This window comes from Paenibacillus sp. ov031 (assembly GCF_900143165.1).
GTDB lineage: Bacteria > Bacillota > Bacilli > Paenibacillales > Paenibacillaceae > Paenibacillus > Paenibacillus marchantiae.
Map to the genome: position 1 here is coordinate 1720699 of NZ_FRDO01000001.1, position 702123 is coordinate 2422821.

The following is a 702123-nucleotide window of genomic DNA, read 5'->3' on the forward strand; positions in this document are numbered from 1 at the left end:
TGCTGGTAAGCAAGTATCATGTCTAAAGAGATTGATCCCTCGTTTGAACGATACTTACTAACCTCAATAGTCATCTCATCTGGGTTGATCGATTGCTTCTGTTTTTCAATGGTTAGAAGAATGCCTTTAAGCATCGTTTTCCCCTGCTCATATAACTTTTGCTCTATTAATTGTTCATAGTTGTAGTTATAAATCTTGATGTTATATTCTTTTTGTAAGTATTCTTCAATAACTTGTTTATCAGAACTTTTCAAAATAACTCCCTCTTCCCAAACCAGAGAAATGTACTCCATATCGGCATTAAGAGCTGTATCATTTGAAATCACTTCATCCAACGCTACGCGATAAGGTCCAGTAAGATCCTCCTGTGAAGCTGAACTAGTCAAACTGCTGGAGCAAGCTGTTGTTAGAATAATCAGGATAATGTTGAGAATAAAATATAAATATTTTACTTTTATTATAATCATCCCCTTTAAAGTACTTACTTAAATGAACGCAATACAACTATATAATGTTGCCATACAATGGAAAAATGTTCTTTTCCCTCGACTTTCCCCTCTGAACACAGTCTGTTAAACGTGTATAAAACATCGTTGTTAGCCTTATGAATATCACAACATACGTTGGTTTAATTCACTTTAATTGTTTTAAATACTGCTCCATTAATTGATTTATAAAAAAAATAGATTTTGATTCTTGCGAATATGCAAGAATCAAAATCTATTCATCTATTAGCTTAGATGATCAATACTAACTCACCTTATACTTTACTCTTTCAATCCAGCTGATATGGCTTGCCAGAACCCTGAATCTTCAGTTCCCATAGACCAGATGGAGATACCCGCGAGGTTATACTTTATTGTTAAATGAGTTTTTTCCTGGATACTTGCTGCATTTTCGTACCAAACCACATGTTTTGAACCATCATCAGCCTGATAGCGGAGAGATATTGAAGACGAAGACTCATCCCATTCTGGTTTAGCGCCTGTTGAAGCAATCAAAGCAGGAATTTCTTTTAGAGCTATAATATCTCCATTCTTCTTCGTTTCATTCCAATTATAACCATAAGCTGGTACTCCAATAATTACTTTTTGAAGAGGAATTTCAGATATAGTGTACTGAATGGCAGCCTCCATCCAATCTTTACCTGCTACTGGTCCAGAAGGTCCCCATGGACCATTCTGGTCATAAGTCATAACTTGAATATAATCAGCATGCTTGCCTAATTCCTTGTAATTGAAGGCACCTGACCAGCTATTAGTAGGATCATTTTCAAACTCAGCTGGAACCGATACCATTGTTAGATATCCCTTAGGTCGTAACGTTTGAGAAATCTCTCCAATAAAACTACTGAAAGCTTTACGATCCTTAGCCTCAATATTCTCAAAGTCGATATTAATACCTTTATATTGATTCGTTTTAACTAGGTTAAGAATACTTTTGATAGCCTCTTTCCTTACTTTAGAATCGCCTACAATTTTGTGAGCTAGTGCCGCATTGAAGTAATCTCCTTGCCAATTGGAAACCGCTGCGAACGTTTCAATATTTTTCTTATTAGCAAAAGAAATAGCTTCCTTGGGGGCAGAACCAACAATTTTACCCTTCGAGTCGAATGTAAATGAATCTGTAGAAACTTGAGTGAGGTGAGAATAATTAGTAATAAGAGAGTCATAAGCATTTTCATCTTGAGCATAGTATCCCAAAACTATTTTGGAGTTGGAACCCGCTGAAACATAACTCGACGATAAAAGAAAACTACTTAATATTGTGCTGATTATGGAGAGATATAAAAGTTTTTTCATTACAATACACACACCTCGTATTTAGTTATTTATTAATTTATCAGTATTTATGAATTGATTAATCTCTGGCATGACGTCATACCCAATTTCCCTAACGAACGTTCGTTAAGCCACTGTAGCATAGCGTTTTTTTGAATACAATATATATAGATATAATCTCATATTATTAGTAATTCACTAAGACATTAGGATAGACAAATATAAGTGCCTCCCCATTCCTTGCCATTTTGCACTCAAGAAACTAACACTATTTATTTTAAAATTGTAATGAAATTTACTTTATTTTCTCTTTTGCAACAATTTGATATGTTGCTCCGTTAGAGGTGCTGAATACATCCTAGGAGGAAAACATATGAACACTCGTAACAAAAAAATAGCCTTAACTTTAGCCGCAACGATTATAGTTGGAGGAGCTTTGTCATTTACTAACTTTAACAGTTCCGATGCGGCAGAACTTAATTCAACTAAGGAAATCCACATTCTTCCTATGAAGATTTCAGAGCAACTGAACAATAAACTAAAAAATGTTAAGCTCTCATATCAAATTCCGAGTATCGTTATTTTCAACAAACATTTCAGTGATAAAGAATATAAGGATTTAGAGAAGAAGATTGGTAAGTTCCACATCAAAAATACGTATAGCAACGTTCTTGAAGGATTCTCTGCAAATCTCACAAAAAGACAAATTGAGCTGTTAAATAATGTCTCATTCGTGTCTTTAATTGATTTAGATTCAAAAATTTCATTGGGTAAAGAAATTACCATAACATCAGATTTTGTTAAGAATAGCGACCAATGGTCCGCCGGATTCGCAGATTACCCCAAAAAGGATCGTTCAATCTATAAACTGAATTATTCGTTTAATTCACTACCGAAAGAAATCAATATGAATCAAAGGGGGCTGTACCTGAGTGGTGTTAATCGTAGTGATGATTTATTCATGTTCGTGAAGAAAAAAATAGATAAGACATCTAAATTAAAGCCAAATCAGACCTATCTTGTAACCTTTGATTTTGATATTGCGACTAACGCAGCGAAGGATAGTATGGGTGCTGGTGGTTCTCCAGGAGAGAGTGTGTATGTAAAAGCTGGAGTAACTAAGCAAGAACCCAAATCGATTCTAAATAAGGATTATTTCTATCAAATGAATATCGATAAGGGCCAGCAGTCTCAAGAAGGCAAAGATGCTTTTGTGCTCGGAAATTTATCGAAGAGTACATCTACAGATCAAACATATGAAGTAAAAACGTTCAATAATAAAAACCGACCTTTTCTCGTGAAAACGGATGCGAAGGGAGAATTGTGGATTATCCTTGGCACGGATTCAGCATTTGAAAGCGAAACCAGTATTTATATCACAAGAACTAAAATAACCCTCAAAGAAATTTAGATTTTGAGTAAGGAGCTGTGCTAATGACAGCTCCTTTTATCTTTTTACACTCGCAAACGAAAAGTCTCTTTCTTCTTTTCTTCACTCCGGTTTTCAGTGTTGAGATCGTCCAAACATGATCTCTTTTTATTTAGAATCCTTACCTCCCATGGAAGAACTGCGGCAAATATTTACGGTTCTGCTCCAGCATTTCATTCAGCATCTCTTCTGATATACACACGGAATCGGTTAGCGGATGAGAGCTAAGGGCGAGCAGTGCCTTCTCCCTGCTTCCCGAGACCGCCGCTTCGATGGCCAGACTCTCATAGGTCTTCACCGCTTGAATCAGGCCAACTGCGGCATCCGGTATTCGTGTAATAGGTACCGGAACAGCTCCTTTCTTCGTTACCAGGCAATTCACTTCGATACTGACATCCTGTGGCAAAAAGTCCAGGGTATCGCCGTTCATGACGTTTAGCGTTAGAACCTCTCCGCTATCCGTATGAATCGCCTTCATCAGGTTGACAGCCGCCTCGGAATAATAGGCACCTCCACGCTGCTCCAGCTGCTTCGGTTTCTCCACTAGCTCTGGCCGCTTGTAAATCTCAAATAGTTCATCCTCAAGGCGCTTGACCATCTCAGCCCTCGTCTCGCCTATGGCTGCGGCAGCCTGCTGCTCCGCCAATATCTCACGGTGAAGGTAATAATATTTCAGATAATAGGACGGAATAGCGCCAATCGCCCGAATCAGCGTAGCGTTCCAAGCAAGCTGCGGCACGTTACTGGCCGAGTAACTCCCCCCTGTGTCCAACAACTCCTCCAACTTTGACTCTCCATCAATCTCGATCCGGCTGATCCAGTGCAGATGATTTAACCCGACAAACTCGCAATAGATGCGTTCCTCAGGCACCTGGTAGAGCGCAGACAGCCACTTGTAGGCGGCGATCGGGGAATTGCATAAACCAATGGAGCGGATGCTGGAATGCTTCATGATGGCTTCCGTTACCATTCCGGACGGATTCGTGAAATTAAGTAGCCAGGCGTCAGGACATAATAACTCCATATCCTTGCATATATCCAAGAGTACAGGTATGGTACGAAGAGCCTTCATCATTCCGCCGGCTCCGGTCGTCTCCTGCCCGAGCATTCCATATTTCAACGGGATCGTTTCGTCCCATTTTCTAGCCTCCAGCAACCCTACCCGCATCTGTGTAGATACATAATGGGCATCCCTAAGTCCTTCCTTGCGGTCCAAAGTTAAAGTAATATTAATCGGCAGTCCGCTTCGTTCAACCATTCGCTTCGCCAGCCCGCCAACAATGGTGAGTTTATGAAGGCCTTCCGGAATATCCACTAGCACGATATGCTTAACCGGAAAGCTCTCATAATGACGGATGAAACCTTCAATCAGCTCAGGGGTATAGGAAGAGCCTCCCCCAATAACAGCAACCTTTAATCCAGGGCCCATTTCACATTCCTCTCCTTTACGGCAAGTCCTTGGTGCAATTGTTCATATACAGTGGAATCTGATTTCACTCCGTTCTCATCCATTGCGAGCAGGATGGCACCCGCTGCTGGCTCAAGGTCCAAGATACGCAACCGGCATTTCGGTGCTGCTGTAGTAACCTGAGACTCGATATGCCGAACCACATAATCTCCTTCTCCACGAGTTAGCACGCTGCCGGCCAATACAACATCAAAGGAATCATTGCCCATACCTAGTTTATGAATAACTGCACTGGCGACTTTCCCCAGCTCCAAACCTTGCCTTTCCAATATTTTTCTTGCGACTTCATCCCTAGGCGCAGCCTGAAACAGCAGTTTCGCCAGCGTATGTGGTGCCCTTCTTCCATCGTCCAAAAAACGGTGGTACATCTCTTCCACGGTCTCGAAGGTAAGCGCATTCAACGTAAGCGAAGTCAATGTAGTAGGCTGCTCCCTACCTTCCCATGAACGAATGACTGTCCGAAACACCTCGACGGCCAGATCACCGCCTCCGCCGAAATCGCCGAATTCATAACCGAATCCTCCGATCTGAACCTCCTCACCTGCAACGTTAACACCATATCCATTCGTCCCGCTTCCGCATATAAGGACAACCCCATCCGTCTGCCTTGTGCCGGCTCTCATGGCAATGACAGTATCGCATACGATACGATGTTTCTTTAAACCCATTGCACCTATTATTGGACGTAAGATGCGGAAATCCGCCTCACGATCGGCTCCCGCAAGCCCGAATGTAGCGTAAGTGATATTCTCTTTGTTAAGCCCCGCCTGTGCATAAGCCTCATCAACGGCCTGGGTTATACTACTTTCTGCAATGGCAGCACCAAGCTGATGATTGCCACAGCCGCTGATTCCCCTGCCTAATATTCGTCCCGTTTCGTCCGCCACGACGGCCAATGTCTTACTACCTCCACCATCTACTCCCAAGTAATAGTTCAAGTATGATCTCTCCTATGTTTCTCGGCTAATGAAGCAGCCAACCAAGACTCTCGGGCGAAAGCTATAGCTTCCCGCAAAAATCTTAACGAAAGGGCTGCTTCCAACCATGACTTTTATTTCGCAGCTGCCATTTTCGCCTTATTCTCCTGCCATCTCGCTGTTTTGTACTTCAACAACTTGTCATAACCGGATTTTTGCGCATCCGCCTCAGCCTTATCCAGAAGCGAAAGCACTTCCTGATCCGAGGTCGTGGAGCTTATCGCTTTAGCTCTAACTTGCTCATAGATCTCAAACACCCGCTGCGCAATAATGCCTTCTTCCGAATCGCTTGCAGGATCCAGATTGGCGAACTCCGTAGTGTTCATCTGCGTCTTCCACGTAATCTCCGATTGCCAATACGTTTCAAAGTTTCGCTTCTCTGGCGGAAGTTTAGACTCGAATTTCATCTTAGAATTGTCCACATAGACTGTGTTACCGTTCCACTGAAAGTTGACGGTTGCGTTCATCAACTCATCACGACCTTTAGCATCGCTTGTGAATTTGTCGGTGAACAACGGCATATCCTCCTCGTCCGTTCCATCCCAATATAATCCTTCTGGCCCCCACATAATCGTACGTTGGCCATCAGGACCTGTGAACCAATCCAAGAAGGCGAAGATGGCCTCTGGATCTTTGGCCGATTTCGTAATGACGCTGACATTCCAGCCTAGCTGTTTATAATCACCCGGGAAAATCTTGTTGCGATCCAACTCCGCTTTGTGTACAGGCCATACCATGATGTAACCAGCATCCGGGTCTTGCGCTTTAAGCAGATTGTTGCCCTTGGAGCCAAACTCGGTGGGACTGGACGCCACATAAATGGCTACTTTGCCGTTGATAACCTTCTGCTCGACCTGCTCCAGCTTCTGTGTGAAGGCATCCTGAGTGACAAGTTTTTCACGGTACAGACGGCTCATATACTGCAGCAGCTCACGATAGACAGGATCCGTGAACAGCGATACGAGTTGATCCCCTTGTGGAACGGCGATCATACTGTTGAATGTATGTGGGCGATTTTCTGCAAACGCAGATACCATGATGTCCACTCCGGCAGCAGTTTGACCAACCTCCAGCGGAACAACATCTGGATACTTTGACTTCACTTGCTTCAAATAGACGTACAGATCCTCTGGTGTTTCCAGGCTCGGCGAGCCGAGTTCCTCGTAAATCTTCTTATTGACGAGATATCCTGCGTTGCCGTTTGGCTGCGTGGTATACCAGTTAGGGAACTGATATAGCTTACCGTCAGGTGAGCGAAGCAACTCGAGCGTAGACTCCCCAGCCCACTTTTTCAGATTGGGGTATTTATTCAGATAATCATCGAACGGGACCAACATCCCCTCAGAACGTAGCTTTTCGACATCCGCTCCACGATCCATCCATATAACATCCGGCAGTTCACCGGCCACGATCATGGTACTGAGCTTGTTCTTGGCGACGCCACCGGAGCTGATCGGCACTACGTCGATCTTTTTATTCTCTTTGATCCACTTCGTCGAAGCATCTTTACCCCAATCCGGCATTGTGTACCAGTCATAATGGCCGTAGAATGAGAATTCCAGCGGTTTCTCTCCCAGTACAAAGGTATCCCCCGAGACTGGGTAATTCTTCTCTTGGCTTGCAGTATTACCTCCTGAACCCGAACATCCCATTAAAGCCATGACAATGATAAGTGTGACTGACAAGCCAGAGAGAAGGTTCTTTTCCCCTTTTTTCATTATGAGTGCTCCCTTCGCGATTCATCTATGGTCAAAGCGGACGCTTAAAGCCTTGTCCGGGATTTGCTTGAATTACTCCTTCAAAGAACCGATTAATACACCCTTCACAAAATATTTCTGTACGAATGGATAGACGCAGAGGATCGGAATGGTTGCCACCATCATCGTCGACATGGACAACGATTTGGTAGTTACGGTTTTCATCGCGCTCATCCGGCCCTGTGCAGCAGCATCCATGTTCTGCATCTGTTCCATCATGATATTGGCATTAAGTATCTGCTGAAGCTTAGTTTGAATGGGTAGAAGATCCGTGTTAGATATGTAGATACTTGGCGCAAACCAATCATTCCAGTGATACACTGCCGTAAACAGCGACAGCGTAGCAATGACCGGTCCCGATAAAGGAAGTACGATTCGGATGAATACCCCCCAGTTCGAGGAACCGTCGATACGGGCGGACTCCTCAAGCCCGGGCGGGATACCCTTAAAGAACGTCCGGAATATGATCATATTCCACACGCTGATAATGCCTGGTATGACCATAACCCAAAAAGAGTTCATCAGACCCAGCTCCCGAATGAGCAAGTAGTTGGGTATAAGTCCGCCGCTGAAGTACATCGTTATGATGCAAGTTACCATATAAAAGTTGCGACCCATCAATTCGCGTTTAGAAATGCCATAAGCTAATATGGCTGTTGCCACAATGGAGAGCAGTGTACCCAGCAACGTTCGGAGCACCGAGATGATGAAACCGTCAATCAGTCGCTCATCCTTAAACACCACATGATAATTTTCAAGTGTGAATTCACGCGGCCAGAATGTAATGCCGCCCTGCATCGTATCTGTCCCGGAGTTAAATGAAATGGCAGCAGCGTTCCAGAACGGATATAGCGCAATAAATGTAAACAAAGCCAATAAGAAGTAAATTATGCCAACAAACCATCGATCCCCATTCGACAGCCTCATGTGTATCTCTCCCCCTTCTCTCCTACCAAAGGCTGTTCCCCGATCGACGAGCCCAATAGTTGGCTCCGGACAATAACACGACGCTGATGATGGCCTTAAACAGCCCTGCCGCCGTTGCGTAGGAGTATCGGCTGTTCTGAATGCCAATTCGATATACATAGGTGTCCAGCACGTCGCTAACATCTCGCAAAACCGGATTGCCTCCCAGCAGCAATATGTCCTCAAACCCTGCATTTAGGAAATTACCGATAGCCAGAATCGAGAACACAACGATAATTGGCATAATGGATGGAATAGTGATGGAAAAAATCTGCTTCAGACGGCTCGCACCATCAATGGAAGCGGCTTCATACAGTTGGGGATTGATGCCCGCAATTGCCGCCAAATACACAATGGAGGAGAAACCAATCTCCTTCCACACATTCGTTACCGTCAAAATACTCCAAAAGTACTTTGGCTCCGACAGAAAGTTAATCGGTTCATCGATAAGACTCAGCTTCTGCAGCAGTATGTTTAGGCTGCCGTTGTCCGTAGACAAGATGGAGATCACAAAGCCCGATACGATGACCCACGACAAAAAGTGAGGCAAATAGCTGATCGTTTGAACAATTCTTTTGAAAGAATGTTTCCCTACTTCATTGAGCATCACCGCGAGCAGGATGGGGGCCGGAAACCCGATGCACAGTTTAAGCATGCCAATGACGAGAGTATTCCGCATAATGGTCCAAAACTCCGGCGTCCCGAAAAACGCGTCAAAATGTTTGAAGCCTACCCAGGGACTGTTCAGAAACCCTTTGAATAAACTGTAGTCCTGAAACGCCATCAGCACTCCGTACATGGGAATGTAGCTGAAGACCAGGATAAACATCATGGCCGGAAGCACCATAAGTTGAATATCCCATTGCTTCAGAAAGCGGTGCAGGTGACTTTTCTTAACAAGCGGCTTCGTTTTGCTGCTCATCTCCACTTGCGGCATTGGCATCTCCCCTTTTTAATTTAGTGTTAGATTTATTAACATAATTATGAGATGCTTGCCACTTCATTGTATCTCCTGCACCAGTTCATTTCTCTGCTAAAACCAGTAAAATATAGCACTATATTACTGATTTCTAGGGATTTTGCTTTTGTGAAGTCTTTGGCGTCATGCCGATGTGCTTTTTAAACAGCCGATTAAAGTTGGTCAGCGTGCGGAAGCCACATTCCAGAGCAATATCCATTACCTTCATATGGCCTCCCTCCAGCATTGTGACAGCTTGCTCCAGTCGAATATGGATCAGGTACAGCATCGGAGGCATGCCGACCGCGCGTTTGAATATTTCGCTGAACCTTGAAGGACTGAGATAGACAAGAGAGGCCAGCTCCTCCAGCGTCCATGGATGGGCGAAGTTTTGTTCCATAACCATAATCACCTGACGTATCTTCTCATACTGTCTCTCACTGATGAGGTGTTGACTACCGCAAATCCCCTCTATTCGACACTCCCGATTTACTATAGTCAGAAACTGGAGTATAAGCGAATATACAACCGTAGCGTAGGAACGCTGCTCCCTCTCATGCTCCAATTGGAGTTCAAGAAGAAGTGACCGCAGTCTGTCCATGGCCGGATGATCACGGTGGATTAGATTCGTGTAATGTTTGTCTATGTCGCGGAACGGGCTGAATAGCTCCGGATCGAATCGGAGGTTATGAATAAACCAGGTCGAATCGAACGTAATGACAGTCATGACAAGATCCTTCGTTTCGTAAGCGCAGTGAAGATCATTCGAATTGATGAGCAGCACATCTCCCTGCTGGAAATCAAATTTTTGACCGTTGATGATGTAGTAGCCCGTGCCGGATTTGATATAATTAATCTCCAGAACATTATGCCAATGAAGCTTTTGATAATGGATAGTCACACCAATCGTGTCGCCGATATAAACTGGATAATTCTTATTCATTTTTACCTTTTCCTTCGGAACCACTTCTTCCCTCATGATAGATGGCATTCATAACTCCCCCCACAACTTTTCTTGTAAGCGCTACCAAATACATATCTTGTAAAAAACTCTATCACCTATAATCCATTGTTGTAAATAAAAAAGCTATCCCAAGAGCCACTACTGACCCGGGACAGCTTTTTAAAAGGTCACTACAGAGTAACTCTGTAGTGCCTTTCAGATACACCTTATCGCTGCTAATTCTTCAGGACTTCAACTTCTACCATATCGTTCAGAGTTATTTTCAGATTATTTCACCTTATTTGTAAGTTTCGTTATAAATTCCATCTTTCGAACGTCAGTTGGCCGGTTTAAATTTGATCCAATCAAAATAGGCCCGTACCGGCATACCTGGGTAATTGAATTTTCCTGTCCATATTTCAGCCGGTCCCGAGCCCGACCATAGATTAACCATAATATAGCCAGGACTGGTCGGAAGTGTTCCACGTGATCCAGTCTCCGTGTGTACCAGTTTACCGTCTATATACCATTTAATGGATGATGGCGACCATTCGAACGCATAATTATGAAAATCGAGCGAGGCATCAAACCCCAGATTGATAATCGTGCTATGCTGGCCTACGCCATTCGTAAAATAATTAGTTTCCATCTTCGTCGTGTCTTTGCCCAAAATTTCAATGTCGATTTCGTCATTGGATGTGCCTGTTCCTTGCCCGGAATACGTGAAGAGGCTTGTGACGAGACCGACTCCTGAAGCCGCTTTTAAACGTGCTTCAACCCGGCCATAGCCATACTTCACATGGGTCGAATATTCAGCGGAAGCATAATTCTTCCCCGAGCAACTGGCGGGACACCCAGTATTGTCAAGTCGCAGAGCCATAATTCCATTCACGAATTCCTGATTAACCGCCTTCCAGCCCACTCCGAAATCTGGACCATTAGCCCATCCATCTGAGGTATAGAACAAATTAGGATTCACGCCGTTTAAAGGTTCGTTAAAAGCAATGTCTGCCGCCGACGCTTGAATGGGTAATAGCATCGCGCATATCAGGCCACTTGCCATTAACACGGCCGACATTTTCTTTCTAAAATCCATTAACTTTTTCATGAACAACACCTCTTCCTTGGAATGTAATTAAGAAAACATAAGCACGACAAGTTAAGCATTTCTGGGATTCCGGAATGAATAATTCCACTCTGAATCCTCTTCATACTACATGTAAAAATGTAGTAAATCTCAATCATTTCAATGATTAAACTGCACTATTTAACGGTTTTTCGCATCAGTCCATTAGTAAAAAGGCTACAAACAGTCTATAGTTCCTTCCTGTTACGGTCTTCTTCAGCCTTCTTATCTCTAATCTTAGGTAGCGACCTGCGATACTATTTTGCAAATATTCTCAGAAATCTGTGCATATTGGAGCACTATAGTGACGCTATTGCCAATGAACTGTCCTGTCGGTTAGTTAAACAAGAAGACAGCCGATCGTGATCGGCTGTCTTCTTGTTTTTTTGCTCTATCGTGTCCCGTTTGCTTAATGATGTGTGTTGCTTTATTTCTTGTATCATGTATTCAACGAATGCTAAAAAAATTTGTAAGTCAACATTACTATTATCTATCTGTTTCGCTTTTATCTTAGTTAAGATCCATATTTCGCATCATGAGCACTTGCTCAACATTCGTTGTGAAACCTAATTTTAACAATTGATCGTTCAGAGGTTGATTGGATTTACGCAGGTTAGATGTCCCTCGTCTGCAAACATAGTCTAACGGGGCGAACAGTTCACTGAGTGCAAGCTTATAAATCTCCTCTGCATCTTCCCGCCCTGGAAGGACCTCACATTGATAGAGCGAAATGGTTACCATTTTACCCTCATGATCAAATGTTCGCTTATACAACGCATAGCATACAGGCTCGCTATCTTGTCTAATGATTATAGATTCACCCTCCTTCATGCTAGGCCATTGTGTCTGCCAAGCGGATAAACCTCGATAGAAGTCTAGCGCATATACATCACGGGGCAATCCTTTGGTGATAGAAAAGGGATGCTCAACAGATCGCTTCAATAATTGGGGATCTATTGTACCCGTATGTTGTAAAATCATTAATCGATCCGTAATTTCATACCCCACATACTGATATAGCTTGATCGCACTCTCATTCTGCGTGAGCGCTTCAAGTAACGCAAGCTCCACGCCTTGTTCTCGGTACAACTCTAGATTTCTTAACATGAGCGCTCTGCCAATGCCCTGCCCTCTAAATGCAGGCGCAATACCTGTCCCACCGTTCCATGCCACTTTCTTTCCATCTACGTCACGAAATCCATTCATGACAAACCCTGCAGGTTCACCATCCACATAAATAGCGAGTGAATTCTCCAAGGAAAGTCCTTCGTTAACAATCCTGGTCATCAAAGCATCAATCGTCATGACCATCTGTATAAAATAGCCCTCGAATCCTAGATTCCAAATACGTACATTTTCCTCCATCGATAGCTCACTTAGTTTCCTAAACGTCATTGTCATAAGTACAAACCTCTCTTTTACTTCGTTTAATGTGATCATTTTCGTATTTTCGTCCAACCTATATGCATTCTACTTTAACCGCTCGATAATGAAAAGTAAGGGAGCCATGGTCGAGTCGAACAACTAGTTCAAATCTCCATCTCACGCCACCGGCTTCATCGCATTTTTATACCGTGTATTGGAACTATGTTCAATAAATATTAAAATCTATCCTAAATATTGAAGAATTAACTGGTACATTGCTATAGAAAGCCCTAAAATACTCGCTTTCATCTTAGAAGGATGATTTCTTTCGCTGCGAAACAAGTAAAAGAAAACCGCTATAAATCCTAAGGGAATCCATAACTGAAAGACACCTTCTGTTGTAGCACGAGAATAAATGGAAGTAATGAAAGTACTAATTAAAAAGTAAAAGAAAACCGTAAAACGTCTTGTTTCTAATTGCTTGCTCCACCTTATTAAAAAGAAAATAATAATTATTGCGATAATTGTAATGTGTAAAGGGGGTAGAAGAATAGCAGCGTCCCCAAACTTGAATTCCATTCTACATCGTCCTCCTCATCTTTAGTACATCGCCAAATTTGATCAATATGCAAATCTTGATCCTATTCAAACTGCATATACAGCTATCTTAAGATAGATTAAGAATTAATTACAGGTTAAAGAAGGCCCCACTACATTTATTCCGAACTTCAAATTAATCTGTTGTAGTTGGACAATAGTTGATGCATGACTATTTCGGCCATATCTTCGGGGGATTCGCGTTGGTTATTCTTAATCCACTGGACCAGCACACCAATCGATGAACCAACATAATGAAAAAATAAGTGAAGACAGCTTATATTTAAATGTATGGTTAGGTGCTACATCAGATCAGGAAAAGCTGCCTGTATTGGTGTACATCCATGGAGGGACATTTAAAAACGGATCAGGTTCCATGGACTTGTACAAGGGCGAAAACATGGCAAAAAAGGGAGTTGTATTCGTAACGATTAATTACCGACTCGGTATTTTCTGCTTTACGTATTGGGTAAATTTCGCCAAGAGTGGCGACCCTAATGATGATATACTACCATTTTGGGCGCCATTGAATTAAGATCTTCATTTAAAGAATAAAAGACATTTGTAAAAGTTTCCGATTATGAGAGAAGAATCTACAATTACACCCTGTATGATCAATTCGATAAGCTTTCAACTCCTCTGTTATTTCCGGATACAACCAAGTTTCTTGTCTTGTCTCAGAATAAGAACTTAATATTATGTAGCAAAAAGGACGGCTTCGCCGTCCCTTATGGGAACTATAATTGAAAGCAGATTCACTAGTAACCCTTCTTCTGTGCAATAATGATATAGACGGGTTGGTTAGCAACTTGTGTTGGTGGATGAATCGTATCAATAACTGTAAAACCTGCCTTAACGATTTCTTCCTCCATCTCCTTCGATGAAACCCTTGGAGCATTAGTCATCTCCGTCTTCTCTAATTCAATGCACAAAAAGATCCCTTTGTCTTTTAAAACTCTGTGGATTTCATCCAACACCAATGAAAGAGGTTGAACCTCGTGTAACGAGATTGAAGCAACAGCTTTTTCGAATCTATCGTTCTCTAATGGCATTTCTTTAAAGTTTGCAGCGGTGGTCTCAATATTGGTTATCCCTTTTTCCTTAGCTTTTAGCTCTAGATACTGTAAAATATCAATATCGTAATCAAACGCAACTACCTTTTTCACATATTTAGCAAAAGAAAAGCTTATATAACCTGTACCAGCTCCAAGATCTAATAGTTCGTCCTCTTTATTAAGCTGTATAAACTTAAATAACTCCTCTGCTGGGAACCTCTCAATATTCTCCAAGTGCTCAATTTTCCTTTGTAGTTTTGGATTCATTTTTATACTCCTTGTATAATCGTATTTGTAAAAATATTTTGTTTTTTTCCAGCTGACGTCGAGGTAGATCCCAGGCTTGCCTGTTGAACTAAGGGATCAACAAGTTCTGCTTAGGAGATTTTCTATAGGCTTTTTAGTTCATATATTATTCTAACCACCGAAATTACCTCTCTGAGCACATTAAAGATATTCATTATCCATAATAACTATAATGTATAAAATAAGATTTGTAAATAACAATGTTTAACACACCAACCCCCTAATTTCCTACACTTGACCTAACCCGATATTTCATAAAAATTGGCAGAATCCTCCATCTATCACCAACGATCCAAGCTGGCATGAAACATGGAGTAAGGTGCTTGCTATCGTTCTCCTCAGTCTTGTAAGTCTGTTGGGTACTCGACCATGAAGCCTAATAGCCCGTCGCCAGAAGCTCTGCTAAAGTTAATGAATCGCGATCTCCTCATTCAGAGAACAGGCCGTTTGCGTATGACAGTCTCTTGGCAGGCGAATTTTATTCAATTTTTATCCATAAAAGAAAAATATATGATATATTTGATAAGTCACTTAAAACATATCAGGAAAAGAGGATGTTCTATGAAAAAAGTCTTTTTATCATGTATTGCCATGCTCTTGTTTTTGATTTCATTTTCCCCTGTGACTTCCGCCGCCAGTGGAGATCGTCTGATTTATGACACGATGTATAACGTCGCCGGTGGCGGGTTAGTGTCAAACAATATCAGGTTTTCGTTTCAATTTGATAATTATGGTGATGCGCAGATCTGGGACGTCAAGGCACGCAAGATGATATGGAACAGCAAAACCAAGGACACAAGAATACATAAACTCCAGATTAATTATTTCAGCGGGAAGTTGGTTATATCAGATCCGCAAAACACACCTTATTGGACGTCAGATAACCTAGCATGGTCTAAGACATATTATGGAGCAGACAATGTGCCAGCCAATCTTAGAGGCAATGTGCTGATCATGCAAAATGACGGCAATCTGGTACTGTACAACAATGAAAATCCGGCCTTGGGCTGGTATCCTGTCTGGGCTTCCCATACAGGTGGACATTAAACACCATAACAGTACCTTGCAAATGGATTCACGCACTCATCTGTCATCATTATGTAATGTAATCTGATTCTCATTAAACAGTTGTTGTACACCAAAAGATCTCTTCAATAACGAAGAGATCTTTTGGTGTTTCACATATAACCGACATTTGCAACTCAAAAATTCAATAATTCTCGCTTGCTCACTACATAGGAATACAAATTGAGGATGGGACTCTTCTTTATCCGCGATTTAAATCTATTGCGCCACCCCACACTTATGAAGATAAACAGCTTTATCTCTTCTGTATTGGTATCCATATCTCGCTTCTGTATTGCAAAGAAGTAACATCCTTATGCTCATTCCACAGGATTTCCGGTCCTTCGCTCAGCTCATAATCTGAAGAAGGAAACCACTCGGAATAGATTCTTCCCCAGATATCCTGAAGCGTACCGGGAAAAGGACCAACGACAGTAAACACTGCCCATGTCGAGGAAGGCACTTCCAGTTGTGCCAAACCCTCAGGAGCCTTTTGGGTCGTAGCTGCACCGATATAATAATCTAGTTCCCCCTTTTCCTCCATCCGTTCCTCACTAAAATGAGCCGAAGCACTAATTAGCCCAAGCGGCTGAACATTGGATATCCTCTTAATCGTCTCAATTAATTCCGGCGTAAGACGTTGATACATCGCAGCAATGTCCGGGTTTACCCCGCTGAACACGATCGGCACCCTTTTACTGATACCCACAACCCGAAAGGCCTCTTTGTCTTCAATACGGTAGTTCATTTCGCTTCCTCCTTGAATGGTCAATTGGAATGTCATTCGAGGGAAGGCCTTGAGTGATGGACCATGATTTTTCGCTTCCGAGGGCGTAACCCCATGCATGCTCTGAAAAGCTCTAGCGAAGGAATCCGGAGAAGTATATCCATATTTGAGGGCAACATCAATGACTTTACTGTCATTCCGGCTTAGTTCCAGAGCTGCCAGCGTCAAGCGCCGACGTCGGATATACTCTGACAAAGTAATGCCGCTTAGAAAGGAAAACATACGTGTAAAATGGTATTCCGAGCAGCAGGCGATTCGTGCTACCTCTTTCATATCCACAGAATCCGTTAGATTCTCCTCAATATAGCTCAAGCCCTCATTCAATCGTGCTAGTGCATTCATGATCTTTCCCTCCCTCGTTGATCTAAGCATATCAGAGCCTTTCTTCTCGTATCCGACATTCCCTGCACCATTTTGCAGGCATTGCTACTTTCATGATTTCCTGACCAGCCCCATTAAACGCCTCTCCGCTCTTGTCCAACACTGCTCAACGTCAAGTTGATGGCCCATGGCAAACCTGTATTAATTTACGTCTACTTGTTATTAGATAATATATTAAATTACTAATGGTGTCTTTTTAAAGCATTTGCTAAAAGGAGCGACTTCAATGGGAACATGTTCTTGTCCCCCGACCAAAAAAGCCGAATGGATTGTTCTCATCCACTCAGCTTTTAGGGTAATTTCACAATAATTTGTATAGCATCACCTCAATAACTCACAAGTACAACTAACTGCATCATGTAAGCCTGTCGCAACACCGCTATTATTCAGAAAGTATTGGTTCACCACCTGGCGCCTCATTTGCAAGCAGCTCTGAACCATCGGAATGCCGTTCGAACATAACTGCGTCAACCCTCGTATAGATCATATCCGCAGGAAGCGTTGGTGGGTCTACCGTTGTAGGCGTAACTCTTGTTAACCGTACATACTCGCTGCCGTCACCCGTAAAGTCGAACGTTCCTAAATTAACCCAACCCGATGAGCCGGCCGTTGCATCGATATAGGTGACCTCAGTACCCGTCTTATGCTTCACTTCCACTTTGACATTATTATCGTTTCCCGTCGTATGGACGAGCTTGTAGATCGAGACTGTATATTTCCCCTCTGGAAACTGGCCTTTCCACGTTGCAGATGATCCTTGAACTGTAGAGTAACGGGACTTAACCCCAATTTTGTATCCGGCTAAATTGCTTTGACTCCAAGACCCTTCTGTCGTGTATAACCCAGTTGTATTTGTACTGTCCACGATAACCGTTAAGTCCTTGATCGTGATGTTCAAAGATGGTGTGGTTATGGTCACTCCGTCAATCGTGACAGTAGCCCATACCTCAATGTGATCCGTGTCCCCATCGAGATTAAGAAGGGTCAACACCCCACTGCTATCCACTTCGGCCAGATCCGTACGATCAACGAAATACTGCACATCGGCCTGTGTTAAATCACCGATCAAACCGTTATCCAAATAGCCGGTTACGCTCAGCTGTGCGGTTTGAGTCATCTGCAGCTCGTTCCGATCAGACAGGATCACAGCAGACTCCAATTGCGGTACCCTGTTCGGGTCCACCCACATGATCGCATCGGCAATGACCCTGGACTTGTTGGCTTTATTGGTTAGTTCCACGTACCCACTATCGCCTGCAGCAAAAGGATAATCCCCTAGGTGCACCCAAGTACCATTCGCTGCTGTCTCATCAACAGTAACCGTCTCGGAGCCTCCGCTGTAATACACGGTAAATGAGGCATTCGTTGTCCAATTTTCACTTGCAGAGGTGATTTGCGGAATCTTGTAATAGACACTGTAAGTGACACTTTCCGGCAGCTCAGGCCTCCATCTCATTTTGCTTGTCGCGTTGCCGGCCGTAGATTTGGCATACACATAGTTATCATAGTAATAGTTGTCAGCCGTCGTATCCCTTATCCAGACGCCTTCTGTCTCCGCCTCCGTATTATCCACAATGATAGATGAACTCTCCTGCCCATCGGGTTGGACTGGAATTTCCGTAACCTGATCAGGCAGATAAAGTGTCCGCTTGCGGGTCTGTTTCCCCTCTGATTCCACGTAATACGTGAAAGTTTGGGATAAATCATTCACCCGTATCGACCATTCCATTGGGTATATCGTATCTGGGACGGTCGTATACGTAGCCCCGCCATCCAAGGAATAATGAATGGTCGCGGGTTTCGTCGTTTTGGCCTGCACATAAGCATCATAGACCGTTTCGTCGGGTTTAACCATCAGCATGCCTTTAACCGCATCAATTGGACTATGGGTATCAAAGAAATAACTTGCATCCGATGGTTCAGCCGTTCTAACCTGATGCAGCGGCACATCAATGTTAAGTCCTTCTACAATGATCGCGGTGATTCCCTTACCTGAAACCGTGGCTTGAATGATTCCGCCACTCATAACTGCTTGCTCTGGTGTACCATTGTCGCGGATGATCGTTACAGTATAATCCTGTGTCGGGTTGAATCCAATGATTTGTTCATTCAATTCGATCGGAGTCTGAACTTCATCTGACGATGCATTGCTTAGCCCGATGTAGAATTTATCCCCGCTTTCACCCGTTATCCAATTCAATTGAGGATGGTTGGTCTTAATAATCCCCTTGGGCATCCAAAGCCAAACGTCGGAATTACCATAAAATTGACCTGGTTTATTACCATAGAGGTGATATTTGAACCATAAAAAATTCGTTTCAAATACGGAAGGAAATGTAATGCTCCCGTTCGATTTCAATGATTGTTCGCTGATCAAATAATCCATCGTTTGTCCTAGCTGCCCCGGAATATGGTGATAATAGATGGATGTAGCCCCGCTTGGGCCTTCCAGAGGAAAGTCCGGTTCAAGTTGGCTAACGGCGAAGCCTTTATAGTAATAACCTGGATAACTGGAATATCGACCAATAACCGCATTATGAGCAATATCCTGCAGCAGTTTATCCCCTGTATAGAGCGACAATCTCAGCATGAATGGAGCTTCCTGAGCATTCATCCGATAATAGCCGGTTGTACTTCCTGCTTCAAACGTCAATCCGCTCGGTGAAACAAGCCAACGATCCGCTTGAACGCCTCCGGCTATATCTTCTGGAAGCTTGAGCCTAGGATATTGAAATTTACCACTTTCCGGCCAATGGAACGACTCCGCGTAATTATACGTCTCAGGCTGAGGAATCGTAACGTTACCTTCAGGAACTGGACGAGCAACGAACATGGTTGCATACCGTTTGGCTTCCTTATAAGCGGCATTCAAGTATTTGGGATCCTGAGTTTCCTCATATAGCTCCAAGATCTCCATCCACAGCTTGCTATAATAATAAATGAACTCATTTTTACTCACATCCACGGTTGCAGGCGTATCGATATATTGCAAGATATAACTATCGGCTGCATCCTTGGCAGCCTGCAAATACTGCGCCTCTCCTGTCATTCGATACATCATCAGGGGTTGAATGACAGGCCCCCGGTCTTTCTGGTCCGGGTCTCGCATGAGGTACTCTTCCTGTGCCAGCGCCCCAATTCCTGCCGAAGTGCCCATCATCTGATTGACGGCGGCTACGCTTGAAGCATCGAACGGCAGAGTAGCCATTTTCCATAAGGAAGGCACACCGTATACTTTCTTCTGCGTCGGCGACCAACCGATACCATTTCGCGATACGCCATACTGGACGGACGGCAGTGCTCTCGTATCGTAAAGCTGGTCATCCCCAGTCAAATAGTAAGCCCCCAAAAGAACCGCATTCGAGCTTGTTCGGACGCTGTCCTCGTTTTCGATATCAATAAAGCCCTTGGCACGGCTCCACCACCCGCTGGGTGACGGGACATAATTAACAGAGTCGTCCCCTTGCGGCTCAATCTTAAGTAAATCGATCATATTGAACATCGCGTCAGTTAGCGACTGATCTGACACATTTTCGCGGTATGCTGAATAACCGTACTCATTGCGAAGAATATCCGCGTAGGATTCATACAGATTGCTTTTTTGAGCGATTAGCCCCATATGAAATTGATAAGTGCTCTCTGCGGTCATTTGCGAATAAGTTCCTAATTGAGGCGCATACAAGATTGGCTGCACGCTGCCTTCGTTGTTGACCAGACTCATGCCAAGCCGTTGTTTCGTAACGCCTCCCGTCGGTTCAAATTCAACCGGAAGCTCTGCCGAAGGTACAAATACACCATACGTTAATGGATTTCCCGAACCATCATTTTTCTCAACCAGGCTCATCGGAGCGCTCAGCTCTCTCAAACTTGTTGATTCCACTGTACCTACCATTTTGGCATGTGACCTGAATCCATTTAACACTTCATTGATGCCCGAGACTGCTTCTGTTGTGAAGGACTGATATCCAATCACATAATTGCCGTCGCGACGAGGCGTAAAGGCGAAAGAAACATCTGGTTTTTCCCCTGCCATGGACCAGTTCACTTCAAAATCGTAATCACTGCCATGCGTAGAATCGGTTAACACCGCCGTGTGGTTATCGGGAAAATGGACCCCATCGAATGTAATCCAGCGTTTGTTCATCGTATCGTAGTAATTGGTTCGGCTGCCCGCATTCCCATCCAATAAAACCCATTGCTCCTCAAGTCTTTCCGATACGTTATTGATTGGCGTCCAGTTTCCCGTGTCCGTGTTCTTATAGAACATGTCACGAACGATGGATTTCCCCCCATCCCATGCTGCCTCATAGAAGGTCGCCTTATAGTTAGCATTTTCGATGCTGCCTTTTTCCGTATAACTGAGATTCGCTAATGTGCGGCTCCGCAGCGGGGGCAAGGGTGGTGCTTGCTGCCGGATATTTCCTTCGAACTTGACTGCATCGGCCCGAGTAATAATCGTACCCGTCGTAGGTTGCGTTCGAGTCAGCCTGACAAATTCGCTATCATCACCACTAAACTGATACTCCCCCAGATCCACCCATCCAACCGATGGACCTGACGAAGGTCTAAGATCCATAAACTTAACATCCGTAATCCCGTTATGAACAATCTCAATCTTCACATTACTATCTGCTTTATCCGCCCAATCCAGCTTATAGAACGATATTTTCGCCGTCCCTGCTTCCAAGCGCGGATTCCATGTGATAGTTCTACCTACAGCATCCGTATATTTGGAACTGGAATTATTGTATCCCTTTACTCCTGCGCTTGTGGTCCAATATGGAGCGGAGAACCCGTTATTGACGTTGCCTGAATCAACAGTGACGACATTATCAATTGTGAGGCTTCCATCATCAATGATGATCGTCTTGTGTGGTTCTTTCTGCCTTATATTCCCTTCGAACTTTACCGCATCCGCACGCGTAAGGATCGTATTCGTGGTGCCGGTAGACCGGGTCAATTTAACGAATTCTTCACCAACTCCGGAAAAATAGTACTCTCCCAAATCAACCCAACCAGCTGGAGCGCCAGATGAGGGTCTTAAATCCATAAAGACTACATCCGTCGTTCCATTATGAACAATTTCGATTTTCACATTGCTATCAGCCTTATCTGCCCAATCCAGCTTATAGAAAGATATTTTCGCCGTTCCTGCTTCCAAGCGTGGGTTCCATGTTATCGTTCTGCCTGCTGTACTCGTATATTGGGTGCTGGAAAGATCATACCCCTTCACCCCTGTGCTTGTGGTCCAATTTGGAGCCGAATATCCATTGTTCTCGTTACCCGCATCAGGTGTCACAACATCATTAATCTTAATGCTCCCGTCATCGATGATAATGGTCTGATAAGGTAAGGTCTCCGCATAAGCGGCCCTTATTCCGATCAGGCTGGAAGGAACTACTATCGTCAACATGAAAACGATGAAGAAAAACAGCTTCCTTTTGACCATACAACTCACAGCCTCTCCTATTAATGATAACGCTTCCAAAAAGTAATACCCCTTTAATCAAATGATCGTAAAAAAGCAATTAACCTTAACATTCTGGCTAATCCCGCTCTGTCGTTTCTATCTTAGCATGTCACATCACCGTGAAATTTCTTTCATTTTAAGAATTTCTTATAAGATTTTAAGTAAAAAAAGAAACCTACATCCTAATTGAGCGCTCATTGCAGTCAGATAGAATATAGGTCTTCCAAGTAGACCAATCAATTATAATGGCGGCTGCACCAATAGCAACTTCCCAAGCTGAATGACCGTTTGATTATACCAAGCCGGATGTTGTCGAACATGTTCCATACCTCTTTCATTGCCACTTGCCTCAAACACGGCCGCTTTGTCTGTCTTCTTGTGATCGATTTCGAAGCGAACCGTATGTTTCCCATTCGGTAGCTCCGGTAAGTAAACATATTGATTTCGATTATGATCGTTATATGAAGTGAATCGATCGATAAGAAAGGGTTCACCCTCATCCACCGTCACCTTCAATCTGCCAGAATCCGGCCCCCCAATATCGAATAATCCGATGTGGGTTCCCTCAAACTCCACTGTGATCGTCTCTCCGGGATCGACTGCTCGCCATAGACCGGGGAACAACCATTCATACTCGCGCACTAAAGGAAAATCATCAGGGGTCATGTAAGACCACCCCGCGGAAAAATGAGTAAGACTATCCAGTGGCAGCATGGTTGCATACTCCCAAGGATTGGCCGGGACCAATGGATCCTGCGGCAAGTGATGTTCGACTTTTCCTACGTGATCTCGAAGCTCTCTGATTTTCTCAAACGACCGGGTGATTGTATCTGTGTAAATCTGATGTCCTTCGGGAATCGTTGGGTGAATCGAATCATGTGTAAAAATAACAGCTCCGGGAATAGACACGTCTGCTCTTAAGGTGAAAATGAGCTTTCCATCCAAAACCAATTGACTGACTGCTACGCCCAGATGAATCGAAGGAATGCCGTAATAGTCAGCGACTTCCTCTTGCATACGAGCGCCCTTCTGGTATTGGCCGGATTGAAATGAGGTCAAATCCCGTTCCTTAACCGTGTACACAAACAGGATATCGGTAAACCGGCTGTGCTTGCGAATCTGTCGGACAATACCTTCGATCCGAGCCTTGGATTCGGGAACTCCGCCATCGTTACCAACAAATTCAACAAACACGAGATCAGGCTGATGACGCAGTACATCTATCTCCAAACGGGCGCAGCCGAGGTCCGATCCTGTCCCATCAATGCCTGCATTCACAGAGCGGATATCTGCATTGGGATATTGCCCTCGCAGCCAATCCGCCGTCATGACCCTGTATCCTTTAGAACGCGTATTACTGCCGCCAAAATAGACAATTGTTACTGTTTCCCCATTTTCCAACTTTTGAATGACATTAGGCAGCCCTCTTCGAGGGAAAAATTCCTTCATCGTGACTTCACCCGCCCTCACTTAGCGTTTTTAGGAGCAAAAAATTTGACAGCAAACACTTCATAATAAGGCGAACCATACGTTGCACAGAAATCAAACCGGATTCGGGTTACACCTTTTGCATGCACCTGATGTTTATTCAACGAAAGATAATTACCACGGATATTCATTTCACTCTCGGTTCCGTCTTCTAAGGTTATGATCACATCATAATCTTGAATCAACGGCTCGATCGGATCGTCGAAATGCTCCAAATTCAGCTGCGAATTGAAAACAAGATGGATTTCATCCAGATTCTTGGGGCTTGCAAAACCAAATTCCAACCATTCCTGTCCTTCTCTACGTTCCGAAATCCAACCGTTTGGCAGACCATAAGGTCTGGAGAAACCATTGACGACATTCGCGGGATTATACATATCCTGGGATGGTTTCAGATCCTTGAAGCAAATGCTCTTATTAAGCTTCTTCAGCCTGGACGGCTCTTCCGGTTTATAAAAGAAGCTCACCGCTCCAGTCATTTTCTCTTCATTGCCGTGTACGGCAAGGCTCGCCGCACCTTCCAATACGATGTAGATTTTGTCATCAGCTGGCCTCTTGCAGCTGAGGTCCAGTGTAATCCAGTCATCGTGACCCGCTGAAATCAACAAGTTGTAGCCTTTCAGCTCGCTGGCGGGAATATAGTTTTCCTTCCGCTCCCCGCCAAACAGCTTCACTTGCAACGTTTCCGATTGCTCGGATCTATTTTTTATTTTGATCTGCACGCTTTCAGCCAAGGATGTCTGAATCGGTAAGACCAAACATAACGCTTTTTCCAAGGAGATCTCTTCGGTAGGATGCAGATGATCATAGCTTCGCTGAGACGAGGCACGAATCGTTAAGCCGTCAGCAAAATAAGGATCCAACTGCTCTTGAAACCCTACAATCGTTTGCCCGTCTCGAAGCAGCTGCGTCTGAAGCTCATCCATATGCGCTTTGACGATGTCCGCGGGGTCTGTATCATATTTTACGCATAACGCAGCAGCCGTTCCTACCGCCTGCCCCATACAACCACAGGTTGCCATCACCCTTGTAGACCCGAAAGCTACATGGGTAGCGCTTATATTGCGGCCAGCGAACATGAGATTGGGAATATTACGTGAAAATAAGCTGCGGAAAGGGATATTATACAACCCCGGCACAAAATTCCAAGCTGTAGCCGGCCCTTCATCGTAGATGCCTTTATTCGCATGCAGATCCATATACCAGCCTCCGACGGATACAGCATCTTCGAAGTGAGTCTTTGCTGTAAGATCGTTCTGAGACAGCATGTGCTCCCCGATAAACCGTCTTGACTCCCGCTTTCCCGGAATAGGGCATACATAATCCAAGATGAGATTGTCTACATCATCAAACTCACCGCTATTTTTGATATAATCCCAGATCCCGTACACCAATTTCCGCAGTTCCAATGCGATGTCTTCATTATTCTTGATAATATCCATATGTCCGCCGTATTCCAGCCACCACAATCCACCAAGTCCATTGATTTTCCTTGGAAAAGACCGATGGTTTAACCCTTTTCTGATACTATCGAAAAACTCCAGCTTCGTGATATCATACGCAAAGCCAGGCCTTTTGTAAGGAACGGCATAGTTTACGTCACGGGCTTGAAACAGAATCGTATCGCCCATCGTGTAATGATCCGCCACTTCTGGAGCAAGCTCCTCCTTGTATTCATGCTTCGCCTCTCTTCCCCATCGGAAGTCAGCACCTGCTTGGTATCCAACAATTCCATCACCGGAGCAATCGATATAGGTTGGGCTTTCAAAACGAAATTTTCTTTCGGAAGCTAATTGAAGGCCCTCTACCCATTGAATTCTGCCGTTCTCGATGCCCGTTTCATGTACACATGTATTCAGAAACAGAGAAATGTTAGGCTCATCATAAACCATGTCGAGCAAGACCGTATCCGAAAGCGAAAGCATAAGCTTCTTGTTGTATAACGGATTATAATGAAAGATCTTCAGCTTGAGTTCTTCTACCAACCCGCCCTCGCGGGCATAATAGGATGGACTATTTCCGAGATATGCCGACCCGTTGATATGAACTCTGACCTCGCTGCTCGCATTTCCCCCAAGCACCGGCCGATCATTAATAAGTGAAACCTGCAGACCTTGGCGTGCAGCTGCAATGGCAGCACATATCCCTGCAATACCTCCACCTACGACGGTTACATCTGCTTTCATAAGCTCCATTTTGATAACCTCCATGATTAGATGCTCCTATCATGGTAATGGTTTTGGCCTCTTTTTTTTTACAGGATTTCACGAAAAAATCATACATTTTTTGTATCCTTATTTGGATTCGTACCGTGTCATTTTTATCCGATATTGCTTAGGTGTATCACCCGTATATTCTTTGAACAGTTTGCAAAAGTAACCTTCATTGACGATGCCTACTTCCTCACACAATTCCAATAAAGAATAATCCCGGACGTTTAACAACTCGAGAGCGAGATGGATTTTTTTACGGTTGATGTAGCTGATCACGCCTTCGCTCATTGTTTTTTTGAATAAGCTGCTAAAATACGATGGCGCTAGATTCACTTCCTCCGCAATTGCCTCCAACGTTAAGCGTTGTTTCAGGTTTTTCTCGATAAAATGCATAGCACTCATGATTTCTGCACGATGTAATAGTTGGCCCGCGTGTACGTATTCGAATGTGAAGTCACCAATATAGGCAAGCTGCTCCTGAAAAGCCATAAATTCCATGGGAAAGTCTGGGACTTCCGTGGCCATCTTGTTCCCTGATTTAAACTTTACGGTAATGTCTCTGTACAAGTCTCTAATCATGGGCGCCATGATGGACTTGTGGATTTTATGGTCCGAAACAAATTGAGACAGATCGGCAAGTGCATTCTCCAGCTCTTCCTTGGAAATCTTCCTTTTCATCCGTATAAGAAAATCAGCCAGCTTCTGCTGAAAGTCTGCTTTTTTGTCATTATCGTATTGGAACCGATGCATCGGTGTTTTTACTACTTTCTCGGTATGATAATAGAAATCCTCACTCACATTTTTAGCTTCCGTGTATGCCTGTTTGATCGATTGCCAGCCTCGGTGTGGACCACCAAAAGCGACGGATACCCTTTGATTCAAATATTGATGCAAATGAGAGACGATCTGCCCTCCCAGTGATAGGCAAGCATATTCCGTTTCCATATCACTGCGGTTATTTTCCCAGGATAGAAAGCCAATAAAACGATTATCGGACAGATCCGCAGCTACCCCACTGCCACCATTCATTACCGTTTCTTCGATGATATTCGTAATCGCATATTTCAAGATGTTTTGATCTGCGGCAGCGTATTCGTTGCGGAAACTTTCATAGGTATTCATCTCAACGATGAAGCAGCAATAGTTCGCTTGAAAGAAATGAAACTGCATGCGATTAGCAAAATCCGATGCCCGATGAGAAGGAATTTCGCCTCTGATCAGTTCGTTAAAAAATTGCTTGCGCACTCTATATTTATTTTCAAGCACGGATACGTTTAACGATTGAAATTCCGCTTCTTTTTTCTTAAACTCATTTAAAATTCCAGCTGCCTTATCCAAAGCTCGATTCAAATCCGCTTCCCTCAGCGGAACCTTTACAATGTACTCCAATACGTTGGCTTGAATCGCTCGCTGGGCGTATTCAAAGGATGAATAGGCGGTCAAAAGTATGTATTGCGTATGGGGGAGCTCCGCCTTGAGCTGCTCAATCATGGAGATTCCGTCCATTCGCGGCATAACGATATCGGATATGACGATGTCCGGCTTAATTTTTATGATCTCCTCGATCCCATTCAGCCCATTATTCGCTTTGCCCACTAGAACAAATCGCTTATCCCTATGAGAGAGTTCATTAAAAAACAATTCCAATCTTTGAATGATCAGGTCTTCATCATCAACAATGAAGCAGGTATAATCTCTCACCATTATGCATCTCCTTTTTGCAATTCTGCCGGGAATACAGCGCGTATACGGGTTATTTCCTTAGGTATGCTAATGATTTGCAGTCCAAATTGATCGCCATAGTGAAGTCTTATTCGGCCATGAATATTATTTAGCCCGATTCTTTTCCTTTTTAGTTCCATTTCACTCGGTTCTGAGGTTAAAATATGCTTTATTTTATCAGCTGGAATTCCCTCGCCTTGATCAACAACTTCTATGATGACGATACTGTCCTCCCTGTACGCATGAATCGTAATAGGCCCCTCAATTCCCCCTCCGTTATAACCATGGAAGATGCTATTCTCCACAAGAGGCTGCAGCAGCATTCGAAAAACAGGAAAATCCATTAACCCTGCTTCGATATTTTCAATCAAGTGGAAGTTTCGGTTATACCGAATGTTCTGGATCTCAATATAGTCCGCTACATTACGTAGTTCCTGACTTAAGGAAACCTTCTCTGAAGCATCGTCTATCCCGTATTCCAATAATGAAATAAGCGATCCGATGACTACATCTACTTTCTCTATTTGTCCGAGACGTATAACGTTGCTGATCGAACCAAGTGTGTTATACAGAAAATGAGGGTTAATTTGAGACTGTAGCACCTGGATTTCCAACTTCCGCTCAAGTTCATTATGAAGTTCCGCTCGCCGAATCAGTTCCACAATTTGCTGCAGCATACGATCGAATGCTCGTGAAAGATCTCCAAACTCATCGTTTCGATTAACCGTAATTGTCGTTGTGAGTAAGCCTTGCTCCACTTGCTTCATTTTTGTTTTGAGTGTATACAGTGGTTTCCTTATATATTTGGCAACCAAAAAAGAAATGATCAAACTTAAGAGAAGACCTGCAGCTAGAAGCTCAATATAATAGGTTTCCAATCTGGACAAAGCTGCTTTCAAGCGTGATTCATCATTAATTGAGATGATAGTCCAGTTGAATTTCTCCGTCGGTTTTTTTAGAAGGGAGACCGGAATGCCACCCATCGTATGCAGTTGAAGATTTGTTTCTGTCGTATCCAGAATTTGTTCCGCTGACGTTTCCCCGATCGAAAACGTATGATCTTGAATATTCAGTAGTCCTTTATTTTCAGAAAATCCGGCAATGATTTTACCTGACGCTGTGATCAGAGCCAGATTCATTTGTTCTTGTTTATTAATCTTGAACAAGGTTTCTTCAATGGCATTTAGATCCAAGTCAACCGCAATGGCCATTGGAAACGGAGCACCGTTCAGATATCGAACCATCGTAACGGTCCAGCCGGAATACTTCGATTTGTAAGGTTCACTAACAAAGGTAGTCCTTCTGTTCTTGTCAGCCGCATCAAACAAAGGTTCTCTTTCAGATAAAGGTTCATCGAATATTCGGGTAGCTGTACTTCCGCCTAGAATGGATAAATCGCTTTTAATCAAATAAATATTGCTGACGTAACTACTATTGAGTTCATACAGTTCTCTTAATTGCTTTTTAATCACTTCCGCATTGTCAATATTGGCTTTCACTGATGTTTCGACTGAGAAGAGAATCGTCTGGAAGGAAGAAAAATTAACAGTGAAGTACTGGTCTACCTTGTCAAGGATTTGGTTGGTGTAAAAAATGTCATTGGTTCTTATTTCCTTTTGGACATAGCGATAAGACAATTGGCTTATCAAGATGATGCAACCTAATACAAACGCAAACACGAGAAAAAATAATTTTAAAGGCAAGCTGATTCTTCTTCGCATCCATCATCTTCCTTTTAATTCTATAGTAAACTAAGAATAGCATATGCTAATAAAGAGAGGGGCTACGAATAGCCACTCTCTTTGTTTATTTATTTTACTTAATAAGGCCGGCCTCTTTAAATTGTTTGATTGCTGTTTCCTTATATTTCTGCATGTCAAACTTGGTATCCAACGTTTGGAGGAAATTGTCCCAATTCGAAAGAGGTTCTTTGCCCGTCATAAATTTAACTAAGCTTTCATTAATGAAACGAGTGCGGTCAGCATCCAAAGTATCGTTGGGGTCTGGAGTCAATAAATTTCCGGGCAACGTTGGCCCCACATATTGCTGATTGTCCTTGAAAGCCTCCGCCGTCTTAGGATTCTGGAAGCTGAAGTACTCCGCATCATCACCACGGCGCGGCATTCTATAATGATCGACCCACAGGTACTTCTCTTTCATTTCCTTCGATAACTCGGAGGTTTTATTTTTGATCTTGCCGTCCACCACATCCCAATGAATACCTTTAATTCCGTATGCAAAGTTAGGATAAGCTTCTTCGTCTGTAAAGAGATAATTCAGCATGGACAAGATCCGAATGATTTTGTCCTTATCCGCTTTCGCGGAAATGGCCCATGAATTACCTTGGAATGATTTTCTTTCTACAATTTGATCCCCGTAAGGACCTTTCATCGGAGGAATGACGATCCATTCCGGCACTTCGCCACTAATCTCTTTCATTTTCTGCTGATAATCCGGCTCCAGCCTACGGGCATCTCTGATCATGAAGCCAACTTTACCCTTAAACATCTTTTGGTCCAACAGATCAGGTGAATTCATCGTCACCCAGTCTGGGTCTACCACGTTGGCGGCCATCATTTTGTTAATGTAAGCAAGCGCCTCTTTCATTTTGGGATCGATAAACAGAAATACCGGTTCATTATCTTTTATCTCAACGGCCGAAGGAGGATTGACACCAAACATCCACATCAAGCTATCGAAGCCATAGGTTTGCAGATTACCTTCTTTATTCATACCGCCGATGAATCCGTACGTATCGTTTTTACCATTCCCGTCCGGATCTTTCTCTGTAAAGGCTTTCATAACTTCGAACAACTCATCCGGTGTCGTTGGTACCTCCATATTCAGCTTTTTCAGCCAATCATTGCGGATGAAGAAGCTTCGACTGATACCGTTAACATTATCATAGCCTGGAACTCCAATCGTTTTTCCTTGATAGGACATTGCATCCCATGAGTCGTTGCCAAACCGTTTCTTTAATTCAGGGAATTGATCCAGATACGGTGTCAAATCCGCAAGAACGCCTTGGTCGTAATATTGCGCGAGATCAGCCCGACTCTTCAAGAAGATCAAATCTGGAATATCTCCGCCTGCAATGAGTGTATTCAGTTTGGTTGTTGCTTGCCCAGCTTGAGGAATCATCATATCCAAGTCGATGTTCATCTCTTTTTCCAACATTTGACGTTGAACATCTTCATCACGTGGAGGTACCGGAGCAGCAGCGTTGAAAGTGCCTTGGTTAAACATTGAGATTTTCATTTTGGTTGCAAACTGGCCAGACTGCCCTTGAGAATTACCCGAAGCTGTCGATGTAACTTCTTCATTTCCCCCACATCCTGACAGTAGCGTTCCCAATCCTAAGATTGCCGACAGAATAGCAAATGAAATCTTCTTACGCTGCATATTGACCTCTCCTTTGCTTGTATTTGTATATTATCACGGTTTCCCCGTAATAAGTTAGGTTGGAACACTTTTAACCTTTAACGGATCCCAAGAGCACACCTTTGGTAAAATGCTTCTGTAAAAATGGGTAAACGATCAAAATCGGAATCGTAGTCACAACAACTGTAGCCATCTGCACAGCGAATGTACTTACAGCTCCGGAATTGGCGAGCGACTCAGCGCTTTGTGTTGCGACGTTAAGAAGGATGTTGCGCAAGACTACTTGAAGCGGCATGAGGTTGGAATCATTGATATAAACAATAGCATCAAAATAACTGTTCCAATGCCCCACTGCGTAAAATAAAGAAATGGTGGAAATGACGGGCAAAGACAGTGGTAAAATGATCCGCCATAACGATTGAAGTTCACTTGCACCGTCAACCCTCGCTGATTCCTCGATTTCACCAGGCAATTGCTCGAAAAAGCCTTTAATGATTACCAGATTAAATGCACTAATGAGATTTGGAATAATCAATACCCACGGACTGTTTAGCAACCCCAGAGAGCGAATTAGTAGATAAGTCGGAATTAACCCCCCACTGAACATCATGGTAAACACAATGAATAGTAAAAACGGACTGCGTCCCGGCAAATATTTTTTGGATAACGGATAAGCTGCTAAGACCGTAAATAACACATTAAGCACCGTGCCTACAATCGTTCGAAACAACGTAATTTTATACGCCTGCCAGATCCCATGAGAAATGAATACTTCTTTATAGGCTAGAAAGGTAAAAGATTCTGGTATAATCACAATCCCTCTTCTTAACACTTCCGATTCTGGCGTCACGGAGACAGCAATCACATACAGAAAGGGTAGTAAGCAAAGTAGTGATAAGAAAATAAGAATCACATAAACGACGGATTGCCAGACTTTTTCCCCGATTGTCAAATTGATCATTTTAAAAACCACCTCACCAAATTTGCCCATCGAATTTTTTGGCGAGCTTATTGGCTGCCAAAACTAAACCAAATCCAATGACAGCTTTAAACAATCCTACAGCAGTAGCCAAGCCAATCTTAAGACGCTCCAACCCTTCACGGTATACCCATGTGTCGATAATGTCGATCTTCTCCTGGTTAAAGGTGTTGGCAAACATGAATATTTGGTCAAAGCCAGCATCCAGAATATGGCTTAATTTAAGAATCAGCATCAGAATAATGACTCCTCGAATGCCGGGTAAAGTGATATGCCAGAGCTGTCTCCATTTGGAAGCGCCATCCATTCGAGCCGCTTCATATAAGCTTGGATCAATACCTGCTAATGCGGCGAGGTACAAAATCGCTCCCCATCCAATGTCCTTCCAAATTTCAGATGCGATGACCAGCAGTCTCCCCCAAGCAGGCTCCGTTAGAAATGAAATGGGCTGAAAACCACTTTCCTTCAAAATCATATTAAAAAGGCCATCACCTGGGGCTAATAAGGCTACCATCAATCCATATACAATGACCCAAGACAGAAAGTGGGGTAAATAAGTAATGGTTTGTACGATTTTCTTAAACCATTGGGTATGAACTTCATTGAGCAGTAAAGCAAGTAAGATGGGAGCGGAAAAACCGAACAATAGCTTATAGAGCGAAATAACAATCGTATTTTTCATGATGTCCCAGAAATAAACGCCGTTCATAAAATCCGTAAAATTTTTGAATCCCACCCACGGGCTATCCCATACGCCCAAAGCCAGGTTGTAGTTTTTAAAAGCAATCAATATTCCCGCCATAGGAATGTATTTGAATACGGCAAAGTAAATTAAGGCGGGTAATAAGAGAGCATACATCACTTTATATTTTTGGATCGTCCTTATCCATGACTTCCGCTTTTTGGAGAGGGGAATGGCGTCCGCTGCCAATTTCACTTGCATATCATCACCTCGTCTTTGTTTGTATTTGTATATTAGCACCCCCCTATCGGATAAATTTCTGAAATTTCAAGAATTTCTTATAAGATATTAAGGATGTGTGTCTTGGATCGTTCCAACAGCTCATACCGGAAAGTGGGACAAGAACTTGTATGGCTAAATAAAAAAAGCCGCTAAAATAGCGACTTTCAAATGGGGCTATGTTCTTGTCTCTCGACAAGTGTTTAGAACGGAGAATCTTAACTAACAATAACATTTGCCTTTTTTTCAATTGTTGACTTACAAAAAACATGCTGTTAATATTAGTTTCACAATCTAACCGTTAGACAATGAAACTAATCTCGTAAAGGAGCAATTAACTATGGATATGGATAGAAAGCAATTAGAACAACATATTGATCTGTATACTCAGAGAGCAATATCAATTTCAATCAGTATGCAATCTATTCAAAAGAATATTTCAAAAGATAGCAGTGTTACTCCAGACCAGTTTAATTTATTGAATGTCATTAATACGACTGATCATTGCACAGCCAGTTTTTTAGCTAAAGCACTTAATGTCAAAAAAAGTTCTATTACTGCTATCGTGAATCGATTAACGGATAAAGAATTAATTAAACGTGAGTACAATGAAAAAGATAAACGAGTGGTCTGGCTTGAATTAACAGAAAAAGGACAGCACATTGTGTTGGAAGAGAGACAGAAAATACTGGCTGTATTGATGCCTTTAGGAAATAAGCTCACTGTTAAAGAGCTGGAGGAATTAAACCAATATTTATCTGTGATTGATACACAATTAAATAATATAAAGAAGGATATGGTTTAAAATGAAATTTAATATGAGGTTATACGGAGTTATTGTAGGGTTAATTACGATCTTATTGTCTTGGTCACAGTCATTTTTTATCAATTATCTTATCCCATTAGGAATCGTAGCCATGGTTGTGTCTGTAGTTAATATTCTAGTCGTTAAGAAGCACTTAAATGAAAAGATCTATCTTGCCTGGTTAGGTATCTCGGCTTTGTTTATAGCTACTGAAATCCTCTGGATGATATTTGATAAAATCGGATTATTTGTAGTTGCACAAGTTTCATTTGCAGTAACCGGGTTTGCATTAATTATTTTTGCATTAGGCATGCATAAGAAAATGAATCGAAGTTTCAAATCATTAACGTTGAGAATTAGCAAATGGGTTCTCGTCCTTGTTTTAATGTTGGGGACATCCATATTAATATTATTTACAGCTACGCCAAAGCCAGTTGCTTTATATTTGCAAAGCAGTTCTGGAGCAGAAAATACTTACACAGCAGAACCATCTACTACCACAATTATTGATGGTAAATATCAGTTAACAACGAATATTCAATATGGAGATAAGTATCCAAGAAGTTTTTTAAATATCATTACACCCGATGGTCAATTGGATGAAGAACGTCCAACATACTTTTATGTGCACGGCGGTGGATTTATCGCGGGAGATTCAATTGGAGGTGATCCTAACGCAGGAGCGGCTTCAAATACAATGTTATATCATTATGAATTAATGGTTGATCATGGTTATAATGTGGTGACCATAAATTATGCTTTAGCTCCTGAATATATACACCCTACACCCATAAAACAATTATCAGAAGCGGTGCAATATATGCAGCAAAATGGCAAACAGTACGGAATTAATATGAACAATGTAATCTTTGGCGGGGGAAGCGCAGGTGGATTTATCGCTGCAGACTTTGTGACAATTCAAGCTAACGCTGAGTATGCGAAAGAAATTGACATTAATCCTGTCATAGAGCTTACGGATATCAAAGCTTTAGTATTAGAAGTACCCATTCTTGACTTTAGTCGGGGCCATAGAACCGTAACCGAAGACATCGTGACTGACTATATTTTCGCTCAATCAGGAAGTGCATACATTGGTCAGCCGGTGGTTAGCGCTGATAAAGATATCTTACAATCCTTAAATGTAATACCAAGAGCGACGAGTAATTTCCCTCCAACTTTTATAACGGATGGAAACACGGGGACATTCACAGATCAGGCTGAAGATTATTATAACCGCTTAAAAGAATTAGGGGTCAAGACAGATTTATATATTCCTGATATCCATGAGAGCAAAGAAGTTCATGGATATATGAACACGATTGATACTAAAGCAACTCGAACTTATATTCAGAGAAAATTAGCCTTCTTGGATAGTTTAGATTAATGGTGTTAGACATTTATAAACAAAAAGTCGTTGCCTACTTATCACTTAGGCAACGAATCAACATCTAGGCGTACAATCGTTAAAAGGCTCTATGGACGTAAACTCCACAAACATACCCAGCTATAGCTTGATGATATAGCTGGGTATCATTTTGTTGATCTATACTTCTCCCCAAAAAATCTCAGTTTCATAATCGAATTCAACAATACCATCTTGATTATTTTTATCAAATAAATTCCGCAGTTCTGTCATCATAGGATCGTAATTTGCATGCCCGGGTACAGGGCTGTAGGAAGATGATAGCAAACGGCCTTTCAAACCCTCGAAATCGAACTCCTGACTCATTCTGAATCGCATTTCATGCATTGAACCTTCCTTGAAAAAAGAGAGCAAAATCGTCTTAGATATATTTTTATGATTGACTTTTTCGTAGTCGGTTCCGTATGTATGAAGCAGTTGATTGTACTCTTCACGAAATGGAGTACCGTTTGTAAGACGTGAATTCCAGATGAGTATTACTCTCCCACCTGGCCGTAAAATTCTGCGAAACTCCATTTGGGCTGCGGAGCGATCGAACCAATGAAACGCCTGAGCGCAGACAATAAAATCAACCGACTGATCAGGTAACCCAGTAGATTCTGCAGAACCTGATGTACTCTGAAATTTCGGATTACTTTCTAACATTTGCTCGGCGGCTTCCCGCATTGCCTGATTTGGCTCGACCGCGATAACATAGCTTCCGCGTTCCAGAAGTAGCTTTGAGATGATCCCAGTACCTGATCCGATGTCTGCTATGTTGCTGTTCGCACGTAAACCGACGACGTCGTACAAATGGTCAATAGCCTCTTTGGGATAGCTCGGGCGGTATTTCAAATACGAATCGACCCGATTCGAAAACCGTTCTCTGTTGTTCATCGATCGTCACGCTCCCATCAATATTTTGACATCCTATATATCGGCCTCAGTAACAGCTTCAAAATCTTACTGCCCCAAAAAGCAAATACCGTCGTTCCGGTCCATGAGCTGCGCTTATCTTGGCTATATTGATCGTTGATCATATAAGTCCGAGTCGAAATAGGACTCTTCAGACCGAACTGTTCCCATTTCGCCGGATCATTCGAACCTCCGAGTTTTCTAAGCATATTCGCCGACTCATGATCTATTTTAGCCGGAATTTGCTCGAATGCTTGGGTGATTTGCGTATGAAACTCGTCGATCGGGTTGCGACTGGTAATGCTCTGGAGATGGATGCTTTCGCGAATGTAAGAAACGTATGCCAGATGGTCAGCCCAGAACTCGTCGATATAAAAAAGCCGTACCCGCTGCTCTGAAGGACTCATCTTCCTCTCGCCTTTCAATATTTCGAGCCGCTCCTCGTATAGAATTCGCCTCTGATCCTCCACCATATCGGAATAACAGTTCAATTCCCGCTGAATATCGAAGTTTTGGCCAATAATCACGCGCTGAATATGCTCGATTTTGCTGCGGAGCGCTGGATCATCAAGAACCTCGTCCTGCTTGGGAGAGCGAAACAATTTATGAATGCCCAAGCGAAGCATCAACTCGTCTTCCAGGCTTATATAGAATACGGAAGCACCCGGATCACCTTGGCGGCCAGAACGCCCGCGCAACTGGTTATCTATCCGCATGCTTTCGTTCACATGTGTACCTATCACGTATAATCCCCCTAGCTTGGCAACCACTTCTGCCTGAGCGGGATTACCGCCGCCCAGACGAATGTCGACGCCGCGCCCTGCCATATTCGTAGATACCGTTATGGCCCCGATTTCTCCCGCTTTGGCGATGATCTCGGCTTCTTTCGCATCGTTTTTCGCATTCAGAACCTGACAAGATACGCCGGCAATCGCAAGCGCCTCCGCCAGCATGTCAGACTCCTCGACGCTTGACGTACCAATAAGAATGGGGCGTCCCACCCTATGGACGGAAGAGATTTCTTGTACAAGCGCCTTATATTTGGCTTCTTTATGGGTGTAAATTCGGTGCTGGTGGTCGATCCGTATGTTTGGCTGGTTCGGCGGAATTTGCACGACCTGCAGCGCATAGATATCTTCGAATTCCATTGCTGAAGCGAGCGCCGTAGCCGTCATTCCGCAAATTCCCGAATACAGGCTAATGAAATGTTGAATGGTGATCGTACCGAGAATTCTACCACCGGCCTTCCACTGCAACCCTTCTTTCGCCACCAGTGCAGCTTGCAGCCCGTCCGGAAAATACCTGTTCTCAGCCACACGGCCGGTATGTTCTTCGATTAACTCAATTTCACCATCCCGGACGATGTAATCGACGTCTTTTTTTAATAACGCTTCCACATGCAGCGCACAATTCAATGACGTTAACAAATGACTATTATGGCTATCGTACAAATTGCCGCATCCCAGCAGCAACTCCGCTTTTGCAGCACCCGCATCATTCAAGTAAACGTTCCGCTGGAACTCGTCAAAATCGTAATGCTCTGCTGGCTGAAGCTGCCGGGCCACTTCTGCGAAAAGAATACCGTCATTCTTGGAAGCGCTCGAATCGCCACTAATGACTAGCGGCACCCGCGCTTCATCAAGAAGCAATGAATCCGCTTCGTCGACGATGACGTAGTGGAAAGGACGGTGTACGGTATCAGCTTCATTTAATGCTATTGTGTCACGCAAATAATCGAACCCTGCTTCTTTAGCCGTAACATAGGTTATATCCTTGGCGTACGCTTCCCGTTTCTCCAACAGGCTCATGCCCGCTTGAACCGAGCTTACCGTTAATCCGAGGAAGCGGTAGATCGGACCCATCCACTCCGCATCTCGATTTGCCAAGTAGTCGTTAAAAGTGAGTACATGAACGCCTTCGCCTGTCAACGCGTTGAGATAAGCAGGCATAACAGCAGAGAGTGTTTTTCCTTCACCGGTATGCTGCTCGATCAAAAATCTCTCGTGCAAAGCGATAGCAGCCATAATCTGGACATCGTAAGGCTGTAATCCGAGTGTTCTCTTCGCAGCCTCGCAGACTAACGCATAAGCATCAACAAGCAGCTCATCCAAATGCGTGCCTGATCGTGCTTCTTCTTGCAGCCGAAGGGATTCCACTTGTAGACGCTGATCTTCCCAAGCTTCCAAATTCCGTTTCCTGATAAGCTCCACTTTGTCTCGATAATCTTTCAACAAACGCCGGGTATCGCGCTCCTTGAATTCACGTATCAACTTGACGACTACATTCATCGGAATTTGATTCCTCCTCAGTAGAAATAAGCGGTTCTATAGTGGCTTTTTAAGCAGCATCCATTCCGTATATCCTCATATCCCCAGTGAAAAGAAAAGACTCCTTATGGAGTCCTTTACTTCGATAGTTAATACGCCAACCCAATCATTCATTCCCGCTCTAGCTTATGAGAGACAACTTCATCACTTCTCCGATGGGAGCGGTGTAAAGAGTAGATTAACCGGCAGGTTGCTTCCTGGCGCGGCAGAGAAAAGAATCGTTACGCTCTCTCCATATGCCCCTGTGCGGTAAAGAACGCTTTGTTCACTTGAATTGCTAACAGCAACGTTACCATCGGCAATGGATACAACCTGATTGTTCACTAGAGCCACTCCTGAGTATTTCCCTCCACGAGGGTTAAATGAGATTAACGTACGCGGAGCCACATTATTCAGCGTGATTTTGTACAATACGCCAAAATTACCCGCGTTGGATGCGTCTGTGTAAGCCATTGGATCTGTTCCAACCAGATTGGGATCGCTTGCGTTATCACCCAGTGGCAGACGAGCAGGTTTGACTCCCACTAGCTGATCATACGTAATGATACGAGTCGCATTCGGGTACGTTCCACGGTTGTGCACACCGTCACGATCAAGCACAGGTAGCATTGGTAAAGTCTCGAACGGATCTTTATTTTCTTCGACGAGGATAACGTTATAATCCAGGGAATAATCACTATAAGCATCCGAATAGAGTGAGATCACTTGTCCTTCTTTCATCGGAGTTTTATTTAGCTCGGTCAAAATCAGTTTGCTTTCTCCAGGTTGAATAACTTCTTTCTTCTGATCGGCTCCGGTCTGAATCGATTTGAACCATTTATCAATCGACAGTTTCCCAGCTACGGTAGCATACGGTGTAGGCCCGGCAAAGCCCATATTTTGTTGTTCGAATACGGCCGGATTGGGGTTGTTATTGGTTGCAATAACATACATTTTTACTCTTTTGCCTGTATTGTTAACATGATGAATCATGAAACGGGTCTGCCCTGAAGATGATTCTTTATATACGATGCCTTCCGTATTAACCGTTTCAGGACTGTTGCTGCGGATCAGCAGACTTGGCTCATCCCTGTACGTATAAGGTACTTTTTCCATAGAAGTCACTTCGCCACCGTTGAAGGTGAATTTCTGTCCTACCGGCGTGAAGAGTAAATTGAAATCGGAAAATGAATATAATGTCTCATTAGTTATGGTTATAACTTTGGAGTACGTGTTCGTCGCGCCGTGATTGTCAGTAACGGTGAGTGTTACCGTTTTTGGACCGGGTTCAAAGAAGGCCAGCGAATTGTTTTCCCATACCGTTTTTTCAATACTGTTTTCATCATCTGTACTTTGGTCGATGTATGTTATTTTTTCGCCCATTTTATATTGTTCCTTGTCTGTAGTGAACATGGCTACAGGAGGAAGATTAGGACTCAGTACTTGAATCGTCATCAAATAGGGATCGCTCCATTGACCGTTGGAATCCTGTACTTGATATGAAATCGTATATGTACCCGCTTGATCAAATGATTCCTGACGACCTGTCCAGCGTTCGTCTAGGATATCCAGACCATTTGGAGAACTGGAAGAAGTTACATAGTCCACTTTATCGCCCGCAAAAATTTCCTTTTGGGAAATCACAAAGCTTGCAACGGGTTTAGTATTGAGATTCAGCACAACCGTTTTAGCCGACTGATTCACTTTATAGGTGATGTTCAAAGCTTGAGTAATGGAAGTTAACGGCACCATGAACGTATTTTTTTGCTGATAAGCAGGGCCTTTCATTGTTCTGGACTCTCCATTTACGGTATAGACCGTGCTGTTGGTTTTGAATCGGAGCTCATTATCACCACTGATGATGATCGTTTCCTTGGTTTTATTATCGTATTTGACCCCGTATCCCACACGGTCCACCAGTGCACGGATCGCAACATAGGATACGCCGTTTTTTACAGTCATGGGCTGGCCAGCAAGATACGTTTTGCCATCCTGCTCCATTTTGTTGCTATTCATGTACAACGTCAGATTGCCGCCTGCTGCTACGGCAGAATTTCCATCAATAGATGGTTGCTCTATTTGAGCTGGCGTAGCTGGCGTTTCAACATCCTCGGCGGTTCCCTCTTGGTTTACAGATTTCGTACTCGTTTCGTTTGTAGTCGCCCCTTCGCCATCAATGGCGGATTTCTCGATATCTGTTTTGGGTGTTTCCTCAGTGCCTGTCAAAGTTCCGGTTTCTTTTCCTTTAGTGGACGGCGTATTGGTGGATGCATTATTGCTCCCTGTCTTTACTTCACGCTCAGCGATCGGCTGCTCCTGCTTCAATACCTCAACCGATTCTACTTTGGCCGTATTTACTGATGCTGTGTCATCTTGCGGTGCTGATTGCGCACTCACTGAACCGACTGCAAATGCTTGAAAAACGGCTAAAGCGGTAAAAATGGACAATTTCTTCTTCATATTCATGCTTTGTCTTTGGCTCCTTCTGCTCCCAAGTAATTGTTATCCTCTCAAAAAGTCATACTATTAGACGCTAGATTTAGGAAAAAGTTTCTAGTAAACTTGTAAATTATGGATCGTGTTCAGCTATTTTCAATGGAAATGCTATTTATTCAACAAATGAATTATAAAAGAATCATTTAAGAGTCTTCAAAAGATTACCTTTTAAGCAGCGGATAGCGCAAACGTATAAGCCTTCACTAACATTACTGGCTAACCGTAGTAATACAAAAAGCCGCTATAAAATAGCGACTTTGAATTGGAACAATCGTTTTCTCCCTCGACAATTGATTTTTCTTACTTTATGCATCGATTTTACCAGCCAGAATGTACTATAATGTTCTACTTGCTAGCAAATCTAACTTAGTACTTTTCGTAGTATCTTCTGCCAGCGCTCTTGTGTGTCTGGAGATGTATATTCCAGATGATGAAGCAGGTCGCCATATGCATCGGCATTTAAATTTCGAATGACTCTGATCATCGTTTGTTCATTTTCTACGTGAGACAAAAAATGGACTAATTCATACCGCATTGATGGACTCCCTCCTCATAACCCACAACCTTGTGGACATCTGTACTCATGACATCTGTAGACAACCAAAAAAGACGTCTTTCCCCTGAAAAAGCATAGGGAAAGACGCCTCCATAATTATGCAAATTATGACGGTTCATCTAACACCTTCCTATCTCCCGTAGGTACAGCAGTGCTGTCGAAACAGGCAGGTCTCCTGGCTCCGGAATCGTCACATGGCAGCGGCCTTCCCGATTGATCTCAATCAGTGGCTAAGTAGGCTACCTGCTCCTCCGTCACAGTGGCGGGACCGCGTCGGCATCGCACCGACTTCCCTTTTAAGTTTGGCCGACAAGCAATGTTTGCGACCAGACACCTGTTCCCGATATTTAATTTGGGTATTTTAAAATCTCTTACATCTTACTCGACAACGAAAGACAAATACAAGCGTTCAATTACAAAGGAGTAAATACCACATCCTGAACACCCTTTCAATTGGCAAATAATTTAGTGAGCTTTTTGACGAACACTGTGAATGCCATGCATCTGATCAACACGCCAAACGTCAAGTTGCCTCTGCACTTCTGTCCGCACCTCGTCCAGACCTGCCTGCTTCAGCTCCTCATTAAATTTGGGCAGTACCCTGTCCACATCCACACTGCCGGTCATCAGGCTTGGATAGTACTTTTCCCAAACCATTTTTATGAGGTTGACCTGAATGGACATACTGGTTAAATTCGGCGTAAATCCGAGCAACTTCGATGTAACGTATTCCGCGTTTGCTGCTCGGTACTGATCCCACTTATCCAACGGATCGGGATATTTTCCACCGATCGTTTTGAGAATGAACCAGTTTCCTTGTGTATATTGCACACCTTCATAGCCGACTTCTGATACCGGATCATTGCCGCTGTCTCCCGAAGATTTCAGCAGCACCTGCCCGTTCTTGTCCAACGTATAATGCACACCTTCAATACCGTAATTAAACAGATTGCGGATCTCCGGGTCCGTGTTGAGCAAATTCAAAAACTTTACGCTTTCAACGGGGTGCGCTGACTTTGCGTTTATTGCCATAATCCCGCCGCGAACGGATTCCGTCGTGATTAGTGGCGGGGTCACAGGATAAGCAACAACCTTATAGCCGCGATCCTTGCTCCAGCTGTTTTCCGAAAGTGGTCCCCCTCCCGCAGATTTCCAGAAAACCCGTTCTTCGCGTTTGAGATTTTGGCTCTCCCGCAGGGCCGCGTCTTCATTGATGTAACCCTTGACGTAATAGCTGCGGAGTGTATCCAGCACCTGCCTTGCTTCCTTGGCCTCAAATATATTGATCACATGCGCGTCGGGATCCAGAGAACGCACCATGAGCGGTAGCGGTTTGTCCAACACATATTCGTAACCGTACATGGCGAAGAAGTTCTGGGAATCCTTGTCCATCTCCATCAACTGATAGGAGGGTTCCTTTTCCTTGATCATTTGGAACAGCGGATCCAAAGACTCCAGGGAATTGTATTTTGTAATGTCGATGTCATACTTTTGGACAAGCGTCTCCGGATACATCCATTGCATGCGGACGGCAAGCTCCTTATTCGTAGGCACACCGTAGATGCCGCCGTCTTCCATGCGAACGCCCTGCCATAGAACGGGGTCGATCGTGTCGTACATATCCTTGCCGAAGCTGGATAAGTAGCTGTCCAGTCTCAGCCATGCTCCTCGCTGAACATAGCTTGAGTAATCTGTGGTAAAAGCAATATCAAAAGGAGTTCCCGTCGAAATTAGCGTATTGATCCGGTCATTGTACTCCTGCCACCCAACCTTAATATATGTAATAGTGATTCCGATTTTTTGGGCCAACACTTCATTGATTTTAGCGTTTACCATCTTCAGATCCTGGTCAGGATTGCCAAGCGTATAATAAATCAGATTCACTGTGTTGATACTTCTGTCGAATTCCTCGTTCTGCCCGGATATTGATATACACCCCGACAAAGGCAGCGTCAACATCGCTGTAATCAGGACAGACTTGATCAATGTGTTCCAGATAGATGAATGTATCATTTCTGGACTACTCCTTTCTCCGCAGATCGGAAGGCGATTTGCTGAAGTAGGCTTGGAAATGCGTATAAAAATAGTTTAGATTAGCGTAACCGACGGAGAGTGCAATTGTCGATATCTTCTCGTCTGTAGCCTGAATACGCTCTCGTGCACATAACATTCGGTAAACCATAAGGTACTCCGAAAATTTCATCTTGGTTTCCTTCAGAAACATCTGTCCAAGATAGGTTCCGTTCATCCGAAAACGACTGGCCAACACTTTGAGATTGATATTTTGATCGTATTCAGCCTTAACCATCAGCAGAATGCGGTTGGTTAGCTTGGATAAGCTGTCGTAGCGCACTTCCAATATAGGGTCTATGTCACGGCAGTTCGGATTTCTTCCCTCCAGCGTACCGTTCAAATTTTCGACAATAACTCGTTCAATCAGAGCTTGAAGCTTTGCTCGCTCAACGGGCTTGAGTAGATAATCCTTAACCCCACAATGAATAGCCTCCAGGGCGTACTCGAACTCACCATAACCGCTCATCATAATATAGGTCGTCGGGAGCCCTAGCTCATTAAGCTTGTGAATGGCGTTATAGCCACGCTCCTTGCCGATGCAAACGTCAAAAATTGCGAGGTCCGGCCAAAACTCCACAGCCTTTGTTAGCGCATCCCCATAGGTTTCGCTGGTCTCGATCTGTCTGAAGCCAAGCATTTCCCAGTCCAGCGTTCGCTTGATTCCCTCCAGGATTAGTGGCTCGTCATCAACGATCAGAAGTTTGTACATACATTACGCCTCCTTCGCTATGGTTAAGGTAACTTTGACACCAGCTTCCACATTATTTTCAATTTGCATGGTAAAGCCTTTCCCATAGAAAAAATGAAGCCGTGTATACACGTTGCGCAGGCCAATGCTCTCCGATACCGAGTCCCCGACAAAAGACAGATTGCGGCGGATATCAGCCAATCGATCTTCCGAGATCGAGTTCCCGTTGTCTACAATCTCCAATACGTATGAGTGGTTATTTTCAATGCCATTCACAACAAGCAGATTAAATTCGTGGTCCGAATGGAAGCCGTGTACGAAAAAGTTCTCGGCGAGCGGCTGCATCCAGAACTTAACGGTAGGTAAAGCCAGCAGTCCCTGGTCCACATTGATTTGATAATAGAATTTGTCCGGATATTTAAATTCCATGATCTTTAAGTATTTTTCAAGCAAAGCCAGCTCACTGCCCAACAGAATAATATCTTCGTTCTTCACGATTTCACGATATAACGAGCCCAGTGTAGCTACCGCTTCAGCCGTATCAACCGCGCGGCCCGCCAACGCAAACGATCGGATTATTTCAAGTGTATTGTACAAAAAATGAGGGTTAATTTGATTTTGAAGCGCTTTCATTTCTGTTTCCTTCTGTTTCAGTTTTAGCAAGTACTCGGTTCGAATATGTTGGTTGAGCTGATGCGTCATATCGTCGAGTTCCCTCGCGATCATTCCGTACTCATTCTTTCGATAGCGGGTCGGACTGATTGGCGTAAAATTGGCGGATTTTACACGTTGGATGGAATAGATAATTCGTTGCAGAAAACCTGCGTCTTCACGAAGATTGTATCCGATTAAAAGGAGAAAACTGACCATAGCTGCCAAGAAGATCAAGAACACGATAAGCAGCATACCGGTTTTTTGTCGGATAAGCACTGCCATGTCTACAATACTAATCAATTGGTAATCGTAAGCATTGGACGAATGGGTCACATAAAATGCGCGATCCAGCTTGCCTAACTGCATAAACCCCTTGGTACGTTCTTTTGAAGCAGCCTTTATGAATAATTCCTGGGTGGCTCTGCCTCCAACGTCCATGAGATAGACATCTCCAGCCGCGCTGACGACTCCGTTTTCGATCCATTGATTGTTCTGCACGCCTTTGAATAATACATCGCTGCTGACCAAAAAACGAAACTCACCGAGCTGGCGTGAGATTTGATTTTCGTCCAGCAGCTGCTTACGGATGACGAAACCTCTTTGGATTGTCTCTCGAAATATATCATCCGTGTTAGGCAGATTAAACAAAAAGCTCGTCGCACCGTTACTGGCGAAACGTACTACGTTGCCTCGTTCCTCGGTATGCAGACTCACCTGGATAATATCTTCCTGCCCACTGCCGAGAAAAGCTTTCACATCCTCTGGAAACGATGCGAGAGGCTGATCATAGCGGCTGTTCTGGAGTCTTCCCGTCAGATAACCTTCCGCGCTGTTGGCGAGAAAATAACGAACGTCTGCCACCAGACCGTTATTGGAGTAAACTCGCTGTAAATAGGATTCGATCCGCTCAGCATCGTTTTGAAGAATGCTTTCAACCCGGGAGAATGCATCTGCCGCTTGATTCTGAGCATTCTCTAACCACTGCTGCAGCAAAACAAGTGTGGTCAATACGCTTAAAATCAGACCCATGAATAACGTAAAAATCGCGTAAGCAATAAATTTGCGGCGGTAGATTTTGATTTGAAAGAAGGAAAACATGCAGCTCTCCTTAGCAGTTGGATTATATTGAGACTTATAGTTTTACCATATAGCTATTTGTCGGACAAATCAATCCGTTATAAACTCAAATTAAATGCAAATGTCACCAGTAAGATTGGAAAACCCGAACGGCCACAACGGCTCCGTTCGGGTTATTGTCGCAAGTCTCAAGGATTATGATTTGAAATATGCGTTGATCTGTTCTTGTGCGGCTTCCATAATCTTATCCAATCCAGCTTTCTTCAACTCTTCTATAATTTGCGGTATCTTTTTTTCCGGATCGGATGCGCCAGTGATCAGCTCATAATTGTATTTGTTCCATACAGCCTTCACATTGGCTACTTCAGTGCCGAGTTCACTAATATCCAGTGCAAAGCCAAGGATCGAAGATGAGGTGGCTGCTTCATTCAGCTTGCGGACCTGATCCCACTGATCTTCAGGTGCGCCTTTTGTGACAGCCATGTTGAAGAACGTTCCTTGTGTATAGGCCGCCAGCGGCCACGAATCCGTTTTCCGTTCAACTGTATTGTCGTTTACATAATCGAAATCGACACCCTCTTCTCCATAAGCAAGCATATTACGCAGCTTGGGGTCGGTGTTTACCAGTTCCAGATATTTAAGCGCTTCTTCCTTGTACTTGGAGTTGGCAGAGATTGCGTTCATGGATCCCTGGATTGTGCTGGTTGTATAGATCGGACCCAGAATTTGAACCATGTCGTATTTATCAATACCCGCCGAGATCTGCCAATTCACTTCTGCACCAGGGAACGCCTGCGCACTGAAGAACGGGCGATAAGGGTCAGCCTCGATCTTGGTTGGCGCATCCGGATTGATAATGCCGTCTTTGTACCATTGATGCATGAGCTTCAGTTTTCCCTGTATATCCGGTTGTTCCAGAACAGAAACGACTGTACGGGATTCATCTTCGGCCTTTACGCCGATCGGCTGAAAGCCGAGAGTCATATCGTCATAGTCATTAAAGAAACCGTTAATGCCCTCTCCTTGAGTCAAGGACAGTGGATAGAACCCTTTGCCTTCACCAGCCTTGAAGTCACGGAATGGCTTGTCCAGATCCTGTAGTCTCTTGATGCTGCCGAGGTCGACATTGTACTTTTGCACGAGCGCATCGTCAAACACCCAGTACTGGGTTAATGAAGAATCCTTATATGTTGGAACAGCGTAAATCTTGCCACCGACTTTCGTTCCATCCCACACCAATTCTGGGATATAGCTGTGCAAGTCCGGTACCGTACTTGGCACAAGGTCGGTAATATCCGTGAATGCGCCCATGTTGACCTGTTGACTGTATTTTCCGTTATTCGTAAACATAATGTCGAAAGCTTTACCGGAGTTTACAATCGTATTGATCTTGGTGTCCCAATCGCCCCAACTGGCAACGCGGAGATCGATTTTTACACCAATCTTCTCTGCCGTATATTCGTTTATCTTCTCAATTGCCTTATCAAAATTGGCTGGCACTTGTCCGCCGATCGTCCACCACACCAGCGTAGGTACCTCGCCGGAACCTTCGCCTGCATTCGATCCTGAGTTTTCCGCTGACGTGTTGTTTGACGCGTTATTGTTGTCTGAGCCGGAACAGCCTGTTAAACCAAAGATAGCCAGCGTTACCACTCCAATCAAAAGCGGAGCTTTCATCCATGCTTTAAACCTTGTCCTCATTCCTCTATTCCCTCCCTTAAGTTAACACGCACCGATCCTGCGAAAAAATTATGATAAACCTGAAATTTCCAGATTTATTTCGATTTATCCCTTCACTGCACCCACCGTCAAACCGGAGATAAAGTATTTCTGGAAGAAGGGGTAGGCCAGAGCAACGGGCAGTACAATAATGATCGCAACAGCCATACGTGCCGATTCTTTGGGCATGGTGGCGACAAGCTCGGCGTAGCTTATGCCCATCGTCGAGGCGTTTTTAGCCAGCGCATCAACGTTGCTCATCAGGCTGTTCAGTAGCGCCTGCAGCGAATACAAGCTTTGGTCGTCAATATACAACATCGATTGAAACCAGTCATTCCAGTACGAGAAGCAGAGAAACAGACCAATCGTCGCTAGAACTGGCAGTGAGATCGGGAGCACGATTGTGAAGAAGATGCGGAATTGACCTGCTCCGTCAATTTCAGCCGATTCGATCAGCCCGTCCGGAATGGTCGTCTTGAAAAAAGTTTTGCAGATGATGACATTAAAGGAAGAAACGGCTAATGGTAAAATCAGCGCCCAGATTGTATTGCTTAATCCCAACATCGTCGAATTGATGTAATAGCTGGAGACAAGACCGCCGTTAAAAACCATCGGGATGAACACAATCCATGTCAAAAGTCCTTTTAGCTTAAATTGGGGACGGGACAATGCATAACCCATCGTAGTGGTGAGCAGTACGCCGATCAGCGTGCCTATTACCGTAACGAATACGGAGACTCCGAGCGCACGTACAATCATCGAGCCCTGCTTAACGATATAGTTGTAGGACTCAGCCGAGAATGCCGACGGCAGTAGTTGGTAACCGGTCTCTCGAATGGATGCTTCGCTAGACAGTGAAATAGATAGCACCACGACGATAGGGACTACGCATAACAAAGCTAAAATGATAAAGATGAGGTGAAAAAAAATGTTCGTTCCTTTGCCGACTTGGTTAAACTTTTCAAGACCGGAATCGTAGCTTGATTGTGTTGACATCTTCCTGCCTCCTCTCTAAATCAGTGCGCTTTCTGGATCAACTTTGCGAACGATCCAGTTCGCGAATAGGATCATTCCGCAGCCCAGTACAGATTGCATGAAGGCAGAGGCGGACGCCATCCCGACCGTCGCGGTTTTGAGTTGTTTGTACACAAGCACATCGACCGTCGTGGTCACGTTGTAGAGAGAATTGGAGTCCCGCGGCACTTGGAAGAACAAACCAAAATCCGTGGAAAAGATGCCTCCGACTGACAGGATAAACATCAGCACGATAACAAATTTCATTAAAGGCAGCGTAATATACCGTGTCTGCTGCCACTTACTGGCACCATCAATGACGGCGGCTTCGTAATACGTTGAATCCATGCTTGTGATTGTCGCCAAGTAGACAACCATCCCATAGCCGAGACCCTTCCACATGTTCATAAACACAAGGAGATAAGGCCAATACGATGGTTCCATGTACCAATTTTTTGGATCCTGGTTGAAATGGGTCAGAACTTGATTGGCAATCCCCTTGTCATAGCTTAAGAATGCCCAAAGCACCGCGGAAACGACAACCCAAGATAGGAAATACGGGAGAAACATCATCGTCTGATAGATCTTGGCTGCCTTGCGGCTGTGCAGCTGTCCAACCATCAATGCAAGTGACACAGGCACGATGATACCCAGAATAATAAAAATCATGTTGTAACCGATTGTATTGCGAATTACGATCCAGACGTCGTTCGAACTGAACAGGAATTCAAAGTTTTTGAACCCGATCCAGTCGCTGTTTATAACATTACTGAGAAAATTCCCGTGAATCTTGAAATTCTTAAAAGCGATAATGACACCGAACATCGGCAAGAAGCTGAACAAAATGTACCAGATTGTGGTCGGAAGCACGAGCAGCGTGAGCTCGGTATCATGCTTGCGCCAGCGTGTTCGTACTCTTTTGCGGGTGACTTTTGCTCCCATATCATTCTTCCCTTCTTGTAGAACCTATCCTCGATTAGTTGTAATTCTATGTAAATCACCAGATGATTCCTAGATCAAAAACGTTAGATAATAGTCAAAAAACAATAGGTTTCAGTATATTTAACATCGATACTGGGTGAGAGAATATAAGAAAGACCTTGAGAGTTTACCACCTTCAAGGTCTGGAACTATCTATTAACTTACGGACGAACCACAACACCATTTTTAAAATTCATCTGCGGAAACTCCCACCTGCTATTTCATTCTCTGGAATTGCGGCTTCAATTCTTTCCAGGTCACTTTTAATAAATTGGACATCCAGAGACCGGATTGATAAAGATCGATATATTCTACGTTTAACCGTTTTAGCGTGTAGGCCAGATAATTTTTTATATGTTGAGGCCTAACATCCAGGCCGTACATGAATCCGTCTAGCGCCACTAATGCTCCAAACGTTACAGCTAAAAAAGCCTTCTCTCTTTGGCTGCCTTTAAGTGCCTCGCCAATAAGCATTTCGTTATGTCCGCTGCTATAAAAATCAGCCGTATTTAAATGAGAAATTCCAGCATCCAACGCGGCAACCACTGCTCAAAATAATGAATAAGGGACTCGATTTCTCCACGAAACTGCTCTAAGCCCTTAAGTTTTAGATCCGTCTCAGCAAGGTGTTCACGAAGGGTCTTATCGTGAAATCGACATTATGATATCCTGGGTATCGCTTAAAGAAACAAACCAGTTTTGTAGAAGGATATTATGATGTGTAATGATTTGATCTGCAATTAAAAAGGAAGAGTCCGCAGTACTGTGACCATCTTTGGCTAAAATAACATCATATCCTAAGCTAAATGCTCTACGACATGTAGCATCAACACATATCTCAGTCTGAATTCCTGCGACAATCAGTTGATTAACGTCTAGCTGATTTAAATGTGATTCAAGGGTGGTATCTTGAAATGAATCTGGAAAGTCCTTTTCAATTTTCACATCTTGAGCGATCAAGGGTAAGGCGGGATGAAGACTCCACCCTGAGGATTTTTTTGAGGTTAGCGTCCCTAATTTCCCATTATGCTGCGTAAGTATGACTGGAATCTTACTTATGTGGGCCCACGTAATAAGTTGTTTGATATTATCTAATAATTTTTCACTGTTATGTATAAAGAGAGGATTCATAAATGATCCGATTTGTACATCTATGATCAATAATGCTGGCTTGTAGATCATAACTTTCCCCTCCTCATCCTAAATACTTCTTCATTCAATCATTCTAGAGGTTAGAATTGCCCGTAAGCATAATTATATTCATCATTTTTTACACCTAATCAGTTATGAGACAAAGTTCTTGCCCTCTGTTTGGTACAAGAACTTTGTTTTGAATAAACTCTGAAATACTCATACTTCTTATGAATTCCATGCGTGTTGAGGAGGCTCAAAAAAAGCTGCTTCAAAAGTATGTCTCTATAGATATTATTGATAAGGTGTTTCCAGAGGATATCTCTAAGCAAACGTACTTGGATGGACAACTTTACAATTTGTTATTGCTTGTACATCGAGCTATCGTAAATGATCTTAAACCAGACCATCCTTTCCTACAGCAGCAGTTGCATGGCATATTTGCAGATACTCCAAGGTAATCTCATTTTCAATGACGAGGTAAATAACGAAGAACTGTATAAAAACGTAAAACCCTATGAGTCATTGTTGCCTAAGCATACTATGGATTTTTTAATAGAAGCATTTGAGGTATTAAATACGAAGAAGAATTCTTCTCTAAAGGATTAAACCGAGGGTTACATATAAATAAGGAGAACTACCTATATATAAGCAGTTCTCCTTATTTGGATTAAACCGTTTCTTAGTGGTCCAGGAATACAAGCTGGATGAAGAACAACACCGCAAAAATGTAGAATATCGGATGAACATCCTTGCCCTTTCCGCGAAGCAGCTTGAGTACCGGATAGAAAATGAATCCAACACCGATACCTGTCGCAATACTGTGCGTCAATGGAGTAAGTATGATAATCAGAAAGGCAGGAAATGTTTCTTCGAGATCCTTCCAATTGATTTTGCTTATTACGCTAATCATAAAGTAACCCACAATAATCAGTGCCGGAGAAGTAATCGCCGGGATACCTGATATCACACTAACGATAGGTGTAAAGAACAAAGTAAGAGCAAGCAGTACACTTACCGTGACCGCCGTCAGTCCTGTTCTTCCTCCTGCAGCCACCCCTGTGCTGGACTCGATATAAGCCGATGTTGGGCTCGTTCCGAGCAAAGCGCCAGTCGTAGTCCCTACAGCATCTGCCAATAGGGCGCCGCGTGAGCGCGGAAACTTACCTTCCTTCAGCAGTCCTGCTTGTTCAGCAACGCCGAGCATTGTCCCCGTCGTATCAAACAGCGTGATCAACAGGAACGTGAATATGATGGTATACAAACCATTAGAGAATACGCCTGCCAAATCCAGTTGGAAAGCCGTTGACGTGAGGCCTTGCGGCAAGGATACAATTGACTCCGGCATTTGAAATAGTCCCATGATCCAGGCAAGAACCGCTGTTACCACCATTCCGATGAACAGATAACCTTTTACACTGTAAGCCATAAGCACAACCGTGATAATCAAACCGATAATGGTCAGGTAAGTCATAGGCTCTGCCAAGTTCCCGATCGTAATCAAATTTGATTCTGAATCGGCAATAATCCCGGAATTTTGCAGGCCAACCGTTGTAATAAACAATCCAATCCCTGCTGTTATCGCGTGCTTAAGACTCGCAGGAATGGCATCAAGCAGCATGTAACGAAATGAAGTAAGCGATAAAATAATAAACAAAAGCCCTGCTATAAATACAGCTCCTAGTGCAACCTGCCAAGACACCCCATATCCAGCAACTACACTATAGGCAAAGAAAGCATTCAGACCCATGCCAGGCGCTATGACAATCGGATAATTGGACCCGATTCCCATAATCAGCGTCGCCACAATACTCGCCAACACCGTAGCAATGAATACTCCGTTAAAGTCCATTCCTGTGCTGCTGAGTATTCCCGGGTTTACGATAACTATGTATACCATTGTGAAGAAAGTCGTGATCCCTGCGATGATCTCTGTTGAAACAGTCGTACCTCTTTCTTTTAGTTTGAACCAATTGTCCATGATTAAAGCCAGCCTCCAACTTTCAAATTATTCTCCAGAGCAAAAACAAAAAAATCCTAATCATCGTAATAGGATTGTAATATTACCGCTCCTATATTCGTCATTAGGATTAAAAAGCTAAGATTCTAAACCAATGATAAGGATACTCATATCTGCTTTACCCTGATGCCCTTTCGAATTTTAATAAATATAACACTCATTGTCAATGAATTAACGTATTGTTCACAGTTATTTACGAACTATATAGAGATGAAATTAAGTATTCATTCGTTTTTATGGAATAAGTTATACTGAATTTAATTCCCAATTCGCATGTATTTGCTTAAATGTTTTTAATTACGGCGATCAAAGAAAACGCCGATATACGGCAAAAGAAGCCCATTCCTTTAAATACTTATACCCATAAAACAAAAAAGCCGCTGAAATAGCGACTATAATTTCGGACTATATTTTTGTCGTGGATAAAGTAAAATTCACAATAGAAAGTTCCGTTGTTGTTTGATACCCCAAGCCTTCATATAAGCGAACAGCAGGCAAGTTATTTGCCAATACACCCAGATAGACATCTGGTGACAGTTTTTTACCGAGGTGTGTCAATTCACTTGTTAGGCGTTTAGCTAATCCTCTTCCTCTGTAATCTAACCTGGTAACAATGTTCCCAAGCTCTACTAGCTGAGAGTCATAAAAATGGTATCCGCCCACAGCTATGAAATCTTCACTTTCCTTAATTCCAAGAAAAGGATAATCCACTAACTCACTCCTTGTGAAAAACCTCATTTCCCCACTATGTAAAAAATCAATTACCTCAGAATAATCATTTTCATTTATCTTATTTGCAATGTTAGATTCAAGGAGTTTCGATTCATCCTGATGTTTCATAGTTAAAAAACGTTGAGGAATTCCTTTGATAAGACCGAAGGATTGAAAAAGTTCAAGGTCCCGTTGACAGAGTATCGTGCCACATACAGCACTTTCGTCAAGTTGGATCGTTTCTCTTGTAAAAGCAATGAGTTCTGGAAAAAAGATATCACGATCTTCAACTCGGAAGAAAGAAAATGCAGGAAAGGATAGTTCGCTAAAATAAGCTAATACGGCTGTAAGTTGACTATTCGTAAATTGACCAACATATTGAGCCTTATCCTTACGTTGCGTTAAATAACTATAAAAAAGCAAATTCTGTTCTGTATTAATGTGGGGCAATAATTCAAGAATTGTATCGTGAGTAAGCAATTGATGCGAAACCATTTTAACACCTCTCAAACTATAATTTCTATTCTGTTTTTTTATATTGTTTTCTTTCAACAAATACCCAGATATAGTATATCAACCAAAATACAATAGGAACTAAGAATACATAAGCTCTCTGATTTACTGGAAGAAAATACATTATAAGCAGTCCAATTATTAACATCGGTGGCATCAGGATAAAGTACTTTTTCTTATCTATGTTCATCCCTCCATTTGTTCAATATTCATAATAATAACATTCATTTATTTCTTTGATAAGATTCGCATCTGCTGCCAAAAGTAGAGTATAGTAGGCGTAGTTAAAATTATATTCTAGGAGGCTACAACCATGTCACAGGAGATCTGGATTAACCTGCCTGTCAAAGATGTTGAGAAGTCAACTGCCTTTTTCAATGAAATTGGATTCCATGCGGTGAGCGTTGGTAACGAGAGAGCCCAGCTTTCCATAGGTCAAACAACGATTTTGCTGTTCCCGGAGTCGGCGTTTGAGAAATTCACAGGTTCAAAAACAGCAGATACTTCCAATAGCGCTGAAGTAATATTTTCCATTGGCGCTGAAAGCAGAGAAAAAGTAGATACCTTTATTCAAAAAGTAGAGTCTGCCGGAGGAAGCATCTTTGGCAAACCGAGTGAAATCGACGGCTGGATGTACGGCGCAGGATTTGCCGACCTGGACGGTCACCGCTGGAACCTGCTTTACATGGATGAGAGCAAAATGCCGAAAAAATAAGTGAAAACGCCGGTTACCTGTTTAAGGTCATCGGCATTCCTCCTATTTCTAAGTACAACGCAGCTGCCGGAGCATACATGTGACGAACAAACTACAAAATGGATTGAGATGGATGAGTTACCCCGTCTGCTCTTTCTTCGACATCTCCCTCTGGGCTGTAATCAGTGTGTAGTAAATGCCCTTTTTCTCTATTAGCTCGGCATGGGAGCCAATTTCTGCAATCTTGCCTTTCTCCAGTACCATCAGCCGGTCGGCATTGCGGAGTGTTGACAGCCTGTGGGCAATCGCAATCGTTGTCCTTCCTCTCATTACCTGCTGGAGCGCCGTCTGAATGACACTTTCCGTCTCAATATCGAGTGCAGAAGTCGCTTCATCCAGAATAAGAATTGGCGGATCATTCAGAATCGCTCTTGCAATTGCCAGACGCTGGCGCTCACCACCGGATATATTGTTCCCGTTCTCCTGAAGCAGCGTGTCGTACCCATCCGGCAGATTGATAATAAATGAATGCGCATTAGCAATTCTGGCCGCCCGGATGACTTCTTCCTCCGTCGCTTGCGGCTTAGAGTAACGGATATTATCAAGTATCGTGCCTGTGAATAGGAAGGTCTCCTGAAGCACGACACCAATCTGGGAGTGAATGTCATCCTTCTGGATGTCCCGAATGTCTACACCATCAATTTTAATTTGACCTTCATTCACATCATAGAAGCGGGAGACGAGATTAATCAGGGTAGACTTGCCCGATCCCGAATGACCCACCAACCCAATCATTTCCCCATTACGAATATCAAAAGACACATCCTTCAGCACCGGCTCATAGGAGTTATAGCCAAAGTACACACTGCGGAACGAAACCTCGCCATGAATCGTATGTCTCACTGTTTTATCAGTCTCCACTACATCCGGCTGCTCGTCAATGACCGAAAAAACGCGGTCAATGGAAATCATCGCATTGGAGACCCATCTTGGCATGAACATCATCCAGGCGATCGGTCCAAACACCATGGACGCATACATGCTGAACTTGATCAGTTCACCTACATTCATCTGATTGTTCAAAATCATGTTAGAGCCAAGCAGCAACACAACATATTGGCCAAGCTGAATTAAATAATTCGTTATCGGGGCCAGCATGTTGAACAGACTCTCGGTTCTTATCGTAGCGGCAGCAAAATCACTGTTATGGGACCGGAATTTTTTGATCTCCGTGGCTTCCTTGCCGAATGCCTTGACAACCCGGATTCCGCTCAGCACATCATGCAGAAAAGAACTCCCCCGGTCGTAGATTGCCCACTGTTTTTGATACAGTTTCCAGAGCACATGTTTCCAGATGTACATATTCATGTAGGCGACAATAGGGGCAGGCAACAGCACAACACATGCCAGGCGCCAGTCAGCGCTGAAGAGTAAGCTACTAGCCGCAACCAGCAAAATCATTTGATAGATTGCTGTTGTGCATAGCTCTTGAATCAATTGCCGAATCCGGTCTGTATCCGCCGTTACCCGGTTCATTATATCTCCCGCCCGTTGAGAGGTCATGAAGCCAAGCGGCAGGCTCAGTACTCGTTCATACACCATTTTGCGCAGATCGGCGGCAATATTGGAGCTGACATTCGCCATGACCCGTGCCCGAATAATCGCCAGCAGTTCTCCGGCCACAAGTCCTCCGATCATGGCGGCAAGTGCGAGATAGAACAGCTTCATGCTCGGACTATGTCCGTCAGACGGCTGCAAGACACCGTTAATCAGAATTTCCTGAAAATAAGGTCCTGCCAGTACAATAGCGGAAGCCGCTATCATGACAATAAGACCCATCGCCAGCGGCTTCCAATGCTGCTTCGAGACACCGAACAGCTTTTTGAACGCCGCGGACTTGCTCATGCATCTGGGGCATACACGGGTTCCTTCCACTAGTCGATCACCGCACTTAACACAGACGTTTTCCTCATCATTATTGAAAATCCGAACTTTGCGGGCTGCTGATTTATCATTCAGCACTTGTGCAATATAACCGAAGCGTGGAGCATGCTCCATGGAGGAGCGGACGAGGATACGCTTTCCCTGCTCATCTTCGGTCTCCAGCACAATATTTCCGATAAGCGGAATGACTTTGTACTCCCATGAGTCAGCAATAATACCGGTTTCCTTCGCTTGACCATGCTCGATGTAAGCCCATTTATTCTGCCCGATAACCAGAAATCCGGCCGTACGGTAGCCAAGTAGCGACAGATTAGCGGGCACACAATATTCAATGTCAGTTCCGACAGCCTGCACAGCAGCTTTCACATCCGGCTCTGCAAGCGAAAAATTCAAATCCATAGGCATTCACCATCCTTCATGTCCGCTCTAGTCAACTTGATTAACCATACATACATAGCTCTACCATCCGGTATTCCTTGTCTGTCAGCTTATTTATATTTGGGATGACAAACCGATTACCGTCCACGTCAGTGACGAGCAGTCGGTCTGGGGTTACCAGCTTGGCGTTGCCACCACCACCTCTGACTGTGAATCGGCATAGTCCGCCTGTCGTCTCTGCTTCCCAGTAGGAGTAGCCAAACTCCTCCTTCACGTTAATCAACCTGCTAATTTCTGGAGTGAAATAACGGATTTGCAGCTGCTCCTCTAACAGCTGCGCTGTCTCTTCCGTAAAATCCTCAAGACTGTGGATCATACCAATTTCCTTGTTTTCAACCGTCCTGATGGACAAATACATGCGTCTATTCGTATGAGGGAAAGAGCAATGTACATACACGACTGGATGCGTCTTTTCCCCCACCGTTACGGATAACATCCGACCTTCCGTTTTATGAAATGTTGCATTATCCTCTGTGAGATAGTGAATGTCGGCGGCATCGGACAGCGAACCGGCCACGCCCTTTTCCTTCTGTAGCTCTGTATCCTGGGCTGGAGTTGTCTTCTTCTGTGATGCAGACGAACTCATGCTGAAATCACCTCGCTTATTTTTAATGCTTCATCATACTTTTTCACCAATTGATAATAAGCGCCCTCGGTACTCATTAGCGATTCATGTGTTCCTTCTTCCACAACCTTGCCCTGATCCATCACGACCAGATAGTCGGCATTGCGAAGCGTGGAGAGCCGATGCGCAATGGCAATCGTTGTACGTCCCTTGATAAGTTTATCCAGCGCCTCTTGGATTTGCAGCTCGGTCTCCGTATCCAGAGAAGCTGTCGCTTCATCTAGAATCAGTATTATTGGGTTATGCAGAATTGCCCTCGCAATGGAGAGGCGTTGCTTTTCACCACCTGACAGATTGTATCCGCCCGTACCCACGATCGTATCGTAGCCGTCCGGCAGCTTCTCAATAAAATCATGGGCGTTGGCTATTTTCGCCGCATGAACGATATCCATGACACTGCAATCCGGCTTGGCATAGGCAATATTTTCAGCAATACTGCCTGATAGCACGTACACATCCTGCGATACGATTCCGATATTGGAGCGCAACGATTCAGCAGCCACATCCTTCACATTTACTCCGTCGATCGTAATTGCACCTTCATTCACATCGTATAGCCGGGAAATGAGGTTGACGAGAGTTGATTTTCCTGCTCCAGATTGTCCGACGACGCCAATCATTTGTCCTGCCTTCACCTGCAGCGTAACATTCTTCAGAATCGATTTATTCGGCTCATAGCCAAATACAACATTTGATACTTGAATATCTCCCTTCATGACTGGAATCCGAATCGCATTCTCCTTCTCCTTCACATCAGGGCTTGCGTCCACAATTTCAAATAATCGCTGCGAAGCCGTCATGCAACGCGACCACCAGCCTACAATATTGTTCATAAACTCAATGGGCCCATATAACATATACATATAATTGACAAAGGTCAGCATAAGCCCGAACGAAATTTCACCCTTGAGTATCATCCATCCTCCAAATCCCCAGATGAGCATACCTCCCATTTGAGTCAGCCCATTAAGTACTGGAAAGATCGTACCGCTCAAACGGTTATAATTTTGCTCCGAGCCGGAGAAGTTCGCATTTGCCTGCTGGAAGCGCTGCATTTCTTTGTGCTCCATGCCAAATGCCTTGACGACCCGGACACCTTTGATCGAGTCACTAATGATGGAGTTCAATGATGATACCTGGCGGTTCATCCGCCATGATAGCCTCGACAGCTTGGGGAATACTTGGCGTGCCAGAAAAATAACAATCGGCATCGGCAAAAAACATAGCAGTGTGAGCTTCCAGTCCAATACCAGCAAAATGACGGTAATGCCGATGATATTCATTACATTCACAACAAAATAGGACAGTACATCAATGAAAAATATTTGCAGTTCAGCGGCGTCGTAATTAACTCTGGTCATCAGCTGTCCGGTCTGCTTCCGCTTGAAAAAGTTTAGTGATAAGCGCTGCATTGCAGTAAAAATGACAGATTTTATATCAAAAACAATGTTTGCGGCCAGCCTCGCATTGATGATTCCGAAGAAGACACCAAATAATAGAGATAAAGTGCGAAAAATAATGACTAGCAAGATGACTAGCCCTACCTGTCCGCCAAAATATCCTTCGCCTTTTAGCGCCTGATCAAATAAGGCCGTACCCGTCAAATATGGAATGACAAGCCCAGTCACGGAATTTAAAAGCATCAACACAATAATGAGCAGCAAAGAGGCTCTATAGGGCTTGGCAAACGATAACAGCCGGAGGATCAATGCGCTTTTCTTCATGCATTTCGGGCAAATCTCTCGACCTTCTTCCGGGTAAATCCTCCCGCATTTGGGACAAGAGGCATTTGCCTCCTCATCCTCCAGTAACTCGCTGTCCACCTCCTCCTGCTTTTTCAGCTTCGTAAAGATTGCTGCCAGCCTGGATGCCTTGCTCATCAGTCCATTCGTGAACGCCGCTATGATTCGCTCGTCTGGAGCCTTCATTACAAGCATCCCGGATGCAACAAGGTTCACAATGAGAACGGATTCAATTCCACTGATTTTCAACGTTTGAACCGACCATTTCCCCTCCTCCTGCGGATCCTGACGTGGATAACTTTTGACAGGGATCGAATAGCCCTTAAAGGTCTTTTCGTGATCCGGTTCCTTGAGACTTGTTGCAATAAGCATTTCATGCTGGGACAAGGCTATGTATGTATCGAGAAAATGCCCCTCTGGCGTACGATCACATGTCATTTCGAACAGGATATCCTTCTCCACCCATTTCTGCTGCTGCAGCAATATTAATTTTTCTGTAGAATGAATAGTCATCAACTCCATATAAAATATCGAAACAAAATCCTTTTTTTACTAATTTTATTTTTAGAATGCTTCTATCTTATTTTCGGACCTTTACTTTGTCAACATTTTTGTTTAAAAAGTGTTGGATTCTGAATGCTCCATTCACATCGTAAATAAATTATCTTAAAAGTGCGTATTGACACTGAAATAATTGTGTATTAAAGTTACGTCATACATTTTACACTTTTATATTTAAAAAGTAACAAAGTGAATATTGATAGGTTTTTGCTGAAGGAAATGAATCTGAAGTAGACGCTCAATAATCGAGATAGAGAGGAATTTTGAAGGCTTTGTTGTTCAAAAATCAAGGGACTATGTTATATAAAGAAAGACTATCCATAAGTTCTGGATAGCCTCGTCATAGGATTCAACATTTTTAGCTGACAAAATAGAATATAAATCTCACTTCATGAATACTTAACTCACCTTTTCTTCCGTATCGATGTATCTATTTACTTTTAGTCCATTCCTCCGATACGTAAGAGCACCGATAAAGGAAAGAGAAAATCCAATTGATGCGTAGATGTAGAGCGTTTGAATACCTACAGTATCCGCTAACCAACCAGATAATAATAATGATACACCATATAGAATTGAGGTAAGTGATGATTGGGCCGCAAATAACGGTGGAAGCTCTGAAGCGGGAACGCTTGTTTGGTAAGAAGTACGTTCCGCTAAATCCTTTATGGCTTGAGAAGCCCCGATTGCGAACATGATAAAGAGTGTCACTAACGGGCTAGTAGAAAAACTGAATGCGAGTGTTAGCGCAGCAACGCATCCACTGCCCACCGCTAGCATGCCCCCTAGATTCCAGTTTCCGTTCGATAAACGGCTCATAAGAATGCTAATGAGAACGAATCCACCTAAATTGGCGCCATTCATCCATCCCCACCATACTTCACCCACATGTAGTCGTTCTCCTACGAACACGAGCAATAGCGCCCCTGCGAATGCACCTCTAAATAAGCCTTCCCATACATCCATCCATAACAAAACACGTAACTGCGGTAACCTAAAATAATTCTGCCATCCATCTTGAAGCGATCGTCTCCAAGAACCCACTGGTGTTTGGTGTGTACTGTTTCTGGTTTCGTATATCATGGAGGATGATAACCAAGCACCGCCTAATAACATTGTAGAAAGGAGCAGCACTTGACTTGCACCAAGCCAACTGACTGTCATGGATCCGAACGCCCATCCGGCCAGAGAACATGATTGTACAATACCCACTAGCACGCTGTTCGCTTTAAGCAACGATGCTTCAGGCACGGTTAGAGCAACAAGAGAAGATCTTACTGGGCCCGCTACCCCCTCCAGAATTGATATCCCAAAAACCATTCCGATCAATATAGCAATATTAGGATTGTCTTTGCCCATTAAAAACATATATATGGTGAGCAATGCCAAGCCAATAGTTTGCCCTCCAAGACTAGATGCAAGTAAGCGGTTCAAGCGCAACTTACGCATGATAAGAGGAGCCGCGATGCTGCCGATTGTCATACCAGCAACTCTAAGTAGGGGATACAAAGCCGTTACGGTAGCAGAACCAGATAGATGGTAAAGCGTGACGACAAGCGCCAAAATGTACCAGATGTCTCCTAAAGTAGATAGAGCCTGACTAAGCCAGAGTCTATGAAATGATTTTGTAAGCATTGTACTCATCCTTTTCAATATTCAGTTGTATTCAGGAAAAGGAATGAGATTCTACAATGGTCTGCCTCCGATCAGATTGAAAAAGATTTTTTTATTATAGCATTTGTTTTTGATTTTAAATAGTTTTGTACCTACTTTATATGTGTTGAAACTAATCATGTTATGACCTTCATGATCACTCTCATTCATTGAGGATACTTCTAACTCACCTATTTGTTCAGCTAGTTCATTCTCTGAGATGATATCATTTCTTGTTCTATAAACTACTTTCTTTAGATTTATCATTTTGTAATGTAAGATCTAATTGTTCTTTGAGTTCTTCCACATTATGACAAACAACTGAAGAATTCATCAACATCAGATGTCCCCATTGATTGATATTGAATTCACCTTCATGTAGACAAAAGATTGGTTTCTTATGCGCATAAGCATAACCAAGCTCCCAGCAGGTATTACTTAAATTCAAGCCATTGTTGTTTAAAACAGCGACAAACATATCACATTCTTCTATTGCCTTAACTGCAGATTTGAACATTTCATCTCCACTTTTTGAGTGTATAGATTGATTTTCTATGTCTCTATGTGGTAGATGTGTGGTTAAAAAGTGTGCTTCCATAATCGTATTTAACCGTTCCAACTTTCGTCGTTCCCCAGAAGTAAGTATAGAGCCTGACAAATATACATTTTTACGCAAATATCCCACGCTCCTTTTCACAGGCTTCGTCATATAGTAATTTCTATTTGAATGATTAGAGCAGTCCTACTGTAAATCCATCATTTTTCGAATGGTTATAAGAACACCATTTTCTTCATTAGATTTTGTGATGAAACTTGCTGCTTTTTTGGTGTTCTCGCAAGCATTGCTAACAGCAAAGCTGTATTTAGCAATTGCCATCAGTTCAACATCGTTCTCTCCATCACCGAACGACATCGTTTCCTCCGCAGTTACCCCCAGCATATCCTGTAATTTTTTTACCGTTTCGCCTTTATGGGTATGAAGAGCAGTAATATCGAGCCACCTGGCTTCAGAGTCGACAATGTAGATTTGGCCATTTAACGTCTGTTCCACATGTTTTCTAAGCATTGTGCTTCTGCCTTCTGTATCAAATACGGTTATTTTGATAAAATCACTATCGATTTCGGAGAAGGAATCCATTTTTATGACTTGTTCATAAGAGCCTTTAACTACGTTGTACATATCATCAGAGATAGAGGAATGTACGTATGCTGCATCGCTTGCACATACAATGATTGTCATGTGGGGATCAAAACCTTGAATTTCTTCAATGGCTCGCAGAACGAGTGTGCGATCAATGCTAAACTCTTTGACGACTTTTCCATCTTTCTTGATTCTGGCTGCGCTATCTCCAAGAATCCAGATCCCTTTTCCATGGTCACCAAACAACTTTTCTACTCGTTCACACTGTTTTCCCGTGCAGGCTACAAACGTTATTCCTTTCTTTTGCATTTCATCATGTACTTCATTAAAAAGTTCAATATCAAACGAACCTTGATTATTCAGAAATGTTCCGTCCAGATCAGTTACTACGAGTTTAATCATTTAAAATCCTCCGAGTTCAAGTTGGATTTATTATTCATCTTTATAAAGTTAACTTATTAAGTATTCATGGCAAAACCTTTATCTATTCAAAGAGATCATTAATTGATCGAATTGGCTTCACTTCTATAGGCTGATTCGACGATTTCAAAGCCGCATATGCCCCAATCCAAATGATAACTGCTAAAATTATATATACCATAACCCTCACCTCCCGTATTTCCGTAGATCCTTCTAATGTAGCCAGCGCTTTTTGTAACCCTCTTTATAAAACAACTTTATAAAGTCAGTATGCAGCAAACCTTAATGCTCTGTCAAAGGGTAATTAAGGAATCTTCTATAGCCTCCGCCGTATGTAAAAGAAAACCTCTACATCAATGAAGAAGTCTTCAATGATATAGAGGTTTATTTCGATTTGAAAATTGGTTTTCAGGTAAATTATCTTTTATCTGACCTGAATTAATGTGCGGTATAGCCTCCATCAACAAGCAAGGTAGTACCATTCACGAAACTAGCATCATCGCTGGCTAAGAACAACACAGCTTTTGCGACTTCTTCTGGTCGTCCAAGTCTGCCCTGTGGATGAAGTGAAGTTAAATATTCTTTGCTTTTTGCATCTACGTTCTTCAAGAGAGGCGTTTCAATGTATCCAGGACATACGGCGTTAACACGGATTCCCTTACTGGCATAAGCAGTACATAAATTCTGAGTTAACAGTTTAACGCCTCCTTTTGCCGAGGCATAAGCTGTCGTTTTAGGCAATGCAACAAAGCTGTGGATTGAGCCAGCATTAACAATAACGCCGCCATTTCCTTGCTTAAGGAACTGCTCAATAGCATATTTATCGGAAAGAAATACACCTGACAAGTTAATATCGATCGTTCGTTTCCATTTATCATATGACAATACATCAGCGGCTTCATCATCGGCAACCCCTGCATTTGCATACATAATATCCAACTTACCATATTTCTCAACGGTTTCATTAATCATGTGTTTAATATCTTCTTCTTTAGTCACATCTGTTTTGACAAATAACGTATCATGACCTTCCCCATTGAGTTCGGAAGCTAGTTCTTTACCATGTTCAGAGAAGTCAGCAATGACCACTTTTGCTCCTTCTTTTGCGAAAAGGCGAACGGTGGCTTCACCAATTCCACTAGCACCACCTGTAACAATAGCTACTTTTTCATTTAATTTCATAAGATTCAACCGCTCCATTTCTTCATAGTAAGATTCATGAACTTGTACTCCTCAATCTTACTCCTTTAATTTTGAAATACTATCCTATAAAGTTCTGTGTAATAATGGATTGTATACCCCCCATTTGTAGGGTATTTCATTTGAAGGGAACGACTTATTATGACACAACATTTTCATCCATATACTGAAATGACTTTTCAGGAATTTGTATTATTTTTCAAAACGCATAGCAAACAGCTCGAAGAAAACACAAATATTTACCTGATCTCGGAAGCTAACATCTCTGAGACACATCGGAACGAAACGGGAGTACTGATGAGATCCTTTTTTCAGATGTTTACTTATTCAGACTTGGATCATATGGATAATCATTATTCTTCTTATTTGGATACCTGGGTTCAATCCCAGCTAACCATTTTAAATATGGCAAGCTTACAATGGCTTCAAATTATATTGGAAAAAGCTTTAATAACACTATTAATACAACTGAAACATCAACGGATGATGGACCCGCTCATGTTCCTGTTATCTGTCTTTTCGTATCTGATGCATAGCTTTCATAAGTGGGCTGATACGGTGTCTGGTAATCATGAAACGGAGGAAAATGAAGAATTAAAAAAACTGCGTTTGCTGGACCAATTAAACCAACTCCTAGTCAGTTCTTCCGGAGCTTCAGATCTCGCCTTTATCCTGAAAAAATGTGAGAAGTATTTCAATTATAAACGCTGTGTCTTCTATGCATATGTACCTTGGTCCAACCAGTTCTATGGGGTCATTGGCGAAGAACTTCCGAAAATTCAGAGCATGAAAGGACAATTGACTGAGCAAAATCTGATCTTCAACTCTAAAAGACCGATCTATTTGAAAGACCCAAAACCTTATTTAAGGGACGAGCATATCCAGTTATTTCAGTTGTCTTCGATTATTTTTATACCGATTGCCCACGATCATCAATTGTACGGCTGGGTCACTTTTGACCAAATGGGAGAATCATTTAATTGCACAAAGGATGAGCTGGATTTGCTTGAACAAGTGGGAAAGAGAATTGGTTTGTTTTTATCCAGGAAAGAGAAGGAAAACACCGCCAAAACGATGGCCATCGCTTTAACAGAAAGGGAGTCTACCGTGCTCGAACTTCTGGCGGAAGGTTATGATAACAAGAAAATCGCTTCCTTGTTGTTCCTCAGCGAGTATACAGTAAGAGATTACGTAAGCAGCTTGATGACTAAGCTGCGTGCAAAAAATCGAACACAGGTCGTTGCCTATGCTTTTCGTTGGGGGTTATTGAGTTAGTACCTTTGAATTTAGTTCGTCAAAAAAATAAGATCACCAACATGTGTATCATGTTGGTGATCTTTTATTCATTCAGCCCTTCTTGGGTAAATGCACAATAACGTTGAATTGATCGCCGTGAATCTCGACCTTAATCTTGCCTCCATGCAACTCAACGATGCTTTTCACAATAGCCAGCCCTAGTCCCGAGCCTTCTGTCTGGCGGGATTCGTCTGCTCTTTTGAAACGTTCGAACAGTTCTTCCGCATCAAAATCAATCTCATAGGCAGAGGTGTTTTGAATTTTAAACCTTACCAGATCATCCGTCTCGTCCAGATAAATATAGATGCGGGTTCCTGGAAGCGAATATTTCTGTGCGTTGCTAATTAAATTTTCGAATACACGCCATATTTTATTACCATCCAAATTCGCATGGATCGGAAACTTGGCAATCCTCTCCCGAATTTCGAGCGACGCTTGTCCCATATGGGTGTTTGATTCTGCTATCGCTTGTGTCAATAACGTTGCCACATCGACATACTCCATATCCAGCTCTATTGTACCGCTGGCCATCTTAGAGATATCGAACAGGTCTTCAATTAATAGTTTCAGTCGAAGCGCCTTGCGTTCCAGCGTTTCAATATAGGCTCGGGTTGTTTCCGAAGGATGATTTTCTTTTTTTAATAAATCGACATAGTTGATAATTGAAGTAAGCGGAGTCTTCAAATCATGCGATACGTTGGTAATCAGTTCCGTTTTTAACCGCTCGCTTTTCATTTGATGTTCCAACGCGCTTTGATACCCGGCTTTCATATTGTTAATATAGCCGGCAAGTTCAGATAGAGAATCGTTTCCGTTATCTTGAATTGAGTTCTGAATATTCCCTTTGGCAATCTCTTTACTTCCATTGATGATGGCCATGAATCGCCCAAGCTTGGAGAGCATATAAGGAACCAGAAACAGCACAAATAGCAACAAATAAAGGATGAGCCATCCCTGTCCGTAATATGTGACTGCTTCCCAAAAACAAATGCCGGCTAAGGCGGTCAGCAGAAACATAAGAATGAGGCCAAACGTTAGTCTCCCATTTTGCAGACTGGCTCTAAAGCCGGTTCTCCAAATATGAAAATAATCTATCAACACACTGCCATCCCAGAAGGAACGTTTATTATGCGGTGCCTTAAAATAACGAAATAGTCTGGCTACCAACAAACCCAAGATAATACTGGAAAGCAATTCCCAGATGAAACGTGAAGTTGAAAATCTCAGACTCAACCCCAGGTATGAATACTCGTTTATAAGTATAAAGATCCCTATAATAACTGCGATTATGATGACAAGAAGGTCGATTCCAATCTTTCGATCTTCTTTACTTTTTCTCGATTTTGTATCCAATTCCCCATACCACCTTCAAATATTTTGGGTCTTTAGGATTGATCTCAATTTTCTCACGAATGTTTCTCACATGTACGGCAACCGTATTCTCTGAAGCAAAGACCGGTTCATTCCACACGCGCTCATAAATCTCTTCAATCGAGAAAACTCTGCCCTTGTTTTCCATTAACAACTCCAAAATTTTGTATTCCTTCGCCGTCAGTCTAACGTCCTCTCCATCCACTTCAACAGTCTTGGAGCTTTTGTTCAGCACAAGTCCTTTTACTTGAATGATCTCTTCTCCAATGGAGTGAAAGGAACCTAAATTCGTAAACCGGCGCAGCTGGGATCGGACTCTTGCGATCAGTTCCAAGGGATTAAACGGCTTCGTTATATAATCGTCAGCTCCAACATTAAGTCCCAAAATCTTGTCACTATCCTCCGATTTGGCGGAGAGCATAATGATTGGTATATTTTTATCTTCACGAATTTTAAATGTCGTCTTGATTCCATCAAGCTGCGGCATCATGAGGTCCATGATAATAAGATGAATCGTTTCTTGTTCAAGGATCTCCAGTGCCTCCACTCCGTTAGAGGCCGTAAATACGTCTACATCATTGCTTTTTAAGTAAATAACGAGAGCTTCTCGAATTTCCGGTTCATCGTCTACAACAAGAATATTATTGATCTCCATATTTCTCACCTTCATCGCGTAATTGCTCCTACAACTCTACAATACTTTCTGCGGAGGCACCAGTTATGTAAAGCGAATACATTTTTCCATTTTCGTTTCATCAGACCATCATACACAATCTACATGAAAAATCTCTGGTATAAAAACGAAGGAATTTATGAAGTTTTAATACATCGTTAGATAGTGATTGAGAACTTAATGAATCTCATGGGCAATGTTTATTCAACATGGTTATTCCCTTCGCATACGTTTATGCGTGTCGAAAAAAAGGATGAAATCGAATAGATATCATTTTCCCTCTATGCACCCTTACATTTCAATAGAAAAAAGCGGGGCATTAAGCCCCGCCAATAGTAATGTTTGTAATCCAGCCTTCAGGCGCTGGGAGAACTCCCATCTGGATACCAGTAAGAGTTTCTAGTAGTTTCTTTGAAATAGGTCCCATTTCTGACATACCACTTGGGAAATATATTTCTTTACCATGGTCATCTATTTTACCCACAGGAGAAATAACAGCTGCAGTTCCACATAAACCACATTCTGCAAAATCTTTTACCTCTTCGAAAAGAACTTCCCTTTCCTCAACTTCAAGGCCGAGATATTTCTCAGCAACGACCATTAAAGATCGTCTGGTGATGGACGGAAGAATACTTTCTGACTTAGGTGTAACAACTTTATTGTCTTTGGTTATAAAGATAAAATTGGCCCCGCCTGTTTCTTCAACCTTGGTTCTGGTTGCAGCATCCAAAAACATATTTTCATCAAATCCATTTTTTTGGGCTGTTCTTAGCGCATGAAGACTCATGGCATAATTCAATCCTGCTTTGATATGTCCTGTACCATAAGGCGCAGCACGATCATAATCACTAACACAGAGGGTAAGGGGCTTGGCTCCTCCTTTAAAATAAGGGCCTACTGGTGTAGTAAATACTCTAAACTGATACTCTTCAGAAGGTTTAATCCCAATAACAGGACCACTTCCGAATAGAGTAGGTCGTATGTATAGTGTAGCACCAGAGCCATACGGTGGTACATATGATGCATTTGCTTTTACTGTCTCGACAATAGCATCTATAAACCTATCCTTTGGAAAGGGTTGCATATGAAGTCTTATAGCGGAATCCTCCATGCGCTGTGCATTTAAATCGGGACGAAAAATAGCAATTTGTCCGTCTTGGGTGGTATAGGCTTTTAAACCTTCAAAGCATGTCTGCGCATATTGGAGAACGCCTGCCGATTCGTTGAGCACTACATTGGTATCCTCTGTTAAAATTCCATCATCCCATTTTCCTTCTATAAAATTTGAAACATATCGTTTTTCTGTCTTTCTGTAATTGAATCCGAGATTACTCCAGTCCAAGTTTTGCTTTTCCATTTTGTCACCATACCTTTATTTTATCATTTCATTTTTGAACCATTTACTGCGATACTGCCTTTTCTAAACCTTTAGGAATTCTTCCATTTGTAAGTTACACAATTAAATTCTATTGTCAAAATAACACGTTCAAACAATTCAGGTCAATTAATAACAATAAAAAGTTGGAGTTGTTTAAGTCATATATGTATCTATCCCCGTTCTTTCTTTAATATCTAAAGAAGAACGGGGATCTTCATTAATAACATCAACCTTAGTAACGGGACTCAGGTTTCGTAATACCTTTAGAAGGTCAGAATCACTTTTCCCTGAGAGTGACCCGTCGACACTTTATTCAATGCCTTTTCGATATCATCAAACGTGTAGGTTGAGTCTATAGATGGCTTAATATCATCTTTTTCTATTAGGCTTGTGATCTCTTGTAATTGAATTCCACTGGCTTGTACAAATAAAAAGCGGTATTCATTCTGATTCTTACGCGCTAGAGAATCCAATCGAGCACCTGCCAGACCAAACAATGCTTTTTTCCACATCGGAAAATCATTATCAACCGCAAAGCGATAATTAGGGCCAGCTTTCAAGGATACCAATTTCCCATGTGGTTTTAGAATACCCAGTTCAGCTTTGATATCTTCGGCACCCAAGGTGTCTATCACATAATCGATATCGGACAAGATGTCAGCATAATGTTCTTCCTTATAATTAATGAATTGATCTGCCCCGATTGATAATGTACGTGATCTGCCTCTTTCACTGCCACTTGTAATAACCGTTAATCCCATGGACTTAGCAATGGGGATAGCCATCGCACCGAATCCTCCGGTTCCTCCAGGAATAAACAGCTTTTTATTGGTTTTGGCTTGAAGTACATCATGTAACGCTTGATACGCAGTTAAGGAAGTAAGCGGCACGGCAGCAGCTTCAATAAAAGATAGATTCTCGGGCATCATGGATAAAGCATCTTCATTCACAGCTGCATATTCAGCAAAAGCACCAATTTTATTCAGCGGCAACCTTGTGTACACATGGTCCCCTACTTTAAAATTCAAAACATCTTCACCAACAGCTTCAATCACACCAGATAGTTCATTCCCTAGAGTTAAAGGCAACTTATAGTTGGCAATCATCCGAACACTGCCGTTCATATTCATGATATCCAGTGGATTGACACCCGCAGCTTTTACTTTGACAAGGACCTCTCGACTATCGATATGAGGGATGTCCATCCGGTTTAATTCTACATGAATGGTTTTGGAATACTTCTGTATTTGAGCTGCTCTCATCATCTTCCTCTTCCTCTGCTATTAGACTAAAAATATGACGTACAATGTTCAGTTGTACGCCACGTTTCACGCTTGATGTTAGTGTAGCTCCTCTGTTGAAAGCTAAATCTAATTGAGCTAATTCTTTTACAAGGTAGATATAAAGTTCAGGACCTTATTCACCATCTTGGACTCCACCCAGAGGTGTATCCTCTCTGTCATGTGTGCCATTGCGAGTCGATGGGGCAATTCTATCTTACCGATTTTCGTTGTAGTCCATAATTTCACCAATGGTATTCACTGCTGTTTTGATGTATTCCACAGCTATGTGAATTGAATTTATAATTCTGAAATAACTGGATAGATCGGACCTCTCAGATTGAAATTATAGTTCTGATCTACGATCCCTACCACTTCGTTGTGATCATACAGTTCCACCATAAAGCCCGCCATTTCTTTAGCCGTGTGGTACTTAGGCATGTTTGCTTTGTAGTCAAATTCTTCAGCATCTATGGATCTCTTCACGAATTCCGTTTCCGTTATCGCGGGTGCCAGGATTTTCGCTTTTAGTTTTGCACCTTTCAGTTCCAGTTCTTTGGCAAGACCTTCTGTGAAGGCACTAACATAATATTTCGATGCAGAATAAGCAACACTACCAACAGCAATGGCATATCCGAGTGCGGAAGAGACGTTAATTAACTGAGTACCTTCAACCTCAGCATAATCTCGCACATACAGTGTAGAAAGGATGGTCAGGGATTCAATGTTCACTCGTAACATCGTTTCAACTTTATCTAATTTCTGTTCTGCTATAAATGAACCTTCACCGAGCCCTGCATTGTTGATCCAGGTCTCAATCTGGTATTCCTTCAGATTGTTATATAGTGTGTAAGCCTAATCTGTAACAGATAGGTCACTTGTCTGAACAATAACATTTACTTGGGGATCTATACTCTGAATGGTTGATTTAAGCTCCTCCAGTTTATCCAATCTTCTAGCTACCAAAATCAAGTTTTTTCCACGTGCTGCAAATGCTAATGCCGTTTCATATCCAATTCCTGAACTTGCTCCAGTAATCACTGTGTATTTCATCATAATCTCTCCTTAGGTTCCTACATTTTTTTAGAATGATCGTTCTCTAATGTGTAAAAAAACAGTTAGATCTAACTTGCTGTTTAATCTAAAGCAGACAGTGTCATATCAATAATATTCATTATTTTTTGTTGATCTGTTGTTGTCTTAACCAACGTACGCAGTCCTAGCCAAGCGTTCATTAGATAATGAGAAATAACTACCGAGTCAAGATCAGAATTAATCTCACCCGTTTGTTGCCCCTCCAGAACAAGGTTAGTCAAACATTCCTCGGTTCGCGCATAACTCTCACCCACGAAGCATGAAACTTCAGTGTCTAATACACCTAACTCCACACCTGAATTCACCAAAAAGCACCCCAGAGGTTCTCCTTCGTTTCTTACAGTAAACTCAAACATCTCACGGATTAATTGTTTGATTGGTTGTTGTTTTTCAATCAGAATCTTCATTCTGCTGGTCTGCTTCGTTTCATATCGTTCCAGAGCTTTCATAAATAAAGCATGTTTATCCCCAAAGGTATCATAGATACTTCTTCTATGAATACCCATAAACTCAACCAAGTCTTGCATTGAAGTTTTCTCATATCCTTGTGTCCAGAAGAGATGCATTGCTTTATCTAATACTTCATTAACTTCAAACTCTTTGGATCTTGCCATCGTCATCACCTCAAATAATCATTATACATTAAGTGATTGTTCGGCAAACTGAGATAGTTAAATTGAACATATCTCAGTGATAAGACATGTCGAATTAAGCCTGGATTCTTCGTTTGTTTGCTTGTAGCCAATCCGGTGTCCAACCTTTTTCCAGAGCATCCAGGGTCACACCCGGCGGAACGATGGCGTCGATTGCATCCAGGATATCAGTGCTTAACCGGATATCGCTGCCTTTTAATGTTTCACGCAGTTGCTCAATTGTTCTTGCCCCCACTATTGCAGAGGTAATCGACGAATGAGCTTGTGTAAAAGCCATGGCAAGATGAGGCAACGTTAATCCTGCTTCATTTGCAAGGGTTTGGAGCTCGGCAACGGCTTCGAACTTGGTACGATTTTCTTCTCGATTCGGGTCGACAACAACCGAAAGTTTCCCTAGTGATCCCGCTGCTCTTGAATCTGGAGCAGCCGCTTCTCCCGAGCGATATTTTCCAGTTAATAAGCCACCCGAAAGCGGGCTCCAAACCAGGACACCCATTCCATATTTCGCGGTCGCGGCAAGCAAATCGAATTCGATACTCCGGTTCAAAATGGAATAAGGGGCTTGCTCAGATACGAAGCGTGCCATATTTTTACGTTCACTAGCCCATTGTGCTTCGGTTACCTGCCATGCTTGAAAATTGGATGTACCGATATAGCGAATCTTCCCTTCACGAACCAAATCCGTCAACGCGTCAAGACTCTCTTCAATATCGGTATGGAGATCTGGCTGATGCAGTTGATATATATCGATATGATCCGTTTGAAGCCTTCTCAAGCTTCCCTCGACTGCACGCTTGATCCAATACTTCGAGTTACCAGATTGATTAAGTCCACTCCCCATGGGCATCCCGCCTTTTGTGGCTAGAATAACATCCTGTCTGCGGCCCTGTAGGAGCTTACCCAGAATCTCTTCGGATTGACCACTGGAGTAAACGTCCGCCGTATCAATCAGGTTAATGCCTCCAGCCAAAGCCTCATCCAACATGACTGCAGCCTCTTTTTCCGTATTATTTCCCCAAAAACCAAATGTGCCTGTACCTAATACAAAACTGCTTACTTTAAGACCTGTATTTCCTAATACACGATACTCCATGTTCAATTCATCCCTTCTACATATTGATATATTGAGAACGAACATTCTAATATAGGCATAAAACTACGTAGTAAGATCTTACACCGAGCCCCATCACTCTCTGCTTCGTAATCGTGTATATCTCCTACGCCAACAATATAACATATCTAGAACGATTGGTAAAGAATCGTTTTATAACTGTCTTGTGATCGTTATTAGTAAACTTATAGGATAGTAAAATCCCCTTTCAGCATCCTCGACTTCGAACAAGAACATGTACCGATACAACAAAAAAAGCCGCTGTAATAGCGACTTCAATGGTTTTGTCCCACGATACTTTGTCACGGATGTTAATTGTTTTTCAACGGGTTAACATGTTGTTCCATATGCTCTTCTCATAAATTCTAAGCCATTGCCTCTTCTCGCAGATCATGCTCCATGAAGAGAATATCACGTTTCATTTCTTTCATGCCCTGTCTTGAAATCCGCCCTGTCTCAAACATAGATTGAATGTTGTCTCGCTCCAGTTGAATTCCGACCCGGCCCAGATCCTGCATCGATAGGTCGAACTCTCGTCGGGAGTATGTGTCCGATTCGTTTCTGGTCATACGCAGCAGTATACTTTCATATTGCAAGATCAGTGAGCTGACTGCCTCTATATCTGATTCGCCTTCTGAAAGCAGACCTTTTAGCTGCTCAATGACATAAGCCATATTTTGAATTTTGAGTCTGGTCAATTCAGCGCGTCTTTCTCGAATGCTTAGTCGGGCAGGATTCAGCATCCCGAACATTTCGACCCATTGCTTAATGGGAAAAACCTCTTTTTTATAGCGGACATCTCTTGTGCGCATAAACAACAGTTGGTTAATTCTTTTAAGGTAATTGTACGCTGTATATGGATTTACTTCTTTCTTTTCAAGAGCAAGCAACGTATTCTCTCTTTCCCATTTCATGACATACAGACCCAAGGACCGCTGTGTCTTATCTTTCTTTTCATCTTTCCTAAGTGTTCGGATTCTGGAAGTATACATATTGATAATATGGGCGGTCGCAAGCCGGTTCTGGTCCGTGGTCAGTTCATTTAATCCGGTAACCACATTCCTCAGAATCTCAATTTTCGCCTGAATTTCGTCCTCTTCCTGCTCCGTTTGTGTTTCTTTACCTAATAAAAGCGGCAACAGATAGTTGGATGCCAGAAGAGTCCACAAGATAACTCCAGCCGCAAGGAAAATGATCAGATCTCTGGCTGGAAATGCAGTTCCATCATTCAGAAAAAACGGCAGTGACAAGGTACTCGCCAGTGTAATCGTTCCCCGAACTCCCGATAGACTGAGGATAAGCGCATTCTTCAACCGGAGCCGCCAAGGTTCGCGCGATTTGGCACCTTCAGGATTATCCATTAGCATTGCCCAGATGAGACGCAGCCCGAGTACAGCTAAAGTCAATAATAGTGTGTACATAATGACTTTAAAATTCCCTATGTCCGAGTTACTCCAAATCGTCTGGATAATATCAGGAAGCTGTGTTCCAAGTAGTAGGAAAACCAGTCCGTTCAATACAAAGATAATGACCGACCAGGTGCTTTTGGATACAACACTCAGCTTGGCTAACTCGGGGTTCATTTTCTTGTAACCAAAAGAATGGGCGATTCCTGCGGCGACAACAGCCAGGATACCGTTGACCCCTAATTCCTCCGCAGCCATGAAAATCAAAAAAGGAGTCAGGATCTCAATCAGCATGTGGAGCGTGACATTCTCCATCCCCAATTTGCGCAACCACTTCACCACACCATATTTTACTAAGGTAAGCAGAAGGCCTAACACCACACCGCCAAGTGAAATGGCAATAAAACTGATACTGGCCGTTTTGAAAGAGAATACACCTGTGACCATTGCAGCTACAGCGAATTGAAAGGAGACCAGCCCTGATGCGTCATTTATTAACGACTCTCCCTCAAGAATTTGCATCGTCTGATGGGGGATCTTCACTTTCTGCTCCAGTGCACCCACGGCCACAGCATCGGTAGGTGCTAGTGCAGCTGCCAATGCGAAGGCTGCCGCCAGCGGGATGACCGGAAGTAGCCAATTCAGGAAATATCCCATCACGGCTACCGTTACAAACACCAGACCCAGCGCTAGCAAAAGGATCGGTTTCTTCAGCTTCCAAAGCGCTTCTTTATCCGCATGCCTGCCATCATTGAACAGCAACGGGGCAATGAATAAAAGTAAAAACAACTCTGGATTTAATTTCAGTTCATAATGCAAGGGCAGCAAAGTAATTAACATCCCCAGCGCAATTTGAATAATAGGTACGGAGACCGAAGGGATAAACCGGTTTACTAAATTGGATAAAGAGACTGCCGCCAGCATCAACAAAATAAATTCAAACAATTCCAAACGAATCTTACCTCCATATTTATCTGCAATAAGCAGCTTTTCGTAAAACAGGTTTCTAACAAGAAGTCATCTTATTTTAAAATGCATTTATGAACTGTATATGAATCGCTTTGCACCTAGCCTGCCCAGAGCAATATTCTATAATCCACATAGGTATTTTTATCGGAATTGCCGATAATTTCATTAATACTTTCTAATCGAAATTTCTTTTCAGAAGGTACCCCGCGCTGTTGAAAAACAAAAGCAGCCGCTTAGCGGCTGCTTCTGCATAACTACATTCATATTCAGTTCACAAAGCTATTTTATTCTATACAACATCATTAGAAATATTATGGATCATGGGAGGAACGAATATGAAAAAAAATATTCTAGTTAGTGGGGCGAGTTTCGCCGGAATTTCAACAGCCTACTGGATGAAGCAGTTTGGCTACAACGTGACCGTTGTTGAGATCGCTGAAGGTCTTAAAAAAGGCGGCACACCTGTAAATATCCGCGAAGACACCGCCGACATCGCGAAACGTATGGGGCTTCTAGACCAAATCCAGTCGAACAAAATAGACATGGAATTGATGGAATTCAAAAATTCCGATGATGTCACTGAAAGAGTCGAAATCCGTGAGCAGCTTGCAGAAGATGAATATGAAATCGAGCGAGATGTATTGCTGGATATCATGTTCGAGGCTGTCCAAGATGACGTTGAGTTTATTTTCGGAGATAGCATTACGTCATTAAAGGAAGAAAGTGATGGCGTTGAAGTAGTTTTCAAAGGAGGACAAAAGCGCTCGTATGACCTGGTATTCGGCTGTGATGGTATTCATTCGGCCGTCAGAAAATTATACTTCGGCGAGGAAGCGGAATTTTCGCATTTTCTTAAAACGTATTTCTCTATCACGATCGTGGATAAGTTGTTGATCCGGGAGAATACGACACAGATGTACAACGAGCCGGGCAAGGCGGTCATGCTGAACTCTTATAACAATAAAACCGATATCGTGCTCTGCTTTTCTTCGGAGAAGGAACTCCCTTACGACTACCGAAACGAGGAACAGCAGCGGGATATCATTTTGAATCAATTTTCCGGACTAGGCTGGCGAACGCCGGAATTGCTGGAAGAAGTGAAGAACTCAAAAACTTTTTACTTTGACAAGCTGTGCCAAATGAAAATGCCGTCGTGGACAAAAGGCAGGGTAGCCCTAGTCGGTGATGCTGGATACTGCGCCTCTCCGGCTGCTGGCATGGGTGGATCACTCGCAATAGATGGAGCGGCAGCCTTGGCTGATGCTTTCCAAAAAAACCATGGGAATTATGAACTTGCGTTCCAAGAATATAATCAGAGTTTCCGTCCTTTCATCGAGGAAGTTCAAGCAAACGCAGAAATGATGGTAGATTTTCTAGTCCCACGAACTGAAGAAGACATTCGCGAAAGAATTTCGCAAACGGCATCCATCAAGGACATATAAGGACCGATCTGTAGGATATTGAGACTATCCTTTGAGGGTATTTTTTCAGTGTGTATTTGTTGAGTTTAATGATTAGAATCAAGTTCTTGTCCTCAGTTTGGGGCAAGAACTTGACTCCTCAAACAAAAAAAACCGCTAAATTAGCGGTTTTCAATGGATGCATGCAAAGTTTATTGGTGATTTATCATATAGATCAATCCTATAAGATTACCTTTTACCTCGTATACTAAGTTAAAGGTGTAATATCCTTTTTCTTCATTGGACATATCTATAGTGAACTTGTCGGGGCTCTTTTCCCATTCGCTCACATTGATCAGTGTTTCTTTAAACGTTTTATTGTTTCTAACACTTGCTGAATAGGGGATCACTTTATTACCATCTATTCCTGTAACCAAATTTGTGACTTCAATGCTAGGGCCCGTTAGCTCTCCTACTTCAATGATTTGAGGATTTGCCAACAAGTTAGCGAGTTTGGTTAACCCTTTTAATGGCGAGAAATCCGTAATTGCATTGCCTGTGATATCTAACGTCACCAAGTTATTTGCGTACTGCAACCCCTCTAGGGATTTAACTCTTCCAGATTTACTATTAAGTGTTGTCAACTTCAGCATATCGCCAAGGGTTAGATCTCCCGTTATTCCTAGCGTTGTCTTAATAGAGTCTCTTAAATATTCATCTTGTATGACAATCGACGCAGTTAAATCAACTTCGGTTAATCCAGCTATTGCTGCCTGTAATGCCGCTAGTGCTGTATCCACTTCTTCTTGCTTAACTTCCTTATTAGCCAGGATCTCCTCGGCGGCGGATAAGCTAGCGGTGAACGCCGCAGCACTCTCCTCTGTGTACCCATCAAGATTAATCACTTTAGCATCTGTAACAACTTGTTCCAGATCTCCAGTATATAGTCTAGCCGCGTTGACAAAATGTAGCTTTGTATCTCCCCATGTGGCATGGTCAGATCCATTGCCATTTCCACCATCTGTCACGACTAATTTAAGCTCTTTCGCTCCGTTAATGTCTACTTCAATGAATTTTTGCGGATCTCTAGAGTTCATAACTCCACTGTCGAATTTCTTATCTCCATCCACATAAACCTCAAAGCTTACAGAGCCGACAGAACCATACATTTGCCGATCTACACCCACATAGGACGTGAAGTAATCATAATTCTTATCGCTTAAATCATACACAATCGTAGAGTTCGAATGTGCTCCAATGCCTCTGTCATAGATTACTTCACGATTATTCTCATCCGTTAATCTCAAAGCATGATTACTAATCGAAATATCCTTTTGCGGAGCAGCATAGCTATTTTGGGTAGAAGTCCAATCAACATCTGTCAGATACTTGTAATCCTCCATGTTAACGACAGCGATCGTACGTGTTTGCGTCACTACATTACCATCGCTATCCGCTACAGTGTAAGTGATTGGATATTCTCCAACTCGATTGAAATTCACTTGCTCTCTTCCCGTAACCACTACACTAGAAGTTAAATCCCCATCCTCAGCATCCACGGCTTTATAATTTTCATCGATCTGGAGGGTTTGTCCTACTTTCATCGATATCGATTTCGGTATCGTAAGTGTTGGCACACTATTTAGTACAAGGAACTTTGCATCTGCAAAATCAGCATGATCAGAAGCATTTCCGTTACCTGCATTATCTACGATTAGCTTCAATTGCTGTACACCCGCAAGCGGGATTTGAACCCATTTGGCTTCCGTACCATATTTCATCAATCCACTGTTATACACTTCTTGGCCATCTGCCAGAATACTGAACTTCACGCTAGAGTTATTCTGCTCCGGAATATTGCGATCGACACCTACGATCGTTTCAAAATAGGCGTAGTTATTATGGGCAAGATTATATACGATTTCCGAATTGGCGTGTGTTCCAATTCCCTTTTCAAACTCTTGAATTGCACCATTGACGAGTAACTTGATTGGATTGTTCGAACTGGCTTTATCTTTTCTAACCACATTATAATCTGTTTTAGCCGACTCCCAGTTCAAATCGCTTGCATATGGGCTGGCGCTGTAAACAACGATTTGTCGTGTCTTTGTAATGGCATTTCCATCGCTGTCAGTCACTTTGAATTGGACTTGATACGTTCCAGACTTACCTGGATTGAAACCATTCAAGTTCACTTCAACTTGTGCTGTTAAATTACCATCTTCGGCATCAAATGCTTCTACGCCCTTCAGCACATCAAACTCACTATTTAACTTCACTGTAGCCATTTCTTCAGGAACCGTTAACGTAGGTAGGCTAGCATTATTTGTGAACTTTGCATCTGCCCATACCGTGTGATCCGCTGTATTTCCATTGTGGTTCGCATCGGTTGTGACGAGCTTCACTTCTCTTGCGCCTGTTACAGGGATCTGTACAAATTCATGTTCTGTACTCGATTTGAACACATCACTGCTAAATTTCTGTTCCCCATCGACGTAGATTTCGAACGTTGCAGAGGAAGCCGCATTACCTTTCACAGCCTGATCGATACCAATATAACTCTCGAAAAAGTCATACCCTTTGTCTTCAATGTTGTACACAACTTCAGAGTTGGCATGAACACCTAACCCCTTAGTATACATTGCAGCTAGACCTTGTCTTACTAAAGTAATTGCGCTACCTGATGGTGCCTTGTCCTTCTTCAAGGAGCCCCAGCCTACACTAGCTGATGCCGTATCCAGATCGGAGGCGTACACATAATCACTTGTTACGGTTACGTGCGCCGTTTTGGTTTCGGTAGTTCCTTCATTCTTGATTTCATAGACAACCTCATAATTTCCTTTTGTCGTGATATCCACGTTATTTGTTTTTACAGCGATAGTATCGGTAAGATCTTTCCCTTGATAATTCGCTGCCTTAACGTAGCTGATTGGATCAAAAGCCTGATTCAGCTTGAGCGTAATATGCTCTTCAACCGATAGCATTGGTTTGAATGCCTTAACCTCTACCGGGCTCAGCGCATTCAATTTTTTATCATAGCCAATGATCTTATAGGTATAGTTTTGAGCCCTATCGACATTGGCGTCTACAAATTGGTCCGCACCCGTAAATCCAACTAAGACATTGTCCCGGTATATTTCATAACCCAGCAAATCTTCCTTGTAGGCTTTATCCATATTAAAGCTCAACGTATTCGTTTTTGCTGCTGCATTCGAGCTAATATTGACGTTGATAGAAACATTTTCATTAGCGATCCCTGTTCCTTCATAGTGGACGACTGAATTATTTAAATACCATAACTTGTTGGACGCCGGGTATTTGCTTACCTTCACTTTGGTCTCGGGATTAACTGTAAAACCGTGTCTAGCAAAAAAGCTGCTCAAATCCTGACCTAATACTTCTGACGAGAATTCTACTAAATATTGTTGTCTGGAGCTTTCCCCATTAGGAAGGGATACTTTACGATCTCGATATAGACTATTTAACTCCGCCCAGTACCCTGGATGGGCCAATTCTAATTGCCAGAATGCGCCGAGTCTCGCAAAAAGACCCTGCTGTTCCATCGCTACTTTATTTTCTTGAATAACATATTTATAAATATCCGATTCAAATGGGATGCGTGTATCTATGGAATTACGCTCTACTGACATCAACATAGGTAACATGTTATTGCTGACCTCACCATACTCCCGTTCACCTACAGCCATGCGGTGCCCGATCTCATGCGATAAACCCCAACCTGGATATACCTTGCTGAAATCTTGTAGCATCAAAGGTACGGTTTCAGCCTGAATTCCAGTATGGTCACCTGCTGCATACATCGCACCATACGGCTGCATTAATCTAATATTCTCTCGAATAAGCTTAGGATCATGGTTCTCACTGCGGCCATCTAGACCAAAGTAATCAAATAATCTATTAATCCATACATCATAACCCGTTAAGGTAGCCACAGGATTTTGACTCTTCGTAATAAACTCATTGTAGGCTTGTGTAGCCGTACCTGTAAAAATAATACGATCACTCACCATTTCAACTACGTCGATCATTTCACGGTCTTTAATGTTCGGATGGGCTGCTTTATCTGCATCTAATCTTTGTTTATAATCGTTCAAGAAAGCTACAAATTCGGCCGGATCAGAGTCCTGCGTCATCATCGGGAACCGTTCTACACCTTCAAAACGAATACGAGGCGCTTGACCTTGTTCTTCAGACGTATAAGGATTAACGATGTAGATAGGTCCACCTTTTGTTATATCATGGGCGTAAGCACTGGTTGTAGGGTTTTCAGGTACCACGATCGTATTTTTTCCAAGACGCAATTGCACTCCTTTTGCCCAGCTATTCCAAGCACCTTCTTGCTGCGAAAAGATTAATGAAGGCACTTTATCAGTAGAATCGACATCCACATATACGTTAATCGTATCGCCCGGCATAGCTACAAGTCCGGTAGGCTGGTTATTGGTGCCCATGCTAAATCTTAAGTTTTGCTGCGCATGCTTCTTCATATCGCCATGTTGTTCAGCTGTAATGATCATTCCTGCGGTTTGCAGTTCACCGCTCACGATCTTTTGGGCTACATCAAGCTGAGCTTTAAACTGTGAATATAAAGGATGGGACTTTGCCTCATTTTCCAAAGCAGTTATTTTCTCTACTGTGTTAAACTCCCCGCTAACCTGACTATATGTATTATCCGTAAACAGTTTGTTCATCTTATCCGACAGAGCATCTTCTTTATAAAAAGCAAACTCAGCCGCACTCGCCCAATCTTGATTTGCCTTCTTGAAGACAAACTTGATTCGCTTAAATGCTGTTGGCGCAAATTTCATTTCAACTACGTCACCTGTGGAGCCTTTATACTCCCCCGTGGATACTAACGTGAAATCATCGCCTGCATCCGTCATTGAACTGTAAATCTCAAACTCTTGAGCGAATCCTTTCCCTTTAGCTCCAGTTTGTCTAGCTGCGTACACGATTCTATTTAATGTAGTCGATTCATCCAAAAGAAGTACGACCTCATTTGTAAATGTTGAAGAATTGGGTTTACCTGTTTCCCAGTGTGTATTTATATCTCCATCAATCCCCTTATTTATGGTGGAACTTGAGTAGTTCCCCCCATTATTAGTGATTGACTTAATATGAGTAGTGTTCATTTTAAAGACATCATTATAAGCATTTAAAATGTCTTTTCCGTATAAATCAAACAGTTTAACGGATGCCACAGTGGGTACAATAGTGCCACGATCCCCTGCTTGGTTTGTCACAGTAGCATTAGAAACACTGGATAGTTGACTTCCTGCAGCATACCCTGCTTCACTTGACAGGCCAACGAGTAGTGCTGCAGATGTAGCGATTGCAATCATTTTTTTCATAATTGTTTCCTCCTGATGAATGATAGTTATGACAACTGACCTAAAATAGCGCAAAAAAAACTACCCATAAGAGTAGTTTTATTGCACGCAAAGCTATTAAAAGATGAAGACTTCACCTTTTATAAACTTCTAAGAACAAAAAGCATCATATACTCTTTGGCAACTGGCTGACATTGTCATAAAACTTGAAACTTTAGTCCCTGTAGCTTTGCGTCCCTACGTTTCCATAGGTTTGCCTATTCAGTTGTAAGTACATTTAGACATATTATCACAGCAATACATCAATCACATGGTTAATTAGTATGATATAGGACTAGGTAATTTAAATTATTTTTTAATGATTCTTGGCAGCTAATCACGTTGATTAGCTGCCTTCTTGATTTTATTGATCTATCGTTACTCGTTAGTGCAAAGTTTTTTAAACGCAAACCCACTTACAATTAAACACGCTTTTGAAGCTTGACATCACATTCTGACATATTCCCAGTGACGTATTCGATATAATTCACAGAGCCATTAAAGTTCAAATATGCTTCATAACGCATGCGGATGGCGGGTAATGTAATCCAATCCAGAACATTTTCCTTTGGAACCCAACTACATTCGCTCGTTTCATCAGAAGTCGCTAACTCTACACCTACAGCTTTGCACACGAAATCAAACATAACCTTTGTGGGAACATCCGTCACACCGTCATACCACTTATGTATCGCTGTATTCGAAACAACATTAATTAAATGGTTAACCTCCGCGTCAATTCCACTTTCCTCTTTTATTTCACGAATCACACCATCAATCAGATTTTCTCCAACTTCAGTTATACCACCAGGATACACCCAACCATCATCATGGGCTTTTACTAATGGGATATTTCCATTTCCATCTTCTACAATTCCACCTGATGAGACAATATGTGTCGGAAACGTCATTTCACAACCTCCAATTTCAGTAAATTTGTATATTTATTCCACAGACTCCCTGAATTGTCCTCCTTTTGTGAACATACTTGAAAGTGGCTTAAACTCAGCTTAAGCTTATTTCCCGAACAAGATCAATGTATGGAGATCGAAACTTTAGTTTTTGATATTCTAGGGACCTTAGTCGACGAGGATGGCACCATAAATCGTGAGGTATAGGCAAAATGAGCTGAACCTACACGAAATTGCAGTAAGCAAAAAGTCATTTGTATCTAAATCTGAAATTTGATTAAAATCATTAAAATTCAAAAAGGGATCTGAGATAATTTGTTTAATGTCCGAATCTTAATCTCTGGACCATCCTCCACAGTCCGCTCAATTCATTAAGTTCGTGCACGCTGTACGCGCTTAATTCCTGTGCGCAGTGAAAGCCCAAAGCAAAGAATCAGGATGATTCCGGCAACCACATAAGGGTAGTTAACATTGATATCAAACATAAGTCCAGCTACTACCGGCCCGATGATATTGCCAAGGCTGGTAAAAGCGGAGTTAAGTCCAGCCAAATATCCTTGATGTTCTTTTGCGACCATGGACATTTGAGTGCTGATGGCCGGACGCAAAATATCGATGGACAAGAAGACAACAAAGGTGACGGCGAAGATCAGCCAGTATTGGTGTACGAACAACGTCAACAGAACAAATACCCCGGCAAGGATCAAGCAGACTGTAATGACTGTTTTCTCACCATAACGGCTTATAATCCAACCGAAAATGGTTAACTGAATCAACGCGCCCCCAATAGAGCCGAATGTGAAAATGAAGGCAATATCCTTTGGTGTGAAGCCAAACTTATGGTCAACGAACAGACCGTATACCGCTTCATAGTTGGCAAGTCCAAAGGACATGACGAACACAATAATTAAACTGATAAAATAAGGCTCGCGGTATGTAAACCGCAACTGTTGAATTAGACTTCTTTTGGGTTCCAGATTAGGCATTGCTTTGTCGCTATTCCCATTACCCTTTACAAGGGATGAAAGAGATTCCGGCAGGACAATCATAGTAAGGATCGCAGCGATTAGACCAGCAACCCCCGCAGCATAGAACGGAACACGAATGCCGAATTCGGCAATATAGCCCCCGATGCCGGGGCCAATGATGTAGCCTGTCGAGATCGAGGCATTAATGAATCCCATTCCCTTCGCACGATCTTCCTCGGAGGTTACATCCGCCACATAAGCCATAACCGTTGGCATGATGAGTGCTCCACTAACGCCACCCATCATCCGGGATACAAAAAGCAGCAGAGCTGAGTCAGCTAACCCAAATATCACCTCGGCACAGGCGAAAACTAGCATTCCGGCGACAATCATTCGCTTGCGTCCTAAGGAATCGGATAATCGTCCCGCCAGTGGTGAGAAAATCAACTGTGTAAATGCAAAGGAAGCAGTAAGCATCCCAGCAATCGTACCGTTAATATCTAAAATAGTAATATATTGCGGTATCACTGGTATGACCAGACCGATACCAGCAAAAACTAAAAATAGGTTAAACATCAGAAGCAGCAGAGCGCCCCGATTTTTGAATAATAAAGCCATCTAAATTGTCCTCCCTAAATCAAATATTGAATATGTATGCTAAATATGTAACTTCCGCAGACGCTGATCTAACCCATTGTGAAGTGAAGAATAACCAACATATGATACCTATTTTCATTCAAATATACTTTTTAAATATAAATGTTTAAAAAGTATGGAGTTAAATGTAATACACATTTTTTCCGCTGTCAATATATACTTTCTTAAATTTAATGTGTTGATCGGTGAGTGAGCCGATTCCCTCGATCGGACGTATTGGACTGACAGTCTGTAATTATTCAATGTACAGTTCAGGCTGAAAACCCCGGTCTGACCACTCATGACTATATAGACAGCAACCGGTACGTCGTCCCAAATATGAGCAAACAGACGAAAAAAAAAGCCGCTAAAATTAGCGACTTTTAATGTGATAATTTTTATGTCCCTCTGACATCAACTGTCTTTTTGGAACAGCTCCATTTCGAGTTCAATGGTATTCAAAATAGAAATGATTCAACTAAAATATAATTCCGATAATTATAGCGGATAAAACGCTTACAAGTGTTGCGCCATATAACAGCTTCAATCCAAAGCGAGCAACAATATTCCCCTGTTTTTCATTCAGCCCTTTTACTGCACCCACGATAGTACCAATGGACCCAAAGTTAGCAAATGAGATTAGAAAAACGGAAACAATAGCTGTAGTACGGCCACTTAAACCGTCTTGAATCTTAACAAAGTCTAGCATGGCAACAAATTCATTCGCAACCAGCTTCGTTGCCATGATACTCCCCGCATGAACCGCTTCATGCCATGGCACACCGATCATAAAGGCAATTGGTGCAAAGACATACCCTAGAACTCCCTGAAATGATATTCCAAATATGCCACTAAAGACCCCGTTAATTAAAGCAATGATTCCAACAAAACCAACTAACATTACCCCAACTACGATGGCTACTTTAAATCCATCCATAATATATTCGCCCAGCATTTCAAAAAACGTTTGTTTGCCCTCTTCCTTAACTTCAACGATATCTTCTTCTGCTGTAACTTCATACGGATTAATGATGGATGTAATGATAAAGCCGCCAAATAGGTTTAAAATTAATGCAGCTACTACATATTTAGGTTCCAGCATCGTCATATATGAACCAACAATGGACATCGATACCGTCGACATTGCAGATGCACATAATGTATACAAGCGATGTTTTGGCAATAATCCAAGCTGATTTTTCACAGAAATAAATACTTCATTCTGTCCTACAATTGCGGCTGCAACTGCATTATAAGATTCCAATTTTCCCATGCCATTTACTTTACTTAGCACCAGACCAATATACTTGATAATGAACGGCAGTATTTTGTAATGTTGCAGGATTCCTATTAATGCTGACATAAAAACAATTGGCATCAACACAAACAGGAAAAAGGTATGAGCTCCTTCATTGGCAATCCCACCAAAAACAAAGTTCGTTCCTTCGTTGGCATATCCAAGTAATTTCGAAAAACTATCGGCAAACCCTTTAATTAAGAATTCGCCTATACTCGTTTTTAGTATAATTAATCCCAAACCTAACTGAATAACAATCATTATGATGATTGGACGATATTTGATTTTCCGTTTATTATTACTCGCAAGCCAGGCTAGTAATAGAACAATAACCAGACCAACAACAGAAATTAGATAATGCATAATTAACCCTCCAAATTATCGATACTTTTTTTGGAATCCTCATATCGATTTGCATCTTTCCACATTAACCCTTGTTCCAAAATAATCGCCAATAGACTTCCGCAAATTAACCCATTATTCAAAATGGCTATTACAATCGGAGATAAATGGCTCGTAGCGGATGTAGGAATAAACATTAAACCCACACCAACTAAAAGAGAAACTCCGCTAACAACAAATGTTCGTTCTTCATGCAGAACCTTCTTCAATTCCTTCAGCGATAATCCAACCATCTTCACAAAGATAACGAATGTAACGGCATAGCCTATAGGCGCTGGAATACCGGATATTACGTTCATTATTGGCGGAAACAAGGATACAGAGATGACTAAGATGCATCCAATTAAAAACGATTTCCGTTCCCTCATCCCTGTTTGTTCAACATATCCCGCCGCTCCCGAAATAGGCACTGAGCCAATCGCTCCGAAACTGCCACCAATAAAATGGGTAACGCCAGAAGTAAATCCGGCACGCAAATAACGCTTATGATCCAATTTCTTTTGTTTCATAACGGTCTCCATTAACCGAATAGACGCAAGCGCATTGGTTATTAACAATAGTGTTAATAGAAAGGCAGTTGTGACTGTCCCGCTATCAAATCTTGGACTTCCAAAAGGAAATAGTTTTGGCAGTTTAAATAGTGTATCCGCCGGTGAAATCACCGGCATCTTGTCGCATATGATAAACAATAAGCAGCCTATCGATATACTGATTATTACTGAAAATTGGCGCAGCAAAACAAAGCGACTGTTCCCTAACCCAAAGGTAATGCAAATCACAATCACACTCAGCACGAACACTTTAACATCTAACAAGGTGTGGCTGGACGTGATCCCCATCATACCTTTCATAAAAGAACCGCTTAATTGAAAGATCAATAAGAGCAAATATATAAAAGTGACCGTTGGCGTAAATAGACGAGCGATTTTATCCATCAGCTTTAATGCTGAGATTAGGATAAATAAAACCCCACTACAGATCATTCCCCCACTTAAAGCTTGCAGGGCAGCAATATTCGAAGAATACAATACCCCCACTAAACTTGCGTAAATAGTGAAAATGCTCCACCATAACCCTGCTGGACCTTCATGAATAGGGAATTTATGGCCGATGACGCCTTGTAAAAATCCAGCTATTCCTAAAGTAATTAGTGTGCTCTGGATAAGTCCAGAAGCCTCCATGGGTGTTAGGTTATATAAATCTGCGATAGCAATTGGCGCAGCAATTGCACCTGCGATCATAAAAATCATCCACTGCAATCCAGACAGTACTACCTTCATTTCTTTCTCACTCTCTTTTCTTACTACACTACTCTTATCGGTAGATTAGCTCTCAATGGCTGTGTTAAGAGCGATTTCGACCATTTCATAAAATGATTGTTCACTTTCTTGATGAGTTAAGTGCTCCTGTGTTAACAATTGACTACCTACTGTCAAAATAGATAGCGCTTTCACGCCATATTTAGCGGCTAACGTATATAGGGCTGTGCTTTCCATTTCAACTCCTAATACACCAAAATCCATAAACTTGTGAAGTCGATCTAAGCTCTCACGGTAGAATTCATCGGAGTTATAGATGTTGCCGACAAAGACATTTACGTGTTTAGCTTGTGCTTGTTGATACGCTTTCATTAACAATGAGAAATCTGCTGTAGGTGCATAATTACAGCCATGGAAGATCTTATCCGTCATATTACTATCTGAAGACACGGATTGGGCTATTACAATATCGCGGATATTAATTTCTTTCTGCATCGCGCCACATGTACCAATACGAATCAATTTCTTCACTTCATAATCGACAATCAATTCCGTTGCATAGATGCTCATCGATGGATTTCCCATCCCTGTCCCCTGAACTGATACCCGTATCCCCTTGTATAATCCAGTGTACCCATACATGCCTCTTACTTCGTTATAACAATTGGCCTCATCTAAAAAGTGTTCTGCTACAAATTTTGCACGTAAAGGATCTCCTGGAAGCAAAACGATGTCCGCTATTTCTCCTTTTTTCGCGCCTAAATGCCTACTCATATTTCTGCCTCCTACTCTCAATGTTGAACTCAGGCTTACCGAAATCTCTTCCGCTTGCCTTCAAGAAAATCTGTTCGGAAAGTACATTGAGCATAAGATTTTTCAGCATAACAAACTAGACCAAAATCTTACGGAGGATACGGGAAATAATTGATCAAATTATAAAAGTAATTCTTTACGAATATTGTCCAGATCTCTTTTAGACGGGATCGTAGAGATAATAACAACAGGCACGGTCTGCAATGCAACAGGGATATTACTAATGACAAAATCAATCTGATGTTGCTGCATCATTTCGTCGGAGAGCCCTTTCATTATGGAAGTAATGATGATCAGCTGATCCCCAATTTCCTTCTTGATCAAATCCGCTATGTAATGACGAATTGAAAATTCTTCTCCAATCACCAAGAAGGCCCTTTTCCTTTTATAACGTAAATTGGAACGAACAATTAAGGTTAGCTTGGTTAAATGAAAATTATTGTACAAGACGGCTGGATAAGCTTTACTCCACGTTTGCATGCAGGTTTGCAGTTCTTGATAAAGCTGTTGGCATTCCTTTTGAACATAAGCCGTTAAATTACTTTGTGAAATCATCATCCATTCAGGAATTGCATTATCGATTAATAACTTGTCAAAGAATGCGTATATCTCCAATAGAAATCGTTCTTCCATTTCCAAGTTAGGGTATACTTTGGCTAGTAGCCTTAGAAGCAGATTACCCATTTGATATTCTTCTTTGTCCTTATGCAATTCAACTTCTTTCATCGGCGTTATTTCTGATCCTTCATAATAATGATATTGGCTGAGACTGACCAGGGATTGCATAAAGTAAATTTCACTATGGGGAAAATCAATGGTAAGCTTCTCTCCAAGACTCTTGGCGAGGGTCTTCACAGGCATATAAAACATCCCCTTTTCCCAAGGGTAAGCACTTTCGTCGATTTTTACGTATTTCCCTTTAGCGACTCTTTCCACAACAATGGCCAACAAAAAAGATAATCTCCGTTTGGAATTGATAAAATACACAATATTTTTCTCATTCTCTGTATTTGTGATTAACTGATTGATATATGCAAAATCGACATTCGCAAAGGGCCATCCTGTGAACTCATACGCATCACAATATAACTTCCAATAGAAATATCGGATATTCATTTCATTCCCTTTGATCATCGGGGTTGAATATGTAATGCGTAACTTATACGCTTTTAGATCATTATTATTTAATTGCACGATCAGTTTCTTCAACGACGAGGTACTCATAAACATGACTCCGGCAAGCTCCTCCACGGACAGTCGATCCACATTCGTGAACAAAACATTCATCAGTCGATAAAAGATGGTTTGTCTGAACATTGAAGAAATCACTTCACTCATCGTCTCACTTCGCCCATCGCGCCGAAGAACGATTCCCTTTCCTCTAGAAACTTCTATGGTTACCGTAGGGGGTAATTGCTTGCTGATTTCCTCAACCATCTTACGTATGGTTTTATCGGAGATACCTAAACTTTTTTCAACTTCAGCTAAAGTAAACCATCTTTGTTCCGTATCAAGCAGCGTTAATAGTTGATTAGCTAATGTAAATCCTTTATCCATGTTTCCACCCTATTTCAATGTGATTTGAATGTCACCGTGTTTTTGGCTAATGAAACGTCAATTCCCTCATAAGAAAAGAATCGGCTCTTTAATGTATTTAAATACGATCTATGATAAACCAGTGTGAATAAGCTTAAACTATCCAATGCGTTAGTTCAATCCATATACAAGTCGACCCTTTCGGCCACACCATGGATATAATTTTCCTTTTTTATCCATAAAAAAATCCCCTCCGCTAGACAAGATTAAGTCCATCTTAACAGATGTCTTTTTTTTCTTGTCTACGAAAAGGGGATAAAAGCAATTTATATCTATAGATCTTATACTTTAATATTCAATTTGTGTTGTCTTCATAAAGATTAAGATTTCTTTCAAATTGTTCTTCTAAATGCTCTGCGTAACTGACAACTCGTGGGGATTCCAATAACCTACCTACTACACAATATAATCCAATCAAAATACATACAGATATAATGATTTCAACAATGAATGGCATCATTCTTCCATATTCTCTCCTTACCAGGTAACGTCTAAGTCGGCCCACGTTAGATTTGATTATTTGCTTGGTTATCCACTACCATTCGACTTGGTCGAAACGCATGTTTTTGTAGTAATACTCTCTGTCATGATCGGTGATTTCACGAAGGACCCTGCAGGGATTACCCACAGCGATAACATTACTAGGAATATCCTTGGTTACCACGCTTCCTGCACCGATCAACTACCCGCACCAATAGTAACTCCTGGCACAATCACAGCGCAGCTACCGATCCATGCGCCATCCTCGATGACTACCGGTAGGGCGAACATTCCACCTTCTTTGCACTTTTCTGGGTGTACTGGATGACTGGTTACAGCAATCGTGACATTTGGACCAAACATGACATCGTTTCCAATCGTGACTTTATAGTCATCGACAACAGTTAAATTAAAGTTGATATAGACATTGTTGCCTACTGTAGTGTTTGATCCATACGACATCCGAATAGGAGGTTCCATCCAAACATTTTCACCAATACTACCGAAAAGTTGTTCCATCAGAGTCTTACGCATTTCAATATCATCGGGATGTAAGCGATTGATCTCATAACATAGTGCCTTTCCTCGTTGACGCGCCCGAGCCAGATCAGAAGCTTCCTGTGGATAATTCGCATCGTGATCCGTAAACAGTTGTCGGCTTGCCATTCGTTCTGTAATATTCATGCCTTAGTCTCCTCTGAATTTAATCTAATCTATTTATTTTAGTTGACCTTACATTCTTTGACCGTCTATTTCTTAACCTACTGGTGAAAAAGTCCTTGTAATATTATTTAGCCATTTGAATTGGCGATAACGGTAAAATGCCAATGGCAACTTAATGATCTCATCCAAACTAATGACGATATATAATACCAGGGGTGATACGTGCCAGACAAAAGCACAGAGATAACCAAGCGGTAAAATAATACCCCACATTACAATCGAATCACACCAAAAGCCAAATTTAGAGTCACCACCTGCAGTAAATATTCCTGAGATATTAGTGGCATTAATGGATTTAGCAATACAATAAAATGCACTGATATATAACATTCCATCCAAGTAGTTTTGAGAAATGACATTTAGATTTACTACGGAGAAAACAAGCGGTTTTATCAGGATAATTGTACATCCTGCTATTATGCCAAATAGTAAAGCATAAAGATTCATTCTGCTTCCCACCTGTTTTGCTTTGTCGATCTCCCCTTTACCTAGATATTTCCCAACCAATATAGATCCCCCACTAGCAATACCTCCACACAGCACAATGGTTAAATTCTTAACCACGGATGCAACAGAATTCGCTGCAACCATATCAGCACTTACATGTCCAATAATTGCGGCAGTCGCAGTTAGTGCCCCTCCCCAAACAATATAATTGCCTTGCACAGGCATGGTGTATTTCAGGAAATCCTTTAGGAGATTGCGCTGAATTCCATCCCATTTGGGAAAACGAAAACGAATTGATCCTCTCGTCACTGAATATATAACACAGCAGCCCAACTCAATAAACCGAGCTAAAACTGTAGCAAGAGCTACCGCCATGATTGCCATTTCAGGTCTGTCTGGGAAAAGGACAAAGATGCATAACGCATTAAACAAAATGTTTAACATTAAACATAGTGAACTAATCCAAGCGCTTAGTTTTGCATTTTCCATACTTCTAATCACGCTAAGATACATTTGTGAAATGCCCATTGCAAGATAAGAAAACGAATTCATCTTTAGAAATATTGAACCAAATCGAATTAATTCACTATCATTTGTAAAAAAACGCATTAACGTTTCAGGATATAAAAAAGATACTAAAAAAAACAAAATAGAGATACTAAATGAGAACAAGCAGGCAGTGCTGAGAATACGCTGTATGGTTTGTACATCCTTCTTCCCCCAATATTGTGCAGTCAAAACCCCTGCTCCCGTAGCCATTCCCATGTAAAACAATGTTAATGCGAAGGTGATTTGTCCCGCTAGCGATACGGCCGACATTGTAGATTGGCTAATCATTCCCAACATAACTACATCAGCTGAAATAACTGTGGCTGAGATTAGATTTTGTAATGCAATGGGAATGACAAGCGTGATTAATTCCTTATTAAAATCTCGCGTCATAGGAGTAGTTAACTGTATGCGCTTTTTCTTTTTAACGTACATCCACTCCTCTCTGTTGGTATCCATATTATCAAGATAGGATAAATTCATTGTCCTTTCCATAAATATTGGCTATACTTTTGTCAAAATCGTATATTTATTGGAGGCACTTTGTTGGATGAAAAATTTAGAGGTATTTTCTGATTTATCGGAAAGATTGAATTATAATCTACCTGACCTACCCTTGTATGTCCGGAGAGGAAGCTTGAATGAATTTGATAATTTTGCAGCTGCCGCTCATTGGCATTCGGATGTTGAGTTCATTTACATTCTGGAAGGCTCCATGGAGTATTCTGTTAACGGACAGACCATTAAATTAGAGCAAGGAAATGGGATTTTTGTGAATAGCCATCGTTTGCATTTTGGTTTTTCTCACAGTCATTGTAATTGTTCATTTATCGTTATAGTGATCCATTCCTCTCTTATCGGGGAAGGTTCGTTCATACGAGCTTACTGGGAAGAGAAGTTTGGGCCAAACATGGATGATTTTGTATTACTAGCAGAACAGATCTCCTGGCAGCACGAGATATTGTTATCCATTCAAGCGATCTATGCTGAAATGCATAATAGCTTTGCTCCAAATCCGTTCCGCTTAACTTCTCAGGCTTTATCTTTATGTGCTGGTATTGGAGATCACTTGCAACCGAAGGTGGGAGATAGCCACGATGTGCAATTATGGACAAATATTCAGCAAATGACTCGATTCATTCATCAAAACTACGAGCAAAAAATAACTCTTGAAGACATTGCGTCCTCAGGAGCCGTTTGTCGAAGCCGCTGCTGTACTTTATTTAATAAATACGTGGGTCAAACTCCCAACAACTATCTAACTCGATACCGCCTTCATAAAAGTTGTGAGATGTTGAGGGAAACTAAAAGATCTGTGAGTGAAATCGCACTTGCCTGCGGCTTTCAAAGTGTGAGCTACTTCTCATCCCTTTTTCGCAAGCACATAGGATTAGTTCCGCTAGCATATCGAAAAAGCGACAAAAATGGCTTAAGTAAAACGGAGAATTAAACCTATAAATTACTTACAGTGGACCTTTTAACAACACGATTTAAAGTTCAGTTCTGTCCCGCCAAGCAAACCAGTATCTAAAAAAAGATTTTCCAGTGTTAGCGATCTTCCCTCGCGTGGGAAAAGAACTTGTAGCAATAAAACAAAAAAGCCGCTGAATTAGCGACCATCTTTATCTTTTTTTCATTTTCATCGTATCTGTTCTCGGGTTAACGCGACCCTCCTTAGATTCCTTTCATGGGCGTTGCCTTTGGAGTTCTTGGTGTTCTCCCTCTTATGAGCCAGATACTTCTTCCGTTTTTAACTCACTCTTTGCGATATCGATGAAGGCAGCCATTGATGGAGAAATCCATTTCTCACGATGCCAGAGCATCTGTGCGGAAAAGGATACATCCGATAAATCCCATGGTAAAGCAACTAGTCTCCCCTCTCTTAATTCTTCCTTTAAAGCCATCTCAGGTAACAGGGCGATTCCAAGACCAGCCACAGCGCATTGTTTAATTGCTTCTACACTATGAAACTCCAGTTCTGTCAATGCATCGGCTCCTTTTTTCAATAAGGACTGGTTAAAAGGAGTGCGATAAGAACAGTTTTTTTCAGTCAACAAAAAATGCTGTTTGTGAAAGTCATCAATGTTCAATGAGGAGTGCGTTGCTAACATATGATCTGGAGAAACCACCATTTTAAAATACTCATCTTTCAAAAATTCTGAATGAAGATCTTTGGCTGCAACGAATTCATCCAATACAAATATCACATCTGTAAGTCCTTCTCTTAGGCTGTTTCTAAGCTCTTGTCCGGACAAGGGACGAAACAAAAGACGAACGTCTGGGTAGTTCTCCCGGAAGCGTTTGAACAAAGCAGGAAGAAAGTATGCACAAAGAACTTCGTCTGCCCCGATAGTAACCGTTCCTGTCGTTTCCCCGTGCTGACTTGATACACACTTGGCCTCTTCTACATCGTTCAGGATTTTAGTAGCATAAGGCAAGAATTGTTGGCCGGCATCCGTTAACATGACATTTTTGCCTAGTCGATCCAGCAATTTTACGCCCAACTCTTCTTCCAAGGATTTGATCTGCATGGTTATGGTAGATGGTACATAGCTCAATAGTTCAGCAGTCCGACTAAAGCTGCGTGTAGAAGCCAGAGTCCAAAAGGTTTTTAGTTGACGTATTTCCATAATCGAACACCTTCTTTGTTCAAAAAAATTGAATGTTACCTTCAAAAACGTTTCGTTGAATTGATGATAAGCGTATTGTAGAGTGAAAATCAAGTTATTACTAATTTGGTTATGAAGGAGCATCCATCAATGAAAGATTATGAAACGTATCCCCTTGGAGATCTATTGCTTCAATCTGGTCAGCAACTCCCTCAAGCATTTATTGCTTATAAGACCTACGGTACCTTAAATGCCGCAAAAAACAATGTTATTGTGTATCCGACTTGGTTTGCTGGTCTTCACACCGATAATGAATGGTTAATTGGAGAGAACAAGGCACTAGATCCTAATCGATATTTTATCATTGTGCCCAATATGTTGGGTAACGGATTATCGTCCTCTCCCAGTAATACTCCCGCTCCTTTTGATAAATCCAATTTCCCTCTCATCTCTATGTATGACAATGTACGTGCTCAACATCAACTCATGACTGAAAAATTCGGTATCAGCAAAATCAAGCTAGTTGTGGGTTGGTCTCTAGGAGCAATGCAAGTTTTTCAATGGGGAACAAGTTATCCTGAAATGGTCGAACGTATTGCACCATTTGGCGGAACGGCGAAAACGAGGCCGCTAGCACAACTGGTATTCCAGAGTATGATCGCAGCACTACAAGCGGATTCAAAATGGGAAAGAGGACTTTACAAGCAACCACCTGTTGACGGTCTCGCAGCGATGGGGAGAGTTTATGCCCCTTGGGGATTTTCAAATTCATACTATTTGGAGAGATTGTATCAATCCGAGGGATACAGCTCATTGAAACATTATGCAGAAGAATACTGGGACCAAGTATTTTTGTCCTTTGATGCGAATGACTTGATTGCCATGTTACGTACAGGAATAAGTGGAGACATTAGCGATAATCCCGTCGACCAGTACAACTTCGAACAGGCATTACGTAAAATCTCCTCTCCTGCACTCGTTATGCCGGGATCAAGTGATTTGTTTTTCACTCCAGAGGATAGTAGGTATGACGTTCAACATATGTCGAATGCTGTTTTTCAACCCATAGAATCCAATTGGGGACACTGCTTTGGAATCGGTGCAAACGAAGCGGATTCACTCGTTATAGATAGTCATCTAAAGCGATTTTTGGAATTAGGCTAATTAAATAGGGACTTTCAGTGGGACTAAAACCTTTTAATCAGCCATCATTTCATAGGGAAGTGTCTTCTTTATATAGTCTCATTGATTTTGATCAACAATTTCTTTAATACTTGCTTCTCTTCGTCGGTAAGGACTTGAATGATTTCTTCCTCCACCTTTTGGAAAGAGTCTTGAAAATCTTCAATCAGTTCAATCGCTTTTGGCAATACGTATATGTTTTTTTGCCGTTCATTATTGGCCGGGATTTTACGCTCGATTAACCCTTTTTGCTCTAGAGCTTGAAGCATACTTGTAATGCTGGCCCGACTTAGATGAAACCGATCTGCAAGATCCATTTGAATAATATGACTATTTTGGTTTTCGTAAATATAATCGATTACTTTTCCTTGTTGAGCGTTTAAGCCCAGCTCTTTTATACTCTCGTCCGCTCTTTTCTTTAACTTAAGACCGATAATCTGAAATAAATCCAGATAAGGTGTTTCCTTTCGGGATTTCATAATCTTCCCTCCTGTAATTGTTAGGAATCTAATTGTAAGTAAATAAACTATACAGCTATCCTATTGACTTGTCAAAAAAAACATTAGCTCATTGACAGTTAGTAGACTAACAGTTATGATTCGAATTGTTCGATAAACAAACACTTGGGAGGAATTCAAATGGAGAAGGTAACTCAAAATGCTGCGTTAGAACAAGTTACAGTGATTACAAATGTACGTATCTTTGATGGGGAGCAAATCATTGCGCCTAGACATGTTGTCATTAAAGGGAAGTCTATTGTTTCAGTCGGTGGAGACCTTCCGGCGGATGCAACAATTATCGATGGAGAAAATGCGACTCTAATGCCTGGTCTGATTGATGCACATGTCCACACTTCCATCGGCGGATTACGAGATGCGCTAAAATTCGGCGTTACCACTGAACTCGAAATGAACGGTGATTTTACTAAACGAGGGCGCGAAATTCAGTTGAAAAATGTGAATGACATCGCAGATGTCCGTTCTGCTGGCACAGCAATCACCGCTCCGGGTGGCCATCCGGATGAATTATTGCCGGATGGAGATGAAATACCTGAATTCGTATTAAAGGAACTAGAGAAGTTATCGGAGGCAGATCGGGAAGCAATGTTAGCCGCATACGCTCACGATCACGATGAAATTCCGCAAGTGACAACCGTCGAAGAAGCGATTAAACATGTGCATACCCAAGTCGAGAATGGGGCCGACTATATTAAGATCATGATTGAAGAAGGTACGGTCATGGGTGCACCTGGACTGCCTGTATTAAGTGACGAGATTCTAAAAACAGCCGTGACAGAAGCCCACAAGTCCGGTAAGCTGGTCATCGCCCACGTCTTGACGGCTCTTTCATCGCAACAAGCCATCGATTTTGGAGTCGACGGTTTGGGCCACTTGTTTATCGACAGACCCGAGTACACCTCCGAGTTAGTGAAATCCATAGCAGCTTCAGGCGCTTTTGTTACACCGTGCTTGGTGTTGAATTCGTCGATTATCGGTAATCCGGCATCCGAATTGGCCAATGATCCGCGTGTTCATTCCAAATTAAATTCTGATTGGATTGATATTTTGAACTCAAGCTTCAATACGTTCCCACAAGGCAATATGGAGAACAGCTTTAAACATTTGATGGACCTTCACCGAGCCGGAGTTGATATTCTGGTAGGGACGGATGTCGCGCCGGTTCCCGTTCCAAACCTCGGTGGCCTTGCTCATGGGGCAAGTGTCCACCACGAAATGCAACTGCTGGTGAAGGCTGGGTTCACTCCGATGGAAGCTCTTCAGTCAGCCACTTCGAAACCGGCTCGTTGCTTTGGTCTCCATGATCGCGGCCGTATTACTGAAGGTGCGCGCGCAGATCTTATTCTCGTGGACGGTGATCCAACAACTAATATTTCGGATACCTTGTCGATCAAATCCGTGTGGTTTAATGGTTCGCAGCAACTAGGTTAATCCCATTCGATCTGCCCGTATATTGGAAAACTCCGTGCTTTGGCACGGAGTTTTAAGCATTTTCCTCTTTGAAAACCGTATCCTTGCCCTGAAATGCGTATTCACTCTAGGGCTCTTCAGGATCTACAGTTATAGGTAAAAGGATACGGGTTACCGTCCTATTCACATCCATTTCACTTGTCTGGATACGGATCAATCATGCGAATCGTGCCATCCGGATTGTACGTTAACTCAGCAAACTTTACGCAGCGCTTGTAATCGACGCCGCCAGAAAGGGAACAATCGTGATAGAACAAATACCACTTTTCCCGAAATTGTACAATCGAATGATGCGTTGTCCAGCCCATGACTGGCGGCAAAATGGTACCTTGGAATGTAAACGGACCCATCGGATTGTCGCCAATGGCGTACACCAGCTTGTGCGTTGTTCCTGTGGAGTAGGACAAATAATATTTCCCGTTATATTTGTGCATCCAAGGGCCTTCAAAATATCTGCGATCCTCATCCCCAGCGGTCAGCAGCTTTCCATCCTGATCCACGATGGATAACTCCAGCGGCTCCGACACCATCGAGAGCATATCTTCACTCAGCTTTACAACTTTTGGGCCGATCGCCGGAGCATCTGGAGCAGGGCCTTCCGCATGTTCCACGTAGCTTCCTGTCTGCCATTTCTCCAACTGTCCCCCCCACAACCCGCCAAAGAACATATAAGCCTGCTCATCATCGTCTACAAACACAGCGGGGTCAATGCTGAAGCTGCCCTGAATATATTGCTCCTCCGGTTTGAACGGCCCTGTCGGTGAAGACGATGTAGCCACGCCGATGCGGAAAATGCCATCATGGTCCCGAGCCGGGAAAAACAAATAATAGGTGCCTTTTCTGTATGCGGCATCCGGAGCCCACATTTGACTGGACGCCCAAGGGACATCCTTCACATGCAGAGCTTCGCCATGGTCCGTCACGGCTGAATTCATGTCCGCCATAGAGAGTACATGATAATCCTCCATCTTGTACTGATCTCCATTGTCATTCACCGGACCGTCGTGATCCAGATCATGGGAAGGATAAATATAAATACGATCCTCGAATACATGCGCTGACGGATCAGCAGTAAATATATGGGTAACTATAGGTTGATGCGGTTTAGGTAATTCAGACATACAAATGGCTCCTTCCAATAGATATGTACTCCCAAGTATCTCTTCGAGATGCTGTGGGTTAAACGAATCGATATTGATCCGTTTCATGTCACTTGGGTACAATGATTCGCGCAACACGCTGATACGCTTCCTTTGGACGATGCAACTCATCGAACAGGAATGGCCAGTTTTTCCGCCCTCGAACAGGGAAATTGTCAAGCCAGGTGTAGTCGTCGGCAGCCCCCCAGAATGTCACAGCGCTAATATGCTCCTTATATTCGTGGAGCAGGCGGAAGATGGATTCGTATTGCTCGGCTTGCAATTCCAGCATCTCTTGCGATGGCTGAACGAGATCTGTACGTCTGTCTTCAAAGCGAAATACCGATACATCCAGTTCGGTGAGCTGAAGCTGCAGTCCAAGCTGCGCATACCGCTCAATTGCTGCGCGCATATCATCCAAGGACGGATCATACAGATTCCAGTGCGCCTGCAGACCAACGCCATGAATTGGCACGCCTTGATCGAGTAATGAACGGACCAGCCGATAGATGCGTTCCCGCTTATGTGGATCAGATTCGTTATAATCGTTGTAGAACAACAACGCTTGCGGATCTGCTTCATGCGCGAATTCAAACGCTTTGGCAATAAAATCCTCTCCGGCGATATCCAGCCATTTGGATGGGCGCAGGAATGCATTTGCATCATCCGCTTCATCGGAAATAACCTCGTTTACAACGTCCCAAGCATAGATAACGTCCTTATATCTGCCAACAACGGTCTCAATGTGCGCCTTCAATCGCTCCAGCAATACATCGCGCTCCACCAGTTCGCCAGTTTCATTCTCGAACAGCCAATCCGGAGTCTGGTTGTGCCAGACCAGCGTGTGACCTCGCAGCGCCATGCCCTGCTCTCTGGCAAAGGAAGCGATGACATCCGCATCCTCAAACGTATACCGTTCCTGCTGCGGATGCACACTGGAGAATTTCATTTCATTTTCTGCCGTCAGACTGTTGAAGTGATAGGCGAGCAATGAACGCTGGCTGTCAATCGTCTTCGGACTCACTGCTGCTCCAATGTGGAACGCATCCTTGTACAATTCCTTCAGTGAAGCCTCTTCTCGAAACGAACCCATAATTTCCCTCCTCTAAATTTCCTTCTTCGCATTGATTTATTAGCAACTGAATCAGACCGAGTACTCGAACCAATCAAAATGGGCAGGTGTGCTGCTTGCCTTACCATTGCCGGTAGCATATAGTCCAACCACCGCTCCAGTAAAGCACATTTTGTGCACAAAGTCCTCCGGTGATATGGCACGTGCCGAGCCTGAACCCAAGGCTGTCCAGTTCTGTCCGTCCTCGGAACAAGTCAACCTATATTCCTTATCTGTCGATTCGATTCGGAGCGACAGCCGCTCCGTTACAGTCTCGCTCTCGTGAACCAAGTTCGACTCTCCACGCACCGTCAAGCGAGCAAAGAGAATGTTTCGTCCGTTCAACCGTCTTATGCCAATCTCATAGTGTGCATCCTCATCCCGGCGAACACACAATCCCGCTTCTTCTCCATCGGCAACTGGCATGAAAGTCAGGCAGGTCGTAAAGCTGGCATGAATATGCTGCTGCCTGCGGCCAACAAACGTGATCTGACCCACGTCTTCAAGACTTCCATCTTGCCCATACAACGTCAGGTAACCTGGTTTTTCTGTAAGCGAGCATGCTCCTTCTGTAGGGTTGCGCACAAACATCCATTGCGACCCGAGTTCTCCGTCGAATTCGTCCCGGCCGACAACGATGGCAGTATGGCTCCCGGGCAAAGAAGGTAATGTCATTGGCAATCGCTGGACCTTCATGTCCAGACTCACTATTCCTTCATTGTTGTCAATGTGGGGCCACCCCTCGTTCCAAACGACCGGGGCGAGGAGGGTTTCACGTCCAAGCACACTATATCCTTCCTCTGTCAAACGCACGCCAAGGAAAACGGCCCACCAGTCTCCGTGGTGATCCTCCACCAGATCGGCATGACCCAAATACTGGATCGGATGGTCCAGATGGCGATGGGTCAGGATCGGCTCAGGATAGCGTTCAAACGGACCATAAGGTCGATCGCTTCGGCCGATGATCTCACGATGATCCTTGGCCGTCCCACCAGAAGCAGACATCATGTAATACAATCCATTGATTTTGTACAGATGTGGCCCTTCGGTCCATGGCCCTCCATCTCCGTGCCAGACAACTTGTGGTTCAGAGAGAGCCTCACCTGTAGCGATGTCGATCTCATACTGGATGGCATGAGAATCGTAATCGGCACCTTGTTGTGCGGTCACGTACACTTTGCCATCGTCGTCAAAAAACAGCGATGGGTCAATTCCACCGTATGGAATACGAATTGGATCAGACCAGGGGCCAGCAGGGTCGGTTGCCGTCACGTAGAAATTGCCGATGCCTCTCACATCTGTCGTAATCATGTAAAATGTACCTTCATGGTAACGCAGTGCCGGAGCATAAATGCCGTCTGAGCTTTTCCGTCCGGTCAAATCAAGCTGGCTGACCCGATCCAACACATTGCCGATTTGCTCCCAGTGAATGAGATCCCGGCTCCGAAACATCGGCACTCCGGGAAAATACTCAAATGAACTGCAAATGAGGTAAAAAAATTCTTCAGCCTTCACAATGCTGGGGTCCGGATAGAATCCAGGAAGGATCGGGTTGGAATAACAGATCGTATTAGCTTGAAGCTGCTTCATCTATTCCTTCACACTCCCTACATTTAGTCCAACGACAAAGTATTTTTGCATAAACGGATACACCAGCAAGATCGGAACAGAAGCGACAATTGTAACTGCAGCACGAATGGAAATTGGAGTTACCTGTGTTGAATGCTCCACCCCCACGCCGTTGGCAACGGAAGGATTACTGTTGGCATTCATACTGGAAGACAACAGCTTCATCAGTTCGTATTGCAGTGTGCTGAGCTCCTGACGTGATGACGTGTACAGAAAAGCATCGAACCAGGAATTCCACGCGCCGACTGCGACAAAGAGCGCAATGGTCGCCAGCACAGGCTTGCACAGTGGAAAAATAATTCTCCAGAAAATTCTGAAATCTCCTGCTCCGTCAATTTTGGCAGATTCAATCAAGCTTTCGGGGATCGTGTATATATAAGTACGAATGACGATCAGGTTAAACGCACTAATCAGCGATGGTAAAACATATACCCAGAATGAATTGATTAAGTGCAGGTCCTTCATCAGGAAGTATCCCGGAATAAGCCCTGCGTTGAAATACATGGTGAGTACAAAAATAGTCGTAATCAGCTTGCGGAAAATATAATCGCGCCGACTCAGCGTATAAGCGAGCATGGTGGTCAAGAAAATGTTCAGAACGGTGGATAGTACTGTACGTGCAACGGAAATCAAAAATGCGTTATAAATTGTGCCTGATGCAAATACGGCTTTGTAATTCTGCATGGTGAAATCGCGGGGCCACAAATATAAGCCTCCTCGAATGGTGTCATTCCCTGCATTAAACGAAACCACAATTGTGTTCAAAAATGGATACAACGTCACAATCACCAGCAGAACCATGAAGATGGTGTTAAAGGTGTTGAACAGAAACGGTTCCATGCCTCTGCCACCTGGGCGGCGTACGGAAAGCGCCGCTGTATTTCCTAAACCAGACAATGGTGTTTTTTTCGTCATTATAACAGCCTCTCTTCCCCAAGCCGCTTGGCGGTCCAATTCGCTACAAGTAACATCGTAATGCTGACCACGGTCTTGAATATTCCGCCTGCAGTTGCGAGCGAATAGTTGCCCTGTGCAATCCCGTATTTGAGCACAAAGATATCAATCGTTTCCGACCAGTCCACAACGAGTCCGTTGCCCAGCAAATACTGAACCTCAAAGCCGGCTTCCAGAATATGTCCAATCGACATAATCAGCAGGATGACAATGGTAGGCTTGATTCCTGGCAAGGTGACATTCCACATTTTTTGATATCGATTGGCTCCATCAATATCGGCTGCTTCATACTGTGCCGGGTCAATAGAGGCCATGGCCGCCAAATAAATAATGGTGCTCCATCCGACTTCTTTCCAAATATGAGAACTTGCAACAACGCCCCAGAAATATTTCCCTTCCGTCAGCCACAAGATCGGCTCGTTGATTAAGTGCAGTTTCATGAGGATATCGTTGACAATGCCGTCAGAAGCAAGCGATGTCGCTACGATGCCGGTAACGATAATCCATGATAAGAAGTGAGGAAGATAAGAGATGGTTTGTACCGTCCGCTTCCACATGATCTTCTTGATTTCATTGAGTAACAATGCCAAAACAATAGCGGTAACGAAACCCAAAATCATGTTGATGATACTCATGGCAAGCGTATTACGAAGCACGCGCAAGAAATTGTCATCCGTGAACAAAAATTGAAAATGCTTGAACCCTACCCACGTTTGCTGCGAGAAACTTCTGGCTGGTTTGTAATCCTGAAAAGCCATCGTCCAGCCCCAGACAGGCACATAAGCAAAGATAATAATGTACGCAAGCAGAGGAACAGACATCCATATGAGCTGTCTCTGTGCTTTGATATTTTGCCAAGTAATCCGCCTAATTTTCGGTTTTTTCTTCGGTCGGAGCGGCTTGGTACCCACTACAATTTCCTCCATAATATCAGGCTCCTATCCATCTTTATATTGAAAGGAATAACGTCCAGCGATATGTTCTTTAAAAAAATCAGGAAGGAAGGTAGCCCTCCTTCCTGACAGCATTTTCTTATTTCACTGACCAGTTATCGATTCTCCACTGCAATACTTCATTGATGCGGCCTTCGAAAGCCTTGATATCCAGCTTTTGAATTTCGGAAACGTATTCGCTCCATACACTGCTGAATTCGGATGTGTTAGCCAAAATCGCTTTCGGTAAATATTTGGTTGATAATTCGTTCAGCTTCGTATTGGCAATTTTGGCTGGAGATCCCTCAACCAGATCGACGGACCAAGCCGGGTAAGTAACCGGATTCTCTGGTGGAGCACTGAAGAAATCCACATAGCTGTTGAAACCGTAGGCGTCCAAAACTTCCTTATCAAACGGTCTCAAGCTGGCTTGATATTCTTCCGGCTGATTGCTTGCTGAAGTAGCGTTGCCATCGCTAAAGTAACCTTCCATCTTCGGTGCGGTTCCATAGAAAGCATCTGCTTTATTGGCCAGTTTCCAGGCCGCATCTGCGGCATTGTCGCGCTGCTCTTGGGTTTTCATGAAACGGCCTTCGTCATTCACGTAATAGTCTTCATCCTGAATGCCCCAAGTGAGTGTCTTTTGCCAATCTTCTTCCATAAGCTTGTCGAGCGCTTTAATAATTTTCACAGGGTCCTTGGCACTTACAGTAATGCCGTAACCATTGTTCAGGTTGAGCGCCGCGCGGTCGCGATAGTAGTCCTTCGTGCTGCTGTCGTATACCAGCGGGAAGCCGACGTACGTGCGTTCAATTTTGTCCTGAGTTATGAGCGAATCTTCCGCGCTGAGAAAATTCCAGTGTTGGTCGAACATGCCGAGTACTGCCCCACTGGACAATTTGGCCATATATTGGTCGTAGTTTTGTGCAAAAGCCTCCTTGTCGAGCAAGCCTTGGCCGTTAATTTCATTAAGTTTCTCATAGTAGGTTTTGGCATAATCTTTGTCTGCAAAGATCTCTGCTTTGCCGTCGTTTACAACGACTCCCCCGTCATTCGGATGACCAATCAAATGCTGTGGCGGGTTCAACAACCCCCAGTTTTTCCAGTCATAGTTCAATACTTCAAAGCCAATGGTCGGCTTGCCGTCGATCGTGGGATACTTCTCCTTGTATTTGGCGATCAAGTCAAAGTACTCGTCCAATGTTTTTGGCGTAGGATAACCAAACTCTTTCAACACGGCTTTCTGAATCCAGAAGGCAGGTCCGCTGTAGTAGGTGTCCGACACCTCACCGTTGTATGCACCATAGTTGGGCAAGTAATAGATATGTCCATCGTTAGGGTCCTTCATCTGGTTCCAGTACTTCTCATAATGCTTCTTCAGATTAGGCGCATGCTCCTCGATCAGGTCTTCCAACGGAATGACCGAACCGGCTGCTGTCAGTTTGGTGTCCGCAGAGATCAGATCCGGATAATCTCCTCCGGCAATCATAACGCCAAGCTTTTGGTTTTTGTCGCCAGCCAAAAATTCAAATTTGAATGTAACGCCAAGCTCATCCTTGATTTTTTTGTAGATTTTGTTGTCAGCGGTTGGCTGTTGTCCGGCCTCGTTCAGGAATACCGAGATTTCTAACGGATTGTCAGCCCCCACCTCACTACCTTTACTACTCTCTTCTCCACTGCCTGAATTGCCGCCTGAGCAACCTGCTAGCACAACACTCAACGACAATAACAGTGTTGCCCCCATACGGAAGAATGATTTTTTACTGTCCCCCATAAAGCACCTCCAAAGTTTGATCTCACTATATGAAAGCCCTTTCATTTGAATAATTTAATTATAAATTTACATCTCTATGGAAACTATATTCGAATTATAGCTCTTTCCGAGAAAAGCTCAGGTTTTCTTGTACTCGTTAGGAGACATGCCCATACGTTTCTCAAATTGCTTTAAAAAATGATGGTAATTGGCGTATCCAATCTTTTCCGAGATCTCGCTATTTTTGTACTGATTCATCTGTAGCAACCGACATGCCTCCTCAACCCTCAGGTTATGAAGCAGTTCATTGAAGCCGATTCCATTTTTGCGTATCAATAGTTGTCCCAAGTAGGCCGGATGCAGGAAGAAACGTTCCGATAGCAACTTAATAGTCAATCCCTCCTGGTAATGCGTATGAATATAATCGTTGATTTCCTGTACAATACCTTGCGCTTCGAAGACGCTCTCTTTAAGCAAAAACTCAAAGCAGACTCTTCCACACGAATGCAGCATGCCGATCAAATCATCAAGGGTTAACAGTGCTTCATCCAGTTCCGGAATTTCGAACATACGGTAATTCTCTGAATCTTCTGCCATTTGCGCCCTCATGTAAGCACGAATTTCATGAAGAAGGTAAATCACAAATTTTCGGGCTTCATCCGGGTGGACCCGCATCTGTCGAAAGGATTGCTCAATAAACTCCACAGCGGACTGGTAGTTGGCGTAATCAATGAGCTGAAGTGCTCCCAGTACTCGCTCGATCAGTTCAACCTGTTGGTTATGCCTTTGAAAATCGTGGTTCTGGATATCGGCATAATCCATTATGCTGTTCTCTTCCGCTTCATAAAAAGCGTGCAGCAACGCCTTCTCTGCTGTTATGCGGGAGTTGCTGATGTGATGAAGAGAGGATTCGGTTGAGCCAATCGCCATATATGTACGAAAGCCCGCCAGACGGCGAGCCAGTGTTTCTAATTGTTTTCTAAAATTTCCGCTCGTTCTCTGAGGTCCGGGGGAAACATCGCCAAACACAATGGATACAAGAGCATTTCGCATACGAATGATATAGAGGACATCCCGTCCGTTCAGAATCTCTGAAGCAAGACTGCTCCACCGGCCAAACTCTTTCTCCGATACCTGAACCAGGCATACAATCCAGGATTCAGCTGACTGGGAAAGGGACTGCATCAATTGAGTACCCTCAGCAGACAGCACTTTGCCTAATAAAGCCTGCTTCATCGTCAACATTTCCTGCTCTCTCAATGCAATCTGCCCAATATAAAGCTGCTCTTGCTCCTTCATCAGTTCCATGCCCATCATGCGAATCTCGGACTCCGCCTGTTCCTCATCCAATGGTTTTAACAGATAACCGGAAACTTTGAATTTAAGCGCTTTTCGCGCAAACTCGAAATCGCTGTACCCCGTAAGAATAATGAACTTGGTCGACCAGTTTCCTCTACGTCGCCATTCTTCAATCATCTCTAGCCCATTCATAATTGGCATTTGAATATCAACCATGACAAGATCCGGCTGTAACTCTTCCATTCGTTCCAACCCTTCCGCACCGTTGCCACACATAGCGCATACCTCAAAGCCAAGACTTTCCCATGGAATCCACAGCTGCAAGCCCTCTAGCGCCCATGGCTCGTCATCAATCAGCAGCGCTCTAAATGCCATTGTCCTTACCTCCTTCTTCACCCTGATGATCTAACAGTTGCAATGGAATTTCGAAGGAGACCTCTGTCCCTTCTCCTATTCTGCTCACCAAGTTAAAATCCACTTTATCGTCATAATACAATTCAAGACGGCGATATACGTTACGTATGCCAATGTTACTCCCTCCGCTCTCCTCCTTGCTCCGCATATGATACAGAACCTCTTGCAGCCGTTCCTTATCCATGCCCTTACCATTATCGGATACAACGACGCGCAGGCGTTCGCTCACAACTTCCGCTTTAATCTTCACATACCCTAACCCCTCAATAGCCTGAATTCCATGTTTGCAAGCATTCTCGGCCAACTGCTGGATACTCATTTTTGGAATTCTATACTGCCTCGCCTCTTCGCTAATATCAATGTAATATTCAAACTTGTCTCGAAAACGGAACTTCTCGATCCCCAGATACATGACCGTAAAACTCATTTCCTCTTCCAGCGTGACCACATCGTCCTTCCAATTCAACAAGCGGCGAAGCAACTTGGATAGGTCCTTGATAATGTCTTTGACATCCGCATAATTGTTTTTGGTGCTAACCACCAGTAGCGCATTGAGCGTATTAAATAAAAAATGAGGATTCATCTGGCTTTGCAGCAAATTCAGTTCAGCGCGAATGCGCTCAGCCTCCTGGCTCCGTTGCTGAATTTCAAGCTTGTACACATTATTGATCAAGGAATGGATCTGAGCGGTCATCATATTGAAATTACGAATCAGATGACCTATCTCATCCTGTCCCCCATCAATGTTGATCAGATCAAATTTCTCGTTCCCCACCTTTTGCATATGTCTGGACAGACGTTTCACTCGATAATTGTATGAGCGCAGCATGACATAGATGAAGATGGAGGTAACCAAAGTAATGATACCAGCGAGCATGCCGAAATAAAGCTTCATGGAGAGCATCGCTTGTTTGACACGTGTTTCCTGAGGTACGCCAATGAGCTTCCAACCTTTCACATAGCTGGCCTTGCCAATCGGTACGATATGTAGGTCCTTGTCCGCCGCCTTGCTCGTATCAAATAACGCATAATCACTATCTACCTCACCCTGATACTTGTCATCTGTGGACACGATAATCTGATTCTTCGCGTTGACCAGATACAGGTCCAGCGAGCTTTTCTCTCTCGCAATAACGTCATAGAATCGATTAAGGTAAAAATCAATGCGCACTAACTTCTCGTAAGAGTTGTCTGCGTTATAATAGTCCATTTTTTCAATCACGCTAAAATACGACGAGGTCGCCGCGCGATCATTCGCTGCCTGATCGCGATAAGCGAGTACACTTAGTGATTCCCCTGCTGCTTCCCATTGTCTGAACCAGGCACTGGCGTTCATTGAGCTGTCCAGATAATAATAATCCCCTCCAGACACAATCGTTGGATTATCTGTGTAGATGCCGATCCGCTGGATTTGATTGTTCACGGGAATATAGGAAGTCACTCGATGGCGAAGCTGTTCATCGAATGTATTGTAGAAATCCAATTGGTCTTTGTATACACGATCCATGGATTCGGACAACAGCTTGTCCGTGATTAAGGCGTGACTGACAGCGATCCCCCCGTCAATCATGGTGTGAATGTCCTTTCTCGCCCGCTCCAGCGATATTTGCAGATTCTGCTCTTCCCGCTCCTTAATTAGCCCCGACATACGATCCATGAACAAATAATTGCTTGCTATGATCGGAAGCAAAATACCGATAACATAGATCAGCATAAACTTGTAGTTCAAAGGAATATCGTTCACGATGCCGCGAAATCGAAATTTCTTAAACATGTCTTCCATCGCCATCCTTCATTCATTACTTGTCGAGTCCCAATCTATGGTTGTTTTCGATACGCGGAGGGAGCCATCCCAGTCATTCGCTTGAACTGACTTACAAAATAGTCGGCATTAGGATATCCTGAATGGACCGCAACTTCGGCTATGCTACAACAGCTCTGACGTAACAGTCTCTTCGCCTCCTCGATCCGTTTATCATTCAGATATTCCCGAAAAGACTTGCCAGTCTGCTGTCTGAAGGCTTGCCCCAGATAGTTGGCATTCATATGAAATTTCTGTGCAATCTCCTGGAGCTGCAGCTTCTCCCGAAACTCATGGTTAACATATTGCACTACACGAAAAATCGTGCTGCATTCTTTTTCTTTCCGCTGCTCCTGTAGAGCTCTCAAAGCGTTGAGACTTAATATAAGTGCATATTCCCTAAATGCAGGAAAGGAATCAATGTCAGATAAATCGCCCAACATATGTTGTAACTGCAACACAAACCTGTCTACATTCCCATCCAGCTCCTTCATTTGCTTGAGAACTCCCATTTCAAGAGCAAGCAATTGTACCCGAACATATTCTATATCCGACACAGACAGCCCTGAATCTGGACTCGCAAGCAACTCGTGTACCTCTCTCTCCAACCCATTCTCTTCACCCGTTAAAATGGTTTTAAACAGGTTACTCAACGCTTTTTGATTTACAACCGCCATGTTACTATGCCGTGGCAAATCTTGATCTCGAATAATGCCGCTTTCTTTTTGATAACGCTTCCATTTCAAAGCAGATAACGCTTTTTCAAATGCTGACCGCATAGCGACTACTCCACCTGAGTGATATCCAAATGCCACAATAATTGATCCATGACCGGAGTAAATCTCAAACAAAGTTCTCCCTAGCCTCTCAAGCCAACTCAGAGAATCTTCAATTACAGCAGCAAACACACCCATTCTTCCTTCAGCATCCATAAAAAATTCGTAGTGATGAGCGCTAGCAAAACGCTGTACCTGTGACTTTATGTCTTCATTGCAAATATCCGTTTCAATTAAAAGACAGGCCATATTCTCATGACCCTCCATTTGCAATATACTTTCCACTTCGGCTTGCAGTTCGCTGCTATCCTCCCCCTGAAACAGACGGTTGAACAAGCAATTTACATATAAAGTACGCTCGTGTTGATGCAATTTCTCTGCGACAAGCTCGTTCTGAATTTTACGACTCATCTGTTCTAATACGTTTTCAATCTCAACCTCATCAATGGGTTTGAGTAAATAATCCTCCACACGCTGTTCCAGCGCTGTTTTCGCATAATCAAAGCTATCGTATCCGCTTAATATGACAAATCGCGGCGGTTTGGCTAGTTTTTGTATCGAGCGGTCAATCAGTTCAAGTCCGCTCACTGAAGGCATATGAATATCTGTAAACACCAGGTCTGGCCGAAGGTTCTCAATAATGGACCAAGCAGCGTTCCCGTTCTCAGCCTCTCCACAAATTTGAAAACCGTATTTGTTCCAATCTACCATTGTCCGCAGACCTTCCAGTACCCATGGCTCATCATCCACTAACAAAACATTCATCATTCTTGTTTCCCCCCGTTAATAGTGATGAATAATCTGCGTTTACCTTGGACAAAACATGGATCATTGTACTTTGGAAAATGTTTACCTATAGCTTTATGTACCACATTCGACGGTTATTCTGGTTCAATTCTGTCATTGTTCACCTTGAATTTGCGACTTTTATATAATCATAACATCCGAGCAAAGAATGCCAATACTTCAAACCAATATACAATAATTTTTAAAGAAAGTACTTTAATTTGAACAGTAACTCTGCTTGTATACACTCCCTGACAACTGATTTAATGTCTATGAGCAAGGATATTGATCAACTTACCAAATGGATCACGGACATAGAATCGACGAACTCCCCAAGGCTCATCCGTAAGTTCATATTCTATTGTATAACCCGCGCTTTTCATGCGTTCGTACACTACATCGACATCATCAACTTCAATCGAAAGGTCAGGTGTAGGTGTATTGGAGCCACCTTGTGTGGCGATACTTATTTGAACGTTCTCCTCTCCAAGTAATCCGTATGTTTCAATCCAACCATGATTCATCAATAAATCAAGTTCAAGCACATCCTGGTAAAAGCTTTTTGCTGCTGGAACGTTTTGTGTATTAATATTGGTGACAATTCGTTTCACCCTCATTTTCAGAACCTCGATTCAATTAGTATATTCCCCCAACGAGGAATCCTCGCCCTTATTTTACATTATCATCTAGTACCACGTTATTCAATCGACAAAAAGACCAACCAAGGGATTCTGGCTAGCCTGATAATACAAAAGTGGGATGCATCCCTTATGAAATTATAAATTTGGTTAATAATAAGAAATTATTCAGGTGAAAACCTATGGGAGTGATTCGATGCTGGGGAATGTCATTTTTGGTATGGTTATCCCCATCTTAATCGGTGGATGGATTCTACGTAGAAACGTCAACATCCTCTTAGCTTATTATCCGCTGGGAGTAGCCACCTCTTCTTGTTTAAACAGTGCGGGCTTCAATTTTTTCTGGAATATCCTTCCCAATACCCGTAACCAATCATATGCGGGGCTCCCTTTCGACTTAGGTATATACCCTATTGCTGGATGCCTCATGATATACATGATTCTTGAAAAAAATACGAAGTCGTGGCTAGCAATCTTAATAACCTCTTTTACATTAACGCTGATCGAATGGTTGGCTAAAGAAATGGGTAGAGTTCTTTATTTTAATGGCTGGAATATCTATTGGACTTTCTTTTCTTATTTTCTTCCTTTAGTCGTGGTGTACGGATATAGTAAAGTATTCACTCTGATGTACAACGTTTCTGATAAGAGGAGAACATAAAGTTTGGTTCTTTCCAACATAACAATTATTGCGATGAAAGAATATATCGATTCCATTTCTGTTGCCAGGGGATATCGTCCCAGAAAGGATGATGCGGCGCACAGTTAGAGCATAGAGTCATTCCCCAGAAGCCAAGAGCCATTCCTTTACGCAGCGCGTACTCTGCAATGAATTTCCCAACAGGCCCCTCTTCGAATCCCGCTAACAGCGGCGTATAACCAACATATCCTTCCCCAATAACGACCGGCAAGCCAGAATGAGCCGCCCATTCGTGAGCTTCCTCGAAGCGCATATCTGCCTTTTGCAGCATAGCCAGCTTATGTTTACTATAATTGTCGTATAAAAAAAGATCCCATTTATCCGGCTCCACCCAGTCATGCAGATAGAGCAGCCTTAACCCTACCGGATTACCTTCCATTCTCCATTCTTGGTCGCGCGGTAGCGTATACTCTTCAAATGGAGGCGCATCCTCCCGCAGGAGCGATTGGACAAATGAGCCGGGAAAAGGCGCCTGCTCATCATCAATTCCAGCCGCTTCGGTTAATTCATTCAATACCCCTTTGATATAGAGATGGAAATGTGCAACCTGTAAATTTCCCGCTACATAGGATTTGGGATAGGCTTCATTTAGTGTATAGCTTGCTGTCATCAAAATATCCGGGTGGACACTTCTAAGATAACCTACGGCCTCTTCAATATAAGGCTGCATGGCTTCCACCAGTGCTGGTACATTGGACGGGGCAATGCCTCGAGCGGTTCCAATCTCGGTCAGTTGCCCGAACTCCACCTCATTATGCAGCTCCGCGTAGACGATCTGCTTGTCGTATCCTTCCGCTTTTATATACCGGATAAGCTGATCCATGGATCTCGCAATAGCCATAAACCGCTCCTCCGGAGCTATGGCAGCCAGTTCATCGCGCAACCCGGGAAATGCCAGGAAGCTGGGGCTCTGCTGATATTCCCAAGAAGACAGGATGATATAACAGCCATGGGCCTTGGCCTGTCTGAACAACTCCAGTAAATGCGCATGTCCATCCAGCTCGGCGCCGCCCCGGCAGTTATACCAGCGTGTCCGCTGCCCGATCTCTCCAAGGCTACCGAAGTGTAACGGACCCGGCCGCTTGCCTTCCGCCGTGAACAATAAAAAGGGCATCGCACAGATTCGGATCGTATTGTAGCCCCTCTCCACTGCTTCCTTAAATCTCGCCTCAAGGTCGCTATAGGGTTCTCCCGGTAAGGTCATGGTGTACCAGGAAAAATCCCACATCGTGATGGTCAGTTTGCGCGGCAACTCCCTACGCCCTACATCCATTATCATTACACCTTCCTTTTTGTTTGTAGCAATACAGGTTTATTCTCTATAATACAGCCAATGGACAATATCTCTACATCTCTTTGATGATGGAGCATTAAGGTTGAAATCCTTCGCCCAGTCGTTGGGAATACCGTCTATGAACCATTGCCCCTTGATGATTAGGCTCCATTTCCAGAGCCAACTCAAGTTCGGTTCCGGCCTCTTTGTCACGGCCAAGCCCCAGAAGTCCCAATCCCCTCATGTACCGGCAATGGATTACATTTCGCCGGTTCAGATCATCCTCAAATACTAGGAAATCCGGCAAGGATACCGCAAAATAATCCATTTTGATATCGTCAAAAATATGCTTTTCAGCATAATCAATCAGTTTATTAAAACGGCGCTTAGCTTCCTTCCCGTTACGGAGCTTTAACCAGGCCAACCCTTGGTAAAAAATCATTTCTGGCGGCTGATCGTTGTAGAACAACGCACTTGTCGGCTCGGCTAGACCCTGTGAAGCTATGGTATAACTAGCGATAGCTTCTGTTTCCCGCTGCAGACCTTCGTAAGCCATGCCTAGATAATAATAAATATTATTCTCCTGAGTTCCTTCCAACTTACCTTCTCCCAGATTCAACGGATAGACTAATGCTTGTTGTAAATGCTGAACTGCTGCTTCATAATGACCGTTTTGCAGCGCTTGTTTACCAAGCTCGGTATGAGCCAACTTATATTGCCCAGTCACTTTCCCTTCTCCACCTTCCCACGGATGGAAATTGCGCAGAGACAAGGCAGCGATTGCCTCTTGATAACGTTCAAGATTGTTTAGCAGGGATACGTATTCCACATACAGATCATCTCGCTTCTCGACCAGATCTCGCCGCTCTTCAAGGAACTGGAGGCGTTTGTCTGTTGACCACGCAAGCTTCTTACGCAGCTGATCCAGTTCAAAGAAAATACGACCATCATCCGGTGCATAAGCAAAGGCCTGTTCAAGCGAAGCTAGGGCCGCTTGCGGATTGTTCTGTTTGTTGTAATAGGCCAGCCCCAAGTTGCGGTGTACCGTCGGAAAATCATCCCGCAGTTCGCGGGATTTCTCCCAGCTCGCAATCGCCTCGATAGGTCGTTTTTTGTCATAATAAAAGTTTCCGAGGTAGTAATGAGCCTTGTCGTCCTTCGGGTTAGCATGAACTGCACTTACCAGCAGCTCAAGTTCAAACAACGTGTTCGGGAAACAATAGGTTGGATTGGCCAATTGTCCCTTACGACGTGCTTCTTGAGCATGTTCATGTTGTCCGATACGTTTATATAATTCAGCCAGTGCATAATGCAGCATCGGATAGACTGAATTTTCCGGGTCCACTATTCTTTTCCCTACTGCAATGGCTTCTTCATAGAAACCGCTGTCCATATAATCTGCGATGACATTCAGATAGTTGTGGGCGTCATCTCTCATCAATTGCTGTAATTCAGTCAGAATACCTTGTGCAGCATCCTTGTCTCCCATAGCTGTATGAGCCAAAGCCAACTCATTATAAGCTCCAAAATCCGCAACATCCAATTCAAGGGTTTCAAGCGCATAGGCCTTTGCATTATCAATCAGACCAAGCTTGCGCAGCAGTGCGGCTTTCAGATTACGTGCTTTGTAGTTTCGTGAATTGCGGATGAGTGAACGTTCGATCTGCTCCAGTGCCTCGGTGTACTGGCCTTTCAGGCTGGAAATCTGAGCAAGAGAGAAGTACCCAGCATCCTGCCACGCTGCCGACCAGACCGATTTGTGGAAAGCAGTAAACGCTTCATCCAAACGGCCTTGGCCACGAAGTGCTCTTCCCAGCTGGTAGTAGGCCTCGCTCTCATATGGGTTCGGATTACGCCAGGTCAACCGCTCAATAGATTTACGGAAATACTGCTCGCTGTCTATGTATAATCCACGACGAAGTAGTAACGTTCCATAAGCTACATTTAACCGGATATCTCCGTTATCCCGCTTCAATCCTTCCAGATAGTACGCTTCAGGCTCAAACGTAGTATGCCGATATTGCTCCAGATGCTTGCCTGCCAGATACAGTTCTTCGGTCGAACGCAGTTCTTCTGGTGCTGCCAGTGGTTTAGCAGCTTCAGGAATCTGTTCAATATCTGGACGTTTCGGTTGATAGGAAATCAGCACTCTGCCTTCCCTATTTCGAACCAAAAGCTTCAGATCATGCTCCTGCTCCCCGCTCTCCAGCGGAATAACCTTCTGATATACATCTACAGGGGACAATTCAACCGTTTCCTGCAAATACCGGGTTGCCGCCCCACTCAACTCCACAACGGCATGTTCGAGTTTAGATGTTGCATATACCTTGATCACTGCCTCTCCGGCTTCAGCATCAACTTCCAGATTGATGGCTGCTTCGATGGAGGCATTTTTTACGACACCGATGTTTTTGTAAGGCATGAAATACTGGGTAAAGGTCTTCTCCTCGTAGGGCTGTAGCCAAGTGAAGTCGGGCTGATTGTCTGTGTACACTCCAGTCATAAGTTCAATGTATGGGCCATCTTCATCCGTCAATTGACGGTCCCACGCCTGACCGAACTCCCCATTCCCCCAAGTCCATTGTTTCTTGCCGGGAGAAATATGATGATTCGCCACATGCAGCAATCCGGCCTCTACGCCGTGATCATATGCGCCGACGAAATTATAATCGGATTTATAAGCCATGTACGAAGTCGGAACCGGGATGTTCTTATACCGGGAAATATCAACGCCTTCCGAGTAATCCTGTTTGTAATAAGTTCCGGTAGCAATAGGAAAACGGGAGACATCCCTTTTGCCATGATCGAATACAGCCGTTACGTCTGGTGGAAACACGGATTGTGTATATTCATTAACTGCTACGGCCGGATTTGCCCACCACAGAAAGGTCTGTGGCTCAGGTGTCCGGTTGTATAATTGAGCCTGGATCTCCAAATAGGCTTTATCCGGATAGAGTTTGAAGGCTGCAGTGACTTTTGTACCGTACATCCGGTCAATCTCACTAACCCATACTGTAGCACTGCCATCGCCAGTTACTTCGTATTTGTATTCAACCGGACCAAATGTATTAGGACGGTGATGCTGCGGCCAGTTAAATTCAATTCCTCCGGAGATCCAAGGACCAGCAAGGCCCACCAGTGCAGGCTTAATGACGCGGTTATAATAAACAAAATCATAATTGTTCGTTTTATCAAGCGCACGATAGATTCTACCGCCGATTTCCGGCATGATCTCCATACGGATATATTGATTCTCCAGAATAACCAATTTGTAATTTTTATCATGCTTCACATCCGAGATACTCTCGATCACTGGATGCGGATACACACGACCGGTGCTTCCCTGATAGACTCTTTTCTCCAGAAACATCGGATTTGGGTCAGCTTCACCCGCCTCATATGTAGGTATCAACACGCTTGTCTCCCACACTTGTACCTGACTGGATCCGGTTGGATCCGCCTCCAGCTTGTGATCCACAGCCTCATGCTTCATGTTAGAACTGCCTCCCTTGTCTTGATAGTTATACTGTATATTCTGGCAAGGAAGGTTCCAATTGACGAAATGCGGGAAGTGATGGATTATATTCTTATTCGGATTATGAATTACGGGGGTAACTGGAATGAGTCCTGACCACATACGCAAGCGTGAAGGATTTGCAGAGGAGAAGCTATATGTACTTCCTGAATACTGGATGAAAGAACTGGAACAAGAAGAACTAACCTCTACCTTATTTATTACGGACATCGGCTATTTCCCCAACGCTCACTATCATTTCAGGGAGCGTCTGGAGGGCAGCCCCTCGCATATTTTCATCTTTTGCGAAGCGGGAGAAGGATGGGTTGAGTTGAATCAAGGAGAGCGATTAATCATGCAGCAAGGAGATATGATGATAATCCCACCCGAAACTGCACATCGTTACGGGGCAATGCAGGAGAATCCATGGAGTATCTACTGGTTTCATTTCAAAGGCAGCCATTCGAATCGATTGGTGAAGATGTTTGGTTTATCTAACGCCACACTCGCTTTATCCCCAAGCGGCAAGGCCCGTTTAATGGAATGGTTCCTACCTACCTATGAAATGCTGGCCGAGCGGACATATGCCCTGACTACCCATGTACATGTGGCCCAAACTACTAGACAGTTGCTCTCCGGGATTGGCTTAAATGCCGTCAAATCGGCACAAGAGAAGAAACGTGAAACTTATCTGGAACAGGCCATTCAATACATGAATGTACATATGAGTGGCTCTATTTCTCTTACGGAGTTGGCTAATCATGTCGGGGTGTCGAAACAGCATCTGATCTTTCTGTTTAAATCTGAAACGGGCGTCGCTCCGATCGAATATTTTCTACAGCTCAAAATTCAGCGGGCAGGTCATCTTCTGGATCTTACCGAATTGAGTATTAAGGAAGTCAGCTATGCAGTGGGCATTAGTGATCCCTATTATTTCTCCAGGCTCTTCAAGAAGATATCGGGATTCTCCCCTTCCAGCTACCGGAAGATCCCGAAAGGCTAGCCTTTCAAAAGTTCTTTGCCGTCTTTCCTTCATTACCATAATAAAAAACCGTTGAGTCTTTAAATTAAAGATCAACGGTTTTTTATATCTAATAGGATCAATCCCTCATATTCTCAATTAAAAGTTAGCATCAGACTGAGCATGCTGAGGTGTGTGATGCGATATTTTTTTAACGAGTAGGAAATACGTAAGAATCGCAACGAGACTGGTCATTAATAAAGTGAGTCCAAGTGGGACGGCAGTGTCTTCACCTGCGATACCAACCAGAGGAGCAACCAGCGCGCCTAAAAGGAAAGGAACAACTCCGAGTAGCGCTGCTGCACTTCCAGCCATCTTGGCTTGGCTCTCCATAGCAAGCGGAAATGCTGCAGTAGACGTAATACCTATGGAGCAAACAAAGAAGAACAATGGAATGACCAATGCGAACAGCGGGCCATGAACTATGGTTACCACCAAAGCTGCAACGCTTGCCGCTAGAGCAAGCCACAGTCCAGATAATAGAAGAGTCTGCTCAGGTATACGTTGTGCTAACCGACCCACAATTTGGGAACCGATGATCAAGCTGATCCCGTTCGAAGCAAACAATATAGCAAATACAGTTGGTGTGACTCCATAAATATTTTGGTAAATAAATGGTGTTCCTGCTACATATGCAAATACCCCAGCCGTCATGATTCCCTGTGCAAGCATATAGCCGACAAACTTGCGGTCACGTAGTAGCGTTCTGTAATTGCCCAACTGTTGTTTGAAGTTGGGAGCCATACGTCGTTCAGGTGGGTTAGACTCCTTCAAGCCCCACTTTGTCATTATTAATAAGAAAACGCCCAAAAATGAGAGTGAGATAAACACTCCAATCCATGTCGTGAATGAAAGAATGCCACTTCCAGCGATCGGTGCTGCCAAAGGCCCTAAATTCCCTACAAGCAACAGCAAAGAGAAGAATTTAGTGAGTTCATGTCCACTGTACAGGTCTCTAGCTATCGCGCGAGAAATAACAATTCCTGCTGAAGCCGCAAACCCTTGAGTGAACCGAAACAAAATCAATAGTCCGATATTAGGAGCAAAAGCGCACGCCAAGGAGCAAATAATATAGGCTGCCATGGAGATTAACAACGGTTTACGTCTACCGTGAGCATCACTCAAAGGACCCATAACGAGCTGCCCCACACCTAGACCTAATAAACAAGCAGTAAGACTAAACTGAACAAGTGATGCACTTGTATTGAAATTCTTTGCAATCTCAGGAAAAGCCGGTAAATACATATCAATAGTAAATGGGCCTAATGTTGAAAACAAACCCAGCAACAATGCCAGGCCAAATACATTCCAATTATTACTCTTTATCATTGTTGATTAAATCTCCAATTCATTACGTAATTTAGTTTATTTGAATCGTCATTACAATCCATTTAGCGTTACCTATCCCCCGTTCACACCCCACGTCTTATTGATCCTAACAAATTGTAACTGCCCTACTCCAGAAAAGCCACTTATTTTTCTTTCCTATTCGGAGTATAGGACATAGAGTTAACTGTAAGTCAATAGTTCGTTTAAAAGCAATCATAAAACCCCCTACTAGAGCAAATTATAGTTTTGCTCTAGTAAGGGGTTTTTAGACTATTAATGTAACTCGTGTTCCGCATTAGTATATCAATGCATCAGCCTTGCAGTTTCCTAAGGATTTAGTGCACAATGAGCACTGGGCATTTCGATAACTGTGAAACCTTGTGGCTGACACTTCCAAGCATCATTTCTTTTATGCCACTTAGCCCCCGGCTACCAATAATAATAAGTTGCTGCTCAGTATCCTTAGCATATTTTAATATTTCATGTGCAGGATCTCCCTTAAGATGAACTGTTTCTGAGTTAATCCCCGCAGATTTTAATTTGGATTTGGCGCGTTGCAACTGTTCCAGACTCGCTTTCTTCATTTCGTTCAATATTTCTTCCAAGAAATTCTCTGGTAAATAGGTCATACCACTCGATACATATTCCTGGCTAACATTAACCAAGGTAACTTGGCTTTGTTTGTCTCGGGCTATTTCAACGGTTGCATTGAGAAGTTTGTTCGTTATTCCAGCTTGATCAATTGCCACAATAATTTTGTCAAACATAGTTATCGTCCTTTCCGTGGCAGCTCGTAACGACTTCCGCTACCTACAAAACGGTTTCTTGCTGCTCCCATTCCGGCTAACAAAAGTAAGACCGAAGCGCCCAGCAGAATGAAAAGTGGCATATCCCAACTATTTGTCGCATCATGCAGATATCCAATAAGTGCAGGACCAATTGCGGCAAGAAGATATCCGATCGATTGCGCCATGCCAGACAATTCCGCTGCTTGATGCGCATTTTCAGTGCGTAACCCAAAAAACATCATGGATAAACTAAAGGCGAAACCTACACCAATTCCCAGTATTATGATCCACAATAATATAATATTGGAGCTTCCGTAAAGAAGCCCGAGTGTTCCCGTCAAAAGCAAAATGGTTGTGATAACCACTAACAAACGTTGGCTAGACATGCGCCCAGCAATAACAGGAACAATAAATGTAAATGGAAGCAGTGCTAACTGCATTATCGAGAGGTACCAACCTGATTGGGTTGAATCAATTCCTTGCTGCTTTAAAATTTCAGGTAACCATGCGATCAACACATAGAAAACCATGGACTGTATACCCATAAATAAGGTTACCTGCCATGCAAGAGGGGACCGCCAAACATTCAAATCGTTGCTGGCCCTCTGCTGACTGGTCGTGACTGTTTGCTTCGATTGATTTCTTAATTGGGGTAACCAACAGAGAATGGCTACAAAACTTAGAACCCCCCATATTCCTAATGCTCCCTGCCATTTTAGACCTGCGTTCACAGCTAGCGGTACACTGATTCCTGATGCAATGGCTCCACATAAACACATTGAAACGGAGTAAAGACCTGTCATAGAGCCAATTTTATTGGGGAAATCCCTTTTGATTATACTTGGCAATAATACATTACATATGGCAATTGCAAATCCTAGAATTACTGTTCCAATATACAGATTAGCTGCACCAGATAAAGAACGTATTACAATGCCAATTGTCAAAAAGATTAGGGCAAGCAAAATGATACGTTCAACCCCATACTTTCGGCCTAATTTCGGTACTAGAGGCGATAATAAAGCAAAGGCTAGCAAGGGTAAAGTCGTTATCAAGCCCGCTAATGTATTTGAAATATGAACGTCATCCCTTATTAGACTCACTAAAGGACCGACTGATGTTAAGGGAGTACGTAAATTAGCAGCAATAAAAATAATGCCGAGAATGATAAACCCTATAGAGGAAGGTAGGGCTTTTGTATTTTGATTGTTCAGCATTCTTCAATTCTCCTTCTGAAATCACAGGTATTATTTGTTCCCTGTTGATTGTAAAAATGGTGCAATAATTATCCGCGCGGACAACAAAAGTATATTATAGTATATCATTATTTACAATAAGTATTTTATAATATAATTAAATTGTCTAAAAAAACAAAAATACAACTCTGAATTCCGGTGATGGAATTCGGAGTTGTATTCATAAGTGGAATTTGCGACTTTTAGAAACCATACTTCAAGGCTATATGCAGCACGGTTTCACTATTCGTATGATTAGTATAAGAGTGAGGAGAATCAGCACGAAAACTAATCGTATCGTATTGATTCAAGATGTGAATCTCTCCATTGACTTGAATTTCAATGGATCCCGTCATTACGGTCGCAATTTCAGTTGTATTCACATGATGTCCTTCAGGATGGTAGGAGCTATTGGGCTGTAAGTAAGCCCGACACATTTCAATATCGCTGCTAGCGTTTTTAAAGACGGGTTCAATAACCCAATTTTTTTGTTCATTAGAAAACCGCAGTCCTTCGCCTGCTCGATACAAACTTACAGGGTCTTCTGATTTGAACAAAGCCAAGAGTGGTAAAGATATGCCTTTTGAGATTTTCCATATGATCGCCAAAGTTGGATTTGTCTCGCCACGTTCGATATTTCCCAGAGTAAGTTTGCTTACGCCTGTCAATTCCGCTAAGTCATCTAAGCTCATGTTGTTTTCTTTTCTGTACCTTTTCAAGGCAGCGCCAATTTGTAATACAAGTTGTTTGGATTCGTCGACTTCTTCCATTAGATATTCACCTCAACAAAAAAGCAGTTATAAGCTAGTATATCGTTTATCTAGATTCTTTTCCATACGATTAGAGTTCAGAAGAAGAAGGCGAGATTTCGGCCAATCATTTATTTGTGGATGCTAGCTGCGGAACACGGGTGCCGTCATCTATAAGAATCATATAGTCGAATTTCAAACACTTCTGCCCGATCGCCACCGTGCGTTTCCTTGATGATGACCCTAATCCGTTTTGATTGGATCGGATTCTCAAGGCGATGAATCTTTTTGCGAGTAAGGTTATGGCTATCAACAGCAAAACGTTCCCATTCCCCATTAATATATGCCTGCACCTCGTAGCTCTTAACCAACTCGGGAATGATCAGAAACGGTGTCTCGTGATGATGCAAATTGATCAAATCCTCATTAACATCGTCATTAAAGGTAAGGTGGATTTCCTGAATATCCACTGGTTCTGGAAGGTTGACTTCAATCCATTCTTCACGGCCATTAGCGATGGGTTCCGATACCCACAGCTGTGGACCGCCAAACGGGCGGACATAGCCGTTGATGACTTTATCAGGTGAATAAGCGCCAGTCTCAACTGCAAAACAGAATGGCTTTCGGACAAGTCGCTTCATCGACCATTCGATAATGGGCTGATTCGGCTGATGATCCTCCAGATCAGAGCTGACTATTGGCTTAACTCCCCGCTCAAACGCGAGGACACCGCTGATCGGGACAGCTGATGTATAGAGACTGACTGCTTCATTCGCACGAACAATGATAAATACATTACAAGGATCGCCTCCAAACATTGCACTGTCTGCAAGCACATCCAACCATTGATTTTCACCTGCATCGACCTGGATATGCAAAGCTTGCTTGAAGTTTGCCGGTACATAATTCTCATGGCGACCGGTATCCCATAGTTCTATAGTGAGACTTGTAGCCTCACGGGCAGAGACCAACAGCCTAAATCCTTCAATTCCCCCATCGGTCGGGAACAGCCATCCAACGTCAGCGAGCAGCAGGTACTCTTCGGAAGGTTCGTTGATCAAAATTCGGGTCATCGTGCTTGAAGCCGTGATGATCCCCTTTCTCGCAATGTCAGCAGAATCCATATTTCTCAGTCCTATAATTGAGGCATCGGTCCGTAACATCGTTTGCTGCAATTCGGTTAAATGCTCCTCACGCAGCTCACGAGGCGTGATGCCTTTGATTACCGATAAGGCAGCGCCTACACCTGCCGCTTCTCCCATTACCGCACAAGTTGCCATGACGCGGGTTGTTCCGAATGCAACATGCGATGCACTGATATTACGTCCCGCAAACAGCAGATTGCTGACATTGCGGGAGTACAGACATCCAAACGGAATATGATAAATGCCATCCGCATGCAGATGTTTGGAGCCGCTCTCGCTTGCATACATCCCTTGTGGGGGATGCAGGTCGATGGACCAACCACCAAAGGCGACCCGGTCTTCGAATGGGCGTTGAGAGATAACATCGTTTTGCGTCAGAATCGTATCACCAAGGAAGCGGCGGTATTCGCGTTTGCCTGGAATCGATCCTACCCATTCCAGCGTCATCTCCTCGGCCTGAAACTTGCCGGAGTTCTTAATATAATCCCAGATGCCATAAATAACAGACCATAACTCATCCCGAATCTGCTCATTCTCATGTACTGTATCCAGCTCGCCGCCCCATTCAATCCACCAGTAATGACAGCCAGAATCTCCACTGCGGATCACACGCTTTAGCGGAATTGGGGTTGTCGTAATGTCTTTAGCAAACGATGGAGCTACAAACCGTACCGGTTTTCCGGTATCTTTCGTATAGAACAACAGTGTGCTGCCAAGCGTAATATCATCAGCAACTTCCGGTGCCCATTCTTCCCCGAACTCATGACGGGCTTCACGGCCAATCCGGTATGCTGCTCCAGCGAGAAATCCGACGAGTCCGTCACCTGTACAGTCAAGAAAGATCTTACTTTCAAACGTAATCTCACGCTCGGAGCCCATCATCCAGCCTTTCACGTTACGAATTATCCTTGCATCCTTCTCACCGTCTGCTTCTACTTCTCTAACATCCGTATTCATAAATAGAGTCAGATTAGGTTCGGCTCTTACCGCCTCCAGCAAAGTAACGTCCCACAAATAGGGGTTGCCTTCCGGATTCCGTTGTTGATTTTGAATGAATAATTCACCCATAATGCCGGTCTCCCGGGCGTAACGGTTCACGCCATGCCCCGTTGCACCGCATACCCATACACGTACCTCGGAGCTGGAATTGCCGCCAAGTACAGGACGATTATGCACGAGGGCAACCTTTTGACCTAATCTTGCCGCTGCAATAGCGGCACAAATCCCGGAAAGTCCTCCGCCAATGACCGTAACATCGAATAATAGTTTCTCGCGTCTCATTAATTATATAAGCCTCCTTTGAATTAGCCTTTTACAGCTGAACTGGATACACCTTGAATAATATATTTCTGACCAAGCAGAAAGATTAAAATCATAGGGATAATCGCTGCGGAAGAAGCTGCCATCATTCCGTTATAATCAACGTTGTTTTCCAAAACGAAATTTTGTAGACCAAGCGGAATCGTATAAAGCTTTGGACTCTGCAGGAAAACCAGAGCATTCTCATAATCATTCCACTGCCAGGAAAAATCGATAATCGCAAACGTTGCAAGCGCTGGTTTGGCTAACGGTAACACAAGCTTGAAGAAAATTCGAAAATGACCCGCACCATCGAGTAATGCAGATTCTGTAATCTCGTTCGGTATACTGAGAAAGAATTGACGGAGCATAAATACGCCAAATATCGAGAACATGGCTGGCAGAATTAATGCCCAATGCGTGTTATAAATATGAAGCCAGTTAAACAGGATAAACTTCGGAACAAAAACGACTTGAGGAGGAATCATCATCATGGATAGATACACGATGAAGAGGGTATTACGTCCTTTAAATTCCGTACGGGCGAAGCCATAAGCAGCAAAGGCCGACAAAAAAACGGCACCTGCTGTACCAATCACGGCAATCTTAATTGAGTTCAAATAATAAGGGAGAAAGTTATAGTTTCCCGTCCAGATTCGCTTATGGCTGGTCCAGTCCAGCTTCGAAGGAAGCCATTGGCGGAATACCTCACTAGGGGTCTGGAAGGAAGTACTGAGCATCCATAAAAAAGGGACAATCATAAACAACCCTGCAATCAGCATAAGGATCGTGACAGAAAGCTTAACCGAGCGTGTCTTCGTTATTCTAAACATAGAGCCAGCTCCTCTCTAGTAATGGACCCAGCGTTTTTGGCCGACCCATTGGATAATGGTAATGACAAGAATAACCGCAAACAGGAACCAGGAAATGGTTGACGCATAGCCCATCTCATAATAGCTAAATGCCGTTTTGTAGACGAACAGCGACAGAATCGTAGTGCTTCCGCTTGGGCCGCCGCCCGTAATCGCTTGGATGAGAGAGAAGGATTTGACCGTCATAATCAGCCCCGTAATCAATAGCATAAATGTCGTTGGACTAACAAGCGGCCATACAATCCTCCATGTAATAGTTGCTTTCCCTGCACCGTCAATACGTGCCGCTTCAAGTTGCTCAGTCGAAATCTCCTGCAGGGCTGCCAAATAGATAATCATGTTGTAACCTAACATAAACCAGATTTGCACGACGTCAATGGCATACATCGCCGAACTTGAATCGGCGAACCAACCCGGAGGCGATACAATGCCGATAAAGCGAAGTACTTCATTAATTGGCCCCTGGGACGGCTGGAACAGCAGCATCCATACAAAAGCAACAGCAACACCGCTTGAGATATATGGCAGGAAGAACATGCCTCTAAGCAATCCTTTCAAATACACGCTCCGGTTAAGCACAAGAGCAACGAGAAATGCAATTGCTAATGAGACCGGAACGGACATCAGGAATATGATCGTATATTTGATTGAAGCATAGAACTGATCATCACCAAAAAGGCGTTGGATATTATCTAATCCGGTGAACGTCCAATTGGGATTGGCGAATTGATAGTCCGTGAACATCATAAAGAAGGAGTACAAGGCAGGCAGAATAAAAAATGCCAGGATACCGAGCATATTAGGCAAAATAAAAACGTAGCCTACCCAGCCTTGTTTCCGAATCCAGCTGTTCCTTTTCACAGAAAACGCCGCCTTTCTTCTCGTATGAAACTTTTTAAATACAGCAAAGAGAGAAGACGGAAGCGAAGAATCCTTCTTCTCTCTTAAGGATATTGTCAATATTCGATTATTTGATTATTTGATATATTCCTGATGGCGTTTGGCCATATTCTTAAGCGTTGTATCGATATCCTGCTCATTCAGGAAGTATTTCTCATATTCTTCCTTGCGGGCATCCAGCGCTTGCTGCGGTACATTCAGCTGGAATGATGGGAACTCACCGAACACAACGCTATTCATCGACTCTGTATCGTATTTGTCTTCAACACCTTTGAGCAGCAGGTCCATCGCCTGCTTGTTATCAACGCTCTTCGAGGATGGAAGGCGCCCTCCACTTGCCATCGGCAACATTCCGCCGTCCGCATACCACTTTGCGAACTTCCATGCCGCATCCTGATGTTTGGATTTTGCGTTAACGGAGAGCATATCACCTAAACCACCAGCATACTTATAATCCTTCTGATCGGCAGATACTTTCGGAATTGTAGCGAATGCGATTTTGAAGTCATGTGGAAAATCCTTCAGGTTATTGGCGTTGCGGAAAATAAATTCTCCTGCGGCTAACATAGCTGCTTCCCCTTTGAGGAACATTGTGTCTACCGGCATCTTGCTTGTTACTTGTTCTCCATATTCGGGCGTCGATTTGTCCACAAACATCATGTCATGCACGATTTGAAGCTGCTTTTTCCAAAGATCATTATTAAAGTTAGATGTTCCTTCCGGCGTGGTTACCCCAAGACCCGCTATGGTACCGTCAATTGCGGCGGTAAAGGCAGCATCATGCTGCATAAGACCGTACACATTTGATTTTGTTAGCGCTTTCGCATATTCTCTCAAGTCATCCCATGTCCAATCAACGGGAGGAATCGGAAGACCGGCTTCATCCAGCATGCTTTTGTTAAGCCAGATGAATAACATGTTTTTCTTTGTCGGAATGCCATAATACTTATCCCCGATTTTCCATTGAGCGGCGTCTACCCCCATTTGCTCGTCGATGTTGTAATCTGTTCGGCTGCTCAGATCCAAAGCGACTCCTGCATCAACACGTTTCTGTAAACGGTTAAGCGTGTAGTTGACGAACAAGTCTGCGTCCTGACCCGTCATGAGCGCCGTATCCAGCTTTAGGTTACCGGGGTCATCATTTACATAACGGAAGTACTCGACCTGAATGTCGGGATTTTCTTTGTTCCAGCTGTCAATCACTTCTTGAGGTCCAGCCTCGGCAGGAACAGCTCCCCAAAGCGTGAGGTTGATGGTCTCACCGGCATTTTGATTTGCCGATCCTGCACTCGCTCCCTCGTTGTTAGCCCCTCCGCACGCGCTGAGCATCGAAGCTGTCAAAGTCGTAATCAAAGCTGCCTTTAACCAATTTCTATATTTCATTTACAGTCCCCCTTATCGAGTTGATAAGCTGCATGCTACGTCTTTAACTTTATCACCAGCCTGACATTGGGGGTATGAACGGTGTTTGGATATTCATAGAACGATTTTTTGTTCTTTCCGGTATTCGTTCGGGGTCAACCCACACCACCGCTTGAATATTTTAATGAAATAATTGTCGTTCTCGAAGCCTACCAACCTGCCAACTTCACTCACCGTTTTCTCCGTCTCTGTCAGCAGCATTTTCGCTGCTTGAACGCGGCGGTTCTGAATAAAATGCGTCATCGTGATCCCCATCTTTTTCTTAAATAAGTCACTGACATAACTGGCATCCATGCGAACATATTCAGCCAATCTCTTTAATGTCACATCCTCGGCGAAATGCTCCTCAATGTAGGTAATCATGCGGTTCAGCTCTGGATGATCTGTTGGTTCTTGGGTAGTCTTATCCGGGAACCATTTATCTGCCAAGCGAAGCTTATCCATTCTTGTCAGCTCTCCGGCTACTTTGTCCATGGTTTGCTTCAGTTCCTTCAAATCCAGAGAAAGTTTCATCAAATAACCTGAAGCCCCGTATTCCAATGCTTGTCTGGCATACTCGAATTCACTTACTGCCGTCAACATAACGAATCGGCATTCATGTCCTTCCTTTCTCGTGAGCTGGAGTAAACGGATGCCATCCATTAGCGGCATGAAAATGTCGGAAATGACAACATCAGGCTGCAGTTCCCGAATCAACTGCAAACCTTCCTCGCCATTTACCGCCTCACCGATAATTTCAAACGGAATATTCGCCTTTGTAAACAATTTGCGCAAGCTTGCTCTTGCGTACTGTTCATCTTCAACGATCAATGTGCGCCACAATGGTGCTCCCCTCCTTCAAATAGGGTTTGGATAACAATAATGGGAAATGCATGATGACCTGCGTCCCTTCGTCCGTCGACTCTATCCGAAGTCCTGTTGGCTGGTTCTTAAACATAAGCTCCAAACTCTCGCGAAGGTTCTGTACACCAATGCTTTTTCGTTTCCGGTAGGACTGATTCGCCTGGGATTTTTTCATTCCTATGCCATTATCCGCGACCTCCAAAATAAGCAGAGAGTGGTGGCTTGATGCACGAATGTCGATCTGCCCCTCAAGCTGTGTTTGTCCAAACCCGTGAATCAATGAATTTTCTACCAGCGGCTGTAGACAAAATTTCGGAATCAACGCATACTCCAGATCTCTGGAAACTTCATAGTGGAGCTCGATGCCATGTCCAAACCGTTTCCGTTGGATATCCATATAGGATTCAATTAGCACAATTTCCTCCTTCAGAAGAATAAGATCAACCTCCAAATTCAGCGTAGTTTCTAATATTTTTCCTAGCGATACACAAATCTCGTAAATCTCATCTTCATCCTTATCCAGTGCAATGCTCTTGATTGTATTCAGCGTATTCAGCAAAAAATGAGGGTTCATCTGACCAAGCAACACCTGAAATCGGACAAACTGCTTTTGCCGCTCCTCAAGCTTTAACTGTTCCAATAGATTATTGATGTCTGCGATCATGAAATTGAAGCTTCGGGTTAGGGCCAGCAATTCACCTTTACCTTGTTCCGGCAGCTTTGTCTTCAAATTCAATTTTACGGTTGTCTCCATCTTTCGTTGAAGATGCTTTAAAGGACCGGTAACGGTTGAGGAAATGAAGTAAGTCAGCAACACAAACAGCAGCAGGATGGCCCCATATACGGTATAGAACCTCAGCTTCTGTTTGTTCACTTCTTCAAATAACAAGGACAAGGGAATCTTTTTCACAAGATAACCGTCAAGCTCTTGAATTTTGTTATAGGTATACATCATATGATTGTTCACAATGGATTGGGAGGAGGTATCCTGTCCCTGGCTTTGACTTGCTGCTGTTATGGCAGATGACACGGTAGAGGGTATGTTCTGCCCCGACTTGGATTGGAGCATAATATTACCATATCCATCCATTAGAAAATAGGCTCCTTCGCTATCGCTGCCGAATGTATTTCCCTCCGTTTTTTCCTGAAACCATGCTTCATAATCGATACTAAAACGTCCATAAGCAAATGGTTTTAGTCCGTCGTCACGCAGCACTTCGTAAAGGCTCAGCATCCGATTTCCTTTTCTCTCACGAACGCCAGTCGTCAAATCATTGGATTTCCATACGTACCGTTGTCCCTCAGTCCTCTTCAGCTCCTGTACCCAAGGCTCGGAACTGATGTGGGCATAATTCAGAGAATTCTCTGGCGTATACGAAGTGTAAGCGTTTCCTTTTAAATCGATCAATGTGTAGAATACGGTAGCTCCTGTAAGGAAAAAGCTGTTTTCAATACTAGCGAATTTATTTTCCACAATCCGCTTTCGATGGATAGCATCATATAATTCCGGCTTCTGCATCACTTCCCGGAGGACAGAATCCTGATCCAGCAGCATCCCAGTCTTCATCACAAGACTCATCAAATCAATAAGATCGGCTTTGATGCCTTCGAGTTGCTTGACGTTAATGTCCGAAGCATCCCGCTGGAGCATAACTTCCGTTTCTCGGAAGTTGTAGAGAACTAATATGGCTATAGGCGTCAGGAGGAATAACAGAAACGAAAATAGTATTCGGTGTTTAAACGTGCCTGGCGTTATTCGTCGCAGCCATCTGGTCAACATGATTATTGCTCAGCCCTCCCCTCGGTGTATACCTCCCAATTTACTGAACATTATGGCTGATCGCAACAGTAAATTGTAAGCGCTCATATGAGAAGTTGGGAGTCTCCTCTTTCTTATGGATAAAAAAACGACAGCCAAATAATTGACTGTCGTTAAGTTGATGCTATTTCCGAATCGACTTGAAGGACTCCGTATGCTGTGTAATACCTTTCTCTGCCGCAAAGCGCTCGATGCTGGATGCGCCGAAGAATCCATCGATGCCCTTTGTTCTCTCAATGACATAGGCCGCATCCTCCGGCTCTGCAATGGGTCCACCGTGGCAAATAATCATGATCTCCGGGTTCACAGCCCGCCCTGCTTCAATAATAGCTTCAATTCGTTGTACACAGTCGTCCAGGGTCAGTGCTGTTTTTGCACCAATGGAGCCCTTGGTCGTCAACCCCATGTGCGCAACCAAAATGTCAGCCCCCGCCTCCGCCATAGCTTTTGCCTGAGCAGGATCAAAAACATACGGCGTAGTCAGCAAATCCAATTCATGGGCGATACGGATCATTTCAACCTCCAGGTCGTACCCCATACCGGTTTCCTCCAGGTTTTGTCTGAACACCCCATCAATCAAACCAACGGTTGGGAAGTTTTGAACTCCGCTGAAGCCCTGCTCCTTCAACTGCTTCAGGTATACCTCCATTATTCGGAAGGGGTCGGTGCCGCACACCCCTGCCAGAACAGGCGTATGTTTGACGACGGGCAGCACCTCGGCTCCCATCTCAACGACGATTTGATTGGCATCTCCATAGGAGAGCAGGCCCGCCAGCGAGCCGCGGCCCGCCATTCTGTACCGACCGGAATTGTATACGATTAACATATCTGCTCCGCCCGTTTCACTACTCTTGGCCGTAATGCCTGTGCCTGCTCCGACACCTAGTAGGATTTTACCCTGCTCTACCTCTCCCCTAAATTTGTCCATAATTTCTGATCTGTTCAGCTTATTCATTTCGTTATCCTCCTTATTGGATTCATTAGGAATTTGATGTCATGAGAGCGATCAGCTTTTGTGCTGCGACTTCTGCAAAGGCTGGATCGTTGATGGCGCAATCCATTTCAATCACTTCAACAATTGAGCGATCGACATGCTGGCGCAGGGTATCAAACAACATCCGGTCCTCCTCCGGTCCGTAGAAAGGCTCCCCCTCCACATCAATTGCGGATACGCCTCTAAGCGGTAGCATTAGCACGGTGCGTTCCTTTGCCATGTTCAGCTTCTCCGCAAGCTTCCTGCCGATCTGCTCATTCTCTTCCACTGTGGTTCTCATCAGGGTTACCGTCGGATTATGCTGATAAAACGTATGATCCTTGAATTTCTCCGGTACAGTATCGCTCGGCCCAAAATTGCACATATCCAAGGCGCCCACCGAGACTACCTGCGGAATGCGATTGTGGCCTGCAGCCTCTAAACGATTAGGCCCCGCATTTAAAACACCGCCGATGATTTCATCCGCCCACTCCGTCGTGGTCAAGTCCAATACCCCTTCAATGAAGCCTGCTTCAATCAACGCCTCCATCGACTGCCCTCCGATGCCCGTAGCGTGGAACACAAGCACCTCATAGCCCCGCTCCTCCAAATATTTTCTTGCCGCTGTCACACATGGTGTTGTCACTCCGAACATCGTAGCTGCAACCAGCGGCTTCTTATCCGGTTTGTGCGTATGCTCAAACTTGAGCATGCCCGCCATCGCAAATAATGCATTTGTAAATATTTTCGTAGAAATGGAGTTCAATCCGGCTACATCCACCACAGACGGAATCATGACAATATCACTCGTGCCTACGTATGGAGCTGTGTTTCCAGAAGCAACGGTTGATACCATCACCTTAGGGACTCCAATCGGCAGAGCTCTCATGGCAGGTGTGACCAGTGAGGTCCCACCAGTGCCACCAAAGGAAATGATTCCGTCAAATTTACCTTGTTTGTACAACTGTGGCACCAGCTTCTTCAATCCTATGGACAAAACCTCTGTAGCCAAAGCCCGATCCTTCTTTGCCGCAAGTTCTTCTATGGCCATGCCTGCGGCGTGGGCGACTTCATAATTGGACACATCCGGAACAAAGGACGGTTCAAATACACCTGTATGAATCATCAAAGTCCCCAACCCAAGCTCCTCTGCAATGCTCTTGATGTAAAGGTATTCATCACCCTTTGTGTCAAATGTTCCAATGATTGCGACGGTCTTCATTCCACGGCCTCCTCGTATGACTCTTTAGAAACCAAGCTCGATCGCAGGTAGCATGCTGATTTTTTCGCTAACAGAAAAACCAGTACGATCGCTATAACTTCATCATACTGGTCCTGTTTATTTACGAAAACGCTTTTATGTTCTGTGTTTTTGTGTTTAGGTTAGATCTGTACTTTTTGGGAGAGCAGCCCTTGAGCTTTTTAAACATTTTGCTAAATTGTGCGTAATTGGGATACCCAACCATCCCAGCCACTTCGGATAATTGAAGCTGCGGCGCATGAAGAAGCGTGACGGCTTTATTGATGCGGAAGCTCACCAAATAGGTCTGAAAGCTGCAGCCAACCTCCTTTTTAAACAAACTGCTCAAATAGCTGCGGGAAACATGAGCAACTTTGGCCAGATCCGAAAAAACAATTTCACTATTATAGTTTTGCGCCACATACTCTTTGACAAACTCAACGTAATCATAATGCTGGGTAATGCCTTTCAGCATTTTGACCATAAAATCGTCCTCATCCAGTTTACCCAGGCGTTTAAAATCGCGAGTAACTGCCGTAATCGACTTCTCGGAAGGAATTCGTTCAAAAGCAGACCCGCCAATATACCCCATAATGTCTGTGTTGTCGCTATACATGTACTGGACATCGACCGGCGTCTTTACCGGACCGCCATAAATCATCTTGATCAAATCCGGCTTAAGCTGATTGCAGGTATCAAAAATACGCAGTGCCTTTGATTTGGCGGCCTCCAAGGATACAACCTTCCGTGCACCCAATAACCCGCCTTCGGTCAGGCCAAGATGAGCACAGATTACATCTGCCCCCGCTTCAATCATCTGGGCAGCCTGAAACTCATCAAATACGAACGCCACCGTAAACAAATCCTGTCGATGGGCCAGGCGTATGGCCTCAACCTCGACGTCATAACGAATCCCGTCTTCCTCCAGAGCCTCTCTGAATAATCCGTCTATCAAGCCGACCGTAGGATAGTTGTTGACTCCTGAAAACCCTCTCCTCTTGATTTCCTCTATATAATCAGCCATTTCTATGGTTGGATCATTCGCATTCAGTCCAAAGAGTACGGGAGAATGCCTCACCAGTGGCACAATTTCTTTTGACGCAAAATCCATCACCATATCATTACTGTTGCAAAATGGAAGAAAGCCGGCTAGAGAGCTCCTCCCCATCTGGCGAAACTTGCCGGAGTTCAGCATTAATATAAAATCCGCTCCACTCTGAGCTGCATACTTGGCTGTAATCCCCGTGCCTGTCGAGACACCGATGATGTGATTTCCCTCGTACAGCTGTGATTGAAGACGCTCCAGTATGACTGTTCTGTTCAAACTCCATCCGCTCCTCATCACAATTTAGCAATTGTAGCTTTTGTTCCTCAATATTATTATTGTACATCATTCCATATAGCTCATTCCCTCCTTCCTCGATCCGTTTGGTTAAAAGGCATCAAAAAAAAGCCGATTTCCCAGTTGGGAAATCGACCTTAGACATGCTCTTGATATTATTGTGTGACAATGATCGGACCATTTTTAGTAAGGATAATCGTATGTTCCACTTGAGCTACATAGCTTTTTTCTGTAGCAAAGGTCCATTCGTCTTCTTTTTGATACACTTGTTCTTCTAAAGTTGAGATAAATGGTTCGAATGCAATAACCATGCCTTCTTTTAATAACTCATCATCCGATGTATCGTTATAATTATAAATATGGTCAGGTGCTTCGTGTATGTTACGTCCAACACCATGTCCTGTAAGGTTTTTTATAACGGTTAATCCATGCTGTTTTGCTGTTAGGAATACGGCTTTTCCGATGCCGCTTTTTTTGGAACCAGGTTTTGCTTTTTTAAGACCTGCTTCAAATGCTAGTTTAGCAACGTCGCATATTTTCGTTAACACTTCTTCTCCTTCGCCTACTACAAACGAGATTCCTGTATCAGCGAAATAACTGTTCTTCGAGCCAGAGACATCTATATTGACTAGATCTCCTTCTTGAATAACCCGTTGCCCCGGAATACCATGTGCTACTTCTTCATTGACACTAATGCAAGTATAGCCAGGAAAATTATATGCACTTTTTGGAGCTGAGACTGCGCCTTCTTTCTCAAAAAGCTCTCCAGCTATATCATCAAGTTCCTTTGTCGTTATGCCAGGAACTGTTCTTTGCACCAATTCATCTCTGATAAAGGCAACAATTCTGCCAATTTCCTTCAAACCATTAAAGTCTTCCTCTGTTTTTGCAATCATTGTTTTCTGACCTCACTATCTTTTATCATCAATTAAATGTATAAGCTGAAACAACCAATTAGATAATCATATCCAAATGGTCAAAGCTTCGCAACTTTTTTTATCAATAACACCTTGACACTAAAAAAAGAAAAGCCCCTTCCGTCTTCAAAGGGGCTGAATATTGCATTATACCTCTTGTTCTTCGGCCTGACTAGGCGGAGCCATCAGACCTTTGACGGCACCCATAAACGGATGGATGGATTTGATCATGCCGTAGCCCATTTTCATGACCGGCATGAATTGCTGGATCATGCCGAATATCCGCATTCCGCCGCCAAGCATACCGCCAGCCGAAGCCGCACCGCCAAGCCCGCCAAACAGCGAACCCATCATCGGTAGAAAGGACGAAACCTGCGCACGCGACACTGTGCTCGAACGGGTAGACGGCTTGCGCGTATCATTCACCCGTTTCCGGTTCTGAGAACGACCGCTCTTGCTGGGTGCAAACTTTTGCTTGGAACGCTGGGAACTGTCCCCTGTGGTCGCCGTCCGCGATATTTTTCCTCCCCCGGTAAGCACCACGCCTCCGCTATTCACGTCAGAAATGTAACCGATATACGTTTCACCACTATGAAGAGTCACGCAGACGGGCCGGGCCTTATACCGCTTTGCCTTTAGGCGTATTTCGTTGGTTTTAGCCATTGAATTTCACCTCGCTCTACTGAATCTACTTCAGTTTACGCGATAAGTGGACTGCTTGCCTGTGCGAATGGGACATCTGTGCGGTATTCGCTATAGGTCAATTCATCAATTTAAGTGATACGACTGGAAATATAAATGCAAGATCATTGAGCGCAACCCGTCTAAATCTTCGCCTTCTCCTCTTCCGCCATCGACCGGATGTAGAAAGCACCCAGCACGGAGCAGAGCAGGAATGAGAAGAAAGCAATCGCTGCGGCTTGTTCACGCTCCTGGAAAACGCTGAATACCTGCTGCATGGAGACACCAAGCATCTGCGGAGAGTTGGCTCCGATCAGATAGGGTGCAGTGAACGAGCCGATGACCCCCATGAAGACAAAGGTCAGGGCAACAAGAAATGTCTTGTACGACAGCGGGAAAATAAACCGGGTAAATAGCGTCAGTCTGCCTACACCCACGTCCTTTGCACTCTCAATGATCGATGAAGGAATGCCCGACAGCGCGGAACTGAGCAGCATCGTCGTAAATGGAATGTTGAACCACAGGTTGGCGATGATGATTCCTTTCTCGTCAAAGATGATGCGTGGCAGCGTAATCCCGACCACCTCAAGCATACGGGCGAGCCAGCCATGATTGCCAAGCAAATTGATCAGACCGTAAGTTGCAATAACACCAGGGATAAACAGCGGAATCATGTACGTTTTACGAATCAGATTGACGATCGGCCCCTGGTTGAAGCGCATATAGATCGCCAGGGTGTAGCTGATCAAGATTACGGCAACACACGTAATGGCAGTGACCCGAAGTGTAAATACGATATTGCTGCGCATCCCCTTATCTGTGAACAGATAGGTATAGCGGCTCAGATCGTATCCACCCGAGCCGTTGCTCAGGCTCATGATGAAGGATTGAACAATCGGGATAATGACAACGATCAACAGGATGGCGAAGGAGGGGAGCACCATCGCCAGGCCTGTGATCGACTGTCTGGCTTCCTTACTCATTTCGCGGCAACGTCGCTCTGCCAGCGTTTGTTAATTTCCGTGCCCAGATCCCCGATGTTGAACGTACGGAAGCCTTCGGCCACACCGTCGAACTTATTCTGCATTTCCTGTGACATATTGGAGAGCTCAATGCCCGGGAAGCCATTCATTTTGTCAACGATCACTTCCTGCGCTTCAGGGGACAGAACAAAGTTCAGGAATTCATTGATCGCTTGCTTCTTGTCCGACTCCTGGTTGACCATCAGGTACGTTGGTCCGCCGTTGAAGCCTGGCGTGATCTGCTGCATCTTAATTGTATCCGGCAACAAACCTTCGTTCATCTGCTGCAACACCATGTCGGACCAGGCCGGAATTAAGGACACTTCGCCATTCATCAACAGATCCAGCGTGCCCTGGTTTTTCTTCGGATAGATGCCCTGCCCATAGACATACGGTCCGATTTCTTTGAGCGTGTCAAAACCGCCATCCCACTTCTCCATGATCGCCGGATCGGAGTTGTGGATGTCCTCTTCCGGCAGGTCCTTGTAGACAATCGTCTGCACGAACGAGCTGCCGGAACCACCCGTTGACGGGTCATTGTAGGCGAACTGCTCGGGATTGGCTTTGATCCACTGCAACAGCTCGTCCAGCGTAGTTGGTGGATTGGAGATTTTGCTGCTGTCATAGGCTAGAACCACGGCGGACGAACGATACGGAACAGCGAAGTTGTCCACATCCTTCATCGTGTCTGTGTTGACTTTGCTCAGGTTAGGAATGTCCTTCTCGTTCAGTTGCTCCCAAATACCATCCTTTGTGCCCTGAGCAACGGAGGTGATTCCGTCCTCGTAGAGGTCAATGTCTCCTGAGCCCTTACCGGCTTTCTTGGCGGCCACGATCCGGTCGTAGGTCGGCTCAGCACCAGTACCGGACGGGATATAGACTAGATTCACGTCGATATCCGGATGCTGTTTCTCAAACATTGGCTCCAGCGAATCCCACAGATCCTTGACGTTCTGAGAGCCCGTAAAGTAGAAGTTAAATTTCACCTGATCGCTCGATGCAGCAGCGCTCCCCCCGGTGGTGGTGATACTTTTTATCTCACTTCCGTTTCCACACCCGGCCAGCAATGACACTGATAATCCCACAACAGTCAACAATGATAAAAATGGCTTTTTCATACGCATATCATTCATCCTCCTCAGTTCGATTCATCGACCGGGAATCCGGTCATTTTCGAGATCGAGACGCCGACGTCTTTTCCTACCTGCAGCTGCTCAACGAATTCCTTGTTCAGAAAAGCACGTATAATGCCGAATTCCACCAGTTCCACGGTAACTTCGGCGTAATGTCCAAGAATCATGACCTGCTTGACCTTACCCGCCAAAGTACCTTCACCCATCATAGTACTGCTCACCTGTACGTTTTCTGGTCGGACCGCAGCTGTCACCTGTCCACTTAACCCCTTCTCGTTCGGCAGGCGAAGATGTGCAATCCGGATGCTCTCCCCTTCCGCCACCCCCTTAAGGAAATTCATTTTGCCGATAAAACCGGCGACGTATAATGAAGCGGGCTCATCGTAAATCTGCTGCGGATGAGCAATTTGCTCGATGCGCCCGTGATTCATGACGATAATGCGGTCGGACAACGACAGTGCTTCTTCCTGATCATGCGTGACAAAGACCATTGTCAGCCCGGTCTTCATTTGGATCTCACGCAGCTCCTCACGCATTTCGTGCCGCAGCTTGGCGTCCAGCGCCGAGAAAGGCTCGTCCAACAGCAGTACCGCCGGATTCAGCAGCAGAGACCGAGCCAGCGCAACCCGCTGCTGCTGTCCTCCCGAAAGCTCGGCCGGATATTTCTTCTCAAAACCCCACAGTCGGACCAGCTTGAGCGCATCTTCGACCGCTGTGCGGATCTCTTCCTTCGGCATTTTGCGGATCTTCAGGCCGAAGGCCAGATTGTCGTATACCGACATATGCGACCACAAGTTATAGCTCTGGAACACCATCGAGGTCGGCCGTTTCTCCGGTGGCAGTTGAATGACACTCTTGCCCTCGATCAAAATATCACCGGAGTCCGGTTCGAGAAACCCGCCGATGCTCCGTAATACGGTAGTTTTCCCGCATCCGGAGGGACCAAGAAGGGTGACCAGCTCGCCTTTTTCAATATCGATGTTGATGCCGCTGACCCCGTCACCCGTTTTGTAACGTTTGGCTAACTCTCGTACAGACAACTGCATACTTCTGCCTCCCCTTGCTTCGGTATATAGACCGAAATATTTTATTTCATTTGAAAACCACTCGCCAGCACGTCCGCGCTCACCAGCCGCTGAGCTGCCACTAGCAAAATAATAGTAGGCAGCGTCAGGATGATCGAGAATACGGCTCCGGCGCTGCTCGGAAAGTCGGAAATAATGGAGTACATGACGATTGGCATTGTTTTGTAATCGGGAATACCAACCAGGAACGTGCCCTGCGCTTCGTCGAGCGAATTGAGGAACGTGAAGATCGAAGCGACCATGATGCCGGGCATCGCCATTGGCAGGGTGATGCTGCGGAACACTTTGAACGGGCTTGCCCCAACGTCCCGCGCCGATTCTTCCTGCGCCCGGTGCACGTTGCGAAAGGCGGAGGTCGGAATCCAGGTCATGAACATCAACACATTAATCATATGGATCAGCACAACGCCGAGCAGCGTGTTCATGAGTCCAATCCGGTAGAAAAGAACCGCGATGGAGACGTACAACCCCATTTTCGGAAAAGCATGCGTCAGCAGGAACGAGAACAAGAACATCCGCTTCAGCGGAAACTGGAGTCTTGCGAAGGCATACGCTGCTGGGATGCAGACGACGATGGACAGCAGGGTCACCAGAGTAGCAATGAGGAACGACAGTGAGATCGACGAGACAATATCGTCCTTTGCCAGTACGAACTCCCACCATTTGAAGCCCCATACCTGGGGCAGAATATCCGGATAATTCCACTTTTCACTAAAGGCAAGCACTAGCAGGTTGACCAGCGGACCTGTGAAAAAAATGGCGAACACGGTCAGCAACACAAATTCGATTATTCTTCTCGGACCTACGTGTTTCCAGTACCAAGACATGTTCCGTCCTCCCCTCCATTTGTCGATTGACGAACAATCACTTCGCTTTCGTATTCAATCAGGCGCGGCACGCTCCCCTCGCCGCTAATCAGGCGATCCAGAATCGATATCGCGTCTCGGCCAATACCAGATGCATCCACGCTGACGGTAGTCAGTGATGGGTGGTACATTCCGGCCACTTCGGTATTGTCGTAGCCCATAACGGATACTTCCTCCGGAACGCGGACTCCGCGCTCCAGAAGCACCTTCATCGCACCCAGTGCAAGCATGTCATTTGTACTGAACAGAGCGCTGTATCGTCCATCCCGGAATGCCACATAATGCTCCTCCATCAACTTCCGACCGGAATCGAAGCTCGATTCCGATGACTCGACAACGGTAAATCCGTCCTGTTCAGAACTAACGCCGAGGGACTCCAGCCGTTTTCGGAAGCCCTCCAATCGCAGCGAGTGGCTCCGATGCTCGCCCGGTCCAGCGATGATAAAGAATTTGCGGTGTCCGCAGTCATATAAATGCTGTGCCGCCCGTTCTCCACCGGCTTCATCGTTGCTCACGAGATGCACGACGTCCGGATCTTCCGTCGATCCGTTGACCATCAGATAAGGGATATTGAAGTTTTTGACGTAATCGATGACGTTCTTCTGCAGCCGGCTGACCAGGATGAGTCCATCCACCCGCTGTTCCAGCATATAATCGGTGGAGCGCAGCGACATTTCCCTATCGGTCTTCAGGAAAATCGAGTAGCCCATCTCTTCAGCGGACATCAGTATCTCGTCAATGATTCTGCCATAAAGCGTGTGGGACACGATCGGCAGCCTGTCACGGAAAACGATGACTCCGATGTTGTACGTGCGCTTGGCGACCATCGCCCGGGCGACGGCGCTCGGCTTGTAGCGAAGCTGCTCGACCGCCTTGAGAACGCGATCCCGGACTTCAGGACTCGCATATCCGTTTCCGGAGATAACCCGAGAAGCAGTCGATTTCGATACACCAGCCAGTTGGGCCAGCTCCCGCAAACTATGATTCAGCTTATTGTCCAATCCCTATTCTCCTTTGCAAAATCCGTCTCTTCCCGGACGGCAATTAGCTTCGCCGGATCACGGGTTGTTATCGAGTCGACGCCCAACTGTGCAAGTCGCCGCATATCGTCCGCCTCTGAAACCGTCCAGACGTAGATAGCCAGACCGCTCCGCTGCACAGCTTCCATAAGTTCTGGCTGAACGACCTGATACGGCACGTTTATCCCAAAGCAGCCGGCTTCGCGAGCATCTGCACACGCCTGGAACACTGCCTCGTCGTAGCTCAGACTGCCGAAGCTTTGCTTGTTCACATTAAGAAGCCTGCGTATGCTTGGAGCGTAACGACTAGCTTTAACCGCTGACCCGTAATCGCAGCCACTGAGAAACACCATCTCCACCATACCCATCCGATTCACCAGAGCTGAGACCGGCTCCAGAGCGCTGTCTGTTTTGATATCAAGGTTCATCATTTTACCGGCTGCGCGTATCTGCTCAAGCACATCCTGAAGCGTTGGAATAGGCGATAGTCTAGCGGTGTTCAACTCCTTCAGTGTCATTTCTGCAAGACTGCCGCAGCTTCCATCTGCCAAAGTGATATTGTCATCGTGGGCAAGCACCGGCACATTGTCCCGAGTCGAACGGATATCGTCTTCGTAAATATCTACGCCAAGTGTTAGGGCTGCCTGAAGTGACTCGAAAGAATGATCGGGATGGCCCATACAGCCAGTATGGGCTGTGATCAGCGGGAATTTGTTCATCGCGGGTATCCTCCTTCTTCGAAATAGATCGCGTTGGTAAAGGCGATCAGTACATGGACTCCTCGCACGGTTCCCCACAGCTCAGCGCGAATCCACCTGCGGGGGATATCTGGAGTGGAATCCCTCAGTTGGGCTTCAAATTGCATCATCTGTTCGTCCGATGAAGACGGAACTTCAAGATTAAGCTCCTCGCCCAGATTGGAACATAGCTTCAATCTACAGACCTGCTTCTGTAGCGACCAGAGTCCGGTGCGTACCGAGAAGTCCAGCGTCAAGTTCGCCCGGACCGGATCCTCTGCAGCTTCCCGTCTCTCGACTACCGTTGGAACGGTAGAGCCGATTGCATACAATGCATCTCCAGCTTCCAGCGTCAAGGTCAGCAGAGGACCTATCGTTACCGACGCGCGCCCTTCCCGCAGCGCTTGGATAAGCGTTTCTTCATGGAGCGAAAGGGCTGTCGAGCCTCCGTTCCCCGCCACTGCGTCGTCCTCAATCCCGAGGTAAGTCACCGAGAGCGGATCGTCTGTCTCGCCCTGCGAATGCCAGTCCCTGCCTGAAGTGGCTGCAATTCGATATCCTTCATTCAGCTTGTGAGTCCACAGATCAAAAGCTCGCCGATTGTTCGTCTGAATGGAAGGGAACGTGCCGGACCAGACTTCGATATAATCGACAGCGGACCAGTTCCCAATCTCGTATTCCCAGAAGCAACCGGTACAGGCAGGACTGCCGATTCGGAAGGGATGAGCAAGCCCGGCGATTCCACCGAGGCGATGTACGTTCTCAATTCCCACATCGATTCCATCCCGATTCGCTTGACGCCAGTCGGCAAAAGCGCTAAGTCCTATCGTCACCATATGACCGTAAAAAGTTGTCCACTCCATACCGGGAATGATTCGTAGTCCGTATTTCTGTTCGATTTCCTCTTTGCCGCTCAAGCCGGACATCGTGTTATGATCGGTCAGCGCGATGGCGTCGAAGCCCAGATTGGCTGCTCCCGCTGTCAGTTCTCCCAGTGTCTGACTGCCATCGCTGTGCAGCGTATGTGTATGCAGTTCACAGGCGAACCACTTCATATCGAGTCCTCCTCTGTCGTCCAGACTTCCAGCCGATAAGTGCACGTATCGGTCACGATGCAGTGCAGGCTCAATGTGACGCTCCAGGGCCCCGGAACCAGCTCGCCCGCCAAAAGGCCGGGAGAAGCTTCTCTCTCCGATACATATAGATCCTGCACCTCGTCTTGGCGGTGGCACGCCCCTCGGTATCCGCGAGCATCGTCCAGCGAGAGTGTGATCAGATTTTTCAGAGGGAGATGCCGATCAGCATTGGCAATCGCGTATTCCCGATGTTCCGGCAAAATGTATAGATCGTAACTTTCCTTGAGCAGCCGTAGCGCATTCTCCCGATTCTCGAGCGTCTTCGGCGTATATTGTAATCGCAGGTTCAGCTTCACGTAGCCCTCTTCCAACTCAAAAGGAATGCGGATATGTGTTTTGGAATCCTCCGGAGATGCGTATCCTTGTAAATCCAGCAGCTTCATTGCGGCGCACCACCTTTCATTAATCCGTTATCTTCATGACTTACGTTATGCACGTTTTGCTGAATGTGGGACCGTTCCCACATCTAATACTTATGTTACGGGATAAAAATCAGGTCCATATCTGCATCGTGTTAATATTCTGTAAATGCAAAAAAGACCAGACTTCTATTAAAAGAAGACTGGTCTTTTTATCTTTTTATCGCTAGATTGTTTTCGCACTGCATACAAGTGGCAGCACATAAATTTTCTCCTGAATGGATTCTTAAAATCGATTGATTGAAAATGGAGAAATGTTATGTTCCGTTTTCCCTGATATAATCAAATCACTTAAAATCTGTCCAACTACACTACTAAATTTAAAGCCATGTCCTGAGAAACCTGATGCAATGGCAACGTTAGGATAGTTAGGATGTGTATCGATAATGAAATCTTCATCAGGAGTCATTGTATACATACACGTTTTACCGAACTTCAATTCTTGTGCAGAGGGCATATAATGTTGCAAAAATTGTTTTAAATCTGTCGTGTCTTCCTCTAGTTCACCAAATCCCAGGATGGCTTCATCTGGATCGATTGTATCTCCTCCATCATGTCGGCCTAATTTTAATCCGGAACCATCGATGCTTGGGAAACCATAATAATGTCCGTGAGATGTTTCAAACGAAAAGGCTGGGAACTCCTTATGATTATATAAATCATCTTTAGTATCAAACCAGGCAAATGTTTTTCTTATAGGATTAAGAGGAAGATTTAGATCCAACATGGAAAGGAGATTTCCTGACCAGGCCCCTGCTGAAACTACTAACGCATTAGCACTAAAAGTATGATCTTCGGTCTTGATGGTAACTCTTTTATCATGAACCATAATTTCTTTTACTTTACTATTGGTTATGATGGTAGCTCCGTTTTGCTCTGCGAGTTCTCGATATGCTTCAATGCATTCCTCACATTTCAACACTCCTGAGGTTGGTTCGTAGCAACCAATGTAATTGTTCGGTAAATTGATGCCTGGCCAGCGCTTATTTACTTCATTGGAATCTAAAATCTCAAGTGGTAATGAATAGGTTTTTGAGCTTGAAATGATATTTTGGATAAAATCTGTTTTCTCGTAACCCACGTTTATAACCCCAGTAGGGAGAAATAATTGTTTTCCCGACACTTTCTTTAAGTCATTCCATAATTCTTGAGCCTTGAGTGCCAACGGAACATAATTTTCACCTTCACCATACGCGTGCCGAATGATTCTTGTCTCTCCGTGATGACTGCCTTTGTTATGGGGCGGGTTAAAGGAATCTATTAATAGTGTACTTTTCCCACTCTTGGATAAAAAATAACCCGCCGCCATCCCCATTGAACCTGCTCCTATTACAATTACGTCATAATGCATTGCAAGTTGCCTCCTTGTAAGAAATCCCCATGTAACTTAAGTATTAAGTATGGCTAGTATTCTTCTATATTACTAATGATATTAACACTTAACAATTGCGCTATCCTGGACATGATACCCAAGTCATAATAAAAAAACCGCATAACAATGCGGTTTTCTTAGATTCGTAAATTTACTATTACTGAGCCGTTAAAATCAGCGGTCCATCCGAGGTGATTGCGATCGTATGCTCATATTGTGCCGACAACTTGCCGTCGGCCGTTCTCGCCGTCCACTGATCGTCGTCGATCGTGATACGGAACGTTCCTTCGTTGATCATCGGTTCAATCGTAAACACCATGCCTTCTTTTAATCGAATGCCTTTGCCGGCTACGCCGATATGCTCATAGGTCGGTTCCTCATGCAGGCTCCGCCCAATCCCGTGTGCCAACAGATCACGTACCACCGAGTACCCATGCGCTTCCGCATGCTTTTGAATCGCCGACGTTATGTCGCCGAGCCGGCCTCCGGGTATAGCCCGAGCAATTCCCAGATCCAAGCATTCCTTTGTCACCTTCATTAACTTTTGCACTTCCGGCCGAATATTGCCTACCGCATAGCTCACACACGAATCGCCGAACCATCCCCCGTATTCCACGACGATGTCGAGTTTTAGCAAGTCTCCATCCATGATTACCCGTTTCGAAGGAATGCCGTGGGCCACCACATCGTTGATCGAAATGCAGGTTTCGGCGGGGAAACCATTATAGCCTTTCGTAAACTGCTTGCCACCCAGCTTGGTGATGTGCCTGGCAACAAAATCATTGATTTCTAGTGTGGTGATGCCAGGCTCGATGAGTTTGGTCACCTCGCGGTAACAGTCCGCAACGATTTGGCTCGCCGGCTTCATTTCTTCAATTTCCCTAGGTGATTTTATAATGATCATCTTTTGTATATTCACTCCTTAGGCATCCTATAATTTTAAAAACCCGACGATATCCCCTGCCTCCTCGTGCAGCTTTTCGCGACGCAGCGAAAGCGAGGCGCACCCAACCAAGGCAGCCATCAGCATTTCCGCGCGCTGTAGCCGATACGGCTGCTCCGCCGCGTTTCCGCCGGAAGCAGCATCCTCGTCCGCCGCACGCCCGGTGTCCACCAGCGCAGCAAACGGCGAGAGCACCTCATCTTGAAAAGCAGCCATGAGCTTGGTCGAGCGTGCTTCAGGTAGCGAGGCAAACCCCTCAAGAGCCAGCTTATACAGCAGGTATATGGCGTGGTCCTCCGCCCAAAGCTGCAGCAACTGGACGCTGGCTGCCGCGACGGGGCCAAGTTCTGCGGAAGCGGTCGTTTCGTAGTTTCCGCTTTGGGAATCCGCGACAGCAAAGTTTCCGGTATTCGCCGCAGAAGCAAAGGCGAGGGGCCCATTCGCTGGCTCATCCCCCGAATTCGAAGCGTGTGGGGCTGCTGGTGCTCCCCCGGCCCGCTCCAACGCATCCCACAGCAGATCGTGGAGCAAATCGCCTTTATTACTGTAATAATGGTATACCGTGCCATATCCGAGTCCCGCCTCATTGGCCACATCTCGGATTTCGAGTAAAGACCCTTTATTCAAAAACACATCGGCAGCGGCTTTACGAATTTGCGCCAGGCGCCGCAGCCGGATCTCTTCGTTTTGTTCTTTTGTGCGTGGAGTCATCTCGTCCGCTCACCTCTTTTATTTTTGACCTACTCTTATGTCAATATAAAACATTAGCTTGCAAATAACAAGAATTAGCTGGAGGATTACGGAAAAACAGACATACTAAGCGGGTGCCCCGGCTTAATATGTCTGTTACTTAACGAGTATATAGCTTTACCACAACATATAATGACAAAGCGTTTTAACACTTCGTTCTTGTCCTTCCAAATTAACTCGCGCCATTTTACCCCTTTGATTAGCTGTTGAATGTTACTCTGACCAAAATACATTTGGATACCATTGCTTTGCAGATGGGATTACCAGGCGTACACGCCTTGCTCATTCAAGAATTCGCCGTTATGATGTTTGCCATCTGTCGCATAACCCACGATAATCGCAGCAGCTGCCTCTTTTGATTTACCGCCTTCAGCATTTCCGTTGAGGTCTGTTGATGTGAATCCAGGCGTTACCGCAAATACTTGAGCCCTGCTGCTTTTAAGTTCATAAGCCATCGAAACTGTCATAGCATTGTTGGCCGTTTTGGATGAGTTATAATCGAATGCGTTTAAAGCAAATCCAGCATTTTGCATATGATCCAGAGAAGCCATGTCGGTCGATACATTAACGATTGTGCCTTCGTTATCTTTGATTAACGGGAACAAACGCTGGTTCAGACGAAAGGTTCCGAAAAAGTTGACTTCAAAAGCGCTCCTCAGATTCTCTTCTTTGGTATCCGTAAAAGAACGGGCGAAAGCACCCGGCATACCCGCATTATTGATCAAAAGTGTTAAGTACGGATAATCCTTGGCAATCATATCGGCTGCCCTTTCGATAGTTTCCAAGTCACTCATGTCAATTTGCACAAATTCTATGTCTAACCCCTCAGAAGTTAACTCGGTAACAGCTGCTTCGCCCCGTTCAACGCTGCGTGCACCAAGGACGACTTTCCAGCCGGCTTGTCCTAACTGCTTAACGATTTCGAATCCGATTCCTTTATTTGCTCCAGTTACAAAAGCGGTCTTCTTCATGTGAATCCTCATTTCTCTAATTTGATTTCATTAACAATACATAAGTTACTATGCTACACTTAGTGTAGGTCAACTATAAATTTTGATAAAAAAGAGGGTTAACATGTTAACGATTGGAGAAGTAGCGAAGAAAGTCGATATCGCTATCGGGGCGATACGCTTTTACGAAAGAAAGGGCCTGTTGAAGCCTGCTGCGCGAAGTGAGCAGAATAACCGTCTTTACACGGAAGATGATCTGAACTGGCTGGTTTTTATCAAATGTCTTCGCGAAACCGGGATGAGTGTGGAGGATATCAAAACGTATTATGACAAAGTAAATGAAGGAACCTCGACTCTGCCGGAAAGAACCAAACTGATTCAAGATCAAAGGCAAAAGTTGCTGGAAGATATCGAGGAGAAAAAAGCGCAGCTCGTTCATTTGGATCACAAACTGGAGCGCTATTATCGCGGAGAAAATTATTAAGATAAGTCTTTTCCTAAAGACAAAACTTTTGAATTTCATGTAATTAGAACGTTGAACCCAAAAAAGGCAGACGATCACGTTTGATCGTCTGCCTTCTTCATTTTATTTAGCTATAGTTCGCATAAGCTAAAGTTTCAACATCGATGAAACTATTGTTTAAATAGGTTGACAATGAGAATTGTTATCAATAATGTGGAGTGAGTTACTATCGAAATGAGGTACACAACGTGAAAATAGATGTGAATCAGTTAGCAGAACATTTTGCACACATTCCTTTTCAAGTAGAGGGAATATATAGATATGCTACGAATCCAGGAGTGAATCACGCTGACTATACCGACTCTTTTCCTGGATTTGTGTTTCCCCTTACAGGAAAGATACAATTTCAATTTAATGGAACACCTTATATTCTTTCGCCAGGAAAAGTGGTGCATGGTGGTGCAAAAATGAAATTGAATGAAAAAACGTTTGATAACTCCAACTGGGAATATATCCTTGTTTTATACCGTATATGTAGCTCAGAACTAGAAGAGTCAAGCTTTTCCCATCAGCATTTTGAATTATCAACGGGACAATCCCCACGTCTTATCGAATTAATTATGCAGCTTTGGCATGTGTATAATCAGCGTGGAGGCATTTCAAAATTTCAGACTGAAATGCTGTTTCGCGATGTGCTGAACGAAGCCTTAATAAGTGTGTCGAATAGGCAAATGAGTAGTGAATCACATACTTTATTCGAACGGGTATCTAATTATATTCATGAATACTACTATCATGGCCTTACCATAACATCGCTCGCAGAACAATATAACGTTAATCGAAATCGACTTTCTTACGTATTCAAAAAACATGCAGGGATGGGCCCGGCAGAATATCTATTAAAATACCGTATAAACATGGCACAAAAAATGCTATTTACAAGTGATGTGCCAGTACAGCAAATTGCACAAGCGGTTGGAATTGCTGACCCTTTTTATTTTAGTAAAGTGTTCAAGAAACAATTTGGTTTTTCTCCTACTGAATATCGACGGAAGTTCATCAATAATCCATCCTAACTTCAACAGGCATCCATTTTAAAGCGAAAATTAAATCAGTATACTTATGGCAGACCAAGAAAAACATCATCATGTCTTGAGTTGCGTATGCAGCATTATATCGAAGGTGAAAAAATAAGGAGGGCTTACTATCCATTATCAAGCGATTAAACTAAGCGAGGAACTATCTAAAATAAAAGATAATTGGTCACCCCAATTAATTGGTGAAATGAATGACTATCAATTTAAAATTGTTAAGATTGCTGGCGATTATGAATGGCATGTTCATCCCGAAACCGATAAGTTATTTTTCGTGATTGAAGGCAAGATGATCATTGATTTTCGTGATGGTCAGGTGAGGATTTCCAAGGATGAGATGTTTATTGTCCCGAGGGGACTTGAGATCAAACCCTCCGCCGAAAAGGAATGTCATATCATGTTGATGGAACCTAAAAGTGAAGGAAACACTGGCGGGACTGAGTCCGCATAAATACCCTACTACGTTTAATCGAACGGTAATTGTACTAAACGAATCTAAGCCCCTTCAGCAATGAAGGGGCTTTTGCTTTTTAAGATAACACATGTCACTGAACAGTTGAATGGTTTTATTAACAAACCGATTTTAAATAAATAGATTATGATTTGCATGAGCTGCCTGCCCCAGATAGTAACCCACTCCACCGTTGTTAACCGAATCCATTAATTCTTCACGCTGAATCCCCATTAAATCCATGGACATCTGGCAAGCGACAAACTCAACTCCCTGCGCAGTTGCGGTCTGCATCAGTTCTTCCAGAGAAGCAACATTATTATTCCTCATAATGCCGCGGATAATCTTTGGGCCAACTCCAAGCATATTCATTTTGGACATGCCTAGCTTGTGGCTGCCGCGCGGTAACATCATGTCAAACATGCGGCCAATCATTGTTTTGGATACAGGCTGTGGCTGATGCTTACGGATAATATTCAATCCCCAGAAAGTGAAGAACATGGTTACTTTACGTCCACTTGCTGCTGCCCCATTTGCAATAATAAGAGAAGCAATCGCTTTATCTAGATCACCACTGAAGACAACCAGCGTGCTCGCAGGCTCCCCTTTAGGAGTTTCCATAGCTGACGATGCGGTCTGCGCAGTATTCTTGGCAATTACAGCTTCAATAGTACCGCTTTGGGATCGTTCCAAGTGTAGAAGTGAGGAACCAGACATCGTTGCCCATGCTTTCACATCTTCATAAAATCCTGGATCGGAAGCTTTCACCCGTAGGGTCTCTCCATTCGATAGTTGATCCATTTTCTGCTTAAGTTGTATCAGCGGACCGGGACAACTTAAACCGCACACGTTCAACTCGTTATCAATACGCTGTGGCTCTGTAAAGATTGGATTGGAGAGCTCTGCTTCCTTTACAGCATGTTTCGGATTGTTGTTCTGACCCTGTCCATCATTATTATCATGGTTTCCGGTAGAAATTGGAGCAGGCCGAAATTGTGCTTGGCGGTATGTTTTATAACCTCCACTCAGATTTTTCACATTAAAGCCATGCTGACGCAAAATCTGCGAAGCTGTATATCCACGCAGACCAACCTGGCAGTATACCCAAATATCTTTGGTTGAGTCTAATTCATCTAATCGCTGACGAAGCTCATCCACTGAAATATTTATGGAGTCGGGAATATTCCCATTGCGATGTTCCAGCTCACTGCGTACATCCAGCAATATCGACTGCTCCGGCTGGCGTTCAGTTAGCTGATCATAGGTGAACGTTTCAACACGTCCAGCCGTAATATTTTCAGCTGCATAACCAGCCATATTAACTGGATCTTTCGCAGAGGAATACGGTGGCGCGTAACTCAACTCAAGCTCTGTTAAATCACTGATGTGACCCCCAAAATGAATGGCTACAGCTATGTCATCAATCCGTTTATCCACACCGTCATAACCAATTGCTTGTGCACCTAAAATTTTACCTACCGGAGTAAACAGCAGTTTAAGAGTAATCGCGCTGGAACCCGGATAATACGATGCATGAGATGCAGGATGCACAATTACAGTTCGATAATCGATGCCGAGACGTTTTAGTGTTTTTTCATTACTACCTGTAGTTGCTCCGGTCATTCCAAACACTTTAATAATTACCGTTCCTTGTGTTCCTTTGTAGATGGAACTTAGTCCGGCGATTCGATCTGCAACAATTCGTCCCTGTTTGTTGGCAGGTCCAGCAAGCGGAATAGCTGTCTTTGTGCCATGAATGGTTTCAGTTACTTCGATGGCATCGCCAACAGCATAGATATGTGGCACACTGCTTTCGAGTGCTTCGTTGACCATAATATGTCCACGTGTTCCTAGGGAAACTCCGCTATTTCTCAGAAAAGCTGTATCTGGAGTTACTCCTATCGCAAGAATAACCAGGTCAGCTGTCAGAACACGACCATCTGCAAGCTCAACACCAATTCCCTGCTCAAGTGCCTGAAAGCTCTGAACCCGCTGGGAAAACAACAACTTCACCCCATTTTGCTCCATTTCCTGTGCCAATGCTGCTGCCAACTCAGCATCAAATGGGGTGAGCAGCTGACCATTACCCTCTACCAACGTCACATCCAATCCAGCTTCCTTCAAATTTTCTGCCATTTCAACACCAATAAATCCCCCGCCTATAACAATCGATGATAGGTTGTTAGAAGAACTTATTTGTTCCTTGATGCGATCAATATCTGGAATGCTGCGCACTGTATAAATCAGTGGATTATCCGTACCCGGCAGATCGGGAATAATTGGCTTGGCACCTGGTGACAAAATCAATTCGTCATAGCTTTCTTCATATTGACCGCGCTCCTGGCTTTGTACCTGAACTGTACGAGTATGCGGATCAATAGCGACGACCTCACTTCGTGTACGCACATCAATATTAAATCGATCGACCATACCTTTGGGAGTTTGTACTAGCAAACGCTCTCGATCCTCGATCGAGCCACCAATATAATAAGGTAAGCCGCAATTGGCAAACGATATATAGGGTCCTTTTTCAAATATGATAATTTCGGCATGTTCATCCAGACGGCGCAGACGGGCAGCTGCTGATGCACCACCCGCTACTCCGCCCACAATCAGTACTTTTTTACTCATGATTCACAATCTCCTCTCCAAACAAAATAGGTATCATCTGTTCAATCCGTTGGTCGGCAAGCACGTAATTTACTTCAAGGCCATTGCGCTCAGTCGTTACAATACCTGCACTGCGTAGCTTCTGCAAATGCTGGGACACTGTTGATTGGGGAAGGTCTAGACACTCCTGCATATATGAAACATTACATTTCTTTTTTCGCATCAACCCGCGCACAATGCACAGACGAATTGGATGAGATAAAGCTTTCAGTAAATTAGCAGGTCCATCGAACTGTTTTAAATTAGTGCTATCAAAAGCTTCTGTATTCAAAAATACCCCTCCTGAATCGTTATATCGTAATATTACGATATTTGAATTGGGATGTCAAAATATTTTCATTCCCTGTTTAACTACCACTTAGACTCTGTAGAATTTCGCATCAAATCATATTAGATCCAGTAATACCAAGACCTTTACAAAAAGCCGATAAACACACAGAAGCTGTTGTGTTTATCGGCTTTTTTAAGTGCCCTTATATCATGAATGAATAATTCCCGATCTTCGGAATCAATATAAAATTAAAGACCTGATAAGAAAGAACGTACACAAAACACCCAGCAATAAAAACATCATTGCTGACTGACGTTCATTCTTCCACAATCGAATTGTATTAGCAATATTTAAAATTACCAATGCAAGCATATTAATTCTAGTATTCATTTCAATAAAATTAATACACAGTAGAATAAATACCACTATCCCTACAAAAAGAAACCATATCGGTATATTCTTAGTAAGCCGTTTAATCATTTCATTCCCCTTCTAAAATTAATATTCTATCTCTAATAGGGTATTCTTCAACTTTATTGAAATACCTTTATAATTTTAAAAAAGTAGGAATCGTAGACGTCCACGCTAGTCACGGAAATGCGGGCTTTAATCCCCACTCGTAGCCGTTAACTCATACTCCTGCTCAATGTGGGAATAGCCGATTATTGCGGTGTTTCCAGTTCCAAGGTTGAATTTTTATACGAAACGTCGGATTCCGAGCCCATGCATTATGAGGTGCCTTTTCCACATATGACACGGTGTCATTTTTATTGTTGACTTGTGACACAAGTGTCATATATAATTCATTAATCAGCAATTGTGACACGGTGTCACTTATTAGGATTGGAGGATCATATTTGCCCAAAAAAACATTTTTTCACTTATCGAAAGATAAACAGGACACGTTAATTCAATGTGCTAAAAGGGAATTTTCTCGAGTTCCATTACACGAAGCATCTATTGCCAATATCATCAAAGACGCGGGGATCTCTAGAGGAAGTTTTTATCAATACTTTGAGGAAAAAGAGGATCTGTATTATTACCTGTTGAACCAGTCCTCACAAAAAAATAGTGACCGATTTATCGCAGCTTTAAAGGAGAACAACGGAGATATATTCGAAGCTTTTATCGATTCATTTCAATTTATGATTCAGAATCACACCAATCAAGAACACAAAAACTTTTTTAGAAATGCCTTTTTAAATATGAATTATAAAACGGAAAAAACATTTACGAAGAACATTTATGAAGAAAATCGGGATAGCCATCTTTTACCTATCATTGGGTTAATGAATACGGAAACTTTAAATATACAAGGGGACCGAGAATTGCAGCATATTTTAAAAATCATTATAGCTGTAACCTTTGATAACCTTATTCAAATATTCGTAAAAGATTTAACCTATGATGAAGCTTTAAAAAATTATGGTGAGCAGATGGAACTGCTGAAAAAAGGATTTAAAAAAATCTAAATAAATAGATGTTTATACACAAATATTTAAACGACTAAGGGATTAAATGAAGTGTAAAAAAAGGAGAAAAGACATATATGGATTCAGCTTTACAAGAAAAAAAACCACCCTATTTAATGATTGCGATTCTTTTTATTGGTGCATTTGTTTCATTTCTAAATAACTCGCTCTTAAATGTAGCGCTGCCATCCATCATGGTGGATTTGAACATTAAAGATTATTCCACGATCCAGTGGCTTTCCACTGGCTATATGCTGGTCAGTGGTATATTGATTCCGGCGTCAGCATTTTTATTAACACGTTTCTCCAATAGAAGTTTGTTTATTACTTCCATGACCATCTTCACTTTAGGTACGGCCATAGCAGCCGTTGCACCAAACTTTGGTATATTGCTTACAGGAAGAATGGTTCAAGCAGCAGGCTCTTCAGTAATGGGACCACTGTTAATGAATATTATGCTGGTAAGTTTCCCACGCGAAAAACGCGGAACAGCAATGGGTATTTTCGGATTAGTTATGATTACAGCCCCTGCAATCGGGCCAACATTATCAGGTTTCATTGTAGAATATTATGACTGGCGTTTACTTTTCGAAATGATTTTACCGTTAGCCGTCATTAGTTTACTGTTAGGGATTTGGAAATCCAAAAATATAATGCAGCAAAACAAAAATGCAACACTGGACTATTTCTCGATCATATTATCTTCCATCGGTTTTGGTGGTTTGTTATATGGGTTTAGTTCTGCAAGTTCAGATGGCTGGACAGATCAAGTTGTCTTAATCACTTTAATCGTTGGAGCTATTGCTCTGATCTCCTTCGTTGTCCGTCAATTGAAAATGGAGACGCCATTATTGGATTTACGGGTTTACAAGTATCCGATGTTTGCCCTTGGCTCTGTTATTGCGATTGTAAACGCAGTGGCGATGTTCTCCGGAATGATTTTAACACCGGCATACGTACAAAACGTAAGAGGTATTACACCACTTGATTCAGGTTTAATGATGTTGCCTGGTGCGATAATCATGGGGATTATGTCACCTATTACAGGTAGACTATTTGATAAATACGGCCCACGTGTTCTTGGCGTAATCGGACTTACGATTACAGCGATCTCAACGTACATGTTGGCAAACCTACAAATCGACTCGACTCACACTTATATTATCCTTGTGTACACTCTGCGTATGTTTGGTATGGCAATGGTGATGATGCCTATTATGACAAACGGCCTAAATCAATTGCCAACACGCTTAAATCCACATGGTACAGCTGTCAACAATACAGCTCAGCAAGTGTCCGGTTCGATTGGTACGGCTATTCTGATTACGATTATGAACTCGGTGACAAAAACAAAAGCTGAAGATTTAATGACTGGTGTTGATCCAACAACTTTGACAGCAGCCAATAAAGCTTTATTAACCCAAGAAGCGTTACTAGCCGGAATTCAATATTCATTCTATATCGCACTTGGCATTAACATTGTTGCATTAATATTAGTTTTCTTCATTAAACGTGCGGAAGTAAGTGATGAACCTGTCGAGGCTTTAAAAAATCAGCAGGGTAACACTAAAACTAAAACCGCAGTAAATTAATTAAAAGCATTTGATCAAAAAAAATACAGACAATATCAAAGAAATATAATAACTAGGGGCCTACTATCTTAAGGATAGCAGGCTCCATTTTCTTTTCTCTAAACTTACATGTTATGTATGTTTTCAATCCAATCGACCGGGTATATATTCATCAATGATTTGTTCATTGGGGAGGTTAGATAAATATGTTTATGGAATTAACCATCAAACTAGTGATTAGCTTTTTTGGGCTACGGGCCATCACTTTTATTACAGGTAGAAAAACCGAACGATCATTAGAAATATGACATAAAAACTTACTTTCCCCTCCTCTACCTAAAGAGCTTCATCAAGTCCATGCTTGTCCTATTAGTATTATGGAGAACCACATCATTTAACCACTAAACGATAAGAAACCTTTAGCCGTTTAATAGGCTACAGGTTTCTTAAACTTAAAAAATGTTTGGATTACTTCTTAAGAAAGTATAATTCCTTGTAGAGAGTTTTTCTTGGGTTTCAATACTTAACCTTAATCATCAAGTCTGCTCCCTTGCCTAAAACCTGTACCTCTTTCACTATTTCTTGGCCGTTTGGAACAATAACTGGACTCAATAGTTCATATCCAGCCTTCTTGATTAAAGGAATATCAAACTCAAGCAGCACTTGACCTTGTACGACACGATCTCCGGTTTGTACATGAGCAGTAAATCCTTCACCTTTTAAAGATACCGTGTTCATGCCGACATGAATTAGAATTTGAACACCAGAATCGTGCTCAAGAATGAGTGCATGCTTGCTCTTCTCCATGAAATGGGCAATCTTACCCGAAAATGGCGCTGTCACTTTTCCTTCGGAAGGTTCAACTGCAAATCCGTCGCCCAACGCTCTGCTGGAAAAAGCTTCGTCTTCTACCTCATCCAAAGAACGAGTTGTACCTTGAATTGGGGAAAAAATCTCCAGTGTATGTTCTTGTTTTCTTTTAAATCCAAACATGTTGTTTCCTCTTTTCCTTAGCAGAAGTCTGCCTCTAATCCCATTACTGTCTTCAATCTTCTAAATGCTCACCGTTACTTTTGATACAATTCTGATACCAATAAAATGAATCCTTTTTATACCGTTTATTCGTACCCTGTCCACGGTCATCCCGGTCAACGTAGATTACACCGTAACGCTTCCTCATTTCGATCGTACCACAGGAAACAATATCAATAATCCCCCACATCGTGTAGCCGATTAATTCAACTCCATCAATAATAGCCTCTTTCATTTGTTTGAAATGTTCCTTGAGATAGTCAATTCGGTAAGAATCATGAATTTCGCCTTCATTCAATTCATCAAGGGCACCTATTCCATTTTCCGCAATGAAGATGGGCAGTTGATAACGATCGTACATTTGGTTTAAAGAAACCCTCAGACCAATCGGGTCAATTTGCCAGCCCCAATCACTTGCTTTTAGATACGGATTTTTGTTTCCTGTCACTAGGTTCCCGCCGGTTCGATCCCAGTTTTTATCGGTTGTCGCTACCATGGACATATAGTAAGAAAAACTCAGGAAATCAACAGTGTATTCCCGCAAAATATTATCGTCATCCGCTTCTTTATGGATATTGATGTCGTTGTCATTAAAGTAACGTTCCATATAAGCGGGATACTTGCCTCGCGCCATAATATCCGTATAAAAATAGTTGGCATATTGTTCATCTAAAATAGACTGCATTACGTCTTCCGGCTTACAGGTCGCAGGATAAGTCGTGAAACGGGCAATCATGCCGCCTACCTTAGAACCCGGGATGATCTCGTGTGCCAGCTTAACAGTTAGGGCATTCGCTATGAATTGGTGATGTAGACATTGGTAAATTGCATTTTCATAGTCTTCTTCCTGATCTTTTATCAAGCACACACCGTTATAGGGGTTAAACTTGCCGGCATTGATCTCATTGAATGGCAGCCAATAATCCACCCGATCTCCCAGTCTTTCGAACAGCACTCTGGCATATCGCAAGTAAAATTCGATGGTTTGCCGGTTTTTCCAGCCGCCGTATTTCGTAACCAAGTTAACCGGAATATTGTAATGCAGGATTGTGGCAAAGACTTTCATTCCTCTTTTGCGACATTCATCAAACAAATCAATGTAAAACTGTATCCCTGTCTCATTGGGCTCTGCATCATCACCGTTAGGGAAGATCCGAGCCCAGTTAATGGATGTCCGGAAGATTTTCAATCCTAATTCTTCCATCAATCTTAAATCCTCTTTATAGTTGCTGTAAAAATCAATTCCCCAGCGAAATGGGTAATGAGTCATATCTTTGTCCAATAATGCTTGCTTGAACCGCTCACCAGTCATGTTGATGTTACGATGATGGTCACGCTCCTCTTTGGTCCAGTTGCTGTCAAAATAACGCAAGTCTTGGGTTTCCAAACCTTTTCCGCCCACGTCATAGGCACCGTCCGCTTGGGATGCTGAAATTGCCCCGCCCCATAAGAAATCTTCCGAAAATCCTGTTCTCATATTCATATCCTCCAATCAATATTTACATTTTTCTATTTTTGAATGGGGTTTAATCAGAACCCTCATCCTTATCATATAAAGACTTAAGGTGATGGAACAATGTCAAAAGATCAAATAAAAATAACAAAAAGTAAGATTGTAATTCTAATGTTTAGATTTTTTCAACAGTACGGTTGTTAAGAAGTAGGACAGGATAAAACTGATGATAGCGCCGATAATTGCATACACAAGATTCATCGCATGATTTGGATCTGCAAAAATGGGTAAAGTCAGTAATCCAGTCGGAGCAAGCGCCAGTCTCTTAACTCCCATAAGGCCAACAAACAATCCACTAATTCCTCCGGCAACCAGTACGGCATAAAATGGTTTTTTCAGCTTGAGATTCACCCCGTAAATGGCAGGCTCTGTTACGCCGAGAAGAGCGGTAAAAGCCGCGGAGTTAGCCAATACTTTAAAATCCGGATCATTCTTGACGTGTCTGGCCACCGCAAATGCAGCTGCACCTTGTGCAACGTTAGCTACCAGAAATCCGGCGCCAATCATATCGAACCCATAGGTTGTAATGGATTGAATGACAATGGGTATGGTAACAGCGTAATGCATACCCAGCATGATAAATACCGGCCCGAAAATACCAAAAATGAAAGGTAAAATCCACACGAGATGGTTATTCAAAAAATTAATTCCCACCGCAACATATGTTCCGACGATGTTACCTAGTGGAGCTATAAAAATTAGGGCAACCGGTGCCATTACAAGTAAAGTGATTAACGGTTTCATAAAGAAACGAACTGATTTTGGGGTTACCCGATCCGCAAACCGTTCAACATAAGAAGCAGCCCAAATCACCAAAATAATCGGGATAACGGATGAACCATAGCTTACCAAGGATACGGGTATCCCCAAAAAGTAAACAGGGTCTTTGGCTTCTACCATAGCCACAAAACTCGGGTGTAATAGAACGCCGCCTAAGGACACAGCCATCATTGGATTCATCTTAAATTTGTTTGCTGCCGAGAATGCCAGCATAACCGGCAGGAAATAAAAAGCCGCATCTGTAACAAAGTTAAGAATGGCATAGGTTTGTGTTTCTTTGGACATAAGATGAGTCATCGTTACAATGATGAGAAGCGTTTTGAGCATTGCAGCCCCAGTGATAGCAGGCAGTATGGGCGTGAAAATCCCAGAAATCGTACCCAACAAACGCGAAATGACAGACTCTTTTCTTGCAGAGACGTTTGAATCTTCGGTTTTGATCTCTTCCTGGTCAGAAGTGTTATCGCTTAACAATGGAACGATCTCATTGTATATTCGCGCCACCTCTTGTCCTACGATAACCTGGAACTGTCCACCACTGTTAACCACACCAAGGACACCAGGAATCGCCTTCATCTTCTCTTGATCTGCCTTAGCAGAATCTTGGAGTGTAAAACGTAATCTTGTAGCGCAATGCGTTAACTGGTTGACATTCTCTCTGCCCCCGATTTCTTTTATGATGTTACTTCCTGTACGCTTGTAGTCCATATCTTCTTCCCCCTATTCCCTGACTTAATATCACTTTTCAATTTGCGGAAAATGTATGACCAGTGATACACTTAAATTGTAAAAGGCTTTGGAAGCGGTAACAATATCATAAAGAAAGCTATACTATATCAAAAGGTAAGGTTGAGTGAAATGGACTATAACCAATTGGATTTTTTTCTAAAATCATACACCGATAGTGAAAAAAAGTATTTGGCTAATCCGGATGCGGTAAGCCCGATCTACCAAGATATGATTCAGGTAGATGTCCGGGGGCATATGGTCTATCGCTTTAAACCTCTAAATGTCATTGAAACCGGAATCGCCATTAGTAAGGACTCTCGCTTTACTAGCGTTCCTCTTTACGTTCATACCAATGTCAATATGAACTATATATACTCAGGAGAATGCACGTATGTGGTGGATGATAAAACGATAACGTTAAAGGAGGGTGATGTTTGTGTCTTTGATAAAGACGTTATTCGTATGAAGAACAAGATCGGGGAAAACGATCTTGTCATCAATATCAGTATGAGTGACCAATTTTTATCAAGTAATTTCCTCAGCCGATTAGCTAAACAAAGCATTGTATCCAACCTAATCCTTTCAGCCATATCCAACAGTCAAAATCATGATAACTTTCTGATCTTCCGTACTAAAGGAAACCATAAAATTAAACGTTTGTTTGCCGATTTGCTTTGTGAGTATTATGACTTGCGTATGTACTCAAGTGAGATTATAAACTCGTATCTGGTGATTATTTTTACAGAACTGCTGCGTATATATCAGGATGATTCTGAAAATCAGAAAATTCAGTTATCAAACGATTCTTCAGGCAATATAGTGGATATTCTGCGTTATATTGAAAAGGAATATTTGAATTGCACCTTATCGTCATTATCCAAACAGTTTGGATATCATCCGAAATACCTTTCTTATCTTATCAAGGAAAAATCGGGAAAGAATTTCAAAGAACTTCAGGTTTCTTTGAAATTGAAGTTAGCTTGTTATTACTTGGCTAATACTTCAATATCGATTCAAGAAATTGCAGAGAAAGTTCAAATCAGCAACCTGAATTCGTTTTATCAAAAATTCGGAGTGACTTACAATATGACGCCAAAAGCTTATCGCCAGGCTCATAGTTAACCGATTTGGAGAGGATCGTATAAGACCAGATCATTAGCTATCATCTATGCATCCTATTCTTCCCCATGAATTTAAAATGTAATAAAAAAGCCGCTGATCTGTTCAGACCAGCGGTGGTACCCTTTGCTTTTTGCGTTATGTTTAACAGCAGTTTGAACCCCCATTAATGACTCGCGTTAATCTCTTGCCACCACATCATTCTCTCGACTTCAGTCCACTTCTTTAAACTGTCATAACTAACGGCTTCTTTGGGTTCCCACGGTATAATCACGGTGTGGTTATTCGAAGCTTTCTAAATCTTCTCAATCCATTCCTGCTCAGCCATTGCTCCCTCTAAGTATTGGATCCATTGTGTTAAGTTGCAGGAAAACTTTGTTTGTGTTATTTGCCTGTTTCAGCGAACGTCTTCATGCGCTCTCCAATCTGGTCACGAACCCTTTGGAATACAGCCCATCTCTCTTCTTCTGTACCTTGTGCTTTCGCGGGATCATCGAATCCCCAGTGTTCTCGCTTCACTTGTAGAGGGGTCATTGGACATTTATCTGCCGCATCCCCGCATAATGTGACGACGAAATCTGCACTGTTCAGTAGCTCGGAGTCAATGATGTCCGAAGTTTGGCTCGAAATATCAATACCTACTTCGTTCATCGCTTCCACAGCTTTTGGATTCAAACCGTGTGCTTCGATTCCTGCGCTATAAATGTTCCAGTCCTCACTCAGGTATTTCTTAGCCCAACCTTCAGCCATTTGGCTCCGACACGAGTTGCCTGTGCATAGGAAATAAAGTGTTTTTTTGCTCATGTTCATCATCATTACTTGCAATTTGCAAATAAATTTCGAGTTATCGACTAGAATGATGCAAAGCGCTTCTCTGTTTTTTCTAATGCTTTCGTTCTAACTTCTAGTGTACGACCATCCATACCAGCATAGTTATACCATTTCAACTTGTGAAACCCCATTTTCCGAAATGTACCACGAAATAGTATTTTAGTTATGGGATTACCAAATATCCATCTATAGAAGAACCCTGGAGTGGCCATTACTGTTAATAGCGATACTCCCTTAAGCTTTTTTAACTGGCTAACAAAGGGCCTACCTTTTTTAGGTTCCTCATAAATGATTCCTTTGGCAAACACTTTATCCAAAAAGCCTTTCGTTGATGCAGGCATCGCTTCCCACCATATTGGGAAAATAAAGATTATATGATCCGCTGCAAGCAATCTTTTTTAATAATCTTTTACCAGAGGATCAAGGGTTTTCTTTTGTCTCCACGCCGAGAGTTCTGCCCCTGACATCACAGGATTAAATCCATCTGCGTGCAAGTCAATGAGATCTACATTGTGTCCACTGGATTGAAGCCCTCTAGTAACCGAAGCCAATAATGCTGCTGAATAGCTTCTATGATGAGGAACATTCTCAGAAGAATTAGCTGTGTAAGGATGGTCAAATATAATAAGCACTTTCATAGGACTCTTTTCCCTCCTGTTATTCACAAATAATAGCGTCTTTGATGTTGCTAAAGAACATCTGTTCCCAGAGACCTTCCTGCTGATGTACCTCTTGCTTCCCATTCTCATTGACGGTCAACTTAACTGTCCCTATACTACGAACGTATGTTGGATTTATTTTCAAGACTTTTACAGCCACACGCATCGGTAAAGAAAGCTTCATGCCCTCCAATAGAGAACTTGCAACGATATCCGCTTCCCGATGATACTCAATTTGATAAGAAGTGTTATTGCCAGAGGACTGAATAAATTTCAATTGGTTATCCATGAATTTCTTTGTAAAGGGATGCTTAATCGTATCCGTTCGTTCTATCCTCGTGTTCTCCTCACGATCTTCCAGAATCACACCGTCTTTAGCAATCATGATGATAGGCATGCGTGTATAACCATACTTTTTCTCCGCAATGATATCGCAAGATATCACGGTATACGGTCCAATATTAGCACGGCACCAGTACCAATGGTTGATGAGCTTGTTCATTTCTGCGTTTCCCCAATTATGATCGTGATATCCGTTACCAACTAATTCACGGCGTTGTCCATTTACAGTAAGTACGGCCTCCAGATCGGCAGAAGGCTGGGCAACGAACCATGCAAAGAAGTCCTTTTGTTTTTCTCCAAAAAATATATGTCCTGTTTTAGGTCTCCACATGGGCACGATAGATTTCATGGTACAGCGATATTCAATGTCATCGTCAACGAAATGGATTATATAATCCCCATTGGAGTATTGGATACTACTTCTATCAATTTTCACATCACATGTTTCTTTGGAAGCGCGGATTGTACTACCTTTCTCTTCGGATATTTTTTTCGAAATGTTTCTACCATCCGGCATCGTCAGATCAAACCTTATTGTTGGGCATGCCTCACCTTTGAGGTCGAACTCATACTTCGTGTAGAACACGACTACAATCTTAGTACCATCTGTAAATTCGGCGTCAAAATACCACCACTCATAACTACCTGCTTGTCCATCTGTTCTCATACCATCTTCCCAATTGGCAGGTTCTTTCGTAATCCCTAATCTTTTGTAATCTTCATTGGTATGTGCTAAAGTCACTACCTTGTTCATCCTAAATTCCTCCGCATCCCATTAGTGTCACACTTGTGTAACTTGTTGGGTTCGATTATAATTGGATGTCTATAAAGCAGTCAATACGTGTGACAGAGGTTACACATTAGAGGTGATTTGTGACATGTCTACTCGCGTTAATCCTATTGCTCAACGATCAAAGAAATGGTTATGTGATGCTTTAATTGAACTTTTACAGGAAAAACCCTATAGCGCAATCACGATAACAGAGATGTGTGATAAAGCCGGTCTAGTAAGAAAAACCTTTTACCGCAACTTCACATCCAAGGAATCTGTACTCGTCGAAATCATTGATTTAATGTTTCAGGATTTTTTTGAATATATTAGTGATCAAAACTTAGGGCCTCATGAAATGCCCCTTGCCTATTTCACATTTTGGGAGAAACATAACGTTTTTCTGCACATTTTAATCGAAAATCAATTATTTGGACTTCTTAACGACCAATACGTTCTTTACTTGGAAGCGATGGAGCATATTATAGGTACTAAGCATGAGTACCATAGCGAAATAGAAAAAGATTATATGAGAACGATGGTGGCTGCGGGATTGTGGAGCATATTAAAAAAGTGGATAATACGCGGTTGTACGGAGTCAAAAGAAGAAATGGCCAAAATGACACTTGATTTTTTTGATATAGAGTGAAACTTATATTTAGGTTAGACCATACTCTAACTAAGAACTAAACATAGATTATAGAAAGAGATATCAACAAAATGTCAATTTATCTTCATACTATTACGACAATCCTTTGACTTGTCTGTGACAATAGTCACGTTCTTATGATAATTCTGATATATTAGTACATGAGTGAGATGAATGATCTTGATCGTAATGTTATGAGTAGATAACTACCATCATTACTGTATGGATATTAGGAGGAATAAGATTGTGTTATTAGCGATATTAAGTATAGTTATGGTCGTACTGTTTACAGCATTCATTGTTCTTAAAACGTATAAGCGAAAAGAAAAACTTACAGGTATGCCTGGCATGATGATCGCTATGACCATTGGCATGATGTCCAGCCTTGTACTTGGTGTACAATTAGGCATTGTGTTTCCTCGTGATTTAACAGTCCCATCCATTGCCGCCATATTGTTTGGCTTGGGAGCCGGATACTTCACAGGCAAACCTATCAGCATATTGGCAACTTTGGATGGTATGTTGGCAGGAATCATGGGTGGCATGATGGGCGCAATGCTCGGGGTAATGATTGGTCCGTCCTATATCATGATGATATTTGTTGACATACTATTCATTTTTATTTTGAGCGTTGCTCTTCAATTGTCGAATCAAGAAACGGATAATAGCGCTAAAACAAATAAAAGTGGAATTGGTGTGCCGTTTATTGGAGGTATACTCACTGTAGCTTTTGGAATTGTAGCTGTGGGTGCAACGTTATTTTACCAATTTCAACCGAATGATACATCGGCAATTAAATCACAAGAATCACAGAGTGAGAAAGCTAATTCTGTTCAAGAAAATTCAGGATATCAGATTGTTTCCGTCGACGTAAAATCAGATGGTTTTAGTCAAGAAAATATTAAAGTAAAAGCTGGCGTTCCGACGAAAATAAATTTTATAAAACATTCAGGTTATACATGTATAAGAAGCGTTCAGTCTAAAGATTTAGGAATAGATGTGTATCTTGAAAAAGGTGACAACTTCATTACCTTAAAAGATCTGAAACCTGGAACGTACAACTTTAATTGTGGCATGTACATGTATTATGGAACGATCACCGTAGTATAAGCGAGAAATGTAGGATCATGTTAGGGAACATTATGTCAGTTAATCATGACATAACGTTCCCTATTTAAATTGCTTTTGTTGACCTTTACATAACAAAAAAACCGCCAGCGAAAGCCAGCGGAAATTCTAAGCTTAATATTAAACTAAGAATGCTTTGGAGATGATAACCAACAGAATAAACAATACCAGAATTGCACCAACGGACGTGAAGCCACCGTATCCTCCACCAAGTCCGCCTACATTTCCATATCCAACTTCGCTCATGTTTCTTCCCCCTCTTTTGTGGTATGTGTTAGATTATTCAGGATTTGTTAATTTGACAAGGCTAAAAACAAAAAAGGCTACTGCTCCCTCTTCCCTTTCAACCGTAAGATTTTTGTAAGAATGAATTAATAAAAAATCAGGATTCACACTCTAGAATGAAGATAAATCAGTTGATATCATTCATATCTATGAGGAGGACAATAATGAGTTTAACGAGAGAATTAGGCAGCTTCAAGAAGTACATAGTAGGGTTCATGGCATTATGGATTGTGTTAGCATGCGCTACAGGTACCGGTTATGCAAGCATTGAACCTGCGACAAGGCAGACGTTAGCGCTTGAGCATGCGACGATTGTAGATGTAAGGTCCGGAAAGTTAGCCAGCGATCAGACCATTATCATTAAGGATAACAAGATCAGTTACATTGGAAGTAGCAGTCAAACGGCCATTCCCGATTACGCGCAAGTACGGAATGCTAAGGCCCAATACATCATTCCCGGTCTGTGGGACATGCATGTCCATCTGGAAGATAACTATAAAGACGCTTTTCCTCTCTTTCTGGCTAATGGTGTAACCGGAGTAAGGGAGATGGGCGCGGCGCTGACAAACGTCGATATATGGAAAACGAGTATTCAAGCCGGGATGCCTGCACCACGTCTTTTCTATGCAGGTTCGACTCTAAATGGAGGTCCTGCTGACGAAGCCCCACACATGTTCTACCTGAGCACAGAGGAACAAGCGCGAGAAGCTGTACGTCTCAATGTGGCAAAAGGCGCGGATCATATCAAAGTGTACTCTTGGTTGCCGCGTCCTCTGTTTCTAGCAGTCATGGATGAAGCCCAAAAATACGGTTTGCCAGTTGTCGGTCATTTGCCGGTAGAGGTTCGAGCCAGCGAAGCCGTTCAGCTAGGATTTAAGAGCATAGAGCACCTACACGGGTTGTTTATTGCCACTTCGAGCATCGAGGATGAACTTTTCAAACATTCCGATATGAGTGATTTGCTTGGTTATTCGCTCGCAGAGGTCGAGGCTTCCCAATCTTATGATTCAGTAAAGGCTAACAAGCTGTTCCGCAAATTCAAAGAAAAAGGTGTCTGGCCTGTACCGACCATGGTTACCTATTTGAATATGGCCAAAACCGAAATCGATCCGCGGTCCAAATACGTACCGACGGCCGTGCAGAAGCAATGGGCCGAAGTGATTCGCGCAACCCCTCCCGAACAAACGGAATTAATGGAGGCCATCAATTCCCTAACGCCGGGCATGGTCAAAAAGTTAAATGATGCTGGCGTGCCTATGCTTGCAGGCACCGATTCCAGTTACGAAATGACTAACTTTATATACGGCATTTCCTTGCACGATGAACTTGAATTGCTAGTTAAAAGCGGCCTCACCCCACTCCAGGCCTTGCAGTCAGCAACGTTGAATCCGGCACGATATTTGGAAAGAGAGCAGGAACTGGGCACCGTAGAAAAAGGGAAACTTGCTGATCTCGTACTTCTTGATAAGAATCCGTTAGAGGATATCCGAAATACGACAAGCATCTCCGCCGTTGTCTTGGATGGAAAACTGATGGAAAAACAAACTTTGGACCATGCAGTTCAAACCTATCCCGTGATAAAAGTCGCCGATATGAAAAATGAAACGCAATAATCAGGGTCATCTGCCAATAAAAATATCCTTCATTAATCATTAATGCGGACAAGCCCTTCTCTTCCCGAATAAGAAGAGGAAGGGCCTTATCCTGTTTCGATACTTTGATCATATTAAAATGAAAACGACAGCCCAGTAAATTACTGTTCTGCCGTTAAAATAAACATGATATTTATCGGATCATGGTAATCAAGCAAGCGCATGTGCCCTTACAAGTTCAGATCATCTGCAAGTGCTTCAACTCCTGTGAAGATAGAATCGCCGTAACCCCAGAAGTTGTTGAAATCGATAACGTAAATTTTCTTGTTTTTAATCGCGTTAATACTTTGCAATTGCTTGTTGGCTAGCAGCTTTTCAATCGTTTGTTCTGGATCAATACCGCCGGCATATTTCGAAATAATCATGGCATCTGGATTGATCTCGATTAGCTTCTCCAAACTGAGGGTGCCTTCTTCGTTAATCAGCATATTATGCATATTGATTAATGACATTGCACTTTCAATAAATGTGTCTCCATTTCCGTTGTACACTCCAATGGTTCCATCACCATTATCAAAGAAAGATGCATAATTGATCGTTTCAGCGCTTGCTCGAGCCGATAACGCTTTCTCACGTGCTTTGAGCTGATCGATATATGCCGCTGCATTCGCTTGTACGTTAAATATTTTACCTAGCTCAGTGATATCCTGATATAGATTATCTAATTTTGCGTCAGTAACACTGGTACTTTGTACAAATGTTTTGATATTCATCTCATTCAGACTGTTTACAGTGCCAACGCCCCAATCAGCATCTTCAAACAATCCCCCACGCCCCATAACCAGATCAGGTGAAGCACCTATGGTCACTTCTTTACCTACATAACCTTCAGATAACACAGGAATTTTTTTGAAATCTTCAGCAATATCATCAGGTACATTGCCAAACAACGCCGCTACGCCAACAATCTTGTCAGTCAAACCAAGACGAATCAATAACTCTGCTGCACCTTGTGTATTGGCAACTACTCGTTCAGGTGCCTTATCAAAGGTTTGTTCCTTTGCCACCCAGGTGCCGTTTTCAGTTGTATAGTTTGACACAACAAATGGGTACGTTGTTTGAGCTGCGCCTGTAGCATCCGCATCCGTTTTTTGCTCATCTGTTGAAGCATTCGTAGCGGTATCCGTCACTGCTCCCTGTGAGCTAGTGTTTGCATCTTTGCTGCTGCCATTACTACTGGAGCAAGCTGCAAGCACAAAAACAAGTGCAGTAATTAAACAAAGGATTGCTCCTTTTTTCACTCGTAAAAACATTCAAAATCTCTCCCTTTTCCTTTTTCTTTTTGGCCATTATGTATCATAGTCATTGTCAGTATACAGCAAATGTCGAACCGCGTAAATGAGAATGATAACTATTATCATATAAAGAAGTTGCGATTTATAGAGCCCCACATTCCATTGGTGAAATAAATTTCCACGACAGATTAACTATCCATGCCCTCGAGATCTTCCGTTTCTAGTAACAAATCCCGATAAAACAAAAAAAGCCGCTACAATAGCGACTTTCAATGGAGCCCTAACCGATTGTGCCAGTCGGAACGTGCCGTCTTCGAACCTTCTACTCATCCGTTCGTTACATTGCCGCTGATATTAAACATTAATTGTATTGACGAATATCAGGCGGTACATAAGTACTTATAAAAGTGTTAATTTCGTCTAAAGAATCTGTAACAAGTATCTTTTGTCTATCTGTTTTCGTTAAGAAACCTTCTTCGACCATTTTGTCATAGAATTGGCCAATCAGATCATAATATCCGTTCACATTGTAAAAGATGCATGGATTGACATGCTGCCCAATTCTCCCCCACGAAATGACCTCTGTAATTTCTTCAAGTGTCCCTGGTCCACCTGGAATTGCAATATAGCAATCTGCAAGTTCAATCATTTTAGCTTTTCTCTCATGCATATTAGATACAATAATGATTTTGTTAAGCTGCTCATGGGCCAGTTCTCTCGCTTGCAAAAAGGTAGGTATAACCCCAGTAACAATTCCACTACGTTGAATCACAGTATCAGCGAGTACTCCCATTAATCCTGCTTTTCCGCCACCATAGACTAGTTCATGTTCCTGGTCAACAATCCAGTTACCTATCTGAACGGCAGCTTTCTCGTAAATGGCATTGTTACCTTTACTTGCACCACAATATACCGCAATCCGTTTCAATTCAATTCCCCCGTCCATAGTAAATTAGCCGCGCCAACTGCTTACATCACATTGACCATATTCATTATCCCCCACAGCCACCACCGTGCCGTCTGATTTAATGCCAATAGTATGAGCACAACCCGCAGCTACCGCCACCATATCACACCAGCCCCCTACATTGCACTGTTCATGCTTATTCAACCCCACAGCCACAACCGTACCGTCCGATTTAAGGCCAAGGGTATGATTACTTCCTACCGCTATCGCCGTAATATTACCCCAGTCGCTTGTATCGCATTGGCCATGTTTATTCCTACCCACGGCAACCGCCTTACCGTCCGATGTAAGCCCCACGGTATGAAGATACCCTGCCGCTACTTCGACAATGTCGCTCCAACCGCTTACTTCACATTGGCCATACTGATTATTGCCCACAATCGTCACCGTTCCGTCTGATTTAAGTCCGACGGTATGCCAGTCACCCGCCGCTACCGCCACCATATCACGCCAGCTGCTTACATCGCATTCGCCTTCATTATTTCGTCCCACTGCAATCACTGTGCCGTCCGATTTAAGACCAACGGTACGACGCCACCCCGCAGCAATTGCTACAATATCGTGCCAGTCGTTGACTTCGCATTGATCGTGTATATTCCACCCCACAGCCACTACAGTGCCCCGAGACGTTAGGCCGATGGTATGCGCATTACCCGTGTTCGTTGCCATGTGAACATTACCAGCAGCTACCGCCACCATATCGCGCCAACCGTTTACATCACATTGTCCAACTTTATGATCACCCACTGCCGTCACCGTTCCGTCCGATCTAAGACCAATGGTATGACGTCGCCCCGCCGCTATGGCGGTATATTTAGGGCGCTTCACCTTTAATGCCGCTTCAATCGACGAAGTGTAATCCATCTTTTACCTCCTTAAAATAAATTACCAGAACCCCGTTGCAGTATGAATATTATTTTTTTACATCTTACTCTACAATAAATAGTAAATACAACGATTAGAAAGGACAAAAAAACCGTTAACTCTTTTCAGAATTAACGGTTTGGAAATCGTACCCTATTTCAATTTAGCTGGCGGAATACTTTGCGGGTTATTAAACACATTTTTCGGATCATATTTCGCTTTTACTTTTCTCAATCTGGCATAGTTCTTGCCATAATAGGTCGGCCCTGGATTTTTAATACCTTGGTCTGGTACGTTAATGTACGACCCAACAATATAAGGTTGCAATTTCTTTCTTGTGTTCCGAGTCAAAGCAATATTTTTAGCTGCACGCGATGGCTTCACCCATGAGCTGTTCCATTCTACATAAAATTCAGCTTTTCGCCAATAAAACGCAGTGGCTTGAGGAGCGACTCGACTTACAGCACCGCCCCAGTTAAGGAAATAGAAACCGGCTGGTGTACCTTCCTCTGCATTTTCCAGAAACTCACGCATGACTTTGAAGGCTTTATCCGGGAATGGCTGTCTACCAAAGCCACTGGAAAACTGGTTGCTGTACCTTTGAGTGAGCACAGGATCTGGGGCTAGCAAAAACTTCGTGGCTGCCCTGTATGGCAGGTACAGAATGCTTTTTTTGGTAGGCGTTCCTACGCTAAGAATGGGTTCCAACTGACGGAGGGCTTCACTCTTCGAACCGAGGTATACCCCTATCATGCTAACATTTCCGCCTTTTTTGGGACCAACACTTAATTCACTTCCCAGCTTGGTACTGGCATTAGGCGCCCATACTTGCCATTTCTTCACGACTTTTTCGAACTGATTCCATGGCCATGTGATACTAAATACAGTAGCTTTGGCTGGAGAGCGCCGCACCTTGAATTTATATTTAGTATATACACCGAAGTTACCGCCTCCGCCGCCACGTGTAGCCCACAGAAGATCGGAATTTTTCTTTTTGTTCGCCCGAATAATCCGCCCTTTAGCGTCAACCATTTCGAGCTCGATTAGATTATCACAGATGAGACCCGTTGTCCTTTGCAGTGGACCAATTCCACCACCAGGTGTTATTCCACCAATTCCAACCGTTGGACTGTCACCAAATGGGGCCATATATCCTTGTCGAGCCAACGTATCCACGATTCTTCCTACACGATTACCTGTCTCCACGACGGCCGTTCCGCTTTTTTTGTTTAATTTGATTCTCTTCATTTCGCTAACGTCGATGACAATACCACCATTGACCTGTGATAGGTTGGGCTCTAAAGCGTGCCTCCCACTTCTCGGACGAATAGGGACCTTATTTTGACGCGCCCATCTTATGGCATTGGCTACATCCTGTGTTTTTTGAGCAAATACAAAAACTTTAGGGAATCTGTCCGTATGCGGATCCCAGTTCTTCCGAGCCACTTCATATCCAGGGTCACCTTTAAACACCACTCGCCCTGTAAGCTTAACTTTTGAAATCACGTATCTATCCAACTCCTTAGTTATGAAAACACATAATTTTCATTAACAAATTAGGCTGATTCCATATAACCTATGAAGGAGAATCATGTTGTGTTTGGGCGTATAAAAAAAGAAAAATATCGGATCACGAGCAACCTACGCTCAGAATCCGATATTTTCGAATGAAATCATTTTTCCTTATGCAATCACTTTAGTTGAATCTTGAAGACATCTCCCGCTTCACCACCAAAGACGATAAAACCACCTTTAGGAAGCAGCGTTGATTGTTGATTCGTTGCTTTTGAAAATTGAAGCACTTCACCTTTATCGTTATATACCGCATAACCTCCGCTCTCCGGAGAATCCACCGTTAGCGTTTTATTCGCTGAGCGGGAATCGATGGCATACCACCGAGCTTGACCGTTTGAAGGGATGGTGGTGATGCCTTTTTTCCCACCGAAGATTGGTGTAATGGCTTCCTCCGCAATATACTCCTGTCCATCCTGAGTTAAGTACTCCGCTTCGTTCTTCGTGCGGAAATGCAGATCGAAAGCATCTCTTCCGTTCATCACAGGAATCTGGGCAACATTCTCTGCATTATCCGGATCTACAATTTGTGTGCCATTCGCATAACCGTTCTCCACATCTACGGTCAGGTTTTTGATCAGCATCGATGGCACCAGATAGAAGATCGACGTTATCTTTTCATCCAGCGCGTAATATTTCGAGCCGTTTCTAGCCTTCCATTTCTCTTTCGATGCTGTATCCAGTAAATTATTTTCCAATTTTTGATAATCATATGTGTTCATGACCGTTTGGCCTAATCCAGGCAGGGTGATATTCGCTTGAACTTTAAAATATACCTTGTCGTTGCTTTCTTTCTCGAAGCTGACCTTCACACTTCCATCGTTACTCGTAAATTTCCCTTCACCCGTGTACATGTAATTCTGCTCCGGGATAAGTCCTCCTTGCATAGCCGGAAGTGCGAGTTCTCCATTTTTAACCTCTATATCAAGGGTTGAACCTACCGTACCATAGAGGCCGGAATACGCCTTTAATTCCGATGGCATCGTTGTTTTGACAGGTGGTGAGAATGTTTGTTCAGGCTCTATTTCGTCGATGATGCCCTGATCCTGAAGAACCTCCAACAGAACTTTAGTGGCAAACATCTGATTATAGATAGAAGACCCGCCCGAAGATAGGACCGCTATTGATATATCATGTTCCGGTATAGTGATTAATGAGGCATGATACATCATGGTGTCTCCACCTTTGGCAAGTGCAGTAATGCCATAATCGCTGAACGGTGCTAGTGCTACAGCATCCCATCCGAGACCATAGTTGAAAGTATTTCTCTCTTCGGACACCCATATTCCCCGACGATATTCATGATTTTGCATGGACTCTGCTGCTGATTTGGACAGAATATCCGGTTTGTTTCCTATCAGCACTTCAGCGAACTTGTTTAATTCTTCTGCAGTCGAGTAGACTCCACCTGCACCGATGATATTGGCATTTTCGACAGGCAGTTTCGTTTCAAACGAAGGCCAATAGGTTTCGGATAATTGTTTTCTATCAAAAGAATCAAGCGGTGTCTTGGTTGCTTGCAGCTGTAACGGCTCACTAATGAACTTGGCAATAAATTCGCTGTAGCTCAATCCACTCACACGTTCAACCAATATCTCAAGCAATTGAAAGCCATCATTGCTATAGACGGAATAGGCTCCCGGGGTTGATTTCAATTTCTCTGACTTTAGTTTGAGTAGTAATTCATCATGATTGCGGGTATCGGTATCGTCAAATAACATACTGTTTCCATAATGGGTACCATAAAGCCCGGAGGAATGGTTCATGAGCATTCGTGGGGTTATTTGGGTATACCGGGCATCTGCCATTTCAAAATCTTTAATATAGGAAGTGAGGGACTGATCCAGATCCACTTTACCGGAATCCACCAGCATCATGGTGGCAGCCGTGACAACCATTTTGCTAACGGAGCCTATTCCAAACATGGTATCCTTGTCGACTGGTGTCTTGGATGCTTTGTCCTGAAATCCAACACTGTCGGACAAAATGATCTTCCCTTCATCCATGATCGCATATTGTAAACCTGTAACACCATAATTCTTCACCATCTCTGTGGCGAGTCGCCCAGCCTGATCTTCAATCGCTCCCATCTTGTTCGTCTCTGCACTGACATCTGTCATCGGAATGACTACAAGTACAGCCGTACATAGCATACTGATTAGTTTCTTCATGATAATAACTTCCTCCCTTATGATACTGCTCATATAATTACATTCATCATATCGGGGAAGAAGCATATAGAATGATAACGAACCCTGAATGGAAAAAAACAATCCCCGAACGGTATGTTCAGAGACTGTTCATGTCAAAAGGAAGAACGACCATGTTATTAAATGTCCGATGATGATTCTCGATACTCATATGTCCGCCATACTTGTCGCACATTCTCGATATATTGGTTAAGCCGATCCCATGGAACTCGGGATTGGGCTTCTCACTCTTGAGGTGAGTCAATTTTTGCTCCACATGATTCAGAATCTGGATTACGAGTGCAGACGCCGTGGAGTGAATTGCAACCAGGATATACCTGTCTTCGGCATGTCTAACTTTCTTGGAAGCTTCGATGGCATTATCCAACATATTGCCGAGCACAACGCACAGATCATAACGATCGATATGGAGATGTTGTGAATGGAGTTGAATACGGGTGTCGACTTTGATCCCATTTGCCTTCCCCACGGCGATGGTATTCGTAACAAGGGCATCGATAACAAGATTGCCGGAGTTCACCCGCTGGTACGCTCCTTCAATCTTATTCAATGTGAGTTTAATATGCTCACCTGCGGCATCAAGCTTGTTTTGCTTGATACACTCTTCAATGTACAGGAACTGCTGATTGGTATCATGGATGATGCTTTTCACGTTTTTGAAACTGTGCACTGTCTTTTCATAGTTGGCATCCTGATAGTCCATCTGACGCTGTAGTTGAACATTTTCATGTGCGAGCTGAACCTTTTCCACCATATTATCGAATACATAAACAATGAACACATTGAGAAAAAGAGAGCCCAGCACGGAAACGACGTAATATATATTTTTTTCACTATAAGTCGAGGCCACATTGATCTGATAGATCGTAATGGTAGGTACGATCAGAAACAAGAAATAATAACGATAATGCACAGCGAAACTTCTCCGTTTGGCAATCAAACGCACAATCTGGATAACAATGAACATGATACTGCAACCAAGCAACATCACTTTGGAGAACACCCAGTGATAATCCACGTTGAAATGATCCCATATGCTGTAATCCGTGGAATCGATCGCACTCATAATATATACGGCAATGTAATTTACCGTTGTGAGCAGTACTGCATAGAGGATGGTAAAAGCAAGTTTTATGATGAATTCCACCTCATAGGATTGTGCCAGGCTGAAGATGAATAACAATGCAAAAACGGACGAAACGACAGGTGAAAATGAAGATACCAAATAGAAATACCCTAGTACGATAAATACAATGAAATAGATTGCTCTATATGGCTTTCGTCTGGACTTGCCCAGCACGGAATTGAAATAAAAATTCACCTGAAATGCCATAAGTAAAGGAACGACGAAGACGGACAAGATTACATACATATCCATATCACTGAATCCTCATGATCATATATTTAGTATAAGCATCCTTGACTTCCTTTACTTTGGAGCGGCCTATAGGCAATTCCGTACCATTTAACATGACGACTTGGGTACCCGCAAACTTCTGAACATGCATCAGGTTGATGATAATCGAGCGATGAATCTGCAAGAAACCATGATCTTTCAAAGCGGTAGCGTAACCGGATAAGATGCCTTTGCTCTCATGCGAATTTTCCTGAGTCACAAATTTTAATTTGTTCTTGATCGTCAAACTCTTCATGACCTCAATCCAGAGAATATCATCGTATTTCAATAGAAGCTCTTCATAGTCTGATTTAATCAGTACATACTTTTTGTCCAGCGCTATAAAATATTGGCACAGCTTAATCATTTTCTCCTCGAAGATATCCGGCAGGATTGGTTTGATCAGATATTGAAAAGTAACCACATCAAAACTCTCCACCATATACTCGGGGTAGCTGGTCAGAAACATGATTTGCACATCCAGATACTTCATATTCCTGATTTCTTTGGCTGTCTGGATTCCGTTCATTCCGCTCATCTCCACATCCATGATGAGGATATGAAACGTGTCTCCAACGTTTTTATAATGTGAGACGAGCTGCTCACCGGATGCAAATAATGTAATTTGAAAATCAATATTCGTTTTTAGAGATAAGGAGATAAGCATCGTTTTTACAAGTTCTCTTTGGTTCTCCTCGTCATCACAGATTGCAACATTGAACATGTTTGAACATCCGCCTTTCATCGACATCGATGCTGAATTTCACTCTCAAATATACTATTTTATCACAGGTTTAAGAGCGAGATTCGGATGAAACGCATGATTCAGACCCTAAAGCGCAACAAAGCCGATCAATTTTCTCATTGATCGGCTTTTCTTGATATCTATTCCTACCCCATTCAAGCTCAATGCTCATATACAGTGTTGTGTAAAATCATAACAATACTTTAAAATTAATGTTCTATTTAAGCTTACCAACCGCGGTTGGACATGCGCTCTTCTGGAGCCAATTTAGAAATTTCAATGCCTTTCATAGGGGCACCCAAGTTTTTGGATACTTCAGCAATCAGTTTGTAATCCGTGTAATGTGTTGTAGCTTCAACGATTGCACGAGCGAATTTCTCAGGGTTATCTGATTTGAAAATACCTGATCCTACAAACACACCGTCTGCTCCCAGATGCATCATTAGTGCTGCGTCTGCCGGAGTGGCTACACCGCCTGCTGCAAAGTTAACGACTGGAAGTTTTCCATTTTCATGAACATCGCGCAGTAATTCATAAGCTACGCCCAGATTCTTGGCTTCAGCGTACAACTCATCCTTGGACATGTTTTTCACTTTGCGGATCTGGCTGTTAATCAGACGCATATGACGAACTGCCTCAACAATGTTGCCCGTTCCAGGCTCACCTTTTGTACGAATCATCGAAGCACCTTCGCCAATACGACGCAGAGCTTCTCCCAAATCTTTGGCTCCACATACAAAAGGTACAGTGAATTCATGTTTATCGATATGGAATACTTCGTCTGCAGGCGTAAGAACTTCACTTTCATCGAGATAGTCCACACCTAGGGATTCAAGTACTTTGGCTTCTATGTAATGACCGATACGAGCCTTGGCCATAACCGGAATAGACACAACCTTCATAACCTCTTCCACGATGGTTGGGTCTGCCATGCGAGCTACACCACCGGCTGCGCGAATATCGGAGGGTACCCGTTCAAGAGCCATAACAGCTGTTGCCCCTGCTGCTTCAGCAATTTTAGCTTGTTCTGCATTCATAACGTCCATGATGACGCCGCCCTTTTGCATCTCAGCCATTCCTCTTTTTACACGATCTGTACCTGTTTGCATGATTGTATTCCTCCTAATTTAATTTATTGTTTCACTTCAACCTATGATTTAGTATAAAATGAGAATGGACAACTAAAAAGATCCAATATTTTCGGTTTTTATTGTACCACTTCTAAATTAACCTCTGGAGGGCATATGCAATTTCATGTAGCTTACAGTTCATATTTGAACCGAAAATATACCAAGATGAAGGCTCTCTATCATGCAATTCGTGATGCTATTCATGATGGTAATCTGGTGCATGGCGAGAAGTTACCATCTACGAGAGAGTTAGCTGCGACGTATCACATTTCCCGAGGCACAGTGAATCAGGTATACGATACGTTGACTGCTCAAGGTTACATTCATTCAGAGCATGGAAGAGGAACCTTTGTTGCTTATCAGTTGGATTTAAGCAATGATGCGTCCACCGTGAAAGCTTGCGCTCATCACTTATCAGCCTGGGGGAATCGTATTCAGCAGTTTGAACAGCATACAACTCAAAGGAATTCACAAACCAATGCACAAACAAGTAATTCCAGAATAGAAAGCGACGAAGTTATTGATTTTAGCAAATACCAGCCTGATTTCTCCAAATTCCCTTACGATGAATGGAACAATCGATTGTATGCTGAGATACGAAATCGAGAGCATCACATAGAAACAACCTCTGCTCTTGTTAGTTCAACAGGAGAGCCGAAATTGCGAGAAGCCATTGCTGCCTACCTTCGGCGGATGCGGGGGATTCAAGTCGATGCGGATCATATTGCAGTGACTGCAGGCTCTATGCAAGCTATAGCTCTACTCACTCAATTACTTGCAGATCCCGGAGATCATGTAGTGACGGAGAGTCCTTGTTATATCGGGATTTCTCAAGCCATTTTGGCTGCAGGTGCAACGTTGATTGAAGCCAATCTCGATGGTCAAGGCGTTGTTCCCCAAAACTGGGAAGCACGTATGTTGTTTGTCACGCCGTCCCGACAATTCCCTACTGGCGAAATGCTCAGCCTTGAACGCAGACAAACATTGCTGGACTGGGCACATCGTCATGATGCCATGATTGTCGAAGATGATTATGATAGTGAATTCCGATATCGCGGAATGCATGTTGAACCGCTGAAAACATTGGATAAAGCGGGGCGCGTAATCTACCTGGGTAGCTTCACGAAAACCTTGCCTTTGGAAGTACGGCTTGGTTATGTGGTTCTCCCCCCTACTTTGGCAGACACCTTTAGAAAAGCACAGGCATTATACGAGCCAAGACCCGTCAATCTGATCGAGCAGCGGGCATTAGCCGCATTTATGACAAGCGGCCAATATGAGCGCCATCTGCGTAGGATGAATCGTTTATACAGTCGCAAATTTCATCTGTTACTCAAACTTTTGAACCAGCAACTCTCTACATGGTTTGATTGGGTGGAAAATGAAGCAGGTCTGCACGTGTTTGGCTGGTGGCGAGGTGATGCGTCCACTTATGAAGTCTTTCGTTCGTCGGCTAGATCAGAAGGGGTTGTATACGCAGAAGTTAGCAGTTCAACGTCTGACGGTACGAAGTATGGTATCTATTTATCATTCGCACATTTGTCAGATGTTCAATTACAGGAAGGCGTATCCAAATTAAAAAATGCCGTCACAGCTCCATTGTGAGGTACTCTCTCTCGTCTCAATCTCGACTTTCAAAACGGAACAACAAAAATCCCCTCTTTTGTACAGGAAGATTCCACAATCATGGAATCTCTATTGACCTGTCCATCCTGAGGGGATTTTTGGCTAATGCGAAGGCTATGGTTGATGCATCGCACTTTTTATTTAATTATTTGTTGAACGTAACCTTCTCCGAACCACCTTCAAGAATGATCGACGTGTCACGAGGTTTTGTTTCCGCGATTTTACGGCCACCTCTATACGAGTACAGTACACCAGCCTGTTTGCGAACAGCCTCGTATTCATTCTCTGCTTCAAGAACGATGAAGTTGGCAGGTTTTCCTACTTCAATGCCGTATACATCCTCGATATGCAACGTTCTTGCGCTGTTTTTCGTAATGAGATCGACCGAATTTACGATTTGATCATAACCCAGTAACTGCGAAGCATGAATACCCATATGCAGTACTTGGAGCATGTTGCCCGTTCCTAGCGGATACCATGGATCGAAAATGTCATCATGACCGAAGCACACGTTAAGACCAGCTTCCTGCAGTTCTTTGACGCGAGTCAGACCTCTTCTTTTTGGATACGTGTCGAAGCGCCCTTGCAGGTGAATGTTGACCAACGGATTGGAGACGAAATTGAGGTCAGCCATCTTCAGCAATCTGAACAATTTGTACGTATATGCGTCATTATAAGACCCCATCGCTGTCGTGTGGCTTGCTGTTGTACGAGAGCCCAGTCCGCGTTCGTAGGCTTCCTTGGCAACGACTTCCACGAAGCGGGATTGCTCATCATCGATCTCGTCGCAATGGATGTCGATCAAACGGTCGTATTTTTCAGCAAGGTCAAAAGCAACCTTCATCGAATCGACGCCGTATTCTCTCGTGAATTCGAAGTGCGGAATGCCGCCGACCACGTCAACGCCCATTTTCAGTGACTCTTCCAGCAGTTCTGCACCGTTCGGATAGGAATGAATACCTTCCTGTGGGAAAGCCACAAGCTGAATGTCGATGTATGGTGCCATCTCTTCTTTTACTTCAAGCATCGCTTTAACCGCAGTCAAGGTTGGGTCTGTAACGTCTACATGTGTCCGCACATGTTGGATTCCTTGCGCCATTTGCCATTTCAATGCTGTTTTGGAGCGAGTTTTAACATCTTCATGTGTCAAGAATGCTTTACGTTCCGACCAACGCTGGATGCCTTCAAACAGCGTCCCACTCAAATTCCACTCCGGCTCGCCAGCCGTTAACGTTGTATCCAGATGGATGTGAGGCTCAATGAACGGTGGCAATACAAGTGAACCGTTGACGTCAAGTACTTCCTCATTTGCAGTGGCTTGTAGCTCCTGCGTAATTTGTTCGAACTTCCCGTCTTTTACAACGATATTCCATAGACCTTCTTTACCCCGCAATTTTGCGTTCTGTATAATCATTTAATTTCCCCTTTTCTTTAATGGATTCTTTGTTAGGAACGATCAGCATCAATACGATGTAGGCCACTGCCGTACCGATCAGTGCATTCAGTGGTGTTACTCCTGGAGCCAACTGAGCAAACGCAACGCCGATGGCCCAAGCCACCATTGCTACCCAGTTTACAGTTTTGAAACTCATCTCAGCAAACGGTTTATAGTTTCTGCGCTTCACGAAGAAGTAGTCTGCGATGATGATGGCCCCAATGGACGGTACTGCCGCGCCCAGCACATTCAGGAAGCTGACGAAATTGTTGTACATCCACATGGCAAATACTGTACCCACAATGCCGTTTACGATGACGAAGAACTTTTTCGAAATTTTAGTGATGTTGGCAAAACCCAATCCGGAGGCGTACAAGGCGTTATCGTTGGTTGTCCAGATATTGAGTCCAAGAACGATAATCGCAGGAATGAGTAAGCCTTGCAGGAACATGACCTCTGAGATATCAGCCAGGTTATATGCCATTGCACCAACTGCCCCGAACAGGAACATAAGCGAGTTCCCAAGGAAGAAGGCAATAACCGTTGCGGTAACCGCCTGCTTGGACGTCCGGGAAAACCGAGCAAAATCGGGCGTCAACGTTCCGCCACTAATGAATGAACCGATACAAATGGTCAATGCTGCTGCCGCGGTGAGTGTCTCTGTCGGCGTGTAATCGAGCAATCCTTGCAGACCTCCCAGCGAGCCTGCACCTTCGAACATGGAGTAACCGCCGAGAATGGCAATTGCCGGTACCGCGATATAACCCAAGATGACGAGCGATTTCATACCGAAGATGGCTGATGCCGTCATAGCAAGACCAAACAGGATAATCAGCAGGTACACGTTCCAATCCATTGCTTTGGCAACCGGAATCGCGAACATGGCCACGCCTACCCCGAACCATCCGACCTGTGTGAAGCCGAGCAGGAACGATGGCAGGTACGATCCTTTCGCACCGAACGCATATTTAGCAAGTAAATGTGTGGAAAGGCCTGTCTTGGCAGCGATATGCGCCAGTGCTCCTGTATAGATACCGAGCACCAGATTGCCCGCAAGCACGATGCCAATGAATTCCATGAACGTCAAACTGACTCCAAGCGTACCCCCTGCCAACATACTCGCCGAGAAGAAGGTGAAACCCAACATTACGGATAACGTCTTCCAAAAATGATTTCTCTGCGTTTTTGGCACCTCTTGCCATGAAAACTCTTGATCTTGTTTGCTCATCAGAATACCTCCAGCTTAAAGTGTATCTGATACCAAAAAAAAGCAGAAAAAAGAGGCTACTCGTCAAGTTACACACTGACAAGTAGCCTCTTTTTACATCATAATCCGCGCGAAGACGCAGAGCATCCCTGTGGGGATATGCCCTGATTCACGCGTGATTATAAAATCCGCTGCCCTTGCCAGCCTCTCTGGACTGAATTAAAGGTACCAGTATTCAATTACATTTATTATTTTAGAAAACGCCACAGATGTCAATGTCATTATTATCCAAAGGTTATAAAACCCTTCTACAGTAAGCTTTTTTATACTTCTTTATCTTTTAAATGAACTAGGATTTATTAATAAAATCAAAGACCACGTAGTTTCCTTCAGAAGGGTTAACGTGGTCTTTTATCATTATCTATACTTAGCTATACTGCAGTCTGTCCTTGTACCAGACGTCGGGAATCATATCACGTTCCAGTTCCAACAATTCATGAATGATCTTGTCCGCGTCACTGATGGAACTCACGAGTGGATCGGTGAGCATCGCCCTTCTCAGCTTCTCGTAGCTCTGCTCCAGAACAGCTTCGACCGTCAGCTCATGTGTATCCAGTACAAGTTCTTGCATTCCTCTTACTCCACGCGGCATCTCGCCTACATGAACTGGCTTAACTCCGTCCATTCCCACATCGCACAGCACTTCCAGGAACGAATCGGCATTCATATTGGTTACCGCGCCTTGATTAAGCGTATTGATGAAAAACTTCTTCCCCAAATTCCCTACCATGTTCTCAATGATATCAGTCGCATGGTCTGGCCCAAAGGTGCTCATGTAATCGGCAATCGGGATGTTCCCCGCAAGAAAGTCATCCACCTGACGCCACATTTCGTCGTGACGCTGATACCTGTCCTCTGTCTCCCAGATGGATAATGGCGGAATTGCGTCTGTAGTCTTACCCAGACCTTGCCAATACCGAACGTATTCCTTCGTATGAGCCGTGCAAGTGGGGATGATTCCGAAAATATCATACAGTTCGTAGGTAATCGCATCGTTAAAAATAGCTTTTGCTCCGCGATCACCGCCGTTGTTCTCATCACCTGCCATTTTGCGCATGGCTTCCGCGATTAGGTGCATCACATTTTTCCCTTCGAATTCCGCTTTAAGCAGCCAAGTGAAATGATTGACGCCAGCGATGCGGAAATCGAATTTCTGATCGATCTCATTGGTGAACTCGTCTGTCTTTTCGATGATTCCAGCGCTTACAGCGTAATAGGCTTTCTTATGCGGCATATGATGACTATCGCACAGGGCAAACGATTTCAGCTTCGGCGCATAGCGATGTAATGCGATGCCATGAACGGTAGACGGGTTAATATAATTAATTACCCAGGCATCAGGACATAGCTCTTCAATGTCTCTGGCGCATTCCATAATAACCGGAAGCTCTCTCATTGCCCTAAAAATTCCGCCGGGGCCAATCGTATCGCCGGAACACATACGAATGCCATACTTTAGAGAGACTTGGCAGTCAATTCCTCGATATTTGACTGATTGCTCTGCAAAGCTAAGCACAACGAAGTCAGCTCCCGGAAGCACTTGTCTTCGGTCCACCGAGCCCTCAATCTTTAAGGATACATTGTTTTCCCGGGCGACCCTCTCTGCAAGTGTTACCATTTTCGAGAGCCGCTCCTCGTCCGTATCCACTAAAGCTAAAGTTCCCTGGTTCAAGTATGGTGAGTGAACCATCTGCCAGATGGACTGACGACCAAAAAACAGGCTGCCCGCCCCAATAACAACTACCTTTGGATGCTGTGTGTTTGTACCATTCATTACGAACCCCTCCTCTTAACGATATAAGTTCATTATAGGCGAGTCGTCTGAGATCGGAATGTGTGATAGTTTTCAAAACATGTCATATGGTACGATGATTAACAAGAGATAAAACCTTGGTTATATTAGTGATAAATCAAAGGATGTCATAAAGTGGAGGGGTGATGAGTTGGATCAGACGCATGCAGGGATAGTAAATATGAGTATAATGGACGAACTTTCGGAGTATATCACACTTCGTATGAGCTCTTATTTGGAACAAACTCACGATAGCAATTGGATGGAGCACAAGTCACATTCCGATTATGATCTGTGGTTTATTACAGCAGGCTCCGTCCAGATCACCATCGATGGAATCGCGTATACAGCGAACCCGGATGACGTCGTGTTTTTTTATCCAGATATGCCCTATATTGCTTCTACGACTGGAGAGCTGTGCCGATTCATATACATGCACTTTGATTTCAGCATTGCCGAGCAAAAGCGAATTCTAGGCGAGTTTCAACTGCCGGGCATCGTACCTGGCAACCTGGTTCGGGAGGAATCAACACTGTTCACCTCGTCCTATCGAAGGTTCAAGCAGGACAGCGGCGCTTCCGGAAGTCCACTCTATTTGAAGGCTTCCCTGCTTCTCGTCATTGCAAAAATTTTGGAGCTTCACGGGCAAGGTCTGTATAACGGTGAATTTCTAAAAGACCAAAAACCGAGGAAAACGGAAGGAAGTCTGGAGGTTCTACAGAACGTATTTCCATACGTGGATGCGAATCTGCACCGTGTCATCCGAGTTAGCGAACTTGCGGCCATTGCCGGTGTCTCTGAGAAATATTTCATTTCTTTGTTCAAGAAAATTCTGGGCATTACACCAGGACAGTACATCAATCAAATCAAGATGAACCGGGCACGTGACTATCTGTATGAGAAAAAATATACGGTCCAGCAAATTGCCGGATTTCTGGGCTATCCCGATCCCTTCACCTTTTCCAAAGCATTTAAAAAATTTTACAACGTGCCTCCTTCCAAATTCGAATAGAGTGCCATAGCTAAACGAAGAGGCAACCGGTCTATGCCGGCTGCCTCTTTGTTTAGTCACTGGTTATTCATGCTTCAGGTGTATGTCACTTCAGCGGTCCTCATAACGTAAAGGGTGCTTCACTCGAATACATGTCATGGAAAAATCCCCTGTACGGTATATCCTCTTCCAGACATTTAATGAGATACAACACTTCTTCGTTATCCTCCGGTTCTTCGCCCGTATGCTGCATTTCCTCCAATTGACCTAGGATATTCTCCAAAAGGGTAACTTGAATAAATAAAGGCAGCTTCTCCAACATCGAATCTTCGATCTTGGTTTCGGAAGTATAACCAGCGAGGGCGGTTTCAAAATAATCATGCATGAACGCTTTGCGTTTACCAGCGTCAGGTTCGAATTGTATCCAGCCCACACCGTGTGTCCATAGATCTGCTAGATCATACATATACCAACCGAAGCATGAATTATCGAAATCATACACCGTGATCTGACCGGTATCAAAATCGATCGAGTAATTCCCATCGTTATAATCGAAATGGATCATTCCGAATGTTTCCTGGTTTGTATCCAAACCTTTTAAAGTATTCAGCAGTTCGAACATCTTCTCCTTAAGCAGCGAGAATGATTCAGGTATCAAGTTGTTGATATATTCACCTTTGTAATTATCAAAAAAATGATGCCGGCGATGGACGGGTACATAGCTTTTGGATAGCTGATGCATTTTGCCCAGAACTTTGCCGCTATTATAATAGTATTCGGTAAGTGGAACACCTTCTCGGTACTGATAATTATTTTCTACCAGCAACTTTCCCTTGGCCTTGTTAAACAGGCTGACAAAAAACGTATGATGATCATAAGTGATCTCTTCTAACAGACTGCCCTTCTTGGAACTCACTACATTCGAAACGCTGGCTCCATGATCAAACAGATACTGGACATATTCCAGCTCGGCAATGTAATCTTCCCGCTTTCTGTCAGGCAAAAAAGACACTCGGAGAATTAGCGATTCACGCCTATCTTGCTCACAGGTATAAACGACATTCCGCCCACCCTCATGAGGTGGAATAAGCTGGATGTTGTAACCCTCCAGATCGAACAACTCCGATACCAATGCCAGTACATGCGTATTGCTGATGTTAACAGCTTCGTTAAAGTTAATAATAATCTCCTCCAGTAAACATTGATGGGACGGTTTCCCGCACTGCAATGTCCACAAAAGGAATCCCCATGCCGCAAATATCCTTCTGTGAACCTAAAGCACAATCACCTTGTTAGTCATTGAAATTCGCTCCTTTTTGTTCAGATGTATATATCTTAATCCAAAATTCCAGATTATTCTATTTGTTTTTGTTAATAATGCTGCCATGTAATAATATCGAATCAAAATATCTGGGTCGTCGTCATTGGACCTTGAGTAAAAAAAGATTTGGTGAAAAGTAAAAAAAGTGCACAACCCACTTTTATCATTTCTCCGCTTTAACCCAAAAGTAAAAAAACATGTGGATTCTCGTCAATAACCTTTATATCCCGTTCTCCCTTTCTCGTTTAGACTATTTTCAAGAAAACGTATTCAAATATGACGCTTAAGGGGGAAAGGAAATGAACAAGAAAACCAAAACTTTGATGTTGTCTTTATGCCTGTCGACCTTATTGGTCGCCGCCTGTACAAATGGAAGCAGCACCGAGAAAAGTACATCCAATACCGATTCGGATGCCAACGAGGGCGGAATAACAACCATCCACACCGTAACGTCAGAATATACTTCTGCCAAATATCCAAAGGGAGATGATATCACAAACAATGTGTGGATTAAGCGATACAAAGAGCAGTTTAATATCGATGTCAAAACAGACTGGGTCAGCGATGAGTATGATACCAAATTGAATTTGGCTATAGCATCGAATGATCTCCCCGACGTGTTTAGGGTTAATCCATCACAATTAAGGCAGCTAGTCGAAGCAGATATGGTAATGGACCTTACCGATGTCTTTGAACAACACGCTTCAGAACGTCTCAAAGGCTATATGGAAACGGATGCGGATAGCTATGAGTCTGGTAAAAAGGACGGCAAACTGTACGGGATACCGCAGATGCACTGGGGATTAATTGAACAACCCGATTTCATCTGGATTCGGAACGATTGGAAAGAAGAACTGGGTCTCCAAGATCCGAAATCGGTGGAAGACATCAAGAACATTGCACTGAAATTTATGGAAAAGCACGGCGGATATGGCATAGCAGTAGATCAATCACTCGATTACCTCAACCTGCTCGCCATTGCATGGAATGCGCATCCAGATATGTGGATGGAGGATAACAGTGGGAAATTAGTGTATGGCTCAGTCCAGCCTGAGATGAAGAATGCACTGGCTGAGTGGTCGGAATGGTACAAGCAAGGTATCATTGATCCGGAATTTGCAATCAAAGACTTTAATGCGATGAACGCGGATATCGTAGCCGGCAAAGTGGGCGTACAGCCTTATTACCAGTGGTGGGGTTATAATCCTGGCGTTGATACAGTAGCCAATCTGGGTAAAGACGCGATCTTTTATCCGTATATCATCCCTACCATTGATGGTAAGGAAGCGAAACAATCCATCTTCTTCGCCAACAACAATTATATTGTCATGAAAAAGGGATTTAAGAGCCCTCAAGAAGTGATTAAGATTTTGAATGACTATGCTTATATCGTTGATGAAGGCAATGGTAAGGAATCCAAAGAAACACTATCCGCTTTGCTCGACAATGATATTGCCCATGTGGTCGGGGCGTTCCGTGTACTTAATCCGAATTCAGATTACGAGCAGTTCGAGGCTGTATCAGCAGCCCTTCAATCCGAGGATACCAGTGGGCTCACAACTTCGGGAATGTGGCAGAAATATAACAACAGCGTTGAGTTTATGAAGAATGCAACACCGGGAGCAGTTGGTGATTATCTGCAACAGGGTGCTCCAAAGAATGCGTATGGTCTGGCTAAGAAAGTACTCGATAGCGAGAACTACACAAAGACGGCGCTATGGGGTGTTTCACCGGAGGTGCTATCAAGTTACGGTACAACGCTGGATGATATTCTGACAGAAGGCTTCACCAAGATCATCATGGGTAGTGAACGTATCGATTATTTCGATGTTGTCGTCCAGAATTGGCGAGCGGCCGGAGGCGATGAAGCAACCCAGGCAGTTAATGATGCCTACGGAAAATAATAATGCGGTTGCCAAGAACGGAGGAATATGAATGCTGAGAAAATGGAAGCAGCAGAGTCCCTACCATCTCATGTTGATCCCAAGCCTAGTCTTGGTCTTCATCTTTAGCTACATCCCTTTTTATGGGCTTATTATTGCATTTCAAAAATACAATCCGGGTCTCGGCTTTAACTCTCCATGGGTTGGATGGGACAATTTTTCCCATGTATTTAGTCAGCCAAACTTCGTAAGAACCATCTGGAATACACTGTATATGTCCGTCTTTAAGATTATCGGGGGCATTATCGTGCCTGTTATTTTCGCATTACTGCTTAACGAAGTGCTGAACAGTGGTGTCAAACGTACATTTCAAACCCTGGTTTATATTCCGAACTTTCTGTCTTGGGTCATTATGGCTGGCATCATGCTGGATATACTTAGCTCCGATGGCATCATCAACACATTTCTAGGCGTATTCGGGATTGCACCGATTTCTTTTCTGGGCACACCGTCCATATTCCCATGGACGATGATCGTGAGTGATATCTGGAAAGGCTTCGGATTCGGCACAGTTGTATATCTAGCAGCTCTGACCAGTATTGACCCTGGTCTATATGAGGCTGCGGTAATTGATGGAGCCAAAAGATGGAAGCAGACCATCTACATCACATTGCCCCTCCTCATGCCAACGATTGTCTTAATGACTGTGTTGTCACTTGGTAACGTCCTCAATGCCGGATTCGATCAAATCTATAACCTGTATTCCCCTGTCGTGTATCAGACTGGAGATATTATTGATACCTATGTATACCGTCTAGGAATTCAGCAGGCACAGTATTCGATTGGTACGGCTGTCGGATTATTTAAATCCATCATTTCCAGTGTTCTCGTTGCCGTATCGTATTTCCTGGCTTACAGGGTAGCCGGCTATCGTATCTTCTAAGGAGGAACGTTCATTATGATCTATGATAAAAGTATGAGCAGGCGTTTGTTCCATATCCTAAACTACATGATATTGCTTCTAATCTCCCTACTCTGTATCCTTCCATTTATCAACCTGTTGGCTGTTTCATTCAGTAGCAGTTCGGCTGTATCCGCGGGCAGTGTTACGTTCTGGCCAGTTGAATTCACAACTAAGGCTTATGAATTTGCATTATCTGGAGGGTCATTTTTCTCCTCTCTCTGGGTGGCGATCCAACGAACCGTTCTCGGAACGTTTGTAAATCTGGTTCTGATCGTGCTCACCGCCTATCCACTATCCAAATCCAAACAAAAATTGATGGGCCGTAATATCTATATGGGATTTTTCATTGTGACCATGTTATTTAGCGGAGGATTAATTCCTACCTATCTGGTGGTCGTCAAAATGGGCTTGATTGATTCGATTTGGTCTCTGATCCTGCCCGGAGCTCTGCCCGTATTTAGTATGATTATTCTTATGAATTTCATTAGAGGTTTGCCGGAGGAGATAGAAGAATCAGCGATCATCGACGGTGCAGGGCCTGTGCAGGTATTGCTTCGTATTCTACTGCCGCTCCTCAAGCCCGCTCTCGCTACGGTCGGTTTGTTCAGTATCGTCGGCCATTGGAATTCATGGTTCGATGGCATTATCTATATGAACAATCCAGCCAATTATCCATTACAAAGCTACCTACAGACCCTGCTGCAGAGCTTTGAGCAAATCATGCTGAAATCCGGCTCCGATTACACTCAACTGTTATCGATGATGAACGCCAGAACTGGACGCGCTGCTCAAATGTTCTTGGGTGCCATTCCGATTTTGCTCGTTTATCCGTTCTTGCAGAAATACTTTACCAAGGGTTTGGTACTCGGTAGTGTCAAAGGATAACCAAAAGAGCTTGCAGTTAATCCTGCAAGCTCTTTGCGTGTGTTTAACCTACGAAATATACTTGGAATCGTTCTAACATTGTAAACGTGTGCATGATAATTTCTATGACTACAGTGTTTCTTTGATGGCAGGTAGCAGAATGGTAAAAGTCGTACCTTCTCCAATCTGACTAGCCACCTGTATTCCATAAGGCTTGCCAAAATGAAGTTGAATACGCCGCTGCACATTATGCAGGCCGATGCCTGTTCCTTTGTCTGCTTCGAGCTTATCTTCCATAAAGTTCTGGATCGTATGTTGATCCATACCAATGCCATTATCGCAGACTTCAATCACAATATCTCTGCCCCGTGATTGAATCCGAATGGTAATGACTCCGTCTTCTTCAAGTTCGGCCAGACCGTGAAAGATTGCATTCTCCACAATGGGCTGCAGAATCATTTTGGGCATACGATAATCGAGCAGTCTATCCTCAATCTCATATTTCATTTGAATACAGTCGTAGTACCTGACATTCTGGATCGTCACGTAATTCGCTATATTATCTATTTCTTCACGAATCGTTACGAGGGTTCCATCGGATCTAGTTGCATAACGAAGCATCGAGATTAATGCATCGGTCATTTCCACGATTTTGTCAGCCTGCTGCATGGAGGCGATCCATTTCACTGAACCCAGAGTATTATACAGAAAATGAGGCTTGATCTGGTCGTGAAGCGCACGCATCTCGGCCTTTGCCTTCTCTATTTCTTCCTGTTGCATCCGCTCAACCATACGCTTCAATTCATGTGACATCTTGTTAAATCGAACTGATAAGTGCCCAATCTCATCGCGAGAACGAATATGTTCAACTTGTTCAAACTGCCCCTTCTCGACCAACGAGATATTGCGCAGCAGCTTCTTGATGGGGGTGGTGATGACATGAGATAGAAAAATCGAAATAATGGCAGCAAAAAGAACCAGGACAATGGACAGTGTAACCAGATTATGCCCTAATATTTTGCCGTCGGCAGTCAGCTCATCCAAAGGCATGTATAAGTAAGTAGTCCATTTCTGCTGACTAAGTGGACTGGTCACCACAACATTTAATGATTCGGGAGGACGAACGTTGTCCCGGAACAATGTACCGATTAAGCGGTCATCTACGTTATAAACAATTTTGTCATTCTCATCGACAATCATGAACCTGGAACGTAGCCCTTCCTGCAAGTTACGATTAACGATTTCGATGAACTTTATATCAATGCTGACGACAATCACGCCAAGCAGTTCCCCGCTAGCCACATCATGAATTTTACGAGCGTGTGACACTGCCAGAATTTTATTCTCCAATTGCTCATCGATTCGGGTTGTCAACGTGATGGTTCGATCATTATCATGCATGAACTTTTTAAACCACAATTCGTTCGCCACTTTGAAGTCCGGGTCAATAGGCTGGTTAGGACTGACGAAGAGATCTTGTCCCCCGTTCAAATTATAGAGGTAGATGGAAAATACGCGATCCTTCATCATGATATAATTCATCAAAATATTGTATGCGGCAATCTCATTTTGTTCATCACCCTCTCGCAGGAAATCCTGGATCGGAAAGCTTCCTTCATGGGTTGCAGATAAATTATCGCTAAGTCCATTACTGGCAAGCAGTGTGATCTTCTCAATCTCCTTTAGGAACTCGTCAATGCGAATATTCGTCTGCTTGGCCAGATCGTTGAGCAGATTTGTATAATTCTGTGCCAGTAATCGCTCAGAAGAGTAATACGAACTAATCGTCATCACAAGTACTGGGAGAATGATGACAGTTATACATATCACCATGATTTTGTACTTGATTGGTAAGAGCCGGGCATGCTTCATATGCTGCACCTCTATTCACGGATTACATGAGTCCCTGCTGTCGATCTCGATATTCCTCAGGAGTGAATCCTACCGATTTTTTGAAAATCTTACTGAAGTACGTGTAATTATGGTAGCCCACCTTGTCAGCGATTTCATATACTCTCAGTTCCCTGCTCAATAGGTAAGTCTTGGCATGTTCAATCCGAACTCGTGTCAGGTATGCGATGAAGTTCTCTCCTTTTTCCTGCTTAAACAATCGGCTAAGATACGAAGGATTGACACTGATCTGGCTAGCAATACTATGCAACGAAATATCCTCAGCATAATACTTGTCCATTAACTCAATGGCGAGGTCTGTGTAGGAACGTTCCTGCATGATCTGGGAATCGGTTTTAAAGTAATACGCGATATGAGCCAGCATATCTTGGTGAATATCCTCCCAATACTCTCCTCTCAAAACGATTTCGTAAGGCGATCTCTCGGTAAATGAAAGCTTGCCTCTTTCAGTAACTCGTGAGAGATGGGAGTGTATGGTTTCCATCACCATGATATATTGCTTGCGAATACTGCTCTCATCTGCTCGTTGCACCTCCAGATCAGAGCGAATTTCTTCAAGGAATTCCTCCGCCTTTTTGTTATCTTTACTCACCCATAATTTGAGGAAATCTCGTTCTTGCTCCGGACTGAGCATTCCATTCACTTCTCTCCGAGCTGGAGCTTGAATCACGTCCGCGTAGTACAGTATCTGGTTGCTGCCTTTAAAGAAACTTTGCCTTAGGGCGAATTCCGCTTCTCGACATGCCTGTCTTATGCCATGGAAATCGGAAACGATTGTACTTACACCCGCTGAGAGTGACAGATTCATAAAATCTTTGATTGAAGACAGAAGCTTATTACATAGTTTGTTTAGATCAGCTTGTACAGACTCACTCCCAGGAAGAACATTGACAATAACCCAATATTCAGAGGAGCTTTCCACGAAAATCTCTTTCTCCCATTTGGATGGAATGATCTCTTCCATAATATTCAGAATAGAGAATCGAAGTAGTTTTTCCCCCTTCTCGACATATTTCCTCTTCGCTTCCTCGTAATAGTCCACAATAAACTGGATGACGACCAACTTGTCTGATCGTATACGGAAATGCATTTCTTCAGCTTTGGGAACCATATCCTTTTCATTTATGAATCCGCTTACAACATCTTGGAAAAAGCTATCCTTTAGATGTCTCAGGCTCTTGAAATAGTCGTGTGTCATAAATGGTACGTTGGTCTTAGTGTCACGTTCACTTTTTAATTTCTCTTCAATGGTGATAAGAAGATCAACTAGAGAGGTTTCTGTAATCTCACTTTTAATCAAGTAGTCTACAGCCCCAAGCTTCAGTGCCTCTTTTACATAATGGAATTCGTCAAAATTGCTCAGGATGACATATTTACAGGTTTTCAATAAACAAGATGCCTCTTGTATGAGCTCTAACCCATCCATGATCGGCATCTTGATATCGGTAATAATTAGATCAGGGGTCACTTCTAGCGCGAGTTCCAACGCTTCCTTCCCGTTCCCCGCTTCTCCCGCAACATAGAAATTGTAGTCTTCCCAGTTTAGCATGGAACGAATTCCAACCCGCATGAGCAGTTCATCCTCTACGATCATCAGTTTATACATGAGCATCCTCCAACATGAACCATTTTCACTATTTTACCATTAAACCGTTTATTGCAAAGATGTCTAGCCGCCCTATTAATTGTGATTTCTAATCAACTGGATGTCCCTTTCGTTCTTGTTCTCAACAGATGTATCCTATGATAAACTTGGATTGCTTAATGATGTAAATGAAAAAAGATAATTCAGAGGAGATGTCACTTGGGATTGAATGCAGAACAATTTGATTATATTTCAGAGACAGAACGGTTAGTAATAAGACCTTTAAAGAAAGACGACTATGAAAATTGGTTAAATGCATTTGAAAACCGTTTTCCCTCCCAACACCGCCACGATAAAGGGAAAATGGATATGACTGAATGTACACCGGATTGGTTTCATCATCTTGTAGATCGACATCAAGAGTTAGCGCGTACAGATGCCGTTTATGTATTTGGTGTATTTAGAAAGGAAGATGGTACACATCTGGGTATGATTGATATTGCGACTTTAGCAAGAGCGGATTTTCAATGGGCAAGCTTCGGATATACCATCCATAATCAGTATTGGAGAAAAGGCTACGGCAAAGAAGCCGTGAATGAAGCTCTTCTTATTGCATTTGAACAACTGAAATTCCACCGTATAGAAGCCCATATTAATATGGATAATATACCTTCTATGAAACTTGCGGAAAGTGTAGGCATGGAATTTGAATGTGTTCGCAAAGGTTTCATACACGAAAACGATGAGTGGACAGATCATTTGGTTTATTATAAGAATTTCAATAAATCAATTCCAACCGTTGATTAAGAAGAGCGAACAAAGCACTGGTGTGCCCTGTTCGCTCTTCTCCTTGTCTTCATATTACTGTCTTCGTCTTATTCGGCCCAATGTTTTTTCGTATCTGACCAATTGGCTGGTTGCTTACCTTCCACCGCTTCCTTATGAACACTTGACTGTTATCTCAGTATCTAAGATAATTACAGTTTGACTAAAAAATTCCTACAAGAGGATCTTTCATTTGGAAGGGGGGCGCTCGTTATGAACTGGTTAAATGATCTCTATAAGATAAATAAACGGGAATCAAAAAAGGAAATCGAACGATCTTTGGTTAACGCCATCTTCCGAATCTATGATCGGTTCCCTCGAATTGGTCTTAGAGAGCGAATCGGGCAGCAAGAAATGTCTCTCGATATAGCCGATGCTTATATCTACGGGCATAACGCCATGATTGAAGCTGGTGTTGGAATCGGTAAGTCTTTTGGCTACCTGATACCGAGCCTGCTCATGAATCAAATGTCCCAGAAACCGGTCATTATAGCTACATCCTCCATTCAGCTTTCGGAACAGATACATAAAGATTTAAGAGTCATTGGTAGCAGGTTGGGCTTCACAACAGTTCGCTCTGTCGTTGGGAAAGGTATGGGGCAGTATGCGTGCCGAAGTAGGGCCGCGGAATGGAGCAGGTCTGATGATCCGAGCTCCTCACTGTCTACCCTTGCCCAGCGCATTTTAGATTTTGAAATTGATGAAAGAGCTGATATTAAAGCTGGAATTAGTGATGCCGAATGGTCCAACTTTTCCGTAAATGATTGCAAATTTGAACGTTGCCATCATAAAAATGCGTGCTTGTTTTACGATATGAGAGCTAAATTAAATGCAAAGGCTCATGAGATTGATTTTATTATTGTGAACCAGGACCTGCTCATACGGGATTTGATGAAGAAAAAAGAAGGAACCAAGAGTATCATCTCAGAACAGCCGGCTCTGATCGTCATTGATGAAGCGCATAATCTGGAAGCAAAAGTTCGAGATGCCCGAACGCTCGAGTTCACTTATCGGGGAATCAGCCGCATTCTGGATAATACTGTACAGCTTCTAACAAAGCAGTCCGGGGATAAAAGTCTCTTCTCACAATCCAAGTTTATAAAAAAATGTATTGAACGAATCTTCCAACAGATAAACGCGGATCTGCTCCACCATGCCAAGCAGGATAGCGACCGTATAAAAGTGTCGGAGATCAAAGGTATACCGTTATATCAAGTCTCAAACGATTTGAAAGATCTCAGTCTTCGCCTTTCCATTTTGACCTCCCGCCACGAGCGGGAGATTGATGACGCTTTCGAAGCCATAAACGGGCTTATTACCCTCATCCATGTTTTGGCTGAAATAGAGGATAACTATCTCATATGGGCAAGCAGTCCCTTGGGAGTAGCCACGATCAGCATCTGTCCCAAAGATATAAGCCAATTTCTGAAGTATGCTTTATTTAATGGCAAAGCGCCTGTTATCCTAACGTCGGCAACGCTGTGCCAAGGCGGGGATACGCTGGAGGAACAATACTCTTATTTGACGCAGTCCCTCGGTTATAAGGGTGATTTTATGGATCGAAAATCCTCCCCTTTTGATTACACCAACCATACCATGATGTACATCTCGAACGTAGTCCCATATTACCACCATGACCAGCGCGAAGACTATCTTGAAGCAGCCTACAAGGAATTGGTTCAACTCTGTGATTTAACACAAGGAAGAACGATCGTCCTTTTTTCAGCAAAGGAAGACATGAAATACATTCATAAGAAGCTGATTTCAAGGCCTGATGAATATACATGGGCAGTTCATATTCAGAAAGAAGGATCTTCCCAGGACAGTGTTATCACTGAATTCAGGAAAAACAAAGGTGTGCTCCTGGGTACAGGTGTATTCTGGGAAGGCGTGAATATCGAGGGTTCTGACCTGTCACAGGTCATTATTTTCCGGCTGCCCTTCCCTGTTCCTTCGGACCCTATTTATGAATATAAGGCATCTGTAACGAAGAATTCGTTCATGGAGGTGTTTGTACCGGATATGCTTCTCCGGTTAAGGCAAGGAACGGGACGCTTGATTCGCAGTGAAACGGATCTTGGCATACTCAGCATACTAGACTCCCGTCTCAGCGCAGCGGCAAAAAAGAATTACCGGGAACAGGTGCTGGACACGCTACCATTCAAAGAAGTGACTGAGGATTTTTCGATTTTGGAGAAATTTGTTCAACAAAAAGGGATACGACGTACGGATTGAATGTGGAACAGCCCAACCATAAAACTGTGCAAATCACATGAAATCGGCCCTTCCGCCCATAAAGCGGAGGGGCCAATTTCAATGCTGGAAGTAAGATATATGCTACAATATATTCCAGAGCTATGAATCCCAAAGGAGGCATTTACATGGTTGAAAGACCTACTACAGCGGAATATGCAGCTTTTTATGAAGGTTACATCCGGCTTATTCCTGAAGGAAATATCATCGAAAGGTTAGAGCAGCAGGCCAACATCGTACAAACTTTGCTTTCTTCATTAACAGAGGAGCAAGCAAATTATCGTTACGCCGAAGGCAAATGGAGCGTGAAGGAGGTCATCGGCCACCTTTTGGATAACGAACGCATCATGAGCAGTCGATTGCTTCGCATCGCCAGAGGTGACAAAGCGAATCATCCTGGCTACGATCAGGACGTGCTTATGCAGAGCCAACCCTTCAATGCGTATACCGCAGCCGATCTGAACGAAGAATATGCCGTCACACGCCGCTCAACCATTCTTATGCTCCGTCGCCTCACACCAGAAGCTTGGCTCTGTAGAGGGATCGTCAGTGATAATCCTGCTTCAGCTCGATCGATCGCATTTGTTATGGCTGGACATGAGCTCCACCATTTGTCAGTACTTCGCGATCGCTATTCGCTGGATGTGAAATTATAATCACTACTAAATGATTGCTCTGGCTTCTTCTACCATTTGATTAATGATATCGCTTGCAGATTGGTTATCTGTTAACATTCTCGTTCCCTGACCTGCCCAAAGGGCCATATACTCGGGATTATTTTGCTTAGCAGAAGCATTCCTGATCTCGCGAGTTAATGTATTTTGGGTAGGAAAGGTTAGCGGCTTAATACTGGATGCTTCCCAATGCTGTATAAAGTCGTTCTTGATGCCACGCGCTGGCCGTCCAGAAAAGGCATTTGTAATTACAGTGCTTTCCTCTGTGCTATCAAGCAACGCACGTTTATATACCTCATGTGCACCAGACTCAACTGATGTCAAGAAACGAGTCCCCATTTGCACCCCTTGTGCTCCCAAAGCAAGTGAAGCCACCAGCCCTCTACCATCCATAATTCCGCCTGCCGCAAGGACTGGAATATGGACATGATCTACAATTTGTGGGACAAGTGCCATGGTTCCGATATTTGCTCCACTGAGCTGAGATGATACATCAAAAGTTCCTCGATGCCCTCCTGCTTCACTACCTTGAGCAACAATGACATCACATCCGCGCATCTCCGCTTGAATAGCTTCCTCTACCGTGGTGACCTTACTCATAATTTTGATGCCTAACGATTTTGCCTTCTGCATATGATGCTCGGAAAGTAATCCAAACGTTGTACTAATAATCGGAACTTTTTCGTCCAACAAGATGTCAAACTGTTCTTCAAAATGATTGGGTGTACGTATTTCATCTTGAGCACGCTGCTTCACACCCAAGAATTCTCGAATCGGGGTCAACTCTTCGTTTACCGCATCAAAATTCGTATAATGATCCGGTCCAACATGAGCAAAAATATTTACGGCAAACGGTGCTTGCGTCCGTTTTTTAATCTCGTGTATGGCGCCTCTTAGTTCCTCAGGACTCATATACGCAGCGCCTAACGTCCCTAACCCACCTGCATTAGAAACCGCAGCGACTAGGGGTGCCATGTTTGCAATACCGGCCATCCCCGCAAGAACGATTGGATAACGAATATTGAAGCTTTCACAGAGCTTATTGTTTAATTGAATAGACATCGAGGTTTCCTCCCCATCAATTCAGATTCCATTCTTTATAGTTTACATCGAGTTTATCCATCTTGTATAATCCGTAAATCAGATGTTACATATCATGATTTCAGATAGATTGTTTTCTAAAGGAGGGTCAACTTGGATATTCACTTACTGGAAATTTTCATTCAAACCGTTCAAGAAGGAAGTATTTCCAAAACAGCGAAAAAACTAAATTATGCTCAGTCCAATGTTACAAACAAAATTCAACAGTTAGAGGCGGATCTTCAGACCGCATTATTTTACCGTCACAAAAAGGGAGTTACACTTACTCCTTCAGGACAAATTTTAGTCGGTTACGCCGAAAAGATTCTACATACCATTAACGAAGCCAAAGCCGCAGTAGGAAGCAGCTCCATTCCTTCAGGTCCTCTGGTTATCGGTTCTATGGAAACAACTGCAGCGGTCCGGCTGCCTTCCGTGTTCGCGCAATATCATTTGAAATATCCGAATGTTGATTTCTCTTTAGTTACAGGGCCAACAGAAAAGCTGCTTCATGGAGTTCTGCATTATGAACTGCATGGAGCTTTTGTTTCCGGTCCGATAGAACACGCAGATCTCACGCAGGACAAAGTCATCAATGAGAAACTTGTTCTTGTCACTTCACCCAAACATCCCTTGATACAATCGATCCATGATTTACAAAATCATACGATGCTGGTTTTTCCCAAAGGATGTTCATACCGAGCCAAACTTAACACTCTCCTGCAAGAAGAAGGATTATTGCCTGTGAAATTAATGGAATTTGGAACCCTCGAAACGATAATTGCTTGTGTTAGTGCTGGTATGGGTATTACTTTACTGCCTTATTCCATCATTGCGGATTATGAAGTCCGTGACAAGGTAACCTGCCACTCCTTACCGGAGAAGTATTCTTCAGTAACGACCATGTTTATTAAACGAAAAGACACCCTCATTACACCGGCGCTATCTGCTTTTTTAGATGAAACCAAGAAAGAGATTCTCCAAAGCTAGTTGCACAGATAAAACAAAAAAAGCCGCTAATACAGCGACTTTCAATGGGGCTATGCTCAGCTTCTTCCACATGCACTTTTGCCCACTTCAATACTCTCTCTTGATTACAAAAAATGAGCCCCGAATGGTTCCAGCTAACTTAGATTTCTGTCTGGCAAACTTAAACTTGCCTTCTAACTCCGCTGGAACTTCCATCCCCTCAGAAAGCTTAAAACCCACGGCCCGCTTCTTAGAGTCATCCACCGTATACATGACATTGAGTCCAAGACCATCTTCATAAAAGACGTAGGAGAATCGAATGTTTTCCACTTGAAAAGCTGATGTTTCCAAGGGCTTGGCTGCAAACTCAATATCACGTTCTTCCTTCAAAATTCGTGTTACATAGTCAAGGGTGTCCTGACTTTCGCTAGCAGGAACAACCGTAAATTCATGCTTATATTTGTTCATAAAATAACGGGCTTCATTTGCACGCAAACCTGCAAGCGCTGCTGCTACTGGTGAGGACTCTAGACCGACTGTAGACACATTTTTAAAATCAACGATATATGACATTCCGATCTCTCCTTTACCTTATTTCCTAACAACAGGAATCCATATTTCACCAAATAACAAGCCGTTTTGTTGTCCCATCTCAACCGTAGTATTTGGCCCACCAACATATGCATAATTCGTTTCCGCTGGTAGAACTTGTCCGAATGCAACGCCAGTAAGGTTATTACTCAACTCATCAGATGTTGTCCCTTCCCCTTTAACGACCAGGTATTCTCCCTTGGGGAATTGGATTACTCTGGTTGCTTCTGGCAGTGTTTCTTCTGTCATGACGCCCGCATAATGCATCATCTTGTTATTCACCGCTTCGTTCACGGCAAAAATATAGTCATTTGTCGCTATAGCTTTTAAAGCATCCAGGCTTCCATCTTCTTTCACAGCCGACCAAAAATCCACCTTTTCTTTGTTAATACCAGCAAAGTCGGTGTAGTGGCTCTTAAGCTCAGTTCCTATACCTAAAACGATAAAGCTGTCTTTTTCCTCAATATTGTAATTACTCATTCCTAACACCGTCCTCTTTAAATTTATCAATGGATTTGTCTTTTCACTTGATGGGTTTATAATAACCTTAAATCATGTCAAATTATGATACTGTTTAGGGGGACCCATGAAAAAAGTTGAACGGATCAATATCATCATGAGGTATATCAATAACCGCGCCCACTTTACCATTTCCGAAATCATGCGGGAATTTAACATCTCTCGTTCGACCGCTATTCGAGATATCCGAGAAATTGAAGCTATGGGTATGCCGCTTGTCGCTGAAGTTGGGAGGGATGGGGGTTATTTTGTCATGAACAACTCTGTCCTGCCTACGGTCCGCTTTACGGATAATGAAATCAAAGCTCTTTTTCTCGCCTTTATGGCAACCCGAAATCAACAACTTCCTTATCTGAAGAGTCGTCAAACTTTAACCGAAAAGTTACTGGGCCTCATCTCCGAAAATCAGCAAGATGACCTTGTTCTTTTAAATCAAATATTGCTTTTTGAAGGAACCAACCCCCATAATCCCGACTTGCTTGATCTGTCAGACCTGCCCCACCCTATGTTGGAAAAACTCATACAGCTTCTTCTTATAGAGAACTATCTGTTGGTTACCGTCCAAGAAGAGATGGAAATAAAGTCTTATCCCATTTATCTTTTGCACCTTTATCGTGAAAAAAGCCTATGGCTCATTGAAGGCTTTGACTTAGAGGAAGAAAAGAGACGGATTTTATCTGTCGATAATCTCACCCATATAGAATTATTCCCTGTGAAAAAAAAGTTAAGTAAGAAAAAGATTTTAGAACAACTAAGTAAGCAGGAGGAAATGATTAACCTTGTCCTTGAACTGGGTCCAAAAGCGATTGGCCAATTCAAAAAATACCATCCTTTAAAGCTTTCACTTTCTTATACGAACCCTTACCAAACCACAGCCGTTATAAAGACCTTCATCAATGTTCATCATGCAGAAGAATTAACCGAAATAACCAATTGGTTGCTTTTCTTAGGTGGAGATATCAAGATCAAGGAGATGCCAGAAGAAATCTTAGCAGGTGTACAAGAGAGATTAAGCTTATATTGCCCCTAAGTAGTGGATAGTTAAAACCAAATAACTTTGAACTTAAATCATGCTTTTATTATCTGCTGTTTCTACTGAGATCTACTATGGGACATTATCCCAATTCCCCTAAGCTTTAAGGTAACATTTAGCGATAAAAAAACGCATTGAGGAATTATCTCCTCAACACGTTTTCTGGCGATCTATAACTCACTCACATCATCTGTTATTGTTAAGCTCTTCAAAGAACTTAATATTAATCTCGAAATTAGGCACAGTTTGAGATTCTTCAGCTTGTTTGACTAATCTTACAACCATATCATTATAAGGTGTTGAGATTTGTTTGCCTGAAGCTGAGCGCGGAACTACTCCATTGATATAATCAATTTCGGTCTTCCGTTGCTTTTCGAGATCCTGTAGCATGCTTGCTTTTAACAGTCTGGACGACTCCATGAGAACCCGAAATGTTTTAATTCGTTCCGGGATATCCTCTTCACTTTGTATTTCCAAAGATTCAATATCAAAGCCACTCATCGTGGCAAATTTCACACCATTTGCGTGTCCAACTTTGATCGTTTCATCGGCAATACGGACGGCACTCACAATACTAATATCATGGTCAAGCACGACACCATATTCCACATTTAGTGCTGCAGATAGGCCGCTAAAAGCATTGTTAATAAGCAATTTAGACCACTTCGTGCCCACCAGATTATCGGAAATATGTGTTCCACCCACAAGGTCTAGTATAGATTTGATCTGTTGAATTCTTTCGGTTGTTTCACCATTTAATTCACCAATTTGAAAAGCATACTGCTTGAAGCGGCTAAACTCTGTTGTAAGTCTTGATACTCCTGGTTCAATAAACGTAGCACCAAATTCAACAGATCCGGCAATTACCCGTTCTCGGCCAACAATGGAAGCCACCTTCTCTTCAGGGATACCGTTCTGCAAGGAAAGCACAACACTTTGGTCGTTTAAAAACGGCAACAGATCTTGCAGGACAGACTCGTTATATAGCTGTTTAGTTAAAAGCAAGATTAAATCATATGTTCCTGACATATCCTCAGGAGTAATGGCAGTCACCTTTGCCTGGAAATCCGTAGTGCCAGTAATTTGGGCCCCTGTCTGGTTTAATGCATCAACATGTGCTTGATAGACATCGATCAACTCAACATTTTGTCCGCCGGCAGCAATATATGCACCAGCGATGGTTCCTAAGGATCCTGCTCCTAAAATTGCAATTCTCATATGGAATTCCCCTACCTTTTATGTTTGATTGCTTTTAATGACGTTTATTTTTCATCAGCTAAATAATCATATATAACTTTTGGAGAAGGCAGCGAAAGCTCTGTTATGATATGGGAAGCTGAAACAACCTCAAGTACAGGCAAATCTGCCATTGGCGCAAGAGCATGAGCGAATAGCTCCAGTCTTGCAGGACCTGACCAGGCGCCCTGAATTTTAATATCCGTAATTTGGCTCCGTACCAGTTCACAGATTCTTGGATATCCGTCATAATCAGGCATCTTTTTCAGCATATAATTTGGTTTAACAATCTCTTGTAGCGCCTCCGAATGATCAAGTGGAAAATGCTTATATCCCATGGTCGCGGTAGCCACTCTTAAAGAGCCATAATCCATAAGTCCAACCAATGTGTCGGAATCTACATACAAACTGGGTTTGCCCATTTTTTTAGGATAGGCACCTATTTCCCTGCCTGATGCGATTGCAGGAAAACTGTCTACGTACATTGCGTGGAGATAATCTCCTTCCTCCCCTTCAAAGTTAACAGGTATCACCTGTCCACACTCTGTATAGGAACCAAGGCCTGTTACATCCGGCATTTTCATGATCTCAAACCTTACAAGCGGAGAGGTAACTTCCAATGGCTCCGGAACGATTTTTCTTAAGCTCTCCAGATCAGTTCTATATAAAATGTTCAAGTATTCGCGATTATAGAAACGATATGGTCCCAAAGGAAATGCCCCTGCATCCAGCGGAGTTGTAAATTGCCTAACCACTTCTTCCTTTCTCATCTGAACGACACCTTCCGATCTCTAATTTCTTCATTCTGTTGTCTGATTTCTCTACCGAAATGATGATTACATAATCAATCTTACATCTCAATTTACATTTAATCTAATACATGATAATATATAAACTCATTTATTATAATAAATATAAGAGGTGCACTATAGTGGAGCTGCTTCAGTTGAAATACTTTCAGACCGTCGCTTATACAGAACATATATCTAAGGCTGCCGAACAATTAAATATTGCTCAGCCTTCTTTAAGCCTAACGATAAAGAGACTTGAGGATGAGTTGGGTACAACCTTATTTGACCGGAAAGGAAGAAATATTCAATTGAATGTATCCGGAAAAATCCTCTTGAAACATGTCAACAGGATTTTCACCGAAATTGAAAATGCAAGAATGGAAATACAAACGCAGGATAACGAAATGGCCCATACCATCAAAATATCGATTTCAAATCCCAGATTCCTATCAGGACTGATCACCAGGTATATTACCCAGTGTCCGGATACCAATATACAACAGGGACTTGGAGCTAGAAATGACATCCTTGCAAGCTTAAAAAAAGGGGATATTGATTTGGGGATCGCAGGTCCACCTATAGCGGACGATGAGATTGAGAGTTGTGTCCTTATTAATGAAGATATCGTGCTGGTTTTACCTTCCACACACAAGTTTGCGACAAAATCTGAAATTTCGTTAAGCAAATTGGCCGAAGAATCTTTTATTTCCCTTGCTAATAATGAGGAATATAGCTTTTTTACAACCGAGCTTTGCAAAAAAGCAGGATTCACTCCCAAGAATATATTCGAGGTGGACTCTCATTTACTCGCGGAGATTATTAAGGTCAATCAGGGTATCTCGTTAATCCCTATCTCGGTCTGTAGAAAGTTGGATTTGAATTACGTCAGAATCGCAGATATTAATCCCACCTATCCAGTGGGGCTATCTTGGGTGAAGGATAGACATTTATCCTCCTCCACCAGAAATTTCCGGGACTTTATTATTGCATATTTTAATGATCATTATGCATTGTACAAAGTTTAAAAAACTACATATTCGGAGCATTCTGTGACTTTTTGCGACTTGAAATTAGTCATTGGTTTTCATCTAAAATGCAGTAAAATATCGTTCACTGATTGTTCAACGGACTGCTCCGAACTATCCAGCCAAAATCCGATTTGAGGCGTTTCCTTCAAAAAGTCTGAATACAAATTCTCTACCGTGAAGCCAGTGTACCCCACTTTTCCTCTTGTTTTTTCACGCTCTTTTACCACTTCTACCTTCGGACACAGCACAATTAACTGAACCGGGTAATCCTTTAACTGCTCCATCATATAGACTAATTCCGCGCCGTAGTAATTATCCTGCAAAACAACAGAAAAACCATTCTCATAATAGGTTTTTGCGGCATTTGCGGCTAACTGATAACGCAAATATAATTGACGGAATGCTTCTTCCGACGGTTCAGCGGACATGTCTTCGCGGCCGGATACAATCATGCGACGGAATATATCACCACGCAAATGCACGGCTTTTCCCAGCTTGGAAGCCAGCAGCTCGGACACTGTTGACTTACCAGAAGCCATTACGCCTGTAATTAAGTAGATCGCTTTTTCCATAACTAAATACCTCCTTCTTATCATAAAAAGAGACCGGCCTATACAAAGAAGAAACATTCAACAGAATTAAGATATGGGTTCTTAGACATATTTATTTATCATGGCATTTAGAAACTCTCGAAATTCTTCAACATATGCTTTAGGTTCTATGATTTCCAAATCCGTTCCAAAGCTAGCTAAAAACCGGAATCCAAAGTGGTTTTGCGGCATATCTATTTCGGCTATAAGCAGTTCGGAATTGTGAGCCTCAATCCTTTTTTGACCGTATCTTTCAATAAATTGATCTTTTATTCGATGTGAGATCAATACTTTAATTGTAATTAGATTCGGTTGATAATATTGCTCTGTTTTCTGTTCAGTCATATAATCTCTAGCAATAAATGTTTTAATATCGATATTCAGATTATCCGTTCTGGACAGTTTAAACGTTCGATACTCCATTCGATCTAAACAAAACCCCTTCAAATACCAACTCATTTCACTAAAATGAAGTTGGTATGGCTCGACCCGTCTCTGTGACTTGACCCCACTTTGATCTATATAATCGAATGTAAGTAACCTTCCTTGCTCTATTGCTTCCTGACAGGTCTTTAAGATTTGGACAATTTCAGGACGACCATCCCAATTATAAAAAGACAGTTGAATTGTACCTCCCGAAATCGTTGAACCTATCATCGATTCAATCTTTTTAAGCGTTGATTCTACTTCGTCACTAAAGAGAATTTTCCCTAATCCGCCCAGTGCAGTTAGTATATTTTCTAAATCATTGCTACTTAGAAGTCGTTTGTCTATTTTGTATTCATCCATAATCCCGTATCCACCGTTCACTCCATTTATAGAATAAATGGGAATGTTAGATAATCCAAGTGTTTCCATATCACGTAGAATCGTTCTTTTGGACACATTGAATAATTTTGCAAATTCGGTAGCTGATACGACATTCTTTTGCAGCAAGATCATTATGATCGATATTAATCTTTCAATTTTGTTCATGATAGTCCTCTTTAGGTAAATAAATTTCGAACATAGCTATAATAGGTGACAATCTAGCTGTCACCTATTATAGCTTACACTTCATGTATTACAAGAAGGAGGTTTTATCATGTCAGTTATTGCATATTTAAATTTTGAAGGGAACACAGAACAGGTCATCGCGTTTTACTCAGAAGCTTTAAACGCAAGTAAGGTGAAAAAAGTGAAATTCAAGGATTTTTCACAAGATCCAAACTATCCATTGCCAGAAAATGAGTTGAATATGATTATGGAGTCATCGTTAGAATTCGCTGGTGGGAAAATAATGATGTCGGATGTTCTTCCTTCGATGAAGAATGTAACGGGTGAGCTGGTTAAAGGTAACAATGTAATCATTAGTATCATTATTCATGATAAACGTGCAATGAAAAACTACTTTACTAATTTGTCTGAAGGCGGCTATGTGATCATGCCATTATCAGAGATGCCTTGGTCTTCCTGCTTCGGAATGTTGGTTGATAAATTTGGTATCGTTTGGAAGTTTAATAGCGACGCTGACACATTCCTAGATAGCGTAATTTCTAATGCTACTTAATGAACTGCTTCCAGCAAAGTCTAAAAGCGAATTGAGATTTTGGTTTCAAGAACATTGCCTGACTGAAAATTCTTGCTGGGTCGTGGTGAGTATGAAATCAACACCAGGTACGCTGCTGTATCTGGATGCTGTTGAAGAAGCCTTGTGTTTTGGATGGATTGATGGACAAAAAAAGAAAATTTCCGAGACTCAATTAGCTCAAAGACTATCTCCGAGAAGCAAAAAAAGTTCGTGGACTGAATTGAATAAAGAACGAGCCCGTCGCCTTGAATCGTTGGGATTAATGACAGATGAAGGTCGAAAGGCTCTCCCTGATCTCAGTTACGAATCATTTAAAATTGACCCTATTATTGAGCAGAGGTTGAAAGAGGACACGGATGTATATCAGAATTTTGCGGCATTCCCAGATCTTTATAAAAGAATTCGAATCGACACCATCCAAAGCTATAAAACTCAACCTGCGTTATTTAACAAAAGATTAGATAAGTTTATAGCAAACACCAAACAAAATAAAATGTATGGCAATTGGAATGACAATGGGCGCCTATACAACCAAAACACCTCACCTTGAATATTCAAGGTGAGGTGTTTAACCTGTTAAATGCCTGTCTTTTTCTTCTCAGATTCGGGATAGCGGTCACCCACAATTTGGATCTTGCTAATCTCATCATTAATTGTCATCAATTCCTGCTCGGTGAAGACAATATCAGATGCTGCAACATTTTCTGAGATTCTACTGACATTTGTTGTGCCTGGGATAGGTACAATAGAGGGTTTCTGAGCAAGAATCCATGCTAGTGCAATTTGCGCTGTGGTTACATTTTTCTTCTCAGCAAGCTTGTTCAGATACTGAACAACCACCTGATTTGCTTCCATCGCTTCCTTTGTAAACCGCGGAAGCTCGCCCCTGTTGTCGTTCTCCGTGAATGAAGCATTCTTGTCTAATTTCCCGGTAAGAAATCCACGACCCAAGGGACTATAGGCTACCAAACCGATCCCCAATTCATCGAGTACGGGAAAAATGTCTCTTTCCAGCTCTCGCCACCACATCGAGTATTCACTTTCCACTGCCGTCAGTGGTTCAACGTTATGCGCACGACGAATCGTTGTAGCGCTCGCCTCTGACAAACCCCAGTGGAGAATCTTACCTTCTTTTTTCAGCTTTTGCATCATCAACGCCACATCTTCAATTGGAACCTTTGGATCAACACGGTGGATGTAGTATAAATCGATATAATCTGTTTTTAATCTTTTTAATGATCCTTCAACCGAACGAATAATGGATTCTGGACGGCTGTCCAGTTCATTTGTTGTGCTAGCAATTTTATGGCCTCCTTTCGTTGCAATCTGTACCTTATGCCGACGCCCTGTGAGCGCCTCACCAACAAGCTCCTCATTGGTGTAAGGCCCATAAACCTCCGCTGTATCAAACATCGTGATGCCAGCATCAATAGCTGAGTGTACAACGGATATCATTTCACCCCGGTCTTTTGCCGGTCCCCGATGGTAGTTCAGCCCCATACATCCAAATCCAACTTCAGAGGTTTCCAAACCGTTGACTCCCAAAATTCTTTTCTTCATCATCGTTTCCTTTCTTAACCGTATTTTTTATCAGGCTTATAAATTTGTGTAAGAGTATCTACTCCTATGGTAATTTCCAAAGTGAAAGATTTCTAATACCTATGATGAATGTTTTATCATGCCTAATATGTATCGTATAATAATCTGTAAGTTATCCATTAGTGGACTTATGGAAGGATGATTAGAATGGATATTCGTGTTTTGAAGTATTTTTTAACTGTGGCTAACGTAGGCAATATAACAAAAGCAGCAGAAATCCTTCACATTACACAACCAACACTAAGCCGACAGCTTATGGATCTTGAAGAAGAGCTGGGTACTCGTTTGTTTATACGGGGCAAGAGGCAAATTACGCTGACCGATAGCGGGCTACTTTTTCAACAACGGGTAAAAGAAATTATTTCCCTTCTAGATAAGACAGAAAGAGATCTGGCAGAACAAAAAGATTTGATTGGTGGCGTTGTTTCTATTGGATGTGTTGAGTCCACCGTTTCTAGAGCGTTGCCAGAATTATTAGAGGAATTCTCCAATCGGCACCCTAGGGTACAATATGAATTGTACAGCGCAGATGGAGATGACATTAGAGAGAAACTTGATCGAGGGAATATCGATATCGGTATATTTTTGGAACCAATTGAAGCTGCAAAGTATGAATATATTCGATTACCTTATGAGGAAAAGTGGGGGATTCTGATGAGACGTGATGATCCTCTTGCTCAGAAAAAATTTATTGGTATTGAAGATATTCTTGCTTTACCCTTAATTCCGCCCCGACGTACAATTGTACAAAATGAGATTGCAAGCTGGCTTGGAGTTGAGAATGATAGCCTGTCAATTTTTGCATCACATAATTTACTGACGAATGCTATGCTGTTGGTAGAACGGAAACTTGGATATGCCATTTGTGTGAGTGGATCTTATACGATCCGGGAAAGTAGTCGTACTTGTTTTGTTCCATTTGAACCTGAACGAACCACTAGTCATGTACTCGCTTGGAAAAAGAATAAAATATTCAGTTCAGCTACTGCACACTTTATTCAGTTTATAAAAGATACCTATCAAACTTAATCTCCATGATTATTAAAATAACCCAAAGCCCACGTTCTGCTCCAACTTGAGCAATACGTGGGCTTTTACGATCTTAATTTTATCTGAACAGTTAGGTGACCTTCTCCGGTATTTTTGGATTCAGCATCAAGTCATCTCCCTAATCCTAAATGTTCATCAATCGCTGGCTTCGCCTTACTCGCCCAGGCTGTTCCAGAACGCTTGGAAGGCACCTTTCTCGATTTCGAAGAATACCGGTACATTGCCGTAACGCACCAGACCTTCCCCAAACAGGACTAATTGGACCTGTGTCTTATCTTCGAGCGTCAGGTAGATGATCTTGCGGTCTTCTTGCCCGTAAAGGCGCTCCTCCAATTCAGGGCTTGTTGCTACCGGTTTGGCAGCGTATAGCGCTGAGATAAAGCTGTTAAGCGATTTGTCCGCTGCGAGCGGCTGCAGCTGCTGCAAGCCGTTGTTCCAGCTGGCGAAGGTCTCCAACTGCGCAGAAGTGACGTTGCCTTCGAGGTGAAGCTTGCCGATCAGGTCTTCGCCGCTGCTGATAGTGATGCCGTTGCTCTGGTCAAACAGTTGGGCATATACCTGACCATCGATCTCGGTGTAAGACATGATACGGAAATTCGTGTCGTAGCCGTTGACCGCATAGATGTCCGCTTCTCCAATGTTGGAGGCCAGCTCCGTGTACTCACCCTTGTCGCTCAGCTCATGAATGCCCCCTGTTGTAGTACCGAGCTTCTCGCCTCGCAGGGCAAGCGCATCCGTACCGTCAAGCGATGTAGCAGACTGTGTATAGACGTTGCCCTGATAAACCACCAGTTGAAGCATATCGGCCTTCACGCCGTTCTTTGAACCCGGCAGCTCTGTCTTCGGAATCACCACAGGGTCGAATGATGCGCCCGGAGTGACCTGTGCCACCTGCGTCGCTGGCGCGGCCGGTCCGCTCACTTGCTGCCATATGCTTGGCGCCGCGAGTCCAACACTGGCAGCAATGACGACGCTCGCTGCAATATATAGAGGTTTTCGCTGGCGCTTTTGTTCATGGCGTTGTGTGTTCAAGGTTTGCTCTATCCGTTTTTTCATTTGGTCATTTGTTTTCATATGGTCCACCGCTTTCTTATAATTTCGTTTGAATTGTTCCTCGTTCATTGGGGTTCTTCTCCTTCCAGCTCCAGTTTTAACAGCTGTCTTCCCCGCTTCAATCGCATCTTCACTGCAGACTCGCTGATCTGCAGAATCTCGCCGATTTCCCGGATCGGATAATCTTCGTAATAGTACAAATGAACCACCGATCTATACTTGACGGGCAGTGACAACACGAGTTCGATCAGTGCCTGATCTTCGGGGTCGTCTGTCGTAAGGGGATCTGCTCCCTCCAACTTGACCTCCCGTTTGCGCCAGCCTCTGCCTAATAAGGATTTACAATGATTGGTGATGACCCGGATCAACCATGCTTTCTGATGCTCTGCATCGTTGAATATAGGGGCTTTTTCCATTAACTTGATGAAGGTATCCTGAGTGGCTTCCTCCGCGTCCTCTCTCCTGCCGAGGTGCACCATGGCAATCCGGAACAGCGTATCCGCGTAAGTCTCATAGACTTTCATCATATGATCTCCCCGTTGGGGCATTGATCGCTGCATGGTTGTTCTGCCCTCCTTTATATCTCTAACACTCTCAAGGACGGCATTTGGTCACATTTTGTTGTAAATTTAATATTTAGATATTTTTCAAACGAGTGACCAGATCAACCTCTTGTTCTCAAGGACGGATATAGATTTATAAGATAAAACAATAAAAAGCCGCTAAAATAGCGACTTTGAAGATTAAAATCCAATTGGGATTCATCATATAGCGAGCCTTTTGGCCACAATTAAACTTACGGAAATTTAGACAGACAAAAAGCCGTCATTATGACGGCTTACACGATTTAACGCATCTATGGTAGTTACAGCAATAACAGAAAGCGTGTTAAATACTTCTATGGATTACACTTTTGGTCTCTGCTGCCTCAAAAATGGTCTCAATCAGTACAAGTACTCTGTGAACTTCATCATTCTTAATTGCAATTTCAGATTTCCCTTCGAGTACAGAGACGAAATTTTCATAGAAGCTTTGCTCCTCCAAATCCGGCTTTTCAATCGCAAACTTTAGTGTGGACTGTTCGGACGGCGGTGCCATCGTTTTGGTCAATCCCTGCCCCGCTTTGATAGGTTTCGGCTCTATATGAGCAACATCCGGATTTCGAGTGATAATCTCTCCACTTAAATCCCAGTCCCTAATCACTGCTGTACCTTCCGTTCCTTTGAGATACCATCTCGGTAACTTCACATAATTGGTCGTTCCCACTTCAATAAGTGCCGTAAGGCCATCTTTAAATGTTATATAACTCGTAAAGCCATCATCCACTTCGGTTCCCAAAATATAACTTAAATTAGCCGCTACACTTTCGATTTGGCTATCTGTAATCCGTAGCAGTTGGTCCAGCAAATGCACGCCCCAATCCAGCAGCATACCTCCACCGTAATCCTTCAGCTGGCGCCAGTCGCCAGGAATGCCATTGGCTCCTTGAACCCGAGATTCCAAATGGAACAGCTCGCCCAATGTCTTTTTATCGATGATGTCCTTGGCAGTCCGGAAATCTTCATCCCAGCGACGATTTTGATGAACCGTGAATACACGTTTCTCCTCGTTCGCTACCTTGACAATATCATTAAAATCCTTGCTGGTTATTGTAACCGGTTTTTCGCAAATTACATGTTTACCAGCCTGCAGAGCTTGAATTGCTATATCTTTGTGAACATCATTAGGTGTAGCAATCAAAACGATATCCACCAGCTCATCTGTCAGAACAGCATCCAGACTTGCGTATGTTTTATAGCCGGCTTCCTTTCCCAATTCCATCCGATATTCAACAGTATCGTATACCCCGATTACGGAAATCTGTGATACAGGCTCAATTAACTGGCAATGATAGCTGCCCATCCCCCCAAAGCCAACAATTGCTATATTATAAATTCGGTTATTCATCTTCATCGTCCTTTCCCTTTTTGAATATGCCTACATGTTAGATTTCTCACAGCAAACTTTATGTAAAAAAGATGAGTGGCTGCGACCTTGATTTATGCAAGATGTATAGCAACTCAACTTGTTTAATACCCTTATCATACAAGTCTCATAAAAGACTATCTTCCTATTTTCTTGCTGTTTTATTCCCGGATATTGTCATGCGATACTTTAAAGGCGATGTCCCCGTCGCTTCCTTGAAGAAGTGATGAAATGTCTTAACGCTATTGAATCCGGCTTGCTCTGCTATTTCGGTAATCGAATAGTTTTCATTCAGCAAAATCCATTTCGCTTTATTAAGTCGATATTCATTTAGAAAAGTTACAAAGGTCATTCCTGTATTTTTCTTAAAAAACTTAGTGAAATAATAAGGGCTGAACCCTATATAGTCGGCAACGTCTTTTAGTATAATTGATTCCTGGTAATTGCTTTCTACATATTCAAAAATCCGTTCCAGCTTTAAAAGCATTTCTTTGGTCGGAGTCAGGATATTTTCCGAGATTTGGGGTCGATGTTTCTCACTCCCCCTTGGTACTTCTCTTAGAATAAAAGTGAACATTTCATAAAGTTTGGCCTTGATCATATATGCATAGCCCTCTTTGCGCTCGTAATCTTCTGTGCTTATGTTTTGAAGAAGAGGAAGAAGCTTGGTTGCCGTTTCATGAGGCCAGTTTCTGCTGGATTGCTCTATTTGAGTAAAAATGTCACGAAGCGACCGATCATCGTAAATTAGTGTGGATACGTCTTGGAACAGGCTCAGATCAAATTGAATAACAATTCGCTCACTATCAGGGGATGACAAAAAAAAGTGGACGTCACCGCCATTAATGAATTGGACTTCCCCCTGCTTCAGACGGATTACCTTGTCATTCAACCCCAAATCCAGACTTCCCTGGGTAACATAAATAATTTCAATTTCCTTATGCCAGTGAGGATAACAGAGCACATCTCCTTTATGAATAAAGCTTCGAAATGGGAGTCTTTTGTCGAGTTCCGGGATTTCTAGATATAAACTCATGTACGCTAGCAGTCCTCCTTATATGTGTTGCATTCAATAATATATCTTGTAATCGTTTTCATAAAAACTTCCTGTGCAAATTCCTTCTGTTCATTCTCTGTAGATCCTAATAATAATTCAAAAGGATATGTTTATAAATGTTTTTCTCATAAGAATTGTTGCTGAGTAGCCCTGCGTCATCAAGTCGATTTTGAAGGTAACGGTGCAATATAAGATTAACAATAAGCCTTATCAAAAACCGCACATCCGATATCCTGATGTACGGTTTTTTTGCATTCTAATTTTCTTGTTCCTTTATCACCTGCTCAATTCCCGACAAAATCAACTTCAAGCCGAACTCAAACGCTCCGTCGCTCCCCATCATCTCAAACAACCCGCCCTTGTGCATTCGCCGGAACAGTCCTGCTTCCGTCTCGCTCATGGAGTCCAGTAGCTGGATCATCTCCCCGCCCGGAAGCTCTCCCTGGTTCTTAATCATTACGGAGACCGTGCGCTGGTGCTCATAATTATCCAGAACAAAGAAGAAAACATAGTTCACAAGCGTAAGAACGGCTTGCAATTTCTGCTCTTGCTCAAGTGGCGTAGATTCCATACAGAGCAGCATACGGTTGGTGAAGCGAATCATGTCCGGCTCATGGGGCAGCGTCTGCATCATAAGCTGCGTGGAGCAGGGATACCGGCGGAGTACACTCCGTATCGATATCGCAAGGCCCTCCATTTGCACCTTCCAGTCCCCGTCGGATTGGAATTCATTCAGGATCATTTTCGATATCTGGTTGGCCAGATGCTGGTAGAGATGCTGCTTGCTCTTAAAGTACCAGTACAGAGAAGGAGCCTGAATACCCAGCCGATCGGCCAATCGCCTCATACTGAATTTCTCAATGCCTTCATCCCCAAGAAGCTCCCAAGAAGCTCCCAAAATCTTATCCTCCGAAATCTGAGGCTGTTGTTTTTTCATCCATATCCGCCCTTTTATCTAACAGTGTAAGATTATGCTTTACAGGTTCATAAGTTCATGATAACATCTAACACTGTAAGGCACAAACTAACACTGTTAGATTGAAAATTGGAATATCGTTCGAATTTCAAATCATTTCAAAAAATAAATGAAGAAAGTAGTGACTCACACATGGATGCAGAAAACCTCCATTATTTTGAAAAAGCACCGATCGCAAAAGCCGTAGCTCACTTCGCTGTACCGATGATGTTAGGTACGTCGATGAGTGTCATCTATTCTATCCTGAACGCCTATTTCCTTGGTACATTAGGCAATACTGCCATGTTAACTGCACTCGCTCTAACCTTACCGTTATTCGCGGTGATTATGGCCCTCGGCAACTTGATTGGTATGGGTAGCGGTACATTCATCTCCCGTTTGTTAGGAGAAAAAAGATATGATGACCTAAAACATGTTTCCTCATTCGCCTTTTACAGCAGTTTAGTTCTTGGTCTTATCGTAATAGCCATCGGCCTCCCGCTGATCGATCCAATCGTTCATAGCTTGGGAGCAACGGCTGAATCCTTCGGATTTACAAAAGACTATGTCACGATTATGCTTATCGGTTCACCATTCGTCATATTATTCTTCACGCTGGAGAACATCGTGCGCTCGGAGGGTGCAGCAATCACATCCATGATCGGTATGATTCTTAGCGTGGTTGTAAATATTATTCTTGATGCGATTGTCATCTTCATCTTCCATTGGGGTGTAATCGGCGTTGCTTCTGCAACGGTCATTTCTAACTTGGTTGCCAGTGTTTTTTACGCATACCATATGGGATATAAAAGCCAATTTTTGACTGTCTCCGTAAAATGGTTTAAGGCTTCCAAGGAAATTATGAGTAATGTGTTCAAAATCGGAGTTCCCGTCTTTATCATGAGTATCTTCTTGGGTGCAATGTCGCTCATTTTGAACCATTTTCTTGTCGAATATGGAGATCAGGCCATAGCGGGGTACGGAATTTCATCACGTTTGTTGCAATTTCCTGAGTTTATTCTGATGGGCTTATGCGAGGGAGTTGTGCCGTTGATTGCCTTCTCTTTTACAGCAAATAAATTACGCATGAAGCATACCATTGGATTTACGATCAAAACGATTGTTGCGTTAGCTGTTGTGTTCGGCGTTGTCGTCTATTTGATTTCCGATCACTTAATTGGTTTATTTACGAATGACCCGCAATTAATTGAAATGGGTAGCTACATTCTACATGTGACGTTCCTATCCTTGTTCATTACAGGAATGACCTCGTTGTTTGTGGGGATCTTCCAAGCAACAGCGCAAGGAACCGCCGCGTTTGTTATGTCAGTCATTCAAGGAATTACTTTGATTCCTGTACTCTATATCGCCAACCGATTGAATGGCTTCCATGGGGTTGTATGGTCACTCGTCATTGCGGATCTCGTCGCGTTCCTTGTTGGAGCTATCATGCTGTATATTCTGCGCAACAAATTGCAGCCAGATTTAGAGAATCTAGTACATTAGAAAACAGTTAATAAGCTTTCCACCTAATCAACGAAATACTAATCAAAATAAGAAAACCGTTCCTCTTGTCTAGGAACGGTTTTCTTTTTTATGTGTTTTATTCAATTACGCTGCAATCAGCCAGAACTTCCGGTTTATAACGCATGCTGTCCGATTCTGTGATGGGACGAATGACTCTGCAGGGTACACCCGCTGCAAAAGAGCCTTCAGGGATATCTTGGGTTACTACACTTCCAGCACCAATGACGCATCCGTCGCCAATGGTAACACCGCCGCATACGGTGACGTTAGCCGAAATCCAAACATCATTTCCGATGGTGACAGGTTTAGCATAACAGAGCGACTTAGGTTCCCCGTTTTGGTCCAGCATTTGTCGACGTTCTGAAGCAATGAATGGGTGAACCGGTGTAACAATAGTCACATTAGGTCCAAAGCTGACGTGATCACCAATGGTAACCTTAGCATCATCCTGGACGGTCAGATTGTAGTTCGCAAAAAAATGGTTACCGATTTCTGTGTGAACGCCATAATGAAAGAAAATGGGGCCTTGTATAAAACAACGCTCTCCTTTTCGACCCAGAATCTGCATGAGTAATGCTTCACGTTCCTCCGTTTGATCCTCAAAAGTACGACTGTATTGACTACTTAGATTGTGAGAGCGAAGCTTAATAGCCTTAAGGTCTGGATGGCCGGGACTAAATAAGATCCCATTAAAAATTCGTTCTTCTTCAGTCATGTTATCAACTCCTGTTATAAATACTTCGATACATGAATCAACCTAACACTTTATACAATACCTTTATAATGAATATTTATAAAGTGTATAAAAAGCATCCTACGAAATCAACTACAAAACAAGTGTATTTATCCACACCATTTCTGTCAATGAATACTCGGAGGCTTTTCGTTCTTCCCAAAAAGTTTATTTTCCCTACAAACTGATTCCCTTTTCATTTCGTACTTTGTCCGGTGTTACATCATTTCCATCTGCATCAAGTATGGTAAGCACTGAAAAAGTGTTTAGAACTTGCCCACGAATTTCCCGTAAATAGTCTTCTCGTAATACTTGTTGTTCAACTCGTTCCGCATTGGTCAAACCTTCTTCACGCTCTTTTTTCGCCAATTCATTAATGCGACCTAAATGTTTAATCATCCTTTTCCTCTCCTTCTTTACAATTAATCTTACTGGTAGTCTAGCACCGAAATGCATACATTGCACCTATTTATTAGATAACGCCGGGAAGTATGGAACCACTTCCTCCCCTAATTCTTGAATCACCTCGTCAACCGGACGTGTTCCATATTTCAAGTTGAATGCAAGATGATTCACACCGATTCCTTTTAAAGCATTGAGGTATTCAATTAAAAATTTATATCCGCTCCTAAACCCTAAGTGAATAGGAGTTGGATCTTCATCTGGATTTTCTGATAAATCGATATATAAAGACTGATTAAAAGGCTTAAATTCATCCGTTAATGTACGCCATTGTTGAATAAGTGATGCTTGATCAATGATATTTCGTGGGTAATACAGCCAGCCATCACTGTGTTTTGCTATCCATTCCGGTGTCTGTGAAGAATGGCCTGTTACTAAAATAGGAATATCCTTTAATTCCGGTTTGGGTAACAAATCGCCACCCTGAAGGTTAAGGCTTGGTGAATGAATTACCGGGAATTCCTCATTCCAGACTTCTCTCATGACATGCAAAGATTCTTGAAATAATTCACCACGTTTTTCTCGGTCCACTGAAAACGCTGAAAACTCACTAGGTCGATCCCCTGTAGCAATGCCCAGCACAAGTCGTTTTCCGGAAATTCGATCAACAGAAGCTGCTGCTTTTGCTACATGCAACGGATGGCGTAGTGTGGTGATCATACTTCCGGTACCCAATGAAATCTTTTTCGTATGAGCAGCTAAGAATCCAAGAAAAACCCATGGATCATATATTTGTCCCACATCCCCAAAGCTTGGAACATTTAAAGGAACATCTCTAACGAATAAGGAAGCAAAGCGCGCTTCTTCTGCCTTTTTCGCCAATTGCATTTGTTGCTCTAACTGCATCTCTGGGATACTACCCTTATAAGACTCTATTGGAAAATATATCCCGAGCGTAAGTTGGTCTTCTTTAAACATGTTTGTATAGCCCAGATGTGATTCAAATTTATTCATTTCCTGACCTCCGCATAAATATCCAATATTCATTTGCAAAGGCAATGATAAACCATATAACCTTCAGAAAATAGTACGCACAATTTTGTTCTATAGGATAAAATTTGTGATATTGTATACTTTTTTATACCAAACGGAAACTGTCACGTTCGACAGTCCCCGTCTCCTATTTACTGCTTGCCTTGAAGCTCCTCATGCCATTCCTGTTTGAGCTCACTCCAATGTGCTCGTTTTTCCAGTGCAGCCTGGAAATCACTCCAAGCCTGTTCAAATTGTGAGTCATCCTTAGCCATAATCAGCTTGGCTTTATACTCTTTTCGCACATTATCAAGTTCAGGTAAATATTTCTCCCATAAGCCACCGGGTTTGGCCTTCACCATATCGTAGTTTTCAGCAACCCGGGTCCCACCCATTTTGCCAATCTTTTCGGTGAATTCGATCGTTTTGAATCTTCCTTTCGGATCAGTAACCCCATAATTCCACCATGGGTACCAGTCATTACTATAGGAAGATGCCGCATAAAGCTCTGGCGTCGTGCTTGCCTTCTTCGCTTGATCTCCAGAGTCATGCAACGCTTTATATTTCTCGTCCGTGTACACCCATTTTCCTAATGGTTTATCCACCCAATCCCAGAACACTCCTGGCGGACCTTCGTTCACAACCTGCTGCTGTTCGGGCTTGGACTGTAGTGTGTAATCGAAGAAATCAAGAATGGAATCGAGATTTTTAGTATTTTTATTGATAAATACGTCATTGGCAGGATAAGGATTGATAATCTGATTAGCGCCAATCTCACTCACGCCATCCACTTTCGGATAGGGAATGACATCATAGTACCATGCGGGATCGGTTGGTCCATCGAGAACCTCCCATAACTGGGCGTCCATATTAAAGAACCCACCTGCATTCATGGCTACACGTCCAGATTTGTTTTTCTCTTTGTAACGCTCCTTCTTGTCTGTAATCGCTTCGTGATCCAGAAGCCCTTCCCTGAACATGTGGTTCATCCATTGGTAAGCCGCTTTATAATGTGGATTGTCATAGATAAACTGAAAGTCATTACCTTGCTTCTCTACTGGAATGACGCCACCCGCTGTGCTGACCGTAACGCCAAATGTACTTAGGATGACATTTTCATCGCTTGCGTCAGAGAGAAAACTAAGGGGAATCAACGGTTTCCCGTTTTCATCTTTCTGTTTAGCCGACAATCTCAAATACTTCTCTATACCGTCCAACGATTTCAGATCATCCATCGTCATGCCGGTTTTCTCCAGTACATCTGTACGGACAAACCAGCCGTAGGAAGCCCAACCGGGCCAAGGATCATCGGGATTTTGATCAAACCATGTCGGAATGGAATAGATATGTCCGTCCGAAGCTTTCATCTGATCCAGATAGATTTTCGGAATGGAGGCCAATCCAGGATATTTATCCGGCATATCGAAGTATTGCTCCAGCGGAAGAACGCTGCCCGAACGCGTCATCGCAGTGGTCACGACATCACTACGTGAGAACAGAGCTGCATCATCAAAACCACCAGTATTCAATTTCAGGTTCAGCTCTGTCATTACATCGCCCTGCGTAGCCTCCAGCCGAACGTCTATGCCCGGCTCCTTTTCTTTCCAATACATTTGGACCATACTTTGGTTATTAATTGTTGCATTCCATCCCAGCCATAGCTTAAAGGAATTTGCAGAACTGCTGCCACTCTCCGTACTACTGCTTGAGCATGCCGTTATCCCAAACATCAGTAGAGCCAAGGATAATAGCGCCAGCTTTCTTCCCTTTTGTTGACGTAAACTCATCACATGCGTCCCCCTTGGTTATTTTGAAATTGTATAGGATTAGAAAACCCATTCTGTTGCTTCATTTTTCATTGGGTTATCCTTTTACTGAGCCGATAAGCACACCTTTTACAAAATACTTTTGCAGGAATGGGTACACACACAAGATCGGAAGCGCGCTTACCATGACTGTCGCCATTTTGATGGACATGAGTGTAACGTTAGAGAGCATGGTGCCCCGGGCAAGCGCTTCCTGATTATTGTTGGATCCGAGGACAGTCGAGATATCCTGGGCAGACAGCAGTTGTTGCAAAAACGTTTGAACCGGAATCAGATTCTGATCTGAAACATAAAATGCGCCAGAAAACCAGTCATTCCATTGCCCCACTGCAGTAAAAAGGCCAATGGCTGCAAGCATGGGTTTCGAAAGCGGCATAATAATAACGAAGAGAATGCGGACAGGATTGGCGCCATCAATCTCAGCCGATTCGATCAGTGCTTCCGGAATCCCCTGGATGAATTTCATCATCACAAACATATTCCACGCCGAGAATGCGGACGGAATGATATACACCCAGAATGAGTTTAATAATGACAAGTGATTAAGCTGGATATACAAAGGGATTAATCCGCCACTAAACAGCATCGTAATCAGCACGTATCCCAGGAGGGATTTCCTGAAAGGAAGCTGCCGATAGGACAAGCCATAAGCCGCCAGTAGTGTGATGAGTAAGCCGACAAAAGTGCCTACGATCGTTCGGGATATCGTAATTAAGTAAGCATGTTGAATAACCGAATTCCCAAGCACAACCTCATAATTGTACAAAGTAAACTCCCTAGGCCACAGATAGACACCGCCTTTTGCCGCATCGCTGCCAACGTTTAAGGAAACGGCAAGCATATACGTGAATGGATAGATTACCGAGATACAGAGAAGTGCCAATAGAAACACAATAATTGTCTGACCCACCCGTTCCCTCATAGAAGTTCTCATATTACCAAAGCCCCTCTCCGTTGAACTTTCGCGCCATCTGATTGGTGCATAGTACCAACACCAGACTGATGACCGAAGAAAGGAGACCCACTGCAGTGGCCATTCCAAAATAACCTTGCTGCAAGCCATTTCGTAAAATATATGTGTCTAGCACATCTGCGACTGGCTGATTGGCCGGATTCATCAGAGGATAGATTTGATCCATGCCTACTGCTATCAGTCCAGGCATACTGAGAATCAACACGATAGAGATGGTCGGCATTATACCCGGCAGGGTAATGTTGCGAATTTGTGCGAGCCGTCCTGCTCCTTCCACCCTAGCTGCTTCATAGAGCTGCGGGTCAATCGTTGTAATTGCCGCCAGATACAAGATCGTATTCCAGCCTACCTCCTTCCATAGACCGCTCACTACGATCATGGGCCGGAACCACTCCGTGGATCCCAAGAAAAAGACTGAATCTCCCCCGAGCTTCTCTATCAACTGATTGACCAATCCGCCGTCCAACGTCAGCAGGGATTGCAGAATGTAAGCCACCACGATCCACGAAAAGAAATGCGGAAGATAACTTACGGATTGGACAAACCGCTTGTATTTGTTGTTTTTCACCTCATTGATGAGCAATGCCAAAATAATAGGAGCTGGAAATCCGAACACAAACTTGAGAATCGCGATGTAAATTGTATTCTTCACCACAATCCAGAACTGTTCATCTTGCAAGAATGAGAAGTTTTCCAAACCAACCCATGCACTACTCCACATCGTGCTGCCGATGTGAAAATCCTTGAATGCCACCTGGATGCCCACCATCGGAATGTAGCTGAAGAGAAGCAGTAGGATTGCACCAGGTAGAATCATTACATATTGCCAACGGTATTTTGCCAGTCGTTCAATCATTTAACCACCTCTGCCATCAGTATAGAGATCAATTGAAAGCGGTAACATATAATAACGATCGGATATCTATCGATTGGATTGGCAATATCAGAAAAGGCGAAGTAACAACTTACAAATCAAATACACTGCGTACGATTAGCTGTGATTGCAGTTCTTCAAGGGATGCCGGTTTGTTGAGATCATCTTTCTTCAGAGAAATGGTCTTTCTTTCACCAGCTGACAAGTCAAAATAATTGTTACTGAAAATACCGTCTATTTCACTGAAATCCAGCTCCACAAACCGTGCAAAAGCTTTCGAATCAACCGTTATAACAAAATGATCCTCTTCTTCTGTCATCGTGGTCTCAATCGCAGGATCAATAAAACCAAAATGCTTTGGCTTCACAAATAACACTGTACCTTCGCTGACAACTTCACCATCCACCACAAAGGAAAACTGTAAATACGTATTCCGTTTCTTAGCAGTTGTATCGAGCATCTCAGTGAAATCAAGCTGTTCGAATAATGAGGTTGATAACGCTTTCAAATCAATTACTTTTGAAGAAGCTACGATTTCATTGGATTGCGAATCCATGAGCCTCCATTTCAATTCTCCTTTTACAGCACTCCTACTCTCATTCGACACGTGAATTTCTACCTTCGAACCATCTTCCCGAGCCGATACAAGAACAGGCGCGAAAAAGCGTTTGGCTGCATAATGCAGTGCTTTCCAGCGACCAAAGTAATCGATACTGGACCAGGAAGCAACAGGCCAGCAATCATTCAACTGCCAGTACAGTGCTCCCATACAGCGTCCACGATGTCTGCGCCAGTGCTCAACCCCACATGAGATTCCTTCAGCCTGAATGAGCTGTGAAGCGTATAACAGGGAATTGAAATCTTGTGGCAAGCGATACGTCTCCCCGATGTAATACAGAATTTTCTCATTGCCCGTACCATTCTTCTGATGAGATTCCATGACCGGTGAGAAGATATTGCGGTCTTCGGGCAACGTAAATGTCTCTATGGTCTTGTGATTCGGAAAGGATTGCAATCCGAATTCGGACATGTAGCGCGGGAACAATGTGCGGAATTCGGTAAAAGGTTTCTTGCCATGCCACACATCCCAGTAATGCATGTCTCCGTAATTTTCATCGTTTGGATTGTCAAAGCTGCCTTTGGATGAAGGTGAAGCTAACCAGTAGAACGTGTTCGGATCATATTCCTTCGCAATAGCTGGGAGTAATACCTCGTATTGCTTAATGTAGTCTGCTTGTAACTGTAAGGATGTTTTCTTCGCCCAGTCCCATTCGACCCAAGCCATCTCCTGCTCATTGTTTCCACACCAGATTCCTAATGAGGCATGATGACGCAAGCGTTTCATGTTATCGATGGTCTCTTTTGTAATCGATTGCTTGAATTCCTCAGTCAGTTCATATACCCCGCAGGCATACATCAAGTCCTGCCATACAATCAAGCCGTATTCGTCGCACAAATCATAGAAGTAATTCTCCGGATAATGTCCGCCACCCCAGACACGAATTGTATTGAAATGGGCTTGCGCACAGCTCTTGATCAATCGTTCTGTCCGATCCGGGTTACAGCGCGGCAAGATGTTATCTTCCGGAATATAGTCAGCACCCATCGAGAAAAAAGATACACCGTTCACTTCGAATTCGAAGGACTCACCCCACTGATCCTGCTCTTGCTTCACAGTTAATGTTCTCAGTCCAATGCGCTTATCATCACGATCCAGCTCCACGCCTTGTTCTATAAGCGCAACGCTCAGCTGATACAATGGCTGTTTGCCCAGACCATTCGGCCACCATAACTCGGGATGGTCCACTTCAATCCAGATATGATGATCCCCAGCATTCACGACAGACGTGCATCCTTTCAATGTCTCCCCGGAAGGTGTATCTAATGTGACCATGATCTCCCGCTCTGCTTGGACCCAACCAGATGCCCTTACGCGAACATCTAAGGTTACCTTACCTTCGCTATGCATCTGTGTAATGTAGACATCTTCCAAACGGGCATGATCATAGCCTTGAATGGAGATATTCCGCCAGATTCCCAAATCAGGTAATTGTGGACCCCAATCCCAACCGAACATGGAGTGTGCTTTACGCAAATGGGAGATTCCTTCTACTGCATCACTGCAGTTAATCAACGGGCGCTCGGCTTGTTTACGCAGTACATACTCCACAGGGGAACGAAGAATAATGTGTATGGTATTTTCACCTTGTTTAATAAAGGATGTAATATCGATTTCATAAGTACAGTGCATATTACTTACATTCGCGATATTCATTCTATTCAGAAACAATTCGCCAATCGTATCCAACCCTTCACATAACAGGATGATCCGGTCATGCTTGAGATCCGCTACGCTTACTTCAAAAGAGTGTTTGTATTCATAATCATAATTGCACAGTTCAAGTGCCACCTGCTCTTGCTCGCGGTAGTAAGGGTCTTCCATTTGTCCAGCTTGTAGCAAATCATTAAAGACCGAACCTGGGACCGTCGCCGGAAGCCATTCGGCATGATCCACTCTCTTCATTTGCCACCTGCCATTGAGATCGATAAGCAACATTTGTGATACCTCCTGATGTCTTTGTAATCTATTTCATTCTATCAAGAGGCCTCCATTCTTTCTTATGTTGTGTTCACGGAATTCGTGTGCTATTTTGATATTAACAATAATTGGAGAGGTTAGAGCCATGATCAAATACACAGCATCTACTCACATCCATCCCGACCTGCTCGTAGATCCGTTCTGGGTCGATTCCTTATCGAAAGTATCACCCGAGCATACCCATGACTTTTACGAGTTCTTCATTCTAAGTGAAGGGCAGTGCCAACATATCGTCAATGGAACAACCCAGCATTTAAGGCCGGGCTGCCTTGTCTTTATTCGACCGCATGATATTCACCGTTATGAGCCGGAAGGCACTCAGGACTGCCGTTTTCTGAATAGCCCGTGTCGATCCGCAGTAATAGAAGAAGCTTTGGCCTACTTGAATGAACAGAAGTATGCGCAAGGACTCTTGCAGGCTCCCGTTCCCCAGATTGCCATGTTATCTCAGTTAGAAATGACAGAGATGGTTCGAAGCTTTGAACGGATTATGATGCTCTCCACAGTGGATAAGAAGAAGGCTCGCGTATACGCAAAAGGGCTGATTATTCAGATTTTTACGCAGCATTTCTTTGAGTTGGATACCATTGAACAACCCATTCTCCCGCTATGGCTTGAGCATGCTATCTCCAAAATGCAGCTGAAAGAAAACATGATTCGTGGTCTTCATGCGCTCTATGAATTGTCAGGTCGAAGCGTTGGTCATGTGAACCGTGCCTTTCGTCAATATCTGAATCAGACACCAACAGAGTATATTAATCAGCTTCGGCTGAATGTAGCCAAAAACTTGCTGCTCACGACTGAGCTTCGCGTGCTTGAGATTGCACTAGAAGCGGGATTTGAGAACGTCAGCCACTTCTACCATCAGTTCAAAAAATACTATAATCAAGCTCCGCTAGATTTCCGTAAAAACGCGACAATGAATAAGGAATCGCTGCTGACATAAGGATCCAAAGCATCCATATGGTGATATCTGCAGCATGCCATCATATCCGTACCCAAAACACAAAAAAGCTCTCCCTATATGCAGGGAGAGCAGAGTAAACACAAAGCAAATTAAGCGGAGTATTTATATTGGTGATTGGCGACACGAACCCCTTCGAGCATCTCCTCTATTTCTCTTTGAGGTTTGGTGCAGCTAGAAGGATATAGTTGTCGTCTTTTTCTTTCAGACACGCTGGGCCGCAGGGAAGCCGAACGAAATTACAGCTCCTCCCTCCTTATGGTTGGTGGCCTGAATCAGCCCGCCGCAGCGTTCCACAATGGCCCGGGCAATCGCCAGACCCAGTCCGGACTCACCGTCTTTTCCTTTGACAAAACGGTGGAATAAGGTGGGCAGCAGCTCCTGCGGAAAGCCGGGACCGTCATCCGAAACGGATAGCGCGATCTTCCCTTTTTCCAAGTTCGCAGTGATGTGAATTTCTTCTTTGGCGTATCTTGCGGCATTCGTCACGACGTTGAGCAGTGCCTGCAGCAGTTTATCCTGATCAGCCATGACGAACAGCTCTTTATTCTCTGGGCAGGCGATATGGAGTGTAAGTCCTTTCTTTACAAGCAGCGGATTGACACGTTCGGATGTTTCCGTCAACAATTCGTTCAGACTGACCTTGGAAGGTTTGAAGATATCCTCTTCACTATCCAGCTTCGCAAGCAGCGTCATTTCGGTCACAATCTTGCCTAATCTACCGCTCTCCCCCAGGATCACGTCCAGTCCTTTACGAACGTTCTCACCTTCAAAGATTCCATCTCGAATGCCCTCCGCATAGCCTGCAATGGACATCAGAGGGGTCTTCAGCTCATGAGAAGCATTCTGGAAAAACTGCTTCTGCACCTCATTGAACCTGTTCAGTTCGCCAGCCATCTCGTATACCGTCTGTGCCACAGCTCCAATCTCACCGCCAGCCTTGACCAGCTGCACATCCGTGAAATGACGTTGTTTGACCTTCTTAAGTTCCTGCTTCAGATTCATCAATGGCTGAATCAGCCTTTTCGTAATAAACAAACTGAGCAGGAACATAATGGCTCCAACGATACAGATCACCAGGATGAGACGACCCAGAAGCGCCTGTTCAATTGCTTTGATCTTGCTCATGGGCGTCAAAAGAGTCAGGGTTCCTTGGGGGATGGGACTGACATCCATCACATAACGCCCATCCGTTCCCTTCCACAGATCCTTGATGCTGGACGAAGTGACCGCTGTGTATTTCGACAAGTTTGCTGGTACGGCTTCAGTCAATGTGTTACTGCTCGCCATTCCGGTTGTACCACTCACAGACAAAGTCCCTGACAGCACATTTCCGTTAAAATCAGTGACAAAGGCTTCAACATCCGCAGGAATGAGTGTTGAAGGAGCACTCGTAACTTCTCCCGTTACCAACTGGACGGACTGCATACCCGTTATATTCGAATTAGACATCGTGACCGCAGCTCCAGTAGAAAGTACAGGACTCATTGTGATATCCCCTGCTTTCGTTATAGAAGCGGACATCGCTGCACTTAACGTCTTGAGATCATTCTTCTCTGTTCCAATGAAATGATCCAGCAGCACATAATGAAGTAAGACGGCCGTGACGGAGAGGATCAGAACCAGTGACAATCCGAACGCAAGGTTAATTTGATGAACAAGTTTCATATTAAACTTCACTCCGATCTGTACGCATACGATACCCGTGTCCCCACACCGACTCGACGGGAAGTTCCTCAATTTTTTTGCGAATCCGCTTAATTAAATGATCCACGGCACGGTCACTGCCAAAATAATCTTCTCCCCAGACAAAACTGAGCAGCTCGTCCCTCGTAAACGCACGATTCGGATGTTCAGCCAGTACCTTGAGCATGGTGAACTCTTTGCTGGTCAGGTCCACTTCTTCCCCTCTCCATATGGCCCGCCTCTCTTCCAACATTAATTGAAGATCACCGGTATCGATTCTTGGCGTCGCAGCTTCGCTTACAACAGCTCTTTCTTCCGCACCGGTAAGTCTAATCCAACGTTCCAGCTGCCGCTTGATGCGGGCTACCAGCTCACGGGGGCTGAAAGGCTTCACTAGATAATCGTCACTGCCTAGCTCAAGGCCAAGTATTTTGTCCACCTCATTATCCTTCGCCGAGATCATAATAATGGGTACCTCTCCTTCATTACGGATGCGTTTGCACAATTCATAGCCATCCATTCCGGGCAGCATAATATCCATCACCCACATGCTCGGCGGACTTATTCTATATAAAGACCAGGCATCCTCGGCATTAGCAAGGCCTATCGTTCGATAGTTCTCTTTGTGCAAATAAGCTTGAATCAGTGTGCGTATATTCTCGTCATCATCTACAACCGCGATGAGGTAATCGTTATTCATGAACGGGGCCTCCTGTACTTTTCTCTATAGTGAGTATACCAAAGGTATATATATGGGAAGAGCTTTGCCATTGTTTTTCCACAATTACACCAATATTGTGCCACACTCCTTCGGTAAATTGATAACTGTAAGACAAACCAAACCATAAGGAGTGTTACGAAATGAACTACAGTTTTAAATTCAGAAATGTTGCCCTGTCCGCCCTGCTGCTCACTGCGATCTCCGCACCGATTGTCGCGAATGCCGACAGCGCCGCTAACGCAAATGCTGTTACAAATGGAACTGCTACCTTGAAAGAAGCTAAATCCGCCATTGCGACCTTTACATTGGCTAATCCGGTGGAGCAGGCCAAAAAGTACGCGCCAGAAACAGTAAGCGAATGGGAAAAAACGCTAGCCCGTTACAATAAACTGCTTTCACAAAACTATACATCCCAAGTAATGGCCACTTTGGTTGCTGTTGACGTAGACTCTGACGAATGGAAGAAAGTTTCCGAGAACGCCAAACCAGGTGAGATCAAAGAAATGCAGGCCTTAAAGGTTGAGGAAGGCAAACTTACCCCAGTTGAGAGTGTAAAAGCCGAAAAATTACCTAATTCCGAAAATAAGAACACCTTGTCTTTCTCCATTACCACAAGCAGTTCGGATCTGAAAGGATTAGTTGAGAATGCAGAATCTGGAGTGGCAATTGCCGTCAGCCCTCTGAATCTTGACGAAAAATCAACCGGAACAACAAGCGCGGTTATAGCAAATGCTGAAAGTCTTCAATTTAGCGGTACTACAGCTGCCAGTGCATTCTTCTTAGCACAAAGTAATTTGAATAATGCTGTAACAGCTAAGGACGAAGCGGCAATCAAGACTTCCCTTGCCGACCTTCTGAAGCAATACAAAGCGCAAATCACTGAGCTAGAGGCAGCTCAAGAGTAGGTTTAAATACATTTCAGCTTTAACTACATCATTAAGCAAAAACGCCAAATCTTACACGAACTAAAAGACCGAACGCCAACAACCAGCAAGCCTCCACATGGAAGCCTGCTGGTTGTTGTTTTGTTGGCTATAAGCTATATCTGCTACGTGTTATCTACTGCCTGCCCTGATCTTAAATGAGTCAGGGCTTTTGCTCTTCGGTTTATTTTTCGTTAACCCGGGTAACTACAAATGGCTCGTTCAACGCCTGCAGAGCTGCGGCCATATCTTCAGCTGAAAGTCTGCTGCCAGCCGAAATATGATATTGAAACTCATAGAAGCCGCCCAAGGTCGCTTTGAAATTCGTTTCCCAATAATTTGTCATCAGCCAGGCATAGGCTTCCGGTTGAGCGTCAGGTGCTTGCTGGGTGTGGACCTTTCTGGTCCCGTAATCCAGCGTTCCCCATTGTACGAGAGGTGTGTCCGGGACAGCAAGCAGCAGACTGCGGTCATGATCCCGCCAGGCAATGCCCGACTGTACAGCGGAATAATCCAGGCAAGTTCCCGGAATCTGATCCTTCCAGGGGCGAACGAGGCCTCCTGGCTTGTCGGCAAACAGGGTAACCGGCCCAGTGCCTCCCGGGTTGAACGGCAGGGCCAGATAAACGTTCTCCGGATTCCAGATGCTCTCTTTATGGAACCGCGCCGAAATATCCATCCGGTTTTGACGGGTATAGATCCGCAAGTGTAGTGAAAAATAGGCGATACCCTTGAGCTGATAACCAAGCTCAACGGTAGCATACAGCGGTCCATTATCCACCGCTCGCACGGAGATAAGCTGACCAACCGAACGCTCCACGTTCAAGCCTTTACGGTTGCGTCCCATTTTGGAACGGACGCTCCATACCTGAGATGCATCCGCAGGGTTCGCCGGATTGGTCACCTCATAGATGGGTGTAAATGCCCCATACAGATCATCCGCTTTCAACAGTTCGCGTCCTGTCTCCTTATCGATCCACGACACAATGCCGCGCTCTTTCGACCAAGTCAAGCGTACAAAAGGGGACTCCAGCCCAGTTTGGCAAACGGAGATCGGCGCTTGCTGTCCGCCTGTCGTTAAGGAATACATATCCTCCATATCGTACACCTGGTCAGCGCCGATCAGCTTTGAATTGGAGGTTGACGTTAAGGAAGAATGACTCTTCTGCGCTGCCAGGAGTGGGCGCAGAATCAGTATGCAGCTCTCCATGCCTTGGAGTTTGAGCTCCGCAATAATCGTCTGCGGGTGGCTTGACTGCTGGATCAGCACCTGTCCCGTGTCCTCACGGATTACTTCTACTCCGTTCAATAGCTCATCCGGTTCCCATCCTTCAAGCTTCAACTGAACCAACTCGGTTACCTCCCGCTCCGAGAGATTCGTTACCTTGAAGCGATAAGGACGCCCCGGGTACAAGGTGGCGGCATTATCGGCAAGCAGCACCTGATCTAGCGCGCGGTAAGCAAGCTTGCTTGCCTCTGCAGCGTTAGCTGTCTTGCGAACCTCAAGCATCTGCACATTTTTGTGCCACGGTTCATAAACAGAGGAGTGATACCCCCAAGTGTGTTCGGCATAAAGAGTAAGCGCCTGCTCTACAGCCTCGATTTCCTGGAGACTAACACTTTTCTGTTCAGGGTCGAGCTTTTCCACCTTGCGAAGTGTCCGCTGTGCGTCACGGTAAATCTGAGTGTGCATCGGTGTGGAGCTTACACCGTCCGACCACCAGTCAGGCCAATCCCCTTTATGCACAGGCAGACCATCCGTCCCTTCCTCCTTCAAGCGGGCAAAAAAGCCACTCAACGTACTCATCTCCACGGAAATCCCCTCGCCGTTTTGACGGTTCCATGCATCGATCCATTCCATGATTGCGCTATTGGGCGATCCGTTGTCTGTGGGCAATCCGGACAGCATCATCGGCACGAAATCGTATGGATACTGCTCCGCCTCAAGCTGGGCCAAGTACCGGTGGATGCGAATATTGGCGATTTGATTATGAATGTTCGCTGTTTCCACAAGTCTGTGGCCGAATTCATCACGAATCATGTATTTGCCAAGCGCACCAGGACAGAAACCAAGCTCGTTGCCAAGCATGTAGTGGTCTCCATTCCAGACCAGCAGGCGTTCCCCACTTGGAGCTTCCCACCAGAAAGGGGACTGCTTGCGGCCCAGCGCATACATGCCGTGATGAGTATGTATACAGCTGAATAAATGTCCGATTCCGTTATTTAGCAGGCTATCGGCATATCCCCAGCTGTAGCCATTGATATCCGCCGTCATCGCACTGTCTATTGGGTGACCGATAGATTTGGCATATGTCTGAGCTTTGCTGTGTATTTTGTTCAACAACTGTAGGTCGGGCAGCTCGGTCATATTCAAATACGTGCCGGAGAGCTCGATATCGCCGCGCCGCACGGCATCAGCAAATGCAACTTTTTCCTCGTCTCGAGCCTGCTTCAGGAATTGCTCCACAGCCCAGAAGGTCTCACAGGTCCAACGGAACCCTTTCCACTCGGGGTTTACACCGTTATGGGCATCATTAACAATACGCAGCGCCTGACGGATAAAATCGATATGATATTGTTCAATCTTCTCCTGCCGGTCAGTATAACCAATGTCAGTATGGGAATGGTGAATGACATATATTTTCCATTTCCGTTTAAGCGTCGGGATGGCGGCCTGTTTGATTTGTTGTTCGAGTGTCATCTTTTTTTCTCCTTTATTGGTGGATTAGGTACCTTTTACGAGTTGGAAAATCCCGTGGAACACATGCTCTTGCATTTGTTTCTCATTATGCTGAGAAATCTTCTCGGGCAAGAGCGCTTCCGAAAGCGCGCCGCCAAATAGATCATGGGTTTCGGCAATTTGTCCGCCCAGGATCAGACGAGCGGGGCGAAACTCTGCCACGTACGGACGCAACATTTCCCCAAGCCGCTGGCCGTAAAGCTGCCATACACGGATGGCGGAGGAATTTCCCTGTCTGGCCGCTATGGCCAGATGGTACACGTCCTCTCCCTGCCTTCGAGCATCATGGCTATCTGCCAAGGCCAAAATCCCTCGGCTTCCGAACAGATCATCCACGGTTCCTCCGTTGTATTGCTCGGCATACAACATGCCTGAGTCGGGAATTCCCCATTTTCCACTGACAATGGACCGGTTCTCAACGAAAGCGGAGCCAAGACCCGTTCCCAATGTAAGGCAAAGCAATCTGTCCTGTGGAAAAAGCCTGCTGACCCCCAGAGCGAACAGGGCAGCATCATTGCCAAAACGAATATCTGCGGCGGCAAGCTGGGTCATCCATGTAGGAGCAGTGGGCTCCGCTGCAAGCGCCGTTAATTCACACCGCAGCAGTGTTTTTAGATTGAATTCATAAAGCTGCTCGTATTTATTCAATCCCTGGATACGGGAAACGCCTGTGTCGTATTCAAAAGGGCCGGGGAAAGCAAAACCGATGTGAAAATTGGCAAAAGTGCCCCGGGTCCCTTTATCTGTACTTAGCCTCTCCATGTAGGCGACGTATGCTGCGGCAAGCTCCTGGATCACGCCAGCCAGATTTGAGGCGATTTCATACGCGCTACTGTCGGAGTGCGATGACCTTTTGACATAAAGTTGTGGTAGAAGATTCCCGTCACTCAATACAACGGCACCCTTCAAAAAGGTCCCCCCGGCATCAATGGCAATCGTTACGTCAGGGTTCATAAAGGTTCACCAGATTTCCAGTGATGCGGAAGCAGAGGCGTGTTCCAGTCTGGGGAAACCTGTGCCCGGATCAGAGTGCACGATCGGTCACCCAGAGACTCCAGACGGAAACCTCCGACGGAGGCAGGAACGATATACGCTTCCGCGTACCCCCACTCCACAGCCGCTGCCTCATCATCCAGCGGAGTCAGCCGCACACGATCGCCTTCTACGAGGTTGAACATAACAAACTCTCCAGCCGTGTCGTCGATCCACTCTCCGTCCAGTTTTAATCTTTTGATCTGAAAAAGCAGATCCTCCCGTTCGCCCAGCAGCTCTTCCTTGCTGTCTCCCTGTACCCGGCTTTCCTTTGGAACCGCTATCAACTGCTTCTGAACGTATTCCGTGTCAAACTGTTCCTGCATGTTGGCTCTGGCATGATCGCCGTTGATCGGACGCGGCCGCCCGTCTCTGTCTAGCCGCAAATGGTCGTATATTTTGAAGGTAAACCACCAGGTTGTCGAAGAGATCTCCAGCACCAGATTGTTTTTGCCCGAAAAATGTACGGCTCCCGGCGGGATCAGAAACAGGTCACCCTTATTCGCATCCCAAATATTCACATATTCTGGGATCTTCAGCGGTTGTCCCAAGGTGTGGGCCGATTCAACCGCCTGAAGCAGCTCCTCCCCGGTTGTACCCTCTCTGAAACCCAGTCCCACAAAAGGTTTGGTGCCTTCCTTCTGTTCCATAATGTAATAGGATTCCTGCTGCGTCATCGTTTCGTTGAAGGTCTGCTCGATGTATGCCTGCTGGGGGTGGACCTGCAAAGACAGATGATCCCCGTCGATCGTATCGAGATAATCAAACCGGATCGGAAAATAGTCGCCAAACAGTTGCACATTGCGCTCGCCCATAATTGCTTCTGGATGAGCCGACAGTAGCAGCGGGAAAGGAAGCTCCACTATAAAATCCCGATAACCGATTAATATCGTGTTTTCCGGTGCGATAGGTTCAAACCCCCATGCGCAGTTATTCCAATCCTTAGGTAGGTCGCATAGTTCTTTTAAATACTGTCCGCCCCAAATCCCCGGTGCAAAATACGGCTTTACTCGAAAAGGCTGCTGGGCTGTTGAAGCCAAAAGTCGGCGCAGCATAGGAACGGTGACCAAAATGGGTCGTTCCCGGTTGTTCGTATCCACGTAGTAGTCAAAGTCATACAAGTGGCGTTTGCGATATTCCTCCCAGACGGGCCACTCCAGAAACAAGGCCTGTTTATAGGTTTCGACCGTATCCAGGCAAGGACCTAACCCCAGAGACCCCATCCCCTGCTGATGCAGTTTCTGCTGTGCTTCTCTCGATAAGTCGCAAAATAGAGAAACGTTCGTTAAACCTGATGCTGTAGAAAGGAAACCAGAGCCTGGCCCAAAGGTCACAACGATGGGGGCTAACTGATCTACGTTTGGCGACTGGACCTCTGCATGTTCAGCGGAGTGATAAAGCCGAAGTTGATCGTCTACATCACTGAGCCAGACCGACTGTGCATGTGGCCGGAAATAATCCTTAACGCTGACGTCCGAGGCTACAACGCCAAAAGCACGGTTATCCGTCAGATAAGGGTGAAACTGCTGAAGCAAATCTGCAGAAGACTTTAAATAATCAGCGCTGTCAATCTCAATTAAAACCCTGCTCTCTAGGTGGCAGCGCGACCGAAGTATTTCCAGACATTCGCTGAATGCGGCACCATGCGTACCGTCAATGACCATATAAAAAGGAAGCAAATCATTCTGTACACATTCGGGCCAAATTAGATCAAGCCATTCTTCATACGCATTCCAGATCCCCGGTTCTGCCTCTTGGTCGGGCTGAAGCTGAATGAAATTAATTGGGTTGGTTTGAAAAGCCAAAGGGGCTATTCGGGGCATGTTTAAAACCTCCAACTCTATATCGATTTATGTTCATCATTGTATAGGGAGTTGGAGGTGCTGTCTTTAAACGATCAAGCTGTGTTTTTGTACAATCAGGACATTCGGGGTGGGTAATGCATTTTGCCAGAGCGGCCTTCGGCAAACTGATTGCGTCGGAATTTGGCCGGGGAAACACCAAGCTCGCGGGTGAATATCCGGGTAAAATAATGCACGGATTGGAACCCGCACTGGATGGCGATATCTTTAATTGGTGTCTGTTCATTTAACAACAGCCCAGCGGCTTGCCGCACGCGCCGTTCCTGAATGTAATGAACGAAGGACTGCCCCAGATTTTCCTGAAACAATCGGGTCAGGTGACGGGATGAAATGTGGAGGTGCCTTGACACCGTCATAAGCGTAAGCTCATTGATCAGATTATCATCAATGTACCGTTTGGCCTGTCGGAACAACGTATTTGGTTCCACGGGCTGCCCTCCCGTGTCGGCCGAGTCTGTTCGAGTCGGAACGTGCAAATCTGCTATCGATAACAACAGAGAAGCGGAAATTTGCTTTACAGCAAGAGGAAGAGTTGCCCCAGGCTGGTCGAAAGAAGTAATGAGCGCTTGCCATAAATGGCCAGTTGGCGTAAGGTCCGCTTGCTGGGCTACGCTTTGTCCAAGCTCGGCAAGGCGACGGAAGGATTCAGTATAATAAACATCTGTATGGACTTCATCCAGTTCGAAAGCCACATAAGAAAGTGTCAGTCCGGTCTGGCTGCGAATTTGATGCCATACGCCTGGAAGAGATAAAAATGCTGTTCCTTTATTTAAAGCATAATGCTGGTTTTGCTCTATGTAGCTTCCTTCACCGTCTACCACATAACAAGCCTCAAAAAAGGAATGCCGGTGGAAGGCATTGTCGAAATGATCGGGCATGAATCCCCAATACAAAATGGACAATGAAAGCCCTGTTTGCTCCACTTTTGTAATATAACGATTGCATATTTGATTAGCCCGGCGGAAGCTGGCTTCGATGGTCATGGCGTTCCTCTCCCTTCAAGCTCTCATTATACGTTTGCATAGCAAAAAGGCAAACCGGAAGTCGGTCTGCCTTTTTGAGTATTTTTCAACTAGGTAAATCAGATGATGCCCTTTTCGCAATACGATAATAATCTGCTAAATAAAACTGCTGCCTCAGCCCGGGTCAGATTACGTTTCGGATTAAGCCTGTGATCTGGTGTTCCTTGAATGAGTTCAAGCTCAATGCAAATCGCTAATGCTTCCCTGGACCAGATTCCTGCCTTATCCGCATCTTTGTACTTAGACAGTACCATTTGCGTTGTACTGGAGTCTTCTGGCAATCTCCCTTTCATCTCAAGCGTTCTTACTATAATAACGGCCATTTCTTCACGGCTTAAGGGTTTCATAGGTTCAAATAAATTACCCGCATAGCCTTTAAACAAACCTGCATCCGTCGCAGCACGAACATCATCCTTATACCATTTATCTTCGGTTACGTCTTTAAATGATGATGACCCATCAGCCTTAAGACCAAATGCTCGGGTTAACATCGCTGCAATTTCAGAACGGTTTATCGTCAGATCTGGAGCAAATTTCTGATCATTCATGCCCTTGATAATCCCTTTGCTCACAAGAGCTTTAATTTCCTTGCTTGCCCAGTGTCCAACCGTATCGAGAAATGCTTTGGATTTGGTGTTACCCGTATCCGGCTTAGCTCCAGTTTGGTTATCCTGATCAGACCCATTATTTGTTCCTGTACCAGGATTAGGCTTGGTATCGGGTTTCGTACCAGTGCTTGGATTTGATCCGGTGTCTGGGTTTGATCCTGTTCCTGGATTTGTACCCGGATTGCTGTTGTCTTTCGCCTTTACTTTGACAGTCGCAATCGCTTTAATGTCCGTCCCATTGACCGCGCCTTTCATCTGAAAAGTACCTGCCTGTGCGTAAAGGGAAGGATCAATCGTTTCCCATACAACGGTGGCCTTCTCAGTCGTATCGTTACTCAAGGATACAGTCACTTGCGAAGGCAATATCGGTGTAGAGCCAGCTTCCGTTTCAACCTGTACACTCTCAATAGATACGATGTTAACTTCCAATTTTTCTTTAATGTAGAAATCATCCAGAATGAAGGCGTAATCAGAAGTTGGGCCTCCAGCGCCTTTGGATACCATTTTGAAAATAACTTGGTAATCATTTTGATCACCTGTCGTGAATTTTTTCTGGAAGCGAATATAACCCCCATCTTCACCCGCTTTATTACCCGGATTAGGTAGCGTGCTCAGTGTTTCCTTCAGCACAATTTCCCCTGTAGAACGTGATTGTACAGAAACCTCATAACCAGCATACTTTTCTAAGGTGTAAATAAAGCCTAAGTCATATTCTGTGTTTGGTTCCATTTTCACGCTGGATTCATTCGTTTTTATTGATTTACCAACATCAGTTTCATTCACTTTCAACGAATTCTCACCATCTAGAACCCAGGTCATTACAGGACCAACCTTGTTCTCAGATGCGGATACAACGGGGTTATTATCCTGTTTATTACTTTGATCGGTTGCAATATGAATTTGCCTATCCCCACCACCATACTCAAATGGCCCCCAGCCTTCGTACACATTTTCAAAATCCTCATATACAACGTAGCCCTTGTTCGTAGGGTCCTTCTCTACAGTTGTATGCTTCCAAATTCGCACATCGTCAAATTGAACAGTACCCGCTCCCCGATCAGCTACAAGCTTAACTGTCGCGGAATGAATGCCTGCCGGAACCTTGAATTCAACATTCATTCTTTGCCATTTGGTGTCCACGTACTTGAAGGATGATTTATGGATGCCATCTTGACCTGTCACATGATTGGAATAGGTTTGACCATTAACCGTGACCTGAAGCGAGGATTTCCTCCCCTTTTCAGTCTGTGTCCACACTCCGACGGTGTAATCCTGACCAGGCTGCAATCCGGTAATCTCCTGCGAGATTACACCTGAATTACTGCCGACCTCTGCGTATCTGTTCCAATTCGATTTGTTCATTTCTTTAGTGATATCGTATTCTGTATCCCCTGGAACAGTCTTGATTGTAATGTTTGCTGGATCATCGACTGTCCATGAACCTGGAACATTGAACTTCTCTGAATTGAAGGCAAAATCCTTGATCAAACTGCCTTCTCCCCAATTCCCTGCATTAGGCACCAAAGTCAGGGCATCAGCAGTTGCTGGATACAATACATAAGGCGTATTTTTCTTTGCCTTCGTAATCGTAAGAGATTCATTCCGAGCGACCAGCGTATCCACTAGAACTTTACCTTGTTGGGTCAATTCGTACATATTAAACTGCTTCACATCTTTAAATTCATCCGTCAACTGCCAAGTGGTAGAGTTACCTGTTGTGTTCCAGTGGTACAGCTTCGCACCATCGTTAACACCCAAGGTTTGATTAGCTTTTATATCCCACACCCATGGGATTAACGAGTTAGCCTCACCTGTATGACGCACTGATTCATCGGTAGTTGTTCCGGTATCTTTCCAAGCAGAGATCAGCTCGCCATTCTTGGTAAGCTCAATCATACCGGTGGATTTATTTCTCTTAGAGACGACATCATTATCAAAAGTTACTTGGTCTTCTTCATATTTCAGCACACCGAAATGCTGCATATACTTCGTCGGCAATACTTCATTGAAGAATACTGTTACACCCTGCTGTATGTCTGGCTTAGAATCCCCCCAAGTGGTCACACCAGGAATTTTTTGTCCTTTAAATAAAGCGTTCCCCACAAAAATATCCAGATTGTTCTTCACCATTCTAGAAAGGATACTCTTGTTCCCTTTATTGGGATATCCCAAATCCGGACCCCAGTGAACGAAATCGACACCCGGTTCAATCGGACCTGAGAATTCTGTTCCTACTTTGACTCCAAGACCATTGGCATATTGCAACAATTTATAGGCATTGTAGTCATTGCCGGTATACACGTCTACATAATAGAAATCTAACGCAGGATCTTTAGGGTCGTTGGCGTCCTTCGTGAGATTATATAGATTGGTTAACCGTGATTTCAGTTCACCACTCAGGACATCCTTCGTTTGATCTACATAATAAGCTGTATCGATCCAATCCCAACCTTTGGAGAGCTTATCTGTCTTCGGTCCATTAGCTGTAGCCCCAGTTAAATTGGAGTAATCCAGTTCGTTGGCATCGAGATGATATTCGGTTGCATTCAAATGTACGCCGACGTGAAGGTTGTACTTATCCCCCTCATCGATCAAATAATTGAAATCATCCAATCCACCTTGTCGTACACCAATATTAGAGTAGGAAGGAATATCATCATCATGCCCCTCCGCCTGATAGCCCTTATGCAGAATCATCTGTCCAAAACCGTCTGTAAAATTATACAGAACTTTTCCCGTATCCAAACTGTTCAAGAACGGATCATTAGCTTGACTCGCAAAATTGAAGGCAATGTACATCATATTGTTCTTCATATCCTGTGCGCCAAATGGCTCATTGTAAATTTCCGTTCGGTAAGCGACAGCCGCATCTTGCCAATCTGTCTTTTCGTCGTTATTGCGTTCCCCAGTGACGACCACTTCATACCATGGCAACTCTTCAGTCTCACTACTTTGAAGATGTCGATACGTCCAACTGCCTGGTTTCACCGTTATTTTATTGACAAGTGGTTTTTTCTCTGTGGTGATTATCAATTTATTGCCACCGCTCATGACGTTGTCCTCTGCCGATGCTGCCAGGCCATCTCCACTCACCATAGCCATCGTTACACCGGTCGTACCGCTTTGCTTCATAAGAGACATATCGTCAACCAGTTCCTCTGAGACTCCGTGCCACTCCCCGTTTGACTTATTCCATGCATACGATGCGTCTTTCATTGAACTATTCACATGAATCAGAGCGTTGTTCATTTGAATTGAACGCACTAAGAAATCCGGGCCGTCGGAAATTTTATCAATTTCAAATCGGACTACATTGTTCGCCTTTGCCTCGAGATGCCCATCAATCACAACGCCGATCTCATCAAACGTCATCGTGTACTGATATGTGCTAGCACTCTCTTTCTTCGACACTGTAGATGGTACATAATCCTTATTATTAATCTTCACACTATTCGTTTGCTCCACGTCAGCCTGCAGCTTGTGATGATCCACTTGATACTCTACAATGCCTGGAAAGTCTTTATATACAGTAACGGTCATACCATCGTTCCCAATCGTATCTGTCTCTTGCGCCAGCTTGAGCTTAGGTAGCGACTCAAGTTCGACCATTTTGAGGTTACTCACCGTCATTTGTTTGGTTCCATACCATGAACGAAGACCAAACCAACCCGGCACAACAGCCATCGATTCTTCAGATATTGAACCCATATCCGTAGCTACCCCATCAGGACCCGTAATGTTAAGACTAACCGTTGTTCCCACCAGACGAAGCTCAATATGATAATTTGTATTTGCTTGCATCTGATACGTATTCGGAAAGGAAATCTCATTTCCGTTACTTGTTGTGGCCTTCCACTTCCCATTAATATCATGAACGACACCTACATATTTATCAGCCGCCGAACCTCTCACGATAAAACCATAACGGCCACCATCTGATCCTGCGGAAACATTCGTGTTAAAATCAAAAGTGAGTAGCTGATCAGCAAATTTAGGACTATCCTTATCCACGGCTAATGAAACCCCTGGCATGTTCAATCGGATTTGGCTGTTTCCATTCGCGAGAACCTCTGGTTTACTGTTATCAAGAGGACCCCAGTTCTGCGCCTTATAATCTGGTGTATACACGCGAACCTCTTCTGCAGTGATCGCGTCTATCTTGACTTGAATCGCATGGGTCACAGAATTGTAGATGCCAAATGAACCTGGTGTATATCCAGTTACATTCACACTGCCAGCCCTAATTCCATTCACGTAAAGGCCTAGCTCGTTCTCGATCATTTCTACACGTAGCGTGTAATCTTTGCCAGAAGCAAGTGCAGTAGTAGCACCAATCTCAAAGGAATCATTACTGCCTTCCAGCTTGTATTTCCAATTCCCCGGACTTTCTTCGTAAATCACGATATTTCCAAGTGTAATCCCCGCAGCTCCATCCGCCTGCATTTTCACTTGATATATGCCGTTGGCTACTGGTGTTACATCCTTATTGATAGCAGCCGTTCCAGCATCCAACATCCCTTGCAAATATCCACTAGAAACTTGCGGCGTATCCTTGAAGCCTTCCCAATTTACGATTGAATCACCTTCATAGTACTCTTCATATCTCAGCTTGCCAACATGGGATGAAGACGTATTCATATCAAGGAATTCTTCAGTAAAAACAACATTATCAATATAAATGTAATTCTGAGCAACTACCCCAAAAGGCCCTTCCCCGAATTGCTGCCCTGTCGGTAAGTTTGCTTGCAATGTAGCACCATTAATACTTAAGATCACAGAATGATCGGCGTATTGAAGTCCAACTTTGTTCCAAGCATAAGGTAAAGGACTGAAATCCATAACATCAGAAACAACAAAATCGTTGCTGGTTCCGTCCTTATTTAATAACACCCATTTCGTGCCTTCATATTTCACAATAGCACCATCGCCTATAACAAATCCGATATCCGTTGTTGCTGGCTTCACATCCAACATATATGTAGCGCTTTGCAAGGACGGTGCATCCAGGTTCATTACGTTGTCTATGATATTAGAAAGTTTTAACACCCGATTACTGCCTTCTGTAATAATAGTAGAATCAGCACCAGTCCAAGTACCTTTAATTCCATCCTCGAAATCATTACTGTATTGTGCAATTTGTTTGGGTTCAATGATCTCATTCGTATATTGTACATTGTCGATTTGTAGCTCTACAGTGCTTCTAATGCGAAGTCCGAAACGCCCAGCTGCTTCAGAATACTGTTCAAACGTAATGTCGCCAATCCGCTTTTTATTCAAAAAAACCGTTAGTTTCTTACCATTAAAATTAAACATGAGATTGTTCCAACGCCCTTGAATCGGATAAGGAATCTCTTGCTTATCTCCCCAGCCCGTATTGGACTCCGGTATCCAGCTGCTCGGATCAACCCCGAGTTCATTGAAAATACTTGCTGAATCATTCATTCTGAAACCAAAAGCAAACCCTTGCCCACTAACCAATTTGTCCGGATTTACCAGTTTGAAATCTAATGAAAGAGTTCCTTGTTGAATTTGTGGCGAATCCAGATCCACACCTCGTTCGCTAGATCCTTTTTTAAGAGAGAGAACTTTATTGCCCGTAATATCCGTCACGACCGTTGCTTTCAGCCCCGACCAATGGGGTGTATAATTGGAGTCTTCATAATCTTGAACATAATTAACAATGTTTGAAGGCTTCTCCCTCGTGCCCACACCTTCAATTCTCACACTCTTGATGGCAATCTCTCCTGTAGCATAGCGCTTATACAGCCCGACTTGACCTAATCCAGACAACGAACTCAATAAATCAGTATTCTTATTGTAATAAGTCACGTCGTCTACAATGATCAGAAGCTTCATACCATTAAAGCCGATCTGAATGTGATAATCTGTGTCCATTTTTAGTTCTGGTCCGTCAAATGTTTCCCACTTACTTGTACCATCCGGACTCTGAATAACCCAGGTTGTGCCGGCATCATAACGAATAGCTATACCTTGGTTACTATCATTAGATCCTAGAACAAATCCAATATTGCTTTGATTTGTGCTGGTATACCGCATCGTTGTATCTATGATTCCTCCGGAGAGCCAAGGAGCCTTATCCCATGTTGCTATAGCTCCACTGCCACCCAGATTGTTAATCGTTACTGTCAATCCATTGTTTACTGAAGTTGTTCCATTTCCTTTGACGAAAGTTATGGCTTCCGGTTCCATGGACTGATAGTTATTCATATAAGAAACAACCTCTTGATTACTTGGAGCATTATTTTTTAATTCTGCTAAGAATGTATCTATATCTACATTTCCTGTTGTTTCCATACTCTTTTCATGCACCGTGATTGCAGCTTCAGCTTTAATACTCGTTCCCTCTACAGAACCCTTTACGGTAAATGTCCCTACCTGCGCATAGTTAGAAGATTCAATTGGATCCCAGCTCACCATGACTTCTGAGGTAGTGCTGTCACTGTATACTGCCTGTATTACCGATGGAATTGATGGCTGCTCATCAACGTATGTTTCAACCTTAATCGGGGGGATGCTCTCGATCGTTTTTTCCTGTGGCTCAATTGGCAATTCACCAAATTCTCCTGAAATAGCATAAGCAGTATTGCTAGGGAGTACCATCAACTGACTTGAAGCAACCAATAAAACCATCATCCAAATCCATAATTTGAATATCATTTTATTATTTTTTTTCCGCATCAAATCATTCCTCCTACAATAAAATGCTAGATTTTTATATTTCGTACCACTTGATCTCATTTGCATCCAGCTTCAGTGAGAAGCTGGAGCCATCACCGCGATAAACGACGGTTTCCTGTGGCTCATACGTATTATTCACCACGCAGAATTTGCCCTTTTCCACATAAGCATGAACCTCAACATTATAGTTCTCACTGAACCAGCTGTTCAGCTCCTGATCGCTGTGGGCGCTCCAAAGGATCGCACGGTACAGCAAGCGGCTATTCTCGAAGCTGTATGGTAAACCGCTTATATATACGCTTCGCCCGTCACCGAATTCATTCACCGCGAGTTGAACTTCCTTGTCCGTTTGACGAAGAATCGTAGTTCCTTCTAGGGCAAAAATATTTTTCTTTCCTTCGCCAAAGTTGATTTCCTTGCTTCCATCCGGATTGGTTTTACAATCTGCCGTAATGAAATGTTCATGCTCATCCCAGTTATATTTATCATAACCCAGCGTAAATCCACGTTCTTCCTCTACACCGAGGATGTTGGCCAGTTGGAAAAAGCGCCCATTGGCCTGATGCGCTGTGGGTTCGCCAACACCGATAAATCCACCGCCTTCATAAACAAACCTTTTTATGGCCGTAACGATATCCGTATCCAGCCACCATTCTCCACCCGTATAGGCCGTATCTGCATCGCCAACGTTTAATATGACGTCAATATCATCTAAGACGGAAGGATTTTCTTTGATATCGTCGAAGCTGATGAATTTCACTTCGAAAGGTGCACCAGAGAGAGCTTCAATAATACCGGCATAACTATAATTTTGCTTGTAATAAAGTGCATGATGCACCATATGGTTCCCCCAGGCCCTCATTTTGCCCCAACAGTTGAGCACGGCTACCGACTTGACGCAATACGGCAAGCTTCCCTGTACATTGTCATAGAGCGTACGGAACTCATCCGTAACGCTTTCTACATATTCAATAAACTCGGGAAAATCAAGGGCTAGCTTAAGATATCCGCCGTAGCCGATTCGATCGATCGGTTTGCGGAGAATCGCGCGTCGTGCGGTGACCCAATTTACTTTGGCTTCCTTTACGGGGTTCCCGCCTGTATGAAAGGTATCCGGGAAAAAGTAAGGTAAGAAACGACCTTCCGTATATTGCACGCCTGGGATGTCGCTGATCAGTCTTAGTGTTGAACCGTTACCTACACTTCCGACTACGGCATCCAGACCGATCGATGCAAATTCCTCCATGAATGGTTCTGTGCCGATCCAATGATCACCCAGGAACATCATGGCCTCCTTACCGCATTCGTGAGTAATATCGACCATTTCTTTGGCAAGCCTCGCCACTTCACGACGTTGGAATGCTTGAAAATCACGGAACTCCTTCGTAGGTATTCGATAGGTGTTGTTGTAGTAACCTTGGTCGATAATAAATTCAGGTCTGAACCTGTACCCGATCTCTTCCTCAAACTGTTCGAGGATATAAGGGCTAACTGAGGCAGAATAGCCGTACCAGTCCACATATTTTTCACGAGCGAGCTCATCAAAAACCAAGGTGAATTGGTGAAAGAAGGTTGTATAGCGAATCACATTGACATAAGGATGATCTTCGATAAACTTGTGAATTCGCTCCATCGTATACTCACGAGTCTTCGGTTGACGAACATCAAAGGTAATTTGATGCTCGACATCTTTCCATTCATTAGTGACCGCATTGTACATATGAACCGGATCCCACATAATATAAGCCAAAAAACTAACGGTATAGTCATGGAACGGCTGGGTTGTGATGGTGACATCGCCGATTTTGTCGTCATAGCTCCATTGTTCGGTCGGAACGACCTCTCCGGTTGTACGATCGATGACTTCCCACCAGCGCTGAATATCGTCGCGACAATTCACTTTGAGCATGTCGGGATAAATCCCCTTCATAAGGGAAATGGAAATGCTTTCGCCTTCAGCCGTATGAATGGGAGTCATCAAATACATTTGTTGAATCTCTTCAGGGTTGGCATTAGCCCATACGTTATCCTTACGGGTTGTATAATAAGTGGAATAGACCTTGGCATCGATATCCCGCAGTTCGGCGGGAAAGTCAGTTCCATCACAATCACGTACAGCGTCGGCTCCCCAGCGTTTCATGATCTCCAGGGTTTGCGGAATAACATCTAAATCAGTAGGGATCGTTACACGTCCTCTTTTTGTACTCATGGTTGAAAACTCCTCTATCTATATTTTCGGTTATATAGCCATAGCAGACCGATCAGCATAGCGAGACCAAGCAACATCAGACCCAGTCCAGGGGCTCCAATGTTCTTTTGGCCGACAATGACCAATCCGATACCGACGATAAAAACAATCAGCATCAACAAATTACGCAAATAATTCTTTGTAAAGTCTTCCATCATCGCACCTTATCCTTTCAGCCCGCCCATCGTCATGCCTTGGGTTAGCTTTTTTTGTACCAGAATATATATAATCAAGGTTGGAAGCATGACCAGCACCAGACCTGCATACATCTGACCATACTGAACTGCGGATTTTTGCGCTGCCATCAGGTTCATTAAGCCAACAGGTAATGTCTTCAGGGTCGGTTTGGTTAGGAGCGTCATAGAGATAATATATTCGTTCCAATAGGACAGGAAATTGAACAGAATAACCGTTACGATGCTGGGTTTGGCCATAGGCATAATCACTTGCACCATAGTACGGAAATAGCCAGCACCGTCCACCGAGGCCGCTTCCTCAAATTCTTTGGGCAGCGATTTAAAATATCCCGACATGAGATAGATCGTGAAGGGCAGTGCCATCGCAGCATAAACCACCGCGAGAACAAACAGGTTATTCAGCAAAAAAGGGTGTCCCAGCATGCCGCGGAGCATCTTGTCGCCGTTATTAAGCATCAGAAATATAGGAACAATGATATAGTTTACATTAATAAACAAACCCGCCATAAACATCATATTCCAGAATCCGTTCCCTCTAAATTTAAAACGAGAAAGTACATAGGACGCAGGCAATGCCACCATAAGCAGAAGCACCAGTGCGATTACCGTCACCAATACGGAATTGAGCATAAAAGAACCCATTTTTGCCTTGAGCCATGCATCAGCAAAGTTCTGTAAATGCATCCCGGCGGGTAGTGCCCAGGGACTGCCGTAAAACTCACTGTCTTGTTTGATGGAGGCCATGAATGCCCATAGAACAGGGATGAGGATGAGAATAGCTAAAGCGATCAGTATAACGTAAATGAAGCCTTTATATAATTTGTCGCTAACACCTCTCCGTGAGCGGTTGTTTGTATTCATCTTATTCCCTCCTAAAATTCCAAATGCTCTCGTCTGGTAACTGCGTTTAGTATCCCAGCAAGCGCAAACGAGAACAGGAACACAATTACACCGATGGCCATCCCATAGCCATAAGAGGAATTAGTATAAGCTTCTTTATACATATAACTGAGGAACACTTCGGTGGCACCGTCTGGACCGCCGCTTGTCATCGTCATCACGAACAAGAAACTCATGTTAATCGTACTGATGATGAAAAAGGTGAGCGTCGTCCGTATGTTCGTCCAGATTAAAGGAATGGTTATCTGGAAAAACTGAGCCATTCGCCCTGCCCCTTCAAGCCCTGCGGATTCATATAAGCTCTCTGGAATGTTGGCCATACTAGCCATGTACATTACCATGTAATAGCCGATCGCCTGCCAGATCATCGCGCCTGCAAGACTGAAAATAACCACTTTCTGATCCCCTAGCCATAGAATGGGCTCTGCTTGTAATCCGCGAAACAGCTTTAGCAATGAGTTCATAAGCCCGCTATTCGGATCGTAAATCGCTGAGAAGATCGCACTGATGACAACCACAGACAGAATGTTAGGAATATAGAAGATTACGCGTAAAACATTTTGCCCTTTGAGTTTTTCACGTGTGAGCATCGATGCAAACAGAAGTGCCAGAGCAAAGGTCACGATTGTAACCAGAACAATGAGCAGAACACTATTTTGAAAGGTCTGATAAAACTTATCGCTATGAAACAGCTTATTGAAATTCTGCAAACCTACGAAGGTTTTGTTATCGGTATAGCCGCCCCACTTGTACAATGACATCCGAAAGACATCGATCGTAGGAATAATTAAGAAAATTGCAAAAAGGAGGACGGCGGGTGCTAGACAGAAGAAGATAAAATGTCCTCTTCCTTTTTTCATATCCATGGCTTTCTCTCTCCTCCCAAAGGTCAGATCATGGTGGTCAGCCCAGGTCGCCCACCATGATCCTGTTACATTCTCAAGGCCCAGGCCTCTTTATTATTTCAATGCTCCCCGCAAGGCGTCGCTTGCTTTAATGATTCCCTCAACCCACTGTTGCTGTGTTTTAGCACCTGTTACAAGGGAGTCAATGGACGCAAACACTGCATCCGATATATTCACCCCTTCAACTGGGTCAGTTGTTGCAAATGCACCCATAGCAGCCTTTGCCCCATTGTCATAGATGCTGTAGAAAAGCTTGTTGTCTCCATCCAATTTGTCGGACATACCTTTGATCGGTTGAATCGCGCCAACCTTTGCAAAAATGGCTGCTGCCTCATCGGAATAAAGATAAGCAATAAATTGTTTTGCCAGATCTGCGTTTTCCGCTTTGGCAGGAATCCAAATTTGTTCGAAGAAAGTATACGAATAACGGTCGCCACCGTCTTTTATTGCCGGAAGAGCTGTGAAGCCCCATTTGAAGCCTTCTGCTCGCGGAGCTTTGCTCATTTCGCCAACGACCCAAGTACCGTTAGGCATGAAGAGTGCTTTATTGTCCAGAATCAGTTGTTGGTTTTTGGTAAAGTTATCTTTGTTGGCATTTGCGGGAACCGTTTTTTCGGTGTAAGTAGCCAGTTTACCGATCAGTTCAACCGTTTGTTGAGCTTCTGGGGTTTGCCAAATGCCTTCGTTGTAATGCGTCACTTTAGTGAAGAAATCCGCGCTGCCCACCTCGTTGAGCAAAGCATAGAAGAAAGAGTCAAAGTAACCTGACGTCGGATAAGCAAATAGTGAAATACCCTCGGCTTTAGCTTGATCACCTAGAGCCCACATTTCTTCCCAAGTCGTAGGAACTTTCCAACCTTTTTGTTCAAACAAACCCTCGTTATAAAACAAACCGGTAGGGCTGTAGAACATAGGCATCAGATAGGTCTTTCCATCGTTATACGGATTCGTGATCGTTGTATCAGTGAAACCTGGAATCAGCTTATCCTTGACGGTTACACTTTCGCCGGGTATGGTCATGGACAGCACATCTGAAAGGTCAGTTAGGTTATTATCCTTTACAAAGGTTTCAGTCAAGCCCTTCGGCTGACCCGTTGCCAAATGGATAACATCAGGAAACTCACCAGATTTCATACCGGGTCCAATGACATCTTCAATATTTTTGTCAATCGTCGTTTCGACTTTCACGCCAGGGTTGGCGCTTTCGAAGGCAGCCGTAATTTCTTTCCATACATCAGCCCCGTAAGCGGTTTCCAAAGCAGCTAGCTTAAGAGTACGTTGTTCCGTAGATGTTGCCGAGTTCGTGCCGGTTGAATCCTTTGTTGAATTAGAGCCATTTTCAGAAGAGCTGCCGCAGGCTGCCAAGCTAAGAGTCAATGCTGCCGTGATCGCAAGGCTAAGAATTTTTTTCATAAATCCATTCCCCCTATATTTAGTGATCATACGTAACCGCTTACATTCTTTCTCGCCCTTTTAATTTATCTTAACGGCCTCTTTATATCTACATACATGTTGTCGTTGATTTTATATATCTTGCTAATATAATAAATTTATAAATTAACAATTTTTTCACAACATAAAACGTTGAAATTGGTTTAACTGTAGTTCACTAAATGAGATTGAGGAAAGGACGGACTGCAGATGGGAAATGTACGCTATTGGCTTCCCGGAAAGGGACGTGGAGAGATTCCCGCAAAGTTAATCTATGTTAGCTCTTCCATTTATGAAGGAGATTGGTTCAGCATTCGTCATTCACATAACTTCGCAGAGCTGTTTTATGTCCGAAGTGGACGAGGGAATTTCATCGTAGAGGATGAGATTTTTTCGGTGCAGCAGGACGATCTTGTCATCGTGAACCCGAACGTAGAGCATACCGAAGTATCCATTGGGAGTGACCCTTTGGAGTATGTAGTGCTTGGGGTTGAGGGGATGAGTTTTGATTTTGGAAAGCAAAGTGGAACCCGTAATCATGAAATTATCAATTATTCAAAACAGAGGAATGAACTCTTGTTGTATTTCAACGCTATGCTCTCGGAAACTGAAAACAAGAATGAGAACTATGAGGACGTCTGTCAAAACTTACTTGAGATTGTAATCATTAGTTTAATGCGAAGATCTGGTCATCCCTTCTCTGTTGTAACCACGCAAAGGGCTGACAAGATATGCAGTCGGATTAAGCGACATATTGACTCGAACTATGCGGAGGAAATCTCGCTCCACTCTCTGGCAGAAAAGGCGCATATCAGCAAATATTATCTGGCACATACTTTTGCTAAATATTACGGCTTGTCACCTATTAATTATCTCAATGAGGTCAGGATTCGTGCGAGCAAGGAGCTACTAGAAACCACAGATCTTTCCATTGCTCAAGTTGCGGAATCCACTGGCTTTTCCTCTCAAAGCTACTTCTCACAAAATTTCCGCCGGTGCTGTGGCCTAACTCCAAGCGGTTATCGTCTTCAGACAAAAAAATGAGTTTAATCACGGGTATACATAAGAACGGTACAACTAACCAGAACACGAAAAAGGGTGCTCCTGAGAATCAAGAACACCCTACTTGTGTACCGCCTTTTTGATAAGAAAACGTTGAAAAGGAATTGAGTATTCAGCTGCTGAAAAGCGAGACTGTCAAAAGTGTAAGCATGTGAACAATGCGATTCTTCTTCTTCTCCAGTCGTTCAAGCAGACAGTCGTTGCAATTAAGCGCCCCTTCATCGCAGTTGTCTTGCACGAAGGTCGCTCATGAAGTCTTTGGCAAGTTCAAGTGGGACAAGTTCTTCGGGATTGCGTCCGCTCAGAATCCAGAAGAATGTCGGTCCAATCAGCAAGGCTGTGGCCTGATCGATTGGAATTGGAAGCGTGTCCTTTCCGAGCGCGCGCTCAATCACGACCCGAGCGCTGTCACCGAGCAGGTCCTTCGTAGAGAGCAGTTCCCCCACGGCAGAGTCATGCTGTGCTTCTCCTAGGAGCGCTCGATAGGCGGCGCCTGCCGGTGAGTCCGTAAGGAAGCGCACGAGTGCTTCAAGATACGCTCTAAGATCATCCAACGGAGTTCCTGCAGGACTAATCTCCAGTTCTTCCTCGGCATCGGCTACACTGGCCTCGAACAGAATTTCCGCTTTGTGTGACCACCAACGATACAAAGTCTGCCGGGACACTCCTGCTCTCTCAGAAATGCCCTTCATCGTCATTGCCGCATAGCCGACCTCGACCAAAAGGTCATCAACCGCATCCAGAATAGCCGACCTCGCTTGCTCACTTCGCGGACGACCACCATGATAATGTTCTTTTTCCATGTCTCAACTATACACGGATACAATCCTCTTTGTCCAATGCCAAACCATATGTGTGGACACACTGTCTCGTATATGATTTATTTTCGGTGCACGTCGTCTCGAAACTGTGACAATCATTTTGATTGATGCCCGAAGAGGCCTCCGAATCGGCACGCTCTGGAAGAACAATGGACAGCGCTGAACGTTTTACTCGCGGCGGCTACCGGTTCAGGCAAGAACCAGGCTATGACGAGATTCAACAGATCCTTAATGCAGACGACTATCTTCGTGATCACGGCGTGGCCCGAGACTACGGACGGGACAACTACTATGTCGCATTCCTTGGTACACCATCAGATTCGGGGACGTGGGAACTGCAATTCGGGGGACACCATCTCGCAATCGCCAACACTTACACAGATGGTAACCTCGTTGGAGCTACTCCCTCGTTCCGTGGTATTGAGCCGTTCTCGACCTTCGAGTACAACGGCATCAGCAATCAACCCCAGCAGCAGGCACAGAGAACCTTCGTAGCTCTACTCGCCTCCTTTGACAATAACCAGTTAATCTTATCCAGACTCCGTGGCAAGTACCGAGATCTCTTGCTGGGTCCAGGCAAGGATTGGACGTTCCCGACGACGCCCGAGGGCATTCGGGGCTCCGAATTGCGCCAGGACCAGAGAGCCCTGCTGCTAGCAGTGATCGAAACCTATGTTAGCAGCACCGACGACGTGAACGCTGAGAGAATCCTCGCTGGCTATGAGAACGATCTCGACTTCACGTATGTAGCTTATTTGGGCTCAACTTCCGTGAGCAAACCGAAGGACTATATCCGCATCGACGGCCCGTCGGTGTGGATCGAGTTTTCTATGCACAGCGGTATAATCCTTTCAGATCCACATCCACACGCTGTGTGGCGCGACAAGAACACCGACTATGGTGGCAGTGCCTTCTAAAACAAACTTGCCCATTGGCGCTCACGCAACCCTGATTGATGACTCGCCAAACCTGTCCGTCAATAATCCGACATTCGCTGACAGGTCTTCCCCATGCGTCTTGTCCCTACTCCAAAATAATTACTAGACACACTGTAACGTTACTGATATATTAAGTTACACAGTGTCTCGTAATTATCAGGAGCGGACATCGTCGTGAACCTGCGATGCGAGTAACCGTAAAAAATATGAATCGTAGCTTGTGGAAGGGCTACAAGGAGGTAACACAGATGAATGTATTTATTACTGGAGCAACGGGATGGATCGGATCGGCCACCGTAGATGAGTTGCTGAGATCGGGCTACAAGGTCGTCGGACTGGCTCGGTCGGACGGCGCTGCGGCTTCGCTTGAGGAGAAAGGTGCGACGGTGCTGCGCGGGGATCTTGATGATCTCGATGCTCTCCGCCGGGGGGCGGCCGAAGCTGAGGCTGTCATCCATCTGGCGAACAAGCACGACTGGGCAAATCCTATGGAGTCGGATCGTGCTGAACGGGCCGCAGTAGAAACTCTCGCCGAGACACTAATCGGTACTGACCGGCCTTTCGTAGTCGCCAATGGCATCTCCGGTCTGGTTCAAGGGCGTCCGGTGTTGGAGGCGGACCCGTCCCCAGCAGTGGGCCCTGGCTCTGACCGGGGGGGCTCTGAAAATCTCGCTCTCGACTACGTCGGTCGCGGAGTGCGGACCATCATCACCCGGTTTGCTCCGACAGTCCACGGGACTGGAGATTGGGGATTCATCAATTTCCTAATGTCCGCGGCCCGCAAGCAGGGCGTGTCCGGGTACATCGGTGACGGCTCCAACGCTTGGTCTGCAGTGCACCGTTCCGACGCAGCGCGGCTCATACGGCTGGGAATTGAAAAAGCTCCGGCCGGATCTCGTCTACATGCGATCGCAGAGGAAGCCATCACCACTCGAACGATCGCCGAAGCAATCGGGCGCGTCCTCGACATCCCGGTAGCCTCGATTGCAGCTGAGAACGCCGATGCCCACTTCGGATTGGTAGGCAGCTTCTTTAAACTATCCATGACCGGCTCCAGCGAGCGTACTCGCGAACTTCTCGGCTGGACGCCAGCTTCACTTACTCTGATGGATGACATCATGGCTGGCGCTTATAATCAAGTCGAAAAACTATGAGCGCCCCAAAGATAGTTTCCCCGGTGCAGTGAAACCATCACAACAACTTGAACTCTGGGAAGGCCAATCTAATATTAAGGCGAACCTCATGCGACAAAGTTCTTGTCTTCCTACATCAAAAAGTCCGATTGCGCTCAGTATCAGCAATCGGACTTCTTGTATTAACAATTATTGTTCAGCTAATTTCAGGAAATACTCTGAAGCCAAACGAACAGCCAGAATACTCGCACTATTGAGGGAATTATCAAAGATAACTACATGGTTATTTTTTACTGCCTCCAGAGAGTTCCATACCTTCGAAGATTCCTTTTCCTTCACGGCTGCCTTTGCAACGTCAATATCATGCTGGATAATAATATAATCGGGATTCATGTCGTATAGTCCCTCCAGCGTAAGCGCCTCGCCACCCTCAGGATAACCTTTCGGTGCCAACAAACCAAAACCTGCAGTTTGATTGTAGTACATTGTATTTTTAGATCCTTGAGCATTAAAATTGGCTTTTCCATCAACCCGCAACAAGGCAAAGGTCTTATCCTCAAGAGTACCTAACTGTTCTTTCGTTTGTGCTATCATTTCTTGGGTTTCCTTAATCAATTGTTCTGCGAGCTCTTCTTTTCCAACAACCTCAGCGAGGAGCATCGTTGTTTTTTCCCAGGTATCGGTGTAGTCGATTAAGATGACTGGAGCAATCTTGTTCAACTCATCATAGATGGTATCCACAGACCCCTTAAAGGTTACAATCACATCAGGCTGGGCCTCAATAATCTTTTCCAAATTCGCTGAGTCGCTACCCAAATCAATAATATCAGTAGACCCGGCGTAAGGCTGTAAAGTTGCAAACTTCTCCATCGCTTCCGAAGCGCTTATTGATGCGATTGGAGGTGTATCCAGAGCAAAAAAGTAATCTAAGTATAATGGATGCAGCACCGCTATACGCTCTGGTCGTTTCTCAAGCATCACCCCATTATCGCTGGCATCCTCAATGGTTCTTGGCCATCCTTCACCCTCGATCTTGCTGACCTCAGGAGTAACTGCCACGGGCGTTTCGGAGCATCCAGCCAGTATCCCTCCTGCAAGTATAATTACAGTTAAAATCAATCCAGTTAGTCTTTTCATATGTTCTCCCCAATTCCTGTGTATACAGTGTTTTATGAATTTCCTAAATGATCTCGCAACGTTTCCCCGGTATATTCACTTCTGAACAGACCTCTTTCAACTAACTTTGGAATCAGCTTTTCAGAAAATATTTCCATCGATTTTTCTGAACCGCCTGGCAGGGCGATGAATCCATCAATAGCACCAGCCTCAACCCGCTCAATAATATCATTCATTACGGTCTCGACTGTTCCCACAGATACCCAATGGGCAGATCCGACAACCTCAGGCCGATTCAGGATATCTTTTACTGTAGGCTGATATTTTGTAATATAACGGCGCAACAGCTCAGCATGTGTGCGACTGCGAACAGCCTGATCAGGATCAGGCAGCATATCCTCGGTTACGCGTTGATCTAAGGGGAAACTGCTTAAATCAAGACCCATCAACGATTTCAGAGATGCGTGTCTGCGCTCAAGACTTAAATGGGCATGAGCAGCCTTATGTAATTCAAGCGCTTCTTCGTGCGTATCGGCCAGGAAAAAAAATAACCCCGGCAAAACTTTAATCGTGTTCGGATCGCGCCCATGTTCTACAGCTCTTTTTCTCAAATCACTTCGCAATTCCACGCCCGATTCAAGATCCGGCATTGCCGCAAAAATAGCATCCGCTACGGAAGAAGCAAAATTCCGTCCAATATCCGAAGCACCAGCTTGAAACAGAGGAATGGTTCCCGATGGATGAGAAGGTAAAGTGAGTGGCCCTTTTACATTGAAAAATTCACCGGAATGATGAATAGCAGTCACTTTTTCCTTATCTGAAAACATGCCTGACTCACGGTCAATAACAATAGCCTCATTCGGAAAACTATCCCAAAGCTTGCATACCACTTCCGTAAATTCTATTGCCTTTGCATACCGTTCTTCCGGTGATGGCATTGGCGAATTCCCGAAATTATCGGCGCCTTCAATAGAAGTGACAATATTCCACCCGGCACGCCCATTACTTAGCCAGTTCAAGGACTGAAGCTGCCGGGCAACAACATAAGGCGGATTAAACGTGGTAGAAATGGTCGTAACGAGTCCGATGCGGTTGGTTTCACGAGCTATTGCTGCAAAAAACAAAGTAGGATCTGGGCTGCCGAAATTAGAAGAATCGCCTAACATCTGCGGGCTAATATACAGATAATCAGCTCTGAAAAGAAAATCGAGCTTAGAGTTCTCCGCCATTTTTGCCCAATGAATATAATAGTCAATGGTTCCTGTCTGCTCTACTCCGCTATCCCGGTGCCGCCAACCGTCACCTTTATTCCATGTTGCATTTAAGGACAATCCAATACATAGTTGTCTGTTTGAAGTCATTTCTACCAACCTTTCTTAGTTCTTATCATTGTTTTGCTCTAGAAAGCCCTCCGGACAAATTTTGCCCCCACCAAATAATAATGATTCTCATTATCAAAACAAAGTTTAGCAAGGATTCAAGCAAATTTAAATACACAAGTTACAAATTCGATATGCACAATTATCTAAACTATGGTTGGACGGCAAAAGGTCTGGTTCTTGCCCCACGACAAAACAAAAAAAGCCGCATCAATGCGACTTTATCTTTCAACACTCTAACTTGTTTCATTTGTACTGCTTCCACCCTATTGTCTCGGTTCCGATTCGACCTCTAAATTAGTCTTATAATCAAAGTAACTCCAGAGCTTTCAACAACGCATACTCACTAGAGGTGGCACCTATTTGAGAAAAATGTGCATTCGGAAACATTGGAGCCAAATGATGATATCCAGGAAGTACTTGCAATTCGATCAAAACACCGTCAAAGGCAAGTTGTTTGGCAAATAATAAGGTTTCATCTATGAACAAATCAATGCTGCCTATGCTCATATAAGTGGGTGGTAAACCGGCAAGAGATTTTGCACGCGCTGGCACGTAATATTCACTTGTTTCCTCTTGTCCGGGTTCGTGACCTAAGACAGATTTCCAGCCGAAATAATTGCTTTTTTTGGTCCAAACAAACTCGCCGGCATAAGGATGGTCTGGCAAAATACTTGTACGGTCATCGAGCATGGGGCTGCGCAGTCTTAGATGATGGATGTCGAATTCCTTCTGGTCGCGAATGTACAGGGCTAACCCCGCTGCTAATCCACTACCGGCGCTGCTGCCTGCAAGAGCGACTTTCTCGGTATCTAACCCTAATTCCTCGGCATGCTCGATGCACCATTTCAGGCCGGAATAACAATCCTGTAATTGACTTGGCTGAATATGTTCTGGCGCTAGCCGATAGTAAACAGATACACAGCAAAAACCATGTTGCACAGCCAGTGCCGCATTGCTTTGGCGTTCACCGACCGGACTGCCCATAACCATTCCCCCACCATGAATCGAATAATATAGCGGCATCTTACTGTTCTTTGGTTGGCGGGGTTTAATAATTTCGATACGAATATCAGGACCACCAAAATAACTTGGAACCACCCTTTCTTCGAATGTGACTGGAAACAGCTGCGTTACATCGATTTGCTGCATCATTTTTGTTTGACTTTTCCTTGCTTCCATTAGTGTGGCAGCGGAAAGATCGGTGGCTGGTATTAAATCAATTGCACTTATTATCTCCTGATCGATCAGATGTCTGCTTCTGCTTTTTGGTTCATTCATATTTACTGTTTCCTCGCTCTCTTAATTATGTCCAATGAAGTACTGCTCTCTCTCCAATGGTCCAGTATTCCCGATTTGAATCCAGATCAAAAGTTACATTTTCTCTCACTGTATCGACTCCTCTTCTGCCTAATCCTATTGTAAAGAGTACAATAAGCTATTTAAATGAAAACAATAAGTTAGAATCGTTTTTGACATAAAAAACACTGATGAATTTCTTCATCAGTGCCATGTACTACTTATTTTTGGAATAAACAATTTTCTTAATGGTTTCGATAGAGAGAAAGTAGTCCTTAGCAAGCTGCTCAACGCTGCTATTATTCTTAAAGGCTTGTCTAATAGTGGCATTTCGGTGATCTAACCATTGTCTTCCGCCACTCAAACTTCCCCAATGATTATATTCCTTTTCCTGTTTTGGGATGTAAATCGTCTCTCCCTGGACATACTCTTGAATCATTATTATTAACTTTTCGGGCAATATTTTTTTAGCGTTTGTATATTTCACTCTGCTTCACTCCTTATTTTTGAAAATAAGGTGCAAAGCCAAAATATTAGAAAAGCTTATTTAGCGTTAGAAAAGATTTAACCCCATGCAAAGTAACGCTTCTCCAATACTGGCTTTGCACAAGTGAAGCAAGTCACAGACAATCTTAACAGATTCTCCATCAGTAAAGCACCTCCCTTTTACGTTGCCAGTATAGCATATTTCTAAATACTTCGGACCATCTCATGAACAATAGTTAGTCGCTCCTATGGATATATTTGATTAACTTAACCTTACGTGTATCGATGTCGAATGTAATAAACTCCTTCGCATTTGGAGGATTGTGTGGACTAAACCATAACTTGGTTGCGGCTTCTGAATTTTTTGATAATACTGAGTAATCGCCATTTGTATGGATGGATTAAGTAACGTCAAAGATAAAGGTTTAAACTCCTCCTCATTCACTGTGTTAGGCTCTGCATTGACTAAAGCGCTTAGATTTAGCGTTAGAATACAAATAACAGTACAACTAACAAAGATGTTCAATACTTTCCTCATTTGTTCTGCTCCTTAGCGAGATTTTACCCTTACCTATCAAGTTTCCCAATGGTTGATTTTTTTAACACAAGTCAACGACAAGTCGCTTGGGAGTTTATTTTATAAACCGTATAATCATAAGCAGAGGTGACGTTGATGAACGAAATTAATTTAGCATCGATCCTTGTAGCAAAACGCAGAGAAAAAGGATTAACACAGGATGCGGTTGCTGCATTTATCGGTGTTTCCAAAGCGTCTGTTTCCAAGTGGGAAACGGGACAAAGCTATCCTGACATCACATTTCTGCCACGGCTTGCGGCCTATTTTAACATTAGCATTGATGAATTGATGGGTTATTCCCCGCAAATGGAGCAGTCGGACATCGCAAAGCTTTACACCCGACTGGCCAATGATTTTGCTGCCCTTCCTTTTGATGAGGTAATCGCTGAATGTACGGCGATCATCAAAAAATATTACGCCTGCTTTCCGCTTTTATTGCAAATGGTTAAGCTGTACACCAATCACTTCACGCTGGCGAGAACACAAGAGCAAAAAGAGACTCTTCTTAACGAAAGCGTGACCCTGTGTGAACGGATTCAGGGCGAAAGTGGCGATATGCACCTTGCCAACGATGCGATTTTGTATCAATCGGTTTGTTGTTTGGCGTTAAGGAGCCCGCAGCGGGTCTTCGATTTACTTGGGGAGACTGTCCGGCCCATGATGCCAAAGGGCGTGTTAATTTCACAGGCATATCAGCTTATGGGCAACATCGGCAAAGCCAAAGAAACCTTGCAGGTTGAACTGTATCAGCACGTAATGGCAGTCTTTCAAGGGCTACTGAACGTCCTACAACTAAATATTAATAATATCGAAAAAGCCGAAGCAGCTTTTATGAGAGCGTCCGATTTTGCAAGGATTTTTGATATGAAACGGCTAAATCCAAACAATGTCATTCTGCTTTACGCTCTAGGCGCTCATCTATATTGCGTGAACAAATCACCCGAAAAATTGATTGAACTACTTGAAAAATATGTGGAAACCTGCGTGGAAGGATTCTTTCCTTTTGAGCTCCGTGGAGATTCCTTTTTTGATCTGATTGATCCGTGGCTGAAAGATTTCGACGTCGCCGCTCCCCGCAGCGAGCAGGTTATAAAGAATAGCATGATGAGGGATGTGCTGATGAATCCAGCATTCGATTCTTTACGTGAAGTTCCCGAATATCAACGACTAGTTCAGAAAATGAATCATTTTTTAGAAGAAACATGTTAATTGGAGGTTATGGGAATGAACGAAAAACTAATCATTGGCAAAGAAACGAATTATCCTCTAAATGGAATTTTGTCACTGCCGGAGGATTGCTCATCAAAAGTTCCGGCAGTGGTACTAGTACATGGCTCTGGCCCTGCAGATATGGATGAAAAGGTGGGGAATAACTTCCCTTTTAAAGACCTCGCCGAAGGGTTGTCAGACAAAGGAATCGCCGTGCTGCGATATGACAAAAGAACATTCGTCTATGGAAAAGAAATGAAAAACGATACCGGCTTATCCGTTAAAGAAGAAACGATTGAAGATGCTATCCTCGCAGCAGATTTATTGCGCAAAGATCCACGTATTGATACCAACCAAATATTCATTATAGGTCATAGTTTAGGCGGGATGTTAGCTCCACGAATTGATGCAGAAGGTGGACATTTTGCTGGGATCATTATTATGGGTGGGTCTCCACGCAAGTTAGAAGAGATTCTAATGGATCAAAACAACGATGTTTTAGACTCATTAAATAAGTTTTTGAAAATGATTGCGAAGAAACAAATAGCAGCACTATCAGCTAAGTTTGATAAAATTTATAAATTAAGTGATGAAGAAGCGAAATCAACTGTGGTTTTGGGGAAATATTCTAGAGCCTTCTACTTCAAAGAGATGGGAGAACATCCCTCCATTAATTACCTTAACGTATTAGATAAACCCGTACTCATTTTGCAAGGAGATCAAGATTTCCATGTATCCGTAGACAAAGATTTTAAGGTTTACAAAGACCTATTGGGTGAAAAACCAAATGTAACGTTTAAACTTTATCCCAACTTAAATCATTTATTTATGCCAGCTGTTTATGGAGAAATATTAAAAATGAAAAAAGAGTACAAAGTTGCACAGCATGTAGATAAGAACGTGATCAATGACATTTCCGAATGGATTCATTCAATTTAGGAAAAAGCCATCAATAATCAGTAACTGACTGATTTCTTCAATACTTCTATACTTTCCTGAAGGAACGATTGATTTCTTTCAACTCCTCTGTTTTTACACCAAACAACGGCACTGAAAGCATCATAGAAATTATAAAACGGCAATACGATTTCGAGATTTAACATGTTCCGAATGGTTTGATAACCTTCGAAGTACTGGGACTTCGTTCTCGGGTTTACTTCCCAAATATATCTATTGATTTTAGTAAAGTCTATTTCAGAGGAGCCACCCCGAGCACTCTCAAAATCAATAATGCCAGTAACCTTGTTACCATTCACCAATATATTTCCAGGTCGAAAATCCATATGTACAAAACAGGGTCCGTCAGGATCAGGTAAAGCAGAGAACACGCCATCAAAATGAAGAATACATCGTTCATACAATGCTGGTTCGAGGAGCTCTTTGCAGGGCTCTTTCCACTTTTCAAAATTATTTTTGATATGTAGTCTCCAATTATTTTGGTCAAGAATATTAAATCCATCTGTTGAATGGTATCCATATCCTGGAGTTTTTACCTCATGAAGCATTGCATGATATACACCCATTTGAAAAGATAGCTTTTCATCCATATTTTCTGTACAAGGCACCCCTTGAATTGCAGAGAGAAGCAATGCTCCAGTATTACTTTCATCCCCATACCAAATGTCCAATACCTTAGGAACAGGTATGACGTCCTTCAATATTTCAAGCATCTGAAATTCGCGAAATAGCTTATCCTTGTTATATGGAATCTTAACATATACGTCTTCTCCACTAAGAAGAGTAAGTTTATATACATCAGAACTAAATGATTCCGGAACATTTTCAATATTCAAGACATTCAATTTCAGCTTTTCTATAACGTTTAGAATGGAACTCATGTAGCGCCTCCTTTATTTGCGTTCTAATATAAATCAGCGAGCCCTTTTGATGTGGCTCGCTGATTTTATGGGCTCTTATATTAACATATTTATCCTGCAGTTGGCTAAAGAAATTACAGAAAAAGCGGATATAATGCTGCTAAACAGCGATCAATTCTTTACTTTTTCAAGCTTTCCATGAAATCGTGCAGTGCGTTGGATACCCACTTCTTCGGATGAAGAACGAGCTGAATTTCGAGTTGAAGCTCTGCATGTTCAAGGGGTAACACTTTCAGCTCCCCCCGCTCGATTTCTTCCATTACAGCCATTTGCGGCAGAATCGAAATACCCTCACCTGACTTAATACTTCTTTTGATCGCTTCCGGATTGCCAAGTTCCAGACCGATCCGATATGGGATTGAATTTGCGCGAAGCACTCTTTCAAGCAGCTGCCTGTAATTACAGGTATCTTCAGGCATAATCCATTCCATATCCTTTAGATCATTCAATTCAATCTGCGTTTTGGCGATCAGCGGATGCTGCGGATGGACGATCAGCAAAAGCGGTTCTTGGCGAATGGTAATCCACTGCAAAGCCGGATCGCTGGAATCATCTGCAAGAATAAGTCCGATATCGGCTTCACCTTCCCTGACCTGATGCAAAATCAACCCTTCACGATTCGTATGCAGTCGTATGTTCAGATCCGGGTATTCCTTACGGGTGGCTTGCATATATGGAGGTAAAAAGTAAGAAGCGATAGAGTCCATCGTACCGATCGTTAAGGAGCCACCACCCTGCTTCGCCATTTTTTCCTTGGACTGCTCAAACAATTCCAACATCTGTCCGGCAAGCTTGAACAGCTCTTCCCCGGCAGAAGTCAGACGAATCTTGTTATTGCTATAGCGTTCAAACAGTTTGACTTGATATGCTTTTTCCAGCTTCTGAATTTGCGTAGTAACACTGGATTGTGCATAACCCAGCACCTCTGCGGCTCTGGTGAAGCTCTCGCGAATTGCGACTTCTCTGAACGTCTGAAGATAGATTAAATCCAACTTGCTCACCTCATCGAAAATATTGATGACAACTATCATTTGTTATAGGTAACTGTGATGCTGGTTCCTATGTTACATTAGTTTCAATATAACGGGAAGAGGTAGTTGATTATGATGAACGAACAACATGTTCAAGGAATTTATATACCGGTAATTGCCCCTTTTTCGGATGACCACAAACTCGACATTGAATCGTATCGCAAATATGTTACCCATCTTGCCAAACACGACATTCAGGGATTGGTCGTAAACGGCACGACAGGAGAATCTCCGACTGTCTCCTGGGATGAAGTAAAGCAGATGGTGGAAGTAACGAAAGAGATTTTGATAAGTCTGAACAAAACCATCCCCCTCGTCGTGGGAACAGGAACGAATGACACCTATTCGACGGTTCATCGGACCGAAATGGCCGCTGAATTGGGAGCAGATGCTGCTCTGGTGGTCACTCCTTATTACAACAGACCGACGCAAGAAGGAATTCTAGAGCATTTTTCAAACGCGTCCCGGACAGGATTGCCGATTCTAGTCTATGAGATTCCGGCTCGAACCGGTAGTCGCATGACCTTGGATACAATGAGAAAAGTCATGGATCTGGATGGGGTTATTGGCCTGAAGGACAGCACTGGCGGTTTGGATCTGCTGCTGGCGCTAACCCAATATGAGACTAAGCCTGTACTTTGCGGCGAAGATGCGTATTTCCATGCGATGCTATGTCAAGGTGCCGCAGGCGGGATGGTGGCCTCTGCCAATATTCATACCCAGCGGTATGTGGACGTGTATCAACGCTTTGTATCTGGTGACGTGAATGCATCAAGAGACAGCTTTAAGCAGCTGCAACCGCTGATTAGTGACGTGTTTGCAGAGCCTGCTCCAGCCTCGATCAAATGGTGGCTGGCTCAGCAACAGCTGATTGCTTCTGCAAAACTGCGTCTGCCGCTGACTGCCGCATCGGAAAAAGCAAAACAAAGGTTGTCGGATACACTCGCAGAGATGGTCGTACCTTCTTAAACAAGCGCATATCTTGCTACGATTTATGTATATATCCAGTCTGATTTATTGAGACATCATGGAATGAAAATCAAAAAACAACCAGTATGGATAACATCTATACTGGTTGTTTTAATTTTAAACAGAGGTCTCCAGACGGAGAACGAGATATTGCCAATTCATCATTCATCATGGAATGCTGATCATTACTTTGAATATTAAAAGTAATCCGAAAAGTAAGGCGCCTGCTGCTCAATAGCATCTTCTAACAAATCAAGCGTTTCTGGATCACATTTAATACGGCCAATCTTATGCAAATACTCGGGACGCTTATAACCTAACAACATGGTCGTCATGGTTTGGATACTTATGCTATCTTCACTACGTCGACTTTGACTCCGAATCACTCTTCCACTTCCATTCGGTTCAATCTGTAGAGTAAATGTGCCTTGATTCCATGACAGCAAAGGATCTTGCAAAGTAAAGGTCCACTCTCTATCCATCGCTGCGGGTTTGAACGGATATTTTGAGATAAATTGCTCAATGTCCACGATCCGTGCCATAAAGTAAGGCGAAATGGTTTCCTTAATATCCGCATCTTCCAGCAAAAAGGCAAGCTGTTCATCGGTATGAATATTGCCTACCACTTTAGATATCATTGAAAAATGTGCACTAATGAAATTCCACAGTCCACTGCGTGCCTCTTCATGAATGAAGATCATATCTTTGACGTGGAACACTTCTTCTTCAATCCAATATAAAATGTAGCCATCCGGTTGACCGTCTTCTCCATAATAGACAGCTGCAGTTAAATCATCTGAATCCCATCGCCAATACTCACTCCACGCAAGTTCTTTCCGCAGCATGGCTCCATGGGTTTGCATTGAAAAGCGTTCATAAGCCACCTTCACATCTTCGCTGTCGGGTTCGACACGTGCCACATCACCAGGAACAGGTTTGTTTTTGGGTAATTGGAAGTCTTGAACCTCAAACACGATTTTATCAGAAATGATCTCCCACCCTTTACGGCGATAATACGGTATGGAGTAAGGATACAAGTAAGAAATGGATTGTTTCTGTCCACGCATATTGGTGAGAGCTTGCAGCAGCAGTTTATTCATTAAGCCTTGACCCGAATATTCCGGAAAAGTCCCCACACCAGTGACGCCACCCATAGCGTATGTTTCGTTAAATATCCGAACTTCAAATGGATATATGGATACCTGAGAAATCAGTTTTTCTCCATCAAACCATCCAAGTACATCTGCTTGTTGTAAGACAGGTGATTTTTCATGGAGAATTTCGCTTTCTTTCCAGCCATGTTTGTGAAGATCATTATGAGTAACTTGAAATACATAGCGTAACAGTTGACTATATTGTTCTAAATGCGCTAAATCTACTTTTTTCATTTTTAAATTTTGCTTACGATGCATGCCAGTTATTCTCCCTTGGTTTTAAATTATATTATTTACCAATTGCTGCAGAATAATGCTGGCTCTGATCTAGATCAAGATAATTATTAAGATCTTGTTTTTACCTCTCTATGTTTCCCTGTCGAATCTCTAAGGATAATATCCAGAAACTTATGCGCTGCATTATGTGAGAAGCTGAGCTTAAGATTCATATCTGACTCCAGTGTTGCTTTAGAGCTATGTGCAAACATTTTTTTCTCGTAGTGCTCTAAAGCCGTTTTTAGATCGCTGTGATTAGCAAGAGATAAGCCTAACTCAGCTGCATCAAGCATGGCAATATTCGCTCCTTTTCCTGCAAATGGAGACATTAAATGCGCAGAATCTCCTATGAGAGTGACCCCGTCCTTATGCGTCCAGCTGTGGTCGATTGGCAACATATAGATTCTACGAGGCAACATCTCGCCATCAGAATAACGAATGTAATTTTTCAAGTCATCACTCCAATCGGATAATAATTGGAGCAGAGATTCTTTTGCCATTGTTGGTTGTTCAAATTTAATACCGCAATTATCCAGCCATTCTTTTTCAATCCTGAAAGCCAAATAAACTCGGATGCGGCCGTCACCATTAAGCTGAGCCATAATCGCTTTTTGATCTTGGAATGCAAACATACTCCCTTTCCCGTTGAATTCAGCTAAATCCGGGTGAATTTCATCAACATTTGATATCCCCATCTCAACCGCGCTTATTCCTGTGTAGATCGGCTGCACATCCGAGAGAAACTCGCGAACTCTTGAAAAGGCACCGTCAGCACCAACAACAAGATCTACAAGTTCTGTATGCTCATTCTCAAAATGCAACTCAAGCTGACCGTTGTCTAGTGAATTTATACTTTTTAGGTGATGGCCCCATTTTATTGTGTTTGGTTCAATAGAATCCAATAACAATTTGCGAAGTACGCCACGATCTATCTCAGGTCTATGGTTATCTTCGGGACCTGATATTTCGTCCCAATAGACTTTTCCGGTTTTATCCAGAAGCCTTAAGTCTTGGCCTTCATAACGAGCATTCACTTCGAATTCTTTTATCAGTCCAGCTACCTCCAATGCATATTGACCTGACTCAGGATGCATATCAAGTGTGCCGCCTTGTTGACGAGAGTTGGAGGATGGTTCACGCTCATATACAGTAGCTTTCATTCCATTTTGCTGCAGAATTCGAGCAAGCGTTAATCCAGAAGGACCTCCACCAATGATAGCAATACGGGCATTTTTATTTGACATAAGAAAATCTCCCTTCAATCATATTAATAGTTAAGATAAATAAAATGCCGTCAAGCGTATTATTATTAACCTGTAAACAATAATAATTGATAAAGATTATCATTGTCAAATGTTAACGTGATAATGTCTATATCTTAGAATACTAACGTTTGTTTTAAAAATCATGCTAGAATTAAGCGAAACGAACCATTTTGTCTATTTATTTGACCTGAAGCTGATAAATTATCGCTTTGGTTCCTTTATCCAGTTTAAATGCTACTCATGTGCTCATAAAATATTTTATATTATAATCTATTTTATTGTAAACTAGTTAACTAAATTACATGAACAAAAATGCTATTCACAATCCGTTTAAACACATTATGTCTTCTGCTTATAAAAAATCCAGACATGTGTTGATCTTCTCATTTGGGACAAGATTTCGTACCAACAAAACAAAAAAAAGCCGCTAAAATAGCGACTTTCAATGGATCCATCTTATTGCCTCGCACCAAGTAGTAATTAATTTTTTAAGTCCAATGTAAATCCTTCCAGCTCTTCTTCAGCTTCATGCATCAGATCCAACAACTGATCTGCGTACTCTCCAAGAGACTTCCGACTTGCCTCAAAATCAATCCACTGAATGGTAAGTGGCATCGGGACAAATCCAGTCAGGCAATCCCATAATGCGTCCAAATTCCGCCCATACGTTTGACCTAATTCAAGGCTGGTCTGAAGGACGTCATGTAATTGTTCTTTTCCATGAATGTCCTTTCCATTGATGACAACTGTTTTCATATGATCACCCTTTCCCTATTCGATTTGCTCGAACGTACGGTAATGATCGGTTGTTTTATAGATTAATCCATCATTGGAGTATAAAATCCGATCACTGCCCCGCGTTCCTCCCGAATAGTTAATATCTGCTTCGTACCAAGTCCTTCCTTTTTTCTTGGGCAACAGCCCTTCTCGATTTTGAAATACGTCACCGCCAATGCTTTTGCCTGGAGCCACTTTTTCCAAATTACCTTTACTAGGCTCCCATCCTAATTCTCTAGCTTCTTTCTTGGTTATATAATTTTCCGGGAGTTCATTATGCTCCGAAATATACTTGGCTACTTCATCAAATTGCGTTAGAGTTGCATTCTCTTGAGATGAGCCATTTAATGAAACCGTTTCGAGTGAGCAGCCTGTAAACAGGATGGTCGCCAGAATAAAAAGTAAAGCACCTAACCACTTTTTTACAACCATTGATTTTGATCTCCTTCTGAAAAATTAGCATCCTCTCTATCATAACATGTTCCTTCTGTATACTCCTCTTTATATTCGTTTCTCACGGCTTTCGGCCATCTCAACACAAAAAGGCTGGAGCAGGGATACCCCCGCTCCAACCTTTATTATACCTTGCATCCTTACGGCTCAATCCCCCACGCCAGTTGACCGTTGATATACCCGGTAACCTGTTCGTTGTTTGCAAACTGAGTACTCGATGCCTTAAACGAGTAATCGTTAGCCTGGTTATAATTGGACCAGTTATTTTTGGAGAAACGTGCTTGAATTTCTGCGCTTTGTCCGGCATTAAGCGTTCCGGCAGAACTCGTAAAACCAACTTCCAAAACATAATCCGCTCCGGCAACTGGCGTTGCCAATTTAACGAATTTGCTGGTTACATTTGCACTTCCGATACTGGCCCAGTCAGACCAAAAACTCTGTGCTTCTTCCCCGTCGATCGTATAGTAATACCGGAGCTTTACATCACTTAACTGAATCGCCGAATTACCGGTATTGACCACTTTGAATTTAGGTGAGATTCCGTTGGTGGACGCGCTTGTATTGCCGTTAAAGGCTTGGATCGTCAAATTCCCAGAGGGTACAGAAATACTGCTATCCACTACGTTTACTGTAAGAACAGCGTTATTTCCTCCGTTAAAATGAAACGTTATCGTATTTTGGCTTAGCGGCAGCGTGGAAAGGTAGGATTTGCGCAGAACGATGGCATTGCTTGATGCCGTATAATCCTGGCCTGATACAAGTGTATAATTCCCATTCGTTATGCTTGTAAGCTGTCTTCCGTTTAAGGTAAGGGTCAAGGAAACATCCTGCGCTAGATTCGCTGCTTTATCAAAAGCTGTATTCACGGGCGAAATTACAGCACTTGTGCTAGGTGTTGAATCAACAATTTTAACTTTCAATACAGGATCTTGCCCTTGATTAAAATCAAAAACGATGGAATGTTCGCCAACTGACAATCCGGCCAAAAATTCTTTTTTCAGCAGCAACGTACTTCCGCTTAACGTGTAATCCTGATTTGCAGTCAATGCAGAGGTACCTATCCGTAGACCGGTTAACGTATTACCGTTAAAGTTCACGGTAATGGCCTTGTCGCTTGGATTGGGCGTGTGTTTGTCAAACTCAACGGTTGTAGGTGTGAGAGACGCGTTTGATGTTGGATTGTTAACCTTCAAATTAGGCAGTTCATCCAGCGTAATGACATAATCACTTTGATAAAGCGTTTTCAGAGTTGTCGGATAATTAAAGGCTGAACTCATGAGATGCTCTCCATACCACGGGCAGAAGTAGAGCCATCCCGATTTTTCCTCTGTCAGATTCTGTACACTTGGGACGGTATCGTTCTCCGTCATGGCCACCATTTTCTTGCCGTCCGTTAGATCAACCAGTTGATAAAAGATCGAGGTAATGGCATCCTCATTTGGTACGCCGGACAAACCGTCATTCCGGTTGTAGATTGTATTGTATTTATCATAACCGACAATATCTACCTGATCGTCACCAGGGTACCATGCAGGAGAAGTGTTATATACGTAGCTGTTGTAAGTCCAAATCAAGTTGTGCAAACCGTATGTCTCTGTAAGTTCAGTGTAGAGCATATCCCACAGTTGTTTGTACACATCTGCACCTGCGGAAGCCCACCAGAACCAGGCGCCTTCTCCATTTAACCCACCGTTGCCCTCCGCCTCATGATAAGGACGGAAAAGAACGGGCACATTGTTATCTTGCAGAATCAACAGTTGTTCCGCCAGATCATCAATCGTACTCATTACGTATTGATATTCTTTCGTACCAGGAATTACGGCGTTGGCTGTATTAAAATTGGTTTCTGTTGGTTTATAAGTAGCCTCTTTCCAATCCACATGGTCATCAAGCTGGTAGGTCGTGAAATTTCGGGGTACATTAATATGCCAGGAAGCTGTCGCAATTCCATCCCGGTTATTCACCCAATCGATCATTCGATCGGTTGTGCCGTCTTCCCATCCGTAGAGCGGATTATAGTTCATAAAATCAAATCCGCGGATAGCCGGATACTTTCCGGTTAAATTATGAATCCAATCAAACTCCAACTCCGTATTGCCATCGTTTCCACCACCGTATATCTCCTGTTGACCTGAGATAATATGATTGCCATAAACCTCCGTTAAATAATTCATCAGAAGTTGTGTTTCCGGTGTGGCTTGAGAATCAGTAAGGACAGGCTGAACATCCAGGGGATCAAGATTGGCATAGTCCACAGTGAAGGTGTCGAAATAAGCGAAGCCCCAACCAGCCTTCAGTTGAATCGTGTTGCTTCCCTGATTCAGCTTCTGATAACCAAAATTGAAATCAGACCATGTTGTTGTGTATGGCAGCATATATGAGCCCTTGGTAACACCATTAACGGATAGATATTGAAGTCGGCCGTCGGCACTAAGCTCCTGCATGTATCGGGTAGAAATTGCATACATGCCTGTTTCGGGGACAGTCACAGTGAAGGTTATCGTGCCGGAATTCTGCATCCAGACAAATCCACTTCCAGAAAATCCGGGCTTGGGTTGTCCGTAAATTTCTGTCGTCACTTGAAGATCGGAGGAAAGTAAAGCGTTTTCGCTTTCGATCGTAAAAAGTGGGGAATCTGCATGAACGGGTACTGTCATCAATCCAAGAAGCAGAGTCAATGCCAGCATTAATACGCCTGTCTTTTTGAGCAAAATCATCATCATCATCTTCCTTCCCTTTTTAAAATATGATAAAGAATGATCCCTCTGTTTACTCATGATGGCGCTTTCATTGTAAACATAGCATATGTATCAAGTTTTGCAAATATATGGACGAAAAAAAGCCGCAATTTGCGGCTTTCAATATGTTCATCCATTCATTTTCGGAAAATTTAATCCTCTTATTGGGCGGTGTATCCACCATCCACGATTAGACTATTTCCTGTCATATAGGATGAATCGTCGCTAGCTAGGAACAGTACGGCTTTGGCCATTTCATCTGCTTGACCAAGCCGCTTCATTGGTGTTGCCGAAGAAAGAGCCTGTTTGCTCTCTTCTGGAATAATCGGTGTATCGATGAAGCCTGGGCAAAGTGCGTTCACCCGAATATTTTTCTCAGCATACTCAAGCGCAAGTGAACGAGTCAGATTCACAACGCCACCTTTTGCTGCATTGTAGGCTGCAGAACCAGGTGAACCAACCCATCCGTACATGGAAGCCGTGTTGACGATAGTCCCTCCGCCAATTTTGAGCATTTCTCGGATCGCTTCACGTGCGACCAAGAATACGCCATCCAGATCTACATTCACCGTATTGCGCCATTCAGCATATTCAAGCTCATGCGAAGGATGAACACGTCCGATTCCTGCATTGTTAAATACGATATCCACTTTACCGAAAACCTCTACGGTTTTTTTGAAAATCTCAGCAACCTCTTGTTCACTCGTAATGTTTGCTTTAAAAAACAGAGCATCAGCTTTAAGCGCTTTCAGTTCTTGCTCAAACGCCTGACCTTTTTCTTCATTCAGGTCCACCAAGACCACTTTGGCTCCTTCTGAAACGAATAAGCGTGCTGTCGCTGCGCCGATTCCGGATGCCCCTCCCGTAATAACTGCCACTTTGTCTTGAAGTTTGCCCATGATTAAATCCTCCAGTATACTATTTTGAATAGCACCTATTCGCATAAGTGCTATATGACGTTTACAAACATAATTGTATGCTTAAAATTGTAACAATCCAATCATTAAGATACGATGATATGTCTACTACATAGACACTTGGTAAAACAATGTCTATTTTTATAGGAGTTTTATGTATGAATGATGAACAAATTATGAAATCTCAACAGCGCAATCGAACAGAAGAGCATCTTAAAAGCGCTCTGATCCAACTCATTAAGAAAAAAGGCTATCATGCCATCTCTGTCAAAGACATCGTCGATCAGGCAGGTTATAATCGCAGTACTTTTTACTTGCACTACCAAGATAAATTCGTGCTCGCCGAAGAATTGTTGATTACGAAGCTCGAAGGTTTGAGACTCGCCGTAGGCAAGCCATATTCGCATGGCCAAAAGGTCTACACCAACAAGCTTAATTTTGAATCTTTTCAAATCATCGATTATATCTATGAAAACCGAGACTTCTTCGAACTGATTCGATATGGTGATACGTTACCTGGTCTGCATACAGGTTTTCCTCAGACAATCCTGAAAATCTATGAGGAGCAGTTTATCTTCGAGACGATCAACGATTCCCCCGTTAACATGGAGTATTTTAAGTACTATACGGCTTACGGTTTTTTTGGAATATTGAACAATTGGATATTAAGCGATTTTCGTGAATCACGTGATATGTTTATCAAGAACGTAATCGAACTATCTAAAACACATATTCATTCTTTTCATTATGTGGGGGACAATTAGTTAAATTTCATTTAGAGACAAAGAAGAGGAATCGTATCCTCCACTCTTTGTCTTTTTTTGTCTTTCCCTCTCTTTTTCTTATGGAATTTATTGAATGATTATTTCTCATCTGCTTATCTATAAATTTGCCTCTTGAGTAAATTTGCACAATGAGCAAATTAAAGTTATGATAATTTCGAGTAAATACTAAGGAGTTGAGTGAATACCAAATGAAAACAATCTACTATCGAGAGAGTTATTTTCTCCAGAAGCATGCATGTGGAGGTGTACGCATCTGATGGCCAAGCAAACCCTGCGACATTTAAAAAAAGAAGCTACTGAAAAAGCGCTAGCGACTACAGCATTTGAACTAGCACTTGAACATGGGTTGGACGGTTTTGTTGTCGAAGATATCGTGCAAAAAGCCGGTTATTCCAGAAGAACTTTCGCAAACTATTTCACATGCAAGGAAGAAGCAGTAGCCATTGGAGCTACTTCAGTTAATAACACAACTGAGTTTGAGAATTTGATCACCAAAATTCCACCAAATGCCTCTTTGCTTGACATTTTGTATCAACTAATCCAGATGCAGCTTACAGCAGACCTTATAGGAAGATTGCGTGAACTTCTGTTACTTTCCCAAAAATATCCTGTTCTCGAACCGCATTTCCTTGGAGTAGTACACCAAATGCAGACGACTGCTCAAGAGACATTATTAGACTTATCAAACGGGAATGATGACGAGGTATATACTTATCTACTTATTAACGCGGCCTACGGAACCATTCTTCCATTAATTGACGGAAGACTTAATGTGCTGTTACCAGGACAAAACATAAGTGACCACCAAAGAACTGGGGCTGTATCGTTCGATGAGTTTTTAGAAAACATGTTTGGTCACTTGCGCAAAGGATTCTAATACAGTAGCAATCCATATTCACCATAGAGGGAGTGTAAAACAAAGATATGTCTACATTATTATATAGAGTGGGGAAAACCGCTTTTCGCAAACCGGGGTACTTTATACTCGGATGGATTTTAATTTTAGGAATTGTCGTCTCGATGATCAGTGTGAATGGTGTGCATATCAGTTCCGAAATGAAGATTGAAGGCACAGAATCTCAAAAAGTTCTGGACCAGTTAGCCAAAGAATTACCTGCGGCCTCAGGCGGTCAAGGGAGTGTTGTGTTTGAAGCACCTCCAAACGAGCGTCTAGATACGCCAGAACGATTGGCAGCAATCACAAAGGGTGTTAATGATGTTTACGGGATAAAAGATGTGATTAACCCTGCAGATTATGCTGCTGAAGCCAGCGGCTCAACTGCTGAGATGGCTCAGGCTGCCAGTACAGAGCAGTCTGAAACAGTGGCTGCTCCCTCCTATGGTCCTCTGATGGTGGATGGTGTTCCAGTACCGGGTGTTCTTCTCTCTCCCGACGGCAGAATTGCTTTGTTCCAATTTCAGTTTACCATTGAGCAGTCTGCTATCACGCAGGATGTTTTTGACTCCGTAATAGATTCCGTCATGACTGTTGAGAAAGGAACCAATATTACGGTCCTACCAGGCGAAACACTAAAAACCGTATCCATCGGTGTAGGATCCGCCGAAATCGTTGGACTTGTTATTGCCGCGGTTGTTTTGCTGGCCACACTTGGGTCCGTTGTAGCGGCAGGACTGCCTCTTGTAACTGCACTTCTTGGTGTCGGCATCGGAGTGGGCGGAGCATTCTCCATTTCCAAATTCATTGAAATGCCTAGTGTCACTTCGGTTTTGGCTCTTATGGTTGGACTAGCAGTTGGAATCGATTACGCTCTATTCATTGTAAATCGTCAACGCCGGATGATTATCGATCAACGTTTGAGTGCACAAGAAGCTGCTGCCAGAGCAATTGGTACATCGGGCAGTGCTGTATTTTTTGCAGGTTTGACGGTTATCGTAGCTCTATGCGGTATGCTAGTAATCGGTCTTACGTTCTTATCGACAATGGCGTTGGTAGCTGCTGCAACCGTGCTCATCAACGTATTCGTTGCCTTAACCCTTTTACCGGCGCTGCTCGGGTTGGTGGGTGAGCGTATCTGTTCGCCTAAAGCTCGTGAGAAAAGCGCCAAGTCTAACAAAGCGGCTGGTCGTGGCGTAGCTGACAGATGGGTTAAATTCGTTATCAAGTATCGTTGGGCCACAATTGTTGCCATCATCGTACTTCTTGGTGTCGCAGCAATTCCGATTACAAAAATGGAGATGGGCATTCCTGGAGCTGCTTCAGCGAATCTGGACACGACTGCAAGACAAAGTTATGAAGCAATTTCTGAAGGCTTTGGAGAAGGCTTTAACGGACCACTTATTCTGGTCGCTGAGCCCAAGGATTCTTCAACGCAGGTCTCTCCAGAACTCGTAGGTAATCTTGTGAAAGAGCTTCAAAGTCAAAAGAATGTTGCGCAGGTTTCACCTTTAGGCATGACTGAGGATATGGCTATTTTTAGTCTGATTCCTGAAACTGGCCCTAATGATAAAACCACCAAAAACCTGGTAAATGATTTACGTTCTTCTGAGTCGAGTATTGCACAGACGTATGATGTTAAGCTTGGAGTTACCGGATTCACTGCCGTAAATATCGATATGTCGACCAAGCTGGCAGAGGTATTCCCTATATATGTAGGAATTATTATTCTGTTGTCCCTAATCATTCTACTCTTGGTATTTCGTTCAATCATCGTGCCAATCAAAGCAACTATCGGCTTTCTTCTTAGTATTCTTGCTACGTTCGGAATCACGACAGCTGTGTTTCAGTGGGGCTGGCTCCACTCTCTCTTCGGCTTCGATACAGGTGGTCCGCTGCTAAGCTTTATGCCGATCATTGTTACGGGTATCCTTTATGGACTCGCAATGGATTATCAGGTTTTCCTTGTTAGCTCCATGCGGGAATCGTATGTTCATGGTCATCGGGGGACTGAATCCGTCGTTCACGGGTACAAACAAGTGAGTCGTGTCGTAGTTGGAGCCGCTGTAATTATGGTTTCTGTTTTTGCAGGGTTTATTTTCACGGATGATGTCATGATCAAACAAATTGGATTTACGTTAGCTGTAGGAATCTTGATCGATGCCTTCATTATTCGAATGGGATTGGTCCCGGCCATCATGGCTATTTTCGGGAATAAAGCGTGGGCGCTTCCGAAATGGCTGGACCGTATTCTGCCGAACCTTGATGTCGAAGGCGAGAAACTGATTGCTTCACTCAATGCTAAAGATAACGAACATCACAAGTCTTGATGCGGCAAATTATTTAGATTTGAATTCCTTTGGATGAAAAATAAGAAACAGCGACCACGTTCTGGTTACTGTTTCTTATTTTTTTTCATATTAATTTAGCTTAATGGATCTGGAGTTCCGCCACCAACATGATGGAAGCTTAGTTCCTGAAGTACTGCCTCTTGGTCACTTTCGGTGATTTCAACAATAACACCCCGAATTTTGATCGCAGGGATACGAATAATTGCCTTATGACCTATATGCTGCCCTTCATAAATGGTCACAGGTCGTCTTGACTTTTGAGTAATGATGTCAATCTTGAAGCTTCGTATATTTTCACCAGATGTAAGATCCTCTTGGATGATAACGTGGTCGAGTAACTGGGGCACCTCTGTCTCGTAAACCCACGATTTTTCAAATCTTCTGCATTGCTCAATTGTTGCAAATGGACGTTCGAAACGGCGAATTTCCGAACCGAATTCCAACAGTCTCTCTACATCTTTCTCCGGAAGCAGACCGTTGCGATCCGGTCCAATATTCAGGAGCAGGTTTGCACCACGGCCAACGGAATGATAATAAATGCCCATAAGTTCTTCCGTACTTTTCAGGGTAAGTTCATTGCTATCGCTATAAAACCAATCTCCCCTTATTTGGACGTCACATTCCGCTGGCAGCCATAGGTGTTCAAGCAATTGCTCTTTCTTTTCCGTCATAATTGAAAACTCCGTTGAGTCAACTTCATTCCAGCATGGAATAGGTGCAATACCATCCTCATTCCCAACCCACCGAAAGTCGGGGTCACCCATATTAAAAATTAAAATATGAGGCTGCAAGCGGCGAATTTCATCAATAATACGTTTCCAATCATATGAATGTGCCTCAGAGCCACAACCGTCAAACCACAGAATATCGATGTCGCCATATTGCGTGAGCAACTCTGTGATTTGATTGACGAAATAATCGTCGTAGGCCTTCGCATCTTGGGTGTAAAAGTCAGCTGAACCATCATACGGTGAATAGTACAAGCCTGGTTTCATATCATATTTTCGGCAAGCATCAACAAATTCGCGTATGACATCCCCTTGCCCACCCTTCCACTGAGAAGCCGCCACACTAAATCGACTGTAGTCGGAAGGCCAATTGGAAAAGCCGTCATGGTGCTTCGCAGTTAACACAGCATAGTTCATTCCGGCTTCTTTGGCCGACCGGATCCACTGCTCACAGTCTAAGTCAACAGGATTGAAAGTAGCCGGATCCAACTGCCTTTCATCAAAATCGACATATCCTTCATAAAAGGTGCGAAGTCCGAAATGAAGAAATAATCCAAATTCCCATTTTTGAAAAGCAAGTTGTTTGGCTGATGGCGTTAATTTTTGAACAAGATTCATATGATCACACCTTTCTCATCCCATTGTTTAATACAGCTGTTCATTCTGTTTGTCCGTTCTCAATCTCATATAATCGATCGTAGTCCTCGATATTAAAACTGTATAATTGCATGGCCGTTTTGCCAGAGGAGGGTGCAAGCTCTCTCGGATGATCGAATCGAAATACTCGCTGGAGAATCTTTTCAACCTGCTCTTCCTGTCCATTCTGCTTTGCTATCTGCATATATTCATAATCACGGATGCCTCGCTGCAGCCACTTATAACGCAGTGAAAGCAGCGGTTTGCCCCTTTTTCCCGGGTAAACGAAATTGGTATCCCCAGCCTTCCAAATCATAGGACGATAGGAAAGCCTCTCCAGAGGTTTGTCGGGCCACACGGTATAATTCCACCGTAGAAAGCCATCCAATTTCAGCTTTTCTGCGAGCCAAGGGATCACCCGAGACTCAATTGACGGCGAACTGAGGAACGTGTTGGGTTTCTCTGGCGAGCAGCAAACGTAAAACGTAAATGTCCCCTTCACTACTTTTCTTAGCTGCTCTAGCTGTTCAAATTCCTCTGCAGCACAGTCAAGGACAGGCACATAATCAACGATTCCTTTGATATGTTTATGAATAAACTCGGTATGATTAATTGCTGCTTTATAGAGGAATGATGGCGCCATCTCGCGTAAGCATGCTAAACTTTCCTCAAATAAGCAGATATCAGCCGGTTCATCCGCAACAACACGAACGCGGTCAATCCACTTTTTCGAGATAAAATGCTGCTCTAATGCCACTACATAAGCGCTAAGATCTGATTTATTTCGGATAAACTTATAGCTCCCGGTTTCTTCATCATAATAGCGGACGCGAATGGCATCGGGGTAATCATCCACAACTCCCCCAAACCCTTCATCCTCATGCTTCCAAATATTGATCAAGCCGAATACTTCTATTTCTTTGCATATTCCGTGCTTCTCTCCTATCTCAACATACCGATCCAAGTGCGTAAAATCATAGTCAAATCGACCGTCGCTCCGTCTCACGATTTGAACGATACTGTATTCATTCAAGTCGGATGGCTCAGCATCGATAAATGATCGTTGTCCGCTCCATGGCTCCTCTGAAACAACAAGCGTCAACGCCTTTTGTCCGAGCTGAGATAAGCTGTGAAGATACGAATCAAGAAGCGTAAAATGTTCATCGGTCCAATAGGAAACATCATATTTTCTTGCAATATTACAGTTATGCTGCCACAAGTCCAAAACGAAAGTATAATTTTGAGGCTCTGGCAGCACTTGTTCACTGATCGTTAAACGAAACGTCAGTTCTTTCTCCAAAACCTCATCCTCGAACATCGTATGCGTGTAGAATTTCAGCTTGCCTTCATATTGACCGCTTACAACGGAATCATCGGCATGAAGCTCCACCCACAAAGGTTGGATCTGACGCTTCCTAAGCCATTGATAGGGTTCATCCAGCAGAACATCTGAAGTCATAACGCGATTATCGTCCTCAATTAACCCGATTAGCTGAAGATTGATCTTGCAGGGAGCATCCGTTTCCACCTCACAGCGTACGATTTTGATCGGCCCGCCCTTCCATAACAATGCATCCCGGTTAATCGTAACGAGCATATCCTCTTGATCTGAGCTGACCAATGCCTGGAAGGCGGCGCTGTCATTTTTACAGCAGCGAAGTTCCAAGTGTTTCACCTGCGTGTCTTCACGTCCCTGATTCCACCAATTGGACGACCACATATACTTATAGAACATGTTTTGCAAACCACAGTTCACTTTAAACTGCACCTCCGAGTCTAATCTGAAATCCTCCAGGTCCTCCTCCAGGTCAGACTTGAAGGTAGAATTATTTAGGGGAAATTTCGAATTATTTCGTATCAATTGCCTTCTGGTAAATTTCTATATACTGACCAAGCTGCAGACCATCCAGACCTTTTACATAAGAATCCCATTCTTTCTCGATGTCCTTGCTGCCCGTAATGAACTGAGCCATGTTTGACTTGACGTAATCTCGGATTGATGTTTTTAGTTGAGCCGCAACCTGAGTGTCTTCCAATGCTATGAATACGCTGGACGGATAATTCTCCTTCGATTGGAACGGCTCATATTTGGCTGACTCACGCTTCAGACGAACCTCGTACGCGCCTTCAGCAAGCGGATCCTGCAGAGCTGCCCATGAGTCACGATACTGGTATGTGCGGAGGGATGGTCCAAGCTGATCCCAGCGATCGTTATACGTAATTTTGGTTTCACCATCAGAAATAATTGCATAAGTTGCCGGTTTGCCGTCCATACCCAGCTCGCCATCCTCCGCTTTGCGCCATCCTTCACCTTCTGGACCATGCTCTTGATTCACAATGGCTTCTTCTGTATATAAATAGTCGGCCAAACGGATTGCGGCAATTTTCTGTTCATCAGTCGCTTTGTTCGTAATGGCCATTTGCGACACACTTACTCCCGCAAAGTATCCTGCTTGCTGCACACCGTTCGGTCCTTTAAGGGGAGGCACGGTGACATACTCTTTATGACGCGGGTGTTTGTCATCTGGGCTGTGGGCGTAACTGATTAGAGCGGTTGTAATGCTGCCAATCACATTCGCGTCTTGACGGTTGCCCAACTGCTGGATGGCATCGGAGTTCTGTGTGAATGATGCTGGATCGATCAGGCCTTCCGTATAGAGCTTGTTCAGGTACAATAATCCCTGCTTCCATTCTTCCTTATTGGCGACGAAATCCACTTTGCCGTCCTTTACCTGGAGAAAAGTCCCGTTGTCTTTGTCCACCTGATCGTCGATGATAAACGAATTCATCAAGAAGGAAGCGACGTTCCCTGCCCACATGTCGTCAGCGCCGGTAAGCGGAATTTCGTCTTTTATACCATTACCGTTCGGATCATTTTCTTTAAAAGCTTTTAGTACTTCATAAAACTCGTCCGTTGTTGACGGCATTTTTAACCCAAGCTTCTCCAGCCAAGACTGATTGATCCATAGCTTCTGTGCATAGTTGCAGTGATAACACTCGTTCACTTGCGGAAGAGCATAAATGTTGCCGTCCGGTGAAGTGATAGAGCTTTCCAGGTACGGCAGTTCAGCCATTGCTTTTTTGAAGTTCGGCGCATATTTATCAATCAAGTCGTTCAGTGGAATAAACACACCCTCTTTGCCGTACTTCATCTGCTCTTCTTTGGTTAAGCTCCCATGCAAAATTACTTCAGGATAATCACCGCTTGCCAGCATCAATTGTTTACGGTCGTTTAGCGCTTTTTCAGGTACGAGATCCCATTTTATTTGAATATTCGTCTTGTCCTGGAGGTATTTCGTGAATGTATTGGTTTCCATATTCTCTATGACGGCGTACTGCGGAGCAAACATTTTGATCGTCATGGGCGTATTGACAATCGGATATTCTCCAACGGGCGTAAACACGTCGCTTGCTTCTGGTGCACTCGCAGAAGGTGTATTCGTAGTTGTGCTCGAATCCCCGCTACAGGCGCTCAAGACGAGTGATAAACAGAGTGCAGCTCCGAGGACGCAAGAGAATGACTTTTTCCATGTTTTCATAGTTATGACCCCTCCCATTTATCGAACATTAATTTCAATTACGGAAGCATTCTATCTGGTCTTCAACCCCTCACCTCCTTAAATGCTGGTTGAGCTACCTCCCCGTCACTATCCTTTTAATGAACCGATCATGACACCTTTAACAAAGTGCTTCTGCACGAACGGATAAATGATCAGGACAGGTGCACTTGCGACAACGATAAGCGAATATTTTAGCAAGTCCTTCAATCCTTGCTGCGCCAACATCTGATCAACATTGGTCACCATAGTCGGATCGATCGAGTTCAGAATAAGAATGTTACGCAACACGATCTGTAACGGGAACAAATCTGGAGATTTCAGGAAAATCAATGCATCGAAGTAAGCATTCCAGTGGCCCACAGCATACATCAACGTCAGCACAGCCAAAATGGGTTTGGAGAGCGGAATTACCATACTGGTAATGAACCGGATGTCACTACAGCCATCGAGTTCGGCAGCTTCCGCAATTTCCTCGGGAATCGTGGTCTGAAAAAAGGTCCGAGCGACAATCACTTGAAACACCGCCATGGCTCCTGGCAAAATCATCGCCCAACGTGTATCGAGGATATGAAGGTTTTTTACTACGAGATATAAGGGGATAAGCCCTCCTTCGAACATCATCGTGATGACTAGAAGGACCATGATAAAATTACGGCCGTAGAACGTTTTTCTGGCGAGCGGATAAGCAAGCATAACAGTCAAAGCAACATTGACTGCTGTACCTATGACTGTATAATAGAGCGAGTTCAAGTAACCGAAAACGATTTGTGGATTTCGAAACACCGCTTTATAGCCTTCCAGCGTAAAGTCGACGGGTAACAGCCACACCTTGCCGGATACGACGGCTTGCGGTGAGCTAAACGATGATGAAATGATAAAGATGAGCGGAAAAAGGACGACAATCGTCACTACGCTCAAAAAAGCATAGACACCGAGTAGAAACAAACGATCACCATACGATTCCCGAATCCTTGACGCTTTGAACATATTTGTTCCTCCTTTCTGCTGATTTGCTGTTACCATAAACTCGAATTGGATAATTTCTTGGCAATGTAGTTAACGCTCACAAGAAGAATCAGATTGATGATCGAGTTGAAGAAACCGATTGCAGTCGAAAAGCTGAAGCTGGAGCTGAGCAGTCCCACCTTATACACATAGGTAGAAATGACTTCAGAAGTGCTGATGTTTAGGGGATTTTGCATCAAATATACTTTTTCGAAGCCAACTTTCATGAAATTCCCTAAATTCAATATGAGTAGAATGACGGATACAGGGATAAGGCTCGGTAAGTCAATATTAATAATTTTCTGCATCCGGGACGCACCATCCACTTTTGCCGATTCATATAGTTCAGGATTGACTCCTGCCAAAGCTGCAATGTAGATAATCGCACCATAACCTGAAAATTGCCATACATCCGACCAGACATAAATCGATTTGAACAAGCTCGGAATTCCCATGAAATTTGTATTTTCAATGCCGAGTAGTTGTGTGAACTTGCTAATAATCCCAACACTTGGCGACAAAGTTACGATGAGAATAGAAACCATGATAACGGTTGAAATAAAGTAAGGCGCGTAGGTGATCATTTGTACACTGCTTTTGAAAAAACCGTTACGAATTTCATTTAATGCAAGTGCCAATAGAATCGGAGCAGGAAAACCAACAAGCAAACCGTACATATTAATGCCAAGCGTGTTCTTCAAATACAGCCAAAAGTTTGGTGATTCAAAAAATTGTTCGAAATATTTCAGTCCGACCCATGGGCTACCCCAAATACCTTGGATGACGTTGTACTCTTTGAAAGCAATGACAACGCCAGACATAGGTATATACTTGAAAATGACCAAATACAGCAACGGCAGAAATACGACCAAGTATAACTGCCAGTGACGCTTCATTTTTTTCCCAATGAAGCGTAATGATGATTTGCTGTCAGGCAATGCCGGTTCATGTGGCTGGCCTTGCATTGAAGTTTCGGGTTTCCTGATTCTCTTTTGCATGCTTGACATATGCTCCTTCTCCTTTCGTTCGATCTGATTGTTTGCGCTTACATTCTACATAGTAAAGTAGGATAACGAGGTGCAGCAAGAAACAATAATCGTTAACTTAACCGTCTTCGCATGGCCTGAAAATGCGCAGCAGCTCCGGTGTTTAGCCGGAGCTGCTGCATGAAATACATTATGAAACTGCTGGGTAAGCAGGCGTAGCAAACCATTTTCAACCAGTTAACCAAATTCAACCGATCTGTCTGCGTGCTGCTTCTTCGCGGAATTCGCTTGGGGAGTAGCCTACCACTTTCTTAAACACACGGCTGAATGAGATCGCGCTTGTATAACCTACCTTCTCAGCTACCTCCTGCATGGAACCTTGTGTTTCCGTGAGCAAGCGCTTTGCGGCCTGCAGGCGGATGTCAATCAAGAAGTCGACGAATTTCTGTCCGGTCTCTTCCCTGAACAGCTTGCTTACATATTTCCCATTAATGTTAAAGATTGAACTGAGATATTCAAGCGACATGTTCGGATTGGCATACTCCTCTTCGATCATTTTCCGCATATCTCGAATGGTAGCTGCATGCAGACGCCTGTTTTGCGCTTCCTTCAAATCTGTGAAAAAGCTGTTCAACACGCTCAAAGATTCTTCCCGCATTTGCTCGAGTGAATGGCACTCATCTATGATTTTACTGAGCCTTGGTAACCCATCTCGCATCCATATTTCTTGGACCTCTTTTGTCATCCCGGAGATTTCCAATCCCAAATAGTAAATAAAATAGTTCATCAGATTTGTAATTTCATCTTTCGTTAACAATCCTAGCTTCATTTCATTCATGAGCTTGTCATACTTCGTCTTCCATTCGTCCTCAAGAAGTCTGAACGACTGGATGATGGATCGAATTACGTTTAATTGTGAGAACACCTCAACCTGACCGTGATTTGCGATGTGTTCGCTAGTAATGAGCCTGTTTTCTCCTAACACTATTTTATATTTAAGCGCCCTAAGCGCCTCTTTATAAGAATTTGCGACGCTGGAAAGCTCTTCAACCTGCTCACCGATACCTACCGTTACCGTAAACTTCAGATTTTCCTGTACCCACACACGAACGCTCTCGAAAAGTTTGAGTGTTATGGAAGTACTTGCTTCCTCCTCGCTGTCCATAATTACCATGACGCTTAGCTGAAATGCCGAAGTCCACTCTGACCAAAGCGCGAGCCCATATTTTGGAGCAAGCTCCTGAATAACACTGCGTAGCGCGAATTTAAGAAGGTTTTGGTCTCTGCGGGAGTATTGGCAGCAAAAATCACTGTATTTATCCATTTCGATCACAAGTACGACTTGTTTATTAAACGAGTATGGAAGCTGAAGACTGTTTGTTTCTCCTATCCATTCCTCATGGGTTAAACCCATGTCACCTTCAATGAGTTGGTGGAACAAGTACCTTTTTCGCAGATGCAGATCTTCATCGTGCTTTTGCTGATACTGATTCGATTGCTCAATAATATTGGACAAGGCCGATTCGATGAAGGAAAATTCATCTCCCAACTCCTTGGACAAAGGGAGACGGTAACCTCGGATACGCGCCACAATCTGTTCCAGCGGTCTTGAATTGCGTCTGGTAACATAGAGCAGCCATACAAAACCACCCCCGATCGTCACGATACCGATGATAAACCAGACATTATATAATGAAGAGATTACATGGAACAACTTGCCATTTATAAGTCCACTTTGGTAGGACCATCCGGTATAGCTCGATACATAATTGGAGAAAATCTTTGATTGCTCTTTAGAATGCAAGTCACTAAACAAATCGTTTCCCGCGGCGTCCCGAATTCCGATAAAGCTTGTTTTTGAATCGTATAGGTCAGCAATACTGTTCTGCAACGAATCAGTGGCCACATTGACGACGATCATGCCTTTCTTGCCCGTAATAAATGGCGCTCCCCGTACCAAACTAACGACAGGCTTACTCCCTTTTGTAGAAAACTGCTCGAAGGTTCTTATGCCCGACCATTGCTTGGGTGCGAGCGGATCCATAGCCTTTTTAATAAATGGCTCGTCTCTGTAGTTGCTAAGTTGATCACTTGTCGCATTACTGAGCACGAAATTGTCTTCATAACGCACAAAATAGATCGAATCAATCATGGGGTAATAGGATATCATATCCTGCATTTTTTTAACTGCGCTTATGTTGATGAAAATGTTATTCTTCTCTTCATTATTGAAGAAATCAATCAACTGCTTATTATTTATGGTTTCCGACATTATCATATTGTCTATCGCCTTCAGGGAAGTATCGATCAGACGCATCGCCTGTAATGATAGCATTTTGTTGGCGTTAAGCGCCTCCTTACGGCTTTGTTCGCTTAATATCTGAAAAAAAACAAAAAATGTAAACGTGATCACGACAATAAAAATCGGCATATAAGAAAACAGCAATCGATTAAATAACGTTTTCCTCATATCCAGCCCCCAATTTTTTAAACGGAATGATATATATTTACATATTGTACACGCTTACATCTGAAGACGTCCATACAAACGGTATGTCCACCCCACAACAGTATGTAGACGAATTGCCTCTTTTTTAGCCATACAAAAATGCACCCCCTAGAATTTCATCGGCCAAACCCAGGGGTTTTTCCAATGTCTATTCTAAGGGGTGCACTTCACTCAACAGTAAGAGTCATTCTCTTAACTGTATAACTTGAAGGGGATGGATGACCTTCTTTACCCTCCCGAACCGGTAGGGTTCACACTCACTAAGATGCGGTCGATATCTGGGGCATAACCCGTCGGCTGTGAGAACAGCAGCGTATTGGACCCCGCCTGCAGATGTACTGTCGTCTCCTGTGAAGCCACTGTTGTCCAAGCGCCGGAACTTGGAAAGTTGAGCGATGTACCAGCCGCTCCATTCACACTTAATATGGCGGAGCGGCTCGCTTCACCATTCAAGTACTGGATCGTCAATTTGTAGTTGCCTGCTGACGGCACTGTTACACTATTGAACTTCAGCGTGCCGCTACCGTTGCCTAAATAACCCACCTTTGCCCCACCTGAGCAAGTCGTGCAGTTCGCAATGACCGCTGAACCTGCTAACGTGTTTCCCGCTGCCTCTGCCTCATAGGCGCTAACACCTGAATTCGGAGGTGTGACTGGCGTCACGGGCTGGTCAGCCAGTAAAGTAGAAGTCGTAGCACTCCCAGAAACGTGGAAACCGGACAGTGTTAGCCAGCCATTTAGGTTCGCGTCCTGACGCGTGTTCGCAAAACGAATGGTCTTGCCGCCGGTGAGTGGATTGACAATCCGCATGACTAACCTGTAATCCCCTGCGGGAAGGTTGTGATTCGCACTATACGAGAAGGAATAGTCCGTGTCTCCAGGCAAGATGCTTTTCAGATTCCACGATTTTGTGCCAAGCGACTTAACCCATGTGTCGGAGGAATTCAGTACGCCGAACTCGACCTCCCAATTGTAGTAAAACGGAGCAACGCCCTTGTTCTGGAGTTTGACGTTGACTTGCAGTGAGGACGCCGATGAATCACTCAGCTGCACCGATGAATTATACAGCGTATAACCAAGCATTTTATGAGCTCGCAGCGCATTAAGCTTAGCCGTCTCGTCAGGCAAAGAATTTTTGTACACACGATCGTACATTAGCCAAGAGGCGTGTGTCGTTTCGACTGAGGTCTGGAAGTCTTCACCGTTTTGGTTGGGCCAGTGCTGCCAAAAACTCGTATCCTGCTGGAGGGGTGGGTATAATTCGCCACCAATCGGATGAGTCTTCCAGATGTTCTGCAGGCCGTTCTGCGTAATCAAACTCCAGAATCCCCAGTCATTTGCGAACAACGTTTCGTACGAAAAAGAATCATCATGGTAGCCGAAAGCGTTTTTCAAATCTGCTGTACTCGCCGAATAAGGATACCTGGCCAGTACCTGGGTCTTCTGGAATGCGCTCTTGAATGCCGAAAGCAGTCCGTCACGGTTACTCTGGTTCATCTCCCAATTCGTTGGGTCTGTATTGTAGGGCCATGTATGCCACTCTCCCCAAAATCCGTATAATCCTGTTGTCAGGAAGCCAATCCGAGGATCGCCATCATAGCGGGCCCCAAGTGCGGTGACGAACTGTCGCAAAGCCTGATTCAGATTTGCGTCGTTCCAGTCGGGGGCCAGACTGTGAGTGGATGTATCATGATTGCCGTTCTGATCATAATCTCGGGTCATAAGCCCGCCATTAATTAGAAACTGCGGAATACCGCTTGTACGCCCCGGGTAGTCAACGTAGACACGGAAAGCCGCCTGGTTGCCCCGACTAGCGATATCATTAAGATAGGCATCCAGCGGTGCCCAGTTGTATGTGTTCCAATCCGTCATCAGGTCACGAAGTGAAACGTAGAACCATTCCATGCTGTGCGGAAAACTGTTGTTCGGATCAACACTTTCCGAGGGAAGCTTGGAGAAGGGTAAAAAGCCCTTCAGTGGATTTAGCTCCAGTCCTGCTTTGTTCGGGTCATAGGTTTGGGCTTGCCACTCCCCTGACGCATAGGCATGGTTGGGCTTGAAGTTCATAAACATTATCGAGCCAAGTAGACAAAAGACGACCATCATCAATCCTAGCCTTGCGATTCTTGCATTCGACATTGCATCTTTCACTCCTGTTCGCATGAGATTAACTATTAAATATGGCAACGAACTTGCTCGCCAGTCTCACTCACCCCCTCTCCAGCTTAAAACTCCACGCATGAACGAGAACACACCTCGTCTCTACTTGATGCAAAAAGCTTAGTAAACGTGGTGGTATGCTCAATCCATTTTCACAGATTACATCGGCGTAATTCAAAAAATCATCCCTTACTGGCACTGAAGGCGACACCCTCAATAAACCGCCGTTGGAAAATAAAAAACAGTATGAGCATCGGAATAACGGCCATGAACGCCCCAGCCATCAATACAGGATAATCCGTACCGAACATGGAGACAAGTGTGGCAAGGCCTGCCGACAGCGTTAATTTTTCCGGTGAGCTGTTGATGATAAGTGGCCACTGTAGTTCATTCCATGACCAGAGTAGTTGGATGATGACGACTGCAACCAGTGCTGACTTGACAAGCGGCAGCATGATGTAGCGAAAGATTTGGAACGGATTGCATCCGTCGAGCACTGCCGCCTCCTCCAATTCTTTGGAGATTCCGAGGAAAAACTGGCGCAGCAAAAAGGTAGCAAATGGGCTGACGAGCGAAGTGATCCAAAGTGCGGTCGTCGTATTCACCAAGCCAAGTTTGCTCATCATCAAATATTGCGGGGTATAGAACACCGGGTTGGGAATCATCATGACCGAAATGATCAGAAAAAAACACAGACCTCTACCCGGAAAGCGAATGCGTGCAAATGCAAAGGCCGCCATCGCGCTGAAGACGACAGGGAATAATGTCTTCATGAACGCAGCCATTAGCGTATTCGCATAATAATGCAAGAAGGCCGATTGCCTAAGGGCGTCTATATAGCCTCGCAAGCTCGGCTCGGCAGGTAATATCGTAATCGGAATCTGGGTCGCCTCCGTCGTCGTCTTGAGCGACGTAAGAATCATCCAGAGAAATGGAAGCACCATGACGGCTGCGCCTGCGATCAGAACCAAATGAATAATAAGGTTGCTTCTATGCTTCGAAGAGACAACTCTGCTCACTTTCGTACCTCCTCAATCGTAAATCACCCATTTTTTTTGCAGCATGAACTGGATACCCGTCAAAACCAGGTTGATCACCAGCAAAATGTTGACAATCGCTGCTCCATAGTTCTGATCGTAATAGATAAATGAATTTTGGTAATAAGCGTATACAAGAGAACGCACGGCCGGTAGCGCAACGTTCGTTTTACCGATAATCAGATAGATACTGTCAAAAATTTGTGTGGCACCGATCACAAGCACGATCGACGTAAAAAATAGTGTTGGTGTTAATAGCGGAAGCGTGATGGAACGAAACTTGCGAAAGCCGACAGCGCCATCAATCTCAGCCGCCTCATACAGAGTACGTGGAATGCCTTGAAGCCCAGCTAGGATCAGCAACATGTTAAAGCCAATCGCTCCCCAAACACCGACCATGACAAGAGCATACATGGCGAACCGCTTGTCAGAGATCCACGCGATGTGTGTGCCGAGTACAGAGTTTAGTAGTCCGTAATCCTGAGCGAAAATAATGACCCACACCATAGCAGCCGCGGCCGCCATCGTAACCTGCGGTAGAAAATAAATGACCCGGTAGACAGCCTGACCCTTGATCTTAGCGTTCAGCAGTACGGCGAAGAACGTCGAAAGTATAATCGTCGTAGGTACAAACAGCACAACATAAAGTATCGTATTACGTAGATTTTGCCAGAACTCTTCGTCCATAAATAATCTCTCGTAGTTGGCCCAACCGACCCAGTGGTTGACAAGGCCGAAGTTTTCGGACTTCAGGAAGCTCAGATAGATGGAATAGACTGCTGGCCAGCTCCAGAAAACGAGCGTTCCGATCAATGTCGGAGCGATCATCATATAAGCCCATATATATCTGCTTTTCGAATGCATTGCCTTCACCTCATTTGTGCCATAGGTATTCCGTTAACCGGAATACCATCGACAATTTTGCCTGACGTAGGGCGCTTACTTTGCGTCCTCAATCGTCTGATTCATCATTTCCGCCACTTTCTTGGCACCTTCTTCGATTGAAATGGCGCCGCCCCATGCCTGTGACATGATTTCTGCTTCTTTCGAGAACCAGACTGGGTACGATTTTGAACCGCTCGGGTACGGAGTCGCGTCCCCCGCCTGATCAATGAATACCTGCAGGTTCAAATCGGGATTGTTCTTCACCCATGCGTCTTGCGTATTATTGAACGCCGGAATCGCGGCACCCATCTCTGCCGTGATCTCAGCGGCCTCCTTGGAGCCGAGGAATTTCAGGAACTGCCATGCTTCATCCTTGTGCTTACCCTTAGTGGACATGACGTTGCCGATGCCATTAATGATATTGCCACGCTTGACCTTCCCCTTCGGCAGGGGTGCCCAATCGTACTTTCCTTTGATAATTTCACTACTCGCCAGATTCCCGTTATCCCAAGATCCATCGAAAATCATCGCGAGCTTGCCGGACTTGAACATTTCGACCGAATCCGTGTCGGTCATCTGCTGGTGCGTCGGCGAAGCCTTGTCAAGAATCATCTGGTAACGGGCCTTTAGTGCCTCAATCGAAGCCAACTCGTCGTAGCCGGATTTGGTCATGTCGTCATTTAAAATAAAACCACCGTTCGCTAACATGTCGTTCCAGTAGCCCGCTTGGGTGTCCAGCTTTGCGCCAAAACCGTAAATGCCCTTGTCTGGCTGACTTAGCTGTTTGGCGACTTCAGCAAGCTTGGCATAATCCCATGTATCGTCTGGATAAGGAATGTTCGCCTGATCGAACAGCTCCTTGTTGTAGGCCAGACCAATGGTATCGAAGTCCTTTGGAATACCGTAGTTTTGACCGTCCATCGTATAGATGGAGACGAGGTTGGACGCGTAGTTGTTCAGATCGATTTCATTGGCCTGCACTTTGTCCGTGATCGGCTCGAGGAACTGGCCTTCTGCGTACTTCATAAACTGACCGCCATGCATCCAGAATACATCAGGCAGCATTCCCGCTGGCGCTGCGGCGGACATCTTCGTCCAATATTCGCCCCAAGGAATAGCATCAACTTTCACCTTGATATTCGGGTGCTGCTCAGTGAACGCATCGGCGATCGCCTCCATTGCCGGCTGCTGGTTTTTGTCCCAGATCGTATAAGAGATCGTAACGTTCTTCTGGGCACCACCGTCGGTAGCCCCGCCCCCGTCGTTAGAACTATTACAGCCCGCCATCAACGAGACAAGAAGTAAGCTGGCGATCCCTGCTGCCATTTTTTTTCTTATATTCATCGTCAAACTCCCCTCGACTTTTCTTAAAAATGAAGTTGTACTCTTATGTCCAGCAATCATGCTCCAAAAGCTGGAGGACGAAAAAAATGCGCGTTTTTTCCGTCAGTCGATCGTCGTGAGCTCTTGACGTTCTCATCATAAATCAGGAAAAATCCGGTTTAAATGCCCAGATTTTAAGATTCAAACCACATTTTTAAGATCCCCTTCCCAACTGCGGATGATCTCTGCATAATAAAACGCGTACCTAAATTCAAACGATTGGGGCAAATCATCCACAAGATTTTGTCCGCAATTCCAAAGGAGAATTCTCCCATGAATAATATCTCAATCACCCGGTTGCCCGGTGAGTACTGGTGGGGCGGTGTGATCAACGATGGCAGCTCCATGCCGTTTGGCCAGACAACATATACGAGGGATTTGCGTGTGACGGATGACAATCAGGCCTCGCCTTTGCTGCTCTCCAATAAAGGCAGATATATTTGGAGCGAGGAACCGTTTGCTTTCCATGTGGACGGGAATGGACTCTCGGTCTTTGATAACGCAGGTGAAGTCGTCGTGGAAGAGGAACATAGCTCCCTGCAGGGAGCATACCGTCATGCTGCTGGCACACACTTCCCTCCTTCCAAGCAAATGCCCGACGCTCTCGTCTTCACAGCCCCGCAGTACTGTACCTGGGTCGAGATGTTCTATAACCCCACGCAGGACAGAATTATCCGTTATGCAGAATCAATTCTAGCGAACGGGCTACCGCCCGGCGTCCTCATTATCGACGACAATTGGATGATGGATTATGGCATGTGGGACTTTGACAAGCACAGGTTCCCGAATCCCCGGGAGATGATCGATACGCTTCATGGCATGGGTTTCAAGGTGATGCTCTGGATGTGCCCATACGTAAGTGCGGACTGCACCATGTTTAAGGAATTGCGGGCGGGTGATCTGCTTCTAATAGGCGTGGACAACGCGCCAATCATCCGACATTGGTGGAATGGGTACAGCGCAGTTATGGATTATACGAAGGAGGAAGGTGCAGCCTGGTTCAAGCGGCAGATGGATCGTCTGATCACTGATTACGGTGTTGATGGTTTTAAGCTTGACGCCGGCGAGCCGTTCTTGCCGGGCGGAGCGGACACGACCCAGCCCGTTGCATGGACTCGTCCCCTGCGTCAGCTTGAAGACTGCGAAGCATATGCTAATCTCGGAGTTGGCTACTCGCTGGTTGAGTTGCGGATGTGTTGGAAACTCGGTGGCCAGGGACTCATCCAGCGCCAGCGGGACAAGACACATACGTGGGACGCCACTGGGCTCAGCGGACTCATACCCAACGCGATTGCTCAGGGACTGCTTGGTTACGCATTTAACTGCCCCGATATGATCGGCGGCGGTATGGACGGCGATATCAACTCCCCGGAATTTCACTTTGACAGCGAATTGTTCATACGGTATACCCAGTGTGCCGCACTGTTCCCTGTGATGCAGTTTTCCATGGCACCCTGGCGCGTGCTGAAAGGTGAGGAGCTAACCTGGTGCCTTGACGCTGTACGGCTAAGATCCGAGCTTGGTCCCGAAATTCTGGCGCTCGCTCGCCAAGCGGCTGCAGACGGTTTACCGATACTGCGCAGCTTGGAGTTCGAATATCCCGGCTGCGGCTACGAGCTCGTAAATGACCAGTTTCTCCTCGGACAGAATCTGCTCGTTGCGCCAGTCGTCGTCAAGGGACTGACATCCAGAAACGTGATTTTTCCTGAGGGTCAATGGCAGGACGAGGATGGAAATATCATCAACGGGCCTATCGAACTTCAAGTTGATGCGCCCCTCTCACGTTTGCCTTGGTATCGCAAAATCCAATAGGAGGTATGTATATCTCCATGAAAAAATAAAGCTGGCTCTGATTGGCGCAAACGCCCGAGGGCTGCCTAGCTATGCTCCCTATGTACTCGCCCATTCGGACGAGGCCGAATTCGTAGCAGTCGCCTCCGCTCAGGCCTCGTTTGACAGCCATCTGATGGCATTCGCTGCCGAGGCGTCAAGGCTGAGGCAGGGATTAGTCGTCGAGATGAGCGAATTCAAGGCAACGATTCTGGCGTCTTGGGCCTGCAATTGACAAAGGAACAGTTCTGCTCAGATAATAAAAAGGTTGAAGATACGTCAACCGTAACAAGCGAAAACTGACTGGGGGATTTAAGCATGTATGAGCTACTAATTGTTGATGATCATGCTCATCTCGTGGACAGTCTCGAACGCACCATGCCGTGGGAAGCGCTCGGCATTGGCAAGGTTCACAAGGCTTTCTCTGGCGAAGAGGCACTCGAACATTGCAAGAGCTATCCCGTCGATATTATCATCACCGATATTCGAATGCCCGGGATCTCCGGCCTGGAGCTGATCGAGCATATAAAAAAATATGACAAACACTTCAAAAGCATCCTGCTATCCGGCTACGGCGAATGGGACTACGCACAGGAGGCGATCAGACAACAGGTGGATGGTTATCTGCTAAAGCCAGTCGACCAAAGAGAGCTGGCCGACATGCTGCGCCAACTTACGGAAGCGCTTCATCTGGAATGGGACGAACGGGGAAAACAGGTGAAGGCAATGAGCATGCTCAGCGAACATATGCCATTGTTTCGAGAAAAGCTGCTTATGGATCTGCTTCAAGGTAGGAAGCTTGCTCCCAAGCTTCTCGAAGAAAAAATGGCTTATTATCGGCTGCCGTTCTGTCCGAGCGACGAAACTGCAATATGCCTCCTACGCATTGAATCGTCTGCTGAGGAGTTGAACTGGAAGGACCAGTCCCTGCTCTCCTCGGCCGTCGCAAATATCGCTGAGGAAACCTTCTCGGAATTGTTTCATGTCTGGCACGGGCGTGATGCGTACGAGCATGAAGTCTTCGTTCTCAAGGTACGGGAAGAGTCATGGCTAGCGCGGGAGAAGGAGCCGGAGCTTAATCGGCAGCGATCCCTCGAACATTTGGCGGCCAGGCTGCAGCAGCACGTCAGACACTTTCTCAAAAGCAGCATTTCAATCGTCGTGAGCCACTGGCAGGTCATGGCTCACGGCCTGCGTGAAACTTACCAGGACGCACTGGCTATACTCACCCGCCATCTTGGCGGTGAGACGGGCCTCTTAATCCGCCTGCAGGACGCCTTAGTGCCGGAAAAGCCCTACCGAGTCCATAGTCTTTACGAGTCACCCACGATGATCCAGTTGTTCGAAATTTACCAGTGGGAGGCGATCTCTGCCAAGTGGGACGCGATTTTCCTTGAGGTGACAAACAAACGAATGGATTCACGGGAAACGCTACTTGAGCTCTATTATCACGCGATGGGCGCCTTCAGCTTTTTTGCCCACAAAAACGGACTCAGCCTGCTTGAGATCATCCCTCCAGAGCTGGAAAAGGCCACTGAAACCAACCGTTTCCGCCATATGTACCAGCTTCAGGATTGGATAGTACTCACGCTCGAGCGATTGCGGGAGATGACCAAAAGCGAATGGAACAATGAGCAAGTAGCGCTCATCCGTAAGGTCCAACAGTTCATCACAGCGCATCTCGCGGACGCCACGCTGCAGACGGCAGCGGATCACGTCGGCCTGCATCCCGCGTATCTGTCCGCTCTGTTCAAAAGCAAGGCAAGCGAAAATATTAGCGAATATTTGTACAAAGTGCGCATGCAGCGCGCGCGGGAAATCCTTATCGAGCAACCAGAACTCAAGGTTAGCGACGTTGCGACGGCAATCGGCTACCATAAGCCGCAGTACTTCATCAAGTTGTTCAAAGAGCATTGTGGACTGACACCGCAAGACTTCCGTCATCAATCCTCCTGACCGAACGGGGACATTATAATGAAACTAACCATTTTCACAAAAATTGTACTTGTCATCTTTCTACTGCTCGTCTCTACCCTGCTTCTGTACTACCTGACCAATCGCTCCAGCGTGCGGCTCATCAAGCAGGAAATTCAAAGAGTGAAATTGAATGAGCTTACTTTCCTGGCCGGAGACATCGACAACAATCTGTCCAAAGTTTCGTCCTTTAGCGATTTTCTCGTACTCGACAAAGATGTGCGACTGCTTGCGACTCCTTCCTTTCTGGAAGGAGATTTTGAGCTGAACAAGTTGAAACTGCGGGTATCGGACAAGTTGAACCTGTTGCATGCCCTGAACAACTGGAACGCCGAATTTATGGTGATTTACGATGAGGATAGTTCATCTTTCTCCTCCACGTCCTCTTCGTCAAAGTTAAGCGAACTGTACCTGGAGACGCACTTCCGTCCGTTCTGGCAGTATGAGCAGACGGGCGATGGCACGTATTTGACGTATTATTTGGCGCATCCGTACACCTTCCGCTTTGATCCGGAGGAAGTGTCTTATGTCGTCAGGGCCAAGATCGACACCAAAAATGTACTCGCCTACTTGGACCGCGCCAAGGGAACGAACGACAACAGCACAATCTTGTTGTCTACGGCCGGGGATGTGCTTGCAAGCGACACAGGGAAGCTTCCTTTCATCCGTGAATTGACAAGCCGACTTGAAGTTGGTAAAGAACTGAGTGGTAACCGACTTATTAAACTGAACGGTGAGCAATACCTCGTTAATTTCACTGCTCTGAGTAACTTTAAAGATTGGTACATCGCCGACTATACCCCGATCAGTGAGGTGCTCAATCCGATCTATGCCAACCAGCGTCTCTACTACTTCTCTAGCGTTTTCCTACTTCTGTTCAGTATCCTGCTCGCCCTGCTGTTATACCGGGACGTGCAGATTCCGATACGTAAACTGCTCTGGGGCGTGAGGAAAATCACATCCGGTCAATATTCCATCAAGCTCCACCAAGAGAGCAATGACGAATTCATGTATTTGTTTGAGCGCTTCAACGAAATGTCCAAAGAGATCAAAGAATTAATTGAAAGGGTTTACATGGAACAGATACGCTCCAAAGAAGCAAAGCTTCGGCAGCTCCAATCCCAGATCCAGCCGCACTTCCTGTACAACTCGCTTGCATTTATCAAGAGTATGACCGAGCTTGATGAGAAGCAGGCCGTCATTGACATGTCTATAAGCTTAAGCCGTTATTTCCGGCAAACGATCAAGTTCGAGAACACGTATACAACGGTGCGGGATGAGCTTGAGCTCGTCCGGTTATACCTGACGATCCAGAGCCTTCAGATGGACCGCTTCGTTTTCACCATTGATGTCGAAGAGCAGCTCCTCGATATACAGGTGCCGCGACTGCTTCTACAACCGCTCGCGGAAAATGCCATTCTGCACGGCATTGAGGCGCTGCGCATGGTTGGTGACATCCGAATTCGTGGCTATTCCAACGGTGAATATTGTGAGCTTATTGTGGCGGATAACGGCTGTGGTGTCGAGCCCGGTCGACTCGACACGCTTCGTAATGCAATCTACTACGGCGCGGACGCCAATACTGCGTGGGCGCTTCACAATGTATATGAGCGGATGAGAGCGATGCTCGGCTCAGAGGCCGATATGGAGCTGGCTAATGGAGAACTGGGTGGACTTCAGGTGACGTTGCGCTGGAAAGTGGTCCGTGAACAGGAGGTAACAGAGATATGTTAATCTGGAAATGGTTGAGGCAGACAGGTCTGTTTGGCCTCGCGATCATCTTGTTTCTAGTCGTTATGATTTTCTCGTTTATCTTTTGGGAAGATCCAACGGCACCCTCCCAACTACTGAAGAAAGAAAACACTTCTGTCAGGCCTGCCCCTTCGTTCATCGGTGGAAAATATGAGTCTCCCGTCGTCTTGACGACCGTTGGGCATCTGTACCCGGACATCGAGTTCAAAAACGGTGAGGATCTGCAAAACAACGTACTGAGCCGACTGTTTGAGGACAAGCTTGGCATCAAGGTCAATTACCTCTGGACGACGACTGGTGATGAGGATGTCTACATCAATAAACTGAACACCTTGATCGCGACCGGTCAGTCCCTTCCCGACATCGTCACATTCAAGGGTGGACAAAATATGTATCCGCTGCTGCGCTCCGGTGCCTTCAGGGACGTAGGAGAGTTGTTCGAGCAGTATGCCTCACCCACGTGGAAGGCAGCCATGGCGCAGGCACCCGAGTCGTGGGAGCGGTACATGATCAACGGCAAAAAAATGGCGATACCAATCCTCGACGGCAAGATGAATTCGAACGAGGTATTGTACATTCGTCAGGATTGGCTTGATAAGCTTGGTCTGAAGGCGCCCACCACCCTCAAAGAGATGGAGTCCGTCATGGATGCGTTCGTTCATCTAGACCCGGACGGCAATGGTAAAGACGACACCTATGGACTTAGCATCAGCTTGAAAAATTCGTTTTTCACCTGGATGTCGGATGCGGGATTTGTATTTGGGGCTTATGGGGAGATGCCGGATATCTGGAGCACAGACCCGGACGGGATGCTGTCTTACGGTTCGGTCCAACCAAGTGTTCGGCAAGGTCTAACGACGTTAAAACGCTGGATGGAGCGAGGCTACATACCAAAGGATGCTGAGATTCTCGATGAGGTCCAAGCGACGGAATCATGGAAGCTTGGCAAGACAGGCATGATTGTGGCGCCGCCGTGGGCGGCCGGATGGCCGCTAGGGAACGTAACTGCGAAAGTACCGGACGCCCGGTTCGAGGCATACCCGATCCCCGTCGGGCCGAGCGGCTTATCTGGTACGCGTGGCACACCACCAGAGTATGGGGCAATTGCTATCAACGCAGATATGGCGAATCCCGAGATTTTTTTCAACTATATGAACTTTGTTTATGACAACTTCATTGATCCTCCTGCTGGCTCACCGTATCGCTGGGGTATCGCTGAAGGCTACGACTACGGCTATGAGGATGGCAAGGTGACATTTCTGGAAAGCCAGGTTCCGGGCGGTTTTGCAGACCCCCAGAAGTATCTCTTAAGCCTATCTCTCCCCTCTGTCCCTAACCTGCTCAGTGAATCGATTGCTCGCATCAACAGCGGTGTATCCGATCAGACCTCATATGACATTAAAAACAAGCTGCTCCGTACACCTCAAGAGCTGAAGGGCTGGCAAATCGTTGAAAGCAATCCCTCCGTCTACAAAACAGATGCCTTCACAGGTGCACCTACGCCTACGATGGAAAAGATCGGTGACGCCCTTGACGAGTTACTGCATGACGCGATGCTCAAAATCGTATACGGGCAGGAGCCGTTGTCAAGCTTCGATCTCGTCGTCGCTAGATGGCACAAGCTAGGTGGCGATAAGATCACTGAAGAGGTGAACAACTGGTACACATCGCTGGAAAAAATCAATCAATAATCGTTGTTTTCTGTGGGTTATCTAAAAATTGAAAGGATCAGATAAAAACATGGCGCACAATGTAATTTGTACGCCATGTTTGATGAAATATTAAATTAATGCAGCTCTGAAATGATGGGATAGATTGGGCTTCTCAGATTGAAATTGTAGTTCAGGTCTACAATCCCTACGACTTCGTTGTTATCATATAGATCTAACATGAAGCCTGCCATTTCTTTGGCAGTGTGGTATTTAGACATGTTTGCTTTGTAATCAAATTCTTCTGTGTCTAATGATTTCTTCACGAATTCCGTTTCCGTAATTGCTGGAGCCAGTACTTTTGCTTTTAATTTTGCCCCTTTTATTTCAAGTTCTTTGGCAAGCCCTTCTGTGAAGGCACTCACGTAATATTTCGATGCCGAATACGCAACACTCCCAACAGCGATGGCATATCCAAGTGCGGATGCAACGTTAATTAACTGAGTTCCCTCTACGTCTGCGTAATCTCGCACATACAGTGTGGAAAGGATCGTTAGGGACTCAATGTTCACACGCAGCATCGTTTCAACTTTCTCCAAATTCTGTTCTGCTACAAAAGAACCTTCACCGAGCCCCGCATTGTTAATCCAAGTCTCAATTTGGTATTTCTTAAGCGTGTTATAAAGTGTGTATGCCTGTCTTGTATCCGAAAGATCACTTGTATGAACAATAACATCTACTGTAGCATCAATATTCTGAATTGCTGATTTGAGTTCTTCTAATTTGTCCACTCTTCTAGCGACCAGGATTAAGTTTTTGCCACGTGCAGCAAATGCCAATGCTGTCTCATATCCAATCCCTGAACTTGCACCCGTAATAACAGTATATTTCATCCTATTTTCTCCTTATCAACATGTATTTTATATAGATAAGCTTTCAAAATAATTTTAGAACGATCGTTCTTGATATTGCAAAAAAAAGTTAGATCTAACTTGCTATTTAGAATAGCATTTCTAGAACGAACAGTAAAGAATTATTTTCTGACTACTATATAATGATGTTTGAACAGGGAACTAATAAGTTTTGCCAGACATGCGATACAAGTTCTTTATAACGTTAACAGAATAAGAACCTGTATCACTAAAACAAATCAGCCTTTGTGGAGACAACTCCCTCTTTGCCATCCAAGCTATAACTCCACTTTCAATCTAAAACGGATAATGTCATATCCATAATATTTGTTAATTTTTGCTGATCCGTAGTGGTCTTAACCAACGTACGTATGCCCACCCATGCATTCATCAAATAATGAGAAATAACTACAGGATCAATGTCAGCCTTGATTTCACCCTTTTGCTGGCCTTCCAGAACAAGGTTTCTCAAGAATTCCTCTGTTCGCAAGTAACTCTCATTAACCAAAGATGCAACTTCAGGATCCAATACGCCCAGTTCTACGCCTGAGTTTACAAGAAAACACCCTAAAGGTTGTCCTTCATTTCTTATTGTTGACTCAAACAATGCTCGAATGATCTCTTTGATTGGTTTTTGTGTATCAATCAGAAAGCTCATTTTGTTGGTCTGCTTCGTTTCATATCGTTCAAGAGCTTTCATAAAGAGTGCATGCTTATCCCCAAATGTATCATAGATACTTCTGCGGTGAATGCCCATAAACCCAACCAGATCCTGCATTGAAGTTTTCTCATATCCTTGGGCCCAGAACAATTGTATGGCTTTATCTAATACTTCATTAACTTCAAATTCTTTGGATCTTGCCATCCTCATCACCTCGAATAATCATTATACATTGAAGTGAACCATCGGCAAACTGAAAATGAACAAGTGCATAGATTACAGGGATGAGATGCGCAAAAGAAGATTTATTTTTTCACAACGTCATCCATGGATTGAACAGCTAATTCGAATGCCTTGATTCTTCTTCTTAAAAGCGTCTTTTGAGGGCTGCCCGCTTTGGACTTATTATAACTGTTCTCAAGTGATGGGAATAATCCAATCAGAACATTTCGAGCTCCTGCTAACTCTTCGTTGGTGAACTGATGAGCTTTTTGATTCCAGGCCATTTCCAGCATAGCCAAACCGACGTATAAGGCGTTAAGTCGTTTCTTTAATAAAGTAGTGTTATTCCCTTTCTGAGTCAAATTAGTCAAGGCGTTTTCGGATTTGCGTATGGTCGATTGGAAAGCTTGGATGGATTGCACTTGTTCTTCCTCTGATACATTTTCCATGTAGTGCTAACCTCTCCTTTTCTCATGCATACAACTAATTTACATTCCTGACGAGATGTAATCAATATTATACTGGGCAAAAACTACCGCAGGTTTCAATGTTAACTGTCTTTTTCACCGTAGCAGATGGATAAATTAAAAATCCCGCCCTAGACATTTTGTCCAGAACGGGACGTACTTGTTGAATTAATCGTTTGCGTTTTCCTTGGTCAACAGCTTCAATTCAGCAGGAATTGATTTTTCTACCTGCTTGCCGCCCAGTACATCCAGAGCAGCTTGCACCGCCAGCTGGCCAATCAGTACTGGCTGCTGAGCGACTGTTGCTGTCAACTTTCCGTCCTTAATGGATTTGATCGCATCATCATTGCCGTCAAATCCAATCACGGGAATGTCTTTACCAGAGCTTTGGATCGCTTCGATCGCCCCCAATGCCATCTCGTCGTTATGGGCAAATACAGCCTGCACGTCAGGATTACCCTGCAGCAGATTCTCCATTACATTCAAACCTTTGGAGCGATCAAAATCGGCAGACTGCTTCGCAACCACATTAAGTTTTTGGTCAGCAATCTCGTGGAAACCTTTCCCCCGCTCTCTTGTTGCTGAAGCTCCGGGTACACCCTCAAGTTCAATCACTTTTGCTCCCTCGCCAAGCTGTTTTACGAAATATTCCGCCGCCATTTGTCCACCTTTGACGTTATCGGATGCGACCAATGCTGCCACGTCGCCTTTGTCTGCGGAACGGTCCAATGTAATTACTGGAATACCCACGCTATTGGCCGATTGAACAGCCGTTGAGATTGCCGCGGAATCCGCAGGGTTAATCAGCAGAGCATCCACGCCCTGTTGAATCAGGTCGTCCACATCATTGGTTTGTTTGGCTGAATCATTTTGAGCATCAACCACGATGACCTGAATTCCTTGTTTTTTGGCTTCCGCAACGACTCCGTCCTTGAGGGAAACAAAGAAGGGATTATTCAACGTGGAAACTGACAGGCCGATTTTTTTCTGTCCATTGCTTCCGGCAGAGTCGGGCTTAGCCCAACCCGGAGGCTCCAGAGAGCATCCTGCCAGAACGATCATCATTACGCTTACAAGCAATATGGTTAGTTTTTTCATGTTCGCTTCTCTCCTTAAGCCGTTTTCTTGCGGTCCAGCAGGACAGCGATGGCAATAACGACACCTTTTACAACCATTTGATAAAACGAGTTCACTCCGAGCAGGTTCAAACCATTGTTCAACACGCCGATAATCAGGACCCCAATCAATGTACCGACGATCCGTCCTCTACCACCTGATAGGCTTGTTCCACCCAGAACAACAGCTGCAATGGCGTCCAGTTCATATGAAGTACCTGCCGTTGGCTGCGCAGAATTCAGACGGGAAGTCAGGATCGCGCCTGCCAGCGCTGACAGCATACCTACCAGGGAGTAAATCATGATTTTCACACGATGCACTTTAATACCTGAGATAATAGACGCTTTCTCATTGCCACCAAGCGCGTACGTTTTACGGCCGAAAGAAGTTTTGTGCAAAATCGTCCACAGAATTACGAAAGTAATGAGCATTGTGATTGCTGGAACCGGTATGCCTAGCATATAACCACGACCGAACAGTTGGAACAGCAGGCTATCGCCCAATCCGGTAATCGGATTACCGTTCGTATATACCAGCGTCAATCCACGGAACACCGTCATCGTAGCCAATGTAGCAATAAATGGAGCCATCTTGCCTTTTGTTATCATGAGTCCGTTCACCATACCCATGACACCGCCGAGCGCAACCCCGATAATGATCGACAGAATCGGATCCAGGCCAGATAGCATCATATTGGCTACAAAGGCGCTAGATAAAGCCAGAATGGAGCCCACCGACAAGTCGATGCCGCCTGTCAGAATGACAAATGTCATGCCAAAGGCAATCAGCGCGTTAATCGAAACCTGACGCAATAGATTTAATATGTTAAGCGGTTCCAAAAAGCTTGGATTTAATACCGATACGATGATAATCAGAATGATCAGTCCAAGCAACGGACCTAATTTCTGTGTTAGATTCGTCAAGCGGAAACCGCTTTTGGCGGGTTGGTTTTCCTGCAAAGTTGTCATATCATTGTCCCCCTGTAGCCAATGTCATAATGTTTTCCTGTGTTGCCTCTTCTTTTGCCAGTTCACCACTAATGCGTCCCTCATGCACAACCGCGATTCGATCGCTCATGCCAAGCACTTCAGGCAGCTCGGAAGATACCATAATGATGGCAACTCCGCGGTCAGTCAGCTCGTTCATCAACTGATAAATCTCTCGCTTGGCTCCAACATCCACACCGCGTGTCGGCTCATCCAGGATGAGCACACTTGGGCCAATGCCGACCCATTTGGCGATAACCACCTTCTGTTGGTTGCCCCCTGACAGGTTTCGTACCGCTGTTTCGGATGATTGTGTCTTAATTTGCAAACGTTTGATGAGCGTATCGACGAATTCCTGTTCTTTCTGGGTCGAGATGAACCCCTTACTTGAGAAGCTGAACAGATTAGGTAAGGCCATATTCTCACGAATGGAGAAATCTAATACCAAACCTTCATCCTTCCGGTCTTCAGTAATAAATCCAATTCCATGTTTAACCGCGTCGGCAGGCTTCCGAATATGAGCCTTTTTGCCTCGAATCATAATTTCGCCACCGTCCAGAGGCTCCAAACCGAAAATCGACCGCATGATCTCTGTCCGTCCCGAACCCATCAGCCCGGAGAACCCGAGGATCTCGCCTGCTCTCACCGTAAAGTTGATATTTTGGAACAATCCTTTGCTGCTTGCGTTCCTTACTTCCAGGACCACTTCACCATACGAAGGATTGCGTGCCGGATATCGTTCCGTAAGTTCCCGTCCGACCATCTTCCGCACCACTTCGTCAAAACTGGTCTCCGGGATCGCCTTGGTGTCTACCGTCTTGCCGTCACGCATGATCGTAATCCGGTCGCAAATGGTGAAAATCTCCTCCATCCGGTGCGAGATATATACGATGGAAACACCGTTTTTCTTAAGCGAAGTGATCACGCCGAACAACTTTTGAATCTCCCGTTCCGTAAGCGCCGCCGTGGGCTCATCCATAATGATGACTTTGGCGTCGGTCATCAGCGCCTTGGCAATTTCAATCATTTGCTGCTGACCGACAGAACATTCCCCGGCAGGACGATCCAGCGGAATCTGTACGGAAAGCTTGGCAAACTGCTCAGTGGCAAGCGCTTTCATTTGTCTTGAATTCAGCAATCCAAAAGACGAAGTTATTTCCTTACCTATGAAGAGATTATCAAGCACCGTCATTTCCGGCCAAACGTTTAACTCTTGGTGGATAAAAGCAAGCCCCATCTTCTCAGCTTCCTTCGGATTGGCAAAATAGGTTTCTTTGCCGTCAATGGAGATGGTTCCCTGATCCCGCCCATGAAGACCGATCAAAATGTTCATTAGCGTGGATTTTCCAGCCCCGTTCTCTCCCATCAGGGCATGAACCTCGCCTTCCTTTAGTTCGAAATCCACCCCGCTTAGCACTTGGTTGGTGCCAAAAGCTTTATATATGTCTTGCATCTGAATATGCATGATACCGTCCCCCTTTTAACCGAAAATGACGCCCGATTGTAAAATGCAATTGGCATACGGCGTAGCTTCGCCCGTACGAATGACCACTTTGGCATTCCGGGTCAACGCCTTGAATTGTTCATGATTAATGGAAACGTCAATGGCTTCATCGCCAAATTTCTCGGTAATAAACTGCATAGCTTCTGGATTCCCTGCCTTGATTTCTGTTGCCAAAATCACTTTCTCAACGACCATATCGTCCGCAATAAGCTCCACGATCTCTTGAAAACTCGGTGTTCCCAGTTTCAAGGACAAATCGATTTTGGGGACCCCTTCTGGAACCGGAAGGCCAGCATCCGCGATGACAATCATGTCCGTGTGACCCAAATCAGACAACACCTTCGAAATGTGACTGTTCAATATTCCCAGCTTCTTCATTTCAGGCTTTCCTCCACTTCACCCCGTGTCGGCATGCCTCCTTGTGCCCCAAACTTGGTCACGGATAGCGATGCAGCCCGGTTGGCGAATCTAATGCTGTCTTGTAGCGGTTTGCCTTCAGCCAAAGCCACCGCAAATGCGGCGTTAAACGTATCACCCGCTCCGGTTGTATCCACTGGTTCCACCTTATAAGTAGGTACAACGATTTCCTGTTCGCCGTCAAAATATCTAACTCCGTTGCTGCCCTCCGTAATAAACAATTTGTTTGGATATTTGCGCAGCGCTTCTGCCGGAGTCATGCCCTGAAACAATATCTCGGCCTCATGCTCGTTCGGCGTGATATAAGCAGCTTTGTCAATGACCTCATCCGGTACTTTCCTTGCAGGTGCAGGATTCAACAACAGGGGCGTTCCGCTTTGGGCGCAAATCTCGCTGACACGAACAACGGTTTCCTCCGGAATTTCCTGCTGAATCAGTACAATATCTGCACGTTGGATCACTTCTGCCGCTTCATCGACATAAGCCGGTGTAACTTCTCGATTTGCCGCTTCAACAACCACAATACTATTATCACCTTCAGCCAGCACGATATGAGCCGTACCGCTCTCCATATGTGTAACCGGTTTCACATTCTGCGTATTTACACCATTTGCTTTGAAATTATTTAAAATGGCTGTACCAAAAGCATCATCACCCACCCGGCCGATCATGGAAACATCGGCCCCCAGCCTTGCGGCAGCAACTGCCTGATTTGCTCCTTTGCCGCCAGGAACTGTTTTGAAGCTGTCGCCAAGGACGGTTTCACCCGCCCCCGGCCGCCTTGCAGAAGTAACAACTAAATCCATGGAGCTGCTGCCAATTACGCATATTTTAGCCATCTGAATTCACCTTTCTTGTTGTGCCCCGTTCAATGAAACTGACCGGGAGCTGTATGTGTTTGTTTTCGATTGGAGCTTGTTCCACCAGTTTGATAAGCAAACCGGCTGCTTCCCTTCCCATCTCATAGGCCGGTTGGCGAATGGTCGACAATGCTGGTGATAGCAGGCTGCTCATCGGGATATCGTCGAAGCCGATAATTTGCATATCCTCCGGAACTTTTTTACCGATTCGCAATGCCTCGTGCAGTACCGCCATAGCTGCGATGTCATTACTTGCAATGACTCCGTCTGTATCGCCGTACTTGCTAAAAAGCTCATCCGCCCATAAGCCAACATCGTTAAAGGAAAAGGATGTCGTTTGGATTACGCGGTAATCCAGACCAGCTTGACGTATGCTCTCGATTGCGCCTTCAAAACGATCCTGTGCAGGTTTGATATGTGCCGGCCCCTGCATAACCGTAATTCGGCGACTTCCACGCTTGATAATCTCCCGTGCAGCCAGACGTCCACCCTCTCTGCCATCCGCAAATACGGAGGGACTGTCCAGAGGTGTTCTGTCAAGAAACACCACGGGAATTTTCAAGTTCTCATATATTGAAGAATGAGGGTAATTCGTTGAAGAGATTACGCCGACTACATTATTCTGGATAAAAGTCTGGATGTAATCCTTTTCCTTCTGTTCATCCTCATCACTATTTCCGAAAATCAATCTGAAATCCTGCTCCTGCATCCGGTCCTCTACGCCGCGTGCAAGCTGCGGAAAGTAAGGGTTTGCAATATCGGGTAACAGCAGGCCAATCAATTTGGACTTACGCTTGTATAAAGAGCGGGCCACCTCATTGGGAGAGAAGTTAAGCTGCTTGACCGCCTCCTCCACTTTCTTACGAGTGTCCGCATGAACATAACCTCTTTCATTAATGACCCTTGATACAGTGGCAACTGAAACGCCAGCAAATTTAGCTACATCTTTTATTGTTGTCATGAACGTTCACTCCTATGTGTGTAACCGGTTACAGATATGAAAATATCATATTTTATTAAGTTTGACAATCCTTTTGTTACTGGAAATTTATCCAAGTCACCAGAAAGAGACCTAATTACACTTGCTTTATTATGCCCTAGCATCTTCATAAAATGACTACTTGCCTTGAATTCAACTTATCCATTAGAGTAGATATTGGAGGTGTACATCATTGAAATTTAACGAGTATGTTATAGGCGAGACCTATAGAACAGAGTCTATTCAATTGTCAAAGAAAGATATTATTGATTTTGCAAAAATATATGACCCTCAATATATGCATATAGATGAGGCAAAAGCCAAAGAAGGACGCTTCGGCAGCCTCATTGCTTCGGGTATGCAGACGATGAGCACGTCCTTCAAACTTTGGGTGGAACTCGGGATATATGGAGAAGATGTTATCGCAGGAACCGGCATGAATAACATAAAGTTTATCAAACCTGTGTTTCCAGATGATGAAATCAATGTTCTATCCGAAGTGATTGAATTGGCTCCAAGAAGAAGCAGGGGTGGAATTGTTACCGTGCTGCTCACTACTTTTAATCAAAATAATGAGAAGGTTTTTCAGGCAGAATTAAGTGCTCTGATTAGCAACTGAATTTGTACAATTCGTTTCCGTTGTTGACTTTGAAAACAAAAGCGATCGCACATCAGGTCTGATGCGCGATCACTGCTGTACAATCTCAATTCGTGTATCATTTACAATATTTCGATATATCCTTCTGTTCCATGTACCCGAATTCGCTGCCCATCTTTTATTCGATGAGTTGCCTTCTCCACTCCGACAATGGCTGGCAAGCCATATTCACGCGCAATCACAGCTCCATGGGTCATCAGTCCACCCACTTCGGTAACTAGGCCTTTTATAGAAACAAATAATGGTGTCCAGCTCGGATCAGTATAGGGAGTCACTAGTATATCTCCATCTTCCAGATCCGCATCTTCAATATTGAAGATGACACGTGCACGGCCCTCTATCACTCCGGAAGAAACAGGCAGGCCGACAATGGCTTCGGCTGACATATTTTCACGTTTATACTGACCTGTAATGATTTCACCATCAGACGTGAGCACGCGAGGTGGAGTTAGCTTTTCATAGATTTTATAATCGTCTTTCCGTTGGGTAATGATCTTCTCATCCAGTTTATTGGTGCGTACAACTTCACGAAGTTCTTCAAAAGTGAGAAGGTATATATCCTCTTTTTCGGCAATAACACCGGCTTGTGCAAGTCGTTCGGCTTCTTTCAATAAAGCCTGTTTATATACGAAGTAACGATTGATCATGCCGTATTTGGGATATTCCCGATAACCGATGAAGTTGCGAACTAGGTCAATCATTCGTTTCGTTTCCTTGGCTTTTTGTTCACCATCAGGCAATAGCTTCAATCGATCCAATATTTCCTGTTCTTTCTTCAATGCTTCCTGTCGTCCCTGCTCAAATTTTCGTTTGCTTGCATTAGGCTTAAAGTTTCTGATGTTACCCAGAATCAACGGTACAAGTGTAATGGGTTTTTCAATCCAACGGGTTCTGGTCAGATCGATTTCTCCGGCACATCGCATTCCGTATTTGTCCAGATAATCCTGGATCGCTTCCCTTGTTTCCTGTCCACCCTCAACCTTAACCAGTTCATCCATAAAGTCATCCTCTTTCACTTGCTGTAAATAAGCAATGACTTCAGGATACGGACGAATCACATCTGCAACATCCAGTAATGCCAGACCCATTTCCGAAGTGATATTGTTAGGTACAGATTGAGACAGCGTATCTGCTGCATTTTTCTCACCCAACCACTCTTTCATGTTTTCATTGATCCATGCTGAAGCATTCATGGCAGTCATAAATACATTTGAACTTCGTGGGTCAGATAGAAATCTCTTCAATTCTTGCAGATCTTCAAGGATAAAATCAAACAAATCCAATCCAGACTTGTTTTGGATGTTACGTTTTAGCTCTTCTACTGAGGCTTGATTGCTCTTAATCAAATCAGAGACGATAGTCGATTCATTTTCAATATGTGCTTGAAAACCATCAGATACGCTCTGTTTATGGTGATTACGCGGAGTTGGTGCTGGCTGATCAACAGGTAACGATTTTATGAAATTCCCGCGCTCGATTACAGTTGTAAGTGCGTCCTTAAGGAGCGGATCGGATTGTCCCATGGTATTTATGAAGTTTTCTCTCATGACAGGCGAAGCTAGCCTAGGCGTAATATCAACAAACAATCTTCCACCAGCTATACGCATGGGTGCCGGAGTCGTTAATAGAAAGAAAGATAAGCCCAGCGGTTTCATGGGATCAGTCATCATTTGTTGATGACCCACAGATAGGTACACATGATTTTCTTGGTCACTCGCTTCAGGGATCGGGTATAACGTTGTGATTGGCCGACTTTGGACAATATAAAACATATCATCCGCCAAACACCATTCAATATCTTGCGGGAAACCAAAATGAGCTTCGATCTGTCTTCCTATCCGTGCCAGTTCTAAAATTTGTTGATCGTTAAGTGTTTGCGTCTTTTGCAGCACGGGATCGATCTGATGTGTATACGTTCCACCTTCTTTCCGTCCATAGATACCCAACGTTTTGACGGCTATCCTCTTATCGACAATTTCACCTTCCCGTACTTTATAACAATCAGCAGATACCAAGCCGGACACCAGCGCCTCACCAAGTCCAAAACTGGCGTCGATAGAAAGCAGTTTCCGGTTGGATGTGATCGGATCAGCCGTAAATAAAATCCCTGAAGCCGTTGGGAAGATCATCTTTTGAATGATAACGGACAAATAAACCTGACCATGGTCAAATCCATTTTGCATACGGTAAATTACCGCGCGATCGGTAAACAGGGAAGCCCAACATTTGCTGATATGATGCATAATTGATTCTTTCCCAATGATATTTAAGTAGGTGTCTTGTTGACCCGCAAAAGAGGCATGTGGTAAATCTTCAGCGGTCGCACTGGAACGCACTGCATACGCACGGCCCTCTCCAAATGTGGAGAGATAATGAGCAACTTCTTTTTCAACATCGACTGGAATGTCTGCGCCCAGAATAAGTTCCCTGATCTTCCTGCTGATTTCACCAATTTGCTCTCGTTCTTCTACTTTCAACAAGGTTAATTGATCCAGTAAAGCATGATACATTTCATTTTGTTCAATGGCTTTCTGATATCCAACGGTTGTAACACAAAATCCTTCAGGGACGTAAATTCCTTCAATCTTTGATAACTTCGCTAGATTTAATCCTTTTCCACCAACGAGTGCAAGCTGCAATTTTTCCATTTCATGAAACCCGATAACCAAAGAACTCATTCCGAATCTCCCCTAACTAATAAATTGAGAAAAAAACATTTGACAAAGAGTTTACCGCCATGATAAGATTTAAATATAAGATAAGATATTTATGTCTTCGATGTCAAAAGAAATGTAATCTGATTATATCATTGTGTTTGTTTATATACAATATCGAAGAACTTGGGATAATTACCCAGGTTCTTTTTTGATTCAAATAATATTAATCCCTATAGAAACATGGCTCTCCTCAACCAGATCACTGTCGTGAACATGTTATGTACCACAGATGTTGAAGCCAACAGAAAAAGCAACCTGCCCTCAAATGAGGTTGGGCTGCTTTTTTTCAGTAATCGCCTTTTTAAGACAGTAAACATTTCAACAGGGTAACAAGATCTCAATTTTCGTACCTTGCCGCACTTTGGATTGTACATGAATTTCTCCGCCGTGTGCTTCCACGATCGTTTTGGCGATACTCATCCCTAGTCCAGAACCTGCCGTCGATTCCTCTGTATTTGTTCCCCGATAATAACGATTGAACAAATGCTGCAGCGTTTCCTCATCCATCCCTTTCCCATTATCAAATACGCGTATACATGCCTTATTGTTCATTCTGCCGATGGAGACGGTGACGTTAACGCCTGGCGGGTTATGCTTCACGGCGTTGGACAGCAAGTTATCCATTAACCGCAGCAGCCAGGTTTCATCAGCCTGTACCCACAAGGGACGCTCCTCCCCAACATAGTGAAACTGGTATTCAGACAGCGTAGCGTCATTGACATACTTCAGCACGGAGCAGCGCACCAGTTCAACCAAATCGATTTTCCGAATCTCCATAATCGAATCGCCCTGCTTAAGCTGATGAATCATGGAAAAGTCAGAGATCAGCTCAAGCATATAATCCCCTTTTTCCCGGATCGTCGCCCCCATGGTACGCATCTCTTCTCGGCTCCATTGTTCCGGTAAACTCTCCAGCATATATCCATACCCTTGAATGGTGGACAGAGGTGTGCGCAGATCATGTGAAATTCCTGACATCCATTCTCTTTGATCTTTCTCCAGCCGCTCGCGCTCCTTCTCGGTTTGAGCCAATTGATCAGCCATTTGGTAGAAGGATTCAATGACTTCCTTATAGAGCCTGTATCGGTTTCGCATCGTGCCATTGGAGCGGAATATCTTGCGTTTGTCCTTGGCGGTAAGTACCTGATCGTACTGCCCCCGCCCCATACGTTCGAACCAGCCTGCGAACAAAATCAGCGGCTGACCGTAACGGTAGCCATGCCAAATCGATAAGGGTACTGCCAAGAGAAGAGCTAGACCTGCAAACCACATAAGTCTGCGCGTTGCCGTATCCATCGCTGGATGTTTCAAAGGGCCACCCGCTGGATTGGGCGTATAAAGAATCCAGGTCATTCCACTACGCTGGTCCCGATGGGCGACTATATTGGTATCATAGTTGCTGGGCGATTGCTGGATTGCCAGAATGTCCAGTGGACGGTACCCCTTCTGTAAATACGTTCCATCACCGATGGCTTGTTCGGTATGACCCGTGGAATTGATTACCTGGAGATAACTGCCGGTTTCACGCAGTCGCTGATCCAGAAAGGAAAGCTTTTCGCTAGATACCATGCCTTGCTGCCCGTATTCGTCGAACCAGGCCTTGAGCTGATCAAGGTCAGAATTTTGGTAGCCAAGGATGTACAGAACCGGCACATTAAAAGCAAAGTTCAGATGAGTTTGAACAGCATACGTCCCAAGTGTCCGTGTCTCCTGAATATCGAGCAGTTGGGCGATAGAGTACGATGGCGACAGCCCATCATATGAATTTGTATTTACTTCGTAAATGACCCCTCCTTCGGCATTTACAACCTGCATCCACATTCCTTTTTCCTCAATGAGCTTATCCCACTTGGGGGAGATTTGAATGGTCCCGTCTTTTGAAGAAGCTTCTTGAGCAATCAGTTGTAAGGCACCCACCGGAAAGTTCCGGCGCAACTCACTATTGGTCGTGTTTTGAAAGAATATAATACAAGCAATGAGAGTAATCGCCAGAATGATCAGGGCATAAAAGATCAATTGATACGTGAAGTGAAATGTCATACGCTGTTGTATCTTCATTGCTCCTGAAACTCCTTTAACAGCTTGTAGCCGAGCCCGCGTACGGTCAGCAGCAGCTTTGGATTTCCTGGATCGATCTCGATCTTCTCTCGTATGCGCCGAATATGTACCATTACCGTCGAGTCATCTCCCTGTCCGTTGATCCCCCACACCTGATCATAGAGCTGTGTTTTGGAAAATACGACTCCCGGGAACTTGCAGAAATGCAGTAGCAGATGGAAAACCTGTGCAGGACAAGGGACAGGTTGTCCCTCCACGATTAACTCGCCCTCCGCCTCATTCACGGTGAAGCGTCCGAATCGGTAAACCCCTGGTTCAGGGCGTTTCACCTGACTCACAGATGGAGCTTCAGGCTCTAAACGGCGTATGCGCGCCTGAATTCTTGCAGCTACCTCCAAAGGATTGAAGGGCTTGGTAATATAATCGTCCCCGCCCATGGCGAATCCTCTCAGCACATCGAGATCGGATGCCTTAGCCGTCAGAAACAAAATATGCGGATTTCCGTATTCACGGAGCTTGGAACAAAGCTCCAGACCACTCCCGTCCGGGAGCGTGATGTCGAGCAGGACAATATCCGGGGCAACGCGCTGTACCAGATCGAGAGCTTCCGCACAGGTGGAAGCATCGTACAGCTGATGAAACCCTGCCCTGCGAAGCACCATTTGCAGCATGGTGACAATCGAGGGTTCGTCGTCGACAATTGCAATTTTAATATCCGTTTGATTGGTCATCGTTTTCACCCATTTCATAGTAGCATACTCACATTAACAGAACCTAAACGGCTTGGGCAAACTTAAACGATTGTTCAGCAACTCGTTTAGGCTCTGTTTCAGTAACGCTGTTAGCATAGGAAATGAGAAATCTGATTCGCGACAAATCTATTTTATTTTAGGAGGAAAACATTTGATTATTACAACAACAGCAGTAATTGAAGGTTCCCCGGTTAGACAGTATATCGGCGTTGTAACCGGTGAGGTCATCATCGCTGCCAATGTCGGGAGAGACTTTCTCGCTTCATTTAGAGATCTTGTAGGCGGTCGTTCTCGTACCTATGAGAACAAGCTAAGAGAAGCAAGAGATGCTGCCTTTGAAGAGATGACCGAGCAAGCCGCACAGATGGGAGCCAATGCCGTAATCGGTGTGGATCTGAACTACGAAGTTGTTCGTCAAGGTATGCTCATGGTCGCAGTCAGCGGAACGGCAGTTATTATCTAAACTTCAACGGCATTATCGCGCTGTCCTAAAATAATCCTCACGCTTTATCAATTCACAATAAGGAGCTTACATACAAATGAAAAAAATTACGGCTTCAATTCTGTCCTTATGTTTACTTACCTCAGGGCTTTCCTCCGTTCATGCAGAAGAGAAAGTGATATCCGTATCATTAAATGGCGAGTCAACTCAGTTCAGTCAATCCTCAGCGATCGTAGACAAAGGGGTAACTCTCGTCCCCTCAATCATTTTTCACAACGTTAATTATATCTCTTAGTCTTGTTATGAAACGGGATTTCATTTTTTTGTTACAGCTACTCGCAGTTTGTGATATGGTCAGTGAGGTGCGATCAGCCCGTACACATTTACATATCATGCGAGGAGAAGATTGAAAGTGAATGAAATAAAAGCATTGGAGAACCCGAACAAGTTTAGTGATCCTTTATTTGTGACACTAGTTGCAAGTTTATGTTGCTTGTTATGGGGGAGTGCCTACCCGTTTATTAAGCTTGGATATAGTGCTTTTGATATCTTGGCAGAAGATATTCCATCCAAATTTGTATTTGCGGGTTATCGATTTATTTTAGCAGGATTACTGCTTCTATTCCTGTTTCGTGTCATTAGTAAACGGAAATTTGAACTGTCTGGACGACAATTTTCAAGCTTAATATTGCTTGGCATGTTCCAAACGGGTCTGCAGTATATGTTTTTTTATGTGGGTGTAGCCAATACGACAGGTGTCAAAGGTTCGATTATGAATGCGACAACGACCTTTTTCAGTGTTGTTCTAGCTCATTTTTTATATAAAAATGATAAACTGAGCAAAAATAAAATAGTCGGCTGTTTGCTAGGATTTATTGGCGTAATTATTGTGAATTTCCACTCCAATCTGCTGGAATTCTCCTTCTCTCTCACAGGTGAAGGTTTCGTTATTATGGCGGCTCTTATTTTTTCCATTACGGCCATCTATGCAAAGCACTTGACAGGCTCCATCGACGTCCTCGTTATTACTGGAGTTAGCTTGTTTGTCGGCGGACTGGCACTCACCATACTGGGACTCCTGCTTGGCGGCCGGGTTACACATTTTACACTCGAATCAACGGGTATCTTGATTTATTTAGTTTTACTTTCATCAGCTGCATTCTGCTTATGGAATCTACTTCTGAAATACAACAAAGTGGGGAAAGTATCTGTGTATAACTTCCTTATCCCTGTCTTTGGTGCATTGCTATCGGCTTTGTTTTTGGGAGAAACGATTTTGGAATTCAAAAACCTAATTGCATTGCTCTTTGTATCCATCGGTATTTATATGGTTAATCGCGTAACCTCTCGAAAGTTCTCAAATACCCTGGAACCTTAGTTCAAAAAGAAAAGGAAAAAATAATAACAGGGGCGCGACATTGCTCGCGTCCCTGTTTGTTTCCAATTGTACGAATACTCAACATCAAGTCGTTGAATTAAGCAAATGCCTCGTCAGAATCCACTCCCGCATTACAAACAGGAGTAAACGACATTACGCAAGCGGCGATGAACATAAGGCTCCTGATTGTTCAGCAGATGCTGCGCATACATGACCGTGAGTTCAGAATCCGGATCAATGATGGCCATGCAGCCGGCAGCACCACTCCATCCAAATTCACCAAGTGGGCTTAACGAACCGCTGCCCGCTTTGGAGATATGCGTGCGCACACCCAGTCCATAACTATACCCTCCCATATGATCCCAGGAGTAATCATCACGGGTCAGATCGTTCAGATGGTCTGTGCGCATCAGCTCAATTGAAGCATGTGACAGAATGCGCACGCCTTGCGGACTGGTCCCGCGTCCAGTCAGAGCGTTCAGGAACAGTGCATAATCGCTAACGGTGGACAACAACCCGGCACCGCCGCTCTCCAAATCCGTGCCTACCCGGAATCCGTTTCCGTCCATGCGTACGGCTTTTTCAAGCTCATCATTGTAAGCATACTGGGGAATCAGACGGGTCTGCTGTTCATCGTTCAGATCGAATGCCGTATCGTTCATACCTAGCGGTCCGGTAATTTCCTCTTGCAGATACGTACCAAAGCGTCTGCCACTCACAACCTCCACCAAGGCTCCGAGCACATCGTGACACATGCTATAGTTCCAATGCGTACCTGGCTCAAACAGAAGTGGTTCCTTGGCGAGCGCTTTCGCAAATTCTCTTGTCGGTAATGTTCCGTTCGTGTTCTTCACAGCTTCCTGAATGCTTGGCGAGCCAACATCATAGGAGAACCCGGCAGTCATCGTAAACAAGTCACGCACTGTAATCGCCTTTGTCGCTTTTTCCAATCTGACCTCGCCGCTCGATAATGTTTTCTTCACCGTCATCTCGGCATATTCCGGCAGATAGTCAGATAACGGATCGCTCAGCAGCAATTGCCCTCTCTCTACAAGTTGAAGCGCTGCCACACAGGTCATAATTTTCGTCATGGAGTAGAGATTGAAGATCGCCCCATCGCCGATGGGCGTTTGCTCCTCCAGATTAGCGTAACCATTCCGGTAACGGAAAACGGTATCATTTTGATGCATCACAAGGACCTCTGCCCACGGAATTCTCCATGATGTGATGCGATCAATAAATGAAGCAAGCGGTTTAAAGTCCATATTTCCCCGTCCTTCTATGTAGAATCGTTATCAATACACATAGTGGATCTGTGTTCATGCACATGGCCCACATAGTATTAATATACGACCATTCACATGCATTGACCATATCTAATAGTAAGCAACGTTTAAACAATCTGTACATTTTTTAGGATCGGTACGATTACTAGAGTGTCTTGACCATGATAAAATCGATTTGTTCCTCGTCCCCCATGTAAAAAGAGTGTGAGCCAGTCTGAACAAACCCCCTCTTCTTGTAAAAAGCAATGGCATTGTCATTCTTTTCCCATACGCCAAGCCAGACTTCCTTCTTTTTGTGCTCCAATGCGGTCTCCATGGCTTTATTTAGCAGATATTTGCCCAGTCCATGCTTTTGGAATTTTTTCCTGATATAAATTCTCTCAATTTCTAGTGAAGCATCACTCATTTGTTCGGATTGGGCGCCCTCTCTGTTCACCTTTAGATACCCGGCAAGTTCCTCATTGTAGTAGACGAAAAAGATGTCTGAGCAGCTATTAGACAGTTCATCTTCCAACTGTTTAGCGTTAAATGCTCTTTCCAGATAGGCTCTCATATTGTCAGGGGAATTCTGATCTTTGAATGTATCGTTGAATGTTTCTATACTTATTTCTTGTAGTTTTAGTAAATCCTCGGGACTGCATGCTCTAATTTCCACGGTCATTCTGATGTATCTCTCCTTCTATGAATCAATTACTTATTTGAAAACACTTCAGTTTTTTTGTTGCAAATACAACATTAATTATGTTCTTAATCTACTCTAATTTTGTAGAGTTTGCAACATAAATTAAGTGAGACGAAACAAGTTGAAATACAAGGCAACTCCCAAAAGCGTTTTTTGTTCATACTATCTTGACGTTTATTTACAATCCACACCTCTATGTTTATTAATGAACAAATTTAATGAATCTAACAATTGATTATACGATTCTCTCTTATATAATAATAGATAGATGTTCATTATTGTATTAATGTAAATTTGAATTACACATCAAAGTAATACTACAGTAATGAATAATATTCACTTTTCCCCCTTGCAATCCATTCATGTCGAAAGGAGATGCTACGATGGACAGACCCTATACGATTTGTCATATGCTTAGTTCAATAGATGGCAAAATTATCGGCGATTTTCTGGAAGATGATCGGTCAACCTACTTCATTAAAGAGTATGAACGTATCCATGACCGCTACGAGTGTAATGCTTGGATGTGCGGACGAGTCACGATGCAAGAACATTTTGCACATGAATATATTCCTCCACCCAATCAAGAGAAGCAGTCCCCGATTCCTCGAACGGATTATGTTGCGCAGCAAGACATTGGAACTTATGCCATCGCCGTAGATCCACACGGCAAATTGGCTTGGACCCATAACTATATATCCGAAGAGAATGGCAACAGAAAAAAGGATCACATTATTGAGGTGCTGACTGAACAAGTGCCCGATGCTTATCTCGCATATCTACAGGAATTGGGCATCTCTTATATCTTTGGTGGAACGAAAGAGCTGAACGTTGTGACGGTTGTAAAAAAATTGAAAGCATTGTTCTCCATCGATCGATTACTGCTTGAAGGCGGGGGTTTATTAAATGGTTCTTTCCTGAATGAAAGTTTGATCGATGAGTTAAGTCTCGTATTCGTTCCTTTTGCAGAGGCAAGCTCTCCGGCTTGGACCATCTTTGAGAAGGGTTCAAGTTCCAAAGAAACCTTCCCCGTTCATTTTGAATTGATAAGAGTCGAACAAATGGAACATAACGGATTGTGGATGACTTATCGAGTAGAAGGAAATTCTAAATAACTCTTAACCGAATTACGAATGGAGGATCACATAGCTATGGAAAAAAAACAAACTGCTGGAAGAGATATATTAGGTGAGTTTGCCCCGAAATTTGCAGAGTTGAATGATGATATTCTGTTTGGCGAGGTATGGTCAAGAGTAGAAGAATTATCTAGTCGTGATCGCAGTATGATTACCGTCTCTGCACTTATTGCCGGTGGAAATTTCGAACAATTAACCCCACACCTTCACAAAGCAAAGGAAAATGGAGTAACTCGTAATGAAGTGTCTGAAATGATTACTCACCTTTCCTTCTATGTGGGCTGGCCGAAGGCATGGTCTGCGTTCAATATTGCAAAAGATATTTATAAATAAAAAAGAAAGTAGGGAACCATTATGACAAACGAACATTTGAGTAACAGCAGCATCTTCCCACTCGGAAAGAAAGTAGAAGCCAATTTTTTTGGAGATGCGTATCTGGAGATGGTCTTTACAGATGAAACTCCACTTAACACTAGCATTGGAAATGTCACTTTCGCGCCAGGAGCACGCAATAATTGGCATTCGCATGCTGTAGGTCAAGTGTTACTTGTTACAGGTGGTGAAGGCTGGTACCAGGAAGAAGGTAAACCCGCACGATTGCTTAAAACCGGAGATGTTGTAAATATTCCTCCTAACGTGAAGCACTGGCATGGGGCAACAGCCGATAGTTGGTTTGTGCATTTGGCTATGACACCTGGACTAACCGAATGGTTAGAACCTGTGAATGATGAGTGGTACAACGCGCTCTAAGGAAAGAATCTGATCCAAATGAAAGGAATGAACTGAATATGTCTAATATTGAGGGTAAAGTTATAATTCTTACGGGAGCATCCAGTGGAATTGGAGAAGCTACCGCGAAAGTTCTTGCTTCAAAAGGTGCCAAACTGGTATTAGCAGCTCGTCGGGAAGAGCGTTTAGTACAATTACAAAAAGAAATTCAGAACAATGGCGGTCACGCTATTATCAAACCAACAGATGTGACTTCGCAAACTCAAATGGAAGACTTGGCTAAGTATGCACTAAGCGAATTTGGTAAAATCGATGTTCTAATCAACAATGCAGGAATCATGCCTCAAGCCTTTCTTTTCAAGAAAAAAATTGATGAATGGGACAACATGATCGATGTAAACATTAAAGGTGTCCTCTATGCTATTGCAGCGGTTCTCCCGTCCATGAGAGAACAGAAATCAGGTCATATTTTGAACCTTTCCTCTGTTGCTGGACATAACATATATCCGGGTGGAACTGTATACTGTGGAACAAAGCATGCCGTTACAGCAATCTCCGAAGGCTTGCGTCAGGAAGAAGCCATGAGCGGCACCAATATCAGAGTCACCAATATTTCTCCAGGCGCTGTCACAAGCGAGTTACTGGAAACGACAAGTGATCCTGAGTCCAAAGCAGGTTTAGATGAGTTCTACAAATCCGCTATTGATGCCGATAACATCGCACGTGCAATCGCATTTGCAATTGAGCAACCATCGGATGTAGCAATTAACGAAATGATCATTCGCCCAACGGTTCAAGTCGGTTAATGGTATTGATTTACTAAAAAAAGGAACGAATGCAAGCTTCTTATCGAGGCTGCTTCGTTCCTTTTTTATAGTATACACTTACAATTTTCGAGCTGTCACCATAGGCTGGTAATAACCTGTGTCCGCAGGGAAATGCCACTCTACATCCATAAAACCAGTCGCCCTTAATACGTTGTTCATCTCTTCTCGCAACAATGCTCTGTACGGTGTGCTATTATGTTTTGTTTTCCATTCACCATTCATTTCTTGCACAATAAATTGGTTTGTCGTATACGTTTTCCCATCTTCGGCCCAGTCCCATACCTGAAAAACAACCCTCTTCCCCTTATCTAAAACACGCGGCTGCGTGGTTGATGGTCTCTCTTTTACCAATGCATCATAGTCTCTTATAGTAGCAATGAACAAGCCATTCCGATTAAGCTTTGTATATATATTTTGAAAGGCCTTATGTAAATCTCCGTCTGTAAGTAGATGTGGAGTAGCATTGTCTGCGGATAGAACGATATCAAAAGCTCCCGTTAGATCTGTATCCAACGAGCGAAAGTCGGCTACCCCAAAGTTTATGTTAACTCCGCGAGATGCGGCTTCTTTCTCAGCTCTTTTTACGGAATCAGGACTTACGTCAGTCGCACTTACGTTATACCCGTATTTCGCTAGTCCGATTGCTTGTGTACCTATACCACATGAACAATCCAAAAGTGAAAGGGTCTGGGTAGTAGAATGAGTCAACTTGGATTGGATGACTTGGTCGAGAATTTGCGCTTGCTGTAAAATGGATTGATTCCAATCAGCAAAAATAAGATGATAGTCCTCTGCAATCTCGTCATAGAACTTTAGAACGGAATCTTTCACTTCCAATCCCCCTCAAATGGTCATATTTCATGCTCATTACATTACCATACTTGGAACGATTCTGCCCGTTAGTTAAGATGCCTTTTTTTTGATTATATTCAGAAGTCCAAGCATACTAGTAACCTTTGAATATATTATCCTATCCCACTCATTAGGAGGTAGATTCAATGACAACTTTTCTTGATGCAAGAACATCGCAAAACGCAAGTTTGGCTAACTCGATTGCTATTCCGATTCTGGTAATCAACGCGCCGCAATTGTTTGGACAAATTGGTCTTCAAACAGCAGGTGCAGGTACTAACCCTAGAGTTCAATTTAAAGGAACGGTTTCTGTACAATTACCATTAGCTCTTGTCGGAATAACGATCACCATTGTAAGAGGTACCTTGTCGACTGACCCTGTAATTTACTCAGCAACTTCAACATTTGATTTGAGTCTTTTGGCTCCTCAAATCATTACGTTCTCTGCGGATGATTTCAATCCGCCAATTACCCCTCAATTGACATACACTGCATTCGTAAGCTCCAACTTGCTGGGTACGATCCGTGTAGGTCCTGAGAACTTTGATGGATTCGTCGTTTCAGACTAATACGACAGCTCCTCTTTCTAATCCTTTCACTCAGTCTCCTTCATCATAAAAGAAGAAAATCCAATCGCAATGTTATGAGCGATTGGATTTTCTAATTTCTAGGTATAGATCAAATGGTAAATGTCTTTACCCACAACTTTAAAACAATTTAAATTGTGCTAGTGTCAATTACGAATCTGTACTTCACATCAGAAGCTAATACACGTTTGTATGCTTCGTCAATTTGGTCAGCTGAAATGACTTCGATCATAGGAACAATACTATGTTCTGCACAGAAATCAAGCATTTCCTGAGTCTCACGGATGCCACCGATCATTGAACCAGCAAATGAACGACGGTGACCAATGAGGGACATCACATTTACTGCCAACGGCTCCCCAGGAGCACCCACATTAACCAACGTGCCATCCAGAGTGAGCAGTGAGAAGTATGCATTGATGTCGATATTTGCACTTACCGTGTTAATAATCAGATCAAAAGACCCGGCGAGTTTTTTGAACGTATCTGGTTCACTTGTGGCATAGTAATGATCTGCCCCGAATTGCAAACCATCCTCTTTTTTCTTCAATGATTGTGACAGAACAGTTACTTCTGCCCCCATGGCATGTGCAATTTTGACAGCCATATGACCCAGACCGCCAAGACCTACAACCGCTACTTTTTTACCTGGTCCCGCTCCCCAATGATTCAGCGGCGAGTATGTTGTAATACCTGCACATAGAAGAGGTGCAGCGACATCCAGCTCGATGTTATCCGGAATACGAACGATGAACTCCTCAGTTACGACGATGTGAGTGGAGTATCCACCTTGTGTAGGTTCGCCGTACTTATCAACACCCGCGTAGGTGGGAACATTTCCTTTGAGACAATACTGCTCTTCTCCTTGGCGGCAGTTCTCACATTCGCCACAGGAGTCAACCATGCATCCAACTCCTACTCGGTCACCAACTTTGTACTTTGAAACTTCGGCTCCCACATCTGTAACAATTCCTGCGATCTCATGTCCAGGTACGAGCGGATAGTTTACGGGGCCCCATTCGCCGTGAGCAGTATGGATGTCAGAATGGCAAATGCCGGCATATTTAATCTCGATCAGGACATCGTGCAAATCCAAATCGCGTCGTTTAATCTCAGCCGCCCGGAATGATTGGTGCGGACCGTCAACAGCTCGTGCTTTAGCAGTTATCATCATAAAACCTCCTAAGATTGTCATTCTTCCTTTTCTCTTGCAAAACTATCTTAATCCCTCTAGTTAACTCTAGGTCAAATGTCTTTTGAAATTTTGACATCCTGCAGCCTGCGTGGTAGAATCCCAAAAGATAATCCTAGAGTTAGCTCGAAGTCTATATTAGTACGAAAAGGGGAAAATAAATGACGTATTCAATTAGCGAGGTTGCTAAAGAATTGAATCTAACCGTATATACATTGCGCTACTATGACAAGGAAGGACTCATGCCCTTTGTAGAGCGTACCCCTGGCGGAGCACGAAACTTCAAAGAATCAGACATCGATTTTTTAAAGATCATTCAATGTCTGAAAGCTACCGGGATGCCGATCAAGGATATCAAAGATTTTATTGCATGGTGTTCCGAGGGGGACTCCACCTTGCAGGAGCGATATGACATGTTCACCGAACGCAAGGCCAGTGTAGAAGCGCAAATGGAAGAACTTAGAAAGACCATGGAAGTTATTGAACATAAACGTGCATATTACAGGACTGCTCTCGATGCTGGAACGGAAGAGATTCATCAAAGCAAGAGAATGGGAAATTTCATTGCTAACTAATTACGTTATATTTAACTCACAAAAAAAAGAGCCTAAACGTCTATAGACGTTTAGGCTCTTTTTGCTCAATCCACTTCAGCAATGACGTTTTCTTGTTAATAACCCATATCCTTTAATATTTTGGATAATGTGCGCAAACGCTCGCCAATCATTTCATCGTCATCACTCAGAGCTTGGCTGAACAGCTTAATATCTTCATTTATTCTCTCATTGTCCGTACAGATCTCCACGGACATTGCATCCCCTTGCAGGCCAACACGATCGATGACAGGCTGCTCTGGGTCATATAAATTCTCATATCTATAGGCCTCGCGAAAATGTTCCAAAGACCGACAGATCAGAATGGACAAATCCAGCACGCGATGGAGAGGCAGTTCCTCAGATTGTCTGGACCACTTTTCTCCAGTGTATCTCCATACTTTCGCTGAAATATCAACCTTTCCTCTATCGTTCCACTGGGCCAATCCCAGGGAAAGACCTTTTGCGTCCGTGTTTCCGGCCATTCGGCCATCAACCTTTTCATAATTATCCGAGACGATAACAGGTTTATGTTTTAACGTTGTAGGTATTTTCAATTACATTCCCTCATTCCGTTTACCTTTTTACTAATTTACTAAACGACGGTTTCATCTTATCTTGATTTTCACTGTTAGTCAAATTCGTTTCCTGTTACATTATTTTAATTCTGTGGAGGTCTATTATAGCCCTTGTCTCCGTAAGGTTGTAACTTCTGAAGCCACGGCTTCAGGATTTGTTTTTGTTCCCAACGTATATCCGTCACCTTATCGATGTCCTTCTGTTCCAGTACCTCATAAGTGAATGCCGCTTCTCCGAATTCTCTCCATTCTTTTTGCAACTCGGCATTTGCAAATCTTCCTTGATCCAGTTGCATCTGCAGCGTAAACCATTTGTTTTTCAAGTTGGGATAGCTGTCGATATAGATTTTACCGTTTACTTTGTTTTTAATTTGGGCTACACCCATATACGTCTTAATCTGCTTGTATTCCTCCAGTAGCTCCCTGCGCTTATTCATATCCATATCTCTCTCTCCTTATCGTTTCGATTCCCTTTCCGTCATGATGATGGAGTTTCCTCGGCTTTACTTCTCCTTTCAATGACAATAGGGAGCAATAGTAGCGCACCAATAATCACAAAAACACCACTCGCTATAAATACACTTAGCAGGGAAAACGTATCCTTGAGATATCCTGAAGTAAGCATGCCAATCACCATCATTCCCATAAAAATCGGCATGATCGCTCCAGATACCCGGCCAATAAATGCCCCTTCCGTATTCCGCACAAGAAGCGTCTGAATTCCCCCCTGAATACACGGGAAGAACAAACCGCTGATGACGAGCAGAATAATGGTTAACCAAATTTGTGTTGATGCGCCCATTCCAACCGTACAGATCGCACTAACAAGTAAGCCGACTAAAAGCAATAACTGTGGCTTTACTTTTTTAGCAATCGCCATGATCACAGCACCTCCGACCAACATGGCCGCCCCATTCGCCATCACCAGCCATTGTAAGAACTCTTTGTCCTGACCCAAATTTTCAATGACAAGAAAGAGCTGAAGCGGTTGAGTTAGTCCTGATGCCAAACCAACTGCCGAGAAGGTTAATCCAAGTGTTCTCAAGGATTTATTCGCCCCGATATAACGCAGGCCATCCGTGAGCTCTTTAAGGAAGCCGCCACTATTCCCTGATTTCTCCTCCTCTACATCTCGGGGAAGCGATAATAATACGAGCGAAGAGCCCAGAAACATAACTGCTGTCAGGATGAGGGATACGTTAATGCCAAACTTAATGAAAATAAACGTGCCGATGACCGGCCCCAAAACCATAAAAACAGCAACAAGCGTTTGGGACATGGCCATGACACCCTGCAATTGTTCGGTTGGTACATGCCGTTTGTACAGTTTCATCGCCGAAGGCTGAGAAAACTGTGACAAGCTGGCAGAAACGAAAGATCCAATCAGAAGTGCAATCCATCCACCATTCATGACCGCAAGCAATACAACACCAACGGACAAACCTGATAATAAATCGCTCCATACCATTGTTTTTTTCGGCCGCCATCGGTCGGCAAAGGTACCGCCAATCAAGCCAAATATAAAGATCGGTGAGAATTCCGCTACCGAAATCAGTGAAATATCAACGGGATTATTATGCGTCAATTCGGAAACATAAAGAAGAACGGCATAATTCCGGATCCAGATTCCGAGCTGCAATAGAACTCGGGAAAGGATAATTGTTCGAACATATGGATTGGCAAACATTTTAATACCCCATATCCTTTAAGATTTTTGCTAAAGTGCGCAGCCGTTCCCTATTCATTCCATCATAAAGCAACGGCTTCTTTCATTTTCCCCCTCCTATCCATCAACTTTTTATTTAGTAATTTACTAAATTACTGATTTACTAAATCACGGCTTCATTCTATACAGAATATCTTCCTTCGTCAATCGTTTTTTGAATACTTTCTTTTCACTTCTGTTTTTGAACAATAAAATGATGGATGGGAAAAAGGTGCTGTTCATCTCATTTCTACTGTAATTTTTGGGCAAGAAATGTATCCAAAAAAACAAAAAAGCCGCTAAAATTAGCGGCTTTCCGTGCTCGAACATGTATGATTATGTCGTTTCAATTTGCTACCTCAATGAAAATTCACACTTATGGAGCGAAGAAGCAGCCTTCAGGATTTACTAATTAGTACTTGGAATCGAGTAGTCTACTATAGGAGCGGTGGCTGCTTCCGGTTTCAATTGAATGGATCGCTGGCAGATCGCTGTGATCCCAAAAGCCATCAGAGCTAGGATCACAGCTACTGGTGGTACCCACTTCACACCACCTAAACTGACAGCAAGTCCGCCAACTCCGGAACCGAGGGCTATCCCCACGTTTGCCGCCACGGGCAGCAGCGTGGACGCAAACGGTCTGGAATTCGGCGCGATCGCTCCGGAGACGTCGAACAGATAGAGCTGGGACGCTGCGCTCATGGATGATGACAGGCAACCGATCAGGAAAAGGAACGCCAAGCCCAGCCACAGATGAGACACAGTGAAGCTGAGTCCCAAAAAGATTGCAGCTTGAATGACGAAAAGCCACTTGAGCTTGGGCAAGAAATCTCCTTTGGCTATTTTGGCACCAATCCAATTGCTTAGTATGCTGCAGGCACCGTATATGAGGAGTACAGCGCTAATCCAACGTGCAGGTATACCCATGGACTGTCCCAGTAACGGAGTGATATACGTAAAGATTACAAAAATACAACTGTTTCCAAGAACCGGAATCAAGCAGGCCAGCAATATACGCGGCTTCATAAATAGCGCCATCTGATCACTGAATGAACCAGCAATGGTCGTTGTTTGTCGCGGAAGAATCCGGAACATGAATATGAATGGCACGACCCCGATGCATGCTGTAACAACAAACGTCATGGACCAGTTCAGATGCTGTCCAATGAAGGTTCCGAGCGGGACGCCAAGCACATTGGCGATGGAAAAGCCGCCCAGTATCCACGCGATCGCTTCCCCTCTTCGTTCCCGGTTAACTGCGTCGCTTGCAATCGAGATCGAAAGCGATATCGTAAGTCCGCATGCAACAGCTGAAACGATCCGAATAACCATCAAGGAATAGAACGTCGTTGAGAACATGGTAAGTACGTTTAAGGCAAGCACGACTGCAAACCCAATTAAAATGGAGTTTCTTCGAGGAATTTTGGCCAAGAAAGCAACAGCAAACGGTGTTCCGATCGCATAGGCAATGGCGAAGCCCGATACGAGCGCACCTGCCGCAGCCAGCGATACTTTCAGATAGGTTTCGATTTCCTTCAATACGCCTACAATCACATATTCGGTTGTTCCCAATACAAAGCTAACTAAGGTAAGTGTTAAAATAAGTAAATTTTCTCTTTTTCTAGTCAAAAATAAGCCCTCACAATTCTCTCTAATGTTGCAAGCGTTTCATTTTCTTAAATAGATTCCATTCTTAACAAATTTTGCTTTCACATCCCTTCAATTCGATATATAGTACATATTATTGAATAGTGAAATTGTACTGTTAGACATGCTAGGCGACAATCAAGGTTGTTGTGATCTTCATCCAAAACATTATGTATGTTGTCATTTCACCACAGAATCTTGAAGGGAAGACATTAATGAATACACGCCATGAGCCCCACCGACTACATGAAGATCAAGATTGCATTATTATTTATGTAGGGAAGTTGGCAGACAATCCGCATTGGAGTTTTCCGACCCACAAACATGACGATTTGCATGAGATTATTTACGTTAATGAGGGTCAGGGTTCGTTCACGATTGATGGGACAAAGCACTCAGCCCGAAAGGGAGATCTACTTGTATATAACAAAGGAACACTTCACGAGGAAAAATCGGACCCGGAATTCCCCTTATCCACCTTTTATTGCGGATTTCGTTTCAAAGAGGGTACCCGTGCCAACAACGATTGGATTATTCCTCCCGGTAGCGAGCCAGTTGTTCGTGCCAATCGTTATTCGGAAGAGATCCGTTCGTTAATGCAGACCATGTTCAATGAATTTTCAATCCGGGAAGAAGGATATGATTCTATTTCCCATCATCTGCTGAATGCCGTTCTGCTCATTATCGATCGCATGTCTCACCATCAGCGCACAGCTAGTGAGATCGTTCGGAATAATACACTCGCTGAAAGCATCAAAGACTATTTGGATACGAACTATCGTCAAAATATTAAGCTGAAGGACTTGGCGGACCAATTCCATATCGACTTCTACTACTTGATCCATATGTATAAAAATTGCTACGGTACCTCCCCCTATCATTACCTCATTCAGCGAAGAATGGGAGAAGCGACCCGATTGTTGGTTTCGACCAAGAAAAAAGTATGGGAAATCTCCAAGTTGGTCGGGTACGAGAACCCAAACTACTTTACAATTTTATTTACCAAAACGGTGGGTGAATCTCCGAGAAGTTTCCGCAAAAGATATCAAAAGGACATGTTTGGTGACCCTTCCAACTAAAAAAACAGGTAGCCCGAGGGCTACCTGTCCTGTCATACGTCAAGAAGAGACTATGTCCATGTTTACCGGCAAGTTCTTTTATATGCCGCTTATGTTTTATACTTGACCCACTTCGCTAGGGGCTTCGTCTGGTTCAACGTGAACATGAACAGTGTACACATCATGTTCTCTTAACAATTCGTCTTCTACATTTGTTGAAATATCATGGGCTTTCTGAAGATCCAAATCCGATCGTACAAGAATTACCACATCGACAACGGCATTATTACCGTAATTCCGGGCTCTTAAGTCTTTAACCGCCTCAACGCCATCTACATTGGCAATTGTACTCCTGTATTCCTTGATGAGCTCTTCATCAAATCCATCTGTAAGATGGTGTGTTGCTTCACGAAAAATGTCCCAAGCGGTTTTACATATTAGAAAGCCCACTGCTACAGCTGTTAATGGGTCGAGCCATGGCAGGCCGAATTGGGAACCAATAATCCCTATCACTGTCCCTATACTAACCCAGGCATCCGAGATATTGTCTTTTGCAGCTGCCATAACCGCCTGGCTCTTGATCTTCAAAGCAAGTCTTTTGTTATATCTGTAAACCAGATACATCACAGCGGCACAGAAAATGCCTGTCCATGCTGCGATGATGTCTGGAGATTCGCTTTTCCCCTGGAATACGGATGTAATAGCTTCGTATAACACTTGAAGCCCTACTGCCATCATTATAAAAGAAGCAACCAGTGAGGCAACGGTCTCTGCTTTCCAGTGTCCGTATGTATGATCTTTATCAGCTGGACGCTGAGCAAGTCTCAGACCGATAAGAACCGCGATCGAAGCTATAATATCGGTAGCATTGTTTAACCCATCGGCTTTCAAAGCCTCAGAATTAGACATATAACCGATCATCATTTTAATTGCAGTCAAACAAATATAAGCAATAATACTGATGATTGCTCCCTTTTCACCCAATTTTAAGTTGTCGTACTTTATTTGCTCCACGAAAAGTAATCCCCCTGATTCCAACTGTTTTCTAGCACTTTACGATGGTATCATCACGGTGTTGTGTGGGTCTAGAGAAACGTTTTGAACCAAGTAAAACAATGTCTGTACAACGAAAGAGTTTGACCTCGGCCAAAAAAAGTTGCGATAAGTAAACTTTTAGATATTGTGAATCGCCCCCCCTTATCCACTCACAATGCTCCTCTTCACTTCGGTCTGCCCTACCTTTTCCGCCATATTGCTTGACTCTGGTATCGTACCAGGGTTTATCGTTGGTTTATAACAAATATGGCTTTACAAATCAGGAGTGGATTAAGTTGATGTTACAAAAACGGTTTGACCAAGTGTTTGAAATTATGAAGCAATCGTTTCCCGCAGCCGAATATCGGGAATATTCAGAACAGAAGAAGCTGCTGTCCCATTCATGCTATCGCCTTCTTACAGAGGAAAATGAGCAGAATGAAGTGATTGGCTTTCTCGCAGGCTGGGAGTTCGAGTCGTTCAGATATGTTGAGCATTTGGCTGTTTCTCCGAACATTCGTGGAGGCGGCATAGGCAAGCGGTTAATGGAGCATTTCATGAACCAGTCAGACAAGCCGGTTATATTGGAAGTTGAATTGCCAGAAGATGAGCTGAAGCGGAGAAGGATTGGATTTTATGAGCGCCTGGGATTCTGCCTGGGAGATCATTCTTATGTTCAGCCACCCCTTCGTGCTGTCGGGCAGGAAACCCTCTCATTACAGATCATGAGTTATCCAGCAAAGTTGAACCCAACACAATTTGAAATGGTGAAAAAAATGCTGTATAAGGAAGTGTATGGCGCGCCTTCAGCATACGCGCACGCATCTAATAATTAAGTGTAAACGAGGAAGAAAACCGATGAAAAACGATTATAAAATCAATGAAATTTCGAAGCTTTACGGAATAGGTGTTGACGCGCTGCGTTATTACGAAAAATTAGGGTTGCTGGTGCCTCGGCGAGACGGAAACGGGTATCGTCTGTATAGCCTTCAAGATATGTATAAACTGAATATCATCCGGGACCTGCGCCAGTTGGATTTTACCATGCAACAGATCAAAGCGTATTTGGATCAGCAAAGTGTCGAAAATACGCTTGAATTGTTATTGACTGAACAGGAACTGATTAAGGAACAAATTGCAAAGCTTATAACTACGCAGCGTATTATTCAGGGCAGAATAAAGGTATTGACTGACGCAAGCAAAATTCAGACAGGAGTTTTCTCTATCAAAACGTATCCCGACCGGCCGTGTCTGCAACTCAATACACGCATAACTAGGGATGAGGAGATGGATTATGCCATTAAGAAGCTGCACCAAAAGCATAAAAGTCACATTCCGGACTTTGGAAACCAATTATATGGTGCATCCGTGTCCCTTGAGGAACTAAAGCATGGTGTGAGGGATGTTTTTAACTCCGTCTTCTTTATCTTTAATCCTGACGAAGCCGGAAAGATCGATTACGATTACAACCTGCCAGCTGGTGAGTATCTATCCCTTTTTTATCGGGGTAACTACCGTCAAAGTTATGAAAAAATGCTTGAGGTCGTTGCACATGCCAACGAAAAAGGGCTCCGTGTAATGGGTGATCCTTTTGAGATTTATGAAATTGATAATCGTGATACGATCATTACCGAGCAATTTCTGACTGAAATACAGTTGAGGATTTGCAAAGAATGATAAATTTCAAAGGGTAGAAATTATTGAAGTTATTGGATCGAACTTGACACAATAACTTCTACCTTAAAACAAAAAAAAGCCGCTATATTAGCGACTTTTTGTATGTTATATGCTTTTCTATGCGACAGTAACTCATACTCATTTTAGTGATTAGTGAATATCTTTCTTTTTGAAATTTCCGCCCTTAACTTCGGCTACATCGTAAACTACAATAAAAGCATTGGGATCAATTTCGTGAATGATATCCTTGATTTTGCTTTCCTCCATACGGTTGATTACACAGGTAATTTCTTTAAATTGTTCATTGGTATACCCGCCGTAAGCATCGGTATAAGTTGCTCCACGACCTAACCGGTCACGAATGGTTTCGACCATGATCTCCGGTTGATTGGTGATAATTTTAAAGGTTTTGGAGCCGCTCAAACCTTCTTCAACAATATGTATCACTTTGGAAGCGATGTAATAAGCAAGTGCGGACAGGATCGCCCCTTGAAGACCAAATACAGTTGACACGACAATAAAGACAAACATGTTCAAGAATAAGATTAGATCACTGGTTCCAAAAGGTAATTTTCGTGAAAGCAGGACAGCCAACATATCGATTCCATCCAATGCCCCACCATTACGCAACGCCAAACCCATACCAAAACCGATGATAATCCCGCCCACAACGGTAATTAACAATGTATCCCCTTGAATAATCGTGGGTACATGGTGCATAAGGCTTGTACCCACAGCTAGCGAGGCAATACCGATAATGGAATAGATAGCAAAGCTCTTACCTATTTGTTTGTAGCCTAACCATACAAATGGAATGTTGATGATACCAATCAGCATCCCTAACGGTAAACCAAACAGTTGTGAGCCAACGATACTAAGACCTGTCACACCACCGTCTGATACATTATTTGGAATTAATACAGCTTCCAGGCCATATGAGGTGATAAAAGCCCCAATCATAATCAATAAAATTTTGGAGATGATTTTCAGTTTGTTCGATTTTTGCACGTTCCTTTGATTCATTCCTTTTCCCCCTTGATGAACAACCATAAAAAATAGTCTATAACAAAATTCACTATTTTGGCAATAGATCGTCATATATGTAACCACTGAATTCGCTCTGCTCGTTTCTTCGATCAGATTACATTATTTCCCGATTAATGCTCGATATGCCGTAATTTTATTCTCCAGCATCTGATCTGCTGAGTGAAGTGTGTGCATCTGCTGTTGAATCGCCTCTTTGTGCTCTTCCAGCAATTTCAAACGCTCTGCAGCCGTATGCTCACCTTCCTGAAATAACGATGCGTACTTTTTGATGATAGCGATCGGCATTTGAGTCTCTTTTAGTTTGATTACAAATTGCAGCCATTTCAGGTGCGATTCGTTGTAGCGTCTGTCTCCACTAGCATCACGGAGCGGTACGATAATTTGCTCCTTCTCATAATAACGCAATGTGTGGGTACTGATACCGAGTATTTCAGCCACTTCACCGATCGTGTGCATGGTGATCCTCCCTTCTATATTCCGCTTGACTTAGAGTAAGCTCTAATCAGTATAATCAACTCGTACTCATATCACAATAAATAATGAACCGAAAATCCAGGAGGAATATCCATGAAGTATACAGTGATTACCGGTGCCAGTTCGGGCATTGGCTATGAAGCAGCTTTGGCTTTTGCGGCTCGCGGCAAACATTTGATCCTGGCTGCACGCAGAACCGACGAATTGGAGAAGTTAAAATCAAAAGTAAGTGAAATTAATCCTGATCTGGACATTGTCATTCGCACGGTGGATCTGTCCATCGCTGCCAATGTCCATGCATTCTATGAAAGTCTCCATCATTACTCTATCGAGACATGGATTAACAACGCAGGGTTCGGAAATTTTGCTTCGGTTGGTGAACAACATCTACCTAAAATCGAACAAATGCTTCATCTGAATATAGAGGCATTAACCATTCTTTCTTCCCTGTATGTGCGTGATTATGCAGAGGTTGAGGGCACACAGATCATTAACATCTCCTCTGGAGGTGGATATACGATCGTGCCGGATGCAGTAACCTACTGTGCAACAAAGTTCTATGTAAGTGCCTTTACGGAAGGGCTCGCACATGAATTAAAAGGCAAGCATGCTGCAATGCAAGCGAAAGTGCTCGCGCCCGCTGCAACGGAAACGGAATTTGCGGAACGTGCTTTTGATCTGGACCAGTTCAAATATGAGGGCCGTGTTCCCCAATTTCATACAGCAGAACAAATGGCTGGATTCTTGCTTGAATTATATGACAGCGAAAGCGTCGTCGGTATTGTAAATGGATTAACCTATGAGTTTGAATTGAAAGAACCGATCTTTCCGTATGCCGCAAGAGCAGCCTCGAAACCCAACGATTAATCATAAAAACAGCCGTTAACCCATCCTATGTGAAACGTCAAAAGGGAACCTGTGATCAGGTTCCCTTTTGCTCTTGCTATATCTATAAAAGTATTAAGCCAATCTCATTTTGAAGTCCTGATAGCCGAACTCACGAACCACTTCGCAATCGCCATCTTTTCTTTTCACTGCGATGGCTGGCAACGGCATGCCGTTAAATGTATTGGTTTTGACCATGGAGTAGATCGCCATGTCCTCAAATACCAATCTGTCACCCGTTTTGAGCGGTTGATCAAATGAATAATCTCCAATCACATCACCTGACAGGCAAGTTTGTCCCCCCAGACGATACAGATGGGCTTTCTCCCCTGCTTCTCCCGAACCGATAAGCGGCGGGCGATACGGCATTTCCAGCACGTCTGGCATGTGGCATGTTGCCGAGGTATCCAGAATGGCAATGTCCATACCGTTCTTGTGGAAATCGAGCACAGACGTCACCAGGAAGCCCGCGTTCAGCGCAACCGCTTCGCCAGGCTCCAGATATACCTCCAGGCCATATTTTTCCTGCATGCGTTTGATGCAAGCTTCCAGTCTTGGAATGTCATAATCCTCGCGTGTGATGTGGTGTCCACCGCCGAAGTTGATCCATTCCATTTGTGGCAGCCATTGTCCAAACTTCTCTTCTACCCCATTCAGCGTCGTTTCCAGATCATCTGAATTTTGCTGGCACAAGGTATGGAAATGCAGTCCGGAGACTCCTTCCAGCAGCTCTGCATGGAAATCCTCTTGTTTGGCACCAAAACGGGAACCAGGAGCACATGGATCGTAAATCTCATGCCCCTCCTGAGTCGAGCATTCAGGGTTAATACGCAGGCCTACTTTTCGACCAGCCTGAAGCGCTTTGCCCTTAAATTTCTCCAGTTGGGAGAAAGAATTGAAGATAATATGATCTGAAATCGAAAGGATTTCATCGATCTCATCTTCGCGATAGGCCGGGGCAAAGACATGGTTCTCTTTGCCCATCTCCTCATGACCCAGGCGGGCTTCATACAGCCCGCTTGCCGTTGCACCGCTCAGATATTCTCCAATGAGCGGATACATCGTGGTCATGGAAAATGCTTTCTGAGCCAGCACGATTTTGGCTCCTGTACGTTGCATGACACCGTTCAGGATTTTGAGATTTCTTTCGATAAGTCCTTCGTCAACAACAAAACATGGTGTCGGTAATTGCTCAAACCGCATCTTAACGAACAAGCTCCGATTCTTTGGCTTCTTCTGGCAGTTCGTCAACGAGTACTGGGTTGAAGTCTTCAACCCATGGGAGACCCCATTTGTTCAACTCTTCCATGAATGGATCTGGGTTGAACTCTTCAACGTTGTATACGCCTGGTTTGTTCCATTTACCAGTCATCACCATTGCTGCACCAATCATGGCTGGAACACCTGTTGTGTAAGAGATAGCTTGGGAACCAACTTCTTTATAGCATTCTTGGTGATCACAAATGTTGTAAACGTAGTACGTTTTATCTTTGCCGTCTTTTTTACCTTTGAAAATGCAGCCGATGTTCGTTTTGCCCACAGTACGTGGTCCAAGGGACGCCGGATCTGGCAGTACCGCCTTCAGGAATTGCAGCGGAATGATTTGTTTGCCTTCGTATTCGATAGGTTCGATCGAAGTCATGCCCACATTTTCAAGTGCTTTCAAGTGCGTAAGGTAGCTTTGACCAAATGTCATGAAGAAACGGATGCGTTTCAGACCAGGCATGTTTTTAGCCAGGGACTCCAGCTCTTCATGATAAAGCAGGTACATGTCTTTCTCGCCAACTTCTTTGAAGTCATAGACACGTTTAATTTCCATTGGTTTCGTTTCGATCCATTCACCTTTTTCCCAGTATCTTCCGTTAGCCGAAACTTCGCGGATGTTGATTTCAGGGTTGAAGTTGGTTGCGAACGGATAGCCGTGATCTCCACCATTGCAGTCGAGAATGTCAATATATTCAATCTCGTCAAAGTAATGTTTCAGAGCATAAGCAGAGAATACACCAGTAACACCTGGGTCAAATCCACTGCCAAGCAGAGCTGTAATTCCCGCTTTTTCAAAGCGCTCTTTGTAATCCCATTGCCATTTGTATTCGAATTTTGCCGTATCTTCCGGCTCATAGTTCGCTGTATCCATGTAGTTCGTTTTCGTTGCAAGGCAAGCATCCATGATTGTCAGGTCTTGGTAAGGCAATGCCAGGTTCATGACGAGATCCGGTTTAACTTCGTTGATGAGGGCGATCAGTTCGTCAACGTTGTCGGCATCCACTTGAGCTGTCGTAATTTTTGTTTTGCCGCCGTCCAGCTTGGCTTTAAGATCGTCACATTTGGATTTCGTACGACTTGCGATGCAGATTTCCTCGAATACTTCGCTGTTTTGAACGCATTTATGAACTGCTACTGAAGCTACGCCGCCGGCGCCGATGATTAGTGCTTTTCCCATTTTCCATTCTCCTAACCCAATATGAATTTTTTTAAAATTAACTTCATTATTTTTCTCATTTTTCAACTTTTCGCCCGTTCTGAACCAACAAAAAAAGCAAGGTGAAAAATGCCCCAAACGCGCATCATCACACTTGCTTGTCGATATACATCATTAAAAAGACGCAAAGTTCCCATAACTAAAAAAGTTCAAAAGAACTCCTCCAGCGGAAAGCTTCTTCATGTATATCAATATCAGATCAGAGTCTATATAGCAAATAATTCGCCTTTACCACTCTTATTGACCGTTTCACAAGTTGATGTGCAGATGCACTGGTTGTAAAGTAACCAACTTATAAAATTTGAGCTTTTAACTCAATCAATAAGGCAACATAAGTTGCCAATCGGCGTTTGACCCGGCTGTCCGTATGGCCTTAACTTCCTTAAGAGAAGTGGTCAAAAATTATCTGCTGGAAAGACCTGATTTATGTTGATATATCTGCTTTCCAAAATCACAGGTCTTACAATATCAGATACATTAAAAAAAATCAAGCGATCTCTAAAAATTTATTTATTCATCATTTTGGAACACACATTTCGCTCTTAGGCATATCTGATTATAATGGCAAATCTTTAAATAGTTACTGCCTAATGTATCCAGCTCTTTCTCAATTTTCAAACTGACATGTCAGCGATAACGATGTGTAACATGGAAGTTGGATTATCCTAAAATAGATTGATTTAGGTAGAATAATCCTTTAGTTTTGTATGTCGAATATAAGTTATTACGCGAAGTTTAGAAAAAAATATAAAGCTCCCAAAAATATTTTCTTTCTACTTGAAATTTTATACATTTTTGATAGATAGATATGATATATTTGGTATGTAATTTAAAATATATCCCAGAAAAGAGGATCTTATGAAAAAAGCTGTTTTGCTGTTTGCTGCAATTTTCATGTTTTTGCTTTCCAGCGCTCCATCAGCATCTGCAGCTGGAGACCGCCTCATTTATGACATCATGTATAACAATTCGATTCCACTCGTATCCAACAACGTCAGGTTTTCACTGCAATACAGCGTCTACGGCGACCTACAGCTCTGGGATAACCGCACACACACGATGTTATGGAACACCAAGACCAATGACACGAGAATAAATCATTTCAAGATTGATTATTGGAGTGGAAAACTAGTGCTCCAGGATCCCCAAAACACACCTTACTGGACGTCAGACAACAAGGCATGGTCTACATCGTACTATGGAGCGGACAATCTGCCACCCAACCTCAGGGGTAACGTGCTCATCGTTCAAAACGACGGCAATTTGGTGCTGTACAATACAGAAACACCGAGTGCAGGCTGGTATCCTGTCTGGGCTTCCAATACAGGAGGCCATTAAGGTCTATTGTACTGGAGTACAAGCTGTTTATCGAAGCTTCAATTGACTGATGCTTACCCTCATTTCTTTACGGTAATATAAATACACTCCACACAGTATAAACGTGTGCGAGTGTATTTTTTTGTAATGTGAATGTTTAAACTGCAATGACGCATACTCTTTCATTCGTATCTGTGTGTATCTTACTCTCTTACACTCCAACTTCTCCGATCATTTGCCGCTCAATCTTCTTCATCTCATAAAAATAACCTTCTTGCTCCATTAACTCCGTATAGGAGCCCGCTTCCACTACCCTTCCCTGTTCCATCACCACAATCCGATCCATCTCTTCAAGGCCAGTAAGCCGATGACAGATCAGTAGAAGCGTATCCTCGGCTGCTTGTGCATAGAGATGTTTCATCACACGTTCTTCTGTAACGTAATCCATTGAGGAAGTAGGTTCATCGAGAAGCCATAACCGTCCCTTGCGAAGCATGGCCCGTGCCAGAGCCAGCCTCTGCTTCTCACCGTCCGACAGGTTTTCCCCTTTTTCATAGACTACATCAGTCAATGATGTATTGGGCAGTTGCACTTTTGCTAGCACATCCAATAGTTGCTCGTCCGAATGTTCATCATCATTCAACAGCAGGTTATCCCGGATCGTTCCCCGGAAGAAATGACTTTGCTGCAAGACAACATTGGCCGTTTGCCAAATGCTCGCCTCATCCAGTTCCTTCACCGAAATGTCATTTAAACGGATCTCCCCTGTTGTAGGCGTTCGCAGTTTAAGCAGTAGTTCAATAATCGTTGATTTGCCTGATCCGCTCGGTCCGACAATCGCCGTTTTGGAGCCGGGTAAAATATGCAGCGAAATGTCCTTTAACGCCGGTCTCCACTCCCCTTCATATTGAAACGTAACGTTGGAGAGATCAAGCGAAACAGCCTGATTGCCAGATAACGCGCCTTTGGGCTGCGTAGACACAGACTGCCTATCAGAGGTCTGTATGGTTTCCGTCAGTCGCTTGGCTGCGTGTTCGCTATCCTGCTTATACAAAGGTAATGTCGCCATTGCCGCAGCCTCTTCGAAAACGGTTAGTGAGGCCATAACCAGCATTGCAAGAAACACGCCAGCAAGCGCTCCATCCATAATCAGATAAGCACCAAGTGTCAGCACGCCCCAGGAAATAAGGAACGTAACCAAAGCATGCATGGATTGCCCACGCAGTAGGTGTCCGGCAGCCCGTTGCTGCTGGACCGTCAACGCAGCAGAAGCCTGCTGCAGCTGCTGCTCCCGTTGAGCCAGTTGTCCGTACACTTTCAAATCCCGGAACCCATACAATACTTCGGTGACTTCTGTGGAAAGCAGCGCCCGCTGCTCGCGAACGTGTCCATGTATTTTCCGCTGCCCAAGCAAAACCAGTCCTGGTACAACCAACGCCGTTATGAGCATACCTAATACAAACAGCCCCGCAATCCAGAATGAAAAAGCAGAAGTAAACAACACTGTCGCCAAAAAGACCATGACAACAATGATCGGTGGGTAAGCGACGCGCAAAAAATAATGTTGCAGGCTCTCCACATCCCCAACAATGCGGGCTAGCAGGTCTCCACTTCGCTTTTTGTTCAATATACCCGGCGTCAAAGGAATGAGTCGGGCAAAAAAGGATGTACGCAAACGGCTAAGCATGGAGAACGTCGCCCTGTGGGAATACAAGCGCTCTCCGTATCGGCTCGCCGCCCGAAGCAGTCCAAGCAGCTTGACCAGCGAGGTGAGTACAATTAAGGTGTACAGCGGTGGCGCAAAGACCGTTTGCGAAATCAGATATCCGCTCGCCGAGAAGAGGGCCACTCCTGCTATCCCGGCAATAAACCCACCTAGAATGGAAAGGATGATATCCTTGCGCTCCTGAATCATGGCTTTGGACAAAATCGCTAGCTCATTCATGCCAAGCCCCCCTTTCGTTGAACATCAATCATCTCGGCATACTGGGGTAGACGCGCCATAAGCTCTTCATGGCGTCCCTTATCCACTAACACACCATCGTCCATAAACAATATGCGATCGGCATGTTGAATCGTATATAATCGGTGAGCCACTGTAATCATCGTCGCGGTATCTGCCAATGTGGCAATGGAACGTTGCAGTATCTGCTCCGTGCGCAAATCCAGTCCCACCGTAGGCTCATCAAACAAGATGATGGAAGGCCGCTTCAAAAAAGCTCTTGCCAAAGCAAGTCGTTGCTTTTCCCCACCAGACAGTCCTCGACCTCCTTCACCAACCAAGGTATCGAAGCCATGCTCCAATTGGGCAGCAACTTCAGCAAGCCCGGCATCCTCTGCCGCCTGCTCAATTTCAGTCCTGGACACGTTCCGGCCCGCACCAATCGCAATGTTCTCAGCAAATGTACCTGCAAAAATATACGGATGCTGTGTAATGTAGCTCACATGTTCGAACCATCCAGCCTCATCATATTCGGATAGGGGTTGTCCATTTACCAGTACCTCTCCTGATTCTGGCTTCAGCAAACCCGCAATGAGATGCAGCAACGTCGTTTTTCCTGAGCCGCTTTTGCCGACAATGGCAATGTGTTCTCCCGGATCAAGCTGTGCTCGACCAGTCTCAAGGTCGAATGATTCGGGCGCATAATGAAATCGGAGATGGTTCAATATAATGGACGGCGGCATCGAACCGTCATTGGAACGGTGCATTTGTAATATCCCTATCCCGTTTTCCCTTTCCACCCGATCCATGTTAACGACCTCGTCAATTCCATCGGATGTACCTATTCCTTCTTTGCTATCTGCCGATTGGTTCTCCCCAGCCGTTTCCTCAAGCATCTGCTCTACCTTACGAACCGCTCCCATACTTGTTCGCCCGCTGTGAAAAGCTGTTCCCGTATTTTTCAACAGACTGTAGAACTCGGGAACGAGCAGCAGCACGAGAAACGCGGTGTGGAACGACATCGATTTGAATACAAGCAGCTGGATTGCTAGTTCAAGAGCGACGATACCGATGCTTAGCATTACAATCGATTCCAGCATGAACGTATTGGTAAACGCAATCCGCAAAATGCCCATCGTGGCATCGCGGTACCCCAGGCTGGTGCGTTCAATCTCCTGCTGCTGACGGTGAGCCCGTCCAAATATTTTCAACGAAACCAGCCCTTGAAGAGAGTCCAGGAACGTACCGGAAAACTCGGCCAGCTGCGCATATTTCTCCTCTGATTTGTTCTTCGTCTTCAGTCCCACCAAAATCATGAACAAGGGGATAAACGGGGCCGTAAACAGCATAATGAAGCCTGAATTGGCATGCTGCATAAACGTTACCACCAAAATCAGAATCGGAATGATGGCAGCCTCCATCATACGCGGCATATACAGACTGAAATAACTGTCAGCCTCATCCACAGCATCCAGAGCAACACTGACCTTTCCGCCTGTTTGTCCACGAAGGGTTGATGGCATCGACGCATGGGTCAAATTTTTCAGCACGGCTGCCCGCATATTCGTCTTGGCACTGGAAGCCATATGCAAACCAACTTTTCCGTTCCCATAAGACAGCCCTGTACGTACGACCATGACAGCCAGGAGTATCCCGAGCAGCATGACGACCGACGAAAGGGAAGCCTTCTCCACGAAAATCCGTTGTACTGCTTCAGCAAGCAGCGCAGCCTGACTTACAATCGCTGCACCCAGCGCAAGTGAAATCACTGCAAGGAGCACGAGTCGTTTTCGTTGCCCAGACATTTGTTGAGAGATCAGGCTTGTTTTCCTCTTCATGTAAGCTCTCCTCCTTTCTATGAACCTGTGAGATTACTCCCATACATCGCATAATGAATTCAATTTATTTTTTTCCCTTTACATAATCCGCATCAAACAGAAACAGTTTGAAAACCAGAATCAAGGAAGGAATCAACATACACATGCCACCGATAAACACAACCACCAGTGCGAAGCCCATCGCTGGTGAGGTTACACTGTTTTGAATTGTAATGAACGGATCAAGGATATAAGGATATTGACCAATTCCGTAAGCGAAAAAGGCACAGAAAAATTGCAGCATGATACATATAAACGCTAATCCGTAGCGGCGTCCGTTATAGATCAGCCACATCGCAATCATGAAGAATGCAACGGAAAGTGCAAGCAACCACCATAAATCCATCATATTTTGAAAATGTCGCTCATTGTGCTGTCCCAAATAAATAAATGCAGTCAGTGCGATGATAATCGTCGGTGTGCTCCAGAACAGGGCATAGGTCCGTACCAGCTTCAATGCAGAGTGATCCTCTGCCCGCGATGCATAAAAGGCTAGAAATGAGCTGCTAATGAACAATACGGACACAATCGCCAGTCCAACAATGCTCCATGATAGCGGATTGGTAAACAGCGTCCAGTAATCCAGAGAAACCGTCGAACCCTGCTTCACGATAAAACCACCTTCAGACAGCGTTAGCGCCACTGATAGCGAAGCTGGAATCAGCAATCCCGAAGCTCCATATAGAAACAGATACACGATGTTATTTTTGGAACCATAGTTCTCAAAGGCATAAAACGACCCACGAATGGCGAGCAAAATGACCGCAATGCTTCCCGGTACGAGCAGCGCTGATCCGTAATAATAAGCCGTGTCGGGAAAGAATCCAACAATGCCAATGTAGAAAAAGACAAAAAATACATTCGTAATCTCCCATACCGGTGATAAATAACGGGAGATCAGACGATTAATCAGGTGATCCTGTTTCGTCAAGCGTGCATAAAAGGCAAAGAAACCCGCCCCGAAATCAATGGAGGCAACAATTAAATAGCCATACAAGAACAGCCAGAGTACCGAAATGCCAATCAGTTCGTAACTCATGTACGCTCACCCTTTTCTGTAGACGGATTGCGCTTCTCCTTCATCCATTTCTCCATCTCGACTTCTGCCGGATTATTGTTGAACAAACGTCTTAGTACGAGAACACACATGACTCCCAGAACGATGTAGAGAAGCAGGAAGAAGAAAAAGATCATTCTGATGCTGGGTGATGAAGTGGCTGCTTCCTCCACACGCATATATCCTCGGATAATCCACGGCTGTCGTCCCAGTTCAGCATAGAACCAGCCCAGCTCAACTCCGAGAAAAGCCATCGGTGCGCCTAGCGCTATGATCCCAAGCAGCCACTTATTCAGCTCATTGCGCTTTTTCCAGAATACAAACAGGAAATACAGAACTGAAATAGCCAGCAGCGTAAATCCGATTCCGGCCATTAAATCAAACAGGTAGTGAACGAGCAGCGGCGGCCATTCGTCCTTCGGAAACTCCTCCAGTCCGGTTACCTCTGCATTAAAGTCACTAAAGGCCAGGAAGCTGAGCAGTTTCGGCAGGTGAAGAGCTCCTATAATTTCATGCTCTGCATTCAGCCATCCCAATAAAATCAAATCTGCGCCACTTTCTGTCTCAAAATGCCATTCTGCCGCTGCAAGTTTCTCCGGCTGATGCTCGGCCAAAAACTTGGCGGACACATCTCCCGCTAACGTGTTCAGTAAGCCGAACAGCAGAACCACCGCCATCATGAGATTCAAGGCTTTTTTGTGGTATGCAGATGCCCCTTTTCTCAGCAGCGAGAAGGCTGCAATTCCGGCTAACAGGGCAGCTCCTGTCAAATATGCTGAGCTTAATACATGAAACACCTTGGAGAACGTCGCCGTATTCAGCATCGCCTCCACTGGGTTAACCGCTGTGAATTGGCCTGCTTCCATGACAAAGCCTCCAGGCTGGTTCATGAAGCCGTTCACCGTCGTAATAAACACAGCCGACATACCTGCACCGGTGACGATTGGAATCGTCAGCAGCCAGTGAATGTACGGATTTTTGAATCGATCCCAGGTATACAAATAAATGCCCAGGAAAATGGCTTCAAAAAAGAACGCAAACACTTCCATGAATAGTGGGAGTGCAATGACATTGCCTGCCAGTTTCATAAAATTCGGCCACACCAGGGCCAGTTGCAGTGAAATCGCTGTACCGGTCACCACACCAACCGCCACAGAAATGACAAACCCTCTTGACCACCTCTTCGCCATCAGTGTGTAATGGGGGTCCTTCTTGCGAATCCCCATGAATTCTGCAATTGCGATCATTAGAGGTATACCGACGCCAAGTGTCGCAAAAATAGCGTGGAAGCCCAGCGTCATACCTGTCACCAGCTTGCTCCACATCACCGTATCGATTGCCATTGTTTACTGCCTCCTTTCAAACTCTGTTCGATTTTCGTACTGATTTGAATCTTTTAATTATTAGGTCAGTCAGCCCTTGGACTGCGTTCTTTATCAGGTTGATAGAAGCCCCACTAGACTGGTTCAGAGTTTATCTACAAACCGTTCCTCCATCGTTGTATGTACAAAGAGAATTTTTTCACAAAGTAAGTGACGAAGGAGCTTTACCACACCGTCATTGTGCATTGCTACACATAGTTATTGGACTGAGCATGGGTTGGCGAGCTGTGTTTTACCTGATACTGAAGGGCCAAAGTACTTAACAGGACCTAATAGTTAAAATTATTATATCTTTGTGAATTAGCAATTCAATCACTGACACGTCTTCGTCCCTAAATGTTCAAGAAAGGATCAACTCTTTCTGACAACTCGGTGAAAAGCATAAAAAGCACCCAAAGGGGCTATTGATTCATTAGGCACAACCGTGGTATTGCGATTTTCAATTCTACTATGCTTGCAAGATGTTCGGGAAAAATAAAACAAAAGAAGCCGCTCGTATAGTGAGCGACTTCTCGACTTTTTTTGTTCATAAGTCTGCAAAGCTTCAATTCCGTTGCTGTACGGTCTCCTCCAGCCATTGCTGCAAAGGAATATCCTTAGTCAACTCACCGAGCAAAATGTGACTGAATATACCTTCCTGATCTATGATCATGGTCGCTGGCAACCCGGTGATACGATACAGACCGGAGACCTTTCCGGTCACATCAATGATAACAGGGAAATCGAATTGCTGTTTCTCCATAAATTCACGAATGGTGCCCTTCGCTTCCCCCACGTTGACAAACAGAGCCTCTACATCGTTTTGATACGTCTGAGCAATCTGCTTAATCATTGGCATTTCCCTCACACAGGGCGTACACCATGAAGCCCAGAAGTTAATCATGACGACTTTGCCCCGATAATCGGAGAGCTTCACCTGTTCTCCGTCTGAATTAACCGCAGTGAATTCAGGAGCAGTTGCACCGGCTTCAATGGCACCGGTTATTTTGGGCTCAGATGATGAAGTCCCCTGATAAATTGCCCACGCAGCGACCAGCACAGCAGCCATTCCAATCAGGATGGTAAACAAACGTATCATTTTCAAACTCATTTTCGCACTATTTTTTTTCAATAAGTTCACCTTCATTTTTAGCCAAGACTATGATGAAATGCAGCATGAAGCGACCCGAACTGTTGACGAAAGTCCTCAGTAGAGCCATCTCCCACATTACGTCCTTGGTTCATAAAAACAATGTGATCGGCAACATCATCTGCGATCTCAAGCTGGTGGGTGGAGAACACAACCATATGCCCTTCCTCCTTGATCTGTTTTATCAGATTTGCAAACTCCTGCATCCAGAAGGGGTCCAGTCCATTCGTCGGCTCATCCATGATCAGCAGCGGAGGCTTGGACAGCAGAGCCTGGGCAAATAACACACGCTGCCGCATACCTTTGGAAAAGGTCGTGACCCGTTTCTTTTTTTGATCGGCCAAGCCTACCATGGTTAGCACTTCCGTTACTCGCGCTTTAGGCACTTTCCTTAACGCCGCCCAGAACTGGAGCGCCTCCTCTGCCGTCAAACCCTGGTTGAAATGATAATCATCCGGCATATATCCGATCTGTTCCGAATATCGCTTTCGTTCTTTGGACCAGCGCATATTGTTTACAATGATTTCACCCGAGGTAGGTTGAAGAATACCTGCAAGCATACGCAGAACGGTGCTTTTTCCGGCCCCATTTCCGCCGCATAAGGCAAGCACATGACCGGAAGAAACGCGAAAGGATATATCTTCAACAATCTGTTGTTTTTTTATGGATTTACACAGTCCAACAATCTCTGTTTCCACATTATCCATGGGAACGTCCCCTTTCCCATATCCCGTATACTGCCACGATAGAACATGTAATCCACAGCAGACATATCCCCATAAAGATCCAGCTCCCGCTCGATGGATGTACCCAATCTACCCACTGATAATATTCAGGTCCCAGTATCGAGCCCCCGCCAAGTTTGATCACCACAAACAAACGTACCAACTCAGCCGGATTGATGAAGGTTAGAACGGTGAGTAAGGGTTTTACCCACTGATACGGCATGAGTCCCAGCACGGAAATTAGAAGCGTGGGCCACCCGATCACAGCAAAAAACCAAACGGATACCGATATCGTTAACGCTTGCCAGCGATTTTTGGATAACGAACCGATGAACAGTGCAATAGTCAGAAATAGCAACACCAGTCCGCAGGAGAATACCAGAAACAAAAGATATGTCTTAACATCTAAAGGGCTACCCACCCATCCGCTAAGAAGTCCCATCAGGCCATATCCGAATGTAACTATCGTCATTAATACAACCGACAGCCCCAGATATTTGCCAACAATAAAAGACATCGTGCCGATGGGGTAAGTGGACAACAGCTGCCAGCTGCCCTCTTCCTTTTCAGAAGTCAACGAGAACGAGCCCAGAAAGAGGGTCATCAGCGGCAACAGATAAAGAATAAGATTTAACATGGAACCTGTAGTGCCAGAGTATCCTGCTACAAAATTCTGAGAATTAATGATTAACAAACTCAGACTAAACACGCAGAAAAGAATCAAAAATGAATATGACCATGGGTTGCGAAATCCCATTTTCATTTCTCGTCGGACGACTTGTACCATATCTCCCATCATGCATCACCATCTTCATTGGTCATTACTTGTGGCCTGATTCTTCCGTTGATTCGCTTTCTCCCTGTGTTTCTTCATGCACGCCTTCACCCATTCCCTCCTCGGAATGCCCATGCTCCCCCATCATATCCATCGTCTCTGTGTTTTGTTTCCAGTCGTGGGAGGCGAGGTCTTCAGCGGTCATAATCGTTCCTACACCCTGCTCGGCAACAAATGCTTCGGCAGATGGTTTATCCTTGAAATTGAGGATGCCGTAAGCCATCGGTGTACGCAGTGAAGCATCATATACATAAGTGGCTTTGCTGTACTCAATCCATTCCTTGTCATTATAATCACGAACAAAATCCCTTCCGATGTTATCTGTTCCGTTCTCTTCTTTCCACTGATGCATACAACCAATGTCATCAAATTTATAATTTTTACCGTCTTTCGTGGTAAGCTGCGTGGCATAGGCATCATCTTTCACCTGCATTTTGCAAATGGCACAGATATCCACGTCTTCATTGATAGGCAATGCCTCGTATTTTTTTCCGCAAGCTGTTAATAACAGCACCCCAAAGAGAAGCACCATAACTGTTTTCCAATGTGTTTTCATTCTCATTTTCGTAATACCCCCATATTGATCATAATAAAAGTGGCCAGGCCCAGCAGAATGCATCCGATGATCCAAACCCCGGTTATCTCTTTGACCCCTTGTGTACCTACCTTCGTCGTCTGTGATACCGCTTCCATGCTCATTAATGGTGATCTGTCGCTTGTCCACTCTGCCTTGCCTTCCGTAAACAAGTTGCTCATAAAGATCATGCCTGGAGATTGAAAGAAAAGCTGATAGGCCGAATTCCGGTTGACCACTTGCTCATAAAAAGGATTAATTCCATAGGACAGTTCACTAATTCCATCATCGTTCAGGTCAAGACCTTGAAAGGAATCCCAGTAGTTTTCCTTCATCTCATTGTTCCGGCTGTCCATCGCTGAAGCTTCAATCACATTCGAAACAAATTGGTTTCTGGTAAACTGATTATCCTCCGCAAGAACGAGCTGAATTCCGATGAAATTCCGGAGCACCGCATTGCCGCGAATTTCATTTCCTGAGGATTCAGCAATGTTCATGCCAACACGGTTACCTTCCACGACATTGTTATGAACCGAGGATTGCTGTACGTCATACAACAAAATCCCTTGTGAATGCACATTTTCGTTCTGTTTGCGAAAAGAGTTTCCCGATACGACCATATTCTTGACGCCCATGACCATGGCTCCGGTACTGTTGTTCTCTCCCACATTGTCCACAACAGAAGAGCCATCGATATACATACAATGAATGCCATACCTGGTATGTAACAGCGTGTTAGCCTTAACCGTAAGATTGCGACTGTTCTCCAGATATATACCATCCCGCATGCCCGTAATTTTGTTGTCTTCGATGTGGGTACGATGGGAATTGTACAGATCAATGCCATTCCCCTTTTGACCACTGGAAGCAGACTCCGGTCCAGCCCATGAAATAGTATTGCTATGTATGAGCCCATCGACAGAACCCCGCAGCACGATTCCAAAACTTTGACTCTGAATATCCAGGCCCGTGATCTCTACTCGATCTCCTTCAACCTGAATCGCTGCAGTGGGTTCATTTGTTAAGTGTCGTACCGTGAAACCCTGCAATGTCACTCCATCTGAACGAATGGTAATGGTGGATTCAGCATCCGTATTCAATACCAATACGGATGAGTCCCCTCGAATGGATATATTCTTGTCTATACTTACGGGACCAGAATAAATACCCGTCTCAAGTACAAGCACTTCTCCAGGTCTAGAACCATCAATGATTGGCTGGAGTGGAATAGCATCTTTGGTTTCAGGAGCAGCATTTGCAGTGTCCAGCGGGTAAGATAGCGGGATCAACAGTATCCCTATAAGCAGCAATATGCTCAGGACAATCCGTTCGCGAAACATCATAACCTCCTTCATGAAACACACTGCTCATAGTGTACATAAAAACAAATTTTTACCATATAGCTCAAGCTAGCTATAGAGCTGGACGTTTTGTGTCCAAATTGTGAGGTCATTGTGGTAAAAGTAGAAAAATCACATCCACTTAACATGAAAATAGAAAGAACACACGGATATAGTAAAAAAAGCTTATTACAGACGATTATGGTCTGTAATAAGCCCTTGCTCCAATGCGTAACGTGTCAGTTGAACACGATTTTGAACCTGCAGTTTTTGCAAAATGTTTTTTAAATGATTCTTGACGGTATACTCTGAAATTGTATAATTCACAGCGATTTCTTTGTTCGTCCATCCTGCAGCCACGCCATACAGAATATCCTTTTCCCTTGTCGTTAGTGGAACGTCAGGTTCTTTTTTCTCCGTGAGTGAGACATCCTTCAGGATTTGGTAAGCCACCTCGCGGCTCAATGGAGCTTCTTCTGTAACGATGGAATGAAGATATTCCAGCCACATGGAGGGTTCAAGGTTTTTGAGCAGATAACCCTGAGCTCCCCGTTTCAACGCTTCCAGAAGGTGTAGTACATCATCCGAGACGGTAATCATGACAATTTTCACATAAGGAAACGCCAATTTGATCCGCTGTGTTGCTTCAAGACCGTTCATAATTGGCATCTGAATGTCCATGAGGATTAGATCGGGAAGCCACTGTTCTGTATAATCAATCGCTTGTTGACCGTCCGACACGACGCCAATCACTTCGAAGCTGGGGTCCATGGATAAAATTTCACATATTGCTTCTCTCGCATGAGCGTGATCGTCTACAACAAGTACGCGAGTATGGCTCATAACATCTCACCATCCTTTGAAAATTCGACAACAGTAAGCTGCTGCTCCCTTCGGAATTGCATGTTATAGTTCAGCTCATTCATCCGCTCTCTCATGATTTTCAGTCCATATCGATCCTTTCGTTCAAAGGGATTCATCTCAAATCCTTTTCCATTATCTCGAATCGTGATATTCCAGCACTTCTTGTGCCCATTTCCCTGAATCCATCCTTGGGATGCAGATGCATGCTTTTGAATATTAAAAAGAGCTTCCCGAATACAAGCGAGCAGTTCTACTTTCTCTTTGTCAGTAAATGCATCATCCGGGATGCTCCAATCCAGTTCGATTCGGACGGGGATATCTTTGGCAATTCTTCGAATTTGACCAAGTAGTGTGACCGATTCGTTCGTAGTGAAGGTATTGTCAACGTTAGGATCATAACGTAAATCGGCAATGGCCTGACGCACATAACGATTGACTTCATGAACCGTTTTCTTGATCGAATACACATCGTCCAACTGTTGATCCAACTTGGCTTGTTCCTCTAAACGCCCCACTTTTACCGATAATAAAAAAAGGGATTGGGCGATTCCATCATGGAGTTCCTTGGCCATCTTTTCACGAGATTCCAATGCGGCTTTGGCTTCACGCTCATGCTCCAGCTCTTTTTGAATACGTTCCAAAATCAGAAACAGCCGAGTTAACAACGTTATACTCACGACATATACAATGACAGGCGTAAGCCAGTTGCCCAAATTCATTGATATGTAGGGGAGCAGAAACTGATGTCGTACATACTCCCACAGTCCAACGGTCAAGGTGGGAATGAGCAAGATCATCCACTTGATTTGTTTGTAAGACATATTCTCCTCCTGAACTGCAAGATAAGAATCAGTGAGGCAAACGAAGAATATAACCGAACCCCCACAGGGTTTGAATCAGATCTTCCCGATTCGGCACATACTCGGATAGTTTGTCACGCAACCGTTTCACATGGGTATCTACAGTCCGATAATCCAGATCTTCCTCATGCTCCACTTTCCAAACAATTCTCAGCAAATCCTGCCTAGAGAATGCGATTTCCGAGTGTGTCGCCAGATGATAAAGCAAATCAAATTCTTTGGGAGTCATATGAATCTCCACTTGTCCTACTGTGACTCTACGGGAAGTTGGATTGATTAGAATGGAGGAAATCAACACCTCGCTCGCTGAATGATCTTTTGGCGCAGGTTCGATTAATCCGTTATAACGAGCCATCATAGTTTTAATACGTAGCACAACCTCCCTCGGACTGAATGGTTTCATGACAAAGTCATCCGCCCCTGCTTTGAAAGCTTCAAGCCGATCAGTTTCTTCTGACTTGGCTGTCAGAAACATGACGGGTATGCTTAAGTTGGTCCTAAGATAATGGCATATTTCAATTCCCTTAATATCGGGAAGAATCCAATCGAGAATGATCAAGGCATAAGAACCGTGATGAAGCTGCCCAAGGGCTTGCCAGCCTAGCGAAGCCTCCTCAACGATAAATTGTTCTTTCTCCAAATACATGCGAAGAAGTCTTCGGACCCGTTCATCATCATCTACAATCAATATTCTATTTTGCTGCAGGGTCCCGTTCATGTCTTACCTCCAAATCTTTGCGATATTCTGGTTATTTTCTTAGTTTCTCATTGTAAAGCCTCAAGCCAGTGAGTGAACTTGATGTAATCAGCATACCTTCAACGTACTCAAAAGGCATGACTCCATAGAGCCATGCCTTTAATAATCTATCTCTGAATTGTAGACAATGTATGAACGATTATGTCCAGGCTTATTTCTTGCCAGTGACGGCTGCTACCACATCGTCTGCCACCTTGCCGTCTGCAATTGGGCCGGACATCATCCAATGTCTGGCTGACACTTTGAACACATGGTTGTCCTTCACAGCAGGCATCGTTTTCCATACATGAAGTTTCTCAACTTCCGTTGCAACGGCACTGTTTTCATTGAACTCTTCTTCCGTGCTAATCGATCCTCCGTAGATGGCAAACACATAATCAGCTCCAATAGAAGGCAGCTTCTCTAGAGATGTCGTGACTCCCCAATCGTCCTTAGTATCCTTCTGGAATGCTGCAACGCTTTCGTCTGGATTTAACCCCAATTCAGTGTAGATAAGTGGAGCGAAGCTCGGAAAGAACACCTGCAGATCCTTGTCCGATGGACGCATGAAGACAACTGTTTTGTCCGGGCCCACAGCCGAAATGATATCTTCCTTGGCCTGTTTCAGTTTGTCGGTGTTCGCCTGAAGCACCTCCTGTGCTTTATCTTCCAAGCCCGTTGCCTTTCCTATTTCCACAATGGTTTTCTCCCAATCATCCGGTGAATAGGCAATGGTTGGCGCAATCTTGCTCAGTTCCTCATACGCTTTGTCATCAATGGCGTTTCGCTGAACCACGATAAGATCGGGCTGGGTTGCCAGAATGGCTTCCAGATTCGGATTGAAATCCGCATTTCCAGCGAGCGGAATGTTCAGTGCTTTGAGCTGGTCATCCAAGTAGTAGCCATCAAAGTCGTATGCATAGACCATCGGTACACCCAGGGACAATGTAAGATCCTCCAGACCAAATACGGCAACACGTTTTGGATGCAGCGGAACTTCCGTTTTGCCCATGGCATGTTCGATGACCTGAGTCTGAGGCTCTTCGGCAGTTTGAGTCGCTGCGCTTGCGTTTGTCTTGGTCGTTTCTGTTGTGGCTTGCTCTCCTGCTGTATTTGTTTTATTTCCGCAGGCAACAACCATAAGTGAAAGAACCAATAGCAGGAGCATCAATCCTGCAAATCCGCGTTTCCTTCCATGTGTAGCCTTTTTTGAACGATCTCTTCTAAAGAGATCATTATTTTCTGTGTGAGACATGAGTTCCCCTCCGCATTTCTGTATTGAGAATGATTATCACATGATGATTATACAGATGTTCCTCAGCGAAGAAAATAGAAGAAGATGTCTACTTTCGCCCATTACCGGGCACTAAATAGCAAGTTTACTTCCTGAAGCAGAAGTTCATGCCGATTGGCTGTATGTTCCAGGATCGGTTCGCTTAACCAATGTCCTCCCTGTGTCAGATAGACTTGTCGGTTTCGTACGGCATGCAGCTGTTTCCAGCTTTCCGCATGTTGAAGCCTCTCCCACACCATCAGGGAATGATGGTCCTTCATAACACTAACGATGATGACGTCCGCATCGAATGCAGCAAGCTGTTCGGCTTCCACGTATCTGGTAAATTCGATCTGATCCACACCCGAAGCCGCGGCAATCTTCAAATCGTCATAAAATACGGTTCCTGCTCTTCTACCCCAGATCTGAATGCCCCGGGGAGACACACTTAATGCGATTAGCTTACCTTGTTGAAACGAATGAGGAATATAATGAAGAACCGTTTCCACCTTTTCCTCATATCGAAGAAGCCATCTTTCACTTTCATTCTCCCGATCCAAAAAACGGGCCGTTCGCCGCAGATGTTGCCGCCAATCCTCTCCGTGCCAACTTAGAAACAACACCGGTGCGATGTGCCGCAGCTTCTCTTTCTCCTCTTCGGGGATCATCTCGTCCAATGCAACAATCCGGTCTGGCCTGGCCCGCATCAATGCTTTGAGGTTGAAATCATAGTCGTGGCTGAGTGCTACCTTGACATCATAACGATATTTCCGACGGTAATCATCTGTCCAAAACTGATCAATGGGCGCTGCGAAGGGGATGATTTGCAGGGTCAGCAAATGCCCGATATTGGGCCAGCTGTACGCGGCTGTTTTGCATTTCCTGTTCGCAATATATGTACGAGGCGGTAATCCCACCTGCTTTTTGAATTGGCTGCTGAAATAGTGTTGGTCCTTGAAACCTGCCAACAGAGCAATGTCCTTCAGTGGTTGTCCTGCTTCCATCAGACGCTTGGCCTCGTTGGTGCGAATCTCTGCCAGATAGTCCATCGAACTCTGACCGAACTTCTCTTTGAATGATCTCATGAAATAATAGCGGCTCATGCCCGCTTCATCGGCCAGGTTCTCGACTGTGATTGTATCCTGATAGTGATGCAGCATGTATTTCCGTGCTCTCTCGAGTGCGTTCTCGTGTTGGTTCTGCTTCTTGAACAGAAGATGCAGCAGGTCCTGGAAACCTGCTTGGCTTGCGAAACGATCTGTTGAATCACCGGTATGCCAGTAACAGACGATTTTTTCGCAAAGTTGCTGCACCTGTGCATCTGGAAACGTGATTGGCCTACCAAGCTCCGTCAACAAATGCTCAGAGGACACCTTCTGTCCTTCATATGGAATGATGCCGATATGAATCCGGTATATGATCTGCTCTCCATCCGCTAAATAAACGGTCTCGACCCGTTGGCCTGGTAATACTAAATGGGCACTATTTGGAACGAACGGATGCGGTATGCCATCAATGACGATTTTGCCGTGACGATTTGCAGCAACAAGAATGACATGATCTGGTGTTTCTTCGTATACCAAACGATAGGCCTTGTCGACCGAATCCTTGAATACGTTCTTTAATCCATACCATGCGAGATCTGCTGCTGTCTGTCCTTCACCCTCTGGGTGATTTTGTTGTAAATGTGTCATCATAGCGCATCCCTCTTTTCGAATCTTCTTCAAAATTCTAAATGATAACAATTCTCAATGTCAATCATAATTCTCTCATGCACCAAATATCGTGTCTTCGAATATGGATATCTACTAAGCCACAAATTTTTTAAACCTAGTAATAGAGCCCATTCATCCGGTTTTTCACAAAATTGATACCGATAAGCATTTGACAAAGCTATATATTGATATAAAATTAAGAAATAGATCTATATATAGTGTTTGTTTTTGATCACCTTTCATTTGTCAAGGAGGATATGATAGTGCTAATTGTGTATGATTCTATAACCGGGAATGTTAAGAGGTTTATTTCCAAGCTTCAACTGCCGGCTGTTCAGATTCAGAATCAAATGACGATTGATGAACCGTACGTACTTGTGACATATACAACAGGTTTTGGACAGATACCTGATAAGGTGTCTTCTTTTTTGCAAAAAAACTCTGCATACCTGATTGGCGTGGCCGCCAGCGGTAACCGTAACTGGGGTGAGCGTTTTGCCAAAAGTGCAGATTTGATATCTGCATCTTATAACGTCCCGGTTATTAGTAAATTTGAATTATCGGGCTCCAAGAGAGATGTGGAGTATTTTGAACAGGAGGTGAGCCGCATTGCGTCATATTGAATTAAATAACATGCTGCTAAAGCGCGACTCTGATGGCTTCTTCCAGTTACATAAGGATAAAGAGGCTGTAGAGGAGTTTATGAGAGAAATCAAAGATAAAAGTATGGCATTTGCCAACATTGATGATCAAGTCAAATTCATGATTGATCATGATTATTACGAGGATTTCTATGCTTCCTATACAGCTGACCAAGTTAGAACCGTATTTGAAATTACGCGTGGCTATCAATATAACTTTCCTTCCTATATGGCAGCTTCTAAATTCTATACTGATTATGCATTGAGAACATATGACCGCAAAACATACCTTGAGCAATATGCGGATCGAGTAGCAGCCGTAGCACTTCATCTGGGTCAAGGACACTTTGATACGGCTTGTTTGCTGTCTCGTTCTATGATGGAACAGCGTCTTCAACCGGCAACCCCTACTTTTCTAAATGCGGGAAAAAGTCGGCGCGGTGAACTGGTTTCTTGCTTCCTGCTTGAAATGGATGATTCACTGAACTCCATAAACTATGTACTAAACACTTGTATGCAGTTATCCAAAATCGGTGGTGGAGTGGCTGTCAACCTGTCGAAGCTACGTGCTCGTGGTGAAGTCATTAAAGGTGTTGAAGGTGCCGCAAAAGGCATTACTCCTGTTCTCAAGCTGATGGAAGACGGCTTCTCCTACGCCGATCAGATGGGTCAACGGAAAGGTTCTGGTGCAGCATACTATAATATTTTCGGTTGGGACGTTATGGAACTGCTGGATAGCAAAAAGATTAATGCGGATGAGAAAATCCGGCTGAAAACTCTCTCTATCGGACTTATTGTCCCTAATCGTTTCTATAAGCTGGCTCAAGATAATGAGCCCCTGTACCTCTTCGCACCTTATAGTGTCTACAAGGCGTATGGAACACATTTGGATGATATGGATCTGGACGTGATGTATGATACCTTGCTGGCTGACGACCGCGTGAAGAAGAAAAAATCGCTCAGCGCACGGGATATGCTGACCAAAATAGCGATGACTCAACTTGAATCCGGTTATCCCTACATCATTAATAAAACCAATGCCAATCAAGCACATGCCTTGAAAAACGTAGGACAAGTCAAAATGTCGAACCTTTGCACAGAGATCTTCCAGCTCCAAGAAACTTCTGAAATTACAGACTATGGTCAACCGGATATTATTCGCAAAGATATCAGCTGCAACCTGGCCTCCCTCAATATTGTTAATGTTATGGAGAGTGGCAAGATCAAGGAATCCGTTCATGAGGGAATGATCGCACTAACCTCCGTCAGCGACATGACACATGTAGCCAATGCTCCCGGTGTGGCAAAAGCCAATTCCGAAATGCATTCCGTTGGCTTGGGTGCCATGAATCTGCACGGTTACTTAGCCAAAAACAGGATTGCTTATGAGAGCTCGGAGGCCAAGGATTTTGTACGTACCTTCTTTATGACCATGAATTATCATTCTCTGGAGAAAAGTATGGAGTTTGCAGAGCAAACGGGTCAACGGTTCTATGGATTCGAGCAATCGGACTATGCGACTGGGGTATATTTTGATCGTTATGTGACTACGGATTACCGTCCCACCACATCGAAAGTACAAGAATTGTTTAACGCCATTGCTGTTCCGTCTCCTGAAGATTGGAACCTGCTTAAGTCTAAAGTGATGACAAATGGTCTCTATCATGCCTATCGCATGGCTATTGCTCCAACGGCCAGCATCTCTTATATCCAAAACGCAACATCCAGTGTAATGCCCATCGTGGAACAAATTGAGACACGGACCTATGCCAATTCAACCACGTATTATCCAATGCCCTATTTGCAAAAGGATAATGTCTTCTATTACAAGTCAGCGTATCAAATGGATCAATTCAAGGTAATTGATTTGATTGCGGAGATTCAGCCGCATGTGGATCAAGGCATCTCAACCATTCTGCATGTAAACAGTGATGTATCCACGCGGGAGTTGGCTCGCTGCTACCTGTATGCTGCTCATAAAGGGTTGAAATCTCTGTATTATACAAGAACCAACAAGCTGACGATGGAAGAATGCATTGCTTGTTCAATATAAATAATTTCCCTTTAGGGTATTACGATTGGAGTATGATATACCATGCCGGCAATTCAAGCTGTGAACTGGAATCGAGCGGATGATGATTTCACTCTGATGTTCTGGAATCAGAATATTATGCAATTTTGGACCGATGACGAGATTCCTTTATCCGATGATAAAATGACCTGGGGCATGCTCAGTGATATAGAAAAAGACGCTTATATGAAAGTTTTGGGAGGCTTAACCCTTCTGGATACGATCCAGGGCGGTGTAGGTATGCCGCAGATTATGGAGCATGTCGATGGACTGCAACGCAAAGCCGTACTTAGTTTTATGGCGATGATGGAACAAATTCATGCGAAATCATACAGCAGTATTTTTACCACGTTGGCATCAACCGAAGAAATTGACAGTGTATTTAAATGGGTGGAAGAAAATCCATATCTGCAAACCAAAGCGACGGTTATACGTCAGTATTACATGAACATTGAAACTTCAAAAGATCTGTATATGGCGATGGCGGCCTCCGTTCTTTTGGAAAGTTATTTGTTTTACAGCGGATTTTTCTATCCACTCTATTTAGCTGGACAAGGCAAACTCACATGCAGTGGTGAGATCATTGATCTGATTCTGCGGGATGAAAGTATTCACGGTGTATATGTGGGGGTATTGGCCCAGGAAATATACGCGAGCTTTGATGAAACGCAGCGGAACGATGTGTATCAAGGTTTGGTTGATCTAGTACAGCTTCTTCATCAAAATGAGTTGCAATATACGGAGGAATTATATACACCTATTCATTTGACCGAAGAAGTGGAAACCTTCCTTCGTTATAATGCTAACAAAGCCATGATGAACCTCGGTTTTGAGCCATTATTTGAAGACGAGGAAGTTAACCCGATTGTGTTAAATGGAATCAGTACACATACCAAACAGCACGACTTTTTCTCTAAAAAAGGCAATGGGTATATTCGTACTCTGAATGTAGAACCTCTGACGGATGATGATTTCAAGTTTGAATAAGTCATAAAGAATCATAATAAGGCTAACGTGTAGTCCATGAATATAAATAAAGAAGGCTGTTCCTCCCCGAGGAATAGCCTTCTTTATTTACTTTTCGAGCAACGAGATCAGTCTTTGCAGCAGAACAGGCTCTTCCTTGCGGAATTGCTCCAACCGGAGTCTTACCTTCGCAAACACTGCTTTGTCTTCACGCATTTCATGACGGATGTATTGATCCCTTAGCTTCATTGCCCTGGTGGTTATATCCTGATAACCATTCACAAGTTCTTCGTCGTAAGGGATTATCCCCTCATCGATCAAATAGGCAATCCGTTCACTCATCATTTTTTTGTGCTCCCAGAGCACATGAAGATGCCTCACATCGTTACGGTCACCGAGACGAGGATCGTTGCTCTCTACCGCATCATAGTACATTTGCAAATAGTCGTAGACGTCAATTCCGAAAGCCTGTTCGTCATCAGGAATGTAATTAATGCGATTCAGATGAGTCTCACCGTTCAGGTAATCATGCAGTTGGTCGAGTGCTACGATTCTATCGAAAGGATAAGGAGAATGCGGCTCATATTTGTAAAAATAAGTGTGATGATCCGCGGTGAGTCCCTCTCTGAGCAGATGTCTCATGGAATGGATAGCATCCAGGAATTCCGTGAACGGAATCTGTACATTGCGGTAAACTCCCGTATTGTCGAACATGGAAGCATCAAAAATGCGTTTGTCCCAATCAAAACCGTACAGAAAAAGATGATGCGGAAACGGTTCCTGCTGATAGGCCGCCGCTGGTGGTAGCTTCGCTTCGTCCAAAAACACGATGCAATAATAGCCGCTACGAATCTGATCCGCGAAAAATTGGGGCCAGGCGTCCAGCGCCAAATGCTCCAGAATTGTATAATTCACAGAGCATGTGAGTAGAAATGGATTATTGAAATTCAGTTCGTTGGGTTGGCCCCGGAAAAAGTCGATATAAAACTGTCTGCCATCATCCAGAAAGGTTTTCTTGCAGGACAACTGAATGAAATTGCTGTAATACCAAGGAATTGTTTCCTCATGTGCACTGGTAATCGAAAGCGTGTAAGCCCACCTCAGAAATCCTTTAAGCGGCGGATTTAACACGGGCAGCTGAACAGCATTCATTCTTTCTCCCCCTTAACTGCTTGCACTACTATATCCCTTTACAGCCTGTTTCCAGAGCAAACGTATAACTGTGAAGAGTATAAGCGAAGCGACCAATGCCAGTCCTGTATAGAGCCAGCTGAGCTGTCCTAGCAGGAACATCGGCCCGAAATTGGTAATCAGGAACAGCGGAATGACAAAGGTACCAATCCGCCGGACCCAAGTTGGGTATATTGCCATTGGAAAATTGTTGGCATCCCAGGCGGAATGGGCGATCTCCGATGCAGAACCCGTCTGAACGAACCGAAATGACAGCAATGCAGGGATAATCATTAGACAGTATGTGATGATAACGGACACGAATAACAGCAGCATAAACCCGGCTAGCTGGAGAAACGTCAGGGGTATGTCCATAGCATGCCAGCCAATACCAACCATGACGAAACCAACTAAAATATCAGGGATTGGCAGGGCCAGATCGACATAACGCAAAGAAGCCATGAATTGAAGAGAAACCGGCTTCGTTAACATTAGATCAAGTGAGCCGTCCTTAATATATTCCGGAATTTTCGTAAAATTGGTGAAAAACAGCCCGACATATATTCCTGTCACTACGGTGTGCATGCCTATAAATAGTAGCAGCCCTTCTGGCGGTATGCCGTCGACGTGAAGATCGGTGCGGAACACGACGAGTACATATAACAGTTTGGCGAGCAGGTAGACGGATTCCACCAGCAGGCTCATCATGAAATTGCCTCGAAACTCCATCTGGGCAATGAGACAATTTTTGATGAACATGCCATACAAATGTGCGTATTTTCTCATGGCTCTAAACATATGGAATCTCCGCTACCCCCCAACCGCTGAATATTTCTTCATGGATATGCGCCACGTTAGACGGGATAGCCATAAGAACAGGAGTATCCACCCCAACTGGATGAGCAATCCTTGATACATCGCCGCCACTTCCGTTTTGCCGCTGAGCACATTGACCGGAAAATAAATGGTATACGGAAACGGCGTGTACTGAAGTGCCTCCACTATCGAATCCCCGAAAATCTCCAATGGAAACATACCTCCGCTCAGAATATTCACGAGCAGACTCGTAATGACGAAAAAATAAGAGATTTCATTTAGATAAAAAGCACTTGCACAGATGCAGTAGGAAATTAAGAAATTGAGCAATAGCGCCCCCGACAACGTAACGACGAACAAGATTAGCCGTATGACCTGGAACTCAAGCACACCACCGGCAGATGATATCCAGATAATCCCGACAAGCAGCACAGCTGTAACGCCGTAATAGATCGCCTTCTGTCCGAAAAAGGATACTAGCCGATATCCGAAGTAACTAACCGGTTTGATCAAATACTTGTTGAGACCGCCGTTCTTGATGTCATCGACAATCTGGTGCTCGAACTGGGTAGCGATCAGCTTGGAAACCAAGCCCGCCAAGATCGTATACAAAATAATTTGATTATATGAATACGAGAATAGCGCCGTTTCGCCGGAATGTTGGTACACCGCTGTCCATATAAAATACTGGACAAGAATCGGAAACGCGGCTCCGAGAAGACCGAGAAAGAAGTGAAATCGGTATTCCATCGATTGCTGCACACCCATCGAAAATACAGCCGTATACAATTTGCGTCCATTCATCCGACGGATTCCTTTTGGTAGAGCATCGATATACTCTCCTCGATCGGCACATCCTCAATCGTCCAGTCAACGATTGGAAACGAATCGAGCATAGCACGCGACACTTCTTTTAGACGGTGTTTGGGCAGTTCCAGAACAACGCTGTAGTCGTCTGCGCTGATCATTTTTCCGAATTTGGCCAGCCGCTGCTCGGCAACCGGTTCCGAGAACTGCAACTTTACAATTTTGTGCTCGCCAAACAGATCATTAATCTTATGAAGATCTCCGTCATACAGAAGACTTCCTTCGTTAATAATGATTGTCCGCTTGCACAGGTCCTCCACGTCCTTCATGTAGTGGCTCGTCAGCAGGATCGTGGCGCCAAACTGCTCATTATAGTATTTCAGAAATTCCCGCACCCTCTTCTGAGAGGGGAAATCCAGGCCGATCGTTGGCTCGTCAAGATACAGCAGCTTTGGTCGGTGGATCAGAGCGGCGATTAGCTCCATTTTCATACGTTCACCCAAGGACAGCCTGCGAACCTGTACATCCAGCAAGTCTTGCACATCAAGCATCTCTGATAGTTCGGCAAGACTTCGACGATAGAGATCATCCTCGACGTCATATATACATTTGTTCAAATAAATCGAATCGCTCGCAGGAAGGTCCCACCAAAGTTGATTTTTCTGACCCATTACAATGGAGAACAGTCGTTTGAATTCGTTCTTTCGCTCCCAAGGTACATAGCCAAGTACGTCGGCTTCTCCGCTTGTGGGATATAAAATGCCCGACAACATTTTGAGCGTTGTGGTTTTACCTGCTCCGTTCGGACCCAGAAATCCAACGCACTCCCCGGGGCCGATATCGAAGGAAACGGATTTAACCGCTTCCTTCACAAGTGATTTGCGAGCAAATAAGTTTTTCAGTGAATGTTTGAGTCCTGCTTCTTTCCGGTAATATACGAACGATTTGTGCAGTTCCCGTACACGGATAAAGTCCATCCCCGCTCCTCCTGAATGATTGCATGTTTTCCCTTATTGGCGGCTAAAGTTAAAGCGATTAAACTCCGTTGTTATACAGAAGCACGCATTTGGAGCAAATCGGTGTCAGACCGCAGGCCAGAATCTCGCGTTGTTTTCGCAGATCCTCACCGTGGAAAATATCGGCCACACTTTCTTCGTATAAATTACCGACACTGAATTCCGGAAAAAATTTGCATGGATTGACCTTACCGTCTGGCATCACGTCCATCCGGTTCGAGATCGAGAAACACTTGGTCCGATTCATGGCTGGCTTTTCGCTACCTCGAATAAAACCTTCTACCTCTTCGGGCTCCAGCGCAGGCTGATAGCGGATACGTACATTCCACACTCGTGAATTAACTCGTTTAAATTCCTCGATTAATGTGTCAAAACGGTCAGGTGAGATGTGAAACGTGAAAGAGTGCCAGCTATTCTTGTGGTCACTCGCAAAGCGGGAGGCAAGGTGCGGAAAGTGCGCATCAAAGTAGGTGTCCATTTTTTCCGCCGTATCGGAAGGGATGTACCATGGGAAGCAGAAGTACACGGAATCAACGCCCAGCTCTTCAAAGAATTCCATCAAGCTATACAGCTGATCGACCATCTGGTCATTTACTGTCAGGGCTACGGACACTTTGCCTTTGTACAAGCCCTGCTTTTGCAGATCCAACAGCAGCTGTATGGCGTGAATCACTTTTTTGAAAGTGCCTTTACCCCGAATCGCGTCATTCTCCTTCTCGAATCCTTCCAGGCTGACCAGCATGACTAAATTTTTAGACATTTTCAAAATGGAATCCAGCTTTTGTTCAATGAGAATCGCGTTTGTGCAAATGGTCGTATGCCGGTCTTCCTTAGCCAGCAGTTCTGCCAGTTCATCGAACTTAGAGTAAAATAGCGGTTCTCCGCCCCACAGGAACACACGTGATTTGCGTTCTCTCGTTTCGGCGAGCAGTTTCTCCACGACGGGAATCTCGATTTCGTCTCTCTTCACTTCACTGGCAAAGCCGTGATGGAAGCCATCTGGATTCCATTCAAAGCAATGCTTGCAGCGCAGGTTACAGCCGTTATTAAGCTTGATTCCGATCTCATAAGGCACGGGTGCGGCATACGTCGGGTCCTCCCGGCGTTTCCTTCCCGTTTCCGCGAGTGGAACGAGGGTTCTTTTCATATTTTGAAATGTCAGCTTATCAAACGTAACTGCTGTTTTCGGCTGCATGCGTTTTCCTCCCCAAATGATTGATTTTTGATCGCTGCTCCAGTAAACGTTCGTACATTTCTTCGAGATGTTGTTCCGAGTAATCTAGGGCTTTCCATTCCGCAAATCGGATACCGAAACCACAGGATTCCCAATACTTTGAATTCTGAAGCTCATGGTCACCAAACGGCTCTAACATGACAAAAGGTATTCCGTAGGACAACGAATCGTTCAGTGTCGCTCCTCCGGGCTTGCTGATAATGGCAGCGCAATTTCGCATCAGATCCGTGTAAGCAGAGTAATCACGGAGCGGAATTTCCCGAAGAATGCCCTCTTCACGAACATATCGGTTCATTGGTGGAAACGAATGCCGCCCCTGGGCATCCCGACTCCACGGATTCCATGAAACCTCTGTTCCGAAGTAGCGTGTGCTCCCATCGTCCTCCTCCACCTCGGAAGGATCGTAGACGATCACATCCAGCAGGTAACCAAATTGACGAAGCTCTGCAATCGTTGACGCGTATGTTCCTATCCCCCAGCCGCCGCCATGGATCAGAATGCGCCTGTCACGCTGTGCATAAGCCAGGAGCTCCTTTTCATCTGAGGCAATATAGAAGTCTGGAGACAACCTTGAAGGCTCGTAAAGCCAAACGTTCTCGTAGTCCGGATACAAGGACTTGTGTACCTTAAACGATGGCGTATCGCACACGTCCAAGCGGATCAGTTGAATATCCAAAGGCGTGTGCGCAATGGCTTTGTACCTCTCCAGGATCGGAAGCCAAAAACCGGTAAACACAGCAAAATGAGATACCCCATCACGTATCCATGAGTCCAACAGGAACTGGACTTCCGCGTCATTCAGGGAAGAGTCTACAGGCTTGGCCAGTTTATGCCCCATAAGGGCAACGGAGAAATCGGCATGAAATGCTTTTTTGGTGGAATTAATCTTGCACCTGATTTCTTCATGATACAGGTTCTCCAGAACGTGAACGTCCGTTCTAACACCTCTATCTTGCAGGTACGTGTTCAGATGCATAGCCGGAATGTATGCACCAAGCGAATTGCCCGACGCAAGCAGGGTAACCGAAGATGAATTCATGCGCAGCCTCCGCATTCCAAAATTTAGTTGTACACTTTAATGGACAAGTCAGCGAGTACCTGCCTCAGACTTATGATCAGTTCATTACGATGTTCATCATCACGGCCCACCACCGAGATATACAATCGTCCTTTCGGCATACCCCGATGACTCTGGATTCCTTCGGATATACGTCGAGAGGTCAGAATTCCATTCACCATTACGGTGTTAGATGAAATAGGCATAATTCCGTACTCATCTTTCCCTTTGAATAGAAGACCGGATACATGCAAAGCGTCGAGCAACTTTCCGAACGTGAAGCCTTCAGGTAGGCCGAGAGAAAGGAAGGTAAGTAGGCCGCTATGGCCGTAAGTTTTCCAGCCTTTATCGAGATAAGCATTAATGAGGCCCATGGACTTGCGGGCGTTGATCTCAACAATAGGTACAATATCGCCGTCCTCCAGAATCATGGAGTCGAAACACACGAAGCCGTGGTATCCGTCCTCGAATAATACCCGTAGTGCCTTTTCCATCGTGTCAAAATAACCTGCGTGCTCCAGCAGAAGGAGCAAAGCCTCATCTGCTCTAATAGACCCGCCGTAATTCTGCTGCTGATTCAGCATACGCTGAACCGAAAGGAAATCCCTCTCACCGCTCTTATGAATGAACCAATGTGAGCTGAAATCGATCTCTTTTCTCAGCAGTGGTTCCAACAGGAATTGCGAGCGCAATCCTCTTCTCTCCTGCTTATCTAGATGCTCTGCTATCCTTCGCTGCATGGCTTCATTTTCAATGAGCATATTGCCCTTGCCGGAAACACCGAATGGATCTTTCAGCAAATACGCCCCTCGCTTCAGTAACGTATTTCCGACAGCCTGCACTTCTACTACATTGTTCACTTCCGTGCCATAACACTTCTCTCCGATCCTGGTCAGGAGTCGGTTGGAGTAAAATTTGGAATTTACATACTTAACCGTCTCAAGGTCGGGCAAAGACCCCAACGACCCTTCGGCACGCAGGTACTCCTCCGTATCAGCCGTAATGGCATAAGGAGAGAGCTGTTTTACGTTGTGGGTCAACATCGCTTCACGCTGTTGATCGTCTGAAGCAAGACTGAACATGCACTGCTTAAAAACGTCCGGTTCGGGTAAGGAACTCTGTTCATCGTTCAAATCAAAGTGGTAACGGCTATGAAAGGAAAAACCTAACCCATTCAGATACTCGTACAGCTTTGGATCAATTTTGCAGCGGGTGTAGAGGATATCGTCAGGCCCACAAAATGGAAATAACAGCTCGTCCATACACAGGACAATGGATTCCCTGTCCTTATCAGGCATAGCAGGTAGCTTGGATAAGTCCGGATCCCTCCACCGCGTTTCGGGATCAAACGTCCCCATAACGATCGTTGGAATTACCCCGGCCTCACTTCTGGACATCTTCGTACAATGATTGCTCTTGAGACTGGCAGCTTTTCAGAAAGGTTATAAATGTGTCGATCGATTGGAGATGCTCGTAATCGAATTCGTCATAGTCAATGATTACGTTTAACTGATCCTCGACTTTGAGCATAAACTGGATCATTTGCAGAGAATCGAGACCAATATCGTTATTCAGTTCCGTTGCTGGGGATAGGGATTGGCGTAGTTCCGGTTGGTCTTCTTTGATAGCGCACAAAATATCTACAATTTTATCGTACATGACTACACTCCTTTAAAGTGATAATTGTGTGAGGTACAACCGAAAATATTACGCTTACATATGCATTCAAATCAAACCTAAATTCGGCTTTGATTTCTCCTCCCTCTTCCAAAGTTACAATTATTATCTTTATAATGACATTTTATGTCAAGGGATAAAAACCTATGATATTCTACTCATAACAGGGCTTCTACCAACTAAAAAATCGCTAAATATAAGGGTTTTTCCGGGTCTGCCCTCCTCATTTGGTTTTAGACGATTTTCTCCCTTTGATAAGATCAAGACAAATTGTTAAAATTTATGTACTAACGTTAGAACCCATCCATTTAATAGAAAATGAGGCGAGAACATGATTGAAATTACGATTGAACTGGTTCGTCAATTAGTCGATAGTCAATTTCCGAAATGGAGAGGCTTAACGATAACACCCGTAGAAAAAAGCGGGCACAATAACCGCACCTATCGATTGGGAGACGAAATGACAATTCGTTTACCCAGTCATGAACGTTACGCCTCTGCTGTAGAAAAAGAACTGACGTGGCTTCCAGTTTTCAAGCCTCTTCTGTCCTTGCCCATTCCAGCTCCCATTGCAAAAGGTGAACCTTCGGACGACTATCCCCTTCCCTGGTCGATCAACCAATGGATCGCAGGCGAGACCGTCACGCATACCAACGTAATCGACCTAAGCGTTTTTGCAGAAGACCTCGCTAAATTTCTGAGAGAACTCGAAGCCATTGATGCTAGTTACGGCATACCCGCAGGCATTCAAAATTTTCATCGCGGCGGGAACTTAGCGGTTTACGATACAGATACAAGGACTGTCATTGGAAAGGTATCCGGCGAATACGATCCAAAGCTTATGACTGAAATATGGGAGCTTGCCCTGGCAACGAAATATCAAGCGGCACCGTTATGGCTCCATGGTGATGTTGCGGTAGGTAATCTGCTCGTGCAAGATGGACGACTATGCGGAGTCATTGATTTTGGAACTATGGGCGCGGGCGATCCTTCTAGTGATCTTGTGATGGCATGGAACTTTTTTGATGATGTAAGTCGTGATATATTCTTAAGCTCCATGAATGTTGACCAAGATACGGTTAATCGTGCCCGTGGCTGGGCTTTGTGGAAAGCACTCATCTCCTACCATTGGAATGAACCAGGCTCGGAAGCCTCGAATTGGGGAAAGCATGTCATAGATGTCATTATTCGTGACTATAAATCGCTCTAAACATATGAGCCAACCAAAACCCTATGCAGGGCGCACAGCCTCGCGTAGGGATTTCTTTCTGCTTATCCGTAGATTTGTTTTGCATTTTATTTTAGCCATGCCATTTATCCTCGAAATCATCTGGCAATATTAATTGCAAATCAGTGTTGACATGAAGCCGAGGATAAGGAAGTTCGTTATAACGAGCTGGTGAGATGGTGTAATGGAGATGCAGGTATGTACAGGGGAGCGTAAATTGATTTTTCTATTGTGAATTTTTCATATGTTGAAATAATAATATAGTGTACGAAGACAGGTGCAGGTGAGTTAACGTTTTAAGCTACACGATTAAATTTCCCCTTAATTCTTGGATGGAAATCTGGCGAAAGCACCCCTCCCTATGGAGATAGCCAGTTCGCTTTTATTGTTGTGAATTTTTCATATAATGAAAATATAAGGTTGTTGCGAATAAAAAAAGCCGCCTTTGAGGCGACTTTAGGATAATCACGCTATTTTTATAGCTGAAAGAATTAAGTTCGTCCAGTCCAGTCAGCTCCCGCAATTTCTTTCCAACGTTCTCTAATCTCGTCATATAACTCCTTACTCAGAGCTCCCTTGGCGACAAGATCGGCATTTTGCTGCCAACGGTTAGGTTTTGCTGTACCCACAATCGCCGTGTCTACCCCTTCTGTACTGAGCGTAAAACGTAATGCGGTTTCAACGGCTGCTTGTGCATCTTCGCCCAGAAAACCATACCCAAGTTCACTCAAGCGTTTCCAATATACAAAGGCATATGCTTCTTCCGGAAGCGAGTCATACGTCCATGCCGCATTGGCAATGGGGCGTTTGGCAATAACACCCATATTTCTCTTTTTCGCTTCAGGCAACGTCAGATCGATGGCTTCCTGATCGGCTATGTTCAGCGAGGTTTCCAAGCTGTCGAACACGCCTGTCTGAATCGCATAAAGAGCATCCGTCGTATCGCCGCTATATCCAATAAATCTTGTTTTCCCAGCTTCCTTGGCTCGTTGCAGCACTTCTATGACTGCTCCTTGCCGAAGTACTTCTTCAGAGCAACTATGAAGGTGAATTACATCAACGTATTCCGTTTTTAGTCTTCTAAGACTACGGTCAATCGTTTGCTCTAATACTTTGGCGTCCCAATCTGGGCCATCTACCCCAGCGGCATGTCCACATTTGGTAAACAAATAATAATCGTCTCTGCGATGTGATAGCACATCTCCAATTAACTCTTCACTATCCCCATAACATTCAGCCGTGTCAATGACGTTTAACCCTGCATCCAACGCACTGTTTAGCAATGTTTCTACATCTGCTTTGGATACGTTCTTGCCGATCTCCGCCCCACCAAACCCAAGTGTACTTACTTTCATGCCAGTGTTTCCGTAATTACGCAGTTCCATGGATCATTTCCTCCAAGCTTCGTGAATTTGGTTACAGATAATGAAAGTACATATAGTACAAATTAGTCTTCGGTATGTATTACCCTTATGTTGGGTATTACACCCACTTGTTCATCTTACTTTATTTCCTCCAACACGGATACATCCGTTGAATCAGGTTACGAAGAACTGACTCGGGTTCCCCAGTTCAGGATGAAATTTCTCACGAAAGCGGCCTCCCGTGTATTCCCCTATGATCTTCCGCCAGAATGCTTGAGCAATGACATTGTTGCGAACCTGGGTTACTTTCCACCTTCCCGGAAAACGTTCAAACAGCTCATAAGCTGCCCGGGTACCCACTCCACTACGCCGGTATTTCTGCATTACAAAAAACTCGGTCAAATAATAGTCATTATCTTTGCTGCCTGGTTCGCAACGTTCTACTAATGCAAACCCGGCTGGTGCCTCATCACTCGTAATCAAAAAAGGAAACTTACGGTCTTCCTCTGACCAAAAAGCGTCCAATCCGGGATACTCCGGGAAAACACCGTTACCATCCACATCAATATTCAGATATTTTGTAAAATCATATAGATAAAATTGCATTAAGTGCCGAATCACCTGACTGCGTTCCCGGGGAACCAGCTCTATTTTTATATTCATCCGGTTCACCTCCTCTGCTCTACTTATAACTCATACTTTAAAGCTTTACACCGCCAAGGGCAAGGAAGCATGAATCTGCTTATTCCGGTTTGGAGAACAGGCTGTGACGATTTAAATATGGTAAAATAGGATATAGCATATTTTAGAAATTATTTTATCATGGGGGTGCCGAACTTGACCAATGTGCAAAAAGAGATTGACCGACGCAAGCTGGATGACAAACTACCTTCCATGCCTTGGTTCGTTCAGCAATTCATTGACTATAAATTACCCGACTTATCTCCTTCTACTTTGCTTGAATATTTAAGAGATTATGAAGCCTTCTTTGGCTGGTTACGCGCAGAAGGATTATCCGAGGCAAGCTCTAATAAGGAAGTTACATTGCTTGAACTGGAAGTCCTTCGAATGGAATCAGTGACATCATATCGATTATTTTTGACCACCAAGCGTGAAGGAGCCAACTCCAGAATCACGGTTTCCCGTAAACTTTCTTCTCTGCGTTCGCTCTTTCATTATTTAAGTCAGATTGCAGAAGACGAAGATTTCTACCCCCTGCTGAAACGAAACATTATGGCGAAAATTGAGATCAAACGTACCCATAAACCCAAAGATACAGCAGCCAAACTAAAGGGTAAACTTCTGGAAGAAGAAGAGTTACTGGAGTTTATCGGATACATCCTTGAAGGATATGCCGTGGATATGGAAAAGAACAAACAGGCGATTTACTCACACGAGCTAAACAAAGAACGGGATGCCTGTATCGCCAGCCTCATTCTGAATTCGGGTTTGCGTGTATCTGAAGTGGTGAACCTGAACGTGGATGATCTGGATCTCAACAATAAGCTGCTGTATGTATATCGCAAAGGTAATAATGATGAGACATTTAAGACGCCCGTGTATTTTAGAGAACAAGCCAAGGATGAACTCGCAACTTATATCAATCTGCGCCAGTCACGTTACCGCACACCCAAACGGGAAAAAGGGTTGTTTATCGCTCTTCGCAATGGAGATTCCGAAGGAAGTCGGATGACCAAACGGGCCATACAGGCCATGATCATGAAGTACGCCAAACAATTTGGCAAACCGTATCTGACAGTGCATAAATTACGCCATTCTTTTGCGACCGACTATTATTTGCAAAATGATATCTATAAAACAAAAGAACAGCTTGGACATGCTTCTACGGAAACAACCGAAATTTACGCGCACCTCACGGATAAAACGATGTCTGAAGCAATTGAACGTCGTACAGACGATGGGATGTAGCCTATTTATACACCTCAGCAAGCCGATTCATTCGATTCGTTTAGATTCGTTAGATTCTTTACAAGGTAACTATAAAGAAGCGATTCTTTCAGGAGAATGTCCTGCAAGGATCGCTTCTTTATATTTATTGCTTCGCAAAATTAATGAAAATATACTCTTTTCCTTACATTTCATATCATCAAGTTTACATAATAATTATTTCGTCATAATTTTCTTTTCTCTTCATGACCCTCAAACGAAACCAGCCATCTTGCTATATCCTGTGTTTCATGGACAGAATGCCACACGAGGCCCTCTCTTTCCTCCATACATTCACTCTTGTCATGCGTCAGCCATGAAACAATCCCGACCACATGCTGTAACGTCTCTAATAGAGAGAGGTCTTTCTCTTCACGGACCATGACCAATTTGGGGTATGGCGCTTGTTTGTATCCCTCAATGAGAATCCAGTCGTACGCTGACAGATATTTTATCATGTCTTCCAGCGGCGTCGCTTGTCTTTCAATGAGTGCAGTACGTTTCTCCGACATGACAACGACTGCATCGGCCCCTGCTTGAGCAAAGCTGTAGGAATCGGTTCCTTCGTGATCCATCTCAAAATGATCATGTCCATCATGTTTTATTACAGCCACTTTTCGTCCAGCAGAGGTAAGGTACCGCGTAAGCGCAGCAATTAAGGTGCTTTTGCCTGTGTTCTTATATCCAACAATCTGCATGATATGTGGTGAAGTGCTGCTTGTTTCAGACATGTATGACCTACCTGACATGACCTGTGGGAAGTCTGAGAATTCGAACCTGTTCACCTGCAGGAATACCTTTTTTCTCGGGTGGAACAACGATCAGGCAATCGCTATCTTTAATGGTGATCATGACACTGGATTCATCCACACGTGCGGCAGAAGGCTTAGCATACACCATTCCGTTACGTATCTCTGTCCGTCCGCGTACAAATCGCGTGAAATTGTTGACCTTTGTATAGTCATCATCCAATATGGCTGTCCATTCCTCCAAATATGGATGAGCATCAGCCTGCATCGTACGAATCGTTGGCCGAACAAACAATCCAAAGCCGACAAAACAAGCCCCCGGATTGCCAGAAAGCGCAAATAGCAGCTTGTCATTAACCACAGCAGCCGTCGTAACACTGCCGGGACGCATAGTCACTTTGTTAAACAGCATCTCCATATTCCCTTCCCGAACCAGGTCACCCATAATATCATAATCTCCTACGGATACCCCACCTGTTGTGACCACCATATCATTATGTTCAAGCGCTTCTGCAAGCTTCGTACGTGCCGTATCCACATCATCTGCAATCGAACCATACATAACCGGCTCGCCCCCCGCTTCAACGACCAGAGAACGAAGCATATAGCTGTTACTGTTCCGAATACGCCCGGGTTGCAACGGCTCGTCCACTTCCAACAGTTCTGTACCTGTTGCAAAAATGGCTACCTTGGGGCGTTTGTATACAGGCACTTGGCCTACGCCGAATGTTGCCAGCACGGATTGTTCACCTGCCTGAATGATCGTTCCTGCCTCAAGCAGCAATTGCCCCTCATGAACTTCCAATCCAATTGGCGTAATGTTGGCCTCCGGCTGAATCTGGCGCTTCAGGGCAATCCATTGTTCCCCATGCTCTTCTTTACTTTCAGTCATCTCCATCATAACAACAGCATCTGCACCTTCCGGCACCTGAGCTCCTGTCATGATCCGAGCAGCTGTACCAGATGTAATCGTAAGATCCGATGTATACCCGCAAGGAATTTCATCAATGATACGGAACCAAATCTGCTGTTCGCTAGATGCTTCAATCGTATCCGAACTTAAAATCGCGAACCCATCCATTCCGGAACGACGAAAGAATGGGTAAGGATGGGGAGCATGAATTGTCTCAGCAAGCGTTCGACCATGTGCTTGCTCAAGTGTTACTTTTTCTATTGAACCCGAACTGACATGAGCAGCAACTTTCGCCTGCGCATCCGGTACTTGTATAGCTTTACGGATAAATTTCGCAGTCGTCATATCCGTTGAATGTGAATTTATTTTCAATGGTGATAGAACCTCCCTCGATCATTTGTTCATATTTAAAAAGTGTAGCCCGAAAGCTAGGTCATGACAAGTACTCTCCAACAACCCATTCACATGAAAGACGAATGGACAGACCATAATATGTAAGAGAAAAGGAGCTGAACTATATGAATCAACGATGCGCTTTATGTGGAAGGGAGCCTGTCGAGACAACAGTCCATCACCTGACACCGAAAGAAATGGGCGGAACGCACATGCCTACTGCCGATCTGTGTATCCCTTGCCACAAACAAATTCATTCTCTGTATACCAATCGCGATATTATTACCTTAGGTTTAACTGAAATACAAGCACTAAGGAAAGATGAGCGCATCGCGCCTTATATCCGCTGGATTCGCAAACAACCTGCCACAACCATTCCTCGTGTTCGAAAATCCCATCATGTCCGCAAATCGTAAAACAAAAAGAACAGCGTCCAAGGTCACTTTCAGTGGCATAGCTCGCTCCACCTTACCTTTTCACTGTTCTTCTGCGAAGATTTAATATTGCGGGCCCCCATTCAAGAGATGTGCTACCTACGCCTCATGATTCGGCCACCGCCAACCCTCGTTTTGGGCTTTTTATAAGAGCTCTTGGGTGAATCAAACAATCCTCCAAGACCGCCACTGCTTTTATTACGATCAATTGTGCCTTTGCTTTGTTCCTTATTTCGGCTGAATAATCCTCCACCGGACCCTACGCTCGAATCCTTATCGCTGCCACGCCGGGTAATTGACCCTTTTCGGTCAACGGTAATCGGTGGAGCAACCTTTTTATCTTTACTCGTTGGTGTCCGATAAGAACCTTCACTTGGTTTGTACGTGTCCTTGTTCGTATAACCACGATACGTACCGGACCCTCTACCCCCAAACGAATCAAACAAATTACCAATTAATGTTGCGGTTAAGTAACCTTGCAAAAAGGACGAATCATAATTCTGCCGAACATATTCCTTGGAATCCACTTCAACCAAGGTGTCTTCCGCTTTATTCGGGTCTTGCTGCAAATGATAATACTGGTCCTGATATACCAGGAACATCCGCTCTGTATTTTCCGCCGAGATCTGATCCGGCTTCCGCTGTTCAGATAATTCCTGAGCGACCTCTGGAACGGTACGATCGGCAGCTCGGTACACATAGGATGTCGTGTTACCACTGCCGCTGACCGATTCAAGCGGATATGTGTCCTGAACGGAAGGTGCTCCGCACGCGGACAGCAGCGACATCACAAGGCTGAGGACCAGCATTAATTTTAATCCATGTGCCAAGCGCTTTTTCATTGGAACCTCTCCTAGCTCGAACGAATCACTTTGATATCCGCAGGAAGAATGGACTCACCCTCATACAGCGTAAATCTTCTGTCTTGCCACTCCACACGCAAAAGCATGTTATCATCAGACTGATATTGCCATACTAATTGTTCCCCAGCCTGACCATAGGGTGTCCTGCCTGCAGTGGTTACCATTCCTCCGTATTCTTCCTCCAGATGATACGCACGTCCATCCAGATCCAGCAACGTAGGCACCTCGTCTGGTGCATCAAGACGGCCATCAATTGGTGTATAGAGGGCATACCGGGTCATTTCCCGTTCTTCAATATGCAAATGTCGGATTGCCGTACCATCCTGCAACGTGAGGACAGCTGCATTCCGCGCTCGATGATGTACCCGTCCAACCACTTCATAGGTGACCAGCGAAACCTCACAGATATCACCAGGTGCCAGCTGAAGCATTGTTTTCTCTGCCTTAGGAGGTTCAGGTTTGGCTATTATCCCTTTAATCCGTTTCCACACACTCATACCCATTACTCCTGTTCTTTATCTTATAAACAAGCTGCAATAATTAATGCGCCCACGATATGTAGTGCACCTGAGAACAAACCATAACCTGTCTTGCCCTGCTGTATTCCCGTATCCAGATCCAGGTTGGCCCATCTCCGAATCATAAAGTGAACCACACTCTCCAGAATCAGCAAAATAATAAATGAAACAACGGATACCAGCAACGCTTCTCCAAGATGACCCGCTGTCGAAATGGAGGTGGCGAGTACATATCCCTGAGCAAACAGCTTCATAACCATACGTGTTGTAACGGCCATATTGCCCGCCTTCACTTCGGCAAAATCCTTATACTTCGTGAACAAAGAATCCACATACATTAAGACAAACAGCAAAACCGAACCCGATAACGTCCAGACCAGCATTGCCAAAATGTTCAAATCCATTTACATAGCCCCCACATCTCAACATGAACCGCAATTAAAAGCGAAGGAGAAACGCTGGTCTCTCCTCCGCTGGTGCCCCTGCTTGCTTACAAGGTTTAGTTCTTATTTTCGTATTGCTTCATCAATGCTGCCAGTTCATCCTCAACAGCCTGATCCTTGCCCAGCTTCTCAAACTCATCATCCAGCGATTTTCCTTTGGACGACATCTCATTGCTGGCTTCAGCCTGAGCTTCCATCTGCATCATTTTTTCTTCCATACGCTTCATGCCGGCACTTGCAGTATCGGAGCCAAATCCGTTCAGGGCCTTGTTGATTTCGGTTTGAGCTTTTGCAGCGTTGTAGCGCGCAACCAATGTTTCACGTTTATTTTTCATTTGGGTCAACTGTTTGCGCATTTCGTCCAGCTTGCCACGAAGGTTATCGGCAGAAGCCTTGTTTTGATCATAGCTTGTTTTGTATTCAGCCATCTTCTCTTCAGCCACTTTTTTCTCTTCCAGTGCCCGACGAGCCAAATCCATATTCTGTGCACGCGCTGCTGTATGTGCTTGCTCCTCACGTTTCTTCACGAGAGCTTCCTGTTCTTCGAACAGCTGCTTGAATTTCTTCTCAATGGCAATCTGTGCAGCAACAGCTTTCTCCGCGTCCTCCAGATCTTCTTGCATATCTCGGATATATTGATCCGTCATCTTGATCGGATCTTCTGCCTTGTCAATAATAGAGTTAATGTTAGACATCGTTAAATCGCGCAATCGTTTGAAAATGGACATTATGGTATTCCTCCTAGTCGATAGTTCATCCTTGTATATAAACATACATACGTGGCAATGTTCTACTCGTTTCAATTTTAACAAAAAAAATCATAAAAAACGATTTTAGCCTACTTAGCGTACATCGAACTATTGAATCAGTTGACTAGTTTGGCACAGCTCTTCATCAAGCAGCTTCTCTGCAGTCTGCACAATCTCATCAATCTGCATGCGCGTAATTGCATCAAAGTGAATCCCCATAATCACGGTCACGGTTACTTTTAAATGTAGGGCAGCCTTACGTGCGAGCCTTTCACACAGCTCTTGCTCTTTATGCCCCGGAATATGCATCGTAGCCCCGCTTACCCGCTCACGGTCTGGATAAAATGTCGCTACTGCTCCAATATGTGATCTGCCTCCAGTTACCATAAACACCTTGTCTTCCCCTGCCTCAATCACCTGTAAACGAACGGAATTTAAGTCGTATGTACTCATCCTGATCCACCTGTCCTTTTCTATTTATATATGGTGGAATTATGGCTCCGATTTAATAAATCAGCAATGAAACATCTCACATTATGCATAAATACGGATGGCCCCGGGCATACCAAAGAGAACGCAATTTGGGAAAAGGAGGCACTAACATGCGTATACGCCTCATAATGTTATCCATCATGGTCATTCTTCTGGGAGGAAGTTACGCTCCTGCTCAGTTATGGGCTTCTTCAAGCCCGCAAACCGAACCTGCTTCGAAGTCTGATTCTTCCGAAGAAGAACAGTTGACTCTGGGACAGCTCAGACAGAAATATGCGGATACGTTCAAAACCAATGGCCCCTCGACAAAAAAGGTCGCACTGACTTTTGATGACGTACCTGATCCACGGTTCACCCCGCAGGTGTTGGATATTCTAAAAAAATACAAGGTGCGGGCTACGTTTTTCATTGTGGGACATCGCGCTGAGAAACATCCGGATTTAGTGAAACGCATGGTAAAGGAAGGGCATATTGTTGGCAATCACAGCTACAATCACCCGGAGTTCAGTAAGCTGTCCATGAATGCATTTCGCAAACAAATCTTACATACCGGGGATATTATTCGGAATCTGGCGGGGTACACGCCCAAAATGATTCGTCCACCTTATGGCGACATTAATGAGCAACAGCTGCAATGGGCAGCCAAACAACATTACAGCATTGTGAACTGGAATGTCGATTCCCTGGACTGGAAGGGCCTCTCCAAAGAGGAAGTCAAACAAAACATCCTGTCGGCCGTTAAACCAGGTTCCATTGTTCTGCAACATGCAGGAGGCGGTGTCGGATCGAAGCTGAGTGGTACCATCGAGGCGTTGCCTGAAGTTATCGAGGAATTGCGAAACCGCGGGTACGAGCTGGTGACTTTGGACGAAATGCTGGAACTGCCAAAGGGTAAATAGGTTTAGATTACGGCAGTCGGATATTCAAAAGGGTGTCCTTCATTCACATTATTGTGATGGAAGAACACCCTTTATTGTTTAATTTAGATTTAGTTGGAGTCACATATGATGATGTGCAGCTACGCTTTGATTTTATTTCAAAATGTAAAGTTCAACATCCTGAATACCAAATGTGCTCACGGATTGCTTGCTGCCAGGAATAAAGATATCGATCTTGTGACCTTTAATGGCACTACCCACATCACGAGCCGTTGCTACAAATGCCTGTTTTGGCAGTCCTGGATGTGTATGACCTGTCACCAGTACCTTTGTACCCAATGGAATGATACTTGGGTCTACTGCAATGGTACCCAATTCAAGCGGATTACCGAAGTAATCCACGGCACCCCATCCTCCATTTTCGGAAGCGTCTGCGGAGTATGCTGTTGCTTTGACGTCGACAGCTTTGCTGTAATCAAACGTTTTACCCCAGGCTTGTACAACTTTACTATCTGCATTAACGTCAAGGCTTGCGGCAGTTACCGTTTTGGCCTCCGTTTTAGCTGCTGCAGCAGAAGCTGTGTTCGTTGTTTTACCAGGGATCGTAATTTTCAAACCACCATAAATGTTGTAAGCTGAAATGTCATTGTTAGCTTTAATAAGAGCGTTAAGTCCAACTCCATATTGTTTGGATAAGGTGTAGAAGGTATCCCCCTCTTTGGCCACATGAACTGAATCAGCATGAGCCGGAACGGCCTGAATGAGCATTGCTGCTGTCAGCAAAGCTGTTGCTGTTTTGGCTATACGTTTCTTGTTAATCATGGTCTTCCTCCCTCATTATGCCTGCGAAGTTAGTTGTCGGATTCGGATGGAGGAAACCACCCTATAGGTTCAATTACATTAATAATTTATGTAGCCCTAATTCACCCCAAGCCGTGTGCAAATGATTCTTCCCCAAGCACACTCTGCATCGTTACATCCCCCACACTCCCAACTCCGGAAGTTTCGGCAGGAACAAATATATCACAACTTTGTAACCAAGAGTCGTAGTAAATGTTACCATCTGGCTAATTCACTTCAATATTTTTGCTGAATTCAAGCGACTTTTTCAAAAATATGTCTATTTGAGCTTATATCGTTGATGACAGAAACGTTACTTTTTATGTAATTCCGTGCGTATTCACACGCAACAAAACAATCCCTGCCGACAGGTCGCCGACAGGGATCTATGAGGGAATAAGAATTCTCATCCACAGTATATATTTTGCATTTTCATCCAATTCATCCTAATGATGACTTGGATGTATTAGAGCACTTTAGCAAGGAAGTCACGTGTACGTGCATGCTTAGGCTCACCAAACACTTCAGCAGGTGTTCCTTCTTCTACAATAACCCCACCATCCATAAACAGGATGCGGTCCCCTACTTCGCGTGCGAAGCCCATCTCATGCGTTACAATAACCATGGTCATGCCGCCCTCTGCAAGCCGCTTCATGACATCCAGTACTTCACCGACCATTTCAGGGTCCAGTGCTGAAGTAGGCTCGTCAAACAGCATGACATGCGGCTGCATCGCAAGCGCTCTTGCAATAGCTATCCGTTGTTTCTGTCCTCCGGACAGCTGATTAGGATAAGCGTCTTTTTTGTCAGACAGGCCAACCGTCTTCAGCAAATCTGCGCAGATTTGTTCCGCTTCCTGTGCAGATTGTTTTTTCACTTTAATGGGAGCAATCGTAATGTTCTGCTGCACCGTTTTGTGCGGGAACAGATTGAAATGCTGGAATACCATCCCCATTTTTTCACGAGTTGCATTAATGTTGTGTTTAGGGTCAGTAATCGAAACTCCCTCAAAGTCAATCTCACCGGAAGTAGGCTGCTCCAATAAGTTAAGACAGCGCAAAAAGGTACTTTTCCCCGATCCGGACGGACCGATGACCACGACAACCTCGCCTTTACCAATTGTTACGTTAATGCCCTTGAGCACATCGTTATTTCCATATGATTTGTGTAATTGTCTAACGTCTATCACTTGCACTCAACTTCCTTTCCAGTCGACCCAGCAGCTTGGACAAAATGAACGTCAGCACAAAGTAAATGGCCGCTGCAATCAGGAATGGATTCATTCCTTGGTACGTAATGTTTTTAACTACACTTGCCTGGTACATAATGTCCACCATACCAATAACCGAGATGATGGAAGATTCCTTGATAATGGTCACGAACTCATTACCGATCGCCGGCAACACCGCTTTGAACGCTTGTGGAAGCACGATGAAGCGCATTGCCGCACCTCTACCCATTCCCAGGGAACGAGCTGCTTCCAACTGGCCTCGATCCACACCCTGTATACCAGCGCGGAAAATCTCGGCAAGATAGGCACCACTATTAATGGATAGTGTGATAATCCCCGCCTGAAGCGGCGTGAAATTAATCCCCAACGTTAGAGCAAGACCGTAATAGATAATCATCAACTGAACCAGCATTGGTGTACCACGAATAACTTCAACGTAAGCTGTTCCGATCCAACGCAGAATTGAAACGTCATGCAGACGTAACAGACAGATGATCAAACCGATAATTACCCCGAATATTACACCGAGTGCAGACAGTAAGAGGGTGTAACCTACGCCTGTTGCATAAAAGCTTTTGTATTCCCAGAACACTTGAAAAATGTTTTGATCTTTTTTCACCTTGTCTGCCATCAACTGGCTTGCCTCGGTAACCAACTGATCGATTTTATTTTCGCTTTTCAGACGTTCGAGCGTTCCGTTCACTGCATTCAGCAATTCCGTATTGCCCTTACGAATCCCGATTGCCGCTTCGGCCTGCTCTTCATCCGGAATAGCCGGTGCTAATCCAATCACATCATCCAGATAACCGGCAGCCACCGTATCTTCAACGATCGCAGCATTTACACGATTGGTCTGCAATTGCAGCACGATATCAGATATTTTATCAAGTGCTGTCAGTTTTGCGCCTGGGATTCCCTGGCCAATCGTTTCCTGAATGGAGCCTTTTTGAACTCCAATCTTTTCATTTTCCAACTCCGCCATGGTTGGATATTTATCTTTATCCGCATTACGAATCATAATGACTTGCTTTGATTTATAATAGGTATCGGAGAAGTCAATGCTTTGTCTACGATCATCTGTTGGCGTCATTCCCGAGATGACCATATCCACACGACCACTCTGCAACGCAGGAAGAAGTCCGTCAAAACCCATATCCTCTATTACAAGTTCTGCGCCAAGATCGGCAGCAATTTCTTTAGCAATCGAAATATCAAATCCGACAATTTGGTCTTTACCATCAATCACTTTATGGAATTCATATGGTGCAAAATCGGCACTTGTACCGAGCACCAGCTTTTTACTGCCTGAATTGCTTGTAGTTCCCGTTGCCAACGCAACAGGTGCAACCGTAGTAAGCAAGACCACAAGAGCTAGCAGCATCATGGTGTAACGACTAATCAATTTCAACCCTGTTCTCCCCTTATAATACTTTGTATGCTTTCTGTTGTTGATGCCTGAGTCATTATAAAGTAGAATGCATGATTATGCAATGAATTTCGACATTACAAATCCTGACTAGTTTCTGAAAAATAACCGCAACTATGATATAATTATTGAATTATTTTCATTTTTGCTTAAGGAGTCCACCATGACACATACCAAAACACAAATTTTAACTGTAATTGATCAATATGCTTCCCGTTTTAAAGAGATTTCATCATACATTGGTGCCAATCCGGAACTTGGTAACGAAGAATACCTCGCCTCTGCTCGGTTAAAAGAAGAACTTGCCTACCACGGTTTTTCCGTAGAAGCTCCTGTTCTTGGCTTAGATACCGCATTCATCGGTACGTATGCTGCATCCAAACCAGGTCCGACTATTGCCCTGTTATGTGAATACGACGCACTTCCGGAAATCGGTCATGCTTGTGGACACCATCTAATCTGCATGATGAGCCTCGGAGCTGCGGTAGGTCTGAAGTCCATACTGGATGAAGTGGGCGGAACATTAAAAGTATTCGGTACACCAGCGGAAGAAACGCGTGGCGCTAAAGTTCCTATGGCTGAAGCAGGTTTATTTGATGACTGTGATGTCGCGCTAATGGCTCACCCTTACTACGCCTATGAGAAATCTGGAAGCTCCTTGGCTATTGATGCCGTACAATTTGAATTCCATGGGAAATCTTCACATGCTGCTGCAAGTCCACATGAAGGCATTAATGCCCTAGATGCGGTGATCCAGACATTTAATGGCATTAATGCGTTCCGACAACAAGTGAAAAGCACGGTTCGTATTCACGGTGTTATCAATAGCGGAGGACAGGCAGCCAATATTATTCCTGACTATGCTTCAGCCCAATTCTATGTACGTGCCTCGACGAGAAAAGAGTTGAATATTCTCACTCAACGCGTAATTCAGATCGCGGAAGGTTCTGCTCTGCAAACCGGATGCCGGCTTGTTACATCTAATTATGAGACTTCCTATGATGAGATGGTCACGAATGAATCATTATCTGCTGCTTTTAGTACTAATCTGCTTGAACTCGGCATTTCTCAAGAGGAGATCGTGAGTGGGAACGACCATGGTTCTATGGATATTGGTAACGTATCCTTGCGTTGTCCTGCGATCCATCCTTATATCCGTGTTGTGGACGAAGTTCATACGCTTCATTCCATTGAATTCCGTGATCTGGCGCTTCAGGAACGGGCCCTGGATGGTATGATCCTTGGAGCCAAGGCACTTGCTGCAACTGCTTATGATGTTCTTACACAGCCTGAATTGCTGCAAACCATTCAAACAGAGTTTAAGCAAGCAAGTCGCTAAGTTTTTCGCAAAATGCTGCGTCTTAACAGTAGGGTGTTCTGCAGGACCTGCATTTGGGGTCTTAAGGAGCGCCCTTTTTGTTATCATAAATACGTATATACGGACACAAGCTGGAAATGCTGTGAAAAGAAAACGTTGAAAAATGTTGAAATTTTTACATTTAGCGGCTGTACTTATGGTTCACATGCTGTCTAACTTGGTTATTTATAGCTATAACTTTATCTTAAGTTCAGGAGGTGTTGTCATGCTGCTCGAAGCGATGTACCACGTTCCCCGCGATAAATGGGCTTATGCTTATAATCCCTCGACGATTCACCTGCGTGTACGAACGAAGAGAGACGATGTACAATATGTGACTGCACTGACTGGTGATAAATACGATTGGAATGGAACCTATAAGGAAATTCAATTGGAGAAAGCGGCTTCTGACAGTATGTTTGATTATTGGGAAACGGCAGTTAAGCCCAAATTCAAGCGTCTGACTTACATCTTCCGTATCACCGCCGGTACCGAAAATATATATCTGGCTGATAACGGAATCCATTATGCTCCCCCTTACCCTACAGGAGGATATTATGAATTTTCCTACATTCATGAAATCGATGTATTTAAGGTTCCCGAATGGGCCAAAGAAGCCGTGTTCTACCAAATCATGACCGAAAGGTTTGCTAATGGGAATCCCGACCTGAACCCTGAAGGAACCCAGGAATGGGGTGGCCGACCTGAACTGGATAACTACTTTGGCGGAGACCTGCAAGGTGTGCTCAATCACCTGGACGATCTGACTAAACTCGGTGTTAATGCCATTTACTTTACCCCGCTGTTCCAAGCAAACTCCTACCATAAATACGATACCGTTGATTATAAAAAAGTAGATCCTCATTTCGGGGACAATGAAATGCTTAAAAAAGTAGCAGAACAATGTCATCGCCGTGGAATCCGTGTCATGCTTGACGCGGTTTTTAACCATTGCAGCGAAGACTTCCCTCCTTTTCAGGATGTCCTGAAGAATGGAAAAAACTCCAAATATGCAGACTGGTTTCATATCAATGAATATCCGGTGCAGATTAAGGATGGTATCCCAACCTACGATACCTTTGGGTTTTATGGCAATATGCCGAAGTTCAACACGGCCAATCCCGAAGTAAAAGACTATTTGCTTGATGTGGCTGAATATTGGATCAAGGAGATCAAACTCGACGGTTGGCGACTCGATGTTGCGAATGAAGTGGATAACCATTTTTGGCGCGATTTCCGCAAAGTGGTCAAAACCGCCAATCCAGAAGCCTATATTGTAGGCGAAGTATGGAGTGATTCCCTGACCTGGCTCATGGGAGATCAATTTGATTCCGTGATGAACTACCCTTTTGCTGACAAGGTGCTCGAGTTCTTCTGTGGTTCGATGGATGGTTATAACTTCGCTAACGAGATGGGATCACTCATTATGCGTTACCCGCAACAGACGAATGAAGTCATCTTCAACATGCTGTGCAGTCATGATACCCCACGTCTGCTTACTCGGGCTGGAGAAGACAAACGCAGATTAAAATTGTCGGTTGTGTTTCTTTTCACTTATATTGGTACACCCTGTATATTCTATGGGGATGAGGTTGGTATACGCGGAGAGAGTGACCCGGATTGCCGTAAATGCATGCAATGGGATCCTGCCAAGCAAGATCAGGAGCTTTATGACTTCTACCGCCTGATGATTGATTTGCGGAAAAGTAATGAAGCTCTGCGTAAAGGTCGCTTCCGTTTTTTGAAGGCGGATCACAATGATCCATGCATCATTTATGAACGTATGGATGACACTCTTCACTTCACAGTGTGGATGAACAATACTCCGCAAGAACGTACCCTGTCACATCCGATGGAAACCAAGGACTGGAAGGATGCACTAACCGAAGATGCTGTTGTTCCCACCAATGGAATGATGAATATTAAACTTGATCCTTACGGATACCGTATTTTGTATAGACAATTGGAACCGAGTTAACTAATTTCCAGAAAACTCCTGAAATATTGAATAACTCTTTAATAATCATTGGATTCTTCAGGAGTTTTCTAACGAAAAACTGAACTAAAGCTATAACTTCGTCGTTTTTAAATCTCCTTTTGCATCTATAGTTATTCTCCATCGTGTAGAATTCGGACCAAGCATGACAATTTCATTTACTAATTGATATAACGTTCCATTATTATCTTTAACCAGATCAACCACTACGTTTTTCCCATTTGTAAAGGGACTTGCGCCAAAGAGATAACGTCCCGTCGCACTTGCCGCAACCATCAGCATGTTATCTCTTATGATGTTTCCCTCCACCGTATTATTAACAATATCCAGATGCACTGCCCACCATGTCCCCTCATATTTTAAACGATTTCCAGTTATGATATTGTTCGAGCCACGTAATTGTATACATGTACCTTTTCCTGCAACTGAATTATAAGAAAAGGTACAATCATTATGCAAACTGACCATTCGGTCAGGATTGGTCGTCTCAAAGCCAGACTCAATGATGTTGCTTGATGCAATCACTCCATTGGCAATATCCATGGCTATGCCCGCTTGGGCAATGTAATTACCTTTTACGATAATATGACCATCCGCGACAATTCCCCAGTGTTTTCCTCTTGGAATGATGATGTTGTCAGATATAATTCCGATGTCCATGCCTTCTGCACCTGTACTGGTTTTAGCTTCAATGGCAGCAGTAGCACTTGGTCTTAAAATGGTGTCGATCAGGTTGCCCTGGATTACAAACAAATGGTTGCTCAGACCGTTGGGATTGTATCGGGAGGGAAAGAAAGATACCGAAATGACAGAAGTGATTTTGATATCCTTAAAGACATTGGAGGTTACAAAGGCTCCTTGGAAACCGATAAGCCCCACGCCAAATGCTGTTCCATTCAGGCTGTTTCCATGTATATGCAGATTTTTGGCTCCAGTCTCGCCTCCCTCATTGTTACAGGTAATCCCGCCGCCGACTGAAGGCATATTACTCACTTGTTGTCCGCCTGAAAAAGCAGCATAATCTGGATCACTGGATAATACAGGAGTGTGCAGAAAGTTATCGGTGATCGAAACATGCCATGTTCCCTTGACCAGAATGCCATCCCCAAGATATCGGTAACAGTCATTCTCACGAATCACCACAAAAACCAAATGACTCCGAACTGCAATCGGTTCTTCTCCCAAGTGATGAAGTTTATTGTTTCTTATCACGACATTTTCGGGCGGGATTGTCTTGACTGCTGGAACCATTGACTCCAATGCCATCGGTAAATTTACTAATATCGTTATTTTGCAACAATACATTGCTTGAATTCTCGATGTATAAACCTGTCTTGTTTTTACTCCAAGCTGCTTGAGTCGTACGAACCAAAGTCACGCCACTAATCTCTACATGATTGCTTCCTTCAATTCGGATTCCCTGATCCGAAACCTCCAATATTGCTCCTGGCAACGCCTTGATGATGACAGATCTTCCACTAAACGTATAGAACCAGCCCACCTTAACAACTTTATAGTGCCCTGGCGTAAATAATAAAACATCACCATCCTGTGCCGAGTCAAAAAAAGCTTTGATCTGGGCTGTCTGATCGCTTCCATCTCCCGGAGCAAAACTCCTCACATCAATAAGGCTGCCCGTCAGCGTGGATTGCACAGCGGCGATATTCCCCATGATCTGGCCAAACATTTCATTCATTTTAACGGCATTATACCCGTCGGTACTGCTTAAAGCCTGCAAATTAGGATTGTAAGTAGAGGTAAAATTAATGTAGTTGTTCATTTTAAATTCGCCTCCTCCTTATGATCGTACAAAAAAGCCGCAGTACGAATATACTGCGGCTCATTTGTGCAAATCTATTTCACAGATTCAAGCGTTATGCGGCGATAAATATCCATATACTCTTCAGCTGAGACGTTCCAGCTGTAGTCTCCGCTCATTGCATTTTTCACGATCTTTTTCCAGTGCTCTGGCTGACGGTAAAATTCTTCAGCACGGCGAATAGTGTTCATCATATCATGGGCGTTAAAGCTGGTGAAAGAGAATCCATTCCCCTCACCGCTGAATTCATTGTATGCCTGCACCGTATCGTTCAGACCCCCTGTTTCCCGGACAAGTGGTACACTGCCATAACGGAGTGCAAGCAACTGGCTAATGCCACATGGCTCGAACCTTGATGGCATCAAGAACAGATCACTTCCGGCATAAAAACGGCGGGATAACCCATCATTGAAGGTGATCTGAGCAGACATTTTCAGCGGATAACGATTCGCTGCCTCACGGAACCAGTGCTCATAAGCCGGATCCCCGGTACCCAATACTGCGAATTGAATGTCGTCATAGTACAACAATTCATCCAATACACGACATACCAGATCCAAACCTTTGGAATCCACAAGCCTTGTAACCATCACCATAAGTGGAGCATCCGGACGTACAGGCAATCCTAATTCCTTTTGCAGCTCGATCTTGTTCTCGATTTTCTTGGACAGGCTGGTTCTGTATTTAACCGCAATTTTATTGTCCGCTGCCGGGTTGTAACTCTTGGTATCAATACCGTTGACAATCCCACTGAAACGATCGCCCAATGAACTGAGCAATCCATCCAGACCATAGCCATAATAGGAGGTTTGTACTTCCTTGGCGTAAGTAGGGCTGACGGTCGTTACATGATCCGCAAAAACGATTCCAGCCTTAAGGAAATTGACATTGCCATAATATTCTGCCCCGTCCACCGTAAAATACCGATCATCCAGCTCAAGCAAATCACTGAATAAATCATGTGGAAACACACCTTGATATAACAAGTTATGTATCGTAAAAACGGTTTTCATCTCACTATAAAAGGGATCATGAGCAAAGTGAGCCTCCAGCAGTAAAGGAATCATACCCGCGTGCCAATCGTGACTGTGCAGCACATCCGGCTTGAATTCAATTTGTGGCAACACCTCGAGAACAGCACGATTGAAGAAGGCAAAACGCTCCCCGTCATCCATATACCCATACACGCCATCCCGTCCAAAATAGTATTCATTGTCTACAAAGTAGACAGGAATCCCGTCATGAACCAGCATCTCTATTCCACAATAAGGTCTGCGCCAACCAAGAGGAACATCTGTCGTGATCACTGGCTCCATCGCCTCTTTATACTCATCCGGGATGCCCTTGTATTTGGGTAAAATGACACGAACATCTGCCCCACTCTTCTTTAGTGCTTGTGGTAATGCGCCGATGACGTCAGCAAGGCCTCCTGTTTTGATAAATGGATGTACTTCAGCAGCAGCAAATAGAATATTCATGCCTTCGTCCTCCTTTTGGGTTTAACTGTAGTGCTTTCTTTTGTTTTACTGGTTTTAGTGGTACTGGCTTTTGCTCTGACGGATTGAACTTCAAGGGGCAGTGCATCCGTTTTCCGACGTGTGTTCTTTTTTAAAATAACTACACTTAGCGGTGGCAAAACAACTTCCAGACTATGTGATTGCCCATGAAAAGGAATCTTTTCTGTAGTAAGCTGCATATCATTGATAATGCCTGATCCGCCGTAATCGGAATGATCACTGTTCAGTACTTCGGTATACATACCGGGACGCATGACACCAATCCGGTAACGCTCCCGCTTGACTGGCTGAAAGTTAATGAGCACAAGGAGTGTATCCGCAGATTTTTTTCCTTTGCGCACAAATGAAATGACACTTTGGTCCTGATCATCCGGAGTGATCCATTCATAACCGTCAAAGGAATGATCAAGCTCCCACAAAGCTTTTTCGCCCAAGTATAGCTCGGACAGATCCCGTTCAAACTTGTGGAGTTTACGGTGACTGTCATAGTTCAGCAAAAACCAGTCCAGTTGATCTTCATCTTTCCATTCGATAAACTGGCCGAATTCTCCACCCATAAACAGCAGTTTCTTGCCTGGGAATGTCATAAAGTACCCCATGAAGGCACGCATGCCGGCAAACTTCTGCTCGTATGTTCCTGGCATCTTGTCTAGGAGCGACTTTTTGCCATGAACGACCTCGTCATGAGACAGAGGAAGCACGTAATTTTCAGCAAAGGAGTATACGACTGGGAATGTCAGCAAATGATGTTTGGAAGGACGTTCGTGAAAATCCGATTTCATGTAATCAAGCGTATCGTTCATCCAACCCATGTTCCATTTGTAGTTGAACCCTAATCCACCCTGATCTACTGGCGAAGTAACCATCGGCCATGCACTGGATTCTTCTGCCATCATCAGAGCATAGGGAAAGTACTTGAAGACCGTTTCATTCAACTGCTGCAAAAAAGCAACAGCTTCCTTGTTTTCCAGGCCACCTTCGTTATTCGTTCGGTATTGTCCTGGCTGCTTTTCGAAATCCAACTTAAGCATACTGGTTACCGCATCGACCCGAAGTCCGTCGAAATGGAACATCTCCATCCAATACAACGCATTAGAGATCAAAAACGAACGAATTTCAGGTTTAGAGTAGTCAAAGCTGAGTGTGCCCCAGCCTGGTCTCTCTGCTAACAGTGGATCTGCATATTCATACAAGGGCGTTCCATCAAACAAACGCAAGCCATGAGCATCCTTCGCAAAATGTGCGGGGACCCAATCGAGCAAAACGCCTATTCCTGCCTGATGTAGAGTATCAACTAGATACATCAGATCTTTAGGCTGCCCGTAACGGCTGGTTGGCGCAAAAAATCCTGTGTTTTGATACCCCCACGATAGGTCGTAAGGATGTTCACTTAGTGGCATCATCTCAACATGGGTATATTTCATTTCCAATAAATAAGGAACAAGCAAGTCCGCAAGTTCACGATAACTGTAGAGTGTGCCGTCCTCTTTCCGTTTCCAGGTTCCAGCATGCATTTCATAAATATGTAGAGGTTTGTTATAAACGCCTCGTTGTTTGCGTCTCCACGCGCCATCATTCCATTTGTAACCTTCGATGGAGCTGGTGACCGATGCCGTACGCGGACGAACTTCAGCCTGGAAAGCATAAGGGTCAGCTTTAAGCAATTCGGTACCCTCTTCCGTTAATATACGGAATTTGTATAATGTTCCTTCACTGATTTCCGGAATAAAACGACTCCAAAATCCAGAATCGGGTATCTTATATAAAGGTTCCTGTTCACCTTTCCATCCATTACGGTCTAAAGCCAGGCCTACTTCTGTGGCATTCGGAGCCCACACGGTAAAACGATACCCCTGACGATGATCTTCGATCGCAGGCTGTGCGCCCATTATTCGATAACTGTGATGAAGGTTTCCTTCATGAAACAAATAAATGTGCTCCGGCGAAATTTCCGGGTTTGTTAACGGTTGAATGGCCAAGAGATCACCTTCTTCTCCAGAAAATAGATATAACAATAACCATTACCCCATTCTAGCCAAGTTGAAAAGAAAAATGCGGTGTGTAAAAAAATGTTGTAATTTTTCAGGAATTTTACAGTATACATCGTTTCAATAGCTCCGCATTGCGTTTATGTATGTACTACACTGGACAAATATCTTGGGAGGGAAACGATTATGTTTAATAAAGATTGCATCGCTATGCTGTTGGCGGGAGGAGAAGGGAAGCGATTAGCCCCTTTAACCTCAAGTATCGCAAAACCCGCTGTACCGTTTGGCGGGCACTACCGGATTATCGATTTTCCTCTCAGCAACTGCGTAAACTCAGGCATCGACACTGTAGGTGTTCTGACGCAGTATCAAGCTGATTCATTACATGATCACATTGGTGGAGGAGAACCTTGGGGACATGGTACTTCAAGTGAGGCAGGAATTTCCTTACTTCCATCTTATCATACAGGAAATGACGAATACTTGGGAACCGCGGATGCTATTTATAAAAATATTGACTATATTGACCAACAAAACCCCGAAAATGTTCTAATTTTGTCGGGTGACCATATCTATCATATGAATTATCGTGAAATGCTGGAAGCTCATACAGCGAATGAAGCGGTAGCGACGATCTCCGTTATGGAGGTTCCGTGGGAGGAAGCCCATCGCTTCGGCATCATGGCAGCGGATGAGAATTTGAGAGTTACCGAGTTTGCCGAGAAACCGGCCGAACCGAAAAGTAATTTGGCTTCCATGGGCATTTACATGTTCAAATGGGAATACCTGAAGCGCCACTTGCTCGAAGATGCCGCTAATCCGGAATCCAGCCATGACTTCGGTAAAGATGTGATTCCTCAAATGTTGAATGAGAATACCCCTCTCTTCGTATATAACTTCAATGGTTATTGGAAAGACGTGGGTACCGTGAAGAGTTTATGGGATGCGCACATGGATCTGCTTCATAACGATGAAGACTGGAGCCTGCAAAAAGAAGACTGGCCGATGTTTACTCGTGACTGGAGAACTAAACCAAGTGCATACAAAGCACGTAATACACGTGCTGAGCTCCTGCACTCCATGATCCATGAATCCTGCTCCATTGATGGCCGGGCTGAACGTTCTGTTATTTTCTGCGGAGCCGAAGTTGGTAAAGGTTCTGAAGTTAAAGACAGCGTGATTATGCCAAATGCACGGGTAGGTCGCGGTGTTCACATCGAACGCGCCATCATTGGCGAAGGTGCCATTATTAAAGACGGTGCCATTGTCAAAGGTACGGCGGATGAAATCGTGGTTGTCGGACCAAATGAGATTGTCTCCGCCAAACCGGCTGTGCGCACACAACCTGTACGCATGCTGAAAGATGTTTACGAAAAAAGCGGGCGTCTGCGCGCTGGTGAACTTTCTTCATAAGCTAAAGAAAAGGCGAGCCATATATGGCTCGCCTTTTTGGTGCATTAAATCCAAACGTTATTTCAAAAAATACAATATACGTTGCCTTAACTTTGCAATTAGAGATTATGTTTCTTCCTTATCGGTGTTTGACTCCTTGGCTTGTGTCTCCTGCAGTTCTTCAGAGTCACTGTTATGCTTAGGAACTTCACCTGTTACAACCTCTTCCTCAGGCAATGCTGGCAAAGAAACGGTAACCGTGGTTCCCGAACCAAGCTCACTTTGAATCGTGATCGTGCCTTCATGCAGTTCTACAAGTTCCTGCGTAATGGCTAGACCCAGCCCTGTTCCCCCGTTTTGGTGATTCACTTGGAAGAACCGGTCACGTACTTTGATGAGATGTTCTTCACTAATTCCGATACCGGTATCCTGAACAGCAGCTATGATCTGCCCCTTCTCTTCTTTAACAGAAAGGAAAATCCACGAATTTTCATGAGAAAATTTAATCGCGTTGTCAACCAGATTAAGAAAAACTTGTTTCAGCCTATTGCCGTCTCCAAATACGTTAAACGCACGCGTCTCATCCGTGTCCAGCTTGAGATGTACTTGCTTTTGCTCCGCTTTGGCCCAAACGTTCAACATCGTTTCCTGAACAATTTCTCGAATGCTGACCGAGCCTTTTACAAGCTTCATCTGATTTTGCTGCAATTTGGAGAAATCGAGCATTTCTTCAACAAGACCGATCAATCGCTCGGTTTCTTTGGAGATAATACTCATTCCAATTCTCGTCTCATCGGGATCGTATCCGCCAGAATCCAAGGTTTCGCTCCAGCCTTTGATACTGGTCAGAGGTGTCCGCAATTCATGCGAAATAGATGAAATAAAATCGTCTTTAATCTGGTTACTGCGTACAATCTCATGTGCCATGAAATTCAATGTAGATGCCAGTTCACCAAGCTCGTGCTTGTAATTCCCTTTAACTCTGACATCCAGACGTCCCCTGGCCATTTGAGCTGAAACAGCTGTAATGTTATTGAGCGGTCGCACAATTGAATTCGCCATTCCGATACTGATAATTAAAACAATGACTAGTACAGCCACACCTACAGCAACCGCAAGCAGCCCCATAACCAGAAGCTTGGAATTAACCATATCCAACGAGGTGAGGTACCTCACAATATAAGTATTTTCGCCACCCAAATCTAACTTGTGGGATACCGCCATGACTTGCTCACCCGTAAGGGGTTGTCTTCCCACCCAACGGCCAATGCTTCCGTTCATGGCCTGTGATATATCGCTCGTTTGAAGAACGGCATGCTCGGACTCAAAAGCAGTTGAACTAGCCAAGACTCGGCCATCCATATCAAGGATTTGCAGCTCGGTACTACCCAATTGTAAATTAGCGAGCAAATACGATAAATTATTAGCCTCATCCGTACGAGATAACGTTTCTTTAAAATCGTTCGTTGATGTAATCTGCTGATTAATCGTATTATAAATACTCTCGTAATAATACCTTTGTACTGCAATCAAAAATACGAATTCCACCAACAGCAGAGCCAGAAAAACTACAATGAAATAATGTAGTACGATCTGCCGTGTAATGCCTTTTTTGATCATTGATCCCGGCCCTTCCATTTGTACCCGTGACCCCATACAGTCTGCAGGTATTCAGGTTCGGAAGGATTGTTCTCAATTTTCTGGCGCAAGCGGCGAATGTTTACGTCGACGATTTTGGGATCACCCATATACTCTTTGCCCCACACGTGATCCAGCAGCACATCTCGACTAAGCGGTGTGTTTTCTTTTTCCAAGAAAAATTGAATCAAGGAAAATTCGGTTGGTGTTAACTCAATTAATTCATTTTGTTTCTTAAATTGTTTGGAGATCAGATCTAGCGAGAACGGCCCTGATTGGAACGTTACCTTTGCAGCCGTCTCCCGGTGAACATTGACCCGGCGCAACAAAGATTGTATACGTGCAATCAGCTCGGTTGGACTAAACGGCTTACTTACATGATCGTCTGCTCCAACGGATAGCGCATATACCTTGTCCTGCTCCTGCACTTTGGCTGTCAGGAAAATAATACCCAGACGTTCATTCGTTTCACGAATTCGTCGACACACTTCAAACCCGTCAATTCCGGGAACCATAACATCCAGCAAAGCCAAGTCAATATCTGGTACGGATTGCAGAATACGAAGCGCTTCATGTCCGTCTCCCGCTTCGAGCACTTCGAACCCGTTTCTCTTCAAATTAATAACAATAAAACTGCGGATGGATTCTTCATCCTCAAGAATAAGTACTTTACTCATTAAGTTCTTCCTTTCTGTTCAGATGCGACATATTGTCCAGTAATCCACCATCGTTATTCGCAGATTGCGCGCCACGATAAGCAATCACTCGATCATTCGATTTGGTAATTTCTTTCCACCCTTTACCTTTGTCCTGTTCCCATTGCGTAAGTGTGAAATATTTAATTTCACCCACCGTTTCATCCGTATCAATCATTTTGAAACGAATATATTTTCCCTTTTCCGATTTGGTATCTATTGTAACTTTTCCGTACCAATCCGTTTTCAGGTTAAGATGGAATGCATTCGCATCATCACGATACTGGAAGGATACAAAATCTTTGCCATCCTTACCATTCCATTGATAGAAAGTATAGAACCACATTCGAGCATCAAATACGTAATGTTCCCAGCCTCTGGGTGTCTCTTTCAATCCAAATTCAATAATACCATCATTATTAAAATCACCGCTTAAAATTTTGTCATCTCTATAGGTTTGATCAGGGGAATTGAATGCATACACCAATTTGTTGTCTTTTACATAAACAATCTGTGTAAAAGTACTTCGGTCGTCCAATTCGGCATCCAATACGAAGCCCACTTTATCTTTGGCAATTTGACCACCAAGTGCATTATAAAATTCTTTTACTGTATAGTCCGTCTGTATACGGTCCACTTCCTTGAAACTGCCATCATCATATTGATATAGGGCAATGGAGGCAAATCCGCTGGTGTTGAGGGAAACGATAGCAAAATCATTTTTTTTGTCCCCGTTAAGATCCAAAGGATTTCCTTGTAAATCATCAATAATCAACTCATTATACGGTACTCCGCCCATCACCTGTTCAAGAGCTCCTCCTTTGTAGGAATATGCCATTAAAGCTTTCTGTGCTTCAAGGCTCACTCCAAGAACAATATCAGGATTGCCATCATTCGTGATGTCCAGCAGTTTAAACGATTGCAAAGTATTTCCCGGAACATCAAAAGTAAGTTTTTTCACCCAGGTATCACCCTGCTCTTCGAGAAGCATGCCATGAATCCGCACATTTTCACTCGGAGTTTCGTAGAAAACAATAGCCTCTCGGGTTCCATCCCCATCTAAATCTGCCACCCGTATCATGCTTGTATTGTTCAAGTCTTTGGGACGAATTAATTGGCTTTCAGGAGGCTGTTCTTTCTGTACAATTGTGAGAAGCCTCTCCTTGTCCATCGACATCATGGGTTGTTTCATTAAAAGCTTGGGATCACTCAGGACAGTGCATCCGCTAAGAACGGAGCCGAGTACAATCATAGCTGCTCCCCCCGCTAACAGGCGCCCCCACCGTGAATTAAGCAAATTCATCACTCTTTTCAATAGTTTAAATCATATTTTTTTCTTGCTGTGTCAACCGACGTCCACGTATATCAAAAGCAATCTTGCCTTCCGCAAGACCCCAGATGCGGGTCGCATGTTTCTCTGCCATCTCAATCGGCAATACTGCAATTACGGTAGCCCGTTCCTCTTCGCACAATTTGCGCAGTGTTTCCAGCACCGTATCTGCGGTATGAGGATCAAGTCCGATGACAGGTTCATCCGCCAAAACAACTTTGGCGCCATGCGCCAGCGCTCGGGCAATCGCAACACGCTGCTTCTCGCCACCGCTGAGTTTCTCTGCCGTCTGGTGTGCTTTATCCAGCAATCCGAGCCCTTCCAGATAATCCATCGCACCCATATAATCATCGGAACGAACCATACCTGTTACCATTCTCCATAGAGGAGTTTGACCAGAACGACCGATCAATACATTTTTCAAAGCTGTACGTCTCGGATACAATTGCGGATTCTGTTCCAAGTATGCCCATTCCCGTTTAATTTTCCGTTTTCCAGACCAACCTTCTTTTATAATCTCGGCGCCGTCCACCGTAAATCGACCACTGTCCCATTTTTCCATCATAGCAAGACATTTAAGCAGCATGCTTTTTCCGCTGCCACTTGAGCCCACTACACCAATCATTTCTCCCTGTTGCATATCGAATCGTATATCCCGCAGAACCGGAACCCGGTCCGCTCCAACGGATTTGCTTAAACCCTCAACTCTGATCATCGCGATGTCTCCTCTTGTCCATGTTTTTCCCTACTACTAGTGTACTCGGAAATGGACATCAATTTCCATGCGAACACCAGCTTCTATTTTACCACAGATTCGAGCATAGGTTTACGACGAAATAATACACCTGCTGCACCAAAAAGAAGATACATGAATCCAAGCAAAATAAACATGCTTCCTGGTGAAATCCAGTTAATCACTTGCCCACCCAGATTCGGTCCAATGATGCTTCCAATTGTAAAATGAAATGAGGCCACTACGTTCGCTGCAGGCAGCAGCACTTTTGGCAAAATATCTGCGGCATAGGCCAGGCCAAGCGAGAAAAATGAACCTACCAGACCTCCTGCTATGGTCAACAGCACAAGTGTCCACCAGAAATGTGTGCCGGCCACAGGAACCAGCATGAAGATGATACCTCCTGTAATACCAGCAAACATTAACGTTTGCTTCCGACCATAACGATCACTCAACATACCTAGAGGTAATTGCAGAAACAGACCACCTATTCCGACAAAAGGCAGCAAGGACGATATCTGATTGGCATCCAGACCAATACGCAGCCCGTATACCGGAAAATTGCTGTTCATCCCGGCTTCCATGTACCCGTACAATAACGCAGGCAACAGCGCATACCATGCCCAGGCCAAGCTGCGTCGGAAACGGCGTTCAGGCAGTTGTCCATGTTCGGCCTTTTCCGGCTTCGTATCGGGAAGCTTCATTAATACAAGCATAAGTACCGCAGCCATACATACGAATAATACCCAGAATGGAACGGCATCCCCAAACCCGAGCAGCTTGATTCCCAATGGGCCAATACTGAATCCTAAACCATAAGACATACCATATAAAGAGATGTAACGTCCGCGTTTTTCGGGTGCGGTCACCAGTAGTACCCATAGCTGGGCAGAATAATGGAGTGCACTATCACCGATTCCGACGACGAGACGCAAAATAAACCAAATTTTGATATCCGGAAAATAAGGAAATAGAATCAGGGGAATCATGACAAATAACAGTCCGCCGATAATCAGCTTTTTGAAACCAATAGCTCCCAGCAGTCGTTCCGCCACCAAGGTCATGGCAAAAGATCCAACGTACAATGCGGCTGCATTCAATCCGTTCAAACCCGGCGAGACTCCTTTTTGCTCCAAGAAAATGGAGAGCACCGGCAATAAAAGTCCCTGGCTGATCCCCGCCACAACAATAACGGTAATCAGAATGAGATAGTTTGATGTAGAATGTGATAATTTGGGGGTGGTTATAGATGACACAAAAATCATTCCTCCTGCAAGCATACAAAGAAAAATCGCCATCACTGACGACCTTTCGCATGTTATAACTATTCTATTGATCATGTATGGTTACGCCAGGCGTTTTGCCCTGGACTTGAACATTATAGTGGACAACGCCCTGCAAAACAAGCCATAATAGTACTTAAGTCGCTGCGTACATTTAGATGTGACGGGAGGATTCTGCATCATATGGCTTATCATGTTAAAATCGATGTTTCACCGATATATGAAATGCTCAACAGCTTTTTGGTATATGTAACGAAGAAGTGGATTCAACATCTGGATGTTGGCCCTGAATGGATCATTGAGGTGGAAGGCAAACTAAGTTCCAATGTTCGAGCAGCGCTCGCACCTGCTGCCACCTGGCCTTTTGATGACTTTGATGTATTATTTGCATGGGCGGCCTATCGGAACACTTCTAATGAGAATATTGATTTTCTGGATATGCTTGCTGGACTAACAGCCGAAGAGCTGTTCGCACGCGTATCTGTTCTGCTACCCCATCTTACAATAGAAGAATCTACACGTATTCGGGATAGCTATGTGCCACTTTTGCGACTCTGGGATCAGCATTACTGCCAGAATATGAGTGAGGATTATCGTACCTGGCTGGAGGAAGACGCTGAAGAGAAACGCGTACTGCTTGAAAAAATGGGGCCTGAACTCCTTATTGAATACGCTACTGCGGGTGTTCTGGTTGAACCGATGCCTGGACTGGATGAAGTTATCCTGTTTCCAACCGTCCACAACCGCCCCATTAATATGTACTGCTTCTATGAGGGCATGATGATCATGCAGTATCCTGTAGACGCACCCGAAGAGGATGAAGACCAACCACCAACCTGTCTGCTTCGTTTCACACATGCCCTGGCTGATCCGGAAAGACTCCGTCTTCTACGCTACGTGTCAGGTGAACCGAAGTCACTCGCTGAGATGTGTGAGGAGCTGGGTAAAGACGAGGATATGGTTAAAGATCAGGTTATGGCACTGCGCATCGCCGGACTGCTGCGAACCCATCTGCTCGGCAGTAATCGCAAGGAGAAATACAGTATTCGACCTGATGGCGTATCTGAATTGAATATGTTCCTGGAATCTTATATTCGCATATAAAATATGAACAACTGTGCTGCTGCTGCAAGGAGTGAATTGGATATGAAAATAATAAAACAACATATTTTGTTTGATCTAGATGATACACTCGTGTATTGCAATAAATATTTCAACCTAGTGCTTGGTGAATTCTTCGAGAACATGCAGGAGTGGTTTGATGGACATGCCCTAACGGTTCAACAAATTAGGGAGAAACAGCTGGAGATTGATGTAACCGGGGTCAACAAACTGGGATTTGCAAGTCACCATTTCCCGCAATCCCTTATTGATACCTACCGTTATTTCTCCCAGAAGTTCTCAAAGCCAACCTCTCATCAAGAAGAGTCTTACCTCACCAAATTGGGAATGAGTGTATATGACCAAGAGGTTGAACCTTATCCTCATATGGTCGAAACGCTGGAGAATCTTAAATCAGCTGGACATGCCCTCTACCTGTATACAGGTGGAGAAACAGTAATTCAGCAGCGGAAGATTGACCAGATGAAGCTCTCGGCTTATTTCGATGACCGGATCTACATTCGGCAACATAAGAACATTGAAGCGCTCGAAGGCATTCTTTCAACTGGACCGTTTGAACGTCGTGCAACTTGGATGATTGGAAACTCACTGCGCACAGACATCATGCCAGCAGTGACGGCCGGCATCCATAGCATATATATCAAACAGCCGAACGAATGGCAATACAACATGGTGGAGCTTCAACCTAATCCAGAGACATCGATGTATACCATCACCGCCCTGGAAGAGGTACCGAAGGTCATCCATGAAAATATACAACAGCAGCAACAAAAAAGGACCCTTGGATAAGGGTCCTTTTCTTATTTAATTCTAATAGGATTTGGCGCTGGTATATCAGCCTTCACGTTCTTCTTTCTGCTTTTACATCCAATAAACTTATGCATCCTGCTTTTCCGCAGATAGTTTGCCGGTTACCTTATCTTGCAAAATAATACGTGCCTTCACCGTACTTCCGTCTTTTCGTTTAAAAGCCAGTACCTGAGTACTGCCCTTTTCAATCAACGCTTTTAACATCGTACTGGTTATTTTCTTGCCGACGTACTCTTTCCATATGACAAAGCCGCAACCTTCCTTGAACCTTGTACAGCCATAACCTTTCTTGCCTTCAATAATCTGACCGGTGCAACCCGGTGAAGGACAGGATGCCAGCGTTTCACGAACGCCCGGTTGACTGGAAGTCGAAGTTCGCGTTTGTGCCGTTGAGTTCGCAACACTGCCATTTCTGGATGACGCTCCCGACGTTTGACGTGAAGGCTTCGAACCTGCAATGGTACTTGAGCCAGTACCTGATGTCTTGGTAGAAGTAGTTCTAGTGCTGGTTCTCTGGGTTTTGGCTCCTTTGCCTTTACCCCGTCCCCCACGTGTGTCTTCCCCAAAAGCATCCGCTGGTGCGGGTGCCTGCACACGTACTTTATCAATAATGGACATCGTAAATTTTTTGACGTTCTCCATAAACTTATCCTGGCCCGCTTCACCTTTGGAAATTTGGTACAATCTTCTTTCCCATTGGCCCGTCATTTCAGGCGAGGTTAACAGATCTACGCCTGCCTTACGGATCAATTCGATGGCTGTACGACCCTTCAACGTCAATTGCATCTTTTTACCCTGCATCGTAATGTAACCCACGTTTTTGAGTCGTTCGATCGTTGCCGCACGAGTCGCAGGTGTACCTAGTCCACTGTCCTTCATAGCATCACGGAGCTCTTCATTCTCGATCTGTTTCCCTGCACTCTCCATTGCTTTTAGCAACGTTCCCTCAGTATAACTCTTGGGAGGCTGTGTCGCCTTCTCCTTGAATTCACTCTTGGTACATTGAACAGGCAATTCAGGTTGAACGGCAAAGGCCTTGTCCGTCCATTCCTCTGCTTCCTCTTCTTCGTTGCTGTTTTTCTTTGTCTTTTTCTTGCCTGTCTGCTCCTGATCCGAAGTTCCCAGTACCACCTTCCACCCCAGTGACAGCAGTTCTTTCACAGATGTCTTGAACTGGTGCTTCTCAACATCAGTGAGCACGGTATGCTGCTTATACTCTGCTGGCGGATAGAAATGAGATAAGAAACGTCTTACGATCAGATCATAGATATTCTGTTCATCCTTGGATAACGTACCCGGTCGTTTTAATGTAGGCAGAATTGCATGGTGATCCTCAACTCTGGATGGGTTACATACACCCTTGTTACCTTTATGAACAAGTTCAGGTTTCGCTCCTTGCGCCAGTTCACTATAAGGTCCATTTTTAAGCAGATTCAGCGTTTTGTGCATACCTTCAATATTCTGTTCCGTAACATAGTTTGAATTGGTCCGTGGATAAGAGATCACTTTATGTTTCTCGTAAAGCGCCTGTGCAATATCCAACGTTTTCTTCGCTCCATATCCATACTTGGCATTTGCTTCACGCTGCAAAAGGGTCAGGTCATACAACCGGTATGGGTACTCCTTGGTCTGTTTTGCTTCGTACTTGGTAATTTGTCCCGTCTTCCCCTTCACACTGGTCGCAATCGATTCAGCAACGGCGGGGTCGGTCAGCTTGTCTCCTTGACGTAATCCCCTGTACTCCACTCCTTCCTGACGAAACCAAGCGGCTACTTCATAAAAGGTCTGGGACTGGAACGCTTCAATCTCGATTTCCCGATCATAGATCAAGGCCAGTACCGGAGTCTGCACCCGGCCTACAGAGAGCAAGGCATTATGTCTTGTAGTGAAAGCCCGGGATGCATTCATGCCAATCAGCCAATCCGCTTCACTACGAGCCCTGGCAGCATGGGTCAAATTCTCAAATTCGGAGGCATCTTTCAAACCGTCAAAACCACGTTTAATACTCTCAGCGGTCAAGTCCGATATCCACAGACGTTTGACAGGCTGACGCAGCTTCAACTGTTGTTGAATTAAGGCAAAAATATACTGTCCCTCTCGCCCTGCATCACAAGCATTAACGATGGCCGATGCCCTTTTTGCAAGTTCTCCGATCATTTTCAGTTGATCTTTCGTTCTGGGGTTGGGTACAATCTTGAACTGATCCGGAATGATCGGCAGGTCGCCGATATTCCAGCGCTTGTACTTTGAATCATAGGCATCCGGTTCAGCAAGTCCCAATAGATGACCAATCGCCCAGGTGATAATGTAATGCTCACCTTCCAAATAATTGCGATTGTTCTTGGCTCTTGGTTCTATGACGGCGGCAATGGTTCGGCCCATGTCGGGCTTTTCCGCAATAACCAGTGTCTTCATCCGTCCATCTCTCCTCCTTCACCGTCCAGATGACGGCAAAAAGGGGCCTTCCGCCCACGGAAGCCCCTTGCTTCTGAAACTTATTATATCAGATTTTGGTTGCGGGAGCATCCTCCCCATTGGATTTACCCTGCTGCCTGTTCATTCAAAGCCTGCTTCGCTCTGCACTCTTTGCATACGCCCTGAAAATCAAGTCGATGGTCTGTAACGGCAAAGCCGTACTGACGCTCGATTTGTTGTTCCAAACGAAGCAAGCCATCCTCCATGATCTCTTCTACAGTGCCACACTCTGTGCAAATCAAATGATGATGGTGATGTGAGCCGTCCGTACTTCGCAGGTCGAAGCGCGCAGCACCGTCCCCAAAGTTAATCTTTTCTACGACCTGTAGGTCACTAAGTAGTTCAAGCGTACGATATACCGTAGCCAATCCAATCTCAGGGAATTGTTCCTTGACCAGCAGAAATACTTCCTCTGCGCTAAAATGATCCTTCTCATGCTCAAGTAACACACGTACCGTAACTTCTCGTTGCTGTGTCAGCTTATACCCTTTTGCAACCAACTGTTTTTTAATGTCATCAATCTGTTCTGAAATGGATTTGTCCCGGTTACTTGCCATAAAGATTGCACCTCCGGATATTATAATTTCACAATTCGTGTAGTTTTTAATTAAGTGTCATTACGTTTCTTATTTATAATCATTATAATGTAATAATAAATCTTTATGAGATAAAAAGCAATGCTATACCTCACAGTTGTCTAAAATAATTGTAGCTGAACGTCTCATGTTATCTTAAAAACAACAAAAAACCCCCGCTAATTGCGAGAGTTTTATTGAATCAGTTATATATTTTATTAAAAAATTGCAAATCCATATACATATACATATACGGCTCATTATTCTTTATACGAGAACTGTAGCACCCATCAAGTATTTGTCCACTTCACGGGCAGCTTCACGGCCTTCATTAATTGCCCATACAACCAGACTTTGACCACGACGCATGTCACCTGCTGCAAATACTTTATCCACATTGGTATTGTATTTGCCGTAACGCGCCTTAACATTGGTACGACGGTCTGTTGCAAGTCCGAGTTGCTCCACAAGAGTCTGTTCCGGTCCGTCAAAACCGATAGCAATCATGGCCATTTGAGCTGGGAAGACGCGCTCTGTACCCGGAATCGGCTGATAGATCTTACGTCCCGTCTCATCTACAATACGCTCGATTTGAACGGTGTGAAGTTCTTTGAGATTACCCTCGTCGTCACCCACAAATTTGGTCGTCATGATGGAGAACTCACGCGGATCGTCACCGAACAATGCTTTCGCTTCTTCCTGTGCATAATCAAGAGTATATACGTTCGGGAATTGTGGCCAAGGGTTGTTAATACGATCCCGTTCCATAGGAGCCTGAGTATGTGTGCCAAATTGTGTAATGCTCCGACAACCATGACGAAGCGATGTAGCTACACAGTCGGAACCCGTATCCCCGCCACCGATGACGATAACATCCTTGTCCTGTGCTGACAGGTAGTTACCATCCTCAAGGTTGGAGTCCAGGTAACTTTTGATGCTGCCATTCAGGAAATCCATGGCGTAATGTACGCCTTTCAAGTCACTGCCTTCAATGTTAAACTCACGTGGTTTGGTTGCACCGCCGCACAGGACAACCGCATCATAATCATCCACCAGTTGCTGCGCAGCAATATCTTTACCGATCTCCGTGTTTGTTACAAATTGAATACCTTCTGCTTCCAACAAATCAACACGACGCTGAACGACGTTTTTGTCCAATTTCATCGTAGGGATACCATACATCAGCAAACCGCCGACACGGTCGGAGCGCTCGTATACGGTCACTGAGTGACCTGCTTTGTTCAACTGAGCTGCCGTAGCCAGTCCTGCAGGACCTGAACCTACAACTGCTACACGTTTACCCGTACGTTTCTCCGGAGGTTGGGGAACGACCCATCCTTCTTCAAAACCCTTTTCAATAATCGCTTCTTCAATCGTTTTGATGGTTACAGGTTCACCGATCAGTCCCACTGTACATGACCCTTCACAAGGAGCAGGACAGACACGACCTGTAAACTCAGGGAAATTATTCGTTTTGTGCAGACGATCAAGCGCCTCTCTCCACAAACCACGATACACCAGATTATTCCATTCTGGAATCAGGTTATGCACAGGGCAGCCCGACGTTCCGCCAGTCATATCTATACCTGTATGGCAATACGGGGTACCACAATCCATGCATCGTGCACCTTGTGTTCTGAGCTCTTCTTCAGCCATATGTTTATGAAACTCTTCCCAATCCTTAACCCGCTCCGCTGGTTGGCGGTCCGCAGGTAGCTGCCGTTTGTATTCCATAAATCCAGTAGGTGTAGACATCTTACGTTTTCCCCCATCCGTTCTTGTCTTAATCCCTTCATCTGCATGGTTCTATATGAAATGGATTACTCATGTTTGAGTTTTTGTATATTGTATCACAAAATCTTCTCGAAGATATTTCAATTATAGTAGCACTTTGCATGCTGAATATTAAATGGATTATCCGAATAATTATTTGTATTTTATACATCATATCGTCCAAGTCTACCCATGGTCAATACCCTTAAAATGGTTATTTCTAAGGTTTGGCTGTACAAAACCAGGCGTTTAATTGATGAAAAAACGGACGAAACGTCATTTAAATGTGAGGTAATTTGTCATTAAAAACAACAATTTATGCTGTTTTAGGCTGCCAAATCCGAACAATAACTGATTTCAGGGCTTTACAACGGTGAATTCCCACAATTTTTATACTTTTTTACCACAGAGTGATTAAGGGGATATGTATTGCATTCATTTTTTCGTTATTTTTACGTCATATTTATGTCATTTATATGTTAATTCGTATTTATTTCATTCTATTTCTAAAAGAAAAGACGCTGTTCACGAATATTTCGCAAATCAGCGCCCCTATACTTCGTAAATAGCATATGTTTGGGCTCTTCTACTTCATCTTATGACCCTTTTACCGTTTTCGTTCGTAGAACTCAAACGTATATGCATAAACATTTTTTTCATCTTGCTCGCCTTCGATCTGTTCTGTTAGCTCCCACTCCGACCAATCCACATCCGGGAAAAAAGTATCCCCCTCAAAATTCTCATGGATTTTGGTCACCACCAGACGATCTGCGAGCGGCAAAAACTCACGATAGACCTGGGAACCGCCAATGACGCAGAGCTCTTCGCCTTTTGTAACTTCCAGACCCTCTTCAATCGTATGCACCACTTCAGCCTGATTCGCTTGGTAGTTCAGATCTCTTGTTACAACAATATTCCGACGTTGCGGAAGCGGCTTGCCTCCAAAGGACTCCCATGTGTTACGTCCCATAATAATCGTTTTGTTCAACGTACGTTGCTTGAAAAAGGCCATATCTTTAGGCAAACGCCACGGAATGGAATTATTCAATCCAATGACACCATTCTCGCCCATCGCCCATACAAGTTCAATGCTCAAGATTTCACACTCCTTCAATCCGTGTCTGTTTATACGGCAATCGGGGCTTTAATACCCGGATGATGCTGATAGTTCTCAAACTCAAAATCATCAAACGTATAATCGAAAATGGAATCCGGCTTGCGCTTGATTACCAATTTAGGCAACGCGAATGGTTCACGCTCCAACTGCGTTTTCACTTGTTCCACATGGTTTGAGTAGATATGAACGTCCCCACCGGACCAGATGAACTCTCCCACTTCAAGATCACACTGCTGCGCAATCATATGTGTCAGCAGCGCATAGCTGGCAATGTTAAATGGCAACCCGAGGAACGTATCTACAGAACGCATGGTAAGCATACACGATAGTTTACCCTCAGCCACATAGAACTGAAACGCGAAATGACAAGGAGGCAATTTCATGTTGTTAATCTCCGCCACATTCCAGGCACTAACGAGGTGACGCCGTGAATCTGGATTATTCTTGATCGAATCAATAACGGCAGCAATCTGATCGATCTTCTCCCCGTTTGGTGCTTCCCAAGTACGCCATTGTGATCCATATACCGGACCTAGGTCGCCATTTTCGTCAGCCCAATCGTCCCAGATCTTCACGCCGTTTTCCTTGAGATAGGATATATTCGTATCCCCGCTCAAAAACCACAACAACTCATGAATGACTGATTTCAGATGGATTCGCTTAGTTGTTACCAGCGGGAACCCTTCGGATAGGTCGTATCTGAGCTGTCTGCCAAATACCGACTGTGTTCCAGTTCCGGTGCGATCTCCCTTATGCACGCCAGTATCCAAGATATCCTGTAATAAATCGAGATAGTTTTTCAAATTATATTCCCCTCGCACTTCTAATTTCATAGCAATAAAAACAAACAAGAACATTCACACAACTGGTGTTTGCTCCAATTTGCCTTATTTTTAAAAAAACAGCATCGACCTAAGCCCTCCGCTGTCATATTGGTTGTTACAGTGTACCACATTAAGCTTCTGATTGCATGGTGCGCTTAATTGATTTAAGTGCTACTGAACCTCATTAATTCATGTCATTAACAGGCTCTCTCTTTAGGTGTTCACATAAAAAAAGGGACAGACAACGCTGTAACACGTTATCCATCCCTTCTTGATTTACGTATAATGCCGGACGAATCCGAAGCTTAGACGATATTAGCGGGAAATGATGTGGATCGGATGACCCATAACCAGTTCCGCAGCTTCCATCACGATTTCACCCAAAGTAGGGTGAGCGTGAATAGTCAGCGCCAAATCTTCCAAAGTCGCACCCATTTCAATTGCGAGTCCAAGCTCAGCAATCAGGTTGGAAGCTTCCAGACCTACGATTTGAGTACCCAGTACAAGACCTGTTTCTTCGTCAGCTACGATTTTCACGAAGCCTTCAGCGTGGTTCAAAGATACAGCACGGCCATTACCCGCATAAGGGAATTTGCCAGCTTTTACTTTGTAGCCTTTTTCTTTAGCTTCTTTCTCAGTGTAACCTACGCTGGAGCACTCAGGATCTGTGAACACAACTGCAGGCATACATTTGTAGTCAACTACAGAAGGTTGTCCTGCGATCGCTTCAGCAGCCACTTTACCTTCATAAGAAGCTTTGTGGGCAAGTGCCAGACCGGATACGATATCACCGATTGCAAAGATGTGAGGAATGCTAGTACGGCCTTGGTGATCAACTTTAACGAAGCCACGCTCGTCAACGTCTACGCCAATCAGGTCCAGACCAAGCTCTCCGTCTGTATTTGGACGACGTCCAACAGTAACCAGCAGGTAATCTGCAGTTACTTCTTTGGATTCACCATTTACGGAATATTTAACAGTTACATCTTTATCCGTTTGCTCAGCACTTTCAGCTTTTGCACCCGTTACGATTTCGATGCCTGTTTTCTTCATGTTTTTAGCTACGAGGCTAGTCATGTCTTTATCGAAACCTGGCAGTACAGTATCCAAACCTTCGATAATTGTTACTTTAGCACCGAATTTGGAGTACATTTGACCAAGCTCAGCACCGATATAACCGCCACCGATAACGATCATGCTTTTTGGAACTTCAGGCAAGTTCAGAGCTTCTGTTGAAGACAGAATGCGTCCGCCAAACGGGAAAGGTTTCAGTTCGATTGGACGGGAACCTGTTGCAATGATTGCATTTTTAAATTTGTAACGTGGTGACTCGTGATCGTTGAATACACGAGCTTCGTTTTCGTTGATGAACATGCACTCACCGTTGAAAACTTCAACTTTGTTGCCTTTGAGCAAACCAGCTACGCCGCCAGTCATTTTCTTAACAACGCCGTTTTTGAATTCTTGAGTTTTGCTGAAGTCCACTTTTACGTTCTCTGCAGAGATACCAAAAGCTTCGCCATGCAATGCAGACTCATATTGGTGTGCAGCCGAGATCAGGGCTTTGGATGGAATACATCCGCGGTTCAAACAAACGCCGCCCAGTTCGGATTTGTCTACGATCAATACGCTTTGGCCCAGTTGAGCAGCACGGATGGCAGCTACATAGCCACCAGGACCCGCACCAATTACTAATGTGTCGATATTGAGAGAAGCGTCGCCTACTACCATATCTTACACCTCCATAACAAGCAGCTCAGGGTTAGCGAGCAGCTGTTTAATGTAGTTCATAAAGTTTTGTGCTGTTGCGCCATCGATGATACGGTGGTCGAAGCTCAGGGAAAGAGCCATTACAGGTGCTGCAACTACTTCGCCATTTTTGATAACGGCTTTTTCGCTGATGCGTCCAGTTCCGAGAATTGCAACTTCTGGGAAGTTGATGATTGGAGTAAAGAACATACCGCCAGCAGAACCAATGTTACTGATGGAGATTGTGCTTCCTCTCATTTCGTTCGCGCTCAATTTGCCATCGCGGCCACGAGCTGCCAGATCACGAATGGAATCAGCGATCATCCAGATGGATTTACGATCAGCATCTTTGATAACAGGAACGATCAAGCCGTTGTCTGTATCTGTAGCGATACCGATGTTGTAGTATTTTTTGTATACAATTTCATTAGCTTCTTCATCGATCATAGCGTTCAATGCTGGGAACTCACGGGAAGCTGCAACCAGAGCTTTAACGATGAATGGCAGATAAGTTACTTTTGTACCTTTTTTCTCAGCGATAGGTTTCATGCGAGTACGGAAAGCAACCAGTTCAGTTACGTCCACTTCGTCCATGATTGTAACGTGAGGTGCTGTGTAAGCTGATTTAACCATCGCATTGGAGATCGCTTTACGGATACCTTTGAATGGTACGCGCTCTTCTTCCACACGTTGATCAGCTGCAGCTGCTGCTGGTGCTGCGGATTTTTTCTCTTCTTGAGCCGGAGCTTCGGAAGATGCCACTGCGGAAGAACCGCCACCGTTTTTGAAGGATTCAACATCTTCTTTAGTAACTTTACCATTGTTGCCAGTACCGTTAACTTGAGCGATGTCTACGCCTTGTTCGCGAGCAAATTTACGCACGCTTGGTGTTGCCAGAACGTCCTTGGCAGGTACTGCCGGAACGCTGTTGTTTCCGCCTTCTTTAGCTGCATCCGAGCTGGAAGCTGCTGCGGAAGAACCGCTTGTGTCAGCTCCGCCTTGAGCTGCATCTTTTTCTTGATCGTCTGCAGGAGCGTCGTCTTGCTCAGGAAGCTCGCCTTCAGCATCGATGATTGCAACAACTTCGCCAACGTGGCAAACTTGGCCATCTTTTGCGAATACTTCTGTTACTGTGCCGTTAACCGGACAAGGTACTTCAACGACCGCTTTGTCATTCTGTACTTCCATGATGATGTCGTCGTCAGTTACTTTGTCACCGACTTTGATGTGCATCTTGATGATTTCGCCTTCGTGAAGGCCTTCGCCCAGTTCAGGGAATTTGTATTCAAATTTAGCCAACTGAAAAACCTCCTTGATTATGTCTCAATCCTGAAAACAACCCTTAACTCCAAGAAACAACCGTTACTGCTAGTGCAATAAACTGTTACTCAAGGGGCTAATGGCTGTTTACAGTGCAGCTTGCGCTGCGGTGTGGATCACCATACTGCGCCTTGCGGCATGTCAGATGATTAAATTAGAAATTTACGACTTTGTTAACCGCAGCAACGATACGTGCTGGGTTAGGAAGCCATGTATCTTCGATTTGTGCAAATGGATATACAGTATCCGGACCAGCTACACGCAGAACCGGTGCTTCCAAGTGCAGGATTGCTTTTTCATTGATTTGGGCAATGACTTCAGCTGCAACACCTGCGCTCTTTTGAGCTTCCTGTACAACAATTGCACGGTTTGTTTTCTTAATGGAAGCAACGATAGTATCGATGTCGATTGGGCTAACCGTACGAAGGTCGATAACTTCAACTTTGATTCCTTGTTTTTCGAGTTCTTCTGCTGCTTTCACAGAAGTGTGAACCATCATACCGTAAGTAACGATAGTTACATCAGAACCTTCACGAACAACGTTCGCTTTACCCAGCTCAACTGTGTAATCTTCTTCAGGTACTTCTGCACGGAATGCATGGTACAAGTTCAAGTGCTCCATGAAGAATACAGGGTCGTTATCGCGAATAGAAGCGATCATCAGACCTTTTGCATCGTAAGGGTTAGAAGGTACTACCACTTTAATACCCGGAGTTTGCGTAAGCAAACCTTCGAGGGAATCTGTGTGCAATTCTGCCGCTTTTACACCGCCACCGAATGGTGTACGGAATACGATTGGAGAATTATATTTACCGCCGGAGCGGAAACGCATACGAGCTGCTTGAACTACCATTTGGTCAAGGGCTTCGAAGATAAAACCAACGAATTGGATCTCGGCAACCGGACGGAAACCTTGAACACCCAAACCAACAGCCAGACCGCCAATAGCGGACTCAGCGAGTGGAGTATCAAATACACGCTCTTCGCCAAACTCTTTTTGCAGACCTTCCGTTACACGGAAAACGCCGCCTACATTACCTACGTCTTCACCGAAAAGCAGAACGTTAGGATCACGTTTCAACTCAACGCGAAGCGCATCACGGATTGCTTCTTTCATGTTCATTTGTGCCATTTGCTTCATTTCCTCCTTAAACATTGACAGTTCACATTTGAATTCATACATGTATACCGGGACACCGGAACCCGTCCCGGATGTTTATGCTTTATCGGAAAAAACTTATTGGAAATCAGCTTTTTGCTCTTCCAAGTGCTTAGGCGTTTGTTCGAACATGCTGTCGATCAAGCCTGAAATCGTCATTTTCTCGGTTTTTTCCGCTTTTTTGATCTCTTCGTTCACTTTTGCTTTTGCTTCTTCTTTCACACGTGCTGTATCTTCTTCAGTCCACAGACCTTTTTTCTCCAGATATTTAGCAAAACGTGCGATTGGATCTTTAGCATTCCATTCAGCCTCTTCTTCTTTTGTACGATACTTGGAAGCATCGTCAGAAAGGGAGTGAGGACGGAAACGGTAAGTTACTGCTTCGATCAGAGTTGCGCCTTCGCCGTTACGACCACGTTCAGCAGCTTCCTGAACCGCTTTGATAACTGCGAAGATGTCCATACCATCAATTTTAACACCTTTGATACCTGCTGCTACCGCTTTGTGAGCGATGGACAGCGCTGCCGTTTGTTTAGCAAAAGGAGTTGTGATGGCATAACCATTGTTTTGTACAAAGAAAATAACAGGCAATTTGTAAACACCAGCGTAGTTCAGACCTTCATAGAAGTCACCTTCTGAAGAACCACCATCACCTGTGTACGTAATTACAACTTGTTTTTGTTTCTTCAATTTGTAACCCATAGCAATACCCATTGCGTGCAGGATTTGTGCACCAATGATGATTTGCGGCATCAATACATTAACGCCATCCGGAATTTGTCCACCATGTTGGTGTCCACGGGAGTACAGGAACGCTTGATAAAGAGGAAGTCCATGCCACACGAGTTGCGGAATGTCACGATAGCCAGGACATACAAAGTCTTCTTTTTCAATTGCAAATTCACTACCAACCATTGTAGCTTCTTGACCAGATACTGGAGCATAGAAACCAAGACGACCTTGACGGCCCAGGTTTACTGCACGGTCATCCCAAGTACGGGTAAATACCATGCGATACATAATTTCTTTTAATTGATCGTCGGAAAGCTTAGGCATCATGTCTTTGTTAACGATTTCGCCGTCAGGAGACAGCACGGACAGAGCTTCTACATCCTCCGTATATACTTCATAAGGAACCTTGCTCATTTTTTTCTTCACCTCAACAAAAAATTTGAATATCAAGTTCCGCTGTTATAATATTATTATACACCTGTTTCACTGCATACGTCAAAGATATCCGTAATTTTTTTATGTTTCCTTCCGGATTGTATGTATAACAGGGGCTTAATATTGGTATAACAGCATAATACATGTTTGCGTATTTGACCTATCCCCGCACAAGGTTAATCTTACCGTATTGCGCGGTCGAATGCAAAAATTAACCGAGAAAGGTGACGTTTTATGACGGATTCCCGCTATTTGAAACGCACGATTGTAAAGGAAGAGATTGAGAGCCGCTATCTCGGAGAGAAGCGCACATTACGAATTTATCTTCCCCCAGGCTATAACGAATTGTTATCTTACCCTGTCGTATATTGTCAGGACGGTGAAGAATTTTTCAACTTTGGACGTATCGCCACCACTGCCAACCGCATCATTCTCGACGAGGGAGCCGAACCTTTCATTATAGTAGGAGTTCAGGTTGACGTGTCTGTAAGAACTCAGGAATACGCCCCTTTCGGCGATCGGTTCAAGGCGTATACCTCATGCTTCGCTGAAGAGATTATTCCCTATGTAGAAGAGAAATATCCTGTGCGCCGCTCTCCGCAGGAACGTGTTCTTGCCGGAGACTCACTGGGTGGCAGCGTTTCACTTCATCTTGCTCTACTCTATCCAGACCTGTTTACACGTGTCATCAGCATGTCTGGGGCTTACTACTCCGCTTCCCAGGAGATCTACGCTGCAGCTGAAGACTTGTCCTGGTTATCGATCTGGATGATTGTTGGTTTGCAGGAGACTGCCTTTGAAGCCGATACCGGCACATATGATTTTGTTCAATTGAACCGGGATACCCGTGATTTGCTCGAAAAACGAGGTGCGCTTGTCTCCTATCAGGAGAAAGACGGGCATCACCAATGGGGATTCTGGCAGAACGAGCTGCCGGAAGCATTGCTTTACTTTCTTCAAGAAAATTAATTGGATTATTGAACAGGCGGCTGAAATGCCGCTTTTGTTTTACATTCACATGGTACCGCTTACATGAACGTTCAAAAAAGAAGCAGGCTCACCTGCTTGTCCGTTCCAGCTTCTTCTCTTGTATCACACAAGTCATTCCTAGAGAACATCACCGATTGTTATATCAAAGAATGTTCCTTCTCAATCCGATCCATCAACACGTCGCAGCCTGCATCAACCAGCCTGTATACTTCTTCAAAATTCCCTGTATAATACGGGTCGGGTACTTCACGGAGCGTCTCGTTCGGCAGCAGATCCATCATCTTGATAATTTCCGCATCCTCACCACCTGTTACACTTTTTACGTTAGCTGCGTTGGAATCATCCATGCATATAATGTAATCAAAATGTGTGAAGTCCGCACTCGCAAATTGTCTTGCCGCCATGTTGGCATAAGAAATTTGATATGAATCCAGCAATGATCGTGTCCCCTCATGCGGAGGTTTGCCAACATGCCAGTCTCCTGTACCTGCTGAGTCCACTGAAATCTGCTGATCAAGTCCTCTTTCACTCACTTTATGACGGAGGACAGCCTCAGCCATTGGTGAGCGGCATATGTTGCCCAAACATACAAACAAAACGTTAATCATGTTATTCCCCCTTACTCAAGGTGCGGTTAAGTGGCGCTGGTGTTGTCTGAGGTTTCACACTCTCCGTTTGTACCAGAGAACGACGAGGCAGCTTCCATTTATAATGAACAGAACACATTCGGAAGAACACAACTGCGGCGAAACATATTAACAGCCCAACGTTGGTTGTGAACCATCCCATACCTATGGCAAAACCAGCTGTTATTGCCCACACGGCATAAATTTCATCACGCAGTACCAATGGCTTCCTGCCAGCCAGCAGATCACGAATGATTCCTCCGCCTATACCGGTCATCACTGCGGCTACAATAACCGCACTAATGGGATGTCCCATATTGGCTGCGTATAACGCCCCTTGAATCGCAAATGCTGCAAGTCCAATCGCATCGAACAGCGCTTCTGTCCGCTTCCAGTGACCAATCCACTTAAGAGGTAGTACGAAAGCAATCGCTACAGATATAAGGGCGAGCATAATCAGCATTCCCTGGCTCCACAGCATCGTTACGGGTACACCAATGAGAACATTACGAATGACTCCGCCTCCAAATGCGGTCACGAGTCCCAGTACCAGCACACCTAAAATATCATATTCCTCTTCCATTGCCACGAAAGCTCCGGACATTGCAAATGCAATGGTACCTATAATGCTGAATACTTCAAAAATGTGCAAGTCCAACCTGTTCAAACCTCACTTTTCAAGTCATCTCCATGTTGCTCTACCCATTGTATCCGCGCATGCCGAAATTGTGCAACCACATTTTGTGGATTATACTGGTTTTGTGAATGATTTTTGCATCATTCTAACACCTTAATTAGAAGTGAATTGTTTCTTTATTGATTAGGAAGGATGAAATAGAATGACTAAGAAACGAATTGTTATTTTTACGGGGGGAAACCTCTCTCCTCAATTTCTAAAAGAAATCGGTAAGGATGACATCATTATCGCAGCTGATCGTGGGGCGTTGTTCTTAATAGAACATGGGATTCAACCACATATCGCAGTAGGTGATTTTGATTCCATTACCGAACAGGAACGGGAGAAGGTACGAGATAACAGCGAACGGATAATCACCTGTGATCCTGTGCATAAGGATTTGACCGATACCGAGATGGCATTTGAAACAGCATTGGATCTTGAGCCTACTGACATTCTTATGTTGGGCGCAACGGGCACACGCATGGATCATACACTGGCTAACGTACATATTATGGTCCGCGCTATGCAGCATCATATTTCCTGTACTCTGCAGGATGAACACAATTATATGATGCTAACAACCTCCGAAGCTTTTGTGGAAGACCGCGGATATGAGTACATCTCCCTGCTCCCACTTACTAATGAAGTAACAGGTATCACACTGGAAGGTTTCATGTACCCGCTAGATCAAGCTACTATACGCATGGGACAATCTTTGGGGATTAGCAACAAACTGCTCGGAAAGTCTGGCACCGTCTCTATTGATAGTGGGTTATTACTCATTATTCAGAGCAAAGATTAACCTTCTGCCTATACTTATTACGTTTTTGTAACCTATGATTTAGATTAAAAATAAGAGCATAAAACAACAAAGACCCTTGAATATCAAGGGTCTTTTCTATTTTTGTAACATTCGAGCTTCGTCAATGATTAATTTTTTGACATTTTTAATGGTATTTTAATAAACAAACCCAAACCGTTGCGGCCCTAGGGAGAATCAGGTTCCATCCAATTTCTAGGCTGTTACAAAGCTGTTATACTCGCTCTAGCAACTAAACGAAAACGAATTTTGGAGGTACTCACATGAAAACAAACATCTTTGTCCAAAAGGCCGTAACCGTCGGGTTGTGCGCTACACTAGGTTTTGGAGCTGTATTAATGACTAATGCACCTGTCGCACAGGCAGCAAGCGCTTCTGTATCCACAGGACAACAAATCGTGAACTATGGTAAAACCTTTACAGGAACTCCATATAAATTTGGTGCGTCAACTTCTACAACCAAAAATTTTGACTGCTCTTCTTTTATGAAATACATCTTCAAAAAGTATGGTGTAGACCTGCCACGTACATCCGTTAAGCAATCCCAAGAAGGTGTAGCTGTTTCCAAAGCTAATCTGCAAGTGGGAGATCTCGTCTTCTTCTCCAGCGGTAGTCGCTCTACAGGCTCCAATATTACTCACGTAGGCGTATATGCAGGCGACGGAAAAGTTCTGCACACGTACGGATCACCAGGTGTAACTCTCTCCGACTTGAACTCGGGGAACTGGAAAAAAACATATATTAAAGCTCGCCGCGTACTGTAGCTCATATTTTAAAGATAACGAAGCGAGTGGGGCCGGATCTGATGATCCGGTCCTTTTATATTTACCCAATGAAGTTCTCTCTCCAAACAGGAGTTATGTGGAAAACAGACACTGAGTTCTTTGAGACGACCTCTTTTATTGGGTATGAAGCATATAACCGATGCCACGAACGGTATGAATTAATTTGACACTCCTCCCCTTATCCACCTTCACTCGTAAATGTTTGATATATACATCCACCACATTGGTATCCATTGCAAAATCATACCCCCATACTTCCCTTAAAATAACGCTCCGGGGACACGCCTCATTCACATGACGAGCCAAAAATTCCAGCAATTCGTATTCTTTCGGAGTTAATACCAGATATTCGCCTGCACGACTTACACGACGTGAACGCAGATTGACCTTGAGGTCATGTACAACAATGACTTCTTCATCTTCCTGTGAAGCATGCGAGAACACACGTAAAAGATTCCGTATTCTGGCCATCATCACATTACCGTGAATAGGTGCTTCCATCACATCATTAGCGCCGTAATCGAGTAATTCCACAATCAATTCAGGCGATATCTTGGGAGTTATCACAAGTAATGGGGAGGTGACACCTACGTGCACAAAAGACTCTAGTCCATTTTTCAGGGTATCTTCATGACACCCTTCATTCATTAATATGATCATATTGAGATTCGTGAGTGTTAGTTCAGAAATACGGTTCAGATCTGTCCATTCCATTTGCTCAACTTGGTACCCTTCTGCACACAGTATGCCTTGAATAAAAGAAACCAGATCGCCCCTGCCAACCAGTAATATGGATGTTTTCATTTTTTTCACCCGGCCTGTCTTGTACGCTGCTACATTTGTTGGTTTAAACTACACTTGGTCTCCACATCCTTGTGACCACTGTGCATCGCAGCATTGTTGTATGTTTATCATGCCGTAAAATGAAAAAGTCCATTCCCGGAAGGAACGGACGCGGAACATTCATTTGATTTTTCTCTAACCAAAGTACCGGTGAACCAGTGTACGCGCCTCTGCCGTGTCTTTTGTTCCATGAACAAGGACACGACCATCCTGAAAAATGACCATCCTGTTTGCTCCTGTTGTAAAAGAAACCAAAAATGGATTAGCCTCCACTTGGCCTTCTTCCAGCTTGCCGAGACGATCAGCCGTATGTTGTAAATCCAGATTCATTCGCCGTGAAGGGCGAATCTGTACCGTATCCCTACCACATAATACGTCTGTTTTTTCCAGGTTTGAGGCAGAGAGGTACGGATAGTTAGCCTTTACTCCGCAGGAAGGACAATCTTCTTTTCGGGCACCGTCGACGTTAATGGATATGTATTCATTTCTCCACACATCGAATGATAACAACTTGCGTCTCAGTGCATCTGAATTACCACTGAGAAGCTTCATCGCTTCGGCAGTCTGATTAGCTGTAACCATCTGCACCGCCTGAGGGATAATGCCTGATGTATCACAGGTATCCCCACCTAACGGAACCTCTCCCAACAAGCAGTTTAAACAAGGCGTTTCTCCAGGCAGAAACGTGTAGGTAATACCATAACTGCCCACACATCCTCCATAAATCCACGGAATACGATACTTCTGAGACATATCATTTATTAATAGCCGGGTATCAAAATTATCTGTTGCATCCATGATCAAGTCTGCGTTCTGAACCAGTTCTTCCAGTTCATCTACTCTGACGTCCATCACTTTGCCTACAACCTCAACGTTAGAATTAATGTCAGATAGGCGCTTCTTCGCTGCCATCGCTTTGGGCATTCGCTGAATGGCGTCTTGCTCAATATATAATTGCTGTCGCTGTAGGTTGCTCCACTCCACATAGTCACGATCTGCAATAGTAATATGGCCAATTCCTGAACGTACCAATGTTTCCGCAATACCCGTACCAAGCGCGCCCGCTCCAACAATTAATACTTTGCTGTTATTCAATCTATGCTGACCTTCCTTACCGATAGGTGCATACCGTTCCTGTCTGGAATAGCGGTCTCCCTGTTCAGAAGATCGTGTCTGATTAGTCATGTATGAACCATTCCTTCCGCCGGACTACTCGCTGCTGCATAGCGCTTAACGGGAATCATGCCTGCCTCATAAGCCAGTCTGCCTGCTTCAACCCCCATTCGCATGGCCTTCGCCATCTTTACCGGATCTCCTGATCCGGAGACAGCCGTATTCAACAATACACCGTCAGCTCCCAGCTCCATCGCATGAGCAGCATCTTTAGGTGCTCGAAGTCCTGCATCCACAATAACAGGAACGACGGCTTGTTCAATAATAATCTCCAGATTATAGGGATTAATAATTCCTCTCCCCGCCCCTATGGGTGAAGCCCCAGGCATAACAGCATGTACGCCGAGTAGTTGCAATCGCTTGGCCAGAATAACATCGTCCGAGATATAAGGCAGTACCGTAAAGCCCTTTTCAAGCAAGATCTCGCAAGCTTTATAGGTTTCAATCGGGTCAGGAAGTAATGTGATTCCATCGCCGATAACTTCTACTTTTATCATATCACAAAGTCCTGAAGCCCGAGCTAGTTCAGCGATTCGCACAGCTTCCTCTGCTGTTGCAGCACCCGCTGTATTGGGAAGCAGGGTATATCTTTTCAAATCCAGTGTGTCCAGAAAGTGCTGTTTGTTCCGATCTTCCAAGTTCAAACGCCGAACCGCGAACGTTAATACTTCCGTACCGGAGGCTTCAACCGCCTGGCTCTGCACTTCCAAGTCCGAAAATTTGCCTGTACCCAGCAGCAATCTAGACTCAAACGTATAATTTCCAATCCTCAACATAATTCAACCGCCTCCCACAAAATGTACAATTTCAATTCGGTCTCCGTCTCTTAACGCCGTCGTTTCATGATATTCCCGCGTTAAAATTTGCCGATTCAATTCAACCACGACGGTTTTTACTTGCAAATTAAATGAATTGAGCAATTTATCTACACGATTTAAGCTATCTTCAATTTGCATGGTTTGTCCGTTGACAATGATGTTCACTGCAACATCTCCTTTATGTTCAAACGTTCTGGACAAAGGTCCTGAATCCCCAGTTCTTCCGAGGTTTTGCCACAAATCAAGTCAGCCATAAGGCTGGCTGTAATTGCACTAAGCAATATGCCGTTACGATAATGTCCAAAAGCAGCGAATAAACCCGGTACACTATCATAAGCCCCCACATAGGGCAATCCATCCGGAGTCGAAGGACGGACACCAGCCCACGCTCGGATAAAATGTGCTTCCTTCATGCCAGGTACCCAGTTTGTTGCAGCTGCAAGCAGCTTCTGAATGCCTTGTACCGAAACTTTCATGTCTGTTCTTCCAGGAAGGCTTGTTGCACCGATCCATACTTCTCCATTGGCTTTGGGAACAATATATATATCCTCTGCATACACCGTTTTGTCTGGCCTGTACCCGGCATGGTGGGGAGAAAACTGCACGGCTGCAATCTCCCCCTTTACTGGTAAAACAGGCGATTTCAGACCTACATGTCTCATCAATTCTTCACCATGTAACCCTGTAGCAATAATTACATTTCTCGATGTCATCGTTCCTATTGAAGTCTCGATTCCTTGCACACCGTTTACATTCGTATGCAAACGGACATCCTGTACCCCTTCCATCACCCTTGCACCCATGGCTTGAGCCGATCTGACATAAGCCTGCGTTAAGTTGACAGGAAGAACCTCGCTCTCGGAAGGTCTGTAAAATGCTCCATACGTATCCCTGTTTAACCATGAAGCTTCCTGTTGGACAGCAATACGATCCCACCAAATATGTTCTGTAGATAAGGTAGACGATCTACGATCATTCTTGTAACTGCTGACCTCACTGTATGAACGAAAAGGAGTAATAAATCCATGCTGTTGCAGCCCCATTTCCACTCCGCTAAGCGAACTGATCCGTTCCTTCTGCTCATGAAGCAAAGCTCTGCTCTGCCTTGCAAGCTTTGCCATTACAGCATGAGTGAATTCCTCACTATCAGCAGCAAGCATGCCTGCGGCTGCACAGGAAGTTCCCCCAGCGATCCGCGCCCGCTCAACCAGAAGAACGTCATGGCCTCGAGTAGCGAGTTCATATGCGATGGCACATCCGATAACTCCTCCACCTACAATAATGGTTTCTGCATGAAGCTTGCCTCCAACTTCCGCTCCAACTTTACTTCCCGAAACTATTCCTGGATGATAGCCTGAACGATTCCTGCTTCGACTTCTTGCTTCCTCTCTCAAGATCTTCATCTCCTTGGTTCGGCGTACTTGTCTGAATCCGTGATCGCCTGTCGCAATGAAGCGGCAGCTACTTCCGGCTTATCGGTCGTCCAAATCGTTGAAATTACAGCGGCTCCTCTAGCACCAGCAGTTCGAATGGCAGCAATATTCTCAGGACTAATCCCGCCAATCGCGATCACGGGAATCGAAACATTAGAGCATACCTCAGCTAACGCACTTAGCCCTCTGGGTTCGCAATTCGGTTTACTATTTGAAGCATAGACATGCCCATAAAAGAGATAATCCGCTCCCTGTTCTTCTGCAACTTTTGCTTCTTCCAGAGAATGAACCGATATGCCTACGCGCAGCCGATCGACTCTCCTCAACTCATCCTTATCATAGCTGCGAGTAACTGCTTGACCCCAATGCACACCACCAATTGAAGCATATTGATCCAGCTGATCTGAGCCATTCATAATGATTCGGTCAGATGGAACACCTTGTGCTTTCAGACTTTTCGCCCAATACATCTGTTGCTCAAGGGTCAACTTTTTTTCACGAATGTGGATATAATCGACCCACCGCCATATACCCTTAGCAATATTCAGAAAAGAGTCCAAGTCTCCTGTACCTGGTGAAACCACATGCAGTTCGAATGATCTTGTTATTACATGTTCGTGGAAGATTACCGTCCTGTTCGCCCTCCTCTTGCATGATTTAAGCTGATATACAACAAAAAAGCCACTCCCGTAGGGGAGTGGCCACGAATTTAAAATTCATGGATCAACTGAATGACTGTCGCATGCAATTACACTATACATAACGCATAACAACTATAGAAACCATCCATAGTCGCAACGCTGTATACATAGAACTGCATGATTCATCTTGCAGGCCATATCGCAAAGTCAACGATAAAGCTCTTTGTCATTAGCTGAAACGCGCCACTTCCCTACGCTGGTATGATCCAGATCAGGTACAAAGGGTCCGGAATCGCATTCTTCCATCTCAGCCGCATCGTGCGGCCCCCCTAGTGTTCATATGAAGCTGTAGCCTATGTTACCATAGACACCTTTTTTTGTCACCGTACATTTCCATGAATTACGTTGTTCACCATTGCTGAAATCATGTAGTTAACGAAGTTGCTGTTTCTGGTGCGAAGAATTTCGTAGAAACTATTGTTTGTCGGACCAAGCTTCAACATCCCACGTTTTGGTTACCCAACCTTCATAAAATTCAGGTTCATGGGATACGAGCAGCACGGTACCCTTGAATTCCTGCAGGGCACGTTTCAGCTCTGCTTTTGCGGTTACATCCAAATGGTTTGTGGGCTCATCGAACAAAATCCAGTTACTTTCACGCATCAGAAGCTTACATAAACGAACCTTGGCTTGTTCACCACCACTAAGTGCGTTAAGCGGGCGGGTGATATGCTCATTTTTTAATCCACAACGTGCGAGATGGCCCCGGACTTCATTCTGTGTCAGATGAGAAAACTCATTCCACACATCTTCGATCGGGGTAATATTACCTGCACGTACTTCCTGTTCGAAATAAGCTGTTTCCAGATAGTCCCCCAAGAAAGTCTTACCGCTAATTGGTGGGATTTTCCCCAAGATCGTCTTGAGCAGTGTGGATTTACCTACACCGTTACATCCAACAATGGCAATTTTCTCGCCACGCTCAATCGTCATCGTCATTTTAGGCAATAATGCATATGAATATCCGATTTCAAAATCAATACCCTCAAAGACGGTTTTACTACTCGCCCGGGCATCCTTGAATTTGAATGTGGGTTTGGCCGCTTCGTCTGGACGATCAATCCGTTCAATCTTGCCGAGCTGCTTCTCACGGCTCTTGGCACGACCGGAAGTGGAAGCGCGGGCTTTGTTCCGCTGAATGAAATCTTCCTGCTTCTTGATAAACTCCTGCTGTTTCTCATAAGCATCAATATGTTGCGCCTTATTCATGTCGGCCATCTCAAGGAATTTGTTATAGTTCGCTGCATAACGCGTCAACTTGGCAAATTCCAGATGATAAATAACGTTAACGACCTCATTCATAAACTCTGTATCATGCGAAATCAGAATAAACGCATACGGGTAATCCTTCAGGTAACGCGTCAGCCATTCAATGTGTTCCACATCGAGATAGTTCGTCGGCTCATCCAACAAAAGAGCTGTGGGTTTCTCCAGTAAAAGCTTGGCAAGCAATACCTTCGTACGCTGACCACCACTAAGCGCGGCCACATCACGATCCAGACCGATGGCGGACAATCCAAGTCCATTCGCCATCTCTTCCACTTTCACATCGATCAGATAAAAATCACCTTGCTCCAATTGCTCTTGAATGTCACCCATTTCTTCCAGCAACAATTCGAGCTTGTCCGGATCGGCGTCTGCCATCTGATCCGTAATAGACATCATTTCTTTTTCCAACTCAAGCAAGGGCAGGAACGCATCCTTAAGCACATCACGAATCGTTTTTCCAGGCGTGAGCTTGGTATGCTGATCCAGATATCCATAACGAACTTTGGGGGTCCATTCGACCTTCCCTTCGTCCTTTAACAATTTCCCGGTAAGAATGTTCATCAGTGTGGACTTACCCACACCATTTGCACCAACAAGACCTACACGCTCTCCGGCAAGTAAACGAAAAGATACATTTTTAAATAACGTGCGGTCTCCAAAATTGTGACTCACGTTCTCTACTGACAATAAACTCATAAGATGAGGTTGCTCCTATCTATTGGACATTACTATCGTTCCGAAACCCTATTTTAGCACAGGTGTCGCCTTTTCTGAAAGTAATGTAAACATCTCATGCAACCTCGCTTTTATATTACAAACAAACTGCCTTTAATTTATGGAACAGTTATACTCAAAATAACCTTGTGCTGCCGCTTGTTTGGCATTTGTAAACACTTCTTCGGCTCTGTAACCATTGCTACATGTGGAAGGGTAATAGTATTTAATTCCACTTACAGGATCAACTCCGCCAACGATCGCTGTTTTCTTCACCAGTCTGCCACCACCAATGGCATAATTGTTAATCTTTTGGTTACCTACAGGTATTCCCTGAATAAACGCCATCAGCCCCGTATCATTAATCGAATTGTACCAGTCTTCCTGAGAAATCAAAGGCATGGTAAAGGTGTAGGAAACACCATTCCTTCTTGCAAACTCATTATGCCGGTTAATAACATCTGCCAAATCTTCCTGCACACTTGTCACGATCCGACCTCGTCTGACCTGCTCAAACGTCTCGGCATTCTGAAGCAGAGGGATTTGTGTGCTGGAGGCCAGTTCTTTCTGGAAACCCTCAACCCACATGCCCAAGCCTGCATCATAGGCATACACATACCCATCGAGTGTGAAGTTAATACTGCTACCATTTGAATCAGAATATGTATAGGGCTTTTTAGGACTCCAAACTTGCCGGAATGAATCTTCAAGATCACCTGTCATCTCAGTTTCGTTCGCCAAAATGTAATAACCATCATAATCCAGCACGACCATTGCAGGAATGTAATTAAACATGGCCCGTATAGCAGCAGGATCATCCTGAATCCCCATATTTAGCGCCAGTGTTTGGGTAAAGGTAGTCAAGGCAAGCTCTTTGTCCGCTTTTACAAATTTGGTCGAATCATACCCTGCTTCATCGTTTTGCTTCTCATTTTGATGCATCACAGCCCCTGCATCCAGTACAGCAGTCTGAAGTGCCATCTTATATTGATTGCTTAAATATTGAGCCTCTTGGGCATTGTCTGTATTGTGAGAAATAACCCAGAATATAGGTAAAAATATAAGCACAAACACAATAGAAAGATCAGTAATCTTCATTGAGCACCATCCCCCCATATGTGGTAAACACGGCTGCAGCCTGTGCAGACCCGTTCAACCACTCACGAATCAACATGGAAGGTGTGCGATTGGTATTTTTGACGGTTACAGTGAAGAAATCCCCCATTGCCAGTGTATATCTGCGCCCAGGATCGTCTAAAGCTAGCACACCGGACGAAGGAAACAGCTTTGCTTTAATTTGGGCTGAATAATAGCCATCTTGTACAGTTTCATAGGTGCCAGAAAATGTGCTCTGATCCATCGGATCTGAGTAATGAGGAACATATTTTTTGTGCAAATGCTCCATGGAAATCTCATAGGCATTCCCCGTTCGGGCCATCTGTTCTTCGAATTCTGTATACATGACAGGGGAAATGTATCCCTTTGTTCTGACTGCATCAACAAAACGGGTAACCGTCTGAACAACGGTCATGCGTGCCATGTCATCCTGTCGATCTGCAGTCTCTGCTGCCGGATATACATAAAGCAAAATCACTGCCAGCAAAACAGCAAGCAGCTTGGATGCAGCGTTAATCAAGGTGTACTGGCCTCCTTCCAAAATGCAATCTTCAGCAGTTCGCCAGCCTCACTTCTTATGAACTCAGGTCTATACGAAGCAGCAAGCTGGACAGGAATGGTTCCTCTTCTGTTTACAAGGGGATCAATGACATATGCAATCCCGTCCACCTCCACGCTGACCGTTGTCCCTGTCATTTGCCTCACAGTGTGTAACACTTCCGCACCACTATAACGGATTGGCTCACTTATACGCAGAGTGGTATTCAGCCGTCCTTCCATGTCTGCTGTCGTCTGCACCAAGTGATTCAAAGCGTCTGAAAGAACCCGAACATTCTGCTGCCCGTACAGGCAGGCTGTCACAAATAGGACAACCGCCGTACAGAACAACATGAGCTGCTGTGTATTCTGGGACATGTTAAACCAACTCCTGTCAGGATTGCTGGAAAATAAGCCCTCTTACCACATTGGATCTGTCTTTTACGATAATTGCTTTGAATTTACCACTTGGATTGACATATTGGTTGTCTTTTTCACTCATAGTTTGATTAATAATCCCTACTTTATCATCTGGAGAAATCACTGAACCGTAATCTGCATTATTGAGATCCTGGGATATGTTCAACTGATTGCCATACCATTGACCTCCCTTGTTTTTACCTGTAATAACTTGAATACCGAACTGATCCTTGTCCGCATATTTACGCAACGCGTTTGTGACCTGTGATCCGCTAATGGTTGTTCCGTCATACACGGTAAATGCAGCTTGGGACAACTCGGTCTGGATATCGGCAAAATTGTTCTGTGCCGTTTTGGTTGCCTCCTGAGCCGAAATAAACAATAGAACCACAATTGTAATAAGGGCGATGGTCAGAAAGATGCCTGCTGCCACCTTTAAAGCACTTGATGCATTGTTCATGATAAATCCTCCTATATCGTTTTTAATTTATTTCAGACTGTGACGTACATGGTCGTTACAGTTTCTGAATCTGTTCATAATAAATGTTCATTTGCAGGAAACTCATGCCTACCAGCGGAATGACCAGATAGAGGAAGATCAGGGCATACATCGGTGTAAACCCGATCATTCTTCCCCATGATGCTTTAACATCAATCATCTTGGTGTATTCCTGCTTCCGTTGTTCAAAATAAAAGGCCATCATACTATCCAGATCATCAAATGCCTCTCGAATCGAAATTTTCCCAAGTGCAAGTTGCAGTTTTTCAACCAAACGCTGAAATTCAGGCAGACCTGCATCTTCTTTCAATTGTTCAAGTGCATGCTCCGGCCCATGTTCAAAGTGCAACAGACATTTTTGCAGTGGTCTTTTGAAAATGACAGCAAAGCGATTGAGCCATTCCAGTATTTCCTCTACAGACATACGGTCCATCTCTCGCAAGATTGAGATAACCGTCTGAAACTGATAGATTTCATGCCTCATGTCCATGCTTCTCATCTTGCGCTGGAACATCATGAGCCAGATCGGCATGTGATAACCCGCTAAACCTATCATCATTGCAATAATTAACTCCCACCAGTGGAGATATTGCTTGTTGTAACCTTCCAGCTTCTGCAGGATGCGTGCGATAGTTTCAGTCTGTGCATCATGCTCCAGTGGAACGGGATTTACGGACTGCAATGCATTGGAGATCTCATCAAAAGTTGCTCCTCGCTTCATTTCGATGCGCTCGAGTACAGCTTGATCCAAGCTTGTCTTCTCGGTAGCCTGCTTCAACTCCGCCTCTCCCATCGCGCCAAACATCCGGTCATCTCTCACAGGATCATGTAAAATATGATTTCGTTCAACCTGATGCAGCAGAAAGACACATCCAATGGTCAGGACAAAACAACTTACAAATAACATCAGCCTTCGTATCGCCAGCCATTCATATTTCAGTTCCGAGCTACTTTCCCGCATCAGTCTTACGGTTTGACTGTAATTGGTACTGCCAGGTTTGGCCACGAACAACATCGCGACTTTACGAATGAACGTCTGCCTGTATAGGAACTGATCGATTCTGGAGTGTTTGCGCCCTGTCCGATAGCGGGTTTCATCATATTGCTGAAGTCTTTGCAAAAGCAGGTAGGCAAGTATGATAATGACATAGATCGATATTTTGGTTACAAACCCGATTTTGCTGCGATAAAATTCATCCATAGTCGGAAAACTTCCTCTGGCCCAACGTTCGATTGGAGCTGTGAATAGAACGGGGGCCAGGGCGATGATATTCAACCCTTTTAACAGATAGTCCAATTTGTCCCGCCGCAAAATCTCCAGATGAATTTCCTGCGTCAGATTCCCCAGGCCTTTCAAGTAAATCGAACCCTGTGCTCTGTCTTTATCCCCGAACTCCATCACCATATATGAAATACCGGCAAAACCTTTAAGAAAGCGATTTGGCGCAATCTCATAGTACCGTTCCAAAGCTTCGTTCGGATCCGGAGAAGTCAATGCTTCATAGATCAACAGCACTTGCTCGGCAGCCTCTCCTTTACCTGCTTCCGCTGCTTCATAAAGTGCCTCCTCTACCATTCCATGCTGATGATACCGATGTCTCACGTCGGCAAACAGGTCCAGCATCTGTACCAAAAGTCGCTTCTCCATACGATTCAGACACATATCCAGTACAAGGCTGTTTAGAACTACAGCGCAGAGTACCGACAATATAACAAAGGCGATACCCGGCTGCATAAGGAAAAGGATTACACTGATACTCCCGTATCCTCCGAAGATAATTAGAACCACGTTCATAGTCATTCGTCTTAATGCTGGTTCGTCGCCTACATGCCGGAATGAGATTCGTTTCTGTACTTGTAAAATATAAGCAGAGAATAGCGGCACTTTCATGCCCCACCGATAAGACTGTAACAGGACCGATCCCCACCGCAGCGTACGAGTGCCGTTTAGCGTAGCGATCCCGATAGATTTACTTGCATTGTCTCCTCCTCTGTGACGTAACAGGTTCAGTACAAGTAGCGTGATTATCAGGCCACCTGCACATATCCCCAACACCAACAGAAGAGCTATCTTAACGGTCATAGGTATCACCCCAATGTTGCTTGATGAACTGTTCGAACAGCGCAGCGTCCTGCAGTGTCATCTGATCCCGCATATCCGTAATGCTTCCTATGGAGATCGGAGCTGTGATGACGTAATTGCCATCCTTGTACTCGATCACATTGCGAAACGTAAATCCCGCCCGTTCCTCAACGCTATCCCCTTTATTCGCACGTGGCAGACACTCCGTAATTCGTTCGATATATCTTCGTCCCTCTGCGTCCTTTTTCATATGTACATCGAAATTAATGACACTTACTACTTGCTCCTCGGCAATATGTTCATGTTGGAACATACCTGTTTTGAGCAGTGAATTACGGAGGGAGAAAACCAAATCACGAAACGTTTTGGCATGATGGGTAAACAGGGTGAACAGACTGGCAACCTGGGACATCTGAATCATCCATGCGGCTACTTCGTCACTTGCGACCTCACCGAGAATATTTACAGTACCATCCGTCTTTTTCTGTAAGTCCAGTCCCTGTTGACCTGAGATGTGCTCCGTCTCCCGGAAGCTTAGTATGTTACGCCGACTGTATATACGCCGAAGCTGTAACTCGAAAGCCATCTCCTGTACACGCAGGGTATACGAAGCGTAAATATGCTTCACCATTGCCATAAGTAGTGTCGTTTTACCCGATCCCTGTGCTCCTGTTACAGCTGTGATTCGACTGCCTTTCATCAAATATTGCAGCAAAGTGATTGGCAGATCTGCGTTGTTACCAGTAATCAACTGTTCCAGTGAAGCATTGGGAATATCAAATTTCCGGACAAAGAATGCCCATGATTCGGCAAAGGGAGGACGCACAACAACGACACGTGATCCATCCTTCATCTCGTTCACCTTGTATCCATTTGCTTCCGAAAGCTGTCCCGGATAGTTGTATTTATAAATATTTTGACATACCCTCTTCAGTTCACGGATATTGCCAAACGACAGGAAAGACAGATGAATGGACTTACCTTTATAGAAAATCCAGACACTTTCCATTCCAGTAAGTGGTTCTTCAAGGGGAGCATCTTCAAGTCCATCTGTGAGCAGATCATTCCACGAAGCTGGCTGCCGTAGCCCCATATCCTGAAGGGCATCCAGCATGCCACTCACACCACCACTAACGCCATCTATTCGTTGATCTCTTATTTCATCAACCACCGAGAAACCTTTGTAATGCTGGTAGATACGTTGAACGATGATATCTGTTTTTTCTCTGAATCCAAGCTCTCTATACTCACACTCAAACACATATCGGATGTCCTCCTCGGAGATATAGTAACTTCCTCCGTCGTCTGCACCTTCACTCAGCCTCAATCTGCCAAGATCATAAGTGTCAATCATGCGTGACAAGGCATCGACACCAAATTGCTGCCGGTATAGATAAAACACGATTTCGAATTGATCCTGAACCGTCAGCAACTCAGCTTCTCCAAAATATATGACCTCATCGATATTTGACTTATTCAGTCCTATACTGCGGGTAAGCAGATCACCTATCAGGTTTTTGACATACGTTTTATCACTGATGCTTCCTGATACACAACCTTTAAGCGCCTTGCGCATCTCGGCACGCTGATTGATTCTTCGGCGATATTCTTCTTCGTGCAATCCTGCATCCGCAAGTTGACTATGACTAAGCTCATGAAGCGAGTTCTTTACTTTCTCTGTCAGCACTTCAATCGTGAAGGATTCGCGCTCAGGAGCACGGTTATTTTTTTCACGATGGGAAGCTCTGTATTTGAACCAAACATACGCAAGACATAACAGCAAAATTAAAATTAACCATAGGGTATTCCAGAGCATCAGATGTTCAGGCTCCCCTTTCCAGCCTTTTTAGTACGGTACGCATCCCTGCCCCATCCATAATAAGACGAGCGAGTTCAGCCATACTTGCGGCAAAGCTCCCTTTACGAATATCTTTATTGTTGCTCAGACCTTCCAATTGCAAGTACGCAGCCGCATCACGACGATTGAAGGCATCCAGAAATCCGGTGGTATAAGGCAACACTGATATCGAGCCTTTGTATCGAAAACGCCGACGAATATTGGTGATGGTTGCGCGTGAATGAGGATCATACTTATTCAGCACGATGTGCAGTTTCTGATCACTCATGCTCTCGGGTCTGATTTTTTCAAAAAAATACTCCAGATCCCTCATATTTTGATTCAGGTTCACCACAACATAGTCCGCTTGATCCAGCAGAACCTGGTCACTAGTGCCTGCGCGATCTGCATCGAGAAGAACCAGATCATAATATTCATTGGCTACGTGCAACAGCCTTTTTAATGTCTCCACATGCTCTTCTGTTGAACGTTCCAATCGATTAATTCTGCCAGTCAACAAATCCAGACGGTCATTAAGGAGCGGCTTGGTGTAGTCCCTCAAATTATGCTTGTTCAGACTCCCGCTAATATGCAGCCGTTCCAGAGCATCCCATCCCCCCTCCTCGAATGTAAATACGGATCCCGTGTCCTCTATTTCTTTAGGTGGGAGGGCAGCTTCTGTGCTGCTCCCGACAGGACCTGTATTTACAAGCAAAATTCTTGTCCTATATTGAAGGGCCATCGCATAGGCGCCGATCAACGCACTTGAGGTGCTGCCTGTTCCTGCAAAAGGACTCCAAAACGTAATGGTGCTCATGCCCTCATCCTTTCTGCTTCTTTAATGGCCCGGCGACTCTGGACATTTTCCCATCCGGTCAACTGCTCCACTAACCTGCATAGCGATTTTTTATAGTTCCGTGACAATGGCCCCAGGCGAATACGGCGATGATGCTCATTTTCCAGTTTGACCGCTGCAGTCAGTTCATCCCAAGGCAACATCAGCGATTCCCCTGTCCATACAAATGGACTACCTTCCAGATACGCCCACAAATATCGAGCTTCCAGTTTGCAATCAACGGCATTAATCAAAATGCGCTGAAATGGTAGTTCTGCTGGTAGGGACTGCTCTTCAAGCAACCGCTTGAGCCAGCCTTTGCCCCGTTCCAGATTGTAACGTTCATAATCACTGACCCAGACACGGATATCTGCCGTGAGCCATAGATCACGTGACGCAAAGTGTGATGTTTCCATGTCGTAAAGGACGTAATCATAACTCTCCAATTTCTCGCCACTCGCTTCAAGATGACTCTCAACCGCTGTTGAAGTTACGAACTGACATGCGATATCAAAACCTTCAAATTCTGTAATACGCAGAGATTGCTGACTTTCCCCAACGCCGTATCCATATTTCTGCTGTAATGTTCCATCAACAAGCAAGACACGTTTACCGGAGGACGCCAGTATTTTGCAAAGGTACAGCATCAGGTCATTCTTCTCGCATAACCCAGCAAAGATCCATGTTTGCATAGCTATCGAATCTCCTTTTAATTTCTTTTAAACGTTGTTACATGAATAATAAATGGTTTTTCCTGCTTTTTACTCCCCGCCCGTCAGCAAGCTTTTCTGCTCATCCGCACTTGAAGCAGATGCTGAAGAATCATTGCTCCCTGTACCCGTCGTTCCGCCGCTACCAGAACCATCATTCCAGATGACCCCATCAGTAGATGAAGAGTTATTCGCTCCAGGGCGACTATTGTATGAAACGGAGGACTGTGCAACGTCCTGCTCCACACCTTGGGAGGGCGCTGAGATGGATGCGGCGAGTGAGCTTTCTAACGAACTCCGTACTTGCCGCGCTAACTCCACTTCAGCCCGACGTACAAGATTAGGATCACTCTCCAGCAGTTTTAACACTTCATTGTTAGCAGGGTATGTCGGAATCGCTGGTGTCTGGAACTGTGGTTCTACATAGGTTAAGGCATAGATTGAAGCTTTATGTAAATAGGCATCTACAATTGCACTTGAAAGGGAAAGGATCTCCTCCTCCGTCATCGTAATCCATAGTGTAGCTGCATTTAATCTTTGGACTTTCTTTTTGGACAGGAGAATGTAGTCTTGACCCGTTGGAAACTGAATACGAATATCAATGATGTCTCCCTTAGCAAGTGAAGAAGGTAATAACACAACCTGTAGTTCACGATTCCTTAGATCCGGCGGTGCCGGGGTATCTTCATACACCATTTCAGTTGTAATGGCTGTTCCCTTTTTTAATTCTATTTTCGCCACTTGACCATCCATCTGCTTGGAGCTGGACCAAAGATTCCTTGGTGCCTGTGCATCCGGAACGGCTATGAGTTTGATATCCTCGGGCAATATCGACTCCCCTGCTTCAACATCCCGTATTGTCACCCATCCCTGTGCCCCCGAGTTCCATTGTTGCATCAATTCAGCTTCTTTTTGTTCGTAGGCTGATGAGTATCGGGCCTCCACTTCAGACCTCGTATCACTCATGGTTTTGACATTGTAAATGACATATGCCCCAAACAACAAACCGATTGCTCCTGCTCCCGTCAATCCAGCGTAAATCAGTTGACGGCTTTGTTTTCTTAATTTAGACAAAAGAGGCTCTCCTTTCGCAATCTCTTCTAATCATGTACTCTTTTTCTTGCAAAGAATGAACGTTTCTTGGGAAGCTGCCCCATCATATGAGTCAGAATATGAGCAAAAACCTTATCCATCTGCGGTTCCCGATCAAAGGGATCGATATGTAAAGGCAGACCGTAGACACTGGAAGTGTCCAACGTTTTGCGCATGCGCTGAACTGCGTCAGCTGCTGCGAGTGGCAGGCAGTAGATCCATTTGTCTCTCGGGTACCGGTTGTGTGAACGGACAAAAGATCCAATCTCAGCTTGTCTCCATTCGGCACCCGAACCTATAACAATGGGCAAGTCAGCTCTGAGAAATTCTTCAAGCCGGTTCTGATCCTGACCACTGCCCAGATCCATCACAATGAACTGATAGCTGCCTCCCAATAAAGACAGGATGTCTGCACGTCCCGATTGTTTCCAGTAATGTACACCATCCACTGCAAACTGTCTGCCTGCTGGCACGGGTTTACCTGCATGTGCGACTTGTTGAATCCGTGCAAACGATTGGGAACGTGGCGACATCTCGATTATGGCCACTTTGAAGTTATGCCGCTCCAGATAGTGACTGATGGCTATGGCCGTATGTGTAACCCCAACTCCGGATGATGCCCCCGTCAAAGCGATCACTCTTGTCCCTCCGCTTATCGTCACCGTCGTTTCTGAACCACCAGCCGCTATTCCCGGTCTGCGCAGCAGCTCCTTACGAACTTCATCAGCCGATTGAAAGCGCTCATTCGGATTCAGTCGCAACAACCTTCTCGCAACAGGAATATAGGTACGTGGAACATCACTGCGAATGGAGCTCTCAACTCCCTGAATCCATTCCGTATAAGTTCCACAAGTCATGAGATAGAGCAACAATGCTCCAAGCCCGTACAGGTCAGAACGCGCATCAGTCTGTCCTGAACCATATTGTTCTGGTGCAGCGAAGCCGGCCGTTCCCAATTTAACCGTATCATCGACTCTTTGTGCTTTATAGCTCCGCGCTATCCCAAAATCAATCAGTCTCACTTCATGTTCCGGTGTAATCATAATGTTGGATGGTTTCAAATCCCGATAGATGACAGGTGGGTCCAGACTGTGCAAATAACTTAATACATCCAGCAGCTGAAGCACAAACTCGGTCATATGTTCAAGCGGAATCTTCCCCCGACATTGCTTGAAATAGTCACTAAGTGTCAATCCCTCAATGTACTCCATAACAAGATAGGTATACCCCAGCTCATCCGGTACAAAAAAATCTACGATTTGCGGTAATCTGGGATGCCTCAGAGATGTAAGAAGAGCAGCTTCTGACTCCATACTGCCTTCGTATGGCATCGCCGTCACGCTTTCTTTGATCGCCCAGGTTTTGCCTGGCAACTTCAAATCCTCTGCTTCATATACATGACTCATTCCACCCGAACCGAGAATGGACACAATACGGTACCTTCCCCCCAGCAGGCTTCCACGCTCGAGCCTAGCCGGATGTCTCATATAGACTCCTCCTTGTGTGCATAACAAAAAAGGGAAAGCTTCACCGAAGCGGAACAGACCGGATATCCGGACTCTTCACTTCGGGATGCTTTCCCTCAACTTGTTATGGTTAATATTGGTATCATTATAGTATAGGCAATAAGGTATTGTAAAGCATAAAGTTTAATGCCTTTAATAACTTAATACTTAATCATATATAGCGTGATTTCTTCACGGTTGTGAAACAACTGTTTGGAACGCTGAATCTGCATCCGGGAGCGCTCAAATGTATCGATGACTTCTTTAATCAAAGCGAGCGGCTTCTTATGCAATAACTTCACCGTTACAACTGCTGTTCCCCCTGATTGAAGACTGTATAACAGATCCGATATAAGACGGCTCATCAGCTTGGGGCTCCAGCTCATATCACATACGAGCAGATCAAATTCCCCTTCGCGGAAACGTACATCACCGGCATTTTTTTTCAAAAAGGTCAGTTTGGGCGATTCCAGCAGGGTCGCATCCATCTTGGCCGGATCAACAGCTGTAACTTCAAGCCCGCGCTCAAGCAGGAAAGAGGTCCATCCACCTGGTGCAGCACCGATGTCCAATGCTTTGTGAAAAGAAGTAAAGTCGATGCCAAATGTCTGCTCCGCTTCAAGCAATTTGAATTTGGCGCGGGAGATTTGCCCCTCTTCCTTCTGAAAACGAACTGCTCCGCCACTCCAGTCCGACAGATTTTGATCAGGTCTGGATACACCGGCATATAACATGTCATCTGTTACGAAGACAGATATAACATGATCCGCATCACGAACAACCCACTCACACCCAAGATCATCCAGCTTCTCAGTCAATAGCTGTTTCAAAGAAGCAGCGTTCTCCTGCCAGAAGGCACCTTCGGTTTTACGAACTTGTAATGTAACTTTAGTGCCTGTTAACTCCGTATGGTTCAACACAAATGAAATCAATTTTTCCATTGCTTGCGCTGAATCTTCCGTATTTTCCTGAAATTGAACAGGTTGAATATGACGTAAAAACGTCGGGCTTTCTTCCAAAAGCTTGATCGCTACCTCTTCTTCCGCAATCGGAAGACCGGCAAGCAGAATCTCACCTGGTACGAGTACCGTGCTCTTTACTGCCCCGAACGTACGGCGCAATTCCTCCTGAGCATAGGGCGCAAAACCATGATTGGCTGTGCAAATAAAACGGGAGAAGTCTCCTTCACCCCAAGATGACTGTGTACTCAAAATGTGTTACCCTCCAGAACGTACGCGAATCCAGGGACGTCCATCATCCCACTGGATATCAACCGGAACATCGTACGTATGCTTAATTGTATCTTGTGTTAAAACTTCATGTTTGGGCCCTGCCGCAGCAATACGTCCATCGCGGATCAAGGCCACGTGTGTGAACAAAGGTACGATCTCTTCGACGTGATGAGTCACATAAACGACAGTGATATTTCGCTTACGCAGTCGATCAATTTCGGCCAACATTTTCTCGCGTTCATACAGATCGAGTCCGGCACAAGGCTCGTCCATAATCAGCAATTTGGGATCTGCCATCAATGAACGAGCCAGCATCACTTTTTTGCGTTCTCCTTGAGAAAGGGTGCCGAGCGGATGATTAGCCAGTTTTGCAAAGCCCATTTCATCAAGCAGGTTCAATGCTTTGGCCTTCACATCATCCGGGATCGTTTGATAGAAACGCAAAAAAGCATAAGCTCCTGTTGCGACAACTTCCCACACCGGATCTCGAGGTGTCAGTTTCTCAATCAATGTCTGACTGATATAACCAATTTCTTTCCGAACCTCCCGCACATCACATTGACCATACAGATTGCCCAATACTTCAATGCGCCCCTGACTTGGAAACATATATCCATTCATCATTTCCAGCAGCGTTGTTTTACCTGAACCATTACGCCCAAGAATCACCCAATGCTCGCCTTCTTTAACATGCAGATCAACGTCATCCAGAATCTGATTGTCTTCCCTTCTAAGAGAGACATGCTCCATCGAGATTACACTCATTTTAGCACCGCCTTTCGGATTTCCCCTAACAGATGCTCGACAGAGTTCATCCGATAAACCATTCTGGGCACATCATGTTCTCCATCAAACAGCATAACCGCAGGCACGCTCGAAATCTGAAACTGCTGTACAAGTTCCGGGATATCGTGAATATTCATCTCGGTCAAAATCCCTTCGGGCAGCAAATGTTCGGCGATCTCAAGCATTCGACGCGCTGCTGCACAAGTTCCGCATAGCGGGGTATAGATAAATACAGCCTGAGGCATGCCTTCCCATACACCACGCATTAACATTTTGGTCGTAATCGGCTTCATCAGCTTTCTTCTCCCGCAGCAACTCGCAGCATAACCTCGCCCGACATCGGACCATTATGGACGGTAACAGAGTCTGGTTTATTGCTGTACAACAATTCGTACATCTGACGTTTGCCATACATGCTGGACGTGTGCAAATAGATCTGGCGTGGAAACAAACCTTCCCGGACGATCGAAGCAGCAACTTCTCCGCCATTCGGTGAATCTGGACCCAGTTCAAAATCCAGGGATAGAATGTCCACGTCACCTTCTCTAAGCAGCATCAGGCATTCTTCTGCATTGGTAGCCAGAACAAACCCTTTCGGACATGCCCGGTAATCATCCAAAAAAACATGCATTACAATCGCTCCTCTCCCATTTAAAGCCAGGAACGCATGAGTTCAATGTCACCACGGTGTGTTCCATCTTCGCCTGATTCTGTTTCCAGGACAACTACCGCTTGCTGAAATTCAGGCGCACATAACAGTTCCTGCATGGCTTTTTTCCCTATATAACCCTGTCCAATCCGTGCATGTCTGTCCTTGCATGAACCGGAAGGATATTTCGAATCATTAAAGTGAACAGCCGCAAGAGCATCCCAGAATCCCAGCAGTCTGCCTTTCTCCAGCATGGATGCCTCATTGCCTGACGTCCACATGCCTGAAGCAAAAGCATGACACGTGTCAAAACAAAAAGCAATATGTTCAGGATACCGGCTTAGCTTACGAATCTGTATCAACTCTTCCATCGTCGTACCCATGGGACCATGATCCCCAGCCTGATTTTCAAGCAGAACCTTAGCCTGTCCATCCCAATCTGCTAAAGCGGCATCCAGACAGGATATGAGATTCTGATATCCTTCAAGTGGTTCATTGCTCTTGAGATGTCCAAAATGGACTACAGTCCCTACTGAACCGCAGGCATCTGCAATATGCAGATCATTTTGTATCGATGCGATGGTTGCATGAAAACCCGCCTCTCCTCGGGTTTTGCCCAAAGCTGGATTCGTGGGATAGGGTGAGTGGGCAATGGAAGATATCCCCTGCTTCTCACACCAATCCCGACACTGTTCAGCATCTTTGAGGTCCAGTTCTTTCAAGCCAAGGCTCCGCGGGTTCTTCGGAAAATATTGAAATGCCGTAGCCCCCATCTCATATGCTCGCTTGGCTGCCTGAAGAAATCCACCTCTGGTGCTGACATGTGCCCCGATTCCACTTTTAAGCCTCATGCTGGCAATCCGGACAGAAGAAAGCCTTCTTGCCCGTAATTTCCACGCGAGCTATCGTTCCCCCACAACGAGGACAAGTTTCCCCTTCACGATCATACACTCGGCACTGCTCGTCAAAACTTCCCGTCTTGGTATCTCCCTGCATCAACGGCATTTCCATATAACCGCCTTCCGAGGCAGCTTCCCGCAACACGGATTGCACAGAATGGTACAAACGTGCTGTGAGTTCAGACGAAGCAGCAATATTTTGCGTCTTGGAGCTTGGTCTCAGGCCTGCTGCAAATGCAATCTCATCCGAATAACAATTTCCGATTCCAGCAATAATGTGTTGATTAACCAGTGTAGTTTTGAGTGTACCCCGGCGTCCTTTCAACAGGGCAGCAAAACGTTCTGCATTCATGCGCCGATCAAGAGGTTCAGGTCCAAGGTCAGACATGGCCTCTTCCGTCTCTTTGGAAGTAAGCAGATGCAGATATCCTAAACGGAGCCCGATAAAGAATAAAGTATATTCTCCAAACTGAATTTCCACTTGAGTGGAACGATCAGGGCGTTCAGCTTCTGTACCCCAGAAAATCATTCCGCCCAGCATAAGGTGCAGCACAAGCCGCTTACCATTAGCCAGATGAAAAATCAAATGTTTGGCCCGGCGCTCTACAAATATGATACGATTGCCTGTCAGTTCACGGGTGAACACATCAGGATCAGTATTAATCGACTTTTCACGGTTAACCACCACACCTGTAATCGGCAAATCGAGTATTTTCTCGGACAGCAAGGTCCGGTAGTTTTCCATTTCCGGCAATTCCGGCATCGTACATCTACCCCTTCTTGGATGCTTGGCTTGTCGTCTGCGACAGCCACTCAATCAGTTTATGCAAATCTTCAAACACATGATCAGGACGAACCTTGGTCGCCTGGATGTGGCTATCCATATTGTCCCGTGTCGTTATTCCAGTAAGAACCAGCAGGGTCTCGCAACCCGCAGCTGCTCCTGCCGCAATATCTGTACGCATATTGTCTCCGATTACAGCAACTTCATCAGACTTTAAGTTCAATCGGCTAATAGCCGACTTCATAATAATACTTGACGGTTTGCCAATGACGGTAGGATGAACTCCGGTTGCTGCTTCTATCGCTGCCCCAATCGTCCCCGCTCCCGGCGTAAGCCCATCATCAGAAGGTAGCTGCAAATCAGGATTGGTCATGACAGATTTAGAACCGCCATTGATCCAGCGAAGCGCTTTGGTCAATTTATGATAGGAAAATTCACGATCAATTCCTTGTATAACGTAATCAGGTTCATCATCTGTTAGTGTAAGCCCTGCAGCTTCTATCGCTTGCAAAAGCCCTTCTTCTCCGATACAAGCCACTTTCGCACCCGGAGACTCTTGTGCCACGTATTCCGCAGCCGCCACCGCAGAAGTACATACCTGAGATGCATCAGCGGGGATACCCATCCCGTTCAGATGATCTGCCACACCTTGTGGTGTACGAGAAGAATTATTAGTCACAAATAAATAAGGCATGCCTTGTTCATTCAATGTCTGAATAAGCTTATCGGCTCCTTCGATACGATGTCTGCCATGATAGAGCGTACCATCCAGGTCGATCAGATAGGCCTTAATCATATACAGCACTTCCTTTCTTTATTCCATTAACATTTCATGTCCTTAACCATTTGCATCGAACTTCAATGCTAACCTATGTATACAGTACATAAAAATGGCTTGCTCGCATCTGCACGCAACACGTCGAACCGAATCGAACACGGACGTCTAGCCCCGCGCGTCTTCTGTACAAGCTTGTCATTTCCTGCGCTTTCCCGGAAAATAATTGAATCATTTCCCTGCTCATATTGCCCATCCTACACGCTTTCCGGCCAGATTGCAAAAGGGACCTCGGGAGTAACTTCCCCTCAGTCCCGTGCAATTAACGGCTTGTTCTCCCGTCTTGTTTGGCTGTACTGTTTCGCACATCCACCATTAGGATTCGCTCTTACGGTAAACAACTGGAATCAGCTCGTGTTCAATCGCAAGTTTCGTATTTGGGAATATCGACTGCGCTTCTTCCAGAAGTGGCTGCAACTGATCCTCATCTTTGTAGCGAGAGCTAAAATGGGTCATGATCAGCTGTCCTGCATCTGCCGCTCTCGCCGCCTCAGCCGCTTGCTTCGAAGTACTATGATAGTACTCATGAGCCGTATCAGCCAAATCATGCAGAAACGTGGCTTCGTGTACAAGAACATCCGCATTTAGTGCAAGTGGCTGTACATTTTTACATGGGCGCGTATCTCCCAAGATGGTAATGACCATCCCTCGCTTGGGTGCACCCAACACATCTTCTGGGCGAAGGAAGTCCCCGTTGTCGAGGGTAATCGTTTCTCCCCGCTTCAAGCGACCAAATAGCGGCCCCGGCTTCAAGCCATACTCAGCCAGTTTTGCAGGGTCCAAGCTGCCTGGACGATCCTTTTCGGTAATCCGATACCCGTAACTGTCGATACGATGTTCCAGCAACGCAGATTCCACAATGAAGCTCTCATCTTCGAAAAGCACTCCACCTGTATGTTCTACAATGCTTAGATCATAGTTTAGACGTGACTGGCTCAGCTCCATAGTTGTCATGATCATTCGTTCAGTTCCTGGCGGACCATACACCGTTAACGGTGTAGTGCCACCCTGATATGCTCTGCTGGAGAGCAGACCTGGAAGTCCAAATACATGATCTCCATGTAAATGGGTGATAAATATTTTCTCCAATTTGCTCAATTTAAGCGGAGAACTTAAAATTTGATGCTGGGTTCCTTCCCCACAGTCAAACAACCACAATGCTCTGCGCTCATCCAACATGCGCAGCCCTATGGAAGTTACATTCCGTTGAAGCGTAGGTACACCAGCGTTAGTTCCCAGGAAATATAGTTCCACTCTGGATCGCACCTCTTTCTGCTGCCAGCAAAAAGCCTCCGACAATGCGGAGGGCTTTGCCTGACCTTTTACTTTTAAGCCTTCTCCACGTTAAAATACTTCGCTTGCGGATGGCTGAATACCATCGCCGATACGGATGCTTCAGGTTCCATCATGAAACCTTCAGTCAGTTCCACACCAATATCCTCAGGCTGTAACAACTTAAACAGTGGCCCTTGGTCTTCCAAATCGGGACAGGCCGGATATCCAAACGATACCCTGATTCCCTGATAGCGTGCTCCATGACGTTGCTTCATGGTCATCTGTGCTGAATCCGGGAATCCCCAGATATCTCTCATCATATGATGAACCCGCTCAGCTAATCCCTCTGCTACTTCAAGCGCTACGGATTGCAGAGCATGTGAGCGAAGATAATCACCTTGCTCCTTCCAAGCTGTCGATAACTCCCTTACACCGTGCCCAGCCGTTACGACCATGAAACCAACGTAATCCATTTGTCCAGATTCCACTGGCTTCAAGAAATCGGACAGACACAGGTATGGTTCAACTTTTTGACGAGGGAACGTAAATGTATGCAAGATATTACTTGTATTCTCTGGGTCATAGATGATGACGCTGTTACCACTGGACTGAGCCGGGAAGAAACGATACATCGCATGCGCCTGAATAATCCCGTCACGAACAGCTTCCTGCATAATATCATCCACTACCGCTTTCAGGTCAGTGGCTTTCCGATCACCCGAAGCAAGTAGCTGCTCTACTGAGCCACGCAAACCAAGATGGTGACCTAGCAACATCTGCATGTTCACATACGGTAATATGTGTGATAGCGGATAGTTCCTCATAACATGTCGCTCCAGATCCGGTGGAACGAGAACCGGGTTGTCTATTGCGATATCCGAACGCTCTACCCGAGTTAGCTCGGGAAGGGATTTAACAGTTTCTGCGCCAGCTGCGTCAGCCTCTTTTTCAGCGTCCATCTCCAACTGCATCACTTCTCGAGTGCTCGGGTTCATCAGCTTGTTGGCCAAATCCAGACCGTCCATCGCATCTTTTGCATATACAACCATGCCGTTATATTCCGGGCGTATACGATTCTTGGTGAATTTGCGTGTCAATGCCGCTCCACCAACCATAATAGGTACATCAATTCCTGCTGTGCGTAAGTCCTGAGCTGTAAGAATCATCTGTTGCGCCGATTTTACCAACAGACCGGATAGACCGATCGCATCGACTTTCTCTTCTCTGTATGCCTCAATAATTCGCTCTGGTGGTACTTTTATACCCAAATTAATGATCCGGTAACCGTTATTGGAAAGGATGATCTCCACCAGGTTTTTGCCAATGTCGTGTACGTCGCCCTTTACCGTCGCTAGAATAATCTTTCCTTTAACTGACGTCTCATTCTTCTCCATGAATTGTTCCAAATAAGCTACCGAAGCCTTCATAACTTCCGCGCTCTGAAGCACTTCTGCTACGATCAGCTCATTATTGTTAAACAGTCGCCCTACTTCTTCCATGCCCCGCATCAACGGGCCATTGATTACTTCAAGGGCTTTATATTTGGCGAGTGCCTGCTCCAGATCGGGCAGCAAACCTTCTTTGCTTCCTTCAACAACATACGATGCGAGACGTTCTTCCAACGACAGGTTCGAAATCTTTTCTTTTTTCTCAACCTTTTTGTTACGGAACGCCGCTACGAAGGCAGCTAGTGTTTCGTCATTCGTATTATATAACAGCTCTTCCGAGAGTCTGCGCTCTTCTGCCGGAATGGATGCATAACGCTCTAGCTTCTCTGTGTTAACGATGGCATAATCGAGACCTGCTTTGGTACACTCATATAAAAATACAGAGTTTAGCACTTCACGCCCTGCTTCAGGCAATCCAAATGAAATGTTACTGATTCCCAGTATCGTATGACATTCAGGCATCGCTTCTTTAATGACACGAATACCTTCGATTGTTTCTTTGGCCGAACCGATATACTGTTCATCGCCCGTCCCTACTGGAAACACCAGGGTATCAAAAATCAGGTCTTCGGCTTTTAATCCATATTTGTTCACCAGCAAATCGTAAGACCGCTTGGCTACCTCCAGCTTGTCCTCACGACTAATGGCTTGACCGCGTTCATCAATCGTTCCTACAACGACAGCACCGCCGTATTTATGCAACAACGGAGTGACCAGCTCGAACTTTTCCTCGCCGTCCTCAAGGTTAATGGAGTTAATTATCGCTTTACCTTGAGAGTATTGCAGTGCAAGGTCGATGACGGCTGCATCTGTCGTATCAATCATCAGTGGCACCTTTACTTTTTTGACAACAAGTTCAAGGAACTTCTCCATGTCTTCGGCTTCTTCACGGTCCGGGTCTTGAACACAAACGTCGACAACATGTGCCCCATTTTTCACCTGAGCCCGAGCAATTTCCGAAGCTTCTTCATATTTCCCTTCAACAATAAGACGCTTGAACTTCCGTGATCCAAGTACGTTTGTACGTTCCCCAACCATGTAAGGGCGATTGTCCTGTTCAACGTAGACTGGATCAATTCCCGACAATGCTGGTGGATGTGTTCCGTTCATTTCTCTTGGAGGGTACTTGGCAAGTGTATCCCGCATTGCCCGAATATGTGCAGGTGTTGTTCCACAACAGCCACCCGCGATGTTCAACCAGCCCTGTTCGGCAAAAGCACCGATCTTCTGAGCAAGCGATTCAGGCGATTCATGGTAATTACCATTTTCATCCGGAAGCCCTGCATTTGGATAACAACTTACTGCAACTGAAGCCATTCCGGAAAGCGAGCGAATATGGTCACGCATGAATTCCGGACCTGTAGCACAGTTTAGTCCCACTGAAATTGGGTTAAGGTGTTCTAGGGATATATAAAAAGACTCAATGTTCTGACCAGCGAGGGTTGTACCCATCGGTTCGATCGTTCCTGAGATCATCAAAGGAAGCTTGATACCACTTTGTTCGAATGCCTGTTGAATTCCAATGCTACCTGCTTTTACATTAAGCGTATCTTGTGAGGTTTCGAGCAGCAGCGCATCAACGCCTCCCTCAATTAAAGCAAGCGCTTGCTCAAAATAACTGTCGATGAGCTCTTGAAAAGTTACTCCACCTGTTACTGACAGTGTTTTGGTTGTAGGTCCCATGGCACCTACCACATAACGTGGAGACTCCGGTGTCGAAAATCGATCCACGGCCGCTTTTGCAATTCTGGCTGCTTCGAGATTAATTTCACGTGCACGGTCCTGAATGTCATATTCAGCAAGTACAACAGAAGTTGCACCAAACGTATTTGTTTCAATTAAGTCAGCACCGGCTTCCAGATATTCCTCATGAATACGCTGGATTAGCTCTGGACGTGTAAGTACAAGCATTTCATTACAACCATCCAGGTCTTCTCCGCCAAAATCTGCGCCTGTGAGATCTACTTGTTGAATCATGGTCCCCATTGCACCGTCGAGGATCAATATTCGTTGTTTTAATGCATCATGTAGGCTAAGCTTATCCAATATCGTCACCTCCGCAAAACGTTAAATCTTAGTTTAACAGAAACTAACTTAATGTGAAAGATCGGGTTTGATCAGTCCCCTGGCGGTTTTTATGAAGGTAGAATGAATTTGTGAATCGACAAAAATAGCGGAATCCGATATAATAGCGATTAAACCAAGTGGAAAAGAGGGAAAGAACATGGCTGAAATTGTAATCCGAAATACGAACGAACGTATCACTGGAGACGAAAATGTTCGAAATTTCTTAAACAAATATGAAGTACTATTTGAAAAATGGGACGCGTCCAAATTAAAAACTGATCTGCAAAACAACTTTGGACTCACCGATGAACAAAAAGAAGAAGTACTAAACACATTTGACTATGAAATCAGAGACTTGGCTGCACGTCGCGGGTACCAAATCTGGGATGTAATCACGCTGTCTGAACAAACACCAGATATTGAAGAGAAGCTTGCTAAATTTGAAGAGATTCATACTCATGCTGAAGATGAAATCCGCGCAATTGTAGCCGGCAAAGGAATCTTTGTCATCAAAGCTACAGATGATGTAGGTTACTTTAATGTAGAATTGTCTCCTGGAGACGTTATCTCGGTACCTGAGAACACCCCACACTTCTTCACTTTGATGGAGAACAAACAAATCATTGCCGTGCGTCTATTTATTGAAAAAGATGGCTGGATCGCAGATCCTTACCCAGATCCAACGTTTATCAAACAAGCCTAATAAGCAAATTCTATTATTTGCTCAACAAACCCCTGTTCAATTCGAACAGGGGTTTCTGCATATTCAGATAGTATACAACATTAGATGTTCTATATAAAATAATGTGGATATTTTGCCTTCATCTTCTCTTGTTCAACAACAACTAGTCTGAGATGAGCTTCCATAACCTCAACAGCTCGCTCGGTTTCACGTTCCGTGATAAGTCGGTATATTTCTTTATGTTGTGAAATAATAACCTCTGCATCGGAATCTTCAGACAAGCGTAATAAACGAAGGCGATTAAAGGGAATATTGAGCTGCTGTAGCATTTTCCAACTTCTCATTTTTCCTGTGCCTTGAAACAATATCTGATGAAACTCTTCATCCAGTTCAAAAAGCCGATAGAAATTATTTTTCCCTATACATACTTCCTGCATGGCAATATTGGTTTCAAGTCTGAATCTGAATTCTTCCGGAAAAGAAGCACAAGCCAGAGTGACAATTTCCTTCTCCATCTTCTCTCTCATAAACCGGCCTTCTTCAACATGCTCCAGATTAATATGGGAGACAATAGTTCCACTCTGTGGAATGATATCCAGTAATTCTTCCTCGGCAAGCTTCATGAAAGCTTCACGTACTGGCGTTCTGCTTACTTGCAACTCATCCGCAATTTCCTTCTCGGAAATCTTGGTACCAGGCTCAAGTTCAAGGTGCAGAATTCGTTCCTTTATCAGATTGTATGAATAAGCCCGGGTCGAACCTCTAATCTTTTGATTAAGTGACATTCCTTAACCTCTTCCTCTCAGCCATATTCATCCATCTTAGCACAATTTGCCGTTCCACTTAAATTCCCTAAATGAAACGGCAATGGGCAAATTTCAGTTTACATCTATTGTTGCTTGTTTTCTTTGTACTTCTTATATGTGTCATTGGAAAGCTGCATATACTGAGGCAAGCCTTGGCTCTCCAGCTCTTTTACAAATGCATCAAACTCAGAAAGTTTGCGTTCTCCCAAAATGAATTTAAGCGTATTTTGATCCGAGAAATCCTTAAGCGGTGTGCTAAGCAGTGTCACCTGTTCACGATCGATATCCGAGTAAGGAATTGGAGGCTCCGCAGGAACCACTTCTTTGATATCTTTCATGTCTTGCTGGAATTTCAGTTCTTCCTCACTAAACATGGAGTGCAACAAATCTGTGGTTCCTCCATAGGCAAACACACCACCGGAGAATCCATAGTCGATGCGCAAGTCCTTTGTGCCTTTTGGATTCAATCCGTTATAGTTCACATCTTCGGCCAACTTACGAACGCCATCCTGTTTGGTGAAGGTTTCGCCTTCTACACCCCATTTGGCAAATTCTTGACCTTCATCACTATAGTATAACCAGTCAATAAATTGCATGGTTGCTTTGAAATTCTCGTTGTCTTTAATTTTCCCGGAAATCATGACACCGTTTTCAAGTCTGGAGCCGGACATCAATTGACCTTTTGGACCACCAGGAACTGTAATTTTGGCGATGGAGAAATTTCCTTCTCCCAACGTTTTGTTCATGTCATTTCGATGAAGCACTACCGTTTGCGAGTTACCATTAATAATGAAGGATTTTCCAGAAACAAACTTTTGAATAGCCTGGTCATCGTCCTGGGTGAAGCTTTCTTTATCCAGCAGCCCCTCCGATACAAGCTTGTTAAAGTAAGTTAACATTTCCTTGTATTCCGGCGTAGTCGAAGTGTATACAAATTCATCCTGATCTTCTTTATACGTTAAACCATTGCCAAATCCCCACCCAGCTTTCGTTCCAAAACTGGTAGCAGCAATATTCAAGGTACTATTAAATTGGAAACGATCTGAGAACGGAACGGAATCTGGATAGATTTCTTTTAGCTTTTTGGCGGCATCATACAATTCGTCCCATGTCTTTGGAATGGCAATGTTATTTTTCTCAAAAATATCAGTTCTCACAATAAGGGTATAGTCCGGCCAAACCTCTTCATGTAAACCTGGGAGTACATAATATTTCCCATCTTCTTGTCGAAGACCCTCAAGTTCATCCTGAAGTCCCCATTTCTCAACCTTATCTTTGAAATTTGGCATCAAATCAACATAGTCACTCACTGGCAAAATCGCACCAGAGGATACAAAAGCAGATTCTTCACCCGGATAGGTTTTCGGAATAACCAGAGGGGCATCTCCAGAGCTGATCAGAAGGGATCTTTTCTGGGGATAGTCACTCATCGGAACGATGGTAGGCTCCAGCGTGACTCCGGTTTTTTCCGTGATTTTTTGGAACAGGAGCCAATCCTTTTTGTACGGGTATGCTGGCTGATCGCTGTACAGAATAGATAGATTAAATGGTTCAGCGGCTTTGAAGGTCTCTCCTACACCATAGGATTCCATGGCCCCCTTGGATTCTGGTTCAACTTTCTCTCCACCAGCACCGCTGCTACATGCTGCCAGAACGACACTCATCATTGTTGCCAATACCATCTTGCCTACAAGCTTACGTGGTCTATGTTTCATTCAATTCTCCCCCTGCATGTGGTTTAGATTGGCCTTACAATCAAGATGTTGAACTATATCGGGTTAGGATTACTGTTTAACAGATCCCAACATGATACCGGTTACAAAGTATCTTTGAACAAATGGATAAATCGTTAAAATAGGCAAAATGGTGAGTACCATCGTGACCGATTTGATATTTGCAGAAATTTGAGTCAAATTATCCGCTGAAGCACCAGCCGAAGCACCTCCCGTTGCACCTGCAATCATGTTGCGCAAGTAGATCGTAACGGGAAACAGTTCCTTTTTGTCGAGATACAGGAAGGCAGGAAACCAGGAGTTCCAGTGTCCCACAGCGTAAAACAGAACCATCGTTGCCATGACAGCTTTACTCAACGGTAGAATGATCCGTAACAAAATGCCATACGTATTCAAACCGTCAATGGCTGCCGCTTCCTCAAGCTCCTCAGGCATGTTTTCGAAAAATGATTTCATAATTAACATGTTATAAATGCTGATTGCCCCAGGCACAACCAGTGCCCACATCGTGTTATTGAAGCCCAGAGAGTTAATCAGGACATAGTTAGGAATCAAGCCGCCACTGAAAAACATCGTGAACACAGCGAACATCGTCAAAAATTTTCGTCCCATCAATCTTTTCTTGGATAGGGCATAAGCGAAGATGGTCGTCATGAACATGGAAATCAAAGTACCTACAACGGTATATATAATTGTGTTTTTATAGTTGGTCCAGAACATGCTGTCGCGAGAGATGGTCTTGTAGGTTTCTACATTAAATCCTCTTGGGATAATGCTTACCTTGCCTGAATTGATATAAGCCTCGCTACTGAAAGATTGGGCCACGACATTCAGAAACGGATAGAGCGTGATGAATACCACAAGCAGCAAAAAGATAGCATTGAAAACTTTAAATACTTTGTATGATTTTGATTCCAGCATATTGCTCCTCCTTTACCACAAGCTTCGTTGTGTCAGTCTGCGTGAAATGGCATTAACCGAGAATACCAGGATCAGTCCAATAATGGATTCGAACAAACCAATGGCGGTAGCATAGCTGAAATTGCTCGACTGCAAACCTACCCGGTACAGATAAGTAGAAATCACGTCAGATGTCTCGTAGATCAGCGGATTGTAAAGGAGCAAGATTTTCTCAAATCCAACCGCAAGGAAATTACCCATGTTCAAAATCAGCAATGTAACGATCGTTGGCAAAATGCCCGGTATGGTTATATGGAGGGTTTGCTTCCAACGGTTCGCACCATCGATCCGCGCAGCCTCATACAAAGAATCATCAATTGTTGTCAATGCAGCTAAATATAGAATGGCTCCCCACCCCATACCTTGCCAAACCTCAGAGGTGATATAGATTGTTCTGAACCATTCTGCACGTTGCATGAAAGGAATGCTGTCTCCAGTAAAGAATGATACCATTCCGTTAATAGAGCCATTAACAGCCGTTAATTGCAGAATCATTCCGGCAACGATAACGATGGACAAGAAGTGCGGAAGATACGATGCGGTCTGCACAAACTTTTTGAAACGTTTGCTTTTCACCTCATTCAGCAGCAATGCAAAAATGATCGGAACTGGGAAGGTGAAAAGTAACGCAAGTCCACCGAGCATAAGTGTGTTCCCAAATACTTTCCAAAAGGTTGGGTCTTGAATGAACATCTGGAAATACCTGAATCCAACCCACGTCTCTCCAAAAATACTGCCTCCTGGTACAAATCGTCTAAATGCGATTACGTTACCGAGCATGGGCCCATATTTGAAAATAATAAGATAGATAATTGGAAGAATTAACAGTGAGTACAGCTGCCAATCTTTGCGAAGCAGAGCTGTAATAGTTCTCAACCTGCTTTCTTTACGTAAAGATGTCATCGTTAGCGTGGTTTTAGTGGTTTCCGACTCCATATGTTATTTCACTCCGATCCTAAGCTTGATAAAATAAAAGCGTTTTCGATCAATTCTTATCATCTCTTCTTTTTGTAGAAGACAAGTAATCAGATGAACTTCACCCCCACCAGTAGAATAAAACAAATAATGTAAGCGATATCAATTATGGAGATCACTAGAGACACATATTGGTTAAGATGCTTATCCTCATTTTCTTACTAACCACTTCATGTTGTATTTCCAGAACTAAATGGTTACTTCGATTATGTAAAGCGCTTACAAACAATGTGAAAATTATAGCGAATAACTCCCGCTTCCACTTCATTCAAGTAAGTCAACAGATATTCGCTACATTCATTCGCATACTAGTCATACTAGTATGTTAGTTATATTCTAAATCAGCAGTTCTATAATTTCAATAACTTTTAATAAAAAATTTCATCTTTTGTTATTACGGTATAGTTCAAGCTGTCCCAACACAAAAAAACATTGTTAGGTTTTATGGATAAAATACATCTCATAAAACCTAACAATGTTTGAGTAGTACACTAAAAATACGATTTATGATGCACTCATTGAGAATTCAGCAATGATTCGTTCCAATTCGGATAAATGCTTGATTTGATGGTCAGGCACATACGATTCGGTATTCTCTTTATTCTCACGGTTAATCCAAACAGATTGAATACCTGCAGACAATGCTCCACGAATATCAGTCGTAAGCTTATCTCCAACCATCATACTCTCCTCAGGTTGCACTCCCAGCTTACTCAATGCGTGCTCGAAGATCGAAGGATCAGGTTTGCCTTTACCGAACGAACCCGAGATAATAATTTCGTCAAAAAAAGGAGCCAATTCAGGAACGCCATCAAGTTTCTCTTGTTGTAAAGCAGGACAGCCGTTGGTTAAAAGCAAAAGCTTGAACTTCCCTTGTAGATGACTCAACGTTTCCATCGTTTCTTCATAGACATGGGGTCTTGACCTCCGCTCCGCCCCAAATTGTAAGGCGAGTTGTTCCGCCAGATCTTCACGATCAACCCCCAGCTTTAACAAGCCACGACGCCATGACTCTTTACGATATGCGGGTGCGAGCTGCTCCAACTGGCGAAACTCCGGCTGATCCCCACCCGTGAAGTTAGCCCAAAGACCTTCAAACGGGTTAATCCCAATCATTTTGGTAAACGAAAAAGTTTCATAAGACTCATACAGATTACGTGCCTCATTACGAACAGCTTCTTCAAGGTCTTCGGGTTTAACGCCCGTCTCTTGCGCTGCGATCAAGCAAGTCTCATGAAAGGCCTCTCGAACACTGCGCTCATCCCACAGTAAAGTATCATCTAGGTCGAACAAAATCGCTTTTAACGCCATTTCGGTCATCTTCCCCTTTATGCAAAATTACTTTTTCTCGTATGTTTCCACGGTGATCTGATGTGCTTTGGCGAATTTCAGAAGACGTTCAGTAATTGCATCAGTATCATAACGATTCAGTAGTTTGGTAAATACCCATCTCTTACCTCGTGCATTATGCTCAATCACAACCGTACCTGGCTCAATTCTGAATTTCACGATATCGTCGACTCCAATTGAACGCTCACGGTTCCCTTTTGTCGTCAAAATCCGGTTACTTCCTATTTTGACATAAGGACGACGGAGCATGAAGATGACTGCCAAAAATACATACAGCAACAAGGTCACCCAGTCCCAAGTGGTCATCGGAGCTTTGACAAGAAATGTACTCATAAAGAGGTACAGGAATGCTAGTCCGATCAGAAAAATAGGAAACAGAAGACTGCGTCCTTTAAATACGTCCTCACCTGGTGTGCCAGAAACCGGTTTACCGCTTTTTTTACGTTGCTGATTCAACTGCTTAGAATTTTTTCGAACCGTTCTCTCGAACGAACGCGACATGAGAATCCCCCTTAGATGTTCTTTGTATCGGCTTACATAACTGCAAACCAACATTTCCCCCTATAATTTGCAACCTCTAGATAACAGGAAAAAACCTAAATATCATAATGATATCATTAGGTTTCCTTAATGTTTGAGTTTGCCTTGGTGGCCTTGATCGTTCTCATCATCTACAATTTCAATCGTATCCAGTTGTTGTCTGAAATTGCTTCGAATGTTATTCAAATAGATTTCTCTAAGTTTGGCACGTTCAGCGAGCTCTTCCTCTGTCAATCCAGTGGATTTTTGCTTACGGGCCAATTCATTAATACGTGCTACCAGACTATCTATATCCAAGCTTGTCCCCTCCAAAAATACAAAGTCATATTAACTTTGACATGTTAAGGGCAGCTTGTCAAGCTGACACGCATTAGCGCGTGTGGATATGCAGCTTTAATCTGTGAATTGAGGCAGTATTAAGACTTGCCCCACCTGTATTGAAGTTGAATGAAGTTGATTCACTTTCTTGATTGCTTCTATATATACACGTGTATCCATTGTTTCAGGTTTGTGATCCAATGATATACTCCATAGTGTATCTCCTTGTGAAACTGCCATCTTCCCTCCAGGCAATAAATCGTTCTCATTGCCAGCGAACACAGTGAGTACTGTACTGCATCCAACCAGTATAATTAAGCTTACGATTATTAATTTCAAGACCCAAGTTGGGACATTACCTTTTGCAAAAACCTTCTTAAAATTCCTTATGTTAGTTTCAACCACTTCTGAACGCACCGGTTCGTAAATGCTTTGATAAGTAGAATATCTCATTAAATATCGACCTCCAAACGTTTGTTCCTATCCGTTGAAATTAATATAACACGAACACATGTTTTGTACAATGACTTTTTAGAACAATTGTTCGCTTTTTTTTATCGATACTACATTCTATTATCTTTCTTCTATTGTATTGGAATTGTCATTTGCAGTATTTGATTAGACCAAAAGAAAATTTTCATCTTAATTTGCAAAAAAACATTGATTTTATGGCATTTTATTTAGAACTTATGTTTGTACGAACGGAGGTTCTATGTTATAATTTTCCCAAACGTTACTAAAATGGGGTTGATACGGTATGTCGAAGATATCCAGCAGGCAACAGGCTATTCTGGAGTTTATACGCAATGAAGTCCGGTTGAAGGGGTATCCTCCTTCCGTACGCGAAATTGGTGAAGCCGTTGGGTTGGCTTCCAGCTCTACAGTACATGGACATCTGGATCGTTTGGAGAAGAAAGGTCTGATTAGACGTGACCCAACCAAACCAAGAGCCATTGAACTTCTCAGCCAGGAAGAGTCAGAGCATTCACATCAGTTTGCTCACAGCGTTGCTCGCATTCCTGTCGTGGGTAAAGTTACTGCAGGGGTTCCGATCACAGCAACAGAAAATATCGAAGATTACTTCCCTCTTCCTACGCATTATGTAGGCGAACAGAAAGTATTTATGCTTTCGGTCGTGGGAGACAGTATGGTTGAAGCAGGCATTGTTAACGGAGACTATGTTATCGTACGTCAGCAGCAAACTGCAGATAACGGCGATATCGTAGTAGCCATGACTGAAGACGATGAAGCAACGGTAAAAACGTTCTACAAAGAGAAAGATCATATTCGTCTTCAACCGGAAAATTCGACTTTTGAACCGTTGCGTTTGAAACACGTTAGCATCCTGGGCAAAGTCATTGGCCTTTTCCGTGATATTCATTAATATGTATTGAAGTTGTACAGAAGTCTCACAATAAGATACATAAAGAGGTTGTCCCGTTCAACGGGACAACCTCTTTTTTTTATACAACTTATATTGTTCTACGTTAGTAGATTATTCGCTGCGTTTAAGAATGCTTTTATGATGAGAGAACACATCAAAACTCTGTTGACCATGGTAGGAACCCATTCCACTTTCTCCTACGCCGCCAAACGGAAGATAATGTGATGTCATATGAGACAATGTATCATTAATGCAACCACCACCAAAAGATACTTGATTCAGAACCTGATTCTGCAGATCCTCATCCTGAGTGAAGAGATATAATGCCAGTGGTTTTGGACGGCGAACAATCTCATCTAGCATGGGATTGAGGTCGGTATACTTAAATACAGGAAGAACTGGACCAAAGATCTCTTCTCGCATCACTGGGGATTTCCAATCCACTTCGCCCAGCACTGTTGGTTCAATGAGCAGCTGATCACGTTCAGAACGTCCACCGATCATTGCTTTGCCATCTTGGAGTAACACCGATAAACGATCAAAGTTACGTGCGTTGACAATGTGCGGGAAATCAGCATTTCTCATCACATCGTCTCCAAATTTATCCTGAATTTCTGCACCGATCAATTCCAATAATTTGTCATGTACTTCCTCGTGCACAAGCAAATAGTCTGGAGCGACACAGGTTTGCCCAGCATTCAGGAATTTACCGCGCACAATGCGCTGAGCTGCCAGCTTCAAATCTGCATCCTGGTGGACAATGACCGGACTCTTACCACCTAGTTCTAACGTAACTGGAGTCAAATGCTCAGCAGCTGCCTTCATAACAATGCGGCCAACACCTGTACTGCCTGTAAAGAAAATATAATCAAACTTTTCTTTCAACAATGCCGTACTCGTCTCGACTTCCCCTTCCATAACTGCCAGGTACTCACTAGGAAATATCTCATGAATCAAATCATAAGTCAGACGTGACACGGCTGGGGTTAATTCAGACGGCTTAATAATGGCACAGTTACCCGCAGCAATGGCTCCAATTAGAGGGCCGAAAGCCAGTTGGAACGGATAGTTCCATGGTGCAATAATAAGAGCAACTCCATAAGGTTCAGGATAAATTAAGCTTGTTCCATCAGGTATAGCAGAATTTGTAGGCACAGGTTTTGGTGTAGCCCATTCCTCCAAATGTTCCAATGCAAAATCTAGTTCACCCAACACGATCCGAATCTCAGAGCCATAAGCCTCTGTTTCAGATTTATTTAGATCCGCACGAAGTGCGTCAACAATACGTTGCTGATATTTCTCAATTCCCTGTCTTAATTGCTGAAGAGCACGAATACGGTACTCAATAGACTTAGTCTGACCTGTATAAAAAAATGCCCGCTGTTCGGCAACCAGTTGCTTCTCTTGTTCCATATTAACATCTCCAATTAATTGTCCAAAATTTAATTTCTAAAAACATAAATGAATTATAACGCAATTATATGAAACTATCAACATATAGATACTGTAAAAACAGAGCAAACAATTAAAACGCACTCTCGCTTCAACGATATGATCATAATTTAATTAACCATTCTATTTCTTATTGACTACATAAAAAGCCTTAACACTAATATGCCAAAAATTTATGCTACGAATGCCAGCTTCCTCTTTACATTCTTATTCCAGTCCCCGTTTTAGTCCAACATGATGTATCCTTCCTTCCAAATGATGGGCACGTGTTCTGTCTATATTTTCTCTCACTGAATTTTTTCTTCATTATATACACTTTGAGGGAGGATACACACTGACATCTCTTTATTAGAATAGGATTGACAAAAAAAGAGGTCATTGTTATAATCGCCCTCATATCTTAAGGAAGGATGATTCAGATGATTCGTCGTCTAAAAAAACTAAAGAATGTGGCTACCGCATCACGCTTCTAAGTTACTCAGAAATAAAACTTAGAAGCGAGGAAACTAAAATGAATATAAACCAATTTAATCACTGGTCTGAAATTAAGTATTTAAAAGATATTGTAACCAATCCATTAATCGAAGTTGGCGATTACTCCTATTACTCTGGTTATTATGATAACAATTCATCTTTTGAAGACGGATGCGTAAGATATTTATGGGGAGATGACAAATCGAGGAGCTTATTCAACCCCATTGAGGAATTTGGATGGCAAATAGATCGATTGATTATTGGTAATTATGTATGTATCGCAGCCGGTGTCGTTATTCTTATGGGAGGAAATAACAATCATCATGCGGAGTGGATCACTGTTTATCCGTTCGCTGATCAAATTAGCCATTCCTTCTCACCCAAGGGAGATACCATTATAGAAAGCGATGCATGGATCGGCATGAATGCAATGATTATGCCTGGTGTCACCATTGGTGAAGGTGCGATTGTTGCAGCAGGCTCAGTTGTAACAAAAGATGTCTCCCCTTACACGATAGTTGGTGGAAATCCTGCAAAAGAGGTAAAGAAGCGTTTCTCAGAAGAAGGAATCATGAAGTTAAAAGAAATGCGCTGGTTTGATTGGAAAAGAGAATCGATTGAATCAGTCACTCACTTGCTTTCGAGCTCTTCAATTAACGAATTATATGAGCATTATTTATCAGAAATTAAGGACTGAGCTCCTATAGACATAAAGCTAGGTAGAATAATATTCTACCTAGCTTTTTTTATATCTCCTTGCCCATAAAAAGAAAAACCCCTCAGCGCTAGAGCGCCAAGGGATTCAGCTATTAGTACAACGTGATATATTGATCGCGTTCCCATTGGTGGACTTGTGTACGGTTTACGTACGATCCCTTCATATTATTGTTTCTTTCAATATATATGCGCTATATACGACAATTAACAGGAACTAACGTTCGTATATAATCATAGCTTTTCACGACTTGGGGGATGTTTGGGGGACGAGTTGGGGGACGTCCCCTAAACTTCAAATTAACCGTTAGTACAGCTCCGATGGATCGCAAATCATATGTCCGAAACAACCCTATATAATAGAAGGAAAAAACTGAGCTCCTTGAGTAATCCCTTGGAGCTCTATCAATTATCGGCTTGCCCCGTCTCCTTTGTAGTCCTTCTTGCACCAAGTATGCTTCTCGGTGTTCTGGGTAACGAAAAAATATTCATTCACTTTTACATATTTAATTGAATATGTAGGATTTATTGTTTAGACAACCTTTGTTAATTTTTGTAATATTAATTCTTAATTAACCCTGAGGAGGAAATAAGAACCAATGAAAAGAAAGATCAATCTACTATTAATTTTCACGCTTATTTTGTCTGTGTTTATCCCTTTATCTTCTGTAAGTGCTTATACGGGTGGCTATGCTAATGGCAAAGATTCCACAATTATGATTCCTGATATCTACTTTATTACAAAGCCACATGACTCTAAAGTTGTAACAACATTAATTACCGATAATAATGAAACGACAGGAGCTTTACTTCCTAAAAATAAAATGGTAATGATTGATTTAGGAACAGATAGAACAATTGATTCCTTTAAAATTAACAGCGATTTAAAAAATATGAGAATTAACTTTTACGATAGATCGACTGGTTATTTAAGTGAGTTCACCCTAAAAGGTGGGACTGGAACACTCGAACCACTACCCAACGGAAAAGTTATAAGTAAAGTAAGATACATTACTTTGTACACAATGTCTGGAGAAGACATTAATATTAACGAACTTGACTTCTTCTATAGTAAGGATCCGAATACATCACCTGACCCTACTGATCCGGTTGATCCAGTAGATCCAGCTGCAGATCGTGCCATTCTAGTTGTAACGATGACAACAGGCCTTGAAAAAGAGTTTGATCTCCCAATGAGTGATGTAAATGCATTCCTCAACTGGTACGATGCTCGTGATGCAGGCGCTGGCCCGGCCAAGTTCGCCATAAACAAATATGGCAACAACAAAGGTCCTTTCAGCAAGCGTACAGATTACGTGATATTCGATAAGATTTTGACATTTGAAGTAAGTGAATACACGACCAACTAATTACACGACTCTGTGCTTATTGCACGGAGTCTTTTCTTTACAGAAATATATGGAAATAACCAAATAGGTCTGATAGACTATTCTGGATTGATTACAAAACTGGAGGACATATGAAAGAAAAAGTTGAGTATATTGTTGTAGTTTCTATGGCCGCTTGTGTTCTGTTGATTATTTTTGGATTCAGTTTAGTATTGTTTTTAAATATGTTTATTAATATTAAGAGAAGAATCAGTGGTGAAAATTCAAAATTGAGACCTTGTGTTTCTTGTGGACATTCCATCTCTAGATCTGCTCTTTTGTGTCCTAATTGCGGACATAGTTACGGAAAAGAGAGTAGTATTTATGATTCTATAATAGCTTGTTTTATATTAGGAGTATTTACGCTTGGAGCAGGAATAGGAGCATTAATAGAGTTTCTCCCTGATTTTATGGGGAGGAGGTAGAAATGAGTTTGATTGATTACATAGATGAGGGAAATGATTGGAAGACACAGATGCATTTTTATGATTGTTGAAATGACACCTCTTGCCATGATAACTGTGTCAGCAATGTTGGATATATTAAAAGATTTTTGACATCAAAAAGGAGCCTATAAATGGCTCCTATTTTTGTACCCGAAATTCATACTGTTCTCGAAAGTATCTCCCGCCCATGATTTTAATGGATACTGGACTATACTCTTCTGCCTGTCCCCCATAGTCAATGATGTGTTCGTGATCACCTAGGACATGCCAGACAGAAACACGGACTTGCTGCGAAGAAATCCATATCTGTGGATAATATCTTATATGTATAATTCATCTCATCACCAAATCTACAAATTCGACAAAAGGCATGTACTTCCTACACAAAATAACTTATAAACCACAAATTCCATAATAATATTTGTTCATCCAACATTTAACAACAATATCATTTACAAATATAACTTACATATGGTATATTTATCCATGGTTGGCCGACCTAATTATGTAAGAGGCTCTTCGACATCTTTAAGTTCAAATAACAACATAAAACAGAATCTACTTTATTGGTTCTAGTATATTTGGGAGGTTTGAATATGAAAAGATTAAGAAAATTCTCTATTTCTGTTATGGCAACCGCTTGTTTATTGGCATTTGGTTCAAGTTCTGCACTCGCTAAAACCGGTTGGGCTGATACCTTTGAGACAGCAGAAGTGATGTACTCAAGTGTTAATCAGAATTCTGGATTTAGCGCAACACAGTATTTAGATAGCATGAGTGATAATGATTATTATCTTGTAGACAACACAAATGGATCTTCTGTAATCTCATTTGGCGTTATTGCTACTCCGCCACCTAATTTCGATATTATTATGGGTGTAATTAAAATGGATGCAAGCGGTGCGATCCTGTCCATTCAAATGGATAACTGGAATGGGCCTGGATACGCTGAGGCAATTGGTATGAGTGCTAAACCTGGTGAGAAAGTTTACTTCAGAATTATGGATAACGGGATCAATAACTACAACCAACCTTATACAATTCAATTTACAAAACACAGCTAAATAATATTATAGTAGATGTTCGAATGGCTCCCCCGCTTAATTTGCAGGAGGGCCATTTTTATATGTAGTATTTTGTCGGCGAGATGAGAACAGAGATAAATTCAATTTGCGGATACCCCGGAGTCTGCACCAGCATTTGGTGGAGCGGGCCTCTGCGGAAGATGTGTCGTTAAATCAGTATTGCCTGTACAAATTGAGTAGATAAACCAAAAGAGCCCTGAAAACCATTGAAGGTTAACAGGGCTCTTTTGGTTATCAACAATATATATTCAGAGATCTAATTCTTTTTCTATTTTTTCGACCAAATCAACACCTAATTTTGTAGGGATAATGTTATCAACTCGTTATCTGATCTTCTGATTTCTCCACTGTCCAAAAGATACTCAAGTGCCAAACGTTTCTCAAGATGAAAACTGTCATATTCATTTTGAGTTATAGAGTATTTATATTTCAGGGTAGTATTTGGGGAGAAATACGATAAGTAAATATCATTAAGTAGTAAACTCCTAAGCTGTTGCCGTTCTCCAAACTCCAATACGTAACCCAATTCTGTGTTATCAACTATATTTCTCAATAGATAGTACTTAGATATTGCCTGTGAGTCTTCCCAAATATGCTCTGGATCAAAGAACTCACTATAGACTTGGGCGTAATACTCTTTCATTACATACTTTTTTAAAAACCACTTAAGAAATTTTCTCTTCTGGATCGAATCTGATTCGTTAAGCTGGCTTTCAATATCATTAACACTGCACTGAATAGCAATTTTATCATAATCAAAATATACTTGTTAGACATTGCTCCCTCAGGGATTGGAAGATTTAATTCAATACATACCATCCATATTTGAAACATTACAATATTGATTTTTGGTATTATCCCCTCAAGGTAGACAGTGAAAAAAGAGGTCATGTTAAAATGAACTCAACACTGAAAACCGGAGGGGATTTTTGCTATGCCAGCTAAAAAAGGCCAAACCTTTAATCAATATAGTGAAGAAACGAAGAAAGAGGCTGTTCGTCTGCGATTGGAAGAAGGTTGGACATACAGTCGGATCATGGAGAAGTTTGGTATTAAGAGTGAGAGCCAGATTATTACTTGGGTACGGAAAAGCCAAAATGGAGAGAGTTTTGAGGATTATCGAGGACGTTGGACGAAGAAACATTTTAGCACTGCAGAAGAAGAAAATGCTTATCTGAAAGCGCAGGTAGAATATCTAAAAAAGCTCAATCCGAATTTGCACGGAGAGGGAAGCTGGATTTCGAAACCCGGTGCCAGTCCGTTCAAGAAATAAGCAAGTGGGCACCCGTGGTTTGGTTGTGTAAAATGGCTGAAATTTCTCGTGCAGGTTACTACAAATGGAAGAAGAATATCGTCCTCAGAGAGAAACGAGCAGATCGGGATGCGGATCTAAAAGCACATATTTTAGGCATTCACCGGCTTCGTCCTTATTTTGGCTACAAACGTATGCGAACCGCGTTAGGAAAGGAAGGCCTCGTGGTGAATCACAAAAAGGTACGCCGCTTAATGAGAGAACTTCAGATTCGTTCCGTGATTCGCAAGAAACGTCCATTTGCTGGCCGGAAACCGTCCGTTCTTTTCCGTAATGTCTTAAATAGAGAATTCTCGGCGGCAGCTCCTCTGCAGAAGCTCGTGACGGATATTACGTATGTCCGGATTGGGCATGATTTTGCTTATCTCTCGGTTGTGATGGATCTATACAACAACGAGATTGTAGCTTGGGAACTATCCGAGCGAAATGACTTAAAACTCGTTATGGACACGGTGAAGAAACTGAAATGTGGACCTACCTTGCTCCATTCCGACCAGGGGTTCCAGTATACAACACAGAGCTATGCCAAGTTGCTTGAAGAGAAGAAGCTAACAGGAAGCCATTCTCGGCGTGGGAACTGCTATGACAATGCATGTATTGAGTCGTTCTTCTCCCACTTAAAGACGGAGAAGTTGTATTTGGAGAAGCCTCAGAATCTGGAGCAAGCAAGGAACCAAATTACAGAGTATATTTTGTTTTACAACAAGGAACGTTTCAAAAACAAACTCGGCGACCTCTCCCCGATTGAATTCAGGGAAAAAGTCGCCGCTTAATGGAATTTCTCTTTTTTATTGTCTACTTCACGGGACTATGACCAGTATCTATTAATTGCCTCTTCTTTTTTCTTTAATTTATCTCTTTTTGATATTATTAAATGATTTACCAGTTGACCCCCAATAGCACCAGTTAAAAGGGGTCCGAATACTGCAGAATATGAATTGAAGAAATTTGCTAAATCAGTTATCACAACCATCCTCCAAGTTTTGTCAATTCTTCTATGTAATTATTCAAATCATTAAATAAGGACTCGACCAGTTATGCCAGTAGAGTCCTTTTTACCGATTACTTCGGATGTATTAAATTCAATTTAAGTTGCGGACTCACGGGGAGGGGGACTATGCCTGCAGTATAACTGACTATCATAGCCCAAATTGTTTCGAGCATAACAGACCAATATGTTTTCATTTTAGAGATTCCTTTATTCATAGGCATCTCCCCCTTTTCAGTTAGTTTTATACTTGCGTATCTTACGATACTTAGAAGCATAACAACCAAAAGGGCTATGATTACTGCACACAAGACGGTTGGCAGTCCCGCTACACCAGAGACCATCGTCCCCGTCAATCTACAACTAATAGTCCCCGCTAGCTATTGTCAGTGGGGACACATGCCGATTCTTTCGGATTTTAATTCATAGTACCATAATTATCCTCTTTGATCAAAGTATTTCAACAACAACTGACCACGGTCCCAAGCTCCTCGCGTGCAACCGCTGCACCTGGACGCGTACCATCGAAGAAACCCTTCTCCGTTACTTCCTTCCAAGTTGTCTCAGCCCACTTACTTGGCACTTTAATGTCTCTTTCCTGAATCACCGGCTTGTCCGCCTTCGTTTTGGTCAGCCCCAAGTATGCAGAAATCCCTTGGACATGACCTTCAATAATCGCATCGATCACAGCGGCCTGCTTGAGTCGATCTGCGTCAGTTACCACATCGACAAACAGGTTTTCTGTCAGAACTGCCGGCATATTGGATTCACGAACCACGTGAAGTTTCTTCGCCTTCTGTCCACGATCTGTGCCGCCTAGCTTGCTCATGATTGCCTTGTGCAAAGCTTCCTGCAGTTTGATGCTTCCCTGAGATGCTAACGTGTAACGGAACGTCTCAAAGCCACCCTTTCCACCGCCAGCATTACAGTGAATGGATACCAGGATGTCAGTACCTGCAGCGTTCGCCTTGTTCGTCCGCTCCTTCAGCTCCAGGAATACATCTGTGGATCTCGACAAAATCACCTGTACATCCTGCTGCTCCCAGGCAGGCCTTGATACCAAGCGACACTTTCAGCGCGATATCCTTTTCAAGAAGTCCGTTAGCCACTGCTCCCGGATCCTTGCCCCCATGACCTGCATCAATCCAAACTTTAAACATTTTCCTCAACCCCTTTCTTAGTCTGTTTAATAAGCTGATTGCCAAACACCGCCACGGCGCCAACCAGAATGCCCTGTACTACGCTATCAACCGCCAGCCCGAGCATTAGGATTGAAAACAAAATTGCAACGCCAGTAACGATGTAAATAATAGTCCAGTCCGGTATCCGTGGAGTCTTCTTCAGCACATACCCGATCACCCAGCAGGCCGCCCATACGATCAGCAGCCTGCCATCAATTAAACCTTGAATAATGTCCCATCCCACACTACATTCCCCCCCTAACTTGATTCCGGCCCAAACAGCCGCAATAAGAAGACCAGTTATTACAGTTAATACTGCACCGTACACCGTACGTTTCAACCATATTTGATCCGCGTCATGCTTATCTAATCGTGACAATGCATCCGCTGCATTACGCTTGGCGTCATGAGCAACGTCAGCGACCTTCTTCAGCTCCGCTTCGACCTCAACAATACGAATGGCCATCTGCTGTGCCGTCTGCTGTGCTTCTTTGGAAATTTCTCTGACCTATGCCAATCCTGGAGCCAAAGCAGCCAAAGGTTTCAATGCTTCCTCAATCTGGGCCAGTTGGACCTTCAAATCCACAATCGTATTCACATCCTGCACCTGCATGTCATTCACACCTCCTGGTATGGCTTCCATACGCCAATCCCCCGTCTCTATCTGAATATGAAAAAGCCCCCTGACCACTCCAGAGGGCTTGTATAGTACATATTGCTAAGTGAGCTTAATCCTGAATTAACTCCTGTCTCCCCTGATCCTCTAGGTACTGATACTATTCTCTCTTCTTGAAGGTCTGGTTTCTTTTAGATATTACATACCTATATGTGAACGCACCCTCTATGGTTCGTTATCCCATATAAGCACCCATTACAACGCACCTCCCATAATCAAGCTATCCATAGCCTTTTTGATGATGAGCTGCCACTCATCTAATTTCGTCAGCAATAGGGACTTAACTGTTTGTTAGGATTTCATTTTCACCAGGGGTTTCCTGGGTCGGTGAATTTGTGATGATCAGCACCATTGCCTGGTCGTTTGCTGGCACGTGCTTGATTAAAATCAATGCTGTGTCCTCCTTTATACTTGAGTCATGTAGGTGTCAGGGAAGTTGATCAGGGAGCGACTTAGGTATGAGTTTGTGCCTGAAACCACTGCAGTGTGTATCAGTTTTAACGTGTTCATGTCCTGACCCGCTTGCATGTTAGTCCACCCGCTGTTTCGAATGGTTCTATCGGTTTGGGTGTAATAGGAATACCGATAACGGCGGTTCGCTGGTTCAATCACTAAGGTCAAAATATAAGTCAGAACAGACTGACCAGAACCTGACGAATACGCTTGACCTACGGAAACCGCGCTGTTAGCGGCATCCGCTATGGTAAGACCACTGAACGTTGTATTGTCCGATGATAGGGATGAGTTACCTGTCATTGCTTCTAAGACCATACCTGTGCTGGATGAAAAGATGGTTACTTTATTTGTGGGTATATCGGCTACCGTGTTTTTGACAGATGCGCCATTGGTTGTACCGTTTACACCTATACTAGAAGCGAACTGTTGAAGTAGACCAGGAACCAGCGTTCCAGCGACACCAAATATATTAATACCTTTGAGGATATTCTCGGCGACCAGATCGGCGTCACCCATTACCGTGATGGCGCTACTGTAGTACCCGGCTGCCTTCGTTTGATTAGCAGTACCGGGCGTCACAGTTCCTCCTGCACCTCGGTTCGCCATTGTTCCAGTCAATCCATTTGCTGAAGTGTTACTAAATGTTGCTCCTGACAGCACTTGTGCCCCAGTAGCGTTCCCTGTTGCTCGGATTACTGTTTTAATCTTGGGTATGAGCTGCGCCCATGTTTCGGATGTGGATGCCGTTACTCCTATGGAGTTGAGAGCGGCAACCACTTCCGCTTTCCGCTCAACTCCAGATTGAAAAGCCAGTCCTACCGCTTTCTCAGTAGCAGCAACCTCTTCCCTATCGCCGTCTGTTTTGCTCGATAACTGGACCTGCCCTTTCTGAGTTAAGGACGCGTCTGGAATATCCATCTGGTTGACTAATTGGCGAAGCTCTTCTACATCTTCCCGCGTTGCAACACCCTCATCGATCTTCTCAAAGATCGCATTGATTCCTACACGGCTTACACTTTCATTCCCCAAAGGCAGGGGCAGTTTTAAACGATTTGTTTCAATTGGCATGATTAATTCCTCCATTTTGTTGTTATTAGGTCTATACGATTTAGTTCATAGGTTGTTAAATGGTCTGAAAAAGGGCATAAAAATAGCGCTCCGATTTCGGAACGCCTGTTACACGATATTGCCGTTTTGGTCCATGTCTCCAGCCTGCAAAGCCGCTGCCACTTGATCACGGCTGCATGCTGGTACTTTCTCCAGCTTAATCAAGCCTTTATGGATCATCATCACGTATACAACTAACATTATTTCACCTCCCCTCATGAGTGCTACAGCCCAGCGGATCAGTAGACTTGCAAGCCTAACCTTCATCAGGCGACACCACACTCAGCACAAGCATGTGCAGCTCCATAAGTGCCAGTTGGTTCGCATTGCTTTCCTCGTCGGCCAGTTGCTTGTTTAGTGCTTCCTATGCCGCAAGTCTACGTTCCAACTCAACGTAATCTGCCGAACGACTGGCATGGTCCGCTTCTTCCTTGAGCGCCTGATCCAGAACCGGCACGCCATCCTTTAAACGGTAATAGCCTGCGTTAATACCTACGGGCAAAAATGTATTCTCAAGCTCTGCTTCTGTATATCCCTCATGTTGATAGGTGATTACGTCACGGATAATGTCTCCATCAAGCTGAAAATAAAATTTCGTCATAAAATCGTTACCTCCATATCGTCATAATCTCTTTTGATTCTCCTCGGTTCCCGCTTTCCAGCGCATATCCTACGCCAGTCATATATTTTGCCAAGCCAGCAACTGCATTTGTACTTTTCCTGACGTAGTCGTAGTTACCGCTATACACGGTTAGGTTCAGCACTCCCGGGTACCTACAGCTAATAACTCTCCGTTACCAGTAGCAGACAAGCCGTTGCCAATCCCGGGCAAGCCTATAATATCAGATTGTTTCACGAGTTCCTTGTTTACAAGTCGATACAGAATAACGTAAGGAGCATTAGCAATACCTGCAGCCAAATAAACGGTGTCATCGACGTTTATAAACTCTACACTATAAACTGTTGTACTCGGTACTGTGTAGGTCAAGTCAGCTTTAGTAAATACATCACCATTTCGACTATACAAAATCAAATTATTCGGAGCAGTGCTGCTGCTCCCTAGAGCTAAAATATTTCCGTCTCTGCTAAAGGCAACTGAATTACCTATGTATGATGGCAAAGTGGTGGGATTAGCTAATTTGGTAAATGTATCAGCTGTTCGCTTATAGATAGAAAGATAAGGTGATGAGAAATGAGTGACTGCCAAGTACGTTCCATCTGGGCTGAAAGCTAACGACCGACCTGAGGACGTCGGTAATGTCGCAGGATTGGCTAATTTGGTAAAAACGTCACCCGATCTCTTGTAGATAGTAACGAATGGCGACGCGGTATGAGCAACCACCAGATAATTTCCGTCTGGACTGAAAGTTGTGCTATTTGCACTCCCATTTGGCTTAACATCTGGATCGGGCAACTTGATTAAGGACTTACCTACACGTTTATATATAGAGAGATAGGGAGCTGTTTGGAAAGGACAAGCAAGATATTGACCACCAGGACTCCAAGACAGTTTATATACAGCATTCACCGGTCGCTCCGATATAGTTACATCTAGCTCAAACGTTTTCGACACATACACCGGGTCATTAGCCGCGATACTCTCCGCGTATGTCCGCGATACCTTCTGTTAGCCGTTAATCACCGTAGACGTTTCGATGGTTTCAATGCCATCTGCGAGATGCTGGAATGAATGCGGGGAAGTCCCTGCTACCGTTCCCCTTTTGACGATGACGGCGGTTTTGACAAGCTCTTTCCCCTCATCGACATGTGTAAAAACCTCGTTGAGCGCATCAACCAGTTTGTCCTTTTCCGTTGTCTGTAGTTCGGCAAGATTTGTTCGAGAACGGCTTGGTCATGGAAGTGTGCAAATCACCTCCGAAATATATGCTCACATCTCCAAAAAGTTAGAGCAACGCAATATTGAGAAGTATGAACAGTATATCGCCAACATTCTTGGTTCGAAAAATCAAAATGGGGGACGTTTGGGGGACACTCCTCAATAGAAGTATAATCCCCATTCAAACGTCCCCCATTTAAATCCTCAAAAAACCCCAAAGGTATAAGGTTTATTCAATTAGTACAACGTGATATATTGATCGCGTTCCCATTGGTGGACTTGTGTACGGTACATGTCCCACTCAATTTCTTTCAGCTCATAGAAGTGAGCCAGGGCGTGGTCGCCAAGTGCATCACAGATGACTTCGCTGCGGATCAATTCGTTCAATGCTTCTTTCAGGTCAGCTGGCAAGCTTGGAATGCCTTCTTCCACGCGCTCTTCTTCTGACATGATGTAGATGTTACGGTCAATCGGAGCTGGTAAGGAAAGCTCACGTTTGATTCCATCCAAACCTGCTTTCAGCAAAACAGCCAAGGCAAGGTAAGGGTTCGCAGCCGGATCCGGGTTACGTACTTCAACACGTGTGCTCAGACCACGGGAAGCTGGAATACGGATCATTGGACTACGGTTACTAGCAGACCAAGCTACATAACAAGGTGCTTCGTAACCTGGTACAAGACGTTTGTATGAGTTCACAGTTGGGTTCGTAATTGCAGCAAACGCACGCGCATGCTTCAAAGTTCCAGCCATGAAGTGACGTGCAGTTTTGCTCAGACCCAGCTCGTCCGACTCGTCTACGAATGCGTTCACTTTGCCTTGGAACAAGGATTGGTTACAGTGCATACCGGAACCGTTCATACCAAACAGTGGTTTCGGCATAAAGGTAGCATGTAGACCATGCTGACGTGCAATCGTTTTAACAACGAGTTTGAACGTTTGGATCTGGTCTGCTGCTTTTAGAGCATCAGCATATTTAAAGTCGATCTCATGCTGACCTGGAGCTACCTCATGGTGGGAAGCTTCGATCTCAAAGCCCATTTCTTCAAGTGTGATAACAATGTCACGACGACAGTTTTCACCAAGATCCGTAGGCGCTAGGTCGAAATATCCACCTTGGTCATTCAGTTCGTTAGTCGGGTTTCCTTTTTCGTCTGTTTTGAACAAGAAGAACTCTGGTTCAGGACCGACGTTGAAGGAAGTGAATCCCATTTCTTCGGCTTCTTTCAGGTTTCGTTTCAAGATGCCACGCGGATCTCCTGGAAACGGATTACCATCCGGAAGATATACGTCGCAAATCAGTCGAGCAACACGGTTCTCGGCTACCCAAGGGAAAATCAGCCAAGAATCGAGATCCGGATAGAGGTACATGTCGGACTCTTCAATACGCACATAACCTTCAATGGAAGATCCATCAAACATCATTTTATTGTCCAGAGCCTTAGTAAGCTGGCTCACAGGGATCTCAACGTTTTTGATTGCTCCAAGCAAATCGGTAAATTGCAAACGAATGAATCGTACATTTTCTTCTTTTGAGATACGTAGTATGTCTTCTTTAGTAAAACTCACGATACCCTCTCCCTTTCTTCTCTGCGTATTTGGCTTGCCTGTTATATTTGTACATTAGAATATTGCATGGGTCAAGGAGTCCTCCTACCCAAAAGCAGGATTTCCCCTGACTTACGAGGTTATACGAACTTATTTTTTATTAAAGAAACGGGAAAGCTCTCCCTGGATGAGAGATACTTGTCCAGGTCTCTTACCTGACACCAGTTGTTGTTTAAGCAGACGGTGTAGTTGGGAGTCCGATAGTTCTCTACGTTTCACTTCCGTATCGGCTGTAATAACAGTCGCTTCTTCTGACTCTTTAGATACAGGATTCATCACTTGTTTAATGCCTGCAATGTTAACTCCTTTTTCAATCAGAGCCTTGATTTCCAGCAATCGTTCTACGTCATTGAAAGAGAACAAACGCTGATTACCTGACGTTCTCGCAGGAACAATCAAACTGTGCTGCTCATAATAACGAATCTGACGCGCGGACAGATCCGTAAGTTTCATTACAATACCTATCGGGAATAAGGCCATATTTCTGCGAATTTCGTCACCCATCATTCATCAACCTTCCAGTCATCTATTCTTCACTCTATTGTACATTTAGTTGTTACTAAGTGTCAATGATGTGTTAGATAAACTCACAATAATTTGCGTTCTTTCATGGTCTGTAATGACATCAAAACGCCATATTTAACATGAGAGTACGTTAAACCGCCCTGCATATAGCCAATAAAAGGCTCACGGATAGGCGCATCTGCAGACAATTCAAGGCTTCCACCCTGTATAAACGTACCTGCCGCCATGATGACAGGGTGCTCGTAACCCGGCATGTCCCAAGGTTCAGGAACTACATGGCTATCTACAGCAGCAGCCCGCTGTATCCCTTGTACAAAGGCAATTAAATGCTCGGCCGAACTGAATTGAACAGCCTGAATCAGATCTGTACGCATCTCGTTCCATGCCGGTTTGGTTACAAATCCGGATGCAGCAAACATCGCCGCAGCGAATGTGCTCCCTTTAATGGCCTGTCCTACAATTGTCGGAGCCATGTAAAGTCCTTGGTAGATGCCACGAGTTGTTCCCAACATCGCGCCAACCTCACCGCCAATTCCAGGAGCAGTCAAACGATAGGCAGCCAATTGCACGTACTTTTCCTTCCCGCATATGTATCCACCGGTTTCCGCTAGACCTCCACCGGGATTTTTAATCAGTGAACCTGCCATCAGGTCTACCCCGATTTCAGTTGGTTCACGTTCCTCCGTGAATTCACCATAACAGTTATCCACAAATACGATGACATCTTCCTTGATCGCCTTTACACGTGTAACCATATCAGCGATTTCTTCAATACAGAAGGAAGATCTCCAATCATATCCTCTGGAGCGTTGAATACCAATGACTTTTGTCGCTGCATTGATACTTTTCTCTACCGCCGCCCAATCTACTCCGCCATCTTCTAACAGAGCCGTCTCTTGATAGCCAATTCCGAAATCCCGTAATGATCCTGTTCCATCACCAGGCTTGCCAATGACTTTATGTAATGTGTCATAGGGCTTACCCGTAATGTACAACAACTCGTCACCTGGACGAAGTACACCGAACAAAGCTGTAGCAATAGTATGTGTACCTGATGCAAAATGGGGACGCACCAGTGCCGCCTCTGCACCAAACACATCGGCATACACTTCATCAAGCACCTCACGCCCGCGATCGTTATAAGCGTACCCCGTTGAACCCGCAAAGTGAAAATCACTGACTTTTCTACGCTGAAAAGCATTGATTACTTTCCATTGGTTATGATCGGTGATCCGGTCAATCTGTTGCAATTGCCCCTCAATCTTAGTTTCAACCTGTCGTTGAAGTTCAATAATCTCTGAATCAAAGCTTGCCATCTTGCTTCATTCCCCTTCATAGCACGAATCTGACGTCAAACATCAATTATCGTGTCAACTTATCACACAAATATGTCATCGATGTTACAGTTGTATGAAATCTTCAAGTAAATAACCGAATTTCTCATATTCGCCTTTTTGCAGTTCCACTTCATAAATTACATCATTATCTTCAAATGTGGTCTCAACAACATCGCCTATTTTGTAAAGTACAGATGTAAGATCGCCACGCTCAGCCGGAATACGGAACCGTTTGGTAGCGCCAGTCAATTCAGCCTGGATAAGCTCACGAATTTTCAGCAAGTCATCTGCATCTAGAGCGCTCACTTTGATATGTTCTTTATCCAAAGGAAGCATCTCAAGCTGCTCCGGTGTACAAGCATCCTTTTTGTTATACAATACCAATTGAGGCTTGTCCCCTGAACCCAGTTGCTGCAAAATCGTGTGTACAGTTCTCATCTGGTCTTCACGCATTGCAGATGATGCATCGACCACATGTAATATAAGGTCCGCTTCATTCACTTCCTCCAGCGTTGCCCGGAAAGCCGCAATCAGATCATGAGGAAGGTTTTGTATAAACCCAACCGTATCTGTGAGTACGATTTCTTTACCACTTGGCAGTTCCATCGTCCGTGAGGTTGGATCCAGTGTGGCAAACAGCTGGTCTTGAATATACACATCTGCGGCCGTTAATTGTTTAAGCAAGGTGGATTTACCCGCATTCGTATAACCTACAAGGGCTACCTGAACGATCCCCGTCTTCTTGCGACGTTCCCGGTGCAGCTTGCGATGACGTGTCACTTCTTCCAAATGACGCTTCAAGTCATCTATGCGGCCACGAATATGTCGACGATCCGTCTCCAGTTTACTTTCACCTGGACCCCGCGTTCCAATTCCGCCACCAAGTCTGGACAAATTCTTTCCGTGACCCGACAAACGTGGTAACAAATAGCTCAACTGAGCCAACTCAACCTGGATAATACCTTCTCTTGTGTTGGCGCGCTGCGCAAAGATATCCAAAATCAGCTGGGTGCGGTCAATAATTTTGAGATCCAACGCTTCTTCCAGGTTACGAACTTGAGCACCGGACAGCTCCTGGTCAAAAATAGCTGTTGTTGCTCCCATTTCCTCAGCCACTGCACGAAGTTCTTCCACTTTCCCCTTACCAATGAACCATTTGGTGTCCCGGGTTTTCAGGTTCTGTGACAATACACTCAGCACTTCCACGCCTGCCGTCTCGGCCAGTTTTACCAACTCCTCAAGGGAGTACTCCGGGTTAATACCCGAACGTTTGACCTCATCGGTAACCAGACTCACCAACACGGCGCGATCCTTCTTCACCATATCTGTATCATGTGTTCCATTTGTCATCGTGTATATTCACTCCTTCTACTACGTTTCCGCATATATTCTGTGCCACCTTAGATGGCATGCTTTAAGCCGAACCGGTTAACCCGGCCGGCTGCGTTAAAAATTATATTATCGCTTACTTTTGCTCAAACTTCAAATCCTCTGTGCGGATGGTCATCAGCTCTAGTTTTCCCGGATTTCCCTGGGTATACTGTTCCAATAGTCGAACTGCCTGATGGCGAATCGATCGTTCAATGGCATTTCGGACATATCGGGCATTGCTGAACGCATGAAGAGATTCATTTTTTTCCTGAAGCAGATGCTGCTTTAGTTTGAGTATGGTCTGTGGCATGAGAATATAGTCACGTTCCTTAGCCATAATTTCGGAGATTTGAATCAATTGATCAATGCTATAGTCTGGAAATTCAACCTGGATCGGAAAACGGGAAGGTAATCCGGGATTCGTCTGTAGAAAAAAATCAATTTCTTCCGAGTAACCCGCCAAAATGAGGATAAATTGATTTTTATTATCTTCCATTGACTTTACAAGTGTGTCGATAGCTTCCTTCCCAAAATCCTTCTCGCCCCCGCGAGCCAGACTGTACGCCTCATCAATAAATAAGATTCCACCCAATGCCTTTTTGACCAAATCCCTCGTTTTTTGTGCCGTATGCCCGATGTATTCTCCGACCAAGTCTGCACGTTCCACTTCAATCAAATGACCCTTACTCAATACACCCATCTTCTGAAACAGCTTCGCAACGATTCGTGCTACCGTTGTTTTTCCGGTTCCCGGATTGCCTTTGAAAATCATATGATACACGTGCGCCCCACTTATCAGTCCAGCTTCGGTACGCATTTGGGCAATCTGTAAGAAAGCATAGATTTCAAATACTAAATCCTTGATATTTTCGAGTCCAACCAGCTGCTCCAATTCACCTTGAATCTCCTGAAAATGCGCATGTTTGGCTAATCCTTTTGCCGCTTGTATTGCCGTATCTTCTTCTTTGACCAGCATCTGAGGTTCCTGGTTACGCAAAACAACATTAATTTGTCTGGATGGTCTGCCTCCCGGTTGCCCTCCTGCAGCCATGACCCGTCCGTTCATTCGCCATCACCTCTATTTTATCGGGCTGAACTCTCCTGATTATTAATGTATTCTATCAGGTGCTCTAATATTAGAAGGATGGCGAAGAATTCTGCGACTTTTCCATGACTAAATCTGAATATTTTTTCTGAACTCCCCATTCTCAAACAAGGATTGTCTATGCTTCAAAGACAGCTGGAAATAAGGAAACACATGAGCATCAATGGCATGCAACAATTCCTTGGCTGTCCGGTTAGCCAGATCATAATCCCCCGTCGTAATGTGCTTACGTGAAAGAGCATCTTCAAGTTCATCCTCGTCCAGCAAAAATATTTCTCCATCCTTCAGGACAACGACATCCAGATACAGATCATCAAACCACGGAACACCCTGATCGGTTATGCCCTGGCTGCGGCATGTATCAATGTACCATTCAACGATCCGTTCCTGATCGTCAAACATGGCCGTAACAACAAAGTGCTCGCCCTTCGGATAATACTGCAACCAGGAATAACCTTTATCCGCAATGCAAAATGTACTTCCTCCATAGGTTTTCCACAAAGGCTCTTTCAAATCTTGTATCGTATACAACGTAATGTAACCCGTAAAAATTTTGGATTGAACGAACCGGCATGTAAATTGTCGGTTCGTAATCCGGCGCCAGTTCGCGCGGTCCCCGAATTTCCGTTTCATACGAACCCCTCTTTGCCGACCACAGGTCCGTGACCTGCTGATATTGGTGAACAGCGAATAACGTCCGCATTACCGATTCCACAAGTGCCTGAATCCGCTTTGCACAACGTATTACGAATAGTTACAGCTTACCATATTTAAGTTATACACTCAAAATCAAGCTTTGCCCCATCTATTAGAGAGTTATGGTTCCACTCCAATGGTTATACAAACCAAAAAACCTGCTTCCCCAATATGAGGGAGCAGGTTTTAGGTTGTAATGATTTAATGCGCCTTATTCTTGTTAACCGCCAGTTCCAGTTTGAGAATCTGTCGGTGCATTCGTTTCTCCATTGTTGCCGTTGTTTCCACTATCTGGTGGCGTGACCACTTCGCCCGGTGTCGTCACAGATCCATCATTGGAACCCTCACCCGTACCTCCAGGTTCTGTTGTTCCCTGTCCAGGCGGTGTATTTCCTTCTCCGGTCTGTCCGTTCCCTTGACCTGTCCCGCCGTTGTTTCCGTTGTTTCCGTTGTTTCCATTATTGCCGTTACCATTGTTGCCATTTTCATTTCCGTTGCCATTGTTACCCTCAGAACTTCCATTCCCCGGCGAACCGTTGTCTGGATTTTCTGTTCCAGGCTGTTCTGTGCCCGGTTCCGTCCCTGGCTCCGCGCCCGTATCTGGCTGTTCCGGTTCCAATTCCTCCGCTTCAATCATCAGCGATATGATGTTGGACGAATCAGTCTCCAGTCCCGTAGCTGAATCAACAGCTGTCACATAGTATTCGTAGGTGAGACCCGGGAGTGCACCTAGATCCTGCGCACTGGTCGAACCAACCGCATCTAATAGATGGGTGAACTGTCCCTCAGATGTCTCTTTTCTGTAAATCCGATACTGTGTCGAGGAATCTCCCGTTGCAGTCCAATTCAATGATACAGTTTGCGTAGATGAATCATACGCACCATTCAAACCACTCACTGAAAGTGTTGGTTTCTCTGGTTCTTTCTCCGGTGGAGGTGTCTGGGCTCCTGCTGGAGCTTCGAAGTCCTTCACAGGAACTCCTTTCAACGCATCCCCCATAACTTTGGCAAAGAACGCCGCTGATAGCTTACTGCTATTTTTGAGCATATGGGTTGCATCAGGATTGTCGTAACCCATCCATACTGCAGCAGTCCATTCTGGCGTATATCCGACGAACCAAACATCACGGTTAGCACTGTTGCCAGAGATACCACTTTGAACGGTTCCCGTCTTACCAGCAACTGGTCGATCCAGACGTGCTGAACGACCTGTACCGTCATTCACGACATTTTGCAGCATCTTAGTCAAGGAATAAGCATTTTGCTCACTCATAACACGTGTCGTTTCCGATTTATCGTGTTTATAGGTCGTTTTTCCCGCGCTATCCTTAATTTCCTTAATGGAATACGCCTGCTGGTACTCACCCAGATTGGCGAATGCACTATAGGCTTGCGCCATTTCCAGCGTATTCGTACCTTTGCTAAGACCACCCAGCGCAATCGCCAGGTTTTTGTCTTCATCCGTAAGTTGGATACCTACGCTCTTTGCAAACTGAACACCTGTATTCACACCAATTTTGTTTAGGAGCCATACTGCCGGGATATTCTCCGATTTTGTAATGGCATCCGTCATACTAATGGTTGAAGAATAACCATGCAAGTTACCCGGGCAGTAATTTCCGAAGCATTGCTTTTCATTACTGAGAGCTGAGTTTGCATTGTAATTACCTGATTCAAGAGCCGGTGCATAAGTCACAATCGGTTTAAATGCCGATCCAGGTTGTCTGCGGCTCTGTGTTACCCGGCTGTAGCCTTTTGTTTGATAATCCCGTCCGCCCATCAAGGCGACGAGACTGCCATTTTCATGGTTCATAATTACCATGGAACCTTGAACTGGCTGATCGTCTTTACTTGACTCAAACAAACTGTCATCCGAGAAAGCACTTTCCATGGCTGTTTGAGCCTGAGCATCCATCGTCGTGTAAATTTTGTACCCGCCGATATTCAGATCATCCTCCGTTTTACCAGTCACTTTTTCCGCTTCACGAAGAACATAGTCGATAAAGGCTTGATACTTTTGATCTTTCTCAGGCGGTGTATAGTCATAATCTACTTCTTTGGCTTCATCCATTTCCGCCTTGGTGATGTAACCTTGCTCATACATCAGCTGCAATACCACAGCACGACGTGCCTTGGAATCGTTGGGATTGCTCAGCGGGTTATAGGCAGAAGGCCCTTTAGGCATCGCTGCCAATGTGGCAATTTGCCAGATTTCTAATTTGTTAAGGTCAGATACGCCAAAATAAAATTCGGACGCAGCCTTAATTCCATAACGCTGATGACCAAAGAAAATCCGGTTCAGATACATCGTCAGAATTTCGTCTTTTGAGTACTTGCGCTCCAATGCCATTGCAATGGAAACCTCTGTCGCTTTACGGAAGAAGGTCTTGTCACGGGACAAGAACATATTTTTCGCAAGCTGCTGAGTCAGCGTACTGCCACCCTCCACCATGGAGCGGGCCATGACGTCTTTAACCGCTGCCCGTCCGATGGACCAGATATCCACGCCCTGATGCTCGTAGAATCGTTTGTCCTCCGTAGCAACAAAAGCTTCCTTTACTAAATCCGGAATATCTTCTTCATTGACCGGCTCCAGCTTTTGAATGGACAACTCGCCCATTAACTGTCCGTTACGATCATATACTTTTGAAGTCTCATTGATTGTTGTTTTGTCCTTGTTGGCTTTGAGCAGATTTTCCCCACTCACCATAATAAATAAATATCCACCCAGTGCACAGAATATGGCGATTGCCATGGTGAAAAACAGTGTCCATCCAACGCGTTTACCCGTAATTTTTTTCTTTTTAGAGGTCTTTGGCTTCGCTTTTTTGGTTGACTTGTTATTGCTGTTGCGATTGTTAGACCTCGACAACGGATCGTTTGGCATGTTACCTCCTGACTCCCTTTCAGTTGCATAATTTCTATTCGTCTACTGGCTCAAGCTCCTATTGAGCTTATTTTGCCCGGAATGAAAAGAACAACCCTTATTCAGGTTGCTCTGTTTCGATTCCTATACATGTAGACGAAATGGTTGATAAAAAGGTTTCGTAATTTTTTAAGCTTCGCCGCTATTATCTTGCTGCATCAGCGATACGCTGCGTTGCGGCGTGAACGTGGAGATGGCGTGCTTGTAGACCATTTGCTGGCGTCCGTCGCTGTCAATGACGATCGTAAAATTGTCAAATGCCTTGATCGTTCCGCGGATTTGAAAGCCATTGGTCAGATAGACCGTAGCTGGAATGTTTTCTTTCCGCAGTTGGTTCAAGAACGTATCTTGGATGTTGATGGACTTGTTCATTAGCCGTACCCCCATTGGTTCATTTGAATTCGTGTTATAAGTAATATTCAATATCGCTGAGTAGCTTTCGTGCTATTATATCATGAACGGATTCATATAATCCACAAAAACCCCTTGCCTGCTATTTTGCACCTATGCCTGAGCTTCGCTTGCAACTAGAAGACTTATCCATTATACACCGCTTGTCAGAATTGCAAAAGAGGGACAAATTCTACCTTTTTCCACGTTTCCCTTCTACTTTTCTGGATCTGTATATGGTTTCCCTTCTTCTCTGGCTAACGTCATATGTTTCCGATTTTTTCTATCATGGATTAAGAGTTTGAGGTATGTATTGGTATTGATGAGAACAATAATTAACCAAATTAAGGCGACAAGACCTCCAATGGCGAAACCAATTCCAAATAATCCTGAGAAAAAGAGATATAAACTCGCTACTCCGCTCGGTTCTGCACTCATAAAATCTCCCCCTTCACCTTACAAACAAAATCAAATGGCCTGTCATGTGAATTCATTTTAATATTTATGTTATTTTTTTACAATGAATTTCTTTGCTTAAATCTGCATAGAACTCCGAATATTCCCTCTTTTAATAACATCATTTCATATAAAAAAAGTAAAAACCTCTACCTTTTATTTCTAAAAGATAGAGGTTCTAAAGTCCTAATCGGTGGCAAATTCCACCTTCTATATTCAGTCAAACTTACGTTTGATCATCTCACATACATGGGCATAATTCCCTGCAAAATCTTCGGTATCCGTCATATCCACCCATTCAATGTCTTTCATATGCCGGAACCAGGACAATTGCCGCTTGGCAAAACGACGTGTATCCCTTTTCAGCCACTCTACCGCAGCCTCCCAGCTTACTTCACCCTGAAGATAAGCCGCAATTTCCTTATAACCGAGCCCCTGCATGGAGATATGTCCTCTCGCTACGCCGCGCTCCAGTAAAGACTTGACCTCATCTACCAAACCCTGCTCGATCATAAGATCAATTCGCTCTTCCACTCGGGCATACAGTTTCTGACGATCCATTGTCAAACCCACAATAAGCAGGTCATATGGAGACTCTTTCTTCTGGGAAGCCAGCTGCTCGGACAACTTCTCACCTGTAAGGTGATAGATCTCCAGTGCACGAACAATTCGGCGCTGGTCATTCGGATGCAGTCGTTCTGCGCTAACCGGATCAATGACCCTCAGCTTATCATGTAACGCCTGCGGGCCATGTTGCTCTGCATAACGGAACTGTTCATCCCGGAACGCTTCATCTGAGCCGCTGTCCGAGAATTGAAAGCCGTAACATACCGATTCTACATACAGACCGGTGCCACCAACAATAAAAGGCAACTTGCCGCGCTCATGGATTTCCCCAATCAGACGTGTGCAGCTCTCCTGAAATTCCGCCACGGAATAGGGGTATTCCGGTTCATGGATGTCGATGAGGTGATGAGGCACACCCTTCATTTCATCGCGAGTAATTTTGGCCGTCCCGATATCCATTTCGCGATATACCTGCATGGAATCCCCCGAAATAATCTCACAATTGAACGCCTGTGCAAGCTCAATACTCATTCTTGTTTTGCCTACCGCTGTTGGTCCAACCAGCACAAGCAGCTTCGGTTTAACTTCCGCTTTCAACATTAATCACTCCGTACAGTGTTTTTGCATTGCCCCGGTCATGTACTTCAAAACCGAGTCTTGTAAACTCCGCGCTGCCGCGCTTCTCTTTCATAACTACCCGCTTGCGGGCAACTCTTTTCGCTTCAATAATACTCTGTTCATCCAGTGCATTTGGATTTGCATAATCTCGCAATGGCTGAATGGCGCTTGAATCGAGCATTGGTTCACGGAACATCGGATCGAAATATACCGTGTCACAGCTTCGGTCTGGCAAGGAACGCAGCAAATCGAGATGATTCGCATGCCGCAGCTCAATGCGCCGGAAAGCTTCGTTTACCGCAGGCTTAATACTCTCGTACTGAGACATGCCTTCTACTAATAACGTGTACAGCGGCAGGGAACTTTCACAGGCGATGACCCGACCACTTTTGCCTACAGCAACCGAGAATACCAGTGCATCGGTGCCCAATCCTGCTGTACAATCGATAACGGTATCCCCTTCAAGGATTGCCCCCGCGTCCAGCATCGGATCAGCTTCTCCTTTTAACACACGTTTGGCCCGAACAAATCCCATACTGGGGTGAAACTCAAGCAGCGGTGAATCCGGACGAAACAAACGAACTTTACCCTGAAGCACAACTATAATCTCATCAATCTCATAATGTGCAATCATTGCAGGTAAAGACATCCTTTTGCGTGGTACATATGTTCCTCCCGTTGTTTCCGCAAGGTTTCGTGCACGTTCCACAAGGTGGCCTGCTTCCTTTTCACCGGTTGTAATATACATAATTTCCTCCTAAATAGCTACATGACCCGTTTAAACAATTTCTCCAGATCATAGGTTGAAAATGACACCACAATCGGTCTCCCGTGTGGACAAGTATACGGTTGACGGCAAGAACCAAGACGCTGAATCAACACTTCCGCCTCCTGATCCGTCAATTTCTGATTGGCTTTGATGGATGCCTTGCAAGAGCACATGATCGACGCCGCTTCTCGCATCTTGGCAACATCAATACTACGTTCACTCAGCACCCATTCAGACATCTCTTCAATAATGTCTTTCTCATCCCCCTTGGGGAACCAGAACGGGTGGGAACGCACCCGGAAGGTCTGCCCACCGAAATGTTCCAAATAGACACCCGCCTGCTCGAACCAAGCCAGTCTTGTTTTGAGCTTTTCCGTCTCGGATGGTGTGAACTCCAGTGTAATGGGCAGCAGCAACTCCTGCGAAGCCTGAGCCGGATTGCCAAACTGCTCGTAATAATACTCATAATTCACCCGTTCATGGGCTGCATGCTGATCAATCAGATATAGACCATCTTGATTTTGTGCAATCAAGTACGTCCCGTGGTGCTGCCCAATCAGGCTTAGTTCAGGAAACGCAGGCATAGAAACATCCGATTTAACGGCAGATGCCAGCCTTGCCGGGTCAGGTAAACTTGGAGCTTTCCAGCTCCGCTCTCCTTTTGCAGCCACCGCAGATGGATTATAAGATGAACGCCCTTCTCTAACCGGAGAATTCATCGAATTGGAACGATACGCAGAAGTCGGAGCATTTGAAGTCGATAGCCCCTTATCTTCAGTTGAAGGTAAGGCATCTTGCGCAGCACGATCTGTAGCAGCACCGGTACTTCCACTCACAGCAGAAGCTGAATCGCTATGGGAATTTTCGTCATCACTATAATTCTTCAAAACATTAGATCCTGAGTTCCCGCTCAACATCCCAAATGGATCATAGGATGGTGGTATCTCGGGTGGAGCTTCAGGCAACGGCAGCGTCTGACCCTCACCGTTACCATCAGGCTCTGATTGCACATCAGCCGGAGCCACATCAGCTGGAGCATCCAGATCATCGTCCTCTGAAGTCATTTTAGTGAGTCCAGCATATTTCCCCAATGGACCCTGTTGCCCATACCCTGCGGATTCCGTTTCCTCCTTTAGAGGACCTCTCGGGAACAGGAACTGTTCCTGGATAAAGGAACTGTTATCTCCACGTCTGATTTGCTGCTTGGTTACCTGTGGAATGAGCACTTCCTTCCGCAAAATTCCACGCAGTGTCGTTTCCACAAACTCATACAGCTCCGCTTCCTTGCTGAAACGAACCTCCAGCTTCGCCGGATGCACGTTCACATCGACCAGGGATGGATGCATTTCTAATTGCACCACGACAAGTGGGAACCGATTAATGGGCAGCAACGTATGATACGCCTTCAGAATAGCCTGGTTGAGCCCGTAATTCCGAATAAAGCGTCCATTCACAATGGTCGACATGCCACCACGATTGGCACGAGTCCATTCCGGCAAACTGATCAGCCCGCTCACTCGATAGTCCAGACTCTCTCCCTGAATGGGGAGCATCGCTTTGGCGGCACTAGTACCATAGATCGCTGCAACCACTTGCAGCAGATCCCCATTGCCCAGCGTCTGAAGCAGTGTATTTTCATTATGACGCAGCGTGAACGAGATGTTAGGATGAGACATTGCCATACGATAGAGAACATCCGAGATATGTCCCAGCTCGGTCTGGATCGTTTTCATATATTTAAGCCTGGCCGGCGTATTGAAAAATAGTTCTTTCACCTCAAAGTCCGTGCCTTGGGGTGAGGTTTCATCCTCATGTGAGAGAAGTTTGCCTCCCTCAATCACGATTCGTCTTCCTCGCCCATCATTCCCGCTGGCCGATAACACTTCCACTTTGGAGACAGCGGCAATACTCGCCAAGGCCTCTCCCCGGAATCCAAGACTTGTGATCTGGAACAAATCGCGGCCATGAGCTATTTTACTAGTTGCATGACGATAGAAGGCCTTTTCCATATCTTCCGGCTCGATACCGGAACCATTGTCTTTGACCCGAATACGGAGCAGTCCGCCCTCTTCCACCGTAACATCAATCTTGGAGGCGCCTGCATCCACCGAGTTTTCGAGCAGCTCCTTAACGACTGAAGCAGGCCGTTCGACCACCTCACCTGCTGCAATCTGGTTGGCAATATGTTCATCAAGCACATGAATTTTCGCCACAGGTTTTCCCCTCCCCTATACTCAGGATAATTGCTGTGCCTTTAATTTGAGATCATTCAGTATTTGCATCGCCTGAAGCGGTGTCATGTTCATTACATCAATATCCTTCATATTACGAATAAACTCCCGAGCAGGCTTGTCAAGGGCAACTACCTCCATTTTCGGAGTTACACTTGGCTCTTCATCTCCAAAGATGGACAATTGAACCACATCAGCATGTTTGGAGACTGCCTGCTGCTTGCCATTTTGTTTTTTGTCCTGTTGTTTCTGTACTGGAGCTTCAGTCGCAGCAGTGAGTTCGACAGGTTCTGTAGATTCCTGCTCCCGAATCAACGATGAATGATCTGTGGACTGGAACTCTGCACCGACTCGAGCATGATCACCCGATTGCTGCTTGTCATTCCCGGCAAATTCGCTGCCAACCGCAACCTGAGCCGCCGCATGCTCGAAACCGTGCAGCAAGCCATTCGCCCGCTCAATGATACTGTCCGGCAGTCCTGCAAGCCGTGCACAATAGATCCCGTAGCTGCTGCTGGCAGCCCCGGCAATCAATTTACGTAGGAAATTGACCTTGTCCCCGCTCTCCTGAACGGCCATGGAGTAATTCGCCAACTTGTCCAAACTCTCTTCCAGATGAGCAAGCTCATGGAAATGAGTTGATACCAGCGCTTTGCACCCAATGATATCGTGCACATATTCAATGACAGACTGGGCAATCGCCATTCCCTCACTGGTAGACGTTCCCCGACCCAGTTCATCGATAATAATCAGACTGCGTGGTGTTGCTTTATCCGTCATGACCTGAATGTCGGCCATCTCCACCATAAACGTACTTTGTCCACCGATGAGATCGTCTGCCGCACCAATCCGTGTGAAAATACGATCCATAATCGGTACTTCAGCTTGTCCTGCCGGCACGAAACAGCCGATCTGAGCCAGAATCGAAATCAGCGCCACCTGCCGCATATACGTACTTTTCCCCGCCATATTCGGACCGGTAATCAGCAGAATGCGCGCCTCTTCCTTCTGCATCGCAGTATTGTTGGCGATAAAAGCACCATCTCGCATCACCGCTTCAACCACCGGATGGCGACCCTGTTCCACAACCAAATCGTAACCATCGGTCAATGTAGGCCGTACGAAATTACGCTCTGCACTGATGACGGCAAAGGATTGATACACGTCAATCTCCGCGACCAGCTCAGCCAGTTTTTGCAACCTGGCGATCTCCTGATTAAGCCGTTCCCGCAGTTCCGCGAACAAGCCGTACTCAATATCGACCATCTTGTCCTGAGCTTCCAGAATCAGCGTCTCTTTTTCTTTCAGCTCCGGTGTAATATAACGCTCAGCATTCGCAAGGGTTTGTTTCCGCTCATAACGGCCTTCTGGCAGAGAAGCCAAGTTCGACTTGGTAATTTCAATATAGTACCCAAATACTTTGTTGTAGCCAATTTTCAACGAGCGAATGCCAGTCGCTTCACGTTCTCTGGCCTCCAGTTCAGCAATCCACTGCTTGCCATTCACCGAGGCTTCCCGAAGCTCATCCAGCCTCTCGTGGTATCCTTCACGAATTAAGCCACCATCACGCACGGACACAGGCGGCTCATCAACGATAGCCTGACCAATTGCATCTCGCAGATCACTGCAATCATCCATAATGCCAGCAATGTGCTGTAGCGTCGTGGAAGGCGAGCCTGCACAATACTGACGAAGCCCCGGAATTTTGTCTAGTGACAGCTTCAGTGCATTCAGATCCCGACCGTTGGCATTACCAAAGGCAATTCGTCCCACCAGACGTTCCAGATCGTAGATGTCTTTGAGTTCTGCACGCAGATCTTCCCGCAATATAAACTGGTTATACAGCGTATCTACCGCTTCCAGACGTTCATTGATTTTTCCTTTTTGCAGCAAGGGTTTATCAACCCAGCGACGCAGCATGCGAGCACCCATAGACGTTTCTGTGCGGTCCAGCAGCCAGAGCAGCGATCCTTTTTTCGAACGTTCACGTACGGTTTCCACCAGTTCCAGGTTACGCCGAGTAAAGGGGTCCAGAATCATAAAGTGATCCGGCTCATACGTTGAAACCTGTGTCAATTGTCCAAGTGAACGTTTCTGTGTCTCACTTAAATAGGAGAAAAGACGCGCTATGCAGGCTTGACGTTCAGGCTCCAGACGTGCCCATACCGCTTCTCCGAATTGCTGACGCACCAAATCTTCCTTACTCTTCGTCCATGGTGTATACACCACAGGTCGACCAATTGGAGATGCCTGGGTAGCCACCGTATCAAGCAACGCAGCATCCCCCACTATTTCAGAAGGTTCGTAGATTCCGATCTCATCCTTGAGCCACTCTTGTGAGTATGGAACAGAGGTCACGTAGAGCTCCCCTGTGGACAAGTCACAGGCAGCCAGTGCAAGTGTGTTCTGATTCCCTGTCAGGCAAACCATATAGTTATTGGACTTGTCCCCCAAGGTCTTGCCTTCCATTACCGTTCCGGGTGTTATAACTCGTACAATTTCACGCCGCACCATGCCTTTGGTTACCGTTGGATCTTCCATCTGTTCGCAGATGGCTACTTTGTATCCTTTTTCAATCAAGCGCTGTATGTAATTGTCAGCCGAATGATAAGGCACACCGCACATCGGGATTTTATCTTCTCCCCCACCTGCACGTGCTGTTAATGTAATTTCTAGTTCACGGGAAGCATTAACTGCATCCTCAAAGAACATTTCATAGAAATCACCTAATCTAAAAAAAAGAAAAGCGTCCTGCGCTTCGGCCTTCACTTGCAAATATTGTTGAATCATTGGCGTATACTGAGCCATGAGTATCCTCCATCCGTTCCAATGTTGTCAGGAAGAGAAGCTGTCTCGGAAGGAACAATAAGGCGGTCAGGCACCTTATTCTGCCACCGCCTCATGTTTCGGCTTCCGCCGCTTCCCTCACAGGTTGCTGTTCCATTTCTTCCGTAACGATGATTAAAATCGACTTATTTCTCATTATACCAAAAAAGTGTCCACTCTTCATGAACCTGCTCGAATATTCCAGAGTTTACGTATATCCCGACTCTCGTCCCATGTTCTACCCTGTCTTAGCTGGCTAATTAATGGAGCGGCGTAACGTTCATAACGCTCATAACCGTCCATTTGCGTCAGGTCATCCAGCAGTGCCGGAATATGCGCCTGCATTACCTCACGGTTTCCTTCATAAAAAGCAGTATGAATAGCAGCCTTCGCCAAAGGACGTTGACGCAGCTGATTATAACCTCTCGCGATAAGACCAGCTAGAGCAACAACACCTTTGGCAACCAGAGGAGATACCAGAAAACTGGGTAACGTGCGGTATTCAAATCCACCGTAAGATTTCAGCCGAAAATCACCCAATGCCCCATAACGTGGACGCCGGCCTGAACCTCGTGGGTCCTGAAGAACGGCAAGCGGCAATGCTAGATAATTGTCAAATGCGCGCAGCAGTTCCCCGTTTAGTGTAACGCCACTGAAATGGATATGTCCGCCGAGCGGCAATCCGCGCTGGGGCATTCCCCCTGCCTGCCAGATCAGCGAGTGATCACTAATACTACGAGATGCGGCCGCAAAGGCTCTCATCAGATGAGCCAGCAGTTCGCGCGGCTCAGAGCTGGGAGCGGGTCGCAGTTCGGCTACCGGATATATTCGTCGTCCACCGATCGTCACGGAATCACAGCCGGCTACGCCTGTTCGTTCAAGAAATCTAGAGGCGGGCACGATTTTGGATTCTGGCATTTGCACAAGTAGGAATTCAGGGTCCATTCCAAGTATGGGGGCTGCATTACGATGCCGCTCTTCATCCAGTTCGGACTGAAGCTGTTTCCAGCCTGCACGGTACATGGCAGAGAGATCTGTCATGCCCTTCCATGGCCTTGGGTCAATCGAGATGACAGAACAACCGCTCTTTCCTGATGCTTCCAGTCTTACAGCGCCGTGATCCAGTCCAACCGTATACAATGTTTTGGTGGCAAGCCGTTCAATACGTTTGAATAACGTTGATGCTGCTTCACGATCCAGCACACTTTCTTGCGCTCCACCCATGCCACTGGTGTCCCTACGTTTGATGCGAATCGCTTGAAGACAGCATATCTCTACATCATAACGTACACGCAGACCCAACTCCCGGTCACGCCTGTCCTGCGAAGCCAGCACTTCAATCCCGGATCGTTTCAGGCGATCTGCTCGTTCACGAGGGAGCATGCGTTCATATCGGCGCACCGCCTCCTCGGCCTCATCTATCACATTCATCCTGTCCCTCCTCCCAATTCTCGCCCAAAATGAAAAAAGAGGGCTTACGCCCTCTTCACTGCCGCTTGCGGCGCATATGATACCTTAAGTTTATGAATCCAGATCGCTGAGCTTACAGCTCATCGTCAAGCAGGTCGGGATCGAGATCGTCATAATCTCCATCACCACTGCCGAAGTCATAATCCTTGTCTTCATAATCTCCACAGCCATCCGTGCACACTTTCACACAAACTTTGGTCTCGGCGACCAGTTCAACAGCGAATTCCCGTTCTACCCGGATAATTACGCTGCCTCCACCTGCCGACACCGTGGCTTCCACACAGCTCGGTTCCTGCGTTGCATCCGCAGATACCTCTACAGTGGCGGCCCGGTGTTTCGGGTCCAGATAGGACAAAGGCACATGTTCTACATACGACACCGTTTCTTTGGCTACATCCGTCTGTGAATTTTTGTCATAGGAATACCAAATGTTGATATCGTAAGTACCAATAACTTCAATTCCGTCCCCCGCTGATACGGCTTCATATTGGTGGTTGATAATCCAAGCCCCCAAAATACTGGTCGGACCATGTGGCGGAGTCACGGTATGTGTTACGGTAGAGAACTTACGACCTTTCCCGCAGATCGCCTTCGTGATGATCTCTCTACATTGATGTTTATGACTCAATGACATCTTTAAACCTCCTCCATACAATCATTCTTTACAAGTGTATGCAGGGCATCCGTCTAGGGTGACAACTATTTTCTATTATTCATTTGTAGATTGGGACCGGTCCGATACCGGAGACGGAGCTTTGTCCTTCTTGGCTATTTTCAGATACAGCGCGAGTTCCCGGCACAGCTGGAGAATAGCTGAACGAATCTCGAATTCTTCCCTTGTATCCGGCAACTCCATTCGCTTGAATTCTTCTTGCACATCTGCGAGAAGTTTTTCTGTACGTCCGGTGTAAGATTCAGTGAGTACATCCTGACTGAGCTGGTCGAACAGCTCCGATACCATTTCCGCATGCGGCATCTTCTGATAGATCTGGGATACCAGATGCATCATATGCTGGATGGAATCCAATTGCGTTTTGCGCATATAAAAGTAAACACTCCATCCCTCGTTCGGATGGATGACCTGATTCTCCAATGAACGTTTGGCTGCTTCAATGCCGCCCAGTACAGCTTTGTCAGCTTCGATCAGTTCTTTCCCTGCCCACACTTCATTCGGATTACGTAGCGTAGCTGCAAACTCCTTAAAGATAACCGAGAATAACTCATCAATTCTTTTGCGAATACGCAGCATCTGCGGGTCCGCAGCCGGCATATACGCCAGATTGACAACCATCGCGGAACCGAGACCAATCAGCAACAGCCCAATTTGGACCAAAACCACATGTACGTCCATTTCACCGCCGCCAAATACCCGGAACACCACGACAGAACCCGTCACAATGCCTTCCTTGAATCCGGCCCGAACGATAACCGGAAATGCAATTAGTATGTAGAACGCCAGCACCCAATAATGGAAGCCAAGAAAGTGAAAAAGTACACTTGCAAATAAAAGCCCCACTACGGAAGCGAAAAATCTCGCAGATATGGTGCGAATACTTCTTTTCCGTGTCACATCAACGCCGAGTATGGCTAACAAGCCCGCCGATGTTGGTCCGGGCAAGCCGCACCAGTCCGCAATCAGCACGGCCATCAGCGCGGCTATTGCGGTTTTAATTACCCTAAAACCCATTAACTCCCTCTCCTCTAAGCTGCAAAAATGTCAAAGCCAGCGAGCCATACCTATCCAAGTGAGCGCTTGTCCAATGCCTGACAGCGTGTATCGTCATATATCATATCCCTAGTATTACACATCCTGCCAAAAACCATTTCTTATCTAATCAAAAGAATCATTCAGGAAGAACCGCATTTCGGAATTAGCTGCTACAGTCATAAACGGCATCAACCGACATGCATATGCATGTCGGTCTCAATAACGCGCCCCGGATGAGGGACGCTGGCAATTTGATTGATGCGACAGAAGCCTCTAGGCCCTCTTCTCCAATCGTCGCATTCATTCCGGACTGCGCGGAATATTCGTATTAGTATGGTACTTGATTTTTCGGGTTCGGGCAACGTGACACCTCTTGTGAAATTGTATACATATCATGAAGCATTCTATTTTGCACACGCATGTTTTGTAGAATTACCTGCGTCCTGCCAGCAGCTTGCGTTCTACATATACAACGAGCTGGTACATCGCTGTAGCTACAGCCGCAATAATCAACAGGCTCGATAAAACAAGGGTAAAGTTAAACACTTGAAATCCGTAGATGATCAGATAGCCCAATCCCTGCTTGGCGACCAGAAATTCACCCACGATTACACCGACCCAGGCCATGCCCACATTTACTTTAAGGGTAGAGACAATGGCAGGAAAGGAAGCGGGTAATACGACTTTGCTGAAAATCTCGGAGCGATCACCACCAAACGTACGGATAACCTTAATATAGTTCTGATCTACTTCATTAAAACTGTTATACACGACAAGTGTAGTAATAATGACTGTGATTGACAAAGTCGTCATGACAATGGCCGTAAATCCTGCACCAAACATGACGATAAAGATTGGACCCAGCGCTACTTTGGGCATGCTGTTGAACACAACCATATAAGGATCAAGCACTTTGGACAAAAAAGGAGACCACCAGATCAGAACCGCAAGCAGTGTTCCGACGAGTGTCCCCAGCAAAAAGCCGACTGCCGTTTCCCCTACGGTTACCCCAACATGCGCCCATAGTTCTCCACTGACGATGTCCTTCCAGATCTGATTGAAAATTTTGCTGGGATAACTGAACAGAAGCACATCAATCCAGCGCAGCCTTCCCGCCAGTTCCCACAGCAAAAACATAAACACCAGCATGGACAGCTGCACCGCCAGCACTTTATGTCGCCATCTGGCAACCTGCTGAATATGACTTTGGTGCAGCTGTCTCATCCAATCATCACGCATTTCCTGCTTCTGGTTCATCTGATTCACCCGTTCTTCTCACCTCCTCCGGACTGATCCAGTTCACTCCATAACGCCTGAAACAGCTCATTGAACCCGGGCTGCTCCCTTGCGTGAAAAGGCTGTGCGTTCCGCAGATCTTCAGGAATGATAAACTCCTTCCGAATGCGCCCCGGATTACGATCAAGCACAATGACGCGGTCACTGACGGCAATAGCTTCGGACAGATCATGGGTGACAAGCACCGAAGTTTTGCCGGATTTCTTCAGTGTGTCTGAGACCAGATCCTCCAGCTGCAGCTTGGTTTGATAATCAAGTGCGGAAAAGGGTTCATCCAGCAACAGTATTCCCGGATCCGTAGCTAGTGTACGTACCAAAGCCACCCGTTGCCTCATGCCCCCGGATAACTCGGAAGGATACTGGCTTTCGGTTCCAGCTAGACCCATACCTGCCAGCAGTTCACGTGTGCGCTCGCGACTCTCGTCATTGAGCCCACCTGTCAATTCAAGTCCGATCAGGACATTATCCAAAATGGTACGCCATGGAAACAGATAATCCTGTTGCAGCATATAACCAATCTGGGCGGACGGACCTTCGATACGTTTACCTTTAACCTTGACCTCGCCTGCGGTCGGTGTGAGCAGCCCGGCGATGATCGACAGCAATGTCGTTTTACCACATCCGCTTGGGCCAACAAGACTAACGAACTCTCCTTGCTCGACCTGAAGATTCAAATTTTCGATAACCAGAGATGCTTCACGCTCGCTGACATAGACTTGCGAAATCCCTTCCAGTTTGATCACCGTTTCGGATTCAGGCATACATGCTCACGTCCTTTCCTGAATACCTGGTTACTTCGCTGATGCTGCTTGTTCTGCATAGGAATTATCCACAATCGTTTGAGAATCCACACGCTGTTTCAGTTCTCCCGCAGCACTCATGACGTCTAGCAAGTTATTCCATTCGTCCTCATCAATGATTGGATCGGTTGCATATGTGCCCTGTTCCTTGTAACGGTTCACACTGCTTACCAGAATGGCTGGATCAATATCTTTGAAATAAGGCTTGATGACTTCAGCGATCTCTTCAGCGGTGTGGGAATCCACCCAAGCTTGGGCTTTGTGCAAGCCGTTAGTGAACTTCTGAACGATGTCCTTGTTGTCATTAATATAGCTTTGTTTGGTCATGAAGACCGTATAAGGCAGATGACCACTTTCCGTTCCAAACGAGGCTACAACCTTGCCGCGACCCTCTTTCTCAAAAATGGACGCCTGAGGTTCAAACAGCTGCACGTAATCCCCCGTACCTGAAGCAAATGCAGAAGCGATGTTGGCAAAATCCACATTTTGAATCAGTTCCAGATCATTCTGCGGATCAATGCCATGTTTTTTCAGCGTGAATTCGCCTGCCATTTGAGGCATGCCGCCTTTTCTTTGTCCGAGAAATGTACTCTGTTTCAATTGATCCCAATTAAAGTCACCTTCGGGATTGCGGGCAAACAGAAACGTTCCGTCCGTTTGTGTAAGCTGAGCAAAGTTAATGACCGGATCTTCTGCGCCTTGTTGATAGACATAAATAGACGTCTCTGCTCCGACCAATGCGATATCTACTGAGCCTGCAAGCAATGCGGCCATCGTTTTGTCTCCACCAGCCGTCGTCTGAATGTCCACTTCAAGCCCCTGTTCTTCAAAAAAACCTTGGGCCACGGCCACATACTCCGGTGCGTAAAACACAGAACGTGTGACCTCACCAATCGTAATTTTGGTTTCATCCTTATCTTTATTGCAGCTGGTGAGAGCCACGATGATAATGAGCAAAATGACGATGGCCCGGATGAACCAGGGCGTGTATTTCATGATATTTCCCTCCTTCACTGGTTTCAGCTGTTCTCTCTACTATGGATATGCTGATGCCCAGCAAAAGGTTAAGAACTTGCATGCAAAAGAAGAGCCGGGCAATGATGCCCCGCTCTTCAAGAATTTGATAATAATGTTATAGCTGTCTACAGCTTGTAAATCTCAGCATATTTCGCTTCCAGATAATCGGCCAAATAGTCTGGGTTCAACTCTTCACCCGTTACGGCCACAATCAGTTCGGAAGGTGTACGGCTTTTGCCATAACGATAAATTTTGTCAGTCAACCATTCCTTGATGGGAATCAGGTTACCTTCGGCAATATGGGCATCGAACTCAGGCATTTCTTTGCGCAATGTATGTAGAATCTGTGCAGCATACATATTGCCGAGCGAGTAAGAAGCAAAGTAACCAAAGTCACCACCCGACCAGTGAACATCCTGAAGCACACCCATACCATCATTCGGCGGCACAATGCCAAGATATTCCTTGTATTTTGCATTCCAGGTCTCCGGCAGGTCCTTGACTTCCAGACCTTCGTTAAACAGCATTTTCTCAATTTCATAACGAATGATGATGTGCAGATTGTACGTCAGCTCATCGGCTTCAATCCGGATCAGAGAGCTTTCAACCCGGTTAATTGCCCGGTAAAAGTCTTCCAGCTCAACCTCGTTTAATTGAGGGAAGTGCTGTTGCAAATCTTTATAATAACGCGTCCAGAATGCAAGACTGCGGCCAATCTTATTTTCCCAAAGACGCGACTGGGATTCGTGGATACCCATGGACGTTCCTTCGGCAAGAAGAGTACCAGCCAGGCTATCGTCAATATTTTGCTCATACAGAGCGTGTCCGCCTTCGTGTAGTGAACTGAAGACCGCACTCGTCACATCATCCTGCAAATAATTCGTCGTGATCCGCACATCACCTGGATTCAGGCCCGTTGCGAACGGATGAACACTCTCATCGAGTCTTCCGGCTTCAAAGTCATAACCCATTTGTCCCAGAATAAACAGACTGAATTTCTCCTGTTGATCCTTGTCAAACAGCTGGTTCAAGAACTCCGTGTTCGGCTTGTTCGCCGAAGCATTGATCTTCTCTTGCAGCGGAACCAAACGGGCTTTGAGACGGGCAAATACCGCATCCACCTTTTCTACAGTCAGTTCCGGTTCATACATGTCCAGAAGGGTATCATAACGAGTATCTTTCACACCCCAATAGTCAATGAACTCTTGTTTGAGCTTCACAATATCAGTGAGGTAGGGCGAAAAACCTGCAAAATCACTGTTATGCATGGCATCTTCCCAAGCCGTTTCTGATTTTGCGGTAAGTACGGTATACGCTTGTACTTTTTCTGGTGGTACGGACTGACTGCGATTATATTCTTTCTGGCAATCTTCCACCTGACGACGGTCGATATCTTCCAGCTGTTCCAGCACGGCTGGATTTGTTAATGTATCCAGGTAGGATTTCATCTCAGCTGAGGTTTGCAGTTTGAATGCTTCGGTTGACAGCATTCCCAGTGTTTCCGAACGTGTCGGGACACCTTTTTTGGGCGCACCTGTGCGCAGATCCCAGTGAAGCAAACCAATGGCTTCATGATAACTCTTGATTTTGCGAGCCAGATTACGGAAGGATTCCAACTGTTCCTGTGTGTGTTGTTCCATTGTTAACGTTCACCTCTTCAAAAAAATGTTGGTTTCCCTATTGATGATACTTTTTGCAATGCGTATAATCAACTTTTAACAGATGCAAATTGCATTATTCCTCCAAACCGAGGAATAATGCAATTTGCTGACCGTGGTATAATAAAAATACCAAAGGGCGTAGGACAAGCTGCATTTGATGCAAGTGGCCGTGCTCATCGTATTGGATAACAGGAGGCAATAGACATGAACAACATTCAAGAGATTCTGGCTTACAACAAATCATTTGTCGAGACTAAAGAATACGAAAAGTATACGGCAGGCAAGTTTCCAACCAAAAAGATGGTCATCATCACTTGTATGGACACTCGTCTGGTGGAAATGCTGCCCAAGGCCATGAACCTGAAGAATGGCGATGTGAAAATCATCAAAAACGCTGGCGCAATCATTTCTCAACCTTTCGGGTCTGTTATGCGTAGTGTTCTCGTCGCCATCTATGAGCTTGGTGCCGACGAAGTACTGGTTGTTGGACACACGGAATGCGGTATGGCTTCCCTACACGCAGAGACCATGATTGGACATATGGTTGAACGGGGTGTATCTGAGGAAGTCATGAGCACACTGGAGAACTCCGGCATACGTTTACAAAAGTGGCTACGCGGGTTTGACAGCGTTGAAGAAGGGGTAAAACATACTGTGGAAGTGATCAAGAAACATCCATTGCTTCCACCTACTGTACCCGTTCACGGCATGGTCATCGACTCCTACACAGGTGAACTTGATCTTGTCGCAGATGGGTATGGGCAATAGACTTCTCTCTAAATGGTTTTGGGTGCGGACCTCAGGGTCCGCACTCTTTTTTTGTCTAAATTGAGGCAGTTGTTCTGTCAGGTTGTCAAACCATACAGTTTCAGTGTACACTTTTATGAAAGCGGTCAAAGAAAGCAATTTACATTGTTTTTGCTGGCCCAGCCCTAATATTAAGGAGACATGTGCATGAACATACTTTCCTACGGATTGCTCGGGCTTCTTACCCGCGAGGAGTCATCAGGTTATGATCTAATGCTGAAGATCCAGCCGCATTGGCAGGCTAAGCACAGTCAGATCTATCCGCTCCTCTCCAAAATGGAAAACGATGAGCTTTTAGCCTCCCGCTGGGTGCAACAGTCTGACAAACCAGACAAAAAAATGTATGCAGTCACGGAGAAAGGTATTGAAAAACTGCTGGGATGGATGATCACTCCCGTTACCGCTCCGGTTACGCGTGACGAGTTCAATCTGCGCATTTTATGTGTCGGCATTGCAGAAGACGGAAGCATGAGACGCATTCTGAATGAGCGCAAAAACTGGTTCATGGAACGCATCCGTTATTTCGAGGATTTGAAGTCCCGTATCCCTCAGGATAATCTGCGAGTAGGCAGTCGGGAATTCGGAAGTTACATTCTGGTACAAAAAGGGTTAATGAACGCACAAACGGGCATCGAATGGTGTAACTGGGTAACCCAATTACTCGATGGTCAGGCGGCAATTCAGGACCCTTGTCCAAGTATTTCAGAAAGATAAACAAAATTTGAAACGTTCCTGTAAGTTGACCGTATTACTTGAGTAAGGCCCATTTTTGGGCGAATCAAACAAATTAATCGGGGGGTTACGATCTTTACAATGAAGAAAAAATTCGGAATTAAACATCTCATGATGGTTTTCATGGCCTTTACATTACTGTTTGCAACAGTCGGAGTCGCGAATCCGGATTCTGCTGATGCTAGACGTGGTGGCGGTTTCAAATCGGGAACAAAAAGCTATACCAACACACCTAAGAAATCCGATTCCAACAGCAATGTGAGCAAATCTAATACGAATAATAACTCCAATGGAGCAGCTACAACGAACCGTGGCGGATTCTTCGGCGGTGGCGGTGGATTTATGAAAGGTATGATGCTGGGTGGTCTTGCTGGCATGATGTTCGGCGGATTGTTCGGTGGCATGGGCGCTCTGGGTAACATTCTTGGATTGCTCGTAAACGTAGCTGCAATTATGCTGATCGTGATGCTCGCGATGGCCCTGTTCAGAGCCATTACGAATCGTCGTAAACCAGCAGCAGATGGTCGTTATGACCGCAAAAATGATCGTGATGATGATGACCGTAACAGAAACGGACGGTACTAATCTCTATGGTTCTGAGCATGGATGAAATTGTCAACGCGATCTGTATTCACATGGCTGAACGCAAGGGTGTTCGCCCAACCGATGTCAATGTGGAACTGAGCTGGGAAGAAGATACGGGATATTCCGCAGAAGTCTGGATTCAAGGCCGAAGTCAGTATCTGGTCGAATCCAACATGATTGAAGCGATCCTGCGCTATCTGCACAGTGAATACGACATTCGAGCTTACCGTGAGAATGTAAGACTGGATCTGGATGAAGAGATCACAGCGATTGTGAATCAATAAATGAATAACTAATAAGCCATTTGCGGATGGAATATAAAAAGGACCGTCTCCATGATGTCATTGACATGATTGGAGACGGTCCTTTTTTGTGTTCCTTGGGAAGATGAAACCTTTGCATCTACCTTCCCAAGATTCATAATGTAATCTTATGGCTACTTCAATTTCACCAGACTGTAGTTTTTCTTGCCTTTACGGATAATGATGAATTTACCACCGATTGCGTGCTCTGCAGAGACCGTGAATTCCAGTTCCGTAACTTTCTCACCATTCATGGAAATGGCCCCTTTGGTGACATCCTCACGCGCCTGACGTTTGGATGGCTCCAGGCCAAGATCCACGAGCCAGTCTACAATATTTTTTGCTTCACCATCGGTTTCGAAGGTCGGCATTTCTTTAAAGCCCTGCTCGATTTCGTCAGCTGTAAGGGAACGAATGTCTCCGCTGAAGAGTGCTGCGGTAATGCGTTTCGCCTGCTCCAGCATGTCGTCGCCGTGAACAAATTTCGTCATTTCTTCAGCGAGTGCCTTTTGTGCTTCACGCTTGTGGGGCTCCGTTTCTACCTTTTCAGCCAAAGCTTCAATTTCTTCTTTGCTTAGGAATGTGAAGTATTTCAGGTATTTGATTACATCACGGTCATCCGTGTTCGCCCAGAACTGGTAGAATTCGAATGGAGTCGTCTTATTCGCATCAAGCCAGATGGACCCGCCTGCGGATTTACCGAATTTCGTTCCGTCGGATTTGAGCATCAGCGGGATCGTCAGACCGTAAGCTTTAGCTTCTGGCCCTTCTTTTTTACGGATCAGGTCCAGACCGCTTGTAATGTTGCCCCATTGATCGGAACCGCCGATTTGCAGCTGTACATCCTCATGTTGGAACAGGTGCAGGTAATCGAGCGATTGGAGAATCTGGTAGGAGAACTCGGTAAACGAAATTCCATCTTCCAGTCTGCTCGCAACCACATCTTTGGCTAGCATCGTGTTGAGGTTAAAGTTCTTACCGTAGTCACGCAAAAATTCAATCACATTGATTTTGTGTGTCCAGTCGTAGTTATTGACCATACGTACCTGATTGTCGCCATCCGTTACGAAAAGCTTTTTCATTTGTGCAGTCAGAGCATCTACATTGGCTTGTACCTCTTCCAACGTTTGCAGGGAACGTTCCGATTGACGACCACTTGGATCACCAATCGTTCCTGTTGCCCCACCAATCAGAATGACTGGACGGTGCCCAGCGAGTTGGAAACGTTTCAGCATCATGAACGGAATCAAATGTCCGATGTGCATGCTGTCTCCTGTAGGGTCAACTCCGCAATACAATGAAACCGACGTGGTCTCTGTCAGCTCACGCAGACCCTCCGCATCTGTCTGTTGATTAATGGCGTCGCGCCATTCCAGTTCATCAATAATATTCAAAACAAACAACCCCTTCTCTATGCATTGGTATTAGGCCATGATCTACGTTAATTCACAAGGAGCTAAGCCGGGCGAGGCTTTTTTGGACACAAAAAAATCGCCGCCTTGTCTTCAATAGACATAGGGACGATTATCATAACCGTGGTACCACCCAACTTGCACAGACAACAACTCACACGCTGTCCATACCGCTTTCAGCAAAATATCGTTTGCCATTCCGCTTGGCATTACCCAAGTACTCCAGAGTGTAATTCGCAGCCCTTGTATGTATCAGGTTCCATCAACCCCTGACTTTCTGTAACAGGGACAAAGCCGCTACTGCGCTCTATCAACGTAATTCATGTATTCAATTTATAGCCAGTATAGCCGAACGTCAATATCATTGCAAGGCCAAGTATTTAATCTTTATATAGAGCAACAGATGAGTGCCTACGCCAAAGTTTATAAAGACATCATGTTCAACTTCTCGTGGTAATATGCATAAGCCTTTTCTGCAATCTGATCTTCATTGTTCCAAAATTGCTGATCCAGCGCATCAAGATGTTGCTCTTCCTCTACTGTTAGAAACTTAGGAATATCCCACAGTTCAGCAAGTCTTTCATCCTCTCCCAAATGCTTAATGCAGCCATATGCTGACTTTATGATGTCCATTACTTGAGTCGCACCAATGGTATGTAATGCCTGCAACGCGTAAAGGTATACCTCTTCGCCCAGTTGCAGAAAAATTGAACAAAACCACCGTTAAAGACGTCCACCTCTAGCAGCCATAAAGCAGCAATTTCCTGTTCATTCGTTGTTAACGCAGCCCAGCCCTGAGCGGATTCATTCTTTTTTCCCCACAAAGGTTAACGCATATTCATACCACACATCATTAATATCCTGTTCACTCATGTCAATCACCTCTCTTTTCTTGGTTCCAGCCTCTCCAGATCTTGCCGTTTACCCGTCTGATGCCAATACAAGTAAGGATCTCCAAGCTGTTGGAAAGCCTTCTCAACACTTTGGGTCAATTCTTGCGTCACTGCGTTTGTGTAATTCAAGTGTGTCTGTTTATTATCCACACCATATCGTTTCAGCAATTCCACATGCGTTGCCGTAAAAATGATATCCTCCAGCAGCCAGTAGATTACTGCTTCCGTCTGTTCCATTCTTTTTTCCAACATAACCATGCCACGCTCGTATATACGAACTATATATGCATCATTTTCAATCTCTACATATGGAACTCCTTCCCCTTTAAAGCTCTCAAACAAGCGGTTAACATAGTCCTCAATCTGCTGCCTGCGGAAGGATGTCCGCTCAAGCAACTGAAAAAGAGTTTTTGCAATCTCTGTTTTGCTTAGTATGTTGGACATAAAATCTCCTTTTGACATGATAATGAAAAAGCTGCCAATGGCAGCCTCTTCATAACAAGTTTTCAATCAGGTTCCACAGAAAGTCCGGTAGGAGGTATCGCACTGCGTAGGCAGTTCCGCGTACTCAGCTTGTTCGGTAGAATGTGCAAACGGGTTTGAAAGAACAGCAAGAAGTTTCTCCATCACACTAAGATCTCCGTGATTCTCCGCTCGGTCCAGTGCTTCTTCCACCCGATGATTACGAGGAATCACCGCTGGGTTGCTAGTTCTCATCAATTGCTGCGATTCTTCTTTCCCTTCCTGCTGTCTGCCTAATCTTGCCTGGCGACGCTCATTCCACTCCGCAAACTCTGAAGTATCGAATAAAGGAGCTCCGTTGAGCGTATCAAAGGTCAGTGAGAGAAACGTATTTGTGTAATCTGCACTATGCTTCTCCATCAATTCAAGAATATCCCTGATTAGCGCTTCATCCTCAGCCTCTTCATTAAACAAGCCCAGCTTGCTCCGCATTCCCGAGAGCCAGTGGTGGTGATACAATTCAGAGAATTGTGCAATCGCATCCTGAGCGATTTGTACAGCCTGTTCTTCATCCTCATGCAGCAGTGGCAGAAGCGTCTCGGCAAACCGAGCCAGATTCCAGCCGCCAATATACGGTTGATTTCCATATGCATACCGACCTTGCGTGTCAATGGAGCTAAATACCGTCGCTGGATTGTAGGCATCCATAAACGCACACGGCCCATAATCGATGGTTTCACCACTGATGGCCATATTATCTGTATTCATTACGCCATGAATGAAACCAACCTGTTGCCACTTGGCGATAAGTGAAGCCTGTCGACGAATGACTTCCTGAAGTAACTGGAGATAGCGATTATCGGCTTCGGCAATATCGGGAAAATGCCGTTTCAGTGTATAGTCAGCCAATGCTCTGAGCTCATCAATCGATCCCCATCTGGCTGCGTATTGGAAGGTTGCTACACGTAAATGACTTGAAGCCACTCGCGTCAAGATTGCACCAGGTCGCTCTGTTTCGCGTGTAATGTTTTCTCCAGTAGATACAACCGCCAGACTTCGCGTCGTTGGAATACCCAGTGCATGCATCGCTTCACTAATAATATACTCACGCAGCATTGGCCCAACGGCAGCACGTCCATCACCTCCGCGAGAGTACGGGGTTCTTCCCGAACCTTTCAGCTGGATATCCACTCGCTCGGCTTGTGGTGTGATCTGTTCTCCCAGCAGCAAAGCTCTTCCATCACCAAGCATATTAAAGTTGCCGAACTGATGACCTGCATAGGCCTGAGCCAGAGGCTCGGCACCTTCCGGAATCAGGTTACCTGCAAACACCTCCGCTCCTTCATCACTGTTAAGAGCCTCGGCATTTAGCCCCAGGCTGGCTGCAAGCGATGTATTGAAGATGATCAACTTGGGTGATTGAACAGGTACCGCACCCTGATTTGTAAAAAAGGTCTGTGGCAAACGTCCATAACTGTTGTCAAAGTGCCAGCCTTTTTTCAGCGTTTCTTGTTGCATGGTGATCACAACTCCTTTTCTGTAACCAAGCGATATCAGGATATCCCTTCGTTTTATTTTAGCCTTGTGAACCAATGCTCATTTATGTAGTCGCATGGAAATTCAACTGAAAGAACATTCAGCATGTTCATGATGAAACTTTAGCATATTTATATCCCTTTTGCATTCATCCTGCTGTAACTTTCATACCCGAGGCACCGTTTAAGTTTCAAAGGGGGATCAGATTGAGAAAATATATCTATTGGATTGGGTCTATAACACTTTTGTTTATGTGCCTTACGGGTTGTTCAGCGGACAACATACAATCAAAGGGAAATCAGGTTATCGTTCAACAACCGGTTGAGAGCTCCAATCAATATACCCTGTATAGAAAAATTACCGATCCAGCACAGGTGCAAGCCATCAGGAACATCACCGCCTCTATCCCGTCGAACAATACTATAGCGGATATGGTGCGACCTCCGGATTATAAATTCTTTTTCAAGAAAAAGAACACAGATTCCTCAGATAAAAGTGTCATCTATAACCTCTGGATCAGTCCCCATCAGGATCAGGTTGAAATCATCATTGAAAGTAAACCTACTTATGTTCAATTAACTAAGAAGAAATCTGCAAAACTTTTCGAACTCATCACAGGTGAAAAGCTTCCGGGGTATGTTGAGTAAAAATATCCAATTGTACTCCGCAGTTTACCCAAAATAAAGACCCAAGAGGTTCATTGGCAAGGGGAGTCATTCCGATCATTCCACCTCAACCAATACATCTTGGGTCTGTTCCATTTATTCAGATCGCATACCTGTTACAAGACAATCTTAAGTATGTGCTTCTTGAGCTTGTACAGGCTGTACGGGCAGACTCTCTTTTTTAAATCCGAGGTTAAAGAAAACATTGAGCAGGATGGCACACAGACTGCCTGTGATAATACCATCCCCAACAATAATGCGGATACTTTGAGGCAGCTGGGCAAACAGATCCGGCACAGCCGTGACGCCAAGACCGAGTGAAACCGAACAAGCAACGATTAACAGATTGGATTGCTTGCTGAAATCCACATGTTGCAGCATTTTAATCCCGGATGAGACTACCATGCCGAACAGAACAACCGTTGCCCCGCCGAGTACCGCGCTGGGAATAATCGTTGCGAATGCCGCAACTTTGGGGATCAGTCCAAGAAAAATCAGAATACCTCCGGCTGCAACAACCACATTGGTCGTTTTCACTTTGGAGAGCTGAACCAAACCGACATTCTGAGCAAATGTGTTATACGGAAAAGCATTGAAGATACCACCAAGTACAAATGCCAGACCTTCTGCGCGGTATCCTCGTGCCAAATCCTTTTCGTTAATCGGTTGATCACAGATTTTGCTCAAGGCCATAAACACACCTGTAGATTCGATAATGACAACTGTGCCGACAATAATCATGGTAATGATCGGACCGATTTCGAAGGTAGGCCATCCAAAGTAAAAGGGCTGGGGCAAATGAAACCAAGAGGCTTCCTGTACAGAGCTGAAATTCACTTTCCCCATGATGGCAGCGACGAGGGTACCCACAATAATACCGAGGAGAACTGCGAGGGATCTGACAAAGCCGCGAGCATATCGATTCAGCACCAGAATGAAGAGCAATACCCCGAATGAGAGCGCCAGATTGTCCAGACTTCCGAAATTCTCACTGTTTGCTCCACCTGCCATGTTCTTGATGCCCGTTGGAATTAACGCCAGACCAATAATGGTTACGACTGTTCCAATCACAACGGGAGGAAACAGTTTGACGATTTTACTAAAGAAAACAGCACATATAACGATGAATATCCCTGCTGCTATGATGGAACCGTAAATGGCCGGAATTCCATATTGTGATCCAATCGCAATCATGGGAGTCACAGCAACAAATGAGCTTCCAAGAACCGCTGGCAAGCCAATCCCCAAATACTTCCCTTTACGTGCTTGAAGCCATGTCGCGACACCACAGGTTAACAGGTCAATCGATACCAGATACGCTAATTGTTCCGCAGTCAGGTTTAACGCTCTTCCCACAAGCAGCGGAACCAAAATGGCCCCGGCATACATCGCCAATACGTGCTGAATTCCCAGTGAAAAAATCCTCATTCTCTTGGTTTCTCTCATCCCTACCTGCCCCCTGTAATTTAGAATCACTTTACCGCTGCAAAAATCATGTTATGTTGATTCACATTATATAAACAATTGCGGGAAGTTCCATGATCCATAACATAGAATTGTTGCAGGTTATAAAGAGAACACAATATATTGGGCATTTTGTACAAAAAGGAATGAAAACACCTCCTTCTTTTGTTATATTATCTCACATAAAAAAGGCTAGCCAGAAAATTCTGACTAACCTGATCATATGAAAGCCACCGCCATGGCGACTTCTTATGCATAATATAATATGGACAATATGCAGACTCAAATGGAATAATCGACCACAATTACATTCTCCAGCCACTCATTCAGGGAGGCTACAAATGCCTGATGTGCAGGATGCGGGCCATAAGCACGCAGCGCTTCCTGATCTTCAAATGTCACTCTCAGGCCAAGTGTGAAGCCCTGAATATGATCCGTCTCCTCTGTTACATTAATACCTGCGGTGAGATCCACAATTCCAGGAATCTGTTCCTGTAACGCGAGTAATTGAGCTACCAATTCTTCCTGTTTGACCGTAGTGATTTTATCGTTCAATTTGAATGCGACCAAATGTTCATACATTATCTTTTCACCTCATTCCTTTAACGAGTAGTGATTTAGCTTTTTAATACTCTGCTCTGAACATGATGCAGAAGTTTCTGAAGCCAGATTATATCGCTCTGAATGGAGTGGTACGCGTGATCTCGCATCAACAACAGTGCATCTTTCAGATCCTCCTGCACATCAATCTCCTGAGGTGTATGAGATTCAATATATTCCAGCCTCTTATTCATCTTCTCAATAATATCCTCAATCAAATACGCGATCTTCTGATTATCCACCTTATCCAAATGGACCAACGCAGCGTATAAGGACTGTACATTCGTAAACTTCTGGAACACCTTATATATGCTCTGTTCAAGGGACTGACGTCCTTTTTCGGTAATTCCATATGTCGTTTTGTCTGGTCGATTTTCACTCTGAATTGTTTCTACCTTCTCAATAAGACCCTTCTTCAGCAACACTTCAAAATTATAATAAATGGTGCCTTCGGTAATCTTGGCATCCGTTTGATCCAGATGTTTCCCAATTCGCTTCTTAATATCATAGGGATAATAATTCCCTTCACTTAGTGCACCGAGTATAAATATTTGAATCGACATGTGACTGCCCCCATTCTGCTAATCGAAGGGCATAGCTTCTTCTTCATCGCCTACCCTCATATCTTCTATTTTATATCATAACGGGCTGTTGTACAGACTCCTGTGTGGTACTAGTTTGCTTGGCTTTTTTGAAATGATGAATGGCTGTATTGATAACAAAGGCTCCCACACCAACCAATGCCAGCCCAATAGCATAATGCACCGTTCGTCCCCCACCGAAGAGAATATTGTAATCCAGATGCGTTGAATAGAACATCGGTGTGATTTGACTTACGAATTTGAAATATCCTGGCATCATCTCCGGTGACATGGACGTCCCGTTTGCAATGGATTGGCTGAGTACGAATATCATATTGATCAGCATTCCGCCTTGACCCAGAAGCATGATAAAGATACTTGTAAACTCAATCGACACAAACAACTGCAAACTATGCACCATCCACAGTTTCAAAAACGCTTCCACGCCATACCCTTGCACCATAAAATAAATGCCTATCCCTACAAGTGGAGCAAGGATGGAAACAAGCAGGTTGACTCCTCGCATTGCAAAGAATGCTTTCCATTTCCCCATCTGTCCTTGCAGTTGTTTCATTCCGCCAATGCTTTGCATCGCATAGATCATGGCTCCAACATAGAGCGCCATGGTGATAAACATCGGTGCCATCTGATTTTGCATGCCTGCTGGTTGCGGGTTGCTCAGAACGATGTCGGATGATACTTTGTCCATGGTCGATTCCACAATCTGTTTCGATTGCTCCGCAGGAACCTGCATACTGCTCAGCACACCCTCGAAGCTCTGTGCCTGAACCTGAGCACCGATCTGCGCAGTGATTTGAGCAGCTACATTTTTCATTGAACTGGTGATCGTTGTTGGGTTCGATTCATTAATCAGGTACTGGAGCTGAGCTTTACCGCCTTGTTCAGACAGTTTCTCCGTAAAATCACCCGGTATACGTATGATCATATGAATATCCCGATCTTCAAGCCCTGTCTTTGCCTGTTGCAATGATTCGTTGGTTACTACCTTAAATGGCAATTGTTCTTGCAATTTTTGTACAAACTCAGTACCGGATTGCTGGTCCTCGTTGACAATGGCGACCGTAAGATTGGTTACATTTTTGGGGATTGCGCTATATCCCGACATAAAAACGGTCAACATTACAATCTGATAAAAAACGATCATGAATATGCCTGCCTTGACTCCGCCGTGCTTCAGTATGTTCTTCACTCTTTACTCCACCTTGTTGTTTTAATTTAAACTACTTGAATTAAAGTACTCTTATTTGTTATATTTGTCAATGAGACCAACCAAGGAGGCGAAACGAATGACGAAGAGCTCTATTATTTCTCTGTCAGAAATCACGAATTTCCAATCGAAAGAAGAAGAATTCAGTCCCTACCGTTGGTATCGCAGCATGTTGAATCAGGAACCTGTCATCTACAATGAAGAGACCGATTCCTGGCATATATTCAAGTATGATCTTGTCAAAACCGTGCTTAATGATCACGAGCACTTCTCCAGTGTGAGAAAAAGATCAATTGTGAACGTCGGATATTCAAGTGAAGAAAAAGGTGCGGACAGTGAGCATCACATGCCGGACAAGCTGGATATTCACAATGTAGATCCGCCGGATCATCGCAAGCGGAGATCATTGCTGGCAAGTGCGTTTACACCGAGAAGTCTCAAGCTTTGGGAACCGAGAATACAGGCAGTGGCCGAAGAGCTAATTAAAGAGTTTGAGCATCAATCAGAAGTGGACATTGTTGAAGCTTATACTAGCATGTTTCCTGTCATTATCATGTCTGACCTGCTTGGCGTTCCTTCCAAAGATCGTCATTTGTTCAAGGGTTGGGTGGACACCATGTTTATGCCCACTACCGATGCCACCTTTGATCAAATTAACGAAATGAAAAAGATTGCCGGCGAAGAATATTTTAAATACTTGTATCCCTTCGTTGTGTCCAAAAGATCCAATCTGGGAGAAGATATCATATCCGACCTGATCCAGGTGGAAGTGGATGGCGAGCACTTTACGGATGAAGAGATTGTGCGAACCACCATGTTTATTCTGGGTGCTGGCATAGAAACAACAAGCAACCTGCTGGCCAACTCGTTCTATGCCCTTCTGTATGATCAACCGGAATTGTATGCCGAACTCAGGGATAACCTTGAGCTTGTTCCAGCCGCGGTAGAGGAAATGCTGAGATATCGCTTTCACATCAGCAAAATGGACCGGATGGTCAAAGAGGATAACGATCTGCTTGGTGTTAAACTGAAAAAGGGAGACGCTATCGTAGCGTGGATGAGTGCAGCCAATATGGATGAGAACATGTTCGAAGACCCGTTCACCTTAAATATTCATCGATCGAACAATAATAAACAGCTTGCATTTGGTTTTGGTACTCACTTCTGTCTGGGGGCACCACTGGCGCGTCTGGAAGCCAAAATTGTACTGACCACATTCCTAAAAACCTTCACCAGCATTGAACCCGTGGAAGGATTCAATCTGGAGGAAAACCTGACTGCCTCTGCGGCCGGACAATCTTTAACGACCCTTCCGCTGAAGCTATATACGTAAATTCATCTGACGTAAATTCATTTATGAATTGATAATCTTCACTATATTTTCGATGGATAAAATCAAAACAAAAAGAGCAGATCTCATCTGCTCTTTCTTTCTACATTCGTTAATTCAGTAAACCTGTTCCATTCATCATAAATGGCACCACTCGCTCAGCCAATTCAGCCGGGGATTCCTGTCTCTCCTCCAAATTCCAGCGATACGTCACCCCATAGATAGACCAGCTCAGCATCGTTGCCAAGTTCGCCAATGTTTTGGGTGGCTCTGCTCCATCTGTTTGACTCATGGCAAGCTCCAGAACGAGCTTCTCTAACTGGGCCTTAATATTTTCTTCAAAGATTGGCGCTACGGACTCATATTTCTTGATACATTGATTACTTGAATCATGATAATTACATAACGAGATCACCAGTTGCTTCAGGGTCTCTTCTGTCAAATGTGCCTCTGCATCAATCTGTTTGAGCACATATTCTTGGAAAGCATAGGACAAAACGGATTCAAGCAGTTCATATTTGTCTGCAAAATGGGCATAGAATGTGGCCCGGTTAATCGTCGCCTTTTGTGTAATATCCTGAACTGTGATGGCTGAGAAATCCTTTTTATTCAAATGATAAAAAAACGCATCCTGAATTAATTGACGGGTTCGGATCACCCGTGGATCATTGGGATTTGGAGAAAACTCACCTGACATATACAAAGTGTCCCTTCTAATCGATCTTGTAATCAAACTTCTTAATGCTCTGCTCCTATTATAAATAGCTCCTGTTAGCTCAACAAGTAATCCGGGGTTAAACCAACATTATTATGGTCGCTTCGCTTAAGCAACACATTGGATAAATCGTCGGTTGATGCAGCCACTCTCCATTGATAATATTGCACTCGTACCCCGCTTGGAGGTGCACTATTATGGAGGTGTTTGACTTGAGTAATCATCAACAACAAGTTCAATCCACGGAAAATCTGTTTCAACCTTATACGATTCATAACTTAACCCTGCAGTCTCGCATCGTTATGCCCGCTATGGGTCGGGCTTTCTCACCCGATGGTGTACCGGGTACCGATGTAGCGGCTTATTATCGCAGACGTGCCGAAAATGGCGTCGGACTTATTATTACCGAAGGTGTAACCATTGATCATCCGGCGGCAACCAGCGAACCGCGTGTTCCCCGTTTTCATGGTGAAGAAGCATTGAACGGCTGGGCAGAAGTCGTCAGACAAGTTCATGAAGCAGGGGGCAAGATTTTTCCTCAGCTCTGGCATATGGGTATGGCTCGTCCAGCGGGATCGCAGCCTCATCCGGAAGCTCCATCCATTGGACCGTCGGGTATTGATCTCGAGGGAAATCTGACGGGTGAACCGATGACAGACGAAGAAATCGCCAACATCATTCAGGCTTTTGTGGACGCAGCAGTTCATGCCAAACAGCTTGGGTTTGACGGCATTGAAATTCAAGGAGCACATGGTTACCTGGTTGACCAATTCTTCTGGGACAGAACAAATACACGGACAGACCGCTACGGCGGTGATCTTATCAAGCGTACGCAATTCGCTACCGAACTTATTCAAGCAATCCGTTCTGCCGTGGGTCCCGATTACCCGATTGCCATTCGTTTGTCGCAATGGAAAATGAGTGATTATTACGTCAAACCGCTGGACACACCAGATAAGCTGGAGTTATTCCTGAATGTGTTGGTAGAGGCCGGCGTCGATATATTCCATTGCTCAACACGACGTTTCTGGGAGCCGGAATATGAAGGTTCGGAACTTGGATTTGCCGGCTGGGTGAAAAAACTGACAGGCAAACCAACGATAGCCGTGGGTTCTGTCGGTCTGGATGATGAATTTACAAGTCTCTATACGGAAGGTAAAGGTGCAGGACACAAGGATTTAGATGATCTTCTCCTTCGTTTGGACCAGCAGGAATTTGATCTGGTTGCCGTTGGACGCGCACTACTGGCTGATCCGGCGTGGGCTGTGAAAATCCGTGATGGCCGTGTGAATGAAATTCAGGCTTTTTCGCCAGAAGCACTTGCTACGTTGCTATAACAATAATTTAGGTTCAAATTAATATTGTTATCCGTTAAATGAGCTATAATTGAACCAAAATACTCGTCATCCATCTAGTTAGGGACAGCGGGTATTTTGGTTTTTTTACATGTTTGAACAAAACAGAGCGAGCAATATCGTCCAAGAAAGTTCCTTCTTTTCATATTATAATGACATTTAACTTACCAGAAAGAAGGTGCAGCAGGTGACTCGCGAAGTGCGAACCGTCGTGTTCGATACCGATTTACAGCTCGAAGCCTATCAATTTGAAGGTATTATGCAGAAATTCCCCAATCATTTTCATGACTATTACGTCATTGGATTTATTGAGCAAGGCAAGCGCCATCTCGTATGTAATAACGAAGAATATATCCTGAACACTGGAGACATGATTATTTTTAATCCGCATGATCCCCATGCCTGCGAACAGGTGGACGGCAGAACTCTGGATTATCGTAGCATCAACATTCAACCTGAGGTCATGCGCCAATATGTGCTGGAAATTACCGGACAAGATTATTTGCCACGGTTTAATTCCCCTGTTCTCTATCAGAGCGAACATGTTACTTCTTTGCATGAGCTGCATCAGATGATCTTGGAAGAGCAAGCTGACTTTCACAAAGAAGAACTGCTGCTCTTTCTGCTGGAACAGCTGATGAGAGAATATGCCGTTGCCGAACCGCCCATTTCCGCCCAGGACGTCACCATCGAGATTAGACTCATATGCGAGTACATAGAGACTCATTATATGGAGAGCATTACGCTGAACCAATTAGTCGAGTTAACAAGGCTGAGCAAGTACCATCTATTGCGTTTGTTCACTCGGCAAAAAGGGATATCTCCCTACCGCTACCTGGAAACAATTCGCATCAATCAGGCCAAACGGCTATTGGAACAAGGCCAACTCCCGATTGAGGTTGCAGCGCAGACCGGTTTCAGTGACCAGAGTCACTTTACGAATTTTTTCAAAAAGCTAATTGGCTTGACCCCCAAGCAATACAGACGCATCTTCAACCATGAATTGGATCCAAAGCGCACAGCGGATGATCTGTCATGACAGGTCAGAACAAAATTTCCACTGGACACCTGCTAGCCTTACTTACGATCCTGATCTGGGGAACAACGTTTATCTCCACCAAGGTGCTGCTGATCGATTTCACGCCGGTGGAGATTCTCTTTTTCCGTTTCGTGATTGGCTATGTGGTGCTCTTCCTGATCTATCCGCAGTTAATGCGAATTACCTCACTCCGAGAAGAAATGCTGTTTATCGTTGCTGGATTATGCGGGGTTACGTTATATTTTCTCATTGAAAATATTGCACTGGTGTACACCTTAGCTTCCAATGTAGGTGTTATTGTTTCGATTGCCCCTTTCTTTACCGCAGTCCTTGCACATTTCTTCCTGGATGGAGAGAGATTGCAAAAGCGGTTTATCTTGGGCTTCGCCATTGCCTTGTCTGGCATTATCCTTATTGGATTCAACGGCAGTTTCATTCTGCAACTGAATCCCCTGGGGGATCTGCTCGCTTTCGTGGCACCTGCTGTATGGGCGATCTACTCTGTTCTCATGCGCAAAATAGGTGAACTTCCCTATCACACCATCGGTGCTACACGCAAAGTATTCTTTTATGGACTATTATTCATGCTGCCGGCTTTGTTCCTGTTCGAATTCCACTTCGATCTCGGGCGCTTCGCCAACATGACCAACCTCTCGAACCTTCTCTTTCTCGGACTGGGTGCCTCGGCCTTATGTTTTGTAACCTGGAACCGGGCAGTGAGTCTGCTGGGAGCCGTCAAAACAAGTGTGTACATTTATTTGGTGCCTGTCATTACTGTCGTCGCTTCTGCACTGATTCTACATGAACGGATTACCTGGATAACGCTGCTTGGCGCTCTATTAACGTTGCTCGGATCATTTATCTCAGAGAAGAAAGTACACAGAAAAGACCACCGTAGTACGTTGCCAGAACTTGAATAGTATATGGTTTCATCGTCCAAAACTCAAAGAAAGGCATTAATCCATTACGGATTAGTGCCTCTTCATTTTGCCAGGACATTGAGCAGATGCAACTTCTAATTCAACATGGACAGAAGATTCACCAGCTCCTGCTTCTCCAGATGTCTCCATTGTCCACGTTCCAGTCCATCCAGCGTAACATTCATAATTCGGATGCGCTCCAGCTTGAGCACTCTGTATCCCAAGGCTTTGCACATTCTGCGGATTTGCAGATTAAGCCCCTGAGTCAAAATGATACGAAATACGTTCTCACTATGCTTATATACCTCACACGGTTTCGTCACCACATTCATAATCCCAACCCCTTGCGACATCGCCCGTACGAATTCGTCTGTCACTGGTTTATCTACGGTTACTACGTATTCCTTGTCGTGGTTATGCTCCGAACGCATCATCTTGTTCACAATGTCCCCGTCGTTCGTCAGAAAAATCAATCCCTCGGACGCCTTATCCAGCCTGCCAATCGCAAAGATACGCGAGGGATAATTCACATACTGAATGATGTTTCCCTCCACCTGTTCGGCTGCGGTGCAGACAATGCCGATGGGTTTATTCAGAGCAAGGTAAACAGGCTCGCGATCATTGTAAGGAATCTCCTGACCATCAATGAGCACAATATCCTCAGGCTCCACGTCCGCTCCTTTTTCACATACTTTACCATTAATCGTAATGCGCCCGGCTGCAATTAATCGGTTCGTTTCCCTGCGGGAGCAGTATCCTGTTTCACTTATGTATTTGTTAATTCGCATGCTCCACCACCACTTTGTTCAATAGGTTAGTACCTTGTACTGATTTTCATCAAACATCATCTCACTTATAATGAAACGAAGCAAATAAATTGTTATTCGGAGGTACATAGGTAATCCAAAATAAACTATGGAAAGGAGTTAACCATGGACAAAAAGTGTATGAGAGTCCTTAAAAAGTTATATTTTCACGCCAATGGTGATTATGACAGAGCACGTGAAGTAATGATCTATCAAACGGATACACTTACTCCTGCCGAACAATATATACTGACTTCAGTGGGCTGGGTGGCTAATGATCTGGAGATGGTCCACCATGATGATATCATTCAACGACTAATCGCTTTCCAGCAGAATGAACGTCTATCCTGGTCAACGATTACCCAAGCATTTATTGCAGGTGTCGGGGGCAGTTATCCTCGAGGCATATCTACGCTCGCAAGCTACCATATGATGATTCACTCAGAGCCACATGCTTACGAAGAGACTGAACAGTTCCTGGCTTGCAGAGTTTGCGGTTTCAGTCATAGCGATGAGAGCTGGAAGAATCTATCCAATATCCGTTACGCCCTTCACCAGGGTTATGATTACAGTGGCACAAGCGTAGGTGCATACGCCGATCTGACAGAGTTTGTCACCATACTTGAGCAAGGACCAATTAAACCGACTCCCGAGGATATCACCACATTCAATCAACTGCTTCGCATGCTGGATCAGGCTGAAGACGAAGAGTCTCCGGGGAAATTTGAGAAACGACTCACTGCAGAGAGATTAGTCAAAGGACACGCCGGGATTCGCCGAAGTATTCTTCAAGCGCTGTCCAGAGTAGGTGTACTGCCCAATCAGGTTCTCTCCCTCAGTACAGACCATTGGACCAACAACGAGCATATCCTGAACGGTGAGTTGCTGCTTAATAATACCAAAGGCCGCTCTGATATGGAGATGCCTTGGGCTGGCTGGCAAGGTAAACTAGGCGTCGATTGGGACAAAGCACGCAAGCTGTTTGGAAATGCGATTCAAGTCAAAGACTGAACGGTCAGCCCGTCATAATTAATGTGTTGTCCGTTTAAACAGCTTAATCCAGACACAAAGAGGAGTTTACCATGCACAAAGTTAACCAGCTTTCAATTGACCCTGATGTTCTGAACCAGAATACTGGCATATGGATTGGCGGAGAAATCGCATATGTTACAGATTGGCCGCTTAATCAGGAGAGCCAACCCTTGTTGCATCTGTTCTCCATTGATTGCAATACACTTTTACAACAGATGCATGTCCCTTCGTTGCCACCCGGGAAGTACATTTCGGTCTTCTCCACCTATTTCGCTTCGGAATACTTTTTGGACCAGGTAACCTATACGGGGGATGAGCTGGAATGGAAGGAGAATATTCTCGCTGGATGTACATATGTATCCGTATCTTCAGAGCCACTAACTTCCGTATGTCCCATTCAATCCATTCCTTTATGCGGAGTAGGATTGACGGAAGTAGAGATAGAGGAACAGGATTTCCCCCATCCCTATCAGGATATACTGGGACTTTCCGATGCAAACGGATATTTGTTATTACGAACTGGCCCTGCGACTGCTCAGGCACCCTTGGATGGAATTTTCTTTGTGCAAACTGCTTAGTGGGACGACAGCTTAAGTTAAATCATATTCGGATTAATGTTTCCGAACGTCAAGAAGTTTCCTGTCTATTACAGATAAGGAAACTTTTTTTACTTCGACACGAAATCGTTTTAGGTTGAACATTGTGTGAGAAAGATCATTCATTCGTCAAAAGTTAACATTATTTTACAATAAAAAGCATGTACAATTGCATAATTATGGTATAAGTTATATACGAAAGAAACATTATTTACATAATATAAAATTTATATCCATCTTAGGAGGACAACTTATGAGAAGAATTTTCGCTTTAAGCTGCGGTTTTTATCTGTTAATCGGCATAACCAGCGTTGTACTCGGTGCACTTCTACCCGTTTTATTGACACATTATGAGCGTGGTTATAGTGATGGCGGATTTTTGTTGTTTCTGCAGTTCCTCGGTTTTCTTGTCGGGGTGCTCGTTGCTCCTTCCATGACTGCCCGCATCGGCAGAAAATCCATGTTAACCATCGCACTGATCTGTATTGTGGCCGCCTATGCCGTTCTCGGATTCTTGCCATCCTGGACAGTTGTTCTTCTTCTAACCATTATTGTCGGGTTTGGGTCTGGTATCATTGAGCCCTCCGTTGGTGCGTTTACGATAGAATTTACGGAAAATCAGAAAGCAGTAGCAATGTCCAAGCTTGATGTGTACTTTGCCCTCGGAGCACTTCTCATTCCGGCAGTCGCTGCCTTATACATTTGGCTGGATCTTTGGCATCTTACGTTTTATACCGTTTCCGCGTTATCCCTTATTCTCATGCTGTTATGGGTGACCATGCCCACCTCCGCCGCTTCTTATCTGAAACAAGCTGGTGAAAACACCGTTGGACATGCAACGGGCAGGGCCCAGTATTCCAGAAAACATATGGGGCTGCTCACCATCTTCGTCATCTTTTTCTTCGTTTACATGGGTCTGGAGTTAGGCCTGATGAACTTCCTGCCTTCCATCCTGGTCGAACGATTGCAGTTACAGGAGTCTGTCGCTTCACTCAGCGTATCCATCCTATGGATTGCCATGATTATCGGTCGTCTTTTTTCCGGAAAAATTGCTGAAGCTGTCAACTACATGCCTTTCCTGATCTGGAGTACGGTAGGTACACTTCTGTTCGCCGTTGCCATGGTGTTCGTTACGGGCCAATGGGCAACATACCTGCTAATCTTCGGAACCGGATTGTTCATGTCAGGGCTGTTCTGTATTGCACTGGTCTATGCCAACATTTTGATTCCGGGCATGACTGAGCGCACAACCAGCATCCTGATTGCATCAGGGGGTATCGGTGGCGCCATTCTGCAGTATGTAACCGGATGGAGCATGAGTGCGTGGCCTGTAGTGAACACGATCTGGATTTTGGCCGGATTTTGTCTGATTTTGCTACTCACTCTCGTACTCTCTCATCTCTGGAATGTAAGGAACAGCGCCGTAAGTGGAACTCTCGCACATCAGAGTAAAGAGATTTAAACGTTGCTTCTTGAGAGGGGTGATGCCCACGTAATCCGGAATTATTGATCTTCGTTCAGGCTAGTACATTACATTTATGGAGGGAATCGTATGCAAACCTTAACCAAAAACCGTTTCAGAACCGGACAAGGGATTAAGTTGATTGACGATGCAGGCGTTGAATATCTGGATGGTGTGTCCGGTACGTTCAACCTGTCACTGGGCTACAATCACCCGCATGTCGTGAGCAAAATTCAGGAACAAGTCGGCAATCTGACGCATATGTCTTCCTCCTTCACAGAACCGTATGTGGATGAAGTGCTCGATCATCTGATTGAATATGCTCCAAACGACATTAATGCCGGATGGATGCGGGATATTACGGGCTCAACCGCCAATGAATGTGCCACCAAAATTGCACAGAAATACACGCAATCCACAGACATTATCAGCCTGTACCTGTCCCATCATGGTCAGACCCAGTTTGCAACAGGGATTTCGGGAAATGCCTTCCGGCGGAAACGGTTTCCAAATTCGGCTGTTGCCAACTCCGTTCATGTGCCTGCACCATACTGCTATCGTTGCCCATTCAAATCCTCAAGCGGAGACTGCGGATATCAATGCGTTGAAGCTATCTCCGATGCCATAGAATATGCGAGTTCCGGCTCAGTCGCCTGCATGATTATTGAACCGATCCTCGGCAATGGCGGCAATATCATTCCTCCTGCTGGTTATTTCAAGCGCCTGCGTAAACTGTGTGATGAGTACAATATCATTCTTATTGCCGACGAAGTACAGACGGGAATCGGACGTACCGGGTATATGTTTGCCAGCGAACTGTTCGATATCCAGCCTGACATGATTACCCTTGCCAAAGGTCTCGGTGGTATCGGTGTGCCTGTTGCTGCGGTATTGATGCAGTCCCGATTAAATGTACTGGAAAAGCATGAACATTCCTTCACCTCAGGAAGCAATCTGATCTCTGTAACCGCAGCCAAATCTACCTTGGAGGTTGTATCCGAACCCGGATTCCTGGATGACGTGAAACGCAAAGGTGAAATTTTAGGTGGATTACTGCAAGATTTGGCCATGAAATATCCAAGCATTGGTGAAGCTCGCGGAGTCGGCCTGATGTGGGGATTGGAAATGGTGGGTGACAATAATGAACCGGATACGGATAAAACCAACGCCATTATCGACCGTGCCTTCACGGATGAGCATCTGATTTTAAGAGGATCACGTTACGGCTTCGGGAACGTAGTTAAGGTCAGACCATCGCTTACCACAACAGAAGATGAGTTGGTTGAAATTGTAGAGCGACTCGATTCAGTACTTGCCAGCGTCCATTAAAACATTTCAATGCCATTGCTCGAAGTGGTCGTTTCGGTTACGAATCGTTCTTCTGATCGCTGTTATCCCCGGATTTTATTTGATTTCCCTTTTCCGAGGGAAAAATCCGTTGATAGCGTATGCTTCCGAAGCAGCTTTCTTTCAGAAAGCTTTAAGGCGAACGCTCCGCTTCTCCAGAATCGATTTCGTCTCCTTCACTACTTACGTATCTTGTCAGAAACTGTTTTTAAAATGAATCGCTATAGTTACATTTCATATTATTATAAGGAGGTTTTAACATGTTAGCATTGGTATACAAATCGGCTTGGGATGTAGCGCTTGAGGAACGGCCTGTTCCAGAAATCGCAAGAGACAATCAGGTGCTGGTTCGAATCCGGGCAACGGGTGTGTGCGGTACCGACCTCGGTATTGTTAGCGGTAAATATCATGCGGTTCCTTCCGTTATTCTGGGTCATGAGTCTGCCGGGGAAGTCATTGCCGTGGGCTCTGCTGTAACGACACTGCAACCGGGCGACCGGGTTGTCATCGATCCTACCTATTATTGCGGGCAATGCGACATGTGCAGAACAGGCAGACAAAATCACTGCACACATAAGTCGGTTACAGAGACAGGTGTGAGTGCTGACGGTACATTTACGGATTATTATGTAACCGAGGATCGCTTTTTGTATAAATTGAAGGACCATGTGAGCTATGAGGAAGCGACCTTGACTGAACCACTGAGCTGCATGCTTACAGGCATTAATCAGATACATCTGCTGCCGAATTTTAGAACGATTATCCTCGGCGCAGGGCCGATTGGTATTCTATACAGCTACGCCCTCGCTTCCAAAGGTGTCACTGGCTGTCTCGTCGACATCTCCGAAGAACGCCTGGCTATTGCAGGTTCGATTGCACCGGATCGCTGGGAGGTTCATTCATCCTTTGAAAATGCGATAGAGTCGCTGGCACCAACAACTAATCAGGTTGATATGATTGTGGATACGACAGGCGTTGTGGGCACACAAGTGCTCTCGCAACTCGCCAGCGGCGGTTATCTCATGCTGGTCGGTCTGAGAGATGGAAACACATCGTTCAATCCCAAGGAAGTTGTGGACCGCAGTCTGAAAATCATTGGCTCCATCGACTCCCTGGGTACATTCGCAACAGCACATTACATGATTGAGCAACAGATTATCCCGGCGAAAAAAATTATCACCCATTCGTTCCCATTGGAGGATTACGAAGAGGCATTCCGCACACTCGGCTGCGATATTCAGGGGCGCACACTTCAAGCTTCTTCACATGCCATCAAAGTGGTGCTGCAATCCAGCGGCTCCAGTATCTAATGTAGCAAGTTAATCATGATTGAGATAAATTAGAGATAATTGCTTACAGAATCCTGGAGGAGGAATACAACATGGTAGCAAACAAGGAGTTTGACGGGCTGGGAGAGTCGAAGGATGACAGCATTCAGGCGGTCATTTTTGACATGGATGGCGTACTGATTGACAGCGAACCGATTTATTTCGAGATTGAACGCAGCTCTTTTGCCCATTTTGGCGCAAAAATGACGGAGGAAGAACATCACACCTATGTTGGAGTTACGCTGGAATCGATGTGGCGGCAAGTGTTGGACAAGCACCAGTTGACGGCTACCGTGGAAGAAGCCCTCGCCTACCATCAACATAATGTGATGCAGACGATGCTGGCTCACCCGAAGCTGACAGCCATGCCTTCTGTGGAACGCTGGTTAAGCTGGCTGCATGAGCAGCACATTCCGATAGCCGTTGCTTCTTCATCTCCACGTGCACTGATCGATCTGATCATGGACAAGACCGGACTTGGAAAATACTTTGAGGTCCGAATGACAGGTGAGGAAGTCACGAACGGCAAACCGGCTCCAGATATTTTCCTGACTACAGCTGAAATGATTGGAGCATCCCCTTCGAACTGTCTTGTCATTGAGGATTCGCGCAATGGTGTTCAGGCCGCCAAAAGTGCAGGCATGCGCTGCATCGGATACCGTAATCCGGGATCAGGTGACCAGGACTTATCCAAAGCCGATCTTCAGATTTCCAGTTACGATGAGTTATGGACGCTCAAGGATACACTTCCGTTGGAAGGCAGATCGCCAAGCTTGTCGGAAATAAACTAAGACGAAAATAAACAACCCAAACGGCTTCAATTCAATGGAATTGGAGCCCTTTGGGTTTTGCTTGCTGCAAATTTAACGCGAGAACGCAAACTCAAATATCGTCTAGACCGAAATATCCAGACTTCCACCCAAATTAGGATGAGGAGCCGGAACCGACTTTAACATTTCTGTTAGTTGTTGACCTTGCTGCTCTGCCATGTCTTTCGACATTGACATAACTTGCAAGCTCGCCGACTGCGCCACTGAGACTTGACTCATAGCCATTGATAATGCTGCAATATCCATGTTCTGCACTCCTTTCGTTTTCTGGTCATAGGCATACCTATTTTATATCGGTCAGGTGGGAGGAAATATGTAATTCTCTCCTTCATGTCCATCAGCTTAACATTCGCCCCACCCTAAATCCCCTCGAAGATGCTATAACAATACAAAACATCAACCAATACGTATATGTTAAAATCATGAGGGAGGGTTGTTTATGAACGGAAAAAAATTTGTTATCCTTTTATCAGTCATCGCCGGACTTTGCATCGGATTATTTGGTATTTATCTACTGGGCCTTGTCCGGAGTCTAGAACATTTCTATGAAAAAGAGTCCCTAACCCAAGTATTTTAATACCTTTAATACCCCCTCCGTTTCCTTCGCTCTCAGGGTTACTTTGGCTAATAACTGTTCCGGCTGCTGAAAATCCTCTTTGATCTCTGCCATCATTTCCTTCAACATCTCTTCCAGTTGCGCTAGTGTTGTCTCTTTAGGTAAAATCCGAGTTCTTGCGATCTCATGTTTACGAAACGAATCATCGTACGATGGAACTGTTTCCTGACCGAATGCACTTATTTCTAGCTCAACTTTTATTCCTTCCGACATTGGTTTCACCTCTTCCCACTCATTTGAAGTTGATTAGGACTCAATCAATCCATATTTCACAAAACTGTGGTACAAACCATCTTCTTCGATAGTTCCAGTTATATCATCTGCAATGGCTTTGAGACCTGGTTTGGCATTACCCATCGCAATCCCTACAGCACAGAACTCCAGCATCTCCGCATCATTCATGCCGTCCCCAATGGCGAGTGTATCTTCACGTGACATACCCAGATGCTCCAATAAATCTGCAATAGCAATGGCTTTATGAATGCCCGGGATCATCAGTTCACCGCTTCCTTCACCGAAGATGGGCACTGTGCACTGAATGACTTCGAATTTGCCTTCGAACTCCTGCTTGATTTGATCGAACGGAATCGTAGAGCTTTCCAGAAAACAAACCTTGTTAACGTCATCCTTGTACAAATCGGCTTCACCATATGTCAAACCAGCAATAAACGGATGTGGCTTTTGTTCTTTTTTCGCTCTGGCACCGGGATCATTCTCTACATCCCCATAAATGCGACGTTCCAGATGAGATTGAAGATTGGCGCTGGCGTACAAAGCCGAATTGGATTCGAGGTAGAAGTCAATCTGGTGTTCATTGAAAAAATCGACCATATGTCGTACATCTTCTGCCGTTACCCTTTTGTGATACAGCACATCCTGACCGAATTCAACATATCCACCACCAGCACCGATCAGACCGTCAAATCCTACGTCCCAAATAGAATCATAGATTTCCGCCTTCGATCGTCCTGTACATAAATAAAGCAGATGTCCATTTTCACGTGCCTGTTTGCATGCCTGTTGTGCGGAAACCGGAATGTTACCGTCATCATCTACCAATGTGCCATCAATATCTATAAAAACAATTTTGCGATTCGTTGTGCTCATCTCGTATCCCCCATTAAAGTAATCCAAACGCATCACCCTATATTCCCCTTCGGTATCCGCAGTTCGTACATCAAAGCAAAAAAAGTCATAATTACTTATTTTATAGCAATTTGTCCATATGCGCCGTCTGCCAATCATCGTCCTGTTCCACTACAACCACATATCCCTGACGTTTCCAGAAATCCACGGCACCAGGCAAAAAGCGATGTGTATGCAAATACAAGGTTGTGTAGTGCAGCTCTGCCACCACTTTCTCCAGTTCTCTTACGAGGAGTGAACCGATACCGTATCTGCGATATTTAGAATCCACATAACATTTCACAATTTCGGCGGCAGACTGCTCAGGATATCGTCCATTCACAGCTTCGATACGCCCATCATAAGGCAGGATACCGATGGAACCCACGATCTCATTATCTTCCGTGACCGCAACTAGAAAGACAGTAACGGCTGAATCCAGATAATGTTCTTTGAATTGCTCCAGATCTACAGGTAATTCCTCATGATCCAGCATTGGAAATACTTCTTTGCGTACACGCATGGCAAAATCAATTGCATCTTTCATTTGGTGCTCTTGAATAGCTATCACTCTCGGTACGACCTGAAGCTGTGTCACAACATCCACATTCCTTATTCTTAGATTCGAGCCCGTTTCAGCTCCGTATACGAACCCAACGAAACGCAAGTTCGCTCTCTGCTTACAATTCTACCGAAATAAACTCTTCCTATCAATCTATCTAAACTCCTAACCAAAATAGCAGAAAGCCCGCGCGATTTGATAGGGTTCGCATACGATAAGGCGTGTCATCAATCAAATTCGAGGGGGAAGAACATATGTGGTTATCGCTTGGAATGTCTGCTGCAGCTCTGCTGGCAATTGGGTTCGTCTATCGTTATGTGGAAGATAAACTTGCCGCCAAAAAGTTTTATCCCCACGCACCCAAGCAGCTGTTAATCAAGTTCAAGGAAGGTACGACAGCTGACGAGATGCACACTCTGCATAAAAAAGCAAAATGCAACGTAGCCGAAACGTATGAAGATCTGGGCTGGTATCGCCTTGAATCAAGAAAGAAAATGCAACGTATGTTAAAACACTACAAGGATCATGTGCTCATTGAGCACGCTGAACCTAACTACTACCTTCAGGCATCGTTTACACCAAATGACCCGTTTTTCCCTTACCAATACAACTTGCAAAAAATCAATGCTCCTGCTGCCTGGGATATTTCCCAAAGTAACAGTTCGGTGAAAATCGCGATCATTGACACTGGTGTGCAGTTAAACCATCCAGAGCTCGCTGGCAAGCTCCTTCCCGGATACGATTACGTTGATTATGATAATATTCCCGAAGACGGTAACGGACACGGTACCCATGTAGCTGGAATTGCGGCTTCTATAACCAATAACGGAGTTGGCATTGCAGGTGTGGCACCACTCGCTTCGATTGTCCCGCTGCGTGTGTTGGATAACAATGGACAAGGTACAACGGGTAACGTCGGAAACGGACTTGTTTATGCAGCCAACAACGGTATTCAAGTCGTTAACCTGAGTCTCGGTGGACCAACGGGAGAAGCCTTTCTTCAGGCTGCCGTGCAATATGCATGGGATCGGGGCGCTGTCATTATCGCGGCAGCAGGTAATGATAATACTTCGTATCCGATTGTACCTGCATCTTATCCCAATGTCATTGCGGTAGCTTCAACCAATCCTTCCGACCTCAAATCGAATTTCTCAAACTACGGATCGTGGGTAGATATGGCTGCACCGGGTGATACCATTCTGTCCACATACCTGGGTGGCTCATATGCCTATCTAAGCGGAACGTCCATGGCCGCTCCTCATGTAGCGGGAGTGGCTGCATTGCTGGCTTCCCGTGGGAAAACTAATGCGCAGATTCGTGATGCCTTATGCTTCGCATCCGATCCCGTATCCGGCTCTGGTGTCTACTGGACATATGGGCGACTGAATGCCTATCAGAGTCTGCAAGTGCCATAACACAATTACATTCACTCCTAATGGCATAGATCATCGCTATTTGCATTTCTCACGAATAAAGAAATCAAAAAAACCATGGGGCTTCATCGAAGCTCCATGGTTTAAATAAGTTTATTTGGTTCTACACTTTTGCTGCCCATATTTCGATTTCAATTTTAATTTCGGGTAGACCTAACTCCGTAATATATCCAATTGTCATCGCAGGATAATCCTGACTAAATAATTGTCCCCACTCAGCGTATAAGAAATCCCAATCGATCTTCTCCGTTGCCCATACGTTAACTTTGATAATATGTTCAGCATCTAAATGCTCGGATTCGAGTACTGTTTTAATATTATTGAATGTATTCGTGACTTGCTCATTCAGACCGTCCGGAAAGTGTCCGCTACGATCTGCTCCAATTTGACCCGATGTCACGAATAACTCTGCATTCCTCGGAATTCTTGTAATATGCGTGTACTGTCCTACAGGAGCTGGCATATTAGCTGGATTTTTTCTAGTAATTTTGTCGGTTTTCATGTTGATTATCTCTTCATTCTTAAGATTTTTCTGCGATATTCCCTAGTTTTCTTCCTCATTTGGGCACACTTCTCCCTTGGAATAGATTCTAGAAAAAGACAGCAGTGGAGTATCCATATCCCGGAGATATAAACGCAAGTGATTTTTTCTTCATGATTGGATGCTCCTCCCTTCTTAAGTGACAAGATTCTCTTGATCTTTTCATTATATATATGAAACAAATTATGAGTCAAATTCATCCCTCATAAGCAAAGAGCAATCCCGTGTCAACGAGACTGCTCTTTGTAATATTCGAAAGGGACTACACCTGGAGTTAAAAATATTGCGCTCCATTATTGGCAATAACCTCTTTGTACCAATGGAAACTTTTCTTTTTCACTCTGCGAAGTGAGCCGCTTCCATCATTGTTCCGGTCTACATAAATGTAACCGTAACGTTTTTTCATCTCCCCTGTACCCGCGCTGACCAGATCAATCGGTCCCCAGCTCGTGTAACCCAGAAGCTCAACCCCATCCTGAATGGCTTCAGCCATCTCGGCAAAATGACGATTCAGATAATCAATGCGGTAATCGTCTTCAACGATGTCATTGTCTAGTAAAACATCCGTTGCACCAAGCCCATTTTCCACAATAAACAATGGTTTGCCATAGCGATCATACAGCTGGTTACAGGTAATTCGAAGACCCTTCGGATCAATCGTCCAGCCCCATTCGGAAGCTTGAAGATACGGGTTCTTCACTGAACCAAACACATTACCTTCGGTCGAATCCTTCAAAATCTCCGGATCGGTACTTGTACAGCGGCTGGCGTAATAACTGAATCCGATATAATCGACTGTATTCTGCATGAGAATATCTGCATCTTCCGGCTGCATATCAATCACAATTTCGTGTTCTCTGAAGAAACGCTTCGTATACCCAGGATACGCTCCTTTGGACTGAACATCGATAAAGAAGAACGACTCCCGATCCTGCTCCATGGCTTTCCATACATCGTCTGGATTGGAAGTGTACGGATAGACCATGCCTGCTGCTAGCATGCAACCAATCTGTGCACCTGAAATGATCTCGTGACAGGCTTTCACAGCCAAAGCACTAGCAACCAATTCATGATGCGCTGCCTGATAGAGAACCTGCTCTTTATTCTCACCTTCCTGGAGAACAATACCCGCTCCAATGTACGGAAGATGCAGCAGCATATTGATTTCATTAAACGTCATCCAGTATTTCACCTTGTCCTTGTAACGATCGAACAATGTCTTGGCATAAGTCTCAAAGAAACCAATCATCTTACGGTTCTTCCACCCGCCATACGTTTCGACCAGATGTACAGGGACATCAAAGTGACAGATTGTGACCACAGGTTCAATATTGTACTTCAATAATTCGTCGAAGACATCATCGTAAAACTGCAATCCCGCCTCGTTCGGCTCAGCGTCATCGCCATTAGGGAAAATCCGTGCCCATGCTACAGAGAGCCTGAAGCACTTGAATCCCATTTCCGCAAATAGTGCGATATCTTCTTTGTATCGATGATAGAAATCAATCGCTTCATGCGAAGGATAAAACTCGCCATCTTTGGGCTCATATGAATTGAGATTTCCCAAAGCAATCGGGAAGCGATTAGCCCCCGTGGGGATCAGGTCAACCGTAGTTAACCCTTTGCCACCTTCAAGATAGGCTCCTTCAAGCTGGTTCGCGGCCGTTGCTCCTCCCCATAGAAAATTCTCCGGGAAGGCTGTTAATTTTTCATACATTCACGTCTACCTCCTATCCATAATGAACGTTCATTTAACCGAGCACTGTAAGCAATTTGTCTTTCTCTTTCACAGATGCATCCTTCGTGCCTACTACATCCAGATAATTGGACGTGTTCGTAATAATAATCGGTGTAACCGTCTCATATCCGGCATCCTTGATCGCTTGCAGATCAAATTCCATGATCAGATCGCCCACATTAACGCGGTCGCCATCTTTTACATGAGCTGTGAAATGCTGACCTTTCAATTGCACCGTATCCTGTCCGATATGAATCAGCATCTCAACACCATCATCAGTGACAAGTCCAATGGCGTGTTTGGTGCGATATACCGTTTGTACAACACCCATGATTGGAGATACGACTCTGCCGCTGGTTGGACGAATCGCAATCCCTTTACCCATATGCTCTCCTGCAAAGGTAACATCATTGATCTCTTTCAGTTCAACCACTTCACCAGCCATTGGGCTGAAAATTTCATATCTGTTGTTCGGGTTTGGATCAAGTACAGGTGTTGGCGCTGGAACTGCGTCTGCTTTGTCTTTGAAACCAACAACATACGTAAGAACAAAACCAAGGATGAACGCAACCGCTGTAGCTACAAGAGCCATGTAGAACCCGGAATCAACGCCTGTTTTTGAGTTGATGAAGGTCGGATAGCCGAATACGCCAAGTCCGCCAAACATGTACATTTTCGATCCGAATAATCCTAGAATTCCGCCTCCAATACCACCTGCGATACAGCTCATGATAAATGGTTTTTTCAGTGGAAGTGTCACACCATAGATGGCTGGCTCAGTTACACCGAAGATCCCCGAGATGAAAGCTGGAATACTTAATGATTTCAATTTGGCATTCTTGGTTTTTAACATAACGGCGAGTACTGCACCAATTTGGGCAAAGGAAGCGGCGAAAGACATCGCAACCACTGGGTCAGAACCGGACGTACTCAGGTTCAGAAGCATGACAGGTACGAGTCCCCAGTGAAGACCAAACAATACAAACACTTGCCACAAACCGCCAATGACCAAACCTGTAACGAGTGGGCTTAATTCATAGATTCCTGTTGCTCCCGCACCAATCAATTGACCTGCCCATGTGGATATTGGACCAATTACAAGGAATGTTGCAGGAACGATAACCAGCAGTGTGAAGAATGGAACCAGGAACGTACTAACCACTTTAGGAATAACATTTTTGAAGAATTTCTCTATTTTCACTGCAAAGAATGTAGCGATAATGATCGGAATAACTGATGATGAGTAATTCATCAGGATTACAGGAATACCCAAGAACGTAATGTGAATTGGTGATTCAAATAATGTACCTGCGAACAACGTATACAGTGGATCACCCGCAGTCAAACCGGACAGCGTAGGATATACGAGTGTAGCTCCAATCGCCATACCGAGGAACGGTGAGCCGTCAAATTTTTTGATGGCCGTATAACCCAGGAATACCGGGAAGAAGTAGAACAGACAGTCGCCCGTTGCATTCAGCAGATGGTACGTACCTGATGTGTCCGCTATCCATCCGAAGGACAAAAACATGGCTGTAAAACCTTTGATCATCCCCGTCGCAGCCAGCAGTCCAAGCAGCGGAGTGAAGACACCAGAAATCATATCAATAAAGCGACTAAACAAACTCCCCTTGTTACCAGAACTTTCCTGTTCTTCTGGAACCTGGCCCTCAGCAGGCAGATTACCAGCTTTTACAACAGCTTTATATACATCCGGCACTTCATTGCCGATTACGACCTGATATTGTCCACCACTCTGCATGACGGTAATGACACCCGGCAGATTTTTAAGTTCTTCCGTTTTAGCAACGCTTTCATCTTTGAGTTTAAAGCGCAATCTCGTTACGCAATGGAATACACTGTTTACGTTTTTAGCTCCGCCTACACCAGACAAGATGTCTTTGGCCAGTTGATCGTAGTTCATAGTAATTCTCCCTCTCTAAGTAGACTCCCGATGCTTGTGAAACAAAGAAAACCTGAACTACTGAACATACACAACGCACCGAAAAATCCGGAAACAAGTCGTGATATTCAGCAATTCAGGTTTTGCCCTTAACGGTTGCAACCCTGTAAGGCTGTACACAGCGATATTCAGTTGTAGCATTAACAACTTCATCTTAAAGTAAGTTGCAACCCATCTTTACGGACCCAGAGTGGTCGGAAGTATCGGAATTGCCTGATTGAACAGTTACAATCCGATTGATGTATGCGCTTACTTTATGGATTCATAATATAATAACTTCTAATCTTTTGCAAGCGTTTTTTTAAGAATCTTTATTTTGTAATATCGTTACTCTGAAGTGGCATGCACCACACGCTCAATATGAATGGTTAAATACATCATTTCTTCGTTAGTCAGTTGATACGTGTAGTTATTTTCAATGAATTTTCTAATCTTCTCCGAGCACTTGTGCGCTTCAGGATACTTTTTCTGAATCATCTCGAATAACTCATCGTCGTTGTTGCTCTTATAATGCTTGCCTTTTACCAGCCGTTGGGCGAAAAACTTCAGATGAGTCACAAATCGATAATAATTCAATGAGTTCTCGTCAAAGTCCATTTTGAAATGATATTTGATGATCGTCAAAATCTCCTGCATGACCTGAGTCATGCTTCGGATGTTAGGCATCTCTTCGTTAAGTGCTGCATTTACAAAATGAAGTGCCATAAACCCCGCCTCATCTTCCGGCAAAAGCACACCAAACTGATCACAAATCATATTTAACGCTTCCAGCCCTACCTCATATTCGTCCTTGTAGAGTTGCTTGGTCTCCCACAGCAGTCCATTACGGATGGGCAGATTGTTACGATAACGTTCAATGGCAAAATGAATATGATCCGTCAGATGCAGATAGATACTCTCGTTTAGCTTTTTCCCAAGCTTCAGCTTGGCATAGGCAATAATCTCTTCAGACACTTTCATGTATTCCAGTGGTATGCTCGCGATTAATGCCTTGAAATTTTCCTGAATATTTTCATTCTGTAAAGTAAATATCTTATCAATATGCTGCTCCGACACCTCATCGCCGGCTCGCTTCTGAAAAGCAATTCCCCGGCCAATAACGATGACTTCACGTTCATCTTTAATCGCAACTACAGCATTATTGTTTAACACCTTCTCGATCTTCACTTTATCCACTCCAATATACAGAAAAAGGCAAACCGTGCCTTCCATAAGGTCACTGGCCTTGCCCATTTCACTTCAATGTTAACTATATGTGCGTTCATGGTATTACATTTTTCTACATTGTGCAACAAAAAAATCGATGATGCTTTCCACCTAAAAAAACACTTTCTGAAGGCATAAATGAATCTGTTTATCTGCTTTGTATTTTTTTCTATTTACGAATAATCATTCTGTATCTATCTACCTTCCCATTATAAGCACTCCCTTAGCATGACGCCTTATCCAGGGAATTATACTTGCACCCAGAGCTCCAGATCCAGAATTTCAATACCTGTCTGTATTAGATCTGTATCATTCAGCCTACTCCTCGCCTTCCACTTCGTCCATTAATAAACCAAAATTTATAGATACGTTCATGAACATTTTCGCGCCAGTTCAGATAAAAAGTGCTTGCACTTATTCACTATATTTTGGCTAATATGCTTCTTGAAATTCTGTTGAATTCGGATCATAAATAAACAAAAAAGCCCTCCTTAGAGGAGGACTTAATGTGTCCGAATGATGAAAAATTGCATACAAAAAAAATTAATTATCATTATTTCGTCACGCTTTTCTCACTTTTTTGCAGACATATATCATCTCTCGAATCCATTGGCACTCTATTTCTTCATTTTTCGTGTAGTCGGTTCATCATGATTTATTCTTTTTGCTTTCCTTCTCCAGTTCTGCTTCGATTCTTCGATTAATGATCTTCAACTGGTCCGAATCCAAGTGTTCGATATCCGTTAACTGTTTATCGATCTGGTACTCTTCCGCTTCGCCCTTGTGCATCAATCCTAGATGATGCTTGATGGATCGAATATCCTCGCGCATACTCATGGTCTGACGATAATTGTCTGCAACAAGTGCAAATATAATCGCGCCTGCCAGAATCGTACCATATGGCATCAGAAGACACAGAACAAATCCTACTATTAAAGCCAAAATGATATACATGCTTTTCCCCTCCACTTTCAATTACAGTTTGAATCGTTCTTGGATTAGCTGTGCCACGTCTTTCGGGCTCTTGTCAGTGTTATTAATCCGAATATAATGCTCATGCGTAATTTCTCCAGGCTCGGAGTTCAATCGATATTTCTCCATACTCGAAAGCAGATCCTGCTCTGACCATTCGACATTACGCTTCGTTGCTTTGTGCAGCAGCCGATATGGGCTCTTGTTACGCTCCAATCGTTCCGCCAGATCAGCCTCCAGTTCAACATAACATACCTCTGCACCTCTGGACTCAAACAACGCACTGACTTTGCGAATGTACTCCCAATCCTCTTTCATATCGAATGCCCACACAAATGTAAAAATCAAACCGGGCAGCTCGCTCTTCGCCACTTCTTCAAAAATCTCCTGACGGAACAGATTAACAAGTCTCTTTCCTTGAGGTGTACCATAACTGAAATAAGGGGACACCAATTCAATCGTCATATGATTGTGAAACAATTTCAGATCGGTGATCTTCTCCAATTCCTGACCCACCGTCATTTTCCCTACAGCCTGTGGACCAAAAATAATGATGAACTTCATTCCACCACTCCTGACATTAACAACATGTATTCCATTACTTGAATTTTATGGACATTAGTCCATAATAACGCCTCTTCGACAAATAAAAAAGAGATTTCAAGTCACCCGCTGAATGTTCAGGGCTTGAAATCTCTTTTTCGGTTTTACTTTATATTCATCGTAACACAGTCTGCCCAACGTTAACGTCCGATCAGAACCCATCCCCACTTCATTCGACGAAGTCCCATGGCAATAATCCATGAGAGCAAAATCGCCACAACATAAGACAGCATAATACCAAGACTGAAGTGTGGGGCGAGTTCCACGGTGAGTTCTCTTCTCCAGAACAAGAGCACTAATGGGTGTATTAAGAATACACCAAACGCCACCGTACCCAAAGAGTTCAGAATGCGAGTTGTCCGATTAGATCCATTCTGTTTCCATGCACCTATTCGTTCACATACGATCAGTAAGAGTAAGCAGGCTGAGAGAGTAAACAGATTACGGAATAGAAATAGCAACGTATAGGTTAGCGCCGGAGTTGCGGCGAAAGCCGTTTTTATATAAGTATTACCGTAAATAAACACTGCTCCTCCGCTCAACAATGCAGCAATCAGCACATAACGGTACGAGAACAATTTCTTCAAAGCCGCATCGAAGTTCAACCCAATCCATGCACCGAATCCAATAACAATTAGGTAACTGGGCAGCAAACTCCCCATCCGTGAGAAATGAAACTGCAAATGCAACGCGTAAAAAACAGCCTGCGCAGCAATAAAGAACAAAGGTAAATATCGATTAAACAAACGATAACGTGTTAACGATAGAAGTAGTGGAAACACCACATAAAATTGCAAAATAATCAGAAAAAAATATAAATGCGTGTGTGCAGTACCGGTTAACAATTGCTCCGAGAACTGCTTCATATGTGCCAGAGGTTCTTTCCCTGCTAGCCATTGTTTGACGATAAAATAAATGAGTGACCAGGCCAGATAAGGCACAAAAACATAAAATAATCGCTTTTTATAAAAAGCGGGCATCCAGCCCTTTTCCTTTATCTTGGAGCTGTAATTGTAGAACAACACCAATGAGGACAGAAACAGGAATGCAGGTACGGCGAATTGCAGAAAGCTGTTCCAAAAATAATAAAAGTTATGATCCAACGTGTGCTTGGGATAATGTGCAACTGCTGTTGAAGTCGCATGAATGGCGACCACTGCCATAATTGCAAAAGCACGATAGAGATCCAGATACTCAATACGCCGGGGCCGATTAACCGGTTGATTCATAATAAAACCTCACTTATGCCTGATAGGATGATAGTTTCCGGCCGCAATCCAGATTCTAACCTTTATTTTAATCAGCAGACGTGGGTATTACAATCATGATCTATATTATTTTTGTTAAATCACAACAAGATTCAGCATTATTCGACATTAGCTATTTACCTATCCAGAACCGCTCAACGATATTCCCGTCAGGTTCTACATAGTCTTGATCCTGGATGCCCCCGTTACGAAGAATAACTCTTCTGGATGCCTCATTATGTGCGTCACATACGACTAATACTTTGGGAATCCCAAGATCTTTGGTAATTTCCAAGGAAAGCTTGAGGATCTCTGCACCGTATCCGTTTTGCCTCTCGCCTGGACGAATTCCATAACCAATATGCCCTCCGCTATGGAACAGCTTCTCATTCAATTCATGTCGTATATTTACGGCTCCAACAATTCGATCACTCTCCGTCACGAGCCAGTATGTACTGTCCCTAACCCAGCCCTCAGGAATATCGATGCCTTGTTCACTGCGTTCCAAAAAAGCTAACATCTCTTCAAAAGGATAGGGCTCTTTCGAAATGACCCACGGTACCATTGATTCTCCGCTTGCAACCCAGTCTTCATAAAATGCTGCATACGTTTCTTTATATTCAGCTGAAGGTTTGACTAGTCTAACTTTCTCTTTGCTCATTCTAAATACGTCCTCCTTACTCATAATGTCTCTGTCCAAGTAAAAAAAAGAGAACCTGCGTGTGCAGATCCTCTACTCGGTCCAGCTTTCGCTATTATATTAGTTCACGATCCTGCTTGCTTATTCCTCTAATGCACACCAGTTATACTGATTCCACCTGTTGTGCGTGCACTTCCTGATCTGCTTTAATTACCTTGTATGTGAATTGATAGCTTCCTGATCCCAGAGCAATTCGTACATCTGATCCCTGCGTTTGAATTTCGTGAATGTCCGCTACTTGGTCCACAGCTTTTCCGTTCTCCAGAACTGTCTGTACATCTGCTCCAGGAAGAAGGAGCGTGCCTGTCGTATTGGCAGGAATGGTCACACGAACCTCCATCTCGTTATTATCGCGGCGATACCAGTTGGATGTGACAGAACCGTACATGGTCTCGAAACTCGCTTCGACCCACTCCAGTCCTGGTCCTGGTTTGGGCTCGATGTGTACAATGCGGAACCCGGGCTGTTGCTCATCTGTGTTAATTCCGGCAACATAACGATATAACCACTCCCCTATGGCGCCGTATGCATAATGGTTGAAGGAATTCATGTCTGCACTCCACAGACTGCCATCCTCCCTGATTCCGTCCCAATGCTCCCAAACCGTAGTTGCACCTTGTGTCACTTGATATAACCAGGATGGATAGTCTTCCTGAAAGAGCACCGTATAGGCCAGATCATGATTTCCCGTATCACTCAATACCGGATTCAGATAAGGTGTTCCAACAAATCCGGTGGTTAAGTGGTTTCCAGCGTCCGCAACCAGTTTTCCCAACTGATCAATGGTACGTTTCCGAGCTGCAGAATCCAATAGGTCAAAATGCAAAGCAAGTACATGGGCAGTCTGAGTGGGAACTGCAAGTTTGCCCGCAGGTGTCACAAATTCATTTTGAAATGCAGCAACAATGTTGTCATGCAGATTATCATAATAAGTTACATCTTCCGCCTGCCCTAACACCTCAGCAGCCTTCCGTGTTAGAGAAACAGAATAGGCATAGAATGTAGTTGCTACAAAATCCTTATCTGTAGCCCCAATATAGCTGTCCGGCTTGGAATCCAGCCCGAGCCAATCCCCGAAATGAAAGCCAGTATTCCACAAGTAAGGATTCTCTCCTTGAGCGTGAATGTAATTAATCCAGCGCTTCATGCTGTCATATTGCTCAGCCAACAGCCTGACATCCCCGTACATCTCGTAAATCGTCCATGGACAGATCACCGCGGCATCCCCCCAGGCAGCGGAAGAATGATTCGTATCCGCCCACCCGTCTGACGTCGAACTCCTCAAATCAGGAACGTAGAAAGGAATGCCTCCATCCTCTCCCTGATCCGCCTGCAGATCCCTCAGCCATTTAGTGAAAAAAGGTGCCGTGTTCATCAGGTATGAGGATGTTCGTATAAACATCTGCGCGTCTCCCGTCCAGCCCAGCCGCTCATCACGCTGCGGACAATCTGTCGGTACGTCAACGAAATTCCCTTTTTGCCCCCACAATATATTGTGATGAAGCTGATTCACGAGTGGACTGGAGCTTTTAAAATCACCGGTTCGCTCCATATTGGAATGCAGAACTACACCTGTGAAATCCTCAAGCCGAATCTCATCCGGGAATCCAATCAACTTCACAAAACGGAATCCCTGAAATGTGAAACGTGGCTCGTACGTCTCTACTCCAGCGCCTTTTAGAGTATAGCGGATACACTGCGTTGCCCCACGCAGGTTTTCAGTGTAGAAATTACCCTGATGATCCAATATCTCGGCATGTAGCAACTCAACCGTATGCCCCGTTTCACCCTGAATGCTGAATCTCACCCAACCGACCATATTCTGTCCCATATCCAGCACACGCTCTCCCAGTGGAGTTGTAAGCAAAGCGATAGGTTTAATTTGCTCTATTGGCGTTACGGGAACGTTCTCTTGTGCAATAATAATCTCCTTCGAGTAATCCAGCACACGTACTGGCGACCATTGGACTGAGGATGAATCTTGCCATTCGGATTCCATACGTGCATCATACGTTTCCCCCATATAAATGTCCGAACTGCGAATAGCGCTGGGGGAACTCTTCCAGTTTCGATCCGAAATAATACGTTCTTCTGAACCATCGGTATAATGAATATGAAGTTCCAGCAGCAAACCTGCATTCGTTCCGTATATCTTCTGCTTTTTCTCCCATCCCAAATGTCCTTTGTACCAGCCATCTCCCAGATAAGCACCGAGTATATTCTGTCCATTCTGAAGCCGATCGGTAACATCATAAACCTGATATTGCAACCGCTTACTATAACTGGTCCAGCCCGGGGTGAAGTACGCTTCGCCCACTCGCTGATTATTCAGATGAAGTTCGTACAATCCAAGTGCAGTCACATATATTCTGGCCGAAGCTACAGGCTTTTTCAATTCAAACGAGGTACGCAGTCGTGGGCAAGACTCATCCTGCTGAGAGGAAGGATCGACTGTGATCCACTCCGCCTGCCAGGCATCTTCACTACCCATGAATCCCGTCTCGAAATACGCTGTCCCCGACCAGTCTGATTCATCTCCTGCACGTTCCCAGACACGAATGCGATAATAGTAGCGGGTTCGTGCTTCGGGCACCCAGTGCTCCAGTTCAACATGAATGGACTGATCAGAGCTTTTTTTGCCGGAATCCCACTCCATCTGAGCAAAATCTTCCGTCCGTGACAACTGAATTTGATAATCTGACTGTACACAATTTCTGTGATCGGATTGCAAATGCCAGCTTAATCTGGGTGACGTGATATCTAGTCCAATCGGATTTACTCTATACTCACAACGCAGATGACTTACGGTCAACATCAGAGAAACATCCCTTTCCATCGTGGTTTCCAATTCAAGGTTACGATATAATTATATCGATTCTGTGATCGGAAATACCCGGTAATGAGGACAGTTTAACCCGGTAATCTGGTCATTCCAACTAAGGAGGCTATTCCGTGAATCCAACCATACAGCTGTTCAAGAGTGAATCCTTTTTCCAGAATAATCTGAAGCTGTTCGTGAACCGATGTTCCGAGGATTTTATGGTTCCCTTTCACGCACACGAGTTTGTTGAGTATAGTTATGTGGCAGAAGGAAAGGGCTTTCATCACATTGGTGACGATATTATTCCGGTACACAAAGGGATGTTATTTGTCATTCCAGTCGGCGTTCCTCATGTATTCCGCCCAGCTACTGCGAATGTATCAGAGCATCCACTCATTATCTATAACTGTCTGTTCAATTCCGAACTGATCCACACCCTGTCCATTATTATTCAGGAGCAGGAGATTCGAAACCATCTGACAGACCTGGAAAAGAATCGGGTTCCTTATGTATCCATCACAGATTACAGCCAACGGATGGAAGAATTAATGGTAAAACTGTACCGCGAATCTGCCGTTCCGGGGATCGGCTCTTCCACGATCCTGTATACGCTTGTTAGCCAACTCGTCGTGACGACTTACAGAAAGATCCATCAAGCTACCTGCAATGAGAAGGAAAACGCGACTGATATGGAACATATCCTTCATTACCTGGACCAACATGTGAACGAACGAATCCGTCTAAGCGAACTGGTGAGTATTTCTGGTTGGAGCGAAAGACATATTGGACGCATGTTCGTGACCCATACCGGGCGGACGTTTGGTGCTTATCTACAACATTTGCGCATACAAAAAAGCTGTGAATTGCTCAAGAATTCACAACATAAAGTCAGTTTAATTGCTGAACTTGTAGGTTACCGGGATGTAGATTCATTTTACGCCGTCTTTAAACGAATTACGGGAGAAACCCCTCAGGGCTATCGCAGGAACTTCAGAGCAGAACCATTGAATTAAGTGTGTTCCTGCCTTCCGTTCTTTCTCAGGGTTCATTTCTTTACAGGATCAAACTTAATCTCTTCATGTTCTCTTTCAAGCAGACGATCTACATAAGCCTTTGCACCTTTCCAAGAGGTCATCAACGGAAACTGATGCTGCTCCCGTTCGTTTATATTCCATGGATGAGGGATACAGATGACTTTTTTTCCGTCATTCAGCGCGGGTATCAGGTTATGTGCTCCATCATCAATTAATAGATCGAAGTTAATCAAGTTTTTCCGTTTACAGGTTATAAACTGTTCTGGAGATATGTATGGCATGTGCTTCTGAAGCCAATTCCACTTCTCCACAACCGTTTTGGGCTCAGCCGCCGTTAGGATTAGCAGATCATAGGCTTGATGGAGCTTTTCCACCTCTTCTACTACATATTCATCGTAAATCTCCAGTTCCTCAAACAGCCCTGGCCGACCGTAAAATACATCATGTGTACATTCCGGATGGCGCATATGGGATGTGTCCCAATGTATCATATCCTCATATCGCAGCGGATGGGTTGGGAAGTTGATGTTGTTATGATAGATGGCTCGCTTGACCAGATGACATATGGTGTCATCCATATCTACAGCAATAATAGGTTTCTTCATCTTTATCCCCTCCAATAGGATCACAGTATATCATCATCGTTGTAACAGCGCTATCCTTTTTGAGCTCAAAATAAAAAGCGGCCCCTGCGCCGCAATAACTGCTGCGCAAGGACTGCCCCCGAAATCAACCCAAATCTTCGCCATTCGTAGCGATGACGTTCTGATACCAACCAAAGCTCTTTTTCTTATAGCGATTCAATGTGCCTTGTCCGTTGTCGTCCTGATCGACGTAGATTACGCCATAACGCTTGGACATTTCCGAAGTGGACGCACTGATGATATCAATCGCACCCCAGTTGGTATAACCCATAAGGTCTACCCCATCCATGACTGCTTCTTTCATTTGTGTAATATGTTTTCTCAGATAATCAATCCGATAATCATCATTAATGGAACCATCGGCCTCTACGGTATCCTTGGCCCCAAGTCCGTTTTCCACGACAAACAATGGCAATTGATAACGATCATACAGCTCTTTTAGCGCCACACGAAGTCCGATCGGATCAAGCTGCCAGCCCCATTCTGTACGCTCCAGGTTCGGGTTCTTAATCGTGCTGTACAGGTTGCCTCCAGTTACCCCATATTCCTCCGGATTCACTGCGGATACCAGCGATGTGTAATAGCTGAACGAGATGAAATCAACCGTATGCTCTTTCATGATCGCTTCGTCTCCTGCTTCCATCGCAATGGAAATGTCATGTTCAGCCCAATAACGAGCCATAAAGGTTGGATAACTTCCTCGCACTTGTACATCAGTATGCAGCAGGTTCAGCTGATTATCGATCTGAGCTTGCAATACATCCTCCGGCTTCGACGTGGCCGGGTAGTGAATCATGCGCGCAAGCATACAGCCAATCTGGAAGTCCGGGTTAATCTGACGCGCCTTCTGCGTTACCAGACTGCTGGCAACAAACTGATGGTGAAGTGCTTGATAGGAAGCTTGCATCACATTATCGACACGATCTTCAATGATGCCTCCACCCGTGAATGGCTCAATAATGGTTGTGTTGATCTCATTAAACGTCAGCCAGTATTTCACCTTGTCTTTGTAGCGATTCATTACGGTCTCGGCGTATCTTACAAAATGTCCGATAACTTCCCGACCTGCCCAGCCGTTGTACTTCAATACCAATGACATCGGCATTTCATAGTGAGAGAGCGTCACGAGAGGTTCGATATTGTGTTTACGCAATTCGTCGAATACTTCATCATAGAAACGCAATCCTTCTTCATTCGGCTCTGCGTCGTACCCGTTCGGGAAAATACGCGGCCAGTTGATGGAAAGACGGAATGTCTTGAAGCCCAGCTCGGCGAATAACGCAATGTCCTCTTTGAAGCGGTGATAGAAATCAATACCGTAACGCTTCGGGTATCCCTTCGCACTGTGGTGAGCCATCGCTTTCTCAACCGTTGCACTGGTCACGTGCATCAGTTCTCTAAGGTTGGTGTAATCCTTTTTCTCAAAATAAGGAACCATATCCGCTGTGGACCAACCTTTGCCCCCTGCATCAAATCCACCTTCAGCCTGGTTGGCAGCAATTGCGCCGCCCCACAAAAAACCTTCTGGAAACCCTTGTCGATTGATCATGCGTATCTCTCCTCTTCTTATTGATGTCGTCTATTTCTTCTTAAGTTCGTCTTTAGACTTTAAATTTCAGCTTTCAATACTTCTTCACCGATTGTAATTGCACCCAATTTCACAGGCAGAACCTGCTTGTAATCTGCTGTATTCGTAACGACCATCGCCGTTGTAATGTCATATTCCTTGGAGATTTGATCAAGTTCAAACGTGAGTAACTTATCTCCGGCCTGTACACGTGCTCCCGTAGCGACATGGGCCTCAAAATACTGACCGCGCAGTTTCACAGTGTTGATCCCCACATGGATCAGAAGCTCCATTCCGTTATCACTGCGGACCACGATCGCATGTTTCGTTTTGAACACATTCATGATGGTACCTGTAACTGGTGACACCAGTTCGCCAACCGTTGGAACAAATGCCACACCTTTACCCATCAATTCATCGCCAAACGTTGGATCATTAACTTCTTTGAGTGCAATCGCTTTACCCGTCATCGGTGCAATGGCTACCGCATCACTTGTTGGTGTCGGAGCACCCATATCGTCCACGTTCACAGTTGCAGCATTATTGGAAGGTGCTGCCGCTGGTGTCGTAGAAGCGCCTGGTGAGAATTGAGCCAATGCCTCGGCATCGCCCTCTTCTTCCTTGATCCCGAACACAGTAGACATAATTGCACCCACGACAAAGGCAAGAATCATACCGCCAAAGGAATACCAGAAGGTTTGTCCGATCAGGGATGGCAGACCCGGAAGACCACCGTTACCTGCAAGCACATAAGCTTTGGCTCCAAAAGCAAGAGCGAATCCGCCACCCACTGCACTACCAATCATCGCAGCGGCAAACGGTTTTTTATATTTCATGTTTACGCCGTACATGGCTGGCTCGGTTACACCCATCAGAGCTGTGAAGCTGGTGGACAATGCAACGGTTTTGAGCTTTTTGTCTTTTGCACGGAAGAATACGCCCAACGTCGCTCCGGCCTGTCCCATATTGGAGATGAACGTCAGTGGCAAGAATTTATCGAAGCCTAATGTAGCAATATTGCTCAGGATGATCGGTACGAGCGCATAGTGCATACCTGTCATAATAATGAGCGCCATCGCGCCGCCCAGAACAATCCCTGCAATTAATCCGCCTTCATTCAGCAGCCAGTTAATACCACCGGACAACCCACTACCTACAAATGTACCCAATGGACCGATCGCAATCAGTGTTACCGGAACCATAACAAGCAAGGTAATCAGTGGCACAAGCAGCAACTTCAATGCTGCTGGAATAACGCGGTCAACCCATTTCTCAACATAAGACATCAGCCATACGGCAAGCAAAATCGGAATAACCGATGAGGCATAGCTGACAGCCGTTACCGGAATACCAATAAACGCAACCGATTCACCGCTGGATAGCAATGCGCCCATATCGGGATACATCAGCGCAGTACTTAGCGCAATGGCTACAAACGGATTACTGCCGAATTTACGAGCGGCACTAACTGCGATTAGCAGCGGAAGGAAGTAGAATACGCCATCCCCAATGGCGGAAAGGATACGGTACGTGTCAGTGCCTGCTGACATCCACTCCAGGGATACGAATAATGCAAGCAATCCCTTGAGCATACCCGCAGCTGTAATCGCTGGAAGCATTGGTGCAAAGACACCCGCAATCGTCTCAAAAATATTAAGAATTACATTTTTACTTTTTTCCGGTTTAGGCTGTTTATTTTCTGTACTTTGCTGTATTGCCGGATGTTCCTTCACCATAGCATCAAATACTTTGGACACATCATTCCCGATAATCACCTGGAATTGATCTCCTGAGATATTTGTTCCCATGACTTTATCCAGTTTCTTGAGTGAATTATTATCCACTTTATCGTTATTTTTCAGATCAAATCTAAGTCGTGTGACGCAATGATACACTGAGTTGATATTGTTTGTTCCCCCAACGGCTTTGATGATTTCCTGTGCCGTTTCCTGATGTTTCATGATCATTTCCTCCTCATTTTTCCAATAAAAAATACCCGAACAAATAGCCACGTCTTCTACGTGTCATTCATTCGGGTATTGCCTGATTGAACAGTAACAAGCCCATTTGATATTTAGTTAGGTTCTGGTTCATGTGCTGATATTTCATTGGTCACGCTTCGGTTTCATTAACCGCTCCAGATGAAGGGTCAGATACAACTGTTCCGAATGCGTCATATCATACTGATAGTTCTTATGGATAAAAGTCTCAATCTTGCCGATACATTTGAAGGTTTCGGGATAGTTTTTCCGTACAACCTCGTATAAATACTCCTCCGCATCGTCATGTGACGAGTGAGTAATTACCCGTTGGCAGAAATACTTCAAATGAGTAATGAAACGGAAATAGTTGACGCTATCTTCATCCAATTCGACATTGAAGTGATATTTGATAATGTTCATGATCTCTTGAAGCAGCTGCATCAAATGAGTGACATCATTCATGGAATCATTGACTTCCGCATTGATGAAATGCAGCGCTATGTTGCATATTTCATCCTTGGGAAACTCCACTTCCAGTCTTTCCTTCAGCAAGGTGAGCGCTTCCCGGGCCACGTCGAACTCGGCCTTGTAGAAATGCTGTACTTCCCAGGAGAGCGGATTTCGTGTAATCATTCCCTTTTCCAAACGCTGGACAGCAAAATGAATGTGATCCGACAGTGAGACATAAATCCCGTCACTGATGGTTTTGTTCAATTGCGTACGTGCCAGTGTCACAATATCATCTGTCGCCTGCAGAATTTCAATCGGCACTTCCGTGACGATGGACTTGAACTTCTCATAGATCGATGCATCCTGAAGCCGGAATACTTTCTCAATCCGTTCTTCATCAATCTCATCGCCCGCCTTGAACTTAAATCCGATACCCCGGCCGAGGATCAGCAGTTCCTGGTTTTTGTCATCCACGGTACTGACAATATTGTTATTAAATATCTGTTTAATAATCATTATGGACCCACCTGTTTTTTTTGAGGATTAAAAAAGGGCAAAACCAAAATAGAAATAATAAAATCATTTCCATAGTGGTTTTGCCCGCATTACCGGTAACAAGCCTCGGATATAATCTATCACAACCTGAAAACGGTGTCAACCCAAAATGCTACTACTGCTATTTCACTTCATCTTGCTTTCAAGAAATATTTCCCTACAGCTCCACGGGTGAGGGGTATGCAGTCTTAATATGTACATGTTGATACAGAAACAAACTGGAGAAGTCTTCTACTCAACGTGGGAATGTTTTCTTTTCACGGTAACTCATCTGACTTGTGCACAAATAGGAGCCCTTCTTCCGAAGGGCTCACTGTTACTCATATCGCTAATTATTGTTGGAACGTCACATGAATCTGTACAATCTCCGAACGACTGCTAGTACGAATCGGAGGTCCCCAGAAGCCGAATCCAGAGGTCACGATAGAGTGCATGGACCCTTTTTGCAGATAACCCCAATCATTCTCGTAGATGGCCTTAGTAATAAACTGAGCGGGTGCGATCTGACCACGATGGGTGTGACCAGACACAACCAAATCTACGTTGTTCTGTTCCGCAATATCCAAATCATAAGGCTGGTGATCCATCATGAGCACAGGCTTACTCAAGTCGGTATCCTGCATCAACGTCGCTACTTCTGCACGATCCTTCTCTGTCCGGTCTTTCCGTCCAATCAGCGTAATCTTATCGTCCAATGTAATTTTATCATCATACAGAACTTGCATATTACTCTTCTCCAAAGCAGCAATCAGATCCTCGATCGGACCATTATACTTGTCGTGATTGCCCAGTGAGGCGTACACCCCGTAAGGAGCCTGAATGTCGCTAATAATATCCGCAATCCCACTCTTGAGATACATATCCAGGTTATCATCGATAATATCACCAGGATACAGCACCAAATCCGGCTTCAACGCGTTAATTTCTTCCACCATGCGCTTAGCATGAGCAGGACCGGACAATAGACCAAAGTGCATATCTGCAGCCATAACAATGTTGAGGCTGTCGACACCTTCCACTTTTTTATCAATGTGAATGTTGTATTGTCTTACGACTGGACTATAGGCGTTATAGATACCATAGCCCAGCGTGGACAGCAACAGCACGAGGGTCACTACACCTGCCCATTTATGAGCAGAATGTCTTGGGATGCGAGTTAGTCTAAGTAACCACAACGTTATATGAACCACCGGCAGGATCAATAACAGCAGTGAAAAGATTGCAAGCCAGTATGAACCGATAACACTCAGGAAGGAAATACTTCCAAACAACCTTGCCAGTATGAAAGAAATTGAAAGGAATACGAGCGCAACGATGTAAAACCAACGAAATCTTGCAGATACAACCGGCTTCATCCAGCTCCATCCGCTCCGTCCTATGTAAAACACTAATAAACCGTACACTACCAAAAACAAGATGCCTGCAAGTACGAACATGCTTCCGTTAACCTCCACGTCAATAAGTTGATTGCTGAATTTTCTCCAACCAAATTCCAGTCCATCTGCACAAGTATAACGTAGTTAAAGGGGTGAGGACATCTGTTTCCATTCCTCAGATGCGTACAATTTATTACAATTTGGAATACTTAAATTTCAATCATATATTAGGCGATACATCGACCCATAGCCTGTCATCTGAATAAAAAAGCATTCCTGCGTCCGCTCATGACTAACTAACATCATGAACGAGCACAGGAATGCTGAATGATCTCGAATTACATATTACTCGTTGGTGTCCATCCATTGGAAGTGGAATGAACCTTCTTTGTCCACACGTTTGAATGTGTGAGCGCCAAAGTAGTCACGTTGTGCTTGCAACAGGTTCGCAGGCAAACGTTCAGTGCGGTAGCTGTCATAGTAAGACAACGCGCTTGAGAATCCAGGAACTGGAATTCCTTGAGTTACCGCAGCTGCCACGACTTCACGCCATGCACCTTGGTAGGATTCAACAATGTTTTGGAAGTATGGGTCCAGAAGCAGGTTTTTCAATTCTGCATCCTTGTCATATGCTTCTTTGATGTTTTGCAGGAACTGTGAACGGATGATACAGCCACCGCGGAAGATCATGGCGATGTTGCCGTATTTCAGATCCCAGCCATATTCGTCTGAAGCTGCACGCATTTGAGCAAAACCTTGTGCGTAAGATACGATTTTACTTGCAAACAGCGCTTTGCGCACATTTTCGATGAACGCTTTTTTGTCGCCAGAGAATGCTTCAGTTGCTGGTCCGTTCAAAATTTTGCTTGCTGCTACGCGTTCGTCTTTCATTGCAGACAGGAAACGGGAGAATACGGATTCCGTAATCATGGACAATGGTACGCCGAGATCCAGCGCGCTTTGGCTCGTCCATTTGCCTGTTCCTTTTTGTCCAGCTGCATCCAGAATGACATCAACCATTGGTTTGCCGGTTTCCGGATCGTATTTGGAAAAGATGTCTGCTGTGATTTCAATCAGGTAGCTATCCAGCTCGCCTTGGTTCCATTCCGAGAAAATTGCATGCAATTCTTCAACGGACACATTCAATACGGATTTGAGCAGGTGGTAAGCTTCACCAATCAACTGCATATCCCCGTATTCGATACCGTTGTGCACCATTTTCACATAGTGTCCGGCACCATCTGGTCCAATATAAGTGCTGCAAGCATCGTCGCCTACTTTAGCGGAAATGGCTGTCAGAATGGGTTCAACGAGCGCATACGCACTTTCTTGTCCGCCTGGCATGATTGCCGGGCCTTTCAGAGCGCCTTCTTCCCCACCGGATACACCTGCACCGATGAAGCGGAAGCCTTTGGCTTCCAGATCTTTGCTGCGGCGTTGGGTGTCAGGGAAGTATGCGTTACCTCCATCAATGATGATGTCGCCTTCGTCCAAGTGTGGCAGCAGTTGTTCAATGGTTGCGTCCGTTGCTTTACCCGCTTGAACCATGATCAGGATTTTGCGCGGAGATTCCAGGGAAGCTACGAACTCTTCAATCGTAAATGCGCCTGTCAGGTTTTTACCTTCGGCTTCTTTGAGAAGATCGTTCGTTTTCTCCGGGGAACGGTTAAATACCGATACCGAGAATCCTTTGCTTTCAATATTAAGGGCAAGGTTTTTACCCATTACTGCAAGTCCGATGACACCGATCTGTTGTTTACTCATTATGTCCTCCCAATACTCTTTATATATAGTAGGTTAAAATTCGAGATCAACAATCCGTTATTACTGAACTGTTTTTTTCCAGTCTGCTGCGAATTTCTCCATGCCTTGATCTGTCAGCGGGTGTTTGGAGATTTGTTCAATGACGGAGAATGGAACAGTAGCGATATGTGCTCCTGCCATTGCTACACGTGTAACGTGGTCCGGATGTCTTACAGAAGCCGCAATAATCTGTGCATCCAGGTTATGTGTACGGAACAGCTCAGCAACTTTGGCAACCAATTGCACACCATCTTCGGAGATGTCATCAAGACGTCCCAGGAACGGGGATACATATGTTGCACCGGCACGAGCAGCTAGCAGCGCCTGGTTCACTGTGAAGATCAACGTTACGTTGGTTTTCACACCTTTTTTAGTCAGGTATCGGCAAGCTTCCAGTCCTGCAAGTGTCATTGGCAGCTTGATTGTGATGTTTTTGTCGTTGTTATTGATTTTGATCAGTTCGTCTGCTTGAGCAATCATCTCTTCAGCTGTGATCGCATCTGGTGTTACTTCCGCAGATACGGATTCAACTTCAGGTACCTCACGCAAAATTTCTTCAATACGATCCTCGAATTTCACGCCTTCTTTGGCTACCAATGACGGGTTTGTTGTTACACCAGACAGGACGCCGATTTTGTATGCTTTTTTGATGTCTACCAAGTTTGCTGTATCGATGAAAAATTTCATATTCATTTACCTCCAAGGGATATGTTTTATTGTTTTTTTATGTTACAGATTTGCATTAACAGCCAAAGGAACTTCAATATCATCTTCAGCCTGCTGATCGGCAGGTTGGTCAAACCACCAGTGGTGCCCTTCCGCAGCGAGCATCTCATCCGACTCTGCTGGTCCATAACTTCCCGCAGGGTACAGATGAAGTGGGAGCAAATTCTCCTGGAATGCATCCAGAATAGGTTGTACCCAAGCCCAAGACAGTTCTACTTCATCCCAATGGGCAAAGAACGTTGGATCACCATGCAATGCGTCATGAATCAAGTTCTCATAAGCCTCGGCCAGATCCTCACGATCTGGTGACAGATCGATATGAACAGGTTTGAACTCCCCTTTGTTTTGCGGGTCGCTGGCATTCAGCTGCAGCGTCATGCTCTGGTCAGGACTCATCTCAATCACAAGCAGGTTCGGTTTGGAACCGTTAACCACGTTAGCCTGTCCAGATGGTTCTTTGAATTCGATGACAATGCGAGTTGATTTCTCCTTCATTCGTTTACCGGTACGGATATAGAAAGGTACTCCGCGCCAGAAGAAGTCATCAATCTGCAATTTTGCAGCGATAAACGTATCATTCATCGTATTCTCGGCAACACCGGGTTCAGCTGCATAACCGCTAACGGATTTACCTTGAATGTTTCCTGCAGCATACTGTCCGCGAATGACACTTGCACCCACGTTTTGCTTTTGCAGTGGCTGAATCGATTCCATAATGTGTTTTTTCTTCAAACCGACTTTTTCCGTGGTGCTGTTATATGGAAGCTGGATCGCCATCATCATAAGCAATTGCAGCATATGATTCTGGAACATGTCACGCACGGCGCCTACATGATCATAATAGGATGCCCGTTCTTCCACGCCAACAGTCTCATTAGCGGTGATCTGCACATTCGAGATATAACGGTTGTTCCACAATGCCTTCATGATCGGATTGCTTTGATGCAAGGTTTCAAGACGCTGCACCATCGGTTTGCCCAAATAGTGGTCAATCCGATAAATTTCTTCTTCTGTGAACGCCTCGCTTAATTTGCGATTGAGATCACGAGCCGATTGCAGATCATGTCCAAATGGCTTCTCGATCACAAGGCGTTTCCAGCCCGCAGTTGATCCAAGTCCACTACCCTGAATGTTCTCTGCAATGGGTTCGAAGAATTCTGGACCAACCGAAAGGTAGAACAGACGATTGGATGGAATGCCAAGTTCAGCCTCTCTTTGTTCCACTAAATTTAACAGCTCTATATAATCTTCCTTATGGCTAATATTCAATACACTGTAACGGAAAGCCTGCACAAATGATTTCACAACTTCAGGATCAGCAGGGCGTCTGGAAAATTCATTTAATGATTTTTCCACTTGTGCCTGAAAGAATTCATCAGACCATTCTCTGCGTCCTAAGCCAATCAGCGAGAAGGATTCCGGAAGTTTCTGCTCAATGTATAAATTATATAAGGCTGGATATATTTTTCTTTTGGCTAAATCGCCAGTCGCACCAAATAAAATAATGCTCGTTGGTTCCATCTCACTATTCTCCTTCCAAGTAACTCTGGTTTCTTTGCTATAGTTACACTATAATACGTTTCATAGCCATACAAGTAATTAATATATTTCACAGGAGCTATAGACGATATCTATGACAACAAATTATGAATTATATAAGGTATTTTATTGGGCTGCCAAAACAGGAAGTTTGACCCAAGCCGCCAAAGCGCTATATATTACTCAACCAAGTGTCAGCCACGCCATCAAACAGTTGGAAGAAAGCTTTGGTCTCACGTTGTTTTACCGGAATTCCAAGGGAGTTGCGTTAACACAGGAAGGTGTGAGTTTGTATTCCTATATTGAGCAATCTCAGATTCTGATCTCGCTGGCCGAGGAGAAAATGGCTGCATTGAAGAGTTTAGACAACGGAGAGCTAAGGATTGGTGGCAGTGATTCGCTGTTCAAGCATTACATGCTTTCCTATCTGGAAGAATTCCATGTGCTCTACCCTAACATCAAGCTGCATCTAAGTCATGGGACAACGCCTGAAGTCATCACGTTTTTGAAAGAAGGCAAAATTGATTTGGGTGTTGTGCGGATGCCCATCGTTGATCCGCAGCTTGAGGTCAGGGAAAGTATCCAGCTCAAAGACTGCTTTGTCGCGGGCGAACGTTATGCTCAACTGAAGGATAAAGTTATGACATTGGAAATGCTGCTGGAGCATCAACTCATTCTTTTCTCCAGAAACAGCCGGGTTCGGATGGCAATTACGGAGCTGTTCAACAGTTATGGCTACACACTCAAACCTGAGATTGAGGTCGGCAGTGTGGATTTGTTAATCGAATTTGCACGGAAGGGATTGGGCATATCGTATGTCACCCGTGAATTTATTTCCAAAGAACTGGAAGAAGGCTCTCTCTTCGAAATTCAGCTTGATGTTGCCCTGCCCCCTTCACATGTAGGCATCATGACAAAGCGTAATATGCCAATTTCACTGGCAGCCAACCGGTTTATGGATCTGATTTTCAAGGCGGATTAAGATTCCTCGGTCTACTGGTCTACAAAAAAAGTGCCTCGTCACCCCAAAAGGATGATGAAGCACTTTTTTTGCTATATTCATTTTTCTAAGTAGACAACCTACCAATTCTCATCTTAATTCAAGTTCTCTCAATCTGCTCTCAATTCTCTCAGGAATCATAGTAAACAGTTGCTGCCAGGGCATGAATAGACTCGGCTCAAGCAAAAACTCCTCAAACTCCATAGAGGGAACAAACGCCTTGGTCTGCAGAAAACTCCGCACGCTGGCGTCAATTTCTTCATTGGTCTGGAAATAACCTTTGAACATCTCGTTCACGAGCAGTCCGTCACAACCCGCATTGGCGCCTGCTGCACTATACAAATCTGGCAACAGTTCAAACACCACAGGGATCGGAGAAAAAGCATGTTTGCCTGGCTGCGAGTATAGACACACATGGCGTCCAACCACATTAACTCGATCCTTCAGCAATCCCCGAAGTACTCTGCCATGGAAGCTGGCTTCACAATCAACGACTTCACCATCATGGCCCACATATATCCACACATGCTCCATTTCGTACAAATGCCCTATTTCATAATCCCACCAAATCGAAAATTCAATTACATATTGGACCGCCTCAACCGGAAAATGAATTTCTCGCTGGAATGACGGTGAAGGTCCTGATTGATCCAGAATGGAAACGCCTACAAAATCAGGGTAAAAGGGTTCATTTCGATCAAACATCAATACAGGTGCATAGCTCATCGCGGTTTCCAGCATTTCCTGCTCAGTCATGGTCATGGATCGTCCCTCCACATTCTTTGAGTGCTACTACTGTAACAAGCCAATGTTATGCCTATCTTAACAGAGAATTCGGAATGTGTTAATTGGAACAAAATTTAAGCCCGTAATCGGAAAATTTTCCGGTCACGGGCCTGAAATCGGTCATTTGATAGGAGAACGAGATAACGTTATCCCTTTGAGTTTTTGGATGATTTAGAAGCTTTGATCGCCTGATCGGAAACAGAATCCACACATCCAATCGGCGGTCCCAAAATCGCGTCATTTTTGATGGATGCCACCGCCGTCCTGTACGCCTCCTCATCAATACAGTATGCACGATGGGCTACTTCAGGCGGTGTTGCAGCCAGGAAGTCAGCCCCCAGCACAATGTCCGGTGTAGGTTGATCAAAAATCGTCAACAAGTGCACATCATCGGTCTCCGCCACAAACCAGTGAAACCATCCTTGAGGGAATATCGAAACCTGGCCTGGCTTCAAGTGATAACTTATCCGCTCCCGCTTGAACGGATCGTAAACAGAAGTGGTAATTTCCCCGTTGATCAGAACGACCATCTCGGTGACATTTGTATGCCAGTGTGGCTGCACAATAATTCCTTTGCTCATGTGTACATTGAAGAAACCATTTTTGATCGTAGGCAGCTGCGGTCCAAATAACTGGGTAATATAATTGCGCGAATCACGCTGATAATTCAACACCGCTGTCGAATCGGCCGCCAACTGAACATTCGGGGCTTGTAGAATCGGATTAGTCATACCGCTGTTTCCTCCTTGTAGGCGTACATCTCATTGTTGTACTGTATGCGCTAATTAGCGGAGATAATACCGAGGACACGGTTCCAATGCAATTTTTATCCGACCGTATAACTTCATTTGTCAATTAGGTGAAGATCATCCACTCGTAAGTAGAACACAAAAACACCCTTTTCCTGTTAAAACAGGTCTGGGGCGTTAAGTGTTTTATCTATAGGCTTGGCTTATATTAAGCAAGGCCAGGGTATCTTCCCCCTGCGGCAAATCCTTTGGGAGATATCCGTTCAATCTCAGCCCATTCATCATTGGTGAAAGAAACGTGCAAGGCACCAAGATTCTCATGAACTCTCTCCAAACTGCGAGTACCAGGAATCGGAACGATATGTTCTCCCTTTTCGAGTAACCAGGCGAGTGCAAGCTGAGAAGCAGTGCATTCTTTTTGCATAGCCAGTTCTTGGATCAGGCGCACCACCTCCAGATTTTTCTCGAAATTCTCACCCTGGAAACGTGGATAATGACGACGATAATCGTCCTCTGGCAGATCGTCTATCGATCGGATCTGACCAGTTAAGAAGCCGCGCCCTAATGGACTATAGGGTACGAGCCCAATGTTCAACTCGCTGAGCAATGGCAATATCTCATCTTCGAGCTCACGACTCCACAATGAATACTCCGTTTGGAGTGCTGTGATGGGGTGAACGGCATTCGCACGACGAATAGTCACTGCAGACGCTTCAGACAGACCTATATAACGGATCTTTCCCTGCTGTACCAGATCGGCAAGTGTTCCCACCGTTTCCTCAATGGGAGTATTGGGATCAGGGCGATGTTGATAATAGAGATCTATATAATCCATGCCCAGGTTGTACAGACTGGCATCTACTGATTTTTTGATATACGCCGGATCTCCCTTGGGCCCCTGGGTATGTGTTATACCGAACTTGGTCGCTACAATAGCATCGGCTCTTCGCCCTTTGAGCGCGCGCCCAAGCAATTTTTCGTTGCCTCCAAATCGCTGCTTTTCATATTCACCGTACAGATCAGCTGTATCGAACATCGTTACTCCCGCATCCAGTGCACCCTGGATTGTATGAACGGATTCTTGGTTGTCTGGCATCATCATCACGCCCAGCCCAAGCCCGGATACCTGCAATTTATCGCTTCCCAACGTTCTTGTCTTAATCATGTGGTTCCCTCTTTTCGTTAATAAATAGAAAGATATTGAACTTGTATTCATTCTATTTCACGAACAAAGACCCAACCACAGTCTGTTTATGCTAGTACTAGAATTACCACCCTGATCGTTATTGTCACTCCACAACGGGGATGTACACACAACAATGAATACCTGACTGTTCGTTAAGATTGCTCATGGAAAAGATATCATAGGCATGGGCAATACCATCCGTCCGATCTGTTGTCTCGAGAAAGATCCGGTTGACTTTTTTCTGTTTAATCTGGTGCAGGCTCCAAATATTTTGAAAATCCGTGCTGTCTTCGATCAATTGTTGAACTATCTGGTAAAACTCAGGTTCACCCGGGTACTTGTCATAGTACGTACGAAACACCGCTACCGAATGCCGTGCAAATTCATCCCAATTATGCATACGTTCCCGGAGCGTTGCATCTAGAAATAACATTCGCATCATGACACGGTCGTTCACGTTCATCGAGGAAAAGTCAAAAAGCTTCTCATTCGCTGCCTCATTCCATGCAAGTACTTCAGACCTTTCATTCGTAATAAATGAAGGGTATGCAAGTTGACTAATGATACTCTGCCATCCCCCTTCGAGATGTGAATAGGAGGCAGGGAATTCATGCTCTGCATTGGGGTCCCATAAACGAAATAGGTGTCCCTTCTCTTCCTCACTTAACTGGAGTGCACCCGCTATACTTTCCATAACCTCTCTAGACGAGTTAACCTCTCTCCCCTGCTCAAGCCACGTATAATAAGTTGCACTGACACCCGCAAGCACGGCAACTTCCTCACGTCTTAATCCCGGCGTTCTGCGTTGTCCATACGATCCGGTGATCCCTGCTTGCTCTGGCTGAATCCGGCTCCTCCGAGATTTCAAAAATTCACCTAGTGTTTTACTTCGGCTAATACCAGTAGTCATGAATAACCTCCCTTAGATATTCAGATTTCTATGAATTCAAATACGGCTCTATCCAAAATGGATGTGATTGAACGCCTTTGATATAATTCTTTTATCATCATTTTGCAAAATCCTTAGTTTACAAGAAGCTTAGCATTGATTTATGCAGAACGAAAGGAGCACAACATGGTCCCAACGATCGGAGACATTTACTGTGTATACGTCGAAAGTTTACAACAATATGCTGCCTGCCAGGTAACTGATCTGAAAGAAACCGGGAGTATGGGGTCCCGCCAGCTTGCCGCAATCCTGCAATTGGACTGGACAGGAGATCAGCCGCCCGATGAAACGGAACTTCTGGATATGAAACCGTTGAGCTGCAATTACTATTTTTGGAAAGGCAATTGGGATCACAGCTTCGTGAATGCTGAGGTTCCACCGCATTATGTTCTTGCAGGTAATCGGGCTCCACTCATAACGGAAGAAACCCGAAGTTATAGCGCAGCATGGCAGATCGGAGAGAGTCTGTATCGGCAACATCAATGGGATGCCATCGATGAATCACGAAGGGAACACTTCAAACAAGCTGCCGAAGACTATAGTGAAATTCCACTAGGTGATGCAATGGTGAGAAAAAACACCAGTATCCTGCGCAACTTCAGACCAACCTCTGCCGAGGATGTCGTCGCACTAGTCCAGTTTCCTTGTCTTACACATATCGAAATGCGTGGATATACGGAAGACATTATTCCTTTTTTGGAGCAGAATCCCTTTATATATGAACTTCATATTCATGAACATGGACAAACCGCGCTGGATTTAAGCAAAACACATCTAACCAAACTTGTGCTGGATATGAACCGTGTGAACAGCTTGACTCTTCATTCCAGGATCGAGTTTTTAAGCTTTATGGGAGACGTGTCCCCTGACTTGCATGTGAATGCTTATGAAGAAGGCCACCAAATGACGTTGAATGTAGCAGCGACCGTACCTCAGATTACAGCGTTATCTCGGCTTGGAGGTTTGTATGTTCGAGATATTACGGAGCTTGATTTGCAGCCTGTTGTACATACTTATCCTGAGCTTTCAGAATTAAGATTGTGGGGAAAACCCGGCAACGTAAGCAATATACAGTCAATTCAGCAATTGACCTCTTTGCAGACCTTATCCATGAACGATCTTTTTGGATTTAAAGGAGAAGATTTCCCTGGCCCCGAGCAGCTTCCCGAACTAAGTACACTCAGGCTGACCAGCCTTCCCTCAGACGCCGCCAAATCCATTAAGGCAAACTATAAAAAGGCAGCGCAAACCCGAATCGATCTGGAGATTGGCAAACCACGCAAACCGGAATGGCTTGCCGAAAATCTCAACAATCCTTTTCGGGATTGGGACGGGAGGGATCACATCAAAGCAGGGTATGCCAAAAAAGCAGCTCAAACCTACAAAAAACACCTCAAAGAAATTCGAAGATTAAGTCAAAATATGAGCGATTTGGACCTTATACAGAAACAACTGATGTTATTAGTGGAGAAGTACACCGAGACGTTTAACCAAATGGAGGCCAAAGCCAACTTTATTGAAACAATCGAACGTGAAGAAATTTATAACGCCCTTGTTGAATTGTTGGATCAATTGGAATCACAACCGGAAATTGACCAGACAAGTGCTATTAAAGTTAATCGCAAGGAGCTGGATGAAGTGTTTGAACACAGGAGAGATTTTTAGATTCAGGATGTGTGAGATAAGAGGTTCTTTCTCTTACTTTTATCCGCAAAACGAGCTTAAGATAAAAGCCTGACTCCATAGGAATCAGGCTTTTATCTTTTTCGTGTCCATTCAGAACTATTTTACGGAGCTTCAACAGTTGTTCCACAATATTCACAATCCGTGGATTGCTTCCGATATACCTTCGCCTTCGCACCACATCCCGGACAACTCACCGAAACCTTCCTTTGTGGTTCCTCGACCTTTTCTTCAGCGTCTTTTTCATCGGATATATTAATCTCTGTATAGTGGATTGTATTGTGACTGGTGTAACTAACGGTATTGCTATTGTAACTTGAATAAGGCAAAGGGTATGCCAATTGCATAAATCATAAAAATGATCCAAAAAACTTTCTCAACATCAAGATTCCTTCAAAAACAAATCTTTATAACCGGCTTCTATCACATCGGGAATCAACAAAATGGTCATGGTGTCTATTATGTTAGCTAGGAGATCCTCATCGTTGTTCCACAATACTCACAGTCCGCAGACAAATTCGGATATACCTTTACCTTGGCTCCACACCCCGAACAATTCACAGATACAGGTTCTTGCGGTTTCTCGTATTCATGATCGTGGTACTCATCTTCATAATACCCTTCATCATCATATTCCTCTTCATTGTCATAATGGTAGTGATAATGATCAGCCTTGGGATGGAATTTAGGTCGACTACACATTTTAATTCCTGTAACAAGTACGATAACGCCAGGTATAAAAAGAATAATCGTACTAATAATAGCCATTTCGGTTCCCTGGGATATTAATAATATAGATAATAAGATGGTCAGAGATGAAAGTATAATGAATATAATTCCAAAAAATTTCTTCACAGCTTTTCCTCCTATGAATTTATGATTTGCTTGTCACGATCTGTTGATTCCGCTCTTTCAAACGGGACTTTAATCGGGATAGTTGTGAAGCAAGATGCTCGCTATTCACCAGTTCCCCTGCTTCGTAATGAGCTGAAAGCTCACTATTTATCTTTTCAATATCCATCAAAATCTGGCGGTCATTATATTCAAGTGAATGTGGAGTGATCGGGTCACTATATTTCACAAGTTCTATTAATGTTTGAACGGTCTTCCTCTCTTCTTCCGCAGTCAGAACGGAATGGCGCTCCATCGTGTGAAGCAGCTGCTGCAAAGCGTTTTCAATCAAATGTAGATTGACCAATTTCGTTTGCTCAACGGCTTCATTACGACGTGTACTTTGAATAAAGATCAAAATGATGCCACACAGAATGAGGGCGATAGCTAAAGTTACCGTATGTAACAAAACGAACCAGCGTAGACCATGATCTGCTAAACCTGTAAACAGAGAATATATCATTACACAAATCAGATACATCACCAACACGATGCCTAACGCTGTGTAACCAGGAACCAATTGTTTAAAGCGATCCATATGTAGCATGACATACCTTATATAAATCCAAATCGCCGTAATCGCGACATAAGAAGCCACAAGATTCATCCAGAAAGAAAACGATACAATGGCATGATTAAACACTGTAAAAGAAACGACTGAGGCTACAAGCATGCTGATCAGATAGATGGCATCCAAAATGAAAAGGTTGCTCCGTTTAATTATCACTATCCCTGCCCTCCATCTTGCAGATTGTTTCCGCAATCCAGACAGAATTTCTGACCGGGCTTCACTTCGTGTTGACATTGACTGCATTTCAAGGACAGACTGGAGCCGCAATTGCCGCAAAATTTAGTTTGATCCGAATTCATATGATTGCACTTAGGGCATGGGCTAGGCATCGGTTCGTGACACTGAACACATTCCAAAGCATTCTCCGCATTATCTGCCCCGCAGGATGGGCAGGCATAATATTTGTCACCACAATTAGGACAAAATTTGGTCCCTTTTTGCAAGGCATGTCCACAGTTGTTACAACCGGTCATTGCTGATTTTTCGGCAATTGAATTCCCACACTTGCTGCAAAAAGAACTATGCTCCTGGTTCGGATGACTGCAATGTTTGCATATGCGTACAGCAGGTGTTTCCGTTGTAGCCATCACTTTGGACATCTGGGACATCTCGCTACTAAATGATCCTCCCAGTCCAACGCCCATCCCCATACCAAGCCCTGCACCCATAATATCCGATTGCATGCTTCCTTCATTTTTGGCTGCACCTTCAAGCGTATCGAATGAACGCTCTTGTTGATAAGTGAACCCGATAATATCCATTTCGGCTTTGCGTGCCAACGCTTCTCTCAATCGAATGACCGAAGGGTCCTCTTCAGGCAGATTGACATTGTGGATATACAGGTTGATTAACTCAATACCAAACTCTTCAAAAGCAGCTGCGATCGTATCAGCAAAATGTCGTGATATTTCGGCGATATAAGCATTGATTTCCAGTACACTTACTTTTCTATGTATTAGATAGGAAGACAGCATGGAGTTAATGTTCATAATAATTAACCCACGAAAGTAATTGACCATATTAGCCTGGTTAAATTCAGGCAGCGTTCCCACAAGTTTGACCAGAAATTTGCGAGAGTCCGCTATTTTTATTCCCATCTGTCCAAATGTTCTCACAGGAACGATAATATTATATTTCGGGTCCTGTACCTGAATTGGATTTGCTGTTCCCCATTTCACGTCTAATGCGCTTACTTGATTGACGTACCACACTTCTGCTGCAAAAGGTGATTTACCTCCGAACGGAAGGTTAACGATCCGGTTTAAGATCGGGATATTCGCCGTACTTAGCGTATGTCTTCCTGGGCCGAACATATCAAGCGCCCTTCCATCCTTAAAGAGGATCGCCTGTTGGGATTGATTCACAATCAACTGGGTCCATGTTCCCAATTCATTCTCAGGGTGTTTCCAAGCAAATACATCAGGTGAACCGTCATACTTGATTACGTCAATAATGGCCATTTCTCTTCCTCACTCCAGTAGTAGAATACTAAAATTTCATTGAAACAATTGTACTAACAATCGCTTTCTAACAATCTAAAGTTAAACCATTTTATATCTTACTTATCTGCTAATCTTTCAACTAAAATGTTTTTTCATGTTTAGGCATTGCTATTTTACCATTTATAACCTCCTTTCGCACTAGTATAGTTACTATTTCATGAGATATTTTTCCTATAGATGAATGTTAGAGACACTAAAGAACCTCCTGTATATCGACAATATACAAGAGGTTCTTGTGATGGCGGAGGCCCACCGGTTAATTCAGGAGATTCTCCATATATGATGCGGGATCGGCCATGAACGCTTCGAACGTGGAGATTGTTCCATGCTCCTGATGTTCAATATCAGCGTAGCCAATCATTTTTTTGCTGGGATTCCAGACGATCAGAATATGGGAGTACTGCTCCACGTCAGAGGATATGCGCAGCAGTTTCTGTCTGCCCAGCTTCATCTCCACCGTATCGATCAGATGGAAGAATTCGATGTATCCCACGCCGGACGGATTGTCCGGCAAGTCGATTCTGCGGGGACCTTCCGTTAGAAAACGGATTAATGCATCAGGCAGTTTGTACGATTTGAGCACATGCAATTTATTGCTCAAATTGTGAAATTCTTGCGGTTCATGAGATTTCAAATACTCTGCCATTTCTGCGTTCTTCTGACTAATCGCAATCGTGTATGCTCGTTCCCCGTCCTTCTCCTGAATGGTCACATCCGCCCCCTGTTCCACCAGAAATTGAACCATCTTCATATTGTTGTTGCGAGCCGCTATCGTAAGCGGTGTGGCCTTGTAGGGATACACCATATCCGGTTCATTATAGTTAATATCTACACCCTCATCCAGCAAGTACTGAATGGTTTGCAGATCGTGGTCTGACACTGCTCTTCGCAGTGTTTTTCCTCCGTATTTTCGAATATCCAATCCTAGTTCTTTCACAACGGCTAAATTCTTTTTGTTACCGTAATAGGCTTCATCATATGCATTCGACTTCACCTTGCTCAACCCGTTCAATTTGGCACCCTTCTGATGCAGATATCGGATGATTTCTTCCCCGCCATATCTGACCGCCTTAAGGATCGCTGGATTATCCTTTACATTCAAGTTTACTCCGTTATCCACCAAAAGCTTGACCACTGCCTGTTGATTGGTGATTAGAGCAATATCCAATGGCGTCAATGCTATGTATTTGCTGAGCGTAATCTCTTTTTCTAGATCCATGCCCTGTCTAATGAATTCTTCTACAGCGATAACGTCTCCCTTGTAAATCGCCATGGCGTGATCAGGCAACGTTTCAAACGTACCTTGGTTTCCGATTTTGAACAAAAGGCGTAACCTCCCTCTGGTTAATATCTACACGACTAAAAGCTTCTGATGCTCATTATAATTAGTATACCTGCTATCCTTTTTATTTGTACAAACCTCTACCAAAATCATGATTCCAGTCCTAAAGCCTTTCAAACAAACCAGCCCCGAAACATAAAATTCCGGGGCAAGCATCCTCCTTTAAACTACACCAACTCAATCAATCATGCGCTAAATTCGTTGGGTCTGTTGGCACAATATCAACCCCCTTCTCTAATCCCTTAATGGATTTAAGTTGAGAAGTGATGACTGCAATAACGATAACAAACACCCCTGCAATAATAAACAACAACGCAATGCCTCTTCCCGGACCAACGCCGATATATGATCCTACGGTCGAAGCTAGTGCTCCACCTTCCACCAAAAGCGGGTTGAAGACACGGTCTGCCAAAAAACCTGCGAGACTATAGGATACAATAAAACCCAATTGCGATAATATGCCGATGATTCCCCACACCCTGCCTTGCTTCTCGTTGGATATGTTATTACGCACTAATACATCTGCACTCATATTGACAAAAGGCAGGGAGGCCAAAAACAGGAAACCTGCAAAGATAATGATAAAAATATTGGTGGAAAATCCCAAGAGGGAGAATGATATTCCGGACATAACCAGACCCAGAACAAGTATTTTTGAATATTTTTTACTCATGGTGAACATGCCAATGCACAGGCTGCTAATCAGCATACCGATCGCGCTCACAGATAGAAACGTGCCAAGCATCCTTGAATCCGAAAATGATAAGATCATAGGACCAATGAGTGTCTCAAGAAATCCAAGATAAAACGTGATGATTGAAATAATAATGACGAGCAGAAGCACGCCTTTATTCGTCGTGACTTCAATCCAGCCATCGTTTAGCTCAACAAGCCAAGGCTTCCTCTCATCATCGCTTCGCGCTGCTTTAATGCTTTTCCGGATGGCAAGCACCGCTAGAATGGCAACCAGATACGTCAACATATTAATAACCAGAATGACTTCAATGGTTGTTATACTGAGCAGAATTCCCGCTAGAATGGGCGAAAATAGAAACTTGGATGATTCAGCGAGCTGCATCAGGCCGCTGCCCTTTGAATATTGATCTTTATCGAGTAAATCGGTGGCTGAAGCCTTATAGGCTGGACTTTGGATAGCCGAGAACACGGAACTGAAAGTGACGCCAACATAGAGATACCATAGTTCAATATTTCCGATCAGGATCATGATCCAGATAAAAACGAGACCAGCGGCAGAACCAAGATCACCGATGACCATCATCATGCGCCGGTCAAAACGATCTGCAAGGACTCCACCTATAGGACGCAACAAGATATTAGGCAAAAAGGTAAACAGTGTAATCAGTGCCACAGCTGTCGCCATATGGGTTTTCTCAAATGCGTACACTCCAAGGGAGAATGCCGTCATTCCGATCCCCATTGTAGATATGAGCTGTCCGAACCATACCATCAGAAATTTGCCAAATGACCTGTTCTCCATCTGTTTCATTGGATAAACCCCTCTCCAATTAACCGTGTTAGAACCCTTGATCCGTTAGCCATTTACCTAAGCTGCTCTCTCTCGCTTTAAGGTCATGCTGTTCGTTAAACTTACCCATGTTGCGATCTGCCACCAGTTTTCCGTCCATCATGAATAAAACCCGTTCAGATCGAGCTGCGACTTTGACGTCATGAGTAACGATTAATATTGTTGTTCCAGAAGCATTAATGTCTCCAAGAATATCCATGATTTCATTGGTTGAACGTGAATTCAGTGCCCCTGTGGGTTCGTCACCAAACAGAATGTCAGGCTGATTGATCAACGCCCTACAGATAGCAATCCGTTGCAATTGCCCACCCGATGCCTGAGTGATATTGTGGTTGGCCAGTTCATTAATCCCCATTTTTTTCATCAAATTGAGTGCTCGTGTATTAATGGAATCTCTACTGCTTTTTTTGGCCAGATAAGCAGACAGAATGATATTGTCGAGTAGATTCAGATTTTTCAACAGATGGATGTTCTGAAATATAAATCCCATCTTGTTCAAGCGAAGCTGTGCCAATTCTTTTTCCGAGAAATCCGAAATTATCTTGCCAGCAAAATAAACACTCCCGCTACTTACCTGATCCATGCCGCTGACATTGTATAGCAAGGTTGATTTTCCTGATCCCGACGGACCCATAATCGAGACAAATTCGCCCTTCTTCAATTGAAAATTAATATCCTTCAAAATAGGATGCTTCTCACGCTCACCAGTACTGTACGATTTGTTCACGTTTTTGGCTTCCAGGATTATAGCCATGGTTGTCCCCCTATTCGATAATCATTTTGGAAATGCTGGATTCTTTGATGGATTGAATACTGATTAGAGCGGTACAGATAATCGTTGCAGCCAGCAGGAGCGGACAAAGTAAGTACGCCTGTAGCGGGTCAATGACAAAAACGATATTGGACGCTCCGAAAGAAGCCATTATTGCACTGATCAACCACTCGCCTGCAGTATTCGATAGCACGGTTCCTACAAGGACGCCAACACCCAAGACAATAAGGGACATTGATACATATTTGAATTTAATTGTGGAGATGGCAAATCCCAAACTTCTGAAAATTGCGATATCACCGCTGTCCTTTGCGACAAGCATTTTCAGGAATAATGATGTGATCAGGATCGTAACCAATACTGCTATAACAAGCGCCAACACCGTAACCAGCTTAAGCTGATGAATCGTTCCTCCAAGTGTTTGATCTAAGTAGCCTTTTAAATCGGTCACCTTTGCAGGTGAGAACGCTTGCTCATATTCCGCAATTTTATCTGAAATCTTACTACCGTCATCTTTCAAATCCAAACTTACGACATACCAGAGCACACGATCCTTGTTATAGGGCAGCCGTGCTTTGGCAGTCTTTCCACCATTGGTCACATCCTGATATACACCACTGACGGTCATTGTTTTTTCCTGTCCATTTACGATCAGTACCAAGGAATCTCCTGTCTTCTTCTCCATGTCTTTACTGTTCGCATCAGACAAAGCAATTTCATTTTCATTTTTCGGTGCTGCGCCATTCACGTAAGACAAAGGAAAAACGTCAAAGTCACCTGTCTCTACGCTTAAATGATCATAGCTACCTTCACTGTTAAACACTTTGAATTGGCTTGTGACAAGGGGTGAGTATCGAAGTACGTTCTTATCCTTTTGAACATAATCAATTAATTCAGCGTAACGCTGTTCGATATCTTCAGAATGCCTCAGATCAATACGCATATCGCTTTGACCTACACCCATGTAAGAAATGAAGCTAGGAGCTTGTAACGTATGGAGGAAATTTATAGGTACGATCATAATAAATGAACTTATAATAAACACAAACAACAGCAAACGGAACATTTTAATTCGTTGGATGACTTCTTTTAAGCTCAGAAAAACCGGAACTGATAACCACCGATTTTGGGACAAATTTAGTCTGTTTTGACTTATTCTCGTCTCACCCATACTGCCCGAACGTAATGCCTCAACAGCTGAAATGTGATTAAAACGCCGAAGCACACGGTTGCAGAAAAATACAACGATGGCAAATATGAAGACAGCCGCAAACAATGTTATGCCGTAGTGCAACCATGTCTTGGGAGCTGCCCCCATGTAGAGCAACATATTGGACATGAACAAACGGTTAACCCATAGTGATGCTAGAAATCCTACGATAGAGCCCAATCCTGCCATAACAACATATTTACTCAAGTAGAGTTTCTTAATATTACGCTCGGATATGCCGATAGCTTTCATGACGCTAATCTCTCGATAATCTTCTTCAATAGTTGCGAGCATAGTGAAACGAATGCAGAGTAAAGCGATCACAATCAAGATCAAACTGACCAGAATGACTATAGCTGCGACTACCCCATCCGTCAACGCATTCAACAACTGAAACAGATTGTAGTTCACAATAGGACCAGCGTTCGGCAAACTCGTATTTTGATAGGCTTGGGTAAAGTCGCTAATCATCTTGGAATCTCTAAGTCGAAATTCAATCAGATACTCCGACTCTCCCGTATTTTGTTTCAAGGTTTGGAATTCACTCTGACTGATGACAAAACGTTTGGAGTGAATGATCGATGGATTCATTTGAGCATCACGTACAAATTCCACAATCTTGTATGTTCTGCTGAAAGAACCGTCTTTAATATGAATACGGTCACCAATACTCAATTTCTTCTGCTGCAAGTAGTAAACGGGAACCGCGATTTCTCCATCATTCACCTGCACAATCTCACTATCCAGATTCAGCAGAAAATCAAAATCCTGATTTTGTACAACAAAATCAAGATCCATGATACTGTTTTTCTCGGCCTCCGCTCCAAAAAACAAATGAGAACCGTCAATGTTAATCATTTCTACGATCTGGTGTTTATCTACCATTTCATTTGTCTGTGCCCATGTATTCACCTTCATTATATCCAGTTTACCTGCATGCATTTGCACAACATGAGGCGTCTTGGATTCTGTAAATAAAAAGTGAATTGAATTGGTTAACTCCATAATCATTCGTGTACCTGAAGAAACAAGTAAAGCCGCTAGTAAAATAAAAACAAATAGAGCGATGTTGATTCCTTTTTTCCTAAAAAGATCATTTCTCAACATACGTAATAGCATGAATAACACTAGCTCCTTTGTATGGAACACTACTTTGGAATAATCAGGTACACTTTATGTAATTAATTTTTGCCGATATGTCCAACCCTACAGACCAAAGCTCATGTTCCTCTTTTCCTGTAAAATAACCCCATTTATTATGTGACCCGATTGTATCAATAAATATGAACAACTGAATCAGTCTGCGGTCCAGTTCTTACTAATCCCTGAGTCTGAGTGAGGTGGATGAATTGAGAACTTATTTATTCCTATGCTATGATAATGATTCAAACCTTTTTCTAATGAATACTCAATTTATGGGGTAAGTCCCAAATAAGAAAGGACACTATGAATCCTTCATCCATACCATCCATGTTGCATCAAATGATCCCACCGCTTGATCTGCGCAGTTGCTTAGTCAGCGTACGTGGTGAAATCATTTACGAACACTACCGTAATCAAGAAGCAGCTACCCATATTGCAAAAATCAATTCCTGCACCAAAAGTGTGTTGTCCGCGCTCATCTGTATTGCTATGGATCAAGGGGTGCTGCCTGAGGCTGACACGCCGATCTCCACCTTTTTCCCACAGCTGGTATCAGACTCTGACCCCCGCAAACCTGAAATAACGTTAGAGCAGTTATTAACCATGACAGCCGGATTCAACTGGGACGAATTCGGAGGACAGAATTCATTTCCGCGTATGACGCGTACGGATTACTGGGTGAAGTTTGCGTTGGAGCAACACTTAAGTCATGTGCCAGGTACATATATGGAATACAATTCAGGGGTATCGCAGATATTGTCTGCCATCCTCATGCAAAGTACAGGTATGTCCGTAGCTGGGTTCGCGGAACGTTACTTATTTGGCCCGTTGGGGATTCAACAGTATGAATGGGAAAGTGACCCACAAGGTGTACATACCGGGGGGTTCGGTTTAAAAATGTTGCCGCAAGATTTACTAAAATTCGGACAACTGTTTTTGCAACAAGGCATGTGGAACGGGCAGTCGCTGATTTCGAGTGATCTTGTTAGCCGCTCTACAAAACCTGCCATTTCGGTTACTCCACCCAATCATGGTAGTTACGCTTGGCATTGGTGGGTAGATGCTTATACCAACGAAACTTCGGAAGCTAAGGTTGCGGAACAGCCCACTTCCATACTCCACTATTATTACGCCCGTGGATTTGGTGGTCAATTTGTATATATCGTCCCGTCCCTGGAACTCGTTGCCGTGCTCACCAATGACAAACGAAAGAAGGAAAAACCTCCACTGGATGTGTTCCCCAAGCGGATTGCTCCTGAACTGTTAAAATGCTTGTAGCTTTCTTCGTTTTCATTTAATGGGTAATAAATAACCCCCAACCGTTAGGGAGTTTTCCCGAATAGTTGAGGGTTATTTATTACGGCTTTATTAGAACTAGACATGCCAGGCTCTCGATTATCGCAAGCCTTGCAGTTCAGCCTCTGAACTTCCTACCTCCGTCTTTCTATCACGGTAAGATCTGGTATTAATTAGATAGTATAACGTTGCGTAGATCGTAAGAATAAACGTGCCAAAGAACATACAGAAAGCCAGCGATGGACGACTTACACTCTCATGCATAAGTTCAACCAGCGTCTCTCGATTGGTTAACGCATCCCAGCTGTTCAAGCGATATACACGTCCCAGCAGAACACCGTAACTCCCCAGTGCACAACCCGCTAGCACAAATATCCATGAAAACCATCGTCCCAGTTTGTGATGGATCACTTCCTGAAGCTGATACATCGAAAGAAATCCGAGCAATAAACCCGTCCAAACGAACATCAAAACCACAATTAAGTCATACCAGTACTTGTAGTCCAATCCATTGCCTCCGCCATAATAGCGGGAACTGCGTGCCGTCAGGTGGACAAGATCCGTTACAATGTAGGAAGAGTTCGGGAAGAACAATAGCCAGAGCAGTCCGCTTGCAACGACAAACCATGTTGCCCCTTTCCATTTAACATGGCTAAAGCCATAGGCCACATATGAAAACACAAAAGGAATCCAGCCCAAAAACAGATTCCAGATAAGGAAGCGAAAATAGCGCTGATCCAGCCAATCCGCAGCTGCGTAATACAAACCTAGAGTCACCACTGTGACCACACTAAGGAAAATAAATACTTTGATATAATTCAGTTTTCTCAATGATATTTACCTCACTTGATCCAATGAAATACATTCAGTTCCGAAAATAACGGATAATCTCTTCCTTGTTCTTTTCCACACGCAGATTCAGTCCACGTTTATCCTTTAACCCATATTGCTGTAGTTCATGTCCCGGATCAAGCACCAACGGTTTTGTTACTACATCCTCCAACAAGTTCATTGTCAGTTGATAGGCTTCACGCAGCTTATCCACCGGAATAATCGATTCATATCGCTTGATCAACTCAATCAGACGTTCCGCATACACTAGACGCACCATACTGTCCGCACTCGTCAGTTGTCTTGATGCGAATGCTGTGACTGCAGCAATAATCAGCGGATTTGCATGATATCTGGCAATCGACGTAAGCTCATCAACCGCGTCCCAGTTCATGATGGATAATTCAGAGGTTAACTGACCTATTCTTTCTTCCATCCATGTCTGCTCCAGCTCTTGCGGCACATCCCATTGTTTATATTCTGCATAAACACCACCACGATGCATCTGAACAGCGCTCCCATAATGTTTAACGAATAACGCTTTGGGAACACTCCAATCGGTTTCCATCCAACCACCACCATACCTGTCTCTATTTTCGCTTATAACCAGCACACATTACATAAATTTACTGTTGAAGACCATACTAGGATCATACCATTTCCCAAAGGAGAATCAAATTCACAATGAATCCAAATTCAATGCAGCCTCCAAACCGAATACAACCTGCTAACAACACAAATTCAGACTTCACACCCCACTTGAACCATGGCGGGCATGAAATGTTTGATATGCATGAAATTCTGTCAGGAGCCATCAACGTATTGGATCAATACATGATCTTCAGGACGTTTGTACAAGATACTGAACTTCTTCATATTCTTGATCGTCAATACAACTTCATGTTATCCCAATATAATCTGACTGCAGAATGCTTCTCAACTGGGCACAAGCCTCATCACGAGACTGCAACCTACATGATTCCGAACATCGTGCAACCTGTGTATGGCCTCAAGCCGTCCGCTCCGAAAAAGCCAAATCAATCCCTTTCGGATGTCAAAGATGCAGGCATCAGCGGTCATATGCTGGGATTAATCAAGTCTCACGCCTCTTTGCTGGCTATGTCTGCACCTGAAATTACGAATGGCGCCGTACGCCGGGTCATCGCTTCGCAGGTTCAACAGTTTATCGAGATGGCTTACGAAATTTTCACGTATCAAAATCAACATGCCTACTATCAAGTGCCTCAACTCAGTGCAAATGATACCACACAGATGCTTCAGGCCTACGTTCCAGCAAACGGCACACCTCAGATGCCAATCAACAATAAACCACCTCTCCATTAATTTAAAATAAGCTTAATCAACAAAGAACAGTATCTTCAACCCACTCAAGGTTGAAAGATGCTGTTCTTTGTTATTTCCAGAATCAACTAATGTTTGCAGCATGTCTTGAATAACACATTTTATTTTAAAAGAATTCTCCCTTGATTCGATTACCAGAAACTGGTTTAATCAGAATGTGGTCACAATTACTCATTATGTAACATGGGAGGTTTTTGAATGCGATTGAATCCATCGATTAAACTTGGTTTTCTAGCCATTACATTAAGCTTTACGGCCATCTTTGCAACTCTGATAACATCCCAAACTACATTGGCTGCACCTGTCCCAGCTTCCAAAGCGGTATATCATCAATTTCAAATGTATTCAAAAAATGCAGTGAAATCCACGCCCAGCCTGGTTCAGGCACGTAAATATCTATTGAATCATATCGATGAAGTCGGACCTTGGCAGGCTACCTTGATGACCCTTCAACTGGAGAATTTGCAAAAGATCAGACTGGCTGACTTGGATCAAAAAATGTATACGGAACTGTTTCAAAGCGTTCTCTATGAAGCCCATTCCAACATAGGTTATGAACAAAGGCTTACATATAGCAGTCTGCTCAAAGTGATTAAAGATCCGTCCGTTCGCAAGCTCTTGCAGGAAGCTTCCGATCTGGGATTCAAACTGGAAACTAGTGAAGGTCTATACTATCCCATCCTCAATTATGAGATGTACAAAAAGTTTCAGCCCTACGTGAAACCTGACATTGTTGCTTACATTGATATTATGGCTGCGGAATCCAACCAGCCCACAACTTCCGATGCGGCCTTTATCATAACCTGGGATGAACTCATCCGGCGTACTCTAGAAAAGGAAGCTTTCCTGAACAACTTCCCAAGCTCTAATCGTACGTCAGCAGTTAAAAATTCACTGTACGTTGGTTACCTGTTTTATGGAAGTGATAACTCTCCCGCCTATGACTGGTACACGGAAGAAGAAATTCGTACTATCGATCCAGAAGTGAAAAAAGCATATGAAAAGGCTGTGGCAAATAGGGAGACTAACACGAAGAGTGTACTTCTGGATACAGTGGAGAAGATTTTGCATCTTCTCGATAAGAGTAACGACGAACTTACCCCAGAAATCAGAGAGATTACTGACCATGTTGAAAGCCTGTTTGCCAATAATTAATAAATAATAACCGGTCCAAAATGGATGTTGTTAGTTCACAATAAAATTAGCTACAATCTCAAAGCTAAAAAGAAGCGGCACTCCTCTTTACAGGATGTGCCGCTTTAACATGCCTTGAGCCCTTCTTATTCCATTCCAGAAAAGTATTATCTCGATACCGATGTAAGTTTGTCTGGATTCACAACGAGATAGAACCCCTCAATTCGCTCTCCAAGAGAGTCCAGTTCCAAACACAGAACTTCGGACAACTGTCCGTTTTCCAGTAACACAAGGTGCTGCTCTCCGTTGATAAATGTAGGCACCCACTCTCGTTTTCGCAATCGGGTAAGCACCCGGCGAGAGGTCAACAAGGCGAGTACACCCTTACGAACCCTCATCGTTCTCATGACCGTATGCACACGTCCACCGCCATCTGCCGTAAATACCGGTTGTTCAGCAAGCAGCTCCAGCATCTCGGAGACATCATAATTCAGAAAAGCCGTTGTAAAACGAGCCAGCAATTGCTCTTTTGCAGCATAATCTGCAGAACTCTGTTCCATCGGCGGAAGTCTATCGGGAAGCTTGCGTCTCGCCCGGCTAAAGATCTGACGGCAGTTGCTCTCTGATTTGCCCAGCCAATCCGCTATTTCCGTATATTCATACTGGAATGCCTCACGAAGTACAAAAACGGCGCGCTCCATTGGGGAAAGCTGTTCCAGCATAACCAGATAAGCGTAGGAGATCATCTCCTTCTGCTGCACGGTTTCTTCCGGGATGTTACCCATTTTACCGTCACTCATCGGCTCGGGAAGCCATTCTCCAACATAACTTTCCCTTTGATTGCGGGCAGAGTTTAGCAGATTCAGACTTCGGTTTACGATTAGTTTAGCAATATAGGACTTGGCATTACGGATATCATCAAGAGACTTGCTCTGAAGCTCTGCAAAACAATCCTGCACAATATCTTCAGCCTCCACAACACTGCCAAGCATGCGGTAAGCAATGGAAAAGGCATAGGCTTTGTAACGAATATACAATTCACCAACTTCCAGAGAAGACACTTCTGGCTCATTGGTGAGGGAATTGAATTTCATGAGAATGGCCTCCTCTGGCAGATGGTCGAATGTTTACTTAATTAAAGCAGCCTGGATACATCCCTGTTGTAATGGCAATCCGGTTCCAGCTATTAATCGTGTTGATCGCCATGATCAGATCCACCAGTTCGGCCTCACTGAAATGTTCTCTAACTTTTTCATACAATTCAAGTGGTACGCCTTGTTCCGAAATTAGTGTTACGGCTTCAGCCAGCTCCAGCATAACACGTTCTTTTTCTGTAAACAAAGGCACCTCGCGCCACACGCTCAGCAACAAAATGTGATCGGCATAATCTCCAAGCTTCAACAGATCTTTAGCATGCATATCAAGACAGAACGCACAACTATTGATTTGGGATACACGGATTTTCAGTAGCTCATATAACGGTTTGTCTTCAAACTGACCTGAAATGTGCTGCTCCAATGCCATCATTGCTTTGAAAGCACCCGGGTTAGCCACTCTATAATTCACTCTTAAACTCATTGCATTCGCCTCCGTATTTTGGTCTACAATCTTAAGACAAACCAAGGCTCACATTTGTGACATTTTTCTATAAAAAATTTCTTCAGCATACTCAGGCACAGAATATAGCTCGATTAACAATTAAGTAATTAATCTGCGTGGAGCATAACCGACATAAATATAGTTCACGTAAAGCGTTATGTATAAACAGGAGTTTCCGTATTTATGTTAGCTGTTTGATGTTTTGTTTGTGATTTTGAACAAATAATCATTATACATATTGATACACGAAACAAAAGAGTAGTAACATACGGCTACAAAGTAAACTTTCCTGACATGAAAAAGAACGATTCATTATCCTAGCAAGGAGTGATTTCCATGATAACTTCCAATTCCAATCCTCAACTTACATCTGAACTGCCTCGCGGTTGCACGTTCTCCGCAGAAGACTGGCATGTATTATCTCAATATTGGTATCCCATTGCCCAGGCAAGCGAAGTGACAGATAAACCACTTGCCGCTCAATTGCTTGATGTCCGTTTGGTCCTGTATCGCAGCAACGACAAAGTTGTAGTTGCCAAGGATCTTTGTTTTCACCGTGGTGCTCCGCTCAGTAAAGGCTGGGTAGAAAATGGGGAAATTGTCTGCCCATATCATGGTTTCCGTTACAACTGTGAGGGTAAATGTACCGCTGTACCTGCACACCCCAGCTCCAAAATTTCTCCCAAATTGAAGCTTATCGTATATCCTGCAGTCGAACGTTATGGCCTGATTTGGACTTCACTCGCCGGTACCGACGAGCAGATTCCCGCATTCCCGGGATGGGATGATCCAGATTATATCAACATCTTGCCCCCGAACTTTGATATCGCAGGTTCTGCTGGACGTCAAATGGAAGGGTTTCTGGATGTATCCCATTTTGCCTACGTGCATACCGAAACGTTCGGCGACCGGAACAACACCGAAGTGCCCCAATACAAAGTAAAACGCGTAGGCAATGAACTGCTTGCCGAATACTGGAGTTCTGTCAGCAACTATGGCAAAGGTCAGGATAATGTCGCACCCGAAGGTTTTCAGTGGCTGCGTGAATTCCGGGTATTTCCGCCATTTGCCGCATCACTTACGGTTCACTTCCCGGAGAACGACAAGCTTAACATTCTGAACTGTGCCTCTCCCATCTCTGCACGTTTTACGCGGTTGTTCTGTCCGATTACCCGTAATTTTGACAAGGATGCTCCGATTGAAGATACAATTAAGTTTAACTTGCAAGTATTTGAGGAAGATCGGGAAATGGTGGAATCACAGAAGCCAGAGGATTTGCCACTGGATCTGCATGCAGAAGCGCATATTCCCGCAGACCGTACCTCTATCGCTTATCGTCAGTTATTGACAGAGCTTGGTTTGGGACGAAATTACACATCATAAATTGAAAACAAATGGACAAAAAAAGAAGCGTTTCTACGAACGCTTCTTTTTTGTATAATTGCTACACTTTCACTCGTGACAATGTACTGGGTTTTACCCCATTTAAATGCCTTATATCGTTCACTTACCCTTGATTATTCGTGTTCACAGGAGGTTCTGTATAATACGGACAGCCTGGTTCGTGAATAATGCGTGGATCAACCCATGTTCCCCAATATGGAAGTCGATTCACATAAGGCTGCACGTTGGGATGGCTATTCGAGTTAGGCATGTTGGTGCTCGGGGAAACTTGAGTAACACAGTCCACTGGCGGACCAACGATTACCGTTTTTTGAATTGGAGCAAGCGTTTCCTTCACCTTGTTCTCATCCAGACAATACGTATGAGCCAGAACACTCGCAGGTGTTAGCCGTAAAATATCCGAACCAAATATGGCTTCAGGAACCGGGGCATCGAAGATAGCCAGCAGATGAGTCTGATCTACCGTTGCAATTTCATAGTGCCACCAGCCTTGCGGAACATTCGCTACTTGACCCGGTGTGATCGTAAAATTCAACAACTCTTTGGTAAACGGGTTAATAAGGGAAACGACCGCTGAACCACTGATACAATACACCAGCTCGGATGCATTCTGATGAATATGAGGATCAACCACATTGCCCGTGCTAAGAAAAATGTCCAGCAAGGATACGTTACCCAATGTGTTTAATTGCTGAATGGAGAGAACATTAATATAGTTATTTCCGTCTTTTTGGAAGAAAGAATTCTGGTTCACGTCAGCTGTAAATTGGGTGGTAGGTGAGGTGAAGTCCATATAAGAGGTTGCCAAAATAAAACGCCTGCCCTTCGCTCTCGGTTTAGGTGATAACCTATAACGCCAGCTTATGCTCTGGGCTTCTATGCGTGAGCCCATTTATGCTGCAGGGTTACGACACAGCTACCAAATCATATCCCCCTTCACTCATACCACGTTCTATTAAGCCCTCTGTGTCACTCCATTGCATCGCAGCATAGGCTAATATCATCAATCAAACACTGGAGGCATGCATCATGGCATACGGACCTGGTTCAGTTCCTATCCCGCCAACTGCGGGTTATCCTTACCCTTATTATCCACCGCCACCCTATCCATACCCCTACCCTTATCCATATCCCTATCCACCCATCGTACCGTTTCCGCTGCCCTTTCCCATCGGACATATCGGAGGCCCAGGATGGCATGGCGGTTACACGGGAGGTCCGCACGGTCCATTCCCTGGAGGCGGCTATCCGGGCGGACCACATGGCGGAGGACCCGGGGGCCCTGGTGGACCTGGCGGAGGTTTCCACGGCCATCGTTTCTAATGGTAAAATAGCAATGCAGGAGCTGCTGTTCGCAGCTCCTGTCTTTGTTCAACTTTCTTTAAAATATCCAATGCCCTTCTGTTGAACAGATTCTACCTGCTCAATACTCAATCTCATCCATAATCTTCAGATTACGGTTGGACACTTCCAGCAAGTCTGTAAATGTCTCAGACACATAATAAACAAAGTCCGGATCATGCACATACATAATCACTTGCCCGTAGGTTCCTTTCTCTGTCGGATCAAAATCAAGCATCAAATACAGCGAGCCTCCCGCCATCGTTGCAAAAGGAATCCACTCTTTATGGAATAAGTAGGGCTTAATCTCCGGGTCTAGTTTGCTGATCTCTTCGTCAGAATAGTACTCGTCCAATTTCTCATCTACTTCACAGAAATATTGTTTGGTTTCCCGAATTTCCTTCAATGACATCAGATAAAACGGATTACATTCCTCTGCTTCCGCATCACCCGGATACAAGATATGAAATGCATAACCACTGCCGTCTTTACGCTTATAGAAGGAACTGAAATCCTCCGGCAGCCGGACGCCATGCTCCGTTTCAAATGCGGTTAGACTGTGCTCAGAAGCACCCTCCCGATGCTGGTATTCGTCGTATAACTGCCGAATTTCATCATCATGGATTTTTTCGTTCAGGAGCTCATTCAACGCATCAAACAAATCATTCCATTTTGCATTAGCCTCAGGTGTCATACACACCCCTCCCTTTTCAACTCTTTTCAACCCGTTCCCGCACATATTCCTGATATCCCCAGAACGCCTCTTCTTCCCCTCCCTCCGTCTTCGATCAGAACCATAACAGCGTAGGAAAACAGATCCAGCCACCGTTCCATCAATGCAATCTGTTCATTTGAGATCAATTGATTACTCTGCAACATTCCTTCAGGTTCGACGGCCCATGCACGTCCAAGGTGGGTAATTCCCCATAGTGAAGCCATAATTTCACGATCCAGCGTAGGTTGTTTTAGTTCAGGAGCCAAAACATGCAAGATTTCCATGAGTTCATGAAAATTTTCTTCATTCAGGTTACCGCGAAAGGGGCGCAAGCTACCAAGAAAACCGGTTTCCATTGTCGAATGATTCAGATCATCGCAGGCAAAGGCATGACATTTCAACAAAATCACTGCTTCTTCACGCTTCATTTAAACCTCCACTTTACCCAACCTTACTTTATCCAGTCTTGATCTTCAATCATTGGTGTTCACCAACGTAAAGGTTCTTCTCCACGCCATAACACGTAGCGCTCAATTTCACGGAGGGTGCCTGTGCCTATACCATACTCATCCATCTGATCAGAGTTAAGATCAAGAATATGCAGCATGCCCCCGAACGTCCCCACTGCAAGCTTGGACTGGTCAGGCGAGATCGCCAAGGAATAGATGGTGCTGCCTACAAAATGTCTCCACACTTCCTGCCCATCACCATTCACACAATATAAATATCCGTATGCGTCACCAAGCACCATACCTGCATCCAATTCTACTGCAGCGTAAACACGGGCATTCTCATCCATTACAGGCCAATCTTCCTTACTCTCATTACCATCGATCGTTTCTAGCTGAACTTGTATTGTAGCACCGTTATAAAAGTGACAGGCATTAAACCATACCTTCAAACTGTCTGCGGTGAAAACCGCATAATGAGGATAGCTGGATTCAGGATAAAGCGAATATGTCTTATTCTGTTGGCGATCCAGAACCATATGGTTACTGACCTGGCTACCGTAGGCAATCCAGCGACCGTCACGTGAGACTGCGGCATGACCCATATCAATCTGTGTATCTTCCAACTCATATTCTTCGATTTCTGCAGGATCCGGGTGCAGCAGGGATACCTGGTCTTGCTCTACCAGGTAGATTCCATAATTGGAGAAAATAAGAACGGATTTCCCATCATTGAATGGAATGAGTCCTTCAAGTGTGCGTTCCGGATGCTCACAGTCAGCAAGGGATTCGATGCGTGGCAAAGACTTCTGGATACTGGATTGGATATCTTCCCAGCGATACACCGCAAGCTCTTGTCCTTCCAGATGGCGATCTGGTTGTCTGATGATACGAATACCTTCTGATCCGGCCAGCGCATAGTCTCCACCGTCTGGCGAACAACCTGCGAAGGTATACTGAGAGAATAGCAACCATCCATGTTGATCAGCCGTATATACACAGCCATTCTCCGTGAAGGTGCTGGTTGTGAATACTATTGTTTCTGTGTTCAGATAACCTACTACCCGAACGGCCTGCATGAAAGATTGAAAATGTTCATTCAATGGCCATGTTGCAGCAGGCAGTTCAAGCCGAAGCCGTTTCAAATCCCCTTGAAGATTGGCTTGCTTCACCATCTCCCACACTCCAGTACTAATAGAAGCTCTGGCATCCTCCGCGAGCTCCGATTCATCCAGTTGCTCTCCTGCCATGCCTCTGCGTACAAATGCATTAACATCTTTTGCGTATCGTTTGCCTTCATTTCGCCACGTTTCTGCAATATTTTCTTTCAACCAATTCAATTGTTATTCCTCCACTCCGCCTCTATTGATGACTGTACAATGATTTGCCAGCAAAAATTGATCCAGATCGTGATCCCTTGCACCTTCCGTCCCGTGCATCTCTTCATAGAAAAGCGCAATTTCCCTGCCGTTCGCATAATTAAAACGTAAATATCCACCCATAGAGACCATAAAAAGCTTACATGTGTACTCATTTTCCATCACTGCATCCCACTTGAATTTACTCTTACACAAATCGGCCAGTTCTTTCATGGAGCCTTCACGTTCAACGTTAACCAAATGGTAGAACGTGTGGTTTCGCAGCTCGTTCCACGGTTCAAAATACGCCGGGGTCAGCGGTTTATCCTGATGGTAATATCCGCAATAGATCCGGTCCAATGTCTCTCCAAAGTCAGCTTCTGAGCAAGTCCACAAGATAATATGCTCATCATGACGCGGGAGCCATAACAATCCCTTCACCTCTGGATGAATCGCCAGGAAATCACCATCCACCGAACTGCCGATACTGATGCACTCCTGAAGCTGATCCTGGGTAACCGGTGTATCCTCCGTGTGCATCCAAAAATCATATTCAGCAAAAGGTTTCAATACCTCCTGGTCCGGCCGCTGCACATTCATCCAGCCCGTATACGTGCCTTCCCCGTATTGTTCCAGCCATTGGCGATATGACGCAGGTAACGAGGTAGAATGCTGTTCTTCAAAATGATCCAGTTCCTTAGCCGGTATGGGCTTCAACGCACGAGTTACTATATACATTCACGACATCTCCCTACGATCGTTTCGTTCAATTCACCAGTCATTCAACCGGTCAGCAAATTCAACTAGCCTAAGCCAGTTCTTCCTGCACAATCTCGGTTATTACGCCTTTGCGGTTTACAATGCGTATGGCAAATGCATCATAGCCGTCACGTTTCACCTGCTCAAAATCCATGCGCTCTCCCGTAATTAATTCGAAGGTTCCACCTTCATCCACATCTTCCCCGAACTCTTCATCCCACGGCACATTGTAGAAGGCAGATAGCTGTACTTCAAATATGTCTTCTCCTTCGACGTCCAGGTAGGGCCGTAGCGGCCTGTTATTCAGGTCTTCCTCTGGATATGTCTCACACAACATCGCATCATAACCTTGTTTGGCTGAATCGATGAGTAAGTAACGTTCTCCTGTTATAGTGTGCTCTGCATATACAATGAGAGGTGTCGAATCATGCCAGGTTATCAGATCATCTTCGGTTAAGTCACCATAATAAAAAATATGGAACTTGTCTTGCCCATCGCTCGTCTGCAACTTGCCTTTCCATTCGACTTCATGAGTCTGAACATCCGAAATCTCCCGAACCGAACCTTCCAAATATGTAGGTCCTTTATGTACACCAAATAAATTCATCATCTCGCCTCCGCTTTATTCATTCGAATGGTTACGACTTTATGTTCTTCATCCACATCCAGCTTCACATCGATGTCCAACTTATCATAGAACAAAGCCGTAACGTTGATATAAGGATCACGAGCAGCTTCGCTGCCTCCATTGCTAGAACGACTCATCCCCTGATGAATAATGGATTGTACCAGCTGTCCATCCTCTTTTCCAGTATTTTGATAAGTATAAATCACCTCTTTGTCCTTATTATAAAAATTCAACAACGTTGTAAAATCTTTAGCATTAATATATTGCTTTTCGGATTTTACATATTCATTCTCTGTGGATTGATATCTCACTGTACCCGCCAGATAGGGATTATCTTCACTGGATCGAACATCAAACTCCTGATAAGCGATGTGAAAAAGGTATTGAATATGATTCACATTTTTGACTCGCGTTCTGCTGGTTTATCCAGTCTTATGCTGAAGTTTGGTCAATGTGCGGATAACCAGCTCCCTGTTCTTGGCGTTCTTAATATAAGCGGGAATGGAATGTGAAGCCGTCTTCAAAGGTACATTTCCAGGTTTCACGCGCAAATCAGCCGAAATATATGAGATCAGATAGTTTAAATGCTCTCGATTAACAGCCCATAACACCTTACCTCTGATATAGTCCAGAAAGTACAATTCCATATTAAACACAGGATCTCGCCCCTCTCGAATATCGGGATAATACCCTAGGTATGCTAGCTTTTTATGTAATTCGACATCATTAACGGTCCCGCAGTGCGGGCATTCAATATGTGATGCTTTGTGAGTTATCTTTTTCTCATCCGTCACTTCAATATTGAACCAGCGCTCACATCGGATGCAATTGTTCTTGGCATTGTACTGATATTCTGTCTCTTGAATTCCATGAGCGTAACATTGCGAACATTTCCATGCTAGATGATCTTCTTCTATGACAATAAAGGCGTGCCCGCCGCATGGTTTACATTTCACATCGACCTGCTCTCCCCGGCGAAGAACAGCGTAGAAGCTGTATTTATAAGCCCCTTCATCCTCGAAACGTTTCATTTTCAATCCTGCCTTCCCCCTACATGATGACAATCGCTAAAAGCAATCACTCAGCATTTCCCAGTTGTTCTACCTAAAATTATATGTAACTCCAGTGCTTAGCACAAGAAAACACAACGTAAAAAAGAGTACCTTACTCCAGATCATCATCTGAAAGGTACTCTTCTCCCCTATTAAATTGAATGAATCAAAGGTCAAGCAAAAGGGATACAAGCAATCCCATCGAAGCGATAAAACCTACTACCGGCCCACCTTCTTCGAACGCTTCCGGCATCATGGTGGAGCAGATCATTGCAATAATGCCTCCTCCGGCAAATGCCCCAATAGCCGCGGCCATCTCATCAGGAAGCTGCTCCAGGAACAGGTATCCTCCCAATGCTGCAAGTGCAGAGATGATCAGTACACCCAGCCACAAGAGAATAATCTTGGAGCGGGAGTATTTATTGCGTTGAAGTCCAACCGTACTGGACAGACCCTCCGGAATATTACTCACAAAGATAGAAACAACCAACACAACACTGACACCTTTCCCGGCGAGTAGACTGGCCCCCAGCATGATCGATTCGGGAATGGCATCCATGACCGTACCTGCAAAAATACCAAGTCCGCTCTGGCTGGAATCTCCGTTCCCGGTGTTTTCCGAACGCTTGCGCCCTGCTCCCCCTTTACTGGAAATGAGCAAATCGAATAGCGTGTACACTACGGCCCCTGAGGTAAATCCAATCGCCGTCGGCACAATTCCACCATCATTGAGCGCATCCCCAATTAATTCAAATGCAGCTGCACCAATCAGGGTACCTGTACCAAAAGCCATGATCCAGCCAATAACTCGTTTCGGAATTTTCAGAAACAGCGCAGCAAGTGCTCCTATGACAACAGCCGAGGCGGAGATGCCGCCCCACATGAATGCAGTCCACATCCGGGATGACCCCTCTCATGTTCATATATGATCTATCACTCCATTAACCGGAGCATAGAGAACAAAAACAGGGGAGATGACCAGATTAATATAAAACCGCTAACTTTAAACCATCATTTTGCGTAGTGAAGATATATATCTTGAACGAATGACGAAGAAATAGAAGGTCTGTGCCAGCAGAAATGCACCAAATACGGTTAATACCGGAACAGTATAATTCGTAATACCGAATTCAGTCAGAAACGGCTTAACAACAACGAGCGTTTCAACAATTGAGATCAGGATTGGGAAGAAAAAGAGAACCGCGATCTGAATTGTGGATGATCGTTTCATCTCCTGAAAACTGAGACCCATTTTAGACAAGGAATGCACCATTTCCCCATCTGCCTCCAGATCCGTGTGCAGCCTGAAATAGAGAAAGCTCGCTGAGGAGATCGAGAAGATCAGTCCAATGAATATCCCCAAAAAGGTGAAGAGTGCCGTTGTCTGTCTGAATTCTTCGAAGTCAGCATATCGCGTCGTGAAAAAGCCCGAAAAATCTTTATCATTAGAGTTATTCCTAATGATTTCATCCATGCCCGCCAGCCGATCGCTTACCATCACTTCAGATGATTGCCTATCGGGCACCGATCCCCCCCATGAAGGGATATGATAAAGATATTTACCGGACACAGCATCTTTGTCCAATTGTCCGGCAAGAGCCTTAAACTCTTCATCACTTACAATAACTAGGGCTGATGTATACAGAAGCCCGTTGAATTCCGGTTCATTTCCAGTGTATTTAATATCGAGTGTAACAGGCCCTGAATTCATATCCAGCGTTAACTGATCGCCCTTGGCATAGGAACGAAATCTTTCTTCATGTCGAGGCTTCTCCACATTGCGTGAATCGATGAATATACTGGAATGAGCTGAGAGCTTATAGGTCGGTTTGTTCTGGATTGTGTTGAACTGGTTGAAATCACTTAGAGACATCACACTGATGCCGCTATCATCCGTACTTGTCCAAAAATATTCCAGATAAGCGTTCTGATATTGAAGACCCGCAGCGTCAAGAACCTCATTGACGGGTGCCATGTTAGGTTCTTCCGATGCACTGTACACGTTATAACGAATCGGAAAATGATTGTCTCTAAATACTTGTCGATTCTGTTGATCCAGCGACAAAATGACCACTGCACTCATGGAAGCAATCGCAATAACCACCGTCACCATAAACAGCATGCGTGCATTATCTTTTATTTTGTAACTCATCTCGGAAATCCATAGCAAGCGTGTACCATGCCACACCCGTTTGCGGTTACGTTTCAACAGACGAATGGCCAGCACGGAAAGCTGCGAGTAGAAAAAATACGTACCTGCAATGCCTGTCACAGCAGCGATCAGAATACTCTCACTCGACAAACTGCCGTATAGCGCAATGAATCCCGTAGCGAGAAACGCAAGCCCAAGAATAGAGAATACCCATGATGCTTTAGGTTCCTTTTTGGGTTTGCTCGTGCCCGTTAGCAGCTCCAATGCGCGCTTATTTCCGATAAAGATCAGTGTGAACAGGGAAATGCAAAAGAACAGTACTAAAAAAGCAATCACTGTAATCAACATGGCCTTTACCGGGAAATAAAAAGGCAGGTCTTCCATACCGATAAATCGGGTGGTTAACATCAGGAACAGCTTGGATAATAACATGCCTCCACCTATTCCAGCCACAATGGACAGACATCCGATAAACATATTTTCCAGAATGACCAGTCTTCGAATCTGTCCTGGTTCCGCGCCCAAGATGGTTAAAATACCGAATTCCTTGTTCCGTGATTTCAGAAATGCACTAATGGAATACATAACAAAGAAGATCGCGAAAACGTATACGATGACGGAGGCAACCTGCATTCCCGCTGCCGTAGTCTTACCAATCGGCAATTTCTCAACAAACGGATGATAGATAAACATCGCATACGCGAAGAATATCATGACCATGAATGCACTACTTAGGAAAAAGGCGATGTACGCTCGCCCGTTTCGGCGAATGTTGTTAAAGGCGAACTGAGGAAAGCTCATGCGAATTCCCTCCCCAGAAGGATAATGTATCAATAATCCGTTGAAAGAACGTCTGTCGGTTATCGCCACGATGCACTTCGGCTGCGAGCTTGCCATCCTTGATAAATACAATCCGATGGCAGTAACTTGCGGCAAGTGGATCATGCGTGACCAGCATAATGGTTGTTTTCTCTTGCTGGTTGATCTGTTCAAGCGATTCCATTACCGCTTGAGATGAGGTGGAATCCAGCGCACCTGTCGGTTCATCGGCCAGTACGATGGATGGCATATTAATCATGGCCCTGGCAATGGCTGTTCGCTGCCGCTGTCCGCCCGAGATTTCATAGACTCGTTTATCCAGAATGTGATCAATTCCAAGCTGAGTGGTAATCCGATCGAGTCTGCTCTCCATCTCCTTCAGCTTGACCTTGTCCAGCGTCAAAGGGAGTACTATATTTTCAGCAACGGTCAAGGTATCGAGCAGATTAAAATCCTGAAATACAAATCCGAGTTCCCGGCGTCGGAACATGGCGAGTTCTTTCTTTTTCATATCAAACGGATTCATGCCATTAATCAGCACCTTGCCTGAACTTGGCTCATCAATGGTCGAGACCATATTGAGCAACGTCGTTTTCCCACTGCCCGATGGCCCCATAATCCCTACAAATTCACCCTGCTTGATGGTCAGATGAATATCACTAAGGGCTTGAGTCTGCACTTTGCCCTGATACACTTTGTTTAGTGCCGAAACTTGCAACATTTCCATGGTGTTTCCCCTCCAAATAAACTATGCTTTCTTTTCATATCCTTATCCTAAACGACCTCCTCCAACCCTGCTATCGATTTACCTTAAACTTTCCTTACACAGCGTTTAAGGTTATGTTCCCCCTTCTTCCTATTCCATAAAAAAAAGCACCTCGCCCATAGGCAAAGCACTTCTATTTTCGATTCATCCAGCTGAATCGGACCAATGTTCCTTCATCGGGTTTGGAGAACAATTCTATCTGGTTACCCAAACGTGTACTGATCTCACGGACCAGATATAGTCCCATACCTGTAGATTCATGATACTGTCTTCCCCGCTCTCCGGTGAAGTAAGGATTAAACACACGTTGAATATCTTCAGCCGATATGCCGATGCCCTGATCCTGAATATCTAATACGATTCGTTCTTCCTCAATATAGGCGGTAATCATGACTTTTTTACCAGCTTTGCTATCTGAGTAATTAACGGCATTGGTCAAAATCTGGGTAAACATGAACCGCAGCCATTTGGAGTCACTGTAAACTCGAAGGTCGTTGTCCATTCGAATATCCGGTGTAATTCCTCTGCGAATAAACAAACGTCGATTCTCAGCTACGCTGCTTCGAACCACCTCGGGTAGAGACAGAAGCTCTACGCGAAAATCCCCTTCGAACTGTTCCAGGCGTGAAGAATGAAGTACCATTTCCAACCCTTTGCGCATTTTATCCAGCTCATCCTGTATGCTGCCTGCAGTTTTATCATCATCCACATCTTCCAGGGTCAACTGAATAATGGACAAGGGTGTCTTCATCTGATGGACCCAACGATTCATGAATACAACCTGCTGCTCACTATGCATGCGCAATTGCCCCATCTCATTCTGACGGTTACGCTCCAGTTCATGCATCAATTCCTGTAAAGAATTAGCCACAGGGGCATTACCAAGTGATTGGAAAGGCTCCTGTACCAGCCGTTGTGGCTGCTGGAGCACACGGTAATACGGATGGAGCTGGAAATAACGCACGGTCAGATACACGATCAATACCACTGTACTCAGAAACATGCCATAAAGAACAATCCTCATGGGGCGTTCCTCACCTGAGAGCCAGTATACACATGGGACAAGCAGCATTTGTAGCAAATAAAATCCGATGAGGGGCAGCTGATCTCTTAAGAACAGTTTCATTGTGGGTCCTCTTGGACAGGTGACTCCAAATCAAGCAATCGGTAGCCCGCTCCGCGAACGGTTTCCAAAACCTCTTCTGCCCCCAGATCCTTCAGCTTGCGGCGAACACGTGTAATGTACACATTCAACGTATTATCATCAATAAAATGCTGATCTTCCCACATCAGTTCGAGCAAACGTTCCCGGCCCACCACCCGACCGGCCTTGGCCATCAGCGCTTCGACCAATATGGATTCCTTCTGAGTCAGCTCTACGGAAAGACCATCGAACTCCAGTACATATCTTTCGGGGTACAGTAGCATAGAGCCATTTTTCACTTTCATTTCTGGTTGAACAGCTGCATACATCCCATATGCTCTACGCAGGTGACTACGAACTTTAGCAAGTACGACCTCGTATTGAAAAGGCTTCGTAATATAATCATCCGCCCCATGTTCCAGCGCCATAACCTGATCCATGCCACTGTCACGAGCCGAAATAAATAGAATGGGACATATGGAATGCGAACGGATCTGTCTACACCAGTAGTAGCCATCAAATTGAGGCAGATTTACATCCATTAATACCAAATCCGGACCGATCTGCATGAATTCATCCAGAACATGACGGAAATCTGCCACAATCTGCACTTGAAAACCATTTCGGATCAGATATTCACCCAGCAATCCTGCGAGCTTGGCATCATCTTCAACCAGCAATATCGATTGCATCGTCAACCTTCTTTCCGTTCCCTGACATATCTTCTACATCTAGTTTACCATTCTAGTCAAAAACGGATTGGAAATAAAGGATTAGACCACCAAACGTCCACGTTTCTCTGCCAAGCCAATAGTCGCTTCCACTCCGGAATTAAATTCAAGAAAGTCCTGTTCTACCCCGTCACTGAAAATAACGCCGTCCTCCGGCATCTGGGAGACAATCTGCAAAGGCTGTTTCGGATGAATCTGTCCAAACACCAGATTGGCTGCAGTCGTCCGGCTGGGGAAGGGTTCACGTACTGTAAAATACAGATAAGGCGCATCCCAGCCAAAGTGATTCATGTCGCTCATGCTCCCCTGTGCAGAAGCAGTCGCAGCGATATGTGCTTCTGAATAACCTTTCCCTCTAGGGTTCGAGTTTGAATGAGAGCTTCTGCTGTCTCTATCGGGAATGAACGCTTCACCCGATTGGATGTGCTGCCACGCTTCCGAGCCCACGACTCCAGCAGCACCTGCCAGCACACTTTTGAACCAGCCCGTCGATCCCATTCCCGTGGATACAATCACTCCGCTGGAGGATTGTTGTTCTACCGATGAACCCATGCGAACTTCATAACGAGCAGATACATGCGTCTTTCGGCCAATGAACAGATCGTTGACGCCATAGAGATATTGCCCATCATTCAGCTCCACTTTGGCCAGAGTCACTTCTTTCAGAGAGCGACGTTTACGAATAACATCGGGAATAATGAAGCTCAGATCCTCTACCGTAAATGGCAGCAATACCCCATCCCAACGCATGGGGTCAGGATTAACACCAATGAGCGGCTGCTCGGTTACATACTTGAGCGTATTGGCAACAAGACCGTCCTGTCCAATCACTACCACAATGTCCTGTGCTCCAAAAATAAAGTTGGGCACATGTTCCCGATCAATGGTCTGAACCCGGCCCAGTTGGCTGAGCTGCTGCTGGGCTTGCTGCACGGAATGATGATAACGTCTGTCCTCCTCCAGGTAATCACTGAAGTCTGCTCCCAAGCGTTCGATATAGAACTGCGCTTGTTGGACCGTATTATAGCGGACCACCAATTCTTCCAGCCTCGTTCTGCGTTTGACCAGAATCAACTTGTATTCGGTCATCGGTTCTCTTCCAGTAATGTGTGCGGCTACAGTCTGGCTTGCCTTCCCAAGTCTCATCGTGCCCGACCTCCCTGCTGCTCTCTTGTCGGTGGATTCATCAATCCTTGCAGCAGATCCGGCGAAATGTTAAGCTGTCCAATTTTCCCGGCATTCTCAGCCAGCTCCTGGAATGCAAGGGCAATCAGTTTATCCGAGTTCATACCCATGTTAGCCATCGCCTGTAGCACGCTAGGCTCCACCTGTTGTAACGAGTTCATCACGGCAGCAATTTCATAGGCTTTGGCATCAGCTTCGGCATTCTGATTGGCAATCGTCAATTCAATAAGCTGTTGTTTCCGTTCCTCCATCGCCGTATTGAATTGGAGCTGTTCCTGTTCCATCTCATTTTGTTTCTGTTTCACCGAACGCTCTGCATGTAATTGTGTTTCTCGAATCTGCTGTTTCTTCGTCTCAACGGCAATTTCCGTGTTTAGTTCGTTCTCCTTCACTTTCCGCTCCTGTTCAATGGATGCGTTGCGACGTACATACAGCGCTTCGTCGGCCTGGCGTAAAATCTCTTCCCGCGCTTGTGCTTCCAGTGCACGCATCGTCTCTTTATTGGGCAAAATGGCCAGAATGGACAGACTCATCAGCTCTACGCCCAATTTCTCCAGTTCCTGACTCTGCACCACTTCCCGTTTCATGCTGCTGGCCAGCCGTTCGCTCGATTGAATGGCTTCCTTCAGGGGCATTTGCTCCAGATGTTTTTTGGTCAGCACTTTGGCGGTCGTAATCACACGTTGATCCAACTTGCCAGGATCGTCGGAAATATATCTGTTTTTGCGCAAATTGTACGTGTAGTTCAGGCTTTGGGTGATTTTCATATAATCAACGATACGATAGCTCAGTTGACCCTGAACCGTAACGGTTTGATAATCAGCTGTTATTTCTTCGAACATAAAGGGCACATCCACCGAAGATACAGGCAGAACCACCACCGACGTCGTCGGCTCATAATAGTAGAAGGACAAACCCACTCCTTGAAGCTGAACCTGCCCATTCTTCACTTTCATTACGTACTCACTGGGTTGAAACTTCACGAATCGGAATCCAAACATCGCTCATTCCCCATTTCTTAATATTATCGTTTTGATATTATCGAAATGATAACAAATGAATTCGATATTGTCAATATGACATTAACAACTTTTTTTTTGCTTTTATATAAAAAAAACCTACCTTAGGCAGAAGCCTTAAAGCAGGTCGATTTTCTATAATTATAGTCAGTAATGACAACTCATTGTGGGTTAAGTTATGCGAGGCGCTAGCCTAACATTAGAAGTCATCAAGCTGTTAATCATTTATTTGTTTTGTTCAGCGCTCTTCAAGATCAGATCAACAAACAAATCGATCTGGGCAGTAATGGCGATTGGATCATATCGATAGAATGTATCAAAATCATTCTCGAAGAACCGGTGATTCTTCACCGCATCCAGACCGTTCCATACTTTGGACTGTTTGAATTCCTTCAGTGCTTCGCCTTTTTTCTCAGGATCGTACACCGTCATGAACATGTAATCCGTAGCGTATTCAGGCAGTACTTCGAGCGATAGCTGCACGGTCTGATTGTCTTTGCTCACCTTGCTCGGCATTTTCAGCTTCAAAGCATTGTATACAACTTGCCCGCCCCGGCCTGCGTTGTCGCCAAAGATCCACAGATCCCCTTTGTCCGTCAACTCGTATAATCCAACGGTTGTATTTTCGTCCACGATACCTTTCAGCTTCTCGCGTCCCTCTTCCGCCTTTTTCTCATAATCGGCAATGAACGCCTTCGCCTGATCAGGTTGACCCATTAAATCACCAAACAGCTCAACTGTCTTGTAGATATCTGTGGCTGTACCATATGGGATATGCACAGTTGGTGCAATTTTGGACAGTTCCTCGTAGTTATCATCATACATCACAACGATCAAGTCAGGCTGTAATTCCAGCGTCTTCTCCACGTTCACCGGATAACCCACGTCTGTGGTGTCTTTCAGCTTGTCCTTAATGAACGGATTATCAAAGGCACTTGGCTCCACACCAATCAGATTACCGCCTACAGACAGAATTTCGCCCCCGTAGTAATCGGTCACGATGCGTTTCGGATGTGCAGGAATGGTAACCGTCCCTTTATCCGTCTCATATTCACGTGTTTCACTTTCCGCTGATTCATTCTGAGCTGTATCGGTTCCAGTGGATTCCTGATTCTCACTCGTCTGTCCTGAGCCGCTCCCCGTTTCATCCGTTGTCTTTCCTGCATTTCCGCAGCCCGCAAGAACTAGCGTAAACACAATGAATAACGTGCAGATGGAAAGAATCGATTTGGATTTAAACATATACATGATGCCCCCTATAATTCATTGCTTTTTGTGATAATGGTAATCATTATCATTGGAATCATAGCAGAATTGATTACTAACTGTCTACCATTTTAATTGAAATCCATAAACATAGGGATCGAGCCAGAAAGACCCGATCCCTATATCATATATACACTTAGAATTTATAAATCTGCTCCATCATTCTGGCTACAGCGACCGCCCCCTGTGCTCGGTTGGCATGCTGTTTTGGCGCAAACGTGCCATCCGCCATTCCTCTAAGTAGACCTTGCTCCTGCATGGATGCAACAGCTTGTTTTGCATATTCAGCGATATCTGCGTTGTCATTAAATGTGGTGCTGTTGGGTGTTGAATCAACGGCTGTACTGGTGTTCTGCTTCATGACCTGTATCGCACGGTTTAACATCACCGCCATGTCCTCGCGGGTGATACGTTCATTGGCTGCAAACGATCCGTCTGCTCTGCCTTGCACGATTCCCATCTCCAGACCAAGGCGTACGGAATCTGTATACCACTGATCATTCTTCACATCCGTTAGAGCTGAAGTGGATGTATCCGGCAAACGTGATTCGCCAATCCCCTTCATGATCATTTGCAGAAATTGTGCTCGTGTCAGCTCTGCTTGCGGACTGAATCGGGTATCTGTCATGCCTGAAATGATTCCTTTGCCATACAAATTCTGAACCTCTTTAATGGCCCAGGAGTAGGATTGTAAGTCATTCAACGGCACCTGCACTTCAGTAATCACGAAACGGCCTGATTGAAGCGGCTTGAAAGCCAGACTTTGGGTCATTTCATCATATTGAGTAAAGGTTACTGGTTTCATTTCACCATTTGCCAAAAGGGATTGGATAACCAGCACAACGTCTTCTGCATTTGAATTTTGAACATTCGACATCGCAATTTCAATGGATCTATCAGTCCACTGTAACGGCTGCCCATTCAACAATAGATCCACACTGACCACGTTGCGGTTACCGATGGCTTTCTTTTGCGCTTCAGACAGATTGGCTGTGGAGTCTTCGACCAGAATGACATCCATTGTAACTCCATCTTCATTACGAGCATCCTTCAATAGACTTAATGGGATGCGGACAGATGTCTGCTTCATGATCAGCTCCAGCGACTGTAATGCCTGAGTACGTGCCCATTCCTGAAGTTGATTTGCATTGAGCCGGAAGGTCGCAGCCTTTGTATCCTTAGGAACATCTGCAATCAAGGTGAGCTGTTTGCTGCCTGCTCCCATTCCGTCAATCGTTTGAGACAACTGCTTCATATCAGGTTGAATCACATAGGAGCCCGCTCCGGTACTTGTACCTTTGAATGTAATGGAACCACTTTCTCCTGGATTACCGGATTCAACAGGTGGCGTTACAGAAGGATTGCCGGGATTCTGCGATGATCCAGGCGTGGAAGGCTGTGCAGGTTGACCGGGCTGTGACGGCTGACCCGGAGTCGACTCTTGCCGTACAAGCTGACTAAGCGCCTCTTTCAACGCGTTATCCGCAGCACTGATTTCCTGTGCACTGGCTTCTGCATCATCCATAAGCACACGAGCATACGACAATGCCTGTGCAAACCTATTCCAGCTTACGGCCGTGTAATCATTTTGATGCAGCTTCGCAGCGGAATTCACTGTAGTTCCCAAGGCAGATTTGTCCGCCAGGAACATACCGTAAGCTTCAAAATCCATAAAGCCTACCCACTGAGAACCAGCGGTAATGGTCAGTTTAATATAACGCGCCTCCGTGCCTGCGGGCAGGATATGCCTCGGACTGGTGGAAACAACCACATCACTTGTTGTATCCACGACTTTGACAAAGTTCTTGTTATCGTTGGATACTTCGATCTGGTATTTAATGCCTCCACTCCACATGGACATTTCCAGCTTACGGATCACAGCGGTCGCCCCCAGATCCACTTGCCACCAACTATCCACACTTTGGTCTGTTCCCCATGAAGTAGTGGGGTCACTGTCAATCGCTCCCCCAGGTGAGTTGTCTTTTCCACCACCAGTACCGGCACTGCTTGATGCAGTAGCTGTTTTACCTGTTGTTAATGCCTCCAGCAAAACAAGGTTGTTATGGGCTTTCTGAAGTATTGTCAGAGCCTCCTGCACTTCCGATTGTATGGCATCCTGCTTGTCTCTGACCGTGATTGCCGATAACAATGCCGCTTTCAGGTTTGCCCAGCTTCGCTGTGTATATGAAGATTCGGTCAGCTGCTGGGTTTCACCGATGAACTGTGTCAGCTCAGTTTTGTCTACATTGGACAACCCATGAATTGCTGCTTCCACTTGTTTTGCTGCTGTATTCACCTCGGTCTGAGTGGCTCTTAGATCTGCCATGATCTGTTCTGCACGAGTAAGAGACTTAGTCAGAACAGCCCAGGTTGCAGCAGACCAATCTGCTTGCTTATATGTTTTGGCTTCGGTAATAATCTCCTCGAGAGTGTTCCGATTCGCCGCTATAACATCAAGCTGCTGCATAACCTCATGAAGAGTGGCAGTCGCAGCGTCCGTATCCTGTTGTGTCACACCAGATGTATACGCCAATTTGTACGTATGCTCGGCTGCCGCAATGGCCGGAGCGAGTGTGGTCCAGCTTTCAGGTGTAAAATCACTGGATACCAGCGCCTTTGCACGCGTAATGGCTGCCGACAAATCTTTCCGATCTGCGGGCAGAATGTCTAAACCACGTTTGTACACATCCAGCGATGGCAGGGCACGCCCTTCATACGAGTAACCGCCATTCGCCGGATATTCGTCATAATCAAACATGGCGTGATTCTCCCATGCGTCTCCCTCGGAAGCAATCCAGCCTACATTGGCCGCAATCCATGCAGGCTCCCAATAGAAGAAACCCGCTCCCTTCTGATCCGGAACTTGTGAGATCATGTCCATGATGCCTGAAATCGCATCGTATTGTCCCTGCACGGTTGCCGGGAAGGTAGCACCTCCCACATTCAGCGTTTCCGGGTTGCCAATAATATTGCCGTGAGCGTCCCCGTTTTTATACGAGAATGGATAGGACGTCTCAGCAATAATGACTTCTTTTCCATATTTCGCAGATACTTCATTCATCGTTTTGCGCACATCTGCGAATGTTCCGTGCCAGAATGGATAATAGGACAGCCCGATAATATCGTACTGCAGCCCCTTTTTCTGCAATTCGCCGAAGTACCAGTCAAATGTATCCGCTTTGCCCCCTTCAGCCAGATGGATCATAATTTTGACCTGATCTCCTCCAGGGACATCGCGTACGCCGTCCACACCGCGCTGAAGCAAAGCTACATTTTCATCAAAATTGACGTTACTCTTCAATCCGTTTAACACGCCACTGTTAATTTCGTTACCGATCTGAACCATGTCGGGCATCGCGCCCGCATCCTTCATCTCGCTTACCACTTCACGCGTGTAATCATAGACAGCGTTCTTCAATTCGTCGAATGAAAAGTTTTCCCAGGCCTTTGGACGAAGCTGTTGGCCCGGATGTGCCCATTCATCAGAATAATGGAAGTCGAGCAGGACCTTCATGCCCTTGACCTTTACCCGCTGGGCCAGACGAATCACATCTTCCTTGTCGTTATATCCATTGGATTTCTGTGGATCATTCCACAGACGAAGCCGCACATAGTTCACTCCACGGTCTTTGAGAATATCGAGCAGATCGCGCTCAGCTCCATTGCTGTCCAGATAATAACCTCCATTATCCTCAATGGCTGTTAACGTGGAAATATCCACCCCTCTGACAAAATCACTACGATATCCTTCTACCGTAACGGTAGCTACAGGTTGAATGGGAGCTCCATATACATCACCTGTAACGGTAAAGCTGCCTGCTGATGCATATTTTGAAGGATTAATTTCCTCCCATTCAACCGGGACAAGGCCCGATTTCTCGTTCTGGTAATGTGCCATGACTTCATTAGGCAGAACTGGGGCACTCCGGCTTACGGTTGTTACGTTGACTGTATCATACTTCTCGATGTCTGCCGGGTTCCGCACCTCTTCCTCCCCCCAGATTTGGAATTCAGAAATGCCAGGCCACCAGTCGGTACCCGCATAATAAGGAATCGTGACCTTCACATATTGAACCGCATCTGCCTGAAAATCCAGATTGACCTGTGATTCCGCTTTATCGTTGGCAGAGTGATCTGCCACAGGTGTCCAGGTATTTCCGTCCTCAGAAACTTCAACCAAAAACTTCACAACCTCGTTTGCATCCTTCCACGTTAGTTCCGCACCGGAAAGGTTGTATGAAGCTCCCAAGTTTACCGTCAGCCAATGCGGTTGATCTGCTGAAGTAGGACTATTCGCACTCCATTTAGTATCTCCTTTGCCATCCACCGCTTTTTCTTTATTGCCCCCCCATTGTAGATCCTCCGAGCTGACCGTAACCGCCTTATTCAGCGCAACGTTTACTTTCGCCGCTGCCGCTGCGGGCCGAACTACCAGCCCCAAATCACAGAACAACAACAGTAATACGAGACAGCCACTTATGTATCTTTTGTGCACGCTTGATCTCCCCCTAATCGTATTTGGTTCAACTTGAACAATGAATGTTGTAAATCATTATTATTGTAAGCGCTTTACAATAATCGAGGACACGGTATTATGCCAAGGAAACAGCAGTTATTTTAACACATCGAATGGTAATTCCTTGCTCACTGTGGATCGATTCCCATTCCTAACAAAAAAAATCTGTCCCTCTGCCTGATTAGGCAGATTGGAACAGATTTTAGCCTTACTATATGCTTACTTGCTGAGCTTCAGCTCCAGTTGAACCTGAATGTCATTTTCAGTAGAAAGGACCACCGAATGTGGATTCTCCATACTAAAATCTTCAAAGTTAACCATCGTTGTGGCGGACAACAACACCTGGTCATTTTCATAAGCGGCTTTTACGTCAAACGTTACCTCTTTCTCAATCCCTTTTACCGTTAGGGTTCCGTTCATTTTAAAATCTACGGTCTGCCCTGCCGGCCATTCCGTGGGTACACCTTCAAATGAGGTAGCCTTAAATGTAGCTTGTGGATAAGTACTTGCATCGAAGAAATCAGCCCCCTTCACATGTCCATCCCGCTGGCTATTGCCTGAATCAATGTCACTCATCTCAATCTGTCCATCCGCCTTCATCTGGGACGCATCGTCTACATTAAGGGTCAGGTTACCACTCACCTGCTCGTCGGCAAAATTGACGGTTTCCTGTGATGTCGTTACCGAGAAATATACTTTTGAACCTTCGCTGATGCTCCAGTCTCCATTCAGTTGCTCTGCTCGCGCTGCATCGTTGGATACGCTTGTACCACTGTCCGATCCGGCTTCCGTTGCGGACGCGGCGGTGCTGACAGGAAGTACCTGTTCAATCTCAACGTTGTTGCCCAGGTAACTGTTCGCGAAATAGTACCCTCCGCCTCCAAGAATAACAATTGCTGCCGCGCCTGAGATCATCCATGTTTTTGTCTTTTTATTCATCTCTATTTTCCTCCAATGGGTAACTGTATAAGTTGGTTATTTATCAGCATCTTAACAGCCCAATGTGTCAGGATGACGTCAAGAAATGACATACAACGCATTTTTTTCTGAAAATAATTGCCTCATTGGCATTGTGCTTCCGCTCATGTAAAATCAGTACACAAGCTTCTGAAGTGAAAGGAGACACCTTCTTGAAATCCATACTCATCGTCGAAGATGAACAAGCTATCGCCCGTGTGCTGGCTGCCTATCTTCGAAAAGCGGGATTCGATGTTCGTCATGTAGCGGATGGACCCACTGCTTTAACTCAATTTGATGCGGATGTTCCTTCCTTGGTTTTGCTGGATGTGATGCTGCCCGGAATGGACGGTTGGGATCTGCTGCGAATCATCCGCGAAAAAAGTGCTTGTCCCGTCATCATGCTAACCGCACTGGATGATATTCAGGACCGACTGAATGGGCTGAATGCCGGTGCGGACGATTATATGAGCAAACCCTTTGTGCCCGAGGAAGTGGTCGCCAGAGTCAATGCTGTGCTTCGCCGCAACCCACACTGGACAGCCGAAGGTGAGGGCAAACGTTACTTTGGCAATCTGGTCATTGACCTGGCTGCCAAACAGGTACTTTTGAACGGCGCCGAGGTTGCACTGACACCACGTGATTTGTCCCTGCTCCTGTTTCTATCGGAATACCCCAACCGCACATTTACCCGAGACCATCTGATCGAACAGGTATGGGGCATGGACTATGACGGAAGTGATCGGGCTGTGGACCTGTCGATCAAACGGCTGCGTCAGGCGTTATCTCACTGGCTACCGGAAACGGGAGAAATCCGGACTTTACGGGGAATGGGGTATCAATTTTGGATCGCCAACTAAAACGAAATACACCGAAACGTAAAACATCCATTCTGTCTTACTGGACGCTTCGTTATTTTCTAATCCTCTGCATCGGCTTTACCATTATTGTTGCAGGGGCACTTTACTGGATCAGAACCACTTCCATTGAGAAAGGTCTCAAAACGGCCCAACTATTAGGTCTGGAAATCGCCGAGAAGGTAACTGGCACAGAAAACAAACTGTATATTCCCCCGGATCTTGACAGACTGGTGGACAAACGTACCAAGCTTTTCAATACAGATAATTACTTTTGTATTATGGTGCTCGACAACAATAATCAATTGATTTATTCCAAACCAAAAATGACGCAGCAGGATGTGTATTATCGGCTGTCTGACGACCTGCGCGAACCAAGAAACAATAAATTCGCCGGGGTTACGGTTAACGTCACAGATGACGATCAGACGCTCGGTAAAGTGTGGGTCATGCAATCCAAAAAGTCCATTGCATACAATCCGGAAACGATGCTGGTGGTGTGCATCCTTTTCGTTGCTTTAATCCTGTGTGGTTGGTTTACAATCTACCTCCTGTCCCGCAAGCTCTCCAAGCCTATTCGCCAGGTCGCCCACGCCGCGGAGCAGATTCGAAACGGAAACTATGAAGTCAATTTGGATCTGAATACACGGGAACGGGAGATGAATGAACTCGTTGAATCTTTTCGCGAGATGTCCATTCGTTTGCAGCAATTGGAGGAATGGCGTGCCCTGTCACTTGCTGGGGTAACCCATGAATTGAAAACGCCGGTAACGTCCATTAAAGGGCTCGTGATGGCTGTCCGGGATGATATCGTTAGTCCGGAGGAAGCAAAGGAATTTCTGGACATCGCACTCAAAGAATCCGAACGTATGGAACGTATGGTCGCTGACCTGCTGGATTACAATGCGATGAGCGCTGGAAGTGTTGCTGTTCGTCGGGAACGCATAGATCTGAATTTGCTGGTGGGTGAGATTATCTATCAGTGGAAAATCGCTTATGAGGACAAGTCTCCCGAAATTGAATTGCATACACCTTCGGGTACGCTCTATACCATCGGTGATACCCTTCGGATTCAGCAGATCATTGTCAACCTGCTCAATAACGGACTGCAAGCAGCCGCTTCCGACCATGCTGCCGTCTTTCATATCCGTTTGCGTGCGGAGGAGGACAACCTGTTTGTTAATGTGCAGGATAACGGTACGGGTATCACCAAAGACGATCAACCCAAGATCTTCGAACGTTTCTACCGTGGCGAGATCAAAAAACGCCGTACCCGTGGACTAGGTCTGGGACTGACCTATAGCCGCTTGCTTGCTCGAGCCCAGGGAGGGGAGCTGTCCCTGACCTCCAGCAGTCCTGAAGGCAGCCTTTTCACCTTAACTTTGCCACGATGGTCTGGTCCTGAAAAAACAGAGATAGAACCATCTTACCGCGCAACGGCTAACGCTTAGCAGGACACGATGTCTGCATCTCATAAACGGGCTTTCTTCATCTGCCAAAGAACCATGAGCAAACGGCCCAAGTAAATTGCTGAAATATCGAATAGCCCGACATTCCTTCATAGGAACCGGGCTATTCATTATGTGAGAGTGTTTGCTGATATTCATATACAAGCTATGTGGCCAGTACCCGCGGCTTATATTCTGCATACGCATCATTAATGAATTGCTCATGTAATGGGATGTTGGCAATAATGGCTTTCCGTTTAGCTTTTAAGACAATCTGCTCTACATCGGCATAACTGCATCCTGTGAGGCGTTCACACGTGAATTCTTCCAGTCGGCTCTCCTGCTCAAACTGCCCCATCAACTTGCTAATATATAATCTACGGCTCGATTCATCCGGCATCCCATAAGTCATTTTGGTATCAAATCGCCGCCATATCGCATGATCCAGCTGGGTCTCCAGATTCGTAGCAGCAACCAGAATGCTGTCTCCTTCGAATTCGTCCAGGCATTGCAACAATGTATTGACGACACGAGCCATCTCTTTAACCTCATCATTACTTTCACGCGTACGACCTACGGCATCAAATTCATCTAGAAATAGCACACAGGGGTTAGCCCGTGCATATTCGAATAGTTTACGGACATTGCTTCCCGTCTCCCCAAGGTGGCTGTGTATAATGGCATCGAGTCTTACAAGAACCAGGGGAAGCTGAAGTCGGTGTGCAAGATGAAAAGCAGTTAATGTTTTGCCTGTACCCGGAGGACCAAACATCACCATTTTGTTCGGCATTGGCACATCATGTTCTGCAAACTGATCTTTCATACCGAGAATCGTAATAAACTCCTCCACAACCCGTTCATTGTCTGCGGAGAATACAATATGCTTTGCCTTGCGTCCACACTCTTTCGGTGAATAAAAAGAGGCCATATCGATGCCTTTCGCTCGGGGTATCCGGTTTACATGGTTGGTTTTGCTCATCGTTGATCGTTCACCTTCTTCTATGTCTCAGGGGATCATCCAAGTTAAATGCTATCGATTCATTCTCCTCCATATTTAACGATCTTTTAATCGTAATTATTACTATTAAATAATAACATAAGACGGCCTCTTTGCAAAGTTTCCGTGACTTGTCCATCATTTTGCGTAAGGTCCCGTCCAATTTGTTGCAAGAGGAAGCAAAATTTGCTATTCTAAATATGCATCGTTGTGTATAACGAAAAAAAGCCCTCTATTTACTCGAGAGAGCACAAAATTTTTCCAGATTTGCAAGCGGCAACTTGCCATTTCCGGAAGTTCTTTTATACCAACGAATGTAATCCAATCAAAGCGAGGTTATCAATCATGGCAAAAGACGTATTATGTGAGGTTAATTCATGTCGTCACTGGGCTCAAGAGAACAAATGTAATGCATCTTCAATCTACATCGTGAGTCACAGTTCCAAAAAAGTAAGTGAATCCGCTGAAACGGATTGCAAAACATTTGAAGTAAAATAATAAAAATTCAGTTTGTTCAAGTTAAAGGAGCCTTCGCGGTTCCTTTTTCTTTTTCTATTGTAACAAGAATGATAATTATTATCAAGCTCTTTTCTGCAAAATCTGAACTCCCCTCTCTACATGCACATTGGACTGCCTATTAACGTACACTACGAGAGCAGTCAAACTGCCCATGAACGAATAGATTATAGAGGTGAGTAACGATGCCCGTAAAAAGTGGCAAACAGTATATCGAACGTATCGATGCCCAGACAGTCCCCTGCTGGTACAAAGGGGAGCTTATTACCGGAAAACGTTCTGAACATTTTGCGTTTGCAGGTTTGATGGAAACACAAGCGAAGTTGTACGATCTTCAGTCCGATCCACATTTAATCGATACGATGACTTATGCATCTCCTGCTGACGGAAAACCAGTAGGTATGTCCTTTCTGCCTCCAACCAGTGTGGAGGACTTGCGCAGACGTCGAGAAGCAATGAATATTTGGTCAGGGACTCACCATGGTTTTTTGGGACGATCACCCGATTATATGAACACAGCAATTATGGCCTTTTATACTGGAGCAGATATTCTTGAGGAAGTATCGCCACAATACGCCGAAAATTTGAGAAACTACTATGCCTACTGCCGGGATAATGATATTACCCTCTCCCATGCATTCATCCAGCCTCATGCCAGTAAAATTTCGGGACTATTGGACGCGACCGAAGATGCCATTGCCGCCAAAGTGGTTGATCGCACTGAAGAAGGTCTGATCATCAATGGTGCATTCATGATGGCCACTCAGGCCGCCACGTCAGACGAAATCCTGGTGTATCCTTCCCCTTCACCGGCACCGTTCGAAGATGAAAATCCGTTCGCCTTTGCCTTTGCTGTACCGAATGACTTGCCTGGAATTAGCCTGATCTGCCGGGATACCTACGCAGCCGAATCTAATTTCAACTATCCACTCAGTTCCAGATATGAAGAGATGGACAACATCGTCATTTTTGATCATGTGCTTGTTCCTCATGAACGGATATTCTTCGCCGGTAATGAGGAAATGTCTGGCCGCCTCTTTAGCGGAAGCCATTTTCACATTCACGCAGGACATCAGGTCGTATGCCGGTATATTGCCAAAACGGAATTTGTTCTGGGCACCATTCAGTTACTCGCTGACACGCTCGACCAAGCTGCTGAAACGCATGTGGTAGAGAAAACAGCCAGGGTACTCGCGGGTCTTGAAACGTTAAAAGCACTGGCTCTGGCAGCAGAAGCTGGTGCTATGGAAGATGGACGGGGATTTATAATACCTGCCTCCAAACCGTTAATGGCAGCAAACCTTTTATTTCCCAAACTGTATCCAGAGATGATTGAAATTTTGCAGCTCTTGGGTTCCAGCGGCGTAATTATGGTGCCTCAGGAAGAAGAATTCCGCTCCGAAATCGCGCCGCATCTGGATACGTACCTGAGAGGAACCGACATGGTATCTCAGGAACGCACAGCATTGTTCCGCCTAATCTGGGAGCTTGGAGCAGGATCATTCGGAGGCAGACAGACCCAGTTCGAACGGTTCTTTTTTGGCAACACGATCACTGTGTCGAATCGGATGTATTCAGCAAGCTCAGCAGATCAATCGTATCGTCAACTCGTACGCAATTTTATTGCCAAGACCGGCAAATAAGAATGAGGGATGATCCCCTCGTTTAAACCAGATGGTCGTAGACCGTCATCAGTTCAGAGGCTGGTCTGCCTGCGTCGGTGTCCCGAAGTGCAGACTGGTCTCCGTAACCGATGTGGAATACACCCAATACCTTTTCCTCACGCGTTAAACCCATCAAATTCATAAACACGGGATGCTGTTGATAATCATTGATCTTCCAGACGGCATTCAAACCTTGTTCCGCTGCCAGGATGCAAAAACGTTTGCTCCAGGCTTTTGCAGGCAATAAATGGTCCTCCCTGGCACTTGAAGGGGCGACAACAACCAGATGTGCCGGAATAGCTTCTGTATATTGATATGTAGCCCAGTCTCCGTAACGATCTGCCAAATGTGGTGGGTAACTCTGTCTGACCGCCTCCAGATACAGTTGACGTCCTTCATTCGCGAACAACATAAACCGCCAAGGCTCTGAACTTATCACATATAAAGATGGATCTGCTTCATCCAGCAACCGTCTTATAACCGACTGTGGTACAGGCAACGGGCTGAATTCACAAGTTCCTGTACGTTTCTTGCCGCTTGCTGCATCTTGTCTCAAACCGGTAGACATGGCTCATCCCTCCTTAATCTGCACGATAGTTCACAACATCCCTTGTCATTCTTTACATCAACCAGTTTTTTTTCGGTTCAGTCTCACTTCTCCACCGATCAACCTCTTCATGAACTCTGGCTTTGTCCTGAACCGTAAATTGATCAGATTCCACCTTCTCTGCGCTCGGAATGCTGTCACGAATCAATCGAATATAATCCATCGAACGGATAAGCGACTGTCGTCCCGGGATATATCGAATCTTGCGACCTTCAAGCAAACAATAGATTTCGATCATACCTGGCAGCTTGCCAAATGCTTCCCAGCAGAACACGCTCACCATATGCTGGAACGCCTCAACCACGTTTGGATCATGGACAACCATATATTTTTGGATGAGAAGCGAATCCCAGCCCTCTGGCTGCCAGGCCGCCTGGAAGATCATGGACAGATGCATCGACAAGGTAGGAAGCTCCGTTCGCCATTGTTCAAACAGAATGGTCGGATGCTTCAGATCATCGTTCATTGCAATTGCAAGGGATAATTCATCGGTAATTTTGTTTTTTATATCCCAGTAATGAAGTACTGATTCGAATCCGGTTGCCTTTCTAGGCCACCACTTTTCGAGTAAATACTGTACAGGCACCTCTTTGCGGACTTCCGGGTCCATACTGTAAAAAGCATTAACTGCATGGCTGACTGCATATTGTACACGGTGTCTCCATTGCAGCGGAGAGCGCTGTTCAGCCTCCGGTTCCGGGCGGATGAACCGATGCGGGCTGCGCAGCATCTCTTCCAATCTGTAATCTTCAAGCAGCCGTACCGGGGCGTCTGACATTCCCGGCTGCAGAGCTGCCTGAACATTATGTCTTAACATGAGTTCTTAGGACACCTGTAATCCGGCAGCAGCAAAACGTTTGCCAAAGTCACGGCACGTGTCCTTCTCCTGCTCCATCGGACTGTATTCAATCTTCAGCATCTCTGGAGATACCTCCGCCCCACGTTCCACCAGCTTCGCTGCCGCGAGATCTACGGCTCCGCAGTACTGCTCGTAAGAAGTATCCCCGCTTCCGAACACCGCTGCCCGTTTGCCACTCAGATCAAGCTCATCCAGCTCTTCGTAAAAATCGAGGAATTCATCCGGCAGTTCACCGTCTCCCCACGTGTATACTCCAATGAGAAACCCGTCATAATCAAGCACATCAGCTGCATTGCAATCCGTTACGGACTTGAGATCCACTTCATGCCCACCTTGTTTAATTCCTTCGACGATCAGTTCCGCAATCTCTTCCGTATTTCCTGTCATACTTGCATAAGCCACTAACAATTTAGCCATCTATTTTTCCCTCACTTTTTATTGATCATGTCATACTGTTCCTGAAGAAGTAACATTTGAATTTATCAAAATCATATGTGATAATGATTATCATTGTCAAATTAAATTTTCAATTGGTTTCCATTTCAGTATATGGTGATGGACCAAATTCAACACCATATTAGGCACTGCACCCTTTCAGGCGCCTACCACAACTGGCGTACAGGCCCTTTTTTGTTGTACAATAGTATCCAAATGACTTTTGAAGGATGGATAAATCATTATGTACGTAGCAAAGAACTGGAAGGACTATGAAGTAATCGATACAGGAGGCGGCGAAAAGCTGGAGCGTTGGGGCGATGTGATTTTGCGTAGACCCGATCCACAGATCATTTGGCCCCTTGAAAAAGAAACCAATGAATGGCGCCAGGTTCACGGCCATTATCACCGCAGTTCTTCGGGCGGCGGCAGCTGGGATATGAAAAAACCGATCCCGGAACGCTGGACCATCGGATATGAGAACCTGAAATTTCATATTAAACCAACCAGCTTCAAGCATACCGGTCTGTTCCCTGAACAAGCCGCCAACTGGAGCTGGATGATGGATAAAATTGCTGGGGCAGGTCGTCCCATCTCTGTACTAAACCTGTTTGCCTATACAGGCGGTGCAACAGTTGCTGCTGCTTATGCCGGTGCTTCAGTTGTGCACGTGGATGCAGCTAAAGGCATGGTACAGTGGGCCAAAGAAAATGTTCAATTATCTGGCCTCGCGGATCGTCCTGTTCGTTTCATTACAGATGATGTATTCAAATTCGTACAGCGCGAACAACGTCGCGGCAATCGGTATGACGCGATTATTATGGACCCGCCTTCCTATGGCCGTGGCCCTAACGGAGAAACATGGAAGCTGGAAGAGAACCTCTATCCTTTCCTTAAATCCTGTATGGAAATTTTGTCCGATAACCCATTATTCATGCTGGTCAATTCCTATACAACCGGTATTTCGTCTACCGTTCTGCGCAACATGCTTACAATGACGATGTCTGCCCAATACGGCGGTCAAATTACAGCAGGTGAAATTGGTCTTCCCATTACCCGTAGTGGTCTGGATCTGCCATGCGGCATCTTGGGCCGCTGGGAGTCCTGATGATGTCCGAACATTCGCAAACAACGGGAAATATTCCGATTCTGTTTGAGGACAATCATCTGTTAGGCATTACGAAACCGGTCAATGTACCTACCCAGGAAGATGCATCAGGTGATCCGGATTTGCTTACACTGCTGAAACAGGATTTGAAAGAACGCTATAACAAACCTGGCAACGTTTATCTCGGATTAGTACATCGTCTTGACCGCCCCGTTGGTGGTGCCATGATTTTTGCCAAAACATCGAAGGCGGCTTCAAGATTATCCGAGACGGTCCGGGGACGTCATTTCCGCAAAATATATGCGGCTGTTGTACATGGCAAGCTGCCTGCACAACACGGGACGTTAAAACACACGCTGCTGAAAGATGCGCGTACCAATACCGTCACCGTTGTGCCTAAGGGTACAGCTGGTGGTAAAGATGCTGTTTTGGATTACCAGGTCATCGGCGAAACCGACCGTTACAGCCTGGTTCACATTGAGTTGCACACAGGCAGATCTCATCAGATTCGGGTCCAAATGAAAGAAATCGGCTGCCCGCTGTTCGGAGATCAAAAGTACGGTGCAGGTGTGAATAAACCTGGACAGCAAATTGCTCTATGGTCTGCCATCGCTGCTTTTCCCCACCCGGTAACGAAGGAAGAAATTGTGCTGCAGTCCCTGCCTCCCCGTGAATTTCCATGGGCAGAGTGGCCGGCTGCTGTGTACGATAAAGCATTTAAAGCCGAACATTAATTGATATATTTAAAATAATCATTCACAGGATCAGGTCAAATCTGACCGTAAACCGTGTCATCCAGATTCCTTATCTGAATGGCGCGGTTTTTTTACTCCAATGGAAAGGAAGACCTACTATGACACCTTTTACGAAGCAGGTCGTCGCCATCATCGCAGCAATCCCTGAGGGAAAAGTCATGACCTATGGACAGATTGCCGCTCATGCAGGCAGCCCGAGAGCTGCCCGACAGGTTGTGCGCATTCTGCACTCCATGAGCCGGAAGGAGCGGCTTCCCTGGCACCGCGTCGTCAATGCCAAAGGTCTGATAGCCATTCCCGACGAGCATTCACGCCTGATGCAGGAGACGGAGCTTATTAGCGAGGGTGTTGAATTTCAGATGGATGGGAGTATCAACCTTAGACTCTTTGGTCATGATCCTGGTCCTACCTTCCTCTTTGATTCATCAGCCGATGAAGAATAACGTCAAAACAAGGCAAAACAAAAAGAGAGTTCAAGCAGTGTGATCTGCCTGAACTCTCTTTTGTATATATAAGACCTTTATTGAATGAATAATAACAGTAATCTAGGTTGATTTATGCTGTTGCATTCACTTTCTGTTGCTCAGTTGTTACATGTTCAGTAGCCGGTTTTGTTTTACGGATGAAGAAGGCCAGAACCAGAGCAACGACTGTCATTGCGGTCGCTATAATAAAAGCATAGTTTACCCCGTAGATGGTTGCATCTGCGGTAGCACGAAGCATTGCAGCCTTATCATCTGTAGCGATTTGGCCTGTAGCCAAGGTATCTGCCAGATGGGATTTCAACTTGCTACTCATAATCGTAACGAGAATCGCTGTACCAATCGCACCCGCAACCGTACGCAGTGTGTTGGACATCGCTGTACCATGCGCATTCAGACGCTGTGGCAGCTGATTCAGACCCGCTGTTTGAATTGGCATCATCAACATCGACATACCGAACATACGAGCTGTGTAGATAAACATCATGTAACCATAAGTAGTGTCGATCGACAGGCGGCTGAGCCCCCAAGTTGTGATAGCGGTAATTGCAAGACCGGCAACGGACAACCATCGCGCTCCGACTTTATCGAAGATGCGACCTGTGATTGGAGACATAATCCCCATCAAGATGGCGCCCGGCATCATCAGCAAACCGGATTCAATCGGTGAGAATCCACGAATATTTTGCAGGAAAATCGGAAGCAAAATCATACCTGCAAACATCGCCATCGTAACGAGCATGTTAATGATCGTTGTTAATGTATACATGTTGTATTTGAAAATACGGAACTCCAAGAGTGGATGATCGGTTGTCATCTGTCTAATCACGAACAGAATCAGGGATAACGCCCCTACGACCAGACAAGCAATTACAATTGCACTGCCCCATCCGTCTGTACCCGCATCACTGAAGCCGTACAGCAAGCTACCAAAACCGAGTGTGGATAAAATAACACCTGGATAGTCCAATTTAGGTTTGGATTGACGTGTTACATTTTTGACAAACGCAATACCGATTGCAGTTGCAATAACGGAGAATGGCAAAATGATATAGAACAACAGTCTCCAGGAATAATGCTCAACCACATAACCTGACAATGTTGGTCCAATGGCCGGAGCGAGAATCATCGCGATCCCCATTGTACCCATCGCCTGACCACGCTTCTCAATAGGGAAGATCGTCAAGAATACAACCGTCATCAGAGGCATCAGGATACCTGCACCTGCCGCTTGAATAACACGACCTACCATCAGGATAGCAAAGTTCGGACTTAAACCACAGACCAAGGTTCCTAATGTAAATAGCGTCATGGCTGTAATAAAAATTTGACGTGTGGAGAATTTAGCGATCAGATACGCCGTAACCGGAATCAACACACCATTGACGAGCATATAACCCGTAGTCAACCATTGTGCTTTGTTCGCTCCGATGCCGAGGTCCTCCATAATTTTAGGAAGAGCTACGTTCATCAAAGTTTGGTTCAGGAAGGCGACGAATGCACCGATTAACAATGCGGCCACAATCGGGCCTTTCCTAATGTTGTCCATCGCTGAGGATGGCGCTGCTGCTGCAGTAGTACTCATTGGTTGTTCATCTCTCTTCCTTCTAACTTTTCAATCATTTGATTATGAATTCTTAGCAGGTGCTCAAGGTCTTCCTTCGGGATATCCAGAATAGGTGACACTCGCTCCATCCACAAACGGTGTGTTTCCTCCTGAGCCTGTTCCCCTTTGTCCGTAATCTGAAGCTTTACAGATCGACGGTCCGAGTCGGATCGCGTTCGAACAATGTACTCACCCTTGACCAGACGCTCCACCACAGCGCTCATGGAGCTGCTGCCCATATGACAGAGATCAGCCACTTCATTGATACCAATCGAAGGGCGCTCCTTCAAAATGGATAACACCATAAATTGAATCGAAGTGAGCTCAATTTCCTTGTTTTCATTCCAGAATGCCCGGAAGAGCAGTTGATTGACCTGCCGAAACGAATTAATAATGTAGAATACTTCGTATGTGTCAGACATTAATTCACCCTTTTTACTTATGGAATATAATATTTCGTACACGAAATATCAGGGGAACAATTACTTATTATAACAAAAATATTTACATAGTCAACTCTTTACATATAAAATTTTAGAGATTATTCTTACCTATCCAAAGCAGGCAAAACTCTTTAAAGTACACATCAATAAAAAATAACCACAGCCCTCCTGCCTTTTCAGCAAGAGTTCCATGGTTACTATTATTCGTGCGTCCATCGTCTTTAAGATGTGGACAAGGCATGCTCTTTTGTTTTTGGTGTCGTCATTTTGCCTAATAGATAAACCAGCAACTGCTGGTTATGCATTGAAATGTTGCTGAGCACCGAATTCATAAATTCATTACGAATCGTGATTCCCCGTTCGGTCTCCATGCGTCCCTTATCAGATAAGGATACCCATACAATTCGTCGATCCTGATCATCCCGATCCCGGCGAATCAGTCCGTTTTTTTCCATACGATCCAACAACATCGTTACTGCTGCGGGTGTTGTAGCCAGAAAAGGGATCAGATCGGATGGTTTCATCTTCTCGTGATCCTCAAGAACCTCCAGTACGGCCAGCTGCGCCTCTGTTAACGAGGGTGCCAGCTCATGATCCATATGCAGCTTGTAGTCCTTAGTCAGCCTCGACCAGCACTTGGCAAAATCGGAATTATACATCTTGAATCGCTCCTCTCTGCAACCGGTTATCACTTCACCTGCTTAAGTTTTCGCCCTTCAAAGCCGCATTCCTGCTGCCTTTTTTCAATTTCCCAGCGATCGACCGTAATCGACGAAGGTTGTTAAACTTCGCATGGAGGTCCTCTTTCAATCCGCGTTTGAACAACAAAATAAGACTCCTCACATGACAGGTTTCCCTGCTCTGCAAAGAGTCTTTATTGAATCCTTATTAGGAGGAAGAAGCTGCCTGATTCTCTGTGAGATCCATGATAAGCTCCACAATTTCATCCTGTTTATCCACATGCACAAGCAATTTACCAATATGTTTCCGTTCAGTAATAGGTACAGCTTCGGAAGAAATGTGATGTGTTTGACCTTCCTTGGTCATCACCGTTACATTCCGTTGTTCCCGACAATAGAACGCTCCGGCAATTCGGCTACCGTTCGGTTTTACCCGTTTGCCTTCCTTGAATTCAAATGTTGCCAGTCCTTTGCCGCCACGGCTCTGCAGAGCATAATCCAGCAGTAACGAGCGTTTGCCATAACCCAAGTCAGACAATATAGCAACCTCGCCTTCATCGCCTTCCACCCACAGAACAGATACGACTTCATCTGTTTCTTTTAACTGAATACCACGTACGCCTCCAGACACACGACCCATCGGATTTACTTCATCCTCACGGAAACGGATGGCCATGGCTTCTTTGGTGATCAGCATGATGTCCTTGCCACCAGTACTTAGATGAACGGATAATACCTCATCATCCTTGCCGACTTTGCATGCGGCTACTGCGCCGGAACGCTTGGTGACGTATTCCTTCAGCTCGGTACGTTTAACCTGTCCTTTGCGAGTCACAAAGACCAGACTGTGATCCGGCTCTTCGAAGGATTTAACGGCAAGCACACTTGAGATTCGATCATCTTTTGCCAGAGGAATAACGTTGACGATCGCCGTCCCCGGATCTTTCCACTTGAATTCCGGTACCTGATGCACAGGTAACAGGAAATACTGGCCTTTCTTCGTAAATACCAGCAAATTCTCAAGCGTGTTCACTTCAAGGATCTGAGCGATATAATCGCCTTCCTTCACACCACTTGCGTTACGTTCCCCGCCGGATCGTGTGAATGATTGCATGCCTGTACGCTTGATGTATCCCTCTTTGGACAATGTGACAAATACATCTTCCGCGTTCACCAGCACTTCCAGATTAACCTTGAGTTCTTCTACTTCGCCTTGAATGGCTGAGCGACGATCAATTCCGTATTTCTCACGAATCTCCATCAGTTCTTTACGAATGACTCCGATCAGCTTGCGGTCACTATCCAGAATGGAACGTAATTGCGCGATTTTCTTCATCAGTTCGCCAAGTTCCTTTTCCAGAGAAGTAATCTCCAGATTAGTCAATCGGTATAATTGCAAAGTCAGAATGGAATCCGCCTGACGTTCGGAGAAACCAAACATCCACATCAGGTTATTTTGAGCATCCTGACGGTTCTTCGAAGCTTTAATAGCCGCAATGACCTCATCAAGGATGTTAAGAGCTTTTACCAGACCTTCCAAGACATGTGCACGGTCTTCCGCCTTCTCCAGCTCAAAGCGGGTCCGGAACGTCACAACTTCACGCTGATGGGCAATATAAGCCTCGAGGATTGATTTCAATCCCAATTGCTGAGGGGCTTTGTTTACAATCGCAACCATGTTGAAGTTGTAAGTGACCTGCAAGTCGGTTTTCTTCAGCAAATAAGCCAAAATACCTTGTGCATCCGCTTCTTTTTTCAACTCAACCACGATTCGCAGGCCTTCACGCCCACTCTCATCCCGTACTTCGGCGATTCCTTCAACCTTTTTCTCCAGCCGAATGTTCTCCATCGCTGTAACCAGACGGGATTTTACGACCTGATAAGGGATCTCGGTAATGACGATTTGCTGTTTGCCACCGCGCATATTCTCGATATCGGTTTTGGACCGGAGATAGATCCGTCCTTTACCTGTGCGATATGCATCCAGAATTCCGTCGCCGCCCATGATTAATCCGCCTGTCGGAAAATCCGGACCTTTGATAAACATCATAATCTCGTCCAGTTCAATCGACGGCTTCTCCATCACGGCAATACAAGCATCAATGGTTTCACGCAAATTATGTGGAGGGATCTCCGTTGCAAACCCGGAGGAAATCCCACTTACGCCGTTGACCAGCAGGTTCGGATAACGCGATGGTAATACAACCGGTTCTTTGGCCGTATTATCAAAATTATCCTTAAACAGAACAGTCCGTTTCTCGATGTCGCGAAGCATCTCCATAGCGATGGACGACAAACGGGCCTCTGTATAACGCATCGCTGCAGCCGGATCATCATCCTGTGATCCCCAGTTACCATGACCGTCCACGAGCATATGGCCCATTTTCCATGGCTGTGCCATCCGCACCATACCTTCATAGATGGAGGAGTCCCCGTGAGGATGGTAGTTACCCATGACATCCCCAACGGTTTTGGCTGACTTACGATATGGTTTCTCCGGCGTATTTCCTGAATCGTACATGGCGTACAGAATACGCCGCTGCACAGGCTTCAAACCATCCCGTACATCGGGAATGGCCCGGTCCTGAATAATGTATTTAGAGTAGCGACCGAAACGGTCACCTACGACCTCTTCGAGAAAGGCCGGCATAAATTGTTCTGATAGGCTCATTCCAAGCACCTTCTATTCTTCGTACTCTGTAAAGTCGACATTCTCTACAATCCAGCGTTTGCGTGGATCAACTTTATCACCCATAAGCGTAGATACTCGACGCTCCGCTTTCGCTGCATCAACGATCTGTACCTTGAGCAATGCACGTGTTTCCGGGTTCATTGTAGTCTCCCACAGTTGATCCGGATTCATCTCGCCAAGCCCTTTATAACGTTGGAGCTCCACATTGGTTCCAAATTCTTTCATGTAATTCGCCAGCTCTTCATCGGTCCAGGCATAACGTACACTTGCCATTTTGCCGGATTTGCGCGTGAGTTTGTAAAGCGGCGGCTGAGCAATATATATTTTTCCTGCATCAATTAACGGTTTCATGTAGCGGTAAAAGAAAGTCAGCAATAGTACCTGAATATGTGCACCATCCGTATCAGCATCCGTCATAATTATGATTTTGGAATAATTGCTGTCTTCAACTGCGAATTCGGTTCCAATACCCGCCCCGATCGCCGATGTAATGGCGCGGTATTCTTCGTTTTTGAGGATATCAGCCAACTTCGCTTTTTCCGGATTGAGCGGTTTCCCCTTAAGCGGGAGTATCGCTTGGATCTTGGAGTCACGCCCCTGTTTGGCTGAACCGCCTGCGGAATCCCCTTCGACGATAAACAGTTCATTCCGGGTAAAATCCTTCGATTGTGCCGGAGTCAACTTGCCATTGAGGTTGGAGCTTTCGCTGCGTTTTTTGCCCGTCCGCATCTCATCACGTGCTTTGCGTGCAGCTTCTCTGGCTCTGGAGGCCTGAACCGCTTTGCGAATCAACGTTTGCGCAACCTGCGGATTTTCTTCCAAAAACCGCTGGATATTCTCGGACACGACAGAATCCACTGCGCTTCGCGCGGAAGCGCTACCGAGTTGATCCTTCGTTTGTCCTACGAATTCGACCTCCGACATTTTGACACTGATGACAGCCATCATGCCTTCACGCAAATCATTACCTTCAAGGTTTTTATCTTTTTCCTTAATCATGCTGGTACGCCGTGCGTAATCATTCATCACACGTGTATAAGCTGCTCTGAATCCGGTCTCATGTGTACCGCCACCTCTAGTGGGAATCGAGTTGACGAACGACGCCAGCGTTTCCGTATAACCCGCGTTATACTGGATCGCCACTTCGACCTCAATGTCATCCTTCTCCGCATAGAAGTGAATGACATCATGCAGCACATCTTTATTTTCGTTAAGAAAAGCAACAAACTGGCTTGCTCCGCCTTCGTACATGTACTCATCCTGATTGCCTGAACGTTCGTCCTTGAGCATAATTCTCAGCCCCGAGTTCAGGAAAGCAATCTCCTGAAGACGTTCTGCCAGTGTATCATAATTAAATTGAATGCCGCTCTGGAACACGCGAATATCCGGTTTAAACGTAACTTTGGTTCCCGTTCGATTGGTATTGCCCAATACATCGAGACCAGACACCGGTTCTCCGACATGCTCAACGCCTTTTTTGTCCTGCCAATACTCGAATCGTTGACGATGAATCTTGCCATCACGGAAAATCTCGACTTCAAGCCATTCGGACAATGCGTTCGTAACTGACGCACCTACACCGTGCAAACCGCCTGATTTTTTGTATCCTGATCCACCGAACTTTCCGCCTGCGTGCAAAATCGTAAACACGACCTGGGGAGTAGGAATCCCTGTTTTATGTATACCTGTCGGAATTCCCCTTCCGTTATCCTGAACCGTAATAGAACCGTCCTTATGCAGCGTGATATCGATTTTGGAGCAGAATTTGGCGAGATGTTCGTCGACAGCGTTATCCACGATTTCCCATACCAAATGATGTAGACCCGAAGAGCTGGTGCTGCCGATGTACATCCCCGGCCGTTTCCGTACCGCTACCAGTCCTTCAAGTACTTGAATGTCGTCCGCGTCGTAGCCTGAAGACCCTTGTCCTCCGCCTGTCGAACCTGCCGACATATCGATTTGCTCGACCATTCATGCTCCCCCTTCTTAACTTGCAACTAAAAAAATGCCTAAAATGCAAACAGATGTTTTCTTATCCTTGTCCATTTTAATTCAAGATATCCCGTTTCGTAAAGACAATGAATGACACAAAGAGTGAAGCAATGCCCCAAACACTAAGCACAATAAGGGAAAAACCTAAATTCATCCCTTCGATTGGTGGCAATCCGCCAGACAAATAATTCGGAAGTTCGAGGTTAACCATGAACAAATATTTGGCTGACTGCCAGGATGCGGCCATACTGGTGAGAATAGTTCCTGCTATGAGTGCTGCCATCATGATGACAATACTTGCTGCTGTACTTCGCACTAGCACAGAGACCATGAAGGCAAGCATCGCCACAATTATACTGACGAACCAGATGAGCCCTGCCTGCATTAGCATATACAACCACTGGTCCACTGCATGGACTGCTGACATATCGACATCTGTACCCACAACCTTGAATCCGGTAAAGATCGGCATACCGAAACCTTTATATCCGAATACCGCTCCCGAAATGACATAACAGATGACGTACGCCGACACCACAATAATCGACACGAACATAATCAACGTGATGAGCTTACTCAGCAACACTTTCCAACGTTTGACCGGACGGGTCAGAAGCATTTTAATCGTACCTGTGGTGCGCTCACCGGATACCAGATCCGAGGCAATCGCCATAATGAGCAGTGGTATAAACAATCCAACGGCGTTATTCATGAATTCCCGCGTAAAAGTTACACCGCCAGGCTCCTTCGGATTGATGTCATTCTCCAGATAGTATTGCATTTGCTGGATGTACACAGTCCTGTACTTTTTGTATTCTTCAGGTACCCGGTCACTGCCAAGCGAGTTCTGATTATCCGTAATGGCTTGTTGCAGCTCAAGCCGCCAGTCGCCGCCAAACTTGTCACGATTATTTTCCGCAGATTTCATCTGGGCATACGTAAACATCGGAACCAGGACCGCGAGTACGATAAAAATAATATAAAGACGTTTTTTCTTTACCATTTTGATCGTTTCGTTTCGGATCAGCGGCATGATGTTACTCAATGGATTCACCTTCTGTCATTTTTAAGAATAGCTGTTCCAGCGTAGGCTGAATCCGCTGCACTCCTTCAACCTGAATTCCGGCTTGCACCATTTGCTGGACTAGGGCCGGAATTCGATCTTCATGCATTTCAGCAACGACAGCATTCGGACCAAGCCCTGCAACAATGGTATCGTCCATAACATCAGCAGGCCGATCCACCAAGGAAACACCTGCATTCAACAGCATTTTTTTACCTTCCTCCAGCGGAGTAACATGCCATATCGCCAATTTGGAATGGTCTTCAATCAGTTCATTGACGCCGCCAACTGCCAGCACGCGCCCTGCACTGATAATCGCCACCCTGTCACAGAGAAGTTGAATCTCACTAAGCAAATGACTGCTGACGAATACAGCCATGCCTTCACTTGCAAGCTGTTTGATAAAGACGCGAAGTTCCTTAATCCCTTTGGGATCAAGTCCGTTCGTTGGCTCATCCAGAATCAGCAGCCTTGGGCGACCAAGCAATGCCTGTGCAATGCCAAGTCGTTGACGCATCCCCAGAGAGTAGGTTCTTACTTTATCATGAATCCGCTGATCGAGGCGTACAATATCTACAACTTCCTGAATACGGTCATTATCCACGCCTGGCTGCATACGGGCAAAATGCTCAAGATTTTCCCATCCGGTCAAATACGTGTACACTTCCGGGTTTTCAACAATGGAACCCACATATCTCAGGGCCCTTTCAGGATCACGGTTGACATCATATCCACAGACTTGAATTTTACCTTCTGTCGGTTTAATTAAATCAACTAACATCCGGATGGTTGTTGTCTTCCCGGCACCATTGGGTCCCAGGAAACCGAAAATTTCGCCTGGTTTAACGTCAAAAGTAACATCCTTAATGATCCATTTGCGTCCAATCTTTTTCTTCAGATGCTGCACGGACAATACGGAATCAGTCTGTTCTTGTGCCATTTATTTTCCGCTCCCTTCTGCTGGAGTCTCTGCCTGATATTCCTGTGCAATCCGAACCGCAATTTGCTCGTAGCCTTCTCCATTGGGATGAAAATGATCTGACGACAGATATTGTCCCAGATGATTTTCAAACAGATCAAATGTAGGTACAAGTGTCATCTTGTCCTCATTGTTCAGAACCTTCATTGCAGCATCGTTCCATGCAGCTACAACCGCATTTCCTGGCTCTTTGAGTTCTTTCACATCCCCAAACGGATTGTATAGCCCTATGTAGGCAATCTGTGCATCAGGGTTAATTTCTTTCACTTTCTTCAAGATCTCCTGCAAACGCTTCGACGTCTCCGGTAATGCCGCAGCAAGTGTCTCTGCCGTGGGCGCGTCTTCTCCCTGTAAAACCTGTCCACCCTGGAACAGATCATTGGCTCCGATCGACAACAGAATAAAGTTGGACTGTTGTAAGACATAACGTACGCCTTGTTCATCTAGCTTGCTCAACAATGCGTCTGTTCTCAAACCGTTCACACCCATATTGTTAAGCACTTGCACATCATATCCCTGATCTTTAAGCAAATTACCTGCCCGCCTTACAAAACCAAGCCCCTCATCATCCCCAGTACCTCTTGCCAGGGAATCACCGATTACAGCCATTCGAATTTTGCCATCTTTCACCACAGGTGTTGATTGCCCGCTATCCTTTGCAGGTGTCGTTGTCTGCTGTCCTGTACCTAATTGGGCATCTCCCTCAGGAAAAATGACGTCTTTAATGGCGTATCCAAATCCAAATAACAGCAGCAATGTTGTTAATATGGACACTGTACTGATGGTTCTCCAGATCCATGGCGCTGAATCAAGATTTCTTTTTTTCATTCATCACATCTCCGCTCATGTACACCTGGCCGGGTGCTTAAAATTTAAAATGATTTTACATTAAGATGACGCTTTTTCTAAATAACATAAATGTTCTGTCGTTAATTTGCAAATTTTGCCGCTGTATTAAGCAGAATTCAGTTTCAAATATGCTTTTACAAAAAAAAGCTATGTCATGCACAGCTTCGAGCTGTGATGACATAACCTTTTTTTGAACTAAAATCAAAATATTCTTCAATAAAATGAATTAGTTACCGATAAATTCTTGAGCCCAATATCCGTTGTAGAATCCAACACCAATTTTCGTAAAGTTTTTACTTAGGATATTCGCACGGTGGCCTTCGCTATTCATCCAAGCTGTAACAACCTCTTGAGGTGTTTTTTGCCCTTTTGCGATATTCTCGCCAGCATAGCTGTAAGTTACTCCGAATTGTTTCATCATGTCAAACGGAGAACCATAAGTCGGTGATTGGTGATCAAAATAATTGTTGTTGCTCATGTCTTTAACTTTGGCTACAGCCACTTTGTCCAAAAGAGCGTCGGAAGCCAATGCGCTCAGGCCAGCTTTGGCACGTTCAGCGTTCACAAGTTTTACTACTTGAGCTGCAAAATCCGATTGTGTGCTCTCGCTACCACTGTTGCTTGAATTGCCTGTATTGCCCGTAGTCGTTCCAGTTCCAGTTCCACTATTTGAAGGATCTTTGGCTGGTGTAGTTGCCGGTTTCTCTTCTTGAGTTGGTTTTGCAGGTGTTACGGGTTTTGCAGGTGTTGTCGGTTGAGCAGGTTTGGTAGTTTGATCAGGTTTAGTTGTTTGATCAGGTTGTGTTACAGGCTTCTCTACTGTTGTTTGCCCCTCGCCAGTTGATACAGTGTAACCATTATCTTTCAGCCATTGTTCAATGTACGCTTTTAAGCTATCCGCACTCGTAATCTTAAACGTTGTAGTTTTAGTAGTTGTTTTATATGATGCATCTGCAGCAGAAGCGGAAGCAGGGAGCATAACCCCTACGGCGAGTACGGCTGTCAGACTGCTGGTTACCACGGTTTTCATCCATTTCTTCTTCAAATTCATTCATCTCCTTAGAAATATTAGTTATGACAACTTTGTAATTAATACTCTAGGAGTATATCAATTGAATAGTAGATTGTGAACCCATAAATTATGGAAAAGTAACTTTTTTGTCATTTTTAACCCTGTTTCAAAGGGGCGTGGACGGTTTATAGTACATTGCACCATATCCTGCAACTTGCTCTTAAAACACTGGTATATCAACTAAAACCCCAACCATAAAGCTTAAAATACGGCATAAAAAAATGGCATCCGGACAAGAAATGCTTGCCGAATGCCACTTATCTTCTATTTATCATTCACCACACCAAAAACGTGAAGATCGCGATATAATAAAACTCTTTTTCTATAGAAGGACTTTACTGAAACGATAGCCTCTCTTCTGGAAACCAATATGCTCGTAGAAAGAATAGGTTGTTGAAGTCACTTCACGGTTCGCTCCGGTGACAAACAATTGTTTCCCACCTTGCTGTCTGCCCCAATCCTCGGCACGAGCCATCAGACGACGGCCAATTCCGCCCCCACGATGCTCTTGCCCTACAATCAAGGACGTAATTTGTGCGGCAGGTTCCGGATAGGCATGACTTTGCACACATTGCAAGCCAATCACACCAATAATCTGTTCATCCACTTCGGCAACAAGCATGCATGCGTTTGGATTGCTTTCCAAACATTCAATGCGCTCTTTCATGACATTGGCTGTTGTGGGATAGCTGACCTCTCGCATCAGTCCCGTTACCGCTTCAGCATCTCGCAGTTCACACTCTCGGATCATCAGTACAGGGGCCTCAACATTATTGGACATGATTTACCTCCACTTTCAGCATATTAGCGGCTTGTACCGCTGTTTTACGAGCTTCTTCCACATCTTGGCCGGCACTTAATGCTACGGCCATTCGGCGTCCCACTTTGGTCTCAGGTTTGCCAAATACACGAACCTGAGTACGAGGAAGCGCCAGTGCTTCTTCAATCCCGCCTACAGTAAAGTCAGATGTTTCATCATTAGCCTTCAGCGTTGCTGAAGCTCCCGGTGTCAGTAAATGTACACCTGTGACCGGAAAACCAAGAATTGCACGCACATGCAGCGCAAACTCGGAACTATCTTGCGTTACCATAGTAACCATGCCTGTATCATGCGGACGAGGCGATACCTCGCTGAACACAACTCCATCTGATGTCAGGAATAATTCGACCCCGAACAGTCCATAACCACCGAGTTCATCCGTAACCAACTTGGCAATATGACAAGCTTGTTCCCATTGCTCTGGTGTCATCGCATGAGGCTGCCACGATTCGACATAATCCCCATCTTTCTGAATATGACCGATCGGAGGACAAAATACAGTCCCTGAGACAGATCTAACAGTGAGCAGCGTAATTTCGCTGTCAAACTTCACAAAGCTTTCCACAATGACACGTACGGATTTGCCACGTGCTCCCGAAAGAGCAATGTTCCAGCAATCCTCTACGTCATCCGATGTACGGCATACACTCTGCCCTTTACCGGAAGAACTCATTAGTGGTTTGATGACGCATGGTGTACCCAATTCACGAACAGCTTCCTGAAGTTGTTCCAGGTTGTCCGCAAAAAGATAGGCCGCTGTCGGAAGGTTCAATTGTTCGGCTGCCAGACGGCGGATGCCTTCGCGATCCATCGTTAAACGGGCAGCCCGGGCCGTAGGAACGACACAAAATCCTTCTTCCTCAAGCTCGAGTAAAGCTTCTGTTGCGATTGCTTCAATCTCAGGTACGATGTAATGAGGTTGTTCCTTTCGGATCAATTGTTTCAGAGCTTCGGCATTTAACATGTCGATGCAGTAAGACCGATGTGCAACCTGCATGGCAGGTGCGTTTTCGTAACGATCAACAGCGATCGTCTCTACTCCCAGTCGTTGAGCCTCAATAACGACCTCTTTTCCCAATTCTCCGCTGCCCAATAGCAGCATTTTTTTGGCTTGAGCCGAAAATGGAGCACCCCACATGTTCTTTCCAATCCTCCCAAAGAGAAATCTTCTATATCTATCTCTCTATTTTCGGGGTTTTGGTTAAAGAATGCAAGAGTGCTCCCTATTTTTCTTGTGAATTTTACAAGATTTTTTGTGTTTTTTCGATCAATTTTTACAAAAATCTGTATTGAGCTTCTATTAACCCATTATAAACTCCTTGTTTCTGGATAAGTTGCTCATGGTTTCCTTCTTCCTTGATTTCACCATGATCCAGCACGATAATGTTATCCGCATTTCGGATCGTGGAGAGACGGTGGGCCACCATAAAGGAAGTTCTTCCTTTCAGCAACACTTTCAAAGCCTCCTGAATTTTGAGCTCTGTTTCGGTGTCGATGCTGGCAGTTGCTTCATCCAAAATCAAGATTCGAGGGTCAGCCAGCAAGGCACGGGCAAAGGATAACAATTGCCGCTGTCCCATCGATAATACATTCCCGCGTTCTTCGACTTCCGTATCGTATCCACCCGGCAGCTTCATAATAAATTCATGGGCATTAACTGCCTTCGCAGCTTCTTCCACTTCTTCATTGGTTGCATCAAGCCGTCCAAAACGAATATTATCCCGAATGGTGCCAGAGAAGATAAACGTGTCCTGCAACACAATACTGATCTGGCTGCGCAGACTTTCAACCGTTACATCCCTTACATCCTGACCATCAATGGTGAGACGTCCGCCTGATATGTCATAGAATCGGCTGATGAGATTGATAATGGTACTTTTACCTGAACCCGTATGACCTACAAGTGCAATCGATTGTCCGGCATCTGCAGCGAAACTGATTCCCTTCAGCGCCTGTCTGCCCTTCTCATATTCAAACACCACATTGTCGAATACAATATCTCCTTTAATAGAAGCAAGCGGCTTGGCTCCAGGTTTATCCGCAATACTTGGCTCCTCATCCATAAACTCAAAAATCCGTTCGGAGGAAGCCATAGCAACGAGCAACTGATTGTACATCTGTCCCAGACGGTTAATCGGGTCCCAGAAGTTGCCGACATAGTTGGCAAAAGCTACGAGCAATCCGATTGTCAGCTGCCCTTCTTGAATCAGATAAGCACCAAACCAGAACAGGATTAACGTACCGAAGCCGCCCGTAATTTCAATCAGAGGACCAAAGCCTTGGTTCATGGCCGATGCTCTATCCCATGATTTTTTGCTCGACAGATTCATGTTGTCAAAATACTTCATGTTTTCTTTTTCCTGCGTATAGGCCTGAGTCACACGAATCCCCTGAATGGATTCATTCAAATGGGAGTTGATGCGTGAGTTCTTCATACGTACATCCTGCCAGGCACGGCGGATCAGCACACGCAGTTTGGTCGAAATAATAAACATGAGCGGAACCGTAATAATGACCGCGAGGCCCAGTTTCCAGTTGATCAGCAGCAAAATGACGATAATCCCCAACAACTGCACACAGTCAATCATGACATTGACCGCACCGTTGGTGAACAGATCCTGCAGGGAGTTGATATCATTGGTGACACGCACCAATACCGAGCCCGCAGGTCTTTTGTCAAAGAAGTTAAAGGACAGCTTCTGGATGTGTTTGAACAAATCCGAGCGAAGATCGTAAATGACCCGTTGCCCGATAATGTTCGTCAATTTGATTCGGTACGTATTAGCCGCCCATTGAATCAGATACAACACAAGTACAGAACCAGCAATAATATAAAGCATCGTCAAGCTTGGCAAACCCGTTGCAGGTGCAATTGCTTTATCAATCGCCAAACTGATCAAAAATGGAACGGACAATTTCGTAATGGTACCCAAAATCATCATTAGAATAATGAGTGGCAAGAGTTGTCTTGCATAAGGTTTCATGTAAGCGAACAAACGTCCGAACTCACGCCAGTTAAACGGTTTTTCAATTATTTCGTCGTCCTGATATACAAAACGTTCATTCATTTTCTTATCAGAGGTCTCTTTGACCTCGCGCCTATCGGCTACCGTTTCGGCACTCATGAATTCACCTGCTCCCCAGCCTCCCGCTTACCGCGGGCAATATAATCTGCGTATTGAATCTCATATACGTCCCGGTAAGGTCCAGGCTCTTCAATGAGACGTTTGTGTGTGCCACGTTGAACGACACGTCCTTCATCCAGTACCAGAATCTCATCTGCGTGACGCAGGGAAGAGATCCGATGCGCAATGATAAACGTCGTTCTTCCACGCATGACTTCCTGGAATCCGGATTGAATTTCATGTTCGGTCTCCATGTCGACTGCACTGGTTGCATCATCCAGAACGAGAATTTTCGGGTTTTTCAGCAGAGCTCTAGCAATTGCAATCCGCTGTTTTTGCCCTCCCGACAAGCCCATTCCCCGCTCCCCGACGACCGTATCGTATCCTTCAGGGAATTCCATGATGAACTCATGTGCTTTGGCCAGTTTGGCTGCACGGATAATCTCATCCATGGTTACATTTTTGAGTCCATATGAAATGTTGTTGCGAATGCTGGAAGAGAACAGGAACGTTTCCTGGAACACAGAAGCAATCTGACTCCGCAGGCTGCGAATTCCAATGTCCTTAATATTCTTGCCGTCCAGCTTGATGGTGCCCGAGTTCACGTTGTATGCACGCATCAGGAGCTGAATAATAGTTGATTTACCCGAGCCTGTTCCTCCCAGGAAGCCAATGACGGAGCCTGGTGGCGCATCAAAGTTAATATCGGTCACTGCCGGCATTTTATTGCCGTAAGCAAAGGTAACGGATTCAAAGGCCACATGCCCTTTGACTTGATCAGCCTCTACAATGACCGGATCTTCTGTCTCTTGTACATCTACCGGCGTATTCAAAAGTTCCAACACCCGTTCACCCGATGCTTTGGATTGCGTATAGTTATTGATATGGAAGCCAAGGTTCCACATTGGACCGATTATGTACCAGATCAAACTGAAAAAGGCAACGAGTTCACCGAGTGTTAACGTTTTCTGAATAACCATGTTTCCGCCAATGAGGAGCAGAAGAACTACGCTGACCGAAGCGAGAATCTCCATGATCGGAAAGTATTGACTCCATAATGTTGCTGCATGAATCTGGTTCGTTTTGTAACGCTCGTTACGGACGGCAAACTTCTCCACTTCGTGAGGCTCACGTGCAAATGACTTTACAGTACGCACACCTGTAATATTCTCCTGTACTGCTGTCGTCAAAGAGCTGAGTGCCAGCCGCATTTCTTGGAATGCAGGGTGAATTCGGGATTCGAATCTCAGCGCAACGAAGGCAAGCAGAGGAATACATATGAGCGTTAGCAAGGTAAGCTTCCAACTCATGGTCATCATCATGATTGCGCCGAATACGACCATCAGAACCATGTTGAGAATTTGAGCGAAGCCAAATCCGATAAAGTTACGGATCGCTTCGAGATCTCCCGTGAGGCGGGACATCAAGTCTCCCGTTTTGGCCGTGTCGTAATACCGGAAGGATAAAAATTGAAGCTTTTCGTAACAAGCGTTACGAAGTCGGTACGCCAAGAAGTTTCCGAGACGCCCTCCAAAAAGACCGTGTAAAAATTGCATTCCCGCTTTCAAAATAACGACACCTAATACCGTTAAAGCAAGTTTGGGAACGTCTTCAAAATTGCGCGGAGTGATGACGTCATCAATCAGTATCCTTAGCATGTTCGGATACACCAGTCCAAGCGCGGTCGCTATGGCGAGGCATAAGATCGATAAAAATAAATACGAGCGCTTCTCCCAGAAAAAGATCTGCAATTGCCTGAGAACATCCATGTCTCTCCTCCTCTTATATCGTTCAAAATCAGTATGAACATTTATGAAGTTTATCACCGTCCCCCCTTCGCGGCAAAGCGAATAAGCGACCATATTCAGGCTACTTTCACCTTAATGCGTCATTAAGGGAGGTAGATACCCTCCTATCAATCAAATGTTTGAATATTCTCTTCCTTTCAGGTTGTTCGTACCAAAAAAGGCTCCCTGTATACCTTTAGAGGCAGGGGCCTTTTTTGGTACAACGACAACATTTCAACATATCGCTGTATATCTCATTTCGCTTTTCAACCGTTTACATACAGACATGGATTTGAATACCTTTTATTCACATTCAATCTGCCCCAGTTGTACAGACAGACTCTCCCATTCTTCTGCAGGAATTCCACTGGTCAGAGTCTCATGGAGGGCACTCACGGCCTCCTCAAGTCTCTCTTCCAATTGACGGGATTGATGCTGCAAAGACTGCCCAAGCTGGTTGTCATAGAATTGGACCAGCTTATTTTCCGCAGCAGGCAGAACATCGATCACCATCTGTTTAATAACTGGGTCAAGTGCCTCCTGCAGCCGCTGTCGTCCATCTCCTTCGAAGAACTGTTTTGGATTACGGAAATAACTCAGATATGTTTTCCAACCCGAAGGTTCTTCCAAACGCACCTCGTCCAGGACAGGTGTACTCCAGCGTTCGTTCAGCGGCAACGACAGATCCATTCCTCCGGATAATCGTTTCAATTCATCTACACATTCGGTCACTTGTTTGTGCAGCCAAGTCTGACCCGCCTGTTCGAGTCGGAGTGTAGTGGCAAGCAGTTCCTGCTCCAGTTCGATGGCAATCATGCGCAGCAGTTCGCGACCGCAGGCTGCAAAGGCTGCTTTCAGATTCCCGCGATCCTCACGAAGAACGGATGGATGGAACGCTTCTGCCATGAACAGACCAAAACGATAACCCAGGCGCTGCCGCACATGGAACAGAAGTTCAGACGTTTCCTGAGCCAGTTCTGCCTTCATGGACCGTTCCGCAAGCAAATGTACCCTCTGAAGCGACTGTTCCTGGATTGAGCCCAGCTCATCCCGACGTCGCTGTAGAACCTCTTCCCCCTGAGTCGCATCCTCGGCACGTGTCTTCAGACGTTTTATCACCCGTGCGATCTCTTCAGAAGCTCCACCAACCGCAAGGTCCGCAAGCTCACTTCCTGCAAATCGGTTAAATTCTTCCTCGAACTGAATGAAGCCGGATTGCTCCAGCAATGTCGCATCGTTGCCCGTCTTGCCTTCCATTGCCAGCATGCTGGATACAGGAAATAGGCGTGGTGCCCGAATGCCATTACTGCGCAGCTGAGTACTCACATGGTCAAGAACCTGCTCCAACTCCTCTTCAGAGGAAGACAAATCACTTGCATTAACCACAAAGAACATCTGATCCATCGCCGAGCTGTCTTTGACGCGTCCCAATTGATTCAGGAACTGTCGGTCTCCTTGAGAGAAGGCATGATTGTAGTACGTTACGAAAATGAGTGCATCCGCATTCTTCATATAATTGAATGTGACGCCCGTATGACGGGCATTCACAGAGTCAGCCCCTGGCGTATCTACAAGGACAATGCCTTGTTCTGTCACATCACAACTGTAGTACAGGTCAATACTGTCGACAAAGCAAGACTTCTTCTCATTGGCGACAAAGTTACGATATCCGTTCAGATCCACCAGCACATCCTGGCCGAGTTGAGCTGCGGTATCCTCCCAGCCTGCTGCGGCTGCCTGCAAAAAGCTGTAATGCGGGCGCCCCGCTGGATGCACATCCTGTGGTGAAAGGGCTTTGACGCGTTTTTGCCAGTCTGCCCCAGGCTCGCCCAGTCCAAGCAAACGGAAGGAATACGCAAGATCCTCCTGGAAGGCGTCCGGGGACTTCATCCGGACCCGGGCAGTTCCATGCTCCGCGCCACCGGTCGGAGCCATGATCCGGTTAATTGCCGCTGTCGTTGGATGCGGCGAGACCGGTAACACGGCTTCGCCCAGCAGCGCGTTGGCGAAGGAGGACTTACCGGCGCTGAACGCTCCGAACAGCGCCAGCGTAAACGTGCCGCCCGCAAGCGAAGCCGCGCGTGCACGCAGATCCCGTACCGCCGACCCCATGGCGGGGTACGGCTCTACCAGCGCAGCGGCGGCTTCCAGCCGTGCCGCCGCTGCGTCCAGGCGCCGGCGGCGCTGTGCGCCAGCCGCCGACTGCCCGTGCACCGCCGCTTTGCGCGGCGGCGGTGCCCCTGGAGTCTGTGGCTGCGCAGCCACAGACTCTGCCGTGCCCGTGTGCGGGCCGGGTGCTTCACCCGGCTCGTGCGCGGGCACGGGCGGGCCCTGCACCTCCGGCAATAGCCCGGAGGTGAGGGGGCCCGCAGGCGGCAGCAGGCTGCGCAGCCCTGCTGCCTCGGCGTCGGCGGCGCGCTGTAGCGCCGTGTAGCGCGTCGCCGACGCGGATTGCGCCAGCAGCGCTGTGCGGCTGGCGTCCAGCGCCTGGAGCGTGGCTTCGCCTTGCGCGCCCAGCGCTTCAAGCAAGCGGTCGGCCAGCATCATGGCCGACCTGCGGTAACGGGCCTCAATCTCGCCCCGTATATCTTTGCTGAATTGAAGCACATACTCGGGAGATACTTCTGCGCTGGCGCTCCGTTTCATCTCCAGCAGTGCTTCATCTACTGTAGGCAGCTCCGCGTTCAGCGCCTGCTCCCACTCAGCACCCCACAGCTGATGGGCTTCGCCCAACTGTCTAAGCATGGTACGGATATGCACTTCTACTTGTCCCGAGACCTGATCATGCAGAAGTCTCACAAGCTCAGCGGCACGACGCAGTTTCTCCTGCTCGGTTTTACCACCAGAGAACAATAAGCCTACCCGGAAACCGGGTTTACGGCTCTCCAAATAAGCTGCCGCAGAGGTACGAATATCGGCAGGGGTTAGGTTCGCATTTGCCAGAAGGGGTTCCAACTCCGCCCGAAACTTCTCCCGTTCCCGTGATGGTTTGGAACGAAGTTCTGCTTCCTTTTGATCCAGGAGACCCAACTCCCGTTCCAGATGTTCAATACCTTCCTTGCCCCCTACTTCCTCCAGGAGCGCTGTCTCTTCCTCTTCGCGTTCTTCCGCACGTCTAGTCAGGTGCTGCTCAGTCACATGGCTCGCAGAGCTTGCAAGGCTGTGCTTGATTAACCCTTCCTTCTCATTCATCATATGTTCAATCATTTGAGGAAGCTGCTTCCACTGGCTGTAACGATGCTCCTTGTCCCGAAGCGAAGTAAACAGCAGACCATCATACCGGACTTCCCAGGCTGCAAAAATAGCTTCTACACCTTCAACATATTGGTCAAACGAAAGCTCCCGTTCCCGATGTTTATCAATCTGGTTTACGATTAGAAACAACGGTTTGCCCCAATCGGATAAACTTTTGGCAAAAGAAAGGTTGCTTTCCGATTGCACATGGTTATAATCCATCACATAGAACACCACATCGGCAAGATGAAGTGCTGAATGTGTTGCTAGGCTGTGCCCCTGATCGGTCGAATCCACGCCTGGTGTATCAAGTAATACCGCATCATCTTTCAGTAGGGGAATGTCGTCCCATACTTCAATGGAGGTGTATGCCCCACCATTCTTGCAATACTCTTCCAATTGTTCTGGCGAAACCTCAAGTACTCCCGCTGAATTGTCAGCGCTTACGTTCGATGACGTATAAATAAGTGCTCTCGGCTCACCGTTACGGATGGATACAACATTCGCACTTGTAGGTACAGGACTCGAAGGCAAAACCCGCTTGCCACATAAACTATTAATTAGACTCGATTTGCCTGCCGAGAAGTGTCCACAAAACGCAATCGTTAACTGTTTCATTTCCGCCTTACTGATCAAATCCGTTAAAGCCTGTACAGCTGTATGGTCCCCTGTCTGCTCCATCGCTTCTCGCAGTGGAAGCAGAGGTTTGGCCATCTCTACTGGGTAATCTGTTCTGGACATGACTGGCCTTCCCCCTGGCTCCTCTAATTTGACATCTGGTCCGATGTCTTTATCTTATAATTCATTTATTTTACCATTATCAAGTTTGAAATTGAACGGTTTGAAGGCAAGATGGCTGACAAAGAAAATTGCACATCGCAATTCTCCACATAAAAAAATAAAACCGATCCTGTCGGTTTTATCTGTGAAACGATTGTATTCCATAAGAAGCATGCTGCGTCCATGCCCAATGGGATCACCTTCAAAAGGATAACCCAGTGACATAGAAGCAGCATATCTTATTATTCCAAATCTCTTAAGAAACAGCGTTCTCCATCGAAGGCAGCAAAATTTCAAATACTTGTCCATGCTGCAGAATCGTAATGTCACGACCTTTGTCTCTCATGACAACCACTTCTGGTTTCGTGGACATACGCTCCAAATAATGTTCAGGCACATCGCCAGAATGGCTTACAGTGATGCCTTCTACTTCTTTTTCTTCGTTTTCAGCCATTTCCTGTTCAACGATTTGTTCGAAAATATCGGAGAAGGCCTCAAAATTGTCAGTGTACACGGAAATGCATTTCATGATTACTCATCCTCTTCTACTCATTAATTTATTTTTCGTTTTGGGGTTGTGGCACGTTCCTTATCTTTCCTGATTTGGGACGTTTTCATACGCTTTTTACCTTCTCTGCATATGTCCAGCAATGGACAGACATGACATTGAGGGTTTTGTGCCTTGCAATGGTAGCGTCCAAAAAATATGAACCGATGATGAGTTAAAGTCCACTCATCCCGGGGTACGCGCTTCATCAGTTTTTTCTCGACTTCAAGTACGGAGTCATCCCAACCTGCTAGTGCCAGCCTTTTGGATACACGTTCAACATGCGTATCCACCGCAATTGCCGGGACTCCAAATGCATTGGATACAACGACATTTGCAGTTTTCCGCCCGACACCAGGGAGCGTCACAAGCTGATCATGTTCCTGCGGTACATCACCGCCATACTGCTCTATTAAAATTCGGCACATGTTCTGAATATGCTTGGCCTTGTTTCGGTACAAACCGATACGCCGGATATCCTGTTCCAGTTCTTCGAGAGGAACAGACAGATAATCGGCAGGACTGGTGTACTTTTTGAACAAGTCTGCGGTTACCTTGTTTACCGTTTCGTCGGTGCACTGGGCAGACAATAGGACGGCTACAGTCAATTCAAACGCATTGCTGTGATTTAATTCGCAATGTGCATCAGGAAACATCGCTTCCATTGTTTCGAGTATATGCCTAACAGTGGCTGCATTCATGAAGAGCTACCTCCCACAAAATGACTCCACGAGGTGGAGCCTTACTTCGAAGCTTCTTTCGAGTACTTTGCGGGGACCCCAAAAATCTTGCAAAAAAAACGTCCTGATACGGGAAAGATCCCGCATCAAGACGGTCATTCTTTTGATCCTCGAAAAGAAACGATTACTGTTTTTGGATCTCCAGTACAACGTTGTTTAGGAGATACAATACAATATTATCATTATCTTTGAGAGATTGCACGCTTAAAGTGTTGTCACCCTGGTGAACAAATGCGCCTGTACCCAGTGCAAAACGATAATTCGTGTCAGATGTGGACTCACGTTTAACCAAAATTTGGTTACCGACTCCATCATAAGACCAGAACTGTTTGCTCATGACCGTCAACACTCTGAAACGGGTGGAATTATCCGTATCCTTTGTCATCTCAACACGGTCACCTACAGTAAGACTGCCAAGTGTGGTTAACGTAGATCCCGATTTGACCACTTTTACAGAACCACTAACAGGAACCGTCTCACTTTGACCATTGAACAGTTTCAGTGTAACTGACGAAGCATCAACAGATGTAACCTCCGCAAGCGTACGTTTAACGACTTGAACCGCTTTAGGCGTAGTTCCTTCAAATGTAACGTTAATCAGGTTGCCCGCTGTCAATTGTGACGCCGTAATGGTCTGACCACTTTCTCCTGTCAAAACCGCTTGATCGACATAGAACTGACTTGTCAGCGAATCCGATTTCACACGAACACGACCATTCGTCTCTACAGAAACTACTTCAAATTGAGCCACGGTGTTCAAAGCCACTTTCTGTACATAGTCCTGATTCGAACCCAGCGTAACTGTGACACTATCACCGATCTTCAGGTCACTCAGACTTGCTCCAGATTTGTTGTAAATCTCTATTGTTGGAACCGTAGAGTACGGCACCGTGATCGTCTGGTTTCCAGACAACAAACTGATTTTTCTACCCGCAGTATCAATACTGCTGATTGTGCCTTCGTATTTATAGATCACTTTAACGGATAACGCACGAGTTCCCACATAAGTCAGATCCAATTTGCGACCATCATTCAACAAAGATTCCAATCCAGCAAGTGTAGGCTTCGATGTGTTGTAGTCCAGCTTCGTTTTGTCATCCAGCGTGAATACAAACGGTTTTTTATTGCTGTCCAGAACCGTCAAAACTTTTGTTTTACTGTTGTAGGATACAACGGAAACTCCGTTCATTGGCTCCATCTGACGTCCGATCACTTGAATGCGCGTCACACGGTCTTCAGAGTTTAGCGTAAGTTCAACCTGATCTCCATTAGTTGCGTCTGTAATCAGATCATTCAGCGTAGCATCCTGGATTCCGTTAATAACTACTTCCGGTTTTTCTGCAAGCAGCTTCGCTTCCAGCGATCCACCTTCACGTTTAAACGTCAGTGTCGATTGGTTTCCACCGATCTCCACCAGTGTACCGCGTAAAGACTGCTCTACACCTTGCGACAATTCAATTGTTTGCAGGATGCTGTCTTTCACCGTATACTTCACTGCACTTCCCGCTTTGAGCTCAGCCAAGGAAAGGATTCGGTCTTGATATCGAATGATCAGATTATCGTTATACGTGTATTGCTCTGTAGTTCCCGCTGCATTGGTAAGCTTAATCGTTTTGGCAGAAGTCGTGACTTCAGCAACGACACCACTATCACTTTTGTTGACAATTCCGGACTTCACACGAACAACAACTGTCTTTTTGTCAGCCGAGAACGTCTCACGTTGTACTTCAATGGTGCTGTCTGCTGTAATATCAGACAGTTTGATTGCATTTCCATTTTGATCCATAAATGCTGTTGCCTCATCATAGCCGTACGTTTCATAATTCTCGCCTACAAACAAGCCAATTTTATTACCTGATAATGAACGAGCAAACGTACCTTCAACGCTTTCTACCTGCGGCGTAGCATCGACCACTTCGACATAGGAAGCCGTACCGGTAGTACCTACAATCTGAACTTTTGTATACAGCTTCACATCCGCAGACGATGCACGGGATTCACTGTCTTTTGTAAAGTAAGGCGTACTGCTGTTCACTGCGAAGTTAACAGCTTTTCCGTCCACAACCAGCGTAATCTGCCCATCTTTTAATCCTGTTACATAACCTGTGGATGTGTTCGCATACTTCGTATCCGTTAACGTTTCGCCGCGGCTAAAGAATGTAGCAAGTTGGGCACGAGTTACAGAGCCCGTTGGGTTAAACTTGTTGCCTTCTACACCTTTGGCCAGATCCAAACTTACAGCCAGATTGATGTACCCTTTGCCACTTTCGGAAATGCTATCATTATCTGCAAATCCGGTAGATTGATTGTTTTGTGCCTTCGCTTCAGCATCTTTGTTCAACGAACGGATCAGCAATTTTGTAATCCATTCACGTGATGCCTGCTTCTGCCCCCAGGATGTTTTGGATACATCCACAGTAGATTCTTCGGTTTTATCTATCAGTCCCAGTTGAAGCGCCAAAGCGACATATGGCTTGAAATAGTTTCCCACTTCCATATTTGTCGGTAATGCCGTAGCCGTGCTGTCGTTCAACTGGTTCTCCTTGTTCATAAAACGGATCGCCATCGTCACAGCTTCCTGCTGTGTTACCGCGTCTCCTGGACGGAACAGGCCGTTGTTACCGAGAAGAATGCCTTGATAGGCCAGTTTGTACACATGTTTCTCAGCCCAATATCCGACCTTGATATCACTGAACAAACCGGTTGGTGCAGCTGTATTGCTTACAGTTGCAGTCTGGCCTTGCCCCGTATCTGTTGATTCTGCTGCCATGGCAGCTCCGCCAGCGCTAAGGGCCATCATGCCTGCAAGCACGGCTGAAACTACTTTTTTAGAGTGTGATGGATTGTTATATTTAAAAGTCACCTGTGATTCCCCTCTCTCATGTAAAACGGCCGATATTCCGCAGATTCACGGTAAAACAACATGCTGTACAACCTATTCGGATCGTGTCATTGGATGCTCAAGATCCACATGGCCCATCAAACTCTCGGATTGCTGGCCATCTACCAGCAAATCAAGTGATTTGACTTCATCAAACTGGAAGAATGTTTGCTTCAAAGCATCAATGGCAAACACTTCGCCACCTGCACCAAGACGTGCTGTATCCGGCATGTGAATATCCAGGGTAAGCGCGCCATCTTTAAACTGAACAGATTTCAATTCAATTTCTTTCGCCCAAAGCGGAACGAGTTTGTCGTCCTTGCTTTGTTGTAGCGCCGCAAACGCAGCCTTGTACTTGGCTTCATCCGAAGCGTAAGAAATATCTGCCGATGCTTTGTGCAATTCCAACTCTTCTAGATCTGTGTAGTACACTTCAATGGTCTTCTTCTCATTACTTTCGGAAGTTCCAGGTTTCTCTGAAGTATTTCCACTCGATGGAGTCGTTGTACCCTCCGTAGTGCCTTCAGTGTTATCCGGTGTCGTTGTTGTTGTATCCTCCGGATCCACAGTTACAGGTTCAGTAATATCCGTCTCATTCTGATCCTCAGGCGCATTATTCTCTGTTCCCGCACCTTGAGTCTGATTTGGAGCTGGAGCAGCTGTTGGCTTGCTTCCACATCCAGCAGCAACTGTCATAACCGTTACCAGCAGCGCTGCAATCCATAATTTTTTGTTCATTCTAACTCCGCCTCCTGATCATAAGGGTTGAACCCTTATTTAATTCCCAGATACTCCTTGATCCCTGCAACAATCCCTTTGGCTACACTGTTCTGGAAACTTTCAGTGAACAATGCGGCTTCATCGCTCTTGTTGCTCAGGAAACCGGCTTCCAGCAAAACAGCCGGCATCGTTGTTTCACGGGTTACGTGGAGACTTGCCGTTTTTACTCCGCGGTCCTTCAGACCAGATGATTGCAAGAGATACTTGTGCATCACCGTAGCCAATGCCTTGCTATTCGAACGGGTGTAATACGTCTCCACACCGTTTGCCGCTGCAGACCCACTGTTCGCATGAATCGAAATAAAGATATCCGCCTTCAATTTTTCTGCGATCTTTACTCGTTCACTCAAAGCCAAAAATGTATCATCGCTGCGCGTCAGCACAACGTCAATGTTAGATTCTTTTTTCAGCAATGCTTCCACTTTCAGAGCCATTGCCAGATTGAAGTCTTTTTCCTTCTTGCCGGTTACACCGATGGCTCCCGGGTCCTGATTACCATGTCCAGCGTCTACAACAACAACTTTTTTGCCGTTGTTTCCAACAGGAGGTTGCGGTGTTGTAGTGCCTTCTTTGTTCAGATCAATCATAACCAGACCGGAGTCACTTTGCACGTCATAACCTTTGGCATTGCTCAGATCAATGACAAAACGAAGAGTAGAAGGACTATTGCTGTACAAGGAATAACGAATCTTCGACACATCCGGATATCCACTCACGACAAGCTGTCCATTCTGGTTGCTGTCCAAAGCTTGTCCTTCACTAAAAGAGTCAGCGAATGCGGTATTTGGCAAGTCTATAACGATTCGATCCGGTCCTGTCATCGTGAAGACGTTCGGCTTCGTATTTCCACTTGTTGCAATCAAAAAGCGGTTGTCACTGAAGCTGATGCCGTTCACCAGTACAAGACCATCCTGATCCGATCCTCCACCATCATTACCAGAGTTCGGAGGAGTGGTTGTCCCGTTTCCGGAACCTGAATTCTGGGTAACTAATGTTACCGTCTTCGTTGTATTGTTCCAACCCACCTTAAGACCCATTTGCTCACCAATGAACCTTAAAGGCACAAGTGTGGTTCCATTTTTCACGAGTGGCGGGGCATCCAGGTTCACGTTACTGCCGTTCACCGTTGCCGTCTTCTGTCCAACAATCATCTGCATGGCAGTGTTGTCTTTGCTAATAGTCACGGTGCTTGTTGCCTGTTTCCAGTCCACACCATATCCCAGGCTCTCCGAAATAACCCTAATCGGAACCATCACGCTGCTATTGATGATTTCCGCTTTGGCATCCGTAGGCTGCACAATTTCTTTCCCATCTAGGATAATGTGCGTATCTGCTGCTGCATGACTATAGCCCGGGAAAACGAGCCCAAAGACAAATAACAGTACCAAAAAACCGAACTTCTTCATCCTTCACCCCTACCATTCTCATATTTTTTTGCCGCATGTTGTGAACCTTCAGCTCCGACTGACCACTGAGGCATTACCAGACACCTATTAGACGCCTCGTACTCTCAAAAGTTGCGAATATATTCCAACATAACAGAAAAAAAACGTTGTCAAATCAAGCTTTTTCTACATTTTATTGTCTGAATTTTTCCTTAATTATCAATTATGCATCTCGAAACAACGGACTACCCTGACCTTCATATTTGCGCACAACCCACATTAAAGACCCAAATATTCTACAATTCCGTCTACGATGGCCTGTGCACATTTGTTCTGATAATCTTCAGTCAGCATCATTGCTTCATCAGCTGGATTACTCAGAAATCCAAGTTCAATCAGAACTGCGGGCATCGTCGTTTCACGGGTTACATGCAGACTTGCCGTTTTGACTCCCCGATCCTTAAATCCTGTAATCTGCAACACATGCTTATGCAAAACATCGGCCAAATCCTTACTATCTTTACGACTGTACAATGTTTCAATTCCATTAGGAACAGGAGTTGTAAACTTGTTTCCATGGATTGACACAAAAATATCCGCCTGATTCAGCTGGGCAATATCTACACGCTGCTGCAGGGATAATTCCGTATCATCCTGCCTTGTAATCACCGTCTGAATCTCCGTATGTTGTTGCAGAAGTGCCTGAACTTTGAGTCCCACAGCCAAATTAAAGTCCTTCTCATAGGCACCTGTCACACTGACGGCCCCTGACTGTCGTCCACCATGTCCTGGATCAATAATGACAACCTTTTTGCCATCATTGGTTGGCACAGCAGGCTGACTTGTTGGTTCTCCATTACTCGCCGCAAGGTCAACAAGCAACACGTTGTTCTCGCCCAGTGACCATTTGGCAGTCGCCACCTGACTCAGATCAAGGACCACACGCACCGTTGAAGGCGTTTGGCTGAACATTGCATATCGCACCTTGGAAACCAGCGATGAATCCGTAACCAGAAGAGTTCCGCTGCCATCCGGATTGGAAGCCTGTCCCTGGATGAACTCCTTAGCAAATGTGGTGCCGGGCAGATCTACGATGATACGATCAGGTCCGCTGAGACTGGAAACCTTTGGTGTGATTTTCCCATTCGTCGCCAAGATTAGACGGTCCCCGCCGAAGCTGATACTTTGAAGCTCAGACAGACCTTCTGGTTCAGGAGCCTCCACTGGGTCATTTTCACCTTCGATACCTGCTACAGGAGGAATACTTGATAGGCTTACTGTCTTGGTTCCATTGTCCCATCCCACCTGAAGACCCATGCCTTCACCGACAAAACGTAGCGGAACCAGTGTAGTCCCCTGTTTAATTAGAGGCGGAGAATCGAGACTCACCCGATTTCCATTCACGGTAGCCGCATCTTCGCCTGCCGTCATCTGGATACTGCTGTTACCTTTGAGAATACGAACAGTCTGAGTGGCTTTCTCCCATTTCACCTGATAACCGAGGTTTTCAGAGACGATCCGAATGGGCACCATCACGGTTTTGCCAGTATTCTCGGCTGGAGCTCCCGACTGCTGGTTAATGGTCACACCGTCCAGCACAATCGAGGGAGACGAATCGGCATTTGCCATGACAGGAAATAAACAGAGGAACAGAAAAACAAAGACTGCTGCCGACCATTTCTTCATACATCAACCACCATTCTGTTTGTCTTTTGAACCTTCGACCTGATTCGCAGTGATGCAACACTCGACTCTATCTACCCTTCCATAATCTACTAATCAGTTTATCAGATATTGTCACTTCATCCGGTTACAACGTTGTCATATTTAGTCGGAATATCCTATAACTCGAAAACATAATTGCATCATTGCCAAATGCAAAAAACCTCCAATTCGGTCCAAGGAACGGTGAAGTTCCCTGCACGATTGGAGGTTTGAAATACAAATTACAGATGAAAGATTAGACTGAGGCCGTTTGTCCAAACAGCTTTGCCGCGTGGCGTTGTTCATAAGCCCCTATTTCCTCATCATGTTGAAGCGTGAGACCAATATCGTCCAATCCTTGCAACAGGAATTGGCGACGATGCTCATCCAGATCAAAATCAATATGCAGTCCGTATGCATCTGTAATCGTTTTGTTTTCCAGATTCACATTCATCTCATAGCCTTCATGTGTAGCTGTACGCTGGAACAGATCTTCAACCTGCTCTTCGGAAAGTTTGATCGGCAAGATCCCGTTTTTGAAACAGTTATTATAGAAGATATCCGCATACGATGGTGCAATTACACAACGGAAACCGTAGTCCATAATGGCCCATGGTGCGTGCTCACGAGAAGATCCACAACCAAAGTTGGCCCGTGAGATCAGAATGGATGCCCCTTCGTAGCGAGGTTTATTCATTTCAAAAGAAGGATTGTTGTTACCCTCTTCGTCAAAACGCCATTCGTAGAACAAAAATTGTCCAAATCCGGTCCGTTCGATCCGTTTCAAAAATTGTTTTGGAATGATTGCATCTGTATCTACATTGACCCGGTCTACCGGTGCAACGATGCCTTGCAGTGTTTTGAATTCTTCCATATCATTCGTTCTCCCTTCAATCCGTTCGTTGTTAGATAGCTGCTTCCGTTTTGAAATTCCAGTCACGTACGTCAACGAAGTGTCCCTTAACCGCTGCTGCAGCCGCCATTGCAGGAGATACGAGGTGAGTACGTCCTCCACGTCCCTGACGTCCTTCAAAGTTACGGTTGGATGTCGAAGCACAACGTTGTCCAGGTTTCAATACGTCCGGGTTCATTGCCAGACACATACTGCATCCTGCATCACGCCATTCAAATCCAGCCTCCGTGAACACTTTATCCAGACCTTCTTTTTCCGCCTGAATTTTAACACGTCCCGAGCCTGGTACAACGATCGCTGTAACATTACTGGATACGGTGTGACCTTTGGCTACCTGTGCAGCAGCACGCAAATCTTCAATCCGTCCATTCGTGCATGAACCGATAAATACATAATCAACCGGAATTTCCGAGATTGGTGTTCCAGGTTCCAAGCCCATATATTCAAGTGCTTTTTCAGCTGCTTTACGTTCGTTTTCTGTTGGCAGTTCAGCCGGGACAGGAACTTTCGAAGAAATGTCGGTTCCCATACCTGGGCTAGTACCCCAAGTCACTTGCGGAATCAATGATTCCACATCGATTTCAACCACCTGGTCGAATTCAGCACCTTCGTCGGTTACAAGCTCTTTCCAGGCAGCAACCGCTTCATCGAATTGGCCATCGGCAGGTACGTATTCACGTCCACGCAGATATTCAAAAGTTGTTTCATCCGGAGCAATCATGCCCGCTCTTGCTCCACCTTCGATGGACATGTTGCAGACGGTCATACGCTCTTCCATGCTCAGTTCACGGATCGATTCACCTGTATATTCAATAACATATCCAGTAGCAAAGTCTGTACCGTATTTGGCGATGACTGCGAGAATCATATCCTTCGCCGTTACACCCGGGTTACGTTTGCCGACAAAACGAACTTCCATCGTTTTGGCTTTGGCTTGCTGCAAACATTGGGTTGCCATAACATGCTCTACTTCACTCGTTCCGATCCCGAATGCGAGTGCGCCAAATGCACCGTGTGTGGACGTGTGGCTGTCGCCACATACAATCGTTTTACCTGGATGAGTCAGGCCGAGCTCAGGACCCATAACGTGTACAACACCTTGATCGATGGTATCCAGGTCATACAGTTTTACGCCGAAGTCACGGCAGTTTTGTGAAAGTGTGTCGATTTGTTGTTTGGAGATTGGATCCGTAATGTTAAAACGATCTTTCGTTGGAACGTTGTGATCCATTGTTGCGAACGTCAACTCAGGGCGACGAACTTTACGACCACTCAGACGCAGACCTTCAAACGCCTGTGGGGATGTTACTTCATGCACCAGATGCAGATCGATATACAAAATGCTTGGTTTGCCTTCTTCCTGATGAATCACGTGGTTTTCCCAAATTTTCTCAAACATCGTTTTTTTACTCATCATTTTCACCTCATCATAAGTTCGGTCCTTGGAAGAGCCTCAGTAGTTTCTTTAAAAGTGAAGCTCTTGAATGACATAAATATATCACCCTGTCCTTCATTGTTCCAAGATATAATATCTATAGATGTAATAGGTTTAACCTATAATGAGGGAAAAGCAAATAAACCACTGCTCTATGCAGAGGTTTCAATTGATAACAATTATCATTATCATATAAATCTTATACTACGTTCCAGCTTCTTCGCTGTCAATGCTTTTTATATTAAATAGAAAAAAAGCAGCCCTGATGCCAGGGCTGCGATGACTAATTCTCACCAGCTCTAGACGGTCCCGTCCACACACAGTACAAACGACGTATGAATAACCGAATGAAATAAATGAGACAACGGATCAGCAGATTGAGGTCTTGAAAAAAAGTACGATCGCTACCTCCCGTATTCCACACATCTATCCATTCATTGCATTCCTGCCTCTGCTGGAAGTGAATTACTTCTTGTCCCCACTGCTTTAATAACGAAATTGTAGGCTTTGGCAGAATCTATGCCGTTTAAAGTATAGCTGTAACTTGTCTGACCGCTGACCGCCGGCACATACACGCTCCAATTCGTGCTGACTTTATCATTCTTCTCGTAAATCCGGTAACCTCGCACCGGCTCAGAGCTAGTTGCTGGCGCTTTCCACGAAAGAACTGCACGGTTCGCTGACTGTCTTACTGCGCTTGGATTTTCGACTATGCCTGGTTTGCCGTCCGTCCGTTTAATACTGTAAGCATCATAGACGGCAAGAGGTTTATCTTTAACTGCTGTGTAGGATGTAACTTTCAGCACGTCGCTTGTAATGGAAACATCCAGGAACATTTTCTTATTGGGCTGATCGTTTTTTGCTGCAAAAAACGTGTCTGCGTCTGGATTAAGAGCATAGAATTTCGAAGCGGCCGAGTTCCCCATTAGATACACGGTCCCTTTGGGATTCAGCACATTTCCATGCTCATCGGTAATGACATTCTTAATCGGAACGTTGTTCAGCATTTGAAAAGATCTCATATACATATGGTCATGTCCCTCAAACACCATATCCACACCCAGCTCATCAAATACAGGAATCAGATATTTCCGGTAAAATTCTACACGTTCGCTTTCTGCCGAAGCATTATCTCCTGAAGAATAAGCTCCCTTATGCATAGAGACGAATTTCCACTTCTTGTCGGTCTTTGCCACCTGATTCCGCATCCATTCCAATTGCTTCGTGAACTGAATATCCGCTTTGTACGGCTTGACCTCCCCTTCGTACTGGGAATTGATTTGCATAAACAGGGCATCGCCGTATTCGAAAGCATATACCGACCCGTCATGAGCACCAGTCCCCACATCTTTTGGAAGATTAAAATGGTTATAAAAATTATTATTCGGATAATCCTCGATCTCATGGTTGCCGATTATCGGCGCAAATGGTACATTGGCAAATTCTTTTTTCGGCACACCCAAGAACCACTGCCACAGCTGCTCCAGATCACCGTCATCCGTTAGATCCCCTGTAAGAAGAACAAACTTTGGATCTACCGTTTTCTCAATAGCTCTCTTAAAAGTATCCTGCCACAGATCGAAATTGGATTTACTTGAGCCTTGGGTGTCGGTTACATAGAGGAAATGGAAATCCTGATTATCCGCCTTGTCTGTGGTAAAAGAACCCGTCTCGCTCCAGCCGTCCACATCACCGTTACCGGCGCGATACATATACTTGGTTCCAGGCTTAAGACCGGTTGCAATAACCTTGTGGCTGGCGAACTTCTTATACTTCTTGGAACTTCTGTCTCCTAACGTCATTAAGGTTTCAATAATTGTTGAACTACCCTCATAAGAAGTTGCCAGCTGTTCTGGGAATTCGCTTCCTCCGGCTTTGGAGGCCTCCACTACTTGCACTACTGTACTTCTTACGGTTTCGGCCGTATACCAGTCAAAAGCGATACTTGTCTTGGGGTCCCCATTAAAAGTCATATTCAGCAGCGTTGGTGTTTTGTTGCCGGTATCCGGAGACTTCGTCTTAAAGCTCCAAGTAATATCGTTGTCCGGTGTCCGGCCGTCCCCAGTCCCCTTAACAAGTTCTTTAGGGATGGTCACCTTGTAAGTTTTGCCGGCAGTAAAATTAGGATGGCTGACTTTAACCGTGTCTTGACCGAGGGGCGAGGCAGAGATGTTGGTAAGAGGGACATTATTTTCTGTGATTACAACTTGATGACCACTAACGAGACTAATGGCTTTATTAAACTTCACTGTAATCTCTGCGTTAAGGGAAACATCTGAAGCCCCTGAAGCGGGAGTTTTATTTACCTCAAGTGTGGGAGTGTTCCCTGGTTCGCCGCTGATGCGTGTTCCTTTAATTACCACATCTTTGATTCTGCTTGAGCCTGAGCTGGACACCGTTCCCCCGCTTACGCTTTTCGCAGAGTTTACCACCCAGCGGATATAGAGTACATCTTGATTGTTTGTTTCCGCAGGCAATGCGAGGTTCGTTAATTTGCAGGAATTATTGGAACAATTAAAATTGTTCTGGGCAAGAACCATTTTGCCGCCCGAAACATCTGTCCATTGCTGCTGATTCGTACTGTATTGCACCTTAAAATCCCTAGGTCCTGTACTTGAAGATGTTTGCTGTGAAGAGAGGTCGATACCTTCGAAGCCTTTGGTCGAAACCGTGGCAAGCCAGTACTTAATGCCCGTTCCTTCATGCCAGCCCTGGTTGCGTACGCTGTTCTCACCTGACTCATAGGTGTATGCATCCGTATTTGTTCCTACATCACGAATGGATGAAGCTGTTTGATATATCCCGTTGGTAGCCGGAAATACTCCGTTCTCACCTTTGTCTTTAAAAATCCACTGGGCAATCGTTTCCTCAACTGCAGTTGCTTCACTTGCAAGATCTTCCTCATTTTCTTCCCTTCCTGCTGAGACAAAACCGGTCAGCTCCATGGCAAGCAGCAAACCTATAACCAATAGACTAATTACCTTGGAGAATCTGTTCTTGAGATAAGATTGGTTGTTGTCCATTCGCCTCATCTCCCTCATATTATTGGAGTTTCCAGTTGGTAACTTGAAGTACTGCCGAATCTGCGCCCTTCAGGTCTGTTTCTCCCATGTTCAGCAAATTGCTCCACTGCTTCACACGATTCTTTCCGTTAGGCGGAGAGTTGTAGTCATTCGTATCCACAATCTTGGTCCGTTCTTTATAGAATGTAGTCATGAAAGTCTTCTCATCCGTGCTGCCTCCTGATTTACCCAAAAGCCCTTGAAGGGTCTCAGAACCGCCGGTCGCTCCATGGTTCAGCGCTGCGTCCACGAAGGAACCAATCGTTAATGCCGAGTTAAAGCCGCGTTTGCGGGCCTGATCCACACTGTACTTAATATAAACATTGTAGAACGTTTTCCACATAGCCTCTCTCCACTCGGGATCATTTTGCAAATTGCCGATTTTTTTGCAGAAACTCTTTTCGCTTTCATTGATTTCGAGGATCTTCCCTTTCATCGAACCCTTGACACCGATCCGGGCCAATGCTCCCTTAACCGAAGGATTACTCGCGCCTTTGGCAGCGTCATATTCCTTGAACAGATCCGGACCGTCGGGACCGGTATCATTTGAGCCGCCTGTAGTCGCACCGAATATTCCAATCGTATATCCGCGGTTATCATCAATATCTTCACAATATCCGTAAAACTTGGTCCAGTTCAGATCGTCCTGCTCCGGTTTGTTGACAAGCATCATAATATTGTTCCACTGCTCACCATCCAGACCTGTGTTGGTACGTAAGAATTGAAGTGTTGCAGGGGAGAAATTAGAATTAGGGTTCCCTGCCGCATAACTTTTCTGTTGAGACGTATTGGACAGAGAGCCATAAGAAAAAATCATTGAAAAACTGAGCAGGAGCATCAATGAAAATTTCATCTTCTTGAAAACCTTACTGTTCGTTGAATTAAGCACCGCAATCTCTCCCTTAATTGAATAGTATAAGCGCTTTAACTTTTAGAAATAGGAACCCTATCCCCAAACCTATCCGCCCCCCTCCTTTTTTAACGATTAATAAATTCCACTCAAGCTTATCTCAGAAAAATTAACTATACAGCACGTATTTTCTTGTAATTATTAAATTTTCATACATATATTGCTATGAACCTTAGATCAAGTCTACAATCCTCTTAGGAGGTGCTGAATGAAGCCGGTATTTTATGAGTCTGCTCTTTTTGATGTCAGCCGCAAGAAACAGGTATACACCAGCATGCCTTCAAGACACTATCATGATGCTTATGAGATTCTGTATTTAATATCCGGGGATTTTTATTATTATATAGGCGATAGAACCTACCAGGTTGCGGGCGGAACACTGCTATTTATGGATATTCACGAAAGGCACAAACTGGTTAATTCCGGCTGCAATATGTATGAACGAGTTACACTGCTTTTTAAGAAAGAATTCCTGCAGCAATTCTGCACCCGCGGTCAATGTGAGGATCTGCTCGAATTGTTCAAAAGTGATTACCGTGCTTTGAAGATGACCGGAAAGGATCAGCATTTCATCGAACAGCTTTTTCAGAAGATGATCCAGGAAGGGAAAAAGCAAGCCCGCGGGTATGAACAATACCAACAAATATTATTGGTAGAGTTGCTCCTCTATCTTAACCGCAAACTATTTGACAGCCTTGTCGCTCCATTGGTGGAATCCAATCGTACACACAAGAAAGTCCTAGACATCGTTAATCATGTAAATCAACATTATATGGAACCGCTTAAGCTCTGTGAGATTTCACGGCAATTCGACATAAGCTCTTCCTACCTTTGCCGAACTTTTAAAGAATCCACCGGGTTCAGCTTCATTGAATATATCAATAACATCCGTATTAAAGAAGCTCGTGATTTGCTGGTGGGCTCTTCTTTTAATGTTACTGAAATTGCGGGAATGGTTGGGTTTGATAACACTTCCCATTTTGGAAGAACCTTCAAATTAGTGATGGGCATCTCGCCACTCTGCTTCCGCAAACAATTTAAATCTTAATAGCAAAATCACTGAAATACCAATCATTAAAGAAAATAAAATGCCCAATTCAAGTCGAAATTTCTTTTCCCAACCCAAGAACCCCTTATAAAAAAGGGGTTCTTGGGTTTATTTATGTAAAGCCCACTAGACTTATCTAATGGGCTTTCTCTGTGGAATCGCAAATACTAGTGATTTATAGAATTTGACCGCCCACCATCGTCCAGAGAACCTGAAATTCATCATCCAATAGGACCAGGTCGGCATCGAAACCAGAGGAAATTTCCCCCTTTTGTTGAAATCCAAGAATATTGGCCGGCGTAGTTGAAGCCATCTGTACGGCATCTATCAAGGGAATTCCGGTTTCGACAGTATAACGTAAGGCTTCATTCATGGTAACTGTACTGGAGGCCAGTGTTCCATCCTCTAGTCTTGCAATGCCACCCGAAACCGTGACATGATGGCCTCCAAATAGATAATTCCCATCGCCCATACCCATTGCTTGTAAAGCATCTGTGATCAAGACCATTCCTTCCGGTCCTTTCAGGTTATGAATCAGTCGAATAATAGCAGGATGCAGATGGACATTATCCACAATAGCTTGAAGACTTACATGTTTCTCTTCAAAAGCAGCCACGATTAGACCCGGATCTCGATGATGGATCGGCCGCATGCCATTAAAACAATGCGTCACATGACTCGCACCTGATGCAAAGGCTTGTTTGGCTTCCTCATATGTGGCATCCGAATGAGCGATCGCTATAACTACTCCCTGTTCTTTCAAAAAGGAAATCAAGTCCATTCCTCCCGGCAGCTCGGGAGCAATAGTAACCATCTTAATGAGTGACCCTGCTTCCTGGAAAATGATCTTCATTTCTTCTATGTTGGGATGCCGCAAATACTTTTCATTCTGCATTCCTTTTCGCTTCGGGTTCAGATACGGTCCCTCTAAGTGAATCCCTGCGATCTTTGCTCCCACTTCTTGTCCTATTACACGCTTGACACTACGAATCATTTCCAGAAGATCCTCCATCGTAGAACTAACAGATGTAGCCAGAAATGAGGTACACCCCGTTAAAGCACATTGGCGTGAAACTTCTTGAATACTCTCTTCAGTACCGTCCATCATATCAAAGCCATTGGCACCGTGGATATGAACATCTATCATCCCAGGTACTAGCAAATGTCCTCTCCCATCAATCCGTTCATACTCCCCTTCTAGCGTAGGAAGATCACCTGTGTCTACCCTCATGATTTTCCCTTCAGAAATCCACACATTGGCTGATGGAACGATACGGTTGCGAAGTGCCATTTGTACATTATGCAAAATATAATCCATAAAAATCCTCCTCTTCCCGATGGTTATCAGTCTTGCTTTCGAACCTCTTCATTTTCTTCCTGACACTCAATAACAGTGATGTTCTTCTGATCCAGAACTTCTCTGATCTCACTCGGGAGTTCCAGATTTGTGACTAAAATGTCAACGAAATCAAAGTCCAGCCGATGAATAGATTTGCCAATAAATTTTGTATGATCAGCTACTACGATAACCTGATCAGATCTTCTGGCCATTTCTTTCTTTACCCGGGCATCTTCTTCATATGGATAATAAAGTCCATCAGACCGGATCGCCGATGCTCCAATGAAGGCTTTATCAGCACGAATTTCACTTAGTTTATCGATAATGGAAGAACCATATAAAAAGCGGTGCTTTACATTCAAGTAACCACCGAGAATATAGATTTGAAGATCCTCTCGATTGGACAAGATCCCTACGTTATCAATCGAGTGCGTGACCACCGTGCAATTTTTTGCGCTAATTTGTTCCGCTACAAATTGCACCGTGGTTGATACGTCTAAAATCACAGTCTCATGGTCTTGGATAAGTTTTGCCCCAAACTCCCCTATTTTTTTCTTACTCTCGGATTCATCAATCAAACGATCCTGATAAGACAGCATTTCTTTCTGTAACTCAGGTAACGATAGCCCCCCATGAGTTCGAATCACAACGCCTTCTTGTACTAATCTAACAATATCCCTTCGTGCAGTATCCCTTGATACTTCAAACAGCGTACATATATCTGTAACACTCATCGATTGGTGATGTTTCAAGTATTCGAGTATTTTTAACAATCTTTCCTCTTGATACACAATACACGCACCTCCTTTTAAGTAAGTATAAGTTTTATTTTTAATTTTCGCAAGTTATCATAAGTAAACCTTAAGTAAGTGCAAGTATTTATTCCTGACTGTTCAATAAAAAAGACGTTAGCCAGATGAATTTACATCCGTTAACGTCTTCATAAGTTAAGATTTACTGCTAAGAAAAAATTAATGAATGGATTTCGGAGCCTTTTGCTTATCAAATTGACTTAAATCACTCAGATAAATACGATCTTGAGTCCAATGGATTCCCAATAGTTTTTTAATGCTCGTTGCAGAATTGGACTTCACGCTTTTCACCCCCTTGGGGGAGTTTCTTTTTGTTATAGTTTTGCCTGTGTTGTATTAACTCTTTTAAGCAGTTTAAGCGTTTCAGTTAAACTAATCATTTCTTATATGTAGTGATATAATGATGGCATAACGAAAGGAATGACGTGTGCATATGGAATTCAGACAACTTCAATATACGCTTCAAATTGCGGCAGAGCGGAACTTCTCCCGAGCAGCCGAGAAACTGCACATCGCCCAGCCTTCTTTAAGTCAGCAGCTATCCAAACTTGAAAAGGAACTCGGCGTACTGTTATTCCAGCGTAATACCAGCACCGTGGAACTGACCCATGCAGGGGTGACTTTTGTAGAGCAGGCTCAGAAAATTATTGATGCAGTCGAGCTGCTCAGACAGGAAATGTCGGACATTTCCCAGCTGCGTAAAGGTAAAGTCGTTGTAGGCAGCATGCCGATCACTGGCTCCCACCTGCTTCCGCATGTGCTTCCCGCTTTTCAACAGGCCTATCCCGAGATTGAAGTAACCTTGCTGGAAGACTCCGGGCTGACGCTTGAAAAGTTGACGGCCAGTGGCAAGGCTGACTTAAGCCTGCTCTCCCTCCCATTGCAGGAGCCAAGTCTATCTTATGTAACGATAGGTGAAGAGCGAATTGATCTGGCTGTTCCCCCAAATCACCCTCTGGCACGCAGAGGAGATCCAGAGCATCCGGTTCCAGTACGGATGGAAGAGCTTCGCGATGAACCTTTTGTTGTGCTGAAGAAAGGACAAGGCTTCCGTAAACTTACATTTGATCTGTGTGAGGAAGCCGGGTTTGATCCCAACGTGGTGTTTGAGAGTACAAACATTGAGACGGTGCAGTCACTGGTGGCTACAGGTATGGGGATTACATTGGTTCCGCGCTTCATTGCCCGCGCGCCCCGCAGTGAATTTGTTCCTGTTTATGTACCGCTAGCTGAGCCAACCCCCAGTCGTACCCTTGTAGTTGCATACCGCCAAGGACGGGTTCTCTCCAAAGCCGCGGAGGCATTCATCCATACGTTTCAACAAACCGTTGCCGAGCTCTCTCAAGGAGAATAATTGGACGGTCAGCGAATTGGCCCGCCATACATGGCAACAAAATAAACAAAGGCTTGACCCATAAGGGCCAAGCCTTTGTTCTATACTCGTCTCCCGCATCCGCAGGATAAAGTTCTTACATGGTATTAGCAGTACATCATCGTTACAGTACAATGTTGCTGATATCATCATTGAATTGTTAACGTAAAAACGTACATATGAGAATTTCAAGTTTGGCGGTTTATTTTCGCAAATTACGTTCACTTGTCAGCCTGTTCTGTTGATTCACAAGGCGGCCTTCGTCCTGAACAGATTGTTCAGGTGGTGATAGCCCTCCTGCCCCATTCTCTAAGAATGGCCTCAAGTGATCTACCCTAGTGTTTTCCTGTTCCAGTCTCCTGAGCGTATCTTTCACATGGTTGTCCATTGATTGATCATCCTCCTTGGTGACGGGATAGTTATCATTACCCGCCTCCCGGATGAATAAACACTTTATTGGAAAATTGCAGATTTTTATTTGCTGCCAAAATAAATGCCAGGTCTACGGTCTTCGAATACCGGGATACGGCCACGAACCTCATCCACAAGCGAAGGACGGATAACTCCGGTCACGATCTCTTCTCCTTCTCCACCTTCAGCCACAATTTCACCCCAAGGATCAATAATGAGGGAATGCCCGAAAAATTCGGTGTCTCCGCTTTTCCCTACACGATTGCAGGCAATAACGTACATCTGATTTTCGATGGCCCTTGCTGTAAGCAGTGTGCGCCAATGATGCAAGCGCGGGTTCGGCCATTCAGCGGGGACAATTAATGCTTTGGCTCCGTTCAAGGCAAGGGTTCGAGCAAGCTCAGGGAAACGGATATCGTAGCAGATCGAAGCTCCAGCGGTGAGGCCATTTTCCAATTCGAATATTTCCGGTTCTGCACCAGGCTGCAAATACTTCTCTTCATCCATCAGACGGAATAAATGCAATTTATCGTAACGTGTCACCTGATTTCCTTCACTGTTATAGGCGTACATTGTATTGTAAATTTGGCCATTACGTTTCTCCGCAATGGAACCGCCAACGATGGAGATTCGATGTTTTTGGGCAAAAGCCGCGAGCCACTCTCTTGATTTCTGGCCCTCCGGGTCAGCAAGCTCATGAATTTGTTCCAAAGCATAGCCCGTATTCCACATCTCGGGCAGCACAGCCAATCCCAGGTCGGGAACCTGTTCTAGCGCTCGTTCGAGCAAAGACTGCATATGTTTATGGTTGGCCTCAGGGTCTCCGAGCTGAATATCGCCCTGAATCAGGGCCACACGCATTTCCCCTTGTTGTTGTTCTATCATAACCAGCACTCCTCTGAACCGTAATACCTGTAATCATAGCTTGATCATTCAAACATCTGCAACCTGTTTTCGTTCTGAACTCCTACATAATAACTCGGGCAGCAATGTTAACAAACGGTTGCTCGTCAGCGCATCGCCCAAATTCCATGTTGTCTCCTCTACTCCGTACACTTGCCCCTTCTGCACGGCTGGAAGTGCCAGCCAGCTTGGACTCTGCATCAACTTCTCTGTGGCCTGCCTTGCAATAACCTCTTCAGGAAGCAAGACAAATATATGATCACCGGCATACTGACGAATGGCTTCTGACGAAATTTCCTTATACGCTCTGCCCGCGGCAAGCGCCTCCTTCACTTTCGTAACGGGTCTGAATCCCATCGGACGATACAAGAGTGAGGCCAGACCAATATTGCCCATGACAAATAATCGGGCACCCCGATGATAGGTGAATACGGACGCCGTTTCCCCCGGTTCAATTGAAGCATGAATCCTCATCCACATCTTTTCCATACGTTGCTGATAGGAGGAGAGCCATTGTCCAGCCTCTGATTGCTTGCCAAACCAGCTTCCCACCCTGCAAATCCGATCTTCCAGCGTTGCGTGAGAGTTGTATGCCAGTGTGGGTGCAATTCGGGAAAATTGCTCATATTGCTGTTCGTTAGTGCTATCGAAAATGATCAGGTCTGGTCTCATCCGGACTGCCTCTTCCACATTAACCGGGGCAACCGCATCATATGCCTGATCTCCTAACAGACCAATACCCAGCACTCGCAGATCTCCACCGGAATCACCATAAAACATAATTCGCTCCGGTCGTGCCGGAATATTCACATCATGACCCAACCAATCCTGAACCAGTGTTTGTTGCTGAATAGATCGGTCATATTGACGAGGCGATAATCCGGTCATTTGACGAAAACGCCTGCTAAAATAATACTCGTCCTTAAAGCCCACCCGGGTTGCTATATCCCGAAGCGGTTCATCGGATTTGCGCAGCCAATCCTTAGCATGTTTAATTCGTACATGGTTCACATAATCAAGCGGCTTGTGGCCGGTTAATTGTCTGAACAAGGTTGTATATTGCACGGGTCGGATAGCCGCAAGACGTGCCAGTTTCGTTACTGTGATTTCTTCAGCGTAATGGTCTTCTACATACTGAATCGTGCTGTGTAGTCTGGATTCCATGCTCTGCTCCGTTTTTGGAGAAGTGTACCGGGTGATGATCATCTCCATCCATCTCTGAAACTGTGCATTTAAATGGATATATTCGGCATCTGTTTGATAATCACGAATGGCATACAATTGCTCCAACAGTCCACTTAACGGGGCATAAGGATAGCCGTTCAATTGATTTCTATGTTCGAATACAGGGCGCGTATACTGTTCCGGATCTCCTGTCAATACATGAATAACATCAAATGATATCACCATATATTTTAATTCCATTCGGTTTCCATGTTCAATTTGGTACCCCTCGCCCGGAGAAAGCGGGTAAACACATCCGGTGGTAAAAGGAAACTGTTCATATCCTATGTATAAGCGACCTTCCCCTTCTTCGCAGATCAAAAATGTATGTTTATCGCATGCCACTTCCAGCATCACCTGTTCTGGTTGTTCAATTCGTTGTTCCAGATGATCCAGCCGAAACATGAATGCTGAAAAATACAACCCTCTCGCATCGGCATTCAAAGCCTGCATGGTGGTTCACCTCGTTCTTTAAAATGAGAATGATTATCATTAAATCTGTATGAACTGATTATAAGCGAGCTTTTGTCATTAATCCAGATCTGGCTGTAATCAGCAAAAAAAAGAGCTTTCAACGAAATGTTGAAGGCTCTTTTTTAGTCGGCATTTTCGTTCTTGTTCCAGTAAAATATTATGATTTATCAATCCATAAACGACTATTTAATCATCTGTTTCGGTAACTCTTTCAAAAGCCATTCTCTTGAAGTTGCATCACTTGAAGCCTTAACCAGATCAAAGCGATATACTTTTCCTTCTTTTACAGCGGGCAAGTTCTTCCAGATCGGGCTATCCAGCAATTCTTTGGTGGACTGCTTCGCATCATCCGTTACTGGATTAAGTATAAATACGCGATCACCCGCTATTTCGGGCAGCTTTTCAGTAGAAATCTCTGCAAAGCCCATTCCTTCATCTAAAACTTTCTGAATTTCCGCGGTTGGCTTCATGCCATCGGCTCCATATAACAACTGTGGCAATCCTGCTCCGGCCATCACAAACAGTCGATTACCAGGATACATAGTGAATACCGAAGCTGTTTCCCCTTCTTTCAGTCCATTCTCATGAAGCTGCTTCCACATCTCTTCCGTTGCTTTTTGATGGGCCGTGATCCAAGCTTCCGCTTCCGGCTTTTTGTTCAACAGATCGCCAAGAGTACGCATGCGGTCGTCCAGTGAAGCAAATGAATCAAAGGTAACCGTTGGCGCAACCTTCGAGATTTGATCATATTGTGCCTGATCACTATTTGAGAAAATGATCAGATCAGGATTCAAGGTAAGCGCCTTTTCAACACTCATCGGGAAACCCACATCTTCCGCTTGGGCTACCTGATCATCATATACCGTTCCATCCTGACGAAGAATACCTACAGGTACAACGCCCAGCGCTAGCAAATCCCCTGTAACTTCACCATGATAAATCACGCGTTTTGGCGTAACCGGAACCTCAACTTCATGGCCTGTCCAGTCCTTGAACATCCGGGTTTCACCCTCACTGTTATCCGCGGATGCCGTCTGTTCCTGCTTGGACTGATCCCCATCTGTCTGTGTTTCATTAACCGTTTTGGAATCATCCGTTCCAGATGGAGTTGAAGCCTGATTTCCGCAAGCCAGCAGAAGAATGGACAACCATGTAACCGTCAATAATACTGCCGTATTTCGTATACCCTTTTTCATTTCTATTTCTCCCCCTAATAAGTGCTTCGTTCGTATTTACCAATGATATTGATTATCATTATCGAGTATTATCATAAAACAGGCTTTACCCTAATCTCAATGGACAAAACGAAATCCCTCATTTCAGTTTTGTACAAAAACACAAATATAGGCTCCATTCAAGTATTCATGAAGTGTTTTCCCCCTATACAGCTCGGGATTGACGTGATAAATTAATGAGTACTATATTGCCATCTTTAATAACCGGAGTGATGTATAGCATGACTAATCAGCCTAAAGCATCGGGTCGTTCAGCCTTTACCATACCTACATCCGATGTAATGACACAGCTTCCTACACAATTTTTTGCTACCCTTGTTCAAAATGTAAACCGCGAAATCGCAAGTGGTCACGACGTGATTAACCTGGGTCAGGGTAACCCGGATACACCTACACCACCTCACATTGTTAAAACATTGCAGGAGTCGGCGGAGAACCCGCTCTATCACAAATATTCGCCTTTTAGCGGGCATGCTTTCCTGAAGGAAGCCGTTGCGAAGCGTTACAAGGAAGATTATGACGTGGACCTGGATCCCGAAACGGAAGTTGCTATTTTATTTGGTGGAAAAACGGGCTTGGTCCAGTTGCCTCAAGTATTGCTCAATCCTGGCGACGTATGTCTCGTACCTGATCCAGGTTATCCGGATTATTGGTCCGGTGTGGCACTGGCGAAAGCGCACATGTCTTTTATGCCACTGCTAGAGTCCAATGCATTCCTGCCTGATTATGAAGCAATCTCTACCGAGGATCGGGAACTGGCCAAGCTGATGTTCCTGAACTATCCCAACAACCCAACATCGGCAACCGCCCCGCTTTCCTTCTATGAAGATACGGTAGAGTTCGCCATTCAAAATAAAATCGTCGTAGCCAGTGACTTCGCCTATGGTGCAATTGGATTCGATGGACATCGTCCAGTAAGCTTTTTGCAGGCACCAGGTGCCAAAGAAGTGGGCATTGAGTTCTACACGTTATCCAAAACCTACAATATGGCGGGTTGGCGCGTCGGATTTGCTCTGGGCAATGCGGAGATCATCTCCAAAATCAATCTGCTGCAGGATCATATCTACGTGAGTCTCTTCGGAGGCATCCAAGCCGCTGCTGCTGCGGCACTGACATCTTCCCAGGAATGTGTCACTTCACTGGTTGCACGTTATGAATCACGTCGCGATTCTTTCTATGATGCACTCTCATCCATCGGCTGGCAGGCCCCTAAACCGGGAGGTTCCTTCTTTAGCTGGCTGCCTGTACCTGCGGGCTTTACTTCTGCTTCATTTGCCGACGTGTTACTACGTGAAGCAAAAGTCGCGGTAGCACCGGGTATTGGTTTCGGTTCACATGGTGAGGGCTATGTGCGCGCAGGACTGCTAAGTGATGAAGATCGATTAAGGGAAGCAGCGGAGCGGATTGGCAAGTTGAATTTATTCAAGTAATTTACAGGTGTATAACCCCTTTGCATCTGCCAAGTTTCCATGGTATGTTATAAGGAAATATTGAACGAAACGTGATGACGGGACCAGTACGAGAGGATCAGCCGCGCCCAGAGAGTAAATTCCATCGGGCTGCAAGAATTTACCGCGGCTTCTCTCCGAAACCTACCCCTGAGCGGCCTGTGATGCACAGGACAGTGCCTTCTGTTACAGGGCATGAAGCCGGATGATCCAATCATCAATAAAGGTGGTACCGCGGAAGTAACGAACTTTCGTCCTTTTTAACTAAAAGGGCGGGAGTTTTTTTTGTACCCAACGGTCTGCTCCAGGGTCAATCATTAATATTGTTTAAGGAAGTGAAAACATGACCTCACGTATTGTAGTTAAGATCGGAAGTAGTTCGCTTACTACGGAAGAAGGCGGGCTTGATCGGAGTGCCATTACTTTTTTTGCCGGAGAAATTGCTGCCTTGGCCGAACAGGGCCATGAGGTTCTTCTGGTCACTTCGGGAGCGGTAGCTGCCGGATTCCGGGAGATCGGTTACCCTCAGCGTCCCAAGCAGTTGCATGAAAAACAAGCTGCAGCGGCTGTTGGGCAAGCTTTGTTGATGCAGGCATATCAACAGGCTTTTGCAGCGCACCGCGTTACTACAGCACAAATTCTGCTCACCCGTACCGACTTTCACAGCCGGAAACGTATGGGCAATGCGGGCATGACGGTAGAAGAACTGCTCAAACAGCGCGTCATTCCGATCTTTAACGAGAATGATACCGTATCTGTCGATGAATTAAAGTTCGGAGATAACGATCTCCTTTCAGCTCTGGTAGCGAATCTGGTCAAGGCACAGCATCTGGTCATTCTTACAGATACCAACGGTCTGTACACGGCCGATCCACGAAAAGATCCGTCTGCGTTTCGTTATGACCGTATCCCCGAAATTACGGCAGAAATTTACGCCTATGCTGGCGGTTCTGGATCATCCGTAGGTACAGGCGGCATGCGATCCAAGGTAGATGCAGCCAAAGTGGCAACGCGTGGAGGCGTGCCTGTCTTTGTAGGAAGTGTGAAGGAACCTGGAGATATGCAAAGGGCGGTTGATGGAACCGGAAAAGGAACGTATTTCGAGACTCGCCTTGCCGCTCTCTCTCGTAAAAAGCAATGGCTTGGCTTCATGTCTACTCCGCTCGGTACCGTCGTTGTGGATAATGGTGCCGAAGAAGCACTCGTCCATGGTGGTCATAGTCTCCTGCCTGTAGGCGTCAAACGTGTGCTGGGTACCTTCCATGCCGGAGATGTTGTAGAGGTGCTGGGTATGGATGAAACCTTGCTCGGTCGTGGTATCGTCAATTATGATGATGACCAGCTACGGCTCATTGCAGGACTGCCAAGTGGCGAAGTAATGAAGCAGTTGAACAGCATCCATCGACTTGAGGTTATTCATCGGGACGAGTGGATTACGTTAAAATAGAAAACCTCTAATCCTACCGAGTGTACTTCTCAGGATCATATGATACAGCTATTAAATATTCTTTTGTTTCCACTTTATATATGGGAGGAATTTATGATGAGTGAAGTCAGGGAAAAAGCGAGCAAGGCTCAAGCCGTGGTTCCACAGCTGAATCGACTGAGCACAGAACAAAAAAATAACGCCCTGCTGGTCATGGCAAACGCATTGATTGCCCAATCGGATTCCATTATAGTAGCAAACGCTGACGATCTGGAACGTGGCAAACAGCAAGGTACGCCAGAATCGATGCTGGATCGCCTCGCTTTAAATAAGGAGCGTATCGCCGGTATCGCAGAAGGACTGCGTCAGATCGTGGAGTTGCAGGACCCTGTCGGCGAAGTGCTGGAGACGTTCACTCGTCCAAACGGATTGCATGTTGAAAAATTGAGAGTGCCCATCGGTCTGATCGGCATCATCTACGAGGCACGTCCAAATGTTACAGTAGATGCCGCCGGACTATGCCTCAAAACAGGCAACGCTGTACTGCTACGAGGCGGCTCCTCGGCCCTCTCCTCCAACCGCAAAATTGTGGAGGTATTGCATCAGGCACTGGCAACAACAGACATGCCCGCGGACGCCTTGCAGCTTGTGGAGGATGCAGACCGCTCTTCCGTGGACGAAATGCTCAAGTTAAATGGACTGCTCGATGTCATCATCCCACGCGGCGGAGCCTCACTAATCCGCAATGTGGTCGCCAATGCAACAGTGCCTGTGATCGAAACCGGCGCAGGTATCTGCCATACCTATGTGGATGAATCTGCCGATCCGGTTATGGCTGTGGAGATTGCAGTTAATGCCAAGGCACAGCGTCCATCGGTATGCAACTCCATGGAAACCTTGTTGCTGCACGCTGTATACGCGGAGGAGCATCTGCCGGCTATGGCTGAACAACTCCGTGAAGCGAATGTCCTGTTGAAGGGTTGTGACACGGTTCGCCGTCTCGTTCCCTCTGCCCTTCCTGTGACGGAAGAAGATTTTGCGACAGAGTACAATGATTATATTTTAAATATTCGTGTAGTTCAGAACCTGGATGAAGCGATGGAGCATATTGCACGTTATGGCACAAAGCATTCGGAGTGTATCGTCACCAAGGATACGAGTAATGCAGAACGTTTTTTACATGATATAGATGCAGCTGCTGTATACCATAATGCTTCCACACGTTTCACAGACGGATTTGAGTTCGGTTATGGAGCCGAAATTGGGATCAGTACCCAGAAGCTGCATGCTCGTGGACCGATGGGTCTGCCTGCATTAACGTCAACCAAATACCGTATCACTGGCAATGGACAAATCCGGCAATAATATCGCAGCTACAGTTATATAGGAGGAACGATAAATATGAGTCAAGAACAACAGACGTTATTACAACAAAAGATTACTTTTCACGGAGCAGGTGCGATGGCGGAAGCCATCGTGCGCGGATTAATTTCCCGCCTTGTCGTTCGTCCTCAGGATATTACGATGCTGAACCGCAGCAACCAGAAACGTCAGGAGGAGCTCAGTACCCGTTATGCCGTACATACCGGAACGGCTGCACAATCGCTGGATCATCTCGCCGCTTCTCCCGTTATTGTACTCTGCATGAAACCGAAGGATGCTGCCGCAGCGCTGCGTCAACTTGGGCCGCTCCTGTCTCCGGATCAATTAATCGTCTCCGTTATTGCCGGATTATCAATCCGTACGATGCAATCCCTGCTGGGACGCAAGCAACCGATCGCCCGCACCATGCCGAATACGTCCAGTACAATCGGGCTTGGAGCAACCGGACTTGCCTTCTCTGAAGAGATTACGGATGAACAGCGCAGTACAGTCATGACGATGTTCGAAGCTGTCGGAATCGTGACCATTGTGCCTGAAGATAAACTCGAAGTGCTCACAGGTATTTCCGGAAGTGGTCCGGCTTATGTATACTATTTGATGGAGGCCATGATTGCCGCAGGTATTCGTGGCGGCTTATCCAGCCAACAATCCCGCGATCTGACTGTTCAGACCGTGCTGGGTGCTTCTCGCATGGTACAACAGACTGGCCTAGAGCCAATGAAACTCCGTAGTGATGTGACCTCCCCGGGAGGTGCAACCCAGGCAGCACTAAAAACGCTGGACGAGGGAGATTTCTTTGAAAATGTAATCGCAGCCGTCAACCGCTGTGCAGAGCGCTCACGGGAGATGGGAGCTGCTTTGGAAGGAGATTTAAAATGAATACTATGTGCACAGCCACATATCGTCTGCATGATGATCGTGCAGACTTCCGCAAGAAGGCTGAGTCCATTGCTGTCGGCATGACTGTTGGCAGTTGGACCGAATTGCCTCAGGCCAAGCGTGAGGCGATGCAGAAACATCTGGGTGAGGTCATCAGCGTTGAGGTGCATGAAGCTGAGGGCATGGCCCCAGGTGAGCGTTACGCCGATATTACCATTGGTTATCCGGATGTAAATTTCAGCCGTGATATTCCTGCCCTGCTCGTGACGGTCTTTGGCAAAATCTCAATGGATGGACGCATCAAACTGACACGGCTTGGATTCTCAGACGGCTTCCTCAGCGCATTCCCCGGTCCCAAGTTTGGACTGAACGGTGTTCGTGATCTGCTAGGTGTACATGATCGTCCATTGTTAATGAGTATCTTTAAATCAGTTATTGGACTGGATGCAGACGAACTGAGGGAACAGTTTATTCGCCAAGCTCTTGGTGGAGTAGACTTAATTAAAGACGATGAAATTCTGTTTGAGAACAAACTGACTCCGATTGAGAAAAGAGTCGAGGTCTGCATGAAAGCTGCGGAACAGGCACGCAAGGAGACGGGTAAGAAACTTCTTTATGCCGCAAATTTGACTGGACCTACATCACGCCTGAAACAACAGGCTGAACGTGCGATAGGGGCAGGAGCAAATGCACTGTTGTTCAATGTCTTGTCTTACGGATATGATGTGCTGCACGAACTAAGCAGTGATCCGGACATCAACGTGCCGATCATGGCTCACCCTGCGCTTGCAGGTGCACTCTATCCTTCACCACACTATGGAATCTCGGCTTCCGTCCTGCTGGGACAGCTGATGCGACTTGCCGGAGCGGATCTGGTTCTCTTCCCTTCCCCTTACGGATCGGTGACGATGCCGAAGGAAGAGAATATGGCCATTACAGAACAATTGCTGTCACCTGAGCTTCCGGTCAGAACCAGCATGCCTGTGCCTTCGGCTGGTATACATCCAGGGCTTGTACCTCTTATTCTGCGTGACTTCGGCACCGATGTCATCGTTAATGCCGGCGGAGGTATTCATGGACATCCCATGGGCACTGAGGCAGGCGGACGGGCATTCTTGCAGGCTATCGAGGCAGCCCAGCGTTCCATTCCACTGGCAGAGTATGCAGTCGAACATCCCGAACTGAAAAGTGCACTGGATCTGTGGGGTGGCGAACGATGAGAAGTGATAAAAAAACGGTCATTTTCTGTGATTTCGATGGCACGATCACCCTTTCGGACAATATCGTAGCGATTATGAAACATTTTAAACCCGAAGGTATTGAAGCAATTATGAAAGACACGATTGAACAGCGAATTTCGCTCCGCGAAGGTGTGGGAGCGATGTTCGCTCTGTTGCCTTCTTCGCAGAAAGATGAGATTGTGGAATTTGTACTTGGACAGGCTGGCATCCGAGAAGGGTTCAGCGAATTTCTTGCATACGTTCGGGACGAGGGCATTGAATTCAATGTCACCAGCGGCGGAATGGACTTTTTTATCGAGCCTTTGCTCGCTCCATTCGATATTCCACAGGATCACGTTTATTGCAATGGGGCAGATTTCACAGATGAATTTATACGTATTGAATGGCCTAATCCATGTCAGCCTCCTTGTGAGAACGGATGCGGCATGTGTAAAACGACGGTTATTCGTACATTCCCGGAAGAACAATATAATCGTATCCTCATTGGAGACAGTCTAACGGATTTTGAAGGTGCCAAAATCGCTGATCTTGTCTACTCCCGTTCTATTCTGACGGATAAGTGTATAGAGCTGGGTGTGGATCATGTCCCATTCACAACCTTCTACGATATTATGGAAGATATGAAACAGAAGCAAACACAAGGAGTGCTGTAAAAATGGGTTTTGAAAAGATTACATTGGAACATAAACGCCAGGTCCTCGAAGAGCTGGCTGATATCAAAGCGCTGTTTGCCAGCCGTAACTGGTTCCCTGGTACAAGTGGCAACCTGTCGATGCGTGTGGGCGACTTCGACCCGGAGCAATTCTACTTTGCAGTTACTGCATCAGGCAAAGACAAATCCCTCCGTACACCGGAAGACTTTCTGTTTGTGGACAAGCATGGTAAAGCCATTGAGACCACAACCCTGAAACCGAGCGCTGAAACGTTGATTCACTGCGAAATCTATCGTTTAACTGGCTGTGGCGCGGTGTTCCATGTGCATACCGTATTTAACAACCTGATCAGTGAATTCTTTGGAGCAGATGGACACGTACCGATTCAAGGCATCGAATTGATCAAGGCTTTCAACATCTGGGAAGAAAATGCGGAGATTCGTGTACCGGTCCTGCCTAACTTCGCTGATATTCCATCCATCGCTGAATTGGTGCCAGGTGTACTTGATGCCAACGTACCAGGAATTTTGCTGCGTAATCACGGTATTTATGCCTGGGGCAAAGATGCTTTTGAAGCGAAACGTCATCTGGAAGCGTTCGAGTTCCTGTTCGAAGTGATGTACCGTCAACTTCTGCTGAAGGGTGCTACGAAATAGCAATCATTTATTCGAAATAAAAGCTGCAAAACCAAAAACACGCCAAGGCTAATATACATAGTCCTCGGCGTGTTTTTTTATGTTTGGGGAATTGTAGCGATTGGAAGGTTACTCTATCATCGTAGTGTCAGTGTAACTATTCTTTAGTTCAACTAAGTAAAGCTCTACAGACGATCGTCCCGATCCTTGAATAAAAAGAGACTGTCCGCTCCCTCATCATTTCGATGAGCCGCACTATGGATACCCGTCCCCCTCTGCTTGCCAAACAACAGCTTCAGACCGCCAAAAATGAGCAGCAAGGACACAATGACGGTGTTCACATACGAACGAATCTCGTACGTCATAAATGCATCCGGGAACATCTCATTTAGCTGTGGAATGACCAAGCGGATAAACAGATAGTACAATCCCAATGCAGCAATTCCGAATCCAATCAGGCGCTGGTGACGAGCCCAATCCTTGAAAATAGGTTGATCTGTCAACGGTTCGCGGCCATACCTGCTTGAACACTGAAGTCCGTCAAAGAAGCTGTAGAACCAGATCAACGGAATCATGAACAGGAACACCGATAAATGAAGCAGGTCCAGAACGTAGATACTGCCGAGAAACAGGAACATGAGTTGCATGCCTCTTTTTTGCAGTCCCAGATACAGATGACCCGCACCCGGAAAGGCTGATAACAGGGTTGCCAGCACTTTGCTTCGCCGTCCAGAAGCCCTGCCCATCTCCAGCTCCTCGAACAACGTACGATCCTGCAATACCTCACCGGCCTGCTTGCGATGCACATGCTGGACCGCATCAAACATGCAGTAAACCCAGATGACAGGCAGAATGAGCAAGAACATCAGAAATACGGATTCATTCGTAATAGAAGCTACAAAAACCATCATGGCAAATGAACCGAAGAACGCGATAAGGAATGATAAACCGCGATGTAACAGTCCGAGATGAAGATGTCCCAGACCTGGAACAAAGGAAAGCAGAATCGTGAAGAATCGTTCGCTTTCACTGCCTTTTTGATACATGGGTTGACCATAAGGAGCCGCAGGCACGCCATACTCACCGTTCTGATGCTGATGTATTCCCTCCATGTCCATGTCCATCTCCATCTGTCCCAGATGACCTTCCTGACCAGCGTATGCTCCCTGATATGGCGCCCCCTGATGCGGTCCACTGTAATGTGCGCCATATCCATGGTATCGGGCATCATTAGGCGATGGGGCACGTAGCAGAACGATAATCATATCCAGCATGCTGACACACCAGAAGAATATGGTCCCCAAAGCCCCAAGAATCATTAATTCTCTCTCACTCACCAGAATTGCCAGCATAAACGAACCAACAGCTGTCCCAAAAAAGAGTAATGGATAGATTACAGCTCTGGCAGGCCGACCCCAATAGAGAAAACCCAGACCCGGAATCAGGTTTAATAAGAATGCAAGTAATTTGTTACGATCTGATTGCACAGTCTTCATCCTTTCTTTTCAGGCAATACGAAACAATTTATGGTCCAGGCTTGAAGTGATCCAGCCATGAAGTAGCTGCCTCCGTCCATTTTTCCGTAAATGACCCCCTGTTCTCACCTTCCTGGAACTTATGATAAGGGGCTACTTTGTCAAACAGTCCCGAGGAGAGGAAGATTAACGTCAGACAAGCCGCTACAGCATAATGAAACACTTTGTGATCCAGCCAGAGACGTCTTCGTCCAGAACGCGATTTGCGCTTTGGCTTGGAGGATTGCATTTGCGTAATTTGATTCATGACCGAATCGGCGAAGCCTACCGGGTCCTTCAGTTGTGGCAACTCCCGATGAATGCCGAGTGCTTCGAGATAGTTGTCCATTGCTTCCGGAACGTCCATAAGCACCTGTTCCATCAAACTTGCCTGGTTTGCAGTCATTCGGCCTTCAATATAATCAGTCCATTCCTGGACGGTATACATCCTTTTATTCCTCACGCCACTCATCCTCCTTCCAATGATTTCGAATCCACTGCCGGGCACGATACAGACGGGACTCCACGGTTTTCACTGCCACCTGTGCATCACGGGCAATCTGCTCATAATTTTTTTCGCTTAAGTAATACGCAGTAATAATGTCCCTATGCTGGGCAGGCAGCTGATTGATTCGCTCGCGCAACTTCTCCTGACGCTCTTCACGCACGAGGCGGGCAAGAACATCTTCTTCACGACCAGGCATGTTCATTAATTTTTCTTCTCCGCCCAGATCCTCAGCGCTTCGTCTGCCCAGCTTGCGTTTGGCATCAATTGCTTTGTGAAAGGCAATTCGGGTTAACCACGTTTTGAAACCTTCGGATCGGTAATCGGGGAGAGATTTGACCATTTGAATGAACGCCTCCTGAGCTGCATCCTGTGCATCCTGATCGTTCCGTAATACGGAGTAGGCCACATGGTATACATGCTGGCTGTACTTTTCGATCAACAAACGCATCTGGGATGTATCGCCTTGACGGATTTGTTCGATTAAGCGCGCTTCATCAATAACTCTCCCCTCCTCTCCACTACAATAGACGACAACTTGTTTGTTGACCCCTGCGTATTCATTCATTTTTTTTATAAAAAGGTTACACATTGCCTGAAAAGTCAGTTCCACCGGGAACTTAACGTATCTTACTTAACATCTCTATAATCTAAAAAAAACAGGCACAGAATATCTTCTGGCCTGTTTCTGGTTTATCTGAATGAAATTGTTGCCTAATCTAACATTCGTATTAACGTCCACCGTTACGGAACCGCTGGGTATATGCCTTGGCGTCCTGCACATTCTTCACGCGGTTACGGCTCCATTCCAGCAGAATTCGGTCGATATAGCGGAAATGCACTTTACCAGCAAACACCGCTTCCTTCAATGCCATGAGAATCAGTTCCTCCTGATAGCGATCCTGATCCAGCCAACTGGATATAGTCTCGCATTCCATCGGGGAAAGCGGGCGGCCAAATTCTTTTTCAAAAATAGAGAACATATTTCGTTCTTCCTCTTCTTTTTGAACACTGTTCGAATCCGGGCGTAATGCATTACTGTCCTGCTGCTGCTTACGAGCAACGGCCAACTCCTCTGCTGTACATCCTGCAAGCTTCGCATATAATCCATGCAGATCATAACGTTCATACTGAATGTCACGCTCTTCATCCCGATGCTCGTCAATGTGGATGTACCCGTCTCTCATGAGACGTTGCAGCATTCTGGCGATGCCTTCAGGAGCAAGACCCATACGGGTAGCAAGCTCTTCAAGCGTTGGGAACTCATTGAATTCAACTTGCCGGAATCCAAACAATTGAATCAGCAGAAGTACCTCTGCGTCACTTAACCCCAGCTGATGATAATAGCGCAATAAAGCATATGGGAGCTGCGCTGTCCCTGATGCCATACCGTAAGCTGCTCCATTCAACCAGGCTTTGGAGCCGGTTTCTTCCATGGACTCGCGGTTAAGCATTAAGGGTACAGACGATAGAGCATACGTGGGAATGCAATTGTTTCACGTACGTGATCCAATCCACAGATCCATGCTACCGTCCGCTCCAATCCCAGACCGAAGCCGGAGTGAGGAACCGATCCGTATTTACGTAAGTCCAGATACCACTGATATGCCTCTTCCGACAATTGATGCTCATCAAAGCGCTGCTGCATCAGTTCCGGATCATCAATACGCTGGGAACCGCCAATGATCTCTCCGTACCCTTCGGGTGCGATCATATCTGCACAGAGGACCACTTCAGGACGATTTGGATCAGGTTTCATGTAGAATGCCTTGATTCCAGCCGGATAATGGGTAATAAAGACCGGTGTTTCGTATTTCTCGGCAATCGCCGTTTCGTGTGGAGCACCAAAGTCTTCTCCCCAAGGAATATCGAAGCCTTGTCCATTCAGGAATTCAATCGCTTCATCATACGTAATGCGCGGGAATGGAGCTACAATTTTTTCAAGCTTGGATACATCACGTCCGATGGACTCCAGTTCAGCACGGCAGTTTTTCAGAACCGTTTGAACCACGTGAGCAATAAACTTCTCTTGCACTCGAAGGCTTTCCTCGTGATCCACAAACGCCATTTCCGGCTCAATCATCCAGAACTCAATCAGGTGACGACGTGTTTTGGATTTTTCGGCACGGAACGTAGGACCGAAGGAGTACACTTTGCCCAGCGCCATTGCTGCAGCTTCCATATACAACTGTCCACTTTGTGTCAGATAGGCATCTTCATCAAAGTATTTGATGTGGAACAAGTTCGTCGTTCCTTCAGCAGATGAAGGTGTAAGAATCGGAGGATCAACCTGAGTGAATCCGTTACCATCAAAGAACTGCTGAACAGCGCGGATGATCTCCGCACGAATAACCATAATCGCACGTTGTTTTGTCGAACGCAGCCACAGATGGCGATGATCCATCAGGAAGTCTACCCCATGCTCTTTCGGAGTAATTGGATAGTTTTCAGTCAGATGGATAATTTCCACGCCAGTAACTGTCATCTCATAACCGGATGCACTACGCGGTTCTTCACGGATAATACCTGTTACATACAATGAACTTTCTTGAGTCAAGCTCTTCGCAGCATTCCAGATATCTTCGCTAACTTCACTCTTAACCACTACCCCTTGAATATATCCGGTTCCATCACGCAGTTGCAAAAATTGAATTTTGCCGCTGGAACGTTTGTTGTTAATCCAGGCGCCGATTTTAACAGTCTCGCCCACATGCTCACTCACATTACGAATTACACAATCCGTACTCATGCCCATATCTCTCCTTGGAATCCTGAATTTGAAAATGCAGCGGGCAGGCATATGCCTGTCCCCTGCACTTCCTTGTCATGCTATATTCACTTTACAATTAGATTACAGAGAATTCAATACGATTCGGTGTGTATCTCTTGCAATCACCAATTCTTCGTTCGTAGGAACTACGAGAACGTCCACTTTGGAATTCGCTGTTGTGATGCGGCGTGGCTCTCCAGAGCGAATTGCATTCAGCGCTTCATCCAGTTCAACACCCAGGTACGTGAGTTGCTCACATACTTTTTGGCGAAGAACAACGGAGTTTTCACCTACACCAGCCGTAAATACGATCACGTCTACACCGTTCATTGCTGCTGCATAAGAACCGATGTATTTACGCAAACGGTATTCGTACATCTCGAATGCAAGCGTGGAATTAGCATCGCCAGCTTCCATACCTTCCGTGATTTCACGCATGTCGCTGCTGATGCCGGAGATTGCAAGAAGTCCACTATGTTTATTCAACATGGAGTTTACTTCGCTCACGCTCAGTTCTTCCTTGTTCATAACATAAGGTACAATTGCCGGATCCAGGTCACCACTACGTGTTCCCATCATCAATCCTTCGAGTGGAGTCATGCCCATGGACGTGTCCACGGATACGCCGCCCTGTACAGCCGTTACACTACCACCATTACCAACATGGCATGTGATGATCTTCAGATCTTCCAATGGACGATCCAGATATTCAGCTGCTGCCTTGCTTACGTAATCATGGGAAGTACCATGTGCTCCATAACGACGCACTTTATACTTTTTGTAAAGCACACGTGGAATAGCATACAGATATGCTTTTTCCGGCATCGTTTGATGGAAAGCCGTATCAAAGACCATTACCTGTGGTACTCCTGGCATATTGGATTCAGCCGCACGAATACCCATCATTGCTGCAGGGTTATGAAGTGGAGCCAGATCGAACAGACGGCGGATTTCTGCTTTGGCAGCATCATCAACCAATGTCGATTCCTTAAATGCTTCACCACCGTGAACCACACGATGTCCAACAGCCTGAATTTCATCAACGGAACCAAGCACACCGTTTTCTTTATCTGTCAGAATGTCAATAACTTTACGAATCGCTGTAGTATGTTCGAGAATTTCGCTAACTTCCGTAACATCCTCGCGGCCCGTTGGTTTATGAGTCAGAATGGAAGAGTCCATGCCGATCCGCTCTACCAGACCTTTTGCCAATACGGATTCATCCGTCATGTTATACAATTGATATTTGAGCGAGGAACTCCCCGCATTAATTACGAGTACTTTCACAGCCGGTCACCATCCTTGTCGTACTTGAAGAATCCTTCGCCTGTTTTAACACCCAGGTGTCCTGCACGCACCATTTTCTTCAGAACTGTGGAAGGACGATATTTCAATTCACCAAATTCACGGAACATTCTTTCGAGTGCAGCTTCTACTGAATCCAATCCGAAACGGTCTGCCATCTCAAGCGGTCCGTGCTGGAAATTGTATCCGATACGCATAGCGTCATCAATATCTTCAGCGGAAGCGACACCTTCCTGCAGTACATGCAGCGCTTCGTTGATCAGAAGACAGATCAGTCTGGACGTAACAAATCCAGGTGATTCATAGATCATAACGCCTTTTTTGTCCGCTACTTCTTCCACAAAACGTCTAGTTTCTGCAAAAGTGCTATCGGATGTTTTCAGACCACGAATAATCTCTACAAGATCAACCCGGGAAACCGGGTGAATAAAGTGCATACCAATAACACGCTCTGGGTATTTGGTTGAGCTTGCAAGCTCAGTCAAACTCAGCGTGGATGTATTACTTGCAAGAATTACGTTGCTTGGGCAAACTTGGTCAAGTTGACTGAATACCGCTTTTTTCGCTTCCAGATCTTCAGAAATAGTCTCAATGACCATATCGCAAGTTCCGAGTTCAGCCAGATGAGCAACTTTGGTAATACGGGATAGAATCAATTTCTTCTCTGCCTTCGTAATGGCCCATTTCTCCAGTTGTTTATCAAGGTTCGTCTCAATCATGTTATACGCATGATCCAGCTTCTCCGTTGTGTGTTCCACCAGAAGCACATCAAGTCCTTTGGCTGCAAGCATCTGGGAAATACCTTGCCCCATCGTGCCGCCGCCGACAACTCCTATCTTTTTGAAAAACATGGTTCTGCTCCATCCTTTCGGTTCTCTATTTCTCTATTGTACCCTGTTCGCCGAAAATTACAAATTTCGACCCAACATATAATAATATCTTAGCACGACTGAAATGTAAAAAAAAATAACCGACATAAATAAATTATGCCGGTAGAAGGGCGCTGTCACTAAATTGACAACGAAATTGATCGCCAGACAATACTTCTTCCCTGAGCAACGTGTCGAGGGAATTGTCGAAAATTGTCCGCTGTTCTTCAAGCAATCGTTTGGTCTGTTCCATCAGGTCTTGCAGGATTAATTTATTCTCCCGCATCAATTCTTCTGTAGTTACCATATCCATGTTAACAATACCCAACGTCGTGAGCCCGGAAGCCATCATCGTCTGTACTACATTCGTTGCTTGTTCAAAGTCATTACGCGATCCTGTACTACGTCCACCGTAATACATTTCCTCCGCTGCTGCACCTCCGAGGGCAATCATGATTTGCTCTTCAAGAAAACGCTTCGTGTACAGAAATTGCTCTTGTTGCGGGTTATGACGTACATAACCCAATGCCTGTCCACGAGGGCTAAGTGCAACCTGACTCACACTGCCAGGACGAACCAGTTCAGCCATGATGGCATGTCCCAACTCATGAATTGCCACTCTTTTCTTCTCTTCCACGCTGGATTCGCGGTCTGTCTTCTCACCCATCATTACTTTATCAATCGCAAGGGACAGATGACGCTGTTCAATGTTGAGCAGCCCGTCTCTCATTGCATAAATTGCTGCTTCGTTCATCACGCTTTCCAGCTGCGCTCCAGAGAAACCATAGGATTCTTCTGCTGTCTTATCAAGGCTGACCCCTTCCAAAAGAGGTTTATTAACTGCATGCAGCTCCAGTATGTGTTTTCTGCCTTTCTTATCCGGCAAGTCTACCTGAATATGACGGTCAAAACGACCTGGACGCGTCAGTGCGCTATCCAGCATTTCTTTTCGGTTCGTAGCGGCGATCACGAGTATACGTGGTGTTTCGGAAGAGTATATGCCATCCATTTCCGTCAACAGCTGATTCAGCGTCTGATCATATTCACGCTGTTGTCCACCTTCGCGTTTTCCACCGATCACATCAATTTCATCAATAAATATAATGGCATTTTCCTTATTTTCTTTAGCGGCGCGAGTTCTTGCATCACGGAACAAATCACGTATTCTGCCTGCACCTACACCAACATACATCTCAACAAACTCACTGCCTGAAGCAGCTACAAAAACAGAGTCGGTATAATGAGCAGCAGCTTTGGCCATCAAGGTTTTACCTGTTCCTGGAGGGCCAGTAAGCAGTATACCTTTCAAAGGTCGAATACCAAACTTCTGAATTTCTTCATGTCGAATGAGAAAATCAAGCGCTTCCCGCAGTTCCTGCTTGGCACTCTCCTGACCACCAATTTCTTCAAAAGTCAGCTTGGAAGGGCCTTTTTTCTTGCGTTTACGTTCCTGACCTGCCCCCACCGTAATCCCACCCCGCATTTGCATCATGAGCAGCAGAGCTCCCACAAGCATTACAGCGATCAGAATGGGAATCATGTTTACACCAATAAAAGCGAGAAAGATAATTAATACGGGTACAAATCCAATGGCAATTTCTTTCGTCCATTTAGGCATTAGGCCACACTCCTATCTGACCGGGCACACGCGGCAGAATAATAAACTTACTGGCATCTCCATCTCTGAGACTGACATATACATTATTGTCATCCATGGCTGTATTTACCTTGATCCCATTTGTAGCCATTTTAGACAAGGTCGGTGTAATTTCGGTGTATTGCTTGTTCTCCATCGCTTGTGCTACGGTAAACATCGCGCTTCCCCACCAGCTCTCTAATGCTTCGTTGGAATGATCTACGACATCCAGCTTCAACGAACGAGTGCCAATCAAGGTTTGTCCTTCTTTGTGAATATATTGTACCAACCTGCCCAGATCAACATCCGGCTGCAGATCGAGTTTCAACTGTACATCATTGCGGTTAATAGTTAATTGAACATCATTGACTCCATCGTACTGGGTAACCATTTTTTCAATTGGGCTTTGCACAGCCACATGACGATACACAAACCAACCTCCAAACAACACAACGGCTGAAATGACGGCAGTCAGAGCAATAGGCAATACTTTTATCTTCAAGTGAGTTACCCCTCCTAAATTTTGGCCCATCCTATAACTTGTAGGCAAGAATATGAATATGTGTACGTAATGTCCTGTGATGTGCCTAACAGGATTTATTTGTGTATGATGTATCCTTGAATACATATTTGAGTATATCACATCGTATATACAATATCTAAGGCGAAAATATGAATAAATTATTAATTTTAACTATTCAAATCCAAAATGATCAACAAAGTACGCCAAAGAACCGGACCAGTCGGGTTTCCGTCTGCCGGTTCTTTAATGTATTCTCTTCAGACGATAGTACGTCTGCTACTTCTAGCTGTTCGGAATCGTATAGACCAGGTCCACTTGTTCCCCGTTGCTGAAGCGGTAAAACCGATAATAGTTGTGAGTATCATCATTATAATACACTTGCCATACATAGATTCCATTCACAACGCCTGGCATGATTCGTTTGATCTCCCCACCGGGAACTTCTGAGCTGAACCGATTTCGAATCTGAGCTTCATTCATGCCGTTCTTTAACAGTTCACCGTGTACTGCATTGGTTCCCGTCACAGGTTTGTTATTCTCATCAAACTTGATCCACACCATGACATCCTGGTTATCCTTATTTTTGCCGATCAGGGTCCAGTATATGTTGTCTCCGCCGTCTTTCTGCCCCCAGACATACTTACGCAGCTCTTCGTGGGACGTAATCCCCAGCTGTTCCTGGGCCGCCTGTATGGCCAACGCCTCTTCCTTGCGCTGATCCTGGGTAACATAGACATAATAACGCTGAAGTCCAAACAGAATCAGAACCAGGAGCAGCAGCGAAATCCATATCCACTTCTTTTTTTTCTTCAAAAGCCGAACTTCCTTTCCCTATGACGATGCTGTCCTTGTAATTAACGGGCAAGCAAACTGTCAAATGCCAGCTGAGACTCACGCAGAATGCGCTCTTCATCCATCGTAAGACATTCGCCATGTTTAACCACTTGTTTACCATCCACCCACACATGCTCCACATCTTTGGCCGAAGCCGAGTAGACCGTATGGGAAATCAGATCCGTATGCGGATAGAAATGGGCCTGTTCGATGTTCAACGCGATGAAGTCAGCCTTCATGCCAACTTGCAGAGCGCCTGTATTGTTCAGGAATATGGATTTAGCACCATACGAAGTTCCAAGCAGAAGCGCTTCCCCTGCCGGCACTGCAGTAGGGTCACCGGACACACCTTTGTGAATCAACGCAGCCAATCTCATCTCTTCAAACATATCCAGGTTATTGTTACTGGCTGGTCCGTCTGTTCCCAGAGACACAGTCACGCCTGCTTTCAACAGATCAGGCACACGTGCAACACCCGAAGCCAATTTCAGGTTACTACCTGGATTGTGGGAAACTGCTACATCATTCTTTGCGAGAATCTCGATCTCTTCATCATTCAGATGTACCGCATGTGCAACCAGAGATGGACGGGAGAAAAATCCTAGCTTCTCCAGATGTGCGACCGGACGCAGTCCGTAATCAGCCACGTTTTGCTCCACTTCTCGAAGCGTTTCAGACATATGCGTATGCAAAGGCAGATTCAGGTCATGAGCAACCTGTACCAGCTTCTCTATGTAATCCGGAGGGCAAGTGTAAGGGGAGTGTGGAGAGATTACGGTTGTAATTCTTCCGTCTGCTTGTCCATTCCATTGACGGGCAAATGCTGCGGACTCTTCGAGCTTGCGCAGTTGTTCTTCTTCTGAGCAAAGTCCGATTACCCCACGTGCCAGAGCAGCCCGAACGCCGGATTGTTCCACCACTTTCGCAACCTGATCCATATGATCATACATATCTAGGAACGCTGTTGTTCCGCCTTTTAACATTTCAAGCACGGATAGCGATGTGCCCCAATACACGTCTTCAGACGTCATTTTAGCTTCCATTGGCCACATTTTCTCCTGTAACCATACTTGTAACGCCAGATCGTCTCCGTGGCCTCTTAGAAGCGACATGGCCGCGTGACCATGCGTATTGATCAGACCCGGCAAGAAGAACAGTCCTTTTCCGTCCACCTTTGTCAGGCTTTCGTCTCCTTGCGGCAATGTCTCACCAATATGCACAATCTTGTCATTCTCAACAACCATAAAACCTTGAACCACGTTCCAATTCGTACCTTCACTCACGGCAAATTTGCCGTTGTGAATTACCCATCTATTTGTCGTCATCTTCCTCGTCGTCCTTTCCATTCTCCAAGTAATAAGCCAGGCTAAGTAGATCCGTCGTAAAATCAGCATGATGAATGCGAATATGCGGCGGGGTCTTCAGGATCGTTGGCGCAAAGTTCAGAATCGCTTCAATTCCTGACTCAATCAGCTGATCTGCAACATTTTGAGCTTCCGTATCCGGAACCGTGATAATACCTATACGAATGTTATCTTTTTTGACCGAATCCGTTAATTCATTCATCGGTTGTACCGTCAAACTGTTGATTTGACTCCCAATTTTCGGACCGTAGGCATCAAATACAGCGACGATCTTCATGTTGTCTTTGAGATAGGCATTGTAATTGGACAAGGCATGTCCCAAATTACCTGCTCCGACAAGAGCTACATTGATCTGCTGGTCTATTTTTAAAATATGGCGGATTTTCTCAATGAGATATGAAACGTCATATCCAATCCCTTTACGACCAAAGTCACCAAAGTAAGCCAAGTCTTTACGAATCTGGGCCGGATTCAAATCCAACCTCAGTCCAAGTTCTTGTGAAGAGACCGTATTGACTTCGCGCTGATGCAGTTCATTCAAATAACGCAAGTAAACAGGTAATCTACGCACCACGGCTTCCGAAATTTTATCTGATTTCATTCATTGCTCCCCCTTACCAAGGCCACGATAGATAGATGAAAAGATGAGCACCCTGTCTAAAACGATGCAAAATGATTACTGAATTAAACAGGATGCTCCTTGTTATATAATGGATAATTGCTTTAATCGCTTTACTCGCATATCCATGAAACGAATACATGATATTACTCAATTTTACCGCCAATCACTGGCGTCTTGCAATAATGGAAGCTACAGAGCGTATCTGTTATTGTTGCTCTTCGGTTGGTCTCTCGAGCCATTCCGAAATGCGTGGAACCATCTGCTCTGTAAGCATGTGCTCCATTTTGGGACCAGGTAATGAATATAAAAAGTACTTGCCATAATACGCTTCAATAACGCGTGTATCGTATACAATCACAATGCCTCTGTCTTTGCCTGTACGAACCAGTCTGCCAAATCCCTGTTTGAAACGGATGACGGCTTGTGGCACGGATAGCTTCATAAACGGGTTTTTCTTTTGCTGCTGCAAAAGCTCGCTCTTCGCTTCCACTAATGGATGATTCGGTGGCTGGAACGGCAGTCTGACAATTGCAAGACAGGTCAGAGCCTCTCCTGGAATGTCCACGCCTTCCCAGAAGCTGCTTGTGCCAAGTAGCACCGTTGCTTTAGTATCTTGGAACCGACGTGTAAGCTTGGAACGGCTGCCGCTGTCCACCCCTTGCCCAAGCAAAGAGATATCGTTGCCTGACAAGGCCTCCTTAAGCGGGTCATAGACCTGTCGCAGCATGCGGTAGGAGGTGAACAACACCATCATGCGTCCACGAGTCGCAATAGCCGTTTCCGCAAGCGAGTGCACGAGCATATCCACAAAGTGGGCATCGCCTACACTGCCCTTCACGCTTGGGAAATCACGCGGAATGACGAGCAGCGCCTGTTCTCGATAATTGAACGGTGACGGCAGCATCGACGTTAACAGACGGTTATTGTCGGCAGCTTCCTGCAAACCCAGCTGTTCGATCATGAATTGAAATGACTTGTCAACGGAAAGCGTAGCCGATGTAAGCACAACGCTTTTCTTTTTATCAAAGAACATATCCTTCAATTGAGCACTGACATCGACAGGAACAGCATAGAGTTGCAGTGATTTACTGCGGAACTGGCCGCTGGCCTCCATCCAGTACACGGTATTGGCATCATCCATCCGCATGAAGAAACGCAGATTATCCTTAATCGTTGCCAAATCCTTGAGCAGACCTGAGATATCCGTAATCAGACTATCGGACTGATAATCGTCCTGATCTTCTTTCACTTCAAGCAGCAGCTTGTCGCCTTTACGAATCAAATCGCCTAGGGTGACATAAATTTGGTTTTCAGCGTCCTGCAATTCCTGCCATTTGGCTGGTTTTTGCGAATGCTTCAGTCTAAGTGAGAATTGTCCTGTCTCGCCTGGAGAAGCATCGCTGCGTTCAGGCAGCAGTCCGAACAATGCATCGCTTAGTCGATCCCACATCTCTTTAACTTCGACAGCAAGCGGGAACATCTGATCAATCATGGAGCCCCACTGTACCGAATTTTCATGACCCGACAATTGAGAACGCAGCATAGGCAGTTGGCCATTTCGGCTATCTTTAAATAGTCGGGTCAGTGTATGAACCAACGTGAAATATTTCATATGAAGACCAAGGTGCTTACCTGCTACGTCCTCCAGATGATGTGCTTCATCAATGACGAGACTTTCGTAGGCTGGCAGCAGCTGATGTGCTGCTTTGACATCCGTAAACAATTTCGAATGATTCGTAATGACGATATCGGAAAGCCCGGCTTCATGTTTGGCCCGGTGATAGAAACATTTGCGGAACCAAGGACAGGAACGTCCAAGACAGGACTCAGACTCACTTTGTACCGTCTCCCAGAAGTCTCCTCCGCGCCCGCTTAGATTAAGCTCCTCGTCGTCTCCAGTCTCCGTCTGAGTAAGCCAGACAATCATCTGAGCCGCTGTAAAATAATCCTCTTTCGGTGTAGCAAATTCACGTTTATTGATTTTATGCTCAAACTTACGCAGACACAGATAGTGCCCACGTCCTTTGAACACCGCTGCCTTGAACGGGAACGGAACCACTTGGGTCAACATAGGAATATCCCGCTCTCTCAATTGCTCCTGCAGGTTGATGGTATGTGTGCTGACCATCACTTTCTGTTCCTGTTTTACACTTTCATAGATGGCAGGCAGCAAATAACCAAGTGATTTGCCCGTACCTGTCCCAGCTTCGATTAAGAGATGTTTCTCCTCATCCAAAGCTTGTCGTACACTGCTGAACATTTGAGTTTGCGCCTCACGCTCCTCATAATGGTCCAGCGTCTCCTTCAGGTTATCTCTAACCTGATCCATAAACTGCTCAAAACTCACGCCTTCCAGCGGATTACCCTCTCGCTCATCTCGTGGTGAGCCTATATCGGTCCAGTCACTCACGTTCAGGGCAAGCTGGCGGTAATACGTATGACCATCCAGATCCTGAATAGGCTCTGCTTCCTTCTCAGAACGCATTCCATCGAAGAACCAACCCAAGTCACTGTCTTCCGGTGCAAACAGGTCACTGAGGCGCTGAATCGTGATCAGAGGCAATGCACGCAGCTCATCGAGACACTTCAGTAATACAAAAGCTGTTGCAAGAGCATCACTGTCTGCCTGATGAGGACGGTCATGCTGAAATCCGAATTCCGAAGACACATAACCGAGTTGATAAGAGCCCAGTGACGGGAACGAGATCTTCAGGAAATCAATCGTATCCAGGATCCGTCCGGTAAATGGCAGATAACCGCATCGATCGAGTGCATTTTGAAGAAAATGAAAATCAAAAGCAACATTGTGTCCAACAAGAACCACATCATCAAGCAGCGGAACCATCTCCATCATCATCTCTTCCAATGAGGGAGCATCCGCCACATCTTCATCGGTAATACCGGTTAACCCCGTAATAAACGGAGGAATCGGTACACCTGGGTTCACATAAGAACTATATATTTGAGTTATGCTGTAGTCATGATCTATGATGGCAAGTCCGGCCTGTATAATTTCACCGTCGGACTGCGTGCCGGTTGTTTCGAAATCCAATACGGCAAATTTCATTGCAATGTACGGTCCCTTCCATTCCAGTCTATGTTACAGCATAGCAAAAAAAAGGGCGTTTGAAAATTAACTGACAAAAAAGGCGGTGTCCCCGCCGCTATGCCAGAGGAGGGAACACCGTCTTAATGCCGCCGAATAGCCCTAATTTAAGGCAGTCAGCTGATTTGCATATTGCAATTTTCCGCTGTTTAAACGACAAGCTTCCATGTTATACAGCGGTTCGGTCAACGATGGGTCATACTGAAGCGCCTGCGCAAATAATGAACATGCACCTTCAGGATTCGCGAGCTTGGCCTCGATACAGCCCAGGACGTTACATACCAACCCTTTCAATCTCGGCGAACCGTTCAGATGCATGATCCGCTGCAAGTGTATTCCTGCTTCCTCGGTTTGTTCCAGGTTGAGATGAGCAAGAGCCAGGTAAAAACGAGTCAATGCACTTTCCGGATAGTCGGTCACAACCCTAGAAAATTGCATAATCGCCTGCGGGTACATTTGCAGTTTGAAATATCCCTGACCGCGACTGAAACACTCCAGATACAGTTCTGGCAGTGCGGTAACAGCTTCCTGTTCAGGTTCGAGGGAAGCAGGCTTATCCAGTTCCCTTTCCCTCACCTGGCTCATTTTTTCTTCAAACATCAGCCACTCATCAATCATCCCGTCACTCATCCGCTTCAGCAAATTCCACTTTTGCAGCAATTCCTGTTTGCTTAGGCCTTCAGCAGAAGGGTAGCGCTTGATAATTTCATCTAACATGTCGTTCATTTCTGCGAAAACATGCTGGAACATCGATGCATCCCCACCCTTGAAAAAATGGATTAGTGCAGTGACCTGTACTCATTTTTTGTAGAATGGGTCGATTTCATTCCCCTTACCAGTCGATTACATAATCGTCGCATGAACTTCGTGTTTCATCGTTTGCACAGGTTTGTTCTGTCCATCCACAAATACAACGGTAGGCTTGTGATTATTTGCCTCTTCTTGAGACATCATTGCATATGAAATGATAATGACGGTATCTCCAGGCTGTACCAGGCGAGCTGCTGCTCCATTCAAACAGATAACTCCACTTCCACGTGGGCCTGGAATGACATAGGTTTCCAGACGTGCACCATTGTTGTTATTCACAATTTGCACTTTTTCATTTTCCATTAGATCGGAAGTTTCCATTAGATCTTCATCTATGGTAATGCTACCCACATAGTTCAGGTTTGCTTCCGTAACGGTTGCCCGGTGAATTTTGGATTTCATTAGTGTTCTAAACATGGGACAGTACCTCCGATTTTTGCAGCCTTATATTGTCAATCAATCTTGTTTTGCCGAATTTTACTGCAAGTGCGATCAACAGATCGTCACGACCATGAACTTTTTCCTGATCCAAAAGTGGCTCAAGACTTGGAAAAGCCTGAATTTCAGCATAATCAATCACGGCCATTGGTGAACGTTCAATGTTCTCACGCAATATAACGCGGATATCCGCTGCTGTAATTGCCGTCCCTGCATCTACAGCTTCCTGTGCCTCACGCAGAGCCTTGGACAGAACAAGAGCTTCCTGACGCTGTTCTGTGCTGAGGTATACGTTGCGCGAACTAAGCGCCAAGCCATCACTTTCACGAACGATAGGACAAGGCACAATCTCAACCGCCATGTTCAAATCGTTAACCATCTGCTGGATCACAGCTACCTGCTGTGCGTCCTTCATGCCAAAAAATGCACGCTGCGGTTGTACAATGTTAAAGAGCTTTGACACGACCGTAGTCACTCCGTCAAAATGCCCTGGACGAGAAGCACCGCACAAGCGATCCGTTAAGCGGGAAACCGATACGGTCGTTTGTGTAGGCTGTGGATACATCTCTTCAACAGAGGGAATAAATACGATATCCACCCCTTTTGCTCGTGCAGTTCCCACATCTCTAGCTTCATCCCTAGGGTAACTGTCAAAGTCTTCATTCGGACCGAATTGAATTGGGTTTACAAATATGCTCAAAACCACGATATCACTCTGTTGTTTGGCCGCTTGCATCAAACTTGCATGGCCTTCATGAAGAAATCCCATCGTAGGCACGAGTCCTACAACGGACTGTCTGGACTGAATCGACTGACGTTTCAAGCTAAGCTCTTGTCTTAATTCTGCGATTGTCCGTATCACTTTCATACGTTGGTCTCCACCTTTTCTTTGCGATGTCCGTACAATTGATCCAGAACGCCGTCAGCAGCGGTAAATACATGCTCCTGTGCCGGGAACGAGCGATCCTTGACTTCTTTCACATAGGACTCGATGCTGTTGCGAATCAATGTACCTACGTCTCCATACGATTTGACAAAGCGTTTTGGCGTGTATGGGGAAGCATACTGAACCACATCATGGAATACCAGTACCTGACCATCACACCCTCTACCTGCGCCAATGCCAATCGTAGGAATAGACAATTCCTCCGAGATCGCTCTTGCCACTTCTTCCGTGACCAGTTCGAGTACAATGCCGAAAGCGCCAGCTGCTTCAAGCGCCTTGGCTTCGTCCATCAGCCGTTTGGCATCAGCAGCATCCTTGCCCTGAATACGATAACCGCCAATTTGATTCACGGATTGCGGTGTAAGTCCGATATGTCCAAGTACAGGTACACCGGCTTGCACAACCGCTTTTACCGTATCCGCGATTTCAAGACCGCCCTCCATCTTGACCGCTTGTGCATGACCTTCCTGCATCAGGCGACGGACACCTTTAAGCGTCTCATCCAAGCTACCATGATACGTCATGAAGGGCATATCAGCCACGATAAACGTATTTCCCGCACCACGTACTACAGAGCGTGTATGGTACACCATATCTTCGATCGTAACAGGCAAGGTGGAGTTATAACCCAATACCACGTTTCCCAGTGAATCACCAACCAGAATTAGATCGATACCCGCTTCCTCGGCCAATTGGGCTGTCGGATAATCGTAAGCTGTAATCATGCTAAGCGGCACGCCGTCCTGCTTATATTTTTTCATTTTCACAATATTCAATGCTTGTTTGTTTGCCATTTTCGTTATGGCTCCTCTCATCTTTTCAATTTAAACGCAACAAAAAAACCTTTTAGTTTCCACTAAAAAGTCCCGAAAAGTCAAAAAAGAGTCACTTGCGATCGTCCCTTCTGTCTCGGTCCTCTTCGGCTCAGAGCAGAATCCAACAACTCACTTTACTACCATTCTTGCCTTGTCACTGCAACATTTTGAAGCAGAACAAAGCATACTATTGCCGGAGTGCAATTCGGTCTGCATTAGCCGATATCGCCTCACGAACACAGTATACCAAAGTTCTGCCCAAAGTTCACGTCTTATGTTCATTTTTACGGTGTAAATTCGACAAATTGTTTAATTTACCAATGAAACTTCACCGGAGTAAACCGATACTCGCTCACCGTTTTTCTTCTCCAAAATCAATGCACCAGAAGGATCAAGGCCAATGGCAGTACCTTCGATGATACCCTGCGGATTAGCCACCTTAATTTCACGATTCATGGATACGGACAAAGCTTCCCAGAGCGAAGAGATCACACCGAACCCTTCCTTTTGATACAAAAAATACAAACGCTCCAATTCCGAGAGAATGGCCGCTGCAAGTTTGGTTCGGTCTATGGTTTGTCCGGTCTCCATCTTAAGCGAAGTTGCGATTGTTATCAGATCCTCGGGATAATCCTTAGGATCGAAGTTCACATCCACGCCTATGCCTGCGATACAGTAGCGTAATTCGTGGTCTTCGACGGTTGATTCAAGTAGAATTCCGCATACTTTACGACCATCAATCAAAAGATCGTTAGGCCATTTGATCCCAGCATCAGCACCTGTATATGATCGAATGGCACGACACACCGCCACACCCGTTAATAACGTAAGCTGTGGTGTATTTTGCAGGGCAAGCTCCGGACGCATTAGAACACTCATCCAGATGCCTCGTCCAGGTGGTGAGAACCATTTACGTCCAAAGCGGCCTCGTCCACCCGTTTGTTCTTCTGCCAGCACCACTGCCCCTTCGCCCTGCCCCTGTTCAGCCATGTGCTGAACATCACCTTGGGTGGACAACGTGGAATTCAGAATGATTGCCTTCCGCCCAAACACCGTCGTTTCCAATGCCAGCTGAAGCGCTGTGGCATCGATACTGTCCGGTTTCGTGATCAAGCGATACCCTTTGCGAGATACGGCCTCAAACTCATAACCCATGTCACGCAGTTTGTTTACGTGCTTCCACACGGCCGTTCGGCTAATGGAAAGGTTGCGACTAATCTCTTCACCAGACACAAACTCTCCTTCGGCATTCAGTAACATATGTAACAGTTCCTCATGCTTTGTCATCTGCAGCCACCCGCTTTACTTCGTTGGTCAGCATGTCATGCTGATTCGCTATATTTCCGATCGCAGTCTCTCTTAAAAGATGCTTCATTAGTTGTCCCAGCCATGGTCCGCCCTTGCGTCCAAGTAACTGCAAAACGTTCTCACCCGTAATATGCAGATCTTTCAGTTCATGCACCTTCATGGATTGACTCCATGCTGCACCTCGTGATTGTATTAATACGATCTGTTCTTCGTGCAGAACCTCTTGATCCCTCCAACCAGTTGGTAGCAGTTGTTGAATGATGAGCCAGTCCTCTGTTGCCTGACGTCCTCCAGACAGCACAGTTACGATCCATTCTGATCGAAGTGTCTCTTCATCCTTCTGCTCTTGTACGACAGTCTGGATCAACTGTTCGACCTGGAGAACTCCATTAATGCGGGAACGATCGTCATTAGAAAACGTCCATTTTCGAAGTAAAGCATCTGCTTCATCCCTGGTATAATGGCCTGCAATCAGCACCATGGACCAGCGCAATAAAACGTTTTCTTCCTTCAATTGTTCCATATTGGACATGAGGGCTTTATTGAATCGCTCCATGGAGATTGGTGCCTTCACATGCTCCAGTGCCTGGCTGCGAAACAGCAATTCCAGACCGCGCAGTGGATGGGGGCCTGCCATCATTTTCACCATTTCGGTACGTACTCTTTCCATGGCGATATGTTGTAGCAGATCCTTTTGTCGAACTAACCCCTTCCAGGTGTTGTAGGCAATTTTGAAATCAAATACTGAAGCAAAACGAACACAGCGAAGCATCCGCAGCGCATCTTCTCCAAACCGTTCTGCCGCCGATCCCACACACCTGACCCGTCCATCCTGAATATCCGATTGTCCACCAAAAGGATCAACGATATTACCGTCACGATCCATAGCGAGAGCATTCATTGTGAAGTCACGCCGCTGCAAATCTTCTTTGACATCCTGCACAAATTGAACGGCAGTGGGTCTTCGATTATCCTTATATTCAGATTCAGTGCGAAAAGTTGTAACTTCAAAGTAAAAACCTCCTGAACGTACAGTAACCGTTCCATGCTGGAGGCCCGTAGGAATACAATCCGCGAACAGTTCCATGACTTGCTCAGGAGAAGCGGACGTGGTGATATCCATATCATCCACGCTACGTTCCAGCAGTTCATCACGCACACAACCACCGACCCAATAAGCTTCGTACCCTGTTTCATTTAATGTTCGCAGTACCTGTTCACTTTGTCTTGCCATTTCATGATCTACCTGTGTCCATTGAACCACTTACTCTCACCCCATAACTACGTGTTGCTTGGTGTGGCTTACACAGATATATTTCCAAGATGGAACAATCCTATCTGACAATCAGCCACAAACCGGCTTCAGATTCGGAACTTCACGTCCCAGCACCCGGTAGTATATTTGTTCATATTCATGCCGAATGGCATCATTACAGAAATCATGATGGGCCCGTCTCAAACATGCCTCTCTGAAGTCTGCTGTCAAACGGTCGTCAGTCAACAAACGAATCGTGTTCTCCGCCATCGATTGCGTGTCGCCAATTGGAGACAAAAATCCGGTCTTGCCGTGCAATACCAGTTCAGGAATACCCCCTGCCTGTGATCCAATAGTAGGTACACCACAAGCCATGGCTTCGAGTGCTACCAGTCCAAAGCTTTCCTTCTCAGACGGCAGCATAAGCACATCAGCCATCGAAATGACTTGAGCAATATCATCCTGCTTACCTAGGAAATGAACCTTGTCATTCAGTCCAAGCTCATTAATCTTCCATTGAATCTTCGGCAAGTCCGGTCCTTCTCCAACAAATAACAGCTTGGCAGGTACTTGCTCCTGTACTTGACGGAACACTTCTACCACATCCTGTGTTCTCTTCACAGGACGGAAGTTGGAGATATGCATCAGTATTTTTTCGTGAGGTGCTGCGAAGTCTCTACGCAGACTTGCTGCATCACGTGGATAATAAATTCTTTTATCAATAAAGTTATAGGTCAGATCGATTGGACGTCTTATATCCAGCAACTCAACCGTTTCACGAATCAAATCCTGAGATACGGCCGTAACCGCATCACTCTCGTTGATGGCAAGTCGAATCAAATCCTTCAACGACTCATCCTGCGCCAGCACAGTAATATCTGTTCCGTGTAACGTTGTAACCACCTTTAAGTCCTCACCAACCATTTGTTTTGCCAAAAAGGCACACACCGCATGTGGAACTGCATAATGTACATGTAGCAGATCCAGTTGCTGTGCTTTGGCTACTTGCGCCATTTTCGTGGCCAATGACAGGTCATACGGTGGATAACGGAAGACGTAGTAATCGTTGACCTCAACTTCATGATAAAAAATATTTTTCTGGAATTTACCCAGTCTAAACGGGATACTATTAGCAATAAAGTGAACCTGGTGACCCTGTTCGGCAAGCAATTTGCCCAGCTCCGTTGCGACAACGCCAGACCCTCCGAGGGACGGATAACAGGTAATACCAATTTTTAGCTTTTGATCCATCCGGTGGACGCTCCTTTAATCTCCCGCGTGTGCAGGTTGATGTAATGCAACGGAAATGCAATTGATAAATGATTTATACGAGCAAGTTCGATCGTTTTATGACTTGGCTGCTTGGCCAAATTGATGAACTACATAAGGTGTAATGCTAGCGAATCCTTCTGCAAATGGAATAAGGCTCCGCTGTCCGAGCAAAGAATCCCGAGCTTTCACACGTTCAATATATCCTTGAGTCAATGGAGTGGCAACTGCGCCTTCTCCCAATTCGAACTGAGATCGATAACTGAGCAATGAATTTTCCTTCTGCTCATAGTGTTCCGTAATATCCACAATCAAATCCGTTGGTCCGATATCGTTAATAAAGTAAAAATACAATTCTTTCACCTGAACTGCGGGCATGTCCGGCATATAGTTTCTAAGCTTGGCATTAAAGACAGCCTCCTGCACCAGTTTGCTGCACATCACATGATCCGGGTGACGATCCGCCCAATATGGCGCAAACACGATTCGAGGGGCATGACGCCGTATCTCGGCAGTCACAGCCTCGATGTGTTCTGGAATAATATACAGCCCCCGATCAGGCAAACCGAGATTGCTTCGACACGAAAGACCGAGGACGCGGGAGGCTTGCTCCGCTTCCTCGGCTCTGCGCTCTACCGTCCCGTTGGAAGACATCTCCGCCCGGGTCAGATCACACACGCCTACTTTCAGTCCAGCTGCAGTATGTTTGGCAATCGTTCCTGCCATCCCAATCTCTGCATCATCCGCGTGTGCACCAAATATGAGAATGTCCAAACTCATTGAGCATCACCCGAATTCAATCCACCCTCAGGCTTGTATTTATGTACAAGCTCTCTCCAGCCAAAATCACCGCGATCGAGCGCTTTAACGAGAATCTCTGCAGTTGCAATATTCGTAGCAAGCGGAATCCCCTGTACATCGCACAGACGCAGCAAAGCGTTAATATCTGGTTCATGAGGCTGTGCCATCAATGGATCACGCAGAAAAATAATTAGATCCATCTCATTTTGTGCAACCAAGGCTCCGATCTGTTGATCCCCGCCCAGTGGACCGGATTCAAACCGATGGATCTGTAAAGAGGTTCCTTCCATAATGCGAAGACCTGTTGTACCTGTCGAGTACAGTTGATGGTCTGTAAATACATTTTCGTAGGCTGTCACGAAGTTAACCATCTCTTCTTTTTTGCGATCATGGGCAATAAATGCAATTTTCAACATGACAATCTCCTTTTAGTGTGTGTTCAAAAGTTGAATTTTTGAACTACCTCTTTTAGTCGATAAAGTGATCAAATCCGTAGATAAGTCCTGTATATTCCATAACCTTCTGTACACCAATCTTAACACCAGGCATATAACCTGCACGTTCATAGGAGTCATGACGAATTTTGAGGGATTGGCCAAAGTCTCCAAATACCACTTCCTGCTGAGCGAATACTCCCGGCAACCGTACGCTATGAATTCGGAATCCATTATAATATCCGCCACGCGATCCTTCGATCGTCTCTTCTTCATTCGGATTACCCTGACGAAGTTCCTCGCGGTTTGCTGCAATTAGCTCGGCTGTTTTGATTGCTGTACCCGAAGGAGCATCCAGCTTCTGATCCCCGTGATATTCGATGATCTCCACATTCGGCATATGTTTGGCAGCCTGTGCGGCAAATCTCATCATCAGAATAGCACCGATTGAGAAGTTCGGGGCAATCAACCCTCCAATGCCTTTGTCCTGACACTGCTTGTCCAGCTGTTCGATCTGCTCCGGCGTAAAGCCGGTAACACCCATAACAGGTCTTACTCCGTGACGAATGGCAATCTCTGTATGGGCAAAGGCATATTGAGGGACTGTGAAGTCCACCATAACCTGTGGTTTAGTCTCTGCAAAAGCCATCTCGATATCATCGGTCAAAAGCACCCCACATTCGGGCAGACCGACAAGTGTTCCGGCATCCGTGCCTACTCCGGAGCGGTTGACCGCTGCGGCGAGCTCCAGTTCAGGATCTTGAAGCACCAGTTTCACTACTTCACGGCCCATCCGGCCAGCCGCTCCGATTACGGCAACTCTTATTACTTCACTCATCTTGACTGCATCTCCTCACTATGTTGGTTCATTTGGTTGAATCCAGTTCAAATGATTTCCATCCCGTTATGAAATGGCATCTTATTGAATGGATTTCATACGCTGCTTAATTTCCTGTAACAATAGATGCAGTTGATCATTCTGCGGGTCCAGCAACAATGCGTCACGAACGGAACGGGTTGCAAGGTCGAACTCATTCAGATCGCTGTAAGCAAGAGCAAGCATGATATGCGCTTCCACATATAACGGGTCAAGTTTAACTGCCTGTTTCAGCAGATCGGCCGCCTGCACATATCGTTCATGCGTTCCGTCTCCTGCCTGCTCAAGCAACACCTTGGCCTGAAGGCTTATCTGTTTGGCTTCCAGGGTCTGTAAATGCAAAACATATTCCTCTATCCCCTGTGACAGTTCAACAGCCTTACGCGCATATTCAAGCGCTGGAGCCAAGTGTTGACTGCGGGCATGTGTAATGGAACAACGATAATAGAGCTCCGCATGTTCCGGGTGAGCATCAATGGCAGATTCGAACCAACGAATCGCCTGCTCAAAATCATTTTGCAAAATACAGCGGTACGCATGCTGCATATACTCTTCCGGTTTCATCATCCAAGCTGTCCCTCCCTCATTGAGGTGATGGTACAGCATATGTAATCTACGCCTAATCGGTGTTTTTTGGCGTCCACCGATTTGCATCGCGTGTGTTAAATTTATGCATGACTTTGTCGTGCGCCTCTGCCAGGTCGATCCCGAGAGAATTAGCAAAACAAATCGTGATAAATAAAATGTCACCGAGCTCAAGCTCAATGGAATTGTCTGCTTCGGAAGATTTTTTCGGTTTTTCACCGAACTCGTGATTCACTTCCCTTGCAAGCTCTCCCACCTCTTCAGACATACGGGCGAGCATGGCCAGCGGGCTGAAGTATCCTTCTTTGAACTGGGAAATATACAGATCAACCTCACGCTGCATTTCTGCAATGCTTTTCTCCATGAGAACGGATTCTCCTTTTGAAATTGTGTCGTATTTGTTCCTAATATATCAGTTATTTAGATTCACTTCCACCATCATAAACGACAAATCATTTTTAAAGAATCGATAAACAGGTATACTAAGATGGGAATGATTGCTTTCTCATTCTAATTTGTAAAATGGAGAGGGAACTTATGAGCACTTCCAAAACCTGGGTTCAATTCAAATTGATTCTCCCCATCCTATTGGGTACGGCATTATATGCCTTTGGACTTCTGTACTTCATCATCCCCAACCAGCTCATGGAAGGCGGCGTAACCGGGATTACGGTCCTGCTAAATTATGCATTCAACATCTCTCCTTCGCTTACAACCTTGGTTGTTAATATTCCACTCTTTCTGGTGGGGCTTAAGATTTTGGGCGGCAGACAGATGATCTATACAGGCGTGGGCATAGGAGCACTTACGGTGTTCCTGTGGTTATTTGAAAAAATGATTCATCTTGGTTGGATTGAACCGCTGCATACCCAGAATGATCTTTTACTTGCAGCACTTTACGCTGGAGTTACTTTGGGAGCAGGGCTTGGCATCGTATTCCGCTGGGGTGGAACGACAGGTGGCTCTGACATCATTGCCCGCATTCTTAATCGAAAATATGGCTGGAGTATGGGACGTGTACTATTAGGTATCGATTTCATCATTATTGGTATCTCCCTCGTCTACATCCCCAAAGAAAAAATACTGTATACCCTTGTAGCTGTGTTTATCGCTTCTAAAGTGATCGACTTCATTCAGGAAGGAGCCTATTCGGCTCGCGCATTTATGATTATCAGTGACCATGCACCTGAGATTGCAGATTTGATTACCCGTGATATGGACCGCGGTGTAACGCTCATTCCCGCCATTGGTGCATATTCGAAGCAGGCCAAACATGTTGCTTACTGTGTCATCTCCAGGCAGGAATTCCGACGTTTGCAGACGATTGTGCGTTCGGTTGATCCTAGAGCATTTGTTATTATTAGCGATGTGCATGATGTACATGGAGAAGGGTTTAAGGAAAGTTGACCTTTTACTTCTACAAAAAAGAAAACCTCTCTCCCCAAGAGAAGGCCACGGAATGGCCTGCCTTGTAGAAAGAGGTCTTTGTCATATCGTGATAACAGTAATGGCTTAACGCCGAAAAGGAAAAATCCCTTGTTGCTGTGCCCGATATTTACGATAACCCGCATAACTTAGCGTTGCTATGATTATGGAAGTAATGAGCAATCCGGCTGCCCTGCGATTGGGCCCCTGAACAAACGGTACGAAGGCACTTTCGTCCTTTTCCCGACCAAACAACTGGTTCACCAACTCTTCACCGTGGGTTACCATACTCTTCAATTGTGCGATGTCAGTCTGCTTGGCCGCAGTCAGACCCTTGGTATGAGACAACCAGGCGTCCAGTTGGGCGATCTCGTAAGGTTCACGGCGGATCATCGCCGCAGGCCGGATCGTCTCGTAATGCTCCTCCAGTAAGGCGTAGCGACTTGCTATTATCGCCGAACTTAACTGTTGATTTGCCGCGGTTGATAGCGCATCAATATCATTTTTTACGATTTTATAATACTGGAGCCATAAAGGTTTGGCCGGGTTCGCAAGACTGTCTGCCGCAAGTCGAAGTTTGGCAGAGGCCTGCTGCAGAGATGCATCATCACTTTTCACCCTGACCGCAGCTTCTTTCACTTCAACAATGGTCTCGGATAGGGCATGAATGCCTTCTACTGTCGTCTGACCCTCAAAGGATATATGCTCCAGACCTTTACTGATTCGCAAAATACTGCCTCTAACCTCTTCAATATCATTCTCCAAGGCATGTCGATACAGCAGGGCCGCTTCTTCATTTAATTGCTGAATTGAATTTTTGGCTAATACTTGCTGATCTGTATTTCCGTTCGCACCTGTACTTTCCGCTGATACGCTGTATGACAAGTTCGTCCAGAACAGTAGAGTCATGAACGACACCACCATAAATCCAGTTTTGATCCTGAACGTTCTCTTCATGGACATCCCTCCCACCATCAATGTATGGCGGGCCGGAGTTCCTTAGAACAAGCTTACATTAGGAAATCAGGTCCGTTTGGCCTGTCTCAATGCAAGCCATGCACAGAGAATGCTCACAAGCGTCAGTCCCACTGTGAAGTTGCGTACACCATCCAGATGGTCCATCAGCGATGCGGGCAGCCAAGGGAAGATGTCATAAGTATAATCCATCGTATCGTTTAACAGCGTCCATAAGGCAGCGATTACTAGAGCACCCCAACGGAACCCAAAGAACCGCACATACAGCAGAGCCTCAATAGCCATGGCGCTATGCGACGCAATTAACATCCAATCCTGCCAGTTCTGTGCGCCCCCCTGCATCCAGCCTGCAAAAATGATGGAGACTGCCCAAACACCGTATTTTACCGAAGTAACCACAGCAAGCGCCTGTATGACATGTCCAATCTGATTCAGAAGCATCGATTTCGGCTTGTACAAAATCCACAACAAGGATAGTGTAAAAAACAGACTCGCCGTCGGACTGTCCGGCACAAACACAATTTGCCATAGTGGTTGCTGTGCCAGCGTATATTCCAATTGATCCCCGTACCATATGTATCCATATACTGTTCCTAATGCATTACACCAAAAAAGAAGCCACAGGAAATAACGGTTCGTTAGAAATTCCCGGCTCCAAAAATACGATAAAGCCACATTCTCTGCCCCTTCCATCATATGTGTTCTGCATTCCAAAGATAGGTTTTGCGAAAAACGCCTCAAAAAAACCTGACCGCATAAACGATCAGGTTTCATTGCTTATTTCGATTTTACTGTTCTGCCTTCTGTTTCGCAAGCCATTCTGCCAGGTGATTGATGTCATCATCTGTCAGCCCTTGAGCAATGGCTTTGTCGTACATCGGAGGCATGCCATTATATCCTTCTTTGATAATCGTCAGGATTTCTTCCTGACTGTGTTTGTCACCAACACCCCGAAGTGCAGGTACAGAGCCTGAACCCTTCATATCTGCCGCATGACATCCGATGCATCCAGCCTTCTTATATGATTCCATTGCAGGGTCATCCTTCTCAACGATCGCCACTTCTTCTTTTTGACCTGCCGCATTGGAGGTAGGCAGACCCTGCGCGTGTTTCTCACGCGCTTCTTCTTCACGCTGAATATGTTCCGGCTTCTGGCCGCTTGCTTCCAACTCATGCGAGTAGTGTGTCCATGCAACATTGGTCAGGTAGAAAACGGCCATCACCGATAGAATCATAAGTGATGATGCAATCGGACGTTTGTAGAAACGCCGCTCCTTGCCTGTATCCAGAAAAGGGGCCAGTAACAAAGCGCCGAAAGCAACTCCGCTGACTCCAAGTACCCCGAGCAGGACATAATCACCTGAGGCATATGGGTATTTCAAATACTGATACAGAAAAAGGAAGTACCAGTCCGGCATCGGGATAACCGATGCACTTGGATTGGCCGGGTAGCCCAGTGGTGCAGGTTCTGAAATCGTTAATACCAGAATACCAACCAGTACAACGACACCAACCATCCATTCCTTCAGCAAGAAGTTAGGAATAAAAGCCTCTGATTTGCCGGGATACGCCGTGTAATCCGGTGGAGTTATAAACCCCGCTCCTTTACGGACGCGTGAGTCCCCGACGAAGATAATCTTTTCCTGGTCATCTGACTTGTGTCCGTGAGCCATGTCGATTCCTCCCTTCTCAGATTATAGTGGTCCCGAAATGCCCTGTCTGCGGATCATAATAAAGTGACCGACCAGAAGCACCAGAAGCACAGCCGGAAGGAAGAAGACGTGCAGGGCAAAGAACCGTGTTAACGTCTGCGCACCTACAATAGTTCCGCCTTGCAGGAATTCCTTAATGATCGGCCCCAGCCAAGGAACCGTATTCGCAATCTCTAGAGTAACCTTGGTTGCAAAGTATGCTTTGTTATCCCAAGGCAACAGGTACCCGGTAAGCCCGAGACCCAGCATGACAAAAAAGATCAGCATGCCGACAACCCAGTTCATCTCACGTGGTGCTTTGTAAGAGCCGGTAAAGAATACACGCATCGTATGTAAGAACATCATAACGATAACCAAACTGGCTCCCCAATGGTGCATCCCGCGTACAATTTGGCCGAAGGCTACTTTGGTCTGCAAATACTCGACACTGGCGTAAGCATTAATAATATCAGGCACATAATACATGGTCAGGAACATCCCTGACAAAATTTGAATAACAGTGATAAAGAACGTCAATCCACCAAAGCAGTACACGAATGCGGAAAAGTGATGAGCCGGGTTTACGTGCTCTGGAACTTCATGATCCGCAACGTCCCTCCAAATTGGCGTGATATCGAGACGCTCGTCAATCCAGTCATAGACATTTTTAAACATCTGCGTTCACGCCTCCTATTTGACTCGGGTGTTCGGAACAATGTCGCCCAGATAAACCCAACCCTGATCTTCCTTAACCACATACTCATCCAGCGGCTTCGGGGCTACGGCAAGATTCTTGCCTTCTTTGGTATAATGCGCACCATGGCACGGACAATGATATTCGTCGGGATACTGCTTATCACTGTTCCAACCTACGGTACACCCCAAATGTTTACAAATGGGTGACAGCGCATAGATTTTGCCCTGTTCATCTTTCCTGATCCAGGCGATTAACGAAGCATTGCTCAAATACCAACCGTCTTGCTGTTTCACTTCAAACGTAAATTCTTGAGGTTCATTCGTAATTTTGCTGATTTCCGCTACTTTGACAGAGGTGCCTTCTCCCTTGTGCTGCAAAATCGGGTCCACCGCAAAACGGACCATGGGAAGTATTGCACCGGCGGCCATGTAGGCTGTAGCTCCACCAAGCGTGTACGTCAAAAACTGCCTGCGTGACATTTCCATGCGGCTTGGCAATTTCATCGAAGCTTCGTGCTGGTCATGCTCACTGCTCATACTGTCTCCAACCCCCTTTTTCAGCCAACTCTCTTAATCGTTTTCATTATCAGAAATTCCACGACTTACTAGAACATACATAATCATATAGTAGCCCCAGAACACCGTCAAGAATTTGTCACACATTTTTAAGGTTCATTTGTAAGCGTTATTAAAAAAGTGTTGGTAAATTGTCACATTTGTCACAGGTAGGTCATCTTTTCCATAACTCACGGATTTTTTCCCCGACAAAACGCGAAATCCCTTCTTCTCCAACCTCTTGAATTAAAACAGAACGACTTAATACCAAATCTGCAGAAGTAATTTGGGTCTGTTCCATCACACCATCAGATGACATTATAACCACATATTTGAAACCGGAAGATTTGAGTTGTTCGGATAAGGTATTTAATGTCATTGACATATCCGGACACGCATAATGGAATGCAGGGTAAGTCATGATACGCCCTTTAAACGGAATCTCCACTAGATCCAAAAAATCTCTAAGCCGCTCCAACGCCTCAGTTGCTTCAACTGGAGACTGCTTGCCCGTTAGGGCTGTATATGGAATAAGGCATGTATCCAGATAGAGTTGCAGTTCCGCCCAGCTGTCTTGAGTCATCTCACTGAATTTCAATTCCCTAATTCCCCTCTCTATCCATTTTATTCCCATATTATATATGAGCTTATATTATAAATCCAGAGATTGATACTTTTTCCGTGCAGGAATGGTCGTGAACGCAAAAAAGAAATGCGTGTTTCACGCATTTCCTGTGTTATATATTTATTTTTACATGCTCATCAGTTTATGGCCTTCAGTTCATCCGTCAGATTCCGGAAAGCTACTTCGTCTCCGGTAGCCAATGCATTATCGATTTCCATATACAGCTTCTCGCTGCGCTGTTTACGAAGCGCGTCGTCCCACACCATCTCAGCAGCCAGCCCCAACATGACTTCATACGTAACTTTCATTTTATCCAATAGGATGCACCTCCAAAACGGATTTAAGAGCTCCTATACTCCTTTCCTTTGGCAACATAACCTAGTGTAGTTCTCGACATCCGCTCAAGATCTGCATCAGTCAACTCACGTATCACTTTGGCTGGTGTGCCCAAAGCAAGGGTATAGGGCGGAATTTTAGTATTTTCAGTAACAACAGAACCGGCCCCGATCAGCGTATGTTCACCAATTTCGGCTCCATTGAGAATGATAGCGCCCATACCAATCAGCGAACCTGTTCCGATACGACATCCATGGATAATCGCAGAATGTCCTACCGACACATCGTCGTCCAAAATCAAAGGTTGATCCGTGTTGACGTGTCCAACAGCATTATCCTGTATATTACAGCGCCGTCCAATCACAATGGGTGCCAGATCGGCGCGCAGCACAGCATTGAACCAGATCGTAGATTCTTCACCCATTGTCAGATCACCTATTAGTTTGGCGCCTTCAGCCATATATACCGAAGGGTGTAACTGTGGTTGCATACCTTTGTATGGAATTATCATAAGTATCACTCCTTAATTTGGGAGTGATTTTAGCAACTTGTCCTTCACTTGTCAAACATAACGGGGGTAATATCCCCGGATAGCGAGCGACAGGATGACGCAAGGCGTGAACCCCATGCTGTCATTTGTACTGTTCGCCCATCTGCATGCTCTCCAATACGAAGCATGCCTAGGTGCAGCATCATTTTGAGTATCCTGTTGTCATAAATCGTCTCTGCAGTGTCATAATAGAACGGCTGAATGTAGGGACCAATCTGTCGGAACAAAGACTCTGCTGTGGACCAGCTAGCTGCACATTCCCCTGTCCAGTACACAATGGAGGACAGATTGGGAATAGCACCTTTATAAAGTCTTAACCAAAACCGAAATAGCTGTATCATCTCAGCTGTTTTCTCTGCCCCCAGCTTGTCTTCACCGGAAGGTGACAATTTCAGCGAGCCCTGCTCCTCGCGGACCAGACGATGATGAAAAGCGTAGTCATAGATGAACGCAAATCGGTCGGGGTAGTCTTTGAACGAACGACCGTAACCGAATCTCCATCCAGCCTTACCCACCAGCGCCTCACTTACATGCAAATGCTCCATGATCTGCTGCTGAGAACGACGATACATCATGCCTTCTGCGTTTAGTGCTATTTCATGCTGCTGGACAAATTGTAGAAACAGTTTCAGATCATCTGCGAGTAGATGGTATTCATCCCGGTAAACGGGAGGCTCGCTCGTCTGTGCAATGCCGGCTTTCAGGTGAGTGGATAACACATCCCGAAATCTCAATTGCAAATCCTGGGGTACCTGATACAGATACCTGGTCTGTTGAGTTGTGCCATTGAACAACCATCCACTCTTCGTGAAGCGTACGATAAGATCACGTGGACTGGCTCCAGCCTCGCTATCTTTTTTATCCATCGATTGACGAGCAATGGCGACAAGTTCCTCCATACCGAAGTATTGACGGGCATCAAACAGCAAGTTGTTCAAAAATCGCAGATCTACCTGGTTTAGTTCACGAACCTGCTGCTCAAAAAAAGGTCTGCTGCCCAATGTAGTGAGAATACTCTGGATGAGTTCATGTTTGGAATTGGGCTTACACTCGCACTGGTAATAGTCTGCTATTCGATTAAGCTGGCCGATATCGGCAAAAGTAAGCATATCCGCTAGATTCATGGGTCCATCGCCTCGCCCTTGACTACTTTTTGGCTGTTGATTCGGGGCCTGGAGTAGTTTGGTTTTGTAAATATCGTTGACGGAATTCCCATGATCTAAACCTCTTTTTTGCAAATCTTTTATGTTTTAACCATACTATGCCCGAAGTTGCCTGCTCAGAAGAAGAATGAGAGGTTCAAAATCATATAGAATGACAGTTATAAATTGCTATAACGCAAAAAAAAACAACCTGAGTTAATTACTCAGGTTGTTTTGCCAGATCCAATGAAAGGTGTCTTGTACAGTTATAAAGCAATGGTCTCCAATCTTCACGTTCCTTCTCCAGGATCGTAAGCGACAGGTTTCCAATTCGTTCCGTATAGCGGTCTTTATACAAAGCTGATAGCAGATTGGCTAAAAAAGCGCCATGGGAGACAATCAGCATATTTTGGTCCTGATGAGCCTCCCATAAATCCTCCAGAAAGCCCAATGCACGTGTCTGAATATCAGCAATCTGTTCCTGCCCCAAATCCAGCGTCTCCCAGGAAGCGCCCCAGCGAGCAACACGCTCTTCGGACGTCAGACCTTCAATCTGACCAAAGGCACGCTCCTTCAAGCGTGCATCTGGCTCCAGCAAAGGAACATTCAATAGCCCGGAGATAATCTCTCCCGTCTCCTGAGCCCTGGACAGCCCGCTCGTAATGATGTGGTCCCAGCGATACTCTTCGGTAAGCAAACGTCTACCCAGACGTTCAGCTTGCTCACGACCTTCTGCATTCAGAGGTATGTCTGTCTGTCCCTGAATACGTCCTGCCGCATTCCAGTCGGTTAGACCGTGACGAATAAGCCCGATCCGCATCTCATCCCTCATTTCTCTATACGGTGAACGAAAGCTTTACCTAAGCACGTGCACCTTGTTTGCGTTTGTTCGTTGTACGATGCATCCGTCCAAGAGAGAACAGAGCCATACCTATTGCAAGCAGCGACAACGCCATCCAGTACTGAGGATACGCTGGGCCCATGCTCACAACGAAGGGCTCAATAATACTACCTCTGTCCGCTCCCGTCATGTTGTACTTGTACAATCCGGAGGAAGAAGGCTCACTGCCCGCTACTCCTGTCTCCAAAATGCCCGTAGAGACCACGTTGGTCTGCTCAGCTTCTGATACGTCTGGCTTAAACATCGCCATGTACAGAAAGCTGCATAAAAAAATTGCCAGGAACGCAGCAATCCACAAAGACATATGCTTGCGGATTACAGCAGAGAAACGATTAACCTTTGCCTCTTCCGGCAGTAGCCATGGAGACTCCGCATAGATCCGGTCCATAACATTACGGTTCACTTTCTCTGCTTGTTGTTCTGTCACTGGGACCGGTATGCTGTGCATCAGAATTTGAGCTTCTTCCCACACCTCAAATTGCTGCGAGCAATCTTCACAACCAGCGAGATGAGCATGAAATGCAATTCGCTGAGGATGAGCTTCCGGCAAGTCCCAGACCAGTGCAAACAGTTCCTGGGCTTCATTGCAATTCATCTGTTCTTCATCCCTTCATATGGCTCGTAGACCGGTTCGAAGAAATAAGGTTCCAATTGAGTTTTTACGCTTGACCTTGCTCTGAACAATAACGATTTTACAGAACTGACGCTCTGCCCAAGAATATTTGCAATCTCCTGGTAATCTAGTTGATCATACTCTCGGAGTATAATGGCAGAACGCTGCTTCTCCGGTAAATTGTTAATTGCATCCCTAACCAGCATCACCCGCTCACTGCGCAATACAGCATGCTCTGGCGCATTCTCAGAAGGAGCAACAGGTACAATACCGCTCTCTTCAAGTGGAACACTCCCACTACGCTGTTTGCGAAGCTCACTCAGTACCGTATTTCTCGCGATGGTATATAACCAGGTTGAGAATGAGGCATCCACCTCTCGGAATGAGTGTAGACTGCGGAACGCCTTATAGAAAGTCTCAGAACAGAGATCTTCCGCAAGCAGCTCCATATTAGAACTTTTCAACATATGATATACGAAAGCCAGTATTTTACGCTGATAACGACTCATCAGCTCGGAATATAACTCCAGGTTACCTTCCTTGATCTCTCGAATCAACTGGGAATCCGTCATTTGAGTGCGACCCCTCCTCGCCCATCCATGTGCTTCTCCCCGTTCGACTCTATCCATGTATTACCGAACAGGCACAAAAAAGTTGCGGTTTTCACCGCATAAAACAGCGTTCAACGCCAAAACAGGCCTTCCCGCCAAATTCCCCTATGTAATGGCAATTTCCCCAACGTTTCTACATTAACAGTATTTATTGTACAACGGTCTGCATCGTCCTGGCAAATCCATGGCTTCCATTGAAGCCCGACCAGTCATTATTATGCGGCCGTTTTCTCGTCCATGACTTCAATTTGATCCCTTTTGTGAAGCCACTCATATATTGGACGAACGAAGGCCTCAAAAAGTTTGTGTGAATAAAGAATTAATTGAAAATTTCATTTCCAAATGAAGATCTAGACCACTTTGATGCAAGGATTATATTTCCTTAATTTACGAATGTTATAATTAATTCAAACAATTTTACTCAAAGTGTTGACAAAATGAAAACGGATACATATAATAAAAGTACAGTATGGTTTCTCTCCACTCCTATCCAATAACTGTATTGCTCCACGTGAGCAATGGCCGCTTATGTAAGCGGTCTTTTTTTTGTCCTTTTTTAGAACATGTCCTGTAACAGTTAGTTTTCAACACAAAGAAAGAGGGCTTTCGCCCCCTTCTAAAAACCTAAATCCACACTTGATACCCTAGGGAATCCAGCAACGTTTTGGCCCGTTCCATCTCTTCTTCTTGCCGGAATGACAAACGCATAATGCCCGGTACATCGACCCGGTTCTCAATAATCTCCATGTTGCTTAAGTTAATATCATTCGCCCCAAGCTCGGTGGCAATCTTGCCGATCATCCCCGGTGCATCCTGTACATCCGTATACAGATCAAACAACGACGAGATCATGCCTTTCCGTCGTTCTGGCAGCACACTGCGGAACTCGCGTGCCTGACGAAACGCCTCCTCAATGCCCTCACCATTTTGTTGCTCCAGCATTTCGGTGAAAGCCGTCATCTGGCCGTTCCAGTCCTTCAGCAAGCCCAACAGCACCTCACGGTTGCTCAGCAGAATATCTCTCCATACAATGGCATCACTGGAGGCAATCCGAGTAATATCCCGGAAACCGCCTGCAGCTAGCATTTTATACAAAGGGTTCGATTCATTATATTCGCGCACCTGGTTCACCAGCGCAACTGCAATAACATGTGGCAAGTGACTAATCGCCCCCACAATGTCATCGTGCAGCAGCGGCTCTACACGTACAATCTGGGCACGTGTATACGCAAGAAGATCAGATAACCTGTCATAAGCTTCCTCAGGTACATATTCTGAAGGGGTCAAGACATAGTATGCATTCTCGAATAATACTGCCGAGGCTGCATCTACACCTGCACGCTCAGATCCGGCCATCGGATGCCCGCCGATAAAGTATGCGTCACTCATGCGGACATGCTCAGCACAGGCTGCGATGGACGCCTTTGTGCTTCCTACATCCGTAATAATACATCCCTTTTTCAAGGGAAGCTTGGCCAATTGTCCAAAATAGGATTCGAGCAGCCCAACAGGTACGCACAAAAAAATAAAGTCGGCATCCTGTACCGCTTCCTCCAGAGAGAGCGTAGCATCATCCACTACACCACTCGCTATGTACTTGTCCTTCAGTTCAGGCAGGTGGGCATAGCCCATCACCGTTACACCAGGCTTGCCTTTGAAGCAAAGCGCCAATGAACCGCCGATGAGCCCTACACCGATCATTGCAATTTTTAGTTTCATGGGTCCTCACTCTTTTCATCGCCAGATTTAAGGGCGTGCTACCGCCTTCTCAGCCAGCGTGTTCTCCAGTGCCGTGACAAACGCACGGTTCTGTTCTGATGTTCCTACGGACACACGAATGTATGTTGGATATACATGGAATCCAGGACGAACAATAATGCCTTGTTTCAATAGCGACTGAAATGCCGTTGCAGAAGGCATCTCCAGATCAACCATGATGAAGTTACCCTGCGAAGGGAAAAACGGCAGTTCTAGCCGTGTGAACTCATTTTGCAAATACGCTCGTTCTACTGCATTACGCTCCGCACATTCTTGGACAAAAGCCTGATCCTCAAGTGCAGCTTTCGCCGCAGCCTGACCGAATCGTGAAGTATTAAACGGCTCACGCACGCGGTTGATCAGATCGATCACTTCCGGGCGTGCAATACCGTATCCAATACGCAATGAAGCCAGGCCGTAGATTTTGGAGAATGTCCGCAAAATGACCAAGTTAGGATAACGCTCAATCATAGAGACACTTTGTGGATACGCCTCATCCGTTACGAATTCATAATAGGCTTCATCCAGCACAACCATGACGTGAGAAGGTACACGATCCATAAATGCCGTCAATTCCTGCTCAGAGATAATTGTACCCGTTGGATTATTGGGGTTACATACCCAAACTGCTTTGGTCTTATCATTGATTTGTCCCAGCATGGAAGTCAGGTCATGAGTTCCATCTTTAAGTGGCACTTCAATGCTGACAGCACCCTCGATGTCAGCGTTACTTTTGTATACAGAGAACGTCTGGTCAGCCATGATGTTCTCGTCTCCCGGGAGGAAGAATGCACGAGTGATCAACGCAATGATCTCATCCGATCCACAACCAAAGATCAGATTATCCCGTTCTACCCCCAGATGCTTCGCCAGCACTTCAGTCAGTTCCGTGGAACTGCCATCCGGATATATGCTTACATTGACCAGCTCTCTGGTGATCGCTTCAAGCGCAGCAGGCGAACTTCCATATGGATTTTCGTTGGAGGCCAGCTTGATCACTTGCTCCAAACCCAGTTCACGTTTCACTTCTTCAATCGGTTTGCCCGGTTTATATACAGGCAGATTGACAATCTGGGACTTCGGTTTCAACCCGACCGCCTCCTGTTATTGAAATAGTTATGGACATGCCTCAGCCTGTGCTGAGCATGCCCCGGGGATGTAACATCATTTAATCCCTATCCTTTTAATTGTGCCACAAAGTTGCGAATTTGCAACAGTCCCGCCTGACGCGTATCCGGGTTTCCAAGAAGAGGTATAGCTTCTTCCACCTGACGAACGATAGCACTACCAACAACAACACCATCACAGATGCGGGAGAAACGAGCTACCTGCTCGTGACTGGAAATGCCGAAGCCAACAGCGACAGGAATATCTGTCAGGCTCTTTACAGTTTCAATGAAGCTCTCTACCCCATCGAAAAAGGAAGCTCTCTCTCCCGTGACACCCAGAGAAGAGACACAATAGATGAAACCACGTGCTCCCGTGACAATACGCTCGATCCTCGCGTTGGACGTAGGGGCTACGAGCGGAACCAAATGCACACCTGCAGCATCTGCACGGCGTCGCATATCCTCGGCTTCCTCAATCGGAAGATCCGGGATGATCATGCCGCTGATCTCATGTTTGACCAACTCGTCAAAAAATACATCCAATCCCGTCTGTAATACTGGATTATAGTAGGTGAACAGGACAAAAGGCATTTTCACACCCTCCGCACGCGCTCTTGCTGCTGTCTCCATACAAGTCCGAATCGTGATCTGACTTTTCAATGCACGCTCGGAAGCTCGCTGGATTACCGGTCCATCTGCGAGCGGATCAGAATAGGGAACACCGAGTTCCAAAATGTCTGCCCCCGCCTGTTCCAATTCCTTAATGATTTCCACCGTGGTGTCCACATCTGGATCTCCAACCGTAAGGAATGGAATAAGTGCTGTCCGGTTCTGTTCTTTCAATTGTTGGAAGGTCTGGTCCATCAGGTTCATGCCAAGTCCCCTCCTGTGTATTTCATAATGGATTCAACGTCTTTGTCACCACGACCGGAAAGACAGATCACAACGATATCATCAGCACTGAGTTCAGGCGCAAGCTTGACAACCTGCGCAACAGCATGGGCTGACTCCAAAGCGGGAATAATGCCTTCTGTTCGGCTCAGCAACTGCAAGGCATCCAATGCCTCCTGGTCCGTAATCGGAACATATTTTGCACGTTTAATATCTTTGAGATAGGAATGCTCGGGACCAACACCCGGATAATCAAGTCCCGCTGAAATGGAATGGGCTGGCTGAACCTGTCCATATTCATCTTGCAGTAAATAACTCATCGAACCCTGGAATACACCGTGTGTCCCTTTGCTCATCGTAGCCGCATGGAACTCGGTGTCCACCCCTTTACCTGCTGCTTCAACTCCAACAAGCTTCACATCCTGATCGCCAATAAACGGATAGAACATACCGATTGCATTACTTCCGCCGCCTACAGCTGCAACAATCACATCTGGCAACCGTCCTTCAATCTCCTGAATCTGGCGCCGTGTCTCATCACCGATCACTCGCTGGAAGTTACGTACCATCATTGGATACGGATGAGGACCGACTACCGATCCAAGCACGTAGAAGGTATCTTCCACATTACTAACCCAGTAGCGGAGCGCCTCGTTTCCTGCATCTTTCAATGTGCGCGTGCCAGATGTCACCGGAATGACTTCCGCCCCAAGCAGCTTCATCCGAAATACGTTCAACTGTTGCCGTTGCGTATCTTCTTCACCCATAAACACTTTACATTCAAGCCCCAGCAATGCAGCAACTGTTGCGGTGGCAACGCCATGCTGTCCTGCACCCGTTTCGGCGATGACTTTCTTTTTCCCCATCCGTTTAGCCAATAATCCCTGTCCAATAGCATTATTGATCTTGTGCGCTCCCGTATGGTTCAGGTCTTCACGTTTCAGATAAATTTTGGGTCCACCCAAGCGGCGGGACAATTGCTCTGCATGGTATAAAGGTGTTTCCCGTCCAGAATACTCGCTTAGCAGGTAATTCAGTTCCTTGTTGAATTCCTCGTCTTCGGAGAAGTGGCTATACGCTTCCTCCAGTTCGATCAGAGCGTTCATTAGTGTCTCAGGTACAAAGCGGCCTCCGAAGGGACCGAAACGCCCGTGTTGATCCGGCAATTGATGTGTCATGCCTGCTTCACCCTTTCTACAAATGCTGTAATTTTCGCAATATCCTTCACACCTTCGGACTCTACGCCGCTGGATACATCGACGCCGTCCGGTGCATATGTCTGTATCAGTTGTTGCACATTATCCGGCTGTAAACCTCCTGCCACGAACAACGCGATTCCATGTTTCCTTGCCCACTCGGCGTAGAATGGAATTCGTTCCCAGGCAAAGGTTTTACCGGAGCCCCCTCCATAGAGCGGGTCAAACGTATCGAGCAATATGGCGTCCACCACATTTTTATATGGATCAAGTGCCAATAAGGCAGTATCGTCAGCTAATGAACCTGTTTCATCCTTGGGAAAAGAGAAAGCCTTGAACACTTCGGTACCGAAGTGCTGCTTCACCTGTTCACAAAATTCCGGCGATTCCTGTCCATGCAGCTGAATGACATCCAGGCCTGAAATCTGCATGATGCTTTCCAGCTCTTCGAGCGTGGGATTCACGAAAACACCCGCCAGCTTCGGCCGATCAAACATCGTCCAGTCCAAGAGAACCGTTCTTAGCTCGGCACCCTGTTCAGGCGTAATACGTCGACGGGATGGGGCAAAAACAACACCAACGTAATCCACAGGCAAGTTTATCATCGATTTTAGCACTTCAACGTCCTGAAGTCCACATATTTTTACAGCCGCTGCCGGCCGGGTTCGCAGATCCACGTCTCTGCTGTTTGTGCCGTCATGATTGAATGCATTCATGCTTTTGGTCCCATCAGTTCATATACCGCTGCCTCAACATCGTCCTTACGCATCAGATGCTCCCCAACAAGGATACCATGCACACCTGCCTCAATAAGAGATTCCAGTGGCTGAGGGCCGTCAATTCCACTTTCACTGATTAATGTGACACCATCCGGAATCAAGTTCATCAAATCCAACGTGGTGTTGAGACTGGTTTCGAACGTTTTCAGATTGCGGTTGTTGATGCCCACAAGTGTTGCCTGCGGTATATCGAGTACTTGCTCCAGTTCAGCACGATCATGGACTTCAATTAATGCATCCAGGCCCAGACTTTTGGCAAACGTCAGATATTGACGCATCTGTTCGGGTGTCAGAATACTGGCAATCAGCAAAACGGCATCCGCGCCAAGCAGCCTTGCCTCGGCAATCTGTCGTTCATCTATAATAAAATCTTTGCGCAGTAGCGGTATGTTCACAGCTTCATGAATGGCCTGCAAGTATTCGCTATTTCCCTGGAAATAAGAAACGTCGGTCAATACGGATATACAATCCGCTCCAGCCCGTTCGTATGCGGAAGCAATTTCTACTGGATGAAAATCAGGACGAATCAGTCCTTTGGACGGAGAAGCCTTCTTCACTTCGGCAATGAGACCCAGTTTACGGTTACGTCTCTCTGATAGAGCACGTTCGAATCCACGAGTATTGGGTAATGCCTCTATCTTTTTCAGCGCATCGTCCATCTGAAATGTTTGTGCCAGAACTTCAACTTCTTTATGTTTGGTTGCTACGATTCGATCAAGATACATGACTGTACGCCTCCGTTGTATGAATTAACTGTTCCAGCTTCCCGGCAGCCTTGCCGGAGTCTACAGCGTCTGTCGCCATCAACACACCTTCTGCAATGGTATTTGCTAGACCGGATACATAGATGCACGCCCCGGCATTCAACAGAACGACATCGCGGTATGCGCTCCGTTCTCCCTGGAAGATCCTTTTAATAATTTCGGCGTTCTGAGCCGCATCTCCTCCAAGAACCGATTCCAGCGGATGTAACGATAATCCCATATCACGTGGATCAATGTCATACGTATGCACTTCACCATTACGCAGCTCGGATACCTGGGTAGGTGCGGAGATGCTGATTTCATCCAGTCCATCATGACTCGCTACAACCAAAGCTCTTTTCAGCCCCAGTCGATTCAGCACTTCAGCGATCATTGGTGTCCGGCTGCGGTCATATAAACCAAGCAATTGACGATCCGCTCCCGCAGGATTGGTTAGAGGTCCGAGCATGTTAAAGATCGTACGCACACCCAGCTCTTTTCTTGGCGCAGCAGCATGTTTCATAGAAGGATGGTACACCTGAGCAAAACAAAAACAGATTCCGATCTCATCGAGACATTGTCTCGCCTGCTCTCCGTCCAGATGAATATTCACGCCCAATGCTTCAAGTACATCCGCACTGCCCGCCTTGCCTGAGGCAGAGCGATTTCCATGCTTCGCCACCCGGACAGAGACTGCTGAAGCAATGATCGCCGATGCTGTTGAAATGTTGAACTTATGAATACCTGAACCACCTGTTCCACAGGTGTCCAGCAGTCCATTGCCGTCGGTCAGGATCCGTCCGCCCTGTCCACGCATGGCTTCGGCAAACCCCGTGATTTCATCCACCGTTTCCCCCTTCATCCGCAAGCCCATAAGCAAACCTCCGATTTGAGCCGGAGTGGCCTCACCTCTCATGATGGAGTACATCAAGTCACGCGCTTCCGCCTGCTCCAGATGGCTGCCCTCCAAAATTTTGGCAAGGCCATTCTTCATTCCTTCCGCATGACTAACTTTAGTTACAAATCGCTCTGATTCTTCATTCATGACTGGGTTCATATTCATTTCCGGTCTCTCCTCTCTCAGTTTTGTGCAGCCGTGGCTGGGGTAACAAAATAATCGGCGTTGGCAAGTTTCAAGGTGTGATCCTTCTCTTTGGCAGGAAACATCGCTTCTGCTGTACGAATCGCCTTAAGCAACGCTTTGGCTTTATTTACGGTTTCTTCATATTCATTCTCAGGCACCGAATCCCATACGATTCCGGCTCCAGCCTGCACATAAGCTTTTCCCTTTTTGAAAATAATCGTTCGGATTGTAATACAGGAGTCCATGTTGCCCGAGAAACCAAGATAACCGATAGCACCTGCATAAGCACCCCGTGCTTCTTTTTCCAGTTCCGCGATAATCTCCATCGCACGTAGCTTCGGCGCACCGGATACCGTACCCGCCGGCAAACACGAAAGAAATGCATCAAAGAAATCCTTGTCTTCTCTAAGCTCACCTGTAACGTTGGACACCATGTGCATGACGTGGGAATATCGTTCAATTTCCATGAACATGTCACATTTCACACTTCCGAAGTTAGACACACGTCCCAGATCATTACGTCCCAGATCAACAAGCATCAGATGTTCCGCACGTTCCTTCTCGTCCTGCAGCAGATCTGCCGCCAATGCACGATCTTCTGCTTCCGTAGCTCCTCTTGGACGAGTACCCGCAATCGGCCGTGTTTCTACGCGGTTTCCATCCACTTTTACCAACGCTTCCGGTGAAGTCCCAACAATAATTTCATCGTCCATCTTCAGATAATACATGTAGGGTGATGGATTCAACGTTCGAAGCACGCGGTATACATGCAGCGGAGATACTTCGGTATCAATGTGGAAACGTTGGGATAATACCACTTGAAAAATATCTCCTGCCCGAATGTACTCTTTGGCCTGCTCTACATTACCGATAAACTGTTCCTTCGTGAGATTGGATCGAATATCCCCCAGTTCCACGTCTCCTGGGATGGAACGCGGGTTCAAGTTCTCCCCTGGTCCTTGCTGCTGCAAGCGTTCAGCCGTCTGTTCCAGCTTCTCAGAAGTTAAAGCATAAGCTTGACGGATATCATCATCCGTTGCACCGTCTTTCACATGCACATTGCCCACCAGCAGCATCTGCTGCTTCACATGGTCAAATACGATAATCTGGTCGCAGAACATGAAGCGAATATCATCCATTTTCAGATCATCCAGCGCGTGGGCCGGAAGCTTCTCATAATATTGCAGCAGATCGTATCCAAAGAAACCAATGGCCCCGCCTGTAAATGGCGGCAGTTCATCATCCTTCGGACTGCGATACTTACGCAGCAGAGCTTTGAGTTCTTCAATCGGCTTGCCTGGCAGTTCTCGAATCTGGCCCGCTTCTTCTACCACGATCCGGCCTTTTTTGGCGGAGATCATCAGGAACGGATCTGTACCGATGAAGGAATATCTCGCCCATTGAATTCCACCCTCCACACTTTCCAGCAGAAATGCCCGGTCGTTGTCAGCATAACGGCGGAAAATCCGAATCGGGGTCTCCATGTCTGCCAGAATCCGTTTGACTACCGGAATCAGATTATATTCATTCGACATTTTCAGTACTTGATTAACGTTTGGCGTTATCATCAGATCACGTCCTTTCAGATTTATATAAGTTCAACTAAAGAGGTTTACACTGAGCACTCCGATGACAGAACAACCTTCCGATCGCTGTTATCCCCAGATTTTTTGATTCCCTTTCTAAAGGGAAAATCCGGTGATAAAGGCGAACGCTCCGCTTCTTCAGGTTATTTCTGCCCTCTCCGTTTTTGTGTAAAAAGTTTAGTTGAACCTATATGGGTAGAAGAAACAATTCAATATACAACAAAAAAACCTCTACCATCAGGTAGAGGTTTGGTTATAAGCTGTTTCAACAGGTTGGTGCTTCATAAATAACAAGTCCCTATACATGCATCCTTACCGAATTATCACACAGGCTGTTGTATGGATGTAATACAAATCCATCAAATAAAAAGGAAATGTACCGGCATACACTGATTCTCACCCATAGCACTCATTCTTTCATGAAATGCAAGAGGATATCGGTCGTGTTATACCTAAACAAAACGATGTCGCTAGACACGTTTGCATTCCTTCATCCTGTTTCTAATAATTCCGTAGCTCGACGTACCGCGAATCAGTTGACCGGCTTCTGTTACTCCGGTTACTACCCGCTGGACTCTGCTATATACTCCACTCATCTCAGCTGCTCTCAGCTCAATCTCTACTCTACTCAACTGGTTCTCACTATACATCATTCAGAATGATTTGACAACCACTCTAATCTTACGAATTGGAAGGTGCCGCCAAATCGGGACGCAGAGACTGTGCACCGTTAAGATACACATGGTTGATTTCATTCTGACCTTTTGCAGTGTTAACATGTACCATAAAACGGATGCACTGTGGCAAGGCACCTGCAACCGGAACTTCCAGCGCACACATCAAAGGTACAAGCTCCCAGCCATCCAACTGGCGAATTGCCTTTGCTGGGAAAGCTGCATCCAGATCTCCAGTCATCGTAATCCACACACTGCAAATATCTTCGGGTTGAATCTCGTTACGATCCACGATTTCCTGCAATAGTACAGCCGTTTCTTTCAAAATATGTTCTTCGTTATTATGCGTGACCGTAGTAGCCCCGCGAATTCCCCGAGTAACCATCACTTTTAATCTCCCTTCTTAAGCATTTCAATGACGTCGCGTACTGCCGATACCGGTACATCCTTCACAATTCTGGCAGCGCCGATCCGGTCAGGAATAATGAAGACCATATGGCCCTCACGGAACTTTTTGTCGTGCATCATTGCATCCATTAATGCATCCGTATCCAAATGTTTTGGCATCGTCACCGGCAGGCGCAATGAACGCAACATGCGAACCGTATCGTCATAGAGTCCAGCTGGGGCTCCCAACTTTTCGCCGAGCAATGCCGAGCCCGCCATACCAATCGAGATGGCTTCACCATGCAGAAATTCGCCGTAACCGGCAATCGCTTCAATGGCATGACCAATCGTATGACCCAGGTTTAACAATGCACGTTCTCCATTTTCACGTTCGTCACGCGATACAATCTCTGCCTTGATACCACAGCCTCGTTCCAAGCCATATCCCAAAGCCTCCGGATCAAGGGCAAGCAGTTCATCCGCATGCTCTTCACACCAGTATGCAAAAGCTTCGTCCCGAATCAGTCCGTGCTTCAGCATCTCTGATAAACCAGCCGAGACATCGCGTGGCGGCAAGGTTTGAAGAGTATTGACATCATAGAGTACCAGCTCTGGCTGATGGAATGCACCGATCATATTTTTAGCCAGCGGATGATTGACAGCTACCTTACCGCCAACACTGCTGTCATGCGCCAGAATCGTCGTAGGCACCTGTACAAACTTGATTCCACGCATATATGTAGCAGCAACAAAACCCGCCAGATCCCCTACTACACCGCCGCCTAAGGCAACAATTGCCGAACTGCGATCCAGTTTGCCTTCGATGGCGACAGTCATCATATCCTGATATACCGAAAGGGATTTCGATGTTTCACCCGATGGAACAACTGCGGAGACGACTGTAAAACCAGTCGTACGCAGTGTTTGTTCCAGATCTGACAAGTATTTGGGTGCCACATGATCATCAGTAATAATGAGTAAAGGGCTTTTTTTGGTTAAGCCATATTGCTCAAAATATTGAGGCGCTTGAGCCAACAGGCCGCTGCCAATCAGGATTGGATATGAGCGCTCCTCCAACTGCACTGTCAGCTGGCGCATTTTAGTAATTCTCCAGTTGATTATTGTAGTTGGCAAAGTTCGCGCGGATTTCCTCCATGGAGTCTCCGCCAAATTTCTCAAGGAAAGCTTTTGCAATTTCCCAGGCTACCACATGCTCCATAACGACACTAGCTGCCGGAACAGCACATGCATCAGAACGCTCAACCTGAGCTGTAAATGCTTCTTTTGTATCGATATCCACACTTTGAAGCGGTTTGTACAACGTAGGAATAGGTTTCATAACTCCACGTACCACTACTGGCATACCGTTAGTCATTCCGCCCTCGAATCCGCCCAAACGGTTGGTAGCTCGATGGTAACCACGCTCTTCACTATGAACGATTTCATCATGCACCTGAGAACCACGAATCGTTCCGGCTTCGAACCCGATACCAATTTCCACACCTTTGAATGCGTTAATGGACATCACACCCTGAGCAATCCGTGCATCCAGTTTACGGTCATATTGTACGTGGCTACCAAGACCCACAGGCACACCTTCAACGATGCATTCCACGATTCCACCGATGGAGTCGCCTTCCTGCTTGATCTGGTCGATGTAAGCTTCCATCTTCTTCTCGGTTTCTGCATCAGTTACACGTACGGAAGAAGCTTCTGTCACTTCGATCAGTTCATCAATCGGCAGATCTTGATAAGGAGCTTCGATTTCTCCGATACGCAACACACGTCCAGCCACTTTGATCCCGAATTCAGCAAGGAATTGACGTGCAATAGCACCACATGCTACACGTACCGTTGTCTCACGCGCACTGGAACGCTCCAGCACATTACGCAAATCTTTTAGGTTATATTTGAGCCCGCCATTCAAATCAGCATGTCCCGGACGTGGACGATGAACGCGACGTTTCTCTTCGTCACTGCCTTCAATCGGCTCAATATTCATAATATTCTGCCAGTGTTTCCAGTCATTATTTTGAACAACCAACGCTACAGGAGCACCTGTTGTATATCCGTGACGAATACCACCAACGAAATTGGCCTGATCCTTCTCAATTTGCATGCGACGTCCACGGCCATATCCCTTTTGGCGGCGGTGAAGCTGAAAATTCAGCTCTTCAAAGTCAATATTCAGATTGCTTGGCAATCCTTCAATAATTGCGGTTAATTGGGGTCCGTGCGTCTCCCCTGCGGTTAAATAGCGTAAACTCATAATACGTTCCCCCTTTAAACTGTTAAACTTCACATTGCTAAAATCCCATAATTTCTTTGCTTATTATAGTATAGCTGACCGGCTTTGACAAGAAAGTCGGTCGTTTCTTGTCCTAAATTGGATTGGACTCGAATGGTGATTGATTGAGATTCCGACGTGTCTGAGAAATATCCATTCATCCATTATGCAAATAACCGCCTGGACACATATACATGTGCACGCCAGACGGTTATGAAATAATTGAAATTATTTTTTGCGATAAAAGAATGTTTCCGCTGTTTCCAGACCATATTGCCCTGGGGAAAAAATCTGTTCCGTACTGCCCACGAACAAAATACCACCTGGACGCAAACTTGTTGCAAACTTGTGATACAACAGGTTTTTGGCTTCCTCGGTAAAATAGATCATGACATTGCGGCACACAATCAGATCATATCCTTCGTCAAAACGATCGAGTAACAGATTTTGCTTCATGAACTTGACTGAACTTTTCAGTTGTTCATCAATACGGTACACCAAGCCATCCTGCTTGAAGTATCGATTTGCTGTTTCCTTCGGTACATCTTTGAGCGAGCGTTCCATATAACGCCCTTCCTTGGCTTTAGCGAGAGCTCCTTCGTCCAAGTCACTTGCCGTAATGGAGCTTCCCTTAAGAATGCCCATCGTGTCCAGAATCATTGCCAGAGTGTAAGGTTCTTCGCCTGTGGAACAAGCGGCACTCCACACTTTAACGCCACGCTTCGGACCCAGCAACTCAGGCAGGATTTCATCCCGCAGTACTTCCCAGCGATTAGGGTTACGCCAAAATTCCGAGACGTTAATGGTCATGCGATCCAGAAACTCATAAAACAGAGACTTGTCCTTCTGCATGGCATCAAAAAAGATAGAAAACGTATGAAATCCGTTTTTGTTACGAAGTGTGGTCAGCCTTCTTTTCATCTGGCCTTCCTTGTATTGAGCAAGATCAATGCCTGTGCTCTCTTTGATTTTCCGAATAAATCCGGTGTAATCCGGGTCTAGTAGTTGTTCCTGCTCCAGCATCGTATCACCCTTCTGGCTAAAAAAATTACAACCAGGCTGCGATGCTCTTGTCGTACGTTACCAGCTCATCCGGAGTAAAGAAGTTCGCTGCTTCACGAGTGGCGCTTTCCGGTGAATCCGCCCCATGAATCAGATTATGCGGTGTGTGGCTGGCGAAATCTCCGCGAATTGTACCCGGAGCCGCTTCCTTCACATTGGTTTTCCCGATTACGATGCGCGCAAGCGCCACGATGTCGTCACCTTCCCAGACCATAGCAAATACAGGTCCAGATGTGATAAAACGAACCAGATCATCGAAGAACGGTTTCCCCTCATGTTCAGCATAATGGCGTTTGGCCTGATCTTCAGACATCTGCACCAGCTTGCCTGCCACCAACTTAAATCCTTTGTCTTCCAGACGGCTAACGATACGCCCTATCAAACCACGCTGCACACCATCCGGCTTCACCATCAAAAATGTACGATCCATAGGCTCACTCCTCACTCACGGTTCAAAGTTATTTCATTATGTAAACGCAATCCCTTTGATTGTAACATACATGTCCAAATCCTCCCAATGAGGAATATCACATGAATGTTATTTTTTGAGTGAGACAGCTACACGAGGAACTGCATTCATGAAAAGATGCCCGTCCATAGCAGTCTATGTTCAAACATATTAATGCGTACGTTTGACCACAAAATGAGCGATATCACGCAAGTTTTTGGTGGTCTTGATGTTAGGCAGTTGATCCAGAGCATCGAGCGCTTTCTTCATATATCGGTCAGCCAGGGCTTCTGCTTTAGCAATTCCTTGACTTTGGCGAATCATTCCAATTGCATCGGATGCACTCGCCCGTCCCTCCTCGTGCTGAACGCGGGCTATCTCCTTCAGCAAAGGTTCACGCAAATTAGGTTCCTGCAATGCATACAGTACAGGCAGCGTAATATTCCCCTGCTTCATATCACTGCCTGGAGGCTTGCCGAGTTGCTTTTCGGTACCAACCAGATCAAGTACATCGTCTTGAATCTGGAACGCCATACCCACGTTGTAACCGTAGGTGTACAGCAACGAAGATACATGTTCCGGCGCACGAGTAGCAAGCGCCCCCAGCTGGCAGCTGACAGCAATAAGAAGCGCCGTTTTGCGACGAATTCGCAAGAGATAGTTACGTACACTTTGTCCCGTGTTGAAAAAGTCCCGAATTTGCTCCATTTCACCAATGGACATCTGCACCATCGCTTTGGCCAGAATACGGTGTATAGCTGGATCGGACAGGCCCGCAGTCATTTCAAGCGCCTTGCCGTAAATGTAATCTCCGGTGTACATGGCAATCCGATTATCCCATTTGGACTTCACCGTTGGTTTACCTCTCCGTGTCGCCGCATTATCAATAACATCATCGTGAACCAGAGAAGCCGAATGAATCAGTTCCAACGGAACCGCTACCAGCTTCAGACGTTCAATGTCGTATGTACCAAATTTCCCACCGAGTAACACAAATACCGGACGCAAACGCTTACCCCCTGCCTTGAGCAGGTGAAGTGACGTTTCGCTTAGCAGTTTCTGTTCTCCCTGAACACTGCGATACAGCTCTTTTTCAATGTAGTCCATGTCTTTTTTTAACAACCCGAAAATATCCAATAGTTTCATTCGTTCACCCGTGTCAGCGTATTGTCAGTCCATAAATCCATGCTTACCTTCCCCTCCAGCAAGTCGGGCCTGCAGGCATAACGAAAAACCAGGGCTTGCCTTTCCTGCTTGTGTTCTTCTGAGACGTACTAATCTTCTTCGAATGTCAAGGCCGACATCCGGGAATTAAACTCTGCGACTTGTTCTGAAACATAAGTACAGAAGTTGCCGGAGCATGGGTCAAGGCTGTGGTTCCTTCCAAACATCACCATCAGCGCTCACCAATACCCCGGGATTGGGGGACAGCAAATTGCCCCTGCAATTCGGTCAGCAGATTCAAAATTGCAGGAAGCTCAGAAGCTATCCCCGTTCATCCGGTTCTCCCCACCTGGTAAACAGTTGATGCGGGATGCGCAGACTATCGAGCACTTTACCCACTAGAAACAGAATCAACTCGTCCATCGTTTGGGGTTTGTAATAAAAAGCAGGCATGGCCGGTATCATGCGGACACCAAGCCGTGAGAGTTTCAGCATGTTTTCCAGATGAATTGCATGCAGTGGCGTCTCACGTGGCACCAGAATCAGCGTTCTTCCCTCTTTCATCATGACATCAGCAGCCCGGGACATCAGATTGTCCGATGACCCTTGTGCAATGGATGAAAGAGTACCCATGGAGCATGGCATTATAATCATGCCTTCTGCCAGGAAAGAACCACTCGCGATGGAGGCACCAATATCACTAACGGGATGATAGATTAGGGAACCCGCACGACCGCCGAATTTTTCTTCCAGCACACGGTCCCGATTCGTAACATCCCAGTCCATTTCTTCTTTTAATACACGCCACCCGGCATTGGAGATCACCAGATGCACAGTGTATTCCAGATCAAGCAGCGTTTCAATTAATCTGATGCCATATATACTTCCACTGGCCCCGGTAATTCCGACAACAAGTCGTTTATTGTCCGGCTGCTGCATCTTTATTTCACCGCCAAATCAATCAGGGTAAACGTAAATACCACTAAACTCAGCACACTGTTCATCGTAAAGAATGCTGTTTGTACACGGCTCATGTCATTTGGCGATACAATATAGTGTTCATAGAAGAGGATACCATAAGTTATCAGCATTCCGGCTCCATACCACCAGCTCAGATCGGTCAACAATAACAAAGCAAGAAAACCGATTGCTGTAATCACGTGGAAGAACTTTGCGATCTGCAATGATTTGTTAAGACCAAAACGGGAAGGTATGGAATGAAGGCCCTCGCCCTGATCAAAATTCAGATCCTGACATGCATAGATGATATCGAACCCTGCAGTCCAGAACACAATCGTAACGTACAGCACAATCGCTGTCCAATCCATCGTACCCGTTACTGCTACCCAACCCCCAAGTGGAGCCAGACCAATGGTCATACCGAGCACTACGTGGCACAACCAGGTGAAACGTTTGGTATATGAATACAAAACCAGCATAAATACAGCTATCGGCAACAGCTGCATGGATAACACGTTAAGGTTGGATGAGGCCCAGAACAAGAGCACAAATGATACTATGATAAAAATAACGACCTCACCGTTTTTCAACAAACCGGCCGGAATTGCTCTCATCGCGGTACGTGGATTTTTCTTGTCTATGGCCTGGTCAATCATGCGGTTCAAGCCAAAAGCAGCACTTCTTGCACCAATCATAGCCAGTAATACCCACATAATCTGCATCCAGGTCGGGAATGTATCATTCACTACCATGGAACCGAGGATGGCTCCCATAAATGCAAAAGGTAAAGCGAAAAGCGTATGTTCAATTTTGATCATTTCTAAAAAGATGCGAATTTTCCTAAACATGCTGATTCTCCTTGGTTCCAATATGCAGTGCCGCGACGCCTCCGGTTAGAGGGTAGGCCTGCACTTGCTGCAATCCAGTTTCAGCGAAAATGTCGGCCAGTTCCTTCCTTCCTGGAAAAAGTGCAAGTGAGTCGGGCAGCCATTTATACTGCTCATAACGTTTGGCAAACAATTTGGCAAGATTGGGTAATACTTGTTCAAAATAAAAATAATAAATACCTTTAAACGGTTGCCATGTCGGCTTGGACAATTCCAGACACACCACCATGCCACCCGGTTTCACTACACGCTTCATCTCCGACAGAACCTGTCTAAGATCCGGTACATTGCGCAGTCCAAATCCAATCGTTACATAATCGAATGAATTGTCTTCAAAGGGAAGTGACATTGCATTGCCCTGTACCAACGTAATTTGTTTTTGCCGATTTACAGCGTCAACTTTGGTTTGTCCAACCTCCAACATGTTGCTGCTGAAATCCAGTCCATGCATGTGACCTGTTTCACTTGCTTCAGCCATCGCAAGCGTCCAATCACATGTGCCGCAGCACAAATCAAGACCGGTATCGCCTTTGGACATATTCATTTTCTTCATCGTAAATTTGCGCCAAGCCTTGTGTCTGCGGAAACTCAGGATATCATTCATGACGTCATATTTACCTGCTATACTCTGAAAAACAGAATGGACAAATTCTTCTTTAGGTTTGGTCTCTCCGCTCCCCATTCGTTGTCTCCCCCTCAATCTTCCCTTACTGCCGCATGTGAAGGCTGCAAATACGTCAAGTAAGGCTCCAGGATTGCATCAATTTCTTGCAGGCCCAGTTGATCTTCCTCGTCTTGCAGCAACAGTTGTATACGGTGTGTACACTCACGAAGCTTGTCCAGCAAAAACTCGCCGATTCGATACTTATGCACCATACCACTCCATGCTCTTGTATCAGGCTCCGGCTGACGCAGCGTATTGCGCTCGTCGTCATTGCCATACTCGTAAATATGCCAGAAAGCATAACTGTGATAAAAGTTCTGTTCGTCATTCATCCGATGCAGCTCTTCCATAATTGCCTCGCAGTAGCTGAATTCGGCCAACAGGTCGTTCCATAGTGATGCTTCGTTATCGCGGATCATGCCTGTAAAAGAAAGAAACAGCTGCATCTTCAGCTGTACTGTTTCACGCAAGTATTCTTCAGCCGAAACGAGAAGCTTTTTCATCCGTTCATACAGCGTCATCTTGCGTGCATTCACTTCGGATACAGCACCACTAAGTTTACCGATCATTTCAATTTTGCCTGCATGGGCAAGCAATTGATAGAAACGGCTACTGAAATAATCTCCGGCAAGCACGTTCAGCTGGCGTGAACGCATCTCCAGTTCTCTACGCTCTCCGGATATCGTATCGATTCGATCATGCGTATCCATGGCCAACTGAACGAGCGAGGTTGCGAGAGCGTATAGCTCATCATGAACCTTTTCGTCTGTGCGGCCCACAAATACCTGCAGCAGACGAGCCCGGCTATCCGGAAATGATGGGATTTCCGTATGTTGTCGAATCATGTCGTAATCCGTATATTTCTTTGCTAGTTGGGGTACGCGATATGAATTCATTCTCAGCCTCCGAGCCTTTGCATTGTTAAACCATTTCTGCACAACAATCTTATATATTATAGCATATGTTTATCGGGCACGCACTGAATCATGCTATTCTATTACCCCGGACTTGACATTTCGAATTGCTTCTTCCAAAGTTCGGTCTCCATCATGTGAAACCAGTCCTTCAATTCGTCCGAGAGGATCGGACTATTCCAGTCTCGAAGCGTTTCGATCGCGTACATTGGCCATTCCCCACGCCGAAAATCGGCAGCGAGCAACAAATGTCTTTTGTGAAGCCATTCATCCTCTGCCATAACACGCAGCATCACCTGTTCCACGTTATCCAGACTTCGAAATCCTAGATCTGCCACAGCAGCCATATTACCATAGATTTCGGTGTAACTTGTGCTGGTTCCGGTAACCTTTAGATCAAGCGTCAAAATGGATCGTTTCCACTCCACCCTGGCAATGGGTGTCGATAATTTCATGGTGCTCAGCACGTCCACCAGATTGTCTTCTGTTAGCTGGACGGGATGCTGCGCCGCAGAAACGGGTTGTACGTTTTCACCGCCCAAGGTACGCATATGTAAGGTTTGTATGGCAACAAGCAGAAGGACCGCCGCAACCGTTGCCAGCAGTGAAGCAGTCACGATCATCCGCGGTTTCATAAATGCCTCCCTGCCCTTACCTATTAGTGTAGTCTGTCCGGTAAAGGCTCATACCTCATTGTACAATGAAAAAAAGCAGGCTATGCCTGCAATTTTCATTATTCCGACTGAATTTGTCCATGCTTGGTGATCAGCGTGGCTTTTCCACGGATTTTAATGGCGGAAGTATGATTGGTAAATTGGGCAAACATGACTTCTCCCTTATCCAGCTTCTCCGTATGGTGGAAGCGGGTATCCTGACCTCGGGTTAATCCGATCACCTGAACACCGTTCTCCTCCGCCTTAATTACGATATAATCACTGCCGGTTGGATGATCCATCACGCACATCCCCTCTCCTAGTTCAATAGCGTTAATGATGATAAATATTGTTTCATTTGTCAACCAGCCCTTATGTGAATGGGGCGCAATAATCTGTTACTCCCAGGTCATACTACAAGTGATCCAGCCACAGAAAGGAGAGTCTCTATGAAGTACATTCCCGCAGCACTGACAGACGAGCATATTCACCAGTTAAAAGAAACTGAACAGCATCTGTCCGCAGCTGCTGGAGAAGAACTGATTCTGATTGCCTATGCGCAGCAACCGGATGAGCCGGAGTCGCTAGACGGCAGGAAGAAAAATGATTAAAGGACAAAAGAAAAGGCCGTGAACAAGTCACGGTCTTTTTGTCGACATATGGAATATGTAGAAATCTTATTTAATTCCGTCTTTGAGCGCTTTACCTGGTTTGAATGCAGGAATTTTGCTCGCAGGAATTTCGATTTCTTCACCTGTTTGCGGGTTGCGTCCTTTACGTGCAGAGCGCTCGCGAACTTCGAAGTTCCCAAAACCAACCAATTGTACTTTGTCTCCGCTTTGAAGAGCCTCAGAGATTGCTTCGAATACGGCATCAACCGCTTTCGTTACATCCTTTTTGGACAATTCAGTAGCTTCGGACACGTGTGTAATCAAGTCTGATTTGTTCATTTGTTTTTTCACCTCCTGAATCAATGTCCTGAATGTTATACTGTGTTTCCGTTTTATAGCGAAATATACGTTCATACACAAAAAATCTACGTACATCTTGAGCGTGATGAACAGAAATCTCGGCCTGCGGTCAACAGTCATTTCCGGCAGAATGTCGCCTGAAACAAAGGTTGTTTCAGACGCCGAACAAATTTTATACTAATACAGACAGCACACAATTTCAAGTGCGGTTGCGGTTTAACACGTAAAATGTAACCGCCAGGGCAAGCACGAGCACCCCACCTTTTACAATATCATGCGTGAAATATTGAACATTCATCATAGTCAAACCGTTCACCAGTACACCAATCAGAACCGAACCAATGAATGTTCCGATCACGTTTGGTTTACCTGCACCAAATACGGAGAATCCGACAAATACCGCGGCTACGGATTCCATTAACAACGGAGAACCCGCATCAATTTGCCCTGAACCTACTTTGGATGCATAGATGATACCGCCGATTGCAGCAAACACTCCAGCAGCTACATAAGCGAGTGTACGCACCTTTTTCACCTTGATACCGGATAGGCGTGCCGCTTCTTCATTGCCCCCCGTAACGTACATCTGGCGCCCATACTTCGTATACGTCAAAAAGATATGCACACCGATAACCGCAATGAGCAATAGAATGACCGAAATCGGCATTCCCAGCCATTTTCCCTGCCCAAGCTGCAGAAATGTGGGGTCCATCTCTCCGGCAGCCTTGCTTCCGTCAGGAAACTGCATATGGTTATAGATCGTGTACCCTTGAGCATACGTTTTGTGAATTCCACCGATAATGTACATCGTGGCAAGTGTAGCGAGTAGATCCGGGATACGCAGTTTCACAATTAGCAAGGAATTAAGCCAACCAATCACAGCCCCAATAATCAGTGGGACGATAATGACAACTGCCAGCGGCTGCTGATACCAAATCATTAATGAAGCGGTAACGACAGTAGTCAGCGAGACGGTCGCCCCCACCGAAAGATCAAATCCATCAACAATGAGAGATAAGGTAACACCAATCGCCACAAATGTCACGATAGAGATTGAACCCAAAATATCGGTCAAGTTACTGTACGTGAAGAAATAAGGCAATTTAATACCGAAAAATGCTATAACACCAATAATAACGATAATTGCGCCATAACGGAACGCGAAATCTAATGATTTATCCTTCATTCTTCCACCTCTTGTCCACCGCTTGCATAGTATAGCAGCTGTTCTTGATTGGTCTCGCCCCGTTTGAATTCCTTTACAATCGTCCCTTCACACATGACTGCAATCCGATCACCAATGCCCAATCCTTCATCCAGTTCACACGTGAAATAGATAACAGCTTTACCCGCCAGAGCCAGTTCGTTAATGATGCGAAAAATGTCACTTTTGGCGCCGATATCCACACCTTTTGTCGGCTCATCAAAGATAAAGACGTCTGCGTCAGCATTCAGCCATTTGCCAATGGCCACCTTTTGTTGATTGCCACCGCTTAAATACTTCACTTCCTGCCGCACTGACGATGTTTTGATACCGAGTTGCTGCACTAAAGATTCCGCATTCTCACGCTCTCGCTTTCGACTTACAAAACCTAATCTACTAAGACGTCCAAGCAAAGGCAGGCTCAAATTCCGCTCCACGTTTTCCTCAATCAAAATCCCCTGTTTCCGCCGTTCCTCAGGCACGGAGACAATTCCCAGAGCAACAGCATCAGCAGGTTGCGAAAGACGAAGTTCACGATTGTTAAGCCGAATCTCTCCACTCTCCAGCCGATCTGCACCAATCAACAAGCGGGAACATTCCGTTTTCCCCGCACCTACAAGCCCTACTACAGCAAGCACTTCGCCTCGACGAACAGATAGGTCCACACCCTTGACTCGGACTCCGCGCCGAAGTCTTCTTGCTTCCAGCAACACTTCTCCTACCGGTGCTTCTGTCTTGGGAAACTCTTCCTCAAACGGTTTTCCAAGCATCTGCGTCACCAGATCATTGATCGTAAGCTCTTTTGCCTCACCCGTGAACACATGTTGTCCATCTCTCATCACGGTGACGCGATCACAGTGACTTGTAACTTCAGGAAGACGGTGAGTAATAAAAATACATGCCACTCCGCGTTCTTTCAACAAATGTACAATTCGGAAAAAAGCATCCGTTTCTTCCTGGCTCAGCGGTGCAGTTGGTTCATCAAAAATAATGACCTTGGCATCCTGAATCAGGATACGTGCGAGCAGAATCATCTGCTTCTCCGCGAGCGTCAGCTCGGCTACTTTTTTGTGAACGGATATAACCGCTCCTAATTGCTGCAAAGCTTCAGCCGCACGCTGTTGCAGTTTCCGCGGGCTTTTCCACCAACCTCCACTCGGCGACGCTAATTGATCCAGCATAATGTTCTCGGCAGCTGTCAATTGGGGAACCAGCGCAGCATCCACCTCTTGATACACACAGTGAATACCACTCGCTTTGGCATCGCCTGGTGAATTCAGATGAAGCGTTTGCCCACTTAATTGGATAGTACCCTGATCCAGTTGATAGGCACCAGATAGAATTTTCATCAATGTGCTCTTGCCGGCACCATTCGCACCTAGCAGCGCATGAATTTCTCCGCCTTTCACGGAGAACTCCACGTCTTTCAGTGCAGGAATGCCTGCAAACTGCTTGTGGATATGTTCCATTTGAAGCAGAATCGGTGCAGTACTCATGACGCCAACCTCCAATCGCTCCCCTCCGGGAGTGTCACTATTCTCATGTAGTTATATTCCATCATGGTTGGAAAAAGCGCGCCTTGCGGCGCGCCTCCGTTACGCTGTTTTATTTAGCAGTAACTCCGTATTCCGACATCCATTCCTTGATTCCCTGTGTACTACCTCCCCAACCCTCAACATACTCGGACAGCTCTGAAGTGGAGATTTGTTTGTCAGGCAGCGCATCGCGCTGTACATAAACCGGGTTGAGAACCACTTGATCCTCTGTATCATCCCCGTTCAGCTTCTGGTATGCATAACGGACTTGTACACGTCCAATGTCTGTTGGATCAACCGCTGCGGAAGCTACCCAAGGGTTTTTCGGATCTTGGATCATCTGTAAATCTTCATCACTCATATCAATACCATATACCTTGATCTCGTCACGTCCTGCTTGCTGAATGGCACGCGCTGCACCTTTGGCGAACTCATCCCATGCAGTCCATACCGCTGTGATTTCACCTTTTGGATATTGTTTCAGGATCGCTTCCATTTTGGCTTGTGTATCCAGCGCCGGGTTCTGAGCTGAACCAAACGTTGCAATCTCCTTAATATCCGGGTTCTCTTTCAGGAACTTGCCATAAGCAACCTGACGACGTTCCATTGGTGCAAAGCCGGCAACCCATACTTTTACGATATTGCCTTGTCCGTTGATATCTTTTTTCATTTGCTCCAGCGTAAGTTCAGCCATCTTTTGATCATCCTGGGACAACACTGTTGCTCCCGGAACACTAATGTCTGCATCGAACACAACAACCGGAATGTTTTGTTTTACTGCCTTTTTCACGCCCGGCGTCAGCAAGGAATCCCCATGATCCGTTAGAATGGCATCGAATTTCTGGTTAATTGCGCTATCGAGCAACGATACCATTTTGGCTTTATCATTATCGGCGACAAACGTAGTCAATTGTCCACCGAATTTTTCGATTTCTTCTTTAACCCCTTGCACATATTGCTGTGAGAACGTACCTGTGTTAAATTCCATGATCAGTGCAATTCGTTTTCCACTGAGTGGGCCTGTTACTGCTTCGGTTTGAGGCTTGTCCTCTGCTGCGCCGGAAGCTGTAGTTGAAGCAGGCTCTTTTTTAATTCCGCAAGCGGACAGCGCCAATGTAAATACAAGCAGCACACTCAACCATACCCATTTTGTATTTTTAATTCTCATCTCTTTCTCCCCCTGTTCACACTCTCTCTGTGATCTCGATCACAATAGTTGAATATTAATATAACGGCTAATCCCTAGTATGTAAATGGGTTTTAGTAATTTAAAGCTAAAACTCGCTAAGTTTTTATTCGAAACTAAAGTATCTTATCCAGTTCATCCAGAATCATGAAAATAAAACAAGAAAAAGACCGCGAGGGGTACCCCTACGGCCTTTTGGACTTACAGAATTATAGCGATTAATCCACCGGAACCTTCGTTAATAATACGTCCCAGCGTCTCTTGCAATTTGTATCGTGCGTTGTCTGGCATCATCGCAATTTTACCCTGAATGCCTTCTCTCACGATGGAATGCAGTGAACGACCGAACATATCTGAATCCCATACCTTGATCGGATCGTTCTCGAAGTCCTGCATCAAGTACCTCACCAGTTCCTCACTCTGTTTTTCCGTTCCGATAATCGGTGCAAACTCCGATTCCACATCGACCCGGATCATGTGAATGGATGGTGCGGTTGCTTTCAGGCGGACGCCGAATTTGGTACCCTGCCGGATGAGTTCAGGTTCATCCAATGCCATTTCGGCGAGGGATGGAGCCGCGATGCCGTAGCCAGTCGTTTTGACCATCTCCAGCGCCTCAGCGAAGCGATCGTACTCCCTCTTCGCATGGGAGAATTCCTGCATCAATTGCAGCAGATGATCTTTGCCTCGAATTTCAATACCAACAACTTCCACGAGGATCTGATCATATAATTCATCCGGTGCATACAGATCGATTTCTGCTACACCCTGCCCCATGTTCATGCCGCTCAGACCGGCTCGGTCGATGAATTCGTATTCCATGAACTGAGCAACAACTCGATCCACATCACGCAGCCTGCGAATATCCTTAACCGTGTCGCGAACGGAATTTTCATAGTTGCTGCGCAGCCAGTGGTTTTCATTCAGCACCATCACCCAGCTCGGCAAATTCACATTCACTTCATGTACAGGGAACTCATACAGCACTTCGCGAAGCACACCTGTGACATCATCTTCTGTCATTGTAGCTGCACTGAGTGTCATAACCGGAATGTCATACTTGGCAGCAAGCTCACTGCGCAACTGCAGCGCTTCTTCACTGCGAGGGCGAGTCGAGTTGATCACCAGTACAAACGGTTTGCCTACTTCCTTCAGTTCGGCTATAACGCGTTCCTCTGATTCCACATAGGAACTCCGGGCAATCTCAGCGATCGTGCCGTCTGTTGTAACCACCACACCCAGTGTGGAATGCTCCTGAATGACTTTGCGTGTGCCAATTTCGGCGGCTTCCTGGAAAGGAATTGGTTCTTCAAACCAAGGCGTGGAGATCATGCGTGGTCCATTCTCATCCTCGTATCCCTTGGCTCCTTCCACTGCGTAGCCTACGCAATCCACAAGGCGCACATTGACATCAAGTCCCTCGGCGACCTTGATTTGAACCGCATTATTCGGTACGAATTTTGGCTCCGTAGTCATGATTGTTTTGCCAGCTGCGCTCTGTGGCAGTTCATCCACTGCCCGCGCACGGTCTGCCTCATTTGTAATGTTCGGCAAGACGATTGTTTCCATGAAACGTTTGATAAATGTTGATTTCCCCGTCCGGACTGCGCCGACAACCCCGAGATAAATATCCCCTCCGGTCCGCTCGGCAATGTCCTTAAAAATGTCCACTTTCTCCAATGAAATCCCTCCCTAAATTACTCCGAAGGAAAAATGCTAAAGAGCATCCGCTTCGTTTTTTCAATCAGAAGACTGAAATCCCTGCAACGGTAGAGCCGCCTTTGTGAGTGCCCGGAAGTCGTCCGCCGCCGAACGTTGCATTCTGATGAAATCGGCGAGAGCGGCGTTAACTCGTACATGCAATTGGACTAGTATCATCTTATGTATCCGTATGCAGCATTATGACGCGTATTTTTTTGTTTTTTTCTCAAGGTAGTTGCCTTAAGAGAATTGCCCCGCTCTCGGACTGCGCGTCTTTATTACAATCTACTTTATGAGCGTGCCGAAGCTTTTATGCCGGTTCGTTCATTTGGTTCTCGTGGTACCGTTCAAGCCGTGCAGAAGGTATACTGTGAAGGTAAGGCATTTTTTAGCAGAGAAGAGCAGAGATAACGAGCTGAGAAAGGTGAGATGAGCGTGGCACAGATCAAAGTATATGGACTAGGTGAGCACTTGAACCCATTGAAAGAGCAGCTTTCACAAGTTATACACTCCGTTATGGTGGATGTTGTGGGATTACCGGAGAACAAGAAGTTTCAACGTTACTTTCCCATGAACACGGATGATTTTCTTTTTCCCTCTGATCGTTCAGCAGGGTATACCATTATTGAAATCAGCATGTTCGAAGGCCGAACAGATCAAGTCAAGAAAGAACTCATTCAGCAATTATTCACACGGATGAACGAACAGTTGAAATTGTCGCCCAATGATGTGGAGATTACTATATTTGAAACACCGCGCAGTCATTGGGGTATTCGGGGATTACCCGGTGATGAACTTGACTTGAGTTATAAAGTGGAGGTCTGAACAAAGTAATCTGAATATAGCTTATGGACCATATGATGTGACTATAAACCAACTTAAAAAAAAGAGATATCCCGTGGTCATAGCCCCGTCAAGTAGACAATAAAAAAAGAGAAATTCCATTAAGCGGCGACTTTTTCCCTGAATTCAATCGGGGAGAGGTCGCCGAGTTTGTTTTGGAAACGTTCCTTGTTGTAAAACAAAATATACTCTGTAATTCGGTTCCTTGCTTGCTCCAGATTCTGAGGCTTCTCCAAATACAACTTCTCTGTCTTTAAGTGGGAGAAGAACGACTCAATACATGCATTGTCATAGCAGTTCCCACGCCGAGAATGGCTTCCTGTTAGCTTCTTCTCTTCAAGCAACTTGGCATAGCTCTGTGTTGTATACTGGAACCCCTGGTCGGAATGGAGCAAGGTAGGTCCACATTTTAGTTTCTTCACCGTGTCCATAACGAGTTTTAAGTCATTTCGCTCGGATAGTTCCCAA

Annotated in this window: 611 protein-coding genes, 3 pseudogenes, 4 riboswitches and 1 other annotated feature (1 of these 619 only partly in view); of the genes and pseudogenes, 132 read left to right on the top strand and 482 right to left on the bottom strand. The window is 44.7% G+C overall.

The genetic code is table 11. The features are described 5' to 3' along the window. Positions 1-467, bottom strand: partial view of a hypothetical protein gene (locus BUA17_RS07315; protein ID WP_139295623.1) — the 5' portion only. Its footprint begins 46 nt before the window's first position; the window shows 467 of its 513 coding nt (coding positions 1-467); it begins with the start codon at positions 465-467; its stop codon lies beyond the left edge, outside the window. A 300-nt stretch (positions 468-767) separates the two neighbouring features. Further along, positions 768-1802 carry a glycosyl hydrolase family 18 protein gene (locus tag BUA17_RS07320; RefSeq protein WP_063563728.1) on the bottom strand — a complete coding sequence of 345 codons (1035 nt, stop codon included), beginning with the start codon at positions 1800-1802 and terminating at the stop codon, positions 768-770. Positions 1803-2154: 352 nt separating this feature from the next. On the opposite strand from BUA17_RS07320, the gene BUA17_RS07325 reads away from it, so the two are divergent. Next, the gene (locus tag BUA17_RS07325) at positions 2155-3192 is read left to right on the top strand and encodes a hypothetical protein (protein WP_072733085.1); all 1038 of its coding nucleotides are present in this window, start codon (positions 2155-2157) and stop codon (positions 3190-3192) included. Between the two features lie 139 nt (positions 3193-3331). Here the strand turns inward: BUA17_RS07325 and BUA17_RS07330 are convergent, their stop codons facing one another. The 9 genes from BUA17_RS07330 to BUA17_RS07370 form a co-directional block, all read right to left on the bottom strand. After that, positions 3332-4639: a 6-phospho-beta-glucosidase gene (locus BUA17_RS07330; protein ID WP_072733086.1), complete on the bottom strand. Its 1308-nt coding sequence runs from the start codon at positions 4637-4639 to the stop codon at positions 3332-3334. Next, positions 4624-5616: an N-acetylglucosamine kinase gene (locus BUA17_RS07335; protein ID WP_072733087.1), complete on the bottom strand. Its 993-nt coding sequence runs from the start codon at positions 5614-5616 to the stop codon at positions 4624-4626. The genes BUA17_RS07330 and BUA17_RS07335 overlap by 16 nt, the downstream gene beginning before the upstream one ends. A gap of 113 nt (positions 5617-5729) precedes the next feature. Further along, positions 5730-7373: an extracellular solute-binding protein gene (locus BUA17_RS07340; RefSeq protein ID WP_072733088.1), complete on the bottom strand. Its 1644-nt coding sequence runs from the start codon at positions 7371-7373 to the stop codon at positions 5730-5732. Between the two features lie 72 nt (positions 7374-7445). After that, positions 7446-8339 (bottom strand): carbohydrate ABC transporter permease, encoded by an 894-nt coding sequence (locus BUA17_RS07345; protein ID WP_072733089.1) that lies wholly within the window; start codon positions 8337-8339, stop codon positions 7446-7448. 22 nt (positions 8340-8361) lie between these two features. Further along, a complete protein-coding gene (locus BUA17_RS07350) occupies positions 8362-9315 on the bottom strand; it encodes an ABC transporter permease (RefSeq protein WP_072733090.1) in 954 nt (317 codons plus the stop codon). Between the two features lie 133 nt (positions 9316-9448). Beyond that, positions 9449-10327 (bottom strand): AraC family transcriptional regulator, encoded by an 879-nt coding sequence (locus BUA17_RS07355; protein ID WP_064637708.1) that lies wholly within the window; start codon positions 10325-10327, stop codon positions 9449-9451. Between the two features lie 289 nt (positions 10328-10616). Continuing rightward, positions 10617-11387: a beta-glucanase gene (locus tag BUA17_RS07360; protein WP_072733091.1), complete on the bottom strand. Its 771-nt coding sequence runs from the start codon at positions 11385-11387 to the stop codon at positions 10617-10619. Between the two features lie 528 nt (positions 11388-11915). Further along, complete coding sequence (locus tag BUA17_RS07365; RefSeq protein ID WP_170867801.1) at positions 11916-12806, bottom strand: GNAT family N-acetyltransferase; 891 nt, start codon at positions 12804-12806, stop codon at positions 11916-11918. Between the two features lie 207 nt (positions 12807-13013). Beyond that, positions 13014-13349 (bottom strand): hypothetical protein, encoded by a 336-nt coding sequence (locus tag BUA17_RS07370; RefSeq protein ID WP_063563718.1) that lies wholly within the window; start codon positions 13347-13349, stop codon positions 13014-13016. A gap of 259 nt (positions 13350-13608) precedes the next feature. On the opposite strand from BUA17_RS07370, the gene BUA17_RS07375 reads away from it, so the two are divergent. Further along, the gene (locus tag BUA17_RS07375; RefSeq protein ID WP_072733092.1) at positions 13609-13902 is read left to right on the top strand and encodes a carboxylesterase family protein; all 294 of its coding nucleotides are present in this window, start codon (positions 13609-13611) and stop codon (positions 13900-13902) included. A gap of 223 nt (positions 13903-14125) precedes the next feature. Here the strand turns inward: BUA17_RS07375 and BUA17_RS07380 are convergent, their stop codons facing one another. Beyond that, positions 14126-14689 (bottom strand): class I SAM-dependent methyltransferase, encoded by a 564-nt coding sequence (locus tag BUA17_RS07380; RefSeq protein ID WP_063563716.1) that lies wholly within the window; start codon positions 14687-14689, stop codon positions 14126-14128. A 600-nt stretch (positions 14690-15289) separates the two neighbouring features. Here BUA17_RS07380 and BUA17_RS07385 point away from each other — a divergent pair. Next, entirely contained in the window at positions 15290-15775 is a 486-nt protein-coding gene (locus tag BUA17_RS07385) for a hypothetical protein (RefSeq protein WP_072733093.1), read from the top strand. A 274-nt stretch (positions 15776-16049) separates the two neighbouring features. Here BUA17_RS07385 and BUA17_RS07390 read toward each other — a convergent pair whose 3' ends face one another. The 9 genes from BUA17_RS07390 to BUA17_RS07430 form a co-directional block, all read right to left on the bottom strand. Beyond that, on the bottom strand, positions 16050-16922 hold the full coding sequence (locus BUA17_RS07390; RefSeq protein WP_072733094.1) for an AraC family transcriptional regulator: 873 nt from the start codon (positions 16920-16922) through the stop codon (positions 16050-16052). 421 nt (positions 16923-17343) lie between these two features. Further along, on the bottom strand, positions 17344-22410 hold the full coding sequence (locus BUA17_RS07395) for a golvesin C-terminal-like domain-containing protein (protein WP_072733095.1): 5067 nt from the start codon (positions 22408-22410) through the stop codon (positions 17344-17346). 261 nt (positions 22411-22671) lie between these two features. Beyond that, the gene (locus BUA17_RS07400; RefSeq protein ID WP_072733096.1) at positions 22672-23880 is read right to left on the bottom strand and encodes an SGNH/GDSL hydrolase family protein; all 1209 of its coding nucleotides are present in this window, start codon (positions 23878-23880) and stop codon (positions 22672-22674) included. Positions 23881-23897: 17 nt separating this feature from the next. After that, on the bottom strand, positions 23898-26129 hold the full coding sequence (locus BUA17_RS07405; RefSeq protein ID WP_072733097.1) for an FAD-dependent oxidoreductase: 2232 nt from the start codon (positions 26127-26129) through the stop codon (positions 23898-23900). A gap of 84 nt (positions 26130-26213) precedes the next feature. After that, positions 26214-27836 (bottom strand): response regulator transcription factor, encoded by a 1623-nt coding sequence (locus BUA17_RS07410; protein WP_072733098.1) that lies wholly within the window; start codon positions 27834-27836, stop codon positions 26214-26216. After that, positions 27836-29503, bottom strand: coding sequence for a sensor histidine kinase (locus BUA17_RS07415; protein WP_244552091.1), 1668 nt, complete (start codon positions 29501-29503; stop codon positions 27836-27838). The genes BUA17_RS07410 and BUA17_RS07415 overlap by 1 nt, the downstream gene beginning before the upstream one ends. 166 nt (positions 29504-29669) lie before the next feature. Next, positions 29670-31256 (bottom strand): extracellular solute-binding protein, encoded by a 1587-nt coding sequence (locus BUA17_RS07420; protein WP_063563708.1) that lies wholly within the window; start codon positions 31254-31256, stop codon positions 29670-29672. A 70-nt stretch (positions 31257-31326) separates the two neighbouring features. After that, positions 31327-32196, bottom strand: coding sequence for a carbohydrate ABC transporter permease (locus BUA17_RS07425; RefSeq protein WP_063563707.1), 870 nt, complete (start codon positions 32194-32196; stop codon positions 31327-31329). 13 nt (positions 32197-32209) lie between these two features. Beyond that, on the bottom strand, positions 32210-33157 hold the full coding sequence (locus tag BUA17_RS07430) for an ABC transporter permease (protein ID WP_053781115.1): 948 nt from the start codon (positions 33155-33157) through the stop codon (positions 32210-32212). A 358-nt stretch (positions 33158-33515) separates the two neighbouring features. Between BUA17_RS07430 and BUA17_RS07435 the strand changes: the two genes are divergently transcribed. Further along, positions 33516-33980: a MarR family winged helix-turn-helix transcriptional regulator gene (locus BUA17_RS07435; RefSeq protein ID WP_072733100.1), complete on the top strand. Its 465-nt coding sequence runs from the start codon at positions 33516-33518 to the stop codon at positions 33978-33980. A 1-nt stretch (position 33981) separates the two neighbouring features. Then, positions 33982-35364: an alpha/beta hydrolase gene (locus BUA17_RS07440; protein WP_072733101.1), complete on the top strand. Its 1383-nt coding sequence runs from the start codon at positions 33982-33984 to the stop codon at positions 35362-35364. A 159-nt stretch (positions 35365-35523) separates the two neighbouring features. Here BUA17_RS07440 and BUA17_RS07445 read toward each other — a convergent pair whose 3' ends face one another. The 14 genes from BUA17_RS07445 to BUA17_RS07505 all read right to left on the bottom strand — a co-directional run bounded on the left by BUA17_RS07445 (position 35524) and on the right by BUA17_RS07505 (position 54218). Beyond that, positions 35524-36279, bottom strand: a complete 756-nt coding sequence (locus BUA17_RS07445) for a class I SAM-dependent methyltransferase (RefSeq protein ID WP_072733102.1) — start codon at positions 36277-36279, stop codon at positions 35524-35526. Between the two features lie 17 nt (positions 36280-36296). Continuing rightward, positions 36297-38585 carry an accessory Sec system translocase SecA2 gene (secA2, locus tag BUA17_RS07450; RefSeq protein ID WP_072733103.1) on the bottom strand — a complete coding sequence of 763 codons (2289 nt, stop codon included), beginning with the start codon at positions 38583-38585 and terminating at the stop codon, positions 36297-36299. A 183-nt stretch (positions 38586-38768) separates the two neighbouring features. Further along, a complete protein-coding gene (locus tag BUA17_RS07455; protein WP_072733104.1) occupies positions 38769-41069 on the bottom strand; it encodes a copper amine oxidase N-terminal domain-containing protein in 2301 nt (766 codons plus the stop codon). 391 nt (positions 41070-41460) lie between these two features. After that, on the bottom strand, positions 41461-41634 hold the full coding sequence (locus BUA17_RS31140) for a hypothetical protein (RefSeq protein WP_161490550.1): 174 nt from the start codon (positions 41632-41634) through the stop codon (positions 41461-41463). A 168-nt stretch (positions 41635-41802) separates the two neighbouring features. Further along, positions 41803-42008, bottom strand: a riboswitch (cobalamin riboswitch). Positions 42009-42120: 112 nt separating this feature from the next. Then, positions 42121-43668: an ABC transporter substrate-binding protein gene (locus BUA17_RS07460; RefSeq protein ID WP_072733105.1), complete on the bottom strand. Its 1548-nt coding sequence runs from the start codon at positions 43666-43668 to the stop codon at positions 42121-42123. A gap of 7 nt (positions 43669-43675) precedes the next feature. After that, the gene (locus tag BUA17_RS07465) at positions 43676-44437 is read right to left on the bottom strand and encodes a response regulator transcription factor (protein ID WP_072733106.1); all 762 of its coding nucleotides are present in this window, start codon (positions 44435-44437) and stop codon (positions 43676-43678) included. A 3-nt stretch (positions 44438-44440) separates the two neighbouring features. Next, positions 44441-46168, bottom strand: coding sequence for a sensor histidine kinase (locus BUA17_RS07470; RefSeq protein WP_072733107.1), 1728 nt, complete (start codon positions 46166-46168; stop codon positions 44441-44443). Between the two features lie 174 nt (positions 46169-46342). After that, positions 46343-47848: an ABC transporter substrate-binding protein gene (locus BUA17_RS07475; protein ID WP_072733108.1), complete on the bottom strand. Its 1506-nt coding sequence runs from the start codon at positions 47846-47848 to the stop codon at positions 46343-46345. Between the two features lie 84 nt (positions 47849-47932). Continuing rightward, positions 47933-48862, bottom strand: a complete 930-nt coding sequence (locus tag BUA17_RS07480; protein WP_072733109.1) for a carbohydrate ABC transporter permease — start codon at positions 48860-48862, stop codon at positions 47933-47935. Positions 48863-48877: 15 nt separating this feature from the next. After that, the gene (locus BUA17_RS07485; RefSeq protein WP_063563694.1) at positions 48878-49822 is read right to left on the bottom strand and encodes an ABC transporter permease; all 945 of its coding nucleotides are present in this window, start codon (positions 49820-49822) and stop codon (positions 48878-48880) included. Between the two features lie 255 nt (positions 49823-50077). Next, positions 50078-50395: an aldo/keto reductase gene (locus tag BUA17_RS07490; RefSeq protein WP_244552092.1), complete on the bottom strand. Its 318-nt coding sequence runs from the start codon at positions 50393-50395 to the stop codon at positions 50078-50080. 108 nt (positions 50396-50503) lie between these two features. Continuing rightward, complete coding sequence (locus BUA17_RS07495) at positions 50504-51043, bottom strand: cysteine hydrolase family protein (protein WP_063563693.1); 540 nt, start codon at positions 51041-51043, stop codon at positions 50504-50506. 631 nt (positions 51044-51674) lie between these two features. After that, positions 51675-52973 carry an NCS2 family permease gene (locus tag BUA17_RS07500; protein WP_072733110.1) on the bottom strand — a complete coding sequence of 433 codons (1299 nt, stop codon included), beginning with the start codon at positions 52971-52973 and terminating at the stop codon, positions 51675-51677. A 444-nt stretch (positions 52974-53417) separates the two neighbouring features. Next, positions 53418-54218, bottom strand: coding sequence for a GNAT family N-acetyltransferase (locus BUA17_RS07505; protein WP_072733111.1), 801 nt, complete (start codon positions 54216-54218; stop codon positions 53418-53420). A gap of 331 nt (positions 54219-54549) precedes the next feature. Between BUA17_RS07505 and BUA17_RS07515 the strand changes: the two genes are divergently transcribed. Beyond that, positions 54550-54951: a VOC family protein gene (locus BUA17_RS07515; RefSeq protein WP_072733113.1), complete on the top strand. Its 402-nt coding sequence runs from the start codon at positions 54550-54552 to the stop codon at positions 54949-54951. A gap of 117 nt (positions 54952-55068) precedes the next feature. Here the strand turns inward: BUA17_RS07515 and BUA17_RS07520 are convergent, their stop codons facing one another. The 7 genes from BUA17_RS07520 to BUA17_RS07555 all read right to left on the bottom strand — a co-directional run bounded on the left by BUA17_RS07520 (position 55069) and on the right by BUA17_RS07555 (position 64636). Beyond that, positions 55069-57273, bottom strand: coding sequence for an ABC transporter ATP-binding protein (locus BUA17_RS07520; RefSeq protein ID WP_072733114.1), 2205 nt, complete (start codon positions 57271-57273; stop codon positions 55069-55071). 40 nt (positions 57274-57313) lie between these two features. After that, positions 57314-57898, bottom strand: coding sequence for a DUF1854 domain-containing protein (locus tag BUA17_RS07525; protein ID WP_072733115.1), 585 nt, complete (start codon positions 57896-57898; stop codon positions 57314-57316). Next, a complete protein-coding gene (locus tag BUA17_RS07530; protein WP_072733520.1) occupies positions 57895-60192 on the bottom strand; it encodes an ABC transporter ATP-binding protein in 2298 nt (765 codons plus the stop codon). The genes BUA17_RS07525 and BUA17_RS07530 overlap by 4 nt, the downstream gene beginning before the upstream one ends. A 447-nt stretch (positions 60193-60639) precedes the next feature. Then, positions 60640-61875 carry an MFS transporter gene (locus tag BUA17_RS07535; protein ID WP_072733116.1) on the bottom strand — a complete coding sequence of 412 codons (1236 nt, stop codon included), beginning with the start codon at positions 61873-61875 and terminating at the stop codon, positions 60640-60642. Between the two features lie 256 nt (positions 61876-62131). Continuing rightward, positions 62132-62569, bottom strand: coding sequence for a nucleoside 2-deoxyribosyltransferase domain-containing protein (locus BUA17_RS07545; protein ID WP_072733118.1), 438 nt, complete (start codon positions 62567-62569; stop codon positions 62132-62134). Positions 62570-62635: 66 nt separating this feature from the next. After that, a complete protein-coding gene (locus BUA17_RS07550; protein ID WP_072733119.1) occupies positions 62636-63436 on the bottom strand; it encodes an HAD-IIB family hydrolase in 801 nt (266 codons plus the stop codon). A gap of 456 nt (positions 63437-63892) precedes the next feature. After that, positions 63893-64636: an SDR family NAD(P)-dependent oxidoreductase gene (locus tag BUA17_RS07555; protein ID WP_072733521.1), complete on the bottom strand. Its 744-nt coding sequence runs from the start codon at positions 64634-64636 to the stop codon at positions 63893-63895. Between the two features lie 159 nt (positions 64637-64795). Here BUA17_RS07555 and BUA17_RS07560 point away from each other — a divergent pair, with 159 nt between their 5' ends. Beyond that, entirely contained in the window at positions 64796-65929 is a 1134-nt protein-coding gene (locus BUA17_RS07560; RefSeq protein ID WP_072733120.1) for a LuxR C-terminal-related transcriptional regulator, read from the top strand. A 72-nt stretch (positions 65930-66001) separates the two neighbouring features. On the opposite strand, the gene BUA17_RS07565 is transcribed toward BUA17_RS07560, so the two are convergent. From BUA17_RS07565 to BUA17_RS07600, 8 genes and pseudogenes are all read right to left on the bottom strand, one after another. Continuing rightward, positions 66002-67303 (bottom strand): sensor histidine kinase, encoded by a 1302-nt coding sequence (locus tag BUA17_RS07565; protein WP_072733121.1) that lies wholly within the window; start codon positions 67301-67303, stop codon positions 66002-66004. Continuing rightward, the gene (locus tag BUA17_RS07570; RefSeq protein WP_064640817.1) at positions 67278-67976 is read right to left on the bottom strand and encodes a response regulator transcription factor; all 699 of its coding nucleotides are present in this window, start codon (positions 67974-67976) and stop codon (positions 67278-67280) included. Before BUA17_RS07570 ends, BUA17_RS07565 begins: the two co-directional genes overlap by 26 nt. A 337-nt stretch (positions 67977-68313) precedes the next feature. Beyond that, on the bottom strand, positions 68314-69351 hold the full coding sequence (locus BUA17_RS07575) for a branched-chain amino acid aminotransferase (protein ID WP_063563680.1): 1038 nt from the start codon (positions 69349-69351) through the stop codon (positions 68314-68316). A gap of 284 nt (positions 69352-69635) precedes the next feature. Then, positions 69636-70634, bottom strand: coding sequence for an NADP-dependent oxidoreductase (locus BUA17_RS07580; RefSeq protein WP_064637644.1), 999 nt, complete (start codon positions 70632-70634; stop codon positions 69636-69638). 318 nt (positions 70635-70952) lie between these two features. Then, positions 70953-71705: pseudogene (locus tag BUA17_RS07585) on the bottom strand (SDR family NAD(P)-dependent oxidoreductase). Between the two features lie 83 nt (positions 71706-71788). Continuing rightward, a complete protein-coding gene (locus BUA17_RS07590) occupies positions 71789-72361 on the bottom strand; it encodes a TetR/AcrR family transcriptional regulator (RefSeq protein WP_072733122.1) in 573 nt (190 codons plus the stop codon). A gap of 94 nt (positions 72362-72455) precedes the next feature. Further along, a complete protein-coding gene (locus BUA17_RS07595) occupies positions 72456-73493 on the bottom strand; it encodes an aldo/keto reductase (protein ID WP_072733123.1) in 1038 nt (345 codons plus the stop codon). 383 nt (positions 73494-73876) lie between these two features. Further along, positions 73877-75868 (bottom strand): Na+/H+ antiporter, encoded by a 1992-nt coding sequence (locus tag BUA17_RS07600; RefSeq protein ID WP_072733124.1) that lies wholly within the window; start codon positions 75866-75868, stop codon positions 73877-73879. Positions 75869-76221: 353 nt separating this feature from the next. On the opposite strand from BUA17_RS07600, the gene BUA17_RS07605 reads away from it, so the two are divergent. Next, positions 76222-77328 (top strand): FAD-dependent monooxygenase, encoded by a 1107-nt coding sequence (locus tag BUA17_RS07605; RefSeq protein WP_072733125.1) that lies wholly within the window; start codon positions 76222-76224, stop codon positions 77326-77328. Between the two features lie 170 nt (positions 77329-77498). Here the strand turns inward: BUA17_RS07605 and BUA17_RS07610 are convergent, their stop codons facing one another. The 9 genes from BUA17_RS07610 to BUA17_RS07650 all read right to left on the bottom strand — a co-directional run bounded on the left by BUA17_RS07610 (position 77499) and on the right by BUA17_RS07650 (position 93240). Further along, entirely contained in the window at positions 77499-82658 is a 5160-nt protein-coding gene (locus BUA17_RS07610) for an NPCBM/NEW2 domain-containing protein (protein WP_072733126.1), read from the bottom strand. Positions 82659-82813: 155 nt separating this feature from the next. After that, positions 82814-82905, bottom strand: a riboswitch (cyclic di-GMP riboswitch). A 193-nt stretch (positions 82906-83098) separates the two neighbouring features. After that, the gene (locus BUA17_RS07615) at positions 83099-83587 is read right to left on the bottom strand and encodes an NUDIX hydrolase (protein ID WP_072733127.1); all 489 of its coding nucleotides are present in this window, start codon (positions 83585-83587) and stop codon (positions 83099-83101) included. Between the two features lie 371 nt (positions 83588-83958). Next, positions 83959-85173 (bottom strand): MFS transporter, encoded by a 1215-nt coding sequence (locus BUA17_RS07620; protein ID WP_072733128.1) that lies wholly within the window; start codon positions 85171-85173, stop codon positions 83959-83961. A 496-nt stretch (positions 85174-85669) separates the two neighbouring features. Further along, complete coding sequence (locus BUA17_RS07625) at positions 85670-86851, bottom strand: NupC/NupG family nucleoside CNT transporter (protein ID WP_063563670.1); 1182 nt, start codon at positions 86849-86851, stop codon at positions 85670-85672. 2 nt (positions 86852-86853) lie between these two features. Then, positions 86854-88170 (bottom strand): purine/pyrimidine permease, encoded by a 1317-nt coding sequence (locus BUA17_RS07630; RefSeq protein ID WP_063563669.1) that lies wholly within the window; start codon positions 88168-88170, stop codon positions 86854-86856. Between the two features lie 45 nt (positions 88171-88215). Beyond that, a complete protein-coding gene (deoD, locus tag BUA17_RS07635) occupies positions 88216-88923 on the bottom strand; it encodes a purine-nucleoside phosphorylase (RefSeq protein WP_063563668.1) in 708 nt (235 codons plus the stop codon). Positions 88924-89082: 159 nt separating this feature from the next. Further along, positions 89083-90519, bottom strand: coding sequence for an AcpB/EbpR/MafR family transcriptional regulator (locus BUA17_RS07640; RefSeq protein WP_072733129.1), 1437 nt, complete (start codon positions 90517-90519; stop codon positions 89083-89085). Between the two features lie 717 nt (positions 90520-91236). Further along, on the bottom strand, positions 91237-91722 hold the full coding sequence (locus BUA17_RS07645) for a sugar O-acetyltransferase (RefSeq protein ID WP_280174350.1): 486 nt from the start codon (positions 91720-91722) through the stop codon (positions 91237-91239). A 72-nt stretch (positions 91723-91794) separates the two neighbouring features. Then, complete coding sequence (locus BUA17_RS07650; protein ID WP_244552093.1) at positions 91795-93240, bottom strand: MATE family efflux transporter; 1446 nt, start codon at positions 93238-93240, stop codon at positions 91795-91797. 67 nt (positions 93241-93307) lie between these two features. Here BUA17_RS07650 and BUA17_RS07655 point away from each other — a divergent pair, with 67 nt between their 5' ends. Beyond that, positions 93308-94207 (top strand): AraC family transcriptional regulator, encoded by a 900-nt coding sequence (locus tag BUA17_RS07655; protein WP_072733130.1) that lies wholly within the window; start codon positions 93308-93310, stop codon positions 94205-94207. Between the two features lie 274 nt (positions 94208-94481). On the opposite strand, the gene BUA17_RS07660 is transcribed toward BUA17_RS07655, so the two are convergent. Further along, a complete protein-coding gene (locus tag BUA17_RS07660) occupies positions 94482-95387 on the bottom strand; it encodes a LysR family transcriptional regulator (RefSeq protein WP_072733131.1) in 906 nt (301 codons plus the stop codon). Positions 95388-95516: 129 nt separating this feature from the next. On the opposite strand from BUA17_RS07660, the gene BUA17_RS07665 reads away from it, so the two are divergent. Continuing rightward, positions 95517-96530, top strand: coding sequence for an alpha/beta fold hydrolase (locus BUA17_RS07665; protein ID WP_072733132.1), 1014 nt, complete (start codon positions 95517-95519; stop codon positions 96528-96530). 68 nt (positions 96531-96598) lie between these two features. On the opposite strand, the gene BUA17_RS07670 is transcribed toward BUA17_RS07665, so the two are convergent. Beyond that, positions 96599-97027, bottom strand: coding sequence for a MarR family winged helix-turn-helix transcriptional regulator (locus tag BUA17_RS07670; protein ID WP_063563662.1), 429 nt, complete (start codon positions 97025-97027; stop codon positions 96599-96601). Between the two features lie 159 nt (positions 97028-97186). On the opposite strand from BUA17_RS07670, the gene BUA17_RS07675 reads away from it, so the two are divergent. Then, positions 97187-98497, top strand: a complete 1311-nt coding sequence (locus BUA17_RS07675) for an amidohydrolase family protein (RefSeq protein WP_072733133.1) — start codon at positions 97187-97189, stop codon at positions 98495-98497. 173 nt (positions 98498-98670) lie between these two features. Here the strand turns inward: BUA17_RS07675 and BUA17_RS07680 are convergent, their stop codons facing one another. The 10 genes from BUA17_RS07680 to BUA17_RS07725 all read right to left on the bottom strand — a co-directional run bounded on the left by BUA17_RS07680 (position 98671) and on the right by BUA17_RS07725 (position 111747). Beyond that, on the bottom strand, positions 98671-99657 hold the full coding sequence (locus BUA17_RS07680) for a glycoside hydrolase family 43 protein (RefSeq protein ID WP_063563660.1): 987 nt from the start codon (positions 99655-99657) through the stop codon (positions 98671-98673). Positions 99658-99745: 88 nt separating this feature from the next. Then, a complete protein-coding gene (locus BUA17_RS07685; protein ID WP_072733134.1) occupies positions 99746-100768 on the bottom strand; it encodes an endo-1,4-beta-xylanase in 1023 nt (340 codons plus the stop codon). 51 nt (positions 100769-100819) lie between these two features. Further along, positions 100820-102376: a glycoside hydrolase family 43 protein gene (locus BUA17_RS07690; RefSeq protein ID WP_072733135.1), complete on the bottom strand. Its 1557-nt coding sequence runs from the start codon at positions 102374-102376 to the stop codon at positions 100820-100822. Beyond that, positions 102377-103330, bottom strand: a complete 954-nt coding sequence (locus tag BUA17_RS07695; protein WP_063563657.1) for a carbohydrate ABC transporter permease — start codon at positions 103328-103330, stop codon at positions 102377-102379. Further along, the gene (locus BUA17_RS07700; protein ID WP_063563656.1) at positions 103330-104295 is read right to left on the bottom strand and encodes an ABC transporter permease; all 966 of its coding nucleotides are present in this window, start codon (positions 104293-104295) and stop codon (positions 103330-103332) included. Before BUA17_RS07700 ends, BUA17_RS07695 begins: the two co-directional genes overlap by 1 nt. A 106-nt stretch (positions 104296-104401) precedes the next feature. Then, positions 104402-106075 (bottom strand): type 2 periplasmic-binding domain-containing protein, encoded by a 1674-nt coding sequence (locus BUA17_RS07705; RefSeq protein WP_063563655.1) that lies wholly within the window; start codon positions 106073-106075, stop codon positions 104402-104404. A 117-nt stretch (positions 106076-106192) separates the two neighbouring features. Beyond that, positions 106193-107728, bottom strand: a complete 1536-nt coding sequence (locus tag BUA17_RS07710; RefSeq protein WP_072733136.1) for a response regulator transcription factor — start codon at positions 107726-107728, stop codon at positions 106193-106195. Then, entirely contained in the window at positions 107718-109541 is a 1824-nt protein-coding gene (locus tag BUA17_RS07715; protein WP_063563958.1) for a sensor histidine kinase, read from the bottom strand. The genes BUA17_RS07710 and BUA17_RS07715 overlap by 11 nt, the downstream gene beginning before the upstream one ends. Before the next feature lie 44 nt (positions 109542-109585). After that, complete coding sequence (locus tag BUA17_RS07720; RefSeq protein ID WP_072733137.1) at positions 109586-111112, bottom strand: response regulator transcription factor; 1527 nt, start codon at positions 111110-111112, stop codon at positions 109586-109588. Positions 111113-111393: 281 nt separating this feature from the next. Further along, the gene (locus BUA17_RS07725; RefSeq protein ID WP_063563652.1) at positions 111394-111747 is read right to left on the bottom strand and encodes a VOC family protein; all 354 of its coding nucleotides are present in this window, start codon (positions 111745-111747) and stop codon (positions 111394-111396) included. A gap of 217 nt (positions 111748-111964) precedes the next feature. Here BUA17_RS07725 and BUA17_RS07730 point away from each other — a divergent pair, with 217 nt between their 5' ends. Beyond that, positions 111965-112429 (top strand): CBO0543 family protein, encoded by a 465-nt coding sequence (locus tag BUA17_RS07730; protein WP_063563651.1) that lies wholly within the window; start codon positions 111965-111967, stop codon positions 112427-112429. A 25-nt stretch (positions 112430-112454) separates the two neighbouring features. On the opposite strand, the gene BUA17_RS07735 is transcribed toward BUA17_RS07730, so the two are convergent. Beyond that, positions 112455-113741 (bottom strand): cellulase-like family protein, encoded by a 1287-nt coding sequence (locus tag BUA17_RS07735; protein ID WP_063563650.1) that lies wholly within the window; start codon positions 113739-113741, stop codon positions 112455-112457. Between the two features lie 97 nt (positions 113742-113838). Continuing rightward, positions 113839-117234 (bottom strand): DUF5107 domain-containing protein, encoded by a 3396-nt coding sequence (locus tag BUA17_RS07740; protein WP_072733138.1) that lies wholly within the window; start codon positions 117232-117234, stop codon positions 113839-113841. Positions 117235-117361: 127 nt separating this feature from the next. Between BUA17_RS07740 and BUA17_RS07745 the strand changes: the two genes are divergently transcribed. Continuing rightward, complete coding sequence (locus BUA17_RS07745) at positions 117362-118258, top strand: AraC family transcriptional regulator (protein WP_063563648.1); 897 nt, start codon at positions 117362-117364, stop codon at positions 118256-118258. 117 nt (positions 118259-118375) lie between these two features. Here BUA17_RS07745 and BUA17_RS07750 read toward each other — a convergent pair whose 3' ends face one another. The 27 genes from BUA17_RS07750 to BUA17_RS07880 all read right to left on the bottom strand — a co-directional run bounded on the left by BUA17_RS07750 (position 118376) and on the right by BUA17_RS07880 (position 147283). Continuing rightward, the gene (locus BUA17_RS07750; RefSeq protein ID WP_063563647.1) at positions 118376-119605 is read right to left on the bottom strand and encodes a multidrug effflux MFS transporter; all 1230 of its coding nucleotides are present in this window, start codon (positions 119603-119605) and stop codon (positions 118376-118378) included. A 335-nt stretch (positions 119606-119940) separates the two neighbouring features. Continuing rightward, complete coding sequence (locus BUA17_RS07755) at positions 119941-120372, bottom strand: universal stress protein (protein ID WP_072733139.1); 432 nt, start codon at positions 120370-120372, stop codon at positions 119941-119943. Between the two features lie 2 nt (positions 120373-120374). Further along, on the bottom strand, positions 120375-121610 hold the full coding sequence (locus BUA17_RS07760) for a CynX/NimT family MFS transporter (protein ID WP_063563646.1): 1236 nt from the start codon (positions 121608-121610) through the stop codon (positions 120375-120377). A gap of 221 nt (positions 121611-121831) precedes the next feature. Next, positions 121832-122398, bottom strand: a complete 567-nt coding sequence (locus BUA17_RS07765; RefSeq protein WP_063563645.1) for a helix-turn-helix domain-containing protein — start codon at positions 122396-122398, stop codon at positions 121832-121834. Positions 122399-122544: 146 nt separating this feature from the next. Next, on the bottom strand, positions 122545-124803 hold the full coding sequence (locus tag BUA17_RS07770) for an FAD-dependent oxidoreductase (protein WP_072733140.1): 2259 nt from the start codon (positions 124801-124803) through the stop codon (positions 122545-122547). A gap of 23 nt (positions 124804-124826) precedes the next feature. After that, on the bottom strand, positions 124827-125654 hold the full coding sequence (locus BUA17_RS07775) for a carbohydrate ABC transporter permease (RefSeq protein ID WP_083584613.1): 828 nt from the start codon (positions 125652-125654) through the stop codon (positions 124827-124829). Positions 125655-125669: 15 nt separating this feature from the next. Further along, a complete protein-coding gene (locus BUA17_RS07780; RefSeq protein WP_082935045.1) occupies positions 125670-126554 on the bottom strand; it encodes a carbohydrate ABC transporter permease in 885 nt (294 codons plus the stop codon). A 114-nt stretch (positions 126555-126668) separates the two neighbouring features. Continuing rightward, entirely contained in the window at positions 126669-127976 is a 1308-nt protein-coding gene (locus BUA17_RS07785; protein ID WP_072733141.1) for an ABC transporter substrate-binding protein, read from the bottom strand. Between the two features lie 93 nt (positions 127977-128069). Beyond that, entirely contained in the window at positions 128070-128837 is a 768-nt protein-coding gene (locus BUA17_RS07790; RefSeq protein ID WP_063563642.1) for a response regulator transcription factor, read from the bottom strand. Further along, positions 128815-130638 carry a cache domain-containing sensor histidine kinase gene (locus BUA17_RS07795; protein ID WP_072733142.1) on the bottom strand — a complete coding sequence of 608 codons (1824 nt, stop codon included), beginning with the start codon at positions 130636-130638 and terminating at the stop codon, positions 128815-128817. The genes BUA17_RS07790 and BUA17_RS07795 overlap by 23 nt, the downstream gene beginning before the upstream one ends. Positions 130639-130801: 163 nt before the next feature. Further along, complete coding sequence (locus tag BUA17_RS07800; RefSeq protein ID WP_072733143.1) at positions 130802-131632, bottom strand: phosphoenolpyruvate hydrolase family protein; 831 nt, start codon at positions 131630-131632, stop codon at positions 130802-130804. Between the two features lie 25 nt (positions 131633-131657). Next, entirely contained in the window at positions 131658-132872 is a 1215-nt protein-coding gene (locus BUA17_RS07805) for a Tm-1-like ATP-binding domain-containing protein (RefSeq protein ID WP_072733144.1), read from the bottom strand. A gap of 121 nt (positions 132873-132993) precedes the next feature. Beyond that, positions 132994-134214, bottom strand: coding sequence for a phosphoenolpyruvate hydrolase family protein (locus BUA17_RS07810; RefSeq protein WP_244552094.1), 1221 nt, complete (start codon positions 134212-134214; stop codon positions 132994-132996). Between the two features lie 173 nt (positions 134215-134387). Then, a complete protein-coding gene (map, locus tag BUA17_RS07815; RefSeq protein ID WP_063568306.1) occupies positions 134388-135128 on the bottom strand; it encodes a type I methionyl aminopeptidase in 741 nt (246 codons plus the stop codon). 168 nt (positions 135129-135296) lie between these two features. Next, positions 135297-135812 carry a hypothetical protein gene (locus tag BUA17_RS07820; protein WP_072733146.1) on the bottom strand — a complete coding sequence of 172 codons (516 nt, stop codon included), beginning with the start codon at positions 135810-135812 and terminating at the stop codon, positions 135297-135299. A 161-nt stretch (positions 135813-135973) separates the two neighbouring features. Beyond that, entirely contained in the window at positions 135974-136813 is an 840-nt protein-coding gene (locus tag BUA17_RS07825) for an ABC transporter permease (RefSeq protein WP_063568308.1), read from the bottom strand. After that, a complete protein-coding gene (locus BUA17_RS07830; protein WP_072733147.1) occupies positions 136810-137976 on the bottom strand; it encodes an extracellular solute-binding protein in 1167 nt (388 codons plus the stop codon). Before BUA17_RS07830 ends, BUA17_RS07825 begins: the two co-directional genes overlap by 4 nt. Before the next feature lie 14 nt (positions 137977-137990). After that, on the bottom strand, positions 137991-139031 hold the full coding sequence (locus BUA17_RS07835) for an ABC transporter ATP-binding protein (protein WP_072733148.1): 1041 nt from the start codon (positions 139029-139031) through the stop codon (positions 137991-137993). Between the two features lie 41 nt (positions 139032-139072). Next, complete coding sequence (locus BUA17_RS07840; RefSeq protein WP_072733149.1) at positions 139073-139897, bottom strand: ABC transporter permease; 825 nt, start codon at positions 139895-139897, stop codon at positions 139073-139075. Then, positions 139873-140937: a LacI family DNA-binding transcriptional regulator gene (locus BUA17_RS07845; protein ID WP_083584614.1), complete on the bottom strand. Its 1065-nt coding sequence runs from the start codon at positions 140935-140937 to the stop codon at positions 139873-139875. The genes BUA17_RS07840 and BUA17_RS07845 overlap by 25 nt, the downstream gene beginning before the upstream one ends. Beyond that, the gene (locus BUA17_RS07850) at positions 140922-141674 is read right to left on the bottom strand and encodes a glycerophosphodiester phosphodiesterase (RefSeq protein ID WP_072733150.1); all 753 of its coding nucleotides are present in this window, start codon (positions 141672-141674) and stop codon (positions 140922-140924) included. Before BUA17_RS07850 ends, BUA17_RS07845 begins: the two co-directional genes overlap by 16 nt. Continuing rightward, positions 141671-142747, bottom strand: a complete 1077-nt coding sequence (locus BUA17_RS07855) for a CehA/McbA family metallohydrolase (RefSeq protein ID WP_072733151.1) — start codon at positions 142745-142747, stop codon at positions 141671-141673. The genes BUA17_RS07850 and BUA17_RS07855 overlap by 4 nt, the downstream gene beginning before the upstream one ends. Next, positions 142744-143211, bottom strand: a complete 468-nt coding sequence (locus BUA17_RS07860; RefSeq protein WP_072733152.1) for a hypothetical protein — start codon at positions 143209-143211, stop codon at positions 142744-142746. Before BUA17_RS07860 ends, BUA17_RS07855 begins: the two co-directional genes overlap by 4 nt. Before the next feature lie 262 nt (positions 143212-143473). After that, a complete protein-coding gene (gene solA, locus BUA17_RS07865; RefSeq protein WP_072733153.1) occupies positions 143474-144598 on the bottom strand; it encodes an N-methyl-L-tryptophan oxidase in 1125 nt (374 codons plus the stop codon). 178 nt (positions 144599-144776) lie between these two features. Then, positions 144777-145523 (bottom strand): type I methionyl aminopeptidase, encoded by a 747-nt coding sequence (gene map / locus BUA17_RS07870; protein WP_064637514.1) that lies wholly within the window; start codon positions 145521-145523, stop codon positions 144777-144779. Between the two features lie 27 nt (positions 145524-145550). Then, positions 145551-146273 (bottom strand): TetR/AcrR family transcriptional regulator, encoded by a 723-nt coding sequence (locus tag BUA17_RS07875; RefSeq protein ID WP_072733154.1) that lies wholly within the window; start codon positions 146271-146273, stop codon positions 145551-145553. A 299-nt stretch (positions 146274-146572) separates the two neighbouring features. Next, a complete protein-coding gene (locus tag BUA17_RS07880; protein WP_072733155.1) occupies positions 146573-147283 on the bottom strand; it encodes an SDR family NAD(P)-dependent oxidoreductase in 711 nt (236 codons plus the stop codon). 103 nt (positions 147284-147386) lie between these two features. On the opposite strand from BUA17_RS07880, the gene BUA17_RS07885 reads away from it, so the two are divergent. The 3 genes from BUA17_RS07885 (at position 147387) to BUA17_RS07895 (ending at position 149270) form a co-directional block, all read left to right on the top strand. Next, positions 147387-147746, top strand: coding sequence for a MerR family transcriptional regulator (locus BUA17_RS07885; protein WP_063562626.1), 360 nt, complete (start codon positions 147387-147389; stop codon positions 147744-147746). Between the two features lie 227 nt (positions 147747-147973). Further along, the gene (locus BUA17_RS07890) at positions 147974-148801 is read left to right on the top strand and encodes a helix-turn-helix transcriptional regulator (RefSeq protein WP_063562627.1); all 828 of its coding nucleotides are present in this window, start codon (positions 147974-147976) and stop codon (positions 148799-148801) included. A gap of 130 nt (positions 148802-148931) precedes the next feature. Continuing rightward, entirely contained in the window at positions 148932-149270 is a 339-nt protein-coding gene (locus tag BUA17_RS07895) for a cupin domain-containing protein (protein WP_063562628.1), read from the top strand. 132 nt (positions 149271-149402) lie between these two features. Here the strand turns inward: BUA17_RS07895 and BUA17_RS07900 are convergent, their stop codons facing one another. Together BUA17_RS07900 and BUA17_RS07905 are read right to left on the bottom strand one after the other, a co-directional pair. Next, positions 149403-151901 (bottom strand): FAD-dependent oxidoreductase, encoded by a 2499-nt coding sequence (locus tag BUA17_RS07900; RefSeq protein WP_072733156.1) that lies wholly within the window; start codon positions 151899-151901, stop codon positions 149403-149405. Next, positions 151894-152211 carry an ArsR/SmtB family transcription factor gene (locus BUA17_RS07905; protein ID WP_072733157.1) on the bottom strand — a complete coding sequence of 106 codons (318 nt, stop codon included), beginning with the start codon at positions 152209-152211 and terminating at the stop codon, positions 151894-151896. Before BUA17_RS07905 ends, BUA17_RS07900 begins: the two co-directional genes overlap by 8 nt. Before the next feature lie 857 nt (positions 152212-153068). Between BUA17_RS07905 and BUA17_RS07915 the strand changes: the two genes are divergently transcribed. Together BUA17_RS07915 and BUA17_RS07920 are read left to right on the top strand one after the other, a co-directional pair. Next, complete coding sequence (locus BUA17_RS07915; protein WP_063562634.1) at positions 153069-153683, top strand: TetR/AcrR family transcriptional regulator; 615 nt, start codon at positions 153069-153071, stop codon at positions 153681-153683. 77 nt (positions 153684-153760) lie between these two features. Then, a complete protein-coding gene (locus BUA17_RS07920) occupies positions 153761-155275 on the top strand; it encodes a DHA2 family efflux MFS transporter permease subunit (RefSeq protein WP_063562635.1) in 1515 nt (504 codons plus the stop codon). A gap of 495 nt (positions 155276-155770) precedes the next feature. Here BUA17_RS07920 and BUA17_RS07925 read toward each other — a convergent pair whose 3' ends face one another. The 3 genes from BUA17_RS07925 to BUA17_RS07935 all read right to left on the bottom strand — a co-directional run bounded on the left by BUA17_RS07925 (position 155771) and on the right by BUA17_RS07935 (position 159287). Then, entirely contained in the window at positions 155771-156247 is a 477-nt protein-coding gene (locus BUA17_RS07925) for a PTS sugar transporter subunit IIA (protein ID WP_072733159.1), read from the bottom strand. Between the two features lie 52 nt (positions 156248-156299). Further along, positions 156300-157769 carry a glycoside hydrolase family 1 protein gene (locus BUA17_RS07930; protein WP_244552117.1) on the bottom strand — a complete coding sequence of 490 codons (1470 nt, stop codon included), beginning with the start codon at positions 157767-157769 and terminating at the stop codon, positions 156300-156302. Between the two features lie 138 nt (positions 157770-157907). Next, positions 157908-159287 (bottom strand): PTS transporter subunit EIIC, encoded by a 1380-nt coding sequence (locus tag BUA17_RS07935; RefSeq protein WP_072733161.1) that lies wholly within the window; start codon positions 159285-159287, stop codon positions 157908-157910. 150 nt (positions 159288-159437) lie between these two features. On the opposite strand from BUA17_RS07935, the gene BUA17_RS07940 reads away from it, so the two are divergent. After that, positions 159438-160430, top strand: coding sequence for an AraC family transcriptional regulator (locus BUA17_RS07940; protein WP_072733162.1), 993 nt, complete (start codon positions 159438-159440; stop codon positions 160428-160430). 381 nt (positions 160431-160811) lie between these two features. Here BUA17_RS07940 and arsC read toward each other — a convergent pair whose 3' ends face one another. The 3 genes and pseudogenes from arsC to BUA17_RS07955 form a co-directional block, all read right to left on the bottom strand. Further along, positions 160812-161231, bottom strand: a complete 420-nt coding sequence (gene arsC, locus BUA17_RS07945; RefSeq protein ID WP_072733163.1) for an arsenate reductase (thioredoxin) — start codon at positions 161229-161231, stop codon at positions 160812-160814. 47 nt (positions 161232-161278) lie between these two features. Beyond that, positions 161279-162007 (bottom strand): annotated as a pseudogene (locus BUA17_RS31575) (NAD(P)H-dependent oxidoreductase). Continuing rightward, complete coding sequence (locus tag BUA17_RS07955; RefSeq protein ID WP_072733164.1) at positions 161916-163013, bottom strand: lipocalin-like domain-containing protein; 1098 nt, start codon at positions 163011-163013, stop codon at positions 161916-161918. The pseudogene BUA17_RS31575 and the gene BUA17_RS07955 overlap by 92 nt, the downstream one beginning before the upstream one ends. Positions 163014-163137: 124 nt before the next feature. Between BUA17_RS07955 and BUA17_RS07960 the strand changes: the two genes are divergently transcribed. Beyond that, complete coding sequence (locus tag BUA17_RS07960) at positions 163138-163677, top strand: TetR/AcrR family transcriptional regulator (protein ID WP_064637477.1); 540 nt, start codon at positions 163138-163140, stop codon at positions 163675-163677. Between the two features lie 246 nt (positions 163678-163923). Continuing rightward, on the top strand, positions 163924-164787 hold the full coding sequence (locus tag BUA17_RS31580) for a cupredoxin domain-containing protein (protein ID WP_244552095.1): 864 nt from the start codon (positions 163924-163926) through the stop codon (positions 164785-164787). A gap of 138 nt (positions 164788-164925) precedes the next feature. On the opposite strand, the gene BUA17_RS31445 is transcribed toward BUA17_RS31580, so the two are convergent. Beyond that, positions 164926-165051, bottom strand: a complete 126-nt coding sequence (locus tag BUA17_RS31445; protein WP_063562644.1) for a hypothetical protein — start codon at positions 165049-165051, stop codon at positions 164926-164928. Positions 165052-165254: 203 nt separating this feature from the next. On the opposite strand from BUA17_RS31445, the gene BUA17_RS07975 reads away from it, so the two are divergent. Next, positions 165255-166703 carry an amidohydrolase family protein gene (locus BUA17_RS07975; protein ID WP_072733165.1) on the top strand — a complete coding sequence of 483 codons (1449 nt, stop codon included), beginning with the start codon at positions 165255-165257 and terminating at the stop codon, positions 166701-166703. Positions 166704-166912: 209 nt separating this feature from the next. On the opposite strand, the gene BUA17_RS07980 is transcribed toward BUA17_RS07975, so the two are convergent. The 8 genes from BUA17_RS07980 to pdxS form a co-directional block, all read right to left on the bottom strand. Further along, entirely contained in the window at positions 166913-167995 is a 1083-nt protein-coding gene (locus tag BUA17_RS07980) for an ABC transporter substrate-binding protein (RefSeq protein ID WP_072733166.1), read from the bottom strand. Between the two features lie 343 nt (positions 167996-168338). Continuing rightward, positions 168339-168923 carry an LOG family protein gene (locus BUA17_RS07985; protein WP_072733167.1) on the bottom strand — a complete coding sequence of 195 codons (585 nt, stop codon included), beginning with the start codon at positions 168921-168923 and terminating at the stop codon, positions 168339-168341. A gap of 6 nt (positions 168924-168929) precedes the next feature. Continuing rightward, on the bottom strand, positions 168930-169808 hold the full coding sequence (locus BUA17_RS07990; RefSeq protein ID WP_072733168.1) for an RCC1 domain-containing protein: 879 nt from the start codon (positions 169806-169808) through the stop codon (positions 168930-168932). 153 nt (positions 169809-169961) lie between these two features. After that, a complete protein-coding gene (locus BUA17_RS07995) occupies positions 169962-171314 on the bottom strand; it encodes an FAD-binding oxidoreductase (RefSeq protein WP_072733169.1) in 1353 nt (450 codons plus the stop codon). A gap of 185 nt (positions 171315-171499) precedes the next feature. Further along, positions 171500-173551: a serine hydrolase domain-containing protein gene (locus BUA17_RS08000; protein WP_072733170.1), complete on the bottom strand. Its 2052-nt coding sequence runs from the start codon at positions 173549-173551 to the stop codon at positions 171500-171502. A gap of 118 nt (positions 173552-173669) precedes the next feature. After that, positions 173670-174968, bottom strand: a complete 1299-nt coding sequence (locus BUA17_RS08005) for an ATP-binding protein (RefSeq protein ID WP_139295627.1) — start codon at positions 174966-174968, stop codon at positions 173670-173672. 1 nt (position 174969) lies between these two features. Beyond that, entirely contained in the window at positions 174970-175710 is a 741-nt protein-coding gene (locus BUA17_RS08010; protein ID WP_072733171.1) for a LytR/AlgR family response regulator transcription factor, read from the bottom strand. Positions 175711-175958: 248 nt separating this feature from the next. Continuing rightward, a complete protein-coding gene (pdxS, locus tag BUA17_RS08015) occupies positions 175959-176843 on the bottom strand; it encodes a pyridoxal 5'-phosphate synthase lyase subunit PdxS (RefSeq protein ID WP_211754044.1) in 885 nt (294 codons plus the stop codon). 132 nt (positions 176844-176975) lie between these two features. On the opposite strand from pdxS, the gene BUA17_RS08020 reads away from it, so the two are divergent. Then, the gene (locus BUA17_RS08020; protein ID WP_072733172.1) at positions 176976-178466 is read left to right on the top strand and encodes a MocR-like pyridoxine biosynthesis transcription factor PdxR; all 1491 of its coding nucleotides are present in this window, start codon (positions 176976-176978) and stop codon (positions 178464-178466) included. Positions 178467-178632: 166 nt separating this feature from the next. Here BUA17_RS08020 and BUA17_RS08025 read toward each other — a convergent pair whose 3' ends face one another. The 3 genes from BUA17_RS08025 to BUA17_RS08035 form a co-directional block, all read right to left on the bottom strand. Next, a complete protein-coding gene (locus BUA17_RS08025) occupies positions 178633-179901 on the bottom strand; it encodes a cytosine deaminase (RefSeq protein WP_063562655.1) in 1269 nt (422 codons plus the stop codon). Continuing rightward, complete coding sequence (gene codB, locus BUA17_RS08030; protein WP_072733173.1) at positions 179870-181150, bottom strand: cytosine permease; 1281 nt, start codon at positions 181148-181150, stop codon at positions 179870-179872. The genes BUA17_RS08025 and codB overlap by 32 nt, the downstream gene beginning before the upstream one ends. A gap of 406 nt (positions 181151-181556) precedes the next feature. Continuing rightward, on the bottom strand, positions 181557-182963 hold the full coding sequence (locus BUA17_RS08035) for a family 4 glycosyl hydrolase (RefSeq protein WP_072733174.1): 1407 nt from the start codon (positions 182961-182963) through the stop codon (positions 181557-181559). A gap of 199 nt (positions 182964-183162) precedes the next feature. Between BUA17_RS08035 and BUA17_RS08040 the strand changes: the two genes are divergently transcribed. Beyond that, positions 183163-183993: a helix-turn-helix domain-containing protein gene (locus BUA17_RS08040; protein WP_072733527.1), complete on the top strand. Its 831-nt coding sequence runs from the start codon at positions 183163-183165 to the stop codon at positions 183991-183993. Positions 183994-184093: 100 nt separating this feature from the next. Here BUA17_RS08040 and BUA17_RS08045 read toward each other — a convergent pair whose 3' ends face one another. Then, the gene (locus tag BUA17_RS08045) at positions 184094-185209 is read right to left on the bottom strand and encodes a phosphotransferase enzyme family protein (RefSeq protein WP_244552096.1); all 1116 of its coding nucleotides are present in this window, start codon (positions 185207-185209) and stop codon (positions 184094-184096) included. 383 nt (positions 185210-185592) lie between these two features. On the opposite strand from BUA17_RS08045, the gene BUA17_RS08050 reads away from it, so the two are divergent. The 3 genes from BUA17_RS08050 to BUA17_RS08060 are packed head-to-tail and all read left to right on the top strand — an operon-like array spanning position 185593 to position 189025. Further along, on the top strand, positions 185593-187197 hold the full coding sequence (locus BUA17_RS08050; protein WP_063562659.1) for a type 2 periplasmic-binding domain-containing protein: 1605 nt from the start codon (positions 185593-185595) through the stop codon (positions 187195-187197). A 31-nt stretch (positions 187198-187228) separates the two neighbouring features. After that, positions 187229-188119 (top strand): ABC transporter permease, encoded by an 891-nt coding sequence (locus tag BUA17_RS08055; RefSeq protein ID WP_063562660.1) that lies wholly within the window; start codon positions 187229-187231, stop codon positions 188117-188119. A gap of 15 nt (positions 188120-188134) precedes the next feature. After that, a complete protein-coding gene (locus BUA17_RS08060; RefSeq protein WP_063562661.1) occupies positions 188135-189025 on the top strand; it encodes a carbohydrate ABC transporter permease in 891 nt (296 codons plus the stop codon). 108 nt (positions 189026-189133) lie between these two features. Here the strand turns inward: BUA17_RS08060 and BUA17_RS08065 are convergent, their stop codons facing one another. Both BUA17_RS08065 and BUA17_RS08070 read right to left on the bottom strand, forming a co-directional pair. After that, on the bottom strand, positions 189134-190876 hold the full coding sequence (locus BUA17_RS08065; protein WP_072733175.1) for a cache domain-containing sensor histidine kinase: 1743 nt from the start codon (positions 190874-190876) through the stop codon (positions 189134-189136). Between the two features lie 22 nt (positions 190877-190898). Beyond that, entirely contained in the window at positions 190899-192521 is a 1623-nt protein-coding gene (locus BUA17_RS08070) for a helix-turn-helix domain-containing protein (protein WP_072733176.1), read from the bottom strand. 198 nt (positions 192522-192719) lie between these two features. On the opposite strand from BUA17_RS08070, the gene BUA17_RS08075 reads away from it, so the two are divergent. From BUA17_RS08075 to BUA17_RS08085, 3 genes are all read left to right on the top strand, one after another. After that, positions 192720-193307, top strand: coding sequence for a GNAT family N-acetyltransferase (locus BUA17_RS08075; protein WP_072733177.1), 588 nt, complete (start codon positions 192720-192722; stop codon positions 193305-193307). Positions 193308-193538: 231 nt separating this feature from the next. Next, on the top strand, positions 193539-195560 hold the full coding sequence (locus BUA17_RS08080) for an ATP-dependent DNA helicase (RefSeq protein ID WP_072733178.1): 2022 nt from the start codon (positions 193539-193541) through the stop codon (positions 195558-195560). A gap of 146 nt (positions 195561-195706) precedes the next feature. Next, complete coding sequence (locus BUA17_RS08085; protein WP_063562666.1) at positions 195707-196234, top strand: DinB family protein; 528 nt, start codon at positions 195707-195709, stop codon at positions 196232-196234. Positions 196235-196240: 6 nt separating this feature from the next. Here BUA17_RS08085 and BUA17_RS08090 read toward each other — a convergent pair whose 3' ends face one another. Continuing rightward, positions 196241-197314, bottom strand: a complete 1074-nt coding sequence (locus BUA17_RS08090; protein ID WP_072733179.1) for an NAD(P)H-dependent flavin oxidoreductase — start codon at positions 197312-197314, stop codon at positions 196241-196243. 132 nt (positions 197315-197446) lie between these two features. On the opposite strand from BUA17_RS08090, the gene BUA17_RS08095 reads away from it, so the two are divergent. Beyond that, positions 197447-198322 carry a LysR family transcriptional regulator gene (locus BUA17_RS08095; protein WP_064637422.1) on the top strand — a complete coding sequence of 292 codons (876 nt, stop codon included), beginning with the start codon at positions 197447-197449 and terminating at the stop codon, positions 198320-198322. 87 nt (positions 198323-198409) lie between these two features. Here the strand turns inward: BUA17_RS08095 and BUA17_RS08100 are convergent, their stop codons facing one another. Both BUA17_RS08100 and BUA17_RS08105 read right to left on the bottom strand, forming a co-directional pair. Further along, positions 198410-198874, bottom strand: coding sequence for a phage tail protein (locus BUA17_RS08100; protein WP_072733180.1), 465 nt, complete (start codon positions 198872-198874; stop codon positions 198410-198412). 18 nt (positions 198875-198892) lie between these two features. Beyond that, a complete protein-coding gene (locus BUA17_RS08105) occupies positions 198893-199372 on the bottom strand; it encodes a GyrI-like domain-containing protein (RefSeq protein WP_063562670.1) in 480 nt (159 codons plus the stop codon). 106 nt (positions 199373-199478) lie between these two features. On the opposite strand from BUA17_RS08105, the gene BUA17_RS08110 reads away from it, so the two are divergent. Continuing rightward, positions 199479-200441, top strand: a complete 963-nt coding sequence (locus BUA17_RS08110; protein ID WP_072733181.1) for a helix-turn-helix transcriptional regulator — start codon at positions 199479-199481, stop codon at positions 200439-200441. 189 nt (positions 200442-200630) lie between these two features. On the opposite strand, the gene BUA17_RS08115 is transcribed toward BUA17_RS08110, so the two are convergent. Both BUA17_RS08115 and BUA17_RS08120 read right to left on the bottom strand, forming a co-directional pair. Continuing rightward, on the bottom strand, positions 200631-201662 hold the full coding sequence (locus BUA17_RS08115) for a ketopantoate reductase family protein (protein ID WP_072733182.1): 1032 nt from the start codon (positions 201660-201662) through the stop codon (positions 200631-200633). 44 nt (positions 201663-201706) lie between these two features. Then, positions 201707-202450 (bottom strand): acetoacetate decarboxylase, encoded by a 744-nt coding sequence (locus tag BUA17_RS08120; protein ID WP_072733183.1) that lies wholly within the window; start codon positions 202448-202450, stop codon positions 201707-201709. A 161-nt stretch (positions 202451-202611) separates the two neighbouring features. On the opposite strand from BUA17_RS08120, the gene BUA17_RS08125 reads away from it, so the two are divergent. Then, positions 202612-203496: a LysR family transcriptional regulator gene (locus BUA17_RS08125; RefSeq protein ID WP_063562674.1), complete on the top strand. Its 885-nt coding sequence runs from the start codon at positions 202612-202614 to the stop codon at positions 203494-203496. A 59-nt stretch (positions 203497-203555) separates the two neighbouring features. On the opposite strand, the gene BUA17_RS08130 is transcribed toward BUA17_RS08125, so the two are convergent. Beyond that, a complete protein-coding gene (locus BUA17_RS08130; protein WP_072733184.1) occupies positions 203556-204071 on the bottom strand; it encodes an AAA family ATPase in 516 nt (171 codons plus the stop codon). An 81-nt stretch (positions 204072-204152) separates the two neighbouring features. After that, positions 204153-205064, bottom strand: coding sequence for a helix-turn-helix transcriptional regulator (locus BUA17_RS08135; RefSeq protein ID WP_072733185.1), 912 nt, complete (start codon positions 205062-205064; stop codon positions 204153-204155). Positions 205065-205173: 109 nt separating this feature from the next. Between BUA17_RS08135 and BUA17_RS08140 the strand changes: the two genes are divergently transcribed. Together BUA17_RS08140 and BUA17_RS08145 are read left to right on the top strand one after the other, a co-directional pair. Further along, complete coding sequence (locus tag BUA17_RS08140; protein WP_072733186.1) at positions 205174-205638, top strand: VOC family protein; 465 nt, start codon at positions 205174-205176, stop codon at positions 205636-205638. After that, positions 205628-206209, top strand: a complete 582-nt coding sequence (locus BUA17_RS08145; RefSeq protein ID WP_063562678.1) for a YdeI/OmpD-associated family protein — start codon at positions 205628-205630, stop codon at positions 206207-206209. Before BUA17_RS08140 ends, BUA17_RS08145 begins: the two co-directional genes overlap by 11 nt. Before the next feature lie 26 nt (positions 206210-206235). Here BUA17_RS08145 and BUA17_RS08150 read toward each other — a convergent pair whose 3' ends face one another. Then, a complete protein-coding gene (locus BUA17_RS08150; protein WP_072733187.1) occupies positions 206236-207219 on the bottom strand; it encodes an aldo/keto reductase in 984 nt (327 codons plus the stop codon). A 186-nt stretch (positions 207220-207405) separates the two neighbouring features. On the opposite strand from BUA17_RS08150, the gene BUA17_RS08155 reads away from it, so the two are divergent. Further along, positions 207406-208287 (top strand): LysR family transcriptional regulator, encoded by an 882-nt coding sequence (locus tag BUA17_RS08155; protein ID WP_072733188.1) that lies wholly within the window; start codon positions 207406-207408, stop codon positions 208285-208287. Between the two features lie 174 nt (positions 208288-208461). On the opposite strand, the gene BUA17_RS08160 is transcribed toward BUA17_RS08155, so the two are convergent. The 5 genes from BUA17_RS08160 to BUA17_RS08180 all read right to left on the bottom strand — a co-directional run bounded on the left by BUA17_RS08160 (position 208462) and on the right by BUA17_RS08180 (position 213320). Next, positions 208462-209430 (bottom strand): hypothetical protein, encoded by a 969-nt coding sequence (locus BUA17_RS08160; protein WP_072733189.1) that lies wholly within the window; start codon positions 209428-209430, stop codon positions 208462-208464. Then, positions 209427-209921, bottom strand: a complete 495-nt coding sequence (locus tag BUA17_RS08165; RefSeq protein WP_064637406.1) for an RNA polymerase sigma factor — start codon at positions 209919-209921, stop codon at positions 209427-209429. Before BUA17_RS08165 ends, BUA17_RS08160 begins: the two co-directional genes overlap by 4 nt. A 328-nt stretch (positions 209922-210249) precedes the next feature. Next, positions 210250-211314 (bottom strand): Gfo/Idh/MocA family protein, encoded by a 1065-nt coding sequence (locus tag BUA17_RS08170; protein WP_064637404.1) that lies wholly within the window; start codon positions 211312-211314, stop codon positions 210250-210252. A 157-nt stretch (positions 211315-211471) separates the two neighbouring features. Continuing rightward, positions 211472-212362 carry an AraC family transcriptional regulator gene (locus tag BUA17_RS08175; RefSeq protein WP_072733190.1) on the bottom strand — a complete coding sequence of 297 codons (891 nt, stop codon included), beginning with the start codon at positions 212360-212362 and terminating at the stop codon, positions 211472-211474. Between the two features lie 277 nt (positions 212363-212639). Beyond that, positions 212640-213320 carry a TetR/AcrR family transcriptional regulator gene (locus tag BUA17_RS08180; RefSeq protein ID WP_072733191.1) on the bottom strand — a complete coding sequence of 227 codons (681 nt, stop codon included), beginning with the start codon at positions 213318-213320 and terminating at the stop codon, positions 212640-212642. A 171-nt stretch (positions 213321-213491) separates the two neighbouring features. On the opposite strand from BUA17_RS08180, the gene BUA17_RS08185 reads away from it, so the two are divergent. Continuing rightward, positions 213492-214844, top strand: coding sequence for an MATE family efflux transporter (locus tag BUA17_RS08185; RefSeq protein ID WP_072733192.1), 1353 nt, complete (start codon positions 213492-213494; stop codon positions 214842-214844). A 97-nt stretch (positions 214845-214941) separates the two neighbouring features. On the opposite strand, the gene BUA17_RS08190 is transcribed toward BUA17_RS08185, so the two are convergent. The 7 genes from BUA17_RS08190 to BUA17_RS08220 form a co-directional block, all read right to left on the bottom strand. Next, positions 214942-215580: a sugar O-acetyltransferase gene (locus tag BUA17_RS08190; RefSeq protein ID WP_063562689.1), complete on the bottom strand. Its 639-nt coding sequence runs from the start codon at positions 215578-215580 to the stop codon at positions 214942-214944. 195 nt (positions 215581-215775) lie between these two features. Continuing rightward, entirely contained in the window at positions 215776-215997 is a 222-nt protein-coding gene (locus BUA17_RS08195; RefSeq protein WP_063562690.1) for a DUF896 domain-containing protein, read from the bottom strand. A 66-nt stretch (positions 215998-216063) separates the two neighbouring features. Continuing rightward, positions 216064-217014 carry an LLM class oxidoreductase gene (locus BUA17_RS08200; protein ID WP_072733193.1) on the bottom strand — a complete coding sequence of 317 codons (951 nt, stop codon included), beginning with the start codon at positions 217012-217014 and terminating at the stop codon, positions 216064-216066. A gap of 170 nt (positions 217015-217184) precedes the next feature. Continuing rightward, on the bottom strand, positions 217185-218819 hold the full coding sequence (locus tag BUA17_RS08205) for a type 2 periplasmic-binding domain-containing protein (RefSeq protein WP_072733194.1): 1635 nt from the start codon (positions 218817-218819) through the stop codon (positions 217185-217187). Between the two features lie 76 nt (positions 218820-218895). Beyond that, positions 218896-219792: a carbohydrate ABC transporter permease gene (locus BUA17_RS08210; protein WP_072733195.1), complete on the bottom strand. Its 897-nt coding sequence runs from the start codon at positions 219790-219792 to the stop codon at positions 218896-218898. Between the two features lies 1 nt (position 219793). Then, positions 219794-220687, bottom strand: a complete 894-nt coding sequence (locus BUA17_RS08215) for an ABC transporter permease (protein WP_063562694.1) — start codon at positions 220685-220687, stop codon at positions 219794-219796. A 109-nt stretch (positions 220688-220796) separates the two neighbouring features. Then, positions 220797-223262 carry a beta-mannosidase gene (locus tag BUA17_RS08220; RefSeq protein WP_072733196.1) on the bottom strand — a complete coding sequence of 822 codons (2466 nt, stop codon included), beginning with the start codon at positions 223260-223262 and terminating at the stop codon, positions 220797-220799. A gap of 127 nt (positions 223263-223389) precedes the next feature. Between BUA17_RS08220 and BUA17_RS08225 the strand changes: the two genes are divergently transcribed. Next, positions 223390-224250, top strand: a complete 861-nt coding sequence (locus BUA17_RS08225; protein WP_072733197.1) for an AraC family transcriptional regulator — start codon at positions 223390-223392, stop codon at positions 224248-224250. A gap of 222 nt (positions 224251-224472) precedes the next feature. Here the strand turns inward: BUA17_RS08225 and BUA17_RS08230 are convergent, their stop codons facing one another. Both BUA17_RS08230 and BUA17_RS08235 read right to left on the bottom strand, forming a co-directional pair. Further along, a complete protein-coding gene (locus BUA17_RS08230) occupies positions 224473-225936 on the bottom strand; it encodes a sensor histidine kinase (protein ID WP_072733198.1) in 1464 nt (487 codons plus the stop codon). Position 225937: 1 nt separating this feature from the next. Continuing rightward, the gene (locus BUA17_RS08235) at positions 225938-226654 is read right to left on the bottom strand and encodes a response regulator transcription factor (RefSeq protein WP_072733199.1); all 717 of its coding nucleotides are present in this window, start codon (positions 226652-226654) and stop codon (positions 225938-225940) included. Between the two features lie 161 nt (positions 226655-226815). Between BUA17_RS08235 and BUA17_RS08240 the strand changes: the two genes are divergently transcribed. Further along, complete coding sequence (locus BUA17_RS08240; RefSeq protein ID WP_072733200.1) at positions 226816-227580, top strand: hypothetical protein; 765 nt, start codon at positions 226816-226818, stop codon at positions 227578-227580. Between the two features lie 202 nt (positions 227581-227782). On the opposite strand, the gene BUA17_RS08245 is transcribed toward BUA17_RS08240, so the two are convergent. The 10 genes from BUA17_RS08245 to BUA17_RS08290 all read right to left on the bottom strand — a co-directional run bounded on the left by BUA17_RS08245 (position 227783) and on the right by BUA17_RS08290 (position 247224). Continuing rightward, positions 227783-230299, bottom strand: a complete 2517-nt coding sequence (locus tag BUA17_RS08245; protein ID WP_072733201.1) for a glycoside hydrolase family 38 N-terminal domain-containing protein — start codon at positions 230297-230299, stop codon at positions 227783-227785. Positions 230300-230323: 24 nt separating this feature from the next. Then, entirely contained in the window at positions 230324-231292 is a 969-nt protein-coding gene (locus BUA17_RS08250; protein WP_072733202.1) for an ROK family protein, read from the bottom strand. Next, positions 231289-233193, bottom strand: a complete 1905-nt coding sequence (locus tag BUA17_RS08255; RefSeq protein ID WP_139295628.1) for a class I mannose-6-phosphate isomerase — start codon at positions 233191-233193, stop codon at positions 231289-231291. The genes BUA17_RS08250 and BUA17_RS08255 overlap by 4 nt, the downstream gene beginning before the upstream one ends. A gap of 95 nt (positions 233194-233288) precedes the next feature. Then, positions 233289-234215 (bottom strand): AraC family transcriptional regulator, encoded by a 927-nt coding sequence (locus tag BUA17_RS08260; protein WP_072733203.1) that lies wholly within the window; start codon positions 234213-234215, stop codon positions 233289-233291. Between the two features lie 98 nt (positions 234216-234313). Next, a complete protein-coding gene (locus BUA17_RS08265) occupies positions 234314-241561 on the bottom strand; it encodes an endo-alpha-N-acetylgalactosaminidase family protein (protein ID WP_072733204.1) in 7248 nt (2415 codons plus the stop codon). A 34-nt stretch (positions 241562-241595) separates the two neighbouring features. Further along, the gene (gnpA, locus tag BUA17_RS08270) at positions 241596-243770 is read right to left on the bottom strand and encodes a 1,3-beta-galactosyl-N-acetylhexosamine phosphorylase (protein ID WP_072733205.1); all 2175 of its coding nucleotides are present in this window, start codon (positions 243768-243770) and stop codon (positions 241596-241598) included. A gap of 14 nt (positions 243771-243784) precedes the next feature. Further along, positions 243785-243967 carry a DUF6903 family protein gene (locus BUA17_RS08275; protein WP_244552097.1) on the bottom strand — a complete coding sequence of 61 codons (183 nt, stop codon included), beginning with the start codon at positions 243965-243967 and terminating at the stop codon, positions 243785-243787. Between the two features lie 6 nt (positions 243968-243973). Next, a complete protein-coding gene (locus tag BUA17_RS08280) occupies positions 243974-244867 on the bottom strand; it encodes a carbohydrate ABC transporter permease (protein ID WP_063562706.1) in 894 nt (297 codons plus the stop codon). 11 nt (positions 244868-244878) lie between these two features. Continuing rightward, positions 244879-245772 (bottom strand): carbohydrate ABC transporter permease, encoded by an 894-nt coding sequence (locus BUA17_RS08285; RefSeq protein WP_072733206.1) that lies wholly within the window; start codon positions 245770-245772, stop codon positions 244879-244881. Between the two features lie 93 nt (positions 245773-245865). After that, positions 245866-247224, bottom strand: a complete 1359-nt coding sequence (locus BUA17_RS08290; RefSeq protein ID WP_072733207.1) for a carbohydrate ABC transporter substrate-binding protein — start codon at positions 247222-247224, stop codon at positions 245866-245868. 228 nt (positions 247225-247452) lie between these two features. Here BUA17_RS08290 and BUA17_RS08295 point away from each other — a divergent pair, with 228 nt between their 5' ends. Further along, positions 247453-248286, top strand: coding sequence for an AraC family transcriptional regulator (locus BUA17_RS08295; RefSeq protein WP_072733208.1), 834 nt, complete (start codon positions 247453-247455; stop codon positions 248284-248286). 236 nt (positions 248287-248522) lie between these two features. On the opposite strand, the gene BUA17_RS08300 is transcribed toward BUA17_RS08295, so the two are convergent. Next, the gene (locus BUA17_RS08300) at positions 248523-249107 is read right to left on the bottom strand and encodes a TetR/AcrR family transcriptional regulator (protein WP_072733209.1); all 585 of its coding nucleotides are present in this window, start codon (positions 249105-249107) and stop codon (positions 248523-248525) included. A 167-nt stretch (positions 249108-249274) separates the two neighbouring features. Here BUA17_RS08300 and BUA17_RS08305 point away from each other — a divergent pair, with 167 nt between their 5' ends. Together BUA17_RS08305 and BUA17_RS08310 are read left to right on the top strand one after the other, a co-directional pair. Continuing rightward, the gene (locus BUA17_RS08305) at positions 249275-250042 is read left to right on the top strand and encodes a DUF3500 domain-containing protein (RefSeq protein ID WP_072733210.1); all 768 of its coding nucleotides are present in this window, start codon (positions 249275-249277) and stop codon (positions 250040-250042) included. A gap of 269 nt (positions 250043-250311) precedes the next feature. Beyond that, entirely contained in the window at positions 250312-251217 is a 906-nt protein-coding gene (locus BUA17_RS08310; protein ID WP_072733211.1) for an SDR family oxidoreductase, read from the top strand. Positions 251218-251385: 168 nt separating this feature from the next. On the opposite strand, the gene BUA17_RS08315 is transcribed toward BUA17_RS08310, so the two are convergent. The 4 genes from BUA17_RS08315 to BUA17_RS08330 all read right to left on the bottom strand — a co-directional run bounded on the left by BUA17_RS08315 (position 251386) and on the right by BUA17_RS08330 (position 255477). After that, positions 251386-252333, bottom strand: a complete 948-nt coding sequence (locus tag BUA17_RS08315) for an ABC transporter substrate-binding protein (RefSeq protein ID WP_072733212.1) — start codon at positions 252331-252333, stop codon at positions 251386-251388. 32 nt (positions 252334-252365) lie between these two features. Further along, positions 252366-253673 (bottom strand): NtaA/DmoA family FMN-dependent monooxygenase, encoded by a 1308-nt coding sequence (locus tag BUA17_RS08320; RefSeq protein ID WP_072733213.1) that lies wholly within the window; start codon positions 253671-253673, stop codon positions 252366-252368. Positions 253674-254000: 327 nt separating this feature from the next. Continuing rightward, on the bottom strand, positions 254001-254972 hold the full coding sequence (locus BUA17_RS08325; RefSeq protein WP_072733214.1) for an alpha/beta hydrolase: 972 nt from the start codon (positions 254970-254972) through the stop codon (positions 254001-254003). 235 nt (positions 254973-255207) lie between these two features. Then, positions 255208-255477 carry a CD3324 family protein gene (locus tag BUA17_RS08330; protein WP_063562713.1) on the bottom strand — a complete coding sequence of 90 codons (270 nt, stop codon included), beginning with the start codon at positions 255475-255477 and terminating at the stop codon, positions 255208-255210. A 672-nt stretch (positions 255478-256149) separates the two neighbouring features. Between BUA17_RS08330 and BUA17_RS08340 the strand changes: the two genes are divergently transcribed. After that, positions 256150-257262, top strand: a complete 1113-nt coding sequence (locus BUA17_RS08340; RefSeq protein WP_072733216.1) for a helix-turn-helix domain-containing protein — start codon at positions 256150-256152, stop codon at positions 257260-257262. Positions 257263-257277: 15 nt separating this feature from the next. After that, positions 257278-258201 (top strand): alpha/beta hydrolase family protein, encoded by a 924-nt coding sequence (locus tag BUA17_RS08345; protein ID WP_063562715.1) that lies wholly within the window; start codon positions 257278-257280, stop codon positions 258199-258201. 17 nt (positions 258202-258218) lie between these two features. Here the strand turns inward: BUA17_RS08345 and BUA17_RS08350 are convergent, their stop codons facing one another. Beyond that, a complete protein-coding gene (locus BUA17_RS08350) occupies positions 258219-259100 on the bottom strand; it encodes a phosphotransferase family protein (protein WP_063562716.1) in 882 nt (293 codons plus the stop codon). Positions 259101-259258: 158 nt separating this feature from the next. Then, on the bottom strand, positions 259259-260140 hold the full coding sequence (locus BUA17_RS08355) for a LysR family transcriptional regulator (protein WP_306291795.1): 882 nt from the start codon (positions 260138-260140) through the stop codon (positions 259259-259261). Positions 260141-260242: 102 nt separating this feature from the next. Here BUA17_RS08355 and dapA point away from each other — a divergent pair, with 102 nt between their 5' ends. After that, a complete protein-coding gene (gene dapA, locus BUA17_RS08360; RefSeq protein WP_072733218.1) occupies positions 260243-261139 on the top strand; it encodes a 4-hydroxy-tetrahydrodipicolinate synthase in 897 nt (298 codons plus the stop codon). Positions 261140-261336: 197 nt separating this feature from the next. Here dapA and BUA17_RS08365 read toward each other — a convergent pair whose 3' ends face one another. The 6 genes from BUA17_RS08365 to BUA17_RS08390 form a co-directional block, all read right to left on the bottom strand. Next, positions 261337-262551 carry a GNAT family N-acetyltransferase gene (locus tag BUA17_RS08365; RefSeq protein ID WP_063562719.1) on the bottom strand — a complete coding sequence of 405 codons (1215 nt, stop codon included), beginning with the start codon at positions 262549-262551 and terminating at the stop codon, positions 261337-261339. Positions 262552-262637: 86 nt separating this feature from the next. Continuing rightward, positions 262638-263813: an FAD-dependent oxidoreductase gene (locus BUA17_RS08370; RefSeq protein WP_072733219.1), complete on the bottom strand. Its 1176-nt coding sequence runs from the start codon at positions 263811-263813 to the stop codon at positions 262638-262640. Between the two features lie 501 nt (positions 263814-264314). Next, the gene (locus BUA17_RS08375) at positions 264315-264590 is read right to left on the bottom strand and encodes a barstar family protein (protein ID WP_072733220.1); all 276 of its coding nucleotides are present in this window, start codon (positions 264588-264590) and stop codon (positions 264315-264317) included. Positions 264591-264605: 15 nt separating this feature from the next. After that, the gene (locus BUA17_RS08380) at positions 264606-265043 is read right to left on the bottom strand and encodes a ribonuclease (RefSeq protein ID WP_063562722.1); all 438 of its coding nucleotides are present in this window, start codon (positions 265041-265043) and stop codon (positions 264606-264608) included. Between the two features lie 161 nt (positions 265044-265204). After that, positions 265205-267784 carry a glycosyl hydrolase gene (locus BUA17_RS08385; RefSeq protein ID WP_072733221.1) on the bottom strand — a complete coding sequence of 860 codons (2580 nt, stop codon included), beginning with the start codon at positions 267782-267784 and terminating at the stop codon, positions 265205-265207. Positions 267785-267963: 179 nt separating this feature from the next. Further along, positions 267964-268701, bottom strand: coding sequence for an SDR family NAD(P)-dependent oxidoreductase (locus BUA17_RS08390; protein WP_072733222.1), 738 nt, complete (start codon positions 268699-268701; stop codon positions 267964-267966). A gap of 176 nt (positions 268702-268877) precedes the next feature. Here BUA17_RS08390 and BUA17_RS08395 point away from each other — a divergent pair, with 176 nt between their 5' ends. From BUA17_RS08395 to BUA17_RS08405, 3 genes are all read left to right on the top strand, one after another. After that, positions 268878-269483, top strand: coding sequence for a TetR/AcrR family transcriptional regulator (locus BUA17_RS08395; protein WP_072733223.1), 606 nt, complete (start codon positions 268878-268880; stop codon positions 269481-269483). A gap of 277 nt (positions 269484-269760) precedes the next feature. Next, the gene (locus BUA17_RS08400; protein WP_063562732.1) at positions 269761-270381 is read left to right on the top strand and encodes a TetR/AcrR family transcriptional regulator; all 621 of its coding nucleotides are present in this window, start codon (positions 269761-269763) and stop codon (positions 270379-270381) included. Positions 270382-270428: 47 nt separating this feature from the next. Next, positions 270429-272729 carry an MMPL family transporter gene (locus BUA17_RS08405; protein ID WP_072733224.1) on the top strand — a complete coding sequence of 767 codons (2301 nt, stop codon included), beginning with the start codon at positions 270429-270431 and terminating at the stop codon, positions 272727-272729. Positions 272730-272824: 95 nt separating this feature from the next. Here the strand turns inward: BUA17_RS08405 and BUA17_RS08410 are convergent, their stop codons facing one another. From BUA17_RS08410 to BUA17_RS08455, 10 genes are all read right to left on the bottom strand, one after another. Beyond that, a complete protein-coding gene (locus BUA17_RS08410) occupies positions 272825-274096 on the bottom strand; it encodes an alpha-L-fucosidase (RefSeq protein ID WP_072733225.1) in 1272 nt (423 codons plus the stop codon). 40 nt (positions 274097-274136) lie between these two features. Beyond that, the gene (locus BUA17_RS08415) at positions 274137-275870 is read right to left on the bottom strand and encodes a DUF4091 domain-containing protein (protein WP_083584663.1); all 1734 of its coding nucleotides are present in this window, start codon (positions 275868-275870) and stop codon (positions 274137-274139) included. A 91-nt stretch (positions 275871-275961) separates the two neighbouring features. Then, positions 275962-277653 (bottom strand): ABC transporter substrate-binding protein, encoded by a 1692-nt coding sequence (locus tag BUA17_RS08420; protein ID WP_170867806.1) that lies wholly within the window; start codon positions 277651-277653, stop codon positions 275962-275964. Between the two features lie 108 nt (positions 277654-277761). Beyond that, positions 277762-278661 carry a carbohydrate ABC transporter permease gene (locus BUA17_RS08425; protein WP_063562736.1) on the bottom strand — a complete coding sequence of 300 codons (900 nt, stop codon included), beginning with the start codon at positions 278659-278661 and terminating at the stop codon, positions 277762-277764. Positions 278662-278690: 29 nt separating this feature from the next. Further along, positions 278691-279575: an ABC transporter permease gene (locus BUA17_RS08430; protein ID WP_240321288.1), complete on the bottom strand. Its 885-nt coding sequence runs from the start codon at positions 279573-279575 to the stop codon at positions 278691-278693. Positions 279576-279912: 337 nt separating this feature from the next. Further along, on the bottom strand, positions 279913-282135 hold the full coding sequence (locus BUA17_RS08435; protein ID WP_072733227.1) for a helix-turn-helix domain-containing protein: 2223 nt from the start codon (positions 282133-282135) through the stop codon (positions 279913-279915). A gap of 267 nt (positions 282136-282402) precedes the next feature. Continuing rightward, entirely contained in the window at positions 282403-284313 is a 1911-nt protein-coding gene (locus BUA17_RS08440; RefSeq protein ID WP_072733228.1) for a DUF4832 domain-containing protein, read from the bottom strand. Between the two features lie 203 nt (positions 284314-284516). Next, complete coding sequence (locus BUA17_RS08445; RefSeq protein ID WP_072733229.1) at positions 284517-285353, bottom strand: carbohydrate ABC transporter permease; 837 nt, start codon at positions 285351-285353, stop codon at positions 284517-284519. A gap of 12 nt (positions 285354-285365) precedes the next feature. After that, positions 285366-286235, bottom strand: a complete 870-nt coding sequence (locus tag BUA17_RS08450) for a carbohydrate ABC transporter permease (protein ID WP_072733230.1) — start codon at positions 286233-286235, stop codon at positions 285366-285368. Positions 286236-286310: 75 nt separating this feature from the next. Then, the gene (locus BUA17_RS08455; protein WP_170867807.1) at positions 286311-287600 is read right to left on the bottom strand and encodes an ABC transporter substrate-binding protein; all 1290 of its coding nucleotides are present in this window, start codon (positions 287598-287600) and stop codon (positions 286311-286313) included. Positions 287601-287912: 312 nt separating this feature from the next. On the opposite strand from BUA17_RS08455, the gene BUA17_RS08460 reads away from it, so the two are divergent. The 4 genes from BUA17_RS08460 (at position 287913) to BUA17_RS08475 (ending at position 294886) form a co-directional block, all read left to right on the top strand. Further along, positions 287913-289451, top strand: coding sequence for a glycoside hydrolase family 31 protein (locus tag BUA17_RS08460; protein ID WP_072733231.1), 1539 nt, complete (start codon positions 287913-287915; stop codon positions 289449-289451). A 336-nt stretch (positions 289452-289787) separates the two neighbouring features. Then, the gene (locus tag BUA17_RS08465) at positions 289788-291425 is read left to right on the top strand and encodes a response regulator (protein ID WP_072733232.1); all 1638 of its coding nucleotides are present in this window, start codon (positions 289788-289790) and stop codon (positions 291423-291425) included. Between the two features lie 18 nt (positions 291426-291443). Then, complete coding sequence (locus BUA17_RS08470) at positions 291444-293177, top strand: sensor histidine kinase (protein WP_063562744.1); 1734 nt, start codon at positions 291444-291446, stop codon at positions 293175-293177. Next, positions 293171-294886 carry an extracellular solute-binding protein gene (locus tag BUA17_RS08475; RefSeq protein ID WP_083584622.1) on the top strand — a complete coding sequence of 572 codons (1716 nt, stop codon included), beginning with the start codon at positions 293171-293173 and terminating at the stop codon, positions 294884-294886. The genes BUA17_RS08470 and BUA17_RS08475 overlap by 7 nt, the downstream gene beginning before the upstream one ends. A 95-nt stretch (positions 294887-294981) precedes the next feature. Here BUA17_RS08475 and BUA17_RS08480 read toward each other — a convergent pair whose 3' ends face one another. The 9 genes from BUA17_RS08480 to BUA17_RS08520 form a co-directional block, all read right to left on the bottom strand. After that, positions 294982-295737, bottom strand: coding sequence for an SDR family NAD(P)-dependent oxidoreductase (locus BUA17_RS08480; protein ID WP_072733233.1), 756 nt, complete (start codon positions 295735-295737; stop codon positions 294982-294984). A gap of 310 nt (positions 295738-296047) precedes the next feature. Further along, positions 296048-296620, bottom strand: coding sequence for a TetR/AcrR family transcriptional regulator (locus tag BUA17_RS08485; RefSeq protein WP_063562746.1), 573 nt, complete (start codon positions 296618-296620; stop codon positions 296048-296050). A 101-nt stretch (positions 296621-296721) separates the two neighbouring features. Further along, complete coding sequence (locus BUA17_RS08490) at positions 296722-297087, bottom strand: hypothetical protein (protein WP_072733234.1); 366 nt, start codon at positions 297085-297087, stop codon at positions 296722-296724. Between the two features lie 186 nt (positions 297088-297273). Next, on the bottom strand, positions 297274-298203 hold the full coding sequence (gene rbsB / locus BUA17_RS08495) for a ribose ABC transporter substrate-binding protein RbsB (protein ID WP_063562748.1): 930 nt from the start codon (positions 298201-298203) through the stop codon (positions 297274-297276). 14 nt (positions 298204-298217) lie between these two features. Then, on the bottom strand, positions 298218-299189 hold the full coding sequence (gene rbsC, locus BUA17_RS08500; RefSeq protein WP_063562749.1) for an ABC transporter permease subunit: 972 nt from the start codon (positions 299187-299189) through the stop codon (positions 298218-298220). Between the two features lies 1 nt (position 299190). Further along, positions 299191-300672: a sugar ABC transporter ATP-binding protein gene (locus BUA17_RS08505; protein ID WP_072733235.1), complete on the bottom strand. Its 1482-nt coding sequence runs from the start codon at positions 300670-300672 to the stop codon at positions 299191-299193. Positions 300673-300687: 15 nt separating this feature from the next. Beyond that, a complete protein-coding gene (rbsD, locus tag BUA17_RS08510; RefSeq protein WP_072733236.1) occupies positions 300688-301089 on the bottom strand; it encodes a D-ribose pyranase in 402 nt (133 codons plus the stop codon). Further along, positions 301086-301967 (bottom strand): ribokinase, encoded by an 882-nt coding sequence (rbsK, locus tag BUA17_RS08515; protein WP_072733237.1) that lies wholly within the window; start codon positions 301965-301967, stop codon positions 301086-301088. The genes rbsD and rbsK overlap by 4 nt, the downstream gene beginning before the upstream one ends. After that, positions 301960-302949 (bottom strand): LacI family DNA-binding transcriptional regulator, encoded by a 990-nt coding sequence (locus tag BUA17_RS08520; RefSeq protein ID WP_072733238.1) that lies wholly within the window; start codon positions 302947-302949, stop codon positions 301960-301962. The genes rbsK and BUA17_RS08520 overlap by 8 nt, the downstream gene beginning before the upstream one ends. 211 nt (positions 302950-303160) lie before the next feature. Between BUA17_RS08520 and BUA17_RS08525 the strand changes: the two genes are divergently transcribed. After that, positions 303161-303586, top strand: a complete 426-nt coding sequence (locus BUA17_RS08525; RefSeq protein ID WP_063562754.1) for a MaoC family dehydratase — start codon at positions 303161-303163, stop codon at positions 303584-303586. Positions 303587-303687: 101 nt separating this feature from the next. On the opposite strand, the gene ppsA is transcribed toward BUA17_RS08525, so the two are convergent. The 3 genes from ppsA to BUA17_RS08540 form a co-directional block, all read right to left on the bottom strand. Next, positions 303688-306303, bottom strand: coding sequence for a phosphoenolpyruvate synthase (ppsA, locus tag BUA17_RS08530; protein ID WP_072733239.1), 2616 nt, complete (start codon positions 306301-306303; stop codon positions 303688-303690). Positions 306304-306660: 357 nt separating this feature from the next. Continuing rightward, positions 306661-308400, bottom strand: a complete 1740-nt coding sequence (locus BUA17_RS08535) for a HAMP domain-containing sensor histidine kinase (protein WP_072733240.1) — start codon at positions 308398-308400, stop codon at positions 306661-306663. Next, positions 308397-309149 (bottom strand): response regulator transcription factor, encoded by a 753-nt coding sequence (locus tag BUA17_RS08540; RefSeq protein WP_244552098.1) that lies wholly within the window; start codon positions 309147-309149, stop codon positions 308397-308399. The genes BUA17_RS08535 and BUA17_RS08540 overlap by 4 nt, the downstream gene beginning before the upstream one ends. Before the next feature lie 154 nt (positions 309150-309303). On the opposite strand from BUA17_RS08540, the gene BUA17_RS08545 reads away from it, so the two are divergent. Both BUA17_RS08545 and BUA17_RS08550 read left to right on the top strand, forming a co-directional pair. Beyond that, the gene (locus BUA17_RS08545) at positions 309304-309615 is read left to right on the top strand and encodes a YbjQ family protein (protein WP_072733241.1); all 312 of its coding nucleotides are present in this window, start codon (positions 309304-309306) and stop codon (positions 309613-309615) included. A gap of 391 nt (positions 309616-310006) precedes the next feature. Further along, positions 310007-310972: a DMT family transporter gene (locus BUA17_RS08550; RefSeq protein WP_197521381.1), complete on the top strand. Its 966-nt coding sequence runs from the start codon at positions 310007-310009 to the stop codon at positions 310970-310972. A 131-nt stretch (positions 310973-311103) separates the two neighbouring features. On the opposite strand, the gene BUA17_RS08555 is transcribed toward BUA17_RS08550, so the two are convergent. Both BUA17_RS08555 and BUA17_RS08560 read right to left on the bottom strand, forming a co-directional pair. Next, the gene (locus tag BUA17_RS08555; RefSeq protein ID WP_072733242.1) at positions 311104-312237 is read right to left on the bottom strand and encodes a serine hydrolase domain-containing protein; all 1134 of its coding nucleotides are present in this window, start codon (positions 312235-312237) and stop codon (positions 311104-311106) included. Between the two features lie 166 nt (positions 312238-312403). Beyond that, positions 312404-312919: a spermidine/spermine N(1)-acetyltransferase gene (locus BUA17_RS08560; protein ID WP_072733243.1), complete on the bottom strand. Its 516-nt coding sequence runs from the start codon at positions 312917-312919 to the stop codon at positions 312404-312406. Positions 312920-313323: 404 nt separating this feature from the next. Here BUA17_RS08560 and BUA17_RS08565 point away from each other — a divergent pair, with 404 nt between their 5' ends. Genes BUA17_RS08565 through BUA17_RS08580 form a run of 4 tightly spaced genes read left to right on the top strand, consistent with a single transcriptional unit; the run spans position 313324 to position 315611 of the window. Then, the gene (locus tag BUA17_RS08565; RefSeq protein WP_072733244.1) at positions 313324-314055 is read left to right on the top strand and encodes a dihydrofolate reductase family protein; all 732 of its coding nucleotides are present in this window, start codon (positions 313324-313326) and stop codon (positions 314053-314055) included. Positions 314056-314091: 36 nt separating this feature from the next. Beyond that, positions 314092-314409: a carboxymuconolactone decarboxylase family protein gene (locus BUA17_RS08570; protein ID WP_064637276.1), complete on the top strand. Its 318-nt coding sequence runs from the start codon at positions 314092-314094 to the stop codon at positions 314407-314409. A 21-nt stretch (positions 314410-314430) separates the two neighbouring features. Further along, positions 314431-314826, top strand: coding sequence for a cupin domain-containing protein (locus tag BUA17_RS08575; protein ID WP_072733245.1), 396 nt, complete (start codon positions 314431-314433; stop codon positions 314824-314826). A 38-nt stretch (positions 314827-314864) separates the two neighbouring features. Next, positions 314865-315611, top strand: coding sequence for an SDR family oxidoreductase (locus BUA17_RS08580; RefSeq protein ID WP_072733246.1), 747 nt, complete (start codon positions 314865-314867; stop codon positions 315609-315611). Positions 315612-315689: 78 nt separating this feature from the next. Here BUA17_RS08580 and BUA17_RS08585 read toward each other — a convergent pair whose 3' ends face one another. After that, positions 315690-316463 carry a class I SAM-dependent DNA methyltransferase gene (locus BUA17_RS08585; protein WP_072733247.1) on the bottom strand — a complete coding sequence of 258 codons (774 nt, stop codon included), beginning with the start codon at positions 316461-316463 and terminating at the stop codon, positions 315690-315692. A 167-nt stretch (positions 316464-316630) separates the two neighbouring features. Here BUA17_RS08585 and BUA17_RS08590 point away from each other — a divergent pair, with 167 nt between their 5' ends. Then, positions 316631-317053: a hypothetical protein gene (locus BUA17_RS08590; protein WP_063562764.1), complete on the top strand. Its 423-nt coding sequence runs from the start codon at positions 316631-316633 to the stop codon at positions 317051-317053. Between the two features lie 148 nt (positions 317054-317201). On the opposite strand, the gene BUA17_RS08595 is transcribed toward BUA17_RS08590, so the two are convergent. Then, positions 317202-318242, bottom strand: a complete 1041-nt coding sequence (locus tag BUA17_RS08595; RefSeq protein ID WP_063562765.1) for an NAD(P)-dependent alcohol dehydrogenase — start codon at positions 318240-318242, stop codon at positions 317202-317204. 182 nt (positions 318243-318424) lie between these two features. Here BUA17_RS08595 and BUA17_RS08600 point away from each other — a divergent pair, with 182 nt between their 5' ends. After that, complete coding sequence (locus BUA17_RS08600) at positions 318425-318838, top strand: MerR family transcriptional regulator (RefSeq protein WP_063562766.1); 414 nt, start codon at positions 318425-318427, stop codon at positions 318836-318838. Positions 318839-318933: 95 nt separating this feature from the next. On the opposite strand, the gene BUA17_RS08605 is transcribed toward BUA17_RS08600, so the two are convergent. From BUA17_RS08605 to BUA17_RS08620, 4 genes are all read right to left on the bottom strand, one after another. Next, entirely contained in the window at positions 318934-319413 is a 480-nt protein-coding gene (locus tag BUA17_RS08605; protein ID WP_063562767.1) for a DUF6530 family protein, read from the bottom strand. Between the two features lie 104 nt (positions 319414-319517). Further along, entirely contained in the window at positions 319518-319877 is a 360-nt protein-coding gene (locus BUA17_RS08610; RefSeq protein WP_072733248.1) for a GIY-YIG nuclease family protein, read from the bottom strand. Between the two features lie 35 nt (positions 319878-319912). Then, entirely contained in the window at positions 319913-321121 is a 1209-nt protein-coding gene (locus BUA17_RS08615; RefSeq protein WP_072733249.1) for an MFS transporter, read from the bottom strand. Between the two features lie 426 nt (positions 321122-321547). Continuing rightward, complete coding sequence (locus BUA17_RS08620) at positions 321548-322768, bottom strand: MFS transporter (RefSeq protein WP_072733250.1); 1221 nt, start codon at positions 322766-322768, stop codon at positions 321548-321550. A 233-nt stretch (positions 322769-323001) separates the two neighbouring features. Here BUA17_RS08620 and BUA17_RS08625 point away from each other — a divergent pair, with 233 nt between their 5' ends. Beyond that, the gene (locus tag BUA17_RS08625; RefSeq protein ID WP_063562771.1) at positions 323002-323865 is read left to right on the top strand and encodes a helix-turn-helix domain-containing protein; all 864 of its coding nucleotides are present in this window, start codon (positions 323002-323004) and stop codon (positions 323863-323865) included. A 96-nt stretch (positions 323866-323961) separates the two neighbouring features. Here BUA17_RS08625 and BUA17_RS08630 read toward each other — a convergent pair whose 3' ends face one another. Continuing rightward, entirely contained in the window at positions 323962-324858 is an 897-nt protein-coding gene (locus BUA17_RS08630) for a cation diffusion facilitator family transporter (RefSeq protein WP_064637259.1), read from the bottom strand. Between the two features lie 320 nt (positions 324859-325178). Here BUA17_RS08630 and BUA17_RS08635 point away from each other — a divergent pair, with 320 nt between their 5' ends. Beyond that, the gene (locus tag BUA17_RS08635; protein ID WP_170867826.1) at positions 325179-325715 is read left to right on the top strand and encodes a GNAT family N-acetyltransferase; all 537 of its coding nucleotides are present in this window, start codon (positions 325179-325181) and stop codon (positions 325713-325715) included. 22 nt (positions 325716-325737) lie between these two features. Next, a complete protein-coding gene (locus tag BUA17_RS08640) occupies positions 325738-326556 on the top strand; it encodes a MerR family transcriptional regulator (RefSeq protein ID WP_072733252.1) in 819 nt (272 codons plus the stop codon). 150 nt (positions 326557-326706) lie between these two features. Here the strand turns inward: BUA17_RS08640 and BUA17_RS08645 are convergent, their stop codons facing one another. After that, a complete protein-coding gene (locus BUA17_RS08645) occupies positions 326707-327579 on the bottom strand; it encodes a YitT family protein (protein WP_072733253.1) in 873 nt (290 codons plus the stop codon). Positions 327580-327702: 123 nt separating this feature from the next. Further along, entirely contained in the window at positions 327703-328059 is a 357-nt protein-coding gene (locus tag BUA17_RS08650; protein ID WP_072733254.1) for a MerR family transcriptional regulator, read from the bottom strand. A 111-nt stretch (positions 328060-328170) separates the two neighbouring features. Here BUA17_RS08650 and BUA17_RS08655 point away from each other — a divergent pair, with 111 nt between their 5' ends. After that, complete coding sequence (locus BUA17_RS08655) at positions 328171-328944, top strand: SDR family NAD(P)-dependent oxidoreductase (protein WP_072733255.1); 774 nt, start codon at positions 328171-328173, stop codon at positions 328942-328944. A gap of 93 nt (positions 328945-329037) precedes the next feature. Here the strand turns inward: BUA17_RS08655 and nspC are convergent, their stop codons facing one another. Beyond that, positions 329038-330165 carry a carboxynorspermidine decarboxylase gene (gene nspC / locus BUA17_RS08660; protein WP_072733256.1) on the bottom strand — a complete coding sequence of 376 codons (1128 nt, stop codon included), beginning with the start codon at positions 330163-330165 and terminating at the stop codon, positions 329038-329040. Between the two features lies 1 nt (position 330166). After that, positions 330167-331405 carry a saccharopine dehydrogenase family protein gene (locus BUA17_RS08665; RefSeq protein WP_063562779.1) on the bottom strand — a complete coding sequence of 413 codons (1239 nt, stop codon included), beginning with the start codon at positions 331403-331405 and terminating at the stop codon, positions 330167-330169. An 897-nt stretch (positions 331406-332302) separates the two neighbouring features. Here BUA17_RS08665 and BUA17_RS08670 point away from each other — a divergent pair. After that, positions 332303-332782: an immunoglobulin domain-containing protein gene (locus BUA17_RS08670; RefSeq protein WP_063562780.1), complete on the top strand. Its 480-nt coding sequence runs from the start codon at positions 332303-332305 to the stop codon at positions 332780-332782. A gap of 190 nt (positions 332783-332972) precedes the next feature. Here the strand turns inward: BUA17_RS08670 and cydC are convergent, their stop codons facing one another. From cydC to BUA17_RS08740, 14 genes are all read right to left on the bottom strand, one after another. Continuing rightward, the gene (cydC, locus tag BUA17_RS08675; protein WP_072733257.1) at positions 332973-334706 is read right to left on the bottom strand and encodes a thiol reductant ABC exporter subunit CydC; all 1734 of its coding nucleotides are present in this window, start codon (positions 334704-334706) and stop codon (positions 332973-332975) included. Then, complete coding sequence (gene cydD, locus BUA17_RS08680; protein WP_072733258.1) at positions 334703-336541, bottom strand: thiol reductant ABC exporter subunit CydD; 1839 nt, start codon at positions 336539-336541, stop codon at positions 334703-334705. The genes cydC and cydD overlap by 4 nt, the downstream gene beginning before the upstream one ends. Before the next feature lie 64 nt (positions 336542-336605). Next, positions 336606-337619 (bottom strand): cytochrome d ubiquinol oxidase subunit II, encoded by a 1014-nt coding sequence (locus tag BUA17_RS08685; RefSeq protein ID WP_063562783.1) that lies wholly within the window; start codon positions 337617-337619, stop codon positions 336606-336608. Then, a complete protein-coding gene (locus tag BUA17_RS08690; protein WP_063562784.1) occupies positions 337616-338980 on the bottom strand; it encodes a cytochrome ubiquinol oxidase subunit I in 1365 nt (454 codons plus the stop codon). Before BUA17_RS08690 ends, BUA17_RS08685 begins: the two co-directional genes overlap by 4 nt. Positions 338981-339563: 583 nt before the next feature. After that, positions 339564-340130, bottom strand: a complete 567-nt coding sequence (locus tag BUA17_RS08695; protein ID WP_240321269.1) for a TlpA family protein disulfide reductase — start codon at positions 340128-340130, stop codon at positions 339564-339566. Between the two features lie 17 nt (positions 340131-340147). Continuing rightward, a complete protein-coding gene (gene ccmA, locus BUA17_RS08700; RefSeq protein ID WP_063562785.1) occupies positions 340148-340855 on the bottom strand; it encodes a heme ABC exporter ATP-binding protein CcmA in 708 nt (235 codons plus the stop codon). Continuing rightward, the gene (locus BUA17_RS08705; RefSeq protein ID WP_063563190.1) at positions 340848-341669 is read right to left on the bottom strand and encodes an ABC transporter permease; all 822 of its coding nucleotides are present in this window, start codon (positions 341667-341669) and stop codon (positions 340848-340850) included. The genes ccmA and BUA17_RS08705 overlap by 8 nt, the downstream gene beginning before the upstream one ends. Positions 341670-341694: 25 nt before the next feature. After that, positions 341695-342270: a nitrous oxide reductase accessory protein NosL gene (locus tag BUA17_RS08710; protein WP_095205908.1), complete on the bottom strand. Its 576-nt coding sequence runs from the start codon at positions 342268-342270 to the stop codon at positions 341695-341697. Then, positions 342267-343625 carry a NosD domain-containing protein gene (locus BUA17_RS08715; protein ID WP_072733259.1) on the bottom strand — a complete coding sequence of 453 codons (1359 nt, stop codon included), beginning with the start codon at positions 343623-343625 and terminating at the stop codon, positions 342267-342269. Before BUA17_RS08715 ends, BUA17_RS08710 begins: the two co-directional genes overlap by 4 nt. A 186-nt stretch (positions 343626-343811) precedes the next feature. Further along, the gene (locus tag BUA17_RS08720) at positions 343812-344465 is read right to left on the bottom strand and encodes a response regulator (protein ID WP_063562787.1); all 654 of its coding nucleotides are present in this window, start codon (positions 344463-344465) and stop codon (positions 343812-343814) included. Beyond that, a complete protein-coding gene (locus tag BUA17_RS08725; protein ID WP_063562788.1) occupies positions 344462-345307 on the bottom strand; it encodes a sensor histidine kinase in 846 nt (281 codons plus the stop codon). The genes BUA17_RS08720 and BUA17_RS08725 overlap by 4 nt, the downstream gene beginning before the upstream one ends. 28 nt (positions 345308-345335) lie before the next feature. Continuing rightward, a complete protein-coding gene (locus BUA17_RS08730; protein ID WP_063562789.1) occupies positions 345336-346064 on the bottom strand; it encodes a response regulator transcription factor in 729 nt (242 codons plus the stop codon). 190 nt (positions 346065-346254) lie between these two features. Next, a complete protein-coding gene (locus BUA17_RS08735) occupies positions 346255-347337 on the bottom strand; it encodes an ABC transporter substrate-binding protein (protein WP_063562790.1) in 1083 nt (360 codons plus the stop codon). A 101-nt stretch (positions 347338-347438) separates the two neighbouring features. Continuing rightward, the gene (locus BUA17_RS08740; RefSeq protein WP_240321270.1) at positions 347439-349052 is read right to left on the bottom strand and encodes a helix-turn-helix domain-containing protein; all 1614 of its coding nucleotides are present in this window, start codon (positions 349050-349052) and stop codon (positions 347439-347441) included. A gap of 281 nt (positions 349053-349333) precedes the next feature. Here BUA17_RS08740 and nrdI point away from each other — a divergent pair, with 281 nt between their 5' ends. From nrdI to nrdF, 3 genes are read left to right on the top strand one after another with little or no spacing between them, the layout of a single operon-like run. Beyond that, positions 349334-349693 carry a class Ib ribonucleoside-diphosphate reductase assembly flavoprotein NrdI gene (gene nrdI / locus BUA17_RS08745; protein ID WP_063562791.1) on the top strand — a complete coding sequence of 120 codons (360 nt, stop codon included), beginning with the start codon at positions 349334-349336 and terminating at the stop codon, positions 349691-349693. Then, the gene (gene nrdE / locus BUA17_RS08750; protein ID WP_072733260.1) at positions 349680-351764 is read left to right on the top strand and encodes a class 1b ribonucleoside-diphosphate reductase subunit alpha; all 2085 of its coding nucleotides are present in this window, start codon (positions 349680-349682) and stop codon (positions 351762-351764) included. Before nrdI ends, nrdE begins: the two co-directional genes overlap by 14 nt. Positions 351765-351806: 42 nt before the next feature. After that, on the top strand, positions 351807-352769 hold the full coding sequence (gene nrdF, locus BUA17_RS08755; protein WP_072733261.1) for a class 1b ribonucleoside-diphosphate reductase subunit beta: 963 nt from the start codon (positions 351807-351809) through the stop codon (positions 352767-352769). A gap of 87 nt (positions 352770-352856) precedes the next feature. Here nrdF and BUA17_RS08760 read toward each other — a convergent pair whose 3' ends face one another. From BUA17_RS08760 to BUA17_RS08795, 8 genes are read right to left on the bottom strand one after another with little or no spacing between them, the layout of a single operon-like run. Then, positions 352857-353900: a hypothetical protein gene (locus BUA17_RS08760; RefSeq protein WP_072733262.1), complete on the bottom strand. Its 1044-nt coding sequence runs from the start codon at positions 353898-353900 to the stop codon at positions 352857-352859. 12 nt (positions 353901-353912) lie between these two features. After that, the gene (locus tag BUA17_RS08765) at positions 353913-354716 is read right to left on the bottom strand and encodes an ABC transporter permease (RefSeq protein ID WP_072733263.1); all 804 of its coding nucleotides are present in this window, start codon (positions 354714-354716) and stop codon (positions 353913-353915) included. Between the two features lie 12 nt (positions 354717-354728). Further along, the gene (locus tag BUA17_RS08770; RefSeq protein WP_072733264.1) at positions 354729-355538 is read right to left on the bottom strand and encodes an ABC transporter permease; all 810 of its coding nucleotides are present in this window, start codon (positions 355536-355538) and stop codon (positions 354729-354731) included. After that, entirely contained in the window at positions 355535-356518 is a 984-nt protein-coding gene (locus BUA17_RS08775; RefSeq protein ID WP_072733265.1) for an ABC transporter ATP-binding protein, read from the bottom strand. Before BUA17_RS08775 ends, BUA17_RS08770 begins: the two co-directional genes overlap by 4 nt. Positions 356519-356576: 58 nt before the next feature. Continuing rightward, positions 356577-357752 (bottom strand): radical SAM protein, encoded by a 1176-nt coding sequence (locus BUA17_RS08780; RefSeq protein ID WP_063562798.1) that lies wholly within the window; start codon positions 357750-357752, stop codon positions 356577-356579. Then, entirely contained in the window at positions 357724-358830 is a 1107-nt protein-coding gene (locus BUA17_RS08785; RefSeq protein WP_072733266.1) for a glycosyltransferase family protein, read from the bottom strand. The genes BUA17_RS08780 and BUA17_RS08785 overlap by 29 nt, the downstream gene beginning before the upstream one ends. A gap of 23 nt (positions 358831-358853) precedes the next feature. Beyond that, positions 358854-360245: a hypothetical protein gene (locus BUA17_RS08790; RefSeq protein WP_072733267.1), complete on the bottom strand. Its 1392-nt coding sequence runs from the start codon at positions 360243-360245 to the stop codon at positions 358854-358856. Continuing rightward, entirely contained in the window at positions 360232-360507 is a 276-nt protein-coding gene (locus tag BUA17_RS08795; protein WP_064637210.1) for an acyl carrier protein, read from the bottom strand. The genes BUA17_RS08790 and BUA17_RS08795 overlap by 14 nt, the downstream gene beginning before the upstream one ends. 349 nt (positions 360508-360856) lie before the next feature. Between BUA17_RS08795 and BUA17_RS08800 the strand changes: the two genes are divergently transcribed. Beyond that, positions 360857-361735 (top strand): aminoglycoside phosphotransferase family protein, encoded by an 879-nt coding sequence (locus BUA17_RS08800; protein WP_072733268.1) that lies wholly within the window; start codon positions 360857-360859, stop codon positions 361733-361735. 509 nt (positions 361736-362244) lie between these two features. Here the strand turns inward: BUA17_RS08800 and BUA17_RS08805 are convergent. Then, a complete protein-coding gene (locus tag BUA17_RS08805; protein ID WP_072733269.1) occupies positions 362245-363138 on the bottom strand; it encodes an aldo/keto reductase in 894 nt (297 codons plus the stop codon). A 153-nt stretch (positions 363139-363291) separates the two neighbouring features. Continuing rightward, positions 363292-363780 carry a GNAT family N-acetyltransferase gene (locus tag BUA17_RS08810; RefSeq protein ID WP_064637203.1) on the bottom strand — a complete coding sequence of 163 codons (489 nt, stop codon included), beginning with the start codon at positions 363778-363780 and terminating at the stop codon, positions 363292-363294. Between the two features lie 159 nt (positions 363781-363939). Here BUA17_RS08810 and xerS point away from each other — a divergent pair, with 159 nt between their 5' ends. Further along, the gene (xerS, locus tag BUA17_RS08815; protein WP_072733270.1) at positions 363940-365046 is read left to right on the top strand and encodes a tyrosine recombinase XerS; all 1107 of its coding nucleotides are present in this window, start codon (positions 363940-363942) and stop codon (positions 365044-365046) included. A gap of 203 nt (positions 365047-365249) precedes the next feature. Here the strand turns inward: xerS and mobB are convergent, their stop codons facing one another. After that, on the bottom strand, positions 365250-365795 hold the full coding sequence (mobB, locus tag BUA17_RS08820) for a molybdopterin-guanine dinucleotide biosynthesis protein B (RefSeq protein ID WP_072733271.1): 546 nt from the start codon (positions 365793-365795) through the stop codon (positions 365250-365252). A 7-nt stretch (positions 365796-365802) separates the two neighbouring features. Continuing rightward, positions 365803-367071: a molybdopterin molybdotransferase MoeA gene (gene glp, locus BUA17_RS08825; protein WP_072733535.1), complete on the bottom strand. Its 1269-nt coding sequence runs from the start codon at positions 367069-367071 to the stop codon at positions 365803-365805. A gap of 173 nt (positions 367072-367244) precedes the next feature. Between glp and BUA17_RS08830 the strand changes: the two genes are divergently transcribed. After that, a complete protein-coding gene (locus BUA17_RS08830) occupies positions 367245-367535 on the top strand; it encodes a restriction endonuclease (RefSeq protein WP_072733272.1) in 291 nt (96 codons plus the stop codon). A gap of 113 nt (positions 367536-367648) precedes the next feature. Here the strand turns inward: BUA17_RS08830 and BUA17_RS08835 are convergent, their stop codons facing one another. The 5 genes from BUA17_RS08835 to BUA17_RS08855 form a co-directional block, all read right to left on the bottom strand. After that, positions 367649-368395 carry a DUF4247 domain-containing protein gene (locus BUA17_RS08835; RefSeq protein WP_072733273.1) on the bottom strand — a complete coding sequence of 249 codons (747 nt, stop codon included), beginning with the start codon at positions 368393-368395 and terminating at the stop codon, positions 367649-367651. An 11-nt stretch (positions 368396-368406) separates the two neighbouring features. Then, the gene (locus BUA17_RS08840; protein WP_063562808.1) at positions 368407-368913 is read right to left on the bottom strand and encodes a DUF4178 domain-containing protein; all 507 of its coding nucleotides are present in this window, start codon (positions 368911-368913) and stop codon (positions 368407-368409) included. A gap of 23 nt (positions 368914-368936) precedes the next feature. After that, a complete protein-coding gene (locus BUA17_RS08845; RefSeq protein WP_063562809.1) occupies positions 368937-369338 on the bottom strand; it encodes a DUF350 domain-containing protein in 402 nt (133 codons plus the stop codon). A gap of 95 nt (positions 369339-369433) precedes the next feature. Further along, complete coding sequence (locus BUA17_RS08850; RefSeq protein ID WP_024634017.1) at positions 369434-370105, bottom strand: PspA/IM30 family protein; 672 nt, start codon at positions 370103-370105, stop codon at positions 369434-369436. Between the two features lie 129 nt (positions 370106-370234). Then, entirely contained in the window at positions 370235-370579 is a 345-nt protein-coding gene (locus BUA17_RS08855; protein WP_072733274.1) for a prenylated flavin chaperone LpdD, read from the bottom strand. Positions 370580-370728: 149 nt separating this feature from the next. On the opposite strand from BUA17_RS08855, the gene BUA17_RS08860 reads away from it, so the two are divergent. Beyond that, positions 370729-371517, top strand: coding sequence for a polysaccharide deacetylase family protein (locus tag BUA17_RS08860; RefSeq protein WP_072733275.1), 789 nt, complete (start codon positions 370729-370731; stop codon positions 371515-371517). 132 nt (positions 371518-371649) lie between these two features. Here BUA17_RS08860 and BUA17_RS08865 read toward each other — a convergent pair whose 3' ends face one another. The 3 genes from BUA17_RS08865 to BUA17_RS08875 all read right to left on the bottom strand — a co-directional run bounded on the left by BUA17_RS08865 (position 371650) and on the right by BUA17_RS08875 (position 374975). Then, complete coding sequence (locus BUA17_RS08865; RefSeq protein WP_063562812.1) at positions 371650-372318, bottom strand: 3D domain-containing protein; 669 nt, start codon at positions 372316-372318, stop codon at positions 371650-371652. Positions 372319-372320: 2 nt separating this feature from the next. Beyond that, positions 372321-372517: riboswitch (cyclic di-AMP (ydaO/yuaA leader) on the bottom strand. A 285-nt stretch (positions 372518-372802) separates the two neighbouring features. Continuing rightward, positions 372803-373525 carry an amino acid ABC transporter ATP-binding protein gene (locus BUA17_RS08870; RefSeq protein WP_072733276.1) on the bottom strand — a complete coding sequence of 241 codons (723 nt, stop codon included), beginning with the start codon at positions 373523-373525 and terminating at the stop codon, positions 372803-372805. Next, positions 373512-374975 (bottom strand): ABC transporter substrate-binding protein/permease, encoded by a 1464-nt coding sequence (locus tag BUA17_RS08875; protein WP_083584624.1) that lies wholly within the window; start codon positions 374973-374975, stop codon positions 373512-373514. The genes BUA17_RS08870 and BUA17_RS08875 overlap by 14 nt, the downstream gene beginning before the upstream one ends. 181 nt (positions 374976-375156) lie before the next feature. On the opposite strand from BUA17_RS08875, the gene BUA17_RS08880 reads away from it, so the two are divergent. Both BUA17_RS08880 and BUA17_RS08885 read left to right on the top strand, forming a co-directional pair. Continuing rightward, positions 375157-376332, top strand: a complete 1176-nt coding sequence (locus tag BUA17_RS08880) for a M20 family metallopeptidase (protein WP_063562814.1) — start codon at positions 375157-375159, stop codon at positions 376330-376332. A 244-nt stretch (positions 376333-376576) separates the two neighbouring features. Continuing rightward, on the top strand, positions 376577-378328 hold the full coding sequence (locus BUA17_RS08885) for an alpha-glycosidase (protein WP_063562815.1): 1752 nt from the start codon (positions 376577-376579) through the stop codon (positions 378326-378328). Between the two features lie 90 nt (positions 378329-378418). On the opposite strand, the gene BUA17_RS08890 is transcribed toward BUA17_RS08885, so the two are convergent. The 4 genes from BUA17_RS08890 to glgB form a co-directional block, all read right to left on the bottom strand. Beyond that, on the bottom strand, positions 378419-379597 hold the full coding sequence (locus tag BUA17_RS08890; protein ID WP_211754040.1) for a hypothetical protein: 1179 nt from the start codon (positions 379595-379597) through the stop codon (positions 378419-378421). Further along, the gene (locus BUA17_RS08895; protein WP_072733278.1) at positions 379542-380126 is read right to left on the bottom strand and encodes a right-handed parallel beta-helix repeat-containing protein; all 585 of its coding nucleotides are present in this window, start codon (positions 380124-380126) and stop codon (positions 379542-379544) included. Before BUA17_RS08895 ends, BUA17_RS08890 begins: the two co-directional genes overlap by 56 nt. 74 nt (positions 380127-380200) lie before the next feature. Continuing rightward, positions 380201-381643 (bottom strand): glycogen synthase GlgA, encoded by a 1443-nt coding sequence (gene glgA / locus BUA17_RS08900; protein ID WP_072733279.1) that lies wholly within the window; start codon positions 381641-381643, stop codon positions 380201-380203. Further along, the gene (gene glgB / locus BUA17_RS08905; RefSeq protein WP_072733536.1) at positions 381640-383661 is read right to left on the bottom strand and encodes a 1,4-alpha-glucan branching protein GlgB; all 2022 of its coding nucleotides are present in this window, start codon (positions 383659-383661) and stop codon (positions 381640-381642) included. The genes glgA and glgB overlap by 4 nt, the downstream gene beginning before the upstream one ends. A 195-nt stretch (positions 383662-383856) precedes the next feature. Between glgB and BUA17_RS08910 the strand changes: the two genes are divergently transcribed. Then, positions 383857-385083, top strand: coding sequence for a glucose-1-phosphate adenylyltransferase (locus BUA17_RS08910; RefSeq protein ID WP_063562819.1), 1227 nt, complete (start codon positions 383857-383859; stop codon positions 385081-385083). A 105-nt stretch (positions 385084-385188) separates the two neighbouring features. On the opposite strand, the gene BUA17_RS08915 is transcribed toward BUA17_RS08910, so the two are convergent. The 5 genes from BUA17_RS08915 to BUA17_RS08935 all read right to left on the bottom strand — a co-directional run bounded on the left by BUA17_RS08915 (position 385189) and on the right by BUA17_RS08935 (position 390714). Then, entirely contained in the window at positions 385189-386682 is a 1494-nt protein-coding gene (locus tag BUA17_RS08915; RefSeq protein WP_064637177.1) for a sensor histidine kinase, read from the bottom strand. Then, on the bottom strand, positions 386679-387377 hold the full coding sequence (locus tag BUA17_RS08920) for a response regulator transcription factor (RefSeq protein WP_063562821.1): 699 nt from the start codon (positions 387375-387377) through the stop codon (positions 386679-386681). Before BUA17_RS08920 ends, BUA17_RS08915 begins: the two co-directional genes overlap by 4 nt. Beyond that, on the bottom strand, positions 387370-388647 hold the full coding sequence (locus BUA17_RS08925; RefSeq protein ID WP_064637175.1) for a hypothetical protein: 1278 nt from the start codon (positions 388645-388647) through the stop codon (positions 387370-387372). Before BUA17_RS08925 ends, BUA17_RS08920 begins: the two co-directional genes overlap by 8 nt. A gap of 67 nt (positions 388648-388714) precedes the next feature. Continuing rightward, positions 388715-389440: a phosphonate ABC transporter ATP-binding protein gene (locus BUA17_RS08930; protein WP_024634002.1), complete on the bottom strand. Its 726-nt coding sequence runs from the start codon at positions 389438-389440 to the stop codon at positions 388715-388717. Between the two features lie 83 nt (positions 389441-389523). Further along, positions 389524-390714 (bottom strand): MFS transporter, encoded by a 1191-nt coding sequence (locus BUA17_RS08935; protein ID WP_240321271.1) that lies wholly within the window; start codon positions 390712-390714, stop codon positions 389524-389526. 210 nt (positions 390715-390924) lie between these two features. On the opposite strand from BUA17_RS08935, the gene BUA17_RS08940 reads away from it, so the two are divergent. Continuing rightward, positions 390925-391845: an ArsR/SmtB family transcription factor gene (locus tag BUA17_RS08940; protein ID WP_063562824.1), complete on the top strand. Its 921-nt coding sequence runs from the start codon at positions 390925-390927 to the stop codon at positions 391843-391845. Positions 391846-391887: 42 nt separating this feature from the next. Further along, complete coding sequence (locus BUA17_RS08945; RefSeq protein ID WP_072733280.1) at positions 391888-392652, top strand: HAD family hydrolase; 765 nt, start codon at positions 391888-391890, stop codon at positions 392650-392652. Between the two features lie 87 nt (positions 392653-392739). On the opposite strand, the gene BUA17_RS08950 is transcribed toward BUA17_RS08945, so the two are convergent. The 9 genes from BUA17_RS08950 to pdhA form a co-directional block, all read right to left on the bottom strand. After that, complete coding sequence (locus BUA17_RS08950) at positions 392740-395088, bottom strand: type IA DNA topoisomerase (RefSeq protein ID WP_063562826.1); 2349 nt, start codon at positions 395086-395088, stop codon at positions 392740-392742. A gap of 125 nt (positions 395089-395213) precedes the next feature. Then, the gene (locus tag BUA17_RS08955) at positions 395214-395681 is read right to left on the bottom strand and encodes a ferric iron uptake transcriptional regulator (RefSeq protein WP_024633997.1); all 468 of its coding nucleotides are present in this window, start codon (positions 395679-395681) and stop codon (positions 395214-395216) included. A gap of 309 nt (positions 395682-395990) precedes the next feature. Further along, a complete protein-coding gene (locus BUA17_RS08960; RefSeq protein ID WP_024633996.1) occupies positions 395991-397478 on the bottom strand; it encodes a glutamate synthase subunit beta in 1488 nt (495 codons plus the stop codon). Positions 397479-398103: 625 nt separating this feature from the next. Continuing rightward, positions 398104-398592 carry a dihydrofolate reductase gene (locus BUA17_RS08965; RefSeq protein WP_072733281.1) on the bottom strand — a complete coding sequence of 163 codons (489 nt, stop codon included), beginning with the start codon at positions 398590-398592 and terminating at the stop codon, positions 398104-398106. A gap of 29 nt (positions 398593-398621) precedes the next feature. Further along, complete coding sequence (gene thyA / locus BUA17_RS08970) at positions 398622-399416, bottom strand: thymidylate synthase (protein ID WP_063562828.1); 795 nt, start codon at positions 399414-399416, stop codon at positions 398622-398624. Positions 399417-399752: 336 nt separating this feature from the next. Beyond that, a complete protein-coding gene (lpdA, locus tag BUA17_RS08975; protein ID WP_063562829.1) occupies positions 399753-401168 on the bottom strand; it encodes a dihydrolipoyl dehydrogenase in 1416 nt (471 codons plus the stop codon). 3 nt (positions 401169-401171) lie between these two features. Further along, a complete protein-coding gene (locus tag BUA17_RS08980; RefSeq protein ID WP_072733282.1) occupies positions 401172-402485 on the bottom strand; it encodes a dihydrolipoamide acetyltransferase family protein in 1314 nt (437 codons plus the stop codon). Positions 402486-402660: 175 nt separating this feature from the next. Next, positions 402661-403638 (bottom strand): alpha-ketoacid dehydrogenase subunit beta, encoded by a 978-nt coding sequence (locus tag BUA17_RS08985; RefSeq protein WP_072733283.1) that lies wholly within the window; start codon positions 403636-403638, stop codon positions 402661-402663. Positions 403639-403743: 105 nt separating this feature from the next. Continuing rightward, positions 403744-404811 carry a pyruvate dehydrogenase (acetyl-transferring) E1 component subunit alpha gene (pdhA, locus tag BUA17_RS08990; protein ID WP_053780908.1) on the bottom strand — a complete coding sequence of 356 codons (1068 nt, stop codon included), beginning with the start codon at positions 404809-404811 and terminating at the stop codon, positions 403744-403746. A 255-nt stretch (positions 404812-405066) separates the two neighbouring features. Here pdhA and BUA17_RS08995 point away from each other — a divergent pair, with 255 nt between their 5' ends. After that, positions 405067-405801 carry an alpha/beta hydrolase gene (locus BUA17_RS08995; RefSeq protein ID WP_063562831.1) on the top strand — a complete coding sequence of 245 codons (735 nt, stop codon included), beginning with the start codon at positions 405067-405069 and terminating at the stop codon, positions 405799-405801. A 158-nt stretch (positions 405802-405959) separates the two neighbouring features. Here the strand turns inward: BUA17_RS08995 and BUA17_RS09000 are convergent, their stop codons facing one another. Beyond that, a complete protein-coding gene (locus BUA17_RS09000; RefSeq protein ID WP_072733284.1) occupies positions 405960-406430 on the bottom strand; it encodes a low molecular weight protein-tyrosine-phosphatase in 471 nt (156 codons plus the stop codon). A 1-nt stretch (position 406431) separates the two neighbouring features. Then, positions 406432-407100 carry a trimeric intracellular cation channel family protein gene (locus BUA17_RS09005; RefSeq protein WP_064640785.1) on the bottom strand — a complete coding sequence of 223 codons (669 nt, stop codon included), beginning with the start codon at positions 407098-407100 and terminating at the stop codon, positions 406432-406434. A 187-nt stretch (positions 407101-407287) separates the two neighbouring features. Between BUA17_RS09005 and BUA17_RS09010 the strand changes: the two genes are divergently transcribed. Both BUA17_RS09010 and BUA17_RS09015 read left to right on the top strand, forming a co-directional pair. Continuing rightward, entirely contained in the window at positions 407288-407929 is a 642-nt protein-coding gene (locus BUA17_RS09010; protein WP_063562833.1) for a thiamine diphosphokinase, read from the top strand. Between the two features lie 281 nt (positions 407930-408210). Then, positions 408211-408711 (top strand): C40 family peptidase, encoded by a 501-nt coding sequence (locus BUA17_RS09015; RefSeq protein WP_053780904.1) that lies wholly within the window; start codon positions 408211-408213, stop codon positions 408709-408711. A gap of 135 nt (positions 408712-408846) precedes the next feature. Here the strand turns inward: BUA17_RS09015 and BUA17_RS09020 are convergent, their stop codons facing one another. The 26 genes from BUA17_RS09020 to metH form a co-directional block, all read right to left on the bottom strand. Next, positions 408847-409536, bottom strand: a complete 690-nt coding sequence (locus BUA17_RS09020) for a winged helix-turn-helix domain-containing protein (RefSeq protein WP_064637160.1) — start codon at positions 409534-409536, stop codon at positions 408847-408849. A 174-nt stretch (positions 409537-409710) separates the two neighbouring features. Continuing rightward, on the bottom strand, positions 409711-410760 hold the full coding sequence (locus tag BUA17_RS09025; protein WP_072733285.1) for a MoeB/ThiF family adenylyltransferase: 1050 nt from the start codon (positions 410758-410760) through the stop codon (positions 409711-409713). Then, positions 410757-411524, bottom strand: a complete 768-nt coding sequence (locus BUA17_RS09030; protein ID WP_072733286.1) for a thiazole synthase — start codon at positions 411522-411524, stop codon at positions 410757-410759. Before BUA17_RS09030 ends, BUA17_RS09025 begins: the two co-directional genes overlap by 4 nt. A gap of 3 nt (positions 411525-411527) precedes the next feature. Continuing rightward, positions 411528-411731: a sulfur carrier protein ThiS gene (gene thiS / locus BUA17_RS09035; RefSeq protein ID WP_072733287.1), complete on the bottom strand. Its 204-nt coding sequence runs from the start codon at positions 411729-411731 to the stop codon at positions 411528-411530. Then, positions 411728-412960 carry a glycine oxidase ThiO gene (gene thiO / locus BUA17_RS09040; RefSeq protein WP_170867811.1) on the bottom strand — a complete coding sequence of 411 codons (1233 nt, stop codon included), beginning with the start codon at positions 412958-412960 and terminating at the stop codon, positions 411728-411730. The genes thiS and thiO overlap by 4 nt, the downstream gene beginning before the upstream one ends. Before the next feature lie 5 nt (positions 412961-412965). Continuing rightward, a complete protein-coding gene (locus BUA17_RS09045) occupies positions 412966-413559 on the bottom strand; it encodes a thiamine phosphate synthase (protein WP_170867812.1) in 594 nt (197 codons plus the stop codon). A 312-nt stretch (positions 413560-413871) separates the two neighbouring features. Continuing rightward, positions 413872-413981, bottom strand: a riboswitch (TPP riboswitch). 133 nt (positions 413982-414114) lie between these two features. After that, positions 414115-415665: an ABC-F family ATP-binding cassette domain-containing protein gene (locus BUA17_RS09050; RefSeq protein ID WP_063562839.1), complete on the bottom strand. Its 1551-nt coding sequence runs from the start codon at positions 415663-415665 to the stop codon at positions 414115-414117. 132 nt (positions 415666-415797) lie between these two features. After that, entirely contained in the window at positions 415798-416781 is a 984-nt protein-coding gene (locus tag BUA17_RS09055; protein WP_072733289.1) for a hypothetical protein, read from the bottom strand. Beyond that, a complete protein-coding gene (locus BUA17_RS09060; protein ID WP_072733290.1) occupies positions 416768-417319 on the bottom strand; it encodes a hypothetical protein in 552 nt (183 codons plus the stop codon). The genes BUA17_RS09055 and BUA17_RS09060 overlap by 14 nt, the downstream gene beginning before the upstream one ends. Continuing rightward, on the bottom strand, positions 417316-417714 hold the full coding sequence (locus tag BUA17_RS09065) for a hypothetical protein (protein ID WP_063562842.1): 399 nt from the start codon (positions 417712-417714) through the stop codon (positions 417316-417318). The genes BUA17_RS09060 and BUA17_RS09065 overlap by 4 nt, the downstream gene beginning before the upstream one ends. Positions 417715-417730: 16 nt before the next feature. Continuing rightward, positions 417731-418216 carry a hypothetical protein gene (locus tag BUA17_RS09070; protein WP_063562843.1) on the bottom strand — a complete coding sequence of 162 codons (486 nt, stop codon included), beginning with the start codon at positions 418214-418216 and terminating at the stop codon, positions 417731-417733. 55 nt (positions 418217-418271) lie between these two features. Then, positions 418272-420338, bottom strand: a complete 2067-nt coding sequence (locus tag BUA17_RS09075; RefSeq protein WP_072733291.1) for a hypothetical protein — start codon at positions 420336-420338, stop codon at positions 418272-418274. Beyond that, complete coding sequence (locus tag BUA17_RS09080) at positions 420328-422154, bottom strand: P-loop NTPase family protein (protein ID WP_063562845.1); 1827 nt, start codon at positions 422152-422154, stop codon at positions 420328-420330. Before BUA17_RS09080 ends, BUA17_RS09075 begins: the two co-directional genes overlap by 11 nt. Positions 422155-422161: 7 nt before the next feature. Beyond that, on the bottom strand, positions 422162-422992 hold the full coding sequence (locus BUA17_RS09085; protein ID WP_072733292.1) for a CpaE/TadZ family protein: 831 nt from the start codon (positions 422990-422992) through the stop codon (positions 422162-422164). After that, positions 422989-423702, bottom strand: coding sequence for a hypothetical protein (locus tag BUA17_RS09090; RefSeq protein ID WP_064637143.1), 714 nt, complete (start codon positions 423700-423702; stop codon positions 422989-422991). The genes BUA17_RS09085 and BUA17_RS09090 overlap by 4 nt, the downstream gene beginning before the upstream one ends. Positions 423703-423771: 69 nt before the next feature. Beyond that, entirely contained in the window at positions 423772-424794 is a 1023-nt protein-coding gene (locus tag BUA17_RS09095) for an SAF domain-containing protein (RefSeq protein WP_063562848.1), read from the bottom strand. Between the two features lie 26 nt (positions 424795-424820). After that, positions 424821-426299 (bottom strand): serine/threonine protein kinase, encoded by a 1479-nt coding sequence (locus BUA17_RS09100; protein ID WP_072733293.1) that lies wholly within the window; start codon positions 426297-426299, stop codon positions 424821-424823. Between the two features lie 179 nt (positions 426300-426478). After that, a complete protein-coding gene (locus BUA17_RS09105) occupies positions 426479-427528 on the bottom strand; it encodes an SAM-dependent methyltransferase (RefSeq protein WP_072733294.1) in 1050 nt (349 codons plus the stop codon). A gap of 6 nt (positions 427529-427534) precedes the next feature. Continuing rightward, a complete protein-coding gene (locus BUA17_RS09110; protein ID WP_072733295.1) occupies positions 427535-428314 on the bottom strand; it encodes an ABC transporter ATP-binding protein in 780 nt (259 codons plus the stop codon). After that, entirely contained in the window at positions 428311-428628 is a 318-nt protein-coding gene (locus BUA17_RS09115; RefSeq protein ID WP_053780884.1) for a thioredoxin family protein, read from the bottom strand. The genes BUA17_RS09110 and BUA17_RS09115 overlap by 4 nt, the downstream gene beginning before the upstream one ends. Further along, entirely contained in the window at positions 428628-428966 is a 339-nt protein-coding gene (locus BUA17_RS09120) for a cyclic-phosphate processing receiver domain-containing protein (RefSeq protein WP_063562852.1), read from the bottom strand. Before BUA17_RS09120 ends, BUA17_RS09115 begins: the two co-directional genes overlap by 1 nt. Positions 428967-428986: 20 nt before the next feature. After that, on the bottom strand, positions 428987-429835 hold the full coding sequence (locus BUA17_RS09125) for a deoxyribonuclease IV (protein WP_063562853.1): 849 nt from the start codon (positions 429833-429835) through the stop codon (positions 428987-428989). Next, positions 429825-430646, bottom strand: a complete 822-nt coding sequence (locus tag BUA17_RS09130; RefSeq protein WP_063562854.1) for an Fpg/Nei family DNA glycosylase — start codon at positions 430644-430646, stop codon at positions 429825-429827. Before BUA17_RS09130 ends, BUA17_RS09125 begins: the two co-directional genes overlap by 11 nt. Positions 430647-430653: 7 nt before the next feature. Next, a complete protein-coding gene (locus BUA17_RS09135; protein ID WP_063562855.1) occupies positions 430654-431463 on the bottom strand; it encodes a TIGR01457 family HAD-type hydrolase in 810 nt (269 codons plus the stop codon). Between the two features lie 354 nt (positions 431464-431817). Continuing rightward, complete coding sequence (gene rnz, locus BUA17_RS09140) at positions 431818-432756, bottom strand: ribonuclease Z (protein WP_072733296.1); 939 nt, start codon at positions 432754-432756, stop codon at positions 431818-431820. A gap of 74 nt (positions 432757-432830) precedes the next feature. After that, positions 432831-436271: a methionine synthase gene (gene metH / locus BUA17_RS09145; protein WP_072733297.1), complete on the bottom strand. Its 3441-nt coding sequence runs from the start codon at positions 436269-436271 to the stop codon at positions 432831-432833. A gap of 178 nt (positions 436272-436449) precedes the next feature. Here metH and BUA17_RS09150 point away from each other — a divergent pair, with 178 nt between their 5' ends. Further along, complete coding sequence (locus tag BUA17_RS09150) at positions 436450-436995, top strand: cupin domain-containing protein (RefSeq protein ID WP_063562857.1); 546 nt, start codon at positions 436450-436452, stop codon at positions 436993-436995. Positions 436996-437084: 89 nt separating this feature from the next. On the opposite strand, the gene BUA17_RS09155 is transcribed toward BUA17_RS09150, so the two are convergent. The 8 genes from BUA17_RS09155 to BUA17_RS09190 form a co-directional block, all read right to left on the bottom strand. Then, complete coding sequence (locus tag BUA17_RS09155) at positions 437085-437759, bottom strand: GntR family transcriptional regulator (RefSeq protein WP_063562858.1); 675 nt, start codon at positions 437757-437759, stop codon at positions 437085-437087. Between the two features lie 104 nt (positions 437760-437863). Continuing rightward, positions 437864-439495, bottom strand: a complete 1632-nt coding sequence (locus BUA17_RS09160; protein ID WP_072733298.1) for an ABC transporter substrate-binding protein — start codon at positions 439493-439495, stop codon at positions 437864-437866. 69 nt (positions 439496-439564) lie between these two features. Continuing rightward, entirely contained in the window at positions 439565-440434 is an 870-nt protein-coding gene (locus tag BUA17_RS09165; protein WP_024630394.1) for a carbohydrate ABC transporter permease, read from the bottom strand. A gap of 12 nt (positions 440435-440446) precedes the next feature. Then, positions 440447-441409 (bottom strand): ABC transporter permease, encoded by a 963-nt coding sequence (locus tag BUA17_RS09170; RefSeq protein WP_072733299.1) that lies wholly within the window; start codon positions 441407-441409, stop codon positions 440447-440449. 543 nt (positions 441410-441952) lie between these two features. Next, complete coding sequence (locus tag BUA17_RS09175; RefSeq protein ID WP_072733300.1) at positions 441953-442759, bottom strand: HAD family hydrolase; 807 nt, start codon at positions 442757-442759, stop codon at positions 441953-441955. Between the two features lie 27 nt (positions 442760-442786). Further along, positions 442787-443299: a hypothetical protein gene (locus tag BUA17_RS09180; protein WP_072733301.1), complete on the bottom strand. Its 513-nt coding sequence runs from the start codon at positions 443297-443299 to the stop codon at positions 442787-442789. 126 nt (positions 443300-443425) lie between these two features. After that, positions 443426-443635 (bottom strand): DUF896 domain-containing protein, encoded by a 210-nt coding sequence (locus tag BUA17_RS09185; protein WP_024630398.1) that lies wholly within the window; start codon positions 443633-443635, stop codon positions 443426-443428. 96 nt (positions 443636-443731) lie between these two features. Continuing rightward, positions 443732-444109, bottom strand: coding sequence for a LysM peptidoglycan-binding domain-containing protein (locus BUA17_RS09190; RefSeq protein ID WP_072733302.1), 378 nt, complete (start codon positions 444107-444109; stop codon positions 443732-443734). Positions 444110-444413: 304 nt separating this feature from the next. Here BUA17_RS09190 and lexA point away from each other — a divergent pair, with 304 nt between their 5' ends. Continuing rightward, a complete protein-coding gene (gene lexA / locus BUA17_RS09195; protein ID WP_024630400.1) occupies positions 444414-445040 on the top strand; it encodes a transcriptional repressor LexA in 627 nt (208 codons plus the stop codon). 111 nt (positions 445041-445151) lie between these two features. Here the strand turns inward: lexA and BUA17_RS09200 are convergent, their stop codons facing one another. Then, positions 445152-446453: an aldehyde dehydrogenase gene (locus BUA17_RS09200; RefSeq protein WP_072733303.1), complete on the bottom strand. Its 1302-nt coding sequence runs from the start codon at positions 446451-446453 to the stop codon at positions 445152-445154. A gap of 550 nt (positions 446454-447003) precedes the next feature. On the opposite strand from BUA17_RS09200, the gene BUA17_RS09205 reads away from it, so the two are divergent. The 6 genes and pseudogenes from BUA17_RS09205 to BUA17_RS09245 all read left to right on the top strand — a co-directional run bounded on the left by BUA17_RS09205 (position 447004) and on the right by BUA17_RS09245 (position 452684). Beyond that, positions 447004-447663, top strand: coding sequence for a CatB-related O-acetyltransferase (locus BUA17_RS09205; protein WP_072733304.1), 660 nt, complete (start codon positions 447004-447006; stop codon positions 447661-447663). Positions 447664-448279: 616 nt separating this feature from the next. Continuing rightward, positions 448280-449050, top strand: a complete 771-nt coding sequence (locus BUA17_RS31450; protein ID WP_072733305.1) for a hypothetical protein — start codon at positions 448280-448282, stop codon at positions 449048-449050. A gap of 110 nt (positions 449051-449160) precedes the next feature. Continuing rightward, positions 449161-449493 carry a zinc ribbon domain-containing protein gene (locus BUA17_RS30825; protein ID WP_139295632.1) on the top strand — a complete coding sequence of 111 codons (333 nt, stop codon included), beginning with the start codon at positions 449161-449163 and terminating at the stop codon, positions 449491-449493. Positions 449494-450110: 617 nt separating this feature from the next. Continuing rightward, positions 450111-450578: a hypothetical protein gene (locus BUA17_RS09220; RefSeq protein WP_072733306.1), complete on the top strand. Its 468-nt coding sequence runs from the start codon at positions 450111-450113 to the stop codon at positions 450576-450578. 106 nt (positions 450579-450684) lie between these two features. After that, entirely contained in the window at positions 450685-450783 is a 99-nt protein-coding gene (locus tag BUA17_RS09225; RefSeq protein WP_083584627.1) for a toxin-antitoxin system HicB family antitoxin, read from the top strand. 750 nt (positions 450784-451533) lie between these two features. Continuing rightward, positions 451534-452684 (top strand): annotated as a pseudogene (locus BUA17_RS09245) (IS3 family transposase). 675 nt (positions 452685-453359) lie between these two features. On the opposite strand, the gene BUA17_RS09250 reads toward BUA17_RS09245, so the two are convergent. From BUA17_RS09250 to BUA17_RS09375, 28 genes are all read right to left on the bottom strand, one after another. After that, entirely contained in the window at positions 453360-453917 is a 558-nt protein-coding gene (locus BUA17_RS09250) for an N-acetylmuramoyl-L-alanine amidase (protein ID WP_244552099.1), read from the bottom strand. Further along, complete coding sequence (locus tag BUA17_RS31590; RefSeq protein ID WP_072733312.1) at positions 453847-454059, bottom strand: N-acetylmuramoyl-L-alanine amidase family protein; 213 nt, start codon at positions 454057-454059, stop codon at positions 453847-453849. Before BUA17_RS31590 ends, BUA17_RS09250 begins: the two co-directional genes overlap by 71 nt. Next, positions 454052-454546 carry a phage holin family protein gene (locus BUA17_RS31965; RefSeq protein WP_348537063.1) on the bottom strand — a complete coding sequence of 165 codons (495 nt, stop codon included), beginning with the start codon at positions 454544-454546 and terminating at the stop codon, positions 454052-454054. The genes BUA17_RS31590 and BUA17_RS31965 overlap by 8 nt, the downstream gene beginning before the upstream one ends. Positions 454547-454588: 42 nt before the next feature. Next, entirely contained in the window at positions 454589-454723 is a 135-nt protein-coding gene (locus BUA17_RS31825) for a hypothetical protein (RefSeq protein WP_274567448.1), read from the bottom strand. 438 nt (positions 454724-455161) lie between these two features. Further along, complete coding sequence (locus BUA17_RS31455; protein ID WP_072733313.1) at positions 455162-456280, bottom strand: tail fiber protein; 1119 nt, start codon at positions 456278-456280, stop codon at positions 455162-455164. Positions 456281-456388: 108 nt separating this feature from the next. Next, entirely contained in the window at positions 456389-456520 is a 132-nt protein-coding gene (locus BUA17_RS31830) for a hypothetical protein (RefSeq protein ID WP_280174351.1), read from the bottom strand. A gap of 163 nt (positions 456521-456683) precedes the next feature. Continuing rightward, positions 456684-456920, bottom strand: coding sequence for a hypothetical protein (locus BUA17_RS09270; RefSeq protein WP_072733314.1), 237 nt, complete (start codon positions 456918-456920; stop codon positions 456684-456686). Positions 456921-457076: 156 nt separating this feature from the next. After that, complete coding sequence (locus BUA17_RS09275) at positions 457077-457847, bottom strand: WD40 repeat domain-containing protein (RefSeq protein ID WP_139295634.1); 771 nt, start codon at positions 457845-457847, stop codon at positions 457077-457079. A gap of 546 nt (positions 457848-458393) precedes the next feature. Continuing rightward, entirely contained in the window at positions 458394-459722 is a 1329-nt protein-coding gene (gene glnA / locus BUA17_RS09280) for a type I glutamate--ammonia ligase (RefSeq protein ID WP_063562869.1), read from the bottom strand. Positions 459723-459851: 129 nt separating this feature from the next. Continuing rightward, positions 459852-460265 carry a MerR family transcriptional regulator gene (locus BUA17_RS09285; protein ID WP_063563200.1) on the bottom strand — a complete coding sequence of 138 codons (414 nt, stop codon included), beginning with the start codon at positions 460263-460265 and terminating at the stop codon, positions 459852-459854. 83 nt (positions 460266-460348) lie between these two features. Beyond that, positions 460349-461602: a methionine gamma-lyase family protein gene (locus BUA17_RS09290; protein WP_072733316.1), complete on the bottom strand. Its 1254-nt coding sequence runs from the start codon at positions 461600-461602 to the stop codon at positions 460349-460351. An 84-nt stretch (positions 461603-461686) separates the two neighbouring features. Continuing rightward, on the bottom strand, positions 461687-462973 hold the full coding sequence (gene hflX, locus BUA17_RS09295; protein ID WP_024630468.1) for a GTPase HflX: 1287 nt from the start codon (positions 462971-462973) through the stop codon (positions 461687-461689). 115 nt (positions 462974-463088) lie between these two features. After that, a complete protein-coding gene (locus BUA17_RS09300; RefSeq protein ID WP_072733317.1) occupies positions 463089-464060 on the bottom strand; it encodes an AAA family ATPase in 972 nt (323 codons plus the stop codon). Between the two features lie 108 nt (positions 464061-464168). Further along, positions 464169-464732, bottom strand: a complete 564-nt coding sequence (locus BUA17_RS09305; RefSeq protein ID WP_053780865.1) for a ribonuclease FAU-1 family protein — start codon at positions 464730-464732, stop codon at positions 464169-464171. A 283-nt stretch (positions 464733-465015) separates the two neighbouring features. Beyond that, a complete protein-coding gene (locus BUA17_RS09310; protein WP_072733318.1) occupies positions 465016-467682 on the bottom strand; it encodes a penicillin-binding protein 1A in 2667 nt (888 codons plus the stop codon). Between the two features lie 168 nt (positions 467683-467850). After that, positions 467851-468093: an RNA chaperone Hfq gene (gene hfq, locus BUA17_RS09315; protein WP_017687918.1), complete on the bottom strand. Its 243-nt coding sequence runs from the start codon at positions 468091-468093 to the stop codon at positions 467851-467853. Positions 468094-468327: 234 nt separating this feature from the next. After that, positions 468328-468549, bottom strand: coding sequence for a hypothetical protein (locus tag BUA17_RS09320; protein WP_072733319.1), 222 nt, complete (start codon positions 468547-468549; stop codon positions 468328-468330). 234 nt (positions 468550-468783) lie between these two features. Next, on the bottom strand, positions 468784-469734 hold the full coding sequence (gene miaA, locus BUA17_RS09325; protein ID WP_072733320.1) for a tRNA (adenosine(37)-N6)-dimethylallyltransferase MiaA: 951 nt from the start codon (positions 469732-469734) through the stop codon (positions 468784-468786). Beyond that, positions 469715-470500 carry a class I SAM-dependent methyltransferase gene (locus BUA17_RS09330; RefSeq protein WP_063563082.1) on the bottom strand — a complete coding sequence of 262 codons (786 nt, stop codon included), beginning with the start codon at positions 470498-470500 and terminating at the stop codon, positions 469715-469717. Before BUA17_RS09330 ends, miaA begins: the two co-directional genes overlap by 20 nt. Before the next feature lie 17 nt (positions 470501-470517). Next, on the bottom strand, positions 470518-472734 hold the full coding sequence (gene mutL / locus BUA17_RS09335; RefSeq protein WP_072733321.1) for a DNA mismatch repair endonuclease MutL: 2217 nt from the start codon (positions 472732-472734) through the stop codon (positions 470518-470520). Between the two features lie 21 nt (positions 472735-472755). Further along, a complete protein-coding gene (gene mutS / locus BUA17_RS09340) occupies positions 472756-475560 on the bottom strand; it encodes a DNA mismatch repair protein MutS (RefSeq protein ID WP_072733322.1) in 2805 nt (934 codons plus the stop codon). 198 nt (positions 475561-475758) lie between these two features. Beyond that, a complete protein-coding gene (locus BUA17_RS09345) occupies positions 475759-477009 on the bottom strand; it encodes a putative amidoligase domain-containing protein (RefSeq protein ID WP_244552100.1) in 1251 nt (416 codons plus the stop codon). A 112-nt stretch (positions 477010-477121) separates the two neighbouring features. Then, positions 477122-477682, bottom strand: coding sequence for an outer spore coat protein CotE (locus BUA17_RS09350; RefSeq protein WP_053780858.1), 561 nt, complete (start codon positions 477680-477682; stop codon positions 477122-477124). Positions 477683-477757: 75 nt separating this feature from the next. After that, positions 477758-478735: an aromatic acid exporter family protein gene (locus BUA17_RS09355; RefSeq protein ID WP_063563085.1), complete on the bottom strand. Its 978-nt coding sequence runs from the start codon at positions 478733-478735 to the stop codon at positions 477758-477760. A 453-nt stretch (positions 478736-479188) separates the two neighbouring features. Beyond that, positions 479189-480013, bottom strand: a complete 825-nt coding sequence (locus BUA17_RS09360; protein ID WP_072733540.1) for an ABC transporter permease — start codon at positions 480011-480013, stop codon at positions 479189-479191. A 5-nt stretch (positions 480014-480018) separates the two neighbouring features. Next, the gene (locus tag BUA17_RS09365) at positions 480019-480813 is read right to left on the bottom strand and encodes an ABC transporter ATP-binding protein (protein ID WP_072733323.1); all 795 of its coding nucleotides are present in this window, start codon (positions 480811-480813) and stop codon (positions 480019-480021) included. Positions 480814-480843: 30 nt separating this feature from the next. After that, positions 480844-481848 carry an ABC transporter substrate-binding protein gene (locus tag BUA17_RS09370; protein WP_072733324.1) on the bottom strand — a complete coding sequence of 335 codons (1005 nt, stop codon included), beginning with the start codon at positions 481846-481848 and terminating at the stop codon, positions 480844-480846. A gap of 146 nt (positions 481849-481994) precedes the next feature. Continuing rightward, positions 481995-483509, bottom strand: a complete 1515-nt coding sequence (locus tag BUA17_RS09375) for a carboxypeptidase M32 (RefSeq protein WP_072733325.1) — start codon at positions 483507-483509, stop codon at positions 481995-481997. A gap of 225 nt (positions 483510-483734) precedes the next feature. On the opposite strand from BUA17_RS09375, the gene BUA17_RS09380 reads away from it, so the two are divergent. From BUA17_RS09380 to BUA17_RS09395, 4 genes are all read left to right on the top strand, one after another. After that, positions 483735-484298: a beta-class carbonic anhydrase gene (locus tag BUA17_RS09380; protein WP_063563089.1), complete on the top strand. Its 564-nt coding sequence runs from the start codon at positions 483735-483737 to the stop codon at positions 484296-484298. Between the two features lie 186 nt (positions 484299-484484). Next, positions 484485-485051: a PadR family transcriptional regulator gene (locus BUA17_RS09385; RefSeq protein ID WP_072733326.1), complete on the top strand. Its 567-nt coding sequence runs from the start codon at positions 484485-484487 to the stop codon at positions 485049-485051. 99 nt (positions 485052-485150) lie between these two features. Then, positions 485151-485654 (top strand): hypothetical protein, encoded by a 504-nt coding sequence (locus BUA17_RS09390; RefSeq protein ID WP_063563091.1) that lies wholly within the window; start codon positions 485151-485153, stop codon positions 485652-485654. A 5-nt stretch (positions 485655-485659) separates the two neighbouring features. Next, a complete protein-coding gene (locus BUA17_RS09395; protein ID WP_024630486.1) occupies positions 485660-485938 on the top strand; it encodes a YxcD family protein in 279 nt (92 codons plus the stop codon). Positions 485939-486090: 152 nt separating this feature from the next. On the opposite strand, the gene tyrS is transcribed toward BUA17_RS09395, so the two are convergent. The 4 genes from tyrS to BUA17_RS09415 form a co-directional block, all read right to left on the bottom strand. Then, a complete protein-coding gene (gene tyrS / locus BUA17_RS09400) occupies positions 486091-487350 on the bottom strand; it encodes a tyrosine--tRNA ligase (RefSeq protein ID WP_063563092.1) in 1260 nt (419 codons plus the stop codon). A 119-nt stretch (positions 487351-487469) separates the two neighbouring features. After that, positions 487470-487691 (bottom strand) — a binding site (T-box leader). Positions 487692-487791: 100 nt separating this feature from the next. Continuing rightward, positions 487792-488076 (bottom strand): DMP19 family protein, encoded by a 285-nt coding sequence (locus BUA17_RS31595; protein WP_348537068.1) that lies wholly within the window; start codon positions 488074-488076, stop codon positions 487792-487794. A gap of 170 nt (positions 488077-488246) precedes the next feature. Further along, positions 488247-488705 carry an Imm63 family immunity protein gene (locus tag BUA17_RS09410; protein WP_072733327.1) on the bottom strand — a complete coding sequence of 153 codons (459 nt, stop codon included), beginning with the start codon at positions 488703-488705 and terminating at the stop codon, positions 488247-488249. A 66-nt stretch (positions 488706-488771) separates the two neighbouring features. Then, complete coding sequence (locus BUA17_RS09415; RefSeq protein ID WP_305367659.1) at positions 488772-490247, bottom strand: protein adenylyltransferase SelO; 1476 nt, start codon at positions 490245-490247, stop codon at positions 488772-488774. A 218-nt stretch (positions 490248-490465) separates the two neighbouring features. Between BUA17_RS09415 and BUA17_RS09420 the strand changes: the two genes are divergently transcribed. Continuing rightward, positions 490466-490906 (top strand): YhfM domain-containing protein, encoded by a 441-nt coding sequence (locus BUA17_RS09420; RefSeq protein WP_072733329.1) that lies wholly within the window; start codon positions 490466-490468, stop codon positions 490904-490906. Positions 490907-491053: 147 nt separating this feature from the next. On the opposite strand, the gene BUA17_RS09425 is transcribed toward BUA17_RS09420, so the two are convergent. The 4 genes from BUA17_RS09425 to BUA17_RS09440 all read right to left on the bottom strand — a co-directional run bounded on the left by BUA17_RS09425 (position 491054) and on the right by BUA17_RS09440 (position 494779). Then, complete coding sequence (locus tag BUA17_RS09425; RefSeq protein WP_072733330.1) at positions 491054-492370, bottom strand: nucleobase:cation symporter-2 family protein; 1317 nt, start codon at positions 492368-492370, stop codon at positions 491054-491056. A gap of 300 nt (positions 492371-492670) precedes the next feature. After that, positions 492671-492970 (bottom strand): Dabb family protein, encoded by a 300-nt coding sequence (locus tag BUA17_RS09430; protein ID WP_072733331.1) that lies wholly within the window; start codon positions 492968-492970, stop codon positions 492671-492673. 35 nt (positions 492971-493005) lie between these two features. Then, positions 493006-493551, bottom strand: coding sequence for a PadR family transcriptional regulator (locus BUA17_RS09435; RefSeq protein WP_072733332.1), 546 nt, complete (start codon positions 493549-493551; stop codon positions 493006-493008). A 70-nt stretch (positions 493552-493621) separates the two neighbouring features. Continuing rightward, a complete protein-coding gene (locus BUA17_RS09440) occupies positions 493622-494779 on the bottom strand; it encodes a YhgE/Pip domain-containing protein (protein ID WP_082935024.1) in 1158 nt (385 codons plus the stop codon). A 97-nt stretch (positions 494780-494876) separates the two neighbouring features. On the opposite strand from BUA17_RS09440, the gene BUA17_RS09445 reads away from it, so the two are divergent. Then, positions 494877-496130: a cytochrome P450 gene (locus BUA17_RS09445; protein WP_072733333.1), complete on the top strand. Its 1254-nt coding sequence runs from the start codon at positions 494877-494879 to the stop codon at positions 496128-496130. 109 nt (positions 496131-496239) lie between these two features. Here the strand turns inward: BUA17_RS09445 and BUA17_RS09450 are convergent, their stop codons facing one another. Then, complete coding sequence (locus BUA17_RS09450) at positions 496240-496824, bottom strand: TetR/AcrR family transcriptional regulator (protein ID WP_072733334.1); 585 nt, start codon at positions 496822-496824, stop codon at positions 496240-496242. 230 nt (positions 496825-497054) lie between these two features. Between BUA17_RS09450 and BUA17_RS09455 the strand changes: the two genes are divergently transcribed. The 3 genes from BUA17_RS09455 (at position 497055) to BUA17_RS09465 (ending at position 500156) form a co-directional block, all read left to right on the top strand. After that, positions 497055-498179, top strand: a complete 1125-nt coding sequence (locus BUA17_RS09455; RefSeq protein ID WP_072733541.1) for an NADH:flavin oxidoreductase — start codon at positions 497055-497057, stop codon at positions 498177-498179. Positions 498180-498384: 205 nt separating this feature from the next. Next, positions 498385-499236 carry an AraC family ligand binding domain-containing protein gene (locus tag BUA17_RS09460; protein ID WP_072733335.1) on the top strand — a complete coding sequence of 284 codons (852 nt, stop codon included), beginning with the start codon at positions 498385-498387 and terminating at the stop codon, positions 499234-499236. After that, the gene (locus BUA17_RS09465; protein ID WP_063563102.1) at positions 499233-500156 is read left to right on the top strand and encodes a DMT family transporter; all 924 of its coding nucleotides are present in this window, start codon (positions 499233-499235) and stop codon (positions 500154-500156) included. Before BUA17_RS09460 ends, BUA17_RS09465 begins: the two co-directional genes overlap by 4 nt. Positions 500157-500251: 95 nt before the next feature. Here the strand turns inward: BUA17_RS09465 and BUA17_RS09470 are convergent, their stop codons facing one another. Then, positions 500252-500944, bottom strand: a complete 693-nt coding sequence (locus BUA17_RS09470) for a pseudouridine synthase (protein ID WP_072733336.1) — start codon at positions 500942-500944, stop codon at positions 500252-500254. 144 nt (positions 500945-501088) lie between these two features. On the opposite strand from BUA17_RS09470, the gene BUA17_RS09475 reads away from it, so the two are divergent. The 6 genes from BUA17_RS09475 (at position 501089) to BUA17_RS09500 (ending at position 507518) form a co-directional block, all read left to right on the top strand. Further along, positions 501089-501973 (top strand): hypothetical protein, encoded by an 885-nt coding sequence (locus BUA17_RS09475; protein WP_063563104.1) that lies wholly within the window; start codon positions 501089-501091, stop codon positions 501971-501973. Positions 501974-502044: 71 nt separating this feature from the next. Then, positions 502045-502572, top strand: a complete 528-nt coding sequence (locus BUA17_RS09480) for a hypothetical protein (RefSeq protein WP_072733337.1) — start codon at positions 502045-502047, stop codon at positions 502570-502572. Between the two features lie 271 nt (positions 502573-502843). Next, a complete protein-coding gene (locus tag BUA17_RS09485; RefSeq protein WP_063563106.1) occupies positions 502844-504052 on the top strand; it encodes an MFS transporter in 1209 nt (402 codons plus the stop codon). Positions 504053-504142: 90 nt separating this feature from the next. Then, positions 504143-505381, top strand: coding sequence for an aspartate aminotransferase family protein (locus BUA17_RS09490; RefSeq protein WP_024630502.1), 1239 nt, complete (start codon positions 504143-504145; stop codon positions 505379-505381). A 278-nt stretch (positions 505382-505659) separates the two neighbouring features. Beyond that, positions 505660-506709 carry a zinc-dependent alcohol dehydrogenase gene (locus tag BUA17_RS09495; RefSeq protein WP_063563107.1) on the top strand — a complete coding sequence of 350 codons (1050 nt, stop codon included), beginning with the start codon at positions 505660-505662 and terminating at the stop codon, positions 506707-506709. A gap of 71 nt (positions 506710-506780) precedes the next feature. Next, on the top strand, positions 506781-507518 hold the full coding sequence (locus tag BUA17_RS09500) for an HAD family hydrolase (protein WP_072733338.1): 738 nt from the start codon (positions 506781-506783) through the stop codon (positions 507516-507518). A 102-nt stretch (positions 507519-507620) separates the two neighbouring features. Here the strand turns inward: BUA17_RS09500 and BUA17_RS09505 are convergent, their stop codons facing one another. The 4 genes from BUA17_RS09505 to BUA17_RS09520 form a co-directional block, all read right to left on the bottom strand. Next, the gene (locus tag BUA17_RS09505) at positions 507621-507803 is read right to left on the bottom strand and encodes a YjfB family protein (RefSeq protein WP_024630505.1); all 183 of its coding nucleotides are present in this window, start codon (positions 507801-507803) and stop codon (positions 507621-507623) included. A gap of 313 nt (positions 507804-508116) precedes the next feature. Continuing rightward, positions 508117-508386, bottom strand: coding sequence for a hypothetical protein (locus BUA17_RS09510; protein ID WP_083584630.1), 270 nt, complete (start codon positions 508384-508386; stop codon positions 508117-508119). A gap of 33 nt (positions 508387-508419) precedes the next feature. Then, positions 508420-509280, bottom strand: a complete 861-nt coding sequence (locus tag BUA17_RS09515) for a Cof-type HAD-IIB family hydrolase (protein WP_072733543.1) — start codon at positions 509278-509280, stop codon at positions 508420-508422. A 100-nt stretch (positions 509281-509380) separates the two neighbouring features. Continuing rightward, positions 509381-509896, bottom strand: a complete 516-nt coding sequence (locus tag BUA17_RS09520) for a GNAT family N-acetyltransferase (protein WP_083584664.1) — start codon at positions 509894-509896, stop codon at positions 509381-509383. Positions 509897-510114: 218 nt separating this feature from the next. On the opposite strand from BUA17_RS09520, the gene BUA17_RS09525 reads away from it, so the two are divergent. After that, on the top strand, positions 510115-511275 hold the full coding sequence (locus tag BUA17_RS09525; protein ID WP_072733339.1) for a S8 family peptidase: 1161 nt from the start codon (positions 510115-510117) through the stop codon (positions 511273-511275). 121 nt (positions 511276-511396) lie between these two features. Here BUA17_RS09525 and BUA17_RS09530 read toward each other — a convergent pair whose 3' ends face one another. The 9 genes from BUA17_RS09530 to BUA17_RS09570 all read right to left on the bottom strand — a co-directional run bounded on the left by BUA17_RS09530 (position 511397) and on the right by BUA17_RS09570 (position 523078). Then, a complete protein-coding gene (locus tag BUA17_RS09530) occupies positions 511397-511795 on the bottom strand; it encodes a RidA family protein (RefSeq protein WP_072733340.1) in 399 nt (132 codons plus the stop codon). Positions 511796-512108: 313 nt separating this feature from the next. Further along, positions 512109-513551: a 6-phospho-beta-glucosidase gene (locus tag BUA17_RS09535; protein ID WP_072733341.1), complete on the bottom strand. Its 1443-nt coding sequence runs from the start codon at positions 513549-513551 to the stop codon at positions 512109-512111. A gap of 34 nt (positions 513552-513585) precedes the next feature. Further along, a complete protein-coding gene (locus BUA17_RS09540; RefSeq protein ID WP_072733342.1) occupies positions 513586-515496 on the bottom strand; it encodes a beta-glucoside-specific PTS transporter subunit IIABC in 1911 nt (636 codons plus the stop codon). 366 nt (positions 515497-515862) lie between these two features. Beyond that, positions 515863-516702 (bottom strand): BglG family transcription antiterminator LicT, encoded by an 840-nt coding sequence (locus BUA17_RS09545; RefSeq protein ID WP_063563219.1) that lies wholly within the window; start codon positions 516700-516702, stop codon positions 515863-515865. A gap of 687 nt (positions 516703-517389) precedes the next feature. Beyond that, on the bottom strand, positions 517390-517695 hold the full coding sequence (locus BUA17_RS09550; protein ID WP_063563113.1) for a hypothetical protein: 306 nt from the start codon (positions 517693-517695) through the stop codon (positions 517390-517392). A gap of 21 nt (positions 517696-517716) precedes the next feature. Continuing rightward, on the bottom strand, positions 517717-518277 hold the full coding sequence (locus tag BUA17_RS09555) for a DEAD/DEAH box helicase family protein (protein WP_063563114.1): 561 nt from the start codon (positions 518275-518277) through the stop codon (positions 517717-517719). A gap of 179 nt (positions 518278-518456) precedes the next feature. Next, positions 518457-519545: an acyltransferase gene (locus tag BUA17_RS09560; RefSeq protein ID WP_072733343.1), complete on the bottom strand. Its 1089-nt coding sequence runs from the start codon at positions 519543-519545 to the stop codon at positions 518457-518459. A gap of 151 nt (positions 519546-519696) precedes the next feature. Further along, positions 519697-520224 (bottom strand): GNAT family N-acetyltransferase, encoded by a 528-nt coding sequence (locus BUA17_RS09565; RefSeq protein ID WP_072733344.1) that lies wholly within the window; start codon positions 520222-520224, stop codon positions 519697-519699. A gap of 142 nt (positions 520225-520366) precedes the next feature. After that, positions 520367-523078: an alpha-L-rhamnosidase gene (locus tag BUA17_RS09570; RefSeq protein ID WP_072733345.1), complete on the bottom strand. Its 2712-nt coding sequence runs from the start codon at positions 523076-523078 to the stop codon at positions 520367-520369. Positions 523079-523215: 137 nt separating this feature from the next. On the opposite strand from BUA17_RS09570, the gene BUA17_RS09575 reads away from it, so the two are divergent. Further along, on the top strand, positions 523216-524097 hold the full coding sequence (locus tag BUA17_RS09575; protein ID WP_072733346.1) for a helix-turn-helix domain-containing protein: 882 nt from the start codon (positions 523216-523218) through the stop codon (positions 524095-524097). Positions 524098-524129: 32 nt separating this feature from the next. Here BUA17_RS09575 and BUA17_RS09580 read toward each other — a convergent pair whose 3' ends face one another. The 8 genes from BUA17_RS09580 to zwf all read right to left on the bottom strand — a co-directional run bounded on the left by BUA17_RS09580 (position 524130) and on the right by zwf (position 534742). Beyond that, on the bottom strand, positions 524130-524723 hold the full coding sequence (locus BUA17_RS09580; protein WP_072733347.1) for a 5' nucleotidase, NT5C type: 594 nt from the start codon (positions 524721-524723) through the stop codon (positions 524130-524132). A gap of 124 nt (positions 524724-524847) precedes the next feature. Further along, entirely contained in the window at positions 524848-526311 is a 1464-nt protein-coding gene (gene ascB / locus BUA17_RS09585) for a glycoside hydrolase family 1 protein (RefSeq protein WP_063563120.1), read from the bottom strand. A 59-nt stretch (positions 526312-526370) separates the two neighbouring features. Then, a complete protein-coding gene (locus BUA17_RS09590; RefSeq protein WP_072733348.1) occupies positions 526371-528290 on the bottom strand; it encodes a beta-glucoside-specific PTS transporter subunit IIABC in 1920 nt (639 codons plus the stop codon). A gap of 144 nt (positions 528291-528434) precedes the next feature. Beyond that, a complete protein-coding gene (locus tag BUA17_RS09595; RefSeq protein ID WP_072733349.1) occupies positions 528435-529277 on the bottom strand; it encodes a BglG family transcription antiterminator LicT in 843 nt (280 codons plus the stop codon). A gap of 371 nt (positions 529278-529648) precedes the next feature. Then, entirely contained in the window at positions 529649-530752 is a 1104-nt protein-coding gene (locus BUA17_RS09600) for a metallophosphoesterase (RefSeq protein WP_072733350.1), read from the bottom strand. Between the two features lie 285 nt (positions 530753-531037). Next, complete coding sequence (gndA, locus tag BUA17_RS09605; protein ID WP_064637026.1) at positions 531038-532456, bottom strand: NADP-dependent phosphogluconate dehydrogenase; 1419 nt, start codon at positions 532454-532456, stop codon at positions 531038-531040. 60 nt (positions 532457-532516) lie between these two features. Further along, positions 532517-533182 (bottom strand): fructose-6-phosphate aldolase, encoded by a 666-nt coding sequence (fsa, locus tag BUA17_RS09610; RefSeq protein WP_063563123.1) that lies wholly within the window; start codon positions 533180-533182, stop codon positions 532517-532519. Between the two features lie 42 nt (positions 533183-533224). Continuing rightward, the gene (gene zwf / locus BUA17_RS09615) at positions 533225-534742 is read right to left on the bottom strand and encodes a glucose-6-phosphate dehydrogenase (protein ID WP_072733351.1); all 1518 of its coding nucleotides are present in this window, start codon (positions 534740-534742) and stop codon (positions 533225-533227) included. 112 nt (positions 534743-534854) lie between these two features. On the opposite strand from zwf, the gene BUA17_RS09620 reads away from it, so the two are divergent. Beyond that, positions 534855-535742, top strand: coding sequence for a LysR family transcriptional regulator (locus BUA17_RS09620; RefSeq protein WP_072733352.1), 888 nt, complete (start codon positions 534855-534857; stop codon positions 535740-535742). 108 nt (positions 535743-535850) lie between these two features. On the opposite strand, the gene BUA17_RS09625 is transcribed toward BUA17_RS09620, so the two are convergent. The 4 genes from BUA17_RS09625 to BUA17_RS09640 form a co-directional block, all read right to left on the bottom strand. Continuing rightward, complete coding sequence (locus BUA17_RS09625) at positions 535851-536522, bottom strand: hypothetical protein (protein WP_072733353.1); 672 nt, start codon at positions 536520-536522, stop codon at positions 535851-535853. A 170-nt stretch (positions 536523-536692) separates the two neighbouring features. Continuing rightward, entirely contained in the window at positions 536693-537277 is a 585-nt protein-coding gene (locus BUA17_RS09630; RefSeq protein WP_063563127.1) for a cupin domain-containing protein, read from the bottom strand. A 226-nt stretch (positions 537278-537503) separates the two neighbouring features. Further along, on the bottom strand, positions 537504-538457 hold the full coding sequence (locus BUA17_RS09635; protein ID WP_063563220.1) for an aldo/keto reductase: 954 nt from the start codon (positions 538455-538457) through the stop codon (positions 537504-537506). A gap of 127 nt (positions 538458-538584) precedes the next feature. After that, positions 538585-539391: a helix-turn-helix transcriptional regulator gene (locus BUA17_RS09640; RefSeq protein WP_072733354.1), complete on the bottom strand. Its 807-nt coding sequence runs from the start codon at positions 539389-539391 to the stop codon at positions 538585-538587. A gap of 165 nt (positions 539392-539556) precedes the next feature. Here BUA17_RS09640 and BUA17_RS09645 point away from each other — a divergent pair, with 165 nt between their 5' ends. Beyond that, positions 539557-541095: a hypothetical protein gene (locus tag BUA17_RS09645; RefSeq protein WP_072733355.1), complete on the top strand. Its 1539-nt coding sequence runs from the start codon at positions 539557-539559 to the stop codon at positions 541093-541095. A 486-nt stretch (positions 541096-541581) separates the two neighbouring features. Here BUA17_RS09645 and BUA17_RS09650 read toward each other — a convergent pair whose 3' ends face one another. The 7 genes from BUA17_RS09650 to BUA17_RS09680 form a co-directional block, all read right to left on the bottom strand. Next, positions 541582-541968, bottom strand: a complete 387-nt coding sequence (locus tag BUA17_RS09650; protein WP_072733356.1) for a hypothetical protein — start codon at positions 541966-541968, stop codon at positions 541582-541584. A gap of 19 nt (positions 541969-541987) precedes the next feature. Then, positions 541988-542731, bottom strand: coding sequence for a hypothetical protein (locus BUA17_RS09655; RefSeq protein ID WP_072733357.1), 744 nt, complete (start codon positions 542729-542731; stop codon positions 541988-541990). Next, positions 542731-544035: an SPFH domain-containing protein gene (locus tag BUA17_RS09660; RefSeq protein ID WP_072733358.1), complete on the bottom strand. Its 1305-nt coding sequence runs from the start codon at positions 544033-544035 to the stop codon at positions 542731-542733. Before BUA17_RS09660 ends, BUA17_RS09655 begins: the two co-directional genes overlap by 1 nt. A gap of 298 nt (positions 544036-544333) precedes the next feature. Next, positions 544334-545401, bottom strand: coding sequence for an ankyrin repeat domain-containing protein (locus tag BUA17_RS09665; RefSeq protein WP_072733359.1), 1068 nt, complete (start codon positions 545399-545401; stop codon positions 544334-544336). A gap of 199 nt (positions 545402-545600) precedes the next feature. After that, positions 545601-546926 (bottom strand): MFS transporter, encoded by a 1326-nt coding sequence (locus BUA17_RS09670; RefSeq protein ID WP_244552102.1) that lies wholly within the window; start codon positions 546924-546926, stop codon positions 545601-545603. 28 nt (positions 546927-546954) lie between these two features. Then, positions 546955-547719: an ABC transporter ATP-binding protein gene (locus BUA17_RS09675; protein WP_072733360.1), complete on the bottom strand. Its 765-nt coding sequence runs from the start codon at positions 547717-547719 to the stop codon at positions 546955-546957. Positions 547720-547729: 10 nt separating this feature from the next. Further along, positions 547730-550066 carry an ABC transporter permease gene (locus BUA17_RS09680; RefSeq protein ID WP_072733361.1) on the bottom strand — a complete coding sequence of 779 codons (2337 nt, stop codon included), beginning with the start codon at positions 550064-550066 and terminating at the stop codon, positions 547730-547732. Positions 550067-550393: 327 nt separating this feature from the next. Between BUA17_RS09680 and BUA17_RS09685 the strand changes: the two genes are divergently transcribed. Continuing rightward, entirely contained in the window at positions 550394-551368 is a 975-nt protein-coding gene (locus BUA17_RS09685) for a serine hydrolase domain-containing protein (RefSeq protein WP_072733362.1), read from the top strand. Between the two features lie 117 nt (positions 551369-551485). Here the strand turns inward: BUA17_RS09685 and BUA17_RS09690 are convergent, their stop codons facing one another. Continuing rightward, a complete protein-coding gene (locus BUA17_RS09690; protein ID WP_063563137.1) occupies positions 551486-552217 on the bottom strand; it encodes a DUF1361 domain-containing protein in 732 nt (243 codons plus the stop codon). A 34-nt stretch (positions 552218-552251) separates the two neighbouring features. After that, a complete protein-coding gene (locus BUA17_RS09695; RefSeq protein ID WP_072733363.1) occupies positions 552252-552785 on the bottom strand; it encodes a hypothetical protein in 534 nt (177 codons plus the stop codon). 131 nt (positions 552786-552916) lie between these two features. On the opposite strand from BUA17_RS09695, the gene BUA17_RS09700 reads away from it, so the two are divergent. Both BUA17_RS09700 and BUA17_RS30590 read left to right on the top strand, forming a co-directional pair. Next, positions 552917-553561 carry a spore coat protein gene (locus BUA17_RS09700; RefSeq protein WP_072733546.1) on the top strand — a complete coding sequence of 215 codons (645 nt, stop codon included), beginning with the start codon at positions 552917-552919 and terminating at the stop codon, positions 553559-553561. A gap of 216 nt (positions 553562-553777) precedes the next feature. Continuing rightward, positions 553778-554734, top strand: a complete 957-nt coding sequence (locus BUA17_RS30590) for a hypothetical protein (protein WP_083584631.1) — start codon at positions 553778-553780, stop codon at positions 554732-554734. 146 nt (positions 554735-554880) lie between these two features. Here the strand turns inward: BUA17_RS30590 and BUA17_RS09710 are convergent, their stop codons facing one another. Continuing rightward, the gene (locus tag BUA17_RS09710) at positions 554881-555807 is read right to left on the bottom strand and encodes a sigma-70 family RNA polymerase sigma factor (RefSeq protein ID WP_072733364.1); all 927 of its coding nucleotides are present in this window, start codon (positions 555805-555807) and stop codon (positions 554881-554883) included. A gap of 37 nt (positions 555808-555844) precedes the next feature. Beyond that, positions 555845-556291, bottom strand: coding sequence for a carboxymuconolactone decarboxylase family protein (locus BUA17_RS09715; protein ID WP_072733365.1), 447 nt, complete (start codon positions 556289-556291; stop codon positions 555845-555847). Positions 556292-556648: 357 nt separating this feature from the next. Between BUA17_RS09715 and BUA17_RS09720 the strand changes: the two genes are divergently transcribed. Next, the gene (locus tag BUA17_RS09720) at positions 556649-557695 is read left to right on the top strand and encodes an aromatic ring-hydroxylating oxygenase subunit alpha (RefSeq protein ID WP_063563141.1); all 1047 of its coding nucleotides are present in this window, start codon (positions 556649-556651) and stop codon (positions 557693-557695) included. Between the two features lie 124 nt (positions 557696-557819). Here the strand turns inward: BUA17_RS09720 and BUA17_RS09725 are convergent, their stop codons facing one another. Further along, positions 557820-558524: a cupin domain-containing protein gene (locus BUA17_RS09725; protein WP_063563142.1), complete on the bottom strand. Its 705-nt coding sequence runs from the start codon at positions 558522-558524 to the stop codon at positions 557820-557822. A gap of 221 nt (positions 558525-558745) precedes the next feature. On the opposite strand from BUA17_RS09725, the gene BUA17_RS30595 reads away from it, so the two are divergent. Continuing rightward, positions 558746-559039, top strand: coding sequence for a hypothetical protein (locus BUA17_RS30595; protein ID WP_083584632.1), 294 nt, complete (start codon positions 558746-558748; stop codon positions 559037-559039). A 100-nt stretch (positions 559040-559139) separates the two neighbouring features. Here the strand turns inward: BUA17_RS30595 and BUA17_RS09735 are convergent, their stop codons facing one another. The 17 genes from BUA17_RS09735 to BUA17_RS09815 all read right to left on the bottom strand — a co-directional run bounded on the left by BUA17_RS09735 (position 559140) and on the right by BUA17_RS09815 (position 578555). Continuing rightward, positions 559140-559751: an SMI1/KNR4 family protein gene (locus BUA17_RS09735; RefSeq protein ID WP_072733367.1), complete on the bottom strand. Its 612-nt coding sequence runs from the start codon at positions 559749-559751 to the stop codon at positions 559140-559142. A 26-nt stretch (positions 559752-559777) separates the two neighbouring features. Next, positions 559778-560200 carry a hypothetical protein gene (locus BUA17_RS09740; RefSeq protein WP_244552103.1) on the bottom strand — a complete coding sequence of 141 codons (423 nt, stop codon included), beginning with the start codon at positions 560198-560200 and terminating at the stop codon, positions 559778-559780. Positions 560201-560259: 59 nt separating this feature from the next. Further along, positions 560260-561561 carry a hypothetical protein gene (locus tag BUA17_RS09745; RefSeq protein WP_072733368.1) on the bottom strand — a complete coding sequence of 434 codons (1302 nt, stop codon included), beginning with the start codon at positions 561559-561561 and terminating at the stop codon, positions 560260-560262. A gap of 3 nt (positions 561562-561564) precedes the next feature. Continuing rightward, complete coding sequence (locus tag BUA17_RS09750; RefSeq protein WP_072733369.1) at positions 561565-562317, bottom strand: SMI1/KNR4 family protein; 753 nt, start codon at positions 562315-562317, stop codon at positions 561565-561567. Between the two features lie 70 nt (positions 562318-562387). Further along, complete coding sequence (locus BUA17_RS09755) at positions 562388-562948, bottom strand: hypothetical protein (RefSeq protein WP_072733370.1); 561 nt, start codon at positions 562946-562948, stop codon at positions 562388-562390. Next, positions 562945-563364, bottom strand: coding sequence for a hypothetical protein (locus BUA17_RS09760; protein ID WP_063563149.1), 420 nt, complete (start codon positions 563362-563364; stop codon positions 562945-562947). Before BUA17_RS09760 ends, BUA17_RS09755 begins: the two co-directional genes overlap by 4 nt. Positions 563365-563388: 24 nt before the next feature. Next, positions 563389-563997: a hypothetical protein gene (locus BUA17_RS09765; protein ID WP_072733548.1), complete on the bottom strand. Its 609-nt coding sequence runs from the start codon at positions 563995-563997 to the stop codon at positions 563389-563391. Between the two features lie 187 nt (positions 563998-564184). Further along, positions 564185-564916 (bottom strand): ZIP family metal transporter, encoded by a 732-nt coding sequence (locus tag BUA17_RS09770; protein ID WP_063563150.1) that lies wholly within the window; start codon positions 564914-564916, stop codon positions 564185-564187. A gap of 105 nt (positions 564917-565021) precedes the next feature. Beyond that, a complete protein-coding gene (locus tag BUA17_RS09775) occupies positions 565022-566971 on the bottom strand; it encodes an ABC transporter permease (protein WP_072733371.1) in 1950 nt (649 codons plus the stop codon). Then, entirely contained in the window at positions 566946-567716 is a 771-nt protein-coding gene (locus tag BUA17_RS09780; RefSeq protein WP_072733372.1) for an ABC transporter ATP-binding protein, read from the bottom strand. Before BUA17_RS09780 ends, BUA17_RS09775 begins: the two co-directional genes overlap by 26 nt. A 172-nt stretch (positions 567717-567888) precedes the next feature. Beyond that, positions 567889-568881 (bottom strand): sensor histidine kinase, encoded by a 993-nt coding sequence (locus BUA17_RS09785; protein ID WP_072733373.1) that lies wholly within the window; start codon positions 568879-568881, stop codon positions 567889-567891. Continuing rightward, positions 568878-569591 carry a response regulator transcription factor gene (locus tag BUA17_RS09790; RefSeq protein WP_072733374.1) on the bottom strand — a complete coding sequence of 238 codons (714 nt, stop codon included), beginning with the start codon at positions 569589-569591 and terminating at the stop codon, positions 568878-568880. Before BUA17_RS09790 ends, BUA17_RS09785 begins: the two co-directional genes overlap by 4 nt. A gap of 81 nt (positions 569592-569672) precedes the next feature. Further along, positions 569673-570737 (bottom strand): diacylglycerol kinase catalytic domain-containing protein, encoded by a 1065-nt coding sequence (locus BUA17_RS09795; protein WP_072733549.1) that lies wholly within the window; start codon positions 570735-570737, stop codon positions 569673-569675. Between the two features lie 35 nt (positions 570738-570772). Continuing rightward, positions 570773-571816: an SPFH domain-containing protein gene (locus BUA17_RS09800; protein ID WP_063563155.1), complete on the bottom strand. Its 1044-nt coding sequence runs from the start codon at positions 571814-571816 to the stop codon at positions 570773-570775. 243 nt (positions 571817-572059) lie between these two features. Beyond that, positions 572060-573076 (bottom strand): iron-hydroxamate ABC transporter substrate-binding protein, encoded by a 1017-nt coding sequence (locus tag BUA17_RS09805; protein ID WP_063563156.1) that lies wholly within the window; start codon positions 573074-573076, stop codon positions 572060-572062. 160 nt (positions 573077-573236) lie between these two features. Next, positions 573237-577595 carry a glycosyl hydrolase 53 family protein gene (locus tag BUA17_RS09810; protein ID WP_072733375.1) on the bottom strand — a complete coding sequence of 1453 codons (4359 nt, stop codon included), beginning with the start codon at positions 577593-577595 and terminating at the stop codon, positions 573237-573239. A gap of 240 nt (positions 577596-577835) precedes the next feature. Then, a complete protein-coding gene (locus BUA17_RS09815; RefSeq protein WP_072733376.1) occupies positions 577836-578555 on the bottom strand; it encodes a YceI family protein in 720 nt (239 codons plus the stop codon). 191 nt (positions 578556-578746) lie between these two features. Here BUA17_RS09815 and BUA17_RS09820 point away from each other — a divergent pair, with 191 nt between their 5' ends. Next, positions 578747-579433, top strand: a complete 687-nt coding sequence (locus BUA17_RS09820; protein ID WP_063563160.1) for a response regulator transcription factor — start codon at positions 578747-578749, stop codon at positions 579431-579433. Beyond that, a complete protein-coding gene (locus BUA17_RS09825; protein ID WP_063563161.1) occupies positions 579418-580881 on the top strand; it encodes a HAMP domain-containing sensor histidine kinase in 1464 nt (487 codons plus the stop codon). Before BUA17_RS09820 ends, BUA17_RS09825 begins: the two co-directional genes overlap by 16 nt. Before the next feature lie 163 nt (positions 580882-581044). Here BUA17_RS09825 and BUA17_RS09830 read toward each other — a convergent pair whose 3' ends face one another. Beyond that, positions 581045-581857, bottom strand: coding sequence for an AAA family ATPase (locus tag BUA17_RS09830; protein WP_072733377.1), 813 nt, complete (start codon positions 581855-581857; stop codon positions 581045-581047). Between the two features lie 363 nt (positions 581858-582220). Between BUA17_RS09830 and BUA17_RS09835 the strand changes: the two genes are divergently transcribed. After that, a complete protein-coding gene (locus BUA17_RS09835) occupies positions 582221-582373 on the top strand; it encodes a DUF1540 domain-containing protein (RefSeq protein WP_072733378.1) in 153 nt (50 codons plus the stop codon). A 203-nt stretch (positions 582374-582576) separates the two neighbouring features. After that, positions 582577-584034, top strand: coding sequence for a 4-hydroxyphenylacetate 3-hydroxylase family protein (locus tag BUA17_RS09840; protein ID WP_072733379.1), 1458 nt, complete (start codon positions 582577-582579; stop codon positions 584032-584034). 22 nt (positions 584035-584056) lie between these two features. Here the strand turns inward: BUA17_RS09840 and BUA17_RS09845 are convergent, their stop codons facing one another. The 3 genes from BUA17_RS09845 to BUA17_RS09855 are packed head-to-tail and all read right to left on the bottom strand — an operon-like array spanning position 584057 to position 585938. After that, complete coding sequence (locus BUA17_RS09845) at positions 584057-584623, bottom strand: nitroreductase family protein (RefSeq protein ID WP_072733380.1); 567 nt, start codon at positions 584621-584623, stop codon at positions 584057-584059. A 52-nt stretch (positions 584624-584675) separates the two neighbouring features. Then, complete coding sequence (locus BUA17_RS09850) at positions 584676-585479, bottom strand: hypothetical protein (RefSeq protein WP_063563165.1); 804 nt, start codon at positions 585477-585479, stop codon at positions 584676-584678. A gap of 6 nt (positions 585480-585485) precedes the next feature. Then, entirely contained in the window at positions 585486-585938 is a 453-nt protein-coding gene (locus tag BUA17_RS09855; RefSeq protein WP_064636952.1) for a flavodoxin, read from the bottom strand. A 262-nt stretch (positions 585939-586200) separates the two neighbouring features. Between BUA17_RS09855 and BUA17_RS09860 the strand changes: the two genes are divergently transcribed. From BUA17_RS09860 to BUA17_RS09870, 3 genes are all read left to right on the top strand, one after another. Continuing rightward, entirely contained in the window at positions 586201-587064 is an 864-nt protein-coding gene (locus BUA17_RS09860; RefSeq protein WP_024630567.1) for a class I SAM-dependent methyltransferase, read from the top strand. Beyond that, positions 587064-587798, top strand: a complete 735-nt coding sequence (locus BUA17_RS09865) for an RluA family pseudouridine synthase (RefSeq protein ID WP_072733381.1) — start codon at positions 587064-587066, stop codon at positions 587796-587798. Before BUA17_RS09860 ends, BUA17_RS09865 begins: the two co-directional genes overlap by 1 nt. A gap of 119 nt (positions 587799-587917) precedes the next feature. Continuing rightward, positions 587918-588262, top strand: coding sequence for an MGMT family protein (locus tag BUA17_RS09870; protein WP_072733382.1), 345 nt, complete (start codon positions 587918-587920; stop codon positions 588260-588262). 112 nt (positions 588263-588374) lie between these two features. On the opposite strand, the gene BUA17_RS09875 is transcribed toward BUA17_RS09870, so the two are convergent. The 24 genes from BUA17_RS09875 to BUA17_RS09995 all read right to left on the bottom strand — a co-directional run bounded on the left by BUA17_RS09875 (position 588375) and on the right by BUA17_RS09995 (position 623759). After that, a complete protein-coding gene (locus BUA17_RS09875) occupies positions 588375-589886 on the bottom strand; it encodes a DHA2 family efflux MFS transporter permease subunit (protein WP_063563169.1) in 1512 nt (503 codons plus the stop codon). Further along, a complete protein-coding gene (locus tag BUA17_RS09880; protein ID WP_063563170.1) occupies positions 589883-590329 on the bottom strand; it encodes a MarR family winged helix-turn-helix transcriptional regulator in 447 nt (148 codons plus the stop codon). The genes BUA17_RS09875 and BUA17_RS09880 overlap by 4 nt, the downstream gene beginning before the upstream one ends. 242 nt (positions 590330-590571) lie before the next feature. Further along, a complete protein-coding gene (locus BUA17_RS09885; protein ID WP_063563171.1) occupies positions 590572-591009 on the bottom strand; it encodes a MarR family winged helix-turn-helix transcriptional regulator in 438 nt (145 codons plus the stop codon). Positions 591010-591238: 229 nt separating this feature from the next. Then, positions 591239-593701, bottom strand: a complete 2463-nt coding sequence (gene gyrA, locus BUA17_RS09890; RefSeq protein ID WP_072733383.1) for a DNA gyrase subunit A — start codon at positions 593699-593701, stop codon at positions 591239-591241. A gap of 12 nt (positions 593702-593713) precedes the next feature. Further along, positions 593714-595693 (bottom strand): DNA topoisomerase IV subunit B, encoded by a 1980-nt coding sequence (gene parE, locus BUA17_RS09895; protein ID WP_072733384.1) that lies wholly within the window; start codon positions 595691-595693, stop codon positions 593714-593716. Positions 595694-595769: 76 nt separating this feature from the next. Next, on the bottom strand, positions 595770-596759 hold the full coding sequence (locus BUA17_RS09900) for an ABC transporter permease (RefSeq protein ID WP_063563174.1): 990 nt from the start codon (positions 596757-596759) through the stop codon (positions 595770-595772). After that, on the bottom strand, positions 596752-597717 hold the full coding sequence (locus BUA17_RS09905; RefSeq protein ID WP_063563175.1) for an ABC transporter ATP-binding protein: 966 nt from the start codon (positions 597715-597717) through the stop codon (positions 596752-596754). The genes BUA17_RS09900 and BUA17_RS09905 overlap by 8 nt, the downstream gene beginning before the upstream one ends. Next, positions 597718-598584 carry a GDSL-type esterase/lipase family protein gene (locus tag BUA17_RS09910; RefSeq protein ID WP_063563176.1) on the bottom strand — a complete coding sequence of 289 codons (867 nt, stop codon included), beginning with the start codon at positions 598582-598584 and terminating at the stop codon, positions 597718-597720. A 247-nt stretch (positions 598585-598831) separates the two neighbouring features. Further along, positions 598832-599650 carry a CAP domain-containing protein gene (locus tag BUA17_RS09915; RefSeq protein ID WP_139295636.1) on the bottom strand — a complete coding sequence of 273 codons (819 nt, stop codon included), beginning with the start codon at positions 599648-599650 and terminating at the stop codon, positions 598832-598834. A gap of 349 nt (positions 599651-599999) precedes the next feature. After that, positions 600000-600458, bottom strand: a complete 459-nt coding sequence (locus tag BUA17_RS09920) for a GNAT family N-acetyltransferase (RefSeq protein WP_062328403.1) — start codon at positions 600456-600458, stop codon at positions 600000-600002. After that, positions 600448-601635: a formate-dependent phosphoribosylglycinamide formyltransferase gene (gene purT / locus BUA17_RS09925; RefSeq protein ID WP_063563177.1), complete on the bottom strand. Its 1188-nt coding sequence runs from the start codon at positions 601633-601635 to the stop codon at positions 600448-600450. The genes BUA17_RS09920 and purT overlap by 11 nt, the downstream gene beginning before the upstream one ends. Positions 601636-601771: 136 nt before the next feature. Continuing rightward, positions 601772-603622 (bottom strand): ABC transporter ATP-binding protein, encoded by a 1851-nt coding sequence (locus tag BUA17_RS09930; protein ID WP_072733385.1) that lies wholly within the window; start codon positions 603620-603622, stop codon positions 601772-601774. Next, positions 603619-605391 (bottom strand): ABC transporter ATP-binding protein, encoded by a 1773-nt coding sequence (locus BUA17_RS09935; RefSeq protein WP_063563179.1) that lies wholly within the window; start codon positions 605389-605391, stop codon positions 603619-603621. The genes BUA17_RS09930 and BUA17_RS09935 overlap by 4 nt, the downstream gene beginning before the upstream one ends. Positions 605392-605712: 321 nt before the next feature. After that, a complete protein-coding gene (locus tag BUA17_RS09940; protein ID WP_072733386.1) occupies positions 605713-609384 on the bottom strand; it encodes a dynamin family protein in 3672 nt (1223 codons plus the stop codon). 295 nt (positions 609385-609679) lie between these two features. Then, a complete protein-coding gene (locus tag BUA17_RS09950) occupies positions 609680-609952 on the bottom strand; it encodes a hypothetical protein (RefSeq protein WP_024630585.1) in 273 nt (90 codons plus the stop codon). Positions 609953-609975: 23 nt separating this feature from the next. Beyond that, a complete protein-coding gene (gene nth, locus BUA17_RS09955) occupies positions 609976-610671 on the bottom strand; it encodes an endonuclease III (protein WP_063566827.1) in 696 nt (231 codons plus the stop codon). Between the two features lie 163 nt (positions 610672-610834). Continuing rightward, the gene (locus tag BUA17_RS09960; RefSeq protein WP_072733388.1) at positions 610835-613573 is read right to left on the bottom strand and encodes an S-layer homology domain-containing protein; all 2739 of its coding nucleotides are present in this window, start codon (positions 613571-613573) and stop codon (positions 610835-610837) included. Positions 613574-613645: 72 nt separating this feature from the next. Next, the gene (locus BUA17_RS09965; protein WP_072733389.1) at positions 613646-614329 is read right to left on the bottom strand and encodes a GerMN domain-containing protein; all 684 of its coding nucleotides are present in this window, start codon (positions 614327-614329) and stop codon (positions 613646-613648) included. A gap of 35 nt (positions 614330-614364) precedes the next feature. After that, positions 614365-615777, bottom strand: a complete 1413-nt coding sequence (locus BUA17_RS09970) for an N-acetylmuramoyl-L-alanine amidase family protein (RefSeq protein ID WP_063566824.1) — start codon at positions 615775-615777, stop codon at positions 614365-614367. A 258-nt stretch (positions 615778-616035) separates the two neighbouring features. Next, complete coding sequence (locus BUA17_RS09975; RefSeq protein ID WP_072733390.1) at positions 616036-617442, bottom strand: N-acetylmuramoyl-L-alanine amidase family protein; 1407 nt, start codon at positions 617440-617442, stop codon at positions 616036-616038. Between the two features lie 274 nt (positions 617443-617716). Continuing rightward, complete coding sequence (gene leuD, locus BUA17_RS09980; protein ID WP_072733391.1) at positions 617717-618334, bottom strand: 3-isopropylmalate dehydratase small subunit; 618 nt, start codon at positions 618332-618334, stop codon at positions 617717-617719. A 31-nt stretch (positions 618335-618365) separates the two neighbouring features. Continuing rightward, positions 618366-619787: a 3-isopropylmalate dehydratase large subunit gene (leuC, locus tag BUA17_RS09985; RefSeq protein ID WP_072733392.1), complete on the bottom strand. Its 1422-nt coding sequence runs from the start codon at positions 619785-619787 to the stop codon at positions 618366-618368. A gap of 455 nt (positions 619788-620242) precedes the next feature. After that, positions 620243-622831: a metallophosphoesterase gene (locus tag BUA17_RS09990; protein ID WP_072733393.1), complete on the bottom strand. Its 2589-nt coding sequence runs from the start codon at positions 622829-622831 to the stop codon at positions 620243-620245. A gap of 19 nt (positions 622832-622850) precedes the next feature. Then, positions 622851-623759, bottom strand: coding sequence for a chitosanase (locus tag BUA17_RS09995; RefSeq protein ID WP_244552104.1), 909 nt, complete (start codon positions 623757-623759; stop codon positions 622851-622853). Between the two features lie 229 nt (positions 623760-623988). Between BUA17_RS09995 and BUA17_RS10000 the strand changes: the two genes are divergently transcribed. Then, on the top strand, positions 623989-624828 hold the full coding sequence (locus BUA17_RS10000; protein WP_072733394.1) for an AraC family transcriptional regulator: 840 nt from the start codon (positions 623989-623991) through the stop codon (positions 624826-624828). Positions 624829-625003: 175 nt separating this feature from the next. Here the strand turns inward: BUA17_RS10000 and nagA are convergent, their stop codons facing one another. Further along, a complete protein-coding gene (nagA, locus tag BUA17_RS10005; protein WP_072733395.1) occupies positions 625004-626146 on the bottom strand; it encodes an N-acetylglucosamine-6-phosphate deacetylase in 1143 nt (380 codons plus the stop codon). 26 nt (positions 626147-626172) lie between these two features. Beyond that, positions 626173-626958, bottom strand: a complete 786-nt coding sequence (locus BUA17_RS10010) for a DeoR/GlpR family DNA-binding transcription regulator (protein WP_170867814.1) — start codon at positions 626956-626958, stop codon at positions 626173-626175. Between the two features lie 454 nt (positions 626959-627412). On the opposite strand from BUA17_RS10010, the gene BUA17_RS10015 reads away from it, so the two are divergent. Continuing rightward, positions 627413-628333 carry a LysR family transcriptional regulator gene (locus tag BUA17_RS10015; RefSeq protein WP_064636917.1) on the top strand — a complete coding sequence of 307 codons (921 nt, stop codon included), beginning with the start codon at positions 627413-627415 and terminating at the stop codon, positions 628331-628333. 220 nt (positions 628334-628553) lie between these two features. Here BUA17_RS10015 and BUA17_RS10020 read toward each other — a convergent pair whose 3' ends face one another. From BUA17_RS10020 to BUA17_RS10035, 4 genes are all read right to left on the bottom strand, one after another. Continuing rightward, positions 628554-628739: a hypothetical protein gene (locus BUA17_RS10020; RefSeq protein ID WP_024630602.1), complete on the bottom strand. Its 186-nt coding sequence runs from the start codon at positions 628737-628739 to the stop codon at positions 628554-628556. A gap of 86 nt (positions 628740-628825) precedes the next feature. Further along, the gene (locus BUA17_RS10025; RefSeq protein WP_072733397.1) at positions 628826-629647 is read right to left on the bottom strand and encodes a carbon-nitrogen family hydrolase; all 822 of its coding nucleotides are present in this window, start codon (positions 629645-629647) and stop codon (positions 628826-628828) included. A 48-nt stretch (positions 629648-629695) separates the two neighbouring features. Further along, positions 629696-631342, bottom strand: a complete 1647-nt coding sequence (locus BUA17_RS10030) for an ABC transporter substrate-binding protein (protein WP_083584635.1) — start codon at positions 631340-631342, stop codon at positions 629696-629698. 203 nt (positions 631343-631545) lie between these two features. Continuing rightward, entirely contained in the window at positions 631546-632559 is a 1014-nt protein-coding gene (locus BUA17_RS10035; protein WP_063566814.1) for an ABC transporter substrate-binding protein, read from the bottom strand. Positions 632560-632819: 260 nt separating this feature from the next. Between BUA17_RS10035 and BUA17_RS10040 the strand changes: the two genes are divergently transcribed. From BUA17_RS10040 to BUA17_RS10070, 7 genes are all read left to right on the top strand, one after another. Next, entirely contained in the window at positions 632820-634028 is a 1209-nt protein-coding gene (locus BUA17_RS10040) for a pyridoxal phosphate-dependent aminotransferase (protein ID WP_072733398.1), read from the top strand. 361 nt (positions 634029-634389) lie between these two features. After that, a complete protein-coding gene (proB, locus tag BUA17_RS10045) occupies positions 634390-635493 on the top strand; it encodes a glutamate 5-kinase (protein WP_072733399.1) in 1104 nt (367 codons plus the stop codon). 96 nt (positions 635494-635589) lie between these two features. Next, positions 635590-636837, top strand: a complete 1248-nt coding sequence (locus BUA17_RS10050) for a glutamate-5-semialdehyde dehydrogenase (protein WP_072733400.1) — start codon at positions 635590-635592, stop codon at positions 636835-636837. A 36-nt stretch (positions 636838-636873) separates the two neighbouring features. Further along, positions 636874-637734 carry a pyrroline-5-carboxylate reductase gene (proC, locus tag BUA17_RS10055; RefSeq protein WP_072733401.1) on the top strand — a complete coding sequence of 287 codons (861 nt, stop codon included), beginning with the start codon at positions 636874-636876 and terminating at the stop codon, positions 637732-637734. Next, positions 637731-638954 carry a 2,3-diketo-5-methylthiopentyl-1-phosphate enolase gene (locus BUA17_RS10060; RefSeq protein WP_072733402.1) on the top strand — a complete coding sequence of 408 codons (1224 nt, stop codon included), beginning with the start codon at positions 637731-637733 and terminating at the stop codon, positions 638952-638954. The genes proC and BUA17_RS10060 overlap by 4 nt, the downstream gene beginning before the upstream one ends. Continuing rightward, a complete protein-coding gene (locus BUA17_RS10065) occupies positions 638951-639628 on the top strand; it encodes a 2-hydroxy-3-keto-5-methylthiopentenyl-1-phosphate phosphatase (RefSeq protein WP_072733403.1) in 678 nt (225 codons plus the stop codon). The genes BUA17_RS10060 and BUA17_RS10065 overlap by 4 nt, the downstream gene beginning before the upstream one ends. A gap of 2 nt (positions 639629-639630) precedes the next feature. Next, positions 639631-640284, top strand: coding sequence for a methylthioribulose 1-phosphate dehydratase (locus BUA17_RS10070; protein ID WP_036607600.1), 654 nt, complete (start codon positions 639631-639633; stop codon positions 640282-640284). Positions 640285-640448: 164 nt separating this feature from the next. On the opposite strand, the gene BUA17_RS10075 is transcribed toward BUA17_RS10070, so the two are convergent. The 25 genes from BUA17_RS10075 to BUA17_RS10195 form a co-directional block, all read right to left on the bottom strand. Beyond that, a complete protein-coding gene (locus tag BUA17_RS10075; protein WP_072733404.1) occupies positions 640449-641750 on the bottom strand; it encodes a multi-tm2 domain protein in 1302 nt (433 codons plus the stop codon). Between the two features lie 37 nt (positions 641751-641787). Next, a complete protein-coding gene (locus BUA17_RS10080) occupies positions 641788-642240 on the bottom strand; it encodes a hypothetical protein (RefSeq protein WP_072733405.1) in 453 nt (150 codons plus the stop codon). Beyond that, positions 642230-642733 (bottom strand): RNA polymerase sigma factor, encoded by a 504-nt coding sequence (locus BUA17_RS10085; protein ID WP_244552105.1) that lies wholly within the window; start codon positions 642731-642733, stop codon positions 642230-642232. Before BUA17_RS10085 ends, BUA17_RS10080 begins: the two co-directional genes overlap by 11 nt. 280 nt (positions 642734-643013) lie before the next feature. Beyond that, positions 643014-643718 (bottom strand): DnaD domain-containing protein, encoded by a 705-nt coding sequence (locus tag BUA17_RS10090; RefSeq protein WP_064636889.1) that lies wholly within the window; start codon positions 643716-643718, stop codon positions 643014-643016. Between the two features lie 17 nt (positions 643719-643735). Next, the gene (asnS, locus tag BUA17_RS10095; RefSeq protein ID WP_063566804.1) at positions 643736-645031 is read right to left on the bottom strand and encodes an asparagine--tRNA ligase; all 1296 of its coding nucleotides are present in this window, start codon (positions 645029-645031) and stop codon (positions 643736-643738) included. Between the two features lie 102 nt (positions 645032-645133). Next, complete coding sequence (locus BUA17_RS10100; protein WP_063566803.1) at positions 645134-646339, bottom strand: acetate/propionate family kinase; 1206 nt, start codon at positions 646337-646339, stop codon at positions 645134-645136. Then, positions 646336-647208, bottom strand: coding sequence for a 3-hydroxyacyl-CoA dehydrogenase family protein (locus BUA17_RS10105; protein ID WP_063566802.1), 873 nt, complete (start codon positions 647206-647208; stop codon positions 646336-646338). The genes BUA17_RS10100 and BUA17_RS10105 overlap by 4 nt, the downstream gene beginning before the upstream one ends. A gap of 133 nt (positions 647209-647341) precedes the next feature. Further along, a complete protein-coding gene (locus BUA17_RS10110; RefSeq protein ID WP_072733406.1) occupies positions 647342-648844 on the bottom strand; it encodes an AAA family ATPase in 1503 nt (500 codons plus the stop codon). Beyond that, positions 648837-649364, bottom strand: coding sequence for a hypothetical protein (locus BUA17_RS10115; RefSeq protein WP_063566800.1), 528 nt, complete (start codon positions 649362-649364; stop codon positions 648837-648839). Before BUA17_RS10115 ends, BUA17_RS10110 begins: the two co-directional genes overlap by 8 nt. Positions 649365-649667: 303 nt before the next feature. Next, positions 649668-650198, bottom strand: a complete 531-nt coding sequence (locus BUA17_RS10120) for a cell wall elongation regulator TseB-like domain-containing protein (protein ID WP_063566799.1) — start codon at positions 650196-650198, stop codon at positions 649668-649670. Positions 650199-650239: 41 nt separating this feature from the next. After that, positions 650240-651544: an amidohydrolase gene (locus BUA17_RS10125; protein ID WP_072733407.1), complete on the bottom strand. Its 1305-nt coding sequence runs from the start codon at positions 651542-651544 to the stop codon at positions 650240-650242. Then, positions 651531-652184, bottom strand: coding sequence for a redox-sensing transcriptional repressor Rex (locus BUA17_RS10130; protein WP_053780717.1), 654 nt, complete (start codon positions 652182-652184; stop codon positions 651531-651533). The genes BUA17_RS10125 and BUA17_RS10130 overlap by 14 nt, the downstream gene beginning before the upstream one ends. Before the next feature lie 226 nt (positions 652185-652410). Next, complete coding sequence (gene dinG, locus BUA17_RS10135) at positions 652411-655272, bottom strand: ATP-dependent DNA helicase DinG (RefSeq protein WP_072733408.1); 2862 nt, start codon at positions 655270-655272, stop codon at positions 652411-652413. Between the two features lie 141 nt (positions 655273-655413). Beyond that, on the bottom strand, positions 655414-656061 hold the full coding sequence (locus BUA17_RS10140; protein WP_072733409.1) for a tetratricopeptide repeat protein: 648 nt from the start codon (positions 656059-656061) through the stop codon (positions 655414-655416). A 93-nt stretch (positions 656062-656154) separates the two neighbouring features. Then, a complete protein-coding gene (gene panD, locus BUA17_RS10145) occupies positions 656155-656538 on the bottom strand; it encodes an aspartate 1-decarboxylase (RefSeq protein ID WP_024630626.1) in 384 nt (127 codons plus the stop codon). After that, positions 656531-657427: a pantoate--beta-alanine ligase gene (gene panC / locus BUA17_RS10150; protein WP_072733410.1), complete on the bottom strand. Its 897-nt coding sequence runs from the start codon at positions 657425-657427 to the stop codon at positions 656531-656533. The genes panD and panC overlap by 8 nt, the downstream gene beginning before the upstream one ends. Beyond that, complete coding sequence (panB, locus tag BUA17_RS10155; RefSeq protein ID WP_063566794.1) at positions 657424-658299, bottom strand: 3-methyl-2-oxobutanoate hydroxymethyltransferase; 876 nt, start codon at positions 658297-658299, stop codon at positions 657424-657426. The genes panC and panB overlap by 4 nt, the downstream gene beginning before the upstream one ends. A gap of 330 nt (positions 658300-658629) precedes the next feature. Then, positions 658630-659607: a biotin--[acetyl-CoA-carboxylase] ligase gene (locus tag BUA17_RS10160; RefSeq protein WP_063566793.1), complete on the bottom strand. Its 978-nt coding sequence runs from the start codon at positions 659605-659607 to the stop codon at positions 658630-658632. Continuing rightward, positions 659594-660892 (bottom strand): CCA tRNA nucleotidyltransferase, encoded by a 1299-nt coding sequence (locus BUA17_RS10165; RefSeq protein ID WP_244552106.1) that lies wholly within the window; start codon positions 660890-660892, stop codon positions 659594-659596. The genes BUA17_RS10160 and BUA17_RS10165 overlap by 14 nt, the downstream gene beginning before the upstream one ends. A gap of 81 nt (positions 660893-660973) precedes the next feature. Continuing rightward, entirely contained in the window at positions 660974-662134 is a 1161-nt protein-coding gene (gene bshA / locus BUA17_RS10170) for an N-acetyl-alpha-D-glucosaminyl L-malate synthase BshA (RefSeq protein WP_064636876.1), read from the bottom strand. 96 nt (positions 662135-662230) lie between these two features. After that, positions 662231-662932: a bacillithiol biosynthesis deacetylase BshB1 gene (bshB1, locus tag BUA17_RS10175; RefSeq protein ID WP_072733411.1), complete on the bottom strand. Its 702-nt coding sequence runs from the start codon at positions 662930-662932 to the stop codon at positions 662231-662233. Then, positions 662929-663369, bottom strand: a complete 441-nt coding sequence (gene mgsA, locus BUA17_RS10180; protein ID WP_024630633.1) for a methylglyoxal synthase — start codon at positions 663367-663369, stop codon at positions 662929-662931. The genes bshB1 and mgsA overlap by 4 nt, the downstream gene beginning before the upstream one ends. Positions 663370-663421: 52 nt before the next feature. Continuing rightward, positions 663422-664225, bottom strand: a complete 804-nt coding sequence (gene dapB / locus BUA17_RS10185) for a 4-hydroxy-tetrahydrodipicolinate reductase (RefSeq protein WP_053780709.1) — start codon at positions 664223-664225, stop codon at positions 663422-663424. Positions 664226-664306: 81 nt separating this feature from the next. Next, on the bottom strand, positions 664307-664831 hold the full coding sequence (locus tag BUA17_RS10190) for a tetratricopeptide repeat protein (RefSeq protein WP_236703321.1): 525 nt from the start codon (positions 664829-664831) through the stop codon (positions 664307-664309). 52 nt (positions 664832-664883) lie between these two features. After that, the gene (locus BUA17_RS10195; protein ID WP_024630636.1) at positions 664884-665213 is read right to left on the bottom strand and encodes a nucleotide pyrophosphohydrolase; all 330 of its coding nucleotides are present in this window, start codon (positions 665211-665213) and stop codon (positions 664884-664886) included. A 173-nt stretch (positions 665214-665386) separates the two neighbouring features. On the opposite strand from BUA17_RS10195, the gene BUA17_RS10200 reads away from it, so the two are divergent. Then, positions 665387-666256 (top strand): YitT family protein, encoded by an 870-nt coding sequence (locus BUA17_RS10200; protein WP_063566789.1) that lies wholly within the window; start codon positions 665387-665389, stop codon positions 666254-666256. A 105-nt stretch (positions 666257-666361) separates the two neighbouring features. Here BUA17_RS10200 and BUA17_RS10205 read toward each other — a convergent pair whose 3' ends face one another. From BUA17_RS10205 to mtrB, 33 genes are all read right to left on the bottom strand, one after another. Then, positions 666362-667231 (bottom strand): sporulation protein YpjB, encoded by an 870-nt coding sequence (locus tag BUA17_RS10205; protein ID WP_064636870.1) that lies wholly within the window; start codon positions 667229-667231, stop codon positions 666362-666364. 66 nt (positions 667232-667297) lie between these two features. Continuing rightward, a complete protein-coding gene (locus BUA17_RS10210; protein WP_063566833.1) occupies positions 667298-667924 on the bottom strand; it encodes a DUF1405 domain-containing protein in 627 nt (208 codons plus the stop codon). A gap of 113 nt (positions 667925-668037) precedes the next feature. Beyond that, positions 668038-668922: a menaquinol-cytochrome c reductase cytochrome b/c subunit gene (locus BUA17_RS10215; RefSeq protein WP_072733412.1), complete on the bottom strand. Its 885-nt coding sequence runs from the start codon at positions 668920-668922 to the stop codon at positions 668038-668040. Between the two features lie 21 nt (positions 668923-668943). Then, complete coding sequence (gene qcrB / locus BUA17_RS10220) at positions 668944-669615, bottom strand: menaquinol-cytochrome c reductase cytochrome b subunit (RefSeq protein ID WP_017687726.1); 672 nt, start codon at positions 669613-669615, stop codon at positions 668944-668946. Positions 669616-669630: 15 nt separating this feature from the next. Next, a complete protein-coding gene (locus tag BUA17_RS10225; protein WP_063566786.1) occupies positions 669631-670173 on the bottom strand; it encodes a QcrA and Rieske domain-containing protein in 543 nt (180 codons plus the stop codon). Positions 670174-670366: 193 nt separating this feature from the next. Next, a complete protein-coding gene (locus tag BUA17_RS10230; protein ID WP_072733413.1) occupies positions 670367-670789 on the bottom strand; it encodes a DUF2487 family protein in 423 nt (140 codons plus the stop codon). A 164-nt stretch (positions 670790-670953) separates the two neighbouring features. Beyond that, positions 670954-671133, bottom strand: coding sequence for an IDEAL domain-containing protein (locus BUA17_RS10235; RefSeq protein WP_063566784.1), 180 nt, complete (start codon positions 671131-671133; stop codon positions 670954-670956). A gap of 23 nt (positions 671134-671156) precedes the next feature. After that, the gene (locus tag BUA17_RS10240) at positions 671157-671663 is read right to left on the bottom strand and encodes a gamma carbonic anhydrase family protein (protein ID WP_072733414.1); all 507 of its coding nucleotides are present in this window, start codon (positions 671661-671663) and stop codon (positions 671157-671159) included. Between the two features lie 44 nt (positions 671664-671707). Further along, positions 671708-672826: a hypothetical protein gene (locus tag BUA17_RS10245; RefSeq protein WP_063566782.1), complete on the bottom strand. Its 1119-nt coding sequence runs from the start codon at positions 672824-672826 to the stop codon at positions 671708-671710. A 238-nt stretch (positions 672827-673064) separates the two neighbouring features. Beyond that, the gene (locus BUA17_RS10250) at positions 673065-673664 is read right to left on the bottom strand and encodes a histidine phosphatase family protein (protein ID WP_072733415.1); all 600 of its coding nucleotides are present in this window, start codon (positions 673662-673664) and stop codon (positions 673065-673067) included. Between the two features lie 40 nt (positions 673665-673704). Next, positions 673705-674340 carry an anti-sigma factor family protein gene (locus tag BUA17_RS10255; protein ID WP_063566780.1) on the bottom strand — a complete coding sequence of 212 codons (636 nt, stop codon included), beginning with the start codon at positions 674338-674340 and terminating at the stop codon, positions 673705-673707. Further along, positions 674337-674930 (bottom strand): RNA polymerase sigma factor, encoded by a 594-nt coding sequence (locus BUA17_RS10260; RefSeq protein WP_053780698.1) that lies wholly within the window; start codon positions 674928-674930, stop codon positions 674337-674339. The genes BUA17_RS10255 and BUA17_RS10260 overlap by 4 nt, the downstream gene beginning before the upstream one ends. Before the next feature lie 663 nt (positions 674931-675593). Further along, positions 675594-676688, bottom strand: a complete 1095-nt coding sequence (locus BUA17_RS10265) for a prephenate dehydrogenase (RefSeq protein ID WP_063566779.1) — start codon at positions 676686-676688, stop codon at positions 675594-675596. Positions 676689-676715: 27 nt separating this feature from the next. Then, positions 676716-677816 carry a histidinol-phosphate transaminase gene (gene hisC / locus BUA17_RS10270; RefSeq protein ID WP_072733416.1) on the bottom strand — a complete coding sequence of 367 codons (1101 nt, stop codon included), beginning with the start codon at positions 677814-677816 and terminating at the stop codon, positions 676716-676718. Positions 677817-677902: 86 nt separating this feature from the next. Then, positions 677903-678709 (bottom strand): tryptophan synthase subunit alpha, encoded by an 807-nt coding sequence (gene trpA, locus BUA17_RS10275; RefSeq protein ID WP_063566777.1) that lies wholly within the window; start codon positions 678707-678709, stop codon positions 677903-677905. Further along, complete coding sequence (gene trpB / locus BUA17_RS10280) at positions 678706-679905, bottom strand: tryptophan synthase subunit beta (RefSeq protein ID WP_063566776.1); 1200 nt, start codon at positions 679903-679905, stop codon at positions 678706-678708. The genes trpA and trpB overlap by 4 nt, the downstream gene beginning before the upstream one ends. Then, entirely contained in the window at positions 679902-680639 is a 738-nt protein-coding gene (locus BUA17_RS10285) for a phosphoribosylanthranilate isomerase (protein WP_072733417.1), read from the bottom strand. Before BUA17_RS10285 ends, trpB begins: the two co-directional genes overlap by 4 nt. Further along, positions 680636-681427 carry an indole-3-glycerol phosphate synthase TrpC gene (trpC, locus tag BUA17_RS10290; RefSeq protein ID WP_063566775.1) on the bottom strand — a complete coding sequence of 264 codons (792 nt, stop codon included), beginning with the start codon at positions 681425-681427 and terminating at the stop codon, positions 680636-680638. Before trpC ends, BUA17_RS10285 begins: the two co-directional genes overlap by 4 nt. After that, entirely contained in the window at positions 681417-682490 is a 1074-nt protein-coding gene (gene trpD, locus BUA17_RS10295; protein ID WP_063566831.1) for an anthranilate phosphoribosyltransferase, read from the bottom strand. The genes trpC and trpD overlap by 11 nt, the downstream gene beginning before the upstream one ends. A 35-nt stretch (positions 682491-682525) precedes the next feature. Next, on the bottom strand, positions 682526-684097 hold the full coding sequence (gene trpE, locus BUA17_RS10300; RefSeq protein ID WP_072733418.1) for an anthranilate synthase component I: 1572 nt from the start codon (positions 684095-684097) through the stop codon (positions 682526-682528). 488 nt (positions 684098-684585) lie between these two features. After that, positions 684586-684747, bottom strand: coding sequence for a hypothetical protein (locus BUA17_RS31155; RefSeq protein ID WP_170867816.1), 162 nt, complete (start codon positions 684745-684747; stop codon positions 684586-684588). A 49-nt stretch (positions 684748-684796) separates the two neighbouring features. Further along, complete coding sequence (gene aroH / locus BUA17_RS10305; RefSeq protein ID WP_063566773.1) at positions 684797-685174, bottom strand: chorismate mutase; 378 nt, start codon at positions 685172-685174, stop codon at positions 684797-684799. 5 nt (positions 685175-685179) lie between these two features. Next, positions 685180-686274 (bottom strand): 3-dehydroquinate synthase, encoded by a 1095-nt coding sequence (aroB, locus tag BUA17_RS10310; RefSeq protein ID WP_072733419.1) that lies wholly within the window; start codon positions 686272-686274, stop codon positions 685180-685182. A gap of 1 nt (position 686275) precedes the next feature. Beyond that, on the bottom strand, positions 686276-687445 hold the full coding sequence (gene aroC, locus BUA17_RS10315; protein ID WP_063566771.1) for a chorismate synthase: 1170 nt from the start codon (positions 687443-687445) through the stop codon (positions 686276-686278). Between the two features lie 246 nt (positions 687446-687691). Further along, positions 687692-688486, bottom strand: a complete 795-nt coding sequence (locus tag BUA17_RS10320; protein ID WP_064636850.1) for a CheR family methyltransferase — start codon at positions 688484-688486, stop codon at positions 687692-687694. A gap of 25 nt (positions 688487-688511) precedes the next feature. Beyond that, a complete protein-coding gene (gene ndk / locus BUA17_RS10325) occupies positions 688512-688955 on the bottom strand; it encodes a nucleoside-diphosphate kinase (protein WP_063566769.1) in 444 nt (147 codons plus the stop codon). Between the two features lie 189 nt (positions 688956-689144). Next, entirely contained in the window at positions 689145-690119 is a 975-nt protein-coding gene (locus tag BUA17_RS10330) for a polyprenyl synthetase family protein (RefSeq protein ID WP_063566768.1), read from the bottom strand. Positions 690120-690458: 339 nt separating this feature from the next. Beyond that, the gene (locus tag BUA17_RS10335; protein WP_063566767.1) at positions 690459-691076 is read right to left on the bottom strand and encodes a UbiX family flavin prenyltransferase; all 618 of its coding nucleotides are present in this window, start codon (positions 691074-691076) and stop codon (positions 690459-690461) included. A gap of 2 nt (positions 691077-691078) precedes the next feature. Next, positions 691079-691945, bottom strand: a complete 867-nt coding sequence (locus BUA17_RS10340; protein WP_072733420.1) for a UbiA-like polyprenyltransferase — start codon at positions 691943-691945, stop codon at positions 691079-691081. Continuing rightward, the gene (locus BUA17_RS10345) at positions 691938-692666 is read right to left on the bottom strand and encodes a demethylmenaquinone methyltransferase (RefSeq protein WP_053780684.1); all 729 of its coding nucleotides are present in this window, start codon (positions 692664-692666) and stop codon (positions 691938-691940) included. Before BUA17_RS10345 ends, BUA17_RS10340 begins: the two co-directional genes overlap by 8 nt. 14 nt (positions 692667-692680) lie before the next feature. Then, entirely contained in the window at positions 692681-693544 is an 864-nt protein-coding gene (locus tag BUA17_RS10350) for a heptaprenyl diphosphate synthase component 1 (protein ID WP_063566765.1), read from the bottom strand. 101 nt (positions 693545-693645) lie between these two features. Next, positions 693646-694197 (bottom strand): hypothetical protein, encoded by a 552-nt coding sequence (locus BUA17_RS10355; RefSeq protein WP_063566764.1) that lies wholly within the window; start codon positions 694195-694197, stop codon positions 693646-693648. Between the two features lie 98 nt (positions 694198-694295). After that, complete coding sequence (gene mtrB / locus BUA17_RS10360) at positions 694296-694517, bottom strand: trp RNA-binding attenuation protein MtrB (protein ID WP_024630669.1); 222 nt, start codon at positions 694515-694517, stop codon at positions 694296-694298. A gap of 147 nt (positions 694518-694664) precedes the next feature. On the opposite strand from mtrB, the gene BUA17_RS31160 reads away from it, so the two are divergent. Further along, positions 694665-694826: a hypothetical protein gene (locus tag BUA17_RS31160; RefSeq protein ID WP_157258423.1), complete on the top strand. Its 162-nt coding sequence runs from the start codon at positions 694665-694667 to the stop codon at positions 694824-694826. Between the two features lie 66 nt (positions 694827-694892). Here the strand turns inward: BUA17_RS31160 and BUA17_RS10365 are convergent, their stop codons facing one another. The 5 genes from BUA17_RS10365 to spoIVA form a co-directional block, all read right to left on the bottom strand. Further along, a complete protein-coding gene (locus tag BUA17_RS10365) occupies positions 694893-695165 on the bottom strand; it encodes an HU family DNA-binding protein (protein WP_024630670.1) in 273 nt (90 codons plus the stop codon). A 220-nt stretch (positions 695166-695385) separates the two neighbouring features. Further along, positions 695386-696372: an ABC transporter permease gene (locus tag BUA17_RS10370; RefSeq protein ID WP_063566763.1), complete on the bottom strand. Its 987-nt coding sequence runs from the start codon at positions 696370-696372 to the stop codon at positions 695386-695388. Beyond that, positions 696369-697886, bottom strand: a complete 1518-nt coding sequence (locus BUA17_RS10375) for a sugar ABC transporter ATP-binding protein (protein ID WP_072733421.1) — start codon at positions 697884-697886, stop codon at positions 696369-696371. The genes BUA17_RS10370 and BUA17_RS10375 overlap by 4 nt, the downstream gene beginning before the upstream one ends. A 109-nt stretch (positions 697887-697995) precedes the next feature. Next, a complete protein-coding gene (locus tag BUA17_RS10380; RefSeq protein ID WP_072733422.1) occupies positions 697996-699093 on the bottom strand; it encodes a sugar ABC transporter substrate-binding protein in 1098 nt (365 codons plus the stop codon). Positions 699094-699312: 219 nt separating this feature from the next. Next, the gene (gene spoIVA, locus BUA17_RS10385) at positions 699313-700791 is read right to left on the bottom strand and encodes a stage IV sporulation protein A (protein WP_024630674.1); all 1479 of its coding nucleotides are present in this window, start codon (positions 700789-700791) and stop codon (positions 699313-699315) included. 456 nt (positions 700792-701247) lie between these two features. On the opposite strand from spoIVA, the gene BUA17_RS10390 reads away from it, so the two are divergent. Continuing rightward, a complete protein-coding gene (locus BUA17_RS10390; RefSeq protein ID WP_063566760.1) occupies positions 701248-701637 on the top strand; it encodes a tautomerase family protein in 390 nt (129 codons plus the stop codon). Between the two features lie 119 nt (positions 701638-701756). Here the strand turns inward: BUA17_RS10390 and BUA17_RS10395 are convergent. Continuing rightward, the coding region (locus tag BUA17_RS10395) for an IS3 family transposase (RefSeq protein ID WP_139295637.1) at positions 701757-702123 on the bottom strand (367 nt) is incomplete at its 5' end.

Bases quoted from the DNA above. Each gene is read 5' to 3' on its own strand.
- BUA17_RS07320 (WP_063563728.1), bottom strand. From the start codon at position 1,802: ATGAAAAAACTTTTATATCTCTCCATAATCAGCACAATATTAAGTAGT.
- BUA17_RS07325 (WP_072733085.1), top strand. From the start codon at position 2,155: ATGAACACTCGTAACAAAAAAATAGCCTTAACTTTAGCCGCAACGATT.
- BUA17_RS07330 (WP_072733086.1), bottom strand. From the start codon at position 4,639: ATGGGCCCTGGATTAAAGGTTGCTGTTATTGGGGGAGGCTCTTCCTAT.
- BUA17_RS07340 (WP_072733088.1), bottom strand. From the start codon at position 7,373: ATGAAAAAAGGGGAAAAGAACCTTCTCTCTGGCTTGTCAGTCACACTT.
- BUA17_RS07345 (WP_072733089.1), bottom strand. From the start codon at position 8,339: ATGAGGCTGTCGAATGGGGATCGATGGTTTGTTGGCATAATTTACTTC.
- BUA17_RS07350 (WP_072733090.1), bottom strand. From the start codon at position 9,315: ATGCCGCAAGTGGAGATGAGCAGCAAAACGAAGCCGCTTGTTAAGAAA.
- BUA17_RS07355 (WP_064637708.1), bottom strand. From the start codon at position 10,327: ATGCCATCTATCATGAGGGAAGAAGTGGTTCCGAAGGAAAAGGTAAAA.
- BUA17_RS07360 (WP_072733091.1), bottom strand. From the start codon at position 11,387: ATGAAAAAGTTAATGGATTTTAGAAAGAAAATGTCGGCCGTGTTAATG.
- BUA17_RS07365 (WP_170867801.1), bottom strand. From the start codon at position 12,806: ATGACAATGACGTTTAGGAAACTAAGTGAGCTATCGATGGAGGAAAAT.
- BUA17_RS07370 (WP_063563718.1), bottom strand. From the start codon at position 13,349: ATGGAATTCAAGTTTGGGGACGCTGCTATTCTTCTACCCCCTTTACAC.
- BUA17_RS07375 (WP_072733092.1), top strand. From the start codon at position 13,609: ATGAACCAACATAATGAAAAAATAAGTGAAGACAGCTTATATTTAAAT.
- BUA17_RS07380 (WP_063563716.1), bottom strand. From the start codon at position 14,689: ATGAATCCAAAACTACAAAGGAAAATTGAGCACTTGGAGAATATTGAG.
- BUA17_RS07385 (WP_072733093.1), top strand. From the start codon at position 15,290: ATGAAAAAAGTCTTTTTATCATGTATTGCCATGCTCTTGTTTTTGATT.
- BUA17_RS07390 (WP_072733094.1), bottom strand. From the start codon at position 16,922: ATGAATGCACTAGCACGATTGAATGAGGGCTTGAGCTATATTGAGGAG.
- BUA17_RS07395 (WP_072733095.1), bottom strand. From the start codon at position 22,410: ATGGTCAAAAGGAAGCTGTTTTTCTTCATCGTTTTCATGTTGACGATA.
- BUA17_RS07400 (WP_072733096.1), bottom strand. From the start codon at position 23,880: ATGAAGGAATTTTTCCCTCGAAGAGGGCTGCCTAATGTCATTCAAAAG.
- BUA17_RS07405 (WP_072733097.1), bottom strand. From the start codon at position 26,129: ATGGAGGTTATCAAAATGGAGCTTATGAAAGCAGATGTAACCGTCGTA.
- BUA17_RS07410 (WP_072733098.1), bottom strand. From the start codon at position 27,836: ATGGTGAGAGATTATACCTGCTTCATTGTTGATGATGAAGACCTGATC.
- BUA17_RS07420 (WP_063563708.1), bottom strand. From the start codon at position 31,256: ATGCAGCGTAAGAAGATTTCATTTGCTATTCTGTCGGCAATCTTAGGA.
- BUA17_RS07425 (WP_063563707.1), bottom strand. From the start codon at position 32,196: ATGATCAATTTGACAATCGGGGAAAAAGTCTGGCAATCCGTCGTTTAT.
- BUA17_RS07430 (WP_053781115.1), bottom strand. From the start codon at position 33,157: ATGCAAGTGAAATTGGCAGCGGACGCCATTCCCCTCTCCAAAAAGCGG.
- BUA17_RS07435 (WP_072733100.1), top strand. From the start codon at position 33,516: ATGGATATGGATAGAAAGCAATTAGAACAACATATTGATCTGTATACT.
- BUA17_RS07440 (WP_072733101.1), top strand. From the start codon at position 33,982: ATGAAATTTAATATGAGGTTATACGGAGTTATTGTAGGGTTAATTACG.
- BUA17_RS07445 (WP_072733102.1), bottom strand. From the start codon at position 36,279: ATGAACAACAGAGAACGGTTTTCGAATCGGGTCGATTCGTATTTGAAA.
- secA2 (WP_072733103.1), bottom strand. From the start codon at position 38,585: ATGAATGTAGTCGTCAAGTTGATACGTGAATTCAAGGAGCGCGATACC.
- BUA17_RS07455 (WP_072733104.1), bottom strand. From the start codon at position 41,069: ATGAATATGAAGAAGAAATTGTCCATTTTTACCGCTTTAGCCGTTTTT.
- BUA17_RS31140 (WP_161490550.1), bottom strand. From the start codon at position 41,634: ATGCGGTATGAATTAGTCCATTTTTTGTCTCACGTAGAAAATGAACAA.
- BUA17_RS07460 (WP_072733105.1), bottom strand. From the start codon at position 43,668: ATGATACATTCATCTATCTGGAACACATTGATCAAGTCTGTCCTGATT.
- BUA17_RS07465 (WP_072733106.1), bottom strand. From the start codon at position 44,437: ATGTACAAACTTCTGATCGTTGATGACGAGCCACTAATCCTGGAGGGA.
- BUA17_RS07470 (WP_072733107.1), bottom strand. From the start codon at position 46,168: ATGTTTTCCTTCTTTCAAATCAAAATCTACCGCCGCAAATTTATTGCT.
- BUA17_RS07475 (WP_072733108.1), bottom strand. From the start codon at position 47,848: ATGAGGACAAGGTTTAAAGCATGGATGAAAGCTCCGCTTTTGATTGGA.
- BUA17_RS07480 (WP_072733109.1), bottom strand. From the start codon at position 48,862: ATGTCAACACAATCAAGCTACGATTCCGGTCTTGAAAAGTTTAACCAA.
- BUA17_RS07485 (WP_063563694.1), bottom strand. From the start codon at position 49,822: ATGGGAGCAAAAGTCACCCGCAAAAGAGTACGAACACGCTGGCGCAAG.
- BUA17_RS07495 (WP_063563693.1), bottom strand. From the start codon at position 51,043: ATGATCTACAAGCCAGCATTATTGATCATAGATGTACAAATCGGATCA.
- BUA17_RS07500 (WP_072733110.1), bottom strand. From the start codon at position 52,973: ATGGACAATTGGTTCAAACTAAAAGAAAGAGGTACGACTGTTTCAACA.
- BUA17_RS07505 (WP_072733111.1), bottom strand. From the start codon at position 54,218: ATGGTTTCGCATCAATTGCTTACTCACGATACAATTCTTGAATTATTG.
- BUA17_RS07515 (WP_072733113.1), top strand. From the start codon at position 54,550: ATGTCACAGGAGATCTGGATTAACCTGCCTGTCAAAGATGTTGAGAAG.
- BUA17_RS07520 (WP_072733114.1), bottom strand. From the start codon at position 57,273: ATGGATTTGAATTTTTCGCTTGCAGAGCCGGATGTGAAAGCTGCTGTG.
- BUA17_RS07525 (WP_072733115.1), bottom strand. From the start codon at position 57,898: ATGAGTTCGTCTGCATCACAGAAGAAGACAACTCCAGCCCAGGATACA.
- BUA17_RS07530 (WP_072733520.1), bottom strand. From the start codon at position 60,192: ATGACTATTCATTCTACAGAAAAATTAATATTGCTGCAGCAGCAGAAA.
- BUA17_RS07535 (WP_072733116.1), bottom strand. From the start codon at position 61,875: ATGCTTACAAAATCATTTCATAGACTCTGGCTTAGTCAGGCTCTATCT.
- BUA17_RS07550 (WP_072733119.1), bottom strand. From the start codon at position 63,436: ATGATTAAACTCGTAGTAACTGATCTGGACGGAACATTTCTGAATAAT.
- BUA17_RS07555 (WP_072733521.1), bottom strand. From the start codon at position 64,636: ATGAAATTAAATGAAAAAGTAGCTATTGTTACAGGTGGTGCTAGTGGA.
- BUA17_RS07560 (WP_072733120.1), top strand. From the start codon at position 64,796: ATGACACAACATTTTCATCCATATACTGAAATGACTTTTCAGGAATTT.
- BUA17_RS07570 (WP_064640817.1), bottom strand. From the start codon at position 67,976: ATGGAGATCAATAATATTCTTGTTGTAGACGATGAACCGGAAATTCGA.
- BUA17_RS07575 (WP_063563680.1), bottom strand. From the start codon at position 69,351: ATGGAAAAGCAAAACTTGGACTGGAGTAATCTCGGATTCAATTACAGA.
- BUA17_RS07580 (WP_064637644.1), bottom strand. From the start codon at position 70,634: ATGAGAGCAGCTCAAATACAGAAGTATTCCAAAACCATTCATGTAGAA.
- BUA17_RS07590 (WP_072733122.1), bottom strand. From the start codon at position 72,361: ATGGCAAGATCCAAAGAGTTTGAAGTTAATGAAGTATTAGATAAAGCA.
- BUA17_RS07595 (WP_072733123.1), bottom strand. From the start codon at position 73,493: ATGGAGTATCGTGTATTAGGAAATACAGGTCTTAAAGTAAGCAGTTTT.
- BUA17_RS07605 (WP_072733125.1), top strand. From the start codon at position 76,222: ATGAAAAAAAATATTCTAGTTAGTGGGGCGAGTTTCGCCGGAATTTCA.
- BUA17_RS07610 (WP_072733126.1), bottom strand. From the start codon at position 82,658: ATGAAAAAAATGATTGCAATCGCTACATCTGCAGCACTACTCGTTGGC.
- BUA17_RS07615 (WP_072733127.1), bottom strand. From the start codon at position 83,587: ATGACGTTTCCGACACATATTGTCTCATCAGGTGGAATTGTAGAAGAT.
- BUA17_RS07620 (WP_072733128.1), bottom strand. From the start codon at position 85,173: ATGGCTTTATTATTCAAAAATCGGGGCGCTCTGCTGCTTCTGATGTTT.
- BUA17_RS07625 (WP_063563670.1), bottom strand. From the start codon at position 86,851: ATGCATTATCTAATTTCTGTTGTTGGTCTGGTTATTGTTCTATTACTA.
- BUA17_RS07630 (WP_063563669.1), bottom strand. From the start codon at position 88,170: ATGAAGGTAGTACTGTCTGGATTGCAGTGGATGATTTTTATGATCGCA.
- deoD (WP_063563668.1), bottom strand. From the start codon at position 88,923: ATGAGTAGGCATTTAGGCGCGAAAAAAGGAGAAATAGCGGACATCGTT.
- BUA17_RS07640 (WP_072733129.1), bottom strand. From the start codon at position 90,519: ATGGATAAAGGATTTACATTAGCTAATCAACTATTAACGCTGCTTGAT.
- BUA17_RS07645 (WP_280174350.1), bottom strand. From the start codon at position 91,722: ATGAATATTACAGAACGAATGGCAAGCCGACAACTGTTTACGGATCAC.
- BUA17_RS07650 (WP_244552093.1), bottom strand. From the start codon at position 93,240: ATGAATTTATCCTATCTTGATAATATGGATACCAACAGAGAGGAGTGG.
- BUA17_RS07655 (WP_072733130.1), top strand. From the start codon at position 93,308: ATGAAAAATTTAGAGGTATTTTCTGATTTATCGGAAAGATTGAATTAT.
- BUA17_RS07660 (WP_072733131.1), bottom strand. From the start codon at position 95,387: ATGGAAATACGTCAACTAAAAACCTTTTGGACTCTGGCTTCTACACGC.
- BUA17_RS07665 (WP_072733132.1), top strand. From the start codon at position 95,517: ATGAAAGATTATGAAACGTATCCCCTTGGAGATCTATTGCTTCAATCT.
- BUA17_RS07670 (WP_063563662.1), bottom strand. From the start codon at position 97,027: ATGAAATCCCGAAAGGAAACACCTTATCTGGATTTATTTCAGATTATC.
- BUA17_RS07675 (WP_072733133.1), top strand. From the start codon at position 97,187: ATGGAGAAGGTAACTCAAAATGCTGCGTTAGAACAAGTTACAGTGATT.
- BUA17_RS07680 (WP_063563660.1), bottom strand. From the start codon at position 99,657: ATGTCTGAATTACCTAAACCGCATCAACCTATAGTTACCCATATATTT.
- BUA17_RS07685 (WP_072733134.1), bottom strand. From the start codon at position 100,768: ATGGGTTCGTTTCGAGAAGAGGCTTCACTGAAGGAATTGTACAAGGAT.
- BUA17_RS07690 (WP_072733135.1), bottom strand. From the start codon at position 102,376: ATGAAGCAGCTTCAAGCTAATACGATCTGTTATTCCAACCCGATCCTT.
- BUA17_RS07695 (WP_063563657.1), bottom strand. From the start codon at position 103,330: ATGACGAAAAAAACACCATTGTCTGGTTTAGGAAATACAGCGGCGCTT.
- BUA17_RS07700 (WP_063563656.1), bottom strand. From the start codon at position 104,295: ATGGAGGAAATTGTAGTGGGTACCAAGCCGCTCCGACCGAAGAAAAAA.
- BUA17_RS07705 (WP_063563655.1), bottom strand. From the start codon at position 106,075: ATGGGGGACAGTAAAAAATCATTCTTCCGTATGGGGGCAACACTGTTA.
- BUA17_RS07710 (WP_072733136.1), bottom strand. From the start codon at position 107,728: ATGGCATTTAGAGCGCTGCTGATTGATGACGAGCCATGGGCGCTAGAG.
- BUA17_RS07715 (WP_063563958.1), bottom strand. From the start codon at position 109,541: ATGTTTAAGAAATTTCGATTTCGCGGCATCGTGAACGATATTCCTTTG.
- BUA17_RS07720 (WP_072733137.1), bottom strand. From the start codon at position 111,112: ATGATGAATGTTTTGTTAGTGGATGATGAGCCATGGGTACTGGAAGGT.
- BUA17_RS07725 (WP_063563652.1), bottom strand. From the start codon at position 111,747: ATGAGGGTGAAACGAATTGTCACCAATATTAATACACAAAACGTTCCA.
- BUA17_RS07730 (WP_063563651.1), top strand. From the start codon at position 111,965: ATGCTGGGGAATGTCATTTTTGGTATGGTTATCCCCATCTTAATCGGT.
- BUA17_RS07735 (WP_063563650.1), bottom strand. From the start codon at position 113,741: ATGGATGTAGGGCGTAGGGAGTTGCCGCGCAAACTGACCATCACGATG.
- BUA17_RS07740 (WP_072733138.1), bottom strand. From the start codon at position 117,234: ATGAAGCATGAGGCTGTGGATCACAAGCTGGAGGCGGATCCAACCGGA.
- BUA17_RS07745 (WP_063563648.1), top strand. From the start codon at position 117,362: ATGAGTCCTGACCACATACGCAAGCGTGAAGGATTTGCAGAGGAGAAG.
- BUA17_RS07750 (WP_063563647.1), bottom strand. From the start codon at position 119,605: ATGATAAAGAGTAATAATTGGAATGTATTTGGCCTGGCATTGTTGCTG.
- BUA17_RS07755 (WP_072733139.1), bottom strand. From the start codon at position 120,372: ATGTTTGACAAAATTATTGTGGCAATTGATCAAGCTGGAATAACGAAC.
- BUA17_RS07760 (WP_063563646.1), bottom strand. From the start codon at position 121,610: ATGCTGAACAATCAAAATACAAAAGCCCTACCTTCCTCTATAGGGTTT.
- BUA17_RS07765 (WP_063563645.1), bottom strand. From the start codon at position 122,398: ATGGAAGAAGTCGACGAATCCAAACAACTTGTATTACAAATTGGCGCT.
- BUA17_RS07770 (WP_072733140.1), bottom strand. From the start codon at position 124,803: ATGAGACGCGAGAAACTATTATTCGATGTTACGGTCATTGGCGGAGGA.
- BUA17_RS07775 (WP_083584613.1), bottom strand. From the start codon at position 125,654: ATGTTTAGAATAACGAAGACACGCTCGGTTAAGCTTTCTGTCACGATC.
- BUA17_RS07785 (WP_072733141.1), bottom strand. From the start codon at position 127,976: ATGAAATATAGAAATTGGTTAAAGGCAGCTTTGATTACGACTTTGACA.
- BUA17_RS07795 (WP_072733142.1), bottom strand. From the start codon at position 130,638: ATGTTGACCAGATGGCTGCGACGAATAACGCCAGGCACGTTTAAACAC.
- BUA17_RS07800 (WP_072733143.1), bottom strand. From the start codon at position 131,632: ATGAATAAGCTGAACAGATCAGAAATTATGGACAAATTTAGGGGAGAG.
- BUA17_RS07805 (WP_072733144.1), bottom strand. From the start codon at position 132,872: ATGAAGACCGTCGCAATCATTGGAACATTTGACACAAAGGGTGATGAA.
- map (WP_063568306.1), bottom strand. From the start codon at position 135,128: ATGATTGCAAAAACAGAGGAAGACTTTAATGGTTTGAAGGAAATTGGC.
- BUA17_RS07820 (WP_072733146.1), bottom strand. From the start codon at position 135,812: ATGGCTAAAACCAACGAAATACGCCTAAAGGCAAAGCGGTATAAGGCC.
- BUA17_RS07825 (WP_063568308.1), bottom strand. From the start codon at position 136,813: ATGAGTAAGGAAGCCAGACAGTCGATCACAGGCCTGGCGATGGTGCTC.
- BUA17_RS07830 (WP_072733147.1), bottom strand. From the start codon at position 137,976: ATGCGTATGAAAAAGCCATTTTTATCATTGTTGACTGTTGTGGGATTA.
- BUA17_RS07835 (WP_072733148.1), bottom strand. From the start codon at position 139,031: ATGCAGTTGTCTGTACGAGAGTTAGCCAAACGTTACAAAACGGGTGAC.
- BUA17_RS07840 (WP_072733149.1), bottom strand. From the start codon at position 139,897: ATGTCTTGGTACTGGAAACACGTAGGTCCGAGAAGAATAATCGAATTT.
- BUA17_RS07850 (WP_072733150.1), bottom strand. From the start codon at position 141,674: ATGAACAAATTCCCGCTGATCACAGCCCATACTGGCTGTATGGGCCAT.
- BUA17_RS07855 (WP_072733151.1), bottom strand. From the start codon at position 142,747: ATGAAGTGGTTCGCCTGTGAACTGCATACACATACGCTGCACAGCGAT.
- BUA17_RS07860 (WP_072733152.1), bottom strand. From the start codon at position 143,211: ATGAAGCTGCTGGATTTACAAGGATACGCATCTCCGGAGGATTCCAAA.
- solA (WP_072733153.1), bottom strand. From the start codon at position 144,598: ATGCATTATGACGTAATTGTAATAGGAGCAGGTTCAATGGGGATGGCG.
- map (WP_064637514.1), bottom strand. From the start codon at position 145,523: ATGATCATTATAAAATCACCTAGGGAAATTGAAGAAATGAAGCCGGCG.
- BUA17_RS07875 (WP_072733154.1), bottom strand. From the start codon at position 146,273: ATGACTCCACGCACAAAAGAACAAAACGAAGAGATCCGGCTGCGGCGC.
- BUA17_RS07880 (WP_072733155.1), bottom strand. From the start codon at position 147,283: ATGAAGAAGACCGCTTTTGTAACTGGAGCAAATAAAGGAATCGGATTC.
- BUA17_RS07885 (WP_063562626.1), top strand. From the start codon at position 147,387: ATGTTAACGATTGGAGAAGTAGCGAAGAAAGTCGATATCGCTATCGGG.
- BUA17_RS07900 (WP_072733156.1), bottom strand. From the start codon at position 151,901: ATGAGTAAAAAAGTACTGATTGTGGGCGGAGTAGCGGGTGGTGCATCA.
- BUA17_RS07920 (WP_063562635.1), top strand. From the start codon at position 153,761: ATGGATTCAGCTTTACAAGAAAAAAAACCACCCTATTTAATGATTGCG.
- BUA17_RS07925 (WP_072733159.1), bottom strand. From the start codon at position 156,247: ATGTTTGGATTTAAAAGAAAACAAGAACATACACTGGAGATTTTTTCC.
- BUA17_RS07930 (WP_244552117.1), bottom strand. From the start codon at position 157,769: ATGAATATGAGAACAGGATTTTCGGAAGATTTCTTATGGGGCGGGGCA.
- BUA17_RS07935 (WP_072733161.1), bottom strand. From the start codon at position 159,287: ATGGACTACAAGCGTACAGGAAGTAACATCATAAAAGAAATCGGGGGC.
- BUA17_RS07940 (WP_072733162.1), top strand. From the start codon at position 159,438: ATGGACTATAACCAATTGGATTTTTTTCTAAAATCATACACCGATAGT.
- arsC (WP_072733163.1), bottom strand. From the start codon at position 161,231: ATGAGCAAAAAAACACTTTATTTCCTATGCACAGGCAACTCGTGTCGG.
- BUA17_RS07955 (WP_072733164.1), bottom strand. From the start codon at position 163,013: ATGAACAAGGTAGTGACTTTAGCACATACCAATGAAGATTACAAAAGA.
- BUA17_RS07960 (WP_064637477.1), top strand. From the start codon at position 163,138: ATGTCTACTCGCGTTAATCCTATTGCTCAACGATCAAAGAAATGGTTA.
- BUA17_RS31445 (WP_063562644.1), bottom strand. From the start codon at position 165,051: ATGAGCGAAGTTGGATATGGAAATGTAGGCGGACTTGGTGGAGGATAC.
- BUA17_RS07975 (WP_072733165.1), top strand. From the start codon at position 165,255: ATGAGTTTAACGAGAGAATTAGGCAGCTTCAAGAAGTACATAGTAGGG.
- BUA17_RS07980 (WP_072733166.1), bottom strand. From the start codon at position 167,995: ATGTTTTTACGAGTGAAAAAAGGAGCAATCCTTTGTTTAATTACTGCA.
- BUA17_RS07985 (WP_072733167.1), bottom strand. From the start codon at position 168,923: ATGGACGGGGGAATTGAATTGAAACGGATTGCGGTATATTGTGGTGCA.
- BUA17_RS07990 (WP_072733168.1), bottom strand. From the start codon at position 169,808: ATGGATTACACTTCGTCGATTGAAGCGGCATTAAAGGTGAAGCGCCCT.
- BUA17_RS08000 (WP_072733170.1), bottom strand. From the start codon at position 173,551: ATGAAGAAACTAATCAGTATGCTATGTACGGCTGTACTTGTAGTCATT.
- BUA17_RS08005 (WP_139295627.1), bottom strand. From the start codon at position 174,968: ATGGATATGTATGTAATCTTGTCCGTCTTCGTCGTTCCTTTACTTATG.
- BUA17_RS08010 (WP_072733171.1), bottom strand. From the start codon at position 175,710: ATGTTCAATGTTGCAATCTGTGATGACGAGGAGAACCAAAGAGAACTT.
- BUA17_RS08020 (WP_072733172.1), top strand. From the start codon at position 176,976: ATGCAATTTCATGTAGCTTACAGTTCATATTTGAACCGAAAATATACC.
- BUA17_RS08025 (WP_063562655.1), bottom strand. From the start codon at position 179,901: ATGATTATACAGAACGCAAAATTGCGGGGTAAAGAAGGTCTATGGAAT.
- codB (WP_072733173.1), bottom strand. From the start codon at position 181,150: ATGAGCAAACAAGATCAAGAGTTTTCATGGCAAGAGGTGCCAAAAACG.
- BUA17_RS08035 (WP_072733174.1), bottom strand. From the start codon at position 182,963: ATGAATGGTACAAACACACAGCATCCAAAGGTAGTTGTTATTGGGGCG.
- BUA17_RS08040 (WP_072733527.1), top strand. From the start codon at position 183,163: ATGAGTATAATGGACGAACTTTCGGAGTATATCACACTTCGTATGAGC.
- BUA17_RS08050 (WP_063562659.1), top strand. From the start codon at position 185,593: ATGAACAAGAAAACCAAAACTTTGATGTTGTCTTTATGCCTGTCGACC.
- BUA17_RS08055 (WP_063562660.1), top strand. From the start codon at position 187,229: ATGCTGAGAAAATGGAAGCAGCAGAGTCCCTACCATCTCATGTTGATC.
- BUA17_RS08060 (WP_063562661.1), top strand. From the start codon at position 188,135: ATGATCTATGATAAAAGTATGAGCAGGCGTTTGTTCCATATCCTAAAC.
- BUA17_RS08065 (WP_072733175.1), bottom strand. From the start codon at position 190,876: ATGAAGCATGCCCGGCTCTTACCAATCAAGTACAAAATCATGGTGATA.
- BUA17_RS08070 (WP_072733176.1), bottom strand. From the start codon at position 192,521: ATGTATAAACTGATGATCGTAGAGGATGAACTGCTCATGCGGGTTGGA.
- BUA17_RS08080 (WP_072733178.1), top strand. From the start codon at position 193,539: ATGAACTGGTTAAATGATCTCTATAAGATAAATAAACGGGAATCAAAA.
- BUA17_RS08085 (WP_063562666.1), top strand. From the start codon at position 195,707: ATGGTTGAAAGACCTACTACAGCGGAATATGCAGCTTTTTATGAAGGT.
- BUA17_RS08090 (WP_072733179.1), bottom strand. From the start codon at position 197,314: ATGTCTATTCAATTAAACAATAAGCTCTGTGAAAGCTTCAATATTCGT.
- BUA17_RS08100 (WP_072733180.1), bottom strand. From the start codon at position 198,874: ATGTCATATATCGTTGATTTTAAAAATGTGTCTACAGTCGGTCTAGAG.
- BUA17_RS08105 (WP_063562670.1), bottom strand. From the start codon at position 199,372: ATGAGTAATTACAATATTGAGGAAAAAGACAGCTTTATCGTTTTAGGT.
- BUA17_RS08110 (WP_072733181.1), top strand. From the start codon at position 199,479: ATGAAAAAAGTTGAACGGATCAATATCATCATGAGGTATATCAATAAC.
- BUA17_RS08115 (WP_072733182.1), bottom strand. From the start codon at position 201,662: ATGAGAATTGCAATTTTAGGAGCAGGATCCTTAGGAACCATCGCTGGT.
- BUA17_RS08120 (WP_072733183.1), bottom strand. From the start codon at position 202,450: ATGAGAAAGGAAGAAGTGGTTAGGCAATTTACAACTCCGCTGGATGCA.
- BUA17_RS08130 (WP_072733184.1), bottom strand. From the start codon at position 204,071: ATGGAAAAAGCGATCTACTTAATTACAGGCGTAATGGCTTCTGGTAAG.
- BUA17_RS08135 (WP_072733185.1), bottom strand. From the start codon at position 205,064: ATGAACAAAATTGAAAGATTAATATCGATCATAATGATCTTGCTGCAA.
- BUA17_RS08140 (WP_072733186.1), top strand. From the start codon at position 205,174: ATGTCAGTTATTGCATATTTAAATTTTGAAGGGAACACAGAACAGGTC.
- BUA17_RS08145 (WP_063562678.1), top strand. From the start codon at position 205,628: ATGCTACTTAATGAACTGCTTCCAGCAAAGTCTAAAAGCGAATTGAGA.
- BUA17_RS08150 (WP_072733187.1), bottom strand. From the start codon at position 207,219: ATGAAGAAAAGAATTTTGGGAGTCAACGGTTTGGAAACCTCTGAAGTT.
- BUA17_RS08155 (WP_072733188.1), top strand. From the start codon at position 207,406: ATGGATATTCGTGTTTTGAAGTATTTTTTAACTGTGGCTAACGTAGGC.
- BUA17_RS08160 (WP_072733189.1), bottom strand. From the start codon at position 209,430: ATGAACGAGGAACAATTCAAACGAAATTATAAGAAAGCGGTGGACCAT.
- BUA17_RS08165 (WP_064637406.1), bottom strand. From the start codon at position 209,921: ATGCAGCGATCAATGCCCCAACGGGGAGATCATATGATGAAAGTCTAT.
- BUA17_RS08170 (WP_064637404.1), bottom strand. From the start codon at position 211,314: ATGAAGATGAATAACCGAATTTATAATATAGCAATTGTTGGCTTTGGG.
- BUA17_RS08175 (WP_072733190.1), bottom strand. From the start codon at position 212,362: ATGAGTTTATATCTAGAAATCCCGGAACTCGACAAAAGACTCCCATTT.
- BUA17_RS08180 (WP_072733191.1), bottom strand. From the start codon at position 213,320: ATGAAAAAACAACAGCCTCAGATTTCGGAGGATAAGATTTTGGGAGCT.
- BUA17_RS08185 (WP_072733192.1), top strand. From the start codon at position 213,492: ATGGATGCAGAAAACCTCCATTATTTTGAAAAAGCACCGATCGCAAAA.
- BUA17_RS08190 (WP_063562689.1), bottom strand. From the start codon at position 215,580: ATGACTGAAGAAGAACGAATTTTTAATGGGATCTTATTTAGTCCCGGC.
- BUA17_RS08195 (WP_063562690.1), bottom strand. From the start codon at position 215,997: ATGATTAAACATTTAGGTCGCATTAATGAATTGGCGAAAAAAGAGCGT.
- BUA17_RS08200 (WP_072733193.1), bottom strand. From the start codon at position 217,014: ATGAATAAATTTGAATCACATCTGGGCTATACAAACATGTTTAAAGAA.
- BUA17_RS08205 (WP_072733194.1), bottom strand. From the start codon at position 218,819: ATGAGTTTACGTCAACAAAAGGGAAGAAAGCTGGCGCTATTATCCTTG.
- BUA17_RS08210 (WP_072733195.1), bottom strand. From the start codon at position 219,792: ATGAGAACTTCTATGAGGGAACGGGTGGGTCAGACAATTATTGTGTTT.
- BUA17_RS08215 (WP_063562694.1), bottom strand. From the start codon at position 220,687: ATGATTGAACGACTGGCAAAATACCGTTGGCAATATGTAATGATTCTA.
- BUA17_RS08220 (WP_072733196.1), bottom strand. From the start codon at position 223,262: ATGTTGCTTATCGATCTCAATGGCAGGTGGCAAATGAAGAGAGTGGAT.
- BUA17_RS08225 (WP_072733197.1), top strand. From the start codon at position 223,390: ATGATCAAATACACAGCATCTACTCACATCCATCCCGACCTGCTCGTA.
- BUA17_RS08230 (WP_072733198.1), bottom strand. From the start codon at position 225,936: ATGAAACTTGTTCATCAAATTAACCTTGCGTTCGGATTGTCACTGGTT.
- BUA17_RS08235 (WP_072733199.1), bottom strand. From the start codon at position 226,654: ATGAATAACGATTACCTCATCGCGGTTGTAGATGATGACGAGAATATA.
- BUA17_RS08240 (WP_072733200.1), top strand. From the start codon at position 226,816: ATGAACTACAGTTTTAAATTCAGAAATGTTGCCCTGTCCGCCCTGCTG.
- BUA17_RS08245 (WP_072733201.1), bottom strand. From the start codon at position 230,299: ATGACACTCGAACAACAAATCAAACAGGCCGCCATCCCGACGCTTAAA.
- BUA17_RS08250 (WP_072733202.1), bottom strand. From the start codon at position 231,292: ATGAACCCTGACGTAACGATTGCCATTGATGCCGGGGGGACCTTTTTG.
- BUA17_RS08255 (WP_139295628.1), bottom strand. From the start codon at position 233,193: ATGCCCCGAATAGCCCCTTTGGCTTTTCAAACCAACCCAATTAATTTC.
- BUA17_RS08260 (WP_072733203.1), bottom strand. From the start codon at position 234,215: ATGACCATCGAAGCCAGCTTCCGCCGGGCTAATCAAATATGCAATCGT.
- BUA17_RS08265 (WP_072733204.1), bottom strand. From the start codon at position 241,561: ATGCGGAAAAAAAATAATAAAATGATATTCAAATTATGGATTTGGATG.
- gnpA (WP_072733205.1), bottom strand. From the start codon at position 243,770: ATGAGTACAAAAAGAGGACGTGTAACGATCCCTACTGATTTAGATGTT.
- BUA17_RS08275 (WP_244552097.1), bottom strand. From the start codon at position 243,967: ATGATGGAAGACTTTACAAAGAATTATTTGCGTAATTTGTTGATGCTG.
- BUA17_RS08280 (WP_063562706.1), bottom strand. From the start codon at position 244,867: ATGAATACAAACAACCGCTCACGGAGAGGTGTTAGCGACAAATTATAT.
- BUA17_RS08285 (WP_072733206.1), bottom strand. From the start codon at position 245,772: ATGGATATGAAAAAAGGAAGAGGACATTTTATCTTCTTCTGTCTAGCA.
- BUA17_RS08290 (WP_072733207.1), bottom strand. From the start codon at position 247,224: ATGAAAAAAATTCTTAGCCTTGCGATCACGGCAGCATTGACTCTTAGC.
- BUA17_RS08295 (WP_072733208.1), top strand. From the start codon at position 247,453: ATGGGAAATGTACGCTATTGGCTTCCCGGAAAGGGACGTGGAGAGATT.
- BUA17_RS08300 (WP_072733209.1), bottom strand. From the start codon at position 249,107: ATGGAAAAAGAACATTATCATGGTGGTCGTCCGCGAAGTGAGCAAGCG.
- BUA17_RS08305 (WP_072733210.1), top strand. From the start codon at position 249,275: ATGGACAGCGCTGAACGTTTTACTCGCGGCGGCTACCGGTTCAGGCAA.
- BUA17_RS08310 (WP_072733211.1), top strand. From the start codon at position 250,312: ATGAATGTATTTATTACTGGAGCAACGGGATGGATCGGATCGGCCACC.
- BUA17_RS08315 (WP_072733212.1), bottom strand. From the start codon at position 252,333: ATGAAAAGACTAACTGGATTGATTTTAACTGTAATTATACTTGCAGGA.
- BUA17_RS08320 (WP_072733213.1), bottom strand. From the start codon at position 253,673: ATGACTTCAAACAGACAACTATGTATTGGATTGTCCTTAAATGCAACA.
- BUA17_RS08325 (WP_072733214.1), bottom strand. From the start codon at position 254,972: ATGAATGAACCAAAAAGCAGAAGCAGACATCTGATCGATCAGGAGATA.
- BUA17_RS08340 (WP_072733216.1), top strand. From the start codon at position 256,150: ATGAACGAAATTAATTTAGCATCGATCCTTGTAGCAAAACGCAGAGAA.
- BUA17_RS08345 (WP_063562715.1), top strand. From the start codon at position 257,278: ATGAACGAAAAACTAATCATTGGCAAAGAAACGAATTATCCTCTAAAT.
- BUA17_RS08350 (WP_063562716.1), bottom strand. From the start codon at position 259,100: ATGAGTTCCATTCTAAACGTTATAGAAAAGCTGAAATTGAATGTCTTG.
- dapA (WP_072733218.1), top strand. From the start codon at position 260,243: ATGATGAACGAACAACATGTTCAAGGAATTTATATACCGGTAATTGCC.
- BUA17_RS08365 (WP_063562719.1), bottom strand. From the start codon at position 262,551: ATGCATCGTAAGCAAAATTTAAAAATGAAAAAAGTAGATTTAGCGCAT.
- BUA17_RS08370 (WP_072733219.1), bottom strand. From the start codon at position 263,813: ATGTCAAATAAAAATGCCCGTATTGCTATCATTGGTGGAGGTCCTTCT.
- BUA17_RS08375 (WP_072733220.1), bottom strand. From the start codon at position 264,590: ATGAAAACAGTTGTCATCAATGGAAAGGACATTCATGGAAAAGAACAA.
- BUA17_RS08380 (WP_063562722.1), bottom strand. From the start codon at position 265,043: ATGGTTGTAAAAAAGTGGTTAGGTGCTTTACTTTTTATTCTGGCGACC.
- BUA17_RS08385 (WP_072733221.1), bottom strand. From the start codon at position 267,784: ATGATGATTTTGCTCAAAAAGACAGGCGTATTAATGCTGGCATTGACT.
- BUA17_RS08390 (WP_072733222.1), bottom strand. From the start codon at position 268,701: ATGGGCAAACTTCAAGACAAAGTGGCAGTTATTACGGGAGGGGCATCC.
- BUA17_RS08395 (WP_072733223.1), top strand. From the start codon at position 268,878: ATGAATGATGAACAAATTATGAAATCTCAACAGCGCAATCGAACAGAA.
- BUA17_RS08400 (WP_063562732.1), top strand. From the start codon at position 269,761: ATGGCCAAGCAAACCCTGCGACATTTAAAAAAAGAAGCTACTGAAAAA.
- BUA17_RS08405 (WP_072733224.1), top strand. From the start codon at position 270,429: ATGTCTACATTATTATATAGAGTGGGGAAAACCGCTTTTCGCAAACCG.
- BUA17_RS08410 (WP_072733225.1), bottom strand. From the start codon at position 274,096: ATGAATCTTGTTCAAAAATTAACGCCATCAGCCAAACAACTTGCTTTT.
- BUA17_RS08420 (WP_170867806.1), bottom strand. From the start codon at position 277,653: ATGAAAACATGGAAAAAGTCATTCTCTTGCGTCCTCGGAGCTGCACTC.
- BUA17_RS08425 (WP_063562736.1), bottom strand. From the start codon at position 278,661: ATGTTCAAAGCGTCAAGGATTCGGGAATCGTATGGTGATCGTTTGTTT.
- BUA17_RS08430 (WP_240321288.1), bottom strand. From the start codon at position 279,575: ATGAAGCGTCACTGGCAGTTATACTTGGTCGTATTTCTGCCGTTGCTG.
- BUA17_RS08435 (WP_072733227.1), bottom strand. From the start codon at position 282,135: ATGAGGAAAACGTTATTTAATCGATTGCTGTTTTCTTATATGCCGATT.
- BUA17_RS08440 (WP_072733228.1), bottom strand. From the start codon at position 284,313: ATGTCGAATGCAAGAATCGCAAGGCTAGGATTGATGATGGTCGTCTTT.
- BUA17_RS08450 (WP_072733230.1), bottom strand. From the start codon at position 286,235: ATGCATTCGAAAAGCAGATATATATGGGCTTATATGATGATCGCTCCG.
- BUA17_RS08455 (WP_170867807.1), bottom strand. From the start codon at position 287,600: ATGAATATAAGAAAAAAAATGGCAGCAGGGATCGCCAGCTTACTTCTT.
- BUA17_RS08460 (WP_072733231.1), top strand. From the start codon at position 287,913: ATGAATAATATCTCAATCACCCGGTTGCCCGGTGAGTACTGGTGGGGC.
- BUA17_RS08465 (WP_072733232.1), top strand. From the start codon at position 289,788: ATGTATGAGCTACTAATTGTTGATGATCATGCTCATCTCGTGGACAGT.
- BUA17_RS08470 (WP_063562744.1), top strand. From the start codon at position 291,444: ATGAAACTAACCATTTTCACAAAAATTGTACTTGTCATCTTTCTACTG.
- BUA17_RS08475 (WP_083584622.1), top strand. From the start codon at position 293,171: ATGTTAATCTGGAAATGGTTGAGGCAGACAGGTCTGTTTGGCCTCGCG.
- BUA17_RS08480 (WP_072733233.1), bottom strand. From the start codon at position 295,737: ATGAAATATACTGTTATTACGGGTGCAAGTTCAGGGATTGGATATGAG.
- BUA17_RS08485 (WP_063562746.1), bottom strand. From the start codon at position 296,620: ATGGCAAGATCCAAAGAATTTGAAGTTAATGAAGTATTAGATAAAGCC.
- BUA17_RS08490 (WP_072733234.1), bottom strand. From the start codon at position 297,087: ATGGAAAATGTATCAGAGGAAGAACAAGTGCAATCCATCCAAGCTTTC.
- rbsB (WP_063562748.1), bottom strand. From the start codon at position 298,203: ATGAAAAAACTAACCATATTGCTTGTAAGCGTAATGATGATCGTTCTG.
- rbsC (WP_063562749.1), bottom strand. From the start codon at position 299,189: ATGACAACTTTGCAGGAAAACCAACCCGCCAAAAGCGGTTTCCGCTTG.
- BUA17_RS08505 (WP_072733235.1), bottom strand. From the start codon at position 300,672: ATGCATATTCAGATGCAAGACATATATAAAGCTTTTGGCACCAACCAA.
- rbsD (WP_072733236.1), bottom strand. From the start codon at position 301,089: ATGAAGAAGCTGGGAATATTGAACAGTCACATTTCGAAGGTGTTGTCT.
- rbsK (WP_072733237.1), bottom strand. From the start codon at position 301,967: ATGGCTAAAATATGCGTAATTGGCAGCAGCTCCATGGATTTAGTTGTT.
- BUA17_RS08520 (WP_072733238.1), bottom strand. From the start codon at position 302,949: ATGACAACAATAAAAGATGTAGCTAAATTTGCTGGCGTTTCAGTTGCC.
- ppsA (WP_072733239.1), bottom strand. From the start codon at position 306,303: ATGAGTTCTTTGGTTATCGGGTTTCATGAAATGGAAAAATTGCAGCTT.
- BUA17_RS08535 (WP_072733240.1), bottom strand. From the start codon at position 308,400: ATGAAGATACAACAGCGTATGACATTTCACTTCACGTATCAATTGATC.
- BUA17_RS08540 (WP_244552098.1), bottom strand. From the start codon at position 309,149: ATGAAATGGGTGAAAACGATGACCAATCAAACGGATATTAAAATTGCA.
- BUA17_RS08555 (WP_072733242.1), bottom strand. From the start codon at position 312,237: ATGGACTTTAAACCGCTTGCTTCATTTATTGATCGCATCACATCATGG.
- BUA17_RS08560 (WP_072733243.1), bottom strand. From the start codon at position 312,919: ATGACCGTGGAAATTAGAGCATGCAGTCCCGAGGATTTACTAAAACTA.
- BUA17_RS08565 (WP_072733244.1), top strand. From the start codon at position 313,324: ATGGACAGACCCTATACGATTTGTCATATGCTTAGTTCAATAGATGGC.
- BUA17_RS08570 (WP_064637276.1), top strand. From the start codon at position 314,092: ATGGAAAAAAAACAAACTGCTGGAAGAGATATATTAGGTGAGTTTGCC.
- BUA17_RS08575 (WP_072733245.1), top strand. From the start codon at position 314,431: ATGACAAACGAACATTTGAGTAACAGCAGCATCTTCCCACTCGGAAAG.
- BUA17_RS08580 (WP_072733246.1), top strand. From the start codon at position 314,865: ATGTCTAATATTGAGGGTAAAGTTATAATTCTTACGGGAGCATCCAGT.
- BUA17_RS08590 (WP_063562764.1), top strand. From the start codon at position 316,631: ATGACAACTTTTCTTGATGCAAGAACATCGCAAAACGCAAGTTTGGCT.
- BUA17_RS08595 (WP_063562765.1), bottom strand. From the start codon at position 318,242: ATGATAACTGCTAAAGCACGAGCTGTTGACGGTCCGCACCAATCATTC.
- BUA17_RS08600 (WP_063562766.1), top strand. From the start codon at position 318,425: ATGACGTATTCAATTAGCGAGGTTGCTAAAGAATTGAATCTAACCGTA.
- BUA17_RS08610 (WP_072733248.1), bottom strand. From the start codon at position 319,877: ATGGATATGAATAAGCGCAGGGAGCTACTGGAGGAATACAAGCAGATT.
- BUA17_RS08615 (WP_072733249.1), bottom strand. From the start codon at position 321,121: ATGTTTGCCAATCCATATGTTCGAACAATTATCCTTTCCCGAGTTCTA.
- BUA17_RS08625 (WP_063562771.1), top strand. From the start codon at position 323,002: ATGAATACACGCCATGAGCCCCACCGACTACATGAAGATCAAGATTGC.
- BUA17_RS08635 (WP_170867826.1), top strand. From the start codon at position 325,179: ATGTTACAAAAACGGTTTGACCAAGTGTTTGAAATTATGAAGCAATCG.
- BUA17_RS08640 (WP_072733252.1), top strand. From the start codon at position 325,738: ATGAAAAACGATTATAAAATCAATGAAATTTCGAAGCTTTACGGAATA.
- BUA17_RS08645 (WP_072733253.1), bottom strand. From the start codon at position 327,579: ATGAATCAAAGGAACGTGCAAAAATCGAACAAACTGAAAATCATCTCC.
- BUA17_RS08650 (WP_072733254.1), bottom strand. From the start codon at position 328,059: ATGCACACGATCGGTGAAGTGGCTGAAATACTCGGTATCAGTACCCAC.
- BUA17_RS08655 (WP_072733255.1), top strand. From the start codon at position 328,171: ATGAAGTATACAGTGATTACCGGTGCCAGTTCGGGCATTGGCTATGAA.
- nspC (WP_072733256.1), bottom strand. From the start codon at position 330,165: ATGCGGTTTGAGCAATTACCGACACCATGTTTTGTTGTTGACGAAGGA.
- BUA17_RS08665 (WP_063562779.1), bottom strand. From the start codon at position 331,405: ATGGGAAAAGCACTAATCATCGGCGCCGGCGGCGTAGCTTCAGTAGCA.
- BUA17_RS08670 (WP_063562780.1), top strand. From the start codon at position 332,303: ATGAAAAAAGCTGTTTTGCTGTTTGCTGCAATTTTCATGTTTTTGCTT.
- cydC (WP_072733257.1), bottom strand. From the start codon at position 334,706: ATGAATGAGCTAGCGATTTTGTCCAAAGCCATGATTCAGGAGCGCAAG.
- cydD (WP_072733258.1), bottom strand. From the start codon at position 336,541: ATGAAGAGGAAAACAAGCCTGATCTCTCAACAAATGTCTGGGCAACGA.
- BUA17_RS08685 (WP_063562783.1), bottom strand. From the start codon at position 337,619: ATGAGTTACGAACTGATTGGCATTTCGGTACTCTGGCTGTTCTTGTAT.
- BUA17_RS08690 (WP_063562784.1), bottom strand. From the start codon at position 338,980: ATGGCAATCGATACGGTGATGTGGAGCAAGCTGGTGACAGGTATGACG.
- ccmA (WP_063562785.1), bottom strand. From the start codon at position 340,855: ATGGATAATGTGGAAACAGAGATTGTTGGACTGTGTAAATCCATAAAA.
- BUA17_RS08705 (WP_063563190.1), bottom strand. From the start codon at position 341,669: ATGGGAGATATGGTACAAGTCGTCCGACGAGAAATGAAAATGGGATTT.
- BUA17_RS08710 (WP_095205908.1), bottom strand. From the start codon at position 342,270: ATGAGAATGAAAACACATTGGAAAACAGTTATGGTGCTTCTCTTTGGG.
- BUA17_RS08715 (WP_072733259.1), bottom strand. From the start codon at position 343,625: ATGATGTTTCGCGAACGGATTGTCCTGAGCATATTGCTGCTTATAGGG.
- BUA17_RS08720 (WP_063562787.1), bottom strand. From the start codon at position 344,465: ATGAGCCATACTCGCGTACTTGTTGTAGACGATCACGCTCATGCGAGA.
- BUA17_RS08725 (WP_063562788.1), bottom strand. From the start codon at position 345,307: ATGTCTTACAAACAAATCAAGTGGATGATCTTGCTCATTCCCACCTTG.
- BUA17_RS08730 (WP_063562789.1), bottom strand. From the start codon at position 346,064: ATGAACGGGACCCTGCAGCAAAATAGAATATTGATTGTAGATGATGAT.
- BUA17_RS08735 (WP_063562790.1), bottom strand. From the start codon at position 347,337: ATGTCTCACACAGAAAATAATGATCTCTTTAGAAGAGATCGTTCAAAA.
- BUA17_RS08740 (WP_240321270.1), bottom strand. From the start codon at position 349,052: ATGATGACACATTTACAACAAAATCACCCAGAGGGTGAAGGACAGACA.
- nrdF (WP_072733261.1), top strand. From the start codon at position 351,807: ATGCCGGCAATTCAAGCTGTGAACTGGAATCGAGCGGATGATGATTTC.
- BUA17_RS08760 (WP_072733262.1), bottom strand. From the start codon at position 353,900: ATGAATGCTGTTCAGCTGCCCGTGTTAAATCCGCCGCTTAAAGGATTT.
- BUA17_RS08765 (WP_072733263.1), bottom strand. From the start codon at position 354,716: ATGTTTAGAGCCATGAGAAAATACGCACATTTGTATGGCATGTTCATC.
- BUA17_RS08770 (WP_072733264.1), bottom strand. From the start codon at position 355,538: ATGAATGGACGCAAATTGTATACGGCTGTATTTTCGATGGGTGTGCAG.
- BUA17_RS08775 (WP_072733265.1), bottom strand. From the start codon at position 356,518: ATGGACTTTATCCGTGTACGGGAACTGCACAAATCGTTCGTATATTAC.
- BUA17_RS08780 (WP_063562798.1), bottom strand. From the start codon at position 357,752: ATGCAGCCGAAAACAGCAGTTACGTTTGATAAGCTGACATTTCAAAAT.
- BUA17_RS08785 (WP_072733266.1), bottom strand. From the start codon at position 358,830: ATGAATTCATCTTCGGTTACCCTGCTTGCGTCGGGCAATTCGCTTGGT.
- BUA17_RS08790 (WP_072733267.1), bottom strand. From the start codon at position 360,245: ATGTCCAGAAGTGAGGCCGGGGTAATTCCAACGATCGTTATGGGGACG.
- BUA17_RS08795 (WP_064637210.1), bottom strand. From the start codon at position 360,507: ATGTACGATAAAATTGTAGATATTTTGTGCGCTATCAAAGAAGACCAA.
- BUA17_RS08800 (WP_072733268.1), top strand. From the start codon at position 360,857: ATGATTGAAATTACGATTGAACTGGTTCGTCAATTAGTCGATAGTCAA.
- BUA17_RS08805 (WP_072733269.1), bottom strand. From the start codon at position 363,138: ATGGAACTGCGTAATTACGGAAACACTGGCATGAAAGTAAGTACACTT.
- BUA17_RS08810 (WP_064637203.1), bottom strand. From the start codon at position 363,780: ATGAATATAAAAATAGAGCTGGTTCCCCGGGAACGCAGTCAGGTGATT.
- xerS (WP_072733270.1), top strand. From the start codon at position 363,940: ATGGGGGTGCCGAACTTGACCAATGTGCAAAAAGAGATTGACCGACGC.
- mobB (WP_072733271.1), bottom strand. From the start codon at position 365,795: ATGTCTGAAACAAGCAGCACTTCACCACATATCATGCAGATTGTTGGA.
- glp (WP_072733535.1), bottom strand. From the start codon at position 367,071: ATGACGACTGCGAAATTTATCCGTAAAGCTATACAAGTACCGGATGCG.
- BUA17_RS08830 (WP_072733272.1), top strand. From the start codon at position 367,245: ATGAATCAACGATGCGCTTTATGTGGAAGGGAGCCTGTCGAGACAACA.
- BUA17_RS08835 (WP_072733273.1), bottom strand. From the start codon at position 368,395: ATGAAAAAGCGCTTGGCACATGGATTAAAATTAATGCTGGTCCTCAGC.
- BUA17_RS08840 (WP_063562808.1), bottom strand. From the start codon at position 368,913: ATGAGTGTGTGGAAACGGATTAAAGGGATAATAGCCAAACCTGAACCT.
- BUA17_RS08845 (WP_063562809.1), bottom strand. From the start codon at position 369,338: ATGGATTTGAACATTTTGGCAATGCTGGTCTGGACGTTATCGGGTTCG.
- BUA17_RS08850 (WP_024634017.1), bottom strand. From the start codon at position 370,105: ATGTCCATTTTCAAACGATTGCGCGATTTAACGATGTCTAACATTAAC.
- BUA17_RS08855 (WP_072733274.1), bottom strand. From the start codon at position 370,579: ATGAGTACATACGACTTAAATTCCGTTCGTTTACAGGTGATTGAGGCA.
- BUA17_RS08860 (WP_072733275.1), top strand. From the start codon at position 370,729: ATGCGTATACGCCTCATAATGTTATCCATCATGGTCATTCTTCTGGGA.
- BUA17_RS08865 (WP_063562812.1), bottom strand. From the start codon at position 372,318: ATGATTAACAAGAAACGTATAGCCAAAACAGCAACAGCTTTGCTGACA.
- BUA17_RS08880 (WP_063562814.1), top strand. From the start codon at position 375,157: ATGACACATACCAAAACACAAATTTTAACTGTAATTGATCAATATGCT.
- BUA17_RS08885 (WP_063562815.1), top strand. From the start codon at position 376,577: ATGCTGCTCGAAGCGATGTACCACGTTCCCCGCGATAAATGGGCTTAT.
- BUA17_RS08890 (WP_211754040.1), bottom strand. From the start codon at position 379,597: ATGGTTCCAGCAGTCAAGACAATCCCGCCCGAAAATGTCGTGATAAGA.
- BUA17_RS08895 (WP_072733278.1), bottom strand. From the start codon at position 380,126: ATGAACAACTACATTAATTTTACCTCTACTTACAATCCTAATTTGCAG.
- glgA (WP_072733279.1), bottom strand. From the start codon at position 381,643: ATGAATATTCTATTTGCTGCTGCTGAAGTACATCCATTTATCAAAACA.
- BUA17_RS08910 (WP_063562819.1), top strand. From the start codon at position 383,857: ATGTTTAATAAAGATTGCATCGCTATGCTGTTGGCGGGAGGAGAAGGG.
- BUA17_RS08915 (WP_064637177.1), bottom strand. From the start codon at position 386,682: ATGATCAAAAAAGGCATTACACGGCAGATCGTACTACATTATTTCATT.
- BUA17_RS08920 (WP_063562821.1), bottom strand. From the start codon at position 387,377: ATGAGTAAAGTACTTATTCTTGAGGATGAAGAATCCATCCGCAGTTTT.
- BUA17_RS08925 (WP_064637175.1), bottom strand. From the start codon at position 388,647: ATGATTGTACTCGGCTCCGTTCTTAGCGGATGCACTGTCCTGAGTGAT.
- BUA17_RS08930 (WP_024634002.1), bottom strand. From the start codon at position 389,440: ATGATCAGAGTTGAGGGTTTAAGCAAATCCGTTGGAGCGGACCGGGTT.
- BUA17_RS08940 (WP_063562824.1), top strand. From the start codon at position 390,925: ATGGCTTATCATGTTAAAATCGATGTTTCACCGATATATGAAATGCTC.
- BUA17_RS08945 (WP_072733280.1), top strand. From the start codon at position 391,888: ATGAAAATAATAAAACAACATATTTTGTTTGATCTAGATGATACACTC.
- BUA17_RS08950 (WP_063562826.1), bottom strand. From the start codon at position 395,088: ATGAAGACACTGGTTATTGCGGAAAAGCCCGACATGGGCCGAACCATT.
- BUA17_RS08960 (WP_024633996.1), bottom strand. From the start codon at position 397,478: ATGTCTACACCTACTGGATTTATGGAATACAAACGGCAGCTACCTGCG.
- lpdA (WP_063562829.1), bottom strand. From the start codon at position 401,168: ATGGTAGTAGGCGACGCTTCTCTCAATATCGACACATTAGTAATTGGT.
- BUA17_RS08985 (WP_072733283.1), bottom strand. From the start codon at position 403,638: ATGGCACAAATGAACATGAAAGAAGCAATCCGTGATGCGCTTCGCGTT.
- pdhA (WP_053780908.1), bottom strand. From the start codon at position 404,811: ATGAGCAAGGTTCCTTATGAAGTATATACGGAGGATGTAGAAGCTCTG.
- BUA17_RS08995 (WP_063562831.1), top strand. From the start codon at position 405,067: ATGACGGATTCCCGCTATTTGAAACGCACGATTGTAAAGGAAGAGATT.
- BUA17_RS09000 (WP_072733284.1), bottom strand. From the start codon at position 406,430: ATGATTAACGTTTTGTTTGTATGTTTGGGCAACATATGCCGCTCACCA.
- BUA17_RS09010 (WP_063562833.1), top strand. From the start codon at position 407,288: ATGACTAAGAAACGAATTGTTATTTTTACGGGGGGAAACCTCTCTCCT.
- BUA17_RS09015 (WP_053780904.1), top strand. From the start codon at position 408,211: ATGAAAACAAACATCTTTGTCCAAAAGGCCGTAACCGTCGGGTTGTGC.
- BUA17_RS09020 (WP_064637160.1), bottom strand. From the start codon at position 409,536: ATGAAAACATCCATATTACTGGTTGGCAGGGGCGATCTGGTTTCTTTT.
- BUA17_RS09025 (WP_072733285.1), bottom strand. From the start codon at position 410,760: ATGACTAATCAGACACGATCTTCTGAACAGGGAGACCGCTATTCCAGA.
- BUA17_RS09030 (WP_072733286.1), bottom strand. From the start codon at position 411,524: ATGTTGAGGATTGGAAATTATACGTTTGAGTCTAGATTGCTGCTGGGT.
- BUA17_RS09050 (WP_063562839.1), bottom strand. From the start codon at position 415,665: ATGAGTTTATTGTCAGTAGAGAACGTGAGTCACAATTTTGGAGACCGC.
- BUA17_RS09055 (WP_072733289.1), bottom strand. From the start codon at position 416,781: ATGAAGATTACTGATCTTTCTATTGTGTTTGTGCTTATATTTTTACCT.
- BUA17_RS09065 (WP_063562842.1), bottom strand. From the start codon at position 417,714: ATGTCCCAGAATACACAGCAGCTCATGTTGTTCTGTACGGCGGTTGTC.
- BUA17_RS09070 (WP_063562843.1), bottom strand. From the start codon at position 418,216: ATGAACAATGCATCAAGTGCTTTAAAGGTGGCAGCAGGCATCTTTCTG.
- BUA17_RS09075 (WP_072733291.1), bottom strand. From the start codon at position 420,338: ATGACCGTTAAGATAGCTCTTCTGTTGGTGTTGGGGATATGTGCAGGT.
- BUA17_RS09080 (WP_063562845.1), bottom strand. From the start codon at position 422,154: ATGCTCTGGAATACCCTATGGTTAATTTTAATTTTGCTGTTATGTCTT.
- BUA17_RS09085 (WP_072733292.1), bottom strand. From the start codon at position 422,992: ATGAGCACCATTACGTTTTGGAGTCCTTTTGCAGGAACAGGCAGCACC.
- BUA17_RS09090 (WP_064637143.1), bottom strand. From the start codon at position 423,702: ATGCAAACATGGATCTTTGCTGGGTTATGCGAGAAGAATGACCTGATG.
- BUA17_RS09100 (WP_072733293.1), bottom strand. From the start codon at position 426,299: ATGAGACATCCGGCTAGGCTCGAGCGTGGAAGCCTGCTGGGGGGAAGG.
- BUA17_RS09110 (WP_072733295.1), bottom strand. From the start codon at position 428,314: ATGAGTGTAATCTCGATGGAGCATGTCTCTCTTAGAAGGGAAGACAAT.
- BUA17_RS09115 (WP_053780884.1), bottom strand. From the start codon at position 428,628: ATGAAGCCGATTACGACCAAAATGTTAATGCGTGGTGTATGGGAAGGC.
- BUA17_RS09120 (WP_063562852.1), bottom strand. From the start codon at position 428,966: ATGCATGTTTTTTTGGATGATTACCGGGCATGTCCGAAAGGGTTTGTT.
- BUA17_RS09125 (WP_063562853.1), bottom strand. From the start codon at position 429,835: ATGAGGCTTAAAAGTGGAATCGGGGCACATGTCAGCACCAGAGGTGGA.
- BUA17_RS09130 (WP_063562854.1), bottom strand. From the start codon at position 430,646: ATGCCGGAATTGCCGGAAATGGAAAACTACCGGACCTTGCTGTCCGAG.
- BUA17_RS09135 (WP_063562855.1), bottom strand. From the start codon at position 431,463: ATGATTAAGGCCTATCTGATCGACCTGGATGGTACGCTCTATCATGGC.
- BUA17_RS09150 (WP_063562857.1), top strand. From the start codon at position 436,450: ATGGCTGAAATTGTAATCCGAAATACGAACGAACGTATCACTGGAGAC.
- BUA17_RS09155 (WP_063562858.1), bottom strand. From the start codon at position 437,759: ATGTCACTTAATCAAAAGATTAGAGGTTCGACCCGGGCTTATTCATAC.
- BUA17_RS09160 (WP_072733298.1), bottom strand. From the start codon at position 439,495: ATGAAACATAGACCACGTAAGCTTGTAGGCAAGATGGTATTGGCAACA.
- BUA17_RS09165 (WP_024630394.1), bottom strand. From the start codon at position 440,434: ATGCTGGAATCAAAATCATACAAAGTATTTAAAGTTTTCAATGCTATC.
- BUA17_RS09170 (WP_072733299.1), bottom strand. From the start codon at position 441,409: ATGGAGTCGGAAACCACTAAAACCACGCTAACGATGACATCTTTACGT.
- BUA17_RS09175 (WP_072733300.1), bottom strand. From the start codon at position 442,759: ATGGCGTTAAAAGCGATTTTGTTCGACCTAGATGATACTTTACTGTGG.
- BUA17_RS09180 (WP_072733301.1), bottom strand. From the start codon at position 443,299: ATGTCGCGTTCGTTCGAGAGAACGGTTCGAAAAAATTCTAAGCAGTTG.
- BUA17_RS09190 (WP_072733302.1), bottom strand. From the start codon at position 444,109: ATGAGATATTCTACTTATCAAAGCATTTACGAACCGGTGCGTTCAGAA.
- lexA (WP_024630400.1), top strand. From the start codon at position 444,414: ATGTCGAAGATATCCAGCAGGCAACAGGCTATTCTGGAGTTTATACGC.
- BUA17_RS09200 (WP_072733303.1), bottom strand. From the start codon at position 446,453: ATGGAACAAGAGAAGCAACTGGTTGCCGAACAGCGGGCATTTTTTTAT.
- BUA17_RS09205 (WP_072733304.1), top strand. From the start codon at position 447,004: ATGAATATAAACCAATTTAATCACTGGTCTGAAATTAAGTATTTAAAA.
- BUA17_RS31450 (WP_072733305.1), top strand. From the start codon at position 448,280: ATGAAAAGAAAGATCAATCTACTATTAATTTTCACGCTTATTTTGTCT.
- BUA17_RS30825 (WP_139295632.1), top strand. From the start codon at position 449,161: ATGAAAGAAAAAGTTGAGTATATTGTTGTAGTTTCTATGGCCGCTTGT.
- BUA17_RS09220 (WP_072733306.1), top strand. From the start codon at position 450,111: ATGAAAAGATTAAGAAAATTCTCTATTTCTGTTATGGCAACCGCTTGT.
- BUA17_RS31590 (WP_072733312.1), bottom strand. From the start codon at position 454,059: ATGTTTAAAGTTTGGATTGATGCAGGTCATGGGGGCAAGGATCCGGGA.
- BUA17_RS31965 (WP_348537063.1), bottom strand. From the start codon at position 454,546: ATGGCCATTCGTATTGTTGAGGTCGAAGCGGAGCTGAAGAAGGTCGCT.
- BUA17_RS31825 (WP_274567448.1), bottom strand. From the start codon at position 454,723: ATGGAAGCCATACCAGGAGGTGTGAATGACATGCAGGTGCAGGATGTG.
- BUA17_RS31455 (WP_072733313.1), bottom strand. From the start codon at position 456,280: ATGCCAATTGAAACAAATCGTTTAAAACTGCCCCTGCCTTTGGGGAAT.
- BUA17_RS31830 (WP_280174351.1), bottom strand. From the start codon at position 456,520: ATGTTAGTTGTATACGTGATGATGATCCATAAAGGCTTGATTAAGCTG.
- BUA17_RS09270 (WP_072733314.1), bottom strand. From the start codon at position 456,920: ATGACGAAATTTTATTTTCAGCTTGATGGAGACATTATCCGTGACGTA.
- BUA17_RS09285 (WP_063563200.1), bottom strand. From the start codon at position 460,265: ATGGGTGACGAAATTCGCAGAAATATGGCCTTATTCCCGATAGGTATT.
- BUA17_RS09290 (WP_072733316.1), bottom strand. From the start codon at position 461,602: ATGGCAAGCTTTGATTCAGAGATTATTGAACTTCAACGACAGGTTGAA.
- hflX (WP_024630468.1), bottom strand. From the start codon at position 462,973: ATGACAAATGGAACACATGATACAGATATGGTGAAGAAGGATCGCGCC.
- BUA17_RS09300 (WP_072733317.1), bottom strand. From the start codon at position 464,060: ATGAACGGACGGGTCATGGCTGCAGGAGGGCAACCGGGAGGCAGACCA.
- BUA17_RS09305 (WP_053780865.1), bottom strand. From the start codon at position 464,732: ATGAAACGGAAATTCGGGGACCGCGCGAACTGGCGCCGGATTACGAAC.
- BUA17_RS09310 (WP_072733318.1), bottom strand. From the start codon at position 467,682: ATGCCAAACGATCCGTTGTCGAGGTCTAACAATCGCAACAGCAATAAC.
- hfq (WP_017687918.1), bottom strand. From the start codon at position 468,093: ATGAACAAGTCCATCAACATCCAAGATACGTTCTTGAACCAACTGCGG.
- BUA17_RS09320 (WP_072733319.1), bottom strand. From the start codon at position 468,549: ATGAGTGCAGAACCGAGCGGAGTAGCGAGTTTATATCTCTTTTTCTCA.
- miaA (WP_072733320.1), bottom strand. From the start codon at position 469,734: ATGTTGAAAGCGGAAGTTAAACCGAAGCTGCTTGTGCTGGTTGGACCA.
- BUA17_RS09330 (WP_063563082.1), bottom strand. From the start codon at position 470,500: ATGTATATTACAACCGGTGAAAAGGAAGCAGGCCACCTTGTGGAACGT.
- mutS (WP_072733322.1), bottom strand. From the start codon at position 475,560: ATGGCTCAGTATACGCCAATGATTCAACAATATTTGCAAGTGAAGGCC.
- BUA17_RS09345 (WP_244552100.1), bottom strand. From the start codon at position 477,009: ATGAATGTGATAGATGAGGCCGAGGAGGCGGTGCGCCGATATGAACGC.
- BUA17_RS09350 (WP_053780858.1), bottom strand. From the start codon at position 477,682: ATGTCATTGAGTCATAAACATCAATGTAGAGAGATCATCACGAAGGCG.
- BUA17_RS09355 (WP_063563085.1), bottom strand. From the start codon at position 478,735: ATGGGTTTTAGGGTAATTAAAACCGCAATAGCCGCGCTGATGGCCGTG.
- BUA17_RS09360 (WP_072733540.1), bottom strand. From the start codon at position 480,013: ATGAACCAGAAGCAGGAAATGCGTGATGATTGGATGAGACAGCTGCAC.
- BUA17_RS09365 (WP_072733323.1), bottom strand. From the start codon at position 480,813: ATGCCTGAATCCGAAACGGTGATCAAACTGGAAGGGATTTCGCAAGTC.
- BUA17_RS09370 (WP_072733324.1), bottom strand. From the start codon at position 481,848: ATGAAATACACGCCCTGGTTCATCCGGGCCATCGTCATTTTGCTCATT.
- BUA17_RS09375 (WP_072733325.1), bottom strand. From the start codon at position 483,509: ATGGAACAACACACACAGGAACAGTTGGAATCCTTCCGTAATCTGGCT.
- BUA17_RS09380 (WP_063563089.1), top strand. From the start codon at position 483,735: ATGAACAACATTCAAGAGATTCTGGCTTACAACAAATCATTTGTCGAG.
- BUA17_RS09385 (WP_072733326.1), top strand. From the start codon at position 484,485: ATGAACATACTTTCCTACGGATTGCTCGGGCTTCTTACCCGCGAGGAG.
- BUA17_RS09390 (WP_063563091.1), top strand. From the start codon at position 485,151: ATGAAGAAAAAATTCGGAATTAAACATCTCATGATGGTTTTCATGGCC.
- BUA17_RS09395 (WP_024630486.1), top strand. From the start codon at position 485,660: ATGGTTCTGAGCATGGATGAAATTGTCAACGCGATCTGTATTCACATG.
- BUA17_RS09410 (WP_072733327.1), bottom strand. From the start codon at position 488,705: ATGTCCAACATACTAAGCAAAACAGAGATTGCAAAAACTCTTTTTCAG.
- BUA17_RS09425 (WP_072733330.1), bottom strand. From the start codon at position 492,370: ATGAGAGAAACCAAGAGAATGAGGATTTTTTCACTGGGAATTCAGCAC.
- BUA17_RS09430 (WP_072733331.1), bottom strand. From the start codon at position 492,970: ATGTATGAACATTTGGTCGCATTCAAATTGAACGATAAAATCACTACG.
- BUA17_RS09435 (WP_072733332.1), bottom strand. From the start codon at position 493,551: ATGTCGATTCAAATATTTATACTCGGTGCACTAAGTGAAGGGAATTAT.
- BUA17_RS09445 (WP_072733333.1), top strand. From the start codon at position 494,877: ATGACGAAGAGCTCTATTATTTCTCTGTCAGAAATCACGAATTTCCAA.
- BUA17_RS09450 (WP_072733334.1), bottom strand. From the start codon at position 496,824: ATGTCAGGTGAGTTTTCTCCAAATCCCAATGATCCACGGGTGATCCGA.
- BUA17_RS09465 (WP_063563102.1), top strand. From the start codon at position 499,233: ATGACAGGTCAGAACAAAATTTCCACTGGACACCTGCTAGCCTTACTT.
- BUA17_RS09470 (WP_072733336.1), bottom strand. From the start codon at position 500,944: ATGCGAATTAACAAATACATAAGTGAAACAGGATACTGCTCCCGCAGG.
- BUA17_RS09475 (WP_063563104.1), top strand. From the start codon at position 501,089: ATGGACAAAAAGTGTATGAGAGTCCTTAAAAAGTTATATTTTCACGCC.
- BUA17_RS09480 (WP_072733337.1), top strand. From the start codon at position 502,045: ATGCACAAAGTTAACCAGCTTTCAATTGACCCTGATGTTCTGAACCAG.
- BUA17_RS09485 (WP_063563106.1), top strand. From the start codon at position 502,844: ATGAGAAGAATTTTCGCTTTAAGCTGCGGTTTTTATCTGTTAATCGGC.
- BUA17_RS09490 (WP_024630502.1), top strand. From the start codon at position 504,143: ATGCAAACCTTAACCAAAAACCGTTTCAGAACCGGACAAGGGATTAAG.
- BUA17_RS09495 (WP_063563107.1), top strand. From the start codon at position 505,660: ATGTTAGCATTGGTATACAAATCGGCTTGGGATGTAGCGCTTGAGGAA.
- BUA17_RS09500 (WP_072733338.1), top strand. From the start codon at position 506,781: ATGGTAGCAAACAAGGAGTTTGACGGGCTGGGAGAGTCGAAGGATGAC.
- BUA17_RS09505 (WP_024630505.1), bottom strand. From the start codon at position 507,803: ATGGATATTGCAGCATTATCAATGGCTATGAGTCAAGTCTCAGTGGCG.
- BUA17_RS09510 (WP_083584630.1), bottom strand. From the start codon at position 508,386: ATGTCGGAAGGAATAAAAGTTGAGCTAGAAATAAGTGCATTCGGTCAG.
- BUA17_RS09515 (WP_072733543.1), bottom strand. From the start codon at position 509,280: ATGAGCACAACGAATCGCAAAATTGTTTTTATAGATATTGATGGCACA.
- BUA17_RS09525 (WP_072733339.1), top strand. From the start codon at position 510,115: ATGTGGTTATCGCTTGGAATGTCTGCTGCAGCTCTGCTGGCAATTGGG.
- BUA17_RS09530 (WP_072733340.1), bottom strand. From the start codon at position 511,795: ATGAAAACCGACAAAATTACTAGAAAAAATCCAGCTAATATGCCAGCT.
- BUA17_RS09535 (WP_072733341.1), bottom strand. From the start codon at position 513,551: ATGTATGAAAAATTAACAGCCTTCCCGGAGAATTTTCTATGGGGAGGA.
- BUA17_RS09540 (WP_072733342.1), bottom strand. From the start codon at position 515,496: ATGAACTACGATCAACTGGCCAAAGACATCTTGTCTGGTGTAGGCGGA.
- BUA17_RS09550 (WP_063563113.1), bottom strand. From the start codon at position 517,695: ATGTATATCATTTTGGCTTTAATAGTAGGATTTGTTCTGTGTCTTCTG.
- BUA17_RS09555 (WP_063563114.1), bottom strand. From the start codon at position 518,277: ATGAAGTTCATCATTATTTTTGGTCCACAGGCTGTAGGGAAAATGACG.
- BUA17_RS09560 (WP_072733343.1), bottom strand. From the start codon at position 519,545: ATGAATCAACCGGTTAATCGGCCCCGGCGTATTGAGTATCTGGATCTC.
- BUA17_RS09565 (WP_072733344.1), bottom strand. From the start codon at position 520,224: ATGAGCAAAGAGAAAGTTAGACTAGTCAAACCTTCAGCTGAATATAAA.
- BUA17_RS09570 (WP_072733345.1), bottom strand. From the start codon at position 523,078: ATGTTGACCGTAAGTCATCTGCGTTGTGAGTATAGAGTAAATCCGATT.
- BUA17_RS09580 (WP_072733347.1), bottom strand. From the start codon at position 524,723: ATGAAGAAACCTATTATTGCTGTAGATATGGATGACACCATATGTCAT.
- ascB (WP_063563120.1), bottom strand. From the start codon at position 526,311: ATGATCAATCGACAAGGGTTTCCAGAAGGTTTTTTGTGGGGCGGCGCA.
- BUA17_RS09590 (WP_072733348.1), bottom strand. From the start codon at position 528,290: ATGAAACATCAGGAAACGGCACAGGAAATCATCAAAGCCGTTGGGGGA.
- BUA17_RS09595 (WP_072733349.1), bottom strand. From the start codon at position 529,277: ATGATTATTAAACAGATATTTAATAACAATATTGTCAGTACCGTGGAT.
- BUA17_RS09600 (WP_072733350.1), bottom strand. From the start codon at position 530,752: ATGTTCGTACTTGCAGGCATCTTGTTTTTGGTAGTGTACGGTTTATTA.
- gndA (WP_064637026.1), bottom strand. From the start codon at position 532,456: ATGAGTAAACAACAGATCGGTGTCATCGGACTTGCAGTAATGGGTAAA.
- fsa (WP_063563123.1), bottom strand. From the start codon at position 533,182: ATGAAATTTTTCATCGATACAGCAAACTTGGTAGACATCAAAAAAGCA.
- zwf (WP_072733351.1), bottom strand. From the start codon at position 534,742: ATGGAACCAACGAGCATTATTTTATTTGGTGCGACTGGCGATTTAGCC.
- BUA17_RS09620 (WP_072733352.1), top strand. From the start codon at position 534,855: ATGACAACAAATTATGAATTATATAAGGTATTTTATTGGGCTGCCAAA.
- BUA17_RS09625 (WP_072733353.1), bottom strand. From the start codon at position 536,522: ATGACCATGACTGAGCAGGAAATGCTGGAAACCGCGATGAGCTATGCA.
- BUA17_RS09630 (WP_063563127.1), bottom strand. From the start codon at position 537,277: ATGACTAATCCGATTCTACAAGCCCCGAATGTTCAGTTGGCGGCCGAT.
- BUA17_RS09640 (WP_072733354.1), bottom strand. From the start codon at position 539,391: ATGACTACTGGTATTAGCCGAAGTAAAACACTAGGTGAATTTTTGAAA.
- BUA17_RS09645 (WP_072733355.1), top strand. From the start codon at position 539,557: ATGGTCCCAACGATCGGAGACATTTACTGTGTATACGTCGAAAGTTTA.
- BUA17_RS09660 (WP_072733358.1), bottom strand. From the start codon at position 544,035: ATGGCCATTATTGACGTAATCAAGTATGACGGTTCACCTGATGTATTT.
- BUA17_RS09670 (WP_244552102.1), bottom strand. From the start codon at position 546,926: ATGAAACAGATGGAGAACAGGTCATTTGGCAAATTTCTGATGGTATGG.
- BUA17_RS09675 (WP_072733360.1), bottom strand. From the start codon at position 547,719: ATGGCTATAATCCTGGAAGCCAAAAACGTGAACAAATCGTACAGTACT.
- BUA17_RS09680 (WP_072733361.1), bottom strand. From the start codon at position 550,066: ATGCTATTACGTATGTTGAGAAATGATCTTTTTAGGAAAAAAGGAATC.
- BUA17_RS09685 (WP_072733362.1), top strand. From the start codon at position 550,394: ATGAATCCTTCATCCATACCATCCATGTTGCATCAAATGATCCCACCG.
- BUA17_RS09695 (WP_072733363.1), bottom strand. From the start codon at position 552,785: ATGGAAACCGATTGGAGTGTTCCCAAAGCGTTATTCGTTAAACATTAT.
- BUA17_RS09700 (WP_072733546.1), top strand. From the start codon at position 552,917: ATGCAGCCTCCAAACCGAATACAACCTGCTAACAACACAAATTCAGAC.
- BUA17_RS30590 (WP_083584631.1), top strand. From the start codon at position 553,778: ATGCGATTGAATCCATCGATTAAACTTGGTTTTCTAGCCATTACATTA.
- BUA17_RS09710 (WP_072733364.1), bottom strand. From the start codon at position 555,807: ATGAAATTCAATTCCCTCACCAATGAGCCAGAAGTGTCTTCTCTGGAA.
- BUA17_RS09715 (WP_072733365.1), bottom strand. From the start codon at position 556,291: ATGAGTTTAAGAGTGAATTATAGAGTGGCTAACCCGGGTGCTTTCAAA.
- BUA17_RS09720 (WP_063563141.1), top strand. From the start codon at position 556,649: ATGATAACTTCCAATTCCAATCCTCAACTTACATCTGAACTGCCTCGC.
- BUA17_RS30595 (WP_083584632.1), top strand. From the start codon at position 558,746: ATGGCATACGGACCTGGTTCAGTTCCTATCCCGCCAACTGCGGGTTAT.
- BUA17_RS09735 (WP_072733367.1), bottom strand. From the start codon at position 559,751: ATGACACCTGAGGCTAATGCAAAATGGAATGATTTGTTTGATGCGTTG.
- BUA17_RS09740 (WP_244552103.1), bottom strand. From the start codon at position 560,200: ATGAAGCGTGAAGAAGCAGTGATTTTGTTGAAATGTCATGCCTTTGCC.
- BUA17_RS09750 (WP_072733369.1), bottom strand. From the start codon at position 562,317: ATGTATATAGTAACTCGTGCGTTGAAGCCCATACCGGCTAAGGAACTG.
- BUA17_RS09755 (WP_072733370.1), bottom strand. From the start codon at position 562,948: ATGATGAATTTATTTGGTGTACATAAAGGACCTACATATTTGGAAGGT.
- BUA17_RS09765 (WP_072733548.1), bottom strand. From the start codon at position 563,997: ATGAAACGTTTCGAGGATGAAGGGGCTTATAAATACAGCTTCTACGCT.
- BUA17_RS09770 (WP_063563150.1), bottom strand. From the start codon at position 564,916: ATGTGGACTGCATTCATGTGGGGCGGCATCTCCGCCTCGGCTGTTGTC.
- BUA17_RS09775 (WP_072733371.1), bottom strand. From the start codon at position 566,971: ATGAGCTTTCCTCAGTTCGCCTTTAACAACATTCGCCGAAACGGGCGA.
- BUA17_RS09780 (WP_072733372.1), bottom strand. From the start codon at position 567,716: ATGGAAATGTTGCAAGTTTCGGCACTAAACAAAGTGTATCAGGGCAAA.
- BUA17_RS09785 (WP_072733373.1), bottom strand. From the start codon at position 568,881: ATGAAACTGTTCTTAAGAGATCAGCTGCCCCTCATCGGATTTTATTTG.
- BUA17_RS09790 (WP_072733374.1), bottom strand. From the start codon at position 569,591: ATGCAATCGATATTGCTGGTTGAAGATGATGCCAAGCTCGCAGGATTG.
- BUA17_RS09800 (WP_063563155.1), bottom strand. From the start codon at position 571,816: ATGTTTGGATTCCGATTCGTGAAGTTTCAACCCAGTGAGTACGTAATG.
- BUA17_RS09805 (WP_063563156.1), bottom strand. From the start codon at position 573,076: ATGTTTAAATCCAAATCGATTCTTTCCATCTGCACGTTATTCATTGTG.
- BUA17_RS09815 (WP_072733376.1), bottom strand. From the start codon at position 578,555: ATGAATAAAAAGACAAAAACATGGATGATCTCAGGCGCGGCAGCAATT.
- BUA17_RS09830 (WP_072733377.1), bottom strand. From the start codon at position 581,857: ATGAGCAAAACCAACCATGTAAACCGGATACCCCGAGCGAAAGGCATC.
- BUA17_RS09835 (WP_072733378.1), top strand. From the start codon at position 582,221: ATGGCAAAAGACGTATTATGTGAGGTTAATTCATGTCGTCACTGGGCT.
- BUA17_RS09840 (WP_072733379.1), top strand. From the start codon at position 582,577: ATGCCCGTAAAAAGTGGCAAACAGTATATCGAACGTATCGATGCCCAG.
- BUA17_RS09845 (WP_072733380.1), bottom strand. From the start codon at position 584,623: ATGTCTACCGGTTTGAGACAAGATGCAGCAAGCGGCAAGAAACGTACA.
- BUA17_RS09850 (WP_063563165.1), bottom strand. From the start codon at position 585,479: ATGTTAAGACATAATGTTCAGGCAGCTCTGCAGCCGGGAATGTCAGAC.
- BUA17_RS09855 (WP_064636952.1), bottom strand. From the start codon at position 585,938: ATGGCTAAATTGTTAGTGGCTTATGCAAGTATGACAGGAAATACGGAA.
- BUA17_RS09860 (WP_024630567.1), top strand. From the start codon at position 586,201: ATGTACGTAGCAAAGAACTGGAAGGACTATGAAGTAATCGATACAGGA.
- BUA17_RS09865 (WP_072733381.1), top strand. From the start codon at position 587,064: ATGATGTCCGAACATTCGCAAACAACGGGAAATATTCCGATTCTGTTT.
- BUA17_RS09870 (WP_072733382.1), top strand. From the start codon at position 587,918: ATGACACCTTTTACGAAGCAGGTCGTCGCCATCATCGCAGCAATCCCT.
- BUA17_RS09875 (WP_063563169.1), bottom strand. From the start codon at position 589,886: ATGAGTACTACTGCAGCAGCAGCGCCATCCTCAGCGATGGACAACATT.
- BUA17_RS09880 (WP_063563170.1), bottom strand. From the start codon at position 590,329: ATGTCTGACACATACGAAGTATTCTACATTATTAATTCGTTTCGGCAG.
- BUA17_RS09885 (WP_063563171.1), bottom strand. From the start codon at position 591,009: ATGTATAATTCCGATTTTGCCAAGTGCTGGTCGAGGCTGACTAAGGAC.
- gyrA (WP_072733383.1), bottom strand. From the start codon at position 593,701: ATGAGCCTATCAGAACAATTTATGCCGGCCTTTCTCGAAGAGGTCGTA.
- parE (WP_072733384.1), bottom strand. From the start codon at position 595,693: ATGGTCGAGCAAATCGATATGTCGGCAGGTTCGACAGGCGGAGGACAA.
- BUA17_RS09905 (WP_063563175.1), bottom strand. From the start codon at position 597,717: ATGGCACAAGAACAGACTGATTCCGTATTGTCCGTGCAGCATCTGAAG.
- BUA17_RS09910 (WP_063563176.1), bottom strand. From the start codon at position 598,584: ATGAAAAAAAGAAATCTTGATTCAGCGCCATGGATCTGGAGAACCATC.
- BUA17_RS09920 (WP_062328403.1), bottom strand. From the start codon at position 600,458: ATGTCCAATAATGTTGAGGCCCCTGTACTGATGATCCGAGAGTGTGAA.
- purT (WP_063563177.1), bottom strand. From the start codon at position 601,635: ATGTGGGGTGCTCCATTTTCGGCTCAAGCCAAAAAAATGCTGCTATTG.
- BUA17_RS09930 (WP_072733385.1), bottom strand. From the start codon at position 603,622: ATGAGTGCCGAAACGGTAGCCGATAGGCGCGAGGTCAAAGAGACCTCT.
- BUA17_RS09935 (WP_063563179.1), bottom strand. From the start codon at position 605,391: ATGGATGTTCTCAGGCAATTGCAGATCTTTTTCTGGGAGAAGCGCTCG.
- BUA17_RS09940 (WP_072733386.1), bottom strand. From the start codon at position 609,384: ATGTCCAGAACAGATTACCCAGTAGAGATGGCCAAACCTCTGCTTCCA.
- BUA17_RS09950 (WP_024630585.1), bottom strand. From the start codon at position 609,952: ATGAAATGCATTTCCGTGTACACTGACAATTTTGAGGCCTTCTCCGAT.
- nth (WP_063566827.1), bottom strand. From the start codon at position 610,671: ATGAATGCAGCCACTGTTAGGCATATACTCGAAACAATGGAAGCGATG.
- BUA17_RS09965 (WP_072733389.1), bottom strand. From the start codon at position 614,329: ATGAACAAAAAATTATGGATTGCAGCGCTGCTGGTAACGGTTATGACA.
- BUA17_RS09970 (WP_063566824.1), bottom strand. From the start codon at position 615,777: ATGAAGAAGTTCGGTTTTTTGGTACTGTTATTTGTCTTTGGGCTCGTT.
- BUA17_RS09975 (WP_072733390.1), bottom strand. From the start codon at position 617,442: ATGAAGAAATGGTCGGCAGCAGTCTTTGTTTTTCTGTTCCTCTGTTTA.
- leuD (WP_072733391.1), bottom strand. From the start codon at position 618,334: ATGGAAGAATTCAAAACACTGCAAGGCATCGTTGCACCGGTAGACCGG.
- leuC (WP_072733392.1), bottom strand. From the start codon at position 619,787: ATGAGTAAAAAAACGATGTTTGAGAAAATTTGGGAAAACCACGTGATT.
- BUA17_RS09990 (WP_072733393.1), bottom strand. From the start codon at position 622,831: ATGGACAACAACCAATCTTATCTCAAGAACAGATTCTCCAAGGTAATT.
- BUA17_RS10000 (WP_072733394.1), top strand. From the start codon at position 623,989: ATGAAGCCGGTATTTTATGAGTCTGCTCTTTTTGATGTCAGCCGCAAG.
- nagA (WP_072733395.1), bottom strand. From the start codon at position 626,146: ATGGATTATATTTTGCATAATGTACAAATGGCACTTCGCAACCGTATC.
- BUA17_RS10015 (WP_064636917.1), top strand. From the start codon at position 627,413: ATGGAATTCAGACAACTTCAATATACGCTTCAAATTGCGGCAGAGCGG.
- BUA17_RS10020 (WP_024630602.1), bottom strand. From the start codon at position 628,739: ATGGACAACCATGTGAAAGATACGCTCAGGAGACTGGAACAGGAAAAC.
- BUA17_RS10025 (WP_072733397.1), bottom strand. From the start codon at position 629,647: ATGATAGAACAACAACAAGGGGAAATGCGTGTGGCCCTGATTCAGGGC.
- BUA17_RS10030 (WP_083584635.1), bottom strand. From the start codon at position 631,342: ATGCAGGCTTTGAATGCCGATGCGAGAGGGTTGTATTTTTCAGCATTC.
- BUA17_RS10035 (WP_063566814.1), bottom strand. From the start codon at position 632,559: ATGAAAAAGGGTATACGAAATACGGCAGTATTATTGACGGTTACATGG.
- BUA17_RS10040 (WP_072733398.1), top strand. From the start codon at position 632,820: ATGACTAATCAGCCTAAAGCATCGGGTCGTTCAGCCTTTACCATACCT.
- proB (WP_072733399.1), top strand. From the start codon at position 634,390: ATGACCTCACGTATTGTAGTTAAGATCGGAAGTAGTTCGCTTACTACG.
- BUA17_RS10050 (WP_072733400.1), top strand. From the start codon at position 635,590: ATGAGTGAAGTCAGGGAAAAAGCGAGCAAGGCTCAAGCCGTGGTTCCA.
- proC (WP_072733401.1), top strand. From the start codon at position 636,874: ATGAGTCAAGAACAACAGACGTTATTACAACAAAAGATTACTTTTCAC.
- BUA17_RS10060 (WP_072733402.1), top strand. From the start codon at position 637,731: ATGAATACTATGTGCACAGCCACATATCGTCTGCATGATGATCGTGCA.
- BUA17_RS10065 (WP_072733403.1), top strand. From the start codon at position 638,951: ATGAGAAGTGATAAAAAAACGGTCATTTTCTGTGATTTCGATGGCACG.
- BUA17_RS10070 (WP_036607600.1), top strand. From the start codon at position 639,631: ATGGGTTTTGAAAAGATTACATTGGAACATAAACGCCAGGTCCTCGAA.
- BUA17_RS10085 (WP_244552105.1), bottom strand. From the start codon at position 642,733: ATGCGTTTGTTGATCGAAAAGTACAGCCAGCATGTATACCATGTGGCC.
- BUA17_RS10090 (WP_064636889.1), bottom strand. From the start codon at position 643,718: ATGGAAGAAACCGGCTCCAAAGCCTGGTTGAATGGAGCAGCTTACGGT.
- asnS (WP_063566804.1), bottom strand. From the start codon at position 645,031: ATGAGTACGGATTGTGTAATTCGTAATGTGAGTGAGCATGTGGGCGAG.
- BUA17_RS10105 (WP_063566802.1), bottom strand. From the start codon at position 647,208: ATGTTTTTCAAAAAGATAGGAGTTGTCGGCGGCGGCACGATGGGGCAA.
- BUA17_RS10110 (WP_072733406.1), bottom strand. From the start codon at position 648,844: ATGCCTAAATGGACGAAAGAAATTGCCATTGGATTTGTACCCGTATTA.
- BUA17_RS10125 (WP_072733407.1), bottom strand. From the start codon at position 651,544: ATGACGACAAATAGATGGGTAATTCACAACGGCAAATTTGCCGTGAGT.
- BUA17_RS10130 (WP_053780717.1), bottom strand. From the start codon at position 652,184: ATGAAATCAGATAAAATTTCGGAAGCCGTGGTGCGTAGATTACCTGTT.
- dinG (WP_072733408.1), bottom strand. From the start codon at position 655,272: ATGAAATTTGCCGTATTGGATTTCGAAACAACCGGCACGCAGTCCGAC.
- BUA17_RS10140 (WP_072733409.1), bottom strand. From the start codon at position 656,061: ATGTTCCAGCATGTTTTCGCAGAAATGAACGACATGTTAGATGAAATT.
- panD (WP_024630626.1), bottom strand. From the start codon at position 656,538: ATGTTTAGAACACTAATGAAATCCAAAATTCACCGGGCAACCGTTACG.
- panC (WP_072733410.1), bottom strand. From the start codon at position 657,427: ATGAAAGTGATACGGACAATCGCAGAATTAAGACAAGAGCTTAGCTTG.
- panB (WP_063566794.1), bottom strand. From the start codon at position 658,299: ATGGCAAACAAACAAGCATTGAATATTGTGAAAATGAAAAAATATAAG.
- BUA17_RS10160 (WP_063566793.1), bottom strand. From the start codon at position 659,607: ATGACAAAGCATGAGGAACTGTTACATATGTTACTGAATGCCGAAGGA.
- bshA (WP_064636876.1), bottom strand. From the start codon at position 662,134: ATGGATCAAAAGCTAAAAATTGGTATTACCTGTTATCCGTCCCTCGGA.
- bshB1 (WP_072733411.1), bottom strand. From the start codon at position 662,932: ATGAGTTTGGACATTCTCATATTTGGTGCACACGCGGATGATGCAGAG.
- mgsA (WP_024630633.1), bottom strand. From the start codon at position 663,369: ATGTTGAAAATTGCATTTATTGCCCATGATCGCAAAAAAGAAGAGATG.
- dapB (WP_053780709.1), bottom strand. From the start codon at position 664,225: ATGAGTGAAGTAATAAGAGTTGCCGTAATCGGAGCGGCTGGCCGGATG.
- BUA17_RS10190 (WP_236703321.1), bottom strand. From the start codon at position 664,831: ATGATGAAACCGGAAGAGTATATGCAGCATGCGTACCGCTGTATTTTG.
- BUA17_RS10195 (WP_024630636.1), bottom strand. From the start codon at position 665,213: ATGGAGAAAAGCATTGCAGAAATGCAGCGTGAGGTTGATCTGTATATT.
- BUA17_RS10200 (WP_063566789.1), top strand. From the start codon at position 665,387: ATGAGCACTTCCAAAACCTGGGTTCAATTCAAATTGATTCTCCCCATC.
- BUA17_RS10205 (WP_064636870.1), bottom strand. From the start codon at position 667,231: ATGAAGAGAACGTTCAGGATCAAAACTGGATTTATGGTGGTGTCGTTC.
- BUA17_RS10215 (WP_072733412.1), bottom strand. From the start codon at position 668,922: ATGGCTCACGGACACAAGTCAGATGACCAGGAAAAGATTATCTTCGTC.
- qcrB (WP_017687726.1), bottom strand. From the start codon at position 669,615: ATGTTTAAAAATGTCTATGACTGGATTGACGAGCGTCTCGATATCACG.
- BUA17_RS10225 (WP_063566786.1), bottom strand. From the start codon at position 670,173: ATGAGCAGTGAGCATGACCAGCACGAAGCTTCGATGAAATTGCCAAGC.
- BUA17_RS10240 (WP_072733414.1), bottom strand. From the start codon at position 671,663: ATGATAATTCCATACAAAGGTATGCAACCACAGTTACACCCTTCGGTA.
- BUA17_RS10245 (WP_063566782.1), bottom strand. From the start codon at position 672,826: ATGAATCTAGCGGATATGCTTACTTTTGCCGATATCGGCCAGCTTAAT.
- BUA17_RS10250 (WP_072733415.1), bottom strand. From the start codon at position 673,664: ATGCGGATCGGGCTTATTCGTCACGGTCTAACCGACTGGAATGCGGCA.
- BUA17_RS10255 (WP_063566780.1), bottom strand. From the start codon at position 674,340: ATGAATTGCAATGAAGCCCAGGAACTGTTTGCACTGGTCTGGGACTTG.
- BUA17_RS10260 (WP_053780698.1), bottom strand. From the start codon at position 674,930: ATGACGGATTCCCAGTTGATTCGAGAGATCAAGGAAGGTAACCTGGAG.
- BUA17_RS10265 (WP_063566779.1), bottom strand. From the start codon at position 676,688: ATGAAACTAAAAATTGCAATGATCGGTGTAGGGCTCATCGGCGGTTCA.
- trpA (WP_063566777.1), bottom strand. From the start codon at position 678,709: ATGAACCTGATGGACCAGACCTTCCAACAATTGAAAGAACAGAACCGG.
- trpB (WP_063566776.1), bottom strand. From the start codon at position 679,905: ATGACACATCAATTGCCGGATCAACACGGGCGTTTCGGTCCCTTCGGA.
- BUA17_RS10285 (WP_072733417.1), bottom strand. From the start codon at position 680,639: ATGAATGCATTCAATCATGACGGCACAAACAGCAGAGACGTGGATCTG.
- trpC (WP_063566775.1), bottom strand. From the start codon at position 681,427: ATGTATCTTGATCGAATCGTAGCAACCAAACATAAAGAAGTTGAAGTT.
- trpD (WP_063566831.1), bottom strand. From the start codon at position 682,490: ATGAATGAAGAATCAGAGCGATTTGTAACTAAAGTTAGTCATGCGGAA.
- trpE (WP_072733418.1), bottom strand. From the start codon at position 684,097: ATGATAACGCCAAACGTTAATCAAGTACTGAAAATGTCGAATGAATAT.
- aroH (WP_063566773.1), bottom strand. From the start codon at position 685,174: ATGGTTACTCGGGGAATTCGCGGGGCTACTACGGTCACGCATAATAAC.
- aroB (WP_072733419.1), bottom strand. From the start codon at position 686,274: ATGCGCCAGCTGACAGTGCAGTTGGAGGAGCGCTCATATCCAATCCTG.
- aroC (WP_063566771.1), bottom strand. From the start codon at position 687,445: ATGAGTTTACGCTATTTAACCGCAGGGGAGACGCACGGACCCCAATTA.
- BUA17_RS10320 (WP_064636850.1), bottom strand. From the start codon at position 688,486: ATGCTGGAGCAGGAACAACTACTAGACCCGGATTACACCGGATTTATT.
- ndk (WP_063566769.1), bottom strand. From the start codon at position 688,955: ATGGATCGTACATTTTTGATGGTGAAGCCGGATGGTGTGCAGCGTGGT.
- BUA17_RS10330 (WP_063566768.1), bottom strand. From the start codon at position 690,119: ATGAAACTATTGGATATTTTCGGGTTGTTAAAAAAAGACATGGACTAC.
- BUA17_RS10335 (WP_063566767.1), bottom strand. From the start codon at position 691,076: ATGCAGCAGCCGGACAATAAACGACTTGTTGTCGGAATTACCGGGGCC.
- BUA17_RS10340 (WP_072733420.1), bottom strand. From the start codon at position 691,945: ATGTTTAGGAAAATTCGCATCTTTTTAGAAATGATCAAAATTGAACAT.
- BUA17_RS10345 (WP_053780684.1), bottom strand. From the start codon at position 692,666: ATGGGGAGCGGAGAGACCAAACCTAAAGAAGAATTTGTCCATTCTGTT.
- BUA17_RS10350 (WP_063566765.1), bottom strand. From the start codon at position 693,544: ATGAATTCATATCGCGTACCCCAACTAGCAAAGAAATATACGGATTAC.
- BUA17_RS10355 (WP_063566764.1), bottom strand. From the start codon at position 694,197: ATGAAACCGCGGATGATCGTGACTGCTTCACTGCTGGCAACGGTTGCG.
- mtrB (WP_024630669.1), bottom strand. From the start codon at position 694,517: ATGGATCATCCAACCGGCAGTGATTATATCGTAATTAAGGCGGAGGAG.
- BUA17_RS31160 (WP_157258423.1), top strand. From the start codon at position 694,665: ATGAAGTACATTCCCGCAGCACTGACAGACGAGCATATTCACCAGTTA.
- BUA17_RS10365 (WP_024630670.1), bottom strand. From the start codon at position 695,165: ATGAACAAATCAGACTTGATTACACACGTGTCCGAAGCTACTGAATTG.
- BUA17_RS10370 (WP_063566763.1), bottom strand. From the start codon at position 696,372: ATGAAGGATAAATCATTAGATTTCGCGTTCCGTTATGGCGCAATTATC.
- BUA17_RS10375 (WP_072733421.1), bottom strand. From the start codon at position 697,886: ATGAGTACTGCACCGATTCTGCTTCAAATGGAACATATCCACAAGCAG.
- BUA17_RS10380 (WP_072733422.1), bottom strand. From the start codon at position 699,093: ATGAGAATTAAAAATACAAAATGGGTATGGTTGAGTGTGCTGCTTGTA.